Consider the following 681,483-nt stretch of genomic DNA (forward strand, 5'->3'; position numbering starts at 1 on the left):
CCCGCACCCCCTGGCGCCTTCGCTTCGCTCGGCTTTGCTGGGGTTGCTCGCCGAACGGACAGTGGCCGGCCGGGGTTGCCCGCCGCGTGACAGTTGCCGCCTGGGGTTGGCCGCCGCGGGACAGTGGTCGGCTGGGGTTGGCCGCGCTTTGACGGGTCCGGGCTGTGGCGGGGCGCCGCGTGATGGTTCCGGCCGGGCTTGGGCGCCGCGGGACAGTTGCCGACTGGGGTTGGGCGCCGCCCGACGGTTGCCGGCTGGGGTTGGGTGCCGCGGGACGGTTGCTGTGGTGGTTGGTCGCCGCGTGAACTGTTCTGGTCTGTGGCTTAGGGCGTTGGTGGGGAAGTGCCTGCGGGTGGGGCGGGGATAACCGGTCGCGGCTGGGTGGTTGCGGGCTGTAGCTTGCTGGGGGGTGATGGGCGTGGTGAGTACGGAGCGGCTGGCTTTGCGGTGGGTGGGGGTGGGGGATTTTGCGGCTTTGTGTGAGATGTGGACTGATGAGTTGGTGGGGCAGTTCATGGGGGATTACGGGCCGCGGGATGAAGAGGCCGTTCGGGCTTGGTTGACGGGGTTTGTGGATGACGGGACGCATGTGCAGTTCAGCGTCACGCGGCGGTCTGATGGTGAGGTGGTGGGGTGGCTCGGGATGGGGGAGAGCAAGGAGCCGGTGGCGGATTGGAGTTTCGGGTACGCCGTGCGTGCGGCTCATCGTGGGCAGGGGTACATGACTGAGGCGTTGACCGCGGGGCTCGAGTACTGCCGTGGCGAGTTGGGTGTCGGGAGTCTGTGGGGCGAGTGCTTTGTGGGGAACGTCGCGTCGGCGCGGGTGATGACTGGAGCGGGCATGGTGGAGATCGAGCCTGTCGAGCGCAGCAGGCGGTTCCGCATCCCGGCGAGCGCCTGATGCGGAATCAGATCAGTGTTGCGGTGCACACCGATCTCGATGATTTGGTGCGGTTGGAGTCGCAGCTGTTCAGTGAGGATGCTGGAGTTCACGATCCTCGGGTTGATGTCTCTTGGCCGACGCGCCATGCGCGGGACGATTTCGTTCGGCTGATCGATCTCGACTCCGCACTGGTGCTTGTCGCGCGGCGCGAGGGTGTGGTGGTCGGTCACCTTGTTGGATACCTGACGGCACCTTCAGCGACACGCTTCGGACGGCGTACTGCGGAGATTCGCAGTCTCTACGTGGACAGCGCTTCTCGCGCGAGTGGCGTAGGACAGGCGTTGGTCGGCCGATTCAGTGCGTGGGCGCGAGAGAACGACGCGAGCAGCGTCAGCGTCGCGTCGTACGCAGCGAATCACGGTGCGCGGGCGTTCTACAGCCGGCTGGGGTTTGCCGAGCAGAGCGTCGTCTTTCAGGCCGTGCTCGGAGACTGAGCGAGCCGCAGCCCAGCCTCCGCCGACAAGTCGTTGCACAAGGCAATGGCGTCGTACCAGCTGATCCCGGTGACAGGTACGCCGTCCGCGCCGACGACCGGATAGCGCGCCAACCCTAGGGCCGTCAGTAGTAGCGGCGGAGGTCTGGCCAGAGGGTGGACCAGGGTGCGCCAGGGGAGTCGCACAGGACCAGCGCGGTGCCGTCCTCGTCGTTCGAGACGATGTTGTCGATCGTCGCCACCTGCTCGCAATCGCGGAAGTGCGCCTCGTACGCCGGCGTCCGCTCCTGCTCGACCAGCAGCACCGGACCGGTGTTGCTGTCCGGCGGCCGCTCCCAGTCCGCGAAGCTCATGTGACCCGAGTACGCCGGCGGCAGCCCGTGCGAAGGACCGAAGCGCCGCAACGCCCCCGCCTCGCCGTAGTTGCCGGTGAAGATCGTCGCCGACCCCCGCTGCCCTGAAGGGATCCGATTCCACACATCCGCGACAGCGGACGTCATCTCCGGCCACCCGATCTGCTCGCCCTGCTCCTTGTTCACCGGTATGACGAAGTCCACCGCCGAGGCAGGCAACACGGGCAACGTGAACAGCGCCGACGTGAGAGCAGTCAGCGCGAGCCCAACCGCGAGGATCGATCGACGCCACGCCAGTACAGGCTCAACCCCAGCTGCCACCAGCACGAGCAGCAGCGGCAACGCGTAGTACGACTTCCCGCCGACGGCCAGTACGACGACGCACAGCAGCGGGTACGCCAGCGCAACGGACCGAGCCCATGGCATCCGCCACATCCGGCGGAACCCGGCCACCCACACCGGCACCAGGAACGGGGACAACTGCAGGATCTGCAGCGGGATGAACATGATCCGGTTCTCGGTCCCGTCGTCCTCGCTGATGCCGCCGGCGACGGTGAGCTGCGGCCAGTCGTGCTGGAACTGCCACAGCACGTTCGGCAGCGCGACGATCCCCGCGACCGCGACACCCGCGAGCAGCCACCACGAACGCAGCACCTCACGCGGACCGACGATCAGCACCGCGATGAGCAAGGCACCGATCGGCAGCACCACGAGGTACTTGTTCTCCAGCGCGATCCCCGCGGTCAGGCCGAGCGCGAGCCACCATCGGCCGTCGGTCGTCCGCAGCAGCTTGATCGTGAACAGCGCGATCAGCATCCAGGCGAGCAGGTCGTACGTCGCAGTCGACACCAGATGCCCGACGCCGAGCAGGAACCCGGAAACGGCCGCACAGATCGCGGCCAGCAATTGGCCACGCCGATCGCTGCCGAACTCGCGTGCGATCAGTGCCACCACGACGATCGTGATCGCGCTGGCCACCGTCGACAGCACCCGCAGTCCCATCGGGGTGTTCCCGAACACCTCGGTCGAGATCCGCGCGAGCAACGGCGTCAGCGGCGGCTGGTCGACGTACCCCCAGTCGAGGTGTTGTCCCGCGACCATGAAGTACAGCTCGTCCCGGTGGTACCCGTACCGCCCGGACAAGGCAGTCAGTACGACGGCCACGACCCCAGCGACGGCGTACACGGGAACAGCAGCGAAGGCAGGCACCGACGGACGCGTGGCGGTCATGCCCGAATGCTGACAGCCCGGAGGGTCCCGAGCCACCCCGATTCGCCCCGGAGGAAACCCCGGTTGCTGCGCGGTTGGCATGCCATCGCGCATGATCTGATATGTCAACCGGACAACATGGAGGGGAGAGGCCGTGGCGCTGCTCTACGAGCGGATCAGTACGCACGTGCTGGAGCAGATCCGGCGCGGTGCGCTGCGGCCCGGTGACCGGGTGCCGTCGGAGATGGAGCTCGCGGCGGAGTTCGAGGTCAGTCGCATCACCTCCAAGCGGGCTCTCGAGGTACTGCGGGAGGCCGGGCTGGTGGAGCGGATCCGTGGCAAGGGGACGTTCGTCGTCCCCCATCTGCCCGACCTGACCGGTGTCACCGTGCCGCTGCGGGGCCGAGTGCCGCGTCCGAGGCCTGAGGCCCGCTCGATCGCTCTCGTCATCCCTGATGTGTCCGAGGCGTACGGTCTGGAGTTGCTGTGCGCGGTCGAGGAGCGGTGCGCCGAGTACGGCGCACATCTGATCGTACGGCGGACGCACGGCCGGCAATCCGATGAGGAGAAGGCCGTCGACCTACTGGTGGCGACCGGTGAGGTGGATGGTCTGATCGTGTTCCCGGTCCACGGCGACTTCTACAACGCCAGCCTGCTCAGGCAGGTGCTGGATGGCTATCCGGTCGTACTGGTCGACCGCCACCTGTCCGGGATCCCCGTCGCGGCGGTCCACACCGACAACGTGGCGGCGGCGAAGGCCCTCACAGAGCGGCTGCTCGACCAGGGGCACCGACACATCGCCTTCGTGTCCCCGCCGCCCGTGAACACGTCGTCGATCGAGGACCGGCTGGAGGGTTTCCGGTCCGCGTTCGGCGACCGCGGTCAGGCCTACGAGCTGACCGATCTGCGCAGCACCCTGCCCGGGTCGACGACCACCGAGAGCGTCGAGGCGGATGTCGAGGTGATCCGCGCGTTCCGCGAGCGGTTGCCGGAGGTCACGGCGTACTTCGCCTGTGAGTACAACCTGGCCCGGATGACGGACCGGGCGCTCGGCGGCGACCGTGTGGTCGCCTGCTTCGACTCACCCGGTGACTCGATCGGCGGACCGCCGTACCTGCATGTCCGGCAGGACCAGGAGGAGATGGGCCGGAGGGCGGTGGACCTGCTGCTCGCTCGGCTCCGTGGCGAAGAGGTGCCGAACCTGACCATGGTCCCGTTCGAGCTGGTCGATGCTGAGGGCAACGGGTAGACGGACCTGACTTTCGGCAGTACGGCGATGTCGGGGTGACTGTGTAGCGTCTGGGGCATGAACTGGCGGCGCCTGGGAGACGTCGGCCTGTGGGCCGCGTTGAGCTTCCTCGTGCTCGCGGAGAGCGGTGCCCGCGGCGATCCGTACTGGGTGCAGGCCGCCTTCATCGCGGCGCTGTTGGTGGCGGTCTTCGTCCGCCGCCGCTGGCCACTGGTCGCCCTCGCCGTCGTCGCCTGGGCGGAGATCGTCGTCCTGGCCTTCGCGCTCGGCACGCAGAACGGCGTACAGGTCGCGTTGGTGCCGGCGATCACCCTGATGAGCTACCTGGCTGGTCGCCGGGAGACTCAGCTGAAGCACTTCGTCATGGTGTGCAGTTGGTCGCTGCTCGGCGGACTGCTCCTCGCTCTGGTCGTGCAGGGTGAGCAGCACGCCACCGAGGCGGTGCTGAGCTGGCTGGTGATGCTACTGCTCGCACTGCTTCTGGTCGTGCTGCCGTGGCTGGTCGGGCGGTACCGCGCGCAGCAGGCACTACTGGCCTCGGCCGGCTGGGACCGGGCGGAGCGGATCGAGCGCGAGCAGCGGATGGCGATCGACCAGGAGCGGCTGCGCGAGCGGTCCCGGATCGCCCAGGACATGCACGATTCGGTCGGCCACGAGCTGAGCCTGATCGCCCTCCGCGCCGCGGCGCTGGAGCTTGACCCGTCCCTGCCGGCCGAGCATCGACAGGCTGCAACCTCGCTGCGTGAAGCAGCCGCCACGGCGACCGATCGGCTCGGCGAGATCATCGGCGTACTGCGGGACTCGGACGCGCCGACGGTGCCACGCGACGAGAGCGTGCTGTCGCTGATCGAGCGGGCGGCCGAGTCCGGTCTCGAGGTCCGTCTGATCGAGGAGGGCGACGGCGAGCTGTCGCCCATGGTGGATCGAGCCGTGCACCGCATCGTCCAGGAATCGTTGACGAACGCGAGCAAGCACGCGCCCGGCACAGCGGTCACCGTGACCGTGACGCGCGCGGACGACGACGTACGCGTGCAGGTCGTCGACACCGGTGCACAGCGGCCGGTCCAGTCTGTTCCCTCGAGCGGACGCGGCCTGGACGGATTGCGCGAGCGCGTACGGCTCGTCGGCGGGACGCTGACCGCGGGACCACGGAGCGGCGGCGGTTTCGAGGTGGTGGCAACGATGCCGCGGGCAGGCGGCCCGCCCGAGCCGGAAGCACCGCCAATGTCTGCTGCGGAAGCGGAACGAGCCACAGTACGGCGCAGTGCGCGGCGCGGTCTGGTCACGGCCGTCGCCGCACCGCTGATCCTCGGAGCGGTCGTCGGCGTGGTTGCCTTGGGCTACTACCTGATCGCCGGCTACAACTCGATCCTGCACCCCGGCCAGTACGACGTCCTGGCCATCGGACAGCCGGAGGACGAGGTGGAGAAGGTGCTCCCGGCGATGCAGATGATCGACCCGCCCAGCGAGGGCTATACGGTGCCGGCCGGCTGGTCCTGCCGCTACTACAGTCCGGACGTCCCGTTCTCGATCACCTACGTCTACAGGCTCTGCTTCGCCGACGGGAAGCTCGTCGCCAAGACGGTCGTGCAGAGCGGCTCCGTCGTACCGACTCCCGAGAGCACAGGATGACGACATGATCAGGGTGCTGCTGGCCGACGACGAGGCGATGGTGCGGGCCGGGGTCCGCGCGATCCTCGGCACCGACGACGCGATCGAGGTCGTTGCCGAGGCAGCCGATGGGGCGGAGGCGGTCGAGCAGGTCCGGCGGCACCGGCCCGACGTGGCGGTGCTCGATATCCGGATGCCGCGGATGGACGGCCTTGCAGCCGGCGCCGAGATCCGCCGGACCGTGCCCGAGACCGCGGTCGTAATCCTCACGACGTTCTCCGAGGACGCGTACATCGCCCGTGCCCTGGGCGACGGTGCGAGCGGCTTCCTGCTGAAGTCCGGCGATCCCCGCGAACTGATCGCGGGTCTGAAGGCTGTCGCGGAAGGCGCCGCCTATCTGTCGCCCCGCGTCGCCCAGCGGGTGATCGCCGAGCTGAGCACCGGCGCAGGTGGTGGGGCGATGGCGCGGGCTGCGGCTGCCAAGGAGCAGGTCGCCGTACTGAGCCCGCGTGAGCTTGAGGTGCTGGGGCTGGTCGGCGCGGGCCTGTCCAACGCCGAGATCGCCCGGCGGCTGTTCCTGGTCGAGGGCACTGTGAAGGCGTATGTGAGCGCGATTCTGCTCCGGCTGGCGGTCAAGAACCGGGTGCAGGCCGCGATCGTCGCCTACGAGGCCGGCCTGGTGACTGGCTGAGGGGTCAGATTCCGTTGCCCGGTGGTGGTGCGACGCTCCGGGTGGTGACGTGGTGTGGACACCCGGTCATGGGATAGTGGACCTTTCCCGGGGACCTCACCTCCGGAATCGAAACCCAGCAACCCCAGGGGCCACCCGCCCCCTCTGACAGAATCGGGGACCCAGGTCGTGACCGACTCGCACAACTCCGGACAGCACAAGGACCGGGAAGCGGCGGCGGCCGAGGTCCGGAGAATGTGGCAACCGACGCCCTCCTGGACCCAGCCGGATCCGAACACGGCGCCCGCCGACGAGCCCGAGAAGCCCGACGAGCAGCCCGATGCGCTCTCCCAGGAGTTCCCGGGCGACGCGTGGTCCCGGCCCAACCAGCCGCCGCCCAGCCCGTCCTGGTCGCAGCCCGCGGCCGAGTCCGACACCCCTGACGAGACCGACGAGACCGAGGCCGACAGCGCCGACGACCAGTCGTCCGGCCCGGCGGCCGGCGGTCAGCCAGGTGGACAGGGCAGCGACAGCGGTACGGCGCCACAGGGTGGCCCCAACAGTCCGTTGTTCGGTGGCTCGTCGTTCCACGGCTCGGGCTACGGCGCCCCGGAGAACCCTCCGGCGGCCGCTGGTCCCGCGCAGGGCGGTCAGCAGCTCTCTCCGGCCGCGCAGCACTTCTTCCCGCAAGGCATCCCCGGTCAGAACGTGCCGCAGCAGCGTGACGTCTCCTACCGCACGGACGAGCTGATCCAGGCGCTTCCGCTCCCTCGGGAGGCTCCGGCGGAGCGCGGCGTCCGCAGTGTGCTGCGGCTGCGTCCGGGCAGCGGCGAGCGGCTCGAGCGGATCGCCCGCGCGACCGCGGCGACGGCGTTCCGTCGGCCCGTGACCATCGTGGTGGCGAACCCGAAGGGCGGCTCGGGCAAGACGCCGACGACGCTGCTGCTGGCCGGCGCGCTCGGTCAGGCGCGCGGCGGCGGCGTCGTCGCCTGGGACAACAACGAGCTGCGCGGCAACATGCACCTGCGTACGCACGACACGAACGCGCGGTCCACCGTCACCGACATGCTCCAGGCGATGCCGATGCTGACCCAGCCGGATGCCCGGCTCGGCGACGTGGCGGCGTACCTGCGGCACCAGGTCGCGGGGCAGTACGACGTACTGACGTCGGCGACCACAACGTACGCGCAGATCGAGGCGAAGGACTTCGACCAGATCCACAGGTTGCTGAGCCGGTTCTACAAGGTGCTCGTGATCGACACCGGGAACAACGAGGGCTCCAGCAACTGGCGCGAGGCGATGAAGGCGGCCGACGCCCTCGTCATCCCGATCAAGTGGAAGAGCCTGTCCTGCGCGGCCGCCGTGCAGATGCTGGAGGAGCTCGACAACCAGGGCCCGGAGGCGCAGCGCCTGATCCGCCGTGCGGTGATCGCGGTGTCGAACGGTCCCGGCGATGTGAACAAGGAGGTCGAGAAGCAGCTCCGGTCGTACTTCGAGTCCCGCGCGGCTGCTGTCGTCGACATTCCGACCGACCAGCACATCGCGGCCGAAGGCCCGCTGGACCACTCCGCACTGCAGCCGACAACCCGCCGCGCAGCCCTGGAGCTGGCGGCGAAGGTGTCGGAGCAGATCACGATCGCGCTGAACGTCCCGCGGTAACTGTCACGCGTCGCGTTTGGTGAGGACGCGGGTGCCGACCATCAGGCCGGCGCCTGCCCACACCACCAGCAGGAGGGCACTCACCGTCGGGGAGAGCGGATCAGTCGTGCCGGTCAGGTAGTTCTGGCCGGCGCCGCCTGGGAGCACAGCCGCGATCCACACGAGCGCGCGGATCGAGCTCTGGCTGAGCATGAGCGGGACGACCAGGAGCAGCAGGAAGGCCACGGTCAGCGTGCCGGCCGTACTGCGGACGACCCATGCGATCCCGGCCGCGAACAGCCCGGCTGTTGTCGCGTAGAAGGCGACTGACAGCAGGTCGACCACCAGTGCGCTCGCGGTCCAGTCGGCCCACGAGCCCGCAGCCAGGCCACCGACCACAGCCGAGACGCCGGCGAGCACCAGGCCGTAGACGAACAGGACCGGTGCGAGCACGATCGCCTTCGCGAGTACGACGTTTCGCCGTACTGGAGTCCACTGCAGGGTCGAGCGGATGCTGCCGGTCGCGTACTCGGACGTCACGGTCAGCAGGGCGAAGGCGGCGATGACCACCTGCACGATCATGATGACCGAAGCGCCGAACTCACCGACTGCCTGCGTCTGGGCCACCTGCCCCGGCTCCAGATGGGTGTTGGTGTAGGCGAGGTTGAAGCCGAACTGCAGGCCTAGCAGCGCGGTCAGCACGAGTGCTGCCGCGAGGTTCAGCCAGCTGGACCGGACTGACCACAGCTTGGTCCACTCCGAGCGCACAGCATCCGACAGACCGGTCCCCAGGGTGACAACCGCCGTACTCACCGCTCACCTGCTTTCACGAGTTCCGCTTCGGGCTCGACCTGAGCCCACTTCTTCTTGAGCCGATGCCGGACGACCTCGACGATCAGTGTGACCGCGAGTGCCAGACCGATGCCGAGGATCACGCCCTTCAGCGGGTTGTCCTCGAACGCCTTCCCGCCGATGTAGCCGACCAGGGTGCAGTAGAGGCCCCAGCTGACGGCCGCGATGGCGGCGAAGGACGAGAACTTGCGCAGCGGGTACCGGACCGACCCCATCGTCAGCGTGACCGCGGTGCGCCCTCCCGGCACGTACCGAGCGACCACGAGCACGAGTCCGCCGCGGTCTGCCAGTGCTCGTCGAGCCCACAGCACGGCCGCGTGCCGCTTGGTACCTGGCCTCGTCCGATCGAGCAGCCGGCCACCCGCGCCGCGGCCCAGGGCGTAGGACACGTGGTCGCCGACGAAGGCACCGACCGCGGCGGCCGAGATCACGGCGTACAGGTTGGGTTCACCGTTGGCCGCCACGAACACACCCGCGGTGACCACCAGCGTCTCGCTCGGGATCGCCGGAAAGAACCCATCCAGCGCGGCGAATCCCCACAGCGCGAGGTAGATCCACCACGAGGACATCAACTCCTCGGCAAAGTGCAGGATCGCGTCGCTCATGACGCCACCGCGACGCCGTACTGGACGCTGTCCGCGGTCAGCTCCATGTACGCCTCCTCGAGCGAGGCCCGCTGGGTCTGCAACTCGTGCAGTCGCACGCCGAGCTCATGCGCGAGGTCACCGACCCGCTCCGCAGGTACGCCGGTCACGATCAACCGGTCGTCAGCGGACTCCACCCGCTCCGCCTCGGCGATCAACCGATCCCGCAGTACTGCCAGGTGCGCCCGATCGGGGACGCGTACGGCGACCGTGGTGCGCGACGACCTGGCGATCACGTCCGCGACCGGAGCATCGGCGATCAGCCGGCCGCGCCCGATCACGACGAGCTGGTCGGCGGTGAGCTGCATCTCGCTCATCAGATGGCTGGAGACGAACACCGTCCGGCCCTCCGCCGCGAGCGAGCGCATCAGCCCGCGGACCCAGCGGACACCGTCCGGGTCCAGGCCGTTCACCGGCTCGTCGAACATCAGCACCTCGGGGTCACCGAGCAGCGCACCGGCGATGCCGAGACGCTGTCCCATGCCGAGCGAGAACTCTCCGGCGCGCTTGCCGGTGACGGAATCCAGGCCCACGACAGACAAGACCTCGTCCACCCGGCTGACCGGGAGCCCGTTGCTCCGGGCCATCGCGATCAGGTGGTTCCGCGCGGACCTACGCGGGTGCAGGGCCTTTGCGTCGAGCAGTGCGCCGACCTTGGCGAGTGGTGCCGGCCAGTCGGCGTACGGGCGGCCGTCGACCAGAGCGGTGCCCTCGGTCGGTGCGTCGAGACCGAGGATCATCCGCATCGTGGTCGACTTGCCGGCGCCGTTCGGGCCGAGAAAGCCGGTCACCCGGCCGGGAGAGACGGTCAGGTCGAGCGAGTCCACCGCGCAGGTGTCGCCGTACCTCTTGGTGAGTCCTTCGAGCGTGATCACGCTGGGCGCCCTTCTGGAACGGATTGGTAGCTCGAACCTAGGAATCCGGGCACCCCTGGCACATCGGACGATGGGCGTCGGCGACCCCCTACTTTCGTCAGGTGGCCGGACCTGTGGATACGCCGTCGGGCCGCGGGTCCGGAGTCGATACCATCTGTGGCGTGACCGGCATCTCGGCCGGTCGGCGAACTCGAGGAGTGAACGTGCCGGAAGTCAAGGTCCATCTGATCGGCGTCGAGGGCGAGGCTGAGCGGAGTGTGACCGAGACGACGACGATCGGGGAGCTGTTCGCCGGAATCTTCGGCCAGGACCGCTCCGCCATCGCCGCCCGCGTCAACGGTGAGCTGCGGGACCTGTCCCGGGTGGTCGCCGACGGCGACGAGATCGAGCCGGTGAAGGCGTCGTCGGAGGACGGCCGGGCGATCATCCGGCACTCGACCGCGCACGTGCTCGCCCAGGCTGTGCAGGACCTGTTCCCGGAGGCGAAGCTGGGCATCGGCCCGCCGGTGGAGAACGGCTTCTACTACGACTTCGACGTGCCCACGCCGTTCACCCCGGACGACCTGGGCAAGCTCGAGAAGAAGATGCAGCAGATCATCAAGGAGCGGCAGCGGTTCAGCCGCCGGGTGGTCTCCGACGACGACGCGCGGACCGAGCTCGCGGCCGAGCCGTACAAGCTCGAGCTGATCGGGATCAAGGGCTCCGCGGCGGACGCCGCCGAGGGCGCGAGCGTCGAGGTCGGCGGCGGCGAGCTGACCATCTACGACAACGTCCGGCGCGACGACTCCGTCGCCTGGAAGGACCTGTGCCGCGGCCCGCACGTGCCCGCGACCGGCTACCTGGGCAACTTCAAGCTGATGCGGACCGCCGCGGCGTACTGGCGGGGGAGCGAAAAGAATCCGCAGCTCCAGCGCATCTATGGGACGGCGTGGGAGTCGCGCGACGAGCTCAAGGCGTACCTGAACCGGCTGGAGGAGGCCGCCAAGCGCGACCACCGCAAGCTCGGCAGCGAGCTCGACCTGTTCAGCTTCCCGGACGAGATCGGTTCGGGGCTCGCGGTGTTCCACCCCAAGGGCGGCGTACTGCGCAAGGTGATGGAGGACTACTCCCGCCAGCGCCACGTGGAGGACGGCTACGAGTTCGTCTACTCGCCGCACATCACCAAGGCGCAGCTGTTCGAGACCTCTGGCCACCTGGACTGGTACGCCGACGGCATGTACCCGCCCATGCACCTGGACGAGGAGCGCGGCGCGGACGGGCAGATCCGCAAGCAGGGCCAGGACTACTACCTGAAGCCGATGAACTGCCCGATGCACAACCTGATCTACGGCGCCCGCGGCCGGTCCTACCGGGAGCTGCCGCTGCGGCTGTTCGAGTTCGGCACGGTCTACCGGCTGGAGAAGTCCGGAGTCGTGCACGGCATGACCCGGGCCCGCGGCTTCACCCAGGACGACGCGCACATCTACTGCACCCGCGAGCAGATGCGTGACGAGCTGCGCAAGCTGCTGACCTTCGTGCTCGGCCTGCTCGCCGACTACGGTCTGGACGACTTCTACCTCGAGCTCTCGACCAAGAACCCGGACAAGTTCGTCGGCTCCGACGAGGTCTGGGAGGAGGCGACCGAGACGCTGCGGGAGGTTGCGGAAGGCTCCGGTCTCGAGCTGGTCCCGGACCCGGGCGGCGCCGCGTTCTACGGCCCGAAGATCTCGGTCCAGACCAAGGACGCGATCGGCCGGACCTGGCAGATGTCGACGATCCAGCTGGACTTCAACCTGCCGGAGCGGTTCGAGCTGGAGTACACGGCGCCCGACGGTTCCCGGCAGCGCCCGGTGATGATCCACCGCGCGCTGTTCGGCTCGATCGAGCGGTTCGTCGCGGTGCTGACCGAGCACTACGCCGGCGCCTTCCCGCCCTGGCTGGCCCCGGTCCAGGTGGTCGGCATCCCGGTCACCGACGGCCACGTGGACTACCTGTACGACGTCGCCGCGCAGCTGAAGGCGCAGGGAATCCGGATCGAGGTCGACTCCTCCGACGACCGGATGCAGAAGAAGATCCGCAACGCCCAGAAGTCCAAGGTCCCGTACATGCTGATCGCCGGCGACGACGACATGGCCGCCGGGTCCGTGTCGTTCCGCTACCGCGACGGCACCCAGAAGAACGGCGTACCGATCGCGGACGCGGTCAGCGAGATCGTGGAGGCCGTCCAGAAGCGCGTCCAGGTATGACGCCTGCCCCCGACGATGCCGTCCCCGACCAACCGTCCGCCGACGATCAGGGCGGCGTACCGGAGTCGCCGTACGCGCCCGATGAGGTGGTTGTGCAGGACGGGGTCGGGGTGCCGGATCCGTTCATGCGGTTGTGGACGCCGCATCGGATGGCCTACATCGAGGGGGAGAACAAGCCGACCAGTGACGCGGCCGGGTCGGGGTGCCCGTTCTGCCGGTTGCCGGGGCTGCCGGATGCCGATGCGCTGATCGTGCACCGGGGCGAGGCGGCGTACGCGGTGCTGAACCTGTACCCGTACAACCCCGGCCATCTGATGGTGGTGCCGTACCGGCACGTCGCGGACTACACCGAGCTGACCTCGGCGGAGGTCACGGATGTTGCAGAGCTGACCCGGCAGGCGATGCAGGCGGTCCGGACGGTGTCGGCCGCGCACGGCTTCAACATCGGGATGAACCAGGGCGAGATCGCCGGCGCCGGCATCGCCGCCCACCTGCACCAGCATGTGGTGCCGCGCTGGACCGGCGACACCAACTTCATGCCGGCGATCGGCCACACCAAGGTCCTGCCGCAACTGCTGTCCGAAACCAGAGCCCTGCTCGCCAAGTCCTGGCCGACTGCGCCGTAGGTGGTCAGCGCAGGAAGAGCGGCATCATCGGGTCGACGATGCCTTGCAGGATGGTGAGGGGGACCACGCGGGCGGGGTTCGTCAGGCCGGTGACGCGGACGACGCGGCGGCCGAGGCGGAAAACGAGTTCGCCCTTGTCCGGGAGGTAGTAACCGGGCTGGCCGACCGGCGCGAGCTGCGGTGGAGGCGTCCGATCCGCCTCCGGGATCGTCAGCTGGTCGAACGCCTCGACGATCGACACCGTCGCGTCGTACGTCCCCCAGATACACGTCAACGCACCACGGACCCGGTAGTCCCGCCGCAGCTGCACCTGTGCCCCGGCGAACTCCTCGGCCTGCGAGTTCGACAGCTGGCACGCGGCGTCGGTCTGCCGAGCGTTCCGCAGCGACGTCGGTACGGCGTCCCGTGTCGCCAGCGCGACCGCCACCGCCTTGGCCCGGTCGATGCCATCCGCCGTACTGCGATCAATGCCGCCCGCCGGCGTGATGCGGACCGCCCGGTCGCCGACCGTGAACACCATCCGGGACTCCGTGATCAGGGCGCCCGGCCCGAGCTCGGTCAGAGGCTCGACCTTGCCGGCGCCGGTGAGGAGCCGGTTGAGAGAGTCGGGCTGACGGGGGAGCGCGGTGACACCGATCGTGACGACCCGGTCCTCGAGCAGCAGTGTGCACAGGTCCATGGCCGGCAGGCCGCCGTCGTTCCAGGCGTTCGGTTTCGCGGTGACGGGGACGTGCAGCTTGGCGGTCAGCGTGCTGGTGATCGCCGTACACACCTGTGGTCCGGCTGCCCCCGCCGTACCGTCCAAGCCCTCGGCCTGCGGGGGAGCGATGGCGGTCGGGACGACGGCGGGAGGCTGCGTCGGCGCAGTCAGCGGGCGGGAGCCGTTGGCCTTGCGTGCGACCGAGCAGCCGGAGGTCAGCAGCGCCAGAGCCAGCGCACCGGCCAGTGCACTCGCCAGCGCGCCGCGGCTGAGCCGCCCCGTCGTCCATCGCGTCCTCACCACGTCAGCATCGCGCGAAATCAGGTCTGCCGCAGGCGGAAAGCCGTGGCTTGTCACCGGATGGTGATCCGGCTGGACTACGATCGGCCCGCCATGCTTAACAGATTCCGGCAGTTCTGGACCAAGGTGATCACGCCGATCGCCAAACTCCTGCTCAGGCTCGGCGTGACCGCTGACATGGTCACGCTCGTGGGCACCATCGGCGTGTGCGCGGGCGCGCTGATCTTCTTCCCGCGCGGCCAGCTCTGGCTGGGCGTGGTGATCATCACCTGCTTCGTGTTCTCGGACCTGATCGACGGCTTCATGGCCCGCACGTCGGGTACGTCGTCGAAGTGGGGGTCTTACCTCGACTCCACGCTGGACCGCATCGGCGACGGCGCGATCTTCGGCGGCCTGGTGATGTACTACGCGAACTCACGCGCCGGCGACTCGACGCTGATGGCCGCGGTCACGCTGTGGGCGCTGGTGATGGGTGCGGTCACGTCGTACGCGCGGGCCAAGGCCGAGAGCCTCGGCCTGAAGGCGAGCGGCGGTCTGGCCGAGCGCGCGGACCGGCTCGTGTTCACGCTGGTCCTCGCGTTCTTCTCCGATGTGCTGGACCTCCCGATCCTGCTGGAGATCGTGATCTGGTACGTCGCTGCCGCGAGCACGATCACAGTGATCCAGCGCTCGCTCGCGGTCCGCAAGCAGGTCCTCGCTGACCCGGCCAACGCCGGCCTGGACACCCCGCCGCCCGCCACAGAGCCCCAAGCCAGTGAGCCCACGGCCGCCACCGAGCCCCCGGCCGAACCGGACCCGAAGAACTGAGGCATGGACGGCCTCCGTCAGCGGGCTGCCGATCTCGCGTTCGCGCTCGCCTGGGCGCTGGTCCGACGGCTCCCTGAGAAGACAGTCACCTGGCTGTTCCGCCAAGCCGCCGATCGCGTCGTACGCCGGAACGGTCGCGGCGTACGGCGCTTGCGCGGAAACCTGGCCGTAGTTCGTCCGGACGCGACCTCCAAGGAATTGGACGCGCTCACCCTGGCCGGAATGCGGTCGTACCTGCGCTACTGGCAGGAGGCGTTCCGGCTGCCCGAGTGGTCGGACCAAGAGGTCGTCGGCCGGGTCCGTACGGTCAACGAGAAGCTGCTCCGCGACGCTCACGCGGCCGGGCGCGGTGTGATCTGCGCGCTGCCGCACCTGGCGAACTACGACCACGCCGGCGCCTGGGCCGGTCTGACCGGAATGCCGGTGTCGACGGTGGCCGAGCGGCTGAAACCGGAGTCACTGTTCGACCGCTTCATCGAGTACCGCAAGAAGCTCGGCATGGAGGTTCTGCCGCTGACCGGCAGTGACCAGGACGTCGTCGGGATCCTGGCCGAGCGGCTGGAGGCGGGCGGGTTCGTCTGCCTGGTGGCCGATCGGGACCTGTCCGAGCGCGGCGTACCGGTGACGTTCTTCGGCCGTCCCTCGCGGATGCCGGCCGGTCCGGCCGCGCTGAGCCTGCGGACGGGAGCCCCACTGATCCCGGCGACGCTGCACTACGACGGGCCTCAGTTGGTGATCACGTTCCACGACGCGATCGAGCCCGAGGGCGGCACCGCCGGGATGACCCAGCGCTGCGCCGACGCCTTCGCCGCCGGGATCGCCGCGCACCCGCAGGACTGGCACATGCTGCAGAGGATTTTCCTGGACGAGTGAGAATCGTTCCGTGAGGATCGGTGTGGTGTGCCCGTACTCGCTGGGCACGCCCGGCGGGGTGCAGAACCATGTCCGCGACCTCGCCGAGGCCCTGCTCGGCGTCGGCCACGAGGTGTCCGTCCTCGCGCCGGTCGACGACTCCGACGCGGTCCCGCCGTACGTCGTCTCGTCCGGACGCGCGGTCGGCGTCCCGTACAACGGCTCGGTCGCTCGGGTCACCTTCGGTCCGCGGACGGCGGCGCGGGTGAAGAGCTGGCTCGCCGACGGCCAGTTCGACGTGGTCCACGTGCACGAGCCGACGACTCCGAGCGCGTCGATCATCGCGCTGTGGTCGGCCGATGGTCCCTTCGTGTCGACGTTCCACACCTGGCAGGTCCGGTCCCGCGCGATGAGCGCCGCGGCCAATCTGCTCCGGCCCGCGTTGGAGAAGATCGACGCCCGGATCGCAGTCTCGGAGAACGCGCGCTCGATGATGGTCCAGCACATCGGCGGCGAGGCGGTCGTGATCCCGAACGGTCTCTACACCGCGCGCTTCAAGGGGAGTCCCCGCGCGGAGTGGATGGGCGACGACGGCACGATCAGCTTCCTGGGCCGTCTCGACGAACCTCGCAAGGGCCTGGGCGTCCTGGTGAAGGCCGTCCCCGCGTTGATCGCGGAGCGACCGAGCCTGCAGATCCTGGTGGCCGGGTCTGGTCAGGCGGATGAGGCGCGGCGCGCTGTGCCCGGGCGGTTCCGCGACAACGTCCTGTTCCTGGGCGAGATCGACGACGACGCCCGCGCCGACATGCTGGCCGGCTCGGACGTCTATGTCGCGCCGCACCTGGGTGGTGAGAGCTTCGGCATCGTCCTGCTGGAGGCGATGGCCGCAGGTGCTCCCGTCCTGGCCAGCGACCTGGCCGCCTTCCGGCAGGTCCTGGACGGTGGCCGTCTGGGGGAGCTGTTCGAGCCGGGCAACGCCGACGAGCTCGCCGAGCGGGCGCTCCGGCTCCTGGACAGTCCCGATGACCGCGAGAAGCTTCGCTCCGCGGGACTGAGCGCCGTACCTCGCTATGACTGGTCGGTGCTGCTGCCAGAGCTCTTGTCCGTCTACGAGCTCGTCGCCCGCCGGTAGCCCCGGCGGGCGACTCGCGGCTCAGCTGTAGGCCGCGTGCTGGTCCTCGACGCGCTGCTGGTCGTCGGCGAGGACGACCCCGTCGACGGCCACGACGTCGAGGGAGTGCTCGTGCAGGAAGGTGATGAACCACGGCAGCCCGTAGGCCTTGTCCATCGCCGCGTTCAGCTTCTCCAGCATGATCCGCTTGACGTCGCGGCCGACGCCCTGCGGGACGTGCGCGACGAACGCGGGCCGGATGGGTTCGGAGCCGAGGAGCCCGTTCTGGCTCACGCTCTCCGGCGGCCATTCGCGGATGAAGATCCGTGTGTCGTCCGGGAACGGGTACGCCTCTTTCAGGGCGACGTACATCGCGTGGACGAGTTCACGCTTGGTCTCGAGGTCGGCACCGGTGGGGACGTCGAGGTAGGAAACGGGCATGGTCTTCTCCTGATCACTGGTAGAGAACTTTCTTTTAGAAACTAGTTGATATCCACTAAGTATGCAAGAGATAGTCATAAGAGAGTTGAGATGGATTATGCTGAAACCATGACGACGACGAATCGGCGCTACGGCGACGGCTGCGCGATCGCGATCGCTCTGGACTACGTGGGCGAGCGGTGGGCGCTGCTGATCGTGCGCGAGCTCCTGCTCGGCCCGAAGCGGTTCACCGACCTGCAGGCCGGACTGCCCAATGCGGGCGCCAAGGTGCTGGCCCAGCGACTGCGGGAGCTGGAGGGCGCCGACGTCGTACGGCGTCGCACTCTGCCGCCGCCGGCCGCCTCACAGGTCTACGAGCTGACCGAGTGGGGTGCCCGGTTGGATGACGTGATCGTCGTACTCGGAAACTGGGGAGCCGGCGCAGCGGAGAAGTCCGACGACCCGGTGAGTGCGGACTCGGCCATGATCCGGCTGCGCAGCCTGTTCACCGCGCAGCCGCAGCGGCCCTGGACCGCGAGCTATGAGCTGCGCCTCGGACGCGAGCGCTTCACGACCCGGGTCGTCGACGGACAGCTCGTCGCGATGACTCGGGGCGAGTCGCACGATCGGCCCGACACTGTCATCGAGTCCGACCCGGACACGTTGGCCCGGGTCCTCGTCGAGGAGCAGGTGACCAAGGCTGTCGAGGACGGACGCCTCACCATCACCGGCGACGCCGAGGCTGCTGACCGCCTGTTCGACGCCGTCCGGGCCTGATCAGGACCGCCCGGAGCGGAAGGCGTTGAGGAGTGCGCTGCGGGCGTCGCCCGGCAAGCCCTCGCCGGGCAGGTCATGCAGGGCCTGTGAGGTCTGACGGATCTGGTCGAGGTAGCGCTCGCAGCCGTCGCACAGGGCCAGGTGGTCGACGAAGTCCTGCTCCGCCTCGGCACTCAGGGTCCCATCGAGGAACGCCGTCACACGCTCGACGAACTCACGGCACTCGAGGTCGCTCATGACTCGTCACCTTCCCGCTGATAGAACTCTTCCAGTCTGCCGCGCAGGAACGCCCGCGCGCGGTGCAGCAGCACCCGTTGGTTCGCCGCCGTGATCCCGAGCAGTTCGCACACTTCGTCGTACGGGCAGCCCTCGATGTCTCGCAGTACAACGACCAGGCGCTGGCGCTCGGGGAGTTCGGCCAGCGCCTGGGTCAGGTGGGCGCGGATCTCGGCAGTGAGCAACCCTTGCTCCGGGGACGGCCAGGCCGGCGGGTAGTCCCACCAATGGCCCGGGAACGGATCGCCCGCCGGGCGGAACCGGCTCGGGTCCACAGTCGGTCCCTGGTCGTCGACGCTGCTCATCGGCACGATCTTGTGTTCGCGGGTGCCGCGGCGCCTCGCAGTGTTGGTGAGGATCCGGTAGACCCACGTCTTCAGCGAGGACCGGCCCTCGAACCGCTCGATGCCCTCGATCACCGCGAGCCAGGTCTCCTGCACGACCTCGGCGGCCGACTCCTCGGTCGACACGAACGAGCGCGCCACCCGCAGCATCCCGCCGGACCAGCCGTCCAGGAGCAGCACGAACACGTCCTCGTCGCCGGTCCGCAACCGCTCGAGGAGTACGTCGTCCGACGGCAGCCCAGCCATCATCGGCTCAGCGTACGGCGACCGCATGCCGCTGCACCCAGACCAGCGCGGCACCGGCGAGCGCGACCGCACCGGTGATCATCCAGCCCGACACGTAGACGCCGGCGTACTTGCTCACGGCACCGAAGACCAGCGCGAACGGCGTGAACAGCAACCACGACACCGCGCTGATCCCGGATGCCACTCCGGTCCGGATCGTCGAAGGCACCGCGTCGTGCATCAGTTGGCTGAGGTGGATGCCGATCACCACGAGCGCCAGGGTCAGGGCGACCATCGCAGCGGTCAACGCGGCCAGGCTGCGGCTGGTCGTCATGGTCAGGCACGCGGCCAGCATGGTGACTACGACGATCGCCACGGAGAGCGGTCGCTCGAGATGCAGCCGACTCGCGAGCAGTCCACCGACCCCGATCATCCCGACCAGCAGCGCCCAGAACGGACCGTAGTACCCGGCCTCCGCCTTGAGCGTGACCAGCCAGAGCGGACCGAACTCGTACATCGCCTGCAGGATCATCGCCGACATCACCGTCGCGGCCGCGATCGGAACCAACCGTCCACGGTCGGTGATCGCGCGGTAGGTGACCACGAGGTGGTCCCGCAACGAGGTCCGTTCGCTCGTCCGGTGCAGCCGAGGCTCGCAGAACCGGCTCAGCGCGACCAGGTAGAGCGCTGCGAACGGCAGCGTGAGGAAGTACGTCGCTCGCGGCGACAGCGCGGCCGCGATCCACCCGCCCGCCAACGCGCTTCCCACCAGGGCGACACTCTCGACGAAGCGGACCCAGCCGATCCGCCGCTCGTACTCCGCGCCGGCACCGGTCTCTTCGACGACCACGTCGTACACCACGGCCTCGACGGTGCCGGAGTACATCGCGAAGTAGATCCCGAGGATCAGCGCCGCCACGATGTAGGTCACGACGTTCTGGCTGATCGCGCCGATGAAGACGCTCACCAGTAGCGCGACTCCCGCCACCATCAGCACGCCCCGCCGCGACCAGCGGTCCGCGAGTACGCCGGACAGCACCTCCATCACCGGCACGAGCGCGGCGTACGCGGCTGCCATCACTCCGATCGTGGCGGCATCGAACCCGATCCCGCTCATGAACAGCTTCTCGACCGGCACCCAGAACCCCACGCCCTGCAGGAAGGTGGCCACCCACAATGGCATCAGCCGTCTTCGTAGCAGCGCGCTCCTGGGTTCGACGCACGGCGTGGGAGGAGCGGTGGCGATGGCTTGCGTCATGACGACTCCCAGGGCTGAGGTGTTCGGTCAGCCCTGCAGTGTCCTGAGGGTGCGGAAGCGTTACACCAGCTTCGCGGCGGTGGCCTGGATCTGGTCCATGTCGCCGGGAGTCGGGTGCCAGGGCAGCTGAAGCGGGTCGTCGTCGTACCGCGGGATGACGTGGAGGTGGGTGTGGAACACCGACTGCCACGCGGCCTCGCCGATGCAGCTGAGCAGGTTGGCGCCGTCGGCGTCGAGGCGCTCGATCACCCGGCTGACCAGGGACTGCGCGAGCAGTGTCGCCGCAGTGAGGTCCTCGGCGCCGGCCTCGCGCAGATCCGTCGAGTGCGCTCGTGGAATCACCAGCAGATGCCCGGCCGTCGCCGGGTTGATGTCCATGAACGCGATCGCCCGCTCGGTCTCGGCCACCCGCGTCGCCGGAATGCTGCCGGCCACGATCCCGCAGAACAGACAGTTCGTCTCACTCATCGCCCCAGGCTAATGCCCGCCAGAGCAGTACACTGCGCGTGCCCAGATCGATGGCCCATCGAGGAGCCTCATGCCGGACGAACTGCTGCGCCCGACCATCGGCGCCGGTGTGGACATGTCGGTGCGCCCGTGGCGGCTGATGTCGCAGACGTACGTCGCCTTCTTCGGCGGGGTGATCGCCTCGACGGTGATCGCATTCCTGAACGCCCGCCGGCTCGGTGTCGACGCGGCCAAGCAGCGCCTGATCCTGGGCGTCGGTGGGATCGGCCTGATCGTGGTGATCGCGGCCTTCGCTGTCCTGAACACCGACGGTGACCTCAGCTCCGGCCTGCGGGTCGGGATCCGGGTCGTCGCCGTGGTCTGCTGCTTGGTCCAGCTCCGGATCCAGCGCCCGATGGACCGCGCGTTCCAGCTCCGCGGCACCGACTACGGCTCACTGTGGGGCACGGGCTTCGGGGTCACAGTCGCCGGCGCGGTCGCCGAAGCCCTGATCCTGGTCCTTGTGACGGTGGTCGTGTGAACGAACCGACCGAGGCCCGCCTGCAGATGGCCGGCCACTGGCTGCAGATCGGGCACCCCGAGCGCACCCTCGACGAACTCCAGGGCCTCTGGGGCGACGCCGCGGTCGACTTCCGCGCCTACCTGTTCCGCGGTGCCGCACTGCATGCGCTGGACCGCAACGCCGAGGCCATCGACGTACTGAAGGACGGACTGGCTCTGCACGGTCCGTTCCTGCCGATGCTGCAGGTGCTCGGCTCGTCGCTGCGGTCCGAAGGCCGTCTCCCGGAGGCCGAGGCCGCGTTCCTCCAAGGCCTCAGCCTGGATCCGAACGAGCCCGACCTCCTGATCGGCTACGCGCGGGTGTGTCTGACCGCCGGTCAGGCGCAGAAGGCCAGCGCCTTGGTCGAGCGAGCGGCCTCCTATGCGCCCGAGAGCGTCGCCGTCTCGGCCGCTCGGGCTCAGGTCGCCTTCGCTCTCGGCAACGACCGCGACATGCACCGCCACAGCACGGAGGCTCTCTCGCACGATCCCGAGGACCCCGGCGCCCGCGCCCTGCACGGTACGTCGTCGATGCTCACGGGCGACTCGCGATCCGGCTACAACTCGCTCGCCTCCGCCGCCGCGTCCCAGCCCGGCGACCCCGACCTCCGGGCCGCTGCACGCGAGGCGAAGCTGATGAACCATCCGCTGATGCTGCCGCTGCGTCCGTTCCAGCGCGTCAACCCGCTGGTCGTCTGGATCGGTGCGGTCGCGATCATCTACGGCCTGCGCGCGGTGGGGCTGGCCCCGCTGTCGTTCGTCTTCGCGATGGTCTGGCTGGCGTTCTGCGTGTACTCCTGGGTGGCCCCGCCGCTGGTCCGCCGCTGGATCAACAGAAAATGGGGCTCATGACGAACGATCGGATCGCCGCTCTGCGCAAGGCGGTCGACACCAACCCGGACGACGTACTGCTGCGGCTGGTCCTGGCCGAGTCGCTGGTGGCTGCCGGCGACACCGAGGAGGCCCTGGATCAGTACGTCGTGCTCCTCGACCAGCAAGGGTTGCCGGAGGATCAGTTCGTGCCGGTCGGTGAGTTGGCCGCGGCCAACGGGCGGCTCGCGCTGCTGCGGAGCCTGCTCGAGGCGGCCCGTCAGCAGGGCGTGGTCGAGGGGACCGGGCGCCTGCAGCAGCTCGTCGACGACATGATCGCCGAGCGCAGTGGCGTGAAGATCAAGGTCGGTCCTGAGACCGACGTAGCGTTCGACCTGGACACCCCGAAGGAGACCACGACCTTCGACCAGGTCGGTGGGATGGAGGACATCAAGCGGGTCATCCACCGGATGGTGATCCTGCCGTTGAGCCGGCCGGAGCTGTACGAGAAGTACGGCCGGAAGTCTGGCGGCGGTGTGATGCTCTACGGCCCGCCTGGGTGCGGGAAGACGCTGCTGGCCCGGGCGACGGCGGGGGAGTGCGGGCTGCCGTTCATCAACGTCCGGATCGAGGACGTGATGGACCCGTACCTCGGCGTCTCCGAGCGCAATCTGCACACCGCCTTCGAGCGCGCCCGGGCGAACGCGCCGTGCGTGCTGTTCCTCGACGAGCTCGACGCGCTCGCGTTCGCGCGGCACAAGCATGGCGGTTCGGAGGCGCGCCGGCTGGTCGACGTATTGCTGCAGGAGCTCGACGCGATCGGCTCCGAGAACGACGGCCTGCTCGTCCTGGCCGCGACCAACGCGCCGTGGGATGTGGACGAGGCGATGCTGCGGCCGGGCCGGTTCGACCGCGTCATCTTCGTCCCGCCACCCGATGAGCCCGCGCGCGCCGACATCCTGTCCGTGCTGGTGAAGGATGTACCGGCCGACGGACTGGACCTGAAGGCGCTCGCCGGGCAGACACCGATGTTCAGCGGCGCGGACCTGCGCGCGCTGATTGAGCGGGGCGTCGACCGGGTGATCGACGAGGCGCTGTCGAGTGGTGGCGAACCGCCGCTCTCAATGCACCATCTCGCCGACGCGCTGCCCACGGTCAAGCCGTCGACACTCGACTGGCTGCACCGCGTTCGGTCGTACATCGAGTTCGCCAACCAGAGCGAGCGGTACGACGACGTTGCGGCGTACCTGAAGTCGCGGGATGTCCGGCGCCGCCTGAGCTGACGGCGGCACCGGACAGTGATCCGTCAGGCAGATGACTTCATCTTCGCCGCGGCGCCGTCCGGCATCGGGTCGTAGCGGGAGAACTCCCGGCTGAACGATGCGGCACCGTGGGACAGCGAGCGGAGGTCGATCGCGTAGCGGGTGATCTCCACCTGCGGCACTTCGGCCTTCACCAGGGTCCGGTCGTCGCCGACCTTGTCGGTCCCCAGCAGCCGTCCGCGCCGCCCGGACAGGTCGCTCATCACCGCGCCGACGAGGTCGTCGGGCACCAGCACCGAGACGAGATCGACCGGCTCGAGCAGACTGACCCTCGTCGCGGCCGCAGCCTCGCGCAGGGCGAGCCCACCGGCCATCTGGAACGCCATGTCCGACGAGTCGACGCTGTGGGCCTTGCCGTCGAGCAGCGTGACCCGGATGCCGACCATCGGGTACCCGGCGGTGACACCCTTCTCCATCTGGGCCCGGACGCCCTTCTCGACGCTCGGGATGAACTGCCGCGGCACCGCGCCGCCGACCACCTTGTCGACGAACTCGAAGTCCGAGCCCTCCGGCAGCGGCTCGACCTCGATGTCGCAGACGGCGTACTGGCCGTGGCCGCCGGACTGCTTCACATGCCGGCCGTGACCCTTCGCCTTCCCGCCGAACGTCTCCCGCAGCGGCACCCGCAATTCCACGGTGTCCACGGTCACGCCGTACCGGTTGGCCAAGGCGTCGAGTACGACGTCGGAGTGCGCCTCACCCATGCACCACAGCACGATCTGGTGCGTCTCGGGGTTCTGCTCGATTCGCAGGGTCGGATCCTCGGCTGCCAGCCTCTGCAGGCCGACGCTCAGCTTGTCCTCGTCGGTCTTGGCGTGAGCCTGGACGGCGATCGGGAGCAGCGGTTCCGGCATGTTCCACGGCTTGAGCAGCAGTGGATCGGTCTTGTCGGACAGCGTGTCACCGGTCTCGGCCCGGGTGAGCCGGCCGATCGCGCACAGATCGCCGGCGACCACCTGAGTCGCCGGACGCTGCACCTTGCCCAGCGGGAACGACAGCGCGCCGATCCGCTCGTCCTCGTCATGGTCGGCGTGCGAGTTCTGGGCCCCGAAGAACGACGTGAAATGGCCCGACACGTGAACCGTCGCGTCGGGCCTGATGGTGCCGGAGAACACCCGGACCAGGCTGACCCTGCCGACGTACGGGTCCGACGTCGTCTTCACCACCTCTGCGAGCAGCGGACCGCCGGGATCGCAGGTGAGGCCCTTGCGTGCCACGCCGTGCGGTGAGAACACCTCTGGCAGTGCGTGCTCGAGCGGCGACGGGAACCCGCTGGTCGCGACCTCGAGCAGCTCGTGGGTGCCGACGCCGGAGGCGCTGCAGACCGGGATGACCGGGAAGAACGACCCGCGCTCGACCGCGCGTTCGAGGTCGTCGATCAGCACCTTCTGGTCGATGTCCTCGCCTTCGAGGTAGCGGTCCATCAGCGACTCGTCCTCGGACTCCTCGATGATTCCCTCGATCAGCGTGCCGCGCAGCTCCTCGATCTGGTCGTCGTACGACGAGTCGGGCGTGGATGTCGACCGCTTGCCGCCGGAGTAGTCGTAGTACGTCTGGGAGAGCAAACCGATCACCCCGTCACCAGCGGGCAGGTAGAGCGGCAGCACCTTGTCGCCGAACGCCGCCTGTGCGGCCGCCAGCGCGCTGTGGTAGTTCGCCCGGGCGTGGTCGAGCTTGGTGATCACGACGGCTCGCGGCATCCCGACGTGGGCGCACTCCTGCCAGACCGTCTTGGTCGGCTCGTCGACGCCCTCGCTCGCCGAGATCACGAACAGTGCACAGTCCGCGGCCCGCAGGCCGGCCCGCAGCTCACCGATGAAGTCGGCGTACCCGGGGGTGTCGATCAGGTTCACCTTGGCGCCGTCGTGCGGCAGCGAGGCGAGCGACAGGCCCACCGACCGCTGCTGCCTGATCTCGGCGTCGTCGAAGTCGCACACCGTGGATCCGTCCAGGACGGTGCCGGGTCTGTTCAGGACTCCGGAGGCCACCAGCAGGGCCTCGACGAGGGTGGTCTTGCCGGACCCGGACGGGCCGACCAGCACCACGTTGCGGATGGCGTCCGGGCTGTCCACAGCGGGCGCGGCTCCGGTGCCTTGGGAAGTGTTCGTCTTGTCTGCCATGACGTTCCTCCTGGTTCACCCACGATTCCCCCAACGGCCCCTTCGCACAAGAGCCATCACGTGCCGGATTCGCCTGAGCCGTCAGCCGCCCGGCCGGGCCACCTGGCCTCGGCGGACCCTCACGCTCGGTAGGGTCACGGCCATGCGTAGGGCACTCGGGGTCATCATCAGCACGCTCGTCGCCGGTCTGGCGGTCGGCGGTTTCGCACTGCCCGCCGCGGCGGCGACAGGTGACGAGATCAAGAACTTCACGATCGACTACAACGTCACCGCCGACGGTGTGCTGCACGTGAAGGAGACGATCGCCTACAGCTTCGGCGACACCGACCGGCACGGCATCTTCCGGGACCTGGTGACCCGGGAGCCGTACGTCGACGACGACTCGAAGGACCAGAAGTACGAGGTCTCGAACATAACCGTCGACAGCCCGTCCGGCGCGCCGGACGAGTTCACCACGGAGACGTTCAAGTACAACGACGATCGCGACGAGAGCCTGCAGATCAAGATCGGCTCCGCGGACAAGACCATCTCCGGGTACGACGCGACGTACGTGATCACGTACGACGTACGCGGGGCGCTCCGGCACTTCGACGACCACAGCGAGCTGTACTGGGATGCGACCGGCGACGGTTGGGACGCGGTGATCGACCAGGCCGACGTCAGCGTGAGCGTGCCGGAAGGCGTGCAGAAGACGCAGTGCTTCCAGGGGCCGCACGGCTCGACAAACGAATGTACGAGCAGCGTCAGCGGCGACAAGGGCACCTTCAGCGCCAGCAGGCTGGCTCGCAGCGACCAGATGACGATCGTCGCCGGCATCAAGGCCGGCGTGGTCAGCAACGACGCTCCGATCGTGGTCGACGCGCCCGGCTGGATGGAACGCAACGGCGTGAGCCTGCCGGCACTGGTCGGCTCGGGCGTCGTCACCCTGGCCGCGATCGCCGGCGCGTGGCTGTACTCGCAGCGGGGCAACAAGGACCAGCGGTACGCCGGAATGCCACCCGGCACGTTCCCGCCGGACGGTGTTGCCGCCGAGCCGGTGAAGGACGACCTGGCCGAGGACCAGATCCCGGTGGCGTTCGCACCGCCGAGGATCCCGGTCGCCGAAGGTGGTCTGCTGATCGACGCCAAGGCCACAACCACCGAGACGGCCGCGACGCTGATCGACATGGCTGTGCGCGGCGGCGTACGGATCGAGAACACCGGCAACGATCAGAAGGCAGTGCTGCTGAACCCGGCAGTCGCGACCGCGCCGCACGAGCAGGCGCTGATGTCCGGCCTCTTCCCGACACTGCAGCCGGGGTCGGAGGTGCTGCTGCGCCGCGGTGCGGTGGGGGATCACACGATGCGGCGGGCGCACGACGCGATGATCGCGGCGTTGCGGGCTCAGGTGAAGGAGCGCGCGTGGTATCTGCGGATGCCGCGCGCCGGCGGCGGCAAGGTGTTCAAGAGCGGTACCGGGTGCGCGTGCATGGCGATGATCGGGTTCTGGGTGGTCGGTGCCGGTCTGGCCGGCACAGCCACCGCGGCGTTCACCGGCGGACTCGGCCGCGCGGTGGTGATCGCAATTCCGGTGATTGCGGTGATCGTTGCCATCGGCGTCTGGATCGCGATCCGCGGGCGTGGGCAACGCAATCCGGCCGGGCGAGCGGTCACGGATCAGCTGATCGGATTCCGCCAGTACCTGGCGACGGCGGAGGCGGAACAGCTCCGCTTCGAGGAGGGTGAGGACATCTTCTCGAAGTACCTGCCTTGGGCGATCGCGTTCGACCTGGCCGATCGTTGGCAGAAGGTCTGCGAGCGCCTGGTTGCTGCGGGCCGGCTGACGCCTGACCCGTACTGGTACAGCGGGCCGTCGTACTACACCTCCGGCTGGACGGCCGGTGCGGTCAGTTCGACCGTCGCGCAGACCTTCGACCCGCCTCCCGCTCCGGCCAGCAGCGGCGGAGGTGGCGGTAGCTCGTCCGGGTTCAGCGGCGGCTCGTCCGGCGGTGGTGGTGGCGGTGGAGGCGGCGGTAGCTGGTAGCGGCGGCCCTTACGCTCGGTAGTCTCGCGGGCATGCGTCGGGCACTCGGGATCCTGTTCAGCACGCTCGTCGCGACTCTGGCCTTGGCCGGCTTCGCGCTCCCGGCCTCGGCGGAAGTCGGCGACCGGGTGACGCGGATGGCGATCGACTACACCGTCACCGCGGACGGCGTACTGCAGGTGACCGAGACGATCGACTACCACTTCGGCGACACCGATCGGCACGGCATCTATCGCGACCTGGTCATCCGCGAACCGTTCGCCGACGACAAGAGCAAGGACCAGAGGTACGACGTCTCGAACGTCAAGGTGTCGTCACCGACGGCGCCGGACTCGTTCGAGACCGCCACGATGGAGATGAACGGCCGACGCGACCGGGTCCTGCGGATCAAGATCGGATCCTCGAGCGAGACGGTGCCCGGGTGGGACGCGACGTACAAGATCAGCTACGAGGTCCGCGGTGCGCTGCGGCACTTCGACGACCACAGCGAGTTGTTCTGGGACGCCACCGGATCTGCTTGGGACGCATCTCTGGACCGGGCGGACGTCACCGTGACGGTGCCGCAGGGGGTGCAGCGGGTCAACTGCTTCGTCGGGCCGCCTGGCTCGACGGACAGCTGTGAGTCGAAGACCATCAGCTCCGGGAAGGCCGTGTTCGGTCAAGAGGTCGACGTCGTTCGTGGTGAGCAGTTGACGATCGTCGCCGCGATCAAAGCTGGTGCCGTGCGCAACGACACGCCGATCGTGGTCGACCCGCCGGGTCTGCTCGAGCGCTTCCGCCTCAACGTGCCCATGATCGTCGCGGCGGGTCTGGTCAGCCTCGCCTTGATCGTGGCCACGCAGCTTCACACCAAGCGCGGTGGCCGGGACCTGCGGTACGCCGGGATGCCGCCGGGGACCGTGCCGCCGGAAGGGATCGCCGTACAGACGGAGAAGGACAAGCTGGACGAGGAGCAGCTCCCGGTCGCGTTCTCGCCGCCGCGGATCTCGCCCGCCGAAGGTGGATTGCTGGTCGATGCGAAGGCCGACACGACGGAGATCGCGGCGACACTGATCGACCTCGCGGTGCGTGGTGCGATCCGGATCGAGAACGACGACGACGAGCGCACGGCCGTCCTGGTCGAGGCGGACGGTGCGACCGCGCCGCACGAGCAGAGGCTGTTGAGGGGTCTGTTCCCAACTTTGAAGCCGGGAGCGGTGGCCCGGCTCGAGACGCCGGCGGTTGGTGATCACTCGATGGTGCGGGCGGCGGAGAGCACGGTCGATGCGCTGCGGGAGCAGGTCGAGGAGCGGCAATGGTACGTCCGGATGCCGCGCAGGTCGCGGGTCGTGCCGTCCTCGGGGGATTGGCGGACGGCGCTCGGCTGTTTGGTGTTCCTCGCCTTGCTGTCCTGCTTGGTGGGGCTGATCATCTGGATCGTGAAGTTCGGCGTGCCCAGTTGGCTGGGTCCGGCGGTCGTCATCGCGGTGCCGGCGCTCCTGCTGATCAACCTGGCGATCGACTGGTTCAGGAAACGCTCGGCCGGCCGGCGTACGTCGACCGGTCGGGCGATCGCGGACCAGGTGATCGGATTCCGCAAGTACCTCGCGACCGCGGAGGCGGACCAGCTGCGCTTCGAGAACGGCGAGGACATCTTCAGCAGGTACTTGCCGTGGGCCATCGTCTTCGACCTGGCCGACCACTGGCAAAAGCTCTGCCGCCAACTGGTGGACGCCGGCCGCCTGATCCCCGACCCCACCTGGTACACCGGCCCGTCCTACTACACCTCAACCTGGACCGCCGCCAACGTCATCACGACCGTAGCCACCACCTTCAGCCCACCCCCCACCCAATCCACCGGCGGCGGCACCTCCTCAGGCTTCACCAGCAGCAGCTCCTCGAGCTCCTCAGGCGGAGGAGGAGGTGGCGGAGGCGGCGGCAGTTGGTAACCCAACCCCGCCCCACCCAGCCATGAGATAACTGAAAGTATTCAGACCCGTCCGCCCGCCGCGGTGGGAGCGGTGGGGTCGTCGGCGGGGGCTCCGGAGACTTCGCGAGCCAGGAAGTCTTCGAGGTGGAACAGGTTGTCGCCGGCCCGCTTCGCGACGTTGACCAGCGTGGTCATCGCGGAGAGCTCCTCGACCTGCTCCTTCAGGAACCACTGCATGAATTGCTCGCCGATGTAGTCGCTCTCGTCCCGCGCGGCCCGCGCCAGCGTCTCGATCTGCTTGGTGACGGTGATCTCCTGCTGCAGCGCGAGCTCCAGCGGCTCCAGCGCCGTCTTGAAGTCGCTCTCCACCTCGCCGACACCGGGGATATGCGGCCGGATATCCTTGTCCAGCAGGTATTGCACCATCATCATCGCGTGATTGCGCTCTTCGAGTGCCTGTTTGTAGAAGTGCCCAGCCAGCTGCGGCAGATCCTGATCGTCGTACCAGACAGCCACTGCCGTGTACTGCTGCGACGCCGTGAATTCGTTACGGATCTGTTCCTGCAAAAGTTTCTCGTACGTGCTCATCCCGTCAATCTACTGATCAGCTCCGCCGAGCACACGGTTGGGGAGCCTGACCTCAGGGCGTGCCTGCCCCAGCTCGACGACCTCAGTGCCTCCACCAGGAAGGTTGATCCGCACCGTCGTACCGTCCACCGCGACATCGATGCCCTCGGCAAGCGCTTCCGGCCGCAGCGCGTCCCGCGTCAGCAGTACGGCGCTCACCAGCACCAGCGGATCCCCGTCGTGCGGAGCAGTCACGTACGGCGTAGCCGAGTGCACACCGAACGGGTTCGCACCGAGCCCCCGGTGCACGCCCGCTTCGTCGTACCCGTGCAGACCGACCACTGCGGACATCAGCCCGTCGAGATTCCGCGCCGACGCCGACCGGTCCCCGGCGGTCGCCTCAGGCAAGGATGCCCCGGCGATCGCGAACCCGCCACTGCGCACCAACGTCCCGGCCGGCCCCTCGACCAGCGCGCACCGGATCTCCCACCCGCCATGCACGACCGACGTCGTCTCGATCCGCCACGGCCCGTCCGATCCCAACCAGGCCTTGTGCCACGAGGACGCCGTACGTCCGCTGACCCCGATCCGCCGAATCCGTCCACGCGCGCTCGACCGGCCGTCCGCATCGACGAGCGCGATCAGGTTGTCGATCCGCGGCGCGTGGTCAGACAACTCCGGCCCGGCGTGGTTTGCGTACGCCAGCCGGTTGTAGTGCGCGTCGCCCTCCGGCTCCACACCCTCCGGCTCAGCGAGGGGCGCGTGATCCGCGCCATGGTTGACCAACTGCACGATCTGGTCGTGCCGGCTCGCATGCACGATCCATCCCGGCGCCGGCATCGCCCGTACCTGATCCGCGTCGTCCAGCGGGATCGAGTCCTCCGGGTCCGTCCACACCGGGTGGTCCGGCGGCAGCAGCAGCCCGATGAACCCCTTCGACGCCCAGTACGGCGAGCCGGGCCCGGAGTACTGCTGTGTCGTCGGCAGGAACGTGTCGTACCACCCCAGCGTCAGCAGCCCTCGCTCGTCCGGCACACCGTGCTGCACGAAGTGCCGCGCGATGCCGGAGCACAGCCGCCGCGTCTGCCCGGGCGACAGGGGAGTGGAGTCCAGCAGCGCACCCATCCAGTACGGCGTGGCCGCAGCCATCCGGTACGTCAGCGAGCGGCCCTGGTACACCGGTGCGCCGTCGTTGCCGACCAGATGCACCGCGTCCTCGAGGAACAGACCGATCCGCTCCCGGTAGACCTTCAGCCGGTCCTCGTATGCCGCACCCGGCGTGGCAGCCGCCATCCGTGTCCACAGGCCCGGGTAGAGGTGCATGGCCCAGCCGATGTAGTTGTCGAAGTTCTGCCCGTCGCCATCGGAGTACCAGCCGTCGCCGACGTACCAGTCCTCGATCCGGTCCAGCCCGCCGTCGATGTCGTCCTGTGAGTACGGCGCTCCGACCGACGCGAGGAACTGCTCACTCACGACCTGGAACAGCCGCCAGTTGTTGTCATGCGTCGTGGACCCGATGAACCCGCCGAGCCACTCCGCCACGTGTTCCTGCGCGCGGGTGTCGAGCCGGTCCCAGATCCACTCCCGGGTCTCGTGCAGGGCCACCGCGATCGCCGCGGCCTCCACCATCTGCTGCGAACGCGGGGTCAGGCGCAGCCACGACTCCGGGTGGTCCGGGTTCGCGCCGTTCGCCACCCCGCGGGCGTACCGCTCGATGAGCGTCTCGCACCCCTCACCCCGCACTCCGCCGATCCGGAACGCGGCCAGCATGAAGGACCGTGCGAAACCTTCCAACTGGTCTGACGCCGTACCCGACCGGCTCGGCCGGCCAGGCAGCGCGATCAGCGAGGCGCCGGGGGAGAAGTACGGCACCAGCGAGTCCAAGAGGTGGTCCGCAAGAGCCTCCCAGTGCGCACGCACCCAGCCGGTCTGACGGGACAGAACGCGGTCGGTGTCGGGCAGGACGAGGCGGCTCATGCAAGTCTCCCGATGTCGGAGGGGTCGATGGCGTGCTGCAGTGGTTCGCCGGCGGCCAGGCGCTCGAGCTCGCTGACGGCCAGTTCACCGAGCCGGGCGATTTCGTTGCCGACAGCACCTGCTACGTGAGGCGTGACGAAGACGTTGGGCAGGTCGAGCAGCGGGGAGTCCGGCGGCAGCGGCTCGGGGTCGGTCACGTCGAGGACCGCGTCGATCCGGCCGGAGACGCACTCACGCTCCAGCGCCTCGGAGTCGATGATCTTGCCGCGGGCGGTGTTGAGCAGGACTGAGCCGTCGCGCAGCAGGCCGAGCAGGCGTGCGTCCACCAGCCCGACGGTCTCCGGGATGAGCGGCGCGTGCACGCTGAGGATGTCGCTGCGGCTGAAGAGGGTGTCGTTGTCGACCAGTTCGGCGCCGAGCCCGGCGGCCTCGGCCTCGTTCAGGTACGGGTCGCTGATCAGCACGTTCAGGTCGAAGGTGCGGAGTCGCTCGGCCACCATCCGGGCGATCCGCGAGGCGCCCAGCAGGCCGACCGTCGTACCGTAGCTGCCCGGCATCGCGTGCGGGTCCGACTTGCGCCGCTCGAGCCGGTACTGCGCCGCCAGGCGGAACGCCCGCTTGCCGGCCAGCACGATCGCGGCGACGGTGAACTCCGCCACCGGCAGGGCGTTGGCGGTGGCCGCCGACGAGACCTGGATCCCGCGGTCGAACGCGGACGGGTCGACCATTGCCTTCACGGATCCGGCCGCGTGCAGGATCGCCCGCAGCTTCGGCGCCGCGTCGAGCACCTCGGGCCCGATCCGCGGGCATCCCCACCCGGTCAGCAGTACGTCGACGTCGGCCAGCGCGGCCTTGATCGCGGGATCGGCGAGGAAGCTGGTCCCGGGGCCGACCGGCAGCACGGTCGCGGCCGCCTCCAGGCGTTTGCGGACCCGCGGGACGAGCACGCGATCGCGGCTGGCGTCGTTCATCGCCAGCATGACGGTCAGGGCGGAGTCAGGTTCGGTGCGCACGACAGCAACTTAGCAAGCGCTTTCCAATGCTGTCTCCCCGCGGGCCGAATCTTGGAAGAAGCTGAAAGATCGCGCGCACCGGAATGTGGGCCCGAGGTCGGGCGTTGTCAGGTGGAGAGGGCAGGATAGAGGGGCCTACCCGCCCTGTTGGCCAGATGTGAAGGAGAAACGACGATGCTGCGACCGGACGACCTCTACGAGATCGTCGACGAGTCGGTGGCGACCGGCCCGGCGGCGACGCCGAAGGTTCTGGTGCACTCGCTGGACGGGTTCATGGACGCAGGTCAGGCGGGCCGGGTCACGGCCGACCACCTGCTCGAGGTGCTGGACCACCGGCTGCTCGCGCGGTTCGACGTCGACCTCCTGCACGACTACCGGGCCCGGCGGCCCGAGGTGACGTTCGCCGAGGACCGGTTCATCGACTACACGCCGCCGCGGCTGAGCCTGCACCTGCTGACGGATGACGCGGGGGTCGAGTTCCTGCTGCTCGAGGGCCCCGAGCCGGACAACCACTGGGACCGGTTCGCCGGCGCGGTCCGGCAGCTGATCGAGCGCTACAACGTGACGCTCACGATCGGCGTCCACGGCATTCCGATGGGCGTGCCGCACACTCGCCCGCTCGGCTTGACCGCACATGCGACGCGGCCCGAGCTGGTCACCCGGTCGAACATCTGGGACGGCGAGATGCGCCTCCCGGCGAGCGCCGGCACGATGCTGCAGGTGCGGCTGGGCGAGGCCGGCAAGGACGCAATGGGCTTCGCGGTCCACGTGCCGCACTACCTGGCGGAGAACCGCTTCCCGGGTGCCGCGCTGGCGCTGGTGCACGCGGTCTCCGCGGCGACCGGCCTGCTGCTTCCCAGTAAGGCGCTGCTCGACGAGGCCGCCGTCACCGGCCGGCTGGTCGACGAGCAGGTCGAGGCCTCGGAGGACGCGTCGGCGGTCGTCAACGCGCTCGAAACGCAGTACGACGCCGCTGCCGGCTCGGTCAGCCGTGGCAGCCTCCTGGCCGGCTCCACGCCGTCCGCGGAGGAGCTCGGTGCCGAGGTCGAGCAGTTCCTCGCGGAACTCAACCGCGACGACGAGGACTGACCACCCGCCGTACCCCGCTGACAGGATCCGGGGACCTCGGACAGGTTATTTCCTGTCCGAGGTCCCCGGTTCTTGTTCGCACGCTCCGGACTGTCAGGATGAGGCATGCCTGAGTCGCTGGAGGATCTGGTCGAGCTGCTCGACCTGGAGATGATCGAGGTCGACCTGTTCCGCGGCCGGCAGCCGGAGACCTCCCTGCAACGCGTGTTCGGCGGCCAGGTGCTCGGTCAGGCGCTGGCAGCCGCGAGCCGGACCGTCGAGTCCGAGCGGGTCGTGCACTCGCTGCACGGCTACTTCCTGCGTCCCGGGGACACCGCCGTACCGATCATCTACCGGCCGGAGCCGACGCGGGACGGCGGAACGTTCAGCAGCCGGCGGGTGGTCGCGTCGCAGCACGGCAAGCCGATCTTCTACATGTCCGCGTCGTTCCAGCGCCCGGAGCCAGGGCTCGACCATCAGGACCCGATGCCGGAGGATCTGGTCCCGCCGGAGGAGGCGCCGCGGCTGGCGACGGTCCTCGAAGCGCGCTCGGGCCGCAAGGCAGCCGACTGGGACAAGGAGTGGGCGGCGCTCGACGTACGCCTGGCCGGCCTCAGCGGTCGCCAGTTCTGGATCCGTGCCGCAGGCAAGCTTCCCGACGATCGTGCGCTCCATGCGTGCGTCCTGGCCTACGCCAGCGACCTGACGCTCCTCGGCGCCAGCCTTCTCCCACACGGCATCGTCATCGGCGACCCCCGAATCCAGCCCGCGTCCCTGGACCACGCCCTCTGGTTCCACCGCGACTTCCGCGCCGACGAATGGCTCCTCTACGACCAGGCATCCCCGTCAGCCTCCAACGCACGCGGCTTCGCCACCGGCCGCCTCTACACCGAGTCCGGCCACCTAGCCGCCTCAGTAGCCCAAGAAGGCCTGATCCGCCCCATAGGCCTCGACCTGTAGCAACGCTGTGGCGTCCATTCGCCAACTGTAGGGTCGGACGTGAGGGCGTCTGCTACGGTTGGGACGTGTTCAAGCGCGCGGTAGTGACGACGACGCCGGAGTTCGTCCCGGCGCGCTGACACCTGACTGTCTGACAAAGCCCCGGGGCCTGTGCCCCGGGGCTTTGTTGTGCTCCGTGGTCCACGCCCCAACTCGTGAAGGAGCACAGAGATGTACGACCACCGCAAACTCGGCCGCGAACTCGGCCTGTTCGATTCCGACCCACTGATCGGCGCCGGCATGCCGTACTGGCTGCCCGCCGGTGCCGCGATCCGGCACGCCTTGGAGAGTTACGTCGCCGAAGTGGAGCGAAGAGCCGGCTACCAGAAGGTCTACTCGCCCGTGCTCGGCAAGCGCGAGCTGTACGAGATCTCCGGGCACTGGGCCAAGTACAGCGACGACATGTTCCCGCCGATGCAGTTCGGCGATGAGCAGCTCGTACTGCGACCGAGCATCTGCCCGCACCACGCGCTGATGTACCGGTCCAGAGCGCACAGCTACCGCGAACTCCCGCTCCGCTTCTCCGAGCTCGGCGGCCAGTACCGCGCCGAGCTGTCCGGCGCGATCGGCGGCCTGATCCGGGTCCGCGCCATGCAGCTCAACGACGCGCACATCTTCTGCCGCCTGGACCAGGTCGCCGACGAGGCCGCCGGCGCGCTCGAGCTGATCAACCAGGCGTACCGCGACATGGGCATCAGCCCATCGCGCTACGTCCTCGCCCTCGCGGCCGAGGATGCCGAGTTCAACAACCCGAGCAGCAAGTACGTCGGGGACGCCGAGAGCTGGCAGCGGTCGGCCGAACTCCTGCGCAGGGTCCTGAAGGACGCCGGCATCGAGTACGACGAGGTGCCCGGCGACGCCGCGTTCTACGGTCCGAAGATCGACATCCAGATGGAGGATTCGGCCGGCCGGGAGTTCAGTCTGTCGACCGTCCAGATCGACTTCCACCAGCCGGAGCGCTTCGGCCTCGAGTACATCGGTGCCGACGGCAACAAGCACCGGCCGGTGATGGTGCACCGCGCGATCGTCGGCAGCATCGAGCGTGCGGTCGCCCAGCTGATCGAGGTGCACGGCGGGGCGTTCCCGGCCTGGCTGGCCCCGGTGCAACTCGTCGTACTCCCGATCTCCGACGAGGAGGAGCAGATCGCGATCGACGTCGCTCGGCGCGCGGCACAGCGCGGCCTGCGGGTCGAGGTCGCGCACGCCGACGAGGGCAGTCTCGGTGCCCGCATCCGCGAGAACCGGTTGGCGCCGTACCAGGCCGTCATCGGCGCCCGTGAAGCGGCGGCCGGCTCGCTGGCGATCCGGGAACGCGACGGGCAGAAGCACGAGGCCGCACCGATCGGCGAAGTGCTCGACCGGATCGCTGAGCTCAGTGTGCCTGCAGCTGTCCGATCAGGTGAGTGAGCTCATGCTGCTCGTCGTACAGCGCGAAGTCGGTCGTCTTGCCGGTCGGCTTGAACCCGAACTGCACACGCGACGGGAGCAGCAGCGGCTTGCGGAAGTCGACGCGAACGGCGAAGGCGTCCGGCAGCTTGCCGGCGCGCTCGATGGCGGCGAGCGCGGCGGCCTTGGCCCACATGCCGTGCGCGATCTGGCGCGGGAACCCGAACGCCTGAGCGGTCAGCTTGAACAGGTGGATCGGGTTCCGGTCGCCGGACGCGGCGGCGTACCGGCGGCCGAGGTTGCCGCGCAGATCCCACCATGCAGTGGGGGAGAGCTCGGGATCCGGCAAGAGGTCGACGTGAGCTGACTCGTCGCCGGACGAGCGACTGAGCAGGGTGGTGAGGTCGGTCCACACCACTTCGCCGTCGACACTCACCTCGCTGATCACGTCGAAGACCGTGCCCTTGGGATGCGGGCGTTCCGGCGTACTGTGCACGCGGATCGCGGGCTCGGCGTGGATCGGGAGCGGCTGCCGCTGGGTGATCGTGTTGGACAGGTGCACGATCCCCATCGGCTTGTAGGGGAACGACGGGTCAGACATCAGGTCCAGGTGCAGCGGGAACGCGAGAACATGCGGGTACGTCGCCGGAAGCGTCGGACCGGCCGGAAACCCGGTGACATCCCGGTACGCCGACAGGTGGTCCTGATCGATCGCGGACCGGGGGAGCTCCAGCGTCAGACCGTCCGCGTCCGGCTCGTAGTCCGCTCGTCGCAGCGTCGCCTTCACGGTCCGGGCGTAGAGCGAGCCGAACCCGGGCGTGTCGTCGTACCGTCGGGTCGGCATGTCACGCGCCCAGCATGCTCTGGCCGCAGACGCGAACCACGTTGCCTGTCACGCCCGCCGAGGCGGGATCGGCGAACCACGCGATCGTTTCGGCCACGTCGATCGGCTGCCCACCTTGCTGCAGCGAGTTGATCCGGCGGCCGACCTCGCGGATCGTGAACGGGACCTTCGCGGTCATCTCGGTCTCGATGAAGCCCGGCGCCACCGCGTTGATCCGGATGTTCCGGTCGGTCAGCTTCGGTGCGAACGCCTGGACCAGACCGATGACGCCGGCTTTGGACGTCGCGTAGTTCGTCTGGCCGTTGTTGCCCGCGATCCCGGCGATGCTGGCGACCCCGATGATCGAGCCGCCGTCCCTGATGGCTCCGGACTCGAGCAGATGCTCCGTGATCCGCTCCGGCGCCCGCAGGTTCACATCGAGTACGGCGTCCCACGCGTCGGTCCGCATGTTCGCGAGCCGCTTGTCGCGCGTGATGCCGGCGTTGTGGACGACGATGTCGAGACCGCCGTACTGCTCCTGCGCATGGGCCGCGATCCGCTGCGCCGCGTCGACCGCGGTCACGTCGAGAAGGAGTTCACTGCCGCCGATCCTGGACATCACCTTGCGCAGCGCGTCCGCGTTCTGCGGTACGTCGACGCCGATCACTGTCGCGCCGTCGCGGGCCAGCGTGCCGGCGATCGACGCGCCGATTCCACGCGCGGCGCCAGTAACGAGTGCGATCTTTCCGGCCAGCGGCTGACTGGGGTCGTTGCTCACCAGCGGTCCGGTCCCGATCCGCGCGACCTGACCGTCGACGTACGCCGACTTGGGGGAGAGGAAGAAGCGGAGCGTCGAGTCCAGCTGCTCGTGCGCGTCCGGAGCGACGTACACGAGGTTGACGGTGGCGCCGCGCTTCACCTCCTTGCCGAGGCTTCGGGTGAAGCCCTCGAGGGCACGCTGGGCGATCTGCTGCTCGGTCGAGTGCGCGAGCTCCGGCGTACGTCCGATCACGATCACCCGGCCGGCGGGCGCGAGCTGACGGATGACGGGGGAGAAGAACCGTTGCAGGCTGGTCAGCTCGGCCGTCGAGGTCGCGCCGGTGGCATCGAAGACGAGCGCCTTCGGCCGGATCTCGCTCGACGCCACGCCTTCGGTCGCCGTACTGAACGAGGCCCCGATGTCCCGCAGCAGCGCCTGGATCGCCTTGCCGCCGTCGGTCTCGGAGATCGCGCCGAACACGACCGGTCCGTCGATCACCGGCGAACCCTCGATCCAGCGCGGCAGCGGCGTCGGGTCGGGCAGACCCAGGTTCTTCACCAGCGTCTGGCCGAGCGGCGTGCGGGTGAAGGTCTGGTAGCGATCCGTCATTCTCTCTGCTCCTACTTCTCGAGGATGGCGACGACGCCTTGGCCACCGGCGGCGCAGATCGAGATCAGGCCCCGCCCACCGCCGTTCTCGTTCAGTTGCTTGGCCAGCGCGGCGACGATCCGCCCGCCGGTCGCCGCGAACGGGTGGCCCGCGGCCAGCGAGCTGCCGTTCACGTTCAGCTTGGCCCGGTCGATCTCGCCGAGTGGCGCGTCCAGGCCGAGCCGCTCCTTGCAGAAGATCGGGTCCTCCCACGCCTTCAAGGTGGCCAGCACCTGCGATGCGAACGCCTCATGGATCTCGTAGTAGTCGAAGTCCTGCAGGGTCAGGCCGGCGCGAGCGAGCATCCGCGGCACGGCGTACGCGGGGGCCATCAGCAAGCCCTCGGCGCCCTTCACGTAGTCGACCGCGGCGGTCTGCGAGTGCGTGAGGTACGCGAGCGGCCGGAGACCGTGCTCGGTGGCCCACTCGTCGGTGGAGAGCAGCACTGTCGACGCGCCATCGGTCAGCGGCGTCGAGTTGCCGGCCGTCATCGTGGCGGTCTCGCCCTTGCCGTAGACGGTCTTGAGCTTACCCAGCTTCTCCAGCGAGGTGTCCGCGCGGAGGTTCTGGTCCTTCTCGAGACCGAGGTATGGGGTGATCAGGTCCTGCTGGAAGCCACGGTCGTACGCCTTCGCCAGGTTCATGTGGGAGCGGTACGCGAGCTCGTCCTGGTCCTCGCGGGTGATGCCCCACTCGAGCGCGGTCAGGGCGGCGTGCTCACCCATCGACTTGCCGGTCCGGGGCTCGGCGTTCCGCGGGATCTCGGGTACGACGTCCTTCGGGCGGACCCGGGCTAGGACCTTGAGCCGGTCCTGGAAGCTCTTGGCCCGGTTCAGGTCGAGCAGGATGCCGCGCAGCCGGTCGTTGACCGAGATCGGTGCATCGGACGCGGTGTCGACACCACCCGCGATGCCGACGTCGATCTGACCGAGAGCGATCTTGTTGCCGACCAGGATGGCCGCCTCGAGCCCGGTGCCACAGGCCTGCTGGATGTCGTACGCCGAGGTGGTCGGGGCGAGCTTGGACCCGAGAACCACCTCGCGGACCATGTTCCAGTCGCGGGCGTGCTTCAGCACCGCGCCGGCGACCACCTCACCGACCTCCTGGCCGCCGAGGCCGGCCCGGTCGACCAGGCCGTTCAATGCGGCGGTGAGCATGTCGGAGTTGGATGCGTGCCGGTAGGTCTTGTCCTGGCGGGCGAACGGGATCCTGTTGCCGGCGACAACGGCCACTCTGCGGGTCTCGGTCACGATTTCTCTCCTGCTCTGGTGGAGCGCGGGGTTGTCTTCTTGCCGTTCAGGGCCTTGCGGCCCACGGCGGTTGCGAGCGTGGCGGTGATCGCGGTCGACCGGACGGTGCCGACATCGGCATGATGCACGACCGGATGCCCGGGCCGGCCGCTCGACACGATCAACCCGACCCTTGCCATGTGCAACGAACCGAGTGTCTGCGTGTACAGATGGTTGGCGAGGTAGTCGCTGTCGACGTCGTCGAACACCCCGGTCCGCTGGCCGGCCTCGAGGATCGCCGCGATCCGCTCCAGCGCCGCGGCCATCGCCGTACCGAGTTTCGTCATCACCGGCTCGGTGATCTCGCCGAACAGTTCGTCACCGGTGCGCCGCAGCAGGCTCATCGCGCAGTCGGCGAAGGCCGGGAACTCCAGGCAGAAGTCGACGAACACCTCGCTGAGCGCCTTCAATCGGTTGAGCGGCGCCTTGCGCGCGTTGTCGACCTTCTCGAGCCGGTCGTCGAGCTCGCCCAGGTAGTCGACCAGGGTGAGTGCGAACAACTCCTCCTTGCCGGCGAAGTGCCGGTAGATCAGCGCCTTGTTGATCCCGACCCGCTTGGCGATATCGTCGATCTGGGCGTCGATCGTGCCCCGCTCGTCGAACAGTTCGCGGGTGGCCCGGATGATGTCCCGCTCCCGGTCGCGCCGACGCTCCGCCGTGGTCCGGCGGCGTCCGATCGCGAGTAGCGCGGAGCTCATGGAACGATCTTAGTCACAGGGGTGCCCCCCGGTGCAAACGACGGTTACACTCGTCGGTAACATCTGGCTTGTCTGCTTCGTTGCCGCCGGAGGATGTTGATGACCGACCCGAAGTCCGCGCCCGCCCTGTCCGCCGACGTGATGACGCTTGCCGGAGAGCTCGGCGCCGAGCGATCCAAGCCCGGTTGGAGCACCTTCTCGCTCGCCATCAACGACGATCAGCGCGAGATCCGGGACTGGACCCACGCCTTCGCCGCCGACGTGATCCGCCCCGCGGCGTCCGAGTGGGACGAGCGCGAGGAGACGCCGTGGCCGATCATCCAGGAGGCCGCCAAGATCGGTCTGTACGGCCTCGACATGAACGTCAACCTCTTCGTCGACCCGACCGGTCTGCTGATGCCGCTCGTCCACGAGGAACTGTTCTGGGGCGACGCCGGCATCGCGATGTCACTCAAGGGCACCGGTCTGGCATCGTCCGCGATCTTCTCCAACGGCACCCCCGAGCAGTGGAGCCAGTGGATGGGGCGGTGCTACGGGACTGCTGACGACGTACGCGTAGCCGCCTTCTGCTCGTCGGAGCCTGGTGCGGGTTCTGACGTGTCCGCGATCCGTACGCGGGCGACGTACGACTCGGTGACCAACGAATGGGTCATCAACGGCCAGAAGGCGTGGGCCACGAACGGCGGTATCGCGGACATCCACGTCGTGGTCGCCACCGTCGACCCGTCGCTCGGGACGAAGGGACAGGCGGCGTTCGTCGTACCCAAGTCCGAGGTGCGCGGGCTCGAGATGGGGACCAAGCTGCGCAAGCACGGCCTGCGCGCGTCACACACCGCCGACGTCTTCTTCGACAACGTGCGCATCCCGGCCGAGAACGTGCTTGGCGGCAAGGAGAAACTCGACGCCCGCCTGGCCCGCGCCCGCGAGGCCGCCGGACAACGCGCTCGCGTGCCCGCCGCCGGACAGCAGGTGCGGAACGCGTCGATGGCCACCTTCGAGATGACCCGCCACCTGGTCGGTGCTCAGGCGATCGGGATCGCGCGAGCGGCGTACGAGGTAGCCCTCGAGTACGCCAAGACCCGCGAACAGTTCGGCCGCCCGATCATCGACAACCAGGGCATCGCCTTCAAACTCGCCGACATGGCCCTGGAAATCGACGCCGCCCGGTTGCTGGTCTGGCGCGCCGCCAACATGTCCTCTGCCCTGATGCGCGGCGAAACCCCCGACTACCAACACGGCGAAGGCTCCATGGCGAAGCTGAAGGCCGGCGAGGTAGCCGTCAAGGTCACCGAAGAAGCCATCCAAATCCTCGGCGGCAACGGCTACACCCGCGAATACCCCGTAGAACGAATGCACCGAGACGCCAAGATCTACACCATCTTCGAGGGCACCTCCGAAATCCAGCGCCTCGTCATCGCCCGAGCCATCTCCGGGATGCGGATCAGGTAAAGCAGCCCACGCGCGCTACGCAGGCGCTCCGTCGCTCCGCTCCTCCCACGCGCGCTCCGCCCGCTCCCAACCCACCCCCGGCTCATCGCCGTCCTTCCCTTGCCGACTACCGTCGGCCACCTGCGCGCTGCCGCGCGCCATTGCCCCCTGCGACGGCTCCCCGTCCGCGTCGCCCGTGTCGTCACCCACTGCCAAGGCCCGCCACCGCCTCCGATCAGCGCGACGGGACAGCTTTACGCCGCCAGGGAGTGTCGCTGACCAGAGTTCGCGGACATACGTTTGGTTCGGTCCGTCGGGGTCATGAACGACGTACGACCATGATTGGCCGGCTCTTCCGCAGGTGTACCCGGATGTCACGCCAGATGTGCAGGCGGTTTGCCCGGACCACGGTGTAGCGACGCTGGGCTCGACCGGACCGGTACCGTTGGAGGTCCCTCTCGTGGGCGAGAGGCTTCGTTCGCTTGAGGGAGGTGGCCGGCGGGCCGCGTGGCGAGACTGGTTGGCGTGAAGATCTCGACTCAGCAGGCGGCAGGGTACGTCACAGTCGCCGCCATGATGCCGTACCTCTCGATCAAGACGGCCTGGCTGCTCGGCAGTGACATTGGCGTCGTCCAAACGGGCTTGATGCGCACTGCGCCCTTCGTCGTGGGCAACCTGATCACCGCCGTGATGGAGGTCACCGGGGCAGCGCTGGCGTTGGCACTTGTTCATCGGTGGGGGCGGCGGCTGCCGGTCTGGCTGGTCCTGTTCCCATTGTGGGTCGCCGGTGGACTTCTGGCGCCGGTGATGCTCGCAGCGCCACTTGGTTTTCTCGCGGGGAACACCGTCGCGCCCGCGGCTGACGGCCCGATCGACGGTCTTCAGGGATGGGTGTATGGCGTCGTCTACGCGGGTTTCATCCTGCAGGGAACCGGACTGGGGGTTGCGTTCACCTTGCATATCCGTGCCCGGTGGGCTCACCTCTTGCGCGCCCGCCTCGGATTCCCGGCCTCCCGCAGCGCGAATCAGGTCCGGCTGATCGTCGCCTTCAGCGTGCTGGTCGCGTTGGTTGTCGCGGCTCGCCTGTTCTGGGCGTTCGGCGGATCGACCGGGTTGACCAGCGAGGTGCGAGCCGGCCGGAGCGTTGCCCAACGTGCGCTGGACGTTTCGACGGCGAGTCTGGCGCTGGCGGGTCTGCTTGGGCTGCTGATCCTCGTCTCGCACCGGCCTCGAGCCATCCGGGCCTGGGGCCCGCTGGTGGCTGCTGGGCTCGGCGCCGGCGCGATGTTCTGCTCGGGCGGCTACCAGCTCATCCTCCTGATCGCGCCCAGCTCACCGTTCGACGCGACCGGCGGTCGATGGTTCGGCCTGCTCATTTGCGCCCAGGTGGTGGCCGGCCTGCTGGGCGCGATCGTTCTCTGCGGAGTTCGCATCTCGCCGTTGGACGGACCTGTGCCGCAATCCCGGTCAGGCAGCGCGGTGCGCCCGAAGCGGAGCAAGGTGATCGAGTGATCCGTGAGGCTGGAGGTGTAGATCCGGAGCGGGTGGAAACCCGGGTTCACGTGGCCACGACCCCCGCGGGGAACCGGCTGCTAGGTCACGCGCTTGCGCCAATCAGCGCGCGAGACCTGCCTCTGGGGATGTACTCAAGCAATTTCTCGTTGGGGGCCTGGCTGCCCCGCGGGCAGGGATACCGAGATGCCGGCCCGGATGGACCGTGACGTCGGTCCGGGCGCCTCCGCGAACTCGAATCCTGCGGGAGCATCGAGATCTGGGACTCCAGCGAACATCGATCGCTCACACGTCGAGCTCTAGCCGTGTGGTCAGGGTGCGTGTCCCCAATCGGACACACTGGCTAACCCCTGCGCATGGCAGGGGCGATTGGCACCTTCGCCATATGCGCTCCACGGTCGTAGCCGTCCGCCGTCAGTTTGGGCAGCGGTTCGGTAGCTGCCAGCCCAGCCTCATCCGTTTCTCAGCAACCTCGGTCAAACCTTCCGAATCCTGATCAGTCGTTCACCAGTGAGCGGCTCAGGCAACGCGTCACGCGTCTGGCACTTCCTCGGCAGGATGCGGGAACGGCCAGCGCCGGCCGATTGCGACGTGCAGGATGATCGAGGTCGACAACGCGTTGAGGGACGCATGCGTAACCCATTCGTCCGCGCTGGCTCCGTTGAGGTGCAGGGCATCGGCGCTCGCCCGCAGCACGACGGTCAGCAGTGCGGCGAGTACGACGGTGGCGAGCAAGAGTGTGGCGCGTTCAACGCGTGGAGCCGGATCGCTGAGCCAGCCCTCGAACAGCATGCCGTACGACAGACCGGCGGCAATGAAGCAGCCACCGAGCGCAGAGATCTGCGCGGGAGCGAGCCCGACCAGTTCGTGCATGACGAGGTAGGTGACGATCCCGCCTCCTATCACCACCACGTGGGCGATGGTCAGCGGTCTTCCATGCCACCGGGGACGCGCGCGGTGATCTTTGGATCCTCCGGAAGATGTATGCTGCTTCTGTTTTCGAATCAGTGGAGTGTTGATCGTGGAGGGAGGCCGGGGATGGCCGAAGCGCGGACACCGAGACCTGGAAAGTCGGTTCGCGGATCAACCACCGGCCGACCGGTGATGGCCGCCCTGCACCCGCCGCTGCGACCAGATGTCGTCGAGCGTGCTTACCAGCAGATTGAACGAACTGGCCGGAGCGCGGATCGTGGTCGGCGACGCCGACGGCTACCGTCTGACCGGCTGGGGTGAGACCTGGTGGCGGCCCTGGACCCGCTACAGGCATGGAGCAAGCGGTGGGACGGACCGATCCGCTACCGAGTAGCTCGAACGAAGGAGTGCAGGATGACGGTGGCTGTTGGTGTCGCAGGTGTGACGGGATGGACTGGACGGGCGGTGGCGGAGGCAGTGCTGGCGGCTGACGACCTGACCCTGGTATCTGGTGTGAGCCGATCCGCGGCAGGTAAGGACCTCGGGCAAGTGTGGGCCGGCGACGCGAACGGCGTACCGGTGGTGGCCACGGTCGAGGAGGCCCTCGAAGGTGTCGACGTACTGGTCGACTACACCTCTCATGCCGCCGTTCTCGGTCACACGCTGACGGCGATCGGTCGGGGAGTGTCCGTGGTGGTCGGTAGCTCCGGGCTGACCGCGGCGGACTTCGGCGAGATCGATGCGGCGGCACGTGGCAAAGAGCTGGGGGTGATTGCGGCCGGCAACTTCTCCCTCAGTGCTTCGATCGCGCAGGTGGCCGCGACACTCGCGGCGCGGCACATGAAGAGCTGGGAGATTGTCGACTACGCGTCGGCCGGCAAGCCCGACGCCCCCAGCGGAACGGCTCGTGAGCTTGCGGAGCTGCTCGGCCAGGTCAGGCAACCAGAGATCGAGATCCCTGTCGTGGACACGGCGGGTCAGTCGGAGACACGGGGTGGAACCGTGGCGGGCGTCCAGGTTCATGCGATCCGGCTGCCCGGATTCGTGCTGTCGACCGAGGTCGTGTTCGGCCTTCCGGACGAACGCCTCAGTATTCGCCACGACGCCGGAAGCAGTGCCGCGCCGTACGTCGCAGGCACGTTGCTGGCCATACGCGCCGTCCAGCAGCGCGTTGGGCTGACACGCGGGCTGAGTGAGCTTCTGCTCGCATAGTCCATCGGTCAGCGATGTTCGGAGCCGAAGACGTGGGGGCAGGTCAGAAAGGACAGCTGATGCCAGTGCACAAGACGGGCCGATTCGTTTCCGACGAAGGCCGCGCGGTGTTCGACGCCGCCTACGACGAGGGCCTGCGGGCTCTGCCGGAGCCGGTTGATGTCCGTGACCTTGCGACGACGTTCGGTCAGGTCCGTACTTACCGATTCGGCAAGTCCCCCGGCACGCCGCTCTTGCTGTTGCATGGACGTGGCGGCACGACCGTCATGCTGCAGCCGAACATCGCCGAGCTTGCCGAGCGTCGTACCGTCTATGCGCTGGACATGCTCGGTGAGGCGGGCCGAAACAATCAGACGGCACCGTTGCGGAACGCCGAGGACCAGGCGACGTGGCTCTCTGAGGTGCTCGCGGGACTCGGACCTGAGCGCTTCCACCTGGCCGGCATCTCGGTGGGCGGGTGGTCGGGCTGCAACCTGGCCGTCCGCGATCCTGAGCGGCTGGCATCACTGGCGCTGTTCGATCCGGTGCAGACGTTCGGCCGGATCCGGTTCGCGGTGGTCCTCCGCACCATCCCGACTCTGATCCCGTTCACGGCGAAGCGCGCCGTGCCGAGCTTCCTGAAGTACGTGGACGGTCAGGGCGGTGAGTTGCCTCAGAGTGACCCGGTAGCGAAGGTGATCGACGCGTCCTTGCGGTACTACCGTCCCGGAGTGCCACCGCCGTCGTTCTTTACTGACGAGCAGTTGCGCGGCCTCTCGTTACCGACATTGGCGGTGATCGCGGGTCGAACTGTCATGCACGACCCGAACCGGGCCGTCGGTCGTGCCCGCCGACTCGTCCCGAATATCGAGGCCGAGCTCTGGCCGGAGGCGACACACGCCATCTCCGGTCAGTGCGCGAGGAAGGTGAATTCGCGGCTATTGACGTTCATGGACACAGTCGACGCAATGACCGGCCGCTGACCTTGACGACGACCGATCGGAACTGCCCGCGAGCCTCGATAGTCCCTCTTTGGTACCGATGTAGTGATGTACCAAGGAGGGATCGACTGCGGCGGCCGCGGCCGTTGCGCGGATCGTGGTCCCCGCGTACCCGCGCTCGGCGAACAGTCTCCGCGCGGCTGTGAGGATCTCGTCCCTCGTCCCCGGCCGGCCCGGACGCCTACCAGGGCCGCGCCCTGTGCTGGGGTCTGGCATCGCATGCCTCAGATTTCACCGGGTGTTGAGATCGGCAGCGTAGGTACAGAGGAGGGCGTTAGTCAACACGCGATGAATTCCCTCGGCAAGCCAGCCCGATCTACGAGGATCGATCTGCAGAGGAAGGCTCGGCACCGGTTGGTGATGACGTCAAACAGCGGTGTCACCGCCGTCGGTGGCGAGGATGGAGGCGGTGATGTAGCTGGCGGCCGGCGAGGCAAGAAAGGCGTACGGGGCGGCGATTACGTCGAGGGGGCACGGCGGCCTAGCGGGTTGTTGTTGATGCATTGAGGCCGCCCCCCGTGCACAGAGGCCCGGGATGCGCTTGCAGGTCTGCCAGCTCATCGGGTCTGCGCTGCTGCTGCCGCTTCGAGTTCTGCTACGACCCGGTTGGCCGGTTCGAGCTGCTTGGCGATCCGGTGTGTGGTCTCGCGGTAAGTCGGGTCTTGCAGGACCTCGGTGATCGCCGTCCGCAGCTCCGTCGCACTGCTGCCGGGCTCGACGCTGCTGCCGAGGCCGTGCGCGGTGACTCGAGCCGCAACCGCCGGCTGATCGCGTCCCATCGGGACGCAGACCATCGGTACGCCCGCGGCGGACGCGGCCATGACGGTGCCATGTCCGGCATGGGTGATCATGAAGGCTGCGTCTGGCAGCACTTCGGCGTGCGGCACGTATCTCTCGAGCACGGAGTTGTCCGGCACGCACAGCCGCTCCGGATCCACGGCCTGTCCCAGCGTTGCCACCGCCCGCACCGGCAGCACCGCTAGAGCATCGAGGAGGCGTTGCAGCAGATCGAGCTGTCCCTGGTCCGTCGTACTCAGGCTGACAAGCACCAATGGCTGGTTGCCTTCGGGCAGCCGATAGCCGCTCGTGGTGCCGCGCGAGCGGAACTGCGGACCGACGTACCGAACATGACGCGGCGGCTGAACCTCCGGCAGTTCGAACGCCCGGGCGGTCAGCACCAGCAACCGATCAATGTCGAGCATCTGCTCGGTCACCGACTCGACAGGTGGAAGCCCAATTGATTCCCGGGCGCGATTGAGACCGTCCACTGCCGCACCCCTGTCACCGACCAGCGCGACTCCCGAAGGGGAGCCCCCGGCGATGTACACCGTCGGCCTGATCGCGACAGATGGCACATCGGACTTCTTGGCAGCCATCAACGCACCGAAGGCGAGGCAATCCGCCACCAGCAGGTCCACGCCGTCACAGAGGTGCGGCTCCAACTGCCGCCCCCAGGCGACGCTGGCCTCGATCATCCGAGGGATCATCCGTTCGCACACCCGCGCATCGGGCCGCCCGGGCCACTCGAGCACGGCCAGGTCGAACCCGGCGGCTTCGGCGTACTCGCGGACTTCGGGCGGCCCGAACAGCCTCACCTGATGTCCTCGCTCGCGGAGCTTGGACGCGACAATCAGCTCGACCGGCGCGGTGCCTCCACCGTCGCGGAGCACTTGCACCACCGACAACAACCGGCCGGCGGCCTGAGTTCGTCCTGTCTCAGACGACACTTCGGGGGCTTCGTTGAACATAGCAATCATCCTGCGACTTGATGTCGACCTTAAGTCAAACGCCACAATCCAGAGCTCTTCATGCCGCTGGACACAGGAACGAGGCTGCGACTTAATGTCAACATGAAGTCAGGCGAGGCGGAATTGACCATCGGTGAAGTCGCGGATCGGTTCGGCCTGGGGACCCACGTGCTGCGGCACTGGGAAACGATGGGTTTGCTGACGCCGCGACGCGTCAGCGGCCGCCGGCGATACGGCGAAGATGACCTGTACCGGGTGGCGGCCTTCCTGCACGGCAAGCACGCCGGCCTGAGCCTGGAGCAGATCTATCAGATGTTCACCGTCACCAATCCGAGCGGCCGCACGGGCATCCTCCGTGACCAACGCGATGTGGTGCGCCGTCGCATCGCCGCCGCGCAGCAACAGCTCGACCTGATCGAATGCGTGCTGCGCTGCAGACACTCCGACTTCACCCAGTGCCCCACCTACCGAGCTCTTCTGGGCCTGCGCATCGCAGTCGGAGACCCAAGCCCGGAGCACGCCGCCGCTCACGGCTGACTCGATGCGTTGCCGTCGGGCGGGTTCGTTCTCTCAACTTTCAACAGTGGCGACGAAGCACGCGGTGCTCGAAGGCGATCGGGCCGGGCCAGCCCCGGCCCGTTCCTGCCACCGGCGGGTTCAGAGTCCGATGATGAGCAGCGCGCCGGCGGCGACGAGTCCGATCTCGACGATCGTGACGAAGACTCGGTCGGTGATGCGGCCGAGCAGGTTCTTGCCGGTCCAGGCGCCGAGCAAGGTGGCGGGCGTGAGCGCGAGCCCGTAGAGGACGACCTGGCGGGTGAGGACGTCTCCGGCGCCGTAGGTGGCGAGTTTGGCGAGGTGCATGACCAGAGCGCTGGCGGCTTCGGTGCCGATGTAGGCGGCGCGGGTGAGGCCGTAGGCGAGGAAGAATGGCGCGGTCAGCGGCCCGACAGACCCGAGCAACGCCGAGCCGAGCCCGGAGGCGGCGCCGACTGCGGCGAACGCGGGATCTGCTGGTCTGGCGGGGGAGGGCCTCACCCTCCGCCAGATCACGACGGCGATCAGGAACACGCCGAGTAGTCGTTTTAGCGGGGCCAGCGGCGCGGTCGCGAGGAGCAGGCCGCCGGCGATGGCGCTGGGGATGGCGCCGAGAGCGAACCAGCCGAACAGTGGCCAGTGCAGCTCGCGGCGGTTCAGGCAGACGCGGGAGCCGTTGCTGGACAGCTGGGTCAGGGTGAGCATCGCGACCGCGGCGCGCAGCCCGAACAGCACGGTGAACACGGGCAGGAGCAGGACGCCACCCCCGAATCCGGCGACTGCCGACAGCAGCGCCAGCGTGAACGCCGCGGCGGACGCGGCCAGCAGCACCAGCAGGTCGCCAGACATGTTGCCTAGCCTGCCAGGCGGACTTCAGCGAGCGATGTGCTGGCCGGCTACTGACACTGTGGCCGTAGGCAACTTGTGACCCGGTCTCCGGGGTCCGGCAGATCACCGAGTTGTCGCATCACCTCTACCCGGCCCGAACATCCACCTGAGCCAGAGGGTCGTCGAGCTCGACCTGGTGTCCAACAACACGTTCATGCGGGCGCCGGGAGAGGCGGTCGGCAGCTTCGGCGCCCCCGCGGCGGTCGCCAACGCCGTGCGCCACGCCACCGGCAGGCGTGTCCGCGATCTACCCATCACCCTGGACAAGCTCCTGTGAGCATTGAGATGCAGCGCGCTGCCTCGATCCTCGACCGCGACGTCCTCGAGCGGACCCATGCGTAGTGCGATCTCATCCGGGAGTGTCACCGCCGGCTCGGCTGAGGCATCGTCATCGCAGGGTCAAGGAGGTGCCGGAGGCGATGCGGGTGAGTTTCTCCGGATTGCGTACGTAGTAGAGGCCGGTGATCCGGGCCTCGTCGACACGGAAAGCGATGACGCCGTCGAGCTGGCCGTCGACGTGGACGACGAGGGCCGGATTCCCGTTGATCAGTGTGGGTTCGCTACCGAACCCGGCCCGCTTGCCGAGGCCGCCGAGGATGAAACGGCTGACCTTCTCGGCGCCGGTGATCGGCCGTGGCGGCGACTGCCTCAGGCCGCCGCCGTCACTCAGCAGGACGACGTCCGTGGACAGCACGTCGAGGAGTCCCTGCAGGTCGCTGGTTTCGATCGCCCGCTGGAACGACTCCCGGGCCGCCTGGGCCTTCCCGAGCGACGTCATCTTGGCTGGACGGCGGGCATCGACGTGCCGGCGGGCGCGGTGCGCGATCTGACGTACGGCGGCAGGAGTCTTGTCGAGCGCGGCGGCGATCTCCTCGTAGCTGACGTCGAAGGCCTCGCGGAGGACGAAGACGGCACGCTCGGTCGGTGCCAGTGTCTCGAGGACCAGCATCATCGCCATCGACAGGCTGTCGGCGAGCTCGACGTCCTCGGCCACGTCCGGGGTGGTGAGCAGGGGCTCGGGCAGCCACGGACCGACGTACGCCTCCTTGCGGCGCTTCATTGTCCGGAGCCGGTTGAGCGCCTGGCGGGTCGTGATCCGGACCAGGTAGGCGCGACGGTCCTGGACCTGGTCCAGGTCCACCTTGATCCAGCGCAGCCAGGTCTCCTGCAGCACGTCTTCGACGTCGGCGGCCGATCCGAGCATCTCGTAGGCGACGGTGAAGAGAAGGTTGCGATGGGCAACGAATTCCTCGGTCGCCGGGTCAATCCCGTGGTTGCTCATCCCTCAACCCTCCGGTGGACCGCGACACTCCCACGCTGCGCCTGCAGGAGCTGTCGGCGCCGGGAGTCCTTGACCCTCACCCCGAGCCGGCCGCCGAGGTAGAAGTTTATCGCTGTGTCGTCACGGCGAGCGAACTGGAAGATGCCGGCCCGCGGACCCAGGCTGATGCACAGCCCGACGAACCCGACGTCGACCGGGGCCGCGGTGGTCTTCTTGGCCACGATGATTCCCTTCGTGTGTCGGCCCTGAAGACGCCAGGCGGTCGGGGACTGTGACGCACTGTGAACCAGATCACCTGCCCTGGTGTGCGCGCTCCGAAAGGTCCTGCCATTCCGACCAGGTCTTGAGGCGGTCGGCGTACACCTGCTGGACCAGCGGGTAGAAGCCGGTTCCGAACAGGATCCGCAGCGGTGGGTTGTCCGCGTCGACGATCTCGAGCAGCGCCTGCGCCGCGGCGGCGGGGTCGCCGGCAGGCTGCTTACCCACGACTGCCGCGATCTGCTCGCGGAGTCCGTCGTACGCCGGCAGAGGCGCGGACATGTGCCCGTTGTCGAGCGGATCCGGGTTCTTGCCGTCCCGGGTGGCGTACCCGGCAGGCTCGATCAGCGTCACCTTGACCCCGAACTGCGCCACCTCCTGCGCCAGCGAGTCGTTCAGGGCCTCCAGCGCCCACTTGGCGATGTGGTAGCCGCTGCCCAGCGGCATCGCGACGAGGCCCGCGGCCGAGGACAGCTGCACGATGTGCCCGCTGCCCTGCTCACGCAGATGCGGCAGCGCGGCCTGGATCACCCACAGCGCGCCGAACAGATTGGTCTCCAGCTGGTCGCGCAGCTGCTCCTCGGCCAGTTCCTCGACCGCACCGACGAGCGCGTACCCGGCGTTGTTCACCACCACGTCCAGCCGCCCGAAGTGCTCCTTCGCCTGGTCGACCCGCGCGAAGACCGCCGCCTTGTCGGCAACATCCAGCTGGAGGGGGAGTACGGCGTCGCCGTAGGCCGCGACGAGGTCGTCGAGACTGGCGGTGTTGCGCGCCGTCGCGGCGACCTTGTCGCCATGGGCCAACGCGGCCTCGACGAAGCTGCGCCCCAACCCGCGCGACGAACCGGTGACGAACCAAACCCTGTTCATGACACTTCCGTCCTTTCCTGTGCTGATGGTTTCGGCCACGAGACACCGACCTCCCCATCCCGCGTGACGGAGTGTGGGACAGCTCACTGCGGGAACCGTCGGTTCAGCCTGCGGAACCCGTTCCCGCGACGGCGCCGAGCTCGACCAGTTGGGCGATGCCGTTGCCGACCGACCAGTTGTCGAGGGCGTTCTCGACCAGGGTGATCACCACGTCCTCGGGGCGTACGCCGGCCTCGGCCAGCAGCTCGGCGATCCGGCGGTAGAGGTCGAGCTTGAGCTCCCGCGGGCGGCCCTGGACCAGGGTGATCTGGACGTAGACGACGTCCTGCCGATCGACGCCGAGGTAGTTGGGATCGAAGATCAGCTCGTCCGGATCGTGCGGTGTGACGATCTGGAAGCGGTCGCCGTCCGGGATGCCGATGACCTCGACCAGGGCCTGGTGGACCCCGTCGGCGACGGCACGGCGGACGGCGGGCGGTCGATGGGCGGACAGGTCGATGCGGACCAGGGGCATGACACGACTCACTTTCGCAACGGCGACGTAGACTGTTCGATCATCATCAATCAGGTAGGTGTTCGACGTCAATCGAACATTTCGACGGAGGGTCGATCGTGTCCGTTCGCACTCGCAACCTGACCCACACCCCGCCGGCCGAGGTGTCCCTGCAGGACGCCCTCGACGCGCTCGGCGACCCGGTCCGGCGGACGATCCTGCGCGATCTGGCCGGCAGTCCCGACTGGACCCGGGCGTGCGGCACCTTCGATCTGCCGGTGACGAAGGGCACCCGCAGCCACCACTTCGCCGTACTGCGAGCCGCCGGCCTGATCGAGCAGCGCGACGAGGGTTCCCGCCGGCTCAACCGCCTCCGCCGCCCCGAGTTCGACGAACACTTTCCCGGTCTGCTCGACCTGGTCCTCGCCGAGCCCGCGGCCGGCTGATCAACCGGAAATCAGTCAGCGTCGAGACCGGGTATTCATGGACGGACAGGGCGTCGGACCGAGTTGGCTGAGGGCATCGAGCGCGGTACGCATCATGTCTTGCGCCTTGGTGTCTCCGTAGATCTTGGCTGCGAAGGCGAGGTACTTAATGTTGATCCAGACGGTCGCGAGCAGGTAACTGGTGTTCCAGTCTGGGTCGGTGTCGAGGTTTCGGCCGGTGAGGTGGCGCCAGGTGTCGACGTAGGTCTGATACCCGCTGCTGGCCGGTCCGCCGAGGTTGGCGATGTCGAGGGCGGGTGTGCCGACGAGTGCCCCGCCCCAGTCGATGATGTGGCCTGTTTGGTTTTCGTCAACGAGGACGTTGTTGTGATGGACGTCGCCGTGGAGCAGGGTCCGCGGCAGTTGGTCGAGGAGGCTGGTGATGCGGGGATCGTGTTGGAGTGCTGCGACGTGCGGGATCAGTTCGTTCGGCACCGAGCGATCGATCGCGGCGAGTCGCTGCATCGAGACGTCGCACTTGGCCCGCCACCAGGCTGCATCGACCACCGGTATCGACTGGGGTGGTGATTCGTCGAGGTAGTGAACGTGTACCCGCGCCAGCGTCTGGATCGCGTTCGCGGGGAGGCTGGCCTCGTTGGCTGCCGGCTCCGCGTCGTAGAACGCGGTCATCAGGTACGGGCCCAGCTCGTCGGTGCCGGTCTCGATGATCTCCGGCACGGCATCAGCGCCAGCCACTGTCGCCGCTGCCTGCGTCGCTGAGATCTCCAGCTGCGAGGTGTGCTTCACCAGAACCGTTCTCTCGATCCGTCGCCCGTACTGGTTCATCGCAACCCGCAGGCTGAACTTCGGCGCGCCGCTGAACCCGCCGGTCACTGGCTCACGGGAGATGATCTCGATCCCCGATCCCTGACCATCTGACGCCGTTGCCATAGTCATCGACCCTAACCGAGCGCTGGTGCACCCCGGCCCATCCGGTCGTGCCGTCGGCACGATGCGGGCCGAGGTTTAGGGCGGGCGGCTGGGTATGGGGGCTGTAGGCAACTACCCCTCGATGGAGGGAGCACAGGCATGTCGGGAACGACATCGCGCCGCCACAGTGGCGAAGCCTCGGGCGATCCGAGGACGCAGTTCGGTCCAAGGCGAAGTCGGAGGGCATCAACCTGGCGCCACCGAATAGACCGCCGTACGACGACATGAGCTGAGCACTGGCCGCATTTCTGGTGCTGTGGCCGGAGTCTGACGGTGCGGGAAACGACGCCGCGAACGTTCCGGACGATCACCGGTCCTGCCCGCACCGCGACCCGCGGCTCAAGATCCGACAGGTAAGTCATCGTGTGGCCGCCATTCCGCGGGCCTTGCCGGCGGCCGTTGACTGGGCTTTGAGCTAGCGCCTTACGCACCGCTTAGACGTCTGCCATCGGTCCGTGGAGTTCTCCCTCGCCCGACCCGACGAGGCGAGCGATCTCCTGGAGCGTTTCCAGCGGGTTGAGGGTCGAGTTGTCGACGGGTGCGGACCAAGGAGGACGCTTGGCTCGCAGAAGGTGAAGGTCGTTGATGAGGTGGGCTGGTGACCGGTCTAGGTCGCCGGCCGTTCGCCGGAGTACTGCCGCTTCGGAGGGATCCAAGGAAACGTGGAACACCCGGCCGAGTCGCAAGAGGTCTGGGATCACCGGGTTCAGGTCGATGGCGTCGTGGATCGAGTTGCCTGCGATGAGGACGTTCTCGTAGTCCGCCCCGAAGAACGACTCCACGAGCGACACACATTGGCGTAGTACGAGTGCGGTGCGAGCGTCGTCGTACGGAAGGTCCCAGAGAGGGTCGACCATGAGGAACAGGTGGTCGGTGTCGATCGCGGCGGTCCGGCCCCAGAGGGCGAGCTTCTCTTCGTGGCTCAATCGGAGAATGGTCGTCTTGCCGGAGCCAGCCGGCCCGGAGAGGAAGACGGTTCTTGGCGTCCGCATCAGTCGGTCGTGCCAAGGCGATTGCTCATGCGTGTCAGAGTAGTTCCCGCCGCGGTCGGCGGCTGGGCTTTCGTGCTTGGTGATCTCGCAGCCCAATGACTCAGTCTGGTAAGGAATTGGCCGGGTAGTTGGGTGGACCCTCGTCCGGCGCCGTGCGCGATGACGACTCGTCGCCGTACCCGGGATAGCCGGAGCCTTCGTCTGGCCAGTCCGGATCGACCTGGACCCGATCGGCCGGCCACGTTGGTACGTCGACTTGGTACTCCGGGTGGTTGATCTCCGGGCAAATGGGGTCCTCGCCGCAGACCGGGTGGTACGCCCAGTGGCAGTCCGGACTGATGGTCGCCGGGGCGGAGCCGGGGCCGGGTTCGTACTGCGCCGACGCGTGGGACGCTCCGAGTGCGGTCGCGCTCACGGCGAGCGCTGCGACTGAGATCGCTGTGCGTGTGTGGTTCATGACCAGCCTCCTGGCGCAAGAGTTCCGGTTCGGATCCCGGATTCCCCTCGACGCTCGGTTTGGCGGTCGGCGGGCTGGAATACGCGTTGTCGCGTATGGCACCCGGCGCGGTGGCGGCGTAGCGTCGCCAGTGGGAGGGCGTCATGGCCGACGGCATCCACATTTCTGGGAGCTTGACCGATCCGACGATGCTGCCAGCTACCCCGATCGCACCGGCGACATCACACACGTGATGCTGAGCGATTTTGTCTCCGACCGTCAGCTGCGAGCTAGTCCGCTGTACATGGAGAACTGCACAGCGGCGATGTTCCGGGCTCTGTCCGTCAACCTTCCCGACGACCCCGGACACGCATCGCGGCTAATACTGTGGCGCGGCCCGGGCCGGGACTTCGACGAGCGGGACCGGCTGGTGCTCACGCTGCTGCGGCCGCACCTGATCGCGGCGTACCGAAGCGCCGAGCGGCGCCGCCGAGCACCGGCGCCACTGACCCCGCGCCAGCTCGAGCTGCTCCAATACGTTGCCCAGGGCTACACCAACACCCAGATCGCCCGGCGAATGCAGCTGTCCGAGGGAACCGTACGCACGCATCTCAACCACATCTACGAACGCCTCGGAGTCACCAGCCGCACCGTCGCCGTAACGACATGAGCACCGCCGGCCTGGAATAGCCGGTTGGCGCGCTACCAGCCTGTTGTTGCTTGCGATGACGCTGATGGAGGCCTTCGGGATCACGATCGAGTTGAGTAACTTGCCGGAGCACGGCTTGAACACGGCCGTTCGCTACGTTGCCGATATCAACGGATCTCTGGACCGGGTTCCGTACTGACGCCACCGACGCTGAGCAACTCGACCTTCTGTCGGAAGGGCCGGTTGCAGGCCGCGAGGCCTCGGACCTAGTGTCCGGCCAGGTCAGCTACGACTGGGCCGAGGGTGTCGGCGACGTCGGCGCCGAAGACGAAGTAGGAGAAGCCGATCTCCTCGTGTCGTCGTTGGATCTCCTCGGCGGCCGCCGAGGGGTCACTCGGAAGTATGGCGAGTGAGTCCGCAGCACGGAGTGCTGCGGGGTCTGTGTCGGGTGGTGCCATGAAGGGTGCGACGGAGTCGCCGATCACTGGTACATGCAGGGCGAGCTCGAGGTCGTGGGTGGCGCGAAAGTCGTGTGCCAGTCGCGTCACCTCGGCGCGAGGTTCATCCGGCGGCATGACGAAGGTGACTGTGTCTGCGACCTCGGCCGCCAGCGCCTGGGCCTTCGGCCCACGAACGGCCATCACCACCGGCGTGTGCAGGTCTGGGCCGTCGAGATCTCGCAGTGCCGTGACGATCTCACGCACCTGGGCCAACCGCTGACTGCGTGGGACCTCGGGCAGTCCTAGCTCGCGGAGCTGGTCCTCGATCCCGGGCCTGCCGGTGCCGACGCCCATTTCGAAGCGACCGTCGGTGAGTACAGACAGCGAATGCGCTTCCCATGCGGTGTTCCATGCCGCGCGCACCGGGGAGGCGTACACCCAGGTGCCCACTCGCAGGTCGGTAAGTGCTGCCGCGACGGCCAGCGTGGGCGCGGGCGCCGGCTGCCATTGCGGGACGTCGGGCATGAGGAGCGTCGAGTAGCCGCTGTCGGCGATACGGCGTACCCGGTCTCGCCATGTCGGCAGGTCAGTTGTGATCGGGGCAACGACCCCGAACCGCAATGGTCTGGCCTTGCCGGTTGCCGTCGTGTCAGTCATTGGTGGTGACCTTTCGTGGGGCCGGAGTTCTTCTTACACCCTCCACGACCGGGAGGCCGCGGATTCGACAGCACAGTCATGCCGCGGCGGTGGGTCCGAGCGCCCGGCGAGCGCGCCGCCGCTGGATCCGACCGGTCCGCTCCGGGCGCTCCGAACGGGGCGCGGACCGGAACTCACGCTTGGTCCGCTCCAGCCGGTAGGCCGTCTCTGCCTTGATCGAGGCTGGGGACAACGGTGTGTTGAACATGGTTTCCTCCCCTCAGGGCTTCAGGCCGAACACTTCGGCCATTCACCCCTACTACGAACACCTCCGCCCCGATCCGACACCGCCTCCCAGCTTCTCTGTCGTTGCCGCACTCCAGCCGTGGTTCCTCGGGAACGTGACCTGATGGACGGACGCGCTCCGCGATTCCGACGCGTACGTCGTACTGACCGAGCGCACCGGAGACCACGGCCCCCCGTTCTGGCAGGCCGAGTTGTCCCTGACGGTCTAAACCACTGAACAGTCGCGTGTCACGGGGTGCCGCGGAAGAGCGTGTTGCCTCCGGTGATGGCGACCGTTGCGCGGACGCCGGCGACGTTCAGGCTGATGATGAACGTCGTACCGGACCAGCGGGTGGTGTAGAGGACCGAGCCGGTCGCGCGAACCGGGACGACGAAAGACAGGATCGAGGCCGTGCGGCCGGAGCGGGCGAGCATCAGCGTCGGGGCGGACTTGCGGACGTAGCTGCTCGGGTAGTACCAGCCCTGGATGGGATTCGTCTGCGCCTGCTTGAGCAGCAGCGCTCCCGGCGGCAGCGCCTGACGGAACGGGACCTGGAAGACGATCGTCCTGGTCGAGTCGCCCGGAGCCATCGCCACTGCGGTGGTCCGCGACGTCACGGTGGCGCGCTGGTCCGGCGGCAGGTGCCACAAGGTCTGGAAGGCTTGGGCGGTGCGTGCCGATGCGCGATCCCAGACCACCAGCAGATCCGGGTTCTTGAGAACGAGGACCGAGCGGATCCGGCCGATGCCGGTCCCAGGCGCGTCGGTGAACGTGTACGCCTCCGAGGTCGCCTTCACCGTCGACGACGTCAGCCTCGTCACGGGCCGCAGATCGGTCGAGAGCGGCGTCGTCATGACACTGTGGGCGGCCGGACTCACCACCCACGTTCGCCACGCGCCGGCCGAGTACGCCGCATAGCCGCCGTCGATGACGATCTCCCGGCCACGGGCGGTGTAGGTCATGCTGGTGTGATCGCTGTGTCCGTGGAACGCGCGGGTCGGCCCGAACCTGATGCTGTACGTCGATTCGCCGGTGAATCCGCGGGTCGCGCCCCAACCGGTGCGGCCGAACACGTACCCGGCCGAGTAGATCCCGACCAGGCGGGTCGGTGCCGTCCCCTTGGTCCCGAGCGAGCCGGCGTACTCCATCGGCGTACCTGGCCAGGGATAGGGTCCCTGCACCTCGGTGTCACCGAGTTGGTGCAGTTTGCCGAGGGAGTTTGTTGCCAGCGCGAGCCAGGTCGCGAGCAGGGTGCGTCGGCTGGTGATCGTCGTGCCCGGGTCGACGCTGCAGTTCTGCAGCGCCGTCACCGCGCGCCCCCAGAGTGCGTAGTTGAACGCCGCGTACCCGGTCGATTGCTCGTTCGTCGATCCCTGCGCGTCGATGGACGTCGTGATGCCAGCCGCGAGCCGTTGCTGGGCGAGGTTCTTGTAGTCGACGCGGTTCAGCGTGCAGCCGACCCCGAACAGCGCGATGCTCTCGTCGGTGCCGTGGTTCCAGGCCCCGCTCCAGTTGTAGGTGAGGAACCTCGCGTGGTTCAGCAGTGCCGTGTCCAGCCAGACATAGCCGGGCGGCAAGGTGGTGACCTTGAGACCGGTCAGGACGGCCTGCCGCAGGCAGATCAGCACGTTCGTCCGGTGCATCGTCGATTCCCACGCGCCGACGTTGCCCTTCCAGGAGTACGGGTTGTCGCGATTCCAGTCGGCCGCGATCGCGTTCACCCGGACCAGCGCGGTCAGATCGCCCTGACCAGCCGCGATGATGCCCTGTCCGAGCCAGCGCAGCGAGTGGAACCACATGTACCAACTGGCGTTCTTGTACGGGTTGAGCGCCCAGTTGATGTTGCCGGCGCCGTTCCCGACCTTGTACGGCGCGAACGGTTTCCAGGTGAACTCGTCGCGGAGGACGCCGGCCAACGGGTTCTGCGTCTGCAAGCCACTGAATCCGGGACAGGTGTAGAAGCCCGGCACGGCGCTCTGCACCTTGTTCACGCCGATGTCCTGTGCCGGCGGCGCGGTCGCGGGTACGACGTTGCTCCGCCCCGCGACGAACTGCGCCTCACCTGGCTCCGGGAGGTCGGGCAGGATCGTGATCCCCGGCCCGGCGGCCCGCACCGACGCGGCCTGAGTCGTTGCCCCGAGCCCCGCCCCCAGCAACCCCAATCCCACCAGCACCACCAGAACACGCCTGTACCCGGACATGTCGTCCTCCCCCCTGCGCAGCCCCCCGCGCAGTGCTTCTACTGTCAGGCCTCTGACCCGCGAACGGAAGACCTGGTTGTTGCGGCAGGAGGCGGGTACTGCTCGCCGGCGTCGTCGGCCTGTTGGGCGACCTGATTTGCGGGCATCGGTGAACTGTTCGGGTGGCGCGCCGCCTGTCGAGTCAGATGTCGCTTGACGTTTGTCAGCGTGCTGCGTCAGCAAGTAGGTCCAGATGGCCCAGATGGCATGCCGTCTCTTCGAGCATGTGCACCATCACCCAGCGAAGCGTCACAGGTCCTTTGCCGAACGATGGCCGAGGAGCAGTGGTGTCGAGGCTGGGGAGCCGGCCTGCGACGTCGCGGCTTCTGCTGCAGGCGAGTTCGTAGAGCTCGGCAAGCTCGGCCACCGAGTCGTCGGCCGCTGAGACGAAGTCCCAGTTCTGTTGAGTGTCGAGCGGTGCCGAAGCCCATGGCTCTGGGAGTTCTCCGCCGCCGATGCGTGCTGTGAACCAGTGATCCTCCATGTGCGCCAGATGCTTCACCACGCCGCCCGGCCGCATAGCTGTCGCCGGGATGCTGCGCGTCCGCGCCTGCTCGTCGGAGAGCCCAGTAATCCGCGCGATGACACGGTGCCGGTACTGATCAAGGAACTGGCTGAGAGTGGTTCTCTCGTCGGCATCGAGGTCTGGATAGAACTGCGCATCGCTGGCAGACATCTCGACGTTGGATCCTTTCGCAGCAGTCGCACCGGCACCGCCGCCGGCCAGCCCCACCCTATGGCCACCAACTATGTAGCTCTGTGGGTTGCCGATTTGGTACGCCGTTGAGGGGTGGCTCCTGATGCGACCAGGGAGTCGCCGAGTGGTGTTCGCCAGTAGAGCACCTCTCGGCCCGACCGCCGACGCAGTACGGCTCCGGCGCCCAGCAGGATCTTGAGGTGCCGGCCGACGGCTCCGAGTGTCTGGTTGCTCAGGGCCACTAGCTGGGTCGTGCTGCGCGGCCCCTCCAGCAGTCGTAGAAGTTGAGCACGCGACTCGCCGATGAGCGGACCAAGGCCTGCCCCGTGGGATCCGTCGACTGCGGCGAGGCGTCCGGTGACCGGGTAATAGACGGCGTAGTGATTGTGATACCAGCCGGCCCAGCTACTGGAATGGCTGGTCGGCACGAAGGTCAGGCGACTTCCCGCAGGCAGTGAGACGGCCGGTCGATCGAAGCGGTTGATCCGGAGTTCGCCGTTGCCCACCCATTCCTGATCGCGGCCGAGGTCGTGGAGTACCGATCCCCAGCCGTTCCGCGCGAGCTGGTCAGTGCGAGCCACGATGTCTGCCCGGAGTACTTGTTCCCGCCGGGTCCAGTCGGTCTCGACTGTGTGGGTCCATAGCCACACCACGAGATCCACGAGAGCGTCACGGACGCCTGGACCCAGCAGGGTGGGGGACAAGCGCGCCTTGGCGGTCGCTGCAAGATCGGCCCTCACCTCGTCGTCAGTGAGAGCGCAGAGTTGCTCGAGCTCCGCCTCGAACGACGTGCGCGCCACCCAAGGCGGCGGCATCCCGAGGAAGTCCGCCATCAAGCCGAAGCGGCCTGCTTGGATCTTACGGAAGCTGGCGCGGACGAGATCGACAACGACCGGTCGGTCGGCAAGCCAATCGTGGAAGGCCGCGCCGTGCGCAGCCCGGAACGCGCGCTGCTCGGGTGTCCGCGCTGAGCGCAGGGCGTTCAGCGATCCGACGACTTCCGCGAGGGTCGAGATCGCGAAGCGGCTCTCGGCCAGGATGTCGACGGGGACCTTCCAGGTGCCCATGAGATGTTTCGCCTCCTTGCGAAAGATTATCTCCGCCCGGCGGCTCCCGCACACACTGGCGACGTGCAGAACTATCGCCAACTGTTCTCGATCCCGGAATTCCGGGTGCTGTTCGCCGCCAACTCACTCAACGTCGCGGCCAGTTCGGTCGCGAGTCTGGCCTTGGGCACGCTGACGTACGCCCAGACCGGTTCGCCGGTTCTCAGTGCTTTCGTCATGTTCGGAGGGCCACTGGTCCGCCTCGTGTCATCGTGGTTCTTGCTCAGCTTGGCCGACCTGCTGCGTCCGCGCACGGCGTTGATGGTTGCCGTCGGTGTGATGGCCGGAGGCAACCTCCTGCAGGCGATTCCGGGCTCGGCGATCGGCCTCCGCCTGGTGCTGCTGATGGTGCCCTGGATCATCTTGTCCGCGACCTCCGGTACCTTCGGCGCATTGCTGTCCGATGTCGTGCCCGAGGGCGGATTCGTCTTCGCCCGGGCGACCAGCAATGTGTCTTCGGGCGCCATGCAGATCGTTGGCTTCAGCCTGGGCGGAGTGCTCCTCCTGCACTTCAGTCCTACTGAGCTGTTCGCCGGCTCCGCGGGAACGAACCTGCTCGTCCTTCTGCTGTGTCGCTGGGGGCTCAGCGACAGGTCGCCCAGGGCGCAGGGGAAGGCCGTGCGCCGGAGCCGGACGGTCAACCGGTTGCTGATCGGTTCTCCAGTACTGCGTCCGGTCTATCTTGCGCTGTGGCTTCCCAACGGGCTCATCGTCGGCTGCGAAGCGCTGATCGTCCCGTACTCGGGTGCAAGGGCCGGATTCCTCTTCTCGGCGACCGCGCTCGGGATGCTCATCGGAGATGTCGGCATGGGACGTTTCGTCCCACCGGCCTTCCGCGACCGACTGGTCGAGCCCGCCCGCCTACTCCTTGCCGCGCCGTACCTTGTCTTCCTCACCCAGCCATCGCTCGGTCTCGCCTGCCTGCTGGCCGCCGTGGCCTCGATCGGGTACAGCGCCAGCCTTCCGCTGCAGGAGCGGTTGGTGAGTTGGACGGCTGCGGACATCCGCGGCCAGGTGCTGGGGCTCTACGCAGTCGGGACGAGCTCGATGCAAGGAGTCGGCGCAGTCATGGCCGGCGACCTGGCGAGCCTCCTCGGCGGCGACCGGCACGCCGCAGGACTGGGGATCGGCCTGGCCGCGACAGCATCGTTCCTCGTCACCGTCTCCCTGATCCCCGGCCTCCGCAGGAGCCGACAGAACCGACCGGTCATCAAGGTCGGCATCACTCCCTACGAGGACAAGCCGACTGAAACAGCTCACACGGAACGGCGGACGAGCGCGGATGCCTGATCGAACGCTCGCCCCCAAGCTGGGGGAGGCGTTGCCTGCGAGATGCGCAGGAGAGGCGGGGATCTCGTCGGTCGGTCGTTCTTCGACCTACACGGTCTCCAAGTTCAGGTTATGTGCCGCGGAGGAGGTGGTCGCCGAGGTCTGAGCGGCGGTAGAGGACTGAGCGGCCGTGGCGGGCTGAGATGAGTAGGCCGGCTGCGCGCAGGGCGCGGAGGTGCTGGTTGACCGCGGTCGGGGTGACGTTGAGGCGTACGGCGAGCTCGGTTGACGACGTTGGGGTCTCTAGGAGGCCTAGCAGTTGGGCTCGGACGCGGCCGATCAGGCCGGCCAGCGCGGCTGGCGGCGTACTCGTCTCGGTTTCCCACAGGGTTCCCAAGCCGCGGGCTGGGTAGATGAGGTGCGGCGGCTCGTCGGGGGAGATGGGCACCGCCCCACGTCGGCTGAAGAGTGAGGGAGCGAGCGTCAGCCCGCGACCAGCGGTCGAGGCTCGGTAGGAGAGGTCGCTGCGCAGACGTATCCGGAGGACTGTGCCGTCCAGGCGGACGTGTGGGTCGATGCCGGCGAACATCGCCGCAAGGCCGGCGTGCGCCATGACTCGGCCGCGGTACACAACGTCGGCCTCGAGTACTGTCCGCATCCGCGCCCAGTGCGGCTCGAAACATGCCTCCCAGTAGTCCCGCAGCGCTGCCAGCACCCGGCCGAGTACCCGGGCCGGCCGGCCTTGAAGGGCCGATGGCAGAGTGCCCGGATGGACCTCCGCCAGGTCCGCGCGTACGACGCCCGCCGGGGTGCCTGCCAGAGTCGACAACTCGTCCTCGATCCTGCCCAGCGGACTGTAGGGCCGTGGGGTGAGGAAGTCCGGCGTCCACAGCGACTCGTTCGTCAGGGCACGGAGCAGTTCCAGGTCGAGCCCGGTCCGCGCCGGCTCGGTGGCCCGCAGCCAGGGCAGTTGCAGGGGGAACCGGCCGGGATCGCGCAGGGTCCGTAGGGACAGGACCAACTCGTGCAGCGGTGAGATCGCGAACCGCACCTCGCCGAGATCGTTGCCCGCGAGCTCGTACTCGATCATGAAGTAATACGCTACATCGTTGGTGCCGGTCATCCTCCGGATGCGACAACTGTGGAGTGCCTGAGCTCCTCCGTGATCCCGTCGAACGCGCGCTCGCCTCCGCTGTGGCCGCGCTGTCCCTGTCTCGTGGCATGTTCTTCGCCGTCAGCGCGCTCTACTTCACCCGCGGGGTCGGACTGTCTGCAGCCACCGTCGGCATCGGGCTCACCGTCGCCGGAGGGGTTGGCGTCCTGGCGTCGTACGCCGGTGGGCGGCTGAGCGACCGTTACGGTGCGGATCGGCTCCAGCAATGGGCGTTGGCCGCGAGCGGAGCCTCGCTGCTGGCGTATGCCTTCGCCAGCGACGTTGTCAGCTTCGTCCTGATCGCGGCCTGCGTCTCCGCCACGCGTGGCCTGCAGAGCACCGCTCAGGTGACAATGCTCGCCCGCTGGTACGTCGGCCCGGAGCGGGTCACGGTCCGCGCCAGGCTGCGTGTGGTGATGAACGTCTTCATCGGCGGCGGCAGTCTGCTCGCGGGACTCGCTCTGACGGTCGACACGACATCGGCGTACCGCCTGACGGTGGTTCTCGTCGGCGCGGTCACGATCCTCGGCACACTCCCACTGATCGGTCTGCGCCGCAGGGTCGCGGGGATGGCGGCGCGCATGGATGCCTCCGGTGGCGCCGCGACATCCGTGCGTGGACGCTCGCCTCTGCGCGATCGTACGTACGTATTGTCGACAATCCTCAACGCCATCCTCGCGATCCAGTTCGGACTGACGTCGGTCGGGATACCGCTGTGGGTCGCAGACCACACCGATGCCCCAACGGTTGTCGTATCAGCGCTCCTGCTGGTCAACACCGTCTACGTCGCTCTCTTCCAAGTCCGCGCCTCCCGCGGTGCACAGACCCTGCGCACCGCCGGGCGGTCGGTACGACGAGCCGGCCTGCTCCTCCTCGTCGCCTGCCTGCTGTTCGCCAGTGCAGGCAACCTCGGCGCCGCAGCGGCAACAGCCGTCCTGCTCCTCGCCGCACTCGCCGCCTCCGCGGCTGAGACACAGGGTGAGGCCGGCGGCTGGACGATGGCCTTCGAACTCGCCGACCCCGCTCGCGCGGGCGCCTACCAAGGCCTCAGCCAGACGGGCTACGCACTCGCCCTGATGCTCAGCCCATCCGTCGTCACGACAAGCGCGGTCGACCACGGCATGCCAGGTTGGATCGCGCTCGGCCTACTCTTCGCAGCCACCGGCACCGCAACCGCGCTGGTCGCCAACCACGCAGCCTCACGCAGGAACGAACAACCCACACCTGTCGCCGACACAACGTTGCTATAGGCAAATACCTGCTCCGTCACCCTCATTCCAGGGTGTGTTGGACTGGGATGGTTTGGGGGAGGTCTGTCAGTTCGAGTGCGGCGCGGAGCGGCGAGTTTGCTGGGACGACGATGCGGAGTTCCTGGCGGCGTTGGCCGATTCGTTCGGCGAGGCGGAAGAGCATCGCGATTCCGGAGCTGTCGAGATAAGTGGTCTCGCTCAGGTCCACGACGATGACGGTCGCGTCGGCGGAGGCGACGTGGCTGATGGAATCCCTGACCTCGATGGCGTTGGTGAGGTCGACTTCGCCGGAGATCCGCACGACTTGGACGCCCTGGCTTGTCCAAGCGTCGACTTCGGCGTAGGCGGTCACGGTTCGTTTCCTACCGCTACGTTGCGCCGCATGACCATCGTCGTACCGTGTGGACCACTGTCGACGTCGACGGAGTCCATGAGTCCGTGGATCAGCCTCAGGCCCCAGCCTCCGCCACGGTTTGCTGGGCTCCGCCACCGACCATGGTCGCGCACGGTCAGCTCGATTGAGCTGTCCACAAGTCGCGCCTCGACCTGCAGGTCGCCTGGCGAGGCACCGTACGCATGGCGTACGACATTGCTGCAAGCCTCCCCACAGGCGATCGCGATCTCGCCGGCGTCCCGCGCGTTGACACCCGACTCACGGAGCCAGCGACGTAACGCGTGCCGGAGTTGAAAGAGCATGTGGGCCTCGGCCGGCACGTCGAGTGACAGCGGCGTACCGGCCAGCACCAATGGCCGCAGCGCAACCAGTGCGATGTCGTCGGCAACCTCGTCGTTCTCCGGGAGGGCCGACAGGAGATGGTCACAGAGTGCCTCGAGGTCGGCCTGCCCGATGCCGGATGCTTCGGCGACCAGCCGATCGAGACCGTCCTGAATCGACAGGCTGCGCTTCTCGATCAGCCCGTCGGTGTAGAGCAGCAGAGTCGCGCCAGGCCTCAGTTGCTGTGTTGCCTCGGCATAGTCCCGTTGCGCGAGTACGCCGAGCGGTGGGGCCAACCCACCCTCGAGGTACCGCGTGCCCCCGTTGTCGATCATGAGGGCGGGCGGATGTCCTGCGTTCGTGAACCGCATGGTGCCGGTGTCTGGGTCATAGAGGACGTACAGCACAGTCACCATCTCGGCCACTGACAGCTCGCGGACCAGCTCGTGCAGACCGTTCATCACCGCGACCGGTGAGGGATCGTGTACGGCGTAGGCGCGGACCGCCATCCTCAGCTGTGCCATGGCTGCCGCAGCCTGCAAACCGTGTCCGGCAACGTCACCGATGACGAGAGCTATCAGGCCACCGCGCAGCTGGATCACGTCGTACCAGTCGCCGCCGACATGCAGGTCTGCAGTTGCCGGGACGTAGCGGGCGGCCACGGTCACGCCTGGGATATCGGGCATGCGGTCCGGGAGCAGGTTGCGTTGCAGCGTTTCCGCGATCTGGTGCTCTCGCCGCGTCCTGGCCTCCTCCAGGCTCAGCTGCTGTTCGGTCTCGTACCGCTGGTGGATCTCGCGGCGCAGACGGTCGCTGGTTGCCGAGAGTTCCGCCGTACGACTCTCGACGCGTCCCTCCAGCTCGGCAGCTGCGGACATCAGCGCGCTGTTCAACCGCATACGCTCGGTCACCAGCGCCGCGAGGAAGAACGACGTGAGCGCGACGGTGGCGTTGAACGCCTGAAGAGTCAGCATCTGCTCCAACAGCGACTCATCCGCGAACGGGCCGAGCTCGCGCGTCGCCGACCAGGTTGCGATCAATGTGGCCATCAGCGCGGCAGGAGCAGCTCCGCGCAACTGCAGACGCCACGAGGCCCAGCCCAGCAACGGCAGCGCCAGGAACAGCAGGGGCAGGTCGGTGTACGCCGTCCACGACACAAGCACCGTCGTCAGCACGAGGATCACAGCGGCTTCGAGCCAGCGCGTGGCCGGCCACGGTTCGAGCTCCCGGAACAGAGGGATGCACAGAAGGAACGGGGTGACGGCGAGCACGCCCATCGCGTCGCCGGTCCACCACACCGCCCACGCACCGACCAGCTCGTCGGTACCGATCGTTTTCGAGGACAGGAGCGTGATGGTGCCGATGGTCGCGCTGATCGTCATGCTCGCCAACGCACCCAGGAAGACGATCGCGAGCGCGTCACGCCGGCGATCCAGCTGACGCCGGAACCCGACGCGCTCAAGGACGATCGCCGCCACCAGTGGTGCAAGGGTGTTGCCCAGGGCGGTGAGCAGCGCGGGTACCGGACCAGTGCTGATCGGCAGATTCACGGCCAGAGCCGCACATGCGACGCCCGGCCACATCGACCTCCCGAAGACCAGGAAGGCGGCCAGTGCGATGCCGCTCGGCGGCCACAGTGGCGTGACATTTTGCTCGACCAGCGACAGGCTCAGGCCCAGACGCGCACCGAGATAGTAGGCCGCTCCGACCAGGACAACGGCCACGACAGTGCGGCCCAGATCCGCCGGCAGGAGCGGCCTGAGTGCCCTTGAGGTCGAAGAAGCTCCCTCGCGCCAAGCCATGGTTCTAGTACGGCGTCATCAGCTGCGGCAGCGTCTGTGCCGACACGCCAAGGACAGCCGGTGCGGCGTACCTGCTCGTGGCGTGCGCTGTGGCTGTAGACACCCTGTCCAACTCTCCGGCCGGGGCGGAGCGCCTCATTGTCCTAAGCTCATGGGACGCTGGAAGGCCGGGCTACGTCAAGCCACTGGTGCGCAGGTGAGCTGTACGTACCGTCGCTGGGCGTGACGAACAGCCGCCCTGACACCGTTGCCGCAATCTCCACCACCCCAGGATGCTTTGAGAATTCAATTGTCCGGGTCGCGTCACAGGGGGCGAAGCGCCCAGATGATGAATCCGACCGCCGTGCCGAGGATCAGACCGATGGCACCGCCGAATGGCGCCATCACGACGGCAGCATCCGCCGACTCCGTTTCGAGGCCCAAATACGCCCAGAGCGTCGCACCTACGACGCCCAGCAATGCGCCGATGACCGCTCCCAGCAGCACTGCAACCCACGGTGATCTCTCGGGCGACATCTCTCGAAGGTACTTGAGATTGCGCGCGGCGAGCACGCCTCCTGAGAGGTGCGCGGCGGGATAGTTGCCGTCTGCAACGGTGTTGTACGGTTGGGTCGGACATCACTTGGAGGAGCGAGATGGCGCAGCGCATCGTAGTCCGGCTCACCGACGATCTCAGTGGCGCGGAGCTCCCGGTTGGCAAAGGCGAGACCGTCACATTCTGTCTCGACGGCATTACCTACGAGATCGACCTGGCCGCGAAGAACGCAAATGCGCTTCGTAAGGCACTCCGGCCGTACGTCGAGGCTGGTCGCCCGGTCAGGCCATCCCGCCCGCGCCCGGTCCGGACCCGGATCGCGGCCGATCCCCGCACCGTCAAGGAATGGGCCCGAGCCAACGGCTACCAGGTAGCCGACCGCGGCCGAATCCCCCAAACCGTCATCGACGCCTTCGACGCCGCGAACTGAAACCAGTCTGCCGGTCCCGGGAGTCCGGCCCCCCATTCTGCTGCCAGGCACGACTGGTGATGTTATTGCCTGAGGCAACCGCTTGGGGGACTGCGGGCCGTCGACCTCTCTAACAGCCAAAAGGCGTATTGCCTGTTAGAGTTGGTTGCGGAGGTGGTTGTGGGTGACGTATCGGCCGGAGTTGATCGGCGGGCATCTCGCGCTCGACCTCGTGAATACCGTCGCGTGGCGTCTCGATCCCGGGCGAACCGTCGACAGGTTCGCCGAGCTGTCGAACGTGGAGTGCTGGCTGCTTGCGGCCGGTGTGATCACGGATGGGGCAGTGGTGACGCGACGGTTGTGCGACGACCTGGTGGCCGCGAGGGACATCGCGTACGACGTCCTGGCAAGCCTCGCCAACGGACAGCTGCCGGACCCCGCCCCGATCGACGCGCTGCAAGGCCTCATCGTCGAGGTCGTCCGGTCGGCATCGGTCGAGGTGAGCCCGTTCGAGTGGCGGGCCGATGATCCGGGCGGTGCCGTCCGGCTGGCGGTCTGGCGGCTCTTCGAGGACGAAGACCTGAGCCGGTTGCGCCAGTGCGGCGATGACGGTTGCGGCTGGCTGTTCCTGGACCGGAGCAAGAATGGCTCGCGGCGGTGGTGCAGTTCGGCCGACTGTGGCAACCGGGCTCGCGCTCGCCGGCATTACGAGCGAACCCGGGACGGATCAAGGCCATGACAGGCCCCGGCCGGCAGTCGTTCGCCCGCGGGCTTCGTCTCGGCATCGGGCCGGCGCTCGCGACCGGCGTACTGGCGCTGAATTTCGGTGCCGAAGCGCGGGCACGAGGCTGGGGGACCGTGGCGCCGGTGGCCTTCTCCGCGTTCGCGTTCAGCGGCTCGGCACAGTTCACCTTGCTCAGTTCGTTGTCCGGCGCGACGGTGCTCGCGGCGATCGTCGCGGCCATGGTGATCAACGTGCGATACCTGGTGATGAGCGTGGCGATCGCGCCGAGCCTGCGCGGGGGCCGGCCGGCGCGCATCCTTCAGGCGCAAGCGATCGTCGACGCTTCGTTCCTGGCCGCGCATGACGAGGACGAACAGTACGACGTCTGGCGGATGATCGGAGTCAGCGTCCCCCAATGGATCTGCTGGACTGGAGGCACCGCCGTCGGCGTGCTGGCCGCTCCATCGCCGGATCTCATGCACAGGCTCGGCCTCGACGTGGCGTTCCCGGCGTTCTTCATCGTCTTGCTGATTGACGAAGTACGTCGATCCCGCCGCGCGGTCGTTGCCTGCCTGCTCGGTGCGGTCATCGCCGCCGGGCTGTTGTTCGTCACCGGTCCCAGCTACGCCCTGCTCGGTGCCGCTGCGGCCACCCTGATCGGGCTCCGACGAAGGAGGCATCATGAAGCTGTGGCTGTGCGTACTGGCGGTCAGCGCCGCTAACTGGTTGATGAAGGCCGCAGGCCCACTGGTACTCGGGAAGCGGGATCTCCCGCCGGCACTGGTCAGTGTCACCAAGCTGACTGCTCCGGCGTTGCTCGCGGGACTGATCGTCACTGACCTCGGCGGCCGCACGATCGACTGGACCCAACTGATCGGAGTGGGCGTTGCCGGCATCCTCAATCTCCTGAGGATACCGATGCTGCCGGCAGCCGCCGCCGGCGTCGCCACCACGGCCCTCGTCCGTCTCGCGTCGGCCTAGGGGCCCGTGCGGGAGTTCATGAGGTTGCCGCTGCCGCGACGCCGGCGGTCCAGGAGGTCATCAAGTGGTCGGCGATGAGGTTGTCGATGCCGAGGGAGCAGGCGGCTCCGAAGATGATGTCGATGGCGGTCTCGGGGTGTTGCGCGGCGTAGGAGTCGCACAGATCGTGCGCGGCAATCTGTTCATGGACCGCGTCGGCTTCGACGTGTTCGGTGAAGTACTGCGCCGCAGCGGAATCCGCACCCAGTCGGGTTGCGCCGGCGGCATAGCGTCGGTTGGGGAGCGTGGACGTCATCTCCAGAGCGGCCAGATGGCCGATGAGTGCGCCGGTCCACCTGCGGTGCACGGCAAACAGGGACATCACGTTGGAGTGCGCCAAGGTGACAGCCGGTACGTCGGGAACGTAGTGCCCGTAGGTGTCGTCGAGGTCGAGCCACCGCATCGTTGCCCGAAACAGCTCCGCGTGCATGCGTTCGGGACGGCCGCCGCCGTACTCGTCGGCCTGGATCTCGACCAGCGCGGCCTTCGCCGCACCGTCCAGCCTCGGGATGCCGAAGCTGTGCGGATCGGCTTCCTTGAGCTGGTACACGGACCGATTCCTGACGAACTCGCGGAATTGTTCCAGCGTCGCGCGCCGATGCAGGTGCGCTGCCAACGGCGGCCCGTGATCGGAGTCCACCAGTTGCCTCAACAGCTGTGACGGCCTGGCGTTGGAGTCCGACGGCGACGGCATGTACGCGCGTCGCAACCAGGCCGACCACGGCACCTCGAGCGCGGATCGCAGTGCCAGTACGGCGGGATCCCATTCCGCTTCCGGGTCGATTCCGTCGAAGCCGCGATAGTGGAGCTCATAGCAACACCACAACGTCAGCTGGACGTCGTCGTCGGACCACGGCTCGTCGTCGACGGCAACAGTTGGGTGCGGGGACGTCGTGGCGTTGCGCAGGTACGCGATCAGCCAGCTGCTCAACCGGCCTCGCGGTGGTGGGAGTTGCATCGTGCCTCCTTCAGGAACCACGCAGTACCCGCGGACAACCGGTCCATGCCGCGGTGATTCGGCCCGGGTACCGAACGCCCATGAGCATCAGCGAAGCGGATCAGCCTGACCGCGTGACGATCCGCGCCTACCCGAACGGCCCCTTGCTCGTTCGCGGCCCCGTCGAACTCCGCGACGAGCACGGCGAACCGATCGACTCGGCCCGCGCCACCATCGCCCTGTGCCGCTGCGGCCGCTCGTCCATCAAGCCCCTCTGCGACGGCACACACGCGATCAACCGCAAGCGCAAGCAATAGCGCAACACCTGGTGGGTTTGGTGGGGGGTACCGGGCGGCTGCTTTCGGGGTGGTACGGCAGAGTGCCATTTCAGTAAGTCCTTGTTGCGAGGCAGAGATGCTGCGCCCTTCGGCCTGGACCGGCCACTTTTCTCGAGTCCTCTGCCGTACTTCTCGTACGGCGGATCACGCGCGGCCTCGCGACGTCGAGCAATGCTCCTGGAAGGAGTCGTCACATGTCGCATACGACGAATCATCGGATGGATGCCGACCGTCCACCCACAGAAGCTGTGGCCGAGACAGCCCGGGACGAAGCCGGGCAGCTGAAGGAGACATCCGCGGACGCCGCTCGCCAGGTTGCGGGAACTGTCAAGGAGAAGGCATCGGACGTGACGTCGGATGCCCGTGACCAGACCCGGCGGCTGGTCGGTCAGACGCGGGACGAGCTGGTCGGGCAGGCGAGTCAGCAGAAGGAGCGGGCTGCCAACGGTCTTCGTTCGGTGAGTGATGAGCTGCGCGGGATGGCCGAGCACGGTCAGTCCGGCCTGGCGGCTCAGTTGGTCCGGCACGGTGCCGACTTCACGGATCAGGCAGCGGACTTCCTGCAGCGGCGCGAGCCTGGCGACTTGCTGGACGAGGTGCGCGGGTTCGCGCGGCGCAAGCCGGGCACGTTCCTGCTGGTCGCCGCGGCCGCTGGGGTTGTCGCCGGCCGTCTCACGCGGGCCCTGGCAGCAGGCGGTACCAGTACGCCGAACAGCACTGTCACGCCGATCAACACCGGCTCGCCGGCCAGCAGCAACGGTTTCCCCGAGCAGTCGGCCGCTGACGACTATCTGGTCCCACCGCCGCCGGCACCCGCGCCGGATTCAGGCATGCCGGGATCCGGCCTGCCGGTCACGCCGCCCAGCCAGGGGTTGTGACGTGACTGTCGGCGGATCACCACCCGACAGCGGCCCGACTCGGCTGTCGATGGATGAGACGGTCGGTGAGCTGGTCTCCCAGCTGACCACCGATCTGGGCCAACTGACGCGCCAGGAGCTGGCGCTGGCCAAGGCGGAGCTCCAGGCGGAGGCGAAGAAGGCTGGCAAGGGCGCGGGCATGCTCGGCGGCGCCGCCTTCGCCGGTTGGATGGTCGCCCTCTTCGTTTCGCTCACGGTGATGTGGGCGCTGGACGAGGCAATGGATCTCATCTGGGCAGCGCTCGTCGTCGCGGTCCTTTGGGCGGTCGCGGCCGTCGTACTGGCGATGACGGGCCGCAAGGAGCTCCGAGAGGTCAACCCGAAACCTGACCAGACGGTCGAATCACTCAAGGAGGACGCGAAATGGCTGACGACCCGGAAGAGCTGAAGCGCAACATCGAGCAGACCCGGCGCAATCTGGGTCGCGATGTGGACGCCTTGACGGAGAAGGTCAGCCCCGGTCGCGTCGTCGGCCGCCGGGTCGACCGGGTCCGCGGCGGTGTCCACCGGATGAAGGAGCAGGTGATGGGCTCGGCGGAGTCGGTGGGCGGATCCGTGAGCGATACCACCGGTTCGGCCGTGTCGACCGTCCAGGACGCAGGCAGCAAAGTCGGTGACGCCGTCGGTTCAGCACCGGACCTGGCTCGGGCGCGAACGCGCGGTACGCCGCTCGCCGCCGGACTGATCGCCTTCGCGGCAGGGTGGGTCGTAGCTGCCGCAGTGCCCGCGTCGACGCGCGAACGCGAGATGGCTCGGGCCTCCAAGGACAAGGCGATGGAGGCTGCCGGTCCGGTGAAGGAGCAGGCAGCACAGGTGGCCCAGGAGGTCAAGGAGAACCTCCAGGAGCCCGCGCAGCAGGCTGTCGAGAACATCAAGCAGTCCGCCTCCGAGGCTGCTACCGACGTGGCGGACGAGGGCCGCTCGGCGGCTCAGCAGGTTGCGGACGGGGCGAAGGACTCGGCGGACAATGTCCGGCAAGCCGGTTCCTCGAGCTGATGAGTGACGAGCGACAGCCGCACGTTGCCGGAGTGGATGCCGAGAAGCCGACGGAGATCCCGGCGGCCGGCTGGTGGCAGGTGGTCCGGCGGGCCTGGGCCGAGGCGAAGGCCGACCAGGTTCCCCTGCTGGCGGCCGGCGTCGCGTTCTTCGGCTTCCTCTCGCTGTTCCCGGCCGTCGTCGCGGCGGTGCTCGCCTATGGGCTGGTCGCGGATCCGGCCACGATCCGCGACCAAGCCAAAGATCTGACCGCAGCCATGCCGGCGTCAGGGCGCGATCTGCTGCTCCAGCAGCTCGACGCCCTGACCTCGGCGCCGCGGCAGGGTTTGGGGATCGGCGTCGCCGTCGCCGTCGTGGCCGCGCTGTGGAGCGCGTCGGGAGGTGCGGGGTACCTCCTGACCGCGGTCAACCTCGCGTACGACGAGGACGAATCGCGCGGGTTCGTCCGCCGGAAGCTCCTGGCTCTGGGCATGACGCTGGGCGCGATCGTTTTCGTCCTGCTCGCGATCGTCCTGTTCGCGGCCGGCGCGGCGGTCGGCGACGAGGTCGCAACACCGATCCGGATCCTGCTGGCGGTGACACGGCTGGTACTCGCCGTCGTACTGATCACGGTGGCACTTGCCGTCACCTACCGGCTGGGTCCGGACCGGGACGCGCCGCGCATCCGCTGGGTGTCTCCGGGGGCTGTTGTCGCTACCGTCATCTGGCTGATCGCGTCGATCGGCTTCTCGATCTATGTCGAGACATTCGGCAACTACGCCAAGACCTACGGCAGCCTGGCCGCCGTCGTGGTCCTGATGCTCTGGCTCTGGCTGACCGCGTACGCCGTACTGCTCGGCGCCGAGATCAATGCGGAAGCTGAACAACAGACCGCACGCGACACCACCAGGGGCGAACCTCGCCCGCTCGGCGAACGAAACGCCGTCAAGGCCGACTCCGTCCCGCAGTAGAGGCTGTTCAGCCGCGCAGCTTGTGCAGTCCTGGTCAGGCTTCTGGAGTCGTTTCTTGTTCGAGCTTGGTCTTGATGCTTTCGAGGGCTTCGTGCAGTTGGCTGTTGATGGCGTCGACGGTGCCGTGCTCGGTGTCCAGGCGCACCGTCAGCCTGGACGTGCCGTCGGCAACGAAGTCGACGTCGAGTTCGCCGTGGTAGTCGCCGTCGCCTGGGGCACCCCAGCGGAGACTGCGGTTCTCCTCGACGATGTCGATCCACGCCTCGCTGTGCACGGTCTGGCCCGACGGCACGGTGGCAGCCACCTCGACCTCTTCATGGACCGGCTCCTTGGGCCGACGTACTTCGAGGCCCTGTGCCTCGTCAGGCCTCGGCGCGATCCGGTGTATCCCGGCCAGCCGGGGGAGGTAGTCGGGCAGATTGTCGAGGTCGGACACATAGTCGAACAAGATGTTCGCGGCGACGTCCACGGTCGTCGACGCCTCGTGGTGTCCCATCTGGGTCTCCTTTGTCCGTAGTGGTCGCCGGCCGCACGGCGTTTCGATGCCGGGTCGTTCGGGGATACTTTGGGGCGGTCGCGCGCGCTGGTTCCTTCAACGCGCGCGACCTCGGCAACTGAAGAGCCCGCGGGCTCTCAACCACCTGTTCGCCCAGTGCCCCGGAGTCTTCCGACCATGTATCCCGGCCCGCCGCGGTAACACACCCAACGGCGCGCATCCGAACCATCATCCGGGGTACCGGCAAGGCCGTGAATGACGACGGACTTCTGGACCTGGCACAGCGGTTGGCGAAGTCGCTGACCCCTGGCGACCTCGACCACACGCTGAGTCGCATCACGACCGCCGCGGTCGAATCGCTGCCGGACACCGACTACGCCAGCATCACGATCCTGCACACCGACGGACGGCTGGAGACGGCCGCGCCGACCGACGAACTGCTGTGGGGCCTCGACGCCGCGCAGTACGAACTGCGTGAAGGACCGTGCTACGAAGCGGCGGCGGATGAGGTTCACGTGGCGGCACCTGACCTGGCTCACGACGAGCGATTCCCGCGGTACGCGGTGAGCGCGGTGGCTGCGGGTGTCCGAGCACAGGCGGGGATCCGCCTGTTCGATGCTCCGCGGTCGCGTGGTGCGCTGAATCTGTACGCGCGCAAGCTCGGTGCGTTCAGCGACCTGGGGGCGATCGGTGAGCTGTTCCGGCATCAGGCCGCGATGGCGATCGACTACGCCCGGGAGATCCACAATCTGCAGGAGGCCGTCCGGACCCGCGGCCGGATCGGTACGGCGGTCGGCATCGTGATGGAGCGCTACCACCTGCGCGACGACCGCGCGTTCGCGTTCCTGACCCGGCTGTCCCAGGACGGCAACGTGAAGTTGCGCGAGGTGGCCGAGCGGCTCATCGCAACCACCAACCGATAACCCACCACCGACAGTCGGCTGCTGGTCTAGTCGTCGGTCGTGGAGCGTTTCGCGGTGACGGACTCCTGGTAGATGTCCGCGTAGGTGCGTGAGTCCTTGATCAGATCGTCGCAGAAGGCTGCGACGTCGGTGCCGATGAGTTCCAGGACTCCCTTGCCGGCGGCCACGCCTTCCTCGAAGAAGTCGACGATCTCCGCGAGGAGGTTCCCTTCGGTCAACGCGACCGGTCCGACCTTGAAGAAGTACTTCTGCATCTCCTTGTAGACGATCTGATAGTCCGGCGGAAGTGCCTTGACTCGCGCCAGGTGCGCTCGCCACTGCTTCTTGCCCTCGATGATGTCTTGGATGCCCACGTCAGCCTCCTAGCTGGCCCAATTTCCTTGCGACGTTCCGGTTCAACTGATCGCGCCATCGGTCGCGATAGCTCCGCGCCCCTTCACCGCCGGCCAGCGCCGCGCAGAAGCCCTGGACGTCGTCGCCGAGTACGTCGTGAATGCTCTGCCCATCCGCCGCCGTTTCCTCGAGCAGCCCCAGGGCGCCGTCGAGGATCGGCATCAGATTGCGACCGGTGAAACTCCCATAGGGAAAGAGGTGGGCTTTGATCTGTTCCCACTCCGCCCGGTAGTCGGCCGGCAAGGCCGCGGCCCGGACTTCGAACGCCTTGTATTCCCTGGTGAGATCGCTGCCGGTCATGGTCTCCCAGAACTTCATCTCCCGCCCTCCTTGAGTTTGTCGATCCGGGACGACAGGTATTCCCATTTCGCCCAGAATCTCCCGAGTTCTTCGCGCCCCGCGTCGTCGAGTGCGTAGAACTTGCGCGGCGGCCCCAACTCGGATGGTCGTTTCGTCACCCGGACGAGCCCGTTCTTCTCCAGTCGCAGCAAGATGGTGTAGACGGTCCCCTCGATGACGTCGGCGAAGCCGAGTTCGTTCAGCCGGCGCGTGATGGCGTACCCGTAGGTCTCCTCCCGGCCGATGATCTCGAGCACGCAGCCCTCGAGCGTGCCCTTCAGCATCTCGGTCAGGTCGTCCATCGCGGTTTCCTCTTCTCAGTACTGCGTAGCACCGAGTACCACTATACGGTATCACCGAGTAGCCCGAGGAGTGCCGTCAGGACTGTGCGCCCTGGCGACGGTGTGCGATGCTGTGCCGACTATGAGTGAGGTGGTACGGCGGGAATTCGGGCGCACGGTCGTGCCGCGGACCGCGGAAGCGCTGGCCGAGAGCTTGCTGCTACACCTGCGGCCGGTGACTGACGCGCTCGTGCAGACCATCTACGAGCAGAACCCTGCCTATCGCGAGATGGACTCGGTTCCGCCGGATGACCTGTGGCGGTCATGTCATGACAACGTCGCCCGGGTCGTGCAGATGATCGCCGGCACCGACCGCCGGCCCGGCGAGTCCACAGCTGACGAGTACTTCGACGCCGCGCGGGAGACGGGACGGCGCCGGGCCGAGCAGCGGATGCCGCTGGACGACGTGCTGCGCTCGTTCCGCCTCGGTGGACGGCTGGTGTGGGAGGCGTTGATCGACGAGGCCCGGGCTCAGGGCGTGGTCGATTCCGATGCTCTGCTGGATATCGCGAGCAAGGTCTGGGAGGTCGTCGACAGTACGTCGTCGCAGGTCGCGGCCGCCTATCACGCCGCGGAACGCCAACTCGTCCGCGCCGACGAACGACGCAGATCGACGCTCTGGGAAGGCTTGCTGCACGGCCGCGCGAAGGACCGGGCGTTCGTTCAGGAGGCGGCGACTGTTCTCGACGTACCGGTGAACGGCCCGTACGCCGTAGTGGCGATCGACAACCTGGTTGACGACGAGTGCACGGTCGCGTCGCTCAGACGGCGCTTGGCCGGCGTCCACGTCGGCTCGGCGTGGCAGGTGCGAACGCACACGGTCGTCGGTTTGCTTGCCTTGGGCGCGGAACCTCATGACGCCGTACTCCGGTCGCTGCGCGACGCCGTGCGCGCGCCCGCGGGTATGTCAGGCGTCGTCTCAGGGCTTGCCTCTGTGGACGTGGCGTACCGTCAGGCGACGCTGGCCCGGCGAACGCTGCCGAGTGGCGAGACCGGGGTCGCGTCGCTCACCGAACGGCTTCCCGAGGCATTGTTGCTCAGCGCCCCGGAGCTGGCCGAGCAACTCGTCCAGACGTGGCTGGTGCCGCTCATGGAGGTACCGGCAGCCGAACGTGAACTACTGCTCGACACCCTCGAGCGGTGGGTGGCCGCGGGCGGTTCCGTCCGGCGTACGGCCGAGTTGGCGTACTGCCACCGGAACACGGTGATCAACCGGCTCCACCGGATCCATCAGATCACCGGTCGCGACCTCACCGACGCCGCCTCCCACCTGGATCTCGGCCTCGCGATCCGCGCCGTCAGGCTGTTTCCGCCGCAGAGCGGTTGAAGCCGCTGAACCCCGCTGAATGCCGCGGCTGTGCGTTGTGCACAGTCAGGCCGGGCCAAACGTAGGCGTTCTGGCCATGCCACGGCGCCTTCAGCGCTGTCAGACTGCGTTCCCTGCACTGGTCGAAACACGGAGGAATCTTCATGGCCGAACACCGTCGGTCGCCGGACGAGTCAACACAACAGCCGGCCGGCGAGCGCGGCCTACTCGGGCGCCGTCGCGTGCTCGGGTACGTTCTCGCCGCGCCCACGCTTGCGGTCGGTGTGAGCTGGATCGCCGGCTCGGCCGATCCCCGGCCGGCGGATGCGGCGGTTCCCTCACTGCCTCAGCCGGAGGAGATCTTCGACCTCGGCGATCTGCAGAACCTCGCGGCCGCGCCCACCTCCGGCCTGATCTCGGTCGAGCTGAAGACGGACGGCACCGCGTACTTCGCCGTACCCCGGGCAGAGGTCGGCCAGGGCATGACCACGGCGATCGCGATGATCGTCGCCGAGGAGCTGGACCTGCCGATGGACATGGTCACCATCGGGCTCGCCGACGCACGGCCGGAGTTGCTGATGAATCAGCTGACCGGCGGCTCGAACTCGATGCGCAGCATGTACCTCCCGGTCCGCACGGCCGCCGCGATCACTCGGCAGCGCCTGGTGGACACGGCCGCCGCGCACTGGGGCGTGTCGGCCGGCAAACTGACGACTCGCGGCGGCGTGGTGAGCGGACCGAGTGGGCGGACGGCGACGTACGGGTCGTTGACCCGGGCGGCCGCCAGTTCCCGGACGATCAAGGTGTCCGCCGAGCTCAAACCCCAGTCCGAGTTCAGGGTCCTCGGGCGCCCGCACAACCGCGTCGACGCTCACGACATCGTCACCGGCCGCAAGCAGTTCGGGATGGATATGGAGGTCCCGAACGCGAAGCCGACCATGGTGGCCCGGCCGCCGACGATCAACGGCACGGTGAAGTCGGTCAACAATCTCGCCGCGATCCGCGCGATGCCCGGTATCACCGACGTCGTCCCGATCACCCACGGCGTGGCGATCCGGGGCGAGACGTTCGGCCAGTGCATCGACGCCATCCAGATGGTCGAGGCGACCTGGGGTCCCGGCACGGTGGACGGCGAGTCCGATGCCACCGTGCTGGCGAAATTGCGTGCGGCCCAGTTGCCGATGGCCGTGCCGCCGCTGCTGTCGAACACGATCGACGCCGAGTTCGTCTTCGCGTTCGCCAGCAACAGCCCGCTGGAACCGGACTGTGCGATCGCCGACGTCACCCCGGACAGGGCCGAGATCTGGGCCAGTCTCAAGGTGCCGATCGTCGCGCAGGAGGACATCGCCAAACAGCTCGGGCTGCCGATCGACGCGGTGAAGGTGCACGTGATCCAGGGCGGCGGCTCGTTCGGCCGGCACCTGTTCCATGATGTGGCGGCCGAGGCGGCGGAGATCTCCCAGAAGATGGGCAAGCCGGTGAAGCTGTCGTGGTCGCGCACGGACAACTTCCGCCAGGGCCGCGTCCACCCGATGTGTACGTCGAGGGTCCGGGTCAACTATCTGGCCGGCAACGTGCTCAGCTACGAGCAGCGGCACACCAGTGTGGAGACGGACTTCGGTCACGGTCTCGGCGAGATGATCACCGCGTTCGCCGCGGACCTGCCGGTCGGCGGCAATCTCTCGTTCGCCGAGACGATCTTCGCGCTCAGCCAGTCCTCGCCGTACAACTTCGGTGTCACAACGCAGCTGCTGAACGAGGTCCCGCTGAAGTTCAACACCGGCAGCATGCGCAACATCTACTCGCCGAACGTCGTGTGTGCCGAGGAGCTCGTGGTCGACCGGCTCGCCGCGAAGTTCGGCCAGGACCCGATGCGGTTCCGCCGCAACTTCCTCAAGGACAAGAGACTGCTGGCGGTGCTGAACAAGGCGGCCGAGGTCGGCCGATGGGGCAAGGCGATGCCGAAGGGTACGGCGCAGGGTGTCGCGGTGCACGCGGAGTACCGGGGTGCGGTGGCGACGCTCGTCGAGATCGACTGCCGGCCGGAGACCGTGAACCGCCCCATCAGGGACGGCGTGAGCGGTCCGCGCGTGACCAAGGCCGTGATCGTGGTCGATCCCGGGTTCTGCATCAACCCGCGCGGGCTGGAAGCTCAGATGATCGGTGGCCTGCAGGACGCGATCGCGCTCGCGCTGACCTCGAGCCTGCACATCAAGAACGGCATGCCGCTCGAAGGCAGTTGGGACGACTACTTCTACACCCGGCAGTGGAACACGCCGCAGGACGTCCAGGTGGTCATCATGCCCAACACCAGCGACAGTCCCAGTGGCGCCGGTGAGCTGGCGGTCGCCCCGGCCTTCGCCGCGGTCGCGTGTGCGTACGCCCGCGCCACCGGGACGATGCCGACGTACTTCCCGATCAACCACGGCACGCTGGGGTTCGAACCGCTGCCGCTGGAGCCGTCCACCCCGCAGTCACCGACCGACGGTCTCGACCACACGTTCTGAGGAATTCATGGCAACCCACACTTTCACACTCAACGGCAAGCAGATCAGCGTCGAGGCCGAGGGCAACGTCCGTCTGCTGTGGGTGCTCCGCGACCTGCTGGGCGTGACCGGCCCGAAGTACGGGTGCGCGCTGGAGGTCTGCAGGTCGTGCACGTCTCACATCAACGGCAAAGCCTTCAATCCGTGCTCGGTGCAGGTGAAGGACATCGAGCCGGACGACGAGATCACGACGATCGAAGGCCTGCCGGCGACCGTCGGCAAGGATCTGCACCCGATGCAGCAGGCCTGGCTCGACAACGACGTCTCGCAGTGCGGCTACTGCCAGCCCGGCCAGATCATGGCGGCCGTTGCCAAGGTCAAGCAGGCCCACGCGGAGGGCCACGAGATCACCGACGCGGACCTGGACGAGTTGCGCAACATCTGCCGGTGTGGCACCTACTCCCGGATCCGCGAGGCCATCAAGGCCGGCGCCCAGGACATGTGAGGCAGCGTGCGTGACGTTCTCCCGCACATCCAGCCGTGGTGCACCGATGGCGGGCGGTTCGCCGTAGCCACGGTCATCGACACGTTCCGCTCGGCGCCTCGCCAACCGGGTGCGGCGATGGCAGTCTCCGGCGACAACGTCGTGGTGGGCAGCGTGTCCGGGGGTTGCGTTGAAGCCGACGTGTACGAGGTGGCTCGTGAGGTCATCAAGACGGGCCTGCCGGTCGTACGGCGGTACGGCGTCTCCGATGATGACGTCATCGCCGTGGGGCTGACGTGCGGGGGAGTGATCGAAGTCCTGGTGGAGCCGGTCGACGTGGCCGGGTTCGACGCGGTTGCCGACGCGGTCGACTCAGGTCTGGCCGGACGGAGTCACCGGCAGTCTCGGTGACTCGGGCCTGGACACGCCGTACCCACGAGGATCGATTGTCCCGCCTGTCGTCACCCACCGGCTTGGACCTAGGCGCGCGAACCCCCGAGGAGACCGCAATCTCCATCGCAGCAGAAATCATCGCCACCCGCTCCCCAGCCACCGCCCAGCCCCTCTCAACCATCAAGGGCCGAATCCACCGCGAGCCCGCAGGCGTGGCCTGAGGGATCAGGCGTAGGTGGGGAGGGTGGACAGGAAGTTGAGTAGCAGGGTGTTCACCTGGTCGGGGGCGTCGAGTTGTGGCCAGTGGCCGACGTCGTTGATTCGCTCGTACCGCCATGGGGCGGTGACGAAAGCGGCGGTGCCGGTCAGGGCCTGTTCGGTGATGGCGAGGTCTTCGGTGCTCCAGATTCCCATCGTCGGGGCCTGAATGGGCGGGAGCTCCGTCGGAGGCCGGATCAGTGACTCCGGCGGCAGGATCGCCCGGTACACCCCGAGGCTTGCCGTCAGGGCCGCGGGGTCGCGGAGGTGCATGATGACGGAGTCGATGTCGGGGTGCCGGCTCCAGGCGCGCAGGTTCGCGAAGTCATTGTCGGCGAGCCAGCGTTCGGCGACGCCGGGGAACTGGAACAGCAGCATGTACCAGGATTTCTCGCGTTGTTCCCAGCCCGCGGCCGCGAACGCCGCCGGGTGTCCGACTGACAGGCAGGTCAGGCTGGCGACCCGTTCGGGCGACAGGGCGGCGAGTACGGCGCCAATCGCACCGCCCCAGTCGTGGCCCACGACATTGGCCCGTGGCGCGCCCAGGACGTCGAGGAGACCGATCAGGTCGCTGACCATCTGGATCATTCCGTAGCTCGCGACGGTGCCAGGTTTGGCGGACCGGCCGAATCCGCGAAGGTCGGGGGCAATGGTTCGGTAGCCGGCCTCGCCGAGCGCGGTGATCTGGTGGCGCCAGACCTCATGGCTGTCGGGCCAGCCGTGCAGCAGGAGGACGGGCTCGCCGTCGCCAAGGTCCTCGACCTCGAGGACCGTTCCGTTGATGTCCCTGCGCATGGCGAACTCCTTGCCGGATTCAGCTGGACGCGGTCGTGATCGTGGAGAGGAGTTCGGCGCGGCCGGGGCCAGGGCTCGGGTACTGCGGAGCGTTGGCGCCGAGCGTGAGGACCTTGCCGACCATGCCGGGCGCTGCCAGTGCCTCCTGGGGAGTGCTCAGCATCGACATGACTGACGCGTACGCACGCAGTACGTCGGGATCCTGCTGGGCAGCCGCATACAACGCTTTAGTCATCGCCCAGCTCGGGTCCGACGTTTGGTACGTCTCGCCGGCCACATCGGCGGCGAGCTCGTTCAGCCGGTGCCGGTCGAAGGCCAGCGTCATCCGGTACAGCGAGGCGACCGTGCTCTCGGTGATCTCGTCGAACCGCCGTACCAGCTTCTCCGGCTGGTCTGGGCTGACGTCGCGGAGCAGATCGCGCAGAGCGCAGGCGTGCAGCAAGCCGATCGACGCGCCGCGGCCGAGCGAGGGGTTCGTGCACGCCCATGCGTCGCCGACCGCAACGAGCCCGGTGACCACCGGCTCGCCATCGACGACGAAGCGGTGGTACCGGTCTTCGATCCCGGCGATCACCTGGACGTCGGTGATCGGTTCGGCCTCTCCCCAGTGGGCTGCGGTCGGATACAGCTTCAGCGCCGCCTGCCACGAGGCCGTGTCGCGCAGCCCGCGCAGGTGCTTGTCCCGGGCGGACGTGGTGAATCCGACGCCCCAGGTGCCGTTGTCGCCGGGAAGGGTCAGGACCGACAGGCTGTCGAAGTGCTGCAGCAAGGTGCCCAGGGCCGCGGGCCGGGATCCGTCCGGTGAACGGAAGTGGCGGGCGTAGTACACGAAGCCTGAATCCTCGCGCTCCTCGTGGGGGCGGCGGCCGCCGGCGGACTCGACCATGGCGCCGATCGGCGACCGTCGCCCGGTCGCGTCGACGACGAGATCGGCACGGAGTACGGCGCCGCTGTCGATCACGACTCCGGTCACGTGTGGCGCCGCTGCGACCAAGCGGCGACCGGTGACCAATCCGCGGACCGTGACGCCGCGGCGGATCGAAACACCGTGGGTTCGCTGTGCGACCTCAGCGGCTGCGGCCTCGAGGACCGGACGCCGGGCCGTCACCGTGTCGAACCGCTCGTCGCCGTCGCGCCTGCCGCCGGTCAGGTCGGGCGGCAGCTCACCGAACACGTTCAGACGCGCGCCGCCGAAGGCGATCACCTGCTCGAGGACCGCCGGCAGCTCGCGCTGCATCAGCGCCCGCCAGCGGGGCAACATGAAGTGCAACTGGCGGAACTGGTTGACTCCCGGCCGTTCCCACTGGTCCCAGACGGTGTCGGCATCGCCGGGCGCGGCCTCGTCCCGTTCCAGGACCTGCACGCTGTGGCCGTCGCGGGCCAGGAGCATCGCTGTGACCAGGCCGTTCAGGCCGGCACCCAGTACGACGATTTCCGCCATCTCACACCTCCGGAGCTGTCTCAGTGCCGGCAGCGTGCGGCACCGACCTGCTCACCTGCCAGACCAATCACTGTCCAATGACTGTCCGAACGCCGTACGAGATGTCCGTTCGTCTTGACCGCCAACCGGGCGAGGAGCAGGTTGGACTGAGGATGCTCGGAGTGCCGAAGGGGGTGGCGCATGACGAGCCGTGACAAGTCCACGCCAATCGCGGGGACCGGTGCGATCACGGTGGCGGATCGGCTTCGGCAGGCGCGGCGCCGGCGGTTCGTCGGGCGGACCGGTGAGCTCGAGTTGTTCCGTACGGCGGTGACGTCGGTGGAGTCCGGCTTCACTGTGCTGTTCGTGCACGGGCCGGGAGGGATCGGGAAGACCACCTTGCTCGGCGCTCTGGCCGAGGCCGCCGAGGAGGCTGGTGCGACGGCAGTGCGCCTGGACGCCCGGACGATCGAGCCGTCACCGCCCGGGTTCTACGCCGCCCTCGGCGTACGGGACCAAGCAGCACCCCTGGAGAGCCTCGCTGCGCACCCTCGCCCGATTCTCTTCATCGACACCTACGAGCAGTTGCTGCCGCTCGACAACTGGCTGCGCGAGGAGTTTCTCCCGGCGCTGCCCGCGGACGCGCTGGTCGTGGCCGCGGGGCGGACGCCGCCCTCGCCGCAGTGGGCGAGCGATCACGGCTGGAGCGAGCTGTTGCGAGTGGTTGCCCTGCGCAACCTGCAACCCGACGACGCGCGCGCCTACCTGCACGCCGCCGGCGTGCCCGAGGACCTGCACGGACGCGTGCTCGAGATGACTCACGGACATCCGCTCGCACTGTCCCTGCTGGTCGATGTCGTCGAGCAGCACCGAGGTGCGCTCGCACCGGGCCTGTCCCTGCAGGAAACGCCGGACGTGGTTCGGGTGCTGCTCGAACACTTCGTCGAGTGGGTTCCCAGCCCACGGCACCGGGAAGCGTTGGAGGCCTGCGCGCATGCCCGCTTCACCACCGAAGATCTGCTCCGCACCGTGCTCGGCGGCGACGACGCCCACGAGCTGTTCGGCTGGCTGCGGGGGCTGTCGTTCATCGAAGAGGACCCGTACGGCGTGTTCCCGCACGACGTGGCGCGGGACGTGCTCGACGCGGACCTGCGCTGGCGGGACCGAGCCTCGTACGCCGACCTGCACCGGCGAGTACGTCGGCACCTGGTGGAGCAGGCACGCCGTACCGGGGGACTGGAACAGCACCGCTGGACCGCCGACATCATCTTCCTCCACCGCAACAACCCGGCGATGAGAAGCTTTTGGGACTGGGAGTCGTTCGGCCAGGCTTTCCCCGACGAGCTTCGCGACGAGGACCGCGCTCCGATCCTTGCGATGACCAGGCGACATCAGGGGGCTGAGCAGGCCGAGTTCGTGGCGCACTGGATGGAGCATCCGGCGGCGAACTTTGTCGCCTTCCGGGCCGGCGCCGGCGATCCGATCGGCTACGCCGGGGAGATCACGCTGGAGCAGGTCGGTGAGTCCGACCTCGCCGCCGACCCCGGGGCCGCGGCGATCTGGGACTACGCACAGCGACACGGCCCGCCGCGGCCGGGGGAGACCGTGTACGCGGCCAGGTTCTTCATGGATCGCGAGGTCTATCAGAGGCCGTCGGCGTCGAACAACGTGATCACCGCGCGGCACATCCAGCATGTGCTGACCACTCCGGGACTGTCCTGGGACTTCATCGCGTGTTTCGAGGACGCAGCCTTCTGGGAGCCCTTCTTCGGCTACATCGACTACCACCGGGTGCATGAGGCGGAGTACGACATCGGCAACCATCACTACGCCGTGTATGCCCATGACTTCCGGCGGCTGGGGCCTTTGGGCTGGCTGGAGCTGATGTCCGATCGGGAGATCGGCGCTCCTGCCGGACCGCCGACGGGCGCCGACCCCGAACTGGTGCTCTCCCAGCCCGAATTCGCCCAGGCGGTGCGTGCCGCCCTGCGGTCGCTGCACCGGCCCGACCGGCTGGCCGGCAGTCCACTCCTGCGCTCCCGGCTGGTCCGCGACCACGGTGACGCATCCGCCGACACGCTTTGCGCCCTCCTCCTGGAGGCCGCCGAGTCACTCCGTGCCGACCCGCGTGACGAGCGACCATTCCGGGCTGTCGACCGAACCTTCCTACGACCCGCCGCGACCCAGGAACGCGCCGCGGAGGTGCTCGGCCTGCCGTTCACCACCTACCGCCGTCAGCTCGCCCGGGGCGTCGATCAGATCATCGACTGGCTGTGGACCCGAGAAGTGCACGGCCCGCCTCCGACTGTTAATCGATTGACGGTGGGGGATGGGGGCTGATCTGCTGAGGGGACGTGCGCCGGATCAGCCGGCGCGGACCGGAAGGAGGGAAGCGTATGTCTGTCCTGCCCAGCAGCTTCGCTCTGAAAGGTCTTTGGTTTGGCATTCGCACGTTCGTTCAGCTGTGAGCATTGCGGCGTAGAGGTTTCCCTCGACGCCCCTGGAACCACCCATCGAAATCATTGCCCGAGTTGTCTGTGGTCGCGTCATCTGGACCGCAACGTGCCGGGTGATCGCAAGGCCGACTGCAGCGGCGGGATGGAACCGATCGCGGTCACGGTCCGCGGCGAGGGCCGGTGGGTCCTCATCCACCGATGCACCAACTGCGGCCGCCTCCGGCTCAACAAGACCGCCGGTGACGACAACGTCCTGCTGCTGATGCGGCTGGCGGCCCTGCCGCTGACCATGCCGTTCATCCCGTTCGCGGCCGAGCCCGAAACCGAGGGCAACGGCAACGGTTCGCATCCCGCCCCACGCAAGCCGAGGGCGCGCAAGGCGAAGGCCTGAGGGACGCCTCTCGGTCGGGGGAAGCGCCGGGCGCTTCCCCCGACCGTCAGACGGTGGTGTGCGGCGCGGCCGGTAGTTCGACTGTTACCCGGAGGCCGCCGTTGGGGCGAGGAGTGAGGGTGAGGGTTCCGTCGTGGGCTTGGGTGATGCTTCTGACGATGGCCAAGCCGAGGCCGACGCCCGCGTGGTCGGTGCGGATGCGCTGAGTGCCGCGCTGGAACGGCTCAGCGAGCGTGGAGACCAGTTGTGGCGTGAGCTTCTCGCCGGTGTTCTCGACGGTGAGCAGTACGGTCCTGGGGCGGGTGCTCGTCGTGACCCACACGGTGCCGTGGTCGGGCAGGTTGTGCACGATCGCGTTGTGCACGAGGTTCGTTGTCAGCTGCAACAGCAGCGCGTGGGAGCCGATCGTGGGGGTGATGGTGCCGGAGGTCTCGATGGTGAGGCCTTGTTTCTCGGCGAGTGCGAGGAGCGTCTCGGTGGCTTCTTCGGCCAGCAGGGACAGGTCGACGTGTTCCCGGGTGAAGGATCGCTGGTCGGCGCGGCTGAGCACGAGCAGTGCTTCGGTGAGGTCGATCGCCCGGGTGTTGACGGCGTGCAGGCGGTCGACCAGGACGCGGTTGTCGCCGTTCAGATCGTTGCGGGCCACCTCGAGAAGGGTCTGCGTGATCGCCAATGGCGTACGCAGTTCGTGGGAGGCGTTCGCCGCGAATCTCCGCTGTTCGGCGTCGTGTGCTTCGAGCCGGGCGAGCATGGTGTCGAAGGCGTCGGCGAGTTCGCGGAACTCATCCTCGCGGCCTTCCAGCATGATCCGGTGCGAGAGCGATCCGTTCGTCGCCTGCCGGGCGGCGTTGGTGATGCGAGTCAGCGGCGCGAGCATGCTGCCGGCCAGGATCCAGCCTCCGACCAGACCGACGACCAGCAGGAACATCAGCATCATGATGGCCTTGGGGAGGAAGGCCGCCATCAGGGCGGAGCGGTCGGGCAAAGAGAACGGCGAGGGCGAGAGCCGAACCGGTACGTAACGCAGCAGGAACACCCACACGACCGCGAGCAGCGAGACACCGACAAGCATCACGAGCCCCGCATAGCTGAGCGTGAGTTTGAGGCGAACGCTCCAACCAGGCTCCCTATCCACCCTCGCCTCCCGTGTCGATGCGGTAGCCGACGCCTGGCACGGTCGCGATGATCCACGGCTCGCCCAGGCGTTTGCGCAGTGCGGAGACAGTGATGCGTACGGCGTTGGTGAACGGATCCGCGTTCTCGTCCCACGCCTGCGCCAGGAGTGCTTCGGCGCTGACGATGCCGCCCTCGGCGGTGACGAGGACTTCCAGTACGGCGAACTGCTTCCGCGTGAGCGCGACGTACCGGCCGTTACGGTAGACCTCGCGGCGGAACGGATCGACGCGGAGGCCGGCGATCTCCCGCACGGGTGGTCTGTTGTGGGCGCGCCTGCGGTAGAGGGCTCTGAGCCGCAGCACGAGTTCCTGGAGCGCGAAGGGCTTGGTGAGGTAGTCGTCGGCGCCGAGTTCGAACCCGGACGCCTTGTCGTCGAGCCGGTCCGCGGCAGTGAGCATGAGAATCGGCATACCGCTGCCGGAGGCAACGATCCGCTTGGCGATCTCGTCGCCGGACGGGCCGGGGATATCGCGGTCGAGTACGGCGATGTCGTAGCTGTTGATGCTCAGCAGTTCGAGCGCCGTGTCACCGTCACCGGCGATATCGGCCGCGATCGCTTCCAGGCGCAGGCCGTCGCGGACGGCGTCCGCCATCTCGGGTTCGTCCTCGACGATCAGCACGCGCACACTCTTGATGTTACGAGCTGGACCATATCGTCGGCGTATCCAAAACCGGATACGCGCCGGCAACAGCACGCTGCCTTGACTGAAACGCATGTCAGCCACCGAACCGGCACAGGCAGCAGGCCGCCGTACCAAACTGACCGTCCGTGCGGCATTCGTCGTCGCCAATGTGGCGCTTGTCGGCGTCTTCATCCATCAGTCGTTGGCGACGTCATCATTCCCGGTCGCTTCGCCCAGCGACGCTCGGCACGGTGCACTGGCCGATGGCTTCGTCCCTGCCGGCGTGAAGGTTTTCGACGACGAGATTCCCGGTGTGGCCAACCTCGACCCGGAACTGCTCGGTGCGCTGCGCAGAGCCGCGACGGATGCCGCGCACGACGGGGTCGAGTTCTTCGTCAACAGTGGCTGGCGCTCCCCGGCGTACCAGGAGCAACTGCTGACTGAGGCGGTCTCGAAGTACGGCTCGCGGGAAGAGGCCGCGCGATGGGTTGCGACTCCCGACACGTCGCCACACGTGTTGGGGCAGGCGATCGACATCGGGCGCTCAGACGCGACGGCATGGCTGTCCAAGCACGGCGCCGCGTACGGGCTGTGCCAGATCTACGACAACGAGCCCTGGCATTACGAACTGCGCCCTGAAGCCGTCGATCACGGGTGTCCACCCAGGTACGCCGACCCCACGCACGACCCGCGGATGCAGCGGTGACCCTGACTGTCCAGCCGATCAGCTCCGCCGAGCATTTGGCGTTCGTGCAGGCACAGCGGGCGGTCAGTTTCCTGCAGACGCCGGCGTGGGGGAGCGTCAAGACCGAGTGGCGCAGCGAGTCTCTTGGCTGGTACGACGGCCGGCGGCTGGTCGGAGCAGGACTGGTACTTCACCGGCCCGTGCCGCGGCTCGAGCGCTACACGCTGGCGTATCTGCCCGAGGGACCGGTGATCGACTGGACCGGCGAGCTCGACGCGTGGCTCGATCCGCTGGCCGCGTACCTCAAGGCAGGCGGCGCGTTCGCGATCCGGCTTGGTCCGCCGGTGCGCACGGACACTTGGTGTGCTGCCCGGGTCAAGGAGGGCATTGCTGACCCGGGCATCGAGCGGCTCACCGACCTACCCAGCCAGCAGGTCGACCCGGTCGGTGCCCGGGTGACGAGCCAGCTGCGCGACGCCGGCTGGCTGCCGCAGAGTCCGGAGGACGGGTTCGGCGCTGGGCATCCGCAGTACAACTTTGTGCTTCCGCTGGTGGGCAGGACTGAGGAGGATCTGCTCAAGGGCATGAACCAGTTGTGGCGCCGCAACATCAAGAGGGCGGCCAAGGAGGGTGTCGAGGTCACGGTCGGCGACGTCACGGTCGACGAGGGTCTGAAGGCGTTTCACGACCTGTACGTCCACACGGCCGAGCGCGACCACTTCACGCCCCGGCCGCTGCGCTACTTCGAGACAATGGTCGCGGCGATGAATGGCGAGGACCCCGAACGGCTCAGGCTCTACCTGGCCCGCCACCAGGGCGACCTGGTTGCCGCCACCATCATGGTCCGCGTGGGCGCCCAGGCTTGGTACTCGTATGGCGCCTCCTCCACCGAGAAGCGTGAGGTGCGCGGATCGAACGCCTGCCAGTGGGCGATGATCCGCGACTCGCTGGAGGCAGGCTGCGATGTCTACAATCTGCGCGGCATCACCCCTACTCTTGACGCCGCCGACCCGCACGTCGGGCTGATCCAGTTCAAGGTCGGCACCGGCGGACAGGCCGTGCGGTACGTCGGGGAGTGGGATCTGCCGCTGCGGCCGATGGTCTACCGAGCCTTCGACGTGTACATGCGCCGACGCGAGTCCATGAGGAGGCGGAAGGTGGGGGTCGCGTGATCATGAACGGGTGGCACCGCTGGTTCGAGACGTTCACCGGCGTGGCGTTCCTGACCGTCATCGTGCTGCCGGCAGCCGTGCTGGTGGTGTGCGCGCTTGCACGCTGGCGGACCGCCGCTGGCGCTCCGCGGCCATGGCGTACCTCGCTCGCGGAGGTCGGCATCGTCTACGGGACGGTGCCGTGGGTGTGGATGATCCTGTTGCCGGGCAGCCGGGCCGGTGAGGTTCCTGGTCGAGTGAGCCTCGTACCGCTGCGGGACCTACTCACGATGTCGACGCCGCAGATTGTCGGCAATCTACTGGTGTTCGCGGCGCTGGGGTTCTTCGTCCCACTGCGGTTCGCTGCGATGGCGTCGCTCCCGCGGATCCTGGCGCTCGCGGCGGGCTGCTCGGTCCTGGTCGAGGTCGCGCGGTACGTCCTGCGGCTGGATCGGGTGTCCTCTGTGGACGACGTACTGCTCAACACCGCCGGCGCGGGGCTGGCCGCGTTGGCGTCGTACCGCTGGTGGCGCATGCCTGTGCTGACTCGGCCGCAGGTTACCCGTCGTTAGCATTTCGTCGGCATATCAAAATCCACATACAGGCGGACAACACCGGGCCCCTTTGACTAGGTGGCATGACCTACAGCGAACCAGCGGCGCTCCGTCGATGGCTGGCGTCTTCCACCTCGACCACCCCGGTCACGGGAATCACGATCTTTGGATGCGAGCAGGACGAGGCGGTCCTCTTTCGACAATTGGCACCTCGTTTTGGCGTCATGCCGACCATCACAGCAGCAGCGGTATCTGAAGCGAACGTCGAACTGGCCGCCGGAAATCGCTGCATCAGTGTCGGTCACAAGACTCCGATCACCAACGCCACCCTTCTGGCGCTCAGCCGGACCGGCGTGGAGTACGTCTCCACGAGAAGCGTCGGATACAACCACATCGATGTGAAGTACGCCGAGAGCGTCGGGATCCTGGTCGAGAACGTCGACTATTCGCCCGACGGCGTGGCCGACTACACGTTGATGCTCATGTTGATGGCGGTGCGGGACGCGAAATCCATCCTGCGCCGTGCGGATGTCCATGACTACAGGCTGAATGAGGTGCGCGGGAAGGAACTCCGCGACCTGACTGTCGGGGTCATCGGCACAGGCCGCATCGGCACCGCGGTCATGGACAGGGTGCGAGGCTTCGGCTGCAGGGTCTTGGCCTATGACAAGCGCCCCAAGGCTGGTGCGAATTTCGTACGGCTCGATGAACTGCTCGAGCAGAGCGACATCGTCACGCTCCATACGCCGCTCACCGCGGAGACACACCATCTCTTGAATCGTCAGCGCATCAAGCAGCTGAAGCACGGCGCGTTGATCGTCAACACCGGGCGCGGTGCCCTGATCGACACCGAGGCGCTGGTTCAAGCCGTGGAAAACGGAAGCCTCGGTGCTGCGGCACTGGACGTCCTCGAAGGAGAGGAAGGAATCTTCTACGCCGACTGCAGGAATCAGCCCATCGACAGCAAGTTGCTGTTGCGGCTGCACGAGTTGCCAACTGTGCTGATCAGTCCGCACACCGCCTACTACACCGACCGTGCCCTGAGGGACACCATCGAGAATTCTCTGACCAACTGCCTGGCATTCGAACACAGAAAGCAGCAATGGATATGAAGATCGGCATTCTGTTCGGCGGCTGTTCCGAAGAACACCCCATCTCCGTCAAGTCCGCGCAGGAGATCGCGCAACATCTCGATCTGGAAAAGTACGAACCGTACTACATCGGGATCACGGCGAGCGGTGCTTGGCTGCTCTGCGACGGCCCGGACGTCGGCTGGGAGACCGGTGACTGCCGTCCGGTCGTTCTGTCTCCGGACCGAGATGTCCACGGGCTGCTGGTCCTGGAGCAGGGACGCTACGAGACGATCAGCCTGGACGTGGTGTTGCCCGTTCTCCACGGCAAGTTCGGCGAGGACGGCGCGATTCAGGGCTTGCTGGAGCTCTCCGGCATCCCCTACGCGGGCTGCGACATCCAAGGTTCGGCCCTGTGCATGGACAAGTCGCTGGCCTATATCGTCGCCGGCAGTGCGGGGATCGCTACGCCGAAGTTCTGGATCGTCTCGGCGGACGAGAACATCGAAGCCGACCAGTTGTCCTATCCCGTCTTTGTGAAGCCGGCCCGTTCGGGATCGTCGTTCGGTGTCAGCAAAGTGTCCCGGAAGGAAGAGCTGCCGGGGGCCTTGGAGTTCGCGCGGCAGTACGACTCGAAGGTGTTGATCGAAGCGGCTGTCGTCGGCAGCGAGGTCGGGTGTGCCGTCCTGGGGAACGATCTGGATCTGGTGGTCGGCGAGGTCGATCGGATCGCGCTGTCTCATGGCTTCTTCCGAATCCATCAGGAGAGTTCGCCCGAGACCGGTTCTGACAACTCGACGCCGATCGTTCCGGCTGACATCTCGGCAGAAGCGCGTTCGCTCGTTCAGGAGACAGCGAAGGCCATCTATCGCGCCTTGCGCTGCAGGGGACTCGCCCGGGTGGACATGTTCCTCACCGACGACGGGGAGGTGGTCCTCAACGAGGTCAACACGTTCCCCGGCATGACGTCGTACAGCCGTTATCCGAGGATGATGGCCGCCGCCGGGATGCCACTGGCCGAGGTGATCGACGGAATGGTGTCGCTGGCGGTGACGGGGAAGATCCGGTGAACGCTGATCTTGTCTTCGTGGACGAGTTGGTCCCCGGCGTACGGTGGGACGCCAAGTACGCCACCTGGGACAACTTCACCGGCAAGCCGGTCGACGGCTATCTGGCCAACCGAATTGTCGGTACGACGGCCTTGTGCGCGGCCCTCGAACGAGCACAGGAGTCGGCCGCTTCCCTCGGCTTCGGTTTGCTTCTCTGGGACGGCTATCGGCCTCAACGTGCTGTGGACAGTTTTCTGCGCTGGTCGAAGCAGCCCGAGGATGGGCGGACGAAGCTACGGCACTATCCGAAGATCGACAGAGCCGAGATGTTCGACAGGGGATATGTCGCCGCCAGGTCAGGCCACACTCGGGGCAGCACGGTTGACTTGACGCTCTTTCACTTGACCACTGGTGAACTCGCCTCGATGGGCGGTGACCATGACCTGATGGATTCGGTCTCACGTCATGGAGCGGAGGGAATCACGCCGATCGAAGCCGCGAACCGTCTGTGCCTTCGCTCTGTCATGGAGTCCAGCGGGTTCAGTTCCTACGACTGCGAGTGGTGGCATTACACACTGCAGGACGAACCGTATCCGGACACCTACTTCGACTTCCTCATCGCGTGATCGGCGCGGCGAGCGTGCAGATACGACCGGCACACATGACCGATGCGGTGGCCGTCAACGAACTGCTTGAGCAGCTCGGGTATGCCCAAGCCGGCACCGCGACAACAGCAGCCCGAATCCAGACCTGGGGTGACGACTCCTCGAGCGCTGCCTATGTGGCCGATGCCGACGGCAACCTTCTCGGCCTGGTCGCGGTCCACATCTGTCCGTTCTTCCAGCTCGCCGGCTCCTCGGGCCGGATCGTCGCTCTGGTCGTCTCCGACCACGCACGCGGCCAGGGCATTGGCGGTCAGTTGGTAGCGGCGGCGGAATCGTTCGCTGCGAGTCGTGGATGCGCACGCATGGAGGTCACCAGCGCGGACCGCCGCCAAGACGCACACACCTTCTACCGACACCGCGGCTACCTCGACCAAACAGGAACGTCCTCCCGCTTCCTGCGCGACCTCAGTGGGACAGCTCACTGACAGGGCCGAGCGCTGCAGTTCCTGAGGACCGCGCAGCGGTGCGGTTGGTTGTTCCGCACCGCTGCGCGGGGTTGACCGGTAGCGACCGCCCGATCCTCGTCGGGGTGGTGTCAGGTTCTGGGGCAGAACGTGTCTCGTGGTGGGCGCTTGCCGTCAACCAGGAAGGTGGTCTCGAGGTTCTTGGCACAGGAGTTGTTGCCGAAGAGGTAGGACAGGTGGCCGCCTTGGTCGACGGTGATCAGGCGGGATCGCGCACCGAGCGTCCGGTGCAGCTCGACGGCACCGACGTACGGCGTGGCTGGATCGCGCAGATTGTTCACCAGCAGGATTGTCGACGATCCTGCTCTGCTGATGTCTACGCGCGGCTCAGCCTTGGCGGGCCAGAACGCACACGGCCAGACGCTGGCCGCCGCCGGGCCGAACAGGGGGTAGCGGACCCGGTCGACAGCCACGTGGCGCGGGTAGGTGTCGATGTCCCGAGACCAACCGGGGGAGTTGCAGACCAGCGCCAGCATGCCGGAGAAGTCTCCGCCCGCGGGTGGAGGCGGCAGCTGCGGTGCCTGCCCGGCAGCGAGTGCCTGCAGGGCCGACGCCAGGGCCGGGAAGATCGAATCGCTGAACAGCATCCCGTACGTCATGGCGCGCAGAGCGGTCCCGCTGATTCCGGCGACTGGTTCCCGGTCGAGGTTGTCGACAATCTGCAGGTACCGCGTCCGCACCTGCGCCGGGGTGGCACCGAGCCCGTACGTCGCGTCCTGAGACGCGGCCCACCGTGCGAAGTCCGGGAACCGCAGCTCGAATCCCAGGCCCCACCGACGAGCACCGACGGCGTCGAGCCCACCGAGACCGCTGACGCTGTCGAAGACCATCCGATCAGTGCGCTTCGGGAACAGCGCGGCGTACAGCGTGCCGAGGTAGGTTCCGTGCGAGTACCCGAGGTACGAGATCCGCTGCTCGCCGAGAGCCTGGCGGATCCGGTCCATGTCCCTCGCGACGTTGGTGTTGGTGATGTAGGGCAGTAGATGCGCAGTACTGGACTGCGCGCACTGTTCGGCGATCTGCCGGGCGTCAGCGGCACGCTTGTTGACGTCCGCAGCCGTCCGTGCGTATGGCGGCGGGATCAGCGTGGCCGCCTGGTCGGGCCGGAGGTTGCAGGTGAGCGGCGTACTGCGCCCGATGCCGCGCGGGTCGAACTCGATGAGGTCGTACTTCTCCCGCACACTGGCCGGAAGGCCGAGCGACACGAGCGTGAGCGGCAGCGCCGCCTGCGAGTCACCCTGGCCGCCGATGTTGAGGAACAGCACGCCACGGCGGCGGGCGGGGTTGGTGCTCGGCAGTCGCGAGACCGCGATCTCGATGGTCTCGCCGGCGGGTTTCGCATAGTCCAGTGGGACAGTCACCGTGGTGCACTTGAGGCCCAGAGAGGGCTCGGGTACTCCGGGACAAGGCGCCCAAGATAGTGAGCTGTCACCTACCTGTGCGGCCGAGGGCACCGGCGTGGTCGCTAGTGTGAGTCCGCCCGCCGCCGCGACGGCCGCCAGCACGGTGGCCACCACCCGTCGTCTGTGCGCGCGGAAGCGCTCGATGAATGAAGGCATGGCAACTTCCTCTCGTGTTGGTCGATCACGTCGCCTGCCAGTGCGTCGAACGAGGGACCGCCAGTTCGACAGGGCGTGCTACACCTGACGTGAACAGACCTGCCACCAGCCGACGACAGGCGGGCGATCGAGCCCAATCCTTGAAAGGTAGGAACCATGGCGGTTATCACGAAGGCCGAGGCCATTGCGATCATTCGCCGCGCCTACGGCCCCGACGTTGCCGAATCGGTCGCAGACCAGTTGCCAGCTCAGTTCGACCCCGACAACGATGCCGACGCAGCGATGCTGAGCCGCCTCGGCCTCACCCGAGACGGCCTCGCCAACGCCCTGGGCGGCGAACTCTGACGCGTCTCCTACGTCGCCCGCTTGCTACTGAGAGGTGGACACGGGCGGAGGTGGTTGCGGTGATCAAGGGGAGCAGAGCCGGGTGACGAATGCCGGCTGGGTTTGTCGTCTACTGGATGAGTTGCCGGGCGCTTGCGGCGCGGCGCTCGAAGACGGTGTCGCGCTCCTCGGCGGAGGTGGCCAGGGCGTGGTCACGAGCGGCTGGGTCGAGCTGGTCGACGTAGACCTGACCCTGGACGTAAGGCCGTACAGGACTCGCTTTCAGCGAGGTGGTCGCACTGAGCGAGGGCCAACTGGTGGAGCTTCGGGCTCGACTCCACCAGGTGATTCGCTCATTTGCCGATGGCTCGGCGCCGGATGCCACCGACACCGCAGTCATCATTCGGGTCTTCCCGATGAGTCCGCCCACTTGATCACCACGCAACCACGTGCGGCCACCGAGTCGGGTGCCGTCACGGGGTGAGGTCAGCTGAGGAAGGTGAGGGCTCGTTTGGCCCAGTCGAGTTTTTCGTCGGCCCAGCTGAGGATGTCGAGGGTCGGAGTGACGTTTTCGGGTGGGTGTTGGACCAGGGTGTCGAGGCGGATCAGGCGGTCGAAGTCGACGTTGACGGGGTCCGGGCGCGGCGTGCCGGTCGGGGTGGTGAACGGAACGCCGGCGAGGCGGAGGATGTTGATCGTCTCCTGCGCGAGGATGCCGTAGGCGACCGTGGTCGGATGGACGCCGTCGAGCGAGAAGAGACCGCCGGCCGCACGTCCGCCATGGCCGTCACTGGCGAGGAACCGCGAGTCGACGACGGGCTGCAGTGCTTTCAGAGCCGGCGGGAGTGGGTACGGCGTCCACCAGTCCGGTCGCGCGTTCGGGTCGGTGATGAAGCGACGAGACGCCATCCGGTCGAGCAGGCCGGCGGCGTCGAGCAGGTACCAGTCGCGGGCCGGGTTTCCTTTGCGGGCCGCGCGTACGGCGTCCTCGATGGTCTGGTTGAACATGTCGATCGCGACATCCACCGCGAACGCTTCCGGGCCGGTGATGGACTTGTCCTGGCGCGGGTCGAAGTCCGCGTCGCTCACCCACGGCCTGGTGTAGTGCGGGAAGTACCGTGAACCCGGCTGGATCTTGGTGCCGATGCCCCGGCTGATCGGCGGGATCGTCACATGCGGGACGGTGCAGAGGATGACGTGGCGCGCATTGATCTTCTTGATCTCCTCGACGATCTCAGCGAATTCGGCGGCGAAATGACTTGGTTGCCAGACCGTGTACTGCTCCTTCTTGCCGAGGTCACGGAAGTCGTCACCGCTCCAGCCGACGCGCAGCTGGGTCACGCATTTCAGCGCGTTGTTGGCGCCCAGAAACACGACCAAGGTCTCGACACCGCACTCGGAATCTTCCTTCTCGTCTCCCAGCTTCGCCGCGGTCTGGAAGAGAGTCAGCTTCCGATCGTCGTCCGACCCGTTCGGATAGACGGACACGGCGGCCCGATTGTTGTGGTTCTGGACGACCTGGTGGATCAGGTCGTCGTGGGGTGAGCCGATCCGTGCGGCGCAGGTGTCATAGGTCTTCTCCAGCGCGTCGCGCAGGTCCCAGCCGTACACGGCCAAGGCGTGGTTGTACCCGCTGGTCTTCGGCACGTGGCTGCCGTCGCCACGCTCGTAGTAGTCCTCGAGCTTGCCCATCCACGACCTGGCCGCGAACAGCGCGAGCGGAACTTCGAACAGGTTCAGCTCGGCGCCGAACCGGTCCGCCAACTCGCGAAGCAGAAGCTCCATGTTCAACGGCAGACCGCCGTACCCGGGATAACGCGGATAGCGGAACTTGTCGAGCCAGCCGAGCTCGTAGGCGATGATGGCCGGGAACGAGATGTCGGTGTTGAACACCGCCCCACTCTGGAACCCGTGTGTCAGCGAATCCCCGATCGCCACCAGCCGATGCCTGGGCGTCCCACTCCGCTTCGCCAACTTGATATCAGGCACGCCGACAGTCGCATCGAACTGCGGCACCCGCGGCTCCTTCTTCGAACGATCCTTGACCTCCTTAGGAGCACCATCCGCAACAGAAATCTCCCCTGAAGCTGGCATTGTTTTCCCCTGGAGCCGTGTTCCTTCGACATTGGTCTCCACCCAACGTCTTGTCAACGACGTCGGCGGTGTCGCAAGCGCGGTCGAGTGGTGGTGTCGGGTGGGCGGGGACACTGAACCCGTGGGGGCGTCCTGGTTGGGTCCGGGTGTTCGGCTCGCTGGTCGGGGAGCTGAACAGCAGCAGCTCGCGGATGGGTTGGAGGCGGCCGCAAGCGGTCGTCCCTGCGCGGTCGTGGTGCATGGTGAGGCGGGGATCGGGAAAACCCGGCTCGTTCGTGAGGCCTGCGCGCGGTTGAGCCAGGAGACGCAGGTCCTCTGGGGAACCTGTGTGCACTTCGGTGAGACATCGGTCCCGTTCGCGCCGCTGCCCTGAGGACCTGGCTGGCGCGAGCTGACGCCGCGACCGAGGCAGCCTCCGGCCAACCGCACGAGGCGCTGCGAGTGCTCCACAGCCGATCCGTCGTACCTGCCGGCGTTGGACCCAACTACGCCGAGGACCACTTGGTGGAACTCGCCCACGCTGCTGCTGAAACAGCCCGCACCGCCCGCGATGCGGGTGATGCGAAGGGTGCGACGCGGGCCGTCGGCGTCCTCGACGACCTGATCGGAGCGTGGCCACAGGAACCATTCGCGAGGCCGCGGCCAGATGTCGTGGACCAGGCGATGGCCAAGGCACTGTTCGACGCCGAGGTTGCTCGGCTGAAGGACGAACCGGGTCAGGGCGCACTGTGGCGGGACGCGATCGGCAAGTGTCACGCGGCCGGGGTGCTTTGGCAGGAGGCCATGTCTCAGCTTCCAACATCCTCCGCAAGACCGGCACGTCGACCAGGCTGGAGGCGGCAACTCTCGCTGGGCGGTTGTCCAGCCACCGCGACACCTAGCCGACGGGAGGGGAGCCGTGGCGCTCGGCGTTGGAGAGTTCGGGGCCTTCTAGGGCGGTCCAGGGGGCGTCGCCTACGCCTCCCAGGCTGTCTCGTACGTCGGACCAGCGGGCGGTGAGGGCGTACAGGACGATGACGTCCAGGGCGATCATCAGCAGGGCCCAGACCGGGTAGGCATTGAGCCAGGCGATCTGTGTGACCGCGTGCAGGCTGACGACCACGATCCCGGCGATCCGGGACCAGGGCGCTCCTGTCAGCAGGGCGCCGCCGATGGGCATGAGGAGCAGCCCGGAGATCAGGACGACCCATCCCCAGGCGGTCACGTTCACGATGATGAGGTTGTCCCGATGGATCCCCAGCCGCTCGTCGGAGAGCAGGGCGGTGAGCCCGTGGACCACATTGAGCAGGCCCTCCACCATCAGCAACGCGCCGGCGAAAGCGACGAAGCCGGCCAGCCTTCTCCCACTGTGCTCAGCCATGTCTGCCCTCTCCTCTCCCTGCGTCCGCCGGCCGCAATCAGCAGCGGGCCGCACCTGGATGCTCTCCCTCTGCCCCCGCCCACCGCCTCACCCCGCCCGGATGAGTCGAGCCGGAGGGCGTACACGTCAACTGGGCCTGATCAACGCCCGGCCGGTCTTACTCGCCGATCTTCTTCGAGCGCAGGGAGCAGCCCGGCGCCCCACCACACGTTCGAACCATCAACCCTGCCCCCGGGTGTGACGACGCTGCCGCGTCAGTTGAGCACTTACTGTGACTGTGACGGATCAGCGGCTTGTGGGCTGTATCTCGGGGGTGGGTCGGTGGTTCTTTTGTCCGGGATGTCTAGGCGCGGGAGGGCTTGATGGGTTCAGCGGTCGTGGTTGGTGGCGGCGTTGTGGGGCTGGCGGTCGCGCGCGCTTTGCAGCGGCTGGATCCGGGTACGCCGGTTGTGGTGCTGGAGAAGGAGTCCGCGGTAGCGGCCCACCAGACTGGACACAACTCGGGCGTCATTCACTCGGGGCTGTACTACAAGCCTGGATCGCTGAAGGCTCGGCTGGCGGTTGCCGGCGGGGCGGCGTTGCGGGAGTTCTGCGAGGCCAAAGAGATTCCGGTCGATGTCCCCGGGAAGCTCGTGGTCGCCACCAACGAGGCTGAGATGGTGCAGCTCGACCGGCTGTTCGACCGTGGGCATGAGAACGGCGTGCCGGTACGGCGGCTGACCCTCGACGAGGTCAGGGAACGCGAACCGCACCTGCGCGTGAGCGGCGCACTGGCGGTCGATTCGACCGGGCGCGTGGACTTCAAGCTGGTGTCGCGTGCGCTGGCCGACGACGTTCGGGCAGAGGGCGGCGAGATCCGCACCGGGGTGACGGTCACCTCGGTCCACAGCGCCGGCTCAGTCGTGCGGGTGCAGACGACGGACGAGGTGATCGAGGCGGATCGGGTCGCGGTCTGCGCCGGGCTGCACAGTGACCGGCTCGCGAGAGCCTCGGGTCTCGAGCCGGGCGTGCGGATCCTGCCGTTCCGCGGTGAGTACAGCGAGATCGTGCCGGAGCGTGACTATCTGGTGAAGGGACTGGTTTATCCGGTGCCTGACCCGGATCTGCCCTTCCTCGGTGTGCACCTGACCCGCGGTATCGACGACACGGTGCATATCGGGCCGAACGCCGTACCGGCTCTGGCTCGGGAAGGCTACCGCTGGACGAAGATCGTGCCCAAGGACCTGTGGGAGTCGTTGACGTACCGCGGTTCCTGGCGGCTCGCACGGCGGTATGGCAAGACCGGGGCGCAGGAGTTTGTGCGCTCGCTCACCGGCAAGGCCCTGGTCAAAGCAGCGCAGCGGATGTTGCCCGACTTGCAGGTGGCCGACGTACGGCGGGCAGGCTCTGGCGTCCGTGCTCAGGCGGTGACGAAGCAGGGACAGCTCGTCGACGACTTCCTGTTCCTCCGTGACGGCCGGACACTGCATGTCCTCAACGCGCCGTCCCCAGCCGCGACAGCATGCCTTCCGATCGGCGAACACATCGCCCAGGAACTCTGCGGCCGCCGAGCCTGAAGGTCAGAGGTCAGGCGAGGAAATCGACGCGATGTTCGCGGCCGCCGAAGCTGAAGGTGTCGCCACGCCCCAGCCCCTTGAGCGACGCGTAGATCGGTGAATCGGACGAGAGCCCCTCGTACGTGGCGCCGTCGCACTCGAACGCTTCAGCCACCACGCCGACGACGTACCGATTCCCGTCGAAGCCGACGAGTGCGCCTGGCGCGACAGCCGACTTGACCCCGAAGTCGAGGCCCTTGATCTGGGCCAGGATCCGCTTCTGCCGATCCTCGACATCGTCGAGCAGGCCGCCCAGGTCAGCGGCCTCGCCGGACTGGGACAGGTCGTCGACCGAGTCCGCGACGTCGGAGTCCAGCATCGCGGCGGAGTCGTGCTCCGCCACACTCGCCTGCGACGACCGGAGCCCCGCTTCGGCCTGAGCGATCAGCGCGTCCTTGACGCGCTGCTTGGCATCAGCATCCATCACGGCCTCCAGACCTACGTTCAGGCCAGCCTAACGCCGTCGCTACGTGAGGCTGTTGGCGATGAAAGCCAGGCTGAGACTCTCGATCTGGCGCAGATCGGGCGCATCGCGAAGCGGCCCTTGGCCGGTGAGTACGGCGGTCCCGTGCACGATGGACCAGATGGGGTACTCGATGCCCTCGCGTCGCTGCGGGTCGAGGACGCCCGCCTCCACCAGCTCGTCCAACGCGTCGCGCAGCAGACCCAGGGGAGTGCGGTCGTTATAGCCGTGCTGCTGCGGCACAGCGAACGCGGTAGCAAACAGCCCTGGCTCCTCATGCGCGAATCGCAGGTACGCCGTTCCGATCGCGCCCAGCCGGCGTTGCGCCGCACCGGGAGTCCCGCGCCTGCCGCGCACGCGTGCGATGTCCGTAGCCATCCGGTCGGCCAACTCGTTCATTGCCACCGTGCAGACCTCCGCGAGTAGCTCGTCGCGGTCGGCGAAATGCCGGTAGGCGGCGTTGGGTACGACGCCGACGATCCGGGTCGCTTCGCGCAGGACGACCGCGTCGGGACCGCCCGTGCGAGCCAGCTCGACTCCGGCCGCGACCAGGCCGGCGCGTACGTCGCCTCGCGGGCGCCGCCGCGACCGGGGTGCTTCCTCGCCGATGCTCACCAGCTCAGGTTATCAATGTGGACACTGTCCACAAAACCGAGTTAATGTGGACGGTGTCCACATAACTTCGCGGGAGGGCTCCTGATGGAGACGACTACCGACACGCCGTGGGTGACCGCGGATGCAGGGTTCGCCGGCGGACAGCGAATCTGTTACGACCCGAAGTCCGCACGAGTACTGACCGAGGCGAGACCACGCCTGTACGTCGACCCCGTCGGGCAAGGCGATTCGGACAAACCCAGGCGCTACCCGCATTCCACGGTCGGACGGGCCGATCTCGTCGAGGCGTTATGGCGGCACCACGGCGTACCGTCGTGGTCACCTTCGACTACAGCTCACTGGCCCTGCTCGAACTCCTGCGCCGCCAAGGCGGGCCGGACATCACCGCGGTCTTCATGGTGAACGGCGGTCTGTTCGCCGACTCGCATACGCACCCCTGGCAAGGCACTCCGATGCTCAGATCGCCGCTCGGTGCCCTCGCCCGGCAACTGAACGGCACAGTGCCCCTGTACGTCGGCGGCCACCTGACCACCAGCGAACACCCGGACCTCCTGGCCGGCGCGATCGCCGACATCGCGTCCCGCCACGGAGTGGAGGAAATGGCATGACCGACGCACTTCCGGCCCAGTACGTGACCGGCACATCCCGGGCAGCCATCGAGCAGGCCCTCGTTGCCGCAGGCAAAGACCTCGACGGACTCGAGGCCGCCGATCTCGCGCTGCTCGAGGATTACCACACCGGCGGACGTCTCGTCACCGGCCAGCTCGTCGACCTGGTCGAGCTCACGCCGGACAGCGAGATCCTGGACGCCGGCACAGGTATCGGAGGAACCGCACGCTACCTGGCCGCTCGATTCGGCTGCGCCGTGACGGCGGTCGACCTGTCCAAGGAGTACTGCGACACCGCCCGCTGGCTCAACGGTCTCGTCGGGCTGGACGACCGGATCGTCGTACGCCGGGCAGACGTGACCGCGCTGCCCTTCGACGACTCGTCGTTCGACGTCGTGTTCAGCCAGCATGTCCAGATGAACGTGGCCGCCAAGGACCGTCTCTATCAGGAGGCGAGGCGGGTCCTGAGGCCCGGCGGTCAGCTCGCCGTGTGGGACATCGCCGCCGGCGACGGGCGTGAACTCGACTACCCGTTGCCGTGGGCCGACGTACCCGAGCACACCCATCTGAGTACGCCGGCAGCCCTGCGTACCGCGATCGAGTCGGCCGGATTCACCGTCGATCACTGGACGGAGCTGACCGAGCAGGTCGGCGCCATGATGCGAGCGATGCAATCGCTGCCACCGAGCCCGCTCGGGCTGCACGCGTTCGTCCCCAACTTCCGTGAGCGCGTCAAGAACCTCACCGAAGGCCTGTCCGACGGCCGGCTCCGAGCCATCCAGGCGGTCGCCACGGCACGGTAGCGCGGTAGCGCGTCCTCACCCGCCGTGGAGGTGTACTGCGTCGGCGGTCGCGCCTAGCGTCGTAGGTCCGTGATGCGTGTGCCCGGGGGAGCGGTGCGATGGGTGGGAGCTGGGACCCGTGATGAAGCGGTGGGCCGAGCATCCGCTGGTCCTGCGGGCGGTGCGAATGGTACGGCGGAGCATCGTCTGGCGGATCGTGGTCTCCGCGATCGAGATCAGGTTCTACGACCGGGCGCTGACGCTGGCAGGGCAGGCCTTCATCGCGCTGATTCCGCTGATGATCGTGCTGGCGACGTTGGTCAGCAGCTCCGACTCGCTCGCGATCGGTGACTGGGTGATCGACAGGTTCTCGCTGACCGGCGCGTCCGCGGACGCGGTGCGGTCCCTGTTCGGGCGGCCGCCGGCCGGCTCGGGCGGTCTGACCTTCCTGAGCGTGATCACCATCCTGGTGTCCGCGAGCAGCTTCGCGCGATCGGTCCAGCGGACCTACGAGATCGCCTGGCACCTGCCGGCGCGTGGGCTGCGCAGGACGATCAACGGCATCGAGGGTGCCTTCCTCCTCCTCATCGCGCTGGTCCTGCTGGGCTACCTGGCGAGCCTGGCCAATGAGCTGCCGGGCGGCCTCCTCGTCACCGTGATCGCGCAGACTTGTGCGGCGGTTCCGGGGTGGTGGCTCGCCAGCCGGCTGCTGCTGAGCGGTCGGGTCTCCTGGCGCCTGCTGTTCCCGGGCGCCGTCGTGAGCGCGGTGGCCCAGGTGGCCGTCACCTCCGCGGGTGCCGTGTACGTGCCGCACCTGATCGAGCGCAACACAGAGCGGTACGGCGTGATCGGGGTGGCGATCGCGCTCATCTCCTGGCTCGTCGTACTCGCTCTGCTCGTCGTCGCCTCAGCGGTCGTCGGCGCCCAACTCGGCGCGGCCCTCGCGGAGCACGACGAACGCCGTACCGGCTAGCCGCTTCAGGCGCAGGCCGACACACCTCCTTGCACTCCGGTGCTGAAGGCCGACGTCCGCTCCTGGGCGTTGCCGTGATCGCTCTCGTTGGTCCAGGGGTAGTCGTCGGCGACAGCGGCCAGGGTCTGGGCGAGCTCCTCGCTGTCGCCGGGCTCGATCTTGATCACCCCGTCGTTCGCGGCGCCCTGGAGCGCGGCTCCGGCCAGGCAGTCCGCCTGCAGCTCTGCCTGGACGGAGACCTGGTCCCGGTTCAGCCTGGCCTGGATCGCGTGGCCCCACTCGTGGGCGATGATGAGGTAGATCCACGCGTCCCCGATCTGGCTGTAGCCCGCCTCCATCAACTGCTCGTCCCACGCAAGGAAGTCGCCCGGCCCGCAGTAGAACGCGTTGAACGGCACCGACGGCTCTCCTCCACACTGTGGTCCGTTCGCACCGACGTAGCCGCCCTCCACTCGAGGGCTCTGGTACTCCTTGCCGAACTCCTCGGCGAAGTGTGTGCGCCAGAAGGTGTCCACCGCTTTGACGGCGGTCTGCTCGTCCACACGCATGGCCTGGAGATCGACCGGCGCCGTGGTGCTGGTCCTCTCAGCCTCTGCCGTCGCGGTGGTCGCCGTACCGGCGGGTGGTGCGGACGTCGGCGTACCACAGGCGACCGCGAGGACCGCGACCGTGGCCGCGAGTCCGCTGAGCCTGAGGCGTCGGAACACCGGGTCGGCAGCTGTCACTACGCGAGGGCCTTGGCCTTGAGGGTGTCGAACTCCGTCTGGGTGATCGTGCCCGCGGTGAGGAGTTGCTGTGCCTTGTCGATCTGCTCGGCCGGCGACGACGAGGACCCGGCGACCGACTTGATGTAGTCGTCCTGCGCGGCCTTCGCGCTTCCCCAAGCCGCCGCTGAACGCTCGGCCATGCCCCTGCCGCGGGCGATCAGGTAGACCAGCGCGGTCAGCAGCGGGACGATGACCAGACAGATCACCCAGATGGCCTTGAGCCATCCCGACAGCCCCTTGTCGCGGAAGATGTCCGTGATGATGTGGAACAACACCATCAGGTACGCGACGAACGCGAATGTGACGATGATGAACCAGATGACGTCCCAGAAACTCATGACTGCATCCCTTCGCTGTCGCGCCGATCAGTGGCTGTCGGCGACGTATCGAACATCTGGCCCCGCGGCCCCCGCCGGTCCCTTCCGGACCACGGTCGCGGTCCGGCGGCCGTCTGAAATCCCCCGGGGTGGATGAGCTCCGGTCCGGACCGTGGCCGGCTGATCAACCGAAGACCGTGGTCCAGTCGTTCTTCACGCTGACCACGGTCCAGCGCTGGTCACCCGCCCGCTCGAGTGCCCGCTCCGCACCGGCGACGTAGTCGAACTCCCGATCGGCGTCGTCGTGCAGCACGAGCAGCCTGAGTGCCGGCCGGGCCGGACCGCCGGCGAAGTTCAGCATCGGGATGTCGCCGTTCGCGTTGCCACCCGCCAGCACCGGCCGGCGACCCACCCGGCTCCAGATCCGCACCGGCTTCTCCGGACCGTCGTCGAAGACGTCCAGACCCGCCTTGTACATCACCGCGCTGCCGTGCTCGTCCTCGACGTACTGCAGGCCGAAGCTGCTGCCGATCACGCGGTCCGGCGGAATTCCGTACAGCGGCACCGCGGCCGGCCGCATGAAGTCCCGGTCGCCGCCCGAGGCGATGTACGTGCTGAACCCGTTGTCCTCCAGGTACCGCAGCAACTCGACCATCGGCAGGAAGGTGCACTCGCGGTACGGGCGCTTGAGCGTCGGATGCGCGGCACTTGCCAGGAAGGTCTCCACATCGGTGGCGTACTGCTCGACGTTCATCCCGCCGAACGCCTGCTGCACCCCGCCGAGCAGCACCTTCAGGTCGCTGTCGTCACCGTTGTAGTGCTTGACCAACGCCTGGCTGAGCCAGTCGAAGTCATGCGTGTACGCCGCCTGCCACGGCTGCCGGTCGCGGAGCGCCGGGTCCTGCTCGGCCATGGCCGCGAAGCGCTTCAGGATGAAGCCGACCTGGACCGGCATCGGCTTCTCGCACCACAGCGTGCCGTCGTTGTCGAACACCGCGACCCGCTCCTCCACCGGGACGAACTCACTCGAGCTCTCGTCGCCGACCCGCGCGACGAAGTCCCGGATGGCGTCCTTGGCCGCGCCCTCCCGCCAGGACCCCAGCTGCTCAGTCATCGTGGCTCCCTTCGAATCCGCCCACGTTCCGCTTCAGCTTCGCCGCCGGACGGCCCTGGGGTCGTCCTCCCGGCCGGGTGATTCAGGGGTACGGTCGTTCTCGGGTTCGTTCGCCGATCTGAGGAGTGCGCGTGGCTGGTGACATCAGGCTCATCGTTCAAGGTGACGACTTCGGTATGTGTCATGCCGTCAACGTCGGCACGATCCAGGCGTTCCGGGAGGGGATCCTGACGCAGGCCTCCACGATGGCCGCGTGCCCGTGGTTCACCGAGGCCGCCGCACTGGCGCGTGAGTCCGGGATACCGCTCGGCGTGCATCAGACCCTGACCTGCGAATGGGACTTCCTGCGCTGGCGGCCGCTGACCGATGGACCGTCGCTGGTCGGTGATGACGCGACGTTCCTCCGCACAGTCGATGCGGCCCGGGCTTCCATCACCTATGACGACTCCGTCCGCGAGTTGTCCGCCCAGGTGGCGAAGTTCGCCGCGGAAGGGCTCGCGATCGACTACCTGGACGTGCACATGGGGCAGTCCGCGCAGGAGTCGGCGTACGACGAGGTCTCGGACGCCGCCGGCAAGCCGTTCATCTACGGCCCCGTGGAGTCGCAGCGGTTCGCCTCGATCGTGACGTTGAGCGACCGGGAGGCGGACGGCAAGAAGGCGTGGATGCTCGACCACATCGCCGGCCTGACGCCCGGCGTACACCTCCTGGTCACGCACTGCGCCGCCGCCCATCCGGAACTCGCGGCGATGACCTCGCCCGGCACGTACACCTATCGATGGGCTGAGGAGTACCGGCTGTCGGACCAGGAAATCGTGACCGACCCGGAGATCCGCAAGGCGATCGAGGAGCGCGGCATCGAGCTGGTGTCGATGCGCAACGCGTTCAGCGACTGACAGCCGGTACGGCGGCCGGCATGCCGAAGGCGGCGACGTGGTGTGGTCCGACGAAGGCGTTGCTCTCCACGATCCGGCCGTTCTCGATGGTGAGGACGTCGACGACCATGGCGTCGTACTGATCACTGCCGGGGCTGCGCAGATAGCAGATGAGGGCAGGGCGGCCGTTGGCGGCGGACGGGAACGTTCGCCAGTCCAGCGGCCTGGTCAGGAACTCGGCAACGGCATCGATCCCGATGACCGGTACGTCCGGCGGCATCGTGATGCGCACGTCGTCGGCCAGCAATTCCCGGAGGCTCGCGGGATCGGTCGCTGCCGCGTAGCGGCGCAGGATCTCCTCGTCCTCGGCGGTCAGTGCCGGTCGGCGCCACTGCCGCGGATCACCCGGAGCGTGCCGGCGAATTGTCCGCCGGGCACGCTGGATCAGACTGTTGACCGCAGGAACGGCGAGTTCGAGGGCATCGGCGATCTCGGCCGCCGTCCAGCCCGACACGTCGCGAAGGACGAACGCCGCCCGTTGCCGTGGCGGCAGATACATCAGCGCGGCGATCAGCGCGAGCTCGACCGTCTCCCGTGCCACCAGACCGGACTGCGGGTCCTCGCTCGGTACGGAGTCGGGATAGGGGCCGATATCGGTACACCACTCGAGCGGGTCGCCCGCTGGTACGGTCCGCCGCGCCGCAGCCTTGTGGTGGTCGAGATAGACATTGGTGGAGATCCGGTAGAGCCAGGTCCGGATCGCCGCCCGACCCTCGTACTGCGCACGGGAGCGCCAGGCGCGGAGGAACGTTTCCTGCACCAGGTCGTCCGCATCGGCGACATTCCCTGCGAGCCGGTAGCAGTGCGCGTGCAGTGAGCGCCGGTGCTCGTCGAACGCATCGCGGAACCGCTCGTCGGCTGCGGCGCTCGTCATGCGGTCACCGTACCAACGCCGCCCTTGGCCAATTGCGCGAAAGAAAGAGCGATGACGATTCGCCGGATTGCTCGTCCAACCTTCTGACAGCATCAACCGAGAGGACGACGCCATGACCGAAGCGACCGCCACGCCACCGATCGTCGACCGGGAGACCTTCCTCCGCGAACGCCGTGGGCTGCTCGCCCGCGAGAAGGCCCACACCCGGGAGGGCGACGCGATCGCCGCGGCCCGGCGCCGGCTGCCGATGACCGAGGTGGACGCGTCGGCGACCCTGGTCGGCGAGCACGGGCCGGTCTCGTTACTGGAGGTGTTCGACGACCGCGACCAACTCATCGCCTACAAGCACATGTGGCACACCGGCAAGGGGATCGCAGGGCAGTGCGAGGGGTGCACCGCGTCGATCTTCGACGTCCACGACGCCAGCTACCTGAACCATCGCGGAGTGTCGTTCGCGGTGTTCTGCGAGGGACCGTGGGAGGAGATCGTCCCGTTCCGTGAGTTCATGGGCTACACCCTGCCGTGGTACTCGATGGCCGGCGTCGAAGACCTCGGGGTCGGGCCGGGTCTCCTGGACGAGCCGGGCAACATCGCCTGTTACCTACGGATCGGCGAACGGGTCTTCCTGACCCACGAGACGATCGGCCGGGGTGTCGAGACGATCATGGCGCAGGCTCACCTGCTCGACCTGACGGTGTACGGCCGTCAGGAAGTGTGGGAAGACTCGCCGGCGGGCTGGCCGCAGTACCGGACCTACACCTGGTGGGCCAAGGATGGCCGTCCCGTTCCGCAGTGGACCAGGCCGGGCGCCGTACGGCGGGACGAGTCGGCCGGTGACCCGGCGGGTCATTGCTGTGGACAACCAGCGTCAGAACCGGGGCAATGACAGTAGACCGTCGCTGCCGTCGGCCGTGAGGCCGCTGCGCACCGAGCGGCGCGTCCGCTGGTTGGCTACCTGCAGGCGCGGCCCGCGCTGTCCGCTGGGCCATTGGAGGTACGCATGCCCCCGTGACCGGGCGATCCAGACCACGAGATCGCCGATAGAGCTTTCCTCCGGCCCCGCGTTGCCCTCCCATCGGACGGTGGTCACACCATCCAGGTCGTCGTGACCATTGGCCAGGCGAATCGCAGTGACAAGAACCATCGACTGACTTGCCAGGCTCATCTCTCGGCGCACCTCCAGTCCGCCCTGTCGACAGCAGCAGCGTGGCACGGCGAACGGCGTCCGGGAAGTGTCAAATAAGCGTTTCCAGCAGGGAGAATTTCTGGGCGAACGGCCCGTGCTCTGACCATGACCGAGCGCGATCAACCGGGGTTTTCGGCGACCTCAACTGCCCGGGCTGGTGTAGCTCCGGATCATCCGGTTGAAGAAGACGAGACCGATGGCGAAGACGACCGGTCCGCCGGCCGGTGAGAGGTACGCCAGCCAGGCAGGGATCGGCAGGTCGTCGGTGCGGCCGAGGAGCACGGTGGCCGGCAGGTAGGCGATGAACGCCATCGGGAAGATGAAGGTGAGGGACAGGAATCCCCAGCGGCTGAACATCGTCAGCGGATAGCCGCTGAACCGCGTGATGGTGTCGTCGGCGAGGATCCGCAGCGACATCGTGGACGTCATCCGGAAGGACAGCCCGGCCAGGAAGGTTTGCATGCCGGTCTCGACCAGACCACCACCGACCAGGGCGGCAATCAGGAACACCACCTTTCCCGGCGTCCAGTCCACCGAGGCCTGAGGGGCGAAGACCGCCACCGCTCCGAACCCGAGCAGCGCATCGCCGAGCGCCATGAGTGGTGCGTAGCGGGTGATCACCTGGAGATAGGTCCCGGCCGGGCGCAGCAGGTACCGGTCGACATCGCCTTGCTGGATCGCCTGATCGATGGAGAGCAGCGCACCGAACGGCACCACGTAGAACGCGTGCGCGGCGAGCCGCATCCCGAACAGGAACGCGATGTCGTTCAGGCGCCAGCCGTCGATGACGTTGAACTTCGCCAGCAGGACCCCGATGAACAACAGTTGCGTCCCCTGCAGCACCATCCCGCCGAGGATCGCCGAGAGGAAACTGATGCGATAGCTCATCGCCGCACGCCAGCCGGCCCGCAGCAGGATGCGGCTAGCGCGCAGATCCTCCCGGATCGGGGACAAGGTCTTGACCTGCTCAGCCACCGAGCACCACCACCCTGTGGACGGCTCGGCGCCAGACCAGTTGCAGGAGCAGGAAGAGCACCATCACCCAGGCGAGCTGGAGTGCGAGCGTGCCGACCAGGTCGGCCCCATGCCGGGTCCCGAACCAGATGGACAGCGGCGCGTAGATCTGCGCCTGGAACGGGAGCCAGCTGATGATCGGTTGCAGCCACTCCGGCATGAACCACAGCGGGATCAAGGCGCCGGACAGGAACGCCGACCCGAACCGGTAGAGGATCATGATGCCGCCGATCTCGAGGGTCCAGAAGGCGGTCATCGACACCAGCAGATTGATGGTCAGGATGTTCGCGACACCGAGCGCCATCGACACGACCGAAACCAGCAGGTCGAGCACGCTGTGCGGCGCCTTCACCGCTCCGAGCGCGAGGCCGGTGACCAGGCCCGCTGCCCCGAGGGGAAGCCTGCCGACCATCGTGCCGCCGGCTTGGGCCAGGTTCTGGCTGATCAGCGACCGCGGCCGGATCATGTCCACGCCGATCTGGCCGCGCATGACCCGGAGCGGGAGCGACGAGAACTGCCAGGGCATGACGACAGCCTGAAGACAGGCGGCGAGTACGGCGTACGCGACCGCGGTGGCGCTCCCGATGCCGGCCACCTGGTCGTGACCGGTGAACAGAACGCGCCAGACGACCACGGTCAGCGTGGCCTGGATGACCAGCCCGACGATCCCGAACAGGAGGTCCGCGCGGTAGGCGAGGACCGACTGGTACCCGGCTCGGTAGAAGCCGCGAAGCCCGGTCAGGCGCGTGCTCAGCGTGTCGACGGGCATCAGGCGCCCGTACCGCGTGCGGGCACCGGCGTTCGTTCCGTGTACAGCTGCCGGATCACGTCCTCGAGGTCCGGTTCGAGCAGGGACAGGTCGGTGATCGGGTAGCGCGAGGTGAGGTCGTGGACGACCTTCGGGGCGGCCGTCACCTCCGGGTCGAACCGCAGCGTCGCCTTGAAGGTGTCGGCCGAGACCACCTGCGCGAACGGGGACGAGATCGTGGTGGCGTCGAAGTCGGTGCAGTGCACCACGACGTCCCGGCTGGTGACGTACTGCGCCTTCAGCATCCCGACGTCGCCCTCGTACAGGATCTTGCCGTGGTCGATGATCACCACCCGCCGGCAGAGCCGCTCGACGTCGTCCATGTCGTGGGTGGTCAGGATCACCGTCGTACCGCGGCCGGCGTTGATCTCCGCGACGAACTCCCGGATCTTGCCCTTGGCAACGACATCGAGCCCGACCGTCGGCTCGTCGAGATACAGGATCCGCGGGGCGTACAGCATGGCGGCGACCAGGTCGCCACGCATCCGCTGACCGAGCGAGAGCGATCGCACCGGGGTGTCGATGAACTCGTCCAGATCGAGCAGCTCGGTGAACTCCCCGAGCCGGGTCCGGTACGTCGCCGGATCCATCGAGTAGAGGTCTCGGATGATCTCGAACGAGTTGCGCAACGGCAGGTCGTACCAGAGCTGGGTCCGCTGCCCGAAGACCGCGCCGATGGTGCGCGCGTTCCGGCGCCGATCACGCCACGGCACCTGGCCGGCGACCGTGACGGTGCCCGAGGTGGGGACCAGGATGCCGGTGAGCATCTTGATCGTCGTGGATTTGCCGGCGCCGTTCGGGCCGAGAAATCCGATCAACTCACCGTCGTCGATCTGGAAACTGATCCCGTCGACCGCTCTGGTGACCTTGCGGGCCCGGGTGAACAGCGATCGCGTGCCCGCGAAGCGTCCCGGGCGTACATCCGGCCGTGAGAAGTCCTTGGTGAGATCGGCGACCTCGATGATCACGTGCGCATCCAACCTTCCACTGACGGCAGGTCTCCGCACGCGCACACCGGGACCTGCGGGGCGTCATCGGACCATACCAGTTTGGATTCGGCCCGGCACTCGACTTTCGCGCTCGCCCTGGCCGGGTCGGTCGACCCTTGACCTGCTTCGGTCGGCGGGCAGAGGCTGGCGAGTGGAAGCCCCGGCTGCGAAGGAGATGGCGTGATGGCGAAGGTGCTGATTCTGACCGGTGATGCCGCCGAAGACCTCGAAGTGTTCTACCCCTACCAGCGCCTGCTCGAGGAGGGGTACGACGTCCACGTGGCGGCGCCGGCGGTGAAGAAGTTGCAGTTCGTGGTGCACGATTTCGTGGACGGATTCGACACGTACACCGAGAAGCCCGGCCACACCTGGCAGGCCGACATCGCGTTCGCCGATGTGGACCCGGCGGAGTACGTCGCGCTGGTGATCCCGGGTGGGCGGGCGCCGGAGTACATCCGCAACGACGCCGACTGCCAGCGGATCGTGAAGCACTTCTACGGCGAGTCGAAGCCTGTGGCTCAGCTCTGCCACGGACCGCTCATCCCGGCGGCTGCTGGTCTGCTGAACGGGCGCAAGACGTCGGCATACCCGGCACTCGCCCTCGACATCAAGGCCGGCGGAGCCGAGTGGGTCGACGGCGACGCAGTAGTCGACGGCAACGTGGTATCCGGCCGCGCCTGGCCCGACCACCCCGCGTGGATGCGAGCCTTCATGACAATCCTGAAGGAACACGCACCGGCCTGACTACAGCCAGGGTGTCCACCCCGACGCCGCGGCTACGCGCGCTCCTGCATCGCCTGCTCGCGGCGGCTGCACCCCCCTTCCTTGCTTTGCGCAGGATCCGTTGGATGGTGTACCGCGACGTGGTGGGTGGTGGGTTGTCTACCGGCTGGCGGGTTGTTGCGCGTCATCGGTGAAACAACCCGCCAGTGGGGCGGGATCCGGCGGACGGTGGGTCGGGTGGGGGGTGGGTACCCACGGGGGGTGGGGGAGGGTAGGATCGCTGGATGGCGATGATAGGTGGGATGGTCGATGTTGGGGATGGTGAGGGGCGGACGTTGGTGGTGGCTGCTTGCCTCTTCAATGGGTTTGGTGATGTGTCTCGGCTGGCGATTGTGCGGCGGTTGGCGTTGGGGGAGCAGCGGGTGGTGGATCTGACTGAGCATTTGGGTCTGGCGCAGTCGACGGTGTCGAAGCATTTGGCGTGTTTGCGGGACTGTGGGCTGGTGGAGTCTCGGCCGCAGGGGCGGGCTTCGGTGTTCAGCCTCACGCATCCTGAGGCGACGCTCGAGATGCTGTCGGCTGCGGAGCGGCTGCTGAGCCTGACCGGTGATGCGGTCGCGCTCTGCCCGAACTTCGGCGAGGCGGCGCGGCAGACCCAGGACGCCACGTCATGAGCCACCCCGAGCACGGCGACGACACCAGCAGCTCCGCGGCGTCGGCCAACACAGCTGGGGACAGCGGCACGTTGTGGATGACGCAGGTGGGTACGTCGGCCGACTCGACTGGCGCGCCGCCGGCGTACATTGACCGACCGATCGACGGTCGGCAGGAATTGCAGCTGCAGCCGGTGCAGATCAGCACTGCGCCGCCTAGCGCGTGGACTAGTGATCCGGAGGAGCGGCGGCGCCTGGGTCGCCGTGCTCAGCTGCTGGCCGGCGCGTCGGTCACCTACAACGTGATCGAGGCCGTGATCGCCATCAGCGCAGGCCTCGTGGCCGGCTCCGTTGCGCTCGTCGGATTTGGGCTGGACTCGGTTGTCGAGGTCTCCAGCGGGCTGATCATTTTGTGGCAGTTCCGCCACCGCCTCCCGGAGACCCGCGAACGTCAGGCGCTCCGGCTGCTCGCGTTCTCGTTCTTCGCGCTCGCGGCGTACGTCGGCTTCGAGTCGATCCGGACGCTGATCACGGGCGCCGACCCGGACACCTCGCGGGTCGGGATCGGGTTGGCGATCGCTTCGCTGATCGTCATGCCGTTGCTGTCGTGGGCGCAGCGGCGTACCGGCCGAGCCCTGGGCTCCAACGCCGTCGTTGCCGACTCCACCCAGACCCTCCTCTGCACCTACCTGTCCGCAGTACTCCTGCTCGGTCTCGTGCTGAACGCAACACTCGGTTGGGGGTGGGCCGACCCGATCGCCGGGCTGGTCATCGCCGGCGTCGCGGTCCGCGAGGGTCTCCAAGCCTGGCGCGGTGAAGGCTGCTGCTCACCCATCGCCGACTCCGAAGGCTCTGCCGGCCACTGCACCGACGACTGCTGCAAGGATTGACCCCAGTACCTGTTAACAGGAAGGCCTGGCGTCCGGCTGGCTGTACGTGAGGTCGGAGGCTGGCCGCAGCGACACCGGCCCGCTGGTGCGCAATTGTCGGAGGTGAGCCCCCGCGTTCTGGGGACTCCGTCTGTCAGCGCGTCAGAGAGGAAGCAGAATGCCAGCCACACCGTTGAGCAGGGTGCTCTACACCGCCGAGGCGACCGTGGAGGGCGGCCGGGCCGGGCATGGTCGGAGTACCGATGGTCATCTGGACGTCGACCTGTCGGTGCCCGCGGACATGGGCGGTCAGGGTGGTGCCGGCACGAATCCGGAGCAGCTGTTCGCGGTGGGCTTCGCGGCCTGCTTCCAGTCGGCGCTGCTGGGCGTCGCGCAGGGTCGCAAGCTTGACGCCGCCGACTCCCAGATCCGGTCCTGGGTCGGGATCGGCCCGACCGGTCACGGCGGCTTCGGCCTGCAGGTGACCTTGGACCTGCACGCACCGAATCTCTCGGCCGCGGACGCCGCGGACCTGATGCTCCGCGCGGACCAGCGGTGCCCGTACTCCAACGCCACCCGCGGCAACATCGAGGTCATCCTCAGCGTCGACGGGGAGCAGATCGAGCAGGCCGCCGCCTGACCGTACGGCGGAACAGGCACCTCCTACGGCGTACAGCCGCAGGAGGTGCCGTCGTGCTGTCCGCGGGTTTCTCCGGATTCCTGCTAGCAGGGGGGAGGGACGGGGGCTGGCCGTGTCGACCCTGAAGGGGTGGACGGCCCAGTCTGGGAGTGTCCCCACAGGTGTCCCGGGAGGTGCGACGGGAGCCGGCCCCGGCCAACCCGTTCCACCCCTCGCCGGAGGGCGGTCTGCCCCCGGACAGTGCCGCGCCGACGGTACGAGGAGGTCGAGCAGTGAACGTGGTCGTCGAATACAACCCGGTAACTGACGGCGCCCCGGTTGTCGTCTGCAGCGAGCGGGCCGGCGAGTGGCTGATGCGGTGCCGGGTCTGCGACTCGGACCGGATCGAGCCCACTCAGCCCGACGCGATCGTGATGAGCGTGGTGCACTACCTCATTGGCGAGTCCAATGGATGCAACGCCTCGAAGCTCGCCGAGCACCGGCGCATCGCGCGCAGTACCCGGTGACGCGGGCACCACTCGCCTGGGGGACCCAGATCGCTTCAAGTCAAGGGATTCCGGGCACATGATCGTCGTCGTTCTCTGCGGAGTGTCACTCGCGCTGCTGTCGGGCGTGACCTGTCTCGTCGTACGTCGGGTCAGGTCCCGGCGGCTCGGCACCATCCCGGACAGCGCTTTGGAACCGATCGGGCCGCCGATCGAGGAGATCGCGGTCAGCCTTCGGCAGTTGCTGCAGCGGCACGACAGGTACGCACGCTCGGACGACCGCGTCCTGCGGCTCCGCCGGATGTCGGAGCTGGAGTTGGTGATCCACCTGCGCGCCGACCAGGCAGCCCGCGCGCTCGAAGTACCTCACCCGGCGCGGCAGATGTACGACGAACGGGACACGGAGCACCTGCGCCTGCTCCTGTTCGCTCTCGTCGCGGCGGGTCTGGTGCTGCCGACCGCGGTCGCGCTGATGGCGCCCGACGGTCGGTTCTGAGGAATCGCCGGGATGGGCTCTGATGGGTGAGGCGGACCACTGCCCTGCCGACGTACTGGTCAGTGGCTTGTACGCCGAGTACGGGCGCAGCGTGCTGCTGTTCGTCGTCCGGCTGACCGGCGACCGGACCGGAGCCGAGGACCTCGTCCAGGAGACGCTGGTCCGGGCCTGGAAGCACGCCGACGACCTGGTCGAGGACAAGGGCTCGGTGCTCGGCTGGCTGCTCACGGTCGCGCGGAACCTCGTCGCCGATCGGGCCCGCGCGCGAGCCCTCCGTCCGCTGGAGCTGAGGGACATCGGTGAGCGCAGCCGCGTCCATGGAGATCACTCCGACTCCGTGGTGAACGCCATGGTGCTCGGCCACGCCCTCCGCCAGGTGTCCGCGGCACATCGCGACGTCGTGGTGGAGCTGTACTACCGCGGCCGATCCGTCACCGAGGCCGCCCGCGAACTCGGCGTACCTCCCGGAACCGTGAAGTCCAGGTCGTACTACGCCCTCCGCGCACTCCGCACGTTGATCAGCGCGTCCGGCCCCTGACTCCGACGACGGCTACGACCAGGCCGATCACGATGATGATCGGCCCAGCGACAGTCCGGAACGTGGTGCCGCTCATCGCGCTGCCGCCGATGACGCCGGCGCCTTGCAGGGTGAAGAGCAGGCCCAGGAGCGCCACCACACCACCCAGGACAACCATCAGTGGCTTCTTCATTGGTGCTTGCTCCCTTGAGGGTCAGTCGGTGTGGACGTAGCGGGTGCCGCGGAAGAGCGAGGCGACGGCGGCGATGAGGGACATGGCGATGGCGGCGCTGAACACGATCACCAGGCCGTGATGGAACGGGGTGGCGATGAGTTGGGGGAAGAACTGCTTGCTGGTCAGGGTGTTCAGGTCGGCGCCCTGGATGGCCGATGCCGGCAGGCCGCCGAGCAGTGTTCCGATCGGGTTGGCGCCGAGGAAGGCGGCGAACAGGCTGCCGACGGGCGGCTGTTGTCCGATGCCGGTTGCGACGGTTGCGGAGACGCCGTGCGCTTCCAGGCCGGAGGTCAGTGCGGCCGGCAACGTTTGCGCGAGGCCGACGATCATCAGGCTGAAGAAGATCCCGATGGACAGCGACGTACCGGAGTTGAAGAACGTACCGCGCATGCCGGACGCGACGCCGCGCCGGTTGGCCGGAACGCTGTTCATGATCGCGGTGGTGTTCGGCGCGGAGAACAGTCCGGAGCCGATGCCGTTGAGCACCAGCAGGCCGCCGAAGGCCCAGTAGTTGAAGTTGGTGGGCAGCATCATCAGACCGAGGAAGCTGACCGCTGCGAGCAGCAGACCGCCAGTTGCGAAGGCACGCGCGCCGTACCGGTCGGAGAGGAAGCCGGACAGCGGTCCGGCGATCAGGAACGCCACGGTCAGCGGAAGCAGGTAGATGCCGGCCCACAGCGGCGTACTGGCGAAGCTGTAGCCGTGCAGCGGCAGCCAGATGCCTTGCAGCCAGATGATGAGCATGAACTGCAGTCCGCCCCGGCTCACCGATGCCAGCAGACCGGCCAGGTTGCCCGCCGTGAACGCTCTGATGCGAAACAGCGAGAGATTGAACATGGGGGCGTCGACCCGTGCCTCCACCACGCAGAAGACGGCCAGCAGGGCGGCGCCGCCGATCAGTCCGGTCAGCACCCACGGGTTCGTCCAGCCCATGTCGTGGCCGCCGTACGGCTGGATGCCGTAGGTGATGCCCGCCAGGATCGCGGTCAGGCCGACGGCGAACAGTGCGTTGCCGACACAGTCGACGCGCGCCCGTGTGCGGACGCTGGTCTCGCGCAGGCTCTTGTACGACCAGACTGTGCCGATCAACCCGAACGGCACGGAGATGAGGAAGACCAGCCGCCAGTCAACCGGTGCGAGCAGACCGCCGATGACCAGCCCCATGAACGACCCGCCGATGGCTGCGACCTGGTTGATGCCCAGCGCGAAACCCCGCCGATCGGATGGGAACGCGTCGGTGAGGATCGCGGTCGAGTTCGCGAACAACATCGCGGCCCCGACGCCTTGAACCAGCCGCCACAGGATCAGCCAGAGTGCGCCGCTGCCTTGGGTGAACGGATCGAACACCAGGGCGATCGACCCGGCCGTGAACACGGCGAAACCGAGGTTGTAGATCTTCACCCGGCCGTAGATGTCGCCGAGCCGGCCCAGGGAGACGACCAGGACCGCGGTGACGAGCAGGAAGCCCATCAGCATCCACAGCAGGTAACTCACGTTCCCCGGCTGGAGCGGATCGAGCTTGATGCCGCGGAAGATGTCCGGCAGCGAGATGATCACGATGGAGGAGTTGATGGTCGCCATCAGCATGCCCACCGTGGTGTTCGAGAGCGCGATCCATTTGTAACGAGGATGATCAGCATCAACAGTGAACCGGGACGACGTACCGACCGGTGCAGAACTCACGTGTACACCCCAAACAATATCGTTAGCTAAACTAACGATACCCGTCGCCCAACTCCATCCCAACCGGCGTCTTGCCGACGCTCCGGGAGTGGTGTAAGCACGATTTGGTGGGGACCACCGTGGAGAGGGCCGGCTTCAGTTCTTTGGCGCTGCGGCTCGCCACCCTGCCCCTGGTCATCTGCGGACCGATCCTGCGCCGTACAGAAGAGGACAAGGTGTCGGTGTGGATCGCGTTCCGGCGTGCGGTCAGCGACATCCAACTGCGGATCTACGACAGTCCGAATCCGGATCCGCAGGCGACGCCGCTCCTGGTCAGCGCACGGACGGAGACCTTCGCGCTCGGCGACAACCTGTTCGTGGCGCTCGTCACGGCGGACCAGGGGACGACGCCCGTGATCCGGCTGTCACCGCAGCAGATCTACGGGTACGACGTGATCCTCGGCAGCGAGGGTGATGTCGGCCTCGGCGACCCGGGCATCCTCAACGCGCCGGGTAACGTCGACGGCGAGATCGGGCGGATCGCGTACGGCACGTACGCACTGCCGTCGTTCGTCATCCCGGCGAGCACCGTCGCTGGGCTGAAACTCGTTCATGGCTCGTGCCGGATGCCGCATGGTGGCAAGACCGACGGGCTCCGTGCTCTGGACTCGATTCTGAACGGACTGCATGCCGATCCGGTCAACCGGCCGCAGCAGTTGTTCCTGACGGGCGACCAGATCTATGCCGACGATGTGGCTGACCCGTTGCTGCACATGCTGATCGACGCCGAGTCGGCGCTGCTCGGCTGGCTCGAGCCACTGCCGGGGAACCCGCCGGCCGACGGGTTGCGGGTAGGCCACCGCTCACAGACGGTCCGCGACGCCGGGTTCACCACGACTGCGGGTAAGAGCCACCTGATCCGGCTCGGCGAGTACTACGCGATGTACCTGATGGTCTGGTCCGACGTGTTGTGGCCGGACGATCCCCCCGGCTTCGCCGAGGTCCACCCCGACCTGCCCACCCACGAGGTGAGGGGCGTCGCGCGGGCCGGCACGATCCGCGTGGAGACGAAGAAGTACGCCGGCTTCAACCGCGAGCGGTCGCGAATCGTCGAGTTCCGGCGCAGCCTCGGGTTCGCCCGCAAGGCCCTGGCGAACATCGCGTCGTACATGGTGTTCGACGACCACGAGGTCACCGACGACTGGTTTCTCGAGGGCGGCTGGTCGCAGCGGGTCATCGCGGCTGAGCCGCTGACCCGGCGCATCGTCCAGAACGGGCTTTCGGCGTTCGGCGTGTTCCAGGCCTGGGGCAACCTGCCGACCGAGTTCGGCGGGCTGCTCCAGCGGCTCGCAACCGTCCACTCAGGCCGCGGTCTGCGCGTGCCGGACTGGGCTGCGGTGGGGGCCGGCGTGCTGCCGGTCGTCGCCACCGACACTGCGGGCCGGATCGAGCTCACCGGCGGTCCGCGCTGGAACTACGTCATCGAGTTCGAGGCGCACCGCCTGATCGCGCTGGACACGCGGACCCGGCGATCATTCGCCAGGGCGAACGGACCACCGTGTCTGGTCGGCGGCGTCGACCTGGCCACCCAGATCCCCTTACCGGGCAGTGTCAAGGAGCTCACCGTGCTGGTGTCCGGTGCTCCCGTGGTCGGTCATCCGCTGCTGGAAGAGGTCGTCCAGCCGATCACGCGTGTGGTGAAGGATCCCGGCTACGCGGACTACGAGTTCTGGACCGGACGACGCGACTGCTTCGAGGCGCTCCTCGACCGGCTCACCCCGCTCCGCCGGGTGCTGATGCTCTCGGGCGACGTGCACTACGGGTTCAGTGTCGCGGTGCACTACTGGAACAAGCGGACCGGCACCACGCTGCCGGCAGTCTTCGTGCAGCTCTGTTCGAGCGCTTTGAGCAATGAGGACGGCAAGACGAACCTGATCGCCAACAAGTTTCTCAAGCCGGACATGAGAGCCGAGTTCGTCGGCTGGAACACGCCAGGACGGCACGTCACCATGGTGCTGGAGGGCGTCCCGGTCGTCATCTGGGTCAGTGGCAAGCCGGCCGTCCACCAACGCATGCTGTCCGGCACACTGCCGGTCGACCAGATCCGGGATCCTGGCGACTGGAGCTACCGGGTGTTGTTCGAACGCGACGGCCGTACCGCCTCGCAGCGGGGCGTCCCCGGATTCGGTTCACTGCCGGTTCAGCCGCAGGAGCGGCTCGGTTACCAGCATCGCTGGCGGCAGAAATGGGAGGCGCACCGGACCGTCGTCGGCAGGGACAACTTCGGCGCGATCTTCATCGAGGACTTCGACGGCACGATGAAGGTGTTCCACGAGCTCTGGTACGCGCCGGAGAATCCGGCGACAAGCCTTCTGCTCCCGTACACGCGGCACGCGATCGAGCTGGACGTCCCGCCAGTGAACGGGGCGCCGAGCTGATGGACGAGAATGCCCAGCGGCTGCTCTTCCGCGAGCTCGCCACCTTCGTCGAACCGCTTGGCGGGCTGGCACAGGATCCCGACGCGCTGGTCGAGTTCCTGTACCGGATCGGCTGGCCCATCGAGGACCTGCTCGGCAACGACACCGCTCGGGTTGTCGAAGCCTTCGCCGGGATCGCCGGGGCCGTCGACACCTTGACCGACCTGGCCGATGACCCGCCGCAGACGGTCCCCGAGCTGCAGGCCGGGCTGGCCGCGGCACGGGCGCTGTTCGGGCTGGTCGACGCACTACCAGCGCTGCTGGGCACCGCCGCGCCGCCGAACGCAGACAGGCTTCCCGGCGACGTCATCGAGGCACTCACGCTGGTGTACCTCGCCCGCCGTACGCCGCGGCTGCATCGACTGCTGGAGTTGCTGACGGTCATCCGCGAGCGAGGCCCGGCCGAGGGCGCGACTGTCCGGGATGCACTGCGCACGATCAAGTACGCGGGCGAGATCCAGCTCGACCGGTTGGGCCGGCTGCTCACCCGTCCCGGTGAGGTGTTCGCCGAGGAGTACTGGCCCGACGGCGTACCGAATCGGGTGCGTGCCGCCGAGGTGGCCGACAGGCTGTTCCCGCGGATCCAGCAGGTGATCGAGCCGCACGAGGTGAACCAGGCCCCGGTGACACGGAGGCTCGGAATGCTGCACGGGCGCGGCATCGGTCCGGAGGACTTGCCGGCCGCCGACGAGCAGCGCCTCGCGGCGATGCTGACGTTCGTCTGGGATCTGCTGGACGGTACGACGTCCGACTTCCGCGAGATCGGACTGTCGGTGGGCATCCTGCCGGCTGACGAGGGTGGTCCGGGTGTGTTCGTCGTACCGACCGGCGCAAGTGACTTCCTGCATCGATTCGGCGACTGGGTCGTCCAGCTGAGCGGATCCGCCGAACTGCCGGGCTTCCGGATCACCGACGACGGGTTGGCCTTCTTCACCGCTGGTGCAGGGATCCCGAACGTCGAGTTGGTGCTCGTGCCCGTACCGGAAGGATCGCGGCGGCTGCTGATCGGTGCGGCCGACGGCACCCGGCTCGAGGTCGGCGAGTTCTTCGTGTCCATCGGGCTGCGGCAGGTCAACGATGACACGGAGCTCCGGGTGATGGTGTCGCTGACCGATGCCGCGTTCGTCGTCGGCCCGGACAGCGCGGACAGCTTCCTACGCAACTTCCTGCCCAGCGGTGACTCGCGGATCGAGTTCAGTACGACGGTCGGCTGGTCGAGTCTCAACGGCTTCGAAGTGGAGGGCAGCGGCGCGCTGGAGACGCGGATTCCGGCGCATGTGCGTCTCGGCCCGGTCACCGGCACCGGAATCGTGCTCGGCCTCACCGCCGGCGACGAAGGTCTCGACGCGAAGATCGGCGCAGATCTCACGGTCGAGGTCGGACCGGTCAGCGTCGTCGTGCAGGACATCGGGCTTCGGCTGAGCGTCGGGTTCCCGCGGAGCGGCGGAAACGCCGGGCCTCTCGAGCTGGCACCTGCCTTCAAACCGCCCAGTGGCGCCGGGCTCGCGATCGACGCCGGTGTGCTGACCGGTGGCGGCTTCCTGTCGTTCGATCCCGAGCGGGGCGAGTACGCCGGTGTTGTCGAACTGGAGTTGGCCGACTTCATCAGCCTGAAGGGGATCGGGCTGATCAGTACCCGGCTTCCCGATGGCTCTGACGGCTTCTCGCTGCTCATCGTGCTGTCCGCCGAGTTCCCCGAGCCGGGTCTGCAGCTCGGGTTCGGGTTCAAGCTGCTCGCGGTCGGCGGCCTGGTCGGCGTCAACCGCACCGTGCGGATGCAGGCGCTGATGGACGGCGTCCGTAGCGGTGCCATCGAGTCGATCATGTTCCCGGAGGATGTCGTCGCGAACGCGCCACGGGTACTGCGCGACCTGCAGGCGTTCTTCCCGGCGCAGCGGGATCGCTTCCTGATCGGGCCGATGGTCAAGCTCGCCTGGGGGAGCCCGGCGCTGATCGTGGCAACCGTCGCGGTCGTCGTCGAGATCCCGGGCAACGTCGCGTTCGCCGGCGTACTCAAGCTGGCTTTGCCTCGCGACGACACGCCGATCCTGCTGTTGCAGGTCAACTTCGCCGGCCTGATCGAGACCGACCAGCGGCGGATGTTCTTCTTCGCCGGCCTGTTCGAGTCGCGGGTACTCCACCTGACGCTGGATGGCGACATGGGGGTGCTGATCTCGTGGGGCGAGGACGCCAACCTGGTGGTGACGGTCGGCGGCTTCCATCCGTCGTACACGCCGCCGCCGTTGCCGTTCCCAGCCCCGCGCCGGATGCATCTCGACATTCTCAGCGAGCGTAACGCCCGGCTCGGCCTGAGCGGGTACTTCGCGGTCACCAGCAACACCGTGCAGTTCGGCGCGGCCGTCGACCTGTACTTCAAGTTCAGCGCCTTCCGGGTCGAAGGTCACGCCGGCTTCGATGCGCTGTTCCAGCTTTCACCGTTCGCGTTCACGGCGGAGGCCAGCGCCTCGGTGTCGTTGAAGGCGTTCGGCGTCGGCTGTTTCAGCATCAGCCTGCGGTTCACGTTGGAGGGGCCAACACCGTGGCGGGCGCACGGGCGCGGTTCGGTGTCGTTGCTGTTCTTCGACATCTCGGCGAACTTCGACATCACCTGGGGCGAGCACCGCGACACCCAACTGCCGCCCGTCCGGGTGCTGCCGATCGTCGCTGCCGAGTTCGCCAAGCCCGCCAACTGGCAGACGCTGGCGCCGCGAAGCAAGCCGCTGGTGAGCCTACGGCAGTTGCCCGGCAGCGAAGAGGACCTTGTACTGCACCCCCTGGGCACGCTGTTCGTGCGGCAACAGGCGGTGCCGCTAGACCTCACGCTCGATCGGATCGGCGCGCAGCAGCCGAGCGACGTCGACCGCGTCACCGTCGAGGTGACCGGCGGCCCGCTCGTCAAGCTCGCCGACGCGACCGAGTCCTTCGCACTCGCGCAGTTCCAGGACATGGACGACGCAGCGAAGCTGTCCCTGCCGGCGTTCCAGCGCGAGCACGCCGGTCTGGAACTGGCACCGGCCGGCGGTGCGCTCACGTCCGTCCACGCCGTACGTCGTACCGCCCGCTACGAGGAGATCGTGATCGACTCCGCACGGCCACGCGTTCGGCGGCGGTTCGCCGTGTTCCAGACCCGGCTGTTCGAGCATTTCCTGCGAGGGGACAGCATCAGCCGCTCCGAGCTGTCGCAGGCGCAGCGGTCGCTGCGGCAGCCGTTCACCGACGCGATCCGGGTGACGGGCGACACCTTCGCGGTGGCCCGTACTCAGGACAACACATTGGCCGCACCAGCGTTCGCGAATGAGACCGCGGCCCGTCAGTATCTCGCGCGCCAGCTCGCCCTCGATCCCGAGCTGACCGGGACACTGCACGTGATTCCGGCTGCCGAGGCGATGCAGTCGTGACCGCATACACGTTCCTGCCCTGGCTACGCCGGGGCATCGCCGGTGGCGTCGATCCTCCGACGACCGACGCGCGGGCCGGCATCACCGTCGACCTGACGGTCACCGGCGAGGCCGTGCGCGACGCGGAGCGCCCAGCGGTGGCTGAGATCCATCGCAGGGTGCAGTTGTACGGCCCGGGCGATGTCGTCGGCATCGACCGGCGCGCGATCGTCCGCGTCGAGCCGCGCGACCGGACCACGAACGCCGAGTCGAACTACCTGCCGTTCGTCGAGTTCTACGACGAGGACTTCCCGTGGCGGTACAGCCCGAGGAACGCCGACGACTTCGGTCGGCTGGCACCGTGGCTCGCGCTCGTGGTGCTGGCCGACGACGAGTTCGTCGACGGCGGGCGGCTGCCGGAGGGACCGCTGCCGTTCATCCTCGTGCCGGACTTCGCCGTACTGCCGCCGCCGGAGCAGCTCGCCCCGTGGGCACACGTGCACGTGAACCGGTCGCTCACCGGCGACGAGGTGACCGACGACGACATGACGGCCGTGCTGCCGCGGCTGCAGGCTGTGCTCGACGAGAATCCCGACCTCGCGTCGTCACGGCTGCTCTGCCCGCGCCGGTTGCAGCCCAACCGGGCGTACCACGCGTTCCTCGTTCCGGCGTACGAATCCGGCCGTCTCGCCGGCCTCGGGCTCGACCCGGAACTGACCCTTTCGACGCTGCACTCCAGTTGGGTGCAGTACGACGGCCGGCCAGTTGCCGATCGGCTCTGCTACTACCACCGCTGGTACTTCCGGACGTCGGGGACAGGCGACTTCGAACAGCTCGTGCGGCTGCTCAGACCGAGAACGGTCGACGCGCGCGTGGGCAATCGCGACCTGGATGTCCAAGCCCCCGGGGCAGAGCTGCCCGGCATCACCGAACTTGGCGGCGTACTGCGGCTCGGCGGCGCGCTCAAGGTGCCGGACACCGCGCTGACCGACGAGCAGCAGGCCGAGGGGCAGCAGTACGAGGACTGGGATCAGCCAGGGCCGCACCCGTTCCAGCAGGCGCTCGCCACATTCATCAACCTGGCCGAGACCTACCAGGACCAGGCGCCGAACGCCGATCCGGTGATCACGCCGCCGCTGTACGGGCGCTGGCACGCACTCACCGGTCGCTTGCGCACCGACGTGGACGACTGGGTGCACGAGCTCAACCTCGACCCTCGGTTCCGCGTCGCGGCGGGCCTCGGCGCTGAGGTGGTCCGCGCCCGGCAGGAGGAGTTCATGCGAGCCGCCTGGGACCAGCTCGGCGAGGTGCTGGAGGCGAACCGGCGGATCCGGGCCGCCCAGCTGGCCCGCGAGGTCGGGTACGTCTTCCACTCTGCGCACCTGACACCGCTGGCGACGACGGCGCCGGGGAGGGCGCTCGCCGTCACCGCGCCACTGCATGCCAGGCTCGTCGACGGCGGTGTCACCGTCGCTCACCGGGTAGCGCAGAGCCGGATCGCCGCCGCGCCGCTGTCGCCGGCCATGCGCCGGGTCACCCGGCCGCGGTCGAAGCTGATGCGTGCGTTGCCGTTCACCGCCGATCGGCCGACGCGCGACCTGGTACCCCGGATCAACCTCGGCGAGGTCGCGGCCGCCTTTCCGCGCACCGCGCCGACCGGCACCGTCACCGTGGAACGGCTCGAGGCGGCGCTGGGCCCCAACCTGGCGTCGACACCGCGCCGGCGGGGGGTCGAGGATCCGGTCAGCACCCTGCCGACGAGCGAGAACTTCCGGATCATGCGGCCGGACGTCATCGAGCAGGGCGAGCCGCCGCGTCCCGGCGCGTTCGACAGCCCCGTGGCGCGGCGATTCAAGACGGGCCTGAGTGACGCGTACGCCGCGTTCATCGAGGCCGACGAAGTGTCGCAGGCCCCGGAACCGGAAGGCGTGCAACTCGCGGCCCTGAACACCGCGACGCTCGCCGCCCTGCACCCGGACCTGACTGTTCCGCGCCGCGTGGTCCACGCCCTCGCCGTCCCGGAGCGCTTCCGGCCGCTGGTCGTGGCGGACTTCAGCGAGGCGATGGCGTATCCGGTGATCGACCTGCCGATGTATCGGCCGTTGGTTGCGCTGTCCGGCGAGTTCTTCCTGCCGAACCTGAACCTGATTCCGCCGGACAGCATCACGCTGCTGGAGACCAACCAGCGATTCACCGAGGCGTACCTCGTCGGCGCGAACCACGAGATGGCGCGCGAACTGTTGTGGCGCGAGTACCCGACTGACCAGCGCGGTACGCCGTTCCGCCAGTTCTGGGACCCGAGTACGACGCTGCCACGCGCGAACGAGACGCCGGACCAGACACGCGAGCGGCTGCGGGACATCCCGTCGATCGACCGCTGGCCGCCAGGTTCTGCCCTCGGAAGCCACGACCACCGCGCGGTCGGCGACGAACTGGTGCTGGTGATTCGCGGCGAACTCCTGAAGCGCTACCCGACGGCTGTCATCTACGCGCACCGGGCCGAGTGGCTGCCGAGCGGCGTACGTCGGCCGGTCGAGCTCCCGGAAGGGGTCGATCCTCCATCCGCGATGGTCCGGCCGCCGTTGTACGAGGCAAAGGTCGATCCCGATGTCTACTTCCTCGGATTCGCGCTGAGCGAGGAGGAAGCCCGCGGCGGCAGGACCCCGGCGGACGACCCCGGCTGGTTCTTCGTCATCAAAGAGCGACCGGGCGAGCCGCGGTTCGGTCTGGACGTACGGCGCACCGGCCCCCTGCAGGTGTGGAACGACCTCGCCTGGCCCGACGTACTGCGCGAGGGATTCGAGCACATCGATTTCGACCGGACGGGGACCCGGACGTTGGTCGCGCCGCCCGTCACGTCGGAGAAGCACACACAGCACCTCGAGGACGTGGCGCTGACCTGGCACGCGCGGATGAACGCCGACGCGGTGGCCTACATCATGTACCAGGCGCCCGTACTGGTCGCCGTACACGCGGGGGAGATGCTGTGTGAGCAACCCGAACCCTGAGCCCCTTGCCGAGCCGCTGAGCGACCAGTTCCCGATCCTGCTCGCGCCGCTGCGGCTGGAGACCAAGTGGACCGCGACCGAACTACTCGTTCGGGCGTTCCCTGACGAGTGGGCGGTCGACGTGTTCGAGCCGCTGCCGACCCGGCAAGAGGTCGATGCCGCGCAGCGCCACCTGATCGCGCGATGGCTGGCCGGACACAACCGCGGCGAGCAGCTCGCCGCGTGGCGGAATCTGGTCGCGAGCACCGGCCCGGGGCGGGCGGCCTGGCTGATGGCGAACTTCCCCGCACACAATCCGGATGACGAACCGCGCAAGATCCGTACCCAGCGCATCCTCGTGGTGGCGAGCGAGGAGCCGTATCCGCAAGCGGACCGCTCGCCTGCGACCACGTTCTGGACGGCGGTCTGGCTGGCCGCGCGTGACTCGGCGGCCGTTGAGGTCGCGCGCGCCGCACTCGTCGCGGCCGTTGGCAGCGCGCGGGCGGAAGCCGTTCAGGCACGACGGCCGGCCGGCCTCGGCGAGCCGGCACCGGAAGTGGCGGACGATGTCATCGTCGCGTTCTTGCGACTCCCGTCGTCCGATGTGGACACGCGACCGGCGTCGTGGAACCAAGCGGGCCGTGCTCGGTTGTTACCCGATCAGCTTGTCCTGCTCGGGTTCCGCGCCGGCGCGAAGGTGGTCGAGCAGTCCGGCGCGGCGCTCCCGGAAAGCCTGGCCGTCACACTGGACCCGTCGCTGCCCGACGACGAGCAGTTGCGCGTCGACGCCGACGGGCAGCTACGCATACCCGATGAGCTGCGCTGGCTGCTCGACTTCGACCGCGCCGTCGAGATCGGTCTCGGCTTCCGCGTCCCGATCACCGATCAGCTCCGCGCCGGACTCGAGCGGCTCGTCGTCGTCGGAGTACGCACCGGATCGACGCCTCAGGACACCCGGCGTCAGCTGGAAGGCCTGTTGCTGAACCACTTCCACAGCTCGACCGGGTTGCGGGTGGTGCCGCAGGGCACGCCGACCAACAACACCAGCGAGGCGTCGTCCGGCGGCGAGGCGCTCGACCCGGCCGTCGAGTCGTTCGACGCGTTCTTCCGTCCGCACCCGAACGTGCCGATCGAGCTGTGGCAGCGCAAGGCCGCCGACCGCTGGCTGGCCGAGCTGCTCGGGCTCGACCGGCGTACATTCTTCCCGGTGCCAGGCTCGGGGACGACCGACCAGTCCGAGGTCCGGGCAATGAACGTCGCGCTGTGGCCGGCCACCTGGGGGTACCACCTGAAGACCACCCTGTGGCCGATCTTCTCCGGTGAGCGGGGGCGCGCGCAGGTCGACGCGATCCGGGACTTCTTCGTCCGCTACGTGAGCGGATGTGGGGCGATCCCGTCGATCCAGATCGGTCGGCAACCGTACGGCATCCTGCCGACAACCGCGTTCTCGCGGCTCGTGTGGCCCGACGAACCGGCCGAGCAAGCGTCGTCCCGGCGCGGCCTGTACCGCCTGCTGGGCATCCTGCGCGACGACTGGGAAGGCTTCGCGGCGCAGGTCGCGAGGGTGGGTTCCGGCGGCGACCCGCACCGAACGCTGCTCGATATCCTCGGCCTGCACCCCGCGTCGGTGGAATTCGATCAGCGCTACCTGCACAGCGTGAACGACTACTACAACCGGCTGTATCTCGGCGGCGTCGGGCCGCTGGTCCTGGCTCGGCTGCGCGAGATCGGGTTCGGGAACGTCGCCGACCTTCTCGCCCGGCTCGGTCACGACGCTCCCTCCGATGTCGGTCTCCGGTTGATCACCGGCCGGCACCACCGTCTCGGCGGGCCGCTGGTCGACGTGGGGCCGCTGTCCGAGACCCAGCCGGTCCGCCCGTCCACCGATGACGGACGCAACTATCTGCGATGGCTCGCCGACGAGGCGCGGGTCTCGTTGGAGCCGATCCGCCGGCAGGACGGCTTCACGAACGACCGGCCGCCCAGGGCGCTGCTGTACCTGTTGTCGCGGCACGCAGTGATGCTCTCGAGCCACGACAGTGCACTGCGGATGCGCACCCGCGCGACCGGGGTGGACCACCTCACGAGTGGCCATCGAGAACAACCGTTCGTCCACGTCACCGAGGACGCAGCGGAGAGCGAGAGCCGGTTCCTCACCTTGTACTCCGCGGCGCCGGAGGTGACCGGGGATCCGGATGCGCTGCTCGTCGACCACCTGCCGACCGTCCTCGGTGCAGACCCGGACATCGCGGAGTTGGGCGAGCAGATCGACGCGATCGAACGCCTCGCGGACGTGCCGACCGCCAACTTGGAACGAGCGCTCGTGCAGCACCTGGACTGCTGCTCGTACCGGCTCGACGCATGGTGGCTGGGCCTGGCCCACGAGCGCCTCGTAGAGCAGCGGTACCGGCCGGACTTCTCCGACTATCGCCGTGGCCTCCACCTGGGGGCGTACGGCGTACTCGAGGATGTGCGCCCGCGTGCCGACGTTCCGCAGGAAGTCGCGCTGACCGGCGAACTGGCCGAGGTGTTCACACCGCCTGGCGCGCCGCCGCTCTTCGCAGCGCCGGACAGCGACGGCTTCCTGCATGCCCCGTCGCTGAACCAGGCTGCGACGGCGGCGATCCTGCGTGCCGGGTACTTGGCCAACGCGTCGACCGAGAACCCTGGCTCGCTGGCCGTGGATCTCAGTTCGGCGCGGGTTCGCATCGCTCGGTCGTTCCTCGAGGGGATCAACAGCGGGCAGTCGCTCGGTGCGCTGCTCGGGTACCAGTTCGAGCGGGGGTTGCACGACCGGTACGGCCTGGCGGTCGGCGTCGACCGGTTCGTCTCAGCGTTGCGTCGCGTCTTCCCGCTGCGTGCCCGGCGACTTCCGTCCGCCACACCGCCGGCCGGCACACCGATCGAGGCGCTGGAAGCACGCAATGTCGTCGACGGGTTGGCGCTCGTTCGGCACGTCACACGGACTGGCGAGCACCGGTTCCCGTTCGGCCGGGAGATCCCGATGGACCCGCCGCCGACCGCCGTACAACTCGCGGCGGTCAACGCCGAGGTCGAACGGCTGCTCCAGATCAACGATGCACTGGCCGATCTCGCCATCGCCGAGGGCGTGCATCAAGTTGTGCTCGGCAACATGGACCGGGCCGCTGCCACGCTCAATGCGTTCGCGAAGGGCGGTGCTACAGGTGGCTCGCTGCCGGAGCCGGCCGTCGTGGAGTCGCCGAACAGCGGGACCGGGGTCACCCACCGGGTCGCGGTGCATCTGCCGGCGGGCCTCGACCCGAACGAATCGCCCGTAGCAGGCATGGCGATGACGCCTCGCGCGCAAGCCGATCCGGGGATCAACGCTTGGCTCGCCGGGTTGCTGCCACCGCCCGGCTCCGTTGGCTGCCTGGTCTCGTGGACAGACCCGGTCACCGGCGCGGCGCGGGAGCGGGTGGTCACTCAGGCCGAGATCGGGCTCCAGCCGATCGATCTCCTCTGGATCGTTCGTCCGGAGGACCCTGCCTCCATGGCCGAGCTCGACGACCGGATCATCGGGCGGCTGCTCAGGTCGGAGGAATTACGGCCGGACGTGGCGTTCAGTCTCCAATACACCGAACGCGTTCCTGGTGGCATCAGCTTCTTCGAGCTGTCCGCGCTCATCGGTCACCTCCGGCAGTTGATCGTGGCGGCCCGCCCGGTTCGGCCGAGCGACCTCGTCCCGCCGGCTGCGGTCGACCCGGTCGATCCTGCCGTTGACGAGGCGATCGACCTCGGGCGTCGCCGGCCCGTCGAGGTACGGCAGCGGGTGCGCGATCTGCAGGGTGCGCTGCAGGCGTACCTCGCCGATGCCGCAGCGGGGGACCTGCCGGTGGATGAGCTGCTGGCGCGGCTGGGAGACCTGCTCGCGGCGGCCGGCGCCATCGGCTTGTCGCGTGGCGGCTGGACGGAGCTGGCCGGACAACGCCGGGCGATCGTCACCGACGTACTGGCGGCCGTGGCTGAGGTTGTTGCGCGGATGAGCGACGCGTTGACTCGTGCGGATGCACGGTTGGCCGAGTACGACGTACTGCCGCCGGAAACCCCTTCGGAGCAACGGTTCCGGCTGCTTGCCAGGATCGAGCGCTTCCTCAACCCGGAGCCGACTGCGCCTCGCCCGGCCACGCCGGAGGAGCTCCGCGCAGCCGTTGTCGCACGGCGGGCGAGGTTTGCCGAAAGGCTGTCCGACGTCGCGGCGGTCGAGTCACTTCCGGTGGCGACACTGTCCGGGCTGGTCGAGGCCGTACGGGAGGTTGGGCCGCTGGCCGGCTTCGACGCGGTTGGGCTGGAACTGGACTCGCACGAGGCGCGCGCGGCGGCGTTCGTCGGCGAGATGGTCGCGCAGGCCACCGCCGTTGAGCTGGAGGTCGCAGAGCGGCTGCGGCTGGCTGACGACGCGCTGACCGCATTCGATGCCGCGAGCAATGGTCCGGGCCGCGTCGCGGCGGCACAGAACGCGATCCACGCGGTGCTCGGCGACGATGCGGTCGCGACGGCTGAGTTCGCCGTACCGGACGCGATGGCAGCCGAGTGGGAGCGGGTCGTCGCGGCCGCGGAAGCCGAGCAACTGACGGGCCACCTCGAGAGGGACTTCCCGATCGACGACTGGCTGCACGGTGTGGCCCGGGTACGGGAGCGGATGCGGCTGTGGGAGCAGGTCACCCTGCTCGGCGGTGCGGTTGGCAGCAGCGAGCCGGGGTTGTTGCCAGCTCAGTTCCCTTATGTTGAAGGTGATCCCTGGCTCGGACTCGAGCTGCCGGCTGATGTCGAACTCGCCGACTCGTACGTGCTGTACACGGCGCACTATCCGGATCGGATCCGCCCGTCCGGCACGGTCTGCGCGATCCTCGTCGACGAATGGACCGAGGTGATCCCGACGCCGACCGAGACCACCGGACTGGCGGTGAACGTGGATCGGCCAGGCACCCAGCCGCCGCAGACGATGCTGCTCGTCACACCGCCGCAGCGGACCGGAACCTGGGTGTGGGACGACATCGTTGCCGCCGTCAACGAGACGTTCGACCTCGCCCGGCTCCGCCTGGTCGAACCGGCACATCTGGAGGACACGCCGTACGTGCACCTGTTGCCGGCCACCGGGATGACGGCCACCCGCCATCCGATCACGATCTCGACCGACCTGGCGGCGAACAACATCCGGAACCAGAATGCCTAGCCCGCGGATCCCGGACATGCGGGCGGCGATCAGGGATCGCTTGTTCCCCAGTGTGACGACGTGGAACCGGGTTGAGGGCCGCCCCCGGACGGCCGAGTTCAGCCGCGCGCTGCGAGCCGACGTGCGCGATCCGCTCTGGCTGCTGGCGCGGCAGTGGCAGCTTGGTGAGTTCCGGGCCGAGGACGCCGGTTCGCCGGTCACTGCGATGTTCCACCTGTCCACTGCGCGACCCACCCGGTTCGTGCCGCGCGACGAACCGCCGTCGGACCTTCCTGCCGATCTGCCACTCGAAGCGGTGGCAGAGCAACGCATGGTGCGGTTCATGATCGGCCGGGACCGGGGCGCATTCGACCTGCGGCTGGCGATGGGCCGCCGCTGGCTCAAGCTGATCGAGGCAGGGCTTCGGCCGCGGTTCATCGAGCTCTATCCGGTCGAGTTGCCCGACCCGCGGGCCGCGCTGGACGCCGCGCGGGTCGCGCACCCACGCGTGTGGGCGACGATTCAGGCGGCGGCCGGGCGGTTGATGGACGGGTTCGAGTTCTATACGCATCTGCGGCGGGACGGCCTGCCGTACGACGGCATCGACGGGCTGACGGATGTGCAGCAGCAAGCGCTCGACGTTGCCGGGCAGCGTTTCGTCGACTGGTTCCAGGATCTGATCGCGCAGCCGCGGAGCGCCGCCCGTGGTGCCTGGGACGCCACGCATCTGGAGCATCGGTTCGCCCTTGGTGCGCCGGGCGATCCGGAACAGGTTCTGACCGCGGACGAATACCCGGGCGGGCGGCTGGACTGGTACTCGTTCTCGGTCGACCCGAACCATCCGCCGACCGGCGCCAGCGACCCCACCGCCCGGGGCGCGGTGACCCGGACCGTCCTGCCCGGTCCCGTCCGGTACCCGGGTATGCCGAACTCGCGGTGGTGGGCGTTCGAGGACGGGCGGACGAACTTCGGCGCCGTACAGGCAGACACGACCGACCTGATCCGGTTGATGCTGCTGGAGTTCGCGTTGGTCTTCAGTGACGACTGGATGCTGTTGCCGTGTGATCTCGATGTCGGTGCACTGGCCGCGGTGGATGGTGTGGCCGTGACCGATGTCTTCGGGCAACGCTTCTGGGTGGAGCCGACGGGAGTAGGGCAGGACTGGCAGCGCTGGGGGATGTACCGGCTGACCGGCGGTGACGTCGGCTTGTTCCTCCCCGATGCCGCGCCGAAGGTTGCTGTCGGGCCGCCGCTGGAAGACATCGTCTTCATTCGCGACGAGAACGCGAACCTGGTCTGGGCCGTCGAGCGGGTGATCCCGCTGGTCACCGGTGATGGCGGCTCCGGCGAGGAGGCGGCCGGCGAGATGCTCGTGTACCTGCGCCGGCAGCACACGCCCCAGCCCGGGCCTTCTCCGGCGGCGCCGATCGCGTATCGTGTGATGACCACGGTGCCGGAGCACTGGATTCCCTTCATCCCGGTGCATGTCCCGGGCGACGCCCGAGAGATCCAATTGCAACGCGCCGCCCTGCCCCGAATCCTCGACGACGGCCCGGGCCGACCGGAGCTGGTCCGCCCGCGGACCACGATCCTGCGCGAAGGCCTGGACCCCGGTACGCCGTACTTCGTCCCGGAGGAGGAAGTGCCACGCGCCGGGACCCGCGTCACGGTCGCCTACAACCGCACCCGCCGCCCCGACGGCCGCCCCATCATCTGGCTCAGCGTTCACCGCGAATCAGGCCGGGGCGAAGCCTCCAGCGGCCTTACCTTCGACCACCTCTCCACCCCCTGACCGCAACGGACGCGGCGATCGTGCTCGCCAACACTCTCGCCGCCGTCCGGGTCTCGGCGGTTGGTTAGTGGGTTACGTCGTATACGAGTTTTTGGAGGCCGTTGGGGTAGGACTGGCTTTCGGCGAGGGTGAGCATTTGTTTGTCTTTGTCGGTGTCGCTGAAGAGGCGTTTGCCGGCGCCCAGGAGGACGGGGAAGACCAGCAGGTGGTAGCGGTCGATCAGGCCGGCGTCGGAGAGGTTGCGGTCCAGGGTGGCGCTGCCGTGGATGATGATCGGGCCGCCGTCGGTCTCCTTGAGGGCGGCTACGTCGTCCAGTGAGCGCAGGATGGTGATGTCACCCCAGTTGGTGACCAGGTCCTTGTCCTGCAGGGTGGTCGACACGACGTACTTCGGCAGGACCTTGTAGCGCGGGAAGTCCTCGAGCATGTCCGGCCAGACGGGCGAGAAGGCCTCGTAGCTGACCCGGCCCATCATCATGGCCGCGGCCTGCTCCTGCTCGCGGCCTTTGATCTCGTACGCCGACTCGTCGAACGCGACGTCCTTGAACGTCCAGCCGGAGTTGCGGTAGCCGGGCTCCCCGCCGGGTGCCTCGACGACGCCGTCGAGTGAGACGAACGCGGTGGCGATCAGGGGGCGCATCAGTTCCCTCCTTGGGGTGATGTGACGTGCTGTCGTCAATGCGTCGAACACGAGTCCCCGGGGTCGACACATCGCGTCGACAACGTATATCCGCCGGGAGATCACGGGAGCGTGTGCAGGTGGTTGCGCGCGGTGAGTACGCCGAACGCGACCATGGCGAACGTCGTCAGCACGGCCGGCAGGAAGAACACGTGCGGGAGACCGATGGCCGCCACGCCGATGCCGCCGATCGTGCCGCCGACCGCGGAGCCGAGCGGGATCGCGCTGAGGAAGATGCCCGACGCCGTACCTACGCCTTCGGGGTAGAGCTCCTGCGCGATCGACACTCCGAGCGCGCCAACGCACGCCCAGAGACCGGCTGTCAGTGCTTGCCCGAGGAACAGTCCACCTACTGAGGTGCTGGTCGCGTAGGCGAGGTTCCCGGCCAGGCCCATCGCGGCGCCTCCCGTCATGACCAGCATCGGCCCGAAGCGGTCGGCCAGCCGGGCGACCACGGGCAGGAGCAACAGTTCGAGCAGCGGCTGTACGCCGATCACCGCGCCGCGCACCGAATCGGAGACATGGAGCTGTTCGGCCATGTAGATGGGCAGGTAGCCGAACTTGATCGTGTCACCGGTCATCGCCAGTACGCAGACAGCGGTGAAGATGAGCAACGGCATCAGGTGGTCGATCTGCCGACGGCTGGCGGGTCGTGGCGGCATCGACAAGTTGTGATAGCGCTCCACCCGTTGGCGCCCGAGCGGGATCAGCTGCGCGAAGGTGCAGACGGCGGTCGCCACCAAGAGCGCTCGAAGCCCGAACACACCGCCGAACCAGCTACCGAAGACCGGCCCCAGGATCCAGCCGGTGGTGAACGCCATCCGGACCGTTGCCACGACCCGGTTCTCGGCTTTCGTGGGGTGCCGGCTCAGCTCGTCCCGGCAGGCCGCGAACAGCTGCGCCATGGATCCGCCGGCCACACTCAGCGCCACGGCGCTGATCACGAACGGGAGCCATACCGTGTTCGCGGCGGCCATCGCGAGCCAGGCGGCAGTCCCGACCAGCGCGCAGATGCGGAACCAGAGCAGTCGATCATGGCTCCGGTCCGACAACCGGCCCACCACGTAGCCGGCAACCGGAGCGGCCAAGTTCGTGATGTAGTACAGGCCGGCCACGGGCAGGGGAGCGCCCAAGTCGCGGACGAGGAACAGGGTCAGCTGAGGAGTCGCGGCCGACACCCCGATGCCGGCGATCAGCAAGGCCAAGAACGCCGAACGGTAGAAACGCGACTGGACGACAATGCTCAGCGCAGACTCGGACCGGTCGAGCATTGGCCTCCCCCCAAGTCGCGGCTGACGAAACCCTATCTGGCCTGACCCGGTCCACGCCCCGCTGTCCGGCGTACGGTGATCAGATGATCGCGCGCATGTGGCGGGGCTGGGTGCCCACCGAGAAGGCGGCCGAGTACGTCGACATCGTCGAGCGCACCGGGATGTCCGGCTATCGGCGTACGCCGGGAAACCAGGGCGCACAGCTGCTCACCCGCGATCTCGGCGACGGCCGGACCGAGATCATCACGCTGAGCTGGTGGACCGGCCTCGACCACATCCGCGCCTTCGCCGGCGACGATATCAGCCACGCCAAGTACTACCCCGAGGACGACGCGTACCTCCTCGACCGGGAGGAGACAGTCACCCACTTCGAGGTCGCTCCGCTGCCGAGCGAGGCGTGACTACTGTGGTTCCTGACGGCCGCCTGACCGCCAGCTGCGCTTGAGGAGGAATCATGACGGATGAACCGTTCGAGACGTCTGAGAATGCTCGGCGCGATCGGCGGGAGCACGGCGGCGCTTCGTCGCTGCGACCCGATGACGACGAGCTGGCCCGGCGGACCGAGCAGGAGCGGGTCGAGGCCGGTATCGACGACTACGACCCGGACGACGTACCGCCGGCGACCGACGAGCCGGTGCCGACCGACCTGACCGAGTCCGAGGACTACCAGGAGGCCGAGGCGGAGTTCCGCCGGGAAGAGTCCGAGGGCGAGGTCTACCCACTGACCGAGAAGCACCCGTTCCCACCGAGCCACTACGACCGTTCCTGAGCCGGCCGCGGATGATCACGGCCTGAGCGTGAGCAGGTCTGCCAAGCCGAAGGTTGGTCCGGCGGTGGGCAGGGTCGGCTCCCAGGTTGGTTCGAGGCTCAGGTAGCTGGCCGGGTCGGCGCGAAGGAGGCCGATCAGGACCTCCGCGACGATCTGGCCGCCTACCGGGCCCAGCCGGTCGCCGTCGCCGCGGTGTTCTGACTCCTTCAGGATGTAGAACCACAGCGGCGTACCGTGCGGCCAGTTCTGCTCCAGCTCGTCTGCCGTCAGCGGCTCCGCGCCAATTTGCTTGGCGATCGCCTCGCCGCTGGGTAGCTGAGTCGTTTCGCCGCGGAGCAGGTCGCGGACCGCGAGCGAGCGGTACGACGCGGTGTCGACCGCGCCGGTGACCTGCTCGGGCAGCCCGATGAGGCTGGCTGCGAGCCGACCGTCGAGGCGTTTGGCGCGCTGCGCAGGTGGGCGACCGGGCAGATCGAAGATCTGCGCGAGATCCAGTCGCCGGTCGGCCGGTGGCGGACCGAACCCAACCAGATCGGGGAACAGCGGTACGGCGGGACCGCCTTCGACGAGCCGATAGGTGTGCCGGATCTGACCATGTCCATACCGGTACGCCGCATCGGCGAACTCCAACGGGATGTACGCCTCCAGCGGCGCCGGCGCGAACCACCGGCCGCCCTCGGCGAGCACCTGCTGCACCAGTGGCGCGCCGACCAGCCGCGGCAGGAAGTCATGGACCACGATCCACTGGTAGTGCCACGTCAGCGCGGTCCGGGCCTCGCCGAAAACATCGCCCTCGGATACGCCGTCTGCGCGCAGCTTGTCAACAATCTGATTGTGGGCATGTAGCAGCGCAACGTGCAGCGTCAGCGAGAACAGATGGACGTCGTTGCGCGGGTCTCCGATCAACGCGACGCCCTGGTGGTTGCGCGGTACATCGCCACCGTCGGGACCGAGCAGGAACCTCGTCGGGTCGGCCAGATCGAACAGGTACGGCGATCCGATCGGGCCGTTGGAGTACACGATCTCCAGGTTGAGCCTCGGAGTGCGGGCGTTGCGCAGTGCCTCGGAGTCGACGCCACCGGCGATGGGAGAGCGGTCGGCGGTGACGTCGTGGGCGATCAACTGTCCGAAGAAGGGCCAGCCGGCGGCTTCGGTCGCGTCGTCGCCCGCGCTGACCTCACCCAGAGCGGCGGCCGCGTCGCAGATGCCGCCAGTGCCGCCGGCGCGCATCAGCACCTGAGGGTCGGTGCCGAGCGGCTCCAGCCCGGGAAACATCCGCCCGTAACGCGCCGAGCCGGTGGGCCGGTCGACGGCGCGTGCCGGGCTGAGGCAATGGTCCCGGGCGACCTGGTGGCTGCCATGCACCTGGGGTGGAGTGCTGTGCGGCACCTGAACGACCTCCATGAAGAACGGGGACAGACGAGTCGCTCACTTAGACAGGACAGGCACTCGGTCTGTGACATCACGCGTACGTGTCCGCCAGGGCCGCGGAAGCCACCAGTTGGCGTTCCCGAGGAGAGTCATCAGCGCTGGGACCAGGGCCAGCCGCACGATAGTCGCATCGATCAGCACGGCAACCGCCAGGCCGAGGCCGAACATCTTCGCGGTCGGATCGTCGGTGAGGGCGAAGCTGACGAAGACCGAGATCATGATGAGCGCTGCCGAGGTGATCACGCGGCCGGTGCTCGCGATACCGTGGACCGTCGCGCTGCGATTGTCGCCGGTCCGCACGTACTCCTCCCGGATCCGGCTGAGCAGGAAGACCTCGTAGTCCATCGAGAGACCGAACACCACGGCGAACATGAACATCGGGATGAACGGCAGGATAGGAATCGTCGACTCCAACCCGATCAGGTCCGCGGCCCAGCCCCACTGGAACACCATCACCATCACACCGAACGACGCGCCGATGCTCAGCAGGTTCATCAACGCGGCCTTCACCGGTACGACGACCGAGCGGAAGACGAAGGTCAGCAGTACGACGGACAGCAGGATCACCGCCCCGATGAACAGCCCGAGCCGATCGTTGACCTTGGCACCGACATCCGCGAGCGTCGCCGTCTGACCACCGACATGCGCTGTCGCCGGGCTCTCCCGCAGTACCGACGGAAAGACCTCCGCGCGGAGCCGCTGCACCGTCGTCATCGTGGCATCGTCCTGCGGACCGGTCGTCGGTACGGCGATCAGCGTCGCGACTCCGGCCGAGGAGTTGACCTCGGGAGGTGCGACCGAGGCGATCCCCGGGTCGCCCTTGACGGCGTCGAACAACGGCTGCACGACGGTCGGATCCTTCGAGATGTCGACGGCGACGACCAGCGGGCCGTTGCTCCCGGCACCGAATCCCGTGGCGACGAGGTCGTACGCGCGGCGCTCGGTTCGTTGGACGGGAAGCGCACCGTCATCGGGTGTGCCGACCCGGAGCGCGAGAACCGGCGCGGCGAGTGCGAGCAGCAGAACAGTCGCGCTGATTGCATACGCGACGGCGTGCCGCGATACGTGTCCCGCCCAGCGTTGCCAACCCGGACCGGGGGAGGACCGCACGCGTCGTACCCGGAGGCGGTTGATCCGGTGCCCGGCAAGGCCGAGGAACGCCGGTAGCAGTGTGAGCGACGCGAGCACCATGATCAGAACGATGAGTGAGATGGCAACGCCACCAGCGGTCATGAAGGGTACGCCGGCCACGAACAGCCCGAGGATCGCGACCACCACCGTGCCGCCGGCGAAGAGCACAGCCTGACCCGCGGTGGCGACCGCACGCCCGACGGACTCCTCGACGCTCATCCCGTGGGCGAGGGACTCGCGGTGCCGCGTGACGATGATCAGCGCGTAGTCGATACCGACGCCGAGGCCGATCATGCTGCCGAGCACAGGCGCCCAACTGGGCAGCTCGATCAGGTACGTGACGAGGGACAGCGAACTGATCCCCAGCGCGAGACCGAACAGCGCCATCCCGATCGGCAATCCCATCGCGATGATCGAACCGAACGCGAGCAGCAGGATGACGATCGCCGCGATCAGGCCGAACAACTCGCCGAGGCCGGCCTGGCCCTCTTCGAAGGCGTAGAACAGGTCGCCGCCCAGCTCGATCCGCAACGGCGAACCAGTGGCTGCCAACGACTTGAGGTTGTCCAGGTCGCTCGGCTCCAGCTCATCCAGCACCGGGTACTGAAGCCGGATGAGCCCGACCCGGCCGTCGGGTGAGATGACAGGATCGCCCACGCGAAGCACCTGAGGAAGCTCGGCCGCAGTCGACTGGACCCGGCCGAGGGCAGCCCGCAGCTCCGCCGAGGTGAGCGTCGCGTTCGGGTCGCGCGGGGTGACGACCACTTGCGCGGTCAGCCCGGCTTGATCCGCCCCGGCGGCCGACAGCAGATCGGTCGCGTACTGCGAGTCGACGCCCGGTGCCCCGAACGACTCTTCGAGTTTCTTGCCGAAGGCGCCGGACGCCGCGACCACGAGAGCCGCCACCACCAGCCACGCTCCGATGACGATCCACGGCCGGCGTGCGGCGTACCGGCCCAGTCTGTAGAGATTCGACCTCATGGTTCAGCTCCTTCGGCGAGGGTTCGCGATCATCGTGTCGGCGACGAGCCCGACCGCGCCTCGGGCGATGGGGCGGACCTTCCTCGGCCGATCAGCCGAGCCGCGAGCCGTACTTTGAGCCGATCCACCGGGCGCTCGAAGTCCCTACGCTGTGGGCATGGTGAGAAACGCCGTCCGCTCGCTGCTGGCCGAGCCGCGAGCGCCGTATCCGCCCAAGCGGGTGTGGCGCGACTGGGTGCTCGTGGCCGGCTTGCTGACGTCGGTGGTCATCGAAGGCGTGGTCCGCGACGACCTGGTCTGGAGGCCTCTCGCGATCGTGGTGGGCGTGGGTGTCGTCTGGGCGCTCCTGTGGCGACGTACCCAGCCGCTCGCCGTGGTGGCCGCGGTGTTCGGCGCCCTGATCGTGATCGACGTCGTTGCCTTGATCAGCGGGCGCGCGCCGTTCGGCCTGAACTCGATGATCTGCGTGATCCTGCTGCCCTACGCACTCGTCCGCTGGGGATCCGGGCGGGAGATCGGCATCGGTCTGGTGATCATCGTGGTCGCGATGGTGCTGGGGAACGTCAGCGACTTCACCGGGTACGTCGAAGCCGTCGTCGGCAGCATGCTCTTGTTGTTCCCGGCAACGCTCGGGGCGGCGGTCCGCTACCGATCGACTGCTCGGCTGCGCGAGCTGGATCAGGTACGGCTGCGCGAGCGCGAGCAGTTGGCTCGCGAGCTGCACGACACGGTCGCCCATCATGTGTCGGCGATCGTCATTCGAGCGCAAGCCGGCCGGGCTGTTGCCGCCTCCCGTCCGGAGGCTGCGGTGGACGCGCTCGCGGTGATCGAGGCCGAGGGCACACGGACTCTCGCGGAGATGCGACGGATGGTCGGCGTACTGCGTGATGAAGGGACTGCGGCGCTCGCGCCGAACCCGGGAGTGGCCGATCTGGAGCGGCTCGCCCGCAGCGTGGGGGATCGGGTTCAGGTCGAGGTGTCGGGCGATGTCGAGGACCTCGGACCTGCGGTGGATGCGGCGATCTACCGCATCGCTCAGGAGTCGATCACGAACGCCGTACGGCATGCACGTCAGGCGACTCGCATCGATGTCCGGGTGGCGGTGGACGGCGACGCCGTACGGCTCACCATCCGCGACGACGGGGAAGGCGCGTCGGCGCCGGGGACCTCACTCGGTTATGGGTTGGTGGGGATGACCGAGCGCGCAACGCTTCTCGGCGGATCGTTCGCCGCCGGGCCTTCCTCGGATCGCGGCTGGACTGTCGACGTGGTGCTGCCGAGAACGGCGGCCCGATGAGCATCCGGGTGCTTGTCGCCGACGACCAGGATCTCGTCCGTACCGGGCTCGCGATGATCCTCGAGGCACAATCCGGCATCGAGGTGGTCGGTCAGGCGGCCGACGGGCGCGAGGCGGTGGAGCTGGCCCGAAGGCTTCGGCCCGACGTGTGTCTGTTCGACATCAGGATGCCCGGCATGGACGGGATCGCGGCGACGCGCGAGCTCGCCGGGGCCGGCGTCGATGACCCGATGGCGATCGTGGTGATCACGACGTTCGACGTGGACGAGTATGTGTACGGCGCGCTGAAGGCCGGCGCGCGTGGCTTCCTGCTCAAGGACGCCGGGCCCGACCTTCTGGTCCAGGCGATCCACGCGGCCGCCAACGGCGACGCCTTGATCGCGCCGAGGATCACCGCCCGGCTGCTCACCGCGTTCGCCGACCCACCCACCGGCCGTACGCCGGTCCAGCTCGTCGATCCGCTCACCACCCGCGAGGAGCAGGTCCTCATCGCCACGGCCACCGGCCGCACCAACGCGGAGATCGCGATCGACCTCCACATCAGCCTCAGCACGGTCAAAACCCACCTCACCAGCGTCATGGGCAAGATCGGCGCGCGCAACCGGGTCGAGATCGCCATCTGGGCCTACGAGACCGGCCGCATCGATCACCGAGGCAACGGACCCCAGAACGGCGGGAAGTCGTAGTACCCGTACACCTCTTCGTAGTACCGGCGCTCAGGGACGACAGCCGGGTCGTACACCGGCCCGCCGGCAACCCTCGATCGCTCCGCGGAGATGTGTACGACGTCGTCGTCGACACGGGTGATCGCCTCGACCGGGACCAGTTGCCGCTTCTCACCGAGCCCGAGGAACCCACCCGAGCCGACCTCGAGAAACCGCGCCCGTCGCTCGGTCTCGTCGATGATCAGACCATCGACCGTGCCCACCTCGTCGCCGTTGCGATCGACCACGCTCCGGCCACGCAGGTCGTCGCTCGGATCGGCAACCTCCAGGCCGACATCCATCAGCCGGACCAACGTCTGTGCGTCTCGCCCGGCGTCCTTGTCCCAGGTCATCCTCGGCTCGTCAGTCATCGCATCCCCAGTCACAGTCGGTGATTCACCAGCCCGGTACCCGGCCGTCGAGCACCCATTCGGCGCATGGATCCGGGCCGGTCGGGCACGAGGACAGTGAGAAGGACACCTGGGACCGCGGGAAGGACCGGGCAATGGCACGTCGCGCGATGGGTGAGGGTCGGCCGGCGGGGGAGACCCAGCCGCACATGCCGCCACCAGAGCCGCCCGAACCTTCGGAGCCCTCGGCCCCGGATCTGCCGCCCGAACCACTCGAACCGACTGAGCCGTCCGACCCGACGGAGCCGGTCACGCTGCCCGGACCGATCCGCGCACGCGGTTCACAGAAAGCTACTTCCGGGTAAGACTGGTGGGTAAGGACGTGCCCCCGAGCAGGGAGGATGCGGCGTGACCACGGAGCAGGTACCGACGGAGCAGATGACCGGGCAGCCGGGAGCGGCGCGGAACGCCAGCGAGCGCGAGGCCCGGGAAGTCGCGGAGGCGGCACGGCAGACCGAGTGGGACCGGCCGAGTTTCGCCAAGAAGCTGTATCTCGGTGACTTCGACCTGTCACTGATCCATCCGCACCCGCGCTCGGCTCCGGACGACGCCGCGCGCGGCGAGGAGTTCCTGGCCCAGCTGACGGCGTACTGCGAGACGCTCGACGGCCAGGTGATCGAGCGGGAGGCGAAGGTCCCGGACGAGTGGCTGCAGGGCTTCGCCGAGTTGGGCGTGTTCGGCATCAAGGTCCCGACCGAGTACGGCGGCCTCGGCCTGTCGACGACGTACTACGGCAGGGCCCTGATGATGGTTGGATCGGTTCATCCCAGCCTTGGCGCACTGGTGTCCGCGCACCAGTCGATCGGCGTACCGGAGCCGGTGAAGATGTTCGGCACCGACGAGCAGAAAGCGAAGTTCCTGCCGCGGTGCGCGGCCGGCGCGGTGACGGCGTTCCTGCTGACCGAGCCCGATGTCGGATCCGATCCTGCCCGGATGGCGTCCACCGCGACTCCGACCGAGGACGGCGAGGCCTACCTGCTCGACGGCGTGAAGCTCTGGACCACCAACGGAGTGATCGCCGAACTCGTCGTCGTGATGGCGCGAGTGCCGAAACACGAAGGCGGTCGCGGCGGTATCAGCGCGTTCGTGGTCGAGGCCGACGCACCGGGCATCACGGTGGAGAACCGCAACTCCTTCATGGGACTGCGCGGCATCGAGAACGGCGTGACCCGCTTCCACCAGGTCCGCGTGCCGGTCGAGAACCGCTTGGGTCGCGAGGGCGATGGTCTGCGGATCGCACTCACCACGCTGAACACCGGTCGGCTCTCCATCCCGGCAACCTGCACCGCGGCCGCCAAGTGGTGTCTGAAGATCGCGCGGGAGTGGTCCGTGGAACGGGTCCAGTGGGGCCGGCCGGTCGGAAAGCACGCCGCGGTGGCAGAGAAGATCTCGTTCATCGCGGCCACAACCTTCGGGCTGGAGGCGGTGCTCGATCTCTCCGCGAAGCTGGCGGACGCGGGCAGCAAGGACATCCGGATCGAAGCCGCGCTGGCGAAGTTGTGGTCCAGTGAGATGACTTGGCTGATCGCCGACGAACTGGTCCAGATCCGCGGTGGACGCGGCTACGAGACCGCCGAGTCGCAGGCGGCACGCGGCGAACGCGCGGTGCCGGCCGAGCAGATCCTGCGCGACCTGCGGATCAACCGGATCTTCGAGGGTTCGACGGAGATCATGCACCTGCTGATCGCCCGCGAGGCGGTTGACGCGCACCTGGCCGCGGCCGGCGACCTCGCTTCGGCGGACGCCGACCTGCAGGCCAAGGCGAAGGCAGCGGTGAAGGCGAGCGGCTTCTACGCGAAGTGGCTCCCACAGCTTGCCGTCGGCAAGGGTTCGGCGCCGACGTCGTACGCCGAGTTCGGACCCTTGGCGAAACATCTCCGGTACGTCGAACGGACGTCGCGCAAGCTCGCGCGGCAGACGTTCTACGGGATGGGCCGCTGGCAGGCGAAGCTCGAGTACCGGCAGGGTTTCCTGGGCCGGATCGTCGACATCGGCGCGGAACTGTTCGCGATGGCCGCCGCCTGCTCCCGGGCCGAGATGCTGCGCACGGACGATCCGGCGCGCGGCGAGACGGCATACGAGCTGGCAGGCGCCTTCTGCGAACAGGCCAGGCTCCGGGTGGATCACTTGTTCGAGCGGCTCTGGAAGAACACCGACGACACCGATCGCGGGCTGGCGAACCACGTCCTCGATGGCGCCTACACCTGGCTCGAATCCGGCATCGTCGACCCCTCCGAAGGAACCGGTCCCTGGATCTCCGAATGGCAACCAGGCGAGTCCACCGCAGAAGACGTCTCCCGCCGCTACCGCTGAATCAGCTGAGGTCGAGGCGCATCAGGATGCGGGGGTGGCCGGCCAGGACGGAGGTGGTGTCGGCGGCTTTGGAGAAGCCGGCGCGTTCGAAGTTCTTGCGGATGCCGGGGTAGGCCATCGTCAGGTCCACCTTGGCGTCGCCGCTGTCGAGCGGGTACGCCTCGACCGCCGGCGCGCCGTGCTCGCGGGCGAACTCGACCGCGCCGTCGATCAGCGCGTGCGAGATGCCCTGCTTGCGGTGGCCGGGACGGACCCGGATGCACCACAGCGACCAGACAGGCAGTTCGTCGACCTGCGGGATCTTCCGGTTGCGCGCGAACGACGTGTCCGCACGCGGCGCGATCGCGGCCCACCCCACCGGCGTCTCGTCGTCATAGGCAAGAACTCCCGGAGACAGCTCCGCCCGGCACAACTCAGCGACGTACTCACCTCGCGCCGTCCCACGGAGTTCGTTGTTCAACTTGGACGGGATCCGATAACTCAAACACCAACACACATTCGACGTCGGAGACTTAGGCCCGATCACCGCCCGAACATCCTCGAACACTACCGCCGGCCGAACGTCGATAGACATCCCACCACAATCCCACGACGTCAGCAGGGCGCCGCGGTCAGCCTGATGTAATAGACCGGAGTCCAGTCGTAGAGGTCCCGGACCGGTGGCGGCTCACAGCCGATCTCCCGGCCGTTGGCGCCGAGGATCCTCATCGCGGCGTGGAACCCCTGGGTGTTGTCGGTGACTCCGACGCCGTACCAGTTGTGCAGCGTGTAAGTGCCGTACTTGTAGAACTTGAACCAGTAGTAGCCCTTGCCGTAGGGCACGGTCGCGCACGCATAGCCGACGTCGCAGCCCGCGCCGCCGCCGCTGCCGGGCGGGAGATACACCCGGTAGGCAGCCGCCGGCGATGTTGTCGGCGCCGCGGCTGTCACAACCTCGTCTGCCGGTCGTTTCTGTACCGCGTCGGCAGGTGTCACTGTCGCACCGACAGCCAGACAACTCGCCAGCAGTCCCAGTGCCGCCGTACGTTTTCCGATTCCCATGAGGCTCTCCGCACCATGTCGACAATGAATCCGGTTGACGCCCAGTCGACCACCGCCAAGTGTCACGCCCCCGACCTTTCGATCATCCTCGAAAGGCGCCGCGGTATTTCGGTCGAGATGTGTTGGTTGGGGTTCTAGGGGGCGGGTGGGTGAGCTCGCATTGGACCAATGAAGCTGCGATCAGTCGGTGGGACGCCTCTAGTACGCGGGAGGTGATGGAGGCGACCGCGGAGGAGGGGAATGCTCGCCGACCGTGGGGCTGAGGTGGTCGGTATCGAACCGACCAAGGCCATGTCGCGTTCGCTCGTGACAAGGAGGCCGAGACCGGTCTGGGCGTCCGGTATGTCCGGGCCGACCTGGCCCGGCTGCCAGATCTGGGCGGCGCGTTCGACGCTGTGGTCTGCAGCATGGTGTTGATGGCGATCCCCGACTGGAAGCCGCGATGCGCGCCTGCGTAGAAGGCTCCGGCCCGGCGGGGTGTTCGTCTTTGCCGTGGTCCACCCTCGGCTGCCGCCTCCGCGAGATCGTCGAGCCGGCCCTCGACCCATCCGTAGCAGCCACCACCCCCGGCCTGACCGCCTACACCCGCCTACCGAACTTCCTGATCGTCTCCGCCGAAGCCCCCGCCTGAGCCAAGCCCGGTCAGCAGCCGGAGGTTCCGTGCTGAATTCGCGAATGACTGGATATGTTCGCAGGGTGTTGAGTCTTGGGGCGCTGTTGAGCGATCGGTCGCTTGAGTTGCGGCTGCTGGTTTCGGGTACGGCGGGAGCGGTCGAGCGGGAGGTGTTGTGGGTGCACAGCACCGAGTTGGCGGACCCTTCGCCGTACCTTCGGGCCGGGGAGATCGTGCTGACGAACGGGTTGTGGCTGCGGGAGACGTCCGCGGCGGACTTCGCGGCCAACGTACGACGGTCTGGTGCTGCGGGCATCGTGTTCGGGCTGCGGGAGGTGATGCCGGAGACGCCGGCCGAGCTGATCGAGGCGTGCCGCCGGGAGGACTTGCCGCTGGCGGAGATCTCGATCGCGGTTCCGTTCACCGCGGTGGCCGAGGCCGCGTCGGCGCTGCAGGCCGACGAGCGCCGTGACGCTCTGGTCGGCATGGTTCGGCGCGGTGATGCGCTGGCCTCGGCGATCTCGCACGGTGCGGGCGCTTCCGGCGTACTGGCTGTCCTGCGGCGCGAGCACGAGCTGCCGCTGGCGGTCGTGGACCGGATGGCGAGGCCGCTCGCGTCGGCGGGCCTGGACCTGTCGGCAGACCAGCGCCGACGCGTTGCCGACGGCCTGGCCCGCCATCCACCACCACTGGAGATCGATCTCGGCGGGACGGAAGGTCGCGCGACAGTGTTCCTGGTCGGGGCCGTCGGCGACACTGACGCTGCGCTGTTGTGCCTGCGGCCGGTCACCGAGCTGACCAAGCCGCAGCAGGACGCGCTCGATCAGGTGGCACGCTTCCTCAGCCTCGAGGTGGCGAAGCAGCAGGCGATCCAGGCGATCGAGCTGCGGTTCGCGAGTGAGCTGCTGGACATGATCCTGTCCGGCGCGCAGCGGGCGGCCGAGGTTCCCGACCGGCTGCGGGCTTTCGGGGTGGATCCGTCCGGTCGGTTGGTGGTGCTCACGGTCGCGTTCGGCGACGGTGCCGAGTCGACCTTGCCCGGTCTGTCGGAGACGATCGGCGAATTCTTCCTGGGCCAGGGGCTGGCCGTGGTCGTCGCCGGCGGCAGTCAGGATGTCGTCGCGGCACTGCAAGAGCCCCGGCAGGATGTCAAGGAGCTGGCCGAAGCGCTGTGTGCTGTGGTCCGGAAGCGATTCCCGGATCGCCGGCCGGTCGTCGGACTCGGTGACACGGCCGCCTCGGTGCGGGAGTTGCGGCAGCCGCTGGTGCAGTCCCGCGAGGCCTGCCAGGTACTGCGCCGCCGGCAGGGAGGTCAGGCGGTAGCGTCGTTCCGGGAGCTGGGGACGCACCGATTGCTCCTCGGCCTCCAGGACGCCGGGACACTGCGCGGCTTCGCGGACGGTGTGCTCGGACCGCTACGGCAGCACGACAGCACGCGGGACAGCGAGCTCGAGTCCACACTGCGAGCCTTCCTCGCTCACGACGGCCAGTACGGCGCGACGGCGGCCGCGCTGTACGTTCATGTGAACACGCTGCGGAATCGGCTGGCGCGGATCACCGAGCTGACCGGTCGCGACGTCGCCCGGACCGAGGACCGGGTGGATCTTTACCTGGCTCTGGAAGCGGACGAACTGGCCGGATAGCCGTCAGCGCATGATGTCGATGGCGAGATCGGTCGGCCCGGAGTTGTTGATGACGGTCAGGTCCTGTGGGCACGCGGAGACCACGACCACGCAGTCGAGCTCGGCGCGGAAGGTGATCGAGTCGCCGGAGGTCGTGGCCGCGGGCAACCAGTCGAGCGTGCCGTCCGCACGCACCGGCACCTGCATGAAGAGGTTGACCGGCTGCGGTACGACGTCGACGTCGCGCCCCAGCGCATCCCGGAGGTTCCGGGCACACGAAGGATGATCCGGTACGCCGAGTCCGGCGTACCGGGCGTCGTCGCAGGCCGCGATGAGAAGGTCGTGCCGGCCCGGTGAGGTGTCCTCGAGCAGGGTCAGGATCGGGCGGCGCTCGTTGGTTGTGAAGGCTTCACCGATGGCGGGGAAGAGCCGGCTGGTTGCCGTCCTCGTGTGCGAGGCGCTGAGGTGTTCGGGGGTGATCCCGGACGGTGCGGCGACGTACGCGAACAGGTCGCCAACCTGGCCGCCGGCGACGTCGATGACACGCACATGGTCGCCGCGCTGGACCCGGACGGCGCGTCCGGTGCGGGCGGGCACCGCGGCACGAGCGATTGTCTGCATGACGCCAACTCCAGCAGGTCGCTTCGTAGGCTTGCAGCGGACGATCCTCCACTGCGCCGGCCTGATCTTGTGGCTTGATCCATCGCGGGCCTCGTCCGATGCTGATGGAGTTCGGAGCATGGAACTGACGACAACTCCTGTGCATCCGGCGCTGCGACCGATCGGACTCGGCGCCCTTGAGCTCGCGAACCGCTTCGCCGTCGCGCCGATGTCGCGCGTGTCGGCAACGCCGGACGGTGTCCCGACGGACGAGATGGCCGACTACTACGCGGCGTTCGCCGAGGGTGGGTTCGGGCTGGTGATCACTGAAGGCACCTACACCGACCCGGCGTACAGCCAGGGCTACCTGAATCAGCCAGGTCTCACCACGGCGGCTCAGGTCGCGGGATGGCGGGAGGTGACTCGCCGGGTCCATGCCGCCGGCCGTCCGATCCTGGCCCAGTTGATGCACGCCGGCGCCATCTCGCAGGGCAATCCGCACCGCGCGGAGCGTGTCGGGCCGTCGGCGGTCCCGCCGATCGGCGAGATGCTGTCCGAGTACGGCGGGCAAGGTCCCTGGCCGACGCCGCGCGAACTTACCGAGAGTCAGCTCGACGAAGTGATCACCGGCTTCGCCGCGTCAGCGGTCCTGGCTCACGAGGCCGGATTCGACGGCGTGGAGATCCACGGCGCCAACGGGTACCTGCTCGACCAGTTCCTCACCGTCTACACGAACCAGCGCACGGATTCGTACGGCGGACCGGTCGCGAACCGGATCCGGCTGACCGCCGAGATCGCCGAGGCGATCGTCGCGGCGACGCCGCCTGGATTCGTCGTCGGCGTACGGCTGTCGCAGACGAAGGTGAACGATCTCGAGTATCGCTGGCCCGGCGGCGCGTACGACGCCGAGATCGTCTTCGAGACTCTGGCCGGTCAGGGTGTCGACTATCTGCACATCGCCAGCGAGGGCCGGGACTGGCTGGAGACCGCGCGGCTGCCGGGTGGCCAGACGATCACCGGGCTCGCACGCAAGGTCAGCGGGCTGCCGGTGATCGCGAACGGCGGAATGCACAACCCGGCGCGCGCGGATCGCGTCCTGACCGACGGCCACGCCGATCTGGTCTCGATCGCCCGGGGTGCACTGGCGAACCCCGATCTGCCCCGTCGACTCGGCAACGATCACCGGCTCGACCGGTTCGACCGCCGGATGCTCGAGCCGGCGGCCACCCTGGCGAACGCGAAGCAGTGGCAGACTGCTCGGTCATGACGACCCCGACGTGGCATGGCGGGGCACAGGCCGTCGTCACGCTCACCTTCGATGTCGACGCCGAGACGCCGATCCTCGCCGCCGGGCGCAGGTACGCCGATCACCTGACCACGATGTCGCACCAGGCGTACGGCCCGGACGTCGGCGTACCGCGGATCCTGGAGCTGCTGGGCGATCTCGGCGTACCTGCGACGTTCTTCGTGCCGGGCTGGGTCGCCGAGCAGCGGCCGGAGCTCGCGGCGACGATCCAGGAGCGTGGCCATGAGGTGGCTCACCATTCGTACAGCCATCGCGCGCCGACCACGCTGACCGCGGCGGACGAGCGGGCGGACTTCGAGCGGGCGCTCGAGGTCTTCGTTGCGCAGGGCATCGAGATCAGCGGGCACCGGGCCGCGCTGTGGGAGGCGACCCGGACCACCTTGGAGTTGGTCGCCGAGCACGGGTTCGCCTACGACTCGTCGCTGATGGGCGACGACCGGCCGTACCTGCTCGACGTCGGCGGCCGGTCGGTCGTGGAGCTGCCGGTGCACTGGTCACTCGACGACTGGGAGCAGTACGCGTATCTCCCGTCGCCGCAGATCGGCACCGTCATCGAGTCGCCGCGCAAGGTCCTTGAGCTGTGGCGAGCGGAGCTGGACGCGATGCGGCACTTCCGCTGTCTGTTCAACCTGTGCCTGCACCCGTTCCTGTCCGGCCGTCCGAGCCGCCTCCTCGCCTTGCGCGACCTGATCGAGTACGCCCAATCCTGCGGCGACATCACCTTTGCCCGCTGCCGAGACCTGGCCGCCGCCGCCCGCTCCGACCGAGCACTCTCACCACGAACCCCGCCGGGCGTCGTAGCGGATCCGTTCGTCTATCCGCTCGGTTGATGACCGAGGAGGGTGACGGCGTCGATGAGTTTGGACCAGAAGGCTGACTGGTCGAGCTCTACCGCCACCTGGGCGTTGGGTGGGCGGCCGGTGTAGTGGTGGAGGTCCACGGCGGTGGCGCCGGCGGTCCATTCGCCCTTGGTCTCGATGACGACGTTGGCGTCGACGCAGCGGACGATGGTGGGGTCGATGACTCGGGCTACGGCGACTGGATCGTGCAGCGGGGGCGCGGTGAAGCCCCAGAGGCGCTTGTAGGTCGATGCGAAGAAGGTCATCCACTCGATGCAGATCTCGGCCAGCGGAGTGCCGATGCGTGCGAAGGCAGCCAGTACGTCGTCTGTCACCAGGGCCTGATGTGTGACGTTGAGGCCGCACATCGTGAACGGGACACCTGATCGCAGGACCTGGTCCGCCGCTTCGGGGTCGACGAAGCAATTGGCCTCGGCGTACGGCGTCACATTGCCGCGCTCCGTTGAACCGCCCATCCAGACGAGCTGGTCGATCCGGTCAGTCAGGTCCGGTCGGTCAGCGAGCAGCCGAGCGACGTTCGTCAGGGCTCCGGTCGCCACGATCGTGACCGGCGAGTCGTGCGTGGTCAGTACGTCGACCAGCAGCTCGTGCGCCGTGATCGTTGCCTCGGGCACCGTCGGGTCGCCCTCGAACCGCGGACCGTCCAACCCGGTCTCGCCGTGTACGTCGTCAGCGATCCGCAACGGTCGCACGAGCGGACGATCGGCCCCGCGAGCGACCAGGACATCCGGCGCGCCGGCCAGCGACAGCACCCGGCGAGCGTTGAGGGTGCACTTCTCAACCGTCTGGTTGCCGGCCACCGTAGTGACCCCGAGCAGGTCAATCGCAGGATCCGCGACTGCCAGCAGCAGCGCCATCGCGTCGTCATGCCCAGGATCACAATCGAGCACTACCGGTATCGCCACCCGCACATGCTAAGGCTGCCGTCAGCCGGCAGGCTGGAACAGCTCGATGAGGTTGCCGGCGGGGTCGGCGATCAGGATCTGCCGGCCTCCTGGGCCGGAGGTGGGTTCGCTGCGGAACGGAACCTTGGCGGCCTCGAGCCGTTCGATCTCGGCGTCGAGATTGTCGACAATCAGATGGATACGGTTTCGGCCGGCCTCCGACGCGTCCTCCGGGGTGGCGCGGGCGCCAGAGGTCTGCGGTCCGGAGAGCAGGAGCCGCAATGGTCCGCGGGTGACATCGGCGAACGGCGGCGCCGGGTTGCTCCGCAGGACGAAGCCGAGCTGGGTGGTGTAGAAGTCGATGGCCGCCGGTACGTCGTCGACGATGTAGCGGACGCTGGCGAAGGTCTCCTCTTCGTTCATGGCTGGTCCTCCTTGAGGCTCGGCAGCAGGTGCCGAACGCGGTCGTCGATGTCCGCCGCCGCGGAGACAAACCTCGAGTAGCTGCTCCGGCCGTCGTCGCCGGCCGAAGGATCGGGGATGCTCCAGTGGGCGCGGGGCGGGTTGTCGGACAGCGTTTCGCGCGCCTTGTCGCACAAGGTGATCACGCGCTTGAAACGACTGTGCAGCGTCGGGTTGAGCACCCGCGGTGCCTGCTCCTCGATGTCGATGTCGTAGTGCTCCCGTAGTACTCGCACGGCGTGGGGATGGATCCGGTCCTTGGGCCAGGTCCCGGCACTGCTCACGCGGACGCGGTTCCCGGCGCGGTGCCGCAGGAGCGCCTCCGCGATCGGTGAGCGCGCGCTGTTGCCGCTGCAGATGAAGAGCACGCTCGAACGGCGTGGCGGTTCCTCAGGCGCCGGTGTCATTCGCAGCGCCGGATGCAGCGAGGTGCCGGCATCGGCCAGCGCCTCGGCACAGCGATCGAGGTCAAGGTGGTAATAGCTGTCCCGGGCGTCGAAGCTGCTACGCCGCGAGGCGACCAGGCCCCCGTCGCGCAGAAGCCTCAGGTGGTACGACACCAGGTTCTGCGGCTCGTCGACAGCGGCGACCAACTCACGCACTCGCAGATCGCTTCGCGCGAGCTCGGTCACCAGCTGCCATCGCAGCGGATGGCTGACCAGCCGGATGAACTCGGGCACACCGTTCACGGCGCCTGACATTACATCAAATCCATTTGATGGACCAGGCGTCGTCGACACCAGCTGGTGGTTGCAGGCTGTGGTCTGGAGGTGCGGATGCGCGTACGGTTGGAAGGTCGCTGGGGGCTGGGGCGATCGTGGGGATACAGCGCTATGTCTCGTGGGGAAATTGGGCCCGTGTGGATGCGCTGTCTCGGGGCTTCGGGGGAGTCGCGTGCGGCGCAGGTGGTTTGTGACGCGCTGGCGGGGGAGGGCGTGATGGTGCCGGAGTCGGCACCAGCCGTGGGGCGGATCGGTGTCGTTGTCGTGGACACCATCACCGAGCGGGAAGTGGCGTTCGTGCGCGCGGCGGCCGCGGACGGCGAGCGGCGGGTACTGGTTGTCGTGCCGGCCGGCTCGTCGGTCGACGTCGACGCGTCATGGCAATTGATGTCCGCAGGCGCGGCCGATGTCATCGCCTGGGACCGGTCGGAGGATCCGGCGTCCGACGCGGTCGAGCGGTTGCGGCGGTGGCAGCAGGTCGACGCGTTGATGGACTCGGGGGTGGTCACCGAGGAGCTGGTCGGGCGCTCTCCGGCCTGGCGACGGGTACTGCGCCAGATCGTCGAGATCGCGCACTTCACGACGCTGTCGTTGCTCATCACCGGTGAGAGCGGGACCGGTAAGGAGCTCGTGGCGCGGTTGGTCCATGCGCTGGATCCGAGGCCGGACAAGGGCGACCTCGTCGTACTGGACTGCACGACGGTGGTGCCCTCGCTGTCCGGCAGTGAGTTCTTCGGGCATGAACGGGGCGCGTTCACCGGCGCGGTCGCTCAGCGGGTCGGTGCGTTCGGACAGGCCGACGGCGGGACCTTGTTTCTCGACGAGGTGGGTGAGCTTCCGCTGCAGCTCCAGGCCGAGTTGCTCCGGGTGATCCAGGAGGGGACGTACAAGCGCGTCGGTGGGAACACCTGGCACCGGACGACCTTCCGGCTGATCTGCGCGACCAACCGGAACCTGCTCGACGAGGAGAGACGCGGGACGTTCCGGCGGGACTTCTATCACCGGATCGCCGCCTGGCGGTGCGCCCTGCCGAGCCTCCGCGAGCGAGCGCGCGACATCCTCCCGCTCGCCGAACACTTCGCCGCGCTGCAGGAGGCCGCCGGCGGATTCGACCCCGCTGTGAGTGCGCTGCTGACCGGGCGGCCGTACCCGGGGAACGTGCGCGACCTGAGGACGCTGGTCGAGCGCATCGCTCAACGGCATGTCGGGCCTGGGCCGATCACGGTTGGCGACGTACCTGATGACGAGCGGCCTCCGGATGACACGCGGGAAGCGTGGCGGACGGGGCATGCGTTCGAGGGTGCGGTGATGCAGGCACTGGCCGGAGGGGCGTCGCTGAAGGAGATCGGTGATGTCGCGCGGGACACCGCGGTTCGGATGGCTGTCGCGCAGGAGGACGGGAATCTCAGACGGGCCGCGCGGATCCTTACCGTCAGCGAGCGCGCGCTCCAACTGCGGCGGGCTGCCCAGCTCCAAGAGGGCTGAGCAGTTCGAGCAAGGTGCCGCCGAGGACGGCCTGTTCGTCCCGCCGCGAGAGGCCGAGCGCCTTGATCTTCGCGAGCTCCAGTCCGGGATGCAGCCACGGTCCGTCGGAGCCGAAGATGAGTTTCTCCGGCCCGGCCCGCCGTACCGCCTCGACGAGCAGGTCGAACCGACGTACGCCGGACGTATCGGCGTACACGTTGGGAAGTCGCACCAGCAGGTCGATCACCGCACGCTGCGCAGCCCAGTCGTCGGCAAAGCTGCCCAGGTGGGGGACGATGAACGCGACCCGCGGGAACTCGGTGGCGAACAGCTCCAGCGGCGCCACCTGACCCATCGGGTCGTAGAGCACCGGTAGGCCGAACCGATCCGCGGCGCGAGCGATCTCGGGCGTCAGTGCCGCGTCGTGCCGATGCACCTTCAGGCCCCGGAAGCCGAGTTGGTACACGGCCTCGTGCACCAACTCGGCGACCCGCCCGGCATCCCGGGCGGGGTGGACGAATGCGAACCCGATGAATCGCTCGGGCCTGCTGGCCACGACCTTCGCCACGGCCCGGTTGGCCGTCAGATAGTCGCCGTGGAACACCGAGAAGAGGACCGTCTGCGTGATGCCCGCGGCGTCGGCCCGGCGCAGGTAGTGGTCCAACCGGCCGACGTCCCACGGCCCGGTGAGTGTGTCTCCTTTCCCCACATGGCAGTGGGCGTCGACGATGGTCATCGCCCTAAGGCCGTTGGACTCGTACGGCGCCCGCCGGCAACTTCGAGAACCGGTCCTCGATGAAGAACGCGTTGTTCCGCTGGTTGAGACCGGCCCGCTGCCCGATCCACTGCCAGCGCTGACCCCTCGCGTAGTCCTGGGTGAACTTGGTCCACTGCGCGTCGGTTGGCAGTCGTCCGTGCCGGTCACGGAAGTAGACCGCCGTACTGGCGAACTGGGTGGCGTTGCCGATCGGGTTCGGGATGGCTCCGGTCAGTGCGGTGGTGGCGAGGTTCCGCGCCGGCTGCGGGAGCGCTGCCCACGCAGTGCTCTGTAGCTTGAGGAACTGGCGCAGTTGACCGACCGGGATGCCCGGCGGCGCCGGTGGCGGGTACGTCGCACCCGTCTTGACGAACTCCGGCTTGTGCATGTGCCGGCGGGCGGCACCCCAGTTCTTCAGCGACGCCTGCAGCGGTGTCGAGTACGCCCGCAGGAACCCGTGGAAGGTGGGGTACTGGCGATGCCGGATCAGACCGTAGAGGTTGATCATCGCCCAGATGACCGCCCGGTTGTCGGCGTTGTCGCGCCCGCCGGCCTCACCGACGATGAACCGCGCGGTCCAGACCAGGTCGTCGCTGGTGAACTGATAGGTGAAGCGGGTGCCGTCCGGCCGCGTCGCGTGGATCGTGCCGAGCCGGACATTCTGAGCCCCGCCGCCTGGAGCCGCCTGCATCGGAGCCGGCTGCATCGGGGGCGCCTGCATCGAGGGCGCGCTGGGCACGTACGAACCGCCTGCCGCGGGGAAGGATCCGCCGGTGGCGGGAGTGGTCGTGAACGAGACGTGCATGTGGTCGTGGTGACCACTCAACGGGGAGACGCCCTTCACCTGTGGGTCGTTGAAGAACACCCGCGAGACCTGCAGCACCGGGTTGCCCCGGATCAGGTCGACCAGCTCCTGCGTGAGCTGACGGGAGTACACCGGCATCGTGTAGTTGACCGGCTCCTCCTTGCCGTCGTTGCGCACCGGCCGGATGTCGACGTCCGTCCCGCGCTGGTGCGACTTGTGCGGCGACATCGGGCCGCCGCCGCGCAGACTGATGTCGGTGATGCCCATCCTTGGGCCGCTCGGGTGCCGCCGCTGCCATTCGGCGGCGATCGCGGTCACCGCGCGCAGCGTCTCGCGGCGACCGTACTGGCGGCCGGTGCTCTTGCAGTAGAACCCCGGACCCGACTGGGGCAGGGCGTTGTCCAGTGCGTCTGCGCCGCCTCCGGTGGAGACCTCGCCCCACGTCTCGTCGAGGAACGCTTGGGTCGTCATGATTCAGCCTCCCTGTCAGAACGAACCGGAATAGCCGGGCAGCTGCACGGGCGCCGCCGACGTACGCCGGGAGCCAGTGCCGGCCAACTGATCGAGCAGCCGCTGCCGGAGCAGGATCGACGGCATCGTGGTGTCCACCGGGTCGACGGTGAGATCGGCCCCGGTCACCGCCTGGTAGGCGTGGATGTAGCCCTGCAGCTCCGGACGCCAGTAGCGGACCCAGTTGGCGGCCTGCTGGGGCAGCCGGATGTCGTTCCAGTTGCCGTAGCGGATGCCGAGCAGGAGCTGCTCGCCGAAGATCGCCAGATCCCGGAAGTGCAGTACGGACGCATCGGGCCAGCCGTACAGGCGCTTGACCGTCTCCACCGGATCCATCCAGGCCTCCGGGTACGCGACCATCACTCGGCTCGGCAGGAACTCCCGCATCTCCGGCCGGGCGAGCATGTACTGGTACATCAGGTCCTCCTGGCGTGCCTGCCAGGGCAGCTCGAGGTACTGGTTGCCCTGCCCCTCGGTGAGCTGCAGGTGCACCTCCTTGAGTGCGTTGAGGACCGGGAAGGCATCCGCGAGCACGGTGGTGTCGTCGTCCTCCTTCAGGAAGATCGAGACCACGTGCAGCAGCCGGTGGAAGCTGCCGAGGAAGTGCACGCGGCTGTCGGCCGGCCGCATCGGTGGCTGACCGGGCTGCAGCATGCTGATGCCGTAGTGGTGGAACAACTCGTACGCGACCCGGGTGTCGGTGAGGCGATGCTGCTCATCGTTGACCATGCCCCACATCAGGTTGCTCAGCGGCCGGAGCGGATCGATCTCCAGATGCGCGAGGGGGTCCGGGCCACGGCCGGTCCGGACGTTCTGGAACCGCAGCAGCAGTGCGGACATCGCGTGCACCAGATGAGCCTCGCGGTGCCAGTAGTTCCAGATCAGCTCGATCAGGCACGGATTGGTCAGCTTGCTCTGCAGGATGCCGTACGTGTTCACGCCGAAGTCGCGGTCGCCGACGACGTCGACATCGCCGAGCTTGAGCCGGATCACCGCCAGGTACGGCAGGAACGCCTGGTCCTCCTCGCCCGGCAGCCGGGGACCTTCGGTGATGTAGTCCTCCCACTGGTGCCGGATCTCAGCACGGAACGGGTCGTCGTCCAGGTCCGGGCGGTTCAGCCGGACCCGCTCCTCGTCGAGGTCGAGGCCCTTGAACGGCCGGCCGAGCCGATCCGCGTCCACGCGCACACCGCAGTGCGCCATCATGAACACTTCGGTCGCGGTCTTCAGCACCCGGTACTGGTCCATGTCCGGGAACGGCAGCGCGCGGACCTTCTGCAGCTTGGCGAGCCGGCGTACGTCGCGCCTGCGCATGGTGCCGGCCAGGAACTCGGCGTACCGGTTGAAGGACAGAGCCTGGGTGCTGTTGCGGATCGCGACCCAGAACGCCTGGTCGTCGGTCTCCACGATGTCGCCGCGGCGCATGGTCACCGCGACCGCATCGCCGGAAGCGAACGGCCGCGCCCGTACGGTGACCTCCTCCTTGCCATGGACGACGACGGTGGTCGGCGCCGGGGGAGAACCGCCGCTGCCACGCCTGGCCAGGTGCAACTCCGCCGTCACTCGCACGCGGATGTCGAAGGTGCCGGGGGTCTGGTCGTCCGGAACGTGCCAGACCGCCTTCGCCTCGGTGACCTCGTCGTCGGCGTCGTAGGTCTGCACGATGAACGGTCCGCGGCCTGGGAAGTTCCAGGACGCCTCGGTGATGAAGAACGTCTCGGAGGTGTCGAGCGTTGCGGTGAGCCGGACGCGGCCCGCCTGCTCGATCGTGTCCGGGCTGGGGGTCAGGATGACCTCGGGTTCGTTGCTTGGCATCAGGGTGTCTCCTTTGAACTGGTGAGAGATGTGCCGGCGGCCGTGAACGTGGAGTCGAGCGCCCACCGGGTGAGCAGGTCGTTGACGACCGTGCTCTCGTCCTCGGGTCTGAGCCGGCCGTCGGCGCGGGCCTGGCCGAGGATCGCGAACGCCAGCGTCGGCCGTTCCCGGCACAGCCGGCCGGGATCGGTCAGTACGTCGTCGTACTGCCGGGCGAGCCGGTCAGGAGTGCGTTCGCGGGTCGGGAAGGTGTCTGCGAGCGTGTGGTCGGGCAGGGCCTTTGGGCGGTGGCCGGCGAGGAGTCGGGCCAGCAACGGGCAGGTACGACGAAGCGTCGCGAACAGCCGTTGCCGCGCCGCATCGAGACCCGTCGCCGGGTAGAGCTCGTCCCACAGCCGTGCGACTGCTGCCCACTGCGGATGGGGATAGAGAACGTCGCCGAGCGCGCAGCTGAGGTGGACCCGGATCCAGGGGAACGGATGCGGATCGCCCTCGGTCATTCGCAGGACGAAGACGCGGGGGAGACTCACGACACCCATCAGCCCGAGCGTCGAGCCGATTCCGAGCTTGCCGACCGAATGCAGGTCGGCCACGATCTCGGACAGCCATCGCTGCCACAGCTGCCAGGCCGGTCGTTCGTCGTCCGGTCGCTTCAACGCATAGCGCCGTACCTCGTGTTGCAGGGACGGGACCAGCTCCAACAGGGCCGCGACCTGGTGACCGCATTCGTGCAGGAGCGACGACGCGATTCCGCTCGACCCGATCATCCGCTCGCGCGGGATGAGGACCAGGGCCGTCGGGCTCGGGTCGCCACCAGCCAACCGGGTCCGCGCCCGCCGGATCGCCGCGCCCTGACCCCGATCGAGGTAGCAGATGATCGGCGGTACGGCGATGCCGGGAAGCTGCAGCGCATCTCGCGCGGCCACATCCAAGCCGGACAGCCAGATGCCGATCCGGCTCTCGCTGCGTTGGGTGATGGCCTGCTGGAACGTGTCGAACTGCGTGAGTACGTCGTTGAACCGCCAGCGCAGGCTGACGAACCGGCGTTGCTGCTCGTCGGGTGGCGCCGAAGCACCGGCGCCCAGGAGCCAGTCGTAGTACGCGTCCAGTCGACGCCGGAGCTCCTCGCGGCCCTGGATCAGGAAGCGCTCGACCGCCATCAAGGCGTCCGGCGCCAGTGCGGCCGCGGGCAGCATCGACTCGTGCAGCACGAACGGCTGCACGAGTGCCAGCCGCGTGCGCAGCGCACGGCACTCCTGCTCCAGGAACCACACGGCGTCGGCCATCGCGGTCACGCCCCGTAGAGCACGATCTGGCCGCCGCGGCGTACCCAGCGACCGCCCGAGCTCTGACGCGACGACGACCCGTAGTAGCCGTACTCGCTCTGCCCGCCGGCGTCCGGTGGGGCGTCAGGTGGTGGCGCGTCCGGCGGAGGTCCACCGGCAGGTTTGGGTGCCGCTCCGTTCGGTGAGGCGCCGCTCGGCGGCTCCTGCTGCGGGGGCTCCTCCTGTGGGGCCGGGTAGGGCGGTGGGAACGGGGGGACCGGGTACGGCCAGGCGGCGTACGGGTACGGTCCGGACTGCTGCGGGTGATGGTGGCGCCTGCGGCGTTGCTGCTGCGAGCCGTGCCACTGACCCGGCCGCGCGAACGACGGGTAGCGCCGAGCCACTCCGCGGGCGTGCCGGCGTGCTGCGCCGTAGGCAGCTGCGCGGGCCGTCCGCTGTGGCTGCCCGTGCCGCGGAGACAGTGCCGCGTTGCGAGTCGCGGCGGCCGAGAACCGCACGTACCGGCGGGCGACCTCGAACTCTGCCTCGTCCTGGCTGAGCCCCTCCAGTTCACCCAGCTCGGCCTCGAACAGCTTGGTCGCCATGCTGCCGAGACGGCTGCCGATCGCCGTACCGATGCCTGGGGCAACGAACGATCCGATCGCGCCGCCCACCACCGGCAGCGCCTTCTTGGCGACGTTCTTCAGGATCCCGCCGAGGGCCTTGCCGGTTGGCGAGTCGAGGAAACCACCGACGCCCTTGACCACGTTCTTGATCAGGCCGCCGAGGAACTGCTCGAGTTCGGCCTCGTCGCGGATCTCCAGCAACTGCGCGGCCAGCTCCATCTCCTGCTGTTCGCCGAGTGGGCTGGAGTACTCGCCGTTCAGCTCCTGCAGCTCGGCCTCGAACTGCTCGAGCTCACCGGGCATGGCCTCCTGCAGTTCGTCGAACTCGGCTTCGCCGTACTGCTCACCCTCCCCGAACTCGTTGTACTCACCCTCGCCGAACTCCCCGTACTGTTCGCTTTCTCCGTACTGCTCGCCCTGGCCGAACTCCCCGTACTCGCCCTGGCCGTACTCCGTCTGGCCGAACTCGCCCTCGCCGTACTCGCCGTACTGCTCGCCCTCGCCGAATTCGGCATAGACCTCGCCCGAACCGAACGAGCCTTCGTAGCCGTAAGCCGCCATCACGCCGTTCCTTCCTCCTGGTCCATCTGTCAAGGTCGCGAACCGATCCCAGGCCGACCGCACCAGCTGCCGAGTCACCTCGAGCTCGCGGTCCTCCGCGCTCAGTCCGTCCAGCTCGAGCCCGAGCAACGTGCTGACCCGCGCCGGACCGGAACTTTCCTGGAGCCGGATCCAGAGCGGGAGACTCTGATCCACCAGCCGCGCGACCTGCTCGGAGGTCGCGGTCGGGAGGAGTCCGGCCAGGCTGGTCGCCATGGCACGCAGCGCCGGCACGGCCCCCGCACGGTCCCGCACCTCGATGGCGCGGGTCGCGAGCTCCAGCTCATGCACCGGATCCAGCTGCTGCACGAAGACCTCCCCGGTCACCTGATCTGTTCGACCAGAGGGATGCACGATCCGTGCCAGGGGTCCTCGGTGCGGCCGCCGAAGTCTTCTTCGGCTACCGGGCTTCGGAGGGGCTACGCCGGCGAAGTTTGCTTCAGCGTCGGGACTGCGCGGCGATTCCGAGCTGGGCTCGGTATTTGGCGACGGTACGACGGGCGATCGGGTGAGCCGTGGTGGACAGCAGCCGCGCGATCTCGCCGTCCGACAACGGCCGGCCCTCGTGCGCGATCAGGTCGCGGACCGCGTCGCGCGGCTCGGCCGACGTACAGAAGAAGTCCGCCATCGGGGTGAGGCGTCCCGACGGCAGCTGCGCCCAACGTGCTGACACCGCGCGGGACACCGTCGACTCGTGGACGCCGATGGTGTGCGCGACCTCGGCCCGGGTGAGGGGAGCGGGACAGTCGGCTCTCCCGGACAAGAAGACTTTCTGATTGTCGACAATCGCCTCGCCGACCGCGCGCATTGTCTGCCAGCGTTGGTGGAGACGGCTCATGAACAGCCTGGCCCTGGCCAGCCACTCCTGGACCTCCGCACCGCCGGCCCGGTACGACGGACTGATCGCCAGCGAATGCCGGACCTCCTCGGCGACCTCGACCGCGAACTCGTCGGTGAACACGTAGTCCGGCCGTAGTACCTCGGCCCGAGCGTTCGTGGTCCGTGGCGGCCAGCACCCGAGATCCAGTGGCACGAACGGCACCAGCCGCTCCTTGATGAAGTCCGACGCGGTCTGGATCTCGGCAGCGGACGTCCCGAGGGACTTGGCGATTCGGTCCAACCGCCCGGCGGCCAGGTCGTTGAGATGCCGGTCCACCACGGTCCTGACCGCAGTGGGCGTCCGGTCCTCGAGTTGGAGCAGCAGGCATTCACGCAGATCCCGAGCCCCGATCCCAGCCGGCCCAACCTTCTGCACGGCTGACAGTGCTCGCCCGACACGTGTCGGACTCACCCCGAGACAGACCGCGATCTCGTCCGTCGTACTCGTCAATCGACCGCGCTGGTCGAGGCAACCCACGACGTACTCCACGATCGCACCATCGACGGCAGGCACCAGCAATCGCGCCTCGGCCCGCAGCGCACCCACCTCGCCGCCGTCCACCCACTCGGTCACCCCGGCAGCCGGTCCGCGCCAGGCACCGTCGTCGACTCGCTCGAGCGCGGGGTTGTCGCCCAGCTCCCGCTCCACCAGTGCGTCCACCCCGACCGCCGGCAGCTGCAGCACCTCGGCGTACGCGACGATCTGGGGCCGCAACTCCAACCGCAGGCCGACCCGTCCCTCCAACGCCAACTCCACGCGCCCCCACCCCCTCCTCAGCATCCACCGTTTGCAAGCTCCGTGCCAGCTGTTGAGGGGGCGCCGTAGGGTGGCTGGGTGAGCGAAGAACGGGGAGCGCCGGGCGCGCTGGATACGGCTGACTGGCGGCGGCGAGTGTTTGCGCTGTACGGCGCTGTGCGAGCGGCCGGTGACCCGGCCGAGGGACATGCCCTGTGGCGGGCAGGCAGAGACGAGCTGCTGGCGACCCATCCTGCATCGCCTGTCGAGGAGCGCGAGGGCTTCAGAGGGGTTCCGATGGGGGCCTACCGGCCGGAGTTGCGCTTCGAGGTCGCCGTCGACACCGACGTCGAGCCGGTCCGGTGGGAAGTGCCGTCGGCCACCGACGGCGTGATCCCGTTCTCGCGGGTCGGCGTACTGCACCTGCCCGCGATCGGCGACCTCGACGTGTGGTGGCTCGAGTCGTACGGCGGTGGTGTGTTCGTGCCGGTCAAGGACGCACTGGCCGGCACACACACGTACGGCGGTGGCCGCTACCTGCTGGACACCGTCAAGGGCGCCGACCTGGGTGGTGACATCCGCGAGGGCCGGCTCGTCGTGGACCTCAACTTCGCCTACAACCCCTCGTGCGCCTACAGCCCGCTCTGGACCTGCCCGCTCGCGCCGGCCACCAACACGGTGAAGGCAGAACTGCCGGTCGGCGAACTCACCTCAGACCTCTAGGGCCGCCAGCAACACCAGCACCACGGTGACGACGGCGAACAGGCCGTGGCCGCCAACGACAGCGACGGGGAAGTGCCGCTCAGCCGGTACGTCGGCGGTCGGGGCCTCGGCCACCGCACGCGCTCGGTACGTCGGCAGCCAGCGCCGCAGCATCGCGAACCCGAGCAAAGCCACCGGCACGAGCAGGATGAACGCGACCCAGGCCAGCACATCGCTGTCGGCGATCAGGTAGATGATCCACAGCACGAGCCCGATGGCCGCGAGGGCGAAGTGACTGAAGATCAGTGCCGGCCGGAACCTGCTCGCGCTCGGCTTGCGTGGCCCGCCGTTGCTGATCCAGGTGTACAGCAGGTAGAAACCACCGACCGCGGTGATCAGCCACGTCACGAGTGCTGCGATACCCATGTCATCTCCTCGGCTCGAAACCTTCGGCTTGGTCGTCCTCCTCGGCGACGCGGACGCCGTACCGGAAGGCCAGCTTTCCCCCGAGATAGCCCGACACCATGAGTGCGGCCAGGCTGACCCCCGACAGGACGATCGGACCGACCGCGACCTGGTCGGCATCGGCTCCGCGGCGCCAGAGCGCGTTGACGACGTACGCCACGACGATCGTGACGTTCAGGATCAGGTGGATCACCCCGGTCCGGAACGCCGGTGTGCCGGTCGGGATGGCGAAGAAGTCCAGCAACCCGACGGTCGCGGCCGCGAGCGCGCCGACGATGCCGATCACGATCAGCCACGTCGACGCCTGGACCAGGTACGCCGCGTCCGCCGCCTGTGATCCGATGTCGAAGACGAAGCTGGCCACCCAGGCGCCGATCGGGATCGTCACCAGGATCGGGTGGAACGGGTGACCGTACGGGCCGGTCAGCAGCGCACTGACCGGGTGCTTCGCGGCAGACGACCGATCGGACATCGGCACCTCCTATTTCACCAACCGAGTTTGGTCTTATTCGGAATGACTGGTCAAGAGGTGGGCGCGCGTCGGCGTCGCTTTTGGCCAATGTTCGTGTCCGTTATCGTGGACGGGTGGCTGACGAGGGGCTCGGTGCGCCCGCGGCGATCAGGGCGGTCTCGGCGTTGAGCGACGAGTCCCGGCGCCGGATGTTCGAGTTCTGCCGTCGGGCCGGCCGGGCGATCAGCCGGGACGAGGCGGCGGCCGAGGTCGGGATCTCGCGGAAACTGGCCGCGTTCCACCTGGAGAAGCTGGTCGAGGCCGGGCTCCTGCGAGCGCACTACGAGCAGGGCGGCAGGCTTCGCAAGGTCGGCCGCGCGCCGAAGCTGTACGAACCGGTCGAGACCGACGTGCGACTCTCGATCCCGCCGCGGCAGCCGGACCTGCTCGCGGAGATCCTCCTCGACGGCGTCCTCAGCCAGGACGACGACATCAGCCCCATGGACTCGGCCCTGAACGCAGCATTCCGCCGAGGGGAACGCATCGGCGAGGACGAACGCGCCCGATCCCGTCCCGGCCGCTTGAGTTCGGAACGTGCCTTGACGTTGGCAGAGGCAACATTGTCGCGCGTCGGCTTCGAACCGGACCGCCCGCGCCCGGACTGCGTCCGGTTGCACAGCTGCCCGTTCCACCCACTCGCTCAAGCACAGCCCGATGCCGTCTGCGGCATCAACCACGCCTTCCTCACCGGCATGCTCAACGGCCTCCGGGCAACCACCGTCCGCGCCATCCTCGATCCAGCCGGCGGCGAGTGCTGCGTCGAGATCACCGCCGACTGACAGGCCGCCTAGAGCTTGTTCTCCAGGGCGTCCATGAGGAGTGCTGCCAAGGCCTCGAGCTGGAAGTCCGCGGAGGACGAGACCTCTTCGTCCGAGCCGTCGAGGGCCCGGGCGGCGAGGCTGGACTTGCTGTCGATGAGGTCGGCGATTCTCGTGTCGATGGTCTGCGCGGCGATGATCCGCCAGGCCGTGACCGGCATGTCCTGGCCGATCCGGTGCACCCGGTCGATCGCCTGCGTCTGCTCGGCGTTCGTCCAGGACAGCTCCGCGAGTACGACGTTCGACGCGACCTGGAGGTTGAGGCCGACACCGGCGGCCAGCAGCGAGCAGACCGCGATCGAGACCTCCGGGTCGTTGACGAACGCGTCGATGTTCTTCTGCCGGTTCCGCGCGGTCTGGTCGCCCCGGATCGAGGAGAACCCGATCCCGCGCTCCGCGAAGAGCTCCTCGGCGGCGTCCATCACCTCGATGTGGCGGGCGAAGAACACGACCTTGCCGACGTTCTGCGCGAGTTGCGCGGCGTAGTCGGCGGCGAGACCTGCCTTCGCGGTGCCGATCCGGCGTACCAGGGTGAAGACGTTCTCGCCGGTCTTCGCGTTCGCCATCTCGGTGCGCTCCCAGCCGGCGACCCGGCGGACGAGCTCGTGGTCGATGCCCTCCACGGTGGTGCCGGACGTCCGCGTCTGGAGTGCGGTCTGGTACCGCTGCACGAGGCGGTTGGCGAGCTCGCGCTCGGCGTCGCGGATCGAGCGGCCGAGGGCGCCGTCGAGCTCGACGGGCAGATCGGCGATCCGGCGGGCCGGGATGTCGGCGGCCACGTCCACCTTGCGGCGTCGGACGATGCCGAGGTCGATCACGGACGCGCGGGCGGCGGCGTAGAAGCCGGGGTCGGCCGGCGTCAGCTCGGTCTCCTCGAGCGACTCCATCAGCTCGGCCCTCGGACCCTTCTCATCGATCCAGCCGAGGTACTGCCAGATCGCCGTGAAGTCCTCGATCGAGTTGATCAACGGCGTACCGGTGAGTGCCATCAGCAACGGACGGGGCGTACGGGTCCGGATGCGCTCGGACAGCTGCAGGACGTTGCGCGACCGCTGCGACTTCTTGTTCTTGATGAAGTGCGCCTCGTCGACCACCATGCCGCGGAAGCCGAGGTCACCGAGCCAGCCGACGTGACGGTCGAGCACCTCGTAGTTGACGACGACGATGTCCGCGAACCCGTCGATCGTGTCGCCGTCGCCGTGGATCACCGTGGCAGTCTTCTGCGGCGTCCAGAGGCCGGCCTCGCGAGCCCAGTTCGTCTTCACGACGTTCGGTACGACGGCCAGCAGGGGATAAGCGTTGGCGGCCCGGGCAGCGAGCAGAGCCTGAGCCGTCTTGCCGAGGCCCGGCTCGTCGGCGAGCAGGAACGTGCGGTGGCCGGCTGCGGCGGAGGCGATCAGGCGCGCCTGGTGTGGCATGAGCTCCAGGCCACCGGCTGCGTTCAGGGAGGTCGGCTCGGGCAAGGTCATGCTGGCGGCGGCACCGGCGTACTCGAACGACTTGAGCAGGGGACCGATGAGCTCCCAGCCGGCCAGTCGGCGCGGGCGCGGCGCACGCGATGGGGCAGCCGAGAAGTCGGGTGCGAGGAACGGGTTGGCGAGCTGCCGCTGGACCACAGCCTGCGGTACGACGCGGCGCGCGGCGTCTGGTGGAGTCGCCGGCTCGGCGGGCGCGGGCTCCTCGTCGGGAGCCTCGACGCCGGCGGACTTCAGCATGTCGCGCTTGAGCCGCGCACCGGCCTCGGGGACGACCGCGTCCTCGGCCAGCAGCCCGAGGAGCGACGTCTCGCGGGCAGCCGCCTTGGCGAGGATCGTCGCGACGCCGTCCAGCCGCCGGAGTTGCTCGGCGCGGTAGGTGTCGGTCGCGTTCTGGTCCGCGTTCACGCGGGCACGCTCCTCGCGCACCAGCAACGCCACGACCTGGAACTTGGTGCGCACCGACGGGCGTACGTCGGAGCGCTCGACCGCGCTCTCGACCTCCCGCACGGCACGGGCGAGGACCGGGATCAGACCGTCACCATCGCGGGCAGGACGCCGGCGACGGGGAGCGGAACGGGCAGCGCTGGACTGGCGCTGGCCTCGTGGGGCCAAAGACTCCTCCTCAGTACTGCCACGGCACGAGAGCCGTGGCTGAACGCAGCACCACACGACCATCCCGCCGCCGCGACACGTCGCGCCGAGAGTCCGGTAGGGCCACCGGGAAACGGCGCAGAACCACCGCTTCCGCGAGCGGTCGCTGTCCCGGACTCCGCCGGGACCGGCCACCGCGTGCGATTGGCGACCTCTAGTCGATGACTGTGACCTCCGGGCCAAGACGCAGCCGTCGCCGGGGGCGGTCGGCATTGCCGATGTTCGGTGCTCTGCCAATAGTAGCCTGCGTCCGCGGCCACGGCTGTTCACCCTCGGTAAAGTTCCGATCCGGGCCTCTGACGGAGGGTGGTTCGAGGTGGCGAGATGTAACGGATGTGTGGCTCACGGCGATATGGGCTTGCGTGGGTGGCCTCGCCGGGGAGGGTGAGGTTGGTGTGGGGGCCCGCGGTACGGCCGTCTGGTCGTGACGTGTCTGACGTGGGGGAGCGTGCTGCATGTCGTATCGATTCAACCCGCCGCCGAACTGGCCCAGGCCGCCGGTCGGTTTCGTACCTGAGCCGGGCTGGGAACCTGACCCGAGCTGGCCGCCGGTGCCGCCTGGGTGGCAGTTATGGGTAGAGGATGTGCCGGTCGGATCGCATGTCAGCGCCGTACCGGAAGCACCGCTGCAGAGTCCGGTTGCGGTCCACGCCAGGCACGCGGCTCGGGCCGAGCTGGATCAGCAGACGACTCCGGCCGAGGGTGGTCTCGACATCCCGGGTCGACGCGATGGGCGCGGGTTGTTCGGAGCGAAGAAGCGCCTGGAGAACGAGGTCGAGCGACTGCGCGACCTCGTGGGTCAGCTCGGTGGGATGGATGCGCTGACCATCGCGGCCGAGACGGACCGCCTGCGCGACGAACTCGGTCAGGTGCAGTCTGCGCTGGGCAGTGCCCGCCAGGATGTGTCGAACGCTCAGGCCGAGCTGGCCGCCGTACGGCAAGGGGTCATCGAGACCAACGAGGTCGCGATGCTGCAGGAGGTGGGCATCTATGAGTACTCGCATCCCTTGGAGGACGCGGTTGCCTACAAGGCGCGGCTGGCCGACCTGAAGGACCGGTACAAGACACTCGCTCGGGGCGACGGTGCGGTGACGGCGTCGACGACATGGCAGGTCAACAACTCCAAGCGCGAGGGCGACAAGATGGTTCGCGAGATCTCCAAGTTGATGCTGCGCGCCTACAACGCCGAGGCGGACAACTGTGTCCGGACGGTCCGGCCGCATCGCAGGGCGTCGAGTGTCGAGCGTCTGTCGAAGGCACGCGAGTCCATCGCTCGGCTGGGCCAGAGCATGAACATCAGGATCAGCGAGGACTACCACGCTCTGCGCGTCGACGAGGTCCTGCTGACCGCCGACTACCTGTCAAAGGTCGAGGAAGAGAAGGAACGCATTCGCGCGCAGCGCGAGCAGCAGCGCGAGGAGGAAACCGCGCGGCGTGAGTTCGAGCGGGAGAAGTCGAAGCTGCTGAAGGAGCGGTCGCACTACGAGACCGCTCTGGCTCGGGTGCGAGCGTCAGGTGATACGGCCGCCATCGACCAACTCGAGGCACAGATCGCGGACATCGAGTCGTCGATCGCCGGGGTCGAGGAGCGCGAAGCCAACATCCGCGCCGGCTACGTCTACATCATCTCGAACGTCGGCTCGTTCGGTCAGACCATCATCAAGATCGGCATGACGCGGCGGCTCGATCCACTGGACCGGGTTCGCGAATTGGGGGACGCGTCGGTTCCGTTCAGATTCGACGTACACGCGATCATCTTCAGTGAGGACGCGCTTGGTCTCGAGGGTGGGCTCCACGCCGCGTTTGCGGACAAGCGCGTCAACAAGGTCAACCTGCGGCGCGAGTACTTCTACGCGACTCCTGGCGAGGTCCGCGACGAACTGGCCAGGATCGCGGGGCAGCACCTGCTCGAGTACCACGACCTACCCGAGGCCCTCGAATGGCGTGCAAGCGGCGGCGCGCCGGCCGACTAGCGTCCTCCAGTTCCCCGGGTCGGGGAGGACTGCGGCGATGAGGGCGGTGAGGAGATTGCGGACCATCACCGATCTCGACTGCAGTACCCGACCACTCGGTGGCTGAAGTCGCACCACGGCTTGTTGCCCGACGCACGGTCCAGACAGGCAGCGAACGAGACCGACCACACCGGCACATCCGCACGCTGCCACCCGGCGCAGCTGCAGCCAGCAGCTCCACGCGGTAGTCCGTGCGTGAACGAGCGAACAACACGGTCACCGCCTCGACGCTCGAGATCACGTACGGGCCGTCTTGCGCGATGACGAGGCGGGGCGGTTGTGCCATGGCGTGAGAGTAGAGCGCTGGTCCGACACTCCTCCCACCATCGACCGCCGGTTGCCCAATCAGTCGCGTGCCGAGGCCGACCCCCGGTGGCGGTGTGCAGATCGACAGGAGGTGTCGGGACGCTGGTAGTGCAGCCGAGCGGTCCACGCGACCTGTGTACGGCGTCTCGCAGGTGCACTACCTGTCGGTCTGCGCACTGCCGGTCGGTGGGCCACGCGGTTGGCCTGGCCGTGACGTTGCCGCAATTCGACCGAGCTGGGGCGTGCCACTCGGACAGCCAGTCGTCCGACCGTGTGCGGCGTTTCAGTTGTGGGGGAGTTGTTCGTCGGGGTCTTCGTTCGGGTTGGGTTCGGGGGCCGGGGTGGGGTCGAGGTCCGGGTCGTCCTCGGGCCGGCCCTGGCCGGGGAAGGGGCGGTCGGGGTCGAGGGGATCGGGGAGGGGTGGGGGGATGGGGGTTGTGCTCACGGTGGGCCTCCTTCAGCTGCGGCGGCGGTGGAGTTCGGGGAGTACTTCGGTGCGGTAGAGGTCCATCATGTCGACGGTGTGCGGGCCCATGTTGGCGACGTAGATCTCGTCGAAGCCGGCGTCGACGTACGGCATGAAGGCCTCGACGTGTGCGTCTGCCTTGGATCCGCAGGTGACCGACTGCGCCGTCGACTCCTTGGTGACGAGTTGGCTCGCCTGTTCGAAGTGCCGCGGTGACGGCAACACCTGGGACAGCTCGCCGGGCAGCCCGGAGTTGCGCCAGATCCGGTGCGCCTGCTCGATACCTTCTTCCTCGGTCGGCGCGTAGCTGACCTTGAACCCGGCCTGCGCCGGCTTGTCGCCACCGCCGTTGTCGCGGAACCGCTGCAGCAGTTCGCGGTCCGGCGTGGTGGTGATGTACCCGTCCGCGATCCGCGCCGCGACATCGGTTGCCTCCGGCCCGAATCCGGACATGTAGACGGGCAGCGGCGCCTCCGGCCGGGTGTAGATCCGGGCGGTGTCGACCGTGTAGTGCTTGCCGTGGTGTGAGACGAATCCCTCCTCCGTCCACAACCGGCGCATGATCTCGACCGCCTCCTCGAGCATCTCCAGCCGTACGTCGACCGTCGGCCAGACGGACCCGAGCACGTGCTCGTTCAGGGCCTCGCCCGTACCGATCCCGAGCTGGAACCGCCCGTTCAGCAGTACGGCGCTGGTCGCGGCCGCCTGCGCGATGATCGCGGGATGGATCCGCACCGTCGGACACGCCACCGCGGTGGTCACCGGCAGTTCGCACACCTGGGAGATCGCACCGATGGTGGACCAGACGAACGCGCTCTGACCCTGTTCGTCGTTCCACGGATGGAAGTGGTCACTGATCCACAGTCCGTCGAACCCGGCGTCTTCGGCCAGCCGCGCCTGCTCGATCAACTGTGCCGGCGTGTACTCCTCACTGGACAGGAAGTAGCCGATCTTCACGTCGTACTCCGATCGTTTGAGTTAACCGCCGGGTGCCCGCTCGCGACTCATCCATGCACGCGGCGGGCAACCGCGAGACGGGCCGCATACGCCTGGGCACAGCGGGCACCGGTCGGAGATGAAGACCACGGTTGCCGATCTGATCCTGCAGAGACTCCGCGACTGGGGAGTCGACCATGTCTTCGGGTACGCCGGTGACGGCATCAACGGGCTGTTGTCGGCCTGGGAACGCGCCGGTGACGAGCCCCGGTTCGTGCAGGCGCGGCACGAGGAGATGTCGGCGTTCGAGGCGGTCGGGTACGCGAAGTTCACCGGCCGTGTGGGCGTGTGTACGGCGACCAGCGGCCCGGGCGCGATCCACCTGCTCAACGGTCTGTACGACGCGAAGCTCGACCACGTTCCGGTCGTGGCGATCGTGGGACAGACCGCACGGTCGGCGATGGGCGGCAACTATCAGCAGGAAGTCGACCTGATGTCGCTGTTCAAGGACGTCGCCAACGAGTACTGCCAGCAGGTAATGGTCCCCGAGCAACTGCCGAACGTTCTGGATCGGGCGATCCGGATCGCGGTGTCGCGTCGTACCGTCACCGCGTTGGTGGTTCCCGCCGACGTCCAGGAACTGGAGTACGAGCCGCCGTCGCACGCGTTCAAGATGGTTCCGTCGAGCCTCGATCTGACCTGGTCCGCACCGGTGCCGCGCGAGGACGACCTGCGCCGGGCGGCGGACCTGCTGAACGCGGGGGAGAAGGTCGCGATGCTCGTCGGTCAGGGCGCGCGGGGTGCCCGGCAGGAGATCGACTCGGTCGCCGACCTGCTCGGTGCCGGCGTCGCGAAGGCTTTGCTCGGCAAGGATGTGCTGTCCGACGAACTGCCCTGGGTCACCGGGTCGATCGGCTTGCTCGGCACGCGGCCGTCGTACGAGTTGATGACCGGGTGCGACACGTTGCTGGTGGTGGGCTCCAACTTCCCGTACAGCCAGTTCCTGCCGGAGTACGGCGCGGCGCGTGCGGTGCAGATCGACGTCGATCCGACGATGGTCGGGCTGCGGTACCCCTTCGAGGTGAACCTGGTCGGCGATGCGGCTCAGACGCTGCGCAGGCTGATCCCGCTCCTCGGGTGCAAGGTCGACCGGTCCTGGCGCGAGGGCATCGAGAGCAAGGTCGAACGCTGGTGGCAGGTGATGGAGCGCCGCGCGCACACCTCGGCGGACCCGGTGAATCCGGAGCTGGTCTTCCATGAGCTGTCGCCCCGGCTGCCGAACGACGCGATCGTCGCGGCCGACTCGGGCTCGGCCGCGAACTGGTACGCGCGGCATCTGCGGTTCCGCGGTGACATGCGCGGATCGCTGTCCGGCACCCTCGCGACGATGGGACCCGGCGTGCCGTACGTGATCGGCGCCAAGTTCGGCCACCTCGGGCGGCCGTGTATCGCCCTGGTCGGCGACGGCGCGATGCAGATGAACGGCATCAACGAGCTGATCACGATCGCGAAGTACTGGCAGGACTGGGACGACCCCCGGCTGATCGTCGCGGTGCTGCACAACAACGACCTCAACCAGGTCACCTGGGAGCTCCGCGCGATGGGCGGCTCCCCGCAGTTCCTGCCGTCGCAGGAACTGCCGGACTTCCCGTACGCTGCGTATGCGCGGAGTCTCGGCCTGGCCGGCGTACTCGCGGCCAAGCCGGAGGAGGTCGCACCCGCGTGGGACGAGGCGCTGGCCGCGGACCGGCCCTGTGTGGTCGAGTTCGTCACGGATCCCGCCGTACCGCCGATCCCTCCGCATGCGACCTGGGACCAGCTGGAGAAGGCGCTGGAGTCGATCGTCCGCGGTGACGCCGACCGCGTCGACGTGATCAAGGAAGGTGTTAAGTCGAAGGTGCAGGAGTTCCTCCCGGGGACGAAGTCCTGATTGTCGGGGGCAACTTCGGGTACCGGCCGGGACGTCGGAAGGAGCGGATCATGCCCGCAGGATCGAACGCGAAGCGCGAACGGCAGTACGAGCACATCAAGGCCGGCCTCAAGAAGCGTGGCCGCAGCGAGGACACCGCGGAGGAGATCGCCGCGCGGACCGTGAACAAGGAACGCGCCCGCTCCGGCGAGGCCAAGGAGACGAGCCGCACGTCGACCCACGACATCTCGTCGGGCCGTCGCGGCGGACTCCGCTCGCACAGCGGCTCCAAGGGCCGGACCAAGGAACAGCTCTACAACGAGGCCAAGGACAAGAACATCAAGGGCCGCTCGAAGATGACCAAAGCCCAACTCGCGAAGGCCGTCGGCAGGTAGTCTGACCGCGTGGAAACGGTCGACGTCACACCGCTGAACGACGACGAACTCCAAGGCCTCGACGCCTACTGGCGCGCGGCCAACTACCTGTCCGTCGGACAGATCTACCTCCTCGCCAACCCCTTGCTTCGCGAGCAGCTGCGCCCGGAGCACATCAAGCCACGGCTGCTGGGCCACTGGGGTACGACGCCGGGCCTGAACCTCGTCTACGCCCACCTGAACCGGGTGATCCGCCGGCAGGACCGCCGCCTGATGTACGTCATCGGGCCCGGCCACGGCGGTCCCGCAATCGTGGCCAACACCTGGCTCGAGGGCAGCTGGACGGCGACGTACCCGAACACGACGCGAGATGAGCCCGGGATGGCGAGACTGTTCAAGCAGTTCTCGTTTCCTGGCGGCGTCCCGAGCCACGTCGCGGCCGATGTACCGGGATCGATCAACGAGGGCGGCGAGCTCGGCTACTCGCTGAGCCACGCGTACGGCGCCGCCGCCGACAATCCGGACCTGGTCGTCGCGTGTGTGGTCGGCGACGGTGAGGCCGAGACCGGACCGCTGGCGACCTCGTGGCACTCCAACAAGTTCCTCGACCCGGCGCGAGATGGCGCGGTGCTGCCGATCCTGCACCTGAACGGCTACAAGATTGCCAACCCGACCGTGCTGGCCCGGATCGGTGACGACGAGCTGACCTCGCTGTTGCGCGGCTACGGCCACGAGCCGTATCTCGTCGAGGGGTCCGATCCGGCCACGGTCCATCAGGCGCTGGCCGCCACTCTCGATCGGTGCATGAGCCGGATCGACGAGATCCAGCGCGAGGCGCGATCGTCCTCCGAGCCGCCACAGCGGGCCGTATGGCCGATGATCGTACTGCGGACGCCGAAGGGCTGGACGGGCCCGCGGACGGTCGACGGCCAGCCGGTGGAGGACACCTGGCGATCGCACCAGGTCCCGCTGTCCGGCGTACGGACGAACGAGGAGCACCTGCGGCAGCTGGAGTCGTGGCTGCGCAGCTACCGGCCTGAGGAGCTGTTCGACGAGCAGGGCCGCCCGGTCGACTCGCTGCTGGAGCTCGCGCCTGGTCCGGACCGGCGGATGGGGTCGTCGCCGCATGCCAACGGTGGCCTGCTGACCAGGGACCTGGAGCTGCCGTCGCCCGAGGACTACGCCGTACCGGTGAAGGTGCCTGGCGCTGAGGACGGTGAGCCGACGAAGGTGTTCGCGGCATACCTGCGCGATGCGTTTCGGCTGAACGCCGACTACAACAACCTGCGGCTGTTCGGGCCGGACGAGACCGAGTCGAACCGGCTGAACGCGGTGTACGCCGCGACCGGCAAGGCCTGGCTGGCGAACCGGCGCGACACCGACGAGCACCTCGCCGCGGACGGGCGGGTGTTCGAGATCCTCAGCGAGCACACCTGCCAGGGCTGGCTGGAGGGGTACCTGCTCACCGGCCGGCACGGGCTGTTCTCGTCGTACGAGGCGTTCGTTCACATCGTCGACTCGATGGTGAACCAGCACGCGAAGTGGCTGAAGACGATCAACCGGCTCGACTGGCGGCGGCCGGTCCCGTCGCTGAACTACCTGCTCACCTCGCATGTCTGGCGGCAGGACCACAACGGCTTCTCGCACCAGGACCCCGGGTTCATCGACCATGTGGTGAACAAGAAGGCGGAGGTCGTCCGGGTCTACCTCCCGCCGGACACGAACACGTTGCTGTCCACCATGGATCACTGCCTGCGCACCCGGAACTACATCAACGTCGTTGTCGCCGGCAAGCAACCGCAGCCGAACTGGCTGGACTGGGAGTCGGCCGCGCTGCACTGCGCGCGCGGGATCGGCGTGTGGGACTTCGCCAGCAACGACAACGGCGAACCGGACGTGGTGATGGCCTGTGCGGGCGACGTACCGACGCTGGAGACGCTCGCCGCGGTCAGCCTGCTGCGCGAGCACCTGCCGGAGCTGCGGATTCGGGTTGTGAACGTCGTCGACCTGATGCGGCTGCAGGACGCGAGCGAGCATCCGCACGGGCTGACCGATGCCGAGTTCGACGCGTTGTTCACCACCGACAAGCCGGTGATCTTTGCGTACCACGGCTATCCGTGGCTGATCCACCGGCTCACCTACCGACGGAACGGGCACGACAACCTGCACGTGCGCGGCTACATCGAGGAGGGTACGACGACCACGCCGTTCGACATGGTCGTGCTGAACAACCTGGACCGGTACCACCTGGCGATGGACGTGATCGACCGGGTGCCCGCGCTGGGGACGCACGCGGTGGCGACGCGGCAGCACTTCGCCGACCAGCGGACCCGGCACCACCTCCACGTCACGAAGTACGGCGAGGATCTGCCGCAGGTCAGTGAGTGGCGATGGATCTCCTGATCGTCAACGCGGGGTCGTCGAGCCTGAAACTGCGGGTGCTCTCTCCGGACGACGAGGTGCTGGACGAGCGGTCGGTCACCGACTGGAGCGGATCCGCCGACGCGCTGTCCGAGCTGCGGGCCGATGCGGTGGTGCACCGGGTCGTGCACGGTGGATCCCGGTTCGACGGTGCGGTGCTGGTGGACGACGATGTCGAGGCGGCGATCGAGGAATTGGTGCCGTTGGCACCTTTGCACCAGCCCCGGGCGCTCGAGCTGATCCGTGCGTCGCGTCGTGACGATCGTCCGGTGGTCGCGTGCTTCGACACGTCGTACCACCGGACCATCCCGGCGGCCGCGGCGACGTACGCGCTGCCGGGGGAGTGGCGGGACCGCTTCGGCCTGCGGAAGTTCGGCTTCCACGGGTTGTCGCACGAGTACGTCGCTCGCACCGTCGAGGCACCGCGGGTGGTGAGCTGCCATCTGGGCGCCGGCGCCTCGCTGTGCGCGATCGAGGACGGGGCGTCGGTGGACACCACGATGGGGTTCACGCCGGTCGACGGTCTGGTGATGGCGACGCGCTCCGGCTCGGTGGATCCCGGACTGCTGATGTGGTTGCAGACGGCCGGTGGGCTCATGGCCGACGATCTGGCCGACGCGCTCGAACACCGCTCGGGTCTGCTCGGCCTCACGGGAAAGACCGAGGACTTGCAGGAGATCCTCGCCGGGTTGGACGACGACACCTACCGGCTCGCGTACGACGTCTACCTCCACCGCCTGGCCGGCGAGATCACCCGGATGGCGGCGGCGCTCGGCGGGCTCGATGCACTCGTTTTCACCGGCGGCGTCGGTGAGCGCTCCGCCGCGGTCCGGGCCGCAACCTGCACCAGACTGACCTGGCTCGGCGTGACGATCGATCGCGCCGCCAACGAGGCCGGCGCATCGGTCATCACCACCTCGGCGTCGCCGGTCACGGCGTACGTCGTACCAGCTCGCGAGGATCTGACCATGGCAGCTCAGGCTCGCCGTCTGCTCACTCGAGCGCCTGGGCGATCCGGCTCCAGGTAGCCTCTGGCGCCTCTTCCGGAGCGAAGTGACCTGCGTCGGGGATCAGGCCCGTGGTCAACGCGGTGACTCCGGCGCGACGGAACCCCTCGGCGTAGTCGTCCAGCTCGCCGTACTCGTGATCACCCCGGAGGTACACCAGTGGCGTTTCGGTGGGCTTGGTCAGCTCCTGCGCGTCCTGGGGCAAGGTGCGGTACCAGTTGAAGCCAGCCGTCAGGGCGCTGTCGGCGCGGTAGGCGCGGGCGTAGGTGACGCGGGCGTCCGGGGTGATGGTGGAGCTGTCCGCGGTGAGGAGCTCGTAGAAGAAGTCGAAGTACGCCGCACGGTTGCCTGAGACAAGCAGTTCAGGCAGGTCGGGTGTCTGGTGGAACGCGAAGTGCCAGATCTGCGGATTGGCGACCACGCGGTCCCACGGATCGACCCCGGGCACGGCCACGTCCATCACCACGGCCACTCGTAGGTCGTCGTACGTACAGAGATAGGCGTACGCCGCCATGCCGCCGACGTCATGACCGACGAGCACCGGATGATCCAAGCCGAGTTCACCGATCAGCCCGTGGATCACCCGGGCGAGCGCGACCTTGGACCCGTCGGTGGCATCTCCCGTGGACTCGCCGATCCCGGGCAGATCGACGGCGATCGCATGTATCCCGTCCTCGGCAGCCAGCGGAAGGATGCGGCGCCAGGCCCAGGAACTCTGCGGCCAGCCGTGCAGGAACACCACCGGCGGATCCCCGGCGCGGCCGGCCTCGACCAGATGCAGTGTGGACCGGTCGACGCGGACGGTCCGATGACGGAAGTCTCGGGTGTTCATGGCAGCAACTCCCGGGCGGCGCGGAGATCGTTGACGAAGTGGGCGAAGTCGCCGCGGAATTCCTGGGAGCGCACGACAGCTGACGGGTGGACTGTTGCGACGGCCGCCTGGCCGTCGGGGAGTTGGACCTGTGTGCCGCGCTGTTCGGTGACTTTGAAACCGGGGCCGAGGAGGGCGCGCGCGGCGACGGCGCCCAGGATGACGACGAGGTCTGGTTTGACGATCTCCAGTTCGCGGTCCAACCAGGGGCGGCAGGCAACGATCTGACCGGCCGACGGGGTCTTGTGGATCCGGCGTTTGCCCTGACGTTCGAACCGGAAGTGCTTGACCGCGTTGGTCAAGAACACCTCGGAGCGCTCGATCCCCGCCTCTATCAGCGCCTTGTCCAGCAGCCGGCCGGCAGGCCCGACGAAGACGTGCCCTTCCTTGTCCTCCACGTCACCGGGTTGTTCGCCGATCAGCATCATCCGGGCGCGGACCCGTCCTTCGCCCGGCACGACCTGTTCGGCGTACTCGTGCAGGTCGCAGCCGCGACAGTCCGGGAGGGTCGCCGTGACCTTCCGCATCCCGCCGTCGTGCGGAACCCACTTGGCCGCGCCGATGAAGTCGTTCACGTCAGCCTCCCGTGAGCGCCCGGTACCCAGCTCCGGGCGAACGTAGACAGCGAGGCTCAGGTGCTGGTCGGTGCCAGCGCCTCCCGTACGACGACCAGCCCGAACAGCACCAGGGTCAGCGCGTGAACGACGGTGCACCACAGGCAGATCGCGTCGATCTGGAAGAGCTCGGCCCAGACGAGGTAGAAGACGAACAGCACCCCGACCACAACCGCGGCCAGACGCACCCGCCCGGGCCACGGAGACGAACTGCGCCAGGCAGCCGGCAGACACAGAACGGTCATCGCGACGAAGAAGCCGAGCCCGAGCAGCGCGACCGGGATGCCGAAGACAGTCGAGTACTCGCTCGACGTGACCTTCATGCAGTTGACCACACCGGTCTCCGGGCAGGCGAGCGTCGATCCGGCGGTGAAGTGCTCATAGGTCAGGTACGCCGCGACCGCGACGCCCGCGATCGACAGTCCCAAAGTGGTCCAGGGCAACCATCCCAGCGGTGCGACCTGCTCGGATTGCTGCTCCGTCCCCGCAGTCTTGCTCACGTCTCAGCTCTTCCCGAGCTTGCCGGCGGCCGCGGTGACCGCGGCACTCGTGCAGACGTTCGACGGCTGGTTGCCGGTGACGTGGCAGAGCGCGGCGGTGTACAGGTTGGAGGAGCCGACGATCGCCTTCGCGATCGGGCTGGACGGGTCCTTCAGCGCGTCCGCGACCTCGGCTTGGGTCTTCCCGGCCAGGATGTCCGGACTGTACGAGGCTCCCGAGGCGACGAACTTCCCGCCGAGATCGACGAACGGGATCGAGCCGCCTTCCTTCACGTACGGCGGCGCGTTGTAGGTGTCGAACGCCTTCTGGTCCTCCGCCGTCGGAGTGTCCAGCGGGGCGTACTGCCCGTTGACCTGCTGGTTCGTGGTCGTCTCGACACCGGTGAAGGCCAGGTACTGACTCGTGTACGTCGCTTCGTGGAACGACAGGGTCGGGGTGTTCGGGAACACGTCACTGGCCGACGAGTGCGTCGTACCGAGGTTGCTGAAACTCCCGAACCGCGACAGCGCGACCGTGACGGGCCAACGCTCGGCGGCGCAGAACGGGCAGTACTCGGCGCCGATGTAGAGCACCTTCGGCTTCCCGCCCGCGGTCAGCGCCGGGGCCGTGATCGCCGACGGACCGCCCTGCACGGCGTCGGTGCCGACCTCGGTGAACGTCGAGTCCGGGATGGACGTCAGCCCGGTCATGATCTGCGCGTCGGCGGCACCGGACGGCCCGGTCGCGGTGTTGTCCTTCCCGCCGCCGGCCAGCCGGATGATCACCAGACCGGCGACCACGATGACCACAACCGCCACCGCACCCGCCGCGAGCAGCAACCGCCGGCGCCGCTCCGCGCGCGCCTGGGCAGCCTGCTGAGCTGCGATCCTCTCCCGAGCCCGAGCCTTCTGCTCGACACGCCTTGCCATGACTCTCCTCGTCTCACCACCGGTAAACGCCCATTCACTCAACTGCCGACCACCCCCGGAAGTTCCGCGCCGTCCACCAGTTGAGCGCGACGGCTGTCGGAGCCTGCGGCCTATCATCGGTAGATGGAGTGGATCGTCGCCTTGATCGCCAGCTGCGGACTGGCCGGTGGGCTGGCGTACTTTCGCGCGCGGCGGGTGGCGCGGGCCGGGCGGGCACTCGAGGTCGAGCGGGTACGGCAACTCGCCGAGGACGACGTTACCCACTTCGGGGAACAGTTGACACGGTTCGGGACGACGCTCGACGGCGCCACGCTGGATGACGCGACGCACCACGACTATCAGACCGCGCTCGACGCGTATGAGAAGGCCAAGACCGCGGCGCCACGGATTGCTGCTCCGGAAGGGATCAGCGCGATCGTCGACACCTTGACCGACGGGCGCTACGCGCTGGCGTGTGTGCAGGCCAGGCTCGCCGGCCAGCCGGTGCCCGAGCGGCGGGTGCCGTGCTTCTTCGACCCGCGGCACGGACCGTCGACCGGCGATGTCCTGTGGACGCCCCCGGGGCGTGGCACGCGGAAGGTGCCGGCCTGCGCTCAGGACGCGGCGCGGATCGCGACCGGCGCGGAGCCGGAGGTCTACTACATCAAGTACGGCGAACTGAACGTCCCGTACTGGGAAGCCGGGGCGCCGGGGGAGTCGTACAAACTCGGCTTCTTCGGCGCGACCGGCGTACGGGCCCTGTCGATCGGGCTGCGGATGCAGAACAAGGGCATCGACGTCGGCCGGGGACGGCGCGACCCGACCATCGTCCGGCGGAGCGACGCCGACTGACCGACGCCGGCGTCGTCAGGAGCTCAGGCGGTCGTGGAGGAGGTTCAGTTGCGCCGGGTTGGCGGTGAACACGATCGCCTGCTGGTCGGCGTCATGCGCCTCGGACGGGCGTCCCGCCGCGCGAAGTAGTTCGGCGCGGGTGGCGTGGAACAGGGCGTACTTGCCGAGCGCGCCTTCCAGTTCCTCGAGCTCGGCCAGCGCGGGTTCCACGCCCTCGACGTACCGCACGGCGACCGAGCGATGCAGACGGGTGACCGCGTTCGGCTGCAGCCGAAGGAGCATGTTGTAGAGAACGAGGATCTGCTCCCAGTCGGTCTCGCCCCAGGTGGTCGCCTCACAGTGGCAGGCGGCGATGGCGGCCTGGAGCTGATACGGCCCGGGGGAGTGATGCCTGCGCGCGGTCCGCATCAGCAGGGCGGTCGCGCCGGCGATCGCGGCATGGTCCCACCGCGTCCGGTCCTGGTCCTGCAGCAGGACGATCTGACCATCGGCAGTGAACCGCGCGGCGACCCGAGCGCGGTGGAGCCGGATGAGCACGAGCAGTCCAGTCACTTCAGGCTCGTTCGGCAGGAGGCCTGCCAGTAGTGCGGTCAGCCACTCCGCGTCGTCGACGAGGTCACGCGAATGCGCCTGCTCGGCGGTGCTCGACAGATAGCCCTCGTTGAAGAGCAGGTAGATGACGGTCAGTACTTCGCTCAGCCGTTCGCCGAGCTCGTCGTCGCGGGGAATGCGGTACGGGATCCCGGCATGCGCGATCTTCCGCTTCGCGCGGGTGATGCGCTGCGCCACGGTGGTTTCCGGTACGACGAACGCAGCGGCGATCTGCGCCGTCGTCAGACCGCACACGACCCGGAGAGTGAGCGCTATCTGAGCCTCTCGGGCCAGCGCGGGGTGACAGCACGTGAAGATGAGCCGCAGCCTGTCGTCCGGCTCCGGCCGCACGGGCCACTGCAGCTGCGCCAGCTTGGTCCGGTAGTTCTCCTGCCGCCGCAGTACGTCGAGGCCGCGGCGCCGGGCCACGGTGAACAGCCACCCGTCGGGCCGGTCCGGGATGCCCTCCTCGGGCCACCGCCGCAGCGCGCTCTCGACAGCATCCTGGACGAGGTCCTCGGCGGCGGAGAAGTCGCCGAGCAGCGACATCAGCGACGCCGCCAGCCGGCCCGCGTGCTCACGCACCACCCGGGCCAGCTCGTCAGCGGTCGCGAGGTCGGTCATGACTCCACAGGACGGATCTCGATCACTGGGCAGGCCGGCCAGGTCTTCACCATCCGCAGGGCCTCGTCCAGGTCCGCGACGTCGATCTCGATCACGCCCGAGATCACTTCCTTGCCCTCGATGAACGGTCCGTCGGTCGTCACCGGCTCCGGCCCGTCCAGCCGGACCGTGGTCGCCGTCGCCGCACCCTGCAGCTTGCCGGTCCGCGCGCTGATCCGGTCCGCGTTGTCGATGAACCACTGGTTCACCCGCCCGTACGCCGCCTCCAGTTCGGCCGGGCTCATCGCCTCGACCTCCTTGGTGAACTCTTCGGTGTCGACGAACATGAGCACGTACTTCACTGCACCACCTCCTGGGATCAGTCTGGCCGGTCGCGGGTCAGCTCGCCGGGAGGTTGGCGTACAGGTCGATGCCGTTCCCGGACGGGTCGGTGACCGTGGCGTACCGCATGCCCCACGGCGCGTCGTACGGCTCCTGCAGTCCGTTGACCCCATCGGCGGTCAACTCGGCGTACGCCGCATCGACCTCGGGCGCCGTCTCGAACCCGAACGCCAGGAACGTGCGCCCCTGGCTCGGCGGCGTCCAGCGCGCGGTGGTCTTGGCGCGCAGCTCGTCGGTGTCGAGCATCAGGTGTACGCCGTTGGGCAGGTCGCAGCCGGCGTGGTCGTCGGGCATGTACTGGTCCCGGACGAAGTCGAGCCCGAGCCGCTTGTAGAACTCGATGGCCGCGCCCAGATCGGACACCGCGATGTCCAGGATGTTCACGGTCGGTTTCATGGTCGTCTCCCTGGTCGTGAGTGGGTTTCACTCAGGAGACGATCGGCGGAGGTTCGAATCCGACACCTGCGGCTCGGTTCAGTTGCGGCGGAAGACCAGGAGTTCGGTGCGGCCGCCGCTGAGCGGGACGAAGCGGCTGCCGACGAGGGCGACGTCGCGCTGGGCCATGAAGCCGGCCAGCCAGGCTCGTGGGGCGACCGAATAGATGGTCATCCGGTCCGGCTCGGTCAGCCAGACCTTGGTGGTCGAGTCGTCCAGGCAGTCGTCGGTGATGATGTCGAACGCGACCGTGCCGCCGGAGCGGACCACCCGGGCCATCTCGTCGAGGTAGCCGAGTGCGGTCGCGAACGGGATGTAGCCGAGCAGTTTGTGCGTGTGCACGAGGTCGACCGAGGCCGAAGGCGTTGATCCCAGCGTCTTCCCGTCCGCCGGGCGGAAGACGAGACTCGGCAGCTCCTGGTGAAGATAGGCGATCCAGTCCGGTGCGGTCTCGTAAACCTCGTACGAGCTCGGCCGGAGCGCCGACAGGATCCTGGCCGAGTAGCGGCCCGAGCCAGGCCCGATCTCGCAGACGCGGTCTGCGGTCGTGAGACCACTGAGCTCGAGCAGGGCGTCGATCGTCTCCGCTGTGGACCCGGGCTCGGCGCTGTAGTTGTCGAGGAAGTCACCGACCGACTGGCCGGCCTGGTTCGCCTGTTTGACGACGCGCTTGGCCGGCAGGAACGCACTGATCGCCGGATCGCCGCTATGGCCGCGGACCAGCTGGAAACCCGCGGGCCGAAGAGTCTTGTTGACCGCAGCATGAATGGTGTGACGGACAGACATGTATTTCCCCCCATGACGAGTAGCGAAGCCACCGCCCGGCCCATCATGCCTACGTCCCGGGCAGGAAACCAAGGAAGGTGGGCAACTATCACAGCCTGCGCTGTGACTGTCGCCCTGTGCCTCGCACTGCCTTGTTTTCAACGGAATCAGGCGTTTGCTGCGTAATCCGGAGGTCGCAGACAGTTGTGGATCGTGCGGCGACACGCCGTTTGTCACGACGCCGGAGGGTGACTGCTTCCTAGCATCGGAAGAGCCCGTGCCGTCGAGGCGAGGAGCTCAGTGGTGATCGATGAACCTGCCCCGGCCGGACGCGGTGCGGTCGCGCGGTTGCTGACCGAACTCGCCTACGACGTCTTCGACGAACCGGTGCCGGTCCCGACGGCGCGGTTCCGGCTCGGCTGCGCGCTGGACTCGGTTGCCTCCAGCACCGACCAGGCCGAGTTCGTCCGGAGCAGGTTGTGGCCGTGCCCGCCGAGGCTCGTCACCAGCGCATCGCATCGGGTGAGCTGGGTCGACAGCCAGGGCGTCACGAACGTCGCCCATTGTGGATCCCTCGGTCCGGCAGTCCCGATCGTTGCGCGGGAAGCAACGCTGGCGCTGTGGGCGAGGTTGCGTGCGGACGGTCGGCTCGCAGAGCGAGCCGATGCTGTCGACTCGGAACAGGCGGACCTGCTGGCTGGCGTCACCACGGACAAGGTGCCGGCCGAGATCCTGCGGACGGGCGTCGATGCCGCCGCGCGGGTTCTCACCCAGCACGCCTACCTCGCGGGTACGACGCCGTACGACGAACCGGTCGCGTTCGCGGAGGCGCTGCGCGACAGCGGGATCTTCAACACCGTGGCCGGGACCTGGCATTGGGGGCTGCAGGCATCGACGTACCGGCGCGGTCTGATCCCGGTGCAGTTGGTCTGCTTCGGTGGCCGCATGACCTACTCGGCCGACACGGTCGCGGCGCTGCGGGAGCTGAAGGAGACTCGCATCGAGGCAGCCCGCGCCTGCGACGACAGCGATCCGAGCGCGGCGCAGTACGCCGCCCTCGGATCCGGTGAGCAACCGCGATGCCTCGCGCACGCCCCGCATTCCGTCGATGGTCGGCGGGTGAGTCTGGTGACCCAGGTCGCCAACTCCTTCGTCGACGCGTTCACGCGCCTGTTCGCGGTGGTGACGGTTGACGTCGAAGACTCGGACGAGACCGGCGACGTGGACTGCCAGGGCGAGGTGTTCGAAGTACCGGACATGACGTGCCAGCACTGCATCCGGACCATCACCAAGGCCGTTGGCGAGTTCGGGGTTGCGCCGCCGCAGTTCGACCTCGAGACCAAGCGGGTGGTCGCGAGCTTCGGTTCGGCCGAGGTCCGGGCGCGGAGCTTCGCCGCGATTCGGGCCCGCGGCTACACCGTCGTACCAGTGCCTCGCTAGCCGACCTCGTTCAGGTTGTCCAGGGGCGGAGCTTGTTCGGGTTGCGGACCGCCCAGATGTGCTTGATGCGGTCGTCGGCGATGTCGAACGCGATCACGGTCTCGGTCACGCCCTCGCGCTGGACGACCAGCCCCGGCTGACCGTTGACGGTGCGCTCCAGCACGACGAGCCCGTACGCACGGTCGACCAGATCGGCGAAGTACTGCGCCACCAGCGCGCCGCCGTGGACCGGGTGCGGAGCGGCCGTGACCACGCCGCCGCCGTCGCCGATCGCGACCACGTCCGGGTCGAGCAGCGTGATCAGCGTCTGGATGTCCTTCGCCGCCCACGCTGCCTTGAAGTCACGCACGATCTCGGCCTGTTGCTTGGTGGGTGCCGGCGGCTTCTGCGCCGTACTGATCCGCCGGCGCGCCGATGAGGCCAGCTGGCGGCAGGCCGCCGGCGTCCGGCCGACGATCTCGGCCACCTCGGGGAACGGATAGCGGAAGACGTCGTGCAGGATGAACGCGACCCGCTCGGCCGGGGTCATCGCGTCCAGCACGACCAGGAACGCCATGTTGACGGACTCGTCCAGCGTGACGCGGTCCGCCGGGTCGCCATCAGGCTGGTCGCCGAGCCACTCGGCCTGGTCGGGCACCGGCTCCGGGACCCATTCGCCGACGTACCGCTCGCGCCGGGCGCGGGCCGACCGGAGCAGGTCGAGGCAGATCCGGCTGGCAACCTTGGTCAGCCAGGCACCCGGGTTGTCGATCGCGTCCTGCTCCTCGCGCGACATCACGTACCACCGGGCGTAGGTGTCCTGGACGACGTCTTCGGCGTCAGCCAGTGAGCCCAGCAGCCGGTAGGCGAGGTTGATCAGCTGCCGCCGCTCGCTCATGATCGCGCTGAGGCTCGGATCCGACCCGGTCATGATGCTCCCTTCGACGTCTGCTGCCTTCACAGTGTCCGACGAGGCAGGTCACCGAAGTGTGAGCTCACAGTTCGCCGGGCTGTCTCGTCGTAGCGATCATGACCACGCAGAACGCGGTAGACGAAGTAGACATCCGGCAACGGATCGACACGTTGGTCGCGTCGGTCCAGGCAGGTGATCTCGAGGGCCTCAAGACGATGTTCGCGCCGAATCTCGTCTCGTTCGACATCGAACCGCCGCTGCGGCACCTGGGCGCCGAGAAGAAGTGGCAGAACTGGGTGAACGTCTTCGCGGCGTACCAGCAGCCACCCAGCTACGAGGTGCGGGACCTGACCGTGCTGGTCAGCGGCGATCTGGCCGTCGTCTACAGCCTGAACCACATCAGCGGCACGTTGCGCACCGGCGCTCCGATCGACTACTGGGTCCGCTGGACGGCCTGTTTCCGCAAGCTCGACGGCGCCTGGCTGATCGTGCACGACCAGGTGTCGGTGCCGGTCGACTTCCCGACCGGCAAAGCCCTGCTGGACCTCGAACCCTGACCCCCGAACCACTGGAAGGACCCCGTTTCTGATGGAACCCGTGAAGGCCGCGATCATCTACTACAGCGCCACCGGCACTGTGCACACGCTCGCCCAGGCCGCGTTCGAAGGCGCGGAGAAGGCCGGCGCCGTGATCCGGTTCCGCAAGGTCAGAGAGAACGCGCCGCCGGAGGCGGTCGACTCCAGACCGGAGTGGCGCGAGCACCTGGACGCCACCGCCGACGTACCCGAGGCCGTGCTGGACGACATCGCCTGGGCCGACGTGGTGCTGTTCGGTACGCCGACCCGCTTCGGTACGCCGTCCGCCCAGCTCAAGGCGTTCATCGACAGCACCGGACCGCTGTGGGCCGCGAACCAACTGGCGGACAAGGTGTACTCCGTGTTCACCGCGAGTGGCACCAAGCACGGTGGGCAGGAGTCGACGATCCTCTCGCTGTCGAACGTCTTCTACCACTGGGGCGGGATCATCGTGCCGCCCGGCTACACCGACGAGATCCAGTACAAGACCGGCAACCCGTACGGCACGTCGCACGTCACCGGCGACGGTCCGGTCGACGACATCCACCTCGAGGCGGCGCGGTACCAGGCGCGCCGTGCCGTCGAGACGGCGGCGGCACTCAAGGCTGGTCGCGCGGCCTGATCCGGTCAGAGCGCGATCTGGGTCCCGGCGGTGCCTGCAATCACCTCAGTGGCGTCGTCGAGTGACCCGATGGCCGCCCGGCCCTTCGTCCCCTCCGCGAAGCGCCGGGCGGCCGCGACCGGTACGCCGCCACCGCCTCCGAGGATCACGGTGACACCGCTGCGCAGCAGGATCTCGGCGGCGTCGAGTTCGATCACGCGTCGCGGCACCGGCGACGGAACCACCCTGCGCCACTGCGCGCCGTCCGACCGGACCGACCATCCGTTGGTCAGGGCAAGCTTCCGCGCTCAGCGCTTGCTGGATCCAGTACCCGATCACGCCCTGCGTCTCGGCGACCAGATCGCTGAGTGGGTACGGCCGCGACAGTCCCGTGTCCGCCGTACTCTCCAACGCCAGCAGCCCGACCTGCGGGCCGTTGCCATGGACAATGATCACGGCGTGTTCGGCGGCGATCGCAGCCAGCGACGGCGCCGTCGCGGCCAGTCGCGCGATCTGGATGTCGGCATCGGGGCGTTCGCCCCGCCGCAGTAACGCGTTCCCCCGAGCGCGATGACGATCCGCATGGCTCAGCGTCCCACGCGAGCCATGCGGATCGTCGTACGCCGGGCTCCCGCGGGCCGTGTGGCGGGGGATTTGGGACCTTTGGCCCTGATCCGCACAGTCACCGAGGGCTGGAATAGAAGGGCGAGGGAGGCCGGCGAATGCGGTGCCCGGCCGATCCAGAACAGCCACCGCGGGCATTGCATCGCGAGTCCCGGCCTCCTTCCATTCGCACCAGACCGGAGCAGGAGTCGCAGGGGGAGGGCACCTGTTCCGCCGGGGTAGGAGCCGCAGGGTGGGGACGGCTTCTCTCCCGGGGGGCGAAAAGGGATCGCTCGGTGGGACGACTGAGACTCGGGGGAGTCGTCAGGGGTCGATTCCTGAATCGCTGGGGCTGCGTGGAGGAGCGTGTCCCCAGCACCGGGTGCCGTGCGGCCTGACCTCATCGGCCGCACGGCACCGGCCAATCGAACTCAGTTCAGAGGCGCGCGGAGTTCGAGGATGGTGCCGTGCGGCTGTCTCCTCTCGAGTCGCACGGCACCACCCAAGGCCTCGGCCCGTTCGCGCAGATTGCGCAGCCCGCTCTGCCGCTCTCCGGGGGTGAACCCGACGCCGTCGTCGCTGACCCGCGTCACGACCTCGCCTTCGGCCACCGTCACCTCGACCGACACCGCCGAGGCCCGTGCATGCCGCACGACGTTCGACAGCGACTCGCGGATCGCGGCCAGAATCTGTGGCCGGACAGGCGCCGGTACGGCGAGGTCGAGCGGTCCGGCGCACGTCAGCACCGGCCGGAAGCCGAGCGGACCGGCGTACTCCGCAACAAGCGCTTGAACGTCGGCCCGCAGCGACCGCCGGCGCGGCTGGTGATGGAGCTCGAAGATCGCGGCCCGCAGGTCGCGGATGGTCGCATCGATGTCCTCGACCGCCCGGGTGATCCGTTCCCGCCCCTCGGGCTGCACCATCGACTGCATGCCCTGCAACTGCAGTCCGGTGGCGAACAAACGTTGGATCACCAGATCGTGCAGATCCCGCGCGATCCGGTCGCGGTCCGACAGCACCGCGATCATCGACTGGTCGCGCTGAGCCTGCGCCCGGTCCAGGGCGAGGGTCGCCTGACTGGCGAACATCCGGACCAGGTCGGTCCCTTCACTGACCTCGAGTACGGCGCCCCGCTCGGCGGCCACCAGCAACAGTCCACCTGTCACATGCGTTCCGGCCGGCAGCGGTGCCAGCACGGTCCGTCCCAGTGATACGACCTCGGGGATCTCGTCGATCCGGCCGCTCTTCCTCGCGACGTCGACGATGTCGTCGATCTGCACCTGGCGATCGCCGCGCATCACGTCGTACAGGATCGGAAGGACGACCGGCCGGCCGACGTACGGGTGGAACTCGTCCGGACCGTCGACCGCCTCGATGATCAGTTCGTCATCGGCCGACAGCATCACCACACCGAGCCGGGAGCCGGAGACCTCGCGGGCTCGCCGGGCGATGAGCTGGAGCGCCTCCTGCGGCTCGAAGGCGCCGAGCATCAGCTGAGTGATCTCGGCCGTGACCTCGTACCAGCGGCGCCGCCGCTCGGTGTCGGCATGCCACCAGGCGTTGTCGATCACCACCCCGGCAGCGAGTGCACTCGTCTTCACGGCCCTCTCGTCGTCCGGGCCGAATGCGGACCCACTCAACGAGAGACTGCCCACGACTCCGTCCCGGCCGTGGATGGGTACGTCGATGGAGCGCGAGGCCGGCGATGCCTCGCCCAGGACGCTGCGGTGGACGATCCCGCTTCCGTCCGGGCCGAACACGTTCAGGACACCGTGGCCGGCCCCGGCCAGAGCGCACGCCGAAGCGAGGATCCGGTCCAACGCACCGTCATCCCAGGCCGTGCTCGGTTTTCCACCCACGGCCCCACCGTAAGGGCGGGACACCGCCTACACGAGGAGTCGGTGGCCGCGCAGTGATTCCACCCCGAGCCGGATCAGCTGGCGGCCGGGCTCGGCCGGCGCCAGGACGAGCGCCTCGTCCGGAGGTACGACGGACAGGTGCCCGACCGCTGTCACGGTCCATCCCACGTGCTGATCGGCATCCAGGTAGTCCGCTTCGAAGGCAACGACGTCGCCTCGCAACGCGGCCAGGATCCCCTCCTCGTCATCCGCGACGAAGACGATGGTGTCCTCGTCGACCCGGAAGCCCACCACTCGCACCGCCGGCAGGCCGCCGCGGGTGAACACGACGCGGCCCACCGGCACGGTCCGGAGCAGGCGCAGGCACTCACGGTCCTCGAGCAGATCGGGTCCGGCCGGGCCGCAGCGCCGTACGGTTCGCATCACGACCTCCGGGGGAGGTGCGGGTCTACTCTGAGCGAGAGGGCCGGGGCGGTGGGGGACGAGGTGCGATGGCGATCAAGGTGTTCCTGCTCGACGACCACGAGGTCGTCCGGCTCGGTCTGCGCCAGTTGCTGGAGACCGAGCCGGATATCGATGTGGTCGGGGAGGCAGCGACGGCGGCCCAGGCAACCGCGCGGATCCCGGCGCTGCGGCCGGACGTCGCCGTACTGGACGTCCGGCTTGCCGACGGCGACGGCGTCACCGTGTGCCGCGAGATCCGGTCGTCGATGGCGGATCCACCGGCCTGCCTGATGCTGACGTCGTTCTCCGACGACGAGGCGCTGTTCACCGCGATCATGGCCGGCGCGGCCGGCTACCTGCTCAAGCAGGTGAGTGGCACGGACCTCGTCGGAGCGGTACGGCGCCTGGCCGCGGGGGAGTCGCTGCTCGATCCCGCGATGACCAGGGCTGTGCTGGAACGGCTGCGGAACCCCGACGACGAGCAGGACGACCCGCGGTACCAGTCGCTGACCGATCAGGAGCGTCGCATCCTCGACGAGATCGCGGAAGGCAAGACCAACCGGCAGATCGCGCAGAGCATGCTGCTGGCCGAGAAGACCGTGAAGAACTACGTGTCCGGGCTGCTCCGCAAGCTCGGCATGGAGCGCCGGATCGAGGCCGCCGTGTACGCCGTCGAACGCGCCAAGCGACGCCCGAAGTCCTGACCACCCGGCGACTCCTGTCGCCGCCCCAGGGCCGCAGTCAGCTGTCATCGGACTCCCCTCCCAGCAGTGCTCCCATCGAAGCCGCCGCATTGCTCCGCGCGGCAGGGTCGGAAGGCCCGGGACTTCGGGACCGACGGTCCGGATTCGAGTGGCGATGTCCCGGCGCAGGCACCATTCTTTGCGCATGGGTGACGAGGGTGGGCGGCTGTACTTCCTCGACTGGTTGCGGGTGCTGGCCGTGTTCGGGGTGTTCGTGTTCCACACATTGCGGCCGTTCGACGACGCCGACTGGCATGTGAAGAACGCCCAGACGAGCGAGGGGATCTCGATCGCGATCGCATTCCTCGGGCTGTGGGGACTGGCGTTCTTCTTCATGCTGTCCGGGGCGGGTGCGTGGCTGGCCCTGCGCTGGCGGACCGCGGGCGGCTTCCTGCGCGAGCGCGTGCTGCGGCTGCTGGTGCCGTTCGTGGTCGCGTACGTGCTGCTGTCGCCACCGCAGTACTTCATCGAGGAGCACCACAAGGGCCGGTCCGACGCGTCGTTCTTCGGGGACGTGCAGACCTTCTTCAGTGACCTGAGTGGGCACGCGCCGTTGTGGCTGCGGGACACCTATCACCTCTGGTTCCTGATCTACCTGCTCCAGTTCGCAGTGCTCGGTCTGCCCGTGTTCCTCTGGTTGCGCGGGGCGCAGGGCCGGCGGATGGTCGACTGGATCGCGCGGCGGTGCGAGCGGCGCGGACGGATCCTGCTGCTGGCGGCGCCGTTGGTCCCGGTGCACTTGCTGCTGCTCGCCGCGCCGGGACCGGAGCACGGGTGGGGCGAGTTCGTGTTCTTCTTCGACTTCTTCGTGGTCGGGTGTCTGGTGATGTCGGACGACCGGCTGATGGCTGCCGTACGACGAGACGCGGTACCGGCGCTGGTGCTCGGTCTCGGCGCGTTCCTGCTCGGGGTGGCGACCGGGATCATCGACTTCCTCGACGGCTGGTGGGAGGACCCGGGCTATTCGTGGGTCTACCTCTGGTACTCGACGCTGATCACTTTCGCCGTGTGGGGCTGGCTGTCGGGCGTGCTCGCGTTGGGCATGCGCGCGCCCGCGTTCCAGCGGCCGCTGCCGACACCGCTCGCGCGGGCGGCGATGCCGTTCTTCATCGTGCACCAGCCGATCATTCTCGCGGTCGCGTACTACGTCGTCGGCTGGGACGCGAACCTGTGGATGAAGTACGCAGTACTGCTGCCGACTGCGTTTGTGGTGGCGGCCGTTCTCGCGTGGGTGCTGTCGGTCCTGCCTGGGGTGTCGGTGCTGTTCGGGGTGAAGCGTCAGGCCCAGGTGAGCATCGGCTCGACGGAGCGGAGGAAGACGCCCTGAGGCAACAGCCGGGCGGCGGTGTTGCGGAGCGGGACGGTCAGCCGGCCGTGCGCTTGGGCAAACCTGCCGAAGGCAGCTGACTGCCGCGCGATGGTCTGCGTACGGCGTCGGCGACGCTCGTCGTACCGGTGGAGTCCGTCGTCGGTGTCGAGGGCCGCGGCCAGCTCGACCGCGTCCTCCAGCGCAATGCCTCCGCCTTGGCCTAGGTCCGGCGTCATCGCGTGGGCCGCGTCGCCGACCAGAACGGCGCGACCGGCGACGTAGGTCGTCAGAGCCGGGAGCCGGTAGATGTCGTGGCGGAGAATCTCCGCACCGGTGAGGGTGTCGAGCATGGCTGGGATCGGGTTGTGCCATCGGCCGAAGCGACGCCGGAGTTCGGCCAGGTCGTCGTCGTACGTGAGGTCTGCTGGAGTGCGCGCGATCAGGTAGGCGTAGATCGCGCCGTCTGCGAGCCGGAACAGTCCGACGCGTTCGCCGCGCCCCCAGCTCTCGCTCACTTCAGCGTCGAGTTCCAGTGCCGGTGCGATCAGTCGCCAAGCGGTGTAACCGGCGTACACAGGAGGCTTGGCCGTCGGCCAGAGCGCGGCCCGGACCGTGCTGTGCAGTCCGTCGGCCCCCACGAGCAGCTCGGCATCACAGTCGAGATTGGTGACCTCGGTGTCGAGGCTGACCGACCCGTCGGGCACTGCCGCGCGGAGGATGTCGAGCAGCACCGGTCGCCGCAGCATCAACGTCTCGCCGTACACCGTCCGCATCCCCGACCGGAACAGCCAACGCCCCTGCGCATCCCGGAACCCGCCGTCTCCCTCGACCGCCCCGAGCGCGCGAGCCTGCTCACCAACCCCGAGCCGATCGAGCGCCCGTACGGCGTTGGGCCACAAGGAGATGCCCGCACCCACCTCGCGCAACTCGGGCGCTCGCTCGAGCACCCTGACCTCCCACCCACGCCGGCCAAGCGCGATCGCCGCCGACAATCCGGCAATCCCCGCACCGACAATCACCGCCCGCCGCGCACTCACGTGTCCCACCGTACGAGGTTGACCTCGGACCTGGGTCCAGGGTTCAGGATGGAGGCATGCGGACAGGAGAGCTGGCCGAACACGTCGGCGTGAGCGTCGAGACGCTGCGGTACTACGAACGCAGCGGGCTACTCCACGAGCCACCGCGGACGGCTGGCGGCTACCGTGACTACCCGACCTCGGCGGTGGAGCAGTTGAGGTTCGTGAAGCGCGCCCAGGAACTCGGCTTCAGCCTGGACCATGTCGAGGAGTTGCTGGACCTCGACGCCCGCGGTCCGGTCGGGTGTGACGCCACCTGTTGGAGGAGTGACGGTCAGACGCTGCGCAGGACCGAGACCACGATGCCGAGGACGACCGCGTTGTCGCCGTCGATGACCTCGTAGGCCGGGTTGCGCGGCTCGAGGTAGACGTGGCCGTTGCGGCGGCGATAGACCTTCACCGTCGCCTCCTCGTCGATCATCGCCGCGACGATCTGGCCCGAGTGCGCCTCGGACTGCTGCCGGACGACCACGATGTCGCCGTCGCAGATCGCGGCGTCGATCATCGACTCGCCGCGGACCCGCAGGCCGAACACGTTCCCACGGCCGGTCAGCCCGCGCGGCAACTGCAGTACGTCGTCCACATGCTCGACCGCCGCGATCGGCGTACCGGCCGCGATGTCACCGACGACGGGCACCGGCACCGAGTCCTCGCCCGACTGCCGCGACGGCGAGTCCTGCAGGAACATTCGTACGTCGATCGGCCGGGAGACCGACGGGCTGCGGCGCAGAAACCCCTTGTCCTCGAGAGCGGCCAGGTGCTTCGACACCGAGGAGGTGGAGCGCAGGCCGACCGCGTCACCGATCTGGCGGGTGCTGGGGGAGTACCCGTGCCGCATCACCCAGTCCCGGATCACCACCAGGATCCGCTGTTGCCGCTCCGGTAGCGCCGCCGTGTCCAGGTCCCCGAACAGATCAAGATCAGTCACCACGAGATCCTAGAGCGCCGCACGGCTCCGGCCGGCACCCGACCCGCCGCACCGAATTGGCAACATCCCCGGACCGGCTCCGACGTCCGGTCCGAGAGCGCGCAGCGGGCGCGCTCAAGGAGGTCGTCATGAACGCGATCGGTCGAGCACGCTGGTCGGTGACCGCGGTGTTCTTCGTCAACGGGTGCCTGGTGTCGAGCTATCTGGCCCGGATCCCGTCGATCAAGGTCGAGCACCAGCTCAGCGAGAGCCAGTTGGGCATCATCCTGACGCTGTTCGGCGCGGCCGCGCTGGTCTCGATGCAGTTCGTCGGGAGCCTGGTCGCACGTTCTGGCAGCCGGCGGCTGATCCAGGTCGGCCTGGCCGCGCTCCCGATCCTGCTGGCAGGCGTGGGTCTGGCCCGCAACCCGGTGCAGCTCGGCATCGCCGTCCTGCTCATGGGTCTCGTACATGGCGCGGTGGACGTCTCGATGAACGCGCACGCGGTCGCGGTCGAGCGCCTTCGCAAGAAGCCGATCCTGAACGGCTGTCATGCCGCATGGAGCGTGAGCGCCGTGCTCGCGTCTCTCGTCAGCGCTGCGGTGACCCGCGCCGGTGTCGGCATCGGTGCACAGTTTCTGGTGGTCGCCGCCGTGCTGCTGGTTGCCGGTCAAGTGGCGACCCGCAATCTCCTTCCGCCCGAGGCAGACCGATCGAATATGACGAACGGCGAGCAGCGGACCGGCTGGAAATCGGGATGGACTCGCCCGGTACTGATCTTCGGCGCGATGGGCTTCGTGGTGATGATCGGCGAGGCAGCCGTGATCAGCTGGAGTGGAGTGCTGCTGCACGAATCACGCGGTGCCGACCTGGCGACCGCAGGCCTCGCGTTCACGGCGTACACGGCATGCCAGACGGCAGGCCGCCTGATCGGTGACCGTCTGACCGAGCGGTACGGCGCGGCAGCCGTCTTCCGGGTTGCCGCTTCGGTGGCTGTGATCGGATTGGCCGTCGTGGTCGCCGTACCGGTGTGGTGGATGTCGATCGCCGGATTCGGACTGGTCGGTCTCGGTGGATCGGTCCTGCTACCGCTGATCTTCAGCGCGGTCGGTCGCGAAGGCGGGACGGCCGCCGCGACCGCTGTGTCCCGACTGACCACCTTCACGTACGCCGGAGTCCTCATCGGACCGGCCGTCGTGGGCTGGATCGCCGCCGCGGCCGGGCTGATCTGGACCTTCACGGGCCTGCTGCCGTTGCTGGCCGGCGTCGCCCTCAAGAGCCGCCTGCTGACGCGCAGGGCACCCGCTGGGCACGTTCACGCGACAAACTTGACGTCAGCCGCGATTGAACGGCGTACCTAGGATCCGGCGGGTGACCGGGCCGCCATCGAGGCGGTGCTCTCCTTCACCTGATCGACGGTCCGGGGCGTGCGTACGGCAGCCAGCAGAACGGTGCCTAGGGCAACGAGACCCAGAACCGCGCCGATCCAGGCAACGGAGGGGTAGCCGGCGTTGGCGTCGATGGCCAGGCCGCCGAGCCACGGTCCGATGGTGATGCCGACATTGAAGGCCGAGATGTTGAACGCCGCTGCCAGCGTGGGCGCGGACCCGGCCAGGCCGAAGACCCGGGTGTTGATCGCGGGGTTGTTCGCGAAACCAAACGCCCCGACGAGCACGATCGCCACGACCGCGAGCCACGGCGTACCGGTGCCGAGGGCAAGGACGATGGATGCCGCGATGCCGCCACCGATGCCGACGTGCAGGGTCGTGAAGGGTCGGGCATCCGCGGTCCGGCCGCCGATGGTGATGCCGGCCAGCGCGCCGACGCCGTACAGCGCCAGCACGACCGGAACCCAGCCTTCGGTGAGACCGGTGGACTCGGTGAGCAGGGGAGCGAGGTAACTGAAGATCACCAGGTACGCCGCGGTGGACACCGCCGTCGTGCCATAGGCGAGCCAGAGCTTGGGGTTGATCATCGCGCGCAGTTCGGCGCGAAGATCAGGCGTAGTGCTGGAGCGTCCACCCGGAACCGTCGCGACCACGCCGATCATGGCCAGCGCGGACAGGACGGCGACGGTCCAGAATGCGCCCCGCCAGCCGAGGTGCTGGCCGATGACGGTCCCTGCGGGCAGGCCGACGATCGTGGCGATGGTGAGCCCGCCGGCGACGATGCTCATCGCCTTGCCGCGGACCTCCGGTCCGACCAGGCCGATGGCTGTCACCGCCGCGACGGCCCAGAAACCGGCGTACACGAAGGCGCCGACGATGCGTGTGGCGACGAGCACGCCGTAGCCCGGCGCCAGCGCACCGACGACGTGGGTGAGCGCGAAGACAGCCAGAAAGGCCAGCAGCGCGGTACGCCGTGTCCAGCGCAAGGTGACGACGGCAAGGATCGGTGCGCCGACCAGCATGCCGACGGCGAACGCCGAGATCAGCAGGCCGGCGGCCGGGATGGATACGTTCAGGTCGCCGGCGATCTCAGGCAGGAGACCGGCGAGCATGAGTTCGGACGTGCCCTGGGCGAAGATCGCCAGGCCGAGCACGTAGACCGCGAGCGGCATGAGTCCCTCTCGTATTGGATCAATCAGTTCACAACGCGGGCAGCGATGACCGCGGGGGTAGGCCGATCAGAAGGCGCGGAGTGCCGCTGCGACGACGGCTTCCTGGGCGCTGCGTGTCGCCCCGCCACGGGCCGCGACTCGCAGGCCACTCAGGACGACGAACACGTACTCCGCGAGACCGGCAGCATCCTGGCCGGCGATCTCGCCCGCGGCCTGTGCAGTTCGGATTGCCGTGGTCAGCGCCGCCAGCCGGGTCGCGTGGTCGCGCTCGAGTGCTGCGGCGATCTCGGGATCGTTGGGCGCGAGGTCGACCAGCGTGTTCACAACCAGGCAACCGGCCGGATCGTTGGGATCCGGCTCGACCGCGTCCCAGAGAATGCGGCGAACGCGCTCTCTGATCGGCAGGTCGCTCTCGATCACCTCGAGCTGGCCGCCGGTCCGGGCGTCCATGTAGTGCCGGAGCGCCCGGTCGAAGAGATCACGCTTGCTGGTGAAGGTGTTGTAGATGCTGCTCCGGCCGAGTCCGATCGCCTCGCACAGGTCCTGGGTCGAGGTGCCGTCGTACCCGAAGGTCCAGAACACCTTCATCGCGGCATCGACAGCACGCTCCTCGTCGAACGTCCTCGGCCTGGCCATGACATCAACCATAACACGTTATGGACCGATCGATCTAAAACTAGCCGGATCGAGGACTGACCTACCGCGATGGACTGCGGCGGCGGCCCGGGGTACATCGACCATGGCGATCGGTTCGATCGGGAAGAATCTTTTCGGGATGACTTAGTCCGCCTTACGGTCGGGACATGACTACCTCGGAGAAGCTGTACCCGGTCAACGGTGTCGAGCTGTGTGCGGAGACGTTCGGTGATCCGGCCGACCCGGCGGTGTTGCTGATCCATGGCGGATCGGCGTCCATGCTCTGGTGGGACAGTGGGCTGTGCCGCAAGCTCGCCGACCGCGGGCTTTACGTGATCCGCTACGACCAGCGTGACACCGGCCGGTCGACGTCGTACCCGATCGGCCGGCCAGGGTACTCGATGCGCGACCTGGCCGCCGACGCGGTCGGGCTGCTGGACGCGTTGGGCATCGATCAGGCGCACGTGGTCGGGCAGTCGATGTCCGGCGGCACGGCGCTCGTGATCGGCGTCGACCATCCGTCGCGGGTGGCATCCCTGACGTTCGTGTCCACGTCCACGGAGGCCGACGACCTGCCGCCCCCGTCCGAGTCGATGCCGCACCTTGATCCACCCGACTTCGCGGATCCGGCGTCGGTCGAGGAGTACGTCGTACGGTCGATCGAGGCGGAGTACCTCGGGCACTTCGACGAGGCCGCGGCTCGGGACCTGGTACGCCGGGACATGGCGCGGGCACGGGACTTCGAGGCCTCGCTGACCAACCACTACGCGATGTCGTTCGACGATCCGGTGAACGGCGGCTTCGGTGATCTGACGATGCCGGTGCTCGTGGTGCACGGTGGGCTGGATCCCGTGTTCCCGTTGGCACACGGCGAAGCCATCCGGGACGCGGTCCCCAACGGCCGACTGGTGGTCATACCGGACGTCGGCCACGGAGTACCGGCTGCGCGCTGGGACGACCTCGTCGATGCGATTGCCGATCACACCGCGAGCCGATGATGCGCTTCGCACTGTGGGTCCCACTCTTCGACGAGCTCGCCGACCCGCGCGTGGTGGCGCGCCTCGCGGCCGAGGCGGAAGAGGCCGGCTGGGACGGAATGTTCGTCTGGGACCAACTGTGGTGGCGAGCGCCGGTGTCGTCCGTGGCGGACCCGTGGATCACGATGGCCGCAATGGCTGCCGTCACCGAACGACTGCGGCTCGGGCCGATGGTCACACCGGTCGCACGTCGACGGCCGGTCAAACTGTTGCGTGAGGCAACCACGCTCGACGTACTGTCGGGTGGGCGCCTCTCGCTCGGCGTCGGGCTCGGCGGCGACCGGTTCGCGGGGGAGTTCTCCCGGTCGGGTGACGAGGTCGACGACCGGATCCGCGCCGAGCAACTCGACGAGGCCCTGGAGATCCTGACCGCCGGGTGGAGCGGCGCGCCGGTGTCGCATCACGGCACGCATTACACGGTCGACTCGGTCAGCTTCCTGCCGCGCCCGGTCGCGGGCCGCGTTCCGCTCTGGGTCGGCGGTTTCCCGGGCAAACTCAAACCTCTCCGCCGGGCCGCGCGCTACGACGGCTACTTCCCGGTCAACCTGACCTCACCGGACCAACTCGCCGAGTCAGTCGCTCTCCTCGAGTCCATCCGTGGCGACCTCACGGACTACGAGATCGTCATCTCCCTGCCTCCCGGGACCGACCCGGCGCCGTACGCCGCCGCCACCTGGTGCCTCACCGACTTCGACCCGTCCACCCTGCGGTTGGCCGACGTACGCGCCGTCCTGACCGCGGGCCCGCCACGCTGAGGTGGGCCTGCCTCTGTTGCCCCGGGCCCAGGCGGGTGTGTAATCGGAAGACCGTGGGTGGCGTGGTGGGCGTCACGGGAGGTCGAATGGCAAGCGTCAGCGAACAGACCGGGATCACTGAACGTACCGGCCCGTCGGTCGGAGTTGCACCGGCGCGGAAGCCCCTGGGGAAGGTGATCGGGCGACTGCTGTCGACGACCGACCACAAAGTGATCGGTCAGCTGTATCTGGTCACCTCGTTCGCGTTCTTCCTGATCGCCGGGCTGATGGCGATGATCATCCGCGCCGAGTTGGCCGAGCCGGGCCTGCAGATCGTGGACGAAGAGGTCTACAACCAGCTCTTCACCATGCACGGCACGATCATGCTGCTGCTGTTCGCGACACCACTCTTCGTAGGTTTCGCGAACGTGATCATGCCGGTACAGATCGGGGCTCCCGACGTCGCCTTCCCTCGGCTGAACATGTTCAGCTACTGGCTGTTCCTGTTCGGCGGCCTGATCACGCTGGGCGCGTTCGCGACTCCCGGTGGCGCGGCCGACTTCGGCTGGACGGCGTACTCGCCACTGTCGAACGGTGTTCGTTCGCCGGGCGTCGGCGGTGACCTGTGGGTGATGGGCCTGTGGATGGCCGGCCTTGGCACGATCCTTGGCGGCGTCAACTTCGTCACCACGATCATCACCATGCGGGCACCGGGGATGACGATGTTCCGGATGCCGATCTTCTGCTGGAACATCCTGATCACGTCGATCCTGGTGCTGATCGCCTTCCCGATCCTCGCCGCGGCACTGCTGATGCTGGAGGCGGATCGATCACTCGGAGCCCATGTCTACGACGCCGGGAACGGGGGTGCGCTGCTGTGGCAGCACCTGTTCTGGTTCTTCGGGCATCCAGAGGTGTACATCATCGCGTTGCCGTTCTTCGGCATCATCACCGAGATCCTGCCGGTCTTCAGCCGCAAGCCGATCTTCGGCTACATCGGCCTGGTCGCCGCGACGCTGTCGATCGGGGCACTGTCCATCGCGGTCTGGGCCCACCACATGTTCGTCACCGGGGGCGTGAACCTGCCGTTCTTCTCCTTCATGACGTTCCTGATCGCGGTCCCGACCGGGGTGAAGTTCTTCAACTGGATCGGCACGATCTGGGGCGGCTCGGTGTCGTTCGACACCCCGATGCTGTGGAGTCTCGGCTTCTTGGTGACGTTCTTGTTCGGCGGTCTGACCGGCATCATCCTGGCCTCGCCGCCGCTGGACTACCAGCTCAACGACAGCTACTTCGTGGTCGCGCACTTCCACTACGTGGTGTTCGGGACCGTGGTGTTCGCGATGTTCGCCGGGTTCTACTACTGGTGGCCGAAGATGACCGGCCGGATGCTGGACGAGCGGCTCGGGAAGCTGCACTTCTGGTTGCTGTTCATCGGCTTCCACACGACCTTCCTGGTCCAGCACTGGCTCGGTGTGGAAGGCATGGCGCGTCGCTACGCCACGTACGGCGCGAACGACGGCTTCACCACGCTGAACCAGGTCTCCAGCGTCGGCGCATTCCTCCTCGGCGCCTCGACCCTGCCGTTCCTCTACAACGTCTATCGATCCCGCCGCGCACCTCTGGTCGGTGTCGATGACCCGTGGGGCTGGGGCCGCTCGCTGGAGTGGGCGACCAGCTGCCCACCGCCGCGGCACAACTTCGAGCAGCTGCCGCGCATCCGCTCGGACAGCCCCGCCTTCGACTTCCACCATCCTGAGCTCTCGTTGGGCGAGCCGGAGGGCGACCTGCTCACCAAGCTCGGCACCGAGCCCGAGCCCGATCGCGGGTCTGAGCCTGAGTCCGAGCGCGAGCCCGACTGATCAGCCGGCCATCCGGTCGAGCAGCTCGGTGAGGAGTTGCTCGGTGTGCTGGGGCGCGGGGTTGGTCGCGGCCAGCAGGTCCAGGGTCTGCGTGTAGGTCTCGACGTCGTCACGCTTGTCCAGATAGAGCGCGCTGGTGAGGTGCTCGAGGTACACGATGTCGGGCAGGTCGTGCTGGGGGAAGCGCAGCAGGGTGAAGGCGCCACCGGTGGCGGCGTGGCCGGGACTGCGGAGCGGGACGATCTGGAGCGTGACGTTGGGACGGCGGGCTGCCTCGCGGAGAGCGTCAAGCTGATCGCGGAGGACATCGAGGCCACCGATGGGGCGCATCAGGACCGACTCCTCGATGACGGCCCAGAGTTTCAGGGGCGGCTCACGATCCAGGACACGTTGACGCCGGGTGCGAAGAGCGACGATCCGCTCGATCTCCTCGTCCGCCCGCGCGTTGCCAGGCGTCAGCCGGGCGACGGCGCGGGCGTAGTCGGCCGTCTGCAGCAATCCGGGAACGAACTGGATCTCATACGTCCGGATCAGCTCGGCTGCCGCCTCGAGGCCGAGATACGCGTCGAACCAGTCCGGCGTGACATCGCCGTACCGGTGCCACCAGCCACGGTTGTTCGCCTCCCGGGCCAGCTCCAGGAGCCGCTCCCGCTCGCGCGCCTCGGTCACGCCGTACAGGCTGAGCAGGTCCTCGACGTCGCGCTCCTTGAACCCGACGCGGCCGAGCTCGAGCCGGCTGATCTTCGACTCCGACGCCCGGATCGTCCATCCGGCATCGGACCGGCTCACCCCGGCGCGCTCTCGCAGACGCCGCAGATGACTGCCCAGCATCATCCGTAACGCCGTCGGCCCAACAACACCCTGCCCCGCCATAGGACGAGTCTACAGCATTATCGAACATATGTTCCCATGGGATCCGACCGGATGAGCCGGCCTGCTACCGGGCGAGCTGGGCCTCGAAGTAGTACAGCTCGGAGTCGGCTCCGACCTGCGCGAAGCCCGCCTTTGCGAGGGTCCGCTGGGACGCGACGTTGTCGAGATCGGTGTCCGCACGGATCGTCGTCACACCATGCGCGGCGGCGATCTGCATGACGGTCATCAGCGCTTCCGTCGCGTAGCCGTTTCCTCGCGCGGAGGGCGCCAATCCGTAGCCAATCTCGACGACGTCATCGTCGGGGCGCCCCTTGAAGCCGATGCCACCAACAGCCAGCCCGTCGGACTGACGCCTGATCTGGTAGTAGCCGAACGGACGCTGGTCGCCGTTCTGCTCGGTGGCCCGGAGGAAGCCGCCGATGGCGGCCAGGTCTCCGTCGAACGGGTAGTCGGCCGCCCAGGTGTCGTCGGTGCCAGGCGCACGATCGCGAATACGCCGCCCCTCCAGCTCGTCGATCGGATGCAGACTCAGCCGTGCAGTGCGGGTATCCATGGCGAGCACTCAACCAGCACCATGGTCCATCCTCAACCGACTATCGGAGGCTCAGCGGTGGCAGTTCGCTGACTAGTCGATCCGCTGCTCTGCGAGGTCTGCCCAGTGCTCGACCGCTGCCGGGGTGAAGTGGCGGATCGCCCAGTCGACCATCCGGAGACTCATCACAGCCCACAGCGGGCGGAGTACGTCGGCCGGCACCGCGTCCAGGATCGCGTCGAGGCGCGGAGTCACCCGTCCGAGCGGCGGCTCGCCATGGGCGCCGAACCGCAACGTGACCAGGTCGAATCGACGGTCACCCCGCGAGGCACCGTCCCAATCGATGATCCCGGTGATGGTCCCGTCGACGGCGAGCAGGTTGCCCGGATGGTAGTCGGAGTGAACCGCGTCGACCCCCTCCAGCAGGGTTGGGTACGCCGTTCCGACCTCCCGCACCCAGTCGTCGATCCGGGCGGTACGACGGTTGTGCGCGCGCAGCGGACCGTGCAGGCAGAAGCCCGGCCCGTCGTGGTCCAGGAACAGCTCGAAGGCCGGCACATCCGGCCGATCCCGGAGCAACCCGGCGTGCAGCGAGTTGAAGTCCAGCGCTTGCGTCAGCCCGTGGTCGTCGAGTCGCCGGATAGGTGCTCCGGGCAACAGTTCTTGGACGGTGGCGATCGCCGTACCGAGCTGGACGGCAAGCTCGGTCCGCGGCGCCGGCAGGCCCGCCACCCGCGCGGCCTCGGTCACCGCCAGCGGACCGGCTTCGAGGTCCGGCAGCCGCACATCCGGGCGCCACTTCAGGATCGACCGATGCCCGTCCGGCCATCGCACGACAGCGGCGCCCACCTGTCCGCCGGCGCCAAGTCGCTCGACAACCAGCGGTACGCCGGTCTGTTCCTCCAACTCGGCGGCGATCCGTGCTGCATCAAGCCGTTCGACCGGTGACCAGGCGGAAGAAGTCATCTAACGAGTCGCCTCCTGTGCGGGGTCTTAGGGTCTGCGGTGCGGGCCGGCTAGTCGCGGAGGTACTCCGCCCGCCAGCGAAGGATCGTGGGATCGACCGGGCTCGGAGACTGATCGAGTTGGATCAGCCGCAGATCCGGCGTCGAGAACGACTGGATGGCGGCACGGGTCAACGGCCACGGCGGACCCTCGACCTCGGAGTCCGGAACGTCGTCCGGGCGAGAGGCCGCGATCACCAGGAGAGTCCCGTCGGGCGCCACCTGCTCACCGACCTGCTTGATGGCCGCAGGCTGGAGGTCGATCGGCAACGCCTGGACGGTGTAGATCTCGACGACCAGGTCGTAGGCGCGGTGCCACTCGGCGGGCGGAGCCAGCAGGTCGGCGGTGACGTACTGCGCCTTGGAGTCGGGATGGTTGCGGCGTGCGGTCTGGACGGCGGTGGGGGAGATGTCGAACGCGGTGGTCTCATAGCCGAGGTCCGCGATGAGCTCCGCGTCCCACCCGGTGCCGGCTCCGACGATCAGCGCAGTCTTCCCGGTGCCGTCCGGGTGGGACTCGTCGACCCATTCGATCAGCATCGGATGCGCCGTACCCCGGTCCCACGGGACGACGGCGGCACCGTCCTCGGCCGCGGCGTAGAGCCGATCGAACCAGCCGGTCGGATCGTCCTGGGACAGCGACTCGCGGGCGATCCGGCGCGACACGACGTCCGGATCCTCGTGTGGCTCAGGCATCCGCGCCACCTTCCCGCTTCGCGTCGGCTTCGAGACCCTCGTGTATGGCTCGCACCGTCTGGACGGTATCAACTTGATCGGGTCTCTTGTCGTCGCGATAGCGCAGGACCCGGGCGAACCGCAGCGCCATGCCGGCGGGGTAGCGCGGTGAGGTCTGAACGCCGTCGAAGGCGATCTCCACCACCACCTCCGGGCGGAGATAGACGGTGTACTCGTCACGGCGGTCCTCGAGCTCCTGGAACCGCTCGGTCTGCCAGCGTAGAAGCTCGTCGGTCAACCCCTTGAACGTCTTGCCGAGCATGACGAACTCGCCGGTCGTCTCGTCCCGCGCTCCCAGATGCAGGTTCGAGAGCCAGCCAGTACGGCGCCCGTGGCCCCACTCGGCCGCGAGCACGAGCAGATCGAGCGTGTGGGTCTGCTTCACCTTGACCCAGCCGGACCCACGCCGGCCGGCCTCATAGGGAACGGTCAGGGACTTCACCATCACGCCCTCGTGGCCGCGCTTCACCGCGTCGAGGAAGAACGCGTGCCCAGCGTCCGCGTCGTCGGTCACCAGCCGTGGGATCCGTTGCTCCTCCGGGATCAGCTTGCTCAGCCACTGGTGCCGCGCGGCGCCGTCGAGGCCGATCAGGTCCTGCCCGTCCTGGTGCAGGATGTCGAAGAAGTACGGCGTCAACGGCACCGACTCCGGCCCGGTCGCCGCACGAGTCGCTGTCCTCGACCCGGTGACCTGGAAGGCCTCCGGCCGACCGTCCCGCCGCAGGGCGATCAGCTCACCGTCCAGCACGACCTGCTGCGCGTCGAGCGCGAGCACGGCGGTGACGACCTCGGGCACCCGCTTGGTGATGTCGTCGAGCGTGCGGGTGTAGACCACCACCTCGTCGCCGTCGCGATGCGCCTGGATCCGGATCCCGTCCAGCTTCCACTCGAGCGCGGCCGGTGTACCGGTCTTGGTCAGGGCTTCCTCGACACTCGTTGCGGACTGGGCGAGCATCGGCTGCACGCCGCGCCGGACCTCCAGCCCGAACTGCGCCAGCCCTGCCTCGCCCTCGGTCAGTACGGCGACCGCGACCGGCGCGGCCGCACCACGCAGCATGGTCGCGGCCCGGATCTTCTCCAGCGGGATCCCGGTTGCGCGCGCGACCGCATCGGCCATCACGCCGTCCAGGGCACCCTGTCGCAGCTCACCTCCGACGAGCAGCCGCAGGAACCGCTGCTCGTCCTCGGTCGCGCGGCCGAACAACGCGTCGATCGCCTCCCGCCGCCGGGCCTGTGACCCGGCACCGGACATCTCGGCCAGTTCGGCGAACGCGCTGTCGACCTCCTCGACCGTCAGCGACGGGCTCTCGGCGGGCGTCGGCGCGTCCATCAACGTCCGCCACCCGACGCCCGTACGGCGCTGGCGCAGCTCACCGGACAGGTACGTCACCACGATCTCGGTCTCGGCCGGCTCGGTCGCGCGCGACAGCAGCCCGGCGATGAACTCCGCCTTCTTCAGCCGCGACCGCGTCCCGGCCAGCGCGGTCGAGGTCTCGACCACCTCGGTGAGCAACATGACCCCAGTCTCACCCATCCCACCGACAGTCCGGCGTACCCGGAAATCCGAGGATCAGGGTGCGGGGGGCAGGTCGTCGAGGAACTCGGCGGTGGGGGTGAAGAACAGCGCGCCGGTGACCGCGGTGGAGAAGTCGAGGATGCGGTCGTAGTTGCCCTCGGGCTCGCCGATGAACATCCGCCGCAGCATCAACTCGGTGACCGACGGGGTCTTGGCGTAGCCGATGAAGTAGGTGCCGAACTCCTGCGTCCCGATCGTCCCGAACGGCATGTTGTCGCGCAGGATCTGCAGCTCGTTCCCGTCCTCGTCCTCGATCACGTTCAGCGCGATGTGCGCGTTGCCCGGCTTGTCGTCGTCGGACAGCTCGATGTCGTCGAGCTTGGTCCGGCCGATCGCCAGCTCCTGCTGCTCGACGGTCAGCGCGTTCCACGCCTTCAGGTCGTGCAGGTACTTCTGCACGATCACATAGCTGCCGCCGGCGAAGTCCGGGTCTTCGGCCCCGATCAGAACGGCGTCCTCGGCCTCGGAGCCGGCCGGGTTCTCGGTGCCGTCGACGAAGCCGAGCAGGTCGCGCATCTCGAAGTACTTGAAGCCGTGGACCTCGTCGACGACGGTCGCCGCGCCGTCGAGCGCCTTCATGATCTGCCCGGCCAGCTCGAAGCACTGGTCCAGGTGTGCGGCGCGGATGTGGAACAGCAGGTCGCCGGGGGTGGAGACGGCGCGGTGCTTGGCGCCGTTGAGCTCGATGAACGGGTGCAGTTCGGCCGGCCGCGGCCCGCTGAACAGCCGGTCCCAGACGTCCGACCCGATGCTGGTGACGCAGGACAGATTCCCGGCCGGCACTCGGAAGCCGACCGACCGGATCAGACCGCTGACCCGTTCGAGCAGATCGCGGGTGGTCTCCTCGCCTCCCGGCTCGACCCGGACCACGAGGAAGATCGCCGAACCGGACAACGGCATCAGCACCGACTGCGGCAAGGCCCGCGTCGTGGCCGCTGCACCAACGGTCGGATCAGTCACCACTGTGTTCTCCTCCAGCTCCTTGGCCCGATCTTCTAGAGTCCATTCATGGACCCGCAATCGGGCGAACCGCGCCCACAGGACTCGCCGCCCCCCGGCAACCAACCGAACCCGTGGGTCCCGCCGTACGAACCCGGCCCATCCTCGCAGCCCGGTCAGTACCCGCCGCCCCCGCCCTACCCCCAACCGGGTCCCTACCAGCAGCCCGGCCCGTACCAGCAGCCCGGCCCGTACCAGCAGCCCGGCCCCTACCAGCCGCAGTGGCCGGGGCAGCACCAACAGCAGCAATACGGCGCACCGCCGCCGTATCCGGGTCAGTACGCCTACCGCGAGCCGCGCATCGTCCCGGCTCCCGCGGGTACGCCGTACCACCGCCTCGGGCGGACGCCGAAGCACAGATGGTGGCGGCCGATCGTCGGCACGCTGTTCCTCGCCTCCGGCGCCTTCTTCCTCACCGCGGCGGTGCTGGTCGGCTGGGAGATCGTCCACACCCTGATCGCGGGTGAGTTCGTCGAGCCGCAGGGCAACGACATCTTCCCGAGCGACACAGAGAACCTGGCCGTCACCCTGGTCATGCTCGGCGTCCTCATGCCGTTCGTCGTGCTGACCGCCTGGGTCGTCCAGCGACGCCCGGCCTGGAGCGTCGCGTCCGTCCTGAACCGGATCCGCTGGCGCTGGCTGGGGCTGTGCTGCCTGCCCGGCCTCGGCTACCTGGTGCTGTCCTACGGGCTCGGCATCCTCGCCGACGCGATCTTCCCGAGCAGTGACGCGACGGCGACCGACGACGGCTCGTGGGTCGGCTTCAGTGCGTTCATCGTGCCGGCGTTGGTGATTCTGCTGCTGGTGCCGTTCCAGTCCGCGGCGGAGGAGTTCGTCTTCCGCGGCTGGCTGCTCCAGGCGATCGGCGCCTACGGCCCGGACCGGCCGGAGGGCCGCGCGCGCTGGCTCCGGGTGCTCTTCCGTTCGCCCTGGCCGGGCATCGTGCTCAGCAGCCTCGCATTCGTCTCGGCGCACGGATACACCGGCTGGGCGATGGCGGACATCTTCCTGTTCGCGGTCACCATCGCGTGGCTGACCGTGCGGACCGGCGGGCTGGAGGCCGGCATCGCGCTGCACGCGATGAACAACCTGTTCGCCTTCTTGTTGCCTGCGGCAACTGGACAGCTGGACGGCTGGGACCAGCAGGGCGGCGCTCCGTGGACGCTGCTGGCCCTGGACATCCCGTGCCTCGCGTTCTACGCGGCCGCCGTGGTGTGGGTGTCGAAGCGGAACCGGATCGCCCGGGTGAGCTGACGAAAACCGGGCGAGAATTGTCCGGGCCGTCTGCCAGGGTAGGCGTGTGACGAACACGAAGATCGAGGCCGTCCTGTTCGACTGGGGCGGCACACTGGCGACCTGGCACACCGTCGACCTGTACGCCGTCTGGCGGACGGTGGCGGCGGTGATCGACGAGGACCGGGCGGACGAGCTCGCGAGCCGGCTGTTCGAGGCGGAGGCCTCGGTCTGGGCCCGGTCGCGTGACCAGCACCTGAGCAGCACGCTCGAGGAGGTCTGCCTGCTGGCCGACGTGGTGATGACCCCGGCGGCCCAGGTCGAGTACGAGCGGCAGTGGCACCCGCACACCGAGCTCGACTCCGACGCAATCGACACTCTGCGCGATCTCCGGGCCCGTGGGCTCAAGGTGGGAGTGCTGTCGAACACCATCTGGTCGCGTAGCCGCCACGAGGAGATCTTCGAGCGGGACGGCGTTCTGGAGTTGCTGGACGGGGCCGTCTACACCAGCGAGATCCCGTACACGAAGCCGCACCCGGAGGCGTTCCTGTCGGCCATGCGGGCGGTGGGGGAGTCGGAGCCGTCACGATGCCTGTTCGTGGGCGACCGGCTGTTCGACGACGTCTGGGGCGCACAGAACGTCGGCATGCGGGCGGCCCACATTCCGCACAGCGCGATCCCGGTGGAGCAGATCGGCCACACCGAGGGCGAGCCGGACGCAACCGTCCAGCGCCTGTCCGAGCTCCCGGCGCTCATCGACACCTGGAACAAAGCCGTCGCCTGAACCCTCACGTGTTCGACCCGACACGTTAGCCACCGGTTACCGACCCTGGAGTCCTGGGTCGACCTCGGCTGAGAAATGAAGGACCCCCAGCCGGTGTGGCTGGGGGTCCTTCGAGGGGTTTCGGGGTGGGGGTTACGCGGCGAGGGTCGGGTCTGCCAGCAGGCGGAGGCGGCCAAGGGCCTCGCGCTCGATCTGGCGGACGCGCTCGGCGGAGATGCCGTGCACGGCGCCGATGTCGGCGAGTTTGGCCTGCCGGCCGTCGTGCAGACCGTACCGCCGCCGGATCACGTCGGCCGACCGCGGGTCGAGCTGGTCGACCAGGCTGAACAGGCCCGAGCGGTCCGACGCGTCGGCGACCAGCTGGTCCGGTCCCGGCGCGGTCTCGGCCGCGATCAGGTCGCCCAGCGAGGTCTCGCCCTCGTCGTCGATCGGGTTGTCCAGGCTGATGTGGTCCCGGCCGATCCGGATCAACTCGGTGACCCGCTCCACGTCCAGGTCCAGCTCCGCCGCGATCTCGTCGATCTCCGGCTCACGGCCGAGCTTGCGCTCCAGCGTCCGCCGGGCCGACCCGATCTGGTTCAGCTGCTCCACCACGTGCACCGGCAGCCGGACCACTCGGGCCTGCTGCGCGATACCGCGGGTGATGGCCTGCCGCACCCACCAGGTCGCGTACGTCGAGAACTTGAATCCCTTCCGGTAGTCGAACTTCTCCACCGCCCGGATCAGACCCGTGTTGCCCTCCTGGACCAGGTCCAGCAGCGGCATCTGGGATCGTCCGTACCGGCGCGCGATCGACACCACCAGCCGGAGGTTCGCGGTCACGAACCGCTGCTGCGCGCGCTGGCCCTCTTCGGCCAGCCACTCCAGCTCTTCCTCCGTCGCATATTTGGGCGCTCCGCCCTTCTTACGTCCAACCCGCCCCTCGGCCAGCAGTTGCTCCGCCAGGAGACCTGCCTCAACCGTCTCAGCGAGCTCGACCTCTTCCTCAGCCGTCAGCAAAGGCGTCCGCGCGATCTCTTCGAGGTAGAGACCAACACTGTCCTTGCCGTCGATACCGTCGTCCGCCGAGCGGACACGAGCCATGCGAGCCACCGAAACTCCCTTCGTCGTTACATGGAGAGCAACGCTCGAGTGAGGTTCAAGATTCCACGACGAGTGTGTAAACACCCTGAAGGTTCCCTGAGAGTTCCTGGCACGATCGCGCCCCGGAAACCGATGTCCAGGAGCCGCTCGTGTCCGATTCCCGGCCCCCTTGTGTCCGCGCGTCCGAATTCCCTTTGCTGTGCGCGGGAATTCGCCTCCGGTACTCAGCGGCACCCCGCGGAAGAAACCTGAGAATCCGTCCAGAATCACCACCGCCTCCGGTGTCTTGTGTGTTGCACAACACACGCCGTGCGTGGTGCCGGGGGAACCTTGCCTCCAACCTCTCCAACCAGCAGCAACGCCGCCGGTACCCGCCGTGTTCCCGCCTGAAACGAGGGGTCAGGCCAGACCGAGGGTGTCGAGTTCCCAGGCCAGGGTGAAGGCGATCTCGTGCCAGGCGTCGTACCGTCCGCTGCGGCCGCCGTGGCCGGCCTCCATTTCGGTTTTCAGCAGTACGTCGGCGTCCGCGACCGCCCGGAGTTTGGCCACCCACTTCGCGGGTTCGACGAAGAACACCCGGGTGTCGTTCAGGCTGGTGATCGCGAGGATCCGCGGATAGCGCTGGGCGGTGATGTTTTCGTACGGCGAGTAGGACTTCATGTACTCGTACACCGCGGAGTCCTCGAGCGGATTACCCCATTCCTCCCACTCGATCACCGTCAACGGCAGCGACGGGTCCAGGATCGTCGTCAGCGCGTCCACGAATGGCACCTCGGCGACGATTCCGCCGAACGCCTCCGGCGCCAGGTTCGCCACCGCGCCCATCAACAGGCCACCGGCGCTGCCGCCCTGCGCGACGATCCGCTCCGGCCGGGTCCAGCCGTCCTTCACCAGGTGTTCGGCCGCGGCGATGAAGTCGGTGAACGTGTTCCGCTTGGCCAGCATCTTGCCGTCGTCGTACCAGTGCCGGCCGAGCTCGCCACCGCCCCGCACGTGCGTGATCGCGAACACCACACCGCGATCCAGCAGCGACAGCCGCGGGATCGAGAACCACGGGTCCATCGAGCTCTCGTAGGAGCCGTACCCGTACAGCACGACCGGCGCGTTGCCGTCCTTCGCGACGTCCTTGCGCGCGACCAGCGAGATCGGCACCTTCGTCCCGTCGCTCGCCGTCGCCCACTCGCGGTACTGCGTGTAGGCACCGAGGTCGACCCCGCCGAGCACGGGCTGCTGCTTCAGCAGCCGCCTCTCACCGGTCGCCACGTCCAGGTCGTACGTCGAACCCGGCGTGACCAGCGAGGTGTAGCCGAACCGGTAGCGGGTCTCGTGCCACTCGTCGTTGCGGCCGGGGGAGACGGTGTAGATCGGCTCGTCGAACTCCAGCACCTCGGGCGCGCTGAAGCTCCCGTCGGTACGGCGCATGATCGCGAGCTCGGTGACGGCGTCGCGACGGCGGTACAGGATGACGTGGTCGGCGAACGCGTCGACCCCGAGCAGCCGGCTCGACACGTCGCCCTCGATCAGCGTCGTCCAGGAGCCGGGGGAGTCCAGCGAGGCGCTCGCGAGCGAGAAGTTCACCGCGTCCGCGTTGTGGGTGATCAGCAACTGGTCACCGGCGTGTTCCACGTCGTACTCGACGCCGTCGCGACGGGGTGCGACAAGGACCAGCTCGCCGGTGGGGTCGTTGGCGTCGAGTAGCCAGACCTCGCTGGTGATCTTGCTGCCGAGGGCGATCTGGATCGCCTGCTCGTTGCGCGTCAGCTCGACGCCGACCCAGAACCGCTCGTCCGGCTCCTCCTTCACCAGCACGTCCTGGGTCGCGCCGAGGGTGTGCCGCCAGACCTGGAACGGCCGCCAGGCGTCGTCGACCTTGGTGTAGAAGATCGTCGAACCGTCCGCGGACCAAGCCGAGCCGTAGTGCACCTCCGGCAGCTCGTCCGGCAGCAGCTCGCCGGTCGCGAGGTCCTTGATCCGCAGCGTGAACCGCTCGTCGCCCTTGAGGTCCACGGAGTACGCCAGCAGCCGGCCGTCCGGGGAGACGTCGACGGTGCCGAGCGAGAAGAACTCGGAGTCGCCGGCCACCTCGTTGCCGTCCAGCATCACCTCTTCGCCGGCGATCTCGCCGTCGGTGGCCGGGGGCTGGTCGCCGTCCACCTTCACCCGGCAGTGGATGCCGTACTGCTTGCCCTCGATCGTGCGGGAGTAGTACCAGTACCCGCCGCGCCGGGCGGGCACGCTCAGGTCGGTCTGCAGGGTGCGGTCCGAGATCTCCTTGAAGATTGCCTCACGCAACGATTCGAGGTGCGCCGTGCGGGCCTCGGTGTAGCCGTTCTCGGCGCGCAGGTAGTCCAGCACCTCGTCGTCGGTCTTGTCCCGCAACCACTCGTAGTCGTCGACGAACACGTCGCCGTGATGACTGCGTTCGACCGGCTTGCGGGCAGCGACCGGAGGCTTCGGGGAAGAAGAATTCAACTCGGACATGCCGCGAGACTACCCGCCCGGGACCGGCCGCGGCTGCCGGTTTCCACAGCCTCCGGATCAGACGTCGTATGTCGCGACGACGGGGGCGTGGTCGCTCCAGCGTTCGGCGTAGGTCGGGGCGCGGTGGACGACGCAACTGGTGGCGGAATCGGCGAGTTCGGGCGAGGCGATCTGGTAGTCGATGCGCCAGCCGGCGTCGTTGTCGAAGGCCTTGCCGCGCCAGGACCACCAGGAGTACGGGCCGGGGCCTTCGCCGCCGAAGCGCCGGCCCAGATCCACCCAGCCGGAGTCGAACAAGCGATCCATCCAGGCCCGCTCCTCGGGCAGGAAGCCGCTCTTCTTCCGGTTCGCCTTCCAGGCCTTCAGGTCGACCTCACGGTGCGCGATGTTCAGGTCGCCGCACATCAGCACGTGCCGCCCGTCCGCCCGCAACTCGGTCAGCCGCGCGGTGATCGCGTCGAGGAACGCGTACTTCTCCTCCTGTCGCGGCGGCGTCTCGAACTCACCCGTGAACACGTACGTGCTGACTGCCGTCAGCGTCGTACCGTCATCGAGTACGACGTCCGCCTCGACCCACCGGCCGCATCCGGCGAACCGCTCCGGCCCGATGTCGCCCCGCTCGTCCTTGATCGGCCGCCGGCTCGCCACCGCGCCTCCCGCACGCCCCTTGTGCCCGTCGATCGACGGCTCCGCGTGCGCGAGGTTCCAGTCCCCGCCGAGGTGCTCCCGCAGTACGTCGTCCGTCGCGCGAACTTCCTGCATCAGCAACAGATCCGGATCGGTCTGCTGCAGCCACGGACCCATCCCGCGCCGGAACGCGGCCCTGACACCGTTCACATTCACCGTGGCGACCTTCAGCACCCGTGAACCCTATCCCTCGGTGGTCGTGAGGATGGCGTCGAGGGACTGTTCGCAGAGGTGTTCGAGGGCCTCGGGGGAGATGGTGGGGTTGTCGATCCAGGTGAGCAGGGTCTGCTCGACGTACCCCTGCCAGCCGTGGCAGGCCAGCTCGACCGTGGGGGTGATCTCGATGCCGCTCTGGGCGACCGCGCTGATGACCCACGTGCTGAAGACCCGGCGGATCTCGGAGTGCAGTGCGCGTACGTCGGGGTCGCCGGCGGCTGACATCAGCAGGGTGGCGCGGTAGAGCTGAGGTGCTTCGAGGACTGCACGGACGAATGCGCGGATGCCGGACCGGAGTTGCTCGGCCGGCGGCAGCGACGGGTCGGGTGCGGTGCGAAGCATGACCTCGGCGGCCGCTTCCTCGATCACGGCGTACTGGAACTTCTTCTTCGAGCCGAAGTAGTGGAACAGCAGGGCGGGGGAGACCTTGGCCTCGGCGGCGACCAGTTCGACCGTGAGTTCGCGGTGCGGGTCGGCGACCAGGACGCGGCGGGCCGCCGCGAGGATCTGGCTGCGGCGTTCGCCGGGGCGCAGCCGGGCCGACGAGGTCTGGGTCATACGGCCAGTCTATTGAGTAATCGGTCAACAAGCACCTACTGTTGAGTATCCACTCAACAAGCTGGAGGTCCAGATGCGTGGTCAGGTCGTCCTCATCACCGGCGCGTCCCGCGGGATCGGCGCCGCGGTCGCGCGGAAGCTGGCGCGGGACGGCGCCACGCTGGCCCTGATCGGCCTGGAGCCGGACGAGCTGAAGAAGGTCGCCGAGGACTGCGGTCCGGACGCGGGTTGGTGGGAGGCCGACGTCACCGACACCGAGTCTTTGCGGACCGCGGTCGAGGCGGTGGCCGAGCGGTACGGCCGGATCGACGTCGTGATGGCGAACGCCGGCATCGCCGCGCCCGGGTTCAGCCGGAGCATGGACCCGACGATGTGGGAGCGGGTCGTGGACGTCGACCTGTTCGCGTCTGGCGGACCGTCCACCTGACCCTGCCGTTCCTGCTGGAGAGCAAGGGCTACCTGCTGCTGGTCTCGTCGCTCGCGGCGATCGTCCACATCCCCGGGCTGGCGGCGTACAACGTGGCCAAGGCCGGAGTGGAGGCGATGGGGGACACACTGCGGCCGGAGCTCAAACACCTGGGTGTGCGAGTCGGTGTCGCCCACATGACCTTCGTCGACACTGACATGGTGCGCGGCGCGGATGAGCACCCGGTGTTCGGCAAGATGCGCACCGGCATCCCGCTGGCGAGCAAGGTGTATCCGCTGGACTTCGCGGTGGACAAGTTCGTCGGCGGGATCAGGAAGCGCCGTCGGACCGTGCATGTGCCGGGCTGGATCGGGGCGATGAAGGTGTTCCGCTGGGTGATCCCGCACGTCATCGAGGCGGGTTCACGGTTCAGCGTGCCGAAGGCCGACCGGGCTGCACTCGCCGACGTCCAGGCGCGCGGCGCCGCGGCTTCCTCCCGTGCGACCGGCGCAGGCGGCCGCGCCGACGCCGAGAAGGCCGCGGGCAAATGAGCCGCGAGTACGACGTCGTCCTGCTCGGCGCGAGCGGCTTCACCGGAGCGCTCACTGCGGAGTACCTCGCCAAGAACGCACCGCCGGATCTCAGATGGGCCGTTGCCGGACGCAACCAAGGCAAGTTGGAAGCCTTCGGCAAGGATGTCCTGCACGCGGATGTTACGGATGCCAAGTCGCTGCAGGCCCTGGCCGAGTCGGCCAAGGTCGTCGCCACCACCGTCGGTCCCTACATTCAGTACGGCGAGCCTGTGGTGGCAGCCTGTGCGGACGCAGGCACCGACTACCTCGATCTGACCGGTGAGCCCGAGTTCATCGATCGCATGTACGTGTGCCATCACGAACGGGCCGTCCAGACCGGTGCCCGGATCGTGCACGCCTGTGGCTTCGACTCGATTCCGTACGACCTTGGTGTGCAGTTCACGGTCGAGCAGTTGCCGCGGCGTGTGCCGATCCAGGTCGACGGTCTGCTGCGAGCCGGTGGCCGTCCGTCCGGAGGCACCTTCCACACGGCGATCACCGCGTTCTCCCGGCCGAAGCAGAATGTCGACGCGCACCGGGCTCGTCGCCACGCCGAGCCAGGGCCGGACGGCCGGAAGGCCAGGGCTGTCCCCGGCTGGATCCACCGCCAGCAAGGCTTTTGGGCGGTCCCATTGCCGACCATCGACCCACAGATCGTCGGGTACTCCGCCCGGCTGCTCGAAGAGTACGGACCGGACTTCCGGTACTCGCACTACGCCGCGATGAAGCGTCTCCCAATGGTTGCCGGAGGCATCGGTGGTGCCGCCCTGCTGATGGCGGCCGCGCAGATCCGGCCGGCCCGGAACGCATTGCTCAAGCGAGTGCAGCCAGGCGACGGGCCGAGTCCGGAGCGCCGGGCGAGGTCCTGGTTCAACGTGCGCTTCGTCGGCCGCGGTGGCGGCAAGCATGTGATCACCGAGGTCGCCGGCGGCGATCCCGGGTACGACGAAACCGCCAAGATGCTGGCCGAGAGCGCACTCTGCCTGTCTCTCGACGACCTCCCTACCACAGCCGGCCAGACCACCACCGCCGCGGCGATGGGTCCGGCGCTGCGGCAACGGCTGGTGAACGCCGGGATGACGTTTGCCACTCTGAGCACCGACGAGTACTAGTGCGCCTGCAACCGAGTCAGGGTGTCCCGGAATGATCCCGGGATTGTGGCGCGGGTCGTTCGGGAGCACCCCACGGGGTGGCAGGCTGAAAGCATGAGGACACTTCTCAACCTGATCTGGCTGGTGCTGGCCGGGTTCTGGCTGGCGGTCGGCTATGCGATTGCCGGTGTGATCTGCTGCGTGCTGATCGTGACCATCCCGTTCGGCATCGCGTCGTTCCGGATCGCCGGCTTCACGCTGTGGCCGTTCGGCCGGACCATGGTCGACAAGCCGAGCGCCGGGGCGGGTGCCGTACTGGGCAACATCATCTGGGTCGTCTTCGCGGGCTGGTGGCTGGTGCTCGGGCACCTGGCCACCGGGATCGCGCTCTGCGTGACGATCATCGGTATCCCGCTCGGCCTGGCCAACTTCAAGCTGATCCCGATCTCGCTGCTGCCGCTGGGCAAGGAGATCGTGCCGACCGACCAGCCGTTCGCCGTCCGTTGAGGGCGCTCACCGTCCTCGGCTCGTGCGGCGCGTGGCCGGAGGCCGGGCGGGCGTGTGCCGGCTTCCTGCTCGAGTACGACGGCTTCCGCGTCGTGCTCGATCTCGGGTACGGCGCTCTGCCGCGACTGCTGGAGCATCGGCCCAAGGGTGAGGTCGACGCGGTCGTCGTCACCCACCAGCATCCCGACCACTGCGTCGACGTGAGCGGTCTCGCGCGCGTTCGCTACTACGAGGCACCGGACGCTCCGCCGATCCCGCTGCACTGTCCATCGGGAGTGGTCGACGTACTGCGGGCGCTCGAGCCGGACCCGGATCCGGCAACCGTCTTCGACGTACACGACCTTGCGGTGACCACCCAACTCGGTCCGTTCGCGGTCGAGACGGTGGAGCTTCCGCATTACAAGACCAACTTCGGCGTCCGGCTGACTGCGCCGGGGGTGTCCGTCGCCTACACCGGGGACAGCGGTCCGTCGCCCGACCTGCGGAAGCTGGCCGAGGGGACGGACCTGTTGATCTCCGACGCGACCCATCAGGGGCCGTCACCGGACACGACGCCGCGCTATCTGATGACGGCGACCGAGGCTGGTCGGCATGCGCGTGGTGCGAGACGCTTGCTGCTGACGCATTTCTGGCCCGGCTCCGACCGGTCGATCTCGGTCGCCGAGGCACAGCAGGAATTCGACGGCGAGGTCATCGCGGCCGAGGAGGACCTCACGATCCCGCTGTGAGCCTCAGGCACTCTCGACGATCTTGCGGACGTTGGCGATGTGGCCGCAGCCGGACTCGATCAGACGGGCGCGTTCTTCGGCGAACGCGTCGCCGAGGTTGCGCCGGGTCTCCTCGGACACGTCGGTGCGCGCCGGGTTGAGAACGTCGCGCTCCTCCTCGTCCAGGTGGTGTGTGAGCGCCTCGGACAACTCGTGCAGGTTCTCGCTGAACTTCTCGCTGCCGGTGTCGTCGACCTCCATCAGCGCGAGCAACGCCGCGTTGCCTTCGTCGTGCTCGTGCTCGGAGTGCTCGACCTCGTCGGCGTCGATCGCGTCCTTCCGGCGCAGCGTCGGGTAGACCTTCGACTCCTCCGCCTCCGCGTGCGCGATCAGCACAGTCGCCAGGTCAGCCAGTACGGCGGACCGATCGCTGCGCACGTCCCGCAGTTCACGCAGTGCCTCCTCGAACCACCGGTGGTCCGCCAGGATGATCTCGACCACGTCGCCGCCGGTCGCCGGCAGGATCTTCGGCATCGGTTGCCCTCCACATCTAGAAGCGTCAGCCCGGCCGGTACCCAAGCCCGCAGCGGCTAACCTGCACGCATGCCGTCTGCCCTGGTCCGACGCCCCAGCCCACGCCTCTCCGAAGGACTGGTCACCCACATCGAACGCACCCCGGTCGACGCCGATCTCGCCGTACGCCAGTGGCAGCAGTACGTCGACGCACTCGAGGCGCACGGCTGGACCACGGTCGAGGTGCCGGCGATCGACGAGTGCCCGGACGGCGTCTTCGTCGAGGACACGATGGTCGTGTACGGCGACCTCGCGATGATCGCCCGATCAGGCGCGGACGAGCGACGACCTGAGGCAGCCGAAGCCGAGCGCGCGGTCGCGGCACAGGGCTACCGCATCACGCACATCACTGAGCCTGGGACGCTCGATGGTGGCGACATCCTCAAGATCGGCTCAACCGTGTACGCCGGCCAGGGCGGCCGCACGAATGACGAGGGCATCCGGCAACTACGTCAGGCCTTCGCGCCACTGGGGGCCGAGGTCCGCGCGGTGCCGGTGCAGAAGGTGCTGCACCTGAAGTCCGCGGTGACCGCACTACCGGACGGGACCGTCATCGGCTACGAGCCGCTTGTCGACGATCCGCAGGCGTTCGAGTCGTTCCGTCCGATGCCTGAGGAAGCTGGGTCGCACGTCGTACTGCTGGGGGAGGATCGCCTGCTGATGGCTGCCTCGGCGCCGGAGTCCGCGAAGCTGCTCGAGCAGCTCGGCTACACGCCGGTCGTCGTCGACATCAGCGAATTCGAGAAGCTCGAAGGCTGCGTCACGTGCCTGTCAGTGCGCCTTCGGCGCTGAGCAAGACCCCCGCCGTTCCTCATTCATTCAACCCATTCTGACCGCTTTCGGGTTCGTCGTCTCCTTCCGCTGAGCCGATAGCGACTTTTGTCAGGTCCGGGTCGTCGACCGCGAACGTCCGCACTGGACCTGGCGGGGTGTCCGCGGTCTCGAACCGCACCGTCACCCGGCCGCGGCCCGAGCCCCAGACCCAGCCGCGTCCGTAGTCGGGATGAGCGACGTCCTGCCCCGGATAGAACCCGACCTGGTCGCGCGGCCGCTCTGGCAACTCGACCACCTCGACCGGAGCCTCGGCGTACTCGCTCTCGGTGAAGAGGTCGTCCTGGATCCAGTCCGCGAGCGAGGAGACGCCCACACCGAGCAGGCGGATCCCGCCGCCGATCTCGCTGTCGTCGAGTAGCCGCCGCGCCACTCGTGCGATCACCCGGGCGTCGTCGGTCGGCCCGGCCAGCGTCGACGAACGCGTGTGCGTGGTGAAGTCGTGCATCCGCGTCTTGACCGTGACCGTGCGGCCGGAGAGCTGTGCCTTCTGCAGCCGTTCGGAGACGCGGTGCGCCATCCGGTCGCCGATCGCGGCCAGCAGGGAGCGATCGATGATGTCGGTCTCGAAGGTGTCCTCGACGCTGACCGACTTGGTTTCCCGGTCGCTCACCACCGGACGGTCGTCGGCCGCGATCGCCAGCCGGTACAGGCTGCTGCCGTGCGCGGAGCCGACCTGGCGGATCAACTCGTCCTCATCGAGTTGCTGCAGGTCGGCGACGGTCCGCACGCCGGCCATGCTGAGCCGCTGCGCGGTCGCGGGCCCGACACCAGGGATCACGGTCACCTGCATCGGTGCGAGGAACTCCGCCTCCGTCCCGGCCGGCACGACGACCACTCCGTCGGGCTTGTCCAAGTCACTGGCGATCTTCGCGATCAGCTTCGACGTACCGGCCCCGACCGATGCGGTAAGGCCGCCGCTCGCCTTCCGGATCGCGGCCTTGAGGTCCAAGGCGATCGCCTGCACGTCCTCGACGGTCAGCCCGGTCAGTCCGGACGCGGACAGATCGACGAACGCCTCGTCCAGCGACAACGGCTCGACCAGCGGCGACAACGCCCGCATCTCGGCCATCACCGCCTGGCTGCTCCGCCGGTACACCTCGAAGCGCGGACCGAGGTACGCCGCGTGTGGACAGCGGGACCGTGCCTCCGCCGTCGACATCGCGGAGCGCACGCCGTACTTGCGGGCCTCGTACGACGCGGTCGAGACGACGCCGCGCAGGCCGACGCCACCGACCACGACCGGCTTGCCCCGCAACGACGGCTTGTCGCGCTGCTCGACCGCCGCGAAGAACGCGTCCAGGTCGACATGCAGCACCGACGGATCACCTCGCACGGCACCAGTCTCCCTGCCAGGACCGACAATTCTGGAATGACATTCCCCGCGCACTGGGACGACGGCACCGATCCGGCCAGTCCCGAACACCAGATCCACTGGTACGACCAGCGCACGGCGATCATCCGCCAGTCGCTGCGGACCAGTTTCGAAGGGCCGTTCATCTACCTGCTGCTCGGCACCGAACGTGCGCTGCTGCTGGACACGGGCACCGGTGACGCCAAGCTTCGGCCGGTGGTCAAGAGCCTGCTGTCCGGTCAGGAGCTGATCGTCGCGCACACCCACAGCCACGGCGACCACGTCGGTGGCGACGCCGAGTTCGACCAGGTCGTCGGCAAGACCGCCGAGGACGTCGCGGCGTACTTCGAAATCGCCGATTGGCCGAACGAGGTGGTCCAGCTCGAGCTCGGCGACCGGGTCCTCGACATCATCCCGATCCCCGGACACCACGCGTCGCACATTGCCGTCTACGACCGGACCTCGAAGGTGCTGTTCAGCGGCGACTCGCTGTACCCGGGCCGGCTGTACGTCTTCGACTGGCCCGCATTCCGGGCGAGTGTGGCTCGGCTGGTCGAGTTCGTTGCCGCGGGCAATCCGGTCGAGCAGATCCTGGGTGCGCACATCGAGCTGACCCAGGAGCCCGGCCGCGACTTCGAGATGGGCGCGGACAAGCATCCGGATGAGCACGAGTTGCGGCTCGATCCCGCCGTACTGACCGAGCTGGCCCAGGTCCTCGACGAGGCCGGCCCAGAGCCGGCCCGGATCGTGCGCGATCACTTCATCGTCTATCCGGTCTGACTCCACCACGCGATTGCGCATCCCATCGATGGGCACCTTCAGGCACACTGAGCCCATGTGGGGTCAGTAGCCACCAGGGGAGGCGCAGATGGGCGAGGAAGTCGACCGGGTCGAATTCACCCGGGCGGATCGGACGGCGTTCCGCAACCAGGTCCATCGCAATCTCGACGCCTTCGCGCGGATGCTGCGCGAGGCCAGGTTCGCGCCCGACCGGCCGATGACGGGGATCGAGATCGAGCTGAACCTGGTGGACGAGAAGTGCGATCCGGCGTTCAAGAACTCCGAGGTGCTGAGCGCGATCGAGGACGACGCGTTCCAGACCGAGCTCGGCCAGTTCAACATCGAGATCAACGTTCCGCCCGGGCAGATCGACGGCATCGGCCTGGACACGATGGAGTCGAACATCCGCGACAGCCTGAACGCGGCCGAGGAGAAGGCGGCCCGGACCGGCTCGTCGATGGTGGTGGTCGGGATCCTGCCGACGCTGCTGACCGAGCACATCCATCGCGAGGCGCTCAGCACCAACCCGCGCTACGCCTTGCTCAACGACCAGATCTTCGCCGCCCGCGGCGAGGACGTGCAGATCGGGATCGACGGCATCGAGCGGTTGCAGGTGACCGCGGACAGCATCGTGCCCGAGGCCGCGTGTACGTCGACGCAGTTCCATCTGCAGGTGACACCGGAGGCGTTCCCCCGGTACTGGAACGCGGCCCAGGCGATCTCCGGCGTACAACTGGCGGTGGGTGCGAACTCGCCGTTCCTGTTCGGTAAGGAGCTATTGCGGGAAACGCGGATCGCATTGTTCGAGCAGGCCGCCGATACCCGCACCCACGAGTTGAAGACGCAGGGCGTCCGGCCGCGGGTGTGGTTCGGTGAACGCTGGATCACCTCGATCTTCGACCTGTTCGAGGAGAACTCCCGCTACTACCCGGCGCTGCTGCCGGTTACCTCCGACGAGGACCCGATCGCGGTTCTCGATCGCGGCGACACCCCAGCTCTTTCGGAGTTGCGGCTGCACAACGGGACGATCTATCGCTGGAACCGGCCCGTGTACGACGTTGTCCGGGAGAAGCCGCATCTGCGGGTGGAGAACCGTGTGCTGCCGGCCGGCCCGACTGTGGTCGACACGATCGCCAACGGCGCGTTCTACTTCGGCCTGGTCCGCGCGCTGGCCGACAGCGAACGGCCGATCTGGTCACAGATGTCGTTCAGCGCGGCGGAGGAGAACTTCCACGAAGCGGCGCGGCACGGCATCGACGCGGAGGTGTTCTGGCCGGGCGTCGGGACCGCCCGGGCGACCGAGCTCGTGCTCAGACGCCTGCTCCCGTTGGCTTCTCGCGGTCTCGACGCCTGGGGCGTCGACGCGGCGGTGCGTGATCGGCTGCTCGGAATCATCGAGCAGCGGTGCCTGACCAACCGCAACGGTGCGTCCTGGCAGGCCGACGAGTTTCACCGACTGTATACAAAGGGGTCGCACGGACGGCGCGACGCGCTGCGCGGAATGCTCCATCGCTACCGCGATCACATGCACGAGAACACGCCCGTGCACGAGTGGCCGGTGGACTGAACCGGTTAGTTGTTTTCCGACAACGTGGGACAGCCAGGGCGGAACCGAGGTCCCTCCGGCGGAACCGCTGCGACCTTGCCCAAGGCAACTGGGTGGACGAGTTCGATAACGACCCGGACTACAGGGGTGGCGCGTCGGGTGACAGCCCTGCAAAGGTGTGGCCACCGGAAGGTTAGACAGTCTTCTCGCGGGTAGTACTCGGGCACCGGCGTGGCTGCCACATCGGCGGCCTGGGCGGTGGTGGAGTACTACCCGCACGACGATCAGCCGTCCGTCACGGCCGCGACACAGCTGGTGTAAATCCAGCGGATGCCGACCACGGTCGGGAGCAGTATCGTTCGAGACGGGTCGACACGACACCCGGAGGTGAGGCAGGGCGATGACGACCATCGTCGTGGGTTACGTGCCGAAGGCCGAGGGCCGTGCGGCCCTGCGGCGGGCGGCCGAAGAGGCGACGCTTCGCGACGCAAAGCTGGTGGTGGTCAACTCACACCGGGGTGGGCGCAGTTTCGACAGCGATGAGGCCGCGGCCAGCGATGCCGCGTTGACGGAGGTACGTGAGCAACTGGACCCGACCGGTGTGCCCTACGAGGTGCGGCAACTGGTGCGTGGACTCGACCCGGCGGAGGACCTGGTGGCCGTCGCCGAGCAGGTGCATGCCGAGTTCATCGTGATCGGGCTTCGGCGCCGATCCCCGGTCGGCAAGCTCATTCTCGGCAGCAACGCCCAGCGGGTGCTGCTCGATGCTCCGTGTCCGGTGCTGGCCGTGAAGGCCGACGAAGGGGAGGACTGAGGTGACTTCGACACGCAGCAAGAAGCTGTGCCTCGCACAGCAGCCCGACGCCGACGAGATGCTGAGCAGAGATCCTTTCGCCCTGCTGGTGGGCATGTTGCTGGACCAGCAGATTCCGATGGAGCGCGCGTTCGCGGGACCGGTCGCGATCGCCAAGCGGATGGACGGCCCCTTCGATCCGTCCACGGTGGCGCACTACGACCCGGACGCGTTCGTCGAGGTAGTGGCCGGTCCGCCGGCCGTGCACCGGTTCCCGACCGCGATGGCGGCCCGGATCCAGACGCTGGCCAAGCACCTGGACGAGGAGTACAGCGGTAACGCTTCGGGCCTGTGGTCCGATGTGAAGTCTGGGGACGACCTGCTGGCCAGGTTGTCGGCCCTGCCGGGCTTCGGCGCGCAGAAGGCGAAGATCTTCGTGGCGCTGCTCGGCAAGCAACTCAAGGTCCGGCCGCGGGGCTGGCGCGAGGCATCCGAGCCGTACGGCGAGGACGGCGCGTACAAGTCCGTCGCGGACGTGATCGACGTGGCGTCTTTGGTGAAGGTGAGACAGTTCAAGCAGGAGCAGCAGTTGGTCCGGCAACGCGTGGTGGTCCGTCCACTGCGGCAGACCCGGAACGGCTGAGAACGGACGACCGCAAACGCACTGTTCGACGGCGACACCGACCAGGCCTCCACCGGCGCGGGAACACCCGCCCGGCGGAGGCCTGAGCGCGCCGATCGGGGGGTCGTGGCGCGCCCGGGCTTGGTTCGCGGATTACAATGTAGTGTTGCCGCCGCCTGACCAGCGAGCAGCCGCACACAGTCGTACCCAAGAACACCCTGAGTTCCTGGCACCACCAGCACCAACACAACGTCGTACCGCCGTACAAACCCTGCGTCAGACGAGAGGTAATTCGTGTCGTCCAGCTCGTCCGAGAATCTTCCCGCCGAGTCAGCCCGGGCCGTGGCCGCCACCGCCCGCAGCACGGCTCCGAGGACCAGCGCCCGAGTGACCGAGCCTGCTGCCAAGAAGGCGGCAGTGAAGAAGGCCGCGGCCAAGCCTGCCGCCGGCACCAAGGAGGACGGTATCCCCGCGAAGAAGGCCGCCGCGAAGAAAGCGCCGGCGAAGAAAGCCGTCTCCGAAGCTGGTCTGGCGATCGACCCCAAGACCGGCAAGCCGCGCTCGCTGGACGATGTCGATGAGGCCGACTTCAGCCCGGACGCGGTCAAGCCGCTGGAGAAGGAGCTGACCGAGGACGAGGGCTTCGTCGTCTCCGAGGCCGACGAGACCGACGAGCCCGAGCAGCAGGTGATGGTGGCCGGGGCCACCGCCGACCCGGTCAAGGACTACCTGAAGCAGATCGGCAAGGTCCCGCTGCTGAACGCCGAGCAGGAGGTCGAGCTCGCCAAGCGGATCGAGGCCGGCCTGTTCGCCGAGGAGCAGCTGGGCGACGAGGCCGCCAAGCTGAAGGACAAGGTCCGCGACGAGTACGACTGGATCTCCGAGGACGGCCGCCGGGCGAAGAACCACCTGCTCGAGGCCAACCTGCGTCTGGTGGTGTCGCTGGCCAAGCGCTACACCGGCCGCGGCATGTTGTTCCTGGACCTGATCCAGGAGGGCAACCTCGGTCTGATCCGCGCGGTCGAGAAGTTCGACTACACCAAGGGCTACAAGTTCTCGACGTACGCCACCTGGTGGATCCGGCAGGCGATCACCCGCGCGATGGCCGACCAGGCGCGGACGATCCGTATCCCGGTGCACATGGTCGAGGTGATCAACAAGCTGGCCCGGGTGCAGCGGCAGATGCTGCAGGATCTCGGTCGCGAACCCACTCCGGAAGAGCTCGCCAAGGAGCTCGACATGACCCCGGAGAAGGTCATCGAGGTGCAGAAGTACGGCCGCGAGCCGATCTCGCTGCACACGCCGCTGGGTGAGGACGGCGACTCCGAGTTCGGCGACCTGATCGAGGACTCCGAGGCGATCGTGCCGGCCGAGGCTGTCTCGTTCACCTTGCTGCAGGAGCAGTTGCACGCGGTGCTGGACACCCTGTCCGAGCGCGAGGCCGGTGTGGTCTCGATGCGCTTCGGCCTGACCGACGGCCAGCCGAAGACGCTGGACGAGATCGGCAAGGTGTACGGCGTCACCCGCGAGCGGATCCGGCAGATCGAGTCCAAGACGATGTCGAAGCTGCGGCACCCGTCCCGTTCGCAGGTCCTGCGCGACTACCTGGACTGATGACGATGGGTCAGGTCCTCGCCGGCGTACTCGCGCTGGTGGTGCCTGTCCTCGACACAGCAACTCTGGCCGCCGCCGTCTTCACGGCGGCGGCCTTGCTGTTCACTCTGCTGCTGGTGGCGCGCTCGTCGGCGCGGGGCTCGGTTGCCTCGCCGCTGCCGGCGCGTGTCAGCGCCACCCGGGCCAACGCCCGGCGTACTGCTTATCTGTCTCTTCGCGACCCCGACGCGGCCGGCCGGCCACGTCCACGAGCACCGGGACGGTAGCGGACTTCCTCGCTACCCGTTCCTTCTCACTCGTGGAGTTGTGCTGTGCCTTCGTTCCTGGAGGCACCGGTCGCCGGTGCCTATCACTTGCTCACGTCCCTCGTCGCCGCCATCGAACCGCTCGCCGGCAGCTATGCCGCCGTGATCGCGATCGTCTTCTGCACCCTCGTCGTCCGCCTGTGTCTGGTCCCGCTCAGCGTGCGGGCGCAGCGCGGGTTGCGTGCCCGCGCCGAGCTCATGCCACAGCTGAAGAAACTCAGCGATCGTCACCGCGGCGATCCTGAGCGTCTCCAGCGCGAGCTCGCCAAGCTGCAGGCAGAGTCGGGTACGTCGGTGTTCGCCGGACTGCTGCCGACGCTCGCGCAGTTTCCGTTCTTCTGGCTGATGTACACACTGTTCTCCCGCGCGATGGTGGCGGGGGAGTCGAACCAGCTGATCAGCGGCAGCCTCTTCGGCGCACCGCTCGGCCTGCACTGGCCGGTCCTCACCGGTACGCCGGCCTTCCTCGTGCTCGCCGTACTGCTGGGAGTCGTCGCCTGGTTCTCGGCCCGCTTGCAGCTTCGCCAACTCGACGAGACGGCGACGCCGTTGTCCCGCCGGCTCGCCCGGATCCTGCCGTTCGGCACGCTGCTGAGCGCTGCTTTCCTTCCGCTCGCGGCAGGGCTCTACCTGCTCACCACGACGACGTGGACCGTCGTCGAGCGCACCATCCTGCAGCGCTGACCGTTGCCTTGAGCAACGGTCGGTTGCCATCGCTCGACTGATTCTGATACCGTCTTTAATAAAGCCGGTTGCATAATAAGTTGGGGTCGATGGACACTGCACGAGGAGCCGCCCAGGCGGAGCGATCGGCGAACCAGGTCGCCTGCCTGCGCGCACTGGCTGACGCCGACGACGCGCAAACCGTGGGCGTCATCAGCGCGGAGACCGGACTGTCACGCCCCACGGTGCACGCCGTCCTCGACGATCTCGTCGAGGCTGGTCTGGTCGTGCCGACCGATCGGTCGATCGTGGGGCCGGGGCGGCCTGCGCGCGCCTTTCGGTTCGTCCGGGAGGCCGGACTTGTCGCCGGAGTGGACCTCGGCCCGCGTGGGGTGCGAGCTATCATCTGCGACCTGTCCGGCCGCCGGCTGGGCTACACGGAGCTTCTGCGGGAACGGCCCGCTGAGATCTCGTCGATCCAGAGCGCGATTCACGCGGCGGCCGAGGAGAGTTCGCTCGATCTCGGACGCCTGCGTGCGGTCGGACTGGCGCTCCCCGGTGTAGTGGAGGCGAACGGTCACCTGCGTGCCAGCCTCGCCCTGCCCGAACTGGTCGGCCTGCCGATCGCGGAGACCGTGGCGCAGGACCTCGGCCGTCCGGTTGCCATCGACAACGACATCAAGCTGGCCGCACTCGCCGAGCAGCGCGGTGGCGCCGGACGCGGGTACTCCGATGTCGTCTATCTCCAGATCGGCCATCGGCTGTCCGTGTCGATCGTCCTGAACGGAGTCATCCGGCAAGGACGTCACCGCCTGGCCGGCGAGCTCGGAGCGCAGCGAGGCATGCGCTGGACACGGAACGCGGACCGAGGGCAGCTGATCTGGACGTCACACCCGACCGGTGAGGCCGTGCTGAAGGCAGCCGCTGACGGCGATGTGGACGCCCAGGCGGAGATCGACGACTTCTGTGCGCAGATCGCCGGACGCATCGCCACGGTGTTGCTGGTCGTCGATCCCGAGATCGTGGTCGTGCGGGGTGGACCCGCGCAGGAGAGTGCCGCGCTGCTTCGTTCGCTCGAGGCCGCGGTCGAGAGGGAGTTGCTCTTCCCCGAGCGGCCACCGTTCGTCGCCTCGGCCCTGGGCCGGGAGGCCGTGGTGCTCGGGGCGGTCGGCACAGCGTTCGACCAGTTCAGTACACGCATCTACGGCGTTCACGACTACCCCAGTCCGTGGCGCCGGATCACTCACGACCTGGAGAGGACCAGCAAGTGAAGCTAGGAGTCAGCTCGTACTGCTTTCGCAGCCTGATGGCCAGCGGCGAGATGGACCTGATCGCAGTACTGGATTGGGTCGCGTCGTCACCCGCGGGACATCTGGAGATCGCCGCCATGGACGGCGAGTACTACCTGGAGAACGACGGTGTGGTCCGTGATGCGGCCGCGCATGCCGGCGACCTCGGCGTACCGATTGTGAACTATCTGGTCAGCGGCGACCTGCGGACGGCGGAGGACAAGGAGATCGACCGCCTTCGCCGGCAGCTGGATGTCGCGCACCGGTTCGGCGCTCGCATCTTCCGCCACGACGTCGCGCCGTGGTCGTGGCGTGAGCAGGACCCGGGGGAGTTCGAGACGACGTTCGAGAAGGTCGTCGAAGGCTGCCGTGCGGTCGCCGATCACGCCGCCGAGCTGGGCATCGTGTCGACGATCGAGAACCACGGCTTCTTCATGAACGGCAGCGACCGGCTGGCGCGGCTCGTGCACGCCGTGGATCGCCCGAACTTCCGGGTCACACTCGACCTCGGCAACGGGCTCTGCGTCGGCGAGGTGCCCGGCAAGACCGCCGCCGGACTGATCGACATCGCGGCGATCGTGGGCGTGAAGGACTTCCACATCCGCCGGTCGGCAGGGGACGGCTGGCTGAAGACGCTGGCCGGCGACTACCTGCTCGGCACGATCGCGGGGCACGGAGATCTGGACCTGGCGGGCCTGCTGGCTCTGGTCGGCACCAGGCCCGAACTGCCTGTGAGCCTCGAGTTCGAGGGCCTGGAATCGACTCCGAACGCCATCGAGCGCTCGCTCAACAACATCCTCAGACTGGCTGGAGCTGCCTGACATGACGACTCGCATTGCTGTGATCGGGGTGGGCTCGATCGCCACCCAGCACCTGATCTCGTACCAGAAGAATCCGCAGGCCGAGCTGGTCGCCGTGTGCGACATCGACCAGACCCGCGCCAAGGCGCAGGCCGACAAGTTCGGCGTACCGAAGGCGACGGATGTCGTCGACGAGATCTTGTCCGATCCCGGCATCGACGCGGTGAGCATCTGCGTGCCGAACTTCCTGCACGCCAAGTTCGCCGAGGCCGCGCTGCGGGCCGGCAAGGACGTGCTGGTCGAGAAGCCGATGTCGGTGAACGTCGCCGAGGCCGAGGCGCTGGTCCAGGCGACCAAGGAGACCGGGCAGGCGCTGCAGATCGGCTACGTACGCCGTTTCGCTCCGAACGCCCTGGTCACCAAGCGATTCCTGGACGAGGGCGAGTTCGGCGACATCTACGCCGCGCGGGCGACGATCATTCGTGCCGCCGGCAACCCTGGTGGCTGGTTCGGTGACGTGGCGGTCTCGGGCGGCGGCCCACTGATCGATTTGGGTGTCCACATCATCGACCTGTGCTGGTACCTGATGGGGATGCCCGCGCCGGTGTCGGTGTCGGGCGCGACGTTCTCGCCGCTGGGGGCTCGGGACAACATCAAGCATCTGACCCGGTACCGGGCCGCGTCGGAGACCCGGGTGAACAACGTCGAGGACTACGCGACGGCGCAGATCCGGTTCGAGAACGGGGCGGTTCTCGACGTGGATACGTCGTACTCGCTGCACGCGCGGAACTCGACGAGTGTGAAGATCCACGGCGACAAGGGCGGCGCGGAGATCGAGCCCGAGCTGCTGATGATCACCGAGCGGCACGACACGCTGGTGCACATCCAGCCGCAGATCGACTCGCTCGGGTTCGACTTCACGGTCGGGTTCGCCAACCAGATCGACCACTTCCTGCAGATCTGCCGCCGGGAGATCCCGGCCGACGCCACCGCGGAGCACGGTCTCGAGATGGCACGCATGCTGACCGCGATCTACGAGTCGGCCCGGAATGGATCCGAGGTCACCATCGCGCGATGACGCGGTCGACCGGATTCAGTCGCGGCCCAGCCGGGTCTGGAGACCGTCCAGGATCCGGTCGAGTCCGTAGCTGAAGGCGTCCTCGGACCCTTCGACCAGGTCGGCGTCGCCGTAGGCGGCGTACAGCGCCCGCATGCGGGGGTGTGGATCGGCGGCTCGCACGGCCGCCGGCCACACCGCCGCCTGCCAGGCGGCCATGTCCTCGCCGCTGCGCTTGAGCTTGCTGGCCGTGGCCGCCTCGACCGAGGCGATGCCGATGACGTAGCCGAGCACGGTCTTCGACGCCTGGTCGGCCTCGATCAGCTCGAAGCCCGCGCCCAGGTAGACCCCGAGCATCGCGTCCGAGACGCGCATCAGGTTCGGGCCGAGGTAGTTCATCCCGACGTCGGCGAGGGTCGGCGCGACCCACGGGTGCCGCACGATCATCGAGCGGAGGCTGCGCGCCGCCGCGTCGGCCGCATCCCGCCACTGACCCGGCTCGGTCACGTCGGGGACCTCGATCTCGCCGTACACCTCGTCGACGACGAGCTCGAGCAGCTCGTCCTTGTTCGCGACGTGCCAGTACACAGCCGTGGCGACCGCGCCGAGTGCGGCACCCAGCTTGCGCATGGTCAGCGCCTCCAGACCGTCGGCGTCCAGCAGCTTGATCGCCTCAGCGACGATCTGCTCTTGGGTGAGAGCCGGGTGCTCGCGGCGGCGGCCGCGCTTGGGCCGGGTCCAGACGGACGTGTACTCCTCGGTCGCCATCGTCAACCTCCTCGTCGGCCTCCACCCTAGCCGATTCCTGAACGCTGTGCAGGACTTGACCCATGTTCAATGCCTATTGCACACTGTTCAGGCAAGCTGCACACCGTTCAATTACAATCCCGAGGAGGTGCGTGATGACCGCTCGTCATCCGCGTCGGTGGCTGATCCTGATCGTGCTCTGCCTGAGCACACTCGTCCTGGTGCTGGACAACGGTGTGCTCAACGTGGCCATCCCGGTGCTGACGGAGGACCTGGGGGCGACCGCCCAGGAGATCCAGTGGATCGTGGCCAGCTACATCCTGGTCTTCGCCGGCCTGCTGCTCACCGCCGGCAGCCTGTCCGACCGGTACGGCCGGAAGAAGGTGATGATCACCGGCCTCGCGATCTTCGGTGCCGCCTCTCTGGTCGCGACGTACGCCGGCAGTCCGGAGATGCTCATCACCGGTCGCGTCCTGATGGGGATCGGCGGCGCGATCGTGATGCCGAGCACGTTGTCGGTACTGATCACGGTCTTCGACGACGACGAACGCCGCAAGGCGATGTCGATCTGGAGTTCGGTGCTGATGGTCGGCCTGATCGGTGGCCCGGTGCTCGGCGGCGCGCTGATCGCCAAGTTCTGGTGGGGTTCGGTCTTCCTGATCAATGTTCCTGTCGTCGTACTGGCGATCGCGGCCGCGGTGATCCTGATGCCGGAGTCGAAGAGCCCGTGGCGCAAGCCCGACCCGCTCGGAGCGCTGCTGTCGATGGTGGGCCTGGTCTCGCTGGTATGGGTCATCATCGAGCTGCCCGAGCACGGTGTGTCCTGGCCGATTCTCGCGATCGCCGTCGTCAGCCTGAGCGCGTTCGTCGCCTGGGAGTTGCGTACGCCGGTGCCGATGGTTCCGCTCGAGCTGTTCCGGAGCCGCAACTTCAGCGGGGGAAGCCTGTCGCTGGTGCTGCTTCAGGTTGCCAACGGCGGGTTGATTCTGGCGCTGACGCAGTACATGCAGTTCGTCCTCGGCTTCTCGCCGACCAAGGCCGGCCTGGCGATGATCCCGATGGCGGTCGGCGTGATCGTCGTCAACGGCGTGGGTGCCACGCTCGGCCAGAAGATCGGCAACCGGCCGATGACGGTGGTCGGACTGGTCGGCCTGGCCGCCGGCTTCTGGGTCATGTCGACGCTGTCCGCCGATGACGGCTTCGGGATGGTGACCGTCGCGCTGGTGGTGTTCGGCGTCGGTGCCGGGTTGGCGCAGCCCGCTGCGACCGCCGCGCTGATGGGTGCGGTGCCGCACGAGCACGCCGGTGTCGGTTCAGCGCTGAACGACACCGTTCAGCAGGCGGGAGCGGCGCTCGGGATCGCGATCCTGGGCAGCGCGCTGGCCCACAACTTCACCGCGAAGATGCCCGAGTCCGCTCCGGCCCAAGCACGCGGCTCGATCGGTGAGGCGCTGGCCGTTGCCGCGAGCACCGGTGACAACGGCCTGGCCCGAGTCGCCAAGACGACGTTCGCCCACGCGATGTCCGGGACCTTCGTCGTCAGCGCGATCGCCGTTCTCGGGTCCGCGGTACTCGCCTTCGTCCTGCTCCGCGACAAGAAGTCGACCGGCCCCGAGGCCGACGTCGTCGACGAGACGCAGGCAGTCACTCACTGACGACGAGCGCCGCCGCCGTCCTGCTCTCAGCTGAGCAGGGCGGCGGTGATCTTTGCGGCGTTCTCGTCGAGCCAGGTCTGGCGGGCCTTGATCGTGTCGGGGAGGCCTTCGCTCCACATCCGCTGCCAGCCGCCGCCCAGGGTCTCCGCGCGGTACTTCATCGTGTGCCAGCCCCGCTCGTTGAGGACTGACGCGAGGTCCATCAGGCGGTGGCGGTCAGGCAACGACAGCCCGTACGCGTCGGCGATCAGCCGGCACCGGCGCGGGCGGTCGAGGCCTCGCTGGGCCGGATCGAGGTCGGCGTCGTCACCGAACGGCGCCCACCACAGCATGAGGTTGACCAGCTCGCGAGCCTTGCTGGTCGGCCTGGCGAAGTCGAAGTCGATCAGTGCGTACGCGCGGCCGTCGCGGAACACGACGTTGTCCGGAGTGATGTCCTGATGACCGACCAGCTCCAGCGGATCATCCAGCTCGGGCAGGCCGGGCGGCTCGAACGGCGGCGGCAGGTCGGTAGGGATCCCGAATCCCTCGACCGCGTCGTGGTACGCGCGGACGAGCCGGGCGACCGAGATCATGCGCTCCTCGTCGGCCATCCAGGCGGGCTGCGGCCGGCCGGCAACCTCACCCTCGATGTAGCTGAGCACCTCGCGGCCGGCGGAGTCGATGCCGAGGAAGCGCGGGGCGCCGTCGAACCCGACCGACTCCAGGTGCCGCAGCAGGTCCCGGACCATTTCGACCCGCTCACCGGGCGGGCGCCGTACCGTGTCGCCGACGCGGACGAGACCCTCGGTCACGTCACCACCGGTCAGTGGGATCTCTTCGCCGTCTTCCGTCCACGTCTGCACAGTGCCCCCAGTTGGTAGTCGCGGACACGCTACCTGATCCCCGGTCGTGCGTTCACCGGACTTTCGGCGCGGCCGTTCACCTGGATGTCACCGACGCAGCCGAGTCTTGGGTCCCATGAGCACCCCTGACTTGGTCAACGAACTCGGCTTCCGTGTCCTCGAGGAGGAGGACGACGACCCGGTGCTGCTACGTGCGGACGGTACGCCGGTCGACACCTGGCGGGAGGGTTATCCGTACGGCGAGCGGCTCGCGCGGGAGATCTACGACCGGGACAAGCGGCTGCTGCAGATCGAGTTGCTCAAGCTGCAGTACTGGGTGAAGCGGTCGCAGCAGCGGCTGGTGATCGTGTTCGAGGGCCGCGACGCGGCCGGCAAGGGCGGGACGATCAAGCGGTTCATGGAGCACCTGAACCCGCGCGGCGCGCGGATCGTGGCGCTGGAGAAGCCGACCGAGCGCGAGCAGACCCAGTGGTACTTCCAGCGGTACGTCGAGCATCTGCCGTCGGCCGGGGAGATGGTGCTGTTCGACCGATCCTGGTACAACCGGGCCTGCGTCGAGCGGGTGATGGGGTTCTGCGCGCAGGACGAGTACGAGGAGTTCCTGCGGCAGGCGCCGGAGTTCGAGCGGATGCTGGTCCGCTCCGGCATCCTGCTGGTCAAGCTGTGGTTCTCGGTGTCTCAGGCCGAGCAGCAGACCCGGTTCACGATCCGCCAGATCGACCCGGTCCGGCAGTGGAAGCTGTCGCCGACCGACCTTGCGTCGCTGGACAAGTGGGGCGCCTACACCGAGGCCAAGGAAGCGATGTTCCACTACACCGACACCGGCGACGCGCCGTGGACCGTGGTCAAGAGCAACGACAAGAAGCGCGCCCGGCTCGAGGCCATGCGGCACGTGCTGAGCCTGTACGACTACGCCGACAAGGACGTCGAACTCGTCGGCCGCCCCGACCCCAAGATCCTCGGCCCGGCCGCCGAGGTCCTCGAACACGGCGAATCCGCCACCCGCGTTTTCCTTGTGCTCTAAGGGTTCAGGGGGAGGAGGACGGTGAAGGTGGCTCCGTGCGGCTTCGCGTCGGTGACGGTGACTCGGCCGCGGTGGGCGGCGACGAGCGCGGCGACGATGGACAGGCCGAGGCCGGAGCCGCCGGTCGAGCGGGTCCGGGCCGAGTCGGCGCGGTAGAAGCGTTCGAAGACGCGCGCCTTCTGGTCGTCGCTCAGCCCGGGACCCGAGTCGCTCACCTCGAGCACGGCCTCGGCGTCGCGCGTCCCGACCGAGACGAGGATCGGTGCGTCCATCGGCGTGTGGTGGAGCGCGTTGCTGATCAGGTTGCCGAGCACCTGACGCAGCCGGGTCTCGTCACCTTCGACCACGGGCGCTTCGGAGTCCGGCAGGATCTTCAGCGAGATGTTTCGCTCGGGCTGCACCGCCTGGGCGTTGTGCAGTGCGTCGGCAGCGATCGGCAGCAGGTCGACCGGCTCCATCCGCAGCGGTCGCTGCTGGTCGAGGCGGGCCAACAGCAACAAGTCGTCGACGAGGAGACCCATCCGCTTCGCCTCATCCTCGATCCGGCGCATCGTGTCGGCGTCGCCGCTGTCACCACGCTGGCGGGTCAGTTCGGCAAAGCCTCGGATCGACGTCAGCGGCGTACGCAGCTCGTGCGACGCGTCCGCGACGAACCGCCGCATTCGCTCCTCCGACTGCCTCGCCGCCTCCTCCGAACGCCGAGCCGCGTCCTCGGATCGGCGCGCGGCGAACTCCGACGCGGTTCGTTGCGCGAACGCGGTCTCGATCTGTCCGAGCATCTGGTTCAGCGCAAGCGACAACCGCCCGACCTCGGTCCGTGGATCCCGTTGCGGCACCCGCCGGCTCAGGTCACCGCCGGCGATCGCGACCGCGGTGTGCTCGACATCCTCCAGTCCGCGCAGACTTCGCCGTACGACGAAGGTCCCGACGCCGGCCAGCAGCACGAGCAGGATGACGCCGGCGGCGGCCTGTACGCCGACCAGTCGCTGCAGTGTCCGGCTCATGTCGTGCAGGCTCTGGGCGACCATCACTGAACCGCTGCCGTCGGACAGCGGTACGGCGAGCACGCGCCAGGATGCACCGCCCGACACCGCGTCGACGTTGAACGGGTGCCCATCGAGCGCTCGGACCTGATTGAGGTTGAGCGTAGGCAGGTCCGGCAGCGGCGCCTCGCCCTCAACCAACTGGGCGCGGAACGGCCCACCGCTGGCCTGGCCCTCGGAATCGTTGAACTGCACCACGAACACACTCGGCAGCGGCCGGCGCCGACCGTCGCCGGGCCCCATCGGCCGGTCCAACGGGTTGCGCTGCAGTGGCATCGAGGCCTGCTGCAGTTGCTCGTCGACGCGATCGACCAGGTAACCCCGCATGATCGTGGTCGCCAGTACACCGGAGGCCACAAGCGCCAGCGCCACCAACGTCAGCAGGACGACGACGATGGTGACGCGAAGCGGGTACCGGTCGGTGAAGCGCCGGTGGTTCAGCTGCATCAGTTGGGGCCTCGTGGGGTGCGCAGGACATAGCCGACCCCGCGGACAGTGTGGAGCAGCTTCTGGTCGCCGGTGTCGACCTTACGGCGCAGGTACGACATGTACGACTCGACCACGCCCGCGTCGCCGGCGAAGTCGTAGTTCCAGACCGCCGACAGGATCTGGCCCTTCGACATCACCCGCTCGGCGTTCTCCAGCAGGCAACGCAGCAGCTTGAACTCGGTCAGCGACAGCTGCACCGCCTCGCCCGCTTTGAAGACCTCGTAGCTGTCCTCGTTCAGCTCGAGATCCGCATACTTCAGTACGGCGGCATCCGGCGCGGCCTGCTCGCGGTGGCCGGATCGGCGCAGCAGCGCCCGCACCCGGGCGACGAGCTCGTCCAGGCTGAACGGCTTGGTCACGTAGTCGTCGCCGCCGGTGTGCAGGCCGAGCACCTTGTCCTCGACCGCGTCGCGCGCGGTGAGGAACAGCACCGGCACGTGCCGGTCCTCACCGCGCAGCCGGCGGACCACCTCGAAGCCGTCCAGTCCGGGCATCATCACGTCGAGCACGACCAGGTCGGGCTCCACCTCGCGCGCCTTGCGCAGCGCCTCGGCGCCATGGGTCGCCGTGGTCACGTCGTACCCGGCGAAACGCAGGCTCGCGGACAGCAGTTCGACGATGTTCGGCTCGTCGTCGACCACCAGCAGATGCGGACTCATGTCCCCAGTCTGCCGCCGGCACCCGTGGGAACCCTGGAAGGTTCCTGGCAATCAGCTGTGAGTCGCTCGTCAGCGGGGCCCGCGCTTGAAGCCCCACTTGTCGCCGGCCGCCTTCCGGACGGTGCCGTCGTTGACCGAGCTCGCGGTGGCCTTGCCGTCCGCGACCACTGCGGTCACCTGGACCGTGTTTCCGACCTTGACGTCGTCGATTCCGTCCCGGGCGGCGTTCACGAGGGTGTCCTCGGTGAGCGTGTAAGTCCGGCTGTAGCCGTCCTCGCTCTTCACCGTGATCGAGTCCTTGCTGACCGCGGTCACCTCGCCACGCTGGGTCGCCACGGTCTGGTAGCCGCCACCGTCCTTCGGCACCACGAACTCGCCGTGCAGCGCGCCACCCATTCCGAACTCGCCACGGTGGCCGAGGCCCTTGCCCGGGCCAGGCTGGTTCGACGGAGCCGAGGGGGAGGCGGAGGGCGAGGGCGACGGCGTCGGGTCAGCGTTTGTCGCCGCCCAGGCGACACCACCCGCGGTCGTGGTCGCCGCGACGGCGGCGACTGTGCCGGCGATCCGCCAGCGCTTGTCCGAGAGCTTCTGCAACGTCGCCATGCCTGACTGCCTTCCGTACTGCGTGCCGGCCGAATCACCGGCACTGGTCCTCACCACGCTGCCAGACGGAACTGAGACGAGGCTCCGGCGAACCTTGGAAAACCCTGGCAATCAGACCAGGAACAGCACGGCGACGAGCCAGACGGCGGCGGCGAGCGACGCACCGATGAACTCGATCAGGATCGACACCCCCGTCGCGCGGAGGGCGTGCTTGGTCGACGTCCAGGCGTCCGCGTGCGTCTTCAGCCGCTGCCACTCGGACAGATAGACGCCGAGGGGGAAGCCGACGAACATGCCGACCACCGGGATCACGAAGAAGCCGACGATGCCGAGCAGAACCCCGACGACCATCGACCGCCGGGGAACCCCGGACTCACGCAGTTGACGCTCCGGTACGACGTACTTGACCACCTGGCTGGCCCCGATCAGGACGACCGCGGCGGCGAGCACGATCCAGGCCGTCGGCCCCTTCTCGACCAGCGCCCAGACCAGGATCGCCGCCAGGCTGAGAATGGCGCCCGGCAGCACCGGGATCACGATCCCCAGAATGCCGACGAAGATCACCACGCCGATCAAGAACGTGCCAAGAGTGTCCACGGGGGCAACTGTGCCGCAAAACCAGGCCCTTAGGGTGGAGGTATGTCCCAGCTGCACGAACTGGTCACCGCCCTCGCTGCTCCGTGGGTGGTCCTCTCGCCGCGTTCCGGTCAGTTGACCGGGAACAACGCTGTGGAGGGCCTGTACGCCCAGGACCGCCGGATCCTGTCCCGGTCGATCGTGACGATCAACGGCCGCGAGCCGCTCCCGGTGCACGCCGACGAACGAGGTGCGGCGTCCCACGAGTACGTCGCCCAGGTCGAGGACGTCGGCGACACCCGGCACGACCCGACCGTGATGCTGTACCGGACCCGCGACGTCGACCGCCACGGCATGACCGAGCGGATCATGCTGGTGAACCGGTCCCGTACGGCGATCGAGTGCCGGCTTGATGTTGCCCTGGGCACCGATCTGGCCCCGATGGCCGCGGTCCGCAACGGCACGGCGGACGAGCTGCCCGCCCTGACTCCCACGCGTGACGGAGAGACCGTTCTCCATTGGGAGAGTGCGGGCACCCGGGTGAGCGCGAGCCTCGACCCGGGTGTCAGTGCGACGCCGCGGCTCGAACCGGGGGAGGAGTTCACCCTCACGGTCCGCGTGACCGCCGAGTTCCCGCCGTCGACCACCGGGTTCAGCATCGACCCGCCACCGGCGACACCGCAGTACGAGCTCGACGTCAACTGCGACGACAAGCGGGTCGAGCGCTGGGTGGAGCGGTCACTCGATGACGTGCGCGCGCTGCAACTCGCGGTCGGCAACGACCGCTACCTCGGCGCCGGACCGCCGTGGTTCCTGACGCTCTTCGGCCGTGACTCGCTGATCGCGTCCAGCATGCTGATCCCGGTCGATCCCGAACTCGCCGCCGGCACGCTGCGTGCGCTTGCGGCCAAGCAGGGCACCAAGGTCGACCCGGACACGGCCGAGCAGCCCGGCAAGATCCCGCACGAGCTCAGGGTCGAGGATGCCGACCACGGTGGCGGTCTGGTTCTGCCGCCGGTGTACTACGGGACGCACGACGCGACGCAGCTGTGGATCACGACGCTACACAAGGCCTGGCGCTGGGGCATGCCCGCGGACGAGGTGCGGGACCTGCTGCCGAACCTCATCCGCGCCCTCACCTGGATCAAGGAGTACGCCGACCCCGACGGCGACGGCTTCCTCGAGTACATCGACGAGTCCGGGCACGGGCTGGCCAACCAGGGCTGGAAGGACTCAGGCGACGCGGTCCAGTGGCCGGACGGCACGCTCGCCACCGCACCCATCGCGCTGTGCGAGGTGCAGGGCTATGCCTACGCGGCAGCCGTCCAGGGCGCCGAGTTGCTGGAGGCGCATGGTGAGTCGGGCGACGAGTGGCGGCTGTGGGCTACCGCGATGCAGGAGCGGTTCCGCAGTGCGTTCTGGGTGGACGGCTATCCGGCCATCGCACTCGACGGCGCCAAGAACGCCGTGGCTGGGCGAGCGTCGAACATGGGTCACCTGCTCGGAACTGGACTGCTGGACGCCGAGGAGGAGCAGACGGTCGCCGAGGTCTTGGCCGGTGAGGATCTGGACAGTGGGTTCGGCCTGCGAACGTTGTCCACGGCAATGACCCGGTTCAATCCGCTCGGCTACCACACCGGCAGCGTCTGGCCGCACGACACCGCGATGACGGTCCAGGGCCTGTACGCGACCGGTCACGCGGAGCTGGCTTCGTCGTACGTGGACGGCCTGATCCGTGCCGCGGAGGCGTTTGGCTATCGGCTGCCGGAGCTGTTCGGCGGGCGGGGGAGGACAGCGGAGCGGACCCCGACGCCGTACCCGGCGTCGTGTCGGCCGCAGGCCTGGGCGGCTGCCTCGGCGATCGCCGTTGTGGTAGCCGCGCTCGGGATCGAGCCCGACGTACCTGGTGGCCGCCTGGTCGTGAACCCGGCCGAGGAGCTGCCGTGGGAGCGCCTGGAGGTCAGCGGTCTGCGGCTCGGCGGCGAGGTCCTGTCGGTGCGGCTGGAGGCCGGGAAGCTGACAGTGCTGGAAGCTCCGAAGGATCTCCAGTACTGATCAGACAGTGAGTACGGCGGCTGTCGCGAGGACGAGGTACACGGCGGCGACGAGCCGGTTGCGCCACGCGCTCGTCGTCCGGGCCGAGCGGACCCGGCGGCCGATCGCGTCGGCGCCAACGGCGTAGCACAGGTCGAGGGACAGGCCGATCAGCAGCGCGCCCGCGCCGAGCAGCAGCATCTCGGTGCGGAGCTGATCGGGTCCGGCGTCGCGAGTGGTGAACTGCGGGAGGAAGGCGAGGAAGAAGAGCGCGGCCTTCGGGTTGAGCAGGTTCACCACGATGCCGTCGCGGAAGATCCGGCCGAGCGGTGCGGGCGGCACACCGCCGTGCGGCTCGGTCGTCGGAGTCTTCAGCATCTTCACGCCGAGGAAGGCGAGGTAGAGCGCACCGGTCAGAGTGATTGCGGTGAACAGCGTCGGCGACGCCTTCACGAGCGTCGCCAGGCCGAGCGCCGCGACCACGATGTAGACCAGCGTGCCGGTCTCGATTGCGAGTGCGGACACCACACCGGCCCGGCGCCCTTGGGTCAGGCTCCGCAGCGAGATGTAGAGGTTGTTCGGCCCTGGCATCCCGACCAGCACCACCGTCGCGCCGGTGAATCCCAGCAATTGCCCGATCCCCATGATCCCCTGCCTCCACTCGAACTGGACTGCCTTCTCCGTCTAGCCTGGCGGCGCGGGAACCAGTCCACCCGAGCCAATAGGGGGAGAAGTGGACCGTTCTGGAGACCCGGCCGTTCTCGCCGACCTGATCGGCAGCCGGCTGACCGGTCAGGCAGGTGGGCTGTATCGCCGGCTCGCCGACGCCATCGCGGCGCTGATCGGTTCGACCGAGCTCCCGGTCGGCGCGCGCCTCCCGGCCGAGCGCCGTCTCGCCGAGGCCCTCGCGATCAGTCGGTCAACGGTCGTCGCGGCGTACGACGAACTGCGCGCTCGCGGGCTCGTGGAGAGCCGCCGGGGGAGCGGTACGACGGTCGCGCGGGCGGCCGGACGTGGTCGTTCACGAGCGGACAAGCGAATGCCGGCCGGGTACGGCGAGTCGCTCTTCCACCGGATCGCGGTCGGTCCGGGTGAGGTCATCTCCCTCACGTACGCCGTCGACCCGGGGCTGCCGGAACTCGCGGACGAACTGATCGACCTGGCGAGTGGGGACCTGCCCGCACTGCTCGACGATGTCGGGTACCACCCGCGGGGTCTGGCGGTGCTGCGTGAGCGGATCGCTGATCACTTTTCTGAGTCCGGACTGCCCACATCGGCCGACGAGATCGTGGTCACAACCGGGGCGCATCAGGCGATCGCGCTGGTCACACAGATGTACCTGCGGACAGGGGCTGCGGTCGTCATCGAGCAGCCGAGTTGGCCCGGGTGTTTCGATCTGTTCGGTGCGGCTGGTGGGCGGGTGGTCGGCGTACCGCTGGACGATGCGGGGATCCGGCCGGATCTGCTGACGGCGGCGTTCGCGGAGCATCAGCCGGCCCTGTTGTTCGTGATGCCGACGTTCCACAATCCGACCGGTCGGCTGATGTCGGCGAACCGGCGTCGGCAGGTTGCCGAGATCGCGGCGAAGCATGGCGTGGTGGTTGTGGAGGACAACGCGTACTCGGCGTGGGATCCGTCCGGGCCGGCGATTCCGCCACCACTGGCCGCGTATGCCCCGGACGGGTGCGAGGTGCTCACGATCGGGTCGGTCTCGAAGGCGGTGTGGGGCGGGCTGCGGATCGGGTGGATCCGGGCGTCGCGACCGCTGGCCGAGCGGTTGGCGCGGCACAAGGCGCTGGCTGATCTGGGCAGCCCCGTGATCGATCAGGCACTCACCGCGCGGTTGCTGCCGCGGCTGGCGGAGCTGACGGCGGCACGGGGGCGGGTCTCGACGACGCGCAAGAAGCTGATGGGTCAGTTGCTGAGCGAGCGTTTGCCTGAATGGGAATGGGCGGAGCCCGAAGGTGGGTCGGCGTTGTGGATCCGGCTGCCGGATACGGACGCGCGGGTCTACGCGCAGGTGGCGTTGCGGCATGGGGTCGAGGTGGTCGCCGGGCGTGCGATGGATCCGACCGGGGAGCACGACGACTACCTACGGGTGCCATTCGCTTACGCAGAGCCAATACTTGACGATGCAGTGTCCCGGCTGGCTGCCGCGTGGCACGAACTCCGCCGGCACGGCCCCGGGCCCGGCGTACCCGTCGTCTGAAGTCTTCTGCACACACAGATTGCCAGCGCACAGAAGGATGGCGGTCACCCCTCCGGGTGGACCGCCATCGAGTCCTGCAGGTCTTTGGCGCCGCCGTTGGCGCTTTTATGAGGCCGAGATCACCGCTCGTCTTCAGTGGCGATGGCCGGGGTGGTGTCGAGCCGACCGGTCTCGTCGTGGATGGTGATCGCGATGTTGCGCAGCTTCTCCGCGTGCTCCCGGCTGTGGTGGGCGCAGAAGAGCAGCTCCCCACCGCTGGTCAGGGTGACACGGACGTAGGCCTGCGCACCGCAGCGGTCACAACGATCCGCGGCCGACAGCGCCGAACTCGGGGCGAGTGCTGTAGTCACTTGAGGCCTCATCTCATCTAGTTCCGTACTCACCAGATAGCAACATCCTGACAGACGGATCGCTTCCCAGTAGGGGCAGCGTGTCCGAATGTGAGACGAACCACCTGTTCCCTTATGACGCATCTTGACGAGGAATCGTTTCCGATGTCGTCGATTTCTCGCGTGGCGGCGGGCGCCGGGCGTGTCTTCTTTCACTGTGCGCCATGAAGTGCTCACAGCGCGCTGATGTTCGGAGTGTCGAAGGCCACGCCCGGATCGAGTCCGGATCGATACCTGCCGAAACATCTTTCCTGCTGCCACGCCGTGGGGTTCGGAGTGGACCAGGTGACGGATGTCCGGTACCCAGGCGGCAATCGCGGACAGCCCCGCCTGCCGGGTTTTGGGGGTCGGTCCGCATAGGCTGTGAACATGCGTTCGGACCGGCGGTCCGGCCCCGGGCGCGCAGTTGGCTTTGTGAACCAGTGAAGGAGCCCAGTGGCCGCCCCGACGCCTCGCAGTACCGAGCTAGACCCGACGTACAACGCCCGCAACCTGCTCGTCCTCGAGGGACTCGAGGCGGTCCGGAAGCGGCCCGGCATGTACATCGGGTCCACCGACAGCCGCGGCCTGATGCACTGTCTGTGGGAGATCATCGACAACTCCGTCGACGAGGCCCTGGCCGGCCACGGCGACCGCATCGACGTCGTCCTGCACAAGGACGGCTCGGTCGAGGTGAAGGACCGCGCCCGCGGCATTCCGGTCGACATCGAGCCGAAGACCAAGCTCAGCGGTGTCGAGGTGGTGTTCACCAAACTGCACGCCGGCGGCAAGTTCGGCGGCGGGTCGTACAACGCCTCCGGCGGTCTGCACGGTGTCGGCGCCTCGGTGGTGAACGCGCTGTCCGCGCGGTTGGACGTCGAGGTCGACCGTGGTGGCACGGTCTGGACCACCTCGTTCCGGCGCGGTGTCGCCGGTGAGTTCGACGCCGAGGGCGCGAACGCGGGCTTCACCCCGGTGAAGGGCCTGCGGAAGGCCGGCCGGGCGAAGAAGGGCGTCACCGGCACCCGGATCCGCTACTGGGCGGACCGGCAGGTGTTCACCCGCGACGCCGCCTTCAACTACGACGAGCTGGTCACCCGGGCGCGGCAGACGTCGTTCCTGGTGCCGGGTCTGCTGCTGGTGATCCGCGACGAGCGTGGCGACGAGGTCACCGAGGAGCACTTCAAGCACGACGGCGGGATCAGCGAGTTCTGCGAGTTCCTGGCCACCGACCAGAAGGTCACCGACGTCGTCCGGCTGACCGGGACCGGCCACTTCACCGAGACCGTCCCGATGCTCGACGACGCCGGCCACATGACCCCGACCGACGTCGAGCGGGACCTGGACGTCGACATCGCGGTCCGCTGGGGGGACGGGTACGAGACCGAGGTCCGCTCGTTCGTGAACATCGTGTCCACGCCCAAGGGCGGCACGCACGTGTCCGGTTTCGAGCGGGCGCTGTCGAAGAGCTTCACCAACGCGCTGGACGGCACTCGCCTGCTGAAGAACGGCGAGGAGATCATCAAGGACGACGTACTCGAGGGTCTCACCTCGGTGGTCACGGTCCGGCTGGCGGAGCCACAGTTCGACGGGCAGACCAAGGAGGTGCTCGGGACGCCGGCCGCCTCGCGGATCGTCGCGAAGGTCGTGCAGAGCGAGCTGGAGTCGTTCCTCACCTCGAACAAGCGCGAACACAAGGCGCAGGCGCGCGCGGTGCTGGAGAAGGTCGTCGCCGCGTCCCGGACGCGTGTGGCCGCTCGCCAGCATCGTGAGCTGCAGCGGCGCAAGACCGCGCTGGAGTCGTCGGCGCTGCCGGCCAAGCTCGCCGACTGCCGCAGCAACGATGTCGACCGCTCGGAGCTGTTCATCGTCGAGGGTGATTCGGCCCTCGGTACGGCGAAGCTCGCGCGCAGCTCGGAGTTCCAGGCGCTGCTGCCGATCCGGGGCAAGATCCTGAACGTGCAGAAGGCGTCGGTCGGCGACATGCTGAAGAACACCGAGTGTGCCTCGATCATCCAGGTGGTCGGCGCCGGCTCGGGCCGCAGCTTCGATATCGAGCAGGTCCGGTACGGCAAGATCATCTTCATGGCGGACGCCGACTCCGACGGTGCCCACATCCGCTGCCTACTGGCGACACTGTTCTTCCGCTACATGCGGCCGCTGGTCGACGCCGGCCGGGTCTACACCGCCGTACCGCCGCTGCACCGGTTCGAGCTGACGAACCCGAAGAAGGGCCAGGACAAGTTCCTGTACACCTACAGCGACGCGGAGTACCAGCGCAAGACGGCCGAACTGATGAAGAAGGGCGTCCGCTGGAAGGAGCCACCGCAGCGCTACAAGGGTCTCGGTGAGATGGACGCCGATCAGCTGGCCGAAACCACCATGGATCCGCGCCACCGCATGCTGCGCCGCATCACCGTCGACGACGGCGAAGCCGCCGGCCAGGTCTTCGACCTCCTGATGGGCAACGACGTCGCGCCCCGCAAGGAGTTCCTGGTCCAAGGCGCCTACGAACTGGACGAGAACCGCATCGACGTCTGATGGCTCGGCTGGCCTGCTTCGATCTCGACAACACGTTGATCGATCGGGACGGTGCGTTCCTGGCCTGGGCTCGGTGGTGGGTCGGGCGGGCCGGGCTCGATGCCGGTGCGGTCGACTGGTTGGTTGCTCAGGACAACGGTGGGTTCACACCGCGAGGTGAGTTGTTCGAGCGGTTCGAGGAGCGCTTCGGTGTGGCGCTCTCGGTCGACGACTATGACCGGGAGCATCCGTCGTTCACCTGGGTCGACCCGAGTGTGGTCGAGGGGTTGGTGTCGTTGCGGGCGGCGGGATGGCGGGTGGTTGTGGTGACGAATGGTGGGGTGGTTCAGCAGACCCGGAAGCTTGCGCACACCGGGATCGCTGATGCGGTGGACCATTGCTGCATCTCGGAGGCGGTGGGCGTGCGGAAGCCTGATGCGCGGATCTTCGCGATGGCTGCCGAGGAGGTGGGGGCGTCCCTGGATGGCGGGTGGATGGTTGGCGATCATCCGGCGTACGACGTTGCGGGTGGTGTCAACGCCGGGCTGCGGACGATCCGGGTTGGCAGCCATCACTCCGTCGACGTGCCGCGGGCGGATCATCAGGTCGAGTCTGTGGTGGACGCGTTCGCGATCATCTTGGCGGGATGACCTGGCCTGGGCTGACCTGGCGGCCGTCGACGGTGATCCCGGTGTGGTCGGGTGCGACCACTACATCGATCGTGTGGTCTCGGTAGGTGAGGCCGCGGAGTTCGATGGTGCCGGCGGCAACTGGGTTCGGGTTGATGTGGAGTGAGCCGTCGGGGTGCGGGCGGATGCCGGCGAGGCCGGTGAGGATGGCTTCGGCGCCGGCGAGGCCCGCGATGATGTTGATACGGCGGCCGGTGGCGGGCGCGCCGGGCTTGTCGCAGTAGTGGTCCTGAGGGAAGTACGGGTAGTGCTCGCCCATCCAGAGCAGCCGGCACAGGACATCCCAGGCGATCTCGGGCCGGCCCTGTTCCCACAAGGTGAGCGCGAGTTGCGGACCTTCGCCGGTGTACGCGCCGGCGCCCGACCAGTCGATGTCGGCGATCTCGTAGTGACGTTCGTCCTCGGCGCTGACGCTGCTGACGCCGTACTCGCCCAGGAAGGCACCGGGACGCAGCTGCTTGACCAGCGCATCGGCGACGTCAGGCGGGCACGCGCCGGACCGCAGTACGTCGAAAGCCTGGATCGAGTAGGCGAGTTCGGTGTGGCCGTCGGGGTAGCGGCTGCGAAACCAACCCGCCTCGCTGTCCCACAGTTGCCGGATCACCTCGCTCCGGATCTGTTGCGCGGCCTCCCGCAACTCGTCGGCCGGCAACGCGGCGCCGGTGATGTCGGAGAGCTCCGCCAGCGTTTCGAGTGCCCAGGCACGCTCGGCGTTCGGACTCGCGACGACATGCTCCCAGCCCGATCCACGCATTTCGAGCAGGTTGCTTTGGTTGCCGTAGTCCCGCAGTACGCCGGTCTCGTCGTCGGGCTGGAACCCCTTGTCGAGCGTGATCAGTACGTCATACAGCCGCGCGACGAGTGCGGGATCGAGGGACCGCTCTGCAGCGGCTGCGCGGGCGAGCGCAACGAGGGACCAGCCGCTGTACGCGTAGGCGACGCCAAGTCCCGTCCCGTCCGGCGCGATGGCGTAGCGATCGGTGAGGTCGGCTTCGAGCAACGACTCGATGATCGACAGCACGTCGTCGCCGAGCATCAGGCTGAGGACGTTCGGGGCATAGCCACCGGTGTCCCAGGCATACGCACAGAGCGCGCCGCCATCGAGTCCGGACGTCGCGATGAACGGCGTGGTGACGAAATCCGGGTGATCCCACCAGCACACGAGACCGCTGGCCAGCGAACGCCGGTAGTACTGCTCGAGCCCGGGAATGTCCGAGCTGACAGTCGGGAGATGACCGACAGCCTGTGCCACTCGGGATTCCCAAACCCGCAAGGCGTCGGTGGTCGGCACATCAGTGGTGCCGACGCCGAGGGTGAACGTGACCGAGCCGTGCGGCTCGACGATCGCCGTCAGCTCGCCGTGCGTCAACGTGATCGCGTCGTCGGAGCCGGCCTCGGGCGGCACCCAACCCCAATCGGACAGCGGGACCCGGCGGGCCCGGGTACGTGACAGCTCCGGCTCGATCACAACCTCGTGGGTGTTGCCGGTGCGGTTGCTGATCGTGAGAACGAGCTCGTAGCCGGGGGAGCTGTGCCGGGGCGTCAGCGTGGATTCCACGGCCAGCGAGACGAGCTCACCCTCGGCGTAGTGGTGGTACGTGCCGCGCCGGGTCAGGCGGTCCGGCCGCCACGTGCCGCCGGTGGGAAGCAGCCCGCGGTCGCCTGCGCCCGGCCGGGCAGCGTCGACGATCGACCGCCCGTCGACCTCGAACGAGACGGTGAGCCGGCTGTCCGGGGCGGCGTACGGGGGCGCGAACCATCCGCCGACGCCACACACCGTGCCGGTCAGTTGGGTGACCGTCCCGGTGCCGCTGCCGACCCAGGTCTCGGCTGGAGGTACGGCGCGGCGCAGGTCGAAGGAGAAGTCGTCGAGCGAGTACGGCGGCATGGGCGGCCTTCCGGTGACACGGGTGAACGAGCTGACAGGGGCGATCGGCGTACCGCGGGACGCCCAGAAGGAATGGGTCCGCGGCCGAGCACGGGTGATGGCCGTGCCGGACCGATCCCGGCAGGTGATCCCGGCCTGCGTAGGACCGGTCCAACACGGTGCCTCGATGGTGGCACGACATCCGGTGACAGGGCAATGCCTCACGGCGGAAACCGATGACGCACCGCCTGTTGACGTGGATCTGGCCCGCTGTTACGTTCCGGTGCACAGCCGTTGGACCAGTCCAACGGCCACGATCAAGGGGGGCCGGATGGCGAAGCTGACGATTCGCGACATCGCCGCGCTGTCCGGCCTGTCCAAGTCCACCGTCTCGCTGGTGCTGAACAACAGCCCGAAGGTGGACCCGGCGACCCGGCGGCACGTGCTAGCGGTGATGCGCCGGAATCGCTACGTGCCGAGCTTCGCGGCGACCGCTCTGGCCAAGGGCAGCACGCGCCTGATCGGCATGGTCGTGCCCGGCCTGTCCTGGCACATGGTTGCCTCGATCAATCTCGGGGTGGCGGCCGTGACCGAGCAGCACGGGTTCGACATCATCCTGTACACGGCGACCAACGACCGCGACTACGGTTCGCTGATCGACCGGGTCCTGACCTCGAGCATGTCCTCGGGTCTGCTCGTGGTCAGCCACGAACAGCCACTCGAGCCGCTCGTCCAACTCCACCAGGAGGGCATGCCCGTCGTCCTGGTGAACACCATCGACGCCGACGTGGCCCTGCCGTCGGTCACCGCCGACAACTACGACGGTGCCCGGACGGCGATGGACCACCTGATGCAGTTGGGTCACGAGCGAATCGCTTGTGTGCAAGGCCTGATGCGCTACCGGTGCTGCCAGGACCGCTACCGCGCGTACCTGGACGCCCTGCGTGAGGCCGGCATCCAGCCCGATCCCGAGCTCACCAAGCCAGGTGACTTCGTGCCCGAGCAGATCCGCGCACGCTCCCGCGAGCTGTTCGCGCTGCCCGCTGACCAGCGTCCGACGGCGGTCTTCGCGCAGTCCGATGTCACGGCGTACGGCGTGATGACCGCGGCCGCCGAGGCGGGGCTGCGGGTGCCGGAGGACGTATCGGTGCTCGGCTTCGACGACATCGAGTCGGCGGCACAGATCCGGCCGCCGCTGACCACCATCCAGCAGCCGTTCGTCGAGATGGGCAAGCGGGCCGCCGAGCTCCTGCTGTCCGAGATCGGTACGAACGACGACGACCCCGGCACCGGCGCGGAGCCGGTCGGCGAGAAGCCCTTGGCCGACCTGCCCCGTCTCGTCATGCCGACCAGCCTGATCGTCCGGGCGAGTTGCGGGCCGGCGCCCGTCACCCGCAGCCGGCGCGGACGATCCCAGACCACCAAGGCCTGATCCCCCGGATCGAGGTCCCGCCCGACCTGGCAGACGACTGCCGGCGCTTGATCCGGCGCCGCCCACCCACAGAACCCGCGGCAGTAACCACACACCGACCCCGGTCGACGGCCGGCGGGTCAGGCGCTGCTGCGCGCCTTCTGGAAGGAACCCGGAGCATGAGGCCCTTTCCGCACACCAGAGCCAGAGTGTCCAGAAAACTGACCATCGGCATGTCCAGAAAGGTGATCATCGCAGTGGTCCTGGCCGTCGTTGCAGCGGTGGCCGTCCAGCCGGTCGCGCAGGCCGACGCCGCACCGTTCGAGGTGCTGCCGAGCGACCCGCTCGCGAACTTCAACGAGTTCAAGAGCCTCCCCACCGACGCCACTCAGCAGATCCCGATCACCGGAAACCCGAACTTCACCAAGGCCCTCGAGATCAACGTCCCGAACGGACCGCAGAGCCCGGGCCTCGACGGCGAGTACGAGATCACCCTCGGCGTTCCGACCGCGGCGACCGTGACCGTGGGCGACGCGATGGTCGCGACCCTGTGGGCGCGCTCGATCGAGCCGACCCAGGGCGCCACGACCGGGAACGCGCACCTGGTGTTCGAGACCGACGGGTCGCCGTTCAAGAAGTCGCTGAACGCGGCGATGCTGTACGGCTCGGACTGGCAGAAGTTCGAGTTCCCGTTCCGTGCGGCCGTCACCTACACCGCCGGCACCACTACCGCAGCACACCTGAATCTCTGGCTCGGGTACGGCGCTCAGAAGTTCCAGATCGCTGGGGTCTCGGTGCAGGACTGGGGTCAGGGGACGCCGGCCGGCTACCCGCAGGCGACCTACGAGGGCCGTGACGCGAACGCTGCCTGGCGCGCCGAGGCCAATGCGCGGATCGACCAGTACCGCAAGGGAAACCTGGCCGTCTCGGTCGTCGATCCGACCGGTCATCCGATCAGCGGTGCGACGGTCTCGGCGGTGCAGCAGACCAGTGCCTTCAAGTTCGGCGCGGCATCGGACGGCGCCCGGCTGATCGGCGATCCGTCCGGCGGGATCAGCGGGAACGACCTGCAGCAGTACCAGAGCAAGGCGTCCACGCTCTTCAACCAAGGGGCCCTGGGCAACAACTTGAAGTGGAACCACTGGGAGACCCCGACCGAGCGCGAGACGATCACGCTCCCAGCTCTGCAATGGATGCGGGAGCACGGGATCCGGATCCGCGGTCACAACCTGGTCTGGCCGTCGTGGGGCGTGATGCCGCCGGACCTGGTCAACCTGCAGAACGATCCGGCCGCACTCCGGTCGCGGATCAACACCCACGTGACTGACGAAGCCTCGGCCCTGGCCGGGATCGTGGACGAGTGGGACGTGGTGAACGAGCCGTACTCCGAGCACAACGTGCAGGACATCCTCGGGCCGGACGAGATCGCGTCCTGGTTCCGGCTCGCCCACCAGGCCGATCCGAACGCCGAGCTCGCACTGAACGACTACGGCATCGTCGAGAACAACGGCTGGGAGAAGCGGCACCGCGATCACGTCTACGACCTGGTCCAGTCGATGAAGTCCTCCGGTACGCCGATCGACCTGGTCGGCTTCGAGAGCCACTTCAACGGCATGCAGCTGACCTCGCCGGACGACCTGATGACGATCGTGGACCAGTTCGCCGGCCTCGGTGTGAAGGTCGCGGTCACCGAGTTCGACGTCGACACCGACGACCTGCAACTGCAGGCGGACTACACCCGCGACTTCATGACCGCGATGTTCTCGAACCCGAACGTCAACCAGATCAGCAACTTCGGCATCTGGTCGAAGAACATCTACAATCCGCGCGTCGCGCTCTACAACGACGACTGGTCACCCAAGCCCAACGGGTTGGTCTGGGAAGACCTGATCAAGCGGCAATGGCACACCAGCGTGAACGGTCAGACCACCGCCGCCGGAACGTTCGGCACCCGCGGCTTCCTCGGTGACTACCTGGTGACGGTCACTGTGAACGGCATCTCCAAGCAGGTGAAGGTCGCGATGCCGACCACCACCGCCGGCGCCTCGGTGAAGGTCATCGCCGACGGAGTCGCCACGACCGTCCGCACCGACACGCCGAACCCGATCGGCGACGGAGACTTCGAGAGCGGCACGCGCGGCTGGACCTCGCTGGGCACTGGCCCGGGTACGGCGGCCAACGCGCACAGCGGACACACCGCGCTGGCGCTCGAGCCCGGATCGGGCGTCACGCAGAACATCACCGGTCTCACCCCCGGCACGAGCTACCTGCTGTCCGGGTGGGGGAGGCTCAACGCCGGCGGCACCCAGTGCTACGTCGGTGTGCGCGGCGGAGCCACCGCGGGTACGCCGACCTTCCAGTACGAGCTCGCGTACGCCGACGAACGCGCCTACACGCAGAAGCTCGCGGCCTTCACTCCACCGACCGGGACGAAGTGGGTCCAGGCGTTCGCCTGGTCCAACCCCAACCCGAGCTCGGCGCAGTGCACACTCGACGACCTTGCGATCACTCCGACGGACGGCACCCCGCCACCGGCTCAGGGTCCACCGGCCATCGCGCCGACGCTGCCGACTGCGTCGGTGTTGGGGAACGGAAGCCTGGAGTACCAGTCGGCCACGACGGGGTGGTACTGCCTCGGCACCTGCACCCTGAAGAACGCATCGACGACCCCGCACACCGGTAGCGGCGACCTGTCCGTCACCGGCCGTGAAGCGGCCTGGGCCGGCCCGGCACAAGGCGTGCCGGTCACCAACGGGGGTCTGTACGACTCGTCCGCCTGGGTCCGGCTGGTCAGCGGATCCGACACCGCCATGGTCAGTCTGAAGCTCACCACGTCGACCGGATCAACGACGATCCGGCTCGGCTCGGCGCCGGTCACCTCGACCGGGTGGACGCGGATCTCGGCTGCCAACACGAACGTCTCCTGGACCGGGACGCTCACCAAGGCCGAATGGTGGATCAGTACGACGACCGGCGCCGGCAACCTGCTCGTCGACGACGCCTCCTTCGCGCCGATGGCCAAGACCGTCACCGACCCGCCCTCCGGTCCAGCGGAGACCGCGTTCAACCCGGTGCAGCCGACCGCTGCCTGCGTCGTACGCAACGTTGCCGACAGCACCTACACGGCGTACTTCGGCTACTCGAACGCCAACAACTACTACATCCCGGTTCCGGTCGGCAGCGACAACTCGTTCAGCCCCGGCCCGTCCGACCGTGGCCAGACCGTCTCGTTCCTGCCCTTCCAGCGCCCGCGTCGCGTCGCGGTCACCTGGGACGGCAGCCCCCTCACCTGGCGGCTCGGCTCAATGACCCAGACCGCCTCGTCCACGTCTCCGGCGTGCGGCGCGGCTGCCAGTACTCATCGGAGGTAATGCAATGTCATCCCGCATCTCACGACGGACCCTGCTCCGGGGCGCAGCCGCTGTGGCCGGCGCCGGCGCGGCCGGCGCACTGGCCGGCTGCTCGTCGGACGACAACAGCGGCGGCACGGGCACGAAGGCCCAGACCACGATCACCTACTGGGACTGGTACGCCAGCCAGGCCGGGTGGGTGGACAACGAGATCAAGCTGTTCCAGCAGGCGCATCCGGGGATCGCGGTCAAGAAGACCACGCAGGTCAGTGACAAGTACGCCGACCTGGTCTCGCTGGCCTACCGCAGCAACAACCCGCCGGACATCCTGATGGTGCCGAAGAGCCCGCAGCTCAGCCAGCAGGTGACGCAGGACTGGCTGCTACCGGTCGACAAGTGGGCGACGAAGGACTGGCAGTCCCGGTTCCCCCAGAGCAGCTTCGTCGAGGGCGTCGACATGTTCGACGGCAAGATCTACACCGCGCCGTTCGCGGCACCGGCCCCGTCCCTGCAGCTGTACGTCCACCACAAGGTGTTCAAGGACGCCGGACTGACCGAGTCCGACGGCAGCGTGAAGCTGCCCAAGAGCTGGGACGACGTGACGCATGCGGCAGAGGCGATCGCGTCGAAGAGCGGCGGCAAGGTCGCGCCGTTCGGATTCGGCAACTCGACGAACACGACCCTGGCCTGGTGGCTCGATCTGTTCGTCCGCGGCGCCGGCTCGCCCGGCGGTGCGGCCGTCGGCGGGATCGACGGGATGGACTACCGCGTCGGCCAGTGGACGTTCGGCACCGACCGGAACTACGCCGACGTGATCAACCTGCTGCTGGAGTGGAAGAACAAGAACTGGTTCTACCCGAACTCGATGAGCATCTCGGACGAACAGGCCCGGGCGTTCTTCGAGCGCGGCCGGTTCGGGATGACGGTCGGCGGTGTCTGGAACCAGCCGGAATGGACTGAGCACAAGTTCACCGACTACAGCCTGGTCACGCTGCCGGCTCCGGACGGCAACCCGAAGGCGCTGTTCTACGGGCCGCCCGGCGGCAAGTTCGTCGCCGTGTCGTCGAAGTCCAAGCACGCCGACGAGGCGTGGGCGTGGTTCGACTGGCTGTACAGCAAGGACGCCGGCAAGCGCTGGGTCGAGCAGGGCCAGGGCCTGTCGGTCTACGCGGACAACAACGACCCGAAGGGCGTCACGTTCGCACCCTTCGCGCAGTACGTCGCGATGTCCGGGACTGCTGTGGTCGGTCCGCAGCCGACGGTCCGCAATCCGCTGCTGACCAAGCTCGAGCTGCCCGCGGTGAAGCCGGACATCAACGATGTCCTGTCGGGCATCTGGACCGGTCAGCTGAAGGACGTCCAGGGCACGCTGTCGTCGCTGACGGACAAGATGAACCAGGCGCTGTCCGACGCGGTGAAGAAGGTCGGCACCGGTGCGAGCCAGAAGGACTTCGCCTTCCCGGACTGGGACCTGACCAAGCCGTACACCACCAAACCGGGCGCCTGATGGTGACAACCGTCAGCGTCCGCGAGGACGTCGCCACGGCCGAGCCGCCCCGCTCGGCCGGCCGGCGGCGGGCGCGACGCCGGACGTACCTGTGGTCGTACGTCTACCTGGCCCCGATGATGGTGTTGCTGCTCGCCTTCGTGGTGTACCCGATCGTGGCGTCGCTCGGGTACACGTTCTACAAGTGGGACGGGATCGGCGACCCGACCGACTTCGTCGGGCTGGACAACTTCCGGCAGATCGTGCACGACAGCATCTTCTGGCGCTCACTCGGCCACACCTTCGTGTACGCCGCCTTCGTCGTGCCGACCCAGCTCGTGCTGGCCCTGGCGCTCGCGCTGGTGCTGAACAACAAGCGGCTGCGGTTCGCCTCGTTCTACCGCACGTTGTTCTTCCTGCCGGTGGTGACGTCGGCGGCGGTGATCGGTGTCGTGATCCAGTTGCTGGTGTCGAACTTCGGCGACTCGATCAACGACCTGCTGCTGAAGCTGCACGTGATCGACCAGCGCGTCGACTGGCTGGGCGACCCGCACTTCGCGCTGGCGATCATCATCCTGGTCGGGATCTGGCATACGTTCGGCTACAACCTCGTGTACTTCCTGGCCGGGCTGCAGACGATCCCGGACGAGCTGTACGAGGCGGCCCGGCTGGACGGCGCGGGTCCGCTGGCGACGTTCCGGTACATCACGATCCCGATGCTGCGAGCTGTCGGTGTGGTGATCGTGATCCTGGCGGTGATCGGGACGTTCCAGATCTTCGATCTCGTCCAGGTGCTGACCAGTGGTGGGCCGTACTTCTCCACCGAGGTCGTGAACACCTACATCTACCACCTCGCGTTCGGTGGCAGTAATGCGAACGCGGTACAGCCCGACATCGGTCTGGCATCGGCCGCGTCGTTCATCTACGGCGTCCTGCTGATCGTCTTCTCGGTCGTGCAGGTCCTCGTACTGCGCTCACTAGCGAAGCGCAGGGCAACGGGAGGAAAGGCATGACGCGCCGCCGGGTGGTCACCGTGATGACCCATGTCGCCTTGCTGGTCAGCGGTCTGGCCTGGCTGTACCCGTTGTTCTGGGCGCTGGGCAGTTCGCTCAAGGGCGACGACGACTTCTTCAGCGAGGGGCTCAACCCGATGCCCTCGCACTTCCTGTGGGCGAACTACCTCGACGCGTGGCGCGAGGCGTCGTTCGGCAGATACTTCCTGAACACTTTAGTGATCACCCTCGGGACAGTGGTGGTCACTTTAGTAGTCACATCCACCGCAGGGTACGTACTTGCCCGTACACGCTTCCCGGGTCGCGGCTTCTGCCTCGGGCTCGTGTCGGCGACGTTGTTCCTGCCGCACGGCTACACGATCATTCCGGTGTTCGACCTGATGCAGCGGCTGCATCTGCTGAACAGCCTGTGGTCGGTGATCATCGTGCAGGCGTCCGGCGGAGTGGTGTTCGGGACGTTCCTGTTCATGGGCTACTTCATGGCGATCGACCGTGAGCTGGAGGACGCGGCCCAGGTCGACGGCGCGAACTTCCACCAGACGTTCGCGCGGATCATGCTGCCGCTGTCCGGCCCGATGCTGGCCACGGTCGGGTTGTTCACCGCGATCAGCGCCTGGAACAGCTTCTTCATCCCGCTGGTCTTCACTCTCGGGCGGCCGGAACTGCGGACGCTGGCGATCGGCATGTACGCGTTCATCGGCGAGAACTCGACCGAGTGGACGCTGCTGTGCGCCGGCACGGTGATCACGCTGGCGCCGATCATCCTGCTCTTCCTGCTCCTGCAACGCTTCTTCGTCAACGGCCTGGCCGGCGCGGTCAAGCAATAGGAGGACTCTGTATGCCCACCCCCGTACGGACCGCGGTCGTCGGCACCGGCAACCGTGCCCAGCTGTTCACCGAAGGGCTGGCCAAACGCGACGGGTACGACGTGGTGGCGCTGTGCGACCCGAACTCGGTGCGGATGGCGTTCCACAACCGGATGCTGCTGGCCGCCGGTCGCAGGCCGGCCCACCAGTGGCCGCCGGCCCGGTTCGACGAGATGATCCGGGTCGAGCGGATCGAGCTGCTCGTGGTCACCACGGTCGACGCCACTCACAACCGCTACATCGAGGCCGCGCTGCGTGCCGGCGTCCGGGTGATCAGCGAGAAGCCGATGACCACCGATGCGACCAAGGCCCAGAGCATTCTGGACACGGTCCGGGAGACCGGCGGCGAACTCGCGGTGGCGTACAACTACCGCTTCAATCCCGTCCACCGGAAGGTCCGCGAACTGTTGGCCGGCGGCGCGATCGGCGACATCCACTCGGTGCACTTCGAGTGGCTGCTCGACGTCTCGCATGGCGCGGACTACTTCCGGCGCTGGCATCGCGACAAGGCGAACTCCGGCGGCCTGATGGTGCACAAAGCCAGTCACCACTTCGACCTGGTCAACTGGTGGCTCGGCGCGGAGCCCCGGATCGTCTACGGCCAAGGCCAGTTGGCGTTCTACGGGCCTGACCACAAGCACGGGTACGCGCGGGACTACGCGCGAGCTCACGGATCGGAGACGTCGCTCGATGATCCGTTCGCCTTGCATCTGGCGGACAACGCGACCCTGAAGGAGCTCTACCTGGACGCCGAGGTGGAGGACGGCTACTACCGCGACCGGAACGTCTTCGCACCGGGCGTCACGATCGAGGACGACATGGCGCTGCTGGTGTCGTACGACAGCGGTGCGTCGATGAGCTACCACCTGACCGCGTACTCGCCGGCCGAGGGCTATCGGGTGATGTTCAACGGCTCGGGTGGCCGGCTCGAACTGAATGTCGAAGAGTCGACATGGACGATGCCGCACCTGCGCGTCGCGTCGGCCCGTGGAGCCGTTCACGGCGACCTCGCCGCACCGACGGCAGGCCAGACGAGCATCACCCTGCGGCCGCTGTGGTCACCACCCGAGGACCACACGGTCGACCACGACCACGCCGGCCACGGCGGAGCCGATGCCCGCGTTCTCGCTGCCCTGCTGGACGACGACCCCACGCACGCGGCGGATGTCGCCGACGCTCGGCAAGCTGCGTTGGCCTTGGTCACCGGCCTGGCCGCCAACCGGTCGTTCGAGACCGGCCGGCCGGTGCGGACGAGCGACGTACTTGATCTCTAAGGGCAGGTCTGCTGGTAGGGCCGGTCGGGGAAGGTCTGCTTCCATTCGTCGGACGTCAGGTTGCGCCCGGCCATCGTGCACGCCTGCGCGAGGGTGTGGGCGCTAGTGATGTTCCACTGGTAGACCTTGCCGTCGTGCGACGGGATCGAGATGACCTCGCCGCCTCGGGCGAAGCGCGCGGTGGCGGGGATCGGATCGGCTTCTGTGCTGGTGGCGACTGTGAGCAGGTCGTCGAGCGTACGGGCGTTCCATACTGTGACAGTGCCGTCCGCCGCGCCTGAGACCAGGCGCGTTCCGTCCGCGGAAAAGCGGATGGAAACCCCTGCTGCCTTGCGGTCGCGGGGTGGCGCGGACTTCAGTGCGCCGGAAGCGGTGTCGATGGTGAACACGCCGTCCGTCCCCAGCCCCGCGATCAGGCGGCCGTCGGGGGAGTAGGCGGCCGAGGTGGCCAAGGTCGGCAGCGTCCCGGTCCGGATGACGACACCGGTGGACGATCGGACGATGGCCCAGGACATCGTGGCGCCCCGCACGCCTTCCTCGAAGCGTACGGTCGTCGTTCCGTCCGGGGAGGACGCCGTGAAGGCGACCGACGAGGCGTTCCGGCGGTGCGTCGTCACGATCTTGCCGGACTCGGCGTCGATGGTTGCGGTGAGTTCCACGCCGTGGACGACCAGACGGCCGTTCGGCTGCCAGGACGCCGGTGGGTAGGTCTGTTGCTGGACTTCGAACCCGAGCCGGGCCGGTGGAGTCACTCGTCCGGTGGTCGCATCGGCGATGCTCACCCACGACGTGCCGGCTTCGTTCCACAGGTACGCCGTCCGCCGCCCGTCGTCGGAGGCAAGGACTTGGGTGTAGCGGCGCGGTGGCACGACCTGGGTCCAGGGCAGGTACCGCTGCTGTCCGCCGAGGTCGTAGGCACGCAACATGCCCGCGTCACCGGCCGTGTACAGGGTCTTCCCATCCGGACTGAGGGCGACTCCCCACGAGACTTCCGCAGTACGCAGGCGTTGCGTCGCCTGTCCCGTGGCCAGGTCCCAGATGACGACCTCGCCCCCGTAATGAGCGGTGGCCAACAGCTTGCCGTCAGCTGAGAAGGCAGCGTCGCGCGGTGGGTCGCTGGAAGTCCGCAACACCCAGACAGTTTTGCCGGTGCGCGCATCGACGACGGTTGTCGCCGTCCGCTCGGTGCGGACCGGACCGGGAGGCAGGTAGGCGAGCAGCTCACCGTTCCTGGAGGTCTCGACGATCGGCGGACCGACGCTCGGGGTGAGCACGGGATCGCCCTTGAGATCCGAGCGCTGCCACTTCTCCCGACCGGTGGTCACGTCGAACGCACTGAGCGGCCAGGACCTGTAGACCGTCCGACCGTCCGGACTGAGGGCTGCTCGCTGCGGCCCCGAGCTGAGGTCGATCCTTCGGGGCGGTCGATCCAGAGCGCCGACTTCCCAGACGAGAGCGAACGCCGTGTCGCTGTTCGGATCGCGTGCTCCGGCCACGAGCCGGCGGCTGTCCTCGCTGAAGGCGACGTTGTTCAGCTGAGGTCTTCCGGTGCGTGGAAAGACGGGCTGTGGATCCACCGGCTCCAGAGTGCCGGCCTTCAGGATGCGGATCGGCCAGGCCGGGTCTACCGGGTTCATGTAGTTGTCCACCGCGATCACTGCGATCAGGCTGCCGTCGGCACTGAACCGCGGGCGGGTGGAGACGAGCGCATCGTCGGTGACCGGAGACAGGGTGTGCGAGTCGAGCACGCGGCCGGACGTGGCGTCGTACAGCTCGAAGGTGGCACGGCTGTCGCCGGAGACGATCCTCGTACCGTCCGGGGAGATGTCGACGTTCTCGGTCCGGCCGAGCGGTGCGGGGATCGATCGGATCAAGGACGGATGTTTGTTGATCGCGGCCACCAGATTCGCCCGGGTGTCGGGGGAGTCGTCGAAGCGGACGCCTTGGGCGGCCAGCAGGAGGGAGGGGCTGATGTCCTCGGTCAGCAGCGCGCGAGCACCCACCTGGCGGGCCAGTTCCTGGTCGGCGGCGACTTCGGCTCGCCCCGCCTGACGTACGGCGACGATGCCCGCGATCAGCGCTCCGACCAGGAGGACGGCCGCGGTGGCGAGGGCTGCGCGGAGGCGACGGTTGTTCTTTGATTGGAGCCGGGCTCTAGATTCGGCCTCGCGCAGTTCGGTCTCGGAGAGTCGTTTGCTCGCGGCAAGGAACTCCTCCTCGGTCGTGGTCAGCGTGGGCGTCGTACGCTCACGCCAGTCGAGCGCCTTGGCCAGGCGCACGCCACGGTAGAGCTCGGTGTCGGGCCGGTCGAGGTTGTTCCAGGCGTCGGCGGCGACCGCGAGGTGATTCAGGATGCGCTGACCGTCCAGGTCGTCCTCGAGCCAGCCGCGGAGCCGGGGCCAGGCCTCGACCAGAGACTCGTGGGCGATCTCGAGGACTCCGGCGTCGCTGGTGAGCAGCCGCGACGCGACCAGCAGGTCGACTATTTGTTCGTCCTCGGGACGTGTCACGACCAGCCGGCGCGGGAGTCGGCTGCGCGTCGGTTCGCCGTCTGGTCCTGGCGCGACCAGGCGCAGCAGCAGGCCGTGCAGCACCGTGCGTCGCTGCGGTGTGAGTCGCTCGTGGACCGCTTCGGCGGACTGCGCGACCGCATTCCGGATACCGCCGGAGGCGTTGTAGCCGGCGATCGTGAGGGTGCGTCCCTCGCGACGTTGCCAAGTCTCGCGCACGGCGTGCGACATCAATGGCAACGCTTTCGACTGGTCCGGGACATCGTCGACGAGCAGGTCGACCAGGCCGGGTTCGACCACCAGCGACGCCATCCGGGCTGGTTCCTCGATCGCTGCCCGCAGGTTGTCCGGCGTCATGGCGGACAGCAGGTAGAGGCCGCGCTCGACCAGACGCGCGAAGGTCGGAGACTCCGAGACATCGGCCAGGCGGTCGGTGCGGATCGAGATGATGAGCGGTGCCTCATGCTCAGTCAGCGCGGTGAAGAAGGCGACACGCTCGGTCTTGTCCTGGCACAGCGAGAACACCTCCTCGAACTGGTCCACGAGGAGCACCGGTCCCGTCGTACCGGACAGGGCGGCTGCGAGCGCTGCGACCGGATGCGGCCCCGGTGTCATCACCACGATCTGCCGGCCATCTCGGCGCAGCGTGGCGGCAACTCCGGCCCGGATCAGCGAGGACTTGCCGCAGCCGGAGGGTCCGGCGACGGCCAGCACCGATTGGTCGGCGAGTCTGCGCAGGCAGGCCGCGATCTCGGCGTCACGGCCGAAGAACGAGTCCGCGTCGTCGACGTCGTACGGCTTGAGTCCCTGATACGGGCACTCCGGGCTCGGCTCCGGCAGGAGGCTGTCCGCGACGAGCGACGAGTCCTCGCGCAGGATGGCTTGCTCGAGGGCGTCCACCTCCGCAGTGGAGTCCATCAGTGCTTTCAAACGACGGATCGTCCGCAACGCTTCGGGGTGCCGGCCGGAGCGGTACTGCGCGGCAGCGAGGAGGATCCAGCGTCTCTCGCGCAACGGCTCCTCGGTCACCAAGGACTGCGCCTTAGACAGGATCTGGTCGTGCCGGCCGGCTCGCAGTGCGGACTCGACGTACAACTCGTCGGCCGTGTGCCGCAGCTCGATCAGTCGGGAAGCTTCGATGCGGGCGGAGTCCCAGCCGTCCACCTCCGTGAAGGGCCGGCCACGCCACAACGTGAGAGCGTCGGCGAGGACCGTCGCCGATCGCTCGGGTTCATCCGATGCGAGGAACGCACGCGCTCGAACCACGGCACGATCGAAGCGCTGAGCGTCGATCTGGTCGAAGGGTACGGCGAGCCGGTAGGTGAGCGGCTGCGTCTCGATCGCGTGCGTGCCGAGGACCTTGCGGAGCCGGAGCACGCACCCCTCGATGACTTTCTGCCACGACGGTGGCGGCCGCTCGCGCCACAACAGGTCGGCAAGGTGCTGTGCGCTGACGACCTCTCCGGGGCGGACGGCCAGCGCTGCGAGCACGATCCGATCACGTCGCCTGAGAACGTTCTCATCGCCCTCGACCGTGAGTGGACCGAGTACGTCGATACCCACCTCTCGACTCTCGTGCTCAGCCGGAGCGCCGTCAATGGCGACGTCTCCTAGCGCAGGGCTTGCCGGAGTACGGCGTGGGCGCCCCGGACGATGTCCTCGCGGTTGGTCTCGTACGTCGGGTCGGTGATTTCGGTCTTGTTGGCGGGGTCGAACGAGAGGACCGGGACGTGCAGGTGACCGGCGGGCATCGATGGGTCGAGCAGGTCGCGCTGGAGAGTGTTGCGGTAGGCAACCTCGTTCGACAGGTACCCGCCGCCAGTGCCTTCGGACGCGATCGATCCGGGTGTCGGTCCCAGCGGCTGCCTGACCGGTGCGGTCTGCTCAGCCGGGATCTCCAGCACCGAGGTGTTCACGCGGGTCCGGAACGGCGTGACATCGGCCTGCGCCATCCGTGCCAGCGGGAGGCTCGAGGTCAGCCACTCAGGGCCGGGCGGCATGCTGGGCGAGACGACCGGGGCGTTGATGGTGCCGCCGCCCCAGAGGTTGTTGTTGTCACCGATCGAGCTGACCGACCGCCGCCGGCCGTTGTAGACCTCGAGGTCGAAGATGCCGACCCGGCCCTGGCTGGCCGTCATCACCAGGTCCGCGTGCTGCGGTCCGGGGCGGTAGTGCGGCGCGAGCGCGTTCTCGACCATGCTCTCGTCGAAGTCTGTGTACCGGACCGGGAACATCATGGTCTGGATCTGGTACGTCGTACCGTTGATCGTCCAGCGCTGCCCGTCGAGCGTGAGTGCGTTCGCGCCGGACGGGTTGCCGATCCGGATGTCCGCGTCGAGCGTGAACGGATCGAACCCGGTGACCAGGATCTTCCGTACGCCGGGGGAGAAGCGGCTGCTGGTGATGCCGCGTGAGGTGTATTCGAGCGATCGGATCAGGTCGGCGCGTTCCGTCGTACCGAGGCCGAAGCGGGGTTGCCACTGGCGGAGGGCCAGGGCCATCGAGAGCCTGGCCCAGTACAGGCCGCGGTCGTCGGTGGCGGGCAGTGCATCGGCGCCCGTGACCGGGTGCTGCGCGCGGTGGGTCGCCGTACGCCAGAGGGCCTCGCCCTGGGCGTGGACGAGGATCGCGGCGGCCCGCGGGTTCGGCATCGTGCAGAGCAGGCGGGTGAAGAGCGCCACCTGATGGTCGAAGCCGGATCGCTGCAGGATCTGGGCCGGGACCGACGGACCGCCGGCCACGCCGTTGTCCAGGCGTTGCTCCTCGACGCTGCCGGTGACGGACTGGTCGAGGCAGCCGGTGACGACTGGCGCTGCGTGCACGGTGGGCGCGCCGGAAAGCACGGTGGTGAGGGCCAACGCGCCGACGAGCAGGGAACGGGAGAATGAGCTGGGGCGGAGTCTCATAAGGGGTATCTATCAGATTTCGGCCCGGGAACCGAGAGATCCGAACAGGTTGCGGGTATTGCAGACTGTATGCAATCGGCTACCTTCGGAACGGGCGGCGTCGCCCCACGCCGCAGTCCTGTGAGGAGCTCTCGGTTGAACACACCGCCGCGGAACCAGCCGTCCCCGAACACGCCTGCCCAGAACACGCCTGCCCCGAGTACGCCGTCTCCGACCACGCCTGCCCCGAACAGGCCGTCTGCGAGTGCGCCGGCTGTGCCATCCCGGAACGTGCCGGTGTGGAGTCGCCTATCGCGTCGCCGGATCCTGGGGCTGCTCGCGGGCGGAGCGACCGGCGCGGTTCTCACCGGCTGCTCGGGCGACGCTTCGCCCGAGGTGACGCCCGCGGCCGAGCAGGTGGCCGGCGGGACGTTGCCCCCGACAACCGGCCCGAAACCTCCCGCGTCTCCGTCAGCGCCGTCGGCTGTTGTCGATGGCAACCAAGCGCTGCGGCGCCTCCTGGATGGCAATGCACGCTTCGTCGCAGGCCTGGACGAGGAACTCGACGAAGGGATCGCGCGTCGGGTCGCGGTGAGCAAGGCGCAGCATCCGTTCGCGACCGTGCTGGGGTGCATCGACTCCCGGGTCCCGATCGAGCTCATCTTCGATCAGGGGCTCGGCGATCTGGTCGTCGTACGCAGTGCCGGTGAGGCGCTCGACCACTCCGTCACCGGCAGTGTGGAGTTCGGTGTCGCGGAATTGCACACTCCTCTCCTCGTCGTTTTGGGCCATCAGCGCTGTGGTGCGCTCGACGCGACGATCAAGGCGCTGGACTCGGACCAGCGGACCGCGGAGGCCGGTGAGCTGAGGCACATCGTCGACACTCTCGCGCCCGCCGTACGTCAGGTCGCTGGGAAGCCGGGCGACCGCCTGACGAACGCCGTCCATGCGAACGTCGAACTCGTGCTGGCGAAGCTGCGCCAGTCGCCGGTGATCGGCCCACTGGAGAAGTCCGGCAAGCTCAAACTCGTCGGGGCGTACTACGAACTCGACACCGGTAAGGTGCACGTCAATTAGGCGGAGCCTCGAAGAGTGGCAGGAGGTAGTTCATCCAGATCGCGTGTTGCGCCACGAGAGTGCCGATCCAGACGACGACCGGCACCAGGGCGCGGATCCACCAGGCCAGCCGGGTCACCAGGAACGCCATGGCAAGCATCGCGATCCCGGTGAGCACGCCGGGTACGAGTATTGCCCAGATCTGTTCGTGCAGTGGCCAGCATGAGTCGTAGAAGCAGCGGTCGCCCGGTCCGGCGAAATAGAAGGCGTTCGTCAGCATGCTCGCTCCGACCGCCCAGAAGGTGACCACCATCCCACCGATGCCCTGGGCAACAGCACCCCGGACAAACCCACGTCCCGCCGCCCGGCCGGTCGGCAGTCCGGTGATGGCAATCAGGACCAGTGAACTGATCAGCGCCCACACGATCCAGTCGCGGACGGTGCTGGAGCCCGTGTAGATGTTCCCGTGCCCGAGTTGCCTGGGATCGACCTGCGGTAGCGTGTCATCGAAGACCAGGTTGGCGATGCCGACCAGGAGCAGACCCAGCACACCGATGACCAGGAGCGCGGCTTCGATCCATCGCCGCAGCGGGGTGGCCGTCAGCACTTCCCGTGGCCGTGGCGCCGGGGGTTCTGTGTCTTCAGCAGGCCCGGGCGAGTTGACCGTCACCTTGGCGGGCCCTCGAAGAGGTTCAACAGGTACGACGTCCAGACCGCGTGCTGGATCAGGACAGTGCCGAGCCACACCACGACCGGTACCAGCGTGCGGATCCACCACGCGAGCCGGTTGACGAGGTTCGCCATCACGATCATCGCGAGCGCGGTCAGCAGTCCCGGCACGAGAGTGGCGGCGAGCTGTTCGTACATCGGCCAGCAGGCGGCGTACGTGCAGTGTTCGCCGAAGTAAGCCAGGTTGATGAGCGCTGCGCTCGCGAGCGCCCAGAAGCAGACAACCAGCCCACCGATGGCCTGGGCAACCGCACCCGGGAGCGAGCCGGCGCCGGTCGCCCGGCGAACGGGCAGGCCCGTGACGAGGATCAGCAGCATGGCGAAGATCAGAGCGTTGATGATCCATCGGAAGTCGATGTCTGGCGGTTGGCGCGCAGACACGGTCCCGATCCCGTCCAGCCGCGGATCGACCTGTGGCAGGTACTCCAGAAGAACGAGAGTCGGGTCCACCAGGCAGATCAGGCCGAGCCCGCCGACCAGCAACAGGCCTGCTTCGATCCATCGCCGCAGCGGGTTGGCAGTCAGCACTTCCCGTGGCCGTGGCGTCGGGGGATCTGCGTCGTTGACTTCGGCAGTCACGTGCAGAGTTGGGTGCGGAGGGTTTGGCCGGCCCACTTGACCCAGTGGTCGTGGGACCAGCCGCGGTCGCGGACGAAGAGCAGGTAGAGCTCGGGGCTGAGGATGCCGTAGAGGAGATCGGCGGCCTCGTCGACGGTCAGTCCTCTGCGCCGGCCCGACTTGGTGACGAGGGCCTCCGCGGCTGCGCGTTGTACGACGTACCGCAGGTCCTCGTCCTGGGGCCAGAGGGCGGAGACCTCCGGGTCGTTCGCAGCGGCGGCTTCGAGCACGCGCATGATCGGCGCGACGCGGGCGAGGACGGCGCTGGAGCCGGGGACGTACTCGGTCAGCATGTCGGGGGCGGTGCGCATTGCCACCGCGTCAGTGAACCATGGGCGGTCCATGGTCGCGACCGGTTCGGTGTCGCCGGCGATCGTGACGTCCACGAGCTCCTTCAGCAGGGCGCGCTTGTTGCCGAAGACGAAGTAGATCGTTTGCACCGCGACACCGGCTCGGTCCGCCACGTCCTGCAGGTTGGTCGCGCCGTACCCGTCGGCGACGAACAGGTCCGTCGCGGCCTGGATGATCCGGCGGCGGGTCTCCTGCGCCTTCTCGGCCCGCTTGTTTGGTCGCTTGACAACGGTCATGACTAGAGTCTATCTCTAGATTCGTTCGCTATAAGTCAACTCTAGAGAAAGGCACTAGTCATGTCGCTGATCGCGATCACGAGGTTCGAAGCTGTGACGGAGGATGCGGGGGAGGTGCTGGACCGGCACAACGCGCTGGTCGATGCGGTCCGGGCGTCGATCCCCGGGCTGACGGAGGCGCGCCTCGGCCGGGTCGGGGAGAACCAGTGGGCCGGGGTATGGCGCTGGGAGTCGGCCGCCGACCTGAAGGCAGCACGCGAGCTCGCACCAACGCTCGCCGAGACGAAGGCGGCGTTCGCGCTGGTCCGCGAGGGCACGTCCGCCGTCGACGAGATCGAGCTGCTCGAAGAGCGCTAGAACCGGGGGAGCTCAGCCACCCGAAGCGTCGTACACCCGTAAGGAATGAAGGTGAGCACGTCCAGCCCCGGGCCGGCCGAGTCCGGAGAGGTCGAGTCCGGAGAGGTCGAGTCCGGGTCTGAGGTGGTGGGGTCCGGGGTGGTCGGGGCTGAGCCGGACGAGTGGTGGGTGGCCGGGGGCGGGGTGGTGTCGGCTGGGGTGGCTTGTTGGTGGGGCTGGGTGGGTGGGGGTGGGGCTGCGGCGCCTTGTTGTAGGGGCCAGGGGGTTTGGTGGGCGTGGACTTGGAGGTGGAGAGGGGCGGTGGTGGGGGAGAAGGGGTTGGAACTGATCGGTTTCCGGGAGAGGTGCGTGTGCTCTGGGGTGATCGCGTAGTTCCAGGGAGTGGTGGGGTGGACTTCCCAGGTGGCGTGGGGGTGTTCGCCGCCGATCTGGCGCCAGTCTTCGCCGAGGGGGAGGGCGAAGATGAGCGGGCCGCGTTCGAGAGTGATGGCGCCGGACGAGCGGGGTACGGCGCGGACGGTGGCGCCGAGGTGCACGAGGAGGGTGCGGTCTCCTGATACCTCGACCTCGTGGAGGGTTCCGGCGTCAAGCGCGGCGGGTGCGTCGTCGTCGATGGTGAGGCTTGCGTCCATGGCCCAGGTGGGGATTCGGAGGCGGAGGCGGCCGGGGCCTTGGGTGGTGATTTCGATGTCGTCCGAGAAGGGGTAGGCGCCGGCTACGGAGACCGTCAGGTCGTCGTACTGGAAGGAGCAGGGCGCGTAGGAGAGGGCGGTGAAGGCGCCGTCGGGGGAGCGCATCCAGAGGTGGGAGGTGAAGCGGGGCCAGCCTTGGTGGCGGTTGGCGGTGCAGCAGCCGAAGTGGGGCTCTAGGCCGAAGACGTTCGCGTCCGGGCCGTTGTTCGTGTAGATGCGGTCCTCGGTGACGTGGCAGATCACCTGGTTGGCCTGCTGCACGTACTGATGGGTCCACTCGTCGGGCGTCGTACTGGCGGGCAGCGCGTTGAGGGCCAGCCGTTCGAGACGGTCGGCGAGCGGCTCGACCAGGCCGAAGGATTCGAGCGCGACCTCGAGCGAGGCGAGGTACTCGACGACCGTGCAGGTCTCGGTGCCTTGGCTCGGATGGCGGCCGGCCAGGTGTTCGTCGCAGCTGAAGAGTCCGCTCGCCTGGCCGTGGTAGGCATCCAGCTGAGCGATCAGGTGCAGGAGCCGCGCCTGCTGGTCGACCGAGTCGTCGTGGCGTTGCCAAACGGGCATCGCCTTCAGGCCCATGGCGACGTTGACGCCGTGCGACGACAGGTGGCCGTCGTTCATCCAGTTGCCGTCGTGCTGCGCCTGGTACGCGCGCAACGTTGCCTCAGGCACCTTCTCGGTGAACGGCAGTTGGTCGGCGTACGCGAACCAGTCGAAGCCCTGCTCCTTGCACTTGGCCGCCAGCCCCAGCAGCCAGTCCTCACCCGTGAGGTCGTGAAGCTGATTGATCACCCAGACGACATCGGTCCACCGCGACCGCGCCCACTCCCGCAGCGGCCACTCGTCCAACATCCCGTCGAGCAGACGCAGAAACCTCAGAGCAGCCGGGACAACGCGAGGATCACCGGTCGCATCCAGGTGCTGCAGCAGCGCCTTCAGCACAATGATCCGCGGCCAAGTGTCATGATCCGCGTACGTCGCCTCGCCGCTGCGCGGACCGAACCACCCATCCTCATGCTGGTGCTCGAGGATGTAGTCCACCCACCGCTGCACCTTGCCCTTGAGCCGCTCGTCGTCCAGCAGGTAGGCAACGCCAACGATCCCGTCGAGCCAGTACGGACCGCGCTCCCAGCCCTCCGCATCACCGCCGATCCAGCCGCTCCGGGCCACATCCGGCCAGAACTCGTCCAGGTGCCCGGCCATCCCGTCCGCCTGGAGCCGCAGCCGCTCCAGCAACCACCCCTGCGGGCGGAGAGTTGCCAGCGGCAACGGCCGGAGCGCAGGCTCGGTCAGCGCGGGCCCGGTCAGTGCGGGCCCGGTCGGCCCCGGCATCAGTCGATCTGGGTGAGGCGGCCGGTGTCGACGTCGTACATGAAGCCGCCGACCAGGATGTCCTCGCCGATGAGCGGGTGCTCGCGGACGGCGGCGACATCGCGGCGGAGCGCCTCGAGCTGGTCGGGGATGACGTTGATCGGCAGGTAGCCGGCCGGCTTGCCGGCAGCGCGCTCGACCTGGGCGCGCAGGTCGTCCTCGGACATCGCGGCCATCGCGCAGCGGGTGTGCGGGATGACCATGATCCGGCGGACGCCGAGCAGTTGTACGCCGAGCACCAGCCCGGTCATGGTGATCTCGGTGACCCGGCCGCCGGCGCTGCGCAGAACCTTCGCGTCGCCTGGCTTCAGCCCGAGCATCTCCAGCGGCGGGATCCGCGAGTCCATGCACGTGACGACGCCGATGCCGGCGTGGGCCAGACCGTCGAAGCCGCCGTAGTGGAAGTCGGCGGCGTACTCGGCGTTGGCGGCCAGCAGGTCCTCGAACCCGGTGCTCATCGGGCCTCACCTGGCACAGGGGCTCCGGCTTGCAGGATCGACATCGCGAACGGCTCCTTTCCGCAGGACTCCGGACGGGGTGGATCGGCGGCGACGCTGGTCACCGGAACAGTCCAGGACCGGCCGTCGCGATGCCACACCGTCACAGCTTCAGGGTCTTCGCCCGCGACTCTGAGGGCATCCAGTGAGAGTTCACCGATCAGACGGCGTACGGCGATCTCCGCGGCCTGACCGTGCTTGGTCCAGGTCGACCGGCCACGCAAACCGGTCAGGACAGTCTGGCCGCGATCCGCGGCCGCCAGCACGTTGACGGCTCCCTCGGCGGTGAGGTGCCCGTGCATGGTGCCCGCGGGGAGGACGGTTGCGGTCGGCGCGAAGCGGTGGCCACCCAGGTGGTTCGCCTCCCAGACCCGGCCTGGCGCGGCGGCGGAGAGTGCCTTGACCAGTGGCCGTCCGAGCAGCGCACAGCACTCGTCACGCTTGCCGTTGGTGCAGACCAGCATGACCGGATGGTCGACCAGGCTCAGTCCCGGCAGCGAGGCAACGACCGCATCCCGATCGCCGCGGGCAACCGCGTCCAGGTCAAGCGTCCGCAGCGCCTCCGGATCGTCGACCCGGCCGCCGAGCAACCAACTCCGCCCGGGCATCGTCGAGGCGACGTACACCTGGTGGGACAGTCCGATCGCGTCCGAGTGCCGGCCGGGAGCGCGGATCAGGCCGAACCGGACGTCAGCCTTCTTGCAGGCGTCGTCGAACTTCCCGCCGAACTCGGGATCGAGGTGACTGTGCGTCGGTGCCTTCGCACCCCACGGACCCGGCTGTTCGACAACGACCCAGCCGCTTGCGACGATCGCCGTACCGGTGAGCGGCTCGCGCAACTCCCGGCAGAACGTCGAGCACAAGCCGGGCCTGCCGGTCGCGTCGGGTCGAACAGTCACATGATCACGGTACGCGAGGTGGGACGGCTGTCCGGCGTGATGCTCATCATCTGTGCACAACGCCACGTCGGCCGAGCACCAGCACGGCCAGAATCGCGGCGAGGAACGCGCACACGGCGGCTCCGGCGAAGATCGCGTGAACTTGTGAAATGGCCGCGTCGCGGAGCGCGTCCACGAACGGCCGGCAGGAACCGGGCGCGGACGGGCACAACTCGTTGGGCGACGGGATGTCGTCGGCGATCGAGAAGTACCGCCGCAGGCCGATCGCTGTGAGCGCGGATACTCCGACCAGCATGCCGACCATGCGCGCCACCACGACCAGCGCGCTGACCAGACCGTGGGTGTCCGGGGGAGTCGCGCCGAGCATCGCGGTGTTGACCGGCGACAATGCCAGCCCGAACCCGAAGCCGCAGAGCAGCAGTACGACGGTCGCCGGGAAGTGATCGAGTGCGTTCCGCCCCCAGAAGGCCATCACCACGAACATCACCCCGGCCAGCGCCAACCCCGCGCCGGTGATGAGTCCAAGCCCGAAGCGTCTGGTCATCCACCCGCCGACGACCGCGCCGACCGGCAGCGCGACCAGGAACCGCAGTAACACCAGCGCCGCGGCCAACTGCCCACCGCCCTGAGTGGTCCGGGCGAAGACCGGTACGTCGACCAGCGCCGCGATCAACGCACATCCGACCAGGAAGCTGACCACCAGCGAGCCCCAAGCCGGCCGGGCGCCGAGCAGACCCTGCGGCACGATCGCTCGCGCCGTACGGCGCTGCCAGACAGCGAAACCGACCGCGAAGACCGCGGCAGCGACCAGCAGCCACGGACCGGCCGGCGCCATCAGCTCACGCTCGGGATCAGCAGTGGCGAAGGCCAAGACCACTCCGGCCAGTGCCAGAGCAAGCAGCAGGGCCCCGACGAGGTCCACCTGCGACAGCACATCGGTCAGACGACCGCGAGTCCGCCACAACACCAGCGCCAGCCAGAGCAGGGCCAGAACGAGCGTGACCACGCCGATCGGTGTGAGCAGGCGGGATGACCCGGTGAACGGTACGAACGGCAAGCCCAGAGTGACACCAGTAGCGAGTCGCTCAGGCGCGGTGATGGTCAGCCCGAGTGCGATGCAGGCGAGGACTCCGACCGCGGCCGACAGGGGAGGAGGCTTAAGGCCGCGGAGCAGGAGTGTAAGGAGAACGGCGACGGTGAGATTGAGCCAGAAGATGTACCGCCAGTCCGCGACCGCCAGCACTGCCGCACCGAGGAGCGGGCCGAGCACCGCCCCGAGTTCCTGGACCGCACCGACGACGCCGAGGGGGAGTCCACGCCGGTCAGCCGGCCACAGGTCGGCGACCAAGGCGAGCGTCGCGGGCACGAGCCCACCGCCGCCCACGCCCTGAAGAAACCGACCGGTTACCACCAGCGAGAGGTCGTGCGCCCCGGCCGTGATCAGCGATCCGACCGCGAACAGGATCAGCGCACCGACGAGCACCGGCGTACGCCCGACCACGTCGGCGATCCGCCCGATCAGCGGCAGTACGGCGATGTAGCCGAGCAGGAACCCCGAGATGATCGGCGCCGCGCGCTGCAGCTCGTCCACCGACAACCCGACGCCGGCCATCATGTCCGGCAGCGCCAGTACGACGACGTAGGTGTCCGCGGCGGCGAACGCCACCGCGATCGAGGCCAGGGTGAGCCTGGTCTTCGGGCTGCTCACCGGCGCCGCACGGCCGACGGGCGAGTCCTCGCTCACGGCTTGGTGATCTCGACCGTCTCGCCGTACTTGTCCAGGGTGACGTCGTAGCTGCTGGTGGCGCCGTCGTAGAACGGACCGGAGATGGTCGCCGCGACCAGCTGCTTGGTGTCCTTGTCGATCTTGAACGTGCTCGGGAAGTCCTGGCCGGCGGGCGCGTTCGGGAAGATGCCCTGCAGTGACTTGCCTTGGATCGAGCCGGTGATCTCGGTCAGGATCTTGGCGCCGTCCCTGGTCTCGCCCTTGATCTTCGGGTCCTTCACGGTCGGCAGGACCGAGGTCAGGCCCTTCCCCGGGTCGAGCAGGATGGCCGGGTCAGGCGCACCGAGGCCGGCCAGCTGCGACGGCGTCAGCTCGAGGAACCGACCGGTGAGCGGGAGCTTCGCGTAGACCTTGCCGTCCACCGCCACGACGTCCGCGTCGATCGGCGAGCCGGCCGCGCGCACGGTCAGCTTCCCCTTGAATGCCGGCGCGTGAGTCGCGACGCCGTCACCGGACGCCAGCGCCTGCGCGGTCTCCGGCAGGTCCCGGCCGGTCAGCACGATGTGCACGCTGGCCGCGTCGTCGATGGCCTTCTTGGCCGCCGTGAGCATCGCGACCGGGTCGTCGCCGGACTGGCCGCCGCCGTCCCCGGAGTCCTTCTTGTCGCTGCACCCCGTCAGCGCCAGTACCAGCACCGCGCCGAGCGCGACGAGTCTCTTCATGGGGGTCAGCCTGCCATGTAACTAATGCTGTCTGGAGCACACGCAGCAATCGGTTGAGCAACGGGTACGCCGGACCCGTCGCGCCGCGGGTCGATCGGGGGCAGCTCGACCGGAGCACCGCTGCTCGCACTGGCCCGGACCGGAGCCGCCCCGACGAATCCGAGCAGCAGCCCGTCCTCACCCTTGAGCAGCCGCTGGCACCGCACACCACCGGTGCCGCGACCCTTGCCTGGGTACTCGCTGAATGGCGTCACCTTCACCGCGCCGACCTCGGTCCCCGGCAGCGCCGACGACGAGCCGGCGATGGTGACGACCTGCGCGTCACGGCCGGCGTTCACAGCACCGAAGAAGACGACCTTGGCGCCGGCGGCCAGGCGGACGCCTGCCATGCCACCCGCCGTCCGTCCCTGCGGCCGAACCGCGGACGCCGGGAAGTGCAGCAGTTGCGCGTCAGTCGTGATGAAGCACAGCGCCTCGTCGCCGGTGGTCAACTCGACCGCGCCGATCACCTCGTCGCCGTCGTTCAGCCGGATGATCTCCCACGAGTCGCGGTTGCTCAGGTGGTCCGGCACGACCCGCTTCACCACGCCGCCCGTCGTACCCAGGGCGACGCCGATCGAGTCCGGATCCATCGTGGTCAGGGCCATCGCCTTCTCACCTGGCTCCAGGGACACGAACTCCGCCACCGGCGCTCCACCCTGCAGGTTCGGCGCGTTCGCGGTCGTCGGTACGGCGGGCAGGTCCAGCGACTCGAGCCGGATCAGCCGGCCGGCGCTGGTGATCAGGCCGTACTGACCGCGGGCCGTGCTCTTCACCGCGGACACGATCGCGTCGTGCTTGGCCCGGGTGTCGCCGGTCCCGAACGGCTCCACGCCGTTCGTCCGCGCGAGCAGGCCGGTCGAGCTCATCAGGACCCAGCACGGGTCGTCGCTGACCTCGAGCGGCACGGCCGCGGTCTTGGTCGCACCCGACGACTCCAGCAGCACAGTGCGCCGCGGCGTGCCGTACGTCTTTGCGACATCGGCGAGCTCGTCCGAGACCGTCTTCTTCAGCAGCGCCTGGTCCTCGAGGATCGCGGTCAGCCGCTCGATCTCGCGCTCCAGCTCGCCCTTCTCGGTCTCCAGCTCGATCTTGGAGAACTTCGTCAGCCGGCGCAGCGGCATGTCCAGGATGTAGTTCGTCTGTACCTCGGTGAGGTCGTAGATCTCCATCAGCCGGGTCCGGGCAGCGGCCGCGTCGTCGCTGGTCCGGATGATCTGGATGACCTCGTCGATGTCCAGGATCGCGATCAGCAGGCCGTCGACGATGTGCAGCCGGTCCTGCGCCTTCTTCCGGCGGAACTCGCTGCGCCGCCGGGTCACGTCGTACCGGTGGTCGAGGTAGACCTCGAGCAGGGTCTTCAGGCCGAGGGTGCGCGGCTGGCCGTCGACCAGGCAGACGTTGTTGACGTGGAACGCGTCCTCGAGCGGGGTCAGCTTGTAGAGCTGCTCCAGCAGCGCCTCGGGCACGAAGCCGTTCTTGACCTCGATCACCAGCTGGGTGCCGTGGGTACGGTCGGTCAGGTCCTTGACGTCGGCGATGCCCTGCAGCTTCTTGGACTGGACCAGAGTCTTGATCTTCTCGATCACCTTCTCCGGGCCGACCGAGTACGGCAGTTCGGTGACGACGATTCCCTTGCGCCGCGGGGTGACGTTCTCGACCCGGGCGGTGGCGCGCATCTTGAAGCTGCCGCGACCGGTCGCGTACGCGTCCTTGATGCCCTCCAGGCCGACGATCTTGCCGCCGGTGGGCAGGTCCGGGCCGGGGATGAACCGCATCAGGTCGTCGAGGTCGGCGGCCGGAGTCTTGATCAGGTGCCGCAGGGCCTGGATCACCTCGACCAGGTTGTGCGGGGCCATGTTGGTCGCCATCCCGACCGCGATGCCGGAGGCGCCGTTGACCACCAGGTTCGGGAAGGCGGCCGGCAGCACCGACGGCTCTTCCTCCTGGCCGTCGTAGTTCGGTTTGAAGTCGACGACGTCCTCGTCCAGGCCGGTCGTCATCGCCATCGCCGGCGGCGCCATCCGGCACTCGGTGTACCGCATCGCGGCGGGACCGTCGTCGAGGGAACCGAAGTTCCCGTGGCCGTCGATCAGCGGGACCCGCATCGACCACGGCTGCGCGGTCCGGACCAGCGCGTCGTAGATCGCGCCGTCGCCGTGCGGGTGGTACTTACCCATGACCTCACCGACGACGCGGGCGCTCTTCACATGCCCGCGGTCGGGGCGGATGTTGTTCTCCGCCATCGAGAACAGGATCCGCCGCTGGACCGGTTTCAGCCCGTCCCGCGCGTCCGGCAGCGCCCGGGAGTAGATCACCGAGTAGGCGTACTCCAGGTAGCTCGCGCGCATCTCGTCGGAGACATCGACGTCGAGGATGTGCTCCTCGAAGTCCTCGGGCTCGGCGGTGGTGCTGGAACGGCGTGCCATGCGGGTTTTACTGCTCCTCGATCGAACCGGTACGGCGCCGCGACGGTCCGGCGCCGTGCCCATTGTCCCTGGTGAACGGCCTTTTGCCCGGCCACGACCCACCGTTGCGTCGGTCCATCCACCCGATACCGGTCTATTCCACCGCAGCGGATGGCTGCGACCGGCGCAGGATGTACGTCGTCGGGGCCAGAGCGGACCCTACCGCCAGCGTCAGACAAAGTCCGGCGATACCCAGCAGCACACCCCACGGCACGGTCACCGCTACGTCGGCCATCCCCGACGTCATGGCGTGCCGGATCAGTATTCCGACGGTGACAGTGATCGCTGTACCGAGGCTGAGGGCGACCGCGCCGACCAGTGAGGACTCCCACAACACCATCCGGCGGATCTGCGCCGGCGTCGCTCCCAGCAGCCGCGACGTGATGAACTCGTGCCGCCGCTGCAGACTGCCCATCAGCAGCGTGTTGGCGATCGCGATGGCGCTGTAGAACGCCGCCGGCCCGAGCAACATGATCAGCCCGAACTGGTTGCCCTTCCGCACCCCCTCGGCCTGCGCCGCTTCCCAATCGGCAGCCGGTACGGCGCTGTCGACGGTGCCGAGCACGTCGACACCGGGAGCAGGCAGGATGAAGCGTCGCTCGGGCTCCGCGGTCGGAGCGTACTTGTGGGCCAACTCGAGCGGGATCAGGAACGACGGGGTCACGCCGAAGGCGTCCGGGACGATCGCGACGATCCGGAGCTTGGCGGCGGTCTTGTCCAAGAAGGTCACCGGCACCTCGTCGCCGATCTTGTAGTGCTCGAGACTCGACATTTCCTTGCTGATAGCAACAGTGTTCCCGGTGAGTTTGTCCAGGTCACCGGACAGTGGGGTGAGGTTGCGGGTCCGCGCGGCGATCGCGGGGTCGATCCCCTCGGCGTCCTCGAGTTCGGCGGAGTCCTGGTCGATCCGGACGAACTGGAGCGGCACCCCGGCGTCCACCGTGCCCAAACTTGCGTCGAGCTTGGCGTCACCGGTCACCACGATCGGTGCGCGGAGGGAGTCGCGGATCGTCGCCTCGGCGCTGTCGGCGGCGAAGCTGAGGCTGAGCACCATCGACCCGGCGACTGCCGAGATGGCCAGGATCGGCGCGGCCAGCGACGCGCTGCGCCTCGGCGCCGCGACCACATTGCTGCGGGCCAGACTCCCGGACACCCGGGTCCAGGCGGTCAGCGGGAGTGCCCACAGCCGACTGATCCACGGCACGACCAGTGGTGCGAGCAGGGTCAGTGCGATGACCAGGAGCATCGGCGTGAACATCGCCAGCGGCATCACGCCCTCGCCGGTCGACGGACGGATCAGAGTCAGCAGCGTGATCGATCCGGCCATGAACAGCAGCCCGAAGACGATCCGCACCGGCCCGATCCGCGGTGGCTCCAGCGCGGCCTCCCGCAGTGCGTCGATCGGCCCGACCCGTCCAGCTCGGCGGGCCGCGGACCGGGCGCCGAGCATCGCCACGAGCAGTCCGATCCCGACCGCAATCGCCAGTGGCACCCACGGCGAGGCCGGCTCCAGCTTCACCGGCGCCAGTTCGGTGTACGACGCCTTACGCAGCAGCAGGGGAGTCGCCAACTCCGCCAGCACCGCACCGGTCAGCGCGGCCACCAGTGCGACGACGAACGCTTCGCCGAGGATCATCCGCCGTACCTGCCTCGGTGTCGCGCCGACAAGCCGGAGGAGACCGATCTCGCGGCGCCTGGAGGCCACCGCGAAGGCGAACGTGCTGGCGATGACGAAGATCGTGATGAATCCGCTGATCGTCCCGACCATGCTGAGGACGACCTGCAACCCGGAGGTGTCCGCGGCGGAGGTCGGCACCCGGACCTGCGTCGGTGCGGTGTCGTTGCCGCCCAGCGTCGTCACGGTGATGCTGTCGGCGAGCGGGCCGCGGTAGGCGATGGTGGCGGCCGTCGCGGTGGCTGCGAGACCGAGGAGGAAGACTCCGACGGCCAGTGCCACGAACGAACCGGCGTACAGGGAGCGGTGACGGCTGACGGTCTGGCGGCTGAGGTAGAACATCAGCGTTCCAGGTCGCTCATGGCGGCCGCGATCTGGCTCGGCGTACCGCGGTCGAGGTGACCCGCGAGCAGTCCGTCGGACAGGAACAGCACCCGTTCGGCGTACGCCGCGGCGACCGGATCGTGGGTGACGATCACCACCGTCTGCCCGGCCCGGTCGGTTGCCTCGCGCAACAGCCCGAGGATCTGCCGGCTCGTCCCGCTGTCCAGCGCACCGGTCGGTTCGTCGGCGAAGAACACCGACGGCCGGGTGATCAACGCTCGCGCGATCGCGACGCGCTGCTGCTGCCCACCGGACAACTCGGCCGGCCGCCGCTTGGCCTTGCCCTCCAACCCGACCTGCTCGAGCACCCGGTGGACGTCGGCCCGACGCGGGCGGCGACCGGTCAACCGCAGTGGCAGCGCCACGTTGTCGTGCACGGTCAGCGAGGGGAGCAGGTTGTACGCCTGGAAGACGAACCCCATCTCCTCACGCCGCAGCTTGGTGAGCGTGACCTCGTTCAGCCCGTTCAGCTTGGTCCCACCGAGAACGACGGTCCCGCTCGTTGGCTGATCGAGTCCCGCCGCGCACTGCAGCAGCGTCGACTTGCCGGAGCCGGACGGACCCATCACGGCCGTGAACGAACCGCGGGCGAAGTGGTACGTCACGCCTCGCAGCGCATCGACCGCTCCGGCTTTGGACCGGTAGGTCTTGGTGATGCCGTCCAGCAGCAAGGCCGGCGCTTCGGTGGGTACGACGCTCGGGTACGTCGGCGCGGTAGCGGTCATGGTTCCAGCCAACCGGCGGCACACTGTTTGCACCCTGGCCCGTGGAGGAGACCTGAGGTAGCGCGCACGCTACCGCCGGGCGCGCCGTCACGGACCTAGGGTTGGCAGGGTGGACAGATCTGTGCCGACTCGGCCGATGACGCCGTGGGCAGCGCTCGCGTCACCGCGCTACCTGCTGTCGCCCTGGCCGTGGCGCGGCTACGCGTATCTGTTCAGCTCGGTACCGGTCGGTGTGCTGACCTTCGCCATCCTGATCGTTTCCGCCGCCCTCAGCATCGTCCTGAGCCCGATCCTGATCGGAGTCCTGCTGCTGACGTCGTTCCCGCTGATCGGCGTCGCGATCGGCCGGGTCGAGCGGTGGCGTGCCGGACTTGTGCTGGTCGACGGCATCAAGACTCCGCACGCGGCCATGCCCGCGTCGCTGTCGGTGCGGGAGAAGCTGAAGTTCCGCCGTCGCGAGCAGGCCTCGCTGCGGTCGGTCGGCTACGGGTTCGTCCTCGGCGTCCTCGTCTGGCCGGTCAGTGCGGCGGTGGCAGGGCTGAGCGCGACCGTCCTGCTGATCACCCTGGGCGCTCCGATCATCGCCGCCAACGAACAGATGGGGATGGGACCGTGGATCCTGGACTCGGCCCGGGAAGGGCTCATCTTCCTGGTCGCGTTCGGGCCGCCGTTCTTCGTCGTCAGCTCCTATCTGGTCGGTGTGGTCGCGGGAGCGGAGGCGTCGCTGGCGAAGACGATGCTCGGCCCGCGGCAGGACGAGCTGCAGCGGAACCTGGCCGAGTTGCGGCGGTCGCGGCTGGATCTGGTGGACGCGTTCGAGACCGAGCGGGTCCGGATCGAGCGGCATCTGCACGACGGCGTACAGCAGCGGCTCGTAGGGCTCACGATGACGCTTGGACTGGCGGAGCTGGACGTGCCGGAGGGGGAGGGGCGACGGCTGGTGGTGAAGGCGCACGCCGAGGCGGAGGCGGCGTTGGCCGATCTGCGCGAGGCGGTCCGCGGTATCCATCCGCGTGTGCTGGTCGACCACGGGCTGGAGGCCGCCGTACGGGAGGTGGCGGACCGGAGTCCGCTGCCCGTGACCGTGCAGATGGCGTTGCCGTCGCGGTTGCCGTCGCCGATCGAGGCGGCGGCGTACTTCGTTGTCAGCGAGGCGCTCGCGAACGTCGGCAAGCACGCGCAGGCCACGCACTGCGAAGTGGCCGGCTGGGTCGATCGGCGGCAGTTGGTCATCACGATCACCGACGACGGGATCGGCGGCGCGCGGGCCGGCGCCGGGACCGGACTGACTGGGTTGGTGACCCGATTGGACGCGTTGGGAGGCACACTCGTCATCGACAGCCCACCCGGTGGGCCGACGCGACTGAGGATGGAGTGCCCGTGCCGACTCGGCGACTGAGCATCGTGCTGGCCGAAGACTCACTGCTGTTGCGTGAGGGGCTGGCCAGCATCCTCGATCGCGCCGGGCACGAGGTACGAGACACCGTCGGGGACGGGGACACACTGCTGGCCGTCGTACGCAAGGATCCGCCGGACGTGGTGATCACCGATGTCCGGATGCCGCCCGGGCACAGCGACGAAGGGTTGCGAGCCGCCGCGGCGATCCGGGCCGAGCTGCCGTCGATCGGGATCCTCGTGCTGTCGCAGTACGTCGCCGATGCGTACCTGTCGTCGTTGCTCGAGACAACGACCGGCGGGATCGGGTACCTGCTGAAGGACCGGGTCGGGCATGTCGCGGAGTTCCTCGAGTCGCTCGAGCGGGTCGCCGACGGCGGGATGGTGGTCGACCCCGAGGTGGTGCGCCAGCTGCTCGCCCGTCGCCGGAACGACGGGCCGCTGTCGGCACTCACGCCGCGGGAGCTGGAGGTGCTCGCGCTGATGGCCGAGGGCCGGGTGAACGCGTCGATCGCGGAGCAGTTGGTCGTCAGCGAGGCCGCCGTACGCAAGCATGTCGGTAACATCTTCGCGAAGCTGCAGCTCGACGAAGGACTGGACCGGCGCGTTTCCGCCGTACTCACCTATCTGCGCGGTTGAGCGCCGCGAGAGGATTTGGGTATGGACAGTGATATCCGGAAGATTCTCGCGGACTGCCAGACCTGGGCGGTGGTCGGGTTGTCGAACAACACGAGCCGGGCGGCGTACGGCGTGGCGCGGTTCCTGCAGGGGCATGGCAAGCGGATCGTGCCGGTGCATCCCGCGGCCGAGACTGTGCACGGCGAGCAGGGATATGCCACGCTGGCGGACATTCCGTTCCCGGTGGACTGCGTGGATGTGTTCGTCCGGTCCGAGCTGGCCGGTGACATCGCGGACCAGGCGGTGGGAATCAACGCCAAGGCGGTGTGGTTCCAACTCGACGTAGTGGACGATGACGCATACGCCCGGACGACGGCGGCGGGACTCACGATGGTGATGGACCACTGCCCGGCCATCGAGTGGGGGCGCCTCGGTCCGTCCTGACCAACCCAAGGGGCCTGATGTTCTCGATCGACACTTCCACCGACTTCGGCAAGCGGATCGCGCGGCAGCTGGACGACGAAATCGTGGTGTGGCTGACCACCGTCGGCACGACCGGTACGCCGGCGCCGACCCCGGTCTGGTTCCTCTGGCACGACGGCGAGCTGCTGATCAGCAGCCAGCCGGACAAGGCCAAGCTGCGCAACATCGCCGCCCGCCCGCAGGTGGCGCTGAACTTCAACGCCACCCACACCGGGGGAGACGTCGGCGTCATCTCCGGTACGGCGATGATCGACCAGCAGCCGCTCTCCGGCGACGCCCTGGCCGCCTACAACGCGAAGTACGCCGACGACATCGCCGGCCTCGGCATGACCGCCGACGGCTTCCACCAGGACTACTCGGTCCTGATCCGCATCACCCCGGAGAAACTGCGCGGTTTCTGACCCCCGCCACGGCCACCCGCCGCCACCGGCCACCCGCCGCGCCCCCACCCCCGGTGCATTTGAGGGGTTATCCATTCAAGTGGACCCTTCTCGGCTGGAAATACGACGGGAGAAGGGGCACGCCCAGGGGTTATCCGTTCAAACGTACGGGGAGCGGGTGGGCGAGTGGTGCGTAGCCGGGATGGGTAGCCGGGGTGGGGCTAGTTCAGGTAGCCCTCGACGGTGTCGGCGGAGCGGGCCGCGGCGGTGTCCGGGTTCTCGCCGAACTCACGCTTGGCCCGGCGCTGCCGGAGCAGGTCCCAGCACTGGTCGAGCTCGACCTCGAGGGCCCGCAGGCGGGCATGCTCGTCGGCGTCGTTGATCTTCCCACCGGCGTGCTTGGTGCGGAGGTCGTGCTCTTCGGCGACCAGCTCGTCGATCCGGCTGAAGAGGCTCTTGTCATCGGTCATGAGGAAACCGTACGCCCGTCCGGAAGGCGGGCGCGGGCGAGGAGTTCGGTGATGGCCAGGATCGCGATCGACTCGGACGCGATCAGCCCGAGCAGGACCACGAGCTGCAATGCGGCGGCCTCGGCGGGCGACGCGCCGCCGAGCACCATCCCGACGAACGCCCCGGGCAGTGACACCAGCCCGACGGTCCGGGTCTGGTCCAGCGCGGGCAGCAGCGCGTCGCCGGCCACCGGGCCGACCACCAGCTTGAACGCGTCCGGCGGGAGCAGCCCGATCGACAGCCCGGCCTCGAACTCGCCGAACCGCGTCCCGTACTCGCTCAGCATCCGGCGTCCGGCCAGCGTGGTCGCGGTCATCGTGCCGCCGATGATGATGCCGCCCATCGGCAGGATCGTCGCCGGGTTGCGCGGTACGACGCCGGGTCCGATCAGCAGCAGGAGTACGACGAGCGCACCGAGACCGATCGCGGTCCCGCAGTACATCCACTGCTGTGGGATGACGGCGGTCTGATGGAGCCGCCGGGTGCTGGTGAAGGTCGCGACCACGAACATGACCAGCACGAACGCGATCGCCCCGAGCGTGTGCTGCAGAGCGACCCCGACGACCGCGCCGACGGCGGCCAACTGCACGAGGGCGCGCAGGGCGGCGGTGACGATCCCCTTGTCGTGCCGGGTTCCGGCGTACCGGGACGCGGCCACGCCGATCGCGATCAGCAGCGGCAGGACGACGACCGCGGCGAGGCCTAGACCGGTGTCGAGGGACATCCGCCCATTTCAGCACGCACTCCGTCGTCCAGGGGTGCGCTGACTCACCCTTCCTTGAAGTCGGCCTCGTCGTACGTGTGCTCGCCGCCGGACCCGCTCTCCACCTTCGACGCCTCGTCCGCACGCAGCTCGACCCGCCGGATCTTGCCCGGGATCGTCTTCGGCAGCTCGGCGAACTCGATCCGCCGGATCCGCTTGTACGGCGCCAGATGCTCGCGGCAGAACTGCAGGATCTCGCCGGCCAGCTCCCGCGACGGCTGATGCCCGGCCGCCAGTACGACGTACGCCTTCGGCACCGCGAGCCGGACCGGATCCGGCGACGGTACGACGGCCGCCTCGGCCACGGCCGGATGCTCGATCAGCACCGACTCCAGCTCGAACGGCGAGATCCGGTAGTCACTGGCCTTGAACACGTCGTCGGACCGGCCGACGTAGGTGATGTAGCCGTCCTCGTCCCGGCTCGCGACGTCGCCGGTGTGGTAGTAACCGCCGCGCATCACCTCATCGGTGAGCTCACGGGCGTCGCGGTAGCCGCGCATCAGCGGGACCGGCGCGGGCGCCAGTTCGATGGAGATCTCGCCGTCGTCGCCGATCTCGTCGGTGGCCGGGTCGATCAGCGCGATGCTGTAGCCAGGCAGCGGGCGGCCCATCGAGCCGAGCTTGAGCGGCTGACCGGGTGGGTTGCCGATCTGCGCGGTCGTCTCGGTCTGGCCGTACCCGTCCCGGATGGTGATGTCCCACGCCGTGCGGACCTGCTCGATCACCTCGGGGTTGAGCGGCTCGCCCGCGGAGATGCATTCGCGGATCTGCACCTTCACCGCGGACAGGTCGGCCTGGATCAGCATCCGCCACACCGTCGGCGGCGCGCAGAACGTGGTCACGCCATACGTCTGCAGGACTCGCAGCATCTTCTCGGCGTCGAACCGGGTGTAGTTGTACAGGAACACGGTCGCGCCGGCGTTCCACGGCGCGAAGACGTTGCTCCAGGAGTGCTTGGCCCAGCCGGGGGAGGAGACGTTCAGGTGAACGTCCCCGGGCTGGAGACCGATCCAGTACATCGTCGACAGGTGACCGACCGGGTAGCTGACCTGGGTGTGCTCGACCAGCTTCGGCTGGCTCGTCGTACCCGAGGTGAAGTAGAGCAGCAGCGAGTCGTCGGCCGCGGTGTCGACCTCGGGGACCGGTCCGTCGTACGTGGCAGCGTCGTCGTACCGCAGCCAGCCCTCGACCGATGCGCCGACGGCGACGCGGATGCAGTGGTCGGCGATACCGGCGTACCGGCCGGCCTCCGTGCTGCTGGCGACGACGGCCCGAACACTGCCCCGGGTGATCCGGTCGGCCAGGTCGGCGTCGGTGAGTAGCGTGGTGGCGGGGATCATGACAGCGCCGGCCCGGATGCAGCCGAGCATGATCTCCCAGAGCGGGACAGTGTTGCCGAGCACGATCAGCACCCGGTCGCCCGGCTTCAGACCGGCCTCGGTGAGCCACCCGGCGACCTTGCGGGACTGCTCGGCCATCTCGGCGTACGTCCGTGAGTTGACCTCGCCGTCCTCCTCGACGATGGTCAGCGCGGCCACCTCGGGCTGCTCGACCGCCAGCGCGTCGAACCAGTCCCGGGCCCAGTTGAACCGCTCGAACCGTGGCCAATTGAAGTCCCGGTACGCGGTCTCGTAGTCCTCCCGATGCGCCACCAGGAAGTCCCGCGCCGCCCGGAACTCCCGGGTCACGTCCGCCGTGCTCTGCTCACTGCTGTCCGCTGGGCTCATGACCGCACTATTGCCCAACCACTACCGCTCGGTAAACCGTGCCACTCCGGTTCAGCCGAGTGCCAGCACCGCGCCGGTGACGACGAGCGGGGTGAGGATCAGACCGCGCCAGAGGAAGGACCACCAGGTGATGTCGACGCGGGCGGCGTCGCAGCGGGCTCGCCACAGCAGGGTGGCCAGCGATCCCCAGAGGGTGAGCAGGCAGCCGCAGTTGACGCCGATGAGCAGCGCCATCATTCGGTGGGCGTCGCTCGACGCCACGGGCTCCATCGCCAGGTACGCCGGGAGATTGTCGACCAGGTTCGCCCCGAGGGCCGCGGTTGCGCTCAACCGGAGTTCGGACGTGGTCCCGGCGACCCGGTTCAGCAGGTCCTCCAGCCCGTGGTCGGTGAGGAACCCGACGACGGCGAACAACACCACCACGGTGACCACGAGCTTGGCCGGGATCAGCGACCACCGGAGCGTCGACCGGCGCCGTACAGCGAACAGCACGCCCAGCACGACCGCCCCGACGCTCGCCGGTATGGCGACCTCGATCCCGGACACGAACGCCGGCCCGAGCAGCACACACACGCCGGCCGAGCCCCAGAACAGCACCTTGTCGTCAACCTGCGGAGTCGGCGGTACGACGTACGTCCGGCCGAGGTCCCGGTGGAACAGCACCGCGAGCACGGCGACCGTGATCACGATCGCGGCGATCGCGGGCCGCCAACTCACCGACAGGTACTCGACGTCGAGCTTGCGGAACTGATGGAGCGCGAGCAGGTTGGTCAGGTTCGACACCGGGAGTAACAACGAGGCTGTGCCGGCCAACCACACGGTCGTGAACGCGAACAGCTTCGGCGGGACGTCGAGTTGCCGGGCCATCGCGAGCACGACCGGCGTGAGCAGGACCGCGCACGTGTCGAGGGACAGCACGATCGTCAGCCCGGTGGCGAGCACGACCACGAGCAGCCACAGCCGCCAGACCTTGCCCCGGGCCAGATGGGCCGCCTCCCGGGCCGCGACGTCGAACACCTTGGCCTCGTCGGCGAGCTCGGCGATCACGGTGACGGCGATCAGGAACACCAGCACAGGCGCGATTCGCGCGATCAAAATGCACGACCTCCCCCCGGGCTGGTTGAGTAGGCTGACCGGGTGACCCCGCCGGAGCAGGACCCCCACCACCCGGCCGGATACCCCGACGGCTACGAGGCGGACGTCGTACTCCGGGACGGCGCTACGGCGCATCTGCGGCCGATCACTCCGGGTGACGCCGACCTGCTGGTGGCGTTCTACGCCCGCGTGTCCGAACAATCGAAGTATTACCGCTTCTTTGCCCCGTACCCCCAGTTGTCGGACCGGGATGTGGCGCGATTCACGCAGGTCGACTACCACGACCGACTCGCACTCATCGTCACTGTCGGTAGCGAGATGATCGGCGTCGGTCGGTACGAGCGGACCGGCCGGCGGACCGCGGAGGTCGCGTTCCTGATCGAGGACGCGCACCAGGGCCGCGGCCTCGGCCAGTTGTTCCTCGAGCATCTGGCCCAGGCGGCCCGGGAGAACGGCATCCACCGGTTCGTCGCCGAGGTGCTGCCGGACAACCGGAAGATGATCACCGTCTTCGCCGAGGCCGGCTACAAGGTCGCCCGGGAGTTCGAGGACGGCGTGATCGTGGTCGAGTTCGACATCGCGCCGACCGACACCTCGTTCGGCGTGATGCAGGCCCGCGAGCAGCGCTCCGAGGCACTGTCGATCGCGCGGCTGCTGACGCCCAACGCGGTCGCGGTGATCGGTGCGAGCCGGCGCGAGGGCACGATCGGGAACGCACTGCTGCGCAACCTGCGCGACGGCGGATTCCCCGGCCGCCTGTACGCCGTCAACACCGACACCAAGGCCACCGAGATCGAGGGCGTTCCGGCGTACCCGACGATCCGGGACGTGGACGGCACGGTCGACCTCGCGGTGGTCGCCGTACGGGCCGAGTTGGTGGCGGACGTCGTGCTGGACTGTGCCGCCAAGGGCGTGCGCGGGCTGGTCGTGGTGTCGAGCGGATTCGCCGAGATCGGTGGCGAGGGCCGGAAGTTGCAGCGGTACCTGGTCGGCCTGGCCCGGTCCTACGGGATGCGAGTGATCGGGCCGAACGCGCTCGGTCTGATCAACACCGCGCCCGGGGTGTCGCTGAACGCCACGCTGTCACCGTTGATGCCGAGCAAGGGCCGGGTTGCGTTCTTCTGCCAGTCGGGTGCGCTCGGCGTACCGATCCTGGCCGACATGGTCGGCCGTGGTCTGGGGTTGTCGAGCTTCGTCTCGGCCGGCAACCGGGCCGATGTCTCAGGCAACGACCTGATGCAGTTCTGGTACTCCGACGAGGCGACCGAGGTCGTGCTGCTGTACCTGGAGTCGCTGGGCAACCCGCGCAAGTTCAGCCGGGTCGCGCGCCGGCTCGCCCGCCGCAAGCCGGTGATCGCGCTGAAGTCCGGTCGCGCCACCCAAGGTGTGCCGCTGGGCCAGATGGTCCGGCGCAGTCAGTTGCCGGCCGCCACGATCGAATCGCTGTTCCGGCAGAGCGGGCTGATCGGCGTCGACACCACCGGCGAGCTGTTCGACGTCGCCCAGCTGCTGGCGCACCAGCCGTTGCCGAAGGGTCGCCGGGTCGCGATCGTCAGCAACTCCGACGCCCTCACTCTGCTCGCGCTCGACACGATGGCGGGTTGTGGGCTGGACGTGGCGGGGGAGCCGCGCAACCTCAGCGCGGACGCGACCGCCGAGGACTTCGGGGTGGCGCTGTCGGAGGTGTTCGACGACGAGCGGGTGGACTCGGTCGTGGTGATCTACACGCCGCCGGTGCAGTCCAACGGCGCCGAGGTCGCACAGGTTCTCGCGGCTGCCGCGGCCGGATCGGACAAGCCCGTGGTCTCCACCTTCCTCGCCTCGCGCAGCGTGCCCGAAGCGCTTCGCGTCCCGGATGACCACGGCGGTGCGGCCCGCGGTTCGATCCCGTCGTTCCTCAATCCGCAGTACGCCGTGGGTGCGCTGGCGAAGGCGACGCAGTACGGCGAATGGCGGCGGCGGTCGGACAGCCGGATCCCGGACCTGCCGGACGTGGACACTCCGGGGGCCGAGGACTTCGTCGCCGAGTTCCTGCAGCGGCATCCGAGTGGCGCCGACCTGGACGATGCGGACCGGCAGCGGCTGCTCAGCTTCTACGGGATCAACGTGCTGCCGGCGTTCCCGGTCCTGAGCGCGGACGAGGCGGTGGCGCGCGCGGAGGATCTCGGGTTCGAGGTGATCCTGAAGGCGACCGCGGAGCAGTGGCGGATGCGGCCGGACCTGGCCGACATCTGGCGCCATATCCACGACGAGGACGACATGCGCGCGGCTTGGGCGGAGATGACCGAGAGCTTCGGCGTCGCCGCCGATCCGGGCCGGGCCCAGTTCGTCGTCCAGAAGATGGCGCCGCCCGGCGTACCCGTGGTCATCTCCGCGCTCGAGGACGTGTCGTTCGGACCGGTCGTCACGTTCGGCCTGTCGGGCGTCGCGACCGACCTGCTCGGCGACCGCTCGTACCGGATGCCGCCACTGACGACGCGGGACGCCGCGGAGATGGTCCGCGAGGTCCGCGCGGCGCCACTGCTGTACGGCTACCGCGGTTCCGACCCGGTCGACATCGCCGCGATCGAGAGCCTGCTGCACCGGGTGTCCCGGCTGACCCTCGACCTGGAGGAGGTCGTGCGCCTGGACCTGCGGTCGGTCCTGGCCGCCGCCGAGGGCGCCACGGTCCTGGACACCACGATCCGCATCGCCCCGAACGAGAAGCCCCGCCAGGACGCCCCGGCCCGCCGCCTGACCTGATCAGGTCCGCGTATAGATGCTGTCCGTGCGGCTGAGCAGGCGCGCGTCGACCAGTCCGCGGCGGAGTGCGGCGTGGTCCGGGTGCCAGCGGTTCAGGACTTCGTTGACCTCGGCCTCCGGGTAGCTGCGCCCCGGCTCGAAGCTCGCCACGAGGTGCTCCAGCACGATCCGGAACTTCTCCGGGAACGTCGGGAAGTGGGTCAGTCGGCCGTCGCGGATGAACGACTTCAGTACGGCGTCCCGCTCCGGATCGGGATCGAGCGGCACCCACTCCGGACGGCTCCCGCGGACGGCGTCCTTGAAGGCCGCCTCGTCGGCCTGCAGACGATCGCCGTCGGCCGTGACCAGACCGCCTTTGAACAACCGCTGCAGCGCTTTGACGACGACGGGCTGGGCCAGTCCGGTGCTCCCGGCAACCTCATCCGCGGTGGTGGCGCCGAGGACGACGGCGGAGTACGTCCGCAGCCTCGACGGTTCGGCCAGCAGTCCACAGAGTTGGTCGGCGTTCATGCGTTCCACGCTAATGTCGGCCGCAACCCGATTTCACCACCGTGTCGACCGGCCCCGTGACAGGATCTGGGTCATGCAGCCTGGTCCGCACAATGCGATCACCGATGTCCCTGGAGTTCTCGTCGGACAGGTCGAGCGCCTCGACGCGCCGTACCTGTCCGGTACGACGGTCGTCCACGTGCCGGGTACGGCGGTGGCCGGTGTCGACGTCCGCGGCGGCGCACCCGGCACGCGCGAGACCGACCTGCTCGACCCGGTGAACTCGAACGCAGGCGTGAACGCGATCGTCCTGACCGGCGGCAGCGCCTACGGCCTCGACACGGCCGGCAGCGTGATGCGCTGGCTGGAGGAACGCGGCGAAGGCGTGCGGGTCGGGCTGGGCGACAACGAGGTGGTCCCGATCGTCCCGACCGCGGTGATCTTCGACCTCGGCCGCGGCGGCGACTTCCGCGCGCGGCCCGAACCGTCCTGGGGTGCCGATGCGATCGCCGCCGCGACTGACGGACCGGTTGCCCTGGGCAACCATGGCGCCGGTGCGGGCGCACGAGCCCGGTCGCTCAAGGGCGGCGTCGGCTCGGCCAGCGTCCGGCTCGACGACGGTACGACGGTCGGCGTGCTGGTGATCGTGAACGCGGCCGGCTCGACCGTCGACGCCGACGGCAACCTGTACGGCGCCCGCTACGGCATCGGCACCGAGTTCACTCACCTGCGGACGCCGACCGAGGCACCACCGCCGGCCGCACCCGGACGCAACCTGATCCCCGGTCCGCCGATGAACACGGTGATCGCAGTGGTGGCGACCGACGTACCGCTGGAGAAGGCCGCGGCGAAGCGGATGGCGATGGTGGCGCACGACGGACTGGCTCGGGCACTCGATCCGATCCACACGCTGGTCGACGGCGACAGCATCTTCGCCCTGTCGACCCGCATCCCTGACGACGACCGACCGCGATTGAGCGTGACCGACCCGACTGCACTCGGGCAGCTCGAGACGGTCTTCGCGGCCGGGTCGCGCACGTTGTCCCGGGCGATCGTGCACGCGATGCTCAACGCCCAGACCGTCGACACCCCGGCCGGCGCCATCCCCAGCTACCGCGACGCCTATCCGTCAGCCTTCCGGACCGAGTGACGTACGACTCCAGTACTACGTAGCGCTCAAGAAGGACACCGGAAGGCGACGGCAAGACCGGTCCGCGGGCCGACGAAGTCCGCAGCCGTCCGCGAAAGGCTCTGGGGTATGAGCTTCCAGAGTCCCCAACCCACGCAGCCACAAATCGTCCTCAGCGGCCAAGGCCTGGTCAAGTACTACGGAGAGGTCGTCGGACTGGCCGGTGTCGACGTCGCCGTACGGTCCGGCGAAGCCCTCGCTGTCATGGGCCCCAGCGGCAACGGCAAGACCACACTGCTGCACGTGCTGGCAGGCATCCTCACGCCGGACCAGGGTGAGGTGTGGCTGGGCGGCGAGCGGGTCGACCAGCTGAACGACGCCGCCCGGACTGTGCTCCGCCGCCGTCGGCTCGGGTTCGTCTTCCAGGACAACCAACTGCTGGCCGAGCTGCCCGCCGACGAGAACGTGGCGCTGCCGCTGATGGTGGACGGCGTGAGCCGACGCGAGGCGGTCGGCCGGGCGCGCACGATGCTCGCCCAGGTCGGACTGGCCGCGGAGGTGGGCCGCCGTCCGGGTGAGCTCTCCGGTGGTCAGGCGCAGCGCGTCGCCATCGCGCGGGCGCTGGTCGGTGAGCCGCAGGCGGTGTTCGCCGACGAGCCCACCGGTGCACTGGACGCGGCGACCGGTGCGCAGGTCATCGACCTGCTGGTCGGTGCCGCCACGTATCGCGGTGCCGCGGTGGTCGTCGTCACGCACGACAACGCCGTTGCCGCGCGCTGCCACCGCGTGCTGCGGATCGTCGACGGCCGGGTGAGCGAGTCGCTGGGGGCGAACCGATGAACCCGATGACCGATCTCGGCCTGCGGTTCGTCCGGCGACCGGGTCCTGGCGGCCGGGCAGCCAACCTCGCAGCCCTGGGCGCGACCGCTGTCGTGGCACTGCTGGTCACCTTCCTGATCGCAGGCTCTCTCGGCCTGGCCCACCGCTCCGACCGGATCGGTTGGCGGAGCGCGGATCGCGCGGACCCGGCGACCGCGATCGGCGCCATCGACCAGACCGACCGCGAGCGGGTCGACGGCCACCCGATGATCCGCCTCGATCTCGCCACGCTGCATCAGAACGAACTCCGGCCGCCACCCGGTCTCGACCACACGCCCAACGCGGGCGAGGTCTTCGTCTCGCCCGCGGTCGCCAAGCACTGGTCCAGCCTCAGCAAGCAGTACGGCGTCGCGCAGCCGACTGGAGTGATCAGCGACAAGGGACTGTCCTCGCCGGAGGAGTTGATCGTCATCCGTGGCGTCGCCTCGATCAGTCCGGACGAGCACCCGCAGTACGTGAGCAGCTGGAACGACGACGTGATGGACAGCCGGATGGTCGGACTGCTGATCGCCGTGGCGTTCGGCATCATCCTGGTGCTGTTCCCGATCCTCAGCCTGGTCGGCCAGGCAGCCGGCGTCGCCGCCAAACGCCGCGAGCACCGCCTGGCCGCACTGCGCCTGGCCGGAGCTACCAGGATTCAGGTGCTGTGGCTGAGCGCTGTCGAGCAGGCCGTGCTCGGTCTGGCCGGTGCTGTCATCGGGCTGGTCGGCTACACCGTTCTGACTCCGCTCATCGCGCGTATTCCACTGGGTGGCGGGCGCTGGTATGTCCACGACATCACTGCGAGCTGGTGGAACGTGCTGATCGTGCTGGCCGCCGTACCTGTCCTGTCGGTCGTCAGCGCGCTGATCGGTCTCGGCCGGGTCAGCATCACCCCGCTGGGCGTCGTACGCGGTCAGACTCGTAAGGCGACCAGTGCGCTGCGGCTGGGGTTGCTGGCGATCGGTCCGATCATTCTGGCCGCCTATGGCATGCAGGCGGCCGTCGTACCGCTGCTGATCGGCATCGGGTTCGCCGCGCTCGCAGTGCGGGTGATGGGGCCGTGGGCGGTGCAGTTGATCGGCAAGACGCTGGCGAACCTGGCCAACGGCCCGGTGGCGCTATTGGCGGGCCGTCGGCTCGTCGACGACCCGAAGGGTGCGTTCCGCCCGGTGGCTGCGCTCGTGCTGAGCGGCTTCGTCACTGGATTCATCTCGGTGTTCATGCCGTCCGGCGATGACGACCCGTCTTTCCAGGACATGCGGATCGGCGTGGCGCTCCTGCTGGCGCTAGTCTTCCTGACCGTGGCCGCCTCGACGGCCGCAGGTGCGGTCGGTACGGCGCTCGACCAGGCGACACCCGCACGCGCACTGCGCCGGTCCGGAGTGCCACTGCGAGTCATCGAGCGGTCGTCGCGGCTGGCAGCCCTCATACCCGTGATCGGAGTCGGGCTGCCGGTCGTCGGCTTCGGTGCATTGTGCGGACTGGCGCTCAGCGGTGGGAAGGTCATCACCGAGGGCAGTTCAGGCCTGTTCCTGCTGATCGGGCAGGTCGTGGTCGGACTGGTCCTGGTCGCGGTCGCCGGAACCGCCGGGGCACCGGTCCTGCGGAAGGCAAGTGCGAACTGATCGCGGTTGTCCACAAGGGGCGATCGGGCCGGGGCGTGTCCGTGCAAGGATGAGGGCATGCGTGACCTGAATGTTCCGGAGCTCGCGGATGTCTCGGCGGACCTGCGCGAGGCGATCGACCGCTGCGGCTACTACCCGGACGTGGTGACGGACTCGCTCGCGGTGGCGATCGCGGGCGAGCCGATCCGTGCGTTCGTGCTGCAGCACGAACCGACGTTCGATCGGGACGAAGTCCGGCGGCACATCACGATCCTGGCGCTGACCCCGTCCCGGCTGATCGTCGGGCACACCGACGAGCATGCCGCCGACGAGCTGATCCGGGCGCCGTACGCGTCGACCTCGACCGAGGCGATCCCACTGCAGCGGGTGAACGCGGTGGTGGTGAACCGGGTGGTTCCCAATCCGGCCGGCTACAACTCGGGCAAGGGCGATCCGGCCTCCGGCGGCGGCGAGGTGGTGCTGACCATCGGGTGGGGCATGGTGAACCGGATCGACCTCGAGCCGGCCGTCTGCGCCGACCCGAACTGCGAGGCCGACCACGGCTACACCGGCTCCGTTGCCGCCGACGACATCTCGCTGCGGCTCAGCGCCGCGGCGGACGGCCCGGCGGGCATCCAGCAGGTGCTCGACTTCGCCCAAGCACTGTCGTTCGCCACCAGTAGGTAGTGCCGTGATCGCGCCCGTAGCCCCGCAGTACGGCGGTGGTTCGCTTGCCGACGTACTCCCCTCGGTGGCAGGTGCGCTGTCGGTCCCCAACGAGCACAACGTCCTCGGCCTGCCGCCTGCCTCGCGGTACGCCGTCCTGCTGCTCGACGGACTCGGGTGGAATCTGCTGCGGCGCAACGCGGACGCCGCTCCGTACCTGTCGTCGTTGCTGCCGACCGGGCGCAGCCTGACGGCAGGTGTGCCGTCGACGACGGCGGTGAGCCTGACCAGCCTCGGGACCGGCCTGCCACCGGGCGCACACGGCATCGTCGGCTACACGTCGATCGTGCCCGAGTCGGGCGCCTTGCTGAACGCGCTCTCGTGGGATGCGCCGGTCGACCCTCGGCGGTGGCAGCCGCACGGGACGGTCTTCGACCGGATCGCGGCCGCCGGGGTTGCCACGCGCAACGTGAGCAAGGCGCGCTTCGACACGTCCGGTCTGACCGCCGCAGCATTCCGGGGGAGTGCCCACCGAGGCGCGGACACCGTCGAGGACCGGCTGGACGCGACCCGCTTCGCCAGCCGTGAAGGCAGCTCGTCACTTGTCTACGTGTACGACTCGCAGCTGGACTACACCGGTCACAACCAGGGCTCCGAGTCCTGGCAGTGGCGGAAGGAGCTGGGAGCGGCGGACCTGTTCGCGCAGCAGGTGCGGTCCGCCTTGCCGCGTGACGCCGTACTGGTTGTCGTCGCCGACCACGGGATGATGGACGTCGCGCCGGAGGACCGCGTCGACCTGGACGCCGAGCCCGCACTCACCGACGGCCTGCGTCTGATCGGTGGCGAGTCGCGCTTCCGTCATCTGTACTGCTTCGACGGTGCCGCGGCGGACGTAGTGGCGGCGTACCGGGAGCGCCTGGGCGACGACGCGATCGTGCTCAGCCGTGAGGAGGCGGTCGCGCGGGGATGGTTCGGCGGCGTGGAGGACCGGGTGTCGCCGCGGCTGGGTGACGTGATCGTCGCTGCCCTGGGCCAGGTCTCGCTGGTCGCGAGCCGGCGCTATCCGCACGAGGCCGGGCTGATCGGGCTGCACGGATCGCTGACCGAGGACGAGATGGCGATCCCGCTACTCGTCGACGCCGGCTAGAAGCTCCAGACGTCCCAGAAGAAGCTGGTCTGCGCGGTCTTCGCCTCGCCGTCGCGGGCGACCACGGTCACCTTGTAGCGCCCGGCTCCGGGCGTCAGGACGCCGGTGATCCAGCCGCGCTCGGCGTCGATGGTCAGGCCCGGCGGCAGACCGTGGGCGGTGTAGCTGATGTCGCCGGTGCCGCCCGTACCCTTCATCAGCAGCGGGATGGCCGGCACCCCGCCGAACCCGATCTGCTCCGACGGTTCGGTGATCGCGATCGCGCCCTGCGGTTGCGCTGCGGCTTCTCCGACGGCCTCGGCCGCGTCGGCCATCCCCTCGCCGTAGTAGGAGTTGTTCGCCTGGGTGCCGATGCACTCACCGGACGCGCCCGACGGACAGGCCAGGTCGTTCGCCTGCTCGGCCAGCTTCCCCCGGACCTGCGCGGCCGTGAGCTTCGGATCGACACTGCGGAGCAGCGCGGCGACACCGGCGACATGCGGCGACGCCATCGACGTACCGCTCATCTGCTGGTAGCCGCCGCCCGGGACGGTGGAGTACACGTTCTCGCCGGGGGCGGCGATGTTGATCTTGTTCTCGCCGAAGTTGGAGAACCGGGACTTGGCGCCGGTCGCATCCACGGACGCGACCGTGACCATGTTCGGCAGCTCGCCCGGCAGGTTGAGGCAGTCGGTCGTCACCTGGCGCGGGGCCGGCTCGGAGTCGTTCGGGCTCGCGTCGTCACCGGACTTGTCGGCGAGGTTGTAGTCCTCGTTGCCGGCCGCACTGACATTCACCACGCCCTTGCTGTCCGAGTACGCGACGGCCCGTCGTACGCCCTCGGCGATCGCGTCCTGGTCCGGGTCGGTCGGGCAGAGGAACAGCCACGGGTCGGTGTAGTAGCTGTTGTTGGTCACCGAGACGCCTTTGTCGGCGGCGAACATGAACGCGCAGACGGTGGCCTCGGGGAAGAACAGTTGGCTGCCGGCCTCGGCGACCCGGATCGACGACACCTTCACGCCCGGCGCGACGCCGATCATGCCGATGCCGTTCTTCGCGGCCGCGATCGTGCCGGCGACGTGGGTTCCGTGTTCGCCGACCGGGCGCCAGGCACCGGGCCGGGTGTCGACCTTGCCGTAGGCGCACGAGGCCGACTTGGTGACGTCGAAGTTCGCCTTCAGGTCCGGGTGCTGGTCGTCCACACCGGTGTCGAGCACGCCGACCGTGACCGTCTTCGCGCCGAGAGTCTTGGTCCAGGCGCGATCCGCACCGATCTGCATCATGTCGGCGCGGTCGGTCTCCGGCGCGTTGTTCGGTGACTCGGCCACGGCCGGCGGGATTGCCGGGTTGCCGACATCGCCGGGCAGGTCCGAGGTGCGGGTCGCGCCGGCCTTCTGTACGCCGCTGACGCTGCGCATCTTGCCGATGAAGTCCGGAGAGGTCGAGTGCGCCACGATCACGCCGATGGCGTCGTACGTCGCATAGACCGCGCCGCCGTTCGAGGTGATCGCCCCGGTGACCTTGGCGGTCTGCCGCGGCTCGGTGATCACGAAGTACGCACGCAGCCCCGCCTCGGCCCGCTTCGGCGTCGCGGCGGCCGGCAATCCGGCTGTGACGGCCGTCAGACACGCCGTGAGGAAGAGGATCAGAGCTTTGCGCACGATCCATTCAAACCGGCCGGAGGCACAGAACCCAAGCCGACGCCCGGAATTGTTCCCCGAACCGACACACCCCGGCGTGCGAGCCGGACCGTTGACTTGGCAGGATGAGCGCCCGTGGCTGAGCTGACCTACTTCACGGGGACCATGGACTGCGGTAAGTCCACGCTGGCGCTGCAGATGGATCACAACCACAAGGCGCGCGGAAGGATCGGCCGGATCTTCACCAGCCACGACCGGGCCGGCGAGTCGGTGCTGTCGTCGCGGCTCGGGCTGTCGGCCGACGCGATCGAGGTGCGGTCCGAGTTCGACTTCTGGGACTACGTCGTCAGCGAACTGACGCACGGTGGAAGGATCGACTACGCGGTGTGCGACGAGGCGCAGTTCTACAGCTCGCTGCAGATCGAGCAGCTGGCCCGGCTGGTCGACGAACTGCAGATCGACGTGTTCTGCTTCGGCATCCTGACCGACTTCCGGGCGTCGCTGTTCCCCGGATCGGCGCGGCTGGTCGAGCTCGCCGATCGGCTCGAGGTGCTGCAGGTCCAGGCGCTGTGCTGGTGCGGTGAACGCGCCACTCACAACGCCCGTACGATCGGTGGGGAGATGGTGACGGAGGGCGAGCAGCTGGTGGTGGGCGACATCGTGTCCCACGACCACGAGGTCTCGTACGAGGTGCTCTGCCGCCGGCACCACCGGCGCCGGCTCACCCAGGCGCGCGCCCGCGCCACCTTGTCACCCGAAGTGCTGCCGTTCGGAGGAGCCGCATCATGAATCCCCTCATCACCGTCGACGAGTTGCGCGCGCTGATCGAGCAGCCGGTGCTGATCGACTCCACCTGGAATCTCGCCGGTCCGCCCGGCAAGGAGGCGTACGACGCCGGCCACCTGCCCGGCGCGTACTTCGTCGACCTGGACACCGAACTGGCCGGCCCGCCCGGTCCCGGTCGCCACCCGTTGCCCGCAGCAACCACCGTGACGGCGACGTTCCGGCGTACCGGGATCTCCGCCGACACCCCGGTCGTGGTGTACGACGCGTCGAACTCGTCGGCTGCCGCGCGGGCCTGGTGGATCTTCCGGTACTTCGGTGTCCGCGACGTCCGTGTGCTCGACGGGGGACTGGCTGCGTGGCAGGCGGCTGGGGGAGAGGTCACCACGGATGTCCCCGCTGACGGGGACAGCACGTTCACCGCGACGCCGGGCCACATCCCGATGCTCGACGCCGACGGCGCCGCCGCAGTCGCTGCGTCGGGTGTGCTGCTGGACGCGCGAGCACCCGAACGCTTCGCGGGCGAGGTGGAGCCGATGGACCCGGTCGCCGGTCACATCCCGGGCGCGGTCAACGCCCCCACCACCGCGAACGTCGACTCCACCGGTCACTTCCTCCCGTCCGCCGACCTCCAGGCCCGCTTCGCCGACCTTGGCGTCGACGACACCTCCGAGGTGGCCGTGTACTGCGGCTCCGGCGTCACCGCGGCCCACGAGGCCCTGGCCCTCGAAGTAGCCGGCATCCCTTCCACCGTGTACGTCGGCTCGTGGTCCGAATGGATCACCGACCCGGACCGGCCGGTGGCCACCGGCAAGGACTGAACCGGAGCACTCACCAGGCCAGCGGTCCGAGGCGGTCCTCGAAGGTGCCGGTCGGGCCGTCGGGGCCGACGGTCGCCAGCCGGACGATGGAGTCGGTGCCTTCGGTGACGGTGAGCTGGCCCTTGTGGTTGTTCATGTCGGTCGCGGCGAACTTCTTGTTCACAGTCTCGCCGGGGGTGGCGAGGTTGAACTTGATGGCCGGCAGCGCCTGCGCGTAGCGGACGGTCAGCATGTTGAGCGCCGCCTTCGACGTGCTGTAGGCCAGCTCGTGCATCTTGGAGAAGGGCTGCTCCGGGTCGGTGACGACGTGAAAGGCGCTGCCGCCACTCGACACGTTCACCACACGTGGGTTGTCGGCCGCCTGCAGCAGTGGAAGGAAGGCGTGGGTGACCCGGACCGTCCCGTAGATGTTGGTGTCGAACACCGGATGGAGCTCGGCGACCGTCGTCTCGGCCGGGTTGACGCCGTGGCCGGGGGCGCCCGCGTTGTTGATCAGCACGTCCAGCCGGTCGGTGTGCGTGCGGACGAGCTCCAGAGCACCCGCGACGGACGCGTCCGAGGTCACGTCCAACTGCACCAGCACCACGTCCACACCTTCGGCCGCCAGCTTCTCGGCGGCCGCCTGCCCCCGGCCGACGTCTCGCGAGCCGAGGAACACCTTCCACCCCAACACCCCGAGCCTTCGCGCAGCCTCGTACCCGAGCCCCTTGTTCGCCCCGGTGATCAGTACCGTCGTCTGTTCCGTCTTCGTCATTTCTGGTCTCCAGTAGTCGTCACTGTTCGGCCATGAGATGCCGGCCACCCGCTTGCTGTGACGGGATCAGGGCATGACCTACGCCACCTTCAACGACCGCCGAGCCCTTGACGCCGACCACCCGGGTCCGGGACAGTGTGCGGCAGAAATCGATTTCCCATCCGCCCTGAACAACCCATGGGAGTCAGTCGATGCTGATCAAGCGATCTACGTTCCTGCGCGCGGCTGTCGGTGCCGGCGCCTTGGCAGCCGTTCCTGGTACTTCGGCCTGGGCGAGCCCGCAGGCGGTGACCACGAACAAGGTGGCCGACCTGACCGGGCCTGGGCTGACGGACCGGTTCCGGATGGCGGCGACGGACCTCGGGATCCCGGCGCGGACTCCGGACGGGCGGTTGCTGTTCATGTTCGGGGACACATTCGAGCAGCCGATGGTCGGTGGCGGGTGGTGGCGGTCGCCGGTCGCATTGTGGTCCACCACGACGAACCTGCCCGGGGGAGTGCAGTGGTCCGGCGCGGTCGGCGGAGCAGCAGCCCAGCAGCTGTGGGACTACCCGCACGACAACCCGACGTTCTCGACCGTGCTGCCGTCGGACGTGATCACGATCGGCGGGTCGATGTACCTGCACGCGATGGTGAACAAGGGCCTCGGGACAGTGGTGTGGACGGAGATCTGGCGCAGCGACGACTCCGGCGCGAGTTGGTACCACACCGGCGCGAAGTTCGACCCGAACATCGACGGTGGGCTGTTCCAGTGCCTGACCTGGGGTGAGGGCAACGACGGCTATGTGTACGTCTACTCGACCGGCTTCCAGCGGAACAAGCCGATCATCCTCAAGCGCGTCCGCAGCGATCAGATCGCGAACCCGGCGGCGTACGAGCCGTGGGGTTTCCGCGACGGCGTCTGGGCCTGGGGCAACCCGGCGACGCCGATCCTGACCGGCAGCTTCGGTGAGCTCTGCCTGCGTCCGCTCGGTGGCAAGTGGGTGCTGACCTGGTTCAACGCCGGCGACTACCGGATCGACGGCATCATCATGGACACCCCGACCTCGAACCTGTTCACGGCGTATCGCCAGACCCTGATCTACGGCGGCGCCTGGGGTCAGGAGGACGGCAACCACGTCGCCCAGTTGTACGGCGGCTACATCATCCCCGGGTCCACCCTCAGCGACCTGCACCTGTCGGTCAGCCAATGGAAGACCGACGCCGGCTGGCCGTACCGAGTCATGCAGTTCCGCGTCCGCGGCTTCGGCTGATAGATCCTGACCAGGCGCGACACCGAGCGTGAGTTCGGGGACGTCGTCGGCGATGTAGCCGTATCCGGACCGGGAGGTGTGCAGGACGGGCGGTGTACGGGCCGACAGGTAGTGCACCTGCGAGACACCGTACACAGAGCGCGCATACGCTCAGCTGGACTACCTGCCGGCCTGATACCTCCTGTCGAGCGGCACACCTCCACCCCAACACGCCTTCGTCAGGGGGTTGGGGTGGTTGCGCGGATCATGTCGTCATCCTCGGCGACCGGCGAACCGGTCGCGACGCTATTTCGGCCCGGCCACCCCGACGAGGTTGCCCTCCGGATCGGTGAACTGCCCGACCACGAGCTTCCCCGGTACGCCGTCAGGCCCGAACACCCGGCGGCCACCCAGCTCTTCGGCCCGGTCGAGCGCCGCGCCGACATCGTCCACGCCGACGTAGAACAGTGCCTTCGGCTGGAGACCGGGCCCGCCTCCGACGCCACCGTTCAGCCCGGGTGCGCCCGTCGTACTGCCGTCCACGAAGCCGTAGTTGCCAGGCTCGGAAACCTGCCCGGACACCGTGTCGCCGACCTCGTACTCCCAGCCGAACAACTCACCGTAGTACTCCCGGAGCCGGACCGGATCGGTCCCGATGATCTCGAAGTGCACGACCGCATCAGTCATGGGTCCTCCTCGTCGAATCTGTCGCACTGGGAACGTCGGAAGCCCGCTGCTACGTTCGACATCATGGAGATCGACGCGGGGGGAATCCGGATCTACTACGAGACGCAGGGGACCGGTGAGCCGGTGCTCCTGATCCACGGCGGCGCGACGACGGGGGAGAGTTGGAGGGCGCAGACACCGGCGCTCGCCGAGCGTTATCAGGTGTTTTATCCCGACCGCCGCGGGCACGGCCGGAGCCCGGATGTCGAGGGTCCGGCGACGATGGACGGCTACGCCGAGGACATGGTCGCGTTCATGGCGGCGCTCGGACTCGAGTCGGCGTACGTGATCGGATGGAGCGACGGCGGCAAGGTCGCCGTACGGATGGCACTGAGCCGGCCGGAGTCGGTCCGGAAACTGGTCATGATCGGCACCGAGCTCACCAGAGCCGGTGGAACGCCGGCGAACGACCGGCTGATGACGACACCCGAGGGCCTCGACTCCCTCGCGTCGTTCGCCCGCGAGGAGTACGAGCGGTTGTCGCCCGACGGACCCGAGCACTTCGACGTCGTCTTCGCCAAGTGGACCCAGATGTGGAGCTCGATCCCCGACATCCAGCCCGCCGACGTCCAGCACCTGCCGATGCCGGTCCTGCTCATGCAAGGCGACGACGACTGCGTACGGATCGAGCACAACGTCGCCGTCGCGCGGGCGATCCCGGACGCGCAACTCGCCGTCATTCCCGGCGCCTCCCACGCCGTCCCGCTGGAGAAGCCCGCCCTGGTGAACGGCCTGCTGCTCGACTTCCTCGGCGACACGCCGTCGCCGAAGTACATGCCGATGGGCGATCTGGGCGGCTGACCGAACCGTTGCAGGAATCGGTAGCTTGTAGGCATTGAATTAGTAACACGCTTGGTTTAACTTACTCGGGACCTGGCCGGTGTGTGGCTCAGAGCACATCGGCGGCATCCGGAAACCCGAGGAGTTCCGATGACGAGAGTGAGCAGGTGGAGCGCCGGCCTGGGCGTGGCGGGGCTGGTGCTCGCGGTGGCGGGCTGCGCCGACGGTACGACGCCGTCGTCCGGCCCGGCGGCCGGTGCGATCGACGAGAACGCGCCGGTCACCATCACGATCGGGGACCGTCCGACCCCCGACAAGCCGAACGACATCAAGGCCTTCGAGAAGAAGATCAAGGACTTCACCACCGCCCACCCGAACATCACGGTGAAGTCGACCGAGACGAAGTGGGACGCGCAGACCTTCCAGGCGCAGGTCGCCGGCGGTTCGCTCCCGACGGTGATGAACATCAGCTTCACCGAGCCGGCCAACATGATCCCGAACAAGCAGCTCCCGGACATCACCGACGAGCTGAAGCTGGTCGACCTGACCAAGGACCTGAACCCGAACGTGCTGAAGATCGTCCAGGACGACAAGGGCCGGATCTACGGTGTCCCGATCGACGTCTTCTCGGTCGGTCTGGCCTACAACCGGGCCCTGTTCACGCAGGCCGGCCTGGACCCGGACAAGCCGCCGACGTCATGGGACGAGGTCCGGCAGTACGCCAAGCAGATCACCGAGAAGACCGGCAAGGCCGGCTACGCCCAGCTGACCAAGGACAACACCGGCGGCTGGATGCTGACCACGATGACCTACAGCATGGGCGGCACGGTCGAGAGCCAGGACGGCAAGAAGTCCACCTTCAACGACGCGCCGACCAAGAAGGCGCTGCAGTTGCTCAAGGACATGCGCTGGTCCGACAACTCGATGGGCAGCAACTTCCTCTACAACCAGGAGGAGATCCGGCAGGACTTCGCGGCCGGCAAGATCGGCATGGTCCTGCAGGCGCCGGACGCCTACGACATGGCGGTGAAGAACTTCGGCATGAAGCCGGCCGACTACGGTCACGCCGCGCTCCCGCAGGACGGCGGCCCGCACGGCACGCTGACCGGCGGCTCGCTGAAGATGATCAACCCGAAGGCGTCCAAGAACGAGATCGTCGCGGCGCTGAAGTGGATCAAGTTCGAGCAGTTCGACAAGTACACGACCGAGTCGGTCGCGGTCGCGGACGCCAAGACCACGATCGCCGACAAGGGTTTCGTCGGCCGCCCCGGCATCTCGCCGCTGAGCCAGGAGACCTACGACCAGTTCAACAAGTGGCGTGAGCCGTACGTGAACGTCCCGGTGCAGCAGTTCCAGGGCTACATCGACTCGACCAAGTCGCTGAAGCTGCTGCCGGAGCCGTCGAACAAGGGCCAGGAGGTCTACGCCCTGCTCGACCCGGTCGTCCAGCAGGTGCTGACGAAGAAGGACGCGGACATCGACAAACTGCTGACGGACGCCGCCTCGAAGATCGACGCGCGTCTGGCCCGGTAACCATGTTCCAGCTACGTACGCCGAAGTCCGGCCGGAGCAGTGCCAGGTCATTGGCCACCTGGTACCGCTCCGGCGGACTGAGCAGCGTCATCTTCGCCGTGCCCCTGGTGCTGACGTTCCTGTACTTCTCCTGGGGCCCGATCGTCCGCGGCCTGGTGCTGAGCTTCCAGAAGAACAACCTGGTCGCTCCGCCGGAGTGGGTCGGGATGGCCAACTTCAGCTATGTGCTGACCGACCCGCAGCTCCCGCAGGCAGCGCTGAACACGCTGTACTTCTGCCTGCTGGCGCTGATCTTCGGCTTCCCGGTCCCGTTGTTCCTGGCGGTCTTCATCAGCGAACTGCGCAAGACCGGCTGGCTCTACAACGTGATCTCCTACCTGCCGGCTGTGGTTCCGCCGGTGGCGGCGATCCTGTTGTGGAAGTTCTTCTACGACCCCAGCGGCGTGGGCGTCTTCAACTCCATCCTCGGCTGGTTCGGTCTCGGGCCGTTCGCCTGGCTGAACTCGCAGAGCCTGGCGATGCCGGCGATCGTGCTCGAGGCCACCTGGGCCGGAGCCGGTGCCACGTCGATCATCTATCTGGCCGCACTGACCGGCGTACGGACCGAACTGTACGAGGCGGCCGAGCTGGACGGGGCCGGGATCTGGAAGCGGGTCTGGCACGTCACGCTGCCGCAGATCCGCGGCATCATCCTGATCATGATGCTGCTGCAGCTGATCGGCACGTTCCAGGTCTTCACCGAGCCGTTCCTGTTCACCGGCGGCGGCCCGAACAACGCGACCACCACGATCCTGCTGCTGATCTACCGGTACGCGTTCATCAACGGCGACTTCGGTGCCGCCACCGCGCTCAGCGTGCTGCTGGCCGGGGTGCTGTGCGTGCTGTCGGTCGTCTACCACCTCCTGACCCGTCGCTGGAGTACCACATGAGCCACGAACGCGGCATCATCTCGACCGCGGACCGCAAGCGGTCGGTGGTCCAGTACGGCCTGCCCGCGATCCAGGTGCTGCTGTTCATCGGCGTCCTGATCGCCGGGGTCGGCCCGCTGCTGTGGCTACTCAAGTCCGGCCTGTCCACCAGCCAGGACATCCTGCGCGGCCCGATGCAGCTGTGGCCGTCCGGGATCCAGTGGCAGAACATCCCGGACGCCTGGAACCGGGTCCAGATCGGCTCGTACCTGGGCAACACCGCGATCATCGCGATCGGCTCGATGATCTCCACCCTCTTCGTCTGTACGACGGGCGCCTTCGTGCTCAGCGTGCTCCGGCCGAAGTGGGGACCGATCATCACCGGCGCGGTGCTGGCCACGCTGTTCCTGCCCGGCGTCATCTCGCTGGTCCCGCTGTACATGACGATCCTCAAGATGCCCCTGCTGGGCGTGAATCTGCAGAACACCTTCTGGGCGGTCTGGCTGCCGCAGGCCGCCGGCGCGTTCAACATCCTGGTGATGAAGCGGTACTTCGACGCGATCCCGCGCGAACTGATCGAGGCGGCGCGGATCGACGGCGCGGGCAACCTGCGGCTGTTCACCTCGCTGGTGCTGCCGTTGTCGAAACCGATCGTCGGGGTGGTCGCCCTGCTGACCGTGATCGGCTCCTGGAAGGATTACCTGTGGCCGCTGCTCGTGCTGCCGGATCCGCGCCTGCAACCGATCTCGGTGGCGCTGCCCCGGGTGGCCGAGACCACGGAGATCTCACTGCAGATGAGCGCGCTCTTCCTGGCGGTGCTGATTCCGGTGGTGCTGTTCTTGGTGTTCCAGAAGCAGTTCCTGAGAGGTGTGGGGATGTCGGGAGGGATCAAGGAGTGAATGCACTCAACGGCCGGCGGGTGGCAGTGACGGGGGCCACCGGTCGCATCGGGCTGGTCACGGTCGAGCACCTGACGGCGCTCGGCGCGGTGGTGACCACTCTGTCGAACGGGGAACATCCGGAGCTGAAGGCCGACCGGGTCCTGGTCGGTGACACCCGCTCCGAGTCCGACGTGGCCCAGGCGCTGGAGGACGCAGACCTGGTCGTGCACCTCGCGGCCCTGGCTCACCCGTCGGCAGGTACGCCGTACGACGTGTACAGCGTCAACGTCGTGTCGACGTTCAACGTGCTCGCCCAGGCCGGGGCCCGCGGCATCAAGCGGGCCGTGATCGCGAGCAGCATCAACGCGACCGGGCTGCCGTTCAACCCGCACGACATCAAGCCGGCGTACTTTCCGTGGGACGAGAAGATGGCGACCGACGTCGCCGATCCCTACTCGCTGTCGAAGCAGAACGACGAGAACACCGCGCGGATGGCGTGGCGGCGGTGGGGGATCGACGTGGTCGCGTTCCGGTTCCCGCACGTGAACTCGGGCGAGCTGCTGCAGCGGCAGGCCGATCGCGCCCGGGAGGACCCGGCCGGCGGATTCCGGGAGGCCTGGAGCTACCTGGACACCCGCGACGCGGCGTACTCGATCGAGCTGGGGCTGACGGTTCCGCTGTCCGGTGCGCACACGTTCTTCGTCGCCGCCGGCACAACGAACGCGCCGTACGAGACTGAAGCCTTGCTGGACGCCTTCGCGCCGGACGTGCCGCGACTGCGGCGGTTCATCGGGCGCGAGGTGCCGATCGACCTGACTGCTGTGCGAACCGTGCTCGGCTTCCAGGCCCAGCACGAACTCGACCTACCGACCCTTCCCTTGGAGCGTTAGATGGCTCAGCACAGTCCGACGACCTTCGACCAGCCCTGGCCCGTACGCGACGACGTCCGGATCAGTGCGGTCCAGGCGATCGTCACCGCACCGCAAGGCATCCCGCTGGTGGTGGTCAAGATCGACACCACCGAACCGGGCCTGTACGGCCTCGGCTGTGCGACGTTCACCCAGCGGTGGAAGGCGGTGCAGACGTTCATCGACGAACACCTGGCGCGGCTGCTGGTCGGCCGTTACCCGGGTGACATCGGCGACCTGACCCGGCTGGCCGGGTTCAGTGGCTACTGGCGGGGTGGTCCGGTGACGAACAACGCGATCTCCGGCATCGACCAGGCCCTGTGGGACATCGCCGGGAAGCGCGCTGGGATGCCGGTCTACGAGTTGCTCGGCGGCAAGGTGCGGGCTGCGGCCGACACGTACATCCACGCCAGCGGCCACACCATCGAGGAGACGCTCGAGCACGCGCACAAGCTCGTCGCTCAGGGCTGGCGGCACATCCGGCTGCAGATGTCGACGCCGGGCGGCGGCGGGTACGGCGCTCCGCGAGTGCCGACGCTCTACCCGGACGCGCCGTACCACAACGGCTGGTCGGCGCGAGACTACCTGCGCGCGACGCCGGAGCTGTTCGCCGAGGCGAGGCAGGCGCTGCCGGACAACATCGAACTGCTGCACGATGTTCACTCGCGGCTGACGCCGAAGGAGGCCGTGCTGCTGGCGAGGTCGCTCGAGCCGTACGGTCTGTTCTTCCTCGAGGACGTGCTGCCGCCCGAGCACTGGGACCGGCTGCCCGAGGTCCGCGCCGCCTCTCCGGTGCCGCTGGCCGTCGGTGAGCTGACCACGTCGATGGGTGACGCGGTCCGGCTGGTTCGCGACCTCGGCGTCGACTTCATCCGCTCGCACGTCTCTGACATCGGCGGTCTGACCCCGGCCCGGAAGCTGGCCGACCTGGCCGAGCTGTGCGGTGTCCGTACGGCGTGGCACGGCCCCGGCGACACCTCGCCGATCGGCGCCGCCGCGAACGTCGCCCTCGACGTCAGCTCTGTTGCCTTCGGCATCCAAGAGGGTCACCTCTACAACGACGCCACCCACGAGGTGTTCCCTGGCACGCTGCGGATCGTGGACGGCTGGCTGCGGCCGAACGAGGCGCCCGGCTGGGGGATCGACATCGATCTCGAGGCCGCCGCACGTTATCCCGCGCAACTGTCCGGACACGACGAGTGGGCGGCCGGCGTACGGCGCCCCGACGGTGCGCTGGAAGCACCGTGACAGCTGCTCACGCGCAGTACGATCGCGGCTAGTCGGGACAGGCGGGGAGGTGGGCGATGAGCACGGATGACCAATCGGGCGAGAAGGCGGTGCTGACGGAGCTGCGGCGCGCGGGCGCGAACCAGTACGACCTGGGCTCCTTCAACGAGGCCGTGATCATCGAGACGATCCGGCTGGCCGGCACCATCAGCCGGACCGAGATCTCCCGCCGGACCGGTCTGACCCAGCAGTCGGTGTCGCGGATCCTGCGCATCCTGCTGCAGCAGGGTCTGCTGGTCGAGGAGGCGCAGGAGCGCGCCGAACGGCTCGGCAAACCGCGGACGCCGGTCCGGATGCGGTCCACCGCGGCCCACGCGGTCGGCATCCACATCGATCCCGAGTTGCTGACGGTCGCTGTCGTCGACCTGGACGGCACGATCGTGCGTCGGGAGACGGTTGATCTCGCCGATGATCTGGACGCCGGCCGGCTGGTCGATCTGACCGCAGCGACCGTGACCGCGGCGCTGAGCATCAGCCAGGTCGACCTCGACTCGATGCTCGGCGTCGGCGTCGCTGTACCCGGACCGATCGATGCCGACGGTTCACTGCTCGCGCTGCCGCTGCAGCCGGCCTGGCGCGGGCTGAAGATCCGCCAGTTGCTGCAGCAGAAGCTCAACCATCCGGTCCTGGTCGAGAAGGACGGTACGGCGGCCGCCATCGGCGAACGCTGGATCGGTCGCTCGGCCCGGGCCCGCGACTTCGCCTACCTCTATCTCGGCACCGGCGTCGGCAGCGGCCTGATCCTGAACGGCTCGATCTACCGCGGCGGTACTGCGAACGCCGGGGAGTTCGGCCAGATCGCTGCGCTGCGGATGGGGGAGTGGGACGCGGAGAACGGTCCCCGGATGGTGCCCGAGTGCAACCCGACCGCATCGTTGCCGGTGATCGCGGCGGAGTACGGGTACGTCGAGAGCGACCCGAGCGCGACCGATGAGGCCAAACGGTACAAGGCGGTGTGCAAGGCGGCGGCCGACGGCGACGAGGCGGCCCGGAAGGCGGTCACCCAGGTCGCGCGGGTGGTCGGTCAGGGCGCGGTCGGACTGGTCGACCTGCTCGACATCGACCTGGTCGTGCTGGGCGGGCCGGCGTTCGGCAAGGAGATCTCGGAGATCTTCCTGGCCGAGATCGGCCGCGCGGTGAACGCGCATCCGGTGGCCCGGGAGACCCGACCGGTCGCGGTCGAGGAGTCGATGCTGCAGACCGACGCGGCCGCGGTCGGTGCCGCGTCGACGATCTTCCACGACGCGTTCACCCCTCGGGTCAGCGGATCGAGTCAGGCACGTAGGCTGCCGAAGTGATTTCGCCCCGCCAACTGACCCCTGAGGTCGAGCTCCGCGTCGCCTCCCTCGACGACGCTCCCGCGCTGGCCGAGGCCTACACCCGCAGCTGGGACCACCTCAGCCCCTGGGAACCCGACCGGCCGGAGAACTGGTTCACTCCGGCCGGTCAGCTCGAGCGGCTGACCCGCACGCTCGAGCGCTACAAGAACGGGCTGGTCGTACCGTGGCTGCTGATCGAGGACGACCGCGTCGTCGGTTCGTTCACGCTGCAAGATGTCGTGCCCGGTCCGTTCCGTAGCGCGAGTATCGGATACTGGCTCGCCATCGAGGCCGTCGGCCGCGGCCTGGCCACGCGCGCCGTCGACGCCGTCGCGGAGATCGCCGACACCGAACTCAGGCTGCACCGGATCGCGGCCAGCACACGGAAGGACAACGTCGCGTCGCAGCGCGTCCTTCTGCGCACCGGCTTCGAGCAGATCGGCTTCGCCCCGACGTACCTGCACACCGGCGGAGCCTGGCAGGACTGCAACCTCTACCAACGCATCCTGAACGACCGCGAGCCCGGCGCTTAGTTCGGCGGGAGGCGGATTCCTCGGGAGACCTCTACGTCGTCGTAGCGGCCTTCGAGGACGTCGAGGAATTTGACCGGGCGCTGGAGGGTCGAGGCGATGTAGACGGCGCGAACCGCGGCGAGTGCCTCGATCCCGTCCTGGACCGTGAGCCCCGGCTGTCCGCCGTTCGCGATCGCCGTCAGGATGTCGTCGTACTGCGCCTCGTGGCCGCCGGGCGGACCGGCGTCGACTGGTGCGTCGTCCTTGACGCCGTCGACGTTGAGGCGCCGCAGCAGGTCGTCCTCCACCTCGGCACCCCCCTCGGTGCCGTGCACCGACACGCGAGTGCGGCCGCCTGGGAAGGCCGCGGTGGTCGCGTGCAGGGTGCCGATGGCACCGGACTCGAAGGTCAGCGTCGCGACCAGGGTGTCCTCGACCTCGATCGCATGGTGTGTAGACCGGACCGCCTGCGCCTGGATCTGCACCGGCCTGCCCATGAACCACAGCATCAGGTCGACCGTGTGCACGCCCTGGTTCATCAACGCGCCGCCGCCGTCCAGCGCCCACGTCCCACGCCAATCCGCTGAGGCGTAGTACTCGTCGCTGCGCCACCAGGCAACCGTTGCGACGCAGGACGTGAGCTGGCCGAAGCGGCCGGAGTCGATCGCCTCCTTGACCACCACGCTGCCCGCGTCGAAGCGATGCTGGCTGATCACCGAGGTGATCACACCCTGGCTCGCCGCCCGGGCGGCCGCCGCCCCGAACCGGCGGGCCCGGCTCGGGTCGACGTCGAGCGGCTTCTCGATCACGACGTGCTTCTTGTCGTTCAGCGCCTGCTCGGCCAGTTCGGTATGCGTGCCGCTCGGCGTGCAGATCGCGACCAGCGAGACCTCCGACCCGCTGAGTGCCGCCGGCAGGTCGTCGTACACCTGGGGCTCCGGCTGGCCCGCCTCCTTCAGCCGGGCCGCCAGCGCCTCCCGGGCGTCGGCGTCGACGTCCACGAGGGCGGTCACGGTCGCGTCGGGCCGTGCCGCGATGGTGTCCGCGTGGGTGCGGCCGATGATTCCGCAGCCCACGATCGCGACCTGATGTTGTGCGTCAGCCATCTCGCTCCTACTTGGCCTGGAAATTCGCGGTCAGTACCTGGTCCGTGGCGACGGTGAAGGTGTACGACGCGTCGGTCGAGACCACCACGCCGTCGACGGTCCAGTTCTGGAAAACGCTATCCGATGTTGGCGCAGCAGTCACTGTGACCTGCGCGCCGACCTCGTAGGTACCCGGTTCGGACTCGTTTCCGGCGATCGTCGCGGTGCCCGGACCACTGGCCTGGACCTTGATACTGCGCTGGACGACGTTGATCACCATCACGTTGCGGAGCGTGGCCGGCCCGGACAGGGTGGCGCCGTTGTAGCGAGCGAGGTTGGTGGCCTCGACGTCGCCGCTGACCACCTTGACGGTGTGACCGTCGATGCCGAGGTTGTCGGTGCCCAGGTTGAACGCGTCCACCTGACCGCTGTTCACCACCAGCCCGTCGTGGAAGCCGTACGCGAACACGTTCAGCAGCGTCAGGCCGCGGGCGCGGTCGACGGTGACGATCTTGGCGGTCTTGCGCATGTACTTGTCGATGACGAGTTCGAAGATGCTGCCCTCGTTCATCCAGTACGGCTGCTGGTAGCCGACCCGGGTGACCGCGTTCCCGTTCGACAGCACGCCCTCGATCCGGCCGTTGCTCCCGGGGCCGATCGCGATCGCGTGGTCGAAGAAGGCTCCGGCGACCTTGCGGACGACGACGTCGTCGCCACCGAGATCGATCCCGTTCCAGGCGTTCGGGAAGCCGGCGTTGATCACGTAGTTCCCACCGGCGTGACCGCGGACGGCGTACGGGTAGGGCACGACGCCCTCGGCCTTGCCCGGGTTGTTGTCGGGATAGAAGACCCGCAGCCCGCGCACACCCGCGCGGTTCTGGAGCGTGATCAGCGCGGTCTCGGTGTCTTTCTCGAAGGCCTGGAGGACCGTCCCGCCACTCGCGCCGCCCTGATCACGGTTCGGTACGGCGGACGCACCGCGCAACTCGACCTTCGCGGGGACCTGGAGGTGCGTGCTGATCCGGTACCACCCGGCAGGCAGGTAGACGATGCCGCCACCGTTCCGGCCAGCCTTGTCGAGCACCTTCTGTACGGCGCTCGTCGCGTCCGCGGCCGGCAGATACCCGATCCCGTGCGGCGCGTCGACGACGTACAGGGACTGCTTCGGCTTGGGCAGTGGCTCCTGCGAGTACGTCGGCGCCGTGCCGGACATCCGATGCACGATGCCGTCGACCGCGCCGGTGAGCGTGGTCCCGCTGACCTTCACGTAGCCGCGCGAGTTGTTCTGGATCGCGTGGTCACTGCCCTCGATCCGGCCCGCCGCCAGCGTCATACCCCAGCGGTCGTCCATCACGTCCACCAGCACGCCGATGTCAGTACGGCGTACGTCGGGCTGCAGGAAGCTGCCGGTGAACTGGGCCCGCTGACCGGCGACCACGTGGATGCCGACGTGGTAGTCGGTGAGCGAGATCCGATGGAACTGGTCCCACTCGAGGTCGCCGAGGACCAGACCGGTGCCGTTGGCCCGCGTCCACGCATCCAGCGCCGTCCGCGCCGGCGGGTGGTAGGCGGCCGGTGCGTCCGCCCAGAAGGAGTTGCTGAACGCAACGTTCTCCCAGGTTCCGACGTCCGCGCCGTTGTACGCGCGGGCTCCCTCGAAGAGTGCGGTGCCGCGGATGTTGCGGATGGTGCTGGACTCGTGCACCTGGCCGGAACTCGGTGCGTTGCCGTGGTCGTTGGGCATCGTGCTGATGCCGATCCCGCGGTACGAGTTGAGCATCGTGACGTCGGCGACGGTCGCCATCATGTAGTTCTCGTTGCCGATCCAGGCGCCGCCGGGGATCTCGAAGGTGTAGTTGTACGGGACCGGGTCGGTGGCGTTCTGGTTCGGGTAGTAGGTGGTCACGCCGAGTACGCCGGCGCTGCCGCCGATCCGGAACAGGCTCGGCCCGTCGTTGCCCGGGGCAAGGTCCGCGACGATCACAGTCCCGATCCCGAGCTTGTCGCCATGGTCTCCGCGGAGGGCGCAGAACGCGTGCACCTCGATGGTGTCGGTGACCTTGTACTGGCCGGCCGGCAGCCAGACGGTCCCGCCGCCCGCGTCCTGGCAGGCGTAGATGGCCTGCTGGATCGGCTTGGTCGAGTCATGCCGGCCGGTGCGGTCGGCGCCGTACTGGGTGGCGTCGAAGTCGGCGATCACGCCGTCCTCGGTCGGGTTGGTCGTCTGCCCCAGCCGCGGCTTCGGGGTGACGACCGGGCTCAGCCGGAGCTGGAGTTCCTTGACGGTGAACGAGTCCGCGCCGGTCATCGCGACCCGGACGTACCGCGCGGTGGTGGTCGCGAAGCGAGTCCGGCTGATCTGGTTGCCGCCGGGTGATCCGATGCGTCCGACGTCGGTGAACTTCCGGCCGTCCTTCGAGACCTGGACGGTGTAGTCGGGGGAGTACGCCTCGGCCCATTCGACCCGTACGTCGTTCACCGGTCGCGGCCTGCCGAGGTCGAGCTGCAGCCACGAGTCGCCTTGGCCGCTGGTCCAGGCGGTGTCGTGGTTGCCGTCGTTGACGTTCGTAGTTCCGCTGCCACTACTCGCTGTGGCCCGGCCGTCGGGTGCGAAGTTGGTGTCGACCACCGAAGCGGTGAAGGCGTCGAGCTTCGACTGCAGCGTCTGCAGCGCTTCTTTCACCTGGACGTCGGTGACGCCGGGAGTGGCCGCGACGGCGCGGGCTGCGTCGATCGCCGTACGGAAGGTCGCACGACTGCCGACCGGGAACTGACCGTCGCGCGTGCCTTCTCGGGCAGCCTTCTCGACCCGCGCCGACTCGTCGATCAGGTCGAGCAGGCCCTCGGTGACATCGAGGGTGGTCGCGACCTTGGCAACGCGGACGGCTGCGACCTTGAGGTCGACCGACCCGTCGCCGTTGTGGATGCGGAAGTCGCCGCCGTTCGAGCGGTTCGTCATCACCGCATCGGGGAGCGCGAACGTGTGCGTCTTCCAGGTCTTGGTGTCGCCGTACTGGACCACCTCGGAGTTCTTGAACTTCTCCGGGATCGTCTCGCCGGGGGAGTCGTAGTGCAGGCCGAACTGCCCGTTGCCGGCGTCGAAGTAGTCGACGCTGATCAGCACCAGGCTGTGGTTGTCGTACAGGTAGGTGTCGGCGACGTTCATGTAGAAGAAGTTCGTGCCCGGCGACGGCGCTGAGTGGTCGGTCTGCCAGTACGCGCGGCCGTCCTGCACACCGGTGACCAGGGTCTCCGGCCGGTCGCCGGCGCGCGGGCTGATGCCGGACTGGATCGGCGACGCTCCGAGCTGCACCGAGGCTCCCGCCGTACTGATCCGGAGGCTCGAGATGGTGATGTCGGCGCTGCCGAACAGGCGAACGTCGGCGTCGCCGAGGCGGTCGGTGAAGCCGATGCCGGTGAGCTCGAACGTGCCGGTCCGCCACTGACCCGTGTTCGTCAGCTGGACGTCGGTCGCGTCGGCCTGCGGGTTCGTGGCGGCGTCGTACTGGAGCTCGAGGGTGCCGGAGCCGCTGTCGAGATAGGTCGCCGTCACCAGGACGTCGTCGGTGCCGATCTCGTCGACGTAGTCACGGTCGACGTCGAACTCCAGGTAGCCGGTGCCGGCAGCCTGGTTGGTCTGCCAGTACGTGCGGCCCTGCTCGGTGCCGGTACGCAACCCGGCAGGGTCGTCGCCGGCGGCGGGCTTCACGCCGAGCGTGGTCGGGGTCGGTCCGAGATCGGCGCCGACGCCGCTCGGATACATGGTGGCGGCCTGGGCTGCCGGTACGGCGATGACGCTGGCGAGCAGCACGGCGGGAAAGACCCACGCGAGCAGGCGTCTGGACATGCTGAAACCTCCAGGTGGCGGGCCGGAGTACACGCGAGAGCAGCTGCGCGGATAAGTTAAACCAAGCGTGTTACTTATTCAAGAGCCCAGCATCCGGCTCCGGAAAGGGGCTTCCGGTAGCGTTGCCCGGGTGGGGACGGATCAGCGTGGAGGCGCGGCGCGCAGCCGCCGGCAGACCGAACTCCGTGAGTACCTGCGCAGCCGTCGGGAACGGCTGACACCATCGCAGGTCGGACTGCCCGCGGCCGGGAATCGACGTACGCCCGGTCTGCGCCGCGAGGAGGTCGCTGTCCTCGCCGGGGTCGGGGTGTCCTGGTACACCTGGCTGGAGCAGGGTCGCGATATCAAGGTCTCCGAAGAAGTCCTCGACTCGGTCGCTCGAGTGCTGCTGCTCGACGATGTCGAACGCGCCCATCTCTACCGCCTGGCCGGCCTGAACCCACCCCAGCGGGAGGCCGCCCCGACGGTGCCCGCCTCGCCCGAGATGCAGCGGCTGCTCGACGCCTGGTCACCACGCCCCGCCTACATCCGCGACCGGCACTGGAACTTCACCGCCGTCAACGACGTCGCCCGCCGAGTCTTCGGGTACGGCGAGACCGACCACAACTGCCTGGTCTCGTACTTCACCAACGCCCGCTTCCGCGGACTGCACGAGCACTGGCACGAGGCCGCGCCCGACGTCGCGGCCGGCTTCCGCGCCGATGCGGCTCGCTATCCCGACGACCCGGAGTTCGACCGGATCGCGGCCGACCTCGCCGCGGTCAGCCCGGAGTTCGCCGAACTGTGGGCGCGGCACGACGCGGCCGAGCACCTCAACGCGGTGAAGGCCGTGGCGCATCCCGAGGCAGGGCTGCTCGTGTTCGACGCGACGATGTTCCCGGTGCTCGAACATCCGGGCCATCACCTGATCCTGCACAACCCACGTCCGGGCACCGACACCGAGGAGCGGCTCGAACGGCTGATGGCGTCGCAGCCTGGTGGTGACACACCCACCATGAACTGACACTGCCTGTTCGTCCGCCTGGCTCGCAGGATCGTTGCCATGAGCGAGAACACGCAGATGACCGCAGTCACCATCCCCTCCTTCGGCCCTGCCGACGTACTGCGCCTGGCCACCGTCCCGATCCCGGTCCCGGCGGCCGGACAGGTCGCGATCGACGTCGCCTACGCGGGTGCCAACTTCGCGGAGGTCCTCTACCGGCAGGGCGTCGTGGACGTCCCGCTGCCGTTCGTGCCCGGCATCGAGGTGTCCGGCCGGATCCGGGCCCTCGGTCCCGGTGTCGAAGGGCTGTCGGTCGGGCAGCCGGTCGCGGCGCTGACGATTGTCGACAGCGGCGGGTACGCCGAGGTCGTCACCACCGCGGCCGAGCTCGTCGTACCGCTGGATGACTACGGACTCGGCCTGGAGCTGGCGGCCGCGTTGCCCTTGAACAGTACGACGGCGTTCCTGGTGCTGGACCGGGTGGCGCGGATCGAACCGGGCGAGAGCGTTCTGGTGCACGCCGCGGCTGGTGGTGTGGGCAGTCAGCTCGGCCAGGCGGCCCGTCTGCTCGGAGCGGGCCGGATCGTCGGGACCGTCGGTCGGCCGGAGAAGATCGCGGCCGCCAAGGCGTTCGGCTATGACGAGGTGATCGTGCGCGATGACGTGGCTGACGCGGGAGAGTTTGACGTTGTTGTCGACATGGTCGGTGGTGCGAGTCGCCGGACGAGTCTGGATCGGCTGGCGCCGATGGGCCGCTTGGTCGTGATGGGCAACGCATCCGGCGCGGACGACGTCGGGATTTCGGCCAACGAGCTGTGGTTCACCAACAAGACGGTCTCCGGCTTCAACCTTGCCGCGTTCGCCGCCGCGAACCCGGCTGCGGCCGGCGCCGGGTTGCGGCGGGCCGTCGAAGCCGCTGCCCGCGGTCAGCTCGAGGTCAGGACCGAGACCCTGGCGTTGCAGGATGCGGCTGACGTGCACCGGCGGATCGAGTCCGGCACGACCACCGGCAAACTTCTGCTTCGAGTCACCGCCTGACAGCCGGCAGGAGAGCGCAGGTACGGCGGCAACAGCAGTGAACGCGATGGCCCACCAGAAGCTGGTCGCGTAGGCGGTCGCCGTCGGGTGTCCGATCAGGTTGCTCCGCAGGACCACGGCCAAGGTCGCAGCACCGAAAGCACCGCCTAGCTGCTGCATGATCCGGGTCGTGCTGCTGCCGTGCGGGATCTGCTGCGGCTCCAGATCGCGGAAGGCGCCGTACAGGGCGAAGCCGGTCAGGAAGAGCAGGGCGGTCGACGCGGCGAACGATCGCGTGCGAAACAGGCCGGATCGATCCTCGAGGACATCCCCGACACCGGGAGCCTGCGTGGCGATGTGCTCGCCGTCCTGCAGCTGACATCGTCCACGGGTTGCTCGCCGAGGCTCCGGATCTGGATCCGGAGGTCTCGACCCGGATGACCGGCGTGATGGTCACGATCGTGCGGCGGGCCGCGGCGCGCGGTGAGATCCCGACGGCAGATGTTCCCGACCGGGTGCTCACCGCGCCGACCAATCTGCTGCGGCACGGGATGCTGTTCACCCGCGAGCCGGTCGCCGAGTCGACGCTGACCTCGCTGGTCGACGACGTCTTCCTGCCGCTCGTACGAGTTACCTGAAAGCCTCGACGTTGCGGGCGGCCCACTCCGCGAAGGTCCCTGCTGGCCGGCCGAGCACCTTCTCGACGTCCGGGCTCACGTGCTGCTCGGCGGCGGACGGCGTACCGAGAATGTCGAGGGTGCTCTCGGCGATCTGCTCGGGCATGTAGCCGAGCATCCGGGTTCGCGCTTCAGCCCGGCTGAGCTCGACGAATCGGACCGGCTCACCCAGAGCGTCTCCGATGGCGGCGGCTTGGTCACTGGGGGAGACCGCGACAGGTCCGGTCAGGGTGTAGATAGCACCCGCGTGGCCGGGCTCGCGGAGGGCGACTGCGGCGACCTCGGCGATGTCGTCGGGGTCGACGGCAGGCAGGGCCACGTCGCCGAAGGGTGCGGAGACCGTGCGCTCGGTGCGGACCGACTCGGCCCACTGGAATGCGTTGGAGCTGAAGTTGCCCGGTCGCAGCATGGTCCACTCCAGGCCCGACTGGATGACGGCGTCTTCCAGGTACGACGGGTGGCGCTGGGTGCCGACGCCTTGCGACGACAGCAGGACGATCCGCTCGACGCCGGCCCCCCGTACGACCTGTACGACGTCTGCGAGGTTTCCCCGCGTCACGAAGTCGCCGGAGGTGAGCAGGAAGATCGCCTGCGCACCTTCGAGCGCGGGCTTCAGGCTCTCCGGCTCGGCCAGGTCGGCCTGGTGCCGGCGTATCCCCGCAGGTACGTCGGTGATGCCGCGGGCCACGGCGGTCACCTGCTCGCCGGCTTCGGTGAGTGCTCGGACTAGCGGGCGGCCGACGTTGCCGGTGGCTCCGGTGATCACGATCATGTTCGCTCCTCGTCCGGTTGACTGACGAGGACGCTACTTGCTGTGGGATAGTAGGTACCTAGAGGAAAGTACTGGCTGGAGGGCGAGTTTGTGAGCGAGCACACAGCGGTGGAGCCGGTGCAGGCGTGCCCGATCGCGCCGGTGGTCGATCTGGTCTTCAGCCGGTGGACGACGCCGATCCTGTGGACGCTGAACGAGTACGGGCGGCAGCGGTTCGTCGAACTCGAGCGGCGGATCGGGGTGATCACGCCGAAGGTCCTCACCCAGCGACTGCGTCAACTCGAACGCGACGGTCTGGTGCAACGCACGTACTACCCGGAGGTGCCGCCACGGGTCGAGTACGAGATCACCGACCTCGGCCGCAGCCTCGCCCCACTGTTCCACTCGCTGGCCGAATGGTCCCCGAACCTCGCGAAGGTCGAACAGTCCCGCGCCCACTACGACACCCACGAACCACCCCACCGCCGCCCCTGACCCGCACCGGCTGCGTCAGCCGAGTTGCTGGGCCAGTCCGACGACTGGATGCCCTCGGGGCCGCGGATGTAGCAAAGTCGGTAGATGTCCTCGTACTCGTCGACGGTGAACATGATGCGATGCGTGCCCACCGTGTTGTGCGGCGGGTTGTGCGGTCTCGCACCGATGGTGTGGTCGGCCCAGGGGCCTTCGATCTGCGCTCTGCCTTACACCTCCAGGCCGAGACTTCGAAGAACGCGACCGCGGCGTCGAGGTCGTCGCAGACGATGCCGACATTGTCCATCCGCTGAACCGTCACGGTGATTCCCTCTCCGTCGTGCGGCCCGTTCTGGCCGCTGATGTACCAGGGACGGAGCCGGCACCGCATTCTCGACATCCGGAGGGTCAGGCGACGCCGACGAGTTCTCGGGTGGGAGTGGCGGCGTGGGCCAGGAGGGTGAAGAAGTGGGTGGCGGCGTCGGGTAGCCGGAGCAGGCCGGCTTCGTGGTGCTGCCAGCCGAAGAGGAGTTCGCCGTCGAGGGTGTGCTCGTCGAGCGGTACGGCGTACCTGCTCAGGGTGACGCGGGCCGGGCCGGACTGCGGGTGGTGGTCGCCGCAACCGCACTCGGCGGCGATCGTGATCGCGGTGAGCGCGTCGGGGGAGAAGCGGGTCAGGCGGAGCGTCGTACCGCGCGCGGTGAACCGGGCGATCGTTGCGTCAGGCAACTGAACGAGCAGCTCGACCGGGACGGCGTGGGAGCCGGGCAGCAGCCGGAGGCCGCGGGATGCGAGCAGGTCGGCGAAATCCGGGAGATTCATGAGCAGAGATCCTGTGAGTGCTGGTGTCGGCGGGCGGGCCACGGAAAGGGGCAGGGCCTCGTGCGCCGGAGACGGCGCGCGTCAGCGACAACAGCAACAACACAGCAGCAACATGCCGAAGATCATGGCAGAGCGCGCACACCCTGCCAAACACCATCCGCCATCTGGGACAACAGTCCGTGATGTGTCAGGCGTTCGCCAGGATCAGTCGGCCTTCTTGCCGAACATGATCTCGTCCCAGCTCGGGACGCTGGCGCGCTTGGCGTTGCGGCGGGCCGGCTTCTTCTTCGGCTCGGCCGGAGCTTCTTCCTTCGCCGCGGGCTCGACGTCGGCAGCGGCTGCGGAGGCCGCAGGCGCTGCGGGCGGCTCGGTGGTGGCCGGCTGCATGGGCGCGGTTTCCTCGACCGGAGGCGGCGTCGGCTCAGTAGGCTCCGGCGCAGAACGCTCGACCGGCGCAGTGCGACCAGCCGGGCGCTCGGCGGGGCGAGACTCGGGTGCCTGGCGCACCGGAGCTGGGGGAGTGCGATCTGGGGTAGCGCGGCGTTCGGTGAACGGGTTCTCGCGCGCGGCGGCACGCTCCTCGGGCGGAGCCATGGAGGCGGCCTCGGCCGGGAGCTGGGTCGGACGCTCGACGGCACGCACAGCCGGACGCAGGGTCGGCGGCTGCTCGACCGGTACGTCGATCAGCGTCGGCTCCTCGTCCGGGTCCGGCACCGAATGCACCCGGCGAGGACCACGCTCGGCGTCGCGCGTGGCGTGACTGTCGTGGCTTGCCTCCCGGGAAACCGGCTGGTTTCGCCGCGGCAGGCTGACGGTGTCCTCGAAGCCGGCCTCGTAGCTGTCGGCTCCATGGTCGGGCGCGATGGACAGGTCGATGTCGGCCACGGCGCTCAGCCGGCGCTCGCCCGGCTGGTGCGCGGGCTGGACCGGCGGCGGCAGCATCACCTGCGCCTGCTCACCCACCAGCCAGCGGGCCTCGTCGTCGTCCGGGACCGCGTACCGACCAGGAGCGTCGTACGCGAACATCGCGATCTTCTCTTCCTTCTGCTCCTCCGCGTCCTCGGCCGCGACGAAGTAGGAGACCCGGACCGCCCACCGGCCGTCGTCGCGCCGCCAGGCATCCCACTCGGCCGACGCCGGGTCGACCTGGCGGGTGCGGAGCCGCTCGGTGACCCAGGCACCCAGGTTGCGGGTCGGGGCGTCGGCACCGCCACGGCGACGGACAGAGGCGCGCTGCGCGAGGCTCGCGATGTGGTCCCGCTCGGCCAGGACCGGGCCGGCGAACGCCATCACGCGTTCCATCGGCATCTGGGCGACGGCCGCGACCGCCTCGGGACTTTCGCCGGCGCGGATACGAGCCTGGATGTCTCGTGGGCGCAGCGCGCTCTCCATTTGAATCTCCAGCTGGCCGAGTCGGGCACGGTCGCCGCGCAGGGCCGCACGCAACCGGTCGTCGACCGGAACGGCGAACTCCTCACCCGTCTCTGCCAGCGCCAGGATGAGTTGCTTGCCATCCTGGCTCAGACCGACGAGCCTCGCCTCGCGCATTGCCTTTGTTCTCCTGTGCGGTTCTCGACAGTCTCTCCCGTGACGTGCTGCCTGACCAAGACCGGCGCGCCGTGCCGCCCGGTCATTGTGGAGGTTCTGTCACGAAATCACATCTTGCCTGCTCACAAGGGTCCTTGTGATCACACCAGTCACAGTAGTCACAACACGGTGTGACCGCGACTCAGAACTCAGTCACCGAACGCCGAACGGACCGCCAGAGCGCGCTTGATGTCGTCGGCGTCGTCGCCGACGGCACGCTGGATTCCGGCCGCGACCGAATCGTCGGCGGCCAGTTCACCGGCCAGCCGGACCACCCGCTCGTCGATCGCGTACCGCGGGAACGACGTGTGCGCGCTGCTCGCGATCACCCAGCCGGAACGGAACTTGGCGGTGCCGGCGATCTCGGCGAAGAACCGGTCGACGTACGGCGCGGTGAGCTCGGCCTGCGCCGGGTGCCAGAAGCCCGTCCCGGCGGCGTACAGCTCGTAGTTCGCGACGTCGGCGTCGGCCATGATGATCGCCCAGGCCCGCTCCTTGGCCTCCGGCGTCGGCAGCGCGGCCCGGCACTCGGTCGCGTGCACGACACCCTCGGAGGTGTTGTCGCGGGCGAGCTCGGCGTCGATGTCGGCATCGCCGATCGCACCGAGGCGGGCCAGTTGCAGCGTCACCATCCAGCGCAGCTCGGCATCGACCGGGAGTCCTTCGGGTACGTCGCTGCCGCTCAGCCAGCCCTGCAGCAGGTTCACGTCGTCGGTCAGCTTGACCAGGCCGCGGGCCGCCGCGAGCTGCAGGCTGCTGCCCACCGGCGCCGACCGCAACCGCTCGGCCAGTACGTCGGCCAGCCGGCCGCGATACGGCTCGTACGGCAGATAGATGCCGAGCAGCCGGCTTTGCGCCCAGCCGACGATCGACGAGACCGCGATGTCGCTGGTCTCGCCGGGCAGCATGCTGAGCAGCACCTCGAAGCCAAGCTTCGGGTCGAGCTCGGCGTCCGCGACCGCGTCCCGGATGCTGTTCAGTACGACGGCCCGGGTCACCCCGCTCTCGATCTTCGGCAGCACCGTCGCCAGGTTCGCCAGGCTGTCCGCGTCGAGCCGGATCTTCGCCCAGCTGTCGTCGCCCGCGTCCGGGATCACCACCGCGGCCGAAGAGTCGAGCGGTACGTCGACCTCGTCCGCGTCCAGCAGTACGTCGACCGTGGTCGCGCGGCCGCCGGCGTCGTACCCACCGACGGTCAGCTTGTGCGGTCGTGTTGCCGGGTGTGCGGCCGGCGCGACGCGGCGCAGCTTGATGCCGGTCTCGGTGCGGACGGCGCTGATCGTATCGAGGCCCGGCGTACGGAGCCAGTTCTGCGCCCACGTGTCGAGGTCGACGGCGCCGGCTTCGGTCCACTTCGCGAGCAGGTCGGCGAACGTCGCGTTGGCGAACTCGTTCGCGACGATGTGCGCCTTGACGCCGGCCAGGAAGACGTCGTCACCGAGGTAGGCGGCGAGCTGCTTCAGCACAGCCGCGCCCTTGGCGTACGAGATGCCGTCGAAGTCGTCGAGGGAGGCCAGCGCGTCCTTCACCGCGTCGGCCGCGACCGGGTGCGTCGAGGAGCGCTGATCGGCCTGCAGGCCCCACCACTTCCGGATGAAGGCGAAGTCGATCCAATTGTCCTGGTAGTCGGTCGCGGCGGTCGACACCCGGTGCGCCATGTACTCGGCGAACGACTCGTTCAGCCACAGGTCGTTCCACCATTGCATCGTGACGGTGTCGCCGAACCACTGGTGCGCCATCTCGTGCACGATCGTCCGGGCCCGCTGGCTGCGCTCGGCGTCGGTCGCCGCGGACCGGAACACCATCGAGTCGCGGAACGTCACGCAGCCCGGGTTCTCCATCGCGCCGGCGTTGAACTCCGGCACGAAGGCCTGGTGGTACTCGCCGAACGGGTACCGGTAGCCGAACATCCGGTGGTACTCGTCGAAGGCCTGCTTGGTGACCCGGAAGATGTCCTCGGCCTCGCGGTCCAGCGCCTCCTTCAGCGACTGCCGCGAGACCACGCTCATGGCGATCCCGTCGTGGGAGTCGGTCCGCTGGTGGTACGGCCCGGCCACGACGGTGACGAAGTACGTCGACAGCGGCAGCGTCTCGGTCAGCTCCCAACGACCGGGGGAGACCTGCGTCGCTGCTCCGTTGCCGAGCACCAGCCACTCCGGCGGCGCGGTGACCTTCATCCGGTACGGCGCCTTGAGGTCGGGCTGGTCGAAGCACGCGAAGATGCGCGGCGCGGCGTCCAGGAAGGACATCGCGTAGGTGTAGACGAGACCGTCGGCGGCATCGACCGCACGGTGCAGTCCCTCACCGTCGTGGGAGTACGCCATCGACGCTGCGACGACGAGCTCGTTGGCCGGCTGCAGGCCGGTGAGCTCGAGCCGTCCGTCGTCCAGCCCGGCGACGTCGACCGGTGCGCCGTTCAGCGTCACCGACAACAGCTCGTCGGGTTTCACGTCCAGCCACGTCGTCTGATCCGACGCGGTGAACTTGATCGTGGTGGTGGACCCGAACGTGCGCTCGCCCTGGGTGAGGTCGAGGTCCACGTCGTACGACTGGACGGAGAGTGCGGCGGCCCGAGTGCGGGCGCCGTCCACGGTGAGACTCGGCATGAGGGCCACTGTATGCCGTGGCTAGGCTGGGCCATGAAGGAGCGGAGCGAGTTCATCATTCAACACAGCAGTGAAGACGCTCAGACGCGTCTGGAGCGCAGCGGAGGACGTGGATGAGCGAGATGGAGTACCGGCAGCTGGGTGACTCGGGGCTGACTGTGAGCGTGGTCGGGCTGGGGTGCAACAACTTCGGACGGCGGCTGGATGCGACCCGGACGGACGTGGTGGTGAACGCCGCTGTGGACGCCGGCATCACCTTGTTCGACACGGCCGACGTCTACCAGGGCGAGCACGGTTCCAGCGAGGAGTTGCTCGGCAAGGCGCTCGGCGGCCGGCGCGACGAGGTGGTGATCGCGACCAAGTTCGGCGGCGACATGCACGGGGTGAACGGCCCGGACTGGGGTGTCCGCGCGTCCCGTCGGTACATCCGCAAGGCGGTCGAGTCGAGCCTGCAGCGGCTGGGTACCGACTGGATCGACCTCTACCAGCTGCACTTCCCGGACGAGGTCACCCCGATCGAGGAGACCCTCGCGGCGCTGTCCGAGCTCGTTGCCGAGGGCAAGGTCCGGTACATCGGCAGCTCCCAGTTCGCCGGCTGGCAGGTGGTCGACGCCGACTGGGCGGCCCGGACGTCCGGCCTCGAGCACTTCATCAGCGCCCAGAACAGGTACTCGTTGCTCGAGCGCGAGGTCGAGGACGAACTGGTGCCCGCGTGCGAGCACCTCGGCATCGGCGTACTGCCGTTCTTCCCGCTCTCTTCCGGCCTGCTCACCGGCAAGTACAAGCGCGGTGAGGAGGCGCCTGCCGGGACGCGGCTGGCGACCCAGCCGGACCGTCTGGCCAACGCCGACTTCGACAAGATCGAGGCGCTGGAGACGTTCGCGGCCGAGCGCGACCTGACCATGATCGACGTAGCGATCGGCGGCCTCGCGGCCCAGCCCGCGGTCGCGTCGGTGATCGCCGGCGCCACCACGCCGGAGCAGATCGCGCAGAACGTCGCGGCCGGGTCGTGGGACCCGACCGCAGCCGACCTGGCCGCGCTGGACGAGCTGACCTGATGCTGATTCTGCTGCCGCCGTCCGAGGGCAAGACCGGACGGTCCCGCGGTCGCGCCGTCGACTTCTCGACGCTGTCGTTCCCGGAGCTGAACCCGATCCGCGAGCAGGTCCTGGAGACGTTGGCGAAGGTGTCTGCCTCATCCGACGCGTACGACGTTCTGGACGTCGGCGCCTCGCTGCAAGCCGAGGTCGACCGCAACACCCGCTGGCGCACCGAACCGGCCGTGCCAGTGTCCGAGCTGTACTCCGGGGTCCTGTACGACGCACTCGGCTACGCGAGCATGTCCGCCGGCACCAAGCGCCGTGCCGGCAGCCGCCTGCTCGTGGTGTCCGCCGCGTGGGGCGTGTTGCGGCCGGCCGACCGCGTACCGCCGTACCGGCTCTCGATGGGTACGACGCTGCCCGGTCACGGACCGCTGGCGTCGGTGTGGCGCGATCCGCTCGCGGCCGCGCTGTCAGAAAGCGGCGGTGTGATCGTCGACTGCCGCTCCTCGACGTACGTCGCCGCGTGGCGCCCGAGCGGTGACCAGGCAGCCAAGTGGGTCTCGGTGAACGTCGTCCGTGAACGCGACGGCGTACGCACGGTCGTCTCGCACATGGCCAAGCACACGCGCGGCCTCGTCGCGCGGCATCTGCTCGAGTCCGGCAAGGATCCCGGGACCCCGAAGTCCTTGCACAAGTTGGTCAGCGAACGCTGGAACGCCGAACTCGATCGCACCGGCCCCGGCTGGACACTCACTGTCGTGGAGCACGACTGACCGGACCGTTCACACGGCCTTCACCGGTGAGTGGTTTCTTACCGCCTGTGATCGGGGAAGGCTGAGGGCAGTACGTCAGGGGGGATCCGCCCCACCCTCGGAGGCCTGACCTATGCGACGTTCGATCACCGCTGCACTGACAGCAGTCGCCGCGACCGCGGCGTTCACCCTGAGCGCCGGACCGGCGCTCGCGTATCCGCCGGACCCGCCGTCGGCCAGCACGTCGGCCACCTACCTGGCGAGCCTCACGGTGAAGACGGAGGGCTCGACGAGCGGGTACAGCCGGGATCTGTTCCCGCACTGGATCACCCAGTCCGGTAGCTGCGACACCCGCGAAGAGGTATTGAAACGCGACGGTACCGGCGTCGCCGTCGACAGCAGTTGCCAGCCGACCACCGGCCGCTGGTACAGCGTGTACGACGCCACCTATGTCGAGGACTCATCGGGCGTCGACATCGACCACATCGTGCCGCTCGCCGAGGCGTGGAAGTCCGGTGCGAACGCCTGGACCACGGCCCGTCGTCAGCAGTTCGCCAACGACTTGAGCATCGCGCAGCTGATCGCGGTGTCGGCGTCGAGCAACCGCTCGAAGGGTGACTCGGACCCGGCTTCCTGGCAGCCCACGAACGCGTCGGTGCACTGCATCTACGCGCGCGAATGGATCTGGGTGAAGCACACCTACGGCCTGTCGCTGCAGTCGGCGGAGAAGACCGCGCTGCAGCAGATGCTCGCGACCTGCTGACTCAGTCTTCGAGGAGATGGCGGCGCTGGGCGTGGATGCCGGCCTGGAACCGGGTCCGCGCACCCAGCGTCTCCATCAGCTCGGCCACCCGGCGGCCGACCGTGCGACTGCTGAGCCCGAGCTGCCGCGCGATCGCGTCGTCCTTGAGGCCCGCGCCGAGCAGCGTCATCAGCCGCGCGTCGAGCGGGTCCGTCTTGACCACAGGCACCACCGGAACTGCCTGGTCCCACAACAGCGTGAACATCTCGGCCAGTGCGTCGAGCAATGCACACGGATGTACGACGAGAGCGCTGTCGACCAGTTGGTCGACGTCCAGCGGCATCAACGCGGCCCGGCGGTCGAAGACGGCGAGCTTCATCGGAAGCTGCGGATGGATCCGCGAGGTCTCACCGGCGTCCGCCGCACTGTAGGCCTGGTCGACGCCACCGGGACGGTCGAGTGAGTCGGGGGAGTAGATGCCCCGGACAACCACACCGTCGCTGAGCAACCCGCGCACCCGTGGCTCCGACTCCCCGGTCTTCGACGCGTACGGCGGCCGGTCGAGCACCAGCAGCTCTTCACGGGTCCCGTTGAGCAACTGCGCGAACCGGGCCGCGATCGCCTCCTGACCGACGATCACCTCGACCAGGTTCTCCGGCCGGTGCTGCTCCTGGGCCCGCAGCTCCGTCAGCAACACCCTGGCCTCGGCGCGCACCCGGTCCAGCTCGGCACGACGTACGGCGACCAAGGCGTCGACGGCGACGTCGGGACGGGTCGGCAGCAGCCGCACCGGATGGTCCGAGGTGGTGGTGAGCAGGCCGAGAGCCTCCAGCCGCTCGACGGTCGTAACGACCTCGTGCTCGTCGCGGTCGAGGAGTTTGGCCAGCTCGGCGATCCCGCAGCCGGACGCGGTCAGCAGGGCGCGGTACGCCTCCTCGTCAGGCGGATCAACCCCCACCGACGCCAGCATCCGTCCCTCCCATCGCCCGGATCCCGGACAGGCTATCTCGTCTCCTGGATAGAGGTGGAATCGTTTTCCCGTTATTGGCGACTTCGCGCCATGTCCGGCATCCGTCAGGCGATCCGTAGGTGCGAATCCGCCGCGAGTGGGGTACGACTATGTCTGCCGGGCGCGCGCGGACCGGACAGGGGACGTCTGGTCAAGCCTCAACGCGCGCGCCCGCCTTTCCGCGCCCTTTCAGCCGCGGGTAGGTCCGCCAGACCGCCCGCTGCACCAGCAGCGTGACTACCCCGGCCACGGTCATGCCGGCGAGGTTGATCCCGAGCTGTGCCGCCGCGCCGCCGAGTTGTTCCGGAGCCCACAGCGCGAGCGACAAGGCCAGGTCCCCGGCCGCGGGCACTGTCGTGACCGAGATGAAGACGCCGACGAGTGCGTTCGAGCGTCCAGCCGTCTGCGACAAGACGCCGGCGCACCCGGCCAGTACGGCGACGACCGCCGACCACCGGTCCGGCCGCCAGATGAAGCCGGTCAGAGGACGGTCCGCGGTGACAGACCCGACATCGATCCAGCCGGCGGCACGGGCCAGCAGGGCTGCCAGTGTGGTCAGGGCGATGGCCAGCAGAAAGCCGAGCACCAGCAGGCGCGCGGACCGCCCGGTCAGGCCCCAGTTGCGCAGGGCCACTCCGACGGCCAGCGCGGCGACGACACCGAACTCGGGACCGACGACCATCGCGCCGACGACCAGGATCGACGAATCGGTGATCACGGCAACCGACGCGATCATGGTCGCCAGGGTGAGAAAGGCGTAGTAGACCCAGGATCCGCCGGCCTCGTTGTAGGCCTGGTCGACGACCGCGTCCCAGATGACCGCGTCGTCCGGCGCACCCGGTGCCGCCTTCTCGGTCTCGCGAGCGTTCCGCGACGGCGCAGCGTCGACCGCGGCAACCGCCACCGAGCCCTCGTCGTACAGGCCCTCGTCCTTGAGGAAGGCGAGGATGTCCGAGGTCGCCTCCCGGGTCACGTCGCACTCGATCACGTCGCCGGCCGGGCGCTGGGCGGCGCCTGGCAGCCGGACGACGCTGGTCACCCGGGAGTCGCCGACGAGCGTGTCCAGGACGCGCGTGGTGCGATCCGATGGGACGATGAGACGAAGGTGCATCACGGGTCCATGCTCCCAGGCCGCCGGTCACCTTCCGGCCGCGGCTTGGTCGCAGGCTGTGGCGAATGCACCCCGGAATGTGGTCGACTGACGCACCGATTCCAGGGAGGCACGATGAGCGAGAGCCCCAGCGCCGCCGCACCTCAGACCGGCGAGCGTCCTGAACTCAAACGGGTCATGGGACCCGGCCTACTACTCCTGTTCGTGGTCGGGGACATTCTCGGAACCGGCGTCTACGCGCTGACCGGGAAGGTGGCCGGCGAGGTCGGCGGAGCGGTCTGGCTGCCGTTCCTGTGCGCGTTCATCGTGGCGCTGCTGACCGCGACCAGCTATCTGGAACTCGTCACGAAGTACCCGAAGGCCGGCGGCGCCGCGGTCTACACGCACAAGGCATTCGGGATCCACTTCCTCACCTTCCTGCTCACGTTCGCGGTGATGTGCTCCGGTCTCACCTCGGCGTCGAGCGCGTCGAAGGCGTTCGCGGCGAACTTCTTCACCGCCGCCGACATCGACCCCGAGCGCGGGTCGCTGCTGATGATCACCGCGCTGGGATTCATGACGCTGATCGCGCTGGTCAACCTGCGCGGCGTCGGCGAGAGCGTGAAGGCGAACGTCGTCCTGACCTGTGTCGAGTTGAGCGGTCTGCTGATCGTGATCGGCATCGGCGCATGGGCCTTGGCCGGCGGCGACGGCGACACCTCGCGGCTGACCGACTTCAACGTCCCGTCCGGTGAGTCGCCGTTCGGTGCCGTCACTGCGGCGACCGCGCTGGCCTTCTTCGCAATGGTCGGTTTCGAGGACTCGGTGAACATGGCCGAGGAGACCAAGGACCCGGTCCGGATCTTCCCGAAGATGATGCTCACCGGCCTGTGCATCACCGGTGTCATCTACGTCCTGGTCGCGATCTCCGCGGTCACGCTGGTCTCACCCGAAGACCTGAACGAAGGCGCGACCCCGCTGCTGAAGGTCGTCCAGGCCGGTGCGCCGGGGTTCCCGCTCGAGGTGTTCGCCTGGATCACCATGTTCGCGGTGGCGAACTCGGCGCTGATCAACATGCTGATGGCGAGCCGACTGCTGTACGGCATGTCGCACGAGCAGGTCCTGCCCGGTCCGCTCGGCCGAGTGCTGCGCCGGCGCCGGACGCCGTGGATCGCGATCCTGTTCACCACGCTGCTCGCGTTCTTCCTGATCGGGTACGCCGACCTGGCGGCGCTCGGTGGGACGACGGCGTTCCTGCTGCTGTGCGTGTTCGCGATCGTGAACGTGGCCGTCCTGGTGCTGCGCCGGGACCGGGTCGAGCACAAGCACTTCCACGCCCCGACCGCGCTCCCGCTGCTCGGTGTGGTCCTGTGCGTCTACCTGGCCAGCCCACTGTCCGGGCGTGACTCGGCGGACTACAAGATCGCCGGCTGGCTGATGCTCGTCGGCGTCGCGCTCTGGGCGATCACCTGGCTGCTGAACAAGTACGTGTTCAAGCGGCACGCCGAGTTCGATCCGAGCCACATCGACCCGAGCGGCCCGGTGAACTGACCGGAAGGAAGGCTGCAACCACCACCGTCGCGAGGGCCGCGAGCCCGGTGGCCACCGCGATCCACCCGAGTGCCGGGTAGCCGGCTCCGGCGTCGATCGCGAGGCCGCCGAGCCACGGCCCGGCGGTGATGCCGACGTTGAACGCGGAGAAGTTGGTCGCGGTTGCCAGCGTCGGCGCGTCGCCGGCCAGGCTGAAGACGCGGGCGTTGAGCGCGGGGTTGGTCGCGAAGCCGAAGCCGCCGAGCAGCACGACCACCGCGAGGGTGACGACGGGATTCGTCGCGGTGAGGGCGAGGACGGCGGACAGGATGCCCAGGCCGGTGATGCCCACGAACAGCGTGTGGAACGGCAGGGCGTCCGCGGTTCGCCCGCCGAGCGTGATGCCGATGAACGACCCCAGACCGTAGAGAGCGAGCACGCCCGGTACGGCGCTCGGCGTCAGCCCGGTTGTGTTGATCAGCAGGGGAGCGAGGTAGCTGAACACCACCAGAATGGTGGCGGTGACCAGTGCGGTCGTGCCGAAGGCCAACCAGAGTCTGGCGTGGCGAAGGGCACGAAGTTCCTCGCGCAGCCGGGGCGCGCTCTTCGGGTCCGGCCTGCCACCGGGGATGGTCGCGAAGACTCCGGCCATCGCGAGGACGCACAGACCGGCGACCGTCCAGAACGCCGATCGCCAGCCGAGGTTCTGCCCGAGCACCGTCCCGATCGGAAGGCCGACGATGGTGGCGATGGTCAGGCCGCCGGTGACGACGCTCATCGCGCGAGCCCGCCGGTCGACCGGCACCAGGGCGACGACAGTGACGGCAGCCACCGACCAGAAACCGGCGTACACGAAGGCGCCGACGACGCGCGTGGCCAGGAGTACGGCGTAGTTCGGGGTCAGGGCCCCCGCGACGTGGGTGGCCGCGAAGATGCCGAGGAAGACGAGCAACGCCGTACGCCGGGACCACTTGAGCGTGACGACCGCCAGGATCGGCGCGCCGAGCAGCATGCCGACCGCGAACGCCGAGATCAGCAGGCCCGCGGCCGGGATGGAGATGCCTAGATCGCCCGACAATTCGGGCAGCAGACCGGCGAGCATCAACTCCGACGTTCCCTGCGCGAAGATGCTCAAGCCCAGCACATAGACGGCAACCGGCATCGCGTTCCCCCACCTCACCTCGATAGCCACCGGGAGTATCGCAGAGATCACTGTGTGCTGTCGCCGCGCCTGTCAAGGACTGAGACTTGGCCGGATACGGCATCGTTGATGCATGAGCTCCCAGACACCTGCCAAGCGGACCGGTCGGGCGGTCGACGCTGCCCGGATCGGGAGCGGGCTGAAGCTGCTCGGTGTGCTGGTCGGGCTGATGTGGCTCAGCGAGATCATCGACGCCGCGACGAACGGCGCGCTCGATCAGTACGGGATCATCGCGCGTGATCCGCAGGGGCTGGTCGGCATCATCACCGCGCCGTTCCTGCACCTCGGCTTCGGCCATCTGATCTCGAACACACTGCCGCTGGTGACGCTCGGCCTGCTGATCGCCGTCGGCGGTGCGGCGCGCTTGTTCGCGGTGACCGCCATCGTGACGGTGATCGGCGGCTTCGGCACCTGGCTGATCTCACCGCCGAACACGATCACGATCGGCGCCAGCGGTCTGGTCTTCGGGTACGCCGCCTACTTGATCATGCGCGGACTGTTCAACCGCCGGATCGGCCAGGTTCTGGTCGGCGTACTGGTCGTCCTGGTCTGGGGGAGCGCGCTGCTCGGCGGACTGCTGCCGCAGGACGGGATCTCCTGGCAGGGACACCTGTTCGGCGCGATCGCCGGTGTCCTGGCCGCCTGGATCCTGGCCGACGACCGGCCGAAGCGCACGCCGGCCAGACCGGTCAGGTGAGCGTCGCGGGATCCGTGTTGGCTCCGCAGACCACCATGACCACCCGCTCGCCATCGGCCGGGCGGTAGGCGCCCGACTTCAGCGCGGCGTACGTGACGGCGGCGCCGTGCTCGACGGCCAGGTGATACTCGTGCCAGAGCTCGTTGCGGGCAGCAACGATGGCTTCCTCGTCAACGAGCAGCGACCGTACGCCGTTCTGCTGCGCGGCCGCGAACGCGAGATCACCGAGTCGCCGGGCACCGAGCGAGTCCGCCGCCACGCCACCGACTGGCCCGTCGACCGGTTCGCCGGCCTCGAGCGCGCGATGCAGGGTCGCCGACAACTCCGGCTCCACTCCGATCACCTGCGCGTTGTCGCCGATCGCCGTCGCGATCCCTGCGATCAGTCCGCCACCACCGACAGCGACCAGCACCGTGTCGAAGGACCCGGCCTGCTCGAGCAGCTCCAGCCCGATCGTGCCCTGGCCGGCGACGACCTCCGGCTGGTCGTAGGCGTGCAGGAGCAGCGCGTCGCCCTCGTCCCGCGCCTCGACCGCCGCCTGGTACGCCTCGGCGTACTCGTTTCCGACCTGGACCACCTCGGCGTCGAGCGTGCGCAGCTTGGCGACCTTCGGAGCGGGCGCATTGACCGGGACGAAGATCCGCGCCGGTACGCCGAGTTCGCGGGCGGCGTACGCCGCGGCCAGACCCGCGTTGCCACCGGATGCCGCGACGATGCCCAGCCCGGTCAGCTCACCGCGTTCCTTCGCGACCAGGAGCCGGTTGAACGCGCCGCGCGGCTTGAACGAACCGGTGTGCTGCAGCAGTTCCAGCTTGAAGACCAGGCCCGGCGCCACCTCGATCACCGGAGTCCGTCGTACCCGTCCGGCGATCCGCTCCGCCGCCGCCCGCACGTCATCGACCCTTACCGTCATGCCTCAACCCTGCCACGATGAGAGCAGCCGACGGTTGGGAGGCCATCAGAAATGGGCGCGTACGACGAGAGCTACCGGCGGAGTCTCGCTGATCCGGAAGGGTTCTGGCTGGAGGCGGCTGAGGCGATCTCCTGGACCCGTCCGCCGACGCGGGCGCTCGACGGCTCGGGCGCCCCTCTCTACCGGTGGTACCCCGACGCCGAGCTCAACACGTCGTACAACGCGCTCGACCGGCACATCGAGTCGGGGAACGGCGACCGCGTCGCGCTGATCTACGACTCTCCGGTCACCGGCACGGGCCGGTCGTACACGTACGGCGAGTTGCGGGACGAGGTCGCGCGGTTCGCCGGCGCGCTCGCCTCGCTCGGTGTGGGTCTGGGCGACCGCGTCATCGTCTACATGCCGATGGTGCCCGAGGCCGCCGTCGCCATGCTCGCGTGCGCGCGGCTCGGCGCGATCCACTCGGTGGTCTTCGGTGGGTTCGCACCCCGCGAGCTCGCCGCGCGCATCGACGACGCGACGCCGAAGGTGATCGTGGCAGCGTCCTGCGGCATCGAGCCCACCCGCGTGGTCGAGTACAAGCCGATCATCGACGAGGCTCTCGAACTCAGCCGGCACCAGCCGGAGCACACCATCGTGCTCCAGCGGGAGACCGCTCTGGCCGAGCTCACCGAACGTGATCTCGACTGGGCCGAGCTGACCGCCGCGGCGAAGCCGGCCGATCCGGTCCCGGTCGCCGCGACCGATCCGCTCTACATCCTCTACACCTCAGGTACGACGGGGAAGCCGAAGGGAGTGGTCCGCGACAACGGCGGCCACGCGGTCGCGCTGTCCTGGTCGATGCGGGCGATCTACGACATCGGTCCCGGTGACGTGTGGTGGACCGCCTCCGATGTCGGCTGGGTCGTCGGCCACTCCTACATCGTCTACGCGCCGCTGCTGGTCGGCGCGACCACTGTCCTCTACGAGGGCAAGCCCGTCGGTACGCCGGACGCCGGTGCGTTCTGGCGGGTCATCTCCGAGCACGGTGCGAAGGCCCTGTTCACTGCACCAACCGCGATCCGGGCGATCAAGAAGGTCGACCCGGAGGCAGAGCTCGCGTCGAAGTACGACCTGAGCGCCTTCGGGACTCTGTTCCTGGCCGGCGAGCGGCTCGATCCCGAGACGTATCACTGGGCTCACGAGCATCTCGGCGTACCGGTGGTGGATCACTGGTGGCAGACGGAGACCGGGTGGCCGATCGCCGCGAACCCGCGCGGGCTCGAGGCGCTGCCGACCAAGCCGGGCTCGGCGACGGTCCCGGTGCCAGGGTGGGACGTACAGATCCTGGACGCCGTGGGGACGCCGCAGCCCGCGGGCGAGGAGGGCGCGATCGCGATCAAACTCCCGCTGCCGCCGGGTGCGCTGCCGACGCTGTGGGGCGATGACCAGCGCTACATCGACAACTACCTGAGCCGGTACGACGGCTACTACCTGACCGGCGACTCCGGCTACCTCGACGAGGATGGCTACATCTTCGTGATGGGGCGCACCGACGACGTCATCAATGTCGCCGGGCATCGCCTGTCGACGGGTTCGATGGAAGCGGTTCTCGCGGCTCATCCGGCGGTCGCCGAGTGCGCGGTGATCGGCGTACACGACGCATTGAAGGGCCAGGTCCCGCGCGGTCTCGTCGTACTCAAGGCTGGTGCCGACATTCCTGAGGACGTGCTGCGAGAGGAGTTGGTGGCAGCGGTACGGCGGGAGATCGGGCCGGTGGCGGCGTTCCGGGACGTGTCGGTGGTGGACGGGCTGCCGAAGACGCGGTCGGGGAAGATCCTGCGCAAGACGATGCGCGGGATCGCGGACGGCCGGGACGAGGCGGTGCCGTCGACGATCGAGGACGCGAGTGTGCTCGACGCGCTCCGCCCGATCCTGCGGCGTCAGTGAGCCAAGAACTCCAGCACCAACGGGCTGGCGACAGACCGGAACTCATGGAAGTACGCGTGCCGCGCGCCTTGGATGAGTTCTGCGCGGGCGCCGGGGATCCGGTCCGCGAGGAGCTGCGCGTTGGCGACCGGACTGAAGATGTCATCCGTCCCGTGCAGGATCAACGTCGGCGCGGTGATACTCGGCAGTCCTTCCCACGCGTCGTGCCGGTTGCTTGCGACCAGATGCCGCCCCTTCGCGTACGCCGGCATGTCGGGGTCACCGAGCACCGGGTGCGGACCGGGGTTCGCCGCCAGCCAGGTCGGCGTGTACATGAGCTCTAGCAGCACGCTGTCCGTGCGTTGCGGGTCGGCCAGAGCGCGGCGGATCTCCTGACTCCGCTCATAGCCGTGCTTGGCACCGGGTGACGTGCACCCGAGCACCAGCGCGTTGACGCGATCCGGATGGTTGATCGCGATCCACTGCGCGACCCGGCCACCCATCGACGTGCCGTACACGTGCGCGGCCGGCAACCCGAGGTCGTCGAGCACCGCGACCACGTCATCGGCGAAGCCGGGAGTGCTGTAGACCTCGTCCGGCTTGTCGCTGTCCCCGGTGCCACGCCAGTCCAGCGTGATCGTCCGGTACGTCGCCTCGAAGTCGGCCCGGATCGGGTCCCACCAGGTGTGATTGTTGGCCTGGCCGGCCAGCAGGACGAGCGGTTGCCCCTCGCTACGGACCTGGTACGCGATCCGGTTCCCGTCGGCGGCTGTTGCGTGCGGCACGGGAGCAGTCTGCCTGATGCGGCGGCGAGCTAGGCTCGGGGCATGCGAGTGGTGATTGCGGGTGGACACGGACAGATCGCGCTGCGGCTGACCAAGCTGCTGGCCGATGACGGTCACGAGGTGGTCGGGCTGGTCCGCAACCCCGATCACGAGGCCGATATCGCCGCGGCCGGCGGGCAGGCGGCCGTACTGGATCTCGAGCAGGCAGATGCCGCGGCAGTCGCCGGCGTACTGAACGGGGCCGACGTGGCGATCTTTGCCGCGGGTGCCGGACCGGGCAGTGGCAAGGCGCGGAAGGACACGGTCGACCGGGGAGCGGCCGCGTTGTTCGCGGACGCGGCCGAGCAGGCCGGCGTACGGCGGCATCTCCAGGTCGGCTCGATCAACGCTGACCGGGCTCCCTCGCTGACCGACGACGAGACCTTCACCGTCTATCTGAAGGCCAAGTGGGCTGCCGAGGAAGACCTGCGATCCAGGGATCTCGACTGGACGATCCTGCGTCCGGGCGGCCTCACCAACGACCCTGGCACCGGACGCGTCCTGCTCGCGGACAAGATCGGCGACGTCCGCAACGGCCGGATCAGCCGCGACGACGTGGCGCTGGTGCTGGCCGGCCTCTGTGACACCCCGGCCGCGATCGGCCGGACCCTTGAACTCGTCGCCGGACAGACCCCGGTGGCCGAGGCTTTGACGACTCTCTGACGTTGCCATGAGCAACAGATTGTGACGGCTATGAGCGACACACTCCGGCAGGTTGAGTTCGAACGCCTGGCGAACAGCAGCTACGAGGTCCGCAACGCGCGCGGCGGCAGCATCCGGGTCGGTTCCGGCGGTGCGGACACCGACTTCACCCCGGTCGAGCTGCTGCTGGCCGCGATCGGCACCTGCTCGGCGATCGACGTCGACATCGTGCTCAGCCGGCGGGCCGAGCCGACCGAGTTCCGCGCCGAGGTGCGCGGCGACAAGGTCCGTGACGCCGAAGAGGGCAACCGGATGGAGAACCTCGCCGTCGAGTTCACCATCCGCTTCCCCGACGGCGAGGACGGCGACAAGGCCCGGGAGGCCCTGCCGCGCGCCGTGAAGATGTCGCACGACCGCCTGTGCACTGTCAGCCGCACGGTAGAGCTCGGCAGCCCGGTCACGACGACGGTCGACGAAACCGCCTAGCTCCTCAGGAACTCGCCGACCGGGCGGAGCCGGGTGGTGAGGAGCTTCTGTGTTTTCCGGCTGTCGAGGCGAACGTCCGACGGAAGGCCAGGTACGAACGGCAACGTGTCCGGGTCGAGGCCGTCACGGGCCGCGATCAGCCGGCCGAGTTCCAGCCGGCTGACGGCGTCGGGCCCGGCCACGTGAGCCGTGCCGGTGTGGTCGGATTCCAGTAGCTCGAGCAGCGCGGCCGCCAGGTCAGTCACGTGCACCGGGCACCGGATGTTGCCGGCGAACAGTGCTCCCGACTGTCCCCTCGCCAACGCGTGCACGAGCCGTTCGCTGGCCGACGTACCGTCGCTCCCGACGATGATCGACGTACGCGCGATCACCGCGGACGGATCGACCGCGCGGATCGTCGTCTCGGCGGCCGCCTTCGCCGCGCCGTACGGCGTCACCGGGCACGGCGCCGCGTCCTCGTCGTACGGCTGATCGCCGCCGCCGAACACCACATCCGTCGACACGAACACCAGCCGCGCACCCCTCGCGGCCACGGCGAGGTTGGCTGCTCCGTCGGCTGTCGTCTCCCAGTCGGACTGCCGGAACGCCGCGTGGATGACACCATCGGGACGGACCCGGCGCAGCACGTCATCGACCTCGCCACGGTCCCGGACATCCATCCGAACCCCGCCTGCGACCGCAGCTGTGTGGTACGTCGGAACGACATCATGGCCGGCAAGCCGCACGACCTCACGCCCCAGGAAGCCGGCGGCCCCAGTGACGAGAAGCCTCACAGCGACAGCCTACGACGCTCCAATCGCCAGCCGGCAGTCCTCGTACTGCGCTTGACCTCCGCGACCGTACGGATCTTGCGCGGCGTCATCCACGACTGCGACGGCTTGTGCAACATCCAGCCGCCGCCGATGGTGATTGCCGCATGCTGCACGAGGCCATTCAGGTTCCGCCAGACGAAGACGGTCCCTGGTACGTCGTCCCGTCCGCGCGGCACTGTGTTGCCGGCGAGCCACTCCTCGAAGGGCTCGCGCATCATCCAGACCTGGTCCGCTCCTTCGACACCGGCCGCAGCCATGACGGTTCCGAAGCAGTTGGGTCCGCTGCCCGCGGCGAATGTCCCGGCGAGCTCCCGGACGCGGGGGAGTGTGGACGGCCACTCGCGGACCTCGGTGTGCCGACTCGGTCCGATGTCCTCGCTGACGACCTGTGGGAGCACGAGCTCGGCCCGGTCCTCGAGCAACGGCTTCCACCAGACGAACCGGTGGCCGTCGGCCTGCTGGCGGATCTCCGGCCCGAGAGCCGTGTGCCACCGCCGTACGGTCGGCACGACGCCGCGGTTGTGACGGACCTGCGCGCGGACCAGTGCCGCCCGCGTCGCCGTCGGCAGGGCGGCGTACGTCGGTTCGTCCAGCCAGGCCACGTGCGTCGCGGAGCTGTCCAGCCGGTAGACGCGATAGGTGTCGCGTTGCTCCCGCGTCGGCTCGCGGTCATCCGTCACGAGGTCCCATTGCTTCGCCTGTTGCCTGGTGACGTAGAACGGCTGGACCTCGGGCGCAAGCCAGTCGACCCAGTGCGCGAGCAGGGCGGGGGAGACCTCGATGCCGAGGACCGTCAGAGTCACCCGGCCAACGCTCTCAACTCCCGCCGCTGACCGCTACCGGGTTTCGCCGGGCGCGGCCTGCGGACCGCGGTACGGCTGGGTCTGCGTGTAGACGAGGTTGGTCGTGGTGCTGCCGAACTCGGTGAGCTCGTTCACGAGTTCCTCCAGGTGCGGCATGGATGCCGCGGCGACCTTGAGCGTGTAGCAGTCGTCGCCGGTGGTGCGTAGGCATTCCAGGAGCTCGTGCCGCTCCTTGAGCAACTGGCGCAGCGGCTCGTGCTTGTTGCCCGGATACTTCAGCCGGACGACAGCGAGTACGGCGTACCCGACCTTGGTCAGGTCGACGTCGGCCCGGTAGCCGCTGATGACGCCGGTCGATTCGAGCCGGCGGACCCGCTCGGTCGCCGCGGACGCACTGAGGTTGACCCGGCGGCCGAGCTCGGTCAGCGACATCCGCGCGTCGTTCTGCAGCTCGACCAGGATGGCCCAGTCGGTCGGATCGAGAGTCTCGGTCATGCCGCGATATTACCGGTGATTCCCCGGCCGAAGCCGCCGTACACCGGGAGGAATCCCTTCAAAACCGGGCATTGCCCTCGATAGCCTGAATGGCGTGGAACTTGGTGTGAATGTCCCGAACTTCGGTCCCGGCACGAATCCGGACCGGTTGCGTGGCTGGGCCCGGACCGTAGAAGGTCTCGGCTACGACCTGTTGATGGTGTCCGATCATGTCGTGATCACCCCGGATGTCGCCGAGCAGTACCCGGCGCCGTTCTACGAGCCGTTCACCACGTTGAGCTGGCTGGCCGGGATCACCGATGGGATCCGGCTCGGCACCACCGTGCTGATCGCGCCGTACCGGCACCCGTTGCTGGTGGCAAGGATGGCGGCGAACCTGCAGCAGCTGAGCGGCGGCCGGCTGGTGCTCGGCGTCGGGTCCGGCTGGGCGCGGCAGGAGTTCGAGGCACTCGGTGCCGACTTCACTCGCCGCGGGCGCGAGACCGACGAACTGCTCGCCGTGCTCCGCGAAGTGTGGGCGGACGAGAAGGACTACGGCGGCGGTGGCAGTCTTCCACTGTGGATCGGCGGACACAGCACCGTGGGACTTCGCCGGGCGGTCCGATTCGGCGACGCGTGGCACCCGCTCCGGGAGCGGCTCGACTGGATGCGTGGAGCACTGGACCGGCTGCGGTCGATCGCCGCCGAGGAGGGCCGGCCGGTGCCGGCGTTCGCGCCGCGGATCCTGCTCCGGCTGACAGCGGAGCCGCTGCCCGAAGAGGACAGGGTCGCGGGAGTGGGCTCTCTCGAGCAGGTTCTCGCCGACATCGACGCACTCCGCGATCTCGGCGCGCGGAGTGTCCTTCTGGATCCCTACCTGGGGGACCCCGCCGAGACGGAACGGCCCGAAGTGGCCTGGCAAGCGCTGGCGACGATCGCCGCGCATCGACGATGGGAGAACACGTGACCCCCGAAGCAGAAGGCTTCCTCCGACGCGCGATCGAGCTGGCCGCGGCCGCACGCCGGGCCGGCGATCCGCCGTTCGGCTCGCTGCTGGTCGGACCGGAGGGGACGATTCTGGCCGAGGAACAGAACACGACCATCACCGAGGCGGATATCAGCTTCCACCCGGAGCTGAAGCTCGCGGTCTGGGCCGCGCGCAACCTCGACGCCGAGACGGCGGCGGGCACGACCATGTACACCAGTTGCGAGCCGTGCGGGATGTGCTCCGGCGCGCTCGCGCGCTCCGGCCTCGGCCTGGTGGTGTACGCACTGTCCGGTGAGCAACTGGGCGGACTCAAGCCGACCGGCAGCTTCCCCGCCGTACCGCTGGAAGGACCTGCCCTGTACGACGAGGCGCGCGTGCCGGTCGACGGGTACTACGCGTAGGGGCCGGCCGCAACGGCCGGCCCCTCGCCGATCAGACCGGCGCGAGGCAGAGCGTGTACTTCGTGGAGCTCTCCTCCACCGTGTACGACGCCTCGACACCCTCGAACTGGTCACACTGGGAGTCGTCGGTGCTGTCGTCCAGCTTGCCGACGATCTTGTAGGCCGCCTCGGACGACGTGCAGTCGACGACCTTCACGTCCGGGTCGTCGGCCGTACCGTTGTTCACCACGCACTGACCGACCGCGGCCTCCGAGGTGGTGGTCGTGGCCAGATTGCCGATCACGATCGCCGCGATCACCAGGATCGGCAGCAGCAGACCGAGGATGGCCGGGCGCCGGAACAGCGGCTTGCCCGGATCCATCGGCCGGCCCGGCGCACCCGGCGCCGGCTCGGGCAGGCTCTTGAACTTCTGCATCGGGCCGATGTTCATCAGCATCGTGATCGGGTTGATGATCGACGACCCGATACCCCACCAGCCCTGCCACAGGCTCTTCGCGGTCATGTCCCGGACGGACGCGATCCCGCAGCTTCGGCAGAACGGTCCCTGCAGCTTCAGGAACCGCATCAGGATGATCAGGCCCTGGTGCCCGCGCACGGTCGCGTCGACCGCCGGGAAGGAACCGCAGAACCGGCACTGCAGACCCATCTGCCCACCGGGGTACGCCGGCAGCGGTTGCTGCCCGAACTGGGCCTGCTGTCCTTGCTGGCCGAACTGGTCCTGCTGACCCGGTGGCGGGAACTGGCCTTGCTGCGGGAAGGACTGCCCCGGCTGGCCCGGCTGCCCGGGCTGCGGCGGAGCCTGGTGGAACGGCTGCTGCTGGTAGGCCTGGACCGGCTGCTGGGACTGCGGCTGGCCCGGGTACTGCCCAGGCTGCTGAGCCGGCTGCTCGGGCTGGGTGTACTGAGGGAACTGCTCCGGCGGAGGTCCGTAACCGCCCGGCTGACCGGGGTACGGATTCTGCGGCGGTTGCGGTGGTGATGTGGTCACGGACGCATCCTGAGAATCGAGAGGGACACCAAACCCAGGCACCCTACTCACCCCACCGGGCCATCCGGGCCATCGGTGTGGCAGCGTGCCACCATGCTCACCATCGGCCCGCTCGAACCTACCGACCGTGACGGCTGGCAGCGACTGTTTGCCGGATACAACGAGTTCTACGGCCGCACGATGCCGCCGGAGTTCTTCGACCAGGCCTGGACGCGGTTCCGGCGCGCCGAAGAGGTCCACGCGCTCGGCGCACGGCTCGACGGACAACTGGTCGGCATCGCGCACTTCCTCACCCACGCGAGTACGACGGCGCCTGACTCGTGCTATCTGCAGGATCTGTTCACCGCTCCGGAAGCGCGAGGCAAGGGTGCGGCTCGGGCGTTAATCGCCGCTGTCACCGACTGGGCGAAGGAGCGCGGGTGCGGCCGGGTCTACTGGTCGACCCATGAGAGCAACGCGACGGCTCGCCGACTCTACGACCAGGTCGCCGAGAACCGCGGCTTCATCCTGTATCAGATCCCGCTGTAGCGATCGGCCAGTTCCTGGCCGAGTCGGGCCAACTCTGCTTGCACCGAGGGCGGGCCGACCACCTCGATCGACCCACCCCAGCCGGCCAGATGCTGCGCGATCATCAGGGGTGTCGGCGCGGTGATCTTCAGCCGCGCCCGGTCGCCCTCCATCCCGTCGACCTCGCAGTTGCGCCCGAGCCGGTCCTGCATCACCCAGACGAACCGCTCGTCCATCAGTACGGTCGCGGTCAGACCGGACCGCCGTTCCTCCATCCGGTCGACAATCTGCTCCCAGGCAGCGGACAGGTCGAAGTCGGCCGGTCGGTCGAATCGCTCAGCGGTCACCTCCGCCGACGCCACCCGATCGAACCGGAACGTCCGCTGCCCCTTCTCGGTCCACGCGATCAGGTACCAGACGTCGTCCTTGTCCACGAGCCCGAGTGGATCGACCACTCGCTCCGCCGGATCACGCCCGCGCCCGGCGTACTCGAGTCGCACCTTCACCCGCCGTACGACGGCATCCTGCAACCGCCGTACCAGTTCGGGCCGCTCCTTCACGTGCTCGCCCCAGCGCGCCGGATCGATCACGACCGCCTCGGCCGCGGCCTGCGCGTGCTCGCGGAAGGTGTCCGGCAGCGCGCGTACGAGCTTCCGCAGCGCCGCCTTCGCATCAGGGGCGATCGATGCGGCCGGACCGACCAGCAGGAAGAGTGCCTGCGCTTCCGTCGCGGTCAGTCCGCTGAGGTCGGTGCGCGCACCGCCGATGAGTTGCCAGCCACCGTTGCGACCGGGCTGTGGATAGACCGGGATGCCTGCGGTGGACAGCGCCTCGAGGTCGCGGCGCGCGGTCGCGACCGAGATCTCGAGTTCGCCGGCCACCTCGGCTGCGGTCACCCGGCCCCGAGCCTGCATCAGCAGCAACACAGCCACCAGTCGATCCGCGCGCACGCCCTCATGCTCGCAGACAAACCGCTCACCGAGTGAGCACTTACTGTGGCAGTGGTTGGCCCTCTCCGACCAAGCCGTCGATCGATTCGCGGATCAGATCGGCGTGGCCGGTGTGCCGCGCGTACTCCTCGATCATGTCGGCCACCATCCGGCGCAGGTTCTGCCCGTCGTCCCTCTTGCCGACCTTGCCCATCCCACCCTCGGCCAGTGCCGCGGCCACCGACGCGTGGGCGCGCTCCACAGCGCCCTCCCACAAGGCCTGCAGCTCCTCGGGGGAGTCGTCGGCCGCGGTCCGCCACTCCCAGTCGGGGTCAGCATCCCAGTCCACGGCGTTCCACGGCGTGCCCGGGTCCCGCCCGAACAGGCGGTTCGAGAACATGTCGTCCTCGACCAGCGCCAGATGCTTGACCAAGCCGCCCAGGGTCATGGTGGAGGGCGCGAGTCGCGTGTTCATGCGGGCCGCGTCGAGGCCGAAGCACTTCCAGGCGAAGGTGCGGCGATTGCGGTCGAGTACGCCGAGCATCGTCTGGGTCTCGTCGCCGGCGGCGGGCAGTTCCGTCATGGTGTTCAGGTCCATGTGCGGCACGCTACCCTCGGTTCCGGACGGACTACTTCCGGAATGGTGACGTATGGCGTACGACGTGAGTCCGACGGCCCGGACCCTGATGGTGCTGGAGCTGATCCAGAACAGCCCGGGCATCACGGCCGACCAACTGGGGGACAAGCTCGGTGTCTCCGAGCGCGCCGCGCGCCGCTACGTCGCGATCCTGCGCGAGGCCGACATCCCGATCGAGTCGGTCCGCGGCCCGTACGGCGGCTACCGGGTCGGCCGCGGCCTGCGACTCGCACCACTGATGTTCAGCCAGACCGAGGCACTCGGGCTGGTGATGGCGGTGCTCGAGGGTCCACGCGGTGCCGATGATCCGGTCGAGGTCGCGCTCGGGAAGATCATCCGCGTTCTCCCGGAGGCCATCGCCCGCTCGACCGACGCCGTCCGCCGGGTCAGTGCCCGTGGACCGGATCCCGGCGCTCGCACTCCGGACCCGGCGATCACGGCTCAGCTGGTCTCGGACAGCGCGGACTGCCGGCGGGTCGTCCTCCGATACCAGCGCTGCCCGGGCGAAGAGTGGTCGATGGAGGTGGATCCCTGGGCGGTCGTCGTCCGCCGGGGGCGCTGGTATCTGCTCTGCTGGTCGCTCGCCAAGAACGCTCGGCGCATCCTCCGCGTCGACAAGATCCGCGACGTCGAGGCCGGGACGGAAACATTCACGCCGCCGTCCGACCTCGACGCGCTCGCGCTGGTCGAGGAGCACCTGGCGATGGGCTGGAAGTACAAGATCGAGGTCGTCATCGACGCGCCACTGGAGTACGCGAGGTGCTGGATCGCCCGCAGCATGGGTCGCCTGGAGGCGATCGACGCCGACCACACCAGGCTCACCGCGAGCACGGACGAACCCGACTGGTACGCCTCCCAGTTGACCGCGATCAAGACGCCGTACCGCGTGATCGGATGTCCGGAACTGGTCGAGGCGACCGAGGAACTGGCCCACCGGCTGTTGCGGGCGAGCGGGGCGACGGAAACTGTCGGTGGACAGGTCTAGCGTCATCGATCTAGCCAGCAGAGGGAGGCACGCCCGTGTCCACGTTGTCCGGCAGGCCGAACACGGCCCTGGTAGTGATCGACGTCCAGAACGGCGTCGTCGAAGGAACTCACGAGCGCGACCAGGTCGTCGCGAACATCAGCAGCCTGGTCGGCAAGGCGCGCGCGGGTGGTGTGCCGGTCGTCTGGGTGCAGCACTCGAGCAAACACCTGGTGATGGACAGCGACGAGTGGCAACTTGTTCCTGAGCTCGACCGCGACGAGTCCGAGCCCCTGGTCCACAAGACCTTCGCCGATTCCTTCGAGGACACCGACCTCGAGGACGTCCTGGCCAAGGGCGGCATCGGCCGGCTGTTCGTCAGCGGCGCGCAGACCGACGAGTGCATCCGCTCGACGATCCACGGCGCCTTCGTCCGCGGGTACGACGTGACCCTGGTCGCCGACGCTCACACCACCGAGGACCTGTCCGAGTGGGGCGCTCCGCCGCCGGACAAGGTCATCGCGCACACGAACCTGTACTGGGAGAACCACACAGGCCCGGGCCGCACCGCCGGCATCCAGCCGACCAAGGAGGTCGACTTCAGCTGACCCCCGAGAGTTCATGCAGCGACCGGATCCGTCGGACCTCGACATCCGCATGCTCGTCGTACCGGTCGACAAGCACCGCATCGATCCCGACAGCGAGCGCGCCCCGCACGTCCTTCTCCAGCGAGTCGCCGACCATCAGCGCCTCGGACGGCGTGAGCTGAAGTAGGTCAAGTGCGTGCAGGAACGCCCGTGGATCCGGCTTGCCGGCCGGCAACATCTCCGACGAGATCAGCACGTCGATCTCGTCGGACAAGCCGAAGCGGCCGAGCTTGAACCGCTGGTGATCCGTGTTGCCGTTCGTGAACACGACTGTCGCGAGCCCGGCCGCGCGCACCCGGCGGAGAGCAGGCACGGCGTCGTCGAACAGGGTCCACCCTGCCTCGTAGCGCTGGAGGTATCCCTGGAACAACTCATCGGCGTGCTCGTCGCTGACGTCGACGCCGAGAAACTCGCGCACACGGTTTCGGCGCTGCTCGGCGAACGTGAGCTCACGGCGTTGATACCGCATGTAGTGACGGTCGGACACGGCCGCCCAGCGCGCGGAGACGTCCGGGTCGGTGATCCCATGCTCGGCCGCCCAGTCCACCACCGCGGCGGCGGCCGCTGACTCCTGCTCGACCAGCGTCCCGTCCAGGTCGAACAACACTCCCTTCAGCGTCACGGAGTGGCTGCCTCGGTGAGGGCGGTGAGGAGGGCTGCGATCGCGGGTGGATCCGGTGGTTCGCCGTACGTGGCGGCGTAGACGTGCCGCCGCGAGCCTGGCAGCTCGTTCGCGATCACTCCCTCGGCGTGGTGGGTGCGGAGGGCGAGTCCGGGCATGGTCGTCACGCCGAGGCCGGCCGCTACGAGCGCCTGCATCACCACCATGTCGTCCGAGGTGTAACCGATCTGAGGCTCGTAGCCCTCCTCCGCGCACAACGCCACAAGGTGACTCCGGCAACGATCACAACCCGCGATCCAGGTCGCGTCACGCAGCCCCGACAACTCGACCTCCCGGCCCGACGACAGCACGTAGAGCGGATCGTCGAGCAGGTGGTGCAGCCGGATCGCGCTCGGCTCCGGCGCGGTCTCGTCGTACCGGAAGATGATCGCGACGTCGATGGTCCCGATGCGGAGCAGCTCCAGCGCCTCGGGTGGATGCGTGTCGATCAGGCTGATCCGCAGACCCGGATGCTGTGCGGAGAGCGCTGCCACCGCGCCCGGGACCAGCGCCCCGATCGCCGACGAGAAGCCGGCGAGGCGGACTCTGCCGGCGGTCAGACCGACGTGGGCCGCGAGTTCGGCGTCGACCGCATCGATCCGCCCGATGATCTCGGCGGCTCGAGCCGCCAGCATGCGTCCGGCCTCGGTGAGCCGGATCCCGCGACCGACTCGCTGCAGCAACTGCGCCCCGGTCTCCGCCTCCAGCCGGGACAGATGATGCGTGACGGACGGTTGCGAGTAGTGCAGTTCGCGCGCCGCCGCGGTGACGGAGCCGTGGCGCGCGACGGCGTCGATCACGCGCAGCCTGGTGACATCGAGCATGTATCAATTCCATCTATGGATGACCTAAAGACTTGGCATTAGACGTTATGGGTCGGCGGGGGCACGCTCAATACATGACGACGACAACGCTTCCGACCAGCCAACTCACCGACCTCGTGGCGGGCGTCCGCACCGCCATCGCCCAGCACGCCGACTGGAACGACACGGCCCAACTCGTGGCCGAGGAACTCCGCCGGAACCTGCCCACTCCCGACGTACTGACTCCCGAGCAGCGGCTCGGCTCGCCCGACCGCTACATCAGCCACACCCTGCACGTCGAACCGGACGGCTCGTTCTCGATCATCGCCCTGGTCTGGCGACCCGGCCAGCTGACGCGGATCCATGACCACGTCACCTGGTGTGCGTTCGGCGTCATCCAGGGTGTCGAGCACGAGGACCTGTTCGACGCCGAACTCCGGATCGTCGGCCAGAGCGACAACCACGTCGGCGACGTGAGCGGCTTCGCTCCGCCCGGTGACATTCACCGGGTGCACAACACGACGGACAGCACCGCGATCTCGGTCCACATCTACGGCACCGATGTGACCGCGATCGGCGGCAGCGCCCGCCGGTACTACGACTGAGGCAGAGCCTCCAGCGCCTCGAGCTGGGCGGGGGAGAAGCGGATCGAGCCGGCCGCCAGGTTCTCCTCCAGGTGGTGCGCGTTCCCCGTGCCGGGGATCGCCAGGACGTTGTCGCCACGACTCAAGGTCCAGGCGAGCCGGATCTGCGCCGGCGTCGCACCGTGTTCCGCGGCGATCTCCCGAATCAGGTCGGTCTGCTTCAGACCGCCGGTCTCACGGGAATCCGCAGTCAACGTGAAGAACGGGACGAACGCGATCCCTTGGCCGTCACAGGCCTCCAGCATCGCGTCATTGGTCCGGCCGAAGTCGACGCTGTACCGGTTCTGTACGGCGACCACCGGCGCGATTTCCTGAGCCTGCGCGAGGTGCTCCAGCCGCACGTTCGACAGACCCAGATGGCGGATGACTCCCTTGGCCCTCAACTCGGCCAGCACACCGAAGTGCTCGGCGATCGAGTCGAGACCGGCCTGCCGCAGGTAGACGACATCGAGCGAGTCCCGGCCGAGGGTGCGCAGATTGCTCTCGACCAATGCCCGCAATTCATCCGGCCGCGCCAGTCCGGTGGCGGTCGGACCGACCTTCGTTGCGATCACGAGGTTGTCGTCGTACGGCGCGAACGCGCGGAAGATCGCGTCGTTCGCCCAGTTCAGCGGCTCGAAGGAGCGACTGTTTCCCTCCTCCCCGTAGGTCGGGTAGAAGTCGGCGGTGTCGAAGTGGTTGACGCCCAACTCGACCGCGCGGCGCAGCAGCGCGATCGCCTTCTGTTGCACGTCCGACCCGCCGCCGTCGCTCCCGGCGAGGCGCTTCGTGCCGAATCCGATGCGCTGGACGACACGGTCGCCGAGCCGCCAGAATTCCGTGGACTTGATTTCCGGAATTTGTGATGATAGGTTTGTTGGTAGAGTGTATTTCTGCTGCGCGTTCTGCATTTCGTCAGGATAAGACTTCCAGCGCAATTCGTCCAGGCTTTTCGATGAATTTCTGTGCGCTAGGCTTCGGCGGGTGATTCCGCAACTCAGCGAGCACCAGCGTGAGCTCCTCCAGGAGTGGATGCCGGCCGCCGAGGTCGTGACCGATCACAGCTGGGGTCTGGTCGGGACCGCCGTACTCGAGCTCCAGCTCGACGGTGAGCGGTTCATCGCCAAGGCCGGCGACACGAAGGACAGGCACATCTCCCGGGAGATCCGCGCCCATCGCGAATGGCTGGCGCCGTGGACTACGCGGGGGAGAGCACCGCGACTCGTCCACGCCGACGAGGAGGCCAAGCTTCTCGTCACGCGGTTCCTGCCGGGGGTGTTGGTGCAAGGCACTGAGCAGGAGTGGGATCCGGACATCTACCGCCAGGCCGGTGAACTGCTCGCGGCGTTCCACGCCCAGGTCGCCGTACCGGACGAGACCCACGAGGCGCGGGAGAACCGGCGATCCCTCGCCTACCTGGACAAGAAACACACCATCGCGCCCGAGGTGACTGCGCGCTTGCGTTCGGAGATTGAATCCTGGCCGACCGCTGCCGCCGTTCTGGTTCCGACCCATGGCGACTGGCAGCCGCGCAATTGGCTGATCGACGAGGGCACTGTCGGCATCATCGATTTCGGCCGGACCGATCTGAGGCCGGCGATCACAGACTTCGCCCGGTTGGCTGTCCAGCAATTCGCCACCAACCCGGCACTGGAGCCCGCCTTCTTCGACGGCTACGGCTCGGATCCCCGCGGCCCCGCCGCCTGGCACCGGATCCAGCTCCGCGAAGCCATCAACACCACGGTCTGGGCTCACCAGGTAGGAGACAAGCCTTTCGAAGCGCAAGGCCACCGCATGCTCGCCGCCGCCCTACGCGAGTAACTCGGTCAGCCGAACCTGTACGTCGGCGGGATGCATTCCCAATTCTCCGAGTTGCTCCGGGGACGTCCAGCGCAATTCGAAACTGTTGCGTTCAGAATGCTCCGCCGCCTCGTCCCCGGACAATTCAGCAACGCCCTTCACATTCTCCATGAGGAAGTAATAGGCCGGACGTCCGTTGTGCGTCCCGGTCCACAGCAGCCGTTCGATCGTCGCCGTCAGCGTCGTCTCTTCCCACAACTCCCGCAGTGCGGCCTCGTCCGGTGTTTCACCGGCCTCCACATGCCCACCGGGCAGCACGGCGTACTCATGGCCCTCGCATCTCGGACCGGACGCGCTGAATGCCTCGCACATCACGCACTCGTCAGCCCGCTCGTGGCGCAGGTACCGCTTGATCACCAGCACCTTGCCCGCATCCATCACCACTGCTGCCGCTCTGGGAATCGCCATGCCGAGGACCTTCGCAGCAGCCTCGGACAGTTTCGCGCGGACTACGCCGCGGGCAGCACGCAGAACTCGTTGCCGTCGGGGTCGGCCATCACGACCCACTCGACCTCACCCTGGCCTATGTCGATGCGCTTGGCCCCGAGGGAGACGAGGCGGTCGACCTCGGCTTGCAGGTCACCTCCGTCCGCGGGAGCGAGGTCGAAATGCAGCCGGTTCTTGCCCAGCTTCGGATCCACCGGGGGACCGCCCCAGGCGACCTTCGGGCCGCCGTACGGTGAGCGAATCGCGGTCTCCTCGTCCTGGTCCCAGACCAACGGCCAGCCGAGCGCCTCGCTCCAGAAGTACCCGACCGCCTGCGAACCATCGCTGGACAACGCCCCGATGAAGCCACAATCGGCCAGGAAGTTGTTGCCCGGCTCAATCACACAGAACTCGTTGCCCTCCGGATCGGCGAGCACCACGTGCTCCTCTTCCGGCAACTGACCGACGTCGATATGCCGGCCACCGAGCGAGAGCGCCCGCGCCACCGTCTCCTGCTGCTCGTCCAGTGACTGGCTGGTCAGATCGAAGTGAACCTGGTTCGGCCCGCGCTTGTCCTCCCGACTGGGAACGAACCGCAGCCGGAACCCGGTGTCATCACTCGGCAGCAGCGCAACCACGCCCCGCGCTTCGTCCGCCGGCTTCCACCCCAGTACGCCGCCCCAGAACCGAGCCAGCCCGACCGGATCATGCGCATCGAACGACAGTGCAACAAGCTGAGTGGTCACTGCTCGAATCTCCGATCTGCAGCCGCCTCGAGTGCAGCCAAGCTAAGCCGCCCTCCGATCGCACGCAACGCGATTAACCCGCCATCGCCGATAGACTCCGGTCGCATGGGGGAGAGCAGCTCGACGATCCTGGTGGTCACTGCCATGCCGTTGTCGGCCGCGGCCCGTGCCGACCTCAGCGCGATGCTCGGTGAGCAGTACGCCGTTGTCGACATCAAGGAAGCGCCCTCGACCGCGAACATCTTGCTGACTCCCGTGGTGAGCGGCCAACTCCTCGGCAGTCTTCGCGCCCTGTTCCCCACGGCCCGCATCCTGTACACCGAACTGCACGACGACGGACGTGGCATCAGCTTCTCCGGACCCCTGTCACGCATCGCGGCCCAGGGACCGGACGGGTACTTCGTCGCCCACGCGCTCGACTCACTCGCGCCGATCGTCCGGTCCGAAGCGAAGCTCCAGTTGGCCGGGAGCGCACGGCGTACGCCGCCGAGGATCGCGGGCTCGCCTCAGCCGCCGACGGTGCATCCGTCAACGGAGGCGAGTTCACTCGAGCCCGGGCCGGACGAGGCCGCCGTCCTCTGGATCGACCGAGCCGGTTGCGCTGTGGTTCCTCCTGGGAGTTGGCTCGACCTGGATCCGATCGATGAGCTCGTGACGCGGGTCGTCGGAGCCTCGGACCCGCGCGGCGACGTCCTCTGGGCCGTGGTCGTCGCGGAGTGTGCGGTCCGCTTGATGAACCACCACCAGGAGAACGTACTGGTCGATGTGGGCGAGCTGACTGCACCGATTCTGGCCGAACTCCAGATCCGCGTCTCGAGCGAACTCATCAATCAGCTCACCTGGCCGTCGTAGCTACGCTGACCCCGTGATCGATGACTTTGCCAAGGGGTATCTCCACGACGAGCTGCGGTGGGTGCGGGAGTCCCTGCTGTTCAAGCTGGACGGATTACCGGAGTACGACGTACGCCGTCCACTGACGAAGACCGGGACCAATCTGCTCGGCCTGATCAAGCATCTGACCATGTCGGAGGCGCGGTACTTCGGCGGAGTCTTCAACCGGCCGTATCCCGAGCGGTTGCCCCAGTTCGACGACCCTGGCTACGCGAACCACCACCACATGTGGGTCACGGAGCAGGAATCCCGCTCCGACATCGTCGACGGATACCAGCGCGCCTGCGCCCACTCCGACGCGACGATCGAGGCGTTGCCGATCGACGCACCGGGGTTCGTCCCGTGGTGGCCGCGGCCGAACGTGAAGCTGTTCAACGTGATGGTCCACATCGTCGGAGAGACCAACCGGCACGCCGGGCACGCCGACATCCTGCGCGAGCAGCTGGTCGGATCCGGCCCGGTCACCACACCCGACGACACCGACTGGGAGGCGCACCGCTCAAGGGTCGAGGAAGCAGCCCGGAAGGCAACCTGACAACTACCCCAGCTGGTCGCGGCGGCGGGTCAGGTGGGCGGTCTCGGCGGTGTTGCCTGCCAGCTCGATGGCTTTGTCGTACGCCGCGCGCGCCTCTTCACTGCGGCACAGCCGGCGCAGCAGGTCGGCGCGGGTCGCGTGGTACGCGTGGTAGCCGGCCAACTTGTCGTCGAGACGGTCGACAGCCGCCAGCGACACCTCCGGGCCGTCGAGCTCGGCGACCGCGATGGCCCGGTTCAGGGCAACGATCGGGGAGGGATCGATGCGGATGAGTTGGTCGTACAAGGCGACGATCTGCGACCAGTCCGTGTCGCGGATGTCGCGGACAGAGGTGTGTACGGCGTTGATCGCGGCGAGGATCTGGTAGCGACCCGGAGCCACCCCAGCGGCCAGGCGCTCGCGCACCAGTTGATGGCCTTCGGCGATCAGTGCGGCGTCCCAGGCTCCACGGTCCTGCTCGTCGAGAGAGACCAGCTCACCACTGACCGACACCCGCGCGGGACGGCGGGCCTCGGTGAGGAGCATCAGCGCGAGCAGCCCGGCCACCTCACCGTCGTCCGGCATCAGCGCACGGATCAGACGCGTGAGCCGGATCGCCTCGGCGGTCAGCTCATGCCGTACGGGATCGGTGTCGGGGCCAGTTGCGAGGTAGCCCTCGTTGAAGACGAGGAAGAGCACGGACAGTACGCCGGAGACGCGGGTCGGGAGATCCTCCGCGGACGGTACCCGGTAAGGGATCCGAGCCGCCTTGATCTTGGCCTTCGCCCGGGTGATCCGCTGACCCATGGCGGATTCCTGCACCAGGAAGGCACGGGCGATCTCGGGCATGGTCAGACCGCCGACCATCCGCAGCGTCAGCGCCACCCGGGTCTCCAGCGAGAGCGCAGGGTGACAGCAGGTGAAGATCAGCCGGAGCCGGTCGTCGTCGATCGCGCCGAGGGGCTCAGGCGGCTCGTCGTCGTACATGATCTGAGCCTCCTTGTGCTTGTCGTCGCGCTTGCTCTCGCGCCGGATCCGGTCGATGGCCTTGCGGTTGGCGGTGGTGGTCAGCCAGGCGCCGGGGTTCGGGGGTACGCCGTCGGCCGGCCACCGCTCGACGGCGATCGCAAACGCCTCGGCGGCCGCCTCTTCGGCGATGTCCAGGTCGCCGAAGCGCCTGGTCAGGGCGGCGACCACGCGCGCCCACTCCTCGTGGTGGACCCGGATGATGGCTTGCTGGGCGTCGCCCACGCTAGGAATCTCCTGTGGTTCGGGTGGCGTCCCTCGTGGGCGCCGGCTGCAACGACAACTCTGCCCTGATCCGACACCGCCGGACGGCATTTCTTCAAGGACATTCTGGGCTCACTCACCGGGAACCGGCCGCATCGAGCGTTGCGGAGATGGGCTCGAGGTCCGTGATGAGTTGGTCGAGCTCGCTCGGCTCCAGGCCGACGTACGCCGGTGTGGCGAGGTCGTCGGTGAGTGACTCGATCTGTTCCTTGGTCTTCCGGCCGATGTCGCTGAGCCAGCCGGAGTCGTCGACGAGGCCGCGGGCGCGCATCCCGTCGACCACCGCGGCCAACTGGGCCGCGGGCAGGTGATGGACCCGGCCGAACTTCTCCGCAGGCATGTCCTCGGAGAGGGCGTGGAGCACATGGGCCTCCGTCCCACCGATACCCGCGGCGACCAGAGCGGCGATGTGGCCGTCTCCGCGGTGCTCGCGGAGCAGGGTGGCTGCGTGCCAGAGTCGGGCCACGGGCTCCTCGGGTACGGGGAGCGCTCGGAGTCCGGCGTACAGGATCCGTCCCTCCGTCGGGGCGCTAGACGCAGCCTTGGTGGCGAAGTCAGCGGCACGCGCGAGGCCGGGGGAGTCGGCTAGGTCACCGAGAATCCGCCTCAGCGCGGCGACGCTGCCCTGCTCACGCGCGGCGAGGGCGGCCTCGGGAGTGGCGATGTCCCAGACGCGGGGGATGTGGCGCGCGACCTCGCCGGCGGCGAAGTTGTAGAAGATCGCATGGACCACCTCGGCCGAGACCCGTCCCAGAGGTGCGGCCCGTCCGGCGAAGTAGCCGTCCCAGTAGTTGCGGTGGCCCAGTGCCATCAGGGCCTCGGTCGGCTCCTCGGACATGTAGGTGACCAGGTGGATCGGCTCCACGAGCCGGTGCAGGCGGCGGGCGGTGGACTCCATCATTGCTCCTCGGTCTGGACGGTTGCTCACCTCGGCTACGAACACCTGTGCCCCGATCCGACATTTGTTCTTTCTCGTACGACGTACGAGTCAGCGGAGCGCGGTGTCGGCGCAGTCGACGGTGCGGGCTGTACTCGTGGTGCGGCTCGATCGCCGCCGACCGCCAGAATCCGTCCGTTGCGGACGGCAACCGCCTGAGCTGGCGGCTGGGCGTCACCCAGCGTGAGTACACGGCACGCCCGATAATCCCACCGAGAGGCGGCTAGCGACTATGGTCTGTCTCGTGGCGATGTCGGACGACTCACAGGCGGCAACGAGTTCTCCCACCGGCACTCCTGGAGATCCGAGCCAGGCGTGGGTGGAACTCGCCCCGGACTACGAGCGCGCCCGAGCCAGGGAGGACTCGCTGGATCGGCTTGTCGAGTGGCCTGCGCAGCGAGAGCTTCTGGGTGATGTCACCGGGCGGTCGGTGCTCGACGTCGGTTGTGGCAACGGTGGCAAGCTCGCCGAGTTGGTCGGAGACGGCGCGACCGCCTCCGTGGGTATTGATGTCAGTGGCAACTTCCTCAGCGCCCCGCCGGCGAGCCTGGAGTTCATCCGGGGCGATCTCTCCGAGCTGGATACTGTGCCTGGGCTCGCCGGTCGCAGGTTCGACCGGATCTTGTACCTGCAGTCTTTCGGCTACGCGAAAGATCCGGTCCGCACCCTGCAGGCAGCGCGCGCGATGCTGGCCGACGACGGATTCATCCTGTTGACCAGGACGCAACCGATCCGATACGCCGTCGAACAGGCCGAACAGAATGGGACGTCCTTGGGCGAGGAGTATTTCTCCACCGCCCCGTTCTCCTATCTCAGCGGCTGGAACGACCAGATCACCCTCACCAAACGTGCCTACACCATCTCTGAGCTGCTCAACGTGTTCAGTGCGGCAGGGCTGTGGATCGAGACCGCGATCGAGCCCCAACTGTCCGAGGACGCCCGACGTCGCTACCCACACAAACACGCGTGGATGAACAAGTACCTCGGCATCCTGATCTTCAGGCTCCGGCCCCGGTGAAGTCGTAGCCTCGTACCTCATGACAGAGCCGATCCTCATTCGAGACGCGGTGGCCGGCGACGGCGATGTGCTTGCGGAGCTGCATGCCCGGTCCAGGGCTGTGTACTACCGTGCCGGCGGCCATGAGGTGGCAGCGCTTCCTGACGAGCAGTACCGGCAGACGTGGCGCAAGATGGTCGACGATTCTCGAATCGCCGTTCTGGTGGCTGCCTTGGGCGATGACATCGTCGGTGTGATCACGCTGGATGCCAGTGGAGTGTTTCCGACCAATGCGCCTGACGAGACGCGCGTCCGGCTCGTCGGGATCTTCGTGGAGCCATGCCGGTTCTCGAGCGGCGTTGGCAGCGCCCTGATGGCACGCTTCGTCTCCATCGCCGGCCAGGCTGACGCTGTGGGCGAGGTGGACGTCTGGGAGCGGAACTCTCGTGCCATCCGGTTCTACGAGCGACACGGCTGGACCCGGGACGGAACCTCCCGTCCCGGGCCAGCCGGAGCGGACTACGTCGGGTTCGTGCACGTGCCGTGACCAGCACGATCAACTGCCGAACGCCTGTGTCCGGGCGCCTCAGCGAAAGGCTGCAATCGCTCGTGCTGCTATGCGCCGGCTGTGCTCGCTACGGTCGACGCCCCAGGACGGCCAACCGTCGTCCAGCGTCGGAGTGTGCCCGCTGCGCACAGACTCCCGATACTGGATGCAGGCAAGCCACAGCGGCTTCATACCGAGGATCCCAGGGAGCCTCTGGATCTCTTCGTCGGTGAGCTGGACGTGCTCGGAGTAGCCACGCGCGGCCGCATCGACGAGGGTCAGGTCGCCCTCTGCCGCGGTCGTCAGCAACCATGCGAGTGCGGGGAGTCGCGGACCGCGGCCAGATCCCGCCCAGCCGACGATGACCAGATCTCCCGGCGTGCCGACGGCGGACCAGGCGTGATAATTGCCATGGGTCAGAGCCTGGGGGAGTCCTTCGGCATCATCGGCGTTCTCGACACGATCACGAAGCAACTCGAATCCTTCGCGGCCCTCGGGGGCGACAGCATCCTCGACGCTGACCAGGAAGCTCATTGCGGCGGCAAGATCCTCTTTGGGTCGTCCAACGTGCAGGCCGCCGCCGGATTCGTCGGCTCCGCCGTCCCGGGCGACCGCGCCACCACCTGCGGGGAGGGAGTGCAGCCGCCCGAGCAGACTCCCGAGTTCGTGGTGTACGGCGGCTTCGCGCGTATCGGGACGTCCACCTTCGACGAACTTCGTCACGATCACGCCGCTGCCGTTGAAGACCGACACCGGCTCCTCATGCGCCACGCGTTCGGCCGGGAAGTTGTGCCCAGCCAGGAATCGCAGGATGTCCGCGTCGCCCTCGACCCGGCTGACCTGGTCTGCCGGTGAGGAGAAGATTCGCGCAATCCAAGGCGGCCCATCCGTGCACTTGACCAGCAGTGTCGCGGGGTAGTGCCCGGGCCACGAGTCGCGAGGCCGAGTGTTGGGGTCGTCATCGATCGACGCCAACGACGTGATGCGGATCCCGTACCGCGCCTCGAGATGGGCGGTGATCGCAGCGTGCTCGAAGGGGCGAGCGTGGACGAACGGCTGCCTTCCGGCGATCTCCAGGTCGGCGCGCGCTTCGGTGTACCGCTGTCCGCTCCTGCGTGCATGTTGACGTACTGCGCGCTTGAAACTGCCCTGCTTGGTCATAGCAAGCCTCCTCGATATGTCCTCGCCCCCCAGCAGCGCGACATTCGAAACAGGCCTGGACTTGGCAGCGACCTTGAGGGCAGATTCCCCTTCGCCATCACAAAGGACCCGACTGGGGCAGACCCTCAGAGGCTCGGCGTCAGCCAACGCCGTACCTCATCCTGCTGGAGCCCCACAACCATGTCAACCGCGGTCAAAAGCCCGCTTCCGACCGGCGGCAGGGGCAGAGGACAGCCCGTTAGTTGACATAATGTCGCTTATCGGCGCTTAAACCAACGGGAGTCTCCAGGTCGAACGCTCGCTCATTTCGTAGGAGATGCCTCAAGGGTGAAGAAGATGAACCCGATGAAGCGGGCGGGGTCGGACTCGCTCGGGGGCAGCAGCTCGGGCGGCGTGTCCGGTGACACCGGCGGCTCGCTGATCGCAGAAATCCTGAAGCCCGCAGCGGTGAACGACTCCGACATTGCGCTCAGCGAGCGATACCAGATCGTGAGTGTTGCGGAGACGCCGTCGAAGTCGTACTCCTCCGTGTTCGGCACGGTCGCGAAGTAGTCGACCTCGGGGTACATCACCGGCGGGATAACCGGTTGGTTCACCACCACGACCAACCGACCGCAAGGCGTCAGGACCCGGCGCAGCTCGCTCAGCGGGCCCGACCAGTCCTCGAGGTAATGCAGCACGAGCACGGCCAACGCGTCGTCGAAGGCCTCGTTGTCGTACGGAAGTGGCAGGGTCAGGTCGGCAACCTTCAGATCGGCGTCGTCTCCGAGCCGCTTCCGGGCGAGCCGGATCATCGCAGGGCTCGCGTCGAACCCGGCCACGCTTGCTCCTCGCTCCTTCAGGTCGGCGACGAGCGGCCCTGAACCGCAGCCAGCGTCCAAGATCCGGCGCCCGGCGACGTCACCCAGCAGGTCGAGCACCGCCGGCCGGGCGTACCACCGGTTGAACAGGCCGTTCTCGTTCGCGCGCCCATACGCCTCGGCGAAGCTGTCGTAGTGGTCCGGTTGCTGCTCGGCGGTCTGCGCCTCGGAGGTCATGCCGAGCCAGTGTGCCAGGTCCGATGCAGTGCGGGCGTCGACGGCGCCGGGACAGTCCGCTGTGTCGTCAACGAGCATCGCGCCGCCGTCTCGCCGTGGAGTGTGCAGCGGACGCGATGCGGAGCCTACTCCCGGCTGCTCAATTCCCGTCCCTGCCAGTTACAGAAAAGCCGTTCGACCGTCTGGATGTCTGAGTCACTACGGCGTGTGCGGGGCCAGTGATTCAGTTGCGTTGGGCTTGGAGGATGACTAAGGGGCCGTATGCGCCGTCGGGTGGGATGCGTAGGTCTGCTACGACGTGTAGGTCGGCGTTCTCGAGAAGTTCGGTTAGTTGCTCGGGTTGCCATTGGTACGTCGTCCAGGTCACTGCGACGCCGCCGTACGCCTCGGTCCTGGTTGCGTCCTCGTCGCCGCCGTGCGTTGCGATCATGAACTGTCCGCCGGGCACGAGTGCGTCGTGGAAGGCGGCGAGGACGTTCGGCAGGATCTCGCGTGGCAGGTTGAACAACGACCACCAGCCGAGAATCCCGCCGAACGACATCGGCTCGAGGTCGAGTTCGGTGGACGAGGCGACGGCGAAGCTGCACTCGGGGTGGAGGCGCTTGGCGTGCTCGATCATCCGCGGTGACAGGTCGACGCCCGAGACGTCAATCCCCCGCTCCTGCAGGTATGCCGTGACAGTGCCCGGACCGCAGCCGACATCGAGCACAGGGCCAAGGCCGCGGACCGAGCCGGCGAACGCGTCGATGGATGCCTGCAGCCACGGCTGGGTACGGATGTCCCCCATCCCCGTGGTTTCCAGCAGGTCCACATAGTTGTCGGCCACTCGGTCGTACGACGCCCGCACGACCTCGAGATCCGCCGGCTGAACACTCGATGAAAGGGTCACCGAACCGACCCTACCGACCTGTACCCCCAAGAACCGCGTCCAGCGACAGCCCTCACGACCTCCAAGTATTGCAAGGGCGAACACATTCGGGTCTGGTGAAGCCCCCCGGCAGCCCGCGGCCCACCAACTCGAGCGTCTCCCCCAGATCCAGGCTCCCAGTATCGTCCTGTCCGGACCCGAGCGAACCAACCAGCCAGACACCGTCGGCCTGCAGCGTCGGCACGGTCTCCGCTAACCATCGCGCCCGCCCTCTGGCAAACGCCGCCGCCATGCTCCGTGCCTCGTCGCGTGTCACGCGTCGGACGCTACCCGGCCTGCCGGTCAAGGCGTCGGCTAGGCCGCGGGTACGTCGAAGACCGACCAGCAGATGGCGTTTCGTCGGTGCTGGTCGTCGAGGACGAGGGCGCGGATCGCCTTAGGGAGTTGAGCGCGCTGCCACTGGCACTCGGATCGACGTACCGCCTCGGCCTCTTCCCTATCCGCGGCAGCGACTGCGGCTTTGATCGCGTAGGCGGCCGCGCCCAGGTCGTGCTCGGCAACGTGAGCGACCGCTCCGGCCTGGCCGGCTGCGTACGCGGCGTGCCGTGCAGCTCCAGTCAGGTCTCTCGCCGCGCCCATCGCGTGGCCGCCAGCTGCGCGAGCCTCCATCATCTTGACCTCGCCACGCACCCAGGCACGGGCGTGCTCGATCGCCTGACGCGGCCGGGGATCGTCCGGCCGAACCGACTCGAACAGGGGTAGGACATGCTCCGCGCACGTGGCCGCCCACAGAGCCAGGAGGTGGTGATCCGAGTCGGTGAGCGTCCCACCGCGGCGGATCGTCACGAGGCGCGGATCTCGGACCTTCGGAAGGATCATGGTCAACACACCTCCGTACAAGATTCTTGGATTGAGGTGTCGATTTCCGGGATCGCTGTTCGTCTTACTGCGACGATTCGGTATGACGAATCCGGTCATCGGAGGAGCTAGGCAATGAAGTACATCATGTTGATCTACCAAGGCGACGCACTCGAGCAGCAGGCCGCGCTGCCCGAGGACGAGCAGAAGCAGGTCTACGCCGACTACCAGGGGATCAATGAGACGCCGGGCGTCACGCCCGGGCTGCCGATGGGCCGACCCGAGAACGCGACCACTGTGCGCGTCGAGGCCGGCAAGACCCTGACCACCGACGGTCCGTTCGTCGGGATGAAGGAGTCGGTCGGCAGCTGGTTCATCCTGGAGGCCGACAACCTGGACGCGGCGATCGAGCTGGCCGCCCGCGTACCGGCGGCACGCTACGGTGGCGCGGTCGAGATCCGCCCTTCGGAGGTGTATTGGTAGCCACGCTGGAGCAGGTCTTCCGCGAGGAATGGGGTCGCGTGCTGGCGACTCTGATCGGCATCGTCGGCGACTTCGACCTTGCCGAGGAGGCGGCGGCAGAGGCGTTCGCCATTGCCGCCGCCCGCTGGCCCAGCGACGGCATCCCCAGCAACCCGCGTGCCTGGCTGATGACGACAGCTCGCAACCGAGCCACCGATCGCATCCGCCGCGACCAGGCCCTGGCGTCGAAGCTCGGTCTGCTCGTCACGTCCGATCCTGGTGAGGTGCCGATGGACACCGAGACGTTCCCCGACGAGCGGCTGGAGCTCATCTTCACCTGCTGCCACCCGGCGCTGGCGATCGAGGCGCAGGTCGCGCTCACCCTGCGCACGCTCGGTGGTCTGACCACAGACGAGATCGCCCGCGCGTTCCTGGTGCCGGAGCGGACGATGGCGCAGCGGCTGGTGCGGGCCAAGCGCAAGATCAAAGCGGCGCGAATCCCGTTCCGCGTGCCTCCATCACACCTGCTGCCCGAGCGACTCGACGCCGTACTGGCCGTCGTGTACCTGATCTTCAACGAGGGGTACGGCGGCCGCGACGACCTCGCGTCCGAGGCGATCTGGCTGGGCCGGGCACTCACCGAAGTACTGCCGGACGAACCCGAAGTCCACGGATTGCTGGCGATGATGCTCCTGAACGACTCCCGCAGCGAGGCGCGATTCAGCGGCGGCGAGTTGGTCCTGCTCGCCGATCAGGACCGATCGCGATGGAACACCGAACAGATCGCGGCGGGACGGGCCGAGCTCGACACCGCGATCGCTCTCGGCGGCCACGGGTCCTACGTACTCCAGGCCGCAATCGCCTCACTGCATGCGGAAACGCCCAATGACTGGGCACAGCTAGCGGCGCTGTACGGCGAGCTGTATCACCTGACCGGCTCCCCCGTCGTCGAGCTGAACCGCGCCATCGCCATCGCCGAAACCGAAGGCGCCGAGGCCGGCCTGCGCATCGTCGACGGACTCGGCCTGCATGACTTCCGCTACCTGCACTCGACCAGAGCCGAGCTCCTGCGACGCCTCGGCCGCATCGACGAGGCGCGCGACACCTACCTGCGTGCCAGGGAACTCACCGAAGACGGCCCCGAACGCCGCTTCCTGGAACGCCGGCTCACCGAACTGGCAGCCACCACGATTCCCCACGGGACGGGCTCTTCATCAGGCTCGGACACCTGATCGATCCGCAGTCCGGCTGCGATGAAGGCGTTCAGAAAATCTGCCAGTGACAGGTGTCGCATGCCACCGACCTTGGTCCTGATGCCGTCGGTCCCCCACCACGGAGCCGATAGATGGCGTCGAGCCTCGCGGTAGGTGGTGTGCACGAGCCGACTGCCGTCCGCGCATGCCTCTACATGCGGACCGTTGAAGCACGGATGCACGCCGTAGAAGAGGAATCGGCCCCCAGGCTCCAGCACGCGCGCCACCTCGGACAGCATCTGGTCGAAGTGTTCGACATCGGTCGAGGTCCAGGAACTGACAGCCAGCGGTACGACGGACGACCTGATCGGCAACCGTTCGACATCGCCCTGCACCAAGCGATTCGACCGCCGGCGCGCTAGCCGTAGCTGATCGGTCGAGAGCTCAACACCGACAGGCGTCCAGCCGAACTCCGCAATCACAGCCAGATCCCGACCCGTCCCGGAGCCGATGTCCAGGCAGAGTCCTTGACCGGTAGGCAGGTTGGCTCGCAGTACGTCGTGCCGATGCGGAGCCGTGTCCAGCTGCGCGTCGTACCAGTCGGCGACTCCGTCGTACCGGGCTTTCGCCATCAGGCCAACGGCGGAAAGGTCTTGGTGCCCGGCATGTTCTCGGCGAACGCCTGGAGCTCCGGTGAGATGTCGCCATGCAACTGCATCGCCGTCAACTCGCCGAGCTCGAAGGCCCGCTTCAGGAGTTCGTCGCAGTGCGCGTTGTGGGCGAAGGCTGCGTCGCTGTCGACGTACTCCTCGATCACAACGAAGCTGTCCGGGTCAGCGTCCTGATACCAGTCGTACCTGAGCGTCCCAGGCTCGTCCCGAGTCGCCGCAGCCAGCGCCTTGGCAGCCTGAATGAACTCTTCTCGCCGCCCTTCCCGAGCAGTGAACTCAACGCGCGAAGTGAGCGTCATCATCAATCCTTTCCGTCAGAACAGCGAGGTCGTCGTACAGAGCATCGATTAGATCCGGCAGGCGCCGAGCTTGAGTGTCCGCATCGGCCATCCCGTTCCAGTACACGGCAACGACCAGGTGCGCGGACGGGTCCGCGAGGGCGAGGCTCCAAGTTCGCCCGCCGTGGCCGAAGCTGCGAGCCGACGCACGAGTCCCGTAGCCGTGCGCCGGGTTGGACGAACCGAGCATGAACCCCAGTCCGCGGTCGACCGTCTCCTGCAAGTACTCGTCCCACCCGCCGCTCACCTCGTGGGCCGTCATCGCCTCGAGAGTTGGCGCAGAAAGTAGGCGCTCGTCGAGAAGGGCCTCGTAGAAGTGGCCGAGTTGGGCGATCGGGCCGTGTCCTCCGCCGGTCGGGCGGGCCCAGGTGACCCAGGCTTCTGTGCCGGACGGCGCGAAGCCCGCGATGACGGCAATCCGGTCCCGGTTCACCTGGTACGTGTCGGCTGACATTCCGATCCAGCAATCGCGCATTCCGGCCGGCTGGAAGATCTCGCTGCGGACGAACTCCGAGAACGGCCGGCCGCTGACTCTGGATACCAGTTCAGCGACGATCCACATCGCGACCGAGTTGTAGGCGTTGCGTTTGCCTGGGATCCAGCCGTCCACCAACGGCGCCGCGCAGATGTCGGTCACCATCTCGTCCGGCGGCGCGATGCCGGTGATCGTGCTGGTCAGACCGCCTGTATGCGTCAGCAGGTGCCGGATCGTGACGGCCTGTTTGCCCGCGGCGGCGAACTCTGGGATGTGGAGACAGACAGGATCGTCCAGGTCGAGCAAGCCTCGCTGCCACAAGAGTCCGATCGCCACCGACGGGACTGGTTTGGTGGCGGAGGCCCACTCGACGATGGTCGAGGTCGTCATCGGTACGCCGGGGCGTGCTTCGCCGACGGCCAGGTCTACACGCACCTGTCCTTGCACCGAGGCGTACACCTGCGCACCGGTGTGCCAGCCCAGGTCCATGCCGTGCTGTATCTGGGCAAGTGTGCGCACCGGAATGTCAGACACGTACTTCGAAGCCGAGGTCGACGTCGGAGGCTGCTTGGCCGCCGCGGATGCCCCAGTTCTCTGCCGTGCTTTCTCTGAGGGTGATGAGAACGTGGTCGTCGGGGATGCCGAGTCGCGCGAGGCGGTTGACGATCTCGGCGTACAGGTTGCGCTTGGCGTGGACCGAGCGGCCGGCGAAGCAGTCGATCGTGACCAGGGTGAAGAACTCGGGCTGGGTCCGGTTCGGCGAGCAGGCGAATCGGTGCGGCTCGTGCGCGACCAGACGGATGTTCTTGTCCTCCGGCGGGATGCGGAAGGCCGCCACCAATGCGTCATGGATCGCGTCCATGATCGCGACCTCCTCGGCCTCGGAGTACCGGCGGCGAACCTCGACGAGTGCGGTGGGCATGACGCGAATCCTTTCATCCAGCAAGAGTCAGCGTTGGTACGCCGGCGTGACCTCGATGCCATGGTTGGCGAGGAGGGTGATGAGCGTGTCGTGGCCCTGGGTGAAGTCCCAGAGCTCGGCGGGGAATCCGACGGTGCGGGCGGACTCGACGTTGTCGGGGTTGTCGTCGATGAACAGGATGGTGGACGGGTCGGCTGCGATCCGGCGTGCGGCTTCGGTGAAGAAGGCGGGATCGGGCTTGGCGGCGCCGAGGTCGTGGGAGTAGCAGCTGACGTCGAAGATGTCGTCGTACCCGAGCGTCGTACGCATGTGTCCGCCGCGGTACTTCTCCTGATTCGTGCCCAGGTGTACGCCGTACCCGTGGCGCCGGAGCTGCTCGATGATCGCGAACGACTCCTCGATGCGGTCGATGCGGTGCCACACGTCCTGGTAGACGACGTCGACGGGTGTCTCGACGCCGTACTCCGCGAGTGTTGCCGCTAGCAACGGCATGTAGTCCCCCTCGCCCGCCAGCATCGGCAACTCGTCCTTCCAGGTCCGGTGCATGAACTCTCGTGTCCGCTCCTCGAGATACGGCTCCATCGCGGCGTACCACCCGCCGGGGATGTCCTGCAGTACGCCGTCCGCGTCGAACAGCACATGCCGGATCGGCGATGCGGCAACCCGGCGCTTGGATCCGGCGCTGGTCGGCGCCAGGACCAGGCCTTCCGGCAGCGGCGTCGGTTCGCCGCGCTCGGCCGGGATGGCGCCGATCTGGTACGCGTCCTCGTAGATCACCTCGCCTGGACCGTCGGAGCACACGACGTCGAACGGGACGTCGTGGGCCGCGAGGACCGCGCACAACCGGTCCACTCGCGACTGCATCTGCGTGGGCAACGGCGTCTTGAACCACGTGACCGCGCCGACGGTATTCCCATCGGCGTAGAAGCCGGGCTCGGGAAGGTACTCGAGAAACCAGTCGTCGATGTCGAGATAAAGCGCCACCTGCTCGTCCGTCAACCGCCCAGCCCGCCGCAGGTGATCCACCGCCACGAACAGACCCACCTCCACGCCAAGCCGCCCGCGATACCGAGCCTGCACGCGCAGATAAGTTCCCGTCATCGCCACATCATCATCGAACCAACCCACCAACCACGACCAAATATCACCCCCCGACCCCTACGCGAGCCCCCTCATCTGCGCAGCGGCGCACGACGCACGACCCCGCCGGGCCTGCTCCGGGGTGGTATCGAACCTCATCTGCGGCTCAGGCGACGTAGTTGGCGAGGTGTTTGCCTGTGAGGGTTGTCGGGTTGGCGATCAGGGTGGACGGGGTGCCCTCGAAGACGATCTGGCCGCCGTCGTGGCCGGCGCCGGGTCCCAGGTCGATGATCCAGTCGGCGTGTGCCATCACGGCCTGGTGGTGCTCGATCACGATGACCGATTTGCCCGAGTCGACGAGGCGGTCCAGCAGGCCGAGCAACTGCTCGACGTCCGCGAGGTGGAGGCCGGTGGTCGGCTCGTCGAGGACGTAGATGCCGCCCTTGTCCCCCATGTGCGTCGCCAGCTTGAGCCGCTGCCGCTCACCGCCGGACAGCGTCGTCAACGGTTGACCGATGGTCAGGTACCCGAGTCCGACGTCCGCGAGCCGATCCAGGATCTTGTGCGCGGCCGGCGTACTGGCGTCTCCGGAGCCGAAGAACTCGACCGCCTCGGACACCGGCATCGCCAGCACCTCGGTGATGTCCTTGCCGCCGAACTTGTACTCCAGCACCGCCGCCTGGAACCGCTTGCCCTCGCATTCCTCGCACGGCGACTCGACCGTCGCCATCACGCCCAGATCGGTGTAGATGACGCCGGCTCCGTTACAGGCCGGGCACGCACCCTCGGAGTTCGCGCTGAAGAGCGCCGGCTTCACCCCGTTGGCCTTCGCGAACGCCTTCCGGATCGGATCGAGCAATCCCGTGTACGTCGCTGGGTTGCTCCGACGCGACCCACGGATCGCCCCCTGGTCGACGGTGATCACGCCATCCAGGTCAGCCACTGAACTGTTGATCAGCGAACTCTTACCCGAGCCGGCCACACCGGTGAGGACCGTGAGCACGCCGAGCGGGATGTCCACGTCGACGTTCTGCAGATTGTGAAGGTCGGCGCCGCGGATCTCGAGCGCGCCCGACGGCTCCCGCACCGACTCCTTCACCGCAGCGCGGTCGTCGAAGTGACGCCCGGTCAGCGTCTTGCTCGTCCGCAGCTTGTCGACGGACCCCTGGAACACCACCTCGCCGCCGCCGGAGCCGGCGCCCGGACCGAGGTCGACGACGTGGTCGCCGATCACGATCGTCTCGGGCTTGTGCTCCACGACCAGGACGGTGTTGCCCTTGTCGCGCAGTTGCAGCAGCAACTCGTTCATCCGCTGGATGTCGTGCGGGTGCAGGCCGATGGTCGGCTCGTCGAAGACGTACGTGACGTCGGTGAGCGACGAGCCGAGGTGACGGATCATCTTGGTGCGCTGCGCCTCGCCGCCCGACAGCGTCCCGGCCGGCCGCTCCAGCGACAGGTAACCGAGCCCGATGTCCACGAACGAGTCGAGCGTCTCGCCCAGCGCGTCCAGCAGCGGACCGACCGACGGCTCCTTGAGCTCACGTACCCAGGCGGCCAGATCGCTGATCTGCATCGAGCACAGGTCGGCGATGCTCTTGCCGTGCACCTTGGACGCCCGCGCCTCCGGGTTCAGCCGGGTGCCATCGCAGTCCGGGCAGGTGGTGAACGTGACCGCCCGCTCCACGAAGGCACGGATATGCGGCTGCATCGCGTCCACGTCCTTGGACAGGAACGACCTCTGGATCGCGGGGATCAGCCCGCTGTAGGTGAGGTTGATGCCCTCGACCTTGATCTTGGTCGGCTCCCGGTACAGCAGGTCGTGCAGTTCCTTCTTGGTGTACTTCTTGATCGGCTTGTCGGGGTTGAAGTAGCCCGAGCCGCGGAAGATCCGGCCGTACCAGCCCTCCATGCTGTACCCCGGGATCGTCAGCGCGCCCTCGTTCAGCGACTTGCTGTCGTCGTACAGCGCGGTGAGGTCGAAGTCGGTGACCGAGCCCATGCCCTCGCAGCGCGGGCACATGCCGCCGGCGTACACGGCCTTGCGGACGACGGTCTTCTCGCCCGCGCCCTTCTCGGCGACCATCGCCCCGGTCGCGATCCGCTTCGGGACGTTGAAGGAATACGCCTGCGGGCCGCCGGCATGCGGCCTACCGAGCCGGCTGAACAGGATCCGCAGCATCGCGTTCGCGTCGGTCGCCGTACCGACCGTCGAGCGTGGGTTCGACCCCATCCGCTCCTGGTCGACGATGATCGCTGTCGTCAGCCCGTCCAGTACGTCGACGTCCGGGCGCGCCAGCGTCGGCATGAAGCCCTGGACGAACGCGCTGTACGTCTCGTTGATCAGCCGCTGCGACTCCGCGGCGATGGTGCCGAACACCAGCGAGCTCTTGCCGGACCCGGACACGCCGGTGAACACGGTCAGCCGCCGCTTCGGGATCTCGACGCTGATGTCCTTCAGGTTGTTCACCCGCGCGCCGGTGACGCGGATCAGGTCGTGGCTGTCGGCAGCGTTGCCGGTGCGCGACGGCGTGGCCTTGCTCATGGTGTCTCCATCTGTCGGGCGGAGTCGCGGTGGCGGCTTCCGTCTGGCACGGTCGTCGGGGTCAGCGGGGGTCAGGAAACCTGGTTGATCCGAATGTGGTTGCCGGCCGGGTCGCGGAACGCACAGTCGCGGACGCCGTACGGCTGGTCGGTCGGCTCCTGGATCACCTCGGCCTCGGTGGCCTGCAGCCGGTCGAACAGGCCGTCGATGTCCTTGGTCGCCAGCACGAGGGTGGCGTAGGTGCCCTTGGCCATCATCTCGGCGATGGTCCGGCGCTCGTCCTCGGTGATGCCGGGGTCGGCGTGCGGCGGGCACAGGCAGATCGAGGTGCCGGGCTGGTTCTCGGGGCCGACGGTGATCCAGCGCATGCCGCCGTACCCGACATCGGTCCGTACCTCGAAGCCGAGGACGTCGCGGTAGAACGCCAGCGAGGCGTCTGGATCGGTGTGTGGCAGGAAGGTGGTGTAGATCGTGAGGTCCATGGCCATCACGCTACGGGCTGACCGTCGGGCGACGCTTCTCGATTCCTGATCGGTCTGGTCACCTGCTTGGCCACGCACGACGGGATGCCGGCGGTGGCGTCGGCAGCGCGCTCCTTGTAGGAGCTCGGTGGGATCCCGACCAGCTCGGTGAACCGGGTGCTGAACGTGCCCAGCGACTGGCAGCCGACGGCGAAGCAGACGTCGGTGACGCTCAGGTCGCCCTGCCGGAGCAGCGACATCGCGCGCTCGATCCGTCGCGTCATCAGGTACCCGTACGGCGACTCTCCGTAGGCACGCTTGAACTCGCGGCTCAGGTGACCGGACGACAGGTGCGCACCTCGTGCGAGTGCATCGACGTCCAGTGGTTGCGCGTACTCCCGATCGATCCGGTCCTTGACCCGACGCAGGCGTGCCAGATCCTCCAACCGCTGCGCCTCATCCGCCCGACCCGTCACCCCAAAAATCCTGCCACGCCCCAGGGACGTTTACCTAACACCCGCGCACTTGGCGTACGCCGCGAGCATGGGATGTTGGGGGCTGCGGATCAGTTCTGGCGGGTTGGGGCGGCGCTTGCTGAGCGGGGGTATCGAGCGGTTGCTGTGGATCTTCCGGGGCATGGTGGGTCGCCTGCGGCTCCGGATGCGAGCGTGGGGATGTTTGCCGCATCGGTGGCGGAGACCGTTGGTTGTGAGCCTGAGCTGGCGATCGCGCACTCGTTGGGTGGGACGGACCGTGAAGTGGAGGCTGGGGCGGCCGAGCGATTTGATGTCGCGACTGCGGTCGCGCTCGAGCTGGCACCCCGCGGGTCGCAGCCGCCGACTGCCGAGATCCCGTCGCTCGTGGTCCGGGCCGAGCCGAGTCGGTATGTCTCGAAGACGCGAGCGGCTGAATTGGCGGCGCTGGGCTTCGAGGTCCGGTCGGTGCCGGGCGCGGGGCATTGCATCTGGTACGGCCACTTCGCCGAGTTCATGGACGCGCTCGAGGGATGGATCTGATCGGCTACTTGGGTCGCCAGGTTTGTTGGCAGGCGTGGATCTCGTCCTGGAGGTTCTTGTCTTGTGGGCTGGCGGCTTCGGCGACTGTGTGCAGGGTGTGGCGGAGGACGGCGGTGTCGGGGTGACCCGGGCCGTGCAGGTCGTAGCTGGCGCCCAGTGCGTTGTCGACGTACCACAGCGCTTGTTTGATCTTGCCGATGCGGAGGTGGGCACGAGCGGCGGACGCATGCAGCCGGATCTGGTGGGTTGCCGCGCGGACATCCTGGTCGGTCGGGATCTCCGCAGTCGGATCCGCCTGGACGGCGAGCAGCCTGGCGAGTTGTTTGGGGCTGGTCCACGAGTCTGCCGCTCGACCAGCTGCGTCAGCTGCCCATTGGCTCACCGGGTGATTCGGCCCCAGGCGGAGCGCGGCCGCGGCCGCCACGTGTTCGAAGAGGGCCAGCGCGGCATGTCGATGATGAGTGGCCAGCAACGCCTGGGCGACCCGGAGGCGCAGATGCATCACGGCCGGATCGTCGGCCGCCGAGGACGCCTCGTGCGATGCGCGCACCTCTTCGAAGAGCCGGAGCGCATCCCGTGGTTCGCCAGACAACCACAGCTCGTCGGCCCGCCGGTACGCCTCGTCCCGCACCTCCGCAGGTACGTCGGGAACGGGCTGCAGCGCGGCGGTCAGCGCACTGACCCGCCGGCCGGCGAGCCGCTTGCGGCCGTAGTACTCCCGCCCACCGGTCGAGATGACCCGGTACCGCCCGAGCGGGATCAACGGAATCCCGAAGATGAACCACAGCACGCGGCCGTCGGACCCGCACTCCTGGCAGCGGCTGCCCCACCCGAGCAGTGATGTCCCGATCATTGAGACCGTGAACGTCGACGGTGCTGTGGTGACCTCCGTCATTGCGGTGCAGCGGCCACAGAACGGATCGGCGGGCTCGACGTACTCGGCCTCCCGGTCAGATCGCATCGACCGATCATGTCATCAAATGCGGTGCTTCGCGGCCCAGTTCAGGTACGCGACGTTGGCCAGCAGCCAGCCGAAACCGATCGCCTGCTGGCCGTCGTGTTCGGGGGTTGGCTGGTAGCGGTTGTAGAGGGCGAGGCAGTGAGCGTGGATCTGCGGGTCAAAGGCGCTCGCCTGCATCCAGCGTGGTGCCTGGTGTGCGACCGCGGCAGCGCCGATGTGGCCGCCGGCAACCGTGGTGGTGACGGCCGGCAGACCGTCGGGGTCGGTGGTCGCGACGTTCTGGGTGAACGTGCGGGCGATCCGCGCCATGTCCCGGCCGGTGAAGCCGAGCCGCGCACGGAACGCCCGTACGGCGAACTCGACGTCGATCGCCCCATGACTGATGTCCTCGAACTGCTGTGCCGGCCCGCCGGACGGCGTGAACACCGAGATGTCGCTCTCCGGCGAGCCTGTCTTCGTGTACCCGTCGTAGATCCGCCCACCGGCCGGCCAGTAGTGCCAGCGATAGGCATCGCCCTCGTCGACCGCGACCTGGCCGGCGAACATCCTCGCCATCGCCGCGACCTTCCGGCGATAGCCGCGATCACCGGTGACGACGGCGAGTTCGATCAGCGTCTGGCCGAGTCCGAGTGACTGGTTGATCGGCTGCTCGCACCCGTCGTACGGGAGCGGCTGCGACCTCGGCCAGACCAGGTATCCCCCGCCGGACGCGGTGTCGCGGTACTCCCAGTCGTGAACGGCGACCGCATCCCGGCAGGCCCGCAGGTACTCCGACGCCTTCGTCCGGTACCGCCTTCGTAGGATCGTAGAGTTGTAGACAATCCTAACGAAGCTCGCGATCGGGTACGTGATCATCCCGGTGTGGACGGCGAAGACCACCGCCTTCGTCTTCATCCCGAAGACACCGCTCGCTGGTGTGTCTGCGGAAGTGGGATTCGGACGTACGTCGAGAGCCGTCAGCTGCAGTGGCCCCGGTGCCTCCGCATAGATCCGGCGTACTGCGTAATCCGGGCTCGAACGATCCATGGTCAGATCCGTCAGCGTGACCTCACGGCCCACGGTCAGGTTGACCATCGACAGCGTGAAGGACTCCGGCCCCGCCGTCACGGTGACCGTGGTGTCCTCGGCGTACGAGAGCGCCTGCCGAAGCTCGAGCAGCGGGCGGCCATTGCTGTCGGCAAGTGTCGTGAAGCCGGTCGTGTACGGGTGGTCCGCCCGCCAGGCCAGCAGCGACAGCCCGCGGTAGTCGGTGACGCCACGCTCGCTGTCGCGGACCGACAGCACCTGGTCGATGTTGTCGACCAGGCGGTCGAGGTAATACGTGTCCCGGTAGGTCTCGAACATCCGGACCAGCCCGAGCAGCACGTACGACTGGCTCCAGGAGAGCATCCCGGACCGGCCGTCGGCGTTCGTGTTGTCGTTCGGCTGATCCGGCTGACCCGGTCCGCCCTGCTGGAACAGGCGGTCCCAGTCGTCGAAGGTCTTGCGAGCGGTGTAGTCGATCCCGTCAGCGTAGGCGGGTGCGAACGAGAGGGCGCTCCCCGCGACCGCTCCGACGGCGGCGAGGCCGCCGGCTCGGAGGAAGGCGCGACGAGATGGGCGGATGTCGGGCATGGCGGGCGGCCTCCAGCGTCATGGGCGGTGACGTACTGCAGGGGATCCACCAATTCTCCCGCATCCGGACTAGTCCGGCAGCTCGACCTTCAGGTACGGCGCCAACGTGGCGAGGAACTCACGGGCGTCGAACATCGCCCCGGCCGACGCCAGCCCCGACGACCGCGTCTCGCCCGCCAGGATCCGTCGTACGGCGCCAACCGCGAGCGGAGCCGTGATCGCGTAGATGTCCTGCCCACTTGCCGACGCACGCAACTCCTTGTTGCCGATCCGGATCACCGCGTCGAGGACGAAGGTCTGGTCGGATCGTCCGAGCGTGTCGACCGGCACCGGCGGCGGCGTGTCCTCACCCAGCAGGTCCTGAGCGGCCTCGACAGTCATGTCGGTGCGGACCTCCGGCACGTCCAAGTGGCTCGGAACCGTCACAACATCGGCCATCGTGAACTCGGTGATCACGCGACGCCGGCCGAGCGGTTCCGGGAAGACCCAGTCCTCCACAACGGGCTTGTCGTCGTGGAACTGCAGAGCTCCGTTGGTGAACCTCAATCGCCGGCCGCCACGACGATCGTGCGAGACCTGACCGGCCGCGCGGGTGCCTGGCGTGGGATGCCAACTGCTCAGACCGTAAGCGACGTGGACCGCATCGGCGGCGCTCCGCTCCCCCAGCGCCGCCGTGACCAGAAGATCACCAAGGCCCCCGTAGAACGCCATCGCCGGCACGACCGGAGTCCGAGCAGCCCTGTGGTTGGCGAACGTCGCCACGTTGGCCTCGATCTCGGCGGCCACATCGACGTACGGAATGCCCGCCCGCACAGCCGCGTCGACCAGCGGTCCGCCCGTGACGGCGAATGGGCCCGCGCAGTTGACGACCACGTCTGCGCCGACGACCGCGGCGTCCAACGCGCGCGCGTTGTCCACGGCGGCCGGGCGTACTCCGACGTCTCCCCACTTGGCCGCCAGGGTCTCCAACGCACCGGCATCGCGGCCCGACGCAACTGTCGCGACCCCACCGCGCAGTAGCTCCTCGACCACGAACCGACCCGTGTGCCCGGTCGCTCCGTAGACCACGACTGCACCCATCGTTCCTCCGATCAGACTGTCTCTTGCATCGAGTCTCGCCGTCCGGCAGGCGGAATCGTGAGAGTCCGGAACGACACCATGCGTACACTTTCGGACATGCACACTGTCGCCCTCGCGACCGCCGGGGAACTGCTGCACTTCGAGTTCGGGGTCGCGTACGAGATCTTCGGCAACCCACCGCCAGGTGAGCCCTGGTACGACGTCCTGCTCTGCGGACCCGAGTCGATCCAGGTCGGTCCCTTCACGGTCAAACCAGATCACGGGCTGGATCGGCTGGTCGACGCGGACACCGTGATCGTGCCGGCGTGCGCCGACGTCGACGTACCTCCGCCGACGGAGCTGGTGGATGCGGTGCGGGCGGCGTACGAGGCGGGTGCTCGGGTTGCGTCGTTGTGCACGGGAGCGTTCGTGCTGGGTGCGGCAGGGCTGCTGGACGGTCGGCGGGCAACGACGCACTGGGGTCATGCGAAGGAGCTGAGCGCGCGGTTTCCGCTGGCCGACGTTGATCCGGACGTCCTCTACACCGACAACGGCAATGTGCTGACGGCCGCGGGGAAGGCCGCCGCGGTGGATCTGTGTCTGCATCTGGTGCACCTCGACCACGGTGCGGCCGTTGCGAACGCCGTCGCCCGGCGGCTCGTCGTACCGCCGCATCGAGATGGCGGACAGGCGCAGTTCGTGGCGACGCCCGTGCCTGCATCGGGTGATCACATGCTGTCTCAGCTACTCGGTTGGGCGCAGGAGCGGCTCGATCAGCCGCTGACCGTTACCGACCTCGCCCGCCACGCGAACACGAGCCCGCGCCACCTCACGCGGCTCTTCCGATCGGTCACCGGTCAGACTCCACTCCAGTGGCTCCTCACCCAGCGCGTACGCCGCGCTCAAGAGCTCCTCGAGTCAACCGATCAGAGCATCCACTCAGTCGCCACCAACACCGGCATGGGCACAGCCACCACTCTCCGCCGCCAGTTCAAACGAGTCGTAGGCGTCCCACCCGACACCTACCGCCGCTCCTTCCAAACCCCAGCCTCAGCCTGACCCGGCGCGGGGTTGCCCTGGGCATCGGGGTGTTGTCGAATGGGGCTCGTTGAGGAGCGATGGCAACCGTCAGCTCGCGATCCAGAAGGTCGACACGCTGCCACGGTCGACCTGGCCGTCGGCCGACGTACCGATGCAGCTCCACATCGACTACGCCGTACCGACGGTGGACGACCTGCATCGGGCACCGGCGCCGGGCCGAGGAACTCGGAGCCGAGTTGCTGTACGACCGGACCGGCGTAGAGTCCGAGCCTCTTCATGTCCTGGCCGACCCGGCCGGACATCCTTTCTGTCTCCTCGTGGGGGTGCTGTGAGCAAGCAAACTGGGTACGCCGCGGTCAACGGGCTGCAGATGTACTACGAGCTCCACGGGTCCGGTGGGACGCCTTTGCTGTTGTTGCACGGTGGGTTGTTCAACATCGACCTGCAGTTCGGCGCGTTGCTGCCGGCGCTCGCCGAGAACCGGCAGGTCATCGCGACCGACTTCCAGGGGCACGGGTACACCAACGACATCGACCGGCCGCTCGGCACGGTCGACCTCGCCTCCGACGTGGTCGGGCTGCTGCGGCATCTCGACGTACCGAAGGTGGATCTGTTCGGGTTCAGCGTCGGTGGTGCGGTGGCGCTGTACCTGACCATCAAGCACCCGGAGCTGGTCCGGAAGGCGGTGATCTCGTCGGTGTCGTTCAGCCGCGACGGCGAACGTGGCGCGAACGACGAGGTCATCAGCGAGATGAAGGTCGAGATGATCGCCGGTACGCCGATGGAGTCCGAATACCTGGCCAAGTCGCCGCACCCGGATCACGAGCACCTGCAGGCGCTGCTGACCAAGCTCGGCGGCTACGACCGGGGCGTCGACGGCTGGTCCGACGACGAGATCCGCGGCATCGCGGCGCCGACGCTCTTCACCGTCGGCGACTGCGACGCGGTCAAGCTCGAGCACGCGGTCCGCTTCCTCCAGCTCCGCGGCGGCGACGTCAACGGCGACATGACCGGCGTCCCGGCCAACCAACTGGCCGTCTTCCCCGGCACCACCCACTTCTTCGGCCTGTCCCGGACCAACCTCGTCCAAGACACCATCACCACCTTCCTTGACGCCGAGTGATCCCGCTGTACCTTCTGCAGCGCCTGACTCCAGAGGGGTCAGTTCGGGAGCAGGGGGCGCATGAAGGAGCGTTCGTAGCGGAGGACGCAGCCGCTGTCGTCGCGGATCTTGTCGGCGGCAATGAAGTCGGGATGTACGCCGAACAGCTGGCGATAATGCTCGTACGCCGCCAGGCTCGGGAAGCTGAACAGGGCCAGCGCCTTGTCGCTCGCACCCTCCGACGGGAGGAAGTAGCCGTGATGAGTCCCACCGTGTTCATTCACCAACTCGATCCACCGCTGTGCGAACCGCTCGAACTCCGCCACCTTCGCCGCATCGATCGTGTACTCGACAACACACGTGATCATTCCGCGCCTTCCCGCTTGACCGCCCTGACCACACCCAGTTCACCACCCACCAGGCCGAACTCCTCTACTAGGCTGCGCAGTATGTTTCGTGAGGCGGACGCTGGGGACTTTGACGCTGTCATGCGGCTGTATCGGCAGTTGCATCCACGGGACTCGCTGGGTGGGCGGGAACCGGAGGTCTTCGCGGAGATCCTCCGCACGCCGGGACTGCGCTTGTTCGTGCTGGAGGTCGACGGGGTCGTCGTGGCGACGACGTACTTCAATCTGATCCCGAACCTCACCCGCGGCGGCGCGCCGTACGCCGTGGTCGAGAACGTCGTGGTCGACGCCGACCGACGTGGCACCGGCCTCGGAAAGCAGATCATGGCGCACACACTGCAGGCCGCATGGGACGCAGGCTGCTACAAGGTCATGCTCATGACCGGCTCGCGCACCCACGCGACACACCAGTTCTACAAAGCCTGCGGATTCGACCCCGGTGAGAAGACGGCCTACATCTCCCGCCCCGCCCGCTGAAGCTCCTCCAGAGCAATCTGCAGGTCGCGATGGCGGTCGGCGTCGAGCATGCGTCGGTACGTCGCGTCGCCGCCCGCCGCGTTGTCGTTCATGACAGCCAGTTGGTGGCTGAGACGGGTCGCGATGAGATCGAGGACGTCCTGAGTGGTGCCGGCCCAGCCGTACTGGCGAAGGAGAGCGACAAGCGCCGCGGACGTGACGCCAGGTCGGTGAACCCCTCGGCGGCCACGACATGCGCGGCGTGCAGCGGCGTCCACGAGAAGGCCACCCACGCCACGTCGAGCTCCGGCGAGATCGGGCCGGCCATGTCCCAGTCGACGAAACCGACGAGACCGTCCAAGTCCCAGACGGCGTTGTACGGCGCCGCGTCGTTGTGGCCGATGATCAACCCCGGACGCCACTCACCACCCTCACGCCAGTACGACGAAGCAGGCGGAACGAAGTCCGCCACCGCAGCGTGATACCGCCGAACCCAATCGGCAACGTCATCCAAAGCCTCGTCGCTGTGCGTCCACGCCGGCCACGGCCTCGCGTTTCCCACCGTCTCGCCGGCAAGAAAGCTGACCATCTCCCGGCCGTCGCCGTCGAACCCCAACGCACGAGGCGCACCCTCGAACCCAACTGACTCCAGGTGCGTGAGCAAAGCATGCACGGACGTGGTCCACGGTCCCGGCGTACGCCGAACCGTGCCGTCGACCAACGACGCGCCCTGATCGAACCCGCCCGCCAACCGATCCGTCATGCCTCACATCGTGCCAGGAGTCAGGCGTGTTTCAGGGCCCAGTCCAGCACGTCGTCCGCGATCTTCTCCCAGCCGTCCTGCGCCATCAGCAGGTGCGCGTAGCCGTCGTACTCGCGGGTCTCGGTGACGGTCTTCGACTTGTAGTGCTTGGCGTTGGAGCGTTGCACCTCGGGCGGCATGATGTGGTCCTCGGAGGCGGACACGAACAGCAGCGGCGCCCGGGAGTCGTTGTGGTAGTCGACCCAGGTGTCCTGATGACCGGGCTGGAAGTTCGCCAGCACGCTCCCCCACAGGATCCCGCCGTTCGCCGGGATCGCGTACCGCTCGTAGAGCCGCCGCGCCTCGTCCTCGGCGAAGGTGTTCGTGAAGGCGTAGTTCCACTGCTCGAAGGTCATCGGGACCGACTTGTGCCGGTTCGCCGGGCTCTTCAGCACCGGGAACGTCGACTTCACCTGCGAGAGCGGTACGACGCGCACGCCCTCGGTCGGCGCCGAGCACATCGCGACGCCGGCGGCGCCGAACCCGTGGTCGAGCAGGACCTGTGTGAACGCGCCACCGGCTGAGTGGCCGATGATGATCGGCGGCTCGTCGAGCTCCCGGATCACCGCCTCGAGGTGGTCGATGATGGCCGGCACGGTCAGTTTCAGAACCGTGGTCGGGTCGGCGTTCAGCGCCTCGACCTCGATCTCGAACCCTGGATACCCGGGCGCCAGCACCCGGAATCCGCGAGCCTCGTAGTGTGTGATCCAGTGCTCCCAGCTGCGCGGTGTGACCCAGAAGCCGTGGACCAGAACGATGGTGTCGGCCATGATCGCGTACCCCTCCGTCGTCGGGACTGCCCGCCTGCAACCTAGCTGCGGGTACGCCAGGCTCCGTAGGATGACCGTGCACGGATCTGGGCTGTGTCTGCACAGCTTCGCCCACCAGGTTCAGGGGTGGAGGGGGATGGCGATGGCCGTGCTGCTGGATACCGCTGCGCTCCCGCGTCAGGACCGCGCGGAGGCGTTCTACGCCGCGATGATGTCAGCCAGCGTGCCATCACGCGTCGAGCACGAGGACCCGTCCGGCAACGTCCACGCGCGCATGGACTTCTGGCTGCTCGGTACGCCGGACCTCTTTCGCAACGAGGGTTCCGGGATCCGGCTCGTCCGGACGCCGAAGCATGTCCGCATCGGGGGTCCGGAACGGCTCGCACTCGCGGTCCAAGTGATCGGCGAGGGACAGTTCAGTCAGGCCGGTCACGATCAGCGCGTCCGCACCGGCGAGCTCATGCTGGTTGACCTGACCGCGGCGTACGAATTCGGGTGGAGTGGTCACAGCGCGTCCCAGGCGTTCCAGATCGACTACCGGGATCTCGGGTTGAGCGTCGAGGCAGTCCGTGCGGCCGCGCACCGGCTGCCGGCCAGTCCGCTGTACGAGCTGGTGCTCCATCACCTCACGGCCCTGCCCGGGATCCTTGCCGCGATCAAGGGGACGACGTCGGCCGAGATGGTCGGCGCGGCGACGACCCAGCTCGTCCGGGCGCTGCTGACCTCCGTTGCCGACCACGATGCGCCCGCGCCGGCCGACGTACTGTTCACCCGGATCCTCTGGTATGCGCGACGCCATCTCTCCGACCCCGAGCTCAGCGCGGCCCGCATCGCGGCGGAGCACAACATCTCGGTGCGCTACCTCTACAAGCTGTTCGCCGAACATCAGCTGAGCCTCGAGCAGTGGCTGATCACCCGGCGCCTCGCGCACGCCACCCGCCAACTCACCGATCCCGCGAGCCGGCATCGCCCGATCGCGAGCATCGCCGCCGCCTGGGGCTTCCTCGACGCCGGTCACTTCACCCGGCGCTTCCGCGCCGCCCACGGCATGACCCCACAAGAGTGGCGGCGCATGCACTAGCCGCGTCATCGCTCCGAAGTCAGCAGGATTGTGCAAGTGTCGGCGAGGAATCGTCTACCGACTCGCCCGGCCTGGACCGTCTACTGGAGAGGTACCTGTTCATGGCGTTCTAGGAGACTGACACAATCATGCACATCGCTGTGATCACCGGCGGGAGTTCCGGCATCGGGAAGGGCGCGGCCTTCGAGCTCGCTCGGCGCGGGGTCGGCGTGATCCTGACGTACCGCGGCAACCAGACCGGTGCCGTGGAGACGGTCGAACGGATCGAGAAGGACGGCGGTACGGCGGTCGCCCTGCCACTCGATGTCGGCAGCGGTGACACCTTCGCCGGCTTCAGGACCGCGGTCGAGGAAGCGCTGCGCGAGCGGTGGGATCGGACGTCGTACGACTACCTGGTCAACAACGCCGGCGTCGGGCAGATGCCGGTCCCGTTCGAGGAGACCACCGAGGACCTGTTCGACCAGATGCTCCAGGTCCATCTCAAGGGACCGTACTTCCTCACGCAGACACTGCTGCCGCTGATCGCGGACGGTGGGTCGATTGTCTGCACGACCAGCACCTCCGCGCTGCCGAGTGCCCGGCCGGAGCCGGGCTACTCGGTCTACGCGAGCATGAAGGGCGCGCAGGTGGTCCTCACCCGCTACCTCGCCAAGGAACTCAGCACACGCCGGATCCGGGTGAACGCCGTCGCGCCCGGCGTGACCCGGACTCGCCTCGGCGACGACGCGTTCTCCCGGTTCCCCGACCTGATCCCGCCGATCGCCGACCGCACCGCCCTCGGCCGCATCGGCGAGCCCGACGATCTCGCCAAGGTGATCGCGTTCCTCCTCTCCGATGAGAGCGCCTGGATCACCGCGCAGACCATCGAGGCCTCCGGCGGTTACGACCTCTGACCGCCCCGGCCCAGATGGCGGCCGGACTCACCAGCCGGGATTTTCAGCGGCCGTCCGCTGTACAGATGCAGACCTTGTTGCCGTCTGGGTCGGCCAGGACGGTGAACGCCGGTGCCTCGGCGTCGTAGCTGATGGTGCCGCCGGCCGCCAGTGCTGCTTCGATGCGGGCGGGAGCGACCTCGGGTGGTAGCCACAGATCGAGGTGGAAGCGTTGGCGGGGAGTCTCGTGTGGATCGGTGCGTTGGAACCACAGGTTCGGGACCCTGTCGGTCGGATCACCGACGTCGACGCCGCCCGGCGCGTCCGTGCTGCCGGTGAGCACCGCCGCCCAGAACGGGCCGATCTTCTGGGGATCCGCGGTGTCGATCGCGATCTCGAGCTGCACCACTCCGGCGGGATCAGCCTGCACACCGTGCGATCCGGCAATCGCGCTGATCCGGCGCGCAAGCTCGACGTCCCGCTGTGTCACCGACGGGAACACGTACTCGACGCCGTCCGGATCGCGGTACACAGCGTCGGGACTCGCGAGTGCCACATCCACGAAGGTCGCACCGACCCGAACGTCCGGCTGGGTCCCGGCCGCTGCGCAGGTCTCGCCGATCGCGGTGAGGAACTTGAGCCCGTCGGCGAACGACGCGACCAGGAACCGTGCGTGCAGCCGTTGAGCCAGCTTCCGCCAGTCAGACACTCCCGCATCCTGGATCGCCTGCATCGTCAACATGTCCATCGCGAACCCCCTCAGTCAGCCTTCATCGCAGGCTAAGACATCACCCGGACAGTTTCACGACTTCTCAAGTACGGCGAGGTCGCGTTCGGCGTACTGGCGGTGCTCCCACTCCTCGCCGAGGATGCAGCCGAGGCAGTCGTCGACCAGGTATGTGTCGGACGCCGGGTATCCGGGTTCAGGGACCGGCGTCGTTCGCTCGGCCAGCCGCTCGTCGGTGAGTTCGGCGATGATCGCACGTACCTTGCCCATCCGGTCGGCGCGCAGGGCGAGGACCTCGTCGAGGCCCGGCCGGGCGGACCGGTCGCGTGGGACGGGAGGCGTGTCGTGCATCTCGTCGTGGGGCAGGTCGAGCGGGTCCCACGGGGACGGGTCGCCGAGGACGGTCCGCAGTACCCAGGCATCCGTCGCGAAGACGAGGTGACGCAGCGTCTCGATGAAGGACCACTCGCCGTCCACCGACTCGTGCAGCAGCTCCGGCGGCAGCGCGCGGGCGCGAGCGATCGTCTCGGGCCAGAGCCGCTCGAGCAGCGCCCACGCCTCGCGATACCCGTCGGCGTCGGTCGGGCGCATCTTCTCCCGGCCGGGTTGACGACGGTTGAGCTCGGCATCGATCAGCGGTACGACGTCCACGCCCCAAACCCGCAGGCCGCGGATGTCACCGTCGAGCGACACATCCACCAACCGCGCGCCCCGGATCGTCGCGCCACTCAGGTTCACATTGTCGAACCGCGCACCCGCCAGGTCGACATCATGGAACACCGCATCCCGCAACGACAGCTCCTCGAACCGCGCCCCGGCCAGACTCTCCTGCTTGAACTCGGTCACTCGCCCAGCTTCGCGCGCCCACCCCGCGCCGTCCAGGGCAGAATGGCTCGGGATCAGCGGCGGTTCCGAGGGGATGGAGCAGGATGTATCGACGGCTCGTGGTGAAGTTGTCCGGGCAGGCGATTGCCGGGGGTGACGCGTTCGGGTTCAACCGCGAGAGGCTCACGCACCTGGCCAACGAGGTGATCGCGTTGCGCGCTACCGGCGTACAGGTCGCGGTGGTTGTGGGCGGGGGCAACGTGTTCCGCGGTAATCGGGCCGAGGACTGGGGCATCGACCGGGTCGAGGCCGACAACATCGGCATGCTCGGCACGATCATCAACGCCGTCCTGCTGCGCGGCCGGCTGGCCGCGCTCGGTGCCGACGATGCCCGCCTGATGACGGCAATCCCGATCAACAACATGGCCGAGCCGTACATCCGGTTGCGCGCCCTGCGCCACCTCGACAAGGGCGCGATCGTCCTCCTTGCCTCCGGCAACGGTCAGCCGTTCACCACCACCGACTACCCCGCCGTCCAGCGCGCCGTCGAACTCGGCGCCGACGCCCTCCTGGTCGCGAAGAACGGCACCGACGGCGTGTACGACGCCGACCCGAACAAGTTCCCGGACGCGCGCCGGTTCGACCACCTCAGCTACCAGGATGTCATCGACCGCGGCCTCGGCGTGATGGACCAATCCGCCTTCATCCTGGCCCGCGACCACCGCCTGCCCCTCCACGTCTTCGACATCGACCGCACCGGCGCAGCCTCCTCCATCAGCACCGGCACCCCAGTCGGCACGCTGATCAACTAGCCCGCGAGTTCCTTCGTGATCCTGACGATGTGGGCGTCGAACCAGTCGCCGCCGGCCCTATGTTCGGCGTACAGCGCGATCAGGGACCACACGATGCGGTAGAGCGAGAACGTCCGCTCGATGGCAGGGGTCAACTGGAGGCCATAGCCGTCGAGGAGCGCTTCCGTTGGAGCCGAGATCGAGAACCTGGCCAGGTCGTAGAGCGGATCGCCGTACGTCGCGTCGGACCAGTCGATGATGGCCGTCAGCGTCGTGCCCTCGGTGTAGAGGTGCCGCGGGTGCAGATCGCCGTGTAGCAGAGCCGGGCGCGTCGCAGGGAGCTGCGCGATCGCGGGCGGCAGGTGCGCGCGCAGGCGATCGGCCAGGTCGGCCGGAACGATCTCGTCAAGATGCGCGGTCGCAGTGCTCAGGAAGTCCGGCCACGTCGGATGCAAATCCTCGGAGACGATGCCGTACGCCGGTCCGGTGATCACGTGCAACAGGCGTAGATGCGTCCCGGCAGCTCTGATCGCCTCAGTAGCCGACGCGTCGGCAGGGTTGCCAGGCACGGCCTCCGAGATCAGGTACGCGGGATCGCCCGTGGCGACCGTGAGGATCGTGGGCACCGGGATCCCCAGCGAACGAGCGTCAGAGGAGGCCTGTGCTTCGGCGCTGATCGCACCCGCGGCAGCGGACTTCAGATAGAAGGTGCCGGACTCGGACTCGAGGCGGTACGTCTGGTTGCCGACGAAACCGCTGACCTCCTCGAGATGAGTGACAGGACCGATCACTGGGGCGGCGAGGGCGGCGGCGTCGAGGGGTTCAGGCACGCGTGATCCAGGTGGGGAGGGGCATCCGACCAGCCTAACGGTGTAGCGGAGGGCTAAACCGTTTGCCGGGGTCGGCCGGCGGCTGGTGTACTCGAACTCGTCCGAAACAGGTGCCTACCAAGGAGAGCTGCCATGCGACCTCGCTTCATGTTCGCCATGGAAGCCATCGACACCTGTTCAAGGGACATGAAGCTGCGTGAAATTACTGAATCTCGGGATCCTGGCGCATGTCGACGCCGGTAAGACGAGTCTGACCGAACGGCTGCTCTACGCGGCCGGCGTCATCGACGAGATCGGCAGCGTCGACAGCGGCAGTACCCAGACCGATTCCCTCGCGCTGGAACGCCAGCGCGGCATCACCATCAAGTCGGCGGTCGTCTCGTTCGCCATCGGCGACGTGACCGTCAACCTGATCGACACCCCCGGTCACCCGGACTTCATCGCCGAGGTCGAGCGCGCGCTCAGCGTGCTCGACGGAGCGGTGCTGGTCATCTCGGCGGTCGAGGGCGTGCAGGCGCAGACCCGCGTGCTGATGCGCACGCTGCAGCGCCTGAAGATCCCGACCCTGATCTTCGTCAACAAACTCGACCGGCCCGGCGCGCAGTACGACGCCGTACTGAAGTCGATCGCGGACAAGCTGACGCCGGCCATCGTCCCGATGGGATCGGCCACCCGGCCCGGCACCCGCGAGGCGACGTTCACGCCGTACAACGGCAACGATCCGTACGGCGCCCTGCTCGAAGTCCTCACCGAGAACGACGAGGACCTGCTGCGGACGTTCGTGGAGAACGAGAAGGCGCTGTCGCACGACGTTCTCCGCTGCGCCCTCGCCCGCCAGACCAAGCAAGCCCTTGTGCACCCGGTGTACTTCGGCTCCGCGATCACCGGCGCCGGCACCGACGCCCTGACCGCGGGCATCCGTGAATTCCTCCCGCTGGCCGGCAACGACCAGGAGCGGGTCGACGGATCGGTGTTCAAGGTCGAGCGTGGACCGGCCGGTGAGAAGGTCGCGTACGTCCGGATGTTCTCCGGTACGGCGCACGTCCGCGACCGGCTGCGCTTCGGTGACACCGGTGAGGCCAAGCTGACCGCTGTCCAGGTGTTCGGCGAAGGTACGGCGGCCGCGGTCAACGCCGGCCAGATCGGGAAGCTGTGGGGCCTCGCCGACATCCAGATCGGCGACCGCATCACCGCGACCGACCAGCCGACGCCGGCCACCACGACCGGATTCTTCGCTCCGCCGACTCTGGAGACGGTGATCTCGCCGACCCGGCCGTCGGACAAGGGGAATCTCCGGGTGGCGCTGTCTCAGCTGGCCGAGCAGGACCCGTTGATCAACCTGCGCCAGGACGACCTGCGGCAGGAGACCTACGTGTCGCTGTACGGCGAGGTGCAGAAGGAGGTCATCCAGACAACGCTCGCGACCGAGTTCGGGATCGAGGTCGAGTTCCGGGAGACCACCACGATCTGCATCGAGCGGCTGCTCGGCACCGGCGCGGCGGCGGAATTCAACAAGAAGGACGCGAACCCGTTCCTCGCCACCGTCGGCCTGCGGGTCGAGCCGGCGCCGGTGAACACCGGGGTGACGTTCGAGCTCGGGGTGGAGCTCGGCTCGATGCCGTACGCGTTCATCAAGGCGGTCGAGGAGACCGTCCGGGAGACACTTCACCAGGCGATCCACGGCTGGCAGATCCCGGACGCGCGTGTGGTGATGACGCACTCGGGCTACTCGGCCCGGCAGAGCCACGCGCACGCCGTCTTCGACAAGAGCATGTCGAGTACGGCGGGCGACTTCCGCAACCTCACTCCCCTGGTCCTGATGACGGCGCTCCAGCAGGCCGGCACCCAGGTCCACGAGCCGATGCACCGGTTCCGGCTGGAGATGCCGACCGACACGACCCGCGCCGTCCTGGCCGCGCTGGCCCGCCTGCGCGCGATCCCGCAGGTGCCGGCACTGGCCGCGGAAACCTCAACCCTGGAAGGAGAAATCCCCGCGGCGGCCGTGTACGAATTCGAGCAGCAGTTACCTGCCCTCACTCGTGGCGAGGGAGTGCTGGAGTCGGCGTTCGAGCGCTACCAACCGGTCACCGGACCGATCCCGGAGCGCCCGCGCACCGACCACGACCCGCTCAACCGGCGGGACTACCTCCTGCACGTGCAGCGCCGGGTTTGATGCCGTATACAACGGTCGCGCCGAGGTCGTCGTCAGCGACGATCTCGGCGGCCAGACCGTGCTCGACGAACACGGCTCTGGCCGGCGGCGCCTGATGCTCGCTCATCTCCACGAACACATGACCACCAGGAGCGAGCCACTCGGGCGCCGCCGCGGCCACTCGCCGCAACGTCGCCAACCCATCCGGCCCACCGTCGAGCGTCACATGCGGCTCGTACAGCCGGGCCTCCGGCGGCAACAACCGGATCTCGTTCGTCGGCACATACGGCACATTCGCCAGCAGTACGTCGATCCGCCCACGCAGCTCGTCGGGCAGCGCGGAGAACAGATCACCCTGATACACAGAGCCCCGCCAAGGGACGAGATTGCGCCGAGCACACCGAACCGCGGCCAGCTCGATATCCGCGGCGTACAACGACACCTGCTGCTCGGCCGCGATCGCAGCACCCAAGGCACCGGAGCCACACCCAAGATCGAGTACGACGGCACCCGGCGCGGTCACCCGCAACGCTTCGGCGACCAGGAACTCCGTCCGCCGACGAGGGATGAACACGCCGGGATCGACGGCGATCCGCAGCCCACGGAACGACGCCCAGCCGAGGACGTGTTCGAGCGGCAGCCCGGCGATCCGGCGATCGGCCATGGCCCTCAGCTCAGCGTCGTCGCGAGCGGTCTCGGCGATCATCGCCGCCTCGTCCTCGGCGAACACGCACCCGGCCGCACGCAACCGGTCGACCACGCTGCCGAGGTCAGATGATGGAACAGAAGAAACAGACACAGAACCCCTTCGACTACGAGGCTCCCGCGGTCAGCGACCGACGCTGACCACTCGGGGCGGGAGCAACCAACCTGCCTGACTGGTGATCGGTCCCACCTCCTTCGTCCGCCGTTCCGGTGCTGACCACCTTACCCGAAGGCGTTCACTCCGGTGAGCTCGGCCGAGACGGTCCACAAGCGGGCCGCCGACGCCGGATCCACGGCGTACGGCCGGACGCCCGGGCTGTCGTCGGTGGAGACTTCCGCGATCTCGCAGTCCTCACAGAAGACACCGCCAAGACCGTCCAGCTGCGGCGACGTCGCGGCCCAGACCTGGGTGGCGGCACCCTGCTCGGGTGACTTGAAGCCCTGGCCGACCGGGTTGCCGTCCGCGTCGATCCAGCCGTAGCCGACCATCTCCTCGCGGGTCAGATGACGCTGCAGCGGGGTCAGGATCCCGCCCGGGTGCAGCGCGAACGCACGCACGCCGGAATCCTTGCCGAGGGCATCCAGCTGGACGGCGAACAGCACGTTCGCCGTCTTCGCCTGCCCGTACGCCTGCCACTTGTCGTAGCCCTGCCGGAACTCGAGATCGTCCCACCGGATGTCCGAGCGCCGGTGTCCCGTCGACGACACCGACACGACGCGCGCGCCACCGTCGGCCGTCAGCGCGGGCCACAGCCGGTTCACCAGCGCGAAGTGCCCGAGGTGGTTGGTGGCGAACTGCGCCTCCCAGCCCGGGCCGACCCGGATCTCGGGGCTGGCCATGATCGCCGCGTTGTCGATCTGGATGTCGATGCTGCGCCCCGACGCAAGGAACCGGTCCGCGAACGCACGCACACTGTCCAGGTCACCGAGATCCAGCTCGTCGACCTCCACACCGGAGACATCGGCCAGGACCTCACGTGCGGCGTCCGGACGTCGCGCCGGTACGACGACGTGCGCGCCGGCCTTGGTCAACGCGCGGGTCGTCTCCAGGCCGAGGCCCGAGTAGCCGCCGGTCACCACCGCCAGCTTGCCGGTCAGGTCGATGCCGGCCAGAACATCGTCCGCGGTGCTGTCGTGCCCGAACCCCGAACCGATCTTGTGCTGTGCTGTCATGCTTCGCAGCCTATGAGTTGGACCTCGCTCTAAGTCAAGCCATCAGGCGTCGAGGTGCGGGTTGGCGCGCAGCGATTCGACCAGGCGCTGGAGAGCCGGGTTGGGGCTGTCCGGACTCCAGCACGCGTGCAACGTCACGGAGTGCGCGTCCGCCGGATCGAGCTCCCGGTAGCGCACGCCCTCGACGCCCATCGCCTTGATCGAGCGCGGGATCAACGCACACCCGAATCCGGCCCTGACCAGCGCCAGCATCGTCGGCACCTGCGAGGCCAACTGACTCACGGCGTACCGGTCCATTCCGATCATCGCCGCACAGATGTCGTGCAGGTACTGCGATCCTTCCGGGCTGTAGCCGATGTAGCCGTCCGTCACGTCGACCAGCGCAACCGGCGAATCCCCCTCCGCCAACGGATGCGTGGCCGGTACGGCCACCACCAGGTCCTCTGAGTGGACCAATACCGACTCGAACTGCGACGGGATCGGTGGCCGGACCAGCCCGAGATCGATCTCCAGGTTCGCGAGCGCCTCGAACTGCGACTGGCTCACCAACTCGGTGAGCTCGGCCGTCACCGCCGGGGTCCGCTTCGCGACCATGGTGAGGAAGTCGGCCAGTACGGCGTACGCCCCGATCGCGGTGAAGGCGATCCGCAGCGTCCCGGTCTGTCCCTCGGCTGCCCGCCGTGTCGCCTCCGGGGCTATTTCGAGCAGGGCGAGCACCCGGCGAGCGTGCTCCAGGAATACATCGCCCGCCGCGGTCAGCCGGACTCCGCGGCCGGTCCGGTCGAACAGCCGGACCTCGAGAGATCGCTCCAGGCCCTGGATCTGCCGGGTCAACGGCGGCTGGGTCATGTTCAGCCGCTGGGCGGCGCGGCCGTAGTGCAGTTCCTCGGCGACGGCGACGAAGCCGCGCAGTTGCTGGAGCGACAGGTCCATACCGGCACGGTATCGGTTCATGCGAAATCGGGCTTGGACCTGCATAACGGAAAGCGCCTACCGTCAGAGCGACGCCCAAGCGAAGGAGCCCCCACGGTGCCGAAACTCGTTGCCCTGATGTCCCCCGAACGTGCCGACGACGTGGTCGACCCGCAGACCCGCCGGCTGCTCGAGGACCGGTTCGAGGTCGTCTGGGCGCAGCCCGCTCACGCCGCTGGACCGGCGACGCCCGGCAAACCGCCGGCGCTGGACCCGGCAGCCGTGCCCGGGTTGGTGGCCGGCGCCGACGTACTCCTGACCAGCTGGGGTACGCCGCACCTCGGCGAGGAACTGTGGGCCGACGGCAACGGACCGAAGGTGGTCGCGCACGCGGCCGGCACGGTCAAGAACCTGATCGACCCGGTCATCCTCGACCAGGGTGTCGCCGTCTTCTCGGCCGGACCGCGGATCGCCTGGTCTGTCGGCGAGTACTGCCTGGCCTCGATGCTCACCCTGGCACGTCGTCTCCCCCGCTTCGACCAGGCGATCCGGCAAGGTGGCTGGAAGCAGACCGACTACCGCGGCCACGAACTCGCCGGGGCCAAGGTCGGCATCGTCGGCGCGAGCAGCACGGCCCGCGCTCTCATCACATTGCTGCAGCCCTTCCACTGCGACCTCGTCGTCTACGACCCGTACCTCACCGCCGAGCGCGCGAGCCAGCTCGGCGTCCGCACCGCCGAACTGCAGGAGACGGTCGAGAGCGCGTTCCTGACGATCCACGTCCCGAACGTGCCGGAGACCAAGGGCATGATCACTCGCGAGCTGATCCAGCGGATCCCCGACGGTGCGGTCGTCGTGAACTCGTCCCGTGGACCCGCGCTCGACCAGCAAGCGCTGCTCGACCACGTGCGCGACGGACGCCTGTACGCCGCACTCGACGTCTACGACCCCGAGCCACCGTCCTTCGATGCCACCACCCTGCAGGCCTCCAACCTGCTGCTCAGCCCGCACGTCGCCGGTGACACCGTCGAAGGTCACCTCGCCCTCGCCGGCTACGTGCTCGCCGACGCGCTGAAGTGGCTCGAGGACGGCACTCGCGGACCCAGCTTCGTCGATCCGGCCGTCTGGTCGATCGCGGCCTGAAAGGAGGACCGCATGTCCCGGATCACCCAGGTCGAAGTCTTCCCGGTCGCGGTGCCGTTCGCCCGCCGGTTCGTGCTCGGCAGCGGAGCCGTCGGCTCCCCCGGCGCGGCTCCGGACCAGGCCGCCGCGGTGGTGTTCGTGAAGCTCACCACCGAGGACGGTGTCGTCGGGTGGGGAGAGCAAAGAGCACTGCCCAGCTGGAGCTACGAGACCGCCGAGACGATGGCCGTCGTGATCAGGCGGCACCTCGCCCCGATCCTGCTCGAGCTGACGCCGTTCGACGTCGAGCTCTTCCACCAGCGCGCCGCCAAGCGCCTCAGCCCAGCGGTCTCGAACGGCTTCCCGTTCGCCCGCGCCGCCGTCGACGTCGCCATGCACGACGCGGCCGGCAAGCTCGCCGGCGTCCCCGTGCACGCGCTGCTCGGCGGCAAGGTGTACGACGAGATCCCGCTCTGCTCGGCCATCGGGGTCGGCGACCAGGAGGCGGTCCGCGACCATGCGATCAAGTCGTCGGACTACCCGGCGTACAAGGTCAAGATCGGGGGCGACCTGGACGCGGACACCGAGGCGATCCGGACTGTGGCCGAGGTGGCCGGCGGCAAGCCCTTGTGGCTCGACGCGAACCAGTCGTACCGCCCCAGCGCGCTGCGGCAACTGCTCGACCGGACCAGGGACATCCACACGATCCACTGCGTCGAGCAACCCGTGCCGAGCACGGACACACTCGCGATGCAGCGGCTGCGCGAACTGATCGACCTGCCGATCGCGATCGACGAGGGCAGCTTCTCCGCCCAGGACCTGGCCAGGGCGATCCGGCTGGACGCCGCGGACCTGGTCGTGATCAAGGTCTGCAAGTCGGGCGGCCTGCGGAACGCACTCAAGACCGCCCAGACCGCGCTGGCCGGCGGTCTCGAGATCCTCGCCAGCGGCCTCACCGACTGCGGAGTCGCATTCGCCGCCGCGCTGCACGTGTTCAGTCAGCTCGAGCTCGCGCTGCCCGCCGAGCTCAACGGGCCGGAACTGCTGTCCGATCTGTACGTCGACGGACTGAGCATCACCAAGGCCGTCGCAACGGTCCCCACCGCCCCTGGACTGGGCGTTCAGGTCGACGAGGAGCGAATCCGCGCCGAGTCGATCGACCTGCTCTATCGGTGAGGAGAAACCCATGAGCACGAAGCTGTCCCGCCGCAGCTTTCTCGAACTGACCGGCCTGGCCGGTCTGGGGCTGGCCGTGGCCGGCTGCTCGTCCGGTCCACCGGCCGGGTCGGCCACCTGGGCCATGTGGTCGAGCAGCGCCGCGGAGCGGAAGGTCTGGCAGGACTTCAGCGCGTACGTCGAGCAGCAGCTCAAGGTGAAGTCCGTCCCGACCCTGACCCCGTCCGGCCCCTACCCGACCAAGCTCGACCTCCAACTCGTGAGCGGGACAGCCGGCCTGGTGACCGCGCTGAACGGCACGCTCATCCCGACGTACGCCGCCCGCGGTGCACACCGGCCGCTGGACGACCTGATCGAGGGTGACTCTGACTTCGACCTGGACGACTTCTACCAGCCGATCCAGAAGATCTCGAGTTTCAACGGCAAGACGTACGCGATCGGGTTCGACGTCGCGCCGACGGTGATGTACTACAACAAGAGCCTGCTGCAGAAGCAGGGCATCGCACTGCCGTCCCGGACCGAGCCGATGCCGTGGGCAACGTTCCGCGAACTGGCCGTCGAGCTGACCCACGCGCCGGACCAGTACGGCTTCACCTGCGCACCGGCGATCGACGACCTGGTGTCGTGGATCTACTGCGCCGGCGGGAACGTGATGAGCGAGGACGCCTCCCGCAGCATCCTCGGCGAGCCGGAGGCGATGGAGGCGCTGCAGTTCGTCATCGACCTGTTCGTCAAGGACAAGGTCACGCCGCCGATCAAGAACCTGGTCACCGAGAGTTCGCTGTCGAACTTCCTGGAGGGCAATGTCGCCTTCATGCAGAACGGCCCGTGGCAGGTCGTCAACGTCCGCAAGGCCAAGTTCGACTGGGACATCATCCCGTTCCCCGCCGGTGCCGCCGGCAGCACGCCGCGGGTCTCCGGCTCCAGCTTCGCGATTCCATCGGGGGTGCGCGAGGGTGCCGATCTCGACCTCGCGTGGAAGCTGCTGAAGACCCTGACCAGTACGGGCGCGTTGGACATCTACGCCAAGGCCGGCCGGAACAACCCGGCCCGGTTCAGCGCAGGCAGCGCGTTCCAGCCGCCGCCGGACAACCTCGGCATCGTGCAGGACATCCTGGCCGGCAAGGTGGCCGGCGGACACCCGTTCGACGTCACCACGAACTGGAACCAGGTCAAGCAGTTGCTCGGCCAGGATCTGCCCCGCACCTTCCTCGGTCAGGTTCCGGTGCCCGAGGCAATCGCCGGGGTGACCCCGCGTCTCGACGTACTGATGCGGCAGCACCTCGACAACATCCGCCAAGCCACCGCCAGGAGGGGGTGATCCCGATGGCCCTGACCACCACCACCGAACCCGTACCGGCGACCGCCGTATCTCCAAGCCCTACCTCGAAACCGACGCCACGCTGGCGCAACCGCGAGTCGCTCACCGCCTGGCTGTTCCTGCTGCCGAGCCTGATCGGATTCCTGATCTTCACCGCCGGCCCGGTCGTCGCCGCCGGCGTCATCTCGCTGCTCGACTGGAACCTGTTCAGCCCACCCACCTGGGCCGGCCTGCGCAACTTCGCCCGCCTCGGCCCGGACCCGACCTTCTGGTCGGCGCTCGGCAACACGGCGTACTTCACCTTCGTGAGCGTGCCGCTGACGATCCTGGTGAGCCTCGCGCTGGCGCTGCTGCTGAATCAGGGTCTGCGCCGGATCGCCGTCTTCCGCTCGCTCTTGCTGTTGCCCTACGCAACGATCACGGTGGCGGTCGCGTTCGTCTGGATCTGGCTCTACATCCCGCACGACGGCCTGGTGAACGCCGTACTCGGGCTGTTCGGCATCCACGGCCCGGCCTGGCTGATCTCGGACAACTGGGCGATGCCGGCGCTGATCCTGATGAGCGTCTGGAAGAGCTTCGGGTTCGGCATGGTCGTGTTCCTGGCCGGCCTGCAGGCAATCCCGCAACAGCTCTACGAGGCCGCCCGCGTCGACGGCACCTCGCCGTGGCAGAGCTTCCGGAACGTCACGCTGCCGATGCTCTCACCAGCACTGTTCTTCGTGATCGTCACCTCGATCATCGGCTCGTTCCAGGTGTTCGACCAGGCTCTCATCATGACGAACGGCGGCCCGGGCACCCGCACCACCACGCTGGTCATGTACATCTACCGGACCGGCTTCGAGAACTACGACCAGGGGTACGCCGCCGCACAGTCGCTGGTGCTGTTCGCCTTCATCGTGCTGATCACCGCGACACAGTTCTTCTTCCAGAAGAGGTTGGTCCACTATGACAACTGAAGCTCTCCCTCTGGTCTCCAACAAGGTCGTCCAGCGGAAGCTGATTGTCTTCGCCTGCTTCCTGGTCACCGCACTCACGCTGATCCCGGTCGTGATGATGGTGCTGGTCGCGTTCCAGTCCGACGCTGAGTCGATGGCCGCCAAACCGTCGTTCTGGCCGAGCAGTTGGCATCCGGAGAATCTGACGCGCGCCTTCGAACTGGTGCCGCTCGGTAAGTACCTGCTGAACACCGTCTACTTCGCCGGCGGGACGACCCTGCTGGAGACCGTGACGGCGGCGCTCGCGGCGTACGCGTTCGCCCGGCTGAACTTCCCCGGCCGGGGCTGGCTGTTCGGCATCTATCTGGCCACGCTGATGATCCCGTCGCAGGTGACGCTGATCCCGCAGTTCGTGCTGGTCGCGAAACTGCACGGCATCGACACCTGGCCGGGCATGATCCTGCCGCACGCGTTCACCGCGATCGGGGTCTTCCTGCTCCGGCAGTTCTTCCTCGGCATCCCGCGCGACTACGAGGAGGCCGCCCGGCTGGACGGCGCCAACCGGTGGCAGGCGTTCATCCGCGTGATCGTGCCGCTGGCGGTCCCGGCGATCGCGACCTTGGCGGTGTTCAAGTTCATCGGTCAGTGGAACAACCTTCTGTGGCCATTGGTCATCTCGAACAGCGACGCGACCCGGACGGCGTCCGTCGGGCTGCAAGTGTTCCAGGACACCAACGGCACGCAGTGGAACCTGCTGCTGATGGCCGCCACCGTCACCACGGTCCCGCTGATCATCCTGTTCTTCCTGACGCAACGCTGGTTCGTCCGAGGTATCACCATGAGTGGGCTGGGAGGCCGCTGAATGACCTATCTGTGGTCCGTCTTCACCAAACCCTGGGCAGGGCTGCCCGGTGACGAGCTCGGCCGGCTGGTCTCGGGTCTCGGGTTCGCCGGCGCCGAGATCCCGGTCCGCGACATCGCTTACCTCACCCCGGCCGCGGCGGAGACCGAGTTGCCGAAGTTCACGGCACAGTTGCGAGCCGAGGGCATCGAGCCGATCAGCGTTGCCAGTGATCTCTCGGAGCGCGTCTTCGCCGCTTGTGCGGAGGCCGGCGTACCGATGATCCGGATCATGGCCGACGTGGGACCGGACGGGTACGCCGCATCGGTGCGACGCAATCGCGTGCTGCTCGAGGAGGCCGCCGTACTGGTGGAGCGGTACGGCGTCCAGGTCGGGGTGCAGCCGCATCACGGGCGGTTCGTGGCGTCGACGCTCGGAGTACTGCAACTGCTCGACGGACTGCCCGAGTCCTTCAAGCTCGTCTGGGACGCGGCGCACGATGCGCTGGCCGGTGACGATCCCGCCGTCACCCTCGAACTCGGCGCCGACCGGATCGGCATCGTCAACCTGAAGAACGCGTACTACGTCCGCACCGACGACGGCTGGAAGACGTATTTCGGCCAGGCCGGCGAAGGACTGTCCGACTGGACCGCAGTGTTCACCGCCTTGGAGAAGCTCAAGTACACCGGACCGATCTGTCTCACCGGCCAGTACTCCGACCTCAGTGTGCCGGTCGAGGAACGTGTGAGAACTGATCTCCGGACCGCTGTCACATCATCGCGCCGGGATCCGTCGAGGGAGTGAAGACAACACCACGGAACCTGGAGAAACCTCCCATGAATGCACGGATGACGAACCCCGCCGAGATCCTCCCGGACGCCACCAAGGGCGTCCAGAACATCTACAAGGCCATCGCCCAGGCCGGCGCGCCGGGAGCGACGCTCGAGCTGGTGCACCTGCGGGCCAGCCAGATCAACGGCTGCTCCCCCTGCGTGTTCGGCGGGATCAAGTCGGCGCTCAAGAACGGCGAGACCGACGAGCGGCTGCACCAGGTCGCTGCTTGGCGCGACTCGGACCTGTTCACCGCCTCCGAGCGTGCGGCGCTCGAGCTCACCGAGGCCGCGACCCGGCTGGCCGACCGGCCGGGCGCTGTCACCGATGAGATCTGGGCCGCGGCCGCCGAGCACTTCGACGAGCGGCAGCTGTCCGGGATCGTGATGATGATCGCGCTCACCAACATGTTCAACCGGATCAACACCACCGTCCGTACCCCGGCCGGAGCCACCTGGTAGGACTTGGGCTGCACATAGTCTGGGCGCCGGTGTCGAGAAGGGCACCGGCGCTCCGACGTACCCAGGACAGGACGGAGATTCGCGATGAAATACATGCTGCTGATCTACGGGAACACCGACACCTGGGATGCCCTGCACGCCGCGGGAATCGAGCAAGTGCTCGACCAGCACCGGGTCCTCGCCGAGGAACTGAAGGCGAACGGCGAGTATGTCGACGGCATCGGGCTGACCACCGCGAGCGCCCGAGTGGTCAGGGTGAACGACGGAATCCCGGCGGTCACCGATGGACCGTTCACCGAGGCGAAGGAAGTGCTGGCCGGGTACTACTTGGTGGAGTGCAGTCTGGAGCGGGCGACGGAGATCGCGGCCCGGCTGCCGGAGGCTCCGTACTCTCCGATCGAGATTCGCGCGCTGACCGATCCGATGGAGGACTGAGGGCCGTCCGCAGGGAGGGACGGCTCCAGAAACTTGCCGGCCTCAGCTCGGCGTTGGGATCTGAGACCGGCGAGTCACTCAGCTCTGTGCTTGGCCGCTGGGTTTCAGCTCGGGCCTGCCGACGCGAGGATGACTCCACCTGATGCAGGTTGGTCACCCATGCCCCGGCCACCCCGGACGAACACAGTGGCGCCTCGCTCCGGCGCTGGGGCGCCTTCGCCGAGTCGCAACGTGGTCGTCATACCGTTGCTCAGTCTGAGCACTGCCACGCGTCGCGGCCGGCCCAACGGAATCGACGAGTTCACCTCGTGGATGCCGGTGCAGACCGCTGGTTGGATCGAAGCCCGTCCGAGCTCTGCTTTGCCGTGACTCCTCACATCACGGCACTGCTCGGCGAGCCTTGTCATCGCTGACACGCGTCCCCCTTCTCTTGTTGTTACCCCCGAGTGGCGGTTTGGCGCGGCCACCACGCAGGCAGCAGCCGCACACTCCCCCGTTCAGTCCACCCTCGGAAAGAACGCGGAAGTGATCAGGGAAGCCTTGCTGAGAGTGACGGCCATTTCAAGGGATCGTGACCGGAATCCCGCGTGCCGGGACCGCTGTCCACGAATACCCCCGGGTAGTGCGTTTTACTGGCCGCCGAAGCCCGTCGTCGCGACACCTTTGATGATGTGGCGCTGGAAGAACAGGAAAACCACCACCAGTGGCAATGCCGCCAGGATCGCCGAGGCCATGTTCTGCGCGTATTGCAGGCCATAGGCGCTCTTCACCGTCTGCAGGCCGACCGGCAACGTCATCAGGTCCGCGTCGGTGGTGACGATGAACGGCCAGAGGAAGTTGTTCCAGGCACCGATGAAGACGAAGATCGCCACCGCCGCGAGGATCGGGCGGGACAACGGCAGCACGATCGACCAGAACACCCGCAGCCGATTCGCGCCGTCCACCCGGGCCGCGTCCTCCAGTTCGACCGGGATCTGGTCGAAAAAACGTTTGAGAATGAGCACCATCGCCGGGGCGATCGTCTGCGGCAGGATGATGCCCCAGTAGGTGTCGACCAGGTCGAAGGCGAGCATCTGCCGGAACAACGGCACGATCAGCATCTGCGGCGGAATGATGATGGCGCCGATGATCGCGGCGTACAGCCAGCGCCGCCCGGTGAAACTGACCCGGGAGAACGCGTAGCCGGCCAGCGCCGAGACCGCCACGGTGAGAAAGGTGATCGCGATCGAGGTGATCAGGCTGTTCCACGCCCAGGACGGGATGTCGCCGGCCGAGAGCACCTTGCGATAGGCGTCGAATCCGAGCCCGTCCGGCGGATTCAGGCTGATCGTCGACGCCCCGGCGTCCGCTTCACTCTTCAGCGAGGTCAGCACAGCCCAGGCGAACGGCACCAGCCAGGTCGCGGCCAGGAACGCCAGCACCAGCAGCGCCACCACCCGCGACACGCTCCACGGGTTCTCGCCCGGCTTGTGTCCCTGCTTGATGTTCCGCGCCAGCGAATACGTGCTCATGCCGCGTTCCTCCGGTTGATCAGCTTGTACTGCGCCAGCGACACCAGCACGATGATCGCGAAGAACAGGTACGAGATGGCCGACGAGAAGCCGAACCGGTAGCCGGTGAAACCGGACTCGTAGATGTATTGCACGATCGAGCGGGTCGCGCCGGCCGGACCGCCGTTGGTCAGCATGTAGATCTGGTCGAAGACCTTCAGCGACGCCAGGATCTGCAGCGTCACGATCAGCGCGGTGGTCGGCGCGAGTTGCGGGATCACGATCGAGAACAGCTGCCGCCACTTGCCGGCGCCGTCGATCGCGGCCGCCTCGAACTGCTGCTCCGGGATGTTCTGCAGCGCGGCCAGGTAGAGCAGGAAGTTGAACCCGATCGTCCACCACAGCGTGGTGACCACGACCGAGATCATCGCGACGTTCGGGTCCTGCAGCCAGGCCACCGGCGCGATCCCGAACTCACCCAGTACGCCGTTGATCAGCCCGAGCTTGGGGTTGTACATCCAGGACCAGAACATCACCACGACGGTCGAGGCGAGCAGGTACGGCAGGAAGAACGACAGCCGCCACAGCCAGCGCCCCGGCAGCCCGAGGTTCACCAGCAGCGCGAAGGCCAGTGACAGGAGGACGAGCGGAACCGTGCTGAGGACCGTGAACCACAGGGTGTTGCCCAGTGACTTCCACATGTCCGGGTCCGTCAGCGCCTCGGCGTAGTTGGCGAACCCGAGCAGTTCACCACCTGAGCCGGTCAGCGTCTCACCGGTGAAGCTGAGGTAGAGCCCGTAGATCGCGGGCACCACCAGGAACAGTACGAACAGCACGGCGAACGGTGCCGCGAAGGCCCATCCGGTCAGGCTCTCGCCGCGCCGGGCCCGGTCCTGGCCGGATCCGGGGCCTTCGGCAACGACCTCGGCCGGCGTGGTGGTTGCGTCGATGGCGGTCGACATGATGGCTCTCCTCTCACACCGGCTGCGGACGGTCGAGCAGCACGTTCAGCCGCTTGACGAAACCTTCGAACCCGGCGGCGGGATCCCCGCTGCCGAGGTACACGTTCTGCACGTTCTCGGCGAAGTACTTGTGGAAGTCGCTGCCCGCGCCGCCGAACCACACATCCGGGTCGTAGTTCACGTACGCCGGAATGCCCGCGTAGTTCGACTGCGGCTTCAGCTCCTGGTACTCCGGACTCCGGACCACCGGCTGGTACGCCGGGATGTGACCGGCGCCGGCCCACTTCACCGAGCGCTTCAAGATCTCGGCCACCAACTGGTACACATGTTTGCGGCGTTCCGGTGACGCCTTCGACTGCCGCGGCAGCACGAACGTGTGCGAGTCCGCGTACGCCGCATCGGTGCCGAACAGGGTCGGGATCGGACGGGCGTCGACCGGCATCTTGGCGTCCTTCAGCACCGGCAGCTCCCACACGCCGCCGAAGAAGAGCCCGCTCTCGCCGTGCAGGAATTCGCTGGTCGCCGTACCGCCGTCGCCGCTGCGGCTGGCGATCTTGTCGTCGAGCAACGACTGGACGAAGGACAGTGCCTTCACGGCCGCGTCCTCGTCGACCTGTGCCTTCTGGCCCGGCACGAGCTTCATCTCCGCGCCCAGTTGCCGGTAGAACGTGTAGAACAGCCGCCACATCTGCGAGCCGTCGCCGAGATAGCCGTACGAGACACCGTGCTTCCCGGTCACCTCCTGCATCTTGGTGGCGACCTCGGTGAACTGCTCCGGGCTCTTCATCGTCTGCAGCGCATCCGTGACGCCGGCCTTCGTGGCGTGCTCGGTGTTGTAGTAGAGGACGAACGGGTGGGTGTCGAGGGCGATCGAGTAGAGCTTGCCGTCGTACATGCCCTTCTGCCACACCAGCGGCGGGAAGTCGCTTTCCTTCAGGCCGACCTCGGCCAGCAGGTCGAGGTCCCACGGCTCGAGCAGTCCGCCAGGTGCGTAGCCGGCGATCCGGGACGCGTGCATGATCGCGACGTCGGGAGCCCGGCCGCCGGCCGAGGCCATCGCCAGCTTCGTGTAGTACGGCGGTCCCCAGGCGAGCACCGTCTGGGTCGCGTGGAAGCCGAGGTTCGCCGCGCTGACCGCGTCCACCAGGCCGGCCATCACGATGCCGTCACCACCGGTCATCAGGTGCCAGTAGTCGAGATTCGAGGTCGACCGCGACGCACCGGGCGCGCAGCCGAACAGCATCCCGCCACCAGCGAGCGCGGCCGCTCCGGAGAGCAGACGACGCCGGGAAATGTGCCGATCAAGCGATGTCATACGGTCTCTCCTTCGGGCGGCGGGACCGATGATTACATCGTTAGAATCCACTCCACAAGAGGCCGGTGTGGATTTCTGCTGAAATGTGTCCGCTAGCGTGTGGTGCTGTTGCGTATCACGATGCGGTGCGGGACCATCACCCGGCGTGGCGCCGTGTTCTTGTCGCTCATCCGCTCGCCGAGCAGGTCGAGGGCCGCCTCGACGAACGCGCGCCGGTCGAAGTCGACGGTGGTCAGCGGCGGGATCATGAACTGGCTTTCCAGGATGTTGTCGAACCCGGCCACCAGCGTCTGCTGAGGCACGGCGATGCCCGCACTCCACAGTGCCGACAGCGTGCCCGACGCGATCGTGTCGGTGAAGCAGAAGAACGCGTCCGGCAGTTCGTGCTCGGCGAGGTACTTCCCCACCACCGTGGCCGCGCCCTCGGGCCGCCACCGGTCCAGCCCGATCTCCAGCGCCGGATCGATCGGTACGCCGGCCTCCTCGAGCGCCTGGTGGTAGCCGGCGGTCCGCAGCCGGGAGGCCGCCGTACCCGGGGCTTCGGCGGAGCCGGCCAGGACGCCGGCGCCACTCGAGCCGCGCGGGACCTCCGGCGTACCGACGACGGCGATCCGGCGGCATCCCTGTGCCAGCAGGTGTTTGGTGAGGTCTCGGGCCGCGGCGACGTTGTCGATCGCGACCTGGCTGACCAGGTCCTGGTCCACGTCTCCGATCAGCACGAGCGGCGGCAGCGGGCCGGCCGACAGTACGGCGCTGTCGTCGAGGTTCACCGGGTTCAGGATCAGGCCGTCGACCAGGTACGCGCGGGCCTTGGACAGCAACTCGAACTCACGCTTGGGCTCGGCCGCGGTCTGCTCGATCTGCACGCCCCAGCCGCGCTCGTGCGCGAGCTCCACGACGAGATGGACGATCTCCGCGGAGTACGGGCGGAGCAGGTCGGGCAGCGCGAGCGCGATCATCCCGGACCGGCCGTTGCGCAGGCCGCGGGCGCTCATGTTCGGAACGTAGTCGAGCTCGGCCAGCGCCTGCTCGACCCGGGCGCGCGTCTCCGGACGGACGAACACGACGCCGTTGATGACGTTCGACACCGTCTTCGGGGACACCCCGGCCAGCTTGGCGACATCTTTGACGGTGGCACGCATGCCGCCATTGTCACATCTGGCCGCGTTGTCACGTAGTCAGCGTGTGCTGAGCGCCCCGCCGTTGACGTGCAGGACCTGACCGGTGAGGTGACGCGCGGCCGGCGAGGCGAGGAAGTGGATCGTCGTGGCGATGTCGCCGACCTGGCCCTCACGTTTGGTCATCGTTGCTTCCAGCAACGTTTGACGGCGCTCGGCTGTCATCCGTCCCTGGAAGAACTCGGTCTCTGCGGTGAAGCCTGGCGCCACCACGTTCGACGTGATGCCGCGCGGCCCGAGTTCGATCGCCGCATCCACGTTCCACATCGCCAACGCGGCCTTCGACGCGCCGTACGAACCGGCACCACGGGCACCGGCGATCGAACCGAGATGCACGACCGTTGTGGTGAGTCGTGGTGAGAGCGCTGTCGTGGTGAGTACGGCACTGAGCAGATTTGCGTCGAGGTTCTGCAGCCAGTTCGCCTTCAGCTGCTCCAGGCCACCTTCCGGCGCGCCGAAGTCGGTGTTGCCGCCGGCGTTGTTCACCAGTACGTCGATCCGGTCCGGCAGTTCGGCCAGCAGTCGCTCGATCTGTGCCGGGTCCGTCGCATCGCACACCACTCCCCTGGCTCCCAGGTCCGCCGCAGTCTTGGCCAGTACGTCCTCTCGGCGCCCGGTGATCACCACCTCGTCGCCGTCCGCGCGGAACCGCTCGGCGGTCGCCCGCCCGATTCCGGTCGCTCCTCCGGTCACCACGATCATCCGTGTCACGGTCATCCCTCACGTTTAGGTCTAAATGTTTAGCTCTAAACGTAGCATGGTGATCGTGGCCGACTCCTATCCCCTCGATACGCCGAGCCCCTACCCCGCCGCGGAGATCGCCCGCGCCTGGCGGCGGGAGCGGCCCGGCACACCGACCGACTCGATCGAGATCGTCACTCCCCTGTGGCGGCTGGCCAAGCTCTTCGCCGACGACCGGCGGCGGCTGCTCGCCGATCTCGGTGTCGACCCGGCCACCCTCGACCTGCTCAGTGTGCTGCGCCGGGCCGGAGCGCCGTACGAGTTGACGACGCGTGAGTTGAGCCGCCTGACGCTCGTTACCGCGGGAGCCATCTCGCAGCGGGTGGCCCGGGCCGAGGACTCCGGCCTGGTCACCCGCCGGAACGCCGACGACGGGAGCCGTGCGGTCGTCGTGACTCTCACCGAGACCGGCCACGACATGATCGAGCGGACCGTCGACCAGGTGCTGACACGCGAGTCCGAGCTGGTCGCGTCACTGTCCCCCACGGGCCGCGCCGAGCTCGCGTCCCAGCTCCAGGAATTGCTCGACGACGTCGGCCGGCGAGCCCGCAAGCCTTAACTCGGGCGTAGAGGGTTCTGCGCACGAGCAAGCGGGGATCTGCGAGCCAACTTTGTACGACCGGTTCAATGAAACAATTGAAGGATGCTTGCTGCCGACAATCACGATGCCATCCAGGTGCGGGGAGCCCGCGAGAACAATCTCGCCGGCGTCTCGCTCGACATCCCGAAGCGCCGGCTCACCGTCTTCACCGGGGTCTCCGGCTCCGGCAAGTCGTCGCTGGTCTTCGACACGATCGCCGCCGAGTCCCAGCGGCTGATCAACGAGACTTACACCGCGTTCGTGCAGAACTTCATGCCCAGTCTGGGCCGGCCGGACGTCGACTCGCTCGGCAACCTGTCCGCCGCCATCGTCGTCGACCAGGAACGGATCGGCGCCAACGCCCGCTCCACGGTCGGCACCGCGACCGACGCGCACACCATGCTCCGCATCCTGTTCAGCCGCGCCGGGGCGCCGTACGCCGGTCCGCCTTCGGTGTTCAGCTTCAACCGGGCGGAGGGCATGTGTCCCGAGTGTGAAGGACTCGGCCGGACCACCGAGTTCGAGCTGGACGAGTTGGTCGACCGGCGCAAGAGCCTCAACCAGGGTGCGATCACGGCACCTGGGTACGCCGTCGGCGACTGGCCGTGGCAGGTGATGGCCCACTGCGGGCTGTTCGATCCGAACCTGCCACTCCAGGCGTATCCCGAGCAGACCTGGCGGCAGTTCCTGTACCAGGAGCAGACGAAGATCCGGGTCGGGAAGAGCAACCTGACCTTCGAGGGGCTCGTCGTCCGGCTCCGGCGCCAGTACCTCGGCAAGGACCGCGAGTCGATGCAGGGACACCTCCGTGCGTTCGCGGAGCGGGCCGTGCACCAGCGCACCTGCGCCGCCTGTGGTGGCGTCCGGCTGAACGAGGCGGCCCGGTCGGTCACCGTCGACGGCTTGACCATCGGCGAATGCTCAGCCCTGCAGATCAGCGACCTCGCCAAGTTCGTTGCCGGAGTCAAACATCCCGGCGTCGGGCCGATGGTCGAGGGCTTGCGGCAGACGCTCGACTCGATGGTGACGATCGGGCTCGGCTACCTGAGCCTGGACCGGGAGTCGTCGACGCTGTCCGGAGGTGAGGCGCAGCGGGTGAAGCTGGTCCGCCATCTCGGGTCCAGCCTGAGCGATGTCACCTACGTGTTCGACGAGCCGACCATCGGACTGCATCCGCACGACATCCGGCGGATGAACAACCTGCTCCTGCAACTGCGGGACAAGGGCAACACCGTGCTCGTGGTCGAGCACAAGCCGGAGACGATCCGGATCGCCGACCACGTGGTGGATCTCGGACCGGGCGCGGGTCTGGCCGGCGGCCGCCTCTGCTATGTGGGCGATCTCGCTGGGCTGAAGAAGTCCGGCACCCTGACCGGCCGGTACCTCGATCATCGGGTCGCCGTCCGGGACGACGTACGGCGGCCGACCGGGTGGCTCGCGATCGAGAACGCGACGCTGCACAACCTGCGGAACGTCGACGTCGACATCCCGCTCGGCGTGCTGACCGTCGTGACCGGGGTCGCGGGATCCGGGAAGAGTTCGCTGATCCATGGATCGCTGGCCGGACGCGACGGCGTGATCATCGCCGGGCAGGAGCCGATCCGTGGCTCGAAGCGGAGCAATCCGGCGACGTACACCGGGCTGCTCGACCCGATCCGGGCCGAGTTCGCCAAGGCGAACAAGGTGAAGCCAGGGTTGTTCAGTGCGAACTCGGTCGGTGCCTGCCCGACCTGCAAGGGCATCGGGCTCGTCTACACCGATCTGGCGATGATGGCCGAGGTCGCGTCGACCTGCGAGGACTGCAACGGCGCCCGCTTCACCGCGGAGGTGCTCGCGTATCGCCTGCGGGGGAAGAACATCAGCGAGGTACTGCGGATGACCGTGTCCGAGGCGCGGGAGTTCTTCACCAAGGGACAGGCCGGCACGATCCTCGAGCGGCTGTCGACGGTCGGGCTCGGCTACATCGGTCTCGGGCAGCCTTTGACCACACTGTCCGGCGGTGAACGCCAGCGGCTGAAGCTGGCGATCAACATGGGCAAGAGCGGCTCGATCTACATCCTCGACGAGCCGACGACGGGTCTGCACCTGGCCGACGTCGATCAGTTGCTCGCGATGCTCGACGAACTCGTTGACGACGGCAACACAGTGATCGTGATCGAGCACCACCAGGCGGTGATGGCGCATGCCGACTGGCTGATCGACGTCGGCCCGGGCGCCGGCAGCGACGGCGGTCGCGTCGTCTTCACCGGCACGCCGGCCGATCTGGTCGAGAGCAGCCCGACGCTGACCGCGGAGCATCTCCGCGAGTACGTAACCTCAGCGAACGAGTTCGGCGGCGAGGTTCTCGATCACGTCGCGCCAAGCGTCTAGGTAGCCGGCGGCGGGGCCGGTCTGGGTGAGCACCAGGCGGGCTCCGCCGTTGCCGTCGCGCAACGCCCACGTGACCACACCCTGCGACCAGGCGTAGGCGAGGCACTCCGCCTCGGCGACCTCGGTCGCCGCGCCGGGATCAATGCCCTTGGCAACGAACCCGGCAGGCGGCGGACTACCGACGGCCGCAGACTCGGCTCCGGTGAGCAACGCCCACGCCACTTCCTTCGGCCGCACCAACTGCCGCTCGAACCGCACTCCCCCATCGTCCAGCACGACCCCCTGGTCGAGCCCGTACGCCTTGACGAAGTGCTCGTGCAGTACGGCGTAGTCGCGCTCCGGCACCGTGTCGCCGAGCACCCGCTCGAGTGCGTCGAAGCACAGCGTCCAGCCACCGGAGAAGCTCGCGGATCCCGGCCGGTCGTCGTACGTCGCGGTGAGGTGCAAGGTGCACCCGTCGCCCGCCGCGACCAGCTCCCAGCGGAGTACCTCGACGCCCCAGGTGTACTCGATCAGGTGCGGTGGTTCGTAGGCGCGGATCACGCCGCCGTTCTCGAGGTCGACGGGCGCACCCGGATCCTCCTCGAACGTGAACGTGACCGCACCGTCGAGTCGCAGGTCCAGCTCGACCGCGGCGGGGAACCACCCGGCCAGCTGCCCAGGCTCGGTGATCGCTCGCCAGACCTTCTCCACCGGATGCCGTAGTGCCCGCTGCATCCGCAGTACCGTCCGGCCGTTCTCCGTGCTCAAGGTCTCGGTCATGATCCCATATATACCCGATCAGGCATATACGATCAACCGGCGAACCGGGCCACATCCGCGAGTTCGTCGGCGAGGTCGACCTGCGGTCCGAAGAGCTCGTACGAACGGTCAGCATGTCGCCAGGTGCCGATCACACGCCCGGCCCGCACCACCGCGGGACGAAGCATTCCGCCGCCCGGATAGACCTTCCGCTGGTGCTCGTCGGCCAACGCCTGCCGCCGATCCTGATACCCGAGCAGATACGCGTCGAACTCCCCCAGCAGGCGCGCTGCCTGGCTCCCCGGCAGATCCTCGACCGCGACCAGCACATCCCCCTCGATCTCGAACGACTCGGTCGCCACGGCCTCCACCGCGGCCCGCGCGGTCGGCACGGGCAGCCCCGACCAGGTCGCGAGGTCCCGAGCCGTCGCAGGCCCGTACGCCGTCAGGTATCGCCGAGCCAAGTCCTCGACATCGCCTTCCAGCACGAGCGGCTTCCCCAGCCAGTCGCGCACCGCTACCCAGGTCTCGTCCCTGTCATGTCCGGGCCCGTAACACAGCCGCCCGAGCAGCCCGGTGTGCCGGATGAGCGCATACACCGCCTGCCCCCGCGGTTCCTTGATCAGTCCGGCCTTCACGAGTACGTCGGCCAACTCGGCGCGACCAGTCGGTCCGTGGGTGAGCAGATGCTCCTCGAGGCGGTCGGCCGCTTCGGCCCGGACCGCCTCGGTCAGGCCGAGTTCGCCGTACCGGCGCTCGGTGTCCTTGATCTGCTTCGGACCGAGCAGCCCGAGCAGCGGGCCGGCGTCCTCGACCGCGACGAGTTGCAGCGTCCCGCGCATGAACCAGCCGCGGACGACGGAGCGGTCGACCTCCTGCGCCTCCGACACGTCGGCGAGGGTCGTCGCGGTAGATCGTGCACGTACGGCGTACGCCGCTCCGCGCCAGGCCTGGGCCTGAAGCCCCCCGGTCCGGCGCACGACTTCTGCTACACCGCGGGGACCGGCATCGGTTACATGGCGATGGAGGCAGTTGGCTTGGGCTCGCGCGGCCAGAAGCCAGTCGACAGACCTGTGCGGCACCCCTGCATCAGATCACGAGCAGAGGTGCCGCACACAGTGGCCTGGTCAGTCCAGAGCAGGCTGGACCAGGTTGGCGTAGTTCGCCTGGCCGGTGACGTTCGGGTGGTACGACTCGGTGACCGGGTTGGACAGGCCGTTGATCCACTCCGGGCTGCCGCAGACGGAGTGGCCGATGAACAACTGGGTCGGGTTGACGAACGCGAACCCGGCCGCGCTCGCCGAGGCGGCGATCTTCGAGTTGAGCAGGTCGGCGGTTGCGTTCAGCCGGGTCATCTCGTCCGGGCTGAAGAACGTGCCGGCGTTGCAGTCGGTGCCGTTGAAGATCCGCGGGTAGCCGACCACCACGACCCGGGCGGACGCCGCCCGGCTCCTGATCGACGAGTAGAGAGTGTTCAGCCGGCCGGGCAGCGTGTTGTTGATGATCGACTGCGCGTTGGCGACCGCACCGGTGCAGTCGCCGAGCCAGGACGGCTTCGCGCACTCGGTGATCACCGACGAGAACCCGGCGTCGTTCCCGCCGACCTGCACGGAGACGATGTTGGTCGAGCTCGTCACCGACGGCAGCTGGTTCGCGGTGACGTCGGCGACCCGGGCCCCCGAGCAGGCCACGAAGGTCAGGCTGGCCCCGATCCGGCCGGCGTCGATGTAGGCGTACGCCTTGGTCGAGCGCTGGCAGGAACCGCTGCCGGAGATGTAGGTGCGGGTGCCGACGCCCGAGGCGTAGGAGTCACCCAGCGCGACGTAGTTCGGTGCGGCCGCGTGGGCGACCCCGGGACTGAGGAGCATCGCGGCGCCGAGGGCCGCGGCGGTGAGCAAACTGGCGATGGACTTCATGGGGCGGACCGCCTTTGCATGTGCGAGGGGTGGCGACAGAAGTACTCATCGTCACCTTCACTGACTCGCGAGTAACACACAAGGGTCTGGTAAGAAATTCACCGCCAGTTGCCGATCCCGGTAGGCCGAGGTCTCCGGTCAGTCGTTCCACGACGACAGGCCGGGGCCGAGTGGCAGTGGATAACAGCCGTCCACCAACTCCACCCGGCCGTCCGCGGGCAGCAGTCCACTCTCCACGTAGATCGTGTTCGGCAACGCGGCCAGGACGTGGATGTGTGCACCTCCTCCGTGCGAGGCGTACGGGACACCGAAGCCGGCTGCCATCAGTCCGATCTCCAGGCAGTCGGTGAGCCCACCGGCACGCCTCAGGTCGGGCTGCACAACGCCGACTCCCCCGCGGGCGATCAGATCCCGGAACGCCGCCTGCCCGTACCGGTTCTCACCGGTCGCGATCGGGATGTCCAGCTTCTCGGCCAGCCGGACATGGGCATCGGTGTCACCGGCCGGCAGTGGTTCCTCGAACCACCGGCAGTCCAGTTCCTCGTACACCCGGCCCCGCCGCAGCGCCTCGGAGTACCCGAACGCCTGGTTGGCATCCACCATCAGCGGCGCATCCGGCCCGATCACCGCCCGGACGGCCTTGATCCGTTGGACGTCCTCGCTGAGCGGACCGCCGCCGACCTTCATCTTCACGCCACGGAAGCCCTGCTCCATCGCCTTGGCCGACACGGTCTCCAGGCCCGTGACGTCCAGCTCGAGCCAGCCCACCATCGCGTACGTCGGGATCGCCGTCCGCTGCGCACCGAGCAGCTTCCAGACCGGCACGTCCAGCGACTTGCCGAGCAGATCCCACAACGCCAGATCGATCGCCGAGATCCCGTACGACGAGAGTCCGGCGGTCCCCTGGTAGTCGGTGAGCGTCTGCAGCTTCTGCCGGATCCCGCGAATCAGCGCCGGATCCTCGCCGACGATCGCGGGCGCCAGTTGCTCGGTGACGATCGAGGCCAGCACCGCCGGCGAGCTCGCCACTCGGCCGAAGTACGTGTCGCTGACCCCGCTGATGCCTTCGTCGGTGTCGATCCGCACCCGGGTACGCCCGTTGCGGTCGAGCAACTGGATCGCGTCACGAACGGGATGCGCCTTGGCCTCCGACAGCACCTCGACGCTGATCTCGGTGATCTTCATCCTCACCCCTTGCCAGCGAGCACGTCTTCGACCTTCTGCTTGACACTACCCAGCGCCGCGGCGGCGGACTGCTTACCGCTCCAGACGTCGTCCAGGACCGGCCGGTAGATGGTCCGGGCGCGTTCGATGTAGCGGCTGAAGTTCTCGTTCACCGCGTTGTCCAGTGCCTGGGTGACCAGGGCGAGGTTGGCCGGGCCCTTGTCGTCCGGCACGAACAGCGCCGACGAGCTCTTCGCGACCGGCATGAAGCCGCGCGACTCGGCGAGCAGCTTCGACGCGTCCGCGCCGGCGCAGTACTTGAGGAAGTCCCAGGCCGCGTCGGGGTCCTTGGAGTCCTTCGGGATCGCCAGCACGGTCATCGTGTTCACGGTCTTGCGGGCGGCCTTCATCGGCGGCGGGAAGATGTCCCACTTCACCTTGGCATTGCTGCGCAGGTACGGGATGCCGCTGGTCAGCGACAGCAACATCGCGACCTTGCCCGTGCCCAGCTGGGCGAGCGCCCAGTTCGGCGTCTGGCGGCCGGCCGTGACGGTGGCGAAGTCCGGGTGAACCTTGTGGACCAGGGCGAGGTCGGCGACCCACTGGACCGCCTCGGCACCCTGCGGTTCCGCCAGTGTGAAGCGGGTGGCGTCCTTGGAGTAGATGCCGTCGCCACCGTTGTTGACCGGCCACACCGTCTCGAGCGAGGTGTCGGGGAAGACCAGTGCGCCGTACCGCTCGCCGTTCGGCTTGGTCAGCTTCTTCGCGGCGTCGAGGAAGTCGTCCCAGGTCCAGCCGCTGGCGGCCCAGTCCTTCGGCGGCAGCTCGACGCCGGCCTCGGCGAACGCGTCGGTGTTGCAGTAGATGACGCCCGGGTTCGTCATGATCGGCCAGGCCGCGTGCGCGCCATCTTCCTGCTTGGGGAAGTTGAAGGCGACCGGGAAGTAGTCCTCGGCCTTGATCCCGTCCTTGTCCAGGTACGGCTTCAGGTCGAGCAGGGAGCCCTCCGCGTAGTACCCCTTGACGTAGTCGTCGTTGATCCGGATCGCCGTCGGGGCCGCTCCGGACGACAGCACGGTGCGCAGCTTGGTGTCGTAGTCGTCGCCCGGTACCGACTGGATGTCGAGTGTCTTGCCGGCCTGCTTGGCCCAGTTCTCGGCGACCGTGTAGAGCGGGGTGCCGCTGTTGGTGTCCCAGGTCAGCCAGGAGGCGTTGCCACCGCCGCCTCCCGCGCCGCCGTTGCCGCTGCAGGCTGCCAGCGGCGCACCGACCGCGATCGCCCCGGTCGTGAGGCCTAGGGCTTTGAGCACCGACCTTCGAGAATACAGTCCTGCGGTCATGGTCGTTCCTGTTCTGTCAGGGGTGACGCCACGCGGCACGCGTGACGGGTGTTGCAGTGCTCGGATGGGGCGGAGGTTGGTCTCAGTTGGTGCGCAGCTTCGCGATCGCGTCCTCGTTCAGCTCGACACCCAGCCCGGGCAGTTCCCAGGGCGTGATCTCCCCGTTCACCGGGACGAGCGGGTTCTGCCAGATCGGCACGTCGTCGAGGATCGGGTTGTGCTCGATGTTGTACTCCTGCGGGTACACGCAGGCCGGCGTACTGACCCAGAGGTGGGCGTGTGCCGACGTACCGACCGTCTGCTGGGTGTTGTGCACGGTGATCGGCTTGGTGTAGGTGTCGGCGAGTACCGCGATCTTCTTGAACTCCGTGATCCCGCCGCACTTGATGACATCCGGCTGCAGGATGTCGACCCGGCCCTCCGTGATCAGATCGCGGAACTGCCAGATCGTGTATTCCTGCTCCCCCACCGCGATCGGGATGTCGACCGCGTCGGCCAGTCGCCCGTACGCCGCGTAGTCGTGCGCCGCGAGCGGTTCCTCGAAGTGCCAGACGCCGAGATCCTCCAGCGCGTGCGCCAGCTTGATCGCGGTGTGCTCGTAGTACGCGTTGTTGACGTCGACCAGGATCGGGAAGTCGTCCCCGACCAGTTCACGGACCGCGGTCACGGTCGCGATGGTCTGGTCGAAGCCGTCGTCGTGCATCCACGGCGTCGACGAGTGGATCTTGTAGCCGTAGAAGCCCTTCTCCTGGAAGGACTTCGCCCGCTCGGCCTCCTCCTGCGGCGTCATCCCGCGGGCCATCGAGCTGGCGTAGACCTTCATGCTCTGGCGGTACTTCCCGCCGAGCAGCTTGTAGACGGGCAGCCCGGCGGCCTTGCCGAGCAGGTCCCACAGTGCGATGTCGATGCCCGCGATGGCGTTCAGCTGGGCGCCGCCGGGGCCGAGCTTGTACGGCTTCGTGTACAGCCGGCGCCACAACCGCTCGATGTCGGTGGCCTCCTCACCGACCAGCAGCGGAGCGAGCGCGTGTTCCACCACGCTGTGCGAGACGTGGGCGTTCATCGGGCTGACCTCGCCGACGCCTACCAGCCCCTCGTCGGTGTGCACCTTCACGAGGTGGAGTTTGTCGAGCAGGATGATCGATTCGATCCGGGTGATCCGCATGGCTATCCTTTCAGGCCGGACATCGTGATGCCCTGGACGAAGTACTTCTGGGCCAGCAGGAAGAGCAGCAACGGCGGCAGGATCGTCAGCGTCGCCGCCGCCATCATCAGATTGGTCTGGGTGAAGTACTCGCCCTTGAACAGGGCGAGCGCGATCGGCATCGTCTGCAGCCGCGTCGAGTTGAGGAAGATCAACGGCCCGAACAGGTCGTTCCACGAGCCCATGAAGGTCAGTGCGCCGACCGCGGCCAGCGCGGGCTTCACCTGCGGCAGCATGATCCGCCAGAAGGTGCCGAAGGTGGACGCGCCGTCGAGCTTGGCCGCCTCCTCCAGTTCCATCGGTACACCGCGGAACGCCTGCCGGAGCAGGAAGGTGCCGAAGACCGGCGTCAGCACGTTCGGGATCCAGAGCGGGTAGTGGGTGTCGATCCAGCCCATCTCGCGGAACAGCATGTACTGCGGGACGAGGTACACCATGCTCGGGATCATTGCCGTCGACAACAACAACGCGAAGGCCAGGTTCTTGAACGCGAAGTTCAGCCGGGCGAAGCCGTAGCCGGCCAGCGAGGCGAACAGCAGCAGGAACCCGACGTTCAGCGCCGCGAGCTTGCAGCTGTTCAGGAAGAACGGCAACAGCCCGTCGCCGGCCTGGGAGTAGTTGCCCCACTGGAACGTCGACGGGATGAACGTCGGCGGCGACTGCAGTACTTCGTTCTCCGGCTTGAGGGACGCACTCACCATCCACAGCATCGGCATCGCGAACACGACGGCGAAGAAGATCAGGACGAAGAGGACGACGACCCGGCGCGGCAGGTGCCGTGGTGGTTTGTTGACCGGGATTCGCAGGGCTTCAGTTGTCATAGTGCACCCACCGCTTCTCCATCTTCCACTGGATCGCGGTGACGACGCCGACGATGACGAACAGCACCCAGCCCATCGCCGAGGCGTAGCCCAATCGGCCGTGGCCGAAGGCGGTCTCGTAGATGTGGAAGATGAACACCGAGGTGGCGTTGTTCGGTCCGCCGGACGTCATCACGTAGATGATCCCGAACACCTGGAACGACGTGATGAACTGCGTGATCGTGAGAAAGAACAGACTCGGTGTCAGCAGCGGTACGACGACCGCCCAGAACCGGCGCCACGCCGACGCACCATCCACCGTGGCCGCTTCGATCAGCGAGCTGTCGATGCTCTGCAGCCCGGCCAGCAGGATCACCATCGGGTAGCCGACGCCCTGCCAGATGGCGACGATGATCACGGCGATCAGCGCCGTCTTGGTGTCGGACAGCCAGGCCGGTCCGTCGATTCCGATCGTCTTCAGCGTCGAGTTGAACAGCCCGTTGTCCGGGTTGTAGAGCCAGAACCAGACGAAGCCGATCGCGACCACGTTGGTCACCGCGGGCGAGTAGTACAGGGTCCGGAAGATGCCGATGCCCTTGACCTTCTGGTTGCACAGAACGGCCAGCCCGAGTCCGATACCGATGGTCAGGATGACCACGACCAGAGTGAAGATCACCGTGTTGCGCAGCGACGGGTAGAACGTGTCGTCGACGGTGAACAGCTCGCGGTAGTTGCCCAGGCCAAGGAACTTCGGCGAGTTGAGTCCGGTCCAGTTGGTCAGCGAGACCACCAGGGACGCCGCGACCGGCGCCAGCTGGAAGAACAGCACGCCGAAGATCACCGGGCCGACGAACAGCCAGCCGGCCAGGTTCTGCCGTTTCGGTTTCGCCTTCACCCGCTTACGGGCCGGCGGTCCGCCGTCGACGTCGGGCGGTGTCAGGGTCGGAAGGACGGCGTTGGCCATCGGTCACACCTCGATCCCGATGTACTTCTCCTCGAGGAATTCGAGGATGCCTTCGGAGCTGCCTTCGCGACCCAGCCCGGACTGTTTCGTCCCGCCGAACGGCGCGGCCGGATCGCTGAGTACGCCGCGGTTGACCGCGACCATGCCGGCGTCGATCCGCTGCGCGACCGCGAGCGCCTGGGCGGGATCGCCGTACACGTAGGCGATCAGTCCGTAGATGGTGTCGTTCGCCATCGCGATCGCCTCGTCGACGTCGTTGAAGGAGACGATCGCGGTGACCGGCCCGAAGATCTCGATCTGGTTGATCTCGCTCCCGTGCCGTACGTCGGTGAGCACCGTCGGCGGGTAGAAGGCGCCGACCTCCGGAGTCTCACCGCCCAGGGCGAGCGTGGCCCCGTCGGCGACCGCCTGGTCGACCAGCCGCGCCACCTTGTCGCGTTCCTCCGGCGACACCAGGGCTCCGAGCTCGTTCGACCGGTCCGCGCCCGGGCCCATCGTGATGCCCTTCATCGCGACGGTGATCCGGGCAGTGAAGTCCTCGACCAGCGAGTCGTGCACGTAGAACCGGTTGGCCGCCGTACAGGCCGATCCCCCGTTGCGCATCTTCGCGAGCATCGCGCCCTCGACCGCGGCGTCCACGTCGGCACCAGGCAGGACGACGAACGGCGCGTTCCCGCCAAGCTCCATCGACGAGCTGACCACCTGGTCCGCAGCCTCCCGCAGCAGCAGACGGCCGACCTCGGTCGAGCCGGTGAACGACAGCTTGCGTACGGCGGGATGGTGGAGCATCGCGCTCACCGCAGGGCCTGCCGGCACAGGTGTCACGAGGTTCACGACACCCGCCGGGACGCCAGCGCGGCGTAGTACCTCGACGACGTACGCCGCGGTGAGCGGTGTCTGGCTCGCCGGCTTCAGCACGACCGAGCAGCCGGCTGCGAGAGCCGGTGCGATCTTGCGCGTCGCCATCGCGGCCGGGAAGTTCCACGGGGTGATCAGAACCGACACCCCGATCGGATCGCGCCGGACGACGATCGTCTTGTCGCCCGACGGCGAGAGCCGGAAATCGCCGCCGATCCGGACCGCCTCCTCGGCGAACCAGCGGAAGAACTCGGCCGCGTAGCTCGCCTCGCCGAGGGCGTCGGCGTACGCCTTGCCGTTCTCGGCGACGATGAGGCCGGCGAACTGCTCACGTTCGGCGGTGAGGGTGTCGAAACAGGTCCGAAGGATCTCGGAGCGCTGCCTGGGCGGGGTCGCCGCCCAACCGGCCAGCGCGTCGGCCGCGGCGTCCACCGCCGCGAGGCAGTCCGCCTCGGTGGCGGCCGCGAACTGGGCCAGCTCGGACCCGTCGGCCGGATCGTGCACAGCGAACCGCCGGCCGTCGGCGGCCGGGCGCCACTGACCATCGATGAAGAGATCGTGCGGAGAGATCATCAGGTGTGCTCCAAACGCCTGGTCAGAACGGATTGCCGCGATCGCCGGCGTACGCGGCGCGAGTGATCTCGGACAGCGCGCCGGTATCCAGCGGACGGGGGTTGTTGTCGACGAGCCGGGCCGACTTCAGCCCCATCGACGCGACGTACGAGAGCTGGTCCTCGGTCAGGCCGAGTTCCTTCAGCGTGGGTGGGATGCCGATCCGGTCCAGCAGGCCCTCGACGGCCTCGATGCCGGCCAGCGCCTGCGCCGGTCCGCCGTCACTCGCCGGTACGCCGAAGATCGTCGCGATCTCAGCGAACTCCGCTACCCGGGCGGGAGCGTTGTAGCGCATCACGTACGGCAGGAGTACGCCGACTCCGACACCATGCGCGGTATGCGTCAGCGCACCGAGCGGGTACTGCAGCGCGTGCGCCGCGGCGGTCCCGGCGACCCCGAGCGCATAGCCGCCCGCGTTCGCCGCAAGCATCACGTCCGAGCGCGCCTCCCGGTCGTCCGGATGCTCGAAGGCCTGCGGGAGCGCGCGAGCGAGCAGCCCGAGACCCCAGCGTGCGTAGGAGTCGCTGATCACGTTCTTGCCGATGAACACGCGGCCTTCGCCGACCGCGATGGGCGGACGCTGGATCGCGGTGAACGACTCCACCAGATGCGACACCGCGTCGGCACCGGCGCTCGCGGTCAACGCGGGCGGGCAGGTGTAGGTCAGCTCCGGGTCGCAGATCGCCACCGACGGAATCAGGTACGCCGAGGAGATGCCTGCCTTGAGTTCGCGGCGGCTGTCGCTGAGAACGCAGACCGGTGTCACCTCTGACCCGGTCCCGCCCGTCGTCGGTACGGCGATGATCGGCAGGACCGGCCCGGGTACGGCGTTCTCCCCGTAGTACCGGTCGATCGGGCCGCCGTGGCTGAGCAGCAACGCCAGCGCCTTGCCCAGGTCGAGGCAACTGCCTCCACCGATCCCGATCACCACCTCGATTCCGGCGTACCTCATCGCGCTGTAGCAGGCGTCGATGTCGGAGGCCGGCAGCTCGGGGGCGGTGTCGGACCACACGCTCACGTCGATGCCGTGGTCCTTGAGGTCGTTGATCAACTCGGTGAACTCGGCCGAGGCGGCCAGCCGCTCATCCGTGCAGACCAGCGCCTTGCGGCCGTACTCCGCGGCGTGGCGGCCGAGCAGTGAGCGCTGACCGGCGCCGAAGACAACCGTGCGCGGTGATCGTTGTACGCCGAACGAGGCAGAGGTGATCGTCATCGTGGCGGGTCCTTGTCCGGTCGTGGGCGGAGTCATTCGGCCAGAACTGCTTCGGGCTGGGCTGCGTCCTGGGTTGTGTCCAGGGCGGTCAGCTCACGCCACAACTCGTCGGCGATCTCGATGCCGTGAGCCACTGATTCCTGGTAGCGGGCCCGAGCTCCGTCACCGGGAACCGCGACCGGTGCACCGGGGTCGGCGGGCCGGCTGCCGCGGACCTGGTCGAGGTACTCGGAGGCGGAGTGCCCGCCGCCGCTCATCAGGATGAACAGGTCGCCCTTGTTGCTCGGGCGGGTGTCGTCCAGGGTCCCGCCGACCGCCGTACCGTAGGCGGCACCGGTCAGGAACGTGACCATCGCACCCAGACCGAGCCCGAGTCCGTAGCCCTTCGCTCCGCCGAACGGCGCGATCGATCCGCACTTGGCCGCCACCGGGTCGACCGTCGGGTTGCCGGCGGCATCCAACGCCCAGCCCGGCTCGAGCGGTACGCCGCGCAGCGCGTGGTCATGCACCTTGCCCATCGAGACCTGCGACGTGGCCATGTCGAGCACCAGCGGATGCGGTTGCGCAGGGACACCGAGGGCCAACGGGTTGGTCCCGAGGATCGCCTCGGTGCCGCCCCACGGATGGACCAGCGCCTCGCTGGTGGTCATCCCCAGACAGACCACGCCGCGCTCGGCCATCCGGCCGGCGTAGAACCCGAGCATGCCCAGGTGGTTGTTGTTCGTGATCGAGCAGACCGCGACGCCGTGCCGTTCGGCCGCCGGAACGACCGCTTCCAGAGCGCGGAGCGCGACCACAGGCCCCAAGCCCTGCTCGCCGTCGACGGACAGGTAGCAGGGACTGAGCCATTCGTGCTTGCCCGTGTTCGTCGGGCTCGCGGTGCCGTTGCCCAGCCGGCGGAGCAGACGTGGCAGGCGGAGCAGGCCGTGGGATGGCACGCCTTTCGCCTCGGCGACCAGGAGAAGTTCGGCTTGCTGGGCCGCCGCCGGGGCGGGAACACCCGCGGTGACGAGTAGACGTTCGGCCAGGGACTGAGCTGTTGCGAGGTCTGTGAGCACGTCGACCATCCCAGGGGTGGATCGGTGGATCGTGGCGATTTTTGGCAGGCTAGATCAGATCAGATATGATTTGCAATGGTCTGTGGATACGAATTCACGATCTGGCCCACCACCCCGCCGGCCGGACAGGAACGACAGATGAGCGAACGCGGTGCCGAGCGTCCCGAACGGACCCGGATGAGTGATGTCGTCTACGAGCAGCTGCAGACATGGCTGCTGGACGGTGCGATCCAGCCCGGTGAGCGGATCCGGGTCGACGTGGTCAGCCGCCAGCTCGGCGTCTCCCAGACCCCGGTCCGGGAGTCACTGAACCGGCTCGAGGCCGAGGATCTGGTCACCAAGACACATCTGATCGGATATTCCGCCAGTCCCAAGCTCACCCCCGAGCGGTTCGAGGATCTCTTCGAGGCGCGGTTCCTGATCGAGCCGTACTGCGCCGGTCTGGCGGCCGGCCGGCACCAGCGGGTCGAGGTCGAGCAGATCGCCGGCATCGCTGCCGACCTGCGCGTGCGCTACCAGGCCGGCACGATGTCGTACGGCGCCTTCGCCCGCGAGGACGCCGACTTCCACCAGGCGATCATCGCGGCGACCGGGAACAGCTACTTCGGAGAGATCTTCGCCAAGCTGCACTGCCATCTGCAGCTGTTCCGGCTGCTGCGCGACTCCCGGGTGACCGAGGACGCGCTGGAGGAGCACGACCTGATCGTCACCGCGATCCGGCAGCGCGACACCGAGGCCGCGGATGCCGCGATGCATGCCCACCTGACCGCGTCCCGCAGCCGGCTGAGGTCAGCCTTCGAATCGACCCCGGCGAGTGTTGAGGAGGCCGCCACGACGACGACCTGATCAGCGCTCCGGGCCGGACACCGACAGCGGGTCGAACCCGTACGGGAGCTCCAGGCGATGCGCACTCATCAGCTCGGCGTCGCCGAGCAGGTCCCGGGTCTTGCCGTCGGCAACGATCCGGCCGTCGTCCATGAGCAGGCTGCGCTCGCACAGCTGCAAGGCGTACGGCAGGTCGTGCGTGATCATCAGCAGCGTGACGTCGAGCTCGGACAGGATGTCGGCCAGCTCCCGTCGCGCCGCCGGGTCGAGGTTGCTCGACGGCTCGTCCAGCACCAGGACCTCGGGCCGCATCGCCAGCACGGTCGCCACCGCGACCCGCCGCCGCTGACCGAACGACAGATGGTGCGGCGCGAGATCGGCGTGATCCTGCATGCCCACCTGGACAAGAGCCTCGTGCACGCGTTCGTCGAGCTCGGCGCCACGCAGCCCGAGGTTCGCCGGTCCGAACGCGACGTCGTCCCGAACAGTCGGCATGAACAACTGGTCGTCCGGGTCCTGGAACACCAGTCCGACCTTGCGCCGGATCACGGCGAGGTGCTCTCGATGCAAACCGGTTCCGCCGATCTGGATCCCGCCGCTCCCGGTCCCACCGGCGACCGAGCCGAGGATGCCGTTCAGATGCAGCACCAACGTGGTCTTGCCGGCACCGTTCGGCCCGAGCAGAGCCACTCGCTCCCCGTGCTCGACAGTGAAATCGACGCCGAACAGCGCCTGCCGCCCGTCCGGATACGCGAAGACGAGCCGCTCGACGTGAATCGCTGGACCGCTCACAGGCCCACCACCCTTGCCATGACTGCGATGAGGACCGCGAGCAGAGAGATCGTGAGACCTTCCAGCCATTGCGATCGGACTGCCCCGGCCTGACTCAGCAGCGGCATCCGGCCGGTGTAACCGCGGGACCGCATCGCGAGGTGCACGCGCTCACCGCGCTCGAAGCTGCGGACGAACAGACCGCCCACTCCCCCGGCGACCGCCTTCAGATGTCCGACCCGGCCGCCGGCGTACCCGCGCGACTCGCGGGCGATCCGCATCCGGTGCAGGTCGTCCGACACCACGCTGAGGTAGCGGATCATGAACGACAGGATCGCCACCAGCGTCGCGGGGAGCCGCAACCGTTCGAGGCCGGCCAGCAGATCGCGCGGCGCAGTCGTCGCGGACAACAGGATCGCCGCGACCACTCCGAGCGTCCCCTTGGCGAGCACGTTCCATGCACCGAGTACGCCGGACTGCGACAACTCCAACCCGAGTACGTCGATCCGCGGGCCGGTCGCCACGAACGGCAGCAGCAGCGCGAACACGATGAACGGCGTCTCCACCGCCAGCCGGCGCGACACCACGTGGACCGGCAACTTGGCGACAACCACTGCAGCCACGAGCATCGCGGCGTACAGACCGAAGGCCCAGAAGACAGGCGCCGGCGTGGAGACGACCGCGAGGACGAACACGAACAACGCGACGAGCTTCACCTGCGCCGGCACCCGGTGGACTCTACTGTCTACCGCCACGAGCAGGCCGTCGCCGCTCACGACGCCTTGTTCGCCCGGAGTGAGGCCAGCTTGGCGAGAGCCAGGCCGAGCACGATCGTGACCAGTACGCCGATGATGCCGGCCAGGGCGCCGGAGACCTCGGAGTTGCCGATGCCGCTGACGCCGTAGTCGGCCAGCGGGCTGCCCGCGGCCGCGGACGACTTGGCGGCGGTCTCGAAGCCCAGCTTCGCGCCGACGAACTCCAGCCCGTCCGGATGCGCGCTCGCGAACAGGCTCAGACCGCCCGCCACCACCAGCGTGACCGCGATGCCGACACCGAGCGAACGGCCGGCCGGCTTGGCAGCGATCGGCCGGTCCGGTGAGACGGTCGAAGTGTTGCCGTCGGCATCGACCAGGACGAGATCCTGCTGCAGGTGGCGCGCGGCGTACACGAGATCAGGGCGGGTCGCGACAACCGCGCCCAGCACCGCTGCGGTGATCACGGCCTCGCCGATGCCGACCAGAATGTGCCAGCCGACCATCGCGGTCGCGAGCTTGCTGAGCGGAATATCGACCGCGCCACCGATCGCGTACAACCCGGTGAAGGCCAACGCGGCGACCGGGACGGACACGAGCGCGCCGACCGTGGCCGCAGGCACGACGCTGCCGACCCGGCGCGGCAACGCCTTCAGCACGGCACGCGTCAGGAAGTAGCCGACCAGAACCGTGATCAGACCCATCAGGGTGATGTTCGTACCGAGAGCGGTCAGCCCGCCATCCGCGAACAGCAACCCTTGGACCAGCAGCACCGTCGACATCACCAGTACGGCGGACCATGGCCCGACCAACGCCGCAGCCAACGCACCACCGAGCAGGTGCCCGCTGGTCCCCGCGCCGACCGGGAAGTTCACCATCTGCACGGCGAACACGAAGGCCGCGGTCAGCCCGGCCAGGGCCGGTCCGGTCTCGCGGATCTCGCGGTTGGCTCGTTGCAGGCTGAAGCCGACCGCACCGGCCGCGATCAGACCGGTCGCGACGGACGTCGGGGCGTCGAAGAAGCCGTCAGGTACATGCACCTGAACAATGGTGAGCTAGTTGCGACCGAATCGCAACAAGCAATGTCACAAAGCCTTCAGTGCTTCGCCGATCGCCCGATGGAATGTCGGATATGCGTAAATCATCTGTCGCAGAGAGTGCACAGGAACGGCCGCATGCACGGCAACCGCCAGTGCGCTGAGCACCTCGCCACCGGTCGGGCCCGCACTGGTCGCGCCGACCAGGACACCACGCTCGTTGTCGGCGACCACCTTGATGAAGCCCTCGTTGCCGGCCTTGTGGATCCAGCCGCGGGTCGACGCCGGGATCGGGGTCGACCCGGTCCGGACGTCGAGCCCAGCCTCGCGCGCCTGCTTCTCGGTCAGCCCGACCGCGCCGATCTCCGGATCGGTGAACGTCACCCGCGGCATCGCGTGGTAGCTCGCGGTCGGTGCGTCCGGCTCCTCGAGGATGTCGCGGACAGCGATGTCAGCCTGGTACATCGCGTTGTGGGTGAACACGCCGACACCGGTGACATCGCCGATCGCCCACACCTTGTCGCCGGCCCGGACGTGGCCGTCCACCTCGATCCGATGGGCCTTCGGGTCGAGCCCGAGCTGGTCCAGGCCGAGCTCGTCGGTCGCGATCCGGCGTCCCGTTGCCACCAGCAACTTCTCACCGCTGACCACCGACCCGTTGTCCAGCGTGACGGTGAACGTGTTCCCGGCGTACCCGACCTGCTTGGCGTGCACGCCGGTGTGGAAGGTGACGCCGTCACGCTCGAGCGCCTCGCGGGCCAGTACGCCGGACTCCGGCTCCTCCATCGACAGCACCTCGGCGGCGCCCTCGATCACGCTGACCTGGGATCCGAACCGGGCGAACGCCTGCGCCAGTTCCATCCCGATCGCGCCGCCGCCGAGCACCAGCATCGAGACCGGCAGCGTGTCCGCCTCGATCGCCTCCCGGTTCGTCCAGTACGGCGTACCCGCCAGACCGTCAATCGGCGGGACGGCCGGTATCGTGCCGGTCGCGATCACGATGCCGCGGGTCGCCTCGAACTCGCGGTCGCCGGCCCGGACCGTGTTCCGGCCGGTGATCGTGCCGCGCTCCTTCAGCACCGTCGCGCCCTTGCTGACCAGCCGGTCCACCGCGACCTTGTCGTTCCAGTTGTCGGTCGCCTCCGCGCGGATCCGCTTGGCCACCGGCGCCCAGTCCGGCTGGACCGACGCCGTACCGGCCATGCCGTCGACCCGGCGGGTCTCGGCGATCAGGTTCGCGGCCCGGATCATCATCTTGCTCGGGATGCAGCCGTAGTACGGGCACTCGCCGCCGACCAGCCGGGACTCGATCCCGACCACGCGCAGCCCTGCCTGTGCCAATCGCCCGGCGGTCTCCTCGCCGCCAACACCCAGTCCCACCACGACCACGTCCACCTGTTCAGCCATGCGGACAATCTCGCAGAAGGGACCGGAACCGGCCAAGCTCCGAGCCTGCGTGTCACCGCGCGGTAAGCAAGCGTTCACCGCGGGCACCTACGCTGCAGAACTCGTGGAAGTGGGGACACGTTGTTCGATTTCTCTGGGTTCGGCAGTATCAACATCGAGACCGTCATCGCCGCCGTCACCCTGTTCGGCACCTCGATCGTCTGGCTGCTCGACCGCTATCTGTTGCGCCGCAAACGGCTCGTCTACCGGGTCCAGGTGGATGCGCAGATAGGGGTGCACCCGAAGCAGAACCGCGCCCGGGAAATGGTCGACGTCGAGGTGGTCCACCAGGGCACGGTGGTCCAGGATCCCAGCATCGTGCTGCTGCGGCTGGACAACGCCGGCGGCACCGACATCGACGCGCGCGACATGCAGGACAAGGTGTCGTTCGTGTTCCCGGACCGCAAGATCGTCCGGATGAAGGTGGTCGAGTCGCAGCCGGACTCGCTCGGCAAGATGCTGGAGAGCCGGATGAACCCGGCCGACTACGTTGACACCGAGAAGCTCGTGGTGCCCCGGATCGCGATCAACCGCGGCGACCACTTCAAGTTCCTGCTGGTGCTGTCCGGGAGGGGCCGCGACGTCGCCCACTCCGGCTATCTGGCCGGCGGGTCGACCGGTGGCGGGGTCTACCACGAACCACGGCCGCGCGGGCCGGGTCGCCGTACGTTGATGTTCGGTGCGACCACGCTGGTGCTGGTCGGCGCGCTGGTCGCGTTCTTCCTGGTCGACGTACTGCAGCCGCCGGACGACTGCGAGTCGGGACAGTTGCGGGTGATCGGGTCGACCGCGGTGGAGCCGACGATGACCGAGCTGCGCAGTGCGTACGTGACCGACTGCACCCAGGCCGACATCACGATCGCGGCGAACGGCAGCCGCAGCGGCGTGCGCAGCCTCAGCGGTCTGGGTGCGCAGGACGGGACCGCTGCGAGCAAGGTGATCGCCATGTCGGACGGCCCGGCCGAGGACGCGCCCACGCTCCGCGGGGACCGATGGCGGTGGTCGTGTTCGCCGTGGTGATCAACCGGTCGGCCGCGGTGACATCGTTGACCACCGCGCAACTGCGGGCGATCTACAACGGTCAGATCACCAACTGGAAGGACGTCGGCGGCAAGGATCTGCCGATCCGGATGGTCAGCCGGGTCGGCCCGGACTCGGGGTCGCGACGGGTGTTCCGGGAGAAGGTGCTCGGCGGAGATCAGGAGCTCGGGATCACCTCCGACGACTGCCGCACGGACGACGACGCCGCGGCCGCGAAGTACCTACAAGCTGTCGGAGACCGGGTCGCTGACCGCGACCTTCCTGGAGTACGTACGCTCGCCGCAGGCCCGCCCGATCCTCGAACGCAGCGGCCTCGTGCCCTGCGGTGATCTCCCGCCGGGGTTCTGTGGTTAGTCTGCGGAGATGATCGTCATCGCACACCTGAGCGACCCGCATCTCGACGGTTCGGACGAGCCACGATCGCGGCTCCGGCGGATCACGTCGTACCTGAAGTCCTTCACCCGGCCGGTCGACGTCATCCTCGTCACCGGCGACCTGGCCGACCACGGCCTGGAGTCCGAGTACGCCGAAGTCGCGGCCGAGCTGTCGACGGACATCCCTGTGCTCATGCTGCCGGGCAACCATGACGTGAGTACGCCGCTTCGCGCCGGACTGGCGTCGTACGTCGACTCACCGGACGACGGGCATCCGGTGCATCAGGTCAAGGAAGCGGCCGGTGCGCGATTCGTCCTCGTCGACAGCACGGTGCCCGGTGAAGACCACGGGCTGCTGTCCAACGACTCCCTCACCTGGCTGGACGGCGTACTGCGGGAGCCCTTCGACGGGCCGGTGTTCGTGGCGATGCATCATCCACCGCTCGAGCTGCACCACCCTGTCATGGACCAGTGGATGCTCCACGATCGTGAGGGCCTCGAGACGGTCCTGACCGGGAAGACCGTCACCGCGATCCTCACCGGTCACGTGCACAACCCGATCGTCACGACGTTCGCCGGCCACCCTGTCCTCGGCGCGCCCGGCATCCGCTCCACCATTCCGCTCCCCTTCGAGCCACCGATCTCGGGCACCGGCGTCGTCGATCCCACCGCCCATCCAGGCCTCGCCCTCCACGTCCACCTCCCGGGCGAGCCGCTGCAGACCGTCTACAGGTTCCCGCTGTGACCGGCGACCTCGTGCTCCGGCCGGTCGGACGGGTCGAGTCGTCACTCGCAACCCGTGAGGAGGCCCCACGCCAGGGCGACGAAGGCGCACCGGACGCGTGGGTCGTGTTCGACGAGTCCGTCCGCGCCGCCCTCCATGACCTCGCGCCGGGCGACGAGGTGATCCTGATCAGCTGGTTCGATCGCTCCGACCGCGACGTCCTCACTGTTCATCCTCGCGGCGACCTGTCCCGTCCGGCGACCGGCGTGTTCAGCACCCGCTCCCCCGACCGCCCGAACCCGCTCGGCCTGCACCGCGTCACGATCCTGGCGACCGACGGGCTGCGCCTGCATGTCGATCACCTGGAAGCCATCGACGGCACCCCCATCGTCGACGTCAAACCCGTTCTCGGCGACATCACCGAGCGGTGAGACGGCTCAGCCCCGGACGCGTTGGTGCCCGGTCGGCGCGCGGCTCGGGTACGGGCCGGTGAGGTAGGTGTTGATCTCGGCGATGGTGCCGTCGGGGTCACGGATGACATGGCGCAGGCCGTTCCAGCGGGCGACCTCGACGCCGATCGCGATCAGCCGCAGCCGGCTCGCCCCGGAGGCGAACGGCTCGGGGCTGTCACACCGCCGCGTGTACCACGTGCCGCCCTGGTGGTAGGTCTCCACATCCGCGTGCAGCTCGTAGGTGCTGTCTGGTTCGGTGAGGTCAAACGATGTCATCCGGCCTGCCTTCAGCTAGGAATCCCGCCACCGAAGTTCATCACCCGGCCCCGGTCCGGCACTGCGGCCGAAAGTCCTCGACCTTCAGGACCTGGGTCCCGAACGACGAAGCCCTCCGGACCGCGTGGTCCGGAGGGCTTGCCTGCAAGCGAAGATCAGAAGTTGATCATGTGGCCCTCGAGGCCGTGGAACACTTCCTGCAGGGCCTCGCTCAGGGTCGGGTGGGCGTGCACGTTGCGGGCCAGTTCCTTGGTGGTCAGGTCCCACTTCTGTGCCAGGGTCAGCTCGGGCAGCAGTTCGGTGACCTCCGGGCCGATCAGGTGGCCGCCGAGGAGTTCGCCGTACTTGGCGTCGCTGATCACCTTGACGAAACCGGTCGGGTCGCCGAGGCCGTGCGCCTTGCCGTTCGCGGTGAACGGGAACTTCGCGACCTTGACGTCGTGGCCCAGCTTGCGGGCCTCCTCCTCGGTGTAGCCGAAGCTGGCGATCTGCGGCTGGCAGAACGTCGCCCGCGGGATCATCGCGTAGTCGAGCTCCATCGTCTCGTGCCCGGCGATGGTCTCGGCCGCGACCACACCCATCGCCTCGGCCGCGTGCGCGAGCATCAGCTTCGCGGTCACGTCGCCGATGGCGAAGATGTTCGGCACGTTGGTCCGGCAGAAGCCGTCGATGCCGACCGCGCCGCGCTCGGTCAGCGCGACACCGATCTTGTCCAGGCCGTAGCCGTCGACGCGCGGCTGGAAGCCGATCGCCTGCAGCACCTTGTCGGCCTCCAGCGTCTGCTGGTTGCCGTCCTTGCCCGTGACGGTGATCTTGACCTTCTCGCCGGACTCGTCGATCGAGTCGACCCTGGTCGAGGTGAGCAGGTCGACGCCGAGCTTCTTGTACGCCCGGGCCAGCTCCTTGGACACCTCGGGATCCTCGAGCGGGACGATCCGGTCCAGGAACTCGACGATCGTCACCTTCACGCCGTAGTTGGCCAGCACGTAGGCGAACTCGACGCCGATCGCGCCGGCGCCGGCGATGACGATCGAGCCCGGCAGCTCCTCGGTGAGGATCTGCTCCTCGTAGGTCACCACGCGGTCGCTCAGCTGCGTGCCCGGCAGCAGCTTGGTGGTCGCGCCGGTGGCCAGGATGCAGTTGTCGAACGTGACGGTCTCCGACGAGCCGTCGTTCAGCGTCACGTCGAGGGTGTTGGCGTCGGTGAACGAGCCCCAGCCCTCGAACTCGGTGATGTTGTTCTTCTTCATCAGGAAGTGGACGCCCTTGACCCGGCCGTCCGCCACCTTGCGGCTGCGCTGCACCGCGGTCGGGAAGTCGAAGCTCACCTCGCCGCTGATTCCGAAGGTCTTCGCCTCCGCCCGGAAGATGTGCGCGAGCTCGGCGTTGCGCAGCAGCGCCTTGGACGGGATACAGCCCACGTTCAGGCAGACACCGCCCCAGTACTTCTTCTCGATGATGGCGGTTTTGAGCCCGAGCTGGGCGGCGCGGATCGCCGCGACGTACCCACCCGGACCCGCGCCGAGGACAACAACGTCAAAGTGCGAGGCCATGAAGTGAACTTTAATCGGTCACTCCAATCGATCCGACACCACCTGCGGGCTCTGTGGCACGCCTCATGGTCACGTTCTGTAGACGAGGGTTTCGTCCGGAGCGTTTGCCGCCTACGCTGGCCTGGCGCGGGGGTCCGTCTCCCTCCGCGCGCGTGAGGCGAGACGAATGGGGGCCTGATGGTTGTGGGGAACCGTCGGGGGCTGCGATTGGCAGCACTCGGCACGCTGCTGGCAGTGGTCGCACTGCCGGCGTACGCCGATGACCCGACCCCACCGCCACCCGCGTCGGTGACGGACGTCAACCGGACCCTGGAGGAGCTGCAGGCCGAGGCCGCCGCCGTCCAGGCCGACTTCGCCAAGGCGACCATCGCCTACACCAACGCTCTCAAGGCGGCGCAGACCGCTGAGGCCGCCGCCAAGAAGGCCGAGACCGCCGCGGCCGCGTCGAAGGGCAGGGCCGACGAGCAGCGCCGCCGGCTCGGCCTGCTGACCGCGCAGGCCTACCAGCTCGGCATCCCGACCGTGATGGGTGCGGAGTCGATGCTCTGGTCGCTCGCCCCGGTCGCGGAGAACCTGCAGGAGATCGCCGACCGCCAGACCGCGATCACCCAGCTCGGCAGCACCCAGGTCGCGCAGTACAAGACCGCGATGGCCGCTGAGTCCGAGGCGGGCCGGACCCGGTCCGAGGCCGCCGGCAAGCGGGCCGTCGCGAACGAGGCGGCCGCGAAAGCCAAGGAGCTCAGCCAGCAGGTGCAGCAGAAGGCCGCGTTCGCCGCCACAGCGATGGAAGGCCAGGCCGCCGACCTCGACGGTGCGTCCGAGCTCTCCAGGCAGCTGCAGCTCGCCCGCAACCAGCAGGCCCTCACGCGCTGGAAGACGTACCTGACCGAGCTCACCACCGCCAAGGTCAAGCCACCGGCGGCCGCCGTACTCAAGAATCCGGCCAAGCTCCCGGCCGGCCTGAAGCCGCTGACCGCGGCCGGTGCGCCGGTGCCCGGAGCGGCGTCGACCGTCACCGGCGGGCGGACGATCCGGGTGTTGCCGGCCGAGACGATCCGCGCGGTCAACCAGGCCTTCAGCCTGCTCGGCAAGCCGTACGGCGTCGGCGCGACCGGCCCCGCGAAGTACGGCTGCCTCGGCGCGGCCCGGGTCGCATGGCAGCCGTACACGACGCTTCCCAACCTGGTCGGCAAGGTCTACCCGAACTACCAGGCAGTGCCCAAGACCCAGGTCCAGCCCGGCGATCTGCTCGTGATGGGCAGCAAGTCGCTCGGCCTCGTCCACATCGGCGTCGCCCTCGACAACGGCGAGATGATCGCCGCCGACGAGGCCAAGGGCTCCGTGGTCGTCACCACCGTCCCGGACAACCTGTACTCCGCGCTGCGCCCGACGCTCGGCAAGCCCGCCAAGCCGCAGATCGCCCCGACCCCGAGCTCCGAGTCGTACGCCTTCCGTTGCGGCAACACCGCGACGTCGTACAACATCGGCACCGGCGCCTGGACCTGGCCGCTGCCCGACGGCACCTACGAGATCGGGACGCCGTTCGGCCAGGCCGGCTCGATGTGGGCGACTGGCATCCACACCGGCCAGGATTTCCCAGCCGCCGTCGGTACGCCGGTCCGAGCGGCGACATCCGGTGTCGTCCGGGTCGAGCACCCGGCCTGGGCCGGCAACCTGGTCCGGATCGACCACGGCAACGGCCTCGAGACGCTCTACGCACACCTCAGTGCGATCGACGTCGCCGACGGTGCGCAGGTGAAGGCCGGGCAACGGATCGGTGCGGTCGGCACCGAAGGCAACTCCACCGGACCACACCTGCACTTCGAGGTCCGGCTCGGCGGCGACCCGGTCAACCCGATGCCGTTCCTGGCCACCGGGTCGGCGAGCGTCGGGTGGGGCGGCTTCAGCAACGGCATGATCCCGTCCAGCAAGCTGTGTGGCCTCGGCTCCGGCCACAAGCTCCGCTGCGACGCGGCAGCGGCGTACGCGCAACTCGCCGCCGCCTACCGCGCCCAGTTCGGCAGGACGCTGTGCATCACCGACTCGTACCGCTCCTACACCTCCCAGGTCGACCTGTACGCCCGCAAACCGTCCCTGGCCGCCCTCCCCGGTACGTCGAACCACGGCTGGGGCGTCGCGGTCGACCTGTGCGGCGGCATCGACCGGTTCGGCACCAAGCAGTACCAGTGGATGAAGAACCACGCCGCGACGTACGGCTGGGTGCACCCGTCCTGGGCCGAGCAGGGCGGCTCCCGCGAGGAACCCTGGCACTGGGAATTCGGCAAACCGGCCAGTGCCTGACCAGGCTTGAGCTTCGGCAACACGTACGCTGGGCGTGTGGCCGAGCAGAAGACTCCCGACCGCACTGATCACAACATCACGCTGGACGCTGACGACGACCGGTGGGAGTGGCGGCGGCGCATCCGGGCGAACCCGACGAAGCATCTCGTCTACCGGATCGGCGTGGGCGTGGTCGGCGGGTTGCTGCTCATTGCCGCGCCGCTGACCGGGTGGCTGCCGGGACCGGGCGGGATCCCCTTGTTCATCGCAGGTCTCGCCGTCCTCGCGAGCGAGTTCGAGTGGGCGCAGCGCCTGCTCTACAAGGTCAAGGACTGGGTCAAGGCGCTCACCGCCTGGACCGGTAAGCAGCCCGCCTGGCTGAAAATGCTCGGCTCCATCGCGCTGTTCATCTGCGTGCTGATCGCGATCTGGCTCTACCTGGCGGTCCTGGGCGTGCCTGGCTGGTTCCCGGACCCCTGGGAGAGATTCCTGGCGAGGCTGCCGCTGCTGCCCTGATCGAGTGCCGGGTACGCCGGCAGTTCGATCAGGTTGCTGAACTTCCGGGCCATCCTGAGCATCTGGTTCATGAAGAACCTCGTGTTCAGAATCCGGTTCCGTGCGGTGATCCCGAACTGCGTCGCCGGGGCAAGGAACTGACCGGTCCGGCTGCCGTCCTGCGTGGTCTGCACCGCCTTGCGCAGTCGCGCTTCGTACCGCGCGAACGCCGCCCGGTAGTCGCCACGGGATTCCGCCAACTCCCCCGCCAGCACGTACGCGCCGATCACCGCCGTACTCGTACCCAACGCACCGAACGTCGCGCCGTACCCGGCGTCGCCGAGCAACACCACCCGGCCGGTGGACCAGCGGTCCACGTGCACGCGGCTGATCGAGTCGAAGTACATCTCCGTTGCCGCGGGCAACGCGTCGAGCATCCACGGCACGTGCCAGCCGACGTCCTCGAAGTGCTCGCGGACGATGGCCTTCTGCTCGTCCAGGTTGCGCCGGTCGTAGCTGAGCTGCGGTGACTTGAAGACGAACAGTGTCTGCACCAGCGCGGGATCACGTCGATCGGCACCGACGCTCGCCAGCTTCCCGGGCACGTTGTACTGCAGCGCGTCACCGCTGATCCCGACCGTGTTCGGCGCTTCCCACCCGGCGACGTAGTAGCCGAGATGCCGCTCGGTCACCTGCTCCGGCGCGAACGCGAGCCGCCGTACGACCGAGTGCATGCCGTCCGCCCCGATGACCAGGTCGTACGTCTCCTCCAGCCCACTCTCGAACCGCACATCGACCCCGCCCGGATGCTCGCGCAGGCTCGCGATCGAGTCACCGAACCGGTACGACGCCTGCCCGCGGCTGTGCTCGTAGAACACCCGGGACAGGTCGGCCCGCAGTACTTCGAGCTCGCCGCCGGCGAACTCCTCCGGCATCCGCATCAACTGCCGGCCGCCCTCGTCGACGAACCGCATCGCAGTACCGCCGGTCTGCAGCGCCCGCAGATCTGGCAGTACGCCCATCTTGTCCAGGACGACCTTGTTCACCTCACCGCGGAAGTCCACGGCGTACCCACCCTGCCGGAGGGCCGGCGCGACCTCGACCACGGTCACATCGTGACCGCACCGGGCCAGCCAGAGCGCCACCGACGGACCCGCAACGCTCGCACCCGACACCAGAACCTTCATCTGTCTGCCTCCATCATCATTAACTGTGTCTGTCGGACACAATAAGGTGTATGGTAGACACAGTTCAAGCGAATTGGGAAGGACGGCGATGACGGAGCTCCTCTGGGGGCGGCAGCAGCCGCCGAGCCGCGGGCCGAAACCGGCGATGACGCTGACCGGCATCGCGGAGGCCGCGATCCGGATCGCGGATGCCGAGGGCCTCGACGCGGTCTCCATGCAGCGCGTGGCCGACGACCTGCCGGTCACCAAGATGGCGCTCTACCGCTACGTGCCCGGCAAGACCGAGCTGGTCGCGGTGATGAGCGACCTGGCAATGGGCGAGCCGCCCGAGCACCCCGGGCTGTCGTGGCGCGAGGCGTTGCACGCGTGGTCGATCGACCTGTTCGACGGCTTCAACCGCCACCCGTGGCTACTGCTGTCCACCGTCGGAGGCCGCCCAGTGGGGCCGAACGAGGCCGCCTGGCTCGATCGCGGGGTTCAGGCCCTGACCGGCTCCGGCCTGAACGGCACCGAGCAACTCGACTCGATCCTGGTCCTGTCCGGCCACGTCCGCACGATCGCTCTGCAGACCGCCACCATGCCCGGCGGCCGGCAGGGTCTCACCGAGGAGACCTTCACCGCTGGCTTTGCCGGGATCCTCGCCGCCGAGGCGGACCGGTTCCCGAGTCTCGTCGCCGCACTCCGGACCCCGAGCGGTCAGGAGAACCAGGGACTCGAGTTCGGTCTCGACCGCATCCTTGACGGCCTCGAACTGCTGATCAGTGCACGGCAGGACTGAGCTTCGGCGAATTGAAACGTTGCCGATACGTGCTTGCGCTGAGGCCGTAGTGGGACTTGAACCGGCGGGCGAAGTAGTTCTGATCCGGCCACCCGACGGCCTCTCCGATCCGGGCGATCGGCAGGTCCGTGTGCAGTAGTTGAACGGCCGCGAGCTCGACCCGATGCCGGGACAGGTAGGCCATCGGCGGCATCCCCGTCGCCGACTTGAACAACCGGACCAGATACCCCGGCGCCAGGTGCAACTCCTGCGCCAGATCGGTCAGCGTCCAGGGCCGGGCCGGCTCGGCCTCCATCATCCGCATCGCGGCCAGTACGGCGGGATGCGTCTGGCGACCGAGTTCGTCGCGTTCGCCGACGGTCCGCGCGACACAACTCAGGTACAGCGACAGCCATCCGATCAGATCACCGCGATGCCGGCGCACCGATTGGTTGCGCAACTGCCGTAGGCCGTCCAGATGTCCGAGCGCCTCGGTGAGTGTCTCGTCGTCGAGGTGAGTGCTCAGCACTCCGCGCCGCTGCGCGGAGAAAGGTCCAGTCCACAACAGATAACCCAGCAAGGGATCCTCGCGTGTCCAGGCCAGTTCGCGCTGGACCAGGTCAGCCGAGAAGCAGCAGTTGTAGACCTCGAGCGAACGGCATTGCTCGTACTCGTGCCACACACCCGGTCGCAGCACCACCACGTCGCCGACGCGCAGGTCCTGACGCCCGGCCTGGCTGTGGTGGACCCCTTCACCGCCCGTCACCAACGCCAGCTCGAAGAAGCTGTGCGTGTGCAGTGGATGGCAGTCCTCGTGCAGGTGTGGACCCGCGTGCACGATCGTCCCTTCGACGAAGTGCAGCAGTGTCCCTTTGGTCCTCACTGGCTCGTCGGCCATGCCTCACGATACGGGCCAAGGTGCATTTTGTGCTAGCGCGAGTGCACTCCGGGCTAGCCCCCGGCGGCGATCGGTCGCAGGATCGGGGGACAGGCGAAACCTCTCCGCCATCAATCCGTAACGCATCGAGCCGCTTCGCCGCAGCACCCAATGAATCGTTTCACTCGCCGGTTGGAGTCTTATGTCGAACGTCGCCGCACCCGCTTTCCTCCGCTTCGAACACCGCACCGACGCCGGACCCGTGCTGGGCATCGGTACGGCGACCCCGCGGCTGTCGTGGCAGATCCCCACCGCGGACGCCGAGTACACGCAGACGGCGTACGAGGTCGAGATCACTACCGGCTCGGCGCAGGTGTACACGGTCCAGTCCCCCGACCAGGTCCTGGTTCCCTGGCCGGGCGACCCGCTCGCGTCGCGGCAGTCGGCGCAGGTGCGGGTGCGAGTGCGTGGGAACGGCGAGTGGAGTGACTGGAGTGAGGCCGCGACGGCCGAGGCCGGTCTGCTCACGTCGGCCGACTGGAGCGCACGCTTCGTCGGTCCGCGCGGCAACAGCTACGGCTCCCCCGCTCCCCTGCTGAGCGGCGTCGCCGAGTTGCCGGACGGCATCGTCAAGGCCCGCCTCTACGCCACCGCCCAAGGCATCTACCTGCCGGAGCTCAACGGCGAACGCGTCGGCGACGAGGAGCTGGCCCCGGGCTGGACGGCGTACCAGCAGCGGCTCCGCTATCAGACGTACGACGTGACCAGCCTGGTTCAGTCCGGCGAGAACCGGCTCGAGTTCCTGGTCGGCAACGGCTGGTACCGCGGCCGGCTCGGCTTCCACGGCCAGAACTCCTTGTACGGCGACCGTCTCGCCGTACTCGCCCAGCTCGAGGTCACGACCGCGGACGGGCAGGTCCACACCTTCGGCAGCGACGAGACCTGGATGGCACGCGAGAGCGCCGTCGTCGCCGACGACCTGTACGACGGCCAGCGCACGGACCTCCGACGGACACCGGGCGACGCCACTGCGGTCGACGTACTCGACGCCGACCTGAGCCTCCTGGTCGCACCCGACGGCCCGCCGGTCCGCATCACCGAGATCGTGCCCGCCGTCGAGATCACGAGTTCACCGACGGGCAAGACGCTGGTCGACTTCGGCCAGAACGTCGTCGGCCGGATCCGTCTGAAGGTCCGCGGCGGCGCGGCCGGCGACGAGATCGTCCTGCGGCACGCCGAGGTCCTCGAGAACGGCGAACTCGGCGTACGCCCACTGCGGACCGCCAAGGCCACCGACTCGTACGTCCTGGCCGGGCCGGACGGGGTCACCCTCGACTCGCCGCTCACCTTCCACGGCTTCCGGTACGCCGAGGTCACCGGCGTCAGCGAACTCCGGCTCGACGACCTCGAGGCTGTCGTCGTGGGGTCGGATCTGCGCCGCACCGGCTGGTTCGACTCGTCGCACGAGCTGCTCAACCGCTTCCACGAGAACGTCGTCTGGGGCATGCGCGGCAACTTCGTCGACGTACCGACCGACTGCCCGCAGCGTGACGAGCGGCTCGGCTGGACCGGTGACATCCAGGTCTTCTCCCCCACCGCAAGCTTCTTGTTCGACACCGCCGGGTTCCTCACCAACTGGCTGGCCGACCTGGCCGCCGAGCAGCAGAAGGACGGTTCGGTGCCGTTCGTGATCCCGGACGTGCTCAAGCACAACGGCCCGGCCACGGCGGCATGGGGTGACGCGGCAACGATCGTTCCGTGGGTGATCTACGAACGCACCGGCGACGCGGGTCTGCTCGCCCGCCAGTTGCCGAGCATGCGCGCCTGGGTCGACAAGATGGCGAACCTGGCCGGCAGTGACCTGCTCTGGTCCGGCGGCTTCCAGTTCGGCGACTGGCTCGACCCGACCGCGCCGCCGGACAACCCGTTCCGGGCGAAGGCCGACCCCGACGTCATCGCGACCGCACACCTGGCCCGCTCGGCCGAGGTCGTTGCCAAGGCCGCGGAGGTCGTCGGCGACTCGGACCTGGCCGGCGAGTACGCCGACCTGGCCGCACGGGTCCGGCAGTCGTTCGCAGCGGAGTACGCCACCGAAGGCGGCCGCGTATTGAGCGACGCGGCAACGACGTACGCGCTTGCCCTGCAGTGGGCGCTGCTGCCGACCGACGCGCAGCGTCAACGCGCCGGCGAACGTCTCGCCGACCTCGTCCGTACGTCGGGCTTCCGGATCAGCACCGGATTCGTCGGTACGCCGCTGATGGCCGACGCACTGGCCGATTCCGGACATCCTGACCTCGCGTACCGCCTCCTGCTACAGACAGGGTGCCCCTCTTGGCTGTACGCAGTGACGATGGGAGCCACGACGGTCTGGGAACGCTGGGACAGCATGCTGCCCGACGGCAGCATCAACCCCGGACAGATGACGTCGTTCAACCACTACGCCCTCGGTGCGGTCGCCGACTGGATGCACCGCCGGGTCGCGGGTCTCGCACCAGGCGATCCGGGGTACCGGACGATCGTGGTACGGCCGCTGTACTCCTCGCACCTCACGAGCGTCTCCGCCAAGCACCTCACCCCGTACGGCGAAGCGGCGGTCTCGTGGACGCGTGCCGACGGGCGGATCACGCTGACGGTGACCGTGCCGGTCGGCGCCCGCGCACAGGTCGCCGTACCCGGTGCGGACGAGCAGGTCGAGGTCGGCCACGGGACGCACGAGTGGATCGGCGACGACACGTACGCCGCGACGCCGGCACTGCCCGTGGATGCGAGCATCCGGCAACTGATGGACCACGAGTCGAGCTGGGACGAGATCTCGGCGGCGGCCCAGGAGACCGAGGTCGTCACCGACGACGCCGAACTGGCCGGCCGGCTGGAGCGGTACCTCGATCAGCCCGCGGCGCACCTGGTCGAAGCCATCAGCCCGCGTGGCTTCTCTCCCAGCGCCGAAGCACTTCAAGCCCGGCTCGAAACCCTTCTCGACAACAACTGACCAACCACCTGGACGACTCCGCCCCGCTGCAGATGCCCTGATGAAACATCCCTTGGAGGTCATGATGACGTTCCGCCCAGGCACGAGAGGACTGGCCGTCATGGCGGCCTGCTCGCTCGCACTGACCGCGTGCAGCGCGGGCAGTCTCGGTTCCAGTGACGACGCGGGTGCGAGCTCGGTCGAGATCACCTACCTGATCGGCAATCAGGAGCAGGATCTCAAGGACGCCACGCAGCTCACCAAGGACTTCACCGCCAAGAACCCCGGCGTCACCGTCAACCTGGAGACCAGGCCGGCCGGCAGCGAGGGCGACAACATCATCAAGACCCGGTTGTCCACCGGCGACATGACCGATGTCTTCGCCTACAACACCGGGTCGCTGTTCCAGGCGATCGCGCCGGAGAAGAACCTCGTCCCGATCAGCGACCAGCCCTACATCGGCGATCTGGACGAGAACTTCACCAAGACGGTGACGTCGGGTGACAAGGTCTACGGGGTGCCGTCCGGTGGGTTCATGGGCGGGGCGGTCCTCTACAACATCCCGATCTACACCAAGCTCGGGCTGCAGGTGCCGAAGACCTGGGCGGAGTTCATGGCGAACAACGCCAAGATCAAGGCCGCCGGGGGCGGGGTCGCGCCGGTGATCCAGACGTACGGCGAGACCTGGACGTCGCAGCTGTTCGTCCTCGGCGACTTCCACAACGTGGCCGCCGCCGAGCCGGACTTCGCCGACAAGTACACCAAGAACCAGGCGAAGTACGCGACCTCGCCGGCCGCGCTGAAGGGGTTCGAGCACACCGAGCAGGTCCACGATCTCGGCTACGAGAACAAGGACTTCGCCTCGGCGAAACTGCCGGACGGACTGAAGATGCTTGCCACCGGCAAGGGTGCGCACTACCCGATCCTGTCCGGGGTGGTCAACGACATGATCGCGACCAACCCGAACGCGGCCAAGGACGTCGGGCTGTTCGCGCTGCCTGGTGACGACGCGAGCAAGAACGGGCTGACCGTGTGGACGCCGGGTGGCATCTACATCCCGACCACCACGACCGGCGACAAGCTCGAGGCGGCGAAGAAGTTCCTCGCGTTCGTGGCCAGCCCCGACGGCTGCAAGTCCCTGGCCAGCGCGGGCGTGCCGACCGGGCCGTACGCCATCAAGGGCTGCCAGCTGGGGTCCGACGTACCGCAGTCGATCAAGGACATGCAGCCGTACCTCGACAAGGACGGCGCGTCCAGCCTGGCGCTGGAGTTCGTGTCGCCGGTGAAAGGCCCCTCGCTCGAGCAGATCACTGTCGAGGTCGGGTCCGGCATCCGCAAGGCCAAGGACGGCGCGGCGCGGTACGACGAGGATGTGAAGAAGCAGGCGCAGCAACTCGGACTGGCGGGTTGGTGAGGTCGTGACTGCATCGATGCCACGCCTCCGGCGCGGCGGGTCATGGGGCTTTGACTCCCGCCCTTCCCTCGTCACTCCAGTCGCTTCGCTCCCTGCGCTCCTCAGTCCAGGCCGGGAGGCCCCATGACCGTCACCTCCACCACCCGGCCCAGGGCCGGTAGCAAGGCGTCCCCGGCCGCAGCCGCGGCCGGGGGGAAGGCCTACACGCCGTACAAGTTCTGGTTCTACCTGCCGACGGCGGTGCTCTACAGCGTCCTGTTCCTCGTCCCGACGTTCGCGTCCTTCTACTACAGCCTGACCCGGTGGAGCCTGTTCGAGTCGAAGTTCATCGGGTTCGAGAACTTCGTCACGTTCTTCCAGGAACCCGCTCTGGTCAAGGGCTTCACCAACACACTGATCTACGGGGCGGTGACGTCGGGGGCGAAGGTCGTCCTCGGTCTGCTGCTCGCCGTCCTGCTGACGTCGAGGATCGTCGGCCGCGGGTATCTGCGCTCGGTCGTGTTCTTCCCGGTGCTGGTCAGCACGATCGGTGTCGGCCTGATGTTCCAGGTGATGATGAATCCCGAGCGCGGCATCATCAACGGCGCGCTCGGGGTGATCGGGATCCAGGGACCCGGTTGGCTGACCGACCCGAAGTGGGCCTTGCTGTCGATCGCCGCCGTGGACGTCTGGAAGGGCGTCGGGCTGGCGACGCTGATCTACATCGCCGGGATCGTGTCGATCCCGCGTGAGTACATGGAGGCCGCCCGGGTGGACGGCGCCGGGTCGTTCGAGACGTTCCGCCGGATCGTGCTGCCGCTGTGCAAGCCGGCCACCGTCACCGTCATCATCTTGTCGCTGATCGGCGGCCTGCGGTCGTTCGAGCTGATCTGGGCGATGACGCGCGGTGGGCCCGGGTTCACGTCCGACGTGATCTCGTCGGTGATCTACAAGCAGTACCAGGCCGGGTTCTACGGCCTGTCGACGGCCGGCAACGTGATCCTGTTCCTGCTGGTCACCGCGATCATCCTGCCGCTGAACCTGTTCCTGAACCGGAAGGAGGTGGACATGTGAGTACCGCCGAACTCGTCAACCACCGGCCCGGGCGGAGCTACCTGCTCAGCGCGGTCGCGATCGTGTCCTCGATCGTGGTGTTCATCATCCCGTTCGCGTTCATGGTGCTGACCGCGGTGAAGGACCGGCAGCAGGCCGCCGACCTCAGCTTCGCCTGGCCGCACCAGTTCCGGTTCGCGCAGAATTTCGTCGAGGTGGTCAAGGCCCGCGACTACATGCTGGTGATCGCCTACATCAACAGCACGATCCTGACCGTGGCCAGCGTGGCCGGCATGGTGGTGCTGGCGGCGATGGCCGGCTTCGTGCTGCAACGCCGCAAGAGCCGGTGGAACCCGTTCATCAACTTCCTGGTGCTGTCCGGCCTGATCATCCCGCCGGCCGTCGTCCCGACGATCTGGGTGTTGCAGAAGCTCGGGCTGTTCCGGACCATGCCGGGGCTGATCCTGATCGAGATCGCGTTCGGGTTGTCGTTCTGCATCCTGCTGTTCCGGGCCTTCGTCGCGACCATCCCCCGTGAGCTCGACGAGGCCGCGATCATCGACGGCGCCGGACCGTTGCGGTTGTTCTTCGGGGTGATCTTCCCGCTGCTCAAGTCCGTCATCGTCACCGTCGTGGTGATCCAGTCGGTCAACGTGTTCAACGACTTCGTGAACCCGCTGTACTTCCTGCCCGGCGACAAGAACGCAACCGTGCAGCTGACCCTCTACAACTTCTCCAGCCAGTTCAGCACGCAGTACAACCTGCTGTTCATGGACATCCTGCTGATCACGATCCCGCCCCTGATCATGTTCCTCTTCTTCAACCGCCAAATCGTCGCCGGCATGACCTCAGGCGCCGTCAAGGGCTGACCCGGACCAGGAGGTACGCCTGCGGCTGCTTCTCGTACTCGAGGGCAGCATGGGTCAGAGTCGCGACCTCGACGAAGCCGGCATCGGCCAGCAGCGCGCCGATGTCGGCCGGGTCGTACCAGTAGACGTCCAAGTCGACGTCGTGGCCGTACGCAGAGTCGAGGTGGTGACGGCCGCCGCCCACCTTGAAGGCGTGCAGGAGATAGCCGCCGGGCCGCACGACCCGATGGAGCTCGGCGAACACAGCCGGAAGGTCCTCGCGTGGAGTGTGGACGAGTGAGTACCACGCGAGGGCCCCGGCCAGCACATCGTCCTTCAGGTCGAGGCCGAACAGCGAGCCGACCTCGAAGCGCAGTGCGGGGTACTCCTGCCGGGCGACCTCGATCATCCCGGCCGACAGGTCGATGCCGAAGGCATCCAGCCCTCGGGAGGCGAGGTACGTCGTGATGCGGCCCGTGCCGCAGCCGAGGTCACCGACCGGACCATCGCCCACCAACTCCGCGAACAGGTCGAGGGCGGCCCGGTCGTACGGGTTCTCCCGCAGATTGTCCTTGAGTTGCTGGTGGTAGCCGGCAGCGGCGGTGTTGTACGACGTCTCGATCATGGTCGGGGACCTTAGCCGAGGCCACCGACAAGCGGATGGTGATGCCAGGTGGCGAAGGTTGTGGGGGTGGGACCAGCCTCGATCCGCAGTAGCCGGTTCCACTTGGCGGTGCGCTCGGAGCGGGTGGTCGAGCCGACTTTGATCTGGCCGGTTCGCCATCCGACAGCGAGATCAGCCAGCCAATGGTCCTCGGTATCGCCGGACCTGGCCGACAGCACGGTGCGGTAGCCGGAGCGCTGTGCGAGCCGAACGACGTCCAGTGCATCGCTGAGCGTTCCGACCTGGTTCGGCTTGACGAGCACAGCGTTGGCGATCTGCTCGTCGATGCCTTGCCGCAGCCGCTCGGTGTTCGTCACGAACAGGTCGTCACCCAGCAACTGGACGCCGCCGAGCCCCTGACGGGCCAGGCGCCAGCCGTCCCAGTCGTCCTCCCCCAGCACATCCTCCAGCGAGACGATCGGAAAGTCCGCCACCCACCCGGCGAGCTCCGCCACGAGCTCATCCGCGGTCAGCCGACGCCCCTCGGTACGCAGCCGGTACCCGCCGTCCTCGGCGAACGAGCTCGCGGCGACGTCGATAGCGATGGCTGCCTCATCACCGCTTCGCAGGCCCGACCGGTCGATGCCCTCGGCAACCAGCTCCAGAGCAGCCCGGTTGCCGCCCAGCCGTAGGCCGAGGCCTCCCTCGTCCGCGACCAGATGTGCGGGAAGCCCGCGTGCCTCCGCAGCCTCGACCGTGCTGCGACGCACCCGCCAGGCCCATTCGATGGCCTCGCGGAACGACTCAGCGCCGATCGGAACCACGAGCACATCCTGAATGTCGAGGGCACCATCAGCATGCGCACCACCCGACAGGATGTTGACCATCGGCATAGGCAACAGCGGTACGTCGTCCGCTTCGGCGACCGCGGCATGCAGCGGCTGCCGGATCGAGCTCGCATGAGCAATTGCCGCCGACAACGACACACCGAGCACCGCATTGGCACCGAGGCGACTGAGGTCGGTCGTGCCGTCGGCCTCCCGCAGCGCAGCGTCGACGCGACGCTGATCTCCGGCGTCGATGCCCGCGACTGCCGCAGCGAGCGGACCGCTCACGTTCGCGACCGCAGTCGCCACACCCCTGCCGCCGTACCGCGTCCCGCCGTCGCGCAACTCGACCGCCTCGTGCGAACCGGTCGAAGCCCCGCTCGGCACGGTCGCACTGCCACTCGCACCGTCGGAGAGGACCACCTCACAGCCGACGGTCGGATTGCCCCTCGAGTCGAACGCCTCCCAGGCGTACACGCCCGTGATACGACGCTCAGGCATCGACGCCGTCCCACAGCTCAGCCACACTCGGCCGCCCGGCCAGGGCATGAACAGCGAGGTCGCGAGCCCGGTCGCGTTCCGGTGGAGTCAGGTACGCCGCCGGCGACTTGCCGTCCACCCGGGCAAGCAGTAGGCACGCGGTCTGAGCGGCAAGGTAGTCATCAGGCCGCCGCAGAGCAGGATCGACCAACGCGCCGTACTCGTCGAGGAACCCGATCGCCAGGGATCTGTAGGCGCCTCGATCGGCCGGGCGATGGATCGCCTTCAGGACGAGATGGGCCTGCAGGAACGCGAGATCGAACACCGGGTCACCGTAGTGCGCGACCTCCCAGTCGAGCACACAGACCTTGGTGCCGGCAGCAAGCACGTTCTTCGGCGAGAAGTCGCCGTGCACCAGGCACAACCGCTCGGTCAGCAAGCGATCGGCCAACTCGTCGATCCGCGCTGCGAGAGCAGGGTGCCGCCGGGCGACAACACGGTGGAACGGATCGATCCGCAGCTCGACAAAGCCCGCGGTACCGAACTCGTCGCGCAGTTGTGGCCGTCTCGCGGTCGCGGTGTGCCACGCCGCCAGCGCGGCTGCCAGTCGTTCGCCCGTGCGCCGGTCGATCGTCCCCGCCAGCAGATCGTCCTTCCAGTTCCGCAACGATCGATCCGCCCGTCCGAGCGTCAGAGTCAGCGCCGATCCGTCCACATCGAAGACCGTCGGCACGTCGTCCGGCCGGATCTCCGCCGCGATCAGCAGCGAAGCCGCCTCGGTGAGAATGCGCCGCGGGTCCGCATGCCACTCCTGCTCTACCCGCAGCCTGGGCAACGCCTGCTTGACGACCAGGTCGACCGCGTCACCGGTGACGGCCAATACCTCGTTCGACACCCCACCGAGGAGGGGCTCGGCAACGACCGGCGCGGAGCCGATGACGCGACGGTCGCGCAAGTAGCCGGCCACCGTGTCGACGGTCAGCGCGTAGGTCAGTGTCATGCCGCGACAATGCCGCCGTCGATGACGAGCGCGGTACCGGTCACGAAGGCCGCGTCGTCACTCGCCAGATACAGCGCAGCCGCCGCGACCTCGTCGGTCCGGCCCAGGCGGCCGAGTGGCTGCCGGGCGATGAGCTCTTCGCGGCGGGCCGCCGGATCGGGCGCACTGGCGGTCAGTCGCGCGACCCATGGTGAATCGACCGTGCCGGGGCAGACACAGTTGCACCGGATCCCGTCACCGGCCCACTGCACCGCGATCTGTTTGGTCAGCGCGATCACCGCACCCTTGCTGGCGCAGTACGACGCCCGATCGCGCAGACCGATCATTCCGGCGACCGACGCGGTGTTGACGATGACGCCGCCACCGCGCGCCAGCATCTGCGGCAGAACCTCCTTGGTGCAGAGGAAGACCCCCCGCACGTTGACCGCGAAGACGCGGTCCCACTCCTCGACCGTCGAGTCCAGTACGTTCGCCGTCGAGCCGATGCCGGCATTGTTGAACAGGGCATCGATCCGGCCCAGCTCCGCACCGGCTGCCCGGACCAGCTCACGGACCTCGGCCTCGTCGCTCACATCGGCTCGCAACGGGATCGCGCCCGACGGCACGCCGGCCGGATCGAGATCGGCACCCACGACTCGGGCGCCTTGGTCGAGCAACTGCCGGGTGATCTGCTGGCCGATGCCGGAACCGGCACCGGTGACGAGTGCGCAGCGGTCGGCGAAGCGATCCATGCAGTCCACCTAGGGTCGACGGGACGGAGAAACACTCTAGGCACTGAGATACTTGTATGCAAGCATTCTAGTTGTGCGACAACCTGCGGAACTGGACAGCGCGACGATGCGGGTCGCGGTGCGAGCCACCGCCCGGGTCGGCGAAGGACCCGTGTGGGACGCGACGGCGCATCGACTGCACTGGGTCGACATCCTCGCCGGGCAGATCCACACCAGCGACCTGGACTCCGGCGCGACGACCACCCTCACCGTGCCGACGCTCGTCGGCGCTGCGGCTCCCCGCGCCGCGGGTGGTTTCGTCGCCGCCGTCACCGAGGGCTTCGCCGAGATCGACGGCAGCTTGGTGGTACGTCGGCACATCCTCGACGAGGGCATCCGGATGAACGATGCCAAGTGCGATCGCCGCGGCCGGTTCTGGGCGGGCAGTACTGCGATGGACTTCGCACCCGGCCAAGGTGCGCTGCACCTGCTCGAGGCCGACTGGTCGACGTACGTCGTACTCGACGGGCTGACCCAACCGAACGGCCTCGACTGGAGTCCGGACGGCAGCGTGTTCTACCTGGTCGACTCCGCCGAGCAGGAGATCAGCGCCTTCGACGTGGTCGACGACGGCGTCACGCGCCGGCGCCTCGTGCACCGATTCAGCGGCGACGGCGTACCCGACGGACTATGTGTCGATGCCGCCGGCTGCTTGTGGATCGCGTTGTGGGGTGGAGGGCGACTCATCCGGATGTCTCCGGACGGCGAGGTGCTCAGCACGCTGCCAGTGCCAGTAGTCCAACCGAGTTCGTGCGCATTCGCCGGCCCGGACCTGGACCAGTTGTGTGTGACGTCGGCTCGCGAAGGGCTCACCGACTCCGGGCTCGACGGCTCGGTGCTGATCTTCGGCAACCTCGGCGCGACCGGCCTGCCGACCGTACGGTTCGAGGGATAGCCGATGGCTGAACCACCGCCCGACGCCACCCTGGTACTGCGCAACGAGGACCTCGAGGTTGTCGTGCTACCCGGCAAGGGCGCCGACATCTACTCGGTGATCGACCGCCGGACAGGTGTCGACGTCCTGTTCCGCACACCCTGGGGTTGGCGTGACCCGGCGACCATCACGCCGACGGGGAACAGCCAGGTCGACTGGCTGGCTCGGTATCCGGGCGGCTGGCAGTTGCTGGTGCCCAACGCCGGACCGGAGCGCGAGCACCACGGCGTACGACGGGGATTCCACGGCGAGGCGGCGCTGGTCGGCTGGGCCGTCGAGGAGCGTACGGCGGACAGCGCCCGGCTGACCGTCGACCTGGTGACCGCGCCGCTGAGGCTCGTTCGGGAACTCGTCCTGGACGGCATGACTCTTGTCGTCACCGACCACATCCGGAACACGTCGCCCGTGACGGTGCCCGTCATGTGCGTCCAGCACGCAGGCTTCGGCGCTCCGTTCCTCGACGGCCACTGCCGGCTCGAAACCAGCGCCCGGACCGTCGTCGTCGCCGATGGGTACGACGAGATCGCCGACCTCCAGGCGATCCCGGGCCCCGACGACCAGCGCTCGTTCTTCGCCGGGCTGACCGGCTTCGACGACGCGTGGCTCTCGATCAGCAGCCCGACGGCCGGCTTCGGCATACGACTGAGCTGGGACTCGGCGGTTCTGCCGCACGCCTGGCTGTGGCAGGAGGTCCACGCCATTCACGAGTTCCCCTGGTTCGGGCGCGCGTACGTCGTCGGAGTGGAACCGGCCAACGTCCTGCCCGACGACGATCTGGCCGCGACCCCGTTGCTCCCCGGTGGCGAGGAATGGCAGACGCGGGTGTCCTTGACCCGCTTCGATCTGTAGGCCGCCGGCGGCCGGAAGCTTCCCTGGAACGTCACATGTATGGTAGTACGTTACCATGGTGGCGCAGCCGATGAATCCGTCCGCGTGACAGCCGCCTGTCATCCGCACTCAGCACGGAGGCTTCTGATGCGCGTCAGCACAACATTCGGCCGGCTGGCCGCCGGCACCCTGGTCGTTGCCCTCGGCACCGGCCTGGCCGGTTGCGGCAAGTCCGGCGATTCCGGCTCGGGAGGCTCGGGCGACGGCAAGGTGACGATCTCCGTCATGGGCCTGCCGCCGGCGACCAAGGCCGCGACCCGGCAGGCGTTCCTGGACCGGGTCGCCGAGTTCGAGAAGGCCAACCCCACCATCCACATCGAGCCGTCCGACGCGCCCTGGGACGTCCAGACGTTCGCCGCCAAGATGGCCGGCGGCCGGGCCGAGACGGTGCTCGAGATCCCACTCACCGAGCCGCCCGGCCTGATCGACCGCAAGCAGGTCGCCGACATCAGTGCCGAGGCCAAGGCACTGCCGGAGTACGCCGCCCTGGACCCGCGGATCATGGACACCCTGAGCCGGGACAGCAAGATCTACGGCCTGCCGGAATCGATGTACGCGCTCGGTCTGCTCTACAACCGCAAACTGTTCGCCGCGGCTGGCCTCGACCCGGACAAGCCACCGGCGACCTGGGACGAGTTCCGCGCCGACGCCAAGCAGATCCACGACCGCACCGGCCAGATCGGCTACGCCCCGATGTCGATCAACAACGGCGGCGGCTGGCACCTGACCGCGATGACGTACGCGAACGGCGGAACGATCGAGAAGCAGAACGGTGACAAGCAGGCGGCCGGGTTCACCGACGGCGACGCCACCGCCCAGGCGCTGGATCTCCTGCACGCGATGCGGTTCGAGGACAACTCGCTCGGCACGAACATGCTGCGCAAGTCCGAGGACATCGCACCCCAGTTCGCGGCCGGCAAGATCGGCATGCAGATCAACGGACCCTCGGCGTACGGCAGCTATCTGTCGCTCTACAAGGGCAAGGCCGAGGACTTCGGAGCGGCCGCACTGCCGCAAGGGCCGGGCAACGCCACGCTGATCGGCGGCACCGTGCTGATGGTCAGCGCGAAGGCGACGGCGGATCAGCGCGCCGCCGCGGTGAAGTGGATGGAGTTCCAGTACCTCAAGCCCGCCTACGACCCCGACATCGCCGCCGCGCAGGCGAAGGCGAACGCGGCCGACAAGTTGCCGGTCGGTGTCCCCGGCCTGCCGATCTATGACCAGTCCGTCGTCGCCAAGGTCGACGCCGCCGTCAAGCCGTACGTCAACGTCACCACCGCGCACTTCCAGCCGTACGTCGACGGCACCGCGAAGCTGAAGCTCGTCCCGGAGCCGCCGGTCGGATCGCAGGATGTGTACGCCGCGCTCGACCCGGTCGTGCAGGCAGCGCTGACCAGGCAGAACGCCGACATCCCGGCACTGCTGAAGACCGCGAGCGGACACGTCGACTCGATCCTGCAGCAGCAGTAGGTGGTCCGGATGTCCACCACCCAGGCCGAGGGAGTCACCCGCCCCGGCAACCGACCGATCCCGGATGGCGAGCGGCGGCCGCCGTCCGGGGACGGTACGCCACCGACCGCACGCCGCCGTTCCGGACCGCAGCTGAGCAGGGCGTGGCGACTGAATCTGGCCGCCCTCATCTTCCTCCTGCCGGCACTGCTCCTGTTCGGCTACTTCTCCTGGTGGCCGATCCTGCGGAGTGCCCTGCTGGCGTTCCAGCAGACCAACCTGGTCGAGCCCGCAACCTGGGTAGGGTGGTCGAACTTCGTCCGGTTGTTCGACGACCCGGTGCTACCGATCGCCGTACGGAACACGCTGTGGTTCACCGCGCTCTCACTGCTGATCGGCTTCCCGCTGCCCGTCCTGGTCGCGCTGCTGATGTCGGAGATCCGCCGGTTCGGTGGCCTGCTCCGGGTGCTGGTGTACCTGCCTGTCGTCGTTCCGCCAGTGGTCTCCGTTCTGCTGTGGAAGCAGTTCTACGACCCGGACTCCGGGCTGGCCAACCACGTGCTCGGTCTGATCGGGCTCGGACCGTTCCTGTGGCTGCAGGACCAGCACTGGGCGATGCCCGGTCTGGTGATCACGGCGACCTGGGCCGGTGTCGGCGGCGCGGTCCTCATCTACCTGGCCGCGCTGGCCGGAGTGTCCACCGAGTTGTACGACGCGGCCGAGATCGACGGCGCCTCGGTCCCGCGACGGGTCTGGCACATCGCCCTCCCCCAGATCCGCGGTGTCCTGCTGCTGATGCTGTTGCTGCAGATCATCGGCGCCTTCCAGGTGTTCACCGAGCCGTTCGTGATGACGGCGGGTGGCCCGGAGAACGCGACGATCAGCGTGCTGATGCTGATCTACCGGTACGCCTTCCTCGACGGCGACTACGGACGGGCCGGCGCACTGAGCGTCCTGCTGGCGATCGTGCTGGGGCTCGTCTCTGCGTTGTACCTGCGCCTCACCCGGCCCTGGAGCAGGTCATGAGCGCCCGGGCCGACCGTGGGGTCTTGTCGTCCGCGGACCGCCGTCGTACGCCGGTCCGGCTGTGGTCGGGTGGCATGCAGACCGTGCTCGTTCTCGCTGTCGTCGTCGCCGGTGCCGGGCCGCTGTACTGGACGGTGAAGAGCGCGATCTCGGCCACGCCCGATCTGCTCGCGCATCCGCTGTCGCTGTGGCCGGAGAAGTTCGAATGGCACAACTTGTCCGACGCGTGGTCGACGCTGCAGATCGGCCACTACCTGGTCAACACCGCGGTCCTCGTCGGCGGTTCGTGGCTCACCCAGTTGCTCGTGGCAACGACTGCCGGGTACGCGTTGTCAGTCCTGCGGCCGTGGTTCGGTCGCGTCGTGTACGGCGGCATCCTGGCGACACTGTTCCTGCCCGGAACGGTGTCGATGGTGGCGCTCTACCTGACCGTACTGAACGTTCCCGGCCTGGGCGTGTCGCTGACCGACACACCATTGGCGGTGTGGCTGCCGGCCGGCGCGCATGCCTTCAACATCCTGCTGGCCAAACAGTTCTTCGACGCCATCCCGCGCGAGTTGTTCGAGGCCGCCGAGGTCGACGGCGCCGGGTCGTTCCGGGTGTTCTGGCGGATCGTGCTGCCGCTGTCCGGTCCGCTGCTGGCCGTGATCTCACTGTTGTCGGTGATGACGGCGTGGAAGGACTTCCTCTGGCCGTTGATCGTGATCACCGATCCGGAGCGGCAGCCGCTCGCGGTGGCACTCCCCCGGCTGGCGAACTCGGCGGACCAGGCGCTGCTGCTGGCCGGCATGTTCATCGCGATCGTTCCGCCGCTGCTGATCTTCGTCGTCTTCCAGCGCTACATCGTCCGAGGCGTCGGTTTCACCGGCCTCAAGGGTTGAGGGGTTTCGTATGACTCAGACAGATCTCGTCGTCATCGGCGGCGGACTCGGTGGCGTCGCCGCCGCACTTGCCGCCGCGACGCTCGGCCGCACCGTCGTTCTCACCGAAGAGTTCGACTGGCTGGGTGGGCAGCTCACGACCCAGGCCGTGCCGCCGGACGAGAACGCCTGGATCGAGGGTCCGTACAGTTCAGCGTCGTACCAGCGACTACGCGGAGGCATCCGCGACTTCTACCGGCGCAACTATCCGCTGACCGAGGCAGCCAGGGCTGAGACCACGTTGAACCCTGGCCGCGGCCTGGTCAGCGGGCTGTGTCACGAACCGCCCGTCGCTGTCGCCGTCCTCAGCGAGATGCTGGCGCCGTTCCTGTCCGCAGGACGGATCACCCTCCTGATGCGACACGTCCCCGTCGCGGTGCACACCAACGGCGACCGGGTCGAGGCCGTGACAGTCCGCAGCCTGGAGACTGGCGACGAACGCACGTTGAGCGCGCCGTACGTCGTGGACGCCACTGAGCTGGGCGATCTCCTCGAGTTCGGCGGCGTCGAGCATGTCGTCGGCGCGGAGTCGCAGGACGAGACCGGCGAGCCGCATGCGCTCCCCGGGCCCGCCAATCCGCTCGACCAGCAGGCGATCACCTGGTGCTGTGCGCTCGAACACCGGCCGGGTGAGGATCACACGATCGACAAGCCGGACAGCTACGACTTCTGGCTCAACCAGGAGTCGGGGGTCTGGCCCGGGTCGCAGCTCACGCTGACCGATGTTGACCCAGGGACGTTGGTCACTCGCGAGCTGCAGTTGTTCGGGGATGCGGCCGACGATCGCATCGCCCGGACCCGGTGGAACTACCGGCGGATCCGCAGTGCCGACCAGTTCACCGAGGTCCTGACCACCGACGTCACGCTGATGAACTGGCCGCAGAACGACTACTGGCTGGCCCCGCTGATCGGCGTGGATGAGGCCACGCGAGACCGTGCGTTGGCCGAGAGCCGCGAACTTACGCGCTCGCTGGTGTACTGGCTGCAGACCGCCGGACCGCGATCCGATGGCGGAACCGGTTATCCGGGACTGCGGTTGTGCCCGGAGGCCACCGGGACCACGGACGGGCTGGCGAAGGCGGCGTACATCCGGGAGAGCCGACGCATCCTCGCCGAGGTGACCGTGACCGAGAACCACCTCGGTGTCACCGCGCGAGAAGGGCTTGGCGGTCCCCAGCAGTTCGCCGACAGCGTCGGCATCGGGGCTTATCGGATCGACCTGCATCCGAGCACGACCGGGCGGACGTACGTCGACCTGGACAGTCACCCGTTCCAGATCCCACTGGGAGCGTTGCTGCCGCGGAGGGTGCAGAACCTGCTGCCGGCCAACAAGAACATCGGGAGCACGCACGTCACCAACGGCTGCTACCGACTGCACCCTGTCGAGTGGGCGATCGGTGAGGCGGTCGGCGCACTGGCCGCGTTCTGCCTCGAGGGCGGTCATCGGCCGACGCAGGTCCGCAACGAGCCTGGCCTGCTGTCTGACTACCAGCGGCTGCTCAGCGGCACCTTCGGGGTACCACTGGAGTGGCCGCGAGAGATTCGGGAACGACCGCTTGCCGACGCGGCCTACCGGCGCGAGGCAGCCAGTACGCCGATCACGGTGCAGGGCTGACGTGCGCGTCGTACTCGGCCAGTTCCACGACCCGTCGGACGAGCTCCTGACGTTCGCGCGGCAGCTCGGGCTGGCCGGCATCCAAGTCAACACGCCCTGGCTGCCCGGCGAACGGCGCTGGGAGGTGGCTGACCTGATCGCGTTGCGGGAGCGGTGCGAGAATCGCGGTCTGGCACTGGAAGCGATCGAGAACATCCCGCAGTCGTTCTACCAGCGCGCGATGCTGGGCCTGCCGGGCCGTGACGAGGATATCGACAACGTGCGGGAGACGATCCGCAACGTCGGACGCGCGGGCATCGCGATCCTCGGATACCACTTCTGCCCCGTTGGCGTCGTCCGCACCGGCATGGACGACCGCGGCCGCGGTGGAGCCGAGGTCACCTCATTCGACCTGGCCGCGGCTCTCGATCCGGCCAACGCCGCCGAGCTGTTGGTTGCCCGGCGCAACGCATCCCGGGACGACTCGGAGCAGCTGGGCAAGGATGATTTCGCCGCCGGCGGCTATCCGGACCTCGGCGTCGAGATCGGCGAGGAGCAGATGTGGGAGAACTACCGCTACTTCATGGAGGGAGTGCTGCCCGCCGCGGAGGAGGCCGGCATCCGGCTCGCGATCCATCCGGACGACCCACCCGTTCCGTCGCTCGGCGGCATCGCCCGGATCATTCGCAGTGTCGACGCGCTGAAGCGTGCCGCGAAGCTGGTCCCGAGTCCTGCCTGGGCAGTGGAGTTGTGCCTGGGCACTGTGTCGGAGATGGGTGGTGAGGCCGCGGTACTCGCCGCGATCGACCACTTCGGACCGCGCGGCCAGATCGGCTACGTCCATCTCCGTGATGTCCGCGGCACCGTGCCGGTGTTCGAGGAGAGCTTCCTCGGTGAGGGCAACTACGAGCCGTACCGCGTCGTCCAGGCACTGCGCCGCGCGGGCTTCGACGGATTCATCCTCGACGACCACACGCCCAGGCTGGTCGGCGACACCGAGTGGGGTCACCGCGGACGGGCGCACGCGGTCGGCTACATCCAAGCGCTCATCGACGCGACCGCACCCCGGTCAGCCTGACCAGGTGGTGTCAGCGGGCGCGGCCGGCCGGACGAGGCGACCGTACGTCGTGCTCCTCGTCGAGCTGGAAGTAGTCCGGATGCTGCTTCTCCAGCGGTTCGAGTACGCCGAGGACGCCGCGCAGGTGCTGGGTCAGCAGCTTGTCGGCCTGCTGCGTCCGGTTGGCGACCACGTGGTCGACCAGCGTGGCGTGCTGACCGTGCATCGACGACAGGATCTCCGGCTCTGGCAGCGAAAGCATCCGGACCCGGTCCAGGTGAGCCTTGATCGACGACACGACGGACCAGGTCTTCGGGTGGCCGGCGATCTCCAGCAACGCCCGGTGCAACTGCTCGTCGGTGCTGAACCACTCGATCAGATCGCCACGCTCGCCGGCGTCGGCCTGCGTGGCCAGCAGCAACCGCAACTGGGCCTCGTCGACCGGCGTGATCCGCTTGATCGCCAGCGGCAGCGACGCGCGCTCGAGCGTTTCCCGGATGAACTGGGCCTCGCGGACCTCGCGGACACTGATCCGCGAGACGTAGGTGCCGAGCTGTGGCACCACCTCGACGAGGCTCTCGTCGGCCAGCCTGATCAGCGCCTCCCGCACCGGCGTCCGGCTCACGCCGTACACCTCGGCGAGCTCGCTCTCGGACAGCACCTGGCCGGGCTTCATCGTCAGCGTGATGATCTCACTGCGCAGTTGGCTGTAGACCTGCGAGCGCGTGCTGGAGTCCCGCATCCGGCTCAGTTGGACCCGCCGTGTGCCGCGCGCCCTCCGCTCGACCATGTACTACCACCCTTCGACCTGCCTCAGTGTCCCCTGTATGGTAGCATGCAACCTCGCAGAGCCCGTTCGCCACGCTCAGTCCCAGTCGAAGACGATGCCCATCGTGCGGTGCCGCTGGGTGGCGGCCAACTCGTAGGCCTGCTGACAATCCTCCGGGCCGAACCGATCCCCGACCAATCCGGCGAGCGGGAAGCGTCCAGCAGCAGCGAGCCGGAACACCAGCCGGGCGATCTCACGGTCGTTGTCCCAGCGCTGATCACCGATCGTGTACGAGTCGTGGGCGCCCATGATCGACACGCCACGAACCATCACGTCCGACGTGAGTCGCTGGTCGGACGGCGTACCGGCGTCGCCGAGCAGGACCACCCGGCCATGGTCGGCGGCGGCGCGCAGCGCGCCTGGCAGCACCGCGGCGTTACCGGTTGAGTCGAGCACCACCTCAGGCGGCTGACCGCCGAAGGCTCCCGCGAGCTCCTCCTGCGCGTCGTCGATCGGGCTGCCGATCGTGGCGGTCGCGCCGCCGGCCGTCGCCAGGTCCAGCCGGGCCGCGACGCTGTCGACGACAACGATCCGTGCCGCTGCGGCCGCGGCGGCCCAGCGAGTCGCCATCTGGCCGATGGGACCCGCTCCGACCACCAGCACCCGGGATCCTGGCCGGACCTCCCCCACCCTGATCCCGACGAACGCGATCTTCGCGAGCGCGAACCACACTGCCTGCTCGTCGGCGAGGCCGGCCGGGACCGGCGTACACCGATCGGCGCGCACGACGACCCGTGAGGCGTGTGGTGCGCGCGCCACAACCCTGTCGCCGACCGACAATCCCGACTCGTGACCGATCTGGTCGACCACGCCGACGACCGAGTAGCCGGGCCGGAACGGATACTCGACGTACTGCGCCCAGTGGGTGCCCTCGCCGAACCGGCGGGCGAAGGCGATGCCCTCGGTCCCAGTGCTCATCAACGAGAGCCGGGTCCGCAGCCGGACTTCACCAGGCCCGGTGTCGGCGAGCTGCACCTGACACAGCTCTGCGACGCCGGGCCCAGGGAAGACGATGGCGTTGTCAGCCGTCATCGTTACCGCGTCGTGTCGGGGAAGGTGTGCTTGCGGATCAGCCGGAACGTCACGTCGGTCAACGGTCCGCTGATCAGCACCGGCGGCCGCCGCAGCGTCACGTCCAGGTCGTCCGGGGTGAAGACCGCGTTGCTCGCGTCGTACCAGGCCTTGCGGCCCCACTGGCGGGTCACGGACAGGCCGCCGGGCTGCTCGAACTTCATCGGCGCCAACGTGGTGCCGTTGTTGTGCAGTACGACGGAGTAGTGGTCGTCGAGATAGGAGTTCCACAGCGCCAGTACGTCGGAACCGTCCAGGTCCCTGAACTGCAGCGCCCACAGCTTCGGGTCGAGCGGATTGGTCAGACTCACGAACGTGCCGAACTTGACGATGTGCGCGACCGCGTGGAAGGCGAAGTACCCCTCCTTCGGTGTGAGGTCGGGACGCACGATCCCGTAGTTGGGACCGTAGGTGTTGTACGACCAGGCCTCGTCCTCGAAGCCGTAGATCCACAGGCCTTTCAGGTACGGCAGGCTGCGTGCGATCAGGTACAGCCGGGCGACGTACGCCGCCTGGAGCTCCTGCGTGATGCCGGCGTCGTCGGTGAGGGGCTTGAATCCGGTCGTCCAGCCGAGCTCGGTGACGTAGAGCGGGAAGTCCTGGCCGCTGTTGTAGGTGCGCAGCACCGTCTGCAGGTCCTGGACGTGCTGCCACCAGACCTCCGGGACCCGGTTCTCGATCGGCAGATCGGCGTACACGTAGGTGTGGACCGAGAAGATGTCGCAGACGGCGAGGATCCCGTTGCCCAGCAGGGTGTTGATGTAGGTGTAGTTCAGCGCTGACACGGCTCCCCCGACGACGGTGATCGTCGGGTCGACCGCCTTGAGCGTCGCGTAGACCGCGGACAGCAGGTTGACGTACTCGACCGGGTCGCCGTTGCCGGTGACGCCGCCGATCGCGATGTCCCACTCGTTCCACACCTCGAAGCGGGTCACCTGCCCGGCGAAGTGCTGCGCCACGAACTCGGCGTACGCACAGAAGGCGGCGATGCCGGCGGCCGAGGTCGGTCGCTCGCCGCCGTCGTACAGCGGGTTGCCGTAGTCCAGGATGATCATCGGCTCAATGCCCTGGGCAACGATCTGGGTGTAGTAGGTGTCGATCTCGGGCGGAACCGCGAAGACACCGGCCTGCAGCTCGACCTTGGCCCAGGCGCACTCGTCGCGGATCGCGTTGGCACTGCTCTGCTGGAGCACGCTGACGGAATCGGGGATGTACTTCGGTCCGGTCAGGTGGGTGTTGAGGCCCATCAGGAACTTGGGCGTGGTCTGGACGGCGTCTTTCTTCCCGGGCTTGTCGCTCTTCGCCTGGGCCGGAACCGTGGTTCCGAGCGCGGCAGCGACAGTGCTTCCGGCGAGCCCACCGAGTACGGCGCGGCGGCTCGGGGCGGGGAGCGGATTCAACGGTGCCTCCTGGTAGTGGCGGTCCACCATGCTAACGTACTACCATACAACCGCCGTACTACCATACTACGATCTGCCCGGACAAGGCCGCGAAGCCTTGACAGTGCTCGGAGGCGGTGACGACGATGAGGAAATCCACACCGCTTATAGGTATTAGCACGGCCATCCACGAACGAAAGGTGGTCTGGACGGGGCCGCAGACCCGACCGCGCCAGACCGACGTCGCCAGAGCTGCCGGCGTCTCCCAGGCGACGGTGTCGAGTGTTCTGAACGGTCAGGCGTCCGGCCGCCGGATCCCACCGGAGACTATCGAGAAGGTCGAGCGCGCGATCCGGACCCTGGGCTACGTACCAGATGTCATCGCCCGCAGCCTGCAGGGCATGAGCAACCAACTCCTCGGGGTGCACACCTACGAGTCGATGTTCCCGATCGACCACCACGACTACTACCAGCCATTCCTGCTGGGGATCGAGGAGGAAGCGGAGGCCGCCGGCTACGACCTCGTGCTGTTCACGTCGACCCGTGACGAGGAAGGAGTCCGGCGGGTCTACAAGAACGGGACCAACCGGCTCAAGGTGGCCGACGGCTGCATCTTCGTCGGCATCCGGGTGGACAAGGCCGAGCTGCGCCGCCTGGCCGCGGAGGACTACCCGTTCGTCTTCATCGGCAAGCGGGACATCCCCGGCATCGACCTGCACTTCGTCACCGGCAACTATGCCGACTCGACCGCGCAGGTTGTTCACACGTTGGCCGATCTCGGGCATGTGCGGATCGGTCATCTGCAGCAACGCGACCGCGACGAACCGCGGCAGGATCTGGCGCGCGGACGACGCAGAGGTCTGGCGGACCGCGGACTGCCTGCCGTCCGGCCGGTCGTCGCGGAACCTGGCGCGATCGGGCCGACCACGCTCCGCGGACTCTTGGACTCCCGACTCACCGCAGTCTTGGTGGACAACGCCGTACAGGCGGCGGCACTGGGGAAGGCCGCGCGTGCGGCCAAGCTGAGGATTCCCGCCGACCTGTCCGTCGTCGTACTCCAGGACACTCCCCCGCCGAACCCGCAGCGATCCGCACGCGACTGGACCTGCTTGCGGATGCCTCGTGTCGAGCTGGGGCGGCTGGGCGTGCGGCTTCTCTTGTCGCTGCTGAACGGATCCGCGGGCACCGCGCCCTTGGTGGCCCAGTGCGGATTCCACCCCGGCGCCACGATCGGGCGCCCGCGAACCATCTGACCTTCCGAAGGATTGTGATGAACATTCGCCGTACGCTCACCGCCGTCACCGCGATCGGGCTGAGCGCAGTACTCGCCGCCTGTGGGACCGGCAGTCCGTCCGGATCCGGCGGGAACTCCGGGCCGAAGGAGCTCACCGTCTGGTTCCCCGGGAACAGCCAGGTCGAGATCGATCTCGTCACCAAGACACTCGTGCCCAAGTTCGAACAGCAGACCGGTTCGAAGGTCACCGTCACCTACGTGGACTGGCCGAACCTGTCGCCCAAACTCACCACGGCTTTCGCCTCCGGTACGACGCCGGACGTGTGGGGCCACGGCACCGCCGCGGCGGCCGGATTCGCCGCCAACGACCGGGTTCTCGCCTTGGACGACCGGATCAACGCGCTGGCCGACAAGGACGACTTCGGCGGACTGCTCGACCAAGGTGTTGTCGACGGCAAGCATTACCTGATGCCGCTGTCCGGCACCGGCACGCTGCTGGTCTATCGCAAGGACCTCCTCCAAGGTGCAGGCGTCGACCCGGCCACGCTGACGAGCTGGGAGTCGGTCTACGACGCGGCTCGCAAGCTCAAGACGAAGGCCCGGTCCGGGATGCTCATCGCCACGTCGCCGATCGCCGACGAACAGTCGTTCATCGCTCTGCTCAGGTCGGCATCCGGCAAGATGCTCAGCGACGACGGCAAGACAGCGGAGTTCAACTCGCCGGCCGGGGTGCAGGCACTGACCTACATGGTGAACCTGTACCAGGGCGATGGTGCAGTCGCGGCCGGAGTCAGTGACGACTACCTCAGCCGTCCGCCCGCCCAGCAGCCACTGGCGCTCGGCACCGCAGCGATCACCCAGTTCGGGCCGAGCCAACTCCTGCAACTCGTCAAGGCGAAGCCGGATCTCGCCGACAAGCTCGGCGTACTGGCGCCACCGACCCTCGGCGGTCAACCCGGGAAGGCGTACGGGGGTATGGGCACCGGACTGTTCATCAGCAAGGACAGCAAGAATCAGGACCTGGCGTGGAAGTTCCTGGAGTACATGGCCTCGCCCGAGGTGAGCAACCAGTACGCCGAGGTGATCGGCAGCCTCCCGGTCCGTCAGTCGGCGCGGAGCAGCGCCTACGTGACGAAGAACCCGTTGCTCACGACGTTCCTGGCGGCGCAACCCGCGTACATCGGCAATCCGAACGTACCCGCCTGGGTCCAGGTCCGCGACGTACTGAGTCGCTATCTGCAGCAGGCGCTGGCCGGCAAGGTGGCGCCGAAGGACGCCCTGGACAAGGCGGCGCAGGAGGTCAAGCCGCTGCTGGAAGGGTCGTGAGACCTTGCCGGAGACAACGACCCTCACCCCGACCCAGGCCGGCCCGCCCGCGGACCCGGTGGCCGCTCGCAGGCCGGCCCGGCGTGGCTCCGCCACCCGGCGGACGCGGCGGATCGCCGTACTGTTCATCCTGCCGGCGGCGGCGTACGTCGTCATCTTCCATCTGTTCCCGTTGGCGTACGGGCTGTACCTCAGCTTCACCAACTACGACCCGCAGTCCCGGTCGGGACCGCAGCCGGTCGGGATCTCCAACTACACGAAGATCCTGACCGACCCGGTCTTCCTGAGTTCGCTGGCCGTCACGGGCAAGTACGTCCTGTACGTGCTGCCCGGGGCGGTGGGCCTGGCACTGGTGCTGGCGTTGCTGGTCAACCGCAGCCGTCGCGGCATCGGCTTCTTCCGTACCGCGCTGTACGTCCCGCATGTGGTCTCGCTGACGGCCGTCAGCATGGTGTGGTTGTGGCTGTACTCCCCACAGGGGTGGTTCAACCAGATCCTCGGTCGGTTCGGTGCCGAGCCGAAGCAGTTCCTACTGGAGTCGAGCTCGGCGCTGGGCGCCGTCGCGGTGATGCGGATCTGGAAGGCACTGGGCGGCAACATGGTGCTTCTGCTCGCCGGACTCCAGTCGATATCCCGCGAGCTGTATGAGGCGGCGGCCGTCGACGGAGCCGGCCGGTGGGCGCAGTTCCGGTACGTCACGCTGCCGGGGCTGCGCGGAATGCTGACGTACGTCGTGGTGACCGACATCGTCTATCTGGCCCAGTCGTTCGGCGAGATCTACGTGCTCACCCGCGGTGGGCCGGTGGACTCGACCACGACGGTCAACTTCCTGATCTACAAGCAGGCCTTCCAGTTCAACGACATGGGAACGGCGAGCGCGATGGGCTTCGTCCTGTTCGCCCTGATCTCAGCGGTGGCGTTCGTCTCGCTGCGGCAGATGATGCGGACGAGGTCGTGACGATGGCTCACTCGAGCAAGGCTCACACCCACAGTCTGGTCACGCTGCTGCCGCTGGCCGTGGCGACGCTGGTCGTGCTGACGCCGTTCATCTGGATGGTGTCGCTCGCGTTCACCTCGGCCGATCAGGCGTTCAGTGCGAGCAACCTGATCCCGGAGTCCCCCACCACGGCCAACTTCGTCACGGCGCTGACCAGCGGTGGCCTGGGACGCGCCATGCTGAACAGCTCGGCGGTAGCGGTCATCGTGGTGGTGTCGAACTGCCTGTTCGCCAGCATGGCAGGCTACGCCTTCGCCAAGCTGCGGTTCCGCGGCGACACCATCGTCTTCGGGGTGCTGATCTCGACGGCGATGATCCCGGTCTCGGTGACGCTGATCCCGCTGTTCCTGATCACCAAGGGCATCCCGTTGGCCGGCGGCAACGACCTTCTCGGCGTCGGTGGCTTCGGCCTGCTGAACAGCATCGGCGGACTGGCGCTGCCGTACCTGGTCACGCCGCTCAACATCTTCCTGTCCAGGCAGTACTTCCTGGAGTTCCCCGACGAACTGGCCGAAGCGGCCCGGACCGACGGTGCCGGTGAACTGCGGATCTTCTTCCAGATCTACCTCCCGCTGGCCAAGCCCTTGATCGCCACCCTCGGAGTCTTCGCCTTCACCGGGATCTGGGACGACTTCCTCTGGCCACTGGTGATCACCAACACGGACTCGATGAACACCGTGCAACTCGCGCTGGCGAAGTTCCTCACCAGCGGGAACGTGCAATACGGACCGGTGCTGGCGGGCGCAGTGCTGGTCACTGTGCCGGTGCTCGTGGTCTTCGCCTTCAACCAGCGAGCTTTCATCAGCGGCCTCGCCGACGGCGGGATCAAGGGCTGACCACCAGGCCGACCATCATGCCGATCGAAAGGACCCCATGACCGAGATCCAGGCCGACGTCGTCATCGTGGGTGGCGGGCTCGGTGGAACCGCTGCCGCGCTCACCGCGGTACGGCGGGGTTGCAGCGTCGTACTGACCGAGCAGACCCGGTGGATCGGTGGCCAGCTCACCGCGCAGGCCGTGCCACCGGACGAGAACGAATGGATCGAGGACTTCGGCGCGACGGCGAGCTACCGGCGTCTCCGCCGCCGGATCCGGGATCACTACCGCCGCAACTACCCGTTGACGCTCGACGCGGCGACGGATCCGTTCCTGAATCCGGGGAACGGAAGGGTCAGCCGGCTGTGCCACGAGCCGCGGGCCGCCCACGCCGTACTGTCGGACCTGCTCGCGAGCCCGATCGCGTCGGGGCGCTTGCGGCTGCTGCTGGAGCACGAGCCCGTCCAGGTCGCCGTGGGCGGCGACAGGCTCGAAGCGGTGGCCGTACGCAACAACCAGACCGGCGCCGAGATCACGCTCACCGGCAGCGTCTTCATCGACGCCACCGAGCTCGGCGACCTGCTCGAGCTCGGTGGCGTCGAGCATGTGATCGGGTCGGAGAGCGCGGCCGACACCGGCGAGCCGCACGCTCTGGACGGACCGGCACAGCCACTCGACCAGCAGGCGTTCAGTGTCTGCTTCGCGCTCGAGCACCGGCCGGGCGAGGACCACACGATCGATCGGCCGGCGGAGTACGACTTCTGGAACGCTTACAAGGCAGACTTCTGGCCGGACAAGCAGCTGTCCTGGTGGGAGGTCTTCCCCGACTCGCTCAGCCCGCACCACCGGCCGATCTTCCAGGATCCGCCGCACTACCCCGGTCGCGACGGCTGCGACCTGTGGCATTTCCGTCGGATCCTCGATCACGCCAACTTCACGCCAGACTCGGGGATCCGCGACGTCACCCTGGTGAACTGGCCGGCCATCGACTACTGGCTCGGACCACTGACCGGGGTCAGTGCGGACGAGCGGCGTACACACGAGGAACGGGCACGCCAGCTCAGCCTGTCGTATCTGTACTGGATGCAGACCGAGGCGCCGCGGCTCGACGGCGGCGTCGGCTATCGAGGCCTCCGGTTGCGTAGTGACCTCACCGGCGACGGACCCGACGGCCTCGCGCTGTACCCGTACGTGCGCGAGGCGCGGCGGATCCGCGCCGAGACGACGGTGACCGAGCAGCACATCAGCGTGACGGCCCGCGGCGACCTACGTGGCGCTGAAGACTTCCACGACTCAGTGGGGATCGGCCACTACCGGCTCGACCTCCACCCGAGCACCGGTGGACCGGGCGGCCCACGCACGTACATCGACCTGGCGACCTGGCCGTTCCAGATCCCGCTCGGTGCGCTGCTCCCGGTCCGCGTCGACAACCTCCTTCCGGCCGCGAAGAACATCGGTACGACGCACGTCACGAACGGCTGCTACCGCCTCCACCCGGTCGAGTGGAACATCGGCGAAGTCAGTGGTGCTCTGGCCGAGCACTGTGTTCACACCGGCGACATCCCTCGCGCGGTCCGGGCGGACGAGCGCAAACTCACCGATTTCCAGCGCGTGCTGTCCAGTGTCGGTGTCCCCCTTCGTTGGCCGGACGACGTCCGGACCAGAGGGGCAACACCGATCCACTGACTGCGTTACACGCTGGCGTAGTACGCCTCGACTGCCTCGTAGTCGACTGACGTGTCTGGCTTGATGCCGAGGGCTTCGTAGTGCTTGCGGCGGGCGCGCATGTCGGCCAGGAGGATCGCGCGGGCGTGGACCGCTACCTCGTCGGCGACCTCGGCCGGGACCACGATGACGCCGTCGTCGTCGCAGCCGACCATGTCACCGGGGCTCACCTGCGTGCCGCCACAGGCGACGGTGGTCTGCGTCTCGACGACCTTGATCCGGCCGGGGATGATCGTGCGGCCCCGGGCCCGCGAACAGATCGGGGTGCGCTGGGCAACGATCTCGGCGGTGTCGCGGCAGTACCCGTCGGTGACGATCCCGGCCGCGCCGGCCTTGACCGCGCCCATCCCGTTCTCCGAACCCCAGAACCCGACCTCCTTGCCGCCGCCGGCATCCATCACCACGACGTGCCCGGGCTCCAGGTCGCCGGGCAGTCTCACGTTGCCGGTCTCCTCGAACCAGATCCGGTGCGCCTCGACGATGTCCTGGGTGCTCTCCAGCTTCCACATCGGCCGGTTCGACGGGACCGCGCGGATGGTCGCGGCGCGGCCCCAGAACTTCATCCCGAGCCACAGCGGCCGGACCTCGGGCGACATCAGCCCGATGTCGAAGTACCCGATGCCGTCGAGCGCGTCGGCGACATCCACCACCCGCAGGTGCTTGTAGAGGCTGGACAGGTCGTTCGGCTTGGCAGTCTCTGTCATCAGGGCTGACCTTTCGTTCGGTAGTTGTGAGCGGCGGTGCCTCCGAGCACGGCCGCGAGTTCGTCGGGAGTGGTGAGGCTTCGTTCGACGGCCGAGCGGAGCGCCGACCAGGCCTCCTGGTACGACGCCCGCAGCAGGACGACCGGCCAGTTGCTGGCGAGCATGAGCCGATCGGCGCCGAAGCACTCGGCCGCCCAGGCGACGTAGCGATCGACCTCGCCGGGCCACTTGGGTAAGGCGGTGAGCAGGTCGATCCCGAGTGACACCTTCAGCGCGACCTGCGGTGAAGCGGCGAGCTGAGCGAGTTGAGTCGCCCACGGCTCCCACCCGCCGCTGTCGATCGGCGGTCTGCCGAGATGGTCGACAATGATCCGCAAGTCCGGCACTGCCTCGGCGAGACCGATCACCGCGGCGGTCTGCTCAGCAGTCACCGGTACGACGTCCCAGCTCACCCCAGCCGCGGCCAGATCTGTGAACAACTCGACCGTCTCCGGCCGGCTCAACCAGTCCAGGCGGTCCCGCCCGACAAGACATCGCACTCCATGGAAGCCGTCCCCGCTGCGCTTCCACTCCGCGCGAGCGGCAACCGGATCAGACAGCGGCAGCCAGCCAACGACCGCTCCGACGTACGGCGCCTCGGCGGCATAACGCACTAGTCGGTCGTTCTCGGCGGGTTCGTCAACCGACTGGATCAGGACCGTCTGCTTGACCCCGGCCGCGGCGAGCTCGGTGGCGAAGTCGTCGGGGGTGTAGTCGCGCGCGATCGCGTCGTGCCGGTCGTCGCGCCAGGGCTGATCCTGCGCCGCCACTCGCCAGAAGTGGTGGTGCGCGTCGATGACTGTCATCGTCCCTCCCACTCGACGCGTTCGTGGTTGAGGAAGCCGGCCACACCCGCCTGGAAGTCCCGGCTCGCGTACACGGCTGCCAGTACGTCGTCCGCCTCCGCGGCCGCGCCGTCGCGAAGGACGCGCCGCTCGATCTCCTTCAGAGCCGCGAGCGTCAGCGGTGCGTTGGAGCAGATCCGCTCCAACAGCTCGTCGACCCGGGCCGTCAGCTGCTCACGCTCGACCACCTCCGTGACGAAGCCGTCCACCTCCGTTGCCGAGAGCAACCGGGCGGTGAGCACCATCGCCATCGTCCGACCTGCGCCGAGCCGCTGGCACAGCCGCGCCAGAACGACCGGCGGCAGCGTGTTGCCGAGCGTCCGGGCGACCGGTGCGCCGAACACCGCGTCCGGTGTGGCGACGACGAGGTCACTGCATGCGGCCAGCGCCAGCCCGGCTCCGACCGCGGGACCTTCGACCACCGCGACGACAGGGACCCGGATCCGCAGCAGTGACCCGAGCACGCGACCGACGCGGTGCTCGTACTCCACCCCTTGCTCGCCGGTGGTGAAGTCGGTGAACTGCCGGATGTCCGTTCCGGCCGCGAACGCCTCGCCACCGGCGCCCCGCAGTACCACCACCCGGATGCCGCGATCGCCGTCGACGGTCGACTCGACCTGCTCCAGAGCGTCGTACATCGGCCAGGTGATCGCGTTGCGGCGGCCCGGGTTCGACAGCGTCAAGCGCAGGATCGCGCCGTCGCGTTCGACCTCCAGCGAACTCATTCGCCGAGGACCTCCTCCGTGTGCTCGCCGAGCAGGGGTGGATGCCGCCGGATCCGGGCCGGCGTCCCACTCATCCGGACCGGCGACCCGAGAACCCGGACCCGTCCCTCGACGGGGTGGTCCACCTCCTGCACCATGCCACGCGCTTTGACGTGGGGATCCTCGTCCAGCACCTGCCGATAGTCCCGAATCGGTCCAGCCGGTACACCGGCATCGAGCAGCAGGGCCACCCATTCGTCGGTCGTTCCGGAGGCCAGCCGTTCCTCGAGCTCCGCGGCCAGTTCGTCGCGGTGCGCCATCCGATCGGTGTTGGAGACGAAGCGCGGGTCCGCCTCGAGATCCGTCGCCTCGAGGGCTGCGCACAGTCGTTGCCAGAGGCGCTCATTGTTCGCACCCAGCGTCACGTACCCGTCCTTCGTCCGCAGTGCCTGGTACGGCGCCGACATCCGATTCGCCGAGCCCAGCGGCTGCGGTACCTGTCCGGTGGCCCAGTACTCCGTTGACTCCCACACCGACATGGCCAGCGCGGCCTCGAAGAGCGACGTCTCGACGTACTGCCCCTCCCCTGTCCTCTCCCGAGCGTGGACGGCGGCCACGATGCCGAGCGCGCAGAACATCCCGGCGCCGAGGTCACCGACCGGCAGGCCGCACTTGACCGGTGTGCCGTCCGAAGTGCCGGTGATGCTCATGACTCCGGACATCGCCTGAGCAATCAGGTCGTAACCGGGCCGGTCGGCGTACGGGCCCGTCTGGCCGAAGCCGGAGACACTGGCGTAGATCAGCCGCGGATTGATCGCGGCCAGCGTGTCGTAGTCGACTCCGAGCCGGCGCGTGACGCCGGGACGGAAGTTCTCCACGACCACGTCGGCCGACTCCACCAGCCGGCGGAACGCCGACAGGTCGTCCGGCTCCTTCAGGTCCAGGCAGACACTGCGCTTGTTCCGATTCAAGGCGAGGAACGCACGACTGTCCTCGCCGTGGACGGGATAGCCCCAGGACCGCCTGGTCTGGTCGCCTGTCCGCGGGTTCTCGATCTTGATCACGTCCGCGCCGAGATCCGCCAGCAGCATCGTGCAGAACGGTCCGGCCATCACCTGGGTGAGGTCCAGCACCCGCAAGCCGTCCAGCGCGCCGGCACCGTCCCCCGTCGTGTCGGTCATCAGCCGCCCAGCCCCGCATTCGCCTCGGTGAAGAACGAGTCGGCCGCCTGCTGCACACTCTTCTTGCCGAAGGCAACCTCCTCGTACGCACGAGTGAATGCCGACTCGAACGTCGCCTGGTAGCCCGGCGGGTAGAGGATCGTCGGCGGTTTCTTCGCCACGATCTGCTGGTACAGCTCCAGTTCGTGCTTCTTCAGCGGCGCCAGCTTCGGGTCGTCGACCTGCGCCTGCAGCACCTTCTGGTTCGTCGCCGCGCCGTTGTCGGACTTGAACGCCGCGCCGGCCTCGGGGTTGTTGGTGAAGAAGTCGATGAACGCCGCCGCGGTCGGGATGTTGTCGCAGTTCGTCGGGATCGCGAAACCGGAGGTGAACATCGCGTTCCCGCCGCCGGACGGGCCGGACGGCATCGGCAGCGTGGTCAGCTTCTGCTCGCCAGGCTTGCTGGCCAGCGTCGCAGAGGCGGGGGTCAGGGCGTTGCCGGGAATGCTGTCGGTGAGGAGCTTGCCCTGAGCAATGAAGCCTTGCTCGGCGCCCTCCGGCTCATCCGCCTGGGCGTCCGCGCCCATCGTCGTACCGGCCGTGCGGAGCTTCTCCCACATGTTCCAGTACTCGACCAGCGACTCCTTGGTGAAGCCGAGCTTGCCGTCGTCGGTGAACAACTGCTTGCCGTTGGCCAGTTGGTAGGCGATGAAGAAGTTCGGCAGCCCGCCACGCGACCCGGCCGCGAATGTCCCCTTCGGCAGCTTCGCCGACGCCTTGGTGATCCACTCCGTGTACTGCGTCCAGTCGTAGCCGTCGGGTGGTAGCCCGACACCCGCCTGCTCGGCCATGGTCTGGTTCACGCCAACAGCGTCGTACGCCGCGCCATACGGGAGGAAGTAGAGCTTGCCGTCCGGGCCGCGGCCGGTGTCGACGATCTCCTTCGGGATGTCGTCGACCTTGATCGCGCCGGACTCGATCATCGGGTCCAGCGGGAGCAGCACCTTGCGCTTGGTGTAGTCGTTCAGCTGACGGCCCTGGAGCTGCATGACACAGGGCAGGGTGTGGCTCGACGCCTGGATGTTCAGCTTGTTGAAGTAGTTGCCGAAGTCCGCGTTCTGCCGGTCGATGGTGACGCCCGAGTGCTCCTTCACGAACATGTCGGCGACCGCGTTCGTCTTCTGGGCGCGGGCCGCGCCACCCCAGAAGGTGAGCTGCAGCTTGCCGGTGACCTCGCCCTTGCCGTCCTTGCCGTCTGAGCCACCGCCCGCGTTGTCGTTGGTCACCGAGGTTCCGTTGCATCCGGCAAACACCAACAGGGTCGCGCAGGCCAGCGCCGTCGTACCGATTCGTCTTCTCATCAGGATCTCCACAGGGTTACTTGAGGCCGGTGGTCGCGACGCCCTCGATCAGCAGCTTCTGTGCGCCCAGGAAGAAGCCGACGATCGGTGCCAGCGCGAGGGTGGACATGGCGAACAGCGAGCCGTACGCCGATTCCCCGGTGACGTCGAGGAAGGAGTTCAGGCCGAGCGAGACGGTCCACAGCTCGGGCCGGTTCAGGTAGAGCAGCGGACCGAGGAAGTCGTTCCAGCTGTTGATGAAGGTGAACAGGGCGGTGGTGCCGAGTGCGGGCAGCGACAGCGGCATGATGATCCGGATGAACGTCCGCCAGTGACCGCACCCGTCGATCCGGGCGGCGTCGTCGAGCTCCCGCGGCAGGGTGCGGATGAACTGGACCATCAGGAAGATGAAGAACGCCTCCACGCCGAGCCACTTCGGCACCACCAGCGGCAGGTAGGTGTTCATCCAGGCCAGCTCGTTGAACAAGATGTACTGCGGGACGAGCGTGACGTGGTACGGCAGCAGCATGGTCGCGAGCAGCAACCCGAACAGCACCCGCTTCAACGGGAACTCCAGCCGGGCGAACGCGTACGCCGTCAGCGAGCAGGCGAACAGATTGCCGGCAATCGACAGCGCGGTGATCGCGATCGAGTTCAGGAAGTAGCGGGAGAAGTCGAGCTGACCCGCGGACCAGCCGTGCTTGTAGTTGTCCAGCGTGTAGTGCCGGCTGAACAGGCCGAGGCTGTTCATCACCTCCGCCGACGGCCGGAACGACGCCGCGACCATCCACACCACCGGGTACAGCATCACCACGAGCACGGCGATCAGGAACGCGTGCCGGATCAGCCCGATGACGAACGGGTTGGTGGTACGACGCCGGCCGAGCAGGGCGCGGCGGGTGGGGATCGACACGCTCGTCATCGTTCGTCTCCGTAGTAGACCCAGCGCTTCGCGGTGAGGAACAGGAAGCCGGTGAAGGCCGCGAGCACGATCACCAAGGTCCAGGCCATGGCGGAGGCGTAGCCCATCTTCAGCTCGGCGAATCCCTGTTGGTACAGGTAGAGCGTGTAGAACAAGGTCGAGTCGGCCGGGCCGCCGGACCCACGGCTGACGACGAACGCGCCGGTGAACGCCTGGAACGCGTGGATCGTGTCGAGCAGCAGGTTGAAGAAGATCAGCGGCGTCATCAACGGCAGCGTGACGCTGAAGAACCGGCGGATCGGTCCGGCTCCGTCGACCGCGGCCGCCTCATGCAGCTCCACGGGGACCTGCCGAAGGCCGGCCAGGAAGATGATCATCGTCGCGCCGAACGCCCACAGGTTCAGCGTGACGATTGTCCACAACGCCGTACCCGGACTCCCGACCCAGCTGCCGCGGGTGATCCCGAACAGGCTGAGCACCTGATTCACCAGGCCGGTACCGCCGAAGATCTGCCGCCACAGCACCGCGATCGCGACACTCGCACCCATCAGCGACGGCAGGTAGAACAGCGCGCGGTAGCCGGACAGGAACCGGATCCCCTTGTTCAGCAGGAGCGCCAGCACCATCGAGAGGACGAGGAGCAGGGGGACGGATACGACGACGTACACCAGGGTCACGCGGACCGATGAGAGATAGCGGGGATCGGCGGTGAACATGCGCCGGAAGTTGTCCAGCCCGATCCAGCGCGGCGGACTGAGCAGGTCGTAGCTGGTGAAGGCGAGGTAGGCGGAGTACAGCATCGGGCCGAGGGTGAGCAGCACGATGCCGATCAGCCAGGGGCTCAGGAACAGGTAGGCGGTCAGACCTTCGCGGCCGGTGCGGGAGCTCTTCACGAGGCCGGTCCCTTCCGTGCGTGCGCCTCGACCCGCTCCGCCAGGTGCTGTGCGAGCAGACCGGCCACCGGGACCTGCACATCACAGTCGCGCGCCGCGGCGACGACGTCCCAGAGGTCCTTCGCCCACGGCCGGTCCCGCACCGGCGTACCGCCCGCGTCGTACGCCGCCGCGACCCGGTCGAAGAAGCCCCAGTTCCGCGTGATCCACGACTCGCCCGTGCTGGTCGACACGGCGTCCAGCACCGTCTGCTCCGGTACGTCGTACGCCGCGGCCAACTCGAGCGCCTCATGCACGCCGGCGAGCGCGGAGAACATCATCAACTGGTTCGCCAACTTCACCGCGGCACCAGCACCCGCCGGCCCCACGTGCAGCACCGTTTCTGCCACCGAGTCGAGCACCGGCCGGACGCGATCCAGAACCTCAACCCGACCGCCCGCCATCACGGTCAGCGAACCGGACAGCGCCCGCTCCGCTCCCCCGCTCACGGGTACGTCGAGCAGCCCGATCTGATGCGATTCCGCCTTCTGTGCAAGGCGTTTCGCGGTCGCGGGCAGGATCGTGCTGTGCACCAGAACGACCGAGTCGGTCTCGAGGACCGGCGCCAATGAGTCGATGAGTTCGGTCACCGCCTGGTCGTCCGGCACGGCGAGGCCGATCACCCGGCAGCCCGCCAGGTCCGCAGGCCCAGCCGCGATCTCGGCATCCAGCCCCTCGGTACGCCTCTCGTCGCGGTCGTACACCGTGAGCCGCCACCCGTCGCGCAGCAGCGCCTGCGCCATCGGATGGCCGAGATTGCCGAGCCCGGCGAAGCCCACGGGCGAGGTTCGATCGATGTCATCGGTCACGGACGCCTCCAGGTCAACGACCAGATCGTCTATGAACTATTGTCTACAATAGATAGTCGACGCTGACAAGATCGCAGGTGAGAATGAGTCATGACAGAGCAGCGGTTGCGGTCTCCGAGTTTGGTTCAGCTCGCGGCCGATGCGATCCGGCGGATGATTCTGGCCGGTGAGTTGGCCGAGGGTGAGCGGCTGATCGAGGAACGGCTGACTGAGCAGTTGGGCATCAGCCGCCCTCCCCTGCGCGAGGCGTTGCGCGTGCTCGAGCAGGAAGGCCTGATCGTCACCCGTCCGCGCCGCGGGTCGACGGTGGCGACCCTGACGGATCAGGACGTGTTCGAGATCCTGACGCTGCGCACTGCACTGGAGCGACTCGCCATCGAGCTGGGCGTGCCGGTGCGGTTCCCCGACCGGCTCAAGGACGCGCAGGAGGCGCTGGCCGAGATGGAGCGCTGCGCGGACGCCGAGGACCGCGGCAACCTGGTCCAGGCCGGCTACCGCTTCCACGCCTCGCTGATCGCTCTCGCCGGACACCGGCGGCTCGAGGAGGCGTACGCGTCAGTGCAGCAGCAACTGCTCCTCTGCATGGCGCGCAACCTCTACGCTCGCGAGCACTTCTACGAGGACCTTCACGAGCACGTGGGCCGGCACCGGACCTTGCTCGAGCTCGTCGAAGCCGGCGACCCCGCCGCCGTACTGGCCGAGTTGGCCGTGCACGGCGAGCGGTCGTTCAGCGATCTTCAGAGCAACGCAGGCAGCCGCTCCGCGAGGGACTTGTAGTCCTCGAGCGAGTTGTAGGCGTGAGCGGACAGCCGGATGAAGCCGCGGCCGTCGAAGCCGGTCATCGTGATCTCGGCCTTCAGCTCACGGGACACCCGGACCTTGAATGCCTCCGCGGCGGTCAGGTCGACGGATGACGGCAGTTCGACCAGCCGCATCGTCGCCGCGGGACGCGTGACCTCGGCGACGCCGGTCGCGAGGGCCTTCGCGATGATGCGGGCGCCCTCGTCGATCAGGTTGCTCAGCTGCGTGCGTCGTACCGGCCAGTCGAGTTCGTCCAGCACCCGCAGTGACTCGGGCGCCGCGATCCATGGGACGTAGTCGTACGTGCCCTGCATGTCGAAGCGCTCCGGCAGCCGCTCGTCGTACTCCGACCAGGACACGATCAGCGGCAGTGTCTCCGTCCGCCACTTCTCGGCGACCACGAGGCCCGCGGTCGCGCGCGGCGAGGCCGGCCACTTGTGGAAGTTGCCGGTCCAGAAGTCGGCGCCGTCGGCGGCCGGCGCGTCGATGAGGGCCGGCGCGTGCGCGCCGTCGACCACGATCGCCACGTCGTGCTCGCGGCAGAGCGCGACCAGGTCCCCGATCGGGAACACCATCGCAGTCGCCGAGCTGATCTGGTCCACGATGAGCACGGACGCCTGGTCCAGCCTCGGAGCGATCAGCGACACCACCGTCTCGTCGTCAGCCTCGAGCGGTACGTCGACCACCACCACCTTGGCCCCTTTGGCCTTCGCGAACCGCTCGGCGGCGTACCGGACCGCGCCGTACGCGTGGTTGGTCAGCACGATCCGGCTGCCGGATGGGATCGGCAGAGTCGCGAGCGCGACGGTCACCCCGGCGCTGGCGTTCGGGACCAGGGCGAAGCCGGCCGGGTCGGTCCGCAGGTACGACGCCAACTCGAGACGGCTCGTGGTCAGTTGGTCCGCCACCGAGCGGAACCACGCCATCGGGTTGGCCTCGGTCTCGGTCCGCAGGGCGGCCATCAGTTCCTGGGTACGTCGCGGCACGGCGCCGTACGAACCGTGGTTCAGGTGCAGTACGCCGGGGTCGAGGGTCCACAGGTCGGGGCGGGGGCTGAGTAGCGTCACCACGCAAACGGTACATACTTCCTGTCGTGTACCCCTACCTCGACCACGACGGGCCGATCGCAATGGCCCACCGTGGCGGCGCAAGGCACCCGGACAACATCGGCTACGAGAACTCGCTGCGCGCCTTCGAGCACGCGGTGGGACTGGGCTACCGGTACTTGGAGACCGACCTGCACGCCACCAGCGACGGGGTGGTGATCGCGTTCCACGACAGCAAGCTCGACCGGGTCACCGACCGGACCGGCGTGGTCGCGGAGCTGCCCTGGTCGGAGGTGAGCAAGGCCAGGATCAACGGTCACGAGCCGATCCCCCGGCTGGACGAACTGCTCGAACACCTTCCGGAGATCCGGTTCAACCTCGACATCAAGGCCGAGAACGGGCTGCACCCGGCCGCCGAGGTACTGCGCTCGGCGAACGCGATCGACCGGGTCTGCGTCTCGTCGTTCTCGCAGTACCGGGTCCGCCGGATCCGGCGGGAGCTCGGGCCACGGTTGTGCACGGGGTACGGCGACTGGGAGACCGCGCTGATCCGCTTCCTGCCGATCCCACTGAAGTCACGCGGCGCCTGTCTGCAGATCCCGCAGCAGTACGGTCCGCTTCGCGTCCTCACTCCCGGCCTGATCCGGCGAGCCCATGCCCTGGGCAAGCAGGTGCACGTCTGGACGGTCGACGATCCGGCCGACATGCGGCGCCTGCTCGACGCCGGGATCGACGGCATCATCACCGACCGCACCGACGTCCTCCGGGACGTGCTGATCGAGCGCGGACAGTGGCAGCAAATCGGCCACTGAAGTGTTATCCGCGGGTACGCCGCTTCATCCCCCGAACCTGCGACACTCCTGCGCATGGGACTTCTCTCCGCCCCGGCGGCGGTCGACAAGCGGGAGTACTGGGGGTTCAGCCTCTACGACTGGGCCAACTCCGGCTATGTCACCACCGTCGGCACGGTGCTGTTCGCGCCGTACCTGACCTCTGTCGCCGAGACCGCCGCCTGCGGGTACGTCGGGACCACGGACAAGCCGTGCCACACCAACCTCGACGTGCTGGGGCTGGGCCTGTCCCCCGGTTCGCTGGCCTTCTACGTGGTCACGGTCGCGACGCTGGTGTCGGCGCTGTTCCTGCCCGTGGTCGGCGCGATCGCGGACCGGATGGCCCGGAAGAAACTGCTGATGTGCGGGTTCGCCTGGACCGGCGCGCTTGCGGCCTGCTGCATGGTGTTCGTCGGCGGCGGTCGCTGGGAGCTCGGGGCGCTCCTGCTGCTGATCGGCAACCTGTGCCTGGGGTCCTCCCTGGTCGTGTACGACTCGATCCTGATCGACATCGCCGGGCCGGACGAGCGGGACGATGTCTCGTCGCGCGCATGGGCGTTCGGCTACCTCGGCGGCTTCATCCTGCTCGCGATCAACCTCGCCGTCGTCACCGCCCATGACGCGCTGGGCCTGAGCCAAGGGACGGCGGTCCGGCTCAGTCTGCTCAGCGCCGGCCTGTGGTGGGGCGCGTTCACGTTCATCCCGTTCACCAAACTGCGGAACCGGCCACCGGTTCTGGTCGAGCCCGTGCGCGGCAACATCGTCCGTCAGAGTTTCGGTCAGCTGTCGGCGACGCTCAAGCACATGCGCACCTACCCGGTGACGTTGCTGTTCCTGATCGCGTACCTGTTCTTCAACGACGGGATCCAGACGGTCATCTCGGTGTCGTCGACGTACGGCGAGAAGCAGCTCGGGTTCGAGACCCAGGTGCTGATCGCAACGATCCTGCTGGTGCAGTTCGTCGCGTTCTTCGGGGCGCTCGCATTCGGGCGGTTCGCCCGCCGGTTCGGGACCAAGCTCACGATCATGGGCGGGCTGGTGGTCTGGATGCTGATCGTGATCGCCGGCTTCCTGCTCCCGGCCGAGCAGATCGCGCCGTTCCTGGCGATGGGCGTCGCGATCGGCATCGTCCTCGGCGGGACCCAGGCGCTGTCCCGGTCCGCGTTCAGCCAGCTGATCCCGAAGGGCCGCGAGGCGGAGTACTTCTCGCTCTACCAGGCCGGCGAGCGCGGTACGTCGTGGTTGGGCACCCTGGTCTTCGGCCTGGTCCATCAGATCACCGGCTCCTACCGGCCCGCGATCGTTGCCCTCGGCCTCTTCTTTCTCATCGGCCTGGCCCTGCTCTCCCGCGTCGACATGCGCCGCGGCATCACCGAAGCGGGCAACACTCAGCCCACGCTGGTCTGAGGTACGACGGACCCGACCAGCCGCTGCACCGCCTCGGGACTCGGCGGTGTGCCGGTCCGGTCGGCGAACAGCATGTGCGCGGATCCGATCAGGGTCAGGGCCAGTGTGTCGACATCGGCACCGGCATCGAGTCGTCCGTGATCGCGCTCGGCTGTCAGGTAGCCGGCGATCGCGGCGACAGCCTCGGTGAGGATCGGTACCCCGGTGGGGCTCGATGACCGCAGCCTGGCGCGCAGTCCGTCCCGGGAGATGGTCAACCCGACGATCGCGACGGCGACCGAGCTGAACAAGTCGGTCAGGAAGCCGGTGAGGTTGTCGACGATCGCCCCGCGACCGACGCATCCCAGCAGCAGATCGCCCTGGCGGGCGAGCCGACGGATCCGGTCCTGCACGAGCTCGGTCAGGAACGCGTCGAAGTCCGTGAAGTGCCGATGCAGCACGCCCTTCGCGCAGCCGGCCTCGGTGGTGACGGCCCGGCTCGTCAACGCGTCCGGCCCGTCGCGGAGCAGCACGCGTTCGGCGGCGTCGAACAACTGCTCCCGTACGTCGCGCATGGCCACACCCGTCGGCATGACACCCCTTCCGTTGACGCGAGTGGGCAGGCGCCCATTATGGTGGGCACATGCCCACTCTATCTCCAGAACCTCATCAGCAGCGCCAGATGGCGGAGTCGTTCGGCGTCGACGCCGAGCGCTATGACCGGGTCCGGCCGCGGTATCCCGACGCGTTGATCCGGACGCTCGTCGAGGCCAGTCCGGGCAACCGCGTCCTGGACGTCGGCTGCGGGACCGGCATCGTCAGCCGGCAACTGCAGGCGGCCGGGTGCGAGGTGCTCGGCGTGGATGTGGACGAGCGGATGGCGGAGTTCGCCCGCCGAACCGGAGTTGAGGTCGAGGTGTCGCCGTTCGAGTCCTGGGATCCGCACGGCCGGACGTTCGACGCTGTCGTCGCCGGCATGACCTGGCACTGGATCGACCCGGTCGCCGGTGCGGCCAAGGCCGCCGAAGTGCTCGCGCCGGGCGGCCGGCTGGCCGTGTTCTGGAATGTCTTCCAGCCCCCGTCCGACCTGGCTGAGGCGTTCGCCGCCGTCTATCGCGAGGTCCTCCCCGACCGGCCGATGTACCACCGCGTCCCGGCGTCCCCGCTGGAGGCGTACCTTGCTTTCCTCGGCAAGGCCGCGGACGGGATGCGCGAGTCCGGCGCGTTCGACGAGCCGGAGCGGTGGCAGTTCCCCTGGAGCCGCCCGTACAGCCGGGACGAGTGGATCGAGCAGATGCGCACCGGCGGCGACGCCAGTCATTTCGATCCCAGCAAGTTCGACGAGCTACTGACCGGGATCGGCGCTGCGGTCGACGCGGCCGGTGGCAGCTTCCAGATGGACTTCACCGCGCTGACACTGACCGCGACCCGCAGGTGACATGAGAAACGGGCCCTGACCGCGTCGTTGCGGTGAGGGCCCGTCGGGTCTTGCTCAGGCGGTGCGCTTGGTCCGGTGCAGGTGCGCGGGGCCGATCTCGCCCTTGCGGAGCAGATCGACCCGCTCGGCGAGGAGCTCCTCCAGCTCGGAGATGCTGCGACGCTCGCGCAGCATGTCCCAGTGCGTACGGGCCGGCTTCTCCTGCTTCGGCTCCGGCTTCTCACCGGTCGAACGGGCAGCCTCGCTGCCGCAGTGCGGGCACTCCCAGATCGCGGGCACCTCGGCGTCGTGCGCCATGGTGACCTCGACCACGTGGCCGCGGGGGCAGTCGTACGTAATCATCTGGCGAGGAGCGAACTCAACACCACGGTCATCCTCGAAGCTGACCCCACCCAGCCCCGAACCACGCAGTACGCGATTAGACATGTCAAACCTCCGAGATCGTCATCCGTGCCAACGGTCGGCCGGCCCGGATCATTCCCATTTTGGCATGCCCGAGCCATCTGTACGCACCTGACAGCGCCGTCGTGACGCCCTGTCATCGAGCGTTCACACATCACGGTGTGTCGCGGACCGTCCGTCGTACGACGCGCGAACTTCACAGCCAGTTGCCAGGAATCAGGGATCAGTTCCTCAGCAAGTGTCCTTAGCGTCTGCATCCATGGTGCTACCCCGCCACAAGCTCCGTGGCCTCAGCCTGCTCAACGTCTCCCTGGTGGCCGTCGTCCTGGCGATCGCGATCACGGCCTACCTCTTGTTCTTCCGCAAGGACACGCCGGCCGCCAGCGCGACCCGCCCGACCTTCGCCGTCGCCCGGGGCGAGGTGACCGCCAGCGTCAGCTCCAGCGGCACCCTGCAGAGCTCCCAGACCGCGTCGCCGCAGTTCGAGACGTCGGGCACGGTCACCCAGATCCTGGTCAAGGTCGGCCAGGTGGTCGCCAAGGGCGCCGCGATCGCGAAGGTCGACCCGTCGGCCGCCGAGCGTCAGCTCCGGATCGCCGACCAGAACCAGATCGCCGCCGCCAACTCCGTCACCGCGGCCAGCGAGTCGCTGGACGACGCACAGGACGCGGCCGAGGCCGCCGAAGAGGCGTCAGCCTCCCCCAGCCCGACTCCGACCAACGGACAGCAGGCACAGAGTCAGAACCAGAACCAAGGCCAGAGCCCCGAGGTGGCGGTCAGCAACGCGGAGGCGAGCCTGGCCCGGGCGAAGGCGGACAAGGAGCAGGCCGACCAGGACGTGGAAGGTGCGCAGGCCGCGGTCGACGCAACCACCCTCAAGGCACCGATCGCCGGCACGATCACCGCGATCAACGGCAGCGTCGGCTCGGTCACCGGCGGCTCGAGCTCGAGTAGTGGATCAGGCACTGGAGGCTCGACCTCAGGTCAAGGTTCAGGGACCGGCGCCTCGAGTACGACGACAACCTCAGCCTCCGGCTTCGTCGACATCTCCGACCTCAAGTCGCTCCAGGTGGCGGCGTCCTTCCCGGAAGCGGACGCGATCAAGATCAAGGCCGGCCAGTCGGCCACGGTGACTCTGAACGCGGAGCCCGGTACGACGCTCACCGCCACGCTGGCCTCGGTGTCGCCGACCCCGACCACCACCAACGGCGTCGTCGCCTACTCAGCGACGTTCTCGCTGGCCAAGATTCCCGCGAACGCCCGGATCGGCCAGACCGCCAACGTCACAGTCCAGACCGCGAAGGCGGCCGACGCCCTCTACGTGCCGAGTACGGCGATCGCCACGAGCGGTACGACATACACGGTGACGATGGCCGACGGCAGCGGGACGCGCGAGGTCGAGGTCGGCGTCCGGGGCGACAGCTTCACCCAGATCACGTCCGGCCTGAACGAGGGTGACCAGGTCGAGCTGCTTCAGGGCGCGATCAGCGGCGCTGCCAACCAGAACGGCCAAGGCCGGACCGGGCAGCTCCCGGGCGGCGGGCAGTTCGGCAACGGTCAGCTCCCCCGGGTCGGCGCGGGCGGGGGCAACCGTGGCCGCTGACGCCCTGATCGAGATCCGGGACGTCACCAAGAGGTATGGCAGTGGCGAGACCGCCGTACATGCGCTGCGCGGTGTGTCCCTGCGCGTCGAGGCCGGTGAGTACGTCGCCGTGATGGGCTCGTCCGGATCCGGCAAGTCGACGCTGATGAACATCCTGGGGTGCCTCGACGTCCCGAGCCGCGGTGAGTACTGGCTGGACGGCAGCAACGTCGCTCGCCTGACCGAGGACCAGCAGGCGCTTGTCCGCGGCCGCAAGATCGGCTTCATCTTCCAGTCCTTCAACCTGATCCCCCGCACCACCGCACTGGCCAACGTCGAACTCCCGCTCACCTATGCGCATCTGCGGCGGACCGAGCGACGCAAGCGAGCCGCCCGAGCGCTGGCCCTGGTCGGTCTGTCGGACCGAGCCGACCACCGGCCGAACGAGCTGTCCGGCGGCCAGCAGCAACGGGTCGCCATCGCCCGAGCGCTCGCCACCGGCCCGCGGATCCTGCTCGCCGACGAGCCGACCGGCAACCTCGACGCACACTCGACCGACGAGGTGCTCGGCATGTTCGACCAGCTGAACGCCGACGGCCGCACGGTCGTGGTGATCACCCACGAGCACGACGTCGCGGCCCGGGCCCGGCGGCTGATCCAGGTCTCCGACGGCCGGATCGTCGCGGACGAGGTGACCCGCCGATGACACCTCGCGACCTCATGGGCGCCGCCCTGCGCGGCCTCAGTGCGAACAAGCTGCGCTCCCTGCTGACCGTCCTCGGCGTCTCCATCGGAGTCGGGGCGGTCATCGTCCTGGTTGCTGTCGGCAACGGCTCGGGCAAGGCCGTGCAGGCCCGGCTGGAGGCGATGGGCACCAACCTGCTCACGGTGTCCACGACCGGCGGTGGTGGCGGCTTCGCCCGCGGTCAAGCCGGACCATCGGCCCAGCAATACAGCCTGACCCTCGCCGACGCCGCTGCACTGGCCGACGATCGCCTCGCACCCGACGTCTCTGCGGTCGCCCCGGTGATGACGAGCTCGGGTACGGCGACCAGCGGCGACACCAGCTACACCGTCAACCAGGTGATCGGTACGACACCGGAGTACATGCCGGCCACGAACACGCCGGTCGAACTCGGGCAGTCCTTCACCCAGCAGGACGTCGACACGTCGCAGCGGGTCATCCTGCTCGGGCAGACGGCCGCGACCGAGTTGTTCACCCGGCCTGCGACCGCAGTCGGCCAGACGATCAAGCTCGGCGCCGTCGACTTCGTCGTCCGCGGAGTGCTGGCGAGCAAGGACAGCACCGGGTTCTCGGATCCGAACGCGACCGCGATCGTGCCGATCAGCACGCTACGGGCCACCCAGGCCGGATACGGTCCGCTGAACCAGATCGTCGTACAGGCGGCGGACAAGGACCGGGTCGACACCGCGCAGGCCGAGGTCACCCAGTTGCTGACCGCGCGGCACCAGGTGCCGACCGACCAGACCTCGCCGTTCCGGATCGCCAACTCCGCGCAGATCCTGCAGACCAGCCAGGACACCGCCGCGACCTTCACCGCGCTGCTCGCGACGGTCGCCGCGATCAGCCTGGTCGTCGGCGGGATCGGGGTCACCAACATCATGCTGGTCACCGTCACCGAGCGGACCCGCGAGATCGGGATTCGCAAGGCACTCGGCGCGCGGCGGCGGACGATCCTCGGGCAGTTCCTGATCGAGGCGACGCTGCTGAGCCTGATCGGCGGCGCGGTCGGTGTCGCCGTCGCACTGATCGTCACCCGCTTCCAGCTGGCCGGGGTGCAACCGGTGCTGGTGCCGTCGTCGATCGGGCTCGCCCTGGGCGTGTCCGCGGCCGTCGGCCTGTTCTTCGGCAGCATGCCCGCGCACCGCGCTGCCGGACTCCGTCCCATCGATGCACTACGTCACGAGTGAGAGGCTCCCCGATGAGTAACCAGACGCCCGACGAGTTCGCCCAGATCGGGTCCGACGAGGAGGTCGACACGGCGCTCAAGCCGAAGAAGACCCTCAACCTGCCGCTGGCGACGGCGATCCTGGCCGGCGTTGTCGTGCTGGCCGTCGGCCTGGCCGGCGGCGCGGGACTGCACGCGGCCTTCGCCTCGGACAGTACGACGCAGCAGCCGCAGGCGGGGCGTGGCTTCGGCGGCGGGTACGGCGGCTTCCGCGGTCAGAACGGTCAAGGACAGGGTCAGGGTCAAGGTCAGGGCCAGGGTCAGCGGCCCGGTGGGCAGGGCAGCGCGGCGATCGGCACGGTCGTCTCCGCGAGCGGCTCGCAGCTCGTGGTGAAGACGCAGAACGGCAACGTCACGGTCAAGCTGACCGGCGACACGACGTACGAGATCACCAGCAAGGGGACGGCGACCGATCTGAAGGCAGGCGAGCAGGTCGTCGTCAGCGGCCAGAACGCCGACGGCTCCCTGACTGCGACGACCGTTCGTCAAGGCGCTCTCCCCGGCGGCTTCCGCAACCCCGGGGCAACGCCCTCCCGCTGACAGAGATAATGAGGTTGTGGCCGGCAACTTGATCGACAGCCCCATCAGCCTCGAACTTCTGCGTGGCGCGCTCGAGCTGGAGCAGACCGATCGCGGCGTACTGCCGCATCGGCTGCCGGCCTGGGCGCGCAAGCAGTACGTCGACGGGCAGTTGGAGATGGCGGAGTCGCAACCGAGCGGAGTGCGCCTGACCTTCCGGACGCGTGCGACCGTGGTCGAGCTGGAGACGTTGCCGACCAAGCGGGACTACGTGGGCGCACCGGCGCGGCCGGACGGCATCTACGACTTCGTTGTCGACGGCAAGCTGATCGGACAGGCGAGCGTGGACGCCGGCGACGTCATCACGATCGACCTGGTGACCGGAGCGGCCGAGACCCGTCGCGGCGAGTCCGGCAGGCTGCGCTTCGACGGCCTGAGCGACGAGTTGAAGACCGTTGAGCTCTGGCTGCCGCACAACGAGACCACCGAACTCGTTGCCCTGCGCACCGATGCGCCGGTCGAGCCGATCCCGGCCGGCGGCCGGCGAGTATGGCTGCACCACGGCAGCTCGATCAGCCATGGCTCCGATGCCTCCAGCCCGACGGGCACCTGGCCCGCGTTGGCCGCCACTCACGGTGACGTGGAGCTGATCAACCTCGCGTTCGCGGGCAGCTCATTCCTGCAGCCGTTCACGGCCCGCACGATGCGGGACACGCCGGCTGACCTCATCAGCGTCAAGCTGGGCATCAACGTGGTGAACACCGACGTACTGCGACTGCGCGGGTTCACTCCGGCGGTCCACGGCTTCCTGGACACCATCCGCGAGGGCCACCAGACGACACCGCTGCTGGTCGTCTCCCCCATCCTGTGCCCGATCCACGAGGACACCCCGGGACCGACCGGCTGGGATCTGTCCGCGCTCGGTGAAGGAAAGCTGCGGTTCGCCGCGACCGGGGATCCGGACGAGGTCGCGGCCGGCAAGCTGACGTTGTCCGTCATCCGCGCCGAGCTCTCCCGGATCGTCGAGCAACGGGCCGCCGACGACCCGAACCTGCACTACCTCGACGGCCGCGTCCTGTACGGCGAGGCGGACAACGCCGTACGACCGCTGCCGGACGATCTGCATCCCGACGGCGAGACCCACCGCACGATGGCCGAACGCTTCGCCGCCCACACCTTCGCGGTCAAGGGCCTGTTCGCCTAGCCAACAGCCCTCTCCCCCTCGCACCGACTTTGAGCCCCCTCGACCACCGTGACGCGCGACTTTGGGCACCCCTCGACCACCACGGCACGCTGAACGTGGTCGCCCCGTGCACGAAGTCGCCTCGTACAGCGAACCCACGGCGCCCCGACCAGCGCCACAGCGCGACTTTGAGCACCCCCCGACCACCACGGCACGCTGAACGTGGTCGGCCCGTGCACAAGGTCAACTCGTGCGGCGGGACCTCGGCGTACGGCGGGACCTCGGCGTACGGCGCGACGCCGGCAGGGCCCCGACTTTGAGCACCGCTCGACCACCGTGGCGCGCTGATCGTGGTCGAGCGGTGCACGAGGTCGGGGCGGGCACGGGACTGCAGCTGCGCGGGGGACTGCGGCGGGACGGCGGGAGGCGACGGTGCGGAGAGGGACAGGGCGGTGGGCCGAGTGGGGGCTACTTCTGGTCGGGGTCGATGACCTCGCCCTGGACGACGTCGTCCTGGGACTGTCTCGGCGGCTGGGCCGGACCGGCACCGGGGATGAAGCCGCCCAGGTTCGCACCACCGAACTGGGTGGCGACGCGGCGGCCGAGGAAGGCGTGCATGCCACGCCGGGCCAGCGGGCGGGTGAAGGGCAGGACGAAGAAGAACCCGAAGATGTCGGTCACGAAGCCCGGCGTCAGCAGCAGTGTGCCGCCGACCAGGACGAGAGCCGCGTCGGACAGCTCACGGCCGGGCATCTTGCCGGTCTGCAGAGCGGACTGCAGCGCGTTCCACGCCCGGCGTCCCTCGCGCTTGATGATCCACGCACCGAGCGCGCTCTCGACGAGCAGCAGCCCGACGGTCGGCCAGCCGCCGATCACCTGGCCGATCTGGATGATCACGAAGATCTCCACGATCGGCACCACCAGCAGCGCCAGCGCTACGAGCCACGGCATGTCCAACCCCTTCCGGCGATTCCCTCCAGTGTTGCGCACCGGGGAAAGCATGGACTCAGGCCGGGACCTTCTCGCGGCTGCGCGTCGGCGCGGGCGGCGCCTCCGGCCCGTCCTCCCGCCGCCGGCGGCGGGCGACCAGCGCCAGCACGATGCCGAGGATGCCCAGCCCGGTCAGGATCCACTGCGGCCAGCCGCCGAGCTTGATCGCCAGCGTCTCGGTGTCGCGGATCGGCACGTTCGCGACGTACACGTCGCGGACGAACTGCCCTGACTTGTGCTCGACCTTGCCGGTCGGCTGGATGACTCCGGAGATCCCGCTGGTCGACGCGATCAGCACGGTCCGGCCGGTCTCGATCGCGCGCATCCGCGTGATCGCAAACTGCTGCTCGGGCTGCCCGGTGCCGCCGTACGTCGCGTTGTTCGTCTGCACCACCAGGACCTGGGCACCGCCCTTGACCACGTCCGAGATGACGTTGTCGTAGGCGAGCTCGAAGCAGATCACATCGCCGTACGTGACGCCGCGGATCGGCATCACACCAGGAACCTTGCCGGGAGCCGTCTGCCGGCCGATCATCTCGAGGCGCTTGATGTACGGCAGCAACTGGTCGCGGAAGGGGATGTACTCACCGAAGGGCACCGGGTGCCGCTTGGCGTAGATCTGTCCGGGTCCGCTGGCCGGGTCCCAGACGACGCCGGTGGTCTGCCGCTCGTTCGGGCCCGGGCCGTCGAGGACCGCGCCGACCAGGATCGGTACGCCGACGGCCTTGACTGCCTCCTCGATGTCGGCCTTGGTCTCGGGGTCCTGGAACGGGTCGATGTCGGTCGAGTTCTCCGGCCAGATCACCACGTCCGGCTTGGCTTCGGTGCCCTCCTCGACCCGCTTCTGCAGGTCGAGGGTCGCGGCCAGGTGGTTGCGCGTGACGGTCCGGGCGCGGCCGAGGAACTCCAGTCCCTTGCCGGGCACGTTGCCCTGCACCATCGCCGCCGTCACGGTCTTGCCGTTGCCCTCGGTCGAGAGGGTGATCAGCGAACTGCCGCCGACGATCGCCACGCCCGCGACCAGCGCGACGATCCGGAGCCGCATGCTGCTCTCCAGCCGCAGTACGGCGTACACGAGGACTCCGAGGAGCGCGACGACGAAGCTCAGGCCCGGGATGCCGACGAACGACGCCAGCCTGCCGACCGGGGAATCCGAGAGCGCCCACGCGAGCCGTCCCCACGGAAAGCCTCCGAACGGGATGGACGCGGCCGCGAACTCGGTCGCGACCCACAGGCACGGGATCCACAACATCCACAGTTTGAGCTTCAGCACCTGCGTCGCGAACAACCCGAAGACCGCATAGAACAGTCCCTCGAGGATGGCCAGCGCGATCGCGGCGTCGCCGCCGATGACCGTGAGCCAGGGAACCAGGACCGCGTAGTACGTGATGCCGAAGCCGGCGCCGATCAGGAAGCCGGCCTTGGCCGAGGCACCGTTCAGCGCGGCCAGGAAGAGCGGTACGGCGATGATCGTCAGCCAGGGGTGGTCGTGCGGTTCGAAGGCCAGGCCGAGCAGCGCGCCGGCGCCGATGGCCACCGCAACCCTCGGCAGGACACGTCCCAGAGCCTTCAAACGGTCCACGCGGTATCCCCTTGTCCTCACTGCCCGGCAGACGCCGGTCGCACGACCGTACAACGTTCCGGACACGCCAATGTATCCGGTCAGTAGCCAATAGGCAGCGATCGCGGAAAGTGAAGGGAGATCAGCAGAGTGCGAGGAAGTGAAAAGGCCTCAGAAATCAGTGGGTTGTCGATCACTGTCGGTGAAGCCCGGCCCGACCACAAGGAAAGAGGCTCGGCGCTCCTTCGGACCAACCGTCGGACCGCTGGCTGCGAACCGTCCGGCTGTTGTCTACTGGCCGCCGAGCCTCTTCCACCTCTGCCCCGCGGGGGGCTAACCACCGGCGATCTCAGCCCCCGTCGACTCAGGCCTGGCACTGGCCTGGTCAGCGTCGCGGGATCATCCGGTGGCCGAACTTCGTGTGACCGTTGATAAAACGGGATATGACGACTCCCAAAACGATGCTCGCTGACGGCGACGGTGTCAACCTCTCCAGCGGCTCCTTGAAGCCGTTGTAACACATTCGCCTGTACTCACTGGAAAAACGAGGAAACTTCAGCGGGGTCACGTTACAGAGCCGTCTCGGCACTCCACGTGATCGTTACCCTGGGCAACTATTCGTCACCCAACCGGTACGACGACCGTTCCCTTTGCGCGCGTGATCACAAGCGGTTGCGGCAGCACCTCGGCCGCCGACTCGGACACGTCCGGCCGGCCGCGGCAGATCACCGACGCACTGAACTCGATCTCCCGGCTGCGGTTGCCGACCCGGCTGATGGTTGCCGTCACCTCCACAACGTCGCCGGCCCGCAACGGCTGCAGGAACTGCACATCGGAGTACGACGCGAAGAGGCCCTCGTCGCCGTCGGCCTGGATGCAGACCTCGGTCGCGACATCGCCGAACAGTCCGAGCACATACGCACCGTCGACCAGATTGCCCGCGTAGTGCGCATGGCTGTACGGCACATAGCGCCGATGCGTCGCAGTCAGGCCAATAGTTGCCTTTGACACCTATGCACTCCTCTTCGCAGGGACTCGCTTCGTCACGAGCGCATCGACCAGGTAGCTGGCCACCTCGCCCGGTGTGGTGCCTCGGCCGAAGACCCGGTCCACGCCGAGTTCGCCGGCCATCTGCTCGGTGAAACGGGGGCCGCCGGCAACCAGCACCGGTCGCGCGTCCTCGGCGTAGGCCTCCCGGAACGCGGCCGACATCTCCTTGGTGTTCAGTACATGCGCCTCGCGCTGGGTCACCACCTGCGAGACCAGGATCGCGTCCGCCTTCTCCGCCTTGGCCCGTCGGACCAGCTCCGGTACGGCGACCTGGGCGCCGAGGTTCACCACCTTCAGCTCGCGGTAGTACTCCAGGCCCTTCTCCCCCGCGAACCCCTTGATGTTCATGATCGCGTCGATGCCGACGGTGTGCGCGTCGGTGCCGATGCAAGCGCCGACTACCGTGAGCCGGCGGCGCAGGCTCTTCCGGATCGCGAGGTTCACTTCTTTGGGCGAGAGCAGCGGGTAATCGCGCTCGATCACCTCGACCTTGGAGGTGTCGACGAGGTGGTTCACCGGTCCGTACACCACGAAGAACGTGAAGTCCGGACCCATCGCCTTGGCGTGCACGACCAGTGCCGGGTCCATCCCCATCTTGTTCGCCAGTTGTACGGCGGCTCCCTCGGCCCGCTTGTCGTGCGGGATCGGCAGAGTGAACGACAGCTGCACCATGCCGTCACCGGTGGTGTCGCCGTACGGCCGGATGATGGTCACTGGTCCTCCTCCAACAGCTCGATCGCCGGGTTGTAGTACTCCGGCGATCTGCGCGCGATGCCCTCGAGGCCACGGCCCGCGTCCTGGGGGCGCTTCATCAGGCCGAAGGTGCCGTCGCCGATCGCGTTCAGCAGGCCGTCGTCGACGATCTCCTCCAGCAGTTCGACCGACTCCCCCAGCACCTGCCGGGCGCGCTGGGCGATGAAGCCGTCCGGTGCCGGACGGAAGTCCTCGTGAAGGTTGCCTGCGGCCCCCAGCACGTAGCGGACGTTCTGCAGCGCCAGGTCCCGGTCCGAGATCCACGGTGTCACCACGGCCTCGGTCATCATCCCGACCAGCAGGATGCCCTGCCCGGTCATCGCGCCGACCAGGTTGAAGAATCCGTCCAGCAGGTAGCCGCGGAACACGTCACCGGTCATGTGCCGGGTCGGCGGCATCCACTTCAGCGGCGCGTCCGGGAACAGTTGCCGGGCCAGCATCGCGTGCGCGAGCTCCAGCCGGAACGAGTCCGGCAACTCCGGGTTGATCTCGAACGCGTGCCCGAGGCCGAGCTGCCAGTCCTGCAGTCCGGCCTCCTTGGCGAAGTACTCGTTCAGCAGCTGCGACACGGTCACCGTGTGCGCGGCCTCGACCGCGTCCGCGGTGGTCAGGTAGTTGTCCTCGCCGGTGTTGATGATGATCCCGGCGCGGGCGTGGATCTGCCGGCTGAACCGCTGGTCGACGAAGGTCCGGATCGGGTTGATGTCACGGAACAGGATCCCGTACATCGAGTCGTTCAGCATCATGTCGAGCCGCTGCAGCCCGGCCAGGGTCGCGATCTCCGGCATGCACAGTCCGGACGCGTAGTTCGTCAGCCGGATGTAGCGGCCGAGCTCCTTCGACGACTCGTCCAGGGCGGCTCGCATCAGCCGGAAGTTCTCCTGCGTCGCGTACGTGCCCGCGAAGCCCTCCCGCGTCGCCCCTTCGGGCACGTAGTCAAGCAGCGACTGCCCGGTCGACCGGATCACGGCGATGATGTCGGCGCCGGCGCGAGCCGCCGCCTGCGCCTGCGGGATGTCCTCGTAGATGTCGCCGGTGGCAACGATCAGGTAGATCCACGGCCGCTGCTCGGGGTCACCGTGGCGCTTGATCAGCCGGTCCCGCTCACGCCGCCGTCCGTCGATCCGCTTCATTCCGGCCGCCGCGGCCTTCCGCGCCGCGGCCCGGGCCCGTACGGCGTCCCGTCCCTCGGGCAGCCGGAACGTCACCGAGCCCGAGGCCGCCTTCTGCGCGAGGACAGCCAGGTCCTCCGCCGCGCCGCGGACCAGCGCATCCCACACAGGCAGCGCGAGACCATGCTCCAGGCCGACGTCCGCCCGCACCGTGTCCGCGAGCCGGTTCACCCACGGGATGCCTTCGGTGTCCGCGCCGGTCAGCCCGGCCAGGCGCAGTACAGCTCGCTCGACCGAGACCGTCGTGTGCTGCCGGGCCAGGTTGACGATCGGCCGGCCGGCCTTGCGGGCCAGGCTGCGTGCCTTCCGGACGATGACCGGATCGAGGTCGAGCTTCTTCACAGCACGCGTCACACCGACCATGACTGGGACCATCCTTCGACTTCATAGATCACACGGCCACCAACGGCGGTCCGCAAGCAAGTGGGCGTTCCCTCACTGAGGTCCGGCAGCACGGGTACGCCGGCCCGCGGATCCGTCGACCACGCAGCGACACGCTCGTCCGGCGTCTGCACGACCAGGTCCGCGTCGCTCTGCCAGATCGCGTACGTCGCCGCCGTACCGGGCGCGAGGACTCCGGCGTCGTCGATCCCTGCCGCCCGCCAGCCACCTCGAGTGTGGGCCTGGAACGCGGACCGCACGGTCATCCGCTCCGCCTTCTCGTGATGGAACGCGGCCGCCCGCACAGCATCCCAGCCACCGAGCTCGGTCACCGGCGAGTCCGAACCGAACGCCAGTACGACGCCTGCTCGCGCCAGCGAACCGAACGGGTTCATCCCCCGCCACCGCTCGCCGACCCGCTCGGCGTACATGCCGTCCGGACCACCCCACAGCGCGTCGAACATCGGCTGGACACTGGCGACCACTCCACACTGCGAGAGGGTGGCGATCGCAGTCTCGTCGACCATCTCGACGTGCTCGAGCCGGTGCCGCGCGGCGACCAGCGCCTGTACACCGACCTTCTCGGCGGCCAACTGGAAACCGCGGACGATGTTGTCGAGCGCCTGGTCGCCGATGCAGTGGAAGCCGGCCTGCACGTTCCGCTCGGTGCACGCGATCACGTGCTCGGCGATCTGCTCCGGCGTCAGGTAAGCGTGGCCGCGGTGGTCCGCGCGATCGGCGTACGCCTCCCGCAACGCGGCCGTCCGCGACCCGAGCGCGCCGTCCGCGTTCAGGTCACCCGCCAGGCCTGCCAGGTCGTACGTCGCGATGTGTTCGAAGACGCCGGGCTCACCCCAGTAGAGGGTCGCCGACAGACCAAGCTCGTCGGCGACCTCGCGCACGAGCGGAAGCTCCCACAACGGACCGATGTGCGGCGCGGCCATCTCGTGGAACGCACCGATCCCCTTCGAGGCCATCGCCGTCAGCGCGGCCTCGATGTCCTTGCGGCGCTGGTCCGGCCCGATCAGCTCACTGAGTGCGTCCCGGACGGCGTGATGGGCGTCGCGCTCGACGCGGCCGGTGGCGTCGTACCCGTCGCCTGTTGCCGCAGGCACCAATGGCGACGAGATCACACCGGAGTGGCCGTCGACGCGGGATAGGTAGACCCGGCGTCCCGCGGCAGCCCGGTCCAGCTCCTCGGCCGTCGGCGGGCGACCTTCGGGCCACTTCGTCTCGTCCCAGCCTGCCCCGTCGATGACTGCATCCGCCGGAAGATCCGCGGCGAAGGAAGCAAGGCGGTCGAGGGCTTCGGTCAGCGAGGTGGTGCCCGCGAGGTCGAGGCCGGTCAGCAGGGCGCCGGTCTGCGCGGTGTGGACGTGGGCGTCGACGAAGGACGGCGTGACCAGCCTGCCGTCGAGGTCGATCACCTCGTCGGCACCGTCGGCGTACGAGCCCGCGCCGGTGTCGTCACCGAGCCAGGTCACCACGCCGTCGTCGAAGGCGATCGCGGTGGCATGCGGGTCGGCGGGTGAGTAGACGGAACCGTTCGTCAGAAGTGTGCGCACGGACTAATCCTCCGCCAGCCTGCTCTCGAACAGACCGCGGACACCCGGCTCGGTCCGCAACAGCTCGAGCGCGTAGTCGGCATGCCCGGGCACGTAGCCGTTGCCGACGAGCATCGTCACGTCCGCAGCCAGGCCCTCAGCACCCAGCGCGGCAGCGGAGAACGACGTCGCCATGGAGAAGAAGATCACTGTCCCACCAGCCGCCGTCGACAGGACGGCGCCGTGCTCGCAGCCCGGTACGTCGACGCACACGACGGTGATGTCAGCCGGTCCCCCGGCTTCCTCGACGGCCGTGGCAAGGGCCACCGGGTCCCGCGCGTCGGCCAGTGTGACGACGTCGGCCAGGGCTGCGGCAATCAGCCGGTCCTTCTCGGACTCGACGGGCACGATCCCGATCGTGCGCGCCGCGCCGGCCTGCCGTGCGGCGGCCAGCGAGAGCGACCCACTTTTACCTGCGCCGCCAATTACTGACACGACAGGCTTTGTGCCTTTGTCGACATACTCGCGCACCACGCGAGCGGTCAGAGCGGGCGCTCCGCAGACGTCCATCACGGCCAGCGACAGCTCAGGTTTCAGGTCGTCGGGCAGCTTGGCCACGATCGAGCGGGCGAACAGGATCGCGTGTCCCTGCGCCGGGACCTGCTCGCTCCGGCCGTCCCAGCGCGCAAGCTCGTCGGTGATCTGCAGCGGGGTGAGCGTCAGGGACACGAGCGTGGCGACTCGGTCACCCTTGCGTAGGCCGAGCGGCGACTCCGGGCCGGCCTCGTCGACCATGCCGACCAGCATCCCGCCGGAGCCGGTCACCGGGTTCTGCATCTTGCCGCGGGTCCCGATGATGTCGAGCACCGCGCGGCGGATCGCCGTACCGTCGCCGCCGTGCGCCTCGGCCAGCTGGCGGTACGACGCGGCGTCGAGATTCAGCCGCTCGACCGCGATCCGGACCTCGTCAGGCCAGATCTCGGGGCGTGCGTCGAGCTTGTCCGCCGCCTGCGGCAACACGCCGGACGGCGCGAGTACGCGGTGCAGTCCTACCGGGCTCGACGACACGGGGCCTCCTTGGGGGATCAGGCAAAATACTACTGAAACTAGCTCTTGACGAGATTTCTTGCGGCGTACTGTTGGATCTGAGGGAAGTTCTATCGCTATCCTCACATGAGACCGCACTACCCCTGAAGCCCCCGGAGGACTCGTGACCGACCTGATCAGCCCGGAGCTGGGCGTCCCGGAGCCCAGCGAGCGCGATCTCGCGGGCCAGCCGTACGCGTACCGGCGGGCCGAGCTGGTGGAGCCGGACTGGACCCGGCTGCCCGGCTGGAAGGACGTGACGGCCGAGGAGTGGCGGTCGGTGCAGTGGCAGCGGTCGCACTGCGTGAAGAACGTCAAGCAGCTGCGCGACGTGATGGGCGACCTGCTCGAGGATCGGCTGTACGACGACCTGACCCGGGACCAAGCCGAGCGCGCCACCATGTCGATGCTGCTGCCGCCGCAGATGCTGAACACGATCGTTCCCAACGACGACTACGCGGGGACCTTCACCGAGGCGTTCTACGCCGATCCGGTCCGCCGCTACATGCTGCCGGTGTTCAGTGACCGCCGTACCGACTGGCCGTCGCATCCGCACGCGACCCGGGACTCGTTGCACGAGCATGAGATGTGGGCCACAGAGGGGTTGACCCACCGCTACCCGACCAAGGTTCTCGCGGAGATCCTGCCGACGTGCCCGCAGTACTGCGGGCACTGCACCCGGATGGACCTGGTCGGCAACTCGACGCCGGTCATCGACAAGCTGAAGTTCACCGCGAAGCCGCAGACCCGGCTCGACGACATGCTCGACTACCTGCGCCGTACGCCGGGTGTGCGGGACGTGGTCGTGTCCGGCGGCGACGTGGCGAACATGCCGTGGCCGCGGCTGGAGTCGTTCCTCACCAGCCTGCTGGAGATCGAGAACATCCGCGACATCCGGCTGGCCACCAAGGCCCTGATGGGCATGCCACAGCACTGGCTGTCCGACGACGTCCGGGCCGGCGTCGAGCGCGTGGCTCAGCTGGGCCGGCGGCGGGGCGTGATGATCGCGATGCACACGCACGTGAACGCCGCCCAGTCGGTGACGCCCTTGGTGGCCGAGGCAACAAAGGCGATGTTCGAGGCAGGTCTGCGCGACGTCCGCAACCAGGGTGTGCTGATGCGCGGCGTGAACGACTCGGTGCCGCAGTTGCTCGACCTGTGCTTCGCGCTGCTCGACGGCGCGACCATCACGCCGTACTACTTCTACATGTGCGACATGATCCCGTTCTCGGAGCACTGGCGGGTGTCGGTCCGCGACGCGCAGCACCTGCAGCACGGGATCCTCGGCTACCTGCCCGGCTTCGCCACCCCACGCATCGTCTGCGACGTCCCGTACGTCGGCAAGCGGTGGGTGCACCAACTGTCGGAGTACGACGAGGTCCGCGGCATCTCGTACTGGAAGAAGAACTACCGCACCGGCATCGAGCAGCAGGACCCCGAGGCGCTCAACCGCACATACGAGTACTACGACCCGATCGACACCCTCCCGGCCGAGGGCCAGGACTGGTGGCGGCAGCACGCCGGCACCTCCCTCGCCGAAGCCGAGAAGCGCGCCGCCGCGTCCCGCGCCGCCGCCGAGTCGCAGAAGCTCTTGCAGATCAACTGACTCCCGATCCCGCCTTCGGTGCCACCAATGCAGGGGGTGGCACCGGGGGCGTTCTACAGCGCCTGCCGAAGGTTCGTTGGGCGTTCTACAGGGCCTGCCGAAGGTTCGTTGCCTCCAGCACCTGAGTGTCCGTCGGCGTGGCCCCGCACCCGGCCGCGATCACCCGGAGCGTGCTGGGCAGGTCGCCGTACGCGCCGATGAAGCGCTCGTACGCCGTCGCATCGAACTCGCGCGCGAACGCGCCGGCATCGACGCCCAGCGGCACCCTACGACAGGACGCCCACGATCTACTGCCCGGCAGCAGCGTCGCACTGGTGCTGCGGGCCGAGTGTGCGCAGCAGGTCCAGCGCGTCGGTCTGGCCGGGTGGCGGAGTGAAGACTCGTAGGCGCTGGTCTGCCGCGGGTGTCGCCAGTACCTCGCAGTCGAACTCGATGCGACCGAGGTCGGGATGGTCGAGCCGGTACGGATGTGATCTGCGTACGGCGACCTCGTGCCGGTCCCAGAGTGCCGCGAACTCCGGGCTGGCGGCGCGGAGCCGCGTGACAAGGGTGCGGGAGGCCTCGTCGTTCCCGCGGCGCGCCACGGCTGCGCGCAGATCCGCGACCAACTGCCGGGCCTGCTCCTCGCGCTCCTCGGCCGCGAATTGCCTTCGTACGTCGGGCTCGGTGAACCAGCGCACCACGATGTTGCGGTCCTCGTGAGCCACGTCGCACACACACCCGAACAACGCCAGCGCCATGTCGTTCTGCGCCAGCAGGTCGCCCAGATCACTCAGGACCTGGACCGGAACGCCTTCCAGCCGGTCGAGGATGTAGAGCATGGCCGGCCCGAGGTAGTCCCCGGCCCGTGCTCCCTCCGGCGGCCGCTGCCCGGCGAGCAGGTACAGGTGGTCGCGCTCGTCGACATTCAGCCGTAGCGCGCGGGCCAATGCCGCCAGCATCTGTGTCGAGGGCTGCGGGCTCCGGCCCTGCTCCAGCCGCATGAGGTAGTCGGCCGACATACCCGCCAGCTGCGAGACCTCTTCGCGACGGAGTCCCGGCGTACGACGCCTGGGGCCTTCGACCAGCCCGACGTCGCGCGGACCCAGCCGTTCCCGGGACCGGCGCAGGAAGTCGGCGAGGTCCTCGCGGTTCATGGCCATAGCGCTAGTGAACCACCGTTTCCCCAGCGCATCCTCGGACTGCCGATCCTAGGCAAACCGCTCCTCTCCCGAGCCGTCGATGGCGAGCGCATAGTCGACGCCTGTCCGGTCCGAACGAGGAAGGCTGTTTCATGAAGGAATCCGTACTGGAAGTCCCCGGCGCACGACTGCACCACTTCGTCCGTGGTTCAGGTCCCCTGCTCGTACTCATTGCCGGAGGATTCGGGGACGCCACCGTGACCGACGCGCTGGCAAACCATCTGGCGGACAGGTACACCGTCCTCACCTACGACCGTCGAGGCCTGTCCGGGAGCACCACCGACTCGCCGGCTCTGACGGTGGCGACCCACGCCGACGACATCTCCCTCCTGCTCGCCACCGTCACCACAGAACCGGCGTACGTCTATGGCAGCAGTTTCGGCGGCCTGATCGCGCTTGAACTCACCCTCAAGAACCCTGATCAGGTCGGCACGGTCGTCGCCCACGAAGCCCCCGTCACCCAACTCCTGCCCGCCCCGGAACGCGCCGTTGCCATCCAGGACTTCCTCACGGTCGAAGAAACCTTCGCGACAGAAGGCGTCGGTCCTGCGCTCAGCTACTACGCGAAGTTCCTGGACCTCGACCCGACGGACCGCGAGGCTGACAACCCGCTCCGCACCCCTGGTCCCGACCACCTCCCGAACGCAACGGTCCTCCTGGCCCACGACACTCCGGCCATCCGCACCCACACCTTCAATCTCACCGACTTCCAGAACTCCCCGGTCCGCATCATCCCCGCCGCCGGCCAGGACTCGACCCACATCTGGCCGAACAAATGCGCCGAACTCCTCGCCGACCACCTAGGAGTCCCCTGCGAGCCCTTCCCCGGCGGCCACAACGCCTACACCTACCACCCCCGAGCCACCGCCCACCGCCTCCACCAAGTCCTCACCTCATGACTCGTCACTCCCAGCACCTCGGCACGCGAGACAACGCAGCCACAACTGAACTGCCGTCACGGTCCCCGCCGGATTCAGAATGTTCTGGCAGTGCGCATCCCATTTCCCGGTCGCTTCGTAGGCGGCACCCGCCTCCTGACACTTGTGACAAGCATTGGGCTGCGAATACCGCACATCCCGGTAGAAGTTTCCGGAGGGCGGCAGTGCCGTCACACACGAAGGAATCGCCAGCATCCCGTTCTCCGCGGGCGCCGCCGAGGCAAAGCCAGTACTGACGATGCCGCCCAGAACCAGCGCCATCACCACACCGGCAAGAACGCCAGCCTTCCTGACATAATTCTTCATCGCATCGCACACTCCTCATGAGGGCTTGAAACTCAATGGGCGTGAATTCCCGCTCCGCCAACTCGGGAAGTCCGCCGAGCAGCCCAAGCCTCAGCCATCCCCCTTTCAATCCGCTGTCATCAGCAAGAGGCGTTGTGCTCCCCGCCACGCCGTACGCCCACTGGCGGGTTGTTTCACAACTGACGCCCAACAACCCGGCCAGTCACCACACAACCAGCCACCCACAGAGCCGCCGCTCGGCGACCCGCGCCGCAGGCGCCAGCAAACAGTTGCCGCGGACGGCCTCGTCGGTTGTTCAGAGGGCGGGTGGGCGGCGTTCGTAGGGGGTGCTGAGGACGATGGTGGTGGTGGTGGAGACGTTGGCTCGGGCCCGGATGGTGGCCAGGAGGTTTTCGAGGGCGACCGGGGAGGCGACCCGGACGACGAGGATGTAGCTGGAGTCGCCGGCGACGGAGTAGCAGGACTCGATCTCGGGGACGTCGCGGAGGCGCTCGGGTGAGTCGTCGGGCTGGGACGGGTCGATCGGACGGATCGAGATCAGCGCGGTCAGCGGCAGGTCGAGCGCGGTGTGGTCGACGGTGGCGGCGTACCCCTGGATGATGCCGCGTTGCTCGAGCCGTTTGACCCGCTGGTGCACCGCCGACGTGGACAGGCCGGTCGCCTTGCCGAGGTCGGTAAAGCTCATCCTGCCGTCGCTGGCCAGCAGCCCGACAATCTTGCGATCCAGGTCCTCCATTCCGCAGACCTTACTCGTGACAACCGCCCTGGGCAGCCGACCTGCTCACAGAGCAGACGGCGGGACAGTCAGCCGCGCAGGGCGGTCAGGACCGCCAGCACCCGGCGGTTCACATCCGCCGACGGTTCGAGGCCGAGTTTGCGGAACAGTTGAGCAGAGGTCGCCTCTACCGTCCGCTCGCTGATCACCAACTCGGCCGAGATGGCCGAGTTGGACCGGCCCTCGGCCATCAGCCTGAGGATCTGGCTCTCCCGCGGTGTCAGCCGGCCCAGCGGCGAGTCCGGCCGCCGTCGCTGCATCAGGCGCGCCACGATCGTCGGGTCGAGGACGCATTCGCGCTCGACGACTCGGCGCAGCGCGTCGACCAGAACCGCGATGTCCGACACCCGCTCCTTCAGCAGGTAGCCCAATCCAGCGGGCTGATCGGCGAGCAGTCGCTCGGCGTACCGCGGCTCCAGGTACTGGCTGAGCAGCACAACCGCCGTACCAGGGTGTTGGCGCCGGATCTCGCGGGCCGCCACCAGGCCCTCGTCCTTGTGTCCCGGCGGCATCCGGATGTCGACGATCGCAACGTCCGGACTCTCCAGGCCGACCAACCGCATCAGTTCCGAGGCGTCCGCGGCCTCGCCAACGACCTCGACCCCGGCGTCGGTCAGCAGCCGGGCCAGGCCGGACCGGATCAGCATCACGTCGTCCGCCACGACTACCCGCATGGGATCACCGCCTGGAACTCGTCGCCGTCGACAACCAAATCCCCGCCGACAGCCCCGATCCGATCAGCCACTGGGATCAGGTCCGGACGCCGTACGACCGCCCCACCCGGATCGAGCCGGACCTGCGCCGTCAGCACCCCAGCCTCCTGCCGTACGACGATCTCCGCCGTGGTCCGCGCAGTCGGCTCGACGACGCCGCCAAGAACGCCGACCACCATCGCGTACGCCGCCATCGCCACATCCGGAGCAGGCTCGTCGGTCATGCGCAGCTCCAATCGAGCCGGGACATCCGAGCTGGCGACCAAGTCCCGCAGCGCCGGTCCCAGCCCTTCGTCGATCAACACGCCGGGAAAGATGCCGTGTGCCAGCCCTCGCAGCTGGGCTAGTGCCTCACGCACCTTCCGTGCTGCAGACTCGATCCGCTCGGCCGCCTCGTGGTCGGGAACGGAACGAGCCACCTGCAACTGGAATCCCGCACCAACCAGCCGCTGCTGCGCGCCATCGTGCAGGTCACGCTCGATCCGATGCCGCTCCGCATCGGAGGCAGCGACAACCCGGCGCTGGGATGCGCGCACCTCCGCCAAACGGGCTTGCAGGACAGCGTTGAGGTGAGCGTTGCGAAGGGCAAGCAGTGCGGCCGGCGCCAGGCCTGCCATCACGTTGCCCGGCTCGACGCGGTCCGCGAGAACCAGGCGCACGATCGGCGTCTGCCCGTCGTACAGGAGCAAGGTTCGCGCGGTCGGCGGATCGATCCGTACCTCGACCCCGCGTATGTCGAGCCAGCTGTGATCGGCGGCGAAGTGCACGCCGACAACTGGCCCGCTGAGCACCGATCCAGGCGAGAGTGTGTCCGCCAGCCGCTCCACGCCGCCGCGGATCCGCACGATGCGCAAGTGCAGGCCGACGGCGGCGGCGCCGACGATCGCCACGGCGAACGGCTCCAGCGGCCAGACCCAGACCTGCGGGCGTTCGGCATCGAACCCGAGCCAGCGCAGAAAGACCAGCCCACTCAGGGCGGCCGCGGCGAGCACCGTCGCACCTGTGAGGAGCCGGACTCGAGGCCCTCGCACGACCGCGACGACCGAGGCCGCGGCAGCCGCAACCGTCAGTACGCTCGCGAGTCCCACAGCCGAGCGAGTGTCCAGCACCGGCGCGAGCACCGCGGGCACCCGGGCACACACCTGTCCGCAAGCAGGGTGCTCGAACGGGTCGTACCCGAGGAAGTGGACGACCGTCGCCGTACCGGCCAGGCCGATCACCATCGGTGACAGCCGCCGCCGAGTCGCTCGCCAGAGCAGGGCTACCTCAGCCGTGGCAGCAACTACCAGAGGCGCGGTCGCGATCAACGCGAGTCGGAGGCGATCCGGGAGGCCGGGCGCGAGCGATATCCACGGCAGGACTGCGAGGAAGGTGGCGATCGCCAAGGCCGCAGCCGATCCGGCCGCATGCCAGCCGATCGCCAGGGCTCCGGCCGCCGAGATCAGGACCGCGAGGGCGAGCGCCAGCATCAACCCATCGGGTGGGCGCACGGCCGTTACCTGCGAGGCCGTGACGACACCCACCGTGAGGGTCATGCTGACCATTGTGGGGCTGGATGGACGATCCGGATGCCGTGCTAGCCCCATCGAACTCACGAGCCACCACGGTCGGCGACGTGCCGATCCACGCCTAGCGTCCGAAACGACCGGACTTCAGGTGGGGCCTGGGTCGGTTCGAGGAGGCAGTCGATGAACAGATGGAGCACCCTGGGCGTCCTGGCCCTGGCGGCGACGCTTACGTCCTGTACGGGCGCGAAAGGCGTCGACAAGGCGGGCGGAGAGACCACGGTCATCACGCTCGCCACGATCGACGTCGTCAACAACAACGGACAGTCCTTCGGCCCGCAAGCCTTCGTGGACCGCCTCGGGCAGCTGTCCGGTGGCCGGCTCAAGGTCGAGGTGCGGACCGACTACGGCGGCGGTGCACCTGAGGCGGAATCCAATCTGGTCAAGGCGATCGGCGACGGCCAGGTGGACGGCGGGTGGCCGTCCACCCGCGCGTTCAACGGCGCCGGGATCAAGGGGCTGGCCGCCGTCGAGGCGCCGCTGACCATCACCAACTACGCAGCCGAGAAGCAACTGGTCGCCGCCCCCGTCGCGGACGCCTTGCTGAAGCGTCTCGAGTCCACCGGGATCGTCGGGCTCGGCCTGGCCGTCGGGCCGCTGCGTCGGCCCTTCGCGGTGAAGGCCCCGCTGCTGGGACCGTCCGACTGGAGCCACGCCCGGTTCCGTACCTACAACTCACCGGTCCAGCGGGCCACCGTTCGCAGCCTGGGCGGTACCCCGCTCAACCTCGGCCTCGGCTGGGTCGACGAAGCACGCCTGGGGCGGCTCGACGGCGTCGAGCTCGACATCGCGCAGTACGTCAAGATCAACATGCCGCACTCGGCCGGCAACGTCACCGCGAACGTTGTCCTCTGGCCCAAAGTCTTCGTGCTGAGCATGAATCGTGAGCGTCTCGAATCCCTCACCGCCCAGCAACGCAAGTGGATCGACCAGGCGGCCAAGGACGCCACCAAGGCCTCGATCGACGCGACGTACGACGAGACGAGCATCGCTGCCGCCCTGTGTGGGCAGGGCGTCCGATTCGCCGGCGCGCAGCCGGATCAGATCGCGGCGCTGCGGGCGAAGGTGCGTCCCGTCATCGACCGGCTGGCCGCCGATCCGGACGACGGACCGATCCTGAAGCAGGTCCAGGCAGTCGCCGCGGCGAACCCGGCGATCGAGGCACCAACGGTGTCGGCCGCCTGCCAGAACTCCCCGGCCGCAGGCACTGAACTCGGCCCGATCCCGGCCACGGCGTCCGAACTGCCGGCTGGTGTCTACCGCGTGGAGATCAAGCTGGCCGATCTGGCAGCGGCCGGGGCATCGAATGACGACGGTCTCACCGGCATCTGGACGTTGCGGGTCCGCGGCGGACAGTACGAGGTCACCTGCCGCGCACTCGACGACCCGGGCGTGGACTGCGGGAACGACGTGTACGACGGTCCGGTGGAGGTCGGCGATCTGCGGGGCACCGGACATACGGCGTTCTTCGTCTACCGGGCCGACCGACTGTCCCAACTCACCGGGTGTCAGTTGCCGGTGTCGCAGTCACTGGCCGGGCACTGCTTCGCCGTTCAGAACTACCGGATGGACTGGAAGCTCGAAGGTGACCAACTGACCTTCTTCAACTACCCGAGCGACTGGACAGACGTGCAGTACCCGTTCAAACCGTGGCTGAAGATCGGCTGAGCGGTACCGTCGCGGTCAGCGTCGTACCGGCTCCGGGTGGTGAGTCCACCCGGAGCCGACCGTCGTACGCCGCCAAGCGGTCGCGCAGTCCGGTCAGGCCCGAACCAGCGGGATCCGCGCCGCCGCGACCGTCGTCGGCGATCACCGCCGACACCGCGCCATCCTGACGTTGGATGGTGATGGTGGCGCGCCCGACGCCCGCGTGCTTGACGACGTTGGCCAGCGCTTCGGAACAGACGTAGTACAAGGCGGCTTCGAGAGCCGGATCAGCCGCGGCCTCTGCGTCGTACTGTAAGGCCACCTCGGCCGGTATGCGTTGGGTCAGCGCCAGCAGCGCGGGCCCGAGCAGACCGTCGCCGAGTCTCGCCGGCGGTATCCCCACCACGAGGGCGTCGATCTCCTCCGCGGCGGTGGCTAGTGAGCTTTCGACCATCGCCACGGCCGCTTCGGCGTCGCCGGCCAGCCCGAGTCGTCGCGCGCCGGCGAGCTCGATCCTGGCGTCGGTCAGGAGCGCCATCAGGTGGTTCCGGAGTTCGGCGGCGACCGCTGCGCGCTGGTCGTCGGCCGCGGCAACCACCCGCGCGCGGGCCGCCTCGAGGTCGCGCAGCCGAACGATCTGCAGGTCGCGCAACCGCAGGTTGACCGCCGCCAGCCGGACCGCGGCCTCTGCTGCCCTGGCCGTCGGCGGGTCCTGCAGTACGGCGGCGTCGTGGTCGATCACGGCCACAGGTACGCCGTCATCGTTCACCCGCAACCGACGACGGTTCGACAGAGCCTCCTCCTCCGGAGCCTCCGGCCAAGACCAGACGCGCAGGTCGGGATCATCGAGCGCGTCAGCCAGCACGGCCGCGATCGCGGCGAGTCCCTGCGGAGCGCGATCCGACAACACCCGGTCCGCCAGCCGGCGCCGCTCCTGAACGACGGACCGGGCGGCGAGGGGGAACGAGGCCGCGATCAGGAGCAGCACCAGCTGGTAGATCAGCAGGGCGAGCTCCGGACCGAGCAGACTCGGAAACCTCGGCACCAGCCAGGACACCGTGAGTGCACCAGCCGTCGCCACGGCCGACAGCGACGGGTACAACCGCCCGCCTGTGGTCACGACGACCAGCACGAAGAGCGCCGCCACGCCGAGCTGGGGAACGAGACCTGTCGTCACCACGACGGCGGCCACCGTGAGGAACCATGCGGCGCGTCCGCGGAGGTGCCCGGTCGGAAAGGTCTGCAGCGCAACGATCAGCAGACCCTGGTGCAGCAGGTTCGCTTGCGGAGCCAGCGTCCCGAGCAGCCACGCGGCACCGATGGCAGCGATCCACAAACGCTGCCGAAAAGGCCCGGCCGGTATCGCTCCCGCACCGAGGAACGCCAGCCCGACCGCGAGGTCCGCCGCGACCATCCACATGCCGCCAGAGTGTGCCTCGCAGTCGGGCTGCGGCAACTGTCGGGCAACTGTCGGGCAACTGTGAAAGCATCGCTCCATGGCTCAGACAGACCAGCGGCTGATGCTGCTCGATACCGCGTCGTTGTACTTTCGCGCCTTCTTCGGCGTGCCGGACACGATGAAGGCTGCCGACGGTACGCCGACCAACGCGGTCCGTGGGCTGCTCGACTTCATCGCGCGGCTGACGGAGAACCACCGGCCGACTCATATGGTGGCGTGCTGGGACGACAACTGGCGGCCGTCCTGGCGGGTCGCGCTGATCCCGTCGTACAAGGCGCAGCGGGTCGAGTTCGTGACGCCGAAGGGCGAGCAGGTCGAGGACGTGCCGGACCGGCTCGAGGTCCAGGTGCCGTACATCCGCGCCTGCCTGGAGGCCCTCGGCATCGCCATCGTCGGCGCGGCCGACCACGAGGCCGACGACGTGATCGGCACGCTGTCGCACCAGTCGAAGATGCCGGTCGACGTCGTCACGGGCGACCGCGACCTGTTCCAGCTGATCGACGACAGCCGCGGCATCCGGATCGTCTACACCGCCGCGCGCGGAGTCGGGCGGGCCGAGGTGTACGACGAGAAATCGCTGCTCGCCAAGTACGACGTCCCCGCGAACCGGTACGCCGACTTCGCGACGCTCCGCGGTGACGCCTCCGACGGTCTGCCGGGCGTCAAGGGCATCGGTGAGAAGACAGCAGCCTCCCTGGTCACGGCGTACGGCGATCTGGACGCGATCCGGGCCGCGGCCGCCGACGCGAGTACGCCGATGTCGCCGTCGGTGAAACGCAAGATCCTCGAGGCGAGCGACTACCTCGACGTCGCGCCGAAGGTGGTCGCGGTGGCCAAGGACGCGCCAGTCGGCAAGTTCGACGCGACCATCCCGAGCGAGGTGAAGGACCCCGAACGCTGGCTCGACCTGGTCGAACTGCTCGAGCTCGGCGGCAGCGCCCAGCGGGTCATGAACGCACTCAACCTGGGACCGAAGGCATGACCAGAACTGTCGAGCTGGCGGAGCAGTTCCGCGAAGAGATCGTCACACTCCGCCGGGCGCTGCACCAGGTGCCGGAGTACGACCTCGAACTGCCAAAGACCCAGCAACTCATCCTCAGCGCGCTGGCGGGTCTGCCGCTGGAGATCACGCTCGGCAAGGACCTGTCCTCGGTGACCGCCGTACTGCGCGGCGGAGGCGGCCCCGGACCGGTCGTCCTGCTCCGCGGCGACATGGACGCGCTGCCGGTGATGGAGCGGACCGACGTGCCGTACGTGTCCCAGCATCCCGGGATGATGCATGCCTGCGGCCACGATCTCCACGTCGCCGGACTGGTCGGCGCCGCGAAGATCTTGTCGGCGATGCAGGCCGAGCTCGCCGGGGACGTGGTGTTCATGTTCCAGCCGGGCGAAGAGACCAGCGGCGGGGCGCCGATCATGATCCGCGAGGGCGTTCTCGACGCCGCCGGCCGGCGCGCGGATGCGGCGTACGGGCTGCACGTCGGGTCGGCAGGGCTGGCGCGCGGGATGTGGAGCAGCAAACCCGGCTCGTTCATGGCGGCGGCCGACCAACTGCACGTTCGCGTCGTGGGTGCGGGAACGCACGGGTCGACGCCGTACCGCGGCAAGGACCCGATCCCGGTGCTCTGCGAGATCGTGACCGCGCTGCAGACCATGATCACGCGGCAGTTCGACGTGTTCGACCCGGTCGTGCTCACGGTCGGACGGATCGCCGGCGGCACGAAGGAGAACATCATTCCCGACGACGCGTTCTTCGACGCGACCGTCCGGACGTTCTCCGAGGAAGCGCGCGCGAAGGTGCAGCAGGCGTCGATCCAACTGGTCGAGTCGATGGCCACCGCGCACGGGCTGGTCGCCAAGGCCGAGTACCAGATCGGCTACCCGGTGACGGTCAACAACGTCGAGGAGTATCAGTTCGCCCGCGACGTCATCGTCGATGTCTTCGGCCCCGACCGCTTCCGCGAACGCGCCAATCCGCGCTGTGGCGCCGAGGACATGTCCTACGTCCTCAACGAGGTCCCCGGCGTCTACCTCAACCTCAGCGCCTGCCGATCCGCCGACCCCGACGCGGCCGCCGACAACCACTCCCCCTTGGCCGACTTCGACGACTCCATCCTCCCCGACGGAGCCGCGCTCCTGGCCGAACTCGCCGTACGCCGGATCGCCCGATGATCAGCCCGACGAGGAACTTCGTGGAGGTTGCCGACGGCTACCTCTACTACGAGCAGCACGGCCAGGGCCCGGATGTCGTGCTCCTGAACGGCGGTCTGGCCGACGTACGGATGTGGGACTCGACGGTGGCGTGGCTGTCGGAATCAGCCCGGGTCACCACCTGGGACTACCGCGACAACGGGCTCTCGTCGGCGTCGTACGCGGCGTACAGCGAGATCGACGACCTGGCGGCGGTCATGGACGCGGCGGGCGTTGAGCGCGCGGTGCTGATCGGCTCATCGGATGGTGCCCGGCGGGCGTTAGGGTTCGCACACCGGTATCCCGACCGGGTTCGCCGGGTGTGTGCGGTGGCCGGATCGTTCGGAGAGTTCGCGGACGCAAGCCCGGCCGAGGCGGCGGCTCGCGTGGTGATGCGGGAACACTTCACCCGTCTCGAGGAGATCCTGGCCGCTGACGGAATCCCTGCTGCCGCGGCGTACGACGTCAGTGGCTGGTGCCCGATGGTCAACGACGCCGACCGCCGCCTGCTGGTCGGCCTCGCGATCGCCAACTCCCGCGTGCTGACCATGCCCGTGCATCACGGCGAGGAGCTCGATCCCCCGATCAAGACCCGGTTCGCCGAACTCAAGCCGCCGCTGTCCGTGCTCGTCGGCGGCCGCGACTTCCAAGGCACCCAACTCTGGGCCGCCCGCCTCGCCACCCAGGCCCCAACGGCCGACCTCACGACCATCCCCGAGGCCGACCACATGCCGATGTTCTCGGCCCCCGACGACTTCCGCCGCTTCGTCACCGACGCACTGTCTGCCTGACCCGATCGCGCCGCAACGCCGCCGCACTCAGCCCGATGCCAAGCACCGTTGCCAGAGCGGCGGCAAGATAGACCGACGCCAGACCCGCACCGGCGATGACCCGGCCGCCGACCCAGCCGGCGAAGGCGGCCGCCACTTGGTACGCCGACGCGTTCACGGCGATCGCCAGCGTCGGGGCAGCGGCGGCTGTGGTGAGGACGCGGGTCTGCATGCCCGGGATGACTGAGAAGCCGACCGCGCCGGCGGCGAAGACGAGGAGCCCGGTGATCACGGGATGCGGGCTTGCCCAAAGGGCGACGAGCAGTACGACGAGGAGTGCGAGCGCACCGAGTTGGGACGGGAGGAGCGCGCGGTCCGCGAGGCGGCCGCCGACCAGGTTGCCAATTGTTGCGCCGACGCCGTAAACGAGGAGCATCGGTGCGACGGCTGCTGCCGCGAACGCACCCGGGCCGGTCAGCAGCGGGGCCAGGTACGTGAACACCATCAGCAGGCCGATGTTCGCCACCGCGGTGATGGTGATGGCGAGCAGCAGGTCACGGTTCCGGAAGACGCTGAACTCCCCGAACGCGCGGCTCCGGGTGACCGGCTGGTCCCCGGGCACCAGCCTGGCGACCAGCAGCAGGCCGACGGCGCAACAGGCGGTGATCGCGCCGAACGTCGAGCGCCAGCCGAACGCCTCGCCGATCCAGGTGCCGAGGGGTGCGCCGAGGATCATCGCCAGATTCATCCCGAAGACAAGCCTCGCCACGGTCGAGGCCTGCTTGCCCGCGGGCGCGGCCGACGTCGCGATCACGATCGCGTTGGCGAAGAAGGTCGATGTCACCAGCGCGGTCACGACCCGTGCCGCGAACAGGACGCCGTACCCGGGAGCGACGGCCGACAGCAGGTTGCCGGCGACGGCGACGGCCAGCAGGCCGAGGACGAGCGGCTTGCGCGGACGACCGGCGGTGATTGCCGTCAGCAACGGTCCGCCGACGATCATTCCGAGCGCGTACGCCGTGACCAGCAGCCCGGCCGCGGGGATCGACACGCGCAGATCGCCGGCCACGGCGGGCAGGATCCCGGCCAGCACGAACTCGCCGGTGGTGACACCGAAGACACAAACCAGCAGCGCCGCGAGAGAGCGCTCCATCACAGCGCGTCGACGGTGCCGTCGACGACGTCGAGCAGGGCCTGGCGGTCGTCGGTGACCTTCGCGAGGACGCGCAGGCCGTAGTACGCGCTCTGGAACATCCGCGCGACCTGCAGTGGCGGCCGGTCCGCCCGCAACTCGCCAGTGCTCTGGCCGATCGAGATCAGCACGGCGAGCGCGCCCTCGAGATCCTGGAACTGCCGCGCGACCAGGCCGCCGACGTCACCGGTTCGGCCTGCCACCTCGGTCGCCGCATTCAGCGCCAGGCAACCGCGCCGGCCGGGATCCTTCAGATCCAGGTCGATCATGCTGATCATCAGGTCGCGCAGTCGCTGCCGCGCCGAGCCGCCGTTCGGCGCCAGCTCGTCCAGCTGCAGGGCCGCGCGGGTTGCGGCGTACCGCTTGATCGAGTCCTCGTAGAGGGCGTGCTTGCTGCCGTAGGCGTTGTAGAGACTCCCCCGGCCCAGACCTGTGCGATCGCACAGGTCCTGGGTGGTCGTTGCCTCGTATCCCTTCTCCCAGAACAGCTCCATCGCCGCGTCGAGCACGGCACTGTCGTCGAACTCCCGAGGTCTGGCCACCCCGGCACGCTAACCCATTCTGTACCGCGCAGTCAAAAACCTACTGACCGAGGCCGGCGGCACCACCGCAACCCCAAACAACCAACCCCAGCAACAAGGGGCGCCACCCATCCCAGGTGGCGCCCCTTCCTGCTGTTACCGGCGTACTGCCGCCGGAGCCCTTACGGGGGCCGCGATGGTGGCGGCTTCCTCGTCCATGTCTACTACTGCGCCGCTGAATTGGGCGTTGTAGAGGCGGGCGTAGGCTCCGTCGGCTGCCAGCAGTTCGTGGTGGCTGCCTTGTTCGACGATTGCGCCGTTCTCCATGACGAGGATGAGGTCCGCGTCGCGGATCGTGGAGAGGCGGTGGGCGATCACGAAGCTGGTGCGGTCGGAGCGGAGGGCGGCCATCGCCCGCTGCACCAGGACCTCGGTGCGGGTGTCGACCGAGCTGGTCGCCTCGTCCAGGATCAGCAGTTGCGGATCGGCCAGGAACGCCCGCGCGATGGTCAGCAGCTGCTTCTCACCGGCACTGACGTTGCTGCCCTCCTCATCGATCACCGTGTCGTACCCGTCGGGCAGGCTGTGCACGAAGCGGTCGACGTACGTCGCCTTGGCAGCGGCCAGCATGTCCTCCTCGGTGGCCTTCAGGTTGCCGTAGAGGATGTTGTCCCGGATCGTGCCGCCGAACAGCCAGGTGTCCTGCAGCACCATGCCGATCCGCGACCGCAGGTCGTGCCGGGTCAGCTCGGTGATGTCGACACCGTCGAGCGTGATCCGCCCGCCGTTCAGCTCGTAGAACCGCATGACCAGGTTGACCAGCGTGGTCTTGCCCGCACCGGTCGGACCGACGATTGCGACCGTCTGGCCGGGCTCGGCGATCAGGCTCAGGTCCGTGATCAGAGGCTTCTCCGGGTCGTACGAGAACGACACGTGCTCGAACTCGACCCGCCCGCGGGAGTCGGTGACCTTCTCCGGCGTCGCGTCGTCCGGCACCTGCTCCTCGGCGTCCAGCACCTCGAAGACCCGCTCGGCCGAGGCGACCCCGGACTGCAGCAGGTTGGCCATCGAGGCGACCTGGGTCAGCGGCTGGGTGAACTGCCGCGAGTACTGGATGAACGCCTGGACGTCGCCCAGCGACATCGTGCCGGAGGCGACCCGCAGACCGCCGATGACCGCGATGACCACGTAGTTGACGTTCCCGATGAACATCATCACCGGCATGATCAGGCCCGAGATGAACTGCGCCCCGAACGCGGCCTGGTACAGCTCCTCGTTCTTCCTCGCGAAGCTCTCCTCGATCTCCTTCTGCCGGCCGAACACCTTCACCAGCTCGTGCCCGGTGAACGCTTCCTCGATCTGGCCGTTCAACGCGCCGGTATGACGCCATTGCGCGACGAAGCGAACCTGCGACCGCTTGGCGATCACCGCGGTGAGGACCATCGAGATCGGGATCGTGACGAGCGCGATCAGAGCCAGCAGCGGCGAGACCACGAACATCATCGTGACCACCCCGATCACTGTCAGCAGTGAGGTGAGCAGCTGACTCAGGGTCTGCTGCAGGCTGGTCGAGATGTTGTCGATGTCGTTCGTCACCCGGCTGAGCAGCTCGCCGCGGGGCGCGCCGTCGAAGTAGCTCAGCGGCAGCCGGTTCAGCTTGCCCTCGACGTCGGACCGCAGCGCGAGGATGGTTCGCTGGACCACGCCGTTCAGGATGTAGCCCTGCATCCAGGACAGGAAGAACGCCCCGACGTACAGGCCCAGCACCATCAGCAGGACGTTGCGCAGGGCATCGAAGTCGATGCCGACGCCCGGGATCAGGTCGATCCCGCCGAGCAGGTCGGCCAGCCGGCCGTTGCCCGAGGCCCGGGTCTGCTCGATCACCTGGTCCTTGGTCAGACCGCTCGGCAGTCGCTTGCCGATCGCGCCGGCGAAGATCAGGTCGGTCGCGCGACCGAGGATCTTCGGCCCGAGGACCGACAGTGTGACGCTGCAGACCGCCAGCGCGACGACACCGCTCACCTGGAGCCGATGCGGCCGCAACCGTCCGAGCAGCCGCCTCGCCGACGGACCGAAGTTCATCGACTTGTCCCCCGGGATACCACCCGGAGGCCCGAACGCACGGCCCGTCGTCGGCCGCTCGGTCGCCTTCACCGTCGCCGCACCACCGGCGGGCGCAGCCTCAGGCGCTGGTCCCTGTCCGTTCGGAGAGGGCGGTGTCTTGTTCTCGCTCATGCACGTCCTCGCTTCGCTGCGGGCGCGCATGAGCGACACCGCTCGCTGTGTTCGATGGTGAACTCGCTTCGCTCCTTCACGCTGCCTCCTCCGCGGATCGCTGGGACTCGACGATCTCGACGTACGTCGGACAGGTGTCGAGCAACTCGTCATGCCGGCCCTTGCCGACGATCGCGCCGTCCTCGATCACCACGATCTGGTCGGCGTCGACGATCGTGGACACGCGTTGCGCCACGATCACCACACACGCTTGCGCCGTGATCGGCCGCAGCGCCGCCCGCAGCCGGGCGTCGGTGGACAGGTCCAGCGCGGAGAAGGAGTCGTCGAACAGGTAGATCTCCGGCTTGCGGACCAGTGCCCGCGCGATCGCGAGCCGCTGTCGCTGGCCGCCGGACACGTTCGTCCCGCCCTGCGCGATCGGCGCTTCCAGCCCTTCCGGCATCGCCTCGACGAAGTCCTTGCCCTGGGCAATCTCCAGCGCGTCCCAGAGCTCCTCGTCGGTCGCGTCCGGATTGCCGTACCGCAGGTTGCTGGCGACCGTCCCGGAGAACAGGTACGGCCGCTGCGGCACCAGGCCGATCCGCTCCCAGAGCGCCTCCGGCTCGATGTCGCGTACGTCGATCCCGTCGACGAGCACCCGCCCGTCGGTGGCATCGAACAACCGCGGCACCAGCGAGAGCAGCGTCGTCTTGCCCGCACCCGTGCTGCCGATGATCGCGGTCGTCTGACCCGGCGATGCGACGAGGTCGATGTTGCGCAGTACCGGCTCGGCCGCCCCCGGGTACTGGAACGACGCGTTCTCGAAGACCAGTTGACCGCGCCCGGTGAACGACTTGATCGCGGTGACCGGCGGCCGGACCGAGGACTCGGTGTCGAGGACCTCGGAGATCCGGTCCGCGCAGACCGCGGCGCGCGGCACCATGATCATCACGAACACGCCCATCATCACCGAGAACAGGATCTGGATCAGGTAGCTCAGGAAGGCGGTCAACGCACCGACCTCCATCGTCCCGTTCTCGACCCGGGAGGCGCCGAACCACAGCACCGCGATGCTCGACACATTCAGGATCAGCATCACGGTCGGGAACACCAGCGCCATCAGCCGGCCGGCCCGGATGGCCGTGTCGGTCAGGTTCTGGTTCGCCTCGCCGAAGCGCTCGACCTCGTGCGGTTCGCGAACGAACGCGCGGACCACCCGGATGCCGGAGATCTGCTCACGCAGTACCCGGTTCACCCCGTCGATGTTCTTCTGCATCTTCCGGAACTGCGGCACCATCCGGCTCGCGATGAAGCCGACGCAGATCGCCAGCAGCGGTACGGCGACGGCCACCAGCCAGGACAGGCCGACGTCCTCGCGGACCGCCATGAACACGCCGCCGATCATCGTGATCGGTGCGGCCACCAGCATCGTGCAGGTGGTGACCACCAGCATCTGGATCTGGGTGACGTCGTTCGTACTGCGCGAGATCAGCGTCGGCGCGCCGAACTGGTTGACCTCCCGCGCGGAGAACTCGCCGACCCGGTGGAAGACCGCGGCCCGGACGTCCCGGCCGAACATCGCGGCCGTCTTCGCACCGAAGTACACGGCGATGATCGTGCAGGTGATCTGGACCAGGCTGACGGCGAGCATCCAGCCGCCGGTGTCCACGATGTAGCCGGTGTCACCCTTGGCCACGCCGTTGTCGATGATGTCGGCGTTCAGGCTGGGCAGGTAGAGAGAGGCGATCGTCCCGACCAGCTGCAGGGCGACCACTATGGACAGGTTTCCCACGTACGGACGCAGGTGCGTACGCAAGAGTCGAACTAACATCGATCATCCCCAGAGTCGTGATGGCGGGCACCGTCTAGTGCGTACTCGGCGGCGCCCTCGGGGGCGGCGTGCTGACCGGAGGCGTGCCGGCGGACACCGTCGAACGCGAAGTCGACGATCTCCTCGGCGGTCAGTACGACGCCACCGGAAATCATTGGGTGGGTGGCGGAGAAAGTGATCAGCCCGATCCGGCGGACCACCTCTTCGGGCGGGAAGCGCAGCTGGTCCTGATCCGGGCGGAGCAGGTCGGCGAACGCAGCGTTGGCCAGGTCGGACTGCCGCTTGCGGCGGGCCTCGTCCATCGGCGTGGACTTGAAGTCGGGCGGCCGGCGCATCCGTAGGGTGAACATCAGCTTGAAGACGCTGCGCAGACGGTTCTGACCGACCTCGACCGCGGCGATGGTGCGCTCCCGCAGCGGTAGCGAGCGGTCGACCTTCTCCAGCGCCGTGATCAGGTCACTGGTGTCGAACGCGGTCGCCATCACGGCGTCGATCAGCGCGTCCTTGCTGCCGAAGGCCCGGAAGATCGTCCCCTCGGCGATCCCGGCCGCTTCGGCGATCTGCTTGGTGCTCACCTCGGCGCCGAACTCCTCCAGCAACGGCAGCGCGGCCCGGACGATGGCGGCGCGCCGTTCCTCGGGTGGCAGTGGTGTGGCTCGTGGTGTCACGTGTTCGAGAGTAACTGAGTGAGTACTCACTCACAACTGAATTCACACTTTCGGGCCAGACCGGTTCTCCACCAGCGCGGAGACGCCGTCCAGCAGCCGCGCGAGACCGTATTCGAACGCATGATCGGAGTCGTACGGCGCGTCGAACTCATTCCCGACCGTCGTCCCCACCCGGGTCGCGAGTGGAAACTGCTGGGCATCGGCGATCTTGTCCAGGTGCGGCACGTGCGCCAGCCACCACTCCTTGTCGGTCATCCCCGACCGCTGGATCACCTGCCGCGCCTCGACGTCGGTCCGCACGGCGCCGTGCACATACCCGTTCACCAGCGCCACGGTCGCATCCATCTCGACGTCGGTCAGGCCGATACCCTCGACCGCCTCGAGTTCGTACTCGTACTTCGCCATCACGTGCGGACCGAGCGGTGGGCGATTGACCGCGATCTGGAGCATCCACGGGTGGCGCAGATACAGCTCGCGGTTCTCCCGGGCCACCTCGTCGAGCCGGGCTCGCCAGTCCCCGTCCACGTCACGCCGCGGCAGTTCGCCGTACACGGTGTCGAGCATGACGTCGAGCAACTCACCCTTGCCCGGGAAGTAGCGGTACAGCGTCATCGCGCCCACGCCGAGCTCGTCGGCGACGCGGCGCATCGACATCGCACCGATCCCCTCGGCATCGGCGATGCGCACAGCGGCCTCGACGATCCCCTCCACGGTGAGCGCCGGCTTCGGCCCGCGGGTCGGCCGCGGCCGCCGGCGCCAGAGCAACTCAAGGCTCCGCGCCTGGTCCCCACTGCCGCTGTACTCCTGATTCATGTGCGCGATTCCTCCGGATTGGCTACACTCGGCCGCACTTCGTACAGCGTACTCAGTTTAAAAGTTGATTGACCTCAAGCACTGTCGAGGTTCTACGGTCGAGAACTGTCGGTGCTGTCCTGAATCATCGACCTTCCCGATCGACCGATCCCAGCGGAGCACAGCCGTGAGCATGGAGATGACCGCGTGGAACTCGCTGTACCACGCGATGCACGCCCAAGACGAAAAACGCCCGTTCTCACGGGCCACACTGCTGCGGATCCTCGCCTTCGCGCGCCCGCACCGACGGCAACTGATCGCGTTCCTTGTGCTGAGCGTCGGCGCGGCCGTGCTCGCGGTCGCGACGCCGGTGCTGGCCGGGCACGTGGTCGACGCGATCGTCGACCGCAAGGAATTCAGCGTCGTTCTGCTGCTGTCCCTACTGATCGCGGTGATCGCCATCGCCGAGGCCGGGATCAGCCTGTGGACACGCTGGCTGTCGGCGCGGATCGGTGAAGGACTGATCCTGGATCTGCGGACGGCGGTGTTCGACCACATCCAGCGGATGCCGATCGCGTTCTTCACCCGGACCCGGACCGGCGCGCTGGTGTCTCGGCTGAACAACGACGTGATCGGCGCACAGCGCGCGTTCAGCGACACGCTGTCCGGCGTCGTCAGCAACCTCGTGATGCTGGTGCTCACGCTGGTCGTGATGCTCGGTGTGTCGTGGCAGATCACCCTGCTCTCGCTCATCCTCCTGCCGATCTTCGTCGTACCGGCCCGCCGGATCGGGACCAGGCTGGCCGCTCTGCAGCGGGAGGCGGCGGACTACAACGCGACCATGAGCACGCAGATGACCGAGCGGTTCTCGGCGCCGGGCGCGACGCTGGTGAAGTTGTTCGGCCGGCCGACACGGGAGTCATTGGAGTTCGCGATCCGGGCGCGGCGGGTGCGCGACGTCGGCGTGCGGACCGCGATGGTGCAGTGGATCTTCGTCACCGCGCTGACGCTGGTGTCGGCGCTCGCGCTGGCGCTCGTCTACGGACTGGGTGGCTTCTACGCGCTGCGCGACCAGCTCGACGCGGGTTCGGTCGTGTCGATGGCCTTGCTGCTCACCCGGTTGTACTCACCGCTCACGGCGCTGGCGAGTGCGCGACTCGAGGTGATGACCGCGCTGGTCAGCTTCGAGCGCGTCTTCGAGGTGCTGGATCTCGAGCCGCTGATCAAGGACAAGCCGGACGCGGGCCGGGTGCCCGAGGGGCCGGTGACGGTCGAGTTCGCGCAGGTCAGGTTCGCGTACCCGTCCGCGGACAAGGTCTCGCTGGCCTCGCTCGAGGAGGTCGCCAAGCTCGACACCCGCGGCGGTGTCGAGGTGCTGCACGACGTGTCGTTCCGCGCCGAGCCCGGGCAGATGGTCGCGCTCGTCGGCTCGTCCGGCGCCGGGAAGTCGACCATCGCGCAGCTCATCCCCCGCCTGTACGACGTCGATGCGGGAGCGGTGAGGCTCGCCGGGGTCGACGTACGGGACGTGTCGGCGGAGTCGCTGCGGGAGACGCTCGGCATGGTCACGCAGGACGGTCACCTGTTCCACGACTCGATCCGCGAGAACCTGCTGCTGGCGCGGCCGGAAGCTTCGGAGGCCGACCTGTGGAATGCGCTGACTCGGGCGCGGCTGGGTGAGTTGATCAGGTCGCTGCCGGATCAGCTGGACACCGTTGTCGGCGAGCGCGGGTACCGGCTGTCAGGTGGTGAGCGGCAGCGGCTCACGATCGCTCGCCTGCTCCTCGCGCAGCCGCGGGTCGTGATCCTTGACGAGGCGACCGCGGCGCTGGACTCCACCAACGAGGCAGCTGTCCAGGCGGCGCTGACCGAGGCACTGGCCGGACGTACGGCGGTTGTGATCGCGCACCGGCTGTCGACCATCCGGGCTGCGGACCAGATCCTCGTGATCGAGGCGGGCCGGATCATCGAGCGTGGCACTCACACGGATCTGCTCGCTGCGGCTGGGCGGTACGAGGAGCTGTACCGGACGCAGTTCGAGCAGCCGGACAGCGGTGCGGCCGATGTGGAGGCTGTCTCGGTCTGAGGTCATGTGCGCTGGATCGCTTCTTGAGCCGTGGTTAGGGAGGACGTCGGGTTGGCGGGTACGGGGCAGCAGGAGCTGGTGGGGTGTGCGGTGGTGTTCAAGCCGGCGGACCCGCCTCGGGAAGGCCGGATCGCGTTCTGGGATCCGGACGGTGGGCAGCTTCCGCTGGGCGTCGGTGAGCAGACGGAGTTAGAGCTGGTCGTCGACGCGGAGCCGCGGTCGGTCCGTGCGCTCGAGCTGACCGTTGCGGAGGCCGTGCCGGTGCTCGGCCGTGCGCGGCGCGCGCCCGGCGCCCACCCGTCCGCGGCGTTCTGGGGCGGCGCTTCGCTCATCGCACTGCAGTTGGTGGCCCGGGGCAAGCTTCTGCCCGGCGTCTCACCCGGCGGCCACGACGCCTGGCGCGCCGGCCCACTCGACGCCGCCGACGTCACCCGCCTCCTCAAACTCGCCGAAGCCATGCCACCGTCGGCCCGGGCCCTCCCCCTCGAATCCGCCTCGCCCGGCGGCCCATCGGCCGCTCCCGGGTCCCGGTCGGGCGGGACTGGCGGTGCGGTGCGGTTGCCTGTGGCTGAGGAGTTGGTTCGGGCGTTTGTGGATGCGGTGGCGGATGGGATGCCGCGGTCGCCGGCCGCGGCGAAGGCTCATCAGACCGGGCTGTTCGCGGCGTCGGCGCCACAGCGGGCCGAGCGGTTGCGGTCGTGGGCTGACGAGGTGTCCGTAGGCTTGGACACCGGGGTGCGGATCTCGTTGCGGATCGAGATGGCCGAGTCGCTGGCGTTCTCGGCGGTCGTGCAACTGCACAGCCTCAAGGACCCGACCTTGGTGCGGGACGCGTACGACGTCTGGGCCGAGGACGTCGCCGGATTCGGGCCGCGGGCGCGGATCGACGCGACGCTGGCGATCCGGCGGGCGGCGCGCGCCTGGCCGGCGTTGGGTCGCCTGCTCGACTCCGCCGTACCGGATCGGATGGAGCTGGCCGATGAGGAGGTCGGTGAACTGCTGGCGGGCTCCGCGCAGCGGTTGACGGCGGCCGGGGTCGACCTGCACTGGCCACGCAGCCTCGGTCGTGCGCTGACCGCTCGGGCCGCGATCACATCGTCGGACGGACCGCCCAGCGATCTGCCGAGCTTCTTCGGCGGCGACGCCACTCTCGACTTCAGCTGGCAGGTTGCCCTCGGCAATGACCCTGACAGCGAGCCACTGACCGAGGCAGAGATGGACAAGCTGGCCGAAGCGACCCGACCAGTGGTCCGGCTTCGCGACCAGTGGATGCTGATCGACCCCGACCTGGCGCGGAAGGCCCGCGAGCGCATCCTCAAACCGGTCACGGCGATCGACGCCCTCGGCGCAGCGCTCACCGGCAGCGCCGAGATCGACGGCCGCCAAGTCACGATCGAACCGACCCGCTGGCTCGCGGAGCTGCGCGCCCGCATCGCCGACCCCGACCGCGCCGACGAGCCGATCGAGGCGCCGGCCGGACTGCACGCCACCCTGCGCGACTACCAGCTGCGCGGTCTGCGCTGGCTCTCCCGGATGACCTCGCTCGGACTCGGCGGCTGCCTGGCTGACGACATGGGTCTGGGCAAGACGATCACCCTCATCTCGCTCCACCTGCACCGCCAGGACTCGCCGGCAACAGCCGGTCCGACTCTCGTCGTCTGTCCGGCGTCCCTGCTCGGCAACTGGGAGCGCGAGGTCCAGCGCTTCGCGCCAGGCACTCCGGTACGCCGCTTCCACGGCTCCTCGAGATCACTCGACGACGCCGAGGACGGCTTCGTGCTGACGACGTACGGGACCTTGCGGCGCGACGCCGTACGGCTGGCTGGTCATCGGTGGGCGATGGTCGTCGCCGACGAGGCGCAGCATGTGAAGAACCCGTCGTCCAGTACGGCGAAGGCGTTGCGGACCGTGCCGTCGCAGGCGCGGGTGGCGTTGACCGGCACGCCGGTGGAGAACAACCTGTCCGAGCTGTGGGCGATCCTCGACTGGACGACGCCGGGGTTGCTCGGCCGGCTCGGCACGTTCCGGAACCTGTGGGCAGCGCCGATCGAGGCGGACAAGGACGAGGAGGTCGCGGAGCGACTGGCGAAGCTGGTGCGGCCGTTCCTGCTCCGGCGCCGCAAATCCGATCCCGGCATCGCGCCCGAGCTCCCGCCGAAGACCGAGACCGATCAGCCGGTGTCGCTCACGCGTGAGCAGGCGGTGTTGTACGAGGCAACGGTTCGCGAGCTGATGACGGAGGTGCAGGCCAGCGACCGGATGGCTCGGCGCGGGCTGATCGTCAAGCTGCTGACCGGTTTGAAGCAGATCTGCAACCACCCGGCGCAGTACCTGAAGGAAGGCGACAACGGGCGCCTGGACGGACGATCCGGGAAGCTCGAACTGCTCGACGAACTGCTCGAGACGATCGTGGCCGAGGACGGCGCGGTCCTGGTCTTCACGCAGTACGTCGCGATGGCGCGGCTGCTCGAGCGACATCTGGCCGACCGCGGCATCGGTACGCAACTGCTGCATGGTGGGACGCCGGTGCCGAAGCGTGAGGAGATGGTCGAGCGGTTCCAAGCCGGCGAGGTGCCGGTGTTCCTGCTGTCGTTGAAGGCCGCTGGGACCGGACTCAACCTGACTCGGGCGGATCACGTCGTGCACTACGACCGGTGGTGGAATCCGGCGGTCGAGGATCAGGCGACGGACCGGGCGTACCGGATCGGGCAGACGCGGCCGGTGCAGGTGCACCGTTTGATTGCCGAAGGCACCATCGAGGACCGCATCGCCGCGATGCTGAGCAGTAAACGCGAGCTCGCCGACGCCGTCCTGACCGGAGGCGAGGCGGCCCTCACCGAACTGTCCGACACCGAACTCGCCGACCTCGTGGAGCTGAGGGGTGCGCGATGACGGAGGCTCAGGGATTCCCGGCCTTTCCCGCGCAGCGGCGGAGCACGCGAGGGCGTTCGTGGTGGGCGCGGGCGTGGGTGCAGGCACTCGAGGACACCTCGCTGGATTCCGGCCAACTGCGGAAGGGACGGCAGTACGCGAACTCCGGTCAGGTCGGGACGATCACGATCAGCCCGGGCCGGATCGCGGCGACCGTCTACTCCCCCGACGACACCTTCGAGGCCGTCGTCCAGGTCGACGAGCTGAGTGACGCCGACCGGAGCCGCTTCCTCGATCAGGTGGCCGCTCGGGCTGGTCACATCGCGGCACTCCTGGACGGCGAGATGCCGCACGACCTCGTGGAAGCGGCGGCCGACGCGGGCGTCTCGCTGCTCCCCGGCATCGGCGACCTCGACCCCAGCTGCACCTGCGACGGCTGGGAACTCCCCTGCCAGCACGCGGCCGCCCTGTGCTACCAGGTCGCCTGGCTGCTCGACTCCGACCCGTTCGTCCTCCTCCTTCTCCGCGGCGCCTCCCGCGACGACCTGCTCGACCAACTGCAGACGAGGAGCCAGACAGCACCGGCCGACGAGGCTGACGAAGCCGGCGAAGCAGGTGCATCACTGCACGACGTACTTGCGACTCCTGTCGGCGCGCTGCCCGACGTTCCGGAGCTGCCGAGAAAGGTCGTGGTCGACGAGCTGGCGGTGAGTGGGATCGAGGCGCCGGCAGGGTTCGGGCCGACCACGTTGCCGATGCTCGTGCTGGACGCGGCTCGGCGGGCTCGCGCGCTCTTGAACGCACTCCTGAACGGCACAGCCGAGCCGCAGCGGCTCAACGAATGGCAGGACGCAGTACGACTGGCAGCGGACTTCCCCGAGTTGACTGACACTCTGGCCAACGCAACCGGACGACAGGAAGAGCTTGCCCTAGGCATCCAAGCCTGGCGGTACGGCGGAGCACCCGGACTCGACGTACTCGAGCACACCTGGACCCCCGATCCCGCCGAGCTCGCCCGCGCCAGGACCGAACTGCTGGCCGCCGACGACGAGCTCACCATCCAGGTCCTCGGCAACCAACTCACCCTCGGCCCGGACACCCAGCTGAGACTCGACCACCACGGCCGCTGGCATCCGTACCGCCTGGTCGACAACACCTGGACCCCAACAGCACCCGCCACCACCGATCCCCTCACCGCCCTGGCGACCGAGCCGTAAATCCGATGCGACCACCGGACAACGTGGCTAAGGTGGCGGGAACTTCGGAGCATCGAGGAGGTGAGTTGATGTCGGCGCGAACGAGCGCTGCCGCATGTCCGGCAGCCAACACGCTCATCCAACTCACCCCGGGTTCCGTCTGACACAGACCGGCGGAACCCCTTGCCCGAAAGGGATTCTCCGTTGTCCATCACCTGGAACACCCGCGCCGAGAGGCCGGCCGACGCCGACACGGTCCGTGACATCACCCGGCAGGCCTTCGGCCGCCAATTCGAGGTCGACTTCCTCGATGCCCTGCGCTCGAACCCGCATGCCATCCTCCCGGGTTTGTCGCTCGTGGCAACCACACCGGACGACCAACCGGTCGCCTATGCGCTCCTGACCCGCGCCTACGTCGGCGACATCCCGATCCTGTCCCTGAGCCCGGTCGCCGCACTTCCGGCGTACCAGAGACAAGGCGCAGGGAGCGCGGCCGTCATCGCGGCGCTCGACACAGCACGTGATCGTGGTGAGCAGACCGTCGTCGTGCTCGGTCACGACACGTACTACCCGAGGTTCGGATTCCGGCAGGCGACCGAGTTCGGCATCCACCATCCGCAGTACGACGGACCGAACCTGATGACGCTCGCCCTCGGTGATCAGCGACCGCCCACTGGTCACCTGAAGTTACCAGTCACGACCTGATCGACCGCGGAGCCGCCGGGGCGTAACGCAGTCTCCGGCGGCCCCGCGGCGGTCGGCACTTGAACGTTCGACAGTGAGTACGGCGGGCGGTCGCAAAAGGTTCAGCCAAACTCGCCGAATCACTTGCGCACCTGCCTTGTATACATGAAACAGTCGACAGGACCGCCTACTCAGGAGCACGCGATGACTCGTCGACTTCCGTTCTTACTGAACCGCTCCAGCAGGAGCTACCGCCGCCGGCCGATGGTCGCCGGAACCATGGTGGGGGTGATCGCGCTGGCGCTCGTCGGGACGGCCTGTTCTCCCGTCGAACCGGCCGGCAACGACGGGGGCGGGGAAACCCGGTCGGCGGGCGGCCAGGACGTGTTCGGCGACCCGGCCGATCCGGCACAGGTCAAGCAGGGCGGCACGCTCACGGTCGCGCTGTCCGCGGACCCGGACAAGCTGGACCCGTCGCTGTCGCGCAGCCTGTACTCGCGCTACGTCTTCCACACCATGTGCGAGAAGCTGTACGACCTCGGCCCGGACGCGAAGGTCGTACCGCAACTGGCCACCGCGCTGCCGACGATCTCGGCCGACGGGTTGAGCCTGACCATCCCGCTGAAGCAGGGCGTGAAGTTCGCCGACGGCGGGACGATGGACTCGAACGCGGTGAAGATCTCGATCGAGCGGGGTCTGACGATCGCCGGCTCCGGCCGCAAGAGCGAACTCGGCCCGATCACCTCGATCGACACGCCGGACCCGAACACCGTGGTGATCAAGCTGTCGAAGCCGTTCGCCCCGCTCACCGCCGCGCTGGCCGACCGGGCCGGCATGGTGCTGAGCCCGGCCGCGGTGTCGAAGCTCGGCGCGAACTTCTCCAACGCGCCGGTCTGTGTCGGACCGTTCAAGTTCGCCAGCCGGGTCGCGCAGAACTCGATCAAGGTGGTCAAGGACCCGCTGTACTACGACGCCGCCAAGGTGCACCTGGACGCGATCGAGTACCGGATCATCACCGACTCCAGCATTCGCTCGGCCAACCTGAAGTCCGGTGACGCGCAGATCGCCGACTCGCTGTCGACGCAGGACGCGCCGCAGTTGCAGAAGGACAGCACGATGACCGTGCTGCAGTCGCAGTCACTGGGGTACCAGGGCCTGACCATCAACGTCGCGAACGCGAACGGTATCGGCAAGCCGCTCAAGCAGCTCGACACCCCGATCGCGAAGGACCCGCGGGTCCGCCAGGCGCTGGCGCTGTCGATCGACCGTGAGGCCTTGGTGAAGTCGATCTTCAACGGGCTGAACACGGTCGCCTGCTCGCCGGTCTCGCCGAAGAGCGAGTTCACTTCCGATGCCGCGCAGGTCTGCCCACCGCACGACCCGGCGAAGGCGAAGCAACTGCTGGCCGATGCCGGCGTACCCACGCCGTACAAAGTCAGCATGATCACCTCCAACAACCCGGACAGTCTGCGCCTCGCGCAGGCGCTGCAGGCGATGGTGAAGGACGGCGGGTTCGAGCTGGAGATCAAGCCGGTCGAGTACGCCTCCTTGCTCGACCAGCAGGACCGTGGTGAGTTCGAGCTGTTGCAGCTCGGCTGGTCCGGCCGGGTCGACCCGGACGCGAACATCTACAACTTCGTCGGCTCGGAGGGCAGCCAGAACGTCGCCGGCTACAGCAGCCCCGACGTGGACAAGCTGCTGACCGACGCGCGGCAGTCGACCGACAAGGCGCAGCGGATCAAGCTGTACGGCGACGTCGTCAGCAAGCTCCAGCAGGACGACCCGCTGATCTACATGTACCGCCAGCGCAACCTGACCGGCGTCTCGAAGAAGCTCCTGGGTGTCCAGACCTTCCCGGACGGCGTGATCCGGACGGCGTTCGCCGGATTCGCGAAGTGAGCGTTCTCTCCGCCCGCGGGCGGCGGGACCGAGCGAGGTGGTGGGGTTCGTGAGGCGATACCTCTTCCATCGACTGTGGCAGTCGGCCGTCACGTTGGTACTGGCAACGATCGTGGTCTTCGCCGGCGTCCGGGCGTTGCCGGGTGACCCGGCGCTCGCCCTCGCCGGCGAGGACCGGGATCCGGAGTCGTTGCGGGCGATCCGGCAGCAGTACGGGCTGGACCAGTCGTGGCTCGTGCAGTTCTGGCAGTTCGTCAGTCACGCGGCCCGGGGCGACCTGGGCCAGTCGATCCGAACCGGTGCGCCGGTGCGCGGGATGATCGGCAGCGCGTTGCCGGTGACGATCGAGCTGTCCGTGCTGGCGATCCTGATCGCCAGCGTGATCGGCGTCGGCGCCGGGGTGGTCGCGGCGGTTCGCCGCGGCCGTCCGTCCGAGTGGGCGGCCAACGCGTTGGCGTTGCTCGGTCTGTCGGTGCCGCACTTCTGGCTCGGCCTGATGGCGATCCTCTACCTGTCCGTTGCCCTCGGCCTCTTCCCGGCGTCCGGATTCGTGCCGTTCTTCAGCGACCCGGCCGCCAACCTGCACCACCTGGTGCTGCCGGCGCTGATCCTCGGCACCGGCCTCGCCGCGGTCATCATGCGGCAGACCAGATCGTCGATGCTGGATGCCCTCTCGGCCGACTACATCCGGACGGCCGAGGCGAAAGGCCTGCCACCCAAGTCCGTGATCGGCAAACATGCCCTACGCAACAGCCTGATCGTGGTCGTCACGATCGTCGGCCTGCAGCTGGGCGCGCTGATCTCCGGCGCGGTCGTCACCGAGCGCATCTTCGCCCTGCCGGGATTCGGCAAGCTCACCGTCGACGCGGTCTTCCAGCGCGACTACCCCGTGATCCAGGCGGTCGTCCTGGTGACCGCGACGGCGTACATCGTCATCAATCTGCTGGTCGACCTGCTGTACTCCGTGATCGACCCGCGCATCCGCGTGCGAGGTGATGCGTGATGGCCGTCGCCGAAGCAATCACCGCCGGTACGCCGCTGCGCAGCAACCGCCGCAAGGTAGTACGGCGGATCCTCCGCAACCCGCTCGCGATCTGCGGACTCGTGGTGCTCGTGATCGCGGTGATGATGGCCGTGTTCGCCCCCTGGCTTGCACCGCACGAACCGACCCAGACCAATCTCGGTCAGGCCTTCGCTCCCCCGGGCACGCCGGGACATCTGCTCGGGACCGACGACCTCGGCCGGGATGTGCTGTCCCGGATCATGTTCGGGCTCCGGGCCTCGCTCCACGTCGCACTGCTCGCGGTCGCGACCTCGCTGGTGGTCGGCGTACCGCTCGGCCTGCTGGCCGGGTACTTCCGGTCGATCGACGCGCTGATCTCCCGGATGACCGATCTCGTGCTCGCGTTCCCGTTCCTGATCCTGGCCGTCGGACTGGCTGCCATCCGCGGCGCCAGCCTCGGCAACGCGGCGATCGCGATCGGGATCGCGCAGATCCCCGGCATGATCCGGATCGTCCGATCCGAGACGCTGCGGCTGAAGTCCCTGGACTTCGTCGCCGCCGCGATCGTGGAGGGTGCCGGAGATGCCTGGGTGATGGGCCGGCACATCCTGCCGAACGCGGCCTCGGTGGTGATCGTCCAGACCACGGTCGCACTCCCGGCCGCGATCCTGGGCGAGGCAGTGCTGTCGTTCCTCGGTCTGGGCATCCAACCACCAGCTCCCAGCCTCGGCACGATGCTGGCCGACGCGCAGCAGTTCGCGTCCCGCGCACCGTGGGCCGCGGTGATGCCCGGCGTCGCGATCATGCTGCTGACGCTGGCGTTCAACGTCGTCGGCGACAGCCTGCGCGACGCGCTCGACCCGAAAGCGAGCCGCCGATGACCGCAGGAATCACCCCAGGAATCAGCACAGCTCCGGTTCTCCAGGTGAACGACCTCTCGGTCACCTTCCGCACCGAGGACGGCCCGGTGTCGGCCGTCGACCGGGTCAGCTTCGAGGTCGGTGACGGCGAGGTGCTCGCGGTCGTCGGCGAGTCGGGCTGCGGCAAGAGCGTGACCGCTATGAGCCTGGCCGGGCTGCTCCCCCGCACGGCCACGGTCGACGGCTCGGTGCGGCTCGACGGGGTCGAGCTGATCGGCGCCGACAAGCGCACCCTCCGCACGATCCGCGGGCGCGAGGTCGCGTACATCTTCCAGGAACCGATGACATCGCTGAACCCTGTCTTCACCGTCGGGCACCAGATCGGCGAAGTCCTCCGCACGCACATCGGACTGAACCGGCAGGCTGCTCGGGACCGCTCGATCGAGCTCCTCAAGCTCGTCGGCATCCCGTCGGCCGAACGCCGCATCAGCGACTACCCGCACCAGCTGTCCGGCGGTATGCGCCAGCGCGTGATGATCGCGATGGCGGTCGCCTGCGATCCGAAGGTGCTGATCGCCGACGAGCCGACCACCGCGCTCGACGTGACGATCCAGGCCGGCATCCTCGACGTACTGCGCGAACTGCGCGAACGGCTCGGGACCAGCATCGTCCTGATCACACACGACCTCGGAGTGGTCGCGGACCTCGCCGACCGGGTGGCGGTCATGTACGCCGGACGCGTCGTCGAGACAGCCGAGGTGCACGAACTGTTCGCGCACCCGCAACACCCCTACACGGCCGGTCTGCTGGGTGCCTCGCCCGCGGCCGGTCGCCACGCGGAGAGCCACCGGCTGAACGAGATCCCGGGTCTGGTGCCGGTCCTCACCCAACAGCCCGACGCCTGCACGTTCGCCGACCGCTGCCCGCGAGCGATCGACACCTGTACGGCGACCGAGCCGGACCTGACACCCGGTCACCACCGGGTCGCGTGCTGGAACCCGGTCAGAGAACCAGTGGAGGTCTGATGAGCACCCTCGCTCTGGAGGTGGAAGACCTCGTCATGCACTTCGGACCGGTCCGGGCCGTCGACGGGGTGACGCTGCGGATCCGCCAAGGCTCTGTGGTCGCACTGGTTGGTGAGAGCGGCTCCGGCAAGTCCACCGTCGGACGCTGCATTGTCCGGCTGCTGGAGCCGACCGGTGGGACGGTCCGACTCGCCGATGCCGATGTCACGCACCTCACCCGCCGGCAACTGCGTCCACACCGCCGGAACGTGTCGATCGTCTTCCAGGACCCGGCGGGCTCGCTCGACCCGCGGCTGTCCGTCGGAGACATCGTCGGGGAACCGCTGCGGCTCATGCACCGCAAGAACATCTCAACCAAGGTGGCCGAGTCGCTGCGCCGCGTCGGACTGCGCCCAGAGGTCGCGCAGCGCTCACCACACGAGCTGTCCGGTGGGCAGCGTCAGCGCGTCAGCATCGCTCGCGCTCTGATCTCTGAGCCACGTCTGTTGGTCGCGGACGAGCCGACGAGCGCACTGGACGTGTCGGTCCAGGCCTCCGTCCTCAACCTGCTGGCCGACCTGCAGCGCGACCTCGGCTTCGCCTGCCTGTTCATCACCCACGACCTGTCCGCGGTCGAGTACCTGGCTGACGAGGTCGCCGTGATGTACCTGGGCCAACTGGTCGAGCAAGGCCCGCGTTCGCGCATCTTCGGCGCACCGGCGCATCCTTACACGCAGGCGCTGCTGTCCGCCGCGCCTGTGCCCGATCCGGCCGAGCAGCGGGCGCGCAAGCCCGTGCTGCTCGGCGACGACCTGCCGTCGGCAATCGACCCGCCGTCCGGGTGCCGATTCCACACCAGATGTCCGGTAGCGGTCGACACATGCCGGACAGTCATCCCGGAGCCGCGCGTGATCGGAGAGGGTGGACACCAGGTCGCCTGTCATCTGGTCGACGACAACGGCACCGGTCCCGATGTTCGTACAGGAGAGGGAGTTGCCCGATGACCTTCACCACCCGGCCCACGCTGCGCGGCACGTTCGGGATGGTCTCGTCCACGCACTGGCTGGCCTCCCAGTCGGCGATGCGCATCCTCGAGCTCGGCGGCAACGCGTTCGACGCCGCCGTGGCCGCGGGGTTCGTGCTGCACGTGGTGGAGCCACACCTGAACGGTCCTGGTGGTGAGGTGCCGGGGATCATCGCGACCGCCGACGACCCCACACCGCGCGTGCTGTGCGGTCAGGGCGTCGCTCCGGCCGGCGCGACGATCGACCACTACACCTCGCTCGGTCTGACCCTCGTCCCCGGCTCCGGACCGCTGGCGGCGACGGTTCCGGGTGCAGTCGACGCGTGGCTGCTCCTCCTGCACGACCACGGCACACTGCCGCTGCGCGTCGTACTCGAGCCTGCCATCGACTACGCACGCAACGGCCACCCGCTCGTGCCGCGGGTCGGTGAGACGGTCGGCACTGTGCAGGAGCTGTTCGAGGAGAACTGGAAGACGTCTGCCGCGCTCTGGCTGCGTGACGGGCGGCCGCCGACCGGCATGTTCCGCAACGAGGCGTACGCCGCCACCCTGGAGCGACTGGTCACCGAGGGCGAAGCAGCCGGCGCGGATCGGCAGGCGCAGGTCGAGCGGGCTCGCAAGACCTGGCGTGAGGGCTTCGTCGCCGAGGCTGTCGACAAGTTCTCCAAGCTGCCGCATCGGGACTCCAGCGGTGAGGACCACGCCGGGCTCATCACGGGCGACGACATGGCCGCGTTCCAGGCGACCTGGGAAGACCCGGCCACGCTCGACTGGAACGGCTACACCGTCGCCAAGACCGGACCCTGGGGCCAAGGTCCGGGTCTGCTGCAGTCGCTCGCCGTACTGGCCGAGCTCGGCGACGTCGACCTGGACAGCGCGGACGGCGTGCACACCACGGTCGAGGTGATGAAGCTGTCGTACGCCGACCGCGAGGCGTGGTACGGCGACGGCGCCGACGTACCGCTGAAGACGCTCCTCTCCCCCGCGTACGCCGCGGAGCGGGCGAAGCTGGTCGGCCCGGAGGCAACGCGCGAGCTTCGTCCCGGCCGTCCGGACGGCCGGAAGCCGGTGCTGCATTCGATTGCCGTGGGCAATGACCTTGGCGACGCGACGACCGGTGAGCCGACCGTCTCCTCGGACGGCGTGACGCGCGGCGACACCTGTCATGTCGACGTGATCGACCGCTGGGGCAACATCATCTCCGCCACGCCCAGCGGCGGCTGGCTGCAGTCGTCGCCGACGATTCCGGAGCTCGGGTTCTGTCTCGGCAGCCGGGCACAGATGTTCTGGCTCGAGGACGGACTGCCCGCGTCGCTCGCGCCCGGCCGGCGTCCGCGGACCACGCTCACGCCGACGCTCGTACTGCGCGACGGGCAGCCGGTGATGGCCTGCGGTTCGCCGGGTGGCGACCAGCAGGACCAGTGGCAGCTGCTCTTCCTGCTGCGCCACCTCCGCGACGGCATGGACCTGCAGGAAGCGATCGACGCGCCCGCCTGGCACACCACGGGCTTCCCGTCGTCGTTCTACCCGCGAGCGACCGAGCCGGGCGGTCTGGTGATGGAGAGTCGCCTCGGCTCGGCCGTCCGCGACGACCTGGTACGCCGTGGGCACGTCGTCACCGAAGGCGATGCGTGGAGCCTCGGCCGACTGTGCGCCGTACGCAAGGAGGCGGATGGCGTGCTGGCCGCGGCCGCCAACCCGCGCGGGATGCAGGGCTACGCGGTAGGACGCTGACCGAGCGCCGCCTTCGCCGCAGCCGCCACATGCAGGCCGGCTGCGGTGCTGGCGGCCTCCGGGTCCTTGGCGGCGATCGCGTCGACCAGGCGGATGTGCTCCTCGGTGGAGTGTGGCGCCCGCTGGGCCGCGCCGACCCGGAACACCCAGTGGACGTGGTGATACATCGCTGTGGAGATCGAGTGCAGCCAGCGGTTGCCGCTGACCTCGATCACCGCACGGTGGAACGCACTGTTCAGCTCGGCGAGCTGGTCGAAGTCCTTGGCCTCGCTGGCCTTGTTCGCGTCGTCGAGGAGTCGCCGCAACCGCGCGACGTCGTCGGCGTTCGCGCGCTCGGCGGCGAGGCCGGCGGCCAGCGTCTCGAGCTGCTGCCGTACGGCGAACAGGTCGCGCACCGCGGTGTCGTCGAGGGTCGCGACCACCGCACCGCGTCGCGGCAGGATCTGGACGAAGCCCTCGGCCTCGACCACGCGCAACGCCTCACGCACGGGGTTGCGCGACACTCCGAAGTCGTCGGCGAGCCGGGTCTCGGTCAACCGCTCGCCCTGCCCGTATTCGCCGTCCACGATCCGGCGACGCAGCTCCGTCAGAACCTGCTCGCGCAAGGCGACATGGTCCGCACCGATCGTCCGTATCCTGGCCCCACCCGGCTGATCCACCCGGTGCTCCTCTCCCCGTCGGCTCCGAAGCACGGTAGCCGATGCAGCGAGCCAGTGTCGTGAGTCGGGACACTTAGGCACGTGATCCACCGGCGCGATATGTTGCCGCCTTGAGCATCACGCTGACTCCGCTGACGGATCCCGACTTCCGGCCGTTCAGCCGCCGGATCGCCTGGCTTGCCGCGGACGCCGACGGCAACCCGGTCGGATCGGCCTTTCTCCGGCTCAACAGCCGCGAGTCCCATGGTCATCTGGCCGAGCTCGAGCTGAACGTGCACCCGGCCGAGCGCCGCCGCGGCATCGGCTCCCGACTCCTCGACGCGGTCGTCGCCGCGGCCCGTGCGCACGAGGTCCGCAACGTCCTGGCCGACGCTCCGGACGACTCCCCGGCGTACCACTTCCTGACGGCTCGCGGGTTCACGATCGGCCTGACGCTCAGCTACGCGCGACTGCACCTGGCCGACGTCGACGACGCCGTACTGATCGTTCCTCAGGACCCGGGCTACCGGTTGCAGTCGTGGGCGGGCGTCGTACCCGATGAGTTGGCGCAGACGTTCACCCACGCGCGGTCCGGGATGGACGACGCGCCGTCCGGCGACATCGCGTACGGCGCCGACACGTGGGACGTGGAGCGGACCCGGCACGCGGCTCGGGTGATCGAGCAGCGCGGCGATCACCTCTTGACGGTGGCGGCCGTGGACAGGGCGACCGGGACGATCGTGAGTTTCACCGAACTCGTCGTACCGGGGAACGGCAAGGGCGACGCGCAGCACTACGGCACCGCGGTCCTGCCGGCGCACCGTGGTCGCGGTCTCGCGCTGTGGATGAAGGCCGAGCAGATCCGCTCGGTCCGCACCCACTTCCCCGACCTCGACGGCCTCCTGACCGACACCGTCAGCACGAACACCCCGATGCAGCGCGTCAACAACCACCTCGGCTACCAACTGACCGAGACCATCCACCGCTGCACCCTGGATGTCTGTACCTACTAGTATGTCGGCATGCCTCTGATCCGGATCGACGCACTCCGGGCCGGCCCCGACCGTCTCACCAACCTCGGCCGCGCGGTGCACGACGCGCTGGTCGAGACGATCGGCATCCCGCCCGACGACCTCTTCCAGGTCCTCACCAGCCACGACGGCACCACGAGCACGATGCGGTACGGCGGCTTCCCCGGGATCGAGCGCGACGACGACGTCGTGTTCATCGCCATCACGCTCCGAGCCGGCCGGCCTGACCAGGTCAAGCAGGCGATGTACCGCCGGATCGCCGAACTCGTCCACGACTACACCGGCACCGATCCGCGCAACGTCCTCATCACCCTCACCGAGAACGCATCCCCCGACTGGTCCTTCGCCAACGGCGAAGCGCAGTACCTGTAGGCCTACTCGCCGAGGATCTTTTGGACTGCGGCGGTGGTGATGGGGTGGTAGCCGGGGCGGGCCTTGGCGAAGACTTCGGCTGCGAACTCGCGGTCGGTGCCGGCCAGGGCTCGGTAGACGGGCAGGACCAGCTTCATCCGGCCGACGTTCGTGAGGAAGCCGGCCAGCTCGGCGTACGCCGCCTCGTAGCTGCTGGCGGCAACGATCTGGTACCAGCGGCGGGCGATCTCGCCGTTCGCCGTACCGGTCAGGCCGAACTCCCGGTCGAGCTGCTGCAGCTGCACCGCACCCAGCACGTCCGGCGCCGCATCCAGGAAGCGCAGCCACTCCTGAGTCGTCCAAGCCGAAGCTCCGTGCGGCAGCTCGCCCGTGCCGAGCCACCTGTCCCGCGCCTCGTCGACCGCCTCGAACCGCTCCGACACCGCCCGCGCCGCGAACGCCGGAATGCCCGGCTCGTCCAGCCATGCCGCGACCTCGGCATCCGTCACCACGCCCGGGTGCGGCTCCAGCAGGTGCTCACCTAAGTGCGCGACGAAGTCCTCGGAGTTGATGCTGCGGAACGCGAACCGGTCGAAGTACCCGCGCAGGAACGGGTCGAAGACCTCGCGCGTGAACCGCTCCTCGAGCCAGGACAGGAACCACGACCCCTTCAGCGGCCCGCAGGACGTCGTGCCGTGGTACTCGGACCGGTGGTTCAGCCCGGGCAGCTCCACCGCCAGCTCGGCCGGCGTCAGCGGGTCCAGCTTCACCACGGTGGCGTGCTGCTTGATCGCCGTCTCCATCACCGCGAACTCGGTGCCGTAGACGGCCTCGACGATCCGGTTCTCGACGTACGACGTGAAGCCCTCGTTCAGCCAGATGTCGTCCCAGCTGTCCTGCGTGACCAAGTTGCCGGACCAGCTGTGCGCGAGCTCGTGCGCGACCACACTCACCAGCGACTTGTCACCGATCACCACGGTCGGTGTCGCGAACGTCATCCGCGGGTTCTCCATGCCGCCGTACGGGAACGACGGTGGCAGCACGAGGATGTCGTAGCGGCCCCAGCGGTACGGCCCGAAGAGCGCCTCGGTGACCCGCATCATCTCCTCGGTGTCCGCGAACTCGGTCGCGGCCCGACGGGCCATCTCCGGCTCCGCCCACACCCCGGACCGCTCACCGATCGGCTCGAACACGAGGTCGCCCGCGGCGATCGCCAGCAGGTACGACGGGATCGGCTCGGGCATCACCACGTCGTACGAGCCAGTACGGCGAGACGTCGTCCCGTTGTCGGCGCTCATCAGCACCATCAGCTCGGGCGGTGCGGTCACGTGAGCGGCGTAGCTGAAGCGGACACTCGGCGTGTCCTGCACCGGCACCCAGCTGCGGGCGTGGATCGCCTGCGACTGGCTGAACATGAACGGCATCACGCCGCCCGCGGTCATGGACGGCTCCAGCCATTGCAGACCGGTCGCGGTCGGCGCGGTCCGGTAGCTGATGCGCACCCGCTGGTGCTGCGGCGTGCGGATCGTCAGCGCGGATCCGAGCTCCTTGTCGGGTACGGCGATGCTGTACTCGAGCGGCTCCCAGCCGTCGGCCGTCGCACCCTCCACCGCCAGCACGGTCAGATCACGCGTGTCGAGCACGAGCCGGTCACTGGTGCCGGTCCAGGCGAGTGTGTGCGTGGCCGTGCCGGCCAGCACCTTCTCGTCGAAGTCCAGCTCGAGGTCGAGCTCGAGGTGGGTAGTCCGAACCAAGGCAGGTTCGGCATAGGAATGCCGGTCGTACGTCACAGAGTCTCCCCGAGAGAGGTGGTCCGGGGAACAGTACCCACGCTGGAGCACGATCAGGCGGCCTATCTGAGCCAACAGCACCACCGTGCCAAAACACTGCTGTCTTGGTGCCGCCCGGCACCATGGACACATGCGGGCCGCGCTGGCCGCCTTCATCGTCCTGCTGGCCGTCGCGTGCACCAGCAGTACCCCGCCACGCCTCCCGTCTCCCGCACCACCGACCAGCGCACCTCAGCCCCGGTCAACGCCCACATCAACGTCCAGTGCGGCGCCTCCTTCGGCCCCAGTGCTCTTCGACAGCCGAGCCGCACTGCAGACGGTTGGCCACCTCGCGGGCCTCGGTCCACGTGAGGCGACCAGTCCGGCGTACCTGCGCGCTCTGACGTGGCTGGAGCAACGCTTCCGTGCCGCTGGCTACCAGACCACCCGCCAGCCGGTGCGCGTGCCGTCAGGCGTCTCCTGGGGCGTCGCGGTCCGCGCCGGCACCAGCTGGAACCTGCTCGCCGCCGAACCAGGACTCACACCCTCAGCACCGCACCGCGTCGTCGGCGCTCACCTGGACACAGTCCCCCAGGCACCCGGCGCCGAGGACAACGCATCGGGCGTTTCCGTCCTGCTCGGCACCGCTCAGCTCTACCAGCGTCGGGCACCGAAGCTTCCGACGGTCTTCGTTGCCTTCGGCGCCGAAGAGCCGCGCGGCGACGGCGACAACCGCCATCATTACGGCTCCCGCACCTACGTGGCCTCGCTGCCGCCAGCACAACGCAGGGCGCTCCGCGGCATGGTGTCCCTCGACCGCGTCGGCGTAGGAACCGTCGTACCGATCTGCTCTGCTCAAGCTGACGCTGTCGCGATGCGCAACGAACTCCGAGCCGCCGCGGCTCGCACTCGCGTGCCGAGCCGGCCATGCGTGAACAGGTCGAGTGACCACTGGTCCTTCGTCCGCTCCGGGCTACCTGGCGTGCGGCTAGGCAGCACGCCGTACGCCGAGTACCACAGCGCCCGCGACCTCCCGCGGGTCGTGTCGCCCGACCAACTCGGCCGGATGGGTCGCGTGGTGACTGCCTGGCTTGACAGCTAGCGGATGTCCGACAGGATCTGCTCCGCCGGGGCGCCGGTCACGACCCTCGGGCTGAAGTCACTACCGATCACGTACGGCGTGAGTCGCGCGGCCTTGAGCGTCTTGCCCCAATAGGTGAGCTCCAGCAGGACGCCCTCCTGGGTCTGCTGGGAGAAGTCCAAGTCGAACACCAGATTGCCCAGCGAGTGCGCGACCACCTTCCCGGCCGCGAACTGCACGTCCTGCACCCAATGCGGATGACCACCGATCACCAGATCCGCTCCAGCCCTGGTCAGCGCAGACGCGACCGTCCGCTGCGCCGGAACGGGCGTGTGTGTGTACTGCCGACCCCAATGCGGCAGTACGACGACAACGTCGACGGCGGCCTTCAACGTTGCCACGGCCTTGGTGAGCGCGGCCAGGTCGCCGGCGTTCAGCGGTCCTGTCCGTGGCGGCATCCGCACGCTGAGCGCACCGGGACTCGTTGACGTCGCCCGTGGTGTCTCGCCGATCGCATTGAACGCCAGGAAGCCGAACCGGACTCCATCACGCTCGACGATCGCCGGGCGAAGTGCCTCGGCGACGTTGCCTCCGGCCCCTACCGGCTGGAGGCCACCGGCTCGCACCAACCGGACGGTCTCCAACAGGGCGCGATCCTGGAAGTCGCCGGTGTGATTGTTGGCCAGCGACAGTACGTCGACGCCGGCCTCTCGCAGACCCTTCATCACGCCTGGCGGGGCGGCGAACGAGTCACCGCCTTGCTGCGCCATACCCGCTCGAGACAGCGTGCTCTCCAGATTGACCACCGTCACATCGGCTGCCGCCAAACGAGATCCAATGATGCGCAGCGGTCTGGACACATCACCGGTCCTGGCTGCCGCGGTCGCCACTCGTCGGCCGAGCATGACGTCACCGCCGAAGGTCAGGTCGACGACCGGCTCTGCAGGCTTCGGCCCCACTGTGCGGAGCGGATACCGCGCGGGTTGCTTCAGCGGGTCGATCCCGCCGACCGTCACCGGCCGCACAGTCGGCCCGACCACGGCAGCAGGCACCACGGCGAGCGCGCTGGTGGATCGTTGCGCGTCCCGCAACGACGTGACGCGGAATCCCCGCCAGGACTTGGTCGTTCCACGCGCGATCGTCGTCGCGGTCACCAGGTCGATGTCCTGTGCCGCCCGGGTCGGATGAACAACGAGAACGAGCGGTTGGGTTTGTCTGACGGTGGGAGTCGGTTCCAGACGGCTCGGCGTACTCGAGGGGCTGGGCGAGGGCTGCGTCGTGGCGTTGTCCGAGCAGGCGACCAGGGCGGCCGCTGCAGCAGCCAGCGAGAGACGCCGCCATACCGCCATGGATCCACGGTAGCCAGACTCGCCCCAGACTCGCCAAGGAATAAGACGGTTGCGGGAACCGGGGTGGTTGCTAGCAGACTGTCACCATGATGTCCGAGGGACGACCCGAACTCGTGCTGAAGCGGCGGCCGTTCGGATCGTGGCTGCTCGGACCGGCCGACCAGAGTACGACGCTGCTGCGGTTCCGGCTGCAGGTGCTGATGACAACGTTCTCGATCGTCACCAACCTGATCGGTGCCGCGGTCGTGTTCGTGCTGGCGGTCTTCGTACTGCCCGGGCCGCCGCTGGTCGACGAGCTCCAGCTCGCCGAGGCGATCGTGATTCCGCTGTACTTCCTTCTCGCGGTGGCGATCGGCTGCATCTGGAGTACGCGGCTCACGCGCCAGGTGACCCGGTGGGTCGACGAGGAACGGCCCGCCACCCGGAAGGAACAGCTCGCGACGCTCCAGCTGCCGCTGCGGCTGACGTTGATCGAGGTGCTGCTCTGGCTGGTCGCGGCGGTGATCTTCACCGCGATGACACTCGCACTCCAGCCGGAGAACGCCCTCCGCGTTGCGGCCACGGTCTTCGACGGCATGATCATCACCTGCACGATCTCGTACCTGTTGACCGAGTTCGCGCTCCGGCCGGTCGCCGCGCGGGCGCTGGCCGACTCCTCACCGCCGCGCCGGGTGCTCGCGGCGGGCCTCAAGGCCCGCATCGTGATCTTCTGGGCGGTCGGCTCCGGCGTACCGGTGGCCGGCCTGATGCTGGCGGCCATCGTCGCCCTGTTCGAGAAGGACGTCTCCGCGACCCGGCTCTCGGTCGTGATCCTTGCCCTGGGCATCGTGGCCATCGGCAACGGCTGGCTGCTCACCGTGCTGTCGGCCCGGTCGGTGGTCGCGCCGGTGCGGTCGGTGCGCCACGCGCTCACGCTGATCGGCGAGGGAGAGCTGAACATCCGCATCCCGGTCTTCGACGGCACCGAGCTCGGCTCGCTGCAGTCCGGCTTCAACCAGATGGCCGAAGGGCTGCGCGAACGCGAACGGATCCGGGACGTCTTCGGCCGGTACGTCGGTCCGGACGTGGTGCAGGAGGCGCTCGCGAGTGATCGGCTCGGCGGGGAGGATCGCTTCGTCGCCGTCCTTTTCGTCGATCTGATCGGCTCGACCGAGCTCGCGGCCGAGCGTCCACCGGCCGAGGTGGTGCAGTTGCTGAATCGCTTCTTCACCATCGTGGTCGACGAGGTCGACCAGCAAGGCGGGTTCGTCAACAAGTTCGCCGGCGACGCCGCGCTCGCGATCTTCGGTGCTCCGGCCGAGCTCCCGGACGCGGCCGGGAGTGCGCTCCGGGCCGCCCGCACCCTGGCCGCCCGGCTCGACGACGAGCTGCCCGAAGTCACCGCAGGCATCGGCGTCACCGCCGGCATCGTGGTCGCCGGCACGGTCGGCGACGTACGACGGCACGAGTACACGGTCATCGGTGACCCGGTGAACGAGGCCGCCCGCCTCAGCGAACTCGCCAAGTCGACGCCCGGCCGGCTGATCGCCTCGATGACCGCGGTCTCAGAGGCAGTCCCGACCGAGGCGCAGAACTGGCACTCAAGTGACCAGGTGACTGTCCGGGGCCGCGCTGCCCCGACCCACCTGGCGATCCCGCACTGACTTCTCCTGGAGGAGCTGGTACAGCAACGCCGCGCCGTGGAGCATCGCGCTCGTCTGGCGGTTGTGCGCGGCCCGGCGCTCGGCGATCGCACTGCGAAGAGCCTCGGTGCTGCCGGTACGGCGGAGACCGTCCAGAACAGGCCTGATCTGCTCGAAGTAGTAGTGGCCCTGGCGCAGCATGTGGATGATCCGGGCATCACGGATCTGCTCCGGCCCATACTTCCGGTACTTCGTCCCAGGCTCCCGCGTCGGTGACAGCAACCCCGCCGCCTCCCAGACGCGCAGCGCGGACGTACGCACGCCCAGCTGATGCGCGAGCTCACCGACCAGCAACGACGGACCGCTCGCCGGCGTCTCGTCCAGGAACTCGGCCGCCATCGCCCCGAGCGCCTCGCTGGCCGCGTCGGTCGCCAGCCGTTGCTGGTGAAGCCCGGCATGCGCGGCGTCGACCAGCCGGTAGGCGAGCTCGTGGTCTCCCGCGTGTGCGGCCTGCATGATCGACGTCGCGACCTCCGGCCCGAACCCAGGTGCCAGCGCCCGATAGGTCAACAGCGCCGACAGGTGCTCCTCGCCGTACTGGCGGTACCCGCTCGCACTCCGCGGCGCCGGCGGCAGGATCCCGGCCGCCTCGTAGTTGCGCACCAACTGCGTCGAGACCCCGGCCCGCCGGGCCAGATCCACTGGTCGCAACCGCACGCCACACCTTCCTTCAAGAGCTCCGGAGGTCAGCGGCCGCCAGAGACGTCGAGGGTGGTGCCGGTCATGTAGGACGAGCGGTCGGAGGCCAGGAAGGCGATCGCCTCGGCGACTTCTTCCGGCTTGCCGGGGCGGGCCAGCGGCGGTGTCGTGCCGATGCGCTCCAACCGGCCGGGCTCGTGGATGTCGGTCTCGATCAGGCCCGGGCGGACGCCGAGAACGCGAACGCCCTCGTTCGCCACCTCGTTCGCCAGGCCGATGGTGAGCGCGTCCACGGCCGCCTTGCTGGCCGCGTAGTCGACGTACTCGCCCGCCGAACCGAGCACGGCCGCCCGCGACGACACGTTGACGATCACTCCTCCGGTACCGCCGTATCCCGTGGACATCCGTCGTACCGCGGCGCCTGCGACCAGGAAGGCGCTGATCGAGTTGATCCGGAAGACCCGGTCGAGCCGTTCGGCGTCGTACTCCGCCACCCGGCCGGACGGTGAGACGATGCCGGCATTGTTGATCACGGCACCGATCGGCCCGAGGGCGGCAGTGACAGTGTCGAAGAGGTGCTCGATCTGGTCCGCCTCGAGCACGTCGGCCTGCACCGCGATCGCACGCCGGCCGAGATCCGCACACGCCTTCACGACGCGTGCTGCTTCGTCCGCACGGGTCCGGTAGTTTACGCCGACGTCCCATCCGTCGGCCGCGAGAGCGACCGCCGCCGCGGCACCGATACCGCGGCTCCCACCGGTGATCAGAGCGACCCCACGCCGTTCGTCAGTCCCAGTCATGCCCCTACCCTGTCATGCCTCACGAAGCAGGCGGCAGAGTGAACTGCAGCTGGGTCTCCGTGTCGTCGAAGCCGAGCGCGCGGTACAGCCTGATCGCGAGGTACTCCGGGTCCGCCACCATCACCAGCGTCCGCGCACCACCATCGGTCAGCCCGTACGTCGACGCGTGGTGGACCAGCGTGCTCGCGATGCCGCGGTTGCGGTCGTCCGGGTGGGTCTGCACGTGCTGGAATCGCGCGACACCCTTGCCGTCGAACATCAGCCCGAGCGAGCTCTGCAACCGGTCACCGTCGAACGCGCCGAACCACTTCCCGTGCCCAGCCTCCACCAGCGCCCGATGCGCCGCATCCCTGCGCCGGGTGAACTCGACGTACCCGTCGTCGACCTTCATCGAGGCGGTCGCCAGGCCGAGCTGAGTCAGCTGCCCCCAGTCGTCGTCGCTGGTGAGGAACCGGTACGTCGACTCCTCGTTGGGCCGGCGGGGTGCGACGACCTGGCTCGCGGTCATCACCACGCTCCGGTCGACCGTGAACCCCGCCGCGGCGAGCTCGTCCTCGGCGCCGATCTCGCCGTCGACACTGTCGATGCCGAAGGCAACATGTTTCGCGGCCGGGAACTCGGCGCGGTACGTCTCCAGCCGGGACTTCACGTCACCGGCGGCGAAGATCGAGCGGTAGAGCAGGAAGTTCCCCCACCAGTACGCCGGGTTCGCCGGCGTCCGGATCACGACGTACTCACCGGCGTCCTGGACCTGGCTGCCGCTCAGCTCCAGCAGCAACAGATCGGTCCGGTACCCGAGGCTCTTGATCTCCACCCGCTCATCGTCCACGGCCCGTCAATCGGATTCGGGGCGGTTGACATGCAGCCGTGTGGCTGCCTATTGTCAGTCATGCAGCCACACGGCTGCATATCCTGATCGGAGCACGATGGACGACGAGGTGTTCCGCGCCCTGGCCGACCCCAGCCGCCGGCAGCTGCTCGACATGCTGAACGCGCGCAACGGCCAGACGCTGCGGGAGCTCTGCGCCGGCCTCGACATGGCCCGGCAGTCGGTGAGCAAGCACCTCGCCGTCCTCGAGACGGCGAACCTCGTCACCACCGTGTGGCGGGGCCGGGAGAAGTTGCATCACCTGAACGCCGAGCCGATCAACGCCATCGCCGAGCGCTGGATCAACCGGTACGACCGCCGGCGGGTCGAGCTGTTCGCCGATCTCAAGACGGTTCTGGAGGCCGAAACCATGGACGACCACGACTTCGTCTACACCACGTACATCAAGACCACGCCGGAGCGGCTGTGGCAGGCACTGACCGATCCGAAGTTCACCGAGCAGTACTGGGGTGTCCAGTTCGAGACCGACTGGAAGGCCGGCTCCGAGCTGGTCTGGCACCAGGGTGACGTCACGATGGCTGGGCCGGGCCAGGTCGTGCTGGAGCACGACCCGTACACGCGGCTGTCCTACGCCTGGCATCACCTCACGCCCGAGTTCGCCAAGGCGGTGAACATGGACGACGACCTGTACCGAAGGGCGAGCGCCGAGCAGCTGTCCACGGCGACCTTCGAGCTCGTGCCGGCTGGTGACCAGGTCAAGCTGACCGTCATCCACAGCGGCTTCGGACCCGCCAGCGCCGTCCGCGAGATGGTCAGCGAGGGCTGGGTCGCGCTCCTGTCCGAGCTCAAATCGTTCGTCGAATCCACCCCAGAACTCGCCGCCGTGAAGTAGTTCCTACGGCCGTTTGTGGATGAGTAGTGGGAGGACGGCTGCCGCGCCCGACTCGCGCAGCTTCGCGGCAGCGACCGTGACGGGCCACTGCGAGGAGCTGGCGTCGACGAGCAGCAGGACGGTCCGGCCGGCCACCGACTGTGCGGTCTGGTCGTCGACGTGCAGCCCGTCGCGCCAGACCTTGGCCTCCTCGGCCGAGGACAGCTCGTCGGTGAAGCCGGTCGGGTTGATCGTCAGCTCGGCACGGTCGAGGTGACCGACGGACGCGACGTGGTCGGCGATCGCCGAAGTCAATCGGCCGTGGCCCGCGGCAGGCAGAGGTACGACGACCTCGGGGCGACCTGACCAGCTGCTGCGCCAACGTGACAACGCGGCGACGGCACCGGACTTCAAGGCCTCGACCGGCTCGGCTGGGAGTTCGGCGTCCGCGTTGAGCGTGGCACGCAGGACCTCGCGCCACTCGGGAGCGTCGGCGTAGATGAGGCTTCGGCCGGGCTCGGCCATCAGCTCCGCGGGGATGCGCCCTTTCGCACCGAACGCGCCGCCCGGCCACATCTTCCGCGGCTCCAGTACATGCACCTCGCCGCGCAACAGCCGGGTGATCGTCGCCACCGTCTCGGCCTGCGCCGTCGGCAGCAGCGGATCCGGCAACGCCCCAATGCACACCGAGCACCGACCGCACGGCTCGGCCGACGGATCGTCCAGCGACTCCTGCAGCAGTTGCATCAGGCAACGGTCGCCCCGCGTGTACGCACGCATGATGTCCGCCTCGCGGCGCCGTACCGCGACGATCCCGTCGTAGTGCGCGGCGTCGAAGGCCCACTCTGCGCCGGTCCGCACCCAGCCGCGTTCCACCCGGTCGACCGCACCGTCGACCGCCAACTGCTTCAGCATCAACTCGACCCGCGTCCGGCGCAGTCCGGTCTCCGCTTCCAGCATGGGAACAGTGGCCGGCTGATCCGGTCCGTACCCGTCGAGCGCCTGGAGCAGACGATTCACGTTCTCCGGGACCGGGATGGTCGCGGTCGCGAAGTAGTCCCACACCCCGGCATCCGCGTCCGACGGCAACAACGCGACGATCGCGTGGTCGATGCCACGCCCGGCCCGCCCGACCTGCTGGTAGTACGACACCGGCGACGGCGGCGATCCGACGTGCACCACGAATCCCAAGTCCGGCTTGTCGTAGCCCATCCCTAGCGCAGAGGTCGCGATCAGCGCCTTCAACTGGTTCGCACGCAGCGCGTCCTCCAGGCTCTCCCGCTCCCCCGCCTCCAAGCCGCCTGTGTACGCCGCCACCGGCACGTCGCGACCGTGGACCTCCTGGATCGTCGCCGCCAGCCGCTGCGCATCGGCCACGGTGAGCGTGTAAACGATTCCCGATCCGGGCAGCTGCGGCAGGTGATCGACGACCCACGCGAACCGATCCAACGGCGACAGCGCATCGACCACCGCGAGCTGCAGACTCGATCGCGCCAGCGGACCTCGCAGTACCAGCGTGGACTCCCCCAACTGATGCGCGACATCGTCGGTGACCCGTGAGTTCGCCGTCGCGGTCGTCGCCAGGACCGGGGTCTTCGGGTTCAGCTGCTGCAGTACGTCGGACACCCGGCGGTAGTCCGGCCGGAAGTCGTGACCCCAGTCCGACACCGCGTGCGCCTCGTCGATCACCAGCAGTCCGACCTGGCCGGCCAACCCGTCGAGCACCCGCCGTCCGAAGCCCGGATTCGCGAGCCGCTCAGGCGACACCAGCAGTACGTCGATGCCCCCGGAACGCAGGTCGTGCTCGATGCTCGACCACTCGTCGATGTTGTTCGAGTTCAACGTCGCCGCGCGCAGACCGGCCCGGCTCGCGGCTGCGACCTGGTCCCGCATCAACGACAGCAACGGCGACACCACGAGCGTCGGGCCTGCGCCCTCGGCCCGGCGAATCGCCGTCGCGGCCCAATACACAGCCGACTTCCCCCACCCGGTCGCTTGCACGACCAGCACTCGCGCGCCCGCCTCGCACAAGGCGGCGACCGCGGTCTCCTGATCCGGCCGCAACCGCGCGCTCTCCCCCGCGATCGCCTGGATCACGCCACCCGCGATCCCCGCGCGCGTGTCGGTCAGAGTGAGCGTCGCACTGGAGTCAGCCATGCCGAAACCCTAGACGCCCGCACCCCCAGTTCGCTGGGCGCGGCCGCCGACCTGTGGAAAACCCTCGGTCAGGCGCACTTTCCGGGGTGGCACGGCTCGCCGTTCGAGGCCACCAGTCGCTGCGGACCGGGTCCGTTCGCGGCCAGAGCGTCGTACGGGTTGGCGAGGGCGCAGCGGTCGAGGGAGAGGCAGCCGCAGCCGACGCAGTCCTTGAAGTCGTCCCGGAGTTGCTCGAGGTGCAGGATGCGCTTGTCGAGTTCGGCCTGCCAGCACTCCGAGATGCGCTCCCAGTCCTGCCGGGTCGGCGTGCGGCTCTCCGGCAGCAACGCCAGGATCGCCGCCACTTCCGCGAGCGGGATGCCGACCCTCTGTGCGATCCGGATCAGCGCCACCCGGCGCAGGGTGTCGCGCTTGTACCGGCGCTGGTTGCCCGACGTACGGCGACTCACGATCAGGTGCTGCCGCTCGTAGAAATGCAGCGCCGAGATCGCCACACCACTGCGCTGTGACAGTTGCCCGACCGTCAATTCACCTGGCTCGATGTCCACCGCTCCGCCCTCCAACCTCAACCTAGATCGAGGCTAGCTCAGAGCGTCAGGCGGTCACGAGTCGGCGTCCGATGCTCGCGGACATCAGCGCGGCCGCCGCACACAGTCCGCCGGCCAGGTACCAGGCCAGGTTGTAGCTGCCCTGCACGTCGCGGATCGCGCCCGCACCGGTGGCGGCCAGCGCCGCTCCGATCTGGTGCGACGCGAACACCCAGCCGAACACGATCGGCCCATCCACTCCGAACCACTCCCGGCACAACGCCACCGTCGGCGGCACCGTCGCGACCCAGTCGAGGCCGTAGAAGACGATGAACACCCAGACGCTCGGCTGCGCGGTCGGACCGAGCAGCGACGGCAGGATGAGCAGCGACAGCCCGCGCAGTGAGTAGTAGCCGATCAGCAGGTACCGCGGATCCCATCGGTCCGTCAGCCAGCCGGACACGATCGTCCCGCCGACGTCGAACACACCCACCAGCGCCAGCAGCGACGCCGCGGTCGTAGCCGGCATGCCATGGTCGTGCGCCGCAGTCACGAAGTGCGTGCCGATCAGGCCGTTGGTCGACGCTCCACAGATCGCGAACCCACCGGCGAGCAGCCAGAACGCAGGCCGCCGCATCGCGGTCCACAACGCGGTCAGCGCTCGCAGTGCGCTGCTTCCGGTCGACTCGACCCGCTGTCCGGCCGTGCTCCCCTCCGGAGCGCCGTACGCCGTCAGTCCGACATCGCTCGGGTAGTCGCGGAGGAACAGCAACACCAGCGGTACGACGGCCAGCGCAGTACCGGCCGCGACCAGGGCCGGCACACGCCAGCCGTAGTCGGTCGCCAGGTTCGCGATCAGCGGCAGGAAGATGAGCTGCCCGGTCGCACCGGCCGCCGTGAGGATCCCGGTGACCAGTCCGCGGCGGGCGACGAACCAGCGACCGGTGATGGTCGCGACGAAGGTCATGGACATCGATCCGGTGCCGACACCGACGAGCAGCCCCCAGCAGAGCAGCAACTGCCAGGACGAGTTCATGAAGATCGTCAGACCACTGCCGAGAGCGATCAGCACCAGCGCACCGCTGACCACCCGGCGCAGACCGAGCCGGTCCATCAACGCCGCGGCGAACGGCGAGATCAGGCCGTACAGCAGCAGGTTGATCGACACCGCCGACGAGATGGTCGCGTGCGACCAACCGAACTCGTCGTGCAGCGGGTCGAGTAGCACGCTCGGCACGGACCGGAAGCCGGCGGCCCCGATCAAGGTCACGAACCCAACAGCGGCGACTGCCCAGGCCAGATGCACCCGGGCAGCCTTCTTCGTCGGCAGAGTCTGCGTCACCCGCCTAGATTGCCGCCCCGAGGGGCGCCGAACCAGTGGCCGAACCGCCACCATATGTCAAGATATGGCCATGACAGCCCGAGGCAAGCGACATCTGGCCGCGGTCGGCCCGCACCGGGTCGCCGTCCTGGCTCTCGAACCGGTGGTCGGCTTCGACCTGACCATCCCCCCGGCGGTGCTCGGCGCCGCTGCCCGCGCGGACGGCAAGCCGCTGTACGACGTCCGCGTTTGCGGCCTGGACAAGTCGCCGGTCCGGACCAGCGCGGGCTTCAGCCTGCTCCCGGAGTACGGGCCCGAGGAGCTCGCCGAGGCCGACACAGTGATCATCCCGGGGACGTACTACCCGAAGCCACGCAACGAGGGCATCCTGCCCGACGACCTCGCCGCTGCCCTCGCCACCATCCGGCCAGGCACCCGGATCGCGTCGATCTGCACCGGCGCGTTCGTACTCGCCGCGGGCGGCTATCTGGACGGGCGGCCGGCCACGACGCACTGGAAGCGGGCCGAGCTGTTCCGCCGCATCTACCCGCACACCGACCTGCAGGAGGAGTTGCTGTTCGTCGACGACGGCGACGTGATCACGTCGGCCGGTCTGGCCGCAGGCGTCGACATGTGCCTGCATCTGATCCGCCGCGACTTCGGTAGCGAGGTCGCCAACCGCGCTGCGCGGAGCTGCGTCGTACCGCCGTGGAGGGACGGTGGCCAGTCCCAGTTCATCGAGCGCGTCGTACCGGACGAAGGCACCGACGGTACGGCGCCCACCCGGGCGTGGGCACTGCAGCGGCTCGACGAGGAGCTGACCTTGCCGGGGCTGGCCGCGCACGCCCGGATGAGCGTGCGCACGTTCAGCCGCCGGTTCAAGGCCGAGACCGGGCAGTCACCAGGGGTCTGGCTGTTGCAGCAGCGCGTGCGGCACGCCTGCGAGCTACTGGAGACGACCGACCTTTCTGTGGACCGCGTCGCCGAAGCTGCTGGTCTGGGCACCGCTGCCTCGTTGCGCCACCACCTCCGCTCCGAACTCGGGGTGTCGCCGCTCGCCTACCGCAAGACCTTCCGTGCCGGCTGACAGCATCAGAGCACCACTCAGAGCACTACGAGGTCATGCGGCCGCGTGTTCATCGGCTCGACGCCGTGCTCGGTGACGACCACGATGTCCTCGATCCGTGCACCCCACCGGCCCGGCTGGTAGATGCCCGGTTCGACGCTGAACGCCATCCCCGGCTCGAGCAGCAGTCCGTTCCCACCGACGATGTACGGCTCTTCGTGGACGTCGAGCCCGATGCCATGACCAGTCCGGTGGATGAAGAAGTCGCCAAACCCAGCTGCCGCGATCACGTCCCGGGCCGCTGCGTCGATCGACTCCGCGGACACCCCCGGCCGCACCGCGTCCACTGCGGCCTGCTGCGCATCCCGCAGTACGGCGTACGTCGCGGCGACGTCGGCGTCACGCGGTGCACCCACGGCGTACGTCCGGGTCGAGTCCGAGTTGTAGCCCTCGGCAACGGGTCCGCCGATGTCGACCACTACGACATCGCCCGCCTCGATGACCCGATCGGACAGGGCGTGGTGCGGGCTCGCACCGTTCGGTCCGCTGGCGACGATGACGAAGTCCGCCACGACGTGACCCTCCTCGACGATCGCGTCCGCAATGTCCGCGCCGACCTCCGCCTCGGTCCGGCCGGGCCGCAGCCACTCGCCGACCCGCGCGTGCACGCGGTCTATCGCCGCGCCGGCCTTCCGCAGAGCCTCGACCTCCGCCGCGTCCTTCCGCATCCGCAGCTCACGCACGATCGGCCCGCCCAGAGTCTGCTCTGCCTTGGGCAGCGCGTCCCGCATCGCGAGCACATGCAGCGCAGGCGTGAAGTCGCTGACCGCCACCCGGTCCGAACCGCGCAGCCGGTCTGCGACCAGGCCGTACGCATCGTCACCGTCCACCCACGTGACGACCTCGACCCCGAGTTCCTCCAGCGGCAGGCCGTCGTACCCAGGCGCTTCCAGCTTCGGTACGACGAGCGCCGGGGCGCCGTCGGCGGGGATCACCAAGGTGGTGAGCCGCTCGAAGGATCCGCCGGGCTGACCGATGAGATAGCGCAGGTCGGAACCCGGCGCGATGAGCAGGCCGGTGCCGGCCGCTGCCTCTCGGGCGCGCTCCAGGCGGGAACGGAGAACCGCGGATTCAGGGACAGGACCAAGGGGTGAGCGACGAGCCATGAGGTCGACTCTAGAACTGTCGGCGGCGATTGCTACAACTTGTTTCGCCCTGATCGGCTTGGCGAAAGGCGATTCTGATGACACTGCACCACGTGTCCTACGGTGACGGCACTCCCGTGCTGGCGTTGCACGGCTGGAGTCCCGACCATCGGCTGATGACCGGCTGCCTCGAGCCGATCTTCACCGACCTGCCCGGCTATCGCCGGCTCTACCCCGACCTGCCCGGCATGGGGCAGAGCCCGGCCGGCGACATCGACAGCTCGGACGGGATCCTCGCGGCCGTGCAGACCTTCATCGACGAGCAGATCGGCACCGAGCCCTTCCTGCTCATCGGCGAGTCGTACGGCGGCTACCTGGCGCGGGCCCTGGCTCGGGAGAGACCGGAGCAGGTGCTCGGTCTCAGCCTGATCTGCCCGATCGGCACAGTCGTCGAGAACGCTGACCGCACCGTGCCCGAGCACGTCGTACTGCGATCGGAACCAGGTGTCGTCGAGTCACTGACCGACGGCGAGGACTTCACCGAGCTGGCCGTCGTACAGACGGCCGCGGCCTTGGCGGCGTACCGGAAGGACATCGCGCCCGGGCTTGCGATCGCCGACAACGAGGCACTCGCGCGCATCCTGGCGAAGCGCACGCTGACGGTCGATCCGGAGAGCGGTCCCGCCTACACGCGGCCGACACTGATCCTCTGCGGCCGGCAGGACTCGGTCACCGGTTACGAGGACACCTATGTCCTGCTCCCCCACTACCCGCGGGCGAGCTTCACCATCCTGGATGTCGCCGGGCACAACCTCCAGGTCGAGCAACCTAAGCTGTTCGCTGCTCTGATCCGCGAGTGGGTGCAGCGAGTTGCCGACGACGCGCAGGGCCTGCCGCAGGCAGCTACCAGCGGGTAATGTCACTGGCATGGTGACTGGGAAGCGGTCGATCGGGTGGTCGTTGCTTGTCGCGCTGACCAATGGCCGGGCGCGGATAGCCGACGACCAGCTGGCCGCTGCAGTCCGTGGCCAGGTGATCCTGGTGACCGGATCGTCGTACGGGATCGGTGAGGCGACCGCGCGGCGACTCGCGCGGGCCGGTGCGACCGTGCTGCTGGTGGCCCGGACGGCCGAACAACTGGAGGTGGTGGCCGGCGAGATCCGGGCAGCGGGCGGTACGGCGTTTGTGTACCCCACCAACCTGGCCGATCCGGTTTCCGTCGAGGAGCTCGTGCGTGCACTGCTGGCCGAGCACGGACATGTTGACGTGCTCGTGAGCAACGCGGGCAAGTCCATCCGCCGGTCGATCGCGGACTCGTATCAGCGCTTCCACGACATCGAGCGGACGAACGCGGTGAACTACCTCGGCCCAGCGAAGCTCGTCCTCGAGCTGCTGCCGTCGATGCGCGAACGCCGCTCGGGCCACATCGTGAACGTCTCGACCGCCGGCGTACGGACACCGCCGATCGCGCGCTGGTCCGCGTACCTCGCCTCGAAGAGCGCGTTCGACGTCTGGCTGCGGTCGGTGGCGCAGGAGATCCGCGGCGACGGGGTCACCACGTCGACCGTCTACATGGGTCTCGTGCACACGCGGATGAGCGAGCCGACCCCACTGCTGAACAAGATGCCCGGACTGTCACCGGAGCAGGCGGCCGACCAGGTGTGTACGGCGGTCGCCGAGCGGCCGCACAACATCACTCCACCGATGGTCAGGCCGGCCGATGCCCTGGGCAACCTGTTGCGGGTGCCGACCGATCGGCTCTCCGAGCAGTACTTCCGACGGACCGACGGACGATCGAAACGCAGGGGACAGCCATGAGGGCGCCGCGACCGATCGCGCCGATCCGTCCGCCGGAGTGGCTGGTCCAGGGTGCAGCCGAGGTCGGTGGCGTGTCCGTCGCCTTGCTCAAGTCCGGCGTCTGGCGGTCCGCACGACCCTCGCACCTGATCGGGATCGAGCGTGCGCTGCGGCACTGGGGCCAGTCGATGGCCGCACTGGGCGTGATCGCCGCGATCCGCTACCCCGATCGCGTCGCGGTGATCGACGAGGACGGCAGTACGACCTACGCCGAGCTTGACCACCGGTGCGAACGGATCGCCGCGGCCCTGCACGCCCAGCACAAGATCGTTGCCGGCAGCAAGGTCGCGGTCCTGTGCCGGAACCATCGTGGCTTCCTGGAGGCCACGCTGTCCGCGTCCCGGGTGGGAGCGGATGTGTTGTTCGTGAACACCGAGTTCGCTCCCCCGCAGCTGGCCGCGGTCCTGGAGCGGCATCGACCCGATCTGCTCATCCACGACGCGGAGTTCAACCCTCCGGCGGACATCCCGTCGGTGCTCTCGGACCTCGACGAGCTCGCCGGCTCAGATGCGCCCGAAGCGCCAAAGCCGGATTCACCGGGCCACATCACGATTCTCACCTCGGGCACGACCGGGACGCCGAAGGCCGCGCCGCGGGTGCCGACCGCGCTCGGCCTCGCCGGACTGACCGCGAGTGCGCTCAACCGCATCGGGCTACGGCCGGGCGAGCCGATGGTGATCTGCCCGCCACTGTTCCACGGACTCGGCCTGCTGACGTCGATGCTCGCGCTCTTCCTGGGTTCGCCACTCGTGCTCGCCCGCCGGTTCGACGCCGACGCGGTGCTCGCCTCGGTCGAACGGACGCGGGCGGGCTCGATGGTCGCCGTACCGGTGATGCTGCGGCGGATGCTGGAGCTCGGCCCGACCGAGATCGCGACCCACGAACTGCGGTCGCTGCGGGCGGTGATCTCCGGAGCGTCTGCGCTAGGTGCACCGCTGGCCGAGCGGTTCATCACGCAGTTCGGGCCGGTGTTGTGTGACGCGTACGGATCGAGCGAGGTCGGCATCGCGACGATCGCGACGTCCGCCGACCTGATCGCCGCGCCCGGGACGGTCGGACGGCCGTGTCTCGGCAGCTCGATCCGGATCCTCGACGACAACGACCGGCCGGTGCCGACCGGCGAGACCGGACGGATCTTCGCCGGCGGCGGGCTGGTGTTCGGCGGATACTCCGATGGCTCGAGTAAGACGGTCGTCAATGGGCGGATGAGTACCGGGGATCTGGGCCACCTGGACCGGTTCGGCCGGTTGTTCGTCGACGGCCGTGAGGACGACATGATCGTGTCAGGCGGCGAGAACGTGTACCCGGTCGAGGTCGAGGAGTGCCTGGCCAGTCACCCCGCGGTCGCCGAGGCTGCGGTGGTCGGCGTACCGGACGAGGAGTTCGGTCAACGCCTGATCGCGTACGTCGTACTGCGCGAACCGGTGTCGGAGGGCGACCTGATGGCTCACGTCCGCGCGAACCTCGCCCGCTACAAGACGCCGCGCGAGATCCGCATCGTCGACGAGTTCCCGCGGAACGCCACCGGCAAGATTCTTCGCCATCGGCTACTCGACGGCTAGCCGGAAAGCATCGCGGAACCGGGTCATCCGGTCCACCGTGTGCTCGGGGTCGCCGAAGAAGACCGCCAGGGTCTCGGCGCCGGCCGCGGTGAGTTCGGCGCCCAACCGAACGGCGTCATCGAATTCTGAGTCCGGGCCGTACCAGTGCAGGCGGCTGCCGACCGTGACGTGGCGGTCGGTCTGAGCGCGGAGCTTGGCGACGGCCGCGGCGAAGGACGGCGCATCGAGGCCCAGTGCCTGCCACTCCTCGCCGAAGCGTGCGGCCCGACGAAGGGCGGGCGCGCTGTCGCCACCGACCATGATCGGGAGCGGGGCGCGCGGCTTCGGCTCGAAGACACCACCGCGGTCCTCACCGGCGAACAGGCCCCGGATGATCTCCAGCGACTCGTCCGTACGTCGCCCCCGCTCGCGGAACGGAGCACCGACCGCCGCGAACTCTTTCTCGGTCCACCCCACGCCGACGCCGAGCACCACTCGCTCGCCGGACAGCCGATGCAGGGTGGCTGCCTGCTTCGCGACGACGTACGGGTTGCGCAGCGGCAGGATCATCACCGAGGTCCCGAACCGGATCCGCGTCGTCCGCGCCGCGAGGTAGCCGATCGTCACCAGTGGCTCGTACACCCCGCCGTACTCCGATCCGAACTCACCCGGCGGCAGGATGTGGTCGGGCAACCACGCCGTACCGTAGCCGAGCTCCTCCGCGGCCTTGGCCAGCTCGACCAGCCGCTCGGGTGGCATGGTCGCCGATTCGTCAGGCAGCACCACTTGCAGTTCGACCATGCGGTCGACGCTATCGCCTCACACCGATGTCAGAGTCAAGCTGGTCCTGAGATGGGAGAGTGAGCCTGTGAAGATCCTGGTCGGTTATGTGCCAACTCCCGAGGGTGAGGCCGCGCTCACGGTGGCGGCTGCCGAGGCGGAGCTGCGGGGGGCGTCGGTACTACTGCTGAACACCAGCCGTGGCGACGCGTACATCGACGCTCGCTATGCCAACGCTGAGGAGCTAGCCGCGGCCGAGGCTCGGCTTCGGGAGCTGGGCGTCGAGGTGACGATCCAGCAGGCGGTTTCCTCGGGTGACGTAGCCGGCGAGCTCCTCAAGGCCGCCGCGGCCGAGGAGGTCGGCCTGATCGTCCTCGGCCTCCGCCGCCGCAGCCCCGTCGGCAAACTCATCCTCGGCAGCACCGCCCAAAGAGTCCTCCTCGAATCCCCAGTCCCCGTCCTGGCAGTCAAAGCCCAAACCACCGACTAAACCGGGTGAGGGGCTGGGGTCGGGCGCCTAAACTGGTGGGGTTATGCCTGATGCCCGGACCGAGTCGTCGAGTCCTTCCCCAGATACCGGTCCTGTCCAGGATCCTGCCGCGCGTCGTCGGCCTCGGCGCCGTCGTGGCAGCAAACCCTCCGGTACGACGCCCGACCGTGGCACGAACGGCCAGGCGGACTCCAGCATCACCGTGAACCTGAGTGACGTGGTCGGGCGGCTCGAGGGGCTTTCGGTGTATGACCGCGAGCAGCTTGGGCGGCGGTTGGAGCGGGTTCGGGGCACAAACGACGCGCACAAGCGTGAGCAGGCGTTGCAGGGTGTGCTCGGGGCGGTGGAGCAGGCCGAGCAGCGGGTGGAGTTGCGCCGGCTGGCGGTGCCCGAGATCACGTACCCGCCGGAGCTGCCGGTCAGCCAGCTGAAGGACGACATCGCGGCCGCGATCCGGGACCACCAGGTCGTGGTCGTCGCCGGTGAGACCGGATCCGGCAAGACGACCCAGCTGCCGAAGATCTGTCTCGAGCTCGGCCGCGGCATCCAGGGCATGATCGGGCACACCCAGCCGCGGCGGCTGGCCGCCCGCACGGTGGCCGAGCGGATCGCGCAGGAGCTCGGCACGGAGCTCGGCGAGACCATCGGCTTCGCCGTACGGTTCACCGACAAGGTCAGTGAGCGCTCTCTGGTGAAGCTCATGACCGACGGCATCCTGCTGAACGAACTGCAGCGCGACCGCGACCTCAGCCGGTACGACACGCTCATCATCGACGAGGCGCACGAGCGCAGCCTGAACATCGACTTCATCCTCGGCTACCTCAAGCGCCTCCTCCCCCGCCGCCCGGACCTCAAGGTCATCATCACCTCCGCAACCATCGACCCGGAGCGGTTCGCCGAACACTTCTCCGACAGCCAGGGCAACCCCGCCCCGATCGTCGAGGTCTCCGGCCGGACCTACCCGGTCGAGGTGCGCTACCGCCCGATCAACGACCCGGACGACCCGAGCACGCTGGACCGCGACCAGACCCAGGCGATCCTGGACGCCGTCGACGAACTCGAGCACGAGGCATCGGGCGACGTACTGGTGTTCCTCAGCGGTGAGCGGGAGATCCGCGACACCGCCGACGCACTCAACGACAAGTACGCCGCCCAGCGCGGCCGGCCCGGCGCAGTCGAGGTCCTGCCGCTGTACGCCAGGCTCTCCAACGCCGAGCAGCACCGCGTCTTCCAGCCGCACTCCAACCGGCGCATCGTCCTCGCGACCAACGTCGCCGAGACGTCGCTGACCGTCCCCGGCATCAAGTACGTCGTCGACCCCGGTACGGCGCGGATCTCGCGGTACAGCCATCGCACCAAGGTCCAGCACCTGCCGATCGAGCCCGTCTCGCAGGCCAGCGCGAACCAGCGCAAGGGCCGCTCCGGCCGGACCAGCGACGGCATCTGTATCCGGCTGTACTCCGAGGAGCACTTCGAGAGCCGGCCCGAGTTCACCGACCCCGAGATCCTGCGCACCAACCTCGCGTCCGTCATTCTCCAGATGACGTCGATCGGACTCGGCGACATCGCAGCCTTCCCGTTCATCGACGAGCCGGACAAGCGCAGCATCACCGACGGCCTGCAACTGCTCACCGAGCTGGGCGCGATCGAGTCCGCGAAGACGTCCGAGCGGCACCGCAGGCTCACTCCGATCGGCCGTCAGCTGGCCCAGATCCCGCTCGACCCGCGGCTGGCCCGGATGATCGCCGAGGCGGACAAGCACGGCTGTGTCCGCGAGGTGATGGTGATCGCCGCCGCGCTGTCGATCCAGGATCCGCGCGAGCGGCCGACCGACGCCGAGGCACAGGCGCAGCAGGCGCACGCCCGGTTCCGCGATCCCACCAGCGACTTCCTCGGGTTCCTGAACCTCTGGAACTACCTGAAGAAGCAGCAGAAGGAGCTGTCCGGCAACCAGTTCCGCCGGATGTGCCGCAGCGAGTACCTCAACTATCTGCGCGTCCGCGAGTGGCAGGACATCTTCGCGCAGCTCCGCCAGGTCGCGTCCCAGATCGGTGTCACGCTGAACAGCGGCGAGGCGGCCGACCCACAGGCCGTGCACGTCTCGCTGATGTCCGGCCTGCTGTCGCATCTCGGCATGAAGGACCCGGCCAACCAGCACCAGTACCTCGGTGCCCGCGGCACCAAGTTCGCGATCTTCCCCGGCTCCGGGCTGTTCAAGAAGCCCCCGCAGTTCGTGATGGCCGCCGAGCTGGTCGAGACGTCGCGACTGTGGGCACGGGTGAACGCCAAGATCGAACCCGAGTGGGCCGAGGACATCGCCCAGCACCTGATCAAACGCACGTACTCCGAGCCGCACTGGGAGCGCAAGGCCGGCGCGGTGATGGCGTACGAGAAGGTCACCCTGTACGGCGTACCGATCGTGGCGCGGCGCAAGGTCAACTACGGCAAGGTCGAGCCTGAGGTCTCCCGGGAACTGTTCATCCGGCACGCGCTGGTCGAGGGCGACTGGGACACGCACCACAAGTTCTTCCACGAGAACCGCAAGCTGGTCGAGGAAGTCGAGGAGCTCGAGGAGCGCACTCGAAGGCGCGACCTGCTGGTCGACGACGAGACGCTGTTCGCCTTCTACGACGAACGTGTCGGCGCCGAGGTCGTCACCGGGCGGCACTTCGACACCTGGTGGAAGAAGGCCCGGCAGCGTGACGCCGACCTGCTCGACTTCGAGCGGTCGCTGGTGGTCCGTGAGGGAGCCGAGGTCAAGGAGGAGGAGTTCCCGCTGCACTGGATGCAGAACGGGATGACCTTCGACCTCACCTATGCCTTCGAGCCGGGCACCGACGCGGACGGTGTGACCGTGCACATCCCGCTGCTGGTGCTGAACCAGGTCACGGCAGACGGCTTCGAATGGAGCGTGCCCGGCTTCCGCGAGGAACTGGTCACGACGCTCATCAAGTCCTTGCCGAAGGCAATCAGGCGGAACATCGTCCCGGCGCCGGACCACGCCCGTCAGATCCTCCCCCACCTCGACCCGGCCTCCGGACCACTGACCGACGCGATGGCCCGTGAACTGCGCAACCTCCGCGACGTGGTGATCGAGCCCGCCGACTGGGACTGGAGCCGGGTGCCGGAGCACCTGCGGATGACGTTCCGGGTGATCGACGACAAGCGCAAGACGGTGGCCGAAGGCAAGGACCTGGCCAAGCTCAAGGAACGCCTCAAGCCGAAGACCAAGGCCGCCATCTCGCAGGTCGCGTCGAAGGCGGTCAGCGGCCTGGAGCGGTCCGGCCTGACCGACTGGACGTTCGGCGACCTGCCGCGCAGCTTCTCCGAGCACCGCAACGGGCTCACCGTCGCCGGCTATCCGGCGCTCGTCGACGAGGGCAAGACCGTCGCGATCAGGCTGCAGGAGACCGAACGCGACCAGGCCGCGGCGATGTGGAACGGCACCCGCCGGCTCCTGCTGCTGACCATGCCGTCGGTGATCGACGTGGTCCAGCGGAACCTGACCAACCAGCAGAAGATGACGCTGATGGCAGGCCCGCACCGCAACGTCGGTGAACTGCTCGACGACGCGATCTCCGCGGCCGTCGACCAGTTGATGACCGCGGCCCACGGCCCGGCGTGGAACCTGACCGCCTTCTCCGTACTGCGGGACGCCGTACGGTCCGAACTCGCGGACACGGTGCTGACGATCCTGCGGCAGGTCGAGCAGGTCCTGGGCCACGCACGGACCGTGGACAAGCTGATCTCGCGGGCATCGAGCCCGGCACTGCTCGCGGCCTTGTCCGACGTTCGCGGCCAGCTGGAAGGGTTGGTCCACCCCGGGTTCATCACCGAGACCGGAGCGTCCCGGCTGCCCGATCTCGTTCGCTACCTGCGCGGGATGGAGCAACGGCTCGACAAGATCGGCGCCAACGCGATGCGCGACCGCTCAGGCATGGCGATCGTCCAGACGCTCGATGCCGACTACCGCGCCCGGCTGAACGCCGTACCGACCGGCAAGTACCCCAGCCCGGAGCTTCTCGAGGTCCGCTGGATGCTGGAGGAGCTGCGGATCAGCCTGTTCGCGCAGACTCTCGGTACGCCGTACCCGGTCTCGGAGAAGCGCATCCGCAAGGCGCTGACCCAGAGCTAGGAGTCGAGCAGCCGCCGGCCCAGCTCCTGGGCCGCGGTGCGCAGTTCGGGTGGGGACAGGATCTCGAATGGCCACGGGATGCGGACGACCTGACCGAGCAGCGGACCGAGGTCGTTCGCGGCGATGCGGAGCTCGCAGGTCTCGGCGTCGATCGGCTCGACCACGCCCTGCTGCGGCGGTATGACCTTCGTGACCGTCGCAGCATCGGCGCGCACCAGCACCCGGGCGACGATGTGCCACGGTGCGACTCCAACGCCTTCGGCGATCAGTGCTACCGGGTCGGGTGGGTCGTCGAAGCGGTACCGCGAGCCGGTGAGCAGCGGATCGGCGATGCGGTCCACCCGAAAGGTTCGCCAAGCCTGCCGATCGCGGTCGCGCGCGACGAGGTACCAGCGCCGGCCGGTGTGCACGATCTGCAGCGGCTCGACGCTGCGGTCGGACTCGAGGCCACCGTGGTTGCGGTAGCGGAACCGGATCCCTTCGACATCACGGCAGCCGGCCGCCAGCGTGACCAGTACCTCGCCGTCGACAGTCGGCAGCTCACCTTGCGGCAACTGGGTGATGTGCGCGCCGATCGCCGCGACCTGCGCGCGCAACCGGGTGGGCAGCACCTGGTGGAGCTTGGCCATCGCGGAGATCGCCGCCTCCTCCACGCCCGACACCGTCGTGGTGGTCGCGACCCGCAGACCGACCGCGATCGCCACCGCTTCCTCGTCCTCGAGCAGCAGCGGCGGCAGGCGACCGCCGGATCCCAGGTGATAGCCACCGCCGATCCCGGCCTCGGCGTCGACCGGGTAGCCGAGTGATCTCAGCCGCGCGACATCACGCCGCACGGTGCGAGGCGTCACGTCGAGCCTCGCTGCCAACTCGGCCCCGTCCCACTGCAGACGCGACTGGAGCAGGGACAGCAGGCGGAGCAACCTCGCCGCGGTATCCATGGTCCGGCCATTCTGCCTCGACCTGCGGACCGATCCTGTCCGCAGGTCGTCCTACGGTGGCGCCATGACAACGCTTTCGCAGAATCTCCTGGACCTCTCCGACTTCGCCTGGCAGCGCATACGTCGCCGAGTGGAGCGCCTGACCGACGAGGAGTACCTCTGGGAACCGTTCGACGGCTGCTGGTCGGTCCGGAAGACCGCGGCGGGCTTCCGCTTCGACTTGGCCCGGATCCCACCCGATCCACCGCCCTTCACAAGCCTGGCCTGGCGGATCACCCACCTCATCGACGTGCTCCAGGCCGAGCGCACCGCCACCTGGTTCGGGCACAAGCCGGCGGGCGAGGACGGCGCGCCGCCCGTCCCGGGAACGGCCGAGGCCGCGTTGGCAGCGCTCGATCACGCGTACGGCGTCTGGTGTCGGCGTCTCGCGGAGCTCAGTCAGGACGACCTCGACCGGCCGATGGGTGAGATCGCGGGGCCGTATGCCGACAACGACGGCACCTCGTTCGCCCTGCACATCCTGGACGAACTCATCCACCACGGCGCGGAGGTCGGCACAGTCCGCGACCTCTACCGGGGACCGCGAGCCGAGGATCCCTTCGCCGCCGCCCTCGCCGGCGACGTGACGCCCGCCGAGCGCCCGGCACTGCTCGCCGAAGCCGCGGCGGCACAGCGATGGGAGATCGTCCCGGAGCTCGCCGGGCTGGGCTTCGGCATCAATGAGCGGACCGCGCAAGGAATCACCGCGGCCCACCTGGCCGCGGGGACCGGGTCACTGCACGCGCTGCGATTCCTCGTCGAGCATGGCGCCGATCTGTCGTTGACCGATTCTCGGTACGGCGCCGACGTTCTCGGCTGGGCGAAGTGGTTCGAGCAAGCCGAGGTCGTCGAGTTCCTTACCGCGGTCTGATCAGAGCACGGCGCCTTGATCGATCGTTGATGCCGGGGCGGGATCGTCGGGTCATGACTGGACGATTCTTGAGGGTGCGGGCCCTGTGCGCGCTCGCTGCGCTTGTCATGACGCCGCTGGTGGCTGTGGGGACAGCCTCGGCGAGCGCCGTCGCGACCGGTGACTGGCCCCAGTTCCGCAACGGGCCCGCTCACCAGGGCGTCAACACTGCCGAGACAGCGCTGTCGGTGTCGACCGTCAGCGGATTGCGGCAGCAGTGGGTGACCAAGATCGGAGGAAGTGTCTGGTCCTCGCCGGCGACCGCCGACGGACGGGTGTACGTCGGCGGGCTGGACGGCCGGCTGCACGCGCTCGACGCAGCCACGGGCCAGCAGCTCTGGGCGAAGCCGGACAGTGCCCTGACCGGCGACTGGACGTTCACGTCACCGGCCATCGGCGACGGCGTGGTCTACCTGGGGATCAACCGGCCAGCAGCCGAGATCTGGGCCTTCGACGCCATGACCGGGGCGACCAAGTGGCGCACCGGAGCATCGATCAGCAACATCAACGGATCGCCCGTGGTCGCCGGCGGAGTGGTGTACGCCGCCACCACCGAGGACCAGGTGCTGGCCTTGGACGCCGCCACCGGTGTGCGGATCTGGGACGCCAAGCCCAACGGCGGTCGCGGTTCCGGCTTCTACTCGAGCCCGACCGTTGCCGGTGGCAAGGTGTTCGCGGCGTCGCTCAACCAGCAGGTCTACGCCCTGGATGCGTCGACCGGCGCCGTCCTGTGGTCGTTCCCGACCGGCGGGCACAACTCCTCGACACCGGCCGTGGTCGACGGCACCGTGTACTTCGGCTCCCGCGACGGCAACGTGTACGCCGTGAACGCAGACACCGGCGTACAGCGGTGGAAGGTGCGGTACGGCACGAACATCCTCGCGTCGTTCCAGTCCTCGCCGGCGGTCGTCAACGGCACTGTCTACATCGGCACGAACAACGACCGCCGGGTGCTCGCCCTCGACGCGGCGAGCGGCGCCATCAGGTGGAGCTTCCGCACCGGCGGCGTGGTGATGTCATCGCCGGTGGTGGCGAACGGCGTCGTGTACGTCGGATCGGACGACCGCAGCGTCTACGCACTGCGCGCGACCAACGGACAGCGACTCTGGTCCGCGAAGGTGTCCGGCGCGGTCGACTCCGGACCGGTCGTGGCCCAGGGCGAGGTCTACGCAGGGACGTACGGCGACAACGGTGGTGGGAACGTCTACTCGTTCGCGCTCAGTCGTTGATCCTCGCCATGCGGCCCGGGCTGGCGAAGAGTCTCGCGGATCAGTCGTAGGCATCGGGCCGCGCCGCGCTGGTCGTCGGTGCGTTCACAGATCGCCAGCGCAGACCGCAGGCACTCGAGCGCTCGGTCGACCTGGCCAACGTCGCGATGAGCAAGGCCGAGGTGGGTCAGGCAATGTGCCTGGCCCGCCTCGTCGGCCAACTCGCGGAAGATCGCGAGGCCCGCGCTGAACCTCGAGAGCGCCTCCCCGGGCGAACCAGCGGCCTCGTGGACCTCGCCGAGATTCGTGACTGCCGCCGCCTGGCCGCGGCGGTTGCCGAGCTCGGCGAAGATCGCTCCTGACTCGGCGAGCTGTCCAAGCGCTTCGTCATACCGGCCGAGCTGCCCCAAGACCGGACCGAGGTTGTTCAGGTAGACGCCCTGGCTGTGCGGGTCACCGAGCCGGCGGGCGATCGACAGCGCCTCCGACAGGCAATCCGCGGCCTGGCCATAGCGTTGCAGGCTGTCGTAGACAGTGCCGAGCCCGTTCAGGCACGACGCCCGGCCGGTGTCGTCATCTGCCTCAGTGAACAATCGCAGGCCCGCGCGCAGGTGTCCCGCGGCCTGATCGAAGTCGCCCTGCAGTTCGTACGCCGCACCCAGGTCGCGATGCGCGAACCCTTCGGCGTACCCGTCCTTGGTGCGGCGTGCGACCGCCAACGCGGTCTGGTTGAGCCGGATCCAGTCGGCCCGATGACCGCGGATGTGGAAGAACGCGAACAGCGCCCGCGCCAACTGCCCAGGGATCTCGTCCGGTACGCCGTCGGTCGCGGCGGCCTGCTCGGCACCGGCCAGCAAGTTGGCACGTTCGGTCTCGAACCACTCCAGCGCTGCCCTGACTCCATTGAACGGCATGCCACCATCGGCCCACCCACCAGCGGTGTCCAACCGCGGATCACCCGGACGCAGCATCGCGTGTCCACTCCACGCGGTGGCAACCTGCCAGCGGGTCGCCCGCGTCAGTGCGGCAGACCTCTCGTCAACCGAGCGCGTCCCCGCGACCTCACGGGCCAGTAGCCGTAGGAGCTCGTGCAGCCGGTACCGACCCGGCGCCGGGCTCTCCAGCAACTGCGCGTCGACCAGCAACTCCAGCACCGGCGTCGCGTCCACTGATCCGAGCAGCCGTCCGGCGAACGGCGTACTCAGATCCGCTGCGTCGGGCAGACCGAGCAACCCAAAGGCCGAAGCTGCTGCACGCTCGTCAGCCGATCCGTCCGCCAGCAGCCGGTGACCGACCTGCAGGGAGGCCCGAACGTCGAGGTCATCCGCGCGCAGCTCGTCGAGGCGGCTGCGGGCGTTCGCCAGCCGATCGGTCAGGGTGCGGACCGGCCAGGTGGGCCGTGCCGCTAACCGAGCTCCGGCGATCCGCACCGCCAACGGCAGTCCCCCGCACAACCCGACCAGCTTCCGCGCGGCAGCCGGATCCGCTGCGATCCGAGCAGCGCCGGCCAACCGCCCGAGCAGCGTCGTGGACTCGCTAGGAGCCAACGGGTGGAGGTGCAGATGACGTACGCCGTCCAGCGTCGCAAGCACCCGGCGACTGGTCACCAGCACCGCGCATCCAGGTCCGGCCGGCAGCAACGGTCGTACCTGAGCAGCGTCCGTCGCGTTGTCCAGTACGACGAGCACGCGCCGGGTCGCCGTCTCGGCCCGGAAGCGACTGGCTGCCTCGGTCACGTCGTACCGCCCACCGTCAGGTACGTCGAGTGCCCGCAGGAACCGGCCGAGCGCTCCGATCGCCGTACTGTCCGAGGACAGGTCGGCGTACAACTGCCCGTCCGGGAAGCCGCTCGCGACGAGATGCGCTGCATGGACGGCGAGCGCGGATTTGCCGATGCCCGCGACTCCGTCGAGCGCACCGATCGGCGGGATGCGGTCGTCGGGGTCTCCTCGTAGCAGATCCGCGAGTTCGGTCAGCTCGGTGCTGCGGCCTGTGAAGGAGGCGGCGTCGGCCGGGAGCTGGCGAGGAACCACGGTCCGCGTTCCCCGCGAGACCTCGCCGGGCAGCTCGAGCTTGGGGTCCGCGGCCAGGATCTGCGCGTGCAGGTCGCGAACTGCGCGGGCCGGCTCTGTCCCGAGCTCACCGGCAAGGCGGTCGCGGAGACGGCGGAAGGCGGCGAGCGCATCGGCCTGACGGCCGGAGCGGTAGAGCGCGAGCATCCACTGTTGCCAGAGCCGTTCGCGGAGTGGGTTCTCCTCGACCAGAGCGCATAGCTCGGCGGTGAGTTCAGTGTGCTGCCCGATTGCGAGACGGGCGTCGACCAGGGCCTCGCTGGCGGCCAGACGCCGTTCCGCAGCAACGACGAGCCGGCCGTTGGGGTCCGCGTCGACCGCTACGTCCTCGAGCGGGCGGCCACGCCATAGGGCGAGTCCCCGGCTCAGCAACTCCGTGGCGGCCTTCGGGTCGCCGTCCCGTAGTGCCTGCTCGCCGCGGGTGGTGAGCTCCTCGAACGCGAGCAGGTCGAGGTCAGCAGCGGTCACATCCATCCGGTAACCGGCCGCGTCGGTCACCAGCCGCGGTGGTGCGTCGTTCAGCTGCAGGTCGCGGCGCAGCGTCGAGACGTAGGTGCGAAGCGCCCCGATCGCAGTCGGTGGCCGGCGGTCGGGCCACACCATTTCGACCAGCCGACCGGCGGGCAACGGACGGTTCGCGCTCACCAGGAGCACTGCGAGGACGGCGCGCAGCTTCGCCGAGCCGAGTTGCATCGGCTCGCCGCGGCCGTCGCGAATCTCCAGCGGTCCGAGCACCTTGAACCGCACAGTGCGCCCTCCCGTCCTCACTTTCACCAACGGATGACCGCCCTCCGTGGTTCACCCGCTACGGCACGAACGCTCGCTGTGAGCGACGGCGGAAGTCCCGGGGCGAGAGCTCATGGGCGGCGGTGAAGCAGCGGGTGAAGTACGACTGGCTGGTGAATCCGCAGCGGGCCGCGATCACGGCGACCGGATCGTTGGTTGCTGCGAGCAACGATGCGGCGTGCTCCAGGCGGAGATCGGCGACAAAGGCGGTCGGCGTACGCCCATAGGCCGACCGCATCGAGCGGGACAGGTGGGCCGGGCTGACACCGGACAGCTCGAGGAGCCGCGGTACCCCGCCGCGCAGATTTTCCTCGGCCCGCATCGACCGGCAGGCCTTCGACAGCCAGTCCGGTGCCGTGGGGCTGCCCGCCGGTGAGGCGAGCTCCTCCGGCGAGACGAGTGGCAGCAGGTCGATCCAGAAGCGCATCAGATCGTAGGCGCCGGGCTCGTCCTGGAAGCGGTCCAAGGCGTGTTCGAACACGGCGATCGCGGCGGGCGTGTGGAAGGCCACGGGTCCACGTGCCGTGGCCCAGCTCCCGGTCGGGTTGGTCCTGGTCAGGTCGAGGAAGCCCCGCCAGGCCGAACTCGGGAAGGCGACGTTCACGAACTCGAGCCCGTCAGGTGCCGCGCCGCGAACCGCGTGCTGATCCTGCGGCCGCACGAGTACGACGTCACCGGCCACAAGACCCTGCGTCCCTGTGGTCAACAGGTGCTCTCCGCTGCCGGACACCACGCCCATCAACTCGTGGAAGTCCGCATGGGTGTGCAGTTCGGTGTCACGCGCTCGCGCGGCGATCCGGACGCGGGCCGCGTGAAACGGCCGGCCGAACGCGTGCGACTCGAAGCGCAGCGCCTGATCCACATCAACACCCTACAAGTTCTCGTCAGCTTGCTGCTAGTAGCCGATGTCTCCAGACCGCAGCATGGAGACATGTTCGAAGACGACGGTTATGTGATCTTCCGCGATGTCATCGACCCGGCCCTGATCAAGGAAGTGAATGATCATGTCGAGTGGCTGCAGGCCCGGCACCCCGACGTACGGCCGGAACAACTCGGGCACGTGTACCTGCGCGACGACCCGTTCTGGGTGCGGTTGGTGAGTGACGACCGGCTGCTCGACATCGCGTCGCGGTTCGTCGGTCCCGATCTCGCCCTGTTCGCGTCGCACTACATCTCCAAGCCGCCGTACTCCGGTCAGCCGGTGCTGTGGCACCAGGACGCCGCGTTCTGGCCGCTCGACCCGATGAAGGTCGTGACGCTGTGGCTGGCGGTCGACCACTCCACACCCGAGAACGGCTGCGTCCGGGTGGTCCCGGGCAGCCACCGCTCGGGAGTGGCCGGGATGCGCGACAACACCGAGGTGGAGAGCGTTCTCGGCAAGGAGATCGCGGTCGAGGTCGACGAGTCGAAGGCAGTCGACATGGTGCTCGCGCCGGGTGACGTCGAGGTGCACCACCCCAACATCGTGCACGGCTCCAACGCGAACACCTCGCCGAACCGGCGGTGCGGGCTGACGATCCGCTACATCCCGACGTCGACGCGGATCACGGACCCGGAGGTGCCGTACCCGAGCGCCTTCCACCTGCGCGGCGAGCCGGGAGTCAACAGCTACCAGCCGCGGCCGAAGTACGTCGAGGGCACGCACTTCCCGTTCACCGGAAGCAGTGCGTGGGTCTGACACAGCGAGCGCCCGCCCCGGCCGGTGGCCGGGACGGGCACTGGACGTTCGCCTTACTCGAGGCAGATCCGGAACGGGTGCCCTGCGGGGTCGGCGTAGATCCGCCAGTCGCGACCGTTGCCGGCCGGTGGCGGGTCCAGGGGGTCGAGCGGTTCGGCCCCGAGGGCGACCACGGTGGCGTGGCCGCTGGACATGTCCTCGACGATGAGGTCGAGATGGAGATCCTGCGCGTCGGTGCCGGGCCAGGTGGCCGGCACGTACTGCTCCGAGCGGCGGAAGGCCAGCGTCGAGAAGCCCAGTGACGAACCGGGGCCGGTCAGGCTCCGCCAGTCGTCGTCACCGTTCTCGTCGATGTCCAGCCCCAGCAGCGCCGAGTAGAACTGGGCGAGCTCGAGTGGGTCCGGGCAATCCAGCACCACCGAGCCGAGCCGCCCGGCAGTACTGCCCGGCTGCTCTGCCACCTGCGTCATCTGTCCTCCAGCTTCTGTTCACCAACTGCCCGCCCCTGTCTGGGGCAGGACCGGCCAGGCCCGTCGTGGTCGGAAGGCCCGGCCGCCTACGATGACAGGTCCGACGGACACTTCGCATCTTTCGACACGCCTTCTTGACCCCTCAGCCGATCGCGGACAGTGAGCAGCCACCAGAACTACCGGCATAACTCCTAGACGGTGGTAGCGCGACGCCGTTCGGACAGCTTGCGGATCTTCACCCGGGTGCCGCAGTCGTCCATCGAGCACCAGCGGCGCGAGCCGTTCCGGCTCCGGTCGAGGAACAGCCAGCCGCACCCACCGTCGTCGATCGGGCAGGCGCGCAACTGCCGCAGTTCGACCGTCCGCAGCAACTCGACCGCGGCGGCCACCAGGCGGTCCGGGATCATCCGCGCCGGCGCCGTCCCCACGACGAGGTCGGCGACCGCGCCGGCACCGGGCACGAGCGCGGAACGGGCCGCTGCCGCCGCCCAGCGCAGCATCAACTGTTCGAACTCAGACCCCTGTGGCGGCGGGGAATCCGATAGCCTGGCAGCCAGCACGGAGTACGTCGCTTCGCGGATCTCGACCGTCGCACGCAAGGCCGACTCCCCCAGACCCGGTCTGCTCCCCCAGGCCGCGGAGACGGCACTGACTTCGTCGTCGGTCAGGATCTCGATCCGTCGGCTCCAGGCCAGCAACTCGGACGGACCGGACAGATGGTCCTGCCCGCCGGCCAACCGCGGCGAGACCGTGTTCACCAGGTCGAGGGCGGGATGGCCACCCACGATCCGGAACACCTCGGCCGAACTGTCGGTCATGGATGAGACGCTACCACCATAGATCCTTAGACCGGAATCACAGGTGAGGTCATGCCCATCACGTCACGCCGAGCGGGTGCCGCGCTACTCATGCTCGCCTTCGGGACGTTCTCGTTCGTCACGGTCGAGGTGCTGCCGATCGGCCTGCTCACGGTGATGGCCGACGACCTCGGCCGCTCCCGCTCGGACGTCGGCCTCCTCGTCACCGGGTACGCCGTGGTCGTGGTGCTGGCGTCGATACCGCTGACCCGGCTCACGCACCGGCTGCCCCGCCGGCTGGTCATCAGCGGCACGCTGGCCATCCTCGCACTGTCGGCCGGACTGGCGGCGCTGGCCCAGAGCTACGAGGTGCTGCTCGTCTCGCGGCTGTTCACCGCTCTCGCGCAGGCGTTGTTCTGATCCATCGTCGCGCCGATCGCGACCGGTCTGTTCCCACCTACGCATCGCGGTCGAGTGGTGGCCAGACTCGCCATCGGCACGGCACTGGCACCGGTGCTCGGTATCCCGCTGGGCACGTGGCTGGGCGAGCAGGCCGGCTGGCGGGTTCCGTTCGTGGTGATGGCGGTGCTCGGAGCGGCCACCTGTCTCGGGCTGACGGCCTTGCTGCCGCGGGTCGAGGTGCGTGACGGTGCCTCCAGCCGGGGCTGGGAGCCGGACGGCCGACGGTTCGCCGTACTCATCGTGACTGCTGCCATCGGGGTGACTGGGTTCCTGACGTTCAACACCTACGTCACGCCGTTCCTGCTGGACATCAGTGGCTTCTCGTCCGATGCGCTCGGTCCGATGCTGCTCGCCAGCGGACTGGGCGGGCTGACGGGCACACTGCTTGTCGGCCGGGTGATCGACCGGCGGCCGTGGGCGTCACTGGTGCTGCCGCTCGTGCTGTTGACCTGCGCGCTCGCTGGGCTCTACGCGCTCGGGGACCACAAGGTGGCCACGGTCATCCTCATCACTGCGACCGGTCTGGCCTTCAGCGCGACGCAGAGCCGGACGCTGCAGGTGGCGCCGGGCAGCACGGACATCGCCTCGGCGAGCACCAGCTCAGCCTTCAACGTCGGCATCGGCGCGGGAGCGTTCATCGGTGGCGGACTGATCGACGGTGCCGGCGTCCGCAGCGTGGCGCTGGTGGGCGCGATTCTGACCGCTGTGGCACTCGTGACGATGCTGGCCGAGCCGGTGCTGGCTCGGCGCCGGGTCCGGGTGGCAGAGTGCGAACATGACCGTCCTGAGCGACAGGTTTGTGAAGAGGCGGCATGACGCGCCCCACGGGTTCTTCGAGGTCGAGGCCGCCGGCCTGCGCTGGCTCGCCGTACCGGGCGGCGTACCTGTGGCCAAGCTGGTCGACGTCTCCAGCGACCACCTGAGCACGGTCCGGCTGGACCTGGTTGGGCCGACCGGCGCGGCCGCGGACGAGTTCGGTCGGCAGCTTGCGGTCACTCACGACGCCGGTGCGCGGCACTTCGGCGTACCGCCGGATGGGTGGGACGGGGACGGGTACATCGGCACGATCGGGTTGCCGCATGCGGTGGAGCCGCTGAAGTCGTGGGGTGAGTTCTACGCCAACCTCCGGCTCCGGCCGTACCTGCGGGCGGCGTACGACAGCGGCACGATCGACGGACACCAGCTGGAGGTGTTCGAGCTCGTCTGCAGGCGACTGACAGCCGGCGAGTACGACGACCCCTCGAGCCGCCGAGCCGGATCCACGGTGACCTCTGGTCGGGCAACGTCCTGTGGAGTGCGAACGGCGTACATCTGATCGACCCGGCCGCGCACGGCGGCCACCGCGAGACGGACCTGGCCATGCTCGGCCTCTTCGGCATGACACAGCTCGAGCGAGTCCTGCGCGCGTACGACGAGGTGCACCCGCTCGCGGACGGCTGGCGTGACCGGGTCGGACTGCACCGGCTGCACCCGTTGCTGACCCATGTGGTGATGTTCGGCGGGAGTTATGTCCCGCAGGCGATCGCCATGGCACACAAGTATGGATAAGACTCTTCCTAACTACTCCCCCGCGATCACCGGAGCCCACCCTGATTCCGCAGCCTGTCACCCAGAACCCCCTGCCCGACCAGACCTTCACGCTGCAGTCCACGGCGACTGTCGGCGTACTCAGCAGCGAGGAGGCCGCCACCTGGGTGGCTGACCAGCTCGCCGCCCAGCTCCGCCTGTCCACCGGCTTCCCCTTGCCCGTCGAGCCGGGCACCGGCACCATCACCCTCTCGACCGACGGGCCGAACTCGCTCGGTGCGGAGGGTTACGAGCTCCGCGTCGACAACTCGGCAGTGACGCTCACCGCGGCCACGGCCGAGGGCCTCTTCCGGGCCGTGACCACGCTCCGTCAGCTGCTCCCGGCCGCGGCGGATGCCGGCACGGAGCAGTCCGGTCCCTGGGAGATCGCCGGTACGACGATCGCCGACGCACCGCGCTACCCGTACCGCGGCGTCATGCTCGACGTGTCCCGGCACTTCCGCTCGGTCGCCGAGGTCAAGCGGTGCATCGACCTCGCGTCGCTCTACAAGCTCAACCGGCTCCACCTGCATCTGTCCGACGACCAGGGCTGGCGGATCCAGGTGGACTCCTGGCCGGAGCTGACCAAGCACGGAGCGAGCTCCGAGGTCGGTGGCGGCCCGGGCGGCCACTACACCAAGGCCGACTTCGCCGAGATCGTCCTGTACGCCGCCGAGCGGTTCGTCACCGTGGTCCCGGAGATCGACACCCCGGGCCACACCAACGCGGCGCTGACGTCGTACCCCGAGCTCAACGCCGACGGCGAGGCGACGGAGTACTTCACCGGCACCGAGGTCGGGTTCAGCTCGCTCGCGGTGCACAAGGACGTCACCTACGACTTCCTGGACGATGTGTTCCGGGAGGTGGCCGAGCAGACGCCGGGCGACGTCATCCACCTCGGTGGTGACGAGGCGCACTCGACTCCGCACTCGGACTACCTCACGTTCGTGCCGAAGGCGGCCGAATTGGTCGTCAAGCACGGCAAGCGGGTGATGGGCTGGCACGAGATCGCCGATGCCCCGCTGCCGGCCGGAAGCATCTTGCAGTACTGGGGTACCGACGACGACCGGTCGCGAGAGCTGACCCGTCAGGCGGCGGCCGGCGGCGCCGAGGTGGTGATGTCACCGGCCAACCGGGCGTACCTGGACATGAAGTACGACCAGGACACGCCGTACGGCCTCGACTGGGCCGGTCTGGTGAGCGTGGAGAAGGCCTATCGCTGGGACCCGGCGACGCTGATCCCGGACCTGCCCGAGAGCGCCGTGATCGGCGTGGAGGCTCCGCTGTGGTCGGAGACCTTCGACGACATGTCGAAGATCGAGTACATGGCGTTCCCGCGGCTGCCAGGCATCGCCGAGCTCGGGTGGTCGCCGGCGTCCGCGCTGGACTGGGAGTCGTACAGGGCACGCTTGGCCGGCCAGGCGGCGCGCTGGGACGTGCTGAACGTGAACTACTACCGCGCTCCTGAGGTCGACTGGAGCTAGCGCCCCAGGACGCGGTCCAGCAGCCACGCGGTGGTCTGGTCCACGTCCTGCTCGGCCACGGTGAGGTGCGTGGCGTCCGCTCCTGCGGCGTCACGCACCTCGAGCCGGTAGACGTACCGGTCCGGTTGCGGACGGCCAGAGCCGAGCTTGCCCTGGTCGAGCGCACGCACGGCATCCTCCAGCTTGCCGGCGTCCGGTTCGGCGCTCGTGTCGAGTTCACCGTGTGCCATCAGCCCGGCGAAACCGCCACTGCGGGTCACTTTGACGATCAAGAGTGCCTCCTCGGGGCACACCTTTGCGCGCCGCGCAACGAATGTCCAGAGCCGCGCGACACGCCGGGAAACCCGGTCAGGTTCGCGCGACCATCACCCGGCGTACCGGGTAAATGTCCTTCGTTGCCAGCGGCCAGGACCCGGCGCCGGCCGCGAATCAGCAGGTCGGCGCGGGATTCGGCGTACGCCGGGGTCACGGAGAAGGTGGATCGGTGCGCACACACAGCGTGGCGGGCGGCGACTATTAGCGACACGTGTTCGTGGTCACCCCTTCCACGCGGCCCCAGATCGGCTACAGTTATCGCGTTGCACTTTTGGACTCCCACTGACTTTCGCTGTGCTGCATGGCCGGTTCTGTCTTCTGGGGCCTTTCGGCGACACGTGGCTCATGAGGTGTGGGTCGCGGTTTGTTACAAGCCATCAAGGAGATAGACACAAATGGCTGTCGGTACTGTCAAGTGGTTCAACGCTGACAAGGGCTTCGGCTTCATCACCCCGGATGACGGTGGCGCGGACGTGTTCGCGCACTACTCGGCCATCCAGACCTCGGGCTTCCGCTCGCTGGACGAGAACCAGCGCGTCGAGTTCGAGATCACCCAGGGCCAGAAGGGCCTGCAGGCGGAGAACATCCGCCCGATCTGATCTCTGGATCAACCCTTCTCGAAACTGAAATGAAAGAGCCGCACACCATCCCGGTGTGCGGCTCTTTCGCCATCCCGGCGCCCTAGCGGTACTGGGGGATGATCTCGGCGGCAACCTGCTCCAGGACGTCCTCGCTGCCGGCGTAGACGCCTTCGGCGCGGGGCCAATGGGTGATGACGTCGGTGAAGCCCAACTCCCCCGCACGGCCGACGATGTCCTCGAACGCCGCCACGCTGGTCAGTGAGTAGCGAGCCGAGTCCAGGGCCAGGTAGCGGTCGAACGGTTTGCTCTCGAGTACGTCGTCCAGCCGATGGCTGAGGTCGACGACGGACGCGAACCACGTGTCGAAGTCGGGCGATTTCAGGCCGGTCGTCACCCAGCCGGTGCCGTACCTCGTGGCGAGCCGGAGCGACCGCGGGCCGTTCGCGGCCATGATGAACGGCACTCGTGGCTGCTGCACGCATCCCGGCAACGTCCTGCCGTTGCGGGTCTCGAAGTACTCGCCCAGGTAGTCGACGCCGTCGGTCGTCAGCAGCTTGTCGAGCAACTCGACGAACTCCGTGAGCCGGTCGACCTTCTCCCGGGCGGTCAGCTCCGGACCGCCCTGGATCGTCGCGTCGATGCCGCCGCCCGAGCCGATGCCGCACAGGAAGCGCCCGTCCGACACGTCGTCGAGGGCCAGGATGTCGCGGGTCAGCGCGAGCGGATGGCGGAAGTTCGGCGACGTCACGAACGTGCCCAGCCGGATCGTCGACGTCACCAGCGCCGCCGCGGTCAGCGTCGGCGTCGTGCCGTACCACGGCGAGTCCTGCAGGCCGCCCCAGGTCAGATGGTCGTAGGTCCAGACATGGTCGAAGCCGAGTTCCTCCGCTCGCCGCCATCGCGGCGCCGCGTCCTTCCACCGGTACTCCGGCAGGATCGTGATCCCGAATCGCATGCCCGCACCCTAGTACGCCCCGATGGCTGCGACTTCTGCTACCTCGCCGGGGTCGGGAACGTGGCCAGGGAACTCGTACCGATGCTGCCCAACCACACCTTCCCGTCCCGCTCGCGTACGCCGGTGGGCATGTGGAAGTTCGGGTGCTTGGCGCGGAGGTCGTGCACCAGCGTGCCGTTGTCGTCGTACGCCTGGATCTCGATGATGTCGGCGGCCTTGGGTTTGAGGGCTTCGGGCAACTGCCAGACGAGCTTGCGGAAAACAGGCGACTTCGGCAGCAGTAGGTCCAGGAGCGCGTTGCGCGGCGAGCCGATCGCCACCCAGATCAGGCCGTCCGAGCCGCGCGCGATGTTGTCGGGCAGCCCCGGAATCGCGGCCACCTGTACCGGGTCGGGCTCTGGATCGGTGAGGTCGAGCTTGAACAGTCCGTACGTCCCACTCTCGGCCCAGAAGAGCGTCCGGCGGTCACCGCTGAGCGCCACGCCGTTCGGGAACGATCGGCCGGTCGCCAATAGGGTGACCTGACCGTCCGGGGTCAGCCGATACACACTGCCCGTCGAGGAATGCTCGAGCAGGTCGGCCATCCACTCGTCGACGCCGAAGCGCGTCGACGAGTCGGTGAAGTAGATCGTGCCGTCCGGCATCACATCCGCGTTGTTGCAGAAGCGCATCGGCCGGCCGTCGATCTCGGCCAGCAGCGTCGCGATCCGGCCGTCCTTGTCCAGCGTCAGCAGGCCGCGGTTCGCATCGCAGATCAGCACCGTGCCGTCCGGCAACCACTCGAGCCCGAGCGGACGCCCACCGGTGTCCGCGACAGTGGTGATCGTCTTGCCGTCCGCGCTGACCCGCAGAATCCGCCCGTCGAGCAGACCGGTCAGCACACTCCCGTCGTCATCGATCAGCGTGTCCTCCGGCCCTTGCCCCGGCAACGCCACCGTCTCCACTTCAATGTTCTTCGGGTGACGAACCGCGGCGGCCTGCGGCGGCGTCCAACGAACCGGCGAGATCGAAGACTTCATGCCGCCGACCCTAACGCGTACGTCGCACTGCCTGTCAGTGGGTCAGCACGAAATGCGACAGCCCGGGCCGATTTGGGGATCGGTCCGGGCTGGGCGTTCGGGGGTCAGAAGATGACTTCGCCGCGGGCGCGGCGGGCGCGGAGTTTTTCGAGCGCCTCTTCGAGGATCTCGGCCGCCTCCTGCTCGCTGCGCCGTTCCTTCACGTACGCCAGGTGCGTCTTGTAGGGCTCGATCTTCGGCGGCGGGGGCGGGTTGTTCACATCGGTGCTGGTCGGCAGACCGCACCGCGGACAGTCCCACGCCTCCGGGATCGCTGCCTCGACGGCGAACACCGTCGCGGTCTCGTGCCCGTTCGCACAGAAGAACACGATGCGCTGCCGGGGCGCGGTGTCGCCGCGCTCCGCCTCGCCCATCGGGCCCGCACCGACCCGGCTGCCACGAATCGCACTACCACCACCAGCCACGGGAACCTACTCCCCCTCAGCCGAGCTTGTAGAGCAGGCCGAGCGCCACGATGGCAGCGAACCAGACCAGACCGATGCCGATCGTGATCCGGTCCAGGTTCCGCTCCGCGACCGATGAGCCGCCCAGGCTGGACGACACACCGCCACCGAACAGGTCGGACAGACCGCCACCGCGGCCTTTGTGCAGCAGCACGAGCAGCGTGAGGATCAGGCTGCAGATGATCACGACGATCGAGAAAGCGAGAATCACGAGGAGTAGCCTAACTGAAGGTCCAGGTAACGGCAGATTCCGGCGAACTCGTCGACCTGCAGGCTGGCACCGCCCACCAGGCAACCGTCCACGTCCGGTTGGGCCATGATGCCACCTACGCTGGCCATCTTCACCGATCCACCGTAAAGAATCCGTACCGAGTCGGCCACCGAGGGTGAGAACGTCTCCTCCAGCCGGCCCCGGATCCCCGCGATGACCTCCTGCGCGTCCTCCGGGGTGGCCACCTCGCCGGTGCCGATCGCCCAGACCGGCTCGTAGGCGATGACGAGCTTGCGAACGTCGTCCGCCTTCAGCCCGACCAGCGCGCCGTCGATCTGGTTGACGCAGTGCTCGACGTGACCGTCGGCCTGCCGGATCTCCAGACCCTCGCCCACACAGACGATCGGGATCAGCCCAGCCTCGAGCACCTTGGCTGCCTTGGCGTTCACCACCGCGTCGGTCTCGTGGTGGTATTGCCGGCGCTCGGAGTGCCCGGCCAGCACATAGGTGCAGCCGAGCTTGGACAGCATCGCCGCCGAGATCTCGCCGGTGTACGCGCCGGCGTCGTGCACCGACACGTCCTGGGCGCCATACTTGATCTTCATCCGGTCACCGTCGACCAGCGTCTGCACGCTGCGGATGTCGGTGAACGGCGGAAGCACCGCGACCTCCACCCGCTCGAAGTCGTGCTTCTTGTCCTGCAGCGTCCACGACAGCTTCTGCAGCAGGTGCACGGCCTCAACATGGTTGAGGTTCATCTTCCAGTTGCCCGCCATCAACGGCGTACGGGCAGCATCTGCCATCAGTGTCAGTCCTCTTCCAGTACTGCGAGGCCCGGGAGCTCCTTGCCCTCCAGGTACTCGAGCGACGCCCCACCACCGGTGGAGATGTGCCCGAACGCGTCGTCCGCGAAGCCTAGCTGGCGCACGGCCGCGGCGGAGTCACCGCCACCCACCACGCTCAGCCCGTCCACCTCGGTCAACGCCTGCGCGACGGCCTTGGTTCCACCCGCGAACGCCTCCATCTCGAAGACACCCATCGGGCCGTTCCAGAACACCGTCTTCGCCCCGGCGATCTCGGCGGCGAACGCCTTGGCGGAGTCCGGGCCGATGTCCAGGCCGAGCTGGTCGGCCGGGATCGCGTCCGCGGCCACGACGGTCGCCGGCGAATCCGCCTTGAACTCGGGCGCGACCACGATGTCGGTCGGCAGCACGATCTCGACGCCCTTGGCCTTCGCGGTCTCCAGGTAGCCCTTGACCGTGTCCAGCTGGTCGTCCTCGAGCAGGCTCTTGCCGACCTCGTGTCCCTGCGCCTTCAGGAACGTGAAGACCATGCCGCCGCCGATCAGCAGCTTGTCGGCCTTGGCCAGCAGGTTGTCGATCACCGCGAGCTTGTCCGACACCTTGGCGCCGCCGAGCACGACGACGTACGGGCGCTGCGGGCTCTCGGTCAGCTTCTTCAGTACGTCGACCTCTGCCAGCACCAGGCCACCCGCGGCATGCGGCAGCTGGCGCGCGACGTCGTACACACTGGCCTGCTTGCGGTGCACGACACCGAAGCCGTCGCTGACGAACACATCGGCCAGCGCGGCCAGCTCCTCGGCCAGCGCACCTCGCTGTGCCTCGTCCTTGCTCTCCTCGCGCGGGTCGTACCGCACGTTCTCGAGCAGCAGGACCTCGCCCTCGTCCAGCTCCTGGACGGCTTCCTGTGCGCTGTCACCGGTGACGTCGGCGGCGAAGTGCACGGTGATGCCCTCGGGCTGCAGCAACTCGCCGAGCCGCTTGGCCACCGGGGCCAGGGTGAACTTCGGGTCCGGCGTGCCCTTCGGGCGGCCGAGGTGCGCGGTCACGATCACCTTGGCGCCGGCCTTGGCCAGCTGGACCAGCGTCGGCAGCGACGCCCGGATCCGGCCGTCGTCGCCGATCGTCTCGCCGTCGATCGGCACGTTCAGGTCGGAGCGGACCAGCACCCGCAGGCCGGCCACGTCGCCCAGTTCCTCAATCGTCTTCACTGTCAGCTTCCTTCGAAGAAACGGCTAACGTCCGGAGAACCGTGGCGCGAAGCCACAGTTCTCCGGACGCAACGTGAACGGGACGCGTCAGAGCGAGGCGCCGACGTGGTTGACCAGGTCGACCAGGCGGTTCGAGTAGCCCCACTCGTTGTCGTACCAGCCGACGACCTTGACCTGGTTGCCGATCACCTTGGTCAGGCCGGCGTCGAAGATGCAGGACGCCGGGTCGGTGACGATGTCGGTCGAGACGATCTCGTCCTCGGTGTAGGTCAGGTAGCCCTTCAGGCTGCCCTCGGCGGCCGCGGCCTTGTAGGCCTCCTTGACCTCGTCCACGGTGACCTCACGGCCTACGGTGACGGTCAGGTCGGTGGCCGAACCGGTCGGGACCGGGACCCGCAGCGCGTAGCCGTCCAGCTTGCCCTTCAGCTCGGGCAGCACCAGGCCGATCGCCTTCGCGGCGCCGGTCGAGGTCGGGACGATGTTCAGCGCGGCGGCGCGGGCGCGGCGCAGGTCCTTGTGCGGGCCGTCCTGCAGGTTCTGGTCCTGGGTGTACGCGTGGATCGTGGTCATCAGACCCTTCTCGATCGTGAACGCGTCGTTCAGAACCTTGGCCAGCGGGGCGATGCAGTTGGTGGTGCAGGACGCGTTCGAGATCACGGTGTGCTTCTCGGCGTCGTAGAGGTCGTGGTTCACGCCCATCACCACGGTCAGGTCCTCGTTCTTCGCCGGGGCGGAGATGATGACCTTCTTGGCGCCGTTGTCAGCGTGCGTCTTGGCCTTGCCGGCGTCGGTGAAGAAGCCGGTCGACTCGATCACCACGTCGGCGCCGACGTCGGACCACTTGAGGTTCGCGGGGTCGCGCTCGGCGAACGCCTTGAAGCTCTTGCCGGCGACGGTGATGTCGTCGTCGGTGGCGGAGACCTCGCCCGGGAAGCGGCCCAGGATCGAGTCGTACTTCAGCAGGTGAGCGAGGGTCTGGTTGTCGGTCAAGTCATTGACGGCGACGACCTCGATGTCGGCACCGGACGCCTGCACGGCGCGGAAGAAGTTACGGCCGATCCGGCCGAAGCCGTTGATACCTACGCGTACGGTCACGGGACTGCGTCTCCTCAGAACTAGCTTTCGAGCACTGCCGCTTCACCCCGAACACTAGCCCAACAGCCCACTTGGCCAACTGGTAGCGTCCACAGCAGACCACCCCGCCCGCGACGTCCTGCCGAGCGAACCAGCGGCACGCAGAACGGCCCCGGAAACCATCCGGGGCCGCCAGGTGAAGACCAGTTGACTGCCTGGTATCTGGATCAGGCCGGGTCGAGCATCTCCGGCGTCAGGTTCGCCTCGGTGTTCGGGATGCCGAGGTCGGCGGCGCGCTTGTCCGCCATCGCCAGCAGGCGACGAATCCGGCCGGCGACCGCGTCCTTGGTGAGGGCCGGCTCGTGCAACTGACCGAGCTCCTCGAGACTCGCCTGCTTGTGCTCGAGCCGCAGCTTGCCCGCCACCTGCAGGTGATCGGGCACGTCGTCGCCCAGGATCTCCAGCGCCCGCTCGACACGTGCACCGGCCGCGACCGCGGCACGCGCGGAACGGCGCAGATTCGCGTCGTCGAAGTTGGCCAGCCGGTTCGCCGTCGCCCGGACCTCGCGACGCATCCGCCGCTCCTCCCACGCCAGCACCGACTCGTGCGCACCGAGCCGGGTCAGCAACGCACCGATCGCGTCGCCGTCGCGGATCACCACGCGGTCGACATTGCGTACTTCGCGAGCCTTCGAACCAATGCCGAGTCGCCGGGCAGCACCGACCAACGCGAGAGCGGCCTCGGGACCGGGGCAGGTCACCTCGAGCGAGGACGACCGGCCCGGCTCAGTCAGAGAGCCGTGTGCCAGGAAGGCACCACGCCAGGCGGCCACCGCGTCACAGGAGGCGCCGGAAACGACGGCCGGCGGAAGGCCGCGGACCGGACGGCCGCGGTTGTCGACCAGCCCGGTCTGGCGGGCCAGCGCATCACCGTCGCGAACCACGCGAACGACGTACTTCGTCTGCTTCCGGATTCCGGACGGGGAGATCACGACGACGTCCGACGGGTGGCCGAAGATCTCGGCGATGTCCTTGCGTAGCCGGCGGGCCGCGGCGCCGCTGTCCAGTTCGGCTTCGATGACGATCCGCCCGGAGACGAGGTGCAGACCGCCCGCGAACCGCAGCACGGAGGACACCTCGGCCTTGCGGCAACAGGGTTTTGTGACCTGAATACTGGTCAACTCGGACTTCACCTGTGCTGTCATCGCCATGAACGCCATCCTCCCACCGCTGTCAAAGACCCTCGGGGCTGCAACTCCAACGGCCACCCGGCCGATCTGTTACGGGCGGTGCAACCTTGCGAACAACTCGCCGCATTCCCTCATCGACACCTGTGAGGAGGCCGGATGAGACGACGCGACGAGGACGAGTTCACCGCGGTGACCATGCCCAGACTGCGCCGTACGGCGTACCTGATGTGTGGCGACTGGCATCGTGCCGAGGACGCCGCGCAGGACGCACTCGTGAGTGTGTACCGGCACCGTCTGCTCGTGGTGCGGGCACTCGCCGCGCTGCCGCCGAGCCAACGGGCCTGCGTCGTACTGCGGCACTACGCGGACCTGAGCCTCGCGCAGACCGCAAGGTCGGTCTCGACGACGCCGGCGTCACGCAGCGCGCGAACCTGTTGCAGGCAGGAGGCCCCTGGTCCGGGCCGGTGGCACCGGGCTGGACGGTCTTGCTGAAGACGGGCTCCGGCGACGACTTCACCGCGGTTCTCGCCTCCCCGAATCACCAGGACGGCATCGAGTGCGGGATCAAGACGTTCTCGGACGGAGGCAAGAGCCCGGCGTACGCGGCGTTCTCGCTCACCACGGACCTGTATCTCAAAGCCTTCCACGGCGGACGCAGCGGCGGTGAGGTCGCTCCGCAACTCCTGCTCCCGCCGGGCACGACCCGGCTCCTGGTCGACGTGTACGGCGAGCCCGGCCCCCGGGAGGCACTGCGCGGCAAGGACGGCTACTTCACGTTGGGATCGATGAACCTGAGGGAGTCCGACGGCTCCAAGCCCGGGATCTCCACCGTCAGGGCGTACGACGCCCACGGTCGGAAGGTCTATGAACACCAGCGCTTCTTCGATTCACTGCCGGCTCGCTGATCGTCAGGCGAAGATCTCCCGGTAGACCTTGGCGAGTTTGTCCGGAGCGTGGTGCAGCTGACGGTCGTCGTCGGCGATGTCGGCGATGACCAGGTCGGCGCCGAGGGATTCCGCCGTACGGCGAAGGGACGCCGGATCGGGCACGTGGCCTTCGTCGGCGAGGACGACGTCGATGCGGAGATCCGGTGCGTGCGCGGCCAGCACCTCGATGTGGGTCTCGGGCGAGAAGCCGTCGGTCTCGCCCTTCTGCTCCCCCAGGTTCAGCGTCAGCAGCCGGCGGGCGCTGGTCTGCTCGAGACCGCGGCACAACGCCGGGACCAGCAAGTTCGGGATCACTGAGGTGAACCACGAGCCCGGGCCGACCACTACCCAGTCGGCCTCGGCGATAGCGACCAGCGCCTCGGGACAAGCCGGTGGATCGGCCGGGTCGAGGGCGACATCGACGACCTGTCCCTCCGTCGTCGCGACCTCGGCCTGGCCGCGGATCTCGGTGATCTCCTCCGGATGGTCCGGAACCAGCCCGAGCACGCGCGCGGTGATGTCCAGCGGTACGGCGGACATCGGCAGGACGCGGCCTTGTGCGCCGAGCAGCCGGGCCACCCAGTCGAGTCCGTCGACTGCTTCGCCGAGCAACTCCCACAACGCGACGATCAGCAGATTGCCGACCGCGTGATCGTGCAGCTCACCGTTGCTACGGAACCTGTGCTGCAGTACGTCGGCCCACGTCCGGCCCCACTCGTCGTCGCGGCACAGAGCGGCCAGCGCCATCCGCAGATCACCGGGCGGCAGCACACCGAGCTCGCGACGCAACCGCCCCGACGAGCCGCCGTTGTCGGCGACGGTGACGACCGCGGTCAGCTGGTCGGTGACATGACGAAGTGCGGACAGAGAGGCTGCCAAACCATGCCCCCCACCCAGAGCGACGACCCGGGGAGCTGAGCGGGGGCCTGGGGGTCGCCCCCCAGACTGCACGCCGGAGCGGCCCGGCCCGTGCTCTCCGCGGGCAGAGTCGTCCCAGATGCTCTGGCTCACTCCCGCCCCAGATCCCGGTGTACGACCAACGTCGGTGACCCTCTCTCGCGCAGCCTGCGGGCGATCTCCTCGGCCATCGCGACGCTGCGGTGCTTACCCCCGGTGCAGCCGATCGCGACGGTGACGAAGCGCTTGCCCTCGTTCAGGTAGCCGGTCCGCAGGGTGTCCAGCACGTCCACGTAGTTCTGCAGGAACTGCTGGGCCAGCGGATGGCCGAGGACGAAGTCTGACACAGGCTTGTCCTGCCCGGTCATCGGGCGCAGATCCGGCTGCCAGTACGGGTTCGGGATGAACCGCATGTCGGCCACCACGTCGGCGTCGACCGGGATGCCGTACTTGAACCCGAACGACACCACGGTCGCCCGCAGCTCGGCGTTCTCCTCGTCGCCGAAGGCGTTCACGATCTTCGCGGCGAGCTGGTGGATGTTCATGTTCGACGTGTCGATGACCAGGTCCGCGCCGGCCCGGATGTCGCCGAGCAGTTCGCGTTCGCGCTGGATGCCGGTCAGCAGCCGGCCCTCGCCCTGCAGCGGGTGCGGCCGGCGGACGCTCTCCTGCCGGCGCACGATCACGTCGTCGGAGGCCTCCAGGAACAGCGTCAGCGGCCGATACCCCTTCAGCCGCAGGTCGTGGATCGCCGAGCTCAGCTCGTCGAAGAACAGCCCGGTGCGTACGTCGACGACGATCGCGAGCCGCGGCGCCGCGCCGGTGCCGACGACCTGCTCGACGAGCGTGGTGAGGAACATCGGTGGCAGGTTGTCGACCACGAACCAGCCGAGGTCCTCCAGTACGTCCGCGACCGAGCTCCGTCCCGCGCCGGACATGCCGGACACGATGATGAGATTGCCGCCCGAGTCGTCCATCAGCTCTCAGTTCTCCCTGGGTCCCCGTCGGGCGCCCCGGCCGGCGCCGGGACGTCGTCGTCCAGTATCTCGCCTGTGGCGGTGTTCACCGACGGCGCCCGGCCGGTGTCGGCCTTCGTTGCGGCAGCGTTCACCGCCAGTACGACGGACTCCGCCGTACGACGACCGAACCCGGGCAGGTCGGCGACCTCGTCGACGGTGGCCTGACGCAGCTTCTTCAAGGACCCGAAATGCCGCAGCAGCGTCTTGCGCCGCACCTCGCCCAGGCCGGAGACCTCGTCGAGGACGCTCTCCACCATCGACTTCGACCGCCGGTTGCGGTGGTGGGTGATGGCGAACCGGTGCGCCTCGTCACGCAGCCGCTGCAGGAGATACAGCCCTTCGGACGTGCGGGAGAAGATGACCGGGTCCTCCTCGTCCGGGACCCAGACCTCCTCCAGCCGCTTGGCCAGGCCGACGACCGGGATGTCGCCGAGGCCGAGCTCGTCCATCGCCTGCCGCGCGGCCGCGACCTGCGGCGGACCACCGTCGACAACGACCAGGCCGGGAGCGTAGGAGAATTTCCGCGCGCGGCCGGTCTCCGGATCGATCAAGCCCGCCGCCGGGTCCTCGCCCTCTTGCAACGTGGCCCGCTCGTCCAGCAGCCGCTTGAACCTCCGGGTCAGCACCTCGGCGATCGAGGCGACGTCGTTCTGCCCGTCGACACCCTTGATGACGAATCGCCGGTATTCGCTCTTGCGGGGCAGGCCGTCCTCGAAGACGACCATCGAGGCGACCACCTCGGTGCCCTGCAGGTTCGAGACGTCGTAGCACTCCAGCCGCAGCGGCGCCTCCGGCAGATCGAGCGCGGCCTGGATCTCCTCCAGCGCGAGGTTGCGAGTGGTCAGATCGCTGGCCCGCTTGGTCTTGTGCATGGTCAGCGTCTGCAGCGCGTTCCGGCCGACCGTCTCCATCAGCGCCTTCTTGTCGCCACGCTGCGGGATCCGGATGAACACCTTCGAGCCGCGCAGCTCGGACAGCCACTCGGTCAGCGCCTCGGCGTCGTCGGGCTCGGTGGGGACCAGGATCTCCCGCGGGATCACGTCGCCCGAGTCACCGGCGTACGTCTGCTGGATGAACCGCGAGACCAGATCGCCGGTGGTCGCCGTACCGTCGGCCTTGTCGGCGATCCAGCCGCGCTCACCGCGGATCCGGCCGCCGCGCACGTAGAAGATCTGCACCGCGACCTCGAGCGGGTCCTCGCTGAGGGCGATCACATCGGTGTCGGTGCCGTCGCCGAGGACCACCGCGTTCTTGGCCAGCGCCTTCTCCAGCGCGGCGAGGTCGTCGCGAATCTTCGCGGCCCGCTCGTACTCCAGCTCAGCCGCGGCGGCCTTCATCTCCTTCTCCAGCCGGCGCACGTACGTCGCGGTCTGGCCGGACAGGAAGGCAGCGAAGTCGTCGACGATCTTGCGGTGCTCCTCCTGGCTCACCTGACCGGTGCAGGGAGCGGCGCACTTGCCGATGTAGCCGAGCAGGCACGGGCGGCCGATCTGGCGGTGCCGGTTGAACACGCCCTTGCTGCACGAGCGCATCGGGAACACCCGCAGCAGCAGGTCGACGGTCTCGCGGATCGCCCACGCGTGACTGTACGGACCGAAGTACCGCACGCCCTTCTTCTTCTGGCCCCGGCCGACCATCACCCGCGGGTAGTCCTCGTTGAGGGTGATGGCGAGCCACGGGTACGACTTGTCGTCGCGGTACTTCACGTTGAAGCGCGGGTCGTACTCCTTGATCCAGGAGTACTCCAGCTGCAGCGACTCGACCTCGCTGCCGACCACGGTCCACTCGACCTTCGCGGCCGTCGTGACCATCGCCTGGGTGCGTGGGTGCAGGTTGATCAGGTCCTGGAAGTACGACGACAACCGGGCCCGCAGGTTCTTCGCCTTGCCGACGTAGATCACCCGTCCGGCGGCATCACTGAAGCGGTAGACACCGGGTGAATCGGGGATCGACCCTGGAGCGGGACGGTACGAGGACGGATCAGCCACCCAACCACCCTAGTTCGGTTCGCCGACAAATCCGGAATTCCGCCAAAGTCTCTACTACAGCTTCAATGACACACTTGAAGGCATGAACTTCGACGAACTGGATCGGCTGATCCGCGCGTACGACGGCCTGCGGGTACTCGAGGCCCAGGACGACCTGTTCTACCTGTACGACCCGGCCGCGGACCTGCCGCCCGAGCGGCAGCAACCCTTCGCAACGATCGTCACCGGCGACCACTACGAGAAGGTCTCCCGATTGGACGAGCCCGGCGCGTGGCGACTCAACATCGGGCTGACCAAGGCGACGTACACCTCACTCTTCGGACCGGGGCCGACCGAGCGGGATGCCGAGTGGGTGCTCGACTCGGGTCACGACTACGCCCAGCGCGACCAGCTGATGCCGCACCCGTTCTACGCCTCGCAGTACTGGGTCTGCATCGTCTCCCCCACCGAGCTCGACCCGCTGAAGCCACTGCTGACGGAGGCCTACGACTTCGCCGCCCGCAAGTACGACCGGCACCAGGCACGGCAAACCAAGTGAACATTGCGGTCATGTTGCGGGTTGTCCCATAAGGCCGGTTTGACCCCCGGTTGGGATGAGCGCTCTCTCTAGCCTGTGACCCAGGGTAGACAGGCAGGTCCTTTGCGTGAGGCAACAAGGCCTTGCGCTGACTCGAGGGAGTTCCGCCCATGTCCCTATCCGTACGCAGGCCACGTGCTGTTCTCGGCGCCGTGGCAGCGGCCGCGCTCGCCGCCACCGCGATCGTCGCCACCGCAGCCGGCAGTGATGCCGCACAGCAGGCCGACGTGACGATCCGCGGCGCCGGCACCGCAGACGCGATCCCAGGCAGCTACATCGTCGTACTCGCGGGCCAGCGCTCGCAGGCCCAGACCCGGGCCACCAACCAGAGCCTGGCGAGCAGCTACGACGTGAAGGTCCGCGACCAGTACGACGCGTCGATCAAGGGCTTCTCGGCGAGCATGAGTGAGGAGCAGGCGAAGAAGCTGGCCGGCGACGAGCGGGTCGCCTACGTCCAGCAGAACCAGAAGATCACGGTCAGCCAGGACGACCCGCCGTGGGGCCTGGACCGGGCCGACCAGCGTGATCTGCCGCTGGACAAGAAGTACGAGGCAGCCACCACCGCCGACAACGTGAACGTCTACGTGATCGACACCGGCATCTACGCCGAGCACAAGGACTTCGGCGGCCGTGCGTCGGTCGGCACCGACACGGTCGGCGACGGCCAGAACGGCGTCGACTGCATGGGCCATGGCAGCCACGTGGCCGGCACCATCGCCGGTACGACGTACGGCCTCGCCAAGGGCGCCAAGGTGTTCGGTGTCCGGGTGCTCGACTGCAGCGGTTCGGGTTCGACCGAGTCCGTGGTGGCTGGGATCGACTGGGTGACCAAGAACGCGAAGAAGCCCGCGGTGGCCAACATGAGCCTGGGCGGAGGGGCGGACGACGCGCTGGACGCAGCGGTGAAGGCGTCGGTCGACTCCGGTGTCACCTACGCCGTTGCCGCGGGCAACGAGAGTTCGGACGCGTGCGGCGGCTCGCCGGCCAAGGAGCCGTCGGCGATCACGGTCGGCGCGACCGACGACCAGGATCAGAAGGCGACGTTCTCCAACTGGGGCAAGTGCGTCGACCTGTTCGCACCGGGTGTCGACATCACGTCGGTCGGCATCACCGACCCGGACGCCACCGCCAAGATGAGCGGTACGTCGATGGCCACGCCGCATGTGGCCGGTGGGGTCGCGCTCTACCTGGCGGACCACCCGGACGCGACGCCGGCTGATGTCGCGACCGCTCTGGTCGGCGCCTCGACGCCGGACAAGGTGGGCGACCCGGGCACCGGCTCGCCGAACAAGCTCCTGTTCGTCGGCAAGGCCGACCCGGCACAGGGCTGACAGTGATGTGAAAGGCCCGGTGGCTCTCGCAGAGCGGCCGGGCCTTTCGCTGTCTGTCAGGCGGACTGCACGATGTTGCTGCCCTCGACGGCCACGTTGATCGCCGGCAGCGGGCGCTGCGCCGGACCGCTGGTCGGGCTGCCGTCGCTGATGCTGAAGTGGCTGCCGTGGAACGGGCAGACGATCTGTCCGCTCTCGATCGAGCCCACCGGGTTGCCCTGGTGGGTGCAGACCGCGGAGAAGCCCTTGAACTGGCCCGCGGCCGGCTGCGTCACGACCACCTTCGCGTCCTCGAAGATCTTGCCGCCACCGACCGGTACGTCGGACACCGGGCCGAGGACCGTGCCTCCGCTCGCACTGGACGGTGGCGCGGAACTGGTCCCGCTGGTCGGCGCCGAGCTGGTGCCCGTCGTCGGTGCCGAGCTGGTGCCGGTCGTCGGCGCGGAGCTGCTGGTACCGCCTCCGGCCGTGTCGTCGCCACCGCCACAGGCCGCGAGAATCGGGGCGCCGGCACCCACGAGTGCAGCCATGGCCGCACAGCGCAACACCGTCCTCCGGTCGCGCAGGCCTTCGGGCGCGGAGGCCGCGTCGGTGGTTGGCTGCGGGGTGGGTGGTGCCATGGTGTCATCGCTCATGAATCTGGACCTCCAGGAGCCGGGGGGCGAGGTAGTAGTTGAACACTCTGACACCGGATCAAACGACCAGCTGAGGCGAACGGTTCAACCGGCGCGGGATTCAACCAGGATTTGAGAGTTTGCTGAGAATCAGCTGGCAGTACGGGTGACGGTGTCGACCACCCGCGCGGCCAGGTCGAGTACGGCGCGCCGTGTCTCGGCCTGGAGCTCCTCGGTGTGCATCGGCCAGGCCTGCGCGATGTGGACGTCGTACGGCAGCACGACCGGCTCCAGACCGCGTTGCCGGAACGCCTCGACCAGCCAGTTGATCGAGCCCGGGTGGACATTCTCGACCATGGTGATCACGATGACGCCGCGGCTCAGCAGCACGTCCTGTCCGTCCGGGGTCAGCTGGTCGAGCTGCGTCAGGCAGTAGTTCGCGACCTGTTGCGCGGACGGAACGACGAGCACAGCGCAGTGCCCCGACGACGCCATCTCAGTAGCGACCGCGTCGAACATGGTCCCCGGACAGTCGACCACGGCCAGACCGACATCGCGTGATCCCTGGATCTGCACCTCGGCGAGCGACGTACGGACTGCTTCTGGGTGCGGATCGGCGCGCAGCAGACTGACACCCTCGATCGGACCGGCTCCCGGGGACAGCTCGAGCCGTCGCGACAGTTCCGCGCCGGCCGGGTCGACGTCCACCGCGACCACGCGATCTGTGCGTTGTGCCGCGAGCATGGTGGCGAGCAGTGCGGTGACAGTCGACGTACCGCCGTCTGTGACCGGACTCAGTACGCCGACGCGGCGCATGATCGCGATCGGACGGCGGATGGTCGCGATGTGGTCGACGTCGCGCTGCATCCGGCCGGACGCACCGACCAGGTACGCCGCCTCGGACGCGATCCTGCGGAAATGCCGGAACACCGAGTCGCCCTCGTCAGCCTCCTGCTGCGGCTGCGGCGCTCCCCACCCGTCTTGCTGAGGTGGAGGCGGCGGCTGCTGCGGTGGTGGCGGCGGCGCGTACTGGTAGGGATCCGGCTGCTGCGGCGGGTACTGCTGTTGTGGGTACTGCTGTGGCGGGTATTGCTCCTGCGGATACGGCTGTTGCGGGTACTGCTCGTACGGCTGCTGTGGTGGGTAGTACTGCTGCTGCGGCGGGTACGGCTGCTGGTCGTACTGCGGCTGGACGTACTGCTGCTGCGGGTACTGCTCCTGGGGGTAGGGCTGGGGCGGGTACTGCTGCTGCGGTGGCGCCGGGGCAGGCGGTGCTTCCGGACCCGGTTCCGCGGGGGCCGGCGGGTTGTCGGTGCGGGCCTGTTCTTCGGCCGGTGGCTGCTCCGCCATCTGGCGCAGCATGTCACCCTGCCAGTTCGATTCAGTCATTCCATCCGGTCGTCAGAACGCGTGCAGCAGTTTGGAGTAGACGCCGAACACACCCAGCGCCAGGGGGACCGTCACGATGATCGCCCCGACCTCAAGATAGTCGAGCAGTTGCGTGAGCCGCGCGCGGACATGCTCGGCCGGTGCGAAACCGAGACCGAAGGCGCAGAACATCGCCACCAGCACCAGCAACCCGAGTGCGATGAACGCACCACCCTGACCGTTCAGCGCCGCGATCAGCACGCACCCAGTCACGATCGTGAACGCGGCCGCGAACAGCACGGCCACCTCACTCACCAGCGGATACAGCCGCGACCGCGACGCAAGCAGGAACGCCAGCACGAGCGCCAGGGCGACTGCCCACGCACCGCCCTGCCGGAGCAGCATGATCCCGGCGACCCCTGACGACACGGCGATCGGCACGGTCGCCAACGCGAGACCAAGGTGCGCCGCGTTCAGTGCACTCTGCACGTCGCCGCGCATGATCTCCTGGCCGGACGCGCGACGGTCGTCCAGGTTGGACAGTCCGGACAGCGCCAGCGCCATCCGCGGCAGCAGTCCGAGCAGCAGTACGGCGAGCAGCGCCGCGAGCGCACCGACCCGCTCGGTGGCCAGTCCGGTGCCGACACCGATCATCCAGACCGCGACGAACAGGATCGACGTCGCGGAGGCGACCGCGCCACCACCGGCCACGCCGGCGGCGGCGTACAGCAACGGTCCGAAGGCAAGGCAGAGTGCGCCGAGCGTGATGACGAGCCCGAGATCCCATCCAGCGTCGAGCGCCCAGAAACCCACCGACAGCGCCAGCAGCACGGTCGCGATCGTGACCAGTGGGATCGCGACCACCTTGCTTCCGCCGCGGCCGAGGGCGATGCCGATGAAGGCGCAGATCGCGGCCAGCACCACCAGGATCGCCGCGGTCAGCGCGTTCGGCGCGGCCACCAGCAGCGAGATCGCGCCGGCGATGATCGAGAACACCAGCCCGGCTCCGGCCAGGATCCGCCGGTGCGCGGGCTTGAACGTCGTACCGCGGCGGCGCTTGAGGTCCTCGACCGCTTCCTCGGTGACGTCGTACACGGTCGGAGGCGGCGGCAGCTCGCCCTCGGCCGCGAGCCGCAGCACCGTGCCGTCGATGATCTGCGCGGACGCGAGTGTGCCCTCGGGCGGCACCAGCGCACCTGCGGCCGTGGTCAGGAACCGTCGCTGCGGGGTCTGTTGCAACGGCTCGTCCAGCATCCGCAGCAAGTCCGGCAGCAGTACGCCGAGCGGCTCGTCGGCGGGCAGCACCGCATCCAGCCGACGGCGCTGCCCGATCACCGTCACCCGGCTGTACACGCTCATCGATTCCTACTCCTGTCGTACGTGGTCGTCACTTCCGGCCGGCCAGAGCCTCGGCCGGGATGAGCTTCTTCATCAGGGCCGCGTACTTCTCCCAGTCGCGCGGGTTCCGGCCGTTCCCGATCGGGTACCAGATCGCGGGCGCGTGCGCCGGGCCGATGGCCAGGGCCTTGCTGATCCCCTCGACCTTCACCATCTCCGCCACGCTGGAACCCTCGACCGCCTCGTGGCCGGCCGCGATCCCGATCGGGCTCGCCATCGCGGCGAACCGCGGCTGGTAGGTCCCGTCGGCGGCGCCGTACGACCCCATCACCATCGCCGAGATCAGCTCGAAATTGTCGGCGATCTCGTCGATCCAGTCGCCGACCTTGTTCACGTCGGGGAAGTCCATCCCGGGCTGCGCGACCGCCAGCGTCACGGTCTCGTCCAGGCCGGACTGGGTCCGGCGAGTCTCCAAGGTGCCGACCGCCGGCCGGAACTCCTCGCCGGGCTGCCCGGCGAGGATCAACCAGGTCGGATCCGGCGCCCGGCCACGGCAGTACTCGGTCAGAGCCTCCGGGCTCCAGGGCTGGGTGACGGGCTCGGACGTCGACCAGCCGGCCGGTCCGGTGCCGGTCGTCGCCGTGAACAGCCGCTCGGCGACCCGGCCCAGCACCAGGCTCGCGACCGGCTTGTGCCGGACCCGCACGGTGAACTGCAACTGGCCGAACAGGTCCTCCTGGACGGCGAAGTCCGGGTGCAGGTCCGACGTCTGCTCCCCTGGCTTGGCCGTCGACCGGGCCAGGAACTGCTCGCCGTTCCACTTCAGCCGGACCCCGTTGAGGCCGTCGAAGTAGTCCCCGTCGTCGGCGGTGACGACCCACTTCGCGTTCAGGCCGCCGAACAGTGTCGAGCGGACCGGCCAGGTGAGCCTCGACGTCTTCGGCGTGATCAGCTGGACGTCGCGGCCGGCCGCCTTGGCCGACGTCAGCGCGTCGCTGAGCCAGGCCGACATGCCGATCACCGGGCGGTCCTGCATGACGACGGCGACCTTGTCGGTGATCAGGTCGACGCCCGGGCTGAAGGTCAGGTCGTTCGGCATCTCAGTTCGTCCCTTCGGTCTCGGGTGCCCCGGCGCTCGCGGACGTCCAGACCTTGCCGCCGAGCCGGTCGATCAGCGAGTTCGCGTACTTCTCCGCCACTTCGCGGCCACCCTTGGTCGCCGTTGCGCGGATCTCCACCCACCACGCCGGCGTCTGCACCGGACCCACGCCGGGACCGAGCATCCGCTCGACCTCACCCGGCACCTGGATCAGCAACGGCAACTCGACCGATACCAGTGGCTGGTCGTCGGCGTCGCACAGCTGGACGACGGCCCCGTCGCTGACCGCGCGGACACCGAGCTCCTCCCCCGCGGCCTGCAGGCCTGCCAAGATGTCGTCGCTCGACGGGCGCCCGTCCACGAGCGCCACCAGGTCGTAGGTCATGTCGTTCCTCCGCTGCTCTGGGCGACGGCCGGTGCCGGGTCCGCCATCGCCGTCTGCACCAGCTCGGCCCCGTCGCCCCGTCGTACGAACAAACCGCGGCCGGGCGGGTAGTCGCCCGGGTAGGCCCCGGTGAAGAGCTGTCCCTCGCTGCGGTCGCCGGACAGGACCAGACCGGCCGCTCCGGACTCGAGCACCGCGGACATGAACGGCTCGTACATCTGCCGCGACGCACCCGAGGCGCGCCGGGTGACGATGAAGTGCAGCTTGATGTCGCGGCCCGACGCGACGTACGGCAGGAACGCGTCCATCGGCGACTGGCCGCCCGACGTCAGCAGGTCGTAGTCGTCGGCCAGTACGACGATCCGCGGGCCGCCCTGCCCTGCCTCGGGGATCGCGCCGGTGTCGTCCGGCATCCGCTTCGCCAGCTCCTCCGACACCCCGTTCGCGAGCCCGGCGGCGACCCGGCCGGTCGGCGCGTAGCCACCGACGTACGCCTCCGGGACGAACTCGCGCAGGCCGCGCCGCGGGTCCATCACCGCGAACACGAGTTGGTCCGAGGTGTGCTGGTCGAGCAACTGCTGCACGACCAGCCGGACGATGTTGGTCTTGCCGGAACCGCTGTCACCGAAGACGACCAGGTTGGTGTCGCGGCCGGCCAGGTCGAGATACACCGGTGCCAGCGCCCGCTCGTCCACACCGATCGGGACGACGGCCGGTTGCCGGACCTCGTCGGCCACCTGGTTGCGCGGCAGCTGCAGCGGCAGGATCCGGATCTGCGGTGCTCGCGGACCCTGCCAGGTGGACCGCGCCGCCACCGCCTGGGCCTCGAGAACGTCGGTCAGGTTCGTGTCGTCGGCCGCACCGTCGATCCGGGGCAGCGCGAACTGGGCGTACAGCTTGCTGCCCGGGATCAGCATCCGGCCCGGGCCCGCCTTGCGCAGCACTTCCTGCAGGCGCCGGTCGATGTTGGAGTCCGACGGGTCGTTCAGCCGGAGTTCGAGCATCGTCCCGAACATCGACTGGTTCTGCATCCTGATGTCGTTCCACCGCATCATCGCCGTGACCACGTGCACGCCGTAGCTGCTGCCCCGCTGGAGGATGTCGGTGATCGGCTCGTCCAGTTCGTCGAACGTGGTCCGGATCGCGCCGAAGTTGTCGATCACCAGGACGACGTCCGCCGTCGGCAGCTCCGGGAGGCTGCCGGCCGCGTGGTCCGCGCGCAGCGCCTCCATCGTGTCGATGGCGTGGTTGCGGAACACCCGCTCGCGCTGGTCGATCATGCCGCGGATCTCTTCGACCGTCCGCCGGATCCGCTCCCGGTCGGTGCGCAGCGCGACACCGCCGACGTGCGGGAGCTCGGCCAGCGCCTGCATGCCGCCACCGGCGAGATCGAGCGCGTAGATCGCGACCTCTTGCGGCGTGTGGGTGTGCGCCAGCGAGGTCACCAGCGTCCGCAGCGCGGTCGTCTTGCCGGACTGCGGTCCGCCGACGATCGCGGCGTGACCACCGGCGCGGGTCAGGTCCAGCCGGAAGACCTCCTGGCGCTGGTTGGCCGGGTCGTCGACCACACCCACCGGCGGGCACATCTGCGGCGACCGCACCGCCAGCTGCAGCCCACGGCCGTCGACGTAGTCCGCACGGCCGGCCAGACCGTCCAGCGTGCAGGCGGCGGGCAGCGGCGGCAGCCAGATCTTCAGCACCGGCTGCGCCGTACGGCGTACCTGGTCGACGAACACGTTCAGCACCGTCGGACCGGTCGTCCGCTCGGTCGCCTTCTCCTCGACCGGCTTGCGAGCCTCCAGCTCCGCCTCGGACTGCTGGTACGGCGTCAGCTCGTGCGGCCGGACGTACTCGCCCTCGACCTCGACGACCTCGTCGGCCGGCGGGACGTACGGGCCGGAGATGTACGCCGCCCGGAACCGCTGGTAGACGCTCGTGTCGACCTTCAGGAACCCGAAGCCCGGCAGCGGCGGCAGGTGGAACGCGTCGGTGGTGTCCAGCACCGTCCGGCTCTCCTCCTCGGAGAACGTCCGCAGGCCGAGCCGGTACGACAGGTAGGTCTCCAGTCCGCGCAGCTTGCCGGACTCGATCCGCTGGCTGGACAGCAGCAGGTGCACACCGATCGACCGGCCGATCCGCCCGATCGAGAGGAACAGGTCGATGAAGTCCGGCCGCTCGTTCAGCAACTCGCCGAACTCGTCGATGATCACGAACAGGTGCGGCAGCGCCGGCAGGTCCGGGTTCTGGTCGCGGTGCAGCCGGTAGTCGGTGATGTTGGCGATGTTGCCCGCGTCCTTCAGCACCTGCTGGCGGCGCAGCACCTCGCCTTCCAGGCTCTTGTACGCGCGCTCGATCAGACTGGCGTCGTCACGCAGGTTGGTGATGATGCCGGCCACGTGCGGCACACCGGCGAACGGCGCGAACGACGCACCACCCTTGAAGTCGACCAGAACCAGCGCGAGATCCTCCGGACTGTGCGTGGCCAGCAGCGCCAGCACCATGGTCCGCAGTACCTCGGACTTCCCCGAACCGGTCGCACCGATGCACAGGCCGTGCGGGCCCATACCGAGCTGGGCGGATTCCTTCAGGTCGACCAGGACGACGGCGCCGCTGTCGTCGACCCCCAGCGGGACCCGCAGGAACTGCCGGTCGGACCGCGGCTTCCACAGCTGGTTGAAGTCCAGTTCGGCGACGTCGCCGATGCCGATCAGGCCCATGAAGTCGACGTCGTCGAGTTGGGCGTCCTCCTCCAGCGACTCCGCCGACAGCCGCAGCGGCGCGAGCTCGCGGGCGACGCCCTCGGCCACCGCCGCGTCCAGGTGGTCGACCTGGCCGCTGGCGACCATCGGGTACTGTCCGCGCAGGTCCTCGATGCGGACGTCGTCGCCGTACACGGTGATGCGCATCGTCACCGAGCTCGGCTCCTGGACGCGATCGGCGACCAGGTGCAGGACGGTGACACCGAGCTCACCGGGGACGAGGGAGTCGTCGGCCTGCGGCCGGACCTCCGCCGCGACGTCGCCGTACGTGTCGTGCAGGACCAGGATCCGCTGGGTCAGCTTGCGGCGGTCCTCGAAGCTCACCGAGCCGCGGCGCGACTCGGTCGCCCACTGGACCCGCTCGGACAGGTCGTCCGAGAGCAGTTGCGACAGCTTCTGCGGCGTGTCGGCGATCCGGCGGAACGGCGTCGGGCCGTCCGCGCGCTCTGGATCCTGGACATGCGGCAGCCAGCTCAGCCACTGCCAGTCCGGCAGCGCGGCCCGCGGGTACGCGGCCGCCAGGATCACGTCCTCCGGTGCGTGGAACACCGCCGTCTGCACAAGGAGTGACCGAGCCACCCGGACGACGCCTTCGCGGTCGCCGATGATGCTGACGTTGCCGACGTGGTCCAGCGGGACCGTCAGCGGCATGTCCGGCATCAGCGTGAATCGCCGTACGAGGGCGTTGGCCTCGGCCATCATGAACTGGTCCGGGGGCTCCATCGCGGAACCGCCCTGGCCGACCGTCGCCGGGACCACCGGCACCCGGCCGCTGCCGCAGCGCGGCTGCAGGAAGTCACTGTCGGTACGGCGCCGCTCCCACAGCCGGGACACATCCACGACACAGTCGAGCAGTGCATCCGGCGGCGGATTCAGCTCGAGCGCCTGGGCCCGGGCCTTCCGCTCCTCTTTCGAGAAGTCGTCCCGCATCCGCTCCAGGTAGTCCAGGTAGCGGGTGCGCTGCTGCTTGCGGTCCTTGCCACCCTTGCCGCGGGAGGCGATCATGCCGCCGATGGAACCGACCATGGTGAGTGCGAGCAGCCCGACACCGACCATGACCATCGGACCGGAGCGGCCCATCGTCATCATCGCGACCGAACCGATGCTGCCGACCATCGGCAGCAGCATCTGCAGGGCGCCGCCGCCTCCACCGCCGCCGGCACCACCAAGACTCGGTGCGACCTCGATCACTCGCTGCTGCTGCACCCCGGGGGCGGGTGTGCGCCGCGCCGGGCGGTGCACGATCCGGCTTGCCACTAAGGTTTTCCTCCGCTGGACCAGCCCGCGGTTGCGCGGGGGACTTCGTACTTCTTACCGACGGACGTGCGAGACACTCTAGTGGTGGGTGAGGTCAAGGGATGACGGGCGCGAACGATTCCACCGTGGTGGAAATGATTTCGGATCTCGCACCGATCTGGTTACCGGGTTGCGTGGTGGACGCCGACGAGCGGACCGTGGAGGTCGGCTGGGGCCGGGGTGCGCTGCAGATGTCCGCGGTGGTCGGCGTCGGCGAGATCGTCAATCGTTGCCTCCAGCTACCACAGCCGCGCTGGCCGGAGCAGATCGAGGCCTGGCTGCGGGCCGTCGTCGCGGAGGGTGAGCTCGCCACCGAGGAGCACCGGTACGGCGACGTCGGCGAGCGTCAGCGTGCCTTGCTGGTGCAGCGCGGCTGGTCCGCCCGGACGGCGGGTCCGGTCGCCGACGCGTTGATCCCGTTCGGGGACCACTTCGAGGTCGTCGTCTTCGTCCGTACCGGCGACGAACTGCGCCGGCTGACCGTGGTCCGGCGCGCGATGCTCGGGCTCGCCGATCCCGGCGTACCGTCACCGGTGCAGTTGTCCCTGGCCGAGATCGCCGACCTGGAGCCGCAGCAGCACGACGGCTTCACCGTCCTCGGCCGCGACGACGACCCGCTGGTCTCGATGGCGATCGTGGACCGGGAGAACTTGTTGCCGCAGGCATCGATGGGAGCGGGCCTGTTGATCGGCGTACCCCGGTTGAGCACGCTCGCGTACTGCCCCGCCGACGCCGGGCAGGCGCGCGCCGACGCGCTGGCCCGGTGGGTCGCCGAGAGCTACCAGGGCGCGCCGGACCGATGCTCGCCGGATCTCTTCTGGTTGCAGGGTGACCAGATGGTCCAGGTTCCGGTGACGCTGGCGACACCGCCGACCGCCGTACTCCCGGCCGCGGTCAAGCCACAGCCGCGGCGGACCTGGCTGCGGCACCTGTTCGGCCGCTGAGGCCCGCTACTTCCTCGGCCTGCTACTTCTGTGAGGGCGACGGGCTGACCGGGCCGGAGGTCGTTGCCGTCGGCACCGGCTGCTGGTTCTTCTCGTTCTCCTTGGCCATCGAGGTCTTGAAGTACGAGACACCGGCACACCCGGCGCAGGCGACGGCCCCGATCATCACGCTGGCGAACACCTTCCCGGTCTGCTCGGTCAGCGTGTTCCGGGCCCGCTCGGCCCCGAACAACCAAGCCTCCCGCAACCGCCGCCGCCGAACCGCAACCGACTCGATGACCTGCGTACCGTAGTTCCCAGACATCTCAGCCCTCCCGGTCCAACGCGTCCAACGCCGCCGCGTCGATCGGCACCGGTTCGAGCGCGGCCCGCTCGGCCACCGACCGGATCGGGAACTCGATGAACCCGAGCTCGATGGACCCCGGCCCCCGCGCGTAGCCTCCGCCCCGATCGAAGAGGGCGAGCATCGGCTCATACGGATCGTCCAACTGCGGGAACCGCTGCCGCGGAAGGTCGCCGAGCGCCGCCCACCGCACGATCGCCGCGGCCATGTCCGGCAGGACCGGGAACGGGTCCGCGGACGACGGGTCCGGAGCGAGCCTGGCCAGCAGCGCGGGGTCGACGGCGACCTCCGGATCCACCGCACCCGCGAGATCGCCGAAGGGCCAACCCTCCTGCGCCCCGACGGTCAGGGCCCACTGCGCCGTACGCCGGAGGAACTCGCGAGCCAGCCGTGCGCGGGACTGCTGCTGAGCGAACGCCGCGTCGTCGTCCCACTTCACGGCGAGCAGGCGCTCGACCATCCGCTCCGCGGCGGCTGTGTCGGTCACCATCCCATTTGCTCCTTCATAGACCGGACAATCTCATCCAGGTTGGCCTTGGACAAATCCTTCGCCAGGAAGCCGTCCGGGAACGGTGAGGTCAGCCCGTACATCTTCCAGAGCCTGAGCAGATCGACCTGGGCGCCGGACCGCAGCGACAACGGTGCCAGCTCGTGCGGTCCCGGCCGTTCGGGCCGGTAGGCCTCGCCCTCCCACGCCTTCGGGTCCGCGGTCTTGTACGGCACGCCGTGCTCGAGCAACTTCGCTTCGACGTACTCGTGCGCGATCAGGGACCGCAACTCGTTGACCTGCCCGGCGTCCAGGAACTTGCCGTCCATCACCTTCGTCCACAGGTCGGCGATGCCGTCCAGCGGGGTGAAGTTGCCGTGCCGGATGTCACCCGGGCCGATCGCGACGTCGTGCTTGTTGACGAAGACGTTGCGCTTCGCGACGTCGACCACTTCCTCCAACTCGGCCAGCTTGGCCGGGTCGTCGTCATGCAGGTCGAGTTCCTCGGCGACCTTCGGTACGTCGTCGTTCGCCTCCCGCACACGCCGGTACGCATTCTCCAGCTTCTCCGGCTCGTTCGTGACGAACTCGTTCTTGTCCGGCGGCCGGACCGGATACTCGCCCGGCTCCCCTTCGTGTCCCGGCGCGGGCGCCGGCTCATGACCCTGCCCGTGCGGGCCCTCAGCACTCGTCCCCTGCGAGTGCTCCGGCTCGTGACTCGACGCCGGCTGGTGCGGCTGCGGTCCGTCCGGTGCGGACCCGTACCCGCTCTGCCGCGGTGGCTGGTCGTGCCGGGCGTACGGCCCGTGCTCCTCCGGCGAATACCCCGGCCGCTGCTGCGGGTTGTAGGGCTGCCGCGGGTCGTATGGCTGCCGCGGGTCATACGGCTGCTGCGGATTGTGCGGCTGCTGCGGGCCGTGCGGTTGCTGCGGCGGCCCGTACGGCGACTCCGGCTGACGCGGAGGCCCATACGGGTCATGCCCAGCCGGCCCAAACGGCTCCTGCCCCGGGTGATACGGCTGCTCCCCCGGGCGGTGCGGCTGCTGCCAGGGCTGCTCTCCCGGGCGGTGCGGCGGCTGGCCCGGCTGCTGCGGATGCGGCTGCCCAGGCTGGTTCGGCGCATGCGGCTGCTGATGCCCCGGCCCGTACGGCGGCTGCTGATGCGGCGGCCCGTACGGCTGATGCGGCTGCCCCGGTTGCTGATGCCCTGGGTACGGCTGATGCGGCCGCTGCCCCGGGTACCCCGGCTGCTCCGGCTCCCGACGCCCCGGCCCGAACCCCGGCTCCCCCGGCTGGTTCGGCGCATGCGGCTGCTGATGCGGCGGCCCGTACGGCGGCTGCTGATGCCCCGGGTAGCCCGGCTCGCCCGGCTGGTGCGGCCCGTTCGGCTGCTGGTGCCCCGGGTACCCCGGCTGCTGCGGCTCCCGATGCCCCGGACCGAATCCCGGCTCCCCCGGTTGCCGATGTCCTGGACCAAACCCCGGCTGCTGAGGCCCCGGGTAGCCCGGCTGGTTCGGCGCATGCGGCTGCTGATGAGGCGGCCCGTACGGCTGATGCGGCTGCCCCGGCTGCTGATGCCCCGGGTACTGCTGATGCGGCTGCTGTCCCGGGTACCCCGGCTCTCCCGGCTGCTGAGGCCCGTTCGGCTGCTGAGGCCCCGGGTAGCCCGGCTGGTTCGGCGCATGCGGCTGCTGGTGCGGCGGCCCGTACGGCTGATGCGGCTGCGCCGGCTGCTGAGGCCCCGGATACGGCTGATGCGGTGGCTGTCCTGGCTGATACCCAGGCTGCTGCTGCCCGGGGTGATAGCCCTGCTGCGGCCCGTAGTCCGGCTCGGCATGGGGCGGACCATAGTCAGGCTGCTCGTGCTGTCCAGGCCCAAACGACTCACCTGGCTGGTGCTGGCCCGGGCCGAACGACTGCCCCGGCTGAGGAGGCCCGTAGTCCGGCTGGCCGGGGCCGAAGGGCTGGCTCGATTGGGGCGGGCCGTAGTCCGGCTGACCTGGACCGAATGACTCGCCCGGGTGCGACGGACCGTAGTTGGGCTGGCCTGGGCTGCTGGGCGGCTGGTGCTGGCTTGGGGCGAACGGGTCGGCTGGCTGGTGCGGCTGGCCAGGGCCGAACGGTGCCGTCGGGTGCACAGGCTGGCCGGGGACGGACAGGTCTACCTGAGGCTGCGGCGGGTGCTGCGGCGACGGGTAGCGGCTCTCCGCCTGCTGGCGCCAGTAGGAACTCGTGTTGTCAGGCTCCACCGAAACCCGCGGCGCCTCGCCGACATGCGGGTCAGCCGGACCGCCGTGGTCACGCACATGCACGTGCCACGTCTTGGTGTCCGGATCGAACTCCAGCTTCGTCGGATAGAACGACGTGTGCGGCGGGTGGATGACCTCGTCCACGCCGAGGTGCGGATCACGCAGGAACGACATGTCTTTGCCGTGGTGAGCATCGATGTGCATGACCACCCGAGCCGGCGCGTACTGCCCGCCGCTGAAGATCTCAGCGCCGGCCGGATCCTTGTCCGAGTGCGTGAACGCCGGCTCCCGGACGGTGTTGCCCGGCGTGTACCGGTCCAGGAACGCCTGCAGTTCGCCCGGTGTGTCGAAGGTGATCCCTCGATGGATCTCCCCCACATGGTCGGGCAGCCTGTTCATCGCCGACGTCGCCACGCGGACGAGCGGCATCCGCTCGACATTCGGGTCGCCTGCACGGAACGCTCGGTTGATGTCCTGATGAGGCATCCCGAGCATCTCTTCCATGGCATTGAGCTCGACGTCCGACAGGTCGTCGATCTGATCCCCGAGCTGCGCGCGACCACGCCCCCGGTGCTCAGCCATCTTGGCCCGGTCGATCGACCGCAACGTGGCCCGGTACGCCGCCTCGTCCTGCGCCGAAGCCCGGAACCCCCGATCAGCCAACTCCGACCGCGCAAGCGGCCCGCCATCCTCCACCCGCCCAGCCCCAAACTGCTGAGCCCCACGCCCCTCCGCCGCACGCGCGCCGGAAGCGTGCGTGTCCGGCGCGCCGGTCTCTGGCGCATGTGCATCCGGTGAATGCCCCTCAGGAACACGCGCATCAGGTGCGTGCGCATCCGGGGTCCGTGTCGCGGGAGCCTGCGTGTCCGCGGTCCACCTCTCCGGCGCCCGCGTCTCAGGCGCGTGTGTGTCCGGCGCCTCTGGAGTATGCCCATCCGGCGAACGCCCGTCGGGCGCATGTGTGCTCGGCGCACGGCCCTCAGGTGCGTGCGTGTCCGGGACGTGCGTCTCCGGTGTATGTCCGTCCGGTGCGCGAGTCTCCGGGGTGTGCCCCTCCGGCGCATGCGTGTCCGGCGTACGCCCCTCCGGCGCGTGGGTCTCCGGCGTCCGTCCCTCCGGTGTCCGTCCCTCCGACGCACGACCCTCCGGCGCATGCGTGTCCGGCGCTCGGCCCTCCGGCGCGTGCGACTCCGGCGTACGGCCCTCCGGCGCGTGCGTGTCCGGCGCTCGACCCTCCGGCGCCTTGGACTCCGGGGTGCGTCCGTCGGGTGCGTGTGGGTCTGGCGTGTGGCCGTCCGGGGCACGCGTGTCCGGGGCGTGTTGTGGCTGCTCCGGGGTGTGGGTTGGCGCGTCTGGTGGGTTGAGGCGGTTCGCGATGGACGGGTTCGCGTCGGGAGCTCCCGAGACGGGACGTACGTCGCGCTGGAAGCGCAACTGGGACGCCGGCGGGGTGTTCGGCGAGCGCGGGATGCCGTCCCAGCGTCCGCCTGGTTCACGGGTGGCGAACATGATGGAGTCGATATCCACCGGCCGGCCGTTGGCGTCGTGGTACGGGTTCACCGGGTGCGGGGACGTGTGACCGGGCGGGAACGAGTCCACCAGCTTGCCGCCCGGAGGCTGCGCGTCCAGGAACTTCACCCGGCCGCCCTCGTCGACGAAGGCGTTGAAGACGTGCCCGCCGGTACCGCCCTTCCAGGTTACGAAGATGTTCGCGTGCGTGCCCGGCGGCTTGCCGGACAGCGCGTCGAACACCCTGCGGTACGCCGCGTTCGTGAAGTCCGCCGGGTTGTGCGGACCCTGCGGCGCCGCCATCTTGTTGTCCGGGTGGAAGTCGTCCAGGTCCATCCACTCGAGGGTCCCCTCGGGATCCTCGCCGCTCTTGAACGCGTTCCCGGACGCCAGCCGCGGCTCACCACCGTTCAGGATGTCGGCGACGTTCCGCGAGATGTCCGGGCAGTTCATCCGGTAGTGCGGGCTGAGGTCGTGGTCGGGGTTGACCCGGCCAACCCAGTCCGGCACGTTGCTCACCGGCGGGTCGCCGACCGAGTCGGTCAGCTCGCCCCAGCGCGGGTCCTCCCGCCGCGCCGGAATGTGCTGGTGCGGGTCGACCATCGAGCGCGGCTTTCCCGGCTCCGGACGCAGATAGTCCGGCTTCAACCGATCGATCTCGACCTGCCGACGCAGCGGGTCGTCCCACTTCGGATCATTCGCTGCGTCATGCGGCCGATTCGGCGCCCCCGGCGCGTTCGAGTGCGGCGCGTTCGAGCGCGGCGTGTTCGGGTGCGGCGCGTTCGGCGTACCCGGGGCGTTGGAATGCGGTGCGTTCGGTGTGCCTGGGGTGTTTGAGTGCGGTGCATTCGGCGTGCCGTGAGGTCCGCCGACGTGCCCTGGTACGCCGGGGTGCATCGGCATCACCGGCTGGACGACGGGGTCGGCGTTCCTCGCCGCGGGCGCCACGTCCGGCGCCCGTGTGCCCGGCGTCTCCGGCGTGTGCGTGCCAGGGGTCTCTGGCGTGTGCGTGCCGGGGGTCTCTGGGGTGTGCGTGCCCGGGGTCGTCGACTCGGGCGTATGCGGCGTCCCGGTTTCCGGCGTGCGTGGAGTGTGCGTGCCGGGAGTCTCCGGGGTACGCGTGCCGGGGCTCTCCGGGGTACGCGTGCCGGGGGTCTCCGGGGTACGCGTGCCGGGGGTCTCCGGAGTGCGCGTGCCGGGTGGGTCCGGCGTGTGGCTGGTTCCTGGCGTGTGCGTGCTCGGCGTCGACGGCTCGGGTGTCCGGCCCGGTGTGGTCGACTCCGGCGTGCGCGTCGAGCCCGGCGTCCCGGATTCCGGAGTGTGCGTGCCGGGTGAGTCCGGCGTGTGGGTGGTGCCCGGGGTGTGCGAGCTCGGCGTCGTCGACTCGGGCGTGCGTGTGGTTCCCGGGGTCGTGGTGGAGTCCGGCGTACGCGTGGTGCTTGGTGACGTGGAGTCCGGGGTCCGGGTGCCGCTCGGCGTTGTCGAGTCGGGTGTGCGGGTCGAACCAGGTGCCGAGGACTCCGGCCCGCGGGACGTGCCCGGCGTCGTCTGCCCGTCAGGAGTGCGCGTCGTGCCTGGCGTCGTCGACTCCGGCGCGCGTGAGGTGCTCGGCGTGGTGGAGTCCGGGGCGCGGGAGGTGCCTGGGGTGGGCTGGGTGTCGGGGGCGTGGGTGGTTTGAGCTGGCATTTGGGTGGTCGGGGCCGGGGAGTTGCCGCCGGGTGTGGTGCCGGGGCCGGTGTGCGCGGCGGGCGACGTCGTGCTCGGGTCGGCGTGGGACAGCGGGGCCGACGGGGCGTCGCTGACCGGACTCTGCGGCGTGCCGCCTGTGTCGTGTACCGCGGGCGTGTCCACCGATGGGCTGTCGACCGTCGGCGCATTCGCGTGGGCAGACGGCGTGCTGACGTCCGGGGTGTGCGACGTCGTACTGATGTCCGGCGTGTCCGGCGTGCTGACGTCGGGGGTGTGTGCCGACGGTACGTCGATCTTCGGGACGCCCTGCAGCTTGAAGGTGTCGCCGACGATCGGGATCTTCGACAGGCCGCCGACCACGTCGCCGACCTTCGGGATCTTCGTCACCGCGCCGAGGACGCCGTCGTGCAGGGCGATCCTCGTCCCCTGCGCGAACTCGGCCACCTTGGCCACCTTCGCCACCGCCAGGCTCGCAGCGCCGAACTTGCCGGCCATCGCCGCGGTCTTGATAGCACCGGCACTACCGCCACTGGCCACGGTCGCGACCACATTCGTGAGCGCCATGCCGAACGCTTTGCCCGGGTTCTTCGCCCACTCGTCCCATGCGACGAAACCCTTGACCATGCCCAGGCCCATCTGGGCGCCCTGCTCGCTGTACGACTTGACCGCGTCAGGCCGGGTGTCCAGGCCGGTGAGCTGATCGAAGCCCCACCACGCGAGCTCGATGGGCGCTGTCGCCAGATGGGCGACCATCAGGCCGAGGCCCTTCCAGGCGTTGCCCGCGTCCTCCCAGGTGGGCATGTCCCACCCGAGCTTGTCCTTCGCCCAGTCCCGAACGCCGGGGATGCTCGCGATCGCGGGCAGCACCGGGATCAGGGTCAGCAGACCCTCGAGCGTCTCACCGACTACGGTGACCACACCGACGACGAAGTTCACCGGGAACTCGAGGCAGTCCTGCCACAGCGGCTTGTCCCGCTCCTCGGGCGTTCCCCACGCCTCCGGTGGCGGATCGCCGTCCTGCTCCTTCTGCTCCGGCGGCTTGTCCCCCTCGCGCACACCGGTCTTCGGGTCCCAGGGCTTACCGCCGTGCAGTTTGACGATCTCGTTGGCGGCGGTGAAGCAGAGGTTCGGAATCTCCTCCCGGACGATCCGGCGGACGTCCTCGACCATCCGGTTGTTGTCGTCGATCATGTCCTGATCGTTTTTCCACTCCGGGTTGCGGTTCTTCCGCCGATGCCACTCGTACGCCTCCTCCCGGATGTCCTTCAGCGTGCCGAGCTTGCCCCGGACGTCGCCGGTCAGGTTGGTCAGATGCCGCGACATGGCCGGCAGACTCGGACCGAACTCGGTCAGGTTCGTCTGGATCTTCTTCGTCGAGTTGACCAGAACCTCACGCTCCGGCGCGTGGTACACCCCGTTCAGGCGCTGGAACGTGTTGTGGACGTTGTTGCCCAGGTCGGTGAACTTCTGCCCGAGGCCGCTCAGTCCTGGCACGTTCTGCTCGAGCGCCGTGACCACGGTCGAGATCTTCTCGATCGGGATGCCGTTCGGTTCGATCATGTCGGTTCAATTCCTCGGTCGCGCTGGGTCAACAGAATGCTGGTTCCGCCGGGGGTACGGCGACGTACGCTCAGGCCTGTGGCCGGGCCGCGGCCATCGCCTCGTCGAGCGACTGCTCGCTCGGGGCGAACGAGCTGACACCGTGCTCGGCCACCAGGAACACCTGGTTGGCGTAGCCCGGCGGCACGAAGACCAGGAACTCCTCGGCGGGCCGCGCCTGCCAGTCGGCCAGATCCTCCGGCGTCGCGCCCAGGTCCGGCGACGGCGCCTGCGCCGTCAGCCACTCGGCCAGCCGGACCCGCCCTGCCTCGATCACCTCGGCCGGCACCTCGGCCGGCTGCTGCTCACTCATTCCGCCCTGTTCCCTCCGGTCGGCCGGGTCGAGCCGGGCGGCTTCGGGATCTCGCCCCGCCCCGCGGCCTGCTGCGCGTTCAGGACCATGTCGTGCTGGCCGTTCATGTAGGCCTTGACCGCGTTCGACGCGCCGGTCAGCGAGGAGCCGACCTGCTTGGCGGCGGCCTCGATCGTCGGCTGCCAGTGCTGGGCGTACTCCCCGATCGCGACCGCGACGACGGCGAAGGCGTCGTACTTCAACGGGGTGATCAGGTTGGTCAGCTTGTCGCCGTAGTCCTTGGACAGCTTGTTGAACGGCTCGGCCGCCGTCTGTGTGTCCGTGAGGACCTTGCTGGTACCGGCGACGTCGATGTCCCAGTCCACTCTTGCTCCTCCGAGGGGTCGGGGGCCAACTTGGGCTCACAAACCGGCCCGGACGCAGCCACTCGCTGGCCGGCGTCCGGGACCGTGCGGATCCGGCGGTGCGTCAGCCGATACCGTCGACCGCGGCGGACGCCTTCTTCAGCGTCGCGGCGGCGGTGGCGTCGTTCGCCGACATGGTGTCCTGCAGCGACTTGATGATCGCCAGTGTCGACGCGGCCGCCTTGTCGAAGCGCGCCTCGACGCCGCGGTACTTCTCGGTCACGTCGGTGGCCGAGGCGTCCCCGAGCGCGGCGGCGACGTTCTTCTTGTGCGCCGCGATCAGACCCTCGATCTGGCCGGAGAGGTTCTTGATGGTCGTCTGCACCTCGCCGGAGGCGGCAGTGTCGTAGCTGTTGCGGTTCGCCATCGTCAGTTCCTCTCTCAGCGCTTGCCGAACTTGGCGGCGTTGAAGTCCGCTCCGCCCTGGTTCTTCTTCGCGGTGTCGGCCATCTCCGTGTCACCGCCGCGGAAGGCGGCGTCCATCCCGGACTGGCCCTGGTTGATCGCCGCGAGGCCGGCGTTCAGGTCGCCCGCAATGCTGTCGACGTTGGCCTTGAAGGCCATGAACGCCTGCTTGCCTGAGCCGTTCATCTTGCCTTCCAGCGGTTGCGCCGCGGCGACCAGTTGCTTCACCAAGCCGCCGAGGTCCTGCGTTCCGGTCGTGGTCTTCTTGGCCAGTTGGCCCAGGGTGTCCTGGCCCATGTCCCAGCGTCCGCTCACAGTCTCTCCTTCGCAGTGTCGTTGCGCCGCACCGTCAGGTTAGTGGTCGGACCGGGTCACCCGGCGAACCTCGTCGGCAGTCCGGTCACTTTCGGCTCAGCTCGAGCAGAGTCATCGCGCAGCGGCCCGAACTCGTTGCCTTATTCAACTTGGCGAGTCGACTGAACTCTTCTGAGCACCAGTTGGTACTGCAGCGGCCGCTGGGAGAGGGTGTGTGGCGTGCCAATCGCTGAGTTGGGCCGTGTGGTCGAGTTCGACTCCGGTCTGCGGTGGAGGGTGCTGTTCCCCGAGCTGGAGCATGCAGCGGCATCGGGCGATCCCCCATCTCCATCGGCGCCAGTTAGTGAAGCGCGTTCAGCTCGTCAAGGGCGCGATGGCCGCGCTTGACCACCCCTGGAACGACCTCGTGGCGCCCGTGACGGATGGGGAACTCGAGCCTCACGAGGATCTGTGTCGCTACGAGCACCGCCGCCCCCTCCCAGCCGACCAGGTCGAGGATCCTCGTCGACAGCCGCCTTCGGACTCCGTCCAGCGGACCCTGGAAGGTGTGCCACTGGAGGGTGGTGAGATCAGTCGCCCGCGTGCCGCTACCTGCGTTCCCGATATCCACAACCGCCACCACCGCTCCGTCACGGACGAGGACATTGTCGGGCTTGAAATCGGCATGGACCATGTCAGGTGCCGCTCGTGGTGGTGAGACGTCGGCACACATGAGCCGCAGGCGCTCGACCAAGGCCGACACCACGGAGGAGTACTCCGACAGCCCGGCGACAGCCCTCGACAAACTCGGAGCCAAGTCTTGACCGAATTCCTGACCGGTGGCGAGCCGCCAGGCGTACGACCAATGGTCGTAGGGCTCGGAGGCTTGGCCGGCCTGGAGTTCGTTGATCTCCATCAGCTGCTCAACAAGGGACGGGGTCAGCTCTGGCGCTGGAGCCGCATCAACGAAGTCGATCAGGTGCCATACGTGAGTGGCTGTGGCCCCCACTCCGAGCCAGGCCGGGGTGGGATAGCCGCGCCTACGCATGCGCTCGACGATTCTCTGGGTTCGCAACGACTCGTCCAGCTGGTTGGGGCGTGCCCGGGGCCATGCTTTGAGCACTGCATTTGCCCTTCCGGCCAACTGGACGCGCATGGCACCCACATCGAAGCCTCCGGGTAGGCGACTGAGAAGAGTGACCTCTGCCCCGACGACGCTGGCCACGTCGGCCAGGACCTCGGTCGGCAGCTCTTCGGGATCGGTGCCCTGGTTCATCGGCTCGAAGGGCCAATGAACCGCTTGGATGGCTCGTCCCGCCGAGCAGTGCGGAGCCAGGCCTCAACCTGAGTTCCACCGATAGCAGGCCGGAACCGTTCGTACGACTCCGGCACCACCCGATCCTCCAACGCGCGCGCAACCATGCCGGCATCCTGGCACCCTTCCACGCCCCACCGCATGCCATTTCCTCACCGAAGAGCGACCGCGACCGAGGGCCGGTGCCGTTGTCCAAACGCAGACCACGACACAACGCCATCATCAGTCCGGCGCGCCCTTCAGCCAAGGTGGTTGCCTGCAGCCCCGGTACCCGGCCCGCAACCCGAACCTCAACTCTGCTGCGCCGGCGGGCGTGGCGGTCTGGGAGTCATGTGTGGTCGCGATGAGCGATCCCGTTCCGGACGGGGACGCCTATTCGCTCTCTGCGCAAACCATTCGCCGGGGCCACGAGCCCGTCCTAGGGTGTGGAAGTGGCTCTACGACTGGAAGCAGTGGTCTTCGACGTGGCCGACGCGACCGCGGTGGCGGCCTTCTGGGCCGGGCTGCTCGACCGAGAGGTCCTCACCGAGCCCGGCGGCGCGTTGGTACCAGGTGACAAGACGCAGGTCGGGCTCCGCTTCCTCACCTCCGACACCTTGCAGGTTGGCCCCCGACAGCTGCATCTGCACCTGACCAGCACCAGCCTTGAACACCAGCAGCGAACCGTCGAGACAGCGCTGCGCCTGGGCGGCCGCCACATCGACGTGGGCCAAGGACCCGACGACAAGTTCGTCGTACTGGCCGACCCCGGCGGCAACGAGCTGTGTGTGATCGAGCCGGGCAACAACTACCTGGCCGGCACCGGCTACCTCGGCGAGGTCACCTGCGACGGAACACGAGACGTCGGCCTGTTCTGGCGCGACGCGCTGGGCTGGCCGCTGGTGTTGGACAACAACGAGCAGACCGCGGTCCAATCGCCGCTCGGCGGCACCAAGATCTCCTGGGACTCATGGAGCGGATCGCCGATCCAACCCAAGAACGCAAGGAACCGGCAGCGCTTCGACCTGGTCACCGCGGACCCCACCAGCGAGACGGAACGACTGGTCTCACTCGGTGCGACCCGTCTTGCCGACCGGGCCGACCGCATCGAAATGGCCGACCCAAACAGCAACGAATTCGGCCTTCACACAGCCTGAGTCTCAAGTCACCGACTCCAGCACGCGCGCCGGTGTCCTGCCGACACCGATCAGCCACGTCGGCGCCCGGCCGAGTACCGCACTGCAATGACGGTGGCCTGAACCTGCGACACCGCGGGCGGCCGACGCAGGGCGGTTGCTCATACGGTCAGGTCGGGAGTGGGCTCTACGAGGTAGCACCTGTGTAGCGCCGTATCCCTATCCGCCACAGGAGCATGGTTCCGGCTGTGAACGCGGCCCCGAGGAGGATGGCTGCGATCAGATTGCTGGGGTCTGTACCTCGGGTGAGTGTTTTAGCTGGCCAGGTTGTGATTGCAGCTATGGGGAACGCGAAGGTAAGTAGTCGCTGAAGCCAGCGTCCGTAGATGTCGACTGGGTATCGACCGAGTTCCCAGGCGGTGCCGTGCAACACCCCAAGGCTGAGCCGTGGGGCCCAGAACGCCAGGGATGCGAGTGCGACCGACGTCGCCCAGCCGATCAGCAGTCCGATCATCGTCAGCAAGATCCAGGCGCCAACAGCCGCAGGTGACGGGATGATGGCCAGCTCATGCAGGTCGAACATGATCACCCCGACCCCGAGGATGCTTTGCACAAGGGCGAGGGGCGCGTGCCTGCCACTGGTGGCGAGCACCACGGTGGTCGCCGGCTGGAGCAGGTAGGTGTCGAGTCGGCCGTCTCGGATCTGTTGGGCAAGGTCAGCGAGGCTTGGGTCGAGGAACGTTGCTCGGAGGCCGGTGATGAGCGCGTAGGTTCCGATCAATGTCATCATTTGTCCTGCGGTCCAGCCGGCCAGCAGGCCTGTCCGGGTGAAGACGATGCCGATCGTGGCGATCGATGCGGTCAACTCCACGACAGCCAGGAGCGCGTCGAAGAACAGGTTGATCCGGTGAGCCACGGCACGCCGCAGCGACAACGAGAATGCCGTACCGAGCAGCCGAGCGATTCTCATCATGCTCCCACGGTGGTGTAGCGCCGGATGCCGAGACGCCACGCGCCGACCGCGCAACAGCCCAGCGCCGCTGTCCACCCCACCGAGATCGCGTACCCCGCTGCTGTGCCGGCTGGTGTCACCGTGCCGGCCGCCAGCTCGGCGGGAAAGCCGAGCATCGACCGGAACGGCAGGGCCTGGGCGATGGCCCGGAGAGGATCGGGGAGAAGCGCGTTCGGTGCTGCGGAACCACCAAGCAGGCCAATCAGTACGCCGCCGAAGGCGACCACGGCGTGGACTCGCTCGGTCCAGAAGGCGGCCATGGCCAGAGTCCATACGAACAAGAACCTCAAGGCCGCTGCGAGGGCGAGTGCCGGTAGTGCTGCCAGTACCGGGAGTGGTGAGAAGGTCGCATCGACTGACAGTCCGACCAGGGCGACCATCGGTATCCCGAGCAGGAACATCCAGAAACGAATCGCCAGGTTCTCCCCGAGTGGGCCGATGACGGGCGGCTGAGGGCGTAGAAGCGCGGCGGCGACGGTGCCGCTGTAGATCGACAGCGCGAACGTGTGGTTCTCGAAAGATGCCGTCATCGATGCCACACAGATCACCGCGAGGTAGTAGCTGCCTAGCCGGGCCTGGGCGCCCGGAACGTGCAGCCAGACAAACAGCCCGAGCAGCGGTGCCACTGCCTGTCCGATGATCAAGGTGATGAGGAACCACCAGGCACCTGACCAGCCGATGATTTGGCGCCAGATCTCGAGCCGTAAGAGTCGAAGTATGCGGCGCATCAGCCGGCGTCCTTCACCTGGCGTAGGCGGTGATAGGCCTGGTCGATCACGTCTTCCAGCGATGGTTCCTCGACGGACAGATCAGCGACTGCGAAGCGGGACAGAATGCGGGACGTAGCTTCTGGTACCGCATCTCGGTCCACGCGCAACAACCAGTGATTCTCGTCGCGCCGCAGGACGTCCCCGTACGGGGTGAGGTCTGGGTTGTCATCAGTCACGGAGACCCGGACCAGCTTGGTCGGGGCGAAGGCCGAGCTGAGTTCGTTGCGGCGTCCGTCGAAGGCGATTGCTCCGTCGTCGACCAGAATCAGCCGTGGACACAGCGATTCCACGTCGGTCATGGAATGGCTGGTGAGCAGCACGGTGGCTCCTGTTTGGGCGGCATACTCGCCGATGAACGTTCTGACTGTCTTCGCGGCGGAGACGTCCAGCCCGATGGTGGGTTCGTCGAGGAACAAGATCTTCGGGCGGTAGACCAGCGCAAGGGCCAGCCCGGCCCGCATCCGCTCACCGAGGCTCAGCGCGCGTACCTGTCGCTGGAGGACTCTGTCGAGGTCGAGCAGTGCGCTCAGCTCGGCCAGATTGCGCTTGAAGTGGGGTTCGGCGATGTCGTAGAGGACCTGCTGGTAGCGGAACGAGTCCAGCACGGTGAGTTCCGGCGCGTCCCCGATCGGCTGACTACCGCGGATGAGGGCGATCTCGCGGAGATACTGGTTCTGCCGTCGCCAGGGGATCTGTCCAAGGACGCGAACTCGACCACTGGTCGGGTGCAGGATGCCGGCCAGGATCTTCATCGTCGTCGTCTTTCCGGCCCCATTGCGGCCGAGGAACCCGACGACTTGACCGGGCGCGATCTGGAACGTGAGGTTTCGGACGGCGTGGACGTCGCGATAACGCCGCTGCACCACCGCGCGGACCGCCGCAATCAGTCCGGCGTCGCGCACCGGAACGCGATATGTCATCGACAGACTCTCCACGGCAACAGCAGGTTCTGATCTGGGCGGAATTGTCACACTTAAAGTCTATCTTTGAAGTACGGTTTGAGTGTTTGCTGTGCGAACGAGAGGAATTCCGATGCGCAGACCCTCAACTGGCACCTCAAAGACGCTGCGAGGAATTGTGCTTGCCAGGGAAGCCGGGATCTCGGTCCAGCAGGTGCGCAACTACGAGCAGGCCGGACTGCTTCCCCCGGCTACCCGCTCTGCCGCGGGCTACCGGGAGTTCGATGAGTCACACCGCCGGGCCTTGGCGTCCGCGCGGTCGCTGGTAGGGGCGTACGGCTGGGACGATGCCGTCACGATCATGGCGGCCGTTCACCGTGGCAACCGGGAGACAGCTGTTGCCTGCATCGATCGTGCTCACGCCCAACTCGACCGCGAGCGCGATCGTATTGAGCAGGCTCTGCACGCATTCGAAGTCGTTGTGACTCACCCCCTCGACGCCGACCCGCGAATGGCAGCCGCACTCGACCAGATGAGGCGGCAGAGTAGGCCGTTGCGGATCGGACAACTGGCGGACCTCCTGGGTGTTCGCACGTCGACACTCCGCTTCTGGGACCGTGCCGGCCTGATCCGTCCCGCACGCGAACAAGTCACCGGCTACCGCGTGTTCGACGTCGACGCCGCCAGGGACGCACACCTCGTGCGTCTCCTGCGCGAAGGCAACTTCCCCACGACGATCATCCGCGCCGCACTGGACGAGATGCACTCCTCGCCGGACGGACGCCCCGAACGAGTCGGCGCCGAACTCCACCGTCGCAGGTCCCAGCTGCATCAAAGCAGTTGGGCCCGGCTGCGAGCCGACGCCGCCCTGATGACGTACCTGGACTGGCGCGACAACCCCGGGCTCGTCAGCGATCAGAGAGCGGGCGGCGGCAGCACCCGCATCCGACCAAGACGCTGAAATAGTGCCCGGCGAGTTGACACGTTCAGTGAAGTTTCCGGGTACGCCGAAGCCCCCAGCCCGGTGTGGGCTGAGGGCCAGCGGGGCCGAAGCCGGCCGCAGCGACTAGCTCGCGACGCGCTTTCTCGCCGCGGTCTTCTTCACTGCCGTCGTCTTCTTCGCCGCACTGGACTTCGCGGCCGCGGTCTTCTTGGCTACCGTCTTCTTCGCGGCGACTGCCTTTTTGGCGGGCGCCTTCTTCACCGCGGCAGCCTGTTGCTTCGCACTCGGCTTGGCCGCACGGCCGGCCAGGATCTCCCGCAGGAACTCCCCCGTGTACGACGCCGGGTTCTCCGAGACCTCCTCCGGCGTGCCTTCCGCGACCAATGTCCCGCCGCGACGCCCGCCATCGGGGCCGAGGTCGATGATCCAGTCGGCGGTCTTGATCACGTCGAGGTTGTGCTCGATGACCAGCACCGAGTTGCCCTTGTCCACCAGGCCACCGAGGACGCCGAGCAGCTTGCGGATGTCCTCGAAGTGCAGACCCGTCGTCGGCTCGTCCAGCACGTACACGGTCCGGCCGGTCGAACGCCGCTGCAGCTCGGACGCCAGCTTGACCCGCTGCGCCTCACCACCGGACAGCGTCGGTGCCGGCTGCCCGAGCCGGACATACCCGAGGCCGACCTCGACCAGGGTCTTCAGGTGCCGCGAGATCGCCGGGATCGCGGCGAAGAACTCCGACGCCTCCTCGATCGGCATGTCCAGTACGTCGGCGACCGTCTTGCCCTTGTAGTGCACCTCGAGCGTCTCGCGGTTGTACCGCGCGCCGTGGCACACCTCGCACGGCACGTACACGTCCGGGAGGAAGTTCATCTCGATCTTCAACGTGCCGTCACCCGAGCACGCCTCGCACCGGCCTCCCTTGACGTTGAACGAGAAGCGACCCTGCTGGTACCCGCGGACCTTCGCCTCGGGGGTGTCCGCGAACAGCTTGCGGATGTGGTCCCAGACACCGGTGTACGTCGCCGGGTTTGACCGCGGGGTCCGCCCGATCGGCGACTGGTCGACGTGGATGACCTTGTCGACCAGCTCCATGCCGGAGATCTTCGTGTGCCGGCCGGGCACCGCGCGGGCGCCGTAGATGTGTCGCGCCAGCGACGTGTAGAGGATGTCGTTGACCAGCGTCGACTTACCCGAGCCGGACACCCCGGTGACCGCAACGAAGACCCCGAGCGGGATCGTCACGTCGATGTCCTGGAGGTTGTTCTGCCGCGCGCCGTACACGGTCAGCTCGCGGCCCTCGGTCAGCGGTCGGCGGACCGCCGGCATCGGGATCTCCCGGCGGCCGGAGATGTACGCACCGGTGATCGAGTCCGGGTGGTTGCGCAGGTCGTCGACCGTGCCGGAGACGACGACCTGGCCGCCGTGCTCACCGGCGCCGGGGCCGATGTCGACCACCCAGTCGGCGTGGTCGATCGTGTCCTCGTCGTGCTCGACGACGATCAACGTGTTGCCCAGGTCCTTCAGCCGGACCAGGGTGTCGATCAGCCGCCGGTTGTCGCGCTGGTGCAGACCGATCGACGGCTCGTCCAGCACGTACAGCACGCCGACCAGGCCGGAGCCGATCTGCGTCGCGAGCCGGATCCGCTGCGCCTCGCCGCCGGACAGCGAGCCGGCCGGACGGTTCAGCGCCAGGTAGTCCAGACCGACGTCGAGCAGGAACCGCAGCCGCTCGCCGATCTCCTTGACCACCCGCTCCGCGATCTGCTTCTCCCGCGGGCTCAGCTCCATGTCCACGAGGAACGCGTGCACCTCGTCGATCGACATCGCGCTGACCTCGGCGATGTTCTTGCCACCCATCGTCACGGCGAGCGAGATCGGCTTGAGCCGTGCGCCGTTGCAGGCCAGGCACGGCACCTCGCGCATGTACTCCTCGAAACGCTCCCGCCCGGTGTCGCTGGACGCCTCGGCGTGCCGGCGCTCGACGTACGGGATCACGCCCTCGAAGGTCGTGTAGTACGACCGCTCGCGGCCGTACCGGTTCTTGTAGGAGACGTGCACCTGCTTGTCGTGCCCGGTCAGCAGCGACTTCTTCGCCTTCGCCGGCAGCTCACCGAACGGCGTGGTGGTCTTGATCTTCAGGTCCTTGGCCAGCGCCGCGAGCAGTCGCTCGAAGTACTGCGAGACGTTCGCCCCGGACCACGGCTGGATCGCACCCTCGTCGAGTGACTTCGACGGATCCGGGACCAACAGCTCCGGGTCGACCTCCATCCGGGTGCCCAGACCGGTGCACACCGGGCAGGCGCCGTACGGCGAGTTGAACGAGAACGACCGTGGCTCGAGCTCGTCGATCGCCAGGGGGTGATCGTTCGGGCAGGCCAGCTTCTCGGAGAAGCGGCGCTCGCGATGCGGGTCGTCCTCCGGCAGGTCGACGAAGTCCAGCACGAGCAGACCGCTGGCCAGGCCGAGCGCGGTCTCGACCGAGTCGGTCAGACGCTGCTTCGCCGAGCTCTTCACGGCGAGCCGGTCGACGACCACGTCGATGTCGTGCTTCTTCTGCTTGTCGAGCTTCGGCGGGTCGGTGAGCTGGATCGTCTCGCCGTCCACCCGGGCCCGCGACAGTCCCTGACCGCTCAGCTGGCGGAACAGATCGAGGTACTCCCCCTTGCGGCCGCGGACGACCGGCGCGAGCACCTGGAACCGGGTGCCCTCCTCCAGCTCCAGCACGCGGTCGACGATCTGCTGCGGCGTCTGCCGCGCGATCAGCTCGCCACACTCGGGACAGTGCGGCCGGCCGGCGCGGGCGAACAGCAGCCGGAGATAGTCGTACACCTCGGTGATCGTGCCGACGGTGGAGCGCGGGTTGCGCGAGGTCGACTTCTGGTCGATCGAGACGGCCGGGGACAGGCCCTCGATGAAGTCGACGTCGGGCTTGTCCATCTGGCCGAGGAACTGCCGTGCGTACGCCGACAGTGACTCGACGTATCGCCGCTGGCCCTCGGCGAAGATCGTGTCGAAGGCGAGGCTGGACTTGCCGGAGCCCGAGAGTCCGGTGAAGACGATCATGGCGTCCCGAGGCAGGTCGACCGAGACGTCCTTCAGGTTGTGCTCGCGTGCTCCGCGCACGATCAGACGGTCAGACACAAGCTCACTCTCAGCCGTTCTCGAGGGTTACCGGGGACATGCCCCGTCATGCTAACGAGGCCCACCGACAAAAACTTCCGGCGCTGTGGCAGAGACACCGGACCGGCCGGGATACCGGTGCTGTCCCCCGGCCGTTTCGAAAGTATATTCGATCGCGACGGGTGGTTCGCGCAACCCGGGGGCGGACATGACCGGACCGGCTCCGGGGTGCGAGGATCGGCGGTATCACCGACATCCAGGGAGAGGGCGCATGCCGGAGTACCACGGAAACGTCAAGGTCGGCGGACCAGCGCAGACGCACGAGCTGGCTCAGTTGATGATCACCAAGGTCGCGGTCGGGCCGATGGACAACAACGCCTACCTGCTGCGTTGCCGGCAGACCGATGAACAGGTCCTGATCGACGCCGCCAACGAGGCCGGCACGCTGCTCAAGCTGATCGGCGACGGCGGCCTGGCCCGCATCGTCACCACCCACCGCCACCAGGACCACTGGGAGGCCCTCGCCGAGGTCGTCGCCCGTACCAGCGCCACCACGGTCGCCGGCCGGTACGACGCCGAAGGCATCAAGGTCCCCACCGACCAGCTCGTCGACGAGGGCGACCACATCTCTGTCGGCAACTGCAGCCTGCGCGTCATCCACCTGGTCGGCCACACGCCGGGCTCGATCGCCCTCGTGTACGACGACCCGGACGGCCCGCCGCACCTGTTCACCGGAGACTGCCTGTTCCCCGGCGGCGTCGGCAACACGCAGGGCGACGCGAAGCGCTTCACGTCCCTCCTCGACGACGTCGAGACCAAGCTCTTCGGGACGCTCCCCGACGAGACGTGGTTCTACCCGGGTCACGGTAACGACTCGACCCTCGGCGCGGAGAGGCCTTCGCTCCCCGAGTGGCGGGCGCGTGGCTGGTAGTCCCCAGCCGAACTGGCCCGCCCTCGAGCGATTGAAGGAGGAGCTGCAGCGCGAATTCCGGAAGCAGGGTGTCGACCACGTGGAGTATGTCCTGGCTTTCAGCGCGCCGTTCGACGTCTGGGTCTGGCTCGGCACCGCGACGGACGCCGAGCGGGACACACTCGCGGCGGACCGTGCGCTTGACGATCGAGTGCGGGCCGCAGCCGACAGGTGCGGTCTCGCCGAGATCGTGAGGGGAACCGCTGTCGAGTCGAACGAGACTGTGGATCGTGAGTACGACGGACAGTGGTTCTACCGCCTGCGTTGAGTCGTAAGTCAGCTCACGAACTCGGCTCGGCAGGAAGAGGACTCCCGCAGGTAGCCCGCCCGCGAGTGCAACCGACTAGCAGCCGTTATCGCCGGCGTCAGCCTGTAAAGCGCCTAGTGGAAGCGATTCGGGCGGCAACCTGACAGGGCCGACTCGACGGTTCCGTTGACCAGCTCCCGTGCGACCAGACGGCCCACGGCCGCGGCGAACGTGACCGCCGAGTGCATCACTGCCAAGTAGAGGCCGGGAACCTCGGCGACCGGGCCGACGATCGGGTCGCCGTCGGCCGGCATCGGGCGCATGCCGACCCGGGTACTGAGCAGCTCGACGCTCTCGGCGCCATGGAAGGTAGACCGGACGGCGGCGAGGGTCCGTTCGGGCGAGTCCGCGGCGGCAATCAGCCGGTCCGCGGCGACCTGCCGAAGATCGAAGTCCTCAGTGTTGACCACACCGCGGACCAGACCGGCCGGTGCGCTGAGCCGGAACAACGTCGCCGGCGAAGGGTCGACCGGGACGCGCACACCGAGCGGCGCGGCCAGCGCGCCGGTGGCCACTCCGGCCGCCAGCACCACCGTCGTACCGGAGAGCGGTCCTGCCGCCGTCTCAACCCCGGCAATCTGGCCCGCTGCATCCCGGCGTACCGCGGTAACCGGCGTGTCCAGATGTACTCGAGCTCCATGGGCGCGAGCACCCGCGACCAGCCGCTCGGTCACGCCCACCGAGTCGATAGCGCCGTCGCTCGGCGCCCACAGGGCCCATTCCGGAGGCTGCCGAACAGTGGGCTCGAGCGTCGCCACGGTGGCCGCGTCGACGATCGCCTGCCCGGGTCCGGCGTCCGGCGCACTGCCCTGCGTGGTCCAGGTCAGCGAGCCGGACCAGGTCACCGGGAGTCCCGGCAACTCGGCCCCGAGTCGGTGGTACTCCGCCGTCGCGGTGGCCCGCAGCCCGGCGGCCGGACCTTCCTGCACGCCCGACGTTCCGCTCGGCCCGGCGAGCGTGACCCAGGCGAACGAGTCCGCCGTCACACCAGCGCCCGGCTGCCCGCCGTCGACCAACGTGACGGCAGCGCCCGCCCGAGCGGCGTGATAGGCCACCGATGCACCGATAATGCCGGCGCCGACGACGATCAAGTCCCTACTCACCGGTGAGCTCAACACCTTCGCGACCCTAGCGTCCGCAGCATCCGTCCGCGCGGCCTTTATGTCGACGCGCCAACCGACACCTGCGGGACGCTAGATGCGCGAACGAGCCGCCTCGATGTGCTCATTGACCTTCAGCGGCTGGATCGAGGCCGGGACGTCGTCGCGCACGACCTGATGGAAGCAACCGATCCAGAATTGCGCATTTGCCTCGCCGCGCTGGTCGCCCAGCGCGCTGTACAGCTCGGCGGCCTGCTCGAACAGCGCGAGCTCCTGCGTGGCCTCGACACGGTTGTCCAGGAACCGCGCATGCAGCACCTTCCCGCGAGCGAGTGCGAGATCTGCCTGCACAGCATCCAACTCACGATCGGCCGCGGTCAGCTTCTCGAACTCTCCGTTGAAGATCGCTCGCTCAGACAGCTCCGCGGCAAGCACCAGTCGCTCGTCCATCGGCAGATTCTAGGCTGACGCAATGAGCGGGTTCGCGAACTACGAGCCAGAGACCGACCGCCGGGCGCCAGGTGCGGAGGTGGTGACCCGACCGGCAGAGGAGAACGACCTGGACGCCTGCGCGCGACTGATCGTCTCTCGCACGGGCGGGTCGGTCGACGGCCGCCGCCGACGCTTGCTCGGCGACCTGCATGATCCAGGTCGGTACTCCGCGGTCGCGTGCGTTGGTCGCGAGGTGGTCGGGTACGGCGGCGTGATCTGGCATGAGATGACGTCCGCCGACCCACCGACGATGGCACCGACCGGGTACTACCTGGTCGGCCTGATCGTCTCACCGGACTGGCGCCGCCACGGAATCGGCGAGCTCCTGACAGTCGACCGCATGCGCTGGACCGCAGAGCGAGCAGACACCATCCTCTACTTCGCCAACCTCGCAAACGGCCCCACCCTGGACCTCCACAAACACCTCGGCTTCACAGAACTAACCCGAAACTTCACCTTCCCCGGCAACCCCCTAAAGCCCGGCACCGGCGTCCTACTCCAGGCCCCACTCAAGAACCACCACTGAGCGACGCCCGGGGTGCTTGGAGTTCCGACCCGAGTCCACGACTGAGCGGTCTCAGTCCGGGGACGTCTCGCCCGACCCCGACCCCGGGCCCTCGGGTGATCCTCTGAGCCGAGTCCACATCCGGCAGTCGGCATGCCGGGCGACGCAGGAGCACGGCGCGAGCAAGGAAGGGGCGGGTGGGAGCGGCCGCGAGCACGCGACGAAGGAGCGCGCGTGGCGGAGGCGTGGGGGAATTATCTGTCTGTTAGTTCGGTGGGGTGGGCTACTACGTCTACCAGGGCGTTGTTGCGGATGGCTGTGATTTCGGTTCGGCGGCCGATGGCGTCGGCGAAGAGTTGGCGTTGCAGGGATTGGGCGTCGCGCAGGGGTGCGCCGTCTACGGCCAGGACGAGGTCGCCTTGGCGGAGGCCGGCTTGGGCGGCGGGGCTACCCGTGATGACCTCGACCACCCGGAGCGCACTCCGTTGGTCGAAGCGTTCGGCGAGCTGGGGCCGCAGGGGTGCAGGCGTCGTCACCAGGCCGAGGTACGCACGGCGTACCCGTCCGTCATGCAGCAGCGAGTAGATGATCCGGCGAGTGGTCGGGTTGATGGGGACCGCGAGCCCGAGACCGATCCCGGCCACGGCTGTGTTGATCCCGATCACCCGTCCGTTGCCGTCGGCAAGGGCTCCGCCGGAGTTGCCGGGGTTCAGGGCGGCGTCGGTCTGGATGACGTCCTCGATGATGCGCTGCGCGGACCCGCTGCGTACCGGCAGCGACCGGCCGAGTGCGCTCACCACGCCGGCGGTCACGCTGCCGGCCAGGCCCAACGGGTTGCCGACAGCAACCACCAGGTTCCCGACCTTCAGGCCGTCCGCGTCGCCGTACTCCGGCGGATCCGGGATGTCCCGGTCGGCGCGCAGTACGGCGAGGTCCGACAACCGGTCGACGCCAATCACCTGAGCTTCGGCCGAGGTCCCGTCGGCGAAGTCGGCGGTCGCGTGCTCGCCCTCGCCGACCACGTGGGCGTTCGTGAGCAGGTGCCCGTCCTCGGTCAGCACCACTGCCGATCCGGACGAGTCGCCCCGCCGGCTCCGGATCCGCAGGCTCGCGACCCGCGGGATCAAGTGTTCCGCCACTCCCGAGACCACCCGGGAGTAGGCGTCCAGTACGTCGTCCTCCGCCATCTCCGCCTCCTGATTACAGCATTACACCGCAATCAACCCAGCGCACCAGAGGTGAGCCGCGGCACAGATCTGACCGATCGGTTGAAAACTGGCCGATCGGTCAGGAAGGATGACTTCCATGGCAGCCACCCCGGTCCGGGAACGCACCCGGCACGAGATCGTCCGGCAGGCGATGCGCCTGTTCCAGGACAGGGGCTACAACGCCACCTCCCTGCAGGACATCGCCTCCGCCGCCGGTTGTTCCAAGGCGACGGTGCTGTACCACTTCAACGGCAAGCCCGCCGTCCTGGCCGCCGTGCTCGAGCCGGCCGCCGCGGACCTTGCTGGGCTGATGGACTCCGCCGCCGGGCTGTCGCAGGCCGAGGCCCAGGAGTTCGCGATCCAGCAGTTCACCGATCTCGCGGTCCGGTACCGCGGCGTGATCGACGTACTGCAGGACATCCTGCCGGTGATCGACGAGATGCCCGAGATCGCCCAACTGGTTGCTGACGGCATCAGACTGACCGACCTGCTGGCCGGCAGCGACGATCCACTCGAACGGGATCTGGCCAAGTTCGCCATCAACGGCCTGCTCGGCGAGTGCCGCCACCCCGGTGAACGCACCGACGACGAACTCCGCAACCTCTGTGACATCGCCCTCCGCAGAATCCTCAGATCCGCCTGACCAAGACGTATATCGCCCCGGCCTCCGCCCCGACGCCGCGCTCCACTGCCCGCCCGTACGATCCGAACGGACCCCTACCCGATGGCCAATCTGCTGTACCGGCTCGGCCGGTTCTCCTACCAGCGCCGGCGGCTCGTCGCCGCTGTCTGGGCGGTCTTCCTCGTCGCGCTGGGGGTAGCCGCGCTCACTCTCGGCGGCAAGACCGCGAACACGTTCTCGATCCCCGGCACCGAGTCGCAGCGCGCGCTCGACGCTCTCAAGCAGGAATTGCCTGCGGCGAGCGGCGCGTCGGCCACGGTCGTGGTGAAGGCACCTGACGGCAAGACGCTCGCCGACCCGACCGTGAAGGCCGCCGTCGGCGCGGCCGTCGCCAAGGTCGCGAAGGTGCCCGAGGTCGTCGGCGCGGTCGACCCCTTCACCAGCAAGGCGATCAGCCCGGACGGCAGCACCGGCCTGATCAGTGTCCAGTTCAGCAAGCCCGCCGATGAGCTCTCCAAACAGAGCACCGAGGCGTACGACGGCCTGAGCGGACTCAGCTCCGGGGACCTCAAGGTCGTCCCGGGCGGCCAGGTCGTCGGCGGCGTACCCGAGATCGGGGCGACCGAGGTGATCGGCGTGGTCGTCGCCGGAATCGTCCTGGTCGTCACGTTCGGTTCGCTGGTCGCGGCCGGGATGACGCTGCTGACGGCGCTGCTCGGGGTGCTGGCCGGGATGGCCGGTCTGTTCATCGTGACCGCGTTCACCGATGTGTCGTCGACGGCACCGATTCTTGCGCTGATGCTCGGGCTCGCGGTCGGCATCGACTACGCGTTGTTCATCAGCTCGCGGCACCGCAGCCAGCTCGCGGAGGGGATGGATCCCGAGGAGTCTGTTGCCCGCGCGACGGCGACCGCTGGATCGGCGGTGCTGTTCGCGGGTGCGACGGTCGTCATCGCGCTGGCCGGTCTGTCCGTTGTCGGCGTTCCGTTCCTGACGGCGATGGGCTTCGCGGCGGCCGCGACGGTGCTGACCGCCGTACTGGTCGCGCTCACGCTGCTGCCCGCGATGCTCGGGTTCGTCGGGAACCGGATCCTCCCCCGCAAGATCCGCAAGGCGCCGGCCAGCGCGCCGAAGGAAGGCTTCGGCTTCCGTTGGGGGCGGTTGGTTACCCGGTTCCATGTGCCGATCGTTGCCATCGGCATCATCGGACTGGGGCTGCTGGCGATTCCGGCCAAGGACATGCGGCTCGCGCTGCCTGATGGAGCATCGGCTGCGGCCGGGACGAACCAGCGGGTCGCGTACGACCTGACCGCTGAGGCGTTCGGAGCAGGTGCCAATGGTCCGCTCGTCGTCGTTGTGAAGAGCAACGACCCGGCGAAGTCCGGCGCACTCGTGCAGCAGGTGCTCGCGAAGACGCAGGGCATGCACGACGTGGTCGCGGCACAGCCCGGTCCGGCGAGCCGGGACGGGTCGACCCGGCTGCTGCAGATCATTCCGCAGAGCGGACCGGCCACCGAAGCGACCGCGGACCTGGTGAAGGATCTGCGGTCGGCGGTCAACCCGCTGGCCACCGGCGACGCGAGCATCTCGGTGACCGGTAACACGGCGGTCGGGGTCGATGTGTCGAACAAGCTGTCCGACGCGTTGCCGACGTACCTGTTCGTGGTTATCGGGCTCTCGTTCCTGCTGTTGCTGCTGGCGTTCCGGTCACTGCTCGTGCCGCTGAAGGCGACGCTCGGATTCGTGCTGACGATCGGGGCGACGTTCGGGATCACGATCGCCGTGTTCCAGCAGGGCTGGGCAGCAAGCCTGGTCGGGGTCGACTCCCCCGGGCCGCTGGTCAGCTTCCTGCCGATCATCATGATGGGCGTGCTGTTCGGGCTGGCGATGGACTACGAGGTCTTCATCGTGTCCCGGGTGCGGGAGGAGTTCGTGCACGGGCGGCACGCGACCGACGCGACGATCCAAGGCATCGGGCACGGCGCGCGAGTGGTGACCGCGGCAGCACTCATCATGGCGTCGGTGTTCGCCGGCTTCATCCTGGTGCACGACCCGATCATCAAGGCGATCGGCTTCGGCCTGACCATCGGCGTACTGATCGACGCCTTCGTGGTCCGGATGACGTTCGTCCCGGCAGTGCTGTCACTCCTCGGCGACCGCGCCTGGTGGTTCCCGAACTGGCTCGACCGCATCACCCCCAAAGTAGACATCGAAGGCGAAAGCCTGCGCGTGGAAGGAAACCCCGAGCCCAAGGAAGTCGTCTACATCCGCTGAACGGACGCGTGGGGCATCGGTACCCGCCGGTGCCCCATCCTGAAGCAGGCTCGATGCATCCCCCACCCGGTACGGCGCATAGCTCTCCGCTGAGATGGAAACCCGGCCCGCCAGGATAGAGCTGGGGATGACGTAGATGCTGCCGTCGCCGAGAACAATGAAGAACAAGTCGATCGACTCGGGGTCGTAGGGCATCTTGCCGGCGGACTTGTCGAGGACGTAGGGGCGTCGTCCGATGCCGACGTGCCAGTAGCCCCTTCCGTTGCGGGACGCACAGGACTTCACCTGTACACGTTGAACTCCTTTGGACGTCGTCACCAGCAAGTCGTACTCCTGTGGCTCGATCGGCAGGGCAACCGCACATCCGTGCAGGGTGAACCACGCCATCGCCAGCGCAGCCGCCGCCGTTCGCAGCGTCTCCAGCCGGAGCGGCTCTCTGAAGACGTCTTCCGCTGGCGCCGAACGATCCAACTGTCTGAGATGTGTGCAATCCAGTCCGAGCCGGATGGCGTGTCCCTTGACCCGCACCCGGTTCTCCCCGTTGTCGATGACACCGAGACCGGCCAGCACGTCCGCCCAACAGCTTGATCCAGGAACGGCTTCACGCAGCAACTGATCGGACCAACGACGCTGCCCGGTGAAGTGGGTCGTATCCAGATCGAGGCGGGCGGCGTGCCGCTTGATCGTCCGAATGACGCCTGCCGACTTGTCCTTCAGCCCGAGCGTGCGGGCAACCGCACGCCAGGACTGACTGTTCGCTACCGCCTGTCGCAGTTCAGCATCGTTCCAGGTTCGCTTGTCCCTCGTCGCGGCCATGGATCAAACGTAAAGAGGGGCACCGACAGATCGGTGCCCCTCTTCGGAGTCGGGCTGGGGAGATTTGAACTCCCGCTCTCCGGTCCCCCAGACCGGCGCGTTAACCAAACTACGCTACAGCCCGATGCTCGCCTCACACAGGCGAGCGGAGTACACCTTACCTCATCCGAGGGGGTGCTCTGACCGGCGCCCGGTCAGCGTTTCTTGTTCTTCTGGCGGGCTCGGATCTGGACGTGGACGGGGCTGCCGACGAAGCCGAAGTCCTCGCGGAGGCGGCGCTCGATGAAGCGCTGGTACGACGGCTCGATCTGGCCCGAGGTGAAGATCGCGAACGTCGGCGGCATGGTGGTGGCCTGGGTGCCGAACAGGATCTTCGGCTGCTTGCCGGAGCGGACCGGGTGCGGGTGCGCCGCCACCAGACGGCCGAGGAAGGCGTTCAGCTGGCCGGTCGGGACGCGGGTCTGCCAGCCCTCGAGCGCAGCCTCGATGGCTGGGACAAGCTTCTCCATGTGCCGGCCGGTCAGCGCGCTGATGTTCACCCGAGGCGCCCAGCGGAACTGCACCAGGTCGCGGTCGATCTCGCGCTCCAGGTAGTAGCGCCGGTCCTCGTCGACCAGGTCCCACTTGTTGTACGCGATCACGAGCGCCTTGCCGGCCTCCTCGACCGCGTTCATGATCCGGATGTCCTGCTCCGACATCGTCTCCGAGGCGTCCACGACGACCACGACGACCTCGGCCCGCTCGATCGCGGCGTTGGTCCGCAGTGAGGCGTAGTACTCGTGGCCCTGCGCGTTCTTCACCTTGCGCCGGATGCCGGCGGTGTCGATGAACCGCCACTCCTTGCCCGCCAGCGTGATCAGCTCGTCCACCGGGTCGACCGTCGTCCCGGCGACGTCGCTGACGACGACGCGGTCCTCCTTGGCCACCTTGTTCAGCAGGGAGGACTTGCCCACGTTCGGCTTGCCGACGATCGCGATCCGGCGCGGTCCGCCGGCCTCGCCGTCGCGCTCCGGCGGCGCCTCGGGCAGAGCCTCGAGAACCGCGTCGAGCATGTCGCCGGTGCCGCGGCCGTGCATGCCCGAGACCGGGAACGGCTCGCCGATCCCGAGGCTCCACAGGTTCATCGCCTCGGACTCGATCCGCTGGTCGTCGACCTTGTTCGCGGCCAGGACGACCGGCTTGCCGGACTTGCGCAGTACGCGGACGACTGCCTCGTCGGCGTCGGTGATGCCGACTGTCGCGTCCACCACGAACAGGACCGCGTCGGCGGCGTTGATGGCGACTTCGGCCTGGGCGGCGACCAGCGCGGCCATCCCGACCGCGTCCGGGTCCCAGCCGCCGGTGTCGACGACGGTGAAGCCCCGGCCGGCCCAGTTGGCGTCGTACGACACGCGGTCGCGGGTGACACCCGGGGTGTCCTCGACGACGGCCTCGCGGCGGCCGATGATGCGGTTCACCAGCGTGGACTTGCCCACGTTCGGCCGGCCGACGATCGCGAGCACCGGCAGCGGACCGGTGTCCTCACGGTCGTGCGTAGGCTCGGCAAAGTCGTAGCCGGTGGGCAGGTCACTCATCAGGGTCCTTCTTGTCTGGCCCGCCCGGGAGAGGGTGGCCGGTGGCTTCGACGGCCGCCTTCATATGGGCTCGCAGCACGTCGCCGATCTGGTCGGCAACCGCTCGTACGTCGGAGTGCCTCCGGGGAAATGGTACGCGGTCAACCGTGAAGACCTCGCCATAGACGACGTCGATCGGGCTCCCGGTGGGTGGGAAGCCCTCCACATCGGCGTGCGGCAGCCGGGTCCCGAGCAGCGCCACCGGCAGGATCGGCGCACCCGTGACCATGGCCAGATATGCCACTCCGCCCCGGATCGTGCCGAAGTCGCCCGCGCCACGGGTCCCCTCCGGGTAGATGTTCAGCACCCGGCCGTCCCGCAGTACCTGGATCGACTTCCGCACCGCGAGCGGGTCGTACGACGACCTGTCGACGGGGATCTGACCGATCCGGCGCAGCAACCAGCCCTGCAGGCCGCCGAAGGCCTCGATCTTGCCGAGTTGGTGCAGCATCCGGGGCGCGATCGCCCCGAGCAGCGGTCCGTCCAGCAGGCTGAGGTGATTCGGGGTCATCAGCACCGGCCCGGTCAGTGGGAACCGGGCCTCGTGGTGGACGGTCAGCTTGTACTTGTACTGGAAGTACGGCTTGGCGACCATGCGCATCGGCAGCGCGAGCCGGTACGGCAACGGACGCAGGTCGGCAGTGCTGGGCAGCTCCAGGTGCCCGGTGACTTCTGCTGTCATGACTCCCGGCGCGCGGCCTCGGCCTCCTTCGCAAGCCGGCTGATCACGTCGATGACCTCCTCCAGGGACAGATGCGTCGAGTCGATGGTGACAGCACCGTCGGAGGCGACCTGGAACTCCGACACGGTCGCGTCGTCGGCGTCGCGGCGGACGATCTGGTCGCGGAGCTGCTCGGCTGTCACCGAACCGGCGGCCAGCTCGGCGCCGCGGCGCGCCATCCGGGCGTCCTGGTCCGCGGTGAGCAGCACCTTCAGCTCGGCGTCGGTCGCGACCACGGTGGCTATGTCCCGGCCCTCGACCACGATCCCGCCGCTCGGCTGGGCGGCGTCGATGACGGCGCGCTGCCGCCGGATCAGCTCCTTGCGGACGTCGAGGTTGGTGGCGATCTTGGAGACCGTCTCGCTGATCCGCGGCTCCCGGATCGCGGCCGTCACGTCGGTGCCGTCGGCGATGACGAACTGTCGCGTGGGGTCGGTGCTGATCTCCAGCCGCAGCTCCCGCGCCCGCTCCGCAACCGCAGCGGTGTTGTCGAGATCGAGACCGTGCTCCATCGCCGACCACGTCACCGCGCGGTACGTCGCTCCGGTGTCCAGAAAGCGCAACCCCAGCCGGCTGGCGACGCCGCGGGCGGTGCTCGACTTGCCGGAGCCGCTCGGGCCGTCCACAGCGATGATCATGGCCCAGAGATTACCTGTGGCCGGGGACAACCCGGGCACCTACCGGTGCACGACCCAGCCCCGCTCGGTCAGTACGTCGACCAACTGGTCGACCGAGCCCGGTTTGACCGCCAACTCGACCTCACCGACCGGGCGTCCCGGGCTGTGGTCGATCCGCAGGTCCTCGACGTTCGCACCCGACTCGGCGGCGTCGGCGAACAGCCGGGCCAGCTGGCCGGGCCGGTCCGGGATCGTGACCAGAACGGTGACGAGATCGATGTGCGGCGTACCGTGCTTGCCCGGCACGCGGACCGCGCCGGACACGCCCTGTCCGAGGATCGAGGTCAGCTCCTCGCCGGCCTCTTCCTTGCCCAGGGCAACGAGGACTCGGTCGAGCTCGCCGCGGATCTGCTCGAGCAGACCGGTCAGAGCCGTCGAGTTCGCGGACACGATCTGGGTCCACAGCTTCGGGTCGCCGGCCGCGATCCGGGTGACGTCCCGGACACCCTGACCGGACAACTGCAGATGTGAGCTCGGGGCGTCGGCCAGCGTGCCGGCGGCGAGCGCCGACATCAGGTGCGGCAAGTGCGACACCCGGGCGACAGCAAGGTCGTGGTCCTCGACCGACAGCTCGACAGTCCGCGCGCCCGACGCCTCGGCCAGCCGTCGAACCAACTCGACCGCGTCCGCAGCGCTGGTCTCGTGCGGAGTGATCGCCCAGGTCGCGCCATCGAACAGGTCCGCGCGACCGGCCAGCGGGCCGTTCCGCTCCGACCCTGCCATCGGGTGGCTGCCGACGTACCGACTGAGGTCTGTCGTGAGCTTGCGTGCATCGGCCAACGGCTTGGACTTCACGCTGGCCGCGTCTGTGACGATCGCGTCGGTCTGCTCGAGCTGCTCGGCGATCACCGCACCGACGTGATCCGGCGGTACGGCGACGACCACGAGTTGCGGCTCGATCTGGACCAGCCGGGAGCCGGCGCCGATGCGCTCAGCCATCAAAGCGCTGTCCGGGTTGGCGTCGACCAACTCCACGACCACACCGAGCCGGGCCAGCGCCAGGCCGATCGACGTACCGATCAGGCCGGTCCCGACGATTCGGACCGGACCCCGCAGCTCACTCATGGGTCACTGGGCGCCCGTCAGGTCCGGCCGGAGCGCGACGGCGCCGTGCAGGTAGACATGCTGGATCTTCTCCCGGGACCGCTGGGTCTCGGTGTGCACCATCATCCGGACCACCCGCGGCAGCGCGTGCGGCACCGCAATCTCCTGCATGCACATCAGCGGTACGTCGGTCAGCCCGATCTGCCGGCCCGCCACCGCCGGGAACTCCGAGTGCAGGTCCGGCGTGACGGTGAACAGGATGCTGATCAGATCCTCGTTCTCCAGATCGTTCGCCTCCAGGACCGCCCGCACCAGCTCGGCGGACCGCTCGAGCAGATGCTCGCGCTCGTCCACGTCGAGCTGGGTGGCACCCCGGATCGCCCGTACCGCCACGTGTCCGCCTCCTCGCTCAGGTGTTCTTGTCTGTCTCAACACTAGGCCAGTGCCGCCACAGAGTGGACAGCCGTCTCGGATTCTGCCACCGCGGCAGGCCCCGGAGTCAGCCGCTCCGGGCGGCCTCCAGCAGCCGGCGGGCCACCGGAAGCAGTCCGGCCTCGCGCACCGGCGCAAGCGGATCGGACAGCTGCCGTCGACGCCGGAACGTGCCCGGCGGTTCGCCGTACGCGAGGGAGAAGCGCCGTGAGAAGTGGTACGGATTGCTGTAGCCGCCGTCGGACGCGATCTCCGCGATCGTCGCGTTCGTCCGCAGCAGAGCGGTCGCCGCGCGCGCCAGCCGAATCAGATCCAGGGCGTACGCCGGTCCGCAGTCGTACCGCTCCCGAAAGAGCCGGTGCAGGTGTCCAGCCGACAGATTCGCCGCAGCGGCCAGCTCAGGCACCGAGATGATCCGCGGCCCGCGCCTGGCCCACACGGTCGCAACGTGGTCGACCATGCGCCGAACACCGTCCGGCATCTCCTCACGCGAAGCGCCGACCGGAGCGCTGAGGAAGACCTCCAGCATCGTCGCCACCAGCCGGTCACTGTGCCCCGGAACCGACTCCGGTACGCCGGCCAGATCCAGCAGGTACGTGCACAGCTCGTCGAGCAGCCCCGGATCAGACCTCGGTCGCACCGAGGGCCAACTCGAAGGAGCACCGAGTCCGCCGAAGTCCTCGATCTGGAAGTGCACGTAGGCGTGCCGCGACCACTGATCACAGTCCCAGATATAGGCATCCCGGTTGCCGCGCCGAGCCAACGCCACCGTTCCGGGGCGCAGTTCCTCTTCGACCGTCACTTGATGGACCCCGGCGTCGTCGTACACCTCGGTCCGCCACAGCGCCGAACCGTGCAGGAGCCAGAGCAATTCGAAGTTCGGCAGCCAGCGCGGACCGTACGTTGCCCCGGGCGCATAGTCCGCGACCTGGACCACGGAGTTCACGCTGATCACCGGTGGTCGCGATGTCACGAACAGATAGTAGAGCGCGCGCCCGCGACATTGGCCGTCCCGCCGTGCTCTGAGACGGTGAAGCCGGTCATCGCCAACCCAAGGCCGGATGGAGCGCCAGATGCAGCCTGTCACCGCCGTACGCAGGTTCACCGAGGTCACCGACGAGTTGATCGAGTCGTTCCAGCGCGACGGCTTCGTGGTACTCGATCAGGCCCTTCCACCCGACCAGGTCACCGCGCTCCACGCAGCGGCCGAGCACCTGTGCCGCGGTGACCTCGGTGCCGTCGAGGGCGGCCCGAGCACGGAGCCGGGCGAGGACGTCCTGCGCAAGTACCTGTGCATCCACCAGCCACACAAGGTGTCCGACGTGGCGCTGGCCGCGTTGCACGCACCGCGCGTGGTGACGGCACTGACCGCGCTGATCGGGCCGAACGTCAAGGCGATGCAGTCGATGCTGTTCATCAAGTCCGAGGGCAAGCCGGGCCAGGCCTGGCACCAGGACGAGTTCTTCATCCCGACCAGGGACCGCTCGCTGACCGCGGTGTGGATCGCGCTCGACGACGCCACTGTGGAGAACGGCTGCCTGTGGGTGCTGCCCGGCTCGCACCGGCGCGGCGTCATCTACCCCGACCGGGAGCAGGACGACCTCCGCTTCGACTGCACGGTGGAGTTGTTCGACTTCCCGTATTCCGACGACGACGCCGTACCGGTCGAGGTGCCGGCGGGTTCGGCGGTGATCTTCAACGGCTACCTGCTGCACCGATCACTGCCGAACACCAGCCGGCGCGGACTCCGCCGGGCTCTCGCCAACCACTACATGAGCGCGGAGTCGCTGCTCCCCTGGCACTCCGTGCCGGCCGACGTCCATGTCGGCAAGCACGACTACCGCGACATCGTGATGGTCGCCGGGACCGACCCGTACGCCTACAAGGGCATCGACGACATCGCCCGCCCGCACTCCCGCGCCGACAAGGACGGCGGCTGCGACCGTTAGACGGTCTGTGCCTCGGCAGCGTCGACGGCCTGCTCGAGGAGCAGCGCGATCGTCATCGGACCGACCCCGCCCGGGACCGGCGTGATCAGGCTCGCGACCTCTGCCGCCGCAGCGAAGTCGACGTCCCCGACGTTGCCCTCGTTGTAGCCGGCGTCGACGACGACCGCGCCGGGCTTCAGCCAGTCGCCCTGGACGAAGTTCGCCCGGCCGACGGCGGCCACCACGATGTCCGCGGTCCGGACGATCGCGGGCAGGTCGGTGGTCCGGGAGTGCGTGTAGGTGACGGTCGCGTTCGATGCCAGCAGCAACATCCCGACCGGCTTGCCGAGGATCGGGCTGCGGCCGATCACGACCGCGTGCGCCCCGGCGATCGGTACGTCGTACGCCTCGAGCAACCGCATGATCCCGCCGGGCGTCGCGGAGCGGAACCCGGGCTCGCCGAACGCCATCGCGCCGAACGACCGCGTGGTCACCCCGTCGACGTCCTTGGCCGGGTCGATCGCCTCGAACGCGGCCCGCTCGTCGATCTGCGCCGGGACCGGGTGCTGCAGCAGGATCCCGTGCACCGCGGGATCCTCGGACAGCTTGGTCAGCTCCGCGACCAGTTCCTCGGTCGTCGTCTCGGCGGGCAGCACCACGCTCCGCGACCCGATGCCGGCCTTCTTCGACCGGTTCTGCTTCATCCGCACGTACGTCGCGGATGCGGGGTCGTCACCGACCAGCACGGTGGCCAGGCACGGCTGGACCCCGGTCCGCTCCTGCAGTGCACGGGCCCGGTCGGCCGCCTTCGCCACCATCTCGGCGGCGAGGTCGGTCCCGGTCATCAAAGTGGCAGTCATGGCGCGCGCTCCCTTGGGCGTCGACAACAGGTCAAGTGCCCAGGCGCGCGGCTCGGCCGGATCCTCCGGCGGACCGTTCCCCGGTGGTCGTCCACCTCAGCGCCAGTCGCGGTCCACCGCTCAGGATACCCGCCCGCCCTCCGTCGCCTCGGTCAGGAAGGTCTCGATGACAGGGTCACCGAGTTGAGGATGGGTCTTGGAGTGCGGGAGCCGGGTGTCGCGGATCGTCTTGGCCTGGGTGACCAGGTGGTCGATCTGGTCCCGGGTCGTGGCGGCGTCCGAGCTGTTGCCTTCGGCCACCGCTTCGAGGTGGCGGAGGGACTCACGCAACGCCTGCGCCCAGAGGAAGGCCGCGTCGAGCCAGGCCCCGGCCTCGTCGGCGAACGACGGGTCGGCCACCCCGGCGCGGATCCGGGCCGGAGCGTTCTCGATCGCCTCAAGGTATGGCTCGAGCTGCGCGATGGCCCCGGCTAGATCGCCAGCCTTCCAGATCTTCCAGAACGCGGCGGTCTGCGCGGCCAGGACCGGCGCGTTCACCAGATGGAGCCGGCCGTCGTACGTGGCGAGGTCGGCGAAGACCTCCAACGCGGCGATCGTTTCGGCGTCTCCCCCGGCCCGCTCGGCGAGCGCGCGGTGCCACGAGGCCTGCTCGTCGTACGTCGCAGGGTTCCAGCCGAACTCGGCGAACGAGTAGAGCGCGATCTTGCTTGCTGCGGCCTGGTTCATCGGGTTCGAGATCACGCCGACGACCTGGTCGGCGAGACCGGGCTCGCGACCGCTGTACGCCGCCAGCAGGATCCGGGCGGCCGCGTAGTCGTTGACCGGGTAGTTGTCCCAGATCAGGATGTCGTGCCCGAACACGGCCTTCGCCTCGGCCGCTTGTGCGCTCGTGATCGTCTCCGGGACGACGCCGATGCCGGTCCAGTGCACGACCACGGCGCTGTCCATCTCCTCGCGCAGCGCCTGCTTGTACGGCGTCTCGTCGACGTTGTAGTACTCGGTCGGAACCATCTGGAGCGGGGCGAGGTCCGGCTTGGTCGCGACCCACTCGCGCTGGATCCGGTTCAGCAACTCGCTCTGCGCGCGACCGGCTCCGCCACCGCCGGCGCCGTACTTCTCCTCGTCCTCGGAGCTGTGCCACTTCTCGTACTCGATGTCGTCCAGGGCCACGTTGAATGCGCGCGCACCCAGCGCGTAGAGGGCCTCGAACTTCGCGATCAGCGCCTGGAAGTCGCTGTCGTCGGTGTAGCGGATCGACAGGCCGGGTGACAGCGCGAAGGTGAAGTCGACCTTGTTCCGCAACGCGCGCTCGACCAGCTCGCCGAGCTCGGCCAGCTTGTCGGCCGGGTACGGGTCGCGCCACTGCTCGCGGTGGTACGGATCGTCCTTCGGCGCGTACTCGTAGGTGTTCATCCGATGCGTGCCGAGGTAGTCCAGATGGTCGAGCCGGTCCGCGTGCGACCACGGCGTGCCGTAGAAGCCTTCGATCGAGCCGCGGTAGCGCATCGTCGGCCAGTCGCGGATCTCGACGCCGTCCACATGGTTGCCCTGGACAAGCTGTGCGAAGGTCTGTGCGGCGTAGAAGGTGCCGCGCTGATCGACACCGTCCAGGACGACCTGGTTGTCGCCGACGGCAACGACGTACCCCTCAGGCGGCAGTCCATCGGCAGACGCGCTCGTGCCGCCGAGCCGCACCGTGACAGCAGACTCGCCGTCCGTGATCGTCTGTACGCCGGCCCGTGTCAGCGTCTCGCGGACGACGCGCTCAGCGTCCGGATCGGTGGCCGGGCCGTGCACCAGTCCGACGGTGTCGCCAAGGTCGAGGCCGTCGTCGCGGTGGGTGGTCTGCTGAGGCTCAGGCGTCATGGCCCTACTACAGCAGTCCGGCGTGATCCAGCGCTAGATACGCCGCGTCGACGCCGGTCATCGCACCTGGTGTGCGCAGCTCGGCACGGAACGCGTCCACGGTGAGCTCGACCGGCACACAGTCCTCGGTCTCGTCCAGCGACTGCTTGCCGTCCGGCCGGCAGCCGCGCGCGATCGCGATGTACTTCCGGAACGTCGACGACGCCGAGGACCACTGCCAGCCGACCAGGTCGAGTGTCTCGCAGGTGTACCCGGTCTCCTCCTCGAGCTCCCGCGCACCGGCCAGCGCCGGCTCCTCCCCCGGCTCGACCAGCCCACCGGGCAGGTTCGTCACGATCCGGTCAGGCCCGGCCCGGAACATCCGGATCGTCACGATCCGTCCCTCCGGGGTCAACGGGAGCACCGTGACTCCGGAGCTGATCCCCTCGTCGGACTTCGAGCCGAAGACGTCCCACTCGACCTCACGCCCGTCCGGGAGCCGGTACCGCCGCAACTTCACCGTCAGGAACCGGTGAAAGCCCAGCTCCTCACCCACCAACTCCCAGGCCGTCGGATCACCGGGCCGAGACAGTTCAGCCGCCGCGGGATCCGCAGCGGCTGAACGCCATTCCGGCTCGCTCACAGCGGCCGGTCGTCGTCCGGCTCCTCCGGTGGAGCAATGGGTACGTCGTCCGCCGCCGGAGCGACCGGGGCGTCGTCGGCCGGTGCGGACGTCGCACTGGCCTCTTCGGCCGGAGTCGAGTCCTTGGACTCCTCAGTGGCGTCCTCGGCCGGGCGGGACTCGGACAGGATGCGCTCCAGCGTCTCCACGGAGATCCGCTTGAACTTGCGCACCTGGGTCCGGGTCCGGTCCAGGACCGCGACCTCGATCTGGTCCGACGTCAGCTGCCTGACCTCGGTGCCGTCGTGGCCGAGCGCGTCCACGGCCAGCCGCAGCGCACCGGCCAGCGAGATGCCCTCCTGGTAGTGCTCACCGACGTAGTCCGCGACCTGCTCGGCCGGACCGCCCATCACGGCGTACCCGCGGACGTCCGCGATCGAGCCGTCATAGGTGAGCCGGTAGATCTGGTCCTCGGCCGCGCTGCCGCCGATCTCGGCGACCAGGATCTCCACCTCGAGCGGCTTCTCACCACCGGAGGAGAAGATCGCGCCGAGGGTCTGCGCGTAGGCGTTGGCCAGCGCGCGGCCGGTGACGTCGCGCCGGTCGTAGGAGTATCCACGCATGTCGGCCAGCCGGACACCGGCGATCCGCAGGTTCTCGAACTCGTTGTACCGGCCGACGGCGGCGAACGCCATCTTGTCGTAGATCTCGGCCACCTTGTGCAGCGCGGGCGAGCGGTTCTCCGCGACGAACAGGATGCCGTCGGCGTACTGCAGTGCGATCGCGCTGCGGCCCTTGGCGATGCCCTTGCGGGCGAAGTCGGCCCGGTCCCGCATCAGTTGCTCGGGCGAGACGTAGAACGGAACGCTCATCGAAGGTGTCGTCCTCTATCGGTCGATGGGACTGTATCGGGTTGATCCGGGGATCAGGTCAGGTCAGGGAGGCCGAGGCCGGGCCATCGGGGCGCTGGTGCCGTTCGGCCCAGACGCTGTCGACGATCGCGGCCACCTCGTCCTCGGGCAGCCGTTGGTAGCCGTCCGCCGTGACCACGCCGACCACCGGGAAGATCCGCCGCAGCATGTCCGGGCCACCGGTCGCCGAGTCGTCGTCGGCGGCGTCGATCAGGGACTGGATCACCACCGTCACGCAGTCGGTCGCGGACAGGTCCTCGCGGTAGAGCTTCTTCAGCGCGCCGCGGGCGAACAGCGAGCCCGAGCCGACACTGTGGAAGTGGGTCTCCTCGTAGCGCCCGCCGGTCGGGTCGTAGGAGAAGATCCGGCCGCCCTTGATGTCCTCGTCGTAGCCCGCGAACAGCGGCACCACGGCCAGGCCCTGCATCGCCATCGCCAGGTTGCCCCGGATCAGCGCGCTCAGCCGGTTGGACTTGCCGTCCAGGCTGAGGGTCGCGCCCTCGAGCTTCTCGTAGTGCTCGAGCTCGACCTGGAACAACCGGACCATCTCGATCCCGAAGCCGGCCGAGCCCGCGAACGCGACCGCGGAATACTCGTCGGCGGGAAACACCTTCTCGATGTCACGCTGGGCGATGATGTTGCCCATCGTGGCCCGCCGGTCGCCGGCCATCACCACGCCACCGGGGAAGGTGGCCGCGACGATCGTCGTACCGTGCGGGACGTCGTGGGAGAAGTCGGCCGACCCCAGGCTGCGCCGTCCAGGCAACAGGTCGGGCGCGTGCCCGGCCAGGAAGTCCATGAACGACGAGCCACCTGGGATCAGGAAGGCTTCCGGCAACCGGCCGGAGGCATCAAAAGTCATCGAGCGGTTCACTCCCCACCCTTTTGCACGAATCCGCGGACGAACTCCTCGGCGTTCTCCTCGAGCACCTCGTCGATCTCGTCCAGGATCGAATCGACGTCCTCGTCGAGCCGTTCCTTGCGCTCCTGGACGTCTTCCGACGCCTCGACCTGCTCGACCTCTTCCTCGGTCGACGAACGCTTCGGCTGCTTGTGCTGCTGACCGCCGTCCTTAGCCATGACACACCTCCTAGACCCGCCGCCTGCGGCGGCCGCCCAACCGACCCTCGCAGTGTTTCCTTATACGGCGACCCTACCCGGCGGCGCCCCCAGTAATGGTGCGAACCAGGTCACTCGCGGTGTCGCATTGGTCAAGAAGTGCCCCGACATGCGCCTTCGTGCCCCGCAGCGGGTCCAGTGTCGGGATCCGCTGCAGTGACTCCTTGCCGGGCAGATCGAAGATCACCGAGTCCCACGAGGCGGCCGCGACCTGCGGCGCGTACTGCTGCATGCAGCGGCCGCGGAAGTACGCCCGCGTGTCGGTCGGCGGGTGCGAGACCGCCATCCGGATCTCCTCGTCGGAGACGAGCCGCTGCATCCGGCCGGCCTTCACCAGTTTGTAGTAAAGCCCCTTGTCCGGGCGCAGGTCGGCGTACTGCAGGTCGACCAGGTGCAGCTTCGGGTCGTCCCACTCCAGGCCGTCACGGTCGCGGTAGGACTGCAGCAGCTTGTACTTCGCCACCCAGTCGAGCTGGTCGGCCAGCTTCATCGGATCGATGGCCAGCTGGTCCAGGATCTGCTCCCAGCGGTGCAGCACGTCCTTGGTCTGCCGGTCCGCGTCGTCGCCGTACTTGTCCTCGACGTACTTGCGGGCCTGCTCCAGGTACTCCGTCTGCAGCTGGACGGCGGTGAGCTTGCGACCGTCCTTCAGCGTCATCAGGTGCGTACAGGTGGGGTCGTGGCTGACCTCGTGCAGCGCCGTGACCGGGCGGTCCACGCTCAGGTCGTCGGTCAGCCAGCCGTCCTCGATCATCGCCAGCACCAGCGACGCCGTGCCGACCTTCAGGTACGTCGAAATCTCGGACAGGTTCGCGTCGCCGATGATCACGTGCAGCCGGCGGTACCGGTCCGGATTCGCGTGCGGCTCGTCGCGGGTGTTGATGATCGGGCGCTTCAGCGTCGTCTCCAGGCCGACCTCGACCTCGAAGTAGTCGGCCCGCTGACTGATCTGGAAACCGTTCGCGGCGCCGTCCTGGCCGATCCCGACGCGGCCGGCGCCGGTGACCACCTGACGGCTCACGAAGAACGGCGTCAGATGCCGCACGATCGACGCGAACGGCGTGGACCGGCGCATCAGGTAGTTCTCGTGCGAGCCGTACGACGCGCCCTTGTTGTCGACGTTGTTCTTGTACAGGTTCAGCGGCGGGGCGCCGGGGATCTGCCGGGCCTGCCGCGCGCCCTCCATGATGACCAGCTCGCCGGCCTTGTCCCAGACCACCACGTCGCGCGGATTGGTCGTCTCGGGTGCGGAGTACTCCGGGTGGGCGTGGTCGACGTACAGCCTCGCGCCGTTGGTGAGGATCACGTTCGCCAGCCCGGTCTCCTCGTCGGTGAGCTGGCTGGAATCGGCCACCTCCCGGCTCAGGTCGAAGCCGCGCGCGTCCCGCAACGGGTGCTCCTCGTCGAAGTCCCATCGGGTCTTGCGCGCGAGCGGCTGCGTCTGCGCGTAGCCGTTCACCACCTGGCTCGAGGTCAGCATCGGGTTCGCCCCGGGCTGGCCTGGTACCGAGATCCCGAACTCTGTCTCGGTTCCCATGATCCGCCGAACACTCATGCGGTCGAGCCTACGCGGTGTCCGCGACGAAATCCGTTGCTGTGTCCACAGGGTTACGTGTGAGACTTCGCGGGTGGACGAAATGGTGGCCGTTCTGGACGACGACAACCTGGTCATCGGCGCGCGGCCGCGGTCGGAGATGCGGCGGGACAACCTGCGACACTCCGCGACCGGCGTACTCGTCCGGAATGCGGCCGGTGACATCTACGTGCACCGCCGTACGCCGACCAAGGATCTCTACCCGAGCCGGTACGACTTCTCAGCCGGTGGCGTCGTCGCGGCCGGCGAGGATCCGTACGACGCAGTGGTCCGGGAGCTGGCCGAGGAGTTGGGGATCACCGATGCGGAGCTGACGCGGCTGCCGGAGGACGACTTCGCCGACGACCACACCAGGTACCACGCCTACCTGTACACGTGCGTCTGGGACGGCCCGGTGAAGCACCAGCCGGAGGAGGTCGAGTGGGGAGCCTGGATGTCCCCTGCTGAGCTCATAGCCAAGCTCGACGACCCCACCTGGTCCTTCATGCCCGACACCACCGCCCTACTAGGCCCGTACGTCAGGAGCCTTGTGTGACCATCCTCGAAGGCTGGGACAGTCACGCCTGGATCGACGGTCCGTGGATCTACCGCTCGCCACGCCGCCCGGCTGTATGTCCCCGCCTGCTGGCTGAGGCCACTCTGATGCCCTGGCTCGCCCCACAGCTCCCCCTGCCCGTCCCGGTACCGGAGACGACAGAGGACGGCGTACGGCACCTGCTGCTGCCGGGCACGCCCCTCGAGGACGGCGGTACGGCGATCGGCCGCCAGATCGGGGCGTTCCTCCGGGCTCTGCATGCCGTGGACCCGGCGGAGGCAGAGGCACGTGGGGCCTACGGCGCGGCCGCCGCCTCTGCCGGCAAGGCGGTCTTCCTGGACGAGTGCCGGGCGCAGATCGTGCCGCTGCTGCCCGTTGAGCTGCGGCCGTCAGCCTTGGCGCTGCTCGATCGTGTGGACCGGGTCCGCAACCGCCTGGTGCACTGCGATTTCGGTCCGGAGCACATCCTGGTCACGGACGGGCGGATCACCGGCGTCATCGACTGGACCGACGCCGAGATCGGTGATCCCGCCCTCGATCTGTGCTGGCCCCTCAACGGCGCTCCGGACGCGCTCGCGGACGGTGTGGCCGAGACCTACGAGATCACACCGGAGCTCAGGGAGCGCGCCCGGGACTGGGCTCGCCTCTCGCCCTGGTTCGGCGTCCACCGCGGCCTGCTGCTGGATCTGCCTGACGACGTGGCGAACGGGCTCAGTGACATCGCCTCCGGACTCTGAGGGGCTGTCAGCGGGTGTTGCGGCGACCCATGGTGCGGGCGAAGTTGACGGCGACCAGGCCGGCCCAGGAGACGATCAGGCCGCGCAGGCCGAGCATGTCGGCCGAGATGGCGGTGATCGGGATGGCCGCGACGACCGAGATGATCGCCAGCGCCAGGCCGCCCGGGTCCGTTTCGCGGCTCGGGTGCCGCGGACGGGCCGGCTCCGGCAGCGCGCCGGCATGTCGGTGCGCATCCCGCTCGTCGAGTTTCGCCAGGAAGCTGTCGATGACTTCCGCTTCGTACTCCGGCCCCAACTCCTGCCGCGCGGCAACTGCCGCCCGCAGATCCTTCCGCACCTCATCCATCGCCATACCAGCAAGTTAAGCCCGGCCCGCCATCCCCGTAATCAGGGGAAACCCCGGTCGCACCCCTCAGCTGTGCCCGGACATTCGGTGGGCGATCGCGGCGGCCTCGATCCGGTTGGCGGCGCCGAGTTTCCGCAGGATGTGCGACACGTGGACGCCGACCGTCCGGACGCTGATCACCAGCGTCGCCGCGATCTCGCGGTCGGTGCAGCCATGCGACAGCAGCGTCAGTACCTCGGCCTCGCGTGCTGTCAGGCCGAGAACCTCGTCAAGACCTCCGGCGGGTTCAGCCTCGGCCGGCGGAGTCGCGATCCGCAGCCGGGCCAGTTCGGCGAGCAGCTCGAGCTCCCGCTGCAACGGCCGCGCACCGATCCGGACCGCAACCTGGTAGGCCGAACGGGCCGGAATGCTCGCCTCGGCCCGCGATCCTCCGGCCGTGACCAAGGCCTCCGCTTGGCGCCACTGACAGTAGGCAGTGAGCGGTGCACGGTCCAGGTGAGCCCAGCGATCCGCGGCGTCGGCCCACAGCCCAGGACCGGCGACGCCCCGGCTGCGCTCGTACTCGGCCTCGGCCAGCCCCAACCAGGCGCTGCTGACCGGCGTCACCGGTGCGGCGTCCTCGGCGGCACGACGGGCGACCGCGATCAGTTGATCAGCTCGGTCGAGCACGCTCCGCTCCGCGTCGGCGACGCGTCGGGTCCTGGCCACCGCGGCGAGGTCCGCCTGTGCCCGCAAACCCTTTGCGCAGAACCACACCCGAAGCTGTGCGGCCTCGACAGACCCCATCGATTCCAGGGCCGCATTCGTGTGATCCACAGCGTCGGTCCACCGCCGCTCCCACAGCGCGAGTTCGGCCAGGCAGACGTCGTAGATGCCCAGCCCACGGTCCGGGCGCAGCGTCTCGAGCGCGGCGTCGAGGTGCTCCCGAGCCGCGACGAAGTCACCGCGGCCGACCTCGAGATCGGCTCGAAGCATCAGCAGCATGTACGGGTAGCTCGCCATCGTCGACCGCAGCGCGGCCGTGCTCAGCGCATCGGCCTCGTCCCACTCGCCCAGGGCGAACAGCGCCTCGATCAGATTCGAGACCAGTACGGCGCTGTCGACGCCGTACCGGTGGATGGCCTCCAGACCCTGGCGGCCGACCTGGACGGATTCCCGTAGCCGACCGAGCATCGTCAGGGCATCGGTGACATTGACGTAGACCGGATCCAGCCCGACCCGCTCACCGATCTCCTCGGCCAGCCGCAGCGCCTCGCCGAGGTCCGTCAGGCCCTCCTCCGTCCTGCCCAGATAGACGAGGTCGGCGCCACGCACGGTCAGCGCGCGGACCAGAGCCTCGCCGGCACCGGCGTCACGCGCGAGCGCCAACGCCTCCTCGGCCAGCCGTACGGATGCCGCGTGGCGCCAGGCGACCATCAGGCCGCCCGCGAGTGAGGCGACGACGTACGCCCGATCCGACGATGGCTCGGCCGGTGCGAGCTCGACCGCCCGCTCGAGGGCCGCGAGTCCGGACAGGTCGCTGCCGATCTCGTGGAGGTACTCACCCAGGCGTACGTGCAGCAGCGCCGCGCGCCGCCGATCGCCGACTCCGGCCAGGCCGATCGCCTGCCGGGCGAGCTCGACCGCTCGGGGCCCCTCGCCGGTCTCGCTGGCGAGCTCGGCGGCCCACGAACAGAGTCCGCCCAGATCGGACCCGGCGACCTCGGCCGCGTTCGCCACCGCCGGCCACAGGGAGATCGCTCGTTCGAGATGGGCACGCGCCTCCGCCAGGCCGGCGACGGACACGGCTTCACGGGCGGCGGCGACCGACGCTGCCAGCGCCTCGGCCGCGCGCCCCGCGGCTGCCCAGTGCGGTGCCAGCTCGGCCGGCGCGGCCGCGCCGGAGCGCGCGAGCTCCTCGGCGAGGTGCTCGTGAATCTCCTCGCGCTCGCCCGGCAGCAGGGTCGCGTACACCGCCTCGGCCAACAACGCATGCCGGAACCGAAAGCTGCTCGTCGCCGGTTCGGCGACCAGCACACCGTGCTCGACCGCCTGCCGCAGCGCCGCGCGAACGTCCTGCTCGGGCATCACGGCGACCGCTCGCAGCAGCGCGTATCCAACCTCCCGCCCCGCGGCCGAGGCAATTCGGACGACTGCCCGGGCCCGCTGGTCGAGCCGGTCGACCCGCTGCAGCAGGAGCTCACGCAAGCCTCGCGGCAGACCACCGTCACCGGCCGCGGCGATCAGTTCCTGTGCGAAGAACGGGTTGCCATCGGACCGCACCACGATCGCGTCAGCGATGGCAGCGGTCCGTGGCGGGACGGCGTACGCCGCGACAAGTGCGGCCAGGTCATCGCGGTCGAGCGGTCCGAGGTCGACGAGCAGAGCCGATCCCGAGCGCCGTACCCCGTTGGCGAGCCGGAGCATGCGCTCGGCCGACGACCGCTCGTCGGCCCGGTACGTCCCGACCAGCAGCACCGGCCGGTCGTCGACGTACTGCGCGAGGTACACCACGAGATCGAGCGTGGAGATGTCGGCCCAGTGCAGATCCTCGAGGACGAGCAGCACCGGCGCGGACTCCGCTCGCTCCGTCAGCACACCCAGGATGTGCTCGAAGACACGGAACTGCCGGCCGTCTGCTCGAGGGAGGGCACCGACCGGACGCAGCGCCTGAGCGAACGGCTGGTACGGCAATTCGGTCCCGACCAGGTCGATCGAACGTCCGAGCAGAACTTCGAATCCGGCGTCCCGGGCGCGTGCGGACAGCTCGGACGTCAGCCGGGTCTTTCCGATGCCGGCCTCGCCCGCGATCAGGACGGTCGCTCCGCGGTGGGCCCGGGCAGCGTCCAGCGCGCCCTCGAGCGCCTCGAGTTCACCGGCGCGCCCGACGAACAGATCGCTCGCGCGAGCCTTCATCTCGTCAGTATCGCGCCGCCATCGACTACGTAGGCGGTTGAGCAGAGATACGTACCTCGTTCCCGATGCCGTCCTCGTCCCCGCCCGGCGACGATCGAGTCAACCGAACGAACCCAAGGGGAGGGACCATGACCGCAGTCATCGAGCAGTCGACGATCCACACCGTGCGAGGCGGTGGTGGTCTGCGCCTGCATGTCCGCGAATGGGGCCGGCCGGACGGGCCGCCGATCGTGTTCATCCACGGCCTGTCGCAAAGCCATCTGTGCTGGCGGAAGCAATACGAGAGCGCGCTGGCCGGAGAGTTCCGGCTTGTCGCGTACGACCTGCGCGGTCACGGCATGTCAGAGGCGCCGTTGGGGCAGGAGCACTACACCGACGCCCGCCTGTGGGCCGACGACCTCGCAGCGGTGATCGAGCAGTTGCGCCTCGACCGGGCGGTCGTGGTCGGTTGGTCGTACGGCGCGTTCGTCATCTGCGACTACGTGCGGGCGTACGGCGAGGAGCGGATCGGTGGGATCGACCTCGTCGGCGGAACGGTCCGGCTCGGTCCGGCGGCATTCGGCACTCTGATCGGCCCCGGCTTCCTGGACAATTTCCCCGATCTGATCGCCGACGACCTGCCCACCAACATCCGTGGCGCGCGCGGCCTGATCAGGGCGTTCCCGGCCACCCCGTTCACGGCGGACGACACGGAACTGCTGCTCGCGGCGAGTATGACCGTCCCGGCCCGGATCCGGGCCAACCTGGGCGCCCGCGAGATCGACGAGGACGACGTACTGCGGACCCTCACGGTGCCGCTACTGGTGACCCACGGCCGGGCGGACACTGTGGTACTCCCAGCGACGGCAGAACACGTGCTGGCGACCTGCCCGACCGCCGAGGCCGCCTGGTACGACGGAGTCGGCCACACCGTGCACCTGGAGCAGCCCGACCACTTCAACCGTGAGCTCGCCGAGCTGACCCGCCGCGTCGCCGCGTCCTGAGTGTCAGGTTCCTGCCACAGACCGACGACCGCCCCTCGACGGCGTGTCCAGGGGCGATCGTCGTACGACGGTGTCTTACAGGTACTGACCGGTGTTGGTGGCCGTGTCGATGGAGCGGCCGGGCTCGGTGCCCTGCTTGCCGGAGATGAGCGTACGGATGTAGACGATCCGCTCGCCCTTCTTGCCGGAGATGCGGGCCCAGTCGTCCGGGTTGGTCGTGTTCGGAAGGTCCTCGTTCTCCTTGAACTCGTCCACGCACGCCTGCAGCAGGTGCTGCACCCGCAGACCCTTCTGGTTCTCGTCCAGGAAGGCCTTGATCGCCATCTTCTTGGCCCGGTCGACGATGTTCTGGATCATCGCGCCCGAGTTGAAGTCCTTGAAGTACAGGACCTCCTTGTCGCCGTTGGCGTAGGTGACCTCGAGGAACCGGTTCTCGTCGGCCTCGGTGTACATCCGCTCGACGGTGCGCTGGATCATCCCGTTCACGCACTCCGCCTTGTCGCCGCCGAACTCGCTCAGGTCGTCGGTGTGCAGCGGCAGAGTGGTGGTCAGGTACTTCGAGAAGATGTCCCGGGCCGCCTCGGCGTCCGGGCGCTCGATCTTGATCTTCACGTCCAGCCGGCCGGGTCGCAGGATGGCCGGGTCGATCATGTCCTCACGGTTCGAGGCACCGATGACCAGGACGTTCTCCAGGCCCTCGACGCCGTCGATCTCGCTCAGCAACTGCGGGACGATGGTGTTCTCGACGTCGGAGGAGACACCGCTTCCGCGGGTGCGGAACAGCGAGTCCATCTCGTCGAAGAACACGATCACCGGCATGCCCTCGGAGGCCTTCTCACGGGCCCGCTGGAAGACCAGCCGGATGTGCCGCTCGGTCTCGCCGACGTACTTGTTCAGCAGCTCCGGACCCTTGATGTTGAGGAAGAAGGACTTCTGCCCGTCCACCCCGGTCCGCTCCGCCACCTTCTTGGCCAGCGAGTTGGCCACCGCCTTCGCGATCAGGGTCTTGCCACAGCCCGGCGGGCCGTACAGCAGGACGCCCTTCGGCGGCTTCAGCTCGTGCTCGAGGAACAGATCCTTGTGCAGGTACGGGAGCTCGACCGCGTCCCGGATCTGCTCGATCTGACCCGACAGGCCACCGATCTGCGTGTAGTCGATGTCCGGGACCTCTTCGAGGATCAGTTCCTCGACCTCGGACTTCGGGATCTTCTCGTAGACGTAGCCGGAGCGTGGCTCCAGCAGCAGCGAGTCACCGGCCCGCAGAGGGATGTCGAGCAGCGGCGAGGCGAGCCGGACGACCCGTTCCTCGTCGGCCTGCGCGATCACCAGCGCCCGCTCGCCGTCGGCGAGCAGTTCCTTCAGCATCACCACGTCGCCGACGACCTCGAAATCGCAGGCCTCGACCACGTTCAGCGCCTCGTTCAGCATCAGCTCCTGGCCGAGCTTGAGCCCGTCCAGGTCGACCGATGGGCTGGCCGCGACCCGGAGCTTGCGGCCCCCGGTGAACACGTCCAGCGTGTCGTCGTCATTGCGGCCGAGGAAGGTGCCGAAACCGGACGGCGGTTGGGCCAGCCGGTCGACCTCCTCCTTCAGGGCGATGATCTTCTCTCGCGCCTCCCGCAGCGTCTCTGCCAGCCGCTCGTTCTGAGCGGTGACACTCGCCAAGGAGGCCTGGGTTTCGGACAGCCTGCTCTCGAGCGACCGGCTGTCAGCCGGATGCTCCAGCAACCGACGCCGCAACGCTGCGACCTCGGCTTCCAGGTAACGGACCTGGTTACGCAGCTCTGCCGCGGTAGGACTCTCGTCTCCAGCCACGATCATCACCTCACCATGTGGGGCTCGACCTTATGGACCTTACCCAGAAAACGTCGCTGGGCAAGCTGAATCCCATCACGTGTCGGTTGCGGATGAACCAGTTGCTTTCGGCATGTCTTCCGATCTCTCGGCGCGACGCGGTCCGGCGTAGTCGTCGCCATAGGCACCCGGCGCCGGCCGGCGCTTCTTGCGCGGCGCCTGAACGCCGTGTGCCATCCGTCGCGCGGTGACCAGGAAAGCGGTGTGTCCCTGCATCCGGTGGCCCGGGCGAACAGCCAGACCCTCGACATGCCAGTCCCGCACCAGCGACTCCCAGGCGCGCGGCTCGGTGAACTCACCATGTGCCCTCAGCGTCTCCACAACACGGCTCAGCTGCGTCGTGGTGGCTACATAGGCACAGAACACCCCACCGGGCGACAGAGCCTCAGCGGCGGCGTCAACGCACTCCCATGGCGCCAGCATGTCGAGGATGACCCGGTCCACGTCCTGCTCGTTCAGCTTCTCGACCAGGTCTCCGACCTCGAGCCGCCAGGCCGGGTGCTCACCGCCGAAGAAGCCGGTCACGTTCTTGCGCGCGACCTCGGCGAAGTCCTCCCGCCGTTCGAACGAGATCACCTGGCCCTGGACGCCGACCGCGCGCAGCAATGCCGTGGTCAGCGCGCCGGAGCCGGCGCCCGCCTCGACTACCTTCGCGCCAGGGAAGATGTCGGCCATCGTGACGATCTGCGCGGTGTCCTTCGGGTAGATCACGGCCGCACCGCGCGGCATGGAGACTGAGTAGTCAGCCATCAACGGGCGCAGCGCGAGGTACTCGACGCCGCCCTTGGACTTGATCACCACGGCGTCCGGCCCGTCGATCAGGTCGTCGTGCGCGATCCCGCCCTTGGTGGTGTGGAAGATCTTCCCGCGCTCCAGGAACACCGAGTGCCGGCGGCCCTTGGAGTCCTGCAGGGTGATCCACTCCCCCGCCTGCAACGGGCCGTGATGGACCCCGGAGTACGCCTGGTCGGGAAAGTCGCGCAAGTCAGCCATAAGGCGCTCACCTTAACTTTCAGTCACGCGTACGGCGTAACCGAGGCGAGGTCACCGACCGCGGAAGGCGCGTTCGATGTCGCTGGTCGCCAGCACGCCGTACACCGAGCCGGCCGCATCCAGGACGAGGTACTCCGATGCCGGGTGCTCGCGTAGCGTCTTGAGGATCTCTTCACCGGTGTCGTTGATCCCGATGATGTGGCCCGCGCCGATGCGGGTCGAAACCTCGCTGACAGTGGTCCACGGGCGCTGGTTCGGCGCGACCGCACTCACCGCGGTCTCCGACACCAGCGCGTGCGGTTTGCCCTCGCCGTCGATCACCACGACCGCGCCGGCCTGCGCGTCCGCGGCCAGCCGGACCGCCTCGGAGATCGGCGTACCGGAATGGACGGCGATCGCGCGGCGGGCCATCGTACGGACCTGGAGTGCGGGCAGTTTGCGGCGGAGCCGCGCCTGCATCAGCGAGGCGGTCGACCCCATCCAGAGGAAGAACCCGACCGCGAGCGCGATCAGGAAGTCGATCATGGTCGGCTGCCGGTTCCAGATCTCTTCGATGATCACCGGGGCCGCCAGCACCAGCATCGCGAGGATCCGTCCGGCCCATGCGGCCACGATCGTGCCGGTGTGCATGTTGCCGGTGAACTTCCAGACCACCGCGCGCAGCACCCAGCCGCCGTCCAGCGGCAGGCCGGGCAGCAGGTTGGTCACGCCGACGATGAGGTTCGCGATGCCGAGTTCCCACAGGGCGACGTACCCGACGCCCTCGTCGAACGCGCGCGAGCCGAGGTACGCGAGCCCGCCGACGATCAGGGAGGCGACCGGGCCGACCACCGAGACAGCGAATTCCTCGAGCGGTGACTTCCGCTCCCCCTCGATATGCGTGCCGGCCGCGAAGAAGCCGAGGTTGATCTCCGACACCCCGATGCCGAACCGCATCGCCATCAGCGCGTGCGCCAGCTCATGGACCAGGATCGACAGTGTGAACGCCACCACGAACGCGAGCGCGGCCAGATAGCGCCAGCCGCCCAGGTCGGGGAACTGCTGACCGATGATCGCGGCGAACCCGATCGCGAGCAGCATCGCCACCGGCAGCCAGGTGAACCGCATGGTGAGCCGGATGCCGCGGATACGACCAAGCACCCAGGTACCGGGCGGCGGCGGCCCGGCCGGCTGGGCGGGATTCTGAGGATCACGCGGTTCTGGCATCGACCCAACGCTACTTGCCCGCAGGTAACTCCGTGCTACCTACCCAGGGTGTGCCGCCTCAGACGCCGACGTTGAGCGTGGCGACGTACCCGCTGCTGGTGTCTCCGGTGACTGTCGCGAGCTGATGTACGCCGTCGTCGTCGCCGAACACGTTGTCGTTCGCAAGCGACGTCTGGGCCAGGTTCTGCGCACTTCCGTCGTATCCGTCGGTGGCGTAGACGGTCTTGCACACGTCCTCCGGCAGAGCCAGTTGGGAGGTCGCACTGATCTTTCCGGCGGCGGTGGCCTCGGACAGGCTGGAGTAGACCTCGAAGTGGATGTGCGGCCAGCGGCCCATGTACGCGGCCGGGAAGATCGTCGTGAACGTGACCTTGCCCGACGAGTCGGCAGCCTGGACGCCGCGTAGGTAGTTCTCTTTGGTGGCGCCGTCGGAGTAGAGGGAGTAGCGGCCCTGTGCGTCGCAGTGCCACAGATAGACGGCCGCACCTTCCAGTGGGGTGTCCTTGTCCGCGTCGAGGACGGTGAGCGTGACGGTCAGCGGTACGCCGGTCGCCACTCCGGACGCGGAGCCGAAGGACTTGGTGATGTCCTTCCGGACGATCCCGGACTCGATGAGAACGTTCGGGCCGTTGGAGCCGTCACCCGGGTACGGTCCTGCGGTCTCTTGTGGGATCTCGTCGACGTCTGTGCTGCTGGTCGTCGTACTCGCGGAGGGCGTGCTGGATGTCGTGGTTGTGGTCGAGCCGGAGGTGGCCGAGTCGGTGGCGTCGTCCGGAGTACAGCCGGCCACCGCGGCCAGGCCGGCGCCGGCGAAGAGGCCGAGGAACCGCCGGCGGTGCAGGGTGCCGAGGTCGTACTCCAGGCCCAGATCGTGTTCACGGGGTGGTTTCGGTGGTGGCGTCATGAGTCGAGCGTGACAAAGCGAGCCGATGGTTTCCCGAAAGCCGGCTGGGAGTTCGCTGCGAACGGTTTTCCACAGGTCCGGGTGGTGCGCCGACGAAGTGTCGGTGGACTCGCCTAGGGTGCTGGCATGAGTGTTGCCGCCGAAGTCGACGTGCACGGGCATCCGCGCGGAGCCCTGTCGCCCTCCCGGGCCGCGGACTTCATGAGCTGCCCGCTGAAGTACCGCTTCCGCGTCATTGACCGGCTGCCGGAGAAGCCGTCGTCGGCCGCGGTCCGGGGCACGGTGGTGCACGGCGTGCTGGAGCGTTTGTTCGACCTGCCTCGCGGGCAGCGCACACTTGAGCAGGCGGCTGGAATGCTCGAGCCGCAGTGGCAGCACGTGCTCGAGGAGGAGCCGGAGGTCGCGGAGCTGTTCGCCGAGGACGCGAGCGGTGAGGAGCTGGCCAACTGGCTGGCGGAGGCGCACCAGCTGCTCGGGAAGTACTTCACCCTCGAGGACCCGAACGCGTTGGAGCCCGCCGAGCGCGAGCTGTACGTCGAGACCGAGCTCGAGTCCGGCCTGGTACTGCGGGGCTACGTCGACCGGCTCGATGTCGCCCCGACCGGCGAGATCCGAGTGGTCGACTACAAGACCGGCCGGTCACCCTCGGAGTTCTTCGAGGCCAAGGCCCTGTTCCAGATGAAGTTCTACGCGCTGGTCCTGTGGCGGCTGCGTGGAGTCGTGCCGGCGATGCTCCAGCTCGTCTACCTCGGCAACGGGGAGATCGTGCGGTACGTCCCGGACGAGGCGGATCTGCGCGCTTGTGAGCGGAAGGTCTCGGCGCTGTGGACTGCGATCAGCCGGGCACTCGAGTCCGGCGATTGGCGTCCCAGCCCTGGTCCGCTCTGCGAGTGGTGCGATCACAAGGCGATCTGTCCGGCCTGGGGTGGCACTCCGCCGCCGCTCCCGACCCGTTCGGTTGAAGAGGTCGCTGCCGAGTCCGCCGGTGTCGACCTGGTCGACGTCGACGGCTGAACTTGGCCTACAGCCACACGCCGAATTCCTAGATAGCCTGCCGTTGTGCCAGGCACTGTGCAGTCCATCGAGCGGGCTGCTGCTGTGCTGCGATTGCTCGCCGCCGCGCCGGACGGACTCGGCGTCGCCGACCTCGGCAACGCGCTCGGCCTGGCGAAACCGACTGTTCACGGGATACTTCGGACACTGCAGCAGGTCGGATTCGTCGAGCAGGACCACACCGGCGCGCACTACCACCTGAGCGACATCTTCGGCCGGCTCGGCGAAAGCTACCTGGACCCGAACGAGTTGCGCAGCCGAGCCATCAACTGGGCCGACTCGCTCGCCTCCCGCAGTGGTGAGGTCGTCCGGGTCGGCCGACTCGTCGACGGCAAGGTCGAGGTCGTCCACCACGTCTTCCGCCCCGACGACAGCGACCAGGACCTCGACGTCGGCACGACGCTCCCACCGCACGCCACCGCACTCGGGAAGGCAGTGCTCGCGTTCGACACCAGCGGAGCCGCCCGGCCGCGCCGCCTGGAGGCCTACACGACCCGGACGATCACCGATCCGGCCCGCCTGGCCGAAGAGCTCGCCACGGTTCGTGCGCGCGGGTGGGCCAGCGAGCTCGAGGAACACACCGTCGAACTGGCCAGCATCGCGGCCCCGATCCGTGGGCTGGGCGGTCTGGTCGTCGGTGCGGTCGGCCTCGCCGGCCGGCTCGAACGCATCTGTGACAGCAAGCTTCGCCACCGCCCAGACCTGATCAGCATGGTCCGGTCCACCGCCGAGGCCATCGCCCGTGACCTCCGGGAGGACACTTGACGGGGAGGCGGCCGGTTCGACCTGAGCGATCCGGCCGGCGAGAGATCGGGGGGTGGCTCGATGGCTGAGCAGTACGTGGCGGCGGTGGACCAGGGAACCAACTCGACGCGGTGCATCCTGTTCGACCGCCGTGGGCGGCTGGTGTCGGTCGCACAGCGCGAGCACCGGCAACTGTTTCCGAGACCGGGCTGGGTGGAACACGACGCGGCCGAGATCTGGCGGAACGTGACCCGGGTGGTCCCGACCGCGGTCCGGCAGATCGGCGCCGAGCCGTCGCAGATCGTTGCCATCGGCATCGCCAATCAACGCGAGACCAGCCTGCTGTGGGACCGCTTCACCGGCTGGCCGATCGGCAACGCGGTGGTGTGGCAGGACACCAGGACCTCTCGGCTGGTGAGCGAGCTGGCCGGCACGGAGGGCCCGGACCGGTTCGCCGACCTGTGTGGTCTGCCGCTGACGACGTACTTCTCGGCTCCCCGGTTGAAGTGGATGCTCGACCACACCCCTGGGCTGCGGGAGCGCGCCGAGCGGGGCGAGGTGTACTTCGGCACGATGGAGTCCTGGCTGATCTGGAACTTCACCGGCGGCGCGAACGGCGGGCTGCACGTCACCGACGTGACAAACGCGAGCCGCACCATGCTGATGAACATCGAGACCCTCGAGTGGGACGACAAGTTGCTCGAGGCGTTCGACGTACCGAGGGCTGTGCTGCCGGACATCCGGCCGTCGTCGGGGGTGTTCGCGACCGCGACCGACGTACTGCCCGGGGTCCGGATCGGGGCGGCGCTCGGGGACCAGCAGGCGGCGCTGTTCGGGCAGACGTGCTTCAGTCCGGGCGAGGCGAAGTGCACGTACGGCACCGGCTCGTTCCTGCTGCTGCACACCGGCCACGAGATCGTCCGGTCCAAGCACGGGATGCTGACGACCGTCGCGTACCAGATCGGTGACGAGCCGGCGTCGTACGCGCTCGAAGGGTCGATGGCGGTCACCGGTTCCCTGGTGCAGTGGTTCCGCGACGGGCTGGGGCTGATCCACACCGCGGCCGAGATCGAGACATTGGCGCGGACCGTCGAGGACAACGGCGGCGCGTACATCGTGCCAGCGTTCTCCGGACTGTTCGCACCGCACTGGCGCAGCGAGGCCCGCGGAGTGATCGCGGGCCTCACCGGCTACATCACCAAGGGCCACCTGGCCAGGGCGGTGCTGGAGGCAACCGGGTTCCAGACCCTCGAGGTGGTCGACGCGATGAACGCCGACTCCGGCATCGCGCTGACCGCCTTGAAGGTCGACGGCGGCATGACCGCGAACAACCTCCTCATGCAGTTCCTCGCCGACCTTCTCGACGTACGCGTCGTGCGCCCGATGGTGACCGAGACCGTGTCACTCGGCGCCGCGTACGCCGCCGGCCTCGCGGTCGGCTACTGGCCGGACCTGGAAGGCCTGCGGAGCAACTGGCACCGCGCCGGTCAGTGGCTGCCTCACATGGATCCGGACCGCCGCGCCACCGAGTACGCCAACTGGAAGGCCGCCGTCCAACGCACCTTCAACTGGATCCGCCCCGAACAGGTCGCCGAGTAACAAACCTCAGGCCGGCGACACGATGTCGGGGGCTTCGAGGCGGACCTTGTCGGCGGACTCGTCGTCGGGCTGGTCCTGGGAGGCGCGTTCGGACTGGACACGGCGGATGTAAAACGAGACCTCGCGCTCGATCGTTGCCTCGTCCCAGCCGAGGATCGGGGCCACCAGGCGAGCGGCCGCCTCGGCGGCGCCGACGCCACGGTCCCAGGCCTCGATCGAGATCCGGGTCCGGCGAGCCAGAATGTCGTCCAGGTGCCGAGCTCCTTCGGCCTTCGCGCCGTACACGATCTCGGCCTTCAGGTAGTCCTGCGTGCCCGGCAACTGCTCACCCAGCGACGGGTCGTCCTCGACGAGTTGCAGTACTTCGTCGACCAGGGCGCCGTACCGGTTGAGCAGGTGCTCGATCCGGGCCACGTGCAGGCCGGAGCGTTGGGCGATCAGGTGCCGCTGGTTCCACAGCGCGTGGTAGCCGTCGGCACCGACCAGCGGGATGTTCTTCGTGGTGCACTTCGGCACCCGCCCGTCCAGGGCGTTGGCGACGGCATCGATCGCGTCCTTGGCCATCACCCGGTACGTCGTGTACTTGCCGCCGGCAACCACCACGAGACCCGGCGCCGCGTGCGCGACGACGTGTTCACGCGACAGCTTCGAGGTGCTGTCCGACTCACCCGCGAGCAGCGGCCGGAGTCCGGCGTACACGCCCTCGACGTCCTCGCGCGTCAGTGGGGTGGTGAGTACGGCGTTGACGTGGTCGAGCAAGTATTCGATGTCCTTGCTGGTCGCGGCCGGGTGGGCCTTGTCCAGGTTCCAGTCGGTGTCGGTGGTGCCGATCAGCCAGTGCCGGCCCCACGGGATGATGAACAGCACCGACTTCTCGGTCCGCAGGATCATCCCCGTGCTGGACTGGATCCGGTCCTTCGGGACGACCAGGTGGATCCCCTTCGAGGCGCGGACGTGGTACTGGCCGCGCTCCCCCACCATCGCCTGCGTGTCGTCGGTCCAGACCCCGGTCGCGTTCACGACCTGCTTGGCCCGGACCTCGAACTCGCGGCCGCTCTCCAGATCCTTCGCCTGCACTCCGGTGACCCGCTCACCCTGGCGCAGGAACCCGGTCACCTTGACCCGGTTGGCGACATGAGCGCCGTACGATGCCGCCGTCCGCGCGAGCTCCATCGTGTGGCGGGCATCGTCGACCTGGGCGTCGTAGTACTGCAGCGCGCCGATCAGGGCCGACTTCTTCAGACTCGGCACCAGCCGCATCGCGCCGCGGCGGGTCAGGTGCCGGTGGATCGGCAGCCCGGCCCCGAGACCCGAGCTGACCGCCATTCCGTCGTACAGCGCGACACCCGCGCCGGCGTAGAACCGCTCCCACCACCGGTGCTGCAGCGGGTAGAGGAACGGCACCGGCTTCACCAGGTGCGGTGCCAGGCGTTGCAGGAGCAGCCCGCGCTCCTGCAACGCCTCGTGGACCAACCGGAAGTCGAGCATCTCCAGGTAGCGCAGGCCACCGTGGACCAACTTGCTGGACCGGCTGGAGGTGCCGCTGGCGAAGTCGCGCGCCTCCAGCAGTCCGGTGGTCAGGCCCCGGGTGGCGGCGTCGAGCGCCGAACCGCTGCCGACCACGCCGGCACCGATCACCAGGACGTCCAGTTCCCGTCCGTCGGCCATCGCGTCGATCGCCTCGGTCCTCGCTTGCGGTGACAGAGCCACTGCGCCCACTGTGCTGTTCCTTCCGATTCCGTTGCGTTGCCTACCGAGCGGGCAGGGTCAGTCGACGTCGACCCAGTCCAGCGTCCGCTGGACCGCCTTCTGCCAGCCGGCGTACCCCTTGGTGCGCTGCTCGTCCGTCCACTGCGGCTCCCACCGCTTGGCCTCGTTCCAGTTCTGGACCAGCTCGTCGGTGTTCTTCCAGAAGCCGACCGCCAGGCCGGCCGCGTACGCCGCACCGAGCGCGGTGGTCTCCGCGACGACCGGCTTGCTGACCGGGACGCCGAGGATGTCGGCCTGCATCTGCATGGCCAGCTCGTTGGCCGTCACGCCGCCGTCGACCTTGAGTACGTCGAGCGTCACGCCCGAGTCCTTCTCCATCGCGTCTGAGACGTCCTTGCTCTGGTAGCAGATCGCTTCCAGTGTTGCTCGCGCCAGGTGCGCGTTGGTGTTGAACCGGGACAGACCGACGATCGCGCCGCGCGCGTCGGAGCGCCAGTACGGCGCGAACAGTCCGGAGAACGCGGGCACGAAGTACACGCCGCCGTTGTCCTCGACCTGCCGGGCCAGCGTCTCGGTCTCACTCGCACCGGAGATAATGCCGAGCTGGTCGCGCAGCCACTGGACCGCGGACCCGGTCACGGCGATCGATCCCTCGAGCGCATAGACCGGCGCCTCGTCGCCGAACTTGTAGCACATCGTGCTGAGCAGACCGGCCTTCGAGCGGACCAGCTCGGTGCCGGTGTTCAGCAGCATGAAGTTGCCGGTGCCGTAGGTGTTCTTGGCCTCGCCCGGGTTGAAGCAGACCTGACCGACGGTCGCCGCCTGCTGGTCGCCGAGGTCGCCGGTCAAAGCGACCACGCCGCCGACCGGGCCGTTCGCGAGGGTCTCGCCGTACTTGTTCGGATCCGACGAGGGCCGGATCTCCGGCAGCATCTGCCGCGGGATGTCGAAGAACGAGATCAGCTCGTCGTCCCAGTCGAGCGTCTCCAGGTTCATCAGCATGGTCCGGCTGGCGTTGGTGACGTCGGTGATGTGTACGCCGCCGTCCGTCCCACCGGTCAGGTTCCACAGCAGCCAGGTGTCGGTGTTGCCGAAGACGGCGTCACCGGCCTCGGCCGCCTCGCGCACCCCGTCGACGTTCTCCAGGATCCACTGCACCTTGCCGGCCGAGAAGTACGTCGCCGGCGGGAGACCGGCCTTCTGCCGGATCACGTCGCCCTTGCCCTCGCGGTCCAGCGCGGAGGCGATCCGGTCGGTCCGGGTGTCCTGCCAGACGATCGCGTTGTAGTACGGCCGCCCGGTCTTGCGGTTCCAGACCACCGCCGTCTCACGCTGGTTGGTGATGCCGAGCGCGACGAGGTCGCTGGCCTGCAACCCCTTCGCGTTCATCGCGGTCCGGATGACCGAGCTGGTCCGCTCCCAGATCTCGACCGGGTTGTGCTCGACCCAGCCGGCCTGCGGCAGGATCTGCTCGTGCTCCAGCTGGTGGATGCCCACCTCGTTGCCGGAGTGGTCGAAGATCATGAAACGGGTGCTCGTGGTGCCCTGGTCGACGGCACCGACGAAGTCAGCCATGGATAGTCCTCTCCTCACACTGCTCAGTGGTACGACGCATCACGCCGTGGTCTCCTCGTCGGGCACCCGGCCCGGCTCCTCGTCCTCGTCACTCACCGGCAGGTTCCGGCCGACCAGCAGGTCGTAGAGGAAGGCGCCGATGAGCGCGCCGATGATCGGTCCCACGATCGGGACCCAGAAATAGGGATCCCCGAACTGGTCCTTGAATGCTCCCCCGTAGCCGGTCAGGTAGGACGCGAGCCGCGGTCCGAAGTCACGGGCCGGGTTGATCGCGTAGCCCGCCAGCGTGCCCCAGGCCATGCCGATGCCGACGACCAGAAGACCGATCATGAACGGACCGAGATTCGCCGCCGGGGCGGTGTTGCGCAGGTCGACGATGGCCAGGATGACCAGCATCAGGATCGCCGTACCGATGACCTGGTCCAGGAACCCGCCCCACATGCCGACGCCGAGTTCCGTGCTGCCGTTGCCCGGCAGGGTGGAGAACACGCCCTGGCTCTTGATGGTCAGGCCGGGATCGAACTTCTCCAGCACCTTGTCGTAGTTCCAGCGGACCACCAGAGCCGCCGCGAACGCGCCCAGGAACTGCGCGACGATGTACGGCAGAACCTTCCGCCAGGCGAACCCGCGGAAGGCGGCCAGGGCGATCGTGACCGCAGGGTTGATGTGGGCGCCGCTGATCCGGGCCGACACGTACACGCCCATGGTCACGCCGATACCCCAGGCCCACGAGATCGAGTCGTGATCGCCGATCCCGCCGGCCACCACCTGGGCCACCACACCCACGCCGAACAGGATCAGGATGAACGTCCCGGCGAACTCGGCCGAGCATTCCGCAAGAAGGGTTCTTGCTTTGACTGTTTCCGTCGTAGCCATGCCGAACCTCCCCTCCACGCCGTGACGACCACGGCTGGCTGGAATGTAGAAGCGTTAGCGGGGCGGCACAACGCCGGTCGTTCGACATTGTCGAACGCCGCAACCCCACCACCCAGCTACGACACTCAGTGATCGCCCGGATGCACAAACTCCTCGTGCGAGCACCCAACGGTTTGCCGGTCCGGCCGCGTCACAAGGGTTGAATCGACCCGGGCGCCGACGGAAGGGACCAGATGGCCGACGAGCGGGACACCGCCGGCTTCGCGGAGTTCGCGACCAGCCGGCACGGCGCCCTGTACCGGTACGCCTACCTGCTGGCCGGTGAGCGCGGACTGGCCGAGGACCTCCTCCAGGAGGCCTTGGTGAAGACGTACGTCGGGTGGCGCCGGCTTCGCGATCCGGGCAACGCTGAGGCGTACACGCGGCGGGTCATCACCACCACCGCGATCACCTGGTGGCGGCGGAAGGCGTGGCGTGCTGAGCGGCCGCATGACGACGTACCGGATCGGCCGGTGGATGCGGATGACACCACCGCGCGTGTCTGGTTGTGGAACGAGTTGCGGCAGTTGCCGCCGAGGCAGCGGGCGGCGCTGGTCCTGCGGTACTACGAGGACCTGACCGAAGTACAGACGGCCGAGGCGCTCGGCTGCAGCGTCGGCACCGTGAAGAGCCAGGTCTTCGATGCGCTGAAGAAGCTGCGGGCGCGGCTGGGTGAGGACGTCGTACTGATCGTGGAGAGGGCAGGGATGGCGGAATGAACGAGTTGCTCAGGGACACCCTCGCCGAGCACGCGGACAGCGCCGAACCGCCCGCGCTCGACCTGGACGGGATCGTCGCGGCGGGCGACCGCCGGATCAGCCGGCGCCGGGCCATCGCGGTCCTCGGCGGCGCGGTGGTCACTCTGGCCGCCATTGCCGGCGGGGTCACAGTCGCCCGGTCGATCGACCGTCGCCCGGCCCCGGCCACGCCTGCACCCTTCGCCGAACGCCGCGCGACGTACGCCATCGGCAGTCAGATCCACTACGGCAAGGACGTCATCTCCGTCGCGCCCTACCGGGTCAGCGCATTCGTCCAGACCGACGCGGGTTTCGTCTTCCTCGACGACGAGAACGACATCTACGTCGCCGGCACCGCCGGGGTACGCCGGATCGCGCCCGGCAGGGGCACCCGGCGGCTGACCGCCGACAGCCACGGCAGCTTGGTCGGCTGGGTCGAGGACTACACCGACCGCAGCGAATCGGTCGTGTACGACGTGGCCGCCGACCGCGAGCTCGTCCGTACCTCGATCGGCAACAAACGTGGCCCGCTGCTCGATGCCGTGATGGGACCACAGCTCGTCGCGATCGACGGCGACACGGCGTACTTCGGAACCCTGACGGGGATCTACCGCTGGGATCTGAAAGCCGGCACCGCCAAGCTGGTCGCCGACACGCTCCCCAACGGTGTGCGAGGCGTTTCGTCCGGGCAGTACCTGTACCAGCGTCCGTTGAGCCATGCGACCAGCGGGACCAGCCTGGCCGTCGGTCCCGCACCGAGCGACTCCGGTGGTCGTACGTTCCCCGGCAGGCAGGGGTACCTCTCCCCCACCGCGGACTATCTGGTCGCCGGTCCGGCCGACAACCAGCGGGCCCAGCCGGCCGCCGCCGTACTCGCCCTCTACAAGGTGAAGACCGGCGCGAAGCTCCAGCTACGCCACCCCGATCACTCTCGCCTGATCTTCGGCCAGTGGCTGGACGACAGCACCTTCTCCGCCGTCGGTATCCGGGCCGGACGGAACGCTCCGGTCGACCTGCTCACGTGCTCGGCGATCAACCTGACATGTCAGGTGAGTGCTGCGGCCTTCTCGACCTTCACGTTCGATCCGACTCCACCCCGGGACCTACCGTTCGCAGTACCCCTGGGCGCACCTATCACCCAGTACTTCGGCTGACGCTGGGGCCGCCCGTCCCGCCGACCAGTGACCTGCCAGAATCTCGGTCGACGAAGGGGGCAGGGTGGAGGACACGTTCGCGGCGCGGCTGCGGGATGCGCGCCGGGTCAGGGATCTGACGCAGGAGGGTCTGGCGGAGCTGGCGGGTCTCAGTGCGCAGGCCATCGGGCTGCTGGAACGTGGCGTCCGCCGGTTCCCGCATCCGACCACGATCGACAAGCTGGACAAGGCGCTGCAGCTCACCCCGGAGGAGCTCGCGGCGTTCAAGCGGCTCGCCGCACGCGGTGCTGTCAGCCCGACGGCCACCCAGGCCAAGCCCGCCGGTCCGGCGTGGGTAGTGGCTCGCCAGTTGCCGTCCGCGAACGCGGGGTTCGCCGGTCGTACCCATCAGGTCGACCAGCTGACCGATCTTCTCAGCGGCACGCCGGCGCAGCCTGGCTCGCCCATCGTCGCCACCATCCGCGGCATGGCAGGCGTGGGGAAGACCGCGCTGGCGATCCAGGCCGCCCACGCCAGCGCAGACCAGTACCCGGACGGCACCTTTCTGGTGAACCTGCGCGGCTTCGGCGCCGGTACGCCGGTCAGCCCGCTGCACGCGATCGGTCAGCTCCTGCGCGGAACCGGCGTACCGGCCGATGCTGTGCCGGGCAGTCTCGTCGAGGCCGTCGCGGCCCTTCGGAGCCGGCTGGCCGACCGCCGCGTGCTCCTGGTCCTCGACAACGCCCACGATGTCGGCCAGGTCGCAGAGCTGATCCCGGCCGCTAGCGGATCCGCCGTACTCATCACCAGTCGCGCCACGCTGACGGCCCTGCCCGCGAGCCTGCACCTGCAGCTCGAACCGATGCCCGCGGACGAGTCGGTGCGGCTGCTCGAGACCATCGCCGGCGCCGACCAACTGGTCCCGGACGCGCCACGCGTCGCGGAGTTGTGCGGGCATCTCCCCCTCGCGCTCTCGGTCGCCGGCGCCTGGCTGGTCCGGCATCCGTCCGAGTCCGGCGCCGAGTTGGCGAGCCGGCTGGAAGACGAGTCTCGTCGGCTCGACCTGCTCGGCGTCGACGACCTCGACGTACGGGCGAGCCTCTCGCTGTCGATCGAACAGCTGAACCGCAGCGCCGACCCGCTCGACCACAGCGCGGCCCAGGCCCTGACCTTGCTCAGTCTCAGCGACGCCGAAGACTTCACAGCCGAGACAGCAGCGGCCCTCATCGACACACAGCCGGCCGATGCCGACCGCCTGCTGGAGCGTCTGACCGATCTGCACCTGCTCGAGTCTCGGGCGCCGGGGCGCTATCTGTTCCACGACCTCGTGCGTGCCTTCGGCCGCGAACTGGCCGGCCGGCTGTCAGAGTCCGACCGTGCCGCGGCCCTCGACCGCAGCCTCGCGCTCTATCTCGCCGTGGCCTGGCGCGCGAACGAGATGGGCGATCCGAAGGCCGCGCGGATGGCCTGGCCGGACCGTCCATCGGCGCCCACGTTCCCGACGTTCGCCCACCTGGAACAGGCGCTGGCCTGGATCGACGACGAGCTGCGGAACTGCCTGGCCCTGGTCGACCAGGTCCGGACCCTCGGTGGCCGCGACGAACTCGCCGCCGGCCTGATCGTCGGCCTCTACAACTACTTCGCGATGCGCGGCAGCATGTCGGACTGGTTGCCGGCGATCGACCGGGTCACGGCCGGCCGGATCGACCGCTGGACGCTGGCCCAGCTCCACGCCGATGCGGCGATCGCGTTGGCGGAGGTGGCGCGCTACGACGAGTCCGCGGAACGTTTCGGTCTGGCTCGAGAGGTGTTCGAGTCGATCGGCAATCTCCGCGGGGTGTCGCTTGCGACCAACAACAAGGCCCGGCTGCTGATCAGGATGCACCGGTACCGCGAGGCGCTGCCGCTGGTCGAGCACGCACTGGCCGTCAACCAGCAACTGGGCAACGAACGCGGCCTGGCCGCCAGCCAGCTGACCTTGACGGAGGTGTACACCGAGCTCGGCGACTGGAGCGCGGCGGAGGCGGCCAGCACCGCGGCCGTCGAACTGTTCAGCGCGGCCGATGACGAGTCCGGCGCCGCCAACGCGCGGATCGACCGGGCCTGGGCCAGGGCCAAGTCAGGCAACCCGGAAGCCGCGGTGACCGACATCGTCCAGGCCATGGGCGTTCTGGACGTGCTCGGCTACCGCAAGAGCGTCAGCGACGGCCACTACGTCCTCGGCATGGTGTATGCCCAGCTGAAGGACTTCGACTCGGCGATCGAGCAGACCGAACACGCACTCGAGGTCGCGCTCGACGTGGGTGACCTCCGGCGCGAGGCACAGGCCCGTCTGGAGCTGGGGCGGGTGCTGAACGACATCGGTGAACCCGACGACGCCGTACCGAACCTGGAGTTCGCGCTCGCCTTCTACCGCGAGCACGACGCCGCACTCGTGCCGCCGACCGAGGACTTGCTGGAAGCGGCCCGGAAAGCAGCCGGCGCCTGACGATGACCCCGTCAGGCGCCGAGCGATCAGCTCTCGTCAGTAGCTGCCGGAGCCGGTGTGCTCGCGGGCTGGTTCTCCGGGAAGTGGCAGGCGGTCTGGTGACCGGGAGCCAGCTGCAGCAATTGCGGCTCCTCGGTCTTGCAGATCTCCTGGGCCTTCCAGCACCGGGTGTGGAAGCGACACGCGGGCGGCGGGTTGATCGGGCTCGGTACGTCGCCCTGCAGGCGGATGCGCTCCTGCTTGCCCTTCCGCTTCGTGTCCGGCACCGGAACCGCCGAGAGCAGCGCCACCGTGTACGGGTGCATCGGCTTCTCGTACAGGCTGACCCGGTCGGCGACCTCGACGATCTTGCCCAGGTACATCACCGCGACCCGGTCCGAGACGTGCCGTACGACGGACAGGTCGTGGGCGATCATCACGTAGGTCAGGTCGAACTCGTTCTGCAGGTCCTCGAGCAGGTTCACGACCTGGGCCTGGATCGACACGTCCAGCGCGGACACCGGCTCGTCGGCGACGATCAGCTTCGGACGCAACGCCAGCGTGCGAGCGATGCCGATGCGCTGCCGCTGGCCGCCGGAGAACTCGTGCGGGTAGCGGTTGTAGTGCTCCGGGCTCAGACCGACCAGCTCGAGCAGCTCCTGCACGGCCTTCTTCACGCCGTGCTCGGTCTTCACGTTCTGCAGTTTGAACGGCGCTCCGACGATCTTGCCGACCGTGTGCCGCGGGTTCAGCGAGCCGTACGGGTCCTGGAAGATCATCTGTACGTCGCGCCGCAGCGGCCGCATCCGGCCCTCGCCGAGGTGGCTGATGTCGCGGCCCTCGAACACGATCCGGCCGGACGTCGGCTCCAGCAGGCGGGTCAGCAGCCGGCCGGTGGTGGTCTTGCCGCAGCCGGACTCGCCCACCAGCGAGAACGTCTCGCCGCGGTTGACGCTGAAGGTCAGCCCGTCGACCGCCTGGACGGCGCCGGTCTGGCGCTGCAGCACGCCCTTGCGGATCGGGAAGTGCTTCACCAGGTTGTCGACCGAGAGGAGCTCCTCGCCCATCGCCGGTTCGATCACGCCCGGGACGGCGTCGGATTCGGTATCAGCAGTCGTCACAGTCGTCGTCCCGTTCACAGCTTCGGCTTGATGTCGGTCTCCCACGCCTGCCGGCGGTTCTTCGGGGAGAGATGGCAGGCAACCATGTGGCCGTCGCCGACGTCGAGCAACTCGGGCCGGTCGGTCTCACTGGCGCCGCCGTTCAGGTGGGCGTAGTTGCAGCGCGGGTTGAACGCGCAGCCCTTCGGCACGTTGATCAGGCTGGGCGGCGTGCCCTTGATCGGGATCAGCCGCTCACTGCGCTCCCGGTCGATCCGCGGCATCGAGCCGAGCAGACCCCAGGTGTAGGGGTGCTGCGGCCGGTCGAAGATGTCCTCCGCGGTGCTGTACTCGACCGCGCGGCCGGCGTACATCACCTGGATGTCGTCGGCCAGTTCGGCGACCACACCGAGGTCGTGGGTGATGATGATGACCGCGGAGTTGAACTCGCGCTGCAGGTCCCGGATCAGGTCCAGGATCTGTGCCTGGACGGTGACGTCGAGGGCCGTGGTCGGCTCGTCCGCGATCAGCAGGTCGGGGTCGCAGGACAAGGCCATCGCGATCATCGCGCGCTGCCGCATGCCACCGGAGAACTGGTGCGGATAGGCATCCACCCGCCGATCCGGCTGCGGGATCCCGACCCGGTCGAGCATCTCGATCGCGTGCTTGCGCGCGACCGACTTGCTCACCTCGTTGTGCACCTGGTAGGCCTCGACGATCTGCTGCCCGACGGTGTAGAAGGGGTGCATCGCCGACAGCGGGTCCTGGAAGATCATCGCCATCCGCTTGCCGCGCAGCAGCCGGACCTCCTCGCGGCTCGACGAGACCAGGTCCTGGCCGTCGAGGAAGATCTCGCCGCTGATCTTGGCCACACCCGGCGGATGCAGGCCCATGATCGACAGGCTCGTCACGCTCTTGCCGGAGCCGGACTCCCCCACGATGCCGAGGGTCTTGCCGCGCTCGAGCTTGAACGAGACCCCGTCGACCGACTTCACCAGACCGTCGTCGGTCGGGAAGTGCACCTTGAGGTCACGGACGTCGAGGAACGCCTCGCCGCGGGGAATCCGCTGGACGGTGTCCCGCGGCGCACCCTGGTCCTGGGGTTCGGTCAGGTCTTGGGGCTCGGTCACGAGATCCGCACTCTCGGGTCGACGACGGCGTACAGGAGATCGACGATCAGGTTCGCCAGCACGATGAAGAAGGCGGCGACGAGCGTCACGCCGAGCACCTTGGGCAGGTCGTTCGCCCGCAGCGCGATCACGGCGTACTGACCGATCCCGGGCAGCGAGAACGTCGTCTCGGTGAGGATGGCGCCACCCATCAGCAGCCCTAGGTCGAGACCGAAGATGGTCAGGATCGGGGTCAGCGTCGAGCGCAGGCCGTGTCTCATCACCACCGTGCGTTCGGTCAGGCCCTTGGCCCGGGCGGTGCGGACATAGTCCTCGTTCATCGTCTCGAGCATGCCGGCCCGGGTGAGACGTGCGTACGCCGCGGCGTAGAGGAAGGCGAGCGTGATCCAGGGCAGGAGCAGGTCGTACGCCCACCAGATCGGATTGGTTTCGTCGAGCGGATTGGTGCCGCCCTGCGCGGTCCAGCCGAGGCCGTAACTGAAGATCGACAACGCCAGCAGACCGGTGAAGAAGATCGGCAGCGAGACACCCGCCAGCGCCACCGACATGAGTGATCGGTCCAGGACGGACCCGCGTCTGAGCGCCGAGATCACGCCGGTACCGACACCGGTGACCAGCCAGATGAACGCGGCACCGCCTGCCAGCGAAGCGGTCACCGGTATTCGGGCGACCAGGTCCGGCCAGACCGGTTGCTGGGTGAGGAACGAGTAGCCGAAGCACGGCGCCGGGCAACGCTCGATCCCCGCGCCGTAGTTGTAGTCCGATCCGACGACCAGGCCCTTCACGAAGCGCCCGTACTGCACGTAGAGAGGATCGGTGAAGCCGAGCCGCACCGCCGTGTCGTGGATCTGCGCCTCACCCGCGCTCTTGCCGACGTAGCGCGAGGCCAGGTCGTCGGCGGTCGCACCGCCGAGCTTGGGTACCAGGAAGAAGATCCCGAATGTGACGGCCGTGACGATGAAGAGCAGGATGATTGCTCCGATCACCCGGCGGACCAGATATGCGAACACCGTACGCGGCGTGGTGGCCGGTGATCATCGCTGATCACCGGCCACCGTCAGCCTTCACCTACCTCTGCTGGCGAAATGATGGTTGGTCAGGGCAACCGACGACTACTTGAGACCGATCGCGGCGTAGTCGTACATGTTCTGACCGTCGTTGGAGAAGACGTTGGCCAGGGTGTCCGGGCGGTACAGCAGGCCCTTGGCCCAGATGCCCGGCAGCGCCGCCGCCTGCTCCATGACCTTCTTGTCGACGTCGACCCAGATCTGGTTGCGCGCCGCCTCGTCGGTGGTGGACAGCGCCTTGTCGATCAGCTGGTCGACCTCGGGGATCTTGATACCGAGGTTGGAGTTACCACCGGTCGGCTTGATCACCCGGCTGTCGACGATCTGGCTCAGGAAGCCGAAGCCGTCGCTCCAGTCCGCACCCCAGCTGTAGACGATCAGGCCGAGCTTGTTGTTCTTCGCGAAGTCCGGCTTGCCGGCGTACAGCTTGGTGTAGTCACCGGTCGGGTACGGCTTGGTGCTCAGGTTGATGCCGGCCCGCTTCAGCGACTGCTGCAGCGTCTCGGCGACAGCCTTCTCCTTCGGCCGGTCGGAGCGGTAGGTGATGTTGGTGGCGAAGCCGTTCGGCTGACCGCACTGCTTCAGCTCGTCCTTGGCCTTGTCGACGTTGCCGTTCTTGTCGGTCTCGAAGCCGTAGTCGTCGAACTTCTGCGCACCGGTGACCAGCGGCGGCATCAGGTTCGTCGCGATGTCACCACCGATCGGACCACCGTAGGCACGCTGGTAGCCCTCGTGGTCGGCGGCGTACAGGACCGCCTTGCGGCAGTGCACGTTGTCCAGCGGCGCGACGTCGCTGTTCAGCACGGTGAAGTTGAGTCGCGGCGCCGGCACGTTGTCCGTGTGCGCCTTCAGCTTCGGGTCGGCCAGCACCTTCGCCTGGGTCTCGGCCTGCACGCCGGTACCGGCGATGTCGACGTCGAGGTCACCGGCGATCAGCCGGTTGTCGATGTCGGTGCCGTTCACGTTGAACGCGACGGTGATCTTGTCCGGCAGCGCCTTGCGGCCCGAGTCCGGGTCGGTCGAGGCGTCGTACTTGTCGTTGCGGATCAGGGCCATGCCCTTGTTCGCGTCGTAGCTCTCGAACTTGTACGGGCCGGTCGCGATCGGGTGTTCCTTGTACTTCGCACCGGTGTCCTTGGCCTGCGGTACCGGGGCCGTCGACGGCAGCTGGGCGAAGTAGTCGAAGCTGGCGAACGGCTTCTTCAGGTGGAACACGATGGTCTGGTCGTCCGGCGTCTCGATCGCCTTGGCCACACCTGCGAGCGACTTGTCCTTGTAGACGCTGTAGCCCGCGGGGACGTCGAGCAGGAAGTCGTTGAAGTACGTCGGCCCGCTCGGCAGCGTCGCCTTGTCCAGCGACCGCGCGACCGCGTACTTGACGTCCTTCGAGGTGACCTCGGTGCCGTCCTCGAACTTCACGCCCTTGCGGATCTTGTAGGTCCAGGTCTTGGCGCCGTCGCTCGGCACACCGGGAGCCTCGGCCAGGTCCGGGACCGGCTTCGCGCCCTCGGCGCCCGGAACCGCCTTGAACGTCATCAGCGGACGGACGTAGTTGCGGACCAGGTTCCAGGACAGGCCGTAGTAGGTGTCACCGGGGTCCGTGGAGTCCCACAGCTCGGTGATGGCCATGCGAAGGGTGCCACCCTTCTTGTCGCTCGGGCTGAACACCTTGTTGACAGCGGCGTTGGCCTCCGCGGTAGCGGCACCTTCGCTGCTCGTCCCTCCTCCGGGCGTCGCCTTGGGTCCCCCACAAGCCACCAGGCTCAAGGCGACGGCCGCACTGACGGCGGTTGCCGTCCTGATGCGATTCCATCTCATCTCTTGTTGCACCCCTTTTTTCGTGAGAGCTGTGACATCCGTGGGCTCCCTGGTTGGAGAGAAGTCCTATCGCGAGCGCGGGTCCAGCGCGTCGCGCAATCCGTCGCCGAACAGGTTGAAGGCCAGCACCGTCAGGAAGATCGCCAGACCGGGCGGGACCATGTACATCGGGTCGACCTGGTACCAGTTCGCGGCGATCGACAGCATGTCGCCCCAGCTGGCTGTCGGCGGGCGGATGCCGACACCCAGATACGACAGGCCGGCCTCGAAGAGCACGTTCGTCGGGATCAGCAGCGTCGCGTACACCAGGATCGGGGCGATCAGGTTCGGCAGCAGCTCGGTGAACAGGATGTACGGACGCCGGGCGCCGAGGCTCCGGGCGGCGTCGACGAACTCCCGCTCCCGCAGCGACAGTGTCTGCCCGCGGATGATCCGGCCGATGTAGGGCCAACTGAAGAAGCCGATGATGAAGATGACGAGGGCCACCCGCAGCGCGTCGCCCTGGATGCCGAGCAGCTTGTCCGGGAGGGCACCGACCAGCGCGAGCGCGAACAGCAACAGCGGGAAGGCGAGGAAGATGTCCATCACCCGGCTGATGAGCGTGTCCACCCAGCCGCCGAAGTACCCCGCGACGACGCCCATCACGGTGCCGATCACCACCGACACCAGGGTTGCCAGGAACGCGATCAGCAGTGAGATCCGGGCGCCGTAGACGATCCGTGCGAAGATGTCGCGGCCGTTGACCGGCTCGATCCCGAGCGGGTGGTCCGCGCTGATCCCGCCCCACTTGCCGATCGGAGTCTGCAGTGACGGGTCGACCAGGTCCTGGTGGAAGTCGTTCGGCGTGACGCCGAGGAGCTTGCACAAGAGCGGGGCGAGGATCGCGACCACGACCAGGAAGGCCACGAAGGCGCCACCGGCGAGCGCGACCTTGTCGCGCTTCAGTCGCATCCAGGAGATCTGCCACAGCGAGCGACCCTCGATCTTGCCGGCGCCCTTGAGGATGGCCTCAGGCTGCGCTGCCGATGCTCCCGGCTCGACCTCGAGTGGCGTGCTCACGCGATGGGTTCCCCTGCCTGCATGTTCGATGGGACCGGGACGAATCCGGTATGGCTGCCGCCTTAACCTGCCGCCATTACAGGCTGGAGTCAAACGCGGAAAGTGCTGCGTTGCCCGATCGTGACCGTCAGGAAATCGTCCCGTATCGTGGACATTCCGCAGTAAACCACGGCGCCGTACCCACGGTCGCCGGAGCCTCGCGAACCGTTACTGTCATGGCATCTTTGTGTCACGCGGCGGTGATTACTTGCGGAGACCGGACAGGTACAGGAACGACAACGGATTGAGCGCCGCGGGCACATTTTCGATGTCCTTGCCGGCCGCCACCGTGAACCGGCTCTGCCAGGCCGGGACCGCCGGAACCTCCTTGGCCAGCACTCCCTGTAGCTGACCGATCAGGTCGTCGCGTTCCAGCCCGTTCTGCTCCGTCGTTTCCTGCTGCAGCAACTTCGCGGCCGCCGAGGACCGGTAGCCGTTCTGGAAGCCGCCGCCGGCCTGGACGAACGGTGCGAGGTAGTCGTCGGCATCCGGGTACTCCGGGATCCAGCTCCCGTAGTAGACGTCGTACGCACCCGCGCGGGCGAGCGTCTGGTACTCCGGCCAGTCCGCGTTCCGCAACGTGACCCGGAACAGCCCGGACGCGTCGAGCTGGCGCTTCAGCTCGAGCACCTCCGCCTTCGCGGTCGTGCCGTACTGCACCGGCGTCCACCCCACCGTCAGCGGCACCGGTACGACGATGCCGGCCTCCTTGAGGATCGCGGCAGCGGCGGTCTTGTTCGGCTGCTTGTACTCCGTCTTGAACGCATCCACCTGTCCGCCGAAGCCGGGCGGCACCAACGAGAACAGCGGCGCCACATGGTCGCCGTACACCCTCTTCACGAGCGTCTGCCGGTCGAGCAGTTGCGCGAAGGCACGACGTACGGCGAGCTTGCGCGATGTGAGCGACTTCATGTGGAAGGCGTAGAACTGGATCGCCGCGGAGTCGGACTCGACCAGCTGGACCTGGTCCGACGTCCGCAACTTGTCCAGCAGGTTCGGCCCGAACCTATGGAAGGCCAGGTCCGTCTTGCCCGTCGTCACCGCTTGGTACAGCGCGGTCGAGTCCTTCACGAACGTGATGTCGGCGCCGTCGTTCTGCGGTCCGCGCGGACCGCGGTATCCGTCGAAGCGGGCCAGCATGATCCGCTCCCCCGGCCGGTACGCCGCCAGCTGGTACGGGCCGCTGCCCATCGCCTTGGTGTCGAGCAGTTTGTTCGCCGGGTAGTACTCCTCGTCCACGATCGACCCGGCCGTCGTGGTCAGCAGGTACGGCAGCCGCGCGTCCGGGCTCTTCAGGTGGAACACCGCGGTGAGGTCGTCCGGCGTACTGACCGAGGTCAGCGACGAGAACAGCGGGGCCGGCCCGTTCGGGGTCTTCAGCTTGAGCAGCCGCTCGAAGCTGAACTTCACGTCCGACGAGGTCAGTTCGTGCCCGTTCGGGAACTTCAGCCCTTCCTTCAGGCTGCAGGTGTACGTCGTCGGAGAGTCGAACTGGCAGTCGGCGGCGTCCGGGACCGGCGTCGGTTTGCCCGGCATGATCGTGAGCAGCGTCTGGTACAGGTTCGCCTGGACGGTCCGCGAGGCCACGCCGTACGGACCGGCCGGGTCGAGCGAGGTGACCTGGTCGGTGGTCGCGAGCCGGAGCACCATCGCCTTCGGCGACGGCTCACCCGGATGCGGCGCGTTGTCGTCCGGCTCACCACACGCCGCCAACGACACGCTCAGCACACCCACCGCGGCCGTCACCGCACCCCGGCGCCACCACTCGGTCAACATCTCACCCTTCCCCAGCCCGCTACCCGAACAACGCCCCCGAGGGCACCAAGTGACGGTAACCCGTCAACGGAGCAGGTCGCGCAGGGCCTCCGGCGTGAGCGGCTCGAGCGAACGCACCACGAGGCGTCGCGGCGCGTCCGGAATCGTCACCCACTGGGGTACGGCGACCACGTACGCGCCGGCCGCCGTACCGGACTCGGTCCCCGTGTTGGAGTCCTCGATCACCACGCACCGGGTCGGGTCGACACCCAGCTTGCGAGCCGCGGTCAGGTACGGCTCCGGGTGCGGCTTGCCACGCGTCACCTCGTCGCCGGCCACGATCACGTCGAACGGGTCGGGCGGCAGATGGCCGAGCACCGCGTCGATCATCACCCGGTACGACGCCGACACCAGCGCGCACGGGATGTCCTCCTTGCGCAGTGCCTGCAGCAGTTCGACCGCGCCCGGCTGGAAGCTGACCTCCCTGCGGAGTTCGTCCACCACTCGGCCGAACATCTGCTCGGCGAGGTCGTCGGGGGTGATCACACCGGCCGGGATCCGCGCCATCCAGACCTTGACCGCGTCCCGCAGGTCACTGCCGATGAGGGTCAGGCAGTCCTGCTCGGTCCAGGTCACCCCGAGCTCGGCGAGGAACTGGATCTGCACCTCGGCCCAGGTCTTCTCGGAGTCGACCAGGGTCCCGTCCATGTCCCACAGCACCGCTTGGAGGGATTGTTCCGGGTGCAAGTGCAGCTCCTTCGTCAGGCCTGGCGCGATCGGTTCGCGGAACCATTTTCCTCGGTCCCTCCGGACCGGCCGCCGCCGGGTCCGGCCCACGGACGGCGACACGTTCCGCTGGGCGTGAAACCAGGCCCGCCCGTCGGCGCGACCACGTAGGCTGGGCAGTCCGGATTCCGGCGACCCCGCCGGATGGCACACAGACGACAGGGGGCCTGCGAGTGGTTGACCTCGCGAACCTGAGGGACCCGGTCGTGATCGCCGCGTTCGAGGGCTGGAACGACGCGGCCGAGGCGGCCACCGGCGCGGTCGACCACCTGATCGACGAGTGGGACGCGGAGCTCGTCACCGCGATCGACCCCGAGGACTACTACGACTTCCAGGTGAACCGCCCGATGGTCGGCTTCGACGAGGACGGCGGGCGGCAGCTGACCTGGCCGACCACCCGGATGTACGTCGCCCGGCCCGAGGACACCGACCGGGACGTGCTCCTGATTCGCGGCATCGAGCCGAACATGCGTTGGCGCGGCTTCTGCCAGGAGCTGCTGGAGGTGGTCGACGAGTCGAACGCGCAGCTCGTTGTGGTGCTCGGCGCACTGCTCGCGGATTCCCCGCACACCCGGCCGATCCCGGTCTCGGCGACCTCGTCCGATCCGGAGCTGTCCGCGTCGTGGAGCCTCGAGCCGTCGACGTACGAGGGCCCGACCGGGATCACCGGAGTCTTCGCCGACCTGTGCAGCACCCTCGGCGTGCCGTCGGTGTCGATCTGGTCCGCGATCCCGCACTACATCGCCAGTACGCCGTGCCCGAAGGCGTCGCTGGCGCTGCTGACCAAGATCGAGGCGCTGCTGGACCTGCAGATCCCGGACGGCGATCTGCCCGAGCTGGCCCGCGCCTGGCAGCGCGGCGCCGACGAGCTCAGCGAGGAAGACCCGGAGGTCGCGGAGTACGTGCACTCGCTCGAGGAGCAGCGCGACACCGCGGACCTGCCCGAGGCCACCGGTGACGCGATCGCCGCCGAGTTCGAGCGCTACCTCCGCCGACGGAACAAGAACCACCCCAGCGACTAGAGCTCCTGAGCAGCAGTCGTGATGACCTCGTCCAGGACCGCTCGGGATGTCGTCAGGTCGGCGATCATCTGATCGATGCGGTCGCGTTCGGCGGTCAGGTCGGTGACGAGTTGCGGGGTGGCCCGTTCGTTCGGGCCGCCGTCGGGGTCGCGCATGCACGGGAGTAACTCAGCGATCTTCTTGCTGTGCAGCCCGGCCGCGAACAACTCCTGGATCAAGATCACCCGGTCGACCGCCCGCTCGGCGTACTCCCGCTGTCCGCCGGGACTCCGCTCCGACACCAGTAGTCCCTGCTGCTCGTAGTACCGCAGCGACCGCTCGCTCACCCCGGTCCGCCGGGCCAGCTCACCGATCCGCATCGCCGATCCTCCCGCGGGACTTGAACTTGACACTGATGTCAGATTTTACCGTGTCGGTATGACGCTCTTCGACTACAGCCCCATCACCGAACGCCCCCAGCTCACCTGGCCGGACGGCAAGAAGCTCGCCTTCTACGTCGGTCTCAACATCGAGCACTTCCTGCCCGGCGAGCCGTCCACCAGCATCTGGCCGCTGGACCTGAAGCCGGACCCGCTGAACCACGGCTGGCGCGACTACGGCGCCCGGGTCGGCATCTGGCGCACGATGGACATCCTCGACCGGCACGGAATCCGGGCCAGCGCACTGGTGAACTCGATGGTTGCCGAGCACAACCCGCAGATCATCAAGGCCGGCGTGGAACGCGACTGGGTCTGGCTCGCGCACGGCTCGACCAACTCGATCCTGCACACCGGCTACGCACCGGACGAGGAGCGCAAGATCCTCGCCGAGATCACCGGCACGATCGAGACCGCGACCGGTCAACGGCCGAAGGGCTGGATGGGCCCCGCCCTGACCGAGACCGACAACACCCCCGAACTGCTGTCCGAGCTCGGCTACCAGTACGTCCTCGACTGGACCAACGACGACCAGCCGTACCGGCTGAACGTCCCCGGCATGCTCAGCGTCCCGTACACCCTCGGGCTGAACGACCTCGGCCTGTTCCTCCGCGGTTCGTCCGGCCCCGACTTCCTCCAGATGGTCAAGGACCAGTACGACGTACTCCGCGCCGACTCCGAGCACAGCGGCCGGGTGATGGCGCTCGCGCTGCACCCGTTCGTGATCGGTCAGCCGTTCCTGGCGAAGTACCTCGACCTTGCGCTGGAGTACATTGCCTCGCAGAGCGACGTCTGGCTGACAACGAGTGACGAGATCGCGGAGCACTATGTGACAGCCTGACTGGTTCATCAACACTGGCGTGATGGTGGGGATCGGCTTATCCTCGTCCGGGTCGAGGATCACGGGGAGCGGGTTATGGGCAAGGGGAAGGGCGGGAGCTCGGCTCCGGCCTTGGCTGTGCTCGCCCTGCTCGGCATCGTCGCCGTGGTCGGCTTCACCAACGACGACAAGCAGGAGACCGTCGACCTCACCACGCTCGCCGCGTCGACAACGGCAACCACGATCACGACCGCACCCCTCGATCCCCAGCCGTACGCCGGGACCGACGGACTGGTCGTGCACCCGCGGACCGAGACGGCGCTCTACAGCGCGCCGGACACGGACGCGTTCGCCAAGATCGGGCCGACGCAGTTCGGCCAGACCTGGCTGCCGGTGGTCGAGCAGGCCGACGGCTGGGTCCGGGTGCTGCTGCCGTCCAAGCCGAACCGTTCGACCGGCTGGCTGCCGGACGAAGACCTCGATCGCGCGTCCTCGTCGTACCTGATCAAGGTCCACACCGGCTCGCGGACGATCGAGCTGTTCCAGCGCGGCCGGCGACTCGGGGTGTGGAAGGCCGGGGTCGGTGCGAAGAAGACGCCGACGCCGCCGGGCCGCACGTTCCTGCTCGGCTCGATCATCGACAACAAGCGGTCCGCGTCGCCCATCGTGCTGCCGTTGGGAGCGCACAGTCCCACTCTGGACACGTTCGGTGGCGGCCCTGGTACGGTCGCGATCCATGGCTGGCCGCGGCCGGACGTCTTCGGCGCCGCCATCAGCGCCGGTTGCGTCCGGGTCCCTAAGACCGCACTCGCCCACCTGCAGAAGGTGCCGCTCGGGACGCTCGTCCTGATCGACAGCAAATAGAAAGTTGAGGACACCGTGATGCGACCAGACCTCGCGCGGACCATCACCACGGTCGCGGCCGTTGGCGGCGTGGTGGCGTTCACCGTGGTCGCGAGCGCGCCCATCGGCAATGCGGCGGCGCGGCCGTCCTCGGCGTACGCGGTCAGTGCGGACGGACAATTCCCGATCGCCAAGACGCCGTACGCCGAATCGCCCGACGGGAAACGACGGACGACGTCCGCACTGGAGCTCCCGAAGAACCCGCTGATCTCGGTCCGCGCCGGCAACGCGACGGCCGGGAACGACTCGGCCTCGGTCGAGCTGTTCGACGTGGTCGTCGGCCCGGACATCCTCAGCCAGGTGAAGCTCCCGCCGGAGTTGAAGCAGAGTTGCGCCAACCTGCCCGCGCAGGGTGCCGACGACCTCCCGATCCCCGACCTCCCGTTGCCTGACCTCGGGCTGCCGCTACCCAAGCTCAGCACGAAGGATCTGCCGGTCAAGAACCTGCCCGACCTCTGCAACTTGTTGCTCACTCCACCCAGTTCGCTGCTCGGCATCGACTCGGTCAACGTGTGGTGCTCCGGCGACGAAGGCGGTGTCGACATCGGCGCCCTGACCCTGCTCGGTCAGCGCATCGCCCTGCCGACCACCAAGCAGGGCGCGACAATCCCGGCCGCGCCACTGGCGACCATCACGGTCAACGACCAGGCCAAGCGTACGGACGGCTCGTTCACGATCACCGGACTGACGATCGACCTCGGCGGCGGCACGCAGGTCATCCGGCTCGCCTCGGCGACCTGTTCCAAGCCGGCGCCACATCCCACGCCGAAGCCGACCCATCCGCCGACCACTGAGCCGCCGCAGCTCAACGAGCCGCCGGCCGCGACGCCTCCGACGCCGGTCAAGACCCACCAGCCAGTGACGGGCTGACCGCTAGACCTACAGCTTCACACCGAGCAGAGCATCGACCGCCAGGGCCACCAGAGCGGGAGCCTCGGTGTCGTCGCCGTTGGTCTCGGCCCAGGTGTCGATCGCGGACAGCGCCGCGACGCTGTCGAGGTCGTTGGTGAGCGCGGCCCGTACGGCGTCGACCGCCGCCGCACCGTCGGGACCCGAGCCCCGGCTGATCGCACCGCGCCAGACGTCCAGCCGCTCCTGCGCGTCGAGCAGCACCGACTCGGTCCAGAACCACTCGGTGCGGTAGTGGTGCGCGAGCAAAGCCAGCCGGATCGCCATCGGGTCCGACCCGGCCTGCCGCTCCCTCGAGACCAGCACCAGGTTGCCCTTGGACTTCGACATCTTCTCGCCGTCCAGACCGACCATCGCCTGGTGCACGTACGCGTGGGCGAACGGGTGCTCGCCGGTCGCGACCTGTGCGCCGCTGGCCGACATCTCGTGGTGCGGGAAGATCAGGTCCGTCCCGCCGCCCTGGACGTCGAACGACATCCCGAGGTACTCCAGCGCGATCGCCGAACACTCGACGTGCCAGCCGGGCCGGCCGCGGCCGACGGGCGAATCCCAGGCCGGCTCCCCCGGGCGCTCATGACGCCACAGCAGGCTGTCCAGCGGATCCCGCTTGCCCTCACGCTCCGGGTCACCGCCGCGCTCGGCGAACAGTTCCGTCATCGTCTCGCGGTCGTATCCGGACACGCCACCGAACGCCGGGTCCGCCTTCACCGCGAAGTACAGGTCACCGTCGACCGAGTAGACCGCGCCGGCGCGGCGCAGTTCGTCGACCGCGTTCGCCACCAGGTCGACCGACTCGACCACGCCGATGTAGTGCTGCGGCGGGATCACCCGCAGCGAGGTCATGTCGTCGCGGAACAGCTGGATCTCGCGGTGCGCCAGGTCGGTCCAGTCGACCCCGGTCTCGGCGGCCCGCTCGAGCAGCGGGTCGTCGACATCGGTGATGTTCTGCGTGTAGCTGACGTCGTACCCGGCATCGCGCCACATCCGGTTGATCAGGTCGAACGTCACGTACGTCGCCGCATGGCCCATGTGCGTGGCGTCGTACGGCGTGATGCCGCACACATACATCCGGGCGGTGCCGCCGTCGGCCGGCGGTACCTCGACCAGTCCGCCCGAGGCGGTGTCGTGGAGGCGCAGCCGCCGGGCCGGACCCGGGACGACCGGGATGTCTGGAGTTGTCCACGCCTGCATGTCCTGGAGCTTATGCCAGCCCCCATTGCAGTGCCGCGACACGGTTCCACTGTCCGGTCGCTCCGCCCGCAGATTCATCCTGGCCGGGTGAAGTTTGCCAGGTCCTCCGGCGCCCACGATGGGGTTGCGGCGGGACGCTCGCCGCGCGTTCCGGGCATGCGTTCGGTTCGATCGACGGCAAGGAGTGCACCATGACCGCCTTTACGGTGTGGAAGTTCGATGGTCCGGACGGCGCCGGGCACGCCGAATCGGTTCTCAAGGGCTGTGAGCGGGACGGACTGGTGAAGATCCTCGATCACGCGATCGTCTCGTGGCCGAAGGAGGACTCGCATCCGACCACCAAGCAGGGACACGAAGACACCTGGCGCGGGACCGGCTGGGGGGCGCTGTGGGGCGTTCTCCTCGGCGCCCTCTTCTTCGTACCGTTGATCGGTGGCGTCGCCGGGGCCGCGATCGGCGCGATCAGCAAGTCGACCCAGGATGCGGGCATCACCAAGGAGCAACTGCAGAAGATCCGCACCGAGGTGACCCCAGGAACCTCGGCCCTCTTCGCAGTCACCGAGGACGGCGATCTGGACCGGGTCGGCGAACGGTTCCACGGCATGCACAGCAAGCTCATCGACACGAACCTCACCGATGCCGAGCGTCAGGTCCTGCTGGAGACCTTCGGCGGCCGCTGACGCCGTACTGGCTAGAAGGCCGGCCAGGGAATGGCCGGCCAGTCCTCGCTGGGGTACGGGTAGATCCCGGTCTTGAGGAGCGACGAGCACCGCTCGCGGGTCGCCGTCAGCTCCACCGCGGTGATCAGCTCGCACAGCTCCGTCCCGAGCCCACCGGCGAGCCGGTCGGCCAGCCTGCGTACGTCGTCCAGCAGCTCGGCCGGGATCGGGTCACCGGCCCAGCCCCACAACACGGTCCGCAGCTTGTCGTCGGCGTTGAACGTGACCCCGTGGTCGACCCCGAACACGCGGCCGTCCCCCGGGTTCAGCACATGGCCGCCCTTGCGGTCGGCATTGTTGACCACGGCATCGAACACCGCCATCCGCTGCAGTGCCACGTTGTCCGCGTGCACCAGCGTGACCGGGTTGTGCCGGCCGTCGAGCGCGTCGAAGACGCCGACCCATCCCTTCGGCACGCGGCCTTGCGGGACGATGTCGACCAGCTCGGTCTCCCCCGCCGGCAGCTCGACTTCGTCGATCCACAGCTGCACCATGCCCTCGCCGAGCGGCCCGTCCCGCAACAGCGTCGGCGGCACCACCGACCACCCCAGCGCCTCGGACACGACGTACGCCGCGTACTCGCGCTGGGCCAGCGTGCCGTCGGGGAAGTCCCACAGCGGCCGCTCACCCTGGACGGGCTTGTAGACCACCGTCGCCGTACGGTCCTCGAGACTCACCGAGCCCTGGAACGTCCCGTTCGACGCGGCCACCAGGCGGCCGTGCAGGGACAGCTCCCCATCGGCGAGCAGGTCCTGGTCGATCATTCCGGCAGGTGCCTGCGGTAGCCGTTGGCGCGCGGGCAGATGTGCCCCTCCGGGTCGATCGGCCGGCCGCAGAACGGGCAGCTCGGCCGCCCGGACGCGACCAGCGCGACGGCCCGCCGGGCGAACGCCCGGGCCTGTTCCTCGCTGATCCGGACGATGAATACCTCGGCGTCCTCGGAGTCCATCGCGGCCTGGACCGGGTCGGTCTCCTCCAGCTCGGCCTGCTCGCCGGGGACGACCGAGAACACCTCGATCACCACGCGCTCGGCGTCGGCCTCCCAGGCCAGCGTCATGGTGCCGGCCCGGAACTCCTCCTCGATCGGCTGCTCGAGCGGGTCGGTGTCGTCCGCCCCGGCCGGCGTGATCGGATCCCGGTCGAACCGCCGGGCGACCTCGTCCAGCATGACGTCCAGCCGCTCCGCGAGCGCCATCACCTGCTCCTTCTCACAGGCCACCGAGGTCAGCCGGGCACCGGCCCGGGCCTGCAGGAAGAAGGTCCTGGCACCGGGTTCCCCCACGGTGCCGGCGACGAACCGATCCGGATCGTCGTACGAATGAACAACGCGCGCCATGTCTAGACCCTATTACCGTCCGCCGACCACCGCGTCCGAGGACTGCTTCTTGGTCCTGCCTTTGGCCGGCGGTTTGGGGATCAGGGACTCCAGTTCGCTGCCGGAGTCGTTCAGGCGGACCAGGAACGGACGGGTCGTGGTGTAGGTGATGATCGTCGTCGACGCGGTGTCGACCACGATCCGCTGGAACGTATCCAGGTGCTGCCCCAGCGCGTCCGCCACGATCGCCTTGATCACGTCGCCGTGCGACACCGCCACCCACAGGGCGTTGGGTCCGTGGCTCTTCGCCAGCGCCGCGTCATGGGCCCGGACCGCGTCCACCGCACGCTGCTGCATCGCCCGCATCGACTCGCCACCCGGGAACGTCACCGCGGACGGGTGTTGCTGCACGACCGCCCACAGCGGGTCCTTGGCCAGCGTGGCGATCTTCTTCCCGGTCCAGTCGCCGTACCCGCACTCGGTCAGCCGCCGATCCGTTGCCGGACGCAACCCTTCGTGGAGTTTCGCGATCGCGGCCGCGGTCTGCTTGCAGCGCTCCAGCGGCGAGGTGACGATCGCGGCCAGTGGCAGCCCGGCCAGTCGCTGTGCGACCGCCTCCGCCTGGCGCACGCCGGTCTCGTCCAGCTTCACTCCGGGAGTGCGGCCGGCCAGCGTGCCGGAGGTGTTCGCGGCACTGCGGCCGTGGCGGACCAGGATCACCGTGGGCATGACCTGCACGTTATCCGGTGTGCGCAAGTCGCGGTGCCATGATGGGGCTGTGATCGTGGACTGCGGGGTGTACGCCGGCGGCGAACGGCAGGACCTGCCCAAGGACCCCGAGACCGTTGCCCAGGCCATCGACGACCACGGCGAGTGCTTCGGCTGGGTCGGCCTGCACGAACCGTCGGACGCCGAGATGCGTCGCGTCCAGCGGCTCTTCGACCTGCACGAACTCGCCGTCGAGGACGCCCTCAAGGCGCACCAGCGGCCCAAGGTCGAGCGGTTCGGCGACGCGATCGTCGTCGTACTGCGCACCCTCTGGTACGTCGACGAGGGCGACGCCGTCGAGACCGGCCAGCTCAGCGTCTTCGTCGGCCCGCGGTACGTCGTCACGGTCCGGCACGGCCAAGGTGGTGAGCTGGCAACGACCCGGCAGAATCTCGAGGAACGCGCCCAGATGCTCGGTCACGGCCCGGCCGCCGTGCTGTGGGCGATCTGCGACTCGGTCGTCGACGGATACGAGTCGGTCGCCGAGTCGGTCGAGGTCGACGTCGACGAGATCGAGTCGTCGGTGTTCTCGGCGGACCGGACCAGCGACGCGGAGCGGATCTACCGGCTCAAACGCGAGGTACTCGAGATGCGCCGTGCGATCCTGCCGCTGCGCGAACCGATGGAGCAGTTCGCGCACGGCGTCCCCGGGATCAACCCGAAGGCGGCGCCGTTCTTCCGCGACGTCGCCGACCACGTCAGCCGGGTGGCCGACCAGACCGAATCCATCGACACGCTGCTCAGCTCGGCGCTCGGCGCCCACCTGGCCCGCGTCTCGGTGCAGCAGAACGACGACATGCGCCGGATCTCGGCCTGGGTCGCGATCGCCGCCGTACCGACCATGCTGGCCGGCATTTACGGGATGAACTTCGACAACATGCCCGAGCTCACCTGGCACTACGGGTACTACGGCATCCTGCTCCTGATGGCCGCCGTCTGCTTCACCATGTACCGCTTCTTCCGCAAGGTCGGCTGGCTCTAGGTTGCTGTGATCGTGCTCGTCGCGAGCAGGATCACCAGCACGATGCCCAGCAGCACCCGGTAGAACGCGAAGACCTCGATCGTGTGCTTGGCCACGAACCGCAGCAGCCATGCCACCGATGCATAGGCGACGACGAAACTCACGATGGTCCCGACGATCAGCGGCACCGCACCGACGTCGCCGTTCAGGGCGTCCTTGAGCTCGTAGACGCCGGCGCCGACCAGGGCCGGAATGCCGAGCAGGAACGAGATCCGGGTGGCGGCGACACGGTCGAGACCGCGGAACAGTCCGGCCGAGATCGTCGCACCTGAGCGGGAGATGCCCGGGATCAGGGCGAGGCACTGGACCAGGCCCATCACGATCGCGTCGACCAGCGTGATCCGGGTCAGCGGCCGGGACTTGCTGCCCACCCGCTCGGCGGCCACCATCACGACCGACCAGCCGATCAGGGCCGCGGCCACCCACCACAGACTGCGGAGCGGACCCGAGATGATGTCGCGGGCAAGGAATCCGACGATGACGATCGGCGTCGAGCCGACGATCACGTACCAGCCCATCCGGTGATCGAACTCGCCGCGGTGCTCGGGCTTGACCAGACCGCGCACCCAGGCGATCGCGATCCGCTGGATGTCCTTCCAGAAAAACAGCACGACCGCCGCGATGGCACCGATCTGGATCACGGCGGTGAAGCCGGTGATCGACGGGTCGTCGATCTGCAGGCCGAGCATCTTGGCCACGATGGTCAGGTGCCCGGTGCTGGAGACCGGCAGGAATTCGGTCAGGCCCTCGACGATGCCGAGGATGATGGAGTCCCAGATCGTCATCAGTGGCCTACTCCGGCGAGTTCGAGCGCCTCGGCGACCAAGCGCAGGTCGGCGATCCGCTGATCCACGGTGGACGCGAACGGCGTGATCGCGACGGTGGTCGCGCCGGCCTCGGCGTACGCGGTCAGCTTGTCGGCCATCCGCTCCTTGCTGCCGAGCAGCGAGATCGAGTCGATGAACCCGTGCGGTACGGCGGCCATCGCCTCGCGGTGCTTCCGGTCCAGGTACAGGTCCTGGATCTCCTTGGCCTCCTCGGCGTACCCCATCCGCACAGCCAGTGCGTTGTAGAAGTTCTTCTCCCGGCTGCCCATGCCGCCGATGTAGAGGGCGGCGTACCCACGGATCGGGTCGGCCGCGGCGTGCAGGTCGTCACCGGTCATCACCGGCACGGACGCGACGACGTCGAAGTCGTCGAGTCCTTGCTGACGGATCTCGCGACCCGTCTTGATGTGCTTCAACTGCTCTCCCAGATAGGCGGGGTCGTTGAGGATACCGAGCCAGCCGTCGGCGATCTCACCGGCCAGCTCGAGGTTCTTCGGGCCGACGGCGGCCAGGTAGATGGGTACATGGTCGCGGATCGGGTGGACGGTCAGCTTCAGCGCCTTGCCGGGTCCGTCGGGCAGCGGCAGCGTGAAGTACTTGCCCTCGAAGGCCACGGTCTCGCGACGGAGGGCGGAGTTCACGATGGCAACGTACTCACGGGTCCTGAGCAGCGGCTGAGAGAACCGGACGCCGTGCCAGCCCTCGGACACCTGCGGGCCGGACACGCCGAGGCCGAGCCTGAACCGGCCGTTCGAGAGCCGGTCCAGGGTGGCCGCCGTCATCGCGGTCATCGCCGGCGTCCGGGCCGGGATCTGGAAGACCGCCGCGCCGACATCGATGGTGGAGGTCTGGGCCGCGATCCAGGTCAGCAGCGTGGCGGCGTCGGAGCCGTACGCCTCCGCGGCCCAGGTGACCGCGAAGCCGAGTCGCTCGGCCTCCTGCACCAGCCTCAGATGATCCAGATGATCGGTGCCGCCGAAGACGAAGCCGATGTTGAGTCCGAGTCGCATGACAGGCGAGCCTAACGAGCCGTTGTCGGTGCTCCGCAATAGGCTCGGCACATGCAGCAGCGCTATCTCGGTCACAGTGGCCTGGCGGTGAGCCGGCTCGGCCTGGGCACCATGTCCTGGGGCCGCGACACCGATGAGCACGAGGCGCGCGAGCAGCTGGCCGCGTTCGTGGCCGCAGGTGGCACGCTGATCGACACCGCCGCGGCGTACGGCGACGGCGACAGCGAGCGACTGATCGGATCGCTGCTGGGCGACGTGGTGGAGCGGGACGACCTGGTGATCGCGACCAAGGCCGGATTCAGCGTCCGCCGGGGTGAGCGGATCACCGACACGTCCCGGGGCGCCCTGCTGCGCGACCTGGAGGGCTCGCTGCGGCGGCTGAACGTCGACCACATCGATCTCTGGCAGCTGCACACCTGGTCGGACGACGTACCGCTCGAGGAGACGCTGTCGGCGCTCGACCACGCGGTGAACTCGGGCAAGGTGCGGTATGTCGGAGTCTCGAACTACGCCGGTTGGAAGTCGGCGCGGGCGGTGACCTGGCAGCAGGCGTGGCCCGGTCGCGCGGTCCCGGTGTCCAACCAGGTGGAGTACTCGTTGCTGGCCCGGGACGCCGAGGCGGACGCGATCCGGGCGGCCGGCGGGCTGGGGATCGGCGTACTCGCGTGGTCCCCGCTTGGGCGCGGTGTGTTGACTGGGAAGTACCGCACGGGCATCCCGGCGGACTCCCGGGCGGCGTCTCAGCATCTGTCCAGATTCGTCGACCCCTACCTCGACGGCCGCGGTTCGGGCATCGTGGAAGCGGTCGCGCGAGCCGCCGACGGGCTCGGCTGGACCCCACTCGAGGTGGCGCTCACCTGGGTGCGGGACCGGCCGGGGGTGTCGGCGGCGATTGTCGGGGCCCGGACCACGATGCAACTGAAGTCCGTGCTCGGTGTGGAGGAACTCACTCTTCCGCCGGCCATCGTGGCGGCGCTGGAGGATGTGTCGTGAGGTAGATGTCGTTGGCAGGTGGAGGTGCGGATGGCCGAATACGAACTGCAGCAGTTCGAGTTGTCCAGGACGGAGTCGCGCGGCGCGGTGCGCCGATTGCTGACCGAGCACGCCGAGTACGGCGGCTGGGAGCTGGCCCGACTTCGTCGCTATCCGGACGGTACCCGCCGGGTCTGGCTCCGCCGCCGCATCATCCGTGTGATGCGGACCCTCTGAGCAACGCGGTCACCAGCTCGCGGCGACTGCCGACACCGACCTTGTCGTACGCCGCCCGGACGTGTTCCTGCACGGTGTGCGGTGAGAGGTACAACCGCTCGACGATCTGCCGCGTGGAGTACCCCCGCAACAAGAGCTCCGTCACCCGCTGCTGAGCGGGCGTCAACCCGTGCAGATCGAAGAGCAACGACCCCAGCTGCGCCGGGGCCACCGGCTCGATGACGACGACCATCTGCCCGTCATCGCCGAGTTTCGACGCATGCAGTGCGAGCCATCGACCGGCTCGGGTCCTGACTTTCAGCTGAGGCGCCGGCCCCTGTGTCAGCCTGGTCGCGACCGTTCTGACAGCGACTGGTAGCTCCGTCCGCCGATCCGGCTGCAGTTCTGCGACCCAGTGCTCGCCCTCCGCGTTCGCCGACAACTGGTGAAGAGCGGCGTCGAGCACGATCACCCCCGGACCGACCTCGCCGTCGTCGCCGGCCCGGCTGAGCAGACCACGGCGCAGTCCCTCGGCCACGTGTGGTCCAAGGCGCCGTACCAACTGCAGCTCCTGCTCCGAGAACCCGGTCGCGGCGTCCTCCCGGTGCAGGCAGATGACACCCCAGCAGCGGCCGTTCGACATCAGCGCGGCCCGGAGTTCGTCACCGAAGCCGATGGGGCGCATTACTTCGACGTACCGGGTGCTGCTCTGCCAGTCGCCCTTGGTCGCGTGGGTGAGCGAGCTGACCGGATCACGTGCGGCGGCGAGCGTGACGAACTTGTTGACGTCCGGCTGCCCGAACTCGTTCGCGAGGAACTGCTCGGTCACCTCGCCGAGCGGCGCGTCCGCGCTCGCCGAGGTGAACAGCAGGGTGGCCGGGTCGACGGTCGCGAAGAACGCGGCGTCGATGGTCATCAGCGACCGCAGCCGGGTCAGCAGCTCGGACCGCAACTCATCGGCGTCCAGCCCCGCGTAACAGCGCTGGATCAGCACCTCCAGGCGATCCCCCGCCCCCATGATCGTGATGCTACGCCGGTGCGACGCCGAGTTGCTGCAGGAAGCCGAGCTCGTCCAGCCGGCCCCAGCGCTCGACGATCCGGCCGTCGCGCAGCCGGAAGATGTTGATCCCGGGCAGGCTGACCGTCTTGCCGGTCGGGCCGGCGCCCATCACCTCGCCCTCGTGCGTCCCGGCGGCCGTGAAGCGTTCGACCACGATGTCGCCCTCGGCAACGAGTGCGTGCAACTCGCTGTGCCAGTCCGGGAACGCGGCGCGCATCTGGTCGCCGGCCGCCCGCATCCCCTCGCGATCCGGCGTGACCCCGAACGGCGGGTCGTGATTGATGAAGTCCTCGGCGAGGTACGCCTCGACCGCGCCCGAGTCCCCCTTGGTGAACAGACCGTCGATGAAATCCCTGACGACGGCTTTGTTGCTCTCTGTCGTACTCATGCCTCGATGCTGCGGCAGCTCGCCGGGGCCGGCATACCCCGACTAGTTGGGGTTCGTGTCGCGGAAATATCTCTGCGACAGAGGTATCGTGAAGGCGTGAACACCACCGACGCCCTCGCCGAGGAGTTGCTGGCCGCGATCGGGCTGGTCCGCAGGCACCTGCGCCGATCGGCCGGGAGGCCCTCGCCGCTGTCGGCACTGACCAGCTCACAGGCCGAGCTGGTGCGGACAGTGCGCCGCAACCCGGGCATCTCGGTCGCCGAGGCCGCCGCCGAGCTGGGGCTGGTCGCGAACACGGTGTCGACCCTGGTCGGACAGCTCACTGAGCGCGGGCTGCTGCGGCGGGCGCCGGACGAGTCCGACCGGCGCGTCGCCCGGCTGACGTTGACCGAGCCTGCCCGCGAGCAGGTCGAGGCCTGGCGCGACCGTCGTACTGCGCTCGTCACCCAGGCGCTCGACGGCCTCGGGCGGGACGAACGTGAGGCATTGCACGCAGCGCTGCCGGTTCTCGGCGTACTGGCTGAGCGGCTGCACCCCGAGATCGAGCCGAGCAAGGAGCGCGTATGAGTGCGGAAGAGGCGATCGAGCCGGTGCCGGCCGTGCGGATCGACGGGTTGAGCCACCGGTTCGGCGACCATCTGGCCGTCGACGGCCTGGATCTGAGCGTCTCGCCCGGCGAGTGCTTCGGCCTGCTCGGTCCGAACGGCGCGGGTAAGACGACCACGCTCCGGGTGCTCAACACTCTGTACCCGCCACAGTCCGGCACGGTCCGGGTCTTCGGGCTGAACGTGCGTTCCGAGGCGATGGCCGTACGACGGATGCTCGGCTACGTCCCGCAGCAGCTGTCGATCGAGGGCGCGTTGACCGGCCGGGAGAATGTGGCCTGGTTCGCCCGCCTGTTCGACGTACCGCGTCGCGAGCGAGCGGGTCGGGTCGCCGAAGTGCTGGAGATCGTCGACCTGACCGATGCCGCCGACCGGCTGGCGTCGACGTACTCCGGCGGGATGGTGCGCCGCCTGGAGCTCGCGCAGGCGCTGGTCAACCGGCCGGCGCTGCTCGTGCTGGACGAGCCGACGGTCGGGCTCGACCCGGTTGCGCGGGATTCCGTTTGGGCCCGCGTTCAGGACATGCAGGAGAAGTACGGGATGACCGTGCTGCTGACCACGCACTACATGGAGGAGGCCGACCTGCTGTGCGACCGGGTCGCCTTGATGCACCTCGGCCGGCTGCGCGCGGTCGGGTCTCCGGACGATCTCAAGGCCGAGCTCGGTCCTGAGGCCAGCCTGGAGGACGTCTTCCGCCACCACACCGGCGAGAGCCTCGCCGCAGCAGAGAAGGGAGGCCTGCGCGATGTCCGTGGCACCCGCCGCACCGCCCAACGCATGGGCTGAGACCCGGCTCCGGGCCACGACCCGGTTGTTCTCCCGGATCGCCACGTTCTGCCTGGTCGAGTTGCAGAAGCTGAAGCACGACCGGACCGAGCTCATCACCCGCGCGATTCAGCCGATCCTGTGGCTGGTCATCTTCGGCCAGACCTTCAGCCGGATCCGCGCGATCCCGACCGGGGACGTGCCGTACCTGGACTACCTCGCGCCGGGCATCATTGCGCAGTCCGCACTGTTCGTCGCGATCTTCTACGGCATCCAGATCATCTGGGAACGCGACGCGGGCATCCTCACCAAACTCCTGGTCACGCCCAGCCCGCGGTCCGCACTGGTGGCCGGGAAGGCGTTCGCGGCCGGCGTACGGACCATCGCGCAGGCGATCGTCGTCATCATCGTCGCCGCGCTGCTCGGCGTCAGCATGACCTGGAATCCGCTGAAGCTGCTGGCTGTCCTCGTCGTGGTCGTCCTCGGTGCGGCGTTCTTCTCGTGCCTGTCGATGACCATCGCGGGTCTGGTACTGCGGCGCGATCGACTGATGGGGATCGGGCAGGCGATCACGATGCCGCTGTTCTTCGCGTCGAACGCGCTGTATCCGGTCAGCCTGATGCCCGAGTGGCTGCGGGTGTTGAGCCATGCGAACCCGCTGACGTACGAGGTCGGCGCGTTGCGCGGGTTGCTGATCGGGCAGCCCACGAACTACTGGCTGGACTTCGGCGTACTCATCGTGGCTGCGGTGGCCGGGATCTGCGCGGCGTCGTCGCTGCTCCATCGGCTGGCCCGCTGATCACTAGAGGTCGTGGCGGATCCAGACGTTGGGCTCGACGTACACCGCGTGATCGTGCTCGACGTCGACGTGCACCGGCACGAGCGCCTTGGGCACGATCACGTCCCCGGTCTTGTCGAACGGCAGGCCGGTCCACTCACGCCACTCGGCCAGGCTGCCTGCGATGACCATCGACCGTGGCGCGACCTGCACGATCGTCCCGCCGGCCTTCACATGCACCCGCAGCCAGGGATCCATCGGGAGACCGTCTTCCCTGACCTGCTTGATGTACTCCGTCATCGGTAGCTGCGCGTCCGTCTTCGCGTTCGGCCGGACCGGTGCGAACAGGGCGGTGTGGCCCTTGGCTTTGACGGCCGCACGCATTGCCTGGAGCATCTCGTGGGACAGGCCTCGGCCCAGGTGCGTCGGTCGGATCAGGATCTCCAAGGCGCTCGAGACGTTCGGCTCGCGTCCGTTGCGCAGGTCCATGAAGCCCCAGTGCAGGACCCGGTCCCAGCCGCCCGTCGGCAGGTCGGTGCGATCCTCGTCCGGGAAGACGAACGGGATGCTGCGGCCGTGCGCGATCAGTTCGCCGTCCTCGGTGGCGACGATGCACTGGTCCGGGAAGTGACGCGGTACCTGACCCATGAACGCGTTGCCGATCGGGTCGTTGTGCATGAACGCCGGCCAGGCGTCGGCGAACTCGTACATCCGCTCGAGGTACTCAGGCCGCGCGGCCAGGGTGGTGATCACGATCTCCGACATGTTCGGCAGTCTGACAGCGCACGAGGACGGCTGTCGCGACAATTGCCGTCAGCAGTCCGGCACCGACGAGCGTGCTCTCGGCTCCGGCGACCGCGATGATCGGCCCGCCGATCAGTAGCCCGGCCGAGCTCCCTGCGTTCACCACGACCGTCTGCCCGGACAACAGCGTCCTACGTTCGGCGCCCGCCGACGACCTGGTGATCAGGATCGAGATCGCCGCGATGCCCAGTACGACGGCGACTCCCGCCAGTGCTCCGAGCACCGCGATCACCGGTGGCGTGCTCCACAGGCCCATGCCGATCCAGCACAGGCCCATCCACATCCAGGCGAAGGCGGCGAGCCGTACCGGCCGGATCCGGCGTACGACGGCGAGCGAGATCGCGGTGCCGATGACCGAGCCGACGCCGTACCCGGTCATGCCGGCGGCCAGGTAGACGCCCGGTTGGTCCCTCTCGGCACCGATCACGGACAGGCCGAGCGTGAACGCGAACCAGGTCACGCAGCCGGTGCCGCGGGTGATCCATCCGTAGAGCACATCGCGACGGCTCTTCAGGCTGGTCCGGATCGAGGGTGGCTCGCTGGTGGCGGGCGTGCGCTCGGCCTTCACCGTGCAGGCCAGGAGGCCCGACCCGAGCACCGCCGCTGCTTCGGTCCAGAGCAGGCCGTTGGTCACGCCGGCGGACACCGCGAACGCTGCGATCACCGGGCCGACCGTCATACCGATCCTGCGGAGACCGTCCTGCCAGGTGAGGAGTACGACGGCCCTGTCCTTGGCCCAGCGGTCTCCCGTGTCTGCGAGGAGCGCCGACCGTCCCGGGCCGGCGAGCGCCTCACCGCAACCGAGCAGCAGGCCGCTGACGATCAGGATCCCGGGGGTGAGCAGGTCGAGAGCCGCAGCTGCAGGCACCATCGCCAAGGCGACGGCCTGAACTACGGCGATGACCGCCAGCCGGGTGCCGGAGTCGACCCACTGGCGGGCTCTGCGGGCCCACCATGGCGAGAGCAGCACTGGTACGCCGGCGGCACCACCGACCAGACCTGTCGCGGCCACCGAGCCCGTCTCGTGCAGGATGACCAGCGGCAGCGCGACCTGCGTGAACCGGAGCGCGAGGTCCGCCACTCCCCCGCCGGCGAGTAGCGCCAGCGCCTCGGTCCGCGCTCTCATACCCTTGATTCTTTGACGTATCAGCTGCCCTCGGTAGGTATCCGATGCTTGGTGCTTGCCATAGGCTGAAGCTATGGCCTCATTGCCGTCGGTCGAAGACCTCCGGCTGGTGCAGACGATCGTGCGGACCGGCGCGGTCGGCACCGCCGCGCGTGAACTGCGCATCTCCCAACCGTCCGCATCCCAGCGACTGGCCCGACTCGAACGCATGTGTGGCACCAAGCTGTTCGAGCGCGACACCCGCGGCGCTCGGCCGACCTCCGCCGGCGCCGAGCTCAGCCGCCGGGCCGATCACATCCTCGGCCACCTCGAGGAGGTGTACGACGCCACCCGAGCGGCCGCGACCGGTCAGCGACTCGTGGTCGGCACGTTCGCCAGCATCGCGGCCATCCTGTTCCCGATCCTGGACGCCGACCTGACGGACCTGGACATCGAGCAGCAGGTCGACCACGGCCACTTCCTGGTCGAACGCATCGCCGAGGGCACCATGGACGCCGCCTTCATCGCGATCGCCGACCAGATGACAATCCCCCGCGGCGCCGTCTCCCGCCGCGTCGGCCGCGACGAACTCGTCCTGTTCGTCCCACCCGGTGCCCGCCCGCCGGGCCGGGGAAAGCATCCGCTGAAAGACCGCCACATCCCGTTCTCCACCTACGACCGGGGGGCCGAGGACATCCACGCCCGCCTGGTCGCACTCGGTGCGCTCCCCCGCCGCGGCGTCACCCTCAACACCACCGTGGCGATGGCTCGCCGGCGCTCCCAACTGGCCCTTGTCCCCCGCAGCGCCCTGGCCACCGAGCTCCGCCCCGGCGAACACCTCACCGCCGCGCCCTTCCGCTACCGCCTCACCCTCTCGCTGATCACGACTCCAACTCCGCCCAAGCCGCTCATCCGTTACCTCCCCCATCTGCGGGCGACGTTGAACTTGTCGTGAACTACGGCCTCGAGATAGCCGGAGTGCGGCAGACTCGGGGGTATGAACCTGGGGCGGTTGGCGCGGGGGCGACGGCGGTTGACGGCGTTCTGGGGTGCGACGGTCGTGCAGGTGGCGGCCGTTGCCTTCGACGTCAAGATCCTCAAGCAGGCGAGCAAGGTGTCACTGATGCCGCTGCTGTGGACGTGGTCCCGGAGTCAGGACGCTCCCCCGCTGCTGCAGGCGGCGTTGCTGGCCTCCGCGGCCGGGGACCTGCTGCTCGAGACCGACCTCCAACTGGCCGGCATGGCCGCGTTCGCCGCGGCCCATGCCTGCTACCTGGCCGTCTTCCTCGCCAATCCCGGACAACGGTCCGTGCGCGTGGTCGCGGCGTACGCCGCCCTGTGGGCCGCACTCGTCGCGGTGCTCGCGCCGAGTCTCGGCAGCCAGCGCGTCCCGGTCGCGGCGTACGCCTTGTTGCTCACAGCAACCGCCATCGCGTCCCGCTGGCACAACCCGCGCAGCGGCCTGGGCGGCACGTTCTTTCTCGTCTCGGACGCGCTGATCGCTCTCCGCCTGGCTGGGCGCGACTTCCCCGGCCGCGGTGCGCTGTGCATGTCGACGTACTCCGTCGGCCAGTACCTACTGACCTCAGGCCTCGTCGAGAAACCGGTCGAGCACTCTAGAGCCGAACTCTAGAGACGAGGTCGGCACCCGCTCGTCGATGCCGTGGAACATGCCCATGAAGTCCAGCTCCGGCGGCAGCTGCAGCGGCACGAACCCGAAGCAACGCACCCCGAGCCGACTCCACGACTTCGCGTCGGTGCCGCCCGACATCAGCAGCGGAGCGAACCGGCTCTGCGGGTCCTCGGCCGTGATGCACGCCTTCATCGCCTCGACCAAGCCGCCGCTGAACTCCGTCTCCAGTGCAATGTCCGTGACCACGGTCTCGCGCTGCACCTTGTCGCCGATCAGCTCGTCGAGCGTCGCGTAGAACTCGTCCTCGTAGCCCGGCAGGAAGCGCCCGTCGATGTGCGCCTCGGCGTCGCCCGGGATCACGTTCACCTTGTAGCCGGCGTTCAGCATCGTCGGGTTCGTGGTGTTGCGGATGGTCGCGCCGAACATCCGGCTGAACGTGCCGAGCTTGGCCAGCGTCGAGGTCATGTCGTCGGGGTCGAGCTCGATCCCGAGCACGTCCTCCAGCGTCTTCAGGAACTCCCGCACGGTCGGCGTCACCCGCAGCGGCCACTCGTGGTTGCCGATCCGGGTGACGGCCTCGACCAGGTTGGTGACCGCGTTGTCGTTGTTCACCATCGACCCGTGACCCGCCGTACCGCGGGTCTTGAGCCGCATCCAGTTCATGCCCTTCTCGGCGGTCTCGATCAGGTACAGCCGCAGGTCGTCCTGCACCGTGACCGAGAAGCCACCGACCTCGCCGATGGCCTCGGTGCAGTCCGCGATCGTGTCCGGGTGGTTGTTGATCAGCCACTGCGCGCCGTACACGCCGCCTGCCTCCTCGTCGGCGGTGAAGACCAGCCGGACCGGACGCAGCGGCTTCACTCCGGCCCGCTGCCGGGCCCGGACCACCGACAGCACCATCGCGTCGAAGTCCTTCATGTCGACCGCGCCGCGGCCCCAGACGCAGCCGTCGAAGATCTCACCGGCGAACGGGTCGACCTTCCAGTCCTTCGGATCGGCCGGTACGACGTCCAGGTGGCCGTGCACGAGCAGCGGATCGGCCGACTGGTCCTCACCCTCCCAGTGCGCCACCAGCGTGGCCCGGCCCGGCTCCGCCTCGTAGATCGTGGACTCGATCCCGACCTCGTCCAGCTTCGCCGCGACGTACTCGGCCGCGACCCGCTCACCGTTGCTCTTGCCGTTGCCGTAGTTCGTGGTGTCGATGCGGATCAGCTCACTGCAGAGCGCCACCACCTCGGCGTCAGGGGTGTACGACGGACGGTCGGTGGGAGTCGGAGAAGTCATGGGCCCATCCTCTCCCACGCCCTTGGTCAGAGCACTTTGAGGCCGTACATCTCGCCCAGCGGGTCTGCGATCAGCTCGATCCGCGCGCCGTCGGGGTCGCGGAAGTAGATCGACGTACCGCTCTCCTCGAGGTACTCCACGCCTGCCGCGTCCAGGTTGTGCTTGAGCCGCTCCCACTTGCCCGGCTCGACCGAGATCGCCAGGTGGTGCAGTCCACCGAGGACTTCGGCGTACGGGCCGAGGTCGAGGCCGGGGAAGTCGAAGAACGCGAGCAGGTTCCCGTGCCCGATGTCGAAGAAGAAGTGGTTCGAGCCCTCGTAGTCGCGGTTCCCGACGATCTCCGTGAGCGGGAACTCCAGCACGCCCTGGTAGAACCGGATGGTGCGCTCGACGTCGGCGCAGAGGAGCGCGACGTGGTGCAGCCCGCGGGCCGAACTCGTCCCGCCCTCCTTCAGGTACGTCGTCCTGATCCGGTCGCGCTCGGCCTCGATCGCGGGCAGGTCGATATCGGTCATAGGGGTCCCCCTCAGATCCGGAAGAACAGGTTGAGATAGCGGTCGGCGACCGCACGATCGCCCCGGATCGTACCGGCGTTGCTCCGGCCGAACGCGGTCAACACGAAACTGCCCGGGTCGAATTCGATCACGGTGGCCAGGCCGTCGACGTTCCCGGGCTCGTAGTCCATCCCGTCCGGGCCGACCTTCACGCGGGTGTCGCCGGCGTTCGGGCCGCTGGTGATCCGGATGCCGAGCTCGCACGGATCCTTGGCGCCGGTGGTGTACTTCCACAGCACGAACATGAACGGCACCAGCAGGTCGGCCGCATCACCCGAGAGCCCATGCGCGCGGCCGGTCCCCTGCCGGATGTCCCAGGAGTGGACGCCGTAGTCCATCAACTGGAACGCGGGGAAGAAGAAGGACGGCAGCGGTCCCATGTAGAAGTGCGGCACGTTGAACCCGCCCCACTCCTCCGGCCCGAGCGCGTCGAAGATCTCCATCATCTTGCCGAAGTCCCCGCGCAACCGCTCGACCAACTCCGCCCGCGGCACGGACCGCAGCGCCAGCGCCTGCTTGTCCACCCGCTCAGCCATCCCCGGGAGCCCGTACGCCGCCGGCACTTCCTCATGCGCCCGGGCGGCATCGAACGCGACGAAGTACGCCTCGGTGGTGTCCGCGATGTGCGCCACCACGTCCCGCACCTGCCAGTGCCCGGCCCCGGTCGGCGCCTCCCAGACGTCGTCGCTGTCCACCATCTCGAAGAACCGCCCGGCCTCCGCCCGCACCACCCCGAGCAACGTCTCCTTGCCCTCGAACACCATCCCGTTCCAGCCGCTCACGCCCGTACACCTCCCACCCACGACCCACTCCTTGAATTTCAAACTACGCCTCCCCCAACCCCCTCCAACACCCCCGCCAGCCTCGATGTGAATTCCACCCGTGGTCTTTGCTACTGTTCTCCGGTCAGCACCGTCCCCGGTGCGACCACTCGTCCGGGTGGCGGAATAGGCAGACGCGCTAGCTTGAGGTGCTAGTGCCCTTCACAGGGCGTGGGGGTTCAAGTCCCCCCTCGGACACGCATGCTAACCACACGCGGCGTTGGACTGATGGAAACATCAGCCACCCGCGTTTTGTGGTGATAGGACACTTCCAAGGCCAAGGTGCCGTACAGCTCAGCCAGATCCGCTCGATCCGCTTGATCCAGCACCGTCTTCATGGCGCCGAGTTCGTCGATCATCGCGTGGATGTCCGCTGGACTCAGACGCTCGGCAGGCTCCAACGCCTCAAGTCCCGCCAATGCAGCCTTCTTCTCGGCAACGGCCGCGTTGTATTGGCCAGTGAGCGTCTCCGGATCCCAGCCAGCCTCCAGCGCCCGCTGGAGTCGATTCATGCTCGCTTCCGCTGCAGCGATCCGTTCCCGGAAGACTCGTTCGGTCGCCTCCGTAGGATCCTCGACGTCCTGGGCGCCGACGAGGACTGCAACAGTCTCATCAAGATTGTCGGGGCTGAAGAGACCTGCGATCCATTCATTCACGCCATGGGAGAGCTGATCCTCGCGGACGTAGACGGTCGGCGGATGGCCTAAGGCTGCGCTCGATCCCGGGACCAGCGTCCTCGCAGCACACCTGTAGAACACCGCATGCTTGCGCCGAGCACCCTCCATCTTGCGCCCGCACGTCTCACAGCAAATCGCTCCTCTAAAGAGGTACGCCGACTTCGGCCCGACCAGCGTCCGGGGCTGGGACGCCCGGGCCGCCATATCCGCACCTCGACGGGCACGGATCTCCAACTGAACCCGCGTGAAGACGTCGACGGACACGATCGCGGGGTGCGCCGGCTCGCGCGACCGTACGATCTTCGACTGCGGCGAACGCCGGAACCGCACAACGTGTCCTGCCGCCACATCCTCGGGATCCAGTAACTCCTCGACCTTTCGCCACCGGCCGTAGATGGCGAAACCCGTGTACCGCGGATTCTCGAGGATCGCCTTCACCGTGCTGTGCTGCCAGCCGTCGCCTTTCCGATGCCTGTTCTGCTGAGGCGTGTGAGCCGACGGGCAAGGCACACCTTCAACGTTCAGCGTCTCGGCTATCGACTTCAGCCCCAGTCCACCGAGATAGAGCTCGAACATTCGCTCGACAACCGCCGCTGCATCCTCGTCGACGGCGAGCACGCGGAGCCGGTAGCCCTCTTGCGCCTTGCGCGGATTCGGATGCGGCCCGGCGTCGACGACCACATACCCGTACGGCGCTCGACCACCCTGGTATCGCCCATCCATCACAACCTGCGCCGCCATCGCAGCCCGAACCCGCCGCTGCACGTGCTGCCGCTCGGACTTCGACAACCCACCCGTGATCGTCATCGCCATGTCGTGCACCGTGTTCTCGGGATCGAACTGCCCACCGAGACTCGGGATCCACAGCGAGACGCCGTACCGATGGAACTTCGGCCAGGTCAAGCTGAACTGATTGCTGTACCAACAACGAGTCGCCTCGCCCACAACTAACCCATCCCAGCCACGCTGCGGATTCTTCAACTCCTGCAGCAACCTGCCGGCCTCGCCGCGACGCTCCCACGGCAGCGACCGAGACTGCCCGACGTCGAAGAACTGCTCGACGATCTGGCCGCCGAGCGGCTCAACGAATCGAGTCGCCTCCCCCATCTGCCATGCCAGCGAGGTCCGCGGATCCTGGTTGTCCTCAGTCGAGCACCGCCCATAGAACGCCAACCGCCCGACTCCGTCCCCACCGACCGGCCCGGCTGCCAGAGCCTCCAAACCCAGCAGCTCGTCCAGCGTCTCCCACTCGTCGCCGCTCAAGATGCCTTCTCGTCCGACTGGCAATCGCCACCGGTCCCCCGCTTCGACCGTGCCAGTCGAAGAACGATCCGGCGCAACACCCGAGCAGCCTGTGGATAGAGCACCGGCGACCTGCCCGGCAGCCTCAACCCAATCTGCGGATCCTCACCCACGCCGTCCACATCTGGCTTCTCCATGCCTGCTCAACGCATGAGCTACGCACAGTAAGCAAAGGTTCTCAACGCTACTCGACGTCTTCGGCCCCAAGGTGAGTCCGGCGGAGCATGGCCGTCAGGACCGGGCCGTCCACCGACGGCTGCTGCGTGCTGATCGGCTCGTAACCCCACGACTCGTACAGCGCCTTGACCTTCCCGTCGCCGTTCAGCGCGTTGACGAGCAACGAGACCTGCTCCTCGGGTCGATCGCGGAGAAGTTCGTCGTGGATCAGCAAGGCGATCCCCTGACCCCGCCACTGCTTGCGCAGCATGATCTCTTTCACCGCGACCGTCGACGTCTCGGTGCATCCGTCGGGAAGCGGGGTGGTCATCCGGCGCCACCAGCGGTCGTCGAGCGTGAGCGTGTTCGCGTACGCAAACCCCACCGGCATGTCCGCGTCGTAGCCGATGACAACCTCCCAGCCGGGATCCGATCCGTGCCGGGCGAGCTGTTCTCCGAATCGCTCAACCGAGTAGTTCGGAAGGTGAAGTTGATCCGCACGTACGTCGGCGTACACCTCGATCAACGTGCTCCACACATCGTCGATCACGGTCGAGTGGCGCAGCCCAATGCCGTCAGGGGTCACAGAAGCTTCCTCAGTGAGTCGTGTGCGTAATGATCCCAGGCGGTTGCCGGGTCGCTGGATGGTGCAGCGATCTGCAGTGTGCTGCCGAAGTCTTGAAGCATCGAATTGATCCGCGGATGCAGACCGGTCGGCTCGACCGGGATCGACATCGCAGTAGCAACCGCCTCCTCCAGATCGCCTTGACCGAGCTGAGCCTTCGCCAGTCGTGCGGTCGTTATAGATCGTGTACGCCGCATGCCGGGCCGAAGAAGCGCGAGGCTCCGATGAGCATGGCCCTCAGCCACCTCGTAGTCGCCGAGCGCCAGATAGCCGGCCAGAGCCAGATTCTCCAACTCTGCCTGGTCGTAAAAGGCGTTAAGCCACAGCGGCCGCTCGTCGTTGGGTCGAGATCTGCCTAAGGCGTCCTCGGCATGCGCGACCGCCTGACGTACGGCGCGGTGATCGCCAGTTTGCCCCAGGATCGCCGCGTGTCTTGCATGGCCAAGAGACGCGAACATCGGATCTCGTCTCGCGATCGGCAACCGGCGCGCGACGTCGTTGGCGGCCAACGCGTCGACGGGCCTGGCCATGTGGCGATAAAGGCTCCCCGCGTGGGACCAGATCCTGAATTGGATCGCCGGATCACCTGACATCGTGGCCAGGCCTGCTGCGCGATCGAAGTGTCGTTGGGCGGTGTCGAACCGGCGTCCGTCGATGGCCGCCCACATGGCGCTCGAGGTAAATGACGCTGCGCAGCTGTAGAGCGCGCTTCGGACGCGCTGACTCGCAGTCCCCCGCGCCTGGAGAGCCAGAGCTTCGCCCGCGAGCGCGGACGCCTGGGTCTCGATGGTCAGCTTTCCGCCGTACTGATGATCGCTCGCGACGATCAAGGCGAATTTGGACAGCAGCCGCTCAACGTCCCCAGCGCCGACCCGGGACTGGCCAGCGCGCTGCGTCGACGCCCCAGCGGCGACCATGACTGTCGCCGCGGACGTACCGATGAACCGCCGCCGCGGGACAGGCGCAGGCTCGGCCGGAGTGACGAACCCGAGATCCGTGATCGGACAGCCAAAGACTGCGGAGAGTGCATCGCGCTGGCGGTGATGCGGCCAGCGAGTCTTCCCGGTCAGCCAATTCCGCACCGTTCGATCGCTGACAGTGCCCCCATAGCCCGCGCGCCGAAGATCAGCGTTGACCGCCTCAGCCAATTCGGCCTGGGTCAGGCCGATCTCGGCCATACGCGCCTTCAGGACCTGGTTTCCCTCCACAGCCCAACGATATGTACGGCGAGTCACCGACCGACAGCGTTCTGCCCGGAAATTTCCGGTTCGCCTCGATCGACAGATAGTCACGCTTTCCTTACGTTCCGCAGCCAGAGGCCGTTCGATGGGGATCAAGGACCTCGAAGGGAACTCGAATGGAAGTCGACGCACAGCTCGACCGCGCAGCCGGAACTGTCGCGTGCCCACGCCGGTTCGTACTACGCCGCATGGTCGATGTCAGCGGTGTCAGCGGCACTGGCGATGTTGCGGAGGGAGTCGAGTGGTCCGACGGGACCGTGGCGCTGCGGTGGCGCGGAAAGTGGGCCACCACCGTCGTCTGGGACTACGGCCTCGACGCCCTCCTCGCAGTACACGGCCACAACGGTTCGACCGTCGTGGCGTGGCTCGACTCCGACTGCCCAGCCTGAGCGACCGATCAGTTCGATGGCCGAGCAGGAACTCTGGCGCGTGCAGCTGTGGCTGGGCGACTACTTGATCGAAGAGCACGTCGCCCCGACTGCACTGGCGGAGCAGTACGCGCACGTCACCACCCTTCGGATCCGCGGCCTACCGGGCCGACACCTGCGGTGTCAGCGGATCGCCGACGCCGCAACCCACAAGCCGGCCGGCGCGGGACGAGATAGCGAGTCCGTCCTGGGCCGGCCGTTCCAAACCCCTACTGGCAATGGAGATAGACCATGAGCAACGAGATGACCGCCGTTCCCTTCGGAGTCCGTCACCTGGCATCTGGGCCGGACCAGGCACCGATGGAACTGCCGATGACCTACAGCGCCAACCTTCAGCTCAACGTGTCCGCAACCGGCAACCCGTACCACGCGATTGCCGCCGCGCTGCCGGAAACCAACACCGAAACGCCGATCCCCGACGGCCAGCGCCCCGGATCGGACAACTCCACCGACAACTACTGACGATGGGCACCGTCCTGGTGCTGACCGGCCGCGACGACCTCACCGCAGACGCCGTCATCGACGAGCTGACCCGGCGCAAGGCGTCCGTCGTCCGGTACGACACCTCTGACTTCCCGCAGGCGTCTCGTGTAGCTGCCACTCTCGGGACGCAAGGCTGGGAGGGGCAGCTGACAGCTGAACGGTCAATCGACCTCCAGACGATCAGCTCCGTGTGGTGGCGACGTCCCGCCGAGTTCAGCGTGCCGGGCGTCTGGCCGGACGAGGCACGAGCGTTTGCAGTATCTGAGGCGCGCGTCGGAGTTCTCGGCGTACTGGGTTCGCTTCCGGTGCGTTGGATCAATCATCCGGCCAAGGACTCGGCGGCCAACTACAAGCCGGTTCAGCTTGCCGTGGCAGCCCGCGCAGGTCTCGACGTACCGCGGACGATCATCACCTCCGATCCTGACCATGCCCGGGAGTTCATCGGAGCCGACGAGGTCATTTACAAGGGTCTCAGCGGCGGCGTGCTCACAGCCGAACGGCGTCATCGATACCTGCCGACCACCGTTCTGCGCACCGCCGAGATCGACACGAGCCTCACGGGCACAGCACATCTGTTCCAGGAACGAGTGCCCAAGCAATGCGAAGTACGCCTGACCGTGATCGGGAAGCGGATGTTCCCGGTCGCGATCCATGCCGGGAGCCCGGCTGCCAAACTGGACTGGCGAACCGACTACCCGTCGCTCACCTACGGTCCGATCGAGCTTCCGGTCCACGTCGAGAAAGGTGTCCGGCTGTTGATGGACGAGCTGGGCCTGTTCTTCGGAGCGCTCGACTTCGCCGTGACTCCTGACGGTCGATGGGTGTTCTTCGAAGTGAACCCGAACGGCCAATGGCACTGGCTCGCCGTCAGGGCCGACGTCCCGATGGTCGAAGCAATGGCCGATGCCCTCCAAGGAAAGGACGATTGACCCCGTGACCGAATGGACCGACACCGCTCGCAAGCTCGCCGAAGAGGTCACGGCAACGGCACCCGAGTGGTACGACTCGGTGAGCTCCACCCCTCGGCACCAACTGGTGCCGAGGTGGTGGGAGCCGATCCCCGACAGCTACCCATTCGCCTGGGGACTCCGTACGCCGCAGCCGGATCACCCATGGGCCGAGGTCTACGCCGACGAGACGCTAGTGACCCGCGTCGGCTCACTCCACGCCGACGGCGCCGACCTATCCGATCGTCCAACGGGTCTCCCGACGTCGTCCTCGACCCTGCCCGGCTTGATCGTCCACCTGCTCGACCCGCACGAACACGATCAGGTGCTCGACGTCGGCACCGGCTCCGGCTACTCCGCCGCTCTCCTCGCACATTGCCTTGGCGACAACCACGTCACCAGCATCGACGTTGACCCGTACCTCGTCGACATCGCCCGCGAACGCCTCGCCAACTTCGGCCGAACTCCACGCTTTGAGGTCGCCGACGCCACCGGCTCGCTACCGGGCGCCGACTACGACCGAATCCTGGCCACTGTCTCCGTCCGCCCCATCCCACCGGCATGGCTTGACGCTCTCCGCCCCGGCGGCAAGATCGTCGCCACCATCACCGGCACCTCGCTCCTGATCAACGCCGACAAACACGCAGACGGAGTAGTCCGCGGCCGCGTCCAACCAGACCCAGCCACCTTCATGCGCACCCGCCACGAAACCGACTACCCGGCCCGCCTCGACCAGGTGTACGACGCCGCCCGCGACCAGCCAGGCGACGAGACTCGCCAACTGACTGGCCCACTCCCCGACGTATGGGACGACTGGCAACTGCGCTGCCTCTACGAACTCGATACCCCCGACATCGAGAATCGCTCCGCAAGACGCGACGGCGGCACGCAAATCATGTGGCTCCTAGCAGCCGACGGATCCTGGGCACGCGCCAACAGCGAGACCATGACTGTCCATCAAAGCGGTCCACACCGACTGTGGGACGACCTGGAACGCGTCCGAGCCAGGTGGACGTCCGCCAGCCGCTTCCCACTCCACACCATGACCGTCGAACTCGCCGCCGACCGCAACGCCCTCATCAGCCCTGACGGCACTTGGACACTCGAACTCTGACCAGACGCGGACCACAACGCCGACACGTCAAGATCAATCCCGCCACACATCTGGCACCTGAGGCGTGTCAGCGATTTGAAACGAGAATTCCGCCACCTTCTGGGACAGACGTTGAGTGATTATGGACGATCTTCCACTGCCGCTGGGGCACGATTCGACCGCCCGCCAGCACGTCTGTCAACACTGCGGCGCCACCTATATCGCGGCCAGATCCGACCAACGCTTCTGCTCGGATCTCTGCCGTCTCCGCCACTGGCGAGGTCGTCGCCGCGTCCGCTCAGCCCAGGCAAGCGAAGCCGAAATCGTACGCACGCTGATCGAGGAGGTCGGCCGACTGCAGCACGAAGTCACCGAGCTTCGGCGCGCCAACGCAACGCTCCGAGAGGCCCTGGGCCGCGCGCAGATGCTGCTGGTGTCGGCTCGCAATCCATACCACAGGAGGACCTGAATCTTGGCTGCCGCACAAACGGATGTTCCAGAGATGCACCGGTCCGATTGGCGCTGAGAGGGTGTCAGCACCAACCGGACCAAGCTCAGATCCTCGACCCTGATCCGTGAGGAGATTCAGCGGCGAGGCTCTGATGGAGGGCGGAACAGGCGCGGAGTGCAGGCCATTGAGGAGGAGAGCCCTTCTCAGCACACTCGCCCCGCCTGCTTGGGAATCTCTGACAACAGGACTTCGATGTGGCTGGCCAGGAAGTGCTGGCGAAGCTCGAGCGGATTTCCGCTCGATGCCAGATGCAAGAGGTTTGGCAGGATCAGAGCGCCCTCGTCGACCTCCAACACGGCAGCGAGCGCCTTGTGTAGTTCTGCTGGCGCAGACTCCAACTCATCGATGAAGATCGCGAAGTGGCGTCCAGCAGAGTGGTGTACGGCGGGCCCGGCTGACGGGCGTGGCGTAGGCGCATGGAGGCGGTCATCGCGTGATCCTTTGGAAGACCTCTCACAGTGCTTCTGAAGGAGAACTACGCGATGACCGCAAACACCAGTATCGACCCTGCCCGGTTCCTGCACGGCCAGCTGGCGACCGCGTCGCCGGATCTGTTGCGTGACATGCTCACCACGTTCATCGACGCGTTGACGGGCGCGGAGGCCGACGCGATCTGCGGCGCCCCGTACGGCGTGCCGAGCCCGGAGCGGACCAACCAGCGCAACGGGTACCGGCACCGCGACTCGGGCCGGCACCCTGGACGTGGCGATCCCGAAGCTGCGGTCGGGGTCGTACTTCCCGGACTGGCTGCTGGAACGGCGCCGTCGCGCGGAGCGGGCGCTGACCACGGTGGTGGCGACCTGCTACCTACTTGGGGTGTCGACGCGGCGGATGGAGAAGCTGGTCGAGACCCTCGGCATCACGCGGCTGTCCAAGTCGCAGGTCAGCGTCATGGCGCGTGAGCTCGACGAGGCCGTGGAGCAGTTCCGGACCCGGCCGCTGGACCAGGGTCCGTACACGTTCGTGGCCGCGGACGCACTCGTGTTGAAGGTGCGAGAAGGCGGCCGGGTGGTCAGCGTGCACGCGCTCGTCGCGACCGGCGTCAACGGCGACGGGCACCGCGAAATCCTTGGCCTGCAAGTAACTTCGGCCGAAGACGGCGCCGGCTGGCTGGCGTTCCTGCGCGACCTGACCGCCCGCGGCCTGACCGGGGTCCGCCTCGTCACCAGCGACGCCCACAGCGGCCTCACCGCGGCGATCGGCGCCACCCTGCCCGGTGCCAGCTGGCAACGCTGCCGCACCCACTATGCCGCCAACCTGATGTCGGTGACCCCGAAGGCGTCCTGGCCGTGGGTGAAGACGCTGCTGCACTCGGTCTACGACCAGCCCGACGCCCAGTCGGTGCACGAGCAGTTCGACCGGGTCCTGGACGCGCTGGCCGACAAGCTGCCGGCGGTGGTCGATCACCTCGAGGCGGCACGCGCCGACGTGCTCGCGTTCACCGTGTTCCCGAAGGAGATCTGGCGCCAGATCTGGTCGAATAACCCACAAGAACGGCTGAACCGCGAGATCCGCCGCCGCACCGACGTGGTCGGCATCTTCCCCGCCCGAGACGCCCTCGTCCGGCTCGTCGGCGCCGTGCTGGCCGAGCAGCACGACGACTGGATCGAAGGCCGCCGCTATCTCGGCCTCGACGTCCTCGCCAAGGCCCGCCTCACCGTCATCACCGACGCTACCTCCGCCACCGAGGACGTGACACCCGACACCGACCTCAAGGCGCTCAGCGCCTAACCAACCCAAAGGATCACGCGACACGACCGCACACCACGCGGATGGACTTGACCGATCGCGATAAGCACACAATCGTTCGCTCCGGCCCAATCGACGATCGCTCTTCTGCGCGCCGCGATCTCAGGATCGCTCATGAAGTGCTTCTTGAAGTATCCGAAGGCCACTCGCATCTGTCTCTAACCCCGTTGGTGTTCGGTGCCCGATCCGGCTGTTGCTCGGTACGGATAAGCGTGGAGCAGACCGCACAGCACGCACCATGGATTGCGGCTGACGCAGCACTGACCTTCCACCGAACCAGCTCGAGTAGTGACGCAAGTCCGGCAGTGGGAGACTGAGGCCGTGATGTCCAGGTCTGGTCCGGCCGCGAGGTAAGGGCGCTGCGCGAGTCGCAGCGCCTCAGCATTCGCGAGTTCGCCGAGCGCATCGGCGTGAGCGAGCGAATGGTCTCCCGCTGGGAAGCCTGCGGAGTGCGCATTCGCCCGAGACCGATCAACCAGGAAGGTCTTGACACACTCCTCGCAGCAGCGAGCGAGGACGAACGGTCGCGGTTCGCCGCACGCCTGCAAGGCCTCGAACAGGAGAACAACGCGCCGACTGCTGACCAATCAACTGCGAGGGACGTTGCCCGGCCGCAAGCCAATCATCCTCACCGGCAGAACACGGCAGTCGCGCTTCGACCACGCACCGACGGCCCTGACACCTTGGCGATGCAATCGTTCCGATCTGCGGACCGGCAGGTCGGCGGCGGTCATCTGTATGCCGCAGTAGTCAAGTATCTGCACACGCAGGTAGGTCCGCGGCTCTTCGGTGGTGACGTCGTGGTCGAGGACCCCACGGTGTTCACAGCCGCGGCAGGGCTGACCGAAATGGCCGGTTGGATGGCCCACGACGCCGGCCGCGACGACCGTGCGCACAGCCACTTCCTTCGCGCTTTCCACCTCTCCAAGGCCGGCCAGGATCGCCAACTCGGAGTCCACGTCCTTGCGAGTCTCAGCCATCTTGCACATCACCGCGCAGACCATCACGGCGCGATCCATTTCGCCGAGATGGGACAGAACTCGCTGGCTGAAGGCCCGGCGAATCCGGAACTCATGGCTCGAATTCTCGCCATGCAAGCGCGCGGACGAGCTGCGCTCGGAGACGAACGGGAAACCCGAAGGCTGCTCGGGCGAGCCGAGTCAGCGCTCGACGGAACCCGCGAGGAAGCCCCGTCCGAATGGGTCAACCGATTCGATTCCGGCAGTTTGGCCAGCGAGGCCGCTCGATGCACGCGGCAACTTGGAAGGCCGGCGGAGACACAAGCGCATGCACACCGCGTCCTTGAACTCCGGCCACCGGATCGAACCCGGAGCCGGGCGCTCGGACAGATGTTCCTGATCGCCGCGTTGATCGACCAGGGTGAACCGATCGAGGCACGCCGCATCGCATGTGAGGTGATCGAGACCACCCAGTCGCTCGGCTCGCACCTGGTCCTTCAGAAACTCCAGGAGATCCACAATCAGCTCGCGCCGTACGCCGAACTTCCCGCGGTTGGCGACACCAGACGACTCCTGAACGACGCCGTGCGCCAACGTACCTGGCTCCAGCAATGGATTGCCTCAGGCGCGTTCGAGACGCTGGCGTCAGCACGATGAGCACAGACGAACCGCTCTACCGCCGCGACCCGGAAGCCTGGCTGAAGCACCTCGCCGAGGGAAACGCCAAGCAGGCGAGGAAGCGGGTCGGCGCGGATGCGATCCTCTACGACAGCGAAGGCCGCATCCTCGTCGTCGACCCGGACTACAAGCCCGACTGGGACCTGCCCGGCGGCATGATCGAGGCCAACGAACCACCAATCGACGGCCTCATCCGCGAGCCGTCTGAGGAACTCGGGACTGCCCCGGGATTAGTTGACTCGCGGGGTGTGGTGGTTCAGGCCGCGAGTGCGACCGGTTGAATCATCTCAAACTCGATGGGTGTGAGCTTGCCG

654 protein-coding genes, 2 tRNA genes, 6 pseudogenes and 1 riboswitch are annotated in these 681,483 nt (G+C 68.3%); of the genes and pseudogenes, 313 read left to right on the forward strand and 349 right to left on the reverse strand.

Annotated features, from left to right (window positions below; all coding sequences use genetic code 11):
- The first annotated feature begins 412 nt into the window (after positions 1-412).
- On the forward strand, positions 413-901 hold the full coding sequence (locus E0H75_RS21620; RefSeq protein WP_272948922.1) for a GNAT family N-acetyltransferase: 489 nt from the start codon (positions 413-415) through the stop codon (positions 899-901).
- Positions 901-1,377: a GNAT family N-acetyltransferase gene (locus tag E0H75_RS21625; RefSeq protein WP_131515464.1), complete on the forward strand. Its 477-nt coding sequence runs from the start codon at positions 901-903 to the stop codon at positions 1,375-1,377. The genes E0H75_RS21620 and E0H75_RS21625 overlap by 1 nt, the downstream gene beginning before the upstream one ends.
- A 124-nt stretch (positions 1,378-1,501) precedes the next feature.
- Here the strand turns inward: E0H75_RS21625 and E0H75_RS21630 are convergent, their stop codons facing one another.
- Positions 1,502-2,959, reverse strand: a complete 1,458-nt coding sequence (locus tag E0H75_RS21630; protein WP_131515465.1) for an ArnT family glycosyltransferase — start codon at positions 2,957-2,959, stop codon at positions 1,502-1,504.
- A 133-nt stretch (positions 2,960-3,092) separates the two neighbouring features.
- Between E0H75_RS21630 and E0H75_RS21635 the strand changes: the two genes are divergently transcribed.
- The 4 genes from E0H75_RS21635 to E0H75_RS21650 all read left to right on the forward strand — a co-directional run bounded on the left by E0H75_RS21635 (position 3,093) and on the right by E0H75_RS21650 (position 8,127).
- Positions 3,093-4,187: a GntR family transcriptional regulator gene (locus E0H75_RS21635; protein ID WP_131515466.1), complete on the forward strand. Its 1,095-nt coding sequence runs from the start codon at positions 3,093-3,095 to the stop codon at positions 4,185-4,187.
- A gap of 57 nt (positions 4,188-4,244) precedes the next feature.
- Positions 4,245-5,819: a sensor histidine kinase gene (locus E0H75_RS21640; RefSeq protein WP_131515467.1), complete on the forward strand. Its 1,575-nt coding sequence runs from the start codon at positions 4,245-4,247 to the stop codon at positions 5,817-5,819.
- Positions 5,820-5,823: 4 nt separating this feature from the next.
- Positions 5,824-6,489 carry a response regulator gene (locus E0H75_RS21645; RefSeq protein ID WP_131515468.1) on the forward strand — a complete coding sequence of 222 codons (666 nt, stop codon included), beginning with the start codon at positions 5,824-5,826 and terminating at the stop codon, positions 6,487-6,489.
- Positions 6,490-6,657: 168 nt separating this feature from the next.
- Positions 6,658-8,127, forward strand: coding sequence for a MinD/ParA family ATP-binding protein (locus E0H75_RS21650; protein ID WP_131515469.1), 1,470 nt, complete (start codon positions 6,658-6,660; stop codon positions 8,125-8,127).
- 3 nt (positions 8,128-8,130) lie between these two features.
- Here the strand turns inward: E0H75_RS21650 and E0H75_RS21655 are convergent, their stop codons facing one another.
- The 3 genes from E0H75_RS21655 to E0H75_RS21665 are packed head-to-tail and all read right to left on the reverse strand — an operon-like array spanning position 8,131 to position 10,477.
- The gene (locus E0H75_RS21655) at positions 8,131-8,919 is read right to left on the reverse strand and encodes an ABC transporter permease (protein ID WP_131515470.1); all 789 of its coding nucleotides are present in this window, start codon (positions 8,917-8,919) and stop codon (positions 8,131-8,133) included.
- The gene (locus E0H75_RS21660; RefSeq protein ID WP_131515471.1) at positions 8,916-9,563 is read right to left on the reverse strand and encodes a DedA family protein; all 648 of its coding nucleotides are present in this window, start codon (positions 9,561-9,563) and stop codon (positions 8,916-8,918) included. The genes E0H75_RS21655 and E0H75_RS21660 overlap by 4 nt, the downstream gene beginning before the upstream one ends.
- The gene (locus E0H75_RS21665; protein WP_131515472.1) at positions 9,560-10,477 is read right to left on the reverse strand and encodes an ABC transporter ATP-binding protein; all 918 of its coding nucleotides are present in this window, start codon (positions 10,475-10,477) and stop codon (positions 9,560-9,562) included. The genes E0H75_RS21660 and E0H75_RS21665 overlap by 4 nt, the downstream gene beginning before the upstream one ends.
- Positions 10,478-10,680: 203 nt before the next feature.
- Here E0H75_RS21665 and thrS (E0H75_RS21670) point away from each other — a divergent pair, with 203 nt between their 5' ends.
- Entirely contained in the window at positions 10,681-12,702 is a 2,022-nt protein-coding gene (gene thrS / locus E0H75_RS21670; RefSeq protein ID WP_202873109.1) for a threonine--tRNA ligase, read from the forward strand.
- A gap of 125 nt (positions 12,703-12,827) precedes the next feature.
- Positions 12,828-13,328, forward strand: a complete 501-nt coding sequence (locus E0H75_RS21675; protein WP_238163250.1) for an HIT family protein — start codon at positions 12,828-12,830, stop codon at positions 13,326-13,328.
- A gap of 4 nt (positions 13,329-13,332) precedes the next feature.
- On the opposite strand, the gene E0H75_RS21680 is transcribed toward E0H75_RS21675, so the two are convergent.
- Complete coding sequence (locus E0H75_RS21680) at positions 13,333-14,328, reverse strand: hypothetical protein (RefSeq protein ID WP_238163188.1); 996 nt, start codon at positions 14,326-14,328, stop codon at positions 13,333-13,335.
- Positions 14,329-14,421: 93 nt separating this feature from the next.
- On the opposite strand from E0H75_RS21680, the gene pgsA reads away from it, so the two are divergent.
- The 3 genes from pgsA to E0H75_RS21695 are packed head-to-tail and all read left to right on the forward strand — an operon-like array spanning position 14,422 to position 17,119.
- Complete coding sequence (gene pgsA / locus E0H75_RS21685; RefSeq protein ID WP_131515474.1) at positions 14,422-15,135, forward strand: phosphatidylinositol phosphate synthase; 714 nt, start codon at positions 14,422-14,424, stop codon at positions 15,133-15,135.
- Positions 15,136-15,138: 3 nt separating this feature from the next.
- Complete coding sequence (locus E0H75_RS21690; protein WP_131515475.1) at positions 15,139-16,008, forward strand: phosphatidylinositol mannoside acyltransferase; 870 nt, start codon at positions 15,139-15,141, stop codon at positions 16,006-16,008.
- Between the two features lie 10 nt (positions 16,009-16,018).
- Entirely contained in the window at positions 16,019-17,119 is a 1,101-nt protein-coding gene (locus E0H75_RS21695) for a glycosyltransferase family 4 protein (RefSeq protein ID WP_131515476.1), read from the forward strand.
- Between the two features lie 21 nt (positions 17,120-17,140).
- Here E0H75_RS21695 and E0H75_RS21700 read toward each other — a convergent pair whose 3' ends face one another.
- Positions 17,141-17,539 carry a tautomerase family protein gene (locus E0H75_RS21700; protein WP_131515477.1) on the reverse strand — a complete coding sequence of 133 codons (399 nt, stop codon included), beginning with the start codon at positions 17,537-17,539 and terminating at the stop codon, positions 17,141-17,143.
- 108 nt (positions 17,540-17,647) lie between these two features.
- Between E0H75_RS21700 and E0H75_RS21705 the strand changes: the two genes are divergently transcribed.
- Positions 17,648-18,295 (forward strand): winged helix-turn-helix transcriptional regulator, encoded by a 648-nt coding sequence (locus E0H75_RS21705; protein ID WP_238163189.1) that lies wholly within the window; start codon positions 17,648-17,650, stop codon positions 18,293-18,295.
- Here the strand turns inward: E0H75_RS21705 and E0H75_RS21710 are convergent, their stop codons facing one another.
- From E0H75_RS21710 to E0H75_RS21725, 4 genes are all read right to left on the reverse strand, one after another.
- Positions 18,296-18,532 (reverse strand): anti-sigma factor family protein, encoded by a 237-nt coding sequence (locus E0H75_RS21710; RefSeq protein ID WP_131515479.1) that lies wholly within the window; start codon positions 18,530-18,532, stop codon positions 18,296-18,298. It abuts the gene before it with no gap.
- Positions 18,529-19,164 (reverse strand): RNA polymerase sigma factor, encoded by a 636-nt coding sequence (locus E0H75_RS21715; protein WP_238163190.1) that lies wholly within the window; start codon positions 19,162-19,164, stop codon positions 18,529-18,531. The genes E0H75_RS21710 and E0H75_RS21715 overlap by 4 nt, the downstream gene beginning before the upstream one ends.
- Before the next feature lie 4 nt (positions 19,165-19,168).
- Positions 19,169-20,323, reverse strand: a complete 1,155-nt coding sequence (locus E0H75_RS21720) for an MFS transporter (RefSeq protein WP_238163191.1) — start codon at positions 20,321-20,323, stop codon at positions 19,169-19,171.
- A 135-nt stretch (positions 20,324-20,458) separates the two neighbouring features.
- Positions 20,459-20,866 (reverse strand): HIT family protein, encoded by a 408-nt coding sequence (locus tag E0H75_RS21725; protein WP_131515481.1) that lies wholly within the window; start codon positions 20,864-20,866, stop codon positions 20,459-20,461.
- Positions 20,867-20,936: 70 nt separating this feature from the next.
- On the opposite strand from E0H75_RS21725, the gene E0H75_RS21730 reads away from it, so the two are divergent.
- Genes E0H75_RS21730 through E0H75_RS21740 form a run of 3 tightly spaced genes read left to right on the forward strand, consistent with a single transcriptional unit; the run spans position 20,937 to position 23,499 of the window.
- Positions 20,937-21,386, forward strand: coding sequence for a hypothetical protein (locus tag E0H75_RS21730; protein WP_202873110.1), 450 nt, complete (start codon positions 20,937-20,939; stop codon positions 21,384-21,386).
- Positions 21,383-22,258, forward strand: coding sequence for a tetratricopeptide repeat protein (locus tag E0H75_RS21735; protein ID WP_131515482.1), 876 nt, complete (start codon positions 21,383-21,385; stop codon positions 22,256-22,258). Before E0H75_RS21730 ends, E0H75_RS21735 begins: the two co-directional genes overlap by 4 nt.
- Positions 22,255-23,499, forward strand: coding sequence for a tetratricopeptide repeat protein (locus E0H75_RS21740; protein ID WP_131515483.1), 1,245 nt, complete (start codon positions 22,255-22,257; stop codon positions 23,497-23,499). The genes E0H75_RS21735 and E0H75_RS21740 overlap by 4 nt, the downstream gene beginning before the upstream one ends.
- Before the next feature lie 23 nt (positions 23,500-23,522).
- Here the strand turns inward: E0H75_RS21740 and E0H75_RS21745 are convergent, their stop codons facing one another.
- Positions 23,523-25,658: an elongation factor G-like protein EF-G2 gene (locus E0H75_RS21745; protein WP_131515484.1), complete on the reverse strand. Its 2,136-nt coding sequence runs from the start codon at positions 25,656-25,658 to the stop codon at positions 23,523-23,525.
- A gap of 142 nt (positions 25,659-25,800) precedes the next feature.
- On the opposite strand from E0H75_RS21745, the gene E0H75_RS21750 reads away from it, so the two are divergent.
- Together E0H75_RS21750 and E0H75_RS21755 are read left to right on the forward strand one after the other, a co-directional pair.
- The gene (locus E0H75_RS21750; RefSeq protein WP_131515485.1) at positions 25,801-27,681 is read left to right on the forward strand and encodes a DUF2207 domain-containing protein; all 1,881 of its coding nucleotides are present in this window, start codon (positions 25,801-25,803) and stop codon (positions 27,679-27,681) included.
- A gap of 32 nt (positions 27,682-27,713) precedes the next feature.
- The gene (locus E0H75_RS21755; RefSeq protein ID WP_131515486.1) at positions 27,714-29,609 is read left to right on the forward strand and encodes a DUF2207 domain-containing protein; all 1,896 of its coding nucleotides are present in this window, start codon (positions 27,714-27,716) and stop codon (positions 29,607-29,609) included.
- Positions 29,610-29,650: 41 nt separating this feature from the next.
- On the opposite strand, the gene E0H75_RS21760 is transcribed toward E0H75_RS21755, so the two are convergent.
- From E0H75_RS21760 to E0H75_RS21770, 3 genes are read right to left on the reverse strand one after another with little or no spacing between them, the layout of a single operon-like run.
- Complete coding sequence (locus E0H75_RS21760; protein WP_131515487.1) at positions 29,651-30,178, reverse strand: ferritin; 528 nt, start codon at positions 30,176-30,178, stop codon at positions 29,651-29,653.
- A gap of 9 nt (positions 30,179-30,187) precedes the next feature.
- The gene (locus E0H75_RS21765) at positions 30,188-32,134 is read right to left on the reverse strand and encodes a DUF2264 domain-containing protein (protein WP_131515488.1); all 1,947 of its coding nucleotides are present in this window, start codon (positions 32,132-32,134) and stop codon (positions 30,188-30,190) included.
- Positions 32,131-33,147, reverse strand: coding sequence for a hydroxyacid dehydrogenase (locus tag E0H75_RS21770; protein ID WP_238163192.1), 1,017 nt, complete (start codon positions 33,145-33,147; stop codon positions 32,131-32,133). Before E0H75_RS21770 ends, E0H75_RS21765 begins: the two co-directional genes overlap by 4 nt.
- A gap of 174 nt (positions 33,148-33,321) precedes the next feature.
- Here E0H75_RS21770 and E0H75_RS21775 point away from each other — a divergent pair, with 174 nt between their 5' ends.
- The 3 genes from E0H75_RS21775 (at position 33,322) to thrS (E0H75_RS21785) (ending at position 36,621) form a co-directional block, all read left to right on the forward strand.
- Complete coding sequence (locus E0H75_RS21775; protein ID WP_131515489.1) at positions 33,322-34,236, forward strand: proteasome assembly chaperone family protein; 915 nt, start codon at positions 33,322-33,324, stop codon at positions 34,234-34,236.
- A 105-nt stretch (positions 34,237-34,341) separates the two neighbouring features.
- Positions 34,342-35,175, forward strand: coding sequence for an acyl-CoA thioesterase (locus E0H75_RS21780; protein WP_131515490.1), 834 nt, complete (start codon positions 34,342-34,344; stop codon positions 35,173-35,175).
- Between the two features lie 210 nt (positions 35,176-35,385).
- Positions 35,386-36,621: a threonine--tRNA ligase gene (gene thrS, locus E0H75_RS21785; protein WP_131515491.1), complete on the forward strand. Its 1,236-nt coding sequence runs from the start codon at positions 35,386-35,388 to the stop codon at positions 36,619-36,621.
- Here thrS (E0H75_RS21785) and E0H75_RS21790 read toward each other — a convergent pair.
- Genes E0H75_RS21790 through E0H75_RS21805 form a run of 4 tightly spaced genes read right to left on the reverse strand, consistent with a single transcriptional unit; the run spans position 36,587 to position 40,818 of the window.
- Positions 36,587-37,444 (reverse strand): MaoC/PaaZ C-terminal domain-containing protein, encoded by an 858-nt coding sequence (locus E0H75_RS21790; RefSeq protein WP_131515492.1) that lies wholly within the window; start codon positions 37,442-37,444, stop codon positions 36,587-36,589. The genes thrS (E0H75_RS21785) and E0H75_RS21790 overlap by 35 nt on opposite strands.
- Position 37,445: 1 nt before the next feature.
- Positions 37,446-38,792 (reverse strand): 3-oxoacyl-ACP reductase, encoded by a 1,347-nt coding sequence (locus E0H75_RS21795; RefSeq protein WP_131515493.1) that lies wholly within the window; start codon positions 38,790-38,792, stop codon positions 37,446-37,448.
- Between the two features lie 11 nt (positions 38,793-38,803).
- On the reverse strand, positions 38,804-40,081 hold the full coding sequence (locus E0H75_RS21800) for an acetyl-CoA C-acetyltransferase (protein WP_131515494.1): 1,278 nt from the start codon (positions 40,079-40,081) through the stop codon (positions 38,804-38,806).
- Positions 40,078-40,818 carry a TetR/AcrR family transcriptional regulator gene (locus tag E0H75_RS21805; RefSeq protein WP_131515495.1) on the reverse strand — a complete coding sequence of 247 codons (741 nt, stop codon included), beginning with the start codon at positions 40,816-40,818 and terminating at the stop codon, positions 40,078-40,080. Before E0H75_RS21805 ends, E0H75_RS21800 begins: the two co-directional genes overlap by 4 nt.
- 99 nt (positions 40,819-40,917) lie before the next feature.
- Between E0H75_RS21805 and E0H75_RS21810 the strand changes: the two genes are divergently transcribed.
- Positions 40,918-42,267, forward strand: coding sequence for an acyl-CoA dehydrogenase family protein (locus tag E0H75_RS21810; RefSeq protein WP_238163193.1), 1,350 nt, complete (start codon positions 40,918-40,920; stop codon positions 42,265-42,267).
- Between the two features lie 504 nt (positions 42,268-42,771).
- Positions 42,772-43,758, forward strand: coding sequence for a hypothetical protein (locus E0H75_RS21815; RefSeq protein ID WP_131515496.1), 987 nt, complete (start codon positions 42,772-42,774; stop codon positions 43,756-43,758).
- Positions 43,759-44,289: 531 nt separating this feature from the next.
- Here E0H75_RS21815 and E0H75_RS21820 read toward each other — a convergent pair.
- Positions 44,290-44,670 carry a hypothetical protein gene (locus E0H75_RS21820; RefSeq protein WP_131515497.1) on the reverse strand — a complete coding sequence of 127 codons (381 nt, stop codon included), beginning with the start codon at positions 44,668-44,670 and terminating at the stop codon, positions 44,290-44,292.
- A gap of 414 nt (positions 44,671-45,084) precedes the next feature.
- Between E0H75_RS21820 and dapB the strand changes: the two genes are divergently transcribed.
- The gene (gene dapB, locus E0H75_RS21825; RefSeq protein ID WP_131515498.1) at positions 45,085-45,882 is read left to right on the forward strand and encodes a 4-hydroxy-tetrahydrodipicolinate reductase; all 798 of its coding nucleotides are present in this window, start codon (positions 45,085-45,087) and stop codon (positions 45,880-45,882) included.
- Between the two features lie 59 nt (positions 45,883-45,941).
- Entirely contained in the window at positions 45,942-46,844 is a 903-nt protein-coding gene (locus E0H75_RS21830) for an alpha/beta fold hydrolase (protein ID WP_131515499.1), read from the forward strand.
- Here E0H75_RS21830 and E0H75_RS21835 read toward each other — a convergent pair.
- Together E0H75_RS21835 and E0H75_RS21840 are read right to left on the reverse strand one after the other, a co-directional pair.
- A complete protein-coding gene (locus E0H75_RS21835) occupies positions 46,800-47,078 on the reverse strand; it encodes a TetR family transcriptional regulator (protein WP_131515500.1) in 279 nt (92 codons plus the stop codon). The two genes, E0H75_RS21830 and E0H75_RS21835, sit on opposite strands and share 45 nt — an antisense overlap.
- Before the next feature lie 341 nt (positions 47,079-47,419).
- The gene (locus E0H75_RS21840; RefSeq protein ID WP_165553937.1) at positions 47,420-48,610 is read right to left on the reverse strand and encodes a glycosyltransferase; all 1,191 of its coding nucleotides are present in this window, start codon (positions 48,608-48,610) and stop codon (positions 47,420-47,422) included.
- Between the two features lie 102 nt (positions 48,611-48,712).
- Here E0H75_RS21840 and E0H75_RS21845 point away from each other — a divergent pair, with 102 nt between their 5' ends.
- Positions 48,713-49,147: a helix-turn-helix domain-containing protein gene (locus tag E0H75_RS21845; RefSeq protein ID WP_131515502.1), complete on the forward strand. Its 435-nt coding sequence runs from the start codon at positions 48,713-48,715 to the stop codon at positions 49,145-49,147.
- A gap of 120 nt (positions 49,148-49,267) precedes the next feature.
- Here the strand turns inward: E0H75_RS21845 and E0H75_RS21850 are convergent, their stop codons facing one another.
- A complete protein-coding gene (locus tag E0H75_RS21850) occupies positions 49,268-49,996 on the reverse strand; it encodes a sulfite exporter TauE/SafE family protein (RefSeq protein ID WP_131515503.1) in 729 nt (242 codons plus the stop codon).
- Positions 49,997-50,171: 175 nt separating this feature from the next.
- On the opposite strand from E0H75_RS21850, the gene E0H75_RS43155 reads away from it, so the two are divergent.
- Positions 50,172-50,312 carry a hypothetical protein gene (locus E0H75_RS43155; protein ID WP_165553931.1) on the forward strand — a complete coding sequence of 47 codons (141 nt, stop codon included), beginning with the start codon at positions 50,172-50,174 and terminating at the stop codon, positions 50,310-50,312.
- Positions 50,313-50,423: 111 nt separating this feature from the next.
- On the opposite strand, the gene E0H75_RS21855 is transcribed toward E0H75_RS43155, so the two are convergent.
- From E0H75_RS21855 to E0H75_RS21870, 4 genes are all read right to left on the reverse strand, one after another.
- On the reverse strand, positions 50,424-51,317 hold the full coding sequence (locus E0H75_RS21855) for an RNA polymerase sigma-70 factor (RefSeq protein ID WP_131515504.1): 894 nt from the start codon (positions 51,315-51,317) through the stop codon (positions 50,424-50,426).
- Entirely contained in the window at positions 51,314-51,538 is a 225-nt protein-coding gene (locus tag E0H75_RS21860) for a hypothetical protein (protein WP_131515505.1), read from the reverse strand. Before E0H75_RS21860 ends, E0H75_RS21855 begins: the two co-directional genes overlap by 4 nt.
- Positions 51,539-51,608: 70 nt before the next feature.
- The gene (locus E0H75_RS21865; RefSeq protein ID WP_131515506.1) at positions 51,609-52,445 is read right to left on the reverse strand and encodes an SDR family NAD(P)-dependent oxidoreductase; all 837 of its coding nucleotides are present in this window, start codon (positions 52,443-52,445) and stop codon (positions 51,609-51,611) included.
- 103 nt (positions 52,446-52,548) lie between these two features.
- Entirely contained in the window at positions 52,549-52,959 is a 411-nt protein-coding gene (locus E0H75_RS21870) for a tautomerase family protein (RefSeq protein WP_131515507.1), read from the reverse strand.
- A gap of 98 nt (positions 52,960-53,057) precedes the next feature.
- Here E0H75_RS21870 and E0H75_RS21875 point away from each other — a divergent pair, with 98 nt between their 5' ends.
- Positions 53,058-53,384, forward strand: coding sequence for an ArsR/SmtB family transcription factor (locus tag E0H75_RS21875; RefSeq protein ID WP_238163194.1), 327 nt, complete (start codon positions 53,058-53,060; stop codon positions 53,382-53,384).
- Between the two features lie 15 nt (positions 53,385-53,399).
- Here the strand turns inward: E0H75_RS21875 and E0H75_RS21880 are convergent, their stop codons facing one another.
- The 3 genes from E0H75_RS21880 to E0H75_RS43160 form a co-directional block, all read right to left on the reverse strand.
- Positions 53,400-54,314, reverse strand: coding sequence for an aminoglycoside phosphotransferase family protein (locus E0H75_RS21880; RefSeq protein ID WP_165553939.1), 915 nt, complete (start codon positions 54,312-54,314; stop codon positions 53,400-53,402).
- 473 nt (positions 54,315-54,787) lie between these two features.
- Entirely contained in the window at positions 54,788-55,345 is a 558-nt protein-coding gene (locus E0H75_RS21885; protein ID WP_131515510.1) for a nucleoside/nucleotide kinase family protein, read from the reverse strand.
- Positions 55,346-55,445: 100 nt separating this feature from the next.
- Positions 55,446-55,802 carry a hypothetical protein gene (locus tag E0H75_RS43160; RefSeq protein WP_165553941.1) on the reverse strand — a complete coding sequence of 119 codons (357 nt, stop codon included), beginning with the start codon at positions 55,800-55,802 and terminating at the stop codon, positions 55,446-55,448.
- A 232-nt stretch (positions 55,803-56,034) separates the two neighbouring features.
- On the opposite strand from E0H75_RS43160, the gene E0H75_RS44660 reads away from it, so the two are divergent.
- Positions 56,035-56,451 (forward strand): helix-turn-helix transcriptional regulator, encoded by a 417-nt coding sequence (locus E0H75_RS44660; protein ID WP_165553943.1) that lies wholly within the window; start codon positions 56,035-56,037, stop codon positions 56,449-56,451.
- Positions 56,452-56,696: 245 nt separating this feature from the next.
- Here the strand turns inward: E0H75_RS44660 and E0H75_RS21895 are convergent, their stop codons facing one another.
- The 5 genes from E0H75_RS21895 to E0H75_RS21910 all read right to left on the reverse strand — a co-directional run bounded on the left by E0H75_RS21895 (position 56,697) and on the right by E0H75_RS21910 (position 61,796).
- Positions 56,697-57,527 carry an LLM class flavin-dependent oxidoreductase gene (locus E0H75_RS21895; protein ID WP_131515512.1) on the reverse strand — a complete coding sequence of 277 codons (831 nt, stop codon included), beginning with the start codon at positions 57,525-57,527 and terminating at the stop codon, positions 56,697-56,699.
- A 76-nt stretch (positions 57,528-57,603) separates the two neighbouring features.
- On the reverse strand, positions 57,604-57,774 hold the full coding sequence (locus E0H75_RS43170; RefSeq protein ID WP_165553945.1) for a hypothetical protein: 171 nt from the start codon (positions 57,772-57,774) through the stop codon (positions 57,604-57,606).
- A 266-nt stretch (positions 57,775-58,040) separates the two neighbouring features.
- Entirely contained in the window at positions 58,041-59,993 is a 1,953-nt protein-coding gene (locus tag E0H75_RS21900; protein WP_131515513.1) for a heparinase II/III domain-containing protein, read from the reverse strand.
- A 202-nt stretch (positions 59,994-60,195) separates the two neighbouring features.
- Complete coding sequence (locus E0H75_RS21905) at positions 60,196-60,708, reverse strand: DinB family protein (protein WP_131515514.1); 513 nt, start codon at positions 60,706-60,708, stop codon at positions 60,196-60,198.
- A 71-nt stretch (positions 60,709-60,779) separates the two neighbouring features.
- Positions 60,780-61,796, reverse strand: coding sequence for an ArsR/SmtB family transcription factor (locus E0H75_RS21910; RefSeq protein WP_131515515.1), 1,017 nt, complete (start codon positions 61,794-61,796; stop codon positions 60,780-60,782).
- A 63-nt stretch (positions 61,797-61,859) separates the two neighbouring features.
- Between E0H75_RS21910 and E0H75_RS21915 the strand changes: the two genes are divergently transcribed.
- Positions 61,860-63,125 (forward strand): MFS transporter, encoded by a 1,266-nt coding sequence (locus tag E0H75_RS21915; RefSeq protein WP_202873111.1) that lies wholly within the window; start codon positions 61,860-61,862, stop codon positions 63,123-63,125.
- A 109-nt stretch (positions 63,126-63,234) separates the two neighbouring features.
- Here the strand turns inward: E0H75_RS21915 and E0H75_RS21920 are convergent, their stop codons facing one another.
- Positions 63,235-64,194: an ArsR/SmtB family transcription factor gene (locus E0H75_RS21920; protein ID WP_131515516.1), complete on the reverse strand. Its 960-nt coding sequence runs from the start codon at positions 64,192-64,194 to the stop codon at positions 63,235-63,237.
- Positions 64,195-64,250: 56 nt separating this feature from the next.
- Here E0H75_RS21920 and E0H75_RS21925 point away from each other — a divergent pair, with 56 nt between their 5' ends.
- The gene (locus E0H75_RS21925; RefSeq protein WP_202873112.1) at positions 64,251-65,507 is read left to right on the forward strand and encodes an MFS transporter; all 1,257 of its coding nucleotides are present in this window, start codon (positions 64,251-64,253) and stop codon (positions 65,505-65,507) included.
- Between the two features lie 22 nt (positions 65,508-65,529).
- Here E0H75_RS21925 and E0H75_RS21930 read toward each other — a convergent pair whose 3' ends face one another.
- The 3 genes from E0H75_RS21930 to E0H75_RS21940 all read right to left on the reverse strand — a co-directional run bounded on the left by E0H75_RS21930 (position 65,530) and on the right by E0H75_RS21940 (position 68,540).
- Entirely contained in the window at positions 65,530-65,859 is a 330-nt protein-coding gene (locus E0H75_RS21930) for an STAS domain-containing protein (protein ID WP_165553947.1), read from the reverse strand.
- The gene (locus E0H75_RS21935) at positions 65,856-67,946 is read right to left on the reverse strand and encodes an ATP-binding SpoIIE family protein phosphatase (RefSeq protein ID WP_202873113.1); all 2,091 of its coding nucleotides are present in this window, start codon (positions 67,944-67,946) and stop codon (positions 65,856-65,858) included. The genes E0H75_RS21930 and E0H75_RS21935 overlap by 4 nt, the downstream gene beginning before the upstream one ends.
- Positions 67,947-68,327: 381 nt before the next feature.
- Positions 68,328-68,540, reverse strand: a complete 213-nt coding sequence (locus tag E0H75_RS21940) for a hypothetical protein (RefSeq protein ID WP_131515519.1) — start codon at positions 68,538-68,540, stop codon at positions 68,328-68,330.
- A gap of 119 nt (positions 68,541-68,659) precedes the next feature.
- Here E0H75_RS21940 and E0H75_RS21945 point away from each other — a divergent pair, with 119 nt between their 5' ends.
- The 4 genes from E0H75_RS21945 (at position 68,660) to E0H75_RS21960 (ending at position 70,673) form a co-directional block, all read left to right on the forward strand.
- Entirely contained in the window at positions 68,660-68,989 is a 330-nt protein-coding gene (locus tag E0H75_RS21945; RefSeq protein ID WP_131515520.1) for a histone-like nucleoid-structuring protein Lsr2, read from the forward strand.
- Positions 68,990-69,152: 163 nt separating this feature from the next.
- Positions 69,153-69,707 (forward strand): CGNR zinc finger domain-containing protein, encoded by a 555-nt coding sequence (locus tag E0H75_RS21950; protein ID WP_131515521.1) that lies wholly within the window; start codon positions 69,153-69,155, stop codon positions 69,705-69,707.
- Positions 69,704-70,414: an AzlC family ABC transporter permease gene (locus E0H75_RS21955; protein WP_131515522.1), complete on the forward strand. Its 711-nt coding sequence runs from the start codon at positions 69,704-69,706 to the stop codon at positions 70,412-70,414. The genes E0H75_RS21950 and E0H75_RS21955 overlap by 4 nt, the downstream gene beginning before the upstream one ends.
- Positions 70,374-70,673 (forward strand): AzlD domain-containing protein, encoded by a 300-nt coding sequence (locus E0H75_RS21960; protein ID WP_131515523.1) that lies wholly within the window; start codon positions 70,374-70,376, stop codon positions 70,671-70,673. Before E0H75_RS21955 ends, E0H75_RS21960 begins: the two co-directional genes overlap by 41 nt.
- A 16-nt stretch (positions 70,674-70,689) precedes the next feature.
- Here the strand turns inward: E0H75_RS21960 and E0H75_RS21965 are convergent, their stop codons facing one another.
- A complete protein-coding gene (locus E0H75_RS21965; protein ID WP_131515524.1) occupies positions 70,690-71,670 on the reverse strand; it encodes an iron-containing redox enzyme family protein in 981 nt (326 codons plus the stop codon).
- Between the two features lie 80 nt (positions 71,671-71,750).
- Between E0H75_RS21965 and E0H75_RS21970 the strand changes: the two genes are divergently transcribed.
- The 5 genes from E0H75_RS21970 to E0H75_RS21990 all read left to right on the forward strand — a co-directional run bounded on the left by E0H75_RS21970 (position 71,751) and on the right by E0H75_RS21990 (position 74,850).
- A complete protein-coding gene (locus E0H75_RS21970) occupies positions 71,751-71,966 on the forward strand; it encodes a CDGSH iron-sulfur domain-containing protein (protein WP_131515525.1) in 216 nt (71 codons plus the stop codon).
- Positions 71,967-72,181: 215 nt separating this feature from the next.
- Positions 72,182-72,865, forward strand: coding sequence for a hypothetical protein (locus E0H75_RS21975; protein ID WP_131515526.1), 684 nt, complete (start codon positions 72,182-72,184; stop codon positions 72,863-72,865).
- A 49-nt stretch (positions 72,866-72,914) separates the two neighbouring features.
- Positions 72,915-73,292: a phage holin family protein gene (locus E0H75_RS21980; RefSeq protein ID WP_131515527.1), complete on the forward strand. Its 378-nt coding sequence runs from the start codon at positions 72,915-72,917 to the stop codon at positions 73,290-73,292.
- Positions 73,268-73,900: a DUF3618 domain-containing protein gene (locus tag E0H75_RS21985; protein ID WP_131515528.1), complete on the forward strand. Its 633-nt coding sequence runs from the start codon at positions 73,268-73,270 to the stop codon at positions 73,898-73,900. The genes E0H75_RS21980 and E0H75_RS21985 overlap by 25 nt, the downstream gene beginning before the upstream one ends.
- Positions 73,900-74,850 (forward strand): YihY/virulence factor BrkB family protein, encoded by a 951-nt coding sequence (locus tag E0H75_RS21990; RefSeq protein WP_131515529.1) that lies wholly within the window; start codon positions 73,900-73,902, stop codon positions 74,848-74,850. The genes E0H75_RS21985 and E0H75_RS21990 overlap by 1 nt, the downstream gene beginning before the upstream one ends.
- Positions 74,851-74,884: 34 nt before the next feature.
- Here the strand turns inward: E0H75_RS21990 and E0H75_RS21995 are convergent, their stop codons facing one another.
- Positions 74,885-75,346: an SRPBCC family protein gene (locus E0H75_RS21995; protein ID WP_131515530.1), complete on the reverse strand. Its 462-nt coding sequence runs from the start codon at positions 75,344-75,346 to the stop codon at positions 74,885-74,887.
- Positions 75,347-75,597: 251 nt separating this feature from the next.
- Here E0H75_RS21995 and E0H75_RS22000 point away from each other — a divergent pair, with 251 nt between their 5' ends.
- Complete coding sequence (locus E0H75_RS22000; RefSeq protein WP_131515531.1) at positions 75,598-76,269, forward strand: GAF and ANTAR domain-containing protein; 672 nt, start codon at positions 75,598-75,600, stop codon at positions 76,267-76,269.
- 26 nt (positions 76,270-76,295) lie between these two features.
- Here E0H75_RS22000 and E0H75_RS22005 read toward each other — a convergent pair whose 3' ends face one another.
- From E0H75_RS22005 to E0H75_RS22015, 3 genes are read right to left on the reverse strand one after another with little or no spacing between them, the layout of a single operon-like run.
- The gene (locus E0H75_RS22005) at positions 76,296-76,622 is read right to left on the reverse strand and encodes a DUF1048 domain-containing protein (protein WP_131515532.1); all 327 of its coding nucleotides are present in this window, start codon (positions 76,620-76,622) and stop codon (positions 76,296-76,298) included.
- Position 76,623: 1 nt separating this feature from the next.
- Complete coding sequence (locus tag E0H75_RS22010) at positions 76,624-76,980, reverse strand: DUF1048 domain-containing protein (RefSeq protein WP_131515533.1); 357 nt, start codon at positions 76,978-76,980, stop codon at positions 76,624-76,626.
- Complete coding sequence (locus tag E0H75_RS22015) at positions 76,977-77,303, reverse strand: PadR family transcriptional regulator (RefSeq protein WP_131515534.1); 327 nt, start codon at positions 77,301-77,303, stop codon at positions 76,977-76,979. Before E0H75_RS22015 ends, E0H75_RS22010 begins: the two co-directional genes overlap by 4 nt.
- Positions 77,304-77,424: 121 nt before the next feature.
- On the opposite strand from E0H75_RS22015, the gene E0H75_RS22020 reads away from it, so the two are divergent.
- The 5 genes from E0H75_RS22020 (at position 77,425) to E0H75_RS22040 (ending at position 82,232) form a co-directional block, all read left to right on the forward strand.
- Positions 77,425-78,669: a PucR family transcriptional regulator gene (locus E0H75_RS22020; RefSeq protein WP_165553950.1), complete on the forward strand. Its 1,245-nt coding sequence runs from the start codon at positions 77,425-77,427 to the stop codon at positions 78,667-78,669.
- Positions 78,670-78,812: 143 nt separating this feature from the next.
- Complete coding sequence (locus tag E0H75_RS22025; protein WP_131515536.1) at positions 78,813-81,155, forward strand: molybdopterin cofactor-binding domain-containing protein; 2,343 nt, start codon at positions 78,813-78,815, stop codon at positions 81,153-81,155.
- A gap of 7 nt (positions 81,156-81,162) precedes the next feature.
- Entirely contained in the window at positions 81,163-81,639 is a 477-nt protein-coding gene (locus tag E0H75_RS22030) for a (2Fe-2S)-binding protein (protein WP_131515537.1), read from the forward strand.
- Between the two features lie 6 nt (positions 81,640-81,645).
- Positions 81,646-82,029 carry an XdhC family protein gene (locus E0H75_RS22035; protein WP_238163195.1) on the forward strand — a complete coding sequence of 128 codons (384 nt, stop codon included), beginning with the start codon at positions 81,646-81,648 and terminating at the stop codon, positions 82,027-82,029.
- Positions 82,026-82,232 carry an XdhC family protein gene (locus E0H75_RS22040; RefSeq protein WP_202873114.1) on the forward strand — a complete coding sequence of 69 codons (207 nt, stop codon included), beginning with the start codon at positions 82,026-82,028 and terminating at the stop codon, positions 82,230-82,232. Before E0H75_RS22035 ends, E0H75_RS22040 begins: the two co-directional genes overlap by 4 nt.
- A 4-nt stretch (positions 82,233-82,236) precedes the next feature.
- Here the strand turns inward: E0H75_RS22040 and E0H75_RS22045 are convergent, their stop codons facing one another.
- Both E0H75_RS22045 and E0H75_RS22050 read right to left on the reverse strand, forming a co-directional pair.
- A complete protein-coding gene (locus E0H75_RS22045; protein ID WP_131515539.1) occupies positions 82,237-83,064 on the reverse strand; it encodes an alpha/beta fold hydrolase in 828 nt (275 codons plus the stop codon).
- A 19-nt stretch (positions 83,065-83,083) separates the two neighbouring features.
- Positions 83,084-84,505 (reverse strand): FAD-dependent oxidoreductase, encoded by a 1,422-nt coding sequence (locus E0H75_RS22050; protein WP_131515540.1) that lies wholly within the window; start codon positions 84,503-84,505, stop codon positions 83,084-83,086.
- Positions 84,506-84,685: 180 nt separating this feature from the next.
- Between E0H75_RS22050 and E0H75_RS22055 the strand changes: the two genes are divergently transcribed.
- Together E0H75_RS22055 and E0H75_RS22060 are read left to right on the forward strand one after the other, a co-directional pair.
- Positions 84,686-86,824 carry an AAA family ATPase gene (locus E0H75_RS22055; RefSeq protein WP_165553952.1) on the forward strand — a complete coding sequence of 713 codons (2,139 nt, stop codon included), beginning with the start codon at positions 84,686-84,688 and terminating at the stop codon, positions 86,822-86,824.
- A 99-nt stretch (positions 86,825-86,923) separates the two neighbouring features.
- On the forward strand, positions 86,924-87,331 hold the full coding sequence (locus tag E0H75_RS22060) for an RNHCP domain-containing protein (protein WP_131515541.1): 408 nt from the start codon (positions 86,924-86,926) through the stop codon (positions 87,329-87,331).
- 46 nt (positions 87,332-87,377) lie between these two features.
- Here E0H75_RS22060 and E0H75_RS22065 read toward each other — a convergent pair whose 3' ends face one another.
- Together E0H75_RS22065 and E0H75_RS22070 are read right to left on the reverse strand one after the other, a co-directional pair.
- Positions 87,378-88,466 carry a sensor histidine kinase gene (locus tag E0H75_RS22065; protein ID WP_131515542.1) on the reverse strand — a complete coding sequence of 363 codons (1,089 nt, stop codon included), beginning with the start codon at positions 88,464-88,466 and terminating at the stop codon, positions 87,378-87,380.
- Entirely contained in the window at positions 88,459-89,133 is a 675-nt protein-coding gene (locus tag E0H75_RS22070; RefSeq protein ID WP_131515543.1) for a response regulator transcription factor, read from the reverse strand. The genes E0H75_RS22065 and E0H75_RS22070 overlap by 8 nt, the downstream gene beginning before the upstream one ends.
- A gap of 88 nt (positions 89,134-89,221) precedes the next feature.
- On the opposite strand from E0H75_RS22070, the gene E0H75_RS22075 reads away from it, so the two are divergent.
- The 7 genes from E0H75_RS22075 (at position 89,222) to E0H75_RS22105 (ending at position 94,729) form a co-directional block, all read left to right on the forward strand.
- Positions 89,222-89,836, forward strand: coding sequence for a M15 family metallopeptidase (locus tag E0H75_RS22075; protein WP_131515544.1), 615 nt, complete (start codon positions 89,222-89,224; stop codon positions 89,834-89,836).
- Positions 89,833-90,987 (forward strand): lipid II:glycine glycyltransferase FemX, encoded by a 1,155-nt coding sequence (locus tag E0H75_RS22080; protein WP_131515545.1) that lies wholly within the window; start codon positions 89,833-89,835, stop codon positions 90,985-90,987. The genes E0H75_RS22075 and E0H75_RS22080 overlap by 4 nt, the downstream gene beginning before the upstream one ends.
- Before the next feature lie 2 nt (positions 90,988-90,989).
- Positions 90,990-91,538 carry a VanZ family protein gene (locus E0H75_RS22085; protein ID WP_202873147.1) on the forward strand — a complete coding sequence of 183 codons (549 nt, stop codon included), beginning with the start codon at positions 90,990-90,992 and terminating at the stop codon, positions 91,536-91,538.
- 65 nt (positions 91,539-91,603) lie between these two features.
- Entirely contained in the window at positions 91,604-92,632 is a 1,029-nt protein-coding gene (gene vanH, locus E0H75_RS22090) for a D-lactate dehydrogenase VanH (RefSeq protein WP_131515546.1), read from the forward strand.
- On the forward strand, positions 92,623-93,660 hold the full coding sequence (gene vanA, locus E0H75_RS22095) for a D-alanine--(R)-lactate ligase (RefSeq protein WP_131515547.1): 1,038 nt from the start codon (positions 92,623-92,625) through the stop codon (positions 93,658-93,660). The genes vanH and vanA overlap by 10 nt, the downstream gene beginning before the upstream one ends.
- Positions 93,657-94,265 (forward strand): D-Ala-D-Ala dipeptidase VanX, encoded by a 609-nt coding sequence (gene vanX / locus E0H75_RS22100; protein WP_131515548.1) that lies wholly within the window; start codon positions 93,657-93,659, stop codon positions 94,263-94,265. The genes vanA and vanX overlap by 4 nt, the downstream gene beginning before the upstream one ends.
- A gap of 35 nt (positions 94,266-94,300) precedes the next feature.
- On the forward strand, positions 94,301-94,729 hold the full coding sequence (locus E0H75_RS22105; protein ID WP_131515549.1) for a GNAT family N-acetyltransferase: 429 nt from the start codon (positions 94,301-94,303) through the stop codon (positions 94,727-94,729).
- Positions 94,730-94,839: 110 nt separating this feature from the next.
- On the opposite strand, the gene E0H75_RS22110 is transcribed toward E0H75_RS22105, so the two are convergent.
- Positions 94,840-96,129 carry an alpha/beta hydrolase gene (locus E0H75_RS22110; protein WP_238163196.1) on the reverse strand — a complete coding sequence of 430 codons (1,290 nt, stop codon included), beginning with the start codon at positions 96,127-96,129 and terminating at the stop codon, positions 94,840-94,842.
- Positions 96,130-96,483: 354 nt separating this feature from the next.
- Here E0H75_RS22110 and E0H75_RS22115 point away from each other — a divergent pair, with 354 nt between their 5' ends.
- Entirely contained in the window at positions 96,484-96,672 is a 189-nt protein-coding gene (locus E0H75_RS22115) for a hypothetical protein (RefSeq protein ID WP_131515551.1), read from the forward strand.
- Positions 96,673-97,137: 465 nt separating this feature from the next.
- Here E0H75_RS22115 and E0H75_RS22120 read toward each other — a convergent pair whose 3' ends face one another.
- A complete protein-coding gene (locus E0H75_RS22120) occupies positions 97,138-98,667 on the reverse strand; it encodes a hypothetical protein (RefSeq protein WP_238163197.1) in 1,530 nt (509 codons plus the stop codon).
- A 199-nt stretch (positions 98,668-98,866) separates the two neighbouring features.
- Between E0H75_RS22120 and E0H75_RS44225 the strand changes: the two genes are divergently transcribed.
- Positions 98,867-99,118, forward strand: coding sequence for an ATP-binding protein (locus tag E0H75_RS44225; protein ID WP_165553954.1), 252 nt, complete (start codon positions 98,867-98,869; stop codon positions 99,116-99,118).
- Positions 99,119-99,622: 504 nt separating this feature from the next.
- Here the strand turns inward: E0H75_RS44225 and E0H75_RS22130 are convergent.
- Positions 99,623-100,105, reverse strand: a complete 483-nt coding sequence (locus tag E0H75_RS22130; protein ID WP_131515554.1) for a DUF7144 family membrane protein — start codon at positions 100,103-100,105, stop codon at positions 99,623-99,625.
- 362 nt (positions 100,106-100,467) lie between these two features.
- On the opposite strand from E0H75_RS22130, the gene lhgO reads away from it, so the two are divergent.
- The gene (gene lhgO / locus E0H75_RS22135) at positions 100,468-101,661 is read left to right on the forward strand and encodes an L-2-hydroxyglutarate oxidase (RefSeq protein ID WP_131515555.1); all 1,194 of its coding nucleotides are present in this window, start codon (positions 100,468-100,470) and stop codon (positions 101,659-101,661) included.
- Between the two features lie 10 nt (positions 101,662-101,671).
- Here the strand turns inward: lhgO and E0H75_RS22140 are convergent, their stop codons facing one another.
- Positions 101,672-102,124 carry a hypothetical protein gene (locus E0H75_RS22140; protein ID WP_131515556.1) on the reverse strand — a complete coding sequence of 151 codons (453 nt, stop codon included), beginning with the start codon at positions 102,122-102,124 and terminating at the stop codon, positions 101,672-101,674.
- A gap of 42 nt (positions 102,125-102,166) precedes the next feature.
- The gene (locus E0H75_RS22145) at positions 102,167-102,772 is read right to left on the reverse strand and encodes a TetR/AcrR family transcriptional regulator (RefSeq protein ID WP_420323304.1); all 606 of its coding nucleotides are present in this window, start codon (positions 102,770-102,772) and stop codon (positions 102,167-102,169) included.
- A 296-nt stretch (positions 102,773-103,068) separates the two neighbouring features.
- Between E0H75_RS22145 and E0H75_RS44665 the strand changes: the two genes are divergently transcribed.
- The 3 genes from E0H75_RS44665 to E0H75_RS22160 all read left to right on the forward strand — a co-directional run bounded on the left by E0H75_RS44665 (position 103,069) and on the right by E0H75_RS22160 (position 105,141).
- Positions 103,069-103,386, forward strand: coding sequence for a hypothetical protein (locus E0H75_RS44665; protein WP_202873118.1), 318 nt, complete (start codon positions 103,069-103,071; stop codon positions 103,384-103,386).
- A complete protein-coding gene (locus E0H75_RS22155) occupies positions 103,383-104,189 on the forward strand; it encodes a class I SAM-dependent methyltransferase (protein WP_131515558.1) in 807 nt (268 codons plus the stop codon). The genes E0H75_RS44665 and E0H75_RS22155 overlap by 4 nt, the downstream gene beginning before the upstream one ends.
- 121 nt (positions 104,190-104,310) lie before the next feature.
- The gene (locus tag E0H75_RS22160; RefSeq protein WP_131515559.1) at positions 104,311-105,141 is read left to right on the forward strand and encodes a YhjD/YihY/BrkB family envelope integrity protein; all 831 of its coding nucleotides are present in this window, start codon (positions 104,311-104,313) and stop codon (positions 105,139-105,141) included.
- 5 nt (positions 105,142-105,146) lie between these two features.
- Here E0H75_RS22160 and E0H75_RS22165 read toward each other — a convergent pair whose 3' ends face one another.
- The 3 genes from E0H75_RS22165 to E0H75_RS22175 form a co-directional block, all read right to left on the reverse strand.
- Positions 105,147-105,866, reverse strand: coding sequence for a neutral zinc metallopeptidase (locus E0H75_RS22165; protein ID WP_131515560.1), 720 nt, complete (start codon positions 105,864-105,866; stop codon positions 105,147-105,149).
- On the reverse strand, positions 105,866-106,246 hold the full coding sequence (locus E0H75_RS22170) for an SHOCT domain-containing protein (RefSeq protein WP_131515561.1): 381 nt from the start codon (positions 106,244-106,246) through the stop codon (positions 105,866-105,868). The genes E0H75_RS22165 and E0H75_RS22170 overlap by 1 nt, the downstream gene beginning before the upstream one ends.
- Before the next feature lie 163 nt (positions 106,247-106,409).
- Positions 106,410-107,339 carry a haloacid dehalogenase-like hydrolase gene (locus E0H75_RS22175; protein WP_131515562.1) on the reverse strand — a complete coding sequence of 310 codons (930 nt, stop codon included), beginning with the start codon at positions 107,337-107,339 and terminating at the stop codon, positions 106,410-106,412.
- Positions 107,340-107,470: 131 nt separating this feature from the next.
- On the opposite strand from E0H75_RS22175, the gene E0H75_RS22180 reads away from it, so the two are divergent.
- Positions 107,471-108,235 (forward strand): carbohydrate deacetylase, encoded by a 765-nt coding sequence (locus E0H75_RS22180; RefSeq protein WP_131515563.1) that lies wholly within the window; start codon positions 107,471-107,473, stop codon positions 108,233-108,235.
- Here the strand turns inward: E0H75_RS22180 and E0H75_RS22185 are convergent.
- A complete protein-coding gene (locus tag E0H75_RS22185) occupies positions 108,225-109,148 on the reverse strand; it encodes an RNA polymerase subunit sigma-70 (RefSeq protein WP_131515564.1) in 924 nt (307 codons plus the stop codon). The genes E0H75_RS22180 and E0H75_RS22185 overlap by 11 nt on opposite strands.
- A 112-nt stretch (positions 109,149-109,260) precedes the next feature.
- Between E0H75_RS22185 and E0H75_RS22190 the strand changes: the two genes are divergently transcribed.
- Positions 109,261-110,034 (forward strand): DUF899 family protein, encoded by a 774-nt coding sequence (locus tag E0H75_RS22190; RefSeq protein WP_131515565.1) that lies wholly within the window; start codon positions 109,261-109,263, stop codon positions 110,032-110,034.
- On the opposite strand, the gene E0H75_RS22195 is transcribed toward E0H75_RS22190, so the two are convergent.
- From E0H75_RS22195 to E0H75_RS22210, 4 genes are all read right to left on the reverse strand, one after another.
- Positions 110,017-110,313 carry a hypothetical protein gene (locus tag E0H75_RS22195; RefSeq protein WP_131515566.1) on the reverse strand — a complete coding sequence of 99 codons (297 nt, stop codon included), beginning with the start codon at positions 110,311-110,313 and terminating at the stop codon, positions 110,017-110,019. The genes E0H75_RS22190 and E0H75_RS22195 overlap by 18 nt on opposite strands.
- A 162-nt stretch (positions 110,314-110,475) precedes the next feature.
- Positions 110,476-111,309 (reverse strand): ABC transporter permease, encoded by an 834-nt coding sequence (locus tag E0H75_RS22200; RefSeq protein ID WP_131515567.1) that lies wholly within the window; start codon positions 111,307-111,309, stop codon positions 110,476-110,478.
- Positions 111,302-112,117, reverse strand: coding sequence for an ABC transporter permease (locus E0H75_RS22205; protein ID WP_131515568.1), 816 nt, complete (start codon positions 112,115-112,117; stop codon positions 111,302-111,304). Before E0H75_RS22205 ends, E0H75_RS22200 begins: the two co-directional genes overlap by 8 nt.
- The gene (locus tag E0H75_RS22210; RefSeq protein ID WP_131515569.1) at positions 112,117-113,124 is read right to left on the reverse strand and encodes an ABC transporter ATP-binding protein; all 1,008 of its coding nucleotides are present in this window, start codon (positions 113,122-113,124) and stop codon (positions 112,117-112,119) included. Before E0H75_RS22210 ends, E0H75_RS22205 begins: the two co-directional genes overlap by 1 nt.
- Before the next feature lie 204 nt (positions 113,125-113,328).
- On the opposite strand from E0H75_RS22210, the gene E0H75_RS22215 reads away from it, so the two are divergent.
- The 7 genes from E0H75_RS22215 to E0H75_RS22245 all read left to right on the forward strand — a co-directional run bounded on the left by E0H75_RS22215 (position 113,329) and on the right by E0H75_RS22245 (position 117,549).
- Positions 113,329-113,889: a DJ-1/PfpI family protein gene (locus E0H75_RS22215; RefSeq protein ID WP_131515570.1), complete on the forward strand. Its 561-nt coding sequence runs from the start codon at positions 113,329-113,331 to the stop codon at positions 113,887-113,889.
- Positions 113,890-114,170: 281 nt separating this feature from the next.
- A complete protein-coding gene (locus E0H75_RS22220; protein WP_202873148.1) occupies positions 114,171-114,542 on the forward strand; it encodes an ArsR/SmtB family transcription factor in 372 nt (123 codons plus the stop codon).
- Positions 114,539-115,411 (forward strand): cation diffusion facilitator family transporter, encoded by an 873-nt coding sequence (locus E0H75_RS22225; RefSeq protein WP_337589515.1) that lies wholly within the window; start codon positions 114,539-114,541, stop codon positions 115,409-115,411. The genes E0H75_RS22220 and E0H75_RS22225 overlap by 4 nt, the downstream gene beginning before the upstream one ends.
- 157 nt (positions 115,412-115,568) lie before the next feature.
- On the forward strand, positions 115,569-116,030 hold the full coding sequence (locus tag E0H75_RS22230; protein WP_131515571.1) for an organic hydroperoxide resistance protein: 462 nt from the start codon (positions 115,569-115,571) through the stop codon (positions 116,028-116,030).
- 272 nt (positions 116,031-116,302) lie between these two features.
- Positions 116,303-116,536, forward strand: coding sequence for a hypothetical protein (locus E0H75_RS22235; RefSeq protein ID WP_131515572.1), 234 nt, complete (start codon positions 116,303-116,305; stop codon positions 116,534-116,536).
- Between the two features lie 58 nt (positions 116,537-116,594).
- A complete protein-coding gene (locus E0H75_RS22240; protein WP_131515573.1) occupies positions 116,595-117,011 on the forward strand; it encodes a hypothetical protein in 417 nt (138 codons plus the stop codon).
- 22 nt (positions 117,012-117,033) lie between these two features.
- On the forward strand, positions 117,034-117,549 hold the full coding sequence (locus E0H75_RS22245; RefSeq protein WP_131515574.1) for a sigma-70 family RNA polymerase sigma factor: 516 nt from the start codon (positions 117,034-117,036) through the stop codon (positions 117,547-117,549).
- Here the strand turns inward: E0H75_RS22245 and E0H75_RS22250 are convergent.
- Complete coding sequence (locus E0H75_RS22250) at positions 117,530-117,721, reverse strand: hypothetical protein (RefSeq protein ID WP_131515575.1); 192 nt, start codon at positions 117,719-117,721, stop codon at positions 117,530-117,532. The genes E0H75_RS22245 and E0H75_RS22250 overlap by 20 nt on opposite strands.
- A 21-nt stretch (positions 117,722-117,742) precedes the next feature.
- Positions 117,743-119,446: an MFS transporter gene (locus E0H75_RS22255; RefSeq protein ID WP_238163198.1), complete on the reverse strand. Its 1,704-nt coding sequence runs from the start codon at positions 119,444-119,446 to the stop codon at positions 117,743-117,745.
- 107 nt (positions 119,447-119,553) lie between these two features.
- Here E0H75_RS22255 and E0H75_RS22260 point away from each other — a divergent pair, with 107 nt between their 5' ends.
- Genes E0H75_RS22260 through E0H75_RS22280 form a run of 5 tightly spaced genes read left to right on the forward strand, consistent with a single transcriptional unit; the run spans position 119,554 to position 135,231 of the window.
- On the forward strand, positions 119,554-121,863 hold the full coding sequence (locus E0H75_RS22260; RefSeq protein WP_131515576.1) for a metallophosphoesterase family protein: 2,310 nt from the start codon (positions 119,554-119,556) through the stop codon (positions 121,861-121,863).
- Positions 121,863-125,300 (forward strand): DUF6603 domain-containing protein, encoded by a 3,438-nt coding sequence (locus E0H75_RS22265; protein ID WP_131515577.1) that lies wholly within the window; start codon positions 121,863-121,865, stop codon positions 125,298-125,300. The genes E0H75_RS22260 and E0H75_RS22265 overlap by 1 nt, the downstream gene beginning before the upstream one ends.
- On the forward strand, positions 125,297-128,287 hold the full coding sequence (locus tag E0H75_RS22270) for a hypothetical protein (RefSeq protein WP_131515578.1): 2,991 nt from the start codon (positions 125,297-125,299) through the stop codon (positions 128,285-128,287). The genes E0H75_RS22265 and E0H75_RS22270 overlap by 4 nt, the downstream gene beginning before the upstream one ends.
- Entirely contained in the window at positions 128,268-133,460 is a 5,193-nt protein-coding gene (locus tag E0H75_RS22275) for a hypothetical protein (RefSeq protein WP_131515579.1), read from the forward strand. Before E0H75_RS22270 ends, E0H75_RS22275 begins: the two co-directional genes overlap by 20 nt.
- The gene (locus tag E0H75_RS22280; protein ID WP_131515580.1) at positions 133,453-135,231 is read left to right on the forward strand and encodes a hypothetical protein; all 1,779 of its coding nucleotides are present in this window, start codon (positions 133,453-133,455) and stop codon (positions 135,229-135,231) included. Before E0H75_RS22275 ends, E0H75_RS22280 begins: the two co-directional genes overlap by 8 nt.
- A gap of 64 nt (positions 135,232-135,295) precedes the next feature.
- On the opposite strand, the gene E0H75_RS22285 is transcribed toward E0H75_RS22280, so the two are convergent.
- Together E0H75_RS22285 and E0H75_RS22290 are read right to left on the reverse strand one after the other, a co-directional pair.
- Positions 135,296-135,871 (reverse strand): dihydrofolate reductase family protein, encoded by a 576-nt coding sequence (locus E0H75_RS22285; RefSeq protein ID WP_131515581.1) that lies wholly within the window; start codon positions 135,869-135,871, stop codon positions 135,296-135,298.
- A 101-nt stretch (positions 135,872-135,972) separates the two neighbouring features.
- Complete coding sequence (locus E0H75_RS22290) at positions 135,973-137,181, reverse strand: MFS transporter (protein ID WP_131515582.1); 1,209 nt, start codon at positions 137,179-137,181, stop codon at positions 135,973-135,975.
- 83 nt (positions 137,182-137,264) lie between these two features.
- Between E0H75_RS22290 and E0H75_RS22295 the strand changes: the two genes are divergently transcribed.
- Positions 137,265-137,582, forward strand: coding sequence for an antibiotic biosynthesis monooxygenase family protein (locus tag E0H75_RS22295; RefSeq protein WP_131515583.1), 318 nt, complete (start codon positions 137,265-137,267; stop codon positions 137,580-137,582).
- 53 nt (positions 137,583-137,635) lie between these two features.
- On the forward strand, positions 137,636-137,950 hold the full coding sequence (locus E0H75_RS22300) for a hypothetical protein (RefSeq protein ID WP_131515584.1): 315 nt from the start codon (positions 137,636-137,638) through the stop codon (positions 137,948-137,950).
- A 15-nt stretch (positions 137,951-137,965) separates the two neighbouring features.
- Here E0H75_RS22300 and E0H75_RS22305 read toward each other — a convergent pair whose 3' ends face one another.
- Both E0H75_RS22305 and E0H75_RS22310 read right to left on the reverse strand, forming a co-directional pair.
- Complete coding sequence (locus E0H75_RS22305; RefSeq protein ID WP_131515585.1) at positions 137,966-139,354, reverse strand: peroxidase family protein; 1,389 nt, start codon at positions 139,352-139,354, stop codon at positions 137,966-137,968.
- Positions 139,355-139,378: 24 nt separating this feature from the next.
- Complete coding sequence (locus E0H75_RS22310) at positions 139,379-141,493, reverse strand: MMPL family transporter (protein WP_131515586.1); 2,115 nt, start codon at positions 141,491-141,493, stop codon at positions 139,379-139,381.
- A gap of 157 nt (positions 141,494-141,650) precedes the next feature.
- On the opposite strand from E0H75_RS22310, the gene E0H75_RS22315 reads away from it, so the two are divergent.
- On the forward strand, positions 141,651-142,790 hold the full coding sequence (locus E0H75_RS22315) for a sensor histidine kinase (protein WP_131515587.1): 1,140 nt from the start codon (positions 141,651-141,653) through the stop codon (positions 142,788-142,790).
- A complete protein-coding gene (locus E0H75_RS22320; RefSeq protein ID WP_131515588.1) occupies positions 142,787-143,476 on the forward strand; it encodes a response regulator in 690 nt (229 codons plus the stop codon). Before E0H75_RS22315 ends, E0H75_RS22320 begins: the two co-directional genes overlap by 4 nt.
- On the opposite strand, the gene E0H75_RS22325 is transcribed toward E0H75_RS22320, so the two are convergent.
- A complete protein-coding gene (locus tag E0H75_RS22325) occupies positions 143,437-143,847 on the reverse strand; it encodes a PRC-barrel domain-containing protein (protein ID WP_131516035.1) in 411 nt (136 codons plus the stop codon). The two genes, E0H75_RS22320 and E0H75_RS22325, sit on opposite strands and share 40 nt — an antisense overlap.
- Positions 143,848-144,252: 405 nt before the next feature.
- Between E0H75_RS22325 and E0H75_RS22330 the strand changes: the two genes are divergently transcribed.
- Positions 144,253-146,217: an acyl-CoA dehydrogenase family protein gene (locus E0H75_RS22330; RefSeq protein WP_238163199.1), complete on the forward strand. Its 1,965-nt coding sequence runs from the start codon at positions 144,253-144,255 to the stop codon at positions 146,215-146,217.
- Between the two features lies 1 nt (position 146,218).
- Here E0H75_RS22330 and E0H75_RS22335 read toward each other — a convergent pair whose 3' ends face one another.
- Complete coding sequence (locus tag E0H75_RS22335) at positions 146,219-146,701, reverse strand: GNAT family N-acetyltransferase (protein WP_238163200.1); 483 nt, start codon at positions 146,699-146,701, stop codon at positions 146,219-146,221.
- Between the two features lie 110 nt (positions 146,702-146,811).
- Complete coding sequence (locus E0H75_RS22340; protein ID WP_131515590.1) at positions 146,812-147,258, reverse strand: hypothetical protein; 447 nt, start codon at positions 147,256-147,258, stop codon at positions 146,812-146,814.
- A gap of 296 nt (positions 147,259-147,554) precedes the next feature.
- Between E0H75_RS22340 and E0H75_RS45060 the strand changes: the two are divergent.
- The 3 genes and pseudogenes from E0H75_RS45060 to E0H75_RS22350 all read left to right on the forward strand — a co-directional run.
- Positions 147,555-147,716, forward strand: a pseudogene (locus E0H75_RS45060) (class I SAM-dependent methyltransferase); the annotation flags it as partial.
- A gap of 29 nt (positions 147,717-147,745) precedes the next feature.
- Positions 147,746-147,889, forward strand: a complete 144-nt coding sequence (locus E0H75_RS43675) for a hypothetical protein (protein ID WP_202873119.1) — start codon at positions 147,746-147,748, stop codon at positions 147,887-147,889.
- 65 nt (positions 147,890-147,954) lie between these two features.
- Positions 147,955-149,514 carry a PucR family transcriptional regulator gene (locus E0H75_RS22350; protein ID WP_131515591.1) on the forward strand — a complete coding sequence of 520 codons (1,560 nt, stop codon included), beginning with the start codon at positions 147,955-147,957 and terminating at the stop codon, positions 149,512-149,514.
- Positions 149,515-149,517: 3 nt separating this feature from the next.
- On the opposite strand, the gene E0H75_RS22355 is transcribed toward E0H75_RS22350, so the two are convergent.
- The gene (locus tag E0H75_RS22355) at positions 149,518-150,114 is read right to left on the reverse strand and encodes a DUF1989 domain-containing protein (RefSeq protein WP_131515592.1); all 597 of its coding nucleotides are present in this window, start codon (positions 150,112-150,114) and stop codon (positions 149,518-149,520) included.
- A gap of 118 nt (positions 150,115-150,232) precedes the next feature.
- On the opposite strand from E0H75_RS22355, the gene E0H75_RS22360 reads away from it, so the two are divergent.
- Entirely contained in the window at positions 150,233-151,360 is a 1,128-nt protein-coding gene (locus E0H75_RS22360; RefSeq protein ID WP_131515593.1) for an oxidoreductase, read from the forward strand.
- On the forward strand, positions 151,357-152,229 hold the full coding sequence (locus tag E0H75_RS22365) for a polysaccharide deacetylase family protein (RefSeq protein ID WP_131515594.1): 873 nt from the start codon (positions 151,357-151,359) through the stop codon (positions 152,227-152,229). Before E0H75_RS22360 ends, E0H75_RS22365 begins: the two co-directional genes overlap by 4 nt.
- Here the strand turns inward: E0H75_RS22365 and E0H75_RS22370 are convergent.
- From E0H75_RS22370 to E0H75_RS22380, 3 genes are read right to left on the reverse strand one after another with little or no spacing between them, the layout of a single operon-like run.
- Positions 152,214-153,164, reverse strand: coding sequence for a nucleoside hydrolase (locus E0H75_RS22370; protein ID WP_131515595.1), 951 nt, complete (start codon positions 153,162-153,164; stop codon positions 152,214-152,216). The genes E0H75_RS22365 and E0H75_RS22370 overlap by 16 nt on opposite strands.
- Before the next feature lie 21 nt (positions 153,165-153,185).
- Entirely contained in the window at positions 153,186-153,566 is a 381-nt protein-coding gene (locus tag E0H75_RS22375) for a VOC family protein (protein WP_131515596.1), read from the reverse strand.
- Entirely contained in the window at positions 153,563-154,306 is a 744-nt protein-coding gene (locus E0H75_RS22380; protein WP_131515597.1) for an arsenate reductase/protein-tyrosine-phosphatase family protein, read from the reverse strand. Before E0H75_RS22380 ends, E0H75_RS22375 begins: the two co-directional genes overlap by 4 nt.
- Positions 154,307-154,543: 237 nt before the next feature.
- Between E0H75_RS22380 and E0H75_RS22385 the strand changes: the two genes are divergently transcribed.
- On the forward strand, positions 154,544-155,812 hold the full coding sequence (locus tag E0H75_RS22385; RefSeq protein WP_202873120.1) for a sigma 54-interacting transcriptional regulator: 1,269 nt from the start codon (positions 154,544-154,546) through the stop codon (positions 155,810-155,812).
- On the opposite strand, the gene E0H75_RS22390 is transcribed toward E0H75_RS22385, so the two are convergent.
- The 6 genes from E0H75_RS22390 to E0H75_RS22415 all read right to left on the reverse strand — a co-directional run bounded on the left by E0H75_RS22390 (position 155,760) and on the right by E0H75_RS22415 (position 163,805).
- Positions 155,760-156,527, reverse strand: a complete 768-nt coding sequence (locus tag E0H75_RS22390; protein WP_131515598.1) for an amidohydrolase family protein — start codon at positions 156,525-156,527, stop codon at positions 155,760-155,762. The genes E0H75_RS22385 and E0H75_RS22390 overlap by 53 nt on opposite strands.
- A 4-nt stretch (positions 156,528-156,531) precedes the next feature.
- Positions 156,532-157,824 carry a penicillin-insensitive murein endopeptidase gene (locus E0H75_RS22395; protein ID WP_131515599.1) on the reverse strand — a complete coding sequence of 431 codons (1,293 nt, stop codon included), beginning with the start codon at positions 157,822-157,824 and terminating at the stop codon, positions 156,532-156,534.
- A 15-nt stretch (positions 157,825-157,839) separates the two neighbouring features.
- Positions 157,840-159,678, reverse strand: coding sequence for a hypothetical protein (locus E0H75_RS22400; protein ID WP_131515600.1), 1,839 nt, complete (start codon positions 159,676-159,678; stop codon positions 157,840-157,842).
- A complete protein-coding gene (locus tag E0H75_RS22405) occupies positions 159,678-160,964 on the reverse strand; it encodes a hypothetical protein (protein WP_202873121.1) in 1,287 nt (428 codons plus the stop codon). Before E0H75_RS22405 ends, E0H75_RS22400 begins: the two co-directional genes overlap by 1 nt.
- A gap of 5 nt (positions 160,965-160,969) precedes the next feature.
- Entirely contained in the window at positions 160,970-162,496 is a 1,527-nt protein-coding gene (locus tag E0H75_RS22410; RefSeq protein ID WP_131515602.1) for a hypothetical protein, read from the reverse strand.
- 112 nt (positions 162,497-162,608) lie between these two features.
- On the reverse strand, positions 162,609-163,805 hold the full coding sequence (locus E0H75_RS22415; protein ID WP_165553956.1) for an RNA polymerase factor sigma-54: 1,197 nt from the start codon (positions 163,803-163,805) through the stop codon (positions 162,609-162,611).
- A gap of 78 nt (positions 163,806-163,883) precedes the next feature.
- Between E0H75_RS22415 and E0H75_RS22420 the strand changes: the two genes are divergently transcribed.
- Entirely contained in the window at positions 163,884-164,507 is a 624-nt protein-coding gene (locus E0H75_RS22420) for a DUF1684 domain-containing protein (RefSeq protein ID WP_202873122.1), read from the forward strand.
- Here E0H75_RS22420 and E0H75_RS22425 read toward each other — a convergent pair.
- Positions 164,496-164,912, reverse strand: coding sequence for a hypothetical protein (locus E0H75_RS22425; RefSeq protein ID WP_131515604.1), 417 nt, complete (start codon positions 164,910-164,912; stop codon positions 164,496-164,498). The genes E0H75_RS22420 and E0H75_RS22425 overlap by 12 nt on opposite strands.
- A gap of 1 nt (position 164,913) precedes the next feature.
- Positions 164,914-165,423, reverse strand: coding sequence for a DUF2231 domain-containing protein (locus E0H75_RS22430; RefSeq protein ID WP_131515605.1), 510 nt, complete (start codon positions 165,421-165,423; stop codon positions 164,914-164,916).
- 113 nt (positions 165,424-165,536) lie between these two features.
- Between E0H75_RS22430 and E0H75_RS22435 the strand changes: the two genes are divergently transcribed.
- Positions 165,537-166,241, forward strand: coding sequence for a helix-turn-helix transcriptional regulator (locus E0H75_RS22435; RefSeq protein ID WP_202873123.1), 705 nt, complete (start codon positions 165,537-165,539; stop codon positions 166,239-166,241).
- Positions 166,242-166,249: 8 nt separating this feature from the next.
- On the opposite strand, the gene E0H75_RS22440 is transcribed toward E0H75_RS22435, so the two are convergent.
- On the reverse strand, positions 166,250-168,265 hold the full coding sequence (locus E0H75_RS22440) for a DEAD/DEAH box helicase (RefSeq protein ID WP_420323302.1): 2,016 nt from the start codon (positions 168,263-168,265) through the stop codon (positions 166,250-166,252).
- Positions 168,266-168,864: 599 nt separating this feature from the next.
- Between E0H75_RS22440 and E0H75_RS22445 the strand changes: the two genes are divergently transcribed.
- On the forward strand, positions 168,865-170,382 hold the full coding sequence (locus tag E0H75_RS22445; RefSeq protein WP_202873124.1) for an SNIPE associated domain-containing protein: 1,518 nt from the start codon (positions 168,865-168,867) through the stop codon (positions 170,380-170,382).
- A 628-nt stretch (positions 170,383-171,010) separates the two neighbouring features.
- On the opposite strand, the gene E0H75_RS43180 is transcribed toward E0H75_RS22445, so the two are convergent.
- Together E0H75_RS43180 and E0H75_RS22450 are read right to left on the reverse strand one after the other, a co-directional pair.
- A complete protein-coding gene (locus E0H75_RS43180; RefSeq protein ID WP_165553958.1) occupies positions 171,011-171,172 on the reverse strand; it encodes a hypothetical protein in 162 nt (53 codons plus the stop codon).
- A 12-nt stretch (positions 171,173-171,184) separates the two neighbouring features.
- On the reverse strand, positions 171,185-172,150 hold the full coding sequence (locus E0H75_RS22450; RefSeq protein WP_131515607.1) for a TIGR03557 family F420-dependent LLM class oxidoreductase: 966 nt from the start codon (positions 172,148-172,150) through the stop codon (positions 171,185-171,187).
- A 118-nt stretch (positions 172,151-172,268) separates the two neighbouring features.
- On the opposite strand from E0H75_RS22450, the gene E0H75_RS22455 reads away from it, so the two are divergent.
- From E0H75_RS22455 to E0H75_RS22470, 4 genes are read left to right on the forward strand one after another with little or no spacing between them, the layout of a single operon-like run.
- Positions 172,269-174,059 (forward strand): thiamine pyrophosphate-requiring protein, encoded by a 1,791-nt coding sequence (locus E0H75_RS22455; RefSeq protein ID WP_131515608.1) that lies wholly within the window; start codon positions 172,269-172,271, stop codon positions 174,057-174,059.
- A 50-nt stretch (positions 174,060-174,109) separates the two neighbouring features.
- Entirely contained in the window at positions 174,110-174,433 is a 324-nt protein-coding gene (locus tag E0H75_RS22460; RefSeq protein ID WP_131515609.1) for a plasmid stabilization protein, read from the forward strand.
- Positions 174,434-174,442: 9 nt separating this feature from the next.
- Positions 174,443-176,815 carry a phosphoketolase family protein gene (locus E0H75_RS22465; protein WP_131515610.1) on the forward strand — a complete coding sequence of 791 codons (2,373 nt, stop codon included), beginning with the start codon at positions 174,443-174,445 and terminating at the stop codon, positions 176,813-176,815.
- Positions 176,803-177,861, forward strand: a complete 1,059-nt coding sequence (locus E0H75_RS22470; protein ID WP_131515611.1) for an acetate/propionate family kinase — start codon at positions 176,803-176,805, stop codon at positions 177,859-177,861. The genes E0H75_RS22465 and E0H75_RS22470 overlap by 13 nt, the downstream gene beginning before the upstream one ends.
- On the opposite strand, the gene E0H75_RS22475 is transcribed toward E0H75_RS22470, so the two are convergent.
- The 4 genes from E0H75_RS22475 to E0H75_RS22490 are packed head-to-tail and all read right to left on the reverse strand — an operon-like array spanning position 177,827 to position 180,734.
- Complete coding sequence (locus E0H75_RS22475) at positions 177,827-178,672, reverse strand: alpha/beta fold hydrolase (RefSeq protein WP_131515612.1); 846 nt, start codon at positions 178,670-178,672, stop codon at positions 177,827-177,829. The genes E0H75_RS22470 and E0H75_RS22475 overlap by 35 nt on opposite strands.
- The gene (locus tag E0H75_RS22480; RefSeq protein ID WP_238163201.1) at positions 178,669-179,286 is read right to left on the reverse strand and encodes a UdgX family uracil-DNA binding protein; all 618 of its coding nucleotides are present in this window, start codon (positions 179,284-179,286) and stop codon (positions 178,669-178,671) included. Before E0H75_RS22480 ends, E0H75_RS22475 begins: the two co-directional genes overlap by 4 nt.
- A gap of 56 nt (positions 179,287-179,342) precedes the next feature.
- Positions 179,343-179,825 carry a vitamin K epoxide reductase family protein gene (locus tag E0H75_RS22485; protein WP_131515613.1) on the reverse strand — a complete coding sequence of 161 codons (483 nt, stop codon included), beginning with the start codon at positions 179,823-179,825 and terminating at the stop codon, positions 179,343-179,345.
- Positions 179,826-179,828: 3 nt separating this feature from the next.
- On the reverse strand, positions 179,829-180,734 hold the full coding sequence (locus E0H75_RS22490; protein WP_165553960.1) for a DUF929 family protein: 906 nt from the start codon (positions 180,732-180,734) through the stop codon (positions 179,829-179,831).
- 123 nt (positions 180,735-180,857) lie between these two features.
- Between E0H75_RS22490 and E0H75_RS22495 the strand changes: the two genes are divergently transcribed.
- Positions 180,858-181,565, forward strand: coding sequence for a hypothetical protein (locus tag E0H75_RS22495; protein WP_131515615.1), 708 nt, complete (start codon positions 180,858-180,860; stop codon positions 181,563-181,565).
- Positions 181,566-181,580: 15 nt separating this feature from the next.
- Here E0H75_RS22495 and E0H75_RS22500 read toward each other — a convergent pair whose 3' ends face one another.
- From E0H75_RS22500 to E0H75_RS22515, 4 genes are all read right to left on the reverse strand, one after another.
- Positions 181,581-182,780, reverse strand: coding sequence for an RNA polymerase sigma factor (locus E0H75_RS22500; RefSeq protein ID WP_131515616.1), 1,200 nt, complete (start codon positions 182,778-182,780; stop codon positions 181,581-181,583).
- Positions 182,777-183,121 carry a YciI family protein gene (locus E0H75_RS22505; protein ID WP_131357945.1) on the reverse strand — a complete coding sequence of 115 codons (345 nt, stop codon included), beginning with the start codon at positions 183,119-183,121 and terminating at the stop codon, positions 182,777-182,779. The genes E0H75_RS22500 and E0H75_RS22505 overlap by 4 nt, the downstream gene beginning before the upstream one ends.
- A gap of 37 nt (positions 183,122-183,158) precedes the next feature.
- Positions 183,159-183,557, reverse strand: a complete 399-nt coding sequence (locus tag E0H75_RS22510) for a VOC family protein (protein ID WP_131515617.1) — start codon at positions 183,555-183,557, stop codon at positions 183,159-183,161.
- Positions 183,558-183,635: 78 nt separating this feature from the next.
- On the reverse strand, positions 183,636-184,382 hold the full coding sequence (locus E0H75_RS22515; protein ID WP_131515618.1) for a class I SAM-dependent methyltransferase: 747 nt from the start codon (positions 184,380-184,382) through the stop codon (positions 183,636-183,638).
- Positions 184,383-184,664: 282 nt separating this feature from the next.
- Here E0H75_RS22515 and E0H75_RS43680 point away from each other — a divergent pair, with 282 nt between their 5' ends.
- Positions 184,665-185,801 (forward strand): heavy-metal-associated domain-containing protein, encoded by a 1,137-nt coding sequence (locus E0H75_RS43680; protein WP_202873125.1) that lies wholly within the window; start codon positions 184,665-184,667, stop codon positions 185,799-185,801.
- A 10-nt stretch (positions 185,802-185,811) separates the two neighbouring features.
- On the opposite strand, the gene sigJ is transcribed toward E0H75_RS43680, so the two are convergent.
- Positions 185,812-186,711, reverse strand: coding sequence for an RNA polymerase sigma factor SigJ (gene sigJ / locus E0H75_RS22525; RefSeq protein ID WP_131515619.1), 900 nt, complete (start codon positions 186,709-186,711; stop codon positions 185,812-185,814).
- A 98-nt stretch (positions 186,712-186,809) separates the two neighbouring features.
- Between sigJ and E0H75_RS22530 the strand changes: the two genes are divergently transcribed.
- Positions 186,810-187,250, forward strand: a complete 441-nt coding sequence (locus E0H75_RS22530) for a YybH family protein (protein ID WP_131515620.1) — start codon at positions 186,810-186,812, stop codon at positions 187,248-187,250.
- Positions 187,251-187,281: 31 nt separating this feature from the next.
- Positions 187,282-187,890 carry an NAD(P)H:quinone oxidoreductase gene (gene wrbA / locus E0H75_RS22535; protein WP_131515621.1) on the forward strand — a complete coding sequence of 203 codons (609 nt, stop codon included), beginning with the start codon at positions 187,282-187,284 and terminating at the stop codon, positions 187,888-187,890.
- Between the two features lie 5 nt (positions 187,891-187,895).
- Here wrbA and E0H75_RS44235 read toward each other — a convergent pair whose 3' ends face one another.
- On the reverse strand, positions 187,896-188,099 hold the full coding sequence (locus E0H75_RS44235) for a hypothetical protein (protein ID WP_238163202.1): 204 nt from the start codon (positions 188,097-188,099) through the stop codon (positions 187,896-187,898).
- Positions 188,100-188,184: 85 nt separating this feature from the next.
- Here E0H75_RS44235 and E0H75_RS44240 point away from each other — a divergent pair, with 85 nt between their 5' ends.
- Positions 188,185-188,421 (forward strand): hypothetical protein, encoded by a 237-nt coding sequence (locus E0H75_RS44240; protein ID WP_238163203.1) that lies wholly within the window; start codon positions 188,185-188,187, stop codon positions 188,419-188,421.
- 482 nt (positions 188,422-188,903) lie between these two features.
- On the opposite strand, the gene E0H75_RS22545 is transcribed toward E0H75_RS44240, so the two are convergent.
- Entirely contained in the window at positions 188,904-190,331 is a 1,428-nt protein-coding gene (locus E0H75_RS22545) for a GAF domain-containing sensor histidine kinase (protein ID WP_131515622.1), read from the reverse strand.
- 27 nt (positions 190,332-190,358) lie between these two features.
- Positions 190,359-190,754: a pyridoxamine 5'-phosphate oxidase family protein gene (locus E0H75_RS22550; RefSeq protein WP_131515623.1), complete on the reverse strand. Its 396-nt coding sequence runs from the start codon at positions 190,752-190,754 to the stop codon at positions 190,359-190,361.
- Between the two features lie 68 nt (positions 190,755-190,822).
- On the opposite strand from E0H75_RS22550, the gene E0H75_RS22555 reads away from it, so the two are divergent.
- Positions 190,823-191,479, forward strand: a complete 657-nt coding sequence (locus E0H75_RS22555) for a response regulator (RefSeq protein WP_131515624.1) — start codon at positions 190,823-190,825, stop codon at positions 191,477-191,479.
- 184 nt (positions 191,480-191,663) lie between these two features.
- Positions 191,664-192,845 carry an acyltransferase family protein gene (locus tag E0H75_RS22560; protein WP_165553961.1) on the forward strand — a complete coding sequence of 394 codons (1,182 nt, stop codon included), beginning with the start codon at positions 191,664-191,666 and terminating at the stop codon, positions 192,843-192,845.
- On the opposite strand, the gene E0H75_RS22565 is transcribed toward E0H75_RS22560, so the two are convergent.
- Positions 192,797-193,864, reverse strand: a complete 1,068-nt coding sequence (locus E0H75_RS22565; protein ID WP_131515626.1) for an FAD-dependent oxidoreductase — start codon at positions 193,862-193,864, stop codon at positions 192,797-192,799. The two genes, E0H75_RS22560 and E0H75_RS22565, sit on opposite strands and share 49 nt — an antisense overlap.
- A 56-nt stretch (positions 193,865-193,920) precedes the next feature.
- Here E0H75_RS22565 and E0H75_RS22570 point away from each other — a divergent pair, with 56 nt between their 5' ends.
- Positions 193,921-194,247 carry a MerR family transcriptional regulator gene (locus E0H75_RS22570; RefSeq protein WP_131515627.1) on the forward strand — a complete coding sequence of 109 codons (327 nt, stop codon included), beginning with the start codon at positions 193,921-193,923 and terminating at the stop codon, positions 194,245-194,247.
- Here E0H75_RS22570 and lexA read toward each other — a convergent pair.
- Positions 194,178-194,831: a transcriptional repressor LexA gene (lexA, locus tag E0H75_RS22575; RefSeq protein ID WP_238163204.1), complete on the reverse strand. Its 654-nt coding sequence runs from the start codon at positions 194,829-194,831 to the stop codon at positions 194,178-194,180. The genes E0H75_RS22570 and lexA overlap by 70 nt on opposite strands.
- 128 nt (positions 194,832-194,959) lie before the next feature.
- On the opposite strand from lexA, the gene E0H75_RS22580 reads away from it, so the two are divergent.
- A complete protein-coding gene (locus E0H75_RS22580) occupies positions 194,960-196,171 on the forward strand; it encodes an MFS transporter (RefSeq protein ID WP_131515629.1) in 1,212 nt (403 codons plus the stop codon).
- Here E0H75_RS22580 and E0H75_RS22585 read toward each other — a convergent pair.
- Entirely contained in the window at positions 196,168-197,370 is a 1,203-nt protein-coding gene (locus E0H75_RS22585) for a Cmx/CmrA family chloramphenicol efflux MFS transporter (RefSeq protein WP_131515630.1), read from the reverse strand. The two genes, E0H75_RS22580 and E0H75_RS22585, sit on opposite strands and share 4 nt — an antisense overlap.
- A 66-nt stretch (positions 197,371-197,436) precedes the next feature.
- Complete coding sequence (locus tag E0H75_RS22590) at positions 197,437-198,006, reverse strand: TetR/AcrR family transcriptional regulator (protein ID WP_131515631.1); 570 nt, start codon at positions 198,004-198,006, stop codon at positions 197,437-197,439.
- 167 nt (positions 198,007-198,173) lie between these two features.
- On the opposite strand from E0H75_RS22590, the gene E0H75_RS22595 reads away from it, so the two are divergent.
- The 3 genes from E0H75_RS22595 to ctaD all read left to right on the forward strand — a co-directional run bounded on the left by E0H75_RS22595 (position 198,174) and on the right by ctaD (position 201,639).
- The gene (locus E0H75_RS22595) at positions 198,174-199,004 is read left to right on the forward strand and encodes an alpha/beta fold hydrolase (RefSeq protein WP_131515632.1); all 831 of its coding nucleotides are present in this window, start codon (positions 198,174-198,176) and stop codon (positions 199,002-199,004) included.
- The gene (locus E0H75_RS22600; protein WP_202873126.1) at positions 199,001-199,798 is read left to right on the forward strand and encodes an LLM class flavin-dependent oxidoreductase; all 798 of its coding nucleotides are present in this window, start codon (positions 199,001-199,003) and stop codon (positions 199,796-199,798) included. Before E0H75_RS22595 ends, E0H75_RS22600 begins: the two co-directional genes overlap by 4 nt.
- Before the next feature lie 86 nt (positions 199,799-199,884).
- Positions 199,885-201,639: an aa3-type cytochrome oxidase subunit I gene (gene ctaD / locus E0H75_RS22605; RefSeq protein ID WP_131515633.1), complete on the forward strand. Its 1,755-nt coding sequence runs from the start codon at positions 199,885-199,887 to the stop codon at positions 201,637-201,639.
- Here ctaD and E0H75_RS22610 read toward each other — a convergent pair whose 3' ends face one another.
- From E0H75_RS22610 to E0H75_RS22635, 6 genes are all read right to left on the reverse strand, one after another.
- Positions 201,640-202,512 (reverse strand): helix-turn-helix domain-containing protein, encoded by an 873-nt coding sequence (locus tag E0H75_RS22610; protein ID WP_238163205.1) that lies wholly within the window; start codon positions 202,510-202,512, stop codon positions 201,640-201,642.
- Positions 202,513-202,576: 64 nt separating this feature from the next.
- Entirely contained in the window at positions 202,577-203,065 is a 489-nt protein-coding gene (locus tag E0H75_RS22615; RefSeq protein WP_131515634.1) for a GNAT family N-acetyltransferase, read from the reverse strand.
- Between the two features lie 72 nt (positions 203,066-203,137).
- Positions 203,138-204,010, reverse strand: a complete 873-nt coding sequence (locus E0H75_RS22620; protein ID WP_131515635.1) for a phosphotransferase — start codon at positions 204,008-204,010, stop codon at positions 203,138-203,140.
- A 50-nt stretch (positions 204,011-204,060) separates the two neighbouring features.
- Positions 204,061-204,744: a class I SAM-dependent methyltransferase gene (locus tag E0H75_RS22625; RefSeq protein WP_131515636.1), complete on the reverse strand. Its 684-nt coding sequence runs from the start codon at positions 204,742-204,744 to the stop codon at positions 204,061-204,063.
- Positions 204,737-206,317, reverse strand: coding sequence for an ATP-dependent DNA ligase (locus E0H75_RS22630; RefSeq protein ID WP_238163206.1), 1,581 nt, complete (start codon positions 206,315-206,317; stop codon positions 204,737-204,739). The genes E0H75_RS22625 and E0H75_RS22630 overlap by 8 nt, the downstream gene beginning before the upstream one ends.
- A gap of 36 nt (positions 206,318-206,353) precedes the next feature.
- Positions 206,354-207,319: a Dyp-type peroxidase gene (locus E0H75_RS22635; protein ID WP_238163207.1), complete on the reverse strand. Its 966-nt coding sequence runs from the start codon at positions 207,317-207,319 to the stop codon at positions 206,354-206,356.
- Between the two features lie 48 nt (positions 207,320-207,367).
- Here E0H75_RS22635 and E0H75_RS22640 point away from each other — a divergent pair, with 48 nt between their 5' ends.
- Both E0H75_RS22640 and E0H75_RS22645 read left to right on the forward strand, forming a co-directional pair.
- On the forward strand, positions 207,368-208,612 hold the full coding sequence (locus E0H75_RS22640) for a CPBP family intramembrane glutamic endopeptidase (protein WP_131515639.1): 1,245 nt from the start codon (positions 207,368-207,370) through the stop codon (positions 208,610-208,612).
- Between the two features lie 46 nt (positions 208,613-208,658).
- Positions 208,659-209,375, forward strand: a complete 717-nt coding sequence (locus E0H75_RS22645; RefSeq protein WP_131515640.1) for an HAD family hydrolase — start codon at positions 208,659-208,661, stop codon at positions 209,373-209,375.
- 132 nt (positions 209,376-209,507) lie between these two features.
- Here E0H75_RS22645 and E0H75_RS22650 read toward each other — a convergent pair whose 3' ends face one another.
- The 4 genes from E0H75_RS22650 to E0H75_RS22665 form a co-directional block, all read right to left on the reverse strand.
- Positions 209,508-210,467, reverse strand: a complete 960-nt coding sequence (locus E0H75_RS22650; RefSeq protein ID WP_131515641.1) for a sigma-70 family RNA polymerase sigma factor — start codon at positions 210,465-210,467, stop codon at positions 209,508-209,510.
- 390 nt (positions 210,468-210,857) lie between these two features.
- Positions 210,858-212,939 (reverse strand): S9 family peptidase, encoded by a 2,082-nt coding sequence (locus E0H75_RS22655; RefSeq protein ID WP_131515642.1) that lies wholly within the window; start codon positions 212,937-212,939, stop codon positions 210,858-210,860.
- A 57-nt stretch (positions 212,940-212,996) separates the two neighbouring features.
- Positions 212,997-213,800 carry an exodeoxyribonuclease III gene (gene xth, locus E0H75_RS22660; RefSeq protein ID WP_131515643.1) on the reverse strand — a complete coding sequence of 268 codons (804 nt, stop codon included), beginning with the start codon at positions 213,798-213,800 and terminating at the stop codon, positions 212,997-212,999.
- A gap of 9 nt (positions 213,801-213,809) precedes the next feature.
- On the reverse strand, positions 213,810-214,400 hold the full coding sequence (locus E0H75_RS22665) for a TetR/AcrR family transcriptional regulator (protein WP_131515644.1): 591 nt from the start codon (positions 214,398-214,400) through the stop codon (positions 213,810-213,812).
- A gap of 73 nt (positions 214,401-214,473) precedes the next feature.
- Here E0H75_RS22665 and E0H75_RS44670 point away from each other — a divergent pair, with 73 nt between their 5' ends.
- The 5 genes from E0H75_RS44670 to E0H75_RS22685 all read left to right on the forward strand — a co-directional run bounded on the left by E0H75_RS44670 (position 214,474) and on the right by E0H75_RS22685 (position 217,704).
- The gene (locus E0H75_RS44670) at positions 214,474-214,827 is read left to right on the forward strand and encodes an SDR family NAD(P)-dependent oxidoreductase (protein ID WP_272948919.1); all 354 of its coding nucleotides are present in this window, start codon (positions 214,474-214,476) and stop codon (positions 214,825-214,827) included.
- Complete coding sequence (locus tag E0H75_RS22670) at positions 214,773-215,357, forward strand: SDR family oxidoreductase (protein WP_272948920.1); 585 nt, start codon at positions 214,773-214,775, stop codon at positions 215,355-215,357. The genes E0H75_RS44670 and E0H75_RS22670 overlap by 55 nt, the downstream gene beginning before the upstream one ends.
- On the forward strand, positions 215,354-216,490 hold the full coding sequence (locus tag E0H75_RS22675; protein ID WP_131515645.1) for a saccharopine dehydrogenase family protein: 1,137 nt from the start codon (positions 215,354-215,356) through the stop codon (positions 216,488-216,490). The genes E0H75_RS22670 and E0H75_RS22675 overlap by 4 nt, the downstream gene beginning before the upstream one ends.
- Before the next feature lie 93 nt (positions 216,491-216,583).
- Positions 216,584-216,976: a YccF domain-containing protein gene (locus E0H75_RS22680; RefSeq protein WP_131515646.1), complete on the forward strand. Its 393-nt coding sequence runs from the start codon at positions 216,584-216,586 to the stop codon at positions 216,974-216,976.
- Entirely contained in the window at positions 216,973-217,704 is a 732-nt protein-coding gene (locus tag E0H75_RS22685; RefSeq protein WP_131515647.1) for an MBL fold metallo-hydrolase, read from the forward strand. The genes E0H75_RS22680 and E0H75_RS22685 overlap by 4 nt, the downstream gene beginning before the upstream one ends.
- A gap of 3 nt (positions 217,705-217,707) precedes the next feature.
- On the opposite strand, the gene E0H75_RS22690 is transcribed toward E0H75_RS22685, so the two are convergent.
- Positions 217,708-218,217, reverse strand: a complete 510-nt coding sequence (locus E0H75_RS22690; RefSeq protein WP_131515648.1) for a hemerythrin domain-containing protein — start codon at positions 218,215-218,217, stop codon at positions 217,708-217,710.
- Positions 218,218-218,286: 69 nt separating this feature from the next.
- Between E0H75_RS22690 and ddaH the strand changes: the two genes are divergently transcribed.
- Positions 218,287-219,048: a dimethylargininase gene (gene ddaH / locus E0H75_RS22695; protein WP_131515649.1), complete on the forward strand. Its 762-nt coding sequence runs from the start codon at positions 218,287-218,289 to the stop codon at positions 219,046-219,048.
- A 19-nt stretch (positions 219,049-219,067) separates the two neighbouring features.
- Here ddaH and E0H75_RS22700 read toward each other — a convergent pair whose 3' ends face one another.
- Positions 219,068-220,423: a DNA polymerase IV gene (locus E0H75_RS22700; protein WP_131515650.1), complete on the reverse strand. Its 1,356-nt coding sequence runs from the start codon at positions 220,421-220,423 to the stop codon at positions 219,068-219,070.
- Positions 220,424-220,459: 36 nt separating this feature from the next.
- Between E0H75_RS22700 and E0H75_RS22705 the strand changes: the two genes are divergently transcribed.
- The 10 genes from E0H75_RS22705 (at position 220,460) to E0H75_RS22750 (ending at position 229,931) form a co-directional block, all read left to right on the forward strand.
- A complete protein-coding gene (locus E0H75_RS22705) occupies positions 220,460-221,221 on the forward strand; it encodes an MBL fold metallo-hydrolase (protein ID WP_165553963.1) in 762 nt (253 codons plus the stop codon).
- 88 nt (positions 221,222-221,309) lie between these two features.
- Complete coding sequence (locus tag E0H75_RS22710) at positions 221,310-222,788, forward strand: glutamate-cysteine ligase family protein (protein ID WP_131515652.1); 1,479 nt, start codon at positions 221,310-221,312, stop codon at positions 222,786-222,788.
- A 379-nt stretch (positions 222,789-223,167) separates the two neighbouring features.
- Positions 223,168-223,581 carry a universal stress protein gene (locus tag E0H75_RS22715; RefSeq protein WP_131515653.1) on the forward strand — a complete coding sequence of 138 codons (414 nt, stop codon included), beginning with the start codon at positions 223,168-223,170 and terminating at the stop codon, positions 223,579-223,581.
- 1 nt (position 223,582) lies between these two features.
- The gene (locus tag E0H75_RS22720; RefSeq protein ID WP_131515654.1) at positions 223,583-224,203 is read left to right on the forward strand and encodes an HhH-GPD-type base excision DNA repair protein; all 621 of its coding nucleotides are present in this window, start codon (positions 223,583-223,585) and stop codon (positions 224,201-224,203) included.
- Between the two features lie 273 nt (positions 224,204-224,476).
- Positions 224,477-225,796: an RNA polymerase sigma factor gene (locus tag E0H75_RS22725; RefSeq protein ID WP_131515655.1), complete on the forward strand. Its 1,320-nt coding sequence runs from the start codon at positions 224,477-224,479 to the stop codon at positions 225,794-225,796.
- Positions 225,796-226,062 (forward strand): DUF6412 domain-containing protein, encoded by a 267-nt coding sequence (locus tag E0H75_RS22730; protein ID WP_131515656.1) that lies wholly within the window; start codon positions 225,796-225,798, stop codon positions 226,060-226,062. Before E0H75_RS22725 ends, E0H75_RS22730 begins: the two co-directional genes overlap by 1 nt.
- Before the next feature lie 45 nt (positions 226,063-226,107).
- On the forward strand, positions 226,108-226,785 hold the full coding sequence (locus E0H75_RS22735) for a YidC/Oxa1 family membrane protein insertase (protein ID WP_131515657.1): 678 nt from the start codon (positions 226,108-226,110) through the stop codon (positions 226,783-226,785).
- A gap of 89 nt (positions 226,786-226,874) precedes the next feature.
- Positions 226,875-228,035: an ROK family transcriptional regulator gene (locus E0H75_RS22740; RefSeq protein WP_131515658.1), complete on the forward strand. Its 1,161-nt coding sequence runs from the start codon at positions 226,875-226,877 to the stop codon at positions 228,033-228,035.
- On the forward strand, positions 228,032-228,874 hold the full coding sequence (locus E0H75_RS22745) for a sugar phosphate isomerase/epimerase family protein (RefSeq protein WP_131515659.1): 843 nt from the start codon (positions 228,032-228,034) through the stop codon (positions 228,872-228,874). The genes E0H75_RS22740 and E0H75_RS22745 overlap by 4 nt, the downstream gene beginning before the upstream one ends.
- Before the next feature lies 1 nt (position 228,875).
- The gene (locus tag E0H75_RS22750) at positions 228,876-229,931 is read left to right on the forward strand and encodes a Gfo/Idh/MocA family protein (RefSeq protein WP_131515660.1); all 1,056 of its coding nucleotides are present in this window, start codon (positions 228,876-228,878) and stop codon (positions 229,929-229,931) included.
- 15 nt (positions 229,932-229,946) lie between these two features.
- Here E0H75_RS22750 and E0H75_RS22755 read toward each other — a convergent pair whose 3' ends face one another.
- Positions 229,947-230,678 (reverse strand): TetR/AcrR family transcriptional regulator, encoded by a 732-nt coding sequence (locus E0H75_RS22755; protein ID WP_131515661.1) that lies wholly within the window; start codon positions 230,676-230,678, stop codon positions 229,947-229,949.
- A 134-nt stretch (positions 230,679-230,812) separates the two neighbouring features.
- Here E0H75_RS22755 and E0H75_RS22760 point away from each other — a divergent pair, with 134 nt between their 5' ends.
- Positions 230,813-232,312: an MFS transporter gene (locus tag E0H75_RS22760; protein WP_131515662.1), complete on the forward strand. Its 1,500-nt coding sequence runs from the start codon at positions 230,813-230,815 to the stop codon at positions 232,310-232,312.
- Positions 232,313-232,338: 26 nt separating this feature from the next.
- Here the strand turns inward: E0H75_RS22760 and E0H75_RS22765 are convergent, their stop codons facing one another.
- Positions 232,339-233,157, reverse strand: coding sequence for a phosphotransferase (locus E0H75_RS22765; protein ID WP_131515663.1), 819 nt, complete (start codon positions 233,155-233,157; stop codon positions 232,339-232,341).
- 115 nt (positions 233,158-233,272) lie between these two features.
- On the opposite strand from E0H75_RS22765, the gene ppk2 reads away from it, so the two are divergent.
- Positions 233,273-234,181 (forward strand): polyphosphate kinase 2, encoded by a 909-nt coding sequence (gene ppk2, locus E0H75_RS22770; protein WP_131515664.1) that lies wholly within the window; start codon positions 233,273-233,275, stop codon positions 234,179-234,181.
- Here the strand turns inward: ppk2 and E0H75_RS22775 are convergent.
- The 4 genes from E0H75_RS22775 to E0H75_RS22790 all read right to left on the reverse strand — a co-directional run bounded on the left by E0H75_RS22775 (position 234,178) and on the right by E0H75_RS22790 (position 237,572).
- Positions 234,178-235,671, reverse strand: a complete 1,494-nt coding sequence (locus E0H75_RS22775; protein ID WP_131515665.1) for a sensor histidine kinase — start codon at positions 235,669-235,671, stop codon at positions 234,178-234,180. The two genes, ppk2 and E0H75_RS22775, sit on opposite strands and share 4 nt — an antisense overlap.
- Positions 235,671-236,372 carry a response regulator transcription factor gene (locus tag E0H75_RS22780; protein WP_131515666.1) on the reverse strand — a complete coding sequence of 234 codons (702 nt, stop codon included), beginning with the start codon at positions 236,370-236,372 and terminating at the stop codon, positions 235,671-235,673. The genes E0H75_RS22775 and E0H75_RS22780 overlap by 1 nt, the downstream gene beginning before the upstream one ends.
- Positions 236,373-236,441: 69 nt before the next feature.
- Positions 236,442-236,975 carry a hypothetical protein gene (locus E0H75_RS22785; RefSeq protein ID WP_131515667.1) on the reverse strand — a complete coding sequence of 178 codons (534 nt, stop codon included), beginning with the start codon at positions 236,973-236,975 and terminating at the stop codon, positions 236,442-236,444.
- 111 nt (positions 236,976-237,086) lie between these two features.
- Positions 237,087-237,572 carry a DUF456 domain-containing protein gene (locus tag E0H75_RS22790; RefSeq protein WP_131515668.1) on the reverse strand — a complete coding sequence of 162 codons (486 nt, stop codon included), beginning with the start codon at positions 237,570-237,572 and terminating at the stop codon, positions 237,087-237,089.
- A 42-nt stretch (positions 237,573-237,614) separates the two neighbouring features.
- On the opposite strand from E0H75_RS22790, the gene E0H75_RS22795 reads away from it, so the two are divergent.
- Complete coding sequence (locus E0H75_RS22795) at positions 237,615-239,606, forward strand: amylo-alpha-1,6-glucosidase (RefSeq protein ID WP_131515669.1); 1,992 nt, start codon at positions 237,615-237,617, stop codon at positions 239,604-239,606.
- On the opposite strand, the gene E0H75_RS22800 is transcribed toward E0H75_RS22795, so the two are convergent.
- Positions 239,607-240,230: a LysE family translocator gene (locus E0H75_RS22800; RefSeq protein ID WP_131515670.1), complete on the reverse strand. Its 624-nt coding sequence runs from the start codon at positions 240,228-240,230 to the stop codon at positions 239,607-239,609.
- Positions 240,231-240,318: 88 nt separating this feature from the next.
- On the opposite strand from E0H75_RS22800, the gene E0H75_RS22805 reads away from it, so the two are divergent.
- Positions 240,319-241,794 (forward strand): aminotransferase-like domain-containing protein, encoded by a 1,476-nt coding sequence (locus E0H75_RS22805; protein WP_202873127.1) that lies wholly within the window; start codon positions 240,319-240,321, stop codon positions 241,792-241,794.
- A 119-nt stretch (positions 241,795-241,913) separates the two neighbouring features.
- Here E0H75_RS22805 and E0H75_RS22810 read toward each other — a convergent pair whose 3' ends face one another.
- Entirely contained in the window at positions 241,914-242,156 is a 243-nt protein-coding gene (locus E0H75_RS22810; RefSeq protein WP_238163208.1) for a DUF7455 domain-containing protein, read from the reverse strand.
- Positions 242,157-242,618: 462 nt separating this feature from the next.
- On the opposite strand from E0H75_RS22810, the gene E0H75_RS22815 reads away from it, so the two are divergent.
- A complete protein-coding gene (locus E0H75_RS22815; protein WP_131515672.1) occupies positions 242,619-244,703 on the forward strand; it encodes a DNA gyrase/topoisomerase IV subunit B in 2,085 nt (694 codons plus the stop codon).
- Entirely contained in the window at positions 244,703-245,332 is a 630-nt protein-coding gene (locus E0H75_RS22820; protein ID WP_131515673.1) for an HAD family hydrolase, read from the forward strand. The genes E0H75_RS22815 and E0H75_RS22820 overlap by 1 nt, the downstream gene beginning before the upstream one ends.
- Here E0H75_RS22820 and E0H75_RS22825 read toward each other — a convergent pair.
- Complete coding sequence (locus E0H75_RS22825; RefSeq protein ID WP_131515674.1) at positions 245,316-247,259, reverse strand: MGH1-like glycoside hydrolase domain-containing protein; 1,944 nt, start codon at positions 247,257-247,259, stop codon at positions 245,316-245,318. The genes E0H75_RS22820 and E0H75_RS22825 overlap by 17 nt on opposite strands.
- Positions 247,260-247,569: 310 nt before the next feature.
- Here E0H75_RS22825 and E0H75_RS22830 point away from each other — a divergent pair, with 310 nt between their 5' ends.
- From E0H75_RS22830 to E0H75_RS22855, 6 genes are all read left to right on the forward strand, one after another.
- Positions 247,570-248,670 (forward strand): LacI family DNA-binding transcriptional regulator, encoded by a 1,101-nt coding sequence (locus tag E0H75_RS22830; RefSeq protein ID WP_165553965.1) that lies wholly within the window; start codon positions 247,570-247,572, stop codon positions 248,668-248,670.
- 212 nt (positions 248,671-248,882) lie between these two features.
- Positions 248,883-252,020 carry an endo-1,4-beta-xylanase gene (locus E0H75_RS22835; protein WP_238163209.1) on the forward strand — a complete coding sequence of 1,046 codons (3,138 nt, stop codon included), beginning with the start codon at positions 248,883-248,885 and terminating at the stop codon, positions 252,018-252,020.
- A 4-nt stretch (positions 252,021-252,024) separates the two neighbouring features.
- Positions 252,025-253,506 (forward strand): extracellular solute-binding protein, encoded by a 1,482-nt coding sequence (locus E0H75_RS22840; RefSeq protein ID WP_238163210.1) that lies wholly within the window; start codon positions 252,025-252,027, stop codon positions 253,504-253,506.
- A complete protein-coding gene (locus tag E0H75_RS22845; RefSeq protein ID WP_131515676.1) occupies positions 253,506-254,498 on the forward strand; it encodes a carbohydrate ABC transporter permease in 993 nt (330 codons plus the stop codon). The genes E0H75_RS22840 and E0H75_RS22845 overlap by 1 nt, the downstream gene beginning before the upstream one ends.
- Positions 254,495-255,325: a carbohydrate ABC transporter permease gene (locus E0H75_RS22850; protein ID WP_131357761.1), complete on the forward strand. Its 831-nt coding sequence runs from the start codon at positions 254,495-254,497 to the stop codon at positions 255,323-255,325. Before E0H75_RS22845 ends, E0H75_RS22850 begins: the two co-directional genes overlap by 4 nt.
- A gap of 11 nt (positions 255,326-255,336) precedes the next feature.
- Positions 255,337-256,638 (forward strand): Gfo/Idh/MocA family oxidoreductase, encoded by a 1,302-nt coding sequence (locus E0H75_RS22855; RefSeq protein WP_131515677.1) that lies wholly within the window; start codon positions 255,337-255,339, stop codon positions 256,636-256,638.
- Here the strand turns inward: E0H75_RS22855 and E0H75_RS22860 are convergent.
- Together E0H75_RS22860 and E0H75_RS22865 are read right to left on the reverse strand one after the other, a co-directional pair.
- Positions 256,635-260,711 (reverse strand): nSTAND1 domain-containing NTPase, encoded by a 4,077-nt coding sequence (locus E0H75_RS22860; protein WP_131515678.1) that lies wholly within the window; start codon positions 260,709-260,711, stop codon positions 256,635-256,637. The two genes, E0H75_RS22855 and E0H75_RS22860, sit on opposite strands and share 4 nt — an antisense overlap.
- Before the next feature lie 47 nt (positions 260,712-260,758).
- Positions 260,759-262,054, reverse strand: coding sequence for a pyroglutamyl-peptidase I (locus E0H75_RS22865; protein ID WP_131515679.1), 1,296 nt, complete (start codon positions 262,052-262,054; stop codon positions 260,759-260,761).
- 270 nt (positions 262,055-262,324) lie between these two features.
- Between E0H75_RS22865 and E0H75_RS22870 the strand changes: the two genes are divergently transcribed.
- Entirely contained in the window at positions 262,325-263,110 is a 786-nt protein-coding gene (locus tag E0H75_RS22870; RefSeq protein ID WP_238163211.1) for a carbonic anhydrase, read from the forward strand.
- Here the strand turns inward: E0H75_RS22870 and E0H75_RS22875 are convergent.
- From E0H75_RS22875 to E0H75_RS22885, 3 genes are read right to left on the reverse strand one after another with little or no spacing between them, the layout of a single operon-like run.
- A complete protein-coding gene (locus E0H75_RS22875; RefSeq protein WP_131515681.1) occupies positions 263,103-263,696 on the reverse strand; it encodes a hypothetical protein in 594 nt (197 codons plus the stop codon). The genes E0H75_RS22870 and E0H75_RS22875 overlap by 8 nt on opposite strands.
- 59 nt (positions 263,697-263,755) lie before the next feature.
- Positions 263,756-264,397, reverse strand: a complete 642-nt coding sequence (locus tag E0H75_RS22880; protein WP_131515682.1) for a hypothetical protein — start codon at positions 264,395-264,397, stop codon at positions 263,756-263,758.
- Entirely contained in the window at positions 264,394-265,023 is a 630-nt protein-coding gene (locus tag E0H75_RS22885; RefSeq protein WP_131515683.1) for a TetR/AcrR family transcriptional regulator, read from the reverse strand. Before E0H75_RS22885 ends, E0H75_RS22880 begins: the two co-directional genes overlap by 4 nt.
- A gap of 93 nt (positions 265,024-265,116) precedes the next feature.
- On the opposite strand from E0H75_RS22885, the gene E0H75_RS22890 reads away from it, so the two are divergent.
- Complete coding sequence (locus E0H75_RS22890; protein ID WP_165553967.1) at positions 265,117-265,380, forward strand: hypothetical protein; 264 nt, start codon at positions 265,117-265,119, stop codon at positions 265,378-265,380.
- On the opposite strand, the gene E0H75_RS22895 is transcribed toward E0H75_RS22890, so the two are convergent.
- The 8 genes from E0H75_RS22895 to E0H75_RS22930 all read right to left on the reverse strand — a co-directional run bounded on the left by E0H75_RS22895 (position 265,377) and on the right by E0H75_RS22930 (position 276,575).
- Positions 265,377-267,401, reverse strand: a complete 2,025-nt coding sequence (locus tag E0H75_RS22895) for a beta-L-arabinofuranosidase domain-containing protein (RefSeq protein ID WP_131515685.1) — start codon at positions 267,399-267,401, stop codon at positions 265,377-265,379. The genes E0H75_RS22890 and E0H75_RS22895 overlap by 4 nt on opposite strands.
- Positions 267,401-267,898: a beta-class carbonic anhydrase gene (locus tag E0H75_RS22900; RefSeq protein ID WP_131515686.1), complete on the reverse strand. Its 498-nt coding sequence runs from the start codon at positions 267,896-267,898 to the stop codon at positions 267,401-267,403. Before E0H75_RS22900 ends, E0H75_RS22895 begins: the two co-directional genes overlap by 1 nt.
- On the reverse strand, positions 267,895-268,836 hold the full coding sequence (locus E0H75_RS22905; protein WP_131515687.1) for a sucrase ferredoxin: 942 nt from the start codon (positions 268,834-268,836) through the stop codon (positions 267,895-267,897). Before E0H75_RS22905 ends, E0H75_RS22900 begins: the two co-directional genes overlap by 4 nt.
- Positions 268,837-268,882: 46 nt before the next feature.
- Positions 268,883-270,580, reverse strand: coding sequence for an MFS transporter (locus E0H75_RS22910; protein ID WP_238163212.1), 1,698 nt, complete (start codon positions 270,578-270,580; stop codon positions 268,883-268,885).
- Positions 270,577-271,284: an LppX_LprAFG lipoprotein gene (locus E0H75_RS22915; protein ID WP_131515688.1), complete on the reverse strand. Its 708-nt coding sequence runs from the start codon at positions 271,282-271,284 to the stop codon at positions 270,577-270,579. The genes E0H75_RS22910 and E0H75_RS22915 overlap by 4 nt, the downstream gene beginning before the upstream one ends.
- Positions 271,285-271,289: 5 nt before the next feature.
- Positions 271,290-273,752, reverse strand: coding sequence for a DNA gyrase/topoisomerase IV subunit A (locus E0H75_RS22920; RefSeq protein WP_131515689.1), 2,463 nt, complete (start codon positions 273,750-273,752; stop codon positions 271,290-271,292).
- 133 nt (positions 273,753-273,885) lie between these two features.
- Positions 273,886-275,808 (reverse strand): FtsX-like permease family protein, encoded by a 1,923-nt coding sequence (locus E0H75_RS22925; protein WP_131515690.1) that lies wholly within the window; start codon positions 275,806-275,808, stop codon positions 273,886-273,888.
- Positions 275,808-276,575: an ABC transporter ATP-binding protein gene (locus tag E0H75_RS22930; protein ID WP_131515691.1), complete on the reverse strand. Its 768-nt coding sequence runs from the start codon at positions 276,573-276,575 to the stop codon at positions 275,808-275,810. The genes E0H75_RS22925 and E0H75_RS22930 overlap by 1 nt, the downstream gene beginning before the upstream one ends.
- A 109-nt stretch (positions 276,576-276,684) precedes the next feature.
- On the opposite strand from E0H75_RS22930, the gene E0H75_RS22935 reads away from it, so the two are divergent.
- Genes E0H75_RS22935 through E0H75_RS22950 form a run of 4 tightly spaced genes read left to right on the forward strand, consistent with a single transcriptional unit; the run spans position 276,685 to position 279,472 of the window.
- Positions 276,685-277,974, forward strand: coding sequence for a sensor histidine kinase (locus E0H75_RS22935; protein WP_238163213.1), 1,290 nt, complete (start codon positions 276,685-276,687; stop codon positions 277,972-277,974).
- A complete protein-coding gene (locus E0H75_RS22940; protein ID WP_131515692.1) occupies positions 277,956-278,609 on the forward strand; it encodes a response regulator transcription factor in 654 nt (217 codons plus the stop codon). The genes E0H75_RS22935 and E0H75_RS22940 overlap by 19 nt, the downstream gene beginning before the upstream one ends.
- Before the next feature lie 21 nt (positions 278,610-278,630).
- The gene (locus tag E0H75_RS22945; protein WP_202873128.1) at positions 278,631-279,032 is read left to right on the forward strand and encodes a CoA-binding protein; all 402 of its coding nucleotides are present in this window, start codon (positions 278,631-278,633) and stop codon (positions 279,030-279,032) included.
- Between the two features lie 17 nt (positions 279,033-279,049).
- Complete coding sequence (locus tag E0H75_RS22950) at positions 279,050-279,472, forward strand: TIGR03667 family PPOX class F420-dependent oxidoreductase (protein ID WP_131515694.1); 423 nt, start codon at positions 279,050-279,052, stop codon at positions 279,470-279,472.
- Positions 279,473-279,672: 200 nt separating this feature from the next.
- On the opposite strand, the gene E0H75_RS22955 is transcribed toward E0H75_RS22950, so the two are convergent.
- The 4 genes from E0H75_RS22955 to E0H75_RS22970 are packed head-to-tail and all read right to left on the reverse strand — an operon-like array spanning position 279,673 to position 283,546.
- Positions 279,673-279,921 carry a DUF2630 family protein gene (locus E0H75_RS22955; RefSeq protein WP_131515695.1) on the reverse strand — a complete coding sequence of 83 codons (249 nt, stop codon included), beginning with the start codon at positions 279,919-279,921 and terminating at the stop codon, positions 279,673-279,675.
- On the reverse strand, positions 279,918-280,685 hold the full coding sequence (locus tag E0H75_RS22960) for an ABC transporter permease (protein ID WP_131515696.1): 768 nt from the start codon (positions 280,683-280,685) through the stop codon (positions 279,918-279,920). The genes E0H75_RS22955 and E0H75_RS22960 overlap by 4 nt, the downstream gene beginning before the upstream one ends.
- A gap of 44 nt (positions 280,686-280,729) precedes the next feature.
- Positions 280,730-282,451, reverse strand: coding sequence for an AMP-binding protein (locus E0H75_RS22965; RefSeq protein WP_131515697.1), 1,722 nt, complete (start codon positions 282,449-282,451; stop codon positions 280,730-280,732).
- A 51-nt stretch (positions 282,452-282,502) separates the two neighbouring features.
- A complete protein-coding gene (locus tag E0H75_RS22970) occupies positions 282,503-283,546 on the reverse strand; it encodes an ArsB/NhaD family transporter (protein WP_238163214.1) in 1,044 nt (347 codons plus the stop codon).
- Positions 283,547-283,588: 42 nt separating this feature from the next.
- Between E0H75_RS22970 and E0H75_RS22975 the strand changes: the two genes are divergently transcribed.
- Positions 283,589-286,288 (forward strand): bifunctional acetate--CoA ligase family protein/GNAT family N-acetyltransferase, encoded by a 2,700-nt coding sequence (locus tag E0H75_RS22975; RefSeq protein ID WP_131515699.1) that lies wholly within the window; start codon positions 283,589-283,591, stop codon positions 286,286-286,288.
- Here E0H75_RS22975 and E0H75_RS22980 read toward each other — a convergent pair whose 3' ends face one another.
- Positions 286,289-286,798, reverse strand: coding sequence for a DUF2087 domain-containing protein (locus E0H75_RS22980; RefSeq protein WP_131515700.1), 510 nt, complete (start codon positions 286,796-286,798; stop codon positions 286,289-286,291). It abuts the gene before it with no gap.
- 73 nt (positions 286,799-286,871) lie between these two features.
- Here E0H75_RS22980 and E0H75_RS22985 point away from each other — a divergent pair, with 73 nt between their 5' ends.
- The 5 genes from E0H75_RS22985 to E0H75_RS23005 all read left to right on the forward strand — a co-directional run bounded on the left by E0H75_RS22985 (position 286,872) and on the right by E0H75_RS23005 (position 292,184).
- The gene (locus tag E0H75_RS22985; protein ID WP_131515701.1) at positions 286,872-287,927 is read left to right on the forward strand and encodes a P1 family peptidase; all 1,056 of its coding nucleotides are present in this window, start codon (positions 286,872-286,874) and stop codon (positions 287,925-287,927) included.
- A gap of 108 nt (positions 287,928-288,035) precedes the next feature.
- Entirely contained in the window at positions 288,036-288,746 is a 711-nt protein-coding gene (locus tag E0H75_RS22990) for an ABC transporter ATP-binding protein (RefSeq protein ID WP_131515702.1), read from the forward strand.
- The gene (locus E0H75_RS22995) at positions 288,743-290,392 is read left to right on the forward strand and encodes an FtsX-like permease family protein (RefSeq protein WP_131515703.1); all 1,650 of its coding nucleotides are present in this window, start codon (positions 288,743-288,745) and stop codon (positions 290,390-290,392) included. The genes E0H75_RS22990 and E0H75_RS22995 overlap by 4 nt, the downstream gene beginning before the upstream one ends.
- A 57-nt stretch (positions 290,393-290,449) precedes the next feature.
- Complete coding sequence (locus E0H75_RS23000; protein WP_131515704.1) at positions 290,450-291,058, forward strand: DUF5998 family protein; 609 nt, start codon at positions 290,450-290,452, stop codon at positions 291,056-291,058.
- 4 nt (positions 291,059-291,062) lie between these two features.
- The gene (locus E0H75_RS23005) at positions 291,063-292,184 is read left to right on the forward strand and encodes an alkaline phosphatase family protein (RefSeq protein WP_131515705.1); all 1,122 of its coding nucleotides are present in this window, start codon (positions 291,063-291,065) and stop codon (positions 292,182-292,184) included.
- Here E0H75_RS23005 and E0H75_RS23010 read toward each other — a convergent pair.
- Complete coding sequence (locus E0H75_RS23010) at positions 292,181-293,824, reverse strand: S8 family peptidase (protein WP_238163215.1); 1,644 nt, start codon at positions 293,822-293,824, stop codon at positions 292,181-292,183. The two genes, E0H75_RS23005 and E0H75_RS23010, sit on opposite strands and share 4 nt — an antisense overlap.
- Before the next feature lie 114 nt (positions 293,825-293,938).
- On the opposite strand from E0H75_RS23010, the gene E0H75_RS23015 reads away from it, so the two are divergent.
- Positions 293,939-294,592, forward strand: a complete 654-nt coding sequence (locus E0H75_RS23015; protein ID WP_131515706.1) for a thymidine kinase — start codon at positions 293,939-293,941, stop codon at positions 294,590-294,592.
- Positions 294,589-295,407 carry a sulfurtransferase gene (locus tag E0H75_RS23020; protein WP_131515707.1) on the forward strand — a complete coding sequence of 273 codons (819 nt, stop codon included), beginning with the start codon at positions 294,589-294,591 and terminating at the stop codon, positions 295,405-295,407. The genes E0H75_RS23015 and E0H75_RS23020 overlap by 4 nt, the downstream gene beginning before the upstream one ends.
- 10 nt (positions 295,408-295,417) lie before the next feature.
- Here the strand turns inward: E0H75_RS23020 and E0H75_RS23025 are convergent, their stop codons facing one another.
- Positions 295,418-296,161 carry an SDR family NAD(P)-dependent oxidoreductase gene (locus E0H75_RS23025; RefSeq protein WP_131515708.1) on the reverse strand — a complete coding sequence of 248 codons (744 nt, stop codon included), beginning with the start codon at positions 296,159-296,161 and terminating at the stop codon, positions 295,418-295,420.
- A gap of 191 nt (positions 296,162-296,352) precedes the next feature.
- Here E0H75_RS23025 and E0H75_RS23030 point away from each other — a divergent pair, with 191 nt between their 5' ends.
- Positions 296,353-297,414 (forward strand): DUF4185 domain-containing protein, encoded by a 1,062-nt coding sequence (locus tag E0H75_RS23030; protein ID WP_202873129.1) that lies wholly within the window; start codon positions 296,353-296,355, stop codon positions 297,412-297,414.
- 285 nt (positions 297,415-297,699) lie between these two features.
- Here E0H75_RS23030 and E0H75_RS23035 read toward each other — a convergent pair whose 3' ends face one another.
- Positions 297,700-298,080, reverse strand: a complete 381-nt coding sequence (locus tag E0H75_RS23035; RefSeq protein ID WP_131515709.1) for a VOC family protein — start codon at positions 298,078-298,080, stop codon at positions 297,700-297,702.
- Between the two features lie 63 nt (positions 298,081-298,143).
- Between E0H75_RS23035 and E0H75_RS23040 the strand changes: the two genes are divergently transcribed.
- The 8 genes from E0H75_RS23040 to E0H75_RS23075 all read left to right on the forward strand — a co-directional run bounded on the left by E0H75_RS23040 (position 298,144) and on the right by E0H75_RS23075 (position 306,268).
- Positions 298,144-298,920 carry an alpha/beta fold hydrolase gene (locus E0H75_RS23040; protein WP_131515710.1) on the forward strand — a complete coding sequence of 259 codons (777 nt, stop codon included), beginning with the start codon at positions 298,144-298,146 and terminating at the stop codon, positions 298,918-298,920.
- Positions 298,921-299,049: 129 nt separating this feature from the next.
- Positions 299,050-300,432 (forward strand): ABC transporter substrate-binding protein, encoded by a 1,383-nt coding sequence (locus E0H75_RS23045; RefSeq protein ID WP_131515711.1) that lies wholly within the window; start codon positions 299,050-299,052, stop codon positions 300,430-300,432.
- Positions 300,433-300,434: 2 nt separating this feature from the next.
- Positions 300,435-301,361, forward strand: coding sequence for a carbohydrate ABC transporter permease (locus E0H75_RS23050; RefSeq protein WP_131515712.1), 927 nt, complete (start codon positions 300,435-300,437; stop codon positions 301,359-301,361).
- Positions 301,358-302,239: a carbohydrate ABC transporter permease gene (locus tag E0H75_RS23055; RefSeq protein WP_131515713.1), complete on the forward strand. Its 882-nt coding sequence runs from the start codon at positions 301,358-301,360 to the stop codon at positions 302,237-302,239. The genes E0H75_RS23050 and E0H75_RS23055 overlap by 4 nt, the downstream gene beginning before the upstream one ends.
- On the forward strand, positions 302,236-303,111 hold the full coding sequence (locus E0H75_RS23060; RefSeq protein ID WP_238163216.1) for an NAD-dependent epimerase/dehydratase family protein: 876 nt from the start codon (positions 302,236-302,238) through the stop codon (positions 303,109-303,111). Before E0H75_RS23055 ends, E0H75_RS23060 begins: the two co-directional genes overlap by 4 nt.
- A complete protein-coding gene (locus E0H75_RS23065; RefSeq protein ID WP_131515714.1) occupies positions 303,112-304,377 on the forward strand; it encodes an enolase C-terminal domain-like protein in 1,266 nt (421 codons plus the stop codon).
- A 56-nt stretch (positions 304,378-304,433) separates the two neighbouring features.
- Positions 304,434-305,714 carry an ROK family transcriptional regulator gene (locus E0H75_RS23070; protein WP_131515715.1) on the forward strand — a complete coding sequence of 427 codons (1,281 nt, stop codon included), beginning with the start codon at positions 304,434-304,436 and terminating at the stop codon, positions 305,712-305,714.
- Positions 305,711-306,268, forward strand: coding sequence for a GNAT family N-acetyltransferase (locus tag E0H75_RS23075; protein ID WP_131515716.1), 558 nt, complete (start codon positions 305,711-305,713; stop codon positions 306,266-306,268). Before E0H75_RS23070 ends, E0H75_RS23075 begins: the two co-directional genes overlap by 4 nt.
- Here the strand turns inward: E0H75_RS23075 and E0H75_RS23080 are convergent.
- On the reverse strand, positions 306,265-307,353 hold the full coding sequence (locus tag E0H75_RS23080; RefSeq protein WP_131515717.1) for a Gfo/Idh/MocA family protein: 1,089 nt from the start codon (positions 307,351-307,353) through the stop codon (positions 306,265-306,267). The genes E0H75_RS23075 and E0H75_RS23080 overlap by 4 nt on opposite strands.
- Before the next feature lie 7 nt (positions 307,354-307,360).
- Positions 307,361-311,179 (reverse strand): discoidin domain-containing protein, encoded by a 3,819-nt coding sequence (locus E0H75_RS23085; protein WP_165553969.1) that lies wholly within the window; start codon positions 311,177-311,179, stop codon positions 307,361-307,363.
- A gap of 130 nt (positions 311,180-311,309) precedes the next feature.
- Between E0H75_RS23085 and E0H75_RS23090 the strand changes: the two genes are divergently transcribed.
- The 3 genes from E0H75_RS23090 (at position 311,310) to E0H75_RS23100 (ending at position 313,816) form a co-directional block, all read left to right on the forward strand.
- Positions 311,310-312,182 (forward strand): helix-turn-helix transcriptional regulator, encoded by an 873-nt coding sequence (locus tag E0H75_RS23090; protein ID WP_131515718.1) that lies wholly within the window; start codon positions 311,310-311,312, stop codon positions 312,180-312,182.
- Between the two features lie 39 nt (positions 312,183-312,221).
- Complete coding sequence (locus E0H75_RS23095) at positions 312,222-313,199, forward strand: quinone oxidoreductase family protein (protein WP_202873130.1); 978 nt, start codon at positions 312,222-312,224, stop codon at positions 313,197-313,199.
- A 290-nt stretch (positions 313,200-313,489) separates the two neighbouring features.
- Complete coding sequence (locus E0H75_RS23100) at positions 313,490-313,816, forward strand: TetR-like C-terminal domain-containing protein (protein ID WP_272948923.1); 327 nt, start codon at positions 313,490-313,492, stop codon at positions 313,814-313,816.
- Here the strand turns inward: E0H75_RS23100 and E0H75_RS23105 are convergent.
- The gene (locus E0H75_RS23105; RefSeq protein WP_131515720.1) at positions 313,809-314,627 is read right to left on the reverse strand and encodes an NAD(P)H-binding protein; all 819 of its coding nucleotides are present in this window, start codon (positions 314,625-314,627) and stop codon (positions 313,809-313,811) included. The genes E0H75_RS23100 and E0H75_RS23105 overlap by 8 nt on opposite strands.
- Positions 314,628-314,717: 90 nt before the next feature.
- Here E0H75_RS23105 and E0H75_RS23110 point away from each other — a divergent pair, with 90 nt between their 5' ends.
- The gene (locus tag E0H75_RS23110; protein ID WP_131515721.1) at positions 314,718-315,101 is read left to right on the forward strand and encodes a winged helix-turn-helix transcriptional regulator; all 384 of its coding nucleotides are present in this window, start codon (positions 314,718-314,720) and stop codon (positions 315,099-315,101) included.
- A 384-nt stretch (positions 315,102-315,485) separates the two neighbouring features.
- On the opposite strand, the gene E0H75_RS23120 is transcribed toward E0H75_RS23110, so the two are convergent.
- The 3 genes from E0H75_RS23120 to pepN form a co-directional block, all read right to left on the reverse strand.
- Positions 315,486-315,899 carry a hypothetical protein gene (locus E0H75_RS23120; RefSeq protein WP_131515722.1) on the reverse strand — a complete coding sequence of 138 codons (414 nt, stop codon included), beginning with the start codon at positions 315,897-315,899 and terminating at the stop codon, positions 315,486-315,488.
- A gap of 204 nt (positions 315,900-316,103) precedes the next feature.
- Entirely contained in the window at positions 316,104-317,447 is a 1,344-nt protein-coding gene (sepH, locus tag E0H75_RS23125; protein ID WP_131515723.1) for a septation protein SepH, read from the reverse strand.
- A 188-nt stretch (positions 317,448-317,635) separates the two neighbouring features.
- Positions 317,636-320,092 (reverse strand): aminopeptidase N, encoded by a 2,457-nt coding sequence (pepN, locus tag E0H75_RS23130; protein WP_131515724.1) that lies wholly within the window; start codon positions 320,090-320,092, stop codon positions 317,636-317,638.
- A 113-nt stretch (positions 320,093-320,205) separates the two neighbouring features.
- Between pepN and E0H75_RS23135 the strand changes: the two genes are divergently transcribed.
- The 3 genes from E0H75_RS23135 to E0H75_RS23145 all read left to right on the forward strand — a co-directional run bounded on the left by E0H75_RS23135 (position 320,206) and on the right by E0H75_RS23145 (position 322,650).
- The gene (locus tag E0H75_RS23135; RefSeq protein ID WP_131515725.1) at positions 320,206-321,150 is read left to right on the forward strand and encodes an aldo/keto reductase; all 945 of its coding nucleotides are present in this window, start codon (positions 320,206-320,208) and stop codon (positions 321,148-321,150) included.
- The gene (locus E0H75_RS23140) at positions 321,150-321,908 is read left to right on the forward strand and encodes a YaaA family protein (RefSeq protein WP_238163217.1); all 759 of its coding nucleotides are present in this window, start codon (positions 321,150-321,152) and stop codon (positions 321,906-321,908) included. Before E0H75_RS23135 ends, E0H75_RS23140 begins: the two co-directional genes overlap by 1 nt.
- A gap of 112 nt (positions 321,909-322,020) precedes the next feature.
- Complete coding sequence (locus E0H75_RS23145; protein WP_131515726.1) at positions 322,021-322,650, forward strand: HNH endonuclease family protein; 630 nt, start codon at positions 322,021-322,023, stop codon at positions 322,648-322,650.
- A gap of 1 nt (position 322,651) precedes the next feature.
- On the opposite strand, the gene E0H75_RS23150 is transcribed toward E0H75_RS23145, so the two are convergent.
- Positions 322,652-323,599 carry a helix-turn-helix domain-containing protein gene (locus tag E0H75_RS23150; protein WP_131515727.1) on the reverse strand — a complete coding sequence of 316 codons (948 nt, stop codon included), beginning with the start codon at positions 323,597-323,599 and terminating at the stop codon, positions 322,652-322,654.
- A 190-nt stretch (positions 323,600-323,789) separates the two neighbouring features.
- Positions 323,790-324,749, reverse strand: coding sequence for a DUF389 domain-containing protein (locus E0H75_RS23155; RefSeq protein WP_131515728.1), 960 nt, complete (start codon positions 324,747-324,749; stop codon positions 323,790-323,792).
- A gap of 114 nt (positions 324,750-324,863) precedes the next feature.
- Between E0H75_RS23155 and E0H75_RS23160 the strand changes: the two genes are divergently transcribed.
- On the forward strand, positions 324,864-326,279 hold the full coding sequence (locus E0H75_RS23160) for an APC family permease (protein WP_131515729.1): 1,416 nt from the start codon (positions 324,864-324,866) through the stop codon (positions 326,277-326,279).
- Here E0H75_RS23160 and E0H75_RS23165 read toward each other — a convergent pair.
- Positions 326,221-327,450, reverse strand: coding sequence for a Cmx/CmrA family chloramphenicol efflux MFS transporter (locus E0H75_RS23165; protein ID WP_238163218.1), 1,230 nt, complete (start codon positions 327,448-327,450; stop codon positions 326,221-326,223). The genes E0H75_RS23160 and E0H75_RS23165 overlap by 59 nt on opposite strands.
- A gap of 82 nt (positions 327,451-327,532) precedes the next feature.
- Between E0H75_RS23165 and E0H75_RS23170 the strand changes: the two genes are divergently transcribed.
- On the forward strand, positions 327,533-328,156 hold the full coding sequence (locus E0H75_RS23170) for a rhomboid family intramembrane serine protease (protein WP_131515730.1): 624 nt from the start codon (positions 327,533-327,535) through the stop codon (positions 328,154-328,156).
- On the opposite strand, the gene E0H75_RS23175 is transcribed toward E0H75_RS23170, so the two are convergent.
- Positions 328,149-329,069 (reverse strand): threonine/serine dehydratase, encoded by a 921-nt coding sequence (locus E0H75_RS23175; RefSeq protein ID WP_131515731.1) that lies wholly within the window; start codon positions 329,067-329,069, stop codon positions 328,149-328,151. The two genes, E0H75_RS23170 and E0H75_RS23175, sit on opposite strands and share 8 nt — an antisense overlap.
- A gap of 51 nt (positions 329,070-329,120) precedes the next feature.
- Between E0H75_RS23175 and E0H75_RS23180 the strand changes: the two genes are divergently transcribed.
- Positions 329,121-330,998, forward strand: a complete 1,878-nt coding sequence (locus tag E0H75_RS23180; protein ID WP_131515732.1) for a propionyl-CoA synthetase — start codon at positions 329,121-329,123, stop codon at positions 330,996-330,998.
- Here E0H75_RS23180 and E0H75_RS23185 read toward each other — a convergent pair.
- The gene (locus E0H75_RS23185) at positions 330,992-331,762 is read right to left on the reverse strand and encodes an alpha/beta fold hydrolase (protein ID WP_131515733.1); all 771 of its coding nucleotides are present in this window, start codon (positions 331,760-331,762) and stop codon (positions 330,992-330,994) included. The genes E0H75_RS23180 and E0H75_RS23185 overlap by 7 nt on opposite strands.
- A 42-nt stretch (positions 331,763-331,804) precedes the next feature.
- Here E0H75_RS23185 and E0H75_RS23190 point away from each other — a divergent pair, with 42 nt between their 5' ends.
- Positions 331,805-332,464: an SDR family oxidoreductase gene (locus E0H75_RS23190; RefSeq protein WP_131515734.1), complete on the forward strand. Its 660-nt coding sequence runs from the start codon at positions 331,805-331,807 to the stop codon at positions 332,462-332,464.
- Positions 332,465-332,494: 30 nt separating this feature from the next.
- The gene (locus E0H75_RS23195) at positions 332,495-332,929 is read left to right on the forward strand and encodes an OsmC family protein (protein ID WP_131515735.1); all 435 of its coding nucleotides are present in this window, start codon (positions 332,495-332,497) and stop codon (positions 332,927-332,929) included.
- Here E0H75_RS23195 and E0H75_RS23200 read toward each other — a convergent pair.
- From E0H75_RS23200 to E0H75_RS23210, 3 genes are read right to left on the reverse strand one after another with little or no spacing between them, the layout of a single operon-like run.
- Entirely contained in the window at positions 332,926-333,702 is a 777-nt protein-coding gene (locus E0H75_RS23200; protein WP_131515736.1) for an SDR family oxidoreductase, read from the reverse strand. The genes E0H75_RS23195 and E0H75_RS23200 overlap by 4 nt on opposite strands.
- Positions 333,699-334,544: a hypothetical protein gene (locus E0H75_RS23205; RefSeq protein WP_238163219.1), complete on the reverse strand. Its 846-nt coding sequence runs from the start codon at positions 334,542-334,544 to the stop codon at positions 333,699-333,701. The genes E0H75_RS23200 and E0H75_RS23205 overlap by 4 nt, the downstream gene beginning before the upstream one ends.
- A 33-nt stretch (positions 334,545-334,577) precedes the next feature.
- Positions 334,578-335,039 (reverse strand): Lrp/AsnC family transcriptional regulator, encoded by a 462-nt coding sequence (locus E0H75_RS23210; protein WP_131515737.1) that lies wholly within the window; start codon positions 335,037-335,039, stop codon positions 334,578-334,580.
- Between the two features lie 94 nt (positions 335,040-335,133).
- On the opposite strand from E0H75_RS23210, the gene E0H75_RS23215 reads away from it, so the two are divergent.
- Entirely contained in the window at positions 335,134-335,985 is an 852-nt protein-coding gene (locus tag E0H75_RS23215; RefSeq protein WP_131515738.1) for an LLM class flavin-dependent oxidoreductase, read from the forward strand.
- Positions 335,982-336,407, forward strand: a complete 426-nt coding sequence (locus E0H75_RS23220; protein ID WP_131515739.1) for a nucleoside deaminase — start codon at positions 335,982-335,984, stop codon at positions 336,405-336,407. Before E0H75_RS23215 ends, E0H75_RS23220 begins: the two co-directional genes overlap by 4 nt.
- Before the next feature lie 31 nt (positions 336,408-336,438).
- Here the strand turns inward: E0H75_RS23220 and E0H75_RS23225 are convergent, their stop codons facing one another.
- Positions 336,439-337,395 carry an LppU/SCO3897 family protein gene (locus E0H75_RS23225; protein WP_131515740.1) on the reverse strand — a complete coding sequence of 319 codons (957 nt, stop codon included), beginning with the start codon at positions 337,393-337,395 and terminating at the stop codon, positions 336,439-336,441.
- Positions 337,396-337,488: 93 nt separating this feature from the next.
- Here E0H75_RS23225 and E0H75_RS23230 point away from each other — a divergent pair, with 93 nt between their 5' ends.
- Positions 337,489-337,923: a GNAT family N-acetyltransferase gene (locus E0H75_RS23230; protein WP_131515741.1), complete on the forward strand. Its 435-nt coding sequence runs from the start codon at positions 337,489-337,491 to the stop codon at positions 337,921-337,923.
- Here E0H75_RS23230 and E0H75_RS23235 read toward each other — a convergent pair.
- Positions 337,908-338,852 carry a helix-turn-helix transcriptional regulator gene (locus E0H75_RS23235; protein ID WP_131515742.1) on the reverse strand — a complete coding sequence of 315 codons (945 nt, stop codon included), beginning with the start codon at positions 338,850-338,852 and terminating at the stop codon, positions 337,908-337,910. The two genes, E0H75_RS23230 and E0H75_RS23235, sit on opposite strands and share 16 nt — an antisense overlap.
- A gap of 40 nt (positions 338,853-338,892) precedes the next feature.
- Complete coding sequence (locus E0H75_RS23240) at positions 338,893-339,429, reverse strand: mycothiol transferase (protein WP_131515743.1); 537 nt, start codon at positions 339,427-339,429, stop codon at positions 338,893-338,895.
- 52 nt (positions 339,430-339,481) lie between these two features.
- On the opposite strand from E0H75_RS23240, the gene E0H75_RS23245 reads away from it, so the two are divergent.
- Positions 339,482-340,453, forward strand: coding sequence for a helix-turn-helix transcriptional regulator (locus tag E0H75_RS23245; RefSeq protein WP_131515744.1), 972 nt, complete (start codon positions 339,482-339,484; stop codon positions 340,451-340,453).
- A 35-nt stretch (positions 340,454-340,488) separates the two neighbouring features.
- Entirely contained in the window at positions 340,489-341,040 is a 552-nt protein-coding gene (locus E0H75_RS23250) for an isochorismatase family protein (protein WP_131515745.1), read from the forward strand.
- Here the strand turns inward: E0H75_RS23250 and E0H75_RS23255 are convergent.
- Both E0H75_RS23255 and E0H75_RS23260 read right to left on the reverse strand, forming a co-directional pair.
- Positions 341,033-341,701: an HAD family hydrolase gene (locus E0H75_RS23255; protein WP_202873131.1), complete on the reverse strand. Its 669-nt coding sequence runs from the start codon at positions 341,699-341,701 to the stop codon at positions 341,033-341,035. The two genes, E0H75_RS23250 and E0H75_RS23255, sit on opposite strands and share 8 nt — an antisense overlap.
- Entirely contained in the window at positions 341,698-342,564 is an 867-nt protein-coding gene (locus E0H75_RS23260; RefSeq protein WP_131515746.1) for a LysR family transcriptional regulator, read from the reverse strand. The genes E0H75_RS23255 and E0H75_RS23260 overlap by 4 nt, the downstream gene beginning before the upstream one ends.
- Positions 342,565-342,638: 74 nt before the next feature.
- Here E0H75_RS23260 and E0H75_RS23265 point away from each other — a divergent pair, with 74 nt between their 5' ends.
- Positions 342,639-343,148 carry a cysteine dioxygenase family protein gene (locus E0H75_RS23265; protein ID WP_131515747.1) on the forward strand — a complete coding sequence of 170 codons (510 nt, stop codon included), beginning with the start codon at positions 342,639-342,641 and terminating at the stop codon, positions 343,146-343,148.
- Here the strand turns inward: E0H75_RS23265 and E0H75_RS23270 are convergent.
- Entirely contained in the window at positions 343,139-344,077 is a 939-nt protein-coding gene (locus E0H75_RS23270) for an aldo/keto reductase (protein WP_131515748.1), read from the reverse strand. The two genes, E0H75_RS23265 and E0H75_RS23270, sit on opposite strands and share 10 nt — an antisense overlap.
- Positions 344,078-344,150: 73 nt before the next feature.
- Between E0H75_RS23270 and E0H75_RS23275 the strand changes: the two genes are divergently transcribed.
- Positions 344,151-344,987 carry an aminoglycoside phosphotransferase family protein gene (locus E0H75_RS23275; protein WP_238163220.1) on the forward strand — a complete coding sequence of 279 codons (837 nt, stop codon included), beginning with the start codon at positions 344,151-344,153 and terminating at the stop codon, positions 344,985-344,987.
- Here the strand turns inward: E0H75_RS23275 and E0H75_RS23280 are convergent.
- Together E0H75_RS23280 and E0H75_RS23285 are read right to left on the reverse strand one after the other, a co-directional pair.
- Positions 344,976-345,434, reverse strand: a complete 459-nt coding sequence (locus E0H75_RS23280) for an NUDIX hydrolase (protein ID WP_131515749.1) — start codon at positions 345,432-345,434, stop codon at positions 344,976-344,978. The genes E0H75_RS23275 and E0H75_RS23280 overlap by 12 nt on opposite strands.
- Positions 345,435-345,475: 41 nt before the next feature.
- Positions 345,476-346,198: a VOC family protein gene (locus E0H75_RS23285; RefSeq protein ID WP_131515750.1), complete on the reverse strand. Its 723-nt coding sequence runs from the start codon at positions 346,196-346,198 to the stop codon at positions 345,476-345,478.
- Positions 346,199-346,303: 105 nt separating this feature from the next.
- Between E0H75_RS23285 and E0H75_RS23290 the strand changes: the two genes are divergently transcribed.
- Entirely contained in the window at positions 346,304-347,050 is a 747-nt protein-coding gene (locus tag E0H75_RS23290) for a hypothetical protein (RefSeq protein WP_131515751.1), read from the forward strand.
- A 13-nt stretch (positions 347,051-347,063) separates the two neighbouring features.
- Positions 347,064-347,624 (forward strand): DinB family protein, encoded by a 561-nt coding sequence (locus E0H75_RS23295; protein WP_131515752.1) that lies wholly within the window; start codon positions 347,064-347,066, stop codon positions 347,622-347,624.
- Between the two features lie 3 nt (positions 347,625-347,627).
- On the opposite strand, the gene E0H75_RS23300 is transcribed toward E0H75_RS23295, so the two are convergent.
- Positions 347,628-348,854 carry an RNA polymerase sigma factor gene (locus E0H75_RS23300; protein ID WP_131515753.1) on the reverse strand — a complete coding sequence of 409 codons (1,227 nt, stop codon included), beginning with the start codon at positions 348,852-348,854 and terminating at the stop codon, positions 347,628-347,630.
- A 115-nt stretch (positions 348,855-348,969) separates the two neighbouring features.
- The gene (locus tag E0H75_RS23305) at positions 348,970-349,791 is read right to left on the reverse strand and encodes an SCO6745 family protein (RefSeq protein ID WP_131516059.1); all 822 of its coding nucleotides are present in this window, start codon (positions 349,789-349,791) and stop codon (positions 348,970-348,972) included.
- A 289-nt stretch (positions 349,792-350,080) separates the two neighbouring features.
- On the opposite strand from E0H75_RS23305, the gene E0H75_RS23310 reads away from it, so the two are divergent.
- Together E0H75_RS23310 and E0H75_RS23315 are read left to right on the forward strand one after the other, a co-directional pair.
- Complete coding sequence (locus E0H75_RS23310; RefSeq protein ID WP_131516060.1) at positions 350,081-350,848, forward strand: class I SAM-dependent methyltransferase; 768 nt, start codon at positions 350,081-350,083, stop codon at positions 350,846-350,848.
- 19 nt (positions 350,849-350,867) lie between these two features.
- On the forward strand, positions 350,868-351,374 hold the full coding sequence (locus E0H75_RS23315) for a GNAT family N-acetyltransferase (protein ID WP_131515754.1): 507 nt from the start codon (positions 350,868-350,870) through the stop codon (positions 351,372-351,374).
- A 39-nt stretch (positions 351,375-351,413) separates the two neighbouring features.
- On the opposite strand, the gene E0H75_RS23320 is transcribed toward E0H75_RS23315, so the two are convergent.
- From E0H75_RS23320 to E0H75_RS23335, 4 genes are all read right to left on the reverse strand, one after another.
- Positions 351,414-352,535 carry a phosphotransferase enzyme family protein gene (locus E0H75_RS23320; RefSeq protein ID WP_131515755.1) on the reverse strand — a complete coding sequence of 374 codons (1,122 nt, stop codon included), beginning with the start codon at positions 352,533-352,535 and terminating at the stop codon, positions 351,414-351,416.
- A gap of 302 nt (positions 352,536-352,837) precedes the next feature.
- Positions 352,838-353,572: a class I SAM-dependent methyltransferase gene (locus E0H75_RS23325; protein ID WP_131516061.1), complete on the reverse strand. Its 735-nt coding sequence runs from the start codon at positions 353,570-353,572 to the stop codon at positions 352,838-352,840.
- Positions 353,573-353,795: 223 nt separating this feature from the next.
- Positions 353,796-354,461, reverse strand: coding sequence for a class I SAM-dependent methyltransferase (locus tag E0H75_RS23330; protein WP_131515756.1), 666 nt, complete (start codon positions 354,459-354,461; stop codon positions 353,796-353,798).
- A gap of 333 nt (positions 354,462-354,794) precedes the next feature.
- The gene (locus E0H75_RS23335; RefSeq protein ID WP_131515757.1) at positions 354,795-355,319 is read right to left on the reverse strand and encodes a putative immunity protein; all 525 of its coding nucleotides are present in this window, start codon (positions 355,317-355,319) and stop codon (positions 354,795-354,797) included.
- A 114-nt stretch (positions 355,320-355,433) separates the two neighbouring features.
- Between E0H75_RS23335 and E0H75_RS23340 the strand changes: the two genes are divergently transcribed.
- Together E0H75_RS23340 and E0H75_RS23345 are read left to right on the forward strand one after the other, a co-directional pair.
- Positions 355,434-355,781 (forward strand): YciI family protein, encoded by a 348-nt coding sequence (locus E0H75_RS23340; protein ID WP_131515758.1) that lies wholly within the window; start codon positions 355,434-355,436, stop codon positions 355,779-355,781.
- Positions 355,775-356,992 (forward strand): RNA polymerase sigma factor, encoded by a 1,218-nt coding sequence (locus tag E0H75_RS23345; protein WP_131515759.1) that lies wholly within the window; start codon positions 355,775-355,777, stop codon positions 356,990-356,992. The genes E0H75_RS23340 and E0H75_RS23345 overlap by 7 nt, the downstream gene beginning before the upstream one ends.
- Before the next feature lie 56 nt (positions 356,993-357,048).
- Here the strand turns inward: E0H75_RS23345 and E0H75_RS44850 are convergent.
- The 8 genes and pseudogenes from E0H75_RS44850 to E0H75_RS23385 all read right to left on the reverse strand — a co-directional run.
- Positions 357,049-357,585 (reverse strand): annotated as a pseudogene (locus tag E0H75_RS44850) (class I SAM-dependent methyltransferase); the annotation flags it as partial.
- Complete coding sequence (locus E0H75_RS23355) at positions 357,585-357,923, reverse strand: putative quinol monooxygenase (protein WP_165553973.1); 339 nt, start codon at positions 357,921-357,923, stop codon at positions 357,585-357,587. The gene E0H75_RS23355 and the pseudogene E0H75_RS44850, both read right to left, overlap by 1 nt.
- Positions 357,901-358,926 (reverse strand): serine hydrolase domain-containing protein, encoded by a 1,026-nt coding sequence (locus E0H75_RS23360; RefSeq protein ID WP_131515762.1) that lies wholly within the window; start codon positions 358,924-358,926, stop codon positions 357,901-357,903. The genes E0H75_RS23355 and E0H75_RS23360 overlap by 23 nt, the downstream gene beginning before the upstream one ends.
- A gap of 37 nt (positions 358,927-358,963) precedes the next feature.
- On the reverse strand, positions 358,964-359,359 hold the full coding sequence (locus E0H75_RS23365) for a tautomerase family protein (RefSeq protein WP_131515763.1): 396 nt from the start codon (positions 359,357-359,359) through the stop codon (positions 358,964-358,966).
- 27 nt (positions 359,360-359,386) lie between these two features.
- Positions 359,387-360,460 (reverse strand): HAD family hydrolase, encoded by a 1,074-nt coding sequence (locus E0H75_RS23370; protein WP_238163221.1) that lies wholly within the window; start codon positions 360,458-360,460, stop codon positions 359,387-359,389.
- Positions 360,461-360,605: 145 nt separating this feature from the next.
- Complete coding sequence (locus E0H75_RS23375; protein ID WP_131515764.1) at positions 360,606-362,981, reverse strand: ATP-binding cassette domain-containing protein; 2,376 nt, start codon at positions 362,979-362,981, stop codon at positions 360,606-360,608.
- Between the two features lie 71 nt (positions 362,982-363,052).
- On the reverse strand, positions 363,053-363,463 hold the full coding sequence (locus E0H75_RS23380; RefSeq protein WP_131515765.1) for a VOC family protein: 411 nt from the start codon (positions 363,461-363,463) through the stop codon (positions 363,053-363,055).
- A gap of 5 nt (positions 363,464-363,468) precedes the next feature.
- The gene (locus tag E0H75_RS23385; RefSeq protein ID WP_131515766.1) at positions 363,469-363,918 is read right to left on the reverse strand and encodes a helix-turn-helix transcriptional regulator; all 450 of its coding nucleotides are present in this window, start codon (positions 363,916-363,918) and stop codon (positions 363,469-363,471) included.
- A gap of 72 nt (positions 363,919-363,990) precedes the next feature.
- Between E0H75_RS23385 and E0H75_RS23390 the strand changes: the two genes are divergently transcribed.
- A complete protein-coding gene (locus tag E0H75_RS23390; RefSeq protein ID WP_131515767.1) occupies positions 363,991-364,458 on the forward strand; it encodes an alpha/beta fold hydrolase in 468 nt (155 codons plus the stop codon).
- Between the two features lie 4 nt (positions 364,459-364,462).
- On the opposite strand, the gene E0H75_RS23395 is transcribed toward E0H75_RS23390, so the two are convergent.
- From E0H75_RS23395 to E0H75_RS23405, 3 genes are all read right to left on the reverse strand, one after another.
- A complete protein-coding gene (locus tag E0H75_RS23395) occupies positions 364,463-365,419 on the reverse strand; it encodes a hypothetical protein (protein ID WP_131515768.1) in 957 nt (318 codons plus the stop codon).
- A gap of 15 nt (positions 365,420-365,434) precedes the next feature.
- Positions 365,435-367,033 carry a hypothetical protein gene (locus E0H75_RS23400; protein ID WP_131515769.1) on the reverse strand — a complete coding sequence of 533 codons (1,599 nt, stop codon included), beginning with the start codon at positions 367,031-367,033 and terminating at the stop codon, positions 365,435-365,437.
- 69 nt (positions 367,034-367,102) lie between these two features.
- Positions 367,103-368,113 (reverse strand): saccharopine dehydrogenase NADP-binding domain-containing protein, encoded by a 1,011-nt coding sequence (locus E0H75_RS23405; RefSeq protein WP_131515770.1) that lies wholly within the window; start codon positions 368,111-368,113, stop codon positions 367,103-367,105.
- Between the two features lie 96 nt (positions 368,114-368,209).
- On the opposite strand from E0H75_RS23405, the gene E0H75_RS23410 reads away from it, so the two are divergent.
- The 3 genes from E0H75_RS23410 to E0H75_RS23420 are packed head-to-tail and all read left to right on the forward strand — an operon-like array spanning position 368,210 to position 370,256.
- The gene (locus E0H75_RS23410) at positions 368,210-369,151 is read left to right on the forward strand and encodes a helix-turn-helix domain-containing protein (RefSeq protein WP_131515771.1); all 942 of its coding nucleotides are present in this window, start codon (positions 368,210-368,212) and stop codon (positions 369,149-369,151) included.
- Positions 369,152-369,210: 59 nt separating this feature from the next.
- A complete protein-coding gene (locus tag E0H75_RS23415; RefSeq protein ID WP_238163223.1) occupies positions 369,211-369,465 on the forward strand; it encodes a VOC family protein in 255 nt (84 codons plus the stop codon).
- Positions 369,462-370,256, forward strand: a complete 795-nt coding sequence (locus E0H75_RS23420) for an alpha/beta fold hydrolase (RefSeq protein WP_238163224.1) — start codon at positions 369,462-369,464, stop codon at positions 370,254-370,256. Before E0H75_RS23415 ends, E0H75_RS23420 begins: the two co-directional genes overlap by 4 nt.
- 38 nt (positions 370,257-370,294) lie before the next feature.
- On the opposite strand, the gene E0H75_RS23425 is transcribed toward E0H75_RS23420, so the two are convergent.
- Positions 370,295-370,603, reverse strand: a complete 309-nt coding sequence (locus E0H75_RS23425; RefSeq protein WP_131515772.1) for an NIPSNAP family protein — start codon at positions 370,601-370,603, stop codon at positions 370,295-370,297.
- Between the two features lie 81 nt (positions 370,604-370,684).
- Between E0H75_RS23425 and E0H75_RS23430 the strand changes: the two genes are divergently transcribed.
- On the forward strand, positions 370,685-371,119 hold the full coding sequence (locus tag E0H75_RS23430; RefSeq protein ID WP_131515773.1) for a GNAT family N-acetyltransferase: 435 nt from the start codon (positions 370,685-370,687) through the stop codon (positions 371,117-371,119).
- An 88-nt stretch (positions 371,120-371,207) separates the two neighbouring features.
- Here the strand turns inward: E0H75_RS23430 and E0H75_RS23435 are convergent, their stop codons facing one another.
- Both E0H75_RS23435 and E0H75_RS23440 read right to left on the reverse strand, forming a co-directional pair.
- Positions 371,208-371,861 (reverse strand): phosphotransferase, encoded by a 654-nt coding sequence (locus E0H75_RS23435; RefSeq protein WP_131515774.1) that lies wholly within the window; start codon positions 371,859-371,861, stop codon positions 371,208-371,210.
- Positions 371,862-371,881: 20 nt separating this feature from the next.
- Entirely contained in the window at positions 371,882-372,670 is a 789-nt protein-coding gene (locus tag E0H75_RS23440; protein ID WP_131515775.1) for an alpha/beta hydrolase, read from the reverse strand.
- A 136-nt stretch (positions 372,671-372,806) separates the two neighbouring features.
- Between E0H75_RS23440 and E0H75_RS23445 the strand changes: the two genes are divergently transcribed.
- Together E0H75_RS23445 and E0H75_RS23450 are read left to right on the forward strand one after the other, a co-directional pair.
- On the forward strand, positions 372,807-373,751 hold the full coding sequence (locus E0H75_RS23445) for a helix-turn-helix domain-containing protein (RefSeq protein ID WP_165553975.1): 945 nt from the start codon (positions 372,807-372,809) through the stop codon (positions 373,749-373,751).
- Positions 373,752-373,879: 128 nt separating this feature from the next.
- Positions 373,880-374,644, forward strand: a complete 765-nt coding sequence (locus E0H75_RS23450; RefSeq protein ID WP_131515777.1) for an SDR family NAD(P)-dependent oxidoreductase — start codon at positions 373,880-373,882, stop codon at positions 374,642-374,644.
- Positions 374,645-374,687: 43 nt separating this feature from the next.
- On the opposite strand, the gene E0H75_RS23455 is transcribed toward E0H75_RS23450, so the two are convergent.
- Both E0H75_RS23455 and E0H75_RS23460 read right to left on the reverse strand, forming a co-directional pair.
- Positions 374,688-375,371: a VOC family protein gene (locus E0H75_RS23455; RefSeq protein ID WP_238163226.1), complete on the reverse strand. Its 684-nt coding sequence runs from the start codon at positions 375,369-375,371 to the stop codon at positions 374,688-374,690.
- Between the two features lie 54 nt (positions 375,372-375,425).
- Entirely contained in the window at positions 375,426-376,196 is a 771-nt protein-coding gene (locus E0H75_RS23460; protein WP_131515778.1) for a DinB family protein, read from the reverse strand.
- 83 nt (positions 376,197-376,279) lie between these two features.
- Here E0H75_RS23460 and pyrH point away from each other — a divergent pair, with 83 nt between their 5' ends.
- Positions 376,280-376,987: a UMP kinase gene (pyrH, locus tag E0H75_RS23465; protein WP_131515779.1), complete on the forward strand. Its 708-nt coding sequence runs from the start codon at positions 376,280-376,282 to the stop codon at positions 376,985-376,987.
- Here pyrH and E0H75_RS23470 read toward each other — a convergent pair.
- A complete protein-coding gene (locus tag E0H75_RS23470) occupies positions 376,984-377,796 on the reverse strand; it encodes a phosphotransferase family protein (protein WP_165553977.1) in 813 nt (270 codons plus the stop codon). The two genes, pyrH and E0H75_RS23470, sit on opposite strands and share 4 nt — an antisense overlap.
- A 196-nt stretch (positions 377,797-377,992) precedes the next feature.
- Here E0H75_RS23470 and E0H75_RS23475 point away from each other — a divergent pair, with 196 nt between their 5' ends.
- Positions 377,993-379,969 carry an elongation factor G gene (locus E0H75_RS23475; RefSeq protein ID WP_131515781.1) on the forward strand — a complete coding sequence of 659 codons (1,977 nt, stop codon included), beginning with the start codon at positions 377,993-377,995 and terminating at the stop codon, positions 379,967-379,969.
- Here E0H75_RS23475 and E0H75_RS23480 read toward each other — a convergent pair.
- From E0H75_RS23480 to E0H75_RS23490, 3 genes are all read right to left on the reverse strand, one after another.
- On the reverse strand, positions 379,926-380,708 hold the full coding sequence (locus E0H75_RS23480; protein WP_238163227.1) for a putative protein N(5)-glutamine methyltransferase: 783 nt from the start codon (positions 380,706-380,708) through the stop codon (positions 379,926-379,928). The two genes, E0H75_RS23475 and E0H75_RS23480, sit on opposite strands and share 44 nt — an antisense overlap.
- 167 nt (positions 380,709-380,875) lie before the next feature.
- A complete protein-coding gene (locus tag E0H75_RS23485) occupies positions 380,876-381,826 on the reverse strand; it encodes an SDR family NAD(P)-dependent oxidoreductase (RefSeq protein ID WP_131515783.1) in 951 nt (316 codons plus the stop codon).
- A 42-nt stretch (positions 381,827-381,868) separates the two neighbouring features.
- On the reverse strand, positions 381,869-382,759 hold the full coding sequence (locus tag E0H75_RS23490) for a LysR family transcriptional regulator (RefSeq protein WP_131515784.1): 891 nt from the start codon (positions 382,757-382,759) through the stop codon (positions 381,869-381,871).
- Positions 382,760-382,855: 96 nt separating this feature from the next.
- Here E0H75_RS23490 and E0H75_RS23495 point away from each other — a divergent pair, with 96 nt between their 5' ends.
- The 8 genes from E0H75_RS23495 (at position 382,856) to E0H75_RS23530 (ending at position 389,860) form a co-directional block, all read left to right on the forward strand.
- Entirely contained in the window at positions 382,856-383,881 is a 1,026-nt protein-coding gene (locus tag E0H75_RS23495; protein WP_202873134.1) for a hydroxyacid dehydrogenase, read from the forward strand.
- Positions 383,882-383,893: 12 nt separating this feature from the next.
- Positions 383,894-385,036, forward strand: coding sequence for a mandelate racemase/muconate lactonizing enzyme family protein (locus E0H75_RS23500; protein ID WP_131515785.1), 1,143 nt, complete (start codon positions 383,894-383,896; stop codon positions 385,034-385,036).
- 10 nt (positions 385,037-385,046) lie between these two features.
- Positions 385,047-386,357 carry an ABC transporter substrate-binding protein gene (locus E0H75_RS23505; protein WP_131515786.1) on the forward strand — a complete coding sequence of 437 codons (1,311 nt, stop codon included), beginning with the start codon at positions 385,047-385,049 and terminating at the stop codon, positions 386,355-386,357.
- Between the two features lie 5 nt (positions 386,358-386,362).
- Positions 386,363-387,313: a carbohydrate ABC transporter permease gene (locus E0H75_RS23510; RefSeq protein WP_238163228.1), complete on the forward strand. Its 951-nt coding sequence runs from the start codon at positions 386,363-386,365 to the stop codon at positions 387,311-387,313.
- A complete protein-coding gene (locus tag E0H75_RS23515; protein WP_131515787.1) occupies positions 387,303-388,154 on the forward strand; it encodes a carbohydrate ABC transporter permease in 852 nt (283 codons plus the stop codon). The genes E0H75_RS23510 and E0H75_RS23515 overlap by 11 nt, the downstream gene beginning before the upstream one ends.
- Positions 388,155-388,937 (forward strand): sugar phosphate isomerase/epimerase family protein, encoded by a 783-nt coding sequence (locus E0H75_RS23520; protein ID WP_131515788.1) that lies wholly within the window; start codon positions 388,155-388,157, stop codon positions 388,935-388,937.
- Positions 388,938-388,981: 44 nt separating this feature from the next.
- Positions 388,982-389,425: a carboxymuconolactone decarboxylase family protein gene (locus E0H75_RS23525; protein ID WP_238163229.1), complete on the forward strand. Its 444-nt coding sequence runs from the start codon at positions 388,982-388,984 to the stop codon at positions 389,423-389,425.
- Between the two features lie 84 nt (positions 389,426-389,509).
- Positions 389,510-389,860, forward strand: coding sequence for a YciI family protein (locus E0H75_RS23530; protein WP_131515790.1), 351 nt, complete (start codon positions 389,510-389,512; stop codon positions 389,858-389,860).
- Positions 389,861-390,489: 629 nt separating this feature from the next.
- Here E0H75_RS23530 and E0H75_RS23535 read toward each other — a convergent pair.
- From E0H75_RS23535 to E0H75_RS23555, 5 genes are all read right to left on the reverse strand, one after another.
- Positions 390,490-391,371: a carbohydrate ABC transporter permease gene (locus E0H75_RS23535; RefSeq protein WP_131515791.1), complete on the reverse strand. Its 882-nt coding sequence runs from the start codon at positions 391,369-391,371 to the stop codon at positions 390,490-390,492.
- Positions 391,368-392,312 (reverse strand): carbohydrate ABC transporter permease, encoded by a 945-nt coding sequence (locus tag E0H75_RS23540; protein ID WP_131515792.1) that lies wholly within the window; start codon positions 392,310-392,312, stop codon positions 391,368-391,370. The genes E0H75_RS23535 and E0H75_RS23540 overlap by 4 nt, the downstream gene beginning before the upstream one ends.
- Before the next feature lie 13 nt (positions 392,313-392,325).
- Complete coding sequence (locus tag E0H75_RS23545) at positions 392,326-393,627, reverse strand: extracellular solute-binding protein (protein WP_131515793.1); 1,302 nt, start codon at positions 393,625-393,627, stop codon at positions 392,326-392,328.
- A gap of 92 nt (positions 393,628-393,719) precedes the next feature.
- A complete protein-coding gene (locus E0H75_RS23550; RefSeq protein WP_131515794.1) occupies positions 393,720-394,769 on the reverse strand; it encodes a LacI family DNA-binding transcriptional regulator in 1,050 nt (349 codons plus the stop codon).
- A 36-nt stretch (positions 394,770-394,805) separates the two neighbouring features.
- Positions 394,806-395,522, reverse strand: a complete 717-nt coding sequence (locus tag E0H75_RS23555) for an SDR family NAD(P)-dependent oxidoreductase (RefSeq protein WP_238163230.1) — start codon at positions 395,520-395,522, stop codon at positions 394,806-394,808.
- 40 nt (positions 395,523-395,562) lie between these two features.
- Between E0H75_RS23555 and E0H75_RS23560 the strand changes: the two genes are divergently transcribed.
- Both E0H75_RS23560 and E0H75_RS23565 read left to right on the forward strand, forming a co-directional pair.
- A complete protein-coding gene (locus tag E0H75_RS23560) occupies positions 395,563-396,105 on the forward strand; it encodes a MarR family winged helix-turn-helix transcriptional regulator (protein ID WP_131515795.1) in 543 nt (180 codons plus the stop codon).
- Positions 396,106-396,189: 84 nt separating this feature from the next.
- On the forward strand, positions 396,190-398,496 hold the full coding sequence (locus tag E0H75_RS23565; RefSeq protein WP_131515796.1) for an ATP-binding cassette domain-containing protein: 2,307 nt from the start codon (positions 396,190-396,192) through the stop codon (positions 398,494-398,496).
- On the opposite strand, the gene E0H75_RS23570 is transcribed toward E0H75_RS23565, so the two are convergent.
- From E0H75_RS23570 to E0H75_RS23620, 11 genes are all read right to left on the reverse strand, one after another.
- Positions 398,443-399,258, reverse strand: coding sequence for an SRPBCC family protein (locus E0H75_RS23570; protein ID WP_131515797.1), 816 nt, complete (start codon positions 399,256-399,258; stop codon positions 398,443-398,445). The genes E0H75_RS23565 and E0H75_RS23570 overlap by 54 nt on opposite strands.
- Before the next feature lie 32 nt (positions 399,259-399,290).
- Positions 399,291-400,217, reverse strand: a complete 927-nt coding sequence (locus tag E0H75_RS23575; RefSeq protein WP_165553979.1) for a winged helix DNA-binding domain-containing protein — start codon at positions 400,215-400,217, stop codon at positions 399,291-399,293.
- Positions 400,218-400,364: 147 nt separating this feature from the next.
- Positions 400,365-401,153, reverse strand: a complete 789-nt coding sequence (locus tag E0H75_RS23580; RefSeq protein WP_131515799.1) for an SGNH/GDSL hydrolase family protein — start codon at positions 401,151-401,153, stop codon at positions 400,365-400,367.
- A gap of 138 nt (positions 401,154-401,291) precedes the next feature.
- Entirely contained in the window at positions 401,292-402,338 is a 1,047-nt protein-coding gene (locus tag E0H75_RS23585; RefSeq protein WP_131515800.1) for a mandelate racemase/muconate lactonizing enzyme family protein, read from the reverse strand.
- A gap of 2 nt (positions 402,339-402,340) precedes the next feature.
- Complete coding sequence (locus E0H75_RS23590) at positions 402,341-403,657, reverse strand: ABC transporter substrate-binding protein (RefSeq protein WP_131515801.1); 1,317 nt, start codon at positions 403,655-403,657, stop codon at positions 402,341-402,343.
- A gap of 82 nt (positions 403,658-403,739) precedes the next feature.
- Entirely contained in the window at positions 403,740-404,822 is a 1,083-nt protein-coding gene (locus E0H75_RS23595; protein WP_131357339.1) for a mandelate racemase/muconate lactonizing enzyme family protein, read from the reverse strand.
- 2 nt (positions 404,823-404,824) lie between these two features.
- Entirely contained in the window at positions 404,825-405,682 is an 858-nt protein-coding gene (locus E0H75_RS23600; RefSeq protein ID WP_131357336.1) for a carbohydrate ABC transporter permease, read from the reverse strand.
- Positions 405,672-406,625 (reverse strand): carbohydrate ABC transporter permease, encoded by a 954-nt coding sequence (locus E0H75_RS23605; protein WP_131515802.1) that lies wholly within the window; start codon positions 406,623-406,625, stop codon positions 405,672-405,674. Before E0H75_RS23605 ends, E0H75_RS23600 begins: the two co-directional genes overlap by 11 nt.
- A 3-nt stretch (positions 406,626-406,628) precedes the next feature.
- Positions 406,629-408,056 (reverse strand): NAD-dependent succinate-semialdehyde dehydrogenase, encoded by a 1,428-nt coding sequence (locus E0H75_RS23610; protein WP_131515803.1) that lies wholly within the window; start codon positions 408,054-408,056, stop codon positions 406,629-406,631.
- A gap of 22 nt (positions 408,057-408,078) precedes the next feature.
- Positions 408,079-409,308, reverse strand: coding sequence for an iron-containing alcohol dehydrogenase (locus tag E0H75_RS23615; protein ID WP_131515804.1), 1,230 nt, complete (start codon positions 409,306-409,308; stop codon positions 408,079-408,081).
- A gap of 32 nt (positions 409,309-409,340) precedes the next feature.
- Positions 409,341-410,366, reverse strand: coding sequence for an Ldh family oxidoreductase (locus tag E0H75_RS23620; RefSeq protein WP_202873135.1), 1,026 nt, complete (start codon positions 410,364-410,366; stop codon positions 409,341-409,343).
- A gap of 138 nt (positions 410,367-410,504) precedes the next feature.
- Here E0H75_RS23620 and E0H75_RS23625 point away from each other — a divergent pair, with 138 nt between their 5' ends.
- Entirely contained in the window at positions 410,505-411,212 is a 708-nt protein-coding gene (locus E0H75_RS23625; RefSeq protein WP_165553981.1) for a GntR family transcriptional regulator, read from the forward strand.
- On the opposite strand, the gene E0H75_RS23630 is transcribed toward E0H75_RS23625, so the two are convergent.
- From E0H75_RS23630 to E0H75_RS23645, 4 genes are read right to left on the reverse strand one after another with little or no spacing between them, the layout of a single operon-like run.
- On the reverse strand, positions 411,213-411,983 hold the full coding sequence (locus E0H75_RS23630) for an energy-coupling factor ABC transporter ATP-binding protein (protein WP_131515807.1): 771 nt from the start codon (positions 411,981-411,983) through the stop codon (positions 411,213-411,215).
- Positions 411,980-412,690, reverse strand: a complete 711-nt coding sequence (gene cbiQ, locus E0H75_RS23635; RefSeq protein ID WP_202873136.1) for a cobalt ECF transporter T component CbiQ — start codon at positions 412,688-412,690, stop codon at positions 411,980-411,982. The genes E0H75_RS23630 and cbiQ overlap by 4 nt, the downstream gene beginning before the upstream one ends.
- 44 nt (positions 412,691-412,734) lie before the next feature.
- Complete coding sequence (locus E0H75_RS23640) at positions 412,735-413,754, reverse strand: energy-coupling factor ABC transporter permease (protein ID WP_131515809.1); 1,020 nt, start codon at positions 413,752-413,754, stop codon at positions 412,735-412,737.
- Positions 413,755-413,799: 45 nt separating this feature from the next.
- Complete coding sequence (locus E0H75_RS23645; RefSeq protein WP_131515810.1) at positions 413,800-415,158, reverse strand: dihydrolipoyl dehydrogenase family protein; 1,359 nt, start codon at positions 415,156-415,158, stop codon at positions 413,800-413,802.
- A 120-nt stretch (positions 415,159-415,278) separates the two neighbouring features.
- Here E0H75_RS23645 and E0H75_RS23650 point away from each other — a divergent pair, with 120 nt between their 5' ends.
- From E0H75_RS23650 to tsaA, 4 genes are read left to right on the forward strand one after another with little or no spacing between them, the layout of a single operon-like run.
- Positions 415,279-416,217 (forward strand): type 2 periplasmic-binding domain-containing protein, encoded by a 939-nt coding sequence (locus tag E0H75_RS23650; RefSeq protein WP_131515811.1) that lies wholly within the window; start codon positions 415,279-415,281, stop codon positions 416,215-416,217.
- A complete protein-coding gene (locus tag E0H75_RS23655; protein WP_131515812.1) occupies positions 416,190-416,567 on the forward strand; it encodes a PstS family phosphate ABC transporter substrate-binding protein in 378 nt (125 codons plus the stop codon). Before E0H75_RS23650 ends, E0H75_RS23655 begins: the two co-directional genes overlap by 28 nt.
- 34 nt (positions 416,568-416,601) lie before the next feature.
- Complete coding sequence (locus tag E0H75_RS23660; RefSeq protein WP_131515813.1) at positions 416,602-417,357, forward strand: metallophosphoesterase; 756 nt, start codon at positions 416,602-416,604, stop codon at positions 417,355-417,357.
- Positions 417,354-417,767 (forward strand): tRNA (N6-threonylcarbamoyladenosine(37)-N6)-methyltransferase TrmO, encoded by a 414-nt coding sequence (gene tsaA / locus E0H75_RS23665; protein ID WP_131515814.1) that lies wholly within the window; start codon positions 417,354-417,356, stop codon positions 417,765-417,767. The genes E0H75_RS23660 and tsaA overlap by 4 nt, the downstream gene beginning before the upstream one ends.
- Before the next feature lie 6 nt (positions 417,768-417,773).
- Here tsaA and E0H75_RS23670 read toward each other — a convergent pair whose 3' ends face one another.
- Both E0H75_RS23670 and lpdA read right to left on the reverse strand, forming a co-directional pair.
- Positions 417,774-418,064, reverse strand: coding sequence for a DUF2188 domain-containing protein (locus E0H75_RS23670; RefSeq protein WP_131515815.1), 291 nt, complete (start codon positions 418,062-418,064; stop codon positions 417,774-417,776).
- Between the two features lie 155 nt (positions 418,065-418,219).
- Positions 418,220-419,617: a dihydrolipoyl dehydrogenase gene (gene lpdA / locus E0H75_RS23675; protein ID WP_131515816.1), complete on the reverse strand. Its 1,398-nt coding sequence runs from the start codon at positions 419,615-419,617 to the stop codon at positions 418,220-418,222.
- A gap of 177 nt (positions 419,618-419,794) precedes the next feature.
- On the opposite strand from lpdA, the gene E0H75_RS23680 reads away from it, so the two are divergent.
- Complete coding sequence (locus tag E0H75_RS23680; protein ID WP_131515817.1) at positions 419,795-421,918, forward strand: peptidoglycan DD-metalloendopeptidase family protein; 2,124 nt, start codon at positions 419,795-419,797, stop codon at positions 421,916-421,918.
- Positions 421,919-421,954: 36 nt separating this feature from the next.
- Positions 421,955-422,413 (forward strand): PGPGW domain-containing protein, encoded by a 459-nt coding sequence (locus E0H75_RS23685; RefSeq protein ID WP_238163231.1) that lies wholly within the window; start codon positions 421,955-421,957, stop codon positions 422,411-422,413.
- On the opposite strand, the gene E0H75_RS23690 is transcribed toward E0H75_RS23685, so the two are convergent.
- The gene (locus tag E0H75_RS23690) at positions 422,332-423,579 is read right to left on the reverse strand and encodes an FAD-dependent monooxygenase (RefSeq protein ID WP_131515819.1); all 1,248 of its coding nucleotides are present in this window, start codon (positions 423,577-423,579) and stop codon (positions 422,332-422,334) included. The genes E0H75_RS23685 and E0H75_RS23690 overlap by 82 nt on opposite strands.
- Positions 423,580-423,667: 88 nt before the next feature.
- Here E0H75_RS23690 and E0H75_RS23695 point away from each other — a divergent pair, with 88 nt between their 5' ends.
- Positions 423,668-424,357, forward strand: coding sequence for a TetR/AcrR family transcriptional regulator (locus E0H75_RS23695; protein WP_131515820.1), 690 nt, complete (start codon positions 423,668-423,670; stop codon positions 424,355-424,357).
- On the opposite strand, the gene E0H75_RS23700 is transcribed toward E0H75_RS23695, so the two are convergent.
- Complete coding sequence (locus E0H75_RS23700) at positions 424,338-425,234, reverse strand: helix-turn-helix transcriptional regulator (protein WP_131515821.1); 897 nt, start codon at positions 425,232-425,234, stop codon at positions 424,338-424,340. The genes E0H75_RS23695 and E0H75_RS23700 overlap by 20 nt on opposite strands.
- Before the next feature lie 181 nt (positions 425,235-425,415).
- Here E0H75_RS23700 and E0H75_RS23705 point away from each other — a divergent pair, with 181 nt between their 5' ends.
- The 4 genes from E0H75_RS23705 to E0H75_RS23720 all read left to right on the forward strand — a co-directional run bounded on the left by E0H75_RS23705 (position 425,416) and on the right by E0H75_RS23720 (position 431,496).
- Positions 425,416-428,202 carry a family 78 glycoside hydrolase catalytic domain gene (locus E0H75_RS23705; protein ID WP_131515822.1) on the forward strand — a complete coding sequence of 929 codons (2,787 nt, stop codon included), beginning with the start codon at positions 425,416-425,418 and terminating at the stop codon, positions 428,200-428,202.
- 40 nt (positions 428,203-428,242) lie between these two features.
- Positions 428,243-429,595, forward strand: coding sequence for an ABC transporter substrate-binding protein (locus tag E0H75_RS23710; RefSeq protein ID WP_238163232.1), 1,353 nt, complete (start codon positions 428,243-428,245; stop codon positions 429,593-429,595).
- Positions 429,596-429,718: 123 nt separating this feature from the next.
- A complete protein-coding gene (locus tag E0H75_RS23715) occupies positions 429,719-430,648 on the forward strand; it encodes a carbohydrate ABC transporter permease (RefSeq protein ID WP_131515823.1) in 930 nt (309 codons plus the stop codon).
- Entirely contained in the window at positions 430,645-431,496 is an 852-nt protein-coding gene (locus E0H75_RS23720; protein WP_131515824.1) for a carbohydrate ABC transporter permease, read from the forward strand. The genes E0H75_RS23715 and E0H75_RS23720 overlap by 4 nt, the downstream gene beginning before the upstream one ends.
- Here E0H75_RS23720 and E0H75_RS23725 read toward each other — a convergent pair.
- From E0H75_RS23725 to E0H75_RS23740, 4 genes are read right to left on the reverse strand one after another with little or no spacing between them, the layout of a single operon-like run.
- Entirely contained in the window at positions 431,486-432,100 is a 615-nt protein-coding gene (locus E0H75_RS23725; RefSeq protein ID WP_131515825.1) for a class I SAM-dependent methyltransferase, read from the reverse strand. The two genes, E0H75_RS23720 and E0H75_RS23725, sit on opposite strands and share 11 nt — an antisense overlap.
- Positions 432,101-432,111: 11 nt before the next feature.
- On the reverse strand, positions 432,112-433,407 hold the full coding sequence (gene eno, locus E0H75_RS23730) for a phosphopyruvate hydratase (protein ID WP_131515826.1): 1,296 nt from the start codon (positions 433,405-433,407) through the stop codon (positions 432,112-432,114).
- Complete coding sequence (locus E0H75_RS23735; protein ID WP_131515827.1) at positions 433,400-434,386, reverse strand: aminoglycoside phosphotransferase family protein; 987 nt, start codon at positions 434,384-434,386, stop codon at positions 433,400-433,402. The genes eno and E0H75_RS23735 overlap by 8 nt, the downstream gene beginning before the upstream one ends.
- On the reverse strand, positions 434,383-435,117 hold the full coding sequence (locus E0H75_RS23740; protein WP_131515828.1) for an SDR family NAD(P)-dependent oxidoreductase: 735 nt from the start codon (positions 435,115-435,117) through the stop codon (positions 434,383-434,385). The genes E0H75_RS23735 and E0H75_RS23740 overlap by 4 nt, the downstream gene beginning before the upstream one ends.
- 73 nt (positions 435,118-435,190) lie before the next feature.
- Between E0H75_RS23740 and E0H75_RS23745 the strand changes: the two genes are divergently transcribed.
- The 7 genes from E0H75_RS23745 to E0H75_RS23775 all read left to right on the forward strand — a co-directional run bounded on the left by E0H75_RS23745 (position 435,191) and on the right by E0H75_RS23775 (position 443,045).
- Positions 435,191-436,051 carry an SMP-30/gluconolactonase/LRE family protein gene (locus E0H75_RS23745; protein WP_131515829.1) on the forward strand — a complete coding sequence of 287 codons (861 nt, stop codon included), beginning with the start codon at positions 435,191-435,193 and terminating at the stop codon, positions 436,049-436,051.
- Between the two features lie 3 nt (positions 436,052-436,054).
- Positions 436,055-436,939, forward strand: coding sequence for a DUF4432 family protein (locus E0H75_RS23750; protein ID WP_131515830.1), 885 nt, complete (start codon positions 436,055-436,057; stop codon positions 436,937-436,939).
- 126 nt (positions 436,940-437,065) lie between these two features.
- Positions 437,066-438,448 carry an ABC transporter substrate-binding protein gene (locus E0H75_RS23755; RefSeq protein WP_165553983.1) on the forward strand — a complete coding sequence of 461 codons (1,383 nt, stop codon included), beginning with the start codon at positions 437,066-437,068 and terminating at the stop codon, positions 438,446-438,448.
- Positions 438,449-438,457: 9 nt separating this feature from the next.
- Complete coding sequence (locus E0H75_RS23760; RefSeq protein WP_131515832.1) at positions 438,458-439,453, forward strand: carbohydrate ABC transporter permease; 996 nt, start codon at positions 438,458-438,460, stop codon at positions 439,451-439,453.
- Positions 439,450-440,334: a carbohydrate ABC transporter permease gene (locus tag E0H75_RS23765; protein WP_131515833.1), complete on the forward strand. Its 885-nt coding sequence runs from the start codon at positions 439,450-439,452 to the stop codon at positions 440,332-440,334. Before E0H75_RS23760 ends, E0H75_RS23765 begins: the two co-directional genes overlap by 4 nt.
- Before the next feature lie 10 nt (positions 440,335-440,344).
- Positions 440,345-441,988 carry an FAD-dependent oxidoreductase gene (locus E0H75_RS23770; protein WP_131515834.1) on the forward strand — a complete coding sequence of 548 codons (1,644 nt, stop codon included), beginning with the start codon at positions 440,345-440,347 and terminating at the stop codon, positions 441,986-441,988.
- 1 nt (position 441,989) lies between these two features.
- Positions 441,990-443,045 carry a mannonate dehydratase gene (locus tag E0H75_RS23775; RefSeq protein WP_131515835.1) on the forward strand — a complete coding sequence of 352 codons (1,056 nt, stop codon included), beginning with the start codon at positions 441,990-441,992 and terminating at the stop codon, positions 443,043-443,045.
- A 10-nt stretch (positions 443,046-443,055) separates the two neighbouring features.
- Here the strand turns inward: E0H75_RS23775 and E0H75_RS23780 are convergent, their stop codons facing one another.
- From E0H75_RS23780 to E0H75_RS23790, 3 genes are all read right to left on the reverse strand, one after another.
- Positions 443,056-443,814, reverse strand: coding sequence for a GntR family transcriptional regulator (locus E0H75_RS23780; protein WP_131515836.1), 759 nt, complete (start codon positions 443,812-443,814; stop codon positions 443,056-443,058).
- A gap of 75 nt (positions 443,815-443,889) precedes the next feature.
- Positions 443,890-444,885, reverse strand: a complete 996-nt coding sequence (locus E0H75_RS23785; protein WP_131515837.1) for a zinc-dependent alcohol dehydrogenase — start codon at positions 444,883-444,885, stop codon at positions 443,890-443,892.
- 2 nt (positions 444,886-444,887) lie between these two features.
- The gene (locus tag E0H75_RS23790; protein WP_131515838.1) at positions 444,888-446,354 is read right to left on the reverse strand and encodes a glycoside hydrolase 5 family protein; all 1,467 of its coding nucleotides are present in this window, start codon (positions 446,352-446,354) and stop codon (positions 444,888-444,890) included.
- A 149-nt stretch (positions 446,355-446,503) separates the two neighbouring features.
- Between E0H75_RS23790 and E0H75_RS23795 the strand changes: the two genes are divergently transcribed.
- From E0H75_RS23795 to E0H75_RS23815, 5 genes are read left to right on the forward strand one after another with little or no spacing between them, the layout of a single operon-like run.
- On the forward strand, positions 446,504-447,556 hold the full coding sequence (locus E0H75_RS23795) for a LacI family DNA-binding transcriptional regulator (protein WP_165553985.1): 1,053 nt from the start codon (positions 446,504-446,506) through the stop codon (positions 447,554-447,556).
- 17 nt (positions 447,557-447,573) lie between these two features.
- Positions 447,574-448,863, forward strand: coding sequence for an ABC transporter substrate-binding protein (locus E0H75_RS23800; protein ID WP_131515840.1), 1,290 nt, complete (start codon positions 447,574-447,576; stop codon positions 448,861-448,863).
- 4 nt (positions 448,864-448,867) lie between these two features.
- Entirely contained in the window at positions 448,868-449,821 is a 954-nt protein-coding gene (locus E0H75_RS23805; RefSeq protein ID WP_165553987.1) for a carbohydrate ABC transporter permease, read from the forward strand.
- 2 nt (positions 449,822-449,823) lie between these two features.
- Positions 449,824-450,696: a carbohydrate ABC transporter permease gene (locus E0H75_RS23810; protein WP_131515842.1), complete on the forward strand. Its 873-nt coding sequence runs from the start codon at positions 449,824-449,826 to the stop codon at positions 450,694-450,696.
- Between the two features lie 37 nt (positions 450,697-450,733).
- Positions 450,734-452,362: an FAD-dependent oxidoreductase gene (locus E0H75_RS23815; protein WP_131515843.1), complete on the forward strand. Its 1,629-nt coding sequence runs from the start codon at positions 450,734-450,736 to the stop codon at positions 452,360-452,362.
- A 5-nt stretch (positions 452,363-452,367) separates the two neighbouring features.
- Here the strand turns inward: E0H75_RS23815 and E0H75_RS23820 are convergent, their stop codons facing one another.
- The 8 genes from E0H75_RS23820 to E0H75_RS23855 are packed head-to-tail and all read right to left on the reverse strand — an operon-like array spanning position 452,368 to position 459,856.
- Positions 452,368-453,105 carry an RraA family protein gene (locus E0H75_RS23820; RefSeq protein WP_131515844.1) on the reverse strand — a complete coding sequence of 246 codons (738 nt, stop codon included), beginning with the start codon at positions 453,103-453,105 and terminating at the stop codon, positions 452,368-452,370.
- A complete protein-coding gene (locus E0H75_RS23825; RefSeq protein WP_131515845.1) occupies positions 453,105-453,950 on the reverse strand; it encodes an amidohydrolase family protein in 846 nt (281 codons plus the stop codon). The genes E0H75_RS23820 and E0H75_RS23825 overlap by 1 nt, the downstream gene beginning before the upstream one ends.
- On the reverse strand, positions 453,947-454,714 hold the full coding sequence (locus E0H75_RS23830; RefSeq protein ID WP_131515846.1) for an enoyl-CoA hydratase: 768 nt from the start codon (positions 454,712-454,714) through the stop codon (positions 453,947-453,949). The genes E0H75_RS23825 and E0H75_RS23830 overlap by 4 nt, the downstream gene beginning before the upstream one ends.
- Positions 454,711-455,874, reverse strand: a complete 1,164-nt coding sequence (locus E0H75_RS23835) for a CaiB/BaiF CoA transferase family protein (RefSeq protein WP_131515847.1) — start codon at positions 455,872-455,874, stop codon at positions 454,711-454,713. Before E0H75_RS23835 ends, E0H75_RS23830 begins: the two co-directional genes overlap by 4 nt.
- Complete coding sequence (locus E0H75_RS23840) at positions 455,874-457,214, reverse strand: ABC transporter substrate-binding protein (RefSeq protein ID WP_131515848.1); 1,341 nt, start codon at positions 457,212-457,214, stop codon at positions 455,874-455,876. Before E0H75_RS23840 ends, E0H75_RS23835 begins: the two co-directional genes overlap by 1 nt.
- A 16-nt stretch (positions 457,215-457,230) precedes the next feature.
- Positions 457,231-458,115 (reverse strand): carbohydrate ABC transporter permease, encoded by an 885-nt coding sequence (locus E0H75_RS23845; protein WP_131515849.1) that lies wholly within the window; start codon positions 458,113-458,115, stop codon positions 457,231-457,233.
- Positions 458,112-459,008: a carbohydrate ABC transporter permease gene (locus E0H75_RS23850; protein WP_131515850.1), complete on the reverse strand. Its 897-nt coding sequence runs from the start codon at positions 459,006-459,008 to the stop codon at positions 458,112-458,114. The genes E0H75_RS23845 and E0H75_RS23850 overlap by 4 nt, the downstream gene beginning before the upstream one ends.
- Complete coding sequence (locus E0H75_RS23855; RefSeq protein WP_131515851.1) at positions 459,005-459,856, reverse strand: NAD(P)-dependent oxidoreductase; 852 nt, start codon at positions 459,854-459,856, stop codon at positions 459,005-459,007. The genes E0H75_RS23850 and E0H75_RS23855 overlap by 4 nt, the downstream gene beginning before the upstream one ends.
- Before the next feature lie 90 nt (positions 459,857-459,946).
- On the opposite strand from E0H75_RS23855, the gene E0H75_RS23860 reads away from it, so the two are divergent.
- On the forward strand, positions 459,947-460,633 hold the full coding sequence (locus tag E0H75_RS23860) for a GntR family transcriptional regulator (protein ID WP_131515852.1): 687 nt from the start codon (positions 459,947-459,949) through the stop codon (positions 460,631-460,633).
- Here E0H75_RS23860 and E0H75_RS23865 read toward each other — a convergent pair.
- The gene (locus E0H75_RS23865) at positions 460,594-461,724 is read right to left on the reverse strand and encodes an aminotransferase class V-fold PLP-dependent enzyme (RefSeq protein ID WP_238163233.1); all 1,131 of its coding nucleotides are present in this window, start codon (positions 461,722-461,724) and stop codon (positions 460,594-460,596) included. The genes E0H75_RS23860 and E0H75_RS23865 overlap by 40 nt on opposite strands.
- A gap of 26 nt (positions 461,725-461,750) precedes the next feature.
- Between E0H75_RS23865 and E0H75_RS23870 the strand changes: the two genes are divergently transcribed.
- Together E0H75_RS23870 and E0H75_RS23875 are read left to right on the forward strand one after the other, a co-directional pair.
- Entirely contained in the window at positions 461,751-462,515 is a 765-nt protein-coding gene (locus tag E0H75_RS23870) for a glycerophosphodiester phosphodiesterase family protein (RefSeq protein WP_202873137.1), read from the forward strand.
- A gap of 54 nt (positions 462,516-462,569) precedes the next feature.
- Positions 462,570-463,940: an MFS transporter gene (locus tag E0H75_RS23875; protein WP_131515854.1), complete on the forward strand. Its 1,371-nt coding sequence runs from the start codon at positions 462,570-462,572 to the stop codon at positions 463,938-463,940.
- Here the strand turns inward: E0H75_RS23875 and E0H75_RS23880 are convergent.
- Positions 463,922-464,512 (reverse strand): TetR/AcrR family transcriptional regulator, encoded by a 591-nt coding sequence (locus tag E0H75_RS23880; protein ID WP_131515855.1) that lies wholly within the window; start codon positions 464,510-464,512, stop codon positions 463,922-463,924. The two genes, E0H75_RS23875 and E0H75_RS23880, sit on opposite strands and share 19 nt — an antisense overlap.
- An 89-nt stretch (positions 464,513-464,601) precedes the next feature.
- On the opposite strand from E0H75_RS23880, the gene E0H75_RS23885 reads away from it, so the two are divergent.
- Positions 464,602-465,357 carry a class I SAM-dependent methyltransferase gene (locus E0H75_RS23885; RefSeq protein ID WP_131515856.1) on the forward strand — a complete coding sequence of 252 codons (756 nt, stop codon included), beginning with the start codon at positions 464,602-464,604 and terminating at the stop codon, positions 465,355-465,357.
- Between the two features lie 54 nt (positions 465,358-465,411).
- Here E0H75_RS23885 and E0H75_RS23890 read toward each other — a convergent pair whose 3' ends face one another.
- Positions 465,412-465,783 carry an RNA polymerase-binding protein RbpA gene (locus E0H75_RS23890; RefSeq protein ID WP_130385606.1) on the reverse strand — a complete coding sequence of 124 codons (372 nt, stop codon included), beginning with the start codon at positions 465,781-465,783 and terminating at the stop codon, positions 465,412-465,414.
- A 235-nt stretch (positions 465,784-466,018) separates the two neighbouring features.
- On the opposite strand from E0H75_RS23890, the gene E0H75_RS23895 reads away from it, so the two are divergent.
- Genes E0H75_RS23895 through E0H75_RS23915 form a run of 5 tightly spaced genes read left to right on the forward strand, consistent with a single transcriptional unit; the run spans position 466,019 to position 471,034 of the window.
- On the forward strand, positions 466,019-467,362 hold the full coding sequence (locus tag E0H75_RS23895) for an efflux RND transporter periplasmic adaptor subunit (RefSeq protein WP_131515857.1): 1,344 nt from the start codon (positions 466,019-466,021) through the stop codon (positions 467,360-467,362).
- Positions 467,352-468,047 (forward strand): ABC transporter ATP-binding protein, encoded by a 696-nt coding sequence (locus E0H75_RS23900; protein WP_131515858.1) that lies wholly within the window; start codon positions 467,352-467,354, stop codon positions 468,045-468,047. Before E0H75_RS23895 ends, E0H75_RS23900 begins: the two co-directional genes overlap by 11 nt.
- Entirely contained in the window at positions 468,044-469,273 is a 1,230-nt protein-coding gene (locus E0H75_RS23905) for an ABC transporter permease (RefSeq protein WP_131515859.1), read from the forward strand. Before E0H75_RS23900 ends, E0H75_RS23905 begins: the two co-directional genes overlap by 4 nt.
- 11 nt (positions 469,274-469,284) lie before the next feature.
- Positions 469,285-469,851, forward strand: coding sequence for a DUF5666 domain-containing protein (locus E0H75_RS23910; RefSeq protein ID WP_131515860.1), 567 nt, complete (start codon positions 469,285-469,287; stop codon positions 469,849-469,851).
- A 16-nt stretch (positions 469,852-469,867) separates the two neighbouring features.
- A complete protein-coding gene (locus E0H75_RS23915; protein ID WP_131515861.1) occupies positions 469,868-471,034 on the forward strand; it encodes an SGNH/GDSL hydrolase family protein in 1,167 nt (388 codons plus the stop codon).
- Between the two features lie 447 nt (positions 471,035-471,481).
- Here E0H75_RS23915 and E0H75_RS23920 read toward each other — a convergent pair whose 3' ends face one another.
- The 7 genes from E0H75_RS23920 to kdd all read right to left on the reverse strand — a co-directional run bounded on the left by E0H75_RS23920 (position 471,482) and on the right by kdd (position 479,532).
- Positions 471,482-471,964, reverse strand: coding sequence for an FxsA family protein (locus E0H75_RS23920; protein WP_131515862.1), 483 nt, complete (start codon positions 471,962-471,964; stop codon positions 471,482-471,484).
- A 55-nt stretch (positions 471,965-472,019) separates the two neighbouring features.
- Positions 472,020-473,585: an apolipoprotein N-acyltransferase gene (gene lnt / locus E0H75_RS23925; protein ID WP_131515863.1), complete on the reverse strand. Its 1,566-nt coding sequence runs from the start codon at positions 473,583-473,585 to the stop codon at positions 472,020-472,022.
- Positions 473,586-474,185: 600 nt separating this feature from the next.
- A complete protein-coding gene (gene kal, locus E0H75_RS23930) occupies positions 474,186-474,575 on the reverse strand; it encodes a 3-aminobutyryl-CoA ammonia lyase (protein ID WP_131515864.1) in 390 nt (129 codons plus the stop codon).
- Positions 474,576-475,328, reverse strand: coding sequence for a lysine 5,6-aminomutase subunit beta (gene kamE / locus E0H75_RS23935; protein ID WP_131515865.1), 753 nt, complete (start codon positions 475,326-475,328; stop codon positions 474,576-474,578).
- Positions 475,325-476,902 carry a lysine 5,6-aminomutase subunit alpha gene (gene kamD, locus E0H75_RS23940; protein ID WP_238163234.1) on the reverse strand — a complete coding sequence of 526 codons (1,578 nt, stop codon included), beginning with the start codon at positions 476,900-476,902 and terminating at the stop codon, positions 475,325-475,327. The genes kamE and kamD overlap by 4 nt, the downstream gene beginning before the upstream one ends.
- Positions 476,890-478,485 (reverse strand): amidohydrolase, encoded by a 1,596-nt coding sequence (locus E0H75_RS23945; protein ID WP_131515866.1) that lies wholly within the window; start codon positions 478,483-478,485, stop codon positions 476,890-476,892. Before E0H75_RS23945 ends, kamD begins: the two co-directional genes overlap by 13 nt.
- A gap of 3 nt (positions 478,486-478,488) precedes the next feature.
- Positions 478,489-479,532: an L-erythro-3,5-diaminohexanoate dehydrogenase gene (gene kdd / locus E0H75_RS23950; RefSeq protein ID WP_131515867.1), complete on the reverse strand. Its 1,044-nt coding sequence runs from the start codon at positions 479,530-479,532 to the stop codon at positions 478,489-478,491.
- A 142-nt stretch (positions 479,533-479,674) separates the two neighbouring features.
- Between kdd and E0H75_RS23955 the strand changes: the two genes are divergently transcribed.
- Positions 479,675-481,156, forward strand: a complete 1,482-nt coding sequence (locus tag E0H75_RS23955) for a KamA family radical SAM protein (RefSeq protein ID WP_202873138.1) — start codon at positions 479,675-479,677, stop codon at positions 481,154-481,156.
- Positions 481,157-481,241: 85 nt separating this feature from the next.
- Here the strand turns inward: E0H75_RS23955 and E0H75_RS23960 are convergent, their stop codons facing one another.
- Both E0H75_RS23960 and E0H75_RS23965 read right to left on the reverse strand, forming a co-directional pair.
- On the reverse strand, positions 481,242-481,421 hold the full coding sequence (locus E0H75_RS23960) for a hypothetical protein (protein ID WP_131515868.1): 180 nt from the start codon (positions 481,419-481,421) through the stop codon (positions 481,242-481,244).
- Positions 481,422-481,443: 22 nt separating this feature from the next.
- Positions 481,444-482,298, reverse strand: a complete 855-nt coding sequence (locus tag E0H75_RS23965) for a helix-turn-helix transcriptional regulator (RefSeq protein ID WP_131515869.1) — start codon at positions 482,296-482,298, stop codon at positions 481,444-481,446.
- Between the two features lie 131 nt (positions 482,299-482,429).
- On the opposite strand from E0H75_RS23965, the gene E0H75_RS23970 reads away from it, so the two are divergent.
- On the forward strand, positions 482,430-483,236 hold the full coding sequence (locus tag E0H75_RS23970) for an alpha/beta hydrolase (protein WP_131515870.1): 807 nt from the start codon (positions 482,430-482,432) through the stop codon (positions 483,234-483,236).
- Here the strand turns inward: E0H75_RS23970 and E0H75_RS23975 are convergent.
- From E0H75_RS23975 to E0H75_RS23990, 4 genes are all read right to left on the reverse strand, one after another.
- A complete protein-coding gene (locus E0H75_RS23975) occupies positions 483,231-483,581 on the reverse strand; it encodes a hypothetical protein (protein WP_131515871.1) in 351 nt (116 codons plus the stop codon). The two genes, E0H75_RS23970 and E0H75_RS23975, sit on opposite strands and share 6 nt — an antisense overlap.
- A gap of 295 nt (positions 483,582-483,876) precedes the next feature.
- The gene (locus E0H75_RS23980; RefSeq protein ID WP_131357112.1) at positions 483,877-484,317 is read right to left on the reverse strand and encodes an Lrp/AsnC family transcriptional regulator; all 441 of its coding nucleotides are present in this window, start codon (positions 484,315-484,317) and stop codon (positions 483,877-483,879) included.
- Positions 484,318-484,385: 68 nt separating this feature from the next.
- Positions 484,386-485,030 carry a response regulator transcription factor gene (locus E0H75_RS23985; protein ID WP_131515872.1) on the reverse strand — a complete coding sequence of 215 codons (645 nt, stop codon included), beginning with the start codon at positions 485,028-485,030 and terminating at the stop codon, positions 484,386-484,388.
- A complete protein-coding gene (locus E0H75_RS23990; protein WP_165553989.1) occupies positions 485,021-486,604 on the reverse strand; it encodes a sensor histidine kinase in 1,584 nt (527 codons plus the stop codon). The genes E0H75_RS23985 and E0H75_RS23990 overlap by 10 nt, the downstream gene beginning before the upstream one ends.
- Positions 486,605-486,757: 153 nt before the next feature.
- Between E0H75_RS23990 and E0H75_RS23995 the strand changes: the two genes are divergently transcribed.
- Positions 486,758-488,302 (forward strand): TRAP transporter substrate-binding protein, encoded by a 1,545-nt coding sequence (locus E0H75_RS23995; RefSeq protein ID WP_131515874.1) that lies wholly within the window; start codon positions 486,758-486,760, stop codon positions 488,300-488,302.
- Here E0H75_RS23995 and E0H75_RS24000 read toward each other — a convergent pair.
- The gene (locus E0H75_RS24000) at positions 488,277-489,701 is read right to left on the reverse strand and encodes a sensor histidine kinase (protein WP_131515875.1); all 1,425 of its coding nucleotides are present in this window, start codon (positions 489,699-489,701) and stop codon (positions 488,277-488,279) included. The two genes, E0H75_RS23995 and E0H75_RS24000, sit on opposite strands and share 26 nt — an antisense overlap.
- A 100-nt stretch (positions 489,702-489,801) precedes the next feature.
- Between E0H75_RS24000 and E0H75_RS24005 the strand changes: the two genes are divergently transcribed.
- Genes E0H75_RS24005 through E0H75_RS24015 form a run of 3 tightly spaced genes read left to right on the forward strand, consistent with a single transcriptional unit; the run spans position 489,802 to position 492,721 of the window.
- A complete protein-coding gene (locus E0H75_RS24005) occupies positions 489,802-490,722 on the forward strand; it encodes a 5'-3' exonuclease (protein ID WP_131516072.1) in 921 nt (306 codons plus the stop codon).
- Positions 490,719-491,912 (forward strand): M20 metallopeptidase family protein, encoded by a 1,194-nt coding sequence (locus tag E0H75_RS24010; RefSeq protein WP_131515876.1) that lies wholly within the window; start codon positions 490,719-490,721, stop codon positions 491,910-491,912. Before E0H75_RS24005 ends, E0H75_RS24010 begins: the two co-directional genes overlap by 4 nt.
- A complete protein-coding gene (locus E0H75_RS24015) occupies positions 491,909-492,721 on the forward strand; it encodes an alpha/beta fold hydrolase (protein ID WP_131515877.1) in 813 nt (270 codons plus the stop codon). The genes E0H75_RS24010 and E0H75_RS24015 overlap by 4 nt, the downstream gene beginning before the upstream one ends.
- On the opposite strand, the gene E0H75_RS24020 is transcribed toward E0H75_RS24015, so the two are convergent.
- The 6 genes from E0H75_RS24020 to E0H75_RS24045 all read right to left on the reverse strand — a co-directional run bounded on the left by E0H75_RS24020 (position 492,699) and on the right by E0H75_RS24045 (position 499,939).
- Positions 492,699-493,853, reverse strand: a complete 1,155-nt coding sequence (locus E0H75_RS24020) for an MFS transporter (RefSeq protein WP_165553991.1) — start codon at positions 493,851-493,853, stop codon at positions 492,699-492,701. The genes E0H75_RS24015 and E0H75_RS24020 overlap by 23 nt on opposite strands.
- The gene (locus E0H75_RS24025) at positions 493,853-494,434 is read right to left on the reverse strand and encodes a TetR/AcrR family transcriptional regulator (RefSeq protein ID WP_131515879.1); all 582 of its coding nucleotides are present in this window, start codon (positions 494,432-494,434) and stop codon (positions 493,853-493,855) included. The genes E0H75_RS24020 and E0H75_RS24025 overlap by 1 nt, the downstream gene beginning before the upstream one ends.
- Positions 494,435-494,569: 135 nt before the next feature.
- Positions 494,570-496,648 carry an ABC transporter ATP-binding protein gene (locus E0H75_RS24030; RefSeq protein WP_131515880.1) on the reverse strand — a complete coding sequence of 693 codons (2,079 nt, stop codon included), beginning with the start codon at positions 496,646-496,648 and terminating at the stop codon, positions 494,570-494,572.
- A gap of 76 nt (positions 496,649-496,724) precedes the next feature.
- Positions 496,725-498,458 carry an ABC transporter ATP-binding protein gene (locus tag E0H75_RS24035; RefSeq protein ID WP_131515881.1) on the reverse strand — a complete coding sequence of 578 codons (1,734 nt, stop codon included), beginning with the start codon at positions 498,456-498,458 and terminating at the stop codon, positions 496,725-496,727.
- Positions 498,452-499,126, reverse strand: a complete 675-nt coding sequence (locus tag E0H75_RS24040; protein WP_238163235.1) for a TetR/AcrR family transcriptional regulator — start codon at positions 499,124-499,126, stop codon at positions 498,452-498,454. The genes E0H75_RS24035 and E0H75_RS24040 overlap by 7 nt, the downstream gene beginning before the upstream one ends.
- A 42-nt stretch (positions 499,127-499,168) precedes the next feature.
- Positions 499,169-499,939, reverse strand: a complete 771-nt coding sequence (locus E0H75_RS24045; protein WP_131515882.1) for a TetR/AcrR family transcriptional regulator — start codon at positions 499,937-499,939, stop codon at positions 499,169-499,171.
- A gap of 172 nt (positions 499,940-500,111) precedes the next feature.
- Here E0H75_RS24045 and E0H75_RS24050 point away from each other — a divergent pair, with 172 nt between their 5' ends.
- The 10 genes from E0H75_RS24050 (at position 500,112) to E0H75_RS24095 (ending at position 514,279) form a co-directional block, all read left to right on the forward strand.
- Complete coding sequence (locus E0H75_RS24050) at positions 500,112-502,004, forward strand: ABC transporter ATP-binding protein (RefSeq protein ID WP_475009186.1); 1,893 nt, start codon at positions 500,112-500,114, stop codon at positions 502,002-502,004.
- 51 nt (positions 502,005-502,055) lie between these two features.
- Positions 502,056-504,896 (forward strand): DEAD/DEAH box helicase, encoded by a 2,841-nt coding sequence (locus E0H75_RS24055; protein WP_202873139.1) that lies wholly within the window; start codon positions 502,056-502,058, stop codon positions 504,894-504,896.
- Positions 504,893-506,092 carry an SWIM zinc finger family protein gene (locus tag E0H75_RS24060; protein ID WP_131515884.1) on the forward strand — a complete coding sequence of 400 codons (1,200 nt, stop codon included), beginning with the start codon at positions 504,893-504,895 and terminating at the stop codon, positions 506,090-506,092. Before E0H75_RS24055 ends, E0H75_RS24060 begins: the two co-directional genes overlap by 4 nt.
- A 183-nt stretch (positions 506,093-506,275) precedes the next feature.
- Complete coding sequence (locus E0H75_RS24065; protein WP_238163236.1) at positions 506,276-506,776, forward strand: GNAT family N-acetyltransferase; 501 nt, start codon at positions 506,276-506,278, stop codon at positions 506,774-506,776.
- Between the two features lie 183 nt (positions 506,777-506,959).
- Positions 506,960-508,654 (forward strand): ABC transporter substrate-binding protein, encoded by a 1,695-nt coding sequence (locus tag E0H75_RS24070; protein WP_238163237.1) that lies wholly within the window; start codon positions 506,960-506,962, stop codon positions 508,652-508,654.
- Positions 508,655-508,703: 49 nt separating this feature from the next.
- The gene (locus E0H75_RS24075; protein ID WP_131515885.1) at positions 508,704-509,657 is read left to right on the forward strand and encodes an ABC transporter permease; all 954 of its coding nucleotides are present in this window, start codon (positions 508,704-508,706) and stop codon (positions 509,655-509,657) included.
- Complete coding sequence (locus E0H75_RS24080) at positions 509,657-510,538, forward strand: ABC transporter permease (RefSeq protein ID WP_131515886.1); 882 nt, start codon at positions 509,657-509,659, stop codon at positions 510,536-510,538. Before E0H75_RS24075 ends, E0H75_RS24080 begins: the two co-directional genes overlap by 1 nt.
- Complete coding sequence (locus E0H75_RS24085; RefSeq protein WP_131515887.1) at positions 510,535-511,542, forward strand: ABC transporter ATP-binding protein; 1,008 nt, start codon at positions 510,535-510,537, stop codon at positions 511,540-511,542. Before E0H75_RS24080 ends, E0H75_RS24085 begins: the two co-directional genes overlap by 4 nt.
- Positions 511,542-512,525: an ABC transporter ATP-binding protein gene (locus tag E0H75_RS24090; RefSeq protein WP_131515888.1), complete on the forward strand. Its 984-nt coding sequence runs from the start codon at positions 511,542-511,544 to the stop codon at positions 512,523-512,525. Before E0H75_RS24085 ends, E0H75_RS24090 begins: the two co-directional genes overlap by 1 nt.
- Positions 512,522-514,279 (forward strand): gamma-glutamyltransferase family protein, encoded by a 1,758-nt coding sequence (locus E0H75_RS24095; RefSeq protein ID WP_131515889.1) that lies wholly within the window; start codon positions 512,522-512,524, stop codon positions 514,277-514,279. The genes E0H75_RS24090 and E0H75_RS24095 overlap by 4 nt, the downstream gene beginning before the upstream one ends.
- Here the strand turns inward: E0H75_RS24095 and E0H75_RS24100 are convergent.
- On the reverse strand, positions 514,261-514,938 hold the full coding sequence (locus E0H75_RS24100) for a GntR family transcriptional regulator (protein ID WP_131515890.1): 678 nt from the start codon (positions 514,936-514,938) through the stop codon (positions 514,261-514,263). The two genes, E0H75_RS24095 and E0H75_RS24100, sit on opposite strands and share 19 nt — an antisense overlap.
- Before the next feature lie 110 nt (positions 514,939-515,048).
- Here E0H75_RS24100 and E0H75_RS24105 point away from each other — a divergent pair, with 110 nt between their 5' ends.
- Positions 515,049-515,930, forward strand: coding sequence for a GNAT family N-acetyltransferase (locus E0H75_RS24105; protein WP_131515891.1), 882 nt, complete (start codon positions 515,049-515,051; stop codon positions 515,928-515,930).
- A 9-nt stretch (positions 515,931-515,939) separates the two neighbouring features.
- Complete coding sequence (locus E0H75_RS24110) at positions 515,940-516,320, forward strand: tautomerase family protein (RefSeq protein WP_131515892.1); 381 nt, start codon at positions 515,940-515,942, stop codon at positions 516,318-516,320.
- Positions 516,321-516,322: 2 nt separating this feature from the next.
- Here the strand turns inward: E0H75_RS24110 and E0H75_RS24115 are convergent, their stop codons facing one another.
- On the reverse strand, positions 516,323-518,089 hold the full coding sequence (locus E0H75_RS24115) for a M1 family metallopeptidase (protein ID WP_131515893.1): 1,767 nt from the start codon (positions 518,087-518,089) through the stop codon (positions 516,323-516,325).
- Positions 518,090-518,219: 130 nt separating this feature from the next.
- On the opposite strand from E0H75_RS24115, the gene E0H75_RS24120 reads away from it, so the two are divergent.
- Positions 518,220-519,170, forward strand: coding sequence for a M28 family metallopeptidase (locus tag E0H75_RS24120; protein ID WP_131515894.1), 951 nt, complete (start codon positions 518,220-518,222; stop codon positions 519,168-519,170).
- Here the strand turns inward: E0H75_RS24120 and E0H75_RS24125 are convergent.
- The gene (locus E0H75_RS24125; RefSeq protein WP_131515895.1) at positions 519,167-520,498 is read right to left on the reverse strand and encodes a CapA family protein; all 1,332 of its coding nucleotides are present in this window, start codon (positions 520,496-520,498) and stop codon (positions 519,167-519,169) included. The two genes, E0H75_RS24120 and E0H75_RS24125, sit on opposite strands and share 4 nt — an antisense overlap.
- An 86-nt stretch (positions 520,499-520,584) precedes the next feature.
- On the opposite strand from E0H75_RS24125, the gene E0H75_RS24130 reads away from it, so the two are divergent.
- A complete protein-coding gene (locus E0H75_RS24130) occupies positions 520,585-522,141 on the forward strand; it encodes an adenylate/guanylate cyclase domain-containing protein (protein ID WP_131515896.1) in 1,557 nt (518 codons plus the stop codon).
- Here E0H75_RS24130 and E0H75_RS24135 read toward each other — a convergent pair.
- Genes E0H75_RS24135 through E0H75_RS24145 form a run of 3 tightly spaced genes read right to left on the reverse strand, consistent with a single transcriptional unit; the run spans position 522,079 to position 524,433 of the window.
- A complete protein-coding gene (locus tag E0H75_RS24135; protein ID WP_165553933.1) occupies positions 522,079-522,837 on the reverse strand; it encodes a MerR family transcriptional regulator in 759 nt (252 codons plus the stop codon). The genes E0H75_RS24130 and E0H75_RS24135 overlap by 63 nt on opposite strands.
- A gap of 29 nt (positions 522,838-522,866) precedes the next feature.
- On the reverse strand, positions 522,867-523,619 hold the full coding sequence (locus E0H75_RS24140) for an SDR family oxidoreductase (protein ID WP_131515897.1): 753 nt from the start codon (positions 523,617-523,619) through the stop codon (positions 522,867-522,869).
- 19 nt (positions 523,620-523,638) lie between these two features.
- Entirely contained in the window at positions 523,639-524,433 is a 795-nt protein-coding gene (locus E0H75_RS24145) for a GNAT family N-acetyltransferase (protein WP_131515898.1), read from the reverse strand.
- Positions 524,434-524,545: 112 nt separating this feature from the next.
- Between E0H75_RS24145 and E0H75_RS24150 the strand changes: the two genes are divergently transcribed.
- A complete protein-coding gene (locus E0H75_RS24150) occupies positions 524,546-525,340 on the forward strand; it encodes an ArsR/SmtB family transcription factor (protein WP_131515899.1) in 795 nt (264 codons plus the stop codon).
- A 3-nt stretch (positions 525,341-525,343) separates the two neighbouring features.
- On the opposite strand, the gene E0H75_RS24155 is transcribed toward E0H75_RS24150, so the two are convergent.
- The 3 genes from E0H75_RS24155 to E0H75_RS24165 form a co-directional block, all read right to left on the reverse strand.
- On the reverse strand, positions 525,344-527,476 hold the full coding sequence (locus E0H75_RS24155) for a RecQ family ATP-dependent DNA helicase (protein ID WP_131515900.1): 2,133 nt from the start codon (positions 527,474-527,476) through the stop codon (positions 525,344-525,346).
- A gap of 68 nt (positions 527,477-527,544) precedes the next feature.
- Positions 527,545-528,024 carry a redox-sensitive transcriptional activator SoxR gene (gene soxR, locus E0H75_RS24160; protein WP_131515901.1) on the reverse strand — a complete coding sequence of 160 codons (480 nt, stop codon included), beginning with the start codon at positions 528,022-528,024 and terminating at the stop codon, positions 527,545-527,547.
- A 46-nt stretch (positions 528,025-528,070) separates the two neighbouring features.
- Entirely contained in the window at positions 528,071-529,345 is a 1,275-nt protein-coding gene (locus tag E0H75_RS24165) for an MFS transporter (protein ID WP_238163238.1), read from the reverse strand.
- A 70-nt stretch (positions 529,346-529,415) separates the two neighbouring features.
- Between E0H75_RS24165 and E0H75_RS24170 the strand changes: the two genes are divergently transcribed.
- Positions 529,416-530,411, forward strand: a complete 996-nt coding sequence (locus E0H75_RS24170) for a GlxA family transcriptional regulator (protein WP_131515903.1) — start codon at positions 529,416-529,418, stop codon at positions 530,409-530,411.
- A 17-nt stretch (positions 530,412-530,428) separates the two neighbouring features.
- On the opposite strand, the gene E0H75_RS24175 is transcribed toward E0H75_RS24170, so the two are convergent.
- The gene (locus E0H75_RS24175) at positions 530,429-531,556 is read right to left on the reverse strand and encodes a M24 family metallopeptidase (RefSeq protein WP_131515904.1); all 1,128 of its coding nucleotides are present in this window, start codon (positions 531,554-531,556) and stop codon (positions 530,429-530,431) included.
- A gap of 77 nt (positions 531,557-531,633) precedes the next feature.
- Between E0H75_RS24175 and E0H75_RS24180 the strand changes: the two genes are divergently transcribed.
- Genes E0H75_RS24180 through E0H75_RS24190 form a run of 3 tightly spaced genes read left to right on the forward strand, consistent with a single transcriptional unit; the run spans position 531,634 to position 534,954 of the window.
- Complete coding sequence (locus E0H75_RS24180; RefSeq protein ID WP_131515905.1) at positions 531,634-532,452, forward strand: alpha/beta fold hydrolase; 819 nt, start codon at positions 531,634-531,636, stop codon at positions 532,450-532,452.
- Between the two features lie 10 nt (positions 532,453-532,462).
- A complete protein-coding gene (locus E0H75_RS24185) occupies positions 532,463-533,353 on the forward strand; it encodes an SDR family NAD(P)-dependent oxidoreductase (RefSeq protein WP_131515906.1) in 891 nt (296 codons plus the stop codon).
- Positions 533,350-534,954 carry an AMP-binding protein gene (locus E0H75_RS24190; RefSeq protein ID WP_238163239.1) on the forward strand — a complete coding sequence of 535 codons (1,605 nt, stop codon included), beginning with the start codon at positions 533,350-533,352 and terminating at the stop codon, positions 534,952-534,954. The genes E0H75_RS24185 and E0H75_RS24190 overlap by 4 nt, the downstream gene beginning before the upstream one ends.
- On the opposite strand, the gene E0H75_RS24195 is transcribed toward E0H75_RS24190, so the two are convergent.
- Entirely contained in the window at positions 534,940-535,734 is a 795-nt protein-coding gene (locus tag E0H75_RS24195) for a TIGR03619 family F420-dependent LLM class oxidoreductase (protein WP_131515907.1), read from the reverse strand. The genes E0H75_RS24190 and E0H75_RS24195 overlap by 15 nt on opposite strands.
- A 67-nt stretch (positions 535,735-535,801) precedes the next feature.
- Here E0H75_RS24195 and E0H75_RS24200 point away from each other — a divergent pair, with 67 nt between their 5' ends.
- Positions 535,802-536,203, forward strand: a complete 402-nt coding sequence (locus E0H75_RS24200) for a universal stress protein (RefSeq protein WP_131515908.1) — start codon at positions 535,802-535,804, stop codon at positions 536,201-536,203.
- A 202-nt stretch (positions 536,204-536,405) separates the two neighbouring features.
- Positions 536,406-540,338: an ATP-dependent RNA helicase HrpA gene (gene hrpA, locus E0H75_RS24205; RefSeq protein WP_131515909.1), complete on the forward strand. Its 3,933-nt coding sequence runs from the start codon at positions 536,406-536,408 to the stop codon at positions 540,336-540,338.
- Here the strand turns inward: hrpA and E0H75_RS24210 are convergent.
- Positions 540,335-541,276: a helix-turn-helix transcriptional regulator gene (locus E0H75_RS24210; RefSeq protein WP_131515910.1), complete on the reverse strand. Its 942-nt coding sequence runs from the start codon at positions 541,274-541,276 to the stop codon at positions 540,335-540,337. The two genes, hrpA and E0H75_RS24210, sit on opposite strands and share 4 nt — an antisense overlap.
- Before the next feature lie 64 nt (positions 541,277-541,340).
- Here E0H75_RS24210 and E0H75_RS24215 point away from each other — a divergent pair, with 64 nt between their 5' ends.
- Together E0H75_RS24215 and E0H75_RS24220 are read left to right on the forward strand one after the other, a co-directional pair.
- On the forward strand, positions 541,341-542,186 hold the full coding sequence (locus tag E0H75_RS24215; protein ID WP_165553994.1) for a DinB family protein: 846 nt from the start codon (positions 541,341-541,343) through the stop codon (positions 542,184-542,186).
- 53 nt (positions 542,187-542,239) lie between these two features.
- Positions 542,240-543,454, forward strand: a complete 1,215-nt coding sequence (locus tag E0H75_RS24220; RefSeq protein ID WP_165553996.1) for an outer membrane protein assembly factor BamB family protein — start codon at positions 542,240-542,242, stop codon at positions 543,452-543,454.
- Here the strand turns inward: E0H75_RS24220 and E0H75_RS24225 are convergent.
- Both E0H75_RS24225 and E0H75_RS24230 read right to left on the reverse strand, forming a co-directional pair.
- Positions 543,430-546,252 carry an AfsR/SARP family transcriptional regulator gene (locus E0H75_RS24225; protein WP_131515913.1) on the reverse strand — a complete coding sequence of 941 codons (2,823 nt, stop codon included), beginning with the start codon at positions 546,250-546,252 and terminating at the stop codon, positions 543,430-543,432. The two genes, E0H75_RS24220 and E0H75_RS24225, sit on opposite strands and share 25 nt — an antisense overlap.
- Positions 546,253-546,310: 58 nt before the next feature.
- Positions 546,311-547,153, reverse strand: a complete 843-nt coding sequence (locus E0H75_RS24230; RefSeq protein WP_131515914.1) for a helix-turn-helix transcriptional regulator — start codon at positions 547,151-547,153, stop codon at positions 546,311-546,313.
- A 69-nt stretch (positions 547,154-547,222) separates the two neighbouring features.
- Between E0H75_RS24230 and E0H75_RS24235 the strand changes: the two genes are divergently transcribed.
- Positions 547,223-547,969 carry a phytanoyl-CoA dioxygenase family protein gene (locus E0H75_RS24235; RefSeq protein WP_131515915.1) on the forward strand — a complete coding sequence of 249 codons (747 nt, stop codon included), beginning with the start codon at positions 547,223-547,225 and terminating at the stop codon, positions 547,967-547,969.
- Positions 547,970-548,022: 53 nt separating this feature from the next.
- Here the strand turns inward: E0H75_RS24235 and E0H75_RS24240 are convergent, their stop codons facing one another.
- Together E0H75_RS24240 and E0H75_RS44250 are read right to left on the reverse strand one after the other, a co-directional pair.
- Positions 548,023-548,439: a VOC family protein gene (locus E0H75_RS24240; protein ID WP_131515916.1), complete on the reverse strand. Its 417-nt coding sequence runs from the start codon at positions 548,437-548,439 to the stop codon at positions 548,023-548,025.
- Positions 548,440-548,630: 191 nt separating this feature from the next.
- The gene (locus E0H75_RS44250) at positions 548,631-549,257 is read right to left on the reverse strand and encodes a CGNR zinc finger domain-containing protein (RefSeq protein ID WP_131515917.1); all 627 of its coding nucleotides are present in this window, start codon (positions 549,255-549,257) and stop codon (positions 548,631-548,633) included.
- A gap of 90 nt (positions 549,258-549,347) precedes the next feature.
- Here E0H75_RS44250 and E0H75_RS24255 point away from each other — a divergent pair.
- The 4 genes and pseudogenes from E0H75_RS24255 (at position 549,348) to E0H75_RS24265 (ending at position 552,748) form a co-directional block, all read left to right on the forward strand.
- Positions 549,348-550,514, forward strand: a pseudogene (locus tag E0H75_RS24255) (MFS transporter).
- Positions 550,474-551,013, forward strand: a complete 540-nt coding sequence (locus E0H75_RS24260; protein ID WP_202873140.1) for a fructosamine kinase family protein — start codon at positions 550,474-550,476, stop codon at positions 551,011-551,013. The pseudogene E0H75_RS24255 and the gene E0H75_RS24260 overlap by 41 nt, the downstream one beginning before the upstream one ends.
- On the forward strand, positions 550,902-551,246 hold the full coding sequence (locus E0H75_RS44675; RefSeq protein WP_272948924.1) for a fructosamine kinase family protein: 345 nt from the start codon (positions 550,902-550,904) through the stop codon (positions 551,244-551,246). The genes E0H75_RS24260 and E0H75_RS44675 overlap by 112 nt, the downstream gene beginning before the upstream one ends.
- 44 nt (positions 551,247-551,290) lie before the next feature.
- Complete coding sequence (locus E0H75_RS24265; protein WP_272948925.1) at positions 551,291-552,748, forward strand: beta-N-acetylhexosaminidase; 1,458 nt, start codon at positions 551,291-551,293, stop codon at positions 552,746-552,748.
- Here E0H75_RS24265 and E0H75_RS24270 read toward each other — a convergent pair.
- Positions 552,745-553,020 (reverse strand): protealysin inhibitor emfourin, encoded by a 276-nt coding sequence (locus tag E0H75_RS24270; RefSeq protein WP_131515921.1) that lies wholly within the window; start codon positions 553,018-553,020, stop codon positions 552,745-552,747. The genes E0H75_RS24265 and E0H75_RS24270 overlap by 4 nt on opposite strands.
- Positions 553,021-553,458: 438 nt before the next feature.
- Between E0H75_RS24270 and E0H75_RS24275 the strand changes: the two genes are divergently transcribed.
- The gene (locus E0H75_RS24275; RefSeq protein WP_012921273.1) at positions 553,459-553,662 is read left to right on the forward strand and encodes a cold-shock protein; all 204 of its coding nucleotides are present in this window, start codon (positions 553,459-553,461) and stop codon (positions 553,660-553,662) included.
- Positions 553,663-553,744: 82 nt separating this feature from the next.
- Here the strand turns inward: E0H75_RS24275 and E0H75_RS24280 are convergent, their stop codons facing one another.
- The 8 genes from E0H75_RS24280 to whiA form a co-directional block, all read right to left on the reverse strand.
- Entirely contained in the window at positions 553,745-554,599 is an 855-nt protein-coding gene (locus tag E0H75_RS24280) for an LLM class flavin-dependent oxidoreductase (RefSeq protein WP_131515922.1), read from the reverse strand.
- 38 nt (positions 554,600-554,637) lie between these two features.
- On the reverse strand, positions 554,638-555,618 hold the full coding sequence (locus E0H75_RS24285; protein WP_131515923.1) for an SMP-30/gluconolactonase/LRE family protein: 981 nt from the start codon (positions 555,616-555,618) through the stop codon (positions 554,638-554,640).
- 104 nt (positions 555,619-555,722) lie between these two features.
- A complete protein-coding gene (locus tag E0H75_RS24290; RefSeq protein ID WP_131515924.1) occupies positions 555,723-556,082 on the reverse strand; it encodes an RNA polymerase-binding protein RbpA in 360 nt (119 codons plus the stop codon).
- A 16-nt stretch (positions 556,083-556,098) separates the two neighbouring features.
- Complete coding sequence (secG, locus tag E0H75_RS24295; RefSeq protein ID WP_131356951.1) at positions 556,099-556,332, reverse strand: preprotein translocase subunit SecG; 234 nt, start codon at positions 556,330-556,332, stop codon at positions 556,099-556,101.
- Positions 556,329-557,135, reverse strand: a complete 807-nt coding sequence (gene tpiA / locus E0H75_RS24300) for a triose-phosphate isomerase (protein ID WP_131515925.1) — start codon at positions 557,133-557,135, stop codon at positions 556,329-556,331. The genes secG and tpiA overlap by 4 nt, the downstream gene beginning before the upstream one ends.
- A gap of 5 nt (positions 557,136-557,140) precedes the next feature.
- Positions 557,141-558,343, reverse strand: a complete 1,203-nt coding sequence (locus tag E0H75_RS24305; protein ID WP_131515926.1) for a phosphoglycerate kinase — start codon at positions 558,341-558,343, stop codon at positions 557,141-557,143.
- Between the two features lie 87 nt (positions 558,344-558,430).
- Positions 558,431-559,438, reverse strand: coding sequence for a type I glyceraldehyde-3-phosphate dehydrogenase (gene gap / locus E0H75_RS24310; protein ID WP_131515927.1), 1,008 nt, complete (start codon positions 559,436-559,438; stop codon positions 558,431-558,433).
- A gap of 206 nt (positions 559,439-559,644) precedes the next feature.
- Positions 559,645-560,628, reverse strand: a complete 984-nt coding sequence (gene whiA, locus E0H75_RS24315; protein WP_131515928.1) for a DNA-binding protein WhiA — start codon at positions 560,626-560,628, stop codon at positions 559,645-559,647.
- A 135-nt stretch (positions 560,629-560,763) separates the two neighbouring features.
- On the opposite strand from whiA, the gene E0H75_RS24320 reads away from it, so the two are divergent.
- Both E0H75_RS24320 and E0H75_RS24325 read left to right on the forward strand, forming a co-directional pair.
- Positions 560,764-561,099 carry a sigma factor-like helix-turn-helix DNA-binding protein gene (locus tag E0H75_RS24320; RefSeq protein ID WP_131515929.1) on the forward strand — a complete coding sequence of 112 codons (336 nt, stop codon included), beginning with the start codon at positions 560,764-560,766 and terminating at the stop codon, positions 561,097-561,099.
- Positions 561,093-561,512: a hypothetical protein gene (locus E0H75_RS24325; protein ID WP_131515930.1), complete on the forward strand. Its 420-nt coding sequence runs from the start codon at positions 561,093-561,095 to the stop codon at positions 561,510-561,512. Before E0H75_RS24320 ends, E0H75_RS24325 begins: the two co-directional genes overlap by 7 nt.
- Positions 561,513-561,515: 3 nt before the next feature.
- On the opposite strand, the gene E0H75_RS24330 is transcribed toward E0H75_RS24325, so the two are convergent.
- Genes E0H75_RS24330 through uvrC form a run of 3 tightly spaced genes read right to left on the reverse strand, consistent with a single transcriptional unit; the run spans position 561,516 to position 565,437 of the window.
- On the reverse strand, positions 561,516-562,484 hold the full coding sequence (locus E0H75_RS24330) for a gluconeogenesis factor YvcK family protein (RefSeq protein ID WP_131516078.1): 969 nt from the start codon (positions 562,482-562,484) through the stop codon (positions 561,516-561,518).
- A 56-nt stretch (positions 562,485-562,540) separates the two neighbouring features.
- Positions 562,541-563,407 (reverse strand): RNase adapter RapZ, encoded by an 867-nt coding sequence (gene rapZ / locus E0H75_RS24335; RefSeq protein ID WP_131515931.1) that lies wholly within the window; start codon positions 563,405-563,407, stop codon positions 562,541-562,543.
- Entirely contained in the window at positions 563,407-565,437 is a 2,031-nt protein-coding gene (gene uvrC / locus E0H75_RS24340; protein ID WP_131515932.1) for an excinuclease ABC subunit UvrC, read from the reverse strand. Before uvrC ends, rapZ begins: the two co-directional genes overlap by 1 nt.
- 82 nt (positions 565,438-565,519) lie before the next feature.
- Between uvrC and E0H75_RS24345 the strand changes: the two genes are divergently transcribed.
- Positions 565,520-565,975 (forward strand): DUF6194 family protein, encoded by a 456-nt coding sequence (locus tag E0H75_RS24345; RefSeq protein WP_131515933.1) that lies wholly within the window; start codon positions 565,520-565,522, stop codon positions 565,973-565,975.
- A gap of 149 nt (positions 565,976-566,124) precedes the next feature.
- A complete protein-coding gene (locus E0H75_RS24350; protein ID WP_131515934.1) occupies positions 566,125-567,345 on the forward strand; it encodes a S8 family peptidase in 1,221 nt (406 codons plus the stop codon).
- Between the two features lie 56 nt (positions 567,346-567,401).
- On the opposite strand, the gene E0H75_RS24355 is transcribed toward E0H75_RS24350, so the two are convergent.
- The 6 genes from E0H75_RS24355 to eccCa all read right to left on the reverse strand — a co-directional run bounded on the left by E0H75_RS24355 (position 567,402) and on the right by eccCa (position 576,165).
- Positions 567,402-567,980: a Rieske (2Fe-2S) protein gene (locus E0H75_RS24355; RefSeq protein ID WP_238163240.1), complete on the reverse strand. Its 579-nt coding sequence runs from the start codon at positions 567,978-567,980 to the stop codon at positions 567,402-567,404.
- A gap of 129 nt (positions 567,981-568,109) precedes the next feature.
- A complete protein-coding gene (locus tag E0H75_RS24360; protein WP_131515935.1) occupies positions 568,110-569,348 on the reverse strand; it encodes a MinD/ParA family ATP-binding protein in 1,239 nt (412 codons plus the stop codon).
- Positions 569,349-569,360: 12 nt separating this feature from the next.
- On the reverse strand, positions 569,361-570,686 hold the full coding sequence (locus tag E0H75_RS24365; RefSeq protein ID WP_131515936.1) for an EsaB/YukD family protein: 1,326 nt from the start codon (positions 570,684-570,686) through the stop codon (positions 569,361-569,363).
- A gap of 28 nt (positions 570,687-570,714) precedes the next feature.
- Positions 570,715-571,764, reverse strand: a complete 1,050-nt coding sequence (locus E0H75_RS24370) for a DUF6177 family protein (protein ID WP_131515937.1) — start codon at positions 571,762-571,764, stop codon at positions 570,715-570,717.
- Position 571,765: 1 nt separating this feature from the next.
- Complete coding sequence (locus tag E0H75_RS24375; protein WP_131515938.1) at positions 571,766-572,149, reverse strand: hypothetical protein; 384 nt, start codon at positions 572,147-572,149, stop codon at positions 571,766-571,768.
- A complete protein-coding gene (gene eccCa, locus E0H75_RS24380; RefSeq protein ID WP_131515939.1) occupies positions 572,146-576,165 on the reverse strand; it encodes a type VII secretion protein EccCa in 4,020 nt (1,339 codons plus the stop codon). Before eccCa ends, E0H75_RS24375 begins: the two co-directional genes overlap by 4 nt.
- A 134-nt stretch (positions 576,166-576,299) precedes the next feature.
- Here eccCa and E0H75_RS24385 point away from each other — a divergent pair, with 134 nt between their 5' ends.
- On the forward strand, positions 576,300-577,148 hold the full coding sequence (locus tag E0H75_RS24385) for a hypothetical protein (protein ID WP_131515940.1): 849 nt from the start codon (positions 576,300-576,302) through the stop codon (positions 577,146-577,148).
- 22 nt (positions 577,149-577,170) lie between these two features.
- On the opposite strand, the gene E0H75_RS24390 is transcribed toward E0H75_RS24385, so the two are convergent.
- The 8 genes from E0H75_RS24390 to E0H75_RS24425 form a co-directional block, all read right to left on the reverse strand.
- Complete coding sequence (locus E0H75_RS24390) at positions 577,171-577,452, reverse strand: hypothetical protein (protein ID WP_131515941.1); 282 nt, start codon at positions 577,450-577,452, stop codon at positions 577,171-577,173.
- A 1-nt stretch (position 577,453) separates the two neighbouring features.
- Positions 577,454-577,981 carry a hypothetical protein gene (locus E0H75_RS24395; protein ID WP_131515942.1) on the reverse strand — a complete coding sequence of 176 codons (528 nt, stop codon included), beginning with the start codon at positions 577,979-577,981 and terminating at the stop codon, positions 577,454-577,456.
- Complete coding sequence (locus E0H75_RS44680) at positions 577,975-584,985, reverse strand: toxin glutamine deamidase domain-containing protein (protein WP_131515943.1); 7,011 nt, start codon at positions 584,983-584,985, stop codon at positions 577,975-577,977. Before E0H75_RS44680 ends, E0H75_RS24395 begins: the two co-directional genes overlap by 7 nt.
- A 70-nt stretch (positions 584,986-585,055) precedes the next feature.
- Positions 585,056-585,337: a hypothetical protein gene (locus tag E0H75_RS24405; RefSeq protein ID WP_131515944.1), complete on the reverse strand. Its 282-nt coding sequence runs from the start codon at positions 585,335-585,337 to the stop codon at positions 585,056-585,058.
- On the reverse strand, positions 585,334-585,702 hold the full coding sequence (locus tag E0H75_RS24410) for a DUF6507 family protein (RefSeq protein WP_131515945.1): 369 nt from the start codon (positions 585,700-585,702) through the stop codon (positions 585,334-585,336). Before E0H75_RS24410 ends, E0H75_RS24405 begins: the two co-directional genes overlap by 4 nt.
- A gap of 103 nt (positions 585,703-585,805) precedes the next feature.
- Positions 585,806-586,108, reverse strand: a complete 303-nt coding sequence (locus tag E0H75_RS24415) for a hypothetical protein (RefSeq protein ID WP_131356880.1) — start codon at positions 586,106-586,108, stop codon at positions 585,806-585,808.
- Positions 586,109-586,122: 14 nt separating this feature from the next.
- Positions 586,123-586,461, reverse strand: coding sequence for a hypothetical protein (locus E0H75_RS24420; RefSeq protein WP_238163241.1), 339 nt, complete (start codon positions 586,459-586,461; stop codon positions 586,123-586,125).
- 340 nt (positions 586,462-586,801) lie between these two features.
- The gene (locus E0H75_RS24425; protein ID WP_131515946.1) at positions 586,802-587,716 is read right to left on the reverse strand and encodes a phosphotransferase family protein; all 915 of its coding nucleotides are present in this window, start codon (positions 587,714-587,716) and stop codon (positions 586,802-586,804) included.
- 470 nt (positions 587,717-588,186) lie between these two features.
- Here E0H75_RS24425 and E0H75_RS24430 point away from each other — a divergent pair, with 470 nt between their 5' ends.
- Entirely contained in the window at positions 588,187-588,891 is a 705-nt protein-coding gene (locus E0H75_RS24430; RefSeq protein ID WP_131515947.1) for a VOC family protein, read from the forward strand.
- A gap of 166 nt (positions 588,892-589,057) precedes the next feature.
- Here the strand turns inward: E0H75_RS24430 and E0H75_RS24435 are convergent, their stop codons facing one another.
- From E0H75_RS24435 to E0H75_RS24445, 3 genes are read right to left on the reverse strand one after another with little or no spacing between them, the layout of a single operon-like run.
- Complete coding sequence (locus E0H75_RS24435; RefSeq protein WP_131515948.1) at positions 589,058-589,843, reverse strand: ABC transporter permease; 786 nt, start codon at positions 589,841-589,843, stop codon at positions 589,058-589,060.
- Positions 589,840-590,610, reverse strand: coding sequence for an ABC-2 family transporter protein (locus E0H75_RS24440; RefSeq protein ID WP_131515949.1), 771 nt, complete (start codon positions 590,608-590,610; stop codon positions 589,840-589,842). Before E0H75_RS24440 ends, E0H75_RS24435 begins: the two co-directional genes overlap by 4 nt.
- Positions 590,610-591,572, reverse strand: a complete 963-nt coding sequence (locus E0H75_RS24445; RefSeq protein WP_131515950.1) for an ABC transporter ATP-binding protein — start codon at positions 591,570-591,572, stop codon at positions 590,610-590,612. Before E0H75_RS24445 ends, E0H75_RS24440 begins: the two co-directional genes overlap by 1 nt.
- Before the next feature lie 157 nt (positions 591,573-591,729).
- On the opposite strand from E0H75_RS24445, the gene E0H75_RS24450 reads away from it, so the two are divergent.
- Positions 591,730-592,512, forward strand: a complete 783-nt coding sequence (locus E0H75_RS24450; RefSeq protein WP_165553998.1) for a MerR family DNA-binding transcriptional regulator — start codon at positions 591,730-591,732, stop codon at positions 592,510-592,512.
- Between the two features lie 105 nt (positions 592,513-592,617).
- Here E0H75_RS24450 and uvrA read toward each other — a convergent pair whose 3' ends face one another.
- On the reverse strand, positions 592,618-595,635 hold the full coding sequence (gene uvrA, locus E0H75_RS24455; protein WP_131515952.1) for an excinuclease ABC subunit UvrA: 3,018 nt from the start codon (positions 595,633-595,635) through the stop codon (positions 592,618-592,620).
- 250 nt (positions 595,636-595,885) lie between these two features.
- Between uvrA and E0H75_RS24460 the strand changes: the two genes are divergently transcribed.
- Positions 595,886-596,545, forward strand: a complete 660-nt coding sequence (locus tag E0H75_RS24460) for an MBL fold metallo-hydrolase (RefSeq protein WP_131515953.1) — start codon at positions 595,886-595,888, stop codon at positions 596,543-596,545.
- Complete coding sequence (locus tag E0H75_RS24465; RefSeq protein ID WP_131515954.1) at positions 596,535-596,852, forward strand: hypothetical protein; 318 nt, start codon at positions 596,535-596,537, stop codon at positions 596,850-596,852. Before E0H75_RS24460 ends, E0H75_RS24465 begins: the two co-directional genes overlap by 11 nt.
- 113 nt (positions 596,853-596,965) lie before the next feature.
- Here E0H75_RS24465 and E0H75_RS24470 read toward each other — a convergent pair whose 3' ends face one another.
- A complete protein-coding gene (locus tag E0H75_RS24470; protein WP_165554000.1) occupies positions 596,966-597,994 on the reverse strand; it encodes an NAD(P)/FAD-dependent oxidoreductase in 1,029 nt (342 codons plus the stop codon).
- Between the two features lie 90 nt (positions 597,995-598,084).
- Positions 598,085-598,441 (reverse strand): hypothetical protein, encoded by a 357-nt coding sequence (locus E0H75_RS24475; RefSeq protein ID WP_131515956.1) that lies wholly within the window; start codon positions 598,439-598,441, stop codon positions 598,085-598,087.
- Positions 598,442-598,463: 22 nt separating this feature from the next.
- On the opposite strand from E0H75_RS24475, the gene E0H75_RS24480 reads away from it, so the two are divergent.
- A complete protein-coding gene (locus E0H75_RS24480) occupies positions 598,464-599,009 on the forward strand; it encodes a GNAT family N-acetyltransferase (RefSeq protein WP_131515957.1) in 546 nt (181 codons plus the stop codon).
- 233 nt (positions 599,010-599,242) lie between these two features.
- Here the strand turns inward: E0H75_RS24480 and E0H75_RS24485 are convergent, their stop codons facing one another.
- Positions 599,243-600,175 carry a S1C family serine protease gene (locus E0H75_RS24485; RefSeq protein WP_131515958.1) on the reverse strand — a complete coding sequence of 311 codons (933 nt, stop codon included), beginning with the start codon at positions 600,173-600,175 and terminating at the stop codon, positions 599,243-599,245.
- A 118-nt stretch (positions 600,176-600,293) separates the two neighbouring features.
- Here E0H75_RS24485 and E0H75_RS24490 point away from each other — a divergent pair, with 118 nt between their 5' ends.
- Together E0H75_RS24490 and E0H75_RS24495 are read left to right on the forward strand one after the other, a co-directional pair.
- Positions 600,294-600,839 carry a TetR/AcrR family transcriptional regulator gene (locus E0H75_RS24490; RefSeq protein WP_131515959.1) on the forward strand — a complete coding sequence of 182 codons (546 nt, stop codon included), beginning with the start codon at positions 600,294-600,296 and terminating at the stop codon, positions 600,837-600,839.
- A gap of 81 nt (positions 600,840-600,920) precedes the next feature.
- Entirely contained in the window at positions 600,921-603,092 is a 2,172-nt protein-coding gene (locus E0H75_RS24495) for an MMPL family transporter (RefSeq protein WP_131515960.1), read from the forward strand.
- Between the two features lie 123 nt (positions 603,093-603,215).
- Here the strand turns inward: E0H75_RS24495 and E0H75_RS44855 are convergent.
- The 8 genes and pseudogenes from E0H75_RS44855 to E0H75_RS24530 all read right to left on the reverse strand — a co-directional run.
- Positions 603,216-603,908, reverse strand: a pseudogene (locus E0H75_RS44855) (group I intron-associated PD-(D/E)XK endonuclease); the annotation flags it as partial.
- Between the two features lie 49 nt (positions 603,909-603,957).
- Positions 603,958-604,032 (reverse strand) — tRNA-Pro (locus E0H75_RS24500).
- A gap of 70 nt (positions 604,033-604,102) precedes the next feature.
- Positions 604,103-605,482, reverse strand: a complete 1,380-nt coding sequence (der, locus tag E0H75_RS24505) for a ribosome biogenesis GTPase Der (RefSeq protein ID WP_131515961.1) — start codon at positions 605,480-605,482, stop codon at positions 604,103-604,105.
- Complete coding sequence (locus E0H75_RS24510; RefSeq protein ID WP_131515962.1) at positions 605,475-606,203, reverse strand: lysophospholipid acyltransferase family protein; 729 nt, start codon at positions 606,201-606,203, stop codon at positions 605,475-605,477. The genes der and E0H75_RS24510 overlap by 8 nt, the downstream gene beginning before the upstream one ends.
- Positions 606,200-606,880 carry a (d)CMP kinase gene (gene cmk / locus E0H75_RS24515; RefSeq protein WP_131515963.1) on the reverse strand — a complete coding sequence of 227 codons (681 nt, stop codon included), beginning with the start codon at positions 606,878-606,880 and terminating at the stop codon, positions 606,200-606,202. The genes E0H75_RS24510 and cmk overlap by 4 nt, the downstream gene beginning before the upstream one ends.
- A 39-nt stretch (positions 606,881-606,919) precedes the next feature.
- Positions 606,920-607,984 carry a prephenate dehydrogenase gene (locus E0H75_RS24520; RefSeq protein WP_131515964.1) on the reverse strand — a complete coding sequence of 355 codons (1,065 nt, stop codon included), beginning with the start codon at positions 607,982-607,984 and terminating at the stop codon, positions 606,920-606,922.
- 3 nt (positions 607,985-607,987) lie between these two features.
- Positions 607,988-608,356, reverse strand: coding sequence for a chorismate mutase (gene aroH / locus E0H75_RS24525; RefSeq protein WP_131515965.1), 369 nt, complete (start codon positions 608,354-608,356; stop codon positions 607,988-607,990).
- A 106-nt stretch (positions 608,357-608,462) separates the two neighbouring features.
- Positions 608,463-609,368 carry a helix-turn-helix domain-containing protein gene (locus tag E0H75_RS24530; RefSeq protein WP_131515966.1) on the reverse strand — a complete coding sequence of 302 codons (906 nt, stop codon included), beginning with the start codon at positions 609,366-609,368 and terminating at the stop codon, positions 608,463-608,465.
- 100 nt (positions 609,369-609,468) lie between these two features.
- Here E0H75_RS24530 and E0H75_RS24535 point away from each other — a divergent pair, with 100 nt between their 5' ends.
- On the forward strand, positions 609,469-610,344 hold the full coding sequence (locus tag E0H75_RS24535) for a phytanoyl-CoA dioxygenase family protein (protein ID WP_131515967.1): 876 nt from the start codon (positions 609,469-609,471) through the stop codon (positions 610,342-610,344).
- Here E0H75_RS24535 and E0H75_RS24540 read toward each other — a convergent pair.
- The 7 genes from E0H75_RS24540 to dop all read right to left on the reverse strand — a co-directional run bounded on the left by E0H75_RS24540 (position 610,341) and on the right by dop (position 617,235).
- Positions 610,341-611,183, reverse strand: a complete 843-nt coding sequence (locus tag E0H75_RS24540) for a bifunctional 5,10-methylenetetrahydrofolate dehydrogenase/5,10-methenyltetrahydrofolate cyclohydrolase (RefSeq protein WP_131515968.1) — start codon at positions 611,181-611,183, stop codon at positions 610,341-610,343. The two genes, E0H75_RS24535 and E0H75_RS24540, sit on opposite strands and share 4 nt — an antisense overlap.
- Before the next feature lie 30 nt (positions 611,184-611,213).
- Positions 611,214-611,303, reverse strand: a riboswitch (ZMP/ZTP riboswitch).
- Positions 611,304-613,049, reverse strand: coding sequence for a glycoside hydrolase family 84 protein (locus E0H75_RS24545; protein ID WP_131515969.1), 1,746 nt, complete (start codon positions 613,047-613,049; stop codon positions 611,304-611,306). It abuts the riboswitch before it with no gap.
- 7 nt (positions 613,050-613,056) lie between these two features.
- On the reverse strand, positions 613,057-613,671 hold the full coding sequence (locus tag E0H75_RS24550) for an NUDIX hydrolase (RefSeq protein WP_131515970.1): 615 nt from the start codon (positions 613,669-613,671) through the stop codon (positions 613,057-613,059).
- The gene (prcA, locus tag E0H75_RS24555) at positions 613,668-614,522 is read right to left on the reverse strand and encodes a proteasome subunit alpha (RefSeq protein ID WP_131515971.1); all 855 of its coding nucleotides are present in this window, start codon (positions 614,520-614,522) and stop codon (positions 613,668-613,670) included. Before prcA ends, E0H75_RS24550 begins: the two co-directional genes overlap by 4 nt.
- Before the next feature lie 58 nt (positions 614,523-614,580).
- A complete protein-coding gene (gene prcB / locus E0H75_RS24560; protein WP_131515972.1) occupies positions 614,581-615,423 on the reverse strand; it encodes a proteasome subunit beta in 843 nt (280 codons plus the stop codon).
- Positions 615,424-615,431: 8 nt separating this feature from the next.
- Positions 615,432-615,641: a ubiquitin-like protein Pup gene (locus tag E0H75_RS24565; RefSeq protein WP_130448384.1), complete on the reverse strand. Its 210-nt coding sequence runs from the start codon at positions 615,639-615,641 to the stop codon at positions 615,432-615,434.
- Positions 615,642-615,714: 73 nt separating this feature from the next.
- Complete coding sequence (gene dop / locus E0H75_RS24570) at positions 615,715-617,235, reverse strand: depupylase/deamidase Dop (RefSeq protein WP_131515973.1); 1,521 nt, start codon at positions 617,233-617,235, stop codon at positions 615,715-615,717.
- An 82-nt stretch (positions 617,236-617,317) separates the two neighbouring features.
- On the opposite strand from dop, the gene E0H75_RS24575 reads away from it, so the two are divergent.
- Positions 617,318-617,809, forward strand: coding sequence for an NUDIX hydrolase (locus E0H75_RS24575; RefSeq protein ID WP_238163255.1), 492 nt, complete (start codon positions 617,318-617,320; stop codon positions 617,807-617,809).
- Complete coding sequence (locus E0H75_RS24580; RefSeq protein ID WP_131515975.1) at positions 617,806-618,546, forward strand: phosphotransferase; 741 nt, start codon at positions 617,806-617,808, stop codon at positions 618,544-618,546. The genes E0H75_RS24575 and E0H75_RS24580 overlap by 4 nt, the downstream gene beginning before the upstream one ends.
- Before the next feature lie 7 nt (positions 618,547-618,553).
- On the opposite strand, the gene E0H75_RS24585 is transcribed toward E0H75_RS24580, so the two are convergent.
- A complete protein-coding gene (locus E0H75_RS24585; RefSeq protein ID WP_131515976.1) occupies positions 618,554-618,898 on the reverse strand; it encodes a hypothetical protein in 345 nt (114 codons plus the stop codon).
- 60 nt (positions 618,899-618,958) lie between these two features.
- Positions 618,959-621,787 (reverse strand): ATP-binding protein, encoded by a 2,829-nt coding sequence (locus tag E0H75_RS24590; protein WP_131515977.1) that lies wholly within the window; start codon positions 621,785-621,787, stop codon positions 618,959-618,961.
- Positions 621,788-621,915: 128 nt separating this feature from the next.
- On the opposite strand from E0H75_RS24590, the gene E0H75_RS24595 reads away from it, so the two are divergent.
- The gene (locus E0H75_RS24595; protein ID WP_131515978.1) at positions 621,916-622,770 is read left to right on the forward strand and encodes an alpha/beta fold hydrolase; all 855 of its coding nucleotides are present in this window, start codon (positions 621,916-621,918) and stop codon (positions 622,768-622,770) included.
- A gap of 75 nt (positions 622,771-622,845) precedes the next feature.
- Here the strand turns inward: E0H75_RS24595 and arc are convergent, their stop codons facing one another.
- From arc to E0H75_RS24615, 4 genes are all read right to left on the reverse strand, one after another.
- A complete protein-coding gene (gene arc, locus E0H75_RS24600) occupies positions 622,846-624,591 on the reverse strand; it encodes a proteasome ATPase (protein ID WP_131356790.1) in 1,746 nt (581 codons plus the stop codon).
- A 69-nt stretch (positions 624,592-624,660) separates the two neighbouring features.
- Positions 624,661-625,617, reverse strand: coding sequence for a tRNA (adenine-N1)-methyltransferase (locus E0H75_RS24605; RefSeq protein ID WP_131515979.1), 957 nt, complete (start codon positions 625,615-625,617; stop codon positions 624,661-624,663).
- Positions 625,618-625,668: 51 nt separating this feature from the next.
- Complete coding sequence (locus E0H75_RS24610; protein ID WP_238163242.1) at positions 625,669-626,823, reverse strand: site-2 protease family protein; 1,155 nt, start codon at positions 626,821-626,823, stop codon at positions 625,669-625,671.
- 58 nt (positions 626,824-626,881) lie between these two features.
- Positions 626,882-627,727, reverse strand: a complete 846-nt coding sequence (locus E0H75_RS24615) for an intradiol ring-cleavage dioxygenase (protein WP_131515980.1) — start codon at positions 627,725-627,727, stop codon at positions 626,882-626,884.
- Between the two features lie 126 nt (positions 627,728-627,853).
- Here E0H75_RS24615 and E0H75_RS24620 point away from each other — a divergent pair, with 126 nt between their 5' ends.
- Genes E0H75_RS24620 through glpK (E0H75_RS24630) form a run of 3 tightly spaced genes read left to right on the forward strand, consistent with a single transcriptional unit; the run spans position 627,854 to position 631,123 of the window.
- Entirely contained in the window at positions 627,854-628,741 is an 888-nt protein-coding gene (locus E0H75_RS24620) for a RecB family exonuclease (RefSeq protein WP_131515981.1), read from the forward strand.
- Positions 628,742-628,786: 45 nt separating this feature from the next.
- Positions 628,787-629,545, forward strand: coding sequence for an IclR family transcriptional regulator (locus E0H75_RS24625; RefSeq protein ID WP_131515982.1), 759 nt, complete (start codon positions 628,787-628,789; stop codon positions 629,543-629,545).
- Positions 629,546-629,605: 60 nt separating this feature from the next.
- Positions 629,606-631,123, forward strand: coding sequence for a glycerol kinase GlpK (glpK, locus tag E0H75_RS24630; protein ID WP_131356775.1), 1,518 nt, complete (start codon positions 629,606-629,608; stop codon positions 631,121-631,123).
- Positions 631,124-631,129: 6 nt separating this feature from the next.
- Here the strand turns inward: glpK (E0H75_RS24630) and E0H75_RS24635 are convergent, their stop codons facing one another.
- Genes E0H75_RS24635 through E0H75_RS24645 form a run of 3 tightly spaced genes read right to left on the reverse strand, consistent with a single transcriptional unit; the run spans position 631,130 to position 635,284 of the window.
- Positions 631,130-632,842: a glycerol-3-phosphate dehydrogenase/oxidase gene (locus tag E0H75_RS24635; protein ID WP_238163243.1), complete on the reverse strand. Its 1,713-nt coding sequence runs from the start codon at positions 632,840-632,842 to the stop codon at positions 631,130-631,132.
- A 48-nt stretch (positions 632,843-632,890) separates the two neighbouring features.
- Positions 632,891-634,408: a glycerol kinase GlpK gene (glpK, locus tag E0H75_RS24640; RefSeq protein WP_131515983.1), complete on the reverse strand. Its 1,518-nt coding sequence runs from the start codon at positions 634,406-634,408 to the stop codon at positions 632,891-632,893.
- A gap of 39 nt (positions 634,409-634,447) precedes the next feature.
- Positions 634,448-635,284, reverse strand: coding sequence for an MIP/aquaporin family protein (locus tag E0H75_RS24645; RefSeq protein ID WP_131515984.1), 837 nt, complete (start codon positions 635,282-635,284; stop codon positions 634,448-634,450).
- Between the two features lie 233 nt (positions 635,285-635,517).
- Between E0H75_RS24645 and E0H75_RS24650 the strand changes: the two genes are divergently transcribed.
- The 3 genes from E0H75_RS24650 (at position 635,518) to E0H75_RS24660 (ending at position 639,681) form a co-directional block, all read left to right on the forward strand.
- Positions 635,518-636,042 carry a SigE family RNA polymerase sigma factor gene (locus E0H75_RS24650; RefSeq protein ID WP_131515985.1) on the forward strand — a complete coding sequence of 175 codons (525 nt, stop codon included), beginning with the start codon at positions 635,518-635,520 and terminating at the stop codon, positions 636,040-636,042.
- Positions 636,039-637,214 (forward strand): hypothetical protein, encoded by a 1,176-nt coding sequence (locus tag E0H75_RS24655; protein WP_131515986.1) that lies wholly within the window; start codon positions 636,039-636,041, stop codon positions 637,212-637,214. Before E0H75_RS24650 ends, E0H75_RS24655 begins: the two co-directional genes overlap by 4 nt.
- Positions 637,215-637,278: 64 nt before the next feature.
- The gene (locus tag E0H75_RS24660) at positions 637,279-639,681 is read left to right on the forward strand and encodes a tetratricopeptide repeat protein (RefSeq protein ID WP_131515987.1); all 2,403 of its coding nucleotides are present in this window, start codon (positions 637,279-637,281) and stop codon (positions 639,679-639,681) included.
- Positions 639,682-639,707: 26 nt separating this feature from the next.
- Here E0H75_RS24660 and E0H75_RS24665 read toward each other — a convergent pair whose 3' ends face one another.
- The 7 genes from E0H75_RS24665 to E0H75_RS24695 all read right to left on the reverse strand — a co-directional run bounded on the left by E0H75_RS24665 (position 639,708) and on the right by E0H75_RS24695 (position 648,375).
- Complete coding sequence (locus tag E0H75_RS24665; protein ID WP_420323303.1) at positions 639,708-640,781, reverse strand: ABC transporter ATP-binding protein; 1,074 nt, start codon at positions 640,779-640,781, stop codon at positions 639,708-639,710.
- Positions 640,782-640,795: 14 nt separating this feature from the next.
- Positions 640,796-641,824 carry an ABC transporter ATP-binding protein gene (locus E0H75_RS24670; protein WP_202873167.1) on the reverse strand — a complete coding sequence of 343 codons (1,029 nt, stop codon included), beginning with the start codon at positions 641,822-641,824 and terminating at the stop codon, positions 640,796-640,798.
- A gap of 62 nt (positions 641,825-641,886) precedes the next feature.
- Positions 641,887-642,900: an ABC transporter permease gene (locus E0H75_RS24675; protein ID WP_131515988.1), complete on the reverse strand. Its 1,014-nt coding sequence runs from the start codon at positions 642,898-642,900 to the stop codon at positions 641,887-641,889.
- A 102-nt stretch (positions 642,901-643,002) separates the two neighbouring features.
- Complete coding sequence (locus E0H75_RS24680; RefSeq protein WP_131515989.1) at positions 643,003-644,775, reverse strand: ABC transporter substrate-binding protein; 1,773 nt, start codon at positions 644,773-644,775, stop codon at positions 643,003-643,005.
- 66 nt (positions 644,776-644,841) lie between these two features.
- Positions 644,842-645,834 carry an ABC transporter permease gene (locus E0H75_RS24685; protein WP_131515990.1) on the reverse strand — a complete coding sequence of 331 codons (993 nt, stop codon included), beginning with the start codon at positions 645,832-645,834 and terminating at the stop codon, positions 644,842-644,844.
- Positions 645,835-646,077: 243 nt separating this feature from the next.
- Complete coding sequence (locus E0H75_RS24690; RefSeq protein ID WP_131515991.1) at positions 646,078-647,649, reverse strand: ABC transporter substrate-binding protein; 1,572 nt, start codon at positions 647,647-647,649, stop codon at positions 646,078-646,080.
- A gap of 63 nt (positions 647,650-647,712) precedes the next feature.
- Entirely contained in the window at positions 647,713-648,375 is a 663-nt protein-coding gene (locus tag E0H75_RS24695; RefSeq protein WP_238163244.1) for an HAD family hydrolase, read from the reverse strand.
- Positions 648,376-648,587: 212 nt separating this feature from the next.
- On the opposite strand from E0H75_RS24695, the gene E0H75_RS24700 reads away from it, so the two are divergent.
- The gene (locus tag E0H75_RS24700) at positions 648,588-649,436 is read left to right on the forward strand and encodes a PAC2 family protein (protein WP_131515992.1); all 849 of its coding nucleotides are present in this window, start codon (positions 648,588-648,590) and stop codon (positions 649,434-649,436) included.
- Here E0H75_RS24700 and E0H75_RS24705 read toward each other — a convergent pair.
- Positions 649,433-649,795 (reverse strand): MerR family transcriptional regulator, encoded by a 363-nt coding sequence (locus tag E0H75_RS24705; RefSeq protein WP_131515993.1) that lies wholly within the window; start codon positions 649,793-649,795, stop codon positions 649,433-649,435. The two genes, E0H75_RS24700 and E0H75_RS24705, sit on opposite strands and share 4 nt — an antisense overlap.
- A gap of 58 nt (positions 649,796-649,853) precedes the next feature.
- Between E0H75_RS24705 and E0H75_RS24710 the strand changes: the two genes are divergently transcribed.
- The 3 genes from E0H75_RS24710 (at position 649,854) to E0H75_RS24720 (ending at position 652,445) form a co-directional block, all read left to right on the forward strand.
- Complete coding sequence (locus tag E0H75_RS24710) at positions 649,854-650,693, forward strand: polysaccharide deacetylase family protein (protein ID WP_131515994.1); 840 nt, start codon at positions 649,854-649,856, stop codon at positions 650,691-650,693.
- A 75-nt stretch (positions 650,694-650,768) separates the two neighbouring features.
- On the forward strand, positions 650,769-651,536 hold the full coding sequence (locus E0H75_RS24715; protein ID WP_131515995.1) for a L,D-transpeptidase: 768 nt from the start codon (positions 650,769-650,771) through the stop codon (positions 651,534-651,536).
- Positions 651,537-651,554: 18 nt separating this feature from the next.
- Positions 651,555-652,445 (forward strand): hypothetical protein, encoded by an 891-nt coding sequence (locus tag E0H75_RS24720; RefSeq protein ID WP_131515996.1) that lies wholly within the window; start codon positions 651,555-651,557, stop codon positions 652,443-652,445.
- A 9-nt stretch (positions 652,446-652,454) separates the two neighbouring features.
- On the opposite strand, the gene mshC is transcribed toward E0H75_RS24720, so the two are convergent.
- Positions 652,455-653,675 (reverse strand): cysteine--1-D-myo-inosityl 2-amino-2-deoxy-alpha-D-glucopyranoside ligase, encoded by a 1,221-nt coding sequence (mshC, locus tag E0H75_RS24725; RefSeq protein WP_131515997.1) that lies wholly within the window; start codon positions 653,673-653,675, stop codon positions 652,455-652,457.
- A gap of 191 nt (positions 653,676-653,866) precedes the next feature.
- On the opposite strand from mshC, the gene E0H75_RS24730 reads away from it, so the two are divergent.
- Positions 653,867-654,355, forward strand: coding sequence for a DUF1269 domain-containing protein (locus E0H75_RS24730; protein WP_131515998.1), 489 nt, complete (start codon positions 653,867-653,869; stop codon positions 654,353-654,355).
- 11 nt (positions 654,356-654,366) lie between these two features.
- On the opposite strand, the gene E0H75_RS24735 is transcribed toward E0H75_RS24730, so the two are convergent.
- Genes E0H75_RS24735 through E0H75_RS24745 form a run of 3 tightly spaced genes read right to left on the reverse strand, consistent with a single transcriptional unit; the run spans position 654,367 to position 656,438 of the window.
- Entirely contained in the window at positions 654,367-655,158 is a 792-nt protein-coding gene (locus tag E0H75_RS24735) for an SCO1664 family protein (RefSeq protein ID WP_131515999.1), read from the reverse strand.
- Positions 655,155-655,730, reverse strand: a complete 576-nt coding sequence (locus tag E0H75_RS24740) for a DUF3090 domain-containing protein (protein WP_131356712.1) — start codon at positions 655,728-655,730, stop codon at positions 655,155-655,157. The genes E0H75_RS24735 and E0H75_RS24740 overlap by 4 nt, the downstream gene beginning before the upstream one ends.
- 12 nt (positions 655,731-655,742) lie before the next feature.
- Entirely contained in the window at positions 655,743-656,438 is a 696-nt protein-coding gene (locus tag E0H75_RS24745; protein ID WP_131516000.1) for a histidine phosphatase family protein, read from the reverse strand.
- 49 nt (positions 656,439-656,487) lie between these two features.
- On the opposite strand from E0H75_RS24745, the gene E0H75_RS24750 reads away from it, so the two are divergent.
- On the forward strand, positions 656,488-657,459 hold the full coding sequence (locus E0H75_RS24750; RefSeq protein ID WP_238163245.1) for a magnesium and cobalt transport protein CorA: 972 nt from the start codon (positions 656,488-656,490) through the stop codon (positions 657,457-657,459).
- On the opposite strand, the gene E0H75_RS24755 is transcribed toward E0H75_RS24750, so the two are convergent.
- Positions 657,456-658,283 (reverse strand): undecaprenyl-diphosphate phosphatase, encoded by an 828-nt coding sequence (locus tag E0H75_RS24755; protein WP_131516002.1) that lies wholly within the window; start codon positions 658,281-658,283, stop codon positions 657,456-657,458. The genes E0H75_RS24750 and E0H75_RS24755 overlap by 4 nt on opposite strands.
- Complete coding sequence (locus E0H75_RS24760; protein WP_131516003.1) at positions 658,283-659,335, reverse strand: LLM class F420-dependent oxidoreductase; 1,053 nt, start codon at positions 659,333-659,335, stop codon at positions 658,283-658,285. The genes E0H75_RS24755 and E0H75_RS24760 overlap by 1 nt, the downstream gene beginning before the upstream one ends.
- Before the next feature lie 51 nt (positions 659,336-659,386).
- Between E0H75_RS24760 and E0H75_RS24765 the strand changes: the two genes are divergently transcribed.
- Positions 659,387-660,328 carry an aldo/keto reductase gene (locus E0H75_RS24765; RefSeq protein WP_131516004.1) on the forward strand — a complete coding sequence of 314 codons (942 nt, stop codon included), beginning with the start codon at positions 659,387-659,389 and terminating at the stop codon, positions 660,326-660,328.
- Positions 660,329-660,358: 30 nt separating this feature from the next.
- Positions 660,359-660,544 (forward strand): DUF5703 family protein, encoded by a 186-nt coding sequence (locus E0H75_RS24770; protein ID WP_131356698.1) that lies wholly within the window; start codon positions 660,359-660,361, stop codon positions 660,542-660,544.
- On the opposite strand, the gene E0H75_RS24775 is transcribed toward E0H75_RS24770, so the two are convergent.
- Both E0H75_RS24775 and E0H75_RS24780 read right to left on the reverse strand, forming a co-directional pair.
- Positions 660,519-661,541 carry a LuxR C-terminal-related transcriptional regulator gene (locus tag E0H75_RS24775; protein ID WP_131516005.1) on the reverse strand — a complete coding sequence of 341 codons (1,023 nt, stop codon included), beginning with the start codon at positions 661,539-661,541 and terminating at the stop codon, positions 660,519-660,521. The two genes, E0H75_RS24770 and E0H75_RS24775, sit on opposite strands and share 26 nt — an antisense overlap.
- Before the next feature lie 10 nt (positions 661,542-661,551).
- Positions 661,552-661,971: an ester cyclase gene (locus tag E0H75_RS24780; protein WP_131516006.1), complete on the reverse strand. Its 420-nt coding sequence runs from the start codon at positions 661,969-661,971 to the stop codon at positions 661,552-661,554.
- A gap of 96 nt (positions 661,972-662,067) precedes the next feature.
- Between E0H75_RS24780 and E0H75_RS24785 the strand changes: the two genes are divergently transcribed.
- The 3 genes from E0H75_RS24785 to E0H75_RS24795 are packed head-to-tail and all read left to right on the forward strand — an operon-like array spanning position 662,068 to position 664,140.
- Positions 662,068-662,538, forward strand: coding sequence for a MarR family winged helix-turn-helix transcriptional regulator (locus E0H75_RS24785; RefSeq protein ID WP_131516007.1), 471 nt, complete (start codon positions 662,068-662,070; stop codon positions 662,536-662,538).
- The gene (locus E0H75_RS24790) at positions 662,535-663,362 is read left to right on the forward strand and encodes an ABC transporter ATP-binding protein (protein WP_131516008.1); all 828 of its coding nucleotides are present in this window, start codon (positions 662,535-662,537) and stop codon (positions 663,360-663,362) included. The genes E0H75_RS24785 and E0H75_RS24790 overlap by 4 nt, the downstream gene beginning before the upstream one ends.
- Positions 663,322-664,140 (forward strand): ABC transporter permease, encoded by an 819-nt coding sequence (locus E0H75_RS24795; RefSeq protein WP_131516009.1) that lies wholly within the window; start codon positions 663,322-663,324, stop codon positions 664,138-664,140. Before E0H75_RS24790 ends, E0H75_RS24795 begins: the two co-directional genes overlap by 41 nt.
- A gap of 3 nt (positions 664,141-664,143) precedes the next feature.
- Here E0H75_RS24795 and E0H75_RS24800 read toward each other — a convergent pair whose 3' ends face one another.
- Both E0H75_RS24800 and E0H75_RS24805 read right to left on the reverse strand, forming a co-directional pair.
- On the reverse strand, positions 664,144-664,884 hold the full coding sequence (locus E0H75_RS24800) for an N-acetyltransferase (protein ID WP_131516010.1): 741 nt from the start codon (positions 664,882-664,884) through the stop codon (positions 664,144-664,146).
- Complete coding sequence (locus E0H75_RS24805) at positions 664,844-666,049, reverse strand: MFS transporter (protein ID WP_131516011.1); 1,206 nt, start codon at positions 666,047-666,049, stop codon at positions 664,844-664,846. Before E0H75_RS24805 ends, E0H75_RS24800 begins: the two co-directional genes overlap by 41 nt.
- 73 nt (positions 666,050-666,122) lie before the next feature.
- Here E0H75_RS24805 and E0H75_RS24810 point away from each other — a divergent pair, with 73 nt between their 5' ends.
- A complete protein-coding gene (locus tag E0H75_RS24810) occupies positions 666,123-666,983 on the forward strand; it encodes a LysR family transcriptional regulator (RefSeq protein WP_131516012.1) in 861 nt (286 codons plus the stop codon).
- A 42-nt stretch (positions 666,984-667,025) separates the two neighbouring features.
- Positions 667,026-667,661, forward strand: coding sequence for a lysoplasmalogenase family protein (locus E0H75_RS24815; protein ID WP_131516013.1), 636 nt, complete (start codon positions 667,026-667,028; stop codon positions 667,659-667,661).
- Here E0H75_RS24815 and E0H75_RS24820 read toward each other — a convergent pair.
- From E0H75_RS24820 to E0H75_RS24830, 3 genes are read right to left on the reverse strand one after another with little or no spacing between them, the layout of a single operon-like run.
- Positions 667,614-668,945, reverse strand: a complete 1,332-nt coding sequence (locus E0H75_RS24820; protein WP_131516014.1) for a M20/M25/M40 family metallo-hydrolase — start codon at positions 668,943-668,945, stop codon at positions 667,614-667,616. The genes E0H75_RS24815 and E0H75_RS24820 overlap by 48 nt on opposite strands.
- Before the next feature lie 26 nt (positions 668,946-668,971).
- Entirely contained in the window at positions 668,972-669,460 is a 489-nt protein-coding gene (locus tag E0H75_RS24825; protein WP_131516015.1) for a VOC family protein, read from the reverse strand.
- An 11-nt stretch (positions 669,461-669,471) separates the two neighbouring features.
- Positions 669,472-670,281, reverse strand: a complete 810-nt coding sequence (locus tag E0H75_RS24830) for a maleylpyruvate isomerase family mycothiol-dependent enzyme (protein WP_238163246.1) — start codon at positions 670,279-670,281, stop codon at positions 669,472-669,474.
- 151 nt (positions 670,282-670,432) lie between these two features.
- Here E0H75_RS24830 and E0H75_RS24835 point away from each other — a divergent pair.
- Positions 670,433-670,518: transfer RNA gene (locus E0H75_RS24835), tRNA-Leu, on the forward strand.
- On the opposite strand, the gene E0H75_RS24840 is transcribed toward E0H75_RS24835, so the two are convergent.
- From E0H75_RS24840 to E0H75_RS24850, 3 genes are all read right to left on the reverse strand, one after another.
- A complete protein-coding gene (locus E0H75_RS24840; RefSeq protein ID WP_202873144.1) occupies positions 670,500-672,260 on the reverse strand; it encodes a recombinase family protein in 1,761 nt (586 codons plus the stop codon). The two genes, E0H75_RS24835 and E0H75_RS24840, sit on opposite strands and share 19 nt — an antisense overlap.
- 223 nt (positions 672,261-672,483) lie before the next feature.
- Positions 672,484-673,041 carry a GNAT family N-acetyltransferase gene (locus tag E0H75_RS24845; RefSeq protein WP_131516016.1) on the reverse strand — a complete coding sequence of 186 codons (558 nt, stop codon included), beginning with the start codon at positions 673,039-673,041 and terminating at the stop codon, positions 672,484-672,486.
- Positions 673,038-674,288: a helix-turn-helix transcriptional regulator gene (locus tag E0H75_RS24850; RefSeq protein WP_202873145.1), complete on the reverse strand. Its 1,251-nt coding sequence runs from the start codon at positions 674,286-674,288 to the stop codon at positions 673,038-673,040. The genes E0H75_RS24845 and E0H75_RS24850 overlap by 4 nt, the downstream gene beginning before the upstream one ends.
- Positions 674,289-674,437: 149 nt before the next feature.
- Between E0H75_RS24850 and E0H75_RS24855 the strand changes: the two genes are divergently transcribed.
- From E0H75_RS24855 to E0H75_RS24890, 8 genes and pseudogenes are all read left to right on the forward strand, one after another.
- The gene (locus E0H75_RS24855) at positions 674,438-674,710 is read left to right on the forward strand and encodes a hypothetical protein (RefSeq protein WP_131516017.1); all 273 of its coding nucleotides are present in this window, start codon (positions 674,438-674,440) and stop codon (positions 674,708-674,710) included.
- 270 nt (positions 674,711-674,980) lie between these two features.
- Positions 674,981-675,211 (forward strand): putative ATP-grasp-modified RiPP, encoded by a 231-nt coding sequence (tgmA, locus tag E0H75_RS24860; protein WP_131516018.1) that lies wholly within the window; start codon positions 674,981-674,983, stop codon positions 675,209-675,211.
- Positions 675,212-675,213: 2 nt separating this feature from the next.
- Positions 675,214-676,161, forward strand: a complete 948-nt coding sequence (gene tgmB / locus E0H75_RS24865; protein ID WP_131516019.1) for an ATP-grasp ribosomal peptide maturase — start codon at positions 675,214-675,216, stop codon at positions 676,159-676,161.
- Between the two features lie 4 nt (positions 676,162-676,165).
- Positions 676,166-677,293 carry a methyltransferase domain-containing protein gene (locus E0H75_RS24870; protein WP_165554003.1) on the forward strand — a complete coding sequence of 376 codons (1,128 nt, stop codon included), beginning with the start codon at positions 676,166-676,168 and terminating at the stop codon, positions 677,291-677,293.
- Positions 677,294-677,414: 121 nt separating this feature from the next.
- Complete coding sequence (locus E0H75_RS24875) at positions 677,415-677,741, forward strand: hypothetical protein (protein WP_131516021.1); 327 nt, start codon at positions 677,415-677,417, stop codon at positions 677,739-677,741.
- Positions 677,742-678,265: 524 nt separating this feature from the next.
- Positions 678,266-679,514 (forward strand): annotated as a pseudogene (locus E0H75_RS24880) (IS256 family transposase).
- A gap of 371 nt (positions 679,515-679,885) precedes the next feature.
- Positions 679,886-681,148, forward strand: a pseudogene (locus E0H75_RS24885) (helix-turn-helix domain-containing protein); the annotation flags it as partial.
- Positions 681,145-681,450: an NUDIX domain-containing protein gene (locus tag E0H75_RS24890; protein ID WP_238163247.1), complete on the forward strand. Its 306-nt coding sequence runs from the start codon at positions 681,145-681,147 to the stop codon at positions 681,448-681,450. The pseudogene E0H75_RS24885 and the gene E0H75_RS24890, both read left to right, overlap by 4 nt.
- Positions 681,451-681,483: the final 33 nt, after the last annotated feature.

This window comes from Kribbella capetownensis, assembly GCF_004331485.1.
GTDB lineage: Bacteria > Actinomycetota > Actinomycetes > Propionibacteriales > Kribbellaceae > Kribbella > Kribbella capetownensis.

Bases quoted from the DNA above. Each gene is read 5' to 3' on its own strand.
- E0H75_RS23970 (WP_131515870.1), top strand. From the start codon at position 482,430: ATGAAGGAATCCGTACTGGAAGTCCCCGGCGCACGACTGCACCACTTC.
- E0H75_RS22755 (WP_131515661.1), bottom strand. From the start codon at position 230,678: ATGGCGACCGAGGAGTACACGTCCGTCTGGACCCGGCCCAAGCGCGGC.
- E0H75_RS21725 (WP_131515481.1), bottom strand. From the start codon at position 20,866: ATGAGTGAGACGAACTGTCTGTTCTGCGGGATCGTGGCCGGCAGCATT.
- E0H75_RS23680 (WP_131515817.1), top strand. From the start codon at position 419,795: ATGGTTGTGGGGAACCGTCGGGGGCTGCGATTGGCAGCACTCGGCACG.
- E0H75_RS21775 (WP_131515489.1), top strand. From the start codon at position 33,322: ATGCTGCGACCGGACGACCTCTACGAGATCGTCGACGAGTCGGTGGCG.
- E0H75_RS22600 (WP_202873126.1), top strand. From the start codon at position 199,001: ATGATGCGCTTCGCACTGTGGGTCCCACTCTTCGACGAGCTCGCCGAC.
- E0H75_RS24815 (WP_131516013.1), top strand. From the start codon at position 667,026: ATGAACCTGGGGCGGTTGGCGCGGGGGCGACGGCGGTTGACGGCGTTC.
- E0H75_RS23590 (WP_131515801.1), bottom strand. From the start codon at position 403,657: ATGACCGCAGGACTGTATTCTCGAAGGTCGGTGCTCAAAGCCCTAGGC.
- E0H75_RS22885 (WP_131515683.1), bottom strand. From the start codon at position 265,023: ATGACCGTTGTCAAGCGACCAAACAAGCGGGCCGAGAAGGCGCAGGAG.
- E0H75_RS21690 (WP_131515475.1), top strand. From the start codon at position 15,139: ATGGACGGCCTCCGTCAGCGGGCTGCCGATCTCGCGTTCGCGCTCGCC.
- prcB (WP_131515972.1), bottom strand. From the start codon at position 615,423: ATGACTTTTGATGCCTCCGGCCGGTTGCCGGAAGCCTTCCTGATCCCA.
- E0H75_RS22865 (WP_131515679.1), bottom strand. From the start codon at position 262,054: ATGAGACTCCGCCCCAGCTCATTCTCCCGTTCCCTGCTCGTCGGCGCG.
- pepN (WP_131515724.1), bottom strand. From the start codon at position 320,092: ATGCCGAGTCTCACCGTGGACGGCGCCCGCACTCGGGCCGCCGCACTC.
- E0H75_RS24890 (WP_238163247.1), top strand. From the start codon at position 681,145: ATGAGCACAGACGAACCGCTCTACCGCCGCGACCCGGAAGCCTGGCTG.
- E0H75_RS24060 (WP_131515884.1), top strand. From the start codon at position 504,893: ATGACGGAGGCTCAGGGATTCCCGGCCTTTCCCGCGCAGCGGCGGAGC.
- E0H75_RS21880 (WP_165553939.1), bottom strand. From the start codon at position 54,314: ATGGCAACGGCGTCAGATGGTCAGGGATCGGGGATCGAGATCATCTCC.
- E0H75_RS24180 (WP_131515905.1), top strand. From the start codon at position 531,634: ATGACACTGCACCACGTGTCCTACGGTGACGGCACTCCCGTGCTGGCG.
- E0H75_RS24415 (WP_131356880.1), bottom strand. From the start codon at position 586,108: ATGGCGAACCGCAACAGCTACGACACTGCCGCCTCCGGCGAGGTGCAG.
- E0H75_RS24015 (WP_131515877.1), top strand. From the start codon at position 491,909: ATGATCAGCCCGACGAGGAACTTCGTGGAGGTTGCCGACGGCTACCTC.
- E0H75_RS23485 (WP_131515783.1), bottom strand. From the start codon at position 381,826: ATGACAGCACAGCACAAGATCGGTTCGGGGTTCGGGCACGACAGCACC.
- E0H75_RS24800 (WP_131516010.1), bottom strand. From the start codon at position 664,884: ATGTCGGAGATCGTGATCACCACCCTGGCCGCGCGGCCTGAGTACCTC.
- der (WP_131515961.1), bottom strand. From the start codon at position 605,482: ATGAGTGACCTGCCCACCGGCTACGACTTTGCCGAGCCTACGCACGAC.
- E0H75_RS21755 (WP_131515486.1), top strand. From the start codon at position 27,714: ATGCGTCGGGCACTCGGGATCCTGTTCAGCACGCTCGTCGCGACTCTG.
- E0H75_RS22185 (WP_131515564.1), bottom strand. From the start codon at position 109,148: ATGACGAGCGCCGCAGCCGACGAGCGGTTCCGCGATGCGTTCGACGAG.
- E0H75_RS21660 (WP_131515471.1), bottom strand. From the start codon at position 9,563: ATGAGCGACGCGATCCTGCACTTTGCCGAGGAGTTGATGTCCTCGTGG.
- E0H75_RS22620 (WP_131515635.1), bottom strand. From the start codon at position 204,010: ATGACTTCTTCCGCCTGGTCACCGGTCGAACGGCTTGATGCAGCACGG.
- E0H75_RS24155 (WP_131515900.1), bottom strand. From the start codon at position 527,476: ATGGCTGACTCCAGTGCGACGCTCACTCTGACCGACACGCGCGCGGGG.
- E0H75_RS23175 (WP_131515731.1), bottom strand. From the start codon at position 329,069: ATGACGGTAAGGGTCGATGACGTGCGGGCGGCGGCGGAGCGGATCGCC.
- E0H75_RS23725 (WP_131515825.1), bottom strand. From the start codon at position 432,100: ATGATCGAGACGTCGTACAACACCGCCGCTGCCGGCTACCACCAGCAA.
- E0H75_RS22840 (WP_238163210.1), top strand. From the start codon at position 252,025: ATGTCATCCCGCATCTCACGACGGACCCTGCTCCGGGGCGCAGCCGCT.
- E0H75_RS22760 (WP_131515662.1), top strand. From the start codon at position 230,813: ATGACCGCTCGTCATCCGCGTCGGTGGCTGATCCTGATCGTGCTCTGC.
- E0H75_RS24140 (WP_131515897.1), bottom strand. From the start codon at position 523,619: ATGACTGGGACTGACGAACGGCGTGGGGTCGCTCTGATCACCGGTGGG.
- E0H75_RS21965 (WP_131515524.1), bottom strand. From the start codon at position 71,670: ATGCAACTCCCACCACCGCGAGGCCGGTTGAGCAGCTGGCTGATCGCG.
- E0H75_RS22855 (WP_131515677.1), top strand. From the start codon at position 255,337: ATGCCCACCCCCGTACGGACCGCGGTCGTCGGCACCGGCAACCGTGCC.
- E0H75_RS24070 (WP_238163237.1), top strand. From the start codon at position 506,960: ATGACTCGTCGACTTCCGTTCTTACTGAACCGCTCCAGCAGGAGCTAC.
- E0H75_RS44660 (WP_165553943.1), top strand. From the start codon at position 56,035: ATGCTGAGCGATTTTGTCTCCGACCGTCAGCTGCGAGCTAGTCCGCTG.
- E0H75_RS24510 (WP_131515962.1), bottom strand. From the start codon at position 606,203: ATGACAGCAGAAGTCACCGGGCACCTGGAGCTGCCCAGCACTGCCGAC.
- dapB (WP_131515498.1), top strand. From the start codon at position 45,085: ATGACGGTGGCTGTTGGTGTCGCAGGTGTGACGGGATGGACTGGACGG.
- E0H75_RS21830 (WP_131515499.1), top strand. From the start codon at position 45,942: ATGCCAGTGCACAAGACGGGCCGATTCGTTTCCGACGAAGGCCGCGCG.
- E0H75_RS23180 (WP_131515732.1), top strand. From the start codon at position 329,121: ATGGGCGCGTACGACGAGAGCTACCGGCGGAGTCTCGCTGATCCGGAA.
- E0H75_RS24365 (WP_131515936.1), bottom strand. From the start codon at position 570,686: ATGAGCGTGTACAGCCGGGTGACGGTGATCGGGCAGCGCCGTCGGCTG.
- E0H75_RS22730 (WP_131515656.1), top strand. From the start codon at position 225,796: ATGACGATGGGTCAGGTCCTCGCCGGCGTACTCGCGCTGGTGGTGCCT.
- E0H75_RS23815 (WP_131515843.1), top strand. From the start codon at position 450,734: ATGACCGAGATCCAGGCCGACGTCGTCATCGTGGGTGGCGGGCTCGGT.
- E0H75_RS22400 (WP_131515600.1), bottom strand. From the start codon at position 159,678: ATGCCAAGCAACGAACCCGAGGTCATCCTGACCCCCAGCCCGGACACG.
- E0H75_RS23880 (WP_131515855.1), bottom strand. From the start codon at position 464,512: ATGCCGACGGGTGTGGCCATGCGCGACGTACGGGAGCAGTTGTTCGAC.
- E0H75_RS24615 (WP_131515980.1), bottom strand. From the start codon at position 627,727: ATGACGCCACCACCGAAACCACCCCGTGAACACGATCTGGGCCTGGAG.
- E0H75_RS21885 (WP_131515510.1), bottom strand. From the start codon at position 55,345: ATGCGGACGCCAAGAACCGTCTTCCTCTCCGGGCCGGCTGGCTCCGGC.
- E0H75_RS24655 (WP_131515986.1), top strand. From the start codon at position 636,039: ATGAACGAGTTGCTCAGGGACACCCTCGCCGAGCACGCGGACAGCGCC.
- E0H75_RS23155 (WP_131515728.1), bottom strand. From the start codon at position 324,749: ATGCACCTTCGTCTCATCGTCCCATCGGATCGCACCACGCGCGTCCTG.
- E0H75_RS24730 (WP_131515998.1), top strand. From the start codon at position 653,867: ATGACCGCCTTTACGGTGTGGAAGTTCGATGGTCCGGACGGCGCCGGG.
- E0H75_RS24215 (WP_165553994.1), top strand. From the start codon at position 541,341: ATGACAACGCTTTCGCAGAATCTCCTGGACCTCTCCGACTTCGCCTGG.
- ctaD (WP_131515633.1), top strand. From the start codon at position 199,885: ATGGCAAGCGTCAGCGAACAGACCGGGATCACTGAACGTACCGGCCCG.
- E0H75_RS24120 (WP_131515894.1), top strand. From the start codon at position 518,220: ATGCGGGCCGCGCTGGCCGCCTTCATCGTCCTGCTGGCCGTCGCGTGC.
- E0H75_RS23570 (WP_131515797.1), bottom strand. From the start codon at position 399,258: ATGACCGAGACCTTGAGCACGGAGAACGGCCGGACGGTACTGCGGATG.
- E0H75_RS23585 (WP_131515800.1), bottom strand. From the start codon at position 402,338: ATGAAGATCACCGAGATCAGCGTCGAGGTGCTGTCGGAGGCCAAGGCG.
- E0H75_RS22295 (WP_131515583.1), top strand. From the start codon at position 137,265: ATGATCGCGCGCATGTGGCGGGGCTGGGTGCCCACCGAGAAGGCGGCC.
- E0H75_RS23210 (WP_131515737.1), bottom strand. From the start codon at position 335,039: ATGACCGAGACTCTCGATCCGACCGACTGGGCCATCCTGGTCGAGCTG.
- E0H75_RS22405 (WP_202873121.1), bottom strand. From the start codon at position 160,964: ATGGCCGACGCCGTGTGGTTCCTGGAGCAGGAGTGCCGTGCGCTGCGC.
- E0H75_RS23910 (WP_131515860.1), top strand. From the start codon at position 469,285: ATGAGTAACCAGACGCCCGACGAGTTCGCCCAGATCGGGTCCGACGAG.
- E0H75_RS21645 (WP_131515468.1), top strand. From the start codon at position 5,824: ATGATCAGGGTGCTGCTGGCCGACGACGAGGCGATGGTGCGGGCCGGG.
- E0H75_RS23095 (WP_202873130.1), top strand. From the start codon at position 312,222: ATGAGCGAGAACACGCAGATGACCGCAGTCACCATCCCCTCCTTCGGC.
- E0H75_RS23190 (WP_131515734.1), top strand. From the start codon at position 331,805: ATGCGAGTGGTGATTGCGGGTGGACACGGACAGATCGCGCTGCGGCTG.
- E0H75_RS22380 (WP_131515597.1), bottom strand. From the start codon at position 154,306: ATGTCAGGCGCCGTGAACGGTGTGCCCGAGTTCATCCGGCTGGTCAGC.
- E0H75_RS22225 (WP_337589515.1), top strand. From the start codon at position 114,539: ATGAGCCACCCCGAGCACGGCGACGACACCAGCAGCTCCGCGGCGTCG.
- E0H75_RS21630 (WP_131515465.1), bottom strand. From the start codon at position 2,959: ATGACCGCCACGCGTCCGTCGGTGCCTGCCTTCGCTGCTGTTCCCGTG.
- E0H75_RS22825 (WP_131515674.1), bottom strand. From the start codon at position 247,259: ATGCCGCCGTACTCGCTCGACGACTTCTCCTTCGACCTGCGCCGCGCC.
- E0H75_RS22445 (WP_202873124.1), top strand. From the start codon at position 168,865: ATGTCGTATCGATTCAACCCGCCGCCGAACTGGCCCAGGCCGCCGGTC.
- E0H75_RS22630 (WP_238163206.1), bottom strand. From the start codon at position 206,317: ATGGGTGAGACTGGGGTCATGTTGCTCACCGAGGTGGTCGAGACCTCG.
- E0H75_RS22585 (WP_131515630.1), bottom strand. From the start codon at position 197,370: ATGCCGCTCGCGGTCTACGTGCTCGGCCTGGCGATCTTCGCCCAGGGC.
- E0H75_RS23765 (WP_131515833.1), top strand. From the start codon at position 439,450: ATGAGCGCCCGGGCCGACCGTGGGGTCTTGTCGTCCGCGGACCGCCGT.
- E0H75_RS21985 (WP_131515528.1), top strand. From the start codon at position 73,268: ATGGCTGACGACCCGGAAGAGCTGAAGCGCAACATCGAGCAGACCCGG.
- E0H75_RS21940 (WP_131515519.1), bottom strand. From the start codon at position 68,540: ATGTCGCCCGAGAGATCACCGTGGGTTGCAGTGCTGCTGGGAGCGGTC.
- E0H75_RS21855 (WP_131515504.1), bottom strand. From the start codon at position 51,317: ATGAGCAACCACGGGATTGACCCGGCGACCGAGGAATTCGTTGCCCAT.
- E0H75_RS23025 (WP_131515708.1), bottom strand. From the start codon at position 296,161: ATGACGAAGACGGAACAGACGACGGTACTGATCACCGGGGCGAACAAG.
- E0H75_RS23400 (WP_131515769.1), bottom strand. From the start codon at position 367,033: ATGCCCGACATCCGCCCATCTCGTCGCGCCTTCCTCCGAGCCGGCGGC.
- E0H75_RS21790 (WP_131515492.1), bottom strand. From the start codon at position 37,444: ATGCCGACCCGACGGTACGACGACACGCCCGGGTTCGGCTCGCTCTAC.
- E0H75_RS24435 (WP_131515948.1), bottom strand. From the start codon at position 589,843: ATGATGAGAATCGCTCGGCTGCTCGGTACGGCATTCTCGTTGTCGCTG.
- E0H75_RS22115 (WP_131515551.1), top strand. From the start codon at position 96,484: ATGGCGGTTATCACGAAGGCCGAGGCCATTGCGATCATTCGCCGCGCC.
- E0H75_RS24620 (WP_131515981.1), top strand. From the start codon at position 627,854: ATGAGTGTTGCCGCCGAAGTCGACGTGCACGGGCATCCGCGCGGAGCC.
- E0H75_RS24710 (WP_131515994.1), top strand. From the start codon at position 649,854: ATGACGCTCTTCGACTACAGCCCCATCACCGAACGCCCCCAGCTCACC.
- E0H75_RS22360 (WP_131515593.1), top strand. From the start codon at position 150,233: ATGGAACTGACGACAACTCCTGTGCATCCGGCGCTGCGACCGATCGGA.
- E0H75_RS23995 (WP_131515874.1), top strand. From the start codon at position 486,758: ATGAACAGATGGAGCACCCTGGGCGTCCTGGCCCTGGCGGCGACGCTT.
- E0H75_RS23555 (WP_238163230.1), bottom strand. From the start codon at position 395,522: ATGACCGTGACACGGATGATCGTGGTGACCGGAGGAGCGACCGGAATC.
- E0H75_RS23265 (WP_131515747.1), top strand. From the start codon at position 342,639: ATGACGACGACAACGCTTCCGACCAGCCAACTCACCGACCTCGTGGCG.
- E0H75_RS22845 (WP_131515676.1), top strand. From the start codon at position 253,506: ATGGTGACAACCGTCAGCGTCCGCGAGGACGTCGCCACGGCCGAGCCG.
- E0H75_RS24275 (WP_012921273.1), top strand. From the start codon at position 553,459: ATGGCTGTCGGTACTGTCAAGTGGTTCAACGCTGACAAGGGCTTCGGC.
- wrbA (WP_131515621.1), top strand. From the start codon at position 187,282: ATGGAACCCGTGAAGGCCGCGATCATCTACTACAGCGCCACCGGCACT.
- E0H75_RS23245 (WP_131515744.1), top strand. From the start codon at position 339,482: ATGGCGTACGACGTGAGTCCGACGGCCCGGACCCTGATGGTGCTGGAG.
- E0H75_RS23645 (WP_131515810.1), bottom strand. From the start codon at position 415,158: ATGGCTGAACAGGTGGACGTGGTCGTGGTGGGACTGGGTGTTGGCGGC.
- E0H75_RS22625 (WP_131515636.1), bottom strand. From the start codon at position 204,744: ATGCCTGAGCCACACGAGGATCCGGACGTCGTGTCGCGCCGGATCGCC.
- E0H75_RS44250 (WP_131515917.1), bottom strand. From the start codon at position 549,257: ATGACCGACAGTTCGGCCGAGGTGTTCCGGATCGTGGGTGGCCATCCC.
- E0H75_RS23055 (WP_131515713.1), top strand. From the start codon at position 301,358: ATGAGCCACGAACGCGGCATCATCTCGACCGCGGACCGCAAGCGGTCG.
- E0H75_RS23070 (WP_131515715.1), top strand. From the start codon at position 304,434: ATGAGCACGGATGACCAATCGGGCGAGAAGGCGGTGCTGACGGAGCTG.
- E0H75_RS23875 (WP_131515854.1), top strand. From the start codon at position 462,570: ATGGGACTTCTCTCCGCCCCGGCGGCGGTCGACAAGCGGGAGTACTGG.
- E0H75_RS22470 (WP_131515611.1), top strand. From the start codon at position 176,803: ATGGATCTCCTGATCGTCAACGCGGGGTCGTCGAGCCTGAAACTGCGG.
- E0H75_RS22045 (WP_131515539.1), bottom strand. From the start codon at position 83,064: ATGCGCAGGGACATCAACGGAACGGTCCTCGAGGTCGAGGACCTTGGC.
- E0H75_RS23545 (WP_131515793.1), bottom strand. From the start codon at position 393,627: ATGACATCGCTTGATCGGCACATTTCCCGGCGTCGTCTGCTCTCCGGA.
- E0H75_RS23080 (WP_131515717.1), bottom strand. From the start codon at position 307,353: ATGGCTGACGCACAACATCAGGTCGCGATCGTGGGCTGCGGAATCATC.
- E0H75_RS22750 (WP_131515660.1), top strand. From the start codon at position 228,876: ATGACGACTCGCATTGCTGTGATCGGGGTGGGCTCGATCGCCACCCAG.
- E0H75_RS23530 (WP_131515790.1), top strand. From the start codon at position 389,510: ATGAAATACATGCTGCTGATCTACGGGAACACCGACACCTGGGATGCC.
- E0H75_RS23135 (WP_131515725.1), top strand. From the start codon at position 320,206: ATGAGCGAGATGGAGTACCGGCAGCTGGGTGACTCGGGGCTGACTGTG.
- E0H75_RS22130 (WP_131515554.1), bottom strand. From the start codon at position 100,105: ATGGCTGAGCACAGTGGGAGAAGGCTGGCCGGCTTCGTCGCTTTCGCC.
- E0H75_RS22690 (WP_131515648.1), bottom strand. From the start codon at position 218,217: ATGCCGAAGATCCTGCCGGCGACCGGCGGCGACGTGGTCGAGATCATC.
- E0H75_RS21810 (WP_238163193.1), top strand. From the start codon at position 40,918: ATGACCGACCCGAAGTCCGCGCCCGCCCTGTCCGCCGACGTGATGACG.
- E0H75_RS23335 (WP_131515757.1), bottom strand. From the start codon at position 355,319: ATGATCCTTCCGAAGGTCCGAGATCCGCGCCTCGTGACGATCCGCCGC.
- E0H75_RS22950 (WP_131515694.1), top strand. From the start codon at position 279,050: ATGTTCTCGATCGACACTTCCACCGACTTCGGCAAGCGGATCGCGCGG.
- E0H75_RS21760 (WP_131515487.1), bottom strand. From the start codon at position 30,178: ATGAGCACGTACGAGAAACTTTTGCAGGAACAGATCCGTAACGAATTC.
- E0H75_RS22395 (WP_131515599.1), bottom strand. From the start codon at position 157,824: ATGACGACCCAAGCGTTCCTCGACGAGACGTGGGGCGAGGTCTCCACC.
- E0H75_RS22025 (WP_131515536.1), top strand. From the start codon at position 78,813: ATGGCCGAACACCGTCGGTCGCCGGACGAGTCAACACAACAGCCGGCC.
- E0H75_RS24375 (WP_131515938.1), bottom strand. From the start codon at position 572,149: ATGACCTACGACCTGGTGGCGCTCGTGGACGGGCGCCCGTCGAGCGAC.
- E0H75_RS22985 (WP_131515701.1), top strand. From the start codon at position 286,872: ATGCAGCCTGGTCCGCACAATGCGATCACCGATGTCCCTGGAGTTCTC.
- E0H75_RS21970 (WP_131515525.1), top strand. From the start codon at position 71,751: ATGAGCATCAGCGAAGCGGATCAGCCTGACCGCGTGACGATCCGCGCC.
- E0H75_RS24260 (WP_202873140.1), top strand. From the start codon at position 550,474: ATGACCGTCCTGAGCGACAGGTTTGTGAAGAGGCGGCATGACGCGCCC.
- E0H75_RS23845 (WP_131515849.1), bottom strand. From the start codon at position 458,115: ATGACGAGCGTGTCGATCCCCACCCGCCGCGCCCTGCTCGGCCGGCGT.
- E0H75_RS22425 (WP_131515604.1), bottom strand. From the start codon at position 164,912: ATGGGTATCGCAGCACTCGTGACGTGGCTGATCACCGCGGTCGGTGGT.
- E0H75_RS24150 (WP_131515899.1), top strand. From the start codon at position 524,546: ATGGACGACGAGGTGTTCCGCGCCCTGGCCGACCCCAGCCGCCGGCAG.
- E0H75_RS21730 (WP_202873110.1), top strand. From the start codon at position 20,937: ATGCCGGACGAACTGCTGCGCCCGACCATCGGCGCCGGTGTGGACATG.
- E0H75_RS22570 (WP_131515627.1), top strand. From the start codon at position 193,921: ATGCGGACAGGAGAGCTGGCCGAACACGTCGGCGTGAGCGTCGAGACG.
- E0H75_RS22590 (WP_131515631.1), bottom strand. From the start codon at position 198,006: ATGGCCAGGCCGAGGACGTTCGACGAGGAGCGTGCTGTCGATGCCGCG.
- E0H75_RS24390 (WP_131515941.1), bottom strand. From the start codon at position 577,452: ATGTCTGGGAACTACGGTACGCAGGTCATCGAGTCGGTTGCGGTTCGG.
- E0H75_RS23290 (WP_131515751.1), top strand. From the start codon at position 346,304: ATGGGGGAGAGCAGCTCGACGATCCTGGTGGTCACTGCCATGCCGTTG.
- E0H75_RS22555 (WP_131515624.1), top strand. From the start codon at position 190,823: ATGGCGATCAAGGTGTTCCTGCTCGACGACCACGAGGTCGTCCGGCTC.
- E0H75_RS24285 (WP_131515923.1), bottom strand. From the start codon at position 555,618: ATGAAGTCTTCGATCTCGCCGGTTCGTTGGACGCCGCCGCAGGCCGCC.
- E0H75_RS23030 (WP_202873129.1), top strand. From the start codon at position 296,353: ATGCTGATCAAGCGATCTACGTTCCTGCGCGCGGCTGTCGGTGCCGGC.
- E0H75_RS24460 (WP_131515953.1), top strand. From the start codon at position 595,886: ATGCCGGAGTACCACGGAAACGTCAAGGTCGGCGGACCAGCGCAGACG.
- sepH (WP_131515723.1), bottom strand. From the start codon at position 317,447: ATGCGCGAGGCGAGGCTCGTCGGTCTGAGCCAGGATGGCAAGCAACTC.
- E0H75_RS22320 (WP_131515588.1), top strand. From the start codon at position 142,787: ATGAGCATCCGGGTGCTTGTCGCCGACGACCAGGATCTCGTCCGTACC.
- E0H75_RS22010 (WP_131515533.1), bottom strand. From the start codon at position 76,980: ATGAAGTTCTGGGAGACCATGACCGGCAGCGATCTCACCAGGGAATAC.
- E0H75_RS22680 (WP_131515646.1), top strand. From the start codon at position 216,584: ATGAGGACACTTCTCAACCTGATCTGGCTGGTGCTGGCCGGGTTCTGG.
- E0H75_RS22510 (WP_131515617.1), bottom strand. From the start codon at position 183,557: ATGAAACCGACCGTGAACATCCTGGACATCGCGGTGTCCGATCTGGGC.
- E0H75_RS21835 (WP_131515500.1), bottom strand. From the start codon at position 47,078: ATGCCAGACCCCAGCACAGGGCGCGGCCCTGGTAGGCGTCCGGGCCGG.
- E0H75_RS22300 (WP_131515584.1), top strand. From the start codon at position 137,636: ATGACGGATGAACCGTTCGAGACGTCTGAGAATGCTCGGCGCGATCGG.
- E0H75_RS24825 (WP_131516015.1), bottom strand. From the start codon at position 669,460: ATGACCGATATCGACCTGCCCGCGATCGAGGCCGAGCGCGACCGGATC.
- E0H75_RS22375 (WP_131515596.1), bottom strand. From the start codon at position 153,566: ATGAACGAAGAGGAGACCTTCGCCAGCGTCCGCTACATCGTCGACGAC.
- E0H75_RS23405 (WP_131515770.1), bottom strand. From the start codon at position 368,113: ATGGGTGCAGTCGTGGTCTACGGAGCGACCGGGCACACGGGTCGGTTC.
- E0H75_RS23975 (WP_131515871.1), bottom strand. From the start codon at position 483,581: ATGAAGAATTATGTCAGGAAGGCTGGCGTTCTTGCCGGTGTGGTGATG.
- E0H75_RS24720 (WP_131515996.1), top strand. From the start codon at position 651,555: ATGCGACCAGACCTCGCGCGGACCATCACCACGGTCGCGGCCGTTGGC.
- E0H75_RS24175 (WP_131515904.1), bottom strand. From the start codon at position 531,556: ATGGCTCGTCGCTCACCCCTTGGTCCTGTCCCTGAATCCGCGGTTCTC.
- E0H75_RS23695 (WP_131515820.1), top strand. From the start codon at position 423,668: ATGACGGAGCTCCTCTGGGGGCGGCAGCAGCCGCCGAGCCGCGGGCCG.
- E0H75_RS24485 (WP_131515958.1), bottom strand. From the start codon at position 600,175: ATGGCGGAGGACGACGTACTGGACGCCTACTCCCGGGTGGTCTCGGGA.
- E0H75_RS24030 (WP_131515880.1), bottom strand. From the start codon at position 496,648: ATGAGCGAGAACAAGACACCGCCCTCTCCGAACGGACAGGGACCAGCG.
- E0H75_RS22895 (WP_131515685.1), bottom strand. From the start codon at position 267,401: ATGCCGGGGCCGACCGGGCCCGCACTGACCGGGCCCGCGCTGACCGAG.
- E0H75_RS22340 (WP_131515590.1), bottom strand. From the start codon at position 147,258: ATGGGAATCGGAAAACGTACGGCGGCACTGGGACTGCTGGCGAGTTGT.
- E0H75_RS23525 (WP_238163229.1), top strand. From the start codon at position 388,982: ATGACGAACCCCGCCGAGATCCTCCCGGACGCCACCAAGGGCGTCCAG.
- E0H75_RS23600 (WP_131357336.1), bottom strand. From the start codon at position 405,682: ATGACAACTGAAGCCCTGCGAATCCCGGTCAACAAACCACCACGGCAC.
- E0H75_RS23035 (WP_131515709.1), bottom strand. From the start codon at position 298,080: ATGACTGATGCGGTCGTGCACTTCGAGATCATCGGGACCGATCCGGTC.
- E0H75_RS22190 (WP_131515565.1), top strand. From the start codon at position 109,261: ATGACCGAAGCGACCGCCACGCCACCGATCGTCGACCGGGAGACCTTC.
- E0H75_RS24385 (WP_131515940.1), top strand. From the start codon at position 576,300: ATGATTTCGGATCTCGCACCGATCTGGTTACCGGGTTGCGTGGTGGAC.
- E0H75_RS23625 (WP_165553981.1), top strand. From the start codon at position 410,505: ATGAGCGAACGCGGTGCCGAGCGTCCCGAACGGACCCGGATGAGTGAT.
- pgsA (WP_131515474.1), top strand. From the start codon at position 14,422: ATGCTTAACAGATTCCGGCAGTTCTGGACCAAGGTGATCACGCCGATC.
- E0H75_RS21705 (WP_238163189.1), top strand. From the start codon at position 17,648: ATGACGACGACGAATCGGCGCTACGGCGACGGCTGCGCGATCGCGATC.
- E0H75_RS24680 (WP_131515989.1), bottom strand. From the start codon at position 644,775: ATGAGATGGAATCGCATCAGGACGGCAACCGCCGTCAGTGCGGCCGTC.
- E0H75_RS21990 (WP_131515529.1), top strand. From the start codon at position 73,900: ATGAGTGACGAGCGACAGCCGCACGTTGCCGGAGTGGATGCCGAGAAG.
- dop (WP_131515973.1), bottom strand. From the start codon at position 617,235: ATGAGTGTTCGGCGGATCATGGGAACCGAGACAGAGTTCGGGATCTCG.
- E0H75_RS24520 (WP_131515964.1), bottom strand. From the start codon at position 607,984: ATGAGTGAGCTGCGGGGTCCGGTCCGAATCGTCGGGACCGGCCTGATC.
- E0H75_RS24000 (WP_131515875.1), bottom strand. From the start codon at position 489,701: ATGTGGATGGTCGCGGCGGACCTCGCGGTCGGGCTGGCGTTCCTCGGT.
- E0H75_RS22775 (WP_131515665.1), bottom strand. From the start codon at position 235,671: ATGCAGCTGAACCACCGGCGCTTCACCGACCGGTACCCGCTTCGCGTC.
- E0H75_RS23450 (WP_131515777.1), top strand. From the start codon at position 373,880: ATGCACATCGCTGTGATCACCGGCGGGAGTTCCGGCATCGGGAAGGGC.
- E0H75_RS23830 (WP_131515846.1), bottom strand. From the start codon at position 454,714: ATGAGTTCGCTGGAGGTCGAACGCGACGGCGCGATCCTGCGCTTGACG.
- E0H75_RS24185 (WP_131515906.1), top strand. From the start codon at position 532,463: ATGGTGACTGGGAAGCGGTCGATCGGGTGGTCGTTGCTTGTCGCGCTG.
- ppk2 (WP_131515664.1), top strand. From the start codon at position 233,273: ATGAGCACCCCTGACTTGGTCAACGAACTCGGCTTCCGTGTCCTCGAG.
- E0H75_RS23785 (WP_131515837.1), bottom strand. From the start codon at position 444,885: ATGACGGCTGACAACGCCATCGTCTTCCCTGGGCCCGGCGTCGCAGAG.
- E0H75_RS22705 (WP_165553963.1), top strand. From the start codon at position 220,460: ATGACATTCCCCGCGCACTGGGACGACGGCACCGATCCGGCCAGTCCC.
- E0H75_RS23040 (WP_131515710.1), top strand. From the start codon at position 298,144: ATGGAGATCGACGCGGGGGGAATCCGGATCTACTACGAGACGCAGGGG.
- E0H75_RS24475 (WP_131515956.1), bottom strand. From the start codon at position 598,441: ATGGACGAGCGACTGGTGCTTGCCGCGGAGCTGTCTGAGCGAGCGATC.
- E0H75_RS24610 (WP_238163242.1), bottom strand. From the start codon at position 626,823: ATGCCAGAACCGCGTGATCCTCAGAATCCCGCCCAGCCGGCCGGGCCG.
- E0H75_RS24745 (WP_131516000.1), bottom strand. From the start codon at position 656,438: ATGCCCACGGTGATCCTGGTCCGCCACGGCCGCAGTGCCGCGAACACC.
- E0H75_RS22265 (WP_131515577.1), top strand. From the start codon at position 121,863: ATGGACGAGAATGCCCAGCGGCTGCTCTTCCGCGAGCTCGCCACCTTC.
- E0H75_RS22475 (WP_131515612.1), bottom strand. From the start codon at position 178,672: ATGAACACCCGAGACTTCCGTCATCGGACCGTCCGCGTCGACCGGTCC.
- E0H75_RS23050 (WP_131515712.1), top strand. From the start codon at position 300,435: ATGTTCCAGCTACGTACGCCGAAGTCCGGCCGGAGCAGTGCCAGGTCA.
- E0H75_RS22550 (WP_131515623.1), bottom strand. From the start codon at position 190,754: ATGCGAACCGTACGGCGCTGCGGCCCGGCCGGACCCGATCTGCTCGAG.
- E0H75_RS21920 (WP_131515516.1), bottom strand. From the start codon at position 64,194: ATGATCGAGTACGAGCTCGCGGGCAACGATCTCGGCGAGGTGCGGTTC.
- E0H75_RS24595 (WP_131515978.1), top strand. From the start codon at position 621,916: ATGACCGCAGTCATCGAGCAGTCGACGATCCACACCGTGCGAGGCGGT.
- E0H75_RS23755 (WP_165553983.1), top strand. From the start codon at position 437,066: ATGCGCGTCAGCACAACATTCGGCCGGCTGGCCGCCGGCACCCTGGTC.
- E0H75_RS23540 (WP_131515792.1), bottom strand. From the start codon at position 392,312: ATGTCGACCGCCATCGACGCAACCACCACGCCGGCCGAGGTCGTTGCC.
- E0H75_RS23270 (WP_131515748.1), bottom strand. From the start codon at position 344,077: ATGCAGAACGCGCAGCAGAAATACACTCTACCAACAAACCTATCATCA.
- E0H75_RS22245 (WP_131515574.1), top strand. From the start codon at position 117,034: ATGGGTGAGGCGGACCACTGCCCTGCCGACGTACTGGTCAGTGGCTTG.
- E0H75_RS23340 (WP_131515758.1), top strand. From the start codon at position 355,434: ATGAAGTACATCATGTTGATCTACCAAGGCGACGCACTCGAGCAGCAG.
- E0H75_RS24760 (WP_131516003.1), bottom strand. From the start codon at position 659,335: ATGCGACTCGGACTCAACATCGGCTTCGTCTTCGGCGGCACCGATCAT.
- E0H75_RS24820 (WP_131516014.1), bottom strand. From the start codon at position 668,945: ATGACTTCTCCGACTCCCACCGACCGTCCGTCGTACACCCCTGACGCC.
- E0H75_RS24220 (WP_165553996.1), top strand. From the start codon at position 542,240: ATGACTGGACGATTCTTGAGGGTGCGGGCCCTGTGCGCGCTCGCTGCG.
- rapZ (WP_131515931.1), bottom strand. From the start codon at position 563,407: ATGGACGACTCGGGCGGCAATCTCATCATCGTGTCCGGCATGTCCGGC.
- E0H75_RS22800 (WP_131515670.1), bottom strand. From the start codon at position 240,230: ATGGGGATCGGGCAATTGCTGGGATTCACCGGCGCGACGGTGGTGCTG.
- E0H75_RS21845 (WP_131515502.1), top strand. From the start codon at position 48,713: ATGAAGTCAGGCGAGGCGGAATTGACCATCGGTGAAGTCGCGGATCGG.
- E0H75_RS24045 (WP_131515882.1), bottom strand. From the start codon at position 499,939: ATGAATCAGGAGTACAGCGGCAGTGGGGACCAGGCGCGGAGCCTTGAG.
- E0H75_RS24360 (WP_131515935.1), bottom strand. From the start codon at position 569,348: ATGACTGAATCGAACTGGCAGGGTGACATGCTGCGCCAGATGGCGGAG.
- E0H75_RS24080 (WP_131515886.1), top strand. From the start codon at position 509,657: ATGGCCGTCGCCGAAGCAATCACCGCCGGTACGCCGCTGCGCAGCAAC.
- E0H75_RS22170 (WP_131515561.1), bottom strand. From the start codon at position 106,246: ATGAGTTTCTGGGACGTCATCTGGTTCATCATCGTCACATTCGCGTTC.
- E0H75_RS21895 (WP_131515512.1), bottom strand. From the start codon at position 57,527: ATGACTGACACGACGGCAACCGGCAAGGCCAGACCATTGCGGTTCGGG.
- E0H75_RS23505 (WP_131515786.1), top strand. From the start codon at position 385,047: ATGAGCACGAAGCTGTCCCGCCGCAGCTTTCTCGAACTGACCGGCCTG.
- E0H75_RS22085 (WP_202873147.1), top strand. From the start codon at position 90,990: ATGAACGGGTGGCACCGCTGGTTCGAGACGTTCACCGGCGTGGCGTTC.
- E0H75_RS23425 (WP_131515772.1), bottom strand. From the start codon at position 370,603: ATGATCACGTGTGTTGTCGAGTACACGATCGATGCGGCGAAGGTGGCG.
- E0H75_RS21900 (WP_131515513.1), bottom strand. From the start codon at position 59,993: ATGTCCGGGTACAGGCGTGTTCTGGTGGTGCTGGTGGGATTGGGGTTG.
- E0H75_RS23820 (WP_131515844.1), bottom strand. From the start codon at position 453,105: ATGACAGAGACTGCCAAGCCGAACGACCTGTCCAGCCTCTACAAGCAC.
- E0H75_RS23985 (WP_131515872.1), bottom strand. From the start codon at position 485,030: ATGCGGGTAGTCGTGGCGGACGACGTGATGCTGATCCGGTCCGGCCTG.
- E0H75_RS23605 (WP_131515802.1), bottom strand. From the start codon at position 406,625: ATGGCCAACGCCGTCCTTCCGACCCTGACACCGCCCGACGTCGACGGC.
- E0H75_RS24445 (WP_131515950.1), bottom strand. From the start codon at position 591,572: ATGACATATCGCGTTCCGGTGCGCGACGCCGGACTGATTGCGGCGGTC.
- E0H75_RS22665 (WP_131515644.1), bottom strand. From the start codon at position 214,400: ATGACCCAGACCTCGTCGGCCCGGCTGCGCCCCGGCGAACGCCGCAGC.
- E0H75_RS22780 (WP_131515666.1), bottom strand. From the start codon at position 236,372: ATGAGTCCGCATCTGCTGGTGGTCGACGACGAGCCGAACATCGTCGAA.
- E0H75_RS23735 (WP_131515827.1), bottom strand. From the start codon at position 434,386: ATGACACTGACCTACGCGCTGACCGTCGACACGGTGGCCGGCTACTTG.
- E0H75_RS22055 (WP_165553952.1), top strand. From the start codon at position 84,686: ATGACGAGCCGTGACAAGTCCACGCCAATCGCGGGGACCGGTGCGATC.
- E0H75_RS21700 (WP_131515477.1), bottom strand. From the start codon at position 17,539: ATGCCCGTTTCCTACCTCGACGTCCCCACCGGTGCCGACCTCGAGACC.
- E0H75_RS22990 (WP_131515702.1), top strand. From the start codon at position 288,036: ATGAGCTTCCAGAGTCCCCAACCCACGCAGCCACAAATCGTCCTCAGC.
- E0H75_RS23965 (WP_131515869.1), bottom strand. From the start codon at position 482,298: ATGGCCATGAACCGCGAGGACCTCGCCGACTTCCTGCGCCGGTCCCGG.
- E0H75_RS23510 (WP_238163228.1), top strand. From the start codon at position 386,363: ATGGCCCTGACCACCACCACCGAACCCGTACCGGCGACCGCCGTATCT.
- E0H75_RS22030 (WP_131515537.1), top strand. From the start codon at position 81,163: ATGGCAACCCACACTTTCACACTCAACGGCAAGCAGATCAGCGTCGAG.
- E0H75_RS24095 (WP_131515889.1), top strand. From the start codon at position 512,522: ATGACCTTCACCACCCGGCCCACGCTGCGCGGCACGTTCGGGATGGTC.
- E0H75_RS22785 (WP_131515667.1), bottom strand. From the start codon at position 236,975: ATGGCGACGTTGCAGAAGCTCTCGGACAAGCGCTGGCGGATCGCCGGC.
- E0H75_RS21780 (WP_131515490.1), top strand. From the start codon at position 34,342: ATGCCTGAGTCGCTGGAGGATCTGGTCGAGCTGCTCGACCTGGAGATG.
- E0H75_RS22900 (WP_131515686.1), bottom strand. From the start codon at position 267,898: ATGAGCACCGGGTTCGAGGACCTGCTGGCCGCCAACGCCGAGTACGCC.
- E0H75_RS23990 (WP_165553989.1), bottom strand. From the start codon at position 486,604: ATGACCCTCACGGTGGGTGTCGTCACGGCCTCGCAGGTAACGGCCGTG.
- E0H75_RS23415 (WP_238163223.1), top strand. From the start codon at position 369,211: ATGGCAACCGTCAGCTCGCGATCCAGAAGGTCGACACGCTGCCACGGT.
- E0H75_RS22515 (WP_131515618.1), bottom strand. From the start codon at position 184,382: ATGTCTGTCCGTCACACCATTCATGCTGCGGTCAACAAGACTCTTCGG.
- vanH (WP_131515546.1), top strand. From the start codon at position 91,604: ATGACCTACAGCGAACCAGCGGCGCTCCGTCGATGGCTGGCGTCTTCC.
- E0H75_RS23690 (WP_131515819.1), bottom strand. From the start codon at position 423,579: ATGAAGGTTCTGGTGTCGGGTGCGAGCGTTGCGGGTCCGTCGGTGGCG.
- E0H75_RS24345 (WP_131515933.1), top strand. From the start codon at position 565,520: ATGAACTTCGACGAACTGGATCGGCTGATCCGCGCGTACGACGGCCTG.
- E0H75_RS21715 (WP_238163190.1), bottom strand. From the start codon at position 19,164: ATGATGGCTGGGCTGCCGTCGGACGACGTACTCCTCGAGCGGTTGCGG.
- E0H75_RS22710 (WP_131515652.1), top strand. From the start codon at position 221,310: ATGGGCGAGGAAGTCGACCGGGTCGAATTCACCCGGGCGGATCGGACG.
- E0H75_RS24645 (WP_131515984.1), bottom strand. From the start codon at position 635,284: ATGGCTACGACGGAAACAGTCAAAGCAAGAACCCTTCTTGCGGAATGC.
- E0H75_RS23810 (WP_131515842.1), top strand. From the start codon at position 449,824: ATGGCTCACTCGAGCAAGGCTCACACCCACAGTCTGGTCACGCTGCTG.
- E0H75_RS23370 (WP_238163221.1), bottom strand. From the start codon at position 360,460: ATGACGGGAACTTATCTGCGCGTGCAGGCTCGGTATCGCGGGCGGCTT.
- E0H75_RS23885 (WP_131515856.1), top strand. From the start codon at position 464,602: ATGGCGGAGTCGTTCGGCGTCGACGCCGAGCGCTATGACCGGGTCCGG.
- E0H75_RS24320 (WP_131515929.1), top strand. From the start codon at position 560,764: ATGAGACGACGCGACGAGGACGAGTTCACCGCGGTGACCATGCCCAGA.
- E0H75_RS22325 (WP_131516035.1), bottom strand. From the start codon at position 143,847: ATGACCTGGGACAAGGACGCCGGGCGAGACGCACAGACGTTGGTCCGG.
- thrS (WP_131515491.1), top strand. From the start codon at position 35,386: ATGTACGACCACCGCAAACTCGGCCGCGAACTCGGCCTGTTCGATTCC.
- E0H75_RS22310 (WP_131515586.1), bottom strand. From the start codon at position 141,493: ATGAGGTCGAATCTCTACAGACTGGGCCGGTACGCCGCACGCCGGCCG.
- E0H75_RS22930 (WP_131515691.1), bottom strand. From the start codon at position 276,575: ATGACCGCTACCGCGCCGACGTACCCGAGCGTCGTACCCACCGAAGCG.
- tgmB (WP_131516019.1), top strand. From the start codon at position 675,214: ATGGGCACCGTCCTGGTGCTGACCGGCCGCGACGACCTCACCGCAGAC.
- E0H75_RS24855 (WP_131516017.1), top strand. From the start codon at position 674,438: ATGGAAGTCGACGCACAGCTCGACCGCGCAGCCGGAACTGTCGCGTGC.
- E0H75_RS22390 (WP_131515598.1), bottom strand. From the start codon at position 156,527: ATGACCATCGTCGACGCCCACTGCCATGTGGGGAAAGGAGACACACTC.
- E0H75_RS24110 (WP_131515892.1), top strand. From the start codon at position 515,940: ATGCCTCTGATCCGGATCGACGCACTCCGGGCCGGCCCCGACCGTCTC.
- E0H75_RS22495 (WP_131515615.1), top strand. From the start codon at position 180,858: ATGGAGTGGATCGTCGCCTTGATCGCCAGCTGCGGACTGGCCGGTGGG.
- lpdA (WP_131515816.1), bottom strand. From the start codon at position 419,617: ATGGCCTCGCACTTTGACGTTGTTGTCCTCGGCGCGGGTCCGGGTGGG.
- E0H75_RS23535 (WP_131515791.1), bottom strand. From the start codon at position 391,371: ATGAGCACGTATTCGCTGGCGCGGAACATCAAGCAGGGACACAAGCCG.
- E0H75_RS23710 (WP_238163232.1), top strand. From the start codon at position 428,243: ATGAAACATCCCTTGGAGGTCATGATGACGTTCCGCCCAGGCACGAGA.
- whiA (WP_131515928.1), bottom strand. From the start codon at position 560,628: ATGGCGATGACAGCACAGGTGAAGTCCGAGTTGACCAGTATTCAGGTC.
- E0H75_RS23610 (WP_131515803.1), bottom strand. From the start codon at position 408,056: ATGATCTCTCCGCACGATCTCTTCATCGATGGTCAGTGGCGCCCGGCC.
- E0H75_RS21640 (WP_131515467.1), top strand. From the start codon at position 4,245: ATGAACTGGCGGCGCCTGGGAGACGTCGGCCTGTGGGCCGCGTTGAGC.
- E0H75_RS23790 (WP_131515838.1), bottom strand. From the start codon at position 446,354: ATGGTGGACCGCCACTACCAGGAGGCACCGTTGAATCCGCTCCCCGCC.
- E0H75_RS24770 (WP_131356698.1), top strand. From the start codon at position 660,359: ATGGCCGAATACGAACTGCAGCAGTTCGAGTTGTCCAGGACGGAGTCG.
- E0H75_RS23315 (WP_131515754.1), top strand. From the start codon at position 350,868: ATGACAGAGCCGATCCTCATTCGAGACGCGGTGGCCGGCGACGGCGAT.
- E0H75_RS23560 (WP_131515795.1), top strand. From the start codon at position 395,563: ATGGTGATCGTGGCCGACTCCTATCCCCTCGATACGCCGAGCCCCTAC.
- E0H75_RS22835 (WP_238163209.1), top strand. From the start codon at position 248,883: ATGTCCAGAAAGGTGATCATCGCAGTGGTCCTGGCCGTCGTTGCAGCG.
- E0H75_RS21995 (WP_131515530.1), bottom strand. From the start codon at position 75,346: ATGGGACACCACGAGGCGTCGACGACCGTGGACGTCGCCGCGAACATC.
- E0H75_RS23085 (WP_165553969.1), bottom strand. From the start codon at position 311,179: ATGTCCAGACGCCTGCTCGCGTGGGTCTTTCCCGCCGTGCTGCTCGCC.
- E0H75_RS23595 (WP_131357339.1), bottom strand. From the start codon at position 404,822: ATGCGGATCACCCGGATCGAATCGATCATCCTGCTCGACAAACTCCAC.
- E0H75_RS22105 (WP_131515549.1), top strand. From the start codon at position 94,301: ATGACCGATGCGGTGGCCGTCAACGAACTGCTTGAGCAGCTCGGGTAT.
- E0H75_RS22830 (WP_165553965.1), top strand. From the start codon at position 247,570: ATGGCGAAGCTGACGATTCGCGACATCGCCGCGCTGTCCGGCCTGTCC.
- E0H75_RS22560 (WP_165553961.1), top strand. From the start codon at position 191,664: ATGGGTGACGAGGGTGGGCGGCTGTACTTCCTCGACTGGTTGCGGGTG.
- E0H75_RS24705 (WP_131515993.1), bottom strand. From the start codon at position 649,795: ATGCGGATCGGTGAGCTGGCCCGGCGGACCGGGGTGAGCGAGCGGTCG.
- E0H75_RS23380 (WP_131515765.1), bottom strand. From the start codon at position 363,463: ATGGACCTCACGATCTACACCACCTTCCTGCCACACACCGATCCAGAC.
- E0H75_RS24235 (WP_131515915.1), top strand. From the start codon at position 547,223: ATGTTCGAAGACGACGGTTATGTGATCTTCCGCGATGTCATCGACCCG.
- E0H75_RS21850 (WP_131515503.1), bottom strand. From the start codon at position 49,996: ATGTCTGGCGACCTGCTGGTGCTGCTGGCCGCGTCCGCCGCGGCGTTC.
- glpK (WP_131515983.1), bottom strand. From the start codon at position 634,408: ATGGCTGACTTCGTCGGTGCCGTCGACCAGGGCACCACGAGCACCCGT.
- E0H75_RS21765 (WP_131515488.1), bottom strand. From the start codon at position 32,134: ATGAGCCGCCTCGTCCTGCCCGACACCGACCGCGTTCTGTCCCGTCAG.
- sigJ (WP_131515619.1), bottom strand. From the start codon at position 186,711: ATGACCGGGTCGGATCCGAGCCTCAGCGCGATCATGAGCGAGCGGCGG.
- E0H75_RS23890 (WP_130385606.1), bottom strand. From the start codon at position 465,783: ATGTCTAATCGCGTACTGCGTGGTTCGGGGCTGGGTGGGGTCAGCTTC.
- E0H75_RS23325 (WP_131516061.1), bottom strand. From the start codon at position 353,572: ATGACCTCCGAGGCGCAGACCGCCGAGCAGCAACCGGACCACTACGAC.
- E0H75_RS23750 (WP_131515830.1), top strand. From the start codon at position 436,055: ATGGCTGAACCACCGCCCGACGCCACCCTGGTACTGCGCAACGAGGAC.
- E0H75_RS21740 (WP_131515483.1), top strand. From the start codon at position 22,255: ATGACGAACGATCGGATCGCCGCTCTGCGCAAGGCGGTCGACACCAAC.
- E0H75_RS22280 (WP_131515580.1), top strand. From the start codon at position 133,453: ATGCCTAGCCCGCGGATCCCGGACATGCGGGCGGCGATCAGGGATCGC.
- E0H75_RS22205 (WP_131515568.1), bottom strand. From the start codon at position 112,117: ATGCCCGTCGACACGCTGAGCACGCGCCTGACCGGGCTTCGCGGCTTC.
- E0H75_RS23170 (WP_131515730.1), top strand. From the start codon at position 327,533: ATGAGCTCCCAGACACCTGCCAAGCGGACCGGTCGGGCGGTCGACGCT.
- E0H75_RS24190 (WP_238163239.1), top strand. From the start codon at position 533,350: ATGAGGGCGCCGCGACCGATCGCGCCGATCCGTCCGCCGGAGTGGCTG.
- E0H75_RS23825 (WP_131515845.1), bottom strand. From the start codon at position 453,950: ATGACAGTCATCGACGCGCACCACCACTTCTGGCGAGTGGCGGCGCAG.
- E0H75_RS23800 (WP_131515840.1), top strand. From the start codon at position 447,574: ATGAACATTCGCCGTACGCTCACCGCCGTCACCGCGATCGGGCTGAGC.
- E0H75_RS22385 (WP_202873120.1), top strand. From the start codon at position 154,544: ATGGTGCCGGAGTCGGCACCAGCCGTGGGGCGGATCGGTGTCGTTGTC.
- E0H75_RS24565 (WP_130448384.1), bottom strand. From the start codon at position 615,641: ATGGCTAAGGACGGCGGTCAGCAGCACAAGCAGCCGAAGCGTTCGTCG.
- E0H75_RS22500 (WP_131515616.1), bottom strand. From the start codon at position 182,780: ATGACCGACCTCGCGACCGCTGACGAGCTGGCCCGGGTGGTGCGTGAG.
- E0H75_RS23515 (WP_131515787.1), top strand. From the start codon at position 387,303: ATGACAACTGAAGCTCTCCCTCTGGTCTCCAACAAGGTCGTCCAGCGG.
- E0H75_RS24010 (WP_131515876.1), top strand. From the start codon at position 490,719: ATGACCAGAACTGTCGAGCTGGCGGAGCAGTTCCGCGAAGAGATCGTC.
- E0H75_RS22175 (WP_131515562.1), bottom strand. From the start codon at position 107,339: ATGACTGAGCAGCTGGGGTCCTGGCGGGAGGGCGCGGCCAAGGACGCC.
- glpK (WP_131356775.1), top strand. From the start codon at position 629,606: ATGGCTGAGCAGTACGTGGCGGCGGTGGACCAGGGAACCAACTCGACG.
- prcA (WP_131515971.1), bottom strand. From the start codon at position 614,522: ATGAGCGTTCCGTTCTACGTCTCGCCCGAGCAACTGATGCGGGACCGG.
- E0H75_RS24440 (WP_131515949.1), bottom strand. From the start codon at position 590,610: ATGCGCCGCATACTTCGACTCTTACGGCTCGAGATCTGGCGCCAAATC.
- E0H75_RS24585 (WP_131515976.1), bottom strand. From the start codon at position 618,898: ATGGCGATGGATGAGGTGCGGAAGGATCTGCGGGCGGCAGTTGCCGCG.
- E0H75_RS24790 (WP_131516008.1), top strand. From the start codon at position 662,535: ATGAGTGCGGAAGAGGCGATCGAGCCGGTGCCGGCCGTGCGGATCGAC.
- pyrH (WP_131515779.1), top strand. From the start codon at position 376,280: ATGTATCGACGGCTCGTGGTGAAGTTGTCCGGGCAGGCGATTGCCGGG.
- E0H75_RS22925 (WP_131515690.1), bottom strand. From the start codon at position 275,808: ATGTTCTACCTCAGCCGCCAGACCGTCAGCCGTCACCGCTCCCTGTAC.
- E0H75_RS21955 (WP_131515522.1), top strand. From the start codon at position 69,704: ATGACAGGCCCCGGCCGGCAGTCGTTCGCCCGCGGGCTTCGTCTCGGC.
- E0H75_RS22140 (WP_131515556.1), bottom strand. From the start codon at position 102,124: ATGGATGCTGATGCCAAGCAGCGCGTCAAGGACGCGCTGATCGCTCAG.
- E0H75_RS23670 (WP_131515815.1), bottom strand. From the start codon at position 418,064: ATGACATCGTTTGACCTCACCGAACCAGACAGCACCTACGAGCTGCAC.
- E0H75_RS22215 (WP_131515570.1), top strand. From the start codon at position 113,329: ATGGCGAAGGTGCTGATTCTGACCGGTGATGCCGCCGAAGACCTCGAA.
- E0H75_RS23770 (WP_131515834.1), top strand. From the start codon at position 440,345: ATGACTCAGACAGATCTCGTCGTCATCGGCGGCGGACTCGGTGGCGTC.
- E0H75_RS23145 (WP_131515726.1), top strand. From the start codon at position 322,021: ATGCGACGTTCGATCACCGCTGCACTGACAGCAGTCGCCGCGACCGCG.
- E0H75_RS23860 (WP_131515852.1), top strand. From the start codon at position 459,947: ATGACAGAGCAGCGGTTGCGGTCTCCGAGTTTGGTTCAGCTCGCGGCC.
- E0H75_RS23230 (WP_131515741.1), top strand. From the start codon at position 337,489: ATGCTCACCATCGGCCCGCTCGAACCTACCGACCGTGACGGCTGGCAG.
- E0H75_RS22355 (WP_131515592.1), bottom strand. From the start codon at position 150,114: ATGCAGACAATCGCTCGTGCCGCGGTGCCCGCCCGCACCGGACGCGCC.
- E0H75_RS23905 (WP_131515859.1), top strand. From the start codon at position 468,044: ATGACACCTCGCGACCTCATGGGCGCCGCCCTGCGCGGCCTCAGTGCG.
- E0H75_RS24210 (WP_131515910.1), bottom strand. From the start codon at position 541,276: ATGGATACCGCGGCGAGGTTGCTCCGCCTGCTGTCCCTGCTCCAGTCG.
- mshC (WP_131515997.1), bottom strand. From the start codon at position 653,675: ATGCAGGCGTGGACAACTCCAGACATCCCGGTCGTCCCGGGTCCGGCC.
- E0H75_RS24005 (WP_131516072.1), top strand. From the start codon at position 489,802: ATGCTGCTCGATACCGCGTCGTTGTACTTTCGCGCCTTCTTCGGCGTG.
- E0H75_RS22810 (WP_238163208.1), bottom strand. From the start codon at position 242,156: ATGAGGCCTCAAGTGACTACAGCACTCGCCCCGAGTTCGGCGCTGTCG.
- E0H75_RS23365 (WP_131515763.1), bottom strand. From the start codon at position 359,359: ATGCCCACCGCACTCGTCGAGGTTCGCCGCCGGTACTCCGAGGCCGAG.
- E0H75_RS23280 (WP_131515749.1), bottom strand. From the start codon at position 345,434: ATGGCGATTCCCAGAGCGGCAGCAGTGGTGATGGATGCGGGCAAGGTG.
- E0H75_RS24545 (WP_131515969.1), bottom strand. From the start codon at position 613,049: ATGACGCCTGAGCCTCAGCAGACCACCCACCGCGACGACGGCCTCGAC.
- E0H75_RS23705 (WP_131515822.1), top strand. From the start codon at position 425,416: ATGTCGAACGTCGCCGCACCCGCTTTCCTCCGCTTCGAACACCGCACC.
- E0H75_RS24370 (WP_131515937.1), bottom strand. From the start codon at position 571,764: ATGCCGAACGACCTGACCTTCAGCCCGGGCGTCGACCTGATCACCGAC.
- E0H75_RS22945 (WP_202873128.1), top strand. From the start codon at position 278,631: ATGGACAGTGATATCCGGAAGATTCTCGCGGACTGCCAGACCTGGGCG.
- E0H75_RS24765 (WP_131516004.1), top strand. From the start codon at position 659,387: ATGCAGCAGCGCTATCTCGGTCACAGTGGCCTGGCGGTGAGCCGGCTC.
- E0H75_RS24540 (WP_131515968.1), bottom strand. From the start codon at position 611,183: ATGACTGCCACTTTGATGACCGGGACCGACCTCGCCGCCGAGATGGTG.
- E0H75_RS23305 (WP_131516059.1), bottom strand. From the start codon at position 349,791: ATGGAGTCCACCGCCCGCCGCCTGCACCGGCTCGTGGAGCCGATCCAC.
- E0H75_RS24395 (WP_131515942.1), bottom strand. From the start codon at position 577,981: ATGGTGACCGACACAGCCGCCGCGGAGCGGATGGTCGAGCGCCTGCTC.
- E0H75_RS23580 (WP_131515799.1), bottom strand. From the start codon at position 401,153: ATGAAGTCCATCGCCAGTTTGCTCACCGCCGCGGCCCTCGGCGCCGCG.
- E0H75_RS23150 (WP_131515727.1), bottom strand. From the start codon at position 323,599: ATGCTGGCGTCGGTGGGGGTTGATCCGCCTGACGAGGAGGCGTACCGC.
- E0H75_RS24050 (WP_475009186.1), top strand. From the start codon at position 500,112: ATGGAGATGACCGCGTGGAACTCGCTGTACCACGCGATGCACGCCCAA.
- E0H75_RS23655 (WP_131515812.1), top strand. From the start codon at position 416,190: ATGGCGGTGGTCGTGTTCGCCGTGGTGATCAACCGGTCGGCCGCGGTG.
- E0H75_RS24740 (WP_131356712.1), bottom strand. From the start codon at position 655,730: ATGGCGCGCGTTGTTCATTCGTACGACGATCCGGATCGGTTCGTCGCC.
- E0H75_RS24490 (WP_131515959.1), top strand. From the start codon at position 600,294: ATGGCAGCCACCCCGGTCCGGGAACGCACCCGGCACGAGATCGTCCGG.
- arc (WP_131356790.1), bottom strand. From the start codon at position 624,591: ATGATCGTGGCTGGAGACGAGAGTCCTACCGCGGCAGAGCTGCGTAAC.
- E0H75_RS44665 (WP_202873118.1), top strand. From the start codon at position 103,069: ATGGCGGCACCACGGCGTACCGTCGTGGTCACCTTCGACTACAGCTCA.
- E0H75_RS22460 (WP_131515609.1), top strand. From the start codon at position 174,110: ATGCCCGCAGGATCGAACGCGAAGCGCGAACGGCAGTACGAGCACATC.
- E0H75_RS22015 (WP_131515534.1), bottom strand. From the start codon at position 77,303: ATGGACGACCTGACCGAGATGCTGAAGGGCACGCTCGAGGGCTGCGTG.
- E0H75_RS23020 (WP_131515707.1), top strand. From the start codon at position 294,589: ATGAATCCCCTCATCACCGTCGACGAGTTGCGCGCGCTGATCGAGCAG.
- E0H75_RS24090 (WP_131515888.1), top strand. From the start codon at position 511,542: ATGAGCACCCTCGCTCTGGAGGTGGAAGACCTCGTCATGCACTTCGGA.
- cmk (WP_131515963.1), bottom strand. From the start codon at position 606,880: ATGATCATCGCTGTGGACGGCCCGAGCGGCTCCGGCAAGTCGAGCACC.
- E0H75_RS23490 (WP_131515784.1), bottom strand. From the start codon at position 382,759: ATGGACCTGTCGCTCCAGCAACTGCGCGGCTTCGTCGCCGTCGCCGAG.
- E0H75_RS24755 (WP_131516002.1), bottom strand. From the start codon at position 658,283: ATGACGATCTGGGACTCCATCATCCTCGGCATCGTCGAGGGCCTGACC.
- E0H75_RS23445 (WP_165553975.1), top strand. From the start codon at position 372,807: ATGGCGATGGCCGTGCTGCTGGATACCGCTGCGCTCCCGCGTCAGGAC.
- E0H75_RS21910 (WP_131515515.1), bottom strand. From the start codon at position 61,796: ATGGGCACCTGGAAGGTCCCCGTCGACATCCTGGCCGAGAGCCGCTTC.
- E0H75_RS22740 (WP_131515658.1), top strand. From the start codon at position 226,875: ATGGACACTGCACGAGGAGCCGCCCAGGCGGAGCGATCGGCGAACCAG.
- tpiA (WP_131515925.1), bottom strand. From the start codon at position 557,135: ATGGCAGATGCTGCCCGTACGCCGTTGATGGCGGGCAACTGGAAGATG.
- E0H75_RS22365 (WP_131515594.1), top strand. From the start codon at position 151,357: ATGACGACCCCGACGTGGCATGGCGGGGCACAGGCCGTCGTCACGCTC.
- E0H75_RS43160 (WP_165553941.1), bottom strand. From the start codon at position 55,802: ATGAACCACACACGCACAGCGATCTCAGTCGCAGCGCTCGCCGTGAGC.
- E0H75_RS22795 (WP_131515669.1), top strand. From the start codon at position 237,615: ATGTCCCAGCTGCACGAACTGGTCACCGCCCTCGCTGCTCCGTGGGTG.
- E0H75_RS24130 (WP_131515896.1), top strand. From the start codon at position 520,585: ATGATGTCCGAGGGACGACCCGAACTCGTGCTGAAGCGGCGGCCGTTC.
- E0H75_RS21750 (WP_131515485.1), top strand. From the start codon at position 25,801: ATGCGTAGGGCACTCGGGGTCATCATCAGCACGCTCGTCGCCGGTCTG.
- E0H75_RS24590 (WP_131515977.1), bottom strand. From the start codon at position 621,787: ATGAAGGCTCGCGCGAGCGATCTGTTCGTCGGGCGCGCCGGTGAACTC.
- E0H75_RS23920 (WP_131515862.1), bottom strand. From the start codon at position 471,964: ATGCCGTGGCTCGTAGCGCTGGCGCTGCTGGTGGTGCCGATCGTGGAG.
- E0H75_RS22615 (WP_131515634.1), bottom strand. From the start codon at position 203,065: ATGGATACCCGCACTGCACGGCTGAGTCTGCATCCGATCGACGAGCTG.
- E0H75_RS24575 (WP_238163255.1), top strand. From the start codon at position 617,318: ATGGTGGCCGTTCTGGACGACGACAACCTGGTCATCGGCGCGCGGCCG.
- E0H75_RS23160 (WP_131515729.1), top strand. From the start codon at position 324,864: ATGAGCGAGAGCCCCAGCGCCGCCGCACCTCAGACCGGCGAGCGTCCT.
- E0H75_RS23550 (WP_131515794.1), bottom strand. From the start codon at position 394,769: ATGCGTGCCACCGTCAAAGATGTCGCCAAGCTGGCCGGGGTGTCCCCG.
- E0H75_RS22195 (WP_131515566.1), bottom strand. From the start codon at position 110,313: ATGAGCCTGGCAAGTCAGTCGATGGTTCTTGTCACTGCGATTCGCCTG.
- E0H75_RS23240 (WP_131515743.1), bottom strand. From the start codon at position 339,429: ATGGACCTGAACACCATGACGGAACTGCCCGCCGCCGGCGACGAGACC.
- E0H75_RS44670 (WP_272948919.1), top strand. From the start codon at position 214,474: ATGCGTGGTCAGGTCGTCCTCATCACCGGCGCGTCCCGCGGGATCGGC.
- E0H75_RS22160 (WP_131515559.1), top strand. From the start codon at position 104,311: ATGAAGCGGTGGGCCGAGCATCCGCTGGTCCTGCGGGCGGTGCGAATG.
- vanA (WP_131515547.1), top strand. From the start codon at position 92,623: ATGGATATGAAGATCGGCATTCTGTTCGGCGGCTGTTCCGAAGAACAC.
- E0H75_RS21805 (WP_131515495.1), bottom strand. From the start codon at position 40,818: ATGAGCTCCGCGCTACTCGCGATCGGACGCCGCCGGACCACGGCGGAG.
- E0H75_RS23660 (WP_131515813.1), top strand. From the start codon at position 416,602: ATGATCGTCATCGCACACCTGAGCGACCCGCATCTCGACGGTTCGGAC.
- ddaH (WP_131515649.1), top strand. From the start codon at position 218,287: ATGCCGTCTGCCCTGGTCCGACGCCCCAGCCCACGCCTCTCCGAAGGA.
- E0H75_RS24170 (WP_131515903.1), top strand. From the start codon at position 529,416: ATGACAGCCCGAGGCAAGCGACATCTGGCCGCGGTCGGCCCGCACCGG.
- E0H75_RS22220 (WP_202873148.1), top strand. From the start codon at position 114,171: ATGGTCGATGTTGGGGATGGTGAGGGGCGGACGTTGGTGGTGGCTGCT.
- kamD (WP_238163234.1), bottom strand. From the start codon at position 476,902: ATGGTCGGTGTGACGCGTGCTGTGAAGAAGCTCGACCTCGATCCGGTC.
- E0H75_RS22920 (WP_131515689.1), bottom strand. From the start codon at position 273,752: ATGGCACGCCGTTCCAGCACCACCGCCGAGCCCGAGGACTTCGAGGAG.
- E0H75_RS24690 (WP_131515991.1), bottom strand. From the start codon at position 647,649: ATGTTGACCGAGTGGTGGCGCCGGGGTGCGGTGACGGCCGCGGTGGGT.
- E0H75_RS23700 (WP_131515821.1), bottom strand. From the start codon at position 425,234: ATGGCCGACGAGCCAGTGAGGACCAAAGGGACACTGCTGCACTTCGTC.
- E0H75_RS22155 (WP_131515558.1), top strand. From the start codon at position 103,383: ATGACCGACGCACTTCCGGCCCAGTACGTGACCGGCACATCCCGGGCA.
- E0H75_RS24425 (WP_131515946.1), bottom strand. From the start codon at position 587,716: ATGAACCAGGGCACCGATCCCGAAGAGCTGCCGACCGAGGTCCTGGCC.
- E0H75_RS23045 (WP_131515711.1), top strand. From the start codon at position 299,050: ATGACGAGAGTGAGCAGGTGGAGCGCCGGCCTGGGCGTGGCGGGGCTG.
- E0H75_RS23520 (WP_131515788.1), top strand. From the start codon at position 388,155: ATGACCTATCTGTGGTCCGTCTTCACCAAACCCTGGGCAGGGCTGCCC.
- E0H75_RS22995 (WP_131515703.1), top strand. From the start codon at position 288,743: ATGAACCCGATGACCGATCTCGGCCTGCGGTTCGTCCGGCGACCGGGT.
- E0H75_RS23195 (WP_131515735.1), top strand. From the start codon at position 332,495: ATGAGCGACACACTCCGGCAGGTTGAGTTCGAACGCCTGGCGAACAGC.
- E0H75_RS24350 (WP_131515934.1), top strand. From the start codon at position 566,125: ATGTCCCTATCCGTACGCAGGCCACGTGCTGTTCTCGGCGCCGTGGCA.
- E0H75_RS23310 (WP_131516060.1), top strand. From the start codon at position 350,081: ATGTCGGACGACTCACAGGCGGCAACGAGTTCTCCCACCGGCACTCCT.
- E0H75_RS44680 (WP_131515943.1), bottom strand. From the start codon at position 584,985: ATGATCGAACCGAACGGCATCCCGATCGAGAAGATCTCGACCGTGGTC.
- E0H75_RS22430 (WP_131515605.1), bottom strand. From the start codon at position 165,423: ATGTCCGATCGGTCGTCTGCCGCGAAGCACCCGGTCAGTGCGCTGCTG.
- E0H75_RS23360 (WP_131515762.1), bottom strand. From the start codon at position 358,926: ATGGACCTGGGCTGGCACACCGGTGCGCAGGTGTACGCCTCGGTGCAA.
- tgmA (WP_131516018.1), top strand. From the start codon at position 674,981: ATGAGCAACGAGATGACCGCCGTTCCCTTCGGAGTCCGTCACCTGGCA.
- E0H75_RS22075 (WP_131515544.1), top strand. From the start codon at position 89,222: ATGTCAGCCACCGAACCGGCACAGGCAGCAGGCCGCCGTACCAAACTG.
- E0H75_RS24605 (WP_131515979.1), bottom strand. From the start codon at position 625,617: ATGGCTGACTTGCGCGACTTTCCCGACCAGGCGTACTCCGGGGTCCAT.
- E0H75_RS24715 (WP_131515995.1), top strand. From the start codon at position 650,769: ATGGGCAAGGGGAAGGGCGGGAGCTCGGCTCCGGCCTTGGCTGTGCTC.
- E0H75_RS23355 (WP_165553973.1), bottom strand. From the start codon at position 357,923: ATGACGCTCACTTCGCGCGTTGAGTTCACTGCTCGGGAAGGGCGGCGA.
- E0H75_RS21960 (WP_131515523.1), top strand. From the start codon at position 70,374: ATGAAGCTGTGGCTGTGCGTACTGGCGGTCAGCGCCGCTAACTGGTTG.
- E0H75_RS24650 (WP_131515985.1), top strand. From the start codon at position 635,518: ATGGCCGACGAGCGGGACACCGCCGGCTTCGCGGAGTTCGCGACCAGC.
- E0H75_RS21865 (WP_131515506.1), bottom strand. From the start codon at position 52,445: ATGAACAGGGTTTGGTTCGTCACCGGTTCGTCGCGCGGGTTGGGGCGC.
- E0H75_RS22490 (WP_165553960.1), bottom strand. From the start codon at position 180,734: ATGGCAAGGCGTGTCGAGCAGAAGGCTCGGGCTCGGGAGAGGATCGCA.
- E0H75_RS22455 (WP_131515608.1), top strand. From the start codon at position 172,269: ATGAAGACCACGGTTGCCGATCTGATCCTGCAGAGACTCCGCGACTGG.
- E0H75_RS23715 (WP_131515823.1), top strand. From the start codon at position 429,719: ATGACCGTCACCTCCACCACCCGGCCCAGGGCCGGTAGCAAGGCGTCC.
- E0H75_RS22965 (WP_131515697.1), bottom strand. From the start codon at position 282,451: ATGAGCCCAGCGGACAGCAGTGAGCAGAGCACGGCGGACGTGACCCGG.
- E0H75_RS22960 (WP_131515696.1), bottom strand. From the start codon at position 280,685: ATGTCCCTCGACACCGGTCTAGGCCTCGCCGCGGTCGTCGTCCTGCCG.
- E0H75_RS22915 (WP_131515688.1), bottom strand. From the start codon at position 271,284: ATGAAGAGACTCGTCGCGCTCGGCGCGGTGCTGGTACTGGCGCTGACG.
- E0H75_RS24405 (WP_131515944.1), bottom strand. From the start codon at position 585,337: ATGAGTGAGCAGCAGCCGGCCGAGGTGCCGGCCGAGGTGATCGAGGCA.
- E0H75_RS22580 (WP_131515629.1), top strand. From the start codon at position 194,960: ATGAACGCGATCGGTCGAGCACGCTGGTCGGTGACCGCGGTGTTCTTC.
- E0H75_RS23615 (WP_131515804.1), bottom strand. From the start codon at position 409,308: ATGACGATCACCTCTGCCTCGTTCGGCGTACAACGATCACCGCGCACG.
- E0H75_RS23740 (WP_131515828.1), bottom strand. From the start codon at position 435,117: ATGGATCGCTTCGCCGACCGCTGCGCACTCGTCACCGGTGCCGGTTCC.
- E0H75_RS22290 (WP_131515582.1), bottom strand. From the start codon at position 137,181: ATGCTCGACCGGTCCGAGTCTGCGCTGAGCATTGTCGTCCAGTCGCGT.
- E0H75_RS21620 (WP_272948922.1), top strand. From the start codon at position 413: ATGGGCGTGGTGAGTACGGAGCGGCTGGCTTTGCGGTGGGTGGGGGTG.
- E0H75_RS22305 (WP_131515585.1), bottom strand. From the start codon at position 139,354: ATGGAGGTCGTTCAGGTGCCGCACAGCACTCCACCCCAGGTGCATGGC.
- E0H75_RS22655 (WP_131515642.1), bottom strand. From the start codon at position 212,939: ATGTCCGAGTTGAATTCTTCTTCCCCGAAGCCTCCGGTCGCTGCCCGC.
- E0H75_RS23410 (WP_131515771.1), top strand. From the start codon at position 368,210: ATGCACACTGTCGCCCTCGCGACCGCCGGGGAACTGCTGCACTTCGAG.
- E0H75_RS23760 (WP_131515832.1), top strand. From the start codon at position 438,458: ATGTCCACCACCCAGGCCGAGGGAGTCACCCGCCCCGGCAACCGACCG.
- lhgO (WP_131515555.1), top strand. From the start codon at position 100,468: ATGGGTTCAGCGGTCGTGGTTGGTGGCGGCGTTGTGGGGCTGGCGGTC.
- E0H75_RS21945 (WP_131515520.1), top strand. From the start codon at position 68,660: ATGGCGCAGCGCATCGTAGTCCGGCTCACCGACGATCTCAGTGGCGCG.
- E0H75_RS21745 (WP_131515484.1), bottom strand. From the start codon at position 25,658: ATGGCAGACAAGACGAACACTTCCCAAGGCACCGGAGCCGCGCCCGCT.
- E0H75_RS23120 (WP_131515722.1), bottom strand. From the start codon at position 315,899: ATGAATCTCCCGGATTTCGCCGACCTGCTCGCATCCCGCGGCCTCCGG.
- E0H75_RS23375 (WP_131515764.1), bottom strand. From the start codon at position 362,981: ATGAGCAAGGCCACGCCGTCGCGCACCGGCAACGCTGCCGACAGCCAC.
- E0H75_RS23455 (WP_238163226.1), bottom strand. From the start codon at position 375,371: ATGGACATGTTGACGATGCAGGCGATCCAGGATGCGGGAGTGTCTGAC.
- E0H75_RS22715 (WP_131515653.1), top strand. From the start codon at position 223,168: ATGACGACCATCGTCGTGGGTTACGTGCCGAAGGCCGAGGGCCGTGCG.
- E0H75_RS22955 (WP_131515695.1), bottom strand. From the start codon at position 279,921: ATGACCGATGACAAGAGCCTCTTCAGCCGGATCGACGAGCTGGTCGCC.
- E0H75_RS21710 (WP_131515479.1), bottom strand. From the start codon at position 18,532: ATGAGCGACCTCGAGTGCCGTGAGTTCGTCGAGCGTGTGACGGCGTTC.
- E0H75_RS22675 (WP_131515645.1), top strand. From the start codon at position 215,354: ATGAGCCGCGAGTACGACGTCGTCCTGCTCGGCGCGAGCGGCTTCACC.
- E0H75_RS23435 (WP_131515774.1), bottom strand. From the start codon at position 371,861: ATGACGGATCGGTTGGCGGGCGGGTTCGATCAGGGCGCGTCGTTGGTC.
- E0H75_RS22850 (WP_131357761.1), top strand. From the start codon at position 254,495: ATGACGCGCCGCCGGGTGGTCACCGTGATGACCCATGTCGCCTTGCTG.
- E0H75_RS23320 (WP_131515755.1), bottom strand. From the start codon at position 352,535: ATGACCAAGCAGGGCAGTTTCAAGCGCGCAGTACGTCAACATGCACGC.
- E0H75_RS22050 (WP_131515540.1), bottom strand. From the start codon at position 84,505: ATGGCGGAAATCGTCGTACTGGGTGCCGGCCTGAACGGCCTGGTCACA.
- E0H75_RS23840 (WP_131515848.1), bottom strand. From the start codon at position 457,214: ATGAGAAGACGAATCGGTACGACGGCGCTGGCCTGCGCGACCCTGTTG.
- E0H75_RS23980 (WP_131357112.1), bottom strand. From the start codon at position 484,317: ATGGAGGACCTGGATCGCAAGATTGTCGGGCTGCTGGCCAGCGACGGC.
- E0H75_RS23390 (WP_131515767.1), top strand. From the start codon at position 363,991: ATGTTGGGGGCTGCGGATCAGTTCTGGCGGGTTGGGGCGGCGCTTGCT.
- E0H75_RS22315 (WP_131515587.1), top strand. From the start codon at position 141,651: ATGGTGAGAAACGCCGTCCGCTCGCTGCTGGCCGAGCCGCGAGCGCCG.
- E0H75_RS21975 (WP_131515526.1), top strand. From the start codon at position 72,182: ATGTCGCATACGACGAATCATCGGATGGATGCCGACCGTCCACCCACA.
- E0H75_RS23895 (WP_131515857.1), top strand. From the start codon at position 466,019: ATGGTGCTACCCCGCCACAAGCTCCGTGGCCTCAGCCTGCTCAACGTC.
- E0H75_RS24795 (WP_131516009.1), top strand. From the start codon at position 663,322: ATGTCCGTGGCACCCGCCGCACCGCCCAACGCATGGGCTGAGACCCGG.
- E0H75_RS23430 (WP_131515773.1), top strand. From the start codon at position 370,685: ATGTTTCGTGAGGCGGACGCTGGGGACTTTGACGCTGTCATGCGGCTG.
- E0H75_RS24020 (WP_165553991.1), bottom strand. From the start codon at position 493,853: ATGGAGCGCTCTCTCGCGGCGCTGCTGGTTTGTGTCTTCGGTGTCACC.
- E0H75_RS24280 (WP_131515922.1), bottom strand. From the start codon at position 554,599: ATGCGATTCGGGATCACGATCCTGCCGGAGTACCGGTGGAAGGACGCG.
- E0H75_RS23065 (WP_131515714.1), top strand. From the start codon at position 303,112: ATGGCTCAGCACAGTCCGACGACCTTCGACCAGCCCTGGCCCGTACGC.
- E0H75_RS24355 (WP_238163240.1), bottom strand. From the start codon at position 567,980: ATGAGCGATGACACCATGGCACCACCCACCCCGCAGCCAACCACCGAC.
- E0H75_RS23395 (WP_131515768.1), bottom strand. From the start codon at position 365,419: ATGCGATCTGACCGGGAGGCCGAGTACGTCGAGCCCGCCGATCCGTTC.
- E0H75_RS24085 (WP_131515887.1), top strand. From the start codon at position 510,535: ATGACCGCAGGAATCACCCCAGGAATCAGCACAGCTCCGGTTCTCCAG.
- E0H75_RS21840 (WP_165553937.1), bottom strand. From the start codon at position 48,610: ATGTTCAACGAAGCCCCCGAAGTGTCGTCTGAGACAGGACGAACTCAG.
- E0H75_RS22020 (WP_165553950.1), top strand. From the start codon at position 77,425: ATGAGTGAGGTGGTACGGCGGGAATTCGGGCGCACGGTCGTGCCGCGG.
- E0H75_RS22240 (WP_131515573.1), top strand. From the start codon at position 116,595: ATGATCGTCGTCGTTCTCTGCGGAGTGTCACTCGCGCTGCTGTCGGGC.
- E0H75_RS24875 (WP_131516021.1), top strand. From the start codon at position 677,415: ATGGACGATCTTCCACTGCCGCTGGGGCACGATTCGACCGCCCGCCAG.
- E0H75_RS22820 (WP_131515673.1), top strand. From the start codon at position 244,703: ATGGCTCGGCTGGCCTGCTTCGATCTCGACAACACGTTGATCGATCGG.
- E0H75_RS24805 (WP_131516011.1), bottom strand. From the start codon at position 666,049: ATGAGAGCGCGGACCGAGGCGCTGGCGCTACTCGCCGGCGGGGGAGTG.
- E0H75_RS23500 (WP_131515785.1), top strand. From the start codon at position 383,894: ATGTCCCGGATCACCCAGGTCGAAGTCTTCCCGGTCGCGGTGCCGTTC.
- E0H75_RS24480 (WP_131515957.1), top strand. From the start codon at position 598,464: ATGAGCGGGTTCGCGAACTACGAGCCAGAGACCGACCGCCGGGCGCCA.
- E0H75_RS23260 (WP_131515746.1), bottom strand. From the start codon at position 342,564: ATGCTCGATGTCACCAGGCTGCGCGTGATCGACGCCGTCGCGCGCCAC.
- E0H75_RS21720 (WP_238163191.1), bottom strand. From the start codon at position 20,323: ATGCCATTGTGGGTGGCCACCTTCCTGCAGGGCGTGGGGTTCTGGGTG.
- E0H75_RS24735 (WP_131515999.1), bottom strand. From the start codon at position 655,158: ATGATCGACCAGGACCTGCTCGCCGATGGGGAGCTGTCCCTGCACGGC.
- E0H75_RS24495 (WP_131515960.1), top strand. From the start codon at position 600,921: ATGGCCAATCTGCTGTACCGGCTCGGCCGGTTCTCCTACCAGCGCCGG.
- E0H75_RS24240 (WP_131515916.1), bottom strand. From the start codon at position 548,439: ATGACGCAGGTGGCAGAGCAGCCGGGCAGTACTGCCGGGCGGCTCGGC.
- E0H75_RS24775 (WP_131516005.1), bottom strand. From the start codon at position 661,541: ATGGGGGCGGGGGATCGCCTGGAGGTGCTGATCCAGCGCTGTTACGCG.
- E0H75_RS23140 (WP_238163217.1), top strand. From the start codon at position 321,150: ATGCTGATTCTGCTGCCGCCGTCCGAGGGCAAGACCGGACGGTCCCGC.
- E0H75_RS21795 (WP_131515493.1), bottom strand. From the start codon at position 38,792: ATGACGGATCGCTACCAGACCTTCACCCGCACGCCGCTCGGCCAGACG.
- E0H75_RS24535 (WP_131515967.1), top strand. From the start codon at position 609,469: ATGCAGCCTGTCACCGCCGTACGCAGGTTCACCGAGGTCACCGACGAG.
- E0H75_RS23780 (WP_131515836.1), bottom strand. From the start codon at position 443,814: ATGGTCGAGCGGAGGGCGCGCGGCACACGGCGGGTCCAACTGAGCCGG.
- E0H75_RS24125 (WP_131515895.1), bottom strand. From the start codon at position 520,498: ATGGCGGTATGGCGGCGTCTCTCGCTGGCTGCTGCAGCGGCCGCCCTG.
- E0H75_RS22980 (WP_131515700.1), bottom strand. From the start codon at position 286,798: ATGAACGCCGACCAACTCTGTGGACTGCTGGCCGAACCGTCGAGGCTG.
- E0H75_RS24780 (WP_131516006.1), bottom strand. From the start codon at position 661,971: ATGAGTACGACAGAGAGCAACAAAGCCGTCGTCAGGGATTTCATCGAC.
- E0H75_RS21905 (WP_131515514.1), bottom strand. From the start codon at position 60,708: ATGTCTGCCAGCGATGCGCAGTTCTATCCAGACCTCGATGCCGACGAG.
- E0H75_RS21980 (WP_131515527.1), top strand. From the start codon at position 72,915: ATGGATGAGACGGTCGGTGAGCTGGTCTCCCAGCTGACCACCGATCTG.
- E0H75_RS22250 (WP_131515575.1), bottom strand. From the start codon at position 117,721: ATGAAGAAGCCACTGATGGTTGTCCTGGGTGGTGTGGTGGCGCTCCTG.
- E0H75_RS22530 (WP_131515620.1), top strand. From the start codon at position 186,810: ATGACCACGCAGAACGCGGTAGACGAAGTAGACATCCGGCAACGGATC.
- eno (WP_131515826.1), bottom strand. From the start codon at position 433,407: ATGCCTGAGCGTCGTATCACGGGCGTGTACGCCTGGGAGGCGTTCGAC.
- E0H75_RS22285 (WP_131515581.1), bottom strand. From the start codon at position 135,871: ATGCGCCCCCTGATCGCCACCGCGTTCGTCTCACTCGACGGCGTCGTC.
- E0H75_RS22595 (WP_131515632.1), top strand. From the start codon at position 198,174: ATGACTACCTCGGAGAAGCTGTACCCGGTCAACGGTGTCGAGCTGTGT.
- E0H75_RS23835 (WP_131515847.1), bottom strand. From the start codon at position 455,874: ATGACCGACACGACGGGGGACGGTGCCGGCGCGCTGGACGGCTTGCGG.
- E0H75_RS22230 (WP_131515571.1), top strand. From the start codon at position 115,569: ATGCCAGCCACACCGTTGAGCAGGGTGCTCTACACCGCCGAGGCGACC.
- E0H75_RS23565 (WP_131515796.1), top strand. From the start codon at position 396,190: ATGCTTGCTGCCGACAATCACGATGCCATCCAGGTGCGGGGAGCCCGC.
- E0H75_RS43170 (WP_165553945.1), bottom strand. From the start codon at position 57,774: ATGTTCAACACACCGTTGTCCCCAGCCTCGATCAAGGCAGAGACGGCC.
- E0H75_RS24195 (WP_131515907.1), bottom strand. From the start codon at position 535,734: ATGGTCGAACTGCAAGTGGTGCTGCCTGACGAATCGGCGACCATGCCA.
- E0H75_RS21625 (WP_131515464.1), top strand. From the start codon at position 901: ATGCGGAATCAGATCAGTGTTGCGGTGCACACCGATCTCGATGATTTG.
- E0H75_RS24810 (WP_131516012.1), top strand. From the start codon at position 666,123: ATGGCCTCATTGCCGTCGGTCGAAGACCTCCGGCTGGTGCAGACGATC.
- E0H75_RS21675 (WP_238163250.1), top strand. From the start codon at position 12,828: ATGCGGTTGTGGACGCCGCATCGGATGGCCTACATCGAGGGGGAGAAC.
- E0H75_RS23105 (WP_131515720.1), bottom strand. From the start codon at position 314,627: ATGATCGTGATCACCGGAGCCACCGGCAACGTCGGCCGCCCGCTAGTC.
- E0H75_RS23000 (WP_131515704.1), top strand. From the start codon at position 290,450: ATGCGTGACCTGAATGTTCCGGAGCTCGCGGATGTCTCGGCGGACCTG.
- E0H75_RS23440 (WP_131515775.1), bottom strand. From the start codon at position 372,670: ATGGCCGACACCATCGTTCTGGTCCACGGCTTCTGGGTCACACCGCGC.
- E0H75_RS22610 (WP_238163205.1), bottom strand. From the start codon at position 202,512: ATGGCGGGGCAGGGTGTTGTTGGGCCGACGGCGTTACGGATGATGCTG.
- E0H75_RS22640 (WP_131515639.1), top strand. From the start codon at position 207,368: ATGGACCCGCAATCGGGCGAACCGCGCCCACAGGACTCGCCGCCCCCC.
- E0H75_RS24035 (WP_131515881.1), bottom strand. From the start codon at position 498,458: ATGTTAGTTCGACTCTTGCGTACGCACCTGCGTCCGTACGTGGGAAAC.
- E0H75_RS21870 (WP_131515507.1), bottom strand. From the start codon at position 52,959: ATGCCCCTGGTCCGCATCGACCTGTCCGCCCATCGACCGCCCGCCGTC.